This window comes from Mesorhizobium sp. USDA 4132, assembly GCF_056279545.1.
Window position 1 is genome coordinate 1002250 of sequence record NZ_JBWCCP010000001.1, and the last position, 875628, is coordinate 1877877.

The 875628-nt window shown below is 61.9% G+C and carries 913 protein-coding genes, 14 tRNA genes, 11 pseudogenes and 1 riboswitch (2 of these 939 cut by a window edge); of the genes and pseudogenes, 541 read left to right on the top strand and 397 right to left on the bottom strand.

The window, feature by feature from the left end:
* Window positions 1–798 carry the 5' portion of an L-threonylcarbamoyladenylate synthase gene (locus ACZ9IU_RS05095; RefSeq protein ID WP_038540460.1) on the bottom strand. It extends 180 nt beyond the left edge of the window, so 798 of the gene's 978 nt are visible here — the first part of the coding sequence; the start codon lies at window positions 796–798; its stop codon lies beyond the left edge, outside the window.
* A gap of 33 nt (window positions 799–831) precedes the next feature.
* On the bottom strand, window positions 832–1428 hold the full coding sequence (locus ACZ9IU_RS05100) for a DUF6656 family protein (RefSeq protein ID WP_477484351.1): 597 nt from the start codon (window positions 1426–1428) through the stop codon (window positions 832–834).
* A 183-nt stretch (window positions 1429–1611) separates the two neighbouring features.
* A riboswitch (cobalamin riboswitch) is annotated at window positions 1612–1841 on the top strand.
* A 104-nt stretch (window positions 1842–1945) separates the two neighbouring features.
* Here ACZ9IU_RS05100 and ACZ9IU_RS05105 point away from each other — a divergent pair.
* The 3 genes from ACZ9IU_RS05105 to ACZ9IU_RS05115 all read left to right on the top strand — a co-directional run bounded on the left by ACZ9IU_RS05105 (window position 1946) and on the right by ACZ9IU_RS05115 (window position 4356).
* Complete coding sequence (locus tag ACZ9IU_RS05105) at window positions 1946–3190, top strand: aromatic ring-hydroxylating oxygenase subunit alpha (protein ID WP_038540470.1); 1245 nt, start codon at window positions 1946–1948, stop codon at window positions 3188–3190.
* Window positions 3191–3298: 108 nt separating this feature from the next.
* The gene (locus tag ACZ9IU_RS05110; protein WP_038540473.1) at window positions 3299–3718 is read left to right on the top strand and encodes a BA14K family protein; all 420 of its coding nucleotides are present in this window, start codon (window positions 3299–3301) and stop codon (window positions 3716–3718) included.
* Between the two features lie 188 nt (window positions 3719–3906).
* Entirely contained in the window at window positions 3907–4356 is a 450-nt protein-coding gene (locus ACZ9IU_RS05115) for a BA14K family protein (RefSeq protein ID WP_038540477.1), read from the top strand.
* A 68-nt stretch (window positions 4357–4424) separates the two neighbouring features.
* On the opposite strand, the gene ACZ9IU_RS05120 is transcribed toward ACZ9IU_RS05115, so the two are convergent.
* Window positions 4425–5420: a transporter gene (locus ACZ9IU_RS05120; protein ID WP_038548798.1), complete on the bottom strand. Its 996-nt coding sequence runs from the start codon at window positions 5418–5420 to the stop codon at window positions 4425–4427.
* A 134-nt stretch (window positions 5421–5554) separates the two neighbouring features.
* Here ACZ9IU_RS05120 and ACZ9IU_RS05125 point away from each other — a divergent pair, with 134 nt between their 5' ends.
* The 5 genes from ACZ9IU_RS05125 (at window position 5555) to ACZ9IU_RS05145 (ending at window position 9245) form a co-directional block, all read left to right on the top strand.
* Window positions 5555–5770, top strand: coding sequence for an antitoxin MazE family protein (locus tag ACZ9IU_RS05125; protein ID WP_080719117.1), 216 nt, complete (start codon window positions 5555–5557; stop codon window positions 5768–5770).
* Window positions 5770–6090, top strand: coding sequence for a type II toxin-antitoxin system PemK/MazF family toxin (locus tag ACZ9IU_RS05130; protein ID WP_038548801.1), 321 nt, complete (start codon window positions 5770–5772; stop codon window positions 6088–6090). The genes ACZ9IU_RS05125 and ACZ9IU_RS05130 overlap by 1 nt, the downstream gene beginning before the upstream one ends.
* Before the next feature lie 107 nt (window positions 6091–6197).
* The gene (locus ACZ9IU_RS05135; protein ID WP_038540482.1) at window positions 6198–7991 is read left to right on the top strand and encodes an acyl-CoA dehydrogenase; all 1794 of its coding nucleotides are present in this window, start codon (window positions 6198–6200) and stop codon (window positions 7989–7991) included.
* An 11-nt stretch (window positions 7992–8002) separates the two neighbouring features.
* A complete protein-coding gene (locus tag ACZ9IU_RS05140; RefSeq protein ID WP_038540484.1) occupies window positions 8003–8761 on the top strand; it encodes a crotonase/enoyl-CoA hydratase family protein in 759 nt (252 codons plus the stop codon).
* A gap of 85 nt (window positions 8762–8846) precedes the next feature.
* A complete protein-coding gene (locus tag ACZ9IU_RS05145) occupies window positions 8847–9245 on the top strand; it encodes a hypothetical protein (protein ID WP_038540487.1) in 399 nt (132 codons plus the stop codon).
* A 27-nt stretch (window positions 9246–9272) separates the two neighbouring features.
* Here ACZ9IU_RS05145 and ACZ9IU_RS05150 read toward each other — a convergent pair whose 3' ends face one another.
* Together ACZ9IU_RS05150 and ACZ9IU_RS05155 are read right to left on the bottom strand one after the other, a co-directional pair.
* Window positions 9273–10517, bottom strand: coding sequence for a class I SAM-dependent RNA methyltransferase (locus tag ACZ9IU_RS05150; RefSeq protein ID WP_038540490.1), 1245 nt, complete (start codon window positions 10515–10517; stop codon window positions 9273–9275).
* Complete coding sequence (locus ACZ9IU_RS05155; protein WP_038540493.1) at window positions 10514–11278, bottom strand: TlyA family RNA methyltransferase; 765 nt, start codon at window positions 11276–11278, stop codon at window positions 10514–10516. Before ACZ9IU_RS05155 ends, ACZ9IU_RS05150 begins: the two co-directional genes overlap by 4 nt.
* Window positions 11279–11429: 151 nt before the next feature.
* On the opposite strand from ACZ9IU_RS05155, the gene ACZ9IU_RS05160 reads away from it, so the two are divergent.
* The 5 genes from ACZ9IU_RS05160 to ACZ9IU_RS05180 all read left to right on the top strand — a co-directional run bounded on the left by ACZ9IU_RS05160 (window position 11430) and on the right by ACZ9IU_RS05180 (window position 16886).
* The gene (locus ACZ9IU_RS05160; RefSeq protein ID WP_038540496.1) at window positions 11430–13370 is read left to right on the top strand and encodes a methyl-accepting chemotaxis protein; all 1941 of its coding nucleotides are present in this window, start codon (window positions 11430–11432) and stop codon (window positions 13368–13370) included.
* Window positions 13371–13492: 122 nt separating this feature from the next.
* On the top strand, window positions 13493–14488 hold the full coding sequence (locus ACZ9IU_RS05165; protein WP_051900034.1) for a DUF4424 domain-containing protein: 996 nt from the start codon (window positions 13493–13495) through the stop codon (window positions 14486–14488).
* Window positions 14489–14613: 125 nt separating this feature from the next.
* Window positions 14614–15207 carry a cytochrome b gene (locus ACZ9IU_RS05170; RefSeq protein WP_038548805.1) on the top strand — a complete coding sequence of 198 codons (594 nt, stop codon included), beginning with the start codon at window positions 14614–14616 and terminating at the stop codon, window positions 15205–15207.
* Window positions 15204–15791: a YceI family protein gene (locus ACZ9IU_RS05175; protein WP_038540499.1), complete on the top strand. Its 588-nt coding sequence runs from the start codon at window positions 15204–15206 to the stop codon at window positions 15789–15791. Before ACZ9IU_RS05170 ends, ACZ9IU_RS05175 begins: the two co-directional genes overlap by 4 nt.
* Before the next feature lie 255 nt (window positions 15792–16046).
* Window positions 16047–16886, top strand: coding sequence for a 2OG-Fe(II) oxygenase (locus tag ACZ9IU_RS05180; protein WP_038540502.1), 840 nt, complete (start codon window positions 16047–16049; stop codon window positions 16884–16886).
* Between the two features lie 24 nt (window positions 16887–16910).
* On the opposite strand, the gene dxs is transcribed toward ACZ9IU_RS05180, so the two are convergent.
* From dxs to ACZ9IU_RS05225, 9 genes and pseudogenes are all read right to left on the bottom strand, one after another.
* Entirely contained in the window at window positions 16911–18830 is a 1920-nt protein-coding gene (gene dxs / locus ACZ9IU_RS05185) for a 1-deoxy-D-xylulose-5-phosphate synthase (RefSeq protein WP_038540505.1), read from the bottom strand.
* A 100-nt stretch (window positions 18831–18930) separates the two neighbouring features.
* Entirely contained in the window at window positions 18931–19854 is a 924-nt protein-coding gene (locus tag ACZ9IU_RS05190) for a pirin family protein (protein WP_038540508.1), read from the bottom strand.
* A 3-nt stretch (window positions 19855–19857) separates the two neighbouring features.
* A complete protein-coding gene (locus ACZ9IU_RS05195) occupies window positions 19858–20214 on the bottom strand; it encodes a HepT-like ribonuclease domain-containing protein (protein WP_038540511.1) in 357 nt (118 codons plus the stop codon).
* The gene (locus ACZ9IU_RS05200; RefSeq protein ID WP_038540514.1) at window positions 20204–20512 is read right to left on the bottom strand and encodes a nucleotidyltransferase family protein; all 309 of its coding nucleotides are present in this window, start codon (window positions 20510–20512) and stop codon (window positions 20204–20206) included. Before ACZ9IU_RS05200 ends, ACZ9IU_RS05195 begins: the two co-directional genes overlap by 11 nt.
* 40 nt (window positions 20513–20552) lie before the next feature.
* Window positions 20553–20912: a DUF1850 domain-containing protein gene (locus ACZ9IU_RS05205; RefSeq protein WP_038540516.1), complete on the bottom strand. Its 360-nt coding sequence runs from the start codon at window positions 20910–20912 to the stop codon at window positions 20553–20555.
* A gap of 10 nt (window positions 20913–20922) precedes the next feature.
* A pseudogene (locus ACZ9IU_RS05210) lies at window positions 20923–23032 on the bottom strand (TRAP transporter permease).
* 185 nt (window positions 23033–23217) lie between these two features.
* Window positions 23218–24153 carry a TAXI family TRAP transporter solute-binding subunit gene (locus tag ACZ9IU_RS05215; RefSeq protein ID WP_038548807.1) on the bottom strand — a complete coding sequence of 312 codons (936 nt, stop codon included), beginning with the start codon at window positions 24151–24153 and terminating at the stop codon, window positions 23218–23220.
* A 158-nt stretch (window positions 24154–24311) separates the two neighbouring features.
* Window positions 24312–24566: an exodeoxyribonuclease VII small subunit gene (locus tag ACZ9IU_RS05220; protein WP_038540522.1), complete on the bottom strand. Its 255-nt coding sequence runs from the start codon at window positions 24564–24566 to the stop codon at window positions 24312–24314.
* 3 nt (window positions 24567–24569) lie between these two features.
* Entirely contained in the window at window positions 24570–25502 is a 933-nt protein-coding gene (locus ACZ9IU_RS05225) for a histone deacetylase family protein (RefSeq protein WP_038540525.1), read from the bottom strand.
* Between the two features lie 147 nt (window positions 25503–25649).
* Here ACZ9IU_RS05225 and ACZ9IU_RS05230 point away from each other — a divergent pair, with 147 nt between their 5' ends.
* Window positions 25650–26048: an acyl-CoA thioesterase gene (locus tag ACZ9IU_RS05230; RefSeq protein ID WP_038548810.1), complete on the top strand. Its 399-nt coding sequence runs from the start codon at window positions 25650–25652 to the stop codon at window positions 26046–26048.
* Between the two features lie 14 nt (window positions 26049–26062).
* Here ACZ9IU_RS05230 and ACZ9IU_RS05235 read toward each other — a convergent pair whose 3' ends face one another.
* Genes ACZ9IU_RS05235 through ACZ9IU_RS05245 form a run of 3 tightly spaced genes read right to left on the bottom strand, consistent with a single transcriptional unit; the run spans window position 26063 to window position 27935 of the window.
* Window positions 26063–26626 (bottom strand): biotin transporter BioY, encoded by a 564-nt coding sequence (locus ACZ9IU_RS05235; RefSeq protein WP_038540528.1) that lies wholly within the window; start codon window positions 26624–26626, stop codon window positions 26063–26065.
* Window positions 26627–26655: 29 nt separating this feature from the next.
* On the bottom strand, window positions 26656–27261 hold the full coding sequence (locus ACZ9IU_RS05240) for an energy-coupling factor transporter transmembrane component T family protein (RefSeq protein ID WP_038540531.1): 606 nt from the start codon (window positions 27259–27261) through the stop codon (window positions 26656–26658).
* The gene (locus ACZ9IU_RS05245) at window positions 27258–27935 is read right to left on the bottom strand and encodes an energy-coupling factor ABC transporter ATP-binding protein (protein WP_038540534.1); all 678 of its coding nucleotides are present in this window, start codon (window positions 27933–27935) and stop codon (window positions 27258–27260) included. Before ACZ9IU_RS05245 ends, ACZ9IU_RS05240 begins: the two co-directional genes overlap by 4 nt.
* Window positions 27936–28043: 108 nt before the next feature.
* On the opposite strand from ACZ9IU_RS05245, the gene ACZ9IU_RS05250 reads away from it, so the two are divergent.
* The gene (locus ACZ9IU_RS05250) at window positions 28044–29237 is read left to right on the top strand and encodes a winged helix-turn-helix domain-containing protein (RefSeq protein ID WP_038540537.1); all 1194 of its coding nucleotides are present in this window, start codon (window positions 28044–28046) and stop codon (window positions 29235–29237) included.
* A 266-nt stretch (window positions 29238–29503) separates the two neighbouring features.
* On the opposite strand, the gene glgB is transcribed toward ACZ9IU_RS05250, so the two are convergent.
* The 7 genes from glgB to ACZ9IU_RS05285 all read right to left on the bottom strand — a co-directional run bounded on the left by glgB (window position 29504) and on the right by ACZ9IU_RS05285 (window position 41729).
* Window positions 29504–31711: a 1,4-alpha-glucan branching protein GlgB gene (gene glgB / locus ACZ9IU_RS05255; RefSeq protein WP_038540542.1), complete on the bottom strand. Its 2208-nt coding sequence runs from the start codon at window positions 31709–31711 to the stop codon at window positions 29504–29506.
* Entirely contained in the window at window positions 31708–35013 is a 3306-nt protein-coding gene (gene treS, locus ACZ9IU_RS05260; RefSeq protein ID WP_437179050.1) for a maltose alpha-D-glucosyltransferase, read from the bottom strand. Before treS ends, glgB begins: the two co-directional genes overlap by 4 nt.
* Before the next feature lie 19 nt (window positions 35014–35032).
* The gene (locus ACZ9IU_RS05265; protein WP_051899655.1) at window positions 35033–38287 is read right to left on the bottom strand and encodes a maltotransferase domain-containing protein; all 3255 of its coding nucleotides are present in this window, start codon (window positions 38285–38287) and stop codon (window positions 35033–35035) included.
* A gap of 257 nt (window positions 38288–38544) precedes the next feature.
* Window positions 38545–39525, bottom strand: coding sequence for a Bug family tripartite tricarboxylate transporter substrate binding protein (locus tag ACZ9IU_RS05270; RefSeq protein ID WP_051899656.1), 981 nt, complete (start codon window positions 39523–39525; stop codon window positions 38545–38547).
* 304 nt (window positions 39526–39829) lie between these two features.
* The gene (locus ACZ9IU_RS05275) at window positions 39830–40354 is read right to left on the bottom strand and encodes a cupin (RefSeq protein WP_038548820.1); all 525 of its coding nucleotides are present in this window, start codon (window positions 40352–40354) and stop codon (window positions 39830–39832) included.
* Window positions 40355–40379: 25 nt separating this feature from the next.
* The gene (locus ACZ9IU_RS05280) at window positions 40380–40673 is read right to left on the bottom strand and encodes a DUF3175 domain-containing protein (protein ID WP_038540545.1); all 294 of its coding nucleotides are present in this window, start codon (window positions 40671–40673) and stop codon (window positions 40380–40382) included.
* Window positions 40674–40736: 63 nt separating this feature from the next.
* Complete coding sequence (locus ACZ9IU_RS05285; RefSeq protein ID WP_038540548.1) at window positions 40737–41729, bottom strand: LacI family DNA-binding transcriptional regulator; 993 nt, start codon at window positions 41727–41729, stop codon at window positions 40737–40739.
* A gap of 212 nt (window positions 41730–41941) precedes the next feature.
* On the opposite strand from ACZ9IU_RS05285, the gene ACZ9IU_RS05290 reads away from it, so the two are divergent.
* The 11 genes from ACZ9IU_RS05290 to ACZ9IU_RS05340 all read left to right on the top strand — a co-directional run bounded on the left by ACZ9IU_RS05290 (window position 41942) and on the right by ACZ9IU_RS05340 (window position 53735).
* Window positions 41942–42730: a 6-phosphogluconolactonase gene (locus ACZ9IU_RS05290; RefSeq protein ID WP_367396517.1), complete on the top strand. Its 789-nt coding sequence runs from the start codon at window positions 41942–41944 to the stop codon at window positions 42728–42730.
* Window positions 42723–43502, top strand: coding sequence for a sugar isomerase domain-containing protein (locus tag ACZ9IU_RS05295; protein ID WP_038540553.1), 780 nt, complete (start codon window positions 42723–42725; stop codon window positions 43500–43502). The genes ACZ9IU_RS05290 and ACZ9IU_RS05295 overlap by 8 nt, the downstream gene beginning before the upstream one ends.
* Window positions 43503–43504: 2 nt before the next feature.
* Complete coding sequence (locus ACZ9IU_RS05300; RefSeq protein ID WP_038540555.1) at window positions 43505–44644, top strand: N-acetylglucosamine-6-phosphate deacetylase; 1140 nt, start codon at window positions 43505–43507, stop codon at window positions 44642–44644.
* A complete protein-coding gene (locus ACZ9IU_RS05305) occupies window positions 44641–45912 on the top strand; it encodes a neutral/alkaline non-lysosomal ceramidase N-terminal domain-containing protein (protein ID WP_038540558.1) in 1272 nt (423 codons plus the stop codon). Before ACZ9IU_RS05300 ends, ACZ9IU_RS05305 begins: the two co-directional genes overlap by 4 nt.
* An 89-nt stretch (window positions 45913–46001) precedes the next feature.
* Complete coding sequence (locus ACZ9IU_RS05310) at window positions 46002–47309, top strand: extracellular solute-binding protein (protein ID WP_038540561.1); 1308 nt, start codon at window positions 46002–46004, stop codon at window positions 47307–47309.
* Window positions 47310–47427: 118 nt separating this feature from the next.
* Window positions 47428–48315, top strand: a complete 888-nt coding sequence (locus ACZ9IU_RS05315; protein WP_038540564.1) for a carbohydrate ABC transporter permease — start codon at window positions 47428–47430, stop codon at window positions 48313–48315.
* Window positions 48312–49205, top strand: a complete 894-nt coding sequence (locus ACZ9IU_RS05320) for a carbohydrate ABC transporter permease (protein ID WP_173426739.1) — start codon at window positions 48312–48314, stop codon at window positions 49203–49205. The genes ACZ9IU_RS05315 and ACZ9IU_RS05320 overlap by 4 nt, the downstream gene beginning before the upstream one ends.
* 2 nt (window positions 49206–49207) lie before the next feature.
* Window positions 49208–50440, top strand: a complete 1233-nt coding sequence (locus tag ACZ9IU_RS05325) for an AGE family epimerase/isomerase (protein WP_244447474.1) — start codon at window positions 49208–49210, stop codon at window positions 50438–50440.
* A gap of 4 nt (window positions 50441–50444) precedes the next feature.
* Window positions 50445–51512: an ABC transporter ATP-binding protein gene (locus ACZ9IU_RS05330; RefSeq protein ID WP_038540567.1), complete on the top strand. Its 1068-nt coding sequence runs from the start codon at window positions 50445–50447 to the stop codon at window positions 51510–51512.
* A gap of 21 nt (window positions 51513–51533) precedes the next feature.
* Window positions 51534–52709 (top strand): mannonate dehydratase, encoded by a 1176-nt coding sequence (gene uxuA, locus ACZ9IU_RS05335; protein ID WP_038540570.1) that lies wholly within the window; start codon window positions 51534–51536, stop codon window positions 52707–52709.
* 24 nt (window positions 52710–52733) lie between these two features.
* Entirely contained in the window at window positions 52734–53735 is a 1002-nt protein-coding gene (locus ACZ9IU_RS05340; protein WP_038540574.1) for a Gfo/Idh/MocA family protein, read from the top strand.
* 6 nt (window positions 53736–53741) lie between these two features.
* Here ACZ9IU_RS05340 and ACZ9IU_RS05345 read toward each other — a convergent pair whose 3' ends face one another.
* From ACZ9IU_RS05345 to ACZ9IU_RS05365, 5 genes are all read right to left on the bottom strand, one after another.
* Complete coding sequence (locus ACZ9IU_RS05345; protein WP_038540576.1) at window positions 53742–54056, bottom strand: BrnA antitoxin family protein; 315 nt, start codon at window positions 54054–54056, stop codon at window positions 53742–53744.
* Window positions 54053–54301 (bottom strand): BrnT family toxin, encoded by a 249-nt coding sequence (locus ACZ9IU_RS05350; RefSeq protein ID WP_038540580.1) that lies wholly within the window; start codon window positions 54299–54301, stop codon window positions 54053–54055. Before ACZ9IU_RS05350 ends, ACZ9IU_RS05345 begins: the two co-directional genes overlap by 4 nt.
* An 89-nt stretch (window positions 54302–54390) precedes the next feature.
* Complete coding sequence (ribB, locus tag ACZ9IU_RS05355) at window positions 54391–55491, bottom strand: 3,4-dihydroxy-2-butanone-4-phosphate synthase (protein WP_038540584.1); 1101 nt, start codon at window positions 55489–55491, stop codon at window positions 54391–54393.
* A gap of 12 nt (window positions 55492–55503) precedes the next feature.
* A complete protein-coding gene (gene aroC / locus ACZ9IU_RS05360) occupies window positions 55504–56616 on the bottom strand; it encodes a chorismate synthase (protein ID WP_038540587.1) in 1113 nt (370 codons plus the stop codon).
* 134 nt (window positions 56617–56750) lie between these two features.
* A complete protein-coding gene (locus ACZ9IU_RS05365; RefSeq protein ID WP_051899657.1) occupies window positions 56751–59912 on the bottom strand; it encodes a bifunctional diguanylate cyclase/phosphodiesterase in 3162 nt (1053 codons plus the stop codon).
* A 301-nt stretch (window positions 59913–60213) separates the two neighbouring features.
* Between ACZ9IU_RS05365 and ACZ9IU_RS05370 the strand changes: the two genes are divergently transcribed.
* Window positions 60214–60474, top strand: a complete 261-nt coding sequence (locus ACZ9IU_RS05370; RefSeq protein WP_038540593.1) for a DUF1344 domain-containing protein — start codon at window positions 60214–60216, stop codon at window positions 60472–60474.
* 57 nt (window positions 60475–60531) lie between these two features.
* On the opposite strand, the gene ACZ9IU_RS05375 is transcribed toward ACZ9IU_RS05370, so the two are convergent.
* From ACZ9IU_RS05375 to ACZ9IU_RS05390, 4 genes are all read right to left on the bottom strand, one after another.
* Entirely contained in the window at window positions 60532–61119 is a 588-nt protein-coding gene (locus ACZ9IU_RS05375; protein WP_038540597.1) for a histidine phosphatase family protein, read from the bottom strand.
* 22 nt (window positions 61120–61141) lie between these two features.
* The gene (gene fabI, locus ACZ9IU_RS05380; RefSeq protein ID WP_038540600.1) at window positions 61142–61960 is read right to left on the bottom strand and encodes an enoyl-ACP reductase FabI; all 819 of its coding nucleotides are present in this window, start codon (window positions 61958–61960) and stop codon (window positions 61142–61144) included.
* A gap of 151 nt (window positions 61961–62111) precedes the next feature.
* Complete coding sequence (locus ACZ9IU_RS05385; RefSeq protein WP_038540603.1) at window positions 62112–63296, bottom strand: DnaJ C-terminal domain-containing protein; 1185 nt, start codon at window positions 63294–63296, stop codon at window positions 62112–62114.
* A gap of 278 nt (window positions 63297–63574) precedes the next feature.
* On the bottom strand, window positions 63575–64033 hold the full coding sequence (locus ACZ9IU_RS05390; protein WP_038540606.1) for an RT0821/Lpp0805 family surface protein: 459 nt from the start codon (window positions 64031–64033) through the stop codon (window positions 63575–63577).
* 64 nt (window positions 64034–64097) lie between these two features.
* On the opposite strand from ACZ9IU_RS05390, the gene pdxH reads away from it, so the two are divergent.
* Together pdxH and ACZ9IU_RS05400 are read left to right on the top strand one after the other, a co-directional pair.
* Complete coding sequence (pdxH, locus tag ACZ9IU_RS05395) at window positions 64098–64718, top strand: pyridoxamine 5'-phosphate oxidase (RefSeq protein ID WP_038540609.1); 621 nt, start codon at window positions 64098–64100, stop codon at window positions 64716–64718.
* 65 nt (window positions 64719–64783) lie between these two features.
* The gene (locus tag ACZ9IU_RS05400; RefSeq protein ID WP_038540611.1) at window positions 64784–65095 is read left to right on the top strand and encodes a helix-turn-helix domain-containing protein; all 312 of its coding nucleotides are present in this window, start codon (window positions 64784–64786) and stop codon (window positions 65093–65095) included.
* Window position 65096: 1 nt separating this feature from the next.
* On the opposite strand, the gene ACZ9IU_RS05405 is transcribed toward ACZ9IU_RS05400, so the two are convergent.
* The 3 genes from ACZ9IU_RS05405 to ACZ9IU_RS05415 all read right to left on the bottom strand — a co-directional run bounded on the left by ACZ9IU_RS05405 (window position 65097) and on the right by ACZ9IU_RS05415 (window position 67383).
* Entirely contained in the window at window positions 65097–65414 is a 318-nt protein-coding gene (locus ACZ9IU_RS05405) for a type II toxin-antitoxin system RelE/ParE family toxin (protein WP_367396523.1), read from the bottom strand.
* A gap of 29 nt (window positions 65415–65443) precedes the next feature.
* On the bottom strand, window positions 65444–66427 hold the full coding sequence (locus ACZ9IU_RS05410; RefSeq protein ID WP_051900040.1) for a polysaccharide deacetylase family protein: 984 nt from the start codon (window positions 66425–66427) through the stop codon (window positions 65444–65446).
* A gap of 164 nt (window positions 66428–66591) precedes the next feature.
* Window positions 66592–67383, bottom strand: a complete 792-nt coding sequence (locus ACZ9IU_RS05415; RefSeq protein ID WP_038548835.1) for a sulfite exporter TauE/SafE family protein — start codon at window positions 67381–67383, stop codon at window positions 66592–66594.
* A 127-nt stretch (window positions 67384–67510) separates the two neighbouring features.
* On the opposite strand from ACZ9IU_RS05415, the gene ACZ9IU_RS05420 reads away from it, so the two are divergent.
* Window positions 67511–67819, top strand: coding sequence for a nucleoside triphosphate pyrophosphohydrolase family protein (locus ACZ9IU_RS05420; protein ID WP_038540617.1), 309 nt, complete (start codon window positions 67511–67513; stop codon window positions 67817–67819).
* A gap of 78 nt (window positions 67820–67897) precedes the next feature.
* Here the strand turns inward: ACZ9IU_RS05420 and tldD are convergent, their stop codons facing one another.
* The 3 genes from tldD to ACZ9IU_RS05435 form a co-directional block, all read right to left on the bottom strand.
* Complete coding sequence (tldD, locus tag ACZ9IU_RS05425; protein ID WP_038540619.1) at window positions 67898–69313, bottom strand: metalloprotease TldD; 1416 nt, start codon at window positions 69311–69313, stop codon at window positions 67898–67900.
* Between the two features lie 85 nt (window positions 69314–69398).
* Window positions 69399–69887 (bottom strand): YcxB family protein, encoded by a 489-nt coding sequence (locus ACZ9IU_RS05430; RefSeq protein WP_038540622.1) that lies wholly within the window; start codon window positions 69885–69887, stop codon window positions 69399–69401.
* Window positions 69888–69914: 27 nt separating this feature from the next.
* On the bottom strand, window positions 69915–70556 hold the full coding sequence (locus tag ACZ9IU_RS05435) for an invasion associated locus B family protein (RefSeq protein ID WP_498956832.1): 642 nt from the start codon (window positions 70554–70556) through the stop codon (window positions 69915–69917).
* A 412-nt stretch (window positions 70557–70968) separates the two neighbouring features.
* Between ACZ9IU_RS05435 and coxB the strand changes: the two genes are divergently transcribed.
* The 16 genes from coxB to ACZ9IU_RS05515 all read left to right on the top strand — a co-directional run bounded on the left by coxB (window position 70969) and on the right by ACZ9IU_RS05515 (window position 82804).
* The gene (gene coxB, locus ACZ9IU_RS05440) at window positions 70969–71853 is read left to right on the top strand and encodes a cytochrome c oxidase subunit II (RefSeq protein WP_046601497.1); all 885 of its coding nucleotides are present in this window, start codon (window positions 70969–70971) and stop codon (window positions 71851–71853) included.
* A gap of 18 nt (window positions 71854–71871) precedes the next feature.
* Window positions 71872–73575, top strand: coding sequence for a cytochrome c oxidase subunit I (ctaD, locus tag ACZ9IU_RS05445; protein ID WP_038540628.1), 1704 nt, complete (start codon window positions 71872–71874; stop codon window positions 73573–73575).
* Between the two features lie 67 nt (window positions 73576–73642).
* The gene (locus ACZ9IU_RS05450; RefSeq protein WP_038540631.1) at window positions 73643–74599 is read left to right on the top strand and encodes a heme o synthase; all 957 of its coding nucleotides are present in this window, start codon (window positions 73643–73645) and stop codon (window positions 74597–74599) included.
* Window positions 74599–74736: a cytochrome c oxidase system small membrane protein gene (locus ACZ9IU_RS05455; protein ID WP_038548839.1), complete on the top strand. Its 138-nt coding sequence runs from the start codon at window positions 74599–74601 to the stop codon at window positions 74734–74736. Before ACZ9IU_RS05450 ends, ACZ9IU_RS05455 begins: the two co-directional genes overlap by 1 nt.
* A gap of 10 nt (window positions 74737–74746) precedes the next feature.
* Entirely contained in the window at window positions 74747–75382 is a 636-nt protein-coding gene (locus tag ACZ9IU_RS05460; RefSeq protein ID WP_038548842.1) for a cytochrome c oxidase assembly protein, read from the top strand.
* A 51-nt stretch (window positions 75383–75433) separates the two neighbouring features.
* Window positions 75434–76309 (top strand): cytochrome c oxidase subunit 3, encoded by an 876-nt coding sequence (locus tag ACZ9IU_RS05465; protein WP_038540634.1) that lies wholly within the window; start codon window positions 75434–75436, stop codon window positions 76307–76309.
* Between the two features lie 87 nt (window positions 76310–76396).
* Entirely contained in the window at window positions 76397–76747 is a 351-nt protein-coding gene (locus ACZ9IU_RS05470) for a type II toxin-antitoxin system RelE/ParE family toxin (RefSeq protein WP_038540638.1), read from the top strand.
* Window positions 76744–77037 (top strand): XRE family transcriptional regulator, encoded by a 294-nt coding sequence (locus tag ACZ9IU_RS05475; RefSeq protein ID WP_038540641.1) that lies wholly within the window; start codon window positions 76744–76746, stop codon window positions 77035–77037. The genes ACZ9IU_RS05470 and ACZ9IU_RS05475 overlap by 4 nt, the downstream gene beginning before the upstream one ends.
* A gap of 3 nt (window positions 77038–77040) precedes the next feature.
* Window positions 77041–77802 (top strand): SURF1 family protein, encoded by a 762-nt coding sequence (locus ACZ9IU_RS05480; protein WP_038540644.1) that lies wholly within the window; start codon window positions 77041–77043, stop codon window positions 77800–77802.
* A gap of 68 nt (window positions 77803–77870) precedes the next feature.
* Window positions 77871–78236, top strand: a complete 366-nt coding sequence (locus ACZ9IU_RS05485) for a DUF1304 domain-containing protein (protein WP_038540646.1) — start codon at window positions 77871–77873, stop codon at window positions 78234–78236.
* Window positions 78237–78240: 4 nt separating this feature from the next.
* Window positions 78241–79257, top strand: a complete 1017-nt coding sequence (gene ispH, locus ACZ9IU_RS05490) for a 4-hydroxy-3-methylbut-2-enyl diphosphate reductase (protein ID WP_038540649.1) — start codon at window positions 78241–78243, stop codon at window positions 79255–79257.
* A 189-nt stretch (window positions 79258–79446) separates the two neighbouring features.
* A complete protein-coding gene (locus ACZ9IU_RS05495) occupies window positions 79447–80430 on the top strand; it encodes a homoserine kinase (protein ID WP_038540652.1) in 984 nt (327 codons plus the stop codon).
* Window positions 80427–80867: a ribonuclease HI gene (gene rnhA, locus ACZ9IU_RS05500; protein WP_038540654.1), complete on the top strand. Its 441-nt coding sequence runs from the start codon at window positions 80427–80429 to the stop codon at window positions 80865–80867. The genes ACZ9IU_RS05495 and rnhA overlap by 4 nt, the downstream gene beginning before the upstream one ends.
* 23 nt (window positions 80868–80890) lie before the next feature.
* On the top strand, window positions 80891–81619 hold the full coding sequence (locus tag ACZ9IU_RS05505; protein ID WP_038540657.1) for a class I SAM-dependent methyltransferase: 729 nt from the start codon (window positions 80891–80893) through the stop codon (window positions 81617–81619).
* Window positions 81620–81622: 3 nt separating this feature from the next.
* Window positions 81623–82432: an endonuclease/exonuclease/phosphatase family protein gene (locus tag ACZ9IU_RS05510; protein ID WP_173426740.1), complete on the top strand. Its 810-nt coding sequence runs from the start codon at window positions 81623–81625 to the stop codon at window positions 82430–82432.
* Between the two features lie 63 nt (window positions 82433–82495).
* The gene (locus tag ACZ9IU_RS05515) at window positions 82496–82804 is read left to right on the top strand and encodes a Dabb family protein (protein WP_038540660.1); all 309 of its coding nucleotides are present in this window, start codon (window positions 82496–82498) and stop codon (window positions 82802–82804) included.
* A gap of 233 nt (window positions 82805–83037) precedes the next feature.
* Here the strand turns inward: ACZ9IU_RS05515 and ACZ9IU_RS05520 are convergent, their stop codons facing one another.
* From ACZ9IU_RS05520 to ACZ9IU_RS05545, 6 genes are all read right to left on the bottom strand, one after another.
* Window positions 83038–83937, bottom strand: a complete 900-nt coding sequence (locus ACZ9IU_RS05520; protein ID WP_038540662.1) for a metal ABC transporter substrate-binding protein — start codon at window positions 83935–83937, stop codon at window positions 83038–83040.
* A 16-nt stretch (window positions 83938–83953) separates the two neighbouring features.
* Window positions 83954–84826 (bottom strand): metal ABC transporter permease, encoded by an 873-nt coding sequence (locus ACZ9IU_RS05525; RefSeq protein ID WP_038540667.1) that lies wholly within the window; start codon window positions 84824–84826, stop codon window positions 83954–83956.
* Window positions 84823–85590 carry a metal ABC transporter ATP-binding protein gene (locus ACZ9IU_RS05530; RefSeq protein WP_051899658.1) on the bottom strand — a complete coding sequence of 256 codons (768 nt, stop codon included), beginning with the start codon at window positions 85588–85590 and terminating at the stop codon, window positions 84823–84825. The genes ACZ9IU_RS05525 and ACZ9IU_RS05530 overlap by 4 nt, the downstream gene beginning before the upstream one ends.
* Complete coding sequence (locus tag ACZ9IU_RS05535) at window positions 85587–85709, bottom strand: hypothetical protein (protein WP_258718945.1); 123 nt, start codon at window positions 85707–85709, stop codon at window positions 85587–85589. The genes ACZ9IU_RS05530 and ACZ9IU_RS05535 overlap by 4 nt, the downstream gene beginning before the upstream one ends.
* A gap of 164 nt (window positions 85710–85873) precedes the next feature.
* Window positions 85874–86359 carry a peroxiredoxin gene (locus tag ACZ9IU_RS05540; protein WP_038540670.1) on the bottom strand — a complete coding sequence of 162 codons (486 nt, stop codon included), beginning with the start codon at window positions 86357–86359 and terminating at the stop codon, window positions 85874–85876.
* Window positions 86360–86499: 140 nt separating this feature from the next.
* Window positions 86500–87357, bottom strand: a complete 858-nt coding sequence (locus ACZ9IU_RS05545; protein WP_244447476.1) for a protein-disulfide reductase DsbD domain-containing protein — start codon at window positions 87355–87357, stop codon at window positions 86500–86502.
* 161 nt (window positions 87358–87518) lie between these two features.
* On the opposite strand from ACZ9IU_RS05545, the gene ACZ9IU_RS05550 reads away from it, so the two are divergent.
* The gene (locus ACZ9IU_RS05550) at window positions 87519–88124 is read left to right on the top strand and encodes a YqgE/AlgH family protein (protein ID WP_038540673.1); all 606 of its coding nucleotides are present in this window, start codon (window positions 87519–87521) and stop codon (window positions 88122–88124) included.
* 2 nt (window positions 88125–88126) lie between these two features.
* On the opposite strand, the gene ACZ9IU_RS05555 is transcribed toward ACZ9IU_RS05550, so the two are convergent.
* The gene (locus ACZ9IU_RS05555) at window positions 88127–88633 is read right to left on the bottom strand and encodes a GNAT family N-acetyltransferase (RefSeq protein WP_038540676.1); all 507 of its coding nucleotides are present in this window, start codon (window positions 88631–88633) and stop codon (window positions 88127–88129) included.
* A 126-nt stretch (window positions 88634–88759) separates the two neighbouring features.
* Here ACZ9IU_RS05555 and ACZ9IU_RS05560 point away from each other — a divergent pair, with 126 nt between their 5' ends.
* Together ACZ9IU_RS05560 and ACZ9IU_RS05565 are read left to right on the top strand one after the other, a co-directional pair.
* Window positions 88760–88951 carry a CsbD family protein gene (locus tag ACZ9IU_RS05560; RefSeq protein WP_038540680.1) on the top strand — a complete coding sequence of 64 codons (192 nt, stop codon included), beginning with the start codon at window positions 88760–88762 and terminating at the stop codon, window positions 88949–88951.
* Window positions 88952–89043: 92 nt separating this feature from the next.
* Window positions 89044–90111 carry a zinc-binding metallopeptidase family protein gene (locus ACZ9IU_RS05565; protein WP_038540682.1) on the top strand — a complete coding sequence of 356 codons (1068 nt, stop codon included), beginning with the start codon at window positions 89044–89046 and terminating at the stop codon, window positions 90109–90111.
* A 335-nt stretch (window positions 90112–90446) separates the two neighbouring features.
* Here ACZ9IU_RS05565 and ACZ9IU_RS05570 read toward each other — a convergent pair whose 3' ends face one another.
* The 9 genes from ACZ9IU_RS05570 to thrC all read right to left on the bottom strand — a co-directional run bounded on the left by ACZ9IU_RS05570 (window position 90447) and on the right by thrC (window position 98910).
* Entirely contained in the window at window positions 90447–90890 is a 444-nt protein-coding gene (locus ACZ9IU_RS05570) for a DUF1801 domain-containing protein (protein ID WP_038540685.1), read from the bottom strand.
* Between the two features lie 21 nt (window positions 90891–90911).
* Window positions 90912–91379, bottom strand: coding sequence for a DUF1801 domain-containing protein (locus tag ACZ9IU_RS05575; RefSeq protein WP_038540688.1), 468 nt, complete (start codon window positions 91377–91379; stop codon window positions 90912–90914).
* An 11-nt stretch (window positions 91380–91390) separates the two neighbouring features.
* Entirely contained in the window at window positions 91391–91606 is a 216-nt protein-coding gene (locus ACZ9IU_RS05580; protein ID WP_038540691.1) for a hypothetical protein, read from the bottom strand.
* 70 nt (window positions 91607–91676) lie between these two features.
* Window positions 91677–92108, bottom strand: coding sequence for an SRPBCC family protein (locus ACZ9IU_RS05585; RefSeq protein WP_038540694.1), 432 nt, complete (start codon window positions 92106–92108; stop codon window positions 91677–91679).
* On the bottom strand, window positions 92105–92428 hold the full coding sequence (locus ACZ9IU_RS05590; RefSeq protein WP_038548853.1) for an ArsR/SmtB family transcription factor: 324 nt from the start codon (window positions 92426–92428) through the stop codon (window positions 92105–92107). The genes ACZ9IU_RS05585 and ACZ9IU_RS05590 overlap by 4 nt, the downstream gene beginning before the upstream one ends.
* 195 nt (window positions 92429–92623) lie before the next feature.
* Window positions 92624–95536 (bottom strand): EAL domain-containing protein, encoded by a 2913-nt coding sequence (locus ACZ9IU_RS05595; protein WP_038540697.1) that lies wholly within the window; start codon window positions 95534–95536, stop codon window positions 92624–92626.
* A complete protein-coding gene (locus ACZ9IU_RS05600; RefSeq protein ID WP_038540698.1) occupies window positions 95533–96144 on the bottom strand; it encodes a GNAT family N-acetyltransferase in 612 nt (203 codons plus the stop codon). Before ACZ9IU_RS05600 ends, ACZ9IU_RS05595 begins: the two co-directional genes overlap by 4 nt.
* A gap of 30 nt (window positions 96145–96174) precedes the next feature.
* Window positions 96175–97473 (bottom strand): M16 family metallopeptidase, encoded by a 1299-nt coding sequence (locus tag ACZ9IU_RS05605; protein WP_038540701.1) that lies wholly within the window; start codon window positions 97471–97473, stop codon window positions 96175–96177.
* 33 nt (window positions 97474–97506) lie between these two features.
* Window positions 97507–98910: a threonine synthase gene (thrC, locus tag ACZ9IU_RS05610; RefSeq protein WP_173426741.1), complete on the bottom strand. Its 1404-nt coding sequence runs from the start codon at window positions 98908–98910 to the stop codon at window positions 97507–97509.
* 126 nt (window positions 98911–99036) lie between these two features.
* Between thrC and ACZ9IU_RS05615 the strand changes: the two genes are divergently transcribed.
* A complete protein-coding gene (locus ACZ9IU_RS05615) occupies window positions 99037–99606 on the top strand; it encodes a PilZ domain-containing protein (RefSeq protein ID WP_080719123.1) in 570 nt (189 codons plus the stop codon).
* Window positions 99607–99646: 40 nt separating this feature from the next.
* Here ACZ9IU_RS05615 and ACZ9IU_RS05620 read toward each other — a convergent pair whose 3' ends face one another.
* Window positions 99647–100336: an HAD family hydrolase gene (locus ACZ9IU_RS05620; RefSeq protein ID WP_038540704.1), complete on the bottom strand. Its 690-nt coding sequence runs from the start codon at window positions 100334–100336 to the stop codon at window positions 99647–99649.
* Window positions 100337–100485: 149 nt separating this feature from the next.
* Here ACZ9IU_RS05620 and ACZ9IU_RS05625 point away from each other — a divergent pair, with 149 nt between their 5' ends.
* The 3 genes from ACZ9IU_RS05625 to ACZ9IU_RS05635 all read left to right on the top strand — a co-directional run bounded on the left by ACZ9IU_RS05625 (window position 100486) and on the right by ACZ9IU_RS05635 (window position 102397).
* Window positions 100486–101154, top strand: a complete 669-nt coding sequence (locus tag ACZ9IU_RS05625; protein WP_038540709.1) for a GntR family transcriptional regulator — start codon at window positions 100486–100488, stop codon at window positions 101152–101154.
* A gap of 188 nt (window positions 101155–101342) precedes the next feature.
* Window positions 101343–101930, top strand: a complete 588-nt coding sequence (locus tag ACZ9IU_RS05630) for a biotin transporter BioY (protein WP_038540712.1) — start codon at window positions 101343–101345, stop codon at window positions 101928–101930.
* Window positions 101927–102397, top strand: coding sequence for a DUF1284 domain-containing protein (locus tag ACZ9IU_RS05635; RefSeq protein WP_051899660.1), 471 nt, complete (start codon window positions 101927–101929; stop codon window positions 102395–102397). The genes ACZ9IU_RS05630 and ACZ9IU_RS05635 overlap by 4 nt, the downstream gene beginning before the upstream one ends.
* On the opposite strand, the gene ACZ9IU_RS05640 is transcribed toward ACZ9IU_RS05635, so the two are convergent.
* Window positions 102348–103031 (bottom strand): ArsR/SmtB family transcription factor, encoded by a 684-nt coding sequence (locus ACZ9IU_RS05640; protein WP_038540715.1) that lies wholly within the window; start codon window positions 103029–103031, stop codon window positions 102348–102350. The two genes, ACZ9IU_RS05635 and ACZ9IU_RS05640, sit on opposite strands and share 50 nt — an antisense overlap.
* 73 nt (window positions 103032–103104) lie before the next feature.
* On the opposite strand from ACZ9IU_RS05640, the gene ACZ9IU_RS05645 reads away from it, so the two are divergent.
* Window positions 103105–103434 (top strand): NIPSNAP family protein, encoded by a 330-nt coding sequence (locus ACZ9IU_RS05645; protein ID WP_038540718.1) that lies wholly within the window; start codon window positions 103105–103107, stop codon window positions 103432–103434.
* Entirely contained in the window at window positions 103431–103778 is a 348-nt protein-coding gene (locus tag ACZ9IU_RS05650) for an antibiotic biosynthesis monooxygenase family protein (RefSeq protein WP_038540722.1), read from the top strand. The genes ACZ9IU_RS05645 and ACZ9IU_RS05650 overlap by 4 nt, the downstream gene beginning before the upstream one ends.
* Before the next feature lie 4 nt (window positions 103779–103782).
* On the opposite strand, the gene ACZ9IU_RS05655 is transcribed toward ACZ9IU_RS05650, so the two are convergent.
* Both ACZ9IU_RS05655 and ACZ9IU_RS05660 read right to left on the bottom strand, forming a co-directional pair.
* A complete protein-coding gene (locus tag ACZ9IU_RS05655; protein ID WP_051899661.1) occupies window positions 103783–104235 on the bottom strand; it encodes a hypothetical protein in 453 nt (150 codons plus the stop codon).
* Window positions 104232–104429: a hypothetical protein gene (locus tag ACZ9IU_RS05660; RefSeq protein ID WP_157885078.1), complete on the bottom strand. Its 198-nt coding sequence runs from the start codon at window positions 104427–104429 to the stop codon at window positions 104232–104234. Before ACZ9IU_RS05660 ends, ACZ9IU_RS05655 begins: the two co-directional genes overlap by 4 nt.
* A gap of 182 nt (window positions 104430–104611) precedes the next feature.
* Between ACZ9IU_RS05660 and ACZ9IU_RS05665 the strand changes: the two genes are divergently transcribed.
* On the top strand, window positions 104612–105742 hold the full coding sequence (locus ACZ9IU_RS05665) for a site-specific DNA-methyltransferase (protein ID WP_038540725.1): 1131 nt from the start codon (window positions 104612–104614) through the stop codon (window positions 105740–105742).
* A gap of 250 nt (window positions 105743–105992) precedes the next feature.
* Window positions 105993–106766 carry a S24 family peptidase gene (locus ACZ9IU_RS05670; RefSeq protein WP_498956848.1) on the top strand — a complete coding sequence of 258 codons (774 nt, stop codon included), beginning with the start codon at window positions 105993–105995 and terminating at the stop codon, window positions 106764–106766.
* Between the two features lie 22 nt (window positions 106767–106788).
* On the opposite strand, the gene ACZ9IU_RS05675 is transcribed toward ACZ9IU_RS05670, so the two are convergent.
* Window positions 106789–107403 carry an HAD family hydrolase gene (locus ACZ9IU_RS05675; protein WP_038548866.1) on the bottom strand — a complete coding sequence of 205 codons (615 nt, stop codon included), beginning with the start codon at window positions 107401–107403 and terminating at the stop codon, window positions 106789–106791.
* A gap of 18 nt (window positions 107404–107421) precedes the next feature.
* Window positions 107422–108507 carry an A/G-specific adenine glycosylase gene (mutY, locus tag ACZ9IU_RS05680; protein ID WP_038540728.1) on the bottom strand — a complete coding sequence of 362 codons (1086 nt, stop codon included), beginning with the start codon at window positions 108505–108507 and terminating at the stop codon, window positions 107422–107424.
* An 87-nt stretch (window positions 108508–108594) separates the two neighbouring features.
* On the opposite strand from mutY, the gene ACZ9IU_RS05685 reads away from it, so the two are divergent.
* From ACZ9IU_RS05685 to ppdK, 4 genes are all read left to right on the top strand, one after another.
* Window positions 108595–109098 carry a DUF721 domain-containing protein gene (locus tag ACZ9IU_RS05685; protein ID WP_038548869.1) on the top strand — a complete coding sequence of 168 codons (504 nt, stop codon included), beginning with the start codon at window positions 108595–108597 and terminating at the stop codon, window positions 109096–109098.
* Between the two features lie 144 nt (window positions 109099–109242).
* Window positions 109243–109947 (top strand): DsbA family protein, encoded by a 705-nt coding sequence (locus tag ACZ9IU_RS05690; RefSeq protein WP_038540731.1) that lies wholly within the window; start codon window positions 109243–109245, stop codon window positions 109945–109947.
* A 36-nt stretch (window positions 109948–109983) separates the two neighbouring features.
* Window positions 109984–113445, top strand: a complete 3462-nt coding sequence (locus ACZ9IU_RS05695; RefSeq protein WP_038540735.1) for a chromosome segregation SMC family protein — start codon at window positions 109984–109986, stop codon at window positions 113443–113445.
* A 443-nt stretch (window positions 113446–113888) separates the two neighbouring features.
* Window positions 113889–116561, top strand: coding sequence for a pyruvate, phosphate dikinase (ppdK, locus tag ACZ9IU_RS05700; RefSeq protein WP_038540737.1), 2673 nt, complete (start codon window positions 113889–113891; stop codon window positions 116559–116561).
* Here ppdK and ACZ9IU_RS05705 read toward each other — a convergent pair.
* Window positions 116480–116857 carry a type II toxin-antitoxin system RelE/ParE family toxin gene (locus tag ACZ9IU_RS05705; RefSeq protein ID WP_244447477.1) on the bottom strand — a complete coding sequence of 126 codons (378 nt, stop codon included), beginning with the start codon at window positions 116855–116857 and terminating at the stop codon, window positions 116480–116482. The genes ppdK and ACZ9IU_RS05705 overlap by 82 nt on opposite strands.
* Window positions 116850–117038: a hypothetical protein gene (locus ACZ9IU_RS05710; RefSeq protein ID WP_038540740.1), complete on the bottom strand. Its 189-nt coding sequence runs from the start codon at window positions 117036–117038 to the stop codon at window positions 116850–116852. The genes ACZ9IU_RS05705 and ACZ9IU_RS05710 overlap by 8 nt, the downstream gene beginning before the upstream one ends.
* 116 nt (window positions 117039–117154) lie before the next feature.
* Here ACZ9IU_RS05710 and ACZ9IU_RS05715 point away from each other — a divergent pair, with 116 nt between their 5' ends.
* Together ACZ9IU_RS05715 and ACZ9IU_RS05720 are read left to right on the top strand one after the other, a co-directional pair.
* On the top strand, window positions 117155–117586 hold the full coding sequence (locus ACZ9IU_RS05715; RefSeq protein ID WP_038540742.1) for a GNAT family N-acetyltransferase: 432 nt from the start codon (window positions 117155–117157) through the stop codon (window positions 117584–117586).
* An 89-nt stretch (window positions 117587–117675) separates the two neighbouring features.
* Window positions 117676–118035 (top strand): VOC family protein, encoded by a 360-nt coding sequence (locus ACZ9IU_RS05720; protein WP_038540745.1) that lies wholly within the window; start codon window positions 117676–117678, stop codon window positions 118033–118035.
* A gap of 3 nt (window positions 118036–118038) precedes the next feature.
* Here ACZ9IU_RS05720 and ACZ9IU_RS05725 read toward each other — a convergent pair whose 3' ends face one another.
* From ACZ9IU_RS05725 to ACZ9IU_RS05735, 3 genes are all read right to left on the bottom strand, one after another.
* Window positions 118039–119394, bottom strand: coding sequence for a PQQ-dependent sugar dehydrogenase (locus ACZ9IU_RS05725; RefSeq protein WP_437179051.1), 1356 nt, complete (start codon window positions 119392–119394; stop codon window positions 118039–118041).
* Between the two features lie 5 nt (window positions 119395–119399).
* Entirely contained in the window at window positions 119400–119876 is a 477-nt protein-coding gene (locus tag ACZ9IU_RS05730) for a DUF2231 domain-containing protein (RefSeq protein WP_038540752.1), read from the bottom strand.
* A 95-nt stretch (window positions 119877–119971) separates the two neighbouring features.
* A complete protein-coding gene (locus ACZ9IU_RS05735; RefSeq protein WP_038540756.1) occupies window positions 119972–120250 on the bottom strand; it encodes a hypothetical protein in 279 nt (92 codons plus the stop codon).
* A gap of 109 nt (window positions 120251–120359) precedes the next feature.
* Here ACZ9IU_RS05735 and ACZ9IU_RS05740 point away from each other — a divergent pair, with 109 nt between their 5' ends.
* On the top strand, window positions 120360–121253 hold the full coding sequence (locus ACZ9IU_RS05740) for a DUF1499 domain-containing protein (protein ID WP_038548871.1): 894 nt from the start codon (window positions 120360–120362) through the stop codon (window positions 121251–121253).
* A 102-nt stretch (window positions 121254–121355) separates the two neighbouring features.
* On the opposite strand, the gene ACZ9IU_RS05745 is transcribed toward ACZ9IU_RS05740, so the two are convergent.
* Both ACZ9IU_RS05745 and ACZ9IU_RS05750 read right to left on the bottom strand, forming a co-directional pair.
* Window positions 121356–122267, bottom strand: coding sequence for an MBL fold metallo-hydrolase (locus ACZ9IU_RS05745; RefSeq protein WP_038540760.1), 912 nt, complete (start codon window positions 122265–122267; stop codon window positions 121356–121358).
* A gap of 219 nt (window positions 122268–122486) precedes the next feature.
* Window positions 122487–122843 (bottom strand): hypothetical protein, encoded by a 357-nt coding sequence (locus tag ACZ9IU_RS05750; RefSeq protein WP_038540763.1) that lies wholly within the window; start codon window positions 122841–122843, stop codon window positions 122487–122489.
* Window positions 122844–123126: 283 nt separating this feature from the next.
* Here ACZ9IU_RS05750 and ACZ9IU_RS05755 point away from each other — a divergent pair.
* Window positions 123127–123203 (top strand) — tRNA-Pro (locus ACZ9IU_RS05755).
* Window positions 123204–123485: 282 nt separating this feature from the next.
* Complete coding sequence (locus ACZ9IU_RS05760; protein ID WP_038540766.1) at window positions 123486–124511, top strand: LacI family DNA-binding transcriptional regulator; 1026 nt, start codon at window positions 123486–123488, stop codon at window positions 124509–124511.
* Between the two features lie 64 nt (window positions 124512–124575).
* On the opposite strand, the gene cysN is transcribed toward ACZ9IU_RS05760, so the two are convergent.
* Genes cysN through ACZ9IU_RS05775 form a run of 3 tightly spaced genes read right to left on the bottom strand, consistent with a single transcriptional unit; the run spans window position 124576 to window position 127842 of the window.
* Entirely contained in the window at window positions 124576–126075 is a 1500-nt protein-coding gene (cysN, locus tag ACZ9IU_RS05765) for a sulfate adenylyltransferase subunit CysN (protein WP_038540768.1), read from the bottom strand.
* A 1-nt stretch (window position 126076) separates the two neighbouring features.
* Window positions 126077–127030, bottom strand: a complete 954-nt coding sequence (gene cysD / locus ACZ9IU_RS05770; RefSeq protein WP_038540771.1) for a sulfate adenylyltransferase subunit CysD — start codon at window positions 127028–127030, stop codon at window positions 126077–126079.
* Window positions 127031–127071: 41 nt separating this feature from the next.
* Window positions 127072–127842 carry a phosphoadenylyl-sulfate reductase gene (locus tag ACZ9IU_RS05775; RefSeq protein WP_038540775.1) on the bottom strand — a complete coding sequence of 257 codons (771 nt, stop codon included), beginning with the start codon at window positions 127840–127842 and terminating at the stop codon, window positions 127072–127074.
* 360 nt (window positions 127843–128202) lie between these two features.
* Here ACZ9IU_RS05775 and ACZ9IU_RS05780 point away from each other — a divergent pair, with 360 nt between their 5' ends.
* From ACZ9IU_RS05780 to ACZ9IU_RS05810, 7 genes are all read left to right on the top strand, one after another.
* Window positions 128203–128658, top strand: a complete 456-nt coding sequence (locus tag ACZ9IU_RS05780) for an RrF2 family transcriptional regulator (protein ID WP_038540778.1) — start codon at window positions 128203–128205, stop codon at window positions 128656–128658.
* Window positions 128659–128718: 60 nt separating this feature from the next.
* Entirely contained in the window at window positions 128719–128964 is a 246-nt protein-coding gene (locus ACZ9IU_RS05785; protein WP_038540781.1) for a type II toxin-antitoxin system ParD family antitoxin, read from the top strand.
* On the top strand, window positions 128954–129253 hold the full coding sequence (locus tag ACZ9IU_RS05790; protein ID WP_038540785.1) for a type II toxin-antitoxin system RelE/ParE family toxin: 300 nt from the start codon (window positions 128954–128956) through the stop codon (window positions 129251–129253). Before ACZ9IU_RS05785 ends, ACZ9IU_RS05790 begins: the two co-directional genes overlap by 11 nt.
* A gap of 239 nt (window positions 129254–129492) precedes the next feature.
* Window positions 129493–130539, top strand: coding sequence for a sulfate ABC transporter substrate-binding protein (locus ACZ9IU_RS05795; RefSeq protein ID WP_038540787.1), 1047 nt, complete (start codon window positions 129493–129495; stop codon window positions 130537–130539).
* Window positions 130540–130552: 13 nt separating this feature from the next.
* Window positions 130553–131410, top strand: a complete 858-nt coding sequence (cysT, locus tag ACZ9IU_RS05800) for a sulfate ABC transporter permease subunit CysT (RefSeq protein ID WP_038540790.1) — start codon at window positions 130553–130555, stop codon at window positions 131408–131410.
* Entirely contained in the window at window positions 131403–132281 is an 879-nt protein-coding gene (gene cysW / locus ACZ9IU_RS05805; RefSeq protein WP_038540793.1) for a sulfate ABC transporter permease subunit CysW, read from the top strand. The genes cysT and cysW overlap by 8 nt, the downstream gene beginning before the upstream one ends.
* Window positions 132282–132296: 15 nt before the next feature.
* Window positions 132297–133334: a sulfate/molybdate ABC transporter ATP-binding protein gene (locus ACZ9IU_RS05810; RefSeq protein WP_038540795.1), complete on the top strand. Its 1038-nt coding sequence runs from the start codon at window positions 132297–132299 to the stop codon at window positions 133332–133334.
* A gap of 10 nt (window positions 133335–133344) precedes the next feature.
* Here the strand turns inward: ACZ9IU_RS05810 and ACZ9IU_RS05815 are convergent, their stop codons facing one another.
* Window positions 133345–134661 carry a chloride channel protein gene (locus ACZ9IU_RS05815; protein WP_157885079.1) on the bottom strand — a complete coding sequence of 439 codons (1317 nt, stop codon included), beginning with the start codon at window positions 134659–134661 and terminating at the stop codon, window positions 133345–133347.
* A 284-nt stretch (window positions 134662–134945) separates the two neighbouring features.
* Here ACZ9IU_RS05815 and ACZ9IU_RS05820 point away from each other — a divergent pair, with 284 nt between their 5' ends.
* From ACZ9IU_RS05820 to ACZ9IU_RS05835, 4 genes are all read left to right on the top strand, one after another.
* Complete coding sequence (locus ACZ9IU_RS05820) at window positions 134946–136265, top strand: phosphatidylglycerol lysyltransferase domain-containing protein (RefSeq protein WP_038540803.1); 1320 nt, start codon at window positions 134946–134948, stop codon at window positions 136263–136265.
* Window positions 136262–137620, top strand: a complete 1359-nt coding sequence (locus ACZ9IU_RS05825; protein WP_038540805.1) for an AcvB/VirJ family lysyl-phosphatidylglycerol hydrolase — start codon at window positions 136262–136264, stop codon at window positions 137618–137620. Before ACZ9IU_RS05820 ends, ACZ9IU_RS05825 begins: the two co-directional genes overlap by 4 nt.
* 126 nt (window positions 137621–137746) lie before the next feature.
* Entirely contained in the window at window positions 137747–137962 is a 216-nt protein-coding gene (locus ACZ9IU_RS05830) for a ribbon-helix-helix protein, CopG family (RefSeq protein ID WP_080719124.1), read from the top strand.
* A complete protein-coding gene (locus ACZ9IU_RS05835) occupies window positions 137956–138222 on the top strand; it encodes a PIN domain-containing protein (protein WP_244447478.1) in 267 nt (88 codons plus the stop codon). The genes ACZ9IU_RS05830 and ACZ9IU_RS05835 overlap by 7 nt, the downstream gene beginning before the upstream one ends.
* A 110-nt stretch (window positions 138223–138332) precedes the next feature.
* On the opposite strand, the pseudogene betA reads toward ACZ9IU_RS05835, so the two are convergent.
* Window positions 138333–139983: pseudogene (gene betA / locus ACZ9IU_RS05840) on the bottom strand (choline dehydrogenase).
* A 33-nt stretch (window positions 139984–140016) separates the two neighbouring features.
* Between betA and ACZ9IU_RS05845 the strand changes: the two are divergent.
* A complete protein-coding gene (locus ACZ9IU_RS05845) occupies window positions 140017–140280 on the top strand; it encodes a type II toxin-antitoxin system RelE family toxin (protein ID WP_244447479.1) in 264 nt (87 codons plus the stop codon).
* A gap of 3 nt (window positions 140281–140283) precedes the next feature.
* Entirely contained in the window at window positions 140284–140637 is a 354-nt protein-coding gene (locus ACZ9IU_RS05850; RefSeq protein WP_038540814.1) for a helix-turn-helix domain-containing protein, read from the top strand.
* 8 nt (window positions 140638–140645) lie between these two features.
* On the opposite strand, the gene betB is transcribed toward ACZ9IU_RS05850, so the two are convergent.
* Window positions 140646–142109, bottom strand: coding sequence for a betaine-aldehyde dehydrogenase (betB, locus tag ACZ9IU_RS05855; RefSeq protein WP_038540817.1), 1464 nt, complete (start codon window positions 142107–142109; stop codon window positions 140646–140648).
* 1 nt (window position 142110) lies between these two features.
* Window positions 142111–143634: a choline-sulfatase gene (gene betC / locus ACZ9IU_RS05860; RefSeq protein ID WP_038540820.1), complete on the bottom strand. Its 1524-nt coding sequence runs from the start codon at window positions 143632–143634 to the stop codon at window positions 142111–142113.
* A gap of 579 nt (window positions 143635–144213) precedes the next feature.
* Between betC and ACZ9IU_RS05865 the strand changes: the two genes are divergently transcribed.
* From ACZ9IU_RS05865 to ACZ9IU_RS05890, 6 genes are all read left to right on the top strand, one after another.
* Window positions 144214–144714, top strand: coding sequence for an HdeD family acid-resistance protein (locus ACZ9IU_RS05865; RefSeq protein WP_437179043.1), 501 nt, complete (start codon window positions 144214–144216; stop codon window positions 144712–144714).
* Between the two features lie 174 nt (window positions 144715–144888).
* Window positions 144889–146694 carry a bifunctional diguanylate cyclase/phosphodiesterase gene (locus tag ACZ9IU_RS05870; RefSeq protein WP_038540826.1) on the top strand — a complete coding sequence of 602 codons (1806 nt, stop codon included), beginning with the start codon at window positions 144889–144891 and terminating at the stop codon, window positions 146692–146694.
* A 101-nt stretch (window positions 146695–146795) separates the two neighbouring features.
* Window positions 146796–147794: an NAD(P)H-quinone oxidoreductase gene (locus tag ACZ9IU_RS05875; protein ID WP_038540828.1), complete on the top strand. Its 999-nt coding sequence runs from the start codon at window positions 146796–146798 to the stop codon at window positions 147792–147794.
* A 36-nt stretch (window positions 147795–147830) separates the two neighbouring features.
* The gene (locus ACZ9IU_RS05880) at window positions 147831–148142 is read left to right on the top strand and encodes a type II toxin-antitoxin system RelE/ParE family toxin (RefSeq protein ID WP_038540832.1); all 312 of its coding nucleotides are present in this window, start codon (window positions 147831–147833) and stop codon (window positions 148140–148142) included.
* Window positions 148143–148155: 13 nt separating this feature from the next.
* Complete coding sequence (locus ACZ9IU_RS05885) at window positions 148156–148437, top strand: helix-turn-helix domain-containing protein (RefSeq protein WP_038540835.1); 282 nt, start codon at window positions 148156–148158, stop codon at window positions 148435–148437.
* A 608-nt stretch (window positions 148438–149045) separates the two neighbouring features.
* Entirely contained in the window at window positions 149046–149192 is a 147-nt protein-coding gene (locus ACZ9IU_RS05890) for a DUF1127 domain-containing protein (protein WP_065814765.1), read from the top strand.
* A 73-nt stretch (window positions 149193–149265) separates the two neighbouring features.
* Here ACZ9IU_RS05890 and ACZ9IU_RS05895 read toward each other — a convergent pair whose 3' ends face one another.
* A complete protein-coding gene (locus ACZ9IU_RS05895; RefSeq protein ID WP_038540838.1) occupies window positions 149266–150003 on the bottom strand; it encodes a DUF3750 domain-containing protein in 738 nt (245 codons plus the stop codon).
* Between the two features lie 94 nt (window positions 150004–150097).
* Between ACZ9IU_RS05895 and ACZ9IU_RS05900 the strand changes: the two genes are divergently transcribed.
* Window positions 150098–151105: an asparaginase gene (locus ACZ9IU_RS05900; RefSeq protein ID WP_038540841.1), complete on the top strand. Its 1008-nt coding sequence runs from the start codon at window positions 150098–150100 to the stop codon at window positions 151103–151105.
* Window positions 151106–151196: 91 nt separating this feature from the next.
* Here the strand turns inward: ACZ9IU_RS05900 and ACZ9IU_RS05905 are convergent.
* From ACZ9IU_RS05905 to ACZ9IU_RS05915, 3 genes and pseudogenes are all read right to left on the bottom strand, one after another.
* A pseudogene (locus tag ACZ9IU_RS05905) lies at window positions 151197–151428 on the bottom strand (IS4 family transposase); the annotation flags it as partial.
* Window positions 151429–151960: 532 nt separating this feature from the next.
* Window positions 151961–152258: pseudogene (locus ACZ9IU_RS05910) on the bottom strand (transposase); the annotation flags it as partial.
* Window positions 152259–152353: 95 nt separating this feature from the next.
* Complete coding sequence (locus tag ACZ9IU_RS05915; RefSeq protein ID WP_038540848.1) at window positions 152354–153109, bottom strand: DeoR/GlpR family DNA-binding transcription regulator; 756 nt, start codon at window positions 153107–153109, stop codon at window positions 152354–152356.
* Window positions 153110–153236: 127 nt separating this feature from the next.
* Here ACZ9IU_RS05915 and ACZ9IU_RS05920 point away from each other — a divergent pair, with 127 nt between their 5' ends.
* Both ACZ9IU_RS05920 and ACZ9IU_RS05925 read left to right on the top strand, forming a co-directional pair.
* Window positions 153237–153593 carry a hypothetical protein gene (locus ACZ9IU_RS05920; RefSeq protein ID WP_038548877.1) on the top strand — a complete coding sequence of 119 codons (357 nt, stop codon included), beginning with the start codon at window positions 153237–153239 and terminating at the stop codon, window positions 153591–153593.
* 67 nt (window positions 153594–153660) lie between these two features.
* Window positions 153661–154293, top strand: a complete 633-nt coding sequence (locus ACZ9IU_RS05925; protein WP_038540851.1) for a glutathione S-transferase family protein — start codon at window positions 153661–153663, stop codon at window positions 154291–154293.
* 57 nt (window positions 154294–154350) lie between these two features.
* On the opposite strand, the gene ACZ9IU_RS05930 is transcribed toward ACZ9IU_RS05925, so the two are convergent.
* Window positions 154351–154551 carry a hypothetical protein gene (locus ACZ9IU_RS05930; protein WP_157885081.1) on the bottom strand — a complete coding sequence of 67 codons (201 nt, stop codon included), beginning with the start codon at window positions 154549–154551 and terminating at the stop codon, window positions 154351–154353.
* 101 nt (window positions 154552–154652) lie between these two features.
* Between ACZ9IU_RS05930 and ACZ9IU_RS05935 the strand changes: the two genes are divergently transcribed.
* On the top strand, window positions 154653–155549 hold the full coding sequence (locus ACZ9IU_RS05935) for a LysR substrate-binding domain-containing protein (RefSeq protein WP_038540857.1): 897 nt from the start codon (window positions 154653–154655) through the stop codon (window positions 155547–155549).
* 4 nt (window positions 155550–155553) lie between these two features.
* Here the strand turns inward: ACZ9IU_RS05935 and ACZ9IU_RS05940 are convergent, their stop codons facing one another.
* Window positions 155554–156213: a glutathione S-transferase family protein gene (locus tag ACZ9IU_RS05940; protein ID WP_038540860.1), complete on the bottom strand. Its 660-nt coding sequence runs from the start codon at window positions 156211–156213 to the stop codon at window positions 155554–155556.
* A 134-nt stretch (window positions 156214–156347) separates the two neighbouring features.
* On the opposite strand from ACZ9IU_RS05940, the gene ACZ9IU_RS05945 reads away from it, so the two are divergent.
* The gene (locus ACZ9IU_RS05945) at window positions 156348–156629 is read left to right on the top strand and encodes a ribbon-helix-helix domain-containing protein (protein ID WP_038540865.1); all 282 of its coding nucleotides are present in this window, start codon (window positions 156348–156350) and stop codon (window positions 156627–156629) included.
* Window positions 156626–156937, top strand: coding sequence for a type II toxin-antitoxin system RelE/ParE family toxin (locus tag ACZ9IU_RS05950; protein ID WP_038540868.1), 312 nt, complete (start codon window positions 156626–156628; stop codon window positions 156935–156937). Before ACZ9IU_RS05945 ends, ACZ9IU_RS05950 begins: the two co-directional genes overlap by 4 nt.
* Here ACZ9IU_RS05950 and ACZ9IU_RS05955 read toward each other — a convergent pair.
* Entirely contained in the window at window positions 156934–158313 is a 1380-nt protein-coding gene (locus ACZ9IU_RS05955; protein ID WP_038540872.1) for a TIGR03808 family TAT-translocated repetitive protein, read from the bottom strand. The genes ACZ9IU_RS05950 and ACZ9IU_RS05955 overlap by 4 nt on opposite strands.
* Before the next feature lie 226 nt (window positions 158314–158539).
* Here ACZ9IU_RS05955 and ACZ9IU_RS05960 point away from each other — a divergent pair, with 226 nt between their 5' ends.
* Entirely contained in the window at window positions 158540–160069 is a 1530-nt protein-coding gene (locus tag ACZ9IU_RS05960; RefSeq protein WP_080719125.1) for a sensor domain-containing protein, read from the top strand.
* Between the two features lie 67 nt (window positions 160070–160136).
* Here the strand turns inward: ACZ9IU_RS05960 and ACZ9IU_RS05965 are convergent, their stop codons facing one another.
* From ACZ9IU_RS05965 to ACZ9IU_RS05975, 3 genes are all read right to left on the bottom strand, one after another.
* Window positions 160137–160484 (bottom strand): hypothetical protein, encoded by a 348-nt coding sequence (locus ACZ9IU_RS05965; protein WP_038540873.1) that lies wholly within the window; start codon window positions 160482–160484, stop codon window positions 160137–160139.
* 113 nt (window positions 160485–160597) lie between these two features.
* Window positions 160598–160843, bottom strand: a complete 246-nt coding sequence (locus ACZ9IU_RS05970; protein WP_038540876.1) for a type II toxin-antitoxin system ParD family antitoxin — start codon at window positions 160841–160843, stop codon at window positions 160598–160600.
* Window positions 160844–160898: 55 nt separating this feature from the next.
* Window positions 160899–161444, bottom strand: coding sequence for a MarR family winged helix-turn-helix transcriptional regulator (locus tag ACZ9IU_RS05975; protein WP_038548883.1), 546 nt, complete (start codon window positions 161442–161444; stop codon window positions 160899–160901).
* 118 nt (window positions 161445–161562) lie between these two features.
* Between ACZ9IU_RS05975 and ACZ9IU_RS05980 the strand changes: the two genes are divergently transcribed.
* The 4 genes from ACZ9IU_RS05980 (at window position 161563) to ACZ9IU_RS05995 (ending at window position 167101) form a co-directional block, all read left to right on the top strand.
* Window positions 161563–163098: an MDR family MFS transporter gene (locus ACZ9IU_RS05980; protein WP_498956872.1), complete on the top strand. Its 1536-nt coding sequence runs from the start codon at window positions 161563–161565 to the stop codon at window positions 163096–163098.
* Window positions 163099–163135: 37 nt separating this feature from the next.
* Window positions 163136–164146, top strand: a complete 1011-nt coding sequence (locus ACZ9IU_RS05985; protein WP_038540882.1) for a ligase-associated DNA damage response exonuclease — start codon at window positions 163136–163138, stop codon at window positions 164144–164146.
* Window positions 164147–164414: 268 nt separating this feature from the next.
* A complete protein-coding gene (locus ACZ9IU_RS05990; RefSeq protein ID WP_038540884.1) occupies window positions 164415–166040 on the top strand; it encodes a cisplatin damage response ATP-dependent DNA ligase in 1626 nt (541 codons plus the stop codon).
* 107 nt (window positions 166041–166147) lie between these two features.
* The gene (locus ACZ9IU_RS05995) at window positions 166148–167101 is read left to right on the top strand and encodes an alpha/beta hydrolase family protein (RefSeq protein ID WP_038548885.1); all 954 of its coding nucleotides are present in this window, start codon (window positions 166148–166150) and stop codon (window positions 167099–167101) included.
* A gap of 32 nt (window positions 167102–167133) precedes the next feature.
* On the opposite strand, the gene ACZ9IU_RS06000 is transcribed toward ACZ9IU_RS05995, so the two are convergent.
* Window positions 167134–168015, bottom strand: a complete 882-nt coding sequence (locus ACZ9IU_RS06000; RefSeq protein ID WP_038540887.1) for an NAD(P)/FAD-dependent oxidoreductase — start codon at window positions 168013–168015, stop codon at window positions 167134–167136.
* 136 nt (window positions 168016–168151) lie between these two features.
* Between ACZ9IU_RS06000 and ACZ9IU_RS06005 the strand changes: the two genes are divergently transcribed.
* The 5 genes from ACZ9IU_RS06005 (at window position 168152) to ACZ9IU_RS06025 (ending at window position 171868) form a co-directional block, all read left to right on the top strand.
* A complete protein-coding gene (locus ACZ9IU_RS06005) occupies window positions 168152–168619 on the top strand; it encodes an Rrf2 family transcriptional regulator (protein WP_038540890.1) in 468 nt (155 codons plus the stop codon).
* Window positions 168620–168693: 74 nt separating this feature from the next.
* Window positions 168694–169518 carry a L,D-transpeptidase gene (locus ACZ9IU_RS06010; RefSeq protein WP_038540892.1) on the top strand — a complete coding sequence of 275 codons (825 nt, stop codon included), beginning with the start codon at window positions 168694–168696 and terminating at the stop codon, window positions 169516–169518.
* Window positions 169519–169744: 226 nt separating this feature from the next.
* Window positions 169745–170446, top strand: a complete 702-nt coding sequence (locus ACZ9IU_RS06015) for a L,D-transpeptidase (RefSeq protein WP_038540897.1) — start codon at window positions 169745–169747, stop codon at window positions 170444–170446.
* A gap of 67 nt (window positions 170447–170513) precedes the next feature.
* Window positions 170514–171398 (top strand): aminoglycoside phosphotransferase family protein, encoded by an 885-nt coding sequence (locus ACZ9IU_RS06020; RefSeq protein ID WP_038540901.1) that lies wholly within the window; start codon window positions 170514–170516, stop codon window positions 171396–171398.
* A gap of 62 nt (window positions 171399–171460) precedes the next feature.
* Complete coding sequence (locus ACZ9IU_RS06025) at window positions 171461–171868, top strand: DUF6766 family protein (protein WP_038540904.1); 408 nt, start codon at window positions 171461–171463, stop codon at window positions 171866–171868.
* Between the two features lie 56 nt (window positions 171869–171924).
* Here ACZ9IU_RS06025 and ACZ9IU_RS06030 read toward each other — a convergent pair whose 3' ends face one another.
* Entirely contained in the window at window positions 171925–172410 is a 486-nt protein-coding gene (locus ACZ9IU_RS06030; RefSeq protein WP_051899664.1) for a MarR family winged helix-turn-helix transcriptional regulator, read from the bottom strand.
* A 162-nt stretch (window positions 172411–172572) separates the two neighbouring features.
* Here ACZ9IU_RS06030 and ACZ9IU_RS06035 point away from each other — a divergent pair, with 162 nt between their 5' ends.
* On the top strand, window positions 172573–172995 hold the full coding sequence (locus ACZ9IU_RS06035; protein ID WP_038540908.1) for an organic hydroperoxide resistance protein: 423 nt from the start codon (window positions 172573–172575) through the stop codon (window positions 172993–172995).
* 51 nt (window positions 172996–173046) lie between these two features.
* Here ACZ9IU_RS06035 and ACZ9IU_RS06040 read toward each other — a convergent pair whose 3' ends face one another.
* On the bottom strand, window positions 173047–173505 hold the full coding sequence (locus ACZ9IU_RS06040; RefSeq protein WP_038540910.1) for a MarR family winged helix-turn-helix transcriptional regulator: 459 nt from the start codon (window positions 173503–173505) through the stop codon (window positions 173047–173049).
* Between the two features lie 53 nt (window positions 173506–173558).
* On the opposite strand from ACZ9IU_RS06040, the gene ACZ9IU_RS06045 reads away from it, so the two are divergent.
* The 6 genes from ACZ9IU_RS06045 (at window position 173559) to ACZ9IU_RS06070 (ending at window position 177771) form a co-directional block, all read left to right on the top strand.
* The gene (locus tag ACZ9IU_RS06045; RefSeq protein WP_038540913.1) at window positions 173559–174311 is read left to right on the top strand and encodes a DUF899 domain-containing protein; all 753 of its coding nucleotides are present in this window, start codon (window positions 173559–173561) and stop codon (window positions 174309–174311) included.
* Between the two features lie 41 nt (window positions 174312–174352).
* Window positions 174353–174832 (top strand): DUF1579 domain-containing protein, encoded by a 480-nt coding sequence (locus ACZ9IU_RS06050; protein WP_038548889.1) that lies wholly within the window; start codon window positions 174353–174355, stop codon window positions 174830–174832.
* 60 nt (window positions 174833–174892) lie between these two features.
* Complete coding sequence (locus ACZ9IU_RS06055) at window positions 174893–175705, top strand: VOC family protein (protein WP_038540915.1); 813 nt, start codon at window positions 174893–174895, stop codon at window positions 175703–175705.
* A 190-nt stretch (window positions 175706–175895) separates the two neighbouring features.
* Window positions 175896–176579 carry an alpha/beta fold hydrolase gene (locus tag ACZ9IU_RS06060; RefSeq protein WP_038540917.1) on the top strand — a complete coding sequence of 228 codons (684 nt, stop codon included), beginning with the start codon at window positions 175896–175898 and terminating at the stop codon, window positions 176577–176579.
* Window positions 176580–176603: 24 nt separating this feature from the next.
* Window positions 176604–177161, top strand: a complete 558-nt coding sequence (locus ACZ9IU_RS06065; protein ID WP_038540919.1) for a dihydrofolate reductase family protein — start codon at window positions 176604–176606, stop codon at window positions 177159–177161.
* Window positions 177162–177240: 79 nt separating this feature from the next.
* Entirely contained in the window at window positions 177241–177771 is a 531-nt protein-coding gene (locus tag ACZ9IU_RS06070; RefSeq protein ID WP_038540923.1) for a dihydrofolate reductase family protein, read from the top strand.
* A gap of 40 nt (window positions 177772–177811) precedes the next feature.
* On the opposite strand, the gene ACZ9IU_RS06075 is transcribed toward ACZ9IU_RS06070, so the two are convergent.
* On the bottom strand, window positions 177812–178570 hold the full coding sequence (locus ACZ9IU_RS06075) for an SDR family oxidoreductase (protein WP_038540926.1): 759 nt from the start codon (window positions 178568–178570) through the stop codon (window positions 177812–177814).
* Between the two features lie 126 nt (window positions 178571–178696).
* Here ACZ9IU_RS06075 and ACZ9IU_RS06080 point away from each other — a divergent pair, with 126 nt between their 5' ends.
* On the top strand, window positions 178697–179092 hold the full coding sequence (locus ACZ9IU_RS06080) for a winged helix-turn-helix transcriptional regulator (protein WP_038540929.1): 396 nt from the start codon (window positions 178697–178699) through the stop codon (window positions 179090–179092).
* A 287-nt stretch (window positions 179093–179379) separates the two neighbouring features.
* Here the strand turns inward: ACZ9IU_RS06080 and ACZ9IU_RS06085 are convergent, their stop codons facing one another.
* On the bottom strand, window positions 179380–180900 hold the full coding sequence (locus ACZ9IU_RS06085) for an ABC-F family ATP-binding cassette domain-containing protein (RefSeq protein ID WP_038540932.1): 1521 nt from the start codon (window positions 180898–180900) through the stop codon (window positions 179380–179382).
* A 425-nt stretch (window positions 180901–181325) separates the two neighbouring features.
* On the opposite strand from ACZ9IU_RS06085, the gene ACZ9IU_RS06090 reads away from it, so the two are divergent.
* Window positions 181326–181631 carry an alkylphosphonate utilization protein gene (locus tag ACZ9IU_RS06090; RefSeq protein ID WP_038540935.1) on the top strand — a complete coding sequence of 102 codons (306 nt, stop codon included), beginning with the start codon at window positions 181326–181328 and terminating at the stop codon, window positions 181629–181631.
* Window positions 181632–181991: 360 nt separating this feature from the next.
* Here ACZ9IU_RS06090 and ACZ9IU_RS06095 read toward each other — a convergent pair whose 3' ends face one another.
* Window positions 181992–183563, bottom strand: coding sequence for a helicase HerA-like C-terminal domain-containing protein (locus tag ACZ9IU_RS06095; protein ID WP_038540938.1), 1572 nt, complete (start codon window positions 183561–183563; stop codon window positions 181992–181994).
* Window positions 183564–183881: 318 nt separating this feature from the next.
* Between ACZ9IU_RS06095 and ACZ9IU_RS06100 the strand changes: the two genes are divergently transcribed.
* The 3 genes from ACZ9IU_RS06100 (at window position 183882) to ACZ9IU_RS06110 (ending at window position 186107) form a co-directional block, all read left to right on the top strand.
* Entirely contained in the window at window positions 183882–184271 is a 390-nt protein-coding gene (locus tag ACZ9IU_RS06100) for a hypothetical protein (protein WP_038540944.1), read from the top strand.
* A gap of 174 nt (window positions 184272–184445) precedes the next feature.
* On the top strand, window positions 184446–184730 hold the full coding sequence (locus ACZ9IU_RS06105) for an acylphosphatase (RefSeq protein WP_038540947.1): 285 nt from the start codon (window positions 184446–184448) through the stop codon (window positions 184728–184730).
* Window positions 184731–185033: 303 nt separating this feature from the next.
* Complete coding sequence (locus ACZ9IU_RS06110) at window positions 185034–186107, top strand: magnesium transporter CorA family protein (RefSeq protein WP_038548891.1); 1074 nt, start codon at window positions 185034–185036, stop codon at window positions 186105–186107.
* A gap of 36 nt (window positions 186108–186143) precedes the next feature.
* Here the strand turns inward: ACZ9IU_RS06110 and ACZ9IU_RS06115 are convergent, their stop codons facing one another.
* The 5 genes from ACZ9IU_RS06115 to ACZ9IU_RS06135 all read right to left on the bottom strand — a co-directional run bounded on the left by ACZ9IU_RS06115 (window position 186144) and on the right by ACZ9IU_RS06135 (window position 189926).
* Window positions 186144–186398, bottom strand: coding sequence for a BrnA antitoxin family protein (locus tag ACZ9IU_RS06115; RefSeq protein ID WP_038540950.1), 255 nt, complete (start codon window positions 186396–186398; stop codon window positions 186144–186146).
* The gene (locus ACZ9IU_RS06120) at window positions 186352–186630 is read right to left on the bottom strand and encodes a BrnT family toxin (RefSeq protein WP_038540953.1); all 279 of its coding nucleotides are present in this window, start codon (window positions 186628–186630) and stop codon (window positions 186352–186354) included. Before ACZ9IU_RS06120 ends, ACZ9IU_RS06115 begins: the two co-directional genes overlap by 47 nt.
* Window positions 186631–186734: 104 nt before the next feature.
* Complete coding sequence (locus tag ACZ9IU_RS06125; protein WP_038540958.1) at window positions 186735–187562, bottom strand: aldo/keto reductase; 828 nt, start codon at window positions 187560–187562, stop codon at window positions 186735–186737.
* 105 nt (window positions 187563–187667) lie between these two features.
* Window positions 187668–188705, bottom strand: coding sequence for an aldo/keto reductase (locus ACZ9IU_RS06130; RefSeq protein ID WP_038540960.1), 1038 nt, complete (start codon window positions 188703–188705; stop codon window positions 187668–187670).
* 24 nt (window positions 188706–188729) lie between these two features.
* Entirely contained in the window at window positions 188730–189926 is a 1197-nt protein-coding gene (locus ACZ9IU_RS06135; RefSeq protein ID WP_038540963.1) for an MFS transporter, read from the bottom strand.
* 382 nt (window positions 189927–190308) lie between these two features.
* On the opposite strand from ACZ9IU_RS06135, the gene ACZ9IU_RS06140 reads away from it, so the two are divergent.
* Window positions 190309–191202, top strand: coding sequence for a LysR family transcriptional regulator (locus tag ACZ9IU_RS06140; RefSeq protein ID WP_038540966.1), 894 nt, complete (start codon window positions 190309–190311; stop codon window positions 191200–191202).
* Window positions 191203–191312: 110 nt separating this feature from the next.
* A complete protein-coding gene (locus ACZ9IU_RS06145; protein WP_038540969.1) occupies window positions 191313–191648 on the top strand; it encodes a hypothetical protein in 336 nt (111 codons plus the stop codon).
* Between the two features lie 25 nt (window positions 191649–191673).
* Here the strand turns inward: ACZ9IU_RS06145 and ACZ9IU_RS06150 are convergent, their stop codons facing one another.
* Both ACZ9IU_RS06150 and ACZ9IU_RS06155 read right to left on the bottom strand, forming a co-directional pair.
* Window positions 191674–192333 carry a glutathione S-transferase family protein gene (locus ACZ9IU_RS06150; protein ID WP_038540972.1) on the bottom strand — a complete coding sequence of 220 codons (660 nt, stop codon included), beginning with the start codon at window positions 192331–192333 and terminating at the stop codon, window positions 191674–191676.
* A gap of 311 nt (window positions 192334–192644) precedes the next feature.
* Window positions 192645–193367, bottom strand: a complete 723-nt coding sequence (locus ACZ9IU_RS06155) for a gamma-glutamylcyclotransferase (protein WP_038540974.1) — start codon at window positions 193365–193367, stop codon at window positions 192645–192647.
* Window positions 193368–193606: 239 nt separating this feature from the next.
* On the opposite strand from ACZ9IU_RS06155, the gene ACZ9IU_RS06160 reads away from it, so the two are divergent.
* Complete coding sequence (locus tag ACZ9IU_RS06160; RefSeq protein WP_038548894.1) at window positions 193607–194494, top strand: alpha/beta fold hydrolase; 888 nt, start codon at window positions 193607–193609, stop codon at window positions 194492–194494.
* 20 nt (window positions 194495–194514) lie between these two features.
* Window positions 194515–194661: a hypothetical protein gene (locus ACZ9IU_RS06165; protein WP_157885083.1), complete on the top strand. Its 147-nt coding sequence runs from the start codon at window positions 194515–194517 to the stop codon at window positions 194659–194661.
* A 29-nt stretch (window positions 194662–194690) separates the two neighbouring features.
* On the opposite strand, the gene tam is transcribed toward ACZ9IU_RS06165, so the two are convergent.
* The gene (tam, locus tag ACZ9IU_RS06170; RefSeq protein WP_038540977.1) at window positions 194691–195461 is read right to left on the bottom strand and encodes a trans-aconitate 2-methyltransferase; all 771 of its coding nucleotides are present in this window, start codon (window positions 195459–195461) and stop codon (window positions 194691–194693) included.
* Window positions 195462–195654: 193 nt separating this feature from the next.
* On the opposite strand from tam, the gene ACZ9IU_RS06175 reads away from it, so the two are divergent.
* Window positions 195655–196539, top strand: a complete 885-nt coding sequence (locus tag ACZ9IU_RS06175) for a branched-chain amino acid aminotransferase (RefSeq protein ID WP_038548897.1) — start codon at window positions 195655–195657, stop codon at window positions 196537–196539.
* Window positions 196540–196575: 36 nt separating this feature from the next.
* On the opposite strand, the gene ACZ9IU_RS06180 is transcribed toward ACZ9IU_RS06175, so the two are convergent.
* From ACZ9IU_RS06180 to ACZ9IU_RS06195, 4 genes are all read right to left on the bottom strand, one after another.
* Window positions 196576–196893, bottom strand: a complete 318-nt coding sequence (locus tag ACZ9IU_RS06180) for a type II toxin-antitoxin system RelE/ParE family toxin (protein ID WP_038540980.1) — start codon at window positions 196891–196893, stop codon at window positions 196576–196578.
* Entirely contained in the window at window positions 196890–197135 is a 246-nt protein-coding gene (locus tag ACZ9IU_RS06185) for a ribbon-helix-helix domain-containing protein (protein ID WP_244447481.1), read from the bottom strand. The genes ACZ9IU_RS06180 and ACZ9IU_RS06185 overlap by 4 nt, the downstream gene beginning before the upstream one ends.
* A gap of 174 nt (window positions 197136–197309) precedes the next feature.
* A complete protein-coding gene (locus ACZ9IU_RS06190) occupies window positions 197310–198041 on the bottom strand; it encodes a sulfite exporter TauE/SafE family protein (RefSeq protein ID WP_038548900.1) in 732 nt (243 codons plus the stop codon).
* Between the two features lie 166 nt (window positions 198042–198207).
* Window positions 198208–198522, bottom strand: a complete 315-nt coding sequence (locus ACZ9IU_RS06195) for a hypothetical protein (protein WP_038540986.1) — start codon at window positions 198520–198522, stop codon at window positions 198208–198210.
* A 189-nt stretch (window positions 198523–198711) separates the two neighbouring features.
* On the opposite strand from ACZ9IU_RS06195, the gene ACZ9IU_RS06200 reads away from it, so the two are divergent.
* The 4 genes from ACZ9IU_RS06200 to ACZ9IU_RS06215 all read left to right on the top strand — a co-directional run bounded on the left by ACZ9IU_RS06200 (window position 198712) and on the right by ACZ9IU_RS06215 (window position 201077).
* Window positions 198712–199314, top strand: coding sequence for a superoxide dismutase (locus tag ACZ9IU_RS06200; protein WP_038540989.1), 603 nt, complete (start codon window positions 198712–198714; stop codon window positions 199312–199314).
* Between the two features lie 111 nt (window positions 199315–199425).
* The gene (locus ACZ9IU_RS06205) at window positions 199426–199797 is read left to right on the top strand and encodes a nuclear transport factor 2 family protein (protein ID WP_038540993.1); all 372 of its coding nucleotides are present in this window, start codon (window positions 199426–199428) and stop codon (window positions 199795–199797) included.
* A 115-nt stretch (window positions 199798–199912) separates the two neighbouring features.
* A complete protein-coding gene (locus ACZ9IU_RS06210) occupies window positions 199913–200164 on the top strand; it encodes a type II toxin-antitoxin system Phd/YefM family antitoxin (RefSeq protein WP_244447482.1) in 252 nt (83 codons plus the stop codon).
* A gap of 70 nt (window positions 200165–200234) precedes the next feature.
* Window positions 200235–201077 (top strand): metallophosphoesterase, encoded by an 843-nt coding sequence (locus ACZ9IU_RS06215; protein WP_038540999.1) that lies wholly within the window; start codon window positions 200235–200237, stop codon window positions 201075–201077.
* A 2-nt stretch (window positions 201078–201079) separates the two neighbouring features.
* Here the strand turns inward: ACZ9IU_RS06215 and ACZ9IU_RS06220 are convergent, their stop codons facing one another.
* Window positions 201080–201724 (bottom strand): ThuA domain-containing protein, encoded by a 645-nt coding sequence (locus ACZ9IU_RS06220; protein WP_038541003.1) that lies wholly within the window; start codon window positions 201722–201724, stop codon window positions 201080–201082.
* A gap of 96 nt (window positions 201725–201820) precedes the next feature.
* Window positions 201821–202510, bottom strand: coding sequence for a helix-turn-helix transcriptional regulator (locus ACZ9IU_RS06225; RefSeq protein WP_038541006.1), 690 nt, complete (start codon window positions 202508–202510; stop codon window positions 201821–201823).
* A gap of 135 nt (window positions 202511–202645) precedes the next feature.
* On the opposite strand from ACZ9IU_RS06225, the gene ACZ9IU_RS06230 reads away from it, so the two are divergent.
* From ACZ9IU_RS06230 to ACZ9IU_RS06250, 5 genes are all read left to right on the top strand, one after another.
* Complete coding sequence (locus tag ACZ9IU_RS06230; RefSeq protein ID WP_038541008.1) at window positions 202646–203278, top strand: LysE family translocator; 633 nt, start codon at window positions 202646–202648, stop codon at window positions 203276–203278.
* Window positions 203279–203459: 181 nt separating this feature from the next.
* Window positions 203460–203900, top strand: coding sequence for a c-type cytochrome (locus ACZ9IU_RS06235; RefSeq protein ID WP_038541011.1), 441 nt, complete (start codon window positions 203460–203462; stop codon window positions 203898–203900).
* 84 nt (window positions 203901–203984) lie between these two features.
* On the top strand, window positions 203985–204899 hold the full coding sequence (locus tag ACZ9IU_RS06240; protein ID WP_157885084.1) for a cytochrome c: 915 nt from the start codon (window positions 203985–203987) through the stop codon (window positions 204897–204899).
* A 44-nt stretch (window positions 204900–204943) separates the two neighbouring features.
* Complete coding sequence (locus tag ACZ9IU_RS06245; RefSeq protein WP_038541017.1) at window positions 204944–205198, top strand: type II toxin-antitoxin system HicA family toxin; 255 nt, start codon at window positions 204944–204946, stop codon at window positions 205196–205198.
* Entirely contained in the window at window positions 205195–205524 is a 330-nt protein-coding gene (locus ACZ9IU_RS06250; RefSeq protein ID WP_038541020.1) for a type II toxin-antitoxin system HicB family antitoxin, read from the top strand. Before ACZ9IU_RS06245 ends, ACZ9IU_RS06250 begins: the two co-directional genes overlap by 4 nt.
* 16 nt (window positions 205525–205540) lie before the next feature.
* Here ACZ9IU_RS06250 and ACZ9IU_RS06255 read toward each other — a convergent pair whose 3' ends face one another.
* Complete coding sequence (locus tag ACZ9IU_RS06255; RefSeq protein ID WP_405029375.1) at window positions 205541–206029, bottom strand: GNAT family N-acetyltransferase; 489 nt, start codon at window positions 206027–206029, stop codon at window positions 205541–205543.
* A 186-nt stretch (window positions 206030–206215) separates the two neighbouring features.
* Window positions 206216–207202 (bottom strand): prolyl aminopeptidase, encoded by a 987-nt coding sequence (pip, locus tag ACZ9IU_RS06260; protein WP_244447483.1) that lies wholly within the window; start codon window positions 207200–207202, stop codon window positions 206216–206218.
* An 84-nt stretch (window positions 207203–207286) separates the two neighbouring features.
* On the opposite strand from pip (ACZ9IU_RS06260), the gene ACZ9IU_RS06265 reads away from it, so the two are divergent.
* Together ACZ9IU_RS06265 and ACZ9IU_RS06270 are read left to right on the top strand one after the other, a co-directional pair.
* Window positions 207287–207616 (top strand): toxin-antitoxin system TumE family protein, encoded by a 330-nt coding sequence (locus ACZ9IU_RS06265; RefSeq protein ID WP_477484367.1) that lies wholly within the window; start codon window positions 207287–207289, stop codon window positions 207614–207616.
* Window positions 207603–207965 (top strand): HVO_A0114 family putative DNA-binding protein, encoded by a 363-nt coding sequence (locus ACZ9IU_RS06270; RefSeq protein ID WP_038541029.1) that lies wholly within the window; start codon window positions 207603–207605, stop codon window positions 207963–207965. Before ACZ9IU_RS06265 ends, ACZ9IU_RS06270 begins: the two co-directional genes overlap by 14 nt.
* A gap of 19 nt (window positions 207966–207984) precedes the next feature.
* Here ACZ9IU_RS06270 and ACZ9IU_RS06275 read toward each other — a convergent pair whose 3' ends face one another.
* Window positions 207985–208398 carry a MerR family transcriptional regulator gene (locus ACZ9IU_RS06275; protein WP_038541031.1) on the bottom strand — a complete coding sequence of 138 codons (414 nt, stop codon included), beginning with the start codon at window positions 208396–208398 and terminating at the stop codon, window positions 207985–207987.
* A gap of 153 nt (window positions 208399–208551) precedes the next feature.
* The gene (locus ACZ9IU_RS06280; protein ID WP_038541034.1) at window positions 208552–209112 is read right to left on the bottom strand and encodes a hypothetical protein; all 561 of its coding nucleotides are present in this window, start codon (window positions 209110–209112) and stop codon (window positions 208552–208554) included.
* Window positions 209113–209239: 127 nt separating this feature from the next.
* Between ACZ9IU_RS06280 and dmeR the strand changes: the two genes are divergently transcribed.
* Window positions 209240–209512: a Ni(II)/Co(II)-sensing transcriptional repressor DmeR gene (gene dmeR / locus ACZ9IU_RS06285; protein ID WP_038541037.1), complete on the top strand. Its 273-nt coding sequence runs from the start codon at window positions 209240–209242 to the stop codon at window positions 209510–209512.
* A gap of 20 nt (window positions 209513–209532) precedes the next feature.
* A complete protein-coding gene (gene dmeF / locus ACZ9IU_RS06290) occupies window positions 209533–210516 on the top strand; it encodes a CDF family Co(II)/Ni(II) efflux transporter DmeF (RefSeq protein ID WP_038541041.1) in 984 nt (327 codons plus the stop codon).
* A gap of 9 nt (window positions 210517–210525) precedes the next feature.
* Here the strand turns inward: dmeF and ACZ9IU_RS06295 are convergent, their stop codons facing one another.
* The 5 genes from ACZ9IU_RS06295 to ACZ9IU_RS06315 all read right to left on the bottom strand — a co-directional run bounded on the left by ACZ9IU_RS06295 (window position 210526) and on the right by ACZ9IU_RS06315 (window position 214511).
* On the bottom strand, window positions 210526–210801 hold the full coding sequence (locus ACZ9IU_RS06295) for a hypothetical protein (protein ID WP_038541043.1): 276 nt from the start codon (window positions 210799–210801) through the stop codon (window positions 210526–210528).
* Between the two features lie 296 nt (window positions 210802–211097).
* Window positions 211098–211613 carry a DUF1697 domain-containing protein gene (locus ACZ9IU_RS06300; protein WP_038541046.1) on the bottom strand — a complete coding sequence of 172 codons (516 nt, stop codon included), beginning with the start codon at window positions 211611–211613 and terminating at the stop codon, window positions 211098–211100.
* Between the two features lie 290 nt (window positions 211614–211903).
* Window positions 211904–213997 carry a S9 family peptidase gene (locus ACZ9IU_RS06305; RefSeq protein WP_038548906.1) on the bottom strand — a complete coding sequence of 698 codons (2094 nt, stop codon included), beginning with the start codon at window positions 213995–213997 and terminating at the stop codon, window positions 211904–211906.
* Between the two features lie 97 nt (window positions 213998–214094).
* A complete protein-coding gene (locus tag ACZ9IU_RS06310) occupies window positions 214095–214220 on the bottom strand; it encodes a hypothetical protein (RefSeq protein ID WP_275452107.1) in 126 nt (41 codons plus the stop codon).
* 69 nt (window positions 214221–214289) lie between these two features.
* Window positions 214290–214511 (bottom strand): type II toxin-antitoxin system HicB family antitoxin, encoded by a 222-nt coding sequence (locus ACZ9IU_RS06315; RefSeq protein WP_038541051.1) that lies wholly within the window; start codon window positions 214509–214511, stop codon window positions 214290–214292.
* 358 nt (window positions 214512–214869) lie between these two features.
* Between ACZ9IU_RS06315 and ACZ9IU_RS06320 the strand changes: the two genes are divergently transcribed.
* Complete coding sequence (locus tag ACZ9IU_RS06320) at window positions 214870–215262, top strand: DUF930 domain-containing protein (RefSeq protein ID WP_038541055.1); 393 nt, start codon at window positions 214870–214872, stop codon at window positions 215260–215262.
* A gap of 2 nt (window positions 215263–215264) precedes the next feature.
* On the opposite strand, the gene ACZ9IU_RS06325 is transcribed toward ACZ9IU_RS06320, so the two are convergent.
* Complete coding sequence (locus ACZ9IU_RS06325; protein ID WP_437179052.1) at window positions 215265–216371, bottom strand: AI-2E family transporter; 1107 nt, start codon at window positions 216369–216371, stop codon at window positions 215265–215267.
* A gap of 140 nt (window positions 216372–216511) precedes the next feature.
* Window positions 216512–217375 carry a VOC family protein gene (locus ACZ9IU_RS06330; RefSeq protein WP_038541061.1) on the bottom strand — a complete coding sequence of 288 codons (864 nt, stop codon included), beginning with the start codon at window positions 217373–217375 and terminating at the stop codon, window positions 216512–216514.
* A 193-nt stretch (window positions 217376–217568) separates the two neighbouring features.
* Here ACZ9IU_RS06330 and ACZ9IU_RS06335 point away from each other — a divergent pair, with 193 nt between their 5' ends.
* The 5 genes from ACZ9IU_RS06335 to ACZ9IU_RS06355 all read left to right on the top strand — a co-directional run bounded on the left by ACZ9IU_RS06335 (window position 217569) and on the right by ACZ9IU_RS06355 (window position 220014).
* Window positions 217569–217979, top strand: a complete 411-nt coding sequence (locus ACZ9IU_RS06335) for a universal stress protein (protein ID WP_038541064.1) — start codon at window positions 217569–217571, stop codon at window positions 217977–217979.
* A 14-nt stretch (window positions 217980–217993) separates the two neighbouring features.
* Window positions 217994–218326, top strand: coding sequence for a TraR/DksA family transcriptional regulator (locus ACZ9IU_RS06340; protein WP_038541067.1), 333 nt, complete (start codon window positions 217994–217996; stop codon window positions 218324–218326).
* Between the two features lie 86 nt (window positions 218327–218412).
* Window positions 218413–219078: a PAQR family membrane homeostasis protein TrhA gene (gene trhA / locus ACZ9IU_RS06345; protein ID WP_038541070.1), complete on the top strand. Its 666-nt coding sequence runs from the start codon at window positions 218413–218415 to the stop codon at window positions 219076–219078.
* A 159-nt stretch (window positions 219079–219237) separates the two neighbouring features.
* On the top strand, window positions 219238–219741 hold the full coding sequence (locus ACZ9IU_RS06350) for a GNAT family N-acetyltransferase (protein WP_157885224.1): 504 nt from the start codon (window positions 219238–219240) through the stop codon (window positions 219739–219741).
* Window positions 219742–219792: 51 nt separating this feature from the next.
* Complete coding sequence (locus ACZ9IU_RS06355) at window positions 219793–220014, top strand: hypothetical protein (protein WP_038541076.1); 222 nt, start codon at window positions 219793–219795, stop codon at window positions 220012–220014.
* On the opposite strand, the gene ACZ9IU_RS06360 is transcribed toward ACZ9IU_RS06355, so the two are convergent.
* Window positions 220015–220647 (bottom strand): LysE family translocator, encoded by a 633-nt coding sequence (locus tag ACZ9IU_RS06360; RefSeq protein WP_038541079.1) that lies wholly within the window; start codon window positions 220645–220647, stop codon window positions 220015–220017.
* A gap of 167 nt (window positions 220648–220814) precedes the next feature.
* Here ACZ9IU_RS06360 and ACZ9IU_RS06365 point away from each other — a divergent pair, with 167 nt between their 5' ends.
* The gene (locus ACZ9IU_RS06365) at window positions 220815–221717 is read left to right on the top strand and encodes a DMT family transporter (RefSeq protein ID WP_038541082.1); all 903 of its coding nucleotides are present in this window, start codon (window positions 220815–220817) and stop codon (window positions 221715–221717) included.
* 13 nt (window positions 221718–221730) lie between these two features.
* Here ACZ9IU_RS06365 and ACZ9IU_RS06370 read toward each other — a convergent pair whose 3' ends face one another.
* Window positions 221731–222276 (bottom strand): MarR family winged helix-turn-helix transcriptional regulator, encoded by a 546-nt coding sequence (locus ACZ9IU_RS06370; RefSeq protein WP_038541085.1) that lies wholly within the window; start codon window positions 222274–222276, stop codon window positions 221731–221733.
* Between the two features lie 91 nt (window positions 222277–222367).
* Between ACZ9IU_RS06370 and ACZ9IU_RS06375 the strand changes: the two genes are divergently transcribed.
* Window positions 222368–223330: a DMT family transporter gene (locus tag ACZ9IU_RS06375; RefSeq protein WP_038541095.1), complete on the top strand. Its 963-nt coding sequence runs from the start codon at window positions 222368–222370 to the stop codon at window positions 223328–223330.
* Between the two features lie 40 nt (window positions 223331–223370).
* Here ACZ9IU_RS06375 and ACZ9IU_RS06380 read toward each other — a convergent pair whose 3' ends face one another.
* Window positions 223371–223937, bottom strand: a complete 567-nt coding sequence (locus ACZ9IU_RS06380) for a TetR family transcriptional regulator (RefSeq protein WP_038541098.1) — start codon at window positions 223935–223937, stop codon at window positions 223371–223373.
* Between the two features lie 96 nt (window positions 223938–224033).
* Here ACZ9IU_RS06380 and ACZ9IU_RS06385 point away from each other — a divergent pair, with 96 nt between their 5' ends.
* Window positions 224034–224960: an SDR family oxidoreductase gene (locus ACZ9IU_RS06385; protein WP_038541103.1), complete on the top strand. Its 927-nt coding sequence runs from the start codon at window positions 224034–224036 to the stop codon at window positions 224958–224960.
* Here ACZ9IU_RS06385 and ACZ9IU_RS06390 read toward each other — a convergent pair whose 3' ends face one another.
* Complete coding sequence (locus tag ACZ9IU_RS06390; protein ID WP_038541106.1) at window positions 224961–225587, bottom strand: DUF1062 domain-containing protein; 627 nt, start codon at window positions 225585–225587, stop codon at window positions 224961–224963. It abuts the gene before it with no gap.
* A 429-nt stretch (window positions 225588–226016) separates the two neighbouring features.
* Between ACZ9IU_RS06390 and ACZ9IU_RS06395 the strand changes: the two genes are divergently transcribed.
* The 4 genes from ACZ9IU_RS06395 (at window position 226017) to ACZ9IU_RS06410 (ending at window position 229402) form a co-directional block, all read left to right on the top strand.
* Window positions 226017–226424 (top strand): (R)-mandelonitrile lyase, encoded by a 408-nt coding sequence (locus tag ACZ9IU_RS06395; RefSeq protein ID WP_038541109.1) that lies wholly within the window; start codon window positions 226017–226019, stop codon window positions 226422–226424.
* A gap of 115 nt (window positions 226425–226539) precedes the next feature.
* Entirely contained in the window at window positions 226540–227409 is an 870-nt protein-coding gene (locus ACZ9IU_RS06400; RefSeq protein ID WP_038541112.1) for an aldose 1-epimerase family protein, read from the top strand.
* Between the two features lie 148 nt (window positions 227410–227557).
* Window positions 227558–227944 carry a VOC family protein gene (locus tag ACZ9IU_RS06405; protein ID WP_038541115.1) on the top strand — a complete coding sequence of 129 codons (387 nt, stop codon included), beginning with the start codon at window positions 227558–227560 and terminating at the stop codon, window positions 227942–227944.
* An 87-nt stretch (window positions 227945–228031) separates the two neighbouring features.
* Complete coding sequence (locus tag ACZ9IU_RS06410; RefSeq protein ID WP_038541118.1) at window positions 228032–229402, top strand: IS1182 family transposase; 1371 nt, start codon at window positions 228032–228034, stop codon at window positions 229400–229402.
* Between the two features lie 137 nt (window positions 229403–229539).
* On the opposite strand, the gene msrB is transcribed toward ACZ9IU_RS06410, so the two are convergent.
* Window positions 229540–229950: a peptide-methionine (R)-S-oxide reductase MsrB gene (gene msrB / locus ACZ9IU_RS06415; protein ID WP_038541121.1), complete on the bottom strand. Its 411-nt coding sequence runs from the start codon at window positions 229948–229950 to the stop codon at window positions 229540–229542.
* Between the two features lie 234 nt (window positions 229951–230184).
* Window positions 230185–230823: a hypothetical protein gene (locus ACZ9IU_RS06420; protein ID WP_038541123.1), complete on the bottom strand. Its 639-nt coding sequence runs from the start codon at window positions 230821–230823 to the stop codon at window positions 230185–230187.
* Between the two features lie 330 nt (window positions 230824–231153).
* Between ACZ9IU_RS06420 and ACZ9IU_RS06425 the strand changes: the two genes are divergently transcribed.
* From ACZ9IU_RS06425 to ACZ9IU_RS06475, 11 genes are all read left to right on the top strand, one after another.
* Entirely contained in the window at window positions 231154–231390 is a 237-nt protein-coding gene (locus tag ACZ9IU_RS06425) for a hypothetical protein (RefSeq protein WP_080719128.1), read from the top strand.
* A 298-nt stretch (window positions 231391–231688) separates the two neighbouring features.
* Window positions 231689–234043, top strand: a complete 2355-nt coding sequence (locus tag ACZ9IU_RS06430; protein WP_038541129.1) for a putative monovalent cation/H+ antiporter subunit A — start codon at window positions 231689–231691, stop codon at window positions 234041–234043.
* A 250-nt stretch (window positions 234044–234293) separates the two neighbouring features.
* On the top strand, window positions 234294–234731 hold the full coding sequence (locus ACZ9IU_RS06435; RefSeq protein ID WP_038541131.1) for a Na+/H+ antiporter subunit B: 438 nt from the start codon (window positions 234294–234296) through the stop codon (window positions 234729–234731).
* The gene (locus ACZ9IU_RS06440; protein ID WP_038541135.1) at window positions 234731–235108 is read left to right on the top strand and encodes a Na+/H+ antiporter subunit C; all 378 of its coding nucleotides are present in this window, start codon (window positions 234731–234733) and stop codon (window positions 235106–235108) included. The genes ACZ9IU_RS06435 and ACZ9IU_RS06440 overlap by 1 nt, the downstream gene beginning before the upstream one ends.
* A gap of 351 nt (window positions 235109–235459) precedes the next feature.
* Window positions 235460–237013 carry a Na+/H+ antiporter subunit D gene (locus ACZ9IU_RS06445; protein ID WP_038541137.1) on the top strand — a complete coding sequence of 518 codons (1554 nt, stop codon included), beginning with the start codon at window positions 235460–235462 and terminating at the stop codon, window positions 237011–237013.
* Window positions 237010–237483, top strand: coding sequence for a Na+/H+ antiporter subunit E (locus ACZ9IU_RS06450; RefSeq protein WP_038541140.1), 474 nt, complete (start codon window positions 237010–237012; stop codon window positions 237481–237483). The genes ACZ9IU_RS06445 and ACZ9IU_RS06450 overlap by 4 nt, the downstream gene beginning before the upstream one ends.
* Window positions 237480–237884, top strand: a complete 405-nt coding sequence (locus tag ACZ9IU_RS06455; RefSeq protein ID WP_038541144.1) for a cation:proton antiporter — start codon at window positions 237480–237482, stop codon at window positions 237882–237884. Before ACZ9IU_RS06450 ends, ACZ9IU_RS06455 begins: the two co-directional genes overlap by 4 nt.
* Window positions 237881–238225 carry a monovalent cation/H(+) antiporter subunit G gene (mnhG, locus tag ACZ9IU_RS06460; RefSeq protein WP_038541147.1) on the top strand — a complete coding sequence of 115 codons (345 nt, stop codon included), beginning with the start codon at window positions 237881–237883 and terminating at the stop codon, window positions 238223–238225. Before ACZ9IU_RS06455 ends, mnhG (ACZ9IU_RS06460) begins: the two co-directional genes overlap by 4 nt.
* Window positions 238226–238664: 439 nt before the next feature.
* Window positions 238665–239096, top strand: a complete 432-nt coding sequence (locus ACZ9IU_RS06465) for a Ros/MucR family transcriptional regulator (protein ID WP_038541152.1) — start codon at window positions 238665–238667, stop codon at window positions 239094–239096.
* A 314-nt stretch (window positions 239097–239410) separates the two neighbouring features.
* Window positions 239411–239845, top strand: coding sequence for a helix-turn-helix domain-containing protein (locus ACZ9IU_RS06470; protein WP_038541154.1), 435 nt, complete (start codon window positions 239411–239413; stop codon window positions 239843–239845).
* Window positions 239838–240668 (top strand): DUF6456 domain-containing protein, encoded by an 831-nt coding sequence (locus ACZ9IU_RS06475; RefSeq protein ID WP_080719129.1) that lies wholly within the window; start codon window positions 239838–239840, stop codon window positions 240666–240668. The genes ACZ9IU_RS06470 and ACZ9IU_RS06475 overlap by 8 nt, the downstream gene beginning before the upstream one ends.
* Window positions 240669–240729: 61 nt before the next feature.
* Here the strand turns inward: ACZ9IU_RS06475 and ACZ9IU_RS06480 are convergent, their stop codons facing one another.
* Entirely contained in the window at window positions 240730–241128 is a 399-nt protein-coding gene (locus ACZ9IU_RS06480) for a winged helix-turn-helix transcriptional regulator (protein WP_080719130.1), read from the bottom strand.
* Window positions 241129–241180: 52 nt separating this feature from the next.
* Between ACZ9IU_RS06480 and ACZ9IU_RS06485 the strand changes: the two genes are divergently transcribed.
* Window positions 241181–241774, top strand: a complete 594-nt coding sequence (locus tag ACZ9IU_RS06485; protein ID WP_038541157.1) for an NADPH-dependent FMN reductase — start codon at window positions 241181–241183, stop codon at window positions 241772–241774.
* A 98-nt stretch (window positions 241775–241872) separates the two neighbouring features.
* Here ACZ9IU_RS06485 and ACZ9IU_RS06490 read toward each other — a convergent pair whose 3' ends face one another.
* On the bottom strand, window positions 241873–242634 hold the full coding sequence (locus ACZ9IU_RS06490) for an SDR family NAD(P)-dependent oxidoreductase (protein ID WP_038541159.1): 762 nt from the start codon (window positions 242632–242634) through the stop codon (window positions 241873–241875).
* Window positions 242635–242790: 156 nt separating this feature from the next.
* Between ACZ9IU_RS06490 and ACZ9IU_RS06495 the strand changes: the two genes are divergently transcribed.
* Entirely contained in the window at window positions 242791–243411 is a 621-nt protein-coding gene (locus ACZ9IU_RS06495; protein ID WP_051899665.1) for a TetR/AcrR family transcriptional regulator, read from the top strand.
* Here ACZ9IU_RS06495 and ACZ9IU_RS06500 read toward each other — a convergent pair.
* The gene (locus tag ACZ9IU_RS06500) at window positions 243395–243817 is read right to left on the bottom strand and encodes a SufE family protein (RefSeq protein ID WP_038541161.1); all 423 of its coding nucleotides are present in this window, start codon (window positions 243815–243817) and stop codon (window positions 243395–243397) included. The two genes, ACZ9IU_RS06495 and ACZ9IU_RS06500, sit on opposite strands and share 17 nt — an antisense overlap.
* A 216-nt stretch (window positions 243818–244033) precedes the next feature.
* The gene (locus ACZ9IU_RS06505; protein ID WP_038541164.1) at window positions 244034–244453 is read right to left on the bottom strand and encodes a DUF5330 domain-containing protein; all 420 of its coding nucleotides are present in this window, start codon (window positions 244451–244453) and stop codon (window positions 244034–244036) included.
* Window positions 244454–244954: 501 nt separating this feature from the next.
* Between ACZ9IU_RS06505 and ACZ9IU_RS06510 the strand changes: the two genes are divergently transcribed.
* Window positions 244955–246454: a sensor histidine kinase gene (locus tag ACZ9IU_RS06510; protein ID WP_080719131.1), complete on the top strand. Its 1500-nt coding sequence runs from the start codon at window positions 244955–244957 to the stop codon at window positions 246452–246454.
* Window positions 246426–247349 carry a peptidoglycan-binding domain-containing protein gene (locus ACZ9IU_RS06515; RefSeq protein WP_038541170.1) on the top strand — a complete coding sequence of 308 codons (924 nt, stop codon included), beginning with the start codon at window positions 246426–246428 and terminating at the stop codon, window positions 247347–247349. Before ACZ9IU_RS06510 ends, ACZ9IU_RS06515 begins: the two co-directional genes overlap by 29 nt.
* A 101-nt stretch (window positions 247350–247450) precedes the next feature.
* Here the strand turns inward: ACZ9IU_RS06515 and ACZ9IU_RS06520 are convergent, their stop codons facing one another.
* Window positions 247451–248434, bottom strand: coding sequence for an alpha/beta hydrolase family protein (locus ACZ9IU_RS06520; protein ID WP_038541174.1), 984 nt, complete (start codon window positions 248432–248434; stop codon window positions 247451–247453).
* A gap of 161 nt (window positions 248435–248595) precedes the next feature.
* On the opposite strand from ACZ9IU_RS06520, the gene ACZ9IU_RS06525 reads away from it, so the two are divergent.
* From ACZ9IU_RS06525 to ACZ9IU_RS06540, 4 genes and pseudogenes are all read left to right on the top strand, one after another.
* On the top strand, window positions 248596–248919 hold the full coding sequence (locus ACZ9IU_RS06525; protein ID WP_038541175.1) for a PadR family transcriptional regulator: 324 nt from the start codon (window positions 248596–248598) through the stop codon (window positions 248917–248919).
* Complete coding sequence (locus ACZ9IU_RS06530) at window positions 248919–249491, top strand: DUF1700 domain-containing protein (RefSeq protein WP_038541178.1); 573 nt, start codon at window positions 248919–248921, stop codon at window positions 249489–249491. The genes ACZ9IU_RS06525 and ACZ9IU_RS06530 overlap by 1 nt, the downstream gene beginning before the upstream one ends.
* Window positions 249492–249525: 34 nt before the next feature.
* On the top strand, window positions 249526–250233 hold the full coding sequence (locus ACZ9IU_RS06535; protein ID WP_038541181.1) for a head GIN domain-containing protein: 708 nt from the start codon (window positions 249526–249528) through the stop codon (window positions 250231–250233).
* A 114-nt stretch (window positions 250234–250347) separates the two neighbouring features.
* Window positions 250348–250437 (top strand): annotated as a pseudogene (locus tag ACZ9IU_RS06540) (peptidoglycan-binding domain-containing protein); the annotation flags it as partial.
* An 81-nt stretch (window positions 250438–250518) separates the two neighbouring features.
* Here ACZ9IU_RS06540 and ACZ9IU_RS06545 read toward each other — a convergent pair.
* Together ACZ9IU_RS06545 and ACZ9IU_RS06550 are read right to left on the bottom strand one after the other, a co-directional pair.
* The gene (locus tag ACZ9IU_RS06545) at window positions 250519–251007 is read right to left on the bottom strand and encodes an SRPBCC family protein (protein WP_173426742.1); all 489 of its coding nucleotides are present in this window, start codon (window positions 251005–251007) and stop codon (window positions 250519–250521) included.
* Window positions 250982–251338, bottom strand: coding sequence for an ArsR/SmtB family transcription factor (locus ACZ9IU_RS06550; RefSeq protein WP_038541186.1), 357 nt, complete (start codon window positions 251336–251338; stop codon window positions 250982–250984). The genes ACZ9IU_RS06545 and ACZ9IU_RS06550 overlap by 26 nt, the downstream gene beginning before the upstream one ends.
* 146 nt (window positions 251339–251484) lie before the next feature.
* Here ACZ9IU_RS06550 and ACZ9IU_RS06555 point away from each other — a divergent pair, with 146 nt between their 5' ends.
* Window positions 251485–252126, top strand: a complete 642-nt coding sequence (locus tag ACZ9IU_RS06555) for a dihydrofolate reductase family protein (protein WP_038541189.1) — start codon at window positions 251485–251487, stop codon at window positions 252124–252126.
* A 75-nt stretch (window positions 252127–252201) separates the two neighbouring features.
* Here ACZ9IU_RS06555 and ACZ9IU_RS06560 read toward each other — a convergent pair whose 3' ends face one another.
* On the bottom strand, window positions 252202–253068 hold the full coding sequence (locus tag ACZ9IU_RS06560; protein WP_038541193.1) for a LysR substrate-binding domain-containing protein: 867 nt from the start codon (window positions 253066–253068) through the stop codon (window positions 252202–252204).
* A 106-nt stretch (window positions 253069–253174) separates the two neighbouring features.
* Between ACZ9IU_RS06560 and ACZ9IU_RS06565 the strand changes: the two genes are divergently transcribed.
* Entirely contained in the window at window positions 253175–253567 is a 393-nt protein-coding gene (locus tag ACZ9IU_RS06565) for a tautomerase family protein (protein ID WP_038541196.1), read from the top strand.
* Between the two features lie 51 nt (window positions 253568–253618).
* On the opposite strand, the gene ACZ9IU_RS06570 is transcribed toward ACZ9IU_RS06565, so the two are convergent.
* Both ACZ9IU_RS06570 and ACZ9IU_RS06575 read right to left on the bottom strand, forming a co-directional pair.
* Window positions 253619–253786: a Thivi_2564 family membrane protein gene (locus tag ACZ9IU_RS06570; protein WP_007772654.1), complete on the bottom strand. Its 168-nt coding sequence runs from the start codon at window positions 253784–253786 to the stop codon at window positions 253619–253621.
* A gap of 126 nt (window positions 253787–253912) precedes the next feature.
* The gene (locus ACZ9IU_RS06575) at window positions 253913–254248 is read right to left on the bottom strand and encodes a GIY-YIG nuclease family protein (RefSeq protein ID WP_038541200.1); all 336 of its coding nucleotides are present in this window, start codon (window positions 254246–254248) and stop codon (window positions 253913–253915) included.
* Window positions 254249–254375: 127 nt separating this feature from the next.
* Here ACZ9IU_RS06575 and ACZ9IU_RS06580 point away from each other — a divergent pair, with 127 nt between their 5' ends.
* Entirely contained in the window at window positions 254376–254717 is a 342-nt protein-coding gene (locus ACZ9IU_RS06580; protein ID WP_038541203.1) for a DUF1491 family protein, read from the top strand.
* 19 nt (window positions 254718–254736) lie between these two features.
* Here ACZ9IU_RS06580 and ACZ9IU_RS06585 read toward each other — a convergent pair whose 3' ends face one another.
* The gene (locus ACZ9IU_RS06585; RefSeq protein WP_173426743.1) at window positions 254737–255777 is read right to left on the bottom strand and encodes a DUF2336 domain-containing protein; all 1041 of its coding nucleotides are present in this window, start codon (window positions 255775–255777) and stop codon (window positions 254737–254739) included.
* Window positions 255778–256435: 658 nt separating this feature from the next.
* Here ACZ9IU_RS06585 and ACZ9IU_RS06590 point away from each other — a divergent pair.
* Window positions 256436–256612 carry a hypothetical protein gene (locus tag ACZ9IU_RS06590; protein WP_157885085.1) on the top strand — a complete coding sequence of 59 codons (177 nt, stop codon included), beginning with the start codon at window positions 256436–256438 and terminating at the stop codon, window positions 256610–256612.
* A gap of 15 nt (window positions 256613–256627) precedes the next feature.
* On the opposite strand, the gene ACZ9IU_RS06595 is transcribed toward ACZ9IU_RS06590, so the two are convergent.
* Entirely contained in the window at window positions 256628–257233 is a 606-nt protein-coding gene (locus tag ACZ9IU_RS06595; protein ID WP_244447484.1) for a DUF1254 domain-containing protein, read from the bottom strand.
* 28 nt (window positions 257234–257261) lie between these two features.
* On the bottom strand, window positions 257262–257855 hold the full coding sequence (locus ACZ9IU_RS06600; RefSeq protein WP_038541207.1) for a DUF1214 domain-containing protein: 594 nt from the start codon (window positions 257853–257855) through the stop codon (window positions 257262–257264).
* A 377-nt stretch (window positions 257856–258232) separates the two neighbouring features.
* Between ACZ9IU_RS06600 and ACZ9IU_RS06605 the strand changes: the two genes are divergently transcribed.
* Window positions 258233–258700, top strand: a complete 468-nt coding sequence (locus tag ACZ9IU_RS06605; RefSeq protein WP_038541210.1) for a hypothetical protein — start codon at window positions 258233–258235, stop codon at window positions 258698–258700.
* Here ACZ9IU_RS06605 and ACZ9IU_RS06610 read toward each other — a convergent pair.
* A complete protein-coding gene (locus ACZ9IU_RS06610; protein WP_051899667.1) occupies window positions 258681–260894 on the bottom strand; it encodes a transglycosylase domain-containing protein in 2214 nt (737 codons plus the stop codon). The two genes, ACZ9IU_RS06605 and ACZ9IU_RS06610, sit on opposite strands and share 20 nt — an antisense overlap.
* A 186-nt stretch (window positions 260895–261080) precedes the next feature.
* On the opposite strand from ACZ9IU_RS06610, the gene ACZ9IU_RS06615 reads away from it, so the two are divergent.
* Complete coding sequence (locus ACZ9IU_RS06615) at window positions 261081–261542, top strand: YcgN family cysteine cluster protein (RefSeq protein ID WP_038541213.1); 462 nt, start codon at window positions 261081–261083, stop codon at window positions 261540–261542.
* 11 nt (window positions 261543–261553) lie between these two features.
* Here ACZ9IU_RS06615 and ACZ9IU_RS06620 read toward each other — a convergent pair whose 3' ends face one another.
* A complete protein-coding gene (locus tag ACZ9IU_RS06620) occupies window positions 261554–262555 on the bottom strand; it encodes an NADP-dependent oxidoreductase (protein ID WP_038548931.1) in 1002 nt (333 codons plus the stop codon).
* A 57-nt stretch (window positions 262556–262612) separates the two neighbouring features.
* The gene (locus tag ACZ9IU_RS06625; RefSeq protein WP_038548933.1) at window positions 262613–263428 is read right to left on the bottom strand and encodes an oxidoreductase; all 816 of its coding nucleotides are present in this window, start codon (window positions 263426–263428) and stop codon (window positions 262613–262615) included.
* A gap of 88 nt (window positions 263429–263516) precedes the next feature.
* On the opposite strand from ACZ9IU_RS06625, the gene ACZ9IU_RS06630 reads away from it, so the two are divergent.
* The 7 genes from ACZ9IU_RS06630 (at window position 263517) to ACZ9IU_RS06660 (ending at window position 272160) form a co-directional block, all read left to right on the top strand.
* Window positions 263517–263948 (top strand): winged helix-turn-helix transcriptional regulator, encoded by a 432-nt coding sequence (locus ACZ9IU_RS06630; protein WP_038541217.1) that lies wholly within the window; start codon window positions 263517–263519, stop codon window positions 263946–263948.
* Window positions 263949–264204: 256 nt separating this feature from the next.
* Entirely contained in the window at window positions 264205–265320 is a 1116-nt protein-coding gene (locus tag ACZ9IU_RS06635) for a helix-turn-helix transcriptional regulator (protein WP_051899668.1), read from the top strand.
* A 156-nt stretch (window positions 265321–265476) separates the two neighbouring features.
* The gene (locus ACZ9IU_RS06640; RefSeq protein WP_051899669.1) at window positions 265477–267438 is read left to right on the top strand and encodes an acyltransferase family protein; all 1962 of its coding nucleotides are present in this window, start codon (window positions 265477–265479) and stop codon (window positions 267436–267438) included.
* A gap of 96 nt (window positions 267439–267534) precedes the next feature.
* Window positions 267535–269961 carry a heavy metal translocating P-type ATPase gene (locus ACZ9IU_RS06645; RefSeq protein WP_038541221.1) on the top strand — a complete coding sequence of 809 codons (2427 nt, stop codon included), beginning with the start codon at window positions 267535–267537 and terminating at the stop codon, window positions 269959–269961.
* Window positions 269958–270392 (top strand): Cu(I)-responsive transcriptional regulator, encoded by a 435-nt coding sequence (gene cueR, locus ACZ9IU_RS06650; RefSeq protein WP_038541224.1) that lies wholly within the window; start codon window positions 269958–269960, stop codon window positions 270390–270392. Before ACZ9IU_RS06645 ends, cueR begins: the two co-directional genes overlap by 4 nt.
* 275 nt (window positions 270393–270667) lie before the next feature.
* Window positions 270668–270868 carry a heavy-metal-associated domain-containing protein gene (locus tag ACZ9IU_RS06655; protein WP_038541227.1) on the top strand — a complete coding sequence of 67 codons (201 nt, stop codon included), beginning with the start codon at window positions 270668–270670 and terminating at the stop codon, window positions 270866–270868.
* A gap of 161 nt (window positions 270869–271029) precedes the next feature.
* Window positions 271030–272160: an esterase-like activity of phytase family protein gene (locus ACZ9IU_RS06660; RefSeq protein WP_038541230.1), complete on the top strand. Its 1131-nt coding sequence runs from the start codon at window positions 271030–271032 to the stop codon at window positions 272158–272160.
* 76 nt (window positions 272161–272236) lie between these two features.
* On the opposite strand, the gene ACZ9IU_RS06665 is transcribed toward ACZ9IU_RS06660, so the two are convergent.
* The gene (locus tag ACZ9IU_RS06665; RefSeq protein ID WP_038541235.1) at window positions 272237–272866 is read right to left on the bottom strand and encodes an outer membrane protein; all 630 of its coding nucleotides are present in this window, start codon (window positions 272864–272866) and stop codon (window positions 272237–272239) included.
* Window positions 272867–273073: 207 nt separating this feature from the next.
* Between ACZ9IU_RS06665 and ACZ9IU_RS06670 the strand changes: the two genes are divergently transcribed.
* The 4 genes from ACZ9IU_RS06670 to ACZ9IU_RS06685 all read left to right on the top strand — a co-directional run bounded on the left by ACZ9IU_RS06670 (window position 273074) and on the right by ACZ9IU_RS06685 (window position 278472).
* The gene (locus ACZ9IU_RS06670) at window positions 273074–274462 is read left to right on the top strand and encodes an MFS transporter (RefSeq protein ID WP_157885086.1); all 1389 of its coding nucleotides are present in this window, start codon (window positions 273074–273076) and stop codon (window positions 274460–274462) included.
* A gap of 97 nt (window positions 274463–274559) precedes the next feature.
* Entirely contained in the window at window positions 274560–276020 is a 1461-nt protein-coding gene (locus tag ACZ9IU_RS06675; RefSeq protein ID WP_038541245.1) for a protein adenylyltransferase SelO, read from the top strand.
* A gap of 273 nt (window positions 276021–276293) precedes the next feature.
* Complete coding sequence (locus ACZ9IU_RS06680) at window positions 276294–277004, top strand: hypothetical protein (protein WP_065814767.1); 711 nt, start codon at window positions 276294–276296, stop codon at window positions 277002–277004.
* A 247-nt stretch (window positions 277005–277251) separates the two neighbouring features.
* A complete protein-coding gene (locus tag ACZ9IU_RS06685; protein ID WP_038541246.1) occupies window positions 277252–278472 on the top strand; it encodes a DNA-packaging protein in 1221 nt (406 codons plus the stop codon).
* 28 nt (window positions 278473–278500) lie between these two features.
* Here ACZ9IU_RS06685 and ACZ9IU_RS06690 read toward each other — a convergent pair whose 3' ends face one another.
* Complete coding sequence (locus ACZ9IU_RS06690; RefSeq protein WP_256384740.1) at window positions 278501–278626, bottom strand: hypothetical protein; 126 nt, start codon at window positions 278624–278626, stop codon at window positions 278501–278503.
* 158 nt (window positions 278627–278784) lie between these two features.
* On the opposite strand from ACZ9IU_RS06690, the gene ACZ9IU_RS06695 reads away from it, so the two are divergent.
* From ACZ9IU_RS06695 to ACZ9IU_RS06755, 13 genes are all read left to right on the top strand, one after another.
* Entirely contained in the window at window positions 278785–279405 is a 621-nt protein-coding gene (locus tag ACZ9IU_RS06695; RefSeq protein ID WP_038541249.1) for a chitinase, read from the top strand.
* 48 nt (window positions 279406–279453) lie between these two features.
* Window positions 279454–279768: a Dabb family protein gene (locus ACZ9IU_RS06700; RefSeq protein WP_038541252.1), complete on the top strand. Its 315-nt coding sequence runs from the start codon at window positions 279454–279456 to the stop codon at window positions 279766–279768.
* Between the two features lie 40 nt (window positions 279769–279808).
* Complete coding sequence (locus tag ACZ9IU_RS06705; protein ID WP_038541255.1) at window positions 279809–280996, top strand: phage portal protein; 1188 nt, start codon at window positions 279809–279811, stop codon at window positions 280994–280996.
* A 54-nt stretch (window positions 280997–281050) separates the two neighbouring features.
* A complete protein-coding gene (locus ACZ9IU_RS06710) occupies window positions 281051–281311 on the top strand; it encodes a CopG family ribbon-helix-helix protein (RefSeq protein ID WP_038541274.1) in 261 nt (86 codons plus the stop codon).
* Window positions 281220–281615, top strand: a complete 396-nt coding sequence (locus ACZ9IU_RS06715) for a type II toxin-antitoxin system RelE/ParE family toxin (protein WP_367396518.1) — start codon at window positions 281220–281222, stop codon at window positions 281613–281615. The genes ACZ9IU_RS06710 and ACZ9IU_RS06715 overlap by 92 nt, the downstream gene beginning before the upstream one ends.
* A gap of 223 nt (window positions 281616–281838) precedes the next feature.
* On the top strand, window positions 281839–282174 hold the full coding sequence (locus ACZ9IU_RS06720) for a DUF6107 family protein (RefSeq protein ID WP_038541277.1): 336 nt from the start codon (window positions 281839–281841) through the stop codon (window positions 282172–282174).
* A 50-nt stretch (window positions 282175–282224) separates the two neighbouring features.
* The gene (locus ACZ9IU_RS06725; protein WP_038541279.1) at window positions 282225–282806 is read left to right on the top strand and encodes an HK97 family phage prohead protease; all 582 of its coding nucleotides are present in this window, start codon (window positions 282225–282227) and stop codon (window positions 282804–282806) included.
* Window positions 282803–284083 (top strand): phage major capsid protein, encoded by a 1281-nt coding sequence (locus ACZ9IU_RS06730; protein WP_038541281.1) that lies wholly within the window; start codon window positions 282803–282805, stop codon window positions 284081–284083. The genes ACZ9IU_RS06725 and ACZ9IU_RS06730 overlap by 4 nt, the downstream gene beginning before the upstream one ends.
* A gap of 137 nt (window positions 284084–284220) precedes the next feature.
* On the top strand, window positions 284221–284790 hold the full coding sequence (locus tag ACZ9IU_RS06735; RefSeq protein ID WP_038541284.1) for a head-tail connector protein: 570 nt from the start codon (window positions 284221–284223) through the stop codon (window positions 284788–284790).
* The gene (locus tag ACZ9IU_RS06740) at window positions 284790–285122 is read left to right on the top strand and encodes a phage head closure protein (RefSeq protein WP_038541285.1); all 333 of its coding nucleotides are present in this window, start codon (window positions 284790–284792) and stop codon (window positions 285120–285122) included. Before ACZ9IU_RS06735 ends, ACZ9IU_RS06740 begins: the two co-directional genes overlap by 1 nt.
* Window positions 285119–285517 carry a DUF3168 domain-containing protein gene (locus ACZ9IU_RS06745; RefSeq protein WP_038541288.1) on the top strand — a complete coding sequence of 133 codons (399 nt, stop codon included), beginning with the start codon at window positions 285119–285121 and terminating at the stop codon, window positions 285515–285517. The genes ACZ9IU_RS06740 and ACZ9IU_RS06745 overlap by 4 nt, the downstream gene beginning before the upstream one ends.
* 68 nt (window positions 285518–285585) lie before the next feature.
* Complete coding sequence (locus ACZ9IU_RS06750) at window positions 285586–285861, top strand: type II toxin-antitoxin system TacA family antitoxin (RefSeq protein ID WP_157885088.1); 276 nt, start codon at window positions 285586–285588, stop codon at window positions 285859–285861.
* Between the two features lie 4 nt (window positions 285862–285865).
* The gene (locus tag ACZ9IU_RS06755) at window positions 285866–286366 is read left to right on the top strand and encodes a GNAT family N-acetyltransferase (RefSeq protein WP_038541294.1); all 501 of its coding nucleotides are present in this window, start codon (window positions 285866–285868) and stop codon (window positions 286364–286366) included.
* On the opposite strand, the gene ACZ9IU_RS06760 is transcribed toward ACZ9IU_RS06755, so the two are convergent.
* On the bottom strand, window positions 286328–287572 hold the full coding sequence (locus tag ACZ9IU_RS06760; protein WP_038541297.1) for an MFS transporter: 1245 nt from the start codon (window positions 287570–287572) through the stop codon (window positions 286328–286330). The genes ACZ9IU_RS06755 and ACZ9IU_RS06760 overlap by 39 nt on opposite strands.
* Before the next feature lie 106 nt (window positions 287573–287678).
* On the opposite strand from ACZ9IU_RS06760, the gene ACZ9IU_RS06765 reads away from it, so the two are divergent.
* The 22 genes from ACZ9IU_RS06765 to ACZ9IU_RS06870 all read left to right on the top strand — a co-directional run bounded on the left by ACZ9IU_RS06765 (window position 287679) and on the right by ACZ9IU_RS06870 (window position 311310).
* Window positions 287679–288086 carry a phage major tail protein, TP901-1 family gene (locus ACZ9IU_RS06765; RefSeq protein WP_038541300.1) on the top strand — a complete coding sequence of 136 codons (408 nt, stop codon included), beginning with the start codon at window positions 287679–287681 and terminating at the stop codon, window positions 288084–288086.
* On the top strand, window positions 288086–288433 hold the full coding sequence (locus tag ACZ9IU_RS06770) for a gene transfer agent family protein (RefSeq protein ID WP_038541305.1): 348 nt from the start codon (window positions 288086–288088) through the stop codon (window positions 288431–288433). The genes ACZ9IU_RS06765 and ACZ9IU_RS06770 overlap by 1 nt, the downstream gene beginning before the upstream one ends.
* Window positions 288434–288498: 65 nt before the next feature.
* Window positions 288499–288696: a rcc01693 family protein gene (locus ACZ9IU_RS06775; protein WP_038548947.1), complete on the top strand. Its 198-nt coding sequence runs from the start codon at window positions 288499–288501 to the stop codon at window positions 288694–288696.
* A gap of 243 nt (window positions 288697–288939) precedes the next feature.
* Window positions 288940–289470 carry a phage tail tape measure protein gene (locus ACZ9IU_RS06780; protein WP_038541308.1) on the top strand — a complete coding sequence of 177 codons (531 nt, stop codon included), beginning with the start codon at window positions 288940–288942 and terminating at the stop codon, window positions 289468–289470.
* A 21-nt stretch (window positions 289471–289491) separates the two neighbouring features.
* Window positions 289492–290130 carry a DUF2460 domain-containing protein gene (locus tag ACZ9IU_RS06785; protein WP_038541310.1) on the top strand — a complete coding sequence of 213 codons (639 nt, stop codon included), beginning with the start codon at window positions 289492–289494 and terminating at the stop codon, window positions 290128–290130.
* Entirely contained in the window at window positions 290127–291002 is an 876-nt protein-coding gene (locus tag ACZ9IU_RS06790) for a phage/gene transfer agent baseplate hub protein (protein ID WP_038541313.1), read from the top strand. Before ACZ9IU_RS06785 ends, ACZ9IU_RS06790 begins: the two co-directional genes overlap by 4 nt.
* Window positions 290999–291466 (top strand): NlpC/P60 family protein, encoded by a 468-nt coding sequence (locus ACZ9IU_RS06795; protein ID WP_051899672.1) that lies wholly within the window; start codon window positions 290999–291001, stop codon window positions 291464–291466. The genes ACZ9IU_RS06790 and ACZ9IU_RS06795 overlap by 4 nt, the downstream gene beginning before the upstream one ends.
* A gap of 369 nt (window positions 291467–291835) precedes the next feature.
* Window positions 291836–295627, top strand: a complete 3792-nt coding sequence (locus ACZ9IU_RS06800) for a baseplate multidomain protein megatron (RefSeq protein ID WP_038541315.1) — start codon at window positions 291836–291838, stop codon at window positions 295625–295627.
* A 20-nt stretch (window positions 295628–295647) separates the two neighbouring features.
* The gene (locus ACZ9IU_RS06805) at window positions 295648–295860 is read left to right on the top strand and encodes a hypothetical protein (RefSeq protein WP_038541318.1); all 213 of its coding nucleotides are present in this window, start codon (window positions 295648–295650) and stop codon (window positions 295858–295860) included.
* Between the two features lie 117 nt (window positions 295861–295977).
* Window positions 295978–296244: a hypothetical protein gene (locus ACZ9IU_RS06810; protein ID WP_038541320.1), complete on the top strand. Its 267-nt coding sequence runs from the start codon at window positions 295978–295980 to the stop codon at window positions 296242–296244.
* Window positions 296245–296293: 49 nt separating this feature from the next.
* Complete coding sequence (locus tag ACZ9IU_RS06815) at window positions 296294–296965, top strand: response regulator transcription factor (RefSeq protein WP_038541322.1); 672 nt, start codon at window positions 296294–296296, stop codon at window positions 296963–296965.
* A gap of 7 nt (window positions 296966–296972) precedes the next feature.
* Entirely contained in the window at window positions 296973–298379 is a 1407-nt protein-coding gene (locus tag ACZ9IU_RS06820) for an ATP-binding protein (protein ID WP_157885089.1), read from the top strand.
* 267 nt (window positions 298380–298646) lie between these two features.
* Window positions 298647–299081 carry an RT0821/Lpp0805 family surface protein gene (locus tag ACZ9IU_RS06825; RefSeq protein WP_038548951.1) on the top strand — a complete coding sequence of 145 codons (435 nt, stop codon included), beginning with the start codon at window positions 298647–298649 and terminating at the stop codon, window positions 299079–299081.
* Window positions 299082–299228: 147 nt separating this feature from the next.
* Complete coding sequence (ccmI, locus tag ACZ9IU_RS06830) at window positions 299229–300365, top strand: c-type cytochrome biogenesis protein CcmI (RefSeq protein ID WP_038541329.1); 1137 nt, start codon at window positions 299229–299231, stop codon at window positions 300363–300365.
* Window positions 300362–300862 carry a cytochrome c maturation protein CcmE gene (gene ccmE / locus ACZ9IU_RS06835; protein ID WP_038541332.1) on the top strand — a complete coding sequence of 167 codons (501 nt, stop codon included), beginning with the start codon at window positions 300362–300364 and terminating at the stop codon, window positions 300860–300862. Before ccmI ends, ccmE begins: the two co-directional genes overlap by 4 nt.
* The gene (locus ACZ9IU_RS06840) at window positions 300859–302850 is read left to right on the top strand and encodes a heme lyase CcmF/NrfE family subunit (protein WP_038541335.1); all 1992 of its coding nucleotides are present in this window, start codon (window positions 300859–300861) and stop codon (window positions 302848–302850) included. Before ccmE ends, ACZ9IU_RS06840 begins: the two co-directional genes overlap by 4 nt.
* A gap of 194 nt (window positions 302851–303044) precedes the next feature.
* Window positions 303045–303479: a cytochrome c-type biogenesis protein gene (locus tag ACZ9IU_RS06845; protein ID WP_038541338.1), complete on the top strand. Its 435-nt coding sequence runs from the start codon at window positions 303045–303047 to the stop codon at window positions 303477–303479.
* Window positions 303480–303624: 145 nt separating this feature from the next.
* The gene (locus ACZ9IU_RS06850) at window positions 303625–305214 is read left to right on the top strand and encodes a Do family serine endopeptidase (RefSeq protein ID WP_038541341.1); all 1590 of its coding nucleotides are present in this window, start codon (window positions 303625–303627) and stop codon (window positions 305212–305214) included.
* A gap of 77 nt (window positions 305215–305291) precedes the next feature.
* The gene (locus ACZ9IU_RS06855) at window positions 305292–306050 is read left to right on the top strand and encodes a response regulator transcription factor (protein WP_275452108.1); all 759 of its coding nucleotides are present in this window, start codon (window positions 305292–305294) and stop codon (window positions 306048–306050) included.
* 9 nt (window positions 306051–306059) lie between these two features.
* Window positions 306060–307469, top strand: a complete 1410-nt coding sequence (locus tag ACZ9IU_RS06860; RefSeq protein ID WP_157885227.1) for a sensor histidine kinase — start codon at window positions 306060–306062, stop codon at window positions 307467–307469.
* Between the two features lie 32 nt (window positions 307470–307501).
* Window positions 307502–310453: a bifunctional [glutamine synthetase] adenylyltransferase/[glutamine synthetase]-adenylyl-L-tyrosine phosphorylase gene (locus tag ACZ9IU_RS06865; protein WP_157885090.1), complete on the top strand. Its 2952-nt coding sequence runs from the start codon at window positions 307502–307504 to the stop codon at window positions 310451–310453.
* 80 nt (window positions 310454–310533) lie between these two features.
* Window positions 310534–311310, top strand: a complete 777-nt coding sequence (locus ACZ9IU_RS06870; RefSeq protein ID WP_038541349.1) for an aminoglycoside nucleotidyltransferase ANT9 — start codon at window positions 310534–310536, stop codon at window positions 311308–311310.
* Between the two features lie 32 nt (window positions 311311–311342).
* Here the strand turns inward: ACZ9IU_RS06870 and ACZ9IU_RS06875 are convergent, their stop codons facing one another.
* Both ACZ9IU_RS06875 and ACZ9IU_RS06880 read right to left on the bottom strand, forming a co-directional pair.
* Window positions 311343–313685: a PAS domain-containing sensor histidine kinase gene (locus ACZ9IU_RS06875; protein WP_051900058.1), complete on the bottom strand. Its 2343-nt coding sequence runs from the start codon at window positions 313683–313685 to the stop codon at window positions 311343–311345.
* Window positions 313686–313848: 163 nt separating this feature from the next.
* Entirely contained in the window at window positions 313849–315051 is a 1203-nt protein-coding gene (locus ACZ9IU_RS06880; RefSeq protein WP_038541351.1) for an MFS transporter, read from the bottom strand.
* 120 nt (window positions 315052–315171) lie between these two features.
* Between ACZ9IU_RS06880 and ACZ9IU_RS06885 the strand changes: the two genes are divergently transcribed.
* The gene (locus ACZ9IU_RS06885; protein ID WP_498956920.1) at window positions 315172–315843 is read left to right on the top strand and encodes a TetR-like C-terminal domain-containing protein; all 672 of its coding nucleotides are present in this window, start codon (window positions 315172–315174) and stop codon (window positions 315841–315843) included.
* Here the strand turns inward: ACZ9IU_RS06885 and pepN are convergent.
* Complete coding sequence (gene pepN / locus ACZ9IU_RS06890) at window positions 315753–318401, bottom strand: aminopeptidase N (protein ID WP_038541355.1); 2649 nt, start codon at window positions 318399–318401, stop codon at window positions 315753–315755. The two genes, ACZ9IU_RS06885 and pepN, sit on opposite strands and share 91 nt — an antisense overlap.
* Window positions 318402–318741: 340 nt before the next feature.
* Here pepN and ACZ9IU_RS06895 point away from each other — a divergent pair, with 340 nt between their 5' ends.
* Window positions 318742–319680: a DMT family transporter gene (locus ACZ9IU_RS06895; RefSeq protein ID WP_038541357.1), complete on the top strand. Its 939-nt coding sequence runs from the start codon at window positions 318742–318744 to the stop codon at window positions 319678–319680.
* Between the two features lie 13 nt (window positions 319681–319693).
* Here the strand turns inward: ACZ9IU_RS06895 and ACZ9IU_RS06900 are convergent, their stop codons facing one another.
* The 5 genes from ACZ9IU_RS06900 to ACZ9IU_RS06920 all read right to left on the bottom strand — a co-directional run bounded on the left by ACZ9IU_RS06900 (window position 319694) and on the right by ACZ9IU_RS06920 (window position 323723).
* Entirely contained in the window at window positions 319694–319843 is a 150-nt protein-coding gene (locus tag ACZ9IU_RS06900) for a hypothetical protein (RefSeq protein WP_157885091.1), read from the bottom strand.
* A gap of 27 nt (window positions 319844–319870) precedes the next feature.
* Complete coding sequence (locus ACZ9IU_RS06905; protein ID WP_038541359.1) at window positions 319871–320062, bottom strand: hypothetical protein; 192 nt, start codon at window positions 320060–320062, stop codon at window positions 319871–319873.
* A 176-nt stretch (window positions 320063–320238) separates the two neighbouring features.
* Window positions 320239–321135, bottom strand: a complete 897-nt coding sequence (locus ACZ9IU_RS06910) for a uracil-DNA glycosylase (RefSeq protein WP_038548959.1) — start codon at window positions 321133–321135, stop codon at window positions 320239–320241.
* 249 nt (window positions 321136–321384) lie between these two features.
* On the bottom strand, window positions 321385–322677 hold the full coding sequence (locus tag ACZ9IU_RS06915) for an Hsp70 family protein (RefSeq protein ID WP_038541361.1): 1293 nt from the start codon (window positions 322675–322677) through the stop codon (window positions 321385–321387).
* A 155-nt stretch (window positions 322678–322832) separates the two neighbouring features.
* Window positions 322833–323723, bottom strand: a complete 891-nt coding sequence (locus ACZ9IU_RS06920) for a LysR family transcriptional regulator (RefSeq protein ID WP_038548961.1) — start codon at window positions 323721–323723, stop codon at window positions 322833–322835.
* A gap of 104 nt (window positions 323724–323827) precedes the next feature.
* On the opposite strand from ACZ9IU_RS06920, the gene blaOXA reads away from it, so the two are divergent.
* Window positions 323828–324652, top strand: a complete 825-nt coding sequence (gene blaOXA, locus ACZ9IU_RS06925; protein WP_038541363.1) for a class D beta-lactamase — start codon at window positions 323828–323830, stop codon at window positions 324650–324652.
* Between the two features lie 197 nt (window positions 324653–324849).
* Here the strand turns inward: blaOXA and ACZ9IU_RS06930 are convergent, their stop codons facing one another.
* The 5 genes from ACZ9IU_RS06930 to ACZ9IU_RS06950 form a co-directional block, all read right to left on the bottom strand.
* A complete protein-coding gene (locus ACZ9IU_RS06930) occupies window positions 324850–327975 on the bottom strand; it encodes an efflux RND transporter permease subunit (protein ID WP_038541365.1) in 3126 nt (1041 codons plus the stop codon).
* Entirely contained in the window at window positions 327972–329198 is a 1227-nt protein-coding gene (locus tag ACZ9IU_RS06935; RefSeq protein WP_051899673.1) for an efflux RND transporter periplasmic adaptor subunit, read from the bottom strand. Before ACZ9IU_RS06935 ends, ACZ9IU_RS06930 begins: the two co-directional genes overlap by 4 nt.
* A 201-nt stretch (window positions 329199–329399) precedes the next feature.
* Window positions 329400–329603: a hypothetical protein gene (locus tag ACZ9IU_RS06940; RefSeq protein WP_038541367.1), complete on the bottom strand. Its 204-nt coding sequence runs from the start codon at window positions 329601–329603 to the stop codon at window positions 329400–329402.
* A gap of 100 nt (window positions 329604–329703) precedes the next feature.
* Window positions 329704–330072 carry a hypothetical protein gene (locus tag ACZ9IU_RS06945; RefSeq protein WP_038541369.1) on the bottom strand — a complete coding sequence of 123 codons (369 nt, stop codon included), beginning with the start codon at window positions 330070–330072 and terminating at the stop codon, window positions 329704–329706.
* A gap of 125 nt (window positions 330073–330197) precedes the next feature.
* Window positions 330198–331001, bottom strand: a complete 804-nt coding sequence (locus ACZ9IU_RS06950; RefSeq protein ID WP_038541371.1) for an SDR family oxidoreductase — start codon at window positions 330999–331001, stop codon at window positions 330198–330200.
* Between the two features lie 258 nt (window positions 331002–331259).
* Here ACZ9IU_RS06950 and ACZ9IU_RS06955 point away from each other — a divergent pair, with 258 nt between their 5' ends.
* Window positions 331260–332921, top strand: coding sequence for an electron transfer flavoprotein-ubiquinone oxidoreductase (locus tag ACZ9IU_RS06955; RefSeq protein WP_038541374.1), 1662 nt, complete (start codon window positions 331260–331262; stop codon window positions 332919–332921).
* 6 nt (window positions 332922–332927) lie between these two features.
* On the opposite strand, the gene ACZ9IU_RS06960 is transcribed toward ACZ9IU_RS06955, so the two are convergent.
* Both ACZ9IU_RS06960 and ACZ9IU_RS06965 read right to left on the bottom strand, forming a co-directional pair.
* Complete coding sequence (locus ACZ9IU_RS06960) at window positions 332928–333293, bottom strand: type II toxin-antitoxin system VapC family toxin (RefSeq protein WP_038541376.1); 366 nt, start codon at window positions 333291–333293, stop codon at window positions 332928–332930.
* On the bottom strand, window positions 333290–333523 hold the full coding sequence (locus tag ACZ9IU_RS06965; RefSeq protein ID WP_038541378.1) for a type II toxin-antitoxin system VapB family antitoxin: 234 nt from the start codon (window positions 333521–333523) through the stop codon (window positions 333290–333292). The genes ACZ9IU_RS06960 and ACZ9IU_RS06965 overlap by 4 nt, the downstream gene beginning before the upstream one ends.
* A gap of 192 nt (window positions 333524–333715) precedes the next feature.
* Here ACZ9IU_RS06965 and ACZ9IU_RS06970 point away from each other — a divergent pair, with 192 nt between their 5' ends.
* A complete protein-coding gene (locus tag ACZ9IU_RS06970) occupies window positions 333716–334327 on the top strand; it encodes a L,D-transpeptidase (RefSeq protein WP_038541380.1) in 612 nt (203 codons plus the stop codon).
* Between the two features lie 75 nt (window positions 334328–334402).
* On the opposite strand, the gene ACZ9IU_RS06975 is transcribed toward ACZ9IU_RS06970, so the two are convergent.
* Window positions 334403–335419, bottom strand: a complete 1017-nt coding sequence (locus ACZ9IU_RS06975) for a zinc-binding alcohol dehydrogenase family protein (RefSeq protein WP_038541382.1) — start codon at window positions 335417–335419, stop codon at window positions 334403–334405.
* Between the two features lie 123 nt (window positions 335420–335542).
* Between ACZ9IU_RS06975 and ACZ9IU_RS06980 the strand changes: the two genes are divergently transcribed.
* Window positions 335543–335938: a winged helix-turn-helix transcriptional regulator gene (locus ACZ9IU_RS06980; RefSeq protein WP_038541384.1), complete on the top strand. Its 396-nt coding sequence runs from the start codon at window positions 335543–335545 to the stop codon at window positions 335936–335938.
* Window positions 335939–336132: 194 nt separating this feature from the next.
* Here ACZ9IU_RS06980 and ACZ9IU_RS06985 read toward each other — a convergent pair.
* Window positions 336133–337375: pseudogene (locus ACZ9IU_RS06985) on the bottom strand (MFS transporter).
* A gap of 270 nt (window positions 337376–337645) precedes the next feature.
* Between ACZ9IU_RS06985 and ACZ9IU_RS06990 the strand changes: the two are divergent.
* A complete protein-coding gene (locus ACZ9IU_RS06990; RefSeq protein ID WP_038541388.1) occupies window positions 337646–338584 on the top strand; it encodes a diacylglycerol/lipid kinase family protein in 939 nt (312 codons plus the stop codon).
* A 39-nt stretch (window positions 338585–338623) separates the two neighbouring features.
* Here ACZ9IU_RS06990 and ACZ9IU_RS06995 read toward each other — a convergent pair whose 3' ends face one another.
* Window positions 338624–339367, bottom strand: a complete 744-nt coding sequence (locus tag ACZ9IU_RS06995) for a GGDEF domain-containing protein (protein ID WP_038541390.1) — start codon at window positions 339365–339367, stop codon at window positions 338624–338626.
* A gap of 373 nt (window positions 339368–339740) precedes the next feature.
* On the opposite strand from ACZ9IU_RS06995, the gene ACZ9IU_RS07000 reads away from it, so the two are divergent.
* Complete coding sequence (locus ACZ9IU_RS07000; protein ID WP_038541392.1) at window positions 339741–340448, top strand: hypothetical protein; 708 nt, start codon at window positions 339741–339743, stop codon at window positions 340446–340448.
* A 9-nt stretch (window positions 340449–340457) separates the two neighbouring features.
* Here ACZ9IU_RS07000 and ACZ9IU_RS07005 read toward each other — a convergent pair whose 3' ends face one another.
* Window positions 340458–341792: a glutamine synthetase family protein gene (locus tag ACZ9IU_RS07005; RefSeq protein WP_038541396.1), complete on the bottom strand. Its 1335-nt coding sequence runs from the start codon at window positions 341790–341792 to the stop codon at window positions 340458–340460.
* Between the two features lie 84 nt (window positions 341793–341876).
* Between ACZ9IU_RS07005 and ACZ9IU_RS07010 the strand changes: the two genes are divergently transcribed.
* On the top strand, window positions 341877–343244 hold the full coding sequence (locus ACZ9IU_RS07010) for an aspartate aminotransferase family protein (protein ID WP_038541398.1): 1368 nt from the start codon (window positions 341877–341879) through the stop codon (window positions 343242–343244).
* Window positions 343245–343379: 135 nt separating this feature from the next.
* Here ACZ9IU_RS07010 and ACZ9IU_RS07015 read toward each other — a convergent pair whose 3' ends face one another.
* Together ACZ9IU_RS07015 and ACZ9IU_RS07020 are read right to left on the bottom strand one after the other, a co-directional pair.
* Window positions 343380–344879: an ArnT family glycosyltransferase gene (locus ACZ9IU_RS07015; RefSeq protein WP_051899674.1), complete on the bottom strand. Its 1500-nt coding sequence runs from the start codon at window positions 344877–344879 to the stop codon at window positions 343380–343382.
* Window positions 344863–345882, bottom strand: a complete 1020-nt coding sequence (locus ACZ9IU_RS07020; protein WP_038541401.1) for a glycosyltransferase family 2 protein — start codon at window positions 345880–345882, stop codon at window positions 344863–344865. Before ACZ9IU_RS07020 ends, ACZ9IU_RS07015 begins: the two co-directional genes overlap by 17 nt.
* An 83-nt stretch (window positions 345883–345965) precedes the next feature.
* On the opposite strand from ACZ9IU_RS07020, the gene ACZ9IU_RS07025 reads away from it, so the two are divergent.
* Window positions 345966–346931: a lysylphosphatidylglycerol synthase transmembrane domain-containing protein gene (locus tag ACZ9IU_RS07025; protein ID WP_038541405.1), complete on the top strand. Its 966-nt coding sequence runs from the start codon at window positions 345966–345968 to the stop codon at window positions 346929–346931.
* On the opposite strand, the gene ACZ9IU_RS07030 is transcribed toward ACZ9IU_RS07025, so the two are convergent.
* The 12 genes from ACZ9IU_RS07030 to ACZ9IU_RS07085 form a co-directional block, all read right to left on the bottom strand.
* Window positions 346928–347356 (bottom strand): type II toxin-antitoxin system VapC family toxin, encoded by a 429-nt coding sequence (locus ACZ9IU_RS07030; RefSeq protein WP_038541407.1) that lies wholly within the window; start codon window positions 347354–347356, stop codon window positions 346928–346930. The genes ACZ9IU_RS07025 and ACZ9IU_RS07030 overlap by 4 nt on opposite strands.
* The gene (locus ACZ9IU_RS07035) at window positions 347353–347631 is read right to left on the bottom strand and encodes a type II toxin-antitoxin system VapB family antitoxin (RefSeq protein ID WP_080719138.1); all 279 of its coding nucleotides are present in this window, start codon (window positions 347629–347631) and stop codon (window positions 347353–347355) included. The genes ACZ9IU_RS07030 and ACZ9IU_RS07035 overlap by 4 nt, the downstream gene beginning before the upstream one ends.
* 48 nt (window positions 347632–347679) lie before the next feature.
* Window positions 347680–349182: an AMP nucleosidase gene (gene amn / locus ACZ9IU_RS07040; protein ID WP_038541412.1), complete on the bottom strand. Its 1503-nt coding sequence runs from the start codon at window positions 349180–349182 to the stop codon at window positions 347680–347682.
* A gap of 71 nt (window positions 349183–349253) precedes the next feature.
* Window positions 349254–349424 carry a hypothetical protein gene (locus ACZ9IU_RS07045; RefSeq protein ID WP_157885092.1) on the bottom strand — a complete coding sequence of 57 codons (171 nt, stop codon included), beginning with the start codon at window positions 349422–349424 and terminating at the stop codon, window positions 349254–349256.
* Between the two features lie 323 nt (window positions 349425–349747).
* Window positions 349748–350044, bottom strand: coding sequence for a hypothetical protein (locus ACZ9IU_RS07050; RefSeq protein WP_038541417.1), 297 nt, complete (start codon window positions 350042–350044; stop codon window positions 349748–349750).
* 452 nt (window positions 350045–350496) lie between these two features.
* A complete protein-coding gene (locus ACZ9IU_RS07055) occupies window positions 350497–350757 on the bottom strand; it encodes a hypothetical protein (protein WP_038541420.1) in 261 nt (86 codons plus the stop codon).
* An 85-nt stretch (window positions 350758–350842) separates the two neighbouring features.
* A complete protein-coding gene (locus tag ACZ9IU_RS07060) occupies window positions 350843–351136 on the bottom strand; it encodes a hypothetical protein (RefSeq protein ID WP_038541422.1) in 294 nt (97 codons plus the stop codon).
* An 85-nt stretch (window positions 351137–351221) separates the two neighbouring features.
* Entirely contained in the window at window positions 351222–351488 is a 267-nt protein-coding gene (locus ACZ9IU_RS07065; protein ID WP_038541426.1) for a hypothetical protein, read from the bottom strand.
* 86 nt (window positions 351489–351574) lie between these two features.
* Window positions 351575–351790 carry a hypothetical protein gene (locus ACZ9IU_RS07070; protein WP_247036779.1) on the bottom strand — a complete coding sequence of 72 codons (216 nt, stop codon included), beginning with the start codon at window positions 351788–351790 and terminating at the stop codon, window positions 351575–351577.
* A gap of 87 nt (window positions 351791–351877) precedes the next feature.
* Window positions 351878–352093, bottom strand: a complete 216-nt coding sequence (locus ACZ9IU_RS07075; RefSeq protein WP_038541429.1) for a hypothetical protein — start codon at window positions 352091–352093, stop codon at window positions 351878–351880.
* Window positions 352094–352181: 88 nt separating this feature from the next.
* The gene (locus tag ACZ9IU_RS07080; RefSeq protein ID WP_038541431.1) at window positions 352182–352406 is read right to left on the bottom strand and encodes a hypothetical protein; all 225 of its coding nucleotides are present in this window, start codon (window positions 352404–352406) and stop codon (window positions 352182–352184) included.
* Between the two features lie 572 nt (window positions 352407–352978).
* Entirely contained in the window at window positions 352979–353317 is a 339-nt protein-coding gene (locus ACZ9IU_RS07085; protein WP_038541434.1) for a DUF2147 domain-containing protein, read from the bottom strand.
* A gap of 522 nt (window positions 353318–353839) precedes the next feature.
* On the opposite strand from ACZ9IU_RS07085, the gene ACZ9IU_RS07090 reads away from it, so the two are divergent.
* Entirely contained in the window at window positions 353840–354106 is a 267-nt protein-coding gene (locus tag ACZ9IU_RS07090) for a sel1 repeat family protein (protein ID WP_007758903.1), read from the top strand.
* A 190-nt stretch (window positions 354107–354296) separates the two neighbouring features.
* On the opposite strand, the gene ACZ9IU_RS07095 is transcribed toward ACZ9IU_RS07090, so the two are convergent.
* From ACZ9IU_RS07095 to ACZ9IU_RS07105, 3 genes are all read right to left on the bottom strand, one after another.
* Window positions 354297–355406, bottom strand: a complete 1110-nt coding sequence (locus tag ACZ9IU_RS07095) for a pyridoxal phosphate-dependent aminotransferase (protein WP_038541441.1) — start codon at window positions 355404–355406, stop codon at window positions 354297–354299.
* A 46-nt stretch (window positions 355407–355452) separates the two neighbouring features.
* Window positions 355453–356346 (bottom strand): LysR family transcriptional regulator, encoded by an 894-nt coding sequence (locus tag ACZ9IU_RS07100; RefSeq protein WP_038548970.1) that lies wholly within the window; start codon window positions 356344–356346, stop codon window positions 355453–355455.
* Between the two features lie 345 nt (window positions 356347–356691).
* Window positions 356692–357045 (bottom strand): PilZ domain-containing protein, encoded by a 354-nt coding sequence (locus ACZ9IU_RS07105; protein ID WP_038541444.1) that lies wholly within the window; start codon window positions 357043–357045, stop codon window positions 356692–356694.
* Window positions 357046–357325: 280 nt separating this feature from the next.
* Here ACZ9IU_RS07105 and ACZ9IU_RS07110 point away from each other — a divergent pair, with 280 nt between their 5' ends.
* From ACZ9IU_RS07110 to ACZ9IU_RS07130, 5 genes are all read left to right on the top strand, one after another.
* On the top strand, window positions 357326–358555 hold the full coding sequence (locus ACZ9IU_RS07110; protein ID WP_038541446.1) for an NAD(P)/FAD-dependent oxidoreductase: 1230 nt from the start codon (window positions 357326–357328) through the stop codon (window positions 358553–358555).
* An 11-nt stretch (window positions 358556–358566) separates the two neighbouring features.
* The gene (locus tag ACZ9IU_RS07115) at window positions 358567–359367 is read left to right on the top strand and encodes an aldolase/citrate lyase family protein (RefSeq protein WP_038541449.1); all 801 of its coding nucleotides are present in this window, start codon (window positions 358567–358569) and stop codon (window positions 359365–359367) included.
* Between the two features lie 126 nt (window positions 359368–359493).
* Window positions 359494–359583 (top strand) — tRNA-Ser (locus ACZ9IU_RS07120).
* A 419-nt stretch (window positions 359584–360002) separates the two neighbouring features.
* On the top strand, window positions 360003–361067 hold the full coding sequence (locus tag ACZ9IU_RS07125; RefSeq protein ID WP_038541450.1) for a porin: 1065 nt from the start codon (window positions 360003–360005) through the stop codon (window positions 361065–361067).
* Between the two features lie 182 nt (window positions 361068–361249).
* Entirely contained in the window at window positions 361250–362290 is a 1041-nt protein-coding gene (locus ACZ9IU_RS07130; RefSeq protein ID WP_038541453.1) for a porin, read from the top strand.
* A gap of 174 nt (window positions 362291–362464) precedes the next feature.
* On the opposite strand, the gene ACZ9IU_RS07135 is transcribed toward ACZ9IU_RS07130, so the two are convergent.
* On the bottom strand, window positions 362465–364558 hold the full coding sequence (locus tag ACZ9IU_RS07135; protein ID WP_038541456.1) for a lytic transglycosylase domain-containing protein: 2094 nt from the start codon (window positions 364556–364558) through the stop codon (window positions 362465–362467).
* Window positions 364559–364835: 277 nt separating this feature from the next.
* Between ACZ9IU_RS07135 and dapA the strand changes: the two genes are divergently transcribed.
* From dapA to ACZ9IU_RS07155, 4 genes are all read left to right on the top strand, one after another.
* A complete protein-coding gene (gene dapA, locus ACZ9IU_RS07140) occupies window positions 364836–365720 on the top strand; it encodes a 4-hydroxy-tetrahydrodipicolinate synthase (protein WP_038541459.1) in 885 nt (294 codons plus the stop codon).
* 125 nt (window positions 365721–365845) lie between these two features.
* Window positions 365846–366322: an SsrA-binding protein SmpB gene (gene smpB / locus ACZ9IU_RS07145; RefSeq protein WP_038541461.1), complete on the top strand. Its 477-nt coding sequence runs from the start codon at window positions 365846–365848 to the stop codon at window positions 366320–366322.
* Between the two features lie 95 nt (window positions 366323–366417).
* A complete protein-coding gene (locus ACZ9IU_RS07150) occupies window positions 366418–366711 on the top strand; it encodes a WYL domain-containing protein (RefSeq protein ID WP_051899675.1) in 294 nt (97 codons plus the stop codon).
* Between the two features lie 82 nt (window positions 366712–366793).
* A complete protein-coding gene (locus ACZ9IU_RS07155) occupies window positions 366794–367759 on the top strand; it encodes a lysylphosphatidylglycerol synthase transmembrane domain-containing protein (RefSeq protein WP_038548975.1) in 966 nt (321 codons plus the stop codon).
* A 214-nt stretch (window positions 367760–367973) separates the two neighbouring features.
* Here ACZ9IU_RS07155 and ACZ9IU_RS07160 read toward each other — a convergent pair whose 3' ends face one another.
* Together ACZ9IU_RS07160 and ACZ9IU_RS07165 are read right to left on the bottom strand one after the other, a co-directional pair.
* Complete coding sequence (locus ACZ9IU_RS07160; RefSeq protein WP_038541464.1) at window positions 367974–369035, bottom strand: bifunctional transcriptional activator/DNA repair enzyme AdaA; 1062 nt, start codon at window positions 369033–369035, stop codon at window positions 367974–367976.
* A 98-nt stretch (window positions 369036–369133) separates the two neighbouring features.
* On the bottom strand, window positions 369134–369709 hold the full coding sequence (locus ACZ9IU_RS07165) for a LabA-like NYN domain-containing protein (RefSeq protein WP_007774007.1): 576 nt from the start codon (window positions 369707–369709) through the stop codon (window positions 369134–369136).
* 289 nt (window positions 369710–369998) lie between these two features.
* On the opposite strand from ACZ9IU_RS07165, the gene rpoZ reads away from it, so the two are divergent.
* The 3 genes from rpoZ to ACZ9IU_RS07180 all read left to right on the top strand — a co-directional run bounded on the left by rpoZ (window position 369999) and on the right by ACZ9IU_RS07180 (window position 373389).
* Window positions 369999–370406: a DNA-directed RNA polymerase subunit omega gene (rpoZ, locus tag ACZ9IU_RS07170; RefSeq protein ID WP_037080919.1), complete on the top strand. Its 408-nt coding sequence runs from the start codon at window positions 369999–370001 to the stop codon at window positions 370404–370406.
* Between the two features lie 158 nt (window positions 370407–370564).
* The gene (locus ACZ9IU_RS07175; RefSeq protein ID WP_038541471.1) at window positions 370565–372781 is read left to right on the top strand and encodes a RelA/SpoT family protein; all 2217 of its coding nucleotides are present in this window, start codon (window positions 370565–370567) and stop codon (window positions 372779–372781) included.
* A gap of 170 nt (window positions 372782–372951) precedes the next feature.
* The gene (locus ACZ9IU_RS07180; protein WP_038541475.1) at window positions 372952–373389 is read left to right on the top strand and encodes a VOC family protein; all 438 of its coding nucleotides are present in this window, start codon (window positions 372952–372954) and stop codon (window positions 373387–373389) included.
* 2 nt (window positions 373390–373391) lie between these two features.
* Here ACZ9IU_RS07180 and ACZ9IU_RS07185 read toward each other — a convergent pair whose 3' ends face one another.
* Window positions 373392–374864 (bottom strand): FAD-dependent oxidoreductase, encoded by a 1473-nt coding sequence (locus tag ACZ9IU_RS07185; protein ID WP_173426744.1) that lies wholly within the window; start codon window positions 374862–374864, stop codon window positions 373392–373394.
* 288 nt (window positions 374865–375152) lie between these two features.
* Between ACZ9IU_RS07185 and ACZ9IU_RS07190 the strand changes: the two genes are divergently transcribed.
* The 7 genes from ACZ9IU_RS07190 (at window position 375153) to ACZ9IU_RS07220 (ending at window position 379724) form a co-directional block, all read left to right on the top strand.
* Window positions 375153–375308 carry a DUF3563 family protein gene (locus tag ACZ9IU_RS07190; RefSeq protein ID WP_065814410.1) on the top strand — a complete coding sequence of 52 codons (156 nt, stop codon included), beginning with the start codon at window positions 375153–375155 and terminating at the stop codon, window positions 375306–375308.
* A 232-nt stretch (window positions 375309–375540) separates the two neighbouring features.
* Window positions 375541–376101 carry a DUF2062 domain-containing protein gene (locus ACZ9IU_RS07195; RefSeq protein WP_038541479.1) on the top strand — a complete coding sequence of 187 codons (561 nt, stop codon included), beginning with the start codon at window positions 375541–375543 and terminating at the stop codon, window positions 376099–376101.
* Between the two features lie 40 nt (window positions 376102–376141).
* On the top strand, window positions 376142–376543 hold the full coding sequence (gene acpS / locus ACZ9IU_RS07200) for a holo-ACP synthase (protein ID WP_038541482.1): 402 nt from the start codon (window positions 376142–376144) through the stop codon (window positions 376541–376543).
* An 83-nt stretch (window positions 376544–376626) separates the two neighbouring features.
* Entirely contained in the window at window positions 376627–377376 is a 750-nt protein-coding gene (gene lepB / locus ACZ9IU_RS07205; protein WP_038541486.1) for a signal peptidase I, read from the top strand.
* Window positions 377373–378092, top strand: coding sequence for a ribonuclease III (rnc, locus tag ACZ9IU_RS07210; protein ID WP_038541489.1), 720 nt, complete (start codon window positions 377373–377375; stop codon window positions 378090–378092). The genes lepB and rnc overlap by 4 nt, the downstream gene beginning before the upstream one ends.
* A 10-nt stretch (window positions 378093–378102) precedes the next feature.
* Window positions 378103–379059 carry a GTPase Era gene (era, locus tag ACZ9IU_RS07215; protein WP_038541491.1) on the top strand — a complete coding sequence of 319 codons (957 nt, stop codon included), beginning with the start codon at window positions 378103–378105 and terminating at the stop codon, window positions 379057–379059.
* A 167-nt stretch (window positions 379060–379226) separates the two neighbouring features.
* On the top strand, window positions 379227–379724 hold the full coding sequence (locus ACZ9IU_RS07220; RefSeq protein ID WP_038541494.1) for a PAS domain-containing protein: 498 nt from the start codon (window positions 379227–379229) through the stop codon (window positions 379722–379724).
* Between the two features lie 10 nt (window positions 379725–379734).
* Here ACZ9IU_RS07220 and ACZ9IU_RS07225 read toward each other — a convergent pair whose 3' ends face one another.
* Window positions 379735–380124: a hypothetical protein gene (locus ACZ9IU_RS07225; protein WP_051899676.1), complete on the bottom strand. Its 390-nt coding sequence runs from the start codon at window positions 380122–380124 to the stop codon at window positions 379735–379737.
* A 187-nt stretch (window positions 380125–380311) separates the two neighbouring features.
* Here ACZ9IU_RS07225 and recO point away from each other — a divergent pair, with 187 nt between their 5' ends.
* Both recO and ACZ9IU_RS07235 read left to right on the top strand, forming a co-directional pair.
* Complete coding sequence (gene recO / locus ACZ9IU_RS07230) at window positions 380312–381064, top strand: DNA repair protein RecO (RefSeq protein WP_038541497.1); 753 nt, start codon at window positions 380312–380314, stop codon at window positions 381062–381064.
* 28 nt (window positions 381065–381092) lie between these two features.
* On the top strand, window positions 381093–381467 hold the full coding sequence (locus tag ACZ9IU_RS07235; RefSeq protein ID WP_038541500.1) for a GFA family protein: 375 nt from the start codon (window positions 381093–381095) through the stop codon (window positions 381465–381467).
* Between the two features lie 19 nt (window positions 381468–381486).
* Here ACZ9IU_RS07235 and ACZ9IU_RS07240 read toward each other — a convergent pair whose 3' ends face one another.
* Window positions 381487–382746 (bottom strand): MFS transporter, encoded by a 1260-nt coding sequence (locus tag ACZ9IU_RS07240; protein WP_038541503.1) that lies wholly within the window; start codon window positions 382744–382746, stop codon window positions 381487–381489.
* 103 nt (window positions 382747–382849) lie between these two features.
* Window positions 382850–383749: a DMT family transporter gene (locus ACZ9IU_RS07245; protein WP_038548981.1), complete on the bottom strand. Its 900-nt coding sequence runs from the start codon at window positions 383747–383749 to the stop codon at window positions 382850–382852.
* A gap of 339 nt (window positions 383750–384088) precedes the next feature.
* Here ACZ9IU_RS07245 and ACZ9IU_RS07250 point away from each other — a divergent pair, with 339 nt between their 5' ends.
* Together ACZ9IU_RS07250 and ACZ9IU_RS07255 are read left to right on the top strand one after the other, a co-directional pair.
* Window positions 384089–384811, top strand: coding sequence for a hypothetical protein (locus tag ACZ9IU_RS07250; protein WP_038541506.1), 723 nt, complete (start codon window positions 384089–384091; stop codon window positions 384809–384811).
* Window positions 384812–384825: 14 nt separating this feature from the next.
* Complete coding sequence (locus tag ACZ9IU_RS07255) at window positions 384826–386034, top strand: helix-turn-helix domain-containing protein (RefSeq protein ID WP_038541509.1); 1209 nt, start codon at window positions 384826–384828, stop codon at window positions 386032–386034.
* 69 nt (window positions 386035–386103) lie between these two features.
* Here ACZ9IU_RS07255 and ACZ9IU_RS07260 read toward each other — a convergent pair whose 3' ends face one another.
* Entirely contained in the window at window positions 386104–386721 is a 618-nt protein-coding gene (locus ACZ9IU_RS07260; RefSeq protein WP_038548983.1) for a TetR/AcrR family transcriptional regulator, read from the bottom strand.
* A gap of 158 nt (window positions 386722–386879) precedes the next feature.
* Between ACZ9IU_RS07260 and ACZ9IU_RS07265 the strand changes: the two genes are divergently transcribed.
* A complete protein-coding gene (locus ACZ9IU_RS07265; RefSeq protein ID WP_038541512.1) occupies window positions 386880–388103 on the top strand; it encodes an MFS transporter in 1224 nt (407 codons plus the stop codon).
* A 254-nt stretch (window positions 388104–388357) separates the two neighbouring features.
* Here the strand turns inward: ACZ9IU_RS07265 and ACZ9IU_RS07270 are convergent, their stop codons facing one another.
* The 3 genes from ACZ9IU_RS07270 to ACZ9IU_RS07280 are packed head-to-tail and all read right to left on the bottom strand — an operon-like array spanning window position 388358 to window position 392676.
* A complete protein-coding gene (locus ACZ9IU_RS07270) occupies window positions 388358–389209 on the bottom strand; it encodes an MOSC domain-containing protein (RefSeq protein WP_038541514.1) in 852 nt (283 codons plus the stop codon).
* A gap of 12 nt (window positions 389210–389221) precedes the next feature.
* Entirely contained in the window at window positions 389222–389872 is a 651-nt protein-coding gene (locus ACZ9IU_RS07275; protein WP_038541516.1) for an HD domain-containing protein, read from the bottom strand.
* Complete coding sequence (locus ACZ9IU_RS07280; protein ID WP_157885093.1) at window positions 389869–392676, bottom strand: DUF2339 domain-containing protein; 2808 nt, start codon at window positions 392674–392676, stop codon at window positions 389869–389871. The genes ACZ9IU_RS07275 and ACZ9IU_RS07280 overlap by 4 nt, the downstream gene beginning before the upstream one ends.
* A gap of 370 nt (window positions 392677–393046) precedes the next feature.
* Between ACZ9IU_RS07280 and ACZ9IU_RS07285 the strand changes: the two genes are divergently transcribed.
* Both ACZ9IU_RS07285 and ACZ9IU_RS07290 read left to right on the top strand, forming a co-directional pair.
* A complete protein-coding gene (locus ACZ9IU_RS07285; RefSeq protein WP_038541519.1) occupies window positions 393047–393436 on the top strand; it encodes an MbcA/ParS/Xre antitoxin family protein in 390 nt (129 codons plus the stop codon).
* Window positions 393433–394125, top strand: coding sequence for an RES family NAD+ phosphorylase (locus tag ACZ9IU_RS07290; protein WP_038541520.1), 693 nt, complete (start codon window positions 393433–393435; stop codon window positions 394123–394125). Before ACZ9IU_RS07285 ends, ACZ9IU_RS07290 begins: the two co-directional genes overlap by 4 nt.
* Before the next feature lie 86 nt (window positions 394126–394211).
* On the opposite strand, the gene ACZ9IU_RS07295 is transcribed toward ACZ9IU_RS07290, so the two are convergent.
* From ACZ9IU_RS07295 to ACZ9IU_RS07340, 10 genes are all read right to left on the bottom strand, one after another.
* Window positions 394212–395135 carry a mechanosensitive ion channel family protein gene (locus ACZ9IU_RS07295; protein ID WP_038541525.1) on the bottom strand — a complete coding sequence of 308 codons (924 nt, stop codon included), beginning with the start codon at window positions 395133–395135 and terminating at the stop codon, window positions 394212–394214.
* 120 nt (window positions 395136–395255) lie between these two features.
* Window positions 395256–395780, bottom strand: coding sequence for a tyrosine phosphatase family protein (locus ACZ9IU_RS07300; RefSeq protein WP_038541528.1), 525 nt, complete (start codon window positions 395778–395780; stop codon window positions 395256–395258).
* Window positions 395777–396361, bottom strand: a complete 585-nt coding sequence (locus ACZ9IU_RS07305; RefSeq protein ID WP_038541531.1) for a YfbR-like 5'-deoxynucleotidase — start codon at window positions 396359–396361, stop codon at window positions 395777–395779. Before ACZ9IU_RS07305 ends, ACZ9IU_RS07300 begins: the two co-directional genes overlap by 4 nt.
* A 35-nt stretch (window positions 396362–396396) precedes the next feature.
* Entirely contained in the window at window positions 396397–397239 is an 843-nt protein-coding gene (ygfZ, locus tag ACZ9IU_RS07310) for a CAF17-like 4Fe-4S cluster assembly/insertion protein YgfZ (RefSeq protein WP_038541534.1), read from the bottom strand.
* 347 nt (window positions 397240–397586) lie between these two features.
* On the bottom strand, window positions 397587–398336 hold the full coding sequence (locus ACZ9IU_RS07315; protein ID WP_038541539.1) for a hypothetical protein: 750 nt from the start codon (window positions 398334–398336) through the stop codon (window positions 397587–397589).
* Window positions 398337–398376: 40 nt separating this feature from the next.
* Entirely contained in the window at window positions 398377–398634 is a 258-nt protein-coding gene (locus ACZ9IU_RS07320) for a hypothetical protein (protein WP_007752665.1), read from the bottom strand.
* 101 nt (window positions 398635–398735) lie between these two features.
* The gene (locus ACZ9IU_RS07325) at window positions 398736–399167 is read right to left on the bottom strand and encodes a TIGR02301 family protein (RefSeq protein ID WP_038541544.1); all 432 of its coding nucleotides are present in this window, start codon (window positions 399165–399167) and stop codon (window positions 398736–398738) included.
* A 47-nt stretch (window positions 399168–399214) separates the two neighbouring features.
* Window positions 399215–399631 (bottom strand): NUDIX hydrolase, encoded by a 417-nt coding sequence (locus ACZ9IU_RS07330; RefSeq protein ID WP_038541546.1) that lies wholly within the window; start codon window positions 399629–399631, stop codon window positions 399215–399217.
* A 25-nt stretch (window positions 399632–399656) separates the two neighbouring features.
* Window positions 399657–399965, bottom strand: a complete 309-nt coding sequence (locus ACZ9IU_RS07335; RefSeq protein ID WP_038541550.1) for a HigA family addiction module antitoxin — start codon at window positions 399963–399965, stop codon at window positions 399657–399659.
* A 24-nt stretch (window positions 399966–399989) separates the two neighbouring features.
* Window positions 399990–400268 carry a type II toxin-antitoxin system RelE/ParE family toxin gene (locus tag ACZ9IU_RS07340; RefSeq protein WP_038541554.1) on the bottom strand — a complete coding sequence of 93 codons (279 nt, stop codon included), beginning with the start codon at window positions 400266–400268 and terminating at the stop codon, window positions 399990–399992.
* Between the two features lie 167 nt (window positions 400269–400435).
* Here ACZ9IU_RS07340 and ACZ9IU_RS07345 point away from each other — a divergent pair, with 167 nt between their 5' ends.
* From ACZ9IU_RS07345 to ACZ9IU_RS07355, 3 genes are read left to right on the top strand one after another with little or no spacing between them, the layout of a single operon-like run.
* Window positions 400436–400762 carry a YnfA family protein gene (locus tag ACZ9IU_RS07345; RefSeq protein ID WP_038541558.1) on the top strand — a complete coding sequence of 109 codons (327 nt, stop codon included), beginning with the start codon at window positions 400436–400438 and terminating at the stop codon, window positions 400760–400762.
* 58 nt (window positions 400763–400820) lie between these two features.
* Window positions 400821–401588, top strand: coding sequence for an SOS response-associated peptidase (locus tag ACZ9IU_RS07350; protein WP_038541561.1), 768 nt, complete (start codon window positions 400821–400823; stop codon window positions 401586–401588).
* 40 nt (window positions 401589–401628) lie between these two features.
* Window positions 401629–402246: a LysE/ArgO family amino acid transporter gene (locus tag ACZ9IU_RS07355; protein WP_173426769.1), complete on the top strand. Its 618-nt coding sequence runs from the start codon at window positions 401629–401631 to the stop codon at window positions 402244–402246.
* A gap of 18 nt (window positions 402247–402264) precedes the next feature.
* Here ACZ9IU_RS07355 and ACZ9IU_RS07360 read toward each other — a convergent pair whose 3' ends face one another.
* The 3 genes from ACZ9IU_RS07360 to ACZ9IU_RS07370 form a co-directional block, all read right to left on the bottom strand.
* Window positions 402265–402393, bottom strand: a complete 129-nt coding sequence (locus ACZ9IU_RS07360) for a hypothetical protein (protein WP_255759033.1) — start codon at window positions 402391–402393, stop codon at window positions 402265–402267.
* A gap of 173 nt (window positions 402394–402566) precedes the next feature.
* Window positions 402567–403406, bottom strand: coding sequence for a CDP-diacylglycerol--serine O-phosphatidyltransferase (pssA, locus tag ACZ9IU_RS07365; protein WP_038541566.1), 840 nt, complete (start codon window positions 403404–403406; stop codon window positions 402567–402569).
* A 16-nt stretch (window positions 403407–403422) separates the two neighbouring features.
* Entirely contained in the window at window positions 403423–404121 is a 699-nt protein-coding gene (locus ACZ9IU_RS07370) for a phosphatidylserine decarboxylase (protein ID WP_038548987.1), read from the bottom strand.
* A 291-nt stretch (window positions 404122–404412) separates the two neighbouring features.
* Between ACZ9IU_RS07370 and ACZ9IU_RS07375 the strand changes: the two genes are divergently transcribed.
* A complete protein-coding gene (locus tag ACZ9IU_RS07375; protein WP_038541570.1) occupies window positions 404413–406269 on the top strand; it encodes an ABC transporter ATP-binding protein in 1857 nt (618 codons plus the stop codon).
* A gap of 78 nt (window positions 406270–406347) precedes the next feature.
* Here the strand turns inward: ACZ9IU_RS07375 and ACZ9IU_RS07380 are convergent, their stop codons facing one another.
* The 6 genes from ACZ9IU_RS07380 to ACZ9IU_RS07405 all read right to left on the bottom strand — a co-directional run bounded on the left by ACZ9IU_RS07380 (window position 406348) and on the right by ACZ9IU_RS07405 (window position 413405).
* Window positions 406348–407370, bottom strand: a complete 1023-nt coding sequence (locus tag ACZ9IU_RS07380) for an LLM class flavin-dependent oxidoreductase (protein ID WP_038541574.1) — start codon at window positions 407368–407370, stop codon at window positions 406348–406350.
* 98 nt (window positions 407371–407468) lie between these two features.
* The gene (locus tag ACZ9IU_RS07385) at window positions 407469–407609 is read right to left on the bottom strand and encodes a hypothetical protein (RefSeq protein ID WP_157885094.1); all 141 of its coding nucleotides are present in this window, start codon (window positions 407607–407609) and stop codon (window positions 407469–407471) included.
* Window positions 407610–407651: 42 nt separating this feature from the next.
* A complete protein-coding gene (locus ACZ9IU_RS07390; RefSeq protein WP_038541577.1) occupies window positions 407652–409541 on the bottom strand; it encodes an ABCB family ABC transporter ATP-binding protein/permease in 1890 nt (629 codons plus the stop codon).
* A 340-nt stretch (window positions 409542–409881) separates the two neighbouring features.
* Window positions 409882–410568, bottom strand: coding sequence for a hypothetical protein (locus ACZ9IU_RS07395; RefSeq protein ID WP_038541580.1), 687 nt, complete (start codon window positions 410566–410568; stop codon window positions 409882–409884).
* A 506-nt stretch (window positions 410569–411074) separates the two neighbouring features.
* Window positions 411075–411365, bottom strand: a complete 291-nt coding sequence (locus tag ACZ9IU_RS07400; RefSeq protein ID WP_038541582.1) for a GIY-YIG nuclease family protein — start codon at window positions 411363–411365, stop codon at window positions 411075–411077.
* Between the two features lie 207 nt (window positions 411366–411572).
* Window positions 411573–413405: a LysM peptidoglycan-binding domain-containing protein gene (locus tag ACZ9IU_RS07405; RefSeq protein WP_051899677.1), complete on the bottom strand. Its 1833-nt coding sequence runs from the start codon at window positions 413403–413405 to the stop codon at window positions 411573–411575.
* A gap of 157 nt (window positions 413406–413562) precedes the next feature.
* Here ACZ9IU_RS07405 and ACZ9IU_RS07410 point away from each other — a divergent pair, with 157 nt between their 5' ends.
* The gene (locus ACZ9IU_RS07410) at window positions 413563–414180 is read left to right on the top strand and encodes an LOG family protein (RefSeq protein ID WP_038541585.1); all 618 of its coding nucleotides are present in this window, start codon (window positions 413563–413565) and stop codon (window positions 414178–414180) included.
* A 17-nt stretch (window positions 414181–414197) separates the two neighbouring features.
* Here ACZ9IU_RS07410 and ACZ9IU_RS07415 read toward each other — a convergent pair whose 3' ends face one another.
* Both ACZ9IU_RS07415 and rarD read right to left on the bottom strand, forming a co-directional pair.
* Window positions 414198–414527: a DHCW motif cupin fold protein gene (locus ACZ9IU_RS07415; RefSeq protein WP_038541588.1), complete on the bottom strand. Its 330-nt coding sequence runs from the start codon at window positions 414525–414527 to the stop codon at window positions 414198–414200.
* A 20-nt stretch (window positions 414528–414547) separates the two neighbouring features.
* Entirely contained in the window at window positions 414548–415462 is a 915-nt protein-coding gene (rarD, locus tag ACZ9IU_RS07420) for an EamA family transporter RarD (RefSeq protein ID WP_038541591.1), read from the bottom strand.
* Window positions 415463–415614: 152 nt separating this feature from the next.
* Between rarD and ACZ9IU_RS07425 the strand changes: the two genes are divergently transcribed.
* From ACZ9IU_RS07425 to ACZ9IU_RS07440, 4 genes are all read left to right on the top strand, one after another.
* A complete protein-coding gene (locus tag ACZ9IU_RS07425; protein WP_038541593.1) occupies window positions 415615–416487 on the top strand; it encodes a protein-L-isoaspartate O-methyltransferase family protein in 873 nt (290 codons plus the stop codon).
* A 183-nt stretch (window positions 416488–416670) separates the two neighbouring features.
* On the top strand, window positions 416671–417270 hold the full coding sequence (locus tag ACZ9IU_RS07430) for a TetR/AcrR family transcriptional regulator (protein ID WP_038541596.1): 600 nt from the start codon (window positions 416671–416673) through the stop codon (window positions 417268–417270).
* 12 nt (window positions 417271–417282) lie between these two features.
* The gene (locus ACZ9IU_RS07435; protein WP_038541598.1) at window positions 417283–417567 is read left to right on the top strand and encodes a YciI family protein; all 285 of its coding nucleotides are present in this window, start codon (window positions 417283–417285) and stop codon (window positions 417565–417567) included.
* 96 nt (window positions 417568–417663) lie between these two features.
* The gene (locus tag ACZ9IU_RS07440) at window positions 417664–418353 is read left to right on the top strand and encodes a pentapeptide repeat-containing protein (protein ID WP_038548990.1); all 690 of its coding nucleotides are present in this window, start codon (window positions 417664–417666) and stop codon (window positions 418351–418353) included.
* A 56-nt stretch (window positions 418354–418409) separates the two neighbouring features.
* On the opposite strand, the gene ACZ9IU_RS07445 is transcribed toward ACZ9IU_RS07440, so the two are convergent.
* The 8 genes from ACZ9IU_RS07445 to ACZ9IU_RS07480 all read right to left on the bottom strand — a co-directional run bounded on the left by ACZ9IU_RS07445 (window position 418410) and on the right by ACZ9IU_RS07480 (window position 424736).
* Window positions 418410–418568 carry a hypothetical protein gene (locus ACZ9IU_RS07445; protein ID WP_172729950.1) on the bottom strand — a complete coding sequence of 53 codons (159 nt, stop codon included), beginning with the start codon at window positions 418566–418568 and terminating at the stop codon, window positions 418410–418412.
* Window positions 418569–418793: 225 nt separating this feature from the next.
* On the bottom strand, window positions 418794–419816 hold the full coding sequence (gene rsgA, locus ACZ9IU_RS07450) for a ribosome small subunit-dependent GTPase A (protein WP_038541600.1): 1023 nt from the start codon (window positions 419814–419816) through the stop codon (window positions 418794–418796).
* Between the two features lie 246 nt (window positions 419817–420062).
* Window positions 420063–421679 (bottom strand): citramalate synthase, encoded by a 1617-nt coding sequence (gene cimA, locus ACZ9IU_RS07455; RefSeq protein WP_038541603.1) that lies wholly within the window; start codon window positions 421677–421679, stop codon window positions 420063–420065.
* Window positions 421680–421935: 256 nt separating this feature from the next.
* A complete protein-coding gene (pip, locus tag ACZ9IU_RS07460) occupies window positions 421936–422895 on the bottom strand; it encodes a prolyl aminopeptidase (RefSeq protein ID WP_038541606.1) in 960 nt (319 codons plus the stop codon).
* Window positions 422892–423368 carry a GFA family protein gene (locus ACZ9IU_RS07465; protein ID WP_038541609.1) on the bottom strand — a complete coding sequence of 159 codons (477 nt, stop codon included), beginning with the start codon at window positions 423366–423368 and terminating at the stop codon, window positions 422892–422894. Before ACZ9IU_RS07465 ends, pip (ACZ9IU_RS07460) begins: the two co-directional genes overlap by 4 nt.
* Window positions 423365–423877, bottom strand: a complete 513-nt coding sequence (locus ACZ9IU_RS07470; protein ID WP_038541612.1) for a GFA family protein — start codon at window positions 423875–423877, stop codon at window positions 423365–423367. Before ACZ9IU_RS07470 ends, ACZ9IU_RS07465 begins: the two co-directional genes overlap by 4 nt.
* Entirely contained in the window at window positions 423874–424371 is a 498-nt protein-coding gene (locus ACZ9IU_RS07475; RefSeq protein ID WP_038541616.1) for a GFA family protein, read from the bottom strand. Before ACZ9IU_RS07475 ends, ACZ9IU_RS07470 begins: the two co-directional genes overlap by 4 nt.
* The gene (locus tag ACZ9IU_RS07480; RefSeq protein ID WP_038541618.1) at window positions 424368–424736 is read right to left on the bottom strand and encodes an endonuclease domain-containing protein; all 369 of its coding nucleotides are present in this window, start codon (window positions 424734–424736) and stop codon (window positions 424368–424370) included. Before ACZ9IU_RS07480 ends, ACZ9IU_RS07475 begins: the two co-directional genes overlap by 4 nt.
* Window positions 424737–424761: 25 nt before the next feature.
* Between ACZ9IU_RS07480 and ACZ9IU_RS07485 the strand changes: the two are divergent.
* Window positions 424762–425045, top strand: a pseudogene (locus ACZ9IU_RS07485) (hypothetical protein); the annotation flags it as partial.
* A 45-nt stretch (window positions 425046–425090) separates the two neighbouring features.
* Here ACZ9IU_RS07485 and ACZ9IU_RS07490 read toward each other — a convergent pair.
* From ACZ9IU_RS07490 to ACZ9IU_RS07500, 3 genes are all read right to left on the bottom strand, one after another.
* On the bottom strand, window positions 425091–425483 hold the full coding sequence (locus ACZ9IU_RS07490) for a VOC family protein (protein WP_038541621.1): 393 nt from the start codon (window positions 425481–425483) through the stop codon (window positions 425091–425093).
* Between the two features lie 37 nt (window positions 425484–425520).
* Window positions 425521–426906: a cysteine--tRNA ligase gene (cysS, locus tag ACZ9IU_RS07495; RefSeq protein WP_038541624.1), complete on the bottom strand. Its 1386-nt coding sequence runs from the start codon at window positions 426904–426906 to the stop codon at window positions 425521–425523.
* A gap of 325 nt (window positions 426907–427231) precedes the next feature.
* The gene (locus ACZ9IU_RS07500) at window positions 427232–427612 is read right to left on the bottom strand and encodes a hypothetical protein (protein WP_038541626.1); all 381 of its coding nucleotides are present in this window, start codon (window positions 427610–427612) and stop codon (window positions 427232–427234) included.
* A gap of 177 nt (window positions 427613–427789) precedes the next feature.
* Here ACZ9IU_RS07500 and ACZ9IU_RS07505 point away from each other — a divergent pair, with 177 nt between their 5' ends.
* Window positions 427790–428182 carry a low affinity iron permease family protein gene (locus tag ACZ9IU_RS07505; RefSeq protein ID WP_038541629.1) on the top strand — a complete coding sequence of 131 codons (393 nt, stop codon included), beginning with the start codon at window positions 427790–427792 and terminating at the stop codon, window positions 428180–428182.
* A 196-nt stretch (window positions 428183–428378) separates the two neighbouring features.
* Here ACZ9IU_RS07505 and ACZ9IU_RS07510 read toward each other — a convergent pair whose 3' ends face one another.
* The 12 genes from ACZ9IU_RS07510 to ACZ9IU_RS07565 form a co-directional block, all read right to left on the bottom strand.
* A complete protein-coding gene (locus ACZ9IU_RS07510) occupies window positions 428379–429119 on the bottom strand; it encodes an SDR family NAD(P)-dependent oxidoreductase (protein WP_038541632.1) in 741 nt (246 codons plus the stop codon).
* A gap of 420 nt (window positions 429120–429539) precedes the next feature.
* Window positions 429540–431042: an amidophosphoribosyltransferase gene (gene purF, locus ACZ9IU_RS07515; RefSeq protein WP_038541635.1), complete on the bottom strand. Its 1503-nt coding sequence runs from the start codon at window positions 431040–431042 to the stop codon at window positions 429540–429542.
* Between the two features lie 154 nt (window positions 431043–431196).
* Complete coding sequence (locus tag ACZ9IU_RS07520; RefSeq protein ID WP_038541640.1) at window positions 431197–431784, bottom strand: CvpA family protein; 588 nt, start codon at window positions 431782–431784, stop codon at window positions 431197–431199.
* Between the two features lie 104 nt (window positions 431785–431888).
* Window positions 431889–433292: a DNA repair protein RadA gene (radA, locus tag ACZ9IU_RS07525; RefSeq protein WP_038541643.1), complete on the bottom strand. Its 1404-nt coding sequence runs from the start codon at window positions 433290–433292 to the stop codon at window positions 431889–431891.
* 104 nt (window positions 433293–433396) lie between these two features.
* Window positions 433397–434560, bottom strand: a complete 1164-nt coding sequence (gene alr, locus ACZ9IU_RS07530) for an alanine racemase (protein WP_038541646.1) — start codon at window positions 434558–434560, stop codon at window positions 433397–433399.
* Between the two features lie 441 nt (window positions 434561–435001).
* On the bottom strand, window positions 435002–436498 hold the full coding sequence (locus ACZ9IU_RS07535) for a replicative DNA helicase (protein WP_038541647.1): 1497 nt from the start codon (window positions 436496–436498) through the stop codon (window positions 435002–435004).
* Between the two features lie 254 nt (window positions 436499–436752).
* Window positions 436753–437328, bottom strand: coding sequence for a 50S ribosomal protein L9 (gene rplI / locus ACZ9IU_RS07540; protein ID WP_038541650.1), 576 nt, complete (start codon window positions 437326–437328; stop codon window positions 436753–436755).
* Between the two features lie 37 nt (window positions 437329–437365).
* A complete protein-coding gene (locus ACZ9IU_RS07545; RefSeq protein WP_038541653.1) occupies window positions 437366–438352 on the bottom strand; it encodes a hypothetical protein in 987 nt (328 codons plus the stop codon).
* 159 nt (window positions 438353–438511) lie between these two features.
* Window positions 438512–438766: a 30S ribosomal protein S18 gene (gene rpsR, locus ACZ9IU_RS07550; protein ID WP_007771634.1), complete on the bottom strand. Its 255-nt coding sequence runs from the start codon at window positions 438764–438766 to the stop codon at window positions 438512–438514.
* 22 nt (window positions 438767–438788) lie between these two features.
* A complete protein-coding gene (gene rpsF, locus ACZ9IU_RS07555) occupies window positions 438789–439268 on the bottom strand; it encodes a 30S ribosomal protein S6 (RefSeq protein ID WP_038541657.1) in 480 nt (159 codons plus the stop codon).
* A gap of 351 nt (window positions 439269–439619) precedes the next feature.
* Entirely contained in the window at window positions 439620–440459 is an 840-nt protein-coding gene (locus tag ACZ9IU_RS07560) for a class I SAM-dependent methyltransferase (protein ID WP_038541660.1), read from the bottom strand.
* 31 nt (window positions 440460–440490) lie between these two features.
* Entirely contained in the window at window positions 440491–441534 is a 1044-nt protein-coding gene (locus tag ACZ9IU_RS07565; protein ID WP_038541663.1) for an aldo/keto reductase, read from the bottom strand.
* 165 nt (window positions 441535–441699) lie between these two features.
* Here ACZ9IU_RS07565 and fabD point away from each other — a divergent pair, with 165 nt between their 5' ends.
* Window positions 441700–442647: an ACP S-malonyltransferase gene (gene fabD / locus ACZ9IU_RS07570; RefSeq protein ID WP_038541666.1), complete on the top strand. Its 948-nt coding sequence runs from the start codon at window positions 441700–441702 to the stop codon at window positions 442645–442647.
* Window positions 442648–442675: 28 nt separating this feature from the next.
* Window positions 442676–443413, top strand: coding sequence for a 3-oxoacyl-[acyl-carrier-protein] reductase (fabG, locus tag ACZ9IU_RS07575; RefSeq protein ID WP_038541669.1), 738 nt, complete (start codon window positions 442676–442678; stop codon window positions 443411–443413).
* 13 nt (window positions 443414–443426) lie between these two features.
* Here fabG and ACZ9IU_RS07580 read toward each other — a convergent pair whose 3' ends face one another.
* Window positions 443427–443702: a hypothetical protein gene (locus ACZ9IU_RS07580; protein ID WP_157885096.1), complete on the bottom strand. Its 276-nt coding sequence runs from the start codon at window positions 443700–443702 to the stop codon at window positions 443427–443429.
* On the opposite strand from ACZ9IU_RS07580, the gene ACZ9IU_RS07585 reads away from it, so the two are divergent.
* The 5 genes from ACZ9IU_RS07585 to gmk all read left to right on the top strand — a co-directional run bounded on the left by ACZ9IU_RS07585 (window position 443701) and on the right by gmk (window position 448330).
* Complete coding sequence (locus ACZ9IU_RS07585; RefSeq protein WP_003502080.1) at window positions 443701–443937, top strand: acyl carrier protein; 237 nt, start codon at window positions 443701–443703, stop codon at window positions 443935–443937. The genes ACZ9IU_RS07580 and ACZ9IU_RS07585 overlap by 2 nt on opposite strands.
* Before the next feature lie 128 nt (window positions 443938–444065).
* Entirely contained in the window at window positions 444066–445328 is a 1263-nt protein-coding gene (gene fabF / locus ACZ9IU_RS07590) for a beta-ketoacyl-ACP synthase II (RefSeq protein WP_038541672.1), read from the top strand.
* A 203-nt stretch (window positions 445329–445531) separates the two neighbouring features.
* Entirely contained in the window at window positions 445532–446725 is a 1194-nt protein-coding gene (gene mltG, locus ACZ9IU_RS07595) for an endolytic transglycosylase MltG (RefSeq protein WP_038541675.1), read from the top strand.
* A gap of 33 nt (window positions 446726–446758) precedes the next feature.
* Complete coding sequence (locus ACZ9IU_RS07600; protein ID WP_038541678.1) at window positions 446759–447646, top strand: YicC/YloC family endoribonuclease; 888 nt, start codon at window positions 446759–446761, stop codon at window positions 447644–447646.
* A 3-nt stretch (window positions 447647–447649) separates the two neighbouring features.
* Window positions 447650–448330, top strand: coding sequence for a guanylate kinase (gene gmk, locus ACZ9IU_RS07605; protein WP_038541680.1), 681 nt, complete (start codon window positions 447650–447652; stop codon window positions 448328–448330).
* A 31-nt stretch (window positions 448331–448361) separates the two neighbouring features.
* Here gmk and ACZ9IU_RS07610 read toward each other — a convergent pair whose 3' ends face one another.
* The gene (locus ACZ9IU_RS07610; RefSeq protein WP_038541683.1) at window positions 448362–448817 is read right to left on the bottom strand and encodes a hypothetical protein; all 456 of its coding nucleotides are present in this window, start codon (window positions 448815–448817) and stop codon (window positions 448362–448364) included.
* A gap of 418 nt (window positions 448818–449235) precedes the next feature.
* Here ACZ9IU_RS07610 and ACZ9IU_RS07615 point away from each other — a divergent pair, with 418 nt between their 5' ends.
* On the top strand, window positions 449236–450429 hold the full coding sequence (locus ACZ9IU_RS07615) for a TCR/Tet family MFS transporter (RefSeq protein WP_038541686.1): 1194 nt from the start codon (window positions 449236–449238) through the stop codon (window positions 450427–450429).
* A 103-nt stretch (window positions 450430–450532) separates the two neighbouring features.
* Here the strand turns inward: ACZ9IU_RS07615 and ACZ9IU_RS07620 are convergent, their stop codons facing one another.
* Entirely contained in the window at window positions 450533–451150 is a 618-nt protein-coding gene (locus ACZ9IU_RS07620; RefSeq protein WP_038541690.1) for an FMN-dependent NADH-azoreductase, read from the bottom strand.
* Window positions 451151–451236: 86 nt separating this feature from the next.
* Between ACZ9IU_RS07620 and ACZ9IU_RS07625 the strand changes: the two genes are divergently transcribed.
* Window positions 451237–451617 carry a winged helix-turn-helix transcriptional regulator gene (locus ACZ9IU_RS07625; RefSeq protein WP_038541693.1) on the top strand — a complete coding sequence of 127 codons (381 nt, stop codon included), beginning with the start codon at window positions 451237–451239 and terminating at the stop codon, window positions 451615–451617.
* A 138-nt stretch (window positions 451618–451755) separates the two neighbouring features.
* Here ACZ9IU_RS07625 and rsmA read toward each other — a convergent pair whose 3' ends face one another.
* From rsmA to ACZ9IU_RS07660, 7 genes are all read right to left on the bottom strand, one after another.
* Window positions 451756–452589, bottom strand: a complete 834-nt coding sequence (rsmA, locus tag ACZ9IU_RS07630; protein WP_038541696.1) for a 16S rRNA (adenine(1518)-N(6)/adenine(1519)-N(6))-dimethyltransferase RsmA — start codon at window positions 452587–452589, stop codon at window positions 451756–451758.
* Window positions 452589–453605, bottom strand: a complete 1017-nt coding sequence (gene pdxA / locus ACZ9IU_RS07635) for a 4-hydroxythreonine-4-phosphate dehydrogenase PdxA (protein WP_038541699.1) — start codon at window positions 453603–453605, stop codon at window positions 452589–452591. Before pdxA ends, rsmA begins: the two co-directional genes overlap by 1 nt.
* 31 nt (window positions 453606–453636) lie before the next feature.
* Window positions 453637–454551, bottom strand: coding sequence for a SurA N-terminal domain-containing protein (locus ACZ9IU_RS07640; RefSeq protein WP_244447512.1), 915 nt, complete (start codon window positions 454549–454551; stop codon window positions 453637–453639).
* A gap of 163 nt (window positions 454552–454714) precedes the next feature.
* Complete coding sequence (locus ACZ9IU_RS07645) at window positions 454715–457042, bottom strand: LPS-assembly protein LptD (protein WP_038541702.1); 2328 nt, start codon at window positions 457040–457042, stop codon at window positions 454715–454717.
* Complete coding sequence (gene lptG / locus ACZ9IU_RS07650; RefSeq protein ID WP_038541705.1) at window positions 457042–458130, bottom strand: LPS export ABC transporter permease LptG; 1089 nt, start codon at window positions 458128–458130, stop codon at window positions 457042–457044. The genes ACZ9IU_RS07645 and lptG overlap by 1 nt, the downstream gene beginning before the upstream one ends.
* A complete protein-coding gene (gene lptF / locus ACZ9IU_RS07655; protein ID WP_038541707.1) occupies window positions 458127–459302 on the bottom strand; it encodes an LPS export ABC transporter permease LptF in 1176 nt (391 codons plus the stop codon). The genes lptG and lptF overlap by 4 nt, the downstream gene beginning before the upstream one ends.
* A 114-nt stretch (window positions 459303–459416) precedes the next feature.
* A complete protein-coding gene (locus tag ACZ9IU_RS07660) occupies window positions 459417–460208 on the bottom strand; it encodes a phosphatase PAP2 family protein (protein WP_038541710.1) in 792 nt (263 codons plus the stop codon).
* Window positions 460209–460457: 249 nt separating this feature from the next.
* Here ACZ9IU_RS07660 and ACZ9IU_RS07665 point away from each other — a divergent pair, with 249 nt between their 5' ends.
* Window positions 460458–461948, top strand: coding sequence for a leucyl aminopeptidase (locus tag ACZ9IU_RS07665; RefSeq protein ID WP_038548993.1), 1491 nt, complete (start codon window positions 460458–460460; stop codon window positions 461946–461948).
* Complete coding sequence (locus tag ACZ9IU_RS07670) at window positions 461948–462397, top strand: DNA polymerase III subunit chi (protein ID WP_038541713.1); 450 nt, start codon at window positions 461948–461950, stop codon at window positions 462395–462397. Before ACZ9IU_RS07665 ends, ACZ9IU_RS07670 begins: the two co-directional genes overlap by 1 nt.
* A 25-nt stretch (window positions 462398–462422) precedes the next feature.
* Here the strand turns inward: ACZ9IU_RS07670 and ACZ9IU_RS07675 are convergent, their stop codons facing one another.
* Both ACZ9IU_RS07675 and ACZ9IU_RS07680 read right to left on the bottom strand, forming a co-directional pair.
* Window positions 462423–463277, bottom strand: a complete 855-nt coding sequence (locus tag ACZ9IU_RS07675) for a polysaccharide deacetylase family protein (RefSeq protein ID WP_038541717.1) — start codon at window positions 463275–463277, stop codon at window positions 462423–462425.
* A gap of 351 nt (window positions 463278–463628) precedes the next feature.
* Window positions 463629–465512, bottom strand: a complete 1884-nt coding sequence (locus tag ACZ9IU_RS07680) for an ATP-binding cassette domain-containing protein (RefSeq protein WP_038541720.1) — start codon at window positions 465510–465512, stop codon at window positions 463629–463631.
* Window positions 465513–465680: 168 nt separating this feature from the next.
* Here ACZ9IU_RS07680 and ACZ9IU_RS07685 point away from each other — a divergent pair, with 168 nt between their 5' ends.
* Window positions 465681–466565 (top strand): hypothetical protein, encoded by an 885-nt coding sequence (locus ACZ9IU_RS07685; protein WP_157885098.1) that lies wholly within the window; start codon window positions 465681–465683, stop codon window positions 466563–466565.
* Window positions 466566–466630: 65 nt separating this feature from the next.
* Here ACZ9IU_RS07685 and ACZ9IU_RS07690 read toward each other — a convergent pair whose 3' ends face one another.
* Window positions 466631–467344, bottom strand: coding sequence for a Crp/Fnr family transcriptional regulator (locus ACZ9IU_RS07690; RefSeq protein WP_080719139.1), 714 nt, complete (start codon window positions 467342–467344; stop codon window positions 466631–466633).
* A 219-nt stretch (window positions 467345–467563) separates the two neighbouring features.
* Between ACZ9IU_RS07690 and ACZ9IU_RS07695 the strand changes: the two genes are divergently transcribed.
* A complete protein-coding gene (locus ACZ9IU_RS07695) occupies window positions 467564–468286 on the top strand; it encodes a RhiA family protein (protein ID WP_038541729.1) in 723 nt (240 codons plus the stop codon).
* A 120-nt stretch (window positions 468287–468406) separates the two neighbouring features.
* On the opposite strand, the gene ACZ9IU_RS07700 is transcribed toward ACZ9IU_RS07695, so the two are convergent.
* Window positions 468407–469450, bottom strand: coding sequence for a GGDEF domain-containing protein (locus ACZ9IU_RS07700; RefSeq protein ID WP_051899679.1), 1044 nt, complete (start codon window positions 469448–469450; stop codon window positions 468407–468409).
* Between the two features lie 206 nt (window positions 469451–469656).
* Between ACZ9IU_RS07700 and ACZ9IU_RS07705 the strand changes: the two genes are divergently transcribed.
* Both ACZ9IU_RS07705 and ndk read left to right on the top strand, forming a co-directional pair.
* Window positions 469657–470346: a glutathione S-transferase family protein gene (locus tag ACZ9IU_RS07705; RefSeq protein ID WP_038541732.1), complete on the top strand. Its 690-nt coding sequence runs from the start codon at window positions 469657–469659 to the stop codon at window positions 470344–470346.
* 97 nt (window positions 470347–470443) lie between these two features.
* Window positions 470444–470866, top strand: coding sequence for a nucleoside-diphosphate kinase (gene ndk, locus ACZ9IU_RS07710; RefSeq protein ID WP_038541734.1), 423 nt, complete (start codon window positions 470444–470446; stop codon window positions 470864–470866).
* A 90-nt stretch (window positions 470867–470956) separates the two neighbouring features.
* Here the strand turns inward: ndk and ACZ9IU_RS07715 are convergent, their stop codons facing one another.
* Together ACZ9IU_RS07715 and ACZ9IU_RS07720 are read right to left on the bottom strand one after the other, a co-directional pair.
* On the bottom strand, window positions 470957–471457 hold the full coding sequence (locus ACZ9IU_RS07715) for a hypothetical protein (RefSeq protein ID WP_038541736.1): 501 nt from the start codon (window positions 471455–471457) through the stop codon (window positions 470957–470959).
* The gene (locus ACZ9IU_RS07720; RefSeq protein ID WP_038541737.1) at window positions 471454–472002 is read right to left on the bottom strand and encodes a CGNR zinc finger domain-containing protein; all 549 of its coding nucleotides are present in this window, start codon (window positions 472000–472002) and stop codon (window positions 471454–471456) included. Before ACZ9IU_RS07720 ends, ACZ9IU_RS07715 begins: the two co-directional genes overlap by 4 nt.
* 63 nt (window positions 472003–472065) lie before the next feature.
* Between ACZ9IU_RS07720 and ACZ9IU_RS07725 the strand changes: the two are divergent.
* Window positions 472066–472963, top strand: a pseudogene (locus tag ACZ9IU_RS07725) (branched-chain amino acid ABC transporter permease).
* A 1-nt stretch (window position 472964) separates the two neighbouring features.
* Here the strand turns inward: ACZ9IU_RS07725 and ACZ9IU_RS07730 are convergent.
* From ACZ9IU_RS07730 to uvrC, 4 genes are all read right to left on the bottom strand, one after another.
* On the bottom strand, window positions 472965–473423 hold the full coding sequence (locus ACZ9IU_RS07730; protein ID WP_038541741.1) for a molybdenum cofactor biosynthesis protein MoaE: 459 nt from the start codon (window positions 473421–473423) through the stop codon (window positions 472965–472967).
* Window positions 473424–473493: 70 nt separating this feature from the next.
* On the bottom strand, window positions 473494–473751 hold the full coding sequence (moaD, locus tag ACZ9IU_RS07735; RefSeq protein WP_038541744.1) for a molybdopterin converting factor subunit 1: 258 nt from the start codon (window positions 473749–473751) through the stop codon (window positions 473494–473496).
* Window positions 473748–474335, bottom strand: a complete 588-nt coding sequence (gene pgsA, locus ACZ9IU_RS07740; RefSeq protein ID WP_038541747.1) for a CDP-diacylglycerol--glycerol-3-phosphate 3-phosphatidyltransferase — start codon at window positions 474333–474335, stop codon at window positions 473748–473750. Before pgsA ends, moaD begins: the two co-directional genes overlap by 4 nt.
* A 97-nt stretch (window positions 474336–474432) precedes the next feature.
* Entirely contained in the window at window positions 474433–476472 is a 2040-nt protein-coding gene (uvrC, locus tag ACZ9IU_RS07745; protein ID WP_038541750.1) for an excinuclease ABC subunit UvrC, read from the bottom strand.
* 670 nt (window positions 476473–477142) lie between these two features.
* Here uvrC and ACZ9IU_RS07750 point away from each other — a divergent pair.
* Window positions 477143–477778, top strand: a complete 636-nt coding sequence (locus ACZ9IU_RS07750; RefSeq protein ID WP_038541761.1) for an outer membrane protein — start codon at window positions 477143–477145, stop codon at window positions 477776–477778.
* Window positions 477779–477837: 59 nt separating this feature from the next.
* Here ACZ9IU_RS07750 and ACZ9IU_RS07755 read toward each other — a convergent pair whose 3' ends face one another.
* From ACZ9IU_RS07755 to ACZ9IU_RS07765, 3 genes are read right to left on the bottom strand one after another with little or no spacing between them, the layout of a single operon-like run.
* Window positions 477838–478434 (bottom strand): glutathione S-transferase, encoded by a 597-nt coding sequence (locus ACZ9IU_RS07755; protein WP_038541764.1) that lies wholly within the window; start codon window positions 478432–478434, stop codon window positions 477838–477840.
* 33 nt (window positions 478435–478467) lie between these two features.
* A complete protein-coding gene (locus ACZ9IU_RS07760) occupies window positions 478468–479133 on the bottom strand; it encodes a ribonuclease T2 family protein (protein ID WP_051900062.1) in 666 nt (221 codons plus the stop codon).
* Window positions 479134–479183: 50 nt separating this feature from the next.
* Window positions 479184–480062, bottom strand: coding sequence for a 23S rRNA (adenine(2030)-N(6))-methyltransferase RlmJ (locus tag ACZ9IU_RS07765; protein ID WP_038541768.1), 879 nt, complete (start codon window positions 480060–480062; stop codon window positions 479184–479186).
* A gap of 83 nt (window positions 480063–480145) precedes the next feature.
* Between ACZ9IU_RS07765 and ACZ9IU_RS07770 the strand changes: the two genes are divergently transcribed.
* The 3 genes from ACZ9IU_RS07770 (at window position 480146) to ACZ9IU_RS07780 (ending at window position 484233) form a co-directional block, all read left to right on the top strand.
* Window positions 480146–482299: a molybdopterin-containing oxidoreductase family protein gene (locus ACZ9IU_RS07770; protein ID WP_038541771.1), complete on the top strand. Its 2154-nt coding sequence runs from the start codon at window positions 480146–480148 to the stop codon at window positions 482297–482299.
* The gene (locus ACZ9IU_RS07775; RefSeq protein WP_038541774.1) at window positions 482296–482889 is read left to right on the top strand and encodes an NUDIX domain-containing protein; all 594 of its coding nucleotides are present in this window, start codon (window positions 482296–482298) and stop codon (window positions 482887–482889) included. Before ACZ9IU_RS07770 ends, ACZ9IU_RS07775 begins: the two co-directional genes overlap by 4 nt.
* A gap of 174 nt (window positions 482890–483063) precedes the next feature.
* Complete coding sequence (locus ACZ9IU_RS07780) at window positions 483064–484233, top strand: alpha-D-ribose 1-methylphosphonate 5-triphosphate diphosphatase (protein ID WP_038541777.1); 1170 nt, start codon at window positions 483064–483066, stop codon at window positions 484231–484233.
* Window positions 484234–484243: 10 nt separating this feature from the next.
* On the opposite strand, the gene ACZ9IU_RS07785 is transcribed toward ACZ9IU_RS07780, so the two are convergent.
* The 4 genes from ACZ9IU_RS07785 to purM form a co-directional block, all read right to left on the bottom strand.
* Window positions 484244–484762: an RES family NAD+ phosphorylase gene (locus tag ACZ9IU_RS07785; RefSeq protein WP_038541780.1), complete on the bottom strand. Its 519-nt coding sequence runs from the start codon at window positions 484760–484762 to the stop codon at window positions 484244–484246.
* Window positions 484759–485085: an antitoxin Xre/MbcA/ParS toxin-binding domain-containing protein gene (locus ACZ9IU_RS07790; RefSeq protein WP_038541783.1), complete on the bottom strand. Its 327-nt coding sequence runs from the start codon at window positions 485083–485085 to the stop codon at window positions 484759–484761. The genes ACZ9IU_RS07785 and ACZ9IU_RS07790 overlap by 4 nt, the downstream gene beginning before the upstream one ends.
* Window positions 485086–485190: 105 nt before the next feature.
* Window positions 485191–485874, bottom strand: a complete 684-nt coding sequence (gene purN / locus ACZ9IU_RS07795) for a phosphoribosylglycinamide formyltransferase (RefSeq protein ID WP_038541786.1) — start codon at window positions 485872–485874, stop codon at window positions 485191–485193.
* Window positions 485871–486944 (bottom strand): phosphoribosylformylglycinamidine cyclo-ligase, encoded by a 1074-nt coding sequence (gene purM / locus ACZ9IU_RS07800; RefSeq protein ID WP_038541789.1) that lies wholly within the window; start codon window positions 486942–486944, stop codon window positions 485871–485873. The genes purN and purM overlap by 4 nt, the downstream gene beginning before the upstream one ends.
* 180 nt (window positions 486945–487124) lie before the next feature.
* On the opposite strand from purM, the gene ACZ9IU_RS07805 reads away from it, so the two are divergent.
* The 5 genes and pseudogenes from ACZ9IU_RS07805 to ACZ9IU_RS07825 all read left to right on the top strand — a co-directional run bounded on the left by ACZ9IU_RS07805 (window position 487125) and on the right by ACZ9IU_RS07825 (window position 493200).
* A complete protein-coding gene (locus ACZ9IU_RS07805) occupies window positions 487125–488339 on the top strand; it encodes an AI-2E family transporter (protein WP_038541792.1) in 1215 nt (404 codons plus the stop codon).
* 7 nt (window positions 488340–488346) lie between these two features.
* Window positions 488347–489066, top strand: a complete 720-nt coding sequence (gene hdaA, locus ACZ9IU_RS07810; protein ID WP_038541794.1) for a DnaA regulatory inactivator HdaA — start codon at window positions 488347–488349, stop codon at window positions 489064–489066.
* 51 nt (window positions 489067–489117) lie between these two features.
* Window positions 489118–491320, top strand: a pseudogene (locus ACZ9IU_RS07815) (RNA degradosome polyphosphate kinase).
* A gap of 5 nt (window positions 491321–491325) precedes the next feature.
* On the top strand, window positions 491326–492846 hold the full coding sequence (gene ppx, locus ACZ9IU_RS07820; protein ID WP_038541796.1) for an exopolyphosphatase: 1521 nt from the start codon (window positions 491326–491328) through the stop codon (window positions 492844–492846).
* Window positions 492847–492861: 15 nt separating this feature from the next.
* Window positions 492862–493200 carry a hypothetical protein gene (locus ACZ9IU_RS07825; RefSeq protein ID WP_157885099.1) on the top strand — a complete coding sequence of 113 codons (339 nt, stop codon included), beginning with the start codon at window positions 492862–492864 and terminating at the stop codon, window positions 493198–493200.
* A gap of 18 nt (window positions 493201–493218) precedes the next feature.
* Here the strand turns inward: ACZ9IU_RS07825 and ACZ9IU_RS07830 are convergent, their stop codons facing one another.
* Window positions 493219–493644: a hypothetical protein gene (locus ACZ9IU_RS07830; protein ID WP_157885100.1), complete on the bottom strand. Its 426-nt coding sequence runs from the start codon at window positions 493642–493644 to the stop codon at window positions 493219–493221.
* Window positions 493645–493751: 107 nt separating this feature from the next.
* Here ACZ9IU_RS07830 and ACZ9IU_RS07835 point away from each other — a divergent pair, with 107 nt between their 5' ends.
* On the top strand, window positions 493752–494681 hold the full coding sequence (locus ACZ9IU_RS07835) for a DJ-1/PfpI family protein (protein ID WP_244447486.1): 930 nt from the start codon (window positions 493752–493754) through the stop codon (window positions 494679–494681).
* Window positions 494682–494906: 225 nt separating this feature from the next.
* Here the strand turns inward: ACZ9IU_RS07835 and ACZ9IU_RS07840 are convergent, their stop codons facing one another.
* On the bottom strand, window positions 494907–496265 hold the full coding sequence (locus tag ACZ9IU_RS07840) for an esterase-like activity of phytase family protein (protein ID WP_038541804.1): 1359 nt from the start codon (window positions 496263–496265) through the stop codon (window positions 494907–494909).
* Between the two features lie 127 nt (window positions 496266–496392).
* Window positions 496393–497349, bottom strand: a complete 957-nt coding sequence (locus tag ACZ9IU_RS07845) for an AraC family transcriptional regulator (RefSeq protein ID WP_080719140.1) — start codon at window positions 497347–497349, stop codon at window positions 496393–496395.
* Here ACZ9IU_RS07845 and ACZ9IU_RS07850 point away from each other — a divergent pair.
* A complete protein-coding gene (locus ACZ9IU_RS07850) occupies window positions 497348–497755 on the top strand; it encodes a DUF2000 family protein (protein ID WP_038541807.1) in 408 nt (135 codons plus the stop codon). The two genes, ACZ9IU_RS07845 and ACZ9IU_RS07850, sit on opposite strands and share 2 nt — an antisense overlap.
* Here the strand turns inward: ACZ9IU_RS07850 and ACZ9IU_RS07855 are convergent.
* The 3 genes from ACZ9IU_RS07855 to ACZ9IU_RS07865 all read right to left on the bottom strand — a co-directional run bounded on the left by ACZ9IU_RS07855 (window position 497727) and on the right by ACZ9IU_RS07865 (window position 500562).
* A complete protein-coding gene (locus tag ACZ9IU_RS07855; protein WP_038541810.1) occupies window positions 497727–498044 on the bottom strand; it encodes a hypothetical protein in 318 nt (105 codons plus the stop codon). The two genes, ACZ9IU_RS07850 and ACZ9IU_RS07855, sit on opposite strands and share 29 nt — an antisense overlap.
* Before the next feature lie 56 nt (window positions 498045–498100).
* A complete protein-coding gene (rnd, locus tag ACZ9IU_RS07860) occupies window positions 498101–499246 on the bottom strand; it encodes a ribonuclease D (protein ID WP_038541812.1) in 1146 nt (381 codons plus the stop codon).
* 77 nt (window positions 499247–499323) lie between these two features.
* Window positions 499324–500562 (bottom strand): MFS transporter, encoded by a 1239-nt coding sequence (locus ACZ9IU_RS07865; RefSeq protein WP_038541815.1) that lies wholly within the window; start codon window positions 500560–500562, stop codon window positions 499324–499326.
* Between the two features lie 222 nt (window positions 500563–500784).
* On the opposite strand from ACZ9IU_RS07865, the gene ACZ9IU_RS07870 reads away from it, so the two are divergent.
* From ACZ9IU_RS07870 to aspS, 3 genes are all read left to right on the top strand, one after another.
* Window positions 500785–501186 (top strand): VOC family protein, encoded by a 402-nt coding sequence (locus tag ACZ9IU_RS07870; protein WP_038541817.1) that lies wholly within the window; start codon window positions 500785–500787, stop codon window positions 501184–501186.
* 63 nt (window positions 501187–501249) lie between these two features.
* Window positions 501250–501780 carry an isoprenylcysteine carboxyl methyltransferase family protein gene (locus ACZ9IU_RS07875; protein ID WP_038541819.1) on the top strand — a complete coding sequence of 177 codons (531 nt, stop codon included), beginning with the start codon at window positions 501250–501252 and terminating at the stop codon, window positions 501778–501780.
* Between the two features lie 169 nt (window positions 501781–501949).
* The gene (aspS, locus tag ACZ9IU_RS07880) at window positions 501950–503740 is read left to right on the top strand and encodes an aspartate--tRNA ligase (RefSeq protein ID WP_038541821.1); all 1791 of its coding nucleotides are present in this window, start codon (window positions 501950–501952) and stop codon (window positions 503738–503740) included.
* Window positions 503741–503809: 69 nt separating this feature from the next.
* Here aspS and ACZ9IU_RS07885 read toward each other — a convergent pair whose 3' ends face one another.
* Entirely contained in the window at window positions 503810–504964 is a 1155-nt protein-coding gene (locus ACZ9IU_RS07885; protein ID WP_038541823.1) for a serine hydrolase domain-containing protein, read from the bottom strand.
* A gap of 337 nt (window positions 504965–505301) precedes the next feature.
* On the opposite strand from ACZ9IU_RS07885, the gene ACZ9IU_RS07890 reads away from it, so the two are divergent.
* A complete protein-coding gene (locus ACZ9IU_RS07890; RefSeq protein ID WP_038541825.1) occupies window positions 505302–505622 on the top strand; it encodes a DUF1236 domain-containing protein in 321 nt (106 codons plus the stop codon).
* 80 nt (window positions 505623–505702) lie between these two features.
* Here ACZ9IU_RS07890 and ACZ9IU_RS07895 read toward each other — a convergent pair whose 3' ends face one another.
* Entirely contained in the window at window positions 505703–506893 is a 1191-nt protein-coding gene (locus ACZ9IU_RS07895; protein WP_038541827.1) for an aq_1923 C-terminal domain, read from the bottom strand.
* Between the two features lie 258 nt (window positions 506894–507151).
* Here ACZ9IU_RS07895 and parC point away from each other — a divergent pair, with 258 nt between their 5' ends.
* On the top strand, window positions 507152–509434 hold the full coding sequence (parC, locus tag ACZ9IU_RS07900; protein ID WP_038541829.1) for a DNA topoisomerase IV subunit A: 2283 nt from the start codon (window positions 507152–507154) through the stop codon (window positions 509432–509434).
* Here parC and ACZ9IU_RS07905 read toward each other — a convergent pair whose 3' ends face one another.
* The 6 genes from ACZ9IU_RS07905 to ACZ9IU_RS07930 all read right to left on the bottom strand — a co-directional run bounded on the left by ACZ9IU_RS07905 (window position 509435) and on the right by ACZ9IU_RS07930 (window position 513559).
* Window positions 509435–509692 (bottom strand): AbrB/MazE/SpoVT family DNA-binding domain-containing protein, encoded by a 258-nt coding sequence (locus tag ACZ9IU_RS07905; protein ID WP_038541831.1) that lies wholly within the window; start codon window positions 509690–509692, stop codon window positions 509435–509437. It abuts the gene before it with no gap.
* 57 nt (window positions 509693–509749) lie between these two features.
* A complete protein-coding gene (locus ACZ9IU_RS07910) occupies window positions 509750–510655 on the bottom strand; it encodes a DMT family transporter (RefSeq protein WP_038541833.1) in 906 nt (301 codons plus the stop codon).
* Between the two features lie 9 nt (window positions 510656–510664).
* Window positions 510665–511426, bottom strand: a complete 762-nt coding sequence (locus ACZ9IU_RS07915; protein WP_038541835.1) for an arginyltransferase — start codon at window positions 511424–511426, stop codon at window positions 510665–510667.
* A 126-nt stretch (window positions 511427–511552) separates the two neighbouring features.
* Entirely contained in the window at window positions 511553–512011 is a 459-nt protein-coding gene (locus ACZ9IU_RS07920; RefSeq protein ID WP_038541837.1) for an RDD family protein, read from the bottom strand.
* A 61-nt stretch (window positions 512012–512072) separates the two neighbouring features.
* The gene (gene hemB, locus ACZ9IU_RS07925; protein ID WP_038541839.1) at window positions 512073–513086 is read right to left on the bottom strand and encodes a porphobilinogen synthase; all 1014 of its coding nucleotides are present in this window, start codon (window positions 513084–513086) and stop codon (window positions 512073–512075) included.
* A gap of 92 nt (window positions 513087–513178) precedes the next feature.
* Window positions 513179–513559, bottom strand: a complete 381-nt coding sequence (locus ACZ9IU_RS07930) for a cupin domain-containing protein (RefSeq protein ID WP_038541841.1) — start codon at window positions 513557–513559, stop codon at window positions 513179–513181.
* Between the two features lie 116 nt (window positions 513560–513675).
* Here ACZ9IU_RS07930 and ACZ9IU_RS07935 point away from each other — a divergent pair, with 116 nt between their 5' ends.
* On the top strand, window positions 513676–514113 hold the full coding sequence (locus ACZ9IU_RS07935; RefSeq protein WP_038541843.1) for a DUF6163 family protein: 438 nt from the start codon (window positions 513676–513678) through the stop codon (window positions 514111–514113).
* Window positions 514114–514346: 233 nt separating this feature from the next.
* On the top strand, window positions 514347–514862 hold the full coding sequence (ldtR, locus tag ACZ9IU_RS07940) for a transcriptional regulator LdtR (protein WP_038549003.1): 516 nt from the start codon (window positions 514347–514349) through the stop codon (window positions 514860–514862).
* Window positions 514863–514994: 132 nt separating this feature from the next.
* On the opposite strand, the gene ACZ9IU_RS07945 is transcribed toward ldtR, so the two are convergent.
* Both ACZ9IU_RS07945 and ACZ9IU_RS07950 read right to left on the bottom strand, forming a co-directional pair.
* A complete protein-coding gene (locus tag ACZ9IU_RS07945; protein WP_038541845.1) occupies window positions 514995–515231 on the bottom strand; it encodes a hypothetical protein in 237 nt (78 codons plus the stop codon).
* A 121-nt stretch (window positions 515232–515352) separates the two neighbouring features.
* The gene (locus ACZ9IU_RS07950; RefSeq protein WP_038541847.1) at window positions 515353–515574 is read right to left on the bottom strand and encodes a hypothetical protein; all 222 of its coding nucleotides are present in this window, start codon (window positions 515572–515574) and stop codon (window positions 515353–515355) included.
* A 418-nt stretch (window positions 515575–515992) separates the two neighbouring features.
* On the opposite strand from ACZ9IU_RS07950, the gene ACZ9IU_RS07955 reads away from it, so the two are divergent.
* The 5 genes from ACZ9IU_RS07955 (at window position 515993) to ACZ9IU_RS07975 (ending at window position 521254) form a co-directional block, all read left to right on the top strand.
* Window positions 515993–517324 (top strand): L,D-transpeptidase family protein, encoded by a 1332-nt coding sequence (locus ACZ9IU_RS07955; protein ID WP_038549005.1) that lies wholly within the window; start codon window positions 515993–515995, stop codon window positions 517322–517324.
* Window positions 517325–517501: 177 nt separating this feature from the next.
* Window positions 517502–518791: a serine hydroxymethyltransferase gene (glyA, locus tag ACZ9IU_RS07960; RefSeq protein ID WP_038541848.1), complete on the top strand. Its 1290-nt coding sequence runs from the start codon at window positions 517502–517504 to the stop codon at window positions 518789–518791.
* Window positions 518792–518853: 62 nt separating this feature from the next.
* Complete coding sequence (nrdR, locus tag ACZ9IU_RS07965) at window positions 518854–519333, top strand: transcriptional regulator NrdR (RefSeq protein WP_007771094.1); 480 nt, start codon at window positions 518854–518856, stop codon at window positions 519331–519333.
* A 2-nt stretch (window positions 519334–519335) separates the two neighbouring features.
* Window positions 519336–520640 carry a bifunctional diaminohydroxyphosphoribosylaminopyrimidine deaminase/5-amino-6-(5-phosphoribosylamino)uracil reductase RibD gene (gene ribD / locus ACZ9IU_RS07970; protein ID WP_038541852.1) on the top strand — a complete coding sequence of 435 codons (1305 nt, stop codon included), beginning with the start codon at window positions 519336–519338 and terminating at the stop codon, window positions 520638–520640.
* On the top strand, window positions 520640–521254 hold the full coding sequence (locus ACZ9IU_RS07975; protein WP_038541854.1) for a riboflavin synthase: 615 nt from the start codon (window positions 520640–520642) through the stop codon (window positions 521252–521254). Before ribD ends, ACZ9IU_RS07975 begins: the two co-directional genes overlap by 1 nt.
* Window positions 521255–521269: 15 nt before the next feature.
* Here ACZ9IU_RS07975 and ACZ9IU_RS07980 read toward each other — a convergent pair whose 3' ends face one another.
* Entirely contained in the window at window positions 521270–521791 is a 522-nt protein-coding gene (locus ACZ9IU_RS07980; RefSeq protein WP_038549007.1) for a GNAT family N-acetyltransferase, read from the bottom strand.
* Between the two features lie 207 nt (window positions 521792–521998).
* Between ACZ9IU_RS07980 and ribH the strand changes: the two genes are divergently transcribed.
* The 4 genes from ribH (at window position 521999) to ACZ9IU_RS08000 (ending at window position 526556) form a co-directional block, all read left to right on the top strand.
* Window positions 521999–522457 (top strand): 6,7-dimethyl-8-ribityllumazine synthase, encoded by a 459-nt coding sequence (gene ribH, locus ACZ9IU_RS07985; protein ID WP_038541855.1) that lies wholly within the window; start codon window positions 521999–522001, stop codon window positions 522455–522457.
* Between the two features lie 3 nt (window positions 522458–522460).
* On the top strand, window positions 522461–522940 hold the full coding sequence (gene nusB, locus ACZ9IU_RS07990; protein WP_038549009.1) for a transcription antitermination factor NusB: 480 nt from the start codon (window positions 522461–522463) through the stop codon (window positions 522938–522940).
* A gap of 31 nt (window positions 522941–522971) precedes the next feature.
* Window positions 522972–524195, top strand: coding sequence for an MFS transporter (locus ACZ9IU_RS07995; protein ID WP_038541858.1), 1224 nt, complete (start codon window positions 522972–522974; stop codon window positions 524193–524195).
* 219 nt (window positions 524196–524414) lie between these two features.
* Complete coding sequence (locus tag ACZ9IU_RS08000; protein ID WP_038541861.1) at window positions 524415–526556, top strand: sodium-translocating pyrophosphatase; 2142 nt, start codon at window positions 524415–524417, stop codon at window positions 526554–526556.
* Window positions 526557–526638: 82 nt separating this feature from the next.
* Here the strand turns inward: ACZ9IU_RS08000 and ACZ9IU_RS08005 are convergent, their stop codons facing one another.
* Complete coding sequence (locus tag ACZ9IU_RS08005; RefSeq protein ID WP_038541863.1) at window positions 526639–527154, bottom strand: outer membrane protein assembly factor BamE; 516 nt, start codon at window positions 527152–527154, stop codon at window positions 526639–526641.
* On the opposite strand from ACZ9IU_RS08005, the gene ACZ9IU_RS08010 reads away from it, so the two are divergent.
* From ACZ9IU_RS08010 to ACZ9IU_RS08045, 8 genes are all read left to right on the top strand, one after another.
* Window positions 527075–527428 (top strand): hypothetical protein, encoded by a 354-nt coding sequence (locus ACZ9IU_RS08010; RefSeq protein WP_162182319.1) that lies wholly within the window; start codon window positions 527075–527077, stop codon window positions 527426–527428. The two genes, ACZ9IU_RS08005 and ACZ9IU_RS08010, sit on opposite strands and share 80 nt — an antisense overlap.
* Window positions 527379–527930, top strand: a complete 552-nt coding sequence (locus tag ACZ9IU_RS08015; protein ID WP_038549011.1) for a ubiquinol-cytochrome C chaperone family protein — start codon at window positions 527379–527381, stop codon at window positions 527928–527930. Before ACZ9IU_RS08010 ends, ACZ9IU_RS08015 begins: the two co-directional genes overlap by 50 nt.
* A 6-nt stretch (window positions 527931–527936) precedes the next feature.
* The gene (locus ACZ9IU_RS08020) at window positions 527937–528503 is read left to right on the top strand and encodes a YceD family protein (RefSeq protein WP_038541865.1); all 567 of its coding nucleotides are present in this window, start codon (window positions 527937–527939) and stop codon (window positions 528501–528503) included.
* A gap of 153 nt (window positions 528504–528656) precedes the next feature.
* Window positions 528657–529703: a phosphate acyltransferase PlsX gene (gene plsX / locus ACZ9IU_RS08025; RefSeq protein ID WP_038549014.1), complete on the top strand. Its 1047-nt coding sequence runs from the start codon at window positions 528657–528659 to the stop codon at window positions 529701–529703.
* 20 nt (window positions 529704–529723) lie between these two features.
* On the top strand, window positions 529724–530695 hold the full coding sequence (locus tag ACZ9IU_RS08030) for a beta-ketoacyl-ACP synthase III (protein ID WP_038541867.1): 972 nt from the start codon (window positions 529724–529726) through the stop codon (window positions 530693–530695).
* A gap of 121 nt (window positions 530696–530816) precedes the next feature.
* Window positions 530817–531155 carry an integration host factor subunit alpha gene (locus ACZ9IU_RS08035; protein ID WP_007770264.1) on the top strand — a complete coding sequence of 113 codons (339 nt, stop codon included), beginning with the start codon at window positions 530817–530819 and terminating at the stop codon, window positions 531153–531155.
* A gap of 154 nt (window positions 531156–531309) precedes the next feature.
* Entirely contained in the window at window positions 531310–531843 is a 534-nt protein-coding gene (locus ACZ9IU_RS08040) for a MerR family transcriptional regulator (RefSeq protein WP_038541870.1), read from the top strand.
* A 99-nt stretch (window positions 531844–531942) separates the two neighbouring features.
* Window positions 531943–532410: a BA14K family protein gene (locus ACZ9IU_RS08045; RefSeq protein WP_038541872.1), complete on the top strand. Its 468-nt coding sequence runs from the start codon at window positions 531943–531945 to the stop codon at window positions 532408–532410.
* 126 nt (window positions 532411–532536) lie between these two features.
* Here the strand turns inward: ACZ9IU_RS08045 and ACZ9IU_RS08050 are convergent.
* The 8 genes from ACZ9IU_RS08050 to ACZ9IU_RS08085 form a co-directional block, all read right to left on the bottom strand.
* Window positions 532537–532613 (bottom strand) — tRNA-Pro (locus ACZ9IU_RS08050).
* 335 nt (window positions 532614–532948) lie between these two features.
* Complete coding sequence (locus ACZ9IU_RS08055) at window positions 532949–533137, bottom strand: hypothetical protein (protein ID WP_038541874.1); 189 nt, start codon at window positions 533135–533137, stop codon at window positions 532949–532951.
* Between the two features lie 104 nt (window positions 533138–533241).
* Window positions 533242–533391: a hypothetical protein gene (locus ACZ9IU_RS08060; protein WP_038541876.1), complete on the bottom strand. Its 150-nt coding sequence runs from the start codon at window positions 533389–533391 to the stop codon at window positions 533242–533244.
* Window positions 533392–533464: 73 nt separating this feature from the next.
* Complete coding sequence (locus ACZ9IU_RS08065) at window positions 533465–533758, bottom strand: helix-turn-helix domain-containing protein (RefSeq protein WP_038541878.1); 294 nt, start codon at window positions 533756–533758, stop codon at window positions 533465–533467.
* Between the two features lie 31 nt (window positions 533759–533789).
* On the bottom strand, window positions 533790–535061 hold the full coding sequence (locus ACZ9IU_RS08070; protein ID WP_038541881.1) for an O-antigen ligase family protein: 1272 nt from the start codon (window positions 535059–535061) through the stop codon (window positions 533790–533792).
* Window positions 535058–536611: an undecaprenyl-phosphate glucose phosphotransferase gene (locus ACZ9IU_RS08075; RefSeq protein ID WP_038541883.1), complete on the bottom strand. Its 1554-nt coding sequence runs from the start codon at window positions 536609–536611 to the stop codon at window positions 535058–535060. Before ACZ9IU_RS08075 ends, ACZ9IU_RS08070 begins: the two co-directional genes overlap by 4 nt.
* A gap of 99 nt (window positions 536612–536710) precedes the next feature.
* Window positions 536711–537871: a glycosyltransferase family 4 protein gene (locus ACZ9IU_RS08080; protein WP_038541885.1), complete on the bottom strand. Its 1161-nt coding sequence runs from the start codon at window positions 537869–537871 to the stop codon at window positions 536711–536713.
* Between the two features lie 7 nt (window positions 537872–537878).
* Window positions 537879–538463: a polysaccharide biosynthesis/export family protein gene (locus tag ACZ9IU_RS08085; RefSeq protein ID WP_038541887.1), complete on the bottom strand. Its 585-nt coding sequence runs from the start codon at window positions 538461–538463 to the stop codon at window positions 537879–537881.
* A 186-nt stretch (window positions 538464–538649) separates the two neighbouring features.
* Between ACZ9IU_RS08085 and ACZ9IU_RS08090 the strand changes: the two are divergent.
* Window positions 538650–540879: pseudogene (locus ACZ9IU_RS08090) on the top strand (GumC family protein).
* Here ACZ9IU_RS08090 and ACZ9IU_RS08095 read toward each other — a convergent pair.
* Both ACZ9IU_RS08095 and ACZ9IU_RS08100 read right to left on the bottom strand, forming a co-directional pair.
* Complete coding sequence (locus ACZ9IU_RS08095) at window positions 540880–542061, bottom strand: GNAT family N-acetyltransferase (protein ID WP_244447487.1); 1182 nt, start codon at window positions 542059–542061, stop codon at window positions 540880–540882.
* 197 nt (window positions 542062–542258) lie between these two features.
* Window positions 542259–542471 (bottom strand): DUF2842 domain-containing protein, encoded by a 213-nt coding sequence (locus ACZ9IU_RS08100; protein WP_038541894.1) that lies wholly within the window; start codon window positions 542469–542471, stop codon window positions 542259–542261.
* 144 nt (window positions 542472–542615) lie between these two features.
* Between ACZ9IU_RS08100 and ACZ9IU_RS08105 the strand changes: the two genes are divergently transcribed.
* Together ACZ9IU_RS08105 and ACZ9IU_RS08110 are read left to right on the top strand one after the other, a co-directional pair.
* A complete protein-coding gene (locus ACZ9IU_RS08105; RefSeq protein WP_038541896.1) occupies window positions 542616–543716 on the top strand; it encodes a COX15/CtaA family protein in 1101 nt (366 codons plus the stop codon).
* A 158-nt stretch (window positions 543717–543874) separates the two neighbouring features.
* Entirely contained in the window at window positions 543875–544282 is a 408-nt protein-coding gene (locus ACZ9IU_RS08110) for a DoxX family protein (protein WP_038541898.1), read from the top strand.
* Here ACZ9IU_RS08110 and ACZ9IU_RS08115 read toward each other — a convergent pair.
* The 4 genes from ACZ9IU_RS08115 to ACZ9IU_RS08130 all read right to left on the bottom strand — a co-directional run bounded on the left by ACZ9IU_RS08115 (window position 544279) and on the right by ACZ9IU_RS08130 (window position 547961).
* Entirely contained in the window at window positions 544279–545130 is an 852-nt protein-coding gene (locus ACZ9IU_RS08115; protein WP_038541900.1) for an aminoglycoside phosphotransferase family protein, read from the bottom strand. The genes ACZ9IU_RS08110 and ACZ9IU_RS08115 overlap by 4 nt on opposite strands.
* A complete protein-coding gene (gene argC, locus ACZ9IU_RS08120) occupies window positions 545130–546062 on the bottom strand; it encodes an N-acetyl-gamma-glutamyl-phosphate reductase (protein ID WP_038541902.1) in 933 nt (310 codons plus the stop codon). Before argC ends, ACZ9IU_RS08115 begins: the two co-directional genes overlap by 1 nt.
* Before the next feature lie 64 nt (window positions 546063–546126).
* Entirely contained in the window at window positions 546127–547086 is a 960-nt protein-coding gene (gene speB / locus ACZ9IU_RS08125; RefSeq protein ID WP_038541904.1) for an agmatinase, read from the bottom strand.
* Window positions 547087–547169: 83 nt separating this feature from the next.
* Complete coding sequence (locus tag ACZ9IU_RS08130; RefSeq protein WP_038541907.1) at window positions 547170–547961, bottom strand: phenylalanine 4-monooxygenase; 792 nt, start codon at window positions 547959–547961, stop codon at window positions 547170–547172.
* A 149-nt stretch (window positions 547962–548110) separates the two neighbouring features.
* On the opposite strand from ACZ9IU_RS08130, the gene ACZ9IU_RS08135 reads away from it, so the two are divergent.
* Window positions 548111–548572, top strand: a complete 462-nt coding sequence (locus ACZ9IU_RS08135; RefSeq protein ID WP_038541909.1) for an Lrp/AsnC family transcriptional regulator — start codon at window positions 548111–548113, stop codon at window positions 548570–548572.
* Window positions 548573–548638: 66 nt separating this feature from the next.
* On the opposite strand, the gene rpsI is transcribed toward ACZ9IU_RS08135, so the two are convergent.
* The 3 genes from rpsI to ACZ9IU_RS08150 form a co-directional block, all read right to left on the bottom strand.
* Complete coding sequence (gene rpsI / locus ACZ9IU_RS08140) at window positions 548639–549106, bottom strand: 30S ribosomal protein S9 (protein WP_037080614.1); 468 nt, start codon at window positions 549104–549106, stop codon at window positions 548639–548641.
* Between the two features lie 2 nt (window positions 549107–549108).
* Window positions 549109–549573, bottom strand: coding sequence for a 50S ribosomal protein L13 (gene rplM, locus ACZ9IU_RS08145; RefSeq protein WP_037080613.1), 465 nt, complete (start codon window positions 549571–549573; stop codon window positions 549109–549111).
* Window positions 549574–550362: 789 nt separating this feature from the next.
* Complete coding sequence (locus ACZ9IU_RS08150) at window positions 550363–550713, bottom strand: hypothetical protein (RefSeq protein ID WP_038541911.1); 351 nt, start codon at window positions 550711–550713, stop codon at window positions 550363–550365.
* 87 nt (window positions 550714–550800) lie between these two features.
* On the opposite strand from ACZ9IU_RS08150, the gene ACZ9IU_RS08155 reads away from it, so the two are divergent.
* Window positions 550801–551229 (top strand): CoA-binding protein, encoded by a 429-nt coding sequence (locus ACZ9IU_RS08155; protein WP_038541913.1) that lies wholly within the window; start codon window positions 550801–550803, stop codon window positions 551227–551229.
* A 33-nt stretch (window positions 551230–551262) separates the two neighbouring features.
* Here ACZ9IU_RS08155 and ACZ9IU_RS08160 read toward each other — a convergent pair whose 3' ends face one another.
* Window positions 551263–551700, bottom strand: coding sequence for a DUF6455 family protein (locus ACZ9IU_RS08160; protein WP_038541915.1), 438 nt, complete (start codon window positions 551698–551700; stop codon window positions 551263–551265).
* 124 nt (window positions 551701–551824) lie between these two features.
* On the opposite strand from ACZ9IU_RS08160, the gene ACZ9IU_RS08165 reads away from it, so the two are divergent.
* Window positions 551825–553108, top strand: coding sequence for an O-acetylhomoserine aminocarboxypropyltransferase (locus ACZ9IU_RS08165; RefSeq protein ID WP_038541917.1), 1284 nt, complete (start codon window positions 551825–551827; stop codon window positions 553106–553108).
* A gap of 15 nt (window positions 553109–553123) precedes the next feature.
* On the opposite strand, the gene bdcA is transcribed toward ACZ9IU_RS08165, so the two are convergent.
* A complete protein-coding gene (gene bdcA / locus ACZ9IU_RS08170; protein WP_038541919.1) occupies window positions 553124–553837 on the bottom strand; it encodes an SDR family oxidoreductase in 714 nt (237 codons plus the stop codon).
* An 85-nt stretch (window positions 553838–553922) separates the two neighbouring features.
* Here bdcA and ACZ9IU_RS08175 point away from each other — a divergent pair, with 85 nt between their 5' ends.
* Window positions 553923–554525: a TetR/AcrR family transcriptional regulator gene (locus ACZ9IU_RS08175; RefSeq protein WP_038541921.1), complete on the top strand. Its 603-nt coding sequence runs from the start codon at window positions 553923–553925 to the stop codon at window positions 554523–554525.
* Window positions 554522–554866: a cupin domain-containing protein gene (locus ACZ9IU_RS08180; RefSeq protein WP_038541922.1), complete on the top strand. Its 345-nt coding sequence runs from the start codon at window positions 554522–554524 to the stop codon at window positions 554864–554866. Before ACZ9IU_RS08175 ends, ACZ9IU_RS08180 begins: the two co-directional genes overlap by 4 nt.
* Here the strand turns inward: ACZ9IU_RS08180 and ACZ9IU_RS08185 are convergent, their stop codons facing one another.
* Window positions 554867–555361, bottom strand: a complete 495-nt coding sequence (locus tag ACZ9IU_RS08185) for a MarR family winged helix-turn-helix transcriptional regulator (protein ID WP_051899683.1) — start codon at window positions 555359–555361, stop codon at window positions 554867–554869. It abuts the gene before it with no gap.
* Between the two features lie 204 nt (window positions 555362–555565).
* Between ACZ9IU_RS08185 and ACZ9IU_RS08190 the strand changes: the two genes are divergently transcribed.
* Window positions 555566–556375 (top strand): SDR family NAD(P)-dependent oxidoreductase, encoded by an 810-nt coding sequence (locus tag ACZ9IU_RS08190; protein ID WP_038541924.1) that lies wholly within the window; start codon window positions 555566–555568, stop codon window positions 556373–556375.
* Between the two features lie 160 nt (window positions 556376–556535).
* Here ACZ9IU_RS08190 and ACZ9IU_RS08195 read toward each other — a convergent pair whose 3' ends face one another.
* The 3 genes from ACZ9IU_RS08195 to ACZ9IU_RS08205 form a co-directional block, all read right to left on the bottom strand.
* Window positions 556536–556922, bottom strand: coding sequence for a type II toxin-antitoxin system VapC family toxin (locus ACZ9IU_RS08195; protein WP_038541926.1), 387 nt, complete (start codon window positions 556920–556922; stop codon window positions 556536–556538).
* Window positions 556919–557197 carry a hypothetical protein gene (locus tag ACZ9IU_RS08200; RefSeq protein ID WP_038541929.1) on the bottom strand — a complete coding sequence of 93 codons (279 nt, stop codon included), beginning with the start codon at window positions 557195–557197 and terminating at the stop codon, window positions 556919–556921. The genes ACZ9IU_RS08195 and ACZ9IU_RS08200 overlap by 4 nt, the downstream gene beginning before the upstream one ends.
* A gap of 69 nt (window positions 557198–557266) precedes the next feature.
* Entirely contained in the window at window positions 557267–558514 is a 1248-nt protein-coding gene (locus ACZ9IU_RS08205; RefSeq protein WP_038541931.1) for a cytochrome P450, read from the bottom strand.
* A 112-nt stretch (window positions 558515–558626) separates the two neighbouring features.
* Here ACZ9IU_RS08205 and ACZ9IU_RS08210 point away from each other — a divergent pair, with 112 nt between their 5' ends.
* Window positions 558627–559454, top strand: coding sequence for a hypothetical protein (locus ACZ9IU_RS08210; protein ID WP_162182331.1), 828 nt, complete (start codon window positions 558627–558629; stop codon window positions 559452–559454).
* Here ACZ9IU_RS08210 and ggt read toward each other — a convergent pair whose 3' ends face one another.
* Window positions 559455–561242: a gamma-glutamyltransferase gene (gene ggt, locus ACZ9IU_RS08215; protein ID WP_038541935.1), complete on the bottom strand. Its 1788-nt coding sequence runs from the start codon at window positions 561240–561242 to the stop codon at window positions 559455–559457. It lies immediately after the preceding gene.
* Between the two features lie 68 nt (window positions 561243–561310).
* The gene (locus ACZ9IU_RS08220) at window positions 561311–562561 is read right to left on the bottom strand and encodes a GGDEF domain-containing protein (RefSeq protein WP_157885101.1); all 1251 of its coding nucleotides are present in this window, start codon (window positions 562559–562561) and stop codon (window positions 561311–561313) included.
* A gap of 374 nt (window positions 562562–562935) precedes the next feature.
* On the opposite strand from ACZ9IU_RS08220, the gene clpP reads away from it, so the two are divergent.
* The 4 genes from clpP to hupB all read left to right on the top strand — a co-directional run bounded on the left by clpP (window position 562936) and on the right by hupB (window position 568433).
* Window positions 562936–563568, top strand: coding sequence for an ATP-dependent Clp endopeptidase proteolytic subunit ClpP (gene clpP, locus ACZ9IU_RS08225; RefSeq protein ID WP_007753416.1), 633 nt, complete (start codon window positions 562936–562938; stop codon window positions 563566–563568).
* Between the two features lie 285 nt (window positions 563569–563853).
* A complete protein-coding gene (clpX, locus tag ACZ9IU_RS08230) occupies window positions 563854–565131 on the top strand; it encodes an ATP-dependent Clp protease ATP-binding subunit ClpX (RefSeq protein WP_038541942.1) in 1278 nt (425 codons plus the stop codon).
* Window positions 565132–565539: 408 nt separating this feature from the next.
* A complete protein-coding gene (gene lon / locus ACZ9IU_RS08235; RefSeq protein ID WP_038541944.1) occupies window positions 565540–567957 on the top strand; it encodes an endopeptidase La in 2418 nt (805 codons plus the stop codon).
* A 200-nt stretch (window positions 567958–568157) separates the two neighbouring features.
* The gene (hupB, locus tag ACZ9IU_RS08240; protein ID WP_007753405.1) at window positions 568158–568433 is read left to right on the top strand and encodes a DNA-binding protein HupB; all 276 of its coding nucleotides are present in this window, start codon (window positions 568158–568160) and stop codon (window positions 568431–568433) included.
* A gap of 168 nt (window positions 568434–568601) precedes the next feature.
* Here hupB and ACZ9IU_RS08245 read toward each other — a convergent pair whose 3' ends face one another.
* The gene (locus tag ACZ9IU_RS08245) at window positions 568602–569588 is read right to left on the bottom strand and encodes an aldo/keto reductase (RefSeq protein ID WP_038541946.1); all 987 of its coding nucleotides are present in this window, start codon (window positions 569586–569588) and stop codon (window positions 568602–568604) included.
* A 115-nt stretch (window positions 569589–569703) separates the two neighbouring features.
* Here ACZ9IU_RS08245 and ACZ9IU_RS08250 point away from each other — a divergent pair, with 115 nt between their 5' ends.
* Entirely contained in the window at window positions 569704–570939 is a 1236-nt protein-coding gene (locus ACZ9IU_RS08250) for a metallophosphoesterase family protein (RefSeq protein WP_038541947.1), read from the top strand.
* Window positions 570940–570942: 3 nt separating this feature from the next.
* Window positions 570943–574395: an ATP-binding protein gene (locus tag ACZ9IU_RS08255; RefSeq protein WP_038541949.1), complete on the top strand. Its 3453-nt coding sequence runs from the start codon at window positions 570943–570945 to the stop codon at window positions 574393–574395.
* A gap of 5 nt (window positions 574396–574400) precedes the next feature.
* On the opposite strand, the gene ACZ9IU_RS08260 is transcribed toward ACZ9IU_RS08255, so the two are convergent.
* Both ACZ9IU_RS08260 and ACZ9IU_RS08265 read right to left on the bottom strand, forming a co-directional pair.
* Window positions 574401–575249, bottom strand: a complete 849-nt coding sequence (locus tag ACZ9IU_RS08260; protein ID WP_038541950.1) for a DUF6030 family protein — start codon at window positions 575247–575249, stop codon at window positions 574401–574403.
* Between the two features lie 123 nt (window positions 575250–575372).
* Window positions 575373–576158, bottom strand: a complete 786-nt coding sequence (locus ACZ9IU_RS08265) for a metallophosphoesterase (protein ID WP_038541952.1) — start codon at window positions 576156–576158, stop codon at window positions 575373–575375.
* Between the two features lie 445 nt (window positions 576159–576603).
* On the opposite strand from ACZ9IU_RS08265, the gene ACZ9IU_RS08270 reads away from it, so the two are divergent.
* The 13 genes from ACZ9IU_RS08270 to ACZ9IU_RS08330 all read left to right on the top strand — a co-directional run bounded on the left by ACZ9IU_RS08270 (window position 576604) and on the right by ACZ9IU_RS08330 (window position 592532).
* On the top strand, window positions 576604–577671 hold the full coding sequence (locus ACZ9IU_RS08270) for a polysaccharide biosynthesis/export family protein (RefSeq protein ID WP_244447488.1): 1068 nt from the start codon (window positions 576604–576606) through the stop codon (window positions 577669–577671).
* A gap of 138 nt (window positions 577672–577809) precedes the next feature.
* On the top strand, window positions 577810–580083 hold the full coding sequence (locus ACZ9IU_RS08275; RefSeq protein ID WP_437179053.1) for a polysaccharide biosynthesis tyrosine autokinase: 2274 nt from the start codon (window positions 577810–577812) through the stop codon (window positions 580081–580083).
* Between the two features lie 184 nt (window positions 580084–580267).
* Entirely contained in the window at window positions 580268–581374 is a 1107-nt protein-coding gene (gmd, locus tag ACZ9IU_RS08280) for a GDP-mannose 4,6-dehydratase (RefSeq protein WP_038541956.1), read from the top strand.
* The gene (gene fcl, locus ACZ9IU_RS08285) at window positions 581367–582338 is read left to right on the top strand and encodes a GDP-L-fucose synthase (protein WP_038541958.1); all 972 of its coding nucleotides are present in this window, start codon (window positions 581367–581369) and stop codon (window positions 582336–582338) included. The genes gmd and fcl overlap by 8 nt, the downstream gene beginning before the upstream one ends.
* The gene (locus ACZ9IU_RS08290; protein WP_038541960.1) at window positions 582338–583645 is read left to right on the top strand and encodes a WcaI family glycosyltransferase; all 1308 of its coding nucleotides are present in this window, start codon (window positions 582338–582340) and stop codon (window positions 583643–583645) included. Before fcl ends, ACZ9IU_RS08290 begins: the two co-directional genes overlap by 1 nt.
* Window positions 583642–584544, top strand: coding sequence for an RAD52 family DNA repair protein (locus ACZ9IU_RS08295; RefSeq protein ID WP_038541962.1), 903 nt, complete (start codon window positions 583642–583644; stop codon window positions 584542–584544). Before ACZ9IU_RS08290 ends, ACZ9IU_RS08295 begins: the two co-directional genes overlap by 4 nt.
* Window positions 584545–584562: 18 nt before the next feature.
* Complete coding sequence (locus ACZ9IU_RS08300) at window positions 584563–586098, top strand: lipopolysaccharide biosynthesis protein (RefSeq protein WP_157885102.1); 1536 nt, start codon at window positions 584563–584565, stop codon at window positions 586096–586098.
* A 41-nt stretch (window positions 586099–586139) separates the two neighbouring features.
* The gene (locus tag ACZ9IU_RS08305) at window positions 586140–587711 is read left to right on the top strand and encodes a hypothetical protein (protein ID WP_157885103.1); all 1572 of its coding nucleotides are present in this window, start codon (window positions 586140–586142) and stop codon (window positions 587709–587711) included.
* Entirely contained in the window at window positions 587708–588745 is a 1038-nt protein-coding gene (locus ACZ9IU_RS08310) for a CgeB family protein (RefSeq protein ID WP_051899684.1), read from the top strand. Before ACZ9IU_RS08305 ends, ACZ9IU_RS08310 begins: the two co-directional genes overlap by 4 nt.
* Window positions 588742–589848 (top strand): glycosyltransferase family 4 protein, encoded by a 1107-nt coding sequence (locus ACZ9IU_RS08315; protein ID WP_051899685.1) that lies wholly within the window; start codon window positions 588742–588744, stop codon window positions 589846–589848. The genes ACZ9IU_RS08310 and ACZ9IU_RS08315 overlap by 4 nt, the downstream gene beginning before the upstream one ends.
* Window positions 589845–591020 (top strand): glycosyltransferase, encoded by a 1176-nt coding sequence (locus ACZ9IU_RS08320; RefSeq protein WP_038541969.1) that lies wholly within the window; start codon window positions 589845–589847, stop codon window positions 591018–591020. Before ACZ9IU_RS08315 ends, ACZ9IU_RS08320 begins: the two co-directional genes overlap by 4 nt.
* A complete protein-coding gene (locus ACZ9IU_RS08325; protein WP_038541970.1) occupies window positions 591007–591603 on the top strand; it encodes an LbetaH domain-containing protein in 597 nt (198 codons plus the stop codon). The genes ACZ9IU_RS08320 and ACZ9IU_RS08325 overlap by 14 nt, the downstream gene beginning before the upstream one ends.
* A gap of 17 nt (window positions 591604–591620) precedes the next feature.
* Entirely contained in the window at window positions 591621–592532 is a 912-nt protein-coding gene (locus ACZ9IU_RS08330) for a glycosyltransferase family 2 protein (RefSeq protein WP_038541973.1), read from the top strand.
* Window positions 592533–592558: 26 nt separating this feature from the next.
* On the opposite strand, the gene ACZ9IU_RS08335 is transcribed toward ACZ9IU_RS08330, so the two are convergent.
* From ACZ9IU_RS08335 to ACZ9IU_RS08350, 4 genes are all read right to left on the bottom strand, one after another.
* Window positions 592559–594280, bottom strand: coding sequence for a hypothetical protein (locus ACZ9IU_RS08335; RefSeq protein WP_038541974.1), 1722 nt, complete (start codon window positions 594278–594280; stop codon window positions 592559–592561).
* A 4-nt stretch (window positions 594281–594284) separates the two neighbouring features.
* On the bottom strand, window positions 594285–594509 hold the full coding sequence (locus ACZ9IU_RS08340) for a hypothetical protein (RefSeq protein ID WP_038541976.1): 225 nt from the start codon (window positions 594507–594509) through the stop codon (window positions 594285–594287).
* A gap of 303 nt (window positions 594510–594812) precedes the next feature.
* Window positions 594813–595844: a YaaC family protein gene (locus tag ACZ9IU_RS08345; protein WP_157885104.1), complete on the bottom strand. Its 1032-nt coding sequence runs from the start codon at window positions 595842–595844 to the stop codon at window positions 594813–594815.
* 418 nt (window positions 595845–596262) lie between these two features.
* Window positions 596263–596338 (bottom strand) — tRNA-Val (locus tag ACZ9IU_RS08350).
* A gap of 276 nt (window positions 596339–596614) precedes the next feature.
* Here ACZ9IU_RS08350 and ACZ9IU_RS08355 point away from each other — a divergent pair.
* The 26 genes from ACZ9IU_RS08355 to dnaE all read left to right on the top strand — a co-directional run bounded on the left by ACZ9IU_RS08355 (window position 596615) and on the right by dnaE (window position 624558).
* Window positions 596615–596691: transfer RNA gene (locus ACZ9IU_RS08355), tRNA-Asp, on the top strand.
* A gap of 71 nt (window positions 596692–596762) precedes the next feature.
* Window positions 596763–596839, top strand: a tRNA-Asp gene (locus ACZ9IU_RS08360).
* Between the two features lie 264 nt (window positions 596840–597103).
* The gene (locus ACZ9IU_RS08365; protein ID WP_007754643.1) at window positions 597104–597469 is read left to right on the top strand and encodes an NADH-quinone oxidoreductase subunit A; all 366 of its coding nucleotides are present in this window, start codon (window positions 597104–597106) and stop codon (window positions 597467–597469) included.
* Window positions 597460–598041, top strand: coding sequence for a NuoB/complex I 20 kDa subunit family protein (locus ACZ9IU_RS08370; protein WP_038541979.1), 582 nt, complete (start codon window positions 597460–597462; stop codon window positions 598039–598041). Before ACZ9IU_RS08365 ends, ACZ9IU_RS08370 begins: the two co-directional genes overlap by 10 nt.
* A gap of 32 nt (window positions 598042–598073) precedes the next feature.
* Window positions 598074–598676, top strand: a complete 603-nt coding sequence (locus ACZ9IU_RS08375) for an NADH-quinone oxidoreductase subunit C (protein WP_038549024.1) — start codon at window positions 598074–598076, stop codon at window positions 598674–598676.
* Window positions 598677–598754: 78 nt separating this feature from the next.
* Window positions 598755–599945, top strand: coding sequence for an NADH-quinone oxidoreductase subunit D (locus tag ACZ9IU_RS08380; RefSeq protein WP_038541982.1), 1191 nt, complete (start codon window positions 598755–598757; stop codon window positions 599943–599945).
* Window positions 599945–600202, top strand: a complete 258-nt coding sequence (locus tag ACZ9IU_RS08385) for a hypothetical protein (RefSeq protein WP_038541984.1) — start codon at window positions 599945–599947, stop codon at window positions 600200–600202. Before ACZ9IU_RS08380 ends, ACZ9IU_RS08385 begins: the two co-directional genes overlap by 1 nt.
* A 16-nt stretch (window positions 600203–600218) precedes the next feature.
* Window positions 600219–601160: an NADH-quinone oxidoreductase subunit NuoE gene (gene nuoE, locus ACZ9IU_RS08390; RefSeq protein WP_244447489.1), complete on the top strand. Its 942-nt coding sequence runs from the start codon at window positions 600219–600221 to the stop codon at window positions 601158–601160.
* 89 nt (window positions 601161–601249) lie between these two features.
* A complete protein-coding gene (gene nuoF / locus ACZ9IU_RS08395) occupies window positions 601250–602554 on the top strand; it encodes an NADH-quinone oxidoreductase subunit NuoF (RefSeq protein ID WP_038541986.1) in 1305 nt (434 codons plus the stop codon).
* A gap of 4 nt (window positions 602555–602558) precedes the next feature.
* Complete coding sequence (locus tag ACZ9IU_RS08400) at window positions 602559–603275, top strand: helix-hairpin-helix domain-containing protein (RefSeq protein ID WP_038541988.1); 717 nt, start codon at window positions 602559–602561, stop codon at window positions 603273–603275.
* A 70-nt stretch (window positions 603276–603345) separates the two neighbouring features.
* Entirely contained in the window at window positions 603346–605427 is a 2082-nt protein-coding gene (nuoG, locus tag ACZ9IU_RS08405; RefSeq protein WP_038541990.1) for an NADH-quinone oxidoreductase subunit NuoG, read from the top strand.
* A gap of 8 nt (window positions 605428–605435) precedes the next feature.
* Window positions 605436–606479, top strand: a complete 1044-nt coding sequence (nuoH, locus tag ACZ9IU_RS08410; protein WP_038549028.1) for an NADH-quinone oxidoreductase subunit NuoH — start codon at window positions 605436–605438, stop codon at window positions 606477–606479.
* A 52-nt stretch (window positions 606480–606531) separates the two neighbouring features.
* A complete protein-coding gene (nuoI, locus tag ACZ9IU_RS08415; RefSeq protein ID WP_037080524.1) occupies window positions 606532–607023 on the top strand; it encodes an NADH-quinone oxidoreductase subunit NuoI in 492 nt (163 codons plus the stop codon).
* A gap of 143 nt (window positions 607024–607166) precedes the next feature.
* Window positions 607167–607781, top strand: coding sequence for an NADH-quinone oxidoreductase subunit J (locus ACZ9IU_RS08420; protein ID WP_038541992.1), 615 nt, complete (start codon window positions 607167–607169; stop codon window positions 607779–607781).
* 23 nt (window positions 607782–607804) lie between these two features.
* Window positions 607805–608113 (top strand): NADH-quinone oxidoreductase subunit NuoK, encoded by a 309-nt coding sequence (gene nuoK / locus ACZ9IU_RS08425; RefSeq protein WP_007772674.1) that lies wholly within the window; start codon window positions 607805–607807, stop codon window positions 608111–608113.
* Between the two features lie 7 nt (window positions 608114–608120).
* A complete protein-coding gene (gene nuoL / locus ACZ9IU_RS08430; protein WP_038541996.1) occupies window positions 608121–610121 on the top strand; it encodes an NADH-quinone oxidoreductase subunit L in 2001 nt (666 codons plus the stop codon).
* On the top strand, window positions 610121–611632 hold the full coding sequence (locus ACZ9IU_RS08435) for an NADH-quinone oxidoreductase subunit M (RefSeq protein ID WP_038541998.1): 1512 nt from the start codon (window positions 610121–610123) through the stop codon (window positions 611630–611632). Before nuoL ends, ACZ9IU_RS08435 begins: the two co-directional genes overlap by 1 nt.
* 18 nt (window positions 611633–611650) lie before the next feature.
* Window positions 611651–613093, top strand: a complete 1443-nt coding sequence (nuoN, locus tag ACZ9IU_RS08440; protein WP_038542000.1) for an NADH-quinone oxidoreductase subunit NuoN — start codon at window positions 611651–611653, stop codon at window positions 613091–613093.
* 2 nt (window positions 613094–613095) lie between these two features.
* Window positions 613096–613866, top strand: coding sequence for a biotin--[acetyl-CoA-carboxylase] ligase (locus ACZ9IU_RS08445; RefSeq protein WP_038542002.1), 771 nt, complete (start codon window positions 613096–613098; stop codon window positions 613864–613866).
* 9 nt (window positions 613867–613875) lie between these two features.
* Window positions 613876–615543, top strand: a complete 1668-nt coding sequence (locus tag ACZ9IU_RS08450) for a ribonuclease J (protein ID WP_038542004.1) — start codon at window positions 613876–613878, stop codon at window positions 615541–615543.
* 155 nt (window positions 615544–615698) lie between these two features.
* The gene (gene mce / locus ACZ9IU_RS08455) at window positions 615699–616103 is read left to right on the top strand and encodes a methylmalonyl-CoA epimerase (protein ID WP_038542006.1); all 405 of its coding nucleotides are present in this window, start codon (window positions 615699–615701) and stop codon (window positions 616101–616103) included.
* 102 nt (window positions 616104–616205) lie between these two features.
* Complete coding sequence (locus tag ACZ9IU_RS08460; protein WP_038542008.1) at window positions 616206–616475, top strand: DUF1467 family protein; 270 nt, start codon at window positions 616206–616208, stop codon at window positions 616473–616475.
* Window positions 616476–617030: 555 nt separating this feature from the next.
* Window positions 617031–618356, top strand: coding sequence for a proline--tRNA ligase (proS, locus tag ACZ9IU_RS08465; protein WP_038542010.1), 1326 nt, complete (start codon window positions 617031–617033; stop codon window positions 618354–618356).
* 84 nt (window positions 618357–618440) lie between these two features.
* Window positions 618441–619748 (top strand): lipoprotein-releasing ABC transporter permease subunit, encoded by a 1308-nt coding sequence (locus ACZ9IU_RS08470; RefSeq protein WP_038542012.1) that lies wholly within the window; start codon window positions 618441–618443, stop codon window positions 619746–619748.
* Window positions 619749–619762: 14 nt separating this feature from the next.
* Entirely contained in the window at window positions 619763–620446 is a 684-nt protein-coding gene (locus ACZ9IU_RS08475) for an ABC transporter ATP-binding protein (protein ID WP_038542014.1), read from the top strand.
* Between the two features lie 614 nt (window positions 620447–621060).
* Window positions 621061–624558: a DNA polymerase III subunit alpha gene (gene dnaE, locus ACZ9IU_RS08480; RefSeq protein WP_038542016.1), complete on the top strand. Its 3498-nt coding sequence runs from the start codon at window positions 621061–621063 to the stop codon at window positions 624556–624558.
* 6 nt (window positions 624559–624564) lie between these two features.
* Here the strand turns inward: dnaE and ACZ9IU_RS08485 are convergent, their stop codons facing one another.
* Window positions 624565–625941 (bottom strand): L,D-transpeptidase, encoded by a 1377-nt coding sequence (locus ACZ9IU_RS08485; RefSeq protein ID WP_080719270.1) that lies wholly within the window; start codon window positions 625939–625941, stop codon window positions 624565–624567.
* Window positions 625942–626049: 108 nt separating this feature from the next.
* A complete protein-coding gene (locus ACZ9IU_RS08490; protein ID WP_038542019.1) occupies window positions 626050–627342 on the bottom strand; it encodes a DNA polymerase IV in 1293 nt (430 codons plus the stop codon).
* Between the two features lie 77 nt (window positions 627343–627419).
* Here ACZ9IU_RS08490 and ACZ9IU_RS08495 point away from each other — a divergent pair, with 77 nt between their 5' ends.
* On the top strand, window positions 627420–628001 hold the full coding sequence (locus ACZ9IU_RS08495; RefSeq protein WP_038542020.1) for a GNAT family N-acetyltransferase: 582 nt from the start codon (window positions 627420–627422) through the stop codon (window positions 627999–628001).
* Here the strand turns inward: ACZ9IU_RS08495 and ACZ9IU_RS08500 are convergent.
* A pseudogene (locus ACZ9IU_RS08500) lies at window positions 627985–628655 on the bottom strand (HAD family hydrolase); the annotation flags it as partial. The gene ACZ9IU_RS08495 and the pseudogene ACZ9IU_RS08500 overlap by 17 nt on opposite strands.
* 1 nt (window position 628656) lies before the next feature.
* Window positions 628657–628965 (bottom strand): DUF3572 domain-containing protein, encoded by a 309-nt coding sequence (locus ACZ9IU_RS08505; protein WP_038542022.1) that lies wholly within the window; start codon window positions 628963–628965, stop codon window positions 628657–628659.
* Window positions 628966–629097: 132 nt separating this feature from the next.
* On the opposite strand from ACZ9IU_RS08505, the gene ACZ9IU_RS08510 reads away from it, so the two are divergent.
* Window positions 629098–629469: a response regulator gene (locus tag ACZ9IU_RS08510; protein WP_038542024.1), complete on the top strand. Its 372-nt coding sequence runs from the start codon at window positions 629098–629100 to the stop codon at window positions 629467–629469.
* 16 nt (window positions 629470–629485) lie between these two features.
* Entirely contained in the window at window positions 629486–630856 is a 1371-nt protein-coding gene (locus ACZ9IU_RS08515; protein WP_038542026.1) for a PleD family two-component system response regulator, read from the top strand.
* A gap of 875 nt (window positions 630857–631731) precedes the next feature.
* Here the strand turns inward: ACZ9IU_RS08515 and rpmG are convergent.
* The 6 genes from rpmG to topA all read right to left on the bottom strand — a co-directional run bounded on the left by rpmG (window position 631732) and on the right by topA (window position 639356).
* Window positions 631732–631899 (bottom strand): 50S ribosomal protein L33, encoded by a 168-nt coding sequence (gene rpmG / locus ACZ9IU_RS08520; protein ID WP_003547442.1) that lies wholly within the window; start codon window positions 631897–631899, stop codon window positions 631732–631734.
* 91 nt (window positions 631900–631990) lie between these two features.
* Window positions 631991–633175 (bottom strand): MFS transporter, encoded by a 1185-nt coding sequence (locus tag ACZ9IU_RS08525; protein ID WP_038542029.1) that lies wholly within the window; start codon window positions 633173–633175, stop codon window positions 631991–631993.
* Window positions 633176–633185: 10 nt separating this feature from the next.
* Window positions 633186–633872 carry an NUDIX hydrolase gene (locus tag ACZ9IU_RS08530; RefSeq protein WP_157885107.1) on the bottom strand — a complete coding sequence of 229 codons (687 nt, stop codon included), beginning with the start codon at window positions 633870–633872 and terminating at the stop codon, window positions 633186–633188.
* Window positions 633869–634321 carry a DUF983 domain-containing protein gene (locus tag ACZ9IU_RS08535; RefSeq protein ID WP_038542031.1) on the bottom strand — a complete coding sequence of 151 codons (453 nt, stop codon included), beginning with the start codon at window positions 634319–634321 and terminating at the stop codon, window positions 633869–633871. The genes ACZ9IU_RS08530 and ACZ9IU_RS08535 overlap by 4 nt, the downstream gene beginning before the upstream one ends.
* Before the next feature lie 2 nt (window positions 634322–634323).
* Window positions 634324–636678: a ribonuclease R gene (gene rnr / locus ACZ9IU_RS08540; protein WP_038542033.1), complete on the bottom strand. Its 2355-nt coding sequence runs from the start codon at window positions 636676–636678 to the stop codon at window positions 634324–634326.
* Entirely contained in the window at window positions 636675–639356 is a 2682-nt protein-coding gene (gene topA, locus ACZ9IU_RS08545) for a type I DNA topoisomerase (protein WP_038542035.1), read from the bottom strand. The genes rnr and topA overlap by 4 nt, the downstream gene beginning before the upstream one ends.
* Window positions 639357–639602: 246 nt before the next feature.
* On the opposite strand from topA, the gene ACZ9IU_RS08550 reads away from it, so the two are divergent.
* On the top strand, window positions 639603–639809 hold the full coding sequence (locus ACZ9IU_RS08550) for a hypothetical protein (protein ID WP_038549036.1): 207 nt from the start codon (window positions 639603–639605) through the stop codon (window positions 639807–639809).
* Here ACZ9IU_RS08550 and dprA read toward each other — a convergent pair.
* From dprA to ACZ9IU_RS08570, 4 genes are read right to left on the bottom strand one after another with little or no spacing between them, the layout of a single operon-like run.
* Window positions 639789–640931, bottom strand: a complete 1143-nt coding sequence (gene dprA, locus ACZ9IU_RS08555) for a DNA-processing protein DprA (RefSeq protein ID WP_038542037.1) — start codon at window positions 640929–640931, stop codon at window positions 639789–639791. The genes ACZ9IU_RS08550 and dprA overlap by 21 nt on opposite strands.
* A gap of 13 nt (window positions 640932–640944) precedes the next feature.
* Complete coding sequence (plsY, locus tag ACZ9IU_RS08560; RefSeq protein WP_038542039.1) at window positions 640945–641562, bottom strand: glycerol-3-phosphate 1-O-acyltransferase PlsY; 618 nt, start codon at window positions 641560–641562, stop codon at window positions 640945–640947.
* 13 nt (window positions 641563–641575) lie between these two features.
* Complete coding sequence (locus ACZ9IU_RS08565; RefSeq protein WP_038542041.1) at window positions 641576–642862, bottom strand: dihydroorotase; 1287 nt, start codon at window positions 642860–642862, stop codon at window positions 641576–641578.
* Window positions 642859–643800, bottom strand: coding sequence for an aspartate carbamoyltransferase catalytic subunit (locus tag ACZ9IU_RS08570; protein ID WP_038542043.1), 942 nt, complete (start codon window positions 643798–643800; stop codon window positions 642859–642861). Before ACZ9IU_RS08570 ends, ACZ9IU_RS08565 begins: the two co-directional genes overlap by 4 nt.
* Before the next feature lie 202 nt (window positions 643801–644002).
* Between ACZ9IU_RS08570 and ACZ9IU_RS08575 the strand changes: the two genes are divergently transcribed.
* Window positions 644003–645655, top strand: a complete 1653-nt coding sequence (locus ACZ9IU_RS08575) for an acyl-CoA dehydrogenase family protein (RefSeq protein ID WP_038542045.1) — start codon at window positions 644003–644005, stop codon at window positions 645653–645655.
* Here ACZ9IU_RS08575 and ACZ9IU_RS08580 read toward each other — a convergent pair.
* Window positions 645637–646572: an AEC family transporter gene (locus ACZ9IU_RS08580; protein WP_038542047.1), complete on the bottom strand. Its 936-nt coding sequence runs from the start codon at window positions 646570–646572 to the stop codon at window positions 645637–645639. The genes ACZ9IU_RS08575 and ACZ9IU_RS08580 overlap by 19 nt on opposite strands.
* A gap of 184 nt (window positions 646573–646756) precedes the next feature.
* Here ACZ9IU_RS08580 and ACZ9IU_RS08585 point away from each other — a divergent pair, with 184 nt between their 5' ends.
* The 3 genes from ACZ9IU_RS08585 to ACZ9IU_RS08595 all read left to right on the top strand — a co-directional run bounded on the left by ACZ9IU_RS08585 (window position 646757) and on the right by ACZ9IU_RS08595 (window position 648573).
* Window positions 646757–647401 carry a TetR/AcrR family transcriptional regulator gene (locus tag ACZ9IU_RS08585; RefSeq protein WP_038542049.1) on the top strand — a complete coding sequence of 215 codons (645 nt, stop codon included), beginning with the start codon at window positions 646757–646759 and terminating at the stop codon, window positions 647399–647401.
* A gap of 65 nt (window positions 647402–647466) precedes the next feature.
* Window positions 647467–647952 carry a group II truncated hemoglobin gene (locus tag ACZ9IU_RS08590; RefSeq protein WP_038542051.1) on the top strand — a complete coding sequence of 162 codons (486 nt, stop codon included), beginning with the start codon at window positions 647467–647469 and terminating at the stop codon, window positions 647950–647952.
* A 294-nt stretch (window positions 647953–648246) separates the two neighbouring features.
* Complete coding sequence (locus tag ACZ9IU_RS08595) at window positions 648247–648573, top strand: DUF6105 family protein (RefSeq protein WP_038542055.1); 327 nt, start codon at window positions 648247–648249, stop codon at window positions 648571–648573.
* On the opposite strand, the gene ruvX is transcribed toward ACZ9IU_RS08595, so the two are convergent.
* The gene (gene ruvX, locus ACZ9IU_RS08600; protein WP_038549038.1) at window positions 648516–649004 is read right to left on the bottom strand and encodes a Holliday junction resolvase RuvX; all 489 of its coding nucleotides are present in this window, start codon (window positions 649002–649004) and stop codon (window positions 648516–648518) included. The two genes, ACZ9IU_RS08595 and ruvX, sit on opposite strands and share 58 nt — an antisense overlap.
* Window positions 649005–649136: 132 nt before the next feature.
* On the opposite strand from ruvX, the gene ACZ9IU_RS08605 reads away from it, so the two are divergent.
* From ACZ9IU_RS08605 to ACZ9IU_RS08620, 4 genes are all read left to right on the top strand, one after another.
* A complete protein-coding gene (locus tag ACZ9IU_RS08605) occupies window positions 649137–649838 on the top strand; it encodes a metal-dependent hydrolase (protein ID WP_038542057.1) in 702 nt (233 codons plus the stop codon).
* A gap of 109 nt (window positions 649839–649947) precedes the next feature.
* Entirely contained in the window at window positions 649948–650235 is a 288-nt protein-coding gene (gene gatC / locus ACZ9IU_RS08610) for an Asp-tRNA(Asn)/Glu-tRNA(Gln) amidotransferase subunit GatC (RefSeq protein WP_038542059.1), read from the top strand.
* 56 nt (window positions 650236–650291) lie between these two features.
* Window positions 650292–651773 (top strand): Asp-tRNA(Asn)/Glu-tRNA(Gln) amidotransferase subunit GatA, encoded by a 1482-nt coding sequence (gatA, locus tag ACZ9IU_RS08615; protein ID WP_038542061.1) that lies wholly within the window; start codon window positions 650292–650294, stop codon window positions 651771–651773.
* Between the two features lie 63 nt (window positions 651774–651836).
* Window positions 651837–652103, top strand: coding sequence for a hypothetical protein (locus ACZ9IU_RS08620; RefSeq protein ID WP_038542063.1), 267 nt, complete (start codon window positions 651837–651839; stop codon window positions 652101–652103).
* Window positions 652104–652193: 90 nt separating this feature from the next.
* Here ACZ9IU_RS08620 and ACZ9IU_RS08625 read toward each other — a convergent pair whose 3' ends face one another.
* Complete coding sequence (locus ACZ9IU_RS08625; RefSeq protein WP_038542065.1) at window positions 652194–652451, bottom strand: YjhX family toxin; 258 nt, start codon at window positions 652449–652451, stop codon at window positions 652194–652196.
* Window positions 652452–652732: 281 nt separating this feature from the next.
* Between ACZ9IU_RS08625 and ACZ9IU_RS08630 the strand changes: the two genes are divergently transcribed.
* The 6 genes from ACZ9IU_RS08630 (at window position 652733) to ACZ9IU_RS08655 (ending at window position 656841) form a co-directional block, all read left to right on the top strand.
* A complete protein-coding gene (locus ACZ9IU_RS08630) occupies window positions 652733–653242 on the top strand; it encodes a GNAT family N-acetyltransferase (protein ID WP_038542067.1) in 510 nt (169 codons plus the stop codon).
* A 98-nt stretch (window positions 653243–653340) separates the two neighbouring features.
* Entirely contained in the window at window positions 653341–654846 is a 1506-nt protein-coding gene (gatB, locus tag ACZ9IU_RS08635; protein WP_038542068.1) for an Asp-tRNA(Asn)/Glu-tRNA(Gln) amidotransferase subunit GatB, read from the top strand.
* A gap of 5 nt (window positions 654847–654851) precedes the next feature.
* Entirely contained in the window at window positions 654852–655358 is a 507-nt protein-coding gene (locus tag ACZ9IU_RS08640) for a GNAT family N-acetyltransferase (RefSeq protein WP_038542070.1), read from the top strand.
* A 23-nt stretch (window positions 655359–655381) separates the two neighbouring features.
* Entirely contained in the window at window positions 655382–655843 is a 462-nt protein-coding gene (locus tag ACZ9IU_RS08645) for a GNAT family N-acetyltransferase (RefSeq protein ID WP_038542072.1), read from the top strand.
* Between the two features lie 103 nt (window positions 655844–655946).
* The gene (locus ACZ9IU_RS08650; protein WP_038542075.1) at window positions 655947–656345 is read left to right on the top strand and encodes an NADH:ubiquinone oxidoreductase subunit NDUFA12; all 399 of its coding nucleotides are present in this window, start codon (window positions 655947–655949) and stop codon (window positions 656343–656345) included.
* Window positions 656346–656421: 76 nt separating this feature from the next.
* Window positions 656422–656841, top strand: coding sequence for a DUF2155 domain-containing protein (locus tag ACZ9IU_RS08655; protein WP_037081092.1), 420 nt, complete (start codon window positions 656422–656424; stop codon window positions 656839–656841).
* Between the two features lie 7 nt (window positions 656842–656848).
* Here the strand turns inward: ACZ9IU_RS08655 and aat are convergent, their stop codons facing one another.
* From aat to ACZ9IU_RS08685, 6 genes are all read right to left on the bottom strand, one after another.
* Window positions 656849–657466: a leucyl/phenylalanyl-tRNA--protein transferase gene (gene aat / locus ACZ9IU_RS08660; protein WP_038542077.1), complete on the bottom strand. Its 618-nt coding sequence runs from the start codon at window positions 657464–657466 to the stop codon at window positions 656849–656851.
* Between the two features lie 8 nt (window positions 657467–657474).
* Complete coding sequence (accC, locus tag ACZ9IU_RS08665; protein ID WP_038542079.1) at window positions 657475–658821, bottom strand: acetyl-CoA carboxylase biotin carboxylase subunit; 1347 nt, start codon at window positions 658819–658821, stop codon at window positions 657475–657477.
* 8 nt (window positions 658822–658829) lie between these two features.
* Window positions 658830–659288: an acetyl-CoA carboxylase biotin carboxyl carrier protein gene (gene accB, locus ACZ9IU_RS08670; RefSeq protein ID WP_038542081.1), complete on the bottom strand. Its 459-nt coding sequence runs from the start codon at window positions 659286–659288 to the stop codon at window positions 658830–658832.
* Between the two features lie 28 nt (window positions 659289–659316).
* Window positions 659317–659754: a type II 3-dehydroquinate dehydratase gene (gene aroQ / locus ACZ9IU_RS08675; protein ID WP_038542084.1), complete on the bottom strand. Its 438-nt coding sequence runs from the start codon at window positions 659752–659754 to the stop codon at window positions 659317–659319.
* Window positions 659755–659888: 134 nt separating this feature from the next.
* The gene (locus ACZ9IU_RS08680) at window positions 659889–660665 is read right to left on the bottom strand and encodes a DsbA family protein (protein WP_038542085.1); all 777 of its coding nucleotides are present in this window, start codon (window positions 660663–660665) and stop codon (window positions 659889–659891) included.
* A gap of 294 nt (window positions 660666–660959) precedes the next feature.
* Window positions 660960–663941 (bottom strand): Rne/Rng family ribonuclease, encoded by a 2982-nt coding sequence (locus ACZ9IU_RS08685; RefSeq protein ID WP_038542087.1) that lies wholly within the window; start codon window positions 663939–663941, stop codon window positions 660960–660962.
* Between the two features lie 628 nt (window positions 663942–664569).
* Between ACZ9IU_RS08685 and ACZ9IU_RS08690 the strand changes: the two genes are divergently transcribed.
* The 3 genes from ACZ9IU_RS08690 to prfB all read left to right on the top strand — a co-directional run bounded on the left by ACZ9IU_RS08690 (window position 664570) and on the right by prfB (window position 669789).
* Entirely contained in the window at window positions 664570–665817 is a 1248-nt protein-coding gene (locus ACZ9IU_RS08690) for an N-acetylmuramoyl-L-alanine amidase (RefSeq protein WP_038542089.1), read from the top strand.
* A gap of 256 nt (window positions 665818–666073) precedes the next feature.
* Entirely contained in the window at window positions 666074–668545 is a 2472-nt protein-coding gene (locus tag ACZ9IU_RS08695) for a penicillin-binding protein 1A (protein ID WP_038542091.1), read from the top strand.
* Between the two features lie 112 nt (window positions 668546–668657).
* A protein-coding gene (gene prfB / locus ACZ9IU_RS08700; RefSeq protein ID WP_157885108.1) for a peptide chain release factor 2 occupies window positions 668658–669789 on the top strand; the annotation gives its coding sequence in 2 pieces (ribosomal slippage) (window positions 668658–668726 and window positions 668728–669789; 1131 coding nt in all).
* 77 nt (window positions 669790–669866) lie between these two features.
* Here prfB and ACZ9IU_RS08705 read toward each other — a convergent pair.
* Window positions 669867–671072 (bottom strand): multidrug effflux MFS transporter, encoded by a 1206-nt coding sequence (locus ACZ9IU_RS08705; protein WP_038542096.1) that lies wholly within the window; start codon window positions 671070–671072, stop codon window positions 669867–669869.
* 169 nt (window positions 671073–671241) lie between these two features.
* Between ACZ9IU_RS08705 and ACZ9IU_RS08710 the strand changes: the two genes are divergently transcribed.
* Window positions 671242–671898, top strand: a complete 657-nt coding sequence (locus tag ACZ9IU_RS08710; protein ID WP_038542099.1) for a TetR/AcrR family transcriptional regulator — start codon at window positions 671242–671244, stop codon at window positions 671896–671898.
* Window positions 671899–671945: 47 nt separating this feature from the next.
* On the opposite strand, the gene ACZ9IU_RS08715 is transcribed toward ACZ9IU_RS08710, so the two are convergent.
* Window positions 671946–672719: an NAD kinase gene (locus ACZ9IU_RS08715; protein ID WP_038549040.1), complete on the bottom strand. Its 774-nt coding sequence runs from the start codon at window positions 672717–672719 to the stop codon at window positions 671946–671948.
* A gap of 251 nt (window positions 672720–672970) precedes the next feature.
* Between ACZ9IU_RS08715 and ACZ9IU_RS08720 the strand changes: the two genes are divergently transcribed.
* A tRNA-Thr gene (locus tag ACZ9IU_RS08720) sits at window positions 672971–673046 on the top strand.
* A 235-nt stretch (window positions 673047–673281) separates the two neighbouring features.
* Complete coding sequence (locus ACZ9IU_RS08725) at window positions 673282–673710, top strand: hypothetical protein (RefSeq protein WP_051899687.1); 429 nt, start codon at window positions 673282–673284, stop codon at window positions 673708–673710.
* Window positions 673711–673757: 47 nt separating this feature from the next.
* Here the strand turns inward: ACZ9IU_RS08725 and ACZ9IU_RS08730 are convergent, their stop codons facing one another.
* From ACZ9IU_RS08730 to rlmB, 4 genes are all read right to left on the bottom strand, one after another.
* Window positions 673758–674663 carry a transglycosylase SLT domain-containing protein gene (locus tag ACZ9IU_RS08730; RefSeq protein WP_038549045.1) on the bottom strand — a complete coding sequence of 302 codons (906 nt, stop codon included), beginning with the start codon at window positions 674661–674663 and terminating at the stop codon, window positions 673758–673760.
* Window positions 674664–674865: 202 nt separating this feature from the next.
* The gene (locus ACZ9IU_RS08735) at window positions 674866–676170 is read right to left on the bottom strand and encodes a UDP-glucose dehydrogenase family protein (RefSeq protein ID WP_038542102.1); all 1305 of its coding nucleotides are present in this window, start codon (window positions 676168–676170) and stop codon (window positions 674866–674868) included.
* Window positions 676171–676335: 165 nt separating this feature from the next.
* Window positions 676336–677124, bottom strand: coding sequence for a 3'(2'),5'-bisphosphate nucleotidase CysQ (cysQ, locus tag ACZ9IU_RS08740; protein WP_038549047.1), 789 nt, complete (start codon window positions 677122–677124; stop codon window positions 676336–676338).
* 85 nt (window positions 677125–677209) lie between these two features.
* Window positions 677210–678088: a 23S rRNA (guanosine(2251)-2'-O)-methyltransferase RlmB gene (gene rlmB, locus ACZ9IU_RS08745; RefSeq protein ID WP_038542105.1), complete on the bottom strand. Its 879-nt coding sequence runs from the start codon at window positions 678086–678088 to the stop codon at window positions 677210–677212.
* A 202-nt stretch (window positions 678089–678290) separates the two neighbouring features.
* Here rlmB and ACZ9IU_RS08750 point away from each other — a divergent pair.
* From ACZ9IU_RS08750 to rpoC, 12 genes are all read left to right on the top strand, one after another.
* Window positions 678291–678375 (top strand) — tRNA-Tyr (locus ACZ9IU_RS08750).
* Window positions 678376–678400: 25 nt separating this feature from the next.
* Window positions 678401–678474: transfer RNA gene (locus tag ACZ9IU_RS08755), tRNA-Gly, on the top strand.
* Between the two features lie 524 nt (window positions 678475–678998).
* A complete protein-coding gene (gene tuf / locus ACZ9IU_RS08760) occupies window positions 678999–680174 on the top strand; it encodes an elongation factor Tu (RefSeq protein ID WP_038542108.1) in 1176 nt (391 codons plus the stop codon).
* A 551-nt stretch (window positions 680175–680725) separates the two neighbouring features.
* Window positions 680726–680801, top strand: a tRNA-Trp gene (locus ACZ9IU_RS08765).
* 197 nt (window positions 680802–680998) lie between these two features.
* Window positions 680999–681199, top strand: a complete 201-nt coding sequence (secE, locus tag ACZ9IU_RS08770) for a preprotein translocase subunit SecE (RefSeq protein ID WP_038542111.1) — start codon at window positions 680999–681001, stop codon at window positions 681197–681199.
* Between the two features lie 15 nt (window positions 681200–681214).
* On the top strand, window positions 681215–681745 hold the full coding sequence (gene nusG, locus ACZ9IU_RS08775; protein WP_007770615.1) for a transcription termination/antitermination protein NusG: 531 nt from the start codon (window positions 681215–681217) through the stop codon (window positions 681743–681745).
* A 198-nt stretch (window positions 681746–681943) separates the two neighbouring features.
* Window positions 681944–682375, top strand: a complete 432-nt coding sequence (gene rplK, locus ACZ9IU_RS08780) for a 50S ribosomal protein L11 (protein WP_037088457.1) — start codon at window positions 681944–681946, stop codon at window positions 682373–682375.
* Window position 682376: 1 nt separating this feature from the next.
* Complete coding sequence (gene rplA, locus ACZ9IU_RS08785; protein ID WP_038542117.1) at window positions 682377–683072, top strand: 50S ribosomal protein L1; 696 nt, start codon at window positions 682377–682379, stop codon at window positions 683070–683072.
* A gap of 311 nt (window positions 683073–683383) precedes the next feature.
* Window positions 683384–683941 carry a 50S ribosomal protein L10 gene (gene rplJ, locus ACZ9IU_RS08790; RefSeq protein WP_258718953.1) on the top strand — a complete coding sequence of 186 codons (558 nt, stop codon included), beginning with the start codon at window positions 683384–683386 and terminating at the stop codon, window positions 683939–683941.
* A gap of 60 nt (window positions 683942–684001) precedes the next feature.
* Window positions 684002–684379, top strand: coding sequence for a 50S ribosomal protein L7/L12 (gene rplL / locus ACZ9IU_RS08795; RefSeq protein ID WP_024164302.1), 378 nt, complete (start codon window positions 684002–684004; stop codon window positions 684377–684379).
* Between the two features lie 248 nt (window positions 684380–684627).
* Window positions 684628–688764, top strand: coding sequence for a DNA-directed RNA polymerase subunit beta (gene rpoB / locus ACZ9IU_RS08800; protein WP_038542126.1), 4137 nt, complete (start codon window positions 684628–684630; stop codon window positions 688762–688764).
* Between the two features lie 186 nt (window positions 688765–688950).
* The gene (rpoC, locus tag ACZ9IU_RS08805; protein WP_038542129.1) at window positions 688951–693159 is read left to right on the top strand and encodes a DNA-directed RNA polymerase subunit beta'; all 4209 of its coding nucleotides are present in this window, start codon (window positions 688951–688953) and stop codon (window positions 693157–693159) included.
* Window positions 693160–693380: 221 nt separating this feature from the next.
* On the opposite strand, the gene ACZ9IU_RS08810 is transcribed toward rpoC, so the two are convergent.
* Complete coding sequence (locus ACZ9IU_RS08810; protein ID WP_038549049.1) at window positions 693381–693674, bottom strand: hypothetical protein; 294 nt, start codon at window positions 693672–693674, stop codon at window positions 693381–693383.
* A gap of 485 nt (window positions 693675–694159) precedes the next feature.
* Between ACZ9IU_RS08810 and rpsL the strand changes: the two genes are divergently transcribed.
* The 32 genes from rpsL to ACZ9IU_RS08970 all read left to right on the top strand — a co-directional run bounded on the left by rpsL (window position 694160) and on the right by ACZ9IU_RS08970 (window position 714291).
* On the top strand, window positions 694160–694531 hold the full coding sequence (gene rpsL / locus ACZ9IU_RS08815; RefSeq protein ID WP_003547537.1) for a 30S ribosomal protein S12: 372 nt from the start codon (window positions 694160–694162) through the stop codon (window positions 694529–694531).
* A gap of 78 nt (window positions 694532–694609) precedes the next feature.
* Complete coding sequence (gene rpsG, locus ACZ9IU_RS08820; RefSeq protein WP_007755828.1) at window positions 694610–695080, top strand: 30S ribosomal protein S7; 471 nt, start codon at window positions 694610–694612, stop codon at window positions 695078–695080.
* A 33-nt stretch (window positions 695081–695113) separates the two neighbouring features.
* A complete protein-coding gene (gene fusA / locus ACZ9IU_RS08825; RefSeq protein WP_038542134.1) occupies window positions 695114–697213 on the top strand; it encodes an elongation factor G in 2100 nt (699 codons plus the stop codon).
* Between the two features lie 68 nt (window positions 697214–697281).
* Window positions 697282–698457, top strand: a complete 1176-nt coding sequence (gene tuf / locus ACZ9IU_RS08830) for an elongation factor Tu (protein ID WP_038542137.1) — start codon at window positions 697282–697284, stop codon at window positions 698455–698457.
* Window positions 698458–698719: 262 nt separating this feature from the next.
* Window positions 698720–699028 carry a 30S ribosomal protein S10 gene (gene rpsJ / locus ACZ9IU_RS08835; protein ID WP_003547547.1) on the top strand — a complete coding sequence of 103 codons (309 nt, stop codon included), beginning with the start codon at window positions 698720–698722 and terminating at the stop codon, window positions 699026–699028.
* A gap of 37 nt (window positions 699029–699065) precedes the next feature.
* Window positions 699066–699707 (top strand): 50S ribosomal protein L3, encoded by a 642-nt coding sequence (gene rplC / locus ACZ9IU_RS08840; RefSeq protein ID WP_037084734.1) that lies wholly within the window; start codon window positions 699066–699068, stop codon window positions 699705–699707.
* Between the two features lie 13 nt (window positions 699708–699720).
* Entirely contained in the window at window positions 699721–700341 is a 621-nt protein-coding gene (rplD, locus tag ACZ9IU_RS08845; RefSeq protein ID WP_037084733.1) for a 50S ribosomal protein L4, read from the top strand.
* Window positions 700338–700631 carry a 50S ribosomal protein L23 gene (locus tag ACZ9IU_RS08850; RefSeq protein WP_007761057.1) on the top strand — a complete coding sequence of 98 codons (294 nt, stop codon included), beginning with the start codon at window positions 700338–700340 and terminating at the stop codon, window positions 700629–700631. The genes rplD and ACZ9IU_RS08850 overlap by 4 nt, the downstream gene beginning before the upstream one ends.
* A gap of 11 nt (window positions 700632–700642) precedes the next feature.
* On the top strand, window positions 700643–701479 hold the full coding sequence (gene rplB, locus ACZ9IU_RS08855) for a 50S ribosomal protein L2 (protein WP_038542145.1): 837 nt from the start codon (window positions 700643–700645) through the stop codon (window positions 701477–701479).
* Between the two features lie 15 nt (window positions 701480–701494).
* Entirely contained in the window at window positions 701495–701773 is a 279-nt protein-coding gene (rpsS, locus tag ACZ9IU_RS08860; RefSeq protein WP_007770151.1) for a 30S ribosomal protein S19, read from the top strand.
* 2 nt (window positions 701774–701775) lie between these two features.
* On the top strand, window positions 701776–702165 hold the full coding sequence (gene rplV / locus ACZ9IU_RS08865) for a 50S ribosomal protein L22 (protein ID WP_007770149.1): 390 nt from the start codon (window positions 701776–701778) through the stop codon (window positions 702163–702165).
* Window positions 702165–702905, top strand: coding sequence for a 30S ribosomal protein S3 (rpsC, locus tag ACZ9IU_RS08870; RefSeq protein WP_007770147.1), 741 nt, complete (start codon window positions 702165–702167; stop codon window positions 702903–702905). Before rplV ends, rpsC begins: the two co-directional genes overlap by 1 nt.
* A 38-nt stretch (window positions 702906–702943) precedes the next feature.
* Window positions 702944–703357, top strand: a complete 414-nt coding sequence (gene rplP, locus ACZ9IU_RS08875) for a 50S ribosomal protein L16 (RefSeq protein ID WP_007770145.1) — start codon at window positions 702944–702946, stop codon at window positions 703355–703357.
* A gap of 12 nt (window positions 703358–703369) precedes the next feature.
* Window positions 703370–703570: a 50S ribosomal protein L29 gene (gene rpmC, locus ACZ9IU_RS08880; protein WP_007770142.1), complete on the top strand. Its 201-nt coding sequence runs from the start codon at window positions 703370–703372 to the stop codon at window positions 703568–703570.
* Between the two features lie 11 nt (window positions 703571–703581).
* Window positions 703582–703818 (top strand): 30S ribosomal protein S17, encoded by a 237-nt coding sequence (rpsQ, locus tag ACZ9IU_RS08885; protein ID WP_037084728.1) that lies wholly within the window; start codon window positions 703582–703584, stop codon window positions 703816–703818.
* Window positions 703819–704052: 234 nt separating this feature from the next.
* Window positions 704053–704421, top strand: a complete 369-nt coding sequence (rplN, locus tag ACZ9IU_RS08890) for a 50S ribosomal protein L14 (RefSeq protein ID WP_007770138.1) — start codon at window positions 704053–704055, stop codon at window positions 704419–704421.
* Between the two features lie 12 nt (window positions 704422–704433).
* A complete protein-coding gene (rplX, locus tag ACZ9IU_RS08895) occupies window positions 704434–704742 on the top strand; it encodes a 50S ribosomal protein L24 (RefSeq protein WP_038542152.1) in 309 nt (102 codons plus the stop codon).
* The gene (rplE, locus tag ACZ9IU_RS08900) at window positions 704735–705292 is read left to right on the top strand and encodes a 50S ribosomal protein L5 (RefSeq protein WP_038542155.1); all 558 of its coding nucleotides are present in this window, start codon (window positions 704735–704737) and stop codon (window positions 705290–705292) included. Before rplX ends, rplE begins: the two co-directional genes overlap by 8 nt.
* A gap of 33 nt (window positions 705293–705325) precedes the next feature.
* The gene (gene rpsN / locus ACZ9IU_RS08905) at window positions 705326–705631 is read left to right on the top strand and encodes a 30S ribosomal protein S14 (protein WP_007770129.1); all 306 of its coding nucleotides are present in this window, start codon (window positions 705326–705328) and stop codon (window positions 705629–705631) included.
* Window positions 705632–705643: 12 nt separating this feature from the next.
* Entirely contained in the window at window positions 705644–706042 is a 399-nt protein-coding gene (rpsH, locus tag ACZ9IU_RS08910) for a 30S ribosomal protein S8 (protein WP_038542158.1), read from the top strand.
* A 43-nt stretch (window positions 706043–706085) separates the two neighbouring features.
* On the top strand, window positions 706086–706619 hold the full coding sequence (rplF, locus tag ACZ9IU_RS08915; protein ID WP_038542161.1) for a 50S ribosomal protein L6: 534 nt from the start codon (window positions 706086–706088) through the stop codon (window positions 706617–706619).
* A 12-nt stretch (window positions 706620–706631) separates the two neighbouring features.
* Window positions 706632–706994, top strand: a complete 363-nt coding sequence (rplR, locus tag ACZ9IU_RS08920; RefSeq protein ID WP_024164298.1) for a 50S ribosomal protein L18 — start codon at window positions 706632–706634, stop codon at window positions 706992–706994.
* Between the two features lie 151 nt (window positions 706995–707145).
* A complete protein-coding gene (rpsE, locus tag ACZ9IU_RS08925; RefSeq protein WP_038542164.1) occupies window positions 707146–707715 on the top strand; it encodes a 30S ribosomal protein S5 in 570 nt (189 codons plus the stop codon).
* An 11-nt stretch (window positions 707716–707726) separates the two neighbouring features.
* A complete protein-coding gene (gene rpmD, locus ACZ9IU_RS08930) occupies window positions 707727–707939 on the top strand; it encodes a 50S ribosomal protein L30 (protein WP_037084714.1) in 213 nt (70 codons plus the stop codon).
* 16 nt (window positions 707940–707955) lie between these two features.
* Window positions 707956–708435 (top strand): 50S ribosomal protein L15, encoded by a 480-nt coding sequence (gene rplO / locus ACZ9IU_RS08935; RefSeq protein ID WP_038542167.1) that lies wholly within the window; start codon window positions 707956–707958, stop codon window positions 708433–708435.
* A 240-nt stretch (window positions 708436–708675) separates the two neighbouring features.
* A complete protein-coding gene (secY, locus tag ACZ9IU_RS08940) occupies window positions 708676–710016 on the top strand; it encodes a preprotein translocase subunit SecY (protein WP_038542171.1) in 1341 nt (446 codons plus the stop codon).
* Window positions 710013–710663 carry an adenylate kinase gene (locus ACZ9IU_RS08945; RefSeq protein WP_038542174.1) on the top strand — a complete coding sequence of 217 codons (651 nt, stop codon included), beginning with the start codon at window positions 710013–710015 and terminating at the stop codon, window positions 710661–710663. The genes secY and ACZ9IU_RS08945 overlap by 4 nt, the downstream gene beginning before the upstream one ends.
* A 239-nt stretch (window positions 710664–710902) precedes the next feature.
* Window positions 710903–711271, top strand: a complete 369-nt coding sequence (rpsM, locus tag ACZ9IU_RS08950; RefSeq protein ID WP_037084707.1) for a 30S ribosomal protein S13 — start codon at window positions 710903–710905, stop codon at window positions 711269–711271.
* A gap of 121 nt (window positions 711272–711392) precedes the next feature.
* On the top strand, window positions 711393–711782 hold the full coding sequence (gene rpsK / locus ACZ9IU_RS08955) for a 30S ribosomal protein S11 (protein WP_007766864.1): 390 nt from the start codon (window positions 711393–711395) through the stop codon (window positions 711780–711782).
* A gap of 181 nt (window positions 711783–711963) precedes the next feature.
* Window positions 711964–712974 carry a DNA-directed RNA polymerase subunit alpha gene (locus ACZ9IU_RS08960; protein ID WP_038542179.1) on the top strand — a complete coding sequence of 337 codons (1011 nt, stop codon included), beginning with the start codon at window positions 711964–711966 and terminating at the stop codon, window positions 712972–712974.
* Window positions 712975–713109: 135 nt separating this feature from the next.
* Entirely contained in the window at window positions 713110–713535 is a 426-nt protein-coding gene (rplQ, locus tag ACZ9IU_RS08965; RefSeq protein ID WP_007766870.1) for a 50S ribosomal protein L17, read from the top strand.
* A gap of 174 nt (window positions 713536–713709) precedes the next feature.
* Entirely contained in the window at window positions 713710–714291 is a 582-nt protein-coding gene (locus tag ACZ9IU_RS08970; RefSeq protein WP_038542183.1) for a DoxX family protein, read from the top strand.
* Window positions 714292–714399: 108 nt separating this feature from the next.
* Here ACZ9IU_RS08970 and msrQ read toward each other — a convergent pair whose 3' ends face one another.
* The gene (gene msrQ / locus ACZ9IU_RS08975; protein WP_038542187.1) at window positions 714400–715065 is read right to left on the bottom strand and encodes a protein-methionine-sulfoxide reductase heme-binding subunit MsrQ; all 666 of its coding nucleotides are present in this window, start codon (window positions 715063–715065) and stop codon (window positions 714400–714402) included.
* Window positions 715066–715067: 2 nt separating this feature from the next.
* Window positions 715068–716012, bottom strand: coding sequence for a protein-methionine-sulfoxide reductase catalytic subunit MsrP (gene msrP / locus ACZ9IU_RS08980; RefSeq protein WP_038549051.1), 945 nt, complete (start codon window positions 716010–716012; stop codon window positions 715068–715070).
* Between the two features lie 209 nt (window positions 716013–716221).
* On the opposite strand from msrP, the gene ACZ9IU_RS08985 reads away from it, so the two are divergent.
* Entirely contained in the window at window positions 716222–716632 is a 411-nt protein-coding gene (locus ACZ9IU_RS08985; RefSeq protein ID WP_038542190.1) for a DUF4112 domain-containing protein, read from the top strand.
* Between the two features lies 1 nt (window position 716633).
* Here ACZ9IU_RS08985 and ACZ9IU_RS08990 read toward each other — a convergent pair whose 3' ends face one another.
* On the bottom strand, window positions 716634–716822 hold the full coding sequence (locus ACZ9IU_RS08990) for a DUF1902 domain-containing protein (protein WP_038542193.1): 189 nt from the start codon (window positions 716820–716822) through the stop codon (window positions 716634–716636).
* Window positions 716823–717040: 218 nt separating this feature from the next.
* Between ACZ9IU_RS08990 and ilvD the strand changes: the two genes are divergently transcribed.
* The 3 genes from ilvD (at window position 717041) to ACZ9IU_RS09005 (ending at window position 719509) form a co-directional block, all read left to right on the top strand.
* On the top strand, window positions 717041–718876 hold the full coding sequence (gene ilvD, locus ACZ9IU_RS08995) for a dihydroxy-acid dehydratase (protein ID WP_038542196.1): 1836 nt from the start codon (window positions 717041–717043) through the stop codon (window positions 718874–718876).
* Between the two features lie 77 nt (window positions 718877–718953).
* Window positions 718954–719169 (top strand): type II toxin-antitoxin system PrlF family antitoxin, encoded by a 216-nt coding sequence (locus ACZ9IU_RS09000; RefSeq protein WP_038542199.1) that lies wholly within the window; start codon window positions 718954–718956, stop codon window positions 719167–719169.
* The gene (locus ACZ9IU_RS09005) at window positions 719156–719509 is read left to right on the top strand and encodes a type II toxin-antitoxin system PemK/MazF family toxin (protein ID WP_038542202.1); all 354 of its coding nucleotides are present in this window, start codon (window positions 719156–719158) and stop codon (window positions 719507–719509) included. The genes ACZ9IU_RS09000 and ACZ9IU_RS09005 overlap by 14 nt, the downstream gene beginning before the upstream one ends.
* 7 nt (window positions 719510–719516) lie before the next feature.
* Here ACZ9IU_RS09005 and ACZ9IU_RS09010 read toward each other — a convergent pair whose 3' ends face one another.
* Together ACZ9IU_RS09010 and ACZ9IU_RS09015 are read right to left on the bottom strand one after the other, a co-directional pair.
* Window positions 719517–719879, bottom strand: coding sequence for a lysozyme inhibitor LprI family protein (locus tag ACZ9IU_RS09010; RefSeq protein ID WP_038542205.1), 363 nt, complete (start codon window positions 719877–719879; stop codon window positions 719517–719519).
* Window positions 719880–719916: 37 nt separating this feature from the next.
* Window positions 719917–720297 (bottom strand): YkvA family protein, encoded by a 381-nt coding sequence (locus ACZ9IU_RS09015; RefSeq protein WP_038542208.1) that lies wholly within the window; start codon window positions 720295–720297, stop codon window positions 719917–719919.
* 135 nt (window positions 720298–720432) lie between these two features.
* Between ACZ9IU_RS09015 and ACZ9IU_RS09020 the strand changes: the two genes are divergently transcribed.
* Together ACZ9IU_RS09020 and ACZ9IU_RS09025 are read left to right on the top strand one after the other, a co-directional pair.
* The gene (locus ACZ9IU_RS09020; protein ID WP_038542211.1) at window positions 720433–721833 is read left to right on the top strand and encodes a DegQ family serine endoprotease; all 1401 of its coding nucleotides are present in this window, start codon (window positions 720433–720435) and stop codon (window positions 721831–721833) included.
* On the top strand, window positions 721830–723146 hold the full coding sequence (locus tag ACZ9IU_RS09025; RefSeq protein ID WP_038542214.1) for a replication-associated recombination protein A: 1317 nt from the start codon (window positions 721830–721832) through the stop codon (window positions 723144–723146). The genes ACZ9IU_RS09020 and ACZ9IU_RS09025 overlap by 4 nt, the downstream gene beginning before the upstream one ends.
* Before the next feature lie 18 nt (window positions 723147–723164).
* Here ACZ9IU_RS09025 and ACZ9IU_RS09030 read toward each other — a convergent pair whose 3' ends face one another.
* Window positions 723165–723479: a DUF1883 domain-containing protein gene (locus tag ACZ9IU_RS09030; protein WP_038549053.1), complete on the bottom strand. Its 315-nt coding sequence runs from the start codon at window positions 723477–723479 to the stop codon at window positions 723165–723167.
* Window positions 723480–723809: 330 nt separating this feature from the next.
* Here ACZ9IU_RS09030 and ACZ9IU_RS09035 point away from each other — a divergent pair, with 330 nt between their 5' ends.
* Complete coding sequence (locus tag ACZ9IU_RS09035) at window positions 723810–724751, top strand: alpha/beta fold hydrolase (protein ID WP_038542217.1); 942 nt, start codon at window positions 723810–723812, stop codon at window positions 724749–724751.
* Between the two features lie 94 nt (window positions 724752–724845).
* Here ACZ9IU_RS09035 and ACZ9IU_RS09040 read toward each other — a convergent pair whose 3' ends face one another.
* Both ACZ9IU_RS09040 and ACZ9IU_RS09045 read right to left on the bottom strand, forming a co-directional pair.
* Window positions 724846–725847: a ketopantoate reductase family protein gene (locus tag ACZ9IU_RS09040; RefSeq protein ID WP_038542220.1), complete on the bottom strand. Its 1002-nt coding sequence runs from the start codon at window positions 725845–725847 to the stop codon at window positions 724846–724848.
* A gap of 80 nt (window positions 725848–725927) precedes the next feature.
* Window positions 725928–726146: a hypothetical protein gene (locus tag ACZ9IU_RS09045; RefSeq protein WP_038542223.1), complete on the bottom strand. Its 219-nt coding sequence runs from the start codon at window positions 726144–726146 to the stop codon at window positions 725928–725930.
* Window positions 726147–726364: 218 nt separating this feature from the next.
* Here ACZ9IU_RS09045 and ftsZ point away from each other — a divergent pair, with 218 nt between their 5' ends.
* The 4 genes from ftsZ (at window position 726365) to ACZ9IU_RS09065 (ending at window position 730093) form a co-directional block, all read left to right on the top strand.
* Complete coding sequence (gene ftsZ, locus ACZ9IU_RS09050) at window positions 726365–727390, top strand: cell division protein FtsZ (RefSeq protein ID WP_038542227.1); 1026 nt, start codon at window positions 726365–726367, stop codon at window positions 727388–727390.
* Between the two features lie 158 nt (window positions 727391–727548).
* Complete coding sequence (locus ACZ9IU_RS09055) at window positions 727549–728334, top strand: class I SAM-dependent methyltransferase (RefSeq protein ID WP_038542230.1); 786 nt, start codon at window positions 727549–727551, stop codon at window positions 728332–728334.
* 112 nt (window positions 728335–728446) lie between these two features.
* Window positions 728447–729148, top strand: coding sequence for a DUF1223 domain-containing protein (locus tag ACZ9IU_RS09060; RefSeq protein ID WP_038542233.1), 702 nt, complete (start codon window positions 728447–728449; stop codon window positions 729146–729148).
* 315 nt (window positions 729149–729463) lie between these two features.
* Complete coding sequence (locus tag ACZ9IU_RS09065; RefSeq protein WP_051899688.1) at window positions 729464–730093, top strand: outer membrane protein; 630 nt, start codon at window positions 729464–729466, stop codon at window positions 730091–730093.
* 113 nt (window positions 730094–730206) lie between these two features.
* Here ACZ9IU_RS09065 and ACZ9IU_RS09070 read toward each other — a convergent pair whose 3' ends face one another.
* Both ACZ9IU_RS09070 and ACZ9IU_RS09075 read right to left on the bottom strand, forming a co-directional pair.
* Complete coding sequence (locus tag ACZ9IU_RS09070) at window positions 730207–730839, bottom strand: hypothetical protein (protein ID WP_038542236.1); 633 nt, start codon at window positions 730837–730839, stop codon at window positions 730207–730209.
* Window positions 730840–731090: 251 nt separating this feature from the next.
* Entirely contained in the window at window positions 731091–732224 is a 1134-nt protein-coding gene (locus ACZ9IU_RS09075; RefSeq protein WP_038549057.1) for an FAD-dependent oxidoreductase, read from the bottom strand.
* Between the two features lie 82 nt (window positions 732225–732306).
* On the opposite strand from ACZ9IU_RS09075, the gene ACZ9IU_RS09080 reads away from it, so the two are divergent.
* On the top strand, window positions 732307–732975 hold the full coding sequence (locus tag ACZ9IU_RS09080; protein WP_038549059.1) for a TetR/AcrR family transcriptional regulator: 669 nt from the start codon (window positions 732307–732309) through the stop codon (window positions 732973–732975).
* A 32-nt stretch (window positions 732976–733007) separates the two neighbouring features.
* Here the strand turns inward: ACZ9IU_RS09080 and ACZ9IU_RS09085 are convergent, their stop codons facing one another.
* A complete protein-coding gene (locus tag ACZ9IU_RS09085; protein WP_038542239.1) occupies window positions 733008–733394 on the bottom strand; it encodes a winged helix-turn-helix transcriptional regulator in 387 nt (128 codons plus the stop codon).
* 125 nt (window positions 733395–733519) lie between these two features.
* On the opposite strand from ACZ9IU_RS09085, the gene ACZ9IU_RS09090 reads away from it, so the two are divergent.
* The gene (locus ACZ9IU_RS09090) at window positions 733520–734104 is read left to right on the top strand and encodes a glutathione binding-like protein (protein ID WP_038542243.1); all 585 of its coding nucleotides are present in this window, start codon (window positions 733520–733522) and stop codon (window positions 734102–734104) included.
* A gap of 242 nt (window positions 734105–734346) precedes the next feature.
* Here ACZ9IU_RS09090 and ACZ9IU_RS09095 read toward each other — a convergent pair whose 3' ends face one another.
* From ACZ9IU_RS09095 to ACZ9IU_RS09115, 5 genes are all read right to left on the bottom strand, one after another.
* A complete protein-coding gene (locus ACZ9IU_RS09095; protein WP_038549061.1) occupies window positions 734347–735192 on the bottom strand; it encodes a class I SAM-dependent methyltransferase in 846 nt (281 codons plus the stop codon).
* Window positions 735193–735651: 459 nt separating this feature from the next.
* Complete coding sequence (locus tag ACZ9IU_RS09100) at window positions 735652–739461, bottom strand: vitamin B12-dependent ribonucleotide reductase (protein ID WP_038542249.1); 3810 nt, start codon at window positions 739459–739461, stop codon at window positions 735652–735654.
* Window positions 739462–740140: 679 nt separating this feature from the next.
* Entirely contained in the window at window positions 740141–740638 is a 498-nt protein-coding gene (gpt, locus tag ACZ9IU_RS09105) for a xanthine phosphoribosyltransferase (RefSeq protein WP_038542252.1), read from the bottom strand.
* A gap of 78 nt (window positions 740639–740716) precedes the next feature.
* Complete coding sequence (locus ACZ9IU_RS09110) at window positions 740717–741556, bottom strand: universal stress protein (RefSeq protein WP_038542255.1); 840 nt, start codon at window positions 741554–741556, stop codon at window positions 740717–740719.
* Window positions 741557–741679: 123 nt separating this feature from the next.
* Window positions 741680–742465, bottom strand: a complete 786-nt coding sequence (locus tag ACZ9IU_RS09115; protein WP_038542257.1) for a competence/damage-inducible protein A — start codon at window positions 742463–742465, stop codon at window positions 741680–741682.
* A gap of 248 nt (window positions 742466–742713) precedes the next feature.
* On the opposite strand from ACZ9IU_RS09115, the gene wrbA reads away from it, so the two are divergent.
* The 3 genes from wrbA to ACZ9IU_RS09130 all read left to right on the top strand — a co-directional run bounded on the left by wrbA (window position 742714) and on the right by ACZ9IU_RS09130 (window position 744272).
* Window positions 742714–743313, top strand: a complete 600-nt coding sequence (gene wrbA / locus ACZ9IU_RS09120) for an NAD(P)H:quinone oxidoreductase type IV (protein ID WP_038549063.1) — start codon at window positions 742714–742716, stop codon at window positions 743311–743313.
* A 158-nt stretch (window positions 743314–743471) separates the two neighbouring features.
* A tRNA-Leu gene (locus ACZ9IU_RS09125) sits at window positions 743472–743557 on the top strand.
* Between the two features lie 67 nt (window positions 743558–743624).
* The gene (locus ACZ9IU_RS09130) at window positions 743625–744272 is read left to right on the top strand and encodes a metallophosphoesterase family protein (protein ID WP_038542260.1); all 648 of its coding nucleotides are present in this window, start codon (window positions 743625–743627) and stop codon (window positions 744270–744272) included.
* Here the strand turns inward: ACZ9IU_RS09130 and ACZ9IU_RS09135 are convergent.
* Entirely contained in the window at window positions 744269–745723 is a 1455-nt protein-coding gene (locus ACZ9IU_RS09135) for a TrkH family potassium uptake protein (RefSeq protein WP_038542263.1), read from the bottom strand. The two genes, ACZ9IU_RS09130 and ACZ9IU_RS09135, sit on opposite strands and share 4 nt — an antisense overlap.
* 182 nt (window positions 745724–745905) lie before the next feature.
* On the opposite strand from ACZ9IU_RS09135, the gene ilvA reads away from it, so the two are divergent.
* Window positions 745906–747120 (top strand): threonine ammonia-lyase, encoded by a 1215-nt coding sequence (ilvA, locus tag ACZ9IU_RS09140; RefSeq protein ID WP_244447513.1) that lies wholly within the window; start codon window positions 745906–745908, stop codon window positions 747118–747120.
* On the opposite strand, the gene ACZ9IU_RS09145 is transcribed toward ilvA, so the two are convergent.
* Window positions 747113–748090: an alpha/beta hydrolase gene (locus tag ACZ9IU_RS09145; protein ID WP_244447492.1), complete on the bottom strand. Its 978-nt coding sequence runs from the start codon at window positions 748088–748090 to the stop codon at window positions 747113–747115. The two genes, ilvA and ACZ9IU_RS09145, sit on opposite strands and share 8 nt — an antisense overlap.
* 95 nt (window positions 748091–748185) lie before the next feature.
* Window positions 748186–749202, bottom strand: coding sequence for a glycerophosphodiester phosphodiesterase family protein (locus ACZ9IU_RS09150; RefSeq protein ID WP_038542266.1), 1017 nt, complete (start codon window positions 749200–749202; stop codon window positions 748186–748188).
* A gap of 105 nt (window positions 749203–749307) precedes the next feature.
* Here ACZ9IU_RS09150 and ACZ9IU_RS09155 point away from each other — a divergent pair, with 105 nt between their 5' ends.
* The 3 genes from ACZ9IU_RS09155 (at window position 749308) to ACZ9IU_RS09165 (ending at window position 754323) form a co-directional block, all read left to right on the top strand.
* Window positions 749308–749631 carry an HlyU family transcriptional regulator gene (locus ACZ9IU_RS09155; protein WP_038542269.1) on the top strand — a complete coding sequence of 108 codons (324 nt, stop codon included), beginning with the start codon at window positions 749308–749310 and terminating at the stop codon, window positions 749629–749631.
* Window positions 749632–749853: 222 nt separating this feature from the next.
* Window positions 749854–752952: an ammonium transporter gene (amt, locus tag ACZ9IU_RS09160; RefSeq protein ID WP_244447493.1), complete on the top strand. Its 3099-nt coding sequence runs from the start codon at window positions 749854–749856 to the stop codon at window positions 752950–752952.
* 87 nt (window positions 752953–753039) lie between these two features.
* A complete protein-coding gene (locus tag ACZ9IU_RS09165; protein ID WP_038542273.1) occupies window positions 753040–754323 on the top strand; it encodes a GGDEF domain-containing protein in 1284 nt (427 codons plus the stop codon).
* Here the strand turns inward: ACZ9IU_RS09165 and ACZ9IU_RS09170 are convergent.
* Window positions 754320–754937 carry an FMN-dependent NADH-azoreductase gene (locus tag ACZ9IU_RS09170; protein ID WP_038542278.1) on the bottom strand — a complete coding sequence of 206 codons (618 nt, stop codon included), beginning with the start codon at window positions 754935–754937 and terminating at the stop codon, window positions 754320–754322. The two genes, ACZ9IU_RS09165 and ACZ9IU_RS09170, sit on opposite strands and share 4 nt — an antisense overlap.
* A gap of 162 nt (window positions 754938–755099) precedes the next feature.
* On the opposite strand from ACZ9IU_RS09170, the gene ACZ9IU_RS09175 reads away from it, so the two are divergent.
* Window positions 755100–756068 carry a LysR family transcriptional regulator gene (locus ACZ9IU_RS09175; protein ID WP_038549069.1) on the top strand — a complete coding sequence of 323 codons (969 nt, stop codon included), beginning with the start codon at window positions 755100–755102 and terminating at the stop codon, window positions 756066–756068.
* Window positions 756069–756104: 36 nt separating this feature from the next.
* Here the strand turns inward: ACZ9IU_RS09175 and ACZ9IU_RS09180 are convergent, their stop codons facing one another.
* A complete protein-coding gene (locus ACZ9IU_RS09180) occupies window positions 756105–757133 on the bottom strand; it encodes a CorA family divalent cation transporter (protein WP_038542281.1) in 1029 nt (342 codons plus the stop codon).
* A 300-nt stretch (window positions 757134–757433) separates the two neighbouring features.
* On the opposite strand from ACZ9IU_RS09180, the gene ACZ9IU_RS09185 reads away from it, so the two are divergent.
* The gene (locus ACZ9IU_RS09185) at window positions 757434–757994 is read left to right on the top strand and encodes a DUF2087 domain-containing protein (protein ID WP_038542284.1); all 561 of its coding nucleotides are present in this window, start codon (window positions 757434–757436) and stop codon (window positions 757992–757994) included.
* 89 nt (window positions 757995–758083) lie between these two features.
* Here the strand turns inward: ACZ9IU_RS09185 and ACZ9IU_RS09190 are convergent, their stop codons facing one another.
* The 6 genes from ACZ9IU_RS09190 to ACZ9IU_RS09215 form a co-directional block, all read right to left on the bottom strand.
* The gene (locus tag ACZ9IU_RS09190) at window positions 758084–758920 is read right to left on the bottom strand and encodes a PhzF family phenazine biosynthesis protein (protein WP_038542287.1); all 837 of its coding nucleotides are present in this window, start codon (window positions 758918–758920) and stop codon (window positions 758084–758086) included.
* 79 nt (window positions 758921–758999) lie between these two features.
* Window positions 759000–760988, bottom strand: coding sequence for a bifunctional 2',3'-cyclic-nucleotide 2'-phosphodiesterase/3'-nucleotidase (locus tag ACZ9IU_RS09195; RefSeq protein WP_038542290.1), 1989 nt, complete (start codon window positions 760986–760988; stop codon window positions 759000–759002).
* Between the two features lie 159 nt (window positions 760989–761147).
* Window positions 761148–761516, bottom strand: a complete 369-nt coding sequence (locus tag ACZ9IU_RS09200; RefSeq protein ID WP_038542293.1) for a response regulator — start codon at window positions 761514–761516, stop codon at window positions 761148–761150.
* Window positions 761513–763096 carry a sensor histidine kinase gene (locus tag ACZ9IU_RS09205; RefSeq protein ID WP_162182332.1) on the bottom strand — a complete coding sequence of 528 codons (1584 nt, stop codon included), beginning with the start codon at window positions 763094–763096 and terminating at the stop codon, window positions 761513–761515. The genes ACZ9IU_RS09200 and ACZ9IU_RS09205 overlap by 4 nt, the downstream gene beginning before the upstream one ends.
* A gap of 353 nt (window positions 763097–763449) precedes the next feature.
* Window positions 763450–763779, bottom strand: a complete 330-nt coding sequence (locus ACZ9IU_RS09210; RefSeq protein ID WP_038542296.1) for a PilZ domain-containing protein — start codon at window positions 763777–763779, stop codon at window positions 763450–763452.
* 92 nt (window positions 763780–763871) lie between these two features.
* Window positions 763872–764333: an Lrp/AsnC family transcriptional regulator gene (locus ACZ9IU_RS09215; RefSeq protein ID WP_038542299.1), complete on the bottom strand. Its 462-nt coding sequence runs from the start codon at window positions 764331–764333 to the stop codon at window positions 763872–763874.
* Between the two features lie 155 nt (window positions 764334–764488).
* Between ACZ9IU_RS09215 and ald the strand changes: the two genes are divergently transcribed.
* The gene (gene ald, locus ACZ9IU_RS09220) at window positions 764489–765607 is read left to right on the top strand and encodes an alanine dehydrogenase (protein ID WP_038542302.1); all 1119 of its coding nucleotides are present in this window, start codon (window positions 764489–764491) and stop codon (window positions 765605–765607) included.
* Between the two features lie 183 nt (window positions 765608–765790).
* Window positions 765791–766477 carry a PadR family transcriptional regulator gene (locus ACZ9IU_RS09225; protein WP_038542305.1) on the top strand — a complete coding sequence of 229 codons (687 nt, stop codon included), beginning with the start codon at window positions 765791–765793 and terminating at the stop codon, window positions 766475–766477.
* Window positions 766478–766544: 67 nt separating this feature from the next.
* On the opposite strand, the gene ACZ9IU_RS09230 is transcribed toward ACZ9IU_RS09225, so the two are convergent.
* The 5 genes from ACZ9IU_RS09230 to ACZ9IU_RS09250 all read right to left on the bottom strand — a co-directional run bounded on the left by ACZ9IU_RS09230 (window position 766545) and on the right by ACZ9IU_RS09250 (window position 770444).
* On the bottom strand, window positions 766545–767048 hold the full coding sequence (locus ACZ9IU_RS09230; RefSeq protein WP_038542307.1) for a DUF1203 domain-containing protein: 504 nt from the start codon (window positions 767046–767048) through the stop codon (window positions 766545–766547).
* A 144-nt stretch (window positions 767049–767192) separates the two neighbouring features.
* Window positions 767193–767750 (bottom strand): GNAT family N-acetyltransferase, encoded by a 558-nt coding sequence (locus ACZ9IU_RS09235; protein ID WP_038549073.1) that lies wholly within the window; start codon window positions 767748–767750, stop codon window positions 767193–767195.
* A gap of 5 nt (window positions 767751–767755) precedes the next feature.
* Window positions 767756–768622 carry a 3-mercaptopyruvate sulfurtransferase gene (sseA, locus tag ACZ9IU_RS09240; protein WP_038542309.1) on the bottom strand — a complete coding sequence of 289 codons (867 nt, stop codon included), beginning with the start codon at window positions 768620–768622 and terminating at the stop codon, window positions 767756–767758.
* Window positions 768623–768646: 24 nt separating this feature from the next.
* Window positions 768647–769384, bottom strand: a complete 738-nt coding sequence (locus ACZ9IU_RS09245; protein ID WP_038542311.1) for an alanyl-tRNA editing protein — start codon at window positions 769382–769384, stop codon at window positions 768647–768649.
* Between the two features lie 22 nt (window positions 769385–769406).
* Window positions 769407–770444 (bottom strand): cysteine synthase A, encoded by a 1038-nt coding sequence (locus ACZ9IU_RS09250; RefSeq protein ID WP_038549075.1) that lies wholly within the window; start codon window positions 770442–770444, stop codon window positions 769407–769409.
* Window positions 770445–770784: 340 nt separating this feature from the next.
* Here ACZ9IU_RS09250 and ACZ9IU_RS09255 point away from each other — a divergent pair, with 340 nt between their 5' ends.
* Entirely contained in the window at window positions 770785–771426 is a 642-nt protein-coding gene (locus ACZ9IU_RS09255; RefSeq protein ID WP_038549077.1) for a ChrR family anti-sigma-E factor, read from the top strand.
* Between the two features lie 31 nt (window positions 771427–771457).
* Here the strand turns inward: ACZ9IU_RS09255 and ACZ9IU_RS09260 are convergent, their stop codons facing one another.
* The 3 genes from ACZ9IU_RS09260 to ACZ9IU_RS09270 all read right to left on the bottom strand — a co-directional run bounded on the left by ACZ9IU_RS09260 (window position 771458) and on the right by ACZ9IU_RS09270 (window position 773035).
* Window positions 771458–771700: a DUF982 domain-containing protein gene (locus tag ACZ9IU_RS09260; protein ID WP_007772754.1), complete on the bottom strand. Its 243-nt coding sequence runs from the start codon at window positions 771698–771700 to the stop codon at window positions 771458–771460.
* A 157-nt stretch (window positions 771701–771857) separates the two neighbouring features.
* Window positions 771858–772247: a DUF1236 domain-containing protein gene (locus tag ACZ9IU_RS09265; RefSeq protein ID WP_051900072.1), complete on the bottom strand. Its 390-nt coding sequence runs from the start codon at window positions 772245–772247 to the stop codon at window positions 771858–771860.
* Between the two features lie 86 nt (window positions 772248–772333).
* A complete protein-coding gene (locus ACZ9IU_RS09270; RefSeq protein ID WP_038542313.1) occupies window positions 772334–773035 on the bottom strand; it encodes a DUF899 family protein in 702 nt (233 codons plus the stop codon).
* 164 nt (window positions 773036–773199) lie between these two features.
* Here ACZ9IU_RS09270 and ACZ9IU_RS09275 point away from each other — a divergent pair, with 164 nt between their 5' ends.
* Window positions 773200–773841: an alpha/beta hydrolase family protein gene (locus ACZ9IU_RS09275; RefSeq protein WP_038542314.1), complete on the top strand. Its 642-nt coding sequence runs from the start codon at window positions 773200–773202 to the stop codon at window positions 773839–773841.
* A 211-nt stretch (window positions 773842–774052) separates the two neighbouring features.
* Window positions 774053–775948 carry a bifunctional sugar phosphate isomerase/epimerase/4-hydroxyphenylpyruvate dioxygenase family protein gene (locus ACZ9IU_RS09280; RefSeq protein WP_038542316.1) on the top strand — a complete coding sequence of 632 codons (1896 nt, stop codon included), beginning with the start codon at window positions 774053–774055 and terminating at the stop codon, window positions 775946–775948.
* Between the two features lie 64 nt (window positions 775949–776012).
* On the opposite strand, the gene ACZ9IU_RS09285 is transcribed toward ACZ9IU_RS09280, so the two are convergent.
* Complete coding sequence (locus tag ACZ9IU_RS09285) at window positions 776013–776324, bottom strand: helix-turn-helix domain-containing protein (protein ID WP_038549081.1); 312 nt, start codon at window positions 776322–776324, stop codon at window positions 776013–776015.
* 92 nt (window positions 776325–776416) lie between these two features.
* Here ACZ9IU_RS09285 and ACZ9IU_RS09290 point away from each other — a divergent pair, with 92 nt between their 5' ends.
* The 8 genes from ACZ9IU_RS09290 (at window position 776417) to ACZ9IU_RS09325 (ending at window position 784769) form a co-directional block, all read left to right on the top strand.
* Window positions 776417–779338, top strand: a complete 2922-nt coding sequence (locus ACZ9IU_RS09290) for a monovalent cation/H+ antiporter subunit A (RefSeq protein ID WP_038542318.1) — start codon at window positions 776417–776419, stop codon at window positions 779336–779338.
* On the top strand, window positions 779338–779676 hold the full coding sequence (locus ACZ9IU_RS09295; RefSeq protein ID WP_038542321.1) for a Na+/H+ antiporter subunit C: 339 nt from the start codon (window positions 779338–779340) through the stop codon (window positions 779674–779676). Before ACZ9IU_RS09290 ends, ACZ9IU_RS09295 begins: the two co-directional genes overlap by 1 nt.
* A complete protein-coding gene (locus ACZ9IU_RS09300; protein WP_038542323.1) occupies window positions 779673–781304 on the top strand; it encodes a monovalent cation/H+ antiporter subunit D in 1632 nt (543 codons plus the stop codon). Before ACZ9IU_RS09295 ends, ACZ9IU_RS09300 begins: the two co-directional genes overlap by 4 nt.
* On the top strand, window positions 781304–781780 hold the full coding sequence (locus ACZ9IU_RS09305) for a Na+/H+ antiporter subunit E (protein WP_038549083.1): 477 nt from the start codon (window positions 781304–781306) through the stop codon (window positions 781778–781780). The genes ACZ9IU_RS09300 and ACZ9IU_RS09305 overlap by 1 nt, the downstream gene beginning before the upstream one ends.
* Complete coding sequence (locus tag ACZ9IU_RS09310) at window positions 781777–782058, top strand: K+/H+ antiporter subunit F (protein WP_037084596.1); 282 nt, start codon at window positions 781777–781779, stop codon at window positions 782056–782058. Before ACZ9IU_RS09305 ends, ACZ9IU_RS09310 begins: the two co-directional genes overlap by 4 nt.
* Window positions 782055–782453 carry a monovalent cation/H(+) antiporter subunit G gene (gene mnhG / locus ACZ9IU_RS09315; protein ID WP_065814771.1) on the top strand — a complete coding sequence of 133 codons (399 nt, stop codon included), beginning with the start codon at window positions 782055–782057 and terminating at the stop codon, window positions 782451–782453. The genes ACZ9IU_RS09310 and mnhG (ACZ9IU_RS09315) overlap by 4 nt, the downstream gene beginning before the upstream one ends.
* Before the next feature lie 396 nt (window positions 782454–782849).
* Window positions 782850–784253 carry an aminotransferase-like domain-containing protein gene (locus tag ACZ9IU_RS09320; protein WP_038542325.1) on the top strand — a complete coding sequence of 468 codons (1404 nt, stop codon included), beginning with the start codon at window positions 782850–782852 and terminating at the stop codon, window positions 784251–784253.
* A 132-nt stretch (window positions 784254–784385) separates the two neighbouring features.
* A complete protein-coding gene (locus ACZ9IU_RS09325; RefSeq protein ID WP_051900076.1) occupies window positions 784386–784769 on the top strand; it encodes a DUF983 domain-containing protein in 384 nt (127 codons plus the stop codon).
* Between the two features lie 12 nt (window positions 784770–784781).
* Here the strand turns inward: ACZ9IU_RS09325 and ACZ9IU_RS09330 are convergent, their stop codons facing one another.
* On the bottom strand, window positions 784782–785921 hold the full coding sequence (locus tag ACZ9IU_RS09330) for an NAD(P)-binding domain-containing protein (protein WP_080719145.1): 1140 nt from the start codon (window positions 785919–785921) through the stop codon (window positions 784782–784784).
* Window positions 785922–786129: 208 nt separating this feature from the next.
* Here ACZ9IU_RS09330 and recQ point away from each other — a divergent pair, with 208 nt between their 5' ends.
* Window positions 786130–787989 (top strand): DNA helicase RecQ, encoded by a 1860-nt coding sequence (gene recQ, locus ACZ9IU_RS09335; RefSeq protein ID WP_038542329.1) that lies wholly within the window; start codon window positions 786130–786132, stop codon window positions 787987–787989.
* A 16-nt stretch (window positions 787990–788005) separates the two neighbouring features.
* On the opposite strand, the gene ACZ9IU_RS09340 is transcribed toward recQ, so the two are convergent.
* Window positions 788006–789160 carry an ROK family transcriptional regulator gene (locus ACZ9IU_RS09340; RefSeq protein WP_038542331.1) on the bottom strand — a complete coding sequence of 385 codons (1155 nt, stop codon included), beginning with the start codon at window positions 789158–789160 and terminating at the stop codon, window positions 788006–788008.
* A 211-nt stretch (window positions 789161–789371) separates the two neighbouring features.
* Between ACZ9IU_RS09340 and ACZ9IU_RS09345 the strand changes: the two genes are divergently transcribed.
* The 11 genes from ACZ9IU_RS09345 (at window position 789372) to ACZ9IU_RS09395 (ending at window position 801329) form a co-directional block, all read left to right on the top strand.
* Entirely contained in the window at window positions 789372–790679 is a 1308-nt protein-coding gene (locus tag ACZ9IU_RS09345; protein ID WP_038549089.1) for an extracellular solute-binding protein, read from the top strand.
* Window positions 790680–790748: 69 nt separating this feature from the next.
* Window positions 790749–791639 carry a carbohydrate ABC transporter permease gene (locus tag ACZ9IU_RS09350; RefSeq protein WP_038542333.1) on the top strand — a complete coding sequence of 297 codons (891 nt, stop codon included), beginning with the start codon at window positions 790749–790751 and terminating at the stop codon, window positions 791637–791639.
* Between the two features lie 3 nt (window positions 791640–791642).
* A complete protein-coding gene (locus ACZ9IU_RS09355; RefSeq protein WP_038542335.1) occupies window positions 791643–792560 on the top strand; it encodes an ABC transporter permease subunit in 918 nt (305 codons plus the stop codon).
* 2 nt (window positions 792561–792562) lie between these two features.
* Window positions 792563–793669 carry an ABC transporter ATP-binding protein gene (locus ACZ9IU_RS09360; protein WP_038542338.1) on the top strand — a complete coding sequence of 369 codons (1107 nt, stop codon included), beginning with the start codon at window positions 792563–792565 and terminating at the stop codon, window positions 793667–793669.
* Window positions 793670–793707: 38 nt separating this feature from the next.
* On the top strand, window positions 793708–794535 hold the full coding sequence (locus ACZ9IU_RS09365; protein WP_038542340.1) for a glycerophosphodiester phosphodiesterase family protein: 828 nt from the start codon (window positions 793708–793710) through the stop codon (window positions 794533–794535).
* The gene (locus tag ACZ9IU_RS09370; RefSeq protein ID WP_038542342.1) at window positions 794532–795356 is read left to right on the top strand and encodes an inositol monophosphatase family protein; all 825 of its coding nucleotides are present in this window, start codon (window positions 794532–794534) and stop codon (window positions 795354–795356) included. Before ACZ9IU_RS09365 ends, ACZ9IU_RS09370 begins: the two co-directional genes overlap by 4 nt.
* Window positions 795357–795565: 209 nt before the next feature.
* The gene (locus ACZ9IU_RS09375; protein WP_038542344.1) at window positions 795566–796597 is read left to right on the top strand and encodes an ABC transporter ATP-binding protein; all 1032 of its coding nucleotides are present in this window, start codon (window positions 795566–795568) and stop codon (window positions 796595–796597) included.
* Window positions 796594–797664: an ABC transporter ATP-binding protein gene (locus ACZ9IU_RS09380; RefSeq protein ID WP_038542346.1), complete on the top strand. Its 1071-nt coding sequence runs from the start codon at window positions 796594–796596 to the stop codon at window positions 797662–797664. Before ACZ9IU_RS09375 ends, ACZ9IU_RS09380 begins: the two co-directional genes overlap by 4 nt.
* Before the next feature lie 51 nt (window positions 797665–797715).
* Window positions 797716–799281, top strand: a complete 1566-nt coding sequence (locus ACZ9IU_RS09385; protein WP_080719272.1) for an ABC transporter substrate-binding protein — start codon at window positions 797716–797718, stop codon at window positions 799279–799281.
* Between the two features lie 180 nt (window positions 799282–799461).
* Entirely contained in the window at window positions 799462–800421 is a 960-nt protein-coding gene (locus ACZ9IU_RS09390; RefSeq protein WP_038542348.1) for an ABC transporter permease, read from the top strand.
* A complete protein-coding gene (locus ACZ9IU_RS09395; protein ID WP_157885111.1) occupies window positions 800418–801329 on the top strand; it encodes an ABC transporter permease in 912 nt (303 codons plus the stop codon). The genes ACZ9IU_RS09390 and ACZ9IU_RS09395 overlap by 4 nt, the downstream gene beginning before the upstream one ends.
* Window positions 801330–801405: 76 nt before the next feature.
* Here the strand turns inward: ACZ9IU_RS09395 and ACZ9IU_RS09400 are convergent, their stop codons facing one another.
* Window positions 801406–802995 carry an ABC transporter substrate-binding protein gene (locus tag ACZ9IU_RS09400; protein WP_051899692.1) on the bottom strand — a complete coding sequence of 530 codons (1590 nt, stop codon included), beginning with the start codon at window positions 802993–802995 and terminating at the stop codon, window positions 801406–801408.
* Window positions 802996–803320: 325 nt separating this feature from the next.
* On the opposite strand from ACZ9IU_RS09400, the gene ACZ9IU_RS09405 reads away from it, so the two are divergent.
* The 3 genes from ACZ9IU_RS09405 to ACZ9IU_RS09415 are packed head-to-tail and all read left to right on the top strand — an operon-like array spanning window position 803321 to window position 807165.
* Window positions 803321–804949, top strand: coding sequence for a GMC family oxidoreductase (locus ACZ9IU_RS09405; protein WP_038542350.1), 1629 nt, complete (start codon window positions 803321–803323; stop codon window positions 804947–804949).
* 54 nt (window positions 804950–805003) lie between these two features.
* On the top strand, window positions 805004–806056 hold the full coding sequence (locus tag ACZ9IU_RS09410; RefSeq protein WP_038549098.1) for an amidohydrolase family protein: 1053 nt from the start codon (window positions 805004–805006) through the stop codon (window positions 806054–806056).
* A 5-nt stretch (window positions 806057–806061) separates the two neighbouring features.
* Window positions 806062–807165: an amidohydrolase family protein gene (locus ACZ9IU_RS09415; RefSeq protein WP_038542352.1), complete on the top strand. Its 1104-nt coding sequence runs from the start codon at window positions 806062–806064 to the stop codon at window positions 807163–807165.
* A gap of 113 nt (window positions 807166–807278) precedes the next feature.
* On the opposite strand, the gene ACZ9IU_RS09420 is transcribed toward ACZ9IU_RS09415, so the two are convergent.
* The gene (locus ACZ9IU_RS09420; protein WP_038542354.1) at window positions 807279–808073 is read right to left on the bottom strand and encodes an SDR family NAD(P)-dependent oxidoreductase; all 795 of its coding nucleotides are present in this window, start codon (window positions 808071–808073) and stop codon (window positions 807279–807281) included.
* 648 nt (window positions 808074–808721) lie between these two features.
* Window positions 808722–808796 (bottom strand) — tRNA-Asn (locus ACZ9IU_RS09425).
* Between the two features lie 159 nt (window positions 808797–808955).
* Between ACZ9IU_RS09425 and ACZ9IU_RS09430 the strand changes: the two genes are divergently transcribed.
* The gene (locus ACZ9IU_RS09430; RefSeq protein WP_046601410.1) at window positions 808956–809243 is read left to right on the top strand and encodes a hypothetical protein; all 288 of its coding nucleotides are present in this window, start codon (window positions 808956–808958) and stop codon (window positions 809241–809243) included.
* 10 nt (window positions 809244–809253) lie between these two features.
* Here ACZ9IU_RS09430 and ACZ9IU_RS09435 read toward each other — a convergent pair whose 3' ends face one another.
* Entirely contained in the window at window positions 809254–809895 is a 642-nt protein-coding gene (locus tag ACZ9IU_RS09435; protein WP_244447494.1) for an exopolysaccharide biosynthesis protein, read from the bottom strand.
* 421 nt (window positions 809896–810316) lie between these two features.
* On the opposite strand from ACZ9IU_RS09435, the gene ACZ9IU_RS09440 reads away from it, so the two are divergent.
* On the top strand, window positions 810317–810601 hold the full coding sequence (locus ACZ9IU_RS09440; RefSeq protein WP_038542360.1) for a hypothetical protein: 285 nt from the start codon (window positions 810317–810319) through the stop codon (window positions 810599–810601).
* 64 nt (window positions 810602–810665) lie between these two features.
* On the opposite strand, the gene ACZ9IU_RS09445 is transcribed toward ACZ9IU_RS09440, so the two are convergent.
* Entirely contained in the window at window positions 810666–810926 is a 261-nt protein-coding gene (locus ACZ9IU_RS09445) for a DUF982 domain-containing protein (protein WP_157885112.1), read from the bottom strand.
* Between the two features lie 299 nt (window positions 810927–811225).
* On the opposite strand from ACZ9IU_RS09445, the gene ACZ9IU_RS09450 reads away from it, so the two are divergent.
* The 7 genes from ACZ9IU_RS09450 (at window position 811226) to exoR (ending at window position 819442) form a co-directional block, all read left to right on the top strand.
* Window positions 811226–811299, top strand: a tRNA-Cys gene (locus ACZ9IU_RS09450).
* 173 nt (window positions 811300–811472) lie between these two features.
* Entirely contained in the window at window positions 811473–811670 is a 198-nt protein-coding gene (locus tag ACZ9IU_RS09455; RefSeq protein ID WP_038542362.1) for a hypothetical protein, read from the top strand.
* Window positions 811671–811808: 138 nt separating this feature from the next.
* On the top strand, window positions 811809–812462 hold the full coding sequence (locus ACZ9IU_RS09460; RefSeq protein WP_157885113.1) for a protein-L-isoaspartate O-methyltransferase family protein: 654 nt from the start codon (window positions 811809–811811) through the stop codon (window positions 812460–812462).
* 267 nt (window positions 812463–812729) lie between these two features.
* Complete coding sequence (locus tag ACZ9IU_RS09465; protein WP_038542364.1) at window positions 812730–813647, top strand: PopZ family protein; 918 nt, start codon at window positions 812730–812732, stop codon at window positions 813645–813647.
* 141 nt (window positions 813648–813788) lie between these two features.
* Window positions 813789–816620: a valine--tRNA ligase gene (locus ACZ9IU_RS09470; RefSeq protein WP_038542366.1), complete on the top strand. Its 2832-nt coding sequence runs from the start codon at window positions 813789–813791 to the stop codon at window positions 816618–816620.
* Between the two features lie 364 nt (window positions 816621–816984).
* Complete coding sequence (locus ACZ9IU_RS09475; protein WP_038542368.1) at window positions 816985–818139, top strand: OmpP1/FadL family transporter; 1155 nt, start codon at window positions 816985–816987, stop codon at window positions 818137–818139.
* 532 nt (window positions 818140–818671) lie between these two features.
* Entirely contained in the window at window positions 818672–819442 is a 771-nt protein-coding gene (gene exoR, locus ACZ9IU_RS09480; RefSeq protein WP_405029347.1) for an exopolysaccharide production regulator ExoR, read from the top strand.
* Between the two features lie 27 nt (window positions 819443–819469).
* On the opposite strand, the gene xth is transcribed toward exoR, so the two are convergent.
* The gene (gene xth / locus ACZ9IU_RS09485; RefSeq protein ID WP_038542371.1) at window positions 819470–820273 is read right to left on the bottom strand and encodes an exodeoxyribonuclease III; all 804 of its coding nucleotides are present in this window, start codon (window positions 820271–820273) and stop codon (window positions 819470–819472) included.
* 84 nt (window positions 820274–820357) lie between these two features.
* A complete protein-coding gene (erpA, locus tag ACZ9IU_RS09490; RefSeq protein WP_038542373.1) occupies window positions 820358–820687 on the bottom strand; it encodes an iron-sulfur cluster insertion protein ErpA in 330 nt (109 codons plus the stop codon).
* 136 nt (window positions 820688–820823) lie between these two features.
* Here erpA and ACZ9IU_RS09495 point away from each other — a divergent pair, with 136 nt between their 5' ends.
* From ACZ9IU_RS09495 to ACZ9IU_RS09555, 13 genes are all read left to right on the top strand, one after another.
* Window positions 820824–822041, top strand: a complete 1218-nt coding sequence (locus ACZ9IU_RS09495) for a deoxyguanosinetriphosphate triphosphohydrolase (protein WP_038542376.1) — start codon at window positions 820824–820826, stop codon at window positions 822039–822041.
* Between the two features lie 62 nt (window positions 822042–822103).
* Window positions 822104–823861, top strand: coding sequence for an arginine--tRNA ligase (gene argS, locus ACZ9IU_RS09500; protein WP_038542378.1), 1758 nt, complete (start codon window positions 822104–822106; stop codon window positions 823859–823861).
* A 67-nt stretch (window positions 823862–823928) separates the two neighbouring features.
* Window positions 823929–827144: an SPOR domain-containing protein gene (locus ACZ9IU_RS09505; protein WP_038542381.1), complete on the top strand. Its 3216-nt coding sequence runs from the start codon at window positions 823929–823931 to the stop codon at window positions 827142–827144.
* 78 nt (window positions 827145–827222) lie between these two features.
* Window positions 827223–828239: a beta-N-acetylhexosaminidase gene (gene nagZ / locus ACZ9IU_RS09510; protein ID WP_038542382.1), complete on the top strand. Its 1017-nt coding sequence runs from the start codon at window positions 827223–827225 to the stop codon at window positions 828237–828239.
* A 27-nt stretch (window positions 828240–828266) separates the two neighbouring features.
* Window positions 828267–829130 (top strand): segregation and condensation protein A, encoded by an 864-nt coding sequence (locus ACZ9IU_RS09515; protein WP_038542384.1) that lies wholly within the window; start codon window positions 828267–828269, stop codon window positions 829128–829130.
* 7 nt (window positions 829131–829137) lie between these two features.
* Complete coding sequence (gene scpB, locus ACZ9IU_RS09520; protein ID WP_080719274.1) at window positions 829138–829830, top strand: SMC-Scp complex subunit ScpB; 693 nt, start codon at window positions 829138–829140, stop codon at window positions 829828–829830.
* A 359-nt stretch (window positions 829831–830189) separates the two neighbouring features.
* The gene (locus ACZ9IU_RS09525) at window positions 830190–830414 is read left to right on the top strand and encodes a twin-arginine translocase TatA/TatE family subunit (protein ID WP_038542389.1); all 225 of its coding nucleotides are present in this window, start codon (window positions 830190–830192) and stop codon (window positions 830412–830414) included.
* Between the two features lie 33 nt (window positions 830415–830447).
* A complete protein-coding gene (tatB, locus tag ACZ9IU_RS09530) occupies window positions 830448–831164 on the top strand; it encodes a Sec-independent protein translocase protein TatB (RefSeq protein ID WP_038542390.1) in 717 nt (238 codons plus the stop codon).
* Window positions 831161–831985 (top strand): twin-arginine translocase subunit TatC, encoded by an 825-nt coding sequence (tatC, locus tag ACZ9IU_RS09535; RefSeq protein WP_038542392.1) that lies wholly within the window; start codon window positions 831161–831163, stop codon window positions 831983–831985. The genes tatB and tatC overlap by 4 nt, the downstream gene beginning before the upstream one ends.
* 55 nt (window positions 831986–832040) lie before the next feature.
* Entirely contained in the window at window positions 832041–833324 is a 1284-nt protein-coding gene (serS, locus tag ACZ9IU_RS09540) for a serine--tRNA ligase (RefSeq protein WP_038542394.1), read from the top strand.
* On the top strand, window positions 833324–834094 hold the full coding sequence (gene surE, locus ACZ9IU_RS09545) for a 5'/3'-nucleotidase SurE (RefSeq protein ID WP_038542397.1): 771 nt from the start codon (window positions 833324–833326) through the stop codon (window positions 834092–834094). Before serS ends, surE begins: the two co-directional genes overlap by 1 nt.
* Before the next feature lie 8 nt (window positions 834095–834102).
* Window positions 834103–834741: a protein-L-isoaspartate(D-aspartate) O-methyltransferase gene (locus ACZ9IU_RS09550; RefSeq protein WP_405029309.1), complete on the top strand. Its 639-nt coding sequence runs from the start codon at window positions 834103–834105 to the stop codon at window positions 834739–834741.
* Window positions 834742–834889: 148 nt separating this feature from the next.
* On the top strand, window positions 834890–836509 hold the full coding sequence (locus ACZ9IU_RS09555; RefSeq protein ID WP_038542401.1) for a peptidoglycan DD-metalloendopeptidase family protein: 1620 nt from the start codon (window positions 834890–834892) through the stop codon (window positions 836507–836509).
* A gap of 72 nt (window positions 836510–836581) precedes the next feature.
* Here ACZ9IU_RS09555 and ACZ9IU_RS09560 read toward each other — a convergent pair whose 3' ends face one another.
* Window positions 836582–837454, bottom strand: a complete 873-nt coding sequence (locus ACZ9IU_RS09560) for an ATP-binding protein (RefSeq protein WP_038542403.1) — start codon at window positions 837452–837454, stop codon at window positions 836582–836584.
* Window positions 837455–837650: 196 nt separating this feature from the next.
* On the opposite strand from ACZ9IU_RS09560, the gene yajC reads away from it, so the two are divergent.
* The 4 genes from yajC (at window position 837651) to ACZ9IU_RS09580 (ending at window position 839938) form a co-directional block, all read left to right on the top strand.
* Window positions 837651–838019: a preprotein translocase subunit YajC gene (gene yajC, locus ACZ9IU_RS09565; protein WP_038542405.1), complete on the top strand. Its 369-nt coding sequence runs from the start codon at window positions 837651–837653 to the stop codon at window positions 838017–838019.
* A 102-nt stretch (window positions 838020–838121) separates the two neighbouring features.
* Window positions 838122–838508: an Mth938-like domain-containing protein gene (locus tag ACZ9IU_RS09570; protein WP_038542407.1), complete on the top strand. Its 387-nt coding sequence runs from the start codon at window positions 838122–838124 to the stop codon at window positions 838506–838508.
* A gap of 3 nt (window positions 838509–838511) precedes the next feature.
* On the top strand, window positions 838512–839366 hold the full coding sequence (locus tag ACZ9IU_RS09575) for a phytoene/squalene synthase family protein (protein ID WP_038542408.1): 855 nt from the start codon (window positions 838512–838514) through the stop codon (window positions 839364–839366).
* Between the two features lie 119 nt (window positions 839367–839485).
* The gene (locus tag ACZ9IU_RS09580; RefSeq protein ID WP_051900094.1) at window positions 839486–839938 is read left to right on the top strand and encodes a BRCT domain-containing protein; all 453 of its coding nucleotides are present in this window, start codon (window positions 839486–839488) and stop codon (window positions 839936–839938) included.
* On the opposite strand, the gene trmFO is transcribed toward ACZ9IU_RS09580, so the two are convergent.
* From trmFO to ACZ9IU_RS09595, 3 genes are all read right to left on the bottom strand, one after another.
* Window positions 839916–841340 carry a methylenetetrahydrofolate--tRNA-(uracil(54)-C(5))-methyltransferase (FADH(2)-oxidizing) TrmFO gene (gene trmFO, locus ACZ9IU_RS09585; protein WP_038542412.1) on the bottom strand — a complete coding sequence of 475 codons (1425 nt, stop codon included), beginning with the start codon at window positions 841338–841340 and terminating at the stop codon, window positions 839916–839918. The two genes, ACZ9IU_RS09580 and trmFO, sit on opposite strands and share 23 nt — an antisense overlap.
* 147 nt (window positions 841341–841487) lie before the next feature.
* Window positions 841488–841631 carry a DUF1127 domain-containing protein gene (locus ACZ9IU_RS09590; protein ID WP_007762204.1) on the bottom strand — a complete coding sequence of 48 codons (144 nt, stop codon included), beginning with the start codon at window positions 841629–841631 and terminating at the stop codon, window positions 841488–841490.
* Window positions 841632–841880: 249 nt separating this feature from the next.
* A complete protein-coding gene (locus ACZ9IU_RS09595) occupies window positions 841881–842027 on the bottom strand; it encodes a DUF1127 domain-containing protein (protein WP_065814773.1) in 147 nt (48 codons plus the stop codon).
* A 728-nt stretch (window positions 842028–842755) separates the two neighbouring features.
* On the opposite strand from ACZ9IU_RS09595, the gene ACZ9IU_RS09600 reads away from it, so the two are divergent.
* The 4 genes from ACZ9IU_RS09600 (at window position 842756) to ACZ9IU_RS09615 (ending at window position 847433) form a co-directional block, all read left to right on the top strand.
* Window positions 842756–842840 (top strand) — tRNA-Leu (locus ACZ9IU_RS09600).
* Window positions 842841–843002: 162 nt separating this feature from the next.
* Window positions 843003–844499: a trigger factor gene (gene tig, locus ACZ9IU_RS09605; protein WP_038542414.1), complete on the top strand. Its 1497-nt coding sequence runs from the start codon at window positions 843003–843005 to the stop codon at window positions 844497–844499.
* A gap of 82 nt (window positions 844500–844581) precedes the next feature.
* The gene (locus ACZ9IU_RS09610; protein WP_038542416.1) at window positions 844582–846204 is read left to right on the top strand and encodes an ABC-F family ATP-binding cassette domain-containing protein; all 1623 of its coding nucleotides are present in this window, start codon (window positions 844582–844584) and stop codon (window positions 846202–846204) included.
* A gap of 455 nt (window positions 846205–846659) precedes the next feature.
* Window positions 846660–847433 (top strand): cell wall hydrolase, encoded by a 774-nt coding sequence (locus tag ACZ9IU_RS09615; protein WP_244447495.1) that lies wholly within the window; start codon window positions 846660–846662, stop codon window positions 847431–847433.
* Between the two features lie 10 nt (window positions 847434–847443).
* On the opposite strand, the gene ACZ9IU_RS09620 is transcribed toward ACZ9IU_RS09615, so the two are convergent.
* The 3 genes from ACZ9IU_RS09620 to ACZ9IU_RS09630 form a co-directional block, all read right to left on the bottom strand.
* Window positions 847444–848073, bottom strand: coding sequence for a glutathione S-transferase family protein (locus ACZ9IU_RS09620; protein WP_038542418.1), 630 nt, complete (start codon window positions 848071–848073; stop codon window positions 847444–847446).
* Between the two features lie 68 nt (window positions 848074–848141).
* Complete coding sequence (locus tag ACZ9IU_RS09625) at window positions 848142–848603, bottom strand: GNAT family N-acetyltransferase (RefSeq protein WP_038542420.1); 462 nt, start codon at window positions 848601–848603, stop codon at window positions 848142–848144.
* A gap of 72 nt (window positions 848604–848675) precedes the next feature.
* Complete coding sequence (locus ACZ9IU_RS09630) at window positions 848676–849890, bottom strand: NADP-dependent isocitrate dehydrogenase (RefSeq protein WP_038542422.1); 1215 nt, start codon at window positions 849888–849890, stop codon at window positions 848676–848678.
* 227 nt (window positions 849891–850117) lie between these two features.
* On the opposite strand from ACZ9IU_RS09630, the gene ACZ9IU_RS09635 reads away from it, so the two are divergent.
* From ACZ9IU_RS09635 to ACZ9IU_RS09695, 13 genes are all read left to right on the top strand, one after another.
* Window positions 850118–850648 carry a hypothetical protein gene (locus ACZ9IU_RS09635; RefSeq protein WP_038542424.1) on the top strand — a complete coding sequence of 177 codons (531 nt, stop codon included), beginning with the start codon at window positions 850118–850120 and terminating at the stop codon, window positions 850646–850648.
* 133 nt (window positions 850649–850781) lie between these two features.
* Window positions 850782–852773: an FUSC family protein gene (locus ACZ9IU_RS09640; RefSeq protein WP_038542426.1), complete on the top strand. Its 1992-nt coding sequence runs from the start codon at window positions 850782–850784 to the stop codon at window positions 852771–852773.
* Window positions 852774–852833: 60 nt separating this feature from the next.
* Window positions 852834–853685 carry an RNA methyltransferase gene (locus ACZ9IU_RS09645; protein ID WP_038542428.1) on the top strand — a complete coding sequence of 284 codons (852 nt, stop codon included), beginning with the start codon at window positions 852834–852836 and terminating at the stop codon, window positions 853683–853685.
* Window positions 853669–854466 (top strand): glutamate racemase, encoded by a 798-nt coding sequence (gene murI, locus ACZ9IU_RS09650; RefSeq protein WP_038542430.1) that lies wholly within the window; start codon window positions 853669–853671, stop codon window positions 854464–854466. The genes ACZ9IU_RS09645 and murI overlap by 17 nt, the downstream gene beginning before the upstream one ends.
* Window positions 854467–854849: 383 nt before the next feature.
* On the top strand, window positions 854850–855086 hold the full coding sequence (locus tag ACZ9IU_RS09655; protein WP_038542432.1) for a hypothetical protein: 237 nt from the start codon (window positions 854850–854852) through the stop codon (window positions 855084–855086).
* Between the two features lie 76 nt (window positions 855087–855162).
* Window positions 855163–855378 carry a hypothetical protein gene (locus tag ACZ9IU_RS09660; protein WP_157885114.1) on the top strand — a complete coding sequence of 72 codons (216 nt, stop codon included), beginning with the start codon at window positions 855163–855165 and terminating at the stop codon, window positions 855376–855378.
* Window positions 855379–855381: 3 nt separating this feature from the next.
* A complete protein-coding gene (locus ACZ9IU_RS09665) occupies window positions 855382–855660 on the top strand; it encodes a type II toxin-antitoxin system RelE/ParE family toxin (RefSeq protein ID WP_038542436.1) in 279 nt (92 codons plus the stop codon).
* A gap of 14 nt (window positions 855661–855674) precedes the next feature.
* On the top strand, window positions 855675–855962 hold the full coding sequence (locus ACZ9IU_RS09670) for a HigA family addiction module antitoxin (RefSeq protein ID WP_038542438.1): 288 nt from the start codon (window positions 855675–855677) through the stop codon (window positions 855960–855962).
* 86 nt (window positions 855963–856048) lie between these two features.
* The gene (locus ACZ9IU_RS09675; RefSeq protein WP_038542440.1) at window positions 856049–856687 is read left to right on the top strand and encodes a LysE family translocator; all 639 of its coding nucleotides are present in this window, start codon (window positions 856049–856051) and stop codon (window positions 856685–856687) included.
* 23 nt (window positions 856688–856710) lie between these two features.
* Window positions 856711–857082 (top strand): GFA family protein, encoded by a 372-nt coding sequence (locus ACZ9IU_RS09680; protein ID WP_038542443.1) that lies wholly within the window; start codon window positions 856711–856713, stop codon window positions 857080–857082.
* 10 nt (window positions 857083–857092) lie between these two features.
* On the top strand, window positions 857093–857725 hold the full coding sequence (locus ACZ9IU_RS09685) for a LysE family translocator (RefSeq protein ID WP_038542445.1): 633 nt from the start codon (window positions 857093–857095) through the stop codon (window positions 857723–857725).
* A 12-nt stretch (window positions 857726–857737) separates the two neighbouring features.
* Window positions 857738–858145 (top strand): VOC family protein, encoded by a 408-nt coding sequence (locus ACZ9IU_RS09690; RefSeq protein WP_173426745.1) that lies wholly within the window; start codon window positions 857738–857740, stop codon window positions 858143–858145.
* A 120-nt stretch (window positions 858146–858265) separates the two neighbouring features.
* Window positions 858266–859780: a helicase HerA domain-containing protein gene (locus tag ACZ9IU_RS09695; RefSeq protein ID WP_038542446.1), complete on the top strand. Its 1515-nt coding sequence runs from the start codon at window positions 858266–858268 to the stop codon at window positions 859778–859780.
* A gap of 4 nt (window positions 859781–859784) precedes the next feature.
* Here ACZ9IU_RS09695 and ACZ9IU_RS09700 read toward each other — a convergent pair whose 3' ends face one another.
* Window positions 859785–860030, bottom strand: coding sequence for a DUF982 domain-containing protein (locus tag ACZ9IU_RS09700; protein WP_038542449.1), 246 nt, complete (start codon window positions 860028–860030; stop codon window positions 859785–859787).
* A 298-nt stretch (window positions 860031–860328) separates the two neighbouring features.
* Here ACZ9IU_RS09700 and rpsD point away from each other — a divergent pair, with 298 nt between their 5' ends.
* Window positions 860329–860946: a 30S ribosomal protein S4 gene (gene rpsD / locus ACZ9IU_RS09705; protein WP_038542451.1), complete on the top strand. Its 618-nt coding sequence runs from the start codon at window positions 860329–860331 to the stop codon at window positions 860944–860946.
* 100 nt (window positions 860947–861046) lie between these two features.
* On the opposite strand, the gene sthA is transcribed toward rpsD, so the two are convergent.
* The gene (sthA, locus tag ACZ9IU_RS09710; protein WP_038542454.1) at window positions 861047–862534 is read right to left on the bottom strand and encodes a Si-specific NAD(P)(+) transhydrogenase; all 1488 of its coding nucleotides are present in this window, start codon (window positions 862532–862534) and stop codon (window positions 861047–861049) included.
* 217 nt (window positions 862535–862751) lie between these two features.
* On the opposite strand from sthA, the gene ACZ9IU_RS09715 reads away from it, so the two are divergent.
* The 8 genes from ACZ9IU_RS09715 to ACZ9IU_RS09750 all read left to right on the top strand — a co-directional run bounded on the left by ACZ9IU_RS09715 (window position 862752) and on the right by ACZ9IU_RS09750 (window position 872009).
* Window positions 862752–863492, top strand: coding sequence for a FadR/GntR family transcriptional regulator (locus ACZ9IU_RS09715; protein WP_038542456.1), 741 nt, complete (start codon window positions 862752–862754; stop codon window positions 863490–863492).
* A gap of 89 nt (window positions 863493–863581) precedes the next feature.
* Entirely contained in the window at window positions 863582–865087 is a 1506-nt protein-coding gene (locus ACZ9IU_RS09720; RefSeq protein WP_038549106.1) for an ABC transporter substrate-binding protein, read from the top strand.
* A gap of 85 nt (window positions 865088–865172) precedes the next feature.
* A complete protein-coding gene (locus tag ACZ9IU_RS09725; RefSeq protein ID WP_038542458.1) occupies window positions 865173–866120 on the top strand; it encodes an ABC transporter permease in 948 nt (315 codons plus the stop codon).
* Window positions 866117–866992 (top strand): ABC transporter permease, encoded by an 876-nt coding sequence (locus tag ACZ9IU_RS09730; RefSeq protein WP_038542461.1) that lies wholly within the window; start codon window positions 866117–866119, stop codon window positions 866990–866992. Before ACZ9IU_RS09725 ends, ACZ9IU_RS09730 begins: the two co-directional genes overlap by 4 nt.
* 37 nt (window positions 866993–867029) lie before the next feature.
* On the top strand, window positions 867030–868814 hold the full coding sequence (locus ACZ9IU_RS09735; protein WP_038542463.1) for a gamma-glutamyltransferase family protein: 1785 nt from the start codon (window positions 867030–867032) through the stop codon (window positions 868812–868814).
* A gap of 3 nt (window positions 868815–868817) precedes the next feature.
* Complete coding sequence (locus ACZ9IU_RS09740; RefSeq protein WP_038542465.1) at window positions 868818–869582, top strand: DUF1028 domain-containing protein; 765 nt, start codon at window positions 868818–868820, stop codon at window positions 869580–869582.
* 26 nt (window positions 869583–869608) lie between these two features.
* Window positions 869609–871420: an ABC transporter ATP-binding protein gene (locus ACZ9IU_RS09745; RefSeq protein WP_038549108.1), complete on the top strand. Its 1812-nt coding sequence runs from the start codon at window positions 869609–869611 to the stop codon at window positions 871418–871420.
* Window positions 871421–871556: 136 nt separating this feature from the next.
* Window positions 871557–872009: a hypothetical protein gene (locus ACZ9IU_RS09750; RefSeq protein WP_051899695.1), complete on the top strand. Its 453-nt coding sequence runs from the start codon at window positions 871557–871559 to the stop codon at window positions 872007–872009.
* Here ACZ9IU_RS09750 and radC read toward each other — a convergent pair.
* Window positions 872002–872805: a RadC family protein gene (gene radC, locus ACZ9IU_RS09755; RefSeq protein WP_038542467.1), complete on the bottom strand. Its 804-nt coding sequence runs from the start codon at window positions 872803–872805 to the stop codon at window positions 872002–872004. The two genes, ACZ9IU_RS09750 and radC, sit on opposite strands and share 8 nt — an antisense overlap.
* Before the next feature lie 3 nt (window positions 872806–872808).
* Entirely contained in the window at window positions 872809–873645 is an 837-nt protein-coding gene (gene map / locus ACZ9IU_RS09760; RefSeq protein WP_038542469.1) for a type I methionyl aminopeptidase, read from the bottom strand.
* A gap of 175 nt (window positions 873646–873820) precedes the next feature.
* Between map and ACZ9IU_RS09765 the strand changes: the two genes are divergently transcribed.
* Both ACZ9IU_RS09765 and ACZ9IU_RS09770 read left to right on the top strand, forming a co-directional pair.
* Complete coding sequence (locus ACZ9IU_RS09765) at window positions 873821–874069, top strand: type II toxin-antitoxin system Phd/YefM family antitoxin (RefSeq protein ID WP_038542472.1); 249 nt, start codon at window positions 873821–873823, stop codon at window positions 874067–874069.
* Window positions 874059–874340 (top strand): type II toxin-antitoxin system RelE family toxin, encoded by a 282-nt coding sequence (locus ACZ9IU_RS09770; RefSeq protein WP_038542473.1) that lies wholly within the window; start codon window positions 874059–874061, stop codon window positions 874338–874340. Before ACZ9IU_RS09765 ends, ACZ9IU_RS09770 begins: the two co-directional genes overlap by 11 nt.
* On the opposite strand, the gene sfsA is transcribed toward ACZ9IU_RS09770, so the two are convergent.
* Both sfsA and ACZ9IU_RS09780 read right to left on the bottom strand, forming a co-directional pair.
* Window positions 874316–875044, bottom strand: coding sequence for a DNA/RNA nuclease SfsA (gene sfsA, locus ACZ9IU_RS09775; protein ID WP_038542475.1), 729 nt, complete (start codon window positions 875042–875044; stop codon window positions 874316–874318). The two genes, ACZ9IU_RS09770 and sfsA, sit on opposite strands and share 25 nt — an antisense overlap.
* Window positions 875045–875055: 11 nt before the next feature.
* On the bottom strand, window positions 875056–875628 hold the final stretch of the coding sequence (locus tag ACZ9IU_RS09780) for a PHA/PHB synthase family protein (protein WP_038542478.1). Its footprint extends 1287 nt past the window's final position; 573 of the gene's 1860 nt are visible here — the last part of the coding sequence; its start codon lies beyond the right edge, outside the window; the stop codon is at window positions 875056–875058.

An 875628-nucleotide genomic window follows, 5' to 3' on the forward strand; every position in this document is an offset into this window, starting at 1 on the left:
TGCGGCGAGTTCCATTCCCTTCACGGGAGCAGAACCGAACCGGATCAATGCCTCGCCGGTCTCGACATGGTCGGCATTGAGCCTGACCGCCGCTCCTGGCGCGTAATGGGAAGCGAGCATGCCGGGAGCCTCGATGATCGCCGCCGGTCCCTCAGGCCGGATCACCGCAAGACCGGTTGCCTTCTCGATCTCTTCCACGGCCACCCCACCCGGCCGCAGCAGCCGGATCACGCCATCCTCGACACGAACGATGGTCGATTCGACACCGACCGGAGCCGCGCCGCCGTCGATGATCAAAGCCAGCTTGTCGCCCAGGTCGTCGGCCACATGGGCGGCGCTGGTTGGGCTCACCTTGCCGGACGTGTTGGCGCTCGGCGCCGCAAGCGGCTTGCCGAAGGCGCGGATCAGATCGGAAGCGAAGCCCTTGGGAAGCCGGATGCCGACCGTGTCGAGCCCGGCCGTCGCCAGCGCGTGGATGCCGCTTTCGGGCTTCAGGGCCAGGATCAGGGTGAGGGGGCCCGGCCAGAAGGCTTGGCCAAGCTTTTTCGAAATCGGATCGAAGTCGGCATAACGCTCGGCCATGGCAAGATCCGACATATGGCAGATCAGCGGATTGAAGCGCGGCCGGCCCTTGGTCTCGTAGATGCGGGTGATGGCGGCGGGATTGGTGGCATCGGCCGCAAGCCCGTAGACCGTCTCGGTCGGGATCGCCACGGGAAGGCCGTCGCCGAGCACGGCGCAGGCCTGGGCAAGCGCGCCGTCATGGTCCCGGGTGATGTCGATGATTTGAGCCGTCATATCCGCCCGTCAATAACGCGGACCCGGGCGTCTTCATAGCTTTTTGATGATCTCGCGGAGCATTTCGTTGGAGGTGCCGAGCATCAGCACGTTCTTGATCGCTTCCATCGGATCGTTGGTCCGGAACAGAAGGCCGTTCTTGCGGATCGAGCGGTTGATCTGCAGCGGCTGGCCGGCCTCTCGTTCGACAGCAACGGCGAAATACATGCGCGAATAGGCCGTGCTGATACGCTCGAAGAACGTTTCCTCCCCGCCCATCTCCGAGACGAAATTGGCAATGTAGAAGGACCAGCTGACCGGCACGCCGTGGGCAAGTTGCGTTTTTGCCGCCGTGACATGGCAATAGCCGAGATGCGGCCGCTCATCGAGCGTGTGGTGAAAGATGATCTTCGGAAACTTGATCGAGCGATGGAAGGAGTTGATCCGGTTGTGGCTTGTCTCGCCGGCCGCCTCCAGCCTTTTGCCTGTGCGCTCGGCGACCTCGTCATGGGTGAGATAACGGCGCTCTTCCGGCAGCCAGATCGGATTGTAGCGGGCGATGCGCCCCGTCCGAAGGAATTCGGAATGGGCAGCGGTCTTCACTGCCACCGGCGCCGGAGGCTTTGGTGGAGGAGCTTTATAGTAACGGATTTTCCCCTTGGCCTGCACGGTGGCATCGCTCCCATTCGAGCCGGGATTTTATGGCTTATCCCTTAATGACAGGTTTCGCTTTCGCGGGGCTGGAGTGTTGCATTCCGGGCCGTTTCGCCGCTGTCGCCAACGCGGTTGCCGATGTCGCAATGTCGCCTATGCGACACGCCCGCTCGATGATTATATCCGCCTCGATCTTGAGGTGCCGCCTGTCTAGGGAAGGCGGAGAATTGGGAAGCCGGCAGGGGTCTTCGAAACCTTGATCCGGCGCTGCCCCCGCAACGGTGGTGGAGCAAGAAAGCTTGGTACAGGCCACTGGGAAAGAGCCGAAAAGGCCGCCCGGGAAGGCGCCGAGCCCGTCCCGCAACGGACAGCTCCTGAGCCCGGAAACCAGCCTCGGGACAAAAGATGACGACCGGACGCGGCGGGCGTTCGGGACAGGGTTTGGGGCGGGCCTGGGGGCCGGCCGGCATTTCCATGTCCTTCCGCTGTCCACATTGACGAGGAAGGGAAGTATATGGAAATTCGCAATCAGGCCCTGCGGCAGCTCAAGAACCGCCGCGAGGGGTTCAGCCTCGAACAGCCCTTCTATACCGATCCCGCCTATTTCAAGCTCGATCTGGAAATGATCTGGTACCGCGACTGGCTGTTCGTCGGGCATGATTGCGAGCTGCCCAAGGCCGGCGCCTATTTCACCCTGCAGATCGGCGATTATCCGGTCGTTATCGTGCGCGGCCGCGACAACCAGATCCGGGCGCTGCACAATACCTGCCGCCATCGTGGCAGCCGTGTCTGCACCAAGGAACATGGCTCGGCGGTGCGGCTCGTTTGTCCCTACCATCAATGGACCTACGAGCTGGACGGCTCGCTTCTGGTCGGTCGCCAGATGGGCCAGGACTTCGACAAGACCCAATTCAGCATGAAGAAGGTCCATTGCGAGAGCGTCGCCGGCTTTATCTTCATCTGTCTTGCCAACGAGGCGCCGGATTTCGCGCCGGTTCGCGCCGCCATCGAGCCTTATATGGCCCCGCACCGCCTGTCGGAAGCCAAGGTCGCGCACCAGTCGACGATCATCGAAAAGGGCAACTGGAAGCTCGTCTGGGAAAACAACCGCGAGTGTTACCACTGCGCCGCCAACCACCCGGAACTCTGCCGCACCTATCCGGAATCGCCGACCGCGACCGGTGTCCAGGGCGCCAAGGACGATCCGGTCATCGCCGCCCATTGGCAGCGCTGTGAGACGGCCGGGTTGCCGAGCGAGTTCCGGATGGACGAGACCGGCCAGTTCCGCGTCGCGCGCATGCCGCTGATCGAGGATGCCGAGAGCTATACGATGAGCGGCCGCAACGCCGTACAGCGCAAACTCTCCGACGACGTGACGATCAATTCGATCGGCACCATGCTGCTGTTCCACTATCCAAGCAGCTGGAACCACATTCTCGGTGACCACGCGATCTCGTTCCGCGTCACCCCGCTCGGGCCGGAAGAAACGGCGGTTACCACCAAATGGCTGGTCCACAAGGACGCGGTCGAGGGCGTCGACTACAATCTCGAAGAACTGACCCATGTCTGGAACATGACCAACGACCAGGACCGTCAGATCGTGGAGGAAAACGCTTTCGGCATCCGCTCGCCCGCCTACGAGCCCGGTCCTTACTCGCCACTCCACGAAGGCGGCGTCATGCAGTTCGTCGAATGGTACTCGAACTTCATGGTCAATCGGCTGCAGGGCGACCAGGCGAAACTTTCGATCGTCGCCTGATCGCCAATTCGTGATCGGCGTTGATCGGCACGGGGCGTGGCTCCAGGAACGGAATCCCGCGTGTGGCGTTGTTTTCTGATTGAAAATCAGAATGAGGAAGCACCCCGCATGAACGCCTTTCGCCTACGCCTGACCGCAGCGGCAGTCGCGGTGGTCACGACATTTGCTGGCCTTGTACCCGCGCAGGCTGTCCAAATGCCGGCTCCGCCATCCGGCATTTCGGCCGCCAGCGATGTCACCAATGTCCAGTACCGTCGCGACTTCCGGCGTGACCGATACGGTTGGTATCGCGGCCATCGCGGTTACCGCGACCGCCGCCCCGGTTATCGTTATCACAACGGTTTCTGGTTCCCGCTGGCCGCCTTCGGTGCCGGTGCCATTATCGGCGGCGCTATCCAGGCGGATCGGGGTTATGGCAGCCGCCACGTCGCCTGGTGTGAAAGCCGTTATCGCAGCTATCGGGCCTGGGACGATACCTATGCACCGCGCGCCGGCGTGCGGGCACGCTGCATCTCGCCTTACAGGTAAGCAGTATTGGCCATCCCAAGGCAAGCCCGGTTGCACACATGCCGCGACCGGGCTTGCATCGTCGCGGCCCGCGTTAATCACGCGTTCAGGATGAACTTCCCAAGGGTTGCAACGAAATAGAATTCCGCTGCATATTGAAATAACTGGCTGGCAAAATAGAACATGGACAAGGGATCTGGGGGCTTAACATGACGCTTTTCAAGAAGATTGCGGCTGCGGGCATCTCCGCTGCCGTTCTCGCCGGCTCGCTGATGCCGGCTCAGGCGATGCCGGTGCCGACCGCTCCGGCCGGGATCGCAACGAACGCCAATACCGACGTGACCCTCGTGCAATACGGTCGCCACGGCGGCGGCTGGTATGGCGGGCATCGCGGTTATCGCGACTACCGGCCGGGCTATCGACGCCATAACGGCTACTGGTTCCCGCTGGCCGCCTTCGGTGCCGGTGCGCTGATCGGCGGTGCCATTGCCTCCCAGCCGCGTTACGTCGAGCCGGCGCCGGTCTATCGCGGCGGGGACGACATCAATCCGCGCCACTACGAATGGTGCGCCGAGCGTTATCGCTCCTACGACGCCTATTCGAACTCGTTCCAACCGAACTACGGCCCGCGTCAGACCTGCTATTCGCCCTATTTCTAAGAGCGGCCGATAGGCAAAGTTCAACCCGTCCGACATCAAGCCGGGCGGGGTTTTCGGTTTGTCCGCGGTCAAAGAATGCCGGTGCGTTTCAACAGCCACCAGGCGGCAAGCACTGAAATAACGATCAGGCCGAAGGCATAGGCCGTCCCCGAGCCATTCCCCTCGAAGGGCAGCGACGCAGTGTTCATGCCGAAAAAGCCGGTGACCAAGGTCGGCGGCAGCAGGAAGGCGGTCATCAGCGACAGGATGTAGAGGTGCCTGTTGGTCTCGGAGGAGAGTTTCGAGTCGATTTCCTCATGCAGCAGCCGGGCGCGCTCCTGCAGCGCGTAGACGTCGTGATCGGCCGCCTCCAGCCTGCCGATCAGCCGCGAAGCGGCGTCGTCGAAACCGGGCGGCATCTCGTCATCGTCGGTCGCCGCCGCGCGCCTGAGCAGCGTCAGCACGGTTCTCAAGTGCCGGTGCAGCCTGACCACCGTCCGCCGGATCGGCGCGAGGCGCCGCCGCTCGTCGCGCGGCGTGTTGTCGTAAACGAAGTCCTCGATGATGTTCATTTCCTCGGTCAGCTCCATCACCAGCGCGATCAGCGTGCGCTGGAATTCGGCGACCAATGTCTCGAACACGTCGATCGGCTTCTTGTAACGCGAGGCGTTCTTTTCGATCGCCGCCCGCACCCGGTCGATCGATCTCAGGGGCTGCAGGCGGGTGGTGATGATCACCCTGTCGGAGACGAAAAAATGCAGCCAGCCGATATCGCGGGTCTCGCTGTCGAACTCGCGCTGGAAATCGACCAGTGTGCCATAGACCAGCTGCTCGTCGAGCGTCACCGCCGCGTGCGTGTCGTGGGTGGTGAGTGCGGCGATGGCCGGTGGCGTCAGGCCCGGGAAGTTCTCCAGGAAGGCGTTGACCCGACTGTCGACGAGGTTGAGATGCAGCCACAGAAAACCGTCGCCGACATCGAGATCGCTGCGCGCCGCATCGAGCGGCAACCTGGTGCAGGGCGCCGCTCCCGGATGGAAGTGATAGGCCCAGACGAGGCCGGGGATAGCGGGGTTCATGAGGGACATGGCCGAGGAATCCGAAAGCATAGGCATCACTCCATAGACCTCTTGTGTAACGCCTGTTTCAACAACGTTCTCTAAAAATTCCTTGAACGCTCCAGCGCCGTTTGTTACATGTAACAAATCAAGGAGTATTTCATATGGCCAGTTCCGTGAATGAGCGTGTCAGAAAACGTCGTGAAAATCTCCGGGCGTCCGGGTTGCGTCCAGTGCAAATTTGGGTTCCCGATACGCGGCGCCCTGGTTTTGCAGAGGAATGCCATCGGCAGTCGCGTTTGGTCGCGGCGGCGGATGCAGCAGATCCCGATCTTATGAAATTTCTGGATGATGCCCTGGCTGATCTCGGGGAGCAATGATGCGCAGGGGCGATCTTGTGACGGTTGCTCTGGCTGGTGATTTCGGAAAACCGCGCCCCGCCCTTGTGATCCAATCCGACCTTTTCGACACCGACACGCTAACGGTTCTGCTGCTGTCCAGTACCATTGTTAATACGCCGCTCATCCGCATCATGGTCCAGCCCACGCCCAGGAACGCGCTCAACAGCCCCTCCCAGATCATGATCGACAAGGCGATGACCCTCAAGCGGGAAAAGATAGGGAGGGTTTTCGGCTCGATCGAAGATGACATTCTCGTAGCCGTGAATCGGTCGCTTGCCGTGTTCTTTGGCTTGGCCTGAACATTGACAACCGCATTTACGTTTACGTAAAAAGCAAAGTGAGGATGGTGGCTGAGTAGAATCGGCCAGTTAAGGCGGTCACAACCGCGCCCACGAGGAGGAGCATCATGTACAAAGCACCGGTCGAGGAGATCGCCTTCACCCTGAACCACGTGGCCGGTCTCGCGGACGCCCTGGAGATCGGCAGGTTCGGTGACCTGAGTGCCGATCTGGTCGAGGCGATCCTGGAGGAAGCGGGGCGGTTTGCGGGTAACGAGATGGCGCCGCTCGGCGAGATCGGCGACAAACAAGGCGCCCGCCTCACCGATGGCAAGGTGAAGACGCCCGACGGCTGGCCGGAACTCTATCGTCATTGGCGGGAAGGCGGCTGGAACGGCCTGACCGCGCCGGAAGCCTATGGCGGCCAAAACCTGCCGCATATGCTGAACGTCGCAGCGCTCGAAATGTGGAATTCCGCCTCCATGGCCTTCGCGCTCGCCCCGACGCTGACCATGGGAGCAATCGAGGCGCTGGTGGCGCACGGCAGCGATGCGCTGAAGGAAAAGTATCTGGCCAAATTGGTCTCCGGCGAATGGACCGGCACCATGAACCTCACCGAGCCGCATGCCGGCTCCGACCTCGGCGTTCTGAAGACCCGCGCCGAGCGCAGCGACGACGGCAGCTACCGCATTTTCGGCCAGAAGATCTTCATCACCTGGGGCGAGCACGACGCTGCCGACAACATCATCCATCTGGTATTGGCACGGCTTCCCGACGCGCCTGCCGGCACCCGCGGCATCTCGCTTTTCCTGGTGCCGAAATTTCTCGTGGGCGACGATGGATCGCTGGAGGCGCGCAACGACGTGTTCTGCCATTCGATCGAACACAAGCTCGGCATCCACGGCTCGCCGACCTGCACGATGATCTATGGCGACGGCAAATATTCTCTTGGCAACGAAGAGGACAAGGGCGCGATCGGCTGGCTGATCGGCGAGGAAAACAAGGGTCTCGCCTGCATGTTCACGATGATGAACAATGCGCGCCTGGCGGTCGGCATGCAGGGCGTGGCGATCGCCGAAGCCGCGACGCAGAAGGCCGTCGCCTTTGCCAAGGAACGCACTCAGGGCAAGGCGCCCGGCTGGTCGGGGGAGGGCATGAGCCCGATCATCGACCATCCGGACATCGCCCGCACGCTGATCACCATGAAGGCACTGACCCGAGGCGCTCGCGCCATCTGCTACGCCTGCGCCCACGCGATCGACATGTCGCATCACATCGAGGGCGACGAGGCCCGCCACTGGACCGAACGGGCAGCCCTTCTGACACCGATCGCAAAATCCTTCGCGACCGATGCCGGCGTCGACGTCGCATCGCTCGGCATCCAGGTGCATGGCGGCATGGGCTTTATCGAGGAGACGGGCGCTGCCCGTTACCTGCGCGACGCCCGTATCGCGCCAATCTACGAGGGCACCAACGGCATCCAGGCGATCGACCTCGTGACCCGCAAGCTGCCGCTTTCCTCCGGCGATCAGGTGCGCGGCTTCATCGGTGAGCTGAAGGAGATTGCCGATAGGATTTCAGCCTCCAACGATACGGCGTTCGGCGAAACCGGTGACCGCCTGCGCGCCGCCATCGCCGCACTCGAAACCGCCACCGGCTGGCTCCTCGACACTCAGGCGGCCGGCAAGACCGCCGAGGCGCTCGCCGGTGCGACGCCCTATCAGCGCCTGTTCGGCCTGGTGCTGACAGGCTGTTATCTTGCCAAGGGCGCGCTCGTCGCTGTCGATAACGGCGGTCCGGAAAAGCGCGTCGCGCTCTGCCGCTTCATGGCCGAAAACCTGCTGGCCGAAACCTCGGCCCTGAAGGACCGCGTCGTTTCAGGCGCCGCGAGCCTTCAAGCCGCGCGCGCTATCCTCGCCTGAAGGAGATCTCCGTGAGCGGCAACCATATTCTCGTCGAGCGCCCCGAGGCCCAGCCGGGCGTCATGGTGATCCGCTTCAATCGGCCGGAAAAGAAGAACGCCATCACCTCGGCCATGTACAACCGCATGACCGCTGCGCTCGAAGAGGCGAACAGGGACGACGCCGTTCGCGCCGTCGCCTTCCTCGGCACCGATGGCTGCTTCTCCGCCGGCAACGACATGGGGGATTTTCTTACCTACGCCATGTCCGGATCGAAGGAGGCGCCTGCCGCTTCCATATTCATCAAGGCACTGGCGCTTGCCGAAAAACCGCTGGTGTCGGGCGTCGATGGCCTGGCGATCGGCATCGGCACCACGTTGAACATGCATTGCGACCTGACGGTCGCCTCCGCCCGCAGCGTCTTCAAGACGCCCTTTGTCGATCTGGCGCTGGTGCCGGAGGCAGCCTCCAGCCTGCTGGCGCCGAAGGCCATCGGCCATCAGCGCGCCTTTGCCATGCTGGTGGCGGGCGAGGGGTTTTCGGCGCAAGCTGCACTCGACGCCGGTCTGATCTGGAAGATCGCAGAGCCGCTAGCGGTCGAAGCCGAGACGCTGGCGCTAGCCGCAAGCCTTGCAAGAAAACCACCGCAGGCCCTGAAGATCGCCCGTGACCTGGTGCGCGGACCGCGCGAGGCGGTACTTGCGCGTATCGACGAGGAGCTGGTGCATTTCTCCGCCCAGCTTAAAAGCGCCGAGGCGCGCGCCGCCTTCGAGGCCTTCATGCGGCGTTAACGGTGTCGCACGGGAAATTTCTGTTCCCGTCTTCTTTTGACGCAACTTCAGCGCTAGATTGCCTCCAATCGATCGGGAGGAAATGATGGCGCATCGTATTTCGTCGGGCTTGCTCGTACTGCTTCTTGGAATAGCGCCGGCGCAGGCCGAGACGCTGGTGTTCCCCTCGCAGAGCCAGCCGCTGCAGCTCGCCCAGAGCCCTTCCGTCACCATCGGCCCGAACGGCCTGATCATCCGCCGTGACGACGACCGTGATCGTGACAGGGACCGCGACAGGGACAGGGACAGGGACAGAGATCGCGACCGTGACCGTGACCGCGATAGAAATCGTCCCCGTCCGCAACGTTATGTCTGCGTCGTCTCTCCGCCGCCGAGCATGGACCGCCGCCGCCCCTATGTCTGCAATGCCGATCCCGGCCGCGTCGGCAGCCGCTGCCGCTGCTCCGGCGTGGTTGGCACCGGTACGCTTGATCTGGATCGGTAGGAAGCCAGGCGGTCCGCCCGCCCGAGCTTATTTCTGCAGCAGCGCCACCGCTTCCACATGCGGCGACCAGAGAAACTGGTCGATCGGCGTGACCGTCTTGATCTGGTATCCGGCATCGACGAGAATCCGAAGGTCGCGGGCAAGCGTCAGCGGGTTGCAGCTCACCGCCACGACCGTCTTCACGGTCGAGCGGGCAAGCTCCTTCATCTGGACTTCGGCACCGGCGCGCGGCGGATCGAAGACGACTGCGTCGTAGTTTTTCAGTTCCGAAACCATCATCGGCCGGCGGTAGAGATCGCGCTTCTCAACCGAGACCGGCTTCAGCCCCTGAGTATTGCGGGCCGCAAGGTCGAGCGCCCTGACCGATTTCTCGTCGCCTTCGACGGCATGCACCTTGGCGATGCGGGCAAGCCGGAGCGAGAAGGTACCGGAGCCGGCAAACAGGTCGATAATCCGCTTGGCCTTGCCGACATGCGACAGCACCAGTTCTGCCATCGCGTCTTCCGCCGGTTTCGTCGCCTGGGTAAAGGCGCCGGGCGGCGGGGAGACCTTGACGCCGCCGAAATCCACCAGCGGCTTCTGCAATTCGATAATGATTTCGCCATTGACCGAAACCCGCGCGATGCTTTTCAGCGCCAGCACCGTCTCGGTGACCGTGCGCCGCTGCTTGTCGTCGAGCGGCTTCAACCCTTCTGCGGCAAGATCGAGGCCGGCAAGCGTTTCGAGAACGGCGATACGGAACGTCTCCGAACCGGTCGCCAGCGCCTTGCCCACCGCGCGGATCGCCTCGAGCCGGGCAACGATGCCGGGCGAGGCGATCGGACATTCGACGATCGAGACGATGTGGTTGGTCTCGGCGCGGTTGAAGCCGAGCAGCAATTCCTTCTCGGTCTTGCGGGCGGAAAATACCACCCGACGACGCTCGCCGGGATGCGCTATGACCAGCTCGCCCACTTCCGGCGTCAAGCCCTTGGATTTCAGGGCCTCGACGACGAGGTTGCGCTTGAAGGCGTGGTAGGGGACATCCGCCAGATGCTGCAGCGAACAGCCGCCGCAGGCGTCGCTGTCCGGTCCGAAGTGGCGACAGGGCGGCGTGACCCGGTCCGGCGACGGATTGGAGGTCGACATGACCGTGCCGTGATCGCCGTTGCGGGCGATCGCCAGCGTTTCGCCCGGAAGAGCGTAGGGCACATAGACCGGGCCGTCTTCGCCATTGGCGATGCCGTGGCCCTGGGCGCCGAGCCGGCTGATCGTGACGGTGACCGTGCTCATGAAGGTTCACCGGGCTTCCTGCCTGCGAGCAGGTATTCCTGGTTGCCGTCGCCGCCGGCGATCGGGGAGGGGATGAGCCCGAGGCTCGACCAGCCCATCTCTTCGACCAGCCAGCGTTCGAGTTCGGCCGCGACCTGGGGCGCCGTCTCCGGCTCCTTCAGCAGCCCGGCCTTGCTGATCGCATCGCGGCCCGCCTCGAATTGCGGCTTGACCAGCAGCACGCAATGCGCGCCGGGCTCGGCAAGATCCAAGGCCGGCGCCAGCGCCAGCTTCAGCGAGATGAACGAGACGTCGGAGACGATGAAGGTGATCTCGCGGTCGTCGTAATCCTCGGCGGTCAGATAGCGGGCGTTGAGGCCCTCGATATTGGTGACCCGCGGCTCGGCGAGCAGCCGCGGATGCATCTGTCCGTGGCCGACGTCGATCGAGGTCACATGCTCTGCGCCGCGCATGATCAGCACTTCGGTAAAGCCGCCGGTCGAGGCGCCGATATCGAGACAGTCATGGCCGGCCGGATCGAGCTTGAAGTGATCGAGCGCCGCGACGAGCTTCAACGCGGCGCGGGAGACGTAATCCTGCGCCGGGTCGTCGATCGTGAGTTTCGCGTCGAGCGGGAAGGTGAGGCTCGGTTTGGTGACGACGCGGCCGTTGACGGTGACAGTGCCGCGGGCGATCGCGTCGCGCGCACGAGCTCTGCTCGCCACGAGATTGAGCGAGACGAGAAGCTGGTCGAGGCGTTGGTTTTCAGGGCTTGAGGACATGGTCGCAGTCAATGCCTGCCTATCGCCTGGCTTGCAAGGGCCTTGTTTCATGAAAACCCGCGCCGGGTTCAATCAAATTTTAATCATGTTGGGATTCTCTCGCGGCCGGAGGAGCAAGCAGTTTCATTTCACCTGAGAGCGGAAGCCCCTCATGTCGCTTAAAAACCTATCCCTGAACAAGAAGCTGATCATCACCTTCGCGGCGTTGATGTCGGTTTGTCTGCTGGCCTCGGCCGGCGTTTATTGGCAGGCCTTGAAATCGAGCCGCTCTTCCGCGCAGCAGGTCGTTTCCCAGACGATCATGATGAATGTCGACGCGGCACTCGAAGCCATGCTGGAACAGGCCGTCAATCAGCGCGGTTTCCTGCTCTTCAAGAGCGACAGCACCTATGCCGACGTCTTCAACAACCGCGAGAAGATGATCGCGGCGATCGACGCCGCCAAGAAGGCGGCCGCCGGCGTGCCGGATATGGTCGCTTCGCTTGATGCGATGCGTGCCGCAGCCGATGTGTTCCACACCCAGCTTACCGTTCCGCAGCTCGACGCCCGCAAGAACACCGGCAAGCCGATCGAGGAAGTCATCGAGATCGGCCGCAACCAATCGAAGGGCCAGCTCGACGTGTTCCGCGAGGCTGCCGCCAAGATCAAGAAGCAGGCTTTCGACCTGTCGACCACCATGGTCAGCGCCCAGACCCAGGCCCATACCGATCTGCTGCTGACGCTCCTCATCGGCGGCGGTATTGCCGGCCTGATCGCGGTCGCCCTCGTGCTTGCCCTGTCGCGTGCCATCGTCCAACCGATCGTCGGCATGACGGAGGCCATGACCAGCCTTGCCGGCGGCAATCATGATATCGGAATTCCGGCTCTCGAACGCGGCGACGAAGTCGGCCGCATGGCCAAGGCCGTCACGGTCTTCAAGGATGCGGCGATCGAAAAGCAGCGTCTGGCCCGCGATGCGGATGTCCTGCGCGACACCCGCGAGCGTGAACGCCTCGACAACGACACCCAGAAGGCACGCGAAGCCGCCAATATCGAATTTGCGATCGACGCGCTTGCAACCGGGCTTGCAAGCCTTGCCGATGGCGATGTCGCCTACCGCATCGAAAAGCCGTTCTCCGGCAATCTCGATCGGCTGCGCACCGATTTCAACCAGGCGCTCGGCCGGCTGCAGTCAGCCCTCCAGGCGGTCGGCGAGAACGCCTCGGCTATCAGTTCCGGCGCCGGTGAAATCCGCTCTGCGGCCGACGATCTCGGTCGTCGCACCGAACAGCAGGCCGCAGCCGTCGAAGAGACAGCCGCCGCACTCGAACAGGTGACGACGACGGTGAAGGAATCTGCTCGCCGAGCTGAAGACGTCGGCCAGCGCGTCGAGCGCACCCGCATCGGCGCCGAAAAATCGGGCGAAGTGGTTCGCCGGGCTGTCTCCGCCATGGAGCAAATCTCGAAGTCCTCGGGCGAGATCGGCAACATCATCAGCGTCATCGACGACATCGCCTTCCAGACTAACCTTCTGGCGCTCAATGCGGGCGTCGAGGCGGCTCGCGCCGGCGAGGCGGGCAAGGGCTTTGCGGTCGTCGCACAGGAAGTCCGCGAACTCGCCCAGCGTTCCGCCAATGCGGCAAAGGAGATCAAGGCGCTGATCACCACCTCCAGCCAGCAGGTGGATGCGGGCGTCGCGCTGGTCGGCGAGACTGGCCAGGCGCTGGAAGCGATCGTCGGCGACGTGCAGCAGATCAACCAGCACCTCTCCGCCATCGTCATCTCCACACGCGAACAGTCGACAGGCCTCCAGGAGATCAACACGTCGGTCAACGCAATGGACCAGGGCACGCAGCAGAACGCCGCCATGGTCGAAGAGCAGAACGCGGCAAGCCACAAGCTCGCCCAGGAAGCCCAGGCGCTCGATGCCCTGCTGAGGCAGTTCAACTTCGGGGGCACGCCATCGGTTCGGACTTCGCGTCCGGTCGCGGCCCCGTCGGCAGCCCGTCCGGTGGCATCGCCGGCAAACGCCCTGCGCTCCACCGTCGCCCGCGCCTTTTCCGGCAGGGCGGCGAGTGCCGCCGCCGTGAAGGAAGAGTGGTCGGAATTCTGATCCGCCCATATGGCTCGATCTCAAAGGCAGGCCGGAAGACCCTCCGGCCTGCCTTCTCTGTTTCAGCATTTGCGTCTATCTTCCGGCGGCCGAAAACCGGCGAGGAAATGGGAGGGACGGATATGCGATGCACCTTGCTGATCGGCGGACTTTTGTTCGTCGCGAACCCGGCACTTGCCAACGATTCCATGGCGGAACTGAAGACGGGCGGGCTGATCTACGTCCAGACCTCCGACGTCGCCATGGCCGAGGAGCAGCTCTACATTTCCCGCGAGGAAGTGCTGGTCGATTACGTCTTCAAGAACGCCAGCGACAAGGATGTCGAAAGCGTCATCGCCTTCCCGATGCCGGACATCACCGGCAGCATGGACAGCGATATCGCGCTCGAGAACACCGACAGCGACAATTTCCTCGGTTTTTCGGTCGTGCAGGACAGCCGGCAGATCAAGCCGGAGCTGCAGCAAAGGGTGCTGGCCGCCGGCATCGACCGCACAGACGAACTCGTGGCGCGCAACATTCCGCTTCTGCCCCATAGCGACAGGACGCTTGCCGCACTCAAGGCCCTGCCCGAAGACGTGAAGGCCGCCTGGATCGCCGAGGGGCTGGTGTTCGTCAACCGCTACGACGCCGGCAAGGGCTGGCAGGAGGACCTGACGCCGGCCTGGACGCTGCGCTCGGTCTATTGGTGGAAGACGAAATTTCCGGCCGGCAAGCCCGTCCGTGTCAGCCACCGCTATAAGCCGAGCGTCGGGGGCACTGTCGCCATGACCTTCATCGATCAGGGTAAGCCGGCGACGAATTACAAGGATTATGCCGACCGCTACTGCATCGACGCCGCATTCATGAAGACCGCGGCAAAACTCGAAGCTGCGGCCGGAAAAGGCGGCCCGAACTATACCGAGCAATGGGTGTCCTACATCCTCACTACCGGCGCCAACTGGGGCGGTTCGATCGGTAAGTTCAAGCTGACGATCGACAAGGGGAAGGAGAAGGATTACGTCAGCTTCTGCGGCAACGGCGTGAAGAAGATCGGCCCCACGACTTTCGAGATGACGGCGGACGATTTCTATCCGGAAAAGGATCTGAATATCCTGTTCCTGACGGCCGCCGATCAGTGACGGTGGCGGCAAAGATCCGAATTCAGTAATATTGAATGAAAGTGATCGTGCTGGCGCTTGCCGGCCGGATCGGAAAGCACGATGTTTCCGATCGTAAGTTAGCCCAAGAGTTCCGGGAACATCCCATGCCGCGTCGCCCTGCCGATGGTTATGATCCCATCGCGATCGTTCTGCACTGGCTGATCGCGTTGTTGATCGTCGGCCTGCTGGCGCTCGGTTTCGTCATGGCCCTCCAATCGATCGATCCAGCCCTGCAGTTCTCGCTTTTCCAGTGGCACAAGTCCTTCGGCATGCTGGCGCTGCTTCTGGCGGCCGTGAGGCTCGTCCATTCGCTGACGGTCGTGCGGGTGAAACCGGTCAAAGGTCTAAGCGCCCTGGAATATCGCTCGGCAGACGCGATGCACTATCTGCTGCTGACCTTGGCGGTGGCTGTGCCGGTGGCCGGCTGGATGATCGCCTCCGTATCGCCGCTCGAAATTCCGACCTTCGCGTTCAACCTCGTCGTCATTCCGCATCTTCCAGTGCCGAAGTCCGATGCCGCCGAGGCCTGGTGGACGACCGTCCATGCGGTTCTCGCCTATTCGATGCTGGCCCTCGTCCTCCTGCATTCGGGCGCCGCACTCTACCACCACTATGTCAGGCATGATGAGGTGCTCACCCGCATGCTCGGCAGCCGGCACCGCACCGCAAAAACATCCATCGAGGAGCCGGGACCATGACCCGCAAGACAACCATCATCGCAGCCATGCTGCTCGCCATGTCGCTCCCCGGAGCCGGCTTCTCGGCCGTGAACGTTCCGAGCCTCACCGAGGCGGCGGGGCGTTATGCCATCACATCCGGTTCCCGCATCGCGTTTGCCGTGGATCAGGTCGGCGGCGGCGGCATCAAGGGCAAGTTCGGTAAGTTTTCAGGCACGTTCAACCTGAAAGCCGGCGATCTTACGCATTCCATGGTCAATTTCGATCTGAAGCCGGAAAGCGTCAGCACCGGCCAGGATCGCATCGACGCCTTCCTGCGTTCCGGTGCCGTCTTCGATTCCGGTCATTTCGAAACGATCTCGTTCCGCTCGGAACGCGTCGAGCAGACCGGCCCGGACAGCGCCCGCATCACCGGCACGCTGACCGCCAAGGGTCATAGCTCGTCCGAAGTCTTCGATGTAAAGCTCACCTCCTGGAGTGGTCGCAGGATAGGTTTCAATGTCAGCGGCAAGATCTTCCGCTCCCGCTACGCCATGGACGTCGGCACGCCGATCTATTCCAATGTCGTGCAGTTCGACATGGTGATCGAAGGCGAGCGGAACTAGGAACCGTCCCTTCAATAGGATGCGTTACTTCATTCGACGTAGGAGGATACTGCTTCGGAGCCTCCGTGCGGGGTGCGGTCGAGGCGTGGAAAGGCACTTCCAAATGAAGTATTTGATTTCAAAGCCGTAATTGAGGGGTGGGATCTGGTTTCGAATTTATCTAACGACTAACGCTTTCGAAGTATGAGCTTTTGTCATACTTGCGCCATCTAAAAATTATGACACTCTGGCCAAAGTATAATTTGGGGGAGTGTAATGGCGCAGTTAGTATATCCCATTGATGCGGATACTCTTCTGGCAGATGTTGATGCCGCTCGCTCGATGGCCAAGAACTATGCCGGGGCTTACCAATCGGCTTCGCCCTATCCGCATATCTGCATCGACAATTTCCTGCCCGAGCAGGTTTTGGAGAACGTCCTGACCGACCTCCGGAACCGTCCGGAAAAGGAGACGACTTTTGCGAGGGCGCAGGAGAACAAGAAGGTCTCCTATGTGCCGGAACGGCTTCCGACCTACACCAAGAACCTGTTTTATGCGCTGAATTCGCGCCCCTTCATTCTGTTTCTGGAGGAGATGACTGGGATTGAAGGATTGATCCCCGATCCGTTCTTTTTCGGCGCCGGCGTTCATGAGACCGCCAACGGCGGGCATCTCGATATCCATGCCGACTTCAACCTCCATTCCAAGATGAAGGTCGAGCGCCGGCTCAACACGCTGATCTATCTCAACAAGGACTGGCGGGAAGAGTGGGGCGGCTCGTTCGAGATCTGGGACAAGGAGATGAAGGGCAAGGTGCACAGCTTCACGCCCCTGTTCAATCGCATGGTCACCTTCTCGACCACATCGGATTCCTTCCACGGTAATCCCTCGGTCGTGAACCATCCGGAAGACAAATCGAGAGATTCGATCGCGCTCTATTATTACACGGCAACGTGGGACGATTCCCGCAAGTCGCATTCGACGCTCTTCAAGCCGCGGCCGAATTCCACCGACAAGAAGGATTACGCCGAAATACGCCGCGATGTGCTTCGGGACTTCACACCACCGATGCTCTATCGCAAGATCATCGGGCCGCTGAGCCGCCTCGGTTTCTAATCCGGGAGGACCTGACGACCGGGCTCAGCCGGCAAAGCCGACGCCGATCTGGGGCTGGCCGAGCGTCCTGAACACGGTCGAGACGATGCCGGCGCGGTCGAGGCCGGCCTTGGCATACATCGCGTCCGGGCTTGCCTGCTGCATCCAGATATCCGGCAGCACCAGCGAGCGGATTTTCAGGCCGTTGTCGAGCAGGCCCTCGGTCGCGAGGAACTGCAGCACATGACTGCCGAAGCCGCCGACCGCGCCTTCCTCGATGGTGATCAGCACTTCGTGGTGGCGGGCGAGCTGGCGGATCAGGTCATGGTCCAGCGGCTTGGCGAAGCGCGCATCCGCAACCGTAGTCGAAAGACCGGCGGCGTCGAGATCCTCGGCTGCAAGCACACATTCCTTAAGGCGCGTGCCGAAGGAAAGCAGCGCTACCTTGGCACCTTGTTTGACCACCCGGCCCTTGCCGATTTCAAGGATCTGGCCGCGTTCCGGCAACTCGACCCCGACGCCTTCGCCGCGCGGATAACGGAAGGAGATCGGACCTTCGTCATAGGCGGCCGCCGTGCGCACCATGTGTTTCAGCTCCGCCTCGTCGGCGGCAGCCATCACCACCATGCCCGGCAGGGTGGCGAGGAAGGTCGTATCGAACGATCCCGCATGGGTCGGCCCGTCGGCGCCGACGAAGCCCGCGCGGTCGATCGGGAAACGCACCGGCAGTCCCTGGATCGCCACGTCGTGGACGACCTGGTCGTAACCGCGCTGCAGGAAGGTCGAATAAAGGGCGCAGAACGGCTTGTAGCCTTCCGCGGCAAGGCCCGCCGCAAACGTCACCGCATGCTGTTCGGCAATGCCGACATCGAAGGTCCGGGCCGGGAAGACATCCGCCAGCTTGTCGATGCCGGTGCCGTTCGGCATGGCCGCGGTGACGCCGACGATCTTCTCGTCGAGCGCTGCTTCCTGGACCAGCGCCTCGCCGAAGACGCTCGTATAGCTCGGTGCGTTCGGCTTCGATTTCGCCTGCGCACCGGTGATGACGTCGAACTTGTTGACGCCGTGATATTTGTCGGCGGCGGCTTCCGCGGGTGCATAACCCTTGCCCTTCTGCGTCACCACATGGATCAGCACCGGGCCGCGGGCATTGTCGCGCACATTGCGCAGTACCGGCAGGAGGTGGTCGAAGGAATGACCGTCGATCGGGCCGATATGGTAGAAGCCCATTTCCTCGAACATCGTGCCGCCGGTGACGTAACCGCGGGCATGTTCGACGGCGCGGGTGATCGCCCGGTCGACATTCTTGCCGAGATAGGCGGTCAGCTTCTTGCCGAGGTCGCGAAAGCCCATATAGGTGCGGCCGGAGGCGAGCCGCGCCAGATAAGCGCTCATCGCGCCGGTCGGCGGGGCGATCGACATGTCGTTGTCGTTCAAGATGACGATCAGCCGGGCATCGAGCGCACCGGCATTGTTGAGCGCCTCATAGGCCATGCCGGCGGACATCGCGCCGTCGCCGATGACAGCGATGACGTTGCGCTTCGAGCCGGAAAGATCGGCTGCGACCGCCATGCCGAGGCCGGCCGAGATCGACGTGGAGGAATGCGCAGCGCCGAACGGATCATATTCGCTCTCGGCCCGGCGGGTGAAGCCGGAAAGCCCGTCCTCCTGTCGCAGCGTGCGGATGCGGTCGCGCCGGCCGGTGAGGATCTTGTGCGGATAACACTGGTGGCCGACATCGAAGATCAGCCTGTCATCCGGCGTGTTGAATACCTTGTGGATGGCGATCGTCAGTTCCACGACGCCGAGGCCGGCGCCGAGATGGCCGCCGGTGCGCGACACCGCATCGATCATCTCGTCGCGCAATTCGCGGGCAAGCTGCGTCAGGTCGCGATCTTCGATGGCGCGAAGATCGGAGGGAAGCTTGACCTTGTCGAGCAATGGCGTGGCGGGGATTGATGTCACGGACGATGGCCTTTTCTGCTCTTTCCGGAAGCGTGTTCTCCCCCAAGATGAGAAGAAAGCAGGCTTTTTCAAGTTGCATGACCTGCGGTTCTAACCGATTTCAGGCGGTGGGCAAGGGGACAAACTCCTCCTCGTCCCCGGGCACGATGTCGAAACGGCCGGTGCGCCATTCCTCTTTCGCCTTTTCGATACGCTCCTTGGAGGAGGAAACGAAGTTCCACCAGATATAGCGTTTGGAATTCAGCGCCGCCCCGCCGAACAGCATCACATGACAGCCCGGAGCGCCAGCTTCGAGGGTGATATCGTCGCCCGGCCGGAAGACGAGAAGCTGGTCGGCCGCGAAACGGTCGCCCGAAATGACGAGTTCGCCGGAGAGGATGTAGATTGCCCGCTCCTCGTGCGCCGCCGCAAACGGGAAACGCTTGCCCGCCTCGAGGCGGAGATCGACATAGAGCGTGTCGGTGAAGGTCGAGACGGGTGAGCCGAGGCCTTCGAAAGCGCCGATCACCACCCGGCCGCTCGCGCCGTCGGCATCGATGACCGGCATCTTTTCCTTATCCGTGTGCGAGAACGTCGGATCGATTTCCTCCTTGTTATCAGGCAGCGCCAGCCACGTCTGCAGCCCGGAGACCGACATCGGATGGCCGCGCAGGTTTTCCGGCGTGCGCTCCGAATGCACGATGCCGCGGCCGGCGGTCATCAGGTTGATATCGCCCGGCCGGATGGTGAGTTCGGTGCCGAGGCTGTCACGATGCTTGATCTCGCCATCGAAGAGATAGGTGACGGTGGAAAGCCCGATATGCGGATGCGGCTTGACGTCCAGCGCCTCGTCGGCCCGCAGCAGCGCCGGTCCCATCCGGTCAAAGAAGATGAACGGCCCCACCAGCCTTCTCTGCCGGCTCGGCAACGCGCGCCGCACGGAAAACCCGCCGATATCGCTGGTGCGTGGAATGATCAGGTTCTCGATCGCATCACAGGCAAAGGCGTCGCCGGCGACCGGGTCGTTTCCGGGGAAGAAGGACATGGTTCAGACCTCAGATATGTCGCGATTGGCAAGCGCGATTTCGATGTCGCGAATGAGCGGCGGCAGGTTTATCGTGATGACGTCCCAGATATTGACCGTTTCCACCTGATCATATTCGTGCCTCAGGATGTTGCCGATATCGCGGATGCCTCTCCAACCATGCTGTGGAAACGCCTCTTCCGCAAATGGACCCAATTTGACGGCAGCCTCCGAAATACGCGAGAGGCAGCGTTCACAGGCATCTCTTGTCTTGCGGTCGGAGAGATAGTCGGCGAGTTCCATGCCCTGCGTGTATTCCAGGATGGCAAGCGCGTTTTCGAGAATATCCTCGACCCTGACCCATGGACGGCTAGAAGGCAAGTTGGCGGTCCCTTGCGACTTCCTTTGCCAGTCTGGGCTTCAGGATCGGCTCGGAGACGATGTCCACCGGCTTGCCGACAATGTCTTGCAGCTTCTCCTTCAAGTCTGAGAGCGAGCTGAAATAGCTGAATCCGCGGCCCGTCACGTCGAGATCCAGCTGCACAACCACGTCCACGTCGGATCCCTCAGTCGCCTCGCCACGCGCGACCGAACCGAACAGCGACAGGGTCTGCACGCCCGCGGCGCGCAACTCGTCCTCGTGCTCCCTCAGTTTGGCGATGACCAGATCCTTGTCCATGCAGACAATATAGTGGAGCCCTCGGATTTGGTCGAGAGCGTTAGCGACAACCGCTCAAGCTCACCTCATCCCCGGCCGTCGCCCCAAGCTCCATACATCCACCCGCATGACACAGCCTCCACCCACTCGGCGTCATGCCGGAAGCCGCCAGCGAAACATGCTCCTGCGCCGGCAGCGTCGGGTGCCAAACCCACCAGCCGTCCTTCAGCACCGCGTCCGCCCCGGGCTCCATGCCGGCGCCGGACCCCTTCACTTCCGCCTGGCGAAGCTCCAACCCGGCCGGTGCCACGGCCCAGGTCTCGCGCCATTCCGTCTTCTGCACCGAATGGGTCCAGGAGAGCGTGAACATCGAGACGGCAAGGGCGGTCAGCTTGCCGCCGGCCAGGATGCAGAGGCTCATCGCCCCTTGCTCATGTCAGCGCCGGTGCGGCCGGCGCGCTGCGGTTCCGCCACCAGTGTTGCGCGACGATGATGACGCCGAGTACCCAGCCGAGTTCGTCGGTCCAGGGAAATGCGACCACCAGACTTGCACCGGCGATGAAGGCGAGCAGGCGCTCCCACGCCGCCATGCGGGCAAAGAGGAAGCCGACCACTGCCGTGCCCCACAGCGCGATGCCGAAGCACGCCTTCAGGAAGACATAGGCGACCTCGACCGGATAACTCCAAGCCGCTGCAATCGCACCCGGATCCTGCAGCATCAGGGCCGGGCGTGTAGACGGCCATGAACGGCACCACGAAACCGGCGGTTGCGAGCTTGGTCGCCTCCACGCCGATCTTCAGCCCCGAGGTCTTCGCCATCGGTGCCGCCGCGAAGGCGGCGAGCGCCACCGGCGGCGTCAGGTCCGCCATGATGCCGAAATAGAAGACGAACATGTGGCTGACGATCAGCGGCACGCCGAGTTCGAGCAGCGCAGGTCCGGCAAGCGACGAGGTGATGATGTAGTTCGGGATCGTCGGAATGCCCATGCCGAGGATCAGGCAGGTAATCATCGTCAGCACCAGCGACAGGAACAGGTTGTGCTCGCCGACCCGGATGATCGCGCCGACAAAGGTCGAGGCGATGCCGGTCAGCGTCAGCGTGCCGATGACGATGCCGACGATGGCGCAGGCGATGCCGACCGGCAGCGCGTTCTTGGCTCCCTCGGCCATCGCGTCGCGGCAGATCGCCAAGGTCTCGCGACCGCCCTTGACGAAGATGCAGCCGACGATCAGGGCGAGGATGACGATCGCCAGGAAGTTGACCCCATAGCGCAGGAAGGAGGCGGCGGCGATGCCGAGCATGAGCCAGAAGACGAGGCGGAAGGCAAGCGGGCCGATGCTTGCGGCAAGCGGCATGCCGAGGATCAGCACGATGACCAGCGCCAGCCCCATCGTCCCGGCGAAGATCGGGGTATAACCGGCAAACAGCAGGTAGACGAGGGCGGCGAGCGGCAGGATCAGCGGCCAGTGTTCCCGGACGGCAGCCCAGGGGTTCGGCAGGTCGGCCTTGCTCATGCCCTTGAGGCCCGCTTTGCCGGCTTCCAGGAACACCATCCAGAAGCAGACGCCGAAATAAAGCACGGCCGGGATGATCGCGGCCTTGACGATCTCCGCATAGGAGACGTTGAGCGTTTCCGCCATGATGAAGGCGACGGCACCCATGACCGGCGGCATGATCTGCCCGCCCATCGACGAGGTCGCCTCGACGCCGCCAGCAAAGGCCGAGCGGAAACCGAAGCGCTTCATCAGCGGAATGGTGAACTGTCCGGAGGCGACGACATTGGCGACGCCCGAGCCGGAAATCGTACCCATCAGCGCCGAGGACATCACGCAGACCTGCGCCGGCCCGCCGCGCCAGGTGCCGACGAGGCCGAGTGCGAAATCGTTGAACAGCGCCAGCATGCCGGCGCGCTCCAGAAACGCGGCAAAGACCACGAAGATGAAGATATACGCCGCCGAGACGTAGATCGGCGTTCCGTAAATGCCCTCGGTCCCATAGGCGAAATTCTCGATGATCTGCTCGAAATCATAGCCGCGATGGACGAACGGCCCGGGGGCGTATTGCCCGAAAAAGCAATAGGCGAGGAATATGGCGGCGATGATCGTCAACGGCAGGCCCATCAGCCGTCGTGCCGCTTCGAAGACGAGCACGATCAGCACGGTTCCGACGATGAGGTCCGGCGTTGTCAGGAACCCGCTCCTGACGATCAGGTCGTGGTAGAAGACCCAATTGTAGAGGCCGGTCAGGAAGCCGACAATGCCGAGCCCCCAGAACCAGATCTTGCCGGCTTTCGTCCTGGCGACGAGGTTGCCGATCAGCACGAAACCGAGCAGCAGCAGGAAGCCAACATGCATGGCGCGGACGATCTGGCTCGCAAGCGTGCCATAGGCGGCGGTCCAGAGCTGGAAAAGGGTAAAGGCAAAGGCGATCCAGAAGGCAATCCGCCCGGTCAAACCCTCGCCGAACCCGGCCGGCAGGCCCTCGATCGGCTCTTCGGCGCTTTGCGAATTCATCGAGTTTTGCATTGGGGTTTCGGACATTGGTTCTCCGAGGTTTCCGTTGCCCCTCACCTTAATCCTCTCGCCGTTTGGGGGAAAAGGATAGGTGGCCCAAACGACGTTAGAGGGGGACAGATACAGTTGCGGCATAGATCCTTCTCCCCGTGAAGACGGGGAGAAGGTGGCGGCAGCCGGATGAGGGGCAGATTGCCCTCATCCTCGCTCGTTCACTTCATCAATCCAACTTCCTTGTAATACCGTTCGGCGCCCGGATGCAGCGGTACGGGCATGCCTTCCAGCGCCTTCTTCACGTCGATCGCCTTGGCGGCGGCATGCGCTGCGGAAAGCTTCGGCAGGTTGGAGAACAAGAGCTTGGTCATCTGGTAGACGGTTTCGTCGGAAACGCCCGAATGGGTGATCAGGAAGTTGCCGACGGCGGCGGTCTCGACATCGGCGGTCTGCCCCTCATAGGTGCCGGCCGGGATTTTCACCGAGACATAGGGAGCGCCGATCTTGGCGACTTCGGCCGCTGGGATCGCTACGACATTGATCTTCAGCGAGGTTGCAAGGTCGCGGATCGAGGCGACGCCGAGGCCTGCCGACTGCAGCGTCGCATCGAGTTGGCGGTTCTTGATCAGTTCGACGGATTCCGCGAACGGCAGGTATTCGGTCTTGCCGAGGTCCTTGTAGGACATGCCGGCCGCCGTGAAGATGGCGCGGGCATTGAGTTCCGTGCCTGAGGCAGGTGCGCCGACCGACAGGCTCTTGCCCTTGAGATCGGCAAGCGTCTTCACGCCGGATTCGGCGCTGGCGACCACCTGGATATAGTTCGGATAGATGGCGGCGATGCCGCGCAGCTTGTCGAGCTTGGCGGGAAAGCCCGCTTCCTTGTTGCCCTTCCAGGCTTCCTGGACAGAATCGCCGAGCGAGAAGGCAATCTCGCCGCGTCCTGCCTGCAGCAGGTTGAGGTTTTCGACGGATGCCTTGGTGGCCTGCACCTGGGTGCGCGCGTCCTTGATCCCCTGTCCGTAGATTTCGGCAAGCGCCACGCCGAGCGGATAATACACGCCGGACGTGCCACCGGTCAGTACGTTGATGAATTCCGCAGCCTTCGCGCCGGCGGCGGAAAATGCCGTCGAAACGGCAAGCGTCGCCACGAACATGAGATTGATTTTACTGGACTTCACGCCGAAGTTCATAATGGCCTCCTCCCAAAGCAACCACGCAGATGGGGCCATCATGGGGAGGCGTTTCCGGTGCGTCAATCGGTTTATGACGCATTCCATGCGAAGGTTGTAAGACTTTGGTTTAGCCGTCCGGCTTATTCGCCGTCGAGCGGCTCGACGCCCTGCGGCTTGCCGGCGCGGTCGAGCCGGATCTTCTCGATGCGGTTTTCAGCGGCTGTCAGCAGCTTTTCGCAGTGTTTCTTCAGCGCTTCGCCGCGCTCGTAGATGGCGATCGATTCGTCGAGCGCCACGTCGCCCCGTTCCAGCCGCGCCACGATGCTTTCGAGTTCGGCGACGGCCTTCTCGAAGGAATAGCCGCTCACATCGAGGCTCTCGGTGTTTTCGGTCATCGTCTATCCCTTCATCAGTCTGCAGATGTGCATGCCCGCCGATTCGGCGAGCCCTTCGAGATCATATCCGCCCTCGAGCAGGCTGACGATACGGTTGCCGGCATATTTGCCGGCGATCTCCATCAGCCGTCCGGTGGCCCAGTCGAAATCGTCGCCGACGAGATTGATCTGCGCCAGCGGATCGCGGTGATGCGCGTCGAAGCCGGCCGAGATGATGATGAAATCCGGTCGAAAATTGTCGAGCGCCGGCAGCACGCGCGATTTGAACGCCTCGCGGAAATATTCGCTGCCGGTATCGGGTGAAAGCGGCGCGTTGACCACGTTGTTCCTGGTGCCGGTCTCGTCCTTGGCGCCGGTGCCGGGATAAAGCGGCATCTGGTGCGTCGAGCAGAACAGCACTGACGGATCGTCCCAGAAGATGTCCTGCGTGCCGTTGCCGTGATGCACGTCCCAATCGACGATCGCGACGCGTTCCATGCCGTATTTCCGCTGCGCGTGGCGCGCGGCGATCGCGGCGTTGTTGAACAGGCAAAAACCCATCGCCTTGTCTTTTTCCGCGTGATGGCCGGGCGGACGTGCCGCGACAAAGGCGTTGTCGACCTTGCCGGTTGCCACGTCGTCGACGGCGGCCATCGCGCCGCCGATGCCGGTCAGCGCGGCCTGAAAGCTTTTCGGCCCCACATAGGTGTCCGCCTCGATCTGGCGGATCGTATCCTCCTCGGGGATTTCCCGCATGACGGCGCGCAGATGCTCCTCCGGATGCGCGAGCAGAACCGCGTCTTCGTTCGCCTGGGGAGCGTCCTTGCGGTCGAGCCTGGCGAAATTCGGATGTTCCAGCGCGATCGCCAGCGAGCGCAGCCGGTCCGCCCGTTCGGGATGTCCTTCGGGCGTGCTGTGTTCGAGGAAGATCTTGTGTTCGTAAAGGCGCGTGGTCATGCGGCGGCCTCGTCAGGGGTCAGTCCGGTCTGGACCTTTCCGACATGGCGCAGAAAGCTGACTTTTTCAAGCCGCAACCCCTTGCTCTTGCGCTTGTTTAGCTTGAAAGAATGGTCTTACATGAATGGGTGCAACCCAGAGGGTATCGTGGCCAAAGAGTCAGTCAAGTCTCAGGAATTCCGGGTTCCTTTCCGCGATGTCGACATGCACGGGGAGATGTTCCGGTCGTCCTATGTCGTGCGGGCGGAAGAAGCCGTCACGGAATTCTGGCACCGCCGCAAGCCGCAGAAGGACGATCCGTTCTTCAGGATCGGCAAGATCACCTGCACGTTTCACTCAGCCTTGAAGCTGGGTGACGTCGTCCACACGCATATCGGCGTCAGCAAGATCGGCGGAAAATCGGCGGGGTTCCTGGTGCATATGCTGCGCGGCAACGAGGCGGTCGCGGAAGCCGAAATCGTCTGGATGACTTGTGACCCCGAAAGCAGGGAACCGGTGCCGCTCCCCGAAGACTTGCGCGACTGGCTTTATCAGTTCCTGGATTGACGGGGCGCGGCCGATCAGGCCCGTTGCGGTAGCAGCGGATAACCGACCATTACTGCGCGGCCGGCGAGTGCCGCGATCATCGCCTTCAGCACGTCGCCGGGAACGAAGGACAGGTCACCGATGAAGGCGGTCGAAAGCCCGGTGCCCGTGACATAGGCGAGGTAGATGACCCCGAGCGCGTGGTCGACCACCACGCCGCCGAGCAGGGCTGCGAGGAAAAAGCCGGTGATCTGTACGATGCCGCTCTGCGAACGCTCGACGAACCGCTCGGAACAATAACCGGTGATGACGGCTGCGAAGAACCAGCCGACGAGATAACCGGCGGTCGGCGATACAAAGGTGGCAAGGCCGCCGCGTCCGCCCGACAGAACCGGCAGGCCGATCGCGACCAGCAGCAGGACCAGAAACACCGCAAAACCGCCGCGCCTGGCGCCGAGGATGACGCCCGCAAGCATAACGCCGAGCGACTGGGCGGTGATCGGTACCGGAATGAAGCCGAGCATGATCGGCGGCACGAGACCGAGCGCTACGATAATGGCGGCGAAAAGGGCGGCCAGAACGAGATCACGGGTGGTCATGCTATGCGAATCCCCAGTTTTATATGAGGTTATTTCTGCGCCCGGATGCCGCGTGCGTCAATGGCGGCGGCAATCTCGTCGGCATTTTTGAGCGTCAGGATGATCAGTGGCACCGCCAGCGTCAGCGGCCGGACCTTCAGCCCGCGGGCGCGATGGGCGTCGCGGATAGCCTGGTAACGGCTGAGGATCTCCGGCACGAAACGGATGACGAGACCGATCGAAAGCCCGATATCCGCGGCCCTGACGAGCCCCAGGCGCTCCAGCGGCATGGCAAGGCGGGTGATCTCGTCGATGAAATCGCCGGTGCTGGTGGTCGCCGTCACGGCCGCGGCGAAGAGGGCAAGCGCCGTCAGCCGCGTGACGACGACCAGCGTGTCATGTCGGCCGTTGAAGACAAGTGTGAAGAGCGCCACGACCGCAATGGTCAGCAGGACCGGCCGCAGCCGCAGCCAGGATTGGCGCCACCCGAGCCGGAGCGACGAATAGACGATGCCGCCGAGCAAGGCCGCGACCGACAGAATGGCCGGCGAACGGACAAGGAAAAAGACAAGGCTGAGCGCGGCGAGGCCGAGAAGCTTTGCCCGCGGCGAAAGCCGGTGCAGAAACGTGTCGCCTTCCACGTAGAGCGTCTTCATGCCACAAGCTCGCGGTAGCGGGCGATGACTTCCGCAGGCGCGCCATCATCGGTGAGGCGGCCTTCATGGAAGAACAGAACCCGGTCGAAATCGGCAATCAGGCCGAGGTCATGGCTGATGACGACGACATTTTCATCGAGCCCGTGGATCGTCCGCTCCACGAGATCGCGGTTGCGGAGATCCAGCTGGTTGGTCGGTTCGTCCATGATCAGGATATCCGGCCGGGTCACCAGAACCGAGGCAAGCGCCGCCAGCTGCAGTTCTCCGCCCGAAAGTTCATGCACCCGCCGGTCGGCCAGATGGGCGATGCCGAACCGGGCAAGCACGGCCTCGACCGCCGCCTCCGTGTCGGCCTTCGAGAGTTTTTGGCTTTTCAGCCCGAGCGCGATATCTTCTTTCAGGATCGGCAGGATGATCTGGTTCTGCGGGTTCTGGAAAATGAAGCCGGCCTGGCCACGAACCTTGTCGCCATCCTTCACCGTATCGAGCCCGTTGACGGTCACGTGACCCTCGGCAGGCAGCACCAGCCCGTTGATCATCCGCGCAAACGTCGTCTTGCCCGAGCCGTTGAGGCCAATCACGCCGATCCGCCGTTCGCTCAAGCGAAGCGTCAGCGGATAAACGACGGTGCGTCCCTCGAAACGCGCTTCTGCCTGTTCGAAACGGATATCCAAGCCAGTCCCTCGGTGTTCAGCGGTCTATAGACCGGAAGACGGGGAAGGGGAATGCGGAACCGAACGTGAACATTGAATCCGGCGCGGCGGTATCCTAGTCTAGATGCCATGGCGATTCTCATTCCAAACGATCAGGCCCGCAGGATCTTCCTCGAACGGCAGCGGCTCTGCGAACCGCCGGGCCGGGCGTTGACCAAAGCCGGCCTGCTGCAGCTCATCGACGATCTCGGTTTCGTCCAGGTGGACAGTATCGCCACCGTCGAGCGCGCCCATCACATGATCCTGTTCTCGCGCAACCAGACCTACCGCCGCGAGCACCTGACCGCGCTTCTGGAAAAGGACGGCGAGCTGTTCGAGCACTGGACGCATGACGCCTCGATCATCCCGACGAGCTTCTTCCGCTACTGGAAACATCGTTTTCGCCGCCGCGAGCCGATCCTTGCCGAACGCTGGCGGAAATGGCACGGCGAGGGGTTCGACGCCGCCTTCGAGGAGACCTTCCAGCACATCGCCGAGAACGGCGCGATCATGTCCCGCGACATGAAGCAGGAGGATCACAAGTCCGGCGGCTGGTGGAACTGGCATCCGAACAAGACGGCGCTCGAATATTACTGGCACACTGGCAAGCTGGCGATCGCCGGCCGCGTCAACTTCCAGAAGATCTACGACCTGATGGAACGGGTCATCCCGCGGCAGCATCACGAGCCGGAAGTGAGCCACGAGGAATTCATCGACTGGGCCTGCCGCGGCGCCATGACCCGCCTCGGCTTTGCGACTTCGGGCGAAATCGCCGCCTTCTTCGATCTGGTCACGCCGGACGAAGCGAAGGACTGGGTGAAGACGCATCGCGACGAACTGGTGGAAGTGCTGATCGAGACCGCCGACGGCAGCAAGCCGCGCCCATCCTTCGCCTTCCTCGGCTTTCCCGATAACCTCGGGGACATTCCCGAACCACCGGCACGCGTGCGCGTGCTCAGCCCCTTCGATCCGCTGCTCCGCAACCGCGACCGCGCCGAGCGGCTGTTCAACTTCTTCTACCGCATCGAGGTTTTCGTGCCGGAACCGAAGCGCCAATACGGCTACTACGTTTTCCCGCTCTTGGAAGGCGACCGCATGATCGGCCGCATCGACATGAAAGCCGACCGCAAATCCGGCACGCTGGATGTGAAGCGGTTATGGCTGGAAAAGGGCGTGCGGGCTTCGGCGGGGCGGCTGGAGAAGCTGGACGCGGAGTTGCTTCGGGTCGGGCGGTTCGCGGGGGTGGATAAGGTGGTTTATCAGAATGGTTGGCGGGGCGAATAAGCGCGGCCGCGCCGTTTGCCGTGGCACCCCCCTCTGCCCTGCCGGGCATCTCCCCCTCAAGGGGGGAGATCGGATGGAGTTGCCCTCTCGGCTCGATCATGATCGTGGAGATGAAACTAAATATCTTCCATTGCCGCTGAAACTTCGCCCTTCAATGGGAGGCGATGAGCCCGCCTCTGGCCGATCTCCCTCCTTGAGGGGGAGATGCCCGGCAGGGCAGAGGGGGGTGTCTCGCGGCAAACTCCCACCTCAGTTTAGGCTGAAACCTACCCCCGCCACCGCAGGAACACAGTCGCCAGCGGCGGCAATACCGCGGAGATGGAAAATTCCTTCCCGTGCGCCGCCTGGCGCTCCGTCCAAGCTTCCGTCTGTCCCAGATTGGACCCGCCGTAAAGCGCCGCATCGGTGTTCAGCACCACCTCCCAGCGGCCCTCTGCCGGAACTCCGATGCGATACCCGTGCCGCGGCATCGGCGTCAGATTCGAGGCGACCAGGATATGCGACGAGCGATCCGGCGACGAGCGCATCATGCCGTAGACGGAATTTTCCGCATCATCCGTCACCGCCCACTCGAACCCCTCGTGATGCAGGTCGCCGAACTGCAGCGCCGGTTCCCGGGCGTAAAGCGTGTTCAGGTCGCGAACGAGCCGCTGCACGCCCGCATGGTCGGGGCTGTCGAGCAGGTCCCAGACCACCGAGCCGTCATGGTTCCATTCGCTCTCCTGCGCCAGTTCGCCGCCCATGAACAGGAGCTTCTTGCCGGGATGGCCCCACATGAAGCCGTAATAGGCGCGAAGGTTCGCAAGTTTCTGCCAGCGATCGCCCGGCATCTTGGCCATCAGCGAGCCCTTGCCGTGCACCACTTCGTCATGGGAGAGCGGCAGGATGAAGCGCTCGGAATAAGCATAGATCATCCCGAAGCTCATGGCGCCATGGTGGTATTTCCGGTAGACTGGGTCGTCCTGCATGTAATGCAGCGTGTCGTGCATCCAGCCCATGTTCCATTTGAAATCGAAGCCGAGGCCGCCTTCCTCGATCTTCCTGGTAACCCCCGGCCAGGCGGTCGATTCCTCCGCCGCGGTAAAGGCATGCGGGCAGCGGTTGTGGACGATGCTGTTCAGGTGCTTGAAGAACTCGACCGCCTCAAGGTTTTCGCGCCCGCCATACTGGTTCGGAATCCATTCGCCTTCGTTGCGGCTGTAGTCCCGGTAGAGCATCGAGGCGACAGCATCGACGCGCAAAGCATCGACATGGTAATGCTCCAGCCATTCGAGTGCCGAGGCGATCAGGAACCCTTTCACCTCGTTGCGGCCGAGATTGTAGATCAGCGTGTTCCAGTCCCCGTGGAAACCTTCGCGCGGATCGGCATGCTCGTAGAGCGGCGTCCCATCGAATTTGGCGAGCCCCCAGACGTCGGTCGGGAAATGCGCCGGCACCCAGTCGAGGATGACGCCGATACCCGCCGCATGGCAGCGATCGATAAAATAGGCGAAATCTTCCGGCGTGCCGTGACGCCCGGTCGGGGCGAACAGCCCGAGCGGCTGGTAGCCCCAGGAACCGCCGAACGGATGCTCCATGATCGGCAGCATCTCGATATGGGTGAAGCCGAGGTTCTGCACGTAGGGGATCAGCCGCTGACTGAGTTCGACCCAGTCGAGCATCCGGCTGCCTTCCTCGGCGATCCTGAGCCACGAGCCGAGATGCACCTCGTAGATCGACATCGCACCTTCGCGGGTGCGATCGGCACGCTGCCGACGCATCCAGTCCTCGTCGCTCCAGCGGAACGGTTTCGAGGAGGCGACGATCGAGGCCGTCGACGGGGCAGCCTCGCTGGCGCGGGCAACCGGATCCGCCTTTTGCGGCAGCAGATTGCCGTTGCCGTCGAGCAGTTCGAATTTGTAGCGCTCCCCGTGGGTCAGGCGCGGGATGAACAGTTCCCAGATGCCCGCCTGCGGACGCAGCCGCATCGGATAACGTCGCCCATCCCAGGAATTGAAATCGCCGACGACCGAGACGCGCCGGGCATTCGGCGCCCAGACGGAAAAGCGCACGCCCTCGACCCCCTCGACCTCCATTGGAATGGCGCCGAGCGTCCGGCCGAGATCGTAGTGTGTCCCTTGACCGATCAGGTGCAGATCGAGATCGCCGAGCAGCAGCGGGAAGGAGTAGGGGTCCTCCATCTCCTGGATGGCGTCCGGCCAATGGATCCGGAAGAAATATGGCGCGTTGCTGCCGGTCACCCCGGCAAACAGCCCGCCTTCACGGATGGTTTCGAGTTCGGCCAGCATCTTGCCGGTATCGGCCTCCACCACTTCGACCGACAGCGCACCCGGCAGCAGCGCCCGGACCACGGTGAGATTGCCGTATTGATGGCGTCCGAGGATCGAGAACGGGTCCCCGTGCCGCCCTTCGACCAGGGCCTGCAGACCCTCCTGGACGGTGCCGATCATCAAATCGGTGCGCTCGTATCTCATGAAACGTTCTCCAGAAGTCGGGATGCGATCGCCGAGAAGCCGGCAAGCGGGAGGGGAAGCCAATGAGGGCGGCTGCGCACTTCGTAGGCGATCTCGTAGGCAGCCTTTTCGAGCAGGAAGAGATCGAGAATGCGGCCACGGGCCTCCGGCGAGATGCGCAATTCCTCGGAATTCCCGGTCACTTCGAAATAGGTATCGAGGAAGGCTGGCTCCGCCATCTCCATGAAACGTGTGACCAGCTCTTTATGGCGGGTGTCTTCAACCTCGCTGACGATTTCCCGGTCGAGGTCGGCCGAGGCTGCGAGATAGCTGAGCGACCGCAGCAGCCCGGCGGCGTCGCGCAAGGGATTGGTCTTGGCGCGGCGTTCGGAAAGGTCGCGGGTCGGTTCGCCTTCGAAATCGATGATATAGGCGTCGCCCTCCGAGACCAGGATCTGGCCGAGATGGAAATCGCCGTGGTTGCGGGTCATCAGCGTGCCTTCCACCGCGCTCGCAAGATGCGCGGCGAGGCCGAGAAGATCGTCACGGCGGCCTAGTAGTATTTTTGCCTCGCGGGCAATATCCGAATCCAGGTCCTCGACGGTCTTTTCGAGGATCGAGAGGCTGCGGGAGATTTGGCCCGTGACAGCCTCGCGCCATTTTTCGGCATCGGCCGCCTTTGCCCGGACCGGCTGGAAGTCCGGATCGTCGGTCGGCTGGGCGAGGGCCAGATGCAGTTCGCCGAGCCGCTTGCCGATTGTCGCGACAAAATTGACGAGCGGCTTGAAATGCTCGTCCACCACCTCGCCCTCAAGGCCAGTCACCACGATTTCGTCGATGGCGCGGCGCAGGTTGCTGAGCATCCAATTCCAGGCATCGCCCTGGTTGCGGATCGCGCTCTGCACGATGATCAGCGTGTAGCGACTACCATCCGGCGCCGTACGGGCGACCTCGCCGAGCAATTGCGCGGTGTTCTGATAGCCGACATTGGTCAAGTACCGGGTCATCTCGACCTCGGGATGCATGCCGGGGAAGACGTGGCGGATGAGCTTCACCATCGCCATGTCGCCCAGAATAAGCGAACTGTTGGATTGTTCGGCCGACAGCCAGCGGACGGCCATGTCGTCGTTGATGGTCAGGCAGTCGAGCTTGTCGGTGCCGATAAATTCCAGCGTACCGGCGCGGCCTGATATCACCGACCGCTCGCAGAGGCCGCGGATCACCCCGCGCGCCAGTCCTTCCATCGCGAACCCGTCGGTCAGGAAGCCGACGCGGCGGCCCTGGCGGATGCGGGCGAGGGCCAGTTGCTGGGCGAGCGCCGTTGGCTGGGCGTCGTCCCAGGAGACGGCGAGCGGCAGCAGGTATGTATCTTTGCGGCCGTCCACCTCGGCTTCGAGTTCGCCAAGCAGGATGTTGTTGGCAAACGCGATCGGCGTTGCGGCAACCAGCGAAGCACCGGTCAGGATTTCTCCCTTCAAACCGAACCAGCGGCGCTTGCCGAGGTAGGCGGGCAGGACCTCGTTCGACAGCGTAGTCGCAAGCCTCGGCTGATCGACCAGTTCCTGCAGGTCGCGGCGAGTGACCATGGTCACCATGTCCTGCATCTGCTCCGGCGGCTCCTTGCGCCAGACCGGACCGTCCGCTTCCGCTACTAGATTGAACCAGAAGAAACCGTAGGGCTGCAGGGTGAGCAGATAGGTCAGCTGCCCGATCGGCGGAAAGGGCGACATGCCGGAAAGTTCGATCGGCACACGGCCGGCGAACTGGGCCAGGTCGAGCTCTACCGCCTGCGGCAGGCGTGAGAGATTGGCGACGCAGAGAATCGTGTCGCCATTGTATTCACGTAGATAGGCAAGGATCTTGCGGTTGCCCGGCGACAGAAACTTCAGCGAACCACGGCCGAAGGCGAAATGTTTGTTGCGCAATGCCAGCATCCGCCGCGTCCAGTTGAGCAGCGAATGGGCGTCGGCCCCCTGCGCCTCCACATTGAGCGCTTCATATCCATAGAGCGGATCCATTATCGGCGGCAGCACCAGCCGCGCCGGGTCGGCCTTGGAGAACCCGCCGTTTCGGTCCGGCGACCATTGCATCGGCGTGCGCACCCCGTCGCGGTCGCCGAGATAGATGTTGTCGCCCATGCCGATCTCGTCGCCGTAATAGAGAACCGGCGTTCCGGGCATGGAGAGAAGCAGTGCGTTCATCAGCTCGATGCGGCGGCGGTCGCGCTCCATCAGGGGTGCGAGGCGGCGGCGGATGCCGAGGTTGATGCGGGCGCGGCGGTCGGCGGCATAGATGTTCCAGAGGTAATCGCGTTCCTCGTCGGTCACCATTTCGAGCGTCAGCTCGTCATGATTGCGAAGGAAGATCGCCCATTGACAGTTTTCCGGGATTTCCGGCGTCTGCCGCATGATGTCGGTGATCGGGAAACGGTCTTCCTTGGCGATCGCCATGTACATGCGCGGCATCAGCGGGAAATGAAATGCCATGTTGCATTCGTCGCCATTGCCGAAATATTCACTCGTGTCTTCCGGCCATTGATTGGCCTCGGCGAGCAGCATCTTGCCGGGATGGGTGGAATCGAGCGAAGCGCGGATCTTCTTCAGGACGTCGTGCGTCTCGGGCAGGTTCTCGTTGTTCGTCCCCTCGCGCTCGACGAGATAAGGGATTGCATCCAGCCGAAACCCGTCGATGCCGGTATCGGCCCAGAAGCGCATCACGCCGAGCAGTTCTTCCAACACCTGCGGATTATCGAAGTTGAGGTCCGGCTGATGGGAATAGAAACGATGCCAGTAATAGGCGCCGGCGCCGGGGTCCCAGGTCCAGTTCGATTTTTCCGTGTCGAGGAAGATGATCCGGGTTTCCGGGAATTTTTGGTCCGTATCCGACCAGACGTAGAAGTCCCGTTCGGGAGAGCCGGCCGGCGCATGGCGCGCCCGCTGGAACCAGGGATGCTGGTCGGACGTGTGGTTGATGACGAGCTCGATGATGACCCGGATGCCGCGCTGGTGCGCCGCTTCGACAAAAGCCTTGAACTCGTCGACCGTGCCGTAGTCGGGGCTGACGCTGCCGTAATCGGCAATGTCGTAGCCGTCGTCCCGGCGCGGCGAGGGGAAGAAGGGCAGCAGCCAGATCGCGTTGGCGCCAAGCGAGGCGATGTGGTCGAGTTTTTCGTGCAGGCCCTGAAAGTCGCCGATACCGTCGCCATTCGCGTCGAAGAACGACTTGATGTGGAGCTGATAGATGATCGCGTCCTTATACCATAGCGGATCGTCCTCATTCATCTGAGCGTGGTTCTGCCCCTGGCTCCGGTTCGCGCTCGTCATGTCCATTTTGCTTTCCTCCCTATCGCACGCGCCAGATCCCGAAAGGCAGGCCCCAATGGGGATCGAGACGCAGCCTCTGCACCTTGCCGGCCCAGGTGAATTTGTGGCCGGTGATCAGGTCTTCGACGTCAAGTGCGCCATGGTCCGGGAGGTTCCATGACCAGAGCGGAATTTCGACATCCGCCTCATGGGCGTTGTACGGATCGAGATTGATTGCGATCAGCAGCACGTTCTCGCGACCGGCGCTGGCCTTCTCGAAGAACATGATGTTGTCGTTCCAGGCGGTGAGAAGCTGCAGGCCGAGATGCGAATGCAGAGCGGGGTTCTCCCGGCGGAGCCGGTTGAGGAGGGTGATCTCGCCCTTGATGTTGCCGGGGCGGTCGTAGTCCCAGGCGCGGATCTCGTATTTCTCCGAATCCGCATATTCCTTGCGCTTGGCGTCCGGCCGTCCTTCGCAGAGTTCGAAGCCGTTATAGACGCCCCAGAGGCCGGACAGGGTTGCCGCAAGTGCTGCGCGGATCAGATAGGCGGGACGCGGCGCGTTCTGCAGGAAATCCGGGTTGATGTCATGGGTGTTGACGAAGAAATGCGGCCGGAAGAACTCCTTCGGCTCTTCGGTGGTGATCTCGCGCATATACTGCTCGAGCTCCCACTTGGCATTGCGCCAGGTGAAATAGGTATAGGACTGCGAGAAACCGACCTTAGCGAGCCGGTACATGACTTTCGGCTTGGTGAAGGCCTCCGACAGGAAGACGACGTCCGGATGCCGCGCGCGGATGTCGGCGATCAGCCACTCCCAGAATGGGAAAGGTTTCGTGTGCGGGTTGTCGACGCGGAACAGTTTTACGCCGTTGTCGACCCACTTCTGCACGATGTCGCGGAGCTCGACCCAGAGCGACGGGATCGCGTCATGGGCGTAGAAATCGACGTTGACGATGTCCTCGTATTTCTTCGGCGGGTTTTCCGCATAACGGATCGTCCCGTCTGGCCGCCAGTCGAACCAGCCTGGATGTGATTTCAGCCACGGATGGTCGGGCGAGGCCTGGATCGCCAGGTCGAGCGCGATTTCGAGGCCCTCGTCCTTGGCGGCATCCACCAGTCGGCGGAAGTCCTCGAACGTGCCGAGTTCGGGATGAAGCGCGTCATGACCACCTTCTTCCGAGCCGATCGCATAGGGGCTGCCCGGATCCTCCGGTGCGGGGTTCAGGGTATTGTTCTTGCCCTTGCGGTTGGTCTTGCCGATCGGGTGGATGGGCGGGAAATAGAGAACGTCGAAACCCATGTCGCGGATGGCGGGCAGCCGCTTGATGACGTCGTCGAATGTGCCGTGCCGGTTCGGATCGCCACTCTGCGAGCGGGGAAAGATCTGGTACCAGCTGGCGAAACCGGCAGCGATACGCTCCGCATCGACCGGGATCGCCTGCGAGCGGGCCTTGAACGGCCGACGGTCGGCCTCCGCCATCAGATCCGCGGTCTCCGGCGCCAGCAGGATTTCCGTGCGCTGCGGGTCCTGCACCTCCGTCAGCTTGTCGAACAGGGTTTTGAGCCGGGTCTTGATCCTGCCGGATGAATTGTCCAGCGCATCGAGAACGAGGTTGATGCCCTCCTGGATTTCCAGCCGCAGATCGAGCCGCGCCTCGTGCTTCTTGACGAATTCGTAGCGGAAGATCGCAAACGGATTGCGCCAGGCTTCGATCAGGAACTCGTGACGTCCCATCCGCTTCAGCGTGAATTCCGCGTTCCAGCGATCGTTCAGAACGAGCTGCATGCGCTCCTCGGTCCATTCCGTCTCGTCGGCCGCGCGCCAGAGCAGCGCGGCCGCCAACGGATCATGGCCATCGCCGAAAATGTCCGCCTCGACCTTCACCGTCTCGCCGACCACCCGCTTGACCACGAAACGGCCGCCGTCGACCGAGGGCGTGATCTTTTCGATCGCCAGCCGAGGCGAAGCGGTGGCCTTGTCCACCGAGGGCACCGGCGCGGCATCGACGACCGGGACCGACGACCGGCCTTCGAATATCCTGATCTCGCCGGGTTTCAGCTTGAGCTGTGCGGCAAAGGCTTCGCCATCCGCCTCCGGCGCTTCGAGCGGCAGGAACGGCGAGGCAGCCTCGCGGAGCGCGTTGAAGGGCGCGGCGACTGCACGGCGCAGATCGCGGTTCAAAACCACGACCCGCACCTTCTGCGCCGAACGCAGGTCTTCCCGGTCGCTCTGCATCAGCCCCACGGCGGGCGTCTGGCTGGTGGAGATGAGGCGGAGCGGCTGGCGGGCGAAGCCGGCAGCGGTCTTGTTGGTACCGGCATTGACGCTGCGTATATCGACCGACAGGTCGAACGAGCCCTGTTCGCGCAGGCCCCTGAGCCCCATCCCATCGCCGTGCAGTGGGTCGAGCGGCGTGGACGCGCCAAATTCGAAACCCATCGGGATCATCAGCCCGCTCGCGAAGGTCGATGCGAGCTTCAGCGACCGGACCGCCTTCCTTTGCAGCACTTCGCAACTGTCAGTGCCGTGGGCGATGCGCTTGCCGAAAGGCGCTTCCGGAAACGTGACCTGATATCCCAGCTGCCGCTGGATCTGGTATTCGTCGAGGATCCAGCGCTCCTCCAGGTTCCACCAGGCAAGCGACGAGAAGCTGCCGTCGAAACCGGCGCCCTCGAGCGCCCGCCGGTCCTCGAAGGAAGTGCCGGGCGTCCATGCCAGAAAGGTGGTTTCCGGCGTCGTCTTGCGGGTCGAGACGATCAGGTCGTACCAGGCCTCCGGCGCTAGGCGGCCGATGCCGAGGCAGCGGAAACCGGCAACCCCAAGGCCGGCAAGCTGCGCCATGCGGTTGCGCCAGTCCTCGACATGACGGGCTTCGTTCATGAAATCGATGTCGCGGCTGCAGCTATCGCGCGGCGCGACACGCGGATCGGCAAGGATCGGCCCTGCATGTTCCGCATCCACCGCGACCCGGTCGACCACGAGGTCGAGCATCAGCTTGATCTTGTTTTCGCCCGCCGCCTGGATCAGCGCCTTGATGCCGTCTTCGACGGAGGAGCCGAGCTGAAGCTCCGGGTCGAGCCGATCGAAATTCTTCGTCACGAAGACGCTGGCATTGCTGCCCCGTTCGAAAAGCGGCGCCGTCAGCACCGTGTCGAAACCGAGATCCCTAGCATGCGCGAAAACCTCGCGCCAGGCGTCCAGCCCCCTCAGCATCAGGGGATGAACGTAATAAATCTGTGGGGGGAGTTGTGCGAGGGATGTCCCGGCGATGAATTGGGGGCGCGTGTTCATCGGTTTTGCCTCGCCGCAGATTAGAGCCGTCGAATTTGCGGTCTAACTGTCGGGCGGCGGCGGTTGTTCCGATAAAAGTCCTGAGGCCAGCCGGTTTTCACGCTCTCCGGACATGCATCTTGACGGAAGTCATTGAAGCAGATGATCAATCCGCAGTTGTCCCCGAGGGCGCCTCGTAGGCCTATTTCCCGATAGGCTCAATCAGAAAAGGCCGGAGATCGCTCCGGCCTTGCTGGTGCGGTTACGTTTCCGGAAGCTTACTGCTTTTCGATCTTGCCGATCTTGGCCCACTCTTCCCAGCGCTTGGTGTCCATCGTCGCATAGTCGAGGGTCGCCTTCGGGCTGTCGAGCGTCATCGGCTCGCCGCCATTGATGCCGACGAACTTGCGGGCTTCCTCGCTGGTGGTGACCTGCGTCATCACCTTGTGCATCTTGTCGACAATATCCTTCGGCGTGCCCTTGGGCGCAGCGAGAACCCACCAGATGCGCACGTCGACATTCGGCACGCCTTCTTCGGCGAAGGTCGGGATATCCGGGACCGAGGAAATGCGTTTTGCCGTGCTGACGGCCAGCACCCGCAGCGTTCCGTCACGCGAGCGGGCAAGGCCGAAGACCGGGTCGCCGACCATGTAGTCGATGGCGCCGCTTGCAAAGTCGTTGAGCGAGTCGGCACTCGTCTTGTAACGCACCTGAAGCGTGTCCGGCACGCCGGTATTGGCCTTGTACATTTCAGCCAGGATCACCGACGGGAAGTTCGAGGTCGCGTAGGAGCCCTTGGCGCCCTTTTCCTTCATCGCCTTGGTCAGGTCGGAAATCTTCTGGTAGGGCGACTTGGCATTGACCAGCATCATGAATGCCTGGCTGAACACCGGCGCGACATAGTCGAAATCCTTGAGCGGATCATAAGGGGGCGCGTTGAAGACGTAGGGCGCCGCGGTGAACTGGTCTGCCGAGCCGATCAGCATCGTGTAACCGTCCGGTTTGGCGTTCTTCAGCGCCACCACCGAAAGGCTTCCGAGGCCGCCCGGCTTGTTGTCGACGATGACCGTCTGCTTCAGCTGTTCTTCGAGCTTCTTGGCAAAGAAGCGGGCATAGACGTCTGCGCCGCTGCCGGCCGGGAAGCCGGCGATCAGCGTGATCTGCCGGCTTGGGTAATTGTCATCGGCGGCGGTGGCCGTACCTCCCGGAATGTATGCGGAAAACACCAGCGCCAGGGCGCCTGCTAAAAATTTCTTCACTGCACTCTCCTCCTAGAGTCAGTCCGGAACATCGTAGGCGAGGCCGGAATGTGATAACGCGAACAGTCTCCTCCCGCTCGCGCTAAAATATAAGGTAGCCATACATTTTGGGGACCGTCAAATGCCCTGCCGGTGTGAAAGTGGCTTCCGGCTAAAATCTAATGGGCGCGATGGCCGCGCTTATGCCGCGGCCGCACGAGACCCGATTTTTGGGCGATTTCGAGGCTCAAAACACGAGACTCGCCACTCCAGAAGCCGAGCTGAAGACCGTCATTCCACCCGACACCCGGAGTGTGAGGAGGCTTTAGGATCGGCGTGGCGGCCAGGCGCGGAGAAGGGCGCCGGCGGCGCCTCCGACAGGATCGGTCTTTGGAAGCGGCAGGTTGGCGATCCTGGCGAACTGCGCCTCACTCGCCGGCCCTGTCTGGATATCCGCCTCCTGCCCTGGCGGATAGGCGCCGACGACCAGGAAGTCCCGGCTGGCGTCGATCCGCATATGGCCGGTGCCGGCGGGCAGGATCAGGCAGTCGCCGGCATGGACGCTGAGCTCAGTGCCGTCGGGTCCGCCGATCAGCAGCCGTGCCCGGCCGCCGGCGATGCCCAGCACTTCGTGGGCGCCGGTGTGATAATGCTGATAGTCGAAGACGCCATTGCGCCAGATCCCCTCCCACCCATTCTCCCTGAACCGGCTTTCGAACGTCGGCGCCATCTCGCCTTCCGCCGGAATGACGTTACAATAGACCAGCACCGGCAGTTCGGGATTGTTCGGCACCCAGGCGCTGGGTTCGAAGACAATGGTTTCGAGGGTGGTATCGGCAGTGGAGGTCATGGCGTCGAGGCTCGGCGGGGTGATCTTAATGCTTCGGTTCACGGCCGAAATCCTTGCGAAGCTCATCCTTGGCCTTCTCCAGCGTCGCGCGGCGCGATTTCGAAAGTTGGCCACCGGCGCGGTTGATGTAGAAATTCAGCATCGACATCGCCGATTGGAACGGGCTCGACTTGCGGCGATGGCTTTCCTCGGCTGAATGCTGGAGGGAGTCGGCGATCTTTTTCGGGCTGCGCGATTTGAACACGCCGTCCTTCAGGTCCATCGCATTGCTATGTTCGGTCACGTCCTGCGACCATTTCTTCTTGTTCTTTTTAGGCATGGAAATCTCCCATGGGAAAGGTTGGGTCCTCATCCAACCTGCCGCCGGCGGCAAGGTTCCCGCCTATCGTACCGCAGCCGTCGTATTGCGCACCACGAGATGGGTTTCCAGCACGTAGCGCACGTCACGGATGGCACGCGACTGCAGCATGTCGAGGAGCAGCGAGACGGCCACCCGGCCGGCTTCCGTCGATCGGTTGGAGACGGATGTCAGCGCCGGGTAGGTGACGGCGCCAAGCACGTCGTCGCAGCCGATCAGACTGAAATCGCCGGGCACCGAGACCCGCTTTTCGGAAAGCCCGGCCAGCACGCCCTGCGCCGTCAGGTCGTCGAAGGCGACAGCCGCCGTGGCGCCGGTGGCCAGGATGGCGCTGACGGCGTTGCGGCCGGAATTGTAGCTCGCCAGCACCGCCGGCACGGTTTCGACCACGATATCAAGCTTCGATGCCGCGGCCTTGATGGCGGTGCGGCGCTGCTTGTTCGACCAGGAGTTCGAGGGGCCGCTGACATAGACGATCCGGCGGTGACCGAGCTTGGCGAGATGTTCGACCGCCTCGCGGACACCCGACCCGCTGTCGATCAGCACCCGTGGAATACCGTCGATATCGCGGTTTATCAGCACCAGCGGCAGCAGGTTTGCATGGGCGCGGATGCGCTCGTCCGAAAGGCGGGAGGAGGCGAGCACCAAGCCTTCCACCTGGCCGGCGAACCGGCCGACCAGCTTGTCCTCCTGCTTCGGGTTCTCTTCCGTATTGCCGAGGAAGATGCAGAAATCGGAACGGTCCGCCTCCAGTTGAGCCGCCTGGATCAGCGGCGGAAAGAACGGGTTGGCGATATCCGGCACGATCAGCCCGACATTGCCGTGCCGCCCGGTGCTGAGCGCCCGCGCCGTGTGGTTCGGCACATAACCGAGCGCTTCTGCGGCCTTCATGATGCGGGTCACTGTTTCCGGGGAGAGCATGTCCGGCCGCGTGAAGGCGCGCGAGACGCTCGAACGCGCGACGCCTGCCGCATCCGCGACCTGGCTGATGGTGACGCCCTTGGTCCGCTTGATCATGAAAGTTGAGAACTCGCCCGTTTGGCCTGGCACTTAGCATGAAGTCCGCGGCGCTATCAATTCTGCCCGCAATTCGACTTGCAGACTGACATTCCTCCACTTGACATGCAACCGGTTGCATGGAAGTCTTTCACCACAGATAAGGGACCTGCAACGGATGCGGCGAGGCGAAGCCCGCCAGCCGGTGCGACCCTGCAGACATGGAGACCGCGTTGACCATCGCCACCGCCCATCGTCCTTCGCCGCAAACGCGGCGGACTTTCGATCGCCTCTCGGTCGAAAGCTTTGCAACGCGGGCCGAGATGGGCGCCGCTGCGGCCGCCGACATTGCCGCCGCCTTGACCGAGCGCCTCGCAAGTCAGGCCGGTGTCAGAATGATCTTTGCTGCAGCCCCCAGCCAGGCCGACATGCTGAAGGCGCTCTGTGCCGTGCCGGGCATCGACTGGGGCCGCGTCACCGCCTTCCACATGGATGAATATATCGGCCTGTCGCCATCCTCACCGGCGCGGTTCGTGAACTGGCTGGACGAGCATGTGTTCGCCAAGCTGCCGTTCGCCGCCGTGCACCGCATCACCCCGGAGCCAGATGCGGGCGCCGAAGTGCACCGCTACGCCGACCTGCTGAACGAGGCGCCGATCGATTTCGTCTGCCTCGGCATCGGCGTCAACGGCCATATCGCCTTCAACGACCCGCCGGTCGCCGATTTCAACGACCCGCTGGACGTCAAGATCGTCGAACTCGACGATATCTGCCGCCAGCAGCAGGTCGATGACGACTGTTTTTCGGATCTCGCGTCCGTCCCCAATGAGGCGATCACGCTGACGGTGCCGCGCCTGCTCAGAGCCGACCGGATGTTCTGCGTCGTGCCGGGCGCCGTCAAGCGCGACGCCGTTTCGAAGACGCTTTACGGCCCGCTGACCACCGAATGCCCGGCAAGCGTCCTGCGCTTCCACGCCGCCTGCACCCTTTATATCGACAAGGATTCCGACCCCGATGCCTGATCACCCCGTCATCGATGCGGATGCGCTCTGCGAAGGTTATTTTGCCTCGACCCAAGCCCTGATGCGGCGGGTGCTGGAAGAGGAAAAAACGCCGCTCGATCAGGCCGCAGCAAAACTCGCCGACCAGATCGCCGCCGACCGGCTGGTGCATATCTACGGCCCCGGCGGCCATTCCAACCTCGCCTCGCAGGAGGTCTTCTTCCGTGCCGGCGGGCTGATGCATATCAGCGCCATTCTCGACGAGGGTACGCTGCTATCGAACGGCGCGCTCCGCTCCATGGCGATCGAACGCACGCCCGGTTACGGCAAGGTGGTCATCGCAAACCAGCGGCTCGGCGACACCGACCTGCTGATCCTCGTCAACGCCTATGGCATCAATGCCGCGCTGATCGATGCGGCGCTGGAAGCCAAACGCCGCGGCGCCTTCCTGATCGGCGTCAGCTCGCGCGAACATGCCTCGAAAACCTCGCCCGATCATCCGGCTCGCCATCCGACCCGGCAGAACCTCCATGACGTCGTCGACATCGCCATCGACTGCAAGGTGCCGATCGGCGATGCGGTGGTGAAGGTCCCCGGCATGGGCGAAAACATCGCGGCGATCTCCACCTTCGCCAACGCATTCACGCTGAACTGCCTGGTGATCCGCACGGTGGCGAAACTCGTCGAACGCGGCATCGAGCCGCCGGTCTGGCGCAGCGGCAATGCGCCGGGCGGCGACGAGGCGAACGGCCGTTTCATCGCCAATTTCCAAGGCCGGGTGAGGGCGCTCTGACCATGGTCGTCGACGGTATCGATCCCCGCACCGGCAAAGGTTTTGCGATCGAAATCGCCGACGGCAGGATTGCCGCCATCCGCCCGGCGGAAAATACCAGTCCATTTTATCTCTCCGCCGGGTTGATCGACCTGCAGGTCAACGGTTATTGCGGCTTCGACCTGAACAATGGCGAAATCACTCCCAACATCCTCCTCTCGCTCTGCGAGGAACTGCTGAGCGTCGGCGTCACCACCTTTTTGCCGACCATCATTACCGCCTCCGAGGCCTCCATTCTTCAGGCGCTCGCCGATATCGCAAAAATCCGTGCCGGCCATCGGTTGATCGCCGAAATGGTGCCGGGCATACATGTCGAAGGCCCATCGATCTCCGACAAGGATGGCCCGCGCGGCGCCCATCCGCTGGCGCATGTCCGCCCGCCGTCGATCGAAGAGTTCGACCGCTGGCAGCGCGCATCCGGCAATCTGGTCTCGATGGTGACGCTTGCGCCGGAACATGAGGGCAGCGTCGATTACGTCCGCGCTCTTACGGCCCGCGGCGTTCACGTGGCGCTCGGTCACACCGCCGCGACGCCGGAGCAGATCCATGCGGCGGTGGAGGCGGGTGCGGTCCTCTCCACCCATCTCGGCAACGGCGCCGCCGCCATGCTGCCGCGCCATCCGAATTTCATCTGGGCGCAGCTTGCCGACGACCGCCTGACGGCAAGCTTCATTGCCGATGGCTGGCATCTGCCTGCCGATACGTTCAAGGCCATGCTGCGCGCCAAGGGCCTGGATCGGGCGATCCTCGTGTCCGACATGGTGGCGCTCGCCGGCATGCCCGCCGGCATTTACGACCAGCCGGTCGGCGGCCGCGTCGAGGTATCTGCCGAAGGCCGGATCAGCGTTGCCGGCACGCCCTATCTCGCCGGCGCCAGCTTGCCGCTGTCGGCCAATGTCGCGATCGCATCTGAGATGGCCGGTCTTCCGCTCGCCGATACGCTTCTGCTTGCAACGGCAAATCCGGGTCGCTTCGTCGGTGGACGAGGACGGCTGGAAGTCGGCGCGCGGGCCGATCTCGTCCGTTTCGAATGGTCGGAAGGCGAGCGGGAATTATATATTCGCGAAACCTGGGTCGGCGGTGAGAAGGCTTATTGCGCATGATCCAGGCCGGAGCCGCCATCGTCGATATCACCCCGCCACCCGGTCTTGCGATGTCCGGCTTTGCGGCACGCACCCTGCCGGCCGAGGGCACTCATGATGCCTTGACGGCGCGCGCCGTGGTGGTTGGCGATACGGCAGTCGTCGTCGCCGATGTCATCGGCATCGATGCCGCGACGAGCGCCCGGATCCGCAAGCGCTGCATCCTGCCGGCGGATAACGTGGTGGTCGCAGCACTCCATAATCACGGCGGTCCGGTTTCCATGGCCGGCCGGCTGAGCATCGCCGCCGATCCGGCCTATCTGGAGCGGCTGGAAGACGCCTGTATCGCCGCCATCGACAAGGCCGCCGCCGCGCGTCGGCCGGCAACCATCACTGTGGGGCAGGGAAGTGATCCGGGGATTGCGCGCAATCGGCGCCATCCCGGCGGACCCGTGGACACTTCCCTGTCACTCCTTCGCATCCGCGCTGCGGATGGCAGCATGATCGCCCTCGTCACCGCCTATGCCTGCCACCCGGTGGTGCTGGCGGCCGACAATCTTCTCTGGACGGCCGATTATCCGCATTTCGTGCGGCAGGCGCTGGAAGAAGCCTATCCGGACGCGGTTGTCCTGTTCATGACCGGCTGCGTCGGGGACGCCAATACCGGCCATTCGGCGCATGCCTCGATCTCGCTTGCCGCAAACCCGGATCGCAGCTTTGCTTCTGCCGAACGGATCGGCCGCAAGATCGCCGAGGCGGCGCTTGGCGCTGAGGAACAGCCGGTCTCGGAGACATTAAACGCCCGCAACGGCACTGTCAGTCTCGTCTTCGCGCGCCGCGAGACCGAAGCCCCCGACTTTCTCGAAAACCGCTGGCGGGAAGAGGCTCTGAGCGCCGAACCCGCCCGCAAAAGCTTGCTTGGCTATTGGGCCGATTGGGCGCGCGACATTGCGCCTCGAAAGCCCGAGCCGCTTGCAGCCCGCGTGACCGTGCTCGATTGGGGCGGCGTGCCGATCGTGGCGCTGCCGGGCGAGATCTTTGCGGAAACGGCGCTGACCATCCGAGCCGCACTTGGCCTGGGCAAGCCAGCCTTCGTCATCGGCTTTGCTGACGACAATCCAGGCTACATCCCGCCGGCCAGCGAATTCCAGTTCGGCGGCTACGAAGTCGACGAGGCGCATCGCTATTACGGCCTCGCCGCGACCTTCGCGCCGGGCTCGGCGGAAGCGCTGGCGGCCCGCGCCATCGAACTCGCGAAAGCCACCTCCAGTGGAAGCGGGGCAGCATGAGCCGATGGGCTGCGAGAAACGATCCGATGCTTGACACGCAACCGGTTGCATGAGAGCTTTTTGTCAACAACAACAAAGGGAACAGGGACATGAAAAACAGATCAGCAAAGACCAGGATTTCGACCCGCGCGCTGCTTGTGAGCGCGGCATTCGGCGCAGCCCTTCTCTCGGGCGTTTCGGCCGTTTCGGCTGAAACGCTGACGGTCTGGAGCGGTTATCCGGAAATGACGCCTTTCTACGAACATGTCGTGCAGGGCATGAAAGCCGCCTATCCGAAACTCGACGTGAAGGTCGAGGCGATCGCCCTTCGCGAACATGAAAAGCGCGTCGCGCTCGGCCTCACCGGCGGCCAGGACGGCACGACGGTGATCGAGCTTTCCGGTTCGACCGCCACCCGTTACCTCGAAAACGATCTTCTGCCGGAAGCGCCGGCCGATATCTCGACCTTCGTGAAGGACCCGAAGAACTTCGACAAGTTCTTCAGCGATACCGCAGGCCAGGGCGGCAAGATCTATGGCGTGCCGCTCTTCCGCGGCCAGGGTGCGCTTTATTATAACACCGACATGTTCAAGGCTGCGGGGCTGACTGCCGCGCCAAAGACCATGGAGGAATATTCGGCCTATGCCGAGAAGCTGACCAAGCGCGATGCCTCCGGCAAAGCGACGGTGTCGGGCTGGAGCATGCGTCTCTCGGGCGGTGGCCAGGGCATTGCCGAGAAATTCTGGATCAACATGCATCAATATGGTGGCGCCATCCTGGTTCCCGCAGGCGACGGCAAGTGGAAGCCCAATTTCGCCAATGAAGCTGGCCGCAAGGCGCTGAAACAGTATCTCACCAACATCTTCACCACCAAGACGGTCACGCCGGAAATGCCGGCCGATGCTGACGCCTTCGAGCGTGGCCAGACGGCCATGTTCATCCGTGAATCCTGGGTGATCGGCGACATCGCCAAGAAGGCGCCGGATCTGAAATACGCCACCGCGCCGCTGCCGAAGGGTTCGATCGCGCTGCCGACCAACCTCTATGTTGCCGGCAAAGGCGCCGATGCCAAGGTCGGCTGGGAATTCGCCAAGGCGGCCAATTCGCCGGACAACCTCGTCTGGCTGCTCCAGAACGTCGGCTGGCTGCCGAACCGTTCGGGTGTCGATTATTCGGCCGTCACCTCCAAGCAGCCGGCCTTCGCCGCCTTCGTCGATTATCCGAAGGGCTACGAGTTCTTCACGCTGCCGTCGATCGGCCCGATCGAGGAAATCCTGACCCGCGTTGCCGCCCAGCTCGTCGTTGCCTTCGGTGACGCGTCCATGGCCGGCGACGACGCCAAGATCGATGCTTTCCTGAAGAAGGCCAGCGACGAAGTGAACACCATCCTCGCCCGCGAAGGCTTGGCTGCGAAATAATCGCCGCCGCCACTCGCCAATCGCATGGGCCCGGGGCATCATTGCTCCGGGCACTTAAACGGGGATCCAGGGTCCGACCCGCGCCGCGGCCGAACCCTGCTGTCTACAGGCCAAATTTATGCTGAAGCGCAAAAGATGGATTTTTGCGATCCTTGCGATTTTGCCGACCCTGGCAGTCTTTGCCTATGTCCGGCTTTATCCGATCGCCGACACGCTGAGGCTCAGCCTTTTCAAGTGGGACATCCTGTCGAAGAACAAGCCCTTCGTCGGCCTCGCGAATTTCCGCGAGCTGACGGGCGACCACCTGTTCATCGATGCGCTGGTCAATACCACGATCATCGCCTTCGGCGTCTTGATCCTGACCATCCCGATGGCGCTGATCATCGCCGCGCTGATCTTCCACCGCACCCGCTCTCGGATGGCCGGTTTCTACGAGACCGCGGTCTTCATTCCGCATGTCGTGTCGCTGGTTCCCGCCGCCATGGCGTGGAAATGGATCTTTGATGCCCGCCTCGGGCCGCTGAATGCGCTGCTGACCTTTTTCGGCATCCCGGCACAATCCTGGCTGTTCGATCCGGTCCTGTCGGTCATCTGCATCATCGTGCTCTGCTCCTGGCAGGCGCTGGGATATGCGGTGCTGATCTATATCGTCGGTTTCAAGAACCTGCCGGTCTCGCTTTATGAAGCCGCCAAGCTCGACGGCGCCTCCGGCCCGCAGAGCTTCTGGTACCTGTCGATCCCGATGCTGAAGCCGATCACCCTCTACGTCTCGGTCGTCACGCTGGTCTCCGGTTTCAACGTCTATGCCCAGGCCTTCGTACTGGCCTCCGATGCGCAAGGGGCGCCCGGACGGCAGGTGCGGGTGCTGGTTCTCGACATGCTGGAAAACAGCTTTCGCAATTATCGCGTCGGTTATGCGGCGTCCGAAGCCGTCGTGCTTCTGGTCATCGTTCTCGCGCTGACGCTCATCCAGTTCTCGATGCTGCGGGAAAGGGGCAAGGCATGACCACCAACACCGTGAACTATGTCGAGCCGACCACCGAAGAGCTTGCCGAAGGCCTGCGCCTGCGCCGCAAGAAGCGCGTAGTCAACTTCGCGATCGACGTCTTCCTCATCGTCGTCTCGATCCTGATGCTGCTGCCGCTGGTCTTCCTGGTGGCGAACGCCTTCAAGACGCCGGCGGAAATGCTCAGCTGGCCGCCGACCATCATCCCGCGCGACCCGACGATCGCCAATTTCTCCGCCGTGCTCGGCGAAACGCCGCTCCTTCGCTGGATCGGCAACAGCATCGCCTTTGCGGTGATGTCGACGATCGCCATCGTCGCGACGTCCGCGATCGCCGGTTATGTCTTCGGAAAATTCCGCTTTCGGACGCTGAACATCCTCTTCGCGCTGTTCCTCGCAACTGCCATCGTGCCGTTCGAGGTCTACATGATCCCGCTCTATTTCCAGGCAAAAAGCCTCGGCATCCTCAATTCCGTCTGGGGCCTGCTGCTCGGTTATCTGGTGATGAGCTTCGGCATCTTCCTGATCCGCCAGAACGTCATCCACACGATCCCCGACGAACTGCTGGAAGCCGCCCGCATCGACGGCGCCGGCGAGTTCTGGATTTTCCTGCACATCGTCCTGCCGCTCTTGCGCGGCGCACTCGGCGCACTCGCCGTCCTCGCCTTCTTCCAGGCCTGGACCGCCTTCGCCTGGCCGATGATCGTCACCACGACCCGCACCAGCTATACGATCGAGGTCGGGCTAGCGCTGTTCCAGACCGGCTTCACCGTCGATCTCGGTCGCCTCAGCGCCGCCTCCGCCACGGTCCTCATTCCATCCATCCTGCTCTTCGTCGTCCTGCGCCGCAATTTCGTGCAGGGCGTCGCCAGCACCGGCCTCAAGGAGTGACGATGGCGATGGATTTCTTTGACGAAGCCCGCACCACCTATGCCGCCGCCAACGCCGGCACGCTCTACTGGATGCTGCAGCGGCCGATGCTCGGCGGTGGATTTCTGAACACCAAGCAGAACAGCCTGACGCTGAAGGATTACAGTTCGGGAGATGGCATCCGTGGTCCGGACTACACCTATGGCTGGATCCAGGGCCGCGGGCTGGAGGCCTTGGTCGGACATGCGGAGTTCTTTGAAGACGAGCTGCCGCCGCTCGCCAAAAAGCTCGATGCCGCCGGCCGCCGTCTCTACGACCTACTGGCCGCCTTGCAGAAGCCGGATGGCCACGCCTATTTCTGCTACGACCGCGACATGCAGGCCGTTTATACGGATCAGTCCAACGTTCTCCATGTTCAGGAAAAACCGGCGCTGATCTACACCTATTCCGACGCCTTCGTGGCCAAGGGGCTGGTCGCCGCCGCCAGCCGTTACGGTCTGCCGGAAATCGCCGACCACCTCGTTTATTTCGACAGGGTGATCACTGCCATCGAAACCGGCCGTTTCCAGATGGACGAACGCCGGCCGCTGTCGCTCGACAGCCTCGCCGCGCAATCCGACGATTTCGGCCCGCGGATGATCCTGCTCGGTGCAGCCGGCATGCTGAAACGCGCCGGCCACACGGCGCATCTCGCCTTTGCCGACCGCTTCATCGCCCATGTCATCGACAGGCACTATGACGCCGCAACCGGTCTGCTGCGCAACGTACCAGGCGAGGACAACTGCAATGTCGGACACGGAATCGAGTTCGTCGGCTTCGCGCTCGACTATCTCGACGACACCGCCGACCCGGCCCTGATCGACAAACTGGAGCGCATCCACGTTTCATCCTTCAAGAAAGGCTTTGTCGGTCCCGGTATCACCCTTACCGTGTCGATCAAGACCGGCAACGCGCAGAGCCCCTATTGCCCCTGGTGGTCGCTGCCGGAAACGATCCGCTCGGCGGCTCTCGCCCACGAGCGCACCGGCAGTGCCGAAAGCCTGGACGTCTGGAAGGCGGCACATGCCGCCTTCTTCGAGCACTACTGGCGCGGCACACCGCCGATCGCCTACCAGACGATGACCAGGGACGGCCCCGTCGATTTCGTGCCCGCCACGCCGGATCTCGATCCCGGCTACCACACCGGCCTCAGCCTGCTCGCAGCCATTCACGCCGCAGATCGGCTGAAGCCCCAAACCCGAACAGTTTCAGGATAAATACATGGCTTCCGTTGAAATCCAGAACGTCCGCAAGGCCTATGGCGACGTCGAGACCATCAAGGGCGTGTCGGTCGACGTGCCGGATGGCGCCTTCGTCGTCCTCGTCGGCCCCTCCGGCTGCGGCAAGTCCACGCTGCTGCGCATGATCGCCGGCCTCGAAGATATCTCCGGCGGCACGATCCGCATCGGTGGCCGCGTCATCAACGAGGTCGAGCCGAAGAACCGCGACATCGCCATGGTCTTTCAGAATTATGCGCTCTACCCGCATATGACGATTGCCGAGAACATGGGCTTCTCGCTGCGGCTGGCGAAGAAATCCAAGGAGGAGATCGCTGAGCGGGTCAACGATGCCGCGCGTATCCTCGGGCTGACCGATTACCTCGAGCGTTACCCGAAACAGCTCTCCGGCGGCCAGCGCCAGCGCGTCGCCATGGGCCGGGCCATCGTCCGTAACCCCAAGGTCTTCCTGTTCGACGAACCGCTCTCCAACCTCGACGCCAAGCTGCGCGTGCAGATGCGTGCAGAACTCAAGGACATCCACGCCCGCATCAAGACCACCACCGTCTACGTCACCCACGACCAGATCGAGGCGATGACCATGGCGGACCGGATCGTGGTGATGAGGGACGGCATCGTCGAGCAGGTCGGCGCGCCGCTGGAACTCTACGACAAGCCGGTCAACACCTTCGTTGCCAGCTTCATCGGCTCGCCCTCGATGAATTTCCTCTCCGGCACGGTGGCTGAGGATCGTAGGTCCCTGCTGACTGAAAACGGCGTCCGCCTGCCGCTTGGCCCGGAGGCTTCCACGCCCCCCGGCACCGCTGTCAGCTACGGCATCCGCCCCGAACATCTCGCCATCGCCTCCGGGAACGAGGGCATTCCGATGACCGTGACGAATATCGAGCCGACCGGTTCGGAAACCCTCGTGCAGGGCACCGTCGACGGCCAGAAATTTTCGGCGCAGCTGCGCGAGCGGCTTTTCATCAAGACCGGCGAAGTGCTCAACCTGGCGCTCGCGCCCACCAACAGCCACGTCTTCGATGCCGCCACCGGCATGCGGCTCGGCTGACAAGCATAAGGTAGCAATAGGATGGAACAGACTTGGCGCTGGTTCGGACCAGACGATACGGTCAGGCTTTCGCATGTGAAACAGGCCGGTGCGACGGGAATCGTCAGCGCGCTGCATCACCTGAACGACGGCCGCATCTGGCCCGATGACGAGATCGCCAAGCGCAAGGCGATCATCGAGGAGGCGGGGCTCACCTGGTCGGTGGTGGAAAGCATCATCGTCCACGAGGATATCAAGACCCGCACCGGCCGTTACCGCGAGCTGATCGACAACTACAAGGCCTCGATCCGCGCGGTCGCCAAGGCCGGCATCAAGACGGTCTGCTATAATTTCATGGCGATCACCGACTGGACGCGCACAGATCTCGAATACGAGATGCCGCATGGCGGCACTGCGCTGCGCTTCGATGTGGTCGAGTTCTGCGCCTACGACGTCTTCATGCTGAAGCGTCCCGGCGCCGAAGCCGATCATCCGGCCGACCGGGTCGCCAAGGCTCAAGCCTGGCTGAAGACGGCGAGCGAGGGCGATCTCGCCCGGCTGGAACGCAACCTGATCGAATGGGTGCCGGCCCGCGAATTCGTCTACGACCGGCAGAGCCTCAACCGCATGCTGGATATCTACAAGGAACTGCAGGAAGGCGGATTCCGCGAAAACCTCTTCATGTTCTTAGATGAGATCATCCCCGTCGCCGAAGAGGCCGGCGTCAGGATGGCGATCCATCCGGACGATCCGCCGTTCCCGCTGTTCGGCCTGCCGCGCGTCGTCTGCAAGGCTTCCGACGCACGTGCACTGCTCGCCGCGGTTAAGTCGCCATCGAACGGCATCACGCTCTGCACCGGCTCCTACGGCGCCAATCCGGAGAACGATCTGGTGGCGATGGCCGGGGAATTTGGTCCCGACATCCATTTCGCCCACCTGCGCAACGTCACCAAGGAAGGCGACGGCTCCTTCCACGAGGCAGAGCATCTGGACGGGGATACGGACATGGTGCGGGTCACCATGGCGCTGATGGCTGAAGAGAAGCGCCGCAAGGCCGAAGGCAGGGCGGACTGGCAGATCCCGATGCGACCCGACCACGGCCATGCGATCGTCGACGACATAGGCAGACGCGTCAATCCCGGTTATTCCTGCATCGGGCGACTGAAAGGACTGGCGGAGCTGCGCGGCATCATGCGCACGCTCGAAGTTCTCGGCTGAAACGGATCTCGAGGGGAGTGGACGATGACCAAACTGAAAGTAGCAATCATCGGGCTCGGCATGGCGGCAGGGCACCATGCCCGAGCCCTGCTCGATTTGTCCGACAGGATCGAATGCGTTGCGGCATTCAGCCAGACGGCAGCCCGGCGTGAGGCATTTGCCGCCCAGTACCCGATCCCCACGACCGGCGATCTCGATGCGATCTTTGCGGACAAGGCGATCGAGGCCGTGTTGATCCTCACCCCGCCGAGCAGCCATCTGGAACTCGTAGAGCGCTGTGCGGCGGCGAAAAAGCATATCCTGCTGGAAAAGCCGCTTGATATCTCGTTCGAGCGCTCGGAAGCGATCGTCCGCGCTGCGAGGCAAGCGGGTGTGCTGCTGGCCATGGTGCTGCAGAACCGTTTTCGCGCAGCGGCGCTGAAACTCGACGAGATCGTCAAGTCCGAGCGGTTGGGGCAACTGATCGAGGCCTCCGTTGCGATCCGCAATTGGCGACCCCAGAGCTATTACGACGTCGAGGGCCGTGGCACGATGGCACGCGATGGCGGCGGCGTGCTGCTAACCCAGGGCATTCACACGATCGACTTGCTGCTGAGTTATGCCGGTACCCCGAAAGACGTCTCGTCCTTCGTCCGCACCAGCCCGATCCATTCGATGGAGACCGAAGACCTGGTGACGGCGACCTTCGCATTCGAAAACGGGGCGATAGGAACGCTCAACGCCACCACCTGCGCCTATCCCGGGCTGCCGGAGCGCATCGAACTGCTCGGCACCCGCGGTACGGCAGTCTTGACCGGCGATACGCTGAAGGCCGCCTTCATGGACGGCACGAGCATCACTGAAGGCGGTGAGAAAACCGGCAGCGGGGCAGGGGCCAACCCGATGGCCTTCGGCCATGAAATGCACCGGGCGCTGATCGCGAATTTCATCGATGCCATCCGCAACGGCGCCCCCCTGCGGGTCACCGGCGAGGATGCGCTCAAGGCTCACCGTTTCATCGCGGAAATCCTGGCTGCCGGCCGGTAGATCGTCTCAGAGGCCGGCTGCCTTGCGCAGTTCCTCGGCCATTTTGGCTCGCCAGTCTTTGCCTGACGCCTTGTATTTTTCGAGCACGTCCGGGTCGAGCCTCAGCGTGACGGCCACCTTCGGCGCCTCGACCTTCGGCCGGCCGCGAGCGGCGATCGCCTGTTCCATTTTTGCGGCCATTTCGGGAAACACTTCCCGGAACGGGCGCATGCTCGCCATCTCTTCAGCAGTCAGTGGTGGACTGTCGACCGCGTCCCAGTCCTCTTTGGTGTATCCGCGACCAGGGCGAAATTCTTTCTGTTTTTCGTGCTTGATATTCATTCGACCATGCTCCTCTCATCTTTTCGGGCAGGGCGCATCGAAATGACCGAGATTGCTTCCGAGCCAAGCGTCAGGAATATTACGACAATCGTTCCATCCTTCAGGCGACCGACAGCTTTCGACCTCGCCTTTCTGGCGGGCGTGGTCACCGCCGTCGCGAAGAATTCGAAATAAAGATCAGCGAAATCGAGACCATGCTTCTCGAGGTTCACAATTCGCTTCGTCTCGTCCCAAATGATCTTCAACTATTATCCGTACACGAAAAATCGCCGCCCGACAACGAGCGACGATGGAACGGGACGAAACCTTTTGCAACCCTAAGGATTGGGGGCGGTCAGCAGATCACCGTTTCGGCGATCTTGATGCCGAAACCTTCGAGGCCGACATAGTGGCGCTCGCTGCGGGTCAAGAGCTTGATCGAGGTGACGCCGAGATCCTTCAATATCTGTGCGCCGAGGCCGATTTCCAGCCATTCGCTCTCGCGGGCCTGGGCTTCGGCATGGCCCTCCTGGTCCTGGCGCAGCTTGCGGCCATGGTCCTTCTGGCCGACCCCGACCGAACCTTCGCGCAGGTAGATGATCACGCCGCGACCCTCTTCCTCGATTTTCGCCATGTAACGATCGACCGAGCGCTGAGTGCCGAATACGTCTCGGGTGACGTTTTCGAGATGCAGGCGGACGGGAATATCGACGCCGTCACGGATGTCGCCGAAGATTACCGCCACATGCTGCATCGGGTCCCACGGCAGCGAATAGGCATGTGCCTTCGCCTTGCCATGCGGTGTCTCGACGTCGAACGACGTCTGCAGCTCGATCAACGTTTCCTTGCGCTGGCGGTAGGCGATCAGGTCGGCGACGGAAACCTGTTTCAAGCCGTGCTTGGCGGCAAAATCGGTAACCTGCTGGCCGCGCGTCACGGTGCCGTCGTCATTGACGAGTTCGCAGATGACCCCGATCGGCGGAAGGCCGGCAAGCCTGCAGAGGTCGACGGCCGCCTCCGTATGACCGGAGCGCATCAGCACGCCGCCTTCGCGGGCGATCAGCGGGAAGATATGACCGGGCCGCACGAAATCGCTCGCGCCGACATTCGGATTGGCGAGATTGCGGACGGTCAGCGTCCGGTCCTCGGCGGAAATGCCGGTCGTCGTGCCGTGCTTGAAGTCGACGGTAACGGTGAAGGCGGTCGTATGGGCGCTGTCGTTTTCCGCCACCATGGCATTGAGGTTGAGCCGCTTGGCCTCCTCGCGCGGCATCGGCGCGCAGACGATGCCGGACGTGTGGCGCACGATGAAGGCCATCTTGTCCGGCGTGCAGTGGACTGCGGCGACGATAAGGTCGCCTTCGTTCTCGCGGTCGTCGTCATCGGTGACGACGACGATTTCGCCGGCTTCGAAGGCGCGGAGGGCGTCGACGACGCGCTTCTGATCATAGGCCATGGATGTTGTTTCCTAGAGATTTCGCCCGGTAATACTGGAGCCAATCTGGGCCCGGTCGCGGAGATAGTGATCGGCAATCGCGCATGCAACCATCGCCTCGCCGATCGGCACGGCGCGGATGCCGACGCAGGGGTCGTGGCGGCCCTTGGTGCGGACTTCGACATTGTTGCCGTCGACGTCGATCGAGCGCTGCTCGGTGAGAATGGAGGAAGTGGGCTTGATCGCGAAGCGGGCGACCACCGCCTCGCCGGTCGAGATGCCGCCGAGAATGCCGCCTGCATGGTTGGAGAGGAAAATGCGCTTGCCGTCATTGCCCATGCGCATCTCGTCGGCGTCTTCCTCGCCGGAGAGTTCTGCGACACCGAAACCGTCGCCGATCTCGACGCCCTTGACGGCGTTGATCGACATCAGAAGGCTGGCGATATCCTGATCGAGCTTGCCATAGACCGGTGCACCGAGACCGGCGGGCACGCCTTCGGCGATCACCTCCACCACGGCGCCGATCGAGGAGCCGGCTTTGCGGATGCCGTCGAGATAGTCTTCCCAGACGGGCACCATCGCCGCGTCCGGGCAGAAGAACGGGTTCTGGCCGATCTGATCCCAGTCCCAGTTGGCGCGGTTTATTCTGTGCTTGCCGATCTGGATCAGCGCGGCGCGGACTTGGACGCCCGGCACGATCCTGCGGGCGAGCGCCCCGGCGGCAACGCGGGCTGCCGTCTCGCGGGCCGAAGAGCGGCCGCCGCCGCGATAGTCGCGGATGCCGTATTTGACGTCATAGGTATAGTCCGCATGGCCGGGACGATAGCGGCGGGCGATCTCGCCGTAATCCTTGGAGCGCTGGTCGGTATTCTCGATCAGCATCGAGATCGGCGTGCCGGTCGAGATCATCGTCTCGCCGTCGGCATCCATCATCACGCCGGAGAGCACCTTGACGATATCGTCCTCGCGCCGCTGCGTCACGAAGCGCGACTGTCCGGGCTTGCGCTTGTCCATCCAGGCCTGGATTTCCGCCAGCGTGAAGCGGATGCCGGGCGGGCAGCCGTCGACCACGCAGCCGAGCGCCGGGCCATGGCTTTCGCCCCAGGTGGTGACACGGAAAAGGTGACCGAAAGTGTTGTGCGACATGGCGTTACAGGACCAGCTGTGGCGGAGCTGGCCTTTCGCCAACTTCTGACGCGGTTGTCATATGGAAAAGGTTGCCGGGCGACAAGTCTTTCTTGGCAGAACTGTCGCGCCGGAAATGGTGAACAATGATGGTTCTAGGCGGCGGCCCTGCGCCAGCCCGCATGCGCGGCTGCGGTGAAATCGTCGAAGGAAAGCGGCCGGGCGAAGGCATAACCCTGCAGCAGGTCGCAGCCGAGTTCGCGCAGAAGGCTCGCATGCTGCATGGTCTCGACGCCTTCCGCCACCGTTTCGACGCCGAGCGAACGGGCAATGTCGATGATCGAGCGCACCAGCGCGCGTTCCTGCGGCGAGGTCAGGATCGGCATGACGAGCTGCCGGTCGATCTTCAGCCGTTTCGGCTTCAGTTTCAAAAGGCTGACGATCGAGGTATGGCCGGTGCCGAAATCGTCGATCTCGATGTCGATGCCGAGTTCCTTGATGCGTTCGAGATTGCTGGTCGCGGCCGCTTCGCTCTCGTCGAGGAAGATCGATTCCACCAGTTCGAAGGAAATCTCGCCGGGCACGATCGCCAGCGTCTGCAGCGTGTCGATCAGCGCTTCGTCATTGAGGCGTTTTGAGGAGACGTTCACGGAAACCTTCGGCACCCGGACGCCGAGTGCAGCCCAGCGCATCTTGTCCTTCAGCACCGTCTGGAGCACGATATGGTCGAGTGCTGCCGAGACGTTCAAATCCTCTGCAATCTTGAGGAACCGGTCGGGCGCAAGAATTCCGTGATGCGGATGGTTCCAGCGGATCAGCGCCTCGACGCCGGTCAGTTGGTTGGTGCGGGCATCGAACTGCGGCTGGTAGAAGGTGATGAATTCGTCATTGTCGATACCGGTAAGGACCTCGTCGGCGGTGCGCTTGTGGCTGACGATCTCGGCCTGCAAGTTCTGCGTAAAGAATTCGTAGCGGTTGCGGCCCATGCCCTTCGCCCGGTAGAGCGCGATATCGGCATTGACGAGCGTGCGGCGTGCATCGACATTCATGCCGCTTGCCTGGGCGATGCCGATGGATACGCCGCAGCGGCAGGCGAAACCTTCAAAGTCGATCGGCTGGTGGAATTCGGCGATGATGCGCTGAGCGAGCTGGCTTATCTCCTCGGTGCTCGAATTGTCGGTGGCGAGGATGACGAATTCGTCGCCGCCGATGCGTGCGACGATATCGCCACTGCGGACGTTGCGCGACAGGATGCGTGAGGCGTGCACGAGCATCGCGTCGCCCGCCGCATGTCCGAGCGTGTCGTTGATCTGCTTGAAGCGGTCGAGATCGAGATGCAGGATCGAGAACTTCTGGCGCTCGTTGTGGCTGGAGCGCGACAGCCGGTCGAGCTCCATGTCGAGCTTGCGGCGGTTGGCGAGCAGGGTCAGCGGGTCATGCAGCGAATTGTGCTCGATGCGGCTCTTGGCGAGTTCGAGTTCGGCGTTCTTGGCGTCGGCCTCGTCCTTGGCGGCTTTCAGTTCCCGGGTCAGGATCGCGTCCTGGGTGACGTCGAAGGCAATGCCCACCACCTTCTGGGATCCGTCGCGCATCGTATGCACCTTGCCGATGGAGCGGATATAGCGGATCGAACCATCCGGTTGGGGCACGCGCACGACCAGCGGACCCGCCAGGAAGTTCTCGGTGAAATTGTAGGAGCTGCGCTTGGCGTGCTCCCGGTCGTCGGGATGGATGAGCTCGATCCAGGTATCGACCCGGATGAAGCCGTCGGTAAAGGGGATGCCGTGCAACTGGCACATCCGGGCGTCCCAGGTTTCGATATGCGTGACCGGATTGGATTCCCATATGCCGCAATTGTAGGAATCAAGCGCCAGATCGAGGCGGCTCGACAGCTCTTCCAGGTCCTGCTCGCGGTTCGACAGTTCATCGAGCGCCAGTTCCAGTTCGGCATTCTTGATGTCGGTATTTTCCTTGGCGTTGCGCAGCGTCTGCGTCATCACCACGTCGCCGGTGACGTCCCAGACAATGCCGGTGGTGCGCAGGGTGCCGTCGGCATTGCGATAGTTCGCACCTGCCGATTTCAGGTATCGCAGCGTGCCGTCCGGCAACTGCACCCGGTAGGTTTCGCTACAGGGCGTGTTGCAGGAGGCGCAGTCGGCGAAATGTGTCTCCGCTGCAGTCCGGTCCGGCGGATAGATCGACCCGAGCCAGTCGTAGAGACGGTTGCCCTCGCTGGCTGCCGGCTTGTCGTGCAGCCCCGCGGCCCGCTTGTCCCAGAACAGACTGTTGCCGTTGCCCGTCACCTCCCAGATGCCGATATTGGAGGCTTCCATGGCAAGGTTGAAGCGCTGCGACAGCTCGATGAGATTAAGCTCGCGGGCCTTCAGTGCCTCGATATTGCGGTTGCGTTCGGAAATCAGCGAGGTGGCGATGAAGATCGGCACGATCACCCCGAGTGCGGCAAGCATGATGGCGAGGCGGAACCCGAGCTGGTTGGGCGGCACGATGTCCCAACCGGAACGGGGAGCGGCAAGCAGCGTCCAGTTGGCGCCGTTGATGGGCACCGTCCATTTCATCGGAGACTGGTTTTCGATGGAGTCATTGCCGAAGAAGGCGAAATATTGCGGCCTGTCGTCGTCCCGCAGAACCACGTTCAGCCAGTCGAGATTGATCAGGTTCGGTTTCCTTGCCGCGGCAGGGGAGAAGGTGACGCCGGATGCCTCCATCAGGCCCTGCTTATCGATCAGCACGGCGATCGCGCCCCAAAGGTCCCCACCGTCCTCTTCCTTCGATACCGGTACGACGAGCGTCAGATCTCCTTCCTGGGTGCCGCTCAGCAGAGATACGCGGTTGCGGCCGTTCACGGATTTCAGGTCGTTTGCAAGGCGCAGCAGATCGATTTTGCCGATCTTGCCCGCCCCGCCGCCGACAATGCCGTCGCGCGTGATGACCTGGGCAAGCTCGAAATTGGGTGCGACCGCGACACCCGAAAAATGCGTGACTTCGCCAAGTTGCTTTTCGACATGGCGCTTGAATGTATCCGCCGATCCGCTGAAATCGTCCCTCAGCACGTGAACCAGATGATCGGTGGCGGCGATGTCGGTCTCTACGCGTACGATGAGGCGCCGCGCCAACAGGCCGCCGACTTTTTCCGTCGTTGCCCGCAGGTCGCTGCGAAAGCCTTCGGTGTAACGTTGGTCGATGATGACGCCGATCGAGATGACAGCAAGGGTGATAACGAACGCGATTGTCGTCGGGGTCTTGGTGCTGCGTGCGAAGCGCAGTGATTTGGAACCGGACGACGGCCAGAATTTCACGTGCGCGAACCTTCTCATTAACCCCTGTGGCAGACGGTCGAGCCTATGGGGCGGGGGTTAATTTACGCTTTCACGGCACCCTACAAACTTTGGTCCGATTTATTGTAAGGGAATACTTGGGATTGGTTTCGCAAATGCCGCCGGGTCCCCCCGCAGGGCGGCATCCCGCCCTTGAAAAGCGTTAACAATCAGGTCATTACTTATACGCAAAATGTCACGGTAACGGGCGATTTTTGCCACAATCGGGAGGCTATCTGTGCGTCGGAACAAGACATCATCGACCTCATCAAGGCTTCCGACCATGCGCATCCTGATTGCTGCTCTGCTTGCCACTGCCAGCATCTTTTCGCCCCTCAACAGCTGGGCTCAAAGTGCCGACGTCGAAGCCACGATCAAGGCCGTGGATGCGAAGGCGCTCAACTTAACGCTCGACGACGGAAAGACCTATAAAGTGCCCGAGGAATTCAATTTCGAGGGCTTGAAGGCCGGCGTGAAGGTGTTGGTCTTTTACACGGTCGTCGATGGCAACCGTGTCGTCGACGATCTCCAGATCGTCCAGTAATACCGTAGAATTAGCGAAGTATAATTTAGAATATCCGCTGCGCTGCGGATATTCCGATCAGAGCCATGCCATCCGACTGAGGTCGGTATCGATCATCAGGATGCGGTCCTGCGGAGTCGGAACGGTGGCCGCCTCGTCTTCGTCGAGATTGCCGATCAGCCGGAAGAGCGAGCGGATCACCCCGCCATGGCTGATGCACACGGTCGGACCGTCAATGGACTGCAGCCAGGCGCCGATCCGCCAGCAGAGAATCTCATAGCTTTCGGCAGATATGCCCGGCGGAATGAAGCTCCACTTCTGCTCGGCCCGGGCGGCGAGTCGGTCCGGAGAAATCCGGCTGATCTCCTCGAGCGTATGGCCTTCCCAGTCGCCGAAGGAGACTTCGACCAGCCGCTCGTCGATCCGGTAGGCGAGGGGATCCAGCCCCATGGCGGTGCGCAGCCGTTCCATTGTTTCGCGGGTCCGCGACAGCGGGCTGGCAACGAAGGAGAAACCTTCGGCCGCGCCGATCATCTCGCGCAGCCGCTCGCCGTTCCGCGTTGCCTGAGAACGGCCGAGAGTATTGAGCGGAATGTCCTGCTGGCCCTGCAGCCGGCCTTCGGCATTCCAGTCCGTCTGCCCGTGGCGGATCATGTAGATGAGCACGGCAGACGTCCCTGGAAGAGCATCAGTCCTTGATGACCGAAATGTCCGGCGCATCGACGGCCTTCATGCCGACGACATGGTAGCCGCTGTCTGCGTGATGGGTTTCGCCGGTGACGGACCGCGACAGGTCGGACAGCATGTAGAGGCCGACATCGCCCACTTCCTCGATGGTGACGGTACGGCGCAGCGGCGCATTGTACTCGTTCCACTTGAGGATGTAGCGGAAGTCGCCGATGCCGGAAGCGGCAAGCGTCTTGATCGGCCCGGCCGAGATCGCGTTGACGCGGATGTTCTTCGGGCCGAGATCGACGGCGAGATATTTGACGCTGGCTTCGAGCGCGGCCTTTGCAACGCCCATGACGTTGTAGTTCGGCATGACCTTTTCCGCACCATAATAGGTGAGCGTCAGCATCGAACCGCCGTCGGTCATCAGCTTTTCCGCCCGCCTTGCGACCGACGTAAAGGAATAGACCGAGATCTGCATCGTCTTGGCGAAGTTGTCAGCCGAGGTGTCGACGTAACGGCCGGTCAGCTCGTCCTTGTCGGAAAAGCCGATCGCATGCACGAGGAAGTCGATCTTGCCCCAGTGCTTTTCGAGATTGGCGAAGACCTCGTCGATGGTCGATTCGTCGCCGACGTCGCAATGGCCGGCCATGTAGGCGCCCAGTTCTGCAGCCAGCGGCTCAACCCGCTTCTTGAGTGCATCGCCCTGGTAGGTGAATGCAACTTCCCCGCCTTGGCTGTGGATGGCCTTGGCAATGCCCCACGCGATCGAACGATTATTGGCAACGCCCATGATGAGACCGCGTTTGCCTGCCATGAGGCCGGAAGCCTGAACCATTCATAGTCCCCTGATACCTTAGATGAACGCTGCCTATGACATAGGCGGCTCAAGGGTTCAAGCTGAGTTGGATCATCTCGTGTTAGTAGCCGTAACAAAGGGTGCGCAGCGGTGAATACCGACGCAAAACTGTCATACTGGGCAAGGCCCGTCAGACATACAGTCCGTGGCGCATGTGCCGCATCAGGTCGGTGACCTTTTCGTTCGGCTTTTCCCACAGGACGACGCGCAGCTCGACGACGAGATCGCCGCGGCCGCCCGCATCATCATGGAGGCCGAGGCCCTCCAGCCGGATCGTCTGGTCGGAACCGGACCAGGCCGGAATGCTGAGGCTGCGATTGCCGTCCGGCGTCTCGACCGATGCGTCGCCGCCGAGCACCGCATCCTCGAGCGAGATCGACAAGGTCGTGTGGAGATCGAAGCCTTCGACCCGGAAACGGCTGTCGCGGGCAATCTTGATCGAGGCGAGCAGGTCGCCGGATTTCATGCCGGTGAGCTTGAGGCCCTGGCCCTTGAGGCGCGCCACATGGCCTTCGGTCATGCCTCTTTCCAGGGCAAGGCGCACTTCGCGGTCGTCGGCCATTTTCAGCGTGATCGTGTTGAGCTTCAGGAGATCCTCGACGGTCACCGTGGCTTCGACGGAGATATCCGGCGCCTTTTCCGGAGCCGGCGTCGTGCCGCGGAAACGGCGCACGATGGAGGCGATCAGGTCGATGGCAAGGGCCGGAAGCGGCGGTCGTTCGCCCCCCGATGGATCTGCCTTTGCCGTTTCGACCGAATCGCCGCTCGCCTGCGCTGAGCCGCCCCCCTGCGCCGTGCCGCCCGCCTGAGCTTTTGCCTGCTCGGCCGCCGCGGCGCCGAAGATACGCTCGATCATGTCCTCCGGCGTTTCGCCTGCAGGGCCGGACTGATTCTGGGGATGGGCCTGAGATTGGGCCTGAGATTGGGAATGTGATTGGGTTTGCGATTGGCCGCGAGCCTGTGCTTGCGGTTGCGCCTGGGACTTGGCGTTTTGCGCATTGGTCTTGGCGAGTTCTTCCATGACCTTTTCGGCGTTGGCCTTTGCGACCTTGGCGCGTTCGGCGGCTTCGCGGGCGGCATTGCGCTGCTGCATGATGGTTTGGTGCATCTCGGCGGCCCTGTCGTATCGCTTGCGGCGCTCGGGATCCTTCAGGACCTCGTAGGCCTGGCCGATCTCTGCGAAACGGCTCGTCGCAGACGGATCGTCCTGGTTCTGGTCTGGATGAACGGTCTTGGCCTTGGCGCGCCAGGCTGCCTTGATTTCGTCGGGCTCGGCATTGCGCTTCACGCCGAGAAGAGAATAGGGATCACGCATCGTGGGACCACCGGTTACCTGAAACGGCGGGTCCCCGCTTGATCCTTGGACCCCCCCATTATTCGTCACAACTCCGACAGCCGTCCGCCGGTTCCTCATGTCCCGGACAGATTACTGCTTACGTTCGGAGAGCCTATGTTAGGACTTGTGAATCAGTGGTTACACCGCCGCCGGCAGCACTCGTTAAGGTAAACGAATCGTTTCCAGCACGAATTACGCAAACGCCCAAAAACCGTTTCCTTGCAGCCGCATCGGGTGTGGGGCAGGGATGACGGCGACTACTGGCGGTCGAAGGCCGTCAGCATCCAGTCGCCGCTGCCGGTGAGGCAGGTCTGGCCGGAGAACATCGCAATACCCTCGTAGGAATGCCGCGTGGTGGTGAAGGCGCGGCAGATCTGCTCGCCGTTGCGGGCCTCGCGGATCTGCGACACGACGCCGGCGCTGCCGGTGGCGGTATTCGCCCACGGAACCGAGGCTGCGCCGACCTTTGCAAGATCGGCCGAGGAGACCGCATTGCGCACCGTCGCCTCGTCGGAAAGCGTAGCGCCGGTGTGCGGCTGTGTGCCCGGCACCGTGCCGGTCGCGATCGAGCGGTCGACTTTCGGGGAACTTCCGAAGAGATCGAGGCTGCTGGTACAACCGCCAAGCGAAAACCCGGCAAGGCAGAGGGCGGCTGCCCGTCTGCCGAGGAGAAACGACCTCTTTGTGCGGCTCTTCGACTTTGCTATCACTACCACCGTGCGTCCTGTCCGACTGAAAAACTCGGGCATTTTTCATGAGATTGGGAGTATTTTAGTCAATATGTCTGAGAGCGGGTTAACAACTGGTGACTTCACCGCCGAGAACGAGCCTTTCGCGCTTTTCGGTGCCTGGCTGAAGGATGCCGAGGCCTCCGAACCCAACGATCCGAATGCCGTTGCGGTTGCGACCGTCGACGAAAACGGCATGCCGAACGTTCGCATGGTCCTGTTGAAGGGGTATGACGAGAACGGTTTCGTCTTCTATACCAATTTCGAAAGCCAGAAGGGCCGCGAGATTCTCGGCCAGAAGAAGGCGGCCATGTGTTTCCACTGGAAATCGCTGCGCCGACAGGTTCGCCTGCGGGGCGAGGTGGAAGTGGTGAGCGATGCGGAGGCGGATGCCTATTACGCCTCTCGCGCCCGCGGCAGCCGCATCGGCGCCTGGGCGTCGAAACAGTCCCGCCCGCTCGAAACCCGTTTCGCGCTCGAAAAATCGGTTGCCGAATACACCGCAAGATACGCGATCGGCGACATTCCGCGCCCGCCCTACTGGTCCGGTTTCCGCATCAAGCCGGTATCGATCGAGTTCTGGCACGACCGCCAGTTCCGGCTGCACGACCGCATCGAATTCCGCCGCCCCGTCGCCGACGGCCCGTGGGAAAAGGTGCGGATGTATCCGTGAGCTATCATTGACCAGGCATGTATTTATATCTAGATTATACGGAAATCCGTATATCGAGGACGAAGATGGAACGCCTGGTCTTTGAAAATATCTTTGACGTCGTCACGGAGGATCCGATCGAGGCTGCCGATCTGCGGTTTCGCTCGGATCTGCTCACCACCCTGGTTGCCATCTTCGAAGACAGGAAATGGAAGCAGGCGGATATCGCCGAGGCTCTCGATGTTTCCCAACCCCGCGTCAGCGAATTGATGCGCGGCAAGATTCAGCTTTTCTCGGCCGACAAGCTGATTGGTTATCTCGCAAAGCTCGGTGTGCGCCTGAAGCCATCGTTCAGCGCCGAGCATAAGGTAATCTGTGAAGTGGTCGCGGCGGCCTGATCTATTTGCGGTTTTTGACGATCTGAAGCATCGTCTTGTGACGATCCTGGACGGTCTCCATTGCCTTGCGGTCGACGCCGTTGGTCGTTTTGGTGAAGGCATGGAGAATGAAAACCGTATCGAGGTATTTAGCACAATAGACGGTGCGATAGGCCGGGCTACCGTTCTCTATGAGCTCGATAATGCCGTTACCGATGCCCCTCAGGTGCTTGAAGTCCGAGAGAGGCTGTAGTCCTTCCTGGACGCGCTGAAGGTCGTTGGCGAATTGGATCTGGATATCTTTTGGAAGTTCCTGGAAGGCCTTTTTTCGCGGAAGAATTCACGAATTCAAAGGACTTCGCCATGCTCTCACCGCCCGATCGCGAACGGGATGCCTGAGGCGAGGGCCGAGACGTAGCGCGGCTGCTGGTAATAGCCGTTGAGCGAGATGCGCGGCAGGCCGGTGAGCCTGTTGACATATTTGGCGCAGAGCGTGCCCGGCTGGGTCGTGACCGCGACCGAAAAGCCGAGTTCCTTGGCAATCGCATAGTCGCGCTCGGAAACCGCGGCGCGGCTGCCATAGGGATAGGCGATCGTTTGCGGCCGTTCGCCGGTCAAAGCCTCGATCCAGTCGGCTGACTGCTTCATCTCCGCACGGGCGTCTTCCGCCGAAAGCCGGGCGACGGCCCGGTGGCTTGTTGTATGGGCACCGAGTGAAGCCAGCGGATGGGTGGCGACCGAGCGCAGTTCCTCGGCATTCATGGTGAGATCGGCAGTGATCTTCAGCGGGTCGATGCCGTGTTTTCTCGCCAGCGCATCGATCCGCGAGACGGCGGTCGATTCCTCGACTTCGAGGACATAGCTGGAGAACCGGTCGAAGGCATCGAATTTTCGGGCCTCGGAGGTGAGGTCGAGGACCTCGGACCCGCCGCCGAAGTCGAACGTCACCTCGCGTTCGCGTCCGAGCAGTTCGGCAACCGTCTCCCACCAGAGCGAATGGGTCCGCTCGGCAAATCCGCGGGTGACGAAAATGGTGAACGGCACGCCGTAGCGGGCAAAAACGGGCAGGGCGTATTCGGCGTTGTTTCGGTAGCCGTCATCGAGCGTGAAGGCGGCGAACGGCTGCTTGGTCGGCGCGGCAAGCCGTGTGGGCACATCGCTCAAGGGGATGAACTCGTAACCCTCCGCCGAAAGCCGTTCGATCGCTTCGCCGAGGAAATCCGGCGTCACTTCGAGATGGCCGCTCGGTTTCAGCGGACGGCTCTGTTTCGGCCGCACGTGATGGAGCGTGAAGACGGCGCCATGGCCGCGGGCATTGGGCATCATTCCGGCACGCGCAAGTGCGGCCGCCATGTCGAGGCCACCGGCGACAAGCCGGCGTTTGACATCCCGGCGCCAAAGCGCCTGAAATCTCTCCTTCGTGTTCCCCACCGCGATCACGCCCACGTTACTTCGGTGAGGCCGACCCTACTCTTGGACGGGTTAAGTCTTGCTGAATAATCCGTGCTGAATCCTGCTCAGGGCCGCAGCGCATCGAAAAGCGGCAGGCTGACGATCGCCGCCATGGCGATCAGCAGAAAGCAGATGCGCCGAAAGGTGCCTTCGGAGGCAAATCCGAACAGTTTCGAACCGGCGGTCACCCCGAGGCCGTAACCCGGGCCGGCGATCAGTGCGAGGGCAAGGACGTCGAGCGTCAAAAGGTGCCCGATGATATAGGCGGTGGCCGAGATCACCGTCGAAAGCGCGAAATAAAGGATGAGATTGGCGCGCACGGTAAGCGGCGGAATGGCGCCGCCGAGCCAGTAGGCGACGACCGGAGGGCCGGAAAGCTGCGCCGCACCGCCGAACAGGCCGGCCAGCGCTCCGACGCCGATGGTCAGCGGCGTCTTCGGCTTGCCGTGGTAACGCCAGCCGGAAATCAGGAAGATCAGCAGGCAGAGCACGACGACCGAAATCAGCCAGCGCAACGCCGTCGGATCGATCAGGGCCAGCAGCGTCGTACCCGCCGGCACGCCGACCAGCGTACCGATCAGCATCGTGCCCACTTCTCGCCGGTTCGCCCGCCTCCAGCCATCCGGCAGCATGCCGAGCGTCGTCACCCCGTCGATGACGAGCAGCAGGGCCGGGGCGCTCTTCGGGCCGACGGCAGCACCTGCAAGCGGAACGAAGATCAGCGCTCCCCCGAACCCGGAAAACCCGCGCGCCAGCCCGGCGATCAGCGCCGAGAGGAAAAGAAAGACGAGCTGCGCCGCCCCGTGGCCCGGAACCCATGCGTCCAGCAAGGCAGAAATCGGATTGGCGGAGTCCATGGAATGCCGTGATGCGGATGAGATCGGATGGCCCGCACCTGCCGGGATTTGGGTGAGGGTGTCAAGCAAACCCTCTGGACACGGCGCTGGAATCGGCATTCTCCTGTGGATACAAAAGGAGAACGTTATGCTGGGCAAACTTACCGAACAATTCGAGGCCGCATCCGCAACTTATGCCGAAACCCACGGAATGATCCGCGATCCCGACTGGTTTCTCCTGAAGCTGCAGGAGGAGATGGGCGAGCTGACCCAGGCCTGGAACCGCGCCACCGGCCGCGGACGGAAAAAGGGCAGGAGCGACGCGGATCTCAGCCGCGACCTTGCCGACGAGACGGCCGATCTTCTCGGCCACGTCCTGCTGTTTGCCCACAACAACCGGATCGATCTTGTATCGGCGATCGAGCGGAAATGGCTGTTCAGGCCGGATGAGGGGTGAGTTTGAGGCTCATACGCCGGCATTGGGATTTGGCGATAGAAACCTCAGCGTTTCTATCGCCAGGCAAATTGCTCCGCCTTACGCCTTCGTCCCACCCACCGTCACCTGGTCCATCCGCAGATGCGGCTGGCCGACGCCGACGGGGACCCATTGGCCGCCCTTGCCGCAATTGCCGATGCCGGTGTCGAGTTTCATGTCGTTGCCGACCATCGAGACGCGGCGCATCGCATCCGGGCCGTTGCCGATCAGCATGGCTCCCTTGATGGCCGGGCCGATTTTACCGTCCTCGATCATGTAGGCCTCGGTGCAGCCGAACACGAACTTGCCGGAGGTGATGTCCACCTGGCCGCCGCCGAAGGAGACGGCGTAGATGCCCTTCTTCACCGAGGCGATGATTTCTTCGGGCGATTTGTCGCCGCCGAGCATGTAGGTATTGGTCATCCGCGGCATCGGCGTATAGGCATAACCCTGCCGGCGGCCATTGCCGGTCGGGCTGACGCCCATCAGCCGGGCGTTCTGGCGATCCTGCATGTAACCGACCAGCTTGCCGTTTTCGATCAGCACGTTGTAGGCCGATGGCGTGCCTTCGTCGTCTATGGTGATCGAGCCGCGGCGGTTGTCGATCGTGCCGTCGTCGACGACGGTGACGCCTGGCGCCGCGACCATTTCCCCCAAAAGACCGGCAAAGGCCGAGGTCTTCTTGCGGTTGAAATCGCCTTCCAGCCCGTGGCCGACCGCCTCGTGCAGCATCACGCCCGGCCAGCCGGAGCCGAGCACGACGTCCATCGTGCCGGCCGGCGCGTCGATGGCGGTGAGGTTGACGAGCGCCTGGCGCAGCGCCTCGTCGGCGCCGGTCTGCCAATTGCCTTCCGTGACGAAATCGCCGAAGCCGATGCGGCCGCCGGTGCCGAACGAACCCGATTCTTGCCGGTCGCCGTCACCGACGACGACGGAAATGTTGATGCGGGTCATCGGGCGGATGTCGTGTACCCGGTGGCCATCGGCGCGCAGGATGTCGACCACCTGCCAGCTTGCCGAAACGGTCGCCGTCACCTGCCGCACCTTGTCGTCCTTGGAGCGTAGGTACGCGTCGATCTCGGTGAGCAGCTTGACCTTCTCTTCGAAACTGGGGCTGCCGATCGGGTTCTCGTCGCCGTAATATTTCTTGTTGGTGCGCTGTGGGGCGGCCGCGTAGGAGCCGGAATAACCGGAGGTCACTGCCCGCACCGCATCCGAGGCACGGGACAGCGCTGCGGCGGAAAGCTCGCCCGCATGCGCGTAACCGACCGCTTCGCCGGCGACCGAGCGCAGGCCAAAACCCTGGTCTGTGTTGAACGAACCGCCCTTCAGGCGACCATTGTCGAAGGTCAGCGATTCCGCCTGGGCATGTTCCACGAAAAGCTCGCCGTCATCGGCGCCGGTAAGCGCCTCGGAGAGGATCGAGCGCAGCTTTGTCTCGTCGCAGTCGAAAAGGTTGAGAAGGTCGGTATTCATGGGATGCTCCTTCTGCGCTGCCACTGGAAGACGCGCTCTGTTCCAACCGATGTAGGTCCGGGGAGGGACCGAAGCAAGCCTGTCTTCAGATGGCTTTTGCGCTGAGGAAGGCCTGCACCTCCTGCGGCATGGCCTTTCGCGGCAGGATATTGAAGGCCGATGTGCCGCTGAACAGCATGAACGAAAGCGGCCTTTCCCAGATCTCGGTGACATTGGGCCAGTTGAGCCGGCCGTCGCCGAGGTTGGAGGCGATGCCGAACCCTTCCGGGTCGATGGTCACTTCGGCGCTGCGATCGGTCATGCGCCTGTAGCGGCCAAAGGCGCTGGCGGAATGCGCGCGCCAGACCACGGCGCTGAAAATCGCCGGGAAACAGGCGACGAGGAACGCCAGCAGCGCGAGGGTGAAGTTGCCCTGGAACAGGAGCACGACGCCGGCGACGACCACAAGCCCCGCCGCAGCCCACTTCCCCTTCTGCTCGCGCATCGTGCGCTCTATGACGAACACGCGCACCGCATCGCGCACGACCTCGTCGTCGAAGCGAATGGGAAAGGTATGGCTGCCGCGAAACTCCATGAACGACCGTTTCTTATTATGACGTGATCACGGAAGTGCGTCGTAACCTTCGCCGAAGCCGGTCAGCTCGATCGGAATGCCCACCCGGTCCTGATCGGCGGATTCGCGCAGTGCAAAGACGGCAGCCTTGCCGGCCCGCAGGATGCGCATCAGTTCCTCGTCGATCTCCACTTCCACATAGCAGCCCTCGGAGAAGCAGCGGGTGAAATAGGCGCGGCCAATATTGTTGTTGTCGACATAGAGTTCCATGCCATCCTTCAGGAGCACGCCGAGCGGCGCGAGGATGCGCAGGATGCGCGCCTTGCGGTCGGCGGTCTTCAGTACCACCACCGACAGGCCGACTTCCGGCCGGTCCTCGGCAATGACGTTCTGCATCAGCGCGCATTGGTCGGCGGAAGCGCCGGCCGGGCGGTCGCAGATGATCGACCATGCGCCGTGGTTTTCACGCACATTGCCGGGCGGCTGCGGCTGCGGCCCCGGGGCCTGCCCACCGTTCGGCGCCGGCCGGGGCGGCTGCGGCCCCGGTTTGGTGCCCTGAGCCGGCAGGGGGGCCGGCTGGGGCGCGGCGGGGCGCGGGGCGGGCTGCGGCTGCTGCGCGAACGCGGGAAGCGAAACGGCGGCTGCAAGCATCACGGCTAGACCGGCGCAGATCAGGGAGGGACGACCCATGGAAACCTCTGGAAGACGAATCAGTGCGGCTATTCTTGGCGTTCGCCGGGCGAAATGAAAAGCCCTGACCTCTTTCCAGTGGAGTACGGCGAAAATGGGACTCGGCCCGGGCCAGTGGCGCCACCGACATTATTATAAAGAAATCGCCGGATTTTGGTCGGCGCAGGGGCTATAGTAAGGCCGCCGAAAGTGCGGAAGGCCTATGGAATACGGGCCGAACGCCCCAAAAAAGGGCCTCCATAGCCTATCATTATGGCACGATTTCGGGCTTCTCCGGGAGGCGCAAAAATGCCGCACGGGCTTTTCCCGCCAGATATTGCGGCGGCAGGCAAACTGTGATTGAAGCAGACCATATAGCTTGGATTCTGCGTTCGGTTTGATCGAGATCAGACGCATGGGGAGATATGTAGTGATGAACAGGGCTTTTGCAGTGATGACGGCGCTCATCTGTCTGCTCTTTGCTTCCGCAGGTTTTGCGGACCAGCCGCATCCGTGGCAGATTGATTTCCAGGCGGCTGCAACGCCGATCATGCACCAGATCCGCTGGTTCAACCATTATACCCTGTGGTTCATCGTGCCGGTGACGCTGCTGGTCCTGGCGCTGCTGGTCGTCGTCGCGGTGAAGTTCCGTGCGAGCGCCAATCCGGTGCCGTCGCGCGTCAGCCACAATACGGCGATCGAGATCATCTGGACGCTTGGCCCCGTTCTCATTCTCTTCTTCCTCGCCATTCCCTCCTTCAACCTGTTGAATGCCCAGCTCGAAATTCCGGACTCGGACATGACCGTCAAGGCCACTGCCACCCAGTGGCAGTGGAACTATGAATATGAAGGCATGCAGACCCCGGTCGCCTTCGATTCGTACCTGCTGAAGGATCCCGATCGCGCGAGCGCCGGCAAGACCGATCTCGCCGTCTATCCGAAGCTGCTGGCCGTCGATAACGAACTGATCATCCCGGTCAACAAGACCGTGCGCATGCTGGTGACGGCCGCTCCGTCCGACGTTATCCATGCCTTCGCCATGCCGGCTTTCGGCATCAAGATCGACGCCGTTCCGGGTCGCCTCAACGAAACCTGGTTCAAGGCCGAGAACGAAGGCCTCTATTATGGCCAGTGCTCCGAGCTTTGCGGCAAGGACCATGCCTTCATGCCGATCGCCATCCGCGTCGTGTCTGAAGACAAGTACAAGGCTTGGCTCGCTGCTGCTGCGACCGACCTGCCGGGCGCCTACAAGGGCCTGATGGCAGCCGTCGACAAGCCGGCCGGCAACTTCGCCGTCGCCGCAAACGAATCCAAGTAATCAAGAGGAGTGAGGACAATGGCTGGACATTCCGCTCACGACGATCACGCTCAGGCTCGCACCTCTCACGATGCGCATGCTCACGACGATCATCATGATCATTCGCATAAGCCGGGCTTTGCCGCCCGCTGGCTGTTTTCGACCAACCACAAGGACATCGGCACGCTCTACCTGATCTTCGCGATCATCGCGGGCATCATTGGCGGCCTTCTTTCTGTTGCCATGCGCATGGAGTTGCAGGAGCCTGGCATCCAGATCTTCCACGGCCTGGCCGCGATAGTCTACGGCTACGAAGGCGACGCCGCGATCGATGGCGGCAAGCAGATGTTCAACATGTTCACCACCGCTCACGCACTGATCATGATCTTCTTCATGGTCATGCCGGCGATGATCGGCGGTTTCGCCAACTGGATGGTGCCGATCATGATCGGCGCGCCGGACATGGCTTTCCCGCGCCTGAACAACATCTCCTTCTGGCTGATCGTTCCGGCCTTCCTGCTGCTGCTGCTGTCGATGTTCGTCGAAGGCCCGGCAGGCGCCTATGGCGTCGGTGGCGGCTGGACCATGTATCCGCCGCTCTCGACTGCAGGCAATCCGGGACCGGCAGTCGACCTGGCGATCTTCGCGCTGCATGTCGCCGGCGCGTCCTCGATCCTCGGTGCGATCAACTTCATCACCACGATCCTCAACATGCGCGCTCCGGGCATGACGCTGCACAAGATGCCGCTCTTCGCCTGGTCGGTTCTGGTTACCGCCTTCCTGCTGCTGCTTTCGCTGCCGGTCCTGGCGGGCGCCATCACCATGCTTCTGACCGACCGCAACTTCGGCACCACCTTCTTCTCTCCGGAAGGCGGCGGCGACCCGATCCTGTTCCAGCACCTGTTCTGGTTCTTCGGTCACCCGGAAGTCTACATCCTGATCCTGCCCGGCTTCGGCATCATCAGCCATATCGTTTCGACCTTCTCGAAGAAGCCCGTCTTCGGTTACCTCGGCATGGCCTACGCCATGGTCGCGATCGGCGCCGTCGGCTTCATCGTCTGGGCCCACCACATGTACACGGTCGGCATGTCGCTCGACACGCAGCGTTACTTCGTCTTCGCGACGATGGTCATTGCCGTCCCGACCGGCATCAAGATTTTCTCCTGGATCGCGACGATGTGGGGCGGCTCCTTGACCTTCTCCACCCCGATGATCTGGGCAATCGGCTTCATCTTCCTGTTCACCGTCGGCGGCGTCACGGGCGTCCAGCTCGCCAACGCCGGCCTCGACCGGTCGCTGCATGATACCTATTACGTCGTGGCCCACTTCCACTACGTTCTGTCGCTCGGCGCGGTCTTCGCCATCTTCGCGGCCTGGTATTACTGGTTCCCGAAGATGTTCGGCTACATGTACAACGAGTTCATCGGCAAGCTGCACTTCTGGGTCATGTTCATCGGTGTGAACCTGGTGTTCTTCCCGCAGCATTTCCTCGGCCTCGCCGGCATGCCGCGCCGCTACATCGACTATCCGGATGCATTTGCCGGTTGGAACTACGTTTCCTCCGTCGGCTCCTACATCTCCTTCGTCGGCGTGCTGATCTTCCTCTTCGGCGTCTGGGAAGCCTTCGCAAAGAAGCGCGTTGCCGGCGACAATCCGTGGGGCGAAGGCGCGACGACGCTGGAATGGCAGCTTTCTTCGCCGCCGCCGTACCACCAGTGGGAACAGCTGCCGCGCGTCAAGTAAGCGGTTCATCTTTGAAGAAAGGCATCGCGGCAGCGCGATGCCTTGAAATACCAAACAGGACGGTTCAATGACGGTTATGGACAATCACGACGCTCTCGGCACCGATGGAGGCTCGCGCCTCTCGGAAGCGAGCGCGCGCGATTTCTTCGAGCTCCTGAAGCCCCGGGTGATGTCGCTCGTGGTCTTCACCGCATTCGCCGGCCTCATTCTCGCGCCCGGTCAGATCAATCCGGTCCTCGGCGTGATTTCCATTCTCTGCATCGCGGTCGGCGCCGGCGCCTCCGGGGCGCTCAACATGTGGTATGACGCCGATATCGACGCGGTCATGACCCGCACCGCCAAGCGCCCGATCCCGGCCGGTCGCATCCTGCCCGAGGAAGCGCTCGCTTTCGGCCTGACTCTTTCGGTCTTTTCGGTGGTCATCCTTGGCCTCGCGGTCAACTGGTTTGCCGCAGGCCTGCTCGCCTTCACGATCTTCTTTTACGCCGTCGTCTACACGATGTGGCTGAAACGTTCGACGCCGCAAAACATCGTCATCGGCGGCGCTTCCGGCGCTTTCCCGCCGATGATCGGCTGGGCCTGCGTGACGGGCGGCGTGTCGCTCGACAGCATTCTTCTGTTCCTGATCATCTTCCTGTGGACGCCGGCGCATTTCTGGGCGCTCGCGCTCTTCAAGATGCGCGACTACGGCTCGGTCGGCGTGCCAATGATGCCGAATGTTGCAGGCGAAGCCTCCACCAAGAACCAGATGATCGTCTATGCTGTGCTGACCGCTGTCATTGCGGTCGCTCCCACCTTCACCGGTCTTGCCGGCCTCGGTTACGGCATCTTCGCCGCCGTGCTTGGCGCGATCTTCGTCATCTGTTCCATCGCCGTCCGGCGCATGCCAGACGGCGACGAAAAGATGATGCCGGCGAAGAAGATGTTCGCCTATTCGATCATCTATCTCTTTGCGATCTTCTCGGGCCTGCTGGCCGACCGGCTGCTGGCGGGGGTGCCGCACCTCCTGGGAGGTTTGCTGTGATCGAGACAGTCAAGCTCAGCGAAGTCCAGAAGAAGTCGCGCCGCAACCGCAATATCGCGCTCGGCCTGGTTTTGGCCGGGCTTGTGGTCCTCTTCTACATCATGACGCTGGTGAAAATCGGCGGGGTCGGGAACTAGGGTGGAACCGATGGCGGACGGAATTCAGAACGGTCAGGCAAAACGGGTGAGCAACGCCGCGATCTTCGCCGGCTGCGCTGTTTTCGTGGCAGGCATGGTCGGCGCCGCCTATGCGTCCGTGCCGCTCTACCGGCTGTTCTGCCAGGTCACCGGCTATAACGGCACCACCCAGCGCGTCGAGCAGTATTCCGACAAGATCTTGAACAAGTCGATCCAGGTGACGTTCGACGCCAACATTTCGCCGGGCCTGAACTGGGAGTTCAAGCCCGCCAAGGCAGTCAGCCCGAAGATCGGCGAGACCGTGCAGATCGAATATAGCGCCACCAATCGATCGTCGAAGCCGACGACGGGCAGCGCCGTCTTCAACGTCACGCCGATGGAAGCCGGCGCCTATTTCAACAAGGTCGAGTGCTTCTGCTTCACGGAGCAGACGCTGCAGCCCGGCCAGTCGGTCCAGATGCCGGTGGTGTTCTTCGTTGACCCGGAGTTCGCCACGGCCCAAGAGACCAAGAACATCAAGACGATCACTCTGTCCTACACCTTCTATCCGAGCGAGCCGAGCAAACCGGTCGCCGCTCTGCCGGAAGGCCAGAAGGCGGGTGCCCAGAAGACGGGCACCCAGAACACAGGCGTGGGGAAACTTTAAGAGGGTTCGCCGGTTTTCCGGCGAAGCAGGCATTCATCCGGGGATTCTGACATGGCCGACGCGCATCAGAAAAATCACGACTACCACATCATCGATCCGAGCCCGTGGCCGATCCTGGCTTCGATCGGCGCCTTCATCATCACCTTTGGTGGCGTCGGTTACATGCGTTATCTGCATGGCGGCCAGTTCCATATCTTCGGCCTGAACCTTGCCACGCCATGGCTCTTCTTCATCGGTCTTGCGATCATCCTCTACACGATGATCGGCTGGTGGTCGGACACGATCAAGGAAGGCGACGCAGGTGCCCATACTCGCGTCGTTTCGCTGCACCTGCGCTACGGCATGATCATGTTCATCGCTTCCGAAGTGATGTTCTTCGTCGCCTGGTTCTGGGCCTTTTTCGATGCGAGCCTCTATGCCAACGAGGCGATCCAGGCGACCCGTGTCGAGTTCCTCGGCGGTCAGTGGCCGCCAAAGGGTGTCGAGGTCCTCGATCCTTGGCACCTGCCGATCTACAACACCGTCATCCTGCTTTTGTCGGGCACCTGCGTCACCTGGGCTCACCATGCGCTGCTGCACGGTGACCGTAAGGGCCTGGTCACCGGCCTGGCGCTCACCGTTGCGCTCGGCATCCTGTTCTCCAGCGTCCAGGCTTACGAGTACATGCACGCTCCGTTCGCGTTCTCGAACTCGATCTACGGTGCGACTTTCTTCATGGCGACTGGCTTCCACGGGTTCCACGTGCTGATCGGCACGATCTTCCTGCTGGTCTGCCTGCTGCGCGCGGTTGCCGGAGGCTTTACGCCTACCAAGCATTTCGGCTTTGAGGCCGCCGCCTGGTACTGGCATTTCGTCGACGTGGTCTGGCTCTTCCTGTTCTTCGCCATCTACGTCTGGGGTGGCTGGGGCGCCCCGCTGGCCCATTGATCGGGTCGATATGAATTTCGGGGAGGGCGGCGATAAGCCGCCCTTTTTCTTTTGCGGAATGTCCCAAATTTGTTACATTGATGTTGGATGGTTGGGGTGCTGAAGAAGATTGTCGGGCGGTTTTATGCGACCGGAAGCGGCCGTAAGCCCGTCCGCGATTGGCTGATGGAGCTTTCCCGCGAAGACCGGCGGCAGATCGGTATCGATATCCAGCGTGTCGAATTCGGATGGCCGCTCGGAATGCCCTATTGCCGGTCGCTCGGTCATGCTCTGTGGGAAGTTCGAAGCAACCTGTCTTCGGGCCGCATCGCAAGAGTGATCTTCTTCATTCAGGAGGAAGAAATGATCCTGCTGCACGGGTTCGAAAAGAAAACGCAAAAGACGCCGGCGCAGGACATCGATCTGGCCTTGAAACGAAAAAGAGAGATAGAAGCATGAACGACGCGAAAGGTTATGTCGACAGAACCGAAAGCTTCGATGACTTCCTGGACGCCGACGGTCTCTTGGAGGAAACCGAGGCGGTTGCCCTGAAACAGGTGATCGCCGATCAGGTTCGGGCGGCGATGGCTGAGAAGGGGCTGACGAAGAAGGCCATGGCGGAACGCATGCATTCCAGCCGCCAGCAACTCGATCGGCTGCTCGATCCGCATTATCCGTCCGTCACGTTGCTCACGCTTCGCCGCGCCGCCGCGGCTGTCGGAAGAACGCTTCGCATCGAACTGGTTTGATCCATGAACATTCAGACGAAGACTAGGCCTGACACGCCCGCCCGCGCCCGCGGCCGGATGATTGCGACTGTGGTCGCGGTGCTGGTGGCGCTGGTCATCCTCTTGTCGCTCGGCACCTGGCAGGTGGAGCGGCTGCATTGGAAGGAAGGGCTGCTTGCCGATATCGCCGAGCGGCGGGCGGCCGCACCCGTCCAGCTCGCCGACATCGAAGCAGTGCAAAAATCCGGCGGCGATATCGAATATCGCCGCGTCTCGGTCACCGGCACGTTCGATCACCCGAAGGAACGGCACTTCTTCGCGACCTTCAACGGCCAGACCGGGTTCTACGTCTATACGCCGATGACGCTTGCCGATGGCCGCGTCCTGTTCGTCAACCGCGGTTTCGTGCCCTACGAGATGAAGGACCCGAAGACCCGCGCCGCCGGAGAGGTTGCCGGCCAGCAGACCGTCACCGGTTACGCCCGCGTGCGGCTCGGCGAAAAGCCGTCCTCGATCGTGCCCGACAACGATCTGGCGAAGAACATCTTCTACTGGAAGGACCTCGATGCGATGGCGTCGACCACCGGCATCGACGCTTCCAAGGTGGTGCAGTTCTTCGTGGATGCCGATGCTTCGGTCATCAATCCGGGCGGCTGGCCGAAGGGCGGCGTCACTCAGTTCGACTTGCCGAACAGCCACCTGCAATATGCCGTCACCTGGTACGGTCTGGCAGCCGCCCTGGTCGCAGTCGTTATCGGCATGGTTTTTCGCCGCAAGCGCGCCTGAGCCCGCATGGTCTGAAATCCGCAATTGCGATAGCCTTGTCGAAGGGTCAAGGGAATCGGGGCGACGTTATGACACTTCTGGCGAATATTTTTGTAGCGCTGACCGCGCTTCTGCATGTCGGGTTTCTCGTCCTCGAAATGTTCCTCTGGGCCGGCCCGACCGGCCGGAAAGTGTTCCGCATGTCGCCGGAACAGGCCGCGACGACGAAGGTTCTCGCCGCCAATCAGGGGCTCTACAACGGCTTCCTGGCGGCCGGCCTGTTCTGGTCGCTGCTGCAGGCCGATCCCGTCTTCGCCTTCCAACTGAAGCTCTTCTTTCTTGTGTGCGTCATCATTGCCGCTATATATGGCGCGTGGTCGGTCAAGCCGCGCATCCTGCTCATCCAGGGCGGTCCGGCCATTCTCGCTCTCGTGTTGACAGTCCTGGCGTCCTGATTTGATGGCATCATCCATTCTAGAAAAAAGCCCGCTCAAGATCCGCCTCTGCGGCCCGCGCGGTTTCTGCGCCGGCGTCGACCGGGCGATCCAGATCGTCGTGCTGGCGCTGAAGGAGTATGGCGCCCCGGTCTATGTCCGCCACGAGATCGTCCACAACCGTTATGTGGTCGAGGGGTTGGAAGCCAAGGGCGCCATCTTCGTCGAGGAACTGGACGAGATCCCGGCCGAACACCGCAAGCAGCCGGTCGTCTTCTCCGCCCATGGCGTGCCCAAGTCGGTGCCGGAAGATGCTGAGGCCCGCAATCTCTTTTATCTCGATGCCACCTGCCCATTGGTTTCGAAAGTTCACAAGCAGGCGATGCGCCACCAGCGCCTCGGTCGCCACGTAGTGCTGATCGGCCATGCCGGTCATCCGGAAGTGATCGGCACGATGGGCCAGCTGCCGCCGGGCACGGTGTCGCTGATTGATACGATCGCCGATGCGGAAGCCTACATTCCCGAGGATCCCGACAATCTTGGCTATGTTACCCAGACGACGCTCTCGGTGGACGACACCGCAGGCGTCATCGCCAAGCTGCAGGAACGTTTCCCGAACCTCACTGCGCCTTCCGCCGACAGCATCTGCTACGCCACCACCAACCGCCAGGAAGCGGTGAAGGAAGCAGCTCCCGGCTGCGACCTCTTCATCGTCGTCGGTGCTCCCAATTCGTCGAATTCCAAGCGGCTGGTCGAAGTGGCGTTGAGGGCTGGGGCCAAGCGCTCCCTCCTGGTGCAGCGCGCCTCCGAGTTGAACTGGGACGAGATCGGCCGCATCGGCACACTCGGCCTTTCCGCCGGCGCATCGGCCCCGGAAGTCATCGTCGACGAGATTATCGCCGCCTTCAAGGACCGTTTCGACGCCGAGATCGAACTGGCGATCACCGCGGAAGAAACCGAAAACTTCCTCGTCAACCGCGAGCTGCGCAACGTGCCTTTGACGGTCGACGATATGGCCTGGGTGAATGGAGCGCGAGCGTGAGCGAGTGTGGCCTGGAGCACCCCCCTCTGCCCTGCCGGGCATCTCCCCCTCAAGGGGGGAGATCGGCAAGGAGCCGGGGCGGCATCCTCCCAATGATCTCCCTCCTTGAGGGGGAGATGTCACGAAGTGACAGAGGGGGGTGTGCCCTTGAACTGAATACTCCGTTTTCCCACGCACCGTGAGACCACCTTGGCCGTTTATACCGATATCACCGAAGACGACCTGAAGCAGTTCCTGACTGAATACGATGTCGGGGAACTGACCTCCTACAAGGGGATTGCAGAGGGCGTCGAGAATTCGAATTTCCTGCTGCACACCACCCGTGACCCGCTGATCCTGACGCTTTACGAAAAGCGGACGGACGAGCGTGATCTGCCGTTTTTCCTCGGCCTGATGCAGCATCTGGCGGCCGGCGGCCTGTCCTGCCCGCTGCCCCTGCCGCGCAACGACGGAAATCTCTACGGCACCCTGTCCGGCCGGCCGGCGGCGCTGATCTCCTTCCTCGAAGGCATGTGGCTGAGGAAGCCGGAGGCGAAACATTGCCGCGAGGTCGGAAAGGCGCTTGCCCGGATGCACCTCTCTGGCCAGGATTTCGAGCTGATACGCCCGAACTCGCTTTCCGTCGAGGGCTGGAAGACGCTTTGGGAAAAGTCCGCCGCGCGCGCCGACGAGGTCGAAACCGGCCTGCAGGATGAAATCTCCTCGGAACTCGATCACCTGGACCGGAACTGGCCGAAGGACTTGGCCGCTGGCGTCATCCATGCGGATCTCTTCCAGGACAATGTCTTCTTCCTGGGCGACGAACTGTCCGGCCTGATCGACTTCTATTTCGCCTGCAACGACCTGCTCGCCTATGACGTCTCGATCTGCCTGAATGCCTGGTGTTTCGAAAAGGACGGCGCCTACAATCTCACCAAGGGCCAGGCGCTGCTCGAAGGTTACCAGAGTGTCCGTCCGCTTGATAAAGCCGAGATCGAGGCCCTGCCGATCCTCGCCCGCGGTTCGGCGCTGCGGTTCTTCCTGACGAGGCTCTACGACTGGCTGACGACGCCGGCCGGCGCGCTGGTGGTCAAGAAGGATCCGCTCGAATATCTGCGCAAGCTGCGATTCCACCGCCAAATCACATCGGCCAGCGAATACGGGCTGACCGAGGAAAGACAGTCCGCATCATGAAGCAGGTAGAGATTTTCACCGACGGCGCCTGCTCTGGCAATCCCGGCCCCGGCGGCTGGGGCGCCATCCTGCGTCACGGCGAGACGCAAAAGGAACTGTTCGGCGGCGAAGCCGATACGACCAACAACCGCATGGAACTGATGGCGGCCATCACCGCCCTCAACGCGCTGAAAACCCCGTGCGAGGTCAACCTTCACACCGACAGCAAATATGTGATGGACGGCATATCGAAGTGGATCTTCGGCTGGAAGAAGAACGGCTGGAAGACCGCCGACAAGAAGCCGGTGAAGAATGCCGAACTCTGGCAGCAGCTCGAGGAAGCACGCAACAAGCACAAGGTGACGCTGCACTGGGTGAAGGGCCATGCCGGCCATCCGGAAAACGAGCGCGCCGACGAGCTTGCCCGCCTCGGTATGGCACCGTTCAAGAAGAAGTAGTCGCCCAAGCCGGGAGAGGATCGATGGCCCAGAACGTCTATGACACGCCGGAATTCTTCGAAGGCTACAGCCAGCTCGCGCGCTCGGTCCATGGGCTGGCCGGCGCCGCCGAATGGCCGGTAATCAGGACGCTGCTGCCCGAGATGACCGGCCGGCGCGTCGTCGATCTCGGCTGCGGTTTCGGCTGGTTCTCGCGTTTTGCGGCGGCGGAGGGCGCCGCCTCCGTGCTCGGCCTCGACCTCTCGGAAAACATGATCGCCAAGGCTCGGACGGAAAACGTCCACTCTGCCATCACTTATGAAATCGCCGATCTGGAGCGGGTCGAACTGCCCACGGCAGCCTTCGATCTCGCCTACAGCTCGCTCGCCTTCCATTACCTGGAAGATTTCGGTCGGCTGGTGGCCGAGGTTCATTCCGCCCTCGTGCCGGGCGGAAAATTTGTTTTCACCATCGAGCACCCGATCTACATGGCCTCCAGGAATCCCGGCTGGCGGACGGATGAGGCGGGCAAAAAATTCTGGCCGGTGGATGGTTATTCGGTCGAGGGCCGGCGCGCGACCGACTGGCTCGCCAAGGGCGTCGTCAAGTATCACCGCACCATCGGCACGACGCTTAATACGCTGATCGATGGCGGTTTTGCCATTCGCCGGGTCATCGAATGGCATCCCTCGCCGGATCAGATTGCCGGCAATCCCGCACTTGCCGAGGAGATGGACCGCCCGATGATCCTCATGGTCTCCGCGGAGCGCTGAGCGATGACCCTGCGCCTGATCTCCCTCAACGCCTGGGGCGGCCGCGTGCATGCGCCGCTGATGCAGTATCTGAGAGATGCGGCTCCGGACGTGCTCTGCCTCCAGGAAGTCACCCATGTCGCGTCATATGACGGCGGTTGGCTGACCTTTCGCGAAGGCAATTTCGAGTTGCCCCAGCGTGCCAGCCTGCTGGAGGACGTGACGGAGATCATGCCCGGGCACCGCGCGTTTTTTGCCCCTGCCGCGCGTGGCCCGCTCTACGATGGCGATCGCCAGGTGATGTCCGAATGGGGGCTGGCCACCTTTGTCGGACAGGACTTGTCGGTGATCGGCCAGGTGCAGGGTTTCATCCACGGCGACTTTCCGCTTTCCGGCTTCGGCGAACATCCGCGTCCCCGCAACGCCCATGCCGTCCGCATCCACCGCTACGATACCGGCTCGGCGGTGACGATCGTGCAGATGCACGGGCTGCGAGACCTTGCCGGCAAGGGCGATACGCCGGCCCGATTGGCCCAGGCGCATGCCCTCGTCGCACTGATCGAGAAGGTCCGGCAGCCGGGTGAACCGCTTGTCGTCTGTGGTGATTTCAACCTGCTGCCCGGCAGCGAGACCTTCGCCATTCTCGGAAAACTCGGCCTCACCGATCTCGTCACCGCCGGCGGTTTCACCGACACCCGCACCTCCTGGTATCCGAAGGACGGCCGTTATGCCGACTATCTGCTGGTGACGCCGGATGTGAAGGTCGAGAATTTCGACGTGGTCGCGGAGCCGGAAGTTTCCGACCATCGTGCCCTTCTTCTGGAAATCGTCTGAGCCGCTGTTGCGCTCGAAGCATCAGCCACTATTCTGCCGCAGACAACTCGGGGAGGCCGGTTCATGATCCTGCATTGCGTATTCATCCGCTTCAAGGCGGCCATCCAGCAGGCCGAAAAACAGTCGATCTATGACGCTGTTGCCGCGCTCAAGAACGTCACGCCCGGCATCCTCGATGTTAAATTCGGCCAGAACGTTTCGCCGGAAGGCCTGAACGGCGGCTTTCTCGACGGTTTCATCGTGACTTTCGAGAACCCGGAGGCCCGCGACGCCTATCTCGTCCATCCGGACCACATAGCTGTCGGCGACCGGATCATCGGCTCTGCGGACGGCGGGCTGTCGGGGCTTCTGGTTTTCGATATGGCGGTTTGAGACAGATAGCTCGCGGCGTTCTGCCTGCTAACGTTAGATGTTGAACGGTGCCGCCGTCCCGTACTCCCCTCATTCCTGTGCTCGTCACAGGAATCCAGTCAGCCCAAGTCCTTGGGCTGGAGAGAATCAACCGCGCCGCAGACGCGGCGCTGCTGGATCCCTGTGACGAGCACAGGGATGAGGGTTGAGATGGGGACATGCCGCTGGACAAACGGCCCGCTCAGCCAGGCGCGTCAGCTCGACTTCGCCATCGCCGCGGCGATCTGGTCGACATTGTAGCGGAACATCTTTTCATAGGTCGGCGCCGGCCCCTTGGCATCCGAGAGCGATTCGACATAAAGCTCGCCGCCCGGCTGGGCAGCCGTCGCCTTGGCGATCTGCTTGACCAGCCGCGGATCGTTGGAGTTTTCGAGGAAGTAGGTTTTTACCCCCTCGGCCTTGATCTGCTCGATCAGCTTGGCGACGTCGGCGGCCGAGGCTTCCGTTTCGGTCGAGAGGCCGAGCGGCGCCAAAAAACTCACATTGTATTCGCGGCCGAAATAACCGAAGGCGTCGTGGCTGGTCAGCACTTTGCGGCGGTCGGCCGGTACCGCGTCGAACTTGGAATGCGCGTAGGCATTCATCGCGTCGAGCTTCTGGAGATAGGCCTCGGCATTCGCCTTGAAGGCGCCGGCATCGGCCGGATCTGCCTCCGACAGCGCCTTTTCGATATTGGCGACCCAGACCTTCACGTTGACCGGGCTGTTCCAGACGTGCGGATCGGTGACCGTCTTGCCGTCTTCGTCCATGGTGCGTGTATTGACGCCTTGCGAGACCACGACCGGCTTGCCCTTGTAGCCCGACGCGGTGATCAGCCGGTCCATCCAGCCTTCCAGGCCTTCGCCGCTGACAAAGGCCACCTGCGCCGCCTTGAGGTTCTTGGCATCCGCCGGCGACGGCTCGAATTCATGGGGATCGCCGTTCGGGCCGACGAGGTTCGTCACCTTCACGTGTTTGCCCCCCACCTGGGAGACGACATCACCGAGCACCGTGAAGGAGGCGACGACTTTCAGCGTATCGGCGAAGGCAGGCACCGCGGAAAAGGCCATGAGAGCGGGAACGGCGGCGGAGAGAAGCAGTCTGCGGGATATCATCGAAGTCTCCTTGAAGTCAGCCTGCGAGATGCGGGCGGGGAAAGAGCCGCCGGGCAAGGCCGGACGGTGCGAAGAGGATGGAAAAGCCGTAGATCACCGCTGCCGTCATGATGATCGTCGGGCCGGAGGCGAGTTCGAGATGGTAGGATACGATCAATCCGACATAACCGGAGACAGCGGCCGCGGCGGCGGCGAGCGCCATCATCGCGCTCAGGCTGCGGGCCCAAAGCTGCGCGATCGCCGCCGGCAGCATCATCAGCCCGACCGCCATCAGCGTGCCGAGCGCCTGAAAGCTCGCGACCATGTTGAGCACGACGAGCAGCAGGAACAGCGCGTGATAGACCGGGCCGCGGCCGCCAACGGTTCGCAGGAAGCCCGGATCGAAACATTCCGCCACCAGCGGCCGGTAGACCAGGGCAAGGACGACCAGCGTCACCGATGTGATCGAGCCGATGAGGACGAGCGCGGGGCTGTCGATGGCGAGAATGGTGCCGAACAGCACGTGCAGAAGATCGACGTTGGAGCCGCGCAGCGAGACGATCAGCACGCCCAGGGCCAACGAAGTCAGGTAAAAGCTCGCAAAGCTGGCGTCTTCCTGCAGCACGGTGGCGCGGCTGACCACGCCGGAAAGCAGCGCCACGGAAAGCCCCGCTACAAGTCCGCCGATCCCCATCGCGGTCAGCGAGAGCGATCCTGCGACCAGGTAGCCGATTGCCGCACCCGGCAGCACCGCATGGCTCATTGCATCGCCCATCAGGCTCATGCGCCGCAGCATCAGGAAAACGCCGATCGGTCCGGAGCCGAGCGCCAGGCAGAGGCAGGCGACCAGCGCCCGGCGCATGAATCCGTAATCGGCAAATGGCGCGATCAGCAGATCGTAGGTGCTCATGCGACAACCCCGTTGGTCGGAGCGCCGCCGGTCGGCGGCTCACAGATCCCGGCGCCGTCGTCCCAACGCTCGGCCATCATCCGCGCCTTCAGAAGATTGCCGGCCGACATCACCTCCGCCGTCGGCCCCCAGGCGATGCATTCGCGCGCCAGCAGCAGGGTCTCGGGAAAATGGGTCCGCACCTGTTCGAGGTCATGCAGCACGGCGATCACCGTGCGGCCTTCGCCATGCCAGTGCGCAACGATCTCGAGCAGGTCCTGAGTGGTGCGCGCGTCGATCGCCGTAAAAGGTTCGTCGAGCAGGATGACTTTGGCATCCTGAAGCAGGAGGCGCGCAAACAGCACCCGCTGGAACTGCCCGGCCGAGAGCGAGCCGATCGGCCGCCGGTCAAAACCGCTAAGGCCGACGGCCGCGAGTGCCTCCGCCGCTTGGGTGTATTCTTTCGGTCCGTTCGCCTTGAACGCCCCGGTATGCCGCCAGGCGCCGAGCAGCACTGTATCGAGGACGGAGATCGGGAAACGCCGGTTGATATCCGCGGCCTGCGGCAGATAGCCGAAATCGCTGCGCGCAAGCTGATGTCGCAGCCGCCCTTCCGCCGGCCTCAACTCGCCCATGATCGCCTTCATCAGCGTCGATTTGCCGGCGCCGTTCGGCCCGGCAATCGCAGTCAGGCTGCCGACCCGGAAGAAACCCGATACGTGATGAACGGCGGGATGACGGTCGTAGGTGACCGTGAGATTATCGAGCGTAAGGAGGGCGCTCACGGCAGCATCACCGCCCACTCGATCGCCAGCCAGAGCAGGCCGAGGAGCAGCGCGACATAAACGAGGCGGCCGAGACTAGAACTACCGATAAGGCTGAAGGAGGGAGAAAATCGTGCCATTGCAGCTGCCATTTATGTAATAACATTACAGTTATGTTATAACAAATATGGCAGAAAGATGGCGGAGGAGGAAGTGCGTCCCGCGGACATGGCCCATCCTCGCACTCTCGAAAACAAAAAGGACGCCTGCAGGCGCCCTCCTCAAACGAAATACAAATCCGTGCTTAGAGCTGTTCCAGCATCGCCGCGGCGCCGGAGACGGTGGCCTGGCCGGGGCTTTCCTCGACGTTGAGAGACTTCACGACGCCGTTTTCGACCAGCATCGAATAACGCTTGGAGCGCACGCCGAGGCCGCCGGCGGAAAGGTCGGCGTCGAGGCCGAGCGCCTTGGTGAAGGCGCCGTCCCAGTCGGCCAGGAAGTGGATCTTGCCGAGACCGCCCGTCTGGGTCGCCCAGGCGCCCATCACATGCCAGTCGTTGACCGAGAGAACGGCGATATCGTCCACGCCCTTGGAGAGGATCGTGTCGCGGTTTTCCAGATAACCCGGCAGGTGGTTCAGCGTGCAGGTGGGCGTGAAGGCGCCGGGCACGGCGAAAAGCACGACCTTCTTGCCGTCGAAAAGCTGTTCGGTGGTGATCTCCACCGGGCCGTCCGCGGTCTTTTCCTTGAACTTGGCTGTGGGAAGTTTGTCGCCGATGGCAATCGTCATGGGGCTCTCCTCGGTTGGGCGAGCGCCTGTTTCAGGCCCGCCATTCGCGGCGCACTATAGAGCGGACTTGGCACAAGACAAGGGAGAGGGCCGCACGCAACAGGGTCTCCAGCGGCAGGTCCGATCAACAGGAAGTGACGTCACTCGAAGGCGAGCGAGGTTTCCATGGCCCGGTTGCCGGCGATCACGAGAATGCCCCAGTGTTTGCCCCTGATGTCGTAATTCTTCGGCAGCTTGCCGACCGGCATGTCGAGCGCGTAGGCGTCGCCGTCGCGCCGGCCGTTGACGCCGTCGAAGAGCACGTGGCCCTGCGGACCGGTGACGATCACCTGCGGCGGCACCACACTGCCGGGCGGCAGCTTCAGCTTCAGGCTCAAATTGTCGCGCCCCTGCGTCATCGCATAATGGGTGACGGCGAAATCGTCCGATGGTGCTTCCGGGAGCTTTGAAGTCGCGGCATTGAGGATCATCGCCTCTTCGACCGGCGTGCCTTTGACGGCCCCGAGTTGCAGCGAGAATTCCGCCTGGAAGGGAATACAGATATTGCGGCAAAGACCGACGAAGGCGGAGGCGCCGAGGCTCAGGGGCTTGCCGGGATCTTCCATCTTCAGCTCGAAGGGCAGGGCGACCGCATGGTCGTAGCCGATGTCGCGCAGTTTGCCATTATCGATCCGCTTCGGCACGGGATAACTCATGCTGCTCAGCGTCACGCCGCTTGCCTTGGAAAACACCATCTGCGGCGGAATGCCGGCATCGCCCGGCTCCTTCCAATAGGTGATCCAGCCGGCTTTCGGTTCGATCTGCAGCGCGCCGCGCACCGTGCCGTCGGGCTCCGGCGGCATCGCCACGATCCGCATGCGGCCGCCCTCGTTGCTCGCCCACGGCGTGGTCTCGGCGCAGCTTATCGAGGCAATGCCCAGGACAGCGCCCACGGTGATGCAGGCGGCGACCAAGGTCGGCGCGCGGGACGGCATGCTGCTCGGCGAAATTCTCTTCATCGACCAAGCGTTTAACCGATTGGCCTTGTTTGAACCAGTCACGACGCCACGCAAGTCGATCATTTTCAGTTGATTGATCGGTCGGACTGCCCCATCTTGATGGAATTGCAATCGACGCTTTCCTGTCCGTTGGCCGGGCCGGAAGGCAGGCTGGAGGCATCATGTCTTTCTCGACCCTCGGGGACAAGAGCGAACGGGGCTTCCTGGACGGACAGTTCCTGATTGCCATGCCAAGCATGCAGGACAGCAATTTCACCCGTGCCGTCGTTTATATATGTGCCCATTCGCAGGCCGGCGCGATGGGTTTCATTATCAATCGCGCCCAGCAGATTTCGTTCACGGACGTTCTCCTCCACCTGAAGATCATGGATCAGGCCGACGCGATCATGCTGCCGGTGCAGACCCGCGATTTCCCGATCCTCTCGGGTGGTCCGGTCGAGAGCGGTCGCGGCTTCGTGCTGCATTCCGACGACTTCGTCAGCGAATCCTCCATTCCCGTCAGTGACGACATCTCGCTGACCGCCACGCTCGATATCATCCGCGCCATCTGCGACGGGCGGGGACCGGCGCGCGCCACGATGCTGCTCGGTTATGCCGGCTGGGGCGCCGGCCAGCTGGAACTCGAAATTGCCAATAACGGCTGGCTGAATTGCCCTGCCAGCGACGAACTGATCTTCGACCGGGCGCTGGAAGGCAAATACGAACGTGCCCTGGCGCTGCTCGGCGTCAGCCCGGAAATGCTCTCCAGCGAAGCCGGCCACGCTTGACTTTAGCCGGCCGGTTGCCTGTGGATCGCATAGATCACCTGTTCTGCACCGAACCGCTCCAGGGTCTTTTCAGACTTCATTCCAAGACGTTCCAAGAGACGGCGCGAGGCAAGATTGGCAGCCTGGGTTTCTGAAACCAGACGGGTATGGCCGAGGCTGTCGAATGCATGGGTGAGTACTGCCTGGAGTGCTTCCATCGCTATCCCCTTTCCCCAAACCGTGGGGGAAAATTCATAGGACAATTCAGGATCCGGCTCATCGTGATGAGGACCGATATGGACGAGCCCGATGCAGTTCGGGGCCACCGCCTTCAGATGAACCGCCCAGACCGCATGAGATCCGCTTTCGGAAATGACCAATGTCGCTCGCGCCTCCGACTGTTCCGTCGAGACTGGGCCCCCGAGATAGCGGCGTACATGCGGGTCGGTTCTTAAAGCTACAAGCTGCGCGAGGTCACGTTCCTGCGGCGAACACAAAAGGCATCTCTGCGACGAGAAAGCTGCAACCATCGATCCGTCCTTGATTTTCCCGCGACAGATTGAAATTCTTAAATTTGAAATGCGCCGGAACGAAGCCCCCAGCCCGGAGTTGTTTTCCCCGCAGGACGATGGACGTCCTCGTGAAGGAGAAGCATGATGGGCAGCACCAGTGACAAGATGGCCGGCAAGGCCAATGAAATGGCAGGCAAGGCCAAGCAGGCGGCCGGCGACATGACCGACAATCCGAAGCTCAAGGCGAAGGGTGCCGGCCAGGAAGCCAAGGGCCGTGCGCAGCAGGCCAAGGGCAAGGTCAAGGATGCCGCAAAGGGCGTTGTCGACCGCATGTAACGGTTACGCTACAAGCTTAGAATGCGAACCTGTTCCGGCTCCGGCCGGAGCAGGTTTTCTGTATCCGCTCCTTTGAAACCGACGGACATTCCATGCGCCTCTACGACTGCGATCATTGCGGCCAGACCATCCATTTCGACAACCGCTCCTGCGTCAACTGCGGCCATCGGCTGGCTTTCGTCCCGGAGCATCTGGCCATGCATGCGCTGGTGCAGGATGAGGGGGAGGAAACATGGCATCTTGTCGCCCGGCCGGACTACAAGGTTCGACACTGCGCCAATGCGGCGATGGACATCTGCAACTGGACGGTCAGCGCCGACGATCCGCATCCGTTCTGCCCCGCATGCCGGCATAACCGACTGGTTCCGGATGCCTCGACCGAGGTCGGCCTCAGCCAATGGCGGCGTATCAGCCAGGCGCAGCGGCATCTCTTCTATTCGCTTTTGCGCTGGAACCTGCCGCACACCAATCGCGACGAGGATCCCCAGGGCGGCCTCGTCTTCGATTTCCTGATCGACGCGGTGCAGCCTGACGGCACCGTCGTGCCGGCCATGACCGGTCACGAAGACGGGCTGATCGCGATCCGCGCCGCCGAGGCCGACGATGCGACCCGCGAGCAGGTGCGCGTCTCGATGAACGAGCCCTATCGCACCATGCTCGGACATTTTCGCCATGAGACCGGCCATTATGTCTGGGACAAGCTGGTGCGCGACGGCGGCAGGCTGGAGGAATTCCGCGCCATCTTCGGTGACGAGACCGTCGATTATGGCGCGGCGCTGCAGAGAAATTATGAACAGGGCCCGCCGCCCGGCTGGCAGGATTTCTACATCAGCACCTATGCCAGCACCCACCCCTGGGAGGATTTCGCCGAGTGTTTCGCCCACTATCTGCATATCGTAGACACGCTGGAGACCGCCCGTGCCTATGGCATGGTGATCGAGCCTCGCGGCCACGCGGAAATGGCGGCAGAAGTGGCCTTCAACCCCTATGCGGCGCGTGATGCGGAGCAGCTTGTCTCCGCCTGGGTGCCGTTCAGCATGGCGCTCAACAGCATCCACCGCTCGATGGGCCAGCCGGATCTCTACCCATTCGTGCTGTCGCAGGCCGTCATGGTGAAATTGGAATATATTCACCGGCTGATCCGTTCCCGGAGGGGATAAGGAACTCCGCCGGAAAAAGAAAACCCGCCTTTCGGTGGATCGAAAGGCGGGGTGTAGTTTGTGGGGCGCATTCAGAGACCCCTGGGAATTAGGGGGCAAGATCACGATTTCGTCAACTTGAAATATGCATTTTCATATTTTGAGGGAGGCTGCACCGTATTGAAACAGCGCTTTTCGCCTCTCATTCCTGACAAATGACGGCGTATCTTATTTGTTACCCGTTATTATTACTAGTTTTTGTCCCTCGATAGATCCCGAGGGTGTCGTCCCGATAGAAGGCTGCGCCGCTGCGGCGTGGGAAATGATCGGGGCCGGTCTAACAGTTAAACCCCTGATCAGGCGCTCTTCGGCTTCTTTTGGGGCCGGGCGGCATTCAATGCCGCGGCGGCGCGAATAAGTGCCTTCAGCGCCTCTTCATCGATCTTGTCGCCCTCGTGGAAATCGATGGCGCGCCGGGTATTGCCATCGAGGCTGGAGTTGAAGAGGCCCGACGGATCCTCCAGCGAAGCCCCTTTGGCAAAGGTCAGTTTCACTGCATTCTTGTAGGTCTCACCAGTGCAGATGATCCCGCCGAGTTCCCAGACCGGAACCCCTCGCCACTTCCACTCCTCGACCACGCCGGGTTCTGCCTGCTTGATCAGAGACCGGACACGAGCGAGCGTCTCGCCCCGCCAATCGCCAAGCTCGCTGATCCGCGCGTCGATCAGCTGCGCCGGAGAGGCTTGGCTGTCCGTCGAACTGCTTTTCATCGTTTCCATGGTTGCCGTCGCTCCCTTCATGCTGTTGCGTTTCGCCCGTTGCTACATTCGTTCGCCGGGCAACTGACTGGCCTGCTTCACCCAATCGGCAAGCTGCGCTTCGTCAAGTTCGTCTCCCTCATGGATATGGACGTAGCGCGTCTGCGGCGTCTTGGATGCGCCGGGAGGGATTGGACTGAGCGAGGCGCCGCGGAAAAAGGCCAGCTTGATGTATTTCGCGAAGCAATGGACGCCGAGGAACCAGCCGTCGCCCTCGATGCCGTAGAGCGGCGAGTTCCATTTGACCGCTTTGTAGACGTTGGGGACGGTGCTGGTGACAAGCGCGTCGAGGCGGCGCCCGACTTCGCTTTTCCAGCCCGGCATGGCGGCGATATAGGCCTGTACCGGGGCGTCGCCATAACCCTTGGCGATCTGCGGATTGCCGCCCGAGAGGAGCACCGGCCCCGCACCGGCATCACCGGCGGACGCCTTGGCAATGTTCACGGACGGTTTCGACGCTTTGCCGGCCATTCGCTTCACTCCTAGCCACGAATACCTTGCCCGCCGCGGCGGGCATAAGGCAGCGCGAATAGATATAGGCCGCTGAACAATAGCAGGAAGAGCGGGAGCAGGGGAGAATAGACCACCCACAAGGGCGGTTCCCCAAAGCCCATGGCGACGAAATTGGCGACGACGGTGATCGTGAAGACGATCGACAGCCAGCGGTGGACCTGTCGGGTTAACGAATTCCAGTTCAACGGTAATACCTCCTCTGAAAACGAGCGTCCCTGCCGCCCTGTAAAAAAATCCAGGCCTTGTCGCCAGACCTCAATCGATCCCCGCCAAAACCGTCTCCAGCGCTCCGAGGAATCCCTGCCATCCGTGGCAGGCACCGTTATAGGCGAGCTTTTGCTCGGGCCGGAAGCCGGACTGCTCCATGCGCAGATGGGTTCCGGCGCGGGTCGGGGTGAGCGTCAGGGTCACCACGCTTTTGAGATTATGGGCAGCATCGTCATGCGCATGGTCCCAGGTGTAGGAAAGCTTTTTATGAAGCTCTACGGCCAGCACCTCGCAGTCCAGCACGCCGCCCCATTCGCCGCGAAGCTTGAAGCGGTGCCCGACGGCCGGCTGGAAATCGTTCTTCATCAGCCATTCCTCGATCAGGTGCTGCTGCGTCAGCGCGCGCCAGACCTTTTCCGCCGGGTGAGGAATATCGCGTTCGACGACGACGGTGCGTGTTTCGGTCGAGGTCTCGTTCATTGGTCCATCCTTTTGAGCAGGTCTTCGAGCTTGTCGAAGCGGTTTTGCCAGAACCCGGCCATCTCGCTTGTCCAGTCTACCAGCGGGGCAAGTGCGCCGAGCTGCGCGCTGTAATGCGTCTGGCGGCCTTCATGACGATCGCGCACCAGCCCGGCGCGCTTCAGCAACCCGAGATGTTTCGAGACGACCGGCTGCGAAACCCCGGCCTGCGCCGTGAGCACCCCGACCGTCTTCTCGCCTTCCCGGCACAGCCGTTCGAAGATCGCCCGGCGCGTGGGGTCGGCGAGCGTTCTGAAGAGCACATCCTGAGCGTCCGACACTGAATCCATACCTCGTTGGCTATGGATTAATGTATAGCCAGAGAGCTATGAATGAGTCAAGCGGGAACGGAAGGCCTCGAAGCGGTTTCGCTGGACCCGGAGTAGCCGTGTGTGGATTTCTCATGCCCTGGGGGCTATGCATCCTGTGATGCCGTTACCGGTCCGCGACAGGCGGCGGATCCAGGGTCGGACGCTTCAGGCCCGCTTGGTCAGCGGAAAGCGCTCTTTCAGAAGCCGCAGCACGGCATCTGCCGGGGCAGGCGGGCCGAACAGATAGCTCTGGCCGAAATGGCAGCCCATCTTGGCGAGTTCCGCCGCATCCTCGTCGGTCTCCACGCCTTCCGCCACCACCGTCATCTCCAGCGCGCGGGCCATGGCGATCACGGAGCGCAGCAGCACGGCCCGCTTTTCCGTCGCATTGCGGACCAGCGCCTTGTCGAGCTTGATCGTGTCGAACGGGAATTGGGTGAGGTAGGCGAGCGACGAATAGCCGGTGCCGAAATCGTCGAGCGCCAGGCTGAGGCCGGTCTCCTTGAGCTTGCCGAGCACCAGCCGCGCCTGTTCCGGGTTCTCCATCATCAGCGATTCGGTGAGCTCGAGCTTCAATTGGCCCGGATTGACCTGGGTCTTCTGCAGCAGCGCCCGCACGTCGTTATAAAGGTCTGCGTTGAGCAACTGCGCGCTCGACAGGTTGACCGATACGAACACCGGCAGGTCGCCCGTCTGCTGCTGCCAGACCATCAGGTCCGAGGCGGCACGGTCGATGGCGAACAGGCCGAGTGGGCCGATCAGGTCCGACATTTCGGCAATCGGAATGAATTCCGACGGCGGAATGCTGCCGCGCTTGGGATGATCCCAGCGCATCAGTGCCTCGAACCCGGCAATCTCGCCGTCCTTCAGACGGATGATCGGTTGATAGGCAAGAAACAGCTCCTTGCGTTCGATGGCGCGGCGAAGGTCGGTCTCGATCTGCAGCTTGTCGGCGCCGGCGGCACGGAATGCCGGGCGGAAGGGCTCGACGCGGTTGCCGCCGGCGCGTTTCGCCCGGTACATGGCAAGTTCCGCGTCGGCCAGCATGCCGGTAGCACTTTCCTGCTGGTCGACCCAGGAGGAGAGGCCGATCGAGGCGGTGAGGATGATCTCGCGGTTGGCGAAGTTGATCGGCACCATGATCGCCTTGGAAACCGCATCGGCAAAATCCGCCACCTTGGCGGGATCGCGCTCCGAAACCAGGATCAGTCCGAACTGGTCGCCGGCAAGCCGCGCCAGCGTATCCTGCGGCTTCAGCAGGCGGCGCAGGCGCCGGGTCAGCGCGATCAGGATATTGTCGCCGGCCGCAATCCCGAGTGAGTCGTTGACCTGCTTGTAACGGTCGATATCGATCGCCATCACCGTCGGACGCACGGTATCGCCGCCGGGCGCCAGCGTCAGCACCGATTGCAGCCGGTCGAGGAAGACCTGGCGGTTCGGCAGGCCGGTCAGGTTGTCGTGCATCGCATCCTGCAGCAGCCGCTCGACGGAGTTCTTCTGCTCGGTGACGTCGATGATCGTGCCGACGCAGCGGATGATTTCGCCGTTGGAGCCGAGCACCGGCCGGGCGCGGATCTGCAGCCAGTGGAAATGCCCGTCCTCGGCGCGGATGCGGAATTCGTGGTTCAGCCGGCCGCGGCGGTGTTCCAGCAGCACGTCCAGCGTCGCGCGAAAACGGTCGCGGTCATCGGGATGCAGCCGCGGCACCCAGTTGCGCACCGGCCCGTGCATGGCGCCGGAATCGAGCCCGAGGCGGGTCGAGATGTCGGGCGTGGTGACGACCCGGTCGCGGGCCACGTCCCAGTCCCAGACGGTGTCGCCGCTGCCCGTCAGCGCCAGCGATTGCCGTTCGAGGTCGGAGAACAGGCCCTGCTGATAGGCACCGCCGGCAAAGGCATGCTGCATGACGGTGAAGCCGATCAGGAGAACGATGAGGACCAGGCCGCCGCCGAGCGCCGGCTGGATGATGTCGTTGTCGAGCCTGCCGGTCACCGTCAGCCAGCCGCCGAACAGCCAGACGAGGATCAGCGCCCAGGTCGGCACCAGCAGGATCGCCCGGTCGTAGCGGCTGAAGCCGAGATAGATGATCAAAAGGATGCCGACCGTGCCGGTCAGCGCGAACGAAAGGCGGGCAATGCCCGACGCGACTGACGGATCGTAGATCGCGACGCCACCGAGCAGCACCAGGCCGACCACCCAGGCAAGCGTCGCGTAGCCGAGATGCACATGCCAGCGGTTGAGGTTGAGATAGGTGAACAGGAAGATCACAAGCGAGGAGGCGAGCGCCACTTCCGCCGCCGCGCGCCATATGCGCTGGTCGCCCGACGTGACGGTGATCAACTTGTCGAGAAAACCGAAGTCGACGCAGATATAGGCAAGCACCGCCCAGGCAAGTGCCGCCGCCGCCGGCAGCATCGAGGTGCCCTTGACGACGAAAAGAATGGTCAGGAACACCGCCAGAAGGCCGGCAATGCCGAGCACGATGCCGCGATAGAGCGTGAACGAGTTGACCGTGTCCTTGTAGGCATCCGGCTGCCAGAGATAGATCTGCGGCAGCGAGGGCGTCGCCAGTTCCGCAACGAAGGTGATGGTCGAACCGGGGTTCAGCGTGATCCGGAAGACGTCGGCGTCCGGGCTCGGTATCCGGTCGAGCGCAAAACCTTCCGAAGGCGTGATCGAGATGATGCGCTGCGAGCCGAGGTCCGGCCAGAACATTTTCGAATTGGCGAGCCGGAAATGCGGCGCGACGATCACCCGTTCGAGCTGTTCTTCGGAGACGTTGGAAAGTGCGAAAACAGCCCAGTCGCCCTGGTGGCCGGGGGAGCTTGCGCGCACCTCGATGCGGCGGCGGATGCCGTCCGAGCCGGCGGCCGTCGACACCTGGAAGGCTTCGCCCTGGTTGACGTAGATATCCGTGGTTCTCGTGAGGTCGAGCGCCGTGTCGTCTCGCGAAATCTTGACCGGCTCCGCGGCGCGCGCAGCCGGCACCGCCGTCAAAAACATGGCGGCAGCAAGGAGGGCGATGATCGCCGGCATAAATCGGGTCAACGGCGCAAGACGCAAGAACGAGGCGCTCATGGCTTCAGCATCTTCCCGAACTCACCGTCTTCCGGCAGCCGGGAAAACATCAGGTGGTCGCGCCATTCGCCATTGATTTTGAGATACTTGCGCAAAAGACCTTCCTGCTCGAAACCGGCCTTTTCGAGAAGCCGTACACTCTTCCAGTTCTCCGGAATACAGGCTGCCTCGATCCGGTGCAACTGAAGTCCGCCGTAGATATACGGGATAGCCACCTTCAATGCGGCCAACATATGGCCTTGGCCGGAATGTTTCTCGCCCATCCAGTAGCCGACCATGCAGCTCTGCGCCGCACCGCGGCGGATATAGCCGATGGTCAGGCCGCCGAGCAGCACCTGGTCGTCGCGGCGGAAGAGGAGCAGCGGCACGGCAAGGCCAGAGGCATATTCCTGGCCGCTTCTGACGACCCGCAGGCGGAACGATCCTTCGGTCAGTTCGTCCGGCCGCCAGACCGGCTCCCAGGGTTGCAAAAAGGGACGGCTTTCCGAGCGCAGCCGCTGCCACTGCTTGTAGTCGGAATAACGGGGGAGCCGGAGCAGGTGGTTTTCGCCATAAAGCTCTGGTGTGTCCGGCTGTCGCGACAGGAACCGAAACACCGACTTGGTCATGCTAGTGCTGCTCCGGGCAGGGCGGCCGGTTTAACCGGCAGCCTTCTTGGTCTGGATCCCCGGCGTGGCAAGTGCCGTGGTGATGTCGCTCAACGGTGCAAGCTGTTCGATTGGGCCGACCGCCGACAATGTCGGAACTGTATCGAAAAACAGCCGCCCGGCAAGATCGGTGAGCCGCTCCGTCGTGATCCCTTCCAGCCGTTCCATCATTTCCGGGTTCGGGATCGGGCGTCCGTAGAGCATCATCTGGCGAGCGATCTGGCCGGCGCGCGCCGCCGGGCTTTCCTGGCCCATCAGCAACTGGGCGCGGATCTGGGCGCGGGCGCGGTCGATTTCTTGGCTGTGAATGGTTTCCGAAGACTTGCGCAGCTCGTCGATGATGACGGGCACCAGCGTCGGCAGCTCGTTGCCGCCGGTCGCCGCGTGGATGCCGAAGATGCCGGTATCGGAAAAACCCCAGTGGAATGCATAGACCGAGTAGCAGAGGCCGCGGTGTTCGCGCACTTCCTGGAACAGGCGCGACGACATGCCGCCCCCAAGGATGTTGGCGAGGATCTGCGAACAGTAGAAGTCGCGCATGTGATAGGCCTTGCCCTCGAAGCCGAGCAGAACCTGTGCGTCCATCAGGTCGCGCGTTTCGCGCACGTCGCCGCCGATATAACGGGCGGTTTCGAGCACGGGCGGCGAACTCGGGGTCATCGGCAAGCTGGCGAAACGCTCTTCCACCTGCTTGGTGAACGTCGCATGATCGACGGCGCCGGCGGCGACCACGAACATCCGGTCCGTCGTGTAATTGCGCGAAAGATAGTTGCGGATCTGTCCAGGGGTGAACCCCTTGACCGTATCCGGCGTGCCGAGGATCGGCCGGCCGATCGTCTGGCCGCGATAGGCGACCTCGGAAAACTTGTCGAACACCACGTCGTCCGGCGTGTCGTTGGCAGCGCCGATCTCCTGCAGGATGACGTGCTTTTCGCGACGCAGTTCTTCCTCGTCGAAGGCTGATTCCGTCAGGATGTCGGCAAGGATATCGACCGCCAGCGGGACATGGTCCCTGAGCACGCGGGCGTAATAGGAGGTGGTTTCGGTGGATGTCGCGGCGTTGAGCTCGCCGCCGACATTCTCGATTTCCTCGGCGATGTCGCGGGCGCTGCGGCGGGCGGTGCCCTTGAAGGCCATGTGCTCGAGGAGATGGGCGATGCCGTGTTCGTCCTCGGTCTCGTTACGCGATCCGGACTTGATCCAGACACCCAGCGCGACGCTCTCCAGATGCGGCATAGTTTCGGTGACGACCGTCAACCCGGAGGCGAGCCGGGTGATTTCTACATTCATGTTTACGTCTTTCCGGCGCCGCCGATACCTTACTTACTTAGCGCGGGCATGCTCGCCGATGAAAGTTTCGACGGACTTAAGCTCAGGCTCCAAGATATCGAAGCGCTCCTCCCTTTGCATAAGATCAGCAAGCCATGATGGAAGCGCCGGATCAATTCCGCAAGCGGATTTTACCGAGGCCGGGAATTTGGCCGGGTGGGCGGTCGCAAGCGTCACCATCGGGCTCGCCGGCTTTGCGTTCTTTTTTGCGACGAAAACGCCGGTCGCCGTGTGCGGGTCAAGCAGGTAACCGGTCTCGGCAAGCGTCTCGCGGATCGTCGCAGCAACCTGCCGCTCCGTCGCCCGTCCGGCGCGGAATTCGCGGCGGATCGCCTTCAGCGCCTCCGGTTTGATCTCGAAGCTGCCGGATTGCTTGAGGCCAGCCATGGCGGCGCGCACCGAGGCGGCGTCGCGACCATAGGCCTCGAACAGCAGCCGCTCGAAATTGGACGAGATCTGGATGTCCATCGAAGGCGAGGTCGTCGCCTTGACGTCGCGCATCTCGTAGCGACCAGTCTTCAGCGTCCGGGCGAGGATGTCGTTGTCATTGGTGGCGATCACCAGCCGGTCGATCGGCAGGCCCATCTTCTTGGCCACGTAACCGGCGAAGATATCGCCGAAATTGCCGGTCGGCACGGTGAAGGAGATTTTCCGGTCCGGCCCGCCGAGCGAAACGGCGGCGGTGAAATAATAGACCACCTGCGCCATGATCCGCGCCCAGTTGATCGAATTGACGCCCGAAAGCCTGACCCGGTCGCGGAAGGCGACGTCGTTGAACATCTCCTTGACGATGTTCTGGCAGTCGTCGAAATTGCCCTTCAACGCCAGCGCATGCACATTGGCGGCTTTCGACGTGGTCATCTGTCGCTGCTGTACGGCAGAAACCTTGCCATGCGGGAAGAGGATGAAGATGTCGGTGCGCTCGCGGCCAGCGAATGCGTCGATCGCCGCCCCGCCGGTATCGCCCGACGTCGCGCCGACGATCGTCGCCCGCTCGCCGCGCTCGGCGAGCACGTAATCCATCAGCCGGGCGAGCAGCTGCATCGCCACGTCCTTGAAGGCGAGCGTCGTGCCGTGAAAGAGTTCGAGCACGAAATCGTTCGGTCCCGTCTGCACCAGCGGCACGACGGCCGGATGCCGGAACGTGGCATAAGCCTCGTCGATCATGCCTTTCAGCTTTTCGGCGGGGATTTCGTCGCCGACGAAGTGCTTGAGGATCTCGAAGGCGACCTCCTGATAGGTCTTGCCGCGCAGGCCGCGGATCTCTTTTTTGGAAAGCGAAGGCCATTGGCGTGGCACGTAAAGGCCGCCGTCGCGGGCAAGTCCCGCCATCAGCGCATCGCGGAATCCGAGAGGGGCAGCTTCGCCCCGGGTAGAAATGTAGTCCACGACCTTCAATCCCCAATCGATTTTTATTCGCGCCGCTGATATAGACCAGGAAAATGGGCGGTGAAAGACCGGAAAGTGAAGCTCCGGTTCGCTTCGATGTTGCCCGGATATTGGGATGGAAGAGGGTTGAGTACGGTGTTTGCAAAGATTTCGCGTGGTCTTCTGGCGGTGTCGCTCGTAGCGGTTCTCGCAAGCTGCAATTCCTCGGCGCCGACCGAAGGGCTAGCCCCTACCGCTACCGCCGCCCCCGCAGGCCAGGCCGCGACCGCCGTCGTGCAGGCGTTCTGCCCGCCGGTCGTCATGCTGGAACAGACCGCCATTCACCGCGCCTATGCGCGCGGCGGCGAAAACAAGCCGGAAAAACTGCTCTACCAGGCGTCGCTTGCCGACGCGACGCGCCAATGCACCGCCAATGAGACGACGCTGACCATCAACGTCGTCGCGCAAGGGCGCCTCGTGCAGGGCCCGGTCGGCGTTCCCGGCAAGGTCACCCTGCCGATCCTCGTCGAAGTCGTGGACGGCGACAGCGTCATTTATTCGCAGAAGGTGGCTTTCCCGGTCGACATGCCGGCCGGCGGCACCCAGTTCATCTTCAACAAGGCGGACGTACAGATCCCGAACGCGCAAGGCGGCGCCTCGCGTTTCACCCGCGTCCGCCTCGGCTTCGACACCGGCCCGGCAAAGAAGCCGGTCCGCCAGAAATAATCGCGGCCGGAACTAATCTGGAAAGTACCGATCGGGGCGCTCAGAGCGCCCCGGCCCATTCGCCGAGCGCGGCGATGACCGCCGGCAGATCCATCATTCGCGAGATCACCGTTTCGGCACCCGCATCGGTCAGCCGGTCGGCATGGCTCGGATAGGTGTGCGATGCACCGGTAAAGCCGACGACGCGCATGCCGGCGGCCTTGGCGCCATGGACGCCATGGGTGGAATCCTCGATCACCAGGCACTTCTCCGGCGAGACTTTGAACTGCTCGGCGGCGTGCAGGAAGATATCCGGCTTCGGCTTGACCCGATCCGGCCCGAGATCCTTCGCCGAATAGATATGCGGCGCGAAATAAGGCTTCAGGCCGACCTTTTCGAGCATCACGTCGAGCCGATGGGTGCTCGAATTGGAGCAGATGCAGCGTTGCGTCGTCAGCCTTGCCAGCGCGAACTTCACGCCGTCGATGATCTTCACGTCGCGGGCAAGCCGCGCATCGAGCAGCGTCTCGGACTTGTCGAGCAGCGAGGCCGACAGCGGAATATCGGCTTCCTTCTCCACTGTCAGGAGAATGTTCTTCCAGGTCATGCCGGCGAAGCGCTCGCCCATTTCCTCGACGCTGATCGGATAACCCGCTTCGGTCAGCAGCCTGGATTCCACCTGCGCCGCGATGATTTCTGAATCGACGAGCACGCCGTCGCAATCGAAGATGATGAGGTCGAAGCTGCTCATGGGGGAATGCCTTTTATGGGCCTTGCATGGAGGGTGAGGCGGCCTTTTATACGATGGCAGGAAAAACCTCAACCAACCGTCACGCATGGCTGGGACAAGCGGAGCGGGCGGCTCTCGACAAGCGGAAAACGGCGCTCTAAGGAACGCTGATGGGCAAGGAACCGGAAGACACAATCGCCAGCCGCATCAGCCGCGTGCTTGCCGATCGCATCGTGCGCGGCGAACTCGCCCCTGGTGCCCGTCTCCGCCAGGATCACATCGCCGAGGAATTCGAGACCAGCCACGTACCGGTGCGCGAGGCATTCCGCCGGCTGGAGGCGCAGGGCCTGGCGATCAGCGAGCCGCGCCGCGGCGTGCGCGTCGCCTCCTTTGATCTCGCCGAAGTCCGCGAAGTGGCGGAAATGCGCGCCGTGCTGGAAGTGCTGGCGCTCCGCCACGCCGCCCGTCACCTGACCCCTGCCATTTTGGACGCGGCGGAGGAGGCGGCGAGGCAAGGCGATGCCGCCGCCGACGTGCATGCCTGGGAAGAGGCGAACCGCCGCTTCCATCGGCTGATTCTCACCCCCTGCGGCATGAAGCGCCTGCTCGCCTCTATAGACGACCTGCATGCAGCAAGCGCCAGGTTCCTGTTTTCCGCCTGGCAGTCCGGCTGGGAAAAGCGCACCGACCACGACCATCGCGCCATCCTCGCCGCGCTTAGGCAGGGCAAGATCGACGAGGCCGCTGCCATCCTGCAGAAGCACGTGCAATGGATCGGCCGTGGCCCACAACCGGCCAAGACTGGTGCCGCGCGCGAGACTTTCGCCATCGTCGGCTGATCATTTCCAAAAATTATAGATAATTTATTTCCGCGGAAACCGGCTTTATAGGCCTGTTTTTGCCGAGATGTGCCATCGTTTCCTCTGCGCCCGCTGTGTACTCGACACCATGCCCCTTGCCTCCGTCAAAAATTCATCTCATAAAATAGATGGGAATCAAAATTATCTATAATTTGAAGGAGAGCCCGATGTCCCTGATTAATTCCCCCCAGACGCTTGTTTTCGATCCCTTTCGGCTTGTCGAGCGGTCCTTGCCCGCCAAAATCCTGTTCGTGCTTGCGGGCACGCTGGCGCTGGCAATCGCGTCCCGGATCGCCGTGCCGATGGTTCCCGTGCCGATCACCATGCAGACCTTCGCCGTGACCATGATCGGCGCGCTTTACGGCTGGCGGCTCGGCGCCTTGACGGTGCTTGCGTGGCTGGGAGAAGCAGCACTTGGAGCGCCGGTGCTCGCGGGTGGGGCGGGCAGCATTGCCGTGTTCGCAGGGCCGACCGCCGGTTATCTCTTTTCCTTTCCGGTGATTGCGGCCGTTGCCGGCTGGCTTGCCGAACGTGGCTGGAGCGGGCGCCGCATCCTCGCCAGCTTCTCGGCGCATCTGATCGCAAACCTGCTATGCCTTGCGCTCGGCTGGGCCTGGCTCGCGGCACTGATCGGCGCTGAAAAGGCGTTCTGGGCCGGTGTTAGTCCGTTCATCGTCGGCGCTGCGCTGAAATCGGGCCTGGCGGCAGCCGTCCTTGCCGCCGTCGCCTCCCGCAATCGCGCCGCGGCAGAGTGACGGTGAGGCTGCGGCCGCATCATCTTCTCTGCATGCTGACCTTTGTCGGCGAGGGCTACAGCCCGGCCTTCGTCGCCAATTATCGTCGTCTCGCCGGCCGGCTTTCCGCCGGCGAGACGATCGAGATCGTCTCCGGCCCCGACGATATCTGCGCCCCGCTTCTCTCGGATGAAGATGCGCATTGTTTCGGTGCTTCGGTTGCCGGTCGCGATGCGGCGGCGCTGGCGGATATCGCCAATCTGCTTGGGCGGGAGCTTGAGACCGGGGCGGTGATCGCCTCCAATCCGGCGCTGGTCGAGAAACTGCGCCGCGCCTTCTCTGCCGGCGTGACCCGCCGCGCTTGCACGGGCTGTGAATGGAGCAGCCTTTGCGATCGCATCGCGGCAGAAGATTATGCAGGCGCGCTGGTCATGACGTTCAGCCCGCCGGAAACAGCGAAAGAAACTTCCGTTCCCCATCCGGCGTGAACAGCACCGCGCGGCTCTCGTCACTGCGCCGTGCCCAGCCGTTTTCGAGGAAATGGGCAAGCAGCGCCTTGCCGAGCGTTCCGGCCAGATGCGAACGCCGCTCGCTCCAGTCGAGGCAGGATTTGCAGAGCGGCCGGCGATTGGATGTGAGCGATGCCACATCGATGCCGAGCGTGCCGAGTTCCGCGCGACCATCCTCGGTCATCGTCAGGTTGTCGCCATCGCTCTCGATTGCGCCACGGGCGACGAAGCTGTCGAGCATCCTCACCCCGTAATCTCCGGCAAGATGATCGTAGCAGACACGCGCCTTGCGCAGTGCCGGATCTTTCGGTCCCGGCTGGTGGCGCAGGTGGCCCCGGCTTGCCGCAAACCCCATGATGTTTTCGAGCAGCGTGCCGGCGGCGGCATCTGCAAGCGTGAAATAGCGATGCCGGCCCTGCTTGCGCTGGGCGAGGATGCCGCCTTCCTCGAGCTTGGAGAGATGCGAACTCGCCGTCTGCACCGTCACGCCGGCAGCTTGCGCAAGCTCGGTCGCCGTCAGCGCCTGGCCGCCCATCAGGGCGGTCAGCATGTTGGCGCGGGCGGGATCGCCGAACAGCATCCCGATGCGGGCAATGTCTGGACCTTCTTTCATACTTCGACCGTAACCGAAGCATCTTCGTCTGGCAATATGGCAAAACACCTCCACAACAGAAGGAGACGAAGCCATGATCACCTGTTTCATCCGCTACGAGATCGACCCGTTCAAGAAGGATCAGTTCACTGAATATGCCCGCAACTGGGGCCAGGCGATCCCACGCTGCGGCGCCGGCCTGATCGGTTATTTCGGCCCGCACGAGGGCTCGGCAACAACGGCCTACGGCGTCTACAACATCGACAGCCTCGCCGCCTACGAGACCTACCGGTCCCGGCTGATGGCCGATCCGCTTGGCCGGGAGAACTACGCGTTTTCCAAGCGCGAACGTTTCATCCTGAAGGAGGATCGCATCTTCCTCAAGAACGTCTCCATGCCCCACGGAGCTTTGGTAAAGCCATGATCGCCGTCATCTTCGAAGTCATTCCCTATATGGGCGAGCGCCACAAATATCTCGACCTTGCCGGCGAACTGCGGTCCGAACTGGAAACCATCGACGGGTTCATCTCGATCGAGCGGTTCGAAAGTCTCACCCTGCGCGGAAAAATCCTGTCCCTGTCTTTCTGGCGGGACGAGGAGGCGGTCAAGGCATGGCGCAACCTCGAAAGCCACCGCGCCGCCCAGAAAACCGGCCGCGGCGGCATCTTTGCCGACTACCGCCTGCGCATCGGCCATGTCGTCAGGGATTGCGGCATGTTCGAGAGGGACGAAGCGCCGAAGGACAGCCGCGAGGTGCATGCGGCTTAGATGTTTATTCGCTGCGTTTGATGGCGGCGAGCTTGCCGAGCTGCCGGCTTTCTCCAAGATGCATCTTGAGCGACTCGAACCAGTCGCTCGGCAAATGGCCAATCAAACAGCTGTCGTCGGTGTGCGGTCGGCTCGACAGCCATGAAGCGGGACGTAAATCGGGACCCGGCCAGATGAAGACATTCAACTGGTCGGTATAAGCCCAGGACGGCTCCTCCGAGAGGCCGAGATACCTCAGCAGCTTTGTTGGCAGAGGTAATGCGCGTTGGTGAGATTTCGGTTCGCTATGCGAGATGCCGAGGCAATAGACGATCTCTTTGCTTCCATCGCGGACGGCGGACAAGACGATAACCGCAGGGCGCGTTTTCTCACCGTCGTCCCTTGTTCCGGATTGGGAATGCCAGAGATATTCGTAGGCGACAATGCTACCGACTGGCGCCGAAAGAGGGATTTTCAACGCGCCCGATCCGAGGGTTTCCGGGAGACAAGATTGCCTTCGTCGTCGAGGTCGTCGAGATTATAGGGCACGTCCGCCTTGACCTGCGCGGCGCGGATCGCTGCCATTTCCGCATCGCTGAGCTCTCGAGCAAGAAGCACTCTTCTTCTTGTCGGCTGCTCGCCTCGCTTTGCGGATGCCTTTGTGGTGGGCATGATTGCACTCCATCATTGTTCTCCAAAGATACGGCATGTGTCGGAATGATCAAGCCGGCACCATCTTTCCACGCCTCAAAATTTTTCCCGAAACCGCACGCCGCTTCAGGCTTTAGTAACCAAAATGGGTAACCATAACAGGCAGTAAAAATTCGTATCGAGTAGAGCGTAGCGAGTAGCAAATGGCAGCAGTTCTTCCGTTGGCCGACCTGAACCGTCAGGTCCGTCCGGACACTTGGCTAAACTCCATCATCAAGGGTGATTGCGTCGCTGCTCTGGAGGCTCTGCCGGATCATTCCGTCGATGCGATCTTTGCCGATCCTCCGTACAATCTCCAGCTCGGCGGCACGCTGCACCGTCCCGACCAGTCGCTGGTCGATGCCGTCGACGACGAATGGGACCAGTTCGCCTCCTTCGAGATCTACGACGCCTTCACCCGCGCCTGGCTGCTTGCCTGCCGCCGCGTCCTGAAGCCGAACGGCACGATCTGGGTCATCGGCTCCTACCATAACATCTTCCGTGTCGGCGCGATCATGCAGGACCTGAACTTCTGGCTGCTGAACGACATCGTCTGGCGCAAGGTGAACCCGATGCCGAATTTCAAGGGTCGCCGGTTCCAGAACGCCCATGAAACGATGATCTGGGCGAGCCGCGACGCCAAGTCGAAGGGTTATACCTTCAATTACGATGCGCTGAAGGCCTCCAACGACGACGTGCAGATGCGCTCCGACTGGCTCTTCCCGATCTGCTCCGGCGGCGAACGCCTGAAGGGCGACGACGGCAAGAAGGTCCATCCGACCCAAAAGCCGGAAGCGCTGCTTGCCCGTGTGATCATGGCCTCGACCAAGCCGGGCGATGTCATCCTCGATCCCTTCTTCGGGACCGGCACGACCGGCGCCGTCGCAAAACGCCTCGGCCGCAATTTCGTCGGCATCGAGCGCGAGCAGGATTATATCGATGCGGCTTCCGAGCGCATCGCCTCCGTCGAACCGCTCGGCAAGGCGGAACTGACGGTCATGACCGGCAAGAAGGCCGAACCCCGTGTCGCCTTCAACACCCTGGTCGAAAGCGGTCTCGTCAAGCCCGGTCAGGTCCTGACCGATGCGAAGCGCCGCCACAGCGCGATCATCCGCGCCGACGGCACGCTCTCGGCAAATGGCGACGCCGGTTCCATTCATCGCCTCGGCGCGAAAGTGCAGGGCCTTGATGCATGCAACGGATGGACTTTCTGGCATTTCGACGATGGCAAATCCCTCAAGCCCATCGACGAACTGCGATCCGTGATCCGAAACGATATGGCGAAAATGGATTGATCCACCGGTCCCGCCACATCGACCGAATGCCTCGTCCGGTTTCGTACCTCTAGTCCCGGACGAGGATAATTGGCGCCCGGGAAGGCTGATCCCGGGCGCCATTTCTTTTTTGGCGTCGCGCTGACGGTCACTGCCGCCCGGCCAAACTCGACTTTGCGAAATTTCAGGTATTCCCGCCGTCACCTGCGCTTGATATCGTAGGTTGTATCAGGTTGAACGAATTTCCAGGTTAGCGTTTTTTAGAATGTCCATGCCTGTCAATGGCGAGCTGCGCCACCGGATCGAGCGTGCGTTGGCGCGGTTCTCTCCAAGCTGGGAGGGCAGGGATGCCGCGCGCCAGGCCGTGGCGCTGAAGATGCTGATCCTCTGCGAGCTTGCCGGCGGCCGGCTGAGGGTGGTGGGTGCGCTGGGCCTCAACGACAACACCCTCGACAACTACCGGCACGGCAAGACCGAGCCGCGCCACAGCACGCTCAACATGATGGCGGAACTGGCCGACGTGCCGATCGAATATCTCGGCAACGACTGGTGGGTGGAAGAAGGCATCATCCATTTCGCGGCGCCGGAAATCCAGCCGGCCGGATTTTCCGAGCCGAGCCCGGTCTGGGATCTCGCCGATCGTATCGTCATCCCGGCTTATGAAAACGAGGCGACCGGACAGCCCCCGCTCGAACCGCACGACACCACATGGGCGGCCATCCCCCAGGGTTTTTGGGCCAGACTTTCGGTCGAGCCGGAAAACATGCGGGTCGTGCCCGCCAAGGGCGACAGCATGTCGCCGACGATCGTCGACGGAGCCCCGATGTTCGTCGATACCAGCGACCGCAAATTGGAGGACGGTCGGGTCTACCTGTTCGATACCGGCGCGGAACTGATCGCACGGCGGGTGCAGAGGTTCGCCAATGGAAGCGTCGAACTCCTGCCGGACAATCTGGAACGTTATAGCCCGCAGCATGTCCTCAAGGACAGTTTGTCCGATCTGAAGGTCGTCGGCCGCGTCTGCACCGTAAGCCGGGTCCTGTAGATCCGGCCCATGAGACAAAGCCTTAAAGTTCGATGCCGTGGGCGATCAGGTCCTGGCGCAGCGTTTCCGGATCCTTGAAATGCACCGCCTGCCAGCCGGCCGCGCGCGCACCCTCGACATTCGCCTGGCTGTCGTCGATGAAGATCGAGGCTTCCGGCGTCAGACCAAAATCGCGGGCGTGCTTTTCGTAGATCTCCACGTCCGGTTTGATCAGGCCGATCTCGCCAGACACGGTGACGCCCCGCGGTCTGTTGAGAAAGGGGAAGATCTGCCTAGCCTCGGCGAACGTGTCGGCGGCGAAATTGGTCAGCATCGTCACGTCGCGGCCCTTGTCGATCAGGCCTTCCATGATCGCGACCGAGCCGTCATAGGCATGCGGCACCATTTCGTGCCAGCATTTGCGGAAGGCGCGGATCTGTTCCTCGCGCTCCGGATATTGTTCGACCAGCAGCGCCTCGGCATCTTCCCACTTGCGGCCGCGATCCTGTTCCAGGTTCCATTCATGGGTGCAGACGTTCTCAAAAAACCATCTGCGTTCCTCCTCGTCCGGGATGACGCGGGCATAGGGAAGGTTCGGATCGTAATGGATCAGCACCTTGCCGATGTCGAAGACGATGTGGTCGATCTTGGCTGCCATGAACATGTCCTGGGAATATCAGTTCGGAGATTTTTCGAAGGCCAGTGGAATAGCCTGGGTGATGGCTTTTTTCATCACCGTCGGCAAGGCCTGGGCCTCGAGATTTGTGACCGGTTCCCACCATCCGTCGGCGGTGGCGACCCTCTCGGTCTTCGCCCGGAAGACCGAGAGCCTCAGTTCGAAATGGGTGAAGACATGGGTGACGGTGCCGGACGCTTCCCATGCGGCCGGGAAGGGGGCGTGCTCCGTCGTCGTCCCGCCGTCGATGCGCGACGTCCAGGCTGTGGTCGGCACTTCGGTCATGCCGCCGAGGAGGCCGCTGTCGATCCGTCGCCTGAGCAGCACTTCGCCCTCCGGCGTCACCGCGACGAAGACGGCGCCAAGCCGCACCGGCTTTTCCTTTTTTGCCGCCTTGACAGGAAACCGCTCAGGGTCGTGTTCTGCAAAGGCGAGACAATCGTCGCGGAAGGGACAGAGCGCACAGGCCGGCCGTTTCGGGGTGCAGATCGTCGCGCCGAGATCCATCATCGCCTGCGCGAAATCGCCGGGCCGCTCAGTGGGCGTCAGTTCAGCCACCCTTGTCTTCATCGCCGGCTTCGAGCCCGGAAGCGGCGCGTCGATGGCATAGAGCCGCGAAATCACTCGCTCGACATTGCCGTCCATGACGGCGGACTGGCGGTTGAAGGCGATGGCCGAAACGGCGGCTGACGTATAGTCGCCGATGCCGGGAAGCGCTCGCAGGCCTTCCTCCGTGTCGGGAAACACACCACCATGCTCGGCCGCAACCGCTTCGGCGCATTTTTTCAGGTTGCGGGCGCGTGCGTAATAACCAAGCCCCGCCCAGGCTGCCATTACGTCCTCGACCGGTGCGGCCGCAAGGTCCGTCACTTTGGGCCAGAGCGTCAGGAATTTGGCGAAATAGGGTTTCACCGCCTGCACGGTGGTCTGCTGCAACATCACTTCCGAAAGCCAGACGTGGTAGGGATCGGCCTGCCTTCCGGCCTTTGCCGCAGCCGGGCTTACCCGCCATGGAAGCTCGCGGTGATGCCGGTCGTACCAGGTCAGCAGCTTCTGCGCATGGGTGATGTTGATCGTCTGGAGCATCGTTTGCCGTAGTGGGAAGAGATGGCGTATAGTTGTGGGAATAGTGCGCCGGCATCAAGGCCTGCCGGTGCCGCAATGGCGGGCGTCATGAGTTATCCCAAGAAACGCGAGCTGCAGATATCGGAAATCGCCAACGGCATCATCGATCCGGTGCTTGCCCGCCGCGCCGGCATATCGACGGCACTGCTCGGCTCCTGGGACGAGATCGCCGGCGAGGACTTTGCCGATTGCACGCGGCCGGAAAAGATCGCCTGGCCGCGACGCGACGAGGGCACCGGTTCGGGCGGCGGTCATCAGGCTGGTGTTCTGACGATTGCCTGCGAAGGGGCGCGCGCTCTTTTCCTCACCCATGCCCAGGGTGAACTGATCGCCCGCATCAACGGCTTTTTCGGTTTTCCGGCTGTGCGCCAGATCCGCATCGTCCAGAAACCGGTGTCCCAGACCTTCAAGCATCCCCGCAAGCCGCCGCCGTTGAAGGGCGAGGCCGCCAGGCGGCTGGAAACCATGATGGAAGGGATCGAAAGCGAGGCGCTGAAGAAGGCGGTAGCAAGGCTTGGCACCGCCGTTCTGCAGCAGAAACGCAAAGTCTGAGAGATAAACCTGCCGATCCTCTTGATAGACCTCCGATTTGTCACAATTCTTTGAAGAGATTTGCTTATCGACAGCTTGTTCGCGCTGGGGCGCCGCGATACGGAATGTCACCTTTATTGAAGATTTCTCGCACACGGGTGTTCCATGCAGATGAACGAAATGACCATGACCAGGCGCACGCTTCTCGGCGGAGTGGCTGTAACCGCCCTTTGCCTGGCGCTGCCGCTCGGCGCTTCCGAAGCCTTTGCGCAGGAAATGCCGGAATCCCAGGGCGACGTGGACATGGCCGCTGCACTGAAGCCGGGCCCGCTGCCGGAAATGGCGCTGGGCGACGAAAAGGCCAAGGTCACGATCATCGAATACATGTCGATGACCTGCCCGCATTGCGCCAACTTCCACAACAAGACCTTCGACACGATCAAGACCAAGTATATCGACAGCGGCAAGGCGCGCTTCATCATCCGCGAATTCCCGTTCGATCCGGTTGCGACCGCCGCTTTCATGCTCGCCCGCTGCAGCCCGCAGAACGCCGCCGAGCTTTCGACGCCTGCCCAGTATTTCCCGATGGTCTCGATGCTCTTCAAGCAGCAGCGCGGCTGGGCGTCGCCGGCGGACGGAAATGTGCGCAATGCGCTGCTCCAGACGGTCAAACTGGCAGGTTACTCACAGCAGACTTTCGAGGCCTGCTTGACGAACCAGAAGCTTCTCGATGAAGTGAATGCTGTCGTGAAGAGGGCTGCGGACGAATTTGGCGTCAATTCCACGCCGACCTTCCTGATCAACGGCAAGAAGTATTCGGGAGATATGTCGGTTGAATCCATGTCCAAGCTCATCGACAGCCTATCGTGAGCACACCTTCCCCGACGGGAAGGTGAGGGGCGCGGCATGAAGTTCAACAAGCTGCGCGTTCTCGGATTCAAGTCTTTCGTCGAACCGACGGAATTTATCATCGAGCGCGGGCTGACCGGCGTGGTCGGCCCGAACGGCTGCGGCAAGTCGAACCTTGTCGAGGCGTTGCGCTGGGTGATGGGGGAAAACTCCTACAAGAACATGCGCGCGTCCGGCATGGACGACGTGATCTTCTCGGGCTCCGGCAACCGGCCGGCCCGCAATACGGCCGAAGTTGGCCTCTATCTCGACAATTCAGACCGTACGGCGCCTGCTGCCTTCAACGATTCCGACGAGATCCAGGTGACCCGCCGCATCGAGCGCGAATCCGGATCCGTCTACCGCATCAACGGCAAGGAAGCCCGCGCCAAGGACGTGCAGCTGCTGTTTGCCGATGCCTCGACCGGCGCCCGCTCGCCGTCCATGGTCGGGCAGGGCCGCATAGGCGAACTGATCCAGGCCAAACCCCAGGCACGCCGCCAGCTCCTCGAAGAGGCCGCCGGCATTTCCGGCCTGCATTCGCGCCGCCACGAGGCGGAACTGCGGCTGCGGGCCGCCGAAGGGAATCTCGAACGACTGGACGACGTGCTCTCGCAGATCGAAAGCCAGATCGAGAGCCTCAAGCGTCAGGCCCGCCAGGCTAACCGTTTCAAGACCCTGTCGGCCGATATCCGTGCCCGCGAGGCGATGCTGCTGCATATCCGCTGGGTTCAGGCCAGGGAGGCGGAAGGCGAGGCGGAAAGCGCGCTCAACCAGGTGACCAGCGTCGTTGCCGAAAAGGCTCAAAGTCAGATGGAGGCCGCCAAGAACCAGGCGATCGCCAGCCTCAAGCTGCCGGAACTGCGCGAGGAGGAAGCGAAGGCAGGTGCAGCCTTGCAGCGCCTGCAGATCGCCCGCGGCCAGCTGGAGGAAGAGGCGAACCGCCTCCTGAAGCGCCGCGACGAACTGACCCGCCGGCTTGTTCAGCTCAGCGAGGATATCAGCCGCGAGGAGCGGCTTGCCGCCGACAACACCTCCTTCCTCGAAAAGCTTAGCGAGGAAGAGGCCGAGCTCAACGACATGCTCGCCGATACCGGCGCCGAAGCCGAAGAGATGCGCGAGACCTTCGAGGCTGCAGCCGCGTCGCTTGCGGCAAGCGAAGCGCTGTTTTCGGCGATCACCGCCGAGCGCGCCGAGGCCGCCGCCGGTCGTAACCAGCTCGAACGGCTGATCCGCGATCTGACCGAACGCCGCCAGCGCCTCGACCGGCAGCTTGGCGATGCGACGAACGAACTCGATGCCATCAACGAGCGTCTCTCCGGCCTCGACGACCCGGCCGAAAGGCGCGAGGCGGTCGAAGCGGCGGAAATCGCCGTCGAGGATGCGACGATCGCTGCCGAGGATGTGGAAGCTGCACTTTCTGCCGCGCGCTCGGCCGAGTTGATGGCCCGCGGCCCGGTGGAAGCGGCCCGCTCGGCGCTCAACGCGCTGGAGACCGAGGCCCGCACCATTTCGAAAATGCTGGCGGCAGGCGCCACGGCGGGGGATTTCGTCGCGGTTGCCGACATGATCCGCGTCGACCGCGGTTTCGAGGCAGCCCTCGGTGCCGCACTGGGGGAAGATCTCGACAGCCCGGTCGATGCCGCGGCTCCGACCTATTGGTCGGTGAATGGCGACGGGTCCGGTGATCCCGGCCTGCCCCAGGGTGCCCAGCCGCTGATCGCCCATGTTACCGCGCCGCCGGAGCTGTCCCGCAGCCTTGGCCAGATCGGCGTCGTCGCGGCCGCGGACGCCCAGCGGATGATGCGCCTGCTGCGGCCCGGCCAGCGGCTGGTGACCCGCGAAGGCGCCGTCTATCGTTGGGACGGCCACGTTACCGGTTCCGAAGCTCCGGGTGCCGCCGCCTTGCGGCTCTCCCAGAAGAACCGTCTCTCGGAACTGGAAGCCGAGATCGACGAAGCGCGGATCGTGCTCTCCGAAACCGAAGTGGCGCTCGCTGTCGCCGCCTCGGAAATCTCCGCTGCGGAACGGCGCCTTACGGATGCCCGCGACCGCGCCCGCATCGCCGCCCGCCAGCTGTCCGAAGCCCGCGATGCGCTGGCCGCTGCAGAACGCGCCGCCGGCGACCTGATGCGTCGCCGCGACGTGGCAGGCGAGGCGGTCAGCCAGGTAACTGCCCAGATCGAGGATCTCGGCATCCAGGAAGAAAACGCCCGCATCGAACTCGAGGATGCGCCCGATATTTCCGATCTCGATAACCGGCTGCGTGATCAGCAGGCGGTTGTCGCGATCGATCGCGGCCTGCTCGCCGAAGCGCGCGCCCGTTACGAGGGCTTGAGCCGCGAGACCGAGGCCCGCAAGCGTCGCCTTGCCGCGATAGCCCAGGAGCGCGCCTCCTGGACCGCCCGGGCGGCAAGCGCCGCCGACCATATCGAGAGCCTCAGAGAACGTGAGGAAGAGGCCCGCGAAGAGATCGCCGATCTCGAAGCCGCGCCCGAGGAATTCGACGACAAACGCCGTGCGCTGCTGACCGAACTCCAGAAGGCGGAGGAGGCCCGCCGCGCTGCCGCCGACCGGCTGGCCGAGGCGGAAACCTATCAGCGCGAAACCGACCGGATCGCGGTCGTTGCCTTGTCCGAACTCGCCGAATCGCGGGAGAAGCGCGGCCGTGCCGAGGAGCGCCTGGTCTCGGCGGCGGAAAAACGTCACGAGAGCGAGGTGCGGATCCGCGAAACGCTCAACGTCCCGCCGCACGAGGTCCTGCGGCTGGCGGGCCTGAAGCCCGACGGGGCGCTTCCCGACGTCCGCGAGATCGAGCGCGAGGTCGATCGCCTGCGCATGGAGCGGGAACGGCTTGGGGCCGTCAACCTGCGCGCCGACGAAGAGCAGAAGGAGCTTTCCGACAAGCTCGACAACCTGATGCGCGAGCGCGCCGATGTGATCGACGCCATTCGCAAGCTGCGCGGCGCGATCCAGAGCCTCAACCGCGAAGGCCGCGAACGGCTACTCGCCGCCTTCGACGTGGTCAACGAGCAGTTCCAGCGGCTTTTCACTCATCTCTTCGGCGGCGGCACGGCGGAACTGCAGTTGATCGAATCGGACGATCCGCTCGAGGCGGGCCTTGAAATCCTCGCTCGCCCGCCCGGCAAAAAGCCGCAGACCATGACGCTCCTGTCTGGCGGCGAGCAGGCGCTGACAGCGATGGCGCTGATCTTCGCCGTCTTCCTCACCAATCCGGCCCCCATCTGCGTGCTGGACGAGGTGGATGCGCCGCTGGACGACCACAATGTGGAACGCTATTGCAATCTGATGGACGAGATGGCGGCCTCCACCGAAACTCGCTTCATCATCATTACCCACAATCCCATCACCATGGCCCGCATGAACCGTCTTTTCGGCGTGACAATGGCTGAACAGGGCGTTTCCCAGCTCGTTTCCGTCGATCTGCAGACCGCGGAACTGCTGCGCGAGGCGAGCTGAGCGGGTCCGGTTGAGGCGGGTTGATCGTTCCGTCGCACATGATTTTTGCCATTCATTGACGAGGATCAATTTTCAACTTTATGTCTCCGGTATAAATTTACCTGCATCTACGTAGAATCACCCATATGGGGGATGTAATTTTCGGATTATTGTTGTTTTGTTGACTGTGGAATTGGAACGCGCCTGAGCGTCCATACGCTTCGCAGTCCGACTTGAAAGTTTCCCACCCCCCGTCCGGGTTTCCTGTCCCGGGCGGAAAGCTTTGCGGGGCCGCCTGTGATCCGGCCCCGCAAAGCTTTGTTTTTAAAGCCCTCCCAAGCTTATTTTGAAACCGCATGTGACCGCTTTTGTTGCGGCGCAACATAATCCTGCCCATATCCGTTTCCAAACCGTCATAAAACTTGTAGTTATGCGTAAAAGACTGCGACGGGTGGAGAGCAGCAATGTCGAAATGGGTCTATCGCTTCGGCGGCGGCGAGGCGGAGGGCCGCGCCGCGGATGTCGAGCGGCTGGGCGGCAAGGGCGCCAATCTCGCCGAGATGGCAAGCCTTGGCCTGCCCGTTCCTCCGGGACTGACCATTGTCGCCGATGCCTGCGTTTTCTATTTCAACAACAACAGAACCATTCCCGATGACCTGAAGACGCAGGTCCTCGAAGGGATAACCGTCATCGAAGGCCAGACCGGACGCGTCTTCGGCGGCAAGGTCAAGCCTCTGCTGCTGTCGGTGCGCTCCGGCGCCCGCGCCTCGATGCCGGGCATGATGGACACCGTCCTCAACCTCGGCCTCAACGACGAGACCGTGCAGGCGCTCGGGCACGATGCCGGCGATGCGCGCTTTGCCTGGGACAGTTACCGCCGCTTCATCCAGATGTATGCGGATGTGGTCATGGGCCTCGACCACGAGATCTTCGAAGAGATCCTGGAAGACGAAAAAGCCCGCCTCGGCCACGACTACGACACCGATCTTTCGGCGGTCGAGTGGCAGCATATCGTCAGCCTCTACAAGAGGATGATCGAGGACGAGCTGGACACCAGCTTTCCGCAGGATCCGCATGTGCAGCTCTGGGGCGCCATCCGCGCCGTCTTTTCGAGCTGGATGAACCCGCGCGCCGTGACCTACCGCATGCTTCACCGCATTCCGGAGGAATGGGGCACGGCGGTCAACGTCCAGACCATGGTGTTCGGCAATCTCGGCTCGTCGTCTGCGACCGGCGTCGCCTTCACCCGCAACCCCTCGACCGGCGAACGGGAGCTCTACGGCGAATTTCTGGTCAATGCCCAAGGCGAGGATGTCGTCGCCGGCATCCGCACGCCGCAATCGATCACCGAAGAGGGGCGTATCGCCTCCGGCTCGGAAAAGCCGTCGATGGAAAAGCTGATGCCGGAGGCGTTTGCCGCATTCAAGGCGATTTGCGACCGGCTGGAAATCCATTACCGCGACATGCAAGACCTCGAATTCACCATCGAGCGCGGCAAGCTGTGGATGTTGCAGACACGTTCCGGCAAGCGCACCACCCGCGCGGCGATGAAGATCGCCGTCGACATGGTGGAGGAGGGCGTCATCACCGAGGAAGAGGCCGTCTGCCGCATCGAGCCGCCCTCGCTCGACCAGCTTCTCCACCCGACCATCGATCCGCGCGTCGAGCGCCACGTGGTCGGGTCCGGCCTGCCGGCTTCCCCCGGCGCTGCGACCGGCGAGATCGTCTTTACCGCCGAGGAGGCGGTCGAGGCGGAGCACGAAGGCCGCAAGGTCATCCTGGTGCGCATCGAAACGAGCCCGGAAGACATCCACGGCATGCACGCCGCCGAAGGCATTTTGACCACCCGCGGCGGCATGACCAGCCATGCGGCAGTCGTCGCCCGCGGCATGGGTATTCCCTGCGTCGTCGGTGCCGGCTCGATGCGCGTCGACATGCGCAACGAACTCCTGATCGGAAGCGGCGGGATGACGCTGAAGCGCGGCGACACGGTGACGATAGACGGTTCGTCCGGCCAGGTGCTGAAGGGTGCGGTGCCGATGATCCAGCCGGCGCTGTCGGGCGATTTCGGCAAGCTTATGGCCTGGGCCGACAAGACCCGCCGCATGACCGTGCGCACCAATGCCGACACCCCACAGGACGCCCGCGCCGCCCGTTCCTTCGGGGCCGAAGGCATTGGCCTCTGCCGCACCGAGCACATGTTCTTCGAAGGCGACCGCATCCACGTCATGCGCGAGATGATCCTCGCTGAGGACGAGAAGGGCCGTCGCGAGGCGCTCGGAAAACTCCTGCCGATGCAACGCTCGGATTTCATCGAGCTCTTCTCGATCATGCACGGCCTGCCGGTGACGATCCGCCTGCTCGATCCGCCGCTGCACGAATTCCTGCCGAAGACGGAAGCAGAGATCGCCGAGGTCGCCAAGGCGATGGCGATGCCGCCCGCTTTCCTCGCCCGCCGCATCGACGCCATCCACGAATTCAACCCGATGCTCGGCCATCGCGGTTGCCGGCTGGCGATCTCCTATCCTGAAATTGCCGAAATGCAGGCGCGCGCCATTTTCGAGGCGGCGGTCGAGGCCGGAAAACTCACAGGCGAACCGGTCGAGCTGGAAATCATGGTGCCGCTCGTCAGCCTGCGCAAGGAACTGGATTACGTGAAGGGCGTCATCGACCGCGTCGCCGAGGATGTCGCTAAGGAGACCGGCGTGCCGATCGCTTATCTCGCCGGCACGATGATCGAGCTGCCGCGCGCCGCCATCCGCGCTCATGTCATCGCCGAGACGGCCGAATTCTTCTCCTTCGGCACCAACGACCTGACCCAGACGACCTTCGGCATGTCGCGCGACGATGCGGCGGCCTTCATCCCCACCTATCAGAGGAAGGGTATCATCGAGCACGACCCGTTCATCTCGCTCGATTTCGACGGCGTCGGCGAACTCATCCAGATGGCCGCCGAGCGCGGCCGCCGGACCCGCAACGACCTGAAGCTCGGTATCTGCGGCGAACACGGCGGCGATCCCGCCTCGATCCGCTTCTGCGAGAATGCCGATCTCGACTACGTCTCCTGCTCGCCCTTCCGCGTACCGATCGCCCGCCTTGCGGCAGCCCAGGCGGCGATCGAAAGGAGGAGGGGATGAGTGCCCGTACCTATTTCAGATGGTCCGGCCATTTTCGGGACGTGTGAAATATGGCCAGTATCTCCGCCCGTTCGCGAAGACGATAAAACGCGATATAAGGGGTGCTGGCAATGGTGAGGCGCCGTGTATCTCCATCCGAAGTCAGTCGGCCGACTTTCGGGCCACGCCAGCATGGAAACAGCTTCCACGATGCGGCGAACCACGTTTTCGGCAGCCTGTGGATTGTCGAGTGCGATATAAGAGCCGATCTCATCGAGATCTTGCAGCGCCTCGTCCAGCCAGACGAGTTCATCCATTGGGGATGAATTTGCGGATCACCGCGCGCACCGTCTCGGCGGAAGCAAATCGTCCCTCATCAGCCGACTTTTTTCGCTCTGCCAGTTTTTTGACCTGCCACGCGTGCAGGTCGTCGGCTGCCTCCGTCGGCGCCGGCGAAATAGCATCTTCAATCGAGATTGGCTTCTGCGGTTCGCTCATGGAAGGATCATGGCAGATCGAACCGGCTTTTAAAAGCCGATTGGGGATGTTTATGTCATGCCGGCCGTCGCCGAAAAAACAAATAGGCGTTCGGAAATGCAGCCGAGGAGACCATCATGAACCAAGTCACCGTTCTCGCCGTGCCCGTCTTCAGCACGCTCTGCAACGAAGGTTTCCGCCTTCGCCGCGAAGTTTTCATCGTCGAGCAGAACGTGCCGGCCGACATGGAATTCGATGCCGACGACCTGACCGCCTTCCACTTCGTGGCCGTCGTTTCCGGCGAGGTCTGCGGCACGCTGCGGGTCATCTATGCGGAAGATTATGCCAAGATCGGCCGGGTCGCCGTCACCAGCCCGTGGCGCGGCAAGGGTGTGGCCAGCGCCATGATCCGCGCTGCCATGGAAGCGCATGGGCAAGCCCGCGGCAACCGCTTTCATCTGGCGGCCCAGAGCGACAAGATTTCCATGTACGAACGTTTCGGCTTCAAGGCCTATGGCGAAGAATTCTTCGATGTCGGCATTCCCCATTACGACATGAAGAATTTCTGAGGTCCGCCGTTTCCCGTTTCTGCCCGTGGGGGTTTGGGACGACGACCTTCCCGTGTTAGCTTATCCGCCGGGAGCGACAGGGAGGAAACATGCCGCGCTTGGACCATGTCAATATTCATACGCGCGATGCCGACGCGATGATCGCGTTCCTGGGCAAGGTGCTCGGGGCCGAGGAAGGCTACCGGCCGCCCTTTTCCGACCCCGGCCGCTGGCTTTATCTCGACGGCCATCCCTTCATTCATCTGAGCATCGTCAATCGTGACGACGATTTTCCGCCCGGCATGTTCAACCACGTGGCTTTCGGCTTTTACGATCACGACGCCGCCATCGAGCGGATCACGGCGACAGGTTACCGCTTCGAACACGACGCCATACCCGAAACCGATATCGGCCAGATCTTCGTCTATGGTCCGGAAGGCCTGAAGATCGAGCTGCAATACCGCCGGTGATCGTCATTTCACCGCTGCCGTCTGCTGCGCACCGGTGACACGCCAGACCGTATTGCCGGCGTCGTCGGCAACCAGCAGCGCGCCAGCCTTGTCGACCGCGACGCCGACCGGCCGGCCGCGGGCCGCCTCGTCCTTGTTGAGGAAGCCGGTGACCACGTCTTCCGCCTTGCCGTTCGGCTTGCCGTCCTTGAAGGGCACGAACACGACCTTGTAGCCGTTGAACTTGTCGCGGTCCCAGCTGCCGTGTTCGCCGACGAACGCACCGCCCTTGTATTTGGCCGGCAGAGCATCGGCGGTGTAGAAAGTCATGCCCAGCGGCGCCACGTGCGAGCTCAGCGCATAATCCGGCGGGATCGCCTTGGCGACCAGATCCTGCCGCTGCGGCTGCACCCGCGGGTCGACATGCTGGCCGTAATAGCTGTAGGGCCAGCCATAAAAGGCACCGTCCTTCACCGAGGTCATATAGTCCGGCACCAGGTCCGGCCCGAGTTCGTCACGTTCGTTGATGACAGCCCAGAGCGCGTGGGTGGTCGGCTCGAACATCAGCCCGTTCGGATTGCGAAGGCCGGTCGCGAAGATCCGCGAACGGCCGCTCGCCCGGTCCACCTCCCAGATCGCCGCCCGGTCCTTCTCCGCCTGCATGCCGTTCTCGGCAATGTTGCTGTTCGAGCCGACGCCGACATAAAGCAGAGAGCCATCTGGGCTTGCCACCAGGCTCTTGGTCCAGTGGTGATCGATCGGACCGCCCGGAAGTTCGGCCAGCCGCGTGCCGGGGTCGGTGATCCTGGTGTCGCCGGTATTGTAGTGATAGCGCATGATCGCATCGGTATTGGCGACATAGAGGTCGCTGCCGACCAGTGCCACGCCGAACGGCGAGTTGAGGTGATCGAGAAACACGCTCTTCGTTTCCGGCTTGCCGTCGCCATCGGCATCGCGCAACAGGGTGATGCGGTTGCTTTCGCCGCCTTCACCGCCGCCGCCCGTCGTGATCGACTCGATCCAGCCCATCACAAGGTCCTTCGGCCGTTTGACAGGTTCGAGCCCGGGCGCCTTCGATTCCACCACCAGGATATCCCCGTTCGGCAGCGTATAGAGCGAGCGCGGATGCTGAAGCCCGGTCGCCATCGCTTCGATCTTCAGCCCGGCCGCCACTGTCGGCGTTTGGCCGGGCTTCCAGCCGACCACCTTGGCGAGGTGCATCGGCGGAAACAGATATTGCTGCGGTTCTGGAAGCACGGGGTTGGGGCCGACCTGGCTCATCGGATCGAAGCCGTCGGCGGCCTGTGCCGCCACGAGGAAGGTCGAGGAGAAAAGAAGCGCGACAGCGGCGGCGCGGCCGGCGCCTCTGGAGGAAATCATGGACATCATTCGGTAACTCCTACGCCATGGCGATAGACCATCGACCAGCCGAGCCAGCCGGTGACGATCAGGATCACGACCGTGACCGCCGAGAGCGTCAGCCCCCAGGGCACGACCGAGGTCCAGGCATCGCGTGTGTGGATGAACATGTTGATCGTGGCGATGACGAGCACGATCAGGTTGCCGATCACATGCGGCCAGGCGGGGCGTTGGCTGCGGATCGCCCGGTCGCCGATGAAATCGACAAGCCCGGCGATCGCCGCGATCAAGCCAAGGACAACGCCGGCGCTGATCAGCCAGGCGGAAAAATTCGCCCACATCATCTCCGCACTTCGCCAATAGGCGATATCGGTCAGAAGCGTGCCGACGAAACACGCGATCGGGAAGGGCACCAGCATCGGATGGATCGGATGTCGGGCAATGCGGGCCGTCGATTGGGGGGAATGGGAGGTCGTGGAATAATGGGTGGGCGAATGGGCCATGGGAAACGTCCTTCAAGCCGTCGACTTATTGGGAGACCCAAACAATTCGACAGGGGAAGAAGTTCCCGGCGGGCGATCGCGCCCTTTGTTTCCGCCTAGCGCCGCTCCACGATTACCCGGCGTTCGACCACCATCGGCCGCCACATCATCGCATCGGCGCGGGACTGCATCGAGCGCCCTTCGGCGCGGCGGTCGAGTTCGATATCGAGCATGCAGCGCGCCATCGCGTCCGTGCCGCGCTTGAAGCCGTAGCTGGCGCAGGTGGTCTCATCCGCCGCACGGCGTTCCTCCGGCGTCATCGTCTGGCAGCCGGCCAGCGGGACGCAAAGCGGGGCGATAAGCGAGGTGATGAGGAGAAGGCTGTGAGGGCGCATGAAATGAACTCCTTTTCATTCGGCCGGGCTGCAACCTTGGGATTCCATTCCGGGCGAAGCTGTTTTACACATGAGCGAGCGCTTTTGCCATGGAGCCTTTGCCGATCCCATGCCCGTCCGTTTTGTCCGGCCCGTTTCCCATTCGGCCTATACGGCCCGCAGGCTGGCCTTCTCGGCTCTGGCGCTGTTCGTGATCGCCGCGCTGGCACATCGTTTCGGTCCCCTGGCGACCCCGGATTTCCTGGCTCTGCTCTTTCTTTCAGCCGCGATCGCCGCCGTTTCCGTGCCTCTGTCGCTGATCGGCCTGATGCGGCTCTGGCATGTCGGCGCGAGCGGCGGCGTTGCGGCGACGAAAGGGCTGATCTATGCGGCGGTTCCGCTCGCCGTAGTGGCGACCGGCGCCTTCTATTATTTCACCCTGCCGCCGCTCTACGACATTTCCACCGATATTGCCGACCCGCCGCCATGGGTCGCTGAGCCGAAGGCCAGCCAGAAATGGCTGCCGCGCGCGACGGTGATCACGCCTGCCGATCGGCGGGTCCAGTTCGCCGCCTATCCCGGCCTCACCGGCAGGCGTTACGAGGGCGCGCTCGACCGCGTCTATCAGGGTGTGCAGAAGGCGGTGCTTTCCGCCCGCATCGCGATCACGAAGAAGGAAGGCGTCGAGCTGATCGCGCCGGATATCTCCCAGCGCCCCGCGCCGCAGGACGAACAGGCGCCGGTGCCGGACGTGGCGCCGATCCCGCTGTCGCGCCCGGAACCCTCGCTCGCACCGGTTTTCGTCAATTCCGGCGATGTCCTGCTGCAGGGCGAGGCCCGCACCCTGATCCTCGGCCTGCGTTTCGACCTCGTCATCCGGCTGCGGGAAGAGGCCGAGACGACCTCGGTCGATATCCGGGTCGCCTCGCGCTACGGCCCGCACGATCTGGGAATGAGCCAGGCGATCGCCGAGGATTTTCTTGACCGGCTCGATACCGAACTTCTGGGGATAGCCGGGAACTAAAACATGTCGCGCAAAAGTGTGCAGCGGTTTTGCGATAACGACATGCGGAGAAACTAAGGATTTGAAGCGGGTCATGCTAAATCCGAAGGATTGCGGCACGCTTCAAGCCGGCCAGTAAGTACCCGCAAGCGACGGCGGGCCTTCGGTCAGCACGCGGCCTTTCTCGACCAAGTCTTCCAGATGCGCAAGCACCGAAAGGGCCGCCGCTCCATGCAGGCGCGGATCGGTGCTGGCATAGATCACCTTGACCATGTCGGGGATCAGCCGGTCACCGGCCTTGATGCGCTCCAGCACGGCGCGTTCGCGCATGCGCCGATGGGTGCGAAGCCCCCGCAGGAACGAGCCCGGTTCCTTCACCGGTCCGCCATGGCCCGGAAAGAAGATGCGGTCCTCGCGCGGCAGCAGTTTTTCGATCGAGGCCATGAAATCCGCCATCGAACCGTCCGGCGGCGCGACGATCGTCGTCGCCCAGGCCATCACGTGGTCGGCGGAAAACAAGACGCCGGTTCCTTCCAATGCGAAGGCGGAATGGTTGGCTGTGTGGCCCGGCGTATGCACGGCCGACAGCGCCCAGCCGTCGCCTTCGATCACCTGGCCATCCGCGACCATGATATCCGGCACGAAGCCGGTGTCGGCGCTTTCGGCGAACGGGTTGACTTCGCCCGCATGCAGCGGCCGCGAGGCCCGGTGCGGGCCTTCGGCAACGGTCGGCGCCCCGGTCTCCTGGCCCAGCCGACGGGCAAGCGGGGAATGGTCGCGGTGGGTGTGGCTGATGAAGATATGGGTGACCTCGCGGCCCTTCAGCGCTGCCATCAACGCTTCGAAATGCGCCTCGTTTTCCGGGCCCGGATCGATGACCGCCACCGACGAGCCGCCGACAATATAGCTATTGGTGCCGTGAAAGGTGAAGGGCGAAGGATTGTTGACGGTCAGCCGCTGCACGCCTTCGGCCACGCTGACCGGCACGCCGTAGGAAGGAGTGAATTCCATATCGAAGGTAACGTCTTCCGCCATGCCGGGCCTCCGTGCCTGATGCGATATCGATGATGGCCACAACGGCGTTGCCGGTTTGCGCCAGGTCTCGGATCGCATCGATTGCGCCGTTCAAGGCGCTGGAGAGGTCTAGCACCGCTTTTGCTGCGGCGCATTCAAAAATAGCCACCGGCCGTCACCCCGTTGGGCGACGGCCGGTGGCTTTCATGACGTGGATCCGCTATCGCGGGCTCGCTCGCCTCAGCTGGCGGCCAGCAGTTCCGTGCAGTAGCTCGGGCCGTTGGCGCCCGGACGATCGGAAATGATGGTGATGTCGCGGATCACGTAGCTGGAGGAGACGGTGATCTTCGCCGTGCAGCTGACGCTGGTGCTGCGACCGCCCTGCTGCTTGATGCGATTATAGCCGCCACGCCAGGTATAGACGGTCGTGGAACCGTCGCTGGTGTCGCTGATCGGCGGGCTGAACTTCGCGAAGAACTCGCCGGCCGAGTGGCCCACCCAGCGGCTCTCGATCGGATTGCTGGCAACGCTGACGGTGGTGCAGGCCGAAAGGGCGAGCGCGAAAAGGGCGGTCGATGCGAGGACGCGGCGGCTCATGATCGTGAAAAATCCTTCATGTCTTCTGTTGTGCCCGGGAGGCAAGGCTTTTGAGGCTTTTTGAGGCAAGTCTTTCGAGACTGCACGTAACAGATTTTTGTCAGGCTTCGCGAGGCGATGAACGCCGCTCGACATCAAATTTCTCCTGCGCCGCTTTTTTGCAACGCCCCGGTTTTCCGCCTTTCCGGAGCGAGGGCGTGCGCGATCGCGAAGCTGTCGCATATTTTTCATGAGCGGCGCTTGTACAATGAAAAATGCTGGTCTATAGAGGCGCCGCTGGTCACGGAGTGTAGCGCAGTCTGGTAGCGCACCACGTTCGGGACGTGGGGGTCGAGTGTTCGAATCACTCCACTCCGACCAGCCGATCCTTGGTTTCCCAAGAGATCTCGCTCTCCCGATTGCCTTTCCTGTAAAAACCATAGTTTCAGCTCGCGCGCGGCACGGCCGATTGCGTCGGGCTTGGCGCTTTGGATCGGTCTTATCCACAACCCGCACTTTGGCAGGGCGAAATTATACTAGGGATCGCCATCTCGCTAAGGCATCATGGCGGCGGGAACGTGTAACTTGTTGAAAGACCTTCCGGCTCAGGAACCGCTTCGGCGGTACTGCCTGCAACTGGCAGGGGAGAGGGCCGCAAAGCGCATGCCGCCTAGACGCGCCAGATCGGAACGGGTGACCCTGCTCGATGTCGCCAATGTTCTCGGAATCAGCTCGATCACCGTGTCCCGCGCCCTGCGAGAACCGGAAAAGGTGTCCGAGCCGCTTCGGCAGAAAATCCTCCGCCAGGTGGAGCAGATGGGTTACGTACCCGATCTTGCAGCCCGGGCGCTCGCAAGCCGCCACAACGGCATTATCGGGGTTCTGGCGCCGGCGCTGACCAACCATGCCTATCTCGGCATCATGAGCGGCATTGAGGAACGGGTGCGCGATACGGATTTCCGCATCCAATATGCCAATACCAACCACGATGCGGACCAGGAATACCGCCAGGTCAAGCTTTTCCTGTCGCAGCATCCGGCCGGCATCCTGCTGACGGGATTGCAGGACCAGCGGGTCAGCGATCTGCTTGAGCTCGCGCCGTGCCCGGTGGTGCAGATCGTCGATCTCAACCTGCTGCCCTCGGGTATCGCGGTCGGCATCAATCATCGCGAGGCGGCGGAGACTGCGACGCGCCATCTGCTTGCCTGCGGATATCGCCGCATCGGCCTGATCGGCGGCAGCCGCGATCTTCGCGCCCAGCGGCGTCATGACGGCTATGCGCTGGCAATGCAGGAGGCGGGGCTCTACGATCCGGGCCTCGTCATGACCGAGCACAAGCAAACGAGCATGCAGCTCGGCTGCGACCTCTTCAAGCGGCTGCTGGAAACGGCGCCCGATGTCGACGCGGTATTCTGCCAGAACGACGATCTTGCGCTCGGCGCGCTGTTCGAGGCGCAACGGGCGGGACTGCGCGTGCCGGATGATTTCGGGATCTGCGGTTATAACGACCTGGATTTTGCGCTCTGCGCCGAACCGAGGCTGACGACCATCCGCGTGCCGCGTTTCCAGATGGGCTATCGTGCCACGGATCTCATCATTCGCGCCATCAACGACGAATGCCTGCCGAGCCGGGTGATCCAGCTGCCGTTCGATCTCATCCAGCGCGGTTCGACGCGGCCGCTTGCCTGACGGGGACCTTGCAACAAAAAAGGGACCTTCCGGCCCCTTTTCCATTTCCTGCCGATCGAAACGATCAAATGTCTCCGCCGGCGTTGGAGAACAGCTCTGCCGCCTGCTTGGCGGTCATCCGTTTGACCTCGGTCTCGTCGCGGCGGCTGGCGAAGAGTTCGCTGGCCATCAACTGTTCGGCGAGATCGGCCGGCAGCGACAGCACGACGCGCTGGCCGCCTGGGGTATCAGCGCGGTGGATGCCGCCGATTTCGGCGCGCTTGGCGGTGATCATGCCGCCTGCGACCGTGTTCATCGTATCTGGATCGATCAGGATGAAGGCGCCGGTCGAGCGGTTCTGCTCGTAAGCGTCGAAGACCGCCAGTTCCTCGAAGGAGAGGCGCACCTTGCCGATCGCATTCATGGCGAGCGTCGAGGCATGCGGTTGCCACTTGCCGGTCGCAAGCTCGAGCTGGCTGATCGGTTCGACCGCGACGCGCTGGCGGCGCGAACCGCTCTTCAGCCAGTAGCGTTTGCCGGGCTCGATGCCGCCCGGCTGCAGCGAGACGAGCTGGGCGTCGAAATGGTGGCCGGTCATCGGCTGGCCGTCGAGCGAAACGATGACGTCGCCGCGCGCCACGTCCACCTGCCGGTCGAGGACCAGCGTGATGGCGTCGCCCGCGACCGCCGCGTTGCGCACCAGGTCGAAGGTGACGATACGGCTGACATTGGCGACCGTGCCGGAAGGCAGGATGACGACGGAGTCGCCCGGCTTCACCGAGCCGCCCGCGACAGTTCCCTGATATCCGCGGAAACTTTCTCCGGGACGGACGACACGCTGCACCGGCAGGCGGAAACCGCCGGCCTGGGTGGAACGCACGGTCGCCAGTTCCAGCGTCTCGACCAGGGTCGGGCCGTCATACCAGGGCATCGAGGCATCGGCCGGATAAACGACGTTTTCGCCCTTCAGCGCCGACATCGGGATGGCGGTGATCTGGCGCACGCCGAGCGACAGGGCGAATTCCCGGAAATCGTGCGAGATCCTGTCGAAGACAGCCTTGTCGTAGTGGACGAGGTCGATCTTGTTGACCGCGAGCACGAACTGGCGGATGCCCATCAGGGCGGCGATCGTCGCATGCCGGCGGGTCTGTTCGAGAAGCCCGGCGCGGGCGTCGGCAAGCAGGATGGCGAGATCGGCGGTCGAGGCGCCGGTCGCCATGTTGCGGGTATATTGCTCATGGCCGGGCGTATCGGCGACGATGAACGAACGCCTGTCGGTCGAGAAATAACGATAGGCGACGTCGATCGTGATACCCTGTTCGCGTTCGGCCTGCAGGCCGTCGAGCAGCAGGGCGAAGTCCGGCAGGCCGAGGTCGTTCTGGCCGCCCGAGTCGCGGGCAAGCGTCGCGGCCTGGTCTTCCTTGACCGCCTTGGTGTCCCAGAGCAGCCGGCCGATCAGCGTCGACTTGCCGTCGTCGACGGAGCCGCAGGTGATGAGGCGCAGCGGACGCGTGTCGCGCACCGCCTTCAGGGGTTCTGCGAAGGGCAGGATGGTCGCGGAGGGCGAAGTTGCTGTTGCGGTCATCTCAAAAATATCCTTCGCGCTTCTTCTTTTCCATCGAGCCGGATTGGTCGCGGTCGATGGCGCGGCCCTGGCGTTCGGAAACGGTGGCGATTTCGAGTTCGGCGATCACCTCTTCGAGGTTGGAGGCGGTCGAGCGGATGGCGCCGGTCAGCGGGAAGCAGCCGAGCGTGCGGAAGCGGATCATGCCCTGCTGCACGGTTTCGCCGGGCAGCAGTTCAAGCCGCGGATCCTCGGCAAGGATCATCATCCCGTCGCGCTCCACATAGGGGCGTTCGGCGGCGTAATAGAGCGGCACGAGTGGGATGTCCTCCGCCTGGATGTAACGCCAGATGTCGACCTCGGTCCAGTTGGAGAGCGGGAAGGCGCGCACGCTTTCCCCTTTCCGAACCATGCCGTTATAGACGTTCCACAGTTCCGGGCGCTGGTTGCGCGGGTCCCATTTGTGGTCCGGGGTGCGGAACGAATAGATGCGTTCCTTGGCGCGGGAGGCCTCCTCGTCGCGTCGGGCGCCACCGAAGGCCGCGTCATAGCCGCCGGCATCCAGCGCCTGGCGGAGCGCCTCGGTCTTCATGATGTCGGTGTAGAGCGCCGAACCGTGGCTGAACGGCGTGATGCCTTCCTCGGCGCCGCGCGGATTGGTGTGGACCACAAGGTCGAGATCGTATTTCTCGGCGATCTGGTCGCGGAACTCGATCATCTCCTTGAACTTCCACGTCGTGTCCACGTGCAAGAGCGGGAAGGGGACGCGGCCGGGATAAAAGGCCTTGCGGGCGAGATGGAGCAGGACGGAGGAGTCCTTGCCGATCGAATAGAGCATGACGGGTTTTTCGAATTCCGCCGCCACTTCGCGAAAGATGTGGATCGCTTCGTTTTCGAGGGCCTTCAGATGCGGATCGAGCGGCGGTCTGGAAACGGGCGGGTTCTTCACTTCCGTTTCCTGTACTGACAAGGGCATTTCGGTCTCCGGGTAGTCTCTAGAAACAAACAAAAAAGGCTTCAGTTCGCTTGGGGGCCAGGTTCTGCGATCGGTTGAGCGGCGTTCTCCGGCACATGCAGGCCGCATTCGCGCTTCTCGTCGTTTTCCCACCACCAGCGGCCGGCGCGCTCGGGCTCGCCGGGCTTGATGGCGCGGGTACAGGGTTCGCAGCCGATCGAAGGATAACCGCGCTTGTGGAGTGGATTGACCGGGATCGCCTCCGACGCCACATGGGCGTTGATCGTCTCGATGTCCCAGTCGGCCAGCGGGTTGATCTTGATCAGGTTGCGCTCGGCATCGTATTCCGCAAACGGCGTCGTGGCGCGATTGCCCGACTGGCCGCGGCGAAGGCCGGTGATCCAGACGTCGGCGCCGGCTAAGGCCTTGGCCAGAGGCTTCAGCTTGCGCACATGACAGCAGGCGTGGCGGGCTTCGACGCTGTCGTAGAAGCCGTTGAGGCCATATTTCGCGGCGTATTCGTCGACGTCGTCCTGTTCCGGCCGAAAACGGTGGATCTCGATGCCGTAGCGTTCTTCGGTCTCGCCGATCAGGTCGACGGTTTCCTTGAACAGCCGCCCGGTTTCGAGCGTCGAGACCTCGACCGGCAGGCGGTGCGTGCCGATCGCTGCTGTAATCACCTGATCCTCGATGCCGAGCGAGGTGGTGAAGACGGCGCGGCCGAGCTCGGCGGCAAGCGCCAGGCGGCCGGCAAGGTCGAGGCTTTCGAGCTTTGCGTCGAGGATGGCGGCCAATCCTAAGCGATCCTGGCCGGCGGCGTCGTGCAGTGTCATGGGTCTTCTTCCGTGAGCAATTGCTGGATTATCCAGATTCCACGCGCGTAAAGACAGGAAAACCCGTTTCTTCCCATGGTGATGCGGAGCAAATATCTCTCCAAAGCGACGCTCACACAGAAAACCTGCCGCCTTAACCAAAAGTGACCGAATTTATCCCGGAAACCCCTGCATTGGTTTGTATTTTCTCGTGATTTGAGCTATTGCGGGAACATGTCTCCGGGGCTTTGTTTCCCCTGGCGGATATGCAGCCCCTGAGCGCCCTTCCGGCGCCCCCGTGGATGCCCCGAACGAAGCTGAACTGAGCGGCGCCGTAAGGTCTATTTACCTTGCGGCGGCGCTATTGTCGATGGTTGCGTGATGATATCCCAGAAAGCGAAATACGCTCTGCGGGCCCTGGCCGCCCTGGCCCAGGCCGATCCCGAAGAGCCGATGCTGATTTCCGAGATTGCCCTCCAGCAGAGCATTCCGAAGAAATTCCTGGAACAGATTCTGCTCGACCTGAAACGCTCCGGCATCGTCGTTTCCCGCCGCGGCAAGCAGGGCGGATATCTTCTCCTGAAACCCGCGGACGCCATCACCTTCGGCGAAGTTCTGCGCCTGGTCGACGGCCCGATCGCCCCGCTCCCCTGCCTCTCGCAGACCGCCTACCGCAAATGCGAGGATTGCGACGGCGAACACCTCTGCGAAATCCGCCACGTCTTCGCCCGCGTCGCCGATGCGACCCGCGACGTGCTGTTCAACACCACGATCGCCGATGCCGTCGAAGGCGCCGGCGACACCAAGGCGCCGGTCAGGGAATTGCTGACGGCTTGAGAATTGCTTCCGGCTTGGCGATGTACCAAAATTTGGTATAATGGCGAGGCAGGAGGCAGCATGGCTCGAAATACATCCATCTCACTTGGCGATCATTTCGCCAGCTTCATCGACACGCAGGTCGAAAGCGGCCGTTATGGTTCGGCAAGCGATGTCGTCAGGGCAGGCCTGCGTCTGCTTGAAGAACATGAGGCCCGGGTCAAAGCTTTACAGGACGCTCTGATTGCCGGTGAAGAGTCTGGCCCGCCACAACCCTTTGATAATCAGGCATTTCTGAAACGGATGCGAGCGCGTCATGGCCGCTAAGGGCCGGGACTATAAGCTTTCACCGCTCGCGGAAGAGGATCTTGAGGATATTTGGGGTTACACGGTCGAAACGTGGTCTTGGGAACAGGCCGAGCGCTACCACGATGAACTGATCTCAACTCTGGAAGGATTGGCGGCAGGGCGGAAACTCGGTCGGCCGGTTGATATTCGGCAAGGATATTTCAAATATTCCGTCGGTGCGCATTGTGTTTTCTATCGGTTTTCCGAAAGCGCGATCGATATTATCCGCATCCTCCATCAGAAGATGGACGTCAGCCGACACCTCTAGTATCTCGCAAATCGCCCGTAAAATTCTCCTCCCGCACCCCCAAAGCCCCGAATATGGCCGGATTGTGATTTTGCAAACCACCTGTTTGCCAATGCTGGCATTCTGTCCATGTAGTGAGGGTTAATGGTTTCTTTGTCGTGGCGGGCCCCCAAAGGGAAACAGTTTTGCCTTCTTCCCGGCCTCGATTGACTAAGACGACCCAACCGATAGAGTTTTGGCAGAACCACAGGAGGGACCTCATGTTCAAATTTGCCCCGGGATTGGGCTGGCGGCTAGGTGCGCGTTTGGGCGCCGTCGCTCTCGGTCTGTCCTTGACGGCCGGCATCGTGGCGCCGGCCTTTGCCGATAGCCAGCTTCTCAACGTCTCGTACGATCCGACCCGCGAGCTCTACAAGGATTTCAACGTCGCCTTCGCCAAATACTGGAAGGCGCAAGGCGGCGAGGATGTGACGATTCGCCAGTCGCATGGCGGTTCCGGCGCGCAGGCCCGTTCCGTCATCGACGGCCTTGAGGCCGACGTCGTGACGCTGGCGCTCGAAAGCGACATCAACGCGATCGAGAAGTCCGGCAAGATCAAGGCCGGCTGGCGCGACCGTCTGCCAAACCATGCATCGCCCTACACGTCGACGATCGTCTTCCTCGTCCGCAAGGGCAATCCGAAAGGGATCAAGAACTGGGGCGACCTGGTGAAGGGCGACGTTGCGATCGTCACGCCGAACCCCAAGACCTCGGGCGGTGCCCGCTGGAACTACCTTGCCGCCTGGGCCTGGGCCAACGAGGAGTACAAAGGCGATCAGGCCAAGATCAAGGCCTATGTCGGCGAGCTTTACAAGCGCGCCCCGGTTCTCGACACCGGCGCCCGCGGCTCGACGGTCACCTTCGCGCAGCGCCAGATCGGCGACGTTCTGCTTGCCTGGGAAAACGAGGCTTATCTCGCCGGCGAGGAATTCGGCAAGGATGCCTTTGAAATCGTCGTTCCGCCGATCTCGATCCTTGCAGAGCCGCCGGTTGCCGTCGTTGACGCCACCGTCGATTCCAAGGGTACCCGCAAGCAGGCGGAGGCCTATCTGCAGTATCTCTACTCCGACGAGGGCCAGAACATCGCGGCGAAGCACTTCTATCGTCCTTCGAAGCCCGATGTGGTAAAGCCGGAATTGTTGAAGGCGCTGCCGAACATCAAGCTCGTCACCATTGACGATCCGATCTTCGGCGGTTGGAAGAAGGCGCAGCCCGAACATTTCGGTGACGGCGGCATTTTCGACCAGATCTACAAGCCCGGTAAGTAAGTCGGAATATTAAATGATCCATAACGCCACTGCCTCACCGGCAAAGTGGCGACTGAAACGGCCGAGCATCATCCCGGGTTTCGGGTTGACGCTCGGCTTTTCGCTCGCCTACCTGTCGCTGATCATTCTCATCCCCGTTGCTGGCCTGCTCTGGCGTACCGCCGGGCTTGGCTGGAGCGGGTTTTTCGCTGTTCTGACCGACCGGCGCACGCTGGACGCACTTTATATATCCTTCGGCACGGCCTTCGTGGCCGCGCTGCTCAACGTCGTCTTCGGCACCGTCGTCGCCTGGGTGCTGACCCGTTACAATTTCCCCGGTCGCCGGCTGATCGATGCGATCGTCGACCTGCCGTTCGCACTGCCGACGGCGGTCGCCGGTATTGCGCTTGCGGCGCTCTATGCACCGAACGGCTGGGTGGGATCGCTGTTCATGCCGTTCCGCATCGCTTTCACGCCGCTCGGCATCATCGTGGCACTGGTCTTCATCGGGCTTCCCTTCGTGGTACGCACCGTGCAGCCGGTCATGGAAGAGCTGGACCGCGAGGTGGAGGAAGCCGCCGCCACCCTCGGCGCCAATCGCTTCCAGACGATTTCGAAGGTGATCCTGCCGGGGCTGACGCCGGCGATCCTGACCGGTTTTGCGCTCGCCTTCGCCAGAGGCGTCGGCGAATATGGTTCGGTCATCTTCATTGCCGGCAACATCCCTTACGTCTCGGAGATCGCGCCGCTGCTGATCGTCATCAGGCTGGAGGAGTTCAACTATGCGGGTGCGACGGCGATCGCCACCATCATGCTGACCATCTCCTTCGTGATGCTCTTCGTCATCAACCTCATCCAGGCCTGGAACCGCAGGAGATACGGCAATGTCTGAAGTCTCCCGCGCAGCGCTCGGCAACCCGCCGCGATTCCGGAGCCCCGCCGACGAGCGGCCGCTCGCAAAGTTCCTGCTGATCGGGCTGGCGCTGGTTTTCCTCGCCTTCTTCCTGCTCCTGCCGCTGGTATCCGTCTTCGTCGAAGCCTTCCGCAAGGGTTGGTTGGAATATTATGAGGCCCTGATAGAGCCCGATGCCGCCGCGGCGATCCGCCTGACGCTTCTGGTGGCGGTGATTTCCGTTCCGCTCAACCTCGTCTTCGGGCTCTGCGCTGCCTGGGCGATCGCCAAGTTCGAGTTCAAGGGCAAGTCCTTCCTGATCACCCTGATCGATCTGCCGTTCTCGATCTCGCCGGTCATCTCCGGCCTGGTCTACGTGCTGCTCTTCGGCTCCAACAGTCTGCTCGGCCCGATCCTCAAGAGCCACGGCATCACCATCCTGTTTGCCGTGCCGGGCATCGTGCTCGCCACGGTCTTCGTCACCTTTCCTTTCGTCGCGCGCGAACTGATCCCGCTGATGGAGGACCAGGGCACAGGCGACGAGGAGGCGGCCCTGTCGCTCGGCGCGTCCGGCTGGCAGACCTTCTGGTATGTGACGCTGCCGAACATCAAATGGGGCCTGCTTTACGGCGTGCTCCTCTGCAACGCCCGCGCCATGGGCGAGTTCGGCGCCGTCTCTGTCGTCTCGGGTCATATCCGCGGCCTCACCAACACCATGCCGCTGCATGTGGAGATACTCTATAATGAGTATAACTTCGTTGCGGCCTTCGCGGTGGCCTCGCTGCTGGCATTGCTGGCGCTCGTCACCCTTGCATTGAAAACCCTTCTCGAACTTCGGTTCGGTGCCGGCGCTGCCGGCGGCAGGCATTGAAAGGTCTGAGGCTAGATGGAAGTCACCATCAACAATATCCGCAAGGAATTCGATCGTTTCCCGGCGCTGAACGACGTGTCGCTGAAGATCGCCTCCGGCGAACTGATCGCGCTGCTCGGCCCGTCGGGTTCCGGCAAGACGACGCTGTTGCGGCTGATCGCCGGCCTCGATTTCCCGACATCGGGCAAGATCTTCTTTGGTGATCAGGACGCCTCGCACCATTCGGTGCAGGAGCGCAATGTCGGGTTCGTCTTTCAGCATTATGCGCTGTTCCGGCATATGACGGTCGCCGAGAATATCGGCTTCGGCCTCAAGGTCCGCCCGTCCGCCAGCCGCCCGCCGAAGACGGAAATCCGCCGCCGGGTCTCCGAACTCCTGGAGATGGTCCAGCTCGGCGGGCTCGAGAAGCGGTATCCGAACCAGCTGTCCGGCGGCCAGCGCCAGCGCGTCGCGCTTGCCCGCGCCATGGCGATCGAGCCGCGCATCCTGCTGCTCGACGAACCGTTTGGCGCACTCGACGCCAAAGTCAGGAAGGAACTCCGCCGCTGGCTGCGGGAATTCCACGACCGCACCGGCCACACCACCGTCTTCGTCACCCATGACCAGGAAGAGGCGCTGGAACTCGCCGACCGCGTCGTGGTCATGAGCCAGGGCAAGATCGAGCAGGTCGGCTCGGCCGACGACGTTTATGATCGGCCCGGCTCGCCCTTCGTCTTTTCCTTCATCGGCGAGTCCTCGCAGCTCCCGGTCGAGGTCAGGGATGGCACCATGCTTTTCCAGGGCCAGCCGATCGGCATTGCGGAAACCGGCAGCGGGGCAGGGGAACTGTTCTTCCGGCCGGAAGACGTGACGCTTGTCGACGCGCCGGATGCGCTGTTCGGCAAGGTCACCGCCTGTCGCCGCCTTGCCGGCACCCGGATTGCCGAAATCGACATCGCCAATGACGGCCACGCGCCTTATCACGTCGAGGTCGAAGTGCCGCTGCATGCGCCGATCGAGCTCGGCAGCGAAACGCGTTTTCGCCCGACCCGCTGGAAGGTTTTCCGCAAATAAGGTCTAAGGTCTAGCTTGCCGTGCGCTCCTCCGCGCGTCTCGCGCGGATGCTGGCGGCGATGAAGGCGCGCGACAGGCCGTGATAAAGTGGTTCCGGCGAAAGCATGCGCGAGGTGATGTAGCCGAGCATCGACGCCGCCATGATCGGGATGACGGCCTGATGGTTGCCGGTCATCTCGATGATGATCACGAAGGCCGTCATCGGCGCCTGCACAACGCCGGCGAAGTAACCCGCCATGCCGAGCAGGGCCGAAAGGGCGACACTGGCCCCGAGGAGCGTTCCGAGTGTTGCGCCCAACCCGACTCCGACCGATAACGATGGCGCGAAAATACCGCCCGGAATGCCTGAAATCATCGATAGGAAGGTCGCCGCGAGCTTCTCGATGAAAAACACCGGCGAGATCGTCTGGCCCTCCAGCATCGATTTTGCCTGATCGTAGCCGGTTCCGAAAGTCTGCCCGCCGGAGACGAGACCGATCGCGGCGACGGCCAGCCCGCACGCGGCGGCGAGGCCGACAAGCCGCTTTAACGGATCGGGGTGCGCCCAGCGGCGGATGCGGCGCGACGCACGGATCGCAGCGGCGCTGAAGCCGGCCCCGAGCGCTCCACCGCAGACGCCGCAGACGATCACCATCGCCCAGTCGAGGCGTGACGCCGCCATGACCGAGGTCTCGCCGAAATAGGTATAACTGCCGACCAGCCCGAGCGCCGCGAGGCCCGATACGATAACCGCGGTCAGGACCAGGCCGTTCGAGCGCGATTCATAGGTGCGGCTCATCTCCTCGATCGCAAAGACGATGCCAGCGAGCGGCGTGTTGAAGGCCGCGGCGATACCGGCGGCCGAACCGGCGAGAATAAGGCCTCGGGCCTGCGCCATTCCGCCGAAACGGGCGGCGGCGAGCATGATCGAGGCACCCACCTGAACCGTCGGCCCTTCGCGCCCTATCGAAGCACCGGACAGCAGCCCAACGACGGTCAGCACGATCTTGCCGACGCCAAGCTTCAGCGATAGCAGTCCGAGCCTGTCCGCATCGTCATGGAGATGCCGCGCGGCGATTGCCTGCGGGATACCGCTTCCCTGAGAGTTCGGAAACACGCGGATCGCCAGCCAGGCGCAGAGGGTAAAGCCGGCGGGTGTCAGAACAATTGGCAGCAGCAAACCGTAGGTCCCGGTTCCGGTCAGGACATCGAAAAGCCGATGGGCTTCGTCCGCGGCCCGGGCGAAGCCGACGCTGACGACACCGATCGCGATCGCGCCGATCCAGAAAACGATCCGGGGCTTCCAGACGCGCCAGGAGCCGCGCATGACGCGGGAGCGGCGGAACATCCTGGACCTTCGATTGGGGGTAGTCATGGAGGGAAGACCTATATTCGCATTCGCTTATTCGCTTTGGCGGCGATAATTTCAAACCCGTTACACCGAATACGATGTAATCTTTCAACTAAACACCGTCCGGATTGCATTTATTGCGTGACGTTTTTACCTTAATCACGAAAAGTTTTTCAAAATTGATATGCGTCAATTTTTGATTTGCAATGAACGGGTATGAACCTCACGGGCGCAGGCCCTGACGAACGCTGGCGTAAAGTTCTTTCTGTGACGGGTAACCTATGGCAGATTTTGCCCAACTCGACGACACCTCCGAGCCGGTTTCCGGTTCGCCGGCAAAGCATTCTGCTCAAACTGCTGTGTCGATGGGAAGGGTACTGATTGACCGCCTTACCCCCGATACCGGCGTTCTCCTGGCATTCGGTCTGGCCCTGCTTGTGGTTTCGCTGGGCGTCAATCTTTTCCTGGAGGAAAGCCTGGCGAGGCTCGGCTGGAGCCTGCTTCTGTCGAACAGCGATATTCATGCGCCGACCGGTCTGGCGCTGACGCTGCTGATCGGCACATTCGCCACCAACCGGCTGCGGCGCCCGCGACGCTGCCGCAAGCCGCCGGCGAACGACGATATGGACCGCGCCATCGAAATCCTCGCCACCCAGCCGAATGCCAGTGCCGGCCTGGTGCGCCTCGGCGACAAGAAGATCCTGTTTTCCGAGTGCGGCAAGGCTTTCATCATGTACGCCCAGCAGGGCCGTTCCTGGGTGGCCTTGTTCGATCCTGTCGGCTGTCGCAAGGCCTGGTCCGGCCTGACGCTGAAATTCATGGAACATGCCCGCCAGGCGGGCTGCCGCGCTGTTTTCTACCAGGTCTCCCCGGATTTCCTGCCGGTCACCGTCGAAGCCGGGTTGAGGCCCTACAAACTCGGCGAACAGGCGGTCGTCGATCTGACGAAATTCGATCTCAAGGGCGGCGCCTGGCTGAAGCTGCGCCGGTCCATCAACCGTGCCGAACGCGACGGCCTGCAATTCTCCATGCTGCAGCCGCAGGAGGTGCCGGCTGTCCTCGATGAGTTGCTTGCCGTTTCCAGTACCTGGCTCGAAGCCCAGAACGCTGCCGAAAAAGGATTTTCGCTCGGCACGTTCCAGCCGCGATATGTCGCGGCCGGGCCGGTCGCGGTCATCCGCCTCGAAGGCCGCATCGTCGCCTTCGCCAATATCCTTTCGGTCGCGTCCGACGGCGATGCCTTCATCGACCTGATGCGGCATATTCCCGATACCCATCGCGGCATGATGGACCTGCTCTTCGTGCGCATCATGGAGCACATGAAGGCGCAAGGGTTCCGTACGCTCAATCTCGGCATGGCGCCGCTTGCCGGTCTCTCGACCCACAACAAGGCGCCGCTCTGGAACCATGTGGGCGAACGGATATTCAGGAGCGGCGAGCGTTTCTATAATTTTCAGGGCGTGCTGGCATTCAAGGCCAAGTTCGATCCGGAATGGCAGCCGCGGTATCTGGTCGTCTCCGGCCGCGGCATGCCGGTCGTTTCGATGCTCGACATTACCATGTTGATCGGTGGCGGGCTGAAGGGCATCCTTCGCAAATGAGGCTTCTGCCGATTGTTTTTGCCGGTATCACGCTGGCCGCTGCCATCTTCAATATCGTCTCCGAGCCGGCCCTGAAGACCAAGAGCCTTCCGACGGACCGGATCTCCTTCCCCGAAGGCAAGGCGACCGGCGTCGTGGTGCTGCTTTCGGATGGCGAGGGCTGGACGGATCGCGAAGAGCAGGTTTCCGAGGTGCTGACCGCGCATGGTGCGCTGGTGGTCGGCGTGGATATTCGCAGATATTATGCGGCGCTCGAAGAAGAGCGGGACGACTGCCTGTACCTGGTCTCCGATATCGAGACCCTGTCGCATCAGCTGCACCGTTCGGCCGACATTGCCAACTATCACCCGCCGGTCGTGGCGGGGATCGGTGCCGGCGCGACGCTGGCGCTCGCGATCGCCGCCCAGACACCGGATTCGACGATCGCCGAGACCCTCGCCATCGATCCCCAGACCACCATCCCGCTATCGACCATTCTCTGCACGCCGGCCCCCAAGACGCCCGTTCCCGGTGGCACGGTCTACGGCCTGACCGAAGGCGACCTCCCCAATCCGATCCGTGTCGTCTTCAGTCCGTCAGCCGACGCGGCAGGTCGCATCCATGCCGAAGAACTAAAGGAGATCCATCCCGCGATCGAGTTCCGCGAAACGGCTGAGGGCGCGGATGTCGCCTTGCTGGAGAACATATCGGCCATCGCCCGGCGGCTCGCCCATTCCGCTTCGCCGCTCAATCTGCCGATCGTACCGATCCACGCGACGCCGAAGCACAACACGATGGCGATCATCTATTCCGGCGACGGCGGCTGGCGCGATATCGACCAGCAGCTCGGCGCCTACCTGAAGGAAGAGGGCATCCCGGTCGTCGGCGTCGATGCGCTGCGTTATTTCTGGAGCGAACGGACGCCGGAACAGACCGCCGCCGATCTTTCGCGGATCATGACCTCCTACCGAAAGCGGTGGAACGTCGATAATGTCCTGCTGATCGGATATTCCTTCGGTGCCAATGTCCTGCCGGCCACCTATCGGCTTCTGCCGGAGGCCGACAAGCGGGTGATTACGCTTGTTTCGCTTCTGGCGCTGTCGCATCACGCGGATTTCGAGATCGACGTGGGCGGCTGGCTCGGTATGCGCGGCACCGGCCACGGTGATCCTGTCGACGACCTGCGCAAGGTCGAGCCCTCCAAGATCCAGTGCATCTATGGGCTGAAGGAAAAGGACAGCGGCTGCCCTGCCGTCAGGGAAATCCCAGGCGCCCAGGTGCTCGCCCGCGAAGGAGGCCACCATTTCGACGGCGACTACCGCGCCCTCAACCGCCTGATCGTCGACAGGGCCGTGGCGCTGATGGCCGTCAACTGACGTTAGGTTGCGGGGCTGATGTTCAAGAAACGGCTGTAGCTGGCGGCAGGTGGATCCGGTTCTTGTAGGCTGGTTTCGTCGCATCATTTTTAGTATTATCGATCAATCATGGCTGTGGAGGCTGACTTGCAGACCGTTGTTGAGTTGCCAGAAGCTGAAGTCGAGGCACTGGACCGTTTGGCGCAGAAGGAAAACATATCTCGGTCTGTTCTGATCGAGCGTGCTGTGCGCGATTTTCTGCAAAAAAGTGACAAGCAAAAGAGAGCTGAAGCTTTTGGCCTGTGGGGTGATCGCGCCGTGGACGGCTTGGATTTTCAACGAAAAGTCCGCGGTGAATGGTGAGCGATAGCGCCCTTCTCGATACGAATATTATTGTCGATTATCTGAACTCCGTACCCGAAGGGCGTGAGGAATTTGAACGATACGGAAATCCATGCATCAGCATTGTGACGTGGATGGAGGTGCTCGTCGGCGTGCCTCCACATCTTGCTGCGGCAACACGAGAATTCCTGAATGCTCTGAATATCGTCGCGCTCGACGATGCGGTTGCCGAGCGGGCTGTGGCTCTTCGCCAGAGGCATAAGATGAAGCTACCCGAGTGATCATCTGGGCGAGCGCGGATATTCACTCAATGCTGCTCGTCACAAGGAACACGAAGGACTTTCCTGCAAATCTGCCAGGAATTCGCGTACCTTACGTTCTGCGCCACTAATCACCGATCACTCACCATCGCTCGCGGATTGACCCAGGGTTCCTGATTGCTGCGGGGCAGGGGCGTCTTGCCGAGGATATGATCGGCTGCCTTCTCTCCGGTCATGATCGAGGGGCCGTTGAGATTGCCATAGGTCACATGCGGGAAGATCGACGAGTCCGCGACCCTTAAGCTCTCGATGCCGATCACCCGGCATTCCGGGTCGACCACCGCAAGCGGATCGTCGGCGCGGCCCATGCGGCAGGTGCCGCAGGGATGATAAGCGCTTTCCAGGTGCTCGCGCAGGAAGGCGTCGATCTGGTCGTCCGTCTCGACCTGTTCGCCCGGCTGGATTTCCGGCCCGCGATACTGGTCGAATGCCTTCTGTGAAAAAATCTCTCGGGTCCAGCCGCACGCAGTGGCGGAACTTCTCCCAGTCTTCCGCATGGCTCATATAGTTGAAGCGGATCACCGGATCGGTCTTGGGATCGGGCGATCGCAACGTCACGCTTCCGCGCGATTTCGACAGATTATAGCCAACATGCACCTGGAAGCCGTGGCTTTTCGCCGCCGCGCGGCCGTCATAGGAGATCGCCACCGGCAGGAAGTGATATTGAATATCAGGCTGCTTGAGCCCGGCGGTGGAGCGCAGGAAGGCGCAGGCCTCGAACTGGTTCGACGCGCCGAGACCGCCCTTCGACAGCAGCCATTGTGCGCCGACCACGCCCTGCCAGAACCAGGGCAGCCAGGAATAGAGCGATACCGGTTTGGTCGAAACCTGCTGGAAATAGAATTCCATATGGTCCTGCAGGTTGGCGCCGACGCCCGGCCGGTCGGCCGTGACTTCTATGCCCATCTCCTTCAGATGGTCCGCCGGCCCGATGCCGGAGAGCATCAGCAGTTTCGGCGAGTTGAAGGAGGAGGCCGAGACGATCACCTCGCGGTTGGCGCGGATCACCTCGCTGATCCCGCGGCGAAAAATCTCGACGCCAACGGCCCGGCCGTTCTCGATGACCACCTTCTGCGCTAGCCCAAAGATCAATTCGACATTCTTGCGCTTCAGCGCCGGCCGCAGATAGGCGTTGGCGGCGGACCAGCGCCGGCCGTTATGGATCGTCTGCTCCATCAGCCCGAAACCTTCCTGCTTCGAGCCGTTATAGTCCTGCGTCATCTCGAAACCGGCCTGGGAGCCCGCCTGGATGAAGGCATGGAAGAGCGGATTGGTCACCGGCCCACGCTTTACATGCAGTGGCCCGTCCGTGCCGCGCCAGCCTTCCTCGCCGCCATGAGAATGCTCCATGCGCTTGAAATAGGGCAGCACGTCCGCATAGGCCCAGCCGGTCGCTCCCAGCTCCTCCCAGCGGTTATAGTCTTCCGCGTGCCCCCGGACATAGACAAGCCCGTTGATCGACGACGACCCGCCGATCACTTTCCCGCGCGGGGCGGTGATGCGGCGGTTGTTGAGGTTCGGTTCGGGCTCGGAAAGATAACCCCAGTTGTAGCGCTTCATGCTCATCGGCCAGGCCAGAGCGCCCGGCATCTGGATGAACGGCCCGAAATCGGATCCGCCGGCCTCGATGACGATCACCGAATTTTTGCCGTCCTCCGACAGGCGGTAGGCCATGGCGGAGCCTGCGGAACCGGAACCGATGATGACGAAATCTGCCTGCATTATCTGCAACTCTCGATTGATTTTTCTATAGCTATGAGCTATATTGATCTAATGAAGGCTGTACTCTATTCTAAGGTCGCGCAAAAAAGCCTGAGCCGGATGCAGCCCAAACGCCAGGCCGCCATCAGGGCGAAGGTCGATGCGTTCGCCCGTGGCGACAGAGTGGATCTCAAAAGGCTGGAGGGTAGCGCGCTCGTTCGCATCCGTGTCGGCAATGACAGGATCATCATCGATGAGGAGACGAACCTCGTCGTTGTTATCGATGTCGGGCCCAGAGGCGGTATCTATAAGGAGTGAACAATGGGTGTTTTTGACAAGACCGTCATCGACGGCAAGTCGTATGTCCTGGTTCCCGAAGACGACTTCGAGGATATGATGGACACCATCAAAGCCAATGAAATCCTGGCGCGCATCGCCGCCGGTGAGGAAACATGGCCTGCCGAGCTGGTGTACGAACTGCTTGAAACCGAAAGCCGCATCCGTACTTTCCGCAACTACCGCAAGATGACGGTCTCGGAGCTTGCGGAAGCAGCCGGCATTTCTCAACCCTACCTGTCCGAGATCGAGACCGGCAAGAAGACAGGCTCGGTCGATGTGCTGAAGCGCATCGCCGCCGTCCTGAAAGTCGATCTCGACGATCTCGTGCTGGACTGACGCCATCCTCAATACGGCGCCTCGACCTTGCCCATGCCCACATAGACCGTCTTCAGCTCGGAATAATGCTCCAGCGCCGCGAGCGAGTTCTCCCGCCCGAAGCCGGATTGTTTCGAGCCGCCGAAGGGAATTTCCACCGGGCAGAGATTGTAGGTATTGATCCAAAGCGTGCCGGCTTCCAACTGATCCGCCACTCGATGCCCACGCGTGAGATCGCTGGTGAACACGCCGCCGGACAAGCCAAATTCCGTGCCGTTGGCGCGGGCGATCACCTCGGCCTCGTCGTCGAAATCGAGCACGCACATCACAGGCCCGAAAATCTCCTCGCGGGCGATCGTCATCTCGTCGGTGACGTCGGCGAAAACGGTCGGCTGCACGTAATAACCTTCGCCGGTGACGTGGTTCGGAATGCCGCCGCCGGTGATGAGCGTTGCACCCTCAGCCTTGCCCTTTTCGATATAGCTCATCACCTTCTGGCGCTGGTCGAAGGAGACCATCGGGCCGATCTGGGTCGTCTCGTCCATAGGATCGCCGATCACCATGTTTTCCGTGCGTGCTTTGAGGCGCGACAGGAATGTCTCCTTGATGCTCCGCTGCACGAAGACGCGGGTGCCGTTGGAGCAGACCTGGCCGGTCGAATAGAAATTGCCGAGCATCGCTCCGCCGATCGCACTGTCGATATCGGCGTCGTCGAAGACGATCAGCGGCGACTTGCCGCCGAGTTCCATCGTCACATGCTTGAGGCTCCCGGCCGCCGCTGCCGCCACCTTGCGGCCGGTCGGCACCGAGCCGGTCAGCGACACCTTGGCGACATCAGGATGGTTGACCAGCAGCGGCCCGGTCGTCCGGTCGCCCTGGATGACGTTGTAGAGCCCCTTCGGCAACCCGGCTTCCATGAGAATTTCGGCAATCTTTAGCGCCCCGAGCGGTGTGTTTTCCGAGGGCTTGAACACCATGGCATTGCCGCAGATCAGCGCCGGCGCACCTTTCCAGCAGGCGATCTGCTGCGGATAGTTCCAGGCGCCGATGCCGACGCAAACGCCCAGAGGCACCCGTTTCGTATAGGCAAAGTCCTGCCCCAGGGGGATGTAGCTTCCGTTGAGTCCTGCCGCTGCGATACCCCCGAAAAATTCGAAGCTGTCGGCGCCCGAAGTCGGGTCGGCGACGATGGTTTCCTGGATCGGCTTGCCCGTATCGAGCGTCTCCAGTTCGGAAAGCTCACGGTTGCGCTCCCGCATGATGTCGGCGGCGCGCTTGAGGATGCGGCCGCGGGCGGTCGGGCTCATCGCCGCCCATTCCGGCTGGGCGCGCTTGGCGGCGGCAATCGCCCTCTCGACGACCGCGGGCGTTGCCGCATGCAGCCGCGCGATCACCTCTCCGGTCGCCGGATAGAGGCTTTCGATGACGGTGCCGTCGGTATCCTCGACATATTCGCCGTCGATGAAATGGCTGGCGATCGGTTGGGCTTTCATCTCATTCTCCGCGCGGATAGCGTTTGGACTCTTCGAGATTGTCGAGGTTCATGTGGTTGCGCATGTAGCGCTCCGATGCTTTCTGCAAGGGCTGGTGGTCCCAGGGATAATAGGCGCCGTTGCGCAGCGCCTCGTAGACCACCCAGCGCCGGGCCTGGCTTTCGCGCACCGCCGCATCGAAGGCGCCCATGTCCCACCGCTCCTCGCGCTGGCGCCGGAACAGAGCGACGACCTCGGCAAAGTCGGGATCGTCGGCGAGGTTGTTGAGCTCCTGGGGATCGCTTTCCAGGTCGAACAGCTGGTCCGGGTCGAGCAGGCAATGGACATATTTCCACTTGCCCTCGCGGATGGCGACGAGCGGCGCATGGGAACCTTCGGCGGCGTATTCCATCAGCACCGGGCTCGTGCGCGGAACACCCTCCATCATCGGCTTCAGGCTCTCGCCGTCCGTCCAGGGCTTGATCTCGTCCATCGAAATGCCGGCGAGGTCGCAGAGCGTCGGCGTCACGTCGAGGTTGGAAACCGGCGCCAGATGCTGGGCAGGGGGCACGCCGGGACCGGCGATCATCAGCGGCACGCGGGCCGAGCCCTCAAAGAAGTTCATCTTGAACCACAGCCCGCGCTCGCCGAGCATGTCGCCATGGTCGGAGCAGAACAGGATCAGCGTATCGTCCAGCATCCGTGTCCGCGTCAGCGTGTCGACCAGTTCGCCGACCTTCTCGTCGATATAGGAGATGTTGGCGAAATAGGCTCTTCGCGAACGGCGGACATTCTCCTCCGTCACGTCGAAATTCTTGTAGTCGCAGGAAAAGATGATCCGCTTGGAATGGGGGTCCTGGTCTTCGAGCGGGATCGGCCCGACTTCCGGCAGCAGGTGCTCGCAATCCTCGTAGAGATCCCAGAACTTCTTCCGCGCCACATAGGGGTCGTGCGGATGGGTGAAGGAGACGGTAAGCGCCCAGGGGCGCCGCTTCGCATCGTCCCGCTCGCGGGCGAGGTGATAGAGCTTCTGGTTGGCGAGAAAGGCGACCTCGTCGTCATATTCCATCTGGTTGGTGATCTCGGCCACGCCCGCGCCGGTCACCGAACCGAGATTGTGGTACCACCAGTCGATACGCTCGCCCGGCTTGCGATAATCCGGCGTCCAGCCGAAATCGGCCGGATAGATATCGGTCGTCAGCCGCTCCTCGAACCCGTGCAGCTGGTCCGGCCCGACGAAATGCATCTTGCCCGAAAGCGCCGTGTAATAACCGGCGCGGCGCAGGTGATGCGCAAAGGTCGGGATCGACGAGACATATTCGGCGGCATTGTCATAGACCCGCGTCCGGCTCGGCAATTGCCCGGCCATGAACGAGGCACGCGCCGGCGCACAGAGCGGCGAGGACGTGTAATTGTTGACAAACCGGGCACCCCGCGCGGCGAGCGCCTTGAGGTTCGGCGCATGCAGGAACGAAGCCGGCCCATCGGGAAACAGCGTCCCGTTCAGCTGGTCGACCATGACGATGAGGATATTGGGTTTGGTCATGCTGTCCTCAAAAGTCGACATGGGCGCCCAAGGCGCGGATTGTCACGCATAGCATGCCGCTTGGTGGGGCGTGGATCCTCGGGTCAAGCCCGAGGATGACGGAGCGTATGGGATCGATCGGCGAAATAGGAAACGTTGCAATTCGCTCAGAGGTCTCTTTGGGCATCTGTCGCACTTCCCTCTCCGTAGTCATCCCGGGGCCTCTCCGTCGTCATCTTGGGCCTCTCTGTCGTCATCCTCGGGCTTGACCCGAGGATCCAGCCGCGCGCTCTGCTGCGGATGGGCCGCGATACGTCATCACCTGCAATGCCGCCTTCGGGGAGGGTGCTCGTTACGCTTCGTCTCTTGGCTGTCACCATTTCGATCGTGCCTTAGATTCCCTCAGTGAAATGAGTTATTTTTGATCCTCTCGCCAATCAAGAAGCGATTGCGAACCTTCCTGTCGCAAAAGCGCGCCGTTGACCCGGATCAAGCCTACTCCACATCTTATCCCTTAATGTTCGGGTGAGGTTCTTGCAAAAGGGGGTTGGCCATGACGTTTGGTCTGGATACGCCGTCGGTCGCGACGGTCCGTGATAAGTGGGCTGGTTTCTGGCCCTCGGCATTCTGTTGCTGATCCTCGGTTTTCTCGCCCTCGCCAACCTCTTGGTGGCGACCGTCGCGTCGGTCTTTTACATCGGCATGATGATGCTGACGGGTGGCATCGCCTATCTCGTCCATGCTTTCCAGGTGAAAGGCTGGGATCATATCCTGTTCTGGGCGGCAAGCGGCATCCTCTATACCATTGCCGGTCTGCTCGCCTTCTGGAATCCGGCGCTGACCGCCGCCATCGTTACTTTCTTCATAGCGATGGCGCTGATCGTCGCGGGCATTTTTCGCCTCTGGATCGGGCTCAAGATGCGGCCGATGCGAGGTTCCGGATGGTTCATTTTCGGCGGCGTCATAACAGGGCTTGCGGGTCTCGTCATCGCCTTCGGCTGGCCGGTCAACAGCCTCTGGATCCTCGGCCTGTTCCTGGCGATCGATCTCACGATACAGGGCTGGGCACTGATTGCGCTGGCGCTTGCGGTCAAGGCCTGAAGCACGTTCAGGTTGCGGTTAAGTCTTTCAAATACCGCATAAAAATGCCTTTTATCGTCACAAAACTTTCATCCAAGCTTCATGTTCGGGAAAGGTATTTTTGACCAATTTCCGGGAACCTGACATTCGTGTTTTAGGCATGTTTTAGGCCATTGCGCAGTGGAGTAATGAGTAATGTCGTCTGCGGCCATCTTGGAACCGGGCGTTTTCCGCCGGTATGCGAGCGATCAGCTTGTCACCCTGGCAAAATTGGTTCTGGAAAATGCCTTCCAGCCGATCGTCGAAGTCGGCACCGGTTCCGTCTTCGGTTATGAATCGCTGCTGCGCGGCCAGGAACGGATCGGTTTCTCCTCACCGCTCGAACTGCTCGATGAGGCCCAGGAGACCAGCCAGCTTCTGGCACTCGAACAGATGATGGCAACCCGGGCGCTGGCGAAATTCGCCAGCTTGCCGGATTTCTCGTCCCAGACGCTGTTCCTCAATCTCGACGTCCGGCTGATCCGCCACGGCAAACATTTCCTCGAAAAGGTCGTGCAGCACCTGCGCAAGGCGAATATCGCCCCGTCCTCCGTCTGCTTCGAGTTCTCCGAGCGTTTCGACAATACCAGCGTGCCGGAATTCGCCGATCTGGTCACCCAGATGCGGAAGGAAGGCTTCAAGCTGGCGATCGACGACTTCGGCGTCGGCCATGGCGAAATGAAACTGCTCTGCGACTATCCGGTCGATTATCTGAAGATCGACCGCCATTTCGTCGCCGGCATCGACAAGAACCCGCGCAAGCGCCACCTCGTCAAGAACATCGTCAGCATCGCCCACGTGCTCGGCATCCGCGTCATTGCCGAGGGCATCGAGACGGAAGCGGAATTTCTCGTCTGCCGCGAATACGGCGTCGATCTCGTCCAGGGCTGGTTCATTGCCCGGCCGACGACCTTCGTGTCCGAACTGCAGCCGTCCTTCCCCTATCTCGCCGATATCGGCCGTACCCGTCGCTCCAGTCAGTCGCTCGACGAAATCCTCATCCGCAAGCAGATCGAACACCTGCCGACCGTCTATGAGAACCAGAGCATCGACAGCGTCTTCGACCTGTTCCGCCGCAATCCGCGCCAGGCCTTTTTCCCGGTGTTGAATGCCAATGGCGAGCCGCGCGGCGTCATCAACGAATACCACCTCAAGGAATATATCTATCAGCCCTTCGGTCGCGATCTCCTGAAGAACAAGGTCTACGAGCGCTCGATCTCGCATTTCGTCGACCGCGCCCCGATCGTCGGGCTGGATGCGGAAGCCGAGGAACTGATGACCCTGTTTGCCAATATGGAAAACAGCGCCTGCGTCATCCTCACCGAAAACATGCGCTATGCGGGCGTCGTCTCGGCCGCCTCGCTGATCAAGGTCATCAACGAAAAGCAGTTGAAGATCGCCCAGGACCAGAACCCGCTGACCGGCCTGCCGGGCAACCGCGCCATCCGCGATTTCATGCAGGAAACCGGCCGCGACGACGACGAGACCCGCTTCTTCTGTTACTGCGACTTCGACAACTTCAAGCCGTTCAACGATCATTACGGCTTCCAGATGGGCGACCATGCGATCTCGCTGTTTGCCGCCCTGGTGAAGCGTTATTTCTTCTCCGACGGCGATTTCCTCGGTCATGTCGGCGGCGACGACTTCTTCATCGGTGTTTGCGACTGGACCCGCGACGAACTCAATGAAATCCTCGGCCGCTTGCTCTCCGATTTCCACGACGACGTCGTCCAACTCTATTCCCCGGAAGAGCGTGCTGCCGGCAAGATCCGCGGCCACGACCGCTCCGGCGCCGAGCGGGATTTCCCGCTGCTGCGCTGCTCGATCGGCGTGCTTGAACTGCCCCAGGGCCTGTTGCTCGACGATGTCGGCCGCATCGGCGCGGAAATCGCCACCGTCAAGGCGCAGGCCAAGGAAAACGAAGCCGGTCTGTTTTTCGCGAGTTTCGGCGAGACAAAATGACCTAGGCGGCGGAACGCCGCCTTCCTATCAGCCGGGGACTGTCCTAAGTCAGTGCCCGACGCCGGCGGTAAGTCGTTGGCTGTTCTGAGAGGAGTCCTTCCATGCCGCTTCCCACCGAAATGCGTTTCGTCGATCTGCCATCCTTCGGAGAGCCGGAGGTGATGACCATCGCGAACGGTCCGCTGCCGGCGGTGCGGCCGGGCGAAATCCTGGTCAGGGTCGAGGCGGCGGGCATCAACCGGCCTGACGTGCAGCAACGCAAGGGCGCCTATCCGCCGCCGAAGGATGCAAGCCCGATCCTCGGCCTGGAAATATCCGGCGAAGTGGTAGCGCTTGGCGACGGCGTCAGCGAATTCAAGCTTGGCGACAAGGTCTGCGGGCTCGCAAACGGCGGCGGTTATGCGGAATATTGCGCCGTGCCGGCGGGCCAGGCTCTGCCATGGCCGAAGGGTTTTGACGCGGTCAAGGCGGCGGCGCTGCCGGAAACCTTTTTCACCGTCTGGGCCAATCTGTTCCAGATGGCGGGCCTGACCGAAGGCGAGAGCGTGCTGATCCACGGCGGCACCAGCGGTATCGGCACGACGGCTATCCAGCTCGCCAAGGCGTTTGGCGCGACGGTCTACGCGACAGCGGGCTCCAGGGAAAAATGCGAGGCCTGCGAAAAGCTCGGCGCCGTGAAAGGCATCGACTACAAGACCGAGGACTTTGCCGAGGTCATCAAGGCGGAAACCGCTGGCCGGGGCGTCGATGTCGTGCTCGACATGATCGGCGCTGCCTATCTCGAAAAGAACCTCTCGGTTCTCGCCAAGGACGGCTGCCTCTCGATCATCGCTTTTCTCGGCGGCAACATCGCCGAGAAGGTCAACCTCTCGCCGATCATGGTCAAGCGCCTGACGGTCACCGGCTCGACCATGCGCCCGCGCACCGCGGACGAAAAACGCGCTATCCGCGACGATCTCCTGGCCCAGGTTTGGCCGCTCCTGGAAGACGGAACGGTCGCGCCGGTCATCCACTCCGTCTTGCCGTTCGCAGAGGTCGTTGAGGCCCACAAACTGATGGAAACCAGCAGCCATATCGGCAAGATCGTGGTGACGCTTTGACAAATTTGTCAAATTATATCAGCTTTGGTATAAGTGATGAAGCCGGTCGTTTTTCTCGGTGATGCGCTGGAGCAGCTGCGGGACTTTCCGGAGGTCGCCCGTAAGGAAGCGGGCGTCCAGTTGCACAAAATTCAACTCGGCCTTGAGCCGAGCGACTGGAAGCCCATGACGACGATCGGAGCGGGCGTGCGGGAAATCCGCATCCGCGACGAGGCGGGCGCTTTTCGCATCATCTACGTGACCAAAATAGAGGACGCCGTCTACGTCCTGCATGCATTTCAGAAGAAGACGCAGCAGACGGCAAAGCGGGATCTGGATATCGCCACCGCGCGTCTGCGGCAGATCTGATTGGATTGGACCTATGGAACGTCAGAGCTTTTCAAATGTCTGGGACGCGCTGGAAGACACCCCGGCGGAAGCGGCCAATATGTCCATGCGTTCGGCCCTGCTGATTGCGATCGAGCAGAAGGTCCGGAACTGGAATGTGACCCAGAAGGATGCCGCGGCTCGCCTCGGCATCACTCAGCCGCGCCTGAACGACTTGCTGCGGGGCAGGATTGCAAATTTCAGTCTGGACGCACTCGTTGAATTGGCTGGGAAAGTTGGGCTTTCCGTCCGGCTGGATATCGCGGACGCAGCCTGATTTCCGATCCCACAAGCTGACGGAAATCGGCAAGATCGTTGTGACGTTGAGCTGAAGGGGAGAATCTGCCTCGATCAAAGCTGGCGAATTCTAGGGGCGGATGGTCGCTTCCGCAACTCAATTAAATTCGCGATCGTTTATATAACGTGGCTTGCAGACTCAGGCTTTGGCCCCTACCTTTTAATCATCATCAACGTAGTGAAAGGAAGGTGGTCCAATGTCTAGTGAGATTTCGGTCTGTGTAACGGGCAATGGAAAGGTGGCGGTCTTGACGGGGCAACCCTCGGCCTGAACCTCATCTTCCTTCGGGGAGCTCACGAAGCGCCCCGGGTTCGTTGAACCGGACCAAACTCATGGAAGGGTCGCCTCGAGCGGCCCTTTTCCATTTTATGGCCTTTTCATTTCCGCGGCTCTTTCTTCAGCGCTGGCGGTTCTTCATTTTTCATTATTTCTAATATGAAAACACCCATGCGCTCCTCGCATAGGTGGCCTGCTAAGTGGGCGCTTTCAGTGCACGGTTGATGAGCTTATATATGCGTCATCGAAGCAAACGAGAGCGCCAAGGACTGGCGCTCAAGCTTCGAAAATCCCAGGAAAGGGGAACCATCATGAACGTCGCACGCACTCTCAACAATTGGCGCAAGTATCGTCAGACGGTTGCCGAACTGGGCCGTATGACACCGCGCGAACTCAGCGATCTCGGCATCGCCCAGGGCGACATCCGCCGGGTTGCGCGTCAGGCCGTCGGCTTCTGATCGCCATCTGACATGAAGTTATGTCGAACGCCCGCATCCGCGGGCGTTTTGCATTTCATGCATAGCTGCCATCTTAAATCCCGATCCGTCCAAGCGCCGGCACCTTGATGCCGGGATTGGCGATATCGAGGCCTGCGACCAGGCCGAGGAAGTGCACCTCGAAACCGCTGCGCAGGCCGGCAGACAGGCCGATAAGGCCGCGCACGGTCAGGTGTATGTCGCGCCAGTCGTCGTCCACATGAATGAATTCGCCGTCCGGCAGATAGTCGCGCCCGACTGCATGCGGTGGGAGCACGGCATCGAGTTCCGGCACGCTGCGCAGCACATGGGCGACGAAGGTGTTGGAGTTGGGCCCCGGCCAGATCGTGTAGCCGCCCGGCTCGGCATAGGGGTAGGCGGCGATCGCGCCCTCGATCTTGGGGATCAGCAGTTCCGCCTTCGAGCCGGTCACCGAGGTGACGAGCTGAGGCGTGTTGGAATACCAGTAGGCGTCAGGCGAATAGCCGTTGCGGCGGATCGGACTGCCCCAGCCCACCTTGTCGTAACGCGTATAGGTTTTCGCGCCCTTTTCCTTGAAGACGATCCAGGCATGGCTCGCGACCGCGCCCTTCAGGCCTCCCGTCGTCGCCGAGAAGACGTAGATTGCCGCTTCGTTGCTTGTCTCAGGCTTCGGCAGGATGCCCGCCGACGACCAGCGGGCCTCGCTCCAGCGCGACGGCCGGTCCCTGATCGCCCACAACCCCGCCGACGCGAAGGTCGGAACCAGGTAAACGATGAAGATGACCAGAAACAACCGCTTAACCGATTTCATACGGTCCCCCATGAAAATCCCGCCGGACTCGTTTAAGAGCCTGTGATATCGCCAGACGATAGGCACATTGAAACCGGCAATTTCAGGACAGACCATGCAAAACCCCGTTACCGTCGAAGTCACTAGAGGCAACCTGGTCGAAAGCCGCCATCGCGGGCTCGGCGCGGTCGTCGATGGTGACGGCAAGGTGCTGTTTTCGTTCGGGGAGGCGGACGCGCATGTTTTCCCCCGTTCCGCCAGCAAGGCCATGCAGGCGCTGCCGCTCATCGAAAGCGGTGCGGCGGATGCTTACGGTTTCGGCAACCGGGAACTGGCGTTTGCCTGCGCCTCCCATTCCGGCGAGGACGCGCATGTGGCGATGGCCGCCTCGATGCTGAGCAAGGCCGGCCGCGACGACAGCGCACTCGAATGCGGCGCCCATTGGTCCTCGGAACAGGCGGTGCTGATCCATCAGGCCTGCACCATCGAGGCGCCGACGGCACTTCACAACAACTGCTCCGGCAAACATTCCGGCTTCGTCTGCACCTGCGTGCACACCGGCATGGATGTGAAGGGTTACGTCGGTTACGACCATCCGCTGCAGGCCGAAATCCGCGGCACGATGGAGACGCTTACCGGCGCCATCATCGGCCACCAGAATTGCGGCACCGACGGCTGCTCGATCCCGACTTATGCGGTGCCGCTGAAGGGCCTTGCCCACGGTTTTGCAAAAATGGCGACCGGCAACACTCTGTCGGCCGAACGTGCCAAAGCCTCGCGCCGGCTGATGGATGCCTGCATGGCCGAACCTTTTTACGTCGCCGGCACCAACCGCGCCTGCACCAGGCTGATGGAAGTTGCGCCGGGTAGGATCTTTGCCAAGACCGGCGCCGAAGGCGTCTTCGTCGCCGCCTTGCCTGACCAGGGCATCGCCATGGCGGTGAAATGCGAGGACGGCACCACCCGCGCCGCCGAAGCGATGATCTTCGCCCTCATCGCCCGTTATTTCGAAAAGGGCGGCGAGGTGCGCGGCAAGCTGATGGCGATGGCCAACAAGCCGATGAAGAACTGGAACGGCATCCATGTGGGTGACGTGAGGGTGACCGACGCGCTGTTTGCGTGAGATCGGCTAGACTGTTTTCGGCGGAAGGCAATTGGAGTGGCCAGCTTCCCCGCACTCCGTCATCCTCGGGTCAAGCCCACTGCTGTCCGGTTTAAATTGCGGCCCATGTAAAGACCATTTGGTTTTGGTCTGTTGGCGTGTCGGGAGGCGGCTTGAGGAATTGGTCTGTTCTTTTTGCGGTGCATGATGTTTGCGCGCACGAGGCGTGCGAAGGCGAGCGGGCTTTGGACGGTGGTTTGGTCGTCCTTGGCCATGCGCAGGAGCAGGAAGGCGATGAGGGCGACGGCGATCTGGATGCGTACGGCGTTCTCGGAGGTGCCGAGGACCGGACAGCAGTGGCTCAAGGCCCGGGATGACAAAGATTGGAACCGCATTTCCACCAACCTCCGATTGACTTTACCAATATTCCGCCTCTAGTGCTCGCGGGGATTGATCAATTGGATGGGGACAATGAAATTTCGCTTTATTGGCGCTGCCGCGCTTTCTTTCGCCGTTGCAAGCTGCACTCCAACTGGCATTACCGCTGACGGTCGACCGCTTATTCAACACTTCTTTCGGGATCTTGTGATGAGGGGATGTAATTTCCAGATGACATGGGAATCGGCGAGAGAAGCCACAGATACTTTCAAGCCAATTATACCCACTGACAGAGAACGCGTGACTGACAGAGGCCTCATGAGGGCTGCGATCGCGATTTGTGACAAGGCGAAACCCGGAAATAAGAGCAAAGCTATCGAAGTCCAGGTTCCTGACAGTCGCGGTGTCCTGCGGAAACTCGTTGTTGAAAGAGAATAGAAAAGCGTAGGAGCTTACCCACGCTCCATCATCCTCGGGTCAAGTCCACTGCTGTCCGGTTTAAATTGCGGCCCATGTAAAGACCATTTGGTTTTGGTCTGTCGGCGTGTCGGGAGGTGGCTTGAGGAGTTGGTCTGTTCTTTTGCGGTGCATGATGTTTGCGCGCACGAGGCGTGCGAAGGCGAGCGGGCTTTGGACGGTGTTGGTCGTCCTTGGCCATGCGCAGGAGCAGGAAGGCGATGAGGGCGACGGCGATCTGGATGCGTACGGCGTTCTCGGAGGTGCCGAGGAAATGGCGGATTTTCAGGGTCTGCTTGACCCAGCGGAAGAACAGTTCGATCGCCCAGCGTCGCTTGTGAGGACGAGGATAACGGCGGGGATGGTGGCCCCCTGCGCATACGGCGGTGAAAAGACGTTGCTTGTGCCCGGCTACGTCCGATTTCGCGCTCCGAACTAAACTTCGACCACACGAACCCCCATCGCCCGATAAGGCGCCAGCCGCTCCTCGTCTATCCGCTCCTGCACGATCATCCCCGACAATGCCGAAACCGGCATGATCACATGCGGCGAGACCGCGTCCAGTTTCTCCCCAGTGACCAGCGTGATCGTTTCGGCCGAACACGTAGCAATATGGCGCTTGATCGCCGCCTCCTCGAAATCGCCGGTCGAAAGTCCGCGGGCCGGATGCACGGCGGTGACGCCGAGGAAGAAGATGTCCGGCCGCATCAGCGCGATCTGGCTCATCGCCGCCGCACCCGTCGCGACCATCGAATGTTTGTAGAGCCGCCCGCCGATCAGGATCACGTCGGCTGTCGGATGGTGTTCGAGTTCCGCCGCGATCGTCGGGCTGTGAGTGACGACCGTGAAGGCAAAGTCGCGGGGCAGGGCGCGGGCGATCTCGGCCGTCGACGTGCCGCCGTCCAGAAAGATCGTCTGGCCCGGCTTCACCATGTCAGCCGCAGCCCTGCCGAGCCGCTGCTTCACGTCTGACGACACCGCCCGCCGGGCGGACAAATCCGGCAGGTCGGGCGAGACAGGCATCGCTCCGCCATGCACCCGCCGCAGCAGCCCTTCCGCCGCCATTTCCCGAAGGTCCCGCCGGATCGTGTCCTCGGAAAGCGAAAATTCTTCCGCCGCCCGTTTGGCGACGACCTGCCCCTCCCGGCGCAGCATGTCGAGGATGAGGCTCTTGCGTTGGCTTGTCAGCATGGCTCTTGACTCTGCACGAAATTGCATGAATAAGAACGAATGTGCCTGAAAATGCGAACGATGTAAAGCATTTCCGGCATGTTCGTGCGATTCCGCGATGATTGCGGACAAGTTTGGAGAAACGAAGATGTTGATTTTGATCGCTGGTCCCTACCGCTCCGGCACCGGAGACGACCCTCAGAAGATGGCCGAGAACCTGAAGCGGCTCGAAGCGCCGTCGCATGCGCTGTTCAAGGCCGGCCATGTGCCCATGATCGGCGAATGGGTGGCGCTGCCGGTCTGGCATGCGGCCGGCGGAAAGCATGTGGGCGACGACCTCTACGAGGAGATCTTTCACCCGGTCGCGGGACGTCTGCTGCAGCTCTGCGAAGGCGTCCTGCGCCTGCCGGGTGCCTCCAAGGGCGCCGACAACGACGTGCGGATCGCCAACGAGCGCGGGATTCCGGTTTGGCATCGGCTGGAGGATGTGCCGGGCGTCAGTTGATCGCTGGTTTGAGACTTCTAACCTGAAAAAACCGTGCTAGAACGGCGCGGTCCAAAGGAGGATTTTCATGTACACGCTGTTCTTTTCGCCCAACGCCTGTTCACTGGCCAGCCACATCGCGCTTGCCGAATCCGGTCTTCCCTACGAGATCAAATGGGTGAAATTCGCCGACAAGGAACAGCAGTCGGAAGCCTACCTGAAGATCAATCCCAAGGGCCGCGTTCCGGCACTCGCAACCGACCGGGGCGTCATCACCGAGTCCGTCGCGATCCTCGCCTTCATCGCCCAGGCCGCACCCGAGGCGAAGCTGGCGCCGCTCGACGACCCGTTCCTGTTCGGCAAGATGCAGGCGTTCAACGCCTATATCGCCTCGACGGTGCATGTCGCCTATGCCCATTGGCGCCGCGGTTATCGCTGGGCGGACAACCAGTCCTCCTTCGACGACATGGCCGCCAAGGCACCAAAAGTCTTTCACGATTGTTTTCAGGTGATCGAGGACTCGTTGCTCGAAGGTCCCTATGTGCTCGGCGAAACCTATTCGGTCGCCGACGCCTATCTCTACCTGATGACCGACTGGCTCGCCAACATGAAGCTCGACCGTGCGGATTTTCCGAAGGTCAATGCGCACTACGAGCGGATGAAACAGCGTCCCGCCGTTCAGCGCGCCCTGGCCGAACAGGCTGCCGCGACCGCGGCTTAAATACGGGTTCACGTCAGCCACATGATCCGCCCCTCGGGGTCGTGGATCATGTGAGCATCAGGCGCATTTCGCGAGAGGCGCGTTGTTACGATTCGTGTCAGCGTGAAGCGGGCGCGGGAAGGGCAGGTCGGCGAGTTGCCGCAGGTCCATCGCGCGGATCTCGGGATGACGGAAGGGGTCGTTCGACTGCAGGTCCGTCAACGTTTCGGGCGTTTCCAACCAAGCCTTCAGGTTCAAGAAAATCTTCAGCGGTACCATGACCGTTACCTCGCAAATCGTTACCATTTGCAGCGGCAATATCGGCTCTGTTGCTCCCATTTTCAATTGAGTTCTTGAGAGGAAGACTATAGAAAATCTATATGAACAATCTCAACCTCGTGCATCTCAACGGCTTGCGGGCGTTGGAGGCGGTCGGGCGCCTGGGCTCGCTGCAGGCGGCTGCCGACGAACTCGGCGTGTCGGTCGGTGCCGTCAGCCAACAGGTCATCAAGGCCGAAGCCCAGCTCGGCCAGCCGGTCTTTCAACGCCTTCCGAAGGGCATGATGCCGGTCGATGCGGCCCGCCCCATGCTGGCGCGATTGAGCGAAGGTTTCCATGCGCTTTCCGAAGCGGTGGCGATCGGCCGGCGCCAGGACGATGCGCTGCTGACCATTTCTGTCGCGCCGGTCTTTGCAGCGCGGTTCCTCGTCCACCGGCTTGACCGGTTCTCGAGCCTGCACCCGGAAATCCGGCTGCGCATGGATGCCACGACCAGGCTCGCGGACCTTGGCGTCGACGATATCGATCTCGGCATCCGCGTCGGGCCGGGGACCTGGCCGGGCGTCGATGCCGAACTGCTGATCGAGCAGACGGTGTTTCCGGTCTGCTCCCCGGCACTCGCTGAAAAGCTGAAGGAGCCGAAGGATATCCTGAAACTGCCGGCGATCATCGACGGTCCCTCGATGTTTTCCTGGGAGATATGGCTGAACGAGGCGGGTCTGTCAGGCGCCGGCATGGCGACGCGCCATGTGTTCAACGATGCCTCGCTCTGCCTCGATGCAACGATTGCGGGGCAGGGCGTGATGCTCGCCTGGCATACGCTCGCCACCTATGCGCTGGAACAGGGGCGGCTGGTCGAACCGTTTGCGATACGGGCACATACCGGCATGGGGCATTATCTCGTCACCCGCGCCGGCGCTAGGATACCGGCGAAGGTGAGGGCTTTCCGGGAGTGGCTGAAGACGGAGCTGCCGCCGCTCACGAAAAGCCGGGATTAAAGCGTTACGCCGGTTCGGCGGTGCGCTTGTCCCACATTGCCTTGAAACCGGAGCGAGCCTGGGCAGCCTCGATCCACGCCTTCAACGCCGGGCGGCTGTCGAACAGCGGCGCATATCCTTGTGCATAACGCACGACTTCTCCGACATTGATGTCCGCCACGGTAAAGCGGCCGCCGACCATGTGGCCGTTCTTGGACAGGTGCTTTTCGAGCACGTCGAACGGCCGCTTCAGGGTGCGGGCCGCCACTTCGATATCCGCCTTGCCTTCCTCGGTCTCGGCGCGGCCACCGGCGATCGTGGCGGAGATCTTCAGCGCCGGGGTCTCGATGCTGGTCGCACCGAACAGCGACCACTGCACCATCTGGCCTTCCTCGGCGATATCCTTCGGGCCGAGCTCGCCGCCGTATTTGCGGGCGAGGTAGAGCGTGATGGCGAGCGATTCGTGCAGCACGAAACCGTCGTCGTCCATCGACGGGATCGAGCCCATCGGGTTGACGCTCAGGAATTCCGGCGACAGCGTGTTGACCGGTGCGCCCGGTGCCATCGGCTCAGGCAGGCGATAACCCTGGATGATCGGAATATGTTCGAAAGGAATACCCAGCTCTTCGATAAGCCAGAGCGGCCGCGTGGCGCGCGAGCGGTAAACACCATAGATTTTCAGCATTCAATGTCCCTCCTGAAATGCAGGCCGCAAGCTATGGGCAGGGCGCGCAAAACGGAAGACCAATCCGCATTGGACTGCTATGAAAGTTTTCGATAGGATTTAATCGTGTCCGATTTCCTGGAAAGTAGCCGATCATGCGCACCACCCAGTCGCTCAGCATCACCCTGCCGCTCGAAATGGCGCAGATGGTCAAGTCCAAGGTCGCCTCCGGCGAATACGCCACCGAAAGCGAAGTCATTCGTGACGGCCTGCGCACGCTGCTCGCCCGCGATGCGGCAATCGAGAAGTGGCTGGTTGAGGAAGTGGTGCCGACGCTGGATGAGATCGAAGCGGATCCCTCCAAGGTCATGCCGCTTGAGGAGGCACGTAGAAGGCTGCATGCCCGCGTCGACAAACTGGTCGATCCAGAGGCATGAAGTATACGGTCTTGTTCTCGGATGATGCCGAAGAGGACGTCGCGGAGCTCTTGGAGTACTTGGTACCTGCCGCGGGGGAGAAAGTTGCCAAGCGATACGTCGATCGGTTGATCGACTACTGTTACTCCTTTGAAACCTTTCCCGAACGCGGCGTTTTCTCCAACAAGAGGCCGGGCCTGCGCCTCGTCGGATACCGGCGCAAAGCGACCATCGCGTTTCAGGTTAAAGGCGATGTCGTCGTTATCGCCCGCATCTTCCATCGCGGCCGCAATATTGATTTCGGCGACGCTTCCAGCGATCTCGACTAAACAATCCGGTTGTTCTCGATCGTCAGATGCTTGAACCCCTGGGCCTGACCGTCTCCGCGAGCCAGCTCTGCCGTGGAAGGTGTCTTCCAGCGGTGGCCGATCACCGCGCCGTCCTTCACCGCCTCGAACAGGTTGCCGGAAATCAGCGCGCTTCCGGCGCCTTCGACCACGGTCACCGCACAGCCGACCTTTGCCTGCCGGACGATGTTGTTGCTCACGAGCACGTTGCGCAGGTACGGCCCGAAACCGAGCGCCATGCCCCAGAGCGGTACATTCTCGATGACATTGCCGGTCACTGCCGTATCCGCCTCGACGCTGATGCCGACGCCGAAGATCGCTTCGTCGAGCACATAGGGGCCAGTGGGCTTCAGGTTGCGGACGATGTTGTTGGCGACGGTCGCCAGCCGGCCGCCCTCGTTGAAATTGACGACCGAAATGCCGTTCGCCGCGCCGTCGACGATATTGCTCGAGACCAGCGCGCCCTCGAAGGCGAATTCCGCATAGATCGCGGTCTCGCCGGAGGCGAGGCAGGTGTTGTTGGCGATCTGGGCGTTCGAGGCGCTGTTGGCGCGGATCGCCGAAAAGGCCGATTGCGAGATCTGGTTGCCGATGACCATCACGTTGTCGGCCCGAAACAGGTTGATCGCATTGCCATACTGACCGGTGCCGCCATTGGTGGCGCCGATCCGGGAGATACGATTGCCGGAAACGATCGTGCCGTCGGCGCCCTTGGTCCACCGATGGATCAGGATGCCGCCATTGCCGCAGTCGGAGACCGTATTGCCGGTGACCGAAAGTCCAGTGCCCTCGACCGCATAGAGGCCATATTCTGCGGCGCCGGAAATCCGGCTCCGCTCGATCCGCCCGCCACAGCGCTCGAATTGCACGGCGGTCTTGCGGGCACCGATGATCTCGCAATTGTCGATGACGATCTCACCGATGCCACGCATATGGACGAGCGCCGGGCTCTGGTCGTCGAGCCGGCGGTTCGCTCCGTCGATGACGATGTTGGAAAGCTCGATGCGGCGTGCGCCGTCGGCCCTGAGCATCCGCCCGTCACCGGAATAGACGAGCCGCGACGCGCCCGGTACGCCGGTGATGCGCGTACCTTCGGGCAGGTCGAGATTGGACACCGGGTAGTTTCCGGGCGGCAGGAAGACCGGCATGTTCTGGCGCGCCGCCTTGGCGATAATCTCTGCGAGTTTGCGGTTCTGCTTGTCTCCACCGTCAGGGGTGACGCCATGCGCACCGGCATCGATCGAGCCGCGCAGATCGACCGACGGAAAGCCTTGTGGGGCGGAGAAAACGCGGGGAGGCAAGGTTCCGGCAGCCGCCGCACCCGCGATCATCGTCAACACCGCCCGTCTCGAAATCATCCAGCGCCTCCTCCTGGCGTCAATAAAGCATTTTCTATGCCAGTCCTTTATATTGTTATTACGCTAAAAGTCTTGGACAGCTCAGTAAAAAGACTTCTGCCCAAGCTTCAATCATGGCAATTTCACGATGATTTTAAGCAACGATAAGGAATTCTCCGTCATGCTATAGGGCAATTGGCGCGAGTTCCCGCGTATTTTCTGTTGAAAATGAAAAGGAGGCACTCGGATGGCGGGACCCATGTCGCATAGCATGCCCTTGACGTTTGCCCCCGATCCGCTCGACGAGCTCTGCAGCCGTCTCCTGCGCGTTTCCACCGACAGCGATATCGACCTCGACGTTGCCCTGGTCACGCTCGAACTGGAAACCCGTACCCTTCTCGATCAGCTCCCGGACTTCATTTACGTAAAGGACCGTCGCGGCCGCTTCGTCTTTGCCAATGCCGCAGCCGGCCGCAGCAGCAAGCTGCATGAAGGCAACGACCTGATCGGCAAGACGGATTTCGATATTCTCGATCATGAAACCGCACGCGAACTGTTTCTGGTCGAACAGGAGATCATGTCGACCGGCGTGGCGATCGACGGTCGCGAGGAGCGCGTCAAGCTGGGCGATGGCCGTGTGCTCTGGCTTACCACTTCCAAAATGCCGCTGCGTGATGTTCACGGCCAGGTCGTCGGCCTGGTTGGCATTTCCCGCAACATTACCGAGCGCAAGCGCCAGGACGACCGCCGGCACGGCCATGCGCGTCTTCTCGAGATGATCGCTCGCGGCCAGCCTTTGACGGCGGTCCTCGATGCGCTGGTCAAAACGGTGGAGGATGAGCTGGACGACGTCACGGCCTCGGTCCTGTTTCTCGAAGAAGGTACGGACCGGCTGCGTCACGGCTCGGCGTCCAGCCTTCCGCCGGCCTATGTGAAACTGATCGATGGCATCGAGATCGGCCCGAAGGTCGGCTCCTGCGGCACCGCCGCCTGGCGACGCGAACCTGTCTTCGTCAAGGACGTGCTGACCGATCCGCTCTGGGACAATTATCGCGAACTGGCGCTGAGATTCGGTTTTCGCTCCTGCTGGTCGACGCCGATCATGGGCGCTGACGGGCGGGTGCTTGGCACGTTCGGGCTCTATTCCGATGCGCCGCGCGAACCGACCGAGCTCGAACTCGAGCTGACCGCGATGGCGACCGATATTGCCGGCATCGCCATCGAGCGCGCCCGCTCGGAGGAGCGCATCCACCACATGGCCCATCACGATCCGCTGACCGGCCTGCCGAACCGGACGCTGTTCTGGGCGCAGTTCAGCCGCGCCCTGCATGAGGCCCGCCGCGAGAAACGCAAGGTCACGGTCGCTTATCTCGACCTCGACAATTTCAAGCAGATCAACGATACGCTGGGTCACGCGGCCGGCGACGAGGTGTTGAAAACGCTGTCGTGGCGCATGGTCAACTGCGTCCGCGTCACCGATCTTCTGGTTCGCCTTGGTGGCGACGAGTTCGCGATCGTCTTCAGCAATGTCAGTCAGGACGAGCTCGGCCTGGTACGCCGGCTTCAGGAATTGCGGACCGCGATCTCGAAACCCATCGTCATCGACAGCAAGAGCGTCACCGCCACCTGCAGCATGGGCGTCGCCTTCTTCCCGCAGGACGGCGATACGCCGGAAGAACTGCTCGCCCGCGCCGACCGCGCCATGTACGAAGCCAAGGATCTCGGCCGAGATCGCCTGCGTGTTTCGCAAGTCCCGGGCGATGGTCTCGGCATTTAGGACGTAGACCCAAAAACGGCCCCGTGTCGGACATTCACGAGTGCGGCTTTGATCTTGCCAGGAGTGGCTACAGCAAGAACCCGGTCACCCATTCTGCGCTGTAGAACCCTGCGGTAAGAATGATAGCGATGGCAACCAGTCCGGTCCAAATACCCCGCATTGCGAACGGCGACAAAATAGCCAGTGCGAGGATTGCCACCATGACCAATTCTGACCTGAGGTAGATTTCCTTGTTCGCATAGACCCAGGAAAGGCCCTCCGTTCCTCCCCAAGGGTAACATCCCTGCGTATTGGGGTCTGGCCAGCATCCAGCTGCCTTCGAGGCTACGAAGTAATCGACGACGAGCATCAGGAGGTAAGCACAAAGAAATGCTTGGACGATCATTTCGATGAGGCTGGGCTTGCGGAACGTCATACTTGCCTCGCAAAGCCACGTCCCGTGGCTGGGTTGCCGTTTTCTCGCGTAATATAGGCTTGGATCTGTGCGAAATCTAAGCGAGCGCTGCCGAGATGGCGAAGCTGGCGCAATCAAAAGCCTTCCTTGGCAAGCTTTTCGAATTCGGCTTCTAGAAAAACATCGAGTTCCTCCTCGCTGACGTCTCCGCCGGCCTCGATTGACCGCCGCAGGGTTTCCCTCAGTGCCGAAAGCTTCGATTCGCGCTCCTGTACCAGTCGCAGGCCTTCGCGCACCACGTCGCTGGCCGAGCCGTAGCGGCCGTCCTGTACGGCGTCCTCGATGAATTTTTCCCAGCGGGGACCTATCGAAACATTCATGCGCGTGCCTCCAGTCTCTACCCGAAATTATACTGGAGTACAATTTATGCGCAATCTACGCCATTGGCGGAGACGCCTCGGAGAGCGCGTCGTCCGGCGATTTTTCCGGCGTCACGAAGACCTCTTCGTAACTCGATACAAATTTTTCGAACAGCAGCGAGAATGTGTGAAGTTCGTCTTCCGGCCAGTCCTCCAGGACACGTGCCAGCAGGGAGCGTTTGACGGAACGGATCTCGGCCAGCAGGCCGTCGCCCAGTTCGGTGCGCACGACCAGCGAACGGCGGCCGTCCGCCTGGGAGGCGTCGCGGCGCAGGATGCCGCGGGCGACGAGATCGGCCACCAGCCGGCTGCCGCGCGAGGGGTCGATGCGCATCGCCTCGGCGATCGCCCCCACCGTCACCTCGCCTTCGATGCGGCGCATCACATCCAGCACGTCGAGATGCGAAATTTCCAGGCCCGGCGCGATATTGGCAATCGCCGTGCGGCCGATGATCCGCCGGCCGATCAGAATTCGCATCCGCCCGAGCATTTCGCTCACGCGGGCCACGTCCTCAGAGGAGGGGGAAGCGGATTTCCGGTTCAAAAGGCTCTTGCTCGTCATGTTGCCGAACATATCAAAGCCCATGAGGCTTTCCAACCGTTCTTTGCCCTGCGCATCAAAGTGCCGTTGACAATTATATGCTCAAGGCACATAAATTTGAGACACTTTGGATTGACCCATGGATATGACCCGTCCGGCCCATGTGCCGCTTGTCGCCAACCACCGCCAGCGGTTGGTGATTTTCTGCTTTTTGCTGACGGCGCTGTTCATGGCGACGCTGGACAACCAGATCGTCTCGACGGCGTTGCCGACGATTGTCGGCGAGTTCGGCGAACTGGAGCGTTTTGGCTGGATCGGGTCGGCCTATCTCCTCGCCAGCAGCACGTCGATGCCGATCTACGGCAAGCTTGGCGATCTGTTCGGCCGCAAATACGTGATGCTGGCGGCGATCGTCATCTTCACCGTCGGTTCGCTCACCTGCGGGCTTGCCTGGTCGATGGATTCGCTGATCGCCTCGCGCGTGCTGCAGGGGTTCGGCGGTGGCGGCATCATGGTGTCGATCTTCTCGATCAATGCCGACCTGTTCGAGCCGCGCGAACGGGCGAAATACCAGAGTTATTCGAGCCTGGTGATCATGGCCTCCGGCAGCCTTGGCCCGCTGCTCGGCGGCACGATGAGCGAGCTGTTCGGCTGGCGGTCGATCTTCCTGATCAACCTGCCGATCGGTATCATCGCGGTCACCGGCATATCGCTTCTGCTTCCCTATCGCCGCCCGATCCGCAAGCCGAAGATCGACTATCTCGGCGCCGTCCTGCTGGCGGGAACCGTTGCGAGTCGCGTCGTCGTCTGGGCCGACAGCGTCACGCTGTTCGGTTCGCTGGTCGCCTGGCAGTCGATGGTGGTCGTGGCGGCGGGCGCGCTCTGCGCCGTGCTGTGGGTCTTCGTCGAAGGGAAGGTGCCGGAGCCGATCGTGCCACTGAAACTGTTCCGCGATTCCACCTTTTCCCTGTTCCTGATCGTCTCCTTCTGTACCGGCGCGGTGGCGATCGGCATGGCTAATTATTTCGCGCTCTTCCTGCAGACGACCACCGGTCTGTCGCCGACGACCGCGAGCTTCTGCTTTGTCGCCACGACCCTCGGCATCGTCATCGGCTCGCTGTCGACAGGCCGGCTGATCTCGATCACCGGCCGCTACAAGCCGTTCACGCTGATCGGCCTGTCGCTGAATATCGTTGCCCTCCTCATCTTCTCGCAGCTTCCGGTCGGTACCCCGATCTATATCATCCTCGGCTTCATGCTGATGCAGGGCCTGGCGATCGGCTTCGGCCAGCAGGCGCCGGTCATCGGCGTGCAGAATTCAGCCCCCCGCGAGGATGTCGGTGCCGCCACCGGCGCCGTGACGCTGATGCGCATGGCCGGCGCCTCGATTGCCATCTCGGTCTATGGCGCGATCGTCGCCGCCGGCATCCGGGGTGTCGGCACCAGCATCCCCGGCGTCGAGGATATCGGCTCGCTGACGCCGCTGATGATGCTCGCATTGCCCGAACCGTCGCGGATCGCGGTCCACACGCTCTACACCGAGGCCTTCACGCCCGTGTTCCTGGCCGGCAGCGCCATGGCGCTGATCGGCCTCATCGCCGCCCTGATGCTGAAACCGGTCCGCCTGCCGCAGGCGGTGATCGCCGAAAAGAAGCCGGCCACCGCCTCGGAGTGATCTGGCGTCCGACCGTTTTTGCCCTATCTTCAAGGACATGAAACCAGAGGCGCTGCTTCATCCCACCCCGGCCGGGCTGTTCTGCCCCATCGGCCGTTTCCATGTCGATCCGGTCCGTCCCGTCGAGCGGGCACTGATCACCCACGGCCATTCCGACCACGCCCGCGCCGGCCATGCCAAGGTTCTGGCGACCCGCCAGACGCTCGATATCATGCGGCTTCGCTACGGTGAGGATTTCTGCGGCGAGGAGCAGGCAGCCGCCTTCGGTGAGGAGATCGATGTCGAAGGCGTGCGGGTGAGTTTTCATCCCGCCGGCCATGTGCTGGGCTCGGCCCAGATTGCCATCGAGAGGCAAGGTCTGCGCATCGTCGTTTCGGGCGACTACAAGCGCGGCGTCGATCCCACCTGCGCACCTTTCGTGCCGGTCGCCTGCGACGTCTTCATCACCGAGGCGACCTTCGGCCTGCCGGTCTTTCACCACCCGGATCCCAGGGATGAAATCGACAAGCTGCTCACCTCGCTGAAACAGTTTCCCGAACGCGGCCACCTGGTCGGCGCCTATGCGCTCGGCAAGGCGCAGCGGGTGATCCGGCTGATCCGCGATTGCGGCTATTCCGAACCGATCTACATCCACGGCGCGCTCGCAAAACTCTGCGATTATTACGTCGGCCAGGGCATCGATCTCGGCGATATAAGACCTGCGACCGTCGAGAAGAGCAGCCCCGACGCTTTCAGGGGCGCCGTGATCGTCGGCCCGCCCTCGGCCTTTCAGGATCGCTGGGCGCGCCGCTTCAACGAACCGCTGATCGCCTTTGCCTCCGGCTGGATGATGGTGCGCCAGCGCGCCAAACAGGGCGGCGTCGAACTGCCGCTGGTCATCTCCGATCACTGCGACTGGCCGGAACTGCTGTCGACCATCGAGGAGATCGGCCCATCCGAAGTCTGGGTGACACACGGCCGCGAGGAGGCGCTGGTGCGCTGGTGCGAGCTGAAGAACATCCCGGCAAGGCCGCTGCATCTGGTTGGTTATGAGGACGAGGGGGATTGATGGGGATGGGTCTTTCGCTTGACGCCGCGGCCACCCCCCTCTGCCCTGCCGGGCATCTCCCCCTCAAGGGGGGAGATCGGCAAGTGGTATGGCCATTGCCATTCTTCAAAGACAAAACCCCTCCCCAACCCCTCCCTACAAGGGGGAGGGGCTTCGCTGCCACGCGTTGCCGCCGAGATAGGGGCGAGACATTGCCACGAGTCTTCTCCCCCCTTGTGGGGGAGATGGCCGGCAGGCCAGAAGGGGTCTTTCTTCGGGAGGCTGGCTCATGAAACCCTTCGCCACTCTCCTGGACCGCCTCGTCCTTACTCCATCCCGCAACGGCAAGCTCACCCTTCTCGCCGACTATTTTCGCCATACGCCCGATCCCGACCGCGGTTACGGCCTCGCCGCACTTGCAGGCGGCCTGGATCTGAAAAGCGTCAAGCCGGCCATGCTGCGCGATCTCGTGCTGGAACGTATGGACCCCGTCCTGTTCCAGTATTCCTACGATTATGTCGGCGATCTCGCCGAGACCATCTCGCTGGTCTGGGACGGCACCCGCAAGGACGAAATCGATGATGATCACCAGCCGCGCCTCGGCGAAGTCGTCACCAGAATGAACTCGCTCGGCCGCACCGAGGTGCGCTCCGCCGTCCGCGACCTGCTCGACAAGCTCGATACGTCGAGCCGTTTTGCTTTCCTGAAGCTCGTCACCGGTGCGCTGCGCATCGGCGTTTCGGCCCGCCTCGCCAAGCAGGCGCTGTCGGACATGAGCGGAAAGGACGTCACCGAAATCGAGACGCTCTGGCACGGGCTGACCCCGCCCTATGAACCGCTTTTTGCCTGGCTGGAGGGCAGGGCCGACAAGCCGGTTCTCGCAACGCCGGCGATCTTCCATTCGGTCATGCTGGCCAATCCGGTGGAGACGGGCGATCTCGAGAAGCTGGATCCCGCCGATTACGCCGCGGAATGGAAATGGGACGGCATTCGGGTGCAGATGTCGAGCTACGGCGGCACGAAAAAGCTCTATTCCCGCTCCGGCGACGACATCACCGGCGCCTTTCCGGATGTCGTCGGGTCGATCAATTTCGAAGGCGTCATCGACGGCGAACTGCTGGTCGGCGGCACCGCCCGTTCCAACAATCCCACCCGCACGTTCTCCGATCTGCAGCAGCGCCTGAACCGCAAGACGGTGACGGTCAAGATGCTCGATGACTACCCCGCCTTCGTGCGCGCCTATGACTTGCTGTTCGAAAGCGACCTCGATATCCGCGCCGAGACATTTTTCGAACGTCGCAGGCGGCTCGGCGACGTGATCGAACGGGCGCCGCACGACCGTTTCGATCTCTCCGAACTCGTGCCGTTCACCACCTGGGACGAGCTCGACCGCATTCGCATCGCGCCACCCGATCCGGTCATCGAAGGGGTGATGATCAAGCGTAAGGACAGCCCTTATCAGGCCGGCCGCCTCAAGGGGCCATGGTTCAAATGGAAGCGTGATCCCTACAATATCGACGCGGTGATGCTCTACGCCCAGCGCGGCCACGGCAAGCGGTCGAGCTATTATTCCGACTTCACCTTCGGCGTCTGGGCCGAAACGCCGGATGGCGAGGAGCTGGTGCCGGTCGGCAAGGCCTATTTCGGCTTTACCGATGCGGAACTCGAGGTGCTCGACAAGTTCGTGCGCGACAACACGGTCGACCGCTTCGGGCCGGTGCGGGCGGTGCGCGCGGACCCGGATTTCGGCTTCGTGCTGGAAGTCGCCTTTGAGGGCATCAACCGCTCGACCCGCCACAAGTCGGGCGTCGCCATGCGCTTTCCACGCATCGCCCGCCTGCGCCAGGACAAGCTGCCGCGCGACGCCGACCGGCTGTCGACGCTGACGGCAATGGTGGACGCCAAGGCGAATTAGGCGGTGCCGTTCCCGAATCGTTGAATGGACAGCGCCTTTGGCGAGTGATGAAATCAGAATCGCGCGCAACGGAAGAAATGGATTCCGCAGACATGGCATCAAAAGACATGGCATCAGACCGCATCATTGCCCCGAATTCCCGCTCGATACGCGACGGCGTCACACGCCGGACGCTTTTGGCGGCCGCCGCCGGCGTTTCGGCCGCTGCCATGTTGCCGGCCGGGGCGCGCGCGGAATTCCCCATTCCGGACGTTCCTCCGCTTGAGAAGGAAGACTATGGCGAAGCCCGCAAGCGGTTCCATACCAATCTCTTGAGGAAGGGGCCTTCTCCTGAACAGTCTGCCCCGCTCGGCACGCCCGCAGGCGCCAGGAGGGTGATGTATCGCGGCGGCCCGGACGGTTCGATCGAACTGATCGCCTGGATCTCGCCCTATGAGCCTTCCGCGAAGCTGAAGCCCGCGGTTCTTTTCCTGCACGGCGGCAACGCCACGGGTGACGGCCATTGGGAGCTGATGAAGGCCTATTGGGAAGCCGGCTACGTCGTCATGCTGCCCTCGTTCCGCGGCGAGAACGGCCAGGCCGGCAATTATTCGGGCTTCTACGACGAGACATCGGATGCGCTGGCTGCCGCAAGCTACCTGGAGGACCTGCCGGGGATCGACAAGAACCGCTTCTTCCTCGCCGGCCATTCGAATGGCGGCACACTGGCGCTGCTCGCCTCGATGACCCGAAAATTCCGCGCCTCGGCGCCGATCTCGGCAGGTGTCAATTCCTGGCGTTATTTCGGCCGCTTCGAGCGCGAAGTCCGCTTCGACGAAAACGACCAGCAGGAATTCGTCATGCGCTCCTCGGTCTGTTTCGGCCACAGCCTCAAATGCCCGACGCTGCTGCTGCGCGGCACCGAGGAGCGCCCCTTCGATGCCGACCACCAGCTGTTGATGGATAGGGCAAAATCGACAGGCGTTTCCATCGAGGCAAAGCTCTTGCCCGGCAACCACAACGGCGTCGTGCCGGGCGCGGTCGCCGAGAGCATCCGCTTCTTCAACCAGGTCATAGGGTAGGGCTTAGCCGACCTCATTGTGCATCGTCAGAATTACCCGAACATCAGCGACCGGTGCGTTCCCGCGCCTGCCATGGCGCCGTCGCCGACTGAAATTGCCACCGAGCCCGCAGCGCGGGCTGCATCGCCGCACGCGAAAACACCGGGAACGCTGGTCTGCTGGGTCATGTCGGTGCGGATGAATTTGCCCACCGGGCCGTCTTCCAGGGCGCACCCGAGCTGTTCGGCAATCGGGCTTGCCAATTCCGTTTGCGACAGGACGAAAAGTCCGGCGAAACTCAAGGCCCGGCCATCCTGCAGCAGGATTTCGGCATGGCCGCCGATCGACGAGATCGGCATTTCTTCGATGGTGACGCCGCGCGCCGCCAGCTGGCCAGCCTGTTCCGTCTCAGGTCGGAACGCATCGTTGAGCAGCAAGGTCGTCGGCCCCCAATCGGGCAGCATCAGCGCGTGATGCATTGACAGCCTGGAGACGGCGATCACGCCTATCTGCCCGCGGTTCAGTTCGTAGCCGTGGCAATAGGGGCAATGAAAGACGCTTTTGCCCCACCGGTCGAGCAGGCCGGGGACTTCAGGCAGATGATCCTTGACGCCCATGGCGAGCACCAGCCGTTTCGCCGCAAGCTCTTGGCCGTCTGCTGTCACCGAGAAGCCGTCATCGCTTTTCCGGGCATCGTCGGCCCTCGCGTCGAGCCAATCGACGGTCGGATAGGCCATCAGTTGCGAACGGGCTTCACCAGCAATGATCTCGGGCCTTTCCCCATCGCGGGTGAGGAACCCGTGAGAAGTCTCGGCAAAACGGTTCCTGCGATGGCCGTCGTCGATCACCAGAATGCGGCGGCGGGCGCGGGCGAGCTGCAGGGCGGCGGAGAGGCCGGCATAGCTGCCGCCGATGACGATCGCTTCATAATCCATGCGAAATCCTCCTCATGAGTCTCGAAACAACATAAGTTACATGAATACGCGCGGTCAATAGCTTCGTAACTTATGTTGTTGCGAATGATTGCCCGTGTTAGGAATGGATGGCCGATAACGCGCAAGGAACGCCACGATGAGACATGACAGCCGCCTCTCGCGCATGCTGCACGTGTTGATCCACATGGACCGGCACGAAGGCGCGGCCACGTCGGAAACCATTGCCGCGATGCTCAACACCAATCCGGTCGTGGTCCGCCGCACCATGGCCGGGCTTCGGGAAAAGGGCTATGTGCGCTCGGAAAAGGGCCATGGCGGCGGCTGGAGACTGGGTCGCCCCTTGTCGGAAATGACATTGCTCGACATCTACGAAGCGGTCGGCGAGCCCGCGGTCTTTGCGGTCGGCCCCGCCTGCGACCAGCCGGCATGCCTGGTGGAACAGGCCGTCAATGCAGCCCTTTCCGAAGCTTTCGAGGAAGCCGAAAAGCTGCTTCTGAGCCGCTTCGGCAAGGTGACGCTGGCAGATATCGCCCGCGACTTCGATGCCCGCATGGCACGCCATCCGGCATTGGCGGCCGATGCCGGGACGGGTTGGCACGCGTAAGCGGTTCCACCAGCCTCGCGCCAGCCGCATCTGCGATGGTCGGCTCAGACGTCATCTGCTGGAAGCGGGTTCCCATGCCATTCTCCTTTCGATCTCTTCGCCGAACCCTTGGGCTTTCCGTCACGCTCGCCGCGACCGCTGCGGTCAGCGGCTGTCAGATCCCCTTGGTCACCGATACCAGCCGCATGAACCCGGACGTCTTCGTCCAGGAGACATCGCCGGTCTTCAACGTCGCGCCCTATGCGGATCCGCCGTCGAACCAGCCGCCTCCGATGCCGGGCGCCATTCCGCACAAGCGCCAGCTCTATCCGTCGACTTTCCACCAGACCTACGGGTTGCCGATTTCCAACCCGGTCCACCGGGCGATGTATGGCGTGATCCGCGACGACGGCCACACGCTTCCGGCAATCCCTTATTCGCGCATCGATGCCCGTTATCTGCGCCAGGACGTTGATTACCGAACCAGCGAGGCGCCGGGCACCATCGTCGTCGATACCAGGGAGCGCTTCCTCTATCTCGTGCAGCCGGGCGGCAAGGCGATCCGTTACGGCGTCGGCCTCGGCAAGGCCGGTTTTGCCTGGCAGGGCCGCGGCGTGATCCAGCGCAAGGCGGAATGGCCGCGCTGGACGCCGCCGGACGAGATGGTCGCCCGCCAGCCGGATCTGCGCAAATTTTCGGCCGCCGAAGGCGGTGCCAATCCCGGGCTCAACAATCCGCTCGGCGCCCGCGCGCTCTACATCTTCAAGGATGGCCAGGACACGCTCTACCGGGTGCACGGCACGCCGGATTGGCAGTCCGTCGGCAAACAGACCTCGTCCGGCTGCGTGCGCATGTTCAACCAGGATGTCATCGACCTCTTCGACCGCGTGCCCTCCGGCACCCCGATCGTGGTCCTCTGAGCGCAGCAACTGGCTTGGCAATAGACGGAAAGGGCGGCGGTGCCGCTCTTTTTCGTTTGATTCATCTCATGGGTTTGAACCGCCGTGTAGGTCTCGTGAATAGTTGATTAACGACCGCGGACCTATCTTTCTCGCGGAAGGAGCGAGTCGGAACTTTTCGGCCGCCCTGCCGTTAAAGAGCGATTTTGCTGTTCCCTGCGTTTCCTATCGGACGGTCCTGCCTCAGATGATCCTGACCCCTTCGTTTTCCCGCCGGAGTTTTTTGTCTCTCCTCGGTGCGGGCGCGGCCTCCACGCTTGCCGGCTGCGCCTCATCGGTGCCGCGTCCGCTGGCGACCACGGTTGCCTTCCGACCGGAGCCTATTGAAGGTCCGTCGTCGGAACTGGATGTGATGTACGGTTCCATGGTCGACGGCGGTTTCGTCATTCCGGCGATACCCTATCGGCAGATCAACCCACGCTATTACCGCCAGCAGGTCGTCGATCCGACCGGTGAGCGTCCAGGCACCGTCGTCGTCGATACCGCCTCGCGTTTCCTCTACCTCATCGAGCCGGGCGGCACCGCGATGCGTTACGGCGTCGGCATCGGCCGCGAAGGGTTCGCCTGGCAGGGCGAGGGCGTCATCCAGTGGCGGCAGAGATGGCCGAAATGGACGCCGCCGGACGAAATGGTCGCCCGCCAGCCGGAACTCACCAAATATTCGGCCAAGAACGGCGGCATGCCGCCCGGCCTTCTGAACCCGCTCGGTGCCCGCGCGCTCTACATCTTCAAGAACGGCCAGGACACGCTCTACCGCCTGCACGGCTCGCCGGAATGGAACTCGATCGGCAAGGCCGTCTCGTCGGGCTGCGTGCGGCTGATGAACCAGGATATCATCGACCTCTACGACCGCGTGCCGGAAAAGGCGCGTATCGTGGTGTGGCAGTAATCTCTGTCACAGACACTTGCTAATCATCCCCGGCGCAACCTAGATTTGCGCCGAAAGGGATTTGCGCATGGTCGAGATCGACGCCGCTCTCGTGAAGAACCTGATAGCCGCCCAATTCCCCGATTGGGCGGATTTGTCCGTGCGCCCGGTCGCGAACGGCGGCTGGGACAACCGCACCTTCCATCTCGGCGAGACCATGCTGGTGCGCCTGCCGAGTGCCGAGCGTTACGTTGCGCAGGTGGAAAAGGAGCATCGCTTCCTGCCGGCGCTTGGCCCCCGATTGCCGCTTCCCATTCCGGCTCCCCTCGGGCTCGGAAAACCGGGCGAAGGTTACCCCTGGCCCTGGTCGATCTATACCTGGATCGCCGGTGACCGATCCAGCCCCCGGACGATCGCCGACCTGGCCGCTTTTGCCGAGGATCTAGCCGATTTCCTGCTGGCGCTCTGGAAAATCGACGCATCCGACGGCCCGCCTGCCGGCACGCACAATTTTTTCCGCGGCGGCGCATTGGAAGTCTATGACAACGAGACACGTCGTTCGATCAGAGTCCTTGCCGATCAGATCAATGTGCCCCTGATCACCGAAATCTGGGAAACGGCGCTCGCCTCCACCTGGAAGAACGGCCCCGTGTGGATGCACGGCGATGTCAGCGAGGGCAACCTGCTCGTCCGCGACGGACGGCTCGCCGCCGTGATCGATTTCGGCAGTTCCGGCACCGGCGATCCGGCCTGCGACCTCGTCATCGCCTGGACCCTGTTCGACGAACCGGCAGCCCATGCTTTCCGCAATCGGGTGAGGCTCGACGCCGAGACCTGGGAAAGGGCGCGCGGCTGGTGCCTGTGGAAAGCGCTGATCACGGTTGCCGGCGAACCCGGCACAAATCCGCTGGTCAAGGATGAGCATCGCCGCTGGATCGACAGGATCGTTGCGGATCACCTCGGCCAGGCTTGATCTCTGCGGGAACTACGCTGGAACTTTTCCGTTGAATTGCGTGGAATGTTCTGGAGGAAGCCGTGCAGCAGAATTCACTATGGCGAGCCTATAGCTACGCCTGGATCACCCTGGCATTTTTTGTTTTCAGTCTTGTCGGGCATTGGTTGTTCGGCTGGTTCGCCTTTGTCCAGGAACAGGCCGAGCACGGACAGCCGGTGGAATTTTCTCCTTATCTGGTGGAAATGCTGCGGGACACCTTCGAAAACTGGCAGTCGGAATTCCTGCAGCTGCTCTGGCAGGTCGGCGGGCTTGCCTTCTTCCTGTTTCTGGGCTCGCCGCAATCGAAGGAAGGTTCCGATCGGCTGGAGGCGAAGATCGACGTCATCCTGCGCAGAGTGGACCCCGCCGATGGCGAAGGCGTGATCCGGGAACTGGACGAACGTTATTCAGGCCGCCATACGGACGAACCGGAAGCCCACAAGACGTGAGCAGCGCAGGTTCTGCCGCCTCGCGTTTGACCGGTCTCGACCGGCGATGGAACCTATCAAACAGATGACAGCATCTCTTTTTCGCTTCCCGCTTTCGTCAGCCTTTCCTTGAGCGCAACCAGTTCGTCGCGCAGCGCCACAGCTTCCTCGAAGCTGCAGCCGGTGGCCTTGCCGATTGCTGCGGTGACCCCGGCCGCCTGGCCTTTCAGTTCTCTGCCCTTTTTCGTCAGCAAAATCTTCACCTGCCGCTCGTCGTCGCGGTCGCGTTTGCGGGCGACGAGGCCAGATTGTTCGAGCCGCTTGAGGAGAGGGGAGAGTGTGCCGGAATCGAGGCCGAGCCGGTCGCCGATCGCCTTCACCGGCTGGTCGTCCTCTTCCCAGAGCGCGATCATCACCAGGTATTGCGGATAGGTGAGGCCGAGCGGTTCCAGCAGCGGCTTATAGGTGCGGGTAAAGGCATGCGCCGCGCCGTAGATCGCAAAACACAGCTGCGCATCGAGCTCGATCTCGAAATTATCCGCGTTGCCCGCCTTTTTCTGCATGGCCGGTCCTGTCTTCACGTGTCTGTGCTCTATCTTTTTTCAGAATCGTATTTTCGCAGGCTTGACGGCAAATTGCAATGCGCGTAATTAGATTGTGCGCAATTGAATTGCGGACAATTTTTTAATCTTGAACCATCGTCAAAGACCAAGGGAGTTAGACCCATGCCTATTCTCTACACCACCAAGGCTTCTGCCACCGGCGGCCGCGCCGGCCATGGCGCCTCCGAAGACGGCGTTCTCGACGTCACGCTGACCGTTCCGAAGGAACTTGGCGGCGACGGCGCCCGCGGCACCAATCCGGAACAGCTCTTCGCCACCGGTTATTCCGCCTGTTTCCTCGGCGCGCTGAAGAATGTTGCCGGCAAGGAAAAGGTCAAGATCCCGGATGACGCCAAGGTGACGGCGACCGTCGGCATCGGCCCGCGCGACGACGGCAAGGGTTTCGGCATCGAAGTATCTCTCCTGGTGGACATTCCTGGCATGGACAAGGCCCAGGCCGAAGACCTCGTCGCCAAGGCCCATATCGTCTGCCCCTATAGCCACGCGATGCGCACTTCGACCGAAGTGCCGGTCTCGGTCGCCTGATCGTTCTGAAGATTTCCGAAATGGAAAGCCGGCCGCTCGCGCCGGCTTTTTCTATTTGATCCCGCCCAGCGTCGCCCGCAGTTCTGCCGGTCCGCCCTCGCCAAGCTCGGCGTCGATCTCCGCATGCACCCGCTTCCAGATCGGCAGGGCGGCCGACAGCATGGTCATGCCGTCATCTGTGAGGCGCAGCAGCCGGCCGCGCCGGTCCTTCGGATCGACGGTGGTTTCCACCAGGCCGCGTCGTTCCAGCACTTTCAGCGCCGCCGTCAGCGTTGTGCGGTCCATCGCGAGCAGGGTGGCGACCTGGCTCATCGGCGCCGGCTGCGGCCGGTTCAGCGACATCATCAGCGAGAATTGCCCGTTGGTAAGCCCGATCGGCTTCATCGCATTGTCGAAACGTCGGGCAAGCGCCCGCGCCGCCCGCTGCACATGCAGGCACAGGCACGTGTCGCGTACCAGCAGCGTCGTCGAAAAGGGAATCACTTCGATGGTCTGAATGTTTGACAGCATCTGAAGAGTATGTTGATATCAACTTATTCTGTCAAGCATAGGAGGAGCCTGTCATGGATGTCACCATGTCCCCGAAAAACCCTGTCGTCAGCCGCGAGGAGTGGCTCGAAGCCCGGCGCAAGCTGCTGGCTCTGGAAAAAGAAGAGACCCATCTGCGCGACAAGGTGCGCGCCGAGCGTCAGGCGATGCCCTGGGTAAAGGTCGACAAGGACTACGTGTTCGACACTCCGAAGGGCAAAAAGTCGCTCGCCGAACTGTTCGACGACCGCAGCCAGCTGCTCGTCTACCATTTCATGCTCGGCCCGGACTGGGATGCCGGCTGCCTCGGCTGTTCATTTCTCTCGGACCATATCGATGGCGCTCTGCCGCATCTCAACAACCACGACGTCACCTATGTCGCGGTCGCCCGCGCGCCGCTCGACAAGATCGAGGCCTACAAGAAGCGCATGGGCTGGAAGTTCCCCTGGGTCTCGTCCTTCGGCAGCGATTTCAACTTCGATTATCACGTCTCCTTTACCAAGGAAGACCTCGCCAAGGAGAAGGTGTATTATAATTTCCGCGAGGTCCCGCCGTCAGAGGCGCATGACGAGCTGCCGGGTCTTTCCGCCTTCTACAGAAACGAGGCGGGCGAGATCTTTCATACCTATTCCAGCTATGCCCGCGGCGGCGAAGAGCTGATCGGCACGTTGATGATCCTCGACCGGGCACCACTTGGCCGCAACGAGGATTCGACGATGAATTTCGTCAAGCGCCACGACGAATACGAACAGAAGCCACAGGAGACGGCTTCATCCTGCTGCCATTGAACGGGTTCATTCTGGCGCTTCGAAAAGAGGAGGAGGAAAAGATGAGCACGATGGAAATGCCCAAGCCGCAGGTCGAACACGGCTTTCTGGAAAGGATGGTCGGCCTCTGGGAGGTGACGTCCACCAGCATGGGCCACGACGAAAAATGGGTCGAGGTCTGCCGGTCGCTGAACGGCATCTGGTTCGTCGCTGAAGGCAGCGGCGAGATGCCGGGCGGCGGTGGCCCCGCCACCACCATTCTCACTCTCGGCTACGATCCGGCCAAGGGCAAATATGTCGGCACCTGGCTCGGCACGATGATGAACCATCTTTGGGTCTATGAGGGGGAAGTGTCGGACGACGGATCGACGCTCAATCTCTATACGACCGGCCCGGATTTCGCCAATCCCGGCAAGACCGGCGACTACCGCGAGCAGATCATCTTCACCGACGACGATCATCGCGTCTTCAATTCCAGCGCAAAACAGCCGGACGGCTCCTGGAAGCAGTTCATGGAGGCGAACTACGCCCGCAAGCGCTGAGCCTTGCGTGTGTCTAATTCAACGCGTCGGTCGACGCAGTCATTCGTAGAGGAGACGACCATGTTGCAGACCGTTACCGGGTCTCGATCCGAGACCCATGGCAAATTCATCTGGGTCGAGCTGATGACGCCTGATACCGATGCCGGCGGAACATTCTATTCGTCGGTGGTCGGCTGGAAGGTCAAGGAAATGTCGATGCCCGACATGCCCGCCTATTTCCTGTTCGAAATGGGAGAGGGCGACAATCGGCCGGGCGTCGGCGGCATGATGAACTTTCCGCCGGAACTCGAAGGCAAGATCCCGCCGAACTGGACCGGTTATGTCGCAGTCGACGACGTCGATCAGATGACCAAGGACTATGTCGCCAATGGCGGCCGCGTCCAGCGTGAGCCGGAGGATATTCCGGGCATCGGCCGTTTCGCGGTCGTCGCCGATCCGCATGGTGCGGTCATCTGCATCATGACGCCGATCCCGCCGGAGAACCCGCCGCAGGCACTGGCGCCCGATGCCGTCGGCAATGTCGGCTGGCGGGAACTTTATGCCGGCAACGGCAAGGAAGCCATGGACTTCTACGGCAAGATGTTCGGCTGGACGCTCGACCACGATTTCGACATGGGGCCGATGGGCACCTACCACATCTTCTCCCATAACGGCCGGCAGATCGGCGGCATGATGACAAAGCCGGCGGAAGTGCCGATGGCCTGCTGGTGCTACTATTTCATTGTCGACTCGATCGACGCCGCAATCGCCCGGTTGACGGCGGGCGGCGGCAAGGTCGTCCACGGCCCGATGGAAGTTCCCGGCGGCTCCTGGATCGTCCAGGCGCTCGATCCGCAGGGCGCTTTCTTCGCGCTGACTTCCGCGAAGAAGTAAGCGGCATAGTCTGTTTGGCAGGTGTTGGCCCTCATTCTGAAGTGCATGTGGAGGCGTTGAAAAGACGCCGGCATGTCGCCAAAGGGTGAGGGCCTTCCCCTTTTTTTGCTTCGAAAAACTGATTGCAAAGTGGAACTAGTTTGGTAGGTTGGAGCCAATTGCAGATCGCAACTGGTTCAAGGGGAAAGTTATGTCCGATTCCAAACTGACATTCCTGATCGCCCACGGCGCCTGGACCGGCGGCTGGTCGTGGGAGCGGGTGCTGACCCGCCTGCATGCCAGGGGCCACCGCGCCTACGCGCCGACGCTGACCGGGCTTTGCGAGCGCAAGCACCTGGCGAGCCCCTCCGTCAACCTCGACACCCATATCGACGACCTGGTCAATGAGGCGATCTACAAGGATCTGACGGATATCGTGCTCGTCGGCCATTCCTATGGCGGCATCGTCGCCACCGGCGTCGTCGAGCGCATGCCCGAGCGGATCCGCTCGATCGTCTATGTCGAGGCCTTCATCCCCGAGGACGGCATGAGCTTCACCGACTACGATCCGGAGGGAGATTATTCCGCGCCGATGATCCCGGTGCCGGAAGGCCCCGGCGGCCATATGCGCGAAGAGGACGAGCTGTGGGCCGCACCGAAGGCGACGCCCCAGCCTTCCGGCACCCTGCGGCAGAAGTTGAAAGTCACCGGCGCCTATCAGCGTGTCCCGAAAAAGACCTTCATCGTCGCGACCGGCTGGGACGGGCCGTTTGGCCGGATGTCGGAGAAATATCGCGGCGCTCCCGGCTGGGCCGTGCATGAGCTTGCCTGCGGCCACGATATCCCGATCGACATGCCGGACGAACTGACCGCGCTGCTGATCGAGGCGGCCTGACGAGGAACGGTTAAGGAGCGGCCGATGGCAAAACTGGTGTTCGAGATGATGATCTCGCTCGACGGCTATATCAACGACGCCCGAGGCGATTTCGACTGGGGACATATCGACGCCGAGGTGCATGGTCACGCCAACGGGGAGGGCCGCCGCTGCGGCCTCGTCGTCTACGGCCGGCGCATGTACGAGACCATGGCGTTCTGGCAGACCTATCGGGGCGACACGCTGTTCGAGGCGGAATATGCCGAAATCTGGCGGCAGACCGACAAGATCGTCGTCTCGAAGACCTTGACCGAGCCGAAGACGCCACGCACGAAACTGGTGACCTCTCTCGATGTCGACGCGATGCGCGATCTGAAGGTGCAAACCGGGCGGAATATTTTCGTCTCCGGCCCGACGCTTGCCGCCGACTATCTGGATGCCGGCCTGGTCGACGAGATCGGCATCTATTACGTCCCCGTCGCGGTCGGCGACGGTACGCCGATGTTCCAGACCCGGAACAAGGTGAAACTCGCGCGCACCGAAGAGGTGCCCTTCACCAACGGCACCGTCTTTATCCGCTACGACGTCCTGAATGGCAGCTGACGGATAGAATCTGGGGCCTGGCATCCGAGCGGATGCCGCCTCAAACTATTCCGAATACCCTGGGTGGAGATTTTGCGACATGGCGAAACTCGTTTTTGGAATGAACCAGTCGCTCGACGGTTATGTCGACCATCAGGAAATGGCGACCGGGCCTAAGCTCTTTCGTCACTGGATAGACCATGTGCGCGATCTGGCGGGCAGCGTTTATGGTCGCCGCATGTACGAGACGATGCGGTATTGGGACGAAGACCGTCCCGAGTGGAGCGCGGAGCACCGAGAGTTCGCCGCAGCCTGGCGGCGCCTGCCGAAATGGGTCGTATCGCGCTCGTTGAAGTCGGTCGGCCCCAACGCCACGCTTGTTGATGATGATGTCGAGGCGATGGTCCGTGGCCTGAAGGCTAGGCTCGTCGGGGAGATTTCAGTGTCCGGACCGGACCTGGCAGGAAGCCTGACGAACCTTGGCCTTATCGATGAGTACCGGCTCTACCTCCACCCCGTCGTGCTTGGCCGCGGCAAGCCATTCTTCACCGGCCCGCGACCACTGCTCCACCTTGTTTCCACCGATCGCGTTGGCGAGGACGTGATCAGGCTGACATACGTGCCCGCCTGATCGCGCGTCTCACCAGACGGATTACGTCGCCGCGTCGGTATCAGTGGCTCATCGAATTGATGCCGTTGAACATCGCGTCGAAATTGCCGTTCTCGACGGCATGACGCAGCGGCTTGCAGCGTTCGACGACGACTTCCTTGACGTCCGGCTGCCGTGTCAGGATATTCATGACCTCGGAGATGAAATCGACAAGCGGCATGGCGTTCGGGTCGCTCGCCTGGCGCTCGCTCATCAGCGATGTCTGCACATAGGGCGGCACGATCTCGATCACCTGCGGCCCCGCGTCCTTGAGCTGCTCGCGGATCGCCATCGAATAGGAATGGATGGCGGCCTTGGTGGCGGAATAGGTGGGCGTCAGCGCCATCGGCACGAAGGCAAGGCCCGAGGAGACGGTCAGGATTGCGGCATCGTTCTGGGTGCTCAACTGCGGCAGCAGCGCCGCGATCAGCCGGATAGGGCCGAGCAGGTTGGCGGTGATCGTCTGCTCGGCGGTCGCGAGATAATCCGAGCCGGCGCCGATATGCTCCGGCACCATGATGCCGGCATTGTTGATGACGGCGTTCAGCGACGGATAGGCCGCCGCGAGCTCAGCGGAGAATGACTTGATTGCTTCGGCATCGGAAAGATCGAGCACCATGCCTTTCATGCCGGGATTGGCGGCGGTCACCGCGTCGAGCGTTTCCCGCCGCCGCCCGGTGATGATCACCTGGTTGCCGAGCGCATGGAACGCCTCGGCGAGAGCCCGGCCGATGCCCGAATTGCCGCCGGTGATGAGGATCGTATTGCCGTTCATTTTCATGGTCTTCGCCTTTCCGTGTTGCGTGGCCGGAAAATACGGCTATCAATCTCTTCTCGGAAGAAGGCACCCGAAAGATTTATACGCACCAAAAGGAGAGTGACTGTGGATCAAGGAATTCGCCCGTCGATGCGGTCACCCTCAGGCCGTGAAATCCCCGACGAGATCGATCCGGTATTGGAAGAACTGGTGCGCGGCATCATCGGCCAGGTGGCCGACAAATGGACCATGCTGATCCTCGAGGTCCTGGAAGAACACGGCACGCTGCGCTTCACCCAGATCGGTAAGCTGACCGGCGGCATCAGCCAGAAGATGCTGACCCAGACGCTGCGGCAGATGGAACGCGACGGTTTCGTGTCGCGCAAGGTCTATCCGGTCATCCCGCCGAAAGTCGAATACAACCTCACGGAACTCGGCCGAAGCCTCAGCGCCGCCTTCTGCAGCGTCTGGGAATGGGCAGCGGCGCGCCACGCCGATATCGAGGCGGCGCGAAAAGCCTTCGAGGAGCGCAACGGGAAAGCCTGAGTTTCTCTCCTTATGGAGGGGAGGAAGGTATGTCCCTATCAGGCTGCCACCACCGCTTCCCCGTTTTGACGGCCGGACGATCGCATATGGGACGTGAGACGGTGCGGCGTCCCTAACCCTCCCCCTTGTGGGGAGGGTGGCCGGCAGGCGGGAGGGGTTTTTATACTGGTTGAAGGCCCCTCCCCAACCCCTCCCCACAAGGGGGAGGGGCTCCACGCACCGTCGTCCCCTCACATGCTATCGCCCTACCGCGAGCGGGAAAAGGGTGAGGAGCAATTTCTATCGAGTCAGCCACGGCTCGCCGTAAAGAAGCTCTCCGGCCCCTCCACCTCGATCAGCTGCCGGCCTTCCACCTGCCAGAAACGGGTGCCAACCACCCGCACGAAACTGCGGTCGTGGGAGACCAGCAGGCCGCTTGCCTGATGCGCCATCAGCTCGCCTTCGAGTGCCTCCTGCCCATCGATGTCGAGGTGGTTGGTCGGTTCGTCGAGCAGGTAGAAATTCGGCTCCCGCAGCCGCAGCACCAAGAGGCCGAGCCGCGCCTTCTGCCCGCCCGAGAGTTCTCCGACCGGCCTTGCCTGCATCTCCACCGTGATGCCGATGCCGGCGAGCAGTGAGCGGGCCTTCTGGTCGCCGATGTCGAACCGGTGGATGATCGTTTCGTGCGGCGTCTGCCGGTCGTCGAGGTCGGCGAGCGACTGGTCACCGTAACCGAGGATCAGCGTCGGCGTCGCCTTGATGCCGGCGATTGTCACGGCGGGCTCGGCGATCGCCCGACGCAGCATCGTCACCAGCCGCGTCTTGCCGGTGCCGTTGCGGCCGAGCAGCACGATCCGGTCGCCCTGGCAGATGAACTGCTTGCCGGTTTTGAACAGAACCGTGCCGTCCGGCGTCGTCACCGCCGCATCCTCCAGCGTCACCAGCACCTTGGCACGGGTACCCCGATTGGCGAGGCGGATGGCGCCGGCGGAGCGTTCCAGATGCGCCGGCCTTGCCGCGTCCTCCAGCTTCTCGGCCCGTTCTTTCAGCTGCTTGGTCTTGACCACCAGCAGGTCGCTGCCCGAATTGATGCCGATATTCTTCAGCTTCGCCGCCTGCCGGCGCAGCTGGTCGGCCGTCTTGATGTCGCGTTCGTAGCGCTTCGCATCCGCCGCATCCGCCTCGTCGAGCGCTGCCCGCGCCCGGGAATAGGGCAGGGAGAACGCCTGGGAGTTTTCCGGCCGCAGGAAAAGCGTGCGGTTGGTCACACTGTCGAGGAAGGCGCGGTCGTGGCTCGACAGGATCACCGGCATGTCGCGGGGGAGCGCGTTCAGCCAGTCTTCAAGAAGCGCGATCTTGGCAAGATCGAGATGGTTGGTCGGCTCGTCGAGCAGCAGCGCGTCCGGTTCGGTCACCCAGGCCCGCGCGATCAGCGCCAGCCTTTGCCAGCCGCCGCTCAGCGCGGAAAGGGGCCGTTCGCGCAACTCCTCCGGCACCTCCATCCCTTCAAGCGCTACATCGGCACGCCAGCTTTCGCTGTCGATCTGATCCGCCGGCAGCGCCTGGAGCACGGCCTCGCGAAAACTCGCCTGCATCAGGGCAGGCGGCACATTCTGCTCCACCATGCCGATCGTCAGTCCCCGGCTTCTGGTGATCTCGCCCTCGCTCGCATCGAGCGTGCCGGCGATGCATTTCAAGAGCGTGGACTTACCGCGCCCGTTGGCCGCGACGATACCGATCCGGTCGCCGGCATTGATGCTGAGGTTGAGCCCGGAAAACAGCGGGCTGGACAGGGTGATTCCAAGGTTGCGGATGTTGATGAGGCTCATTGACGTTCTCTGGTCTTGGCTTGCAGACACAGGACATCGCGGGCACTCGCGGCCATCGTCGATGTCATGCACATTTTGCAGCGTGTTCGGAAATCGCAGCTATGCACGAGCGGGCGCTCGGCGCTGCGGGCCACGAAGGGCAGACCAGGAAGGTGTATTTTAAGAGAAACGGCCTCTGGTCAGCCCTGCAAACGCATTTGCAGGGCGTCGACGGGACCACGCGTCCGGTAGTACCGGAAATAGAAATTGTGCACGTGACCCTCCTTTCTCTTGAAAAGCACATTGGCGAAATACCATCGCACTCAGGCGAATGCAACCGGACCATACCAGGCCGGCATATTGCCGCGGAGCTTGCTCAGGGCGGTTCGGCTGTTATAAGCGGCCATCGCCGACTGGCGAATTGTTGATTTTGAGGAGCGACGCCGATGGCTGGCGATGATGACGAATACGTCTATGACGAAGCGACCGGCGAATGGCGCCCGGCCTCCGAACTGGCTGCGGCCGCAGGTGCCGGTGCCGCCGAGGTTCGCGACGCCTCCGGCACCGTCCTCAAGGATGGCGATTCCGTCACCCTGATCAAGGACCTCAAGGTCAAGGGCGCCGGCCAGACCCTGAAGCAGGGCACGGTCATCAAGTCGATCAAGCTGACCGACAACCCCGAAGAAATCGACTGCCGGCATGAGGCGATCAAGGGCCTGGTGTTGCGGACGGAGTTCGTGCGTAAGCGGTGATGATTGAGGTCGATGCCGGCCGCGGTAGGCTTCGTTGCGCTCCGGGGCACCCCCCTCTGCCCTGCCGGGCATCTCCCCCTCAAGGGGGGAGATCGGCCAGAGGCGGGCTCCGAATTCTCTCTTGGGCGACAGCGCATCAGCCCGGACCAAGGCGTATTAGCTTCGGCCCGAGCGCATCAGCCTAGGGCGACAGTGTGTCGGCTCCCGCTCTCGACCTTGATTGGGGCACGGTGCAAGCCCCATCCGATCTCCCCCCTTGAGGGGGAGATGCCCGGCAGGGCAGAGGGGGGTATCACGGGCGCGACAGCCAACTAGCAACCGAAATCCGACAAGCCTCCCCGCGAATTAGCCCGGCGAACCCTACCGCTTCAAGCTCCCCAAGATCCCGCGCACGATTGCCCGGCCAACTTGCGTCGCAACCGTCCGTGTCACGCTCTTCATCGCCGCTTCGATGATCGTTTCGCGCTGATAACCGGAGCGGCGCGGCTGGGCGCGGTTCTGGTCGTTGTCGTCGTCCTTGCCGCCGAAGCCCGGCAGGGTCCAGCCGGTCGTCTCGCCGGAACCGGCGGGCGGTGCGGCCTGCAGCTCGTCCTGCGCCTTCCTGGCGGCGGCGGTATCGGCGGCCTGCTTGGCGCGGGCGGCGAGGATTTCGAAGGCGGATTCGCGGTCGAGGTCCTCGTCATAGAGGCCGAGCACCGGGCTCTTGTCCATCACCGCCTGCCGTTCCTGGTCGGAAAGCGGGCCGATGCGGCCGGATGGCGGACGCACCAGCGTGCGTTCCACGATCGAAGGCGCACCCTTGCCTTCGAGCGTCGAGACCAGCGCCTCGCCGGTGCCGAGATTGGTGATCGCCGTGGCGCAGTCGAAATCGGGGTTGGGGCGGAACGTATCGGCCGCCGTCTTTACCGCCTTCTGTTCGCGCGGCGTATAGGCGCGCAGCGCGTGCTGCACCCGGTTGCCGAGCTGGGCGAGCACGGTTTCCGGCACGTCGAGCGGGTTCTGGGTGACGAAATAGACGCCGACGCCCTTGGAGCGGATCAGGCGCACGACCTGTTCGACGCGCTCGGTCAGCACCTTTGGCGCGTCGTTGAAGAGCAGATGCGCCTCGTCGAAGAAGAATACCAGCTTGGGCTGTTCCGGATCGCCCACTTCCGGCAGTTCCTCGAACAGTTCGGAGAGCAGCCACAGAAGGAAGGTCGCGTAAAGCCTCGGGTTCATCATCAGCTTGTCGGCGGCAAGCACCGAAATCTGCCCGTAGCCGGTGTTCGGGTTGGTGCGCATGATGTCTGAAATCTTCAGCGCCGGTTCGCCGAAGAAGTGCTCGGCACCCTGCTGTTCCAGCACCAGCAGCCCGCGCTGGATCGATGCGACCGAGGTTTTCGAGATCAGCCCGAACTGGGAAGACAGCTCTCCCGCATTGTCCGCCATATAGTTCAGCAGCGAGGCGAAATCCTTGAGGTCGAGCAGCGGCAGGTTCGCCTTGTCGGCGATCTTGAAGGCGATGTTGATGACGCCTTCCTGCGGCTCGGACGCATCCATCAGCCGCGACAGCAGCAGCGGCCCCATCTCGGCGATGGTGGTGCGCACCCGATGGCCCTTTTCACCGAATAGATCCCAGAAAATCACCGGAAACTGTTCGAACTCGTAATCCTGGAAACCGATCTGCTCGGCGCGCTTCAGGAGAAAATCCTTGGCCTCGCCCTTCATGGCGATTCCGGAAAGGTCGCCCTTGATGTCGGCGGCGAAGACGGGCACGCCGGCCTTCGAAAAACCTTCGGCGAGCACCTGCAGGGTCACCGTCTTGCCGGTGCCGGTGGCGCCGGTGACGAGACCGTGGCGGTTGCCGAACTTCAGTTCCAGATATTCAGCCTTGTTGAGCGAATCGTCCGGCTTGCGGCTGCCGCCGATGAAGAGCTTTCCCGTATCGTCCATTCGGTTCCATTCCCTGCAAATTCGTGCGGCTATCCGTCCTTAATAGCAATTCCAGGAAAAGTGTGAAGCGGTTTCCCGCCCGGCATCGCATGAAAACAAAAGGATAGAGCCGTTCAGGTCGGCAAGCGTTTTGCGGGCCTGCGATGCGTTTCATTCGCCCATCGCAATGCTCTCACAAAGCTTTTATAAGCTCGCAGCGGACTGGCAACAACGCTTGAGCGTCGAATCCGCCGTGAAAATTGCAAAGCCCCCGTGGCTTGAGTTTATTGGATGGTTGTTTTACGTTGACGTGAACGTCAAAACCTTCAGGAGAGATTGATGAACGAACTGGTTTCCCGCGTCGCCGAGAATGTCGGCATTGCCCCTGACGTCGCCGAAAAGGCGATCGGCATGATGCTCGGTTTCCTGCAGCGCGAGGCCGATGACGGCGCGGTTGCCAAGATGATCGAGGCGATCCCAGGCGCTTCCGATCTGGTCGCCAAGTTCAACGGCGAAGGTGCGGGCGGCGGCGGTCTTCTCGGCGGCCTGATGGCAAGCTTCGGCGGCGGCGTCATGGCGCTCGGCCAGCAGCTGATGAGCCAAGGTCTCGGCATGGGCGAGATCACCGGCCTTGCCAAGGAAACCATGGCGGTCGCCCGCGAACACGCCGGCGACGAAGTGGTCGATACGGTCATCGCTTCGGTTCCGGGCCTGTCGCAGTTCGTCTGATCTGCCTCCTTCGACTTTTTTAAGCCGTCGGCCGCGAGGTCGGCGGCTTTTTTGTCTTATCCGAAGCAATGAGGCCGGCGAGCGGCCAAGCGGATGCCGTCGGCGCCCCTGCAGGCTTGTCCTCGGCTTAGCACTCTCCATGTCAATGAGAGTAACCCAGGATGGGAGGTTGCCATGTCCGATCACGACGAGGCCGCCATGGTGCGGATAACGGGAAGGGTGCAAGGCGTCGGTTTCCGTGCCTGGACCCGTGAGGAGGCGGAACAGCTGGGTTTGACGGGCTGGGTCCGCAATGAGCCGGATGGTTCCGTCCTTGCTTTGCTCGCGGGATCGCCCGCCAGCATATCGCAAATGCTCGAGCGTTTCCGGCACGGTCCGCCCGGCGCGTCGATCTCCGGTGCGGAGCGGCAACCGGCGACGCTCGCGGAAAAACCGGTCGGTTTCCGGATCACCAGATGACCCGGCCGATCGCCCGGTTTTCCGGTTCTCGGTGGCCGATCTTCCGCGGTTATCCGTCCCAACGGGGCGGCAGTTGTTTCGGCAGCGGCTGCGACAGAAAAGCCATTGACTTTTCATCCTTTAAGGCACATTTCCAAAAGCGAAGTGACGCCCGACCGGGCGCCACTCTTTCAAAGGACAATTGAGATGAACCCCGACAGTCGAAGTTCGACGTCATCATACCGACCCGTTCCTCCGGGGCTCTAGTCCTTCTCGATAAGGATGCGCGCTCCGAAGGGACCGATGGTCCAAAAAGGAGCCGTCATGCTGCGCATCCATGCCTACGACCTTGATCGCCTTGTTTCCGTCGCGTCCGATGTGCCGGCTGTTGCCGCAGCGCCGGAGGCATCCGACGTGTCGGCACCCGTAACGTCCGACCTTGCAACGTCCGGCCTTGCAACGCCCGCTCCCGCAAAGCCTCCCATCGTCTGGTACGACCTTGTCAGCCCCACGTCCGAGGAAGAACGCGCCGTCGGCGAGTATCTCGGCATCACCGTGCCGACCATGGACGAGATGGAGGACATCGAGCTTTCCGCCCGCCTCTATCAGGAGGACGGCGCCGAGTTCATGACCATGACGGTGCTGACCAGGCCCGATGCCGGCACGCCGCGAAAGGTTCCCGTCACCTTCATCGTCAAGGGCCAGGTCCTGGTCACTGTCCGTTATGCCGAGCCGCGCCCCTTCGATGCCTTCATGGCGCGCGCCCGCAAGCCGAACGGAACGGGCCTGCATTGCAGCTACGGCGAACTGATCATGACGGGGCTGATCGAGGCGATCATCGACCGCATGGCCGATACGCTGGAACGGCTCGGCACCGAGATCGACCAGATTTCCCAGGAGGTCTTCTCGACCAAGGCCGCCAAGGCCAACGCGAAGACGCGCGACCTGCAGGACCTCATCCGCGAGGTCGGTCAGAAGGGTGAGTTCATCACCGTCGTGCGCGAAAGCCTTGTCAGCGTCAGCCGAGTCGTGGCTTATTATGCGGCGCTCGACGGCGTCGATCGCAAGCTGACCAAGGAACTGCGCCAGCGGCTGAAACTGCTGCAGCGGGACGCCACGTCGCTTGGCGATCATTCCGCCTTCCTGTCCGGCAAGATCAATTTCCTGCTGGATGCGACGCTCGGGCTGATCAATCTCGAACAGAACCAGATCATCAAGATTTTCTCGGTCGCCTCCGTCGTTTTCCTGCCGCCGACCCTGGTCGCTTCGATCTACGGCATGAACTTCGCCAACCAGCCGGAACTGCAATGGACCTACGGCTACCATATGGCGATTGCCATGATGATCGTCTCGATGGTCCTGCCGTATCTGTATTTCAAGCGGAAGGGGTGGCTGTGACCAGGGAAGGCCTCCGGATGTTTCCGGGGGCCTTTCTCATCTCCTGGCGAGCCATGCCTTCAGGACGTCGTTGATACGGGACTGCCAGCCCGGTCCACCGGCTCTGAAACCTTCCAACACATCTGCGTCCAGCCTGATCGTCGTCGACACCTTGGTCTGCTCGCTTTTGGGACGGCCACGGACGACCGGTGCCGACGTCAGCTTTTCGGCCCACGGGCTTTCCGTCAAATCCGGCGCGTCATCCTCAATGGCCAGCGAGTCGTGGGCCATAAGCTTTTTGCTCTCGGTCATTGGCTTTCCTCATGCTGATAATGCGCTGGTCGTCTCCCCGCGGTGTCCAGACAAAAACCACCATGCGTTCGTCCAGAAAGCCGACGGTGAAATAGCGCGCTTCTCCATAATCGATCCGGTCGTCTTCGATCGTCAGATGAGAGCCGTCGAAGACTTTGCCCGCGTCGGCAAAATCGAGCCCCCGCTGTTCAACGGTGAGAAGACGTTTTGCCGGATCAAATATGATAGCCATTTATTGTTACTACAAAAATAGGGGTTCTTCAATCCTCATCGGCTTTATTGCAATAAAAATGTGCCGGAGATTTCCGGCGCATTTTGTCAGCTTGTCAGCGAAGATCAATTATCCCATTCCGGGGCCAGATGCCCCGGGTTGACGATACGGCCAGTCGGCTTGGCAAGCGCGTGGATCGCCTGCATCTCGTCTTCCGCCAGCGCGAAATCGAACACGTCGAAGTTTTCCGGCAGGCGGGAAACGGTCGCGGTCTTGGAAAGCGCGATCACGTCCTTCTGCTGGATGGCCCAGCGCAGCGTCACCTGCGCGGCCGTCTTGCCGTGCTTGGCGCCGATATCCTTCAAGACTGCGTCGCCCGGCACCGCGCCGTTCGCCATCAGGTAATAGGCGGTCAGCGACATGCCGTGCTCGGCGACTTCGGCCAGAACCTTCGTCTGGTCGAGATAGGGATGGTATTCCACCTGGTTGGTGGCAAGCGGTGCATCCGAGAGCTTCACCGCTTCGGCGATCAGCGCGACGGAAAAATTGGAGACGCCGATATTCTTCACCTTGCCAGCCTTTTTAAGCGCGTTCAACGCACCCATGCGGTCGGCGAGCGGCATTTCGCTCTGCGGCCAGTGGAGGAGAAGCAGGTCGACATAGTCGGTCTTCAGCTTGGCCAGGCTCTCGTCCACCGAGGCGATGAAGGCGTCATGGCCGACGCGGTCGACCCAGACCTTGGTGGTGAGAAAGATGTCGGCGCGCGGGATGCCGGACTTGGAAAGCACATCGCCGACGGCTGCCTCGTTCTTGTAGATCTGCGCGGTATCGACATGGCGGAAACCGAGCTTCAGGGCCTCCGGCAGCACGCGGGCGACGTCTTCGTCGGGCATGCGGAAGGTGCCGAAACCGAGGGCGGGAATGTTGGCGCCATTGGCGCTGACTGTGAACATATTGAACTCCTGAAGGGAAAGCCCGGCAAACGGCCGGGCCAAATGAGGCCCGTATTACATGGACCGATTCTGTGACGGATCAACCACCCGAGTTTTCGGGTAGCGTCAGCCGGCGATGGGCGGGTTAAGGCGGGCAAAGCCTTCCTGGCGCCGATAGGGGAAATGCGGGTAGGGGGCGGTGACAGTGCTTGCCGCATCGAGCCTGGCGATCTGCTCCGGTGTCAGCGACCAGCCGACGGCCCCGAGATTCTGGCGAAGCTGTTCCTCGTTGCGGGCGCCTATGATCACCGAGGAGACGGTCGGGCGGCTGACAAGCCAGTTGATCGCCACCTGCGGCACCGTCTTGCCCGTCTCGTCCGCCACCACCTGCAGCGCATCGACCACCCGGTAGAGCAGCTCGTCTTCGACAGGCGGGCCGAAATCCGCTGTCTCATGCAGGCGGCTGCCTTCCGGAAGCGGCTTGCCGCGGCTGATCTTGCCGGTGAGGCGTCCCCAGCCGAGCGGGCTCCAGACCAGCGCACCAAGCCCCTGGTCCTGCCCAAGCGGCATCAGGTCCCATTCGTAGTCGCGGCCGACCAGCGAATAATAGACCTGGTTCACGACATAGCGCGTCCAGCCATGTTTCTCGGCGGCGGCGAGCGATTTCATGATCTGCCAGCCGGAGAAGTTCGAGACGCCGATATAGCGCAGCTTGCCATCCTTCACGAGTTGGTCGAGCGTCGAGACGACCTCTTCGACCGGCGTCGAGGCATCGAAGGCGTGCAGCTGGAAGATGTCGATATGGTCGGTGCCGAGCCGTTTCAGGGCGGCATCCACCGCGCCGATCAGCCGGGAGCGGGAGGAGCCCCAGTCGTTCGGCCCGTCGCCGGTCGGCAAGCTGGCCTTGGTGGAGATCAGCACTTGGTCGCGCCGATCCTTGATCGCCTGGCCGAGCACTTCTTCCGAAGCACCGGCCGAATAGACGTCGGCGGTGTCGAACAGGTTGACGCCGGCCTCGAGGCAGATGTCGACGAGGCGGCGGGCTTCCTCGACATCGGTCGTGCCCCAGTGGCTGAACAGCGGGCCGGAGCCGCCGAACGTGCCGGCTCCAAAGCTCAAGACCGGCACTCTGAGGCCGGATTGTCCGAGATTGCGGTATTCCATGGTCGTGATCCTTCGGTGTGTCGGTTATTCGGCCGGGCAGGAGAGGGCGGGTGCGCCGCTGATGGCGGTCTCGCGCTTGTCCAGCCGGATGGCGAAGAGGGCGACGGCAAGCGCTGCAAGCGGCACCAGGCCGGCGATCAGGGTGACCGAGCCGAGACCTGGGCCGTGGTCGATGACCACGCCGCCGAGCCAGGCGCCGATCGCATTGCCGAGGTTGAAGGCGGCGATGTTGAACGACGAGGCAAGCCCCTGGCCGGCGCCTTCGGCCTTCTGCAGCACCCACATCTGCAGCGGCGAGACGGTGGCGAACGCAGCCGCGCCGAACAGGCCGATGGCGATGACGGCGAGCACTGGCTGATGGATCGCGGCGGTCAGTGCCAGCAGCACGGCGGAGAGCGCGATGAGGCTGGCGACGATGGTCGGCACCAGATGACGGTCGGCAAGCCACCCGCCGGCCAGATTGCCGATCACCAGGCCGCCGCCGAAGACAAGCAGGATCGGCGAAACGGCGGCTTCCGAAAAGCCGGTGATCTCCGTGAGGATCGGGGCGATATAGGTGAAGCCTGCAAACACGCCGACCCAGCTCAGCACGGTGATCAGAAGCCCGAGCAGAACCGAGCGGCGGCCGAGCACGGCAAGCGCGCCCTGCGCGCTCTCTTCGTGGTTGTCCGCAGCCTTGTCCTTCGGGACGAACAGCGCGATCACGGCGAGCGCCACGAGACCGATCAGGGTGACGGCAAAGAAGGTCGAGCGCCAGCCATAGGCTTGGCCGAGCCACGTACCGAAGGGGACGCCGAGAATATTGGCGACCGTCAGGCCGGTGAACATGATGGCGATGGCCGAAGCCTTCTTGTTCGGGGCAACCAGGCTGGTGGCGACCACCGAGCCGACGCCGAAGAACGAGGCATGCGCGAACGCGGTCAGCACCCGGGCGGCCATCAGCGTCCAGTAGTCGGGCGCCAGCGCACAGGCGAGGTTGCCGACGGTGAACACCACCATCAGACTCATCAGCAGGGTCTTGCGCGACCATTTGCCTGTCAGCATGCCGAGGATGGGCGCACCGACGACGACGCCGAGCGCGTAACCGGAGATCAAGAGGCCGGCGGCCGAGATCGATACGCCGAGATCTTTGCTGACGTCGATCAGCAGGCCCATGATGACGAATTCGGTGACCCCGATGCCAAAGGCACCGGCCGTCAGCGCGTAGAGAGCGAGAGGCATTGGCTTGGATCCTTGTCCTTGGGAGGAAGGAATTGCATTTGATGCAGCGCAATATCGTCGCCTCGGACTTGCCTGTGTAGCCGCATAAGCGGATAATCATTTGTGAATTGAAATCACAGGTGACATTGATGGTGGAGCAAGACCGCCCCCCTCTGGCCTGCCGGCCATCTCCCCCTCGGGTGGGGAGATTGGCTGGGCGCCTGCTCACCGCCGTACATTCAGCGTCTCATCCTGCGCGCTTCCGGCTGAAGTGCACGACGCTCGTCTGGAAGCGGCGATCGCGCCACTTGTGATCTCCCCACCCGTGGGGGAGATGGCCGGCAGGCCAGAGGGGGGCGCCGCGGCACAACCGAAATGATCGAAATCTGAAAGCGAGCCCCAAATGGACAACCGCGCCGGTGAAATGGAAGTGTTTGCCCTGGCGGCCGAGCTGAAGAGCTTCTCGGCCGCCGGTCGCAAGCTAAAGCTCTCCCCCTCCGCCGTCAGTAAACTCGTGACCCGGCTGGAGGACCGGCTCGGCACCCGCCTCGTGGTCCGCTCCACCCGCATGTTGCAGTTGACGCCGGAGGGGGAGACCTATCTGGCGCGGGCACAGCGCATCCTGGCCGAGATCGCCGATACGGAGGAAATGGTCTCCGGCGGCGGGCGGACGCTGCCGCGCGGGCCGCTGTCGATTAACGCTTCGGTCGGCTTCGGAGAACGTTATGTCCTGCCGCTCACCTGCGAGTTCCAGCAGCTTTTCCCCGATATTCAGCTCGATATCACGCTGACCGACGACATCGTCGATTTGATCCGCGAGCGGGTCGATATCGCCATCCGCCATGGGCCGATGCGCAATTCGTCGCTGATGGCGCGAAAGCTCGGCGAGAGCCGCCAGGTGGTGATCGCCTCGCCCGGCTATCTGGAGCGTCACGGTGTCCCGAAAATGCCGGCCGAGCTCATCCATCACAACTGCATCAATTTTAATTTCCGGCGGGCGGTCGAAGGCTGGCCTTTTCGTGATCCGAAAACCGGCAGCCGGGAGCTGTTGCCGGTTTCCGGAAACCTGAAGGCGAGCAACGGCTCGATCATCCGGCAGTTCTGCCTGGATCATCTCGGCATCGGCCGGGTCGGGCGGTTCCATGTGGAACCGGATATCGAGGCCGGCCGGCTCGTGCCGGTTCTGGAGGATTTCAATCCCGAAGATATCGAGGAAATCCATGCCGTTTACGCCGGCCATGAGCACCTCGCCCTGCGCATTCGCACCTATATCGACTTTATCGCGGCACGACTTTAAGAGACCGCCCCGGTCACGTTGATCGGCAAACGTGTCTTTCAGGCCACAGTTTCGCCTTGCATTGGTCAATTTTGCCACCCACATCGGCTGGATTAGGAGAATCTAATCCCATGAATGACCAGCTGAATGAAATCATCGCCCGGATACGGGCGGAGGTGGCTGCCGGTTCGGCCGATCGCTCGCATGTCGCCATGTCGATGGAGGACCTGCTGCTGCTTGTTCAGAACTTTGAAAGCCTGCGTTCCGAGCGGGAGGAGCTGCGCCGCAGGGCGGAGCTGCATGCCGACGTGATCGAGGCGGTGAGGGTTTTTATGGAAGCCTATCGCGACAAATACAAGAACTACGGCAGCGGCGGCGTGCGCCCAAGTGCAGTCCTGCGCCACGAGGTGTGGCGAGTCTATGCTGCGATGCGCGGTCTGCCGATCGCCAATGACAGCATGTTCTGAAGCCCGCTACTGCCGGTGACCCATCCTAGTCCCGATCCGGTGCGCCGAGCGGGAAGAACGAGCGGTAAGGCCGGGCCTCGTCCACCGCGCGCGCAAAAGACGGTCGGGCGAGCAGCCGCTTGCGATAGGCCCGCACATGGGCGAACTGCTCGCCGATCCGGTGCGTCCAGTCCGCATAGAAGAGGGCGGGCGCCGCGGCGCAGTCGGCGAGGCTGAACGCCTCTCCAGCCGCCCATTCCCGGTCCGCCATGCGCTGGTCCAGCCAGCCATAGGCGGCGTCCAGCATGTCGCGGGCTTCCTGCACGCCATAGGGATCGCGGCTCTCTTCCGGGCGGATGGCGTTGAAGACGACCTTCTGCTGCGGCGTGGAAATGTAGTTGTCGAAGAAGCGGTCCATCGTCCGCACGTCGAGCGCCGCGTCCGCGTCGTCCGGGATTAGTTTTACCGGGCCGGGATAATGCTGGTCGAGATATTCGATGACGATCGACGATTCGAAGACCCGTTTCTCCCCGTCGATCAGGATCGGAAAACGCTTCACCGGCCACATGCTGCAGAGATCCTGATAAGCTGAAGGATCCTCCGGCCCGAGCATGCGGGTGTCGAAGTCGGTGCCGTTCTCATAGAGCGCGGTCAGCACCTTCTGGCAGTAGGACGAGAATGGATGTGAATACAGAACCGGACGCATGACGGCCTCCCATAACCGATTGCGAATTGAAACTGGTTTAGGAATAACTCAGCTGATTGCTTTTTGCAACTGGTTTATGCTGACATGATTTCCTGCCGAGCAAGATCGCCCCCCTCTGCCCTGCCGGGCATCTCCCCCACAGGTGGGGAGATCACAAGCGGCTTGCTCATCCGGCCAAATTGCCGTGCGCCGGGTCGCCGCGCTTGTTGTTTGGGGAAGCCGGCGCGCCCAGCCAATCTCCCCACCCGTGGGGGAGATGCCCGGCAGGGCAGAGGGGGGCTGACACGGCCCGACCTCTCCCATTTCCCGCCTCACGCCCCGACCACAACCGCCTCCCGCACATGCATCGCCCGGATCTCCTTCGCCACCATCTCCTGCAACCGCCAGAGATTGCGGTCGCGGATGCCGAATTCGGCGAGATGCACGACGGTATTGTAGAGATATTCGGCACACGAGCCGCGATGCCCGCAGGCGCGCGCCAGAACCTTTGCGACCTCGTCGAGCGGCAGCAGCGGACGGACGATGCGCTTGCTGGTGCCGCCGACCCAGAAGGTCAGCGCCCGCACGGTCTCTCCGGCCTGGGTGTGGACCGGCAGCCAGCGGAACGAGGTGAGGCTGTCGCGATGGCTGACCTCGCGGCGCAGTGCTTTTTCGATCTGGACGCGCTTGTCGTCGTCGGCCACCCGGTAGATCACCCCGTCGCAGCGGCCGCCGCGCGACAGCATCATCATCAGCCCCGGCTGTGCCGGCGAGCCGCGACCGCGCTCGATTCTCAGCGAAAAGGAGCGATGCCAGCCGAACGCGGCGGCCCGCTGGCAGGCGATGCTATCGAAGCCCGGCTTCCAGATCAGCGAGCCATAGGCAAACACCCAAAGTGGATCCTCGCCGATTTCCGCGGCCAGCCGATCGGCGATCTCGATGAAATCGTCGTCGGTCAGCGGCTCCCATGTGGCCGGCTGCCCGGGATCGATCTCCTCGCGAAAGCAAAGGTCGACCAGGTCCTGCGTCAGCGACAATGTGGATGGTTTCGGCATGGCTTCGAACGGCTTTTCGGGCAGGACGACGAAAACGGGAAGGGTCGAGAGTGCAAGCCGAACCGGCCCGAGTCAACCATTTTGCTGCGTTGCGGCTGCAGGCCGGGTGCGTCAAGCTGGAGAACCACCGACGTCACCGCAATGCGAAAAGTCGGCCTGGTGCCACGAAATGGTCACGGAACATTTCCAGCATGAACCTTTCTTGAAGGGCTGGCAGCCAAGGAGCGATGATCATGGACATGACCACCGAAGCCCCCCGGGAGAGGATGCGGGTAAAACACAAGTGGCTCGACCTCAACGGCATCAAGGTGTTTTACCGGGAGGCGGGCAGGGCCGGTGCACCCGTGCTTCTGCTGCCGCATGGCTATCCGTGCTCGTCCTATGAATTCCGCGAATTGATGCCCCGGCTTGCCGATCGCTGGCATCTGGTCGCGCCGGATTTTCCGGGCTCGGGCTATACCGACACGCCCTCCGGCTTTGCCTATGATTTCGATGGTTTCACCGGCTTCCTGGACGAGTTCACGCAAACGCTCGGTCTCGACCGGTTCGCGCTCTACCTCCATGATTTCGGGTCGCAGATCGGTCTGCGCCTGGCGATCCGGCACCCGGAGAAGATCGCCGCGCTGATCATCCAGAACGGCGATATCTATGAGGACGCGCTTGGTCCCAAATATGCCGCCCTGCAGGAATTCTGGCGCAACCCGACAGAGGAAGGCCGCCGCAAGATCGCCGGCGCCGTCACCGAGGAGGGTTTCAGGGAGGAGTTTCTCAACGAAGTGCGGCCGGAGATCGCCGAACGCATCCCGCCCGACCTTTGGAAACTGCATTGGGCCTTGATGGACGAGCAGCGGCGGCAGATCGCGGTCGATGTCATCGCCGGGCTGCGCGAGAACGTCGCCTGGTTTCCGCGTTATCAGCAATATCTGCGCGATCGCCAGCCGCCGACCCTGATCGTCTGGGGTCCCCAGGACGGCTATATGCCGGAAAAATCCGCCCGCGCCTTCCTGCGCGACCTGCCCCGGGCGGAACTTCATCTTCTCGATGGTGGTCATTGGCTGCTGGAAACCAATCTCGACGAGGTCGCCCCGCTCATCCGCGACTTCCTTGGCCGGGTACATTCCGGTTGAGGGCCGGGGGAGAGTTTTTGATGCGTTGGCTTTTTATCGCGGTGCTGATGATCCTGGTCGGTTGTGTCCTCAGCATCATCTGGATGAATGATTCTGGTCTCGGCCGGATCGAAGTCACGCAGCCCCAGGCGCAAAACCCGCTGGCCCCGCCACCGGGCACGCCTTGAAGCTGCCGGGCACCCCTTGAAACCGCCCTTCAGGCTTTCACTGCGACGATGAAGAACCGCGGGAAGCGCAACAGCACCCGCCCGTCGACCATCGGCGGGTAGGCCTTGGCGATGCGGGCGGTATAGTCGGCCGCAAAGGCTTCGGCATGAGCAGGGCCGGCGGCGTCGAGATAGGGGCGGAGCCCGGTCGCCTTGACCCATTCGACGATCGCGGGCGCATCGCCAAGCGGGTGGTAATAGACCGTGTGCCAGACGTCGACGCGAACGGCTTTCGGCATCAGCCGGTCGAAATAGGCGGCCGGAGGCGGCAGGACCGGGCGGCGCACCCTGCCGCCTTCGAAAGCGGCCTTCCACGGGCCGGCGGCACCGGTCTCTTCCATCAGCGTATGGCTCGGCTCGGAGAGGTTGTCCGGCATCTGCACGGCCAGCACGCCGCCGGGCGCCAGGTGGTCCATCAGCCGGGCGAGCACGGAAATATGGTCCGGCACCCATTGGAAGACGGCATTGGCGTAAAGCAGGTCGGCCGGCTCCTCCGGGATCCAGGTCTTCAGATCGGCCTTGGTGAACCGCGTGCCGGGCAGGCGCTTGCGCGCCGCCGTCAGCATGTTGTCGTCACTGTCGAGGCCGGTGACATTGGCGGCCCCGAACCGTGCCGCGATCAGCTCCGTAGAATTGCCCGGACCGCAGCCGAGGTCATAGGCGCGAGCCACTGAGGCAAGCGGCACCTGCGCCAGAAGATCGCGCGCCGGCCGCGTCCGCTCGTCCTCGAATTTCACATATTGCTCCGCAGACCATGCCATTTCCAGCTTCCTTCGATCTTGTCTCGCTGAAACATGCCACTCCGGCACCCCGGTCTCCATGGTCAAAAATATCAATTTTTGTGATGATCCATCTCATATTATCGCTTGACCTCGGTGGCGGCCCCGGACTTCACTCACCCTCAATTTTGAAGCGCCTCACGCGAATGACCCCGGAATGACCAAGGAGATCGCCATGCCCGTCAACACAGCCCCGCGTACCACCACCTGGACGTTCGTGGACGGCGAATGGCTGGAGGGCAATCCGAAGCTGATCGGACCGACCTCGCATGCCATGTGGCTCGGCTCCACCGTGTTCGATGGCGCCCGCTGGTTCGATGGCATCGCGCCGGACATCGACCAGCATTGCCAGCGCGTCAACCGCTCGGCCAGGAACATGGGCATGCAGCCGGTGATGCAGCCCGAGGAGATCGAGGCGCTCGCCTGGGAAGGCGTCAAGAAGTTCGACGGCAAGACGGCGATCTACATCAAGCCGATGTACTGGTCGGAACACGGCATGCCCTACAGCGTCGTCACCGCCGATCCGGAATCGACCCGTTTCGCGCTCTGCCTGTTCGAGGCGCCGATGCAGACCGCCAAACCCTCGTCGCTCACCGTCTCGCCCTATCGCCGCCCGAACCCGGAAGTGGCGATGACCGGCGCCAAGACCGGCAGCCTTTATCCCAATAGCGGCCGTATGATCATGGAAGCGCGCAACCGCGGCTTCGACAATGCGCTCGCCCGCGACATGAACGGCAACGTCGCCGAAACCGCGTCCTCGAACATCTTCATGGTCAAGGACGGGGTGATCATGACGCCGGTCGCCAACGGCACGTTCCTTGCCGGCATCACCCGCTCGCGCGTCATCAACCTCCTGCGCCTCGGCGGTTTCGACGTGCGCGAGATGACGCTGACGGTCGAGGATTTCATGGATGCCGACGAGATCTTCACCTCCGGCAACTATTCCAAGATCGTGCCGGTCAACCGTTTCGAGGAACGCCAGCTCCAGGAAGGCCCGGTCGCCCGCAAGGCGCTGGAACTCTACATGGACTGGGCCCGCTCCCCCGGCGACGAGGCCTGAAACCTCCAGGCGGCGGCGTGTGAGGCAGGCGATAAGTTAGAATTCGTCGTCTTCGACGTCGTCCGCGCCGGTAAGGCTTTTGCCACCATAAAGAATACGAGCAATCGTGACGGTATTCTCATCCACGCGGAAGGCGATGGTTGCCTTTCGGCGATACCCCACGAGCCTCAAGCCCGGCTCTACGTCGTTGCGGAGGGTTCCCCGTTTGGGGAAAGTGCTGAAGCCATTGCAATGGTCAATGATCCTGCGGATATAAGCACGCGCGAAATCATCTCCGGTCTTGCCTGACAGGTAATCGAACAGATCGGCCAGATCCAGACGCGCTTCGAGGGAGAGGATGACTGAATATTTCATGCACCGATCGATCTTCGATCCCTGGTCTGCATGTATTCTTCAAGTTCTTTTCTCGTCTCTTCAATCGTGCGCCCCCTGCTGGGATCGGCATCATGCGCTCTCAGCGCCGGCACGACCTCGTCCCGCAGCCAGCTCTCTATGCCCGCATCATGGTCCGCCAGATACCGCAATCCTTCGGCGACCACCTCGCTTTCGTCAGCAAATTCGCCGGACGCGACTTTCTTCTGGACGAGTTCGGCCATGTCTTCCGGCAGGGAGATGGTAATCGATCGGTTCGGGCGCATCTGTCGGTTCCTGTTCGCGGGCAAGCCTATCACAATCGGGCAAGGGGCGCTATTTCGCCGCCGGGTTTATTAGACCGTTGGGAGCACGGTGATGCAGGCAAGCCCGCGTCCAGTGTCCTCCCATGCCTCCCCTCACACAAGCCGGACCGCGGCCGTGCCGATGATGATCATCGAGACGGCGATCATCAGGGGTTTGACCGGCAGGTAGCGGACGATGAAGGCGCCGATCGGGGCGGCCAGGATGCCGCCGAGGATGAGGCCGAGGGCAGAAGAGAGTTCCGACCAGCCGAGCGCCATGATGAAGGTTGCGGAAATCAGGATGGTGACGGCGAATTCGGTGAGGTTGGTGGAGCCGATCACCTTCTTCGCGTCGTGGCCGCGGCCGAGCAGCGAACTGGTGACGATCGGCCCCCATCCGCCGCCGCCCATCGCATCGAGCAGTCCGCCAGCGCCGCCGACATAAGGCACGATCCAGTCGCGCACGTCGCGCGGAAACTTCGGCTGAAAGGCCTTGTAGAGGATGAACAGGCCGATGGCGATCAGGTAGACCGAGACGAAGGGCTCGATCGCCTTGCCGTCGATATTCGACAGAACATAGGCGCCGATCGCCCCGCCGATCATACCTGCCGGCGCAAGCCTTGCCACCAGCCGCCAATCGACATTGCGGTTATAGAGATGCGACAGTCCCGAGGCGGCGGTGGTGAAACACTCCGTCACGTGGGTCATGGCGCTTGCGGCCGCGGGCGCGACGCCGATGGCAAGCAGACTGGTGGTCGTCAGCACCCCGAAGGCCATGCCGAGCGCCCCGTCGACGACCTGTGCGAAAAAGCCTATGGCAACGAAGATCAGAAAATCAGACGTCAGGAAGTCGAGCGACATGCAGCCTCCTCTTTGCCACGGGCGTTCGCTTTCAATCCGCAGGCGTGAAGAAAGGTTCCCGTTTTACCCGCGCGGGAAGGTCGTCAGACGAGCGGAAAAATTGTCGGCCCATCGTCGTGGTCGCGCATCTGCGCCGCCTGATCCGGTGAGACTATTTCACCGTCAGCTTGTCTGCGGAGATCTGGCCGCCGATCTCGGCTTTGCGGGTCTTCTTGTCGAAGGCGCAGATCGTGCTGATCGCCACGTTGGCGCCGACCGCCTTGCCGGAGACGATGGCGAGCCCGTAGCTCTGGCTGCCGAAGGGATCGACCAGTGCCTTGCCGTTCTCGATCAGCCCTTTGGCGGCGGTCACGCAGGCCTTGGCCACCTCCGAGCGGAAGTTGGACCAGGCGTCGTCCGAGGCGGCGTGCGTAACGGTGACGCCGGATGCGAGGAGGACGGCGGCAAGAGCAAAAGTGGTCTTCATCAAACGGGCTCCGAATCGTGATCTGGCCCGTTTCTTGTATCTCGAAATTTCAGCAAGTTCTTGACCCGATTGGCTTGATTTTTGGCAAAGTTACCGTTGCCTCTTGGGCCTTGCGCTCCTATGTTCCCGCACGACGCTTTACCCAGGTATCTGCCGAACCCAGGTAGCTATCGAACAAGGAGTAGACCAATGGCTTTCGAACTTCCCGAACTCCCCTACGACTACGAAGCCCTTTCGCCCTTCATGTCGAAAGAGACGCTCGAATTCCACCACGACAAGCATCACAAGGCTTATGTCGACAACGGCAACAAGCTCGCTGCCGAAGCCGGCATGGCTGATCTGTCGCTCGAGGAGGTCGTCAAGAAGTCCTTCGGCACCAACCAGGGGCTCTTCAACAACGCTGCCCAGCACTACAACCACGTCCATTTCTGGAAGTGGATGAAGAAGGGCGGCGGCGGCACCAAGCTGCCGGGCAAGCTCGAGGCGGCGGTCGCCTCCGATCTTGGCGGCTACGACAAGTTCAAGGCCGACCTGATCGCCGCCGGCACGACGCAGTTCGGCTCCGGCTGGGCCTGGCTTTCCGTAAAAGACGGCAAGCTCGTCATCTCCAAGACCCCGAACGGCGAGAACCCGCTGGTTCACGGCGCAGAGCCGATCCTCGGCGTCGACGTCTGGGAACATTCCTATTACATCGACTACCGCAACGCCCGCCCGAAATACCTCGAAGCCTTCGTCGACAGCCTGATCAATTGGGATTACGTGCTCGAACGCTACGAAGCCGCCACGAAGTAATCGCGCGGCTTAATCGTCGGTCTTTTCGAGAACACCCGGTGTCGCAAGGCGCCGGGTGTTTTTTGTTTTTGAACTCCGTCATCGGGACGGAAAGCAGCAGGGGAGCAGGTTATGGATGAGCAATCGATAGAGATGGTCCTTGCGGAACTCGCCGCCCGCGAGCCGATCTTCGATGACCGTAAATTCGGCACCAGCCGGGAGGCACTGGAGGCGATGACCGAAGAGACGTTCTGGGAGATAGGCGCGAGCGGCAGGGTCTACGGCCGGGATTTCGTCATCGCTACTCTTCTTGAGCGATACCGCACACAGGAACAGCATAACTGGCCTTGCCGGGATTTCACCATCAGCCGCTTCGCCGACGATCTCTATCATCTGTCGTATACCCTGGAGGAGCCCGACCGCCTCAGCCGGCGCTCCACGTTCTGGAGGAACACTGCGACCGGCTGGAAGATCGTCTTTCACCAGGGAACGGTGATCGCTTGAAGGACGGGTTTCCGGATGGCGATGACTTTGGTCTGCTCCCACTTGGATTTTTTATTGGAAAGACCCAGAATGGCTTCTTGCAACAATTTTGGAGGCTGAATTGCCGGATGTCAGCTTGAAGAATGTCAAGGCGGGCCTTTCCGGCTTTGCCGATCAGGCGGATGCTGGCGAATTCGTAACAATGACCCAGCATGAAAAGCCGGCGGCGGTGATCGTCAGCCTCGAAGCCGCTGAGGTCGCCGGGAAAGCCGTGCCGGAGGATGGCTCCAATCTCGTCCGGTATCTCCGGAATTTTCACCTTGATGCCGACATCGATGACGATGTCTTTACCAGAAATTCCTCCCCGAGCCGTGAGGCCGATCTTTAACGGGTTTCCTTGTTGATACGAATGCCAGGGCGTCACACGCCTGTCACAGCCACCTATTACCTCCGCGAAAATGCCCCACGAAAAACCGCTTCTCCGCTTCGGCGTGATCGCCGATCCGCAATATGCCGACCTGCCGCCATGGCTGGAGATGGACCGTTATTACGCCAACAGCCTCGACAAGCTGCGCCAGGCGATCGGCGTGCTGAACGGCGAGGATCTCTCCTTCGTGGTGACGCTCGGCGATCTCATCGACCGGGGCTGGGAGAGCTACGACCCAGTGCTTGCCGTCTATCAGGGCCTGCGCCACGAGAGTTTTCTGATGCCGGGCAACCACGATTTCTTCGTCGCGCCGGCGCAGCTCGGCGATGTTCACAAACGGCTCGGCATGCCGGCCGCCTGGCACGATTTTGCCCGCGACGGCGTTCGCTTCGTAGTGATCGACGGCAACGAGATCAGCTTGTTTTCAACACCGGGAGACCAGCCGCGCCACGCTTTGGCGCAGCGGCGGCTGGAAACACTGCTTACCGAAGGCGCGATCAACGCCAAGGAATGGAACGGCGGCATCGGCGACGAGCAGTTCGGCTGGCTGGAGGCGGTGCTTGCGCGGGCAAGTGCTGCGGACGAGAAGGTCGTGGTCATGGGCCACTATCCGCTCTACCCCGAAAACGAGCACAATCTCTGGGGTGCCGAGCGGCTGACCGATCTCTTCGCCCGCTCCGGCAACGTGATCGCCTATCTGAACGGCCATAACCATGTGGGCAATCTCGGCCGTACCGGAAACACTTGGTACGTCAACTTCAAGGGCATGGTCGATACGCAGGCGGAAAATACCTTTGCCGTCGTCGAGATCTTTGCCGACCGCATCGAGATCATCGGCCATGGCCGCGAGGAAAGCCGCACCCTCGCTCTCTAGGCTCAGCCGCGCGCCGCCCAGGAAAGCCCGCGCCGCAGGATGCCGCGCATCTGCGGATGTTCGAATTCCGCCGCTACATGGCCGAGCGCCGAATAGAAGATCCGTCCCTTGCCGAAATGGCGCTTGAACACGACCGGCATCGTCACGTTGCGCACCGCCTCGTCATATTCGCCGGTAAAGGTCGTCGTCGCGAGGATTTCGACCGACGGGTCGTAATGCAGGTAATACTGCTCCGACCGGTAGTCGAAATCCGCAATGCCCTGCATCACCGGATCGTTGGGGCGAGTGACGTTGACGCGATAGTCGATGATATTGCCGGGATGCGCCACCCAGGTGACCCCGGCAAGGTAACGGAAGGCAGCACTCTCCTTGAAGGAGGTTGCAAGCGCCCCGTGGTGGCCGCCAAGCCCAAGCCCGCCGCGCACCGCCTCGACAAGCGCATTGGCATCCACCCTTTCCAGCTTTTCGCCGGTAATGATCGGCACCAGCAGGTCGGCAGCGGCGATGGTCTGGGAACCGAAGATGCCGAGATCGCCCGTTATCTCGACCGAAAAACCGTCCTCGCGAAGGATGTCGCCGGTAATGCCTGCGCATTCCTCCGGCTCATGGATCTTCAATCCGCCCCAGACGATGATGGCCTTGCGCATTCGATGTCTCCCATGCCCTGCTGATTCCTGACGAAGCGGGCGCACCATAGGGACAAAGCCGCCGGCTGTCAGGGGAGGGCGAAGGTCACGGGGCGGTCACATCGGCGGACTGCTCCAGCCCTGAACCCACAGCGACCGCAGTTTTTCGCCTTCGCCACGGAAGAAATCTTCCGCCAGTTCGCAATGCTCCACCCGGTCGGCGCGAAAATTGCGGATCGCCTGCCTCAGTTCGCACCAGGCGACGATATTGGCTGTCTGTGAATAATAGATCAGTGCCACCGGCCGGATCGTCCGTTCCGTGGCACGGCCATATTCGTCGCGGTAGTCGAGCGCCAGCTTCTGTTCGTCGCGGATCGCCCGGCGCACCATCGCCAGGTCAAGCGCGTCCGGCACCGGTGCGACCGAGCCCCAGGCATGCAGCGCATTGGCGGAAAACGTGCCGGCAAGCGGCGCCGGCACTACGGCGGCGATCTTGCGGTTCACCTGCTTGGCCGCCTGCCGCAGCTCCGTGTCGCCGGTCCGTTCCAGCAGCGCGAGCGCCAGCACGATCGCCTCCGTCTCCTCGATCGACAGCATCAGCGGCGGCAGCGTGAAACCGGGGCGCAGGATATAACCGATGCCGCGCCCGCCTTCGATCGGCACCCGCATCGCCTGAAGCGCCGCGATATCCCGGTAGATGGAGCGCACGGTGACTTCCAGCTGCAAGGCGATCTCCGCCGCCGTCACCGGCTTGCTGGCAAGCCGGAGGATCTGGATGATCTCGAACAGGCGCGAGGCCTTGCGCATGTCGGGTTTCCTTGTGGGCAGACGATCGCTACTGACAACACGTTGTCAGTTGGGCTGCCGTATAGGAGCGCATATCCGATTGAAAAACAAGGCTTCGGCATTCGAAGCCGATGATCCAAGGCTCTGGAAACTGACATGACTTACACCGAAAACCTCTGGCTCTTTTTCACGCTTCTGTTCGGCATCATCGTCGTGCCGGGCATGGACATGATCTTCGTGCTCGCCAATTCGCTGACCCGCGGACGCACCGCGGGCATGGCTGCCACCGCCGGCATCATCGCCGGCGGGCTGGTGCACTCGCTTTATGGCGCGGTCGGCGTCGGCCTGCTCGCAAGCCTGATGCCGGTCCTGTTCAAGCCGCTTTTGATCGTCGGCGCGCTCTACATGGCCTGGATCGGCGTCAGCCTGATCCGCAGTTCGATCACCGTCGACCATGTCGGTCCGGCGGACACGCGGTCGAACTGGGAAGCGTTCCGGCGCGGCGCGGTGACCTGCCTCATCAATCCCAAAGCCTATCTGTTTATGCTCGCCGTCTACCCGCAGTTCCTGCGGCCGGATTTCGGCCCGCTTGCCCCGCAGGCGACAATCATGGCGGCGATGACGGCCACGACCCAGTTCGCGATCTATGGCGGCCTTGCCGCCGCCGCCGGCCACGCGCGGCAATTCCTGGTCGGCAACGGCAATGCGACGATCTGGGTGGGACGGATCGCCGGCCTGCTGCTGCTTGCCGTGTCCATGCTGACGCTCTGGGAAGGGTTGATGGCCTGAAGGGCAGGCGACGGCCGTCGGCCAACAGACACAGTTCCTTCATATTCCGTGCCCGACGGGCAACAGGCAGGCCGCTCGCGGCGTCATGACAGGAACGTTACTTTTTTCAAACGCATAAGCCGGCAATCATGATCCTCGCAAAACTGCGCCGGCGTGACCGGCTCGATGAGGAGAAGAATGGATGAAGTTTAAACTGATTGCCGCCGCCGCGGCCGTACTCTGTCTTGGATTTACGGCCGCGACCGCGCAGGAAACCCCAATTGCCAAGCGCCAGGCGCTGATGAAGGGTATTGGCGGCGCAGCCGGCGCTCTGGGTGGTATCGCCAAGGGCGAAAAACCCTATGACCAGGCTGCGGTCCGCACGGCGCTGACCACGATCAGCACCAATATCAAGGCTTTCCCCGATCAGTTCCCGGCAGGTTCAGAGACGGGCGACAAGACCAAGGCGGCACCGGCCATCTGGGAAAAGAACGCCGAATTCCGTGGGAACGCACAGAAGCTCGGTTCCGATGCGGAGGCTGTTCTGGCGTCCATGCCGGCAGATCAGGCCGCTGTCGGCAAGGCCCTGCAGACGCTCGGCGGCAACTGCAACACCTGCCATCAGAACTTTCGCCTGAAGTGATCGCTGCCCTGTCTTAGCATCGGGACGGCCGCAGTTTTCTGCGGCCGTCCTTGCATTGCAAAGTAACGCCGGAGGATGAAGGCAATGGCATCGATATGGTCAAGAATCCTGGCGGCTGGCGTCGTGGTGATCGCCGCCGGCACAGCCATGGCCTTGGCGCCGACCAAGCCCGATCCCTATCCGGATTCCCATTGGGCAGGTCTCGGCGCCCCCGATCTTGCCAAGGGGGAGCAGCTTTTCTGGGCCGGCGGCTGCGCGAGCTGTCATGCAGCGACCGGTGCCACCGGCGATGCACTCAAGGTTCTCTCCGGGGGCAGGGCGCTGCCGAGCCCGTTCGGCACGTTCCATATTCCCAATATCTCGCCCGACCCGAAAGCCGGCATCGGCAACTGGACGCTGGCGCAGTTCGGCAATGCCACCACCCGCGGCGTTGGGCCTGACGGCGAACACCTTTTTCCGTCTTTCCCCTACGGTTCCTATTCCAGGCTTTCGGCCAAGGATGTCAACGATCTCTTCGGGTACCTGAAGACCCTGCCGGCGAGCCCCAATGTCGCCCCGCCGCACGAGCTGCCGTTCCCCTACAATATCCGCCTGGCGGTCGGCGGCTGGAAATTGCTCTATTTCAACGACCAGCCGCGGGTTGAGCTCGCGTTGGCCGACGACAAGGTCAAGCGCGGCCAGTTCCTGGTCGAAGGGCCCGGCCATTGCGGCGAATGTCATACGCCGCGCGACGCGACGGGCGGTTTTCTCCCCGACCGCTGGCTTGCCGGCGGTCCCAATCCGGAAGGCAAGGGAACCATCCCCAACATCACGCCGGGCTCGAAGAATATCGGTTCCTGGAGCCAGAGCGACATCGCCGGTTATCTCGAAACCGGTTTTACCCCCGATTTCGACACCGTCGGCGGCTCGATGGTCGAGGTACAGCAGAACATCGCCCATCTGCCAAAAAGCGATCTGGAAGCGATCGCGGCCTACCTGAAGGCGGTGCCGGCGAGGTAGGTGGATTGCTTGCAAAATCTGCTAGCATGCATTAAAGTGCTAGCATGAACAGCAAGCAGCGCAAGACGCTTGTCGCCATATTTCAGGATCCGGTGTCGCCGTCCATCGATTGGAGCGACGTCGAAAATCTTTTGATCGCGGTTGGATGCCATCTGCTCGAGGGCAGCGGATCGCGAGTTCGTTTTGAAAAAGACGGATTGGTCGTGTTTTTCCATCGACCCCACCCGGATAAGGAAGCGAAGCGATATCAGATCAAGGATGCGCGGCTTTTTCTGTCTCAGTTAGGAATAGAGCCATGAATGTCTTGGAATATAAGGGATACTCGGCCCGCATCGAATTCGATGCCGAAGACGAGATTTTTGTCGGGCACATTGCCGGCATTGCCGATGTCGTCGGCTTTCACGCCGATTCCGTCGTCGATCTCAAGACCGCCTTCCACGAGGCGGTCGACGATTATCTGGAAACCTGTGAACGACTTGGAAGATCTCCGCACAAGCCCTATTCCGGCCGGGTGATGTTTCGCATCGACCCCGACGTTCACGCCCGTGCCGCAAAAGCAGCGGAGCTGGCTGGAAAAAGCCTCAACGAATGGGCAGGCGAAATCCTGGCCAAGGCCGCCGGATAGGCCTCGGCCGCAGATTTCACGCCAGCGCCTGCGTGTAGCGCATGCCGGTGACCGGGCGCGGCTTGAAATCCATCTGTTCGTAGAAGCGGTGGGCGGCGAAATTGCCGGTGGCGGCGCTGACCGAAAGATAGTCGCAGCCGGCATTCTTGGCGATTTCGCGGGCGCGTGACACGAGATGCTGGCCGATGCCGTGGCCGCGATGGCCGTCTCGCACGAAGAGATGGTGCAGGTCCATGCCGCGGGTGCCTTCCTGCGCCCGGTAGAGCGGCACGAGGATGGCGTAGCCGATCAGATCCGAGCCGGTATCGGCAACAAGCGCGCTGATCCAGGGCATGGCGCCGAACAGGTCACGCTCGAGTTTTTCGGGGGTGATGGCGGCGGGGTCGTTGTGATGCGCGGCAAGCAGCGCGATCATTTCGTTGAGTTCCGGCAGGTCGCGCGATTTCGCGTTGCGGATCGTCACGACCGGCGGGCGGGGCAGGGTGATATCGGTATCTTCCGTCATTTCCGGCATCCTTTTTCGGTCTTCTTGCCGTCAGGTGCCGTTTGAAACAACAAAGCCGCCTGACGGCGGCTTGTTGACATGGTGATCTGTCGAGCCGCCCTTTAAAGGAAGGCCCAAAAATACGAGCAGGCGGTGGTCGTGCGCGTGTTGATCATGGCGTCTAGATGCTCCCGATCTCAAATCTTGTCAAGCGCCATCCGCGAAACGGCTGGCGGCCGCCACGATCGCCTCCGCCATGCCCTGATCGGCGGTAGAATGGCCGGCATTCTCGATCATCACCAGCTCGCTTCCCGGCCAGGCTTTTGCCAGATTGAAGGCAGTCGCCGGCGGCCCCTGCAGGTCGAGCCGGCCCTGGATCAGCACGCCCGCTATCCCGGCAAGCCGATAAGCCTCGCGCAATAGCTGGCCATCCTCCAGCCAGGCACGGTTCTCGAAATAATGGACGCAGAGCCGCGCCCGGGCGAGCACGAAAGCCGGATCCTGCCAGCGGGCCGGCAGTCCGGCCTGCGGTTCCGCCGAGATCGAGCCTGCCTCCCAATGATGCCAATCGAAAGCGGCCTTCTGGCGGATAGCCGGGTCCGGGTCGTTGAGAAGCGCATGGTAGGAGGAAACAGGATGGCGGTCGCGCAAGGGCTCCGGAATGGCCGCGACGAACTTTTCCCAGGCCTCCGGCAGGAAGATCGACAGCCCGTCATAGAGCCAGCCGATCTCGGTAAAGCGCGTTGTTGTGACGCCGGCGAGGATGATCGCGCGGACGTGTTCGGGAAACGCCTGCGCATAGGCCAACGCCAGCGTCGCGCCCCAGGAGGAGCCGAATACCAGCCAGCATCCCACCTGCAGGTGCTTCCGCAAAGCCTCGATATCGCCGATCAGATGCTGTGTCGTGTTGTCGGCGAGATCGTTTCTGAAATCCCCGGCATTCGGCGTGCTTTTCCCGCAGCCGCGCTGATCGAACTGGATGATGCGCCACACCGCCTGATCGAAATGCCGCCTGGCGCTTTCCGACATGCCAGACCCCGGCCCACCATGCAGCAACAGCACCGGCTTGCCGGCTGGATTGCCGGAAAGGGCAAAGAAGATCCGGTTGCCGTCGGGCCTGTCGAGGAAGCCGGTCTGGTATGGGGCGAGGGCGGGGAAGAGGGTGGGCGGCGTGGTTGGCATCTGTTCGGTCATCTGCATTCCTTCCCGTTGCGTCTCCACCCCGCCCGTCCAATGCGCGGTTCCGATAGGCGCCTTCCTGCTTGCCGATTGCTCGTGATGGAGTATATTACATCAGGCATCACGAGGCCTCGAATGGCGAAAGCGACATTGGTTCAGAGGACGCGTAGCTATCTGCGGGAAGGCGTGTTCGTTGAAGTCGTGATCTGGCAGGTGCCGGCTTCGCTACGCGGAAGCGCTCATGAATTCAAGTACAGCATGGCGCTGGTGGCCGGAGGCGAGTGCGTGTTGCGATATGACAATGAAGCTGGAAAAGGCGATCACAGGCATTTCGGTACGCTGGAAACAGCCTATTTTTTCAAGGATATCGACCAGCTTCTGGCCGATTTCACTGCCGACGTGAGAGGATGGCTGCGTGACAACCCTTAAGGTGAAGATCGAAACGCTCGAACAGTCCATGGCGTCGGTTTCTGAAGCCGTAAAGGCGTCCAAAGTCGGTGAGCGCAGGCCCGCGACGAGTGTATTGTCATTTCCTTCCTGGGAGATGCTCCATCGTGTTCTGGCGCCGAAACGGCTGGAAATCGTGCAGGCGATGACGGGCCAGGGGCCTTTGAGCATTCGGGAGGTGGCCCGCAGGGTCGACCGGGATTTCAAGGGTGTGCACAGCGACGTGGACATGTTGCTGGTCAGTGGCGTGATCGATAAGGCCGAGGGCGGGGGGATCGTCTTTCCCTATGATCGTATCCACCTGGAATTCGACATCGAGGCTGCCGCTTAAGGCAAGCCGTCGCCGCCCTTCAATGCTCCCCCTCGCACAGCCCGTGGTCGGATAGCGCCCGGATCACATAACAGTCCTCGATCGAATGGCCGTCGCAGTGCGAGATGATCCGTTCGAGTTCGTGCTCCAGCTTCTTCAGCTTTTCGATCTTTTCGCGCACGGCGACCAGATGATCGGCGGCGATCCTGTCGGCGTTGACGCAAGGGAGGTCGGGGTGCTGGCTGAGCGCGATCAGTTCGCGGATCGCCGGGATGTCGAGCCCGAGGTCGCGGGCGTGTCGGATGAAGGCGAGCCGTTCGAGGTCGTTTCGCTCATAACGTCGCTGGTTGCCCTCCGAACGTTCCGCCGCTTCGATAAGACCCATCTGCTCGTAATAGCGGATGGTCGGCACCTTGACGCCGGTGCGTTTCGAAAGATCGCCGATCGACAGCATGGCTGAAAATTCCTCTTGTAGCTCTAGTCACTAGAGGAATTATCTAGTCAGTCATCGGCATGAAGGCAAGCGGGGGACATGGCGCCGGTCGCCCAACGTAAAACGGCCACAGCCCTGGCTGACAAGGCTGCGGCCGCTGAAGGCTTTGTAACCTTACATGGAGAGCAGCGGATCGTCCTCGGTGCCGTTCTGCTGCTGCTGTTGTTGTTTCTGCGCGTTGCCCTGCGCCAGGGCCGCTGGATTGCCGCCCAAGTCCATCGTCGCTTCCTGTTTCTGGCCGTTGACGCCCATGGCTTCGAGGATTGCCTTGCGGATATCCGCCTCGACCGCCTCGCGGTCTTTCGCCGACATGATCTTGAGATCGTGTTCAGTAATATCCTTGTCCTTGAGATATTGTTCGCGGATGCGCTCGGCGAAGGTCTTCTTGGCGAGACCCAGGAATTCGTCCTCGTCTTTCGTCGAGGGCGCTTCGCCAAGCCAGGTATCGCCGGCGTTCTGGTCGATGTCGACACCCTGGCTTTCCATCGTCCAGAGGCTGTCGGCCAGTTTCGCGCCGAACACCGTGTCGCTGCCGGTCATGCCGCCCGATACGGACTGCCGCGGCGCCGCGTAGTCATTGGCGCTGCCGCCCGAAGCATTCTTGTCGCCGCCGTTCTTGCCAAGGATACCGTAAAGAGATGCGTAATATGGGTTGGTGCTGCCAATCGTCGTCATCGCGACTCTCCTTGTGTGAGACCACTAGCGGCTTAGGTCCCGAAACCTGCACGGAGCTTTCGGATTGGGCTTGTGTCGGCCGCGCATGGGGATATAGGGTACCCCCCTATATTACGTGGAGACATTCGTGGCGCATACCATTCGGGAACAGGCAAAGCTTCTGGCGCGGGTGCGCCGGTTGAAGGGGCAGATGGAGGCAGTCGAGCGGGCGCTCGAGGCCGAAGCGCCTTGCGGCGAGGTGCTGCAACTGCTCGCCTCGATCCGCGGCGCGCTCGCCGGGCTGACCGGCGAGGTCATGGAAGATCACCTCCATGAGCATGTGCTGCATGCCGACAATGAAAAACAGAGGGCGCAGGCGGTGGACGAACTCGCCGAGGCGCTCCGCACCTATATCCGCTGATCGAAACGAAGGAGAAGACAATGGCCCATTCCATCGAGGAGCTGGAGCACGAGCACGTGTTTCTGGGCGCCGACCATGAGCGCAACGAGCGCAAGGTCTGGCTGGTGATCGCACTGACCGCGACGATGATGGTGGCGGAAATCGTCGCGGGCTCGGTCTTCGGCTCGATGGCGCTGACAGCCGACGGCTGGCACATGTCCACTCATGCCGGCGCCATGCTGATTGCGGCGCTCGCTTATCTCTATGCCCGCCGCCAGGCCCGCAATCCGCGCTACACGTTCGGCACCGGCAAGCTTGGCGATCTCGCCGGCTTCGCCAGCGCCATCGTGCTCGCCCTGATCGCGCTGTTGATCGCCTGGGAGAGTTTTGCCCGCCTCGCCAATCCGGTTGCGATCGATTTCGACCAGGCGATCTTCGTGGCCGTAGCCGGGCTGGCGGTCAACCTGCTCAGCGCCTGGCTGCTGCGGGAGGATCATCATCCCCATGACGGCGGCCATGCCCATGACGGCGGTCATCATCATGGCGGCCATCACGGACACCACGGTCATCATGGCGCCCATGCGCACGGGGCTGCCAAGGATCACAATCTGCGCGCCGCCTACCTGCATGTTCTTGCCGATGCGCTGACCTCGGTGCTGGCGATCGTCGCGCTCGCTCTCGGCCGGTCCTACGGCTGGTCCTGGCTGGACCCGGTCATGGGTGTGGTCGGCGGCCTGGTGATCGCTCGCTGGTCCTGGGGGCTGATCCGGGTGACCGCGACGATATTGCTGGATGCGCAGCCGGATGACCAGGAACTGGCAGGCAAGATCCGCCGGAGCGTCGAGACGGAGGAGGACAGGATTTCCGACCTGCATGTCTGGCAGGTAGGGCCGGGGCACCATGCGGCAATCGTCGCGCTGGTCACGCCAAATCCCCGGGCGCCGTCCTTCTACAAGGATAAGCTCCGGAGCATCCGGGATTTGTCGCATGTGACGGTGGAGGTCACGCCGGCTCAAGCAGCGTAGAAGAGCATTTTAGAACTCGGCGAATTCCTGGTAACGGCCTTCGACCCAGTCCTGCTGGGCGGCCCGCACCTGCATGTCGACGTTTGCGGAACCCGCATCGTCGATTTCCATGACCCAGAGCGCGTTGGCAAGCGAAGGCGACAGCAACGTGCTGCTTCCCGTTAGGGCATTCGGAGAACGCTGGGCGGCGACAGTCTCGCGCTGGGGCGCTTCTTCGACTTTCCGGTCCATCTCTTGTGCCCGGTTGGGATAATAATAGCCGTTGAGGCCGCTATCGATCTTCATGGCGAAACGCCCGTGTTCAGAATGGTTAACAAATAGTTAACGCACGAAGCTTGCGCGAGGCTTGCGTCTGATGTTTCGGTTTGACGGCAGGGGCTTGACAAAAAAATGACAATGAACGGCTGTTCGGCGCGTTCCGCATCCGTTCCGGTTGCTGATAAACCTGTCGGATATCGCTCTGCGGGTCCCTAGCCGCTCAAGGTAAAGCCGCTCTGGCGGGCGAAATCCGAGCCACGCCCGGGACGTGAAAGATGACAGCATGGCAGACGATCGGAATGACGATGCCTGCCATCGGACGTTCAGCCTTCCATGACGCGGGCCATTTCGGCGAGCTTGCGCACGGTGTTGAGATTGCGCGACGTACCTGGTTTCAGCGCCGGCAGCTTCAGCTTCGATTTGCCCGAGCCGATCGGATAATGGACATAAATCTCGCGCCCGGCGACGACCGCCTCTTCGCCGTCCGGCGCGACCATCTTGTCGAGTGCATCCTTGGCGGCCCTTTCAGCGAGGAAATGCACCAGCAGGAAATTCGGCTTGGCCTCGGGGAAGGGCGCGTTTTCGACGATCGCCTCTAGCTCCTGCGTCGAACGAACCATGACGCCCGGCTTCTTGCCGAACTTCCGACCCAGCGCCTCGTCGAGCTTGTCGGCCACCTTTGCCTCCGCCTCATCTGACCGGAACAGCACATTGCCGCTCTGGATATAGGTCTTGACGTCGGCGAAGCCGAGGGTTTCGCAGATGGACTTCAGTTCGGTCATCGGGAGTGTTGTGCCGGCGACGTTCACCGCGCGAAGCAGGGCAATGTAGACGGTCATTTTCTCCCCTCCCGAAGGGCAACCCGTTAGCGCGTTCCGGTGTCGCCGGACTTGCATTGAAGGGCATCGCGCATCCGCCCCCCTCTGGCCTGCCGGCCATCTCCCCCACGGGTGGGGAGATCACAAGCGGCGCGACCATCGCTTCCAAACAAGCGTCGTGCAGCGCGCAGAATAAGACGCTGAGTGTAGAGCGGTGAGCTAGCGCCCAGCCGATCTCCCCACCCGTGGGGGAGATGGCCGGCAGGCCAGAGGGGGGCGGACACGGCATACCCTCTCCGTGAGAATCGCCCTTACATCTTCCCCGCCACCTTGATCGCAAACGCATATTCGAACGCTATCTCCTCCAGCCGCTGGAAGCGACCCGACTTGCCGCCATGGCCGGCCGCCATGTTAGTCTTCAAAAGGATCGGCGCGGTTCCGGTCGAGAACTCGCGGACCTTGGCGACCCATTTGGTCGGCTCCCAGTAGGTGACGCGCGGGTCGGTCAGGCCGGAAATGGCGAGGATCGGCGGATAGGGTTTCGCCTCGACATTGTCGTAAGGCGAGTAGGCGGCGATCCACTGGTATTCTTCGAGGCTGTCGATCGGGTTGCCCCATTCCGGCCATTCCGGTGGAGTGAGCGGCAGCGTATCGTCGAGCATGGTGTTGAGCACATCGACGAAGGGAACGGCGGCGATGATGCCGGCGAATTTTTCCGGTGCCATGTTGGCGATGCCGCCCATCAGCATGCCGCCGGCCGAACCGCCTTCAGCGATGATGTTCGCGTAAGACGTGAACTTCTCCTGATTCAGATAGTCAGCGGCGGCGATGAAGTCTTTGAACGTATTGTGCTTATGCTCCATCTTGCCGTTCTCGTACCAGGCGAACCCCTTGTCCTTGCCGCCGCGAATATGGGCGATGGCATAAACGAAGCCGCGATCGGCGAGCGACAGGTTGTTGGTCGAGAATCCGGCCGGAATGGTGATGCCGTAGGCGCCGTAGCCGTAAAGCAGGCAGGGCGCCGAACCGTCGAGCGGCGTATCCTTGCGGTAAAGCAGCGAGACCGGCACCAGTTCGCCGTCATGCGCCGGCGCCATCACCCGGCGGGTGACGTAGTCGTCCGGATTGTGGCCCGACGGCACTTCCTGGGTCTTCAGGAGAACCCGCTCGCGGGTGGTCATGTCGTAGTCGTAGAGTTGGCTCGGCGTCGTCATCGACGAATAGGAAAAGCGGATGACGTCGCTGTCGTATTCGGCGGCACCCTGCAGGCCGAGCGAATAGGCCTCTTCGGCAAAGGCGATCGCATGTTCCTCGCCGGTCGTCCGGTCGCGGATGATGATCTGCGGCAGCCCGTCCTTGCGCTGCAGCCAGAGCAGATAGCGGGCGAACGCCATGTGGCTGATGATCAGCCGGCCGGGCTCGTGCGGCACGACCTCGGTCCAGTTCTGCTTGCCCGGCGCGGTAACCGGCGTTTGGCAGATCTTGAAGTCTTTTGCGTCGCCGTCATTGGTAAGAATGTAGAAGACGTCGCCGCCTTCGGTCATCGAATATTCGATGCCTTCCTCGCGCTCGGCGACCAGCATCGGCTCGGCCGTCAGGTCCTTGGTTGAGAGCAGCCGGTATTCCGACGTCTCGTGATCGTGGATGTCGATATAGATAAAGTCGTCGAGCAGCGAACCGCCGACGCCCATGAAGAAACCCGGGTCCTCCTCCTCATAGACCAGCCGGTCTTCCGATTGCGGTTGGCCGACGACGTGGTGGAAGACTTTCGAGGGGCGGTGGTTCTCGTCCTGTAGCGTATAGAAGAAGCTTTTGCCGTCAGGCGCCCAGACCCCGCCGCCGCCGGTATTCTCGACCACGTCGGCCAGATCCTCGCCGGTCGCAAGATCGCGGATGCGCAGGGTGAAATATTCCGACCCCTTGTCGTCATAACCCCAGATGCCGTGCGAATGATCTGTCGTGTGGTCGATGCCTGAGAGGCGGAAATAATCCTTGCCCACCGCTTCCTTGTCGCCGTCGAGCAGGAGCTGCTTGTCGCCCCCGTCGCGCGGGGTGCGGAAGTAATGCGGCTGCTCGCCGCCGGTGACGAACAGCGTGCCATAGGCGAACGGCCCGTCCTTCATCGGCACGGATGAATCGTCTTCCTTGATGCGGCCGCGCATCTCGGCAAACAGCGTCTTCTGCAGCTCGGCCGTGTCGCCCATGGCCGCTTCCATATAGGCGTTTTCGGCCTCCAGGTGCTTGCGGATTTCCGGATCGAGGAGCGACGGATCCTTGAACATCGCCTGCCAGTTGTCGGCCCGGAACCAGGCATAGTCGTCGGTGCGGGTAATGCCGTGGCGGGTATCGGAAACCGGCTTCCTGGGCACAACGGGAGCGGCGGGAAGATCGGTGAAGGGCGATATGCGGGAGGTGGCCAAGGAAGCACTCCGATTGTGATGCGAGGAGTGCCAGAGATAGGGGGCGCTTGGGCGCTAGGCAAGCGGGGTAAGGGTGGCGTGCTTACTTCTTCTTGGGCTTCTGGTTCGGCAGAACACCATCTCGCCAGCTTTGCCAGAAGACGAAAGCAACGACGAGTGCCAAACCAACCGCTGGCATCAGAAGCAGGATGAGTTGCTCGCGTGTCATTTGCTGAGTCCTCTTAAGATCCAACTAATCCGAGAGCGGCAGCGGCGGGAAATCCTCGATCACTGGCAATTACCCAAATGCCGCTTGCCGTGAAGGCTCGGGGATATCCCGCCCCATGTCCTGCGCCGCCTCGATCCAGCTTTCGATCGCATCCTGCACGTTGGAAAGGGCCTCCTGCGGTGTCTCGCCATCGCTCATGCAGCCGGGAAGATCCGGCACCGTTGCCAGAAAACCACCGCCATCTTCGGCAGAAAGCGGGGAGACCAGAACGGGATATCGCAATGGACTCATGAGAAAGCCCTCACAGCGTCGATAAATTGCACAAGCTTTCGAATATATACTGGCTTGATCGGTCGTTTGAAAGGCACGGTCAGGATTTCGCGCATCATCGGATGGCTAACCTTATAGTGAGAGCTTCCGGATCGCGGCGCTGAACAGGAAATACCGAACTCCTCGCAGATTGCCGTAATCTCTTCAATTCGCCAGTCCGCTCGCGGGTTGGCGCGCATTCGTTCCAGACGCTTGCTCACCTCTCCGCCCCATTACCCCAACCCGATCACATCATCCTATTTCCCGTTCTGGTAGGTGGTCAATTGCGTGACCGTCTCATAGTTTCCGGCCGTCCGAGTCATATTGGATAGGAAATGACATGATAAAAACCTGGTCAGTCGCAGCATTGGCTCTTCTTTCCGCCCTGCCGGCGCATGCTCTCGATGCCCATATCGTCCGGCAGCTCGATGCGCTCGCCCCGGATGAACGGCGCGAACAGCGCTGCGATATCGAGGCGATGGATCGCATCAAAAAGGACAACAAGGGCGAGTTCAAACCGGATAAGGTGATCGCCTATACCTTTTCCCAGCCGGTCGAAGATGGCAACGCCATCCGGGCGCCGGGTGCTGTCTTCCGCAGTGCCGGCGACTGGTATCGGCTCAAATACAAGTGCGAGACCGGCGACAAGGGTCTGGAAGTGATGTCCTTCGACTACAAGATCGGTTCGAAAGTCCCGCGCGAAGAGTGGGAAAAGTATTACCTCTACGAGTGACATCATCCCGGCAGGTGCGGCACCGTCTTCCGGTCGGGGAAAAGCTCGTTCAGCACCGTCATCATGATGAGGGAAAGCGGCAGGGCGAGCATCGCCCCGACCGCACCCCACATCCAGGTCCAGAACAGGATGGCGATGAAGACGATGAAAGGGTTGATTTCCCACTGCCGGCCCATGATCGCCGGGAAGAGCAGGTTCTCCATCGCCAGGTGGACGGTGAAGAAGATTGCCGCCGGGATCAGGCCGAGGAAAAAAGCGTCATGGGTGAGAATGCCGGCGATCGCCACCGAAACAGTCATCAGCGTGATGCCGACGAACGGGATGAAGCTTGAGACGAAGGCGAACAGGCCCCACAGCACAGGCATCGAAAGCCCGCCGAAATAGGCGATCAGCGCCATCACCACCCCGAGCCCCAGATAGAGGAGGCTGGCGGTCGCGAAATAATAACCAAGCACCTCGTCGATCGAATTGAGCACCCGGATCGCCATCAGCCGCTGCCGGCGTGTCGGAAAGGCGAGAATGATGGTGCGCCGCAGCCGCACCCGGCCGTAGAGGAAGAGCAGCAGGGCCGCAAAGAAGATCATTCCCTGGATGATTGCCGGGGTCAGGTTGGCGGTGACGATGCCGAGGATGTTTCCGGAATTCTCGATCAGCGACTGCATCGACATCGGCCCGGTCTCGAATGTCGCGGGCGAAACGTTGATCCAATGCTGGCTTTCGAGGAACGGCTTGACGCGGTTGATGGTCCGCTCGATGAAATTAGGACCTTCCTGGATCAGCTTCGCGACCGGTTCGGCAAGCGAATTGATGATCAGGAACAGGGCCGCGAAGACCAGCGTCGAGAGGATGAAGGCAATGCCGAAACGGGGCACGCCGGCCTTGCCGAGGCGATCCGCGACAAGACCCAGGATCAGGCCGACGACGACAGCGAGCGTGACGGGGATCAGGATCAGCGACATGTAATGGACGAGCGAGAAGAATACGATCGCGAAAATGCCGATCACCGCCCAGGCCATCGCGACGTCGAGCGCCTCGCGCCCAAGCGGCAGGTTCTCCACCACGTCGATCTCTTCCGGGTGCAGGAGCGCTTCCTTGCGCTGGGCCGGCATCTCCGTCAGGTGTTTCTTCAGCTTGCCATTGCCGCGCGCGCTCATGTTTTTCGTGTCCAGAGGTCCCCGTGATCGCTCTCAACGCGAAAGCGGCGCTCCGGTTCCGGAGCGCCGCTTGTCGGCAAAACGGGTGACGGCGCTCAGGCGGCGAGCGTCAGGCCGATGCCCCACGGGTCCTTCAGCGACCAGCCTTCGGCGGTCTTGGTCGCGGCGATCTCCTGGGCATCGAGCGCCGCAAGCGCCCTGTCGAGCGCCGCCTTGTCGTTGAACCGGACCGTGTAGTCCGAAAGCCCGGTCATGTTGTTTTCGCGCGCCTTTGCGCCGCGGCTGTTCCAGATATTGGCGGCGATATGGTGGTGGTAGTCGCCGGTTGCAAAGAAGCTCGCGCCCGGATACCGCGCCATCACCTTCAGGCCCAGCACGTCGCGATAGAAGGCGTCTGCCTGCGGAATATCGCCGACCTGCAGATGGATGTGACCAACGGCCGTGCCATCCGCCATGCCGTCGAAAGACTGCTTCGGAGCGCTGTTGTAGAGCTCTTGCAGGTTCAGGCGTTCGGTCGCCATGGCAATCGTGCCGTCCGGCTGATAGGTCCATTCCTGCGGGGTTCGGTCGCGGTAGATCTCGATACCATTGCCCTCTGGGTCGGACAGATAGATCGCCTCGCTGACAAGGTGGTCGGAGGCACCCTCCAGCCGGATATTGTTGTCGGCGGAATGTGCCAGCCAGTGGGCTAGCTCCTGCCGGTTTGGCACCAGGAAAGCAGTGTGGAACAGGCCGGCGGCGTTGCGCGGCGCACGGGCGACGTTTTTGCCGGTCGAAAGCGTCAGGAGCGGTTGGCCGCTGACGCCCAGCACTTCGCCGCTCGGGTTCTTTTCGATGACCTGCAGGCCGATAATGTTCTGGTAGAAGCCGGAAACCAGGGCCAGGTCGCTGACGACCAGATGCGCGCCGCGGACATGGGCCGGGCGGGTCAGGGCGAAGGGTTGCATGACGTCGGGCATATCGAAATCCTTTCGGGCATGGGGCGGGTGAACGCCTCGTTGCAATCTATATGGCCCATGCCCATCGTTCACGATAGAGCGCAAACTGGCGATGGATCGTCTCCAAATTATGGACAATGGGCGAGTTTGACCTCGGTCAAGGCGGTTTGGACCGTATGAAGCTACAATGGGCGAAAAACATGAAGGAGATCGCATGTACAAGAAGATCGTCGTTGCGGTGGATGTTTCCGCTCTGGAAAAGGGCGAGCGCATTCTGCGCACGGCAACGAACTTGCTCGACACGGGCGGCATGATCCTGATCGTCAACGTGGTCGAGGATATGCCCGCTTATCTTGTCTCCGAGCTGACCGTCGATCTGACAGTTGCGGCCCGTCAGGATGCCGAACGGCTGCTCGTCGAGCTTCGCGAAAAAGCCGGCATCGAGGCCGATATCGAAATCCGCCAGGGCGCGCCGGCGCGCGAAATCCTGGCCGCTTCGGAAGAGCAGGGCGCAGACCTGATCATCGTCGCCTCGCATATCCCCGACCTGTCGAACTACCTGATCGGTGCCACGGCCGACCGCGTCGTGCGCCATGCCACATGCTCGGTCCTCGTCGACCGCTGAGAAGGAACGGATCCATGGATACGTCAAGATATGGCAGCGTTCTAAGGGCGAGGAAGGCGGAGCTCGAAGGCCGCCTGAGCCGCATCGAACAGGATTTCGTCACACCCCGCAATCCTGACGACGACGACCGTGCCGTCGAGCGCAACAATGACGAGGTGCTGGAAGAACTCGGCGAAACCGGCGAACGGGAGCTTGCGGCAATCGATGCGGCACTTCACCGCATCGCCGCCGGCACGTTCGGCATCTGCGCCAGATGCGGCCAGCCGATCGCCGAGCAGCGACTGGATGCCGTGCCGCACACGTCCCTTTGCCAGGCCTGCGCCGCCGAGGTGTCGGAGGAAGTTTAACGCGGGAAACGGAATGTGAATCCACCCTCTCTTGCCTTCCGCCGCGGTCATGCTCATTCTTAAGATCGAGGCAGGCGGAAGGTCGGATGAACGAGTTTTTCAATTTCGGGCGGAAATACGATTTCCACGAGATCGTCGCGGATGGCATCATCCACGGCGTCGGTATCGTGTTCGCGCTGGTCGGCGCCACCGCCCTGATCTTCTATGCGACCGTCTGGTCGAGCCATGGCGAAATCGCCGCCGCCTGGATTTACGGCCTTGGCCTGATCATCTGCCTGTCGATCTCGTTCACCTACAATATCTGGCCTCGCTCGCGCACCAAATGGGTGCTGCGGCGGCTCGATCATTCGGCGATCTTCATCCTGATCGCGGCGACCTATACACCTTTCCTGCAGCGCGGTGCGCACGACTCCTGGATATTCGCCATGCTTCTGGCGATCTGGGCGACCGCGATCTTCGGAATCACCCTGAAATGCCTGTTTCCCGGCCGTTTCGACAAGCTGACGATCCTGCTCTATCTCGCCATGGGCTGGAGTGGCGTGATGGTGGCGGGGCCGATCTCGCAATATCTCCCGGCCGTCACCGTCTGGCTGATCGTCATCGGCGGCTTCATCTATTCGCTCGGCGTGATCTTCCATGTCTGGGAACGGCTGCGGTTCCAGAACGCCATCTGGCACGGGTTCGTTGTCGCTGCCGCCGCCGTCCACTACGGCGCGGTGATGACCTGCTTCAGCCTCTCCGGCGGTTTTTGATCCGAGGTTCGGTTTGTCGCGGGCAACCGATTAGCTTCAGGCTCGCCCCTCCCTCATCAATTCCAATGAAGTTATCAAAGGAGTAGGCCAGCCAATCTGGACTCGTCATTCCATCGTCTGATATAGTGGACAAACGAGTATCATGATGGACTAAATATGATGACTGAACCACTTGTCCGCGACGCCGCCGAAGCCGATCTCCGGACCGTCATGGAGATCTACAACGACGCGGTCGCCAACACGACGGCGATCTGGAACGAGGTCCTCGTCGACCTCCAGAACCGCAAGGAATGGTTCGCCGCCCGCAAGGCGCGCGGCTTTCCGGTGCTCGTGGCGGATGTCGGCGGCAAGGTCGCCGGTTACGCTTCCTATGGCGACTGGCGCGCCTTCGACGGGTTCCGCCACACGGTCGAGCATTCCGTCTACGTCCACCGCGATTTCCGTGGCGCCGGCATCGGCCGGCTGCTGATGCAAGAGCTGATCGCCCGCGCCTCCGAGAACGGCATCCACGTCATGGTCGCCTGTATCGAGGCTGGAAACACCGCCTCTATCGGCCTTCACGAGAAACTGGGCTTCCGCACCGCCGGCACGTTCTCCGAAGTCGGCACCAAGTTCGGCCGCTGGCTGGATCTGACCTGCATGGAGCTGAAGGTCACGGGGTGAGATGGTGCGGCGTTGCTCTCTATGGTAGTTTTGGCATCGGGAGATCAGCCCATGGATGATGACGATCCGTTAGAAGCCTGGCTCGACCGTTCCGAGTCACCGGAAGAGAGAGCGAAGCGTTTGGCAGCGCTGGACGCCGCGCTTGCTCGCGGCATTGCCGATGCTGAGGCAGGTCGGGGTAAGCCGGCTGAAGAAGTTCTCGCCTATTTCGAAGCCAAATATCGGAAGTTGTCGGAAGAACGCGCCAAGAGCGGCCGGTCGGAAATGGACTGACTAGCTCCGCTGCAGCGCCAGATGTGCGCCGAGCCCGACAAGCAGCGCGCCTCCGGCCCGCTGCATCAGCCTTTGCGCTCCGCTCGAGCGCTTCAGCCGGGTGATGACAGCGCCGGCCAGGAAGACGCAGACGATATCGGCAGACGAGAACATCAGGTTGACGATCGTCCCGAGGATCACGAACTGCAGCCAGATGGGGAAGGCGGCCGAGGCGTCGATGAACTGCGGCAGGAAGGCGAGGAAGAAGATCGCCGTCTTCGGGTTCAGCACTTCCACCGTGATGCTTTCGAAAAACGCCCGCCGGCCGGATTTCTCCGCGATCTCCGGAAGTTCCGCATCGCCCGCCGCCTTGGCGCGGAACAGCGAGATGCCGAGCCAGACGAGATAGGCCGCCCCGCCGAGCTTCACCACCATGTACAGGATCGGAACGGCATGAAAGAGCACCGAAAGCCCCGCGGCGGCGGTGAACACATGCGCGTAACCGCCGATATGGATGCCGAGCGAGGCCATCAGGCCCGACCACCGCCCGCGCGCCAGCGTCTGGGCAGCGGCATAGAGCATGGCCGGCCCGGGAATATAAGCGAACACCGCCGTTGTGGCGAGGAAGGCGAGAAACAGCTCGGTCGAGGGCATATCGTGTTCCTTGAATGAACCCGCATCATTGCAACAGGCGGCGCGCGCCCGCAAGTGCAGCCGACCGGGCAGCGCAGCGTCGAAACAGTTCGATCGGCACCGAAGCATCCGCTCGCCGTCTTGACCTAGAACACCCGCATCGAAAATGCGAACGGGCCAGCGAAATCATGCCGAACACACCGAATATGACCAGGGAACTGGCGCTGCTTCTGGCGCTCTCGACGCTCTGGGGCGCCTCCTATACGTTCATCAAGATCGGTGTCGGGACCATCCCACCGTTCACCCTGATCGCGCTGCGGACGCTGATTGCCGGAACCGTGCTGCTCGGCGTGATCCGCTGGCGCGGCCTGAAGCTGCCGCGCGATGGAGCGACATGGGCGCGCTTCCTGTTCCAGGCTTGCCTGAACAGCGCCATTCCCTTCACGCTGATTGCCTGGGCGGAACAATCAACCGATGCCGGGCTTGCCGCGATCCTCAATTCCACCACGCCGATCTTCGCTTTCCTGATCACGGCATTGATCACCCGCCACGAGCCGGTGACGGTGCGAAAGCTGTTCGGCGTCGGCGCGGGACTGGTCGGCATCTGCATGGTGATCGGTGTCGAGGCGCTGTCGGGGCTCGGGGAGAGACTGGTGCCGCAGCTGGCGATCGTGCTGGCGACGGTGTGTTATGCCGGCGCGGCGATCTTCGGCAAGAACTTCAAGGGTCTCGACCCGATCATGCCGGCGGCGGGCTCGCTCGTCTGCGGCGCCGCGCTGCTGGTCCCGGCAAGCCTGATCGTCGACAAGCCGTGGACGCTTGCCCCTTCGCTGGAATCGATCCTCGCTCTGGTGGCGCTCTCGGTGTTTTCGACGGCGCTCGCCTTCGTCATCTATTTCCGGCTGATGCAGACGCTCGGCTCGGTCGGCGCGACGTCTCAGGCCTATCTGCGGGTGCCCGTCGGGGTGGCGATCGGCGTCGTTTTCCTCAGCGAAAGCCTGCATCCGGGCGCATGGGCCGGCCTCGTCTGCGTCGTCGCAGGAGTTGCCGCCATGACCTTGCCGGCACGTCGAAAGCTCGCTTCCGTCTGATCTTCGCTGGCGGTCAATCCTCCGTTGGCTCTGCCGGTCCCTGTCGTGAAAGATGGGCCTCGACGGCGAGGTTCAGTTCCCGCAGCAGGCCTGCAAGCTGTGCCTTCTTCTCCGGATCGAAACCCGCGATCGCCTCCGCCTCGCTCGCCATGTCCTGCCGGAACGCGGCCTCCGCCCTGCCGATGCCCTCGTCGGTCAGCTGCACCGCAAGGCTGCGGCCGTCTCTGTCGGACGGAACGCGCTTGATCAGGCCGGCTTTTTCCAGCCGGCCGAGCCGGTGGGTGAGGCTGCCGGAGGCGATCATCAGCGACCGGTAGAGCTCCGTCGGCGTCAGCCGATGGGGTGGCCCGGAGCGCAGCAGCGTTCCGATGACATCGAACTCTCCGCGGTCCAGCTGGAATGATGCGAATGTCGCCTCGATCGACGGCGTGACCAGCCGCGACAGGCGGTAGGCGCGGCCGAGAATCTCCATCGGGCCCGTGTCGAGATCCGGCAATTGTTTGGCCCACTGGGCCCGCGCCCGGTCGATGTGATCCTGCGTTTTTTGCGTCTGCGCCATTCCGATTCTCCGTCTCGATAAACTATCTTGACATGAAGATAAATTGGGAGCAAATATCTTCACATGAAGATAAATAGGTGAGGAACCGACCATGCCTTCGATCGCCGCAAGGAAGTCCTTTGAAATCCCGCTGATCGTGCAGATGCTTGCCTGTTCGTTTCTGTGGGGAGGCGCTTTCATTCTCCTGAAGCTGGCGGGCACCGCGCTCTCTCCGCTCGCCCTGACGGCGGTGAGGGGGCTGATGGGCGGCAGCCTGATTGCCGTCTGGATGATCGTCTCCGGCCACAACATTCTCCCGCGCGGACGGGAAATGCGCGACTGGGTTGTCCTCGGTTTCCTGCAGGGCGTCGTCCCGAATAGCCTGACGGCCTATGCACTGACGGAAATTTCGGCGGGCCTGACATCGATGATCCAGGCCTCGACGCCGCTCGTCGTCGCGGTTCTGGCGCAGGCGCTGTTTGCGAGCGAGCGGCTGACGCCGAAAGTGGCGCTCGGCCTTGCAACCGGCTTCGGCGGCATGGTCCTGCTGATCGGCCCGGCAGCCCTCGGCGCCGACAATGTCAGCCTTCGCGGCGTCGGCGCCGTGGCCATCGTCGCGGTCAGCTATGCGCTCGGCAATCTTTATGTGCGCGGTATCCCCGGTGCTCAACCGGTCCGGCTGGCGCTGGGACAGCAGCTGTTCTCCGGCCTGCCGACCTTCGCGGTGATGATCTATCTCGGCGGTCTTTCGGCCTTCTCTCCGGCACTCGACAACCTGCCGCTGCTTCTCGTCCTCGGCGTGTTCGGAACGGCCCTGCCGATCGTTCTCTACATGAACATCCTGAAGAAGGCGGGTCCGACCATCGGTTCGATGAACGGCTATTTCCTGCCGCCCTGGACGATTATCCTCGGTTTTGTCCTGCTGGGCGAACCCGTCAGCCTGAGAGAGATCATCGCCACCGCGATCGTGCTTGCCGGTGTCGCGATCGTGTCGCTGAAGACGGAAATTCTGGTGATTGCCTCCCGCCGGCTGGCTGCCATTCTTCACCCGCGGCGCACCGGCAGGATCGCCTGAACCAGAACGTTGACGAAAGGCCCGGCAGTCCGGGCCGTTTCTATTGTCCGGGCAGCACCGCGGCGACAAACGCTTCCAGGCTCCGGCGCACATGCGCGTCGACCGGCCCCGCTGGATCGAACCCCCACCAGAGAAGACAACCCTGCCACTGCGAGGCCATCAGCATGCCGATATTGTCCGGCGTGCCCGGCGTCGCCGCAAAACAGGCGGTGATCGCGGCGGACAGAGCCTCGCCCCAGGCGCTGCCGCGGGCGCGCAGGCGCGGATCGCGAAAATCCTCCCGCAGCATCAGCAGGCCCTCGGCGTAAGCCTCGATGCCGCCATAGTCTCCGGAAAGCGCGACGAGAATGTCCACGGCACCTTGAGGCGTCTTCGGCGCGGCGGCGATCGCCGCTTCCGTCTTGGCATCCAGATCGTCCCAGGCAAACAGCAGCGCGGCGCGGGCAAGCTCTTCCTTGTTCCTGAAGCGCTGCACCAACGTCGAGCCGGAAAGGCCGCAAGCCGCCGCGAGAGAGGCGAAGGTCAGCGCCTCCGGGCCTTTGTCGTGCATCACCTTCAGCGCCGCCGCCAGCACGTCGCTGTCCGGCATGGTTTTTGGTCGCGCCATCTTGCCTCTCGAATTATAAACGAATAAACGTTTATATATTGTCTCGATTTGGAAAGCCAGTTCTAACCGTACCGAACCGGAAGGGAAGGAGCCGTCATGTCGCACGTGTACAAAAAGCCGCTGGAGGGGAAAATCGCGCTGGTGGCAGGCGCCACGCGGGGTGCCGGGCGGGGTATCGCGGTCGAGCTCGGGGCGGCTGGCGCAACCGTTTATGTCACCGGCCGGACCACCCGGGAGAAGCAGTCGGAATACGGGCGGCCGGAGACGATCGAGGATACCGCCGAGCTGGTAACGCAGGCCGGAGGCACGGGCATCGCGGTGCCGCTCGATCACCTCGTCCCGGAGGATGTCGCAGCGCTCGTCGAGCGCATCCGCCGGGAGCAGGGGAGGCTCGATATCCTTGTCAACGACATCTGGGGCGGAGAACATCTGTTCGAATGGGACAAGCCGGTCTGGGAGCACGACCTCGAAAAGGGCCTGCGCATGCTGCGGCTGGCGATCGACACGCACCTGATCACCGCCCATCATGCGCTGAAGCTGATGGTCGAAAAGCCGGGCGGTCTGCTGGTCGAGGTCACCGATGGCACGGCGGAATACAATGCCGAGCATTATCGCCTCTCGCCCTTTTACGACCTCGCCAAAACCGCAGTGACGCGCATGGCCTGGGCGCACGGCAAGGATCTCGAAAAGGTCGGCAGCACCTCGGTGTCGATCACGCCCGGCTGGATGCGCTCCGAGATGATGCTGGATATCTACCAGGTGACCGAGGAAAACTGGCGGGATGCTCTGGTCGCCCAGCCGCATTTCTGCATTTCCGAAACGCCGCGCTTCATCGGCCGCGCGGTGGCAGCGCTTGCCGCCGATCCGGACCGGGCACGCTGGAACGGCCAGTCGCTGTCGAGCGCCGGCCTTGCCAGGGTCTATGAGTTCAACGATGTCGATGGCTCGCGGCCGGATTGCTGGCGCTACATGAAAGAGGTCCAGGAGCCCGGCAAGCCGGCCGACGCCACCGGTTATCGCTGATCAACCGCCCATCGCCGCCTTGCCCACCGCCATTCGCTCGGCCTCGTCGCGCAGGTCGAGCGTGATCAGGGTGCCGTCGCGGATGCCGCGTTTCAGCGCGTCCTTTCGCTCCGGCCCGATCCGGATCTCCTGCCTGTCGAAAAGCGCCTGCAGCCGGCTGCGCGACAGCGGCAGTTCCGCCGCCAGCAGCCGGTCGAGCCGCAGGCCGGTCGGATAGGGCAGGGCGAGCGTGATTGTGATCTGCCGCCAGTCCGCATCGTGGCGAAGCACCGCCTTGCGCATGTCGATGTCGTCGCTTTCCTCGATGCGGCTCGCCCGGACTTTGAGCGCCAGCGCGTCGAATTCGATGCGGGCGACGAAGTCCGGCGTGCTCGCCTGCATCGCGTCGAGCATGGCAGGATCGATCGCCCGGATGCTCTGCCGCTCGAAGATCGGCCGGTTCCAGGTGCCGTCGCAGGCGATGCATCGGTAGATGAGCCAGGCATCGAGCCTTTTGCCGTTGGCATTGAGGCGGATGCGGCCGCTGGAGCGGAATGGTCTCGATAGCCCGCAGCCGCTGCAGGCAAGGATTGGCCGGGGTGGAGTTTTAGGGGTTGCAGTCCATTCGAGATGGAGGATGTCGCACATGCCGTTTTGATCTTCCGGTCAGGAAGTTCATGCGGGAAACGGCACTCAAGAAGCCCTTTTCGGGCGCGCACGGTGTGGCGAAGGTCCGGACTGTGGGGAGATAAGCGTCGGAGGTCTTAGTCGGACGGTTCAGGGCAGCACGAGGCCGCACTGGCACGATCAATGCCAAACCGGTCTCAAGCCGCCACCCCGATGAACAGTGTTCCCACGCGAGCAAGCGTCATCGCTCTTCCACGCATGGGAGGGTGAACCTGTCGAGACCGGGGATTACTTAGGCAAACTGAACCTCAAAGGCCGACGCTCTTCGACCGAAAGGCATAACCGTGCAAAAACCGAAGTCAAGAATTTTTGGACGTCGCGCCGCGCCCGTTGTGACCTATATGACCTGACCATATGAAGTGTAACCAGTCGTTCAGCGAGGATCGAACCATGGACATCAAGCGCAGCGGATCGCAGCCTTCGAAGGCGCCGCCACAATATTTCACCGGCACCGTCAGGCTCGATCCGATCGTCGAGGCGCCGGAGCCGGCCCGGGTGCGCGCCCTTTCGGTCACCTTCGAACCGGGTGCCCGCACCGACTGGCACACGCACCCGCTCGGACAGACGCTGTTCGTCACGGCCGGCGCCGGCCTCGCCCAGGTCTGGGGCGAGCCGGTCCGGGCCATAAGGCCCGGCGACGTGATCTGGTTCCCGCCCGGCGAAAAACACTGGCACGGCGCATCCCCGACCACCGCAATGACCCATATCGCCATCCAGGAAGCGCTGAACGGCAGCACGGCGGAATGGCTGGGCACGGTGACGGGCGATCAATATGCGGGCGAGGTCGCGAAAGACTGAGCCGAACTGGCTTGGCGCCGTTTGACGCTCGAAAAGACCCCACGCGTCATTGAACCGAAACCTCTGGCGCGCAAAGATGGGCCATGATTCCGAACCGGAACCTGAAGGAGCCGCCATGTCAGACGTCACCCGCATTTCCAACCCGTACCTGACCGTCGACATCTCCTCGCTCGGTTCCGAGATGCAGACGCTGACGGCCGCGGATGGCCGCTCGTTTCTCTGGAATGGCGATGCCGCCTTCTGGAACGGCCGCTCGCCGGTTCTGTTTCCAATGGTCGGCAAGGCGCCGGAAAACCGGATCAGCGTCGAGGGCAAGCCTTACGAGATGGGCCAGCACGGTTTTGCCCGCCGCAGCGAGTTTACGCTTGCCTCGTCGAGCGAGACCATGTGCCGTTACGAACTCGCCGCCTCCGACGCGACACGCGCCGTCTATCCATTCGAATTTTTGTTGGCGGTCGAGCATTCGCTGGATGGCCGGACGCTGACGGTCGCGGCCGAAGTCGAGAACCGCGATCAAAAACCGATGCCCTTCGGCCTCGGTTTCCACCCGGCCTTCGTCTGGCCGATCCCCGGCGCGGCGGGCAGGGCCCACACAATCACCCTCGACAACGGCGCAGAACCGGCTTTGACGCGGCTGGAAGGCGGGCTGGTCAAGCCGGAAAAGCTGCCGTCGCCGTTTACGGCCGGCAGCCTGACGCTCGACCATGCGATGTTCGAGACGGATGCGATGATCTTTCCGGAAGGGGCGGGCGAGGGGCTGACCTATGCCGCCGAGGGCGGTCCCGCGTTGAAATTTTCCTTCGAGAACCTGCCGAACCTGGCGCTCTGGCAAAAACCCGGCGCCCCCTTCATCTGCATCGAACCCTGGCACGGCACCGCGGCCGAGCTCGGCGGTTCGGACGACCTGGCGAAACGTCCCTACGGCGTGGTTCTCCAGCCGGGCGAAAAGGCCCGCTTCGCCTTCACGGTGGAACTGCCGGTCTAGCGCACAGGGGATCCGGCTTCCCGAGGCCCCGCATTCGGTTTATGATTGCCGCCGGCATTCCCGGGTGCAACTGCCGCCCGGGATCGTCGTCCACGACAAGGACCCGACCTGATGTCAGGCGGTCCCGCGAGTGCTGTTGGAGGAGAGCATGACCGCGTCGCTTCGCATAAACCACCTGTCCATCATGGTTCGCGATCTCACCCGCAGCGCCGAGTTCTATCACCGGGTCCTGCGCCTGCCGGAAATCGAGTGCAAGGCTCGCAAGCCGAACATCCGCTGGTTCGGCATCGGCGACGACCAGTCGATCCACCTGATCGAAGGCGATTTCGGCCAAACCTATGTCACCATGTCGACCCATCTCTGCATCGCCGTGACCGACCTCGACGCCACCGTCGCCCACGTCGCCGCAACCGGAACGAAATACGGCGATCTGGCCAGAAACGAGGGTAGGATCTACACCCGTGCTGACGGCGTTCGATCGATCTACCTGCAGGACCCGGACGGCTATTGGCTCGAGATCAGCGAAGATTACTGAGAATTAAAAAAAGCGCCGGCGGATCGCCGGCGCTCAGACTGCTGACAAACCCCTGGCGTGGTCCGGGGGTTTGTGATTCAGTGGGACATGTTGAAGAAACCTGCCTCTTGCCAGACGGCTCTTGAGATGGTGACGCTCGAGGGTCTGGTGCCGAAGGATCACCTGCTTCGCAAGATTGATGCGGTGATCGACTTCTCGTCCATCCATGATCGCGTTGCCGGGCTTTATTGCGCCGACAACGGCCGGCCGCCGCTCGATCCGACCTTGATGTTCAAGGCGCTGTTCATCGGTTACCTGTTCGGCATCCGCTCGGAGCGCCAATTGGTGCGCGAGATCGAGGTCAACGTCGCCTATCGCTGGTTTCTGCGGATGAAGCTGACGGATGGGGTGTTTGACGCCTCGACGCTGTCGCAGAACCGCCGCCGGCGCTTCAACGACACCTCGGTTTCCCAGGACATCTTTGATCATATCGTTGAGCAGGCGATCGGTCATGGCCTGGTCGACGGTACGGTGCTCTATACGGATTCGACGCATCTGAAGGCGAACGCCAACAAGGGCAGATACGACCTTGCGATGATCGAGAAGTCGCGCGCCGATTATTGGGCCGACCTCGACCGGGCAATCGAGGTCGAGCGGGCGCTGCATGGCCAGAAGCCGTTGAAGGAGAAAGAGCGTCAGCCGGAGGTGAAGGAAACCAAGGTGTCGCGCACCGACCCCGAGAGCGGCTATATGGTGCGCGACGGCAAACCGAAAGGCTTCTTCTACCTCGACCACCGCACGGTGGACGGCCGCCATGCGATCATCACCGACACCCATGTGACACCTGCCAATGTGCATGACAGCATCGTCTATCTCGAGCGGCTGGACCGTCAGCGTGAGCGGTTCGGCTTCGAGGTCGGCGCGGTTGGCCTGGATGCCGGCTATGCGACCTCCGGCATCGCCAAGGGGCTTGAAGACCGCACCATCCTCGGTGTCACCGGCTACCGCAATCCGACACCGCCCAAAGCCGGCATGATGCGCAAATCGAAGTTCGTCCACGAGCCTCAGACAGACGGCTATCGCTGCCCCGAAGGACAGTTGCTCGCCTATGCCACCACCGACCGCAACGGCTATAAACATTACGCATCCGATCCGGCCATCTGCCGCACCTGCCCGTTGCTGGCCTCCTGCACCCATAACGCCACCGCGACACGCACCATCACCCGCCATGTCTGGGCCGATGCCCGCGAGCGCACCGATGCCAACCGCCTGACCGCTTGGGGCAAGGCGATCTACAAACGCCGCAAGGAAACGGTCGAGCGCTCCTTTGCCGATGCCAAGCAGCTGCATGGCCACCGCTATGCCCGCTTCCGAAGTCTCACCCGTGTCGCCTGCCAATGCCTGCTGGCTGCAGCCGCCCAGAACATCAAGAAGATCGCAATGGCGCTCATCAAAACACCAAAACCAGCCGCGGCATGAGCCAGCCCATCCTTCTGCCCCTCCCGCCAAGACCTCCCGGCGGAAAACAAATCCACAAAAACAAAACCCGCCGAAAATATCGACGGGTTTGTCAGCGGTCTGAGCCGGCGGATCGCCGGCGCTTCGGGTGTTTTGCTTCACTTCATCGCCTCGAAATTCATTGCATGGCCGTTGATGCAGTAGCGCAGGCCGGTCGGCGGCGGGCCGTCGGGAAAAACGTGACCGAGATGGCCGCCGCAATTGCTGCAGCGGACTTCGGTGCGCACCATGCCGTGCGACACGTCGCGGATTTCGGTGATCGCCTCCGGATTCACCGCCTCGAAATAGCTCGGCCAGCCGCAGCCGGAATCGAACTTGGTGTCGGAGACGAACAACGGTTCGTGGCAGGCGGCGCAGCTGTAGAGACCCTTTTCATGGCTGTTCCAGAAGGGCCCGGTAAAGGCACGTTCGGTGCCGGCCTGGCGCAGGATGCGGTACTGCTCGGGCGTCAAGAGTTCGCGCCACTCCGCATCGGTCTTCTGGACTTTCGGGGTGATGACATCGGACATCGCAAGGTTCCTTTCGTTTTCCCCATAGATAGGCATCGAGGCGGCGAAGGAAAAGTCCGCGATTGGAGAGCGGATGTCGGTGTGGCTGTTTCTGGCCCAAACCGGTCATTTGGGACCAATCACTCCATGCCTGAGATGGGGTGGTTTTCGGACAGTCTGGTTTGAAGGATCGTCAACCGATAAGCTGCCGTCCGTCTCACCCTCGAAGCTCGTCGCAGGCATATCGGTACGTCTTTAGACGCCACCTTGCCGATATCTCGGCGGGAGTTCTGCGATGGGCAGATCGTCGGCCTTGAACGGCTTACCGCTGGACCAGGGAAGCATGTTCAGCACTACACCAAAACTCGTGCTGATTGCCCCAAACACGAGTTTGCCAAGCGGCTTTTTCCAACCAGCAGCAAGAGCACCGAGCGGTTTGAAGATCAAAAGTGGGATAAAGACGAACGGTAGGATCAAGAAGGTCAGCACCATCGGGGCCGCCGCCTCCATCATAGGGTCACCGCCGTATCGAAGGCGGAGACGCGGGTTACGGGCGACTGCAAACGGAATCAGTTCTTCCATGAACCGAACGTAGTCGGCGGATCGATCGAGGCCTGTCTCTCCCTGCCAATCCAGCGAGGATAGCTCCCTTGATGCGAAGAGCGTCCGCAATCGCGCGCTGTGGACTGGAAACCCAGTGGTGCCGACCCCACTCGTAACGTGAAGGTGCAGGAAACGAAACGAAGTCCATGGGACGAGTCTGACGGACCGTCCTTGCGTCACCGAAAGGCCTTGGGCGTCGATGACGTAGGCCATCGTGATCCCTGGCGAGCTTTTATGATGAATATGGACTTTCGCGGTAAAGCGGTAGGTCGGAGGGTCGTCCGTCTGCAATTGAGTTCTCCAATACGGTCCGCCAATGGAAGTGCCGCTTGTCCCGCGGATGACTGCTTACGGGAGACTATAGATCAGCCGCTACCGTCTTCTACGGGTCGAAACATGACCATAATCGACGGGTGGCGCCATGTCTCCTATTGGCGCATTGTTGCCCTAGCATCTCGACCGTAATGCTGGTTTCCGCTGGTCTGCTTCTGGAGTCACATCTTCGAAAGCGGACGCGATGTTCTCAATCTAGCGTCGCACATTGACGAAGGCATTTTTCACCACAATAAGGTCAAGCCGAAAAAAGATGATAAGCGCCAGCCAGGCAACAGCAGGAGTGAAATAGTGAGCGAACCGACCGTAGCAGATGCAACAGGCCGCATTTATGAATCGCTCCAGGCGAACAACGCCGACATCGACGTGCATATCGCGGCTCTCAAGGCAGCGTTGACCCGGGCGGGATTGAAAGAGGCCGTATTCGACCCGGCCAAGCTCGTGCAGAACAATCGTTCCGGCAGGAAGCTGATGCAGGCCTATTTTCGGCAGCGCGGCGTGACGGTGAAATTCTCGGCTGAGTGACGCTTCTTACGATGCATGATGCCGAACCGTTGCCTAAGCATAGGCCAAGCACCAGCCGGGAGCGCGAACCCAACATAGCTCGGCCGGCCGCAGAATAAGCAGTTTTGCGACGCCAGCAATGACGATCATGCCGCAAAGCCGCCGCCGCCAAGCATCGCCGGCCCTTGCTCAAATTCCCGAAAACTCGCGTTTCTGTGTGTTTCGTCCGGTTCTGCTTGAGGCGGGGACATGTTTCCCATAGAAAATCTCCTGCCTCCGAACGGTCGGGGATATGGGATTTCTGAAGCGTGGAGATGACATGGCTGCCAATGCGCCGGCGTTGACGTTCTTCGCACTCTTCCTTCCCTTCCTCGCTTCGGTTCTGGCGCCTGTCCTCACCCGCCTCCTGGGCGATAGGGCCGCCTGGGTTCTGGCGGCGGCCCCGGCGCTCGCGTTTGCGCATTTCTGCACCTTCCTGCCTGAAATCGCCGCCGGCGAAGTGGTGACCGGCGGGTATGCCTGGGCGCCGAGCTTCAACCTCTCCTTCTCCTGGTTCCTCGATGGCCTGTCGCTCACCTTCGCGCTTCTCATCACCGGCATCGGCACCCTGATTGTCCTTTATTCCGGCGGCTACATGAAGGGGCATGAGGGGCGGGGGCGCTTCATGGCCTTCATCCTCGCTTTCATGGGCGCCATGCTCGGCCTCGTCGTCTCCGACAGCTTTCTGATGCTGTTCGTCTATTGGGAACTGACCTCGATCACCTCCTTCCTGCTGATCGGCTTCGATCACGAGCGGGAGGCGGCGCGGCGTGCAGCACTTCAGGCGCTGGTGGTCACCGGCGGCGGCGGGCTCTGCCTGCTCGCCGGCCTGGTCTTCCTCTGGAACATCACCGGCGTCACCCAGCTTTCGCTGCTCGTGCATCTGGGCGACGGGCTGCGCCAGAGCCCGTTCTATCTCGCCACCCTGCTGCTGGTGCTTGCCGGCGCCTTCACCAAATCGGCGCAGTTTCCGTTCCATTTCTGGCTGCCCAACGCCATGGAAGCGCCGACGCCGGTCTCGGCCTATCTGCATTCGGCAACCATGGTGAAGGCCGGCGTCTACCTGCTGATGCGGCTGAACCCGGTCATGGGCAATACGCCCGCCTGGATGATCCTGCTGCCCTTCTTCGGCGGCATCACGCTGATTGCCGGCACGTTTCTCGCCGTCCGCCAGACGGATCTGAAGCTGATGCTTGCCTATACGACCATGGCTTCGCTCGGTCTCTTGGTCATGCTGACCGGTTTCGGTTCGGCCCATGCGGTCGAGGCGGCGGTGCTTTATCTCGTCGCCCATTCGCTGTTCAAGGGCGCGCTGTTCATGGTCGCCGGCACGGTGGATCATGAGGCCGGCACCCGCGACGTCACCAAGCTCGGGGGCCTGCGCGCCGCCATGCCGGTCACCTTCGGCGCGGCGCTTTTGGCGGCGCTCTCGATGGGCGGCCTGCCGCTGTTCTTCGGTTTCCTCGCCAAGGAGGAGATCTATGCGGCACTCGCCACCGGCAATCCGCGCGCCGTGTTTTTCACGGGCCTCGCCGTCATCGGCAATGCGCTGATGTTCGCGATTGCCTTCGCCGTGGCGCTGAAACCCTTTCTCGGTCCCCATGTCGAGACGCCGAAACATGCCCACGAAGGGCCGGTGACGCTCTGGCTCGGCCCGGTGGTTCTGTCCGTGCTCGGCCTGGCAGCCGCACTCTTTTCCGGCCTGGCGCATCGATACGTCTCCTCGCCGATGGCAAGCGCGATCACCACCCAGAAGATCGTCATCGACATTTCGACCATGCCGCATCTCGGCGTGCCCCTGCTTCTGTCGGTGGTCACCGTATTGCTCGGCGCGCTCGCCTTCTGGCGGCTGACGGACCTTCGGGCCTTCATGGTGCGGGCGGTGGAAAGCCTTGGCCCCGGGCCGGACCGCGGCTTTGATCATTTCGTCTCCGGCCTGGTGCGGCTTTCGGGTGCCGTCACCCGTCTCGTCCAGCCGGGCCGGCTGGAAATCTATATCACCGCGACCTTCATCCTGCTGGCCGTGACGCTGCTCGTCCCGCCCTTCCTGTTCGGCGAACTGCCGGCAATGCCCATGTGGCCGAAACAATTGTTGGTCCAGGAGGCGGCGTTTTTCGCAATCGCGGTGATCGGCCTCGTCGCCGTGCTGCGCGCAAAGGATCGGCTGACGGCGATCGTTTCGCTCGGCATCCAGGGTTTTGCCGTCGCCGTCATCTTCCTGCTGTTCGGCGCGCCGGACCTGTCGTTCACCCAGTTCATGGTCGAGACGCTGTCGGTGGTCATCCTGGCGCTGGTGATGACGCGGCTGCGGCTCTCGCCCCGCGACCACCGGCCCCTGGGACAAACGCTCTTCGACGGGACGATCGCGGTCGCCTGCGGCCTCGGCTTCACGCTGCTCCTCTTGAAATCGACGCAGGCGCCGTTCGACACCCTGCTCACCGATTTCTTCAATACCTATTCCAAGACCGTCGCCCACGGCGCCAACGTCGTCAACGTCATCATCGTCGACTTCCGCGGCACCGATACATTGGGCGAGATCGCGGTGGTGATGGTGACGGCGCTCGCGGTGCTGGCGCTGATCCGGGTGAGGGCGGGCAAAAAGGTTGCGGACGACAAAATGGAGACGCGGCGTTGACGGGTGTGGTTTACCCCCCTCTGCCCTGCCGGGCATCTCCCCCTCAAGGGGGGAGATCGAATCGCGGTGAGATCCCGGCCATCTCAAACGTTCCGGTGAGAGCGATGCTGGTGCGCCCAGCCGATCTCCCCACCCGAGGGGGAGATGCCCGGCAGGGCAGAGGGGGGCTGGCAGGGTTCGACCTGCAAGGGGAACGGAGCTTGTTCAACCTCCAAGAGGTGGTGGCAACCAACGTGCAAGGTGCTCATCCATGAACACCCTCATCCTGCGCACCGTCGCGCCCTTCCTCACCGCCCTGATGCTGCTGTTCTCCGTCTTCGTCCTGCTGCGCGGCCATAACGAGCCCGGCGGCGGGTTCATCGGCGGGTTGATTGCGGCTTCGGCTTTGGCGATCTATGGCATCGCCTTCGGCGTGCCTGCGGTGCGCCGCGCGATCCGGTTCCACCCGATGGCGATCGCCGGCGCCGGACTGCTGCTTGCGACGCTTTCCGGCCTGGTCTCGATCGTGTCCGGCGTGCCGTTCATGACCGGGCTCTGGGTCTATCCCGTCGTCTTCGAGGTCGAGGTGCCGCTCGCCACCGTCATGTCCTTCGATATCGGCGTCTATCTGGTGGTGGTTGGGGCGATCACCTCGATTGCGCTGGCGCTCGAACAGGAGCCGGGCTCGGACGCGGAGGGAGGGGACTGATGGAAGCGCTGTTTTCGATCCTGATCGGCCTGTTCTTTGCCGCCGCGATCTACCTTCTGCTGTCGAAGCACACCGTGCGCATCCTGCTCGGCGTGGTGCTGCTCGGCAATGCGGTCAACCTCACGCTCTTCACCACCGGCAGGCTCACCCGTGAAGTGCCGCCGATCATCCCGGCCGGCATGGACACGCTGTCGCCTGGCGCCGCCAATCCGCTGCCGCAGGCGCTGATCCTGACGGCGATCGTCATCTCGTTCTCCTTCTTCGCCTTCCTGCTGGTGCTGACCTATCGCGCCTACCAGGAACTCGGCACCGACGACACCGACGAGATGCGGCTGGCCGAACCGCGGGACGAGCAGCTTCCGCCGCTGGGGTATTGAGGGGATGGTTTTGCAGGTTGTCATGTCCTTTCCCGCCACCGGCTTTGGATCCCGCGGCACCCCCCTCTGCCCTGCCGGGCATCTCCCCCTCAAGGGGGGAGATCGAATCGTGGCGGCGCCCTGCCCAGATCATGACAAGCGGTTGAGTGAGACACAGCGCATATCTTTTGACAGAGGCTTGCGTATGCCCCGGTCCAACAGGGAGCGGGGAGCCGGCCTCTGGCCGATCTCCCCCCTTGAGGGGGGGATGCCCGGCAGGGCAGAGGGGGGTATAACGGCTTCGACGATAACCGTCCGGGGTCAACTGACAGCGGCGGTATTCGCTGACACCCCAGCGGGAGGCATCCACTGATGGCCTCTCCTTCCGTCGACCTCTCCGCAGCCCTCGTCCTCGCCGCCCCGCCGCTCGCCGACTGGCTGGTCGTTCTCCCGGTCGCCCTGATGATCGGCTTCGGCGCTGTCTTGATGATGGTGCGCAAGTCCGTCCGCCTGCATGGCGGCATCGCGATTGCCGGCCTGGCGCTCCTCGTCATCCTCGACGCCGGCCTGCTCTGGCGCGTCTGGACCCATGGCCCGGTCACCATGGTGATGGGCCGCTGGCTGCCGCCTTTCGGCATTGCGTTCACCGCCGACCTTTTTGGCGCGGTCATGGCGCTCGCCGCGGCGATCGTTGCCCTTGCCGGCGGCATATTCGCCCTCGCCGATATCGACGCGAGCGGCCGGCGCTACGGTTTTTACCCGTTCCTGATGCTGCTGATGGCCGGCGTCACGGGCGCGTTCCTGACCGGCGACATCTTCAACCTCTATGTCTGGTTCGAGGTGCTGCTGATCTCGTCCTTCGGCCTTTTGATCCTCGGCTCCGAGCCGGAGCAGATCGACGGGGCGCTGAAATACGCCATCCTCAACCTGATCGGCACGACCCTGTTCCTGATCGCGGTCGGATATCTCTATGCGGTCTTCGGCACGCTCAACATGGCCGATATCGCCCGCAAGGCGGCTAGCCTGCGTGGCACCGCGCCGCTGACGACGCTGACGGCGCTGTTCATCCTCGCCTTCGCCATGAAGGCCGCCGCCTTTCCGGTCAATTTCTGGCTGCCGGCCTCCTATCATACGCCCCGGGTGGTGGTGTCGGCGCTGTTCGGCGGGCTGCTCACCAAGATCGGCATCTATTCGCTGATCCGCGTCACCATCATGCTCTTTCCGGTCGAGCGCGAGGAATTGAGCCTCGTCGTTGCGATATCGGCGGCGCTCACCATGCTGGTCGGTGCGCTCGGCGCGCTGGCGCAGAACGATATCCGCAGGCTCGTGGGTTACGTGGTCATTGCCGGCATCGGCAACATGATGGCGGGCGTGGCGATCGGCACGCCGTCGGCCGTCAGCGGCGCCATCCTCTATGCGCTGCATTCGGTGGTGACGATGACCGCGCTTTATCTGGTATCGGGAGAAACCGGGCGGCTCGGCGGCACCTGGGCGCTCTCCGGCCTCGGCGGGCTTTACCGGAAGGCGCCGTGGTTTTCGGGCGCCGCCTTCCTGCTGTTTCTGGCCGCTTCCGGCCTGCCGCCGCTGTCGGGCCTGTGGCCCAAGGTGGCGCTGTTGAAAGCCTCGCTCGATATCGGCGCCTGGTGGCTGGCCGCGGCGATCCTCGTCTCCGCTTTCCTGGTCACGCTGGCGCTCGCCCGCGTCTTCCTGCTTGCCTTCTGGCGGCCGCAGCCCGACCCTGCTCCGGAGGCCGCCGCCCCGGCGGATTGGCGCATCGCCCTGCCGCTCGGCTGCCTCACGGCGCTCGTCGTCCTTTTCGGCCTGCTGCCGGAGCCGCTGCTCGATCTGGCCCAGACGGCGGCGGAGGGGCTCGGCGAACCGGCGGCCTATATCCATTCGGTCTTCCCGGGAGGGACCGCGCGATGATCACCTATATCCTCTCTCTGGTATTTGCCGTCGTCTGGGTCACTGTAACCGGCAGCGCGACGCTGCAAAACCTGATCTTCGGTTTTGTGCTGTCGACGCTGGCGCTCTGGATCGTTCGCGACGAGATGGGTGCCCGCGGCTATTGGCGGCGGCTCGGCCGCATCCTGTCGCTGCTCGCCCTGTTCCTGAAGGAACTGGCGCTGTCTGCCTGGAAAGTGGCGGTGCTGGTGATGAGCCCGCGCATGGACCTCAAGCCCGGCATCTTCGCCTTTCCGCTGACCGTCACCCGCGATTTCGAGATCACCCTGCTTGCCAACCTCATCACGCTGACGCCGGGCACGCTGTCGGTCGATGTCTCCGAGGACCGCAAGACGCTGTTCGTCCACGCGATCGACTGTTCCGATATCGAGGCCACGAAACGGGATATCGCCAACGGCTTCGAGCGCAAGATCATGGAGGCGTTCCGATGACGACGGCTGAAATGATCCTCTCCTATGCGGTCTGGCTGGCGCTCGTGGTGCTCTGCGTCTCCTTCCTGCTCACCGTCTGGCGGGTGATCAGGGGGCCGACGCTTCCAGACCGGGTCGTGGCGCTCGACATGCTGACCGGCATCGTCATCGGCTTCATCGCCCTGATCGCCATCCGCACTGGCTTCACGCTCTATATCGATATCGCCATCTCGCTTGGCCTCGTCGGGTTCCTGGCGACCGTCGCCTTCGCGCGCTTTATCCTGTCGCGCGGTGGTCGGGAAACGCCGAAGCCGGACATGATGAAGACATTCACGGCATCGGTGCCCGAACCGCGCCGTAAATCTGCAACAAGGCGCCCGCCCGGCACCGGACCGGCCGTCAGGCGGAAGGCAAAGAAATGATGGATATCCTGCTGGCCACGATAACCGCCCTTCTGATGCTTGGCGGCGCCGGGTTCGCACTGGTGGCGGCGATTGGGCTCAACCGGTTGCCGGATCTCTATACCCGCATGCACGCGGCATCGAAGGCCGGCACGGTTGGCTCCGGGCTGCTGCTGCTGGCGGTCGGCGTCCATGCGGGCGATCTGCCGACATTTGCAAGAGCCCTTGCAGGCTTCTTCTTCTTCGTGCTGACCGCGCCGATTTCGGCGCATCTACTCGCTATGGCAGCACATAAGATCGGATATCCACTTTACGCTGAGTCGGTCCGGGATGAAATGAAGGATTACGATAAGCGAATATAATCCCGTCGAGGACGAGTTATAACCCTGTCTTGACTGAGCAAATGCTCATCTATTCATCAGTAAAGCTGACGTGGGAGCGATATAGGCCGCAGAAAGGCTGGTAACTCGCGAAAATCGCACTTGGAGATAAAGCGAAGCAGTGGTACTTCGTTACAAGTAGAGTGCAGATGTTGTTTCAAATTAGGCGTTCCCTCGTCAATTCGGTGAAGTCGACAAGTTCTTTGGATTGAGGAACGATAAACGTCGATCACGGACCTGGGCAAGCTTTAATCGAACGCAATATCCGGTGCGAACCGTTTTCTTTTCCGCATGGAGCTTAGGGGTAGGCTTCGGTCGCAAGACGGCGGTCGGGCAATGGTTTCGCTCCGAGAAGCTCTACGAACGGGCAGGTGTCGCGGAGGTCGCGGGGCCAGCCAGTCACTTAAACAGGAGACAGGAAATGACAGACATCGCATTGGGCAAAAGCCCCGATCTGCTGGTGGAGTTGACCGCAGATATTGTGGCGGCCTATGTGAGCAACCATGTGGTGCCCGTCAGCGATCTTTCGAACTTGATCGCAGACGTGCATACGGCGTTGAGCAACACCTCTTCGCCGGCACCGGTTGTAGCGGCCATTGAAAAGCCGAAGCCTCCGGTTCCGATCAAGAAATCGATCGAAGACGACTATCTCATCTGCTTGGAGGACGGGCAGAAGTTCAAGTCGCTGAAGCGGCATCTGATGACCCATTACAACATGACGCCGGAAGAATATCGCGAGAAGTGGGGCCTGCCGGCCGACTATCCGATGGTAGCGCCCGCCTATGCGGAAGCTCGTTCCAGGCTCGCCAAGGAAATGGGTCTCGGCCAGCGCCGCAAGCGCGGCAAGGTCTGAGCCGGGCCAACGCCCGGCAAAGACACCGGGAGGATTTGAAACCATCCCGATGAGGACCGATCGCGCCAGCGACCGGCGGGTGATTTCGGCATCAAACACAGATGCGGATAAAGAGCCGGGCGACCGTACGCCCGGTTTTTCCTTTTTTAGCGACCTGGTCACGGGCAAGGTGTGAGGAAAAAAATCCCATTATCTTTCCATGACTTGCGGAAATCATCAACGATTTCAGCTGATAATTGCGGAGAGGCGGTTTTCAGCGTCCCCGCTTTTGCTCTAGGGTGTATGAATTAATTCCTATTTATTGAGGAGTTGTCATGCCTTTCGAGCGATATTCCGAGCCTTCCGCCCCGCCGTCCTCGGCGCGATTTTCCCCGCCAGTGCCAATGGATGCGACTGCCGGTACGCCGCGGCTTCCCGCCAGCCTGCCGCTCAGGAGCGTCTGCCGCATCGTCCGTCAGATGGTCTGCGAACTGGTCCAGCTCTTCGGCGACCGGGTGATGCTGCGCCGCGACCGGCGCCGGCTATCCTGCCATGTGCGCCAGATCGCCATGTATGTTTGCCATGTGGCGCTCCAGATTTCGATGAGCGACATCGGCGAAGCGTTCGGCCGCGACCGCACCACCGTCGGCCATGCCTGCCACGTGGTGGAGGATCGCCGCGACGACCTGGCCTTCGACGAGTTCATCTCGGCGGTCGAACGCATCGTCACCGCCGTTTTCGGCCTCTCGGAGGTGGTAGCCCATGACTGATGCGATCGGAAAGCCCATGACCGGCAAGGCAGATATTCCAGACCTCAAACGGCATCTCCTGCGCCTGATCCGCCAGCTTGCCCGCGGCGAATGCACGATCGAGACCGGGGAGGGTGCCGAAGTCCGCCTCACCGGAGCCGAGGAGCGGCTTTATCCGCAGGCGGTAATCGCCAGAGCCCGTTCGCTCGGGCTGGTGCAGCTTTCCGAAAGCGGGCGTATCGCCGCAAGTGTCGAGGCGCCCAGCTTCCTGCGCCGGGCGCTGGTGATGGGCGAGGAGGCCTTTGTCGAGCAGCATGGCGAGATCGTCGTGACCTCCGCCGAGATCGACGGCGCCCGCCAGCCGGTGCGCCGCAACCTGGCCGAATCGCCGCTCGGCACGATCGCCCGGATGAAGGATCGCGACGGAAAACCCTTCCTGCCAGCCGAAGCGTTGGAGGCGGGAGAACGACTGCTCGCCGATTTCACCCGCGGGCAGCTCCAGCCGCGCGTCACCGCCTCCTGGGAGCCGCGGCTCGCCACCCGCGCCAAGGGCTCCGCCGGTGGCCAGGCCGACATCGCCGACAGCGCGATATCCGCCCGAAACCGTTTTTCGAGAGCGGTGGACGCGATGGGACCGGAACTTTCCGGCGTCGCGATGGATGTCTGCTGCTTTGCCAAGGGGCTGGAGACGGTGGAACGCGAACGCCAATGGCCGGCGCGCTCGGCCAAACTCATGCTGCGCACCGCGCTGCTGGCGCTTGCCCGCCATTATGCCCCGCCGGCTCTGCCAAAACGCCGCCAGAGCCATCATTGGGGCGCGGAAGATTTCCGGCCGGCCTTATGACGGAGAAGACTTGTGAGGCTGACGCTGCATGCCGCTTGTGAGCGGCTCCAGAAGCGCCGGCCTAACGCGCTGCCCGGTTCGCTGCATAAGCGGCGCGGGCGGCGTCGATCCTCGGGGAATTCGCATGGGTCCAATCGGCCAGTGCCTGCACCGGCTCCCAAAAGTCCCGGCCGAGGTCCGTCAGGGCATACTCCACCTGCGGAGGCGTCGTCGGGGTGACTGTCCGCGTCACGAAACCATTCTCCTCAAGATCGCGAAGAGTGGAAGCCAGCATCTTCTGGCTAATCTCGCCGATCTCCCGCTTCAGTGCATTGAAGCGAAGAGGGCCGTTACCCAGAACGCGCACGACCAGAAGCGTCCACTTGTCGCTGATCCGGGCCAGCATGCGGCTGATCGGCCCGCAAGACCTGGTATCCTCGCGGTTACCTGGTATCCGAAAAGTGCTGTCTTGATGAGGCATTCGATCCTCGGATAGATGGTTACGGACAGAAACCAACATACATGAGGATACTATGGTTCTGAAGCCCAAAATCGCGGTCATTATCGGCTCTACCCGCCCCACCCGCTTTGCCGACAGGCCGGCACAGTGGATGTTGAAGCAGGCGCAGGCGCGTGACGACATCGAGGTCGAACTGGTCGATCTGCGCGACCATCCGCTGCCGTTCTTCGACGAGATGGCCTCGAACATGTGGATGCCGAGCCAAAACCCGCAAGCTGTGCGCTGGCAGGAAACCGTCGGCCGCTTCGACGGCTACATCTTCGTGGTCGCGGAGTACAATCATTCGCTCACCGGCGTGCTCAAGAACGCCCTCGATCAGGCTTACAAGGAATGGAACCGGAAACCCTTTACCGCCATCGGTTACGGCGGCACGGGTGCGTCGCGCGCGGTGGAACACCTGCGCGGCATCGGGGTCGAGCTGCAGATGGTATCGACCCACGCCGCCGTCCATATCGGTGGCGGAGACTTCATGGCTGTCGCCCCGAGGGGCGGCAACAAGCCGATCGAGGAGATCGAGGCAAATCTGCTGCCTTCGGCCAAAACGGCGCTCGACGAACTGGTCTGGTGGGCAAAGGCCACGATGGCCGCCAAGGCAGCGGAAGCCTGACCCCTTGATGCGAGCGTCCCTGAGCTTCGTTCGAAGCTCAGGGGCTTTTCGCTGGTGATATGATCCGGATTGGATGTCGAAGCTCCGAGCTTCGTCACTCAGATTCCGAGGCCGCCGGCTACATTCACGGTCTCTCCGTTGATGTAGCCCGCATGCGGTCCGGCCAGGAAGCAGATGGTTTCGGCCACTTCCTCGAGCGTTGCGATGCGACGGATCGGATGCATGTCCAGGATGGCGTCACGGTTCGGAAGCTCGCCGGCAACGTCTGCGGCCATGTCGGTCGGCATGATTCCCGGCTGGACCACGTTGACGGTGATATTGCGCCGGCCAAGGTCGCGCGCAATGCCCTTCGCGTATCCCGCAAGCGCCCACTTGGTTCCGGTATAGTCGGCGACACCGGGGAAGGGGACGTAGGAGCCGAGGAGCGAGCCGACGAAGATGATCCGGCCACCGTCGGTCAGCTTTTGCGCCGCCGCACGGGTATTGGCGATCGTGCCCAGCACGTTGACCTGCCACTGGCGATTATAGTTGTCCCCGTCGAGTTCCGGATCGTCGACCATCTGACCCTGGATGGCGATGCCGGCATTGTTGACGAGGATATCGAGCCTGCCGAATTCCGCCATCACCCGGTCGATCAGGGGTTTTGCGGAAGAAAGGTCGGCCTGGTCGCTCTGGACCGCGATCGCGCGAACCCCCTTTGCCCTGAGTTTCTCCACGACGGCTTTCGCCTTGTCGGCCGAAGCCGCGTAGCTGATCGCAACGTCCGCTCCGTGATCGGCGAACGCTTCCGCCGTCGCCGCACCGAGGCCGCGCGAACCGCCGGTGATGAGGACGACCTTCCCCTTGAATATGTTGGACATGAGTATCCTTTCCCTATTCGACGAAGAGCTCCACTCGATCTTGTCGAGCGGCCCCAATTTCATAACGTATGTTACGATAACGATCGGTATGAAATTTGACAATGATGGTCAAGGGGCTTTAATAACGGTCATTATGAAAAAGGCCGAGCAGAACTGATGGGACGCCATCGCGAATTCGATGTGGAGAAGGTGCTCGACGCCGCGATATGCGTCTTCTGGCGCAAGGGCTATGAGGGCGCCTCCTATGCCGACCTGACCGAGGCGGCGGGTGTCGAAAGACCGGCCCTCTATTCCGCATTCGGCAATAAGGAAGCGCTCTTCCGCAAGGCCCTGGTGCGCTACTACGAGCGGTATGTGGACTATGTTCCCACTGCACTTCAGTTGCCCACGGCGCGCGAGGTTGCGGCGCATCTTCTCCAGGGTGCAATCGACCTCACCACCCGTTATCCCGACCATACGGGATGCCTTGGCATCCAGGGTGTCCTGGCGGGGTCGGATGAAGCGGAGCCTGTCCGCCAGGCCTTGATCGAGGCGCGCGCCGAAGCCGAGGCGCAGCTTCGCCAACGCTTCGAGCGGGCAAAGACCGAGGGCGACCTACCGGAGACGGCGAGGCCTGATACGCTTGCGGCATTCCTGATGGCCGTTCTTCACGGCATGGCGGTGCAGGCCAAGGCCGGCTTCAGTCGCGACACGCTGGAGGCCGTTGCCGAGCAAGCGCTCTCCACGTGGCCAACGGATGCGCGTGAGGAGTCCTTGCGCCCTAAGCCGCAGCCCTGATCCTTGCTTCTTCCCGGATCCGCTTGACCATCGAGCGCAGCCCGTTGGCGCGCTGGGACGACAGGTGTTCGACAAGCCCGATACGGTCGAAGATCTCGATCGCATCTGTGGCGGCGATCTGAGAGGCGGTCTTGCCGGAATAGACGGCGAGCACGATGGCGACGAGGCCCCGCACGATATGGGCGTCCGAATCACCCTCGAAGGTCATCACCGGATCGGCGCTGCCGTCCCCGAGATGGCTGACCAGCCAGACCTGGCTCGCGCAGCCCTGCACCTTGTTCTCCGCGGTCTTCTGGTCGTCGGGAAGGTCCGGCAGCGCCTTGCCGAGTTCGATCACGTAACGATAGCGGTCTTCCCACTCGTCGAGGTATTCGAAATCTTCGATGATCTGCTCGAGGCTGGCCATAAGCGCTCCGGTTCTTCTATCCGCTCCATATAGGCACTGCAGGCCGGGATAAAAGCAAAAAAAACGCCGTGAGGGGTAATCCTCACGGCGTCAGCAAATGCTGAATGACAGGGCAGGCAGTCCGGCGCCGGGAACCATGGCTATCAGAGCCCGGCGCAAGTTTTGAAATTCGAATTCGAAAGAGACATCCGCAACGCTGTTTGTCAGCGCGTCAACCTAACGAATGGGCCGTTTCTGCGGGACCGGCACGGTGCCGGTGAAGATAGTGTCGGCAACAGCAGCGGCTGCCGTTTCGGCCTGTCTGGCCGGGAATGGGGTCGGTTCCGGATCGGCGAGCACCGCGGTCCGGGTGCCCTTGTCGCCGAACTGCTTGTCGAGCAGCTCGAAGGCGACCTGGGCGCCTTGCCTGGCCCTCGTGCCGAGCGCCGAGAAGGTCTCGGCACCCTTTTCGCAGACCTCAGGCTTTTCGGTGCAGATGGCGCTCACATATTGATAGGCTTCGGTCGCAGCCGAAAAGGCATTGCTGACCTGCAGAGGCGAAAGCCCGTCGGTCTCGGTTGCCGGCTTGCTGCTGAAGTAGGAAAGCACCACCAGCACCGCCGCGAACCACATACTTCCCTTGATGAGAAACCACATCGCTCTGTCCACCTGTTTTTTCCCGCTTCTGTCTTCAAGCGGGCCGCCGGATCTGTGCCGGTCTTGAACATGGTTGTACCGCCGGGAAGCGAATATGGCTTTGACGGGACCGTTCGGTTTTTCGGCAAATTTGCCTAAAATGCGAAATATCTGCATTTGCAGCGCCTTTGTCGCGAACTTGAATCGAATTTTAGCGATCGATGTTAAGCATAATTGCGGCAGCCCACCCGAACCCGTTGGCTTTCCTGGCCGCTGGCTCGCCACAAAGGTTAACGTCTTGGGAAAAATTGAAGCAAATCCGTTGCTTACGTTGCGTTAACCACAAGCTCAGAAGGCTTGGTCCTTCTGTCCCAAAGCCGGATTTTGGGTCATTGCAGGGCTTCCCGCACCCCCTGGTTTTATCCTTTCCTTAAGCCACGGAGGCCTATTGTCGGCTTCAACAACCGAGTCTGTGCAGGGTTTTGCGTGCGCGTATTGAGTAACATTGCCGGAAAGGCGGTCATGCTGGTCGATGAGACCGCCACCCGCTGGCTCACGCGCCTCGGCGAGGGCGAGACCGCGCGCGCCGGTGAAATTGCCCAGTTCCGCCGCCTCGTCTTCTGTGGCCTTGGCGCACTGCTGACCGTGCCGCCGGCGCTGTCGCTGCTGTTGCCGCCGGCGCTCGCTCTGCCCGTCGGCGTCGCGCTGGTGCTGTCGCTCTTCCTTCTGGCCGTTGCCGCCTCCTTTGCCTTTCCGCGCCATGCCGTGGCTTCTATTGCCGCGCCGCAGCCGGAAGAGGTTGCCTTCGATGCGATGCCGGGCCTGTCGCTCATTCTCGATCCGCATGGCCTGCTGGTGAAGACCGGCGGTCGCGACCAGCATCTGTTTCCGCCAAGCCTGCGTGAAGCGGCCGGCGAGCCATTTGCCGAGCGCGTCCACGTGTCCGACCGGATCGGCCTCGTCCAGGCTTTCGACATGCTGCGCCAGGGTGCGCCGAGCGCGCTTGCGGATATCCGCATCGAGCGGCCGTTCTCGGCGGCCGGCCGCCAGTTTCTGTCGGTCCGTCTCGACATGACCGCCATTCGCGACGGCGAAGGGGAGCTTCTCTACGTCCTGGCGCAGGCACGCGACATGTCGGAAGAAGAGCAGCTCCGCCTGGAAGCCGCGGCCAATGTCGCCGAGGCGCGCTCCGCCCATGAGGCGAAGTCGAGGTTCCTCGCCGCCGTCAGCCACGAGCTGCGCACCCCGCTCAACGCCATTCTCGGTTTTTCCGACGTGCTCATCGGCGAATATTTCGGCCGGCTCGAAAACGACCGCCAGCGCGAATATGTCGGGCTGATCCGCCAGTCCGGCGGCCATCTGCTCTCCGTCGTCAACACCATGCTCGACATGTCGAAGATCGAGGCCGGCCGTTACGAACTGCTCGCCGAGCCTTTCGCGATCGCGGAAGCCGTGGAAACCTGCCGCGCCATGCTCGACCTGACCGCCCGCGAAAAAGGCGTGACGCTGACGAGCCGTGCCCCGCGCGGGCTTGGCGAAGTGATCGCCGACCGTCGCGCCGTACAGCAGATCCTCATCAATCTCGCCGGCAATGCGATCAAGTTCACCGGTCCCGGCGGCGTGGTGTCGATCGACGCCATTCTTGAGGGCGATGACGTCAAGATTTCCGTCAGCGATACCGGCATCGGCATCGCGGCCGAAAAGCTGCAATATATCGGCCAGCCGTTCATGCAGGTGGAAAACGCCTATACCCGCACCTACGAAGGTACCGGTCTCGGACTTTCTCTGGTAAAAGGCCTGGTGGCGCTGCACGGCGGTCGTTTTGCGATCGCCAGCCGTCCGGGCGAGGGGACCGTGGTGACGATCTCGCTGCCATCGGACGGCTCCGGCGTCGAAGCAAAACGGGATGATTCCCGGGAGGAGAAAGTCGAATTCCCGCCGCGGCTGAGGGCAGCCCGGCATGCGGCCATGATGGACGAACAGGATTTTATCGATGACCGCGCGGAAGCGAAAATCGCCTGACAGGAAAAAAACTGTCAAGCAGCCTGGCATTCTGTCGAGCTTGGCTCTGGCGGGAGCGCGGGCTGCTGCGCGCCGGCCGAAGGCCCTGTTCGGCAGCGCCGCCTTCGGCGTCGTGTTCTCCTTCGTCGCCGCCAATGCGCTCTGGTATCAGCCGGGCGGCCATCCATCCCCGTTCCTCGCGACCCGCGATTCCAAGAACCCGAATCAGATTGCCGGTTATCGTCCGGCAAGGCGCACCGCACCCGCCGATGTCACGACCTTCCGCATCGAGCGCGCCGATCCCAATGTCGTAGCGCCGGCTCCAGCCGCTGTGCCGACCGCAGCGCCGGCCCAGACGGAGGTGCCCGCGCCGACCGTTGTCGCGCCGATGCCGCGCCCGCAGCCGCCGCAGCAGGCGGCCTCTCAGCCGGCCGCACCCCATGACACGCAGCCCGCGGCGCCAAAACCCGCCGAGACAGCACGGGCCACGCCGGCTGCGCCGACGAGGCCTGCGCCATCATCGGTCCAGCCGCCACGGCCCGTTTCGCCGGCCCGCCCGGTCGAGAGCGCCAATGCGCACGGCGAAGATCCGGTTGCCGCGGCAATCCGCGCCTCCGAGCGCAAGCCGACGATGACGCCGCCCGCCAATATCCCGAACGCAGCGTCGAATTCCGGCAGGCCGGTGGCCACGCCGGTTTCCCAGAAGCCGAACGCCCCCGTTCAGCCCACGGACCTGGTGCTGCAGATCCAGCGCGGCCTGTCGAACATCGCCTATGCGGATGTCGGGGTCGACGGCGTTGCCGGCGCCCAGACCAAGGCCGCCATCCGCCGCTTCCAGCGCCACTACCGCCTGCCCGAGACCGGCGAGCCCGACGAAATGGTGCTGAAGAAGCTGAAGTCGATCGGCGCGCTGTAGGGGCGCCGTCGCTCTCAATCTCCCGAATTTTGTTATTGGGGCGAAGCCAATAGCCAATGGTGACGCCCGTTGCGGACAGGCATGATGACATTTTCGCCGGTTCACTCCCTCAGACTTTGCCGGAAGAATGCGATCACTTCGGCATTAAACTCCCTGTGGAAGGCGGCACGGTCGAAGCCGGGAGCGTCGATACATACCTCCGAAAACTGACGGTTCTTGGGGCACGGTGTCAAAAACGACAGATGGACGGCATTAGACACTATCCGAAAGTCAGGCTTTTCGGGCAATACACGTGCAAGTGTCGCGACATCTTCCGGCGATGCTCCGCCACCCCCTCCCAGCTCCGATCCCCATAGCTGAAGCGGAATCGTGACGTTCTTCACACTGTCCGTGGTCTGAAGGACAACGCTGAGAGGGTCAGCGACTACCATTGCCCTGATGCGGGGATCATGAGTTAGCGACTGAGGTAGCGGCCTTTGTTGTGAACGTCGGACTTGATTGGTTTGCGGGCAGCCGGTTGCTTTCGGGTCCGCGCAACGCGGCGGCAATTTGCTGAAATCCGGATTGGCCCCGGCGATGACAAGACCCGTATAGCCGCCTTGAGAGAACCCATAGAAGCCGACACGCTGCGGATCTATCTTAGCGGCATCAGGTGAGGCCATAAGCATGAAATCAACGGTTCTCTTGATATCGACAGGACGTCCGATCAACGCGCCCAAACCGTCAGCGCGGCTCATATCGGCATAATTCGCGTGCGGATGATTGACGGCAACGACGACAAAGCCGGCGTCCGCCAAGGCTTCGGCCGTGTCATGGTGGCCAAGGTACCAGCCACCATAGCCGTGCGAGATGATAACGAGCGGCAGCTTCTCTCCGGCAATCGGACAATCCAGGACTGCCGGCACCGTCAGCCCTTCGATCCGCACATCTGCAGGCACCTCGGCACAGGGTGACCACATCGCCGCATGGATTGCCGGATCCTCCCCTTGCCCGCCAGGGATATGAAGGAACTTCAGTCCCGCGGCATGGGCAGAGGACACAGCGAGACAAAAGGCGGCCGCCAGGGCCAGGCGTAGGTACGTCATAGTCGTTGCTCCAATTTACCAAGGAAGTCCGCCGGCCCGTCCTTGTCGACCGGCGGCTCGCCGTATTGCGATTGTGCAGGGTGCAATATTCAGCAGTCTGTCTTGCTACCTTGCATTAACAGGTAGCGTGTTATAGATAGTATGTAAATATGAGGAACGGGATGACTGACTCAATCCAAATTCAACTGCGAAAGGGCGCGCTCGATCTCTGCGTCCTGGCGGTGCTGTCGCGGGGGGAAAGTTATGGCTACGAGATTGCCAGCACCCTCGTCACCGCTGTCGGCATGGGCGAAGGCACGATCTACCCCTTGATGCGTCGCATGCAGAATGAAGGCCTGGTTGCGACACGCATCGTGGAATCAAGCAGCGGGCCGCCCCGCAAATATTACCGGCTGACACCGCTTGGCCGGACGGTTTTCGAGGCCCATCGCAATGACTGGCGATCCTTCGCTGCCGCTGTCGATAAACTTGTTGAGGATATATGATGACCAGGGATGCCTTTCTGAGCAGGCTGAAACAGGGGCTTGCCGGTCTTCCGCCCGAGGAGGTCGAAGAGATCGTCGCCGACTATGCGGCCCATTTCGCCGAATCCAACACCCATGGACGCAGTGAAGCGGAGGTCGCTGCCGCACTGGGCGACCCGGCGAGAATCGCCCGGGAACTGCGCGCCGATATCGGGCTGCGGCGTTTTGAAACCCATTGGAGCCTGTCCAATCTCATGGGCGCCATGATGGCATTGGCCGGCCTCGCCATCGTCGACCTGCTTCTGCTGCTGCCATTGCTGATCGTGGCGATCGTGCTGGCGATGGCCTTTGCCATCGTGCTGGTGGCGATTGGCGCGGTCGGGTTGAAGATCGTCTTCACAGCTTTGCTCGTCGATCCGGGCGGAGCCCTGACACATCTGTTGGCGCGCCTGTTCATCGGCGTCGGACTTGTGAGCGGCTTCCTTGGCGGCGGCGCTTTGCTTTTGATGGGAATAAGTGCCGGCACCCGCATGCTTGGCCACTATGCCCGATTGCATTTCCGTCTGGCCCAACCGGACCGGCACGGCGTTTGAAACTTTCGATATATTTCACGGAGGGAGCCTCGATATGACTCGGACATTGGCATTTGTCGCAACGACGGGCCTCATTGGCGCCGCTGCTTTTTTGACGATCGGAATCGCGCTTGCAGGCCCGAGCTGGACCGATACGGCGGGTTTGTGGGGCATAGGGAAATCGACCTGCGGGCCGGCGACCTCGGCACGACGGCAGGTTACGCTCCCTTTTGCGACAAGCGACAGTCTGGCGATCCATATGCCGGCTTCCGTCCATTATCAACCAGGCGATAGAGCAGAGGCCGTCATCAGCGGCGACCCCGCTTTGCTCGACAATGTGCGGTTCGAAGCTGGCGTGCTGGGCCTTGATTGCGATCCCGGTTGGTTTGCCTCGCGGCTTGAGGTTGAACTGTCAGGCCCGTCGATCTTCATATGGGAGCTGCGTGGCAGTGGTGATCTGACCTTGTCGCAAATCAGCCAGCCGAAGCTCCAGGTGAGCATCGAAGGCAGCGGCGATGTTACCGCCACTGGAACCGCCGACGCGGTCGATCTGAGTATTTCCGGGTCGGGCGAGGCGCAGTTCGAGGATCTGACTGCAAAGTCGGTAAAGGTGGACATTCGTGGCAGCGGCGATGCCAGGCTGACTGCGCAGGTCGATGCGGACGTTTCGATTTCCGGGAGTGGCGACATTGAACTTTTCGGGCGCCCGACCATGCGCCGCTCGGAGATCAGAGGCAGTGGCAGCATCCAGCAGATGCCTTAACACGCTCGTCGAGATCTAGTAGTGCCGCCATGTCACATGGCGCAGATAGACCAGGAAGGTGATCAGAATGCTGATCAATGCGGAAGGAGCGAAGCCCCAAACTCCTTTTAATGACGCCGGTTCCAGCGCCACTACCGCCTGCCCGAGACCGGCGAACCCGATGAACTGGTGCTGAAGAAGCTGAAGTCGCTCGGCGCGCTGTAGGGGCGCCGTCGCTCTCAATCGCCCGAATGTTCGATGTTTCCAGCGGCCAGGGCTGGCGCACGCGGCACCTTGGCCGACCGCTCAGCGGTCAAGCCAGGCCGCGAGGCCTTCCAGCGTCTGCAGCCCGTATTCGACCGCGCCGAAGCCGATGACCACCTGACGCCGTTTGGCGCTGGGGTGGAGCTGGCGCATGGTCAGCACCGTCTTGCCATCCGTTTGCTCGTCGAAGGTCACCGTGGCGCGGAAGCGGTCGGGGTCGTCAGGGTCGGGCGTGCCGTAATCCATCACGATCCGCTCGTTCGGCACGATCTCTATAAAGCGCATCAGGTTTGGGAAACGCTGTTCCCGGCCCTCGAACACGCCCACCATGTCGAACCGCCAGATCCCGCCCTCGCGGATATCGGCTTCGTGGGTCTCGATGCTGAGACCGGCCGGGCCGTACCATTCGGCCAATGCCTTGGGATTCATCCAGGCGGCAAAGACCTTCTCGCGGCGGTGGTTCAGCAGCTTCACCAGCACGATTTCGCGGTCCAGCGACCATGTCTCAAACAGCTTTGCCATGTCCTTCATCGTCCTCTTCGGTTTTATCCAGGTAGACTTCGAGCCGATCCAACCGCTCGGTCCAGCGCCGGCGCTCCGATACCATCCAGTCCGCCGCCTCGTCGAAGCGCGCGTGCACCAGACGGCACCAGCGGCTGCGCCCGCGCTTCTGGCTGACGATCAGCCCGCAATCTTCCAGCACCTTGAGATGCTGGGCGAAGGAGGGCAGCGCCATGTCGAAAGGCTCGGCCAAAGCGCTGACCGGTAACTCGCCCTCGACCAGCCGCGACACTACGGCGCGGCGGGTCGGGTCGCTGAGAGCATGAAAGGCGAGGTCGAGCGGAGTCGAATGATAAGGCATGTGCGTCGGTCAAATCGGCGGGTGCGCCGGCCAAGGATAAAAAGGTACTTGCCTTAGTATCAGGCTTTGGATACAAAGGCAAATACCTTAGTATTCGGTTCCGAATATGAGGCGGTCAAGGTGCAACCACACGCAAGGAGGATCCGGTGGTAGTTCGTGTCGATCTCATGATCTCGCTCGATGGTTTCGCGACAACGACGGACCAGACGCCCGAAACCCCGTTCGGCGAGGACTGGTCGCGTCTCGTCGGCGCATATGCTGCGACGCGAACATTCCGGGAGCGCGTGTTGAAGGATACCTCGGGAGCGGGAACCACAGGTATCGATGACGCATACGCGAAGGCGTACTTCGCCGATGTGGGTGCCGAGATTATGGGCGCCGGCATGTTCGGGCTGCACAACTTTCCCGACGATCCGAACTGGCGTGGCTGGTGGGGCGACGAGCCACCGTTCCGCTGCCCGGTCTTCGTCTTGACACACAAGCCGCGGCCCTCCCTGGAGATGGCCGGTGGCACCACGTTCCACTTCCTCAGTACCACTCCGGTTGATGCGCTCCAGCAGGCTATGAGCGCCGCAAACGGCAAGGATGTCAGGATAGGCGGTGGCCCTACCGTCGTTCGCGAATATCTCAAGGCTGGCCTTGTCGACCGCCTCCATGTTGCTATCGCGCCCATTTTGCTCGGGCGCGGCATCCGCCTGTGGGACGATCTGCGCGGCTTCGAAACGGGTTATACGGTCAAGGCGGAAACGGCCGAGAGCGGCACCGTCCACCTTACGTTTCAACGATAGCCATTAGCCTGTCACTTGGGGCAGTCATCGGCCGTCCATCGGACAGCAAGGTGATCAGCGGCGAGAGCTCGCCGCTCAACGCATCGCCACCGCCTCCAGCACCAGCCGCTTCAGCTCTTCGGCAGGCGGTGCGAGGCGGGTTTCGGCGACGTGCAGCGCAAGCTCGATCGCGCCGAGATCGGGCAGGCCCGCTTCTTTCGCATCAAGCGCGGCAAGCTGCGGCGGTTTGCCCTCGACGATCCGGGGGGTGACGCCGAGCCCGGCGGTCACAGCGGCCCAAAGGCCGGCAAGGCTCGGGCTGGCAAAAGCGTGCCGCCAGGCGATGCCGCCGCGGTCGAGCGCGTCGATGGCGGCCTTGCGGAAGGCGCAGGGCGGATCGAAAGCGACGATCGCAAGCGTCCCTCCGGGCATATGCCGGAAGCCGTCCGGGCCGATCCAGGCGATTTCCCGCCTTGCGACGATCTCCGCCCGCGGACTGGCGAGCGTGCCCCAGGTCAGCGCCACGTCGAGTTCGCCCTTGTCGATCGCCTGCACCATCGCGACACCCCGGTCCACCCGGGCCTCGACCCGCACCTTCGGATGGATCTTCGAAAAGCGGCCGAGCAGGTCCGGCAGCCAGGTTTCGGCGAAATCCTGCGGCACGCCGATCTTCACCCAGCCTTCGAGCTTGCCGACGCCGCGCACCGCCGCCCGCGCCTCGTCGTTGAGCTCCAGGATGCGCTTGGCATAGCTAAGCAGGATCTCGCCTGCTTCGGTCAGCACAAGTCCACGCCCCTGCTTCTGCAGCAGGGTTTCTCCCACCTGTTCCTCGAGCTTCTTCAGCTGCAGGCTGATCGCCGAAGGCGAACGGCCGAGCCGGTCGGCAGCCTTGGCGAAACTGCCGAGTTCCAGGCCGAGCGCGAAACTTCTCAGAGTGTCGATGTCGAGATTGATGGGTAGCATGATCGTTGAGTTTTGTAAAAGTATAGGTTTGAAACTTCGTGATTTTCAGAATGATTGTGTGGAGAGAAGATAGCGGCGTCAACAGAAATCCGAAAAGGAGAACGTCATGCCCTTCGTTCACGTCATCATCGCCGGCAAAAGCATCGAGCCGGAATCAAGGCGCCTGCTGCAGCAGGAAACCACTGTGCTGATGAACACGATCATGCGCAAACGCCGCGAGGTCACCGCGGTCCTGGTGGAGGAGGTCGATCTTTCCGGCTGGACCGTCGGCGGTCAGCCGCTGGAAGTGGCCGCGCATGTGGAGGCGAATGTCACGCTCGGCACCAATACGCCCGAAGAGAAGCAGCGTTTCATCGAGGCGATGGACGCGCTTTTGAAAAAGAGCCTCGGCGGGATACCGCCCGCCACCTATGTTATTGTCCGCGAGGTCGAGGCGGACGCCTGGGGTTTTGGCGGGGTGACGCAGGAATACCGGCGGACAAATGCGATGACGGCGTGATCCCGAGCCGCCGGTTGGATGGCGCCCGGCATGGCCGGGCGCATCTCTGCCTTAGAAAACGGCGAGATATTTCAGCAGCGAAATGATGCCGATGATGATGATGATGATCTGCGCGATCTGTTTTGCGCGGCCATCGATCGGCAGGCGCGCGACAAGATAGAGAACCAGGACGATCACCAGGAAGGTGATCAGAATGCTGATCAATGCGGAAGTAGCCAAGCCCCAAACTCCTTTTCATGACAGTGCCGTGCGGCACCGATGTGTAAGATATGGTGCATTCGGCGAAAGGAAAGGCCGCGGCACCGCGATTTCCCGTTTCTTCTCAGGGACTTCCGCCGGATGATCTTACACCGTTTCGGCGCCCAGTTCGAAAGCCCAGTGCAGATGTCGGTCCTTCAGCGTCCGGTCGCGCAGGTAGCCGGTCAGCTCCTCGTCGATCTCTTCCAGCCGCTCGATCGCGAAATCCTCCGGCCGGTTCGAATTCCAGGCCGCCTGCAGGCTCTTGCTCATATGGCTGCCGTGCCGGAGCGTGAACCAGATGCGGTTCTGGATCTTGTCGAGGTCTCCGGAGCGGCCGACCCATCGCTGCCCCATGGGTGCAAAACGGATGGCATAGATGCCGGCCGGGGCCTTGCGTTCCTTGTAGGCGGAGATCGCCGCTTTCCTGTCGATGGTGTTCATGTCCCGTGCCTTCCTTGATGGAGGTGTAGCCAATATCATCCGGGTAATATTATGGCAATAGTTATATCCGGGTAAAATTTGGGGAGGGCGAGTTTGCGCCCGGTGACGAAGCGCCGTATGAGGAACCATGCGCCTGAAATCCGAAATCGTCGTCTCCGCCATGATCCGCCGCGTCTTCGGGCTCGGCGGTTTTGCCGCTGTCGAAAAGAAGGGTGCGGAAGCCGCGGGTGCGATCTTCATCCGCCAGCGCTTCCGCGACGGGCTGGAAACGCTCTACGCGCCGGCTCCGCAGAACTTCTTCGGCGAGGACGATGGCGGTCGCAAATTCGAGATGAGGGCGGAACGGGCCGAGCCGGAAGCCATCCGCGAGGTGCTGTCGCGCGAACTGCGCTTCGATCCGGATCTCTGGCTGCTGGAACTGGAGATCGACGACGTCGCCGATCTGTTCGAAGTGGTGAAGCCGGCTTGAGCGGCCGCGCTATGACCGGTCAGCGCACCCGGTAGAGGCCATTGAGCGGCTTGCGGGCGCTGGCAGTGGTGCGGATCACCCGCGGTTCGCGGCTGTCCTCTGCGCGATTGTCGGCAAACATCGGCTGATGCTGCGGTTCCGGATAGGTATAGCTGTCGGCGCGGCGCCAGGCCTCGACGCGTTTGCCGCATTCGTCCTCGTCGAGCGCATCCCAGAGAGAGGCGCTCCGCGTCACGCCGTCCTGCTCGGCTGCCAGATGGTCGTAAAGCCGCTGGAGGATGAAGAGCGCATCGTCCTTCTCCATCGCCAGGCCCTTCAGCGTCGCCGCGAGCTGCTGGCCGGAAATGTCGAGCAGGATCCGTTCCGAAAGCCAACGGCTGGCCGAAAGCGTATCGGCAAGCACGGTCGCAAACAGCCCGGTCTCGCGATTGCGGGCGAACCGCACCAGCAGCGCCTCCTGGATCGGCGACAGATTGCGCAAGCCCAGCCGGTCGGCGGCGGGCCGGTCGACATGGCCGGCAAGCGCCTTGATCCGGTTGCGCAGGAGTTCCTCGCGCGCGTTGCGTTCGGCCTCGTCGACCATTTCCGGCGTCGGCCGGCGCGGCACGAGCGGGTCGAGGTTTTCAGGCGCATCGCGGCGGGTGTTGCGGTCGTAGCGCAAGCCCACCAGCGCGTCGATCACCGTCGGCGACAGCGCTTCGCGGCGCACGATGGTACGGGCATGCGCTTCCCCTTGGGTGCGGGCGATGGCGATCAGCGCATCGTCGGAAAGGCAGGTCGAGGAGGTCAGGAACGGGGCCGCTACGGCGATCGGCTGGCTGGCGATGAAGAAGGCGACGGCCGGCGGCACGGTCTTGCATTGGGAGAGGGCCGCGACCGCATCACGGCGGGCCTCTTCGGACGATGCGGAAAACAGGGGGGCGAAGAGCTCGGCGAACTGTCGAAGCTCCGACCGCGAAGGGTACGGAAGGCTTTCGAAGCTCGTCACCGTGGCCATCAGCACCACATCCTTCTTACGCATGGCCTGGGGCCTTTCAAGGTCTCGAAACTCATTCGTCACTGGCAAACTCGCAATCAACGCAAAACAAATCCGGAGTGCCGAACGCCGATCAGGTGTGCCGGAAAAGCCGCCTGGCGCTCTCATCGTACCTTGCCTGGGAAACTCCCGGTGGCGCGCGCCCGCTCACGCAGCTGTGAGAGCATCTGCAGAATGGTGTCGCCTTGGTTTAACCGGATGCTAACTCTTGGAGGGTTAACGGTCTGTGAAAATGGATCGTTTTGATACGTCCATGATTTCTTGCAGTTTCTCTGTTTCGGCCAGGAAATTGCGGCTGCGATCGGCGCCTGCGGAGGCGGTGAACCAAACCGACGCTCCTGCGTTTTGGCTGCGGACAACAGACATCCACCGGTAGCAACTGCTATATTAGCAGTAAGGAATTGTTAACGGTGGTCTGGCTGAATCATGGGGTAACCGGCGTGTGTTTTGCCGGGTTTCAAGTACCGGATGGCCCCGCGTCCCTGGGACCTTCTCCATAACGGCCGGTTCAGGCGGAACCGGCCGTCCATGTCGAAATGTCGTTGCGCTTTCGAACAAGGCGCACAGGCGAGAAAGGCGCGGATGCCCGAACTTCTACCTCGGGATGCGTCAGGCCCTTGGAGAGGGCAGGGTGAGATCGGTCCGTCTTCATCCGTCTCGAATTCCTTAAACGGAGACGAGCATGGCAGAGATCGTAGTATTGAACAGATGGCGCAGCGAGCATCAGCGCCGGCCGCAGATCAAGATCGGCGAAAGCGACAATGCCGGACAGCTCCTGCTGTTCACCGGCGTGCGGTACGAGCGTTTCGAAGACCTGGGCGACCGCAAGGCCGAAAACCACGCGGTGCGCGCCGAATAGCCGGCAAGACAGACATCAGAACCGGCTTCGGGAGCGCCATTCGAACGGTGCGCAGGTTGCCTGGTTCAGGAATTGCGACACGATACCCGCAAAGCTCGGTTGCGGGACGAGACTTCTCAGGACGGCATATCCCGCCGCCTCTTTGGCTTCCACCAGGATCGACTGTGAGACTGCCTGCGGCAGCGCCTTGCGCAATGCGGTCGTCTGCGCTGGGGACGCAATCACCACATCCAGCACGCCGCCGGCCGATGTCCGGTCATTGATGCTGAACACCTCGTTCGACGACTGGTCGTAGACACCGAGCGACCAGAAGGGCACGCCGCCATTGGCGGCCGTCAGCCGGACCGGCCCGTCGGAGATATCGAAGGCGCAGACCGTCGCATCGACGAACGGATCGTCCTTGGCAAGCCCGGCGCGATCCGGCTTTTCTCCCAGCCGGTAGAAGCGGAAGATCTCCCCTTCCGCCAGCACCCGCGTATAGGCGTCGCGCTCACTGAAACTCGGCAGCGCCAGCACGATGATCAGGTGCAGCAGCGCCGCGCCGATCAAGCCGGTGATCACCGCCAGCAGCGCCTTCAGCGCGAACCCCCGGGATACCGGCTCCGCAGCTCTCGAACTCACCGACCTCAAACGTCTAAATCCAAGCCTTCTAGACATTGCCGCACCCGGTCTTCTCGATACGCGGCATGGTGAGGTCGATCAGGCCGGAGCTGCCGGCCGTCGGCGTGTCGAACAGCGTTAGCGTCAGCCGGAACGCGCCAGGCGCTGCGACGGCCAGCCAGTTGCCTGGCTTGGCGGTTGCGGAAATCGCGATGTCGAAACCGCCGTCGCTGTCGCCGTCGCGCAGCACGATGCGGGAATTGAGCGCAGTCGGCAGGTCCGATTGCGCCAAGGGCGGGGCGGCACCGGGGGCCGCGGCAAACAGCGTCCAGAAACGCGCCGGCGGCGTGCGGCCGGTGAGGCGGTAGGAGCAGTTTCCGGTCAGGCGATCGCCCTTTTCGTCGACCGAGGCAATGAAGGTGAGGCCCTCGGCGCTCGCGTAGATGAGCTTGCCGGCATTGGCCCGGTGCGACTTCGCATAAGGGTCCGCCTGCGCTGTCTGCGCCTGCGGAAAGGCTTCCCATGAGCCGAGCTTGATCGCACCGAAACCGATCGTGGCATCCAGCGCGACGAGGGTGGACCATATCCCGCCGCCGAAGGCGATGGTGAGCGCGATCGCTATGAGGAAGGGAACACGGAACACGGGTTTGCTTTGGTCCTCGGACAGCTATGTCAGAGGGTTAGCATTGATTCTATTGGGAAGGAATGGGTGGGTTGTGTCTTTCCGGTACAGGCGTCCGCCTGACCCGAATCAGTCTTGCCGGACCGACCGAATTACGGGCTGGGCAACCGGTCTCCATTCCGCGCCCGACCGAGATGAGCACCGCCGCCTGTGCCAAAGTTATCCAGCCTACGCGCCTTTCGTTCTATTCCCGCACAACCGGCGCCATCCGCTAACCGTTTGATAACGTTATTTTAAGCGGTTCCTGTGACTAGAATCCGCGCGCACTACGCCAAGCCTGTTCCTTGGCTACCGTCGCCCCGAGACAACGTTCCGGGGCAAAGACGATGAGATTATGGATGATGGCGACCGGCGCCTTGGTGGCCGTGGCGGCTGGGTTTTCGGGTGCCTATTACCACCTGAAGCAGGAAACGGGGCCGGCGAGCCCGAAGACCATTTCCGCCGACTTCATGACGCTGACCGAAAGCCAGCCGACCGAGGCGCGCCGCGCGGTCGTCGAGGCGATCGACACCTGCTTGCCGCAGGCGGCGAGGCCAGGCTGGACGAGCCCGCCGGTCAAGGACTTCGCGGTCGATACCTATGTCCGCTTTTTCGACCTGATGGGTCAGGATATCGATCAGGGCGAACGCACAGCGTTATTCCGCAGCTGGGTTTCGCGAGCCGACGACGGATTGGCTGAAAGGGACCGCATCGCTTTCGAAAAGCTGATGCAGGGCGGCCTGCACGAGGGCGTGACGGCGCTCTGCGTCGCCGCGACCGTGCGCGGCAGGCTCGGAAGCCAGGGGCTCAGGGGCTTTTGGAACTGACGGGCAGCGCCTCGGTGACCGATCCCGTCGTGGTCTTGTCGGCCACCTTGGCGGTGGCAGGTCCGAGCCGGCCGGCTTCTTTCAGCTTTCCGGCAATCTGCCGCAGCAGCCGGGTGGATTCGGCCGATAGCGAGCGGGGCCGGACGAGCGCCTGCAACCCGGTATCGGGGGTGCCGTCCTTCTTCTTGGCGACCGCATTGCCCTTGTGGTCGCCGGTCGGCAGCGGATTGTCGATGCCGGGAATGGCGCGCAGTTCGATGCCCTGATGGGCATAATCCATCACCGTCTTGAAGGTCGCGGCCGGCAGCGAACCGCCGGTCATGTTGTTCATCGAGGTGAAGTCGTCGTTTCCGAACCAGATGGCGGTCGTGTAATTGCCGGTAAACCCGATGAACCAGGCGTCGCGATAACTCTGCGAGGTGCCGGTCTTGCCGCCGGTGACGATGCCGCCGTCGAGCGCCGCCTTGCGGGCCGTGCCGATCACCGGGATCTGCGTCAGGATGCGGTTCATCGACGACATCGCCTGTTCGGAGAGCACGCGTTTGGCCGGCGGTTCGTCGCGGTTGAAATCGTAGAGCACATCGCCGCCATATCCGAGAACCTGCTCGATGCCGTGGCGGCGCGACTGCATGCCGCCGGCCGGCATCACGGCGTAACCGGTCGCCTGGTCGAGCACGGTCATTTCCGAAGTACCAAGCGGGATGGTCTTGTCTTTCCTGAGCGGCGTTTCAACGCCGAAAGCCTTGGCGGTCTTCACGATCACGTCAGTGCCGAGATATTCCTTGGCGAGCCTGACCGGAACGGTATTGAGCGACTGGGCCATGGCTGAAAGCAGCGTCACCTTGCCCTTGTAGGCGCGGCCGTAATTCTGCGGCGACCAGCCGTTCCAGGTGATCGGCGCATCCGAAATCGTCGATTCCGGCTTGAAGCCGTTCTCCATCGCCGCCGAATAGGTATAGAGCTTGAAGGACGAACCCGGCTGGCGCAGCGCTCTGGCGGCGCGGTTGAACTGGCTCTCGCCATAGTCTCGGCCGCCGACCATGGCGCGCACGGCCCCGCCGTTCTCGATCATCACGAGCGCGCCCTGCTTGGCCTTGTAGCTCTCGCCGTATTCGCGAAGGCTCGATTCCATCGCCGATTCCGAGGCCTGCTGCAGGCCCATGTCGATCGTCGTGCGCACCACAACCGAATGTTCGTGGAACTTGCCGGCCTGCGCCAGCCGCTGCACTTCATCGAAGGCCCAGTCGAGGAAATAGTCGGGCGCCTTGGCGTCGGCGCGGTCGACGACGGTCGCCGGGTTGCGGCGGGCGGCGATCACCTGGCCCTCGGTCATCAGCCCGCTCTGCACGAGGTTGGAAAGCACTTCGTTGGCGCGGGCGCGGGCGGCAGGCAGGTTGACATGCGGCGCGTATTTGGCCGGCGCCTTGAACAGGCCGGCGAGCATCGCGCTCTCGGCAAGGTTCACCTCCGTGATGTTCTTGCCAAAATAGAACTGTGCGGCCGCCGCCGCCCCGAACGTGCCGCCGCCCATATAGGCGCGGTCGAGATAGAGCGACAGGATCTCCTTCTTGGAGAGGTTGGCTTCCAGCCACAGCGACAGGAAGGCTTCCTTGATCTTGCGTTCGATCGACCGTTCGTTGGTGAGGAACAGGTTCTTGGCGAGCTGCTGGGTGAGGGTCGACCCCCCTTGCACGACGCCGCCGGCCTTGGCGTTTTCGCTCATGGCGCGGGCAAGGCCGAAGAAGTCGATGCCGAAATGGTCGAAGAAGCGGCGGTCCTCGGTCGCCAGCACCGCCTTGATCAGGTGGTCCGGCAATTCGTCGATCGGCACCGAATCCTCATGGATGATGCCGCGATGACCGATGATATTGCCGTAGCGGTCGAGGAAGGTGACGGCGAAATCGCCGCGATTGCGCCAGTCCTCGTGGGTCTCCTCGAAGGCCGGCTGGGCGAGCGCCAGGAGCAGCACGAAACCGGCGGTGCCAAGTGTCATCGCCTCGCCGGCAAGCTCGAAGCCGATGCGCTTCCAGCCGCGCACGCGGAAACGGCGGAAGAAGATGGTGATCTCCTCCCAGATTTCGGCAAGCCGGAAACCGAGATTCCAGACGGTGGAATCGATCCAGGAATCGATGCGCAGCAGCAGGTGGCGCTTGCCGCGCGGCCGGTCGTCGGATGACTTTGGCTCGTCCTGCACCTTCGGAATTCCCTGCCCTTTCGATGAGATGTGCTTGACGTGGTCCCTGCAAGGGATCAAGAGCTCTAGCCTCTCACCGTTAATCAGCTTTAGCTGACAAATGGTTGATGCGCGATATCAAAATCGCAACAGGTAAAATGCAGATATCGGGATTTGTTCCGAACTGCCGCAAATGTGATATCCACGATGACCGACGAACCTTTCTGGAAAACCAAGCGGCTCGACCAGCTGACCCAAAATGAATGGGAAAGCCTGTGCGACGGTTGCGGCCTCTGTTGTCTCAACAAGCTCGAGGACTGGGATTCCGGCGACGTCGTCTTCACCTCCGTCGCCTGCCGCCTGCTCGACGGGGAAAGCTGTCGCTGCAAAGACTATCAGCACCGCCAGGCGACCGTGCCGGACTGCATCCAGCTCACCCCGACGACGGTCAACGAGATCACATGGCTGCCGCCGACCTGCGGTTACCGCCTCATCCGCGACGGCGAGGATCTGTACTGGTGGCATCCGCTAGTCTCGGGCGATCCGGACACCGTGCACCAGGCCGGCATCTCCGCCCGCGGTCGCACGGTCAGCGAAAACGAGGTCGATGTGGAAGATTTCGAAGACTACGTGGTCGACTGGCCGCTGACGGTGGGCGAGGAACGCTAGAGGACGCGGCGTCACTTCACGGCGATGACGACCTTCCCCTTCGCGCGACCCTTTTCGACGTAATCCAGCGCCTCGTTGGTCTTCTCGAACGGGAAGACCCGGTCCATCACCGGGCGGATATGACCGGCCTCGATCAGCGAGGTGATCTGTGCGAGTTGCCCGCCGTTCGCCGTCATGAAGAGGAACGAATAGCCGATCTTCCGGCGTCCCGCTTTTCGCCTGATGCCGAAGCTCAGCAGGCGCATGGCCTGTTGAAGCAGCCAGCCGGAGCCGTTCTGCCGGGCGAAGTCGGGATCGGGCGGCCCGGAAATCGAGATCAGCTTGCCGCCCGGCTTCAATACATTCAAGGATTTTTCCAGCGTATCCTTGCCGAGGCTGTTCAGCACGACGTCATAGCCCTGCAGCACTTTCTCGAAGTCGTCTTTCTTGTAGTCGACCGCGATGTCCGCCCCGAGACTTTTCACGAGAGCGACATTGGCCGTGCTTGTGGTCGTGGCCACATGAGCTCCGAGATGCTTGGCGAGTTGGATTGCGATGGTGCCGACGCCGCCCGACCCGGCATGGATCAGGACCTTCTGCCCCTTCCGCAGGTTGGCCCGCTCGACAAGGACCTGCCATGCCGTCAGCGCGACAAGCGGAATGGATGCGGCCTCCACCATGGTAAGGTTGCCGGGCTTGATTGCCACATCGGCCTCGTCCATGGCGATATACTCGGCAAATGTCCCGATGCGGTCCTGGGCCGGACGGGCATAGACCTCGTCTCCCGGCTTGAACTTCCGGACCTTGGGTCCTACCCGGACGACGACGCCCGCCACGTCGTTGCCCAGCACCAGCGGAAGGCGATAGGGCAGGATAAGCTTGAATTCGCCGTCCCTGATCTTGTTGTCCAGGGCGTTCACGCTGGCGGCATGAACCTCGACCATGACATCGTTGTCGCGCAATGACGGTTCGGGTATTTCGCCGAGCCGCAGGGTGCCGCCTTTGCGATAGCGATCGATCAGGAATGATTTCATCGGACTGACTTTCGTTTCCGTGGTGGCCGGCATCGCCGGCGGGCCTGCGATGAATGCTCAGGCGGGAAGCCCGTTGAACTTCCGAAGGTTCTTGTCGACAATGGTTTCGGGCAGGAAGCGACGTATGAAGCGGACCTGTCCTGCCATTTTTCCGGCAGTGTAGCGCCGTTTGGGCAATGTCGCATTGGCAGCCTTTAGGACGGCTTCGGCGACCACTTCCGGTGCATCTCCCTTCGCGACGGCCTCGTGCATCAGCCGCTCCGCGCCGGCGCGAACCGCATCATAGACGGAAAGCGGGCGGTCCGCGCGCGTCAGGTTTTCCTCGAAGGCGGTGCGGGTTAAACCGGGTTCGACAAGCACGACGCGGATGCCCTGGGTCCGCACTTCATGGTCGAGGGACTCCGAATAGCCTTCGACGGCGTGCTTGGTCGACGCATAGAGGCCGTTGAAAGGAGCCGGGATCAGCCCGAGTATCGAACTGAGGTTGACAATGCGGCCCTTCTGCTGGCCCCTCATCACGGGCAGGACGGCGTTCGTCATCCGGATGATGCCGAACACGTTGACGTCGAAGAGAGCCTTCGCCTGTTCCGTGGTGGATTCCTCGGCGCCGCCAAGCAGACCGACCCCGGCATTGTTGACGAGAAGATCGATCCGCCCTGCGCGGCGCAGAACCTCGTCAACCGCATTTTTGACGGATGCGTCGTCGGTCACGTCGCAGATCAGCATCGTCACCCCGTCCACCGTGTCGGCCATTGGCTTCCGGCTGGTGCCGAAGACAAGATAGCCATCCCGCCGCAGCGCCTGCGCCGTCACCAGTCCTATTCCTGAGGAGGCACCCGTAACCAGGGCAACGCCACGTTTTTTCTTGCTCATCGGCTCCGCTTTCATTTTGTGATGGAACATCATGGAGCGATCAGTTACTATCAAATCCGTATGAAGTCACTACTAAAAAGATATCGACATGAAGAATCTTTCCGACCAGCCCTGCCTGATCGCCCGGAGCCTGGCGCTTGTGGGGGATGCGTGGAGCATGCTGATCATGCGCGACGCCCATGCGGGGCTGACCCGTTTCGATGAGTTTCGCAAAAGCCTCGGCATCGCGCCGACCATGCTGACGGGACGGCTTTCAGGCCTGACCGAGGAGGGGCTCCTGGAGAAACGCCGTTATTCCGATCGTCCGCCACGGGACGAATATGTGCTGACGGAAGCCGGCCGCGACTTTCTGCCGGTTCTGTTTGCGATCGGCGCGTGGGGACGCAAGCATCGCGGCGGGGGCAAGGTGACCCGGTTCTTCGACGCCGAAACCGGAACGGAAATCGATCCCGTCACCATCGACCGCGCGACCGGCGCTCCGGTCGGAACACGTCCTATCCGGATCGCCGCACCCGAATAAGCCCCCTTCAAGGCAGAGGGAGCGGCGCCCGGCAACTCTGGTTGAAAGCTCGCGTCCCGCGCCGGATTGCTCGCCTCGCGAGCGAGGAGCACACGGGAAGCTGTTCGAAACACAGCTTTATTACTTGTCATTCAAGTAAGTTAAGGGGGACAATCGGAGCTTCACGCAATTCTTCCGGTATACCGAGGCTTGCAGAAACGTTAAAGATTACCGCAACAGTCCAGTTTCATCCCGAATTCATTCCGATGGCACCCCGATGAATGCAGAAGGCACGCTGGCAGACCGCCTCTACGAGGCAGCCCTGGTTCCGGAGCTTTGGACGGAGACTTGCGAGAGGATTGCCCTGGAGGCCGGGTCCAGCACCGCCTCGATCTTCACCGTCGACGGCAGCGGTAATCATCGCTACGTCACCACTCCGAATATTGCCGAAGCCTTCGCCCAGTTCGTGCAGAGCGACGCCCGGCTCGACAATGTTCGCCCCCTTCGGGCCATGCAACGTTCGCCCTTTTCGTTTGTCCGCGTGACCGATCTCCTGAGCGCGGAGGAATTTGCCAATGATGCGATCCAGCGCGACATCATCGAGCCGCACGGCATGCAATGGGAGGCGGGTTGGGCCTTCCAGGAGCCGACCGGGCACGTCATCGTCATCACGCTGATGCGCGCCAAGGGCCTGACGCATTTTTCCGACGAACAGCTGGCGCGCCTCGATCTCTTGAAGCCGGATATCGCCCGGGCTGCCTATATGTCGTCGCGGCTCGCCTTCAACGAGGCGCGATCGATGACCGAAACGCTGTCCATGCTCGGACTGCCGGCGGCGGTGATCGGCGACGCCGGTCGGGCGATCGCCATGAACCCCGAGATGGAGACACTGAGCCCGCGCATCCGCACCGGCGCCGGCGATCGGCTGATATTGGAAGGGGTGGGCGCCAATGCCCTGCTGGAGGAGGCGATCGAGCACTACAAGGCACAGGCTGCGCCGGCCGTGCAGTCCCTGCCGATGGCGGGACGCGCCGGCGCGCCACCGCTGATCCTGCATCTGCTGCCGGTCCGCCGCGCGGCGCGCGACATCTTCTCCCGTTCGATGGCGGTGCTGGCCGTCACCCAGGTCGGGCAGGTCGGCCCGCCGGACATGCGGGTGCTCTGTGGCCTCTTCGACCTCACTCCTGCCGAAGCCCGTGTGGCGCGCGCCATCGCCATGGCACAGACGCCGGAAATGATCGCCGCCTCGCTCGGCATCTCGCTCGAAACCGCCCGCTCGCATTTGAAGAAGATCATGCTGAAAACCGGCACCACCCGCCAGGCGGAACTGGTTCTGCTGCTTTCAGGGCTGAATGCACCGAACTTCAGCGGTGGCGGTCGCCCGGAACCGTGAACGCCCCGAAAAGCGCGCCCGGGTTAAATCGGCCACATTCCTTTGTTGAATAACCCGCACGCACGTGGAGGGTTGCAATTATTGGCTCAGGTATGGGAAGGGTGCAGCCTGTTGTTGCATAGCCTATAGTCAATTGATTTCGCACTGGATTGTAGAATGAAATACAGACCGGAAATCGACGGCCTGCGGGCCGTCGCTGTGGTTCCTGTCCTTATATTCCACGCTGGTCTGGGTTTCCGCGGCGGATTTGTTGGCGTCGACGTCTTCTTCGTCATCAGCGGTTATCTGATAACGTCGATCATGTATCGCGAAGTCGAAGAGCGGAAATTCAGTCTCCTCTGCTTCTACGAGCGTCGCCTGCGACGCATCGCTCCAGCGCTTCTTTGCATCTGCCTGGCTTGTCTGCCTTTTGCATGGGCCTGGATGCTTCCCTATGAGCTGCGCGACTTTGGCCGCAGCCTATACCAGGTAAATCTATTCGTTTCGAACTTCTATTTCTGGAGTAAAACCGGCTATTTCGATTCAAGCAACGACCTGAAACCGCTTTTGCATACGTGGTCTCTCGGCGTCGAAGAACAGTTCTACATCATATTCCCGGTTGTTCTGATGGCCTTGCGCCGGTTTCGCCGCCAGGTTGTTCTGGCGGCCATTCTCCTGTTGAGCACGGCGAGTTTCCTTGCCACGCAGGTTGTGCCGCTGTTCGATCCTGCGGCGAATTTCTACCTTCTGCCCACGCGCTTCTGGGAGCTTGGCGTCGGCGCCAGCATCAGCCTGGCGAATTTCGATGGAGAAAAAGCCCGCTACGGCGGTCTGGCGGCGGCTTGCGGTCTCGCGATGATCGTCCTCTCCTGCTTCTTCGTTGAAGGCGGGCCGTATTATCCCGGCTGGCAGACGCTGCCCGTCGTGGTCGGAACCGCGCTGGTTCTTCTATTTTCGTCTTCAGAGAATCTGACTGGACGGCTTCTTTCCGCAAGAGCCTTGGTGTTTGTCGGTTTGATCAGCTACAGCCTCTATCTCTGGCATCAGCCTGTCCTGGCCTTCGCGCGCTTGCGGCTGTTCACCAATGACTTGAGCGCTTCAACGTCCGCTCTTCTGCTTTGCGTCGCGGCGTTGCTTGCGGTCGCCAGCTACTATCTTGTCGAGCGGCCGTTTCGCGACAGGAACCGCGTTCCGACGAAGGGTTTCCTTGCCCTCGCCGGCGTTGCGGTAGCCGCCAGCATCGCCTCCGGGATCATGTTTGAAACGACCGACGGTGCCGCGTTCAGGGCGCCGGGTCTATACGAGATGACGGAGGTGAGCACAGGGCTGAGCAAAAACTGTAACGGCAAGATGGCGCCCGAATGCTCCACGTCCGATAGTCCCGAGATCGCGGTGTGGGGGGATTCCTTCGGCGCCCATCTCGTGGAAGGTATCCTGGCGTCGGCCCCCGATGTCAAACTCGTGCAGTTCACCAAAAGCCTTTGCGGACCGTTCACCGACATTACCTACCCGGTCGCCAGCGACGGTCGCAGGTCGCCCGAAGGCTGCCTGTCCCGGAATAGGGACGTCCTCGACGCCATGGCGACAACCAGGACGCTTCGATACGTCGCGATAGGCGTCAATCTCGACATCTATACCGGGTCCGAAACGTTCGTTCGGAAGGACGGGCAGAGTGTACCGGCAAGCCGGGCGCTGCTTCTGGACAGTTTCCTGGGATCCTTGTCCCACTTGCGGCAAATGGGATTGAGCCCGGTGGTTTTCGCGCCGCCTCCGCAGACGGGAACCGATGTCGGCGGTTGTGTTGCCCGGTCAAGATTGCTGGAGATCGCGGCCGACCGCTGTGATCTGTCTGCTGACGACGTGAACCGGCGAGGCCGCGTCGCGATGGACATCATGAATATCGTTGCGCGGGACTATCCGGTGATCGATCTGGGCACCGGCCGGTGCAACGGCATGACCTGCCGGGTTTCCGAGGATGGCGTCTCCCTTTATGCGGATGCGGGGCACTATTCCCAGGGCGGAATACGGCTGCTCGGAAAGAAATACCATCTGTACGATCTTATCGTGAAAGCGGCGACTGAGGGCTGCGGTGATGGCCCTGTCCCCGCTGCCCGGCCCGCCGGTATCTGCCGCCCTTGAGAATATCCGCCGGCACCCCTTGACCTTCCCATGATGGGAAGCTCCACATAGCGTGGGACAGTGAGACATCCCAACAAAAAAGGGGAGATTGCGCCCATGAACGAGACCGTCAAGCCGATCCACAAGGCCGAGCCTTTTACCGTTCCCGTCGAGGGCATGACCTGCGCCTCCTGCGTGCGCCGTGTCGAGAACGCCGCGGCCAAAGTGGCGGGCATCGACAGGAGCGCCGTCAACTTCGCGACCAAGAAACTGACGGTGGAATCGGCCGAGGGCTTTTCGCCGGAGGAGCTGACGAAGGCGATCCGGAAGATCGGTTACGAAATCCAGCCAGGCGCCATGGACCATGCGATGCGTGAGGCGGGCATGATGCCGCTCGTGCCGCCGACGGCGCATGCCGGCCACGAGCACCACCACGGACATCATCCCGACCATCCCGCGCCAGAAGCCCACATGGACCATGCCGCCATGGGGCACGACCAGGCGGGCCATGCCGGCGGGCATGACCACATGCATATGCACCAGGGCGAGGAGGGCGTGCTGAAGCGCGACCTGGCGATCGCCTTCGTGCTGACCCTGCCGCTGTTCGTGCTGGAAATGGCAGGCCACGTCTACGATCCGTTCCACCACTGGCTGATGGGCGTGATCGAGACGCAGAACCTTTATTATCTCTATTTCGCACTGGCGACGGTGGTCGTTTTCGGCCCAGGCTTCCGGTTCCTGAAGCTCGGCCTGCCGGCGCTGCTGCGCGGCGTGCCGGAGATGAATTCGCTGGTCGCGGTCGGCGTGCTGGCGGCCTACGGTTATTCGCTGGTGACGACGTTTGCCCCGGACCTGCTGCCGGAGAGCGCCCGCTTCGTCTACTACGAGGCCGCGACCGTGATCGTCACGCTGATCCTGTTCGGCCGGCTGCTGGAGGCCCGCGCCACGGGCCGCACCGGCGAGGCGATCGAGAAGCTGAGCCGGCTGCAGGCGAAGACCGCCTGCGTCGAGCGCGATGGCAAGCTGCTGGATATCCCGACCGAACAGGTGGTTGCCGGCGACGTGCTGGTGATCCGGCCGGGCGAGCGTATTCCGGTCGACGGCACGGTCATCGACGGCTCCTCGAATGTCGATGAATCGATGATTTCGGGCGAGCCGCTCCCGGTCGCAAAGGCGGCCGGCGCGATCGTGGTCGGCGGCACGATCAACAAGACCGGCGCCTTCCGTTTCCGGGCCGACAAGGTCGGCCGCGACACGATGCTGGCGCAGATCATCCGTATGGTAGAGCAGGCGCAGGGCTCCAAACTGCCGATCCAGACGCTGGTCGACCGGGTGACCGCCTGGTTCGTGCCGGCGGTGATTGCGCTTGCGGTCCTGACCTTCGCCGTCTGGTTCTTCGTCGGCCCCGAACCGGCGCTCACCCACGCGCTGGTCAATGCGGTCGCCGTGCTGATCATCGCCTGCCCCTGCGCCATGGGGCTTGCCGTGCCCACCTCGATCGTCGTTGGCGGCGGCCGCGCGGCCGAACTCGGCGTGCTGTTCCGCAAGGGCGAGGCGCTGCAGGAGTTGCGCAATGTCCAGCTCGTCGTAGTCGACAAGACCGGCACCGTCACCAAGGGCCGGCCGGAACTGACCGACCTTGTGACGGCGCAAGGTTTCGCCGGGGATGACGTGTTGACGCTGGTCGCAAGCGTCGAGGCGCAGTCCGAACACCCGATCGCCGAGGCGATCGTCAAGGCGGCCGAAGCCAAGGGCCTGACCGTGCCGAAGGCGGAGCACTTCTCGTCGGTGACCGGTTACGGTATCGAGGCGGAAGCAAACGGCCGCAAGATCTCGGTCGGCGCCGACCGGTTCATGGAAAAGCTGGGGCTTTCGGTCAAGGTGTTTGCGGAAGCAGCCGCCAGGCTGGGCGACGAGGGCAAGACGCCGCTTTATGCCGCTGTCGACGGCAAGCTGGCAGCGGTGATCGCGGTTGCCGATCCGCTGAAACCCTCAAGCCGCGCCGCGATCAGGGCGCTGCAGGCGATGGGCGTCGAAGTAGCCATGGTGACCGGCGACAACCGCCGCACCGCGGAGGCGATCGCAAGACAGGTCGGCATAGACAAGGTCGTCGCCGAGGTCCTGCCGGAAGGCAAGGTGAAGGCGATCCACGAGATGCGCGTCGACGGGAAAAAGCTCGCCTTCGTCGGCGACGGCATCAACGATGCGCCGGCGCTCGCCGAGGCCGATATCGGCATCGCCATCGGTACCGGCACGGACGTGGCGATCGAAAGCGCTGACGTGGTTCTGGTCGGCGGCGATCTGTCGGGCGCGGTTTCGGCCATCGCCATGAGCCGGGCGACCATGACCAATATCAAGCAGAACCTGTTCTGGGCCTTCGGTTACAACGTGGCGCTGGTGCCGGTCGCAGCCGGCGTGCTTTACCCGGCCTTCGGCTGGCTGCTGTCGCCGATGATCGCCGCCGGCGCCATGGCGCTGTCGAGCGTCTTCGTGCTCGGCAATGCGCTGCGGCTGAAGACCGTGAAAGTGGGAGAAACGAAATGAATATCGGCGAAGCCTCCAGCGCGTCCGGCGTTTCGGCCAAGATGATCCGCTATTACGAGGAGATCGGCCTGATCCGCCCGATGGGCCGCAGCGGCAACAATTATCGGGTCTACGGCGAGGAGGAGGTGCATATCCTCCGCTTCATCAAGCGGGCGCGCAATCTCGGCTTTTCGCTCGAAGAGACCGAGACGCTGCTGAAACTCTGGCAGGACAAGAGCCGCGAAAGTGCTGCCGTCAAGGAGGTGGCGACTGCCCATATCGGCGACCTCGAACGACGCATCGCCGAGATGCAGGGCATGCTGAAGACGCTGAAACACCTCGCCCACTGCTGCGGCGGCGACAACCGCCCCAACTGCCCGATTCTTGATGATCTGGCGGGGGATGGTACGCCAGTGCCGGCGGCGAGGAAAAAGATGAGACAGACTGCTTGATACCTCCCACCAGGATGAGGCAGGACCGCGCCACATCCAATCTCCCCCCTTGAGGGGGAGATGCCCGGCAGGGCAGAGGGGGGTGACCTCTCCGCATATTCTTCGGCCACTGCACTTTCGCACCGTCGCCACCCCCCTCTGTCATCTTCGATGACATCTCCCCCTCAAGGGGGGAGATCACTGGGAGAATGCCGCACCGGCTTCATTCCTCAAATGCACTTGACCTTCCCTCCATGGGAAGCTGCACAACACATCTATCGAACAAGGAGATTCGGATGACTGCGATTTTCACCGTGCCGGACATGACCTGTGGCCATTGCGAAAAGACCGTGCGTGGCGCCCTGGCGGAAGCCCTGCCAGGCGCGGCGGTGGCGATCGATCTGACGGCCAAGACGGTGGCGATCGAAGGCGACGCGGCGAAGGCCGAAGAGGCGATCCGCGAGGCGGGGTATTCACCCGAACGGGCCGCGGTCTGAGGTCTCCCACACCACCCGTCATGAAAATTTCAAGATTCTGACGGCCGGCCGTTATACGTCCGCAAAACTCGCGTGGCAGAGGAAGAGCAACTGCGGGACCGGCTTTCATTCGTGAGGCGGGTCGCCGTTTTTCACCCGCCTCGAATTGCCGGACACCGATCATGCTCAAAGCGCTGTTTTCAACCGTTGCCCTCGCCATCCTCTTCGCACCCGTTGCCCATGCCGCCGAGCCCGGTGTGACGGTCGCAACTCCTTGCCCGTTCGGCGATTGCAAGGCGGCGATCGGGCTTTCCTTCGTGGGCGAATTTAGCATTACGACCGGCACGCTGTTCGATGGCGTCGAGTTCGGTGGCCTGTCCGGTCTTGATTACGACCCGGCAAGCAATCGCTATATCGCCATTTCCGACGACCGTTCGGAGCGGGCCCCGGCCCGGTTCTACGAGCTTTCGATCGAGGCGAGCGCTGCCGGCATCAGCGATGTGAAGGTGGTCAAGACCGTGACCCTGAAGGACAAAAACGGCGAGGCTTTTGCGGCCAAGAGCGTCGATCCGGAATCGATCCGGCTTGGCAAGGACGGCATCTACTGGTCGAGCGAAGGCGACGTGAAGCAGCTTCTGCCGCCCTTCGTGCGTGTCGCCAGCCCGGACGGCGCCTTCCTGCGCGAATTCGAGCTTCCCAAGGCTTTTATGCCGACCGCCGACAAGTCCGCCGGCATCCGCGACAACCTCGCCTTCGAAGGGCTCGCGACGCTGCCCGGCGGCGACCTGATGGTGGAGGTCGAATCGGCGCTGTTCCAGGACGGCCCGATCTCCGGGCTCACCCGCGGCACGCTCGCCCGCATGATCCGCTACGACGCGGCAACCGGCAAGCCTAAGGCCGAATATGTCTATCCGATCGCGCCGATCCCCCAGGCGCCGACCGTCGACAAGGGCTATCACGACAACGGCGCTTCGGAGATCCTAAGCCTGGATGACCACCGCCTGCTGGTGGTCGAGCGCGGTTTTGCGCAAGGGTTCGGCAGTTCGATCAAGGTCTTCATGGTCGATACCGAGGGCGCCACCGATGTCTCGGCCATCCCTTCACTCGCCAATACCGACGCGGCCATCGTGCCGGTGCGCAAGGCCCAAGTGCTCGACATGCGGGCGATCGGCCTGCAGCCGGACAATATCGAGGCCGTCACCTTCGCCAAGGGCACCGATGGCAGCGACCTGCTGATCTTTGTTTCCGACAACAATTTCTCGAAGGAACAGAAGACGCAGTTCATCGCCTTCAAGGTGCTGGCACGCCCCTGATGAAGCAGGCGACCATCAAAAATCTTGCTCCACCTTGTCGCAAGGTGGAGCATTGAACGTATCCCGAAGCCGCGGCTTAGAACTTCACGCCGATGCCGACGTTGATCACGTGCTGGCTGAAGTCGAAATCGGCGCCGCCGAGGCTGCCGTTTCCGAAGTCGTTGTAGCGGTATTCGAGGCGGCCGAAGATATTGTCGGTGAAGGCGTAATCGACGCCCGCGCCGACTGTCCAGCCGTTGAGCATGTCGTCGTCGTCAAAGCCGCCGCCGTCGATATGGGCGGTGGTGGCCGTCCAGCCGGCTGCCGCGAAGATCAGCGCCCGGTCCATGGCGTAACCGACACGGCCGCGAACCGAACCGGAGAACCCGGTGTCGACGTCGATGCCGCCGGCATAGCTGTTCTTGTTCCAGTCGTAGTTGACGTCACCTTCGATACCGGCGACGAAACCGCTGGAGAACTGCCAGTTATAACCGACGAAGCCGCCAAGCCTCCAGCTGTCGAAATCGTCCGAACCGCCGCCTGGGGCATCGCCGCTGCCCCAGGCATATCCCGTGTGGGCACCGATGTAGGGGCCGTTCCAGGAGAATACGACGGGCGTTTCGACGGCTTGCGGCGCTTGCGGGATCTGTTCGACGGCGTCGGCTGCGTAAGCAACGGAAGAGGCGGTCATGGCGGCCGACGCTGCAAGGATGAAAAGAGCCTTCATGGATATTCCCTCCGATTGGTTGGCAAAAACGCAAATAGAGCGGTTTGCTTGGAAAGCTGTAGCTAAAATACAACATCGGAGAGAATCTGCAATTACGCCTTAAGATACTGAAAACGCGAAGGTTTAATTTTGGGCTTCCCCCTTGACCTCAATCAGACTTGAGGTTGTAGCGTGCCCGGGACTGAAAAACCGGATAAGGGGCAGGGCGTGTTGCAGGACATTAATGTGGGCTGGTCGAGGCTTCTCGGAGGCCGCGAAGGGGCGATGCTGGGGCTGATCTCGGCGGGGATCGGGCTGCATGCCTTCAACCAGTTCGCGATCGTTGCGGCGCTGCCGCCGGCAGCGAGAGAAATCGGCGGCACGGGTTATTTCAGCTGGGCCTATACGCTGTATTTCCTCGGCTCGATCGCCGGCGGCACCGGGGCTGCGGCGATGCGCGACCGGTTCGGCGCGCGCTTCATTCTCGTCCTTTCGGCGCTGATCTTTGCGGCCGGCGGGCTGCTGGCACTGTCGGCGCCGGCCTTTTCCTGGATCATGGCCGGGCGCCTGCTGCAGGGCATTGCCGACGGGCTGATCGTAGCGATCTGTTACAGTCTCATCCCCGCCAACTTTCCCTCCGCGCTGATCGCCAAGGTGTTTGCGGTGGAGGCGATCGTCTGGGCGGTGGCGGCGATTGCCGGACCATTGGCGGGCGGGCTTCTGACCGAGGCCTATTCCTGGCGAGCGTCTTTCCTGGCCGTCTCGCCTTTCATGGTTCTGCTGGCCGTCTTTGCGCTGACCGCGAAGGTGAGGGTGACGGAGGCGGCGCCGGTGCCGCTCTCCGCCGCCACCATTTCGCTCTGCCTTGCGGCCTCCTTCGTCCTGTCGCTCTCCTCGGTGGTGACCGGAGGGGCGATGCAGGCGGCGGCGGTGGTGGCAGGCGCGGGCCTGTTCCTGCCGGCGCTGAAGCTCGATGGGCGGATCGGGCCGAGGCTGTTTCCGGAAGGCGCCTTCCGGCTCGGTTCGGTTCTCGGGCACGGGTTCTGGGTGCTGTTCCTGATGTCGGCGAGCCACTCGGTCGGCAGCGTTTACCTGGCGCTGATGATCGACGCCGTCTTCGGTTTCCGGCCGGCGGTGGTCGGTTATCTGGTGGTGACCATGGCGCTCTCCTGGAGTGCCGTCGCCGTGGTCGCGAGCAGGATTACGGCGCTTGCTCCGCGGCATCGGTGGATGCGCGCAGGCGCATTGTTTCAATTGGCCGGTTTCCTCTGCCTCGCGGCCGCGTTCGCGAGCGGCTCGCTGGTGCTGCTGCTGGCGGGCCAGGTGGCGATCGGTACGGGCTTCGGCGTCGCCTGGGCAAGCGTCAACCAGGCGGCGATGGAAGCGGCAGCAAGGCAGGAGCGCGATCTCGCAAGTGCCTTGCTGCCGACGATTTCGACCGCCGGTTACGCGATCGGCGCGGGGATCGCCGGCATGATCGCCAGTGCGACCGGCCTGGTTTCGGCGCTGGAGAACGGCAATACCGGGGGGCCGGCCCTGTGGCTCTACGGGACTGCGGCGGCCGGTGCGCTGCTGACATTTCTCCTTGGCTTCGGCGTGCGGCTTACCAAGGCTTGAGGGCGCAACAAAAGCGCATTTCGCTTGTTCGGCGGGACAGATTTCCCATATTTGAAGAAAAGGTCGCCGCATCCCGGCGGCCAAAGGAGACCTTCCCGTGTTCCAGTTCGACAATTCCTATGCACGCCTGCCGGACAGGTTTTTCGCCTCCGTCTATCCTGAACCAGTGGAGGGGCCGAAGCTCCTGAAATTCAACGCGGAACTGGCAGAGGAACTGGGCGTCGAAGCCGATTTTTCCGATCCCGCCCGGCTGGCGGCGATCCTTGCCGGCAATGTCATGCCGCCCGGCGCCATGCCGATCGCCATGGCTTATGCCGGCCACCAGTTCGGCAATTTCGTGCCGCAGCTGGGCGACGGGCGGGCGATATTGCTGGGCGAGGTCGTCGACCGCAACGGCAAACGCCGCGACATCCAGCTGAAAGGCGCCGGACCGACGCCCTATTCCCGCAGAGGCGACGGACGTGCGGCTTTGGGACCGGTGCTGCGCGAATATATCGTCTCCGAGGCGATGAATGCGCTCGGCGTGCCGGCAACGCGGGCCTTGGCGGCTGTCGCGACCGGCGAGCAGGTCTATCGCGAGACGGTGGAACAGGGCGCTGTGTTCGTGCGCGTCGCGGCCAGCCACGTGCGGATCGGCACCTTCCAGTTCTTTGCCGCCCGCGGTGACAATGACGGGATCAAATTGCTCGCCGACTACGTCATCGAGCGGCACTATCCGGAGCTGAAAACGGCGAAAAACCCCTATCTGGCGCTGCTGCAGGGCGTAGCGGCGCGGCAGGCGGATCTGATCGCCCGCTGGATGGGTATCGGCTTCATCCATGGGGTGATGAACACCGACAACATGACGATTTCGGGCGAGACGATCGATTTCGGCCCTTGCGCCTTCCTCGACGAATACGACCCGATGAAGGTGTTTTCCTCGATCGACCAGGGCGGCCGTTACGCCTATCGCAACCAGCCGGGCATCGGCCGGTGGAACATTGCGCGGCTGGCGGAATGCCTGCTGCCGCTGCTGGACGAGGACGAGGAAAAGGCCGTGGAAGCGGCGAACGCCGTGCTGAAGGCCTTTGGCGAGCGATTCCGGAAAGAGTGGATCGGGGTTTTTCGGGCAAAGATCGGCCTTGCGACCGAGACTGACAGCGATGGCGAGCTGATCCAGGCGCTACTGGCGGCCATGCACGAGGGGCAGGCGGATTTTACGCTGGCCTTCCGGCGGCTTGCCGATGCAGCGGAGGGCGGGCAAGAGGCGTTCCTCAAGTGTTTTGCCGATCCCGACAAGGCGCAGACCTGGCTCGCCGGCTGGCGCGAGCGGTTGACCGCGGAGGCGCGGCCGGTCGGCGAACTGGCGGCAGGACTGCGCGCCGTCAACCCGGCGGTTATCCCCCGCAATCACAAGGTCCAGGAAGCCCTTTCGGCCGCCAATTACGGCGACTTCAGCTTCTTCGAACGGTTGCTGGAGGCCTTGGAAAAACCTTTCGAAGAGCGGCCGGAATTCGTGAGCTACATGCAGCCGCCGAAGCCTGAGGAGCGGGTGACGCAGACGTTCTGCGGGACGTGACACCTGTAAATTAATTTTTGCTAATTAGGAAAATAGTCCTTGACGGCGTGACGGTTGTTTGGTAGGTTCTAGGCACAGTCGAAGAATTGCGCCGGCAAGTGGCCTTCGGGCGGCCGGTGGCAAGACTTCCAGTCAAATTGGCCCGGTCCCAAAGCCGGGCCTTCTTTTTATCTCGACAATCGGCAGTGGGGACGCGCGGTGACCGGAAACGGGGGCGGCGGGATTTTCTGCGCCGAAATTTTGGCTCCTATTTCGGCCCCGGGGATATCCCAGATGGATGAATTCGAGACGTTCGATCCGGCGCTTTTCGGGCTCTGGACGGAGGCGCCCGTCTATGGCGACGCGGTCGTCATGGACGATTCCGTGCTTTCGGACGCCGTGCGCGGCGTGCTGCTGGAGATCAAGTCGGCCGAGGGCGCATTCTCTCCGGGCGAGGAGCTGCGGCGGCTGTTGAACGAGATGACCGTCGAAATGCGCGACCAGTTTTCGACCTTCCGGCGGATGCGGACCGCGGCGGAGGCGGCGCTCACAGATGGCGACGACGCCGCCCAGAAACTGGCGCGTGCCGACGTGAAGGCCGCGACCGACGCCATGTCTCTGATCGTCCGCACGCTCGAAAAGGTCGACAGCCTGCAACGCCAGCTCGCCCGCGACCGCGACGAGGCCGCCGAGCGCGATGCGGACGAGGGTGGGTATGAGGAGGCCAAGGTCCGCTTCCTGAAAATGATCGAGGATCGCGCCAATGAAAACGCCTATCGGCTTTTCGAAGCATGGAAGCGGGATGGACCGCCGCCCCTCGTTTTGGAGAGGTTTGGACACGCGTCCTCCGAGCCAACGGACCTTGCTGCGAGCGCAGGAGAAGATCGCGGTCAAAGCCTCAAAGGGGGCGTCGGGGTTGAACCGGGGTCTGCGGACGATCACGGCTGCGCGGGAGGAATATTGCGAAGCCGTTGTGAAAAGCACGGCCTTGAGAAGCGTGATTGAGCAAGGAAACGCCGGGCGCGGCAAACGCCCTCCGATCTCCCCCCTTGAGGGGGAGATGTCACCGAAGGTGACAGAGGGGGGTGGCGCCGCGAACTCAACTGTCGAAGAATGTGCCGCAGCACCCCCCTCTGCCCTGCCGGGCATCTCCCCCTCAAGGGGGGAGATCGGTCTGCCGCACGGGTCTGCTCCTGGAAGCGAGCACGCTCTGGAGCGGAATGACGAGCCCGACACGTCTCTATCTGGCTTCATGCCCGCTCATGAACGCGACTGGGATATAAAGGGCCGTCCCGACCAAAAGCCGCCGGCCGGCGACTGGCGGACGTGGTTGATCATGGGTGGGCGCGGTTCGGGCAAGACGCGGGCAGGCGCGGAATGGATCCATGGGCTGGCCTCGGTCGGCAGCAGGTCGGATCTCAGGATAGCGCTGGTGGCGGAAACGCTGGGCGATGCCCGCGAGGTGATGATCGACGGGGTGTCCGGCATCTGCCGGATTGCCCGAAAGAACCGGCCGGATTTCGAGATTTCGCGCCGGAGGCTGGTCTGGCCGAACGGGGCGATCGCGCAGATCTTTTCCTCGGAAGATCCGGAAAGCCTGCGCGGCCCGCAGTTTCATTTCGCCTGGTGCGACGAGCTCGCCAAGTGGCGGCATGCGGAGGAAACCTTCGACATGCTGCAGTTCGGGCTTAGGCTCGGGGCCGATCCGCGCCAGCTGGTGACGACCACGCCGCGGCCGGTGCCGATCCTGAAACGGCTGATCGCCGATCCCGGGACGCAGCTCGTGAGGATCTCGACCCAGGCCAATGCCGGCAACCTTTCACCGGGCTTCATTTCGGCACTGGATGCGCGGTATGGGGGAACGAGGCTCGGACGGCAGGAACTCGCCGGCGAGCTGATCGAGGACCGCGAGGACGCGCTGTGGAAACGGGCCGACCTCGAGGCCTTCACGATCCGGTTTACCGGGGCGCTGCGGCGCATTGTGGTTGCCGTCGACCCGCCTTCGGGTTCGGGGGAACATTCCTGCTGCGGCATCGTCGTCGCCGGATTGGAGGCGAGCGGCCGGGCGGTGGTGCTGGCCGATTGTTCGGTCGAAGGCAAAACCCCGGCGGGCTGGGCGAACGCGGTGGCGCGCGCTTATGCGCGCTTCCAGGCGGACCGGGTGGTGGCCGAGGTGAACCAGGGCGGCGAGATGGTGACGGCGATGCTGAAAAGCGTCGATGCGGCGCTGCCGGTGACTATGGTCAGGGCGACGCGCGGAAAATTCCTGCGCGCCGAACCTGTTGCTGCCCTCTACGAACAGGGGCGGGTGGCGCATGCCGGGCGGTTTGCCGAGCTTGAAGATCAGATGTGTGACTTCGGCCCGGACGGTCTGTCTTCAGGCCGTTCGCCCGACCGGCTCGATGCGCTGGTCTGGGCGCTGACGGCGCTGATGCTGGAAGGTCATGGGGAGCCGCGCGTGCGCGGTGTTTGAGCGCGGCTCGCCGCTCAGGTGATGATGATCAGCGCGGGGTGACCGGCTTTGGCTGGGCGCTTTCGCGCATCTGCTTCCACTCGGATTCGATCCGCTCGACGACATGCTGCGGGATCGGCTTGGAAGGGGCGGCCGGTGCGGGCTGCTGCATCATCATGATCTCCTGTTGTTTAGAAAGCCGACAAGAACGTCGTGTGACGCCGTTGGTTCCATACCGTTAGAAAAAAGTAAACTGCCGCCTAAAAGCTTAAAACGATTTAGTTTTTCTAAACCGATTGAAACCCTGCGACGCGGTATGGGAGTAGGCACCAGATGGCTCACAACCGGTATGCCTTCTTTGATTTCGTGCGGACAAAGCTCTTCAAAGGCCGGCTCGCTGCCGGTCAGGTGGAGGGGCTGACGGCGATTCTCGATGGCTGGCAGGCAAGGGTCGGCCAGGATGAGGCGCAGCCGCTCGCCTATGTGCTGGCGACCGCCTTTCACGAGACGGCCGCCACGATGCAGCCCGTCCGCGAGACCCTGGCGGCCAGCGACAGGTCGGCGATCGCACGGCTGGACGAAGCTTTTGCGGCGGGCCGGCTCGGGTCGGTGAAGACGCCTTACTGGCGTCCGGACGCGGACGGAAAAAGCTGGCTCGGCCGCGGGCTGGTGCAGCTCACCCACAGGCGGAACTACGCGGCGATGTCGGCTGTGACCGGGATCGACCTGGTGGCGGATCCGGGCCGGGCGATGGAGATGCCGGTGTCGGTCGCGATCCTGATCGAGGGCATGTGGTGTGGCAGCTTCACCGGCTGCAAGCTCGGCGATTATTTCGGGCGGGGCAGGGCGGATTGGCTGGGCGCCAGAAAAATCATCAACGGCAACGACCGGGCGGACCTGGTGGCGCGGCATGCGCAAATGTTCGCCGAGGCGCTGGACACCAAGCCGCATTGAAGCCCACTGCAGGCCATGATAGCAGGCCTCCGCATTGCTGGAGGTTCCATGATACGCCACATCGTATTTTTCACGGCGCAGGCAGGCGAGATCGACCGGGTCCGGGCAGGTCTTTCGCTTCTGACCGGCAACCCGCATGCGCTGACCCTGGAGATCGGCGCCAATGTGAAGAGCGACCAGCTCGGCAACGAAGTCGATCTGGTCGTCTACGGCGAATTCGAGGATGCGGCGGCGCTGGCAGCCTACAAGGCGCATCCGGTCTACCAGGCATCGATCGATATCGTCCGCCCGATCCGCGAAATGCGCATTGCGGCCGATTTCGACAGTGAAAACGCGGTGAAATCGCCCCTGCCGCTTCCCTGAAGTGGGCCTTGGCGCCCGCGAGCGAAAAGGACAAGTCACGATGAAATCTCCATTCCGGCGCCCCTGGTTTTCCGCGGGTGGGCGACAGGCCGTGCCCGAAATCCAGGGGACCGACACCCAAAAAACCGAAACCAAGACGGCCTCCGGTTTTGCGATCGTCTCGGGCGAGGGAGCGGCGCAGTGGTCGGGGCGGTCCTATGCGGCGCTGGCGCGGGCGGGCTTCATGAGGAACCCGGTCGCCTATCGGGCGGTGCGGATGATCGCCGAAGCCGCCGCAGCCGTGCCGTGGCTTGCCTATGACGGGGCGACGGAGCTTGCCGAACATCCGGCGCTGGCGCTCTTGGCGCGGCCGAACGGCCGGCAGGGCGGGCCTGACTTTTTCGAGGCGCTCTACGGGCACCTGGCGCTTTCCGGCAATGCCTATGTCGAGCCGTTGTCGATCGACGGGAGCTTACGCGAACTGCATCTGCTCCGGCCCGACCGGGTGAGCGTGGTCGAGGGCCGCGACGGCTGGGTGGCGGGTTACGATTACCGCGCCGGCGGCACCACGCGGCGGCTGCCGGCCGAGAGCGATGGCATCGCCCTGCTGCACCTCAAGCTGTTTCATCCGCTCGACGACCATTGCGGTTTTCCGCCGCTCGGAGCGGCGGGTGCGGCACTCGACCTGCATAATGCGGCGGCGAGCTGGAACAAGGCGCTGCTCGACAATTCCGCTAGACCTTCCGGCGCGCTGGTCTACCAGCCGAAGGACGGCGGCAACCTCTCCGTCGACCAGTACGAGCGGCTGAAGGACGAGTTGGAGGCGGGTTATTCCGGCGCCGTCAATGCCGGCCGGCCGCTGCTGCTCGAAGGCGGGCTCGACTGGAAGGCGATGGGCCTGTCGCCGAAGGACATGGATTTCATCGAGGCCAAGAACGGGGCCGCCCGCGACATCGCACTCGCCTTCGGCGTGCCGCCGATGCTGATCGGCATTCCGGGCGACAATACCTATGCCAACTACCAGGAGGCCAACCGCGCCTTCTACCGCCTCACCGTGCTGCCGCTGATCTCCCGTACCGCCGCGAGCTTTTCCGCCTGGCTGTCGGAGGCCTATGGCGATCGGCTGCGGCTGGAGCCGGATCTCGACCGGATCGCCGGCCTTTCCGCCGAGCGTGAGGCGCTGTGGGCAAGGGTCGGGGCGGCGGCGTTCCTGAGCGACGAGGAGAAGCGCCAGGCGGTGGGGTATTAATCCGTAAGCAAGGGGTGTAGATTGTAATACGTCGTATTACAAATGGAGGCCCAGATGGCCAAGCCTGTTCTTTCAGACCCGATCACGCTGCGCCTGCCGCTCGACATCCTTGAGGACATCGAGAAGATCGCTGAGACAGCGGACAGAAGCCGATCCTGGGTGATCGTCCGGGCGCTGAAATATTACCTGATGGCGGAGGGAAGCGAAATCCTGAGCATCCAGCGTGGCAGGGAGGATATCGAGGCCGGGCGCTTCGTGGAGGCGGAGGAGTTTTTCACTGAGCTTGACCGTCTCAACCGCGAGGACGCCGCCTGATGAAGGTGTTCCTGTCGGAAGAAGCGATACGCTACGTCCAACGGGAAAGGGCGTATCTTGCCCAATTCAGCCGACGGTCTCCATTGCCTTTTCGGAACAGGTCAAGAGGGCGGCACGGTTGATTGCGGATCATCCTCGTGTCGGGACCGCTGTGGCGCCGGTCGAAGGAATTCGCCGTTTCGTATCTGCGCCCTATCATCTGGACTATGTCATCGAGGCGGATCGGATACTGATTGTCTCCATCATGCATGCGCGGCAGGGGCCAGCGGATCTCGAAAAGGACGAAGACGACGACTTCGAATGAAATCCTTGAGGAGGCACACTTTCTGCAGGTCTGCTGAATCGGTCTCCGAACTCACTCAACTTGCGAAGTGCCGGACTCAACGTCGCAGCAAGTAGCCCCAAGCGATTCTGAATATTCATGGAAATTGGATCCGCCGACCCTGTGTCGAGCGCGGAACGGCTGGTTGCATGGCAGCGGCGCCGTTCGGTCCGTATGCGTGCATCATAAACAAGAGAGATTAAAAATGGCTGATCTCGGAAACGATCCGGGCGCCCTGGCCGGCATCTGGGCCGCCAAGGCGGTGGGCGCCACGGCGGGAGCCGGCGTGTCGCTGATCTATCTGCTGCCGAAGAGCCGTCGCGAGGCGGCGAGCCGGTTTCTGACGGGCCTGAGTTGCGGGATGATCTTCGGCGGGCCGACCGGGCTTTGGCTGGTGGAGCGGCTGGGGATCGGCGGGGAGCTTTCCGGCGTGGAAGTGATGCTGACGGGGTCGGCAGCGGCCAGTCTTTGTGCCTGGTGGGTGCTGGGCGCGCTGGCGCGGATCGCCGTCAGATATGGGGGACGGGGCGGCGGGGCATAACTTCGGCCGTCGTCCGGGCCAGCACCAATTCAATCGTTAGGAGAATACCAATGCACGCTTATCGCGGGCCGCGTCCGACTGCGCGCAAATTTGCCAATCTGGAACTCGCTGGGCTTACCGGCGACGGGGTTTTCTCCGGTTACGCCAGCGTCTTCGGCGAAGTCGACCTCGGCAAGGATACGATCGAGCGCGGCGCCTTTCGCAATTGCCTCGTCGAGCGTGGGGCGCCTGGGGTGCGGATGCTCTATCAGCACGACCCTTCCGAGCCGATCGGCGCCTGGCGGACGATCCGGGAGGATGCCCGCGGGCTTTACGTCGAGGGCATGCTGTCGCCGGGCGTCGCCCGCTCCCGCGAGGTGCTGGCGCTGATGAAATCCGGCGCGCTCGACGGGCTGTCGATCGGGTTCCGCACGGTCAAGGCCCGCACCGACGCCAAGACGGGCGTGCGCAAAATCCTCGAGGCCGATCTGTGGGAAATTTCGGTGGTGACCTTTCCGATGTTGCCATCGGCGCGGGTCTCCAACGTCAAGCATGCGCGGTTCTTCCGCGACAGGGAAACCGAACTCGTCCGCCAGATGCGGCGGGCGGCGAAGATGATGATGAAATCAACCTTCAAAGGAAAAGTGATATGACCGAGCAGGCGAGAACGATGGCAAGCGTGGCGCCCGAAGTGAAAGCCCCCGAAGTCAAGGGAGTGCCGGAAACGGTGACGGCGGCCTTCGACGAATTTATGGAGGCGTTCGAGGCCTTCAAGGAGGTCAACGACCGGCGCCTCGGCGAGATCGAGCAGAAGCTGACCGCCGACGTCGTGACCCGCGACAAGATGGACCGCATCAACCGCGCCGTCGACGACCAGAAGAAGGTGCTCGACCAGCTGGTGCTGAAGAAGGCCAGGCCGCAGCTTGGCCGCGGCGGCTCGGAGCTTTCGGCAGAGGTCGTGGAGCATAAGGCGGCCTTCGACGCCTATGTCCGCCGCGGCGAGGAAAACGGTCTGCGCGAACTGGAGGCCAAGGCGTTTTCTTCCGGGACCGGTGCCGATGGCGGTTATCTCGTGCCGCCGGAAACCGACACGGAAATCGGCCGGCGGATTTCGGCGGTCTCGCCGATGCGGGCGCTCTCGACCGTGCGTACCGTATCCTCCGCCGTGCTGAAGAAGCCGTTCGCGGCGGCCGGGCTTTCCACCGGCTGGGTGGCGGAGACCACGGCGCGGCCGCAGACCAATACGCCGCAGCTCACGGAGCTCACCTTCCCGACCATGGAGCTCTACGCCATGCCGGCCGCGACGCAGTCGCTGCTGGACGACTCGGCGGTCGACATCGAGGCCTGGATCGCCGGCGAGGTGGACATCGTGTTTGCCGAGCAGGAGGGCGACGCCTTCATCCGCGGCGACGGCACCAACAAGCCGAAAGGATTTCTGTCCTATCCGACGGTGGCGGAAGGCTCCTGGAGCTGGGGCAATATCGGCCATATCGCCACCGGCGTTGCGGGCGGTTGGAAAACGACCGGTCCTTCGGACACGCTGATCGAGGTCATTTATGCGCTGAAGGCCGGCCATCGCCAGAACGGCACGTTCATGATGAACCGCAAGGCGCAGGGCGACATCCGCAAGTTCAAGGACGGCGACGGCAACTATCTCTGGCACCCGCCGGTATCAGCCGGCCAACCGGCCTCGCTGATGGGCTTTCCGATCGCCGAAGCCGAAGAGATGCCCGACGTGGCGGAGAACTCGCTCTCGATCGCGTTCGGCGATTTCCGCTCCGGTTATCTCGTCGTCGACCGGGCGGGCGTGCGTATCCTGCGCGATCCCTATTCGGCGAAACCCTATGTGCTTTTCTACACCACCAAGCGCGTCGGCGGCGGGGTGCAGAATTTCGAGGCGATCAAGGTGGTGAAGTTTGCGGCGGCATGAGCCGCCGCAAAGTGAGTAGTGGGTAGTGATTAGTGAGTAGGGGCGGCCAATCAGTTGGCCGCCTTTTCCACGTCACGCCCTCTGCTTGCGCCTTACTACTCACTACCGGCTAACCACTACTCACCCCCGGGATCCCCATGACCTATGCCCAAACCACTCCGCCTTCCGCGGAGCCGCTGACGCTTGCCGAGGTGAAGGCGCATCTGCGTCTTGACGGAAGCGACGAGGATGCGTTGCTGGCCTCGCTGATCAGCACCGCCCGCGAGCACCTTGAGCGGGAGACGGGGCTTTGCCTGATCTCTCAAACCTGGCGGTTCTATCTCGACCGCTGGCCGGCGGACGGGGTGATCCGGATTTCGAGATCGCCGGTGCAAGAGATTCAGAACGTTACGGTTTACGACGCTGACGGCACTGCGCTTGAAGTTCCACTGGAAGATCATCTGCTCGACGGCAAGGGCCGTCCGGCGCGGCTTTGGCTGCGGCACCCACCGGCGCCGGGCAGGTCGATCAACGGCATCGAGATCGACTTTTCGGCCGGTTTCGGCGAGGCGGGCACCGATGTGCCGGATACGCTGAAACGGGCGATGTCGATCCATATCGGCCACATGTTCGCCTTCCGCGGCGTCGTTTCGCCGGAGAACCAGCCGGCCGGCATCCCCGACGGCTATGAGCGGCTGATCGCGCCTTTCCGGATGCGGAGGCTCTAATGGTCGTGTTCTTCGATCCGGGGTTGATGACGGCAAGGCTCGACCTCGAGGCGCCGCAGGCGATGCCGGACCGGCAAGGCGGCGCGACGGTCGCCTGGGAGGTGACGGCGACGCTCTGGGCGCGGATCGAGCCTCTCTCGGTCGTGGTAGCCGAACAGGCGGCCGCAGAGGCCGGCACCATCAGCCACCGCATCTGGACACGGTTCCGCGACGGCATTTCAGCCGGCCAGCGGTTTCGAAAGGGCGGCCGGATATTCCTGGTCAAGCTGGTGCGCGATCCGGACGAGACGCGGCGTTATCTCGTCTGCCAATGCGAGGAGGAAGCCCGATGACGGCGGGAAATGCGCTTCTGCAGGCGATCCACCAGACGCTTGCCAGTGATGCGGCGCTGACCGCGATCATCGGCACGGACGGCATCCGAGACCGGCTTCTGCCGCGGCCAAAACTGCCCTGCATTGTGTTCGGCGAGATGGAGACACGGGATTTTTCGACAGCCAGCGAGGCCGGCGAGGAACATCTTCTGGTTCTGGAAATCTGGTCGGACGGCGAGGGACGGCGGCAGGCACAGGAGATCGCCGGCCTGGTGCATGGCCTGCTCCACGATGCGGCATTGCCGCTCGACGGTGCGGTGCTGGTGAACCTGCTGCAGGTCGGCACAAGGACGCGGCGGGAGCCGAAGACGAAGTTCTATCTGGCGGAGATGCGGTTTCGGGCGGTGACGGAATAATGAAAGCCTGATCATTGAATATTTCACCGGAGATGTATATACAATGTATGTGCATTGGGGTGATGGCAATGGTAGCTCTTCGAAAAAGCGAAACGATCAATTTGCGGATCGATGCCGGCACGCGGGACGTGATTGCCCGCGCGGCGGAGATTTCCGGTAAGTCGCTGACAGCATTCATGACGGAAGCGGCCTTTGCAGTGGCCCAGAAGGAGCTTTTGGACCAGCGGTTCATTGGTGTCGACGCGACTGTCTTCGATGCCGTCGAGGATCTGCTTGGCGAGCCTGCTCAGGTCAATGAGAAACTCTCGGCTCTGCTGAAGTCGAACCGCGAATGGCTCGACTGAGACCATGTATCGCAAACCGGCCCCGCTGAGTGAACAGCATCATCTTGGGGAGTTCGACAGCGGCAAGCCGGTGCTCGATGTCTTCCTGAAGGAGATGGCGCTTCACAATCAGGTGCAGGGTTACACACGGACCTTCGTGATTGCCGACGCCGATTTTCGGGTGGTCGGTTACCACTCGCTTTGCGCCGGCATGATTTCGCGTGAAAAAGCGCCCCGTCATGTCAAGGGCCATCAGGCGCCGGGCGAGATCCCTGTGGCCCTGCTGGCTCGGCTTGCGGTGGACCGGAGGCATCATGGACAAGGGCTGGGCGGCGAACTGCTGAAGAATGCTCTGTTGGCCGTGGTTGCGACCTCTGAAGTGGTGGCGTTCCGGGCAGTGATGGTTCATGCGCTCGACGATGAGGCAACAAGGTTTTACCTCAGATACGGTTTCCGCCAGGCCAAGGGACTGGACCGGACCTTGCTATTACCGGTCAAGGATATCCTGGCTTCGATCAGCAGCTAGGCGGCTCCGCCCATTCGCGCTGCGCACCAGCCCCACCAGCATCAGCACCAATACCAGCGAGATTGCCGAGAGCACGGCGCCGGTCACAAGCGCCGCCGTGGCGCCGACGCGGTCGAGGAGGGCGGTGAAGATGACCGGTGCGGCGGCATTGGCAAGGTTCTGCGGCATCGACAGGCGGGCCGATTGCAGGCCGAATTCGCGGGGCGAAAACAGCGACAGCGGCAGGAGCGCGCGGGCGACCGCGAGCACGCCGGTGCCGAAGCCATAGAGCACCATGAACACCACCAGGACTGGGGGCGAGGACGTGACGGTCGCGGCGAGCAGGAAACTGAAGAGAACCAGTCCGGTGCCGACAAGCGACGTGAGAAGCGCATTGCCGCGTCGGCCAAGCGCCATGTCGACGAAGCGGGCGGAAACGCCGATCGCGCCGCGGGCCGAGCCGAGCTGCAGGGCAAGTGCTGGCGAGGCGCCGGCCTGTTGCAGCAGGGCCAGCAGCGAGGGTGACAGGCCGAAGCTGATAAACGAGCTGATCGCCGTTGCCGCCGCCACCAGGAAGAAGGCGCGACGGCGTTCCGGCGGCGTGAAATCGACAGGAACCGTATCCGTGGCCTGTGTTTGCTCGTTGCGGTCGATCGGTTTGGGAAGGCCGAACAGATAGAGCGGCAGGCAGATGAAGAGCTGCAGCATGGCTGAGAATACGAACGTCATCCGCCAGCCGACGAGATCGTTCATCAGCGCCAGGAGCGGCCAGAAAATAGTCGCCGAAAGGCCGGTGAACAGCATCAGGATGGCGATGATGCGCTTGCCGCCCAGCCCCTCGCGCTCGACGACCGCCGTGTAGGCCGGCGCCGACAGGCCGAGCGCGCCGCCGATGCCGATCACGATCCACGCGAGCCCGTAAACCAGGATTTCGTGAGCGCTCGCGAGCAGCGTGAGGCCGATCGCGAAGATGACGGACGCGCTCGCCATGACCTTTGCAGCGCCATGGCGACCGAGCAGCCGCCCGGTCGCGGGACCGGCAAGCGCACTGACCAGCATCATGATCGACAGGCCGAAGAACACGACCTCGTTCGGAAGATTAAGTTCCGGCGCGACGATGCGGCCCATGACCCCGAGCATATCGAAGGTCGTGCCCCAGGAAATGATCTGGGTGACGGCGAGCACGGCGATCGTCTGCGCCGAGCGCAGCGGGAGGATTTTGGGCATGGCGGCGGGAGGCATTCGCGAAAGGGATGGTTGAGCGCCCGATGCTCTAGCACCGCTTTTTACGGTGCGGAAGCGACAAACGGACAACAGCGGAAAGGACTTCCACATGGTGGCGCAGAAGGGCAAGGACCTGCTCTTGAAGATCGACAATGACGGCGCGTTCTTGACGGTGGCGGGGCTGCGCTCGAAGCGCCTCGCCTTCAATGCCGAGACCGTCGACATCACCGATGCCGAAAGCGCCGGGCGTTGGCGCGAGCTTCTGGGTGGCGCCGGCGTGCAGCGCGCTTCGCTGACCGGCGCCGGCATTTTCAAGGACCAGGAAAGCGATGCGCTGGTGCGGGCTGCATTCTTTGCCGGCAGTATTCTGGCCTGGCAGATCCTGATCCCGGCCTTCGGCACGTTGACCGGACCGTTCCAGGTGACGGCGCTCGAATATTCCGGCGAGCACAATGGCGAGATCCGCTTTGAACTGGCGCTGGAATCGGCCGGCAGCCTGACCTTCGAAGTGCTGTGATGGCGGGCGGACACGCAAACCGCAGGCGCGGCGAGGTGGAGGCGGTGATCGACGGCGACCGCCGCATTCTCTGCCTGACGCTCGGCGCATTGGCGGAACTGGAAACCGCGTTTTCCGTCAGCGACCTCAACGGGCTGGCGGAACGGTTTTCCTCCGGGCGGCTGAAGGCGGCGGACATGATCCGGCTGATCGGTGCCGGCCTGAGAGGCGGCGGCAATCTCTTCTCCGACGATGAGGTGGCGGCAATGAGCATCGAGGGCGGAATTTTAGCCTATGCGCAGATTGTCGGGGATCTGCTGGCCGCGACGTTTGCGGAGCCGGGCGGCAAAGCCACGGCAAACCCTTGAGAGCCGCAGCGGGCATCGGAGCGATCGCAGGAGGAACTTCGAGTGGGTTCTCGGCCTCAATCGCGATCGACGAGGCGAGGTTACCGTTTCCGTGGGATGTGGTGATGCATGCCGGCCTCTGCCTGCTGCGGCTTCCGCCGAGGGATTTCTGGGCGCTGACGCCCGTCGAGTTTTTTGCCATGACCGGCGGGCTGAAGGGACGTGGCGCTGGAATCGAGAGAGCGGGGCTGGACGCGCTGATGCAGGCGTTTCCGGATGAGTGAGTCTGCCGCTCGTCTTGTTTCTGTCAGTTGGCGTTGCGTCCAAAATTGCCCCTCACCCTAACCCTCTCCCCGTTTTGACGGGGAGAGGGGACGTGCCTTGCGTGTTGCCCGTGATTGGGCAAGGTCGGCGCGACTTGCGCCCTTCTCCCCGTGAAAACGGGGAGAAGGTGGCGGCAGCCGGATGAGGGGCGGATCTTGCAAGATTTCCTATGAAGGACCGCGGCGACGAAACGGGAGTCCACAATGGAAGACGACAATAGTTTGGCCGGCACGCTCTCCGGTGCGGAGGCGCTGACCGGCGTGATGGCGGATCTCGAAGTCCGCTCGCAGCGCTTCGGGGCCGCACTGACCGGGGCCCTCAGATCCGCGACGACGGGCGGGCGCGGGCTCGAGGACGTACTCAAGGGGCTCGGCAACCGGCTTTCGGATATCGCGCTGGCGGCCGGGTTGAAGCCGCTCGAAAACATGCTGGGCAATGCGATCGGCGGACTGGTGGGGTCTGTGACGCCGTTTGCCGACGGCGGTGTCGTGCGTTCCCCGAGCTTCTTCCCGATGGGCGGCGATATGGGCCTGATGGGCGAGGCCGGCGCGGAAGCGATCCTGCCGCTCAGACGCGGGCCGGACGGCGCACTCGGCGTTGCGTCGGCGGGCGAGGCCACGCCGCAGATCGTCTTCAACGTGACGGCGAGCGATGCCGCGAGCTTTCGCAAAAGCGAAGGGCAGATTTCCGCCATGCTGGCGCGTAGCGTCTCGCGCGGGCGGCGTGGTTTGTGACGATGATGTTGCGAGGATGAGATGAGCGGTTTTCACGAGGTTCGGTTCCCGCTGCGCCTGGCGCTCGGGGCAACCGGGGGGCCGGTGCGGCGCACCGATATCGTCAATCTTTCCAACGGGCGCGAGCAGCGCAACCAGCGCTGGCGGGATTCAAGGCGCAGCTATGATGCCGGTTCGGGGGTGAAATCGCTCACCGATCTTTATGCGGTGCTGGAATTTTTCGAGGCGCGGGGCGGGCAGCTTTACGGCTTTCGGTTCCGCGATCCCGTCGACTGGAAATCCTGCGCGCCGGGCGAGGCGTTATCGGCGACCGACCAGGCAATCGGCACGGGCGACGGGGAGACCGCGGCATTCCAGCTCGTCAAAACCTACGCGGATGGCGGCGGCAGCTGGACGAGGCGGATCGTCAAGCCGGTCACTGGCTCGGTCACCTTGTCGGTGGACGGCGTCGCAGTACCTGCGGAAGCCTGGTCCGTCGATGCGGCAACGGGAATCGTCACCTTTACCGCCGGGCATGCTCCACCGGCCGGGGCGGCGGTGCGGGCGGGTTACGAATTCGACGTGCCGGTGCGGTTCGATACCGACCGGATCGACGTCAACCTCGCGCATTTTGATGCCGGGCGCATCCCGACCATTCCGCTGACGGAGGTTTTGGCATGAGAACCATACCGGCTGATCTGGCCGAGCATCTGGCGCAGGAGGCAACGACCACCTGTCACGCATGGCGGGTGACGCGGCGCGACGGCGTGATCCTGGGTTTCACCGAACACGACCATGACCTGACATTCAGCGGCACGACCTTCCTGGCGGCAAGCGGGTTTTCGGCAAGCGAGGCGGAGGCGGCAACGGGACTTTCCGCCAGCGCCGACGAGGTCGTCGGTGGCTTTTCAAATGCGGCGATTGGCGAGCAGGATCTGGCGACCGGCAGATACGACGGTGCGCGGGTGGAACTGTTTCTCGTCAATTGGGCGGCACCGGACCAGCACGTGCTTTTGAACGTGCGGGAGATCGGCGAGGTTTCCCGCACCGGCGGTCAGTTTCGCGCAGAGCTGCGCAGTCTGGCGCATCGGCTGAGCCAGCCGCAGGGGCGCGTCTACAACCGACGCTGCGACGCGAGCCTCGGGGATACGCGCTGCGGCGTAGACCTGGCCCTGTGGCGCGGCGAAGGGGCGGTGGTCGCGGTAAAGGACGCGAGCCGGATTGTGGTCTCGGGGCTCGGTGGTTTCGCGAGCGGGTTTTTCCGCCACGGCGTGCTGACGTTTTCGGACGGCGTGGCGGTCGATGTCGACGCGCACGAGAAGAGGTCGGACGGTTCGGTGGAGCTGACTTTCTGGCTGCCACTGGAGGAGCCGGTTGCGGCGGGCCACACGTTTACGCTGACCGCGGGATGCGACAAGTCGTTTGCAACCTGCAAGGCGCGCTTTGCGAACCATCTGAATTTCCGCGGTTTTCCGCATGTTCCCGGCGCCGATTTTGCCTATTCCTATGTCGATGGGGAGCGGGTCCATGACGGCGGCCCGATCTTCGAATGAGCGGGCAAAGCGAGCGGGTCGTGGCACTGGCCGAGGGATGGATAGGCACGCCCTATCGACATCAGGGCGCTACGAGGGGCGTCGGCTGCGATTGCATCGGGCTCATCCGCGGGATCTGGCGCGAGCTTTACGGCGAGGAGCCGGAGACGGTGCCCGCCTATGCGCCCGATTGGGCGGAGCGGAGCGGTGAAGACCGGCTTGCGGACGCGGCCGCGCGGCTCTTCGGGCCGGCGGTGCCGTTGGCGGAGGCGGAGCCTGGCGACGTCCTGCTGTTTCGCTGGCGGCCGGATTGCGCGGCCAAACATGCCGGGGTGTTGGCCGGGCCGCAGCATTTCATCCATGCCTATGAGCAATCGGCGGTGACGCGTTCGGCGCTGGTACCATCGTGGCGGCGACGGATTGCGGGGGTGCACCGGTTTCCGATGCGATCCTTGATCATGCGCAGCACAACCTGGAAAACTTAAAAGTTGTAATTTATGCAACTAAGGATTACTTGTTGGTTGCCAAGAGATTGTTATCTTTTTTGGAGTGATGAGCGAGGTTGCAGCCTCGCCCATCGTTTTACTTAGCTAGCGAATATGACCCGGACGGCGATAGACCAGCCCGTCCGGGTTTTCTTCACCATCAGCGTGACGCTAAAAGGCCTTCGCCTCATAACATCCCCTCCATGATTGAGAGCAGGGCCTCTGCCAAGGTCGATGTGACCCCTACACCATCGACGCGCCGGCTGGTGCGGCGCACGCTGCTTTTGCGCTCAACCTATCACCTCATATCACGCAATCGAAACGAGCTTCCAGTGGTTTGCTCGCCTTTTAGAATATGCGGAGTTGTTGATGGCCACTATCCTTTTCCAGGCGGCGGGTGCGGCGCTCGGCAGCGTGTTCGGTCCGGTCGGTGCGATCATTGGGCGGGCGGCAGGGGCGCTGGCCGGCAGCATGGTCGATCGGGCGCTGATCGGCGGCAGCGGCACGACCATCTCCGGGCCGCGTCTTGCGACTGCACGCATTCCGGGTGCTGATGAAGGAACGGCGATCAACCGCATCTACGGGACGGCGCGGATCGGCGGCACGCTGATCTGGGCGACGCGTTTCGAGGAAGAGGTGACGCGCGAGCGCTCCGGCGGCAAGGCGACGAGCGGGCCGCGGGTGGAGACGTTCCGCTATTTCGCAAACCTCGCGGTCGGGCTCTGCGAGGGACCGATCGCCGGCGTGCGGCGGGTCTGGGCCGATGGACGTGAGCTCGACCTGACGGCAATCGAGATGCGGGTCTATCGTGGCGACGGGGAGCAATTGCCCGATCCGCTGATCGAGGCGAAGCAGGGCGAGGGCAATGCGCCGGCCTATCGCGGGCTGGCGTATGTCGTGTTCGATCGGCTGCCGCTCGACAGTTTCGGCAATCGCATTCCGCTGCTGCAGTTCGAGGTGCTGCGGCCGGTCGGCAGGCTCGAACATCAGATACGCGCCGTGACGGTCACGCCGGGCGCGACGGAGCATGGTTATGCAACTGTGCCGGTGACGGAGAAGACCGGCGAGGGCAGCGGGCGCATTCTCAATCGCCATACGCTGGCGGCCGGCACCGACTGGCAGGCGTCGCTCGATGAGTTGCAGGCGCTCTGCCCCAACCTCGAACGGGTGGCGCTGGTGGTCTCCTGGTTCGGAACGGACCTCAGGGCAGGGCATTGCCGCATCGTGCCGGGCGTCGAGGTGCCCGAGCGACGGGAGGAAAGCGCGGAGTGGTCGGTGGCCGGCATGTCGCGCGGCGATGCGCATCTGGTGAGCCAGGACGGCGGGCCGGCTTTCGGCGGCACGCCGAGCGACGCGAGCGTGGCGCAGGCGATCACCGACCTCAGGGCGCGTGGGCTGAAGGTCTATCTCTATCCGTTCGTGATGATGGATATCCCGCCCGGCAACGGCCTGCCGGATCCCTACCGTGGCGTGGAGCAGGCGGCCTTTCCCTGGCGCGGGCGGATCACCTGTTTTCCGGCGTCGGCGGATAAGACGGAGGAAGCGCGGGCTCAGGCGCAGGCTTTCAGCGCCGGTTCCGAAGGATACCGGCGCATGGTGCTGCATTATGCCGGCCTGGCGGCAGCCACGGGCGGGGTCGATGGTTTCATCCTCGGCTCGGAACTACGCGGGCTGACGCAATTGCGCGACGAGACGGGGGCCTTTCCTTTCGTGCAGCAACTGGTTGGGCTTGCGGCGGATGTGCGGGCGATCGTCGGGCCGGAGACGAAGCTCACCTACGGCGCCGACTGGAGCGAATATTTCGGCTATCACCCGCAGGACGGTTCGGACGAGGTGCATTTCCATCTCGATCCGCTCTGGGCTTCGGCGGATATCGATGCGGTCGGCATCGATAACTACATGCCGCTCGGCGATTGGCGCGACGAAGATCTTGTCGCAGACAATCCGGATGGTTTTCGGCTTGTGGATGACGTCCGAGCGATGGCGGCGCAGATCGCTGCCGGCGAGGGTTTCGACTGGTATTATGCGAGCGATGCGGACCGGCGAAACCGGGTGCGATCGCTGATTTCGGATGGACTGGCGGGCAAGCCGTGGGTCTATCGTTACAAGGACCTCCTGGGCTGGTGGTCGAACAAGCATCATGACCGTGTGGGCGGTGCCGAGAATATAACGCCGACGGCCTGGGTGCCCGGCATGAAGCCGATCTGGTTTACCGAACTCGGGTGCCCGGCGGTCGACAAGGGCGCCAATCAGCCGAACGTCTTCATCGATCCGAAATCGGCCGAAAGCGCGCTGCCGTATTTTTCGAGCGGCGGACGGTCCGACAGCATGCAGCGGCGGTTCCTGGAAGCGCATCATGGCTGGTGGCAGGGTGACGCGACGCCGGCCGGCGTGGTCGACCGGGACCACGTGTTTGTCTGGACCTGGGATGCCAGGCCTGTTCCGGCCTTTCCCGGCGATCTTTCGGCCTGGAGCGATGGCGGTAACTGGCGCGCCGGCCATTGGCTGAACGGCAGGCTGGGTGCAACGACGCTCGCCGATGCGATCGCCGCGATCCTGACAGAGCACGGTTTTGAGGATTTCGACGTTTCCGAAGTGAGTGGCGACCTGACCGGTTATGTGCAGGGCGAGGTGACCTCTGCGCGGGCTCTTCTGGAACCGCTGCTCGAGGTGTTTCAGGTGGATGTGGGGGAAGACAGCGGCAGGCTGCGTTTCCGGTCGCGGCTGAAGGTCAGCCTGGCGGCAAAGGAGATTACCGTCGTCGCGGATACCGAGGATGAGGCCCTCTGGTCTGAAAACCGTGGGCACGACAGCGATTTTGCGGCGGAGGCGGTGCTGACCTCCTACAATCCACGGCTCGATTACGAGCAGTCGGGCGTGCGGTCGCGGCGGGCACGGGCGGAAAGCCAGCGTATCCTGAGCTACGATCTGCCCGCCGTGCTGCCGGAGGAGACGTCGCTCGATGCCGTCGAGACGCTGCTGCGTACCCACAGGATTGCGAAACGGTCGCTGAGTTTCGGGCTCTCGCCGGCCGATGTCGCGGTCGAGCCCGGGGATGCGGTGCGGCTGGTTTTGCCGGATGGGGCCGGGCCAGATGGGACCTTTATCGTCGAGCGGATCGAGGAGGGGGCGGTGCGGCGGATCGACGCACGGCACCACGCGCCGCTCGCGCCATCGAACTACGCCGCTGACGAGGGGCACAGGAATGGCGGCCGCGCTGTCTCCGACGCATTTGCGCCGATCCTGCATTTTCTCGATCTGCCACGATTCGCGCCCGGCGAGGCGGCGAGCTTTGCCCGGGCCGCAGGTTTCTGCCGGCCATGGCGGCGGATGGCACTGTCCTCCTCCGTGACGATGGAAGGATATCGCGCGCGGGCCGCGCTCGATCGGCCGGCGAGGTTGGGCGTTCTGGCCGCGTCGCTGACCGGCGGCATTGCCGGGCGCTTCGATCGTGGCCGGACGATCGAGATCGAACTGTTTTTCGGCGGGCTGTCGTCGGCGGACGAGCAGGCCGTACTGAACGGCGAAAACCGGATCGCGGTGAAGGCGGATAGCGGCGTCTGGGAGGTGATCGGCTTTGCCGATGCCGAGGAGATCAGCCCTAACCGCTGGCGTCTGTCGAACCTGTTGCGCGGGCTGGCGGGGACCGAGGACGCCATGCGGGCCGGCGCGGCTTCAGGGAATGCCGTCGTCGTGCTCGATGAGGCGGTGGTGCCGCTGGGGCTTGCGGCGGACGAACGCGGCCTTGCCCTGAATTGGCTGGCGGAAAGCTTAGGGCAGGCTGGCGGACGATCCGGCCCGCATGTCTTTCCGGGCGGCGTGCGTGCCGAGACGCCGTTATCGCCGGTGCATGTCCGCGGCGAGCGGCAGGCGACCGGCGATGTCCGGCTGACCTGGGTGAGGCGCGGGAGGATCGAGGCGGACGGCTGGGACAGCGCGGAAATCCCGCTGGACGAGCCGGTCGAAGGTTACCGGCTGGAGCTTCTCGACGGCGTTTCCATCAAGCGCGCGATCGAGGTCGCCGGGCCGGTTTTCATCTACCCGGCAGCCGACGAGATCGCCGATTTCGGCGGACCTCTGGCAAGTCTTTCGCTGCGGATACGACAGATGGGCCGGGCGGTTCCGCTCGGCGTTCCGTTTGAAAAAGTCGTTATGTTCTAAACTGAAACAAGGAGATAAGCATGGACGGCATGAAGGCATGGTACCAGTCGAAGACTGTCTGGGGTGGATTGATCGCGGTCGCCGCCGCGCTCCTGCAGGTCATGGGAATTACGCTCGGAGCGGATATGCAGGCCGATCTCGCAGACATCGCGGTGACGCTTGCGGGTGCCGCCGGCGGACTTTTTGCGATTTATGGGCGTGTCTCGGCCCAGAGCGGAATCAGGGGAAAATAGCCTCCTGAAGGAAAGCGTTACGGACCATTCATTTGCCATTCAGCCGCCTTTAGCTACATAATCCATCACATGCTTTGGACATGAATCCTGTTTGTCTTGTGAGTGGAAATTGTAACCATGGCGCGACTGCCAATCATCGCGATATTGACCGCCGGCCTGGCCGGTTTCTCCGGCTTCGTGCCGGAGAAGGTCTCCGCGCGTGATTATCTCGTCCTCGTCGCAGGCGATTGCGGGTCGGCTGCGTCTCGCGTGGTGCGGGAAACCGGCGGCGAGCTTCTTTCCGCTCAGCCCTCCTCCGATGGCCAGACCTGCGTCGTGACGGTGCTCGTCCAGGGCGATGGCAATCAAAGACCGCGCAAGGTGACCGTCAGGGTTCCGATGTAAGGCGGGGTCGGCGGCATCAGTCGCCGGCATATCATTCGAGGGGCGGTGCATGCGCATTCTGGTGGTCGAAGACGACGTCAATCTCAATCGGCAGCTCTCCGACGCCCTGAAGGAGTCGGGTTATGTGGTCGATCAGGCCTTCGATGGCGAGGAAGGCCATTATCTGGGCGAAACCGAGCCTTATGACGCGGTGATCCTCGATATCGGCCTGCCGGTCATGGACGGCATCACCGTCGTCGAGAAATGGCGTGCCGGAGGCAAGGGCATGCCGGTTCTGATGCTGACCGCCCGTGACCGCTGGAGCGACAAGGTGGCGGGCATCGATGCCGGGGCCGACGACTATGTCGCAAAGCCCTTTCATGTGGAGGAAGTGCTGGCCCGTGTTCGGGCGCTGATCCGCCGGGCGGCGGGGCATTCATCCTCCGAAATCGTCTGCGGGCCCGTGCGGCTCGATACCAAGGCTTCCAAGGCGAGCGTCGAAGGCGTCGCCCTGAAGCTCACCTCGCACGAATTCAGGCTGCTGTCCTACCTGATGCATCACATGGGGCAGGTCGTTTCCCGCACCGAGCTTGTGGAGCATATGTATGACCAGGATTTCGACCGCGATTCCAATACGATCGAAGTTTTCGTGGGCCGGCTTCGCAAGAAGCTCGGGGTCGACCTCATCGAAACGGTCCGCGGACTCGGTTACAGGATGCAAGCGCCAAACGATGCGCGTTAAATTCCGAATGATCGGACCAAGATCGCTGACTGCCCGCGTGCTGCTTCTGGCCACGTTGTGGTCAGCGCTGGCCCTGGTGGTCATTTCGATCGTCATCTCGCAGCTCTACCGGCAATCGGCGGAACGCGCCTTCACCGACCTCCTGCGCGCCCAGCTCTATAACGTCATCAACTCGATCACGATCGGCGACGACAACAAGCTCGCCGGCAGCCCGCAACTCGGCGACCTGCGCTTCTCGCAGCCCGAGACCGGCTGGTACTGGATCATCGAGCCGCTCGGCACGTTTGCGGCGACGCCGCTTTCCTCCTCCTCGCTCGGCACGTCGAACATCAGCGTGCCGTCGATCCTGGCGGTGCCCTTCAACAATCGCTACGAGCGCTTTTACCCGGCCATCGACGCCTACAAGAACCATGTTCTGGTCGCCGAGACGGAGGTGGTGCTCGATGGCGAAGGCCGCGCCGCGCGCTTCCGCGTCTCGGGCAACCTCGCGGTCGTCGAGGAGGATATCCAGGCCTTTACCCGCAGTCTCTACATTGCGCTTGCCGTTTTCGGTTTCGGCAGCCTGGTCGTCAACGGCCTGGCGATCCTTTACGGATTGCAGCCCCTCGACGGCGCGCGGCGCTCGCTCGAAAGGGTCCGGCGCGGCGAGGCGGAGCGGCTGGAAGGCGAGTTTCCACGCGAGATCATGCCGCTTGCCAGCGACATCAACGCGCTGATCGAAAGCAACCGCCGCATCGTCGAGCGGGCGCGCATGCAGGTTGGTAACCTCGCCCATTCGCTGAAGACGCCGATCGCGGTTCTGCTCAATGAATCGCGTGCCGTGGAAAAGGTGCAGTCGGACATGGTGCGATCGCAGGCGGAGGGGATGCAGGCGCAGGTGCAATCCTATCTGAACCGGGCGCGCATCGCCGCCCAGCGCGAATCCCTGCTCGCCCGGACCGAGCTCGAGCCTGTGCTGGAACGGCTGGTCAGGGTGATGCGCCGGCTCAATCCGGAAAAGGAATTCCACCTCTCGGTTTTTCCGCCGGGCGTAGCGCTTGCCATGGAACAGCAGGACGTCGAGGAGACTATCGGCAACCTGCTCGAAAACGCCGCGCGCTTCTGCGAGACCGGGGTGTGGATCACCGCCACGCCGACATCCGGCCCTCAATCCGGCGAGGGCGAAACTGCGCGGCGCTCCTGGGTCGAGGTCTCTGTCGAGGACGACGGCCCGGGACTGGAGCCGGATCAGATCCGCGAGGCGATGAAACGCGGCAGGCGGCTCGACGAGAGCAAGCCGGGCGCCGGGCTCGGACTTTCGATCGTGCGCGAGATCACCGGCGAGTATCAGGGTTCGGTCGAGCTGACGCGCGGGACGCGCGGTGGCCTCAGAGCGCAACTTCTGCTTCCGGGTGTCGCCAAGGAAGCTCCCTGATTGTCGCAGGTCTCGTACTCAGCCCTTCGGGACTGTTGCCGATCGGCAACGCTGGCCTATTCCCTGCCTTTGGTTATGGACGGATGGATCGCCTGCTATATCTTTGCCCGAACGGACCTTCCTATGATCGTCTGCTAATGTGCGGGAGACTGAACGATCGCCGGATTTGTATGTTTTCCCAGTGACGCCATAATGATGCCATGCCGGGACCGGACCAGTCTCGGCACGATTTCCGAAGAAAGCGAGCCGCGACCGGTTTCCGACACGATGCGATTATTGAACCTCCGAAATACCGTTTCATCGCTTATGGTTGCTGGCCTGCTGGCCGGCTGCGGCACGACTTCGGCGACCGGCCCCGGAGGTGCACGCGGCCTGCTTTCGCCGCGGCCTTCGCCTTCGACCTCCTATATTTCCGCTCTTCAGGGGGGCATCGTCGGACGGAGCGGGGCGACGCTTTCGGCAAGCGACCGGTCACGCGCCCTCGAGGCGGAATATCGCGCCCTGGAAGGGGCAACCGGCGGCGAAGCGGTCACCTGGAAGGGTGACGACGCGAACGGCCAGGTGGTCGCCAACGCTCCCTATCAGGTCGGCACCCAGAACTGCCGCCAGTATCGCCATACGGTGACCATGAATGGCCGCGACATGACGGCGCGGGGCGCTGCCTGCCGCAATTCGAACGGCACGTGGACGCCGCTCACCTGATTTCCTCTGCTGCTGTTTGACATGGGTCATGGCCGCCGGATCGGATTGGGTCCATATGAGGCTTGAACTTGCGGCCAAACGCCTCAAATTCGCGTCAACGCCGGCTGCGCTGTTGGAAAGCACGGGCCGTTGCAGTAATGGGCCACTATGGTTTTATGGATTATCCTCGCAGCTCTGACGGCGGCCGTTGCGGCAATCCTCATCCTGCCCTTCGCCCGAGCCACCAAAACAGCGTCCGCTGACCGTGCCGGAGAGGTCGCCGTCTATCGTGACCAACTGGCCGAACTGGACCGGGACCGAGCCCAGGGCCTGATCGAGCCGCAAGAGGCCGAATACGCCCGCGCGGAGATCGGCCGCCGGCTGCTGGCTGCGGCCGGTGCCGGGCAAGCCGACGGGATTGCCGCTCCGAAGACGCGCAAACATCGGCTCGCCACCGCCGTCGTCACGCTGGTTCCGCCCGTCGTCGGGCTCTGTCTTTACCTGGCGCTCGGTAATCCAGGACTGCCGGACCAGCCGCTCGAAGCGCGGCTTGCCAATCCCGGCAACAATGTCGCCCTGCTGGTCGCCAAGGCCGAGCGGCACCTCGCCGAAAACCCCGGTGACGGTGCCGGCTGGGACCTGCTCGCGCCGATCTATTTGCGCTCCATGCGGCTCGGCGATGCCGAAATGGCCTATCGCAACGCGATCCGCATCCTCGGGGCCAGTCCGGTGAGGCTCTCCGGGCTCGGCGAAACGCTGGTCGCGTCGAATGACGGGATCGTCACGGAGGACGCGCGTTCCGCCTTCGAGCAGGCGGTGAAGCTCGATCCGGACAATCCACGTTCCCGCTTTTATGTCGGCCTCGGCTTGGAGCAGGCGGGCAGGGCGGCAGAAGCAAGGGCGCAGTTCGAGACGATCGCAAAAGCCTCGCCGGCCGACGCGCCGTGGATGCAGCTCGTCAACCAGCATATCGCCAAGAACGGCGGCACCATCGTGCCTGGGCGCGACACGGCGCAGGCGCCGGGAAATCCGAACCAGGCGGATGTGGCGGCAGCCGAAACCATGTCGCAGGGCGATCGTCAGGCGATGATCCGCGGCATGGTCGATAGCCTTGCGGAACGGCTGAAGCAGGATCCGAACAATCTCGAGGGCTGGGTGAGGCTGGTGCGCTCCTATTCCGTGCTCGGAGACAAACCCAAGGCAGAAGCGGCGTTGAAGAGCGGCCTCAAGCAGTTCCCGTCATCAGGAGAATTGGTGGCGCTCGCCAACGAGATGGGGCTTGCCGTCGAAGGAGTGGCGCAATGACGCGCAAACAGAAACGGCTGGCGGTGATCGCGGGCGGCATGAGCTTCATCCTCGTCGCGGTGCTGCTCGTCATGTTCGCCTTCAGCCAGTCGGTCGCCTATTTCTTCATGCCGGCCGACCTTGCCAAGGCGGACGTCAAGCCCGGTACGCGCATCAGGCTTGGCGGGCTGGTGGCCGAAGGCTCGGTGAAGCGCGGCCAGGGCTCGACCGTGAGCTTTACTGTGACGGACGGCACCGGCAATGTGCCGGTCACCTATACGGGCATTCTGCCGGACCTGTTTCGCGAAGGCCAGGGCGTGGTGACCGAAGGCGCGTTCGATGCGGCATCCCATGGTTTCGTGGCCGACAGCGTGCTCGCCAAGCATGACGAAAACTACATGCCAAAGGAAGTCGCCGACCGGCTGAAGGCGCAGGGCGTCTGGAACGAAGGCCAGGGGAAGCAGGGTCAGGCCAATCAGGGAAAATCCGGCGGTGCCAAGGGAGCGGTCACGCAATGATCATCGAGATCGGCCATTACGCGCTTGTGCTGGCACTTGCGACTTCCCTTCTCGTCTCCGTCCTGCCGGTGATCGGCGCAAGGCGCGGCGACGTGGCGATGATGGCGCTGGCGCCGACCGGAGCGCTGGTGCTGTTCGGCCTCGTCGCCTTTTCCTTCGGCGTGCTGACCTGGGCCTATGTGGTCTCGGACTTCTCGGTGATGAACGTCTGGGAGAATTCCCATTCTCTGATGCCGCTGATCTATAAATTCTCCGGCGTCTGGGGCAATCACGAAGGTTCGATGTTGCTCTGGCTGCTGATCCTCGTTTTCTTCAGCGCGCTGGTGGCGGTGTTCGGGCGGAATCTGCCGGATACGCTGCGGGCCAATGTTCTCGCCGTTCAGGCCTGGATCTCGACGGCATTCCTGTTCTTCATCCTCCTGACCTCAAATCCGTTCCTTCGCCTCAACCCGGCGCCGGCCGAAGGGCAGGACCTCAATCCGGTGCTGCAGGATTTCGGCCTGGCGGTTCATCCGCCGCTTCTTTACCTCGGTTATGTCGGCTTCTCGGTCTGTTTCTCGTTCGCCGTCGCGGCGCTGATGGAAGGCCGCATCGATGCCGCCTGGGCCCGCTGGGTGCGGCCGTGGACGCTGGCCGCCTGGACCTTCCTCACCGCCGGCATCGCCATGGGCTCCTACTGGGCCTATTACGAACTCGGTTGGGGCGGCTGGTGGTTCTGGGATCCGGTTGAGAACGCCTCCTTCATGCCCTGGCTCGCGGGCACGGCGCTCCTTCATTCCGCGTTGGTCATGGAAAAGCGCGAAGCCCTGAAGATCTGGACCGTGCTTCTGGCGATCATGACCTTTTCACTGTCGCTGCTCGGCACCTTCCTGGTACGGTCGGGCGTGCTGACCTCGGTGCATTCGTTTGCGACCGATCCGACCCGCGGCATCTTTATCCTCTGCATTCTCGGCATCTTCATCGGCGGCGCCTTCGCGCTGTTTGCCTGGCGGGCGCCGATGCTGAAGGCGGGCGGCATCTTCGCGCCGATCTCGCGCGAGGGCGCGCTGGTGCTCAACAACCTGATCCTGACGGTGGCGACTGCAACGGTGCTGACCGGCACGCTCTATCCGCTGATCCTCGAAACGCTGACCGGCGAAAAGATCTCGGTCGGGGCGCCGTTCTTCAACATGACCTTCGGCCTGCTGATGCTGCCGCTGCTGGTCGCCGTGCCGTTCGGGCCGGTGCTCGCCTGGAAGCGCGGCGATCTCCTGGGCGCCCTGCAGCGGCTCTATGCCTTCGCCGGCCTGGCGCTGGCAGCAGGCCTTGCCTTCTTCTATATCCAGAATGGCGGGCCGGTTCTGGCGATCTTCGGCCTGGCGCTCGGCTTCTGGGGTATGATCGGTGCGTTTGCCGATCTCTGGTATCGCGGCAATTTTGCCAAGGTCGGGCTGTCGGTCGGGCTGAAGCGGCTGGCCGGCCTGCCGCGTTCGGTGTTCGGCACGGCGATCGCCCATTTCGGGCTCGGCGTCACGGTGCTTGGAATTTTCGCGGCGACGACTTTCGGCACTGAAACGGTGGTCGAGATGAAGCAGGGCGCTTCCGTCGATATCGGCGGTTATTCGTTGACCTATGACGGGCTGCGCGATGCGGTCGGGCCGAACTATACAGAACAGCGCGGCCATTTCGCCGTCAGCCGCGGCGGCGTCCAGGTGGCGGATGTCTGGTCGTCGAAGCGGCTCTATACGGCGCGGCGCATGCCGACGACGGAGGCCGGCATCCTCACCTTCAGGCTCAGCCAGCTCTATGTCTCGCTCGGCGACGCGATGGACAGCGGCGGCATGGTGGTGCGCATCTGGTGGAAGCCGTTCATCCTCTGCATCTGGGGCGGCGCCCTGGTGATGATGTTCGGCGGGTTTGTTTCGCTGACTGATCGGAGACTGCGCGTGGGCGCGCCGAGCCGGAAGGCGAAGCCGGTCAAGGCGCGGCTGGAGGCAGCAGCGGAGTGAAGAGGAGTTCAAGCATGTCACCCCCCTCTGCCCTGCCGGGCATCTCCCCCTCAAGGGGGGAGATCGACTCGTTGCAACGTCTTGCCCATAGCGAACGTAGAGATCGGAGCGATGCCGACGCGTCTTGCCAATCTCCCCCCTTGAGGGGGAGATGCCCGGCAGGGCAGAGGGGGGTATTCTGGGTCGCTCTTGCAATGATTTTGGCTCTCCTAGCCCCCCTCCCGGCCTTCGCCGTCAACCCCGACGAAGTGCTCTCCAACCCCGTACTCGAACAGCGCGCCCGAAATCTTTCGGCCCAATTGCGCTGCATGGTGTGCCAGAACCAGTCGATCGACGACTCCAATGCGGAGCTTGCCCGCGACCTGCGCGTGCTGGTGCGGGAGCGATTGACGAACGGCGACACGGACGATCAGGTGATCGACTACGTCGTGTCTCGCTACGGCGAATTCGTGCTCCTGAAACCGCGCCTCGGTGCCAAGACGATCATTCTCTGGGCAACACCCATCCTGCTACTGCTGGTCGGTGCAATCGCGATACTGGTCTTCGTCCGCACCCGTCCAAGCCAACGCGCAGTTGCGGTGCTTTCGGCCGAGGAGCAGGCGCGTATTGAAGAGCTTCTGAAAAAGTAGCTGTCTGAAACAGGCACGCTCGAACATTACGAATATTTCATTCGTCCGCCACCTGCAGTTAACCTCAGAGCGCCTATATCTTTGTCATCCACCGCTTGGCCAACCTCCGGCCATCATGACTGAAGAGAAGAAGGTAGCTTAAAACATGCGCAATATCGGACGTCCCTCTCTGAAGACCGTCTTGAAGACCACCACGGTTGCTGGTCTTGCCGCGGTCATGCTCTCGAGCGGCATCCCGGCTCAGATCACGCAGTCCTTTGCTGCTCCGGTCAGCGTCACCGCACCCCAGGCCCCGAGCTTTGCCGATGTCGTTTCGGCTGTTTCTCCCGCCGTCGTTTCCGTCCGTGTCCAGTCCGATGCCCAAGCCGTTTCCGATGACAGCAGTTCGTTCAGTTTCGGCGGACGCGGCTTCGATCAGCTTCCCGACGACCATCCGCTGAAGCGGTTCTTCCGTGAATTCGGCGGCCAGATGCCGGGCGCTCCGGGCGCTCCGGGCGACCGCAACAACCGCAACCAGGATCGCGCCGATCGCAACGGTCCGCGGGGCCAGGACAGCAATCGTCCGCACCGCCTGCGCCCGACCGCCCAGGGCTCCGGGTTCTTCATCTCCGAAGACGGCTACGTCGTCACCAACAACCACGTCGTTTCCGACGGCTCGGCCTACACGGTCGTTTTGAACGACGGCACGGAACTCGAAGCCAAGCTGGTCGGCAAGGACAGCCGCACCGATCTCGCAGTCCTCAAGGTCGACGCCACCAGCCGCAAGTTCACCTATGTCAATTTCGCAGACGATTCGAAGGTCCGGGTCGGCGACTGGGTGGTTGCCGTCGGCAATCCGTTCGGCCTTGGCGGCACGGTCACCGCCGGCATCGTTTCGGCCCGCGGCCGCGACATCGGCTCTGGCCCCTATGACGATTACATCCAGGTGGACGCGGCCGTGAACCGCGGCAATTCCGGCGGCCCGACCTTCAACCTCTCGGGCGAAGTGGTCGGCATCAACACCGCGATCTTCTCGCCGTCGGGCGGCAACGTCGGGATCGCCTTCGCAATTCCGTCTTCGACCGCCAAGGATGTCGTTGCCAACCTGATGAAGGACGGCAAGGTTGATCGCGGCTGGCTCGGCGTGCAGATCCAGCCGGTCAACCAGGATATCGCCGACTCGCTCGGCCTGAAGGAAGCGTCGGGCGCTCTCGTCGTCGCTCCGCAGGAAGGCTCTCCGGGCCAGAAGGCCGGCATCAAGGAAGGCGACGTGATCACTGCCGTCAATGGCCAGCCGATCAAGGATGCCCGTGATCTCGCCAAGCGGGTTGCCGCGTTCGGCCCGAATACCAAGGTCGAGGTCGATCTGTGGCGTGACGGCAAGGCGCAGAAGATCCCGGTCACGCTCGGCAACCTCCAGAGCGACGAAGCCGCCAAGGCCGAGCCGAAGCAACCCGATGCTCCGGCACCCTCCAGCGACAAGGCGCTTGCCAGCCTTGGCATCACCGTCGCTCCGGCCGAGGACGGTTCCGGTCTCTCGGTCACCGATGTCGACCCGGACAGTGAAGCCGCTGCCCGCGGCCTGAAGACCGGGGAAAAGATCGTCTCGGTCAACAACCGCAAGGTCACCAGCGCCGCCGACGTCGGCAAGGTTCTCGACCAGGCCCGCAAGGACGGCCGCACCCGCGCGCTGTTCCAGGTGGCCGGCGAAGGCAATAGCAGCCGTTTCGTTGCCCTGCCGATCAATGAAGGCTGATTTCTAGAAAGTAGGTCGCAAGATCGAGGGCGCCGCCGGCAACGGTCGGCGCCCTCTTTCTTTCCATGGAGCGTGTGATGGAAACGGATACCCGATATTCTGCCGGTACCGCAGATTCCCGTAGTGCAAAGGCGGGCGCGGACGCTATTGTTCCGCACATGAAGATTCTGGTGATCGAAGACGATTTGGAGGCCGCGGCCTATATGACCAAGGCCTTTCGCGAGGCCGGGATCGTGGTCGACCACGCAAGCGACGGCGAGAGCGGCCTGTTCATGGGAACCGAAAATTCCTACGACGTGATGGTCATCGACCGCATGCTGCCGCGCCGAGACGGGCTGTCCGTCATCAGCGAATTGCGCAAGCGCAGCATCAATACGCCCGTGCTGATCCTCTCGGCGCTCGGCCAGGTGGACGACCGGGTGACCGGCCTGCGCGCCGGCGGCGACGATTACCTGCCGAAGCCCTATGCCTTTTCCGAGCTGCTCGCCCGCGTCGAAGTGCTCGGCCGCCGCAAGGGCACGCCTGAACAGGACATGGTCTATCGGGTCGGTGATCTGGAACTCGACCGGCTGTCGCACGAGGTGAAGCGCGCCGGCAAGGAAGTGCTTCTGCAGCCGCGTGAATTCCGCCTGCTCGAATATCTGATGAAGAATGCCGGCCAGGTGGTCACCCGTACCATGCTGCTCGAAAACGTCTGGGACTATCACTTCGATCCCCAGACCAATGTGATCGACGTGCATGTCTCGCGGCTGAGATCGAAGATCGAGAAGGACTTCGAAAAGCCGCTTCTGAAGACCATTCGCGGCGCCGGCTACATGATCAAGGACGAGGGGTAAGCCGACTTGCTGGCACGTGCCCGCCTGATGTTCCGCTCGACGGCCGTGCGGCTGTCGGCGCTCTATATCCTGCTCTTCGCCTTGTGTGCGGCATTCCTGGTCATTTACGTGACGGCGATGTCCGAACGGTTGCTGGCGCAGCAGACGCGCCAGTCGCTGCAAGAGGAAGTGCAGGAGATACAGCGCGCCTATGAACGAGGCGGCGTCAGCCTTCTCCTGCGGATGATGGAGCGCCGGGCCCGCCAGCCGGGCGCCAACCTCTATGTGATCGCGGGGCCAAACGGCGAAATGCTCGCCGGAAACGTCGCCGCGGTGCAGCCCGGCGTGCTCGACGAGCAGGGCTGGACGGAAATTCCCTTCACCTACGAACCCTATACCGAATCGGATCGACCTGGCCGGCATCTCGCCACGGCGAACGTGCTCCGCCTCGACAACGGCCTGCGGCTGCTGGTCGGTCGCGATCTCGGCGACCCGAGCCGCTTCCGCGGTATCGTACGCCGGGCGCTGATGGTGGCGCTGGCCATCATGGGCGTCGGAGCGCTGGTGATCTGGTTCGGCATCGGCCGCAATGCGCTGAAACGCATCGACCGGATGTCGGCGGCGAGCCAGAAGATCATGGCCGGCGACCTGTCGCAGCGCCTGCCGGTCGGCAAGTCCGGCGACGAATTCGACCGGCTGTCGGATTCGCTGAATGCCATGCTCGGTCGTATCGAGAAGCTGAACGAAGGCCTGCGGCAGGTTTCCGACAACATCGCGCATGACCTGAAGACGCCGCTGACGAGATTGCGCAACAAGGCGGCCGATGCGCTGGGCGAAGATCGTGCGGACGTGCGCCGGACAGCCCTCGAAGGCATCATCGCCGAGTCCGACCAGCTCATCCGCACCTTCAACGCGCTTCTGATGATCTCCCGTGTCGAGGCCGGATCGATCGCGGCGGAAATGTCGGATGTCGATCTGTCGGCGATCTCCGCCGACAGCGCCGAGCTTTATGAACCCGCGGCTGAGGAAGCGGGCCTGTCGCTGACCACCGAGCTCGAACCGGGGCTCGTGGTCCACGGCAACCGCGAACTCATCGGCCAGGCGATCTTCAACCTCCTCGACAACGCCATCAAATACGCCTCCGAGGCAAAGGACGCGGCGCATATCCGCGTTCGCCTCGCGCGAAGCGACGGCACGCTCAGGCTCTCCGTCTGCGACAACGGTCCCGGCATTCCGGCCGACAAGCGCGGCGAGGTGACCAAGCGGTTCTTCCGGCTGGACGAAAGCCGCTCCAAGCCCGGCACCGGCCTTGGCCTCTCGCTGGTCGAGGCGGTGATGGAATTGCATGGCGGCTCGCTGGAACTCTCCGCCACCGATGAGGCGAACACCGCGGCGCCCGGCCTGACGGTCACCATGGTCTTTCCTGCGCCGAAGCCCTAAGTTTGGCCAGGGAAGAATCACGGGAGGTGCCAGTGTCGGAGACCGGAAACCGGCTCGATGCGGTAAAAGCGGAGGTGATCCGCCCGCTGAACCAGGCGGAAGCCAAGGCAGCGATGGCGGCCTTGAAGGATATCGGCAAGTCCGAACCTTCCGTCGCGGAACTGCTTGGTAAGGATAGCGCGCTCAAGGATTTCATCACCGCTGCCTTCACCCTCTCACCTTACCTGCGGGATACCGCGGTCATTACGCCAAAGCTTTTGACGATCGCAATCATCGAGGCGCTGGAGCCGACGCTGGAGCGTTTGGTGGATACGGCCCGCCGGGCCTGGCAGAAGAAGGATGGCAAGTCGCCATCCGAAAACGAGGTGATGTCGGCTCTGCGTGCTGGCAAGCGTGCCTTGAGCTTCCTCGTTGCGCTCGCCGATCTCGCCCGCATCTTTTCCGCCAGGGACACGACGCGCTGGCTGAGCCTGTTTGCCGAAGCCTCCGTCGCCGCGGCGATCGATCACCTACTGGTCGCCGGTCACGAGAGCGGCAAACTGAAGCTCGCCGACCTCGAAGAGCCGAGCAAGGGCTCGGGCCTGATCGTGCTCGGCATGGGCAAGCTCGGCGGCCGCGAGCTCAACTATTCCTCCGACATCGATATCGTCGTCTTCTTCGACCCCGAAACGGGCATCCTTGCCGACCCGCTCGACGGGTCGGAAGTCTATGGCCGGATGATGCGCCGCCTGATCCGCATCCTGCAGGAACGCACGGCCGACGGCTATGTGTTCCGCACCGACCTGCGCCTGCGCCCGGATCCCGGTTCGACGCCGCTCGCCGTCTCGCTCGACGCAGCACTGATCTATTACGAGGGCCGCGGTCAGAACTGGGAGCGGGCGGCCTTTATCAAGGCGCGGCCGATCGCCGGCGACATTGCCGCTGGTGAAAATTTCATGCGGCTGCTCACCCCCTTCGTGTTCCGCAAATATCTCGACTACGCGGCGATCGCCGACATCCATTCGATCAAGCGGCAGATCCACGTGCACAAGGGCTACGGCGCGATCGCGGTAAAAGGCCATGACGTCAAGCTCGGTCGCGGCGGTATCCGCGAGATCGAGTTCTTCGCCCAGACCCAGCAGCTGATCGCCGGCGGCCGCATGCCGCCCTTGCGGGCGCGCGAAACGGAGGTGGCACTGAAGGCGCTCGCCGAGGCGCGGTGGATCGCGCCTGACATCGCCGCCGAATTGACCGAGGCCTACTGGTTCCTGCGCGATGTCGAACACCGCATCCAGATGGTCCGTGACGAGCAGACCCATAACCTGCCGGAAACCGAGCCCGAACTGAAGCGCATCGCCTTGATGCTCGGTTTCGCCGATACCGCCGGTTTTTCCGCAAGGCTCGAATATGTGCTGAAGACCGTCGAGAAACGTTATTCGCGGCTGTTCGAGCAGGAGGCAAAGCTGTCCGGTGGCGACGGCAATCTCGTCTTTACCGGGCAGCAGGACGATCCGGGCACGCTGAAGACGCTTGCCTCTCTCGGCTTCGAACGGCCGGCCGACATTTCCCGCGTTATCCGCACCTGGCATTACGGCCGCTATCGCGCCACCCAATCCGCCGAGGCACGCGAGCGGCTGACCGAGCTGATGCCGGCACTGCTGATGGCGTTCGGCGAGAGCAAACGTGCCGACGAGGCGTTGCTGCGGTTCGACAGCTTCCTGAAGGGCTTGCCTGCCGGCATCCAGCTCTTCTCGCTGATCGGCAACAATCCGCCGCTGCTTGCGCTGATCGTCACGATCATGTCCTCGGCGCCGCGGCTTGCCGATATCATCGCCTCCAAGCCGCATGTGTTCGACGGCATGCTGGACCCCGGCCTGATGTCCGAACTGCCGACCCGAGATTATCTCTCCTATCGCCTGACCGCATTCCTCACCGCCGGCCGGCATTACGAGGAAAAGCTCGACCGGCTGCGCATCTTTGCGGCCGAGCAGCGGTTCCTGATCGGCATCCGGCTGCTGACGGGGGCGATCTCAGGTGTCCAGGCGGCCCGCGCCTTCACCCATCTCGCCGACCTGCTGATCGACGCCGCCCTGAAGGCGGTGACCGCAGAAATCCGCAGTGCCCACGGCCTCTATCCGGGCGGCCGCGTCGCCGTCATGGGCATGGGCAAGCTCGGAAGTTTCGAGCTGACCGCCGGTTCCGACGTCGATCTCATCCTGCTCTACGACTATGACAATGAAGCCACGGAAAGCGAGGGCGACAAGCCGCTCGATTCCAGCCGTTATTTTACCCGCCTGACCCAACGGCTGATCGCGGCACTTTCAGCGCCAATGGCCGAGGGCGTGATCTTCGAAGTCGATCTGCGCTTGAGGCCGTCGGGCAATAAGGGGCCGGTCGCCACCCGCATCAACGCCTTCGGCAAATACCAGCGCGAAGAGGCCTGGACCTGGGAACACATGGCGCTCACCCGCGCCCGGCTGATCTGCGGCGAAGAAAGCCTCGCCGACGAAGCGAAGGGCATGATCGGCGAGGTGCTGTCGACCAAGCCCGATATCGCCAGGATCGCCAAGGACGTGGCCGAGATGCGCGCGCTGATCGACAAGGAAAAGCCGCCGCGTGACATCTGGGATTTCAAGCTCATTCCAGGCGGCCTGATCGATATCGAGTTCATCGCCCAGTATCTGCGCCTGATTGCGCCAGCCAAAGGCGTAGCGCCCGATACCTACGGGTTCAGCACCGAGGAAGCCCTGAAGGCGCTCGGCGAAAAACTGATGAAGCCCGGCGATCTCGATACCTGCATCGAGGCGCTACGGCTACTTACCGAACTGTCGCAGATCGTCCGGCTCTGCGTCGATGGACCTTTTGATCCAGGTGATGCACCCGCCGGGCTTGTCGAGCGCGTCTGCCGGGCAGGGGATTGCCCGGATATCAGGACGCTGGAGGGCGAGGTGAAGCGTCTGTCGAAGGCGGTGCGGGCGGTGTTCGGGGCGGTCGTCCGGAAATGACGATTTGTGCGATTCCGCACCGACCGCTACGCTATTGTCACCCCCAATGATCGACGCGCGAGACGCGGAAGCAAGTGGTTATGGATGACGATGCGGTGATAATCCCCATCGAAGCTCAGCAAGCGCTCCGTATTGCCCGGGAATGTTTCGGAGGCGCGCTCGTTGCCGCCTATCTGCACGGCTCGGCGGTCGCCGGCGGATTGCGACCGGATAGCGACGTGGACATCATGGTGATTGTCGATCGACCGACGACGCATATCGAGCGCGAACGTCTGATGACCTCGCTCATGAAGATTTCAGGGCATCCGGCGGATGGTAGCGGTCGGCGCCCCATCGAGCTGATCGTTTTCCATCGGGACGATCTTGCCGTGTCCGACTATCCGCCGCGGAGCGAATTCGTCTATGGCGAATGGCTGCGCGAGGCGTTCGAGGCGGGCCACGTCCCCCAACCGGTCAGGGATCCGGAACTGACCGTACTGCTGGCCCAGGCGAGGCTGAAGGCAAAGACATTGGCCGGTCCGGACGCTCCTGAACTACTGCGGGTCATCCCGGAGGCCGACCTGCGGCGGGCGATCGGAGATGCGCTTCCTGCCTTGCTCGGGTCGCTCCATGGCGACGAGCGCAACGTCCTGCTGGCACTCGTACGCATGTGGCGTACGCTCACAACGGGAGAGATCGTTCCAAAGGATGCCGCAGCCGATTGGGCGATATCTCGGTTGCCGAGAGAGGCTGCGGCACTGGTCATCTGCGCGCGCGATGGCTATCTGGGGACGGAGAAGGACGATTGGTCTCACCGTCGACAACAAGTCCATCGGGTAGCCGAGGACCTGAGCGGACGCATCGTGGCACTGCTGTAGTCATATGGTTGCGTAGCTGTCGGGGAATTGACCTACGCTACCCGCTTGCGACTAACCAGCATGGGCTGGTCAGGGATCAGCAGCGAGACGACGGTGCCTTCGCCGACCCGTGAACGGATCCGCATCTTGCCGCCGTGCAGGCCGATCAGCGAGCGGGAAATGGCAAGCCCCAATCCCGAACCGCCCTTGCTCTTGGCATATTGGCTCTGCACCTGCTCAAACGGCTGGCCGATCTTGTTGAGCGCGTCCATCGGAATGCCGATGCCGGTGTCGGCGATGGTCAGCAGCACCCCTTTTTCCAGTTTGCGGGCTCGCAACTCGATCCTGCCGCCATGGTTGGTGAATTTCACCGCGTTGGAGAGAATGTTGAGCATCACCTGTTTCAGCGCGCGGCGGTCGGCCACCATGTGGAGGCTGTCGCACAGGCGCTGATGGATGGCGATCTCCTTGTCCTGGGCGGAAATCGTGGTCAGCCGCAGGCTTTCCTCGATCAGCGGCTTCAGGTCAACCGCCTCGCACTGAATGCGCATATGGCCGGCCTCGATCTTCGACATGTCGAGGATGTCGTTGATGACATTGAGCAGATGTTTGCCGCTGTCGTGGATGTCCTTGGAATATTCCGAATATTTCGGCGAACCGAGCGGCCCGAACATGCCGTTGGCAAGGATTTCCGAGAAGCCTAGGATCGCGTTGAGCGGCGTTCTGAGCTCGTGCGACATGTTGGCGAGGAATTCCGACTTGGCCTTGTTGGCGGCCTCGGCGCGCTCCTTCTCCGCCTGATAGTTGGCATTGGCGACCGAGAGCTCGGATTTCTGGCGCTCCAGCTTCTTCTGCGAGGAGGAAAGGTCGCCGATCGTCGCCATCAGCCGGCGCTCGCTGTCGCGCAACCGCTCCTGGTGGCGTTTCAGCAGCGTGATGTCGGTGCCGACCGAGACCAGGCCACCGTCGCGGGTGCGGCGCTCGTTGATCTGCAGCCAGCGCTCGTCGGCGAGCTGCACTTCGGTGGTCCGCGAAAGGCCGCTGCCGTCCGGATCGGCGACGCGGCGTTCGATCACCGGGCGGGCGGCAGCCGAATTGACCGCGTGCCGCTCGGTGCCGGGCACCAGCACGCTGTCCGGCAGGCCGTAAGCCTGCTGGAAATGAGTATTACACATCACCAGCCGGTCGTTCTTGTCCCAGAGCACGAAGGCTTCCGACGTGCATTCGATCGCATCCGCAAGGCGCTGATCGGCTTCCGCATAACGCTGGGCGAGGCGATGCTGTTCGGTCACGTCCATGGCGATGCCGATGACATGGGTGCGGCCCTGGCTGGTCTTCACCAGCTGGGCGCGGGCGCGCATCCACACGTAATGGCCGGCCGCATGGCGCATGCGAAAAACCTGGTCGACCTGCTTGGCATTGCCGCGGCTGATGGCGCGGGCGAGCGCATAGATGTTGCCGTCGGTCGGGTGCATCATCCGCGCCGCGTCGGTAAACGAGATCACGTTGCCGGCAGGCGGCAGGCCGAGCATCTCGTACATCGATCCCGACCAGAACAGGCGCCGGTTGCTGACGTCGAAATCCCAAAGCCCGCAACGGCCGCGCGACAATGCGGTCTCGATACGCAGATTGGATTCGACGAAGGTCTCGTCGGCCTCGCGGGCGCGTTTCACCTGCATGTAATAGGCGTAGAGGATGATCAGCAGGATCGCCGAGATGCCGGTGAAAAGCGTGACGTTGAGCGAGACGTCGTGCCGCCATGCAAGATTGATGCTCTCCAGCGAATAGGCCGCCACGATCAGCACACCTTCGGTGCCGACCGCCTCGATGGCCGCGTAATGCGGAATTTCGCCGAAATAGGTCTCGATCACGCCGCTCTCGTCGCCGAACCGCCTGAGCGCGGCGGTCTCCGGCAGGACGGAGGTCAGGCGCCTGCCGATATAGCTGGTCGCCTGCTTGGTGCCGCCGAAGATACGGCCGGTTTCGTCGACGAAAAGAAAGAACGCGTCCGCCCCCAGCCGCTCCTGCGGCAGGAAGGCGGCGAGGCGTTTTTCCGCTGCAGCGCGGTCGCGGCCGATGAGCGCCGTCGCATCACCGGCAAAGGCAGCACTTGCGGTGGCTGCCATCAGAGCGGTCGATTGCCGAGCGGCGTTTTCCATCCGCGTGTATTCGGAGACGATGCCGAGGACGCGGGAGGCAGCGACAACGGTGAGGAATGCGATGATGAGAAGAGGGATCGAACGCTTGAGAACCAGCTCCACCCGCGGCAGCTGCCGTGCGATGGGCTTGACGGAAAGCCGCGCCTCGTCAGGAATGACCCGCCGCAAATTTCCAAGGCTCGGAAATTTAAGACGCAGCCGCCCCTCGGCCGCGGTTGCCCGCTGCACGTCCGACATGGTTTTCATGGTGTCCCTCATGGTGATTCGGCGCGCCGCTCGCCCGAATCTGCCTTAATGAATCATTAGTGATTCTTCGTGTCCAGAGGCTTGCTAAGATTTTTTTAACGTTTTGATTCAATTGCGAATCGGAAGAGTCCCGCAGGGCGGCAAACCGGCCGTCTCAGGAGACGGCCGGGCTTTCGGAAAGGCTGGTGCGGGTGGCCGCGATCGAAATCACCGCCAGCGTGATGATTGCACTGCCATAGACATACGCGGTATTGGAGAGGCCGAGCGTAGGCGCGATCAGTCCTGCGGCGATCGCGGGGATCGAGAAAGCGAGGTAGCTCTCGACCAGGAAGGCCGCGAACAGGCCGGCTCGCTCGTGGCTTTCGGCAAGCGGCAGGACGATCTTCAGAATGTTCGAGAAGATCGATCCGAAGCCGAGGCCGGCGGCCGCCGTGCCGAGGAAGAGGAGCCCGACGGCCTCAAGGTATACCCCGGAGAGCGTGATCAGGACGCCGATGATCAGCGTGGTCGCGCCGGTGAAGAGAACCCGCTGGGGCGCCCATGTGCGGAAGATGAAGACCGAGGCGGTGGCGCTGAGCATCAGCGCGGCGACGACTGTGCCGCCGACGAACGGTGAGGTAATGCCGGTCACAACGGCGACCAGCGTCGGCATCAGCGACAGATAGAAGCCCCCGAGCGCCCAGCCGGCGATATTGACCGGCGTGACCTTCAGAAGCGTCGCGCGGGCCCGTTGCGGTACGCTGATATGCGGGCGCATGGCAGCGAGCGCTCCTGGCCGTCCGGTGATCGTCTCCGGCATGAAGGCAAGCGCGATGATGCCGGCGACCGTCACGATAAAAAGAAGCGCGTAGATGAGATGCGTCGGCGCGGGGGCGAAAGCAACGAGCGTGCCAGCGGCGAGCGTGCCGACCATCAGGCCGAGGAAGGCGGTGATGCTGTTGAGTGTCGAGCCTCTGCGCTTGTCGGTATCGAGGATCGTCGCCCCGAAGGTCGGGAAGGCGATGCCGGTTGCGAAACCCTGGACGATACGGCCGACGAGCAGCGTCGTGCCCGACTCAGCCAGCATGAAGACGATCAGCGCCGCGGCGTTGAAGATCAGCGCCAGCAGGATCAGCGGCCGGCGGCCGAGATAGTCCGAAAGCCCGCCGACCGTCAGAAGCGCCGCGAGCAGCGCGAAAGAATAGGAACCGAAGATCAGGGTGATCATCGCCGGGGAGAGATGAAAGAGTTGCTGGTAGAGATGGTAGAGCGGCGTCGGTGCGCTGCTGGTCGCGGAGATCAGCACCGCGAAGATGAAACTGTAGACCGTCATCCGGAAAGCGGCTGGGGAATTGGGCGAGGGGAGGATACTGCTCATGGCGGTTCACCTTAACGCAATTTTTTAGCGTTAGCCGGATATAGTTGCATTGCCGGATTAATGCAATATCTTTGCATTAAGGAATTTCATATTCCGGCATGTGCCGGCAAGGAGAACAAAATGGCCAGGGAAATGGTGCGCCAGGGTGGGCGCAGTGCGCGCATCCAGTCGGAGGTGCATCGCACGGTACGGGATATGCTGAAGACCATGGATCGCGGCGCGATCACTGTGCCGATGATCGCCGAAAAATCCGGTGTGACGCCGTCGACCATCTATCGCCGCTGGGGTGATCTGTCCGAACTGTTGGCGGATGTCGCGGTTGCGCGCATGCGGCCGGTTGCCGACCCGGAAGACACCGGCGCGATGGGGTCCGACCTCGAAACCTTCATTCTCCAATATGCCGAGGAAATGTCATCCAAGGTTGGCCGCTCGATGCTGGCGGACGTGCTGGGTAGCATGGAAGGCGCCGCGGCGGGCCGTTGCTGCCAGTTCACCTATGATCACCTGGAGACCTTGCGCGAGCGCGCCCTGACGCGCGGCGAGAAAGCCTTCGACGTGAGCGCAGCGATCGACGCCGTCATCGCGCCGATCATCTACCACATCCTGTTCCGCGACCGCGAACTGACGATCGACTATTGCCGCTCGCTGGTCTCCCGCTTCCTTGGAAAAATGCGCCGGCGCTTGAAGCCGGCGCTTCAGGCTCAACCTTTCAGCATTCGCTCGACGATGTCGCGCACGTCGGTCGAAAGCGTTGCTGCCTGTTCGATCGTGGTCAGCGCTGCGCGCGCATGATCGGCGCGCTGCGGTTCCAGCGACCGCCAGGAGCGCATCGAGGTCAGGATGCGGGCGGCGAGCTGGGGATTGCGCGGATCGATCGAAAGGATCTGCTCGGCGAGGAACCGGTAACCTTCGCCGTCGGCCCGGTTGAAGCCGGTCGGGTTGCCGAAGGCGAACGTGCCGATCAGCGACCGCACCCGGTTCGGATTGGTGGCGATGAAACGCGGATTCTCCATCAGCGCCCTGACGCGGGCAAGCGCACCCGCACCGGGAATGGTCGCCTGCGTCGAGAACCACTTGTCGACGACAAGAGCGTTGCCGTCGAAGCGTGCGAGGAACGTGGCGAGCGCGTTTGTCGTTTCCGGCGCGTCCGGGAAACGATGGGCAAGCACCGCCAGCGCCTGGGCGAGATCGGTCATGTTGTCGGCGGATGCGAAGGCTGCGGCCGCGCGGGCCGGCGTTCCTTCCGCATAGGTGAGGTAGGACAGCGCGGTGTTGCGCAGCGAGCGCTTGCCGGCACTTGCCGCATCCGGCGTGAAGGCGCCGTCGACCTTCATGTCCTCGAACAGGCGCAGGAAAGTCTTGGTTCCGGCCTTGGCAATCTCCGAAAGAATGGCGTTGCGGCCCGCATGGATCGCATCGGGGTCGTTGTTGCCGCCGAGTTCGCGGGCAATGTCGGCCTCGCTCGCCAGCGCCAGCGCCTGGGCGCGGAAGGCGGGTTCGAGCGTCTCATCGCCGGCGGCTTCCAGAAGGGCCGCGACAAAAGACGGATCGCAGGCGATTTCCTTGCCGTCACGCGCGTCGCGCGCCGCCTGCATCAGATTGGGCAGGGCAAGGTCGGTCAGCGCCTGCCAGCGGGCGAAGAGATCGGTGTCGTGGCGGGCGATATGGGCAAGATCGGCCGGCGTCTGGTCGAGATGCAGGTTGATCGGCGCCGAGAACGAACGGTTGAGCGACAGGACCGGACGGGAGGAGATGCCTGAGAAGGTGAAGGCCTGCCGGCGTTCGGTCAGATGCAGCACGTCGCCGGTGACTTCGCCGCCGGCGACCTTGGTCGGCACTGCCGCCGAGCCGTTGTCGAGGATGAGCGCGAAGGAGAGCGGGATGTGCATCGGTTCCTTGGCCGTCTGGCCAGGGGTTGCCGGGATCATCTGCTCGAGCGACAGTTTGAAGGTGCCGCTTGCTTGGTCGTAGTCGCTCGACACCGTGACCAAAGGCGTGCCGGCCTGGTGGTACCAGAGCGAGAACTGCGTAAGGTCGCGGCCGCTCGCATCCTCGAACGACTTGACGAAATCCTCGACCGTCACGGCCTGGCCGTCATGGCGTTCGAAATAGAGGTCCATGCCAGCCTTGAAATCGTCACGGCCAAGCACCGTGGCGATCATCCGGGTGACTTCCGAACCCTTTTCGTAGACGGTGGTCGTGTAGAAATTGTTGATTTCACGGTATTTGGTCGGGCGGACCGGATGCGCGAGCGGGCCTGCGTCTTCCGGGAACTGTTCCGACTTCAGGTGCCGCACCTCGGCGATGCGCTTGACGGCACGCGAGCGCTGGTCGGCGGAAAACTCGTGGTCGCGATAGACCGTCAGGCCTTCCTTGAGGCAGAGTTGGAACCAGTCGCGGCAGGTGATGCGGTTGCCGGTCCAGTTGTGGAAATATTCGTGGGCGATGATCGCCTCGATATTCGCGTAATCCTGGTCGGTTGCGATTTCCGGGTCGGCGAGCACGTATTTGTCGTTGAAGACGTTGAGACCCTTGTTCTCCATGGCCCCCATGTTGAAGTCGGACACGGCGACGATCATGAAGATGTCGAGGTCGTATTCGCGGCCGAACCGCTCCTCGTCCCATTTCATCGAGCGCTTCAGCGCGTCCATGGCATAGGCTGCACGGGCTTCCTTGCCGTGCTCCACATAGATCTTCAGCGTCACTTCACGCTCGGACATGGTGACGAACGTGTCCTCGACCACGCCGAGATCACCGGCGACCAGCGCGAAGAGGTAGGACGGCTTCGGATGCGGGTCGAACCAGGCGGCGAATGCGCGGCCTTCGTCGTAACCGGCACCGCCCAGGAAATTGCCGTTCGACAGCATGACAGGATTGGCGGCCTTGTCGCCAATAATGGTGATCGTATAGGGCGCCAGCACGTCCGGCCGGTCCGGGAAATAGCTGATACGGCGGAAACCTTCCGCCTCGCACTGGGTGCAGTAGATCCCGTTGGTGCGGTAGAGGCCCATCAGCTGGCTGTTGGCTTCCGGATTGATATAGGTGGTGACGGTGATTTCGAACGGAGATTCGGCCGGCAGGTCACGGATCGTCAGGCTTTCCTGCGTCACATCGTATTGCGCCGCAGGCACTTCGTTCTGGTCGAGCAGCAGTCCAGACAGCGTCAGTTCGTCGCCATCCAGCACCAGCGGCGCCGAAAGGTCGACACCTTCGCGCCGGTGGAAGATCAACCGCGCATCAACCTTGGTGTTGGTGGGGTCGAGTTCGAAGGTCAGATCGACGCGTTCCAGGACGAAGTCGGTGGGGCGGTAATCTGCCAGATGAACGATCTGGCCCGTATCTGTTCGCATGTTGCTTCCTGAACCGGCTCTTCAAATTGGTGTCGGGAGCGTCGCAGCACTCCCGTCGAACTGGCACACACCCGTCGCCGCGCGGATAATTGCACGCAATGCTAAACGATTGTTGAAACTTTGGCTAAAATAAAGCGTCATTTCGATCCAGTATATGTCGCGCAACCTTTCACAAGGTCACGGATATTGATCGACCTATCATCAGATTTGATCCCCCTCACGGCACTTTTCCGTTACTTTGCCGCCAAACTGAATCTCCCCGGATTGCCTCTCCAACACGTCCTGTCAGCGCGGATCGGATTTCCGCCAAAATTCCCCCAGAAATCTCCATGAGTTGTTGATGTCCGCCGATGCCCTGAATCCCCTGCGCGGGATCATGTTCAAAGTCACCTCCGTGGTGATCTTCGTGATGATGCAGACCTGCATCAAATCGGCAGGTCCCGATATCCCGGCCGGACAGATCACCTTCTACCGCTCCGCCTTCGCGCTCGTGCCGATCATGGTCTATCTCGCCTTCCAGGGCGAGTTGCGCGGCGCCTTCCACACGAACAGCCTGACCGGCCATGTGAAACGCGGCTTTCTCGGCATCCTGTCGATGGTTTTCGGCTTTTACGGCCTGGTCCATCTGCCGATGCCGGATGCGATAGCGATCGGTTACTCCTCGCCGCTCCTGGCCGTGGTCTTCGCGGCGATCTTCCTGAAGGAGACGGTGCGCATCTACCGCTGGAGCGCGGTCATGGTCGGCATGGTCGGGGTGGTGATCATCTCCTGGCCGAAACTCACCATGTTCGAACAGGGCGGAATGGGATCGGAGCAGGCGGTCGGCGCCGCCTCCGTCATCCTCTCGGCAGTGCTGGCCGGCTTTGCGATGATCCAGACCCGCCAGCTCGTGCGCACCGAAAAGACGGCGACGATCGTGCTCTATTTCTCGCTGTCGGGGGCGCTGTTTTCTCTTGCGAGCCTGCCTTTCGGCTGGGCGGCGCTGACGATGCCGGAAAAGCTTTTTCTGATCGGCGCGGGCTTTTGCGGCGGCATCGGCCAGATCCTGCTGACCGAAAGTTACCGCAATGCCGATGTCTCGACGGTGGCGCCGTTCGAATACACCTCGATCCTGCTCGGGATCGGCATCGCCTATGTTCTGTTCGGAGATGTGCCGACGGCGGCCATGCTGGTCGGAACGGCGATCACTGTGTCGGCGGGGATTTTCATCATCTACCGCGAGCACCAGCTGGGGCTCGAGCGGAAGGCGGCGCGCAAGGCATCGCCGCCCGGGGCTTGATCAAGCCGGAGGTTTAGAGCGGGATCGCCGCGGTAACCGGATTGGTCTCGGCGCAGGCGCGGGCAGCACCCGCGCGGCTATATTCGCGCGAGGCGTTCACGGCAGCGCCGATGTGAGAAAAGTTCTCACGCAGGGTGCGGATCGGATGGAAAATGGCCGTCATGGCTGATGCTTCCTTGAGGCCGCGCGATCAACGTTCGCGGAAATCGGCGAAGATCGAAGCGGGACGGGTGATGCCGACCGGGCGCGCCATGGCGCAGGAGGTCAGCTGTTCGTTCGTCGCAGAGCCGAAATGGTGATAACCCTTCGTCGAGCGCGGCGACAGGCCGGCGATGCGAAGAGTTTCGAAGCCCGAATGGATCGGGCGGAAGCGGGTCGTCATTGGCCTTGGTTCCTTAAACCTAGAATTCCTCCCAAGACACACCGCTTATATTGCAGCGCAGCATCGATTCTGCAATGCAGCGAAACGCCGCACTGCCATGCGTGGCTTGCATGGCATTCTTCATATTTCCGTAACTTTGCATCAATTGCCGGGAAATTTGCCTGAAATGCGGGCAGTCAGTGCCCGTGAGAACGCATTTTGAACATCAAAAGGTCCTGCCAGGCGAGGGCCTTGTTGGCGGGGGCTGCCAGCAGTTCCTGCGGATGCAGGGTAGCGATCGCCGAGCAACTGATTCCACCGAAAGCAATTTCCCGCCATTCGCCGCGCATCGAGTGGATCGTGCCATTGCCGCCGAAGAAGAAGCGGGCGGGAAAATTGCCGAGCAGCAACAACAGTTTCGGTTCGGCGAGCGCCACCTGGCGCTCCAGGAACGGCCGGCAGATATCCATCTCGGCCTGCGACGGCATGCGGTTGCCCGGCGGCCGCCACGGGATGACATTGGTAAGCAGAACGCCATCGCGAGAAAGCCCGATCGCGCCGAGCATGCGGTCCAGCAACTGCCCTTGCCGCCCGGAGAAGGGAATGCCGTCCCGGTCGTCGTCCGCATTCGGCATCGGGCCGATCACCATGATGCCGGATGCGGGATTGCCGCTCATGAATACTGTGTTGCGCGCGCCGTTCTTCAGGTTGCAGCCGTTGAAGGCTTCGAGCGCGGTCTTGAGTTCGTCGAGCGAGCGGGCGCTTTCGGCGGCAAACCGTGCAGAGGCGACCGCCTGTTCATCCGGTACCGATACGGGCGCGGAGGCGGGTGGAGGTGCTGATGCGCGCGCCGCCGGAGCTGTGCGTTTCGGCGCTGCCGCGGCTGCCTGGGAGGTCGGCGCCTGCTCATAGTTCGTCGGCTGCTGCCGGGCAGACGCGGGCGCTCTCGCCTCGGCCTGGGCCGCCTTCTGGGCTGCAAACTGCGCGAACCGATCGACCGGCTCGTCCTCGACAAGCCACTCCACACCCGCATCCGCATAGAAATGCAGAAGGGCGGCAAGCTCGGGGGCGTCCATGTCTTTCGCGATGTTCATCACGTTCACACTACAGCATGTGGCGTGGGAGAGGGAACCGGTTTTGGCTCGAATGGGCGACGGCCTGTGGACGGAGACGGAGCGGCTGGCCGATCTCCCCCCTTGAGGGGGAGATGCCCGGCAGGGCAGAGGGGGTAACCTCTCGGCATATTCATTGGCCGAATGTTTTGCGCACCGTCGCCACCCCCCTCTGTCACCTTCGGTGACATCTCCCCCTCAAGGGGGGAGATCAGTGGGAGTATGCCGCCCTCAAGCCGCCCATTGTCCGATATCGTCGCTCTCACCGATCAGCGCCAGACCGTGGGCAATCGACAGCAGTTCGCCGCCGGTCTCGATCTTGCTCGCATCGAATCGCCGCGTGAAGATGCTGCGCACGGCCGGCACGAAGGAGGTGCCGCCGGTCAGGAACACCTTGTCGATCTCGGAAGGCGCAGTTCCGGTCTTTTCCAGCACCTCGTCGAGCGCGCCTTCGATGCGGCCGAGGTCCTCGGCAATCCAGCCTTCGAAATCGGTGCGCTTCACCATTTTCCGGCCGGCACGCCCAAGCGGCGCGAAGTTGAATTCCGCTTCCTCGGCTCCCGACAGCGCCATCTTGGTCGCCGAAATCGCCTGGTAGAGCGGGTAACCTTCGTCATGGTCGACGAGATCGACGAACAGTTCGAGCTTTTCCGGCTCCAGCGCCGAGCGCACCAGCGATTTCAGGTCGGTGAATTCGCGCGTGGTCTTGAAGATCGACAGCTGGTTCCAGCGGCCGAAATTGACATAATAGCCGGCCGGCACGTCCAGCACCTTGTCAAAACTCTTGAACTTGCTGCCCTTGCCGATTTCCGGGGACACCAGGTTGTCGATCATCCGGTAGTCGAAATGGTCGCCCGCAACCCCGACGCCGGAATGGCCGATCGGGGTGGCGGTCAGCTTGCCAGCCTTGGTTTCGAAGCGGATCAGCGAATAGTCGGTCGTGCCGCCGCCGAAATCGGCGACGAGAACAGTCGCGTCGCTCTTCAGCGTCTGGGCGAAATAATAAGCGGCCGCGACCGGTTCGTAGACATAGTGGATTTCCGGAAAGCCGAGCCGCGTCAGCGCCTCGTTGTAGCGTTCGGTCGCAAGCTTCGGATCCGGATTGGCGCCGGCGAAATGCACCGGCCGGCCGGCGATCACCCGCGACACGTCGGTCGGCCAGTTGTCCTCGGCATAGATCTTCAGGCGCTTCAGGAAGATTTCCATCAGGTCCTCGAAGACGTGCCGGCGGGCAAACACAAGCGTGCCCTGGAAGAGCGCGCTGGCCGCAAACGTCTTGATCGACTGCAGGAAACGACAGTCGCCGGGATTGTCGATGAACTGGCGGATCGCCGCCTGTCCGGCCTCGACCTTCAGCGCCTGCGCCCCCATCACCGGATCCTTCATGAAGGAGAGCGCCGTGCGCATCGAATCGCTCTCGCCGGCGCTGCTGGTGAAGCGCATCGAATGCGTGGTGCTGCCGCCATCCGCCAGTGCCAGAACCGTATTGGTCGTGCCGAAATCAAGCCCGAGCGCCCGTGCCATCGCCGTGCTCCTTTTATCCATCGAAAATCATTGAACCGGAACCCCCGGCAATGCGCCGGCAGGTTCCGAATGCGAAAAGGGCGCTTCTGGCGCCCCGGAATTTTTGAGAGGGCGGGTGATCGCACAAGGCAGGCGGGATGGCAACCCCGGAAGCCCTAGATTTCCAGCTGCCGCCGCGTCTCTGCGGCCATCTCCGTCAGCCAATTCCTGAACATCTCCATGGCCGGCGTCACGCTGCGGGATTTGAGCCGGGTCAGCCAGTAGCTGCCCTTCGAAATATAGACTGGGAACGGCTGTTCGATCATGCCGGCGGCGAGCTGGCGGGAAAACATCAGGGGAGGGGCGAGCGCCACGCCGGCCCCTTGTATCGCCGCCTCGACCATCAGCACGGAACTGTCGAACACCAGCCCGCGGATCTGCGGTGGGAGGACATGCGCCGCCTCGAACCAGCACGGCCATTCGTCGGCGCGGTAGGAGCGCAGCAGCACCTGGTGCGCCACGTCCTCCGGTGCCTTGAGTTGGCGGGCAATCGCCGGAATGCAGAGAACGGACAGCGGCGCCTCGAACAGCGGTTCCGCCTCGATATCGTGCCAGGCGCCGTTGCCGAACTTGATCGTGTAGTCGAGACCCTCGGCGGCGATATCGACGCGGTTGTTGTTGGTGGAAAGCCTCAGATCGATGAACGGGTATTTTTCCCGGAAGTCGGAAAGCCGCGGCAGCAGCCAGCCGACCGCCAGCGTCCCGACCGCCCCGAGCTTCAGCACCTCGCGCACATGCCCGTCTTCGAAGCGCTCCAGCATGGCGGCCATGCGGTCGAAACTCTCCTGCAGCGCCGGCAGCAGCGCCAGGCCTTCCTCGGTGATCATCAGCCCGCGCGGCAGGCGGCGGAATAGGGTGACGCCGAGCCGCTCTTCGAGCAGCTTTACCTGATGGCTGACGGCGGCCTGGGTGACGCAGAGCTCGATCGATGCACGGGTGAAAGAGAGATGCCGCGCGGCCGCCTCGAAGGCCCGCAGCGCGTTCAGCGGCAAATATGGTCGAACCATGGCCATGCCCTAATTTGATTCATGCCTGACCGCAGATATCATCGTTTGATTAGGGCTTACAAGCCGACCTAGAAAAGCCGTGTCACCCCATTTGGAGCACCACGATGGCTTTCAGAAATTCTTTTCTTCTGGCATTTTCTCTCGGAATTACCGTGACTTTTCTCGATTGTACCTCCGCTGGTGCCGCCGACCCGATCCGCTGCACCGTCATCATCGACGAGGACAGCGGCGATGCGCTTTACCGCCAGGGTACCTGCGATCAGGGCTTTTATCCCCAGTCGACCTTCAAACTGCCTTTGGCCATGATGGGCTATGATGCCGGCATTTTGACCGACGCCCAGAACCCCCGCTGGAAATACCAGGCGAAGTTCGGTGGCCCGGAACGGGTGAAGAAGGATGTCGATCCGGTGATCTGGGAAAAGGACTCGATCGTCTGGTATTCGCAGGAAGTCGCCCGCAAGCTCGGCAAGCCCAAGTTTGCGGACTACATCCAGCGCTTCGGTTACGGCAACCGCGATGTCTCCGGCGGCCTAGGCAATACCGACGGATTGACCGAATCCTGGCTGATGTCGTCGTTGAAGATTTCGGCGGACGAGCAGGTGCGGTTCCTGCGCCGGTTCCTAAATGGCGGCCTGCCGATCTCCGAACACGCCGTCGACATGACGCTGGCGATCGTGCCGCATTTCGAGGCCGGCGACGGCTGGGACATCCAGGGCAAGACCGGTTCCGGCTGGCTGCGCGACAAGGCCGGCAAGGTGGATTACGACCGCCCGCTCGGCTGGTTCGTCGGCTGGGCAATGAAGGACGAACGGCGCGTCATCTTCGCAAGGCTGCTGGTCGATACCAAGCGCTATCCGAACGAGCCGATCAGCTTCGTGGTGCGGGATGGGCTGATCAGGGATTTCCCGAAACTGGCGGAAGGGTTCTAGGCTCTCGGCCTGAAGCTGAAAGCGGCCGGGCGACCCCCAAGCCCGACCGCCCAGCGCGTACGCAACACTGCGCTGCGCCACCTATAAGAAGCTTTAGCAGTGGCTAATGCAAACAGAGTCGTCCGTTCAGGTTATCGGTTAAGGTTACCTGCGCTGGCGCCCGCCCGCCGTCCCTTTTCGGGCGGCGGGCAGGGGCGTCACTCTGCGGCGATCTGCGTCGGCGCGTCGTCGTTTGCCTCGTGCAGATCCTTGTCCGTCTTCGTCCAGAGCCTTCCGAGGAAGCGGCCGAACCGGTCCATCTCCACGAAGATGACGGGCGTGATGAACAGCGTCAGCGCCTGGGAAACGATCAGGCCGCCGACCACCGCGACCCCGAGCGGCTGGCGCAGTTCCGACGAGGCGCCGGTGCCGAGCGCGATCGGCAGCGCCCCGAGCAGGGCGCAGAAGGTCGTCATCATGATCGGCCGGAAACGCCGCACGCAGGCCTCGTGGATCGCGACGGTCGCGGTCTCTCCTTTCGAGCGCATCGTCTCGACCGCCACGTCGATCATCATGATCGCGTTTTTCTTGACGATGCCGATCAGCATCAGCAGCCCGATCAGCGCGATGATCGACAGGTCGAAGCCGAACAGTTTCAGTGCCAGCAACGCTCCGAAGGCTGCAGCCGGCAGGCCCGACAGGATGGTCAGCGGGTGGATGAAGCTCTCGTAGAGCACGCCGAGGACCACATAGATGGTCAGCACCGCAGCGAGAATCAGCAGCGGCGTATTGCCCTGGCTCTGCTGAAAGATTTGCGCCGTGCCGCCATAGGAGGTGAACACGTCATTCGGCATCTGCAGCTGTGTCTTGATCTGGTCGATCGCCGCCGTCGCGTCCGAGAGCGACACGCCGGCCGGCAGGTTGAACGATACGGTCGTCGAGACCAGCTGGCCGGTCTGGTTGATGGTGACCGGCGCCGTCTGGCGCACGACCGTCGCAAAGTTCGAGAGCGGCACCAGCGAGCCGTTCGAGGACATCACCCTGACGCCCTGCAGCATCTGGTCGTTCCACTGCTGGGTATTGTCGAACTCGGTGATGACGTCGTAGCTGTCGCCGGTCGACTGGATTTCGGCCGCCGTATAACCGCCGAACGCCATCTGCAGCGTCTTGCGCAGTTCGTCGTCGGTAATCCCGAACGACGCCGCCTTTTCCGGGTCGACCTTGATATTGGCTTCGATCGCGTTGTTCTGGGCGTCGGAGGTGACGTCGGTGAAATGCGTCCGGTCGGCGCGCATCGCGGTCTGGATCTTGTCCGACCATTCGCTGGTCTGCGAGGCATTCAGCGCCTGCACGACGAGCTGGTATTGGCTGGCCGTCGCCCGCCCGCCAAAGCGCAGGCTCTGCTGCGGCGTGATGAAGGTCTTCATGCCGGCGAACCTGGATGTCGCCTGCCTGAGTTCGCGCAGCGTCTGGTCGAGCGGTGGGCGCTGGTCGCGGTCCTTCAGTTCCACCCAGATCGTGCCGTTGTTGAGCGAGCTGCGGCCATTGCTGCCGACGATCGAGGTGACGTGGTTGACTGCCGGGTTTTTCTGCACGGCGGCCGCGACCTCTGCCTGCAGGTCGCGCATCGCCGGATAGGAAATGTCCTCGCGGGCGCGGGTCGAGATCGTCAGGCGGCCGATATCTTCCTGCGGGAAGAAGCTCGTCGGCAGCGTCGTGAACAGGTAGACCGAGGCGCCGACCGAGGCGAGGAAGACGAGGAGGATGCCCCCCCGGTTCCTGAGGCACCAGCCGACCGACCGGTCATATCCCTTGAGCGTGCGGCTGAAGCCCGCGTCGAAGATGCGCACCATAAGGCCCGGGTGATGTTCGGCACCGGACAGACGCGAGCCGAGCATCGGCGTCACCGTCAGCGAGACGACCGCCGAGGCGACGATGGCGAGCGCCACCACCATGCCGAACTCGTTGAACAGCCGCCCGACCACCCCGCCCATCAACAGGATCGGGATGAACACGGCGATCAGCGAGACCGACATGGAAATGATCGTCGAACTGACTTCGCCGGCCCCCTGCAGGGCCGCCTGCATCGGCGGCATGCCGTCCTCGACATGCCGCATGATGTTTTCCAGCATGACGATCGCATCGTCGACCACGAGGCCGACCGAGAGCGTCAGCCCGAGCAGCGAGATATTGTCGATGCTGTATCCGAGCACATACATGGCGCCGAAGGTGGTGATCAGCGACAGCGGCACGGCAAGCCCCGGAACGAGGGTGGCGGTGATCCGGCCGAGGAAGAGATAGATGACCAGCACGACGAGGCCGATCGTCAGCATCAGCGTGAACTGCACGTCCGATATCGAGGAGCGGATCGCCGTCGAGGAATCGTTCATGACGCTGATCGACACCGACGCCGGCAGCTCGGCAGAAAGTCCGGGCAGTTTTGCGCGCACCGAATCGACGACATCGACGGTGTTGGCGTCCGGCTGGCGCTGGATGGCGAGGATGATCGACTGGTTGCCGTCATACCAGCTTCCCGCGTCGAGGTTGGCAACGCTGTCCTGAACGTTGGCGACATCGCCGAGATGGACGGGCGCACCGTTCGGACTGGCGATTACCAGCGAACGGAACTGGTCTGCATTGGTGCGCTGTGTGTCGGCATTGATGGTCAGCCGCTGGCTGTTGTTCTGCAGCGAACCGACCGGCGCCTGGCTGTTGGCGTTGGAGATCGCTTTGGTGACGTTGTCGACGCCGAGATTGCGCGCCTGCAGCTTGTTGGGATCGACCTCGACGCGCACCGCATAGGTCTGGGCGCCGAAGATCGATACTTCCGCGACGCCTGGAAGCGTCGAGAGGGAAGGGGAGAGCACGTCCTCGGCGATCTCGTCGATCTTGCTGCGTGGCATCGTATCGCTGCGGATCGACAGCAGCAGGACCGGCGCGTCGGCCGGGTTCGTCTTGCGGTAGCTCGGCGGCGTCGTCATGTTGTCGGGCAGTTGCCGGGTCGCATGCGAGATCGCCGCCTGCACGTCGGCGGCCGCCGCGTCGATATTGCGGTTGAGGTCGAACTGCAGCACGATCGAGGTATTGCCGAGCGAGTTGGTGGCGCTGATCTCGCTGATGCCGGGGATCGTCTCGAACTGCTTGATCAGCGGCGTCGAGACCGCCGTCGCCATCGTCTGCGGAGAGGCGCCGGTCAGCTGCGCGGAGACGTTGATGGTCGGGAAATCGACCTGCGGCAGGGCGGCGACCGGCAGCAGCTGATAACCGGCAAGGCCGGCGAGCACGGCGCCGATGGCCAGCAGCGTGGTCGCGACCGGGCGGCGGATGCAGAATTGAGGGATCATTGCGCGGCCCCCACTTCGATCGGCTGGTCATTGCCCTTGGCGCCGGCCGTCTTCTGGCCGTTGCCGAATTGCTCGACGACGGTCGCTCCATCGACGAGCTGCACCTGGCCCTCGACCACCACATGCGCACCTTCGGTGAGCCCGCTGGCAATCGCCGTGTTCGGGCCGTTGGAACGCGCTACCCTGACCGGTGTCACATGTACTTTCTTGTCGTCGCCGACCGCGTAGACGAACGGGCTGTCGACGCCCGGATTGACCGCCACCGTCGGTACCACGATGTCCTTGTCGCCGCTCTCGAAATGCACGGTGACGTTCAGCGATTGCCCCGGCCAGAGCGTTCCGGACGGATTGTCGAACCGCGCCTTGGCAAGGATCGTGCCCGAAGCGGGGTCGACGCTGTTGTCGAAGAAGCTCAACGTTCCCTTTGAGGAGGTACCGCCGCCTTGCGGCACGGCATCGACCGTTACCGCATTTGCCGAAGCGCCCTGCTTGAGCTGGCCGAGATAGGCCTCGGGAAGGTGGAATTTCACATAGATCGGATCGTATTTGGCGATCGTCACCACCGCCGAGCCGGCGTTGAGATAGGCGCCGGTGCTGATGTCGATATCGCCCAGCCTTCCGTCGAAAGGCGCCCGGATGTCCGTGTGGTCGATTGCGATCTGATCGGAGGCAATCGCCGCGTTGTCGCTCTGCACGGTGGCGGCCGCTGTATCCTGTGCCGCCTTCGCCTGGTCGACGGTCTGCTGCGTGCCGGCATTGCCGCGCAGCAGGTCGTTGGCGCGGGAGAGCGCCGTCTGAGCCTGGGTCAGCGTCGCCTGGTCGCGAACGAGCAGCGCCTTGTCCTTGTCGAGCGCGGCCTTGGCGGTGCGGTCGTCGAGCTTGGCGATCAGGTCGCCCGCCTTGACGAAGGCGCCGTCAGTCGCGGTGATGCTGACGACGATGCCCGGCTGCTGTGCGGCGATCGTGGTATTCTGATCGGCATTGGCCGCGCCCGAGGCGGTCACGTCCATTGGCAGGGCGGTGCGGGTGGCGGCGACGGTCTTCACCGCCGGCGGCGGACCGCCTGCTCCGCGACGCCGCTGCGTGCCCGTCGACTGGCCGTCCCCGGCATCGGCGGATGCCTGCTGGATGAAGGGTGAAAGAAAGGGAAGCCGATCGCGGAACTCCCAGCCCGCAACGCCGGCAGCGACAAGAATGCCAGCAAAAATCCAGATCTTCTTCATGAGGTGACCGCTCGCCTATGGTTGTGCCAATGGTATCGCTCCATCGAACTGCCCATATTGCGGCGCAAAAAAGACAAGTTTTGGCTGATCGCCTCACTAACCGGTGAAGGTGGATTAAAGGTTTGTAATGAAGGGCTTAGAATGAACTGGAGTTAATCTTTCTCGCCTTCTGGATGCGCCGCTGAACTGCGCTCGCCGCAGCTAGCGCAGAAACCGCCGGGCGCCCCAGATGACCACGACGCCGATGATCGCGACGATGGCGCCCCTGATGATCCAGGGCGTCTGGTTGATCATGAAACTGCTGGCGGGATAGGGGAAGGCGCCGCTGCCCTGGCCGATCCAGATGAGGCCGAGCACGACCAGCAGGGCACCGATGATCGAAAGCGCAAGTCGAGTGAATTTCATGGAAAAATCTCCAAAGACAAGGTCCGGAGATCATAGGCTTGGGCGAAGGCTCCCGCGAGACGAATTTGCGTGATGTCACATCGTCCTGAACCGTGTCCGGTCAGACGTCTTCGTAATAAGTGGCGATCAGCGAGCGTGGCGCTGGTTCCTCGCCGTCGGCCAGGAAGAAACTGCCGGCGATGCGGCTCGATGGAGACAGGCTGTCGAGGAGGTTGCGGACCACAACATCGTCCACGGCCTCAAGGCTTCGCGCATGCATCATGCCCGGCCGGCTGGAGATCGCCGAAGTCTCGGCTGCGTGCCGGGTTGCTGCTTCCCAGGTGCCTGCATAGGTCGCGACCTGTCCGGCCGCAAGCGTCGCCGAGATCGACGCAGCCGAGGAGGCTGCCGAAGGCGCCGCGACGTGAGGCACGGCGGAGGGGATACTGGGCGATGCAGCTTCGGTCGCCCCCGAAACACTTTCGATCATGCCGGCGATCCTTTAATTTGGGGGCCGGCTTGCCTCTTAGCTGAGGCGAATTGAGATACCGCCAACGGCGGCAGCTCAATTCGATTTAATGTTTAACGACCTCAGTTTAACGGTCGCTCGGAAGATCAGATCGAACGCGACGCGCCGCCGTCGACCCGGAGCATCGTGCCGGTGACATAGCTTGCCGGGACCGAGCAGAGGAACGCGCCGGCGGCTGCAAATTCCTCGACCCTGCCGAGCCGGCCGGCGGGAATGGTCTTCAGCGAGGCGGAGCGGATTTCTTCCACCGACTTGCCGGTGCGCTTGGCATTGGCGCCGTCGAGTTCGTCAATACGGTCGGTATGGATGCGGCCGGGAAGCAGCATGTTGCAGGTAATGCCGAACCCCGCCACTTCGGTGGCGATCGTCTTGTTCCAGCCGACCAGCGCAGAGCGCAGGGTGTTGGACAGCGCAAGGTTGGCGATCGGCTCGTAGACGCCCGACGAGGCGCAGGTGAGAATGCGGCCCCAGCCCTGTTCCTTCATCTGCGGCAGGAAGGCGTTGGTGAGCGTGATGACGCGCAGAACCATGGACTGGAAGAAGATGTCGAGCTTGTCGGCGGTCATGTCTTCCGCGGTGCCGGGCGTCGGGCCGCCGGTATTGTTGACCAGAATGTCGATGCCGCCGAGCTTCTCCTTGACGGCGGTCTTCATCGCCTCGACGAAATTTTCCTCGGAAAGGTCGCCCCAGACCCAGTCTGCTTTTCCCCCATTGGCCTTTACCTGGCCTTCGGCATTGATCGCCTTGCAATTGTCCGCCAGCCGTTCGCCGGAGCGGCCGACGAGGAGAACATGGGCGCCTTCGCTCGCCAGAGCCTTGGCGATGCCGAGGCCAAGCCCGCGCGACGAGGCGAGCACGAGAGCGCGTTTGCCGTTGAGACCGAGATCCATGGTTCTGTTCCTTCCCCAATTCCTGTAATCGGTTGTCGGGCCTTTATAGCAGCGACAGAAGGCTGCGAAAGGCCGATCTTGCTTTCTGCAGTTCGGTGCCTATAATTGACGTGCACGTAAAAGTAATATGAGAAAACCGAAACGCGATTTGCGCGAATGACAAGGCGGAGGACGTTTTCCCGCCTCGACAAGCCGGGGCGGTTTTGTCAAACAGGTTGCCTGAATAAAGCCGGAAGGGGCCGGCGAGCGGAGTTGGATATGAACGAGCAAGAACTGCCAGAACGCGAGAGCATGGAATTCGACGTGGTGATCGTCGGCGCGGGTCCTGCGGGGCTTTCAGCCGCGATCCGCCTGAAGCAGGTCAATCCGGACCTGACCGTCGTCGTGCTTGAAAAAGGTTCGGAAGTCGGCGCCCATATCCTGTCTGGCGCGGTGGTGGATCCTTCGGGCATCGACGCGCTGCTGCCCGGTTGGCGCGAGGAGGCGGATCATCCGTTCAAAACCCCGGTCACCGCCGACCATTTCCTGTTCTTAGGCCCCGCCGGTTCGATCCGCCTGCCGAATTTCATGATGCCGCCACTGATGAACAATCACGGCAACTACATAGTCTCGCTCGGCAACGTCTGTCGCTGGCTCGCCGAAAAGGCGGAAGCGCTCGGCGTCGAGATCTATCCGGGCTTTGCCGCCACCGAAGTGCTCTATGACGAAAACGGCGCGGTCAAGGGCGTGGCCACCGGCGACATGGGTGTCGAGCGCAACGGCGAGCCCGGCCCGGCCTTTACCCGCGGCATGGAACTGATCGGCAAATATACGCTGATCGGCGAAGGAGTGCGCGGATCGCTCGCCAAGCAGTTGATCATGCGGTTCGACCTGCAGAAGGATCGCGAGCCCCAGAAATACGGTATCGGCCTCAAGGAACTCTGGCAGGTGAAGCCGGAAAATCATCGTCCGGGCCTGGTGCAGCATTCCTTCGGCTGGCCGCTCGGCATGAAAACCGGCGGCGGTTCGTTCCTCTACCACCTGGAGGACAACCTCGTCGCCGTCGGCTTCGTGGTGCACTTGAACTACAAGAACCCGTATCTCTATCCGTTCGAGGAATTCCAGCGTTTCAAGACGCATGATGCGATCCGCGGAACCTTCGAGGGCGCCAAGCGCCTCTCCTACGGCGCCCGCGCCATCACCGAGGGCGGATATCAGTCGGTGCCGAAACTGACCTTCCCCGGCGGCGCGCTGATCGGCTGTTCCGCAGGCCTCGTCAACGTGCCGCGCATTAAGGGCAGCCACAACGCGGTCCTGTCCGGCATTCTCGCCGCCGACAACATCGCCAGGGCAATCGAAGCCGGCCGTGCCAATGACGAGGTGGTCGAGATCGAGACCGAATGGCGTTCGACGCCGATCGGCACGGACCTGAAGCGGGTGCGCAACGTCAAGCCGCTTTGGTCGAAACTCGGCACCGGCCTCGGCATCGCGCTCGGCGGCCTCGACATGTGGACCAACCAGTTGTTCGGCCTGTCGATCTTCGGCACGCTGAAACACGGCAAGACCGACGCAGCCTCGCTGGAACCGGCAGCCAAGCATAAAAAGATCGTCTATCCGAAGCCGGACGGCGTGCTTACCTTCGACCGGCTGTCCTCGGTGTTCCTGTCGAACACCAACCACGAGGAAGACCAGCCGGTCCATCTACAGGTCAAGGACATGGACCTGCAGAAGCGCTCGGAGCTGGACGTCTATGGCGGTCCCTCGACGCGCTACTGTCCGGCCGGCGTCTACGAATGGGTCGAGAAGAATGGCGAAGAAGTCTACGCCATCAACGCCCAGAACTGCGTCCACTGCAAGACCTGCGACATCAAGGACCCCAACCAGAACATAAACTGGGTTCCACCGCAGGGCGGCGAGGGGCCGGTCTATCCGAATATGTGAGGCTGGTTAAGGTTCGTATCCGATGCCGAGTGCTGTCGCGATCCGCGCGAGGCGCTTGTCGCGGGTCAACAGTCGGGTACCTTCGTGCAACCTGGTTGACGCCAGTAGATGCGCGTCGACATAGCCGATGCCGCTTCCCATGAGCGAGTGCTGTCTGATGAGCAAGAGAACCTCAGGGTCGCTTGCCACTAAGGCTTGAGGCAACTCTGAGAGGGACTGTAGAACAAGATCATAGCGTGGCATCGGGCCAAGGGCCACTTCCCCGATGACGAAGGGATGCACGAGAACCTGCTTTCGTTTCAGAAGAAATTCGACAGCCTCCTCGCGCTTTCGGAGATGATCAATCCAGATCGAGGTGTCGAGCAGGATCACTCCGATTTATCCCAATCTGATCCTCCCCACGTCCCGTCAAGGTTCCACCGCCGCCGGGGCGGGGCTTCCAAATCGGGTGCGCTTCCACCCAGCGCGATAAGGCGACGCGCAGCTTCTTCCTGAATCAACCGCGTCAAGGCCTCCTTCAAAAGGAGGGATCGCTCCTTGATGCCAGTAACTTCTTGAGCTCTTGCGAGCAATTTATCATCGATCGTGACCGTCGTGCGCATGGCCTATCTCCTGCTGCATCAAAGGTAGCATCAAATGATGCGCATCTCAATGCGGGCCTCGTGCGTGGCATCTCTACATCAGCACCCTTCTGACGCGTTCGTGATGACTGCAATAACCGCCCGTTTAGCACTTCATTAACCATAATATTCTTAAATTCAGCGTCATCTTCTCGACGCATCAAGGACACATTCATGACGATTTCCCGTCGCGGCTTTCTTGCGGGCCTGCCGCTTCTGCTTGCCGGTTGCGCTTCCACCATCAATGATCAGACGAATTACGCAGCGCTGCCCAACGAACAGTTCCCGCTGAAGACCGTACCGGTCGAGAACATAAAGCCGGAGCTGCGCCGCACGGAAGTCGCCTATGTCACCCCGCATGCAGCCGGCACCGTGGTCGTCGATACGCCGGCCCGCCGCGCCTATTATATCCTCGGCAATGGCCGCGCGATCCGGTATGGCGTCGGAGTCGGCCGTGCCGGACTGGCGCTTGCCGGCAATGCCTATGTCGGCCGCAAGGCCGAATGGCCGACCTGGACGCCCACCGAAAACATGCAGCGCCGCGAGGAGCGATACCGGAAACTCGCAGGCGGCATGCCTGGCGGCCCGAACAATCCGCTTGGTGCCCGCGCCATGTATCTCTATCGCGGCGGCAACGACACGCATTTCCGCATCCACGGCACCAACCAGCCGCAATCGATCGGGCTTGCCATGTCGAGCGGCTGCATCCGCATGATGAACCATGACGTCGTCGATCTCTACAGCCGCGTCAATGTCGGCGCCAAGGTCGTCGTCATCCAGGCCTGATCCACCGCCAGGCCGCTAAGAAAGCCCGCCGTTTCAGCCATGGCGGGCTTTCTTTGTTTCTTGTCACAGGCCTCGTCAGAAGCCCGAAAGCACGAGCTTGCCCTTGGTGCGGTTGCTTTCGACCATCGCATGCGCCTTCTTCAGGTTCGCTGCGTTGATCGGCCCCAAGGTTTCGGCAAGCGTTGTGCGGATCTTTTTGGCATCGACCAGTTCGGCGACGTGGTTCAAAAGCTTGTGCTGCTCGATCATGTCCGCGGTCTGGAAGACGGCACGCGCGAACATCATCTCCCAATGCACCGACAGCGCCTTGCTCTTGAAGGCGCGCAGGTCCATCGGCTCCTTCGGATCGTCGATCAGCGCCAGCCGGCCCTGCGGTGCGATCAGCTCCAGGATGTCCTGGAGATGGTTTTCCGTATGGGTCGTGGAGAAGACGAAGGCGGGTGCGCCGATCGCCATCTGGGCAAGTTGCGGCGCCATCGGCTTCGAATGGTCGAGCACGTGGTGGGCGCCGAGTTCCTTGATCCAGGCTTGCGTTTCCGGCCGCGAACCGGTGCCGATCACCGTCACGTCGGAGAGCTCGCGCAGGAGCTGGATGGCGATCGAGCCGACCCCGCCGGCGCCACCGATGACCAGCACCGCGTTCCAGGCACCTGCCACCTTGTCCTGCACCTTCATGCGATGGAACAGCGTCTCGTAGGCAGTGATCGCCGTCAGCGGCAGGGCGGCGGCTTCCTCGAAGCTCAGGGTCTTCGGCTTGAAGCCGACGATGCGCTCGTCGACCAGATGGAATTCCGCATTGGTGCCCGGCCGGTTGATCACGCCGGCATAATAGACCTCATCGCCCGGCTTGAAAAGTTTGATGCCCGGGCCGACCGCCTTCACCACGCCGGCAGCGTCATAACCGAGGATCCGGTGCTGGCCGGGTTCGACCGCGGCCGAGCGGCGCACCTTGGTGTCGACCGGATTGACCGAGACCGCCCTGATCTCGACGAGCAGATCGCGGCCCGTCGCCTCCGGCATGGGCAGCTCGATGTCGATCAGCGAGGTTTCGGCGGTAATGGGCTGGGGCGTGTTGAAGCCGACGGCGCGCATGGAACGTCTCCTTGGTTTGTGTCCTGTTGTCCGGAGACTAGATGGCGCCTATGTTCAAGGAGCGCAAGAATGCACATTTTTGGTCTATAGTACCGAAAAGTATACCGTGAAAGGACGCTGACCATGTCGAAACCCCGTGCAAAGCTGACCGACAATTTCCCAGGCTGCCCGGTGGAGTCGACCCTGAGTTTCCTCGATGGGAAATGGAAAGGCGTCATCCTTTATCACCTGTTGCAAGACGGCACGCTGCGCTTCAACGAACTGCGCCGCCGCATTCCGGCGGTCACCCAGCGCATGCTGACCAAGCAGCTGCGGGAACTGGAAGAGGCAGGCTTGCTGTCCCGCACCGTATTCCCGGTCGTGCCGCCGCGCGTCGATTATGCGCTGACGCCGATCGGCCGCAGCCTGGAACCGGTCATCGCCGCACTCCGTCTCTGGGGCAAGGAACACGTCATCTGCGAGAATGGCCGGAAATATATGGTGATGCCGGAGGAAGAGGCAGCGTCGAAAGCGGCTTAGTCATTGAAGCGCTGCGTGCTCATACGGAATCTAACTGAGACAGCAGCGCGAGCCACCCCCTCATCCGACCCTTCGGGCCACCTTCTCCCCGCTGGGGAGAAGAGGGAATGTGCCGCGACCTATCGATCATCCTCTCCCCTCGGGGAGAGGTCCGCCGAGCGACAGCGGAGGCGGGGTGAGGGGGAGACTTGCTCTCAGGCCGCCGCGGTCTTCCGGTCGAGCGCCGCAGATACCGCAAACACCCCAAAGCCGAGCAGCGACAGCACTGCCCCCACATAACCGGTCGCGGCAAAACCCCAGCCCCAGGCGATCACCAGCCCGCCGAGCCAGGCGCCGAGTGCATTGGCGATGTTGAAGGCTGAATGGTTGGAGGCGGCAGCAAGCGTCTGCGCGTCGGCTGCGACATCCATCAGCCGCGTCTGCAGCGCAGGGCCAGCAGCGAAGCCGCAGCCGATCAGGAACACGCAAAGGCAGAGCACGACCGGATATTGCGCCCACAGCCCGAAGGCACCCATGACGACGATGTTGAACAGCATCACGCCGCCGATCGTGCCTTTCAGCGACACGTCGGCCAGCCGCGAGCCGACGATATTGCCGACATTCATGCCGATGCCGAACAGCGTGAGCACGATCGCCACCATGCTGGCCGACATTCCGGCCGTCACCGTCGTGGTCGAGGCGATGTAGCTGAACACCGAGAACATGCCGCCGAAACCGACCGCGGCAATGCCGAGCGTCAGCCATACCTGCGCGCGGCCGAAGGCACTCAGCTCGCGCCAGATGCTGGCGCCTTCATGCACCTTGTCGCGCGGCTGGAAATACCAGAGCAGTGCCACCGTCACCACGCCGATGCCGCCGACCAGAAAGAAGGCGGCGCGCCAGTTGAGCATTTGTCCCATGAAGGTGGCGATCGGCGTGCCGACCAGGGTCGCGACGGTGAGGCCGAGCATCACCCGGCCGACGGCGCGGGCGCGTTTGTTGGGCGGCACCATCGAGGCAGCCACGAGAGCTGCGACCCCGAAATAGGCGCCATGCGGCAGGCCGGTGATGAAGCGCAGCGCCGTGAAGCTCCAGAAATCCGGGGCGGCGGCGCTCAGGATATTGCCGAGTGCAAACACCGTCATCAGGATCAGCAGCAGCGAGCGCCGCGTCATCCGCGCGGCCGCGACCGCGATGATCGGCGCGCCGATGACGACGCCGAGGGCATAGGCGCTGATCACGTAGCCCGCCATCGGAATACTGACCTGATAGGTGGAGGCGACATCCGGCAGCAAGCCCCATGATGGCGAATTCGCCGGTGCCGATTCCGAAACCTCCAACCGCCAGCGCGATCTCGATCAGGATGACGGCGAGCCGCGAAAGCTCTGGTGCATTATCAAAATCTTTGGCTTCCGAACGGTCCCGTGCGGATTGAAAATCGGCGGCAGTATCGGTCATAACGTTGAATCTGCTGGAAAAAGACGCGGGTAGGATGTGGGAGGCATCCACCCGCTCTGGAGGTGAGTGGGTCATCGAATGACCGGACTTAAGGCTAACACGGCATGGTGCGTTGCGGTAGTATCCGCCATTTATTCAGGCGTGCTCTCACGGGATTGTGAGTTTTTTCCTGAAGCGACGGCGGGCTTGTTGATAAAACTCCCGGTCGCAACCATTTCTCTGATGGGCCGTTGTCCCGCGCCAAATCCGCTCCTCTGCAAGCGAGAGCAAATGAACCTCTTTGCCGTCTTCAACCGCGATGGCGGTACCTTCCGAACCACAGACATGGACGCCTATTGCGCTCGAGCAGCCGAGACGTTCAAGGCGGCCGGCCACGAGATCGAATGCCATGTGGTATCCGGCAAGGACGTGGTCTCGACCATGGAAAAGGCGGCCTCGACGCCAGGCGTCGAGGGGCTGATCGCTGGCGGCGGCGACGGCACGATCTCGGCCGCCGCCGGCATCGCGTGGAAAAGCGGCATCGCGCTCGGCGTCGTGCCGGCAGGCACCATGAACCTGTTCGCCCGCTCGCTGAAACTGCCGCTCGATATCTGGCAGGTGCTGGATGCGTTGGCGCAGGCGCGGCCGGAAAACATCGATATCGCCAGCGCCAACGGCAAGAGTTTCGTGCATCAGTTTTCTGCCGGCATGCATGCGCGCATGGTGCGCTACCGCAATTCGATGACCTTCGCCTCACGGCTTGGCAAGATACGCGCGAGCACGAGGGCGGCGATCGGCGTCATGTTCAATCCGCCGGAATTCGAGGTGGAATACAATGCGGGCGGCAAGGTCGGGCACCGCAGGGTCTCGGCCATCTCCGTCTCCAACAATGAATTCGGCCGCGATCCGCTGATGTTCGCCGACAGCCTGACCGGCGGCCATCTCGGCTTTTATGTCGCCGATCCGCTAACGCCGGCGGGCGTGGTGCGGCTGACTTTCGACATCCTGCGCGGCCGGCTGAAGGAAAACGCCGCGGTCACCGCGATGACGGTGACCGAACTGGAACTGCATTTCCCCCGCGAGCGCCACGATATCCGCTGCGTCATCGACGGCGAGCTGCTCCCCATGGACCGCGACGTGCTGTTGAAGATCCATGCGGGCGAGCTGACCGTGCTGGTCAACCAGCCGCAGGAACGCGTGACGCAGGAACGGGACGGCAGCGGCATCTGAGCGGGCTCGCGGCGATATCCGAGCAGTTCGGCCGCCTCTTCAGATGGATGAAACCACTCGATTTCGCCCGAGCGATTTTGCCTCGTACAGATTTACATCGGCGGCTCTGAGACTTTCAGAAGGGTCAAAGCCCGAAGCGCACTGGATAGCTCCGATGCTGGCCGACACCGGGACGCTCGATCGCGAGGCGGAGCGCATGTCCATGCCTTCGATGAGTCCTCGGATATCTTCGCACCACCTCAACATCTCGTCGACGCTCAGGCCGCCTTGAAAGAGAGCGAATTCTTCGCCTCCGAGGCGGCCCGCTATGTTGAATTGCCCGTCATACGTGGCGAGTATCTGCCCGGTGCGGCGAAGGACCTCGTCACCGGCTGCATGGCCGTGGCGATCGTTGATCGATTTGAAGTGGTCGAGATCCAGAAAAATAAGGGCTCCGGTTACACCCTCCCGGCTGAGGGTCTGCAGTTCTTCCATAAAGGCGCTGCGGTTCAACAGCCCGGTCAATCCGTCGTGGCGGGACTGCCGGTGAAGCTCCTCGTAGGCGGCTGCCAGTTTGGCGAGTGCGTCAGAGGCCTTGGCTTCCGCACGCCGGATTCGTTCCGACTGGCTGTAAAGCACGGCCGAGGCAGGGATAGAGATGGCAAGCGGGCAAACAATCGTCATCACCAGGCCGGCACCGGCGACTTCCCCGCCCAACATCGGAACGAAAGTAAACGATATAGCCAGAGATGCGAGCAGGGACAGGAGGCCGGTAAGGAGTGACTTGGCGATAACAATACGCATCGGATGTGCCGCAAGACTTCAAATATCGAGCTTCCTTAGGCCTTATGAATTTAAGATAGGTTGAAACATTCGCTTAAACATCGATCGTGTGCAGCCGATGGATCGTCCCTGTTTGCGGTGGGGCGATGCTGCCGGTCCGTGCGGGCGAGCCGACGGTGCTAATCAACCGGACGCAGGAACGGGACGTCAGCAGGATTTGAGCGAGTCCGAAGCCTGCGATACAACCTCTTGCATCCGTTTGTTCATATCCCGTTAACTCGGGAACACTAGATTTTCAACCAATGATAGAATCATTGGTTGGTCTGGCCATGAAGCGCCCGACAAATCGCGGCAATGCCCATCAAGGGGAGGTGCGCCGCGGGCGAGGGCCGGCATGACTTCCATCTCCGTTGTTCAACCTGCGGCTTTGCTGATCCTTCAGCAGGCGAATGCGCAGCCTGCCGAAAATGAAGAAGACAAGAAAACCGATCTCGTCCAGGTGGCGAATGGCATTACCGGCGAACCGGCCGAAGAGACGCTGAAGGCCGCCTTTGCGGTCAGCGTCGCTTTCATGGAGCTGGATGCCAAGGGCGAGTTGGCGGCCGAGGCGATGAAGTTTATCGACTCGGATCAGTTCAAGGTCACCGATCCCACCGTCAAGCAGACGCTGAAGCAGGTGATCTCCGAGAAGGGATGGGAATTCATGCAGCTGGTGAAGCAGCAGCAGGAGGCCCATGACGGTGCTATTTCGCGCGAAAACCTCTTCGCGATCGTGCTTCCCCAGATGATCGTCAAGAACCGCGAGCGTTTCACTGAAGACGAGATCGAGCTTTCGGTGAAGTTCGAGGACAAGAGCGGCATCATCGTCTTCATTCCCGACAGCGAAGGGAACAGCACCTATAGCGACCTCATGAAAGCGATGAAGGAAGAAGAGATCAACGCTGCCAAGACCGGCGATGAGACGGCCTTGCGTGAACTCGGCATGGAACTCGGTTCATATATCGCCGCCTGGAGCGATGCATTCGACTTCAAACCGGGCGATGTATTTATGTTCGTGGATGTGAAGGATATTCTCTACGCGGCATGGATGAAAGATGAATAGGCCTAGATCCTAAATCCGCGGCAGATAGGTCTGGTAGTCGAAATCCGAGACCGTGCGCAGGTAGGTGATCGCCTCCTTGCGCTTCGTGTCGCCATAGAGCTTCTGATAGCGCGCCCCAAAAACGTCGGCGATGAAGGGGGAGGCGGAAAACTCCTCGACGGCGGTCAGGAAGTCGTGCGTCAGCTTTTTCGTACCGGCCGGCGGCTCCTTGCCCGGTTCGGTCGCAGGACCCGGATCCAGCGTTTCATCCAATCCTAAAAGCATGCCGCCGAGGATGGCGGTCAGCAGCAGATACGGATTGACGTCGGCGCCGGCGACGCGGTGTTCGATGCGGGCGGCAGGCCCTTGGGCGTCAGGAATGCGCACCGCAGTCCCCCGATGACCGTAGCCCCAGTCGATGTCGACCGGCGCGAAGGATCCCGGCTGGAAGCGGCGGTAGGAATTGGCGAACGGTGCGAAGATCAGCTGAGCATCGCGCATCGTGTCTAGCATTCCGGCGCAGACGGATTTGAGCCGCACCGGGTCGCCGCCCTTCGCGTCCAGCACATTGTTGCCGTCGCGGTCGATGATGCTCGCATGCACATGCAGGCCGGAGCCTGCATGGTCCGCATAAGGCTTTGCCATGCAGGTGGATTTGAGGCCGTGCTTCTTTGCCGCCTGTTCGGCGATCCGCTTGAGATAGATGCAATCGTCGGCCGCCGCCAGCGCGTCGGCGCGGTGCAGGAGGTTTATCTCGAATTGGCCGGGGCCGAATTCCGCGGTCGTCGCATCCGCCGGCAGTCCTTGAGCCTTGGCCCAGGTCCGCACCGTCTGCAGGTAGTCGTCGAGTGCATCGACAGCGCTCATGTCGTAGAGCTGGAAGCCGTTCGGCTCACCGCGATAGGTCAGCTTTGCCGGCGGTCGCGGCCTGCCGGTCTCGCGCCAGTCGTCCTCGATCACGTAGAATTCGAGCTCGGTCGCCACGACCGGCGTCAGGCCGCGCTCCTCGAAGCGCTTGAGAAGGGCCGCGAGAATGGCGCGCGGATCCATGAAGGAAGGCGTGCCGTCGAATTCGTGCATGGTTGAAAGCACCTGCTTCGACCCTTCCGGCGCCCACGGCATTGGCGCAAGGCTACGCTTGTCGGGAATGCACACCCCGTCCGGGTCGCCGACCGACAGCGATAGGCCGGTAATGTCGTCATTGTCGTCGCCCCAGATATCCAGCGACTGGGTGGAGGAAGGCAGGCGCACCGTACCGTCCCAGACCTTCTTTTCCGCCTCGAGCGGAATCTGCTTGCCGCGCAGGTCGCCGTTCATGCCGACGAGCAGGATTTCGATGCGAGGCGGTGCGGAATCGGAAGCCATGAGGAATGTCTTTTGACGGGTGTTGCGGAACTCTGTTCGTAACCGATAAGAATTAACGGCACAATCTAAGGCAGAGAGACAGTCATGACCGATATGCCGCCGCTTTCCAATCTCGCCGCCATCGATGCCGCCCATCACCTGCATCCGTTCTCGGACATGAAGCAGCTCAACGCCAAGGGTGCGCGGGTCATCCAGCGCGCCGAGGGCGTCCATATCTACGATTCGACGGGCAAGAAATATCTCGATGCCTTTGCCGGCCTCTGGTGCGTCAATGTCGGTTACGGCCGCAGGTCGATCGCCGATGCCGCCTACAGGCAGATGCAGGAACTGCCCTATTACAACACCTTCTTCGGCACCACGACGGAGCCGGCCGCATTGCTCGCCCAGAAGATTGCCTCGCACACGGCCGAAAACCTGAAACGCGTCTTCTTCACCAATTCCGGCTCGGAGGCGACCGACACCTGGTTCCGCATGGCGCGGGTCTACTGGAAGGCTTTGGGTAAGCCGGAAAAGACCTTGGTCATCGCCCGCAAGAACGCGTATCACGGCTCGACGGTCGCCGGCGCCTCGCTCGGTGGCATGAAGCTGATGCACGAACAGGGCAACCTGCCGATCGAAGGCGTCCACCACATCAACCAGCCTTACTGGTACGCCGAGGGCGGCGATCTGACACCTGCCAAATTCGGCCTGAAGGTCGCCCGAGAGCTGGAGGCGAAGATCGACGAACTTAGCGAGGACCGCGTCGCTGCCTTCGTTGCCGAGCCGATCCAGGGGGCAGGGGGCGTTATCATTCCGCCGGAGACCTATTGGCCGGAAATCGCCCGCATCTGCAAGGCGCGCAACATCCTGCTCGTTTCCGACGAGGTGATCTGCGGCTTTGGCCGCCTGGGTACGTGGTTCGGCCACCAGCATTTCGGCTTCGAGCCGGATCTGGCGCCGATCGCCAAGGGCCTCTCCTCCGGTTACCTGCCGATCGGCGGCGTGCTGGTCAGCGACCGCGTCGCCGACGTGATGGTCGAGGAGCTGGGCGATTTCTACCATGGTTTCACCTATTCCGGTCACCCGGTCTGCGCCGCCGCCGCGCTGGAAAACATCCGCATCATTGAGGAGGAGGGACTGGTCGAGCGCGTCCGCGACGATATCGGCCCCTATTTTGCCGCCGCCTGGAAAAGCCTTGAGGATCACGCGGTGGTCGGCCAGGCCGAAAGCACCGGCCTGATCGGCGGTCTGCAGCTTGCGGCGGATAAATCCACCCGCCGCCGTTATGCAAAGCCCGACGATATCGGCTCGCTGGTGCGCAACCACTGCGTCGAGAACGGTCTTATCCTGCGCGCCACCGCCGACCGCATGCTCGCCTCGCCGGCGCTGACCATCAGCCGTTCGGAAGTGGATGAGGTAATCGAGAAGCTCCGGGCGGCGCTCGATCATCTGAAAGATAGCGTTAGGGAGTGAGCCGGTGCGGCACCCTTAACCCTCCCCCTTGTGGGGAGGGTGGCCGGCAGGCGGGAGGGGTTTTGATGCGGAGCGAAGACCCCTCCCCAACCCCTCCCCACAAGGGGGAGGGGCTACACGCCCCGCCGTACGCGGTTACTTTACCGGCTCCACCCAGGCATATCCAAACGTGACGCTGTTCCGCCCACCCGAGAAGAGATAAGGCACGGTTTTGGTCGCCGGCGCCAAGCCTTCCGCTGCGACCCCGTTCGCCTGCAGATATGGCTTGAGAGAGTCGAGCGTATCACCGCTTTCCTGCCAGAGGATCAGCCCCGGCTGGCGTCTCTCCGCCTCGCCGAGCGGCGGCGTCTGGCCGAAACTCGGTAGCAGCACGCGGGCCTGCGGCAGTTCCAGCCGAGCGCTTCCGGCAAGATAGGGATCGGCGGTGATCACATAGGCGGGCTTTGCTCCGGCATGCTCCGCCACCACCTGTTCGATGAACCGTCCGGACGGCAGGTTTTCCTTGGTATAGTTGCCGAACCTCGCGCCGATGACATTGCCGAGCGCGATATAAACGACGAAGCCGAGCGCCAGCGCCGCCACCGGAAACAGCAGCCGCGGGATGCTGCGGCTCGTCTCCGCATTGGCGGCCTCGAGCTTCAGGCAGAGGTAAAGCGGCAGCAGAACCAGGAAGGGCGACAGCCATTTTTCGCTGATGCTGGTGGCCCCGAAACCGAGCCCGATCAGCCCGACGGCGATCAGGCAGAGAACGACCGTCCGACCGATCACCCGCGTCCACTGGTTCGTCGCCGGCCAGGCATCGATCAGCGGCCGCCGGAAGGCGATCAGGAAAAAGGCGAGCACCGGCAGTCCGCCGGTCAGTATTGCAACGAAAAGCGTGCCGATGCCGGACAGCCGGTCGAGGATGGGGTTGCCCGACGCGTCCTGGCGCATGGCCTTGATCGTCCCGGCCGTCGCTTCGCCCAGGTTTCCGAGCACCCAAAGGCCGTGCGGCAGGCAGATCACCGCTGTGACGGCAAGCGCCGGGATCAGCCGCCAGTCGAGAATGCGCTTGCGCAGGTCCGGTTCCGGCAGGATCGCGAGGATTGCCGCGACGGGCACGATGACGAAATTATACTTGGCGATCAGACCGAACCCGACCGCGATGCCGGTCAGGAGATAGGTCCACAGGCTCGGCCGCGTCAGCGTCTTGAGGAAACCGTAGAAAAACAACGCGACGGCAAACAGTGTGGCGATCGCATGCGTCAGGTCCCGCTGCGCCATGACGCTGACCGCCGGCATGGCGATCACGCCGATCATGGCGATGGCAACGAGCCGTGGGTCCTTCAGCAACACCCGCGCCGCCAGTCCATAGACCGCACAGGTGAGGAATAGCAGCAGATTCTTGACCAGGGCGATCGCCAGGATCGACGGGCCGATCAGGTGGACGATCCCGTATTGCAGCCAGTTGTAGAACGGCGGCTGACGGCCGTAGCCCATCAGCAGGAACTGCGACTGGTAGAGCTGTTCTGCCTCGTCGCTTTCGAGCGCCTCCGAGCGCAGCATCCGAAGGATGACCGCGAGCACATAATAGGCAGCGATCAGCCAGAGGATGAGGCCGGGACGGCGGGCAAGCGCGTCACTGATGCGCCGCATCGCCCTCATAGACTTCCCTGACGATGTAGCTGAGCGAGTTGTCATCGCGGTAATAGGTGCGGGCGATCATTTCCGCGATAATGCCGGTGGTGATCATCTGTACCGCCGAGAGGAACAGCATGACGCCGATGAGGAACAGCGGTCGCGTGCCGATGTCGTTGCCCATGACGAACTTGTCGATGAACAGGTAGAAGAGGATGATCGCAGACAGCGCCCCGAGCCCAAGGCCGAGCGAGCCGAAGAAATGTCCCGGCCGCGCCTTGAAACGCATGAAGAACATTACCGACAGAAGGTCGAGGATAACCCGGAAGGTGCGGGAAATGCCGTATTTGGAAACGCCGTGCTGGCGCGCATGGTGGGTCACCGGCATCTCGCCGATCCGCGAGCTCGGCACCACGCCGGCAACCCAGGCCGGAATGAAGCGGTGCATTTCGCCCATCAGCTTGACCTGCTTGATCACCGATCCGCGATAGATCTTCAGGGAACAGCCGTAATCATGCAGCCGCACGCCAGTGATCCGCCCGATCAGCCGGTTGGCGATGAAGGAGGGCACCTTGCGCAACAGCAGCCCATCCTGGCGGTTCTTGCGCCAGCCGACGAGAAGGTCGAGTTCGCGCCGTTCCAGCTCGGCCACCATGCCGGGAATGTCCTTCGGGTCGTTCTGCAGGTCGCCGTCGAGCGTGGCGATCAGCCGTCCTTCGGCCTGGTTGATGCCGGCCTGCATGGCAGCCGTCTGGCCGAAATTGCGCTGCAGCGCGACGATCTTCAGGTCGAGGCCGGGGCGGTTCAGCGCTTCGCGGGCATTGGCGATCGTCGCATCGGTGCTGCCGTCATCGACGAGAATAAGTTCCCATGTCGCAGCATAATTCGCCATCGCCGCGCAGATCCTCTCGATCAGCGGACGCACGCTTTCTTCTTCGTTGAAGAGGGGCACGACGAGGGACAGTTCGATCGGCTCGGCCGTCTCGATGCGGTCCGTCACCGACTCTGCTGTTGTACGCACCTTGCGTTTCTCCTAAACCACGGGCTGGAAAGGCCGCTCAGATAGTGGCCGAAACCGAAATTTCACATGGGGCATCCTACTATATGAAGAATTCTCCGGTTGCCAGTCGCCGGGCGTGGATAATTCGCCACGCGATGACGCTCGGAACGGTGGCGATCATCCTCGTCTACGCCGCTTTCATCCAGTGGGTCTGGGGCTGGCAGAGCGTCGTGTCGCTGTGGAGCAGCGCCGGCTGGGGTTCGGCGGCAATAGCGCTCGTGCTGCTGCTCGGCACCTATGTCCTGCGCACCTGGCGTATCTACGACTATTTCCCGGCCGAAACCGGCGGCCATTTCGGCACGCTGCTGAGGCTCGTCCAGGTCCATAACCTCCTCAACATCATGCTGCCCTTCCGCACCGGCGAGGCGAGCTTTCCGCTGCTGATGAAGCGCGAATTCGGGCTCGGCGTCGCGCGTGGAACCGCGGCGCTGTTCGTCATGCGCCTCTTCGACCTGCATGCGCTGCTCGCCGCTGCCGGCACGGGGCTGGCGCTGCAGACCGGAAAGCTCTGGGCCTGGGCGCTTTGGCTCGCCTTCCTCATCCTGCCGGCCATCGCCTTCGCGCTGCGCAAACACGCCTTCCGTCTTGCGGGTAAGGTTCTGCCGGACAAGGCGAAAAAACTGCTCGACGAAGTCGAAGCCGGCCTGCCGCTCGATGCCAATGCCTTTGCCCGGGCCTGGGGCGCGACGCTGATCAACTGGTTCACCAAGATCGCCGTGCTTGCCTGGGTCCTCGGCCTTTTGGGTGACCTCTCGATCGCCGCAAGCTTCGGCGGCGCCCTCGGCGGCGAGCTCTCTTCGGTGCTTCCGGTCCACGCCCCCGCCGGCGTCGGCACCTATCCCGCCGGCATCACCGCCGGCGCCATCGCCTTCGGTGCCGGCACGGCCGGGCTGCCCTTGGCGGAACTCGGCCAGGCGGCGGTCAACACCCATCTTCTGGTGATCATTTCGTCGCTGGTGGGGACCGCACTGTCCTTGCTGGTGGCGCGGCCGACGCGTGATCGCAGTTAAGCCAATTCGCTCAGCGATATCGCCGCGTCCCGAAATCTCTTGTCGGCGCTTTGCCGCAGCTTTCGAACGAGGCTTTCATCTGCAGTGACGAAGCGAAGATTCTCCTTCAGCGCAAGGGCCAGATAGATGCAGTCATAAGCCGGATGATCAAGTTCGATCGCGAGTTCGAGACTGGCGTTCAAGAGCGGTAGCATTTCTCGCAATTGCAAGTCCGAGCCCTCGATCAGCCGGGCGCCGAAATGTGCCTCTACGGCGGAAAGCTCTTTCCGCCGTACCTTCTTCCAGAGGATGTTGGCGCATTCGACAAGGATCAGATCGGGGGCAATCAGTGCATTGCCGTCGAGTAGGGACAGCGCCTCGGAAGTCCCTGTCTCCTGGATGACCCATTTGATAACGACGCTTGCGTCGACGACGAAGGTCGTCACCGTTCTTGGCGTCCTTCGCGCATCAGCATTTCGGAAGGCGTATGGTCGCGATTGGCGGTCAGGGCTCGAAATTCGGATGCCAGGGTCTCGAAGGTCGGCCGGCTGTGATGAGGGCCATCCCAGCCCATGCCTTCAAGCTCCTTGAAAGCGCGGCGTCGGCGTTCGTTCGTGACCAGATGTTGAAGGATCTCCTCCACGGTTGCCGTGGTCGGCAACCCGGCGATTTCCTTCGCCTCGTTTAAGAGGTCGTCGTCGATATTTAAGGACATTCGCATCGGGAACCCTCCTGAGAGTCCAGAACATAGTCCTAAATTATGGCGCTGTCACTGAAACGCCGTCTCGTAAAAGCTTCTCAGCTTGCGCGAATGCAGCGTCTCGGTCGGCATTGCCGCAAGCTTTTGAACGGCGCGGATGCCGATCTGCAGGTGCTGGCTGACTTGGGTGCGGTAGAAGGCGGTTGCCATGCCGGGCAGTTTCAGTTCGCCGTGCAGCGGCCGGTCGGATACGCAGAGCAGCGTCCCATAGGGCACGCGGAAGCGGAAACCGTTGGCGGCGATCGTCGCTGATTCCATGTCCAGCGCGATGGCGCGCGACTGGGAGAGCCGCTTCACCGGCCCGCGCTGGTCGCGCAGTTCCCAGTTGCGGTTGTCGATCGTCGCGACTGTACCAGTGCGCATGATCCGCTTGAGCTCGAAGCCCTGGTAGCCGGTGACTTCTTCAACCGCGCTCTCCAGCGCCTGCTGCACCTCGGCAAGCGCCGGGATCGGGATCCACACCGGCAGGTCGTCGTCGAGCACATGGTCTTCGCGCACATAGGCATGCGCCAGCACATAGTCACCCAAGCGCTGGCTGTTGCGCAGGCCGGCGCAGTGGCCAACCATCAGCCAGGCATGCGGGCGCAGCACGGCGATATGGTCGGTGATCGTCTTGGCGTTCGAAGGTCCGACACCGATATTGACGAGCGTGATGCCCGCATGGCCCTTCTTCTTCAGGTGATAGGCAGGCATCTGGGGCAGGCGGACGACCGCATCGGTTTCCGGCTTGTCGCTGCCGGCAAGCGTGACGATATTGCCGGGCTCCACGAAGGCCGTGTAGCCATCGCCGCCCTTTGCCATCATCTCCCGGGCCCAGGCCGCGAATTCGTCGATGTAGAACTGGTAGTTGGTGAACAGCACGAAGTTCTGGAAATGATCGGCGCTGGTCGCCGTGTAGTGGCTGAGCCGCGCCAGCGAATAGTCGATGCGCTGGGCGGTGAACGGCGCAAGCGGCGCCGGCTCGCCAGCCACCTGGTCGTATTCCCCATTGGCGATCAGGTCGTCGGTATTGTTGAGATCCGGCGTGTCGAAGAGATCGCGCAGCGAAATGTCGGCGAGCGAACTGGTCGCCGACGCTTCCACATGCGCACCTTCGCCGAAAGCGAAATGCAGCGGGATCGGCGTGGTCGATTCGGAAATCGTCACCGGAACGCTGTGGTTGCGCATCAGCAGGCCGAGCTGTTCCTTGAGATAATGCCGGAACAGTTTTGGCCGGGTGATGGTCGTCGTATAGACGCCGGGGGACGACACATGGCCGTAGGAGAGGCGCGAGTCGGCGTGTCCGAACGAAGTCGTCTCGATGCTGACCTGCGGGTAGCAGGCGCGGTAGCGGCCGGTCACGGCGGCGCCGTCGGCAAGCGCTCCGAACGCCTCGATCAGGAACCGCGTGTTGCGCTCGTAGAGCTCGGTCAGGGCATCGACCGCCTCGACCGGATTGTCGAAGGCGCGCGGCTCGACCGGGCTCGGGCTGATGAAGGAAAGCGGGGATAGGGAAAAGATTCGTGTGTTCATGCGCTATTATAGTGGGAACTCAATAACAATCAAACGACGTCAGAAGGCTCGTGCCGATTGATTCATGAGTTTTAAAGCGCCGCGACGCAGTTTGGCGTCGCGGGATGGTAACAGGGCACGGTCGTGCCGAGATGCACGCGCAAATCGTTGCGCGCCGGAGCTGCGACAAGCGCGGCAAAGGCAAATGCGAAAATGGTCATGATCAGCGTTACGATTGTCAGGCGACGTGCGAGGGCGGTCATGGTTCTCTCCCCAAAGCCAATGGCGGCAGAATAAAGGCGCGGGGCTGAATGCGTGCTGAGAGAGGACTTCATCCTGGGTTCAGAATGGTTAACGCCGGCCGAACAGAACGGACGCTTGAAGAGCCGCACATGACTGCGTCCCTGCCGAAACATGGTCCGGCGCAGGCACGAGGTGATCGGATGTCGCCGTGCATCTTCGAAGCCATGCCGATCGCGAAAAAGCCGACCCCGGGGGCCGGCTTTAAAATTGGTTCTATCGGTGGAGAGGTCATTCCGTGCGCTGGCTGCGACCTGCGCGAGATGCGGTATCTTGAAGCAACTGCTTAGTTATGGGGACGCAATATACCGTCGTAGTAGTCGCCTTCGTCCTGTCCACCGTCCAGGTCGGCATTGCCGCTGGTGTTGTTGTTGTACATGTAGCCGGTACCCGGATAGATGCTGCCGGTCGACATGGTGTCGACGCCCTGGCCGCGATCCCGGCCGCGATCCTGCTGGATGGTCGGCGGCGATTGCGGCAGGCCATTCGGGTCAGGATAGACGGCATCCTGCGCCATGGCGGCACCAGTATAACCTGCCGTAATGATAAGAGCGGCAATACCGGAAGTCAGATAGGTTTTCATTGTCCTGTCCTTTCCATCTGTTCTTATGGTGCGAAGCGATAGTCGCATCGCTCCGCCGAAGATAGAAATCCCTGGAAGGACGGATCGTTCCAATGGAAATGGAGCGGACCTGCCACTAGCGGTTTTTTGTCTAGGGGGCGAAAAAGCCTGGAATACCGCAAAAAACGGGCGGTCCGCTGCCAAATGCAGGAATCTCACGAAGAAGAGCATCAACGTGATTGATTCGTGGAAAAGCTTCACTTAATCTTGAATACGGTGGCGGGTTTCAGAGTCCTGCCATCCACGCACCGGAAAGACGATTGCGACCCGTCTTTCCAATCGGTGTCTTGAATGAACTGCGAATACCAGCCGCGCAAGCGGCTGGTATTTCATTTTTCCGTATATTTTCTGTCTGTCCGATCCCGCACTGGCCGAGGCTCCGTGCGGCTATCGATCGCGAGCGAACTTAAGAATTAGTTCGGGCGATTTGCGCCGCTGTAGTAGTCGCCGCTGTCCAGATCGGAGATACGGTTATCCCGTCCGCCGCCATTGTTGAACGGAAGCTTGCCGTCCTGGCGATCGATGCTGCCGGTGTTGGTGCGATCGATGGAGGTGGAGACGGAAGGCGCAGTCTTCTGAACGCCCTGGTAATAGTCGCCTTCAGCAAGTGCTGCACCGGCGAACGAAACCGAAGCGATCAGGGCTGCGGCGAGTGCGGAAGTTATCTTGGTCATTGTCTTATGCCTTTCAGAGTTGCCCGCGGCAGTGAGTTTGCGACCCGGCCTGCGGACATATGTTCAGTATCTTGAATAACGGCGGTTAGTTCGGACGAACTGCGCCTTCGTAGTAGTCGCCACGGTTCAGGATCACCGTGCCGTCGAAGCCCTTGCCGGACTGATCGGAGCCAGTGGCGTGCGAGACCGAGCCCGTGTAGCCGTAGCTGACCCGCGGATGCTGGGCCTTGGGAGCGGCCTGATGGCTGGAGGCAACCGGCTGGCTGGGAGCCGGTTCGACGGCGCCTTCGTAATAGGTGCCGCCGCTGGCAAGGGCGGCCGTGGCGAAGGAAGCGGTAGCGATCAGCGTAGCAGCGATCGTCGAAGTGATCTTAGACATGATCCTATTCCTTTTCAGAGTGATCCGCGGCTTCAAAGTTTGCGACCTGGCCTGCGGATGTGTTGTTTCGGTTGATTGAGGGCGGTTAGTTCGGACGAACTGCGCCTTCATAATAATCGCCGTGGTTCAGGGTGACCGTGCCGTCGAAGGACTGGTTCGACTGGGCCGAAGCCTTGGCGCGACCGATAGAACCGGTGTAGCCGAAGTTGTCGACGCGAGCGCCCTGAACGGCCTGAGCCTGTTCTGTGGGCTGTGCGCCTTCGTAATAGTCGCCTTCATCGGCAAGAGCGGCGGAGGCGAAGGAAGCCGAAGCGATCAGGGCTGCGGCAATTGCGGAAGTGATCTTGGTCATGATGGTAGTCCTTTCAGAGTGTTCCGCGGCTGATGAGTTTGCGACCTGGCCTGCGGAAATTGTTTCTGTGTCTTGAACGTCTGCGGTTAGTTCGGGCGGTTCGCGCCGTCGAAATAGTCGCCGCTGTTGACGTCTGCCTTCTGGGCTTCGGCCTTCTGACCGATACTGCCGGTCTGGACCTGGTCGGTCGTGGCGGAAACCTTGGAAGCGCCTTCGTAATAATCGCCTTCAGCGAGGGCGACGGAGGCGAAGGAAGCCGAAGCGATAAGGGCTGCGGCGATAGCGGAAGTGATCTTGGTCATGATGTTAGTCCCTTCAGAGTGTTCCGCGGCTCATGAGTTTGCGACCTGGCCTGCGGATTGTTGTTTCTGTGTCTTGAACGTCTGCGGTTAGTTCGGGCGGTTTGCGCCGTCGAAATAGTCGCCGCTGTTGACGTCTGCCTTCTGGGCTTCGGCCTTCTGACCGATGCTGCCGGTCTGGACCTGGTCGGTCGTGGCGGAAGCCTTGGAGGCGCCTTCGTAATAATCGCCTTCAGCGAGGGCGACGGAGGCGAAGGAAGCCGAAGCGATGAGGGCTGCGGCAATTGCGGAAGTGACCTTGGTCATTGTGATAGTCCCTTCAGAGTGTTCCGCGGCTCATGAGTTTGCGACCTGGCCTGCGGATTGTTGTTTCGGTGTTTTGAATGAGCTGCGGTTAGTTCGGGCGGTTTGCGCCTTCATAATAGTCGCCGCGGCCGATCGGAGCCTGGATCTGGTTGGCAGCCTGTTGATCCTTCGCAATGCTGCCGGTCTGAACATGGTCGACAGTCGCGGAGGCCTTGGAGGCGCCTTCATAATAGTCGCCTTCAGCGAGGGCGACGGAAGCGAAAGAAGCCGAAGCGATAAGGGCTGCGGCGAATGCGGAAGTGATCTTGGTCATTGTCTTTATCCTTGGAGTATGTTCGGTTCGGTCTTGGGTCGAACCAGAGTGAATTTCTGTTTGCGATGCTGATATCGGACCGATCGGTTCGATCCGAAAGCCCCACTTTTGGCGACTGTTGTCAACGAAACGTTGACAGCCAAAATCGGCTTTTAAAAATGCACGTTAAAAGTGCTAAGCAAGCTAATTTTTTTGAGATTGCCGTAAATAAACCGATTAAGTTACAATTTGGTAAGATAATTATCGATTAATATCAATGCCATAGATAGGTCGGACAGAATTTGCATCGCCTGCGTGTGTGTTTTGGCAGAATAAGGCTTTTTTGGGACTTTTGTGCGGCGTAAATTGCGTTCAAGGCCTATTCAAGCTTTTCACAAAACTGTGACATCCAAAAATCCGCCGGACTTGGTGGTCAAATCCGATGCCGTTTCCGTGATCATGCTGCCTTTTGTTGGTGCGGCGCAGCAAAAAAATCAGGCAGTCCTTGACGTCGCGAGACGAAAAATGGCCGCGGCCTTTGTCGGCGCGACCATTTCTGCACTTCTTATATAAGGAATATGGGCGGGCCGACCTTAGAGGCGTGTCCAGGTTTGCGATTTGCAAAAGATCGCGAGGACGCACCCCCTCATCTTCAGCGAATTGCCGCTGACCGAGCCGGAACCGCTATAGGTCTTATCGTCCGCCGGGTCGGTGATCTCGCCGCTATATTCGCCGTCCTTGCCGGAGAGCTTGCCGATCTGCTTGCCGGAATGTTTGCCGGTCTTCAGCGTCACGCAATAGGCGGTGTCGCATTTGCCGATCGCTGCGGTCTCGCCGCTGGCGGTTTTCCAATTGCCTTCGATCGGCTCGGCGGCCTGGGCCCCAGCTGCGGCAAGTGTCAGCGCGGCAGCAAGCATCAGTCTGCGCATCATGATTGTTTCCTCCTTTGCTTCCGCCGTCAGACCTTCTCAAGCGATAGACGGCGCGGTTTCCTCCAATTCGCACCCTTTGCGCGAACCCGGTTCGAAATTTATCTTACCCGTACGTAAAGATAAATATCGGATTGGCTTGGAAAACGGGGGATTTACAGCCTCGGGGAGGCCCGGGTTTTCCACAGGTCCATCGATGCGACCCGGATTCGTAGTTAGCAATCAGTTTAAATCGTTTTCTAAATTTTTCGTAAAAATCTCTGCAAATTCCTTAAAATGCAAGGCATCCCATGTTTAACAAAAAGCCAAGTTTACCAAGCGTTTGTACTTTGTTTTCGTTGAATTAATCATGCTTTTTAGGCGTCTTTTGGAAGGTTGGGCGCATAGTGAAGTCATCAAACGAGCGGGAAAAACCGCCGGCCGGAAGGATCGAAACAGCCGCTTTAAGACGGCGATCCGGACGGAGCCCGAAAGGGCAAAAACAGGGCAGACGACGAACAACAGGCTTTAACAGGGATCAAACCGATGGCACGCTTTGAAATGAACAATTCCGGAATGGCCACCATGGGTGGCGAAACCCGCGCCGACACTTTCTGCGAAATGGGTCTGATGTATGCGACCGGCCGTGGTTGCGACGTCGATCTCGTTTCCGCTCACAAATGGCTTAACATCGCCGCGATCAAGGGCTCCGACCGCGCCGCCGAACTGCGCGCCGACCTGGCCCAGACGATGAGCAAGATGCAGCTGGCCGCAGCCCTTCGCGCCGCTCGCGAATGGATGACCATGCACTGAGCTCCTCGAGGGAGCGCTGTGGTCGAAGAATTTGACCGGCCCCGCAAGAGGGCCGGCGGGAGAACAATCCAAAAGACATCAACCCAAAAGGGGATCGGGAGACAGGGCGGTCGGGTCTGGACGGGGACGACGCCTGAAATTGAGACCGCGACCGGCAGGAACAAGGCCGGCGCGGTCATTTTCTTTTGGCCTATAAGCTCTTCAGCACCTTCGGCAGCGCTTCTTCAAGCAACGCCATATCCGGCTCCGGTCCCGTGCTCACGCGGATGCAGCGGTTGAGCGGTGCGACACCCGGCATGCGGATGAAAACCCCGTGCTCCATCAGCCCATCGACGATCGAGCGCGCATAGGCGCCGTCGCGACCGCAGTCGATCGCCACGAAATTGGTGGCAGACGCCAGCGGCTTCAGGCCATTGGTTTCAGCGATGGCGGCGATCCGTTCCCGCGAGGCCTTGATCTGTCCGATCACTTGGGAGAGGTAGGCCTGGTCTTTCAGCGCCGCGAGCGCCGAGGCGACGCCGATCCTGTTCATGCCGAAATGATTGCAGATCTTGTCGAAGGCCTCAGCCGTGCCGGGCGTTGAGATCGCATAACCCACCCGCGAGCCGGCCATGCCATAGGCCTTCGAGAAGGTTCGAGTGCGGATGATGTTCGGCCGGTCGATCAGGGCGGCGATATCGGGCGTCGCGCCGGCTGGCCCCGTCTCGCAATAGGCCTCGTCGAGAATCATCAGACAGGTTTCCGGCAGCGCCTTGGCAAACGCGACGATGCTGTCGGCATCCCACCAGCTTCCCATCGGATTGTCGGGATTGGCGAAATAGACGAGTGGCGCGTTTTCGCGGCGAACGGCTTCCATCAGCCCATCGAGATGCTCGCGGTCGCCGACATAAGGCACCGTCACCAGCCGGCCGCCGTGGCCTGCGACATGGAAGTTGAAGGTCGGATAGGCACCGAAGGAGGTGACGACCGGCATGCCTGGCTCGATCACCATCCGGACGATCAGCCCGAGCAGGCTATCAATGCCTTCGCCGACCGCAATATTGTTGACCTGACAGCCCAGATGCGCCGCAAGCGCCTGCTTGAGCTCGAAATTTTCCGGATCCGCATATTTCCAGGTGCTTGCGGCCGCTGCGCCGATCGCCTCGATGACGGAAGGCGCCGGTCCGAAACCGTTTTCATTGGCGCCGATGCGGGCCTTGACCATGAGGCCGCGATTGCGCTCGATGGCTTCGGGGCCGACGAAGGGGACGCTGGCGGGAAGGGCGCTGATCAGCGGTGTGAAGCGCGAGAATGCAGGCATGGATTTCAGTTCCGGTTCTCTAAAACCGGCACACAATAAGATCGATTCATCGGTAAGCAAGTCTGCTTGCTGCCGATTGCGCCCTCTCGCCGATGAATCTTCTCTCGTGGCCTTTGAAAAGCGCTCCAAGGCCTTCGATCACCTGGCGCACCTCCGGCCGGTGCCGGTCGTCGTCATTGGCGACGATCCACATCGTATAGGTGAGTTCTTCGATGATGCCGCCCTCGCGCACCAGGCCAGGGACCTCATCGCCGATGAAGCATGGCAGCACGCCGCGCCCGTTGCCGCCGGCAATCAGCCGCAGCAGCAGTTCCGGCGAATTAGTCCAGGTGCGGATATCGCCCTCGTGATGCTGAAACACCCATTTGTCGGCCAGCGAATGGGAGCTTTCGGTGCCGATCGAAACCCAAGGCGTGGTCTCGTCTTCGGCAAGGCTATACGCTCTATATATACAGTGTGCGACAGTGACCGATCGGCGGATCGCCACATTGCCGGATTCGGGCCTTCGGCCGACAATCCCGACATCCGCCTCGCGATAGGTGAAATCGAGCCCCTTGTGCAGCGACTTGCAGCAGAGCCGGAACCGGTCCTCCTTGCCCCTGATCTCGGACGTATGATCGCTGACGAAACCGGAAAGCCAGGCGTCGGCGCCAATCGAGACGATCGGCAGCGCGAAGGCCTGCGCCTTCCAGTCGGCGATGCTGTCGGCCGTCTTCTGCATGGCACGGACATGTTCGAGCAGCGTCTCTCCGTCGGGCGCCAGCCGATAACCCTGCTGGCTGCGCACGAAAAGGGTCCGGCCCGTCGTCCGTTCCAGCGCCAGCATCCGCCGGCCGATCGTCGGCGCGCTGAGGCCCGTGCGGGCGGCGGCGCCACTCAAGGCACCTTCGCTTGCCACATGCAGGAACAGTTTGAGATCATCCCAGCCCGCGTCTGTCATGCGAGACACCTTAATTGTTTCACCGGCGATCGTCCCATCGTTCATGGATGAAAAACGGCGTTCGCCGGCGCGTCTACAAGCCGTGCCGCAAACCACTAGCTCGATGGCATCACATCATAGATGGAGTGACTGCCATGTTTCTCAACCGGGTGAGGTTTTGGAGACAACTGAACAAGGAGAAGAACGGGCGCTGCCGGAACGGGCCGCGGGATCCGCTCGCCGATCCTCTGGAGGGCGCCGAGTGGCACGGGCTGTTGTGGGCGGTGCCGCTTTTGTCACGGCTGACGAACGGCAACCACAAGCGACAGGAGAGGAACGCCCTCCGGTCGCGAGACTATCAGCCGGTCAGTGGCTGGTCTCGAAGTTCAGCCGGATCACGTGATGCAGAAATTCGGCATCGATCAGCATGTTGAAGCCGACGGTGACTTTCTCTTCCTCGCGGCGGATCACCGTGCAGCCGATGTCGTCATGGATGCCGAGGATCTCGAGGAAGAAGTTGTTGGGCACCGGTAGGTGTGGGCTGACCTCGAGTTCCGCGCCGTGAAGCGAAATGCTGCGGATCAGGCAGCGGAAACTCGTCTTGGTGCTGAGATGATGCCCGACGAAGATGATCTTGCCGGGCCGATCGATCGAGAACTTCTCGAAAGCGTGCTCGCGTGAGCCGTCTGTTTTTGGGTCGTGGTCCATGTTCAAGGGCATGACACCCTCCTGTTGCGCTCCTAGGATGTGACTATATTCCTCGTCCGCTGACACATTCTGAAACGGAATGGTAAAATGCGACGGATAGCGGGAATATCGTCAAAAATCCGGCGTTTAAGTGCCGCGGAGGCGGTTTTTCCCTTTCGTGTGGGACAGCTGTGAACTCAAAGCCTGTAATCGGCCATGTCGCGTTGTTGACGGGCCGGTGTCGCGGGGATACCCCTTGCGGTCGGATGAGTGGTGCTATCAACGAAACCATGATCGGCGTGGGGAGCGAGACGTGACGGGCAGGTTGGTGATTATTGGCGCGGGCCAGGCGGGTTTCGCGCTCGCCGCAAAACTCCGGGCACTGAAGGATGCACGGCCGATCACGATCATCGGTTCGGAAAACGTGATTCCCTACCAGCGCCCGCCGCTCTCCAAGAAATATCTGCTCGGTGAAATGGAATTCGAGCGGCTGACCTTCCGGCCTGAAAGCTGGTTTGCCGAGAACGACGTCGAGCTTCTGCTCTCGACTTATGTCGAAGAGATCGACCGCAAGGCAAAGTCCGTCCGCATGCAGGATGGCGCGGTCATCGAATACGACACCCTGGCGCTCGCCACCGGCTCGACGCCGCGCACGCTGCCGGCAAGTGTCGGCGGCGATCTCGACGGCGTCTTCACCGTTCGCGACAAGCGTGATGCAGACCTGCTCGCAGGCGAGATGAAGCCGGGCCGCCGGCTCCTTATTATAGGCGGCGGTTATATCGGCCTCGAAGCCGCCGCCGTCGCCCGCCATCTCGGCCTTGAAGTGACGCTGATCGAAATGGCCGACCGCATCCTCCAGCGCGTCGCTGCAAAAGAGACCGCCGACGTGATGCGCACCATCCACGACAGCCACGGCGTGGTCATCCGCGAAAAGACCGGCCTGCATCGGCTGATCGGCGGAGGCGGTCCGGAAGGGAATCACGTGCGCGCCGCCGAGCTTTCCGACGGCAGCACGATCGAGGTCGATTTCGTCATAGTCGGCATCGGCGTCAAGCCGAACGACGAACTGGCGCAGGAATGCGGCCTCGAAGTCGGCAACGGCGTGATTGTCGACGAATTCGCCCGCACCTCCGATCCCTCGATTTTCGCCATGGGCGACTGCGCCATGCTGCCCTGGAAGGGCAAGCGCATCCGTCTCGAATCGGTGCAGAACGCCGTCGACCAGGCGGAAGCCGCCGCAGCGATCCTTGCCGGCGGCTCCGCGCCCTACGACGCAAAGCCCTGGTTCTGGTCCGACCAATACGACGTCAAGCTGCAGATCGCCGGTTTCAACCTCGGTTACGACGAGACGCTGGTGCGCAAGGGCGTCCGCGAGGGCAGCCTGTCGATCTGGTATTTCCGCGAGAGGCGGTTCATTGCCGTCGACGCGATCAACGATGCCAAGGCTTATGTGAGCGGCAAGAAGCTGCTCGACGCCGGCATCGAACCGAGCCGCGCCATCCTCGCCGATCCCACCGCCGACCTGAAACAGCTCCTCGCCTGAAGGGAAACGCCATGCCGTCTCCGAAGAATCACTTCAAGGCGGCGTTGAAGGCCCGCCTGCCGCAGATCGGCCTCTGGCTGAACATGGGCGAGGCGCTGACCGCCGAGATCGCCGGCCATGCCGGTTTCGACTGGCTGGTGATCGACGGCGAACACGGTCCCAACGACCTGCGCAGCATTCTGGCGCAATTACAGGCGCTTGCCACCTCGCCCTCGGAAGTGGTCGTGCGGCCGCCGATCGGCGAGACCTGGGTCATCAAGCAGATGCTCGACATCGGCGCCCGCACGCTGCTGGTGCCGATGGTTGATTCGGCCGAGCAGGCGAGGGAACTGGTGCGCGCCGTGCGTTATCCGCCGCGCGGTGTGCGCGGCGTTGGTGCCGCCGTCGCCCGCGCCTCCGCCTTCAACTCCATTCCCGATTATGCCGAGACGGCCGCCGACGAAATCTGCCTGATTGTCCAGGCCGAAACCATGGCCTCGATCCGCGACCTCGAAAACATTGCAGCCGTGGACGGTGTTGACGGCGTGTTCATCGGCCCGGCCGACCTTTCCGCCGACATGGGCTATCTCGGCCGCATGGAGGCGCCGGAAGTCCAGGAAGTGATCGAGAAGGCGATCGGCACGATCGTGAAGTCCGGCAAGGCGGCCGGCATCCTCACCTTCAGCGAATCCCTGAACCGCCATTATCTCGATCTGGGCGCAAGCTTCGTGGCGGTTGGCGCCGACGTCACCGAGTTTTCCGGCGCGTTGCGATCGCTTGCGGGCCGCTACGGTCGCGGTGGCGGGATCGGCAAGCAGCGTTCGGGCTACTGAGAATCACCGAAGCGGCAAGAATGGAATCACTTGTTGCGATTCGTGTGTCGTGACCGGTGGGAATCGCATGACATTTCCATAAAAGACCTTGCCATCGATATCGTTTCCCAATAATCAGGCCCGACCGGAGAGGTGGCCGAGTGGTCGAAGGCGCTCCCCTGCTAAGGGAGTATACCCGAGAGGGTATCGTGGGTTCGAATCCCATCTTCTCCGCCATTCCAGGCTCCAAGCGCCCGCCCAACTCCGAATCCAAATCCCATTCTGATCGACCGCTGCCAGCCGCTCGCACGGCCGTGCACTTGCGCCGCCTGATCGGGTGAGGTGATTCCCTTCCGAGGCCTCTCCGCGGCGCTAAGTGGCTGCCGGATAAGCCCTTTCTTAACAAAGCGTAAAATACCACCTAAGGCAGTCCCCGGCTTTGTGTCCTTTCGGCAACAGACTTCTGGGAAGCGGGTACCGGAATGGCGTCCGGTTGAAGTTCCAGATTGCATGACCCTCCCCGTCTTGTATTTTCAAATCCGGAAGCGAGGCGGTGGATCGTCCTTCTTCTAGCAATCGACGGGGATGGGGCAGGGAACGCTGTCCTTCAGCCAAAAGAACCCAGACCCATACGAAACTTTGACTGGAGGTCAAAAATGAACATCAAGAGCCTTCTTCTCGGCTCCGCTGCTGCCCTCGCAGCAGTCTCCGGCGCTCAGGCAGCTGACGCCATCGTAGCTGCTGAACCGGAGCCCATGGAATACGTTCGCGTTTGCGACGCTTTCGGCACCGGCTACTTCTACATCCCGGGCACGGAAACCTGCCTCAAGATCGGCGGTTATGTCCGTTTCCAGGTTGATGCTGGTCAGGACACGAACTCCTTCAACGACTCGGACTGGGATTCTTTCAGCCGCGTCCAGCTCGACTTCACCGCGAAGTCTGACACCGAACTTGGTACGCTGACCTCGGTTGCTTCGGTTCGTTTCGAAGCTAACCAGGACGTTGGTTACACGTCCAACGGCAGCGCCGGTGGCACCTACATCAATGAAGCCTACATCCAGCTCGGCGGCTTCAAGGTTGGTCGTTACTACAACCCTTGGGATAAGGGCATCAACGGCGAATCCGATTGGAACTCTGCTGGCCAGACCCGTATGCAGTCTGTCGGTTACTTCTACACGGGCAGCGCTTTCACCGCCGGTGTTCAGGTTGACGAACTGTCGCGTCTCAAGGGCCTTGGTAGCCAGGACGTCGGTATCGAAGCTATCGTCACTGCCAAGTTCGGCGCTGTAGCGTTCGACCTTCTCGGTGCTTATGACTTCGCCGCTGAAAATGGCGCAGTCCGCGCTCTCATCTCGGCTCCAGTCGGTCCGGGCACCTTCCAGGCTCTCGCCATCTGGTCGAGCGGTGTGGGTGATGCGAACTTCGATAACGCTTACTACGCACGTGGTGAATGGGCTCTCGCTGCTTCGTACGCCTTCAAGGTCTCCGACAAGCTGACGATCACCCCCGGTGGTACGTATGTCTGGAACTCCCAGGTTGATTCCAGTGGCGATTTCGGTGGCGACGAAGCCTACCGCGTTGGTCTGACGGTCGACTACACGATCGTTCCGGGCTTCACTGCAAAGCTCACTGCGAACTACAATCAGACGCAGGCTGACGGTGCGACGGTGCGTGAAAACAAGTTCTGGGATGGCTTCGTCCGTCTCGATCGCACGTTCTAATCATAATGGAACTCCCCCGGTTCGCCGGGGGAGTTTTTTATAAATGGCTGGCCTCTATGCAGGGCCTCCATATGGGGAGTTGATACCGGGGGATGGGGCTGCTTATGCGGCCTTTACGCGTTTGATCAATTTTCGATCGGGCGCGAACTAGCATTCAGAGAAATTGACTGGAGGTCAAAAGAATGAACATTAAGAGCCTTCTTCTCGGTTCTGCAGCGGCTCTCGCGGCAGTTTCCGGTGCTCAGGCTGCCGACGCCATCGTCGCTGCCGAACCGGAGCCTATGGAATACGTTCGCGTCTGCGACGCGTTTGGCACTGGTTACTTCTACATCCCGGGCACGGAAACCTGCCTCAAGGTCGGCGGTTATGTCCGTTTCGAAGTCGGCTTTAGCAATGGCGAGAACGCCTTTAACGGCGCTGACTGGGATTCGTACAGCCGCGCTCAGCTTGACTTCACGGCCAAGAGCGACACGGAACTCGGTACGCTGACCTCGGTCGCTTCGGTTCGTTTCGAAGCCAACCAGGATGTTGGCTACACGTCCAACGGCAGCGCCGGTGGCACCTACATCAATGAAGCCTACATCCAGCTCGGCGGTTTCCGCGTCGGCCGTTGGCTGAACTGGTGGGATGCCAACGACCTTCCGGGCGAAGCGGACAACCTCGGTTCGAACCGTCTGCAGTCGATCTCCTACACCTATACCGGCTCTGCCTTCACGGCTGGCGTTCAGGTTGACGAACTGTCGCGCCCTGCTGGCCTTGGCGGTCAGAACGTCGGTGTCGAAGCTGTCATCCAGGCTGCAATCGGCCCGGCCAAGCTCGAACTGCTTGGTTCTTATGACTTCGGTGCCGAAGAAGGCGCTATCCGTGCGATCGGCTCGGTGGCCGTTGGTCCGGGCACCTTCTACCTCTCCGGTGTCTGGTCTTCGGGTGACAATGCCTACTACGGCGTAACCGATACCGCCGCTGGTGAAGCAGCTGTGGCCGTTGCCTACTCCTTCAAGGCGACCGACAAGCTCGAAATCATTCCGGAAGCCCAGTACACCTGGAACACGGAGCTGACGGCTGATGGCGAGTTCACCGGTGCCGACACCTGGACCGCCGGTGCAACCATCAACTACCAAATCGTCGAAGGCTTCGCAGCCAAGGTTGCCGTCAACTACTTCAAGGTCGAAGACGGCGCCGACCAGGTTCGCGGTATCGTCCGCCTGCAGCGCGACTTCTAATCTGACTTGATCAGGTTGAATTTGAAAGCCCGGCCTCGTGCCGGGCTTTTTGCATTGAGGAACTTCTGGATCTAACAGCATGGCCGGCCGCAATGAGCCCCAGTGTCGCCTGGAAGACGCGATCGTCTGTTGTTCAAAGGAAGAGAAGAGTGATCTCGGCCAAGCCGCAGCCTTCTACTGCCGCCCGAATCGCAGATCCGCATCGATATCCGCCTTCTGCCCGAGCCTCGTCTTGTAAACCTGATAGTTCTCCATCACCCGCTGCACGTAGTTTCGGGTTTCGGGGAAGGGGATGCGCTCGATCCAGTCGACCACCTCATCGAGGGACTTGCCGCGCGGGTCGCCATAGCGGGTGATCCATTCGGGCACCCGTTTCGGCCCGGCATTATAGGCGATGAAGGTCAGGATGTAGGAGCCGCCGAACGTATCGATCTGTTCGCCGAGATAATGGGCGCCGAGTGTCGCGTTGTAGCCCGCATCCGTGGTCAGCCGCGCGGCCGCGTAGGTGAGGCCGTGGCGCTTGGCGACGCCCTGCGCCGTGCCGGGCAGGATCTGTAAGAGGCCGCGGGCATTGGCGGGCGAAACCGCACCCGGGTTGAAGGCGCTTTCCTGCCGGGCGATCGCATAGGCGAGCGCCTTGCCGGAACCTTCGATATCGGCGCCGGCAGGGATGACGCCGACCGGGAAGGCGAGTGCGGCCACATCGATGCCACGGCCGAAGGCTGTCTTGCCGATCTGCAGCGACAGGGCGTGATTGTCTTCCGATTCTGCCCTGGCGGCGAGGATCGCCAGTTCCCCGGGACTGGTCATTTCTTCCGCCAGCGCGCGATAGAGCACCGCGGCGCGCTTGCCGTGGCCGGCATCTTCGAGCCTTGCGATCGCCCGGACGGCTTCGCGGCTTTCGAAATTCCGGCGGTCAGCCCCGCTCGGGTTCGGATAGGTGACGTCGAGCGACTTGAGGTCCAGCCGCGCGGCGGCCAGCTGGCCGTAGAACGTGCTGGAGAAATGCGCCGCCTTGGAGAAGAACTCCTTGGTACTGCCCGGACCTCCGTCTTCGGCGGCGCGGCCGAGCCAGTAGAGGGCGCGCGAAGCGGACAACGGCTTGTTCGAAGTGTCGAGGATCTTGCGGAAGTGCTTTTCGGCAGTTTCCGGTTCATGCAGCGCCCGCAGCGCATACCAGCCCGCGTGGAATTCCGCATCGACGATATCGGTGGAGGAGGCGGCGACATAATTGGCCGCGGTCCGGTAGGCGAGCTTGAACTCGCCCTGGTCGGCAAGACCGCGCGCCACGATACGCCGCTCGTTCCACCATTCCGTCGTATTGACCAGTTTTGCCGCGTCGCGCGGTGCCTTTTCGAGCAGGTCCGCCGCATCCTGGTATTTGTCCTGGCGGCGAAGATATTCGACACGGGCGAAGAGATAACCCGCATCGTCCTTCAGCGAGCTGTCGACGCCGGTGAGCAGCGCCTCTGCATTCTTGGCATTGCCGATGACCGCAGCCCAGGCCTTGTAGAGCGATTGCGCCTTGCCGAGATCGCCAAATCGCTTGGCCTGCGCTGCGCGCCCCTTGTACATCAGGAAGTCCATGCGCGCCTTATGGTCGGCGGCGGTGAAAAGCGCCGAGAACTCGGCGAGGATCTTGTCCTCGGTCGGCTTGTCGAGTGTGTCGGTGAGCCAGATCTGCTGCAGCGGACGGGCAGCCTCCGCCTGTTTGCCGGAGGCGACGAGCGCGCGGGCGAGGATGATCGTGCCCTCGGTGGTTTCCGGCCGGGTCGCGCCGAAGGCCGCGAGGACGGTCGGGGCAGGCGGGTTTTCACGATAAAGCGCGCGTTCGGAGTTGGCGCGCAGGCCCTTCAGCCCCGGCCAGCCCTTCAACTCCGTCTGGGCCGCCGCGATCTCGCCCGACGGCACGCCCGGCGCGCCGGATGTGGCGATAGCCCAGGTAAGGATATGCCGGTCGAGCGAACCTTCGGCGAGACCATTCCGCGTGGCAAGGGCGGCGGCGATGTCGTTGCCTGCAAGTGCGTCGAGCCCGGCTTTCAACTGCGGGGCAACGACCAGCGGATCGGTTCTCGGGATCGTGCCGGTGACGTCAGGCACGGGAGTTGTAACAGGCGCAGGCATCGCGGCGGGCATGGTGATCGCGACCGGGTTTTCGGGCTTCACATAGGGCAGCGGTGCCATGCTCTCGGGAAGCGATGCGGCAAATGCATGCATGCCCACAGCGCCGAGCCCCAGTGCTGCGAGGATCAGAACAGGCCTGTACATCCGGTAACTCGCGAAAATATGTCGTCCCCTTATTAGCCGCCAGCCACATTAACGAAAGCTTACCACGTTTATGAAAATGCGCGGTTTCTTATATGAGATTCCATATGAAATCCCTGGCACTTGCGCTTGTCGTCGCTTTCCCGCCGCTTTATGGTGCGCGACCTGAGAGGCTTTCGGGAAAAGATCGGCTGCGTCGCTGCCCGTCCAAGTGTCCTGAACGTCCCTCATAGTCATGGATTGCGGCAGCAGAATGAACGTTGCCGGCTGGGAGTATTGCATGTTCAAGGGATCGATGCCCGCCCTGGTTACCCCGTTCACGGCCGATGGCGCAGTGGACGAGCAGGCTTTTGCCGCGCATGTGGATTGGCAGATCGTCGAAGGCAGCAGCGGAGTGGTGCCGGTCGGCACCACCGGTGAATCGCCGACGCTCAGCCATGACGAGCACAAGCGCGTCGTGGAACTCTGTATCGAAGTTGCCAAAAAGCGGGTTCCCGTGATCGCCGGCGCCGGCTCCAACAACACGCGTGAAGCCGTCGAGCTGGCCGTGCATGCCGAAAAGGCAGGCGCCGACGCCGTCCTCGTCGTGACGCCCTATTACAACAAGCCGACCCAGAAGGGCCTGATCGCGCATTTCTCGGCGATCGCGCAAGCGACAAAGCTGCCGATCATCATCTACAACATCCCGCCGCGTTCGGTCATCGACATGTCGCCGGAAACGATGGGCGCACTCGCGAAGGCGCACCGGAATATCGTCGGCGTCAAGGATGCGACCGGCAAGATCGAGCGTGTCTCGGAACAGCGCATCACCTGCGGCAATGATTTCGTGCAGCTCTCGGGGGAGGACGCGACAGCGCTCGGCTTCAACGCCCATGGCGGCGTCGGCTGCATCTCGGTGACGGCCAATGTCGCGCCGCGCCTCTGTGCGGAATTCCAGGCGGCGACGCTTGCCGGCGATTACGCCAAGGCGCTCGAATACCAGGACCGCCTGATGCCGCTGCACAAGGCGATCTTCCTGGAACCCGGCCTCTGCGGCGCCAAATACGGCCTCCACAGGACCCGCGGCATGAACCGCACGGTCCGCTCGCCGCTGGTCTCGACGCTGGAGCCGGCGACCGAGGCGGCGATCGACTCCGCGCTACGCCATGCCGGGCTGCTGAACTGAGAGACGTCAGCGCTCGCCGCTTCACTTTCGGCATCCGCCGCATTACATAGTTCTAGGAACCCCGCTCATCGCCCATGGGCGGGGATTTGTTTTCGAATAAGAAGGGCGGAACGGAAGTTAGTCCCATGGCCCCCAAAGGCAGCCAGCGCACGGTCAACAAGATTGTCGCGGAGAACCGCAAGGCCCGCTACAACTATGAAATCCTGGATACCTATGAGGCCGGCCTGGTCCTGACCGGAACCGAGGTCAAGGCGTTGCGCGAAGGCAAGGCCAACATTGCCGAATCCTACGCATCGGACGAGGGCAACGAAATTTGGCTGATCAACTCGCATCTGCCGGAATACCTGCAGGCCAACCGTTTCAATCACGAACCGCGCCGCCGCCGCAAGCTTCTCCTGTCGAAGCGCGAGATCAACCGCCTGCGCGTCGGCATCAATCGTGAGGGCATGACGCTGGTGCCGCTGAAGATCTATTTCAACGAAAAGGGCCGCGCCAAGCTCGAACTCGCGCTCGCCAAGGGCAAAAAGCTGCACGACAAGCGCGAGACCGAGAAGGAACGCGACTGGAACCGCCAGAAGTCGCGGCTTCTGAAGTCGAACTGATCAACCGCGCAGCTCCCGCCGAAGCCATTTTCGCCGTATATCGATCGTGAACTTCCCTGCCTCCCGGCCGTTAAGGGAGACACCAGGGAGTTCTCGTGCGGAAGACAAATTATCCGGATATCATCATCGATGCGATCGAGCGGCGGCGGATCATCGAACTCCGCTACAAGGACGTAAAGCGCAGGGTGCGGCCGCATATCCTCGGTTATGTCGGCGAGGGCGCTCTTGCCCTCAGCGCCTGGCAGATTGCCGGAACGGGTACCGGGTGGCGTCTGTTTCATGTCGACGATATCAGCGATCTGACCGAAACCGATGCGGGCTTTCGCAGCCCTGCGCGCGGATATAATCCCAACGATCCCGCCTTTTCGCGGATCATCGAGCGACTGTAAAAATCCCGCCCTAGGAACAAAATCCACCTTCGCCCGTTCGTTTTTCATCTCTGAGCGCGAGCGGGCAATGGGCAACGGGGCAATGACGCGAAAGAAAATCCTCACCTATGGCATGCTGGTGATCGGCGTCAGTGCCGCCGGTTATCTCCTGTATCACACCTTTCGCGAATACTCGGTCTCCGACATCGTCGAATCCGTCCGCGCCATCCCCACCTTCAACCTCCTGATGGCACTCCTTTTTGCCTTCGGTTCCTATCTCTGCCTCTCGGGCTTCGATTGGGCCGGCGTGCGTTATGTGAAGAACGACCTCGCCTATCCAAAGATCGGGCTTGCCTCGTTCATCGCGCTGTCGATCGGCCAGAGCGTCGGTCTTGCGGGCTTGAGCAGCGGCGCGCTACGCTACCGCTATTATGCGCATTGGGGCATGAGCGCCGAGGACGTGGCGAAGATCGTTCTGCTGTCGGGCGTTACCGTCGGTATCGGCATGGCCGTGCTGTCGGGCATCGTTATGGTCATCAATCCGAAGGATGCCGCTTCGGTGTTGGGCCTGAGCGAAACCGTGATCATCGCGATCGGTTTTGCCTGCCTTGCCGCCACAGCCGGTTACCTGGCGCTCGCCGCCTTCGTCCGCACGCCGCTCAAAATCCGCGCATGGACCTTCGAGATGCCGACGCTGAAGATCGCTATAGCCCAAGTGGTGATCGGCACGATCAATTTCGCAATGGTCTCCGCCTGCCTGCGCGAGGTCATGGGCGCCACGGCGGATGTCAGCTATCTCAAGGCGGCGACCGCCTTCGTGCTCGCCAACCTGGCGATATTGATCACCCACGCCCCGGGCGGTCTTGGCGTGCTGGAAGCGACTGTTCGCCACGTCATGGGGGACCAGGCCTCGATCGGCTCGCTGGTCGCCTTCCGGGTCATCTATTTCTTTATCCCGTTCTTCATCGGCCTGCCGCTGTCCTTGATCATCGAGGCGATCTTCCGCGCCAACAAGATAAAGCGCCAGTCGCAATCGGGGCTTCAGCTGTCCGAGCCGGCATCGACGTGAGATTGGTGGGCGCCGCCACCCCCCTCTGCCCTGCCGGGCATCTCCCCCTCAAGGGGGGAGGTCGGCTGGCGGCGTGCTCACGGCTCTCTCTGAGGTCTCACCCTCTGCCACGAAACTTTGGGAGCGGCGGTCATCCCACTTGTAATCTCCCTCCTTGTGGGGGAGATGCCCGGCAGGGCAGAGGGGGGTCGCATCCGCAATACCGCGAACGTAGCTAGCTGTTCCTCACCGTCATCCGCCGCTCATGCTCCAGCAGCCAGCGCTTGCGCCACAGTCCGCCGCCATAACCGGTGAGGCTGCCGTCGGCGCCGATCAGCCGGTGGCAGGGAATGACGATGGCGATCTGGTTGGCGCCGTTGGCGCCCGCCACCGCGCGGGTGGAGGAGGGGAGGTTGAGTTCGGCGGCGACCGCCCCATAGGTCGTGGACACCCCGGCCGGGATTGCCCGCAATGCCTCCCAGACCTGCCGCTGGAACGGCGATCCGTGCCCGGCAATCCGCGTCTTGAATCCCCGGTCCTCGCCGGCGAAATAGGCCTTCAGTTCCGCCTCGATCTGATCGATCGGCGGATGGCGCCCCATGACGATGCCACTACCGGTAAATTTTTGCAGCTTCGTGATTTCCGCCGGCAGCGCCTTGCGCTCGGCGAATTCGAGGAGATGCAGGCAGTGCTGGTCGGCGATCGCCATCATCGGTCCGATCGGCGTCTCGATCCAATCGGCCCTGAGCAGCACCTTGTTACGCAGGTTGGCGGGGGCCGCACCGAACAGCTTCGTCACGGCGCTACGAAAGCCGCTGCCGGATTCGTAACCGGCATCGAGCTGCGCATCGAGAACGCTTGCGCCGTCCTTCAGTGTTTCTGCCGCCTTGCCCATACGCCTGAGCCTGGCGATCTCGAGAAAACTCATGCCGAACTGCCGCTTGAAGGCACGCCGTGCGGTGGACGGATCGATGCCGAGGGAAACGACATCATCCTCGCTCCAGCGGCGAAAAGGTTCGGTATCGAGCGCCGTCAGCAAGCGCGTCACCATCGGATCCGCCTCGCCGAGTTTCAGCATCGGCCGGCAGCGGCTGCAGGGTCTGAAGCCGGCCTCAAGGCATTCGGCGATCGTCTCAAAGAAACTGGTGTTTTCGCGCTTCGGCTTGCGGGCCGGGCAGGTCAGGCGGCAGAAAATGCCGGTCGTCTTCACCGCAGCCCAAGCAAAGCCTTCATAGGAGGCGTCGCGGGCGACCAGTGCATCGTAGAGAAGATCGTCGGAAGGGCGTTCGAAAAGCATGAAGCCTTTCTAGCCCAGAACGAAAAACGGCGCCGCCGAAAAACGGGCGCCTATTCTTCTTTTGATATGCCGGATGGCGATCCGGGCAAAGGGCCGGATCAGAGATCGGCGGCTTCGGCCGATTCCGCCGGACGGGCCGGGCGTTCGGACGGATCGCGACCGACTTCGGCCTTCAGCGACACCAGGTCGATGAAGTGGTCGGCCTGACGGCGCAGGTCGTCTGCGATCATCGGCGGTTGGGTGGCCATGGTCGAAACCACGGAAACCTTGCGGCCCTTGCGCTGCAACGCCTCGACGAGTGTGGTGAAGTCGCCGTCTCCGGAAAACAGCACCAGATGGTCGACGGTTTCCGACTGCTCCATGGCATCGATTGCAAGTTCGATGTCCATGTTACCCTTGATCTTGCGGCGGCCCATGCTGTCGGTAAATTCCTTAGCCGGCTTGGTGACGACCTTGTATCCGTTGTAGTCGAGCCAGTCGATCAGCGGGCGGATGGAGGAATATTCCTGGTCCTCGATCAGGGCGGTGTAATAATAGGCGCGAAGAAGATAACCGCGCTTTTGAAAGGCCTTCAGCAATTTCCGGTAATCGATGTCGAAACCGAGGCTTTTCGAAGCAGCGTAAAGATTTGCGCCGTCTATGAAGAGAGCAATCTTCTCCCTTGGGTCAAACATATGGTCTCCATCCCCTTTTCTTATGAACCTGCTTGGCAGGTGGAGGCCTGGTCAATATAAGCCGAGCCAAATCTCCGGAATAATCCACTACATTACGAACTATTCATATAACTGTCATTTATGGCACGATTCGCAATAATCCAAGCAGCTTGGGGTTGAATTTCGCCGGCACCCCCAGAAGGCGTGGCCTCACTTGCCGAAAGTCAATTATCAGGAAAAACTTGAATTTGCCGCGCAATGCCTGTATCGGGCGTATCAATTCCGAAAATCACTGATCAAAGGACAGGCAATGGCCCGTGTCACAGTAGAAGATTGCATTGACAAAGTCGACAACCGGTTCGAACTGGTCCTGCTCGCGAGCCACCGCGCCCGCCAGATTTCGCAGGGTGCTTCGATCACCATCGACCGCGACAATGACAAGAATCCTGTCGTCGCTCTTCGCGAAATCGCCGATGAGACGCTTTCGCCAGACGACCTCAAGGAAGACCTTATCCATTCGCTGCAGAAGCATGTCGAAGTCGACGAGCCCGAGCCCGATCCGGCTTCCCTGATCGCTGCCGGCGGCGTTGCCGTCGCCTCCGATCGCGACGAGGAAGACGACGCTCCGGAGACCGTCACCTTCGACCAGATGTCGGAAGAGGAACTGCTCGCCGGCATCGAAGGCCTCGTGCCGCCGGAAAAGAGCGACGATTACTAAGCGAAACACCCGCTTAGCAAGTTTTCGTTCATTCTCTCGCCCTAATCTGCTTGAATGTTTTATGATGGCTGCGCCAACCTTTCCGGTTGGCGCGCCATTTTCTTTTCGTCCGGTGCCCATTCGCAGGCACTGAAGCGGTATCGAGGACATTTTTCAGGATGATGCGGCAATACGAGCTCGTGGAGCGGGTTCAGAAATACAAACCCGAAGCCAACGAAGCTCTGCTCAACAAAGCCTATGTCTATGCCATGCAGAAGCATGGTCAGCAGAAGCGCGCCAGCGGCGACCCCTATATTTCCCACCCGCTCGAAGTCGCCGCCATCCTCACCGACATGCATCTCGACGAATCGACGATCGCGGTTGCCCTGCTGCACGACACGATCGAGGATACCACCGCCACCCGCGCCGAGATCGACGAACTGTTCGGCGAGGATATCGGCCGGCTGGTCGAGGGCCTCACCAAGCTGAAACGCCTCGACCTCGTCTCCAAGAAAGCCAAGCAGGCGGAAAACCTGCGCAAGCTGCTGCTTGCCATTTCCGACGACGTGCGCGTCCTTCTCGTCAAGCTCGCCGACCGGCTGCACAACATGCGCACGCTCGAGCACATGAAGGCCGAGCAGAAGGCGCGCATTTCCGAAGAGACCATGGACATCTATGCGCCGCTTGCCGGCCGCATGGGCATGCAGGACATGCGCGACGAGCTGGAGGAACTGTCCTTCCGCTACATGAATCCGGAGGCCTACGACACCGTTACCCAGAGGCTGGCCGATCTCGAAGCCCGCAACGAGGGCCTGATCAAGAAGATCGAGGACGAACTGCGTGAGTTGCTGATCGCCAACGGCCTCAAGGACGCCTTCGTCAAGGGCCGCCAGAAGAAGCCTTATTCGGTGTTTCGCAAGATGCAGTCGAAGTCGCTCTCCTTTGAGCAGCTTTCGGACGTCTACGGTTTCCGCATCGTCGTCGGCGACATCCCATCCTGCTACCGCGCGCTTGGCATCGTCCATACGCGCTGGCGCGTCGTGCCCGGTCGTTTCAAGGATTATATCTCCAACCCGAAGCAGAACGACTACCGCTCGATCCACACCACCATCGTCGGTCCGTCCCGCCAGCGCATCGAGCTGCAGATCCGCACCCAGCTGATGCAGGAAATCGCCGAATACGGGATCGCCGCGCATGCGCTCTACAAGGACGGCAGGGGCGGGGAGCTGCTGCCGAAGGAATCCAACGCCTATTCCTGGCTGCGGCACACGATCGAGTCGCTGGCCGAGGGCGACAATCCGGAAGAATTCCTGGAACATACCAAGCTCGAGCTGTTCCAGGACCAGGTCTTCTGTTTCACGCCGAAGGGCAAGCTGATCGCGCTGCCGCGCGGCGCCACGCCGATCGACTTCGCCTACGCGGTCCACACCAATATCGGCAACACCACGGTCGGCGCCAAGATCAACGGTCGCATCATGCCGCTGGTGACGAGGCTCAACAATGGCGACGAGGTGGAGATCATCCGCTCCGGCGTGCAGGTTCCCCCCGCTGCCTGGGAGGAGATCGTCGTCACCGGCAAGGCGCGTTCGGCAATCCGCCGCGCCACGCGGATGGCGATCCGCAAGCAATATGCCGGCCTCGGTCACCGCATCCTGGAGCGCACCTTCGAGCGCGCCGGCAAGGTCTTCACCCGCGAAACGCTCAAGCCGGCGCTGCATCGACTGGCCCACAAGGATGTCGAGGATGCGATCGCCGCGGTCGGACGGGGCGAACTCTCGTCGCTCGACGTGCTGCGCGCCGTCTTCCCGGATTACAAGGACGAGCGTGTGACAGTGAAGCCAGCCGCCGACGACGGCTGGTTCAACATGCGCAGCGCCTCGGGCATGATCTTCAAACTGCCGAACCAGCGGCGCGTCTCGCCGGAGGAAGTCGAAGCCGGCCCGGATCCGCTGCCGATCCGCGGTCTTTCGGGCAATCTCCAGGTACGCTTCGCGCCGAGCGGCGCAGTACCGGGCGACCGCATCGTCGGCATCATGGAAAAGGATACGGGCATCACCATCTACCCGATCCAGGCGTCTGCCCTGCAGCGGTTCGACGATCAGCCCGAACGCTGGATCGACGTGCGCTGGGATCTGGACGAGGCCAACAAGTCCCGCTTCCTTGCCCGCATCGAGGTCAACACGCTGAACGAGCCGGGCACGCTTGCAACCGTCACCCAGACGATCGCCCATCTCGACATCAACATCCGCACGCTGACCATGGGCAGCAACCGCGCGGCCGATTTTTCCGAGATCACCATGGAAGTCGAGGTCTGGGACCTGCGGCAGCTGAACCAGCTGTTGAGCCAGCTGAAGGATCTCGACTGCGTGGCGAACGTCAAACGGGTGTATGACTGAGAGACCGTTTGAAAAGGGGCCGTAGGTTCGAGGTTGCCCTCATTCAAGCTTCTGATGTGGAAACGGCCGATTCAGCGCGGATGGCTGTCGGTATTGGTGTGCCCCGAACGTCTTTTGTTAGACGAGGCGAACACCTTGTAGAGTGAATCGACCCATCGGAGATTGGAAACATGGCGCTCAAGCGGATGGACAATGTAGGAATCGTCGTCGAGGATCTCGACGTGACGATTGATTTCTTTCGCGAACTCGGCCTTGAGCTCGAAGGGCGGGCGACGATCGAAGGAGAATGGGCCGGGCGCGTCACCGGGTTGGGCAATCAGCATGTCGAGATTGCCATGATGCGCACACCGGACGGCCACAGCCGGCTCGAGCTCTCCCGCTTCCTCACGCCGCCGGTCGTCGCAGATCACCGGAACGCCCCGGTCAACGCGCTCGGCTACCTTCGCGTCATGTTCACCGTGGACGACATCGGCGAGACGCTTGAAAGGCTCCGCGCGCGCGGCGCTGAGCTCGTAGGCGAGGTCGTCGACTATCAGGACGTGTATCGGCTTTGCTATATCCGTGGGCCCGGAGGGCTTCTCATCGGGCTGGCCCAGGAGCTCACCTGAGATCAGCCCTGCACCGTCTCTGCCTGGCTCGCCGCCGCCTCGCTCGCATCCCGCACGAATGCGCCTTGAGCCCGCAAGGTCGACTGCAGCTCGGCAATATCCACATTCCGCGGCGCCACGCCACGGTTGGCCGCAATGCCCGCCGCGGCACCCGCTGCCTGTCCGGTCAGCCAGCACTGCGGAATCTCGCGCATGAAACCGTGGCTATTGGCATCGCAGGAGATATGCCGCCCGGCGGCCAATAGTCCGTCCAGCCTTGCCGGCACCAGCGCTCCGTAGGGTACCGAGATCACCGGAAACTTTGGCGAGACCGAGGGACTGACGCCGATTTCATCCGGCAGAACGGCGCCGATCGGCCACTGGCTGCGCTCGACCCGGCCGGCGCCGGCCAGGCGCCGCGTGTGCCGGACGCCGAGCTGCGGCGCGCTGAGCAGCATATAAGCGTCCTTGAAACCCGGCGCATGTTTCCTGAAGAATTCGCAATGCGACAGCATGAACCGGTGCGAGCGGATTTCGACCTCGGTCATGTCGTCGACATTGAGCGCCGAAAGCCCCGATTGCCGCGGCCCGAGGAACAGCGCGATGTCGTTGCGCCAGGAAACATAGGGCGTCTGGAAGAAGCCGAGCTCGTCGCGCCCGAGCGTGTTGAAGTCGGCAAAGGCCTGTTCCTGGGTGGCACGGAATGTCAGCCATGTTTCCATGTCCACGCCGCCGAGCATGAAGCCGGTATTCATCGAGTGATGCACGTCGCCTTCCTCGATATCGGCCTCGAAACTCGCTCCTGCGCGCGCAAAAACATCGCCGTCGCCGGTGCAGTCCACCACGACCTTGGCCATGATCCCCTGGCGGCCTTCCTTGCTTTCGAAGATGACGCCCTTTACCGCGCCGTCCTCGACCACCGGTGTCGCTGCCCAGGAATGGAAGACGATCCGCACGCCCGCCTCGATCAGCATTTCCTGCGAGATCAGCTTCAGTCTTTCAGGGTCGATCGTGGGCGCCCAGGTGACGACCCCATGAAAGGCGGAGGTGCGCAGCCGCCAGTATTTTGCGAGATCCGCGTCCCGCTGCCCCCAGAGGCTCCTGTCCGGCCCGGCGACGGCTTCAGGGGGAAGACGGCCCAGAACCTCCTCGGCAAAACCGCGAATGACCTGCCGCCCCTCCCAGTCGGTCATCCGGTCGATCCAGATCACCACGCCTCCGGTGGAAAGCCCGCCGAGATGGTTATAGCGCTCCAGCACCACGACCTCCGCGCCGGTTCGCGCAGCGGCGAGCGCTGCGGCGGTTCCGGATGGCCCGCCGCCGACGACCAGTACGTCGCAGCGATGATAGACCGGAATGTCGCGCGCCTCCTCCCGGAGAACGCCTCCGCCGTTGCGGCGCGGGAAGACATAGTGCCCGGATTCGAAGATGTCGGAGCTCAGGAAGCGGTTTTCGTTCTGGCGTATCTCCTTCACCGAAACCTTCTGATCAGTCATGGCATCCTCCCTGATTTCTGCGGGCCGTCACGCCCGACGATCCCGAAGGTGATTTAGCCAAGGAAAAGCAGCCTCGAAAAGACACCAATACGCCGATAGAGCTTTCTCGATTCACGCTAGATGATGAAGCCCGGCTTCCGGCGGCTTCTTCCAGACGCCTATTTCCTGCGCATCCGGATTAACCCGCCATGCTTCCCACGCAGGGCTGACCAGCAGTTGCGGCGTTGGTAAAGTGCGATGCCGCGTCATATATTGGTGCAGTGCAATATAAGAGAGAAAGAAAACATCATGTTTGACTCAGTACGCAAGTTCGCCCGCGCTTTCCGCGTACCCTCCACCCAGGACCGTGAAGTCGCCTATCTGAACGAATCCAAGGACCGGATCGACCTTGAATTCCGCATGCGCCAGGTCGACCGCGGCATGTTCCGCAAGTCGTCCTTCTAAGCGACACGTTCCGATCAGCCACCCGTTCGCGCGGAATATCGCCGCGCGGCAGATGTAGGTCTTCCCGTGCCGCCTCGATGCGGCCGAAGGCCTGATCACCTCCGCGAAAACCTTGTCTCATGCGAGACGGGCAAATTTTCGCCATCATCTTCGGCTTGGGCTAAAGCCTGTTCGATCGAAGATTCCCGCAGCTGACGGATGAATATCCCGCTGCCGAACCAGATGCGCCCCTATGCCGTTTCGCCGCCGTACACCGCTTGCATTTCGTGAAAGACTGCGCCGTGCCGTCCTGCCTCCCAAGGGCTTTCGCCGCGTCCTCGATTATTATCGCCTGAAGGTCATGCGCATCGGCGGCTCGCCGCACGCGGTCGCGGCAGGTCTTGCGATCGGCGTGGTCAGCGCCTGGACGCCGTTCCTTGGCCTCCACATCCTGTTTGCCATCCCGCTCGCCTATCTCTTCGGCGGCAGCATGATCGCCGCAGCCCTCGGCACCACGTTTGCCAATCCCGTCACCTGTCCGATCATCTGGCCGCTCACCTGGAAGATCGGCGAGACCCTGCTCGGCAACGAGGCCTCCGGCCATGACCATCTCGATCTCGGCCGGCTGTTCCACCACCTCGATTTCTCGCAGCTCTGGCGGCCGATCCTCGAGCCGATGCTGATCGGCTCCCTGCCGCCGGGCATCCTGTGCGGCCTGGTTTTCTACGCCATCACCTATCTGGGCGTGCGCAGTTTCCGCAACCGGCGGCTGGAACGCTTGACGGCACGGGCCGGAGCCCTCAAGTCAGTATAAAGACTGACGAGAACCGGCCTGGCGCCGTGAGGAAGATTTCATGATCATCGGCATGGGCAGTGACCTCATCGATATAAGACGCGTGGAAAAATCCATCGAGAGGTTTGGCGAGCGTTTCACCCATCGCTGTTTCACCGAGATCGAGCGGGCGAAATCCGATCGCCGCCAGAACCGCGCCGCCTCCTATGCCAAACGTTTCGCGGCCAAGGAAGCCTGCTCCAAGGCGCTCGGCACCGGCATTGCCCACGGCGTGTTCTGGAAGGACATGGGCGTCGTCAACCTGCCCGGCGGACGGCCGACCATGGTGCTCACCAATGGCGCCGCCGAACGTCTCGCGAGCATGATGCCGGCGGGTTACGAAGCGGTTATTCACATCACGATCACCGACGAATACCCTTATGCGCAAGCCTTTGTGGTGATCGAAGCCCGCCTCGCGGCCTAATCGACCATTGCCGCCGCTTTGCGAAGGGTTTAGAGAACGCAAAACCGCTGGCAACAGCCGCGCCGAACAGAAAGACGTCAAACGTGTCCGACAAAGCCGAGACGAAGTCGCAGAACAGCCTCTGGGAAAACATCAAGGTCATCATCCAGGCTCTGCTGCTGGCGATGGTGATCCGCACCGTACTCTTCCAGCCTTTCACCATCCCGTCCGGCTCGATGATGCCGACCCTGCTCGTCGGCGACTATATCTTCGTCAACAAGTTCGCCTACGGTTATTCGAAATATTCGCTGCCGTTCTCGCCTGACCTGTTCTCCGGCCGTATCCTGGAATTCAACCAGCCGAAGCGTGGCGACGTCATCGTTTTCCGCCTGCCGAGCCATCCGGATGTCGACTATATCAAGCGCCTGATCGGCCTGCCGGGCGACCGCGTCCAGGTCACCAACGGCGTGCTGTTCGTCAACGGCAAGCCGGTCCCCAAACAGGGCGACGGCGCCTTTACCTCCGATTACAGCCTCGATCCGGGCACCGACGTGCCGGTTTTCCGCGAAACGCTCGACAACGGTGTCACCTATGACACGCTCGACCATTCGCCGGTTTCGCGCGGCGACAACACCCAGGAATTCGTGGTTCCGGCGGATCATTATTTCTTCATGGGCGACAACCGCGACAACTCGCTCGATAGCCGTTTCGACGTTGGTTACGTGCCCGCCGAAAATCTGGTCGGCCGTGCAAGCGTCATCTTCTTCTCGCTCGGCAACGACACCTCGTTCCGCGAAATCTGGAAGTGGCCGACGAACATGCGTTGGGATCGGATTTTCAAGGTCGTCCGGTGATGAAGTCAAAGACGCTTTCGGCGGAGGAACGCGGCCAGCTTGAAAAAGCCATCGGTCATGAATTCGCCGACAAGCAATGGCTGGACCGGGCGCTCACCCATGCGAGCACCGGGTCCGCCAAGAGTGCCAATTACGAGCGGCTGGAATTCCTGGGCGACCGGGTGCTCGGCCTCTGCGTCGCCGAACTGCTGTTCAAGACGTTCCGCACTGCCGCCGAGGGCGAGCTTTCGGTGCGTCTGAACCAGCTTGTCAGCGCCGATAGCTGCGCCGTTGTTGCCGACGAACTGGAACTGCACCGGTTCATCCGCACCGGCGCCGATGTGAAGAAGCTGACCGGCAAGCGGATGATGAACGTGCGCGCCGACGTGGTCGAAAGCCTGATCGCCGCGCTCTATCTGGATGGCGGGCTGGAAGCTGCCCGCGGCTTCATCATCAGGTATTGGGAAGCCCGCGCCACCCGCGCCGACGGCGCGCGGCGCGATGCCAAGACGGAGCTGCAGGAATGGGCGCATGCGAAATTCGGCCTGACGCCCGCCTACAGGGTCGACGAACGCTCCGGACCGGATCATGATCCCCGTTTCACGGTAACCGTCGAGGTAACCGGCGTGGCGCCGGAAACCGGCGTGGACCGTTCCAAGCGCGCCGCCGAACAGGTGGCCGCGACAAAGATGCTCGAGCGCGAAGGCGTGTGGCAGAAACCCGCTGCCGAACAATGAATTGGACACTATGACCGAAAACGACAACATTCCCGGTGAAGAGAACGAAGCCGGCCAAACCCAGGCTGGTGGCCCGACCCATTCCGGCTTCGTGGCGCTGATCGGCCCCACCAATGCCGGCAAATCGACGCTTCTCAACCGGCTCGTCGGCGCGAAGGTCTCGATCGTCAGCCACAAGGTGCAGACGACGCGCGCCATCGTGCGCGGCATCGCCATCCACGACAACGCCCAGATCGTCTTCATGGACACGCCCGGCATCTTCAAGCCGCGCCGTAGGCTCGACCGCGCCATGGTGACCTCGGCCTGGGGCGGGGCCAAGGATGCCGACCTGATCCTGCTCCTGATCGACAGCGAACGCGGCATCCGCGGCGACGCCGAGGCGATCCTCGAAGGTTTGAAGGAAGTCCATCAGCCGAAGATTCTGGTCTTGAACAAGATCGACCGCGTCCGCCACGAGGACCTGCTGAAGCTCGCCGCCGCCGCCAACGAAGCCGTGCCATTCGAGCGCACCTTCATGGTCTCGGCAACGACCGGCTCCGGCTGCGACGACCTGATGGACTACCTTGCCAAAACCTTGCCGGAAGGCCCTTGGTATTACCCTGAAGACCAGATCTCCGACCTGCCGATGCGCCAGCTGGCCGCCGAGATCACCCGAGAAAAGCTCTTCCTGCGCCTCCACCAGGAACTCCCTTACGCCAGCCATGTCGAGACGGAGAAATGGGAGGAGCGCAAGGACGGTTCGGTGCGCATCGAACAGGTGATCTACGTGGAGCGCGACAGCCAGAAGAAGATCGCGCTCGGCAAGAACGGCGACGCCATCAAGGCAATCTCCACCGCGTCCCGCAAGGAACTCTCCGAAATCCTCGAACAGCCGGTCCACCTCTTCCTGTTCGTCAAGGTCCGCGAGAACTGGGGCGACGATCCCGAGCGTTTTCGCGAGATGGGCCTGGAATTCCCGAAGTCCTGAACCAACGCTGCCACATCCGCCAGCGCCGCCACGTGGCGGCGTCAACCGCCGCGAGCGATACCCACGGACGGAGTATCTCGTTAGCGATTTTTATCCATCATTATAATGACTTGCTAACGTTGAGCCGAAGATCCAATTTATCGGCAAAATGGCGCGGAGAGTCATGAATGTCGGATGGCGGATCAGCAGATGAAGGCACGGGCTCGGATGATCCGAATTCCGTCGGCTTCTACAGTTGGATCGTGCCGGAAAACAAGGTGTATGGCGATCAGGTGATTGCCTCCATATTCGGCGTTTCGGATCAGGAACTGGCTGCCGGCGCCCCGATCGAGAGGGTCATCCGCTACATCAACGAGGGCGATAGGCAGCGGGTCGCAAAGGCGATCCACGATGCGATCGTCACAGGGTTCGCATACCAGGAAAACTACCGCGTCACCCATCCGGACGGGCGCCGGATCGACGTCGCAGCGAACGGTCGGTGTCTGCGCGATGCCGAGGGTGTCCCGTATATCTATTCAGGCACCGTGATGATCCAGCCCACGGTGGCTGCGGCGACCGATCCGCTGGAGCACCATTGCCGCGCCGCTCTCTGGCTTGCCACCAAACGCCGCCAGATGCTCGCCGCGCGCTATCTCACGTCGGCGCTCAACGTGCTCGGCAAATAGGTTCCCCGCCTCACTTCTGCCGGTCCATCAGCGCCCTGACCTCCAGGTAACGGCGGCGACGGTCCTGGTCCTGTTCGTTGGGGCCGTAGCAGGTGTCGGAAATGCAGAAGCGCTGCAAGCGGAAGGGCGGCTGCCCCTTGTCGAACTCGCATTCGATCTCGTTGCTGAAATCGGTCGGCTTGGGCTCCTCGCGGGTGGAATAGGTCAGCCGCGCGCCCGGCGGGTCCAGTTCCGGAAAGGACTGGACGATACCCGTCTTCAGCGAGGGCACCAGCAGGAAATTCTTGGCGACCGAGATGCAGGCCTGTTCGAGCTGCGGCGATTGCGCCGCAGCGGGCGAGGGAGCGACAAGGGCGACAGGCGAGGCGGCCAGGAGGGCGGCAAAAAGGGCGTGTTTCATGGAGACTCCCAAGGGTCGTATTTGACGTGCGAATTTCGCACAGGAATCCAAATGGAGGCCGATTTGTTCCAGGCAAGCCCATGGACACCTGCATCTTTGCTGCAGACCGGGGAAAGCAGAAACCGATTCAGTCCGAAGGACTTATGCTCTATTGTTGAATCGGCTCGGAAGGATCTTGAACAGATACATGCAGTGGCAGGACGAAGCGATCATCATAGGCGTCAAGCGCCACGGCGAGACGAGCGTCATCGCCGAGCTGATGACCCGTGACCGCGGCCGGCATCTCGGCCTCGTCCGCTCCGGCCGCTCGCGGGCGATGCAGCCGGTGCTGCAGGCCGGAAATCGGGTGGAAGCGGTCTGGCGCGCGCGGCTCGACGAACATCTCGGCGAGTTCAAGCTGGAGCCGATCCGCCTGCGCGCTGCCAAGCTGATGGAAACGGCGACCGCGGTCTACGGCGTCCAGGCGATGGGCGCGCTGCTGCGCCTGCTGCCGGAGCGCGATCCGCATCCGCATCTCTTCGAAGCGCTGGACATCATCCTCGATGCCTTCGACGACCCCTCCGATGCCGGTGAGCTTTTCGTGCGTTTCGAGCTCGCTGTACTGAACGACCTCGGTTTCGGCCTCGACCTCACCGAATGCGCCGCGACCGGCGGGCGGAAAGACCTCGTCTACGTCTCGCCGAAAACCGGCCGCGCCGTTTCCCGCGAGGCGGGCATGCCCTATGCCGACCGGATGCTGGCACTGCCGGGGTTCTTGAGCGAAGGCGCCGCTTCGGCCGCCGATCGCGACAGCATGGCGGAGGCGTTCCGGCTCACCGGCTATTTCCTGCACCGCCACGTCTACGAACCCCGCGGCCTGACGGAAAACGCCGCCCGTGACGGTTTCGTCCAGGCGGCGCTGAAGGCGCTTTCGAAGGATACGGAACGCCAGGCCGGTTGAACGAGAAATCCAGCTGAAGGAGGAACCCATGGAGCGGATAGCCACCTGCGCCTGCGGCAAATTGCGGGCCATCTGTAAAGGAGAGCCGGTCAAGGTCTCGCTCTGCCATTGCCTCGAATGCCAGAAACGGACCGGCAGCACCTATGGCATCGGCGCCTTCTTCGACCGCGCCCAGGTGCGCATCGAGGGGGGAAGCGCCGCCTATGCCCGCCTGGGGGACAGCGGCTTTGCGGTCAACCTGCATTTCTGTCCGGATTGCGGATCGACGGTGTTCTGGGAGCCGCAGCGCAGGCCGGATATGATCGCGGTCGGTGTTGGCTCGTTCGCCGATCCGGGCTTCCCGGCACCCTCGCAGGCCGTCTACGACCAGCACCGGCATCCTTGGGTGCCGGCGCTCGAGTGACCGTCTGCAAGAAGCCGCATTACTCCGCCGGCTGAGGCCGCAACAAGCCGCGGTCGACCGGCTTTTCCTGGATCGGCCAATGCACGACGGCCGCAAAGATGCCGAGTGCCACGCCCAGCCACCAGACCGGATCGTACGAGCCGAACCGGTCGTAGAGATAACCGCCCATCCACACGCCGAGGAACGAGCCGACCTGGTGCGACAGGAAAACGATGCCGCCCAAGAGCCCGAGATGGCGCGTGCCGAACATGATGGCGACGAGCCCGTTGGTCGGTGGCACGGTGGAAAGCCACAAAAGCCCCATGACGATCGCAAACACGATCACCGAGACGGGCGTCTGCGGCAGAATGAGGAAGGCGGTGACCGCGATCGACCGGGCAATATAGATATAGGCGAGGAAATAGGGTTTTGAATAACGCTGGCCGATCATGCCCGCGCCGAACGAGCCGATGATGTTGAAGAAGCCGATCAGCGCCATGGCGATCACCGCGTAAGCGGGCGCGATGCCAATATCGCCGAGATAGGCCGGGAAATGCGCGGTGATGAAGGCCACCTGGAAACCGCAGACGAAAAAGCCGGAGGTCAGGAGAAGATAGCTCTGGTGGCCGAAGGCTTCGCGCAGCGCCTCTCCGACGGTCTGCTTGACCTCGGACTGCGACTGGGTGCCGGAGCTGGAATTGCCGCGCAAGGGATAGGCGAGCACCGGCACCAGCAGCATCAGCAAGGCGATGTAGACGAGGCTGTCCGACCAGCCGTAGGTGCTGATCAGCGCCTGGCTCAATGGCGCAAACAGGAACATGCCGGCCGAACCCGCAGCCGTGCCGATGCCGAAGGCGACCGAGCGCTGTTCGGGCGTCACGTTGCGGGCAAAGGCCGACAGGATGGTGCCGAACGAGCCGGCACCGACCGCAAGCCCGACCATCACGCCGCCGCTGAGATAGAGCACCGGGACCGAATGGGCAGTCGACATCAGGATCAGGCCGCAGGCGTAGAGCAGGCCGGAAAGGGTCAGCACCCGCCCGGTGCCGTATTTGTCGGCAAGCGCCCCGAACAATGGCTGGCCGAGCCCCCAGGCAAGGTTCTGGATCGCCATGGCGAGCGCGAAGGTGGAGCGGTCCCAGCCGGTATCGTGGAGCATCGGCAGCTGGAAGAAACCCATGGCCGAGCGCGGGCCGAAGGTCAGCATGGCGATCAGGGCACCGGCGACGATGATCAGCCAGGGCATGGAAGCCGGCCTCTGCCCCGAGGGGCGCACGGATGGCGATGCGGACGTGGGCATGCGGACCTCCTCGAACTCAAGGGGCAAAACATACCGCGTGCGCTTGCGGTGTTAAAACAACTTTTGCTCAATCAATCCATCACCGGGATTGATGGTACGCCCCTTACGGCGTGCCCGGCGGATCGATCGCCGGTGGGCTCATGCGCCCGAGCCGGGCCTCGCGCCAGATGGTAAAAATGCCGGCGCCGATGACGATTGCGACGCCGAGGATCATGTTGGCGGTCATCACCTCGCCGAACACGAAGACGCCGATCAGGCAGACCAGCACCGACTGGATATAGGTCATCGGCTGCACGACCACCGCATCGAGCAGGTTGAAGGCGCGGATGAGAAGGTAATGCCCGCTCATGCCGGTGATGCAGAGCACCACCATCCACAGCCAGTCGGCAGGCGTGACCTGGGTCCAGTAGAACGGACCGACAAAGGTGATCGTCACCGCGCCGACGACGCCGGTATAGAAAAACGCCGTTTCGGACGTGTCGGTGCGGCTGGCAAGCCGGGTCATGACGGAATAGAGCCCGAACATCAGCGTCGCGACCATCGGAATGACGATCCTGGCGTCGAACGTGGCGTTGAGCGGGTTGACGATCAGAAGGATGCCGATAAAGCCGACCCCGATCGCCGTCCACCGCCGCCAGCCGACCTTTTCGCCGAGAAACGGCACCGAAAGACAAGCGACCACCAGCGGCGTCGCCGCAAACATCGTGTGGCTGGCTGCCAGCCCGACATGCGAAAAGGAGAAGATCGAGATGACGATCTGCACCGCCAGAAGCGCGCCGCGGGCAATCTGCAGCCAGGGCCGGCCGGCTTTCGCCGCAACCTTCACGCCGCCCGACGACCGGCTCGCCAGCGCAAACGCAAAGGCCGCGAATGCCCAATAGCGGATCATGGTGATGAAGATCGGCGGATAGGCGCTGCCCAGATGTTTGGAAATCCCGTCCTGCAGCGAAAAGATCGTCACCGCCGCGATGGCGCAGATGAGGCCGGTGGACCGAGGGGTCATGAAGGCAGTCTCTTTCGGGGAAACCGCCCGAAAACCCGGCCGGCGCATGAGCAGCATATGGTGATGACCCCGTTGTGACCGTTCGGCAAGGGGCCGGACAACCTGCTTTTGCGAATAGCTGCCATGCGTGTGGCGGGGGAGTGGGACGCGTCCACCCTTCATCAAATGGAGGCGCAGAAGATGGGCCAAAAGCGGACTTACGCATCGGAAACATCTTTGGCCAATGATAGGTATCCCCATAGTATGTGGAAATCGAACCTCAGCTCTTGCAAAGTGCAAAACTTTGTGTGCTAAATCCGCATAATGCAAAATTGGCACTAGGGCAGCGAGGAAGCCTCTATGATCACCGATGAGCGTAAATTCGAGTTCGAACATGCGATCCGGCGGGCTATCCCTCGCGATCTTTTTGTAGACGTCAAGGCGCAGTTTCCATTGGCAGCAGAGCAGGCGGACGCGGCGGTTCGTCACTCGCATAAGGCTGTCACGAATGGGGTGCCGCTGTCGCGTGTGCGTGAGAGCAAAGCTGTTGGACTGGTGCGGCATCAGTTGCTTGATGAAGTGTTTGAGCAGGCGCTCCTCCGGCATGGCGGGCAAGCTATCAAGTCTGTTCTAGTTGAATTGAACCCGGATGAGATGAAAGCAGCTCCTATTCACCTCACCACCGGCCTTTTTGGAGACACATTGATCGGCTTTGCATCTCATCGGGAGTTGGAAGACACCCCCGTCAAAAATGCAACCCGTAGGGCGCTCTGCCATCAAAACCGGGGCCTTGCTCCGGATTTGTTTCATGGCCTGGAAATGTTCAATGATCGGCAACGATTTGTGCTGATTATGGTGAGGCGTGATCCTGCCATTCTCGGCAAAATCGCTTCGATGACCGTTAGCATCGCGGATAGCCGTGGCGAAGTGTTTCTGTATCAGGCCGGAATCGAGGACTTTCTTGCTGGCTATGGAGCCACGTCTTCCGCAGCTCCCATGGGGAAACGTCCGCCGAAACTTCGTACCGTCTCTGGGACCTTCAAAAAAGGCAAGACGGAGAAAGCAGATGCAGACGAAAAGTGAATTGGAAATGAAAAGTGCGTAGTGGGGTTCAAGGCTTTCTGGGCGCAAAGCTTGCAGAAGCGCGGCAGGCGAGGGGAATTACCTCTCGCAAGGCATTGGCTGATCTCATGCAGAGAGCGGCCAGTACGGTTATTCGATGGGAGGAGGGCGAGACCTCTCCGGAGCCCGCCGCACTCGCGGAACTCTCAGCTGTGCTTGCTGTTCCCGAAGACTATTTTCTCACCGAGCGGGAGGGACAAGCGGGCCCTGCGTTTTTCCGGTCCTTTGCAGGTGCTCTTCGTGGCGAGCGGCTTGTTCAGCAAATTCGCATTGTTTGGCTTGAGGATGTTGCAGCCGTTGCAGAGCACTACGCATTTCTTCCAGAGGTGAGTGTCCCCGATTTGCTGGGCGCTCGTAGCTTCAAGACGTTGAGAGATGATGACATTGAGGCATTGGCTGGCGAACTTCGAGAGCAGTGGGGGCTAGGCCTAAGGCCCATCCCAGATATGGTAGTACTGCTGGAAAACAACGGCGTTGTCGTGGGCAGCGAACCGATGGAAACAACGCAGCTAGACGGCCTCAGCCGTTGGGGCAGGGACGGGAGACCCTACGTCCTTCTTGCCAGCGACAAGCAGTCTTTTGCGCGCAGACAATTCGATGCCGCTCATGAACTAGCACATCTCGTGCTTCATCGCGCTGTGTCTGAAGTTGAGTTTGAGGAAAACTTCAGACTGATTGAGGATCAAGCCCATCGTTTCGCATCTGCTTTTCTCCTGCCCGCAAGCCAGTTCGGTGTTGAGATCGACAGCATCACTATGTGGGAGCTTGAAAGGCTCAAATTGCGCTGGCGAGTGTCGATCAAGGCTCAAATCATGCGGCTTCAGAGGCTCAATATAATCGACCGGGGCCTATCAACGAGGCTTTATAAGGCATACAGCGCTAAAGGATATCAATCTGGAGGCGAGCCATATGATGATGTTTGGCTTCTTCAGCAGCCTTCGACTTTGGCTGATGTGTTCAAAGCGTTGATTGACGCGGGCCAAGTCACCAAGGAAACGCTCTGCTTGGACTTACCCCTCTTTCCCCATGATGTGGAAAGTTTAGCCAATCTGCCATCTGGCTGGCTGACCATGGAGACAGCTCGTGTTGTCAGCCTGAAACCCGAAGCTCGGCCAAGGCGCTCAGAAGACCGTGAGCAAACCAGTAAGGTATTTCAGTTCCCCAATCGACGTGACGGGAAGTGACTACTTCGCAATCCGAGGGATCTATCTCACCGTCTCGCGACACGCTCCAAAGCGCTGCACCCGAATCACTCACCTCTCCACCAACAACCCCGAAACCAGCGTCAGAAACGCCTCCACCGCCTTCTTCGACACCGCCTCCGGGTCCTCCGCGCTGGCGATCCATAGCGCGGCGCTCAAGGTCGCGCCGTTGACGAGGCGGGCGGTGGCTTCGGCGTCGACGGGACGGATCGTGCCTTCGTCGATCAGTTTCTGGATGCTTGCGGTGGTGGTGCGGATGCAGGCGCTCTGGCTTGGCCATTGCGACGGATCGCCGAGCACCGCCGGGCCGTCGAGCAGCATGATCCGTTGGATTTCGGGCTCCAGCGACATTTCGATATAGGCGACGCATTCGTCGACGAAGCCGCGCCAGGTATTGTCGGCCCGGCTCGAGATCTCGCAGAGACGGTTTGATATTTCCGCGTCGATCTGCATGACGACCGCCATCAGCAGGCCCTTCTTGTCGCCGAAATGGTGGTAGAGGGCCCCGCGCGTCAGCCCGGCGCCGGCGGTGAAATCGTCCATCGAGGCCTCGGCATAACCCTGGCGCGCAAAGGCGTGCCGTGCGGCGGCGATCAGCTTGGCCTTCGTTTCGGCGATCATTTCCTTGCGCGGCCTGGCGGCGCTCCTAGGGGCCGTGCCGGGAGCCATATCGGTGACGATCTTGTCTGCCATCTTCTCAGCCATGCGGACTCCGAATTATTCGCATACGTGCCGTATGTGAATTGACATACGAAACGTATGCGGTTATTTACCTCACATACGCGGCGTATGTAAGTCCTCATTCAAAATAACCCAAGGAGCAGGTTATGCCCAATCCCTATCGCGAAATATTCGCAAGGCCGGGTACGAAAGGTTTTTCCGCCGCCGCTTTCGTGGCGCGGCTGCCGCTGCCGATGACGACGATCGGCCTGGTTGCCATGCTATCCCAGACGCATGGCGAATATTGGCTGGCCGGCGCGGTCTCGGCCACGTTTGCGCTCGCCAACGCCTTCATCTCCCCGCAAGTGTCGCGCTGGGTGGATGCGAAAGGGCAGTCGGCCGTGCTGGTGCCGACGACGTTCGTCACCTTTTTCGCGCTGATCGGTCTTGCGGCCGCCGCCTGGATGCGCTGGCCGATCTGGACGCTGTTTGCCTTCGCCCTCGTCGCCGGGCTGATGCCGAGCATGATGGCGCTGGTGCGCGCCCGCTGGTCGGAGATCTATCGCGAGCGGCCTGAACTGCACACCGCCTTCGCCTTCGAATCTGTCATCGACGAGCTCGTTTATATTTGCGGCCCGGTCTTCGGCATCGGCCTCAGCGTCGCGCTCTTCCCGGAAGCCGGCGTGCTCGCTTCAGCCGCTTTCCTCGCCGTCGGCACGACACTGTTTGTGGTTCAGAAATCGACCGAACCGAAGGTCGACCCGCAGCGGATGAAAGGCGGCGGTTCGGTCATGCGGCTGCCTGCCATGTGGTTCCTGGTGGTACTTTGCGCCGGCATGGGCGTCATTTTCGGGACGGCGGAAGTCTCGGTCGTCGCCTTCTCGGAAGCGATGGGAAACAAGGGCGCCGCCAGCTATATCCTGTCGGCCTATGCTGCCGGCTCCTTCGTGGTCGGCATCGTCTTCGGCGCCATCAAGTTCAAGTCGTCGCTGGCCCGCCGGCTGCTCCTCGCAAGCCTCGTTGCCGCCGTCACCACGCTGCCCATGCCCTTCGTCGGCAGCCTCTGGGGGCTGACAGCGGTGATCTTCCTTGCCGGCGCTGCGATCTCGCCGACCTTTATCAGCGCCATGACCCTGATCGAACGCATCGTTCCCTCGTCGCAGGTCACCGAAGGCATCACCTATGCCATGACCGGCATGAGCATCGGCTTTGCCACCGGCTCGTCGCTTGCCGGCTGGACGATCGACGCCTACGGCGCCTCCAACGGCTTCTGGGTCGCGGTCGCCGGCGGCGCGCTGGCGCTCACCACGATGCTCGCCGGTTATGGATTGCTGAGCCGGCCGGATCGGCAGGCGGTGCCGGGGGCAGGGGCGCTCAATCCTGCTGAGTGATCTGTGATCTCTTTGATGATTTTCCGCAGGGAGCGGCCCCTCACCCCGCCTCCGCTGCGCTCGGCGACCAACGGGGTCGAGCCACGGGTCTCGACCCGTCCTCCGGACCCCCGCACGCGGGGCGAGGGGGACCGGAGAGGTCGCGGCAAAAGTCCTTCTCCCCGCGCGCGGGGAGAAGGTGCCGGCAGGCGGATGAGGGGCTACCCCGGCAATCATCTCCAGAGCCTTCGCCGCGACCAGTTTCCGTCAGCCCCTCAAGCCCGCCGCTTGATCGCCCAGGCCTCCGCCCGTTCGCCAACCACCGTCGCCACGTCGCCGATCCTGATCCGCCCGGTGCCGCGCGGCACGGCGTTCCAGCCGAACAGCGGGCCGGGCACGCGCCGGTCGGCGGACATGCGGATGCGGCCCATGGCGGGGATCGGGTCCGGCACGTCGCGCGAACCCGTCCGCTGGTCCTGGGTGGTCATGATGCAGCGGGCGCAGGGTTTGACGAAATCGAAACGGATGCCGGCGATCTCGATGCCGGTCCAGCCGTCCTCGGCCCAGGGTTCGTCGTGGTCGAGCACGATATTCGGCCGAAACCGTTCCATGCCGACCGCGCCTTCGCCTCTCGTCGCCATGTCCGCATTGAGCGCGGCAAGCGATCCGGTCGTGGTCACCAGCACCTGGTAGCCGTCGGCAAAGGTCACCGGCGAATTGTCGCCGGCCCATTCCGGGCTTGCAACGCGCCGGGCCTGCTCGTCGAAGAACACCAGCCGAATGTCCCGGCCGAGCCATTCCGACAGCACCGCATTGGCCGCATCGTCGGCGAGCGCCGCGTTGACGCTGGATTTCCACACCACGGTCTCCATGCGCCGCTCAGTCGGCGGCCGGGCGACGCGGATCTCGCCCTGACCTTCCATTGCGAAGCGTACGGAATCGGTTCCCGGATAGACCTGAAGCCGGGCAAGCGACTGCAGTTCCCGCTGGGTGATGAACATGCCTGTCGGATCGACGACCATCATCTCCCGGTCGCCGGGAATGCCCGCGGCCGTGATCTCCGCTTCGTCAAGCACAATGCCGCGGCCGCTCTTCAGGGGATAGACGTTGAGTTCGCTGATCCGCATGGGAAGTCTCCTTCAGATCTCGTCGATGAAGAGGTCGAGCACCTGGCGCAGGCGCTCATGCCGCTCCGTGGCAAAAGCCCGCCCTGCCGCCGTCTGGAAGCCGTCGGCGAGCTTGAACAGTTTCACCTCGAAATGATCGATCGCAAACGCCTTGTCGTCGAGCGGCCGATGTCTGGCGAGCGGATCGGCCGGGTCGTAGAGGCCGGACCCCATCCGCCCGGCGATATAGAAACAGCGCGCCGCGCCCACCATGCCGATCGCATCCAGCCGGTCCGCATCCTGCAATATCCTGGCCTCCAGCGTCTCGGGCACGATGTTGGCCGAAAAGCTGTGCGTCGTCACCGCATGCGCGACGGTCGCGATATCCGTCTTGTCCCAGCCGAGATCGGCAAGGATCATTGACGCCTTCTCCGCCGCCAGCCGCGAGGCCTGCGCCCGCAGCGGCGAGTTCTTCTCCACCGAAACGCAGTCATGCAGCAGCACGGCAGCGGCAAGCACCCGCCCGTCGCCGCCTTCCTTGGCATGGATGCGCATCGCGTTGCGGAACACGCGGAGAATATGGGCGATGTCGTGCGAGCCGTCGTCGCCTTCGGTCGCATACGGGATCAGGGTTTCGGCAAGCGCCTCGAAAGGCGAAAAGGCGGCGGCTAGCGAAGTGGTCACGAAACGGGTTCCTGGGAATCAACGGCGGCCGGTTCACCGCTCTTGTTCACCAGAATGCGCTGGTAGAAAAGCCCGATCCCGATCAGCACCGCACCGAGCCCGATGAACGACAGCGCCCGAAGAATCCCTTCGAGGTTCGACATGTCGACCAAGAACACCTTTACCACGGCGACGAGCACGAGACCAGCGGAGGCAAGCCGCAGGCTCTTGGCGTCGAGCTTGGAGCCGATCGCCAGCAGCGCCACGCCAATCAGCAGCCAGACCACCGAATAGGTATAGGTCTCGGCGGCCATGAACCCCTTCCAGTCGGCGATGTTCTGGCCCTGCCAGAAGCGCCGCACCGAAAGTGTCGCCCACAGGAAGCCGAGCACTGCGCCGGCCAGCGCCAGCATGATCACGTAAGGCATCGGTCGCCGCCCGCGGGCGTAATAGGCGACCAGCGCATAGGCGAGGCCTGGCAGGAGATAACCGAGCAGCAGCAGGTTGAAGAAAGGCCAGGCGCCGGTGTTTTCACCGCTGAAATAGGGGTTGAGGCCAAACACGTGCAGCGACAGCGCATTGGCGGTGGCGAGCACCCCGGCGATCATCGAACCCCAGCGGAAGACAGGGCTTGGGCGTTTGAAATCGAGCGTCATCAAGATCCCTGAGAAACCGACCGTCAGCAGCGTGTAGATCGACTGCTCGCCGAGCGTCGGCACCCGGTCGTCGAGTACGCCGCCGTTCATCGCATGGCGCACCAGAACCGCGACCGTCATCAGCGAGGCGAGCGACGCAAGCGCCTGCATCAGGTTGCGGATGCGGAAATCCGAAGAGTCCTTCAACAGATAGGCGGTCACGATCGCCAGCAGCGTCGGAATGCCGTAGCCCGGCAGAAGCGCGTTGAAGAACGGCGTGGTGCCAAGGCTGTTCTGGCCGATCAGCGTCGGTTCCCAGGCGATCCGGCCGAACACGATCAGGATCGCCGCTGCCATCATCCACGGCAGCGCCGGCCACGGCCGAACCCGCATGCCGAGCACATAGGCAAAACCCAGCACCGACACGAGAATGGTGGTGACGATGCCGTTGGTCAAAGCATGCAGCGCCAAGGTGAAGCCCGCAAACGATCCGGCGACGACCAGGTTGGCCGCCCAGTCGATGCGTCCGTCGCTCGCCTCGTCATGGTCGCGGAACAGCCATTCGGCGCCTGCCAGCAGCACGAGGCCGAGCCCGAGCCCGTAAAGCCCATGGGTCCAGTCGTGCCCGAGATTGCCGAAATTGAGGAAGCTGATGGTCGCCAGCGCCACCGGCACGCCGGACATCAACACGCTCCAGACCATCGAAAATTCCGGTTCGGTCTTGCGGAAGCGCTTCAGGAACGCAAAGCCGAGCAGGGTGAAGACCGCCCCGAGCAGCAGGCTGACGCCGACTTCCGTCGCGTAGGTCACGACCGGCAGCGGTTCGTTGCCGACCGGTTGCGGCACATAGGTATCGAGGAGCAAAAGCGCCACGACGAAGAGGTTCAGCACCGCCCCGCCGGCGGCGATCATCGCCGGCCAAACCGTATAGGCGCGGCTGGCGCCGAGTGCTGCGAGTGCCGCGATCACGGCAGCGGAGGCGAAATACGGAGCGATGCCGGTGACCGAATCCGCCACCAGCATGGCGAGCGCCGGCAGAACCGACATGATCGCGACCGAGAGCGTGATGGTCAGCGGCTGGCGGCCCAGCAGCCCGCTCCAGCCGCTCTTTGCCACGCGGTCGGCGCCATAGACGGCACCTGGCCAGAAGAAGCCGGTGCCGGCGATCATCACGATCAGCGTCAGCGTCGGGGGCATCGGGTCGAAATCATTAGCGCCGAACGTGTAGGCGATAGCCCACAGCCCGATGCCGATATTGGCGAGCATTGGCACGATGGTCCAGCGACGGAAGCGCGAGGCCGCGTTGACCGCGACCCAGGTGAGACCGAGGAAGATGAACAACGCGTTGGCGTTTGGTTGTTCGCTGGCGACGAGGGCCGGCGTCAGCAGCGAAGCGAGCAGGCCGAGCCCGGCGAGCGCCTGTCCGTGCAACAGCGACAGCCCGATGGTTGCGAAGGAGACGAGCGCGAGCAGGATGAAGGCCGGCGTCGCACCGATGAATTCGTAGACGCCGTAGGCCGCATAGATCGCGCCCAGCAGCGTCACTGCACCCGCCGCCGTCAGCGCGCCGGGGATCATTGCATTGCCGAACCGGTCGGATACCTGCGGCATCGCCCGGCGCCGGACGATCTCGCCGCCGGCCATCAGCACGAGGCCGAACAGGCAGGCAAGCACGAGGCGCGCGCCCGGTCCGAGCAGCCCGGCCTCGATCGAAGCGCGCACCAGAAAGATACCGCCGAAGGCAAGCGCTACGCCGCCGACCCAGACCGGCCAGCGGGCGCCGAGATAGCTTTCGAGGTTTTCGCGGTTTTTCGGTTTTGCGGGCGTTGGTGTCCGTGTCGTCGTCGCGACCGGTGCGGGAGCCTCCTCGCGGGCCGCAACGTCCTCGGCGGCCACGCTTGCCGCAATCGTCTCTTCCGGCACGGCCTCTGCCGCAACCGGTTCTGCCTGGGGGACCGGTTCTGCCCGAACTGCCGGTTCTTCGGTCACCGCTTCGGTGGCGATAACAGCCGCCGCAGCGGGAACCGTCGCCGGGGCAGCCACGGGTGCCGCCGTGGAAACCGGCTGCGTGGAAAGCAGTCCGACCTTGATCGCCTCCAGCTCCTTTTCGAGCGCTGCCACTCGGGTCGATGTCTTGCGATAAAGACCCACCATCAAGATCACCAGCAGCAGGAGGAGGATTTCGATCATCGGCACGCTCGCGGGTGAAGGGTTCAATCAACCGGTTATACAATTACCGGCCGAGGGAAGGGAAGAGCCGTGTTCCACGACCAATCGGGCGCCGGTCGAGTGTCGGTCACGGTCCCGTGCCGCAATGGCCGTGTCCCATCCGCGCCGGTCATCCGGCCTGGAAAACACCCCGCAAGTGCTCGACGACCTCGGCAACGCTCGGCCCCTGGATCGGCGGCTGGAGGAATGCGCATCTCGACCGACCTTCTGCAGACAGTTCCCCCAAGCGATAGCAATAGTGGCAATCCGCGGTAATGTATCAAAAAGGGTCATTTGACCTTTACATCGAGTGCAAATGAACTAAATTTGCTCTCGACGCAAAGGAGCTTCCATGGAAGTCGCAGCCAGAAAAGAAAAAGCGGAACAGCTGACGGCCGTCGCGCTGAAGGCCTTTGGCAATGTCGTCGCCGAGTGGGGCGTGCCGGTGAACGAGGCGGCGGCCCTTGCGGATATGTCGGAAAGCACGTGGAAACGTGCCCGAAAACCTGGCTATTCGGGAGGCTTGACCAAGGACCAGATGCTGCGCCTCAGCGCCGTCATCGGCATCTACAAGGCCCTGAAACTCTATTTCAACAATCCGATCGCCACGAAGTGGATGACCTTGCCGAACGAGGGGCCGCTGTTTCGCGGCACCCGACCCATCGATACGCTGATCGACGAGGGATTGCCGCAATTCCTCGCGGTGCGCAATTACCTGGATGCCCTGCGGGGCGGTGCGTGATCGTGACCTCGGTCAGCGACCGGGCGCTGGTGCGGCTGATCCCGGCGACCTACCACAAGCCGCCGAGCCTGCGCAGCTTGGTGGATAACGACGAGGAACTGGCGATCCTTGCCGAGATCGAGGGCATGACCAGTGCCCGGCTGACCGCCGAGCGGGGATTGAACCTCTATCTCGACCGCCGCGAGCTCGCCTGGAAACGCCGCAAGCACGACCTGCAGGTCTACGGCAACACCCATATCAACGCCGCCTTCACCTACACACGAAAAGGTGGAAACCGCTTCAACGACGAAAACCGCGGGGCCTGGTACTGCAGCTGGGACACAATGACGTCGATTGCCGAGGTCGCCTTCCACAAGACGCGGGAACTGCGGTTCATCGGCGTCTTTGAGGAAACGGCGCGTTATGTGGAACTGCTGGCGGATTTCATCGGCGAGTATCCGAATATCACCGACGAGAGAAACCACCCGGCGCTCGATCCGGATCCCGCGATCGGCTACCCCCAGGGGCAGGCGCTTGCCGAAAGATTGAGGCGCGACGGGCATGATGGACTGATCTATCCGTCGGTACGGCACGATCAGGGCCGCTGTCTCGTCGCCTTCGAACCGACGGCCATCCGCAACGTACGCCCGGGAGCGTCCTGGGACATCGTCTGGTCGGGCAGTGAGGAATACGACCTCAAGGCGGTGTGACGGTGATCGCCGATTCGATTCTCGTAAAATTTTGGGCATCGGGGCCGGCTTCCTCGTGAAAAGCCGGCCCCGATGCATCCTTTCCTTCAGGTCCGCGACGTCACCGGTTCGTCCGCACCGTGAGGAGCCGGAGGTCCGCTCTCACCGGTGACGTCACGGGTTTCTACCTGAGGGTCTGGAATCTGTTCCGGCTGTCTGTCGCCGGGGAATTTGTCGCCAGGGAACTTGTCAAAAGCGAGCTTGACGTCCCTGGTCAGGTCGCGACCGGTTTCCCACCAGTCGCTGCTCTTCGTCCAGTAGCGCAGCGTCAGCTTGGCGCTGCCGGCATCGAATTCGGCCACGTAGACGGTCGGCGCCGGGTCCTTCAGCACCCGCCTGTCGCCGCTGGCGATCGCCATCAGTTTCGCCTGGGTCCGGCCGATATCGCGATCGGTGCCGATACTGACCGAAATCTCGTTGCGGCGCGTCTTCAGCCGGCTGTAATTGGTGATCGGCACGTTCCACAACGTCGAGTTCGGCGCCAGCCGATAGACGCCGTCGGCGGTCCGTAGTTCGGTCGCAAACAGTCCGACATCGACGATCGTGCCGGTGACGCTGCCGGTCTCGATGCTCTCCCCCACCCGGAACGGCCGCAGGACCAGGAGCATGATGCCCGCCGCGATGTTCTGCAGCGTACCCTGCAGCGCCAGGCCGACCGCAAGGCCGATCGCGCCGAGAGCCGCGAGCACCGATGCCGTCTGCACCCCGAACTGGCCGAGCACCATGACGACGACGAGAACCAGGATCGCATAACGGATGATATTGGAGAAGAATTGCGACAGCGTCGCGTCGATGCCGTGGATGCGCGACAGGCCGCGATGGGCCCAGCGGCTGATCAGGCCGGCGGCCATCCAGCCGAGAATGAGGAGGACGATCGCACCGACGGCGGAGAAGGAATATTGCACCGCCAGCGCGCTCAACTGAGCGAGCGCCGCCCTGGTAGCCACAACAAATTCCGACGCCTGGTCCATCCGGCGGTCTGCTCCTGATTTTAGTTTCGCCGTTAATTGGCGCAGCAGGCCGCGAGGTCAAGATAAAAGTGGAGCTTTTTTGCTCCGAGCTAAACAATTAAGAAAATTCAACTTTCAGGTTCAAGGCGAGGTTTTTAGCGGCAAGATGAAGGAGGCCCGGCCATCAGTCTCGGTACCGCGGCCTATCCCCTTGATGGCAGCGATCAGCCGGCCGTTGCGGCCGAGCAACCGGTCGCCGATCTCGATCAGCCGCGTATTCGGCGTCGCATGCGGCGCGACGCTGCGAAGCCTCGCAGCCAGCGCGAAATCGTCCTCTTCCGGGTACAGCGAGAGCGCGGTGATCACCGCTGCGGCAGGCGAACGGGAGACGCCCATCCAGCAATGGATGACGATCGGCGCCGACTGGTCCCAATCGCGCACGAAGCCGATCAGGCTTTCCACATGCGCCTCGCTCGGGGCGATCAGGCCTCCCGTGCCGGCAAAACCGATATCGTTCATCGCCAGCTTCAAGTGACGCTCGGCTGAAATCACGCCGGGCCGGTGAAAATCCTGGCCCTCGGCGATCAGGCTCACCATTTCGCGCGCCTTGTGCCGGACAGCTGTCTCAGCGATGGAGCCGAGCGGGCAGACGACGATCGTGGTCATGGCGTCTTGCCCACGGCGTTGCGCTCGGCCTCGATCTGATGGAACCGGTCGAGGAAAAGCTGTTGCGCCGTCAGCGCCGGCATCGGTTGGATCGTCAGCATGTCGGGGGTGATGCCACGCGGCTGGCCGAAGAATTTCCGCGCCTCGGTGACCGAGAAGCCGGCAAGTTCCGTGGCCTCGAAAAAGGCAGCGATCGTGTCGGCCTTCTTGATCAGCGCCTTGAGTTCGCGGCTCGGATGCGGCGGCAGGCCGAAACGCAGGTGGATCGCCGCCTCCAGCCGCTGCTCGACCGCCTTGTAGCCGCCGCCGACCACCGATTTGAACGGCGAGATCATGTCGCCGATCACATATTCCGGCGCATCGTGCAGCATCGTCATCTGCAGCGCGTCGGCCGTGCAGGCCTCGTTGCAGCGGCGAAAGATTTCCTCGACGACAAGGCAATGCTGGGCGACGGAAAAGGCATGGTCGCCGCGCGTCTGGCCATTCCAGCGGGCGACGCGGGCAAGCCCATGGGCGATATCGGAGATTTCGATGTCGAGCGGCGAGGGATCGAGCAGGTCGAGCCGGCGTCCCGACAGCATTCGTTGCCAGGCACGTGGTGCCGTCACCACTGGGCTCACGTCTCGGCCTCTTCAGCCTCGGCGGGGAAGGAGAGCCCGCTCCAGGCCGGAAGCGTCAAGCTCACAGTCACATCGCCTGCCGAAAGCGGCACGCCGCGTGCCAGGGCGTCGCCGACGCGGTCGATGCGCACGATCGCCAGCCCCTTGTTTCCGAAAACAGATCCGAGCGCGCCGACCGGCTTGCCGCCGGCTACGATCTCGGTGCCGGAGGCGGGCAGGGCGGCTTCGCCCGAAACGATCACCACCCGCCGCCGCGCCGTGCCGCGATGCTGCATGCGGGAGACGACTTCCTGGCCGACATAGCAGCCCTTGCGGAAGGAAAGTCCGTCCGTCTGGGCGAGCAGCACGTCGTGCGGAAAGGCGTCCTGCAGCGCATAGTCGTGACCGGAGATCGAGATGCCGGCTTCGATTCGCAGCGCGTGATAAGCCTCTTCCGGCCCGTCGTCCAGTTTGCCGGGAGCGCGGGCAAGGGGGATTCCGGCCTTGGCGAAGGCCGCATCCTTCACCGAGCCCTTGCCCGAATCATCACCCCAGAACACGGTGATTCCGTCTTCCGGACCGGCCGTGATATCCACGGCTGCGCGCAGCTTGTACATGGTCAGCCGCCGCATCAGCGCCTCGCGCTGAGCCGTCTCGGTCTCGATGACGAACCCGTCGCCCTCGCGCCAGACCAGGAAATCGAACAGGATCTTGCCCTGCGGCGTCAAGAGCGCACCCGGCCGAGCCTCGCCTTCCGGCAGTGAATCGATGTCGGTGGTGATCAGCCCCTGCAGGAAATCCTGCGCATCCTTGCCGGTGAGGCGGATCAGGCTTCGCGAAGGAAGAAAGGCGGCGGGCATGGCGCAGAAATCCGGTTGTTCTGAGACTGAGAGTTAAGTCTTCGCAGGGACGGCGGCAAGGCATGCCGGGGAGATTGCCAACAAAGTTCGTCGAGGCGAGCCGGCGCGGCAAACTCCCGATGATCTCCCCCCTTGAGGGGGAGATGTCACCGAAGGTGACAGAGGGGGGTAGCAACGGTGCGGTAAATGCAGTGGCGGAGAGTGTGCTGGGAGGGTTACCCCCCCCCCTCTACCCTGCCGGGCATCTCCCCCTCAAGGGGGGAGATCAGCTGGGCGCGCTCCTCTGCACCCATCAACACAGCCGCCACGAGGCAGCTGCAAACACCATCGGAAATATTCCCGCCCGCTCAGTCGCCGCCGGAGAAGAACTTCCATTTGCCGTCCGGGCTGATGCCGGCGCGGAAGAAGTTGTAGTTGCCGTTCTCTTCCATGCCGGCGAGGTCGCCGGCGGTCACGATGCGCAAAAGATCGACCCGTTCGGGCGGCGTCAGCTTCGAAAGCTGCTTGCCGGCGAAATAGGGCCAGACATAGGCTTCTTCCGGCGTGCCGATGTCGAAATGCGCGGCACCGGTGGAAAGGATATCGAGCAGGATGGCGAGGATTTCCTGGCCGTCCGCATCGCCCGAAAAACTCTTCAGCGTTTCGATCGGATCCTCGAATTCGCCGTTCATCACCTGCGTCTGAGTAGCCCCTGTTCCCATCAGGTCGCGCAGGCGGGTGACATCGCCCGAGGCCGCGGCCTCGACGAGCTTTTCACGCATCTGCTTGACCGGCGCCGGCAGCTTTGTCATGTCGCGGATGATTTCCGCCGGCTTGTCGTCGCTCGGCGCGGGCTTGGCGGCGTTCGGGTTTGCCGGGGGAGCGGTCGTCTTGGTGCTGTCGCCGGCCTGTGCCGATCGATTGATTGCGGGTCCCGGCTGCGGCAGAGTCGTGCCTTCGAAAGCCTGAACGATGGCGCGGCTCTGGCCACGCTCCGGTTCTTGTGGCTCGACGCTCGGGCGCAGCTCCGACAGCGCCAGGGCCTGGCCGCCGACCGCCATTGTCATGGCGGCACCAAGCACGATTGCCGCCGAGAGGCGGATGGAGAGTCTGGGCATCGTCGTTTCCGCCGCGTTTCGCACGGGAAACCTCTATCGTTTATTGAACAGTGCGCTCGGGGGAGAATTCGCCGGCGAGCATGCGGCTCTTGAGCGAATCAAGCATGGCTTCGGCGCCCATTTCTCCATGAATGCGGATGGTTTCCCGCATGGCAAGTACCAGAGCTGCGTCGGCAATGATTTCCGGCTCGATACCGTCGGCACGGCCGTCTGCCCATGCCTCGCTCTGATATTCCAAGGCAGCCTGCATCTTCTCATGCACAATCATGTCGTCGATGTCGTTGCGGCCTGTCTGCATTCTGTCGTCCTCGGTGCCCGTTTAATTACTAGCCCGTTAAAAACTTTATCAGCCTTTTATCAAAACGACACGGCCTCCCGCCAAAAGAGGTAAATAATCCTCTAATTTCCGAAGCGCGCCGCGATTTCTGTCGCAAGTGTTGCGCCTTCGATACGATAACGCTCCTCGGCGGTTCTTGCCGCATCCGTGCAGGACGTATGCACGGCTGCAAACGACCGATACCCCCGGTTGAAGGCCGCGGTCAACCTCTCGCGGCGCTTCGGCTCGGTGCCGCTATCGGCATCCAGCAACTGCTGCATTGAGGCCCGCCATTCGGATGTCGACGCGCCGCAGAGCGCGCGCAGATACTGGATGGAGCCGAGCACTTCCGCCAGCCGCGTCAGTTGCCCGTCATAGGGTGCCGGCTTTTCCTCGGCCGCCGGAGGAGGCGGTAGCGGTGCGGACGGCTGCTGTTTCGCCGACTGGGCGGCAAGCGGGGTCGCCGCAAGGATTGCCAGCAGGGTCAGGCAGCCAAGTCGCTGAATGAGCTTCATGAACGGGTCCCGATGCGGCGCGATTGCGCCGGTCTTAGCGAGCCTTCTTAGCGGGCATTGATCTCCGCCGCCAGCCTCTCGGCGCATTCGAGCACGCTCGCCGGCACCGGCAGGCCGCGGATCTCTTCAAGCGTATACCAGCCGGCATCGGCCGCATCGTCGGCGGCGATCGCCTGGCTATCGGGGTCGGCCTCCACGCGAAAGACTGACAGAAAGAAATGCTGCCCACCTTGCTTCTCGCTCTTCAGGTCGTAGGTGGCGAAGAGGACGGGATTGCGCACCGCAATGCCGGTCTCCTCCAAAAATTCCCGTACCGCCGTCTGCTCCGGCGTCTCGCCGGGCTCGGCCCGGCCGCCCGGAAACGCGAACAGATCCATCGACGGCGGGTTCATACGCCGAATCAGCAGAAACCGGCCGTCGCGTTCGAGAATGGCGGAGGACGCGGCCTGGGGGGATTGAGGCATATTACGGTCTTTGCGTCTTGTCTTATTAGGCGGCACTCAATGTCGGAATCTTGCTGACGTCCACCTCGCGTTCCGCATGCCAGGCGTCATAGGCGGCCTGCATGCGCAGCCAGATCGCGGCACCGTCGCCGAACATCTTGCCGAGTCGGGCCGCGACATTTGGGGAGATGGGCTTGCGCTCGCGCAGGATGTCATAGAGCTGCTGGCGGGAAATGCCTAAAAGCTCAGCGATCTCGACCTTCGTCTTGCCGGTCGCCGGGATGATTTCCTCAAGCAGTGCGCCGGGATGGGACGGGCAACGCTGGATCGGCCTTTTTATTTCATATTCCGCCATCGATCTCGTCCCTAAACCGCCGCCTCAATGATATTGCTCGAAGTCGACACGGGCGGCGTCCTTGCCGTCGAATTCGAATGTGATGCACCACGGCCCGTTGACGTGAACGGTATAGCGGGTCGGATCAAGGCCATGCAGGGCATGAAAATCAAACCCCGGGAGGTTCATGTCCTCCGGGCGCTCGGCCGCTTCAAGACGGTCCAGCCGCACAAGGATGCGCTTGTGCATCTTCGCGTCGATTTTGCTCGTCTTGCCGCTCTGGAATAGGGCAGCCAGCGCCTTGTTCCTGAAGGAATTGATCATGCAGCATGTAAGTATATTGCTTACACGAGGTCAAGGCCGTAAGCAAATAATTTACATGTGGCCGTGCATGCCCGCGTTATGATGGGATCGCGCAGATTTCGGTTTCCATCGTTTCGATCATATGAAAACGTGCCCCAGATGCCATCTCCTTCAAGCCCACGTCTCCCATGAAAACTTACATCCTCTACTCCATCGCCGCGCTTGCCGAGATTGCCGGTTGTTTCGCCTTCTGGGCGTGGTTCAGGCTGGAAAAGCCGGTCTGGTGGCTGGTGCCGGGCGTTGTGTCGCTCATCGTCTTTGCCTGGCTGCTGGCGCTGGTGCCGAGCGAGGCGGCGGGGCGGACCTATGCGGCTTATGGCGCCATCTATATCCTCGCCTCGATCCTCTGGCTCTGGGCTATCGAGGCCCGGGTGCCGGACCGATGGGATGTTCTCGGCGTCATGGTGTGCCTCGTCGGCGGCGCGATCATCCTCTTCGGCCCCAGAAGTGCATGACGTCAGCGCCTGAGCATCAGCGCTTGACCCTTCCAAGGCCCGATGCCACATAGTCTGCATGTGCGGACGCTACGCCCTGACGGCGACTCCCAAGGATATTTCGGAATTCTTCAGCCTGGCGGATATCGACGATTTCCCGGCCCGCTACAATATCGCCCCGACCCAGCCGATCCTCGTCGTCATGTCATCGGAAAAGCGTGAGCCGGGCAGCAACCTGCCGGAGCGCCGCGCCTTCCTCGCCCGCTGGGGCCTGATCCCCGGCTGGGTGAAGGACATGAAGGAGTTTCCGCTGCTGATCAACGCGCGCTCCGAGACGGCGATCGGCAAGGCCTCCTTCCGCGCCGCCATGCGCCATCGCCGCATCCTGATCCCTGCCACCGGCTTTTACGAATGGCGCCGGCCGCCGAAGGAAAGCGGCGTCAAGCCGCAGGCCTATTGGATCCGCCCGAAGCGCGGCGGCGTCATCGCCTTTGCCGGTCTGATGGAGACCTGGTCTTCTGCCGATGGTTCCGAGGTGGATACCGCCGCGATCATGACGACGGCCGCGAATGGCGGCATTCGCCATATCCACGACCGCATGCCCGTCGTCATCGAGCCGGAGGACTTTTCCCGCTGGCTCGACTGCAAGACCCAGGAACCGCGCGAAGTGGCCGACTTGATGCGGCCGGTGCAGGAAGATTTCTTCGAGGCGCTGCCGGTTTCCGATCTCGTCAACAAGGTCGCCAACATGGGGCCGGACCTGCAGAAACCGGTTGCGGTCGCCCAGCCGGAAGAGGAACCGCCGAAAAAGCCGAAACCCGACTCGACCCAGATGTCGCTTTTCTGACCCCTCGGCTCTCTTCCTTCACACGGACAATTTCATGAACCTGTTTTCCGCCGGCCTTTCCGGCCTCGCACTCGGTGCTTCGCTAATCATCGCCATCGGCGCCCAGAACGCCTTCATCCTGCGCCAGGGGCTGATCCGCTCCCATGTCTTCATCCTCTGCCTGATCTGCGCGCTGTCGGATGCGACGCTGATCGCCGCCGGCGTCGGTGGGCTCGGCACCGTCGTTTCTCGGTCGCCGATGCTGATCTCGGTCGTAACGCTGGGCGGGGCAGTGTTTCTCGGAACCTACGCCTTCATGGCCTTCCGCCGGGCAGTGAAGCCGGCCGCGATGGTGGCAGGCGCGCCGGAGCCGATGGGGCTGAAGGCGGCGGTCTTGACCTGCCTGGCCTTCACCTTCCTCAACCCGCATGTCTATCTGGATACGGTGGTGCTGCTTGGCAGCCTGTCTGCGGCCTTCGAAGGAGCGGAACGGGTGGCCTATGGCGCCGGTGCGGCGATTGCCTCGTTCGTCTGGTTCTTCGGGCTCGGTTACGGCGCGCGTTTCCTGGCGCCGTTGTTTGCCAGACCCGCCGCCTGGCGGGTTCTGGACGTCATCATCGGCGTCGTCATGGGCCTTCTCGCGCTGGGGCTCCTGTGGAGTTTTATCAGCGGCGAATGAAGCCGATCAGCCGACTGATCAGCCAGCTGGGGTAAGCTTCGGCTTGCGGTTCAGCATCAGGGCTGCGGCAACCACGGCCTTCAGGCCGAGCGGTCGGTAGGGCGTGGTCATTTCCGGTTTTGATTCGATTTTCTTCTCGGTGCTCATGGCTGTCTCCTCAACACGCGAATCTCTTGTTTGCATTTTGCGATCGCGGCTTTTCCCATAAAAGCGGGCGGAATCGTGGCCGGCAAGCTGGCACTGCCGCCCGGTATTCGTAGAACTGTCATCTTGTGGGAAACTGTTGCGCGGAAGTTGCAGCTTACCGAGTTCGAGCAGACTCAGACATGCGTACTGTCATCCTCGATTGTAATCGTGCCGTAGCGACGGTGCCAGGCGCGGGCGCTGAACGGCAGGACGAGGAGATAGGCAACGACGGTGGTCGACAGCACTTGCCAGGTATAGCTCATCAGCAGCGCTACATAGAGCACCACGGCAAGCATGATCGGCAGCATCAGGTCGCGGCGGATGCGGCTCGACTTGCCGGACCAGACCGGCAGGCGGGAGACGAGCAAGTAGCCGATCAGCACCGTATAGGCAACGCTTGCATAAACGAAGATCGGTGTCGCCTCGAGGCCGAGGAAGCCGAGATAGACCGGCAGCAATACCAGCATGGCGCCCATCGGAGCTGGCACGCCGACGAAGAATTCCGATTGCCAGTCCGCCTTGATGTTGCGGTCTTCCATGACGTTGAACCGGGCAAGGCGCAGGCCGGCGGCGATCGCATAGAGCAGGGCGGCGATCCAGCCGATCGAATGCGCCTGGTCGAGCAGGAAGGCGTAGGAGACCAGCGCCGGCGCGACGCCGAAATTGATGATGTCGGCAAGCGAATCCATCTGCACGCCGAATTTCGACGTGGCTTTCAGGAGCCGTGCCACGCGCCCGTCGATGCCATCCAGGAAGGCGGCCAGCAGCACCATGGCGACCGCCAGCTCGTAGCGCCCCTCGAAGGCGAGCCTGATGCCCGTCAGGCCGGCGCAGATGGCAAGCACCGTGATCAGGTTCGGCACCAGCAGCCGGAGCGGAATTTCGCGCAGGCGCGGCCCGCGGGCCTCTTCGTTCGGGCTGTTGTGTTCCGCGTGCGAATGAGGGGGCGAGGGCGGCGAGGCGGGCGTCTCCATCAGGCTCTAGCTCCCTTTACGTGCGGCGGCTGATGATCGGGCCCTTGGCGGAGCCGAATTCCGCAAGCACGGTTTCGCCGCCGATGGCGCGCTGGCCGACCGACACGCGCGGCTGGCCGCCGGCCGGCACGAACACGTCGAGCCGCGAGCCGAAGCGGATCAGGCCGAACCGTTCGCCGGCATTGACCGGTTCGGTCGGCTTCACCCAGCAGACGATGCGCCGTGCCACCAGGCCGGCGATCTGCACCACGCCGACCTTGCCGTGGCGGGTGTCGATCACCAGGCCGTTACGCTCGTTGTCGTCGCTCGCCTTGTCCAGTTCGGCATTGACGAACTGGCCGGGGCGATACTCGATGCGGGACACCTGGCCGCGCACCGGCGAGCGGTTGATATGGCAATCGAACACGTTCATGAACACCGAGATGCGCAGCATCGGCTCGGAGCCCAGCTGCAGCTCGGTGGGCGGCACGACCATGGCGACATGGCTGACGCGTCCGTCGGCGGGGCTGAGGATCAGGTCGTCATCCTGGGGCACGGCCCGTTCCGGATCGCGGAAGAAATAGGCGCACCACAAAGTCAGCACCAGGCCGACCCAGAACAGCGGCTCGGCGATATAACCGAGGATCAACGAGGCGATGAAGAAGGCGGCGACGAAGATGTAACCTTCCTTATGGATCGGCACGAGCGTGTTGCGGATGGTGTCGAAGAGGTTGATCAACGTTTTCTCCCGTATGGTCAGGGTCACCTGACTACAGCGAAACCGTTTTTGCGGCAATGCGGTTCCAAGACCCAACTGACGGGTTCGGTCGCAATCGCTTTCGCGGTGATCGCGATTGTGTCGTTCCGCACGGCCGCCGGTGCCGGTTGTGGTGCGAAGCGAGCACACGAAATCGAGCTTCTTCCGAGAATACGACCTTAGAGAAGTTTCGCGCCTGATATCAATCTGTGGTTAAATGGCGAGCTCGTTCTTTTGATGATTCAATCTCAAGATGGTCTTTCAGCTGTCATGTCCTTTTCAGATTTCGTTTATCGTCCCTTCGAAACCCTGATCCGGCCCCTCGAAATCCCCCATGAGCGCCTGCCCTCCCGCGGCCCCTTCGTGCTGCTCCTGCACTTCATTAGAATGTTCCGGGGGGTTCTGATTTCCATCTCCGTGTTTGCCATGCTGGTGGAATGCATCAACCTTTTCCTGATCTGGAGCCTGTCGATCATCGTTGACGGCGTCGCGGCAAACGGAGCCGCAGCCTTTCTCCACGATCGGTGGCGCCTGCTTGTGGCCATGGGAATGCTGCTATTCCCGGTTCTGCCTGTCTTCGCATTTTTCGCCAATACGCTTGCCTCGCAAGCGGTCGCGGTCTGCATGCCGGTGGCAATTCAATGGCAGGGGCATAAAGCCGTGGAAAGGCAGGACCTCGGGTTCTTCCATGATCTTTTTGCCGGCCAGGTGGCCTCGCGCCTGTCTCAGGTTGCATCCGCGGTCCAGCAGCAGGTCGTCGTAGCCTTTCAGGCGATCCCGCATTTCCTCGTGCAGTTTATCGGGTCGCTGTTCCTGCTCGGGACCGTGGCCTGGCCGCTCGCGCTGCCGGTCCTTATCTGGATTACCGCCAGCGTTGTCATTGCCGTGATCGCGGTTCCGCATTTCACCGAGCGCTCCCGCCGTTCGGCCCGCCAGCGCAGCCTGGTCGTGGGTTCGATGACCGATCTCTACAGCAATATTCAGATGGTGAAGCAGTTCGCCGCGGAAGACAGCGAAGCAGGCGCCTTGCGCAACGTTTTCGCAAAGGTCGTGGAAACCCAGCAGAAAGAACGGCGTATCTACCTGACGACCGACACCGGCATCACAACGCTCAATGTGCTCCTGTGGTTTGCCATGCTCACCGTCGGTTTCTGGGGCATGATTGCCGGGTTTGTCAGCACCGGCCAGTTCGTGGCCTCGCTTTATATCACCCAGCGCCTGTCGGGAAATGCCCGCGCATTTCTGCAGATGGGCCAGCAGATTTTCCAGGCCGTCGGCACCATTCGTGATGCCATGCCGGTGATGACAACGCCGCCAACCATCAACGATGCACCGGAGGCGTCGCCGCTGGTCGTTTCGCGCGGCGAGATCCGCTTCGAGAATGTCGGCTTTGCATATCGCGCCGACCGAAAGGTTCTCGATAGCCTGACCTTGAACGTTCGGGCAGGCGAGAAGGTGGGATTGGTTGGGGTTTCCGGGGCGGGCAAGACGACGCTGGTGAGCCTGCTTCTGCGGTTTTATGATCTGACGAGCGGTTCGATCCTGATCGACGGCCAGGACATTCGATCGGTCACACAGGCAAGTCTCAGGGAAAAGATCGGCGTCATTTCACAGGATGTCGCCCTGCTGCATCGCTCGGTCGGAGACAACATCCGCTACGGAAGGCCGCCTGCGTCGCAGGAGGAAATAGAACAGGCGGCCAGGGCCGCCCAGGCGGACGGTTTCATCGCCGAACTGACCGACGGCGAAGGGCGCAAGGGATATGATGCCTTCGTCGGTGATCGCGGTGTCAAATTGTCCGGCGGCCAGCGGCAGCGCGTCGCCATCGCCAGGGTCCTTCTCAAGGACGCACCGATCCTCGTGCTCGACGAGGCGACCTCCGCGCTCGACAGCGAATCGGAGGCAGCCATTCAGGATAAGTTGGCCGTGCTGATGAACGGCAAGACGGTGATTGCTATCGCTCATCGGCTGTCGACGATCGCCAAGATGGATCGGATCATCGTTCTCGACAAAGGCTGTATCGTCGAGGAGGGTACGCCCGATGAACTGCTGAGCCGCGACGGCCTTTATGCCCGGCTCTGGAAACGGCAGACCGGTGGTTATATCGCCGATGCTGATGGCAGCTAGCGCATATGGGTACCTTGCGACGACGGCTTGGCAAGGCAAGCCGTCGTCAGGTACCATCCAGGTTTAGTTGCGGTTGCGCTACCGCCACCCCAGCCCCGGCGCCACATGCTTCAGAATGCTCTCCAGCACATGCGCATTGTACTCGACACCAAGCTGGTTCGGCACGGTGAGCAGCAGCGTATCGGCCTCGGCGATCGCCTCGTCGGCCTTCAGCTGTTCGATCAACCTGTCCGGCTCGGCGGCATAGGAGCGGCCGAAGATCGCCTGGGTCTGCGGGTCGATATTGCCGATCTGGTCCTGGCTTTCGCCGCTGCCGCCGAAATAGGCGCGGTCCGTGTCGTTCATCAGCGCGAAGATGCTGCGGCTGACGGAGACGCGCGGCTCGTGGGCGTGGCCGGCTTCCTTCCAGGCCTCCCGGTAGATGCGGATCTGCTCGGCCTGCTGGATGTGGAACGGCTTGCCGCTCTCGTCGGTCTTGAGCGTCGAGCTCTGCAGGTTCATGCCGAGCTTGGCGGCCCAGACGGCGGTCGCGTTGGAGCTCGAACCCCACCAGATGCGGTCGCGCAGGCCCGCCGAATGCGGCTCCAGGCGCAGCATGCCGGGCGGGTTGGGGAACATCGGCCGCGGATTGGGCTTGGCGAAACCTTCACCGCGCAGCACGTCGAAGAACACTTCCGCATGGCGCCGGCCAAGATCCGCGTCGGTCTCGCCTTCCGCCGGCTGGTAGCCGAAATAGCGGAAACCGTCGATCACCTGTTCCGGCGAGCCGCGGCTGATGCCGAGCTGCAGGCGTCCGCCGGAAATCAGGTCTGCGGCGCCTGCGTCTTCCACCATGTAGAGCGGGTTTTCATACCGCATGTCGATGACGGCGGTGCCGATCTCGATGCGCTTCGTGCGTGCACCGACGGCGGCAAGCAGCGGGAAGGGCGAGGCGAGCTGCCGCGCAAAATGGTGGACGCGGAAATAGGCGCCGTCGGCACCAAGTTCCTCGGCCGCTACCGCGAGGTCTATGGATTGCAGGAGGACATCGGATGCCGACCGCGCCTGCGACTGCGGCGAGGGGGTCCAGTGTCCGAAGGAGAGAAAGCCGATCTTTTTCATTGCGTTACCACCGTGAATTTGCTGTGTCTGAAGTTACACGTTAGATGGCATCTCGACCGCGACATGAACAGTCGCCGCCCTGTGAACAGTGCGTCCGCTTACCGCGCCGCCTGCGGATCGACCCAGCCCATCCAGGTGGTGAAGGCAAGCAGCGGCGAGCCGAAGAAGATCAGCACCAGCATATAGGCGACAGCGACGCTGCCGAGGACGAGCATGCGGGGAGTGAGGTATCGTTTCATCGTTGAGTTCTTCCTGCTTTGGAGTTCGTGCCCGCCACCGGCCTATTCCGCCGCCGGGACGCCGCGCAGGACGACGCCGAGGTCGTCGCTCTCGCGCACCTTGCGCAGCTGTTCTTCGGCCTGCACCGCTTCGCGCTGGCGGTTCCACATCGAGGCGTAGAGCCCGTTCTGTTCGAGCAGTGAACTGTGCGTGCCGCGCTCGGCGATCAGCCCGCCGCGCAGGACGATGATCTCGTCGGCGCCGATGACGGTGGAAAGCCGGTGGGCGATCACCAGCGTCGTGCGGTTCCTGGAGACCACGTCGAGTGCCGACTGGATCTCGTGCTCGGTCGTGGTGTCGAGCGCCGAGGTCGCCTCGTCGAGGATCAGGATCGGCGGGGCTTTCAGCACCGTGCGGGCGATCGCCACGCGCTGCTTCTCGCCGCCGGACAGTTTCAAGCCTCGCTCGCCGACCTTGGTCTCGAAACCGTCCGGCAGAGCGCTGATGAAGTGGCCGATCTGCGCCACGTCGGCGGCGGCCAGCACCTCTTCCTCGCTGGCCGTTGGCCGGCCGTAGCGAATGTTGTAGGCGATCGTGTCGTTGAACAGCACGGTATCCTGCGGCACCATGCCGATCGCCGCGCGCAGCGAATGCTGCGTCAGGTCGCGCACGTCCTGCCCGTCGATGGTAATCGAGCCGTCCTGGATGTCGTAGAACCGGTAGAGCAGGCGCGAAATGGTGGACTTGCCGGCGCCGGAGGGGCCGACGATCGCCACCGTCTTGCCGGCCGGCACGTCGAAGGAGACGCCCTTCAGGATCGGCCGGGCCGCATCATAGGAAAAATGCACGTCCTTGAAGGAGATCGATCCTTGCGCGATGTCGAGCGGCTTGGCATCCGGCCGGTCGACGACCTCGGGCTGCACTTCGAGCAGCTCGAACATCTGCTCGATATCGGTCAGCCCCTGGCGGATTTCGCGATAGACGAAGCCGATGAAGTTGAGCGGCACGGAAAGCTGCAGGAGCAGTGCGTTGACGAACACGAAATCGCCGATCGTCTGCTCGCCGCGCTGCACGGCAAGCGCCGACATCACCATCATGACAGTCGTGCCGAGGCCGAAGATGACGCCTTGGCCGAAGTTGAGCCAGCCGAGAGAAGTCCAGACGTCGGTCGCCGCCTTTTCATAACGGGCCATCGAACTGTCGAAGCGCTTGGCTTCCATCTCCTCGTTGCCGAAATATTTGACCGTCTCGAAATTGAGGAGCGAATCGATCGCCTTGGTATTGGCGTCCGTGTCGCTGTCGTTCATCGAGCGGCGGATGGCGATGCGCCAGTCGCTGGCCTTCACCGTGAACCAGATGTAGAGCGCCACCGTGATCGCCGTCACCGCGACATACCAGAAGCCGTAGCTGACCCAGAAGATCACCGCCGTCAGCAGGAATTCGAGCAGTGTCGGCACGGTGTTGAGAATGGTGAAGCGGACGATCGTTTCGATGCCCTTGGTGCCGCGCTCGATGATCCGCGACAGGCCGCCGGTCTTGCGCTCCAGATGAAAACGCAGCGACAGCTGATGCATGTGCACGAAGGTGCGGTAGGCGAGTTGGCGCACGGCATATTGCCCGACCGAAGCAAACAGCGCGTCGCGCAGCTGGTTGAGGCCGACTTGCAGGATGCGGGTGAAATTGAGCGCGATGACCAGCACCACGGCGCCGAGCAGGAAGGCGGGCAGCACGCCCGCCATGTCCAGCTTGCCGTTCAGCGCATCCGTCGCCCATTTGAAGAAATAGGGTACCGTCAGAAGCACGAACTTGGCGAGGAACAGATAGAAGGTCGCCCAGATGACCCGGGCCTTCAGATCGGCGCGGCCCTCGGGCCACATATAGGGCCACAGGTTGACGAGCGTGCCGAGCGGATTGCTGGCATCCGCCGAAATGGTCTTCTTGGTATTCGCCATCGATGTCTCCGGAGCGGGCGCGGGTCAGCCGCATATGGAATTGCCTCTCGCTCCGACCTTCGGCAGGAGAAGCCGCTGGCCTCAAGCCGTCCCGCACCATCGCTGGGGGAAGCAGAAAGCCGGCAGCTTGCGTCCTTCTTCCCGTTCAAACGGCAGAGGGGTCCGCAGGACGCAGGCGGATGAGGGGCGTTCCCAAATACGACTGTCCCGATAACGGGCGCGTCAAAACGCCTCCCGCACATAAGGTCCGGCGGCGGATGTTGCAATGACGGTTTCGTGAAAGTTCTGAGGACGGCAGGGAGGCGGGGGCGGGATTTTCGCCCGCCCTCGGCCTGTCGTGTCACTTGGTGCTGGTAGAGGCGGCGGGCGTCGTCCCGGCCGCAGGCTTTGTCGGTGCCGGCGTCGGCCAGGAAATGTAATAGTAGGCCTCGCCGACCATGCCGAAATAGGAGCTGGCCCCGGTTGCCTTCTCGATATAGCTGCCATCGGCGTTGCGCACGAACTTGCCGCCGTCGTCCCGCGTCAGGCGGTCCTTCAGAAATTGGGTCCAGTCGGATTTATCGACCGAGGTGACGCTGGTCGAGGTCTGCTTGCCGTCGGTCATGTCCCAGGCGGTGATCTGGTCGCCGGCAACCGCGTCGGTCATCTTCAGTGTGCCGGCGTCGAGCGCCTTCTGCATCGCCTCGGCCATCGCCTTGCTGTCGGGGTTCGCCTTCAGCGCGTCCAGCTTCTCCTGCAACGCCTTCATGAATGCCTTGCTGGACATGTCGCCGACCGATCCGTCGCCGGCCGTCTCGTCTGGCGCGGTGCCGTTCATCGTCCGCTGCAGCGAGGCGATCAGCGCCGCGATCTTGTCGTCCTCATAGTCGTCTCCGCCGTTGCTGCCCGGGAACAGCATGTCGGCAAGCGACGAGGAGGACGAGCCGGACGTCGAGCTGCCCGGCGTCCGGTTGTCGGAGACATCCTTGAATGCGTTGAGAGCTGCCTGAGAGGACCAAATCCGAATGGAATTAATGCTGGAAACCATTTTATTCTCCTGTCCGCGCGGCATGGATCAGAGCCGGAGATAATACGCGAGCACGCCGCCTGACCACCGCGGTATTCCCTCTAACCTGCGCGAGGCTGGCTGAAACGGAGCAGGCGGGCGCTTTGCCGCCCAAGGGCCTTTTGGGGAGGCTGGGATGGACGGGGACGTGAATGTGGCTAAGGGGCTGGGTCGTTTTCACGGGGCAGGGGAATCGCCCCCGGTTTCTTGGCAGGGAAGATGCGCTGGAAGAGTCTTTCGCTCCGCCGACGCGGCGCGGCTGGATTCCTGTGACGAGCACAGGAATGAGGGAGATAGGGGAGCTGTCCGCGATTATCTGCAACGCCTCAGACCTGGGTTCCTCTTTGCAAAAGCAACCTCGAAACCAGCTTCCGAAGACACATCGGATTTGGAGTGAAGGCTTGGGCCTAAACCACCCTCATTCCTGTGCTTGTCACAGGAATCCAGCGGCCGCGCGTCTGCGCGGCGGGGACTCTGTCCCAACGACTTCATAACGAATGCAGATGCGAGGCGATGTCCTCCCAATCCGGATTGCGTTCCTCGATCAGATTGAGTTTCCATTTCCGCGGCCATTTCTTCATCGTCTTCTCGCGGGTGATCGCGTCGACAAGGAGGTCGTATTCCTCGAACCAGACGAGCGTCTTGACCCCGTATTTCGACGTGAAGCCGGGTGTGAGTTCGTTCTGGTGTTCGTAAAGGCGGCCGGGGAGATCGCGCGTCACGCCGATATACAGCGTACCATTGCGTTTAGAGGCGAGAATGTAGACGTAACCCTTCATGGTTGAAGTGTGGCGCCGGCGATTATCGTGCGCAAGTGGTCTTTCGCACCGCCGACGCGGTGCTGCTGGATTCCTGTGACGAGCACAGGAATGAGGGAATTTGGAGAACCGCCGCAGTCCCAAGCAACGTCTCCGAAGGGCCGAAAGTGTTGCCCGCAAGGGCTTATCCGCCCCGCCCACTTAACCAGAGAAAGCGCCTTCCGCCCCTTACGACCGGCGATGCATCATCCGCTGGCGGTGGAGTTCTTCCGAGTCGGGCAGGGCCTCGTCCGGCACGCCAAAGATCTGGCCGGGCTGGATGACGTCGGGGTTGCGGATCTGGGCCTCGTTGGCGAGGTAGATCGTCGTGTAGCGCACGCCCTGGCCGTAGACGCGGCGGGAGATCTGCCAGAGCGTGTCGCCGCGGCGGATGATGACCGAGCTGCGTTCGCTCTGCGTCAGCGCCTCCTGCTGGATGGTGCGGGCGCCGCTGGCATCGGTTGCGGTCATCGGGGCGGCGGTGGCCACTTCGACGCCGTGCAGTTCGCGGGCAATGATCGGGCCGACGGCGCGGGCGATCATGTCGCCGATCCGCTTCAGGCCGGCGCCGACGCTTGCGACATCCTTGGGAAGCGCGTCGAGGGCAGCAGCCGCTGCCGCAGCGTTCTGGGCGGTGGTTTCGGCAAGCACGCGGGCGGAGGCCGCAGCGTCGGCCTGCAGCCGGTATTCGGAAAGCGACTTCAGCGCGATCGAGGTGGCGGACCGGGCGGCGACCATCTGTTCCGCCGAAGGAACGCGACCGTTGTCGTAGAGCCCGCGCAGCAGGTTGAAGGCGCGTACGGTTTCGTTGCGCAGCTTGTCGAAGGCGCCGCTGTCGGCCGCTGACATGCCGTTATTGGGGGCCTGCGGCGCCGCTACGGCGGCAACCTGATCGCCGGCCGGGCGGTTGAAGGGCACTTCGACCCGTACCAGAACCTGGCCGCCGGCTCCGAGCGCTTCGACGCCGATCCGGTGGTCGCCGACCGCAAGGTCGATCGCCCCTTCGATGACGAAACTGCCGTCCTGGCCCGCCTGGGCGGTGCCGATCGGCCGGCCGTCTGCCTGGCCGCGCAGCGACGTGCCAGCCTTCGCGCTGCCGGCGACGAAGATCTTGTTGCCCTCGATCTCGACGGCGGTGACGCGTAGTTCAGGCGCCGCCGCCCCCGGGGAGACGGGCGCCGAGACCGGGATGTTCGGCGCGGAAGACGCGAGAGTGGATGAGCCGGAGGGCGGTGCCGGCAGCGTCGCAACCGAGGTGGACGGCGCGGCCGAGGGTGCGGCAAGCGCTGGAGCGGAGCCGGCAGGGGGCGGGTTGGCCGCGGCCGAAGTCGCGCCCTGGGGAGCCGGAACGGCCGGCTGCGCTGCGGCCATGGAAGGAAGACCTGCAGCATCCGGGGTCGGCGTGGCGATCAGTCGGCTTGCCTTGCCGGGTTTGGTGACCATGGCAAGCAGCTTGCCGTTCTTGTCGGCAGGCACAGAAACCGTCGCGGTTTCTTCCGAAACGGTGGCCTTGCCGTCCTTGCCGGTGGCCTTCAGCACCAGTTGGTGGTCGCCGGGCGGTAGCGGTTTGTCGAGAATGGCGGCAAAATCGCCGCTCGGGCCGACATCGACCTTGGCGACGACCGTGGCGCCATCGGTGACCTCGAGCTTGGAATGGGGCGCGGCGCGGCCGGCGATCACTGTCGAACCGTCCGGCTCGACCCGCAGCACGTCGAAGGAGGGCGGCGCCATCGCCGCGGCAGCCTGAGTGGGGGGCGTCTGGTTTGAGGCCGCCTGGGAGCCCGCAGCGGGCGGGGCCGTCTGCGGCGCTGCAGCAGGGTCTGCCTGCTTTGCGGCATCAGGCGCCTTGGCTGCCTGCTGCGGTTCCGTCACCGCGTCCTTGACGGCATTGCCTGCGGCATTGATCGCGTCGCCGATCGGCTTTGAATCCTTGTTTATCGCAGGCATCACGAAGAACACCATCAGCAGCGATGCGATAGCCAATACGATCAGAGCCAGCCAGCCGGCGCGGTTTTTCATCATCAATGCCTCTCCCGACAGCTATAGCCATCGCATATTCGGATTAACCTTTTCCTCCCGCGTTCACAAGCTTTTCACACGATAAACCCTTGCTCTTCCGGGCATTTCCCGTCAATTTTGACGACCGGGGCTCGCTTTGGCCCTCCACTTGAAATGCCTTATGGAGAAAACTGTGCCGATTCGATCCATCTGCGTTTACTGCGGTTCGCAGCCGGGACGCGATCCCGCCTATATCGAGGCCGGCCGTGCGCTCGGAAAATCCATCGCCGCCCATGGGCTTCGGCTTGTCTATGGCGGAGGCACCAAGGGCATCATGGGTGCGGTCGCGGCCGGCGTTCTGTCGAACGGCGGTCAGGTCACCGGCATCATTCCCGAGTTCCTGGTCGACATGGAGGCCACGCGCCATTCGCTCGGCCAGCTCGACGAGCTGATTGTGACGGAGGACATGCATGCGCGCAAGCACAAGATGTTCGAGCGCGCTGACGCTTTCGTGACCCTGCCGGGCGGCATAGGCACGCTGGAGGAGATCGTCGAGATCATGACATGGGCGCAGCTCGGACGGCATCAGAAACCGATGGCATTTGCCAATATCGGCGGTTTCTGGGATCCGATGCTCGACCTCATCACCCACATGCGCGAACAGGGTTTCATCCACCGCGCGCATCTGGTCCAGCCGCTTGTCATCGCCAATGTCGAGGAGATCGTTCCGGCGATCCTCGAACAGGGCGAGGACCGCCCGCCGTCCGGCGGCGAGGAGGCTGTCATTTCAAGGCTTTGAGCGCCGGTGCTTAAGCTCTAGTCGACGATGAAGAGTTTTGCACCGACCGCTGTCGAGGAGCGGTGGGGCTCGGCATCGTCAGCCACCTGGTAACTCATGCCGGGCTTCAGCACGAAGACCCGGCCGTCGGCGAGTTCGGTCGTCAGCGCGCCTTCGAGGCAGAGCAGGACATGGCCTTTGACGCACCAGTGGTCGGCGAGATAGCCCGGGGTATATTCCACCATCCGCACCCGGATCTTCCCAAAATGGCATGTCTGCCAGGTCGCGAGCCCGGTGTCGCCCTTGTGTTCGGTCTTGGGCACCGTGCTCCAGTCGGTCGTGCCGAACGGAATGTCGCTGATCTGCATTCTTATGCTCCGGAAAGGGATTATCGGCCGCGCGTCTGTTTCAGCATCGACCAGGTGTAGACGGCGAGCGCCACCCAGATCAGCGCAAAGGCCCCGAGCTTCACCAGGCTGAGCGGCTCGTGGAAAGCGAAAACCGCGATCAGGAAGATCATCGTCGGCGCGATGTATTGCATGATGCCGATGGTCGAGAGTTTCAGGAGTTTTGCGCCATTGGCATAGATCATCAGCGGTGCGGCGGTGATGATTCCGGCGGCCATCAGGATGAACGTGTCCCACCCGGTCGAATTGAGGAGATGGCCCTGGCCGGTCGATTCCAGCCAGATCACATAGGGCAGACAAGGGATGCTGATCAGCAGCACTTCCAGGAAGAAACCCTGGTTTGGGCCGATCGGCAGGGTTTTCCGGAACAGCGCATAGAACCCCCAGGTGACGGTGAGCGCCAGCGAAACCCACGGCAATCCGCCCGCGTCATAGGTGAGGATCGCCACCGCCACCACCACGAGGCCGATCGCGGCAAGCTGCACCGGCGCCAGTCTTTCCTTGAGCAGGACGGCTGCGAGAAAGATGCTGAACAGCGGATTGATGAAATAACCGAGCGCCGCATCGAGCGCCCGGCCGGCGGCGACCGCCCATACATAGATGCCCCAGTTCGCCATGATGATCAGGGCGGTCAGGCATGCCATGGCAAGCATGCGCGGGTTCTGCACCGCCACCTTGAGATCGCCGGTGCGACGCAGGATGAGGAGAACGATTCCGGCAACCGGCACCGACCAGATGGCCCGGTGCGCCAGCACTTCGAGCGAAGGAATATGGGCAACAGCCTTTAGATAGAACGGCAGAAAGCCCCAAAGGAAATAGGCCGTCAGCCCGAAGGCGAAACCGCGTGGGGTATCCTCGTTCTTCGCTATTGTCGCCGGGGCGATGTCGGTGGTCATGCGGGTGTTTCCGGTATGTTTGTTCTGGTTATCCCCCGTTTAAACGAATAGGTTGAGCCGGACCAATTCATTTCATTGAAGAACCTATCGTTTGTCGCGATTCTGTCGGCTTGGCTTGCGATAGTGATCGCTTGTCAGAACGGAGGAATTGGATGGATTTCGAAAACCCGCCGCTGCACCGGCAGATCTACGCCCGTCAGATCCTGGCGAAGGCCGGCGTGAGGGCAGACGCCCGGCTCCTCGCCGCCTTCGCCAAGGTGCCGCGCGAACAATTCGTCGGCCCGCCGCCCTGGGTCTATAACGACTTTCGCAATTACCGCGAACTCGCCTCGACTGATCCGTTGGTTCTCTACCAGGATCTGCTGGTCGGCCTGGACACGGCGCGCGGCGTCAACAACGGCATGCCGTCGCTGCATGCCGGGGCCCTTCACGCGCTCGGCATCCGCGATGGCGAGACCGTCGCTCATCTCGGCGCCGGGACCGGATATTACACGGCGATCATTGCCGAGCTGGTGGGGCCGTCGGGCCGGGTGGTCGCCGTCGAATACGACGAAGCCCTCGCGGACAAGGCGCGGCAGAACCTGGCGGGTTACGCAAATATCGAACTCGTCTGCGGCGACGGGACCGAATGGCCGAAGGAGGATGCGGACGTGATCTACGCCAATTTCGCGCTCGACCACCCGCCGGCCGCCTGGATCGATAATCTGGCGGTCTCGGGGCGCACGCTCTTTCCGCTCGGCTTTCCGGCGATCGACAATGGCCGGCGGAGCGGCTTTACCCGTTCTGCGGGTTTCCTGATGATCGACCGGCGTGCGTCGGGTTTCGGCGCCAAATTTCTGCAGCCGGTCTCCTTCGTTTGGGCGGAAGGCCAGCAGCCACCTCCGCCAGGCCGTCACGACGGGCTGGCGGAAGCCTTCCGTTCCCGCCGCGGTTATCAGGTGCGCAGCCTGCGCTGGCGGGAGCCGCCCCAGGAGGGCGAGTGGTACGGCGAGGGGGATTGGGGGCTGAGTTTCGAGGAGGTGTGAGGGCCAAAGTTCCTGATCCTAGGCGCCCGAAACGAACATAGCAATGGATTGAAAATTTCAGGCTCAGGGACTTGATCATTTTAGGTCGACTGTCCTAGAAGAGGATTAGGACAATTGCCCTAATCCGTGAAGCCATCGCTTTGCACCCGGGCAACAGCAAACAGGGTTGCCACGTTGAAGGGTATGGACACACGCAATCAGATCGTAGACGCCGCTGATCGGCTCTTCTACGAGCGCGGGTACGACGTAACGTCGTTTGCCGATATTGCCGAATGCGTGGGCCTGTCGCGCGGCAATTTTTACTACCACTTCAAGACGAAGGACGAAATTCTCAACGCGGTGATCGCCCTTCGTATCGCCAACACGCAGAGAATGCTGGAGGCATGGGAGGCTGAAGGCGGGACAGCTGCCGACAGAATCCGAAGCTTTATCAATATCCTCATCGTCAACCGAACGAAGATCATGGCGTATGGCTGCCCGGTCGGATCGCTCTGCAACGAACTCGCCAAGCTCGATCATGTCGCCCAAACCGACGCCGCATCACTTTTCACCCTGTTCCGCGAGTGGCTCGCTCGCCAGTTCCGCGCTCTGGGCCGGGAAATCGATGCCGACGCGCTCTCCCTACATCTCCTGATGCGAAGCCAAGGTGTATCGGCGCTCGCCACGGCGTTCCGCGACGAAACCTTCATCCGCCGCGAAGTAGATGCCATGCAGACGTGGTTGGAGGCGCATATCTCGGAGCGGCCGCTCGCTACCCAATCCGTTTCATCACGAACCGTCTGAAGGAAAACCGGCATGTTCATCGTCACCCTGAAGTTCGCCGACAAGGCAAGGGCTCCGCAATTCATGGAAGGGCACAATGCCTGGATCAGAAAAGGCTTTGATGACGGTGTTTTTCTGCTGGTCGGCAGCCTCCAACCGAATGCAGGCGGATCCGTGTTGGTCCACAATACCACACGGGCCGACCTCGAAATGCGTGTGACGGACGATCCTTTCGTTGCCGAAGGCGTTGTCAGCGCTGACATTCAGGAAATCGTACCTGGCCGTGTCGATGACCGGCTTGCATTCCTGAAAGCCTAGACACCAGGGGCGCCATCATCTCGTATGCGCGGCCGATTGTCTCCAACCCGAATCTCTGATCAATCAGGCGAACGGATGTCGGCGGAGGCGAAGGTCATGGCGGAGCAGGATCCCATCGAGGTTTCCGAACAGCGGATCGGACGCGCGGAGGCGCTTGGCTTTACGGCCGCCGGAGGCCCGGTGATCCTGAACGGCTGCATTCTGGAGGAAGCGGACCTGTCGGGGCTGGATCTCCAGCGCTGGGAATTCAGAAACTGCAGGATGACCACCGTCAATCTGCGGGCCGCCGACCTCGAAGGGGCAAAATTCGAGGGATGCCGGGGACCGTTCGCCAATTTTACGGGCGCCAACCTTGCGGAGGTGGAGTTCCGGAATTGCGACTTCAACAACGCCGCTTTCCTGGAAGCCAAAATGAACGACACCCGGTTCGTCGGCTGCAAGCTGACCGGTGCCAACCTGACGCGGATCGCCTCGCTCGGCCTGTCGTTCAAGGAGACCATCCTCGCCCAGGCGAGGCTTCCCGCATTGTCGTTCCGGAAGTCCCGGATCGAGCGGGTCGATTTCGGCATGGCCGATCTGTCGAAATGCGATTTTCGCGACGTCGTGTTCGACGGCTGCAGCCTGCGTGACACGGGGCTCGTCGATGCCAGGTTCGAAGGGGCCGATCTGCGCGGCGCGGACCTCGGCGGCCTGAAGCTGATCGACGCCAGGAAGTTCAAGGGAGCGACGATCTCGCGGCAGCAGGCCGGAGATATCCTGGCGGAACTGGGACTGAAGGTTCAATAGCCGGGTGCGGCATCCTCAGTCTCCGGTTCTTCCAGTCGTCTTGCAGGCGAGAAGGATTAGACGGCTACGCGCCGTGCTTCCTTGTCGGCCGACTTCCGGTCTGCGCCGTGCTTTTCGATGATCGCCTTCGCATCCTCAACCGAAATGCGATGCTTCTTGGCGAAGGGGATAGGCTGGTAAGGCTGGTCCGCGGTGTTTGCTTTTTTATCAGACATGAACGTCTCCGATCTCGATGCTCCGGCAGGATGCCGAAGCCTCTTTGGATTAATGAAACGGTGAGGGGGTTCGTTGCCAGGCGCTGCTGCGTCATTACCGCGAGCGGCTGCCTCAATGTACCGTCTATATGGTACGAAAGCCCCTGAAACACAATGGCCCGGATCGGGCCACAGGATTCGGGGCCGCCTGCCAACTCCTGCAGGGACGGTTTTTGCGCGAAACCTTCAGTATTTCTTCTTGCGGACGATCTTGTTGCCCTTTGGCCCGCTCAGCACGGGCGTTCTGTCGCGGTTTTCCGCAAGCAGGCTGCGCCAGCGTTCCAGGCGATCGGCGGAAAGTTCGCCTTTGGCAACAGCTGCCTGCACCGCGCAGCCCGGTTCGTGGGCGTGGGTGCAATCGCGAAACCGGCAATTCGGTGCCAGATCGGTGATCTCGGCAAACAGCGTATCGATGCCGTCGGTAACGTCGCTGACATAAAGCGTCCGAATACCCGGCGTATCGATCACCCAGCCGCCACCGGCAATCGCGTGCAGCGACCGTGCCGTGGTGGTGTGACGACCCTTTGCATCCCGTTCGCGAATGCTGCCGGTCTTCTGCATCGTGTCGGACGCATGCCCGGCGAGCGTGTTGACCAGTGTCGACTTGCCGACGCCGGAGGAGCCCACCAGTGCCACCGTTTTCCCTACGCCGCACCAGGACTTCAGCAAGGCAACGGCATCCGCAGTGCGCGCATTGAGGATGACCACCGGCAGGTCGCGCTGCAGCGCCTTTGCCTGCTGTTCGAAAGGGCCGGCATCTTCGATTGTGTCGGCCTTGGTCAGCACGATCACCGGATCGGTCCCGGCTTGGTTGGCCATGATCAGGTAGCGTTCCAGCCGTCCCGGGTTGAAATCGGCATTGCACGAGGTGACGATGAACAGCGTATCGACATTGGCTGCGGCAAGCTGCTGGCCATGCCCGCCTTCCGCACGCCGTTGAAACACGGTCTTCCGGTCGAGACGGCGCACGAGCATGCCCGTCAGCGGGTCGGCAAGAACCCAGTCGCCCACCGCAAAATCCGCGGTATTGCTATTGGGCGGAAGTTCGATCCCGACCGGTCCGCTGACACCGATCGCGTCGATGCGTGCCCGATGAACAGAGGCAATGCGCCGGACCAGGAGTTCGGTCTCGTCCGGCTCGACCTGAGCCGCAAAGAAATCGGACCAGCCAAGCAGTTCAAGCGATGAGGGCGGGTTGGAGCCGGTCAAGGTTCGGTACGAAAATTCGGGGACGCCGTCATGGGTGAGCTTTCCGAAGAGTGAGCGCGAGTGCCTCCGGAGAGGGTCCGCAGATATGTTGCGAAAGTGTCGGCTCTTGGCTGAGCCCGGACTGCCGTCCGTTCGTCATCGAGCCAGAGCATTAACCCAGCCTACCGCCGAAGTCGAGGAAGCGATCGGCATCGCATTGCATATGAGGCCCGACGGGACGCGATCCGGCGTTTGTGTTCTTCAACCTCACTCCGCCGCGATCTTGCCTGCCAGATGCCGGTTCTTCATCAGCTTGTAGATGACCGAATCCATCAGCGCCTGGAACGAGGCGTCGATGATGTTTTCCGAGACGCCGACCGTCCACCAGCGCACGCCGTCGCCGTCGGTGGATTCGATCAGCACCCGGGTGATCGCCTCGGTGCCGCCGTTGAGGATACGCACCTTGAAGTCCGCGAGCACCAGGTCATCGATCTCGTGCTGGTATTTGCCGAAATCCTTGCGCAGCGCCCGGTCGAGCGCGTTGACCGGGCCGTCGCCCTCGGCGACCGACATCAGCGTCTGGCCGTCGACGACGAGTTTCACCACCGCTTCGGAGACGATCTTGATCTTGCCATGCGAGTCGAACCGGCGCTCGACCATCACCCGAAAACCTTCGACCGAGAAGAATTCCGGAATGGTGCCGAGCGTGCGGCGGGCGAGCAGTTCGAAACTCGCATCGGCGCCCTCATAGGCATAACCGGTCGCCTCGCGTTCCTTGACGATCGAGATCAGTTGGTCGAGCTTCGGATCATCCTTGCCGACCTCGATGCCGCGGCGCTTCAGCGCGTTGATGAAGTTCGACTTGCCGCCCTGGTCGGAGACCATGACCTTGCGCAGGTTGCCGACGCTTTCCGGCGTCACGTGTTCGTAGGTGCGCGGATCTTTCAGCAGCGCCGAGGCATGGATGCCGGCCTTGGTGGCGAAGGCAGAAGCGCCGACATAGGGGGCCTGGTGGTTCGGTGAGCGGTTCAAGAGCTCGTCGAAGGCGTGGCTGAGGCGGGTGAGGCCGGTCAACCGCTCGGCATCGATCGCCGTCTCGAACCGTGTGGCGTAAGCGTCCTTCAGGGCAAGCGTCGCGATGATCGTCACCAGATTGGCATTGCCGCAGCGCTCGCCGATGCCGTTCAGCGTCCCCTGGATCTGCCGACAGCCCGCCTCGATCGCGGCGAGCGAATTGGCCACCGCCTGGCCGGTATCGTCATGGGCGTGGATGCCGAGCGAGGTGCCGGGAATGCCCGACGCGATCACCGCCTCGACGATGGCGCGGATTTCGCCCGGCTGGGTGCCGCCATTGGTGTCGCAGAGCACCACCCAGCGCGCACCGGCTTCATAAGCCGTCCTGGCGCAGGCAAGGGCATATTCCGGATTGGCCTTGTAGCCATCGAAGAAATGTTCGCAATCGACCAGCGCTTCCTTGGCAGCGCCGCGGGCGGCCTCGACGCTGTCGCGGATCGCCTCGAGGTTTTCCTCGTTCGAACAGCCGAGCGCCACGCGCACGTGATAATCCCAGCTCTTGGCGACGAAACAGGTGGCGTCGCTTTTCGCCTGCAGCAGCACGGCCAGCCCCGGATCGTTGGAGGCGGAAATGCCGGCCCGCTTGGTCATACCGAAGGCGACGAATTTCGACTTCGCCGTGCGTTTCTCCGAGAAAAAAGCGGTATCGGTCGGGTTGGCGCCGGGATAACCACCCTCGACATAATCGATGCCGAACTCGTCCAGCAGGTTGGAAATGGCGATCTTGTCCTCGACGGAAAAATCGACGCCGGGGGTCTGTTGCCCGTCGCGCAGCGTTGTGTCGAAGAGATAGATGCGTTCGCGTGTCATGGGTGCTCCTCCTGGAGCAAGATTATGCTGTTGGCGGCATCACCCCCCTCTGCCCTGCTGGGCATCTCCCCCTCAAGGGGGGAGATCGGCCAGGAGCGATGCCTCGCTCCCAAGACAGATTTAGGATTGCAGCAGCCGGCTCGAATGCGGCCATCTCTTGCGGTCATTGTTTGGGGAAGGCCGTGCATCCTTCGATCTCCCCCCTTGAGGGGGAGATGGCCGGCAGGCCAGAGGGGGGTAGCCACGAATTCCACGGTCAAACCTTCCTCGCAAACCGGTCCGTCGCGCGGATCAGCTGGTCGGTAATGCCGGGTTCCGAGACCGCATGCCCCGCACCTTCGATGATGTGGAAATCCGCGTCCGTCCAGACTTTCGAAAGCTGCCAGGCATATTTCAGCGGGCAAGGCATGTCGTAGCGGCCGTGCACGATGACGCCCGGAATGCCCTTTAGCTTTGTCGCGTCGCGCAACAACTGCCCGTCTTCCAGCCAGCCGGCATTCATGAAGAAGTGGTTTTCGATGCGCGAGAAGGCGAGGGCGAAATGGTCGTCATCGTGATCCGACGCCAGTTCGGGGCTCGGCAGAAGCGTGATGGTCGAGCCCTCCCAGACGCTCCAGGCCTTGGCGCAGCGGATCTGCTCGGCCTTGTCGGTGCCGGTGAGGCGGCGGTGGTAGGCGGCCATCATCTCGTGGCGCTCGTTTTCCGGAATGGGGGCGACGAAGGCCTCCCACTTGTCCGGGAACATTTCCGATACGCCGAACTGGTAGTACCAGTCGAGTTCCGGCCTGGTCAGCGTATAGATGCCGCGCACCAGAAGTTCGGTGACCCGCTCGGGATGAGTTTCAGCATAGGCAAGCGCCAGCGTCGAACCCCAGGAGCCGCCGAACACCTGCCATTTTTCGACGCCGACCATCTGCCTGAGCCGCTCGATGTCGGCGACCAGATGCCAGGTGGTGTTGGCGTCCAGGCTTGCATGCGGCGTGGACTTGCCACAGCCGCGCTGGTCGAACAGCAGCACGTCGTAGAGGTCGGGGTTGAAGAGCCGCCGCTGGTTCGGATTGCAGCCGCCGCCCGGGCCGCCATGCAGGAAGACGGTCGGCTTGGCGCCCGGCTTGCCGACCCGCTCCCAATAGATCACATGGCCGTCGCCGACATCCAGTTGCCCTGTCGCGTAGGGTTCGATCTCGGGATAGAGCGTGCGCAGGATTTCGGTCATAGATGCAGGCCCTTTGCCGGCCAGTTTTCGGTATCGTGATCGGGATGCTGGAAGGAGATGATCTGCTCCTGCTTGACGGCGTCTTCGCCGCTGTCGCGCACCGGCTGGTCGAAGATCGTCGTCACCCACGGTATATGCGAGGCATAGTTCACCTGGATCTTCGGGGCGAGGTCGCCGCGGTCGTCGAAGGCGCCGATCGCCAGTTCCAGCCCGCCGGGGTAACGGTAGGTGAGCGGCGTGCCGCAATTCTCGCAGAAGCCGCGGTCGATATTCACCGATGACTGGAAATATTTCGGCTCGCCGCGGGTCCATTCGATGCCGTCCTTCGGCGCTGTCACCAACGGCCCGAAAAACCCACCGAAGGCCTTCTGGCACATGCGGCAATGGCAGATCGAGGCGCGGCCGAGCTCGCCGTGGATGCGGAAGCGCACGGCGCCGCACTGGCAACCGCCTGTTCTCAAAGTTTCGGTCACTGTCTGTCCTCCTTGGGAGCGATTTCGGGGGGAGCGGTTTCGGGCGGCCATGTTTCGGTGTCGTGATCGGGATGCTGGTAGGAGACGATGTCGTCGAGGAACGGCGCCGAGGCGACGTCGTCCATGGTATCCCGCTCGGGAAGTTCATGCAGGTGGTCGACAAAGCCGATCTTGCCTTCCACGCCGAACTGCACGACCGGAGGAAGCTGGCCTGGCTCATCGAAACTGCCGGCGGAAATAGCGATGCCGTCGGCCGCCTCATAGGTCATCGGCGTGCCGCAGTTTTCGCAAAACCCGCGCCGCACATGGTTCGACGAGTGGAAATATTTGAGCTGGCCGCGCGTCCAGGTCAGCTCCGCCTCGCCGGCCGCCACCAACGGCGCGTAATAGGCGCCGAACGCCTTCTGGCACATGCGGCAATGGCAGATCGAGGCATCCGGCGCATCGCCCACCAGCCGGAAGCGGATCGCGCCGCACTGGCAGCCGCCGGTCCGAACGGCATCGCTCATGAGCGGCCCTCCGCATGCCCGTTCCTGCGCGGCCAGACCTCGGTATCGTGGTCGGGGTGCTGGTTGCTGCTCGCCGAGATCGTCTCTTCTTCCTGCGGCGTCATGTCCATCTTTGCATCGTGATGCAGGCTGTCGAGGGTCCCGAACCAGGGCATCTTGTGGGCAAGATTGGTCTGCACCTCCGGCTTCACCGATTGCGGATCGTCGAGGGAACCGAGCGTGATGCTGATATGATCGCTCGATCCGTCATAAAAGAGCGGCGTGCCGCATTTTTCGCAGAAGCCGCGCCGTACCGTTTCCGATGACTGGAACCAGGCCGGCTCGCCGCGTGTCAGCTTGAAATTTTCGTACATCACCCCGCCAAGCGGCATGAAATAATTCCCCGCCGCCTTCTGGCACATGCGGCAGTGGCACAGATGCGGAAACCCGAGCTCCCCTTCCGCCCGGTATCTCACAGCGCCGCACTGGCAGCCGCCGGTGTGGATCTGGGTCATTGACTGTCCTCCCCGACGATTTTCACGATATGGAGACAAACATTGTCGATGTCTTTCAGAACGTCGTCGTTCCAGAAGCGCAGGACTGTCCAGCCATCCTGTTCCAGGCGCTGGGTTCGCTCCGCGTCGTACCGAAGATCCTCGTCGTTGCCGTGCTGCGAGCCATCGACCTCAACGATGAGGTGGTGCGTCGGGCAGGCGAAATCCACGATGTAACCCGCAATCGGCAGTTGGTGTCGAAAGCTCAGACCCATCAGGCGGTGGGCGCGCAATTCGTTCCAGAGCTTCAGTTCGGCATCGGTCAGCGCCTTGCGCATGCGCCGGGCATTGGCGCGGCGCTGCGGCGGGATGGGGGCATGCGGCATATCATGCTCCTTATCGGCTCGGAGCGCGTGGTTACCCCCCTCTGCCCTGCCGGGCATCTCCCCCACAAGGGGGGAGATCGGAGTGTGGCGAACACACTCGCCTACATTGGATGTCGCAATCTGGGATAGGTGTTCTCGCAAGGCAAGCCGAGTTTTCAAATTCCGAAGGTTGAAAGGCTGCTGCGAATTAGTGTGTGGGGATCTCAGGGCGTGAGCGCGGCGAAGAAGGCGATCAATGTCCGGGCAAGCGGGCGCGCCCAGCCGATCTCCCCCCTTGTGGGGGAGATGCCCGGCAGGGCAGAGGGGGGTATGCCGCGCCCGCATCGCCATCCTATTGCCTGAGCTCCAGCACCATCACACGCCTTCCGGTGCGTGACACACCGCCTCGATATTGTTGCCGTCGGGGTCAAACACGAAGGCGCCGTAGTAGTTCGGGTGGTAATGCACGCGCAGGCCGGGCGGGCCGTTGTCACTGCCGCCGGCTGATATCGCCGCGGCATAGAAGGAGTCCACCTCGGCCCGGCTCCTGGCGGTAAACGCAACGTGCTGGGAATGGCCGGGGACTGGTTTGTCCTCGTGCAGCCAGTAGATCGGCCGCTCGCGTCCGTAGCCGCCGACCTTGACGCCGCCCGTATATTCGGCCGGCACCATGTAAAGCAGCGAGGCGCCGAGCGGCGCGAAGGCTGCATCGTAGAATGCTCGGGCCCGGTCGAAATCCGCGACCTTGATGCCCATGTGATCGATCATCGCCTTGCTCCTCGCGCGTTGTTCCAGGAGGTGAAGCTTACCGCTTCACCTCCCAGGTCGTCACCCTCTCGCCCGTTGCCGGGTCCTTGCCGTCCTTCAGCTGGATGCCCTTGTCCGACAACTCGTTGCGGATCCTGTCGGCCTCGGCGAAATTTTTCGCCTTCAGCATTTCGAGCCGCAGGGCGACCAGCGCGTCGACGGCGGATGCCAGCGCCTCGTCGACCTCGGTTTTTTCAGGCAGCACGCCAAGAAACGCGGCACTGGCGGCAAACACCGCAAGTGCGTCCGGATCGCCGTGAGCTTCCTGCGCCAACGCGTGAAGTGCCTGCACGGCTGCGACCGTGTTGAGGTCGTCGGCAAGCGCGTTCACCACCGTGTCGCAAGGGGTGGCACCGGAAACCTCCGCCGCCGGCCACTTTGCCAGAAGGCGCTCGGCCTCTTCCAGCCGCTTCACCGAAAAATCGATCGGCTCGCGGTAGTGCGTCATCAGCATGGCAAGCCGCAGCACTTCGCCCGGCCATTGGCGGCCGCCGAATTTTTCGGTGTGCAGCAGGTCATAGATAGTGATGAAATTGCCCTCCGACTTCGACATCTTGCGGCCTTCGACCTGCACGAAGCCGTTATGCATCCAGACATTCGCCATCACCTCCGTGCCGTGGGCGCAACGCGACTGGGCGATCTCGTTTTCATGGTGTGGGAAGATCAGGTCGAGCCCGCCGCCATGGATGTCAAACACCTCGCCGAGATAACGCCGGCTCATCGCTGAGCACTCGATATGCCAGCCCGGACGGCCGCGGCCCCAGGGACTTTCCCAGCCGGGCTCGTTATGGGAGGAGAGCTTCCACAGCACGAAATCGCCGGGGTTTTTCTTGTGCGCATCGACGGCAACGCGGGCACCAGCCTGCTGTTCGTCGAGCGGACGCTTGGAAAGCTGGCCGTAATCGGCCATCGACTTGGTGTCGAACAGCACTTCGCCTTTTGCGACATAGGCATGGCCGTTGCCGATCAGCTTCTCGATGATCTCGATCATCTCGGCAATGGTGTCGGTGGCACGCGGCTCGACGGTCGGCTTCAGATTGCCGAGCAGGGCGACGTCCTCGTGGTACTGCGTCTCGGTCTTTTCCGTGACGAGGCGGATCGCCTCGTTGAGCGGCAGGCCGGGATGGTCGCGCAGCGCCCGCGCGTTGATCTTGTCGTCGACGTCGGTGATATTGCGGGCATAGATGACGTGGGCCTCGCCATAGACATGGCGGAGCAGCCGGAAGAGCACGTCGAAGACGATCGCCGGTCGGGCATTGCCGATATGGGCATAGTCGTAGACCGTCGGGCCGCAGACATACATGCGTACGTTCTGGGGGTCGATCGGCGTGAACGCCGTCTTTTCACGGGTCAGCGTATTGTAGAATCTGAGCGGAATGCTCATCGAAAAATCTCCCCAACAGTCTCGCACGGCGAGCATCCGGTCGAGCGGGATGCCGAAAAGTGTACGCGGTTTTCGGACGACATCCCGCTCTCATTATCAACTAGCAGGCGGATGCTTTCGCGTTCGGGAAAACACGAAAACATCCGGCTCCGGCCGGGTCGTTTGTCTTCAAGGCTTTTCGAGAGACGAAAACGGCCGGGCCAGCGCGAACGCTAGCGGATAATGATCCCACAAATGGAAATCGCCGTTTTCATGGAAGGCGTTATGGCGCGGGCAAGCCATTTGGTCAAGTGGGCGTCGCCCGCGCCGGACGGTTGAAGCCGTCTTACGCCGTCTTGCGGCCGATGCCGTTCCGGGCGACAGTAAACAGGAAGATCAGCATTGAGATGACGGTAATGATCGAACCGATCGCGGCAAGCGCTTCGCCGCCCGTCGACACCGCCATCGCGATACCTGGCACGAGACAGAGCACGCCAAGGACTGCAAAGCCAAGATGCACCTTCGCCAGCAGGGTCTCGGCAGCCGCCGGCGTCACCGTGTAGTAGAGGCCGAAAATCGCCATGGTCGTCCAGCCGACCAGGTTCAGATGCGCATGCGCCGGCGCCATCAGATGGTCGCCTGAGATCGCCATGTGAATGCCCCAGAACATGCCGACGGTGACGCAGAGCACGGCTGCGCCGAAGAAGCAGAAAGCGATGTTTCTCATCAGATTCCCCCGAAATTTAAAGTTCCTGCGCCCTATCGCAGGACCCGCAGCATAACAGAAATCGGATTTTATACATGGGGGTACCAAAGAGGTCGGCCATTGATCTGCCGCAGGGATCAAAACATGGGCTTCGCACGTTGATGGGCGGAAAATCGTGCCCCATCGGATGGATGCCAAATGGCCAGACAGGATAGACACCGCAACATTTTCGACATCTTCTCGAGCGCCGTCGCGTTCTGGTCGGGTAAACCCGTCACCTTCGTCGCCGCCGTCGTCCTGATCGTCGTCTGGGGCGTCACCGGACCGTTTTTCGGATTTTCGGAAACCTGGCAGCTGGTGGTCAACACCGGAACGACGATCATCACCTTCCTGATGGTCTTCGTGCTGCAAAATTCCCAGAACAGGGACGGTGAGGCGGTCCAGGCGAAACTCGACGAACTGATCCTGTCGAGCCAAGCCGCCAACGAGTTCATCGGAATTGAAAAGCTGGACGAGGAACAGCTTCGCAAGCTCAGCGAAAGTCTGCAACGCCGCGCCAAGACGCTGGATCAGGAGGCGGAGAACGTCTAGGGCGCGTCACCGGCCTTTGTCGGTCGGCGGATTGCTGTTGTCGAGCAGGGCCTGAGCGATGGATCTGCGCCGCGCGTCGTCGGTCATCGCGGAGCTGATCAGCCGCATCGCTTCCATGACACGGTCCCCAAGTGTTCCTTGTCGACGCGGACAATCGACCACTGCCAAACGTGGATAACCCGTGACGGAGGGGGCTTTATTCCGGCGCGCGGAAATCCACGAACCTGTTGTCGCGCACGACGAACAGGCGGCCGGTATCCTGAAGGTCGGGGGAGGCGAGGAAGAGGATCTTTTCGGCCACTTCCGAGGGATGCGGCAGGGTTTCCGGGTCTTCGCCGGGCACGGCCTGGGCGCGCATCGCGGTGCGGGTGGCGCCGGGATTGACGATGTTGACCTTGAGCGGCGTGTGATCGGTCTCGGCCGCCCAGATGCGGGCCATGTTCTCGACCGCAGCCTTGGAGACCGAATAGGCGCCCCAGAAGGCCGGCGCCTTGGAGGCGACGCCGGACGACATGATCAGCGCGCGGCCGGCATCGGATTTGGTCAAGAGCGGCTCGACCGAGCGGATCAGCCGCCAGGTGGCGGTAACATTGGTCAGCATCACCTTTTCGAACACCTTCGCTTCGATATGGCCGAGCGGTGAGATGACGCCGAGGATGCCGGCATTGGCAACGAGGATGTCGAGCTTGCCCCAGCGCTCGAAGATCGAGGCACCGAGCTTGTCGATCGCCGCCATGTCGGTAATGTCGAAGGGAACGAGGGTCGCGGTGCCGCCGGCCGCCTTGATCGCGTCGTCGAGATCCTCGAGGCCGCCGACCGTGCGGGCGGTGGCAATCACATGCGCGCCTGCTTTCGCGAGTGCCAACGCCGTGAAATAGCCGATGCCCCGCGACGCGCCGGTCACCAGCGCGATCCTGCCCTTCAGATCGATAGTCATGATTTTCCGCCCTTAGCAATACGTGCAACGGGTTACCGTTGCCGGTGGATATCTCGTGGAGGAGGCGGCCTCTTTCGCACAGGTTCGGCCTCAGACTCCCTCATCCCTGTGCTTGTCACAGCGATCCAGCCTACGCAAGTCCTTGCGCGTTGGAGAGGCGTCGTCGTCGTTGGAGACCCTGTTCATTGAGCGCCGAACCAGCCAGCCCCCCTCTGTCCTGCCGGACATCTCCCCCACGGGTGGGGAGATCGGATGGGCGCACCGCCCTCCCCAAACAACAAACGTTGCTGTCAATCGCATCAGGAGTTTGGCGGGAAGAGCATGCCGCTTGTAATCTCCCCACCTGTGGGGGAGATGCCCGGCAGGGCAGAGGGGGGCGATCTGGCTCGACGTTGATTTCAGCTTCGGGAGACGCTCACCTCACCCGTTGCTGGCCAGAACCGAAACCTTGCGGCCCATCGTCTCGCCGTCCTTGTCGAGCAGGCGGGTGGGATAGTCGCCGGTAAAGTAGTGGTCGGTGAACTGCGGCCGCGCATTGTTGCGGTCTTCGCCGCCGACGGCGCGGTAGAGGCCGTTGATCGACAGGAACTCCAGCGAGTCCGCGCCGATATACCGGCACATGGCTTCCAGGCTGTCGTACTGGTTGGCGAGCAGCTTGTCGCGGTCCGGCGTGTCGATGCCGTAGAAGTCCGGGTAATAGATCATCGGGCTGGCGACGCGCAGATGCACTTCCTTGGCGCCGGCATCGCGGATCATCCGGACGATCTTCAGCGACGTCGTGCCGCGCACCACCGAATCGTCGACGAGCACGACGCGCTTGCCCTCGATCATCGCCCGGTTGGCGGAATGCTTGAGCTTGACGCCGAAAGCGCGGATCTGCTGGGTCGGCTCGATGAAGGTGCGGCCGACATAGTGGTTGCGGATGATCCCGTATTCGAAGGGGATGCCGCTTTCCTGGGCGTAACCGAGAGCAGCCGGCGTGCCGCCATCCGGCACAGGCACGACGACATCGGCTTCGACTGGGGCTTCTTTCGCGAGGTTGATGCCCATGTTCTTGCGGGCGACATAGACGCTGCGGCCGCCAACGACGGAATCGGGGCGGGCGAAATAGACGTATTCGAACAGGCAGAGCCGCTCCGGCTGACCGTTGCCGGCCTTGCGGGCGTCGATCGAGATCGAACCGTCCGGCTGGATCTCGCAGATGATGACTTCGCCATTCTCCACGTCGCGAACGAACTTGGCGCCGATGATATCGAGCGCGCAGGTTTCCGAGGCGAAGATCGGCTTGCCGTCGAGTTCGCCCATCACCAGCGGGCGAATGCCGGTGGGATCGCGCGCGGCGATCAGCTTGGTGCGGGTGACGGCGAGCATCGAATAGCCGCCTTCCATCTGCCGGATCGCATCGATGAACCGGTCGGCGGTCGACGAATAGCGGGAACGGGCGATGAGATGCAGGACGACTTCGGTATCGGAGGTCGACTGACAGATGGCGCCGCCGGCGATCAATTGCCGGCGCAGCGTCAGGCCGTTGGTGAAATTGCCGTTATGGGCAACCGCGATGCCGCCGACTTCGAGTTCGGCAAACAGCGGCTGGACATTGCGCAGCGCGACTTCGCCGGTGGTCGAGTAACGGTTGTGGCCAATCGCGATATTGCCGGGGAGGCGGGCAAGGGTGACAGGGTCGGTGTAATGGTCGCCGACGAGGCCCATGCGGCGCTCCGAATGGAAGCGCAATCCGTCGAAGGAGACGATGCCGGCGGCTTCCTGGCCACGGTGCTGCAGGGCGTGCAGCCCGAGCGCCGTCAGCGTCGCGGCCTCAGGATGGCCGAGGATGCCGAACACGCCGCATTCCTCATGCAGCGTATCGCCATCCCATTCGTTGACGCTGTCCTCGGCGAATGTCTCGGAAACCGGCTGTTTCATCTTGGCCCCTTATCCCTGTGGACAACCTGTCCCTGTCGGAAAAATGGAAAGGCCGGCCGGGGGAGAAGCTCCCCGGAAACCAGCCTGTTTTCACTTAGATGCGAATGATACCACAAATGGTGACGTTTTGCGCTGCATCAAGCGCAAGATCACGTCAATTATTTGTCGCAGGCGCGTCATCTGCCGCCGGCTGATCCTGAGCCGGAGCGCCATCGGCAGGCGCTGCTTCCTTGCCGAGGATGCGCGCGCGGATCTGCGGCTCAATATCGGCGGGCAGTACGGCTTCGAGGCGGGCGACCAGCGTATCGAGGAACGGCTTCGATTTCGCCTGCGTCACCCAGGTCGGCTGGGCATTGGCGGCCACCAGCCAGTTCCAGAATGCGACAGCGACGACGAGCAGCAGGATGCCGCGAGCGGCGCCGAACAGGAAACCAAGCGTCCGGTCGAGCGCGCCGATGCGGCTGTCGATGATGAAATCGGCGATCCGCGTGGTGATGAACGAGATGACGATCAGCGCGATCAGGAAGATGGCGCCCGCGGACGCGGCGATCGCGATGCGCTCGTCACTCAGGTGAGGTTTCACATAGGGCAGAACCAGGGGGTAGAGGTAATAGGCGGCGGCGATTGAGCCGGCCCAGCTCGCGATCGACAGCACCTCTCGCGAAAAGCCGCGAACCATGGCGAGAACGGCGGAAAACAGCGTCACAGCGATGACGATACCATCGAAAATCGTGATGGGCATATATGATCTACTCCAGACTTGCCGACTTCAAGACTTGCCGGCTTTTAGCCCGGCGCCCCGCCTTACCGCAGCCGTCATACATCAGCGGGCTTGTTAACGGAAGATCAATCATCTTCCGGCGTTTGTCTCAGCTTGGCGGCGGAACCGGCAATGCGCGATACCAGATCCGGCAGGTCCTCGATCGTCACCCAGCGTCCGTTGGCACCCTTCGGCACCTCGGCGGAGGTGGCCGGCAGCATCGCCCCTGAAAAACCAAGTTTCTCAGCTTCCTTAAGGCGTTGAGCGGTCTGAGACACAGGTCGCACAGCGCCCGAGAGGCTGATTTCGCCGAAATAGACGCAATCGGCCGGCAGGGCAAGGCCGGCAAGCGACGAGACCAGTGCGGAAGCGACCGCAAGATCGGCCGCCGGTTCGGTGATGCGGTAGCCGCCCGCGACGTTCAGATAGACGTCGTGCTGGCCGAGCTTGACGCCGCAATGGGCCTCCAGCACCGCGAGAATCATCGACAGGCGTGACGAATCCCAGCCGACCACGGCGCGCCTGGGCGTGCCGAGCGAGGTCGGCGCGACCAGCGCCTGCACCTCGACCAGGACCGGCCGCGTGCCCTCCATGCCGGCGAAGACCGCAGCACCTGGTGATTTCGAGTTGCGCTCGCCGAGGAAAAGTTCGGACGGGTTGGTGACCTCGCGCAGGCCCTTGTCGGACATTTCGAAGACGCCGATCTCGTCGGTCGGCCCGAATCGGTTCTTGACGGTGCGCAGGATGCGGTAGTGGTGGCCGCGGTCGCCCTCGAAATAGAGGACCGCATCGACCATGTGCTCGACGACGCGTGGGCCGGCGATCTGGCCTTCCTTGGTGACGTGGCCGACGAGAACCATGGCCGCCCCCGTCTGCTTGGCAAACCGGATCATCGCCTGGACGCCGGTGCGCACCTGGGTGACGGTGCCAGGCGCCGAGTCGGCCGTGTCGCTCCACAGCGTCTGGATCGAATCGATGATGACAAGGTCGGGACGCTTGCCTTCGCCGATGGTGGCGAGGATGTCTTCGACATTGGTTTCGGCGGCCAGCAACACCTCGGTATCGGCGGCATCCAGGCGCTGGGCGCGCAGGCGCACCTGCGCCACCGCCTCTTCGCCCGAGACATAGATGATCCGGTGGCCGCGGCGGGAGAGGGCGGCGGCCGCCTGCATCAGAAGCGTCGATTTGCCGATGCCCGGATCGCCGCCGACCAGCACCGCCGAGCCGCGCACGAAGCCACCGCCGGTCGCCCGGTCGAGCTCGGAAATGCCCGTGAAGATGCGCGGCGCTTCCTCGGTCTCGCCCGACAGGGTGGTGAGCGCCACCGCGCGGCCCTTCTTCGGCACCTTGCCTGGCCCACTACCGATGCCGCCCATCTGGTCGTCTTCGATAATCGTGTTCCACTCGCCGCAGCCGTCACACTTGCCGGCCCAGCGGTTATGCACCGTGCCGCAGTTCTGGCACACGAATTGGTTTTTTGCTTTTGCCATGGGATCAGTTGCCGCCTTCGATATTCACAAAATTCCACCGTGAACAAAAGCGGAACTTTTCTTGTCTAATCCGAAAATGCAGATGATGGCAAGGAGGAAGGGAGTTATTCGGCCTCGATGTACCGCCGCTCATAGCGCAGGCCGAGGCTGGTCAGCAGTTCGTAGCCGATCGTGCCGGCGGCGCGGGCGACGTCGTCGAGGGCGACGTTGGGGCCGAACAGTTCGACATAGTCGCCGGCCTGGATGTCCGATGCCGGGATATCGGTGACGTCGAAGATCGTCAGGTCCATGGTGATGCGGCCGATGACCGGAACCTCGCGGCCGGCGATGAAGCCGAAGCCGCCCTGACCGATGGTCTGGCGCAGCGGCACGCCGGAGCCGGAGAGTGCGCGTTTGTAGCCGTCCGCGTAACCCGCAGAGACGATCGCCAGCCGGCTGTCGCGGGAGAGCTGATAAGTGCCGCCGTAGCTCACCGTCTCGCCCTTTTTGCCGTCGCGGATCTGGATGATGCGGGCTTCCGCCTTGGCGACCGGCTTCATCGGGTTCGGCACTCCGACCACCGCTTCGCCGCCATAAAGCGCGATGCCGGGGCGGGTGAGATCGAAATGATAGTCGGGGCCGAGGAAGATGCCGGCAGATGCCGAAAGACTCGTCTCGATGCCTTCGAAAGCCTCCGCGACCTTCTGGAAGGCCGAAAGCTGTTTCTGGTTGAGCGGCGAGGAGGGGGTATCGCCGCTGTGGAGATGCGAGAGCACCAGGACCGGCGAGAAGCTTGCCGGACGCGACACGTCGTCGGAGAAGGCGATGGCGTCCTCGAGCGGCAGGCCGAGCCGGTTGAAGCCGGTGTCCACCTGCAGCGCGCAGGGGTGGTCGCCATATTCCGCCGTCACCGACATCCAGAAGGCCAGCTGTTCCTCGGAGGCCAGAACGGGCACCAGATCGTGTTCGAAGAACATCCGCTCCTGGCCGGGCCAGATGCCGGAGAGTACGTAGATCCGGGCGTCGGGCGCATAGGTGCGCAGCGTCACGCCTTCCTGCACCACTGCCACGAAGAAATCCCGGGCGCCGGCCTCGTAAAGCGTGATGCCGCAATCCTCCAGCCCGAGCCCGTAGGCATCGGCCTTGACGACGGCCGCCGTCCGCGCCGTTCCCGAACGCCGCGCCATCTCCCGCCAATTGTCGCCAAGCGCACCCAGATCGACCGTCAGCCGCACGGGCGCGATGTCGAAATCGTCGGGATAGGAAAGCTCGCTGTCGAAATCGGTCATGTCGGCTCGTAGGGCGTGAGGATTGGGGGCATGAGGACGTTGCAGCGATCCTACCGGTTTCGAAGGCAGGAAAAAGACCGCGCCCGCAAAATCTTTCGCGCTGCACAATCTTTTAGGCCGTGGATGCCGCAGACCTGTCACAAGCGCTGGAATATGCCCGCCCCCCTCTGGCCTGCCGGCCATCTCCCCCTCAGGTGGGGAGATTACCCGCGGCACGACCTTCGCTTCCCAATAAACCTCAGGCGGGACAGCGCTCGGATCGGAGAAGCCTGACGTGAGACTGTGGGCAGGCGCCCAGCGGATCTCCCCACCTGAGGGGGAGATGGCCGGCAGGCCAGAGGGGGGCGGGCGGGCTCAAATATTGACGATGAAAACCCCAATCCCGCTGAGACGATCCGAAACTTGCCATCGGCCGAAAAATGATATCGGCGACCGCCCTGATCAATGCTCTTCGTACTGAGTGAAGCTCGGGTCGGCCAGATCGGCGAAGCGGGTGTATTCGGACTGGAAGGCGAGCTTGACGGTGCCGGTCGGTCCGTGGCGCTGCTTGGCGATGATCACGTCCGCGGTGCCCTTGACCTTGTCCATCAGCACTTCCCATTCGGGATATTTCGGGTCGGCGATGTCGCGTGGTTCCATGTTCTTCACGTAATATTCCTCGCGGAACACGAACAGCACGACGTCGGCGTCCTGTTCGATCGAGCCCGATTCGCGAAGATCGGAGAGCTGCGGGCGTTTGTCGTCGCGGCTTTCCACCTGGCGCGAGAGCTGCGACAGTGCGATGATCGGCACGTTCAACTCCTTGCCGAGCGCTTTCAGGCCGGTGGTGATCTGGGTGATTTCCTGAACGCGGTTCTCGCCGGATTTACCCGAGCCGGTCATCAGCTGGATATAGTCGACCACCAGGCAATCGAGGCCGCGCTGGCGCTTCAGGCGGCGGGCGCGGGCGGAAAGCTGGGCGATCGAGATACCGCCGGTCTGGTCGATGAACAGCGGCACCTTCTGCATCATTTGGCTGCAGGCGACGAGCTTTTCGAAATCCGCCTCGGTGATGTCGCCGCGGCGGATCTTTGACGAGGAGACTTCCGTTTGCTCGGAGATGATACGGGTGGCGAGCTGTTCGGCCGACATTTCGAGCGAATAGAAGCCGACGACGCCGCCGTTCTTGGCCTTGTACGAACCGTCCGGCTGGACTTCCGGCTCGTAGGAGGCGGCAATGTTATAGGCGATGTTGGTGGCAAGCGAGGTCTTGCCCATGCCGGGGCGTCCCGCAAGCACGATCAAGTCGGAGCGCTGAAGCCCGCCCATCTTGCTGTCGAGCGACATGATGCCGGTCGAGACACCGGAAAGATGGCCGTCTCGCTCGAAGGCCTGGCCGGCCATGTCGATCGCAAGCGCCACCGCATCGTTGAACGACTGGAAACCGCCGTCGTAACGGCCGTTTTCGGCGAGCTCGAACAGCCGGCGTTCGGTATCCTCGATCTGCGTCTGCGGCGGCATGTCGAGCGGCGCGTCGAAGGCGATGTTGACCATGTCCTCGCCGATGGTGATCAGCGCGCGGCGTAGCGCCAGGTCGTAGATCGCCCTTCCGTAGTCCTCCGCATTGATGATCGACACGGCTTCGGAGGCGAGGCGGGCGAGATATTGCGCCACCGTCAGGTCACCGACCTTGTCGTCGGCGGGCAGGAAGGTCTTGATCGTCACCGGGTTGGCGGTCTTGCCCATCCGGATGATGTCGCCGGCGACCTCGAAGATCTTGCGGTGCAGGGGCTCGTAAAGATGGACGGGCTTCAGGAAATCGGAGACGCGGTAATAGGCGTCGTTATTGACCAGGATCGCGCCGAGAAGCGCCTGTTCGGCCTCGATATTGTTCGGGGCTTCGCGGTAATGCGGCTCTGCCGGCTGGATGTTGGCGAGCTTGCGTACTGCGTCGTTCATGGTCTTCTGTCCGTTCTGTCCTGCTGCCAAGCCGTCGGTTCTAACGGGTTGCGAGGCGTCCTGAAATGATTCAGTTCGCTACACACAGTGATTCACAGGCCAACCATAAAATTGCGGAGGACGGCACGAATCCGGTTGACTGTGGCAATCGGCGAATCGCTGGTGCGACGCTTCATTCTACACGTTGAAAAGAGACAAAAAAACGCCCGGACCTTCCGGGCCGGGCGTTCTTTGAAATGCTTTGGAAAAGACGATTATTCGTCTTCGCCGGCGCCGTCGGCTTCCGGATCGAAGAAGTCTTCCGGACGCAGCGCATCTTCGTCGACGCCGTAGATGGCGTCGGCCGAGGTGAGGCTTTCGCCCTGGGACTGGCGTTCAGCTTCTTCCGTCGAGCGGGCGACGTTCAGCTGGACCGAAACTTCGACTTCCGCATGCAGGTGCAGGGAGACCTTGTGCAGGCCGATTTCCTTGATCGGCGTGTTGAGGTCGACCTGGTTGCGGCCGATGGTGAAGCCTTCGGCAGCGAGCGCTTCGACGATGTCGCGGGCAGCAACCGAGCCGTAGAGCTGGCCGGTTTCGCCGGCGGCGCGCACGACGACGAAGGACTTGCCGTCGAGAACTTCGGCGACCTTCAGGGCTTCGCCCTTGCGCTCGAGGTTGCGGGCTTCGAGCGTGGCGCGCTCGGATTCGAAGCGCTTCTTGTTGGCTTCGTTGGAGCGGAGAGCCTTGCCGAGCGGCAGGAGGTAGTTACGGGCAAAGCCGTCGCGAACCTTGACGGTTTCGCCCATCTGGCCAAGCTTCGGTACGCGTTCAAGCAGGATGACTTGCATGGTTTAGGTTTCCTTTCGATCAGTCGGTTCTTGTTTTTCAGTTCTTGTTTTCGGTGGTCTTGTTGTCGGGGCTCGCGCCGGTCTTGAGCGGAGTGAGCGCGATCGTCCGTCTCGTATCGGAAAGCCCCAGGATGAGGATCGCGATCGCCGGCAGGACGAGCATGGAAGAGAGGTAACAGAGGACGAGGACCGGGATGCGCCAGTCCTTGCCGAGGCTGCGGAAATGCAGGGAAGCGAAACCGGCCATCAGGAAGCCGGCGCCGAACGTGCCACAGATCGTCGCGCCGATCATCGCCGGGACGCCGCCGAGGAAGCAAAGCACGATGCCGCCGAGGAAGATGAAGATCGCATGCCGGTTCATCCGGAGCGCCGACGGCATGTCCTCGCGCGGACGCAAGGCACGGCCTGAGCGCGACACGATACGCACGGCGATGTAGAAGGCGGCAAACAGCAGCGTCACCCAAACGCCGCCCTGGACGAGCGGCAACATCAGCACCAGCAGCGACTTGGTCTGCGCCATGCCCGCCGGTTCCGGCGTAAAGGCCGGCTCCTGGGCCTTGAGGGCCGCAGTCATCGCATCGACCATCTGGTCGGTAAGTTCCGGGCCATAGCCGATCGCGACCCCAAGCGCGATGACGGCGATCGTCACCAGGCCGCAGAGATGCAGAAGGATATCCGAGATCGGGTACCAGGCCATCAGGTTGTCCGGGCCGCCGAGTTCGGAGGCGGGACGCGCGAGATTGGCGAGATGCGAAAGCCAGCCCGCCGGGATCAGCGTGAACACCGCCATGGCGACCGCAAACATAGGCGAGACGAGGATGGCGCCGAGAATGCCGGCGGTCGCGATGCCGATGACGGCGGCGCGATTGCCCCAGCCGAGGCCGGCGATGAAGATCGGAAGCGAGGAGGCGGCGTAAAGCAAGGACGCAAACGACAGTTGCGCATTCGCACCCAGCACGAGCAGGGTGGCGGCAATGCCGGCAAGAATGCCGGTGGGCAGCACTGTCTGTATCTTGTTCGTCACGGTCTCGCTGTCCTGCTTTTTGAAGCAGTTAGGGGATCACACCTGAATCACTGTCTCAGGTACTTCATCCCCAACATGGGATTTGGAAAGTTCCGATCCGCGCCCATCGCGGAAGGGATAGACCCGCTGACTCTTAATCAGCGGGTCCGGTATTCGTAATTACGCTACGACGTAGGGCAGCAGGCCGAGGAAGCGGGCGCGCTTGATCGCCTGGGCGAGTTCGCGCTGCTTCTTCTGGGAAACGGCCGTGATGCGCGACGGAACGATCTTGCCACGCTCGGAAATGTAGCGCTGCAGGAGGCGTACGTCCTTGTAGTCGATCTTCGGCGCATTGGCACCCGAGAACGGGCAGGTCTTGCGGCGGCGATGGAACGGACGGCGTGCCTGGGAGGAGGATGATGATACGTCAGCCATGGTCTTTTCTCCTTAGCCTCTATTACGCACGGTCTTCGCGGGGACGGCGCTCGAAGCCGCCTTCACGCGGACCACGGTCCGGACGGTCGCCGAAGCCGCCTTCGCGGCGCGGAGGACGGTCGCCGAATTCGCGGCGCGGGCCACGGTCGTCGCCATCGCGGCGCGGGCGGTCGTCACGGTCGCGCTTCTGCATCATCGCCGACGGACCTTCTTCATGCTTCTCGACGGCGATCGTCATGTAGCGAAGAACGTCTTCGTTGATGCGCATCTGGCGTTCCATCTCGTGCACGGCCGGAGCCGGTGCGTCGATGTCCATCAGGGCGTAATGAGCCTTGCGGTTCTTGTTGATGCGGTAGGTGAGGGACTTGAGGCCCCAGTTTTCAATGCGCCCGACTTTGCCGCCGTTAGCTTCGATGACGCCCTTGTACTGTTCGACGAGGGCATCAACCTGCTGAGCGGACATATCCTGCCGGGCAAGGAATACGTGTTCATAAAGAGCCATGTAAGCTTTGCCTTTTCTTGCGGTTGTCTACCCGGACCTCGGCGGCTAAGCCTCAACGACTGCTCCTGAACGGGAAAACCCCAGGCAAGAAAAGTGTTGTTATCGAGACGGTCGAGAGCGGAGACACGGGAGGCTTGGACCCTATGGTCCCTGCGGCTTGCCTTGCGGCGAACCTGCCCTCCGTTCAGCCACCAGCCAGAAGACCGGGTGTTGCGAACAGTGCGCTTATACGGATTTTTGGCGAGATGGCAAGGCCGTTCCTCGAACTTCCGCCCGTCATCCGCCTTGTACGCTTGCTGATCGATGTAGCGCCGCTCTCGCCCGGAGGCTTCGTTCGAAAATCACGCGTGCTCAGCCTGGCATGGTGGCAAGCGTCAGCACGAAGAATTCGCGGTAGCAGAAGCCGGGATCGTCAAGCAGCCTCTCAGGATTGGCGGCAACGCCCTGCCAGGTGGCGAAATCCTCGGACGGCAGCGGGTATTGCGGCGCGACCGTCGCGAAATAGGAAAGCAGGTTGCGGACATAGGCCTTGGTGTCCGCACCGCAATCGGCCCAGCGCTCCACCAGGAAACCGCGTGCGGTGATGTCCGTCAGCCCGGTTGCGCGAAGGCGCGAGGCGATGCCGGTTCCCGAGCCGGTGCCGAGTACGCCTTTGGTGGCGAAGGTCGCCAGCCGGATATTCATGAAGCGCGAAAAGGCGCCGCTATCCATCGGCAGGACCTGGAGGATATGCGAGTCGAATTCCTTGATCGCCAGCAGGCCGCCGGGTTTGAGGACGCGCCGCGCTTCGGCGACGGCGGTCTCGAATTCGGCCGGCGTCAGGTATTGCGCGACATTGGCGATCCAGACGCAGTCGAACGCCGCGTCCGGAAAGGGAAGATCGAGGAGGCTGCCGACCTTGGTGACGATACCGGAGGGGAGGCGGCCTTCCCGGGCAAGCGTTTCCACCCTGGCGATGTTTTCGGGTGCCAGGTCAAGGGCGGTGATCGCCCCCTCCGTTCCCACGAACTCGGCAAGCAGCGGAAGGAAGTCGCCCCCGCCGCAGCCGGCGTCGAGCACCGACCATCCGGTTTTTATTCCGACGCTCGAGAGCGCGTGCTCGTATTCCGCCCGCGACGAACGGTAATGAAGATCGAGCCAGGAAGCGTCGCTCGCCTCGTGGCCCGTCGATGTTGTCCTGGCTCGTGACATGGCTTTGCTCCCCCCGAATGCATGCCCTATCTTACAGCGGCATCGGATATTGACGATGGACCTTGGCGATGTCCGCGAACACCTCGTCAGACAGTGTCACGTCGGCCGCCGCCATGTCATGCTTCAGCTGGGCGACGGACGTTGCGCCGACGATGATCGACGTCATGAAGGCGCGCGATAGGCAGAAGGCGAGCGCCATCTGGGCGAGGTCGAGGCCGTGTTTGGCCGCGACCTCGATATAGGCCTTCACTGCCGGCTCCTGATAGGGCGTCAGGCGGCCGCCGAGATCCTTGTTGATCGTGGCGCGCGAGCTTTCCGGCCTTGCGCCGTTCTGATACTTGCCGGTGAGGATGCCGGCGGCGAGCGGCGAATAGGCCATCAGCCCGACGCCCTCGTGGTGCGCGACCTCGGCGAGGTCGAGATCGAAGTGCCGGTAGAGGAGATTATATTCGTTCTGCAGCGAGGCGATGCGCGGCAGGGCCTTTTTCTCCGACAGCCGCAGGTACTTCATCGCGCCCCAGGCGCTTTCGTTGGAAAGGCCGACGGCGCGGAGCTTGCCTTCCTTCACCAGATCGCCGAGCGTCTCGAGAATCTCGGCGATTTCGGCCGCCGCCTTGTCGCGGTCCTGCTGCGTGACGTCGAAGGTCCAGGAATTGCGGAAATGGAACGTGCCGCGGTTCGGCCAGTGGATCTGGTAGAGGTCTAGATAATCGGTCTGCAGGCGGGTCAGGCTGGCGTCGACCGCCTCGCGGATGGTGGCGGATTCGATGTCACGCCCATCGCGGATATGCGGACGGCCGCTGCCGGCGATCTTCGTGGCGAGGACGAGGTCCTTGCGCTTGCCGCTCTTTTTCAGCCAGGTGCCGATATATTCCTCGGTGCGGCCATAGGTGGCGGCGCTGACCGGCGTGGTCGGATAGAGTTCGGCAGTATCGAAGAAGTTGACGCCGTTCTCGAAAGCGTGGTCCATCTGCTCATGGGCTTCGGCTTCCGAATTCTGGGTGCCCCAGGTCATGGTGCCAAGGCAGATTTCCGACACGGACAAGTCCGTGCGGCCGAGTTTTTTATACTTCATGGAAATGAGATCCCGTTCTCAAAAAGTCGGCGGCACTCTAAGCCGGATTTGATGAAGCGCAAGGGGACAACAGGTTGTAAAAGGGCTCGAAAACCGCGCTGCCCTTGACTCTCCGGGCCGGAATGTGAATGGAGAGGCAAAACATAAGGGAAGGAAATCATCCCCATGAGCACGATCGCATTCACGTTCCCCGGCCAGGGCAGCCAGGCCGTCGGCATGGGCAAGGATCTGGCGGAGGCTTTTCCCGAAGCCCGCGCCGTCTTCGATGAAGTCGACGAGGCGCTCGGCCAGAAGCTTTCCGACATCATGTGGAATGGTCCGGAAGAAACGTTGACGCTGACCGCCAATGCGCAGCCGGCGCTGATGGCGGTCTCTGTCGCAGCGATCCGGGTGATGGAAGCGCGCGGCCTGAAGCTCGCCGACAAGGTTGCCTTCGTTGCCGGCCATTCGCTCGGAGAATACTCGGCGCTGTGCGCTGCCGGCACTTTTTCGCTGGCCGATACCGCACGCCTGCTGCGCATCCGCGGCGACGCCATGCAGTCGGCGGTTCCGGTCGGGCAGGGCGCCATGGCGGCGATCATCGGCCTTGAACACGGCGACGTCGACGCGATCTGCGCTGCGGCCCGCGATGCCGGCGTCTGCCAGATTGCCAACGACAATGGTGGCGGCCAGCTCGTCATCTCCGGCTCCAAGGCAGCTGTCGAGAAGGCAGCCGGGCTTGCGACCGAAAAGGGCGCCAAGCGCGCCATCATGCTGCCGGTCTCCGCACCTTTCCACAGCGACCTGATGGCGCCGGCCGCCGACGCCATGCGTCACGCGCTCGACAAGGTGGAGAAGCATAATCCGGTCGTGCCGGTAATCGCCAACGTGCGTGCCGTGCCGGTCTACGATGCCGACGAGGTCGCCACGCTGCTGGTCACCCAGGTGACGGGCCAGGTCCGCTGGCGCGAGACGGTGGAATGGTTCGGCGCCAACGGCGTGACCACTCTTTATGAGATCGGCTCGGGAAAAGTGCTGACCGGCCTTGCCCGCCGCATCGACAAGAATATCTCCGGCATTGCCGTCAACACGCCGGCCGATATCGAAGCCGCGCTCACAGCCATCATGGGCTGAAACCAGAGACACGCGAAGGAACACGATCATGTTTGATTTGACCGGCCGCAAGGCATTGGTGACGGGCGCAACCGGCGGGCTCGGCGAGGAGATCGCCCGGATGCTGCATAGCCGAGGCGCCACCGTCGGCCTGCATGGCACCCGCGTCGAAAAGCTCGAAGCTCTGGCCGGCGAACTCGGCGAGCGCGTCAAGATCTTCCCGGCAAATCTCACCGACCGCGCCGAAGTGAAGGCGCTCGGTGAGAAGGCCGAGGCCGAGCTCGAAGGCGTCGACATCCTCGTCAACAATGCCGGCATCACCAAGGACGGCCTGTTCGTGCGCATGAGCGACGACGACTGGGACAAGGTCCTGGAAGTCAACCTGACGGCGGTCTTCCGCCTGACCCGCGAACTCACCCATCCGATGATGCGCCGCCGTTATGGCCGCATCATCAACATCACCTCCGTGGTCGGCATCACCGGCAATCCGGGCCAGACCAATTACTGCGCCTCCAAGGCTGGCATGATCGGCTTCTCCAAGTCGCTCGCCCAGGAAATCGCCACCCGCAATGTGACGGTCAATTGCGTCGCACCGGGCTTCATCGACAGCGCGATGACCGGCAAGCTCAACGATAAGCAGAAAGAGGCGATCCTCGGCGCCATTCCGATGAAGCGCATGGGCGCCGGTTCGGACATCGCGTCTGCGGTTCTTTATCTCGCCTCCAACGAGGCGGGTTACGTCACCGGCCAGACCCTGCATGTCAACGGCGGCATGGCGATGATCTGATTGAGTGCCGCCTTCAAGAAAACACGTTGCAAACGGTTGTTGGCGGCTGTGCAATGGAACAAATTCTGGCTTTGCTGAACACGGAAACCATGTTAAGCGGGCCATGACTGTGAATGGTCACCCTGATATGCAGGCCGTCATATTGCGTGAGCGCGATAGGATTGGAACCTGAAAAGGGGAGAACGGGTTTGCCCGCATCGGCGCTGAACAAGCGGCGGTCGCAGGTTTTTAACAGGGTGCGGATGCCAATCGGGCATTCGATAAAGACAAAGGTCGAGGAAACCGACATGAGCGATATCGCAGAACGCGTGAAGAAAATTGTTATTGACCACCTCGGCGTCGACGCCGACAAAGTCGTCGAAGGCGCAAGCTTCATCGACGATCTTGGTGCGGACTCGCTCGACACCGTCGAACTGGTCATGGCTTTCGAGGAAGAATTCGGCGTTGAAATCCCCGACGATGCCGCCGATTCCATCCTGACCGTCGGCGACGCTGTGAAGTTCATCGAGAAGGCTCAGGCCTGATCGACCCGACATAGAGGGGATGGCGCCGCAAGGCAGATCCCGCAAACGGCCCGCTTGTTCGGGCCGTTTCAGCAATTGGGGCTTGGGCCCTGAAAAATCGAGAAAAATTATAGGGTAGGGCACTGGCGATGAGACGGGTCGTTATCACCGGTACCGGCATGGTATCTCCTCTCGGATGCGGAACGGAAGTCAGCTGGTCGCGGCTGCTTGCCGGCGGCAATGCCGCCCGCGTCGTCACTGAATTCGAGGTCGAAGACCTTCCCGCAAAAATCGCCTGCCGCATTCCTGTCGGCGACGGCTCCGATGGCACGTTCAACGTTGACCAGTGGATGGAGCCGAAGGAACAGCGCAAGGTCGATCCCTTCATCATCTACGGCGTGGCCGCTGCCGAGATGGCGCTTGAAGATGCCGGCTGGCATCCGAAGACCGACGAGGACCAGATCGCCACCGGCGTGCTGATCGGCTCGGGCATCGGCGGCCTCGAAGGCATTGTAGAGGCAGGCTATACGCTGCGCGACAAGGGTCCGCGCCGCATCTCGCCCTTCTTCATTCCCGGCCGGCTGATCAATCTGGTCTCCGGCCAGGTGTCTATCCGCCACAAGCTGCGCGGTCCGAACCACGCCGTCGTCACTGCCTGTTCCACCGGCGCGCACGCCATCGGCGATGCGGCCCGGATGATTGCCTTCGGCGATGCCGAGGTGATGGTCGCCGGCGGCGCGGAATCGCCTATCTGCCGCATTTCGCTGGCCGGGTTTGCCGCCTGCAAGGCGCTTTCGACCCAACACAACGACGATCCGCAGAAGGCTTCGCGCCCCTATGACCGCGATCGCGATGGTTTCGTCATGGGCGAGGGTGCCGGCATCGTGGTTCTGGAAGAGCTGGAACATGCCAAGGCCCGCGGCGCCAAGATCTACGCGGAAGTGGTCGGCTACGGAATGTCCGGGGACGCCTTCCACATCACCGCGCCGTCGGAAGACGGCGACGGCGCGTTCCGCTGCATGACTGCGGCGCTGAAGCGTGCGGGTATTTCGGCGTCGGACGTTGACTACATCAACGCCCATGGCACCTCGACCATGGCCGACACGATCGAGCTTGGCGCGGTCGAGCGTCTGGTCGGCAATGCGGCCTCGAAGATCTCGATGTCGTCGACCAAGTCGGCGATCGGCCATCTTCTCGGTGCTGCCGGTGCGGTCGAGGCGATTTTCTCGGCGCTCGCCATCCGCGACAATATCGCGCCGCCGACGCTCAACCTCGACAATCCCGATGTCGAGACGGCGATCGACCTGGTGCCGCACAAGGCCCGCAAGCGCGAGATCAATGTGGCGCTGTCGAACTCCTTCGGTTTCGGCGGCACCAACGCATCTCTCGTGCTGCGCCGCTACGAGGCCTGATCTTTCGGGCCTGATCTCTGGCGCCTCGATCTTTGGGCCGAACTTTTCGGGCATGGATCGTTTCGGCCCCTGAAACATATGCCGGCTGGACTCGCGAGCCGGCTCGTATCATCTTCTGGACCTGTTTTTCGCCGCATTGGTTGGCCAAACAGCGGGTTGCAAGTCTTTGAGTCTGTAGGGGGCGTTAACCCCGGGGGGCGCGGTTGAACGATACGAATCATGTCAGTGAACTGCCGCCCGGCAATGGCAGGGGGCCGATTATTCCGAAATCGCCGAACGAGGCCCTGAAGCCCGAACGTGTTCCGGAACCGCCCCGCCGTTCCAAGAAGGCGCGCAGCCAGGTCGTCATCTTCCTGAATTTCGTGATGACCATGGTCGTCGTTCTCTGCGTGATCGGGATTGCCGGCTTCTACTACATGATCTCGGCGTTCCAGCAGCCGGGCCCGCTCGAAGCCAACACTCATTTCATGGTCCGCCCCGGCAACAGCAACTCTGAAATTGCCAGCAATCTGGAGCGCAACGGCATCATTTCCGATGCGCGCATCTTCCGCTACATGACTGCCACCTATCTCCGCAACGGCGAGACGCTGAAGGCCGGCGAATACGAGATCAAGGCACGCGCCTCCATGAAGGACGTCATGGGCGTGCTGGAAGGTGGCAAGTCGATCCTCTATTCCGTTGTTTTTCCTGAAGGCCTGACCGTCAGGCAGATGATGCTGCGGCTTGCCGAGGACCCGGCTCTCGAAGGCGACCTGCCGGCCGAACTGCCGCAGGAAGGCAGCCTGCGCCCCGACACGTACAAGTTCACGCGCGGCAATAAGCGGGCCGACATCATCCAGCAGATGCGCGTCGCACAGCAGAAGCTGGTCGATCAGATCTGGGAGCGCCGCGATCCCGGCCTGCCGATCAAGACCAAGGAAGAATTCGTCGTGCTCGCTTCGATCGTCGAGAAGGAGACCGGCAAGGAAGACGAGCGCGCTCATGTGGCCTCCGTCTTCATCAACCGGCTGCAGCGCGGCATGCGCCTGCAATCGGATCCGACGATCGTCTACGGCATCTTCGGCGGCGAGGGAAAACCTTCCGACCGGCCGATCTTCAAGTCGGACCTCGCCAGGCAGACGCCCTACAACACCTACCAGATCAAGGGCCTGCCGCCGACGCCGATCTCCAATCCCGGGCGCGCCGCGCTGCAGGCCGTGGCCAATCCCTGGCGGACCAAGGACCTCTATTTCGTGGCCGACGGCACCGGCGGTCATGTGTTCGCCGCGACGCTCGAGGAACACAATGCCAACGTCCGCCGTTGGCGTAGAATGGAATCCGAGCGCGCCGCAAACCCGGAAGTGGTGGACGGCCAGCCGGATGGCGACGAAGCGGAAAAGCCGCCGAAGAGCAACTGACCGCTTCCTTTAAAGCATGATCTGGAGACACCGATGACATTGCAGTCCATGACCGGTTTTGCCCGCAGCGAAGGCACGAGCGGGCGCAACCGTTACGCATGGGAACTGCGCTCGGTGAACGGCAAGGGCCTCGATATAAGGCTGCGTCTGCCGCCCGGCCTCGAACGCCTGGAGCCGGACGTCCGCCGGCTGATCACGGAGAAGTTTTCACGCGGCAATCTGCAGGCGACCCTCACCCTCACCGTTGCCGAGACCAAGGTGGAAGCGGTGCTGAACCGCGATGCGCTGGCGGCCGTGCTGGCGCTGCGTGCCGAACTCGGAAATCTCGTTGATCCGTCGCCGCTCAGGCTCGACACGCTGATGGGCATTCGCGGCCTGGTCGACATCCGCGAGGCAGAAGAAGACGAGGAGACGGTCGCGGCACGCGATACTGCAATCCTCACGAGTCTCGACGAGGCGATCGGCCATCTGCAGCGGATGCGCGAAGGCGAGGGCACGGCGCTTGCAGCCGTGCTGAAGAGCCAGGTCGCCCGCATCGCCGAGCTCGCCCAAGTCGTCGAGGCAGATCCTTCCCGCACGCCGGAAGAGATCGCCCGCAAGCTCTCCTTCCAGCTCGCAGCGCTTCTCCAGGAGGCGCCGACGCTCGACCGCGACCGGCTGCATGCGGAGGCGGCGCTGCTTGCTACCAAGGCCGATCTGCGCGAAGAGATCGACCGGCTGAAGGCCCATGTGGCGGCTGCCAACGAACTTATAGACAAGGGCGGCCCGGTCGGCCGGCGGCTTGATTTCCTTGCACAGGAATTTAACCGGGAATCGAATACTATCTGTTCGAAGTCCAATTCGGCCGCGGTCACCTCCGCCGGCATAGAGTTGAAAGTCGTCATCGACCAGTTCCGCGAACAGGTCCAGAATCTGGAGTAAGACATGAGCCCGGCCCCATCGTCCCAGGGCAAGCCGTCCTCGCCCGTGAAGATCGCCCGGCGCGGGCTGATGCTGGTTCTTTCCTCGCCGTCGGGCGCCGGCAAGTCGACGATCGCCCGCAATCTCCTGGATGCGGATCGCAGCCTCGAAATCTCGATCAGCGTCACAACGCGGGCCAAGCGGCCGAGCGAGATCGCCGACAAGCACTATCATTTCATCACCGTGCAGCAATTCGAGAAGATGCGCGACGCCGGGGACCTGCTCGAATGGGCCGAGGTGCACGGCAATTTCTACGGTACTCCGCGCGAGCCGGTGGAACTGGCGATGAGCGAAGGCCGCGACATGCTGTTCGACATCGACTGGCAGGGCGCCCGCCAGCTGCAGGAAAAGATGGCGGCCGACGTCGTCTCCATCTTCGTGCTGCCGCCGACCATGACCGAACTGCAGTCGCGCCTGCACCGCCGCGCCGAGGACTCCGAAGAGGTGATCCGCACGCGGCTCCTGAATTCCCGCGCCGAGATCGAGCATTGGCGGGAATACGACTACGTCATCGTCAATGACGATCTCGACGAGGCTTTCGGGCATGTCAGCTGCATCGTCAACGCCGAACGCATCCGCCGCGACCGCCGCCACGGCCTGTTCGATTTCGTCAGCGAACTGCTGACGGAAGAGCCGAAGCTTTAAGCTATTCGAAGGTCACGTTGCGGAGGAGTTCTCAGTAGGACGGCTTCCAGCAAAGCGTGGACAATGTAACAAAGCAGACGGCCAGGAAGGCGATCACCGTGTTCGCCGCATGGGAGTATTCCCATTGCTGTCTCAGCGCTTGCCAATTTGCAGGAGCAACGATCCAATTCTGCGTCGCCTGATTGGCCGGAAACGTCCAATGATAAAAGATGATGATCATCGCGGAAAAACAAGCGACGGCGGCCACGGAAAATCCGAGGGACCGCGCCTGCGAGCGGACAAGAAATGCGAGCGCGATGTTCAGGATCAACGCAAGTGCCCATAACGCCCCGAGAGCGGCCCATCCTCGGTAGATTCCCTGCACGGTGAAATACTCGGCCTGCGGCAAGTCAATCTTGTTGGGCAGAGCGGCAAGATGCGCTCCCGCCGGAATCAGCGTGAGCGCAGAGACGATGATTGTCAGAAACTGAACAGTTCTAATTGCCATGCCAGGCGTCCTCAGCTCTTAAATTCGAACGAGACGGAACACCAAAGGTTCCCGGCAGGCTGAAACGCGGCTGCCCATTCTAGATCCAAAGCGGAGAAAGATGCGGTGGTGGCCAGCCCGGGGGACTTCAAAGACGGCCGTTGATGGAAGTAGTGGCAAAAAAAGAGCCTTGTCGAATTTAGTTGTCGGGTGTAACTGGCAAATATCGCGAAAAGCGACTGCTTCCCTTGATCCGCTCAGTGGCGGAGTAAACAGGTGGACGAATTGTCGTCCAGGTGGTCAAGCACACGCCATCCATGCCCTTTCGAGCGTGGATCGGCCAGCGTTCCCCAGAAAAGAACGCCTGACGTCCGTCAGGCCTAATCGCGAGCGATGGCGCCTGGCGGCGCTTGCATGCTCGCGTCCACCGGAGCGTGCCATGAACAGATCCCTCATCGTTATTTTCACTGCCATCGTCCTTGATGCCGTTGGCATTGGCCTCATCTTTCCGATCCTGCCCTCGCTGCTGCAGGACGTCACCCACACTGAAAACGTGGCTCCCTATATCGGCATCATGACTGCCCTCTACGCAGTCATGCAGTTCATCTTCGCACCGGTGCTCGGTTCGCTGAGCGACCGGCTTGGGCGACGCCCGGTGCTTCTGATCTCGCTTGCCGGCGCGGCCATCAACTACCTGTTCCTCGCCTTTGCGCCCAGCCTCTGGATGTTGCTGCTCGGTCGCGCCATTGCCGGGTTGACCAGTGCCAACACCTCGGTGGCGGCCGCTTACATCACCGACATTTCCCCCGAGGATAAGCGCGCCCGCCGATTTGGCCTGTTCAACGCCATGTTCGGCATCGGTTTCATCGTCGGCCCCATTCTTGGCGGCGCCCTTGGTGATTACTGGCTGCGGCTGCCCTTCATGGCGGCGGCCATGCTCAATGCCTGCAATCTTCTGCTGGCATTCTTCATCCTGCCGGAGTCGCGCGCACCCAAACGGGAGAAAATCGACCTCGGAGCACTTAACCCGCTGTCGCCGCTGCGTTGGGTGTTCTCGGTGAAGAGCCTGCTGCCGCTCATCTTCATCTTTTTCGTCTTCAGCGCCACCGGCGAGGCCTATGGCACCTCCTGGGCCCTCTGGGGGAGCGACGCTTTCCGGTGGAACGGGCTTTGGATCGGTCTTTCGCTCGGCACATTCGGTGTCTGCCAGACGCTCGCCCAGGCGTTCCTTCCGGGACCGGCCGTGAAGCTGCTCGGCGAGCGAACTGCCATTCTGACGGGTGTTGCCGGCGCCTGCATTGCATTGACCGTCATGGCCTTTGCGACCGAGAGCTGGATGATCTTCGCGATCATGCCGGTTTTCGCCCTCGGCGGCATCGGCGTGCCGGCCCTGCAGTCTCTGGCGACCCGGCAGGTCGACGAGAGCCAGCAAGGCCAGTTCCAGGGCGTGCTGGCCTCGGCCGTGAGCCTGGCCTCGATCGTGGGACCGTTGGCTTTTTCCAGCTTCTATTTCGTCGTGCGGGAGCAATGGCCAGGTGCGATCTGGCTATCGGTGGTCGCTGTCTACGCCGCCAGCGTCCCGCTGGTTCTCGGTTTACGTCTCAAGAAACCGGCAACGGCCCTGGTGGCGTAGAGGACTGCTCAAAGACAGTTCGCCAGCCTAGCGAATTCTTCGACCCCGCTCGCATCAGGGCCATTCGCCGATTTCTTGGCTAGCTGACTGATGGGTTTGCCGGTCAGGCGGCACGCTCTAGTGCAGCCCGGATCTGGGCTTCGGTGGAGGCGATCGCAGCCTTGGCAGCGTCCGGGCTGACGAGTGTCCCTTCCACGCGGACCACTTCGATATCCGTCAGTCCGATAAAACCGAGAAGATGCACGAGATAGGTGGTCTGGAAGTCTAACGGGGCGTTCCTGCCTTCCGAAAAGACGCCGCCAGTTGCCGTCACGAGATAGACTTTCTTGGCGGGCAACAATCCCATCACGCCGGTTGCATCGTAGCGAAAGGTGACGCCAGGCCAAGTGATGTAGTCAAACCAAGCCTTGAGCTGCGTCGGCGGGCCGAAGTTGATCATGCCCGAGCCAACGACAATTACGTCGGCAGCCTGAACCTCATCAACGAGGCTTTGAGCGAGATCGACGGCTTCGACCTGTTCGGGTGTACGTGTCTCGGGCGGCGCAACGCGGCCGTCGATATAGGCTGCCGCGATATGCGGCAGCGGTGCCGCCCCAAGATCACGTTCGACAATTGTGCCGGCAGAACGGGCGCTGAGGCTTTCAGCGATGTCACGGGAAAATCGGGTGGAAAGGCTCTGAGGACCGCGTGGGCTGGAGGTAACGAGGAGGATGTTGGTCATTGGTGGCTCCTGGGGGAATGAGTAGTATCAAATTGTGACCAACCCTATTAAGATAACTATTTGACCGTTCGCAAGAAGGCACATTCATGACACTCGGTGACATAGAGTTTCCTACCCCAAGCGAAGACGCCGACTGCCGTCCCGTTCGGGAAATCCTCGATCGCATCGCCGATAAATGGAGTCTTTACATCTTCGTGGCCCTGAAGGATGGGCCGGTCCGCTTCAATGCATTGCGACGGCAGATCGACGGGATCTCGCAGCGGATGCTCACGATTACGCTTCGGCAATTGGAACGCGACGGTTTGATCAGTCGCACCCACTTTCCGACGATCCCACCGCGCGTGGATTACGAACTGACTGCGGTCGGCAGGTCGCTTCTCGCCCCAGTCATGGCCTTGATGACCTGGGCAGATTCAAATCGGGATGTGATCGAGCAGGCGCGCTGGCAATATGACCAAACTAGATGAACCTGAGCGGAGCTGGCGCTTGTCGCTCATCTGTCGCTAAAAGACTGCGAATCCGCCGCAATGCGGAAGGGCAAAGCCGCTCGTCTACGCCAAGATCGCCAACTGCAGATTCGGGCCGAAAGCGGTCTTGGCCGGAGCTCAGAGACAGTTCGCCAACCGAACGAACTCTTCGACCGACAGCGTTTCCGCCCGCCGTGCTGGGTCGATGCCGGCTTTCACCAATAGCGCCTCGCCACCGAGTGATTTGACGCTCTGGCGCAGCATCTTGCGGCGCTGGCCGAAGGCGGCGTGGGTGACGCGTTCGAGTTTGGTGACGTCGCAGGGCAGGGGATTTGTCCGGGGCGTCAGGTGCACCACCGTTGAGGTGACCTTTGGCGGCGGCGTGAAGGCCTGCGGCGGCACGTCGAAGACCATGTGCGCATCGGTGCGCCAACCGGCGAGCACGCCGAGGCGGCCATAATGGTCATCGTCCTCGTCGGCGACGATCCGCTGGCCGACTTCCTTCTGAAACATCAGCGTCAGGCTTTCCCAGAAGGGCGGCCATCGGTCGGGCGAAGGCAGCAGCCAGTTGATGAGTAGCTGGGTGCCGACGTTGTAGGGCAGGTTGGCGATGATCTTCACCGGGCCTTCAGGCGCGAGCGCCGCAAAATCCGTCTTCAGCGCATCGCCCTCGATCACTTCGAGCCGGCCGGGATAATGCTCGCCGATTTCCGCGAGAGCAGGAAGACAGCGGCTGTCCCGTTCGACGGCGATCACCTTTTTGGCGCCGAGCGACAGGATTGCGCGGGTCAGGCCGCCAGGCCCGGGGCCGACCTCGAAGACGGTTGCATCGCCGAGCGGCCCGGCGCTGCGGGCGATCTTCTGGGTGAGGTTGAGGTCGAGAAGGAAATTCTGTCCGAGCGCTTTCCTGGCGTCGAGCCCGTGACGCTGGATCACGTCCCGCAGCGGCGGCAAGCCATCCAGAGTGGCCATCAGCCGGCTTTCGACGTCAGAGCGAGATTGCCGGCAAGCTTGATCGCTTCGACGAGGCTCGTCTCGCGTGCGACACCCTGGCCGGCAATGCCGAACGCCGTGCCGTGATCGGGCGAGGTGCGGATGAACGGCAGGCCGAGCGTGACGTTGACAGAGGTGTCGAACCCGAGCGCCTTGGCGGGGATCAGCGCTTGGTCGTGATACATGCAGATTGCCACGTCGTAGCGAGCGCGCGCCTCGTCGTGGAACATCGTATCGGCCGGCAGCGGCCCGAAGACGTGCAGGCCTTCGGCCCGCAGCTTGAAGATCGCCGGATGGATGATGTCCTGGTCCTCACGGCCGATCGCGCCATCCTCACCCGCATGCGGGTTGAGACCAGTTACCGCAAGCCGCGGCTTGTCGATACCGAAACGGGTCTTGAGATCGTGATGGGCGATGCGGCAGGTCTCGGCGATGAGATCCGTGCTGAGCGCGGCGGGCACGTCCTTCAGCGGGATATGGATGGTGACGGGGATCGCCCTAAGCTTCGGCCCCGCCAGCATCATCACCGGCAGGATCTTCTTGCCCGTGGCGCGCTCGGCAAGGTCGGCGAGAAATTCCGTGTGGCCGGGGAAACCGAAGCCGGCCTGGTAGAGAATGGACTTGGCGATCGGATTGGTGACCGTGCCGGCGGCCTTGCCTTCGAGCGAGAGCGAAACGGCGGTCTGGATTGCCTGGATCGTCCCCTTGGCGGTTGCCACATGCGGTTCGCCGGCGGCGATTTCTGCGCCGGCGGCAATTGGCAGAACGGGCAGGGCATCCTGAAAGATCGACATCGCGCTGTCGCTACCCGCTTCCCGGATCGGCACGTCGAGGCCGAGCATCACGGCGCGGGCCCTGAGCACGGCCGGATCGCCGAGGAAGAGGAAAGGCGGCAGGTCGTATTTCTGACGCGAGGCCCAGGCGACAAGCGTGATATCGGGGCCGATGCCGGCAGGATCGCCCTGGGTCAATGCAAGCGGACGGTCGAGAGGCATTACGGCTCCGGGAATGGCTTAAGTGTCGAGGTCAGCGATACTCGATCTGTGCCTTGCTGCGCAGGTCGTCGAGATATTTCTTGTCGTTGGGGTCGGGAGCGCCCTTCTTCTCCTTGCCGAGGTCCTCGGCGCGGAACACGACTTCCGCCGCGAGATCGTCCGACACCTGGCGCTGCTTGCAGATGGCCAGAAACTCGACGCCGCGTTCGGTGACGCGGGTGCCCGTCGTGCCGCCGTCGGCTGTCTTCTCGATCAGCGGCTTCCAGTCGGCCGGCAGTTCGGGGGCGAGAACGCGGCCGAGGTCGCGGATCGACACGTCCAGCATGGTCGCGGCGAAATCTTTCGACTGCTCGCAGCCCGGGAATTTGGAGCGTGCGGCGTTCGCTTCCTTCTGGCGCTTGGCGAGAATGGCGTTGCGTTTGGCCGGGGGCACGACGAAGATTACCTGTTGCAGGAAATATTCGGTGGTGACCGGCTTTTCCTTGTTCTCCATCATGCGCTTGACGAGTTCCTGGCTCGACATGCGGCCGCGCGAGCCGCCGTAACGGGCGTTGACCAGCCGCGGCCAGCTCATCTGCACGGCGATGTAACTCTTGAAATGCTCGACGCCGACGCCGGCTTTCTCGAGAATCTGGCTCATCTGCGCCACGCTCAGCTTGTTGCCGGCGGCAAACCGCTCGAAGGCCTTGTCGACGTCCTCGGTGCTGACCGACATTTTCACGCGGGAGATTTCCTGGCGCTTCAGCGCCTCATCCACCAGTACCTCGCGCGCCGTCTTGGCATCGGCCTTCTGACGCTGAAGGCGCAGGAAGGCGACGCGCTTGGCGACATCGCTGCTGGTGATCGCCGTCCTGTTGACGACGGCTGAGACTTCGCTTGCGGCCTGCGCCTGCTGGACGCCGGGCTGGATGACGACCGAGGCGGCCAAAGCGGCCGCGGCCAGCATCAGCTTGCGCGTTGCGGTCATTGCGAACATGATACCAATCCCTTTTCCCGCCCCGGTGGGTACTTGAACCCGCCCAGCCTCGCCTTTCATACTCTATCCGCGACCGCTTGCACAATTCTTGCGGCGAAACGATGACGCTTCACCGAGCGGACGAACCGCCACATCAGTTGCGGTAGTCCTGGTCGAATCCTGTGGTAGAGCCGACGCTGATATCGCCAAGTGTGCGGAAACTCAAGCGTGCGCTGACGGTCCAGTCGTTGGCAGCCGTGTCCGACGGCTTGTCCGTGTAGGCGAGCGTAAAGATCGTGCACTCGTCCGCATAGCTGATGCCAATGCCGCGCCGGATCAATTGCTTGTCCACAAGGTCCCAGGTCGCGGTGCCGGCAAGCGCCCAGTTTTCGTTGATCCGGAAGCTCATCGAGTGCTTCAGCACGTCCCTCGCGTCGTCCGAACCGTATTCCGGCTGAGCATCGACCTGCGTGTAGACCAGCGTGCCGCTTACCCGCGGCGTCGTGTAGCCGAGCGAGGCATCGGTGCGCTTGATCGCAAACGTCTTTTCGTCGAAGCGGGCATTTGCCCCGATCGTGAAGCCCTGTGGCAGATCGATGGCTGCCATCGCGACATAATCGGACCGCCGCGTTTCGAGACCAGAATCGGCGCCTGCATGAACCAGGTCCTCGGTGGCGAACGAGTTCTGGCCGGCAATCTGATAGGACTGGCCGACAACGCTGCGCACGCCGATGCCGTTTGCGAACGTACCGGTATAACGAAGGCCGACATTGGCGCGCGTGCCGCCTTCGACACGGTCGAAGCCCGAAAACTTGTCACGCTCGAAAAGGCTGGTAGCGTCGAAGACGAAGCTCTGCGCATCCTCGTTCGGCAACCCGCCCGCCATCTGCTCGTCGGGACGCGCGAAGATCTGCGCAATCGGCTCGATGATATGGCTGCTGTTTTCGGTGGTCAGCAGGATCGGATAACGCGCCTCGAGACCGGCCGTGAGCATGTAACGGCCGTTGGCGCCTTCAGTCTCCATATCGCCGAAATAGGCACCCGGAGTGCCGGAACCGGTATGGCGGATGCCGTCGCCGCGGGCGGCGAGGATCGGCGTCAGCAGCAGGCCGTCGAGCGTGTTGAAGGTGCGCTTCCATTCGGCTTCCACGGTCAAGCGGCTGTAGCTGCCTTCAAGACCCGGGAAACGATTAGTCGTGCCTTCCCTGTACCAGTCGTCTTCGCGACGGGACAGGTTGGTAACGTTGGAGGTGACCGAAAGCTCGCCGCCGAGGATCGGTTCCGGCGCATAGTAGGTGTAGTCGAGCGAAGGATAGACGATCGCCTGCTTCTGTTCGGCCGTGTTGCTATAGGTGTCGTCCTGGATGTTGAAATAATAGTTGTGCAGGTCGAAATAGTTCCGCGTCCCCAACCCGGTGAGATAGATGTCGTTGGTGAACGTGCTGCTCCCGACGCCGGTCAACTTGTAGGTCCGTGAAAAATTGTTGTCGCTCTGGGTCATGACATTCCAGCCGAACGTCCAGCGCGGATTGATCCTGAATTCACCCTTGGAGGCGGCCATGAAGCGGTTGTCCGCGGCACTGTCGCTGGTATTCGGTTTGAAGGCCCCCGGATCGTTCTGGTGGATGCCGGCGAAGCGGAACGTGTGCTCGCCTGTCTCGAACTTGTTGCGGATCTCGCCCTGGAGCAGCAGCCCCTGATTGGAAAAATAGGTGGGGCTGAGCGTCGCATCCATGCTCGGCGAGAACACGTGATAGTAGGGCACGGTCACGCCGAAGCCGAGATTGTCGCTCGCGCTGTATTGCGGGAAGAGAAGGCCTGACTTGCGCTCGACCGTTTCGTCCGGAACCTCGATCGCAAACGGCAGACGGCCGATCGGCAGGCCGAACAGTTCGAACTGGGCGTTTTCCAGGCGAATCGTATGGGTCTGGCCGTTGCGGACGATACGCTGCGCCTTGACCTGCCAGAGCGGAGCTTTGCCGGGCGTCTGGGTGCACGGAAGACAGGCGGTGTAGACGCTGTTGTTGAGCACCATCAGGTCGCCGGGCTGGCGCTCGGCGCTCTCGGCGGCAAGGCGGGTATTGTCGGTGGTCTCGACGCGAAGCGCGTTGATGAAACCTTCGCTGAAACTGTCGGTGACATCAAGCTGCTCGGCGTAGACGCGGCTGCCGCCCGGCTCGATCAGCTCGATATTGCCGGTCGCCATGACGCGGCCGCTCTTCTGATCGTACTGAACGCGCTGCGCCACCATCTTGTAGCGATTGTAATAGATCTGCACGCCACCGGTTGCGGTGACCAGCTTGGCATCCTGATTATAGACGAGCTCATTGGCGCGCAGCAGCATCTTGGCGCCGTCCGCTGCCTGAGGCACCAGACCTTGCGCCTGCACAACCGTTGCGGATACGCCGAATACGCATACAGACACACCTGTCAGCAGGGCGGCGGCGAGCCGTCTTATATGTTTGCGGTCACTTACCGCCACTAGCCATCCTCCTGATGAAGCAGAATTGTCGTCCCCAGCGCCGTCGCAACGATCACTGGAATCCAGACCGCCACGAAGGGAGGAATTGCCCCACTGCTCCCGAATGCTTTCACAAGCACAGTGACGACATAAAGCACGAAGCCAGAAACTATTCCACCCAGAATCACGGAGCGGGACTGGGCGAACCGACTGAATTTTAATGAAACTGTCGCTGCAATGAGAGTCATTGCCACGAGCAGGATCGGCAGGGAGAGCAGCGAGTGGTACTGCGTCTCGAGCGCCTTTGTGGGAATGCCGAACGATTTGCTGACCTCAATTTTTCTGGAAAGATCAAAAAACGCAACAGTATCAGGCTGCGCCAGACTCTCTTGAATGTATTCCTGCTTCAACTTGGTGCGAACCTGTGCTGTCTCGCGACGCACCGGAATTTCGCCCGGCCGGTTTTCCAGAACCTCTTTAAGCAGCCAGTAACCATTTTCCAATTTTGCGGTCTTGGCATCCTGCCGCAAGGCCACGCGGCCGTCCTTGTCGAACTGGAAAACCACCACGTCGACGAGCAGCGTTCCCTTCTCCTGATAGCTCTTGGCGCCGATGATCGTATCGTCGTCGCCGCTGATCTGCCGGATCCAGGGGATGAAGGCGGACGCTCGCGACCGGTTGCTCGCCTCGCGCCAGCTAGCCTCCATGGAAGCTGATTCGCGCTGGCCCCACGCGGCGAGCGGATTGACCACGAACAAGGTGGCGAGCCCGATCAGAAACGCTCCGATGACGAAGGGCGAGACGAACTGCCAGACCGAAATGCCGGCCGCACGCGTCACCACCAGTTCATAGCGGCGGTTCAGCGCGATCAGCACCGTCATGCCGATGAAGAGGCTGAGCGTCGGGATGATCTGCTGCAGGATGAGCGGCAAGCGCATGGCGGTCATCAGCAGCCCGGCCGAAACCGTATAGCCGGTAAAGCCCGACATGCGGCGGCTGGTTTCGCTGAAGTCGGCAAGAAAGATGATGGCGCTGACGCCGAGCAGGAACCACAGCGCGGTGACGATATAGCGGCGGAAGAAATACCGGCCGAGCGTCGTGAAGATCATGCCGCACCTCCGCCCGAAGTCCGCGAGGCGGGCATCCGGCGCTGCAGGCTGCTGGCCAGGCGCGACATACCGCGGGTGATGAAGCGCGGCGCCGAGAACTGTCGGTTGGTGGCAAGCATGAAGATTGCGATCAGCGAGAAGACGACCGGCACGACGTAGGGAAGCGGAGTGTAGAGCGAATGGCGTTCGACCATGTTGGTGGCCGAGAAACCGAGCCAGCGCACGCCGAACGCAAGGAACAGCGCAAATACCATCGGATGGACCCGGGTCTGCCGGTGCGAGCGGGTGCTGCCGGCGATGACCAGCGAGATCAGCGCGAAGCAGATCGGGAAAAGCCAGTCGGACAAGCGTCTGTGCAGTTCCGACCGATAGGCATTCGGCGACTTCTGATAGAGCGGATCGTTCGGATCCGGGTTCAGGAGAAAGGCCAGGCTGCGGTCGGACGAATATTGCGGCAGCCCGCCTTCCGCCTTCGCCATCGCCGACAGGTCGAAGGCGTAGGAGACGAACTTGATGATCGAGATGCGACCGTCGGCGGCTTTGCGATGGACCTCGCCGTCGCGCATGGTGAGCGAGGTGCCGCTTTCGTCGATCGATCCCTCACGGGCATAATAGATGAGGTCGAAATTCGGGTCGCGATAATCGACGACGAACAGGCCCTTGAGCACGCGGCCGGAATGACGCTCCGAGATCTGCACGTAGAGACCCGGCTCGATGCTGCGGAAGGTCTTCTCCTCGATGACCGAGGAGAGCAGGTCCGCATAGGCCGCAGCGACCATCTGGCGAGCTGCGACGCGCGAAGGCGGCTCGACGAAATTCGTCACCAGGAAGGAGAACATGCTGAGCGCGATCCCGAGCATCAGCACCGGCCGGTAGATGATGTTGCGCGATGCTCCGGCCGCGTCGATGACCGGCAACTCCGAATCGTTGTTCATCGCCGTCAGCGTCTGGGTGATGCCGATGACGAGCGCGAAAGGCAGCACGACGGGGATGATGGTGGGCAGGATGAAGGTGGCAAGAGTCGCGAACGAGCCCATCGACTGGCCGGTATCGGTGACCAGGTTGATGCGTCCCAGCACCTGGATGGTCCAGATGATGGTGAGCACCGGCAGGAGCGTCACCAGGAACATCTGAAAAATCCGGCGCAATATGTAGACTTCGAGAAGCTTCATTCCAGCCTGGATACCCTGCACAACGTCACCCGGGGAATGGTGACAGCTTGTTGCCCCGAGATGACGGTCGCGCCTATCTAAGCGATTGATATCAGCATTGCGACAGGGGTCGCGTCACAAATTTGTTTGCGAATTCCGTTTTCTTGCTCGCTGTGACATTTCGAAACACGCGGCCACCCCCGCATAGACCACCAGCGACGACAGCCAGCCGAGCGTCACGTCGGAAAAGTAGTGGCCCCCGAAGGAAGTCCTCAGCGCCGGCGAGATCAGCGAGATGGCGATCAGCGGCGGGCCGAGCACCGGACGCAGCGGTTTAGGCAGCAAAACGATGAGGCAGGCCAGCCACCCGGCGCCGGCCGCCTCGCCGGAAATGAAGGAACAGTTGCCGACGCAGGCGCCGCCGAAATCGCCGGCCGGCGTGAACACGTCCCTGCCGCCGAAAAAGTCGGTCTCGTAGGGGCGGGGACGGTTGGAGACCTGCTTCAGGATCAGGTTGACCAGCACGTAGGGGCCGATCAGGAAGGAAATCAGGGCAATGGAATAATTCCGCGTCTTGCGCGGGCTGTAGGTCGTGCCATGGTGCTGCAGGTTGGCGATCAGCCGGTAGATGATCCAGATCGCGACCAGCGCCGGCAGGTAGAAGAGAATGCGCCGGATCAGTATGAAGAGCGTTTCGGCGCCATAGGGGAAACTGCCGCAGACGCGGCCATGTTCGATAGCCTCGCCGCAGGCGGCTTGTTCGAAGAAGGCGCGCGCCACCGCAAGATCGATCTGCGGCACCAGATAGAAGACCGCCAGCAGCACCCACCAGAGCGCCATCAGCACGATGAACAATCCCCTCGGCGTGGCAAGGAATCGCCGCATGGCGGCCAGCCATTCGGGGACGGTTTGGGAGGGCGAGGTCATGCGAACTTATCCATTGGTCGTCGGGCGGCGCGACCCTAGAGCAAGACGCGCCGGATTTGAACAGGGCCGGCGACCGATAGAAGGGCAGCGGACCGATAGAAGGGAATGCCCGCTCCCGAAATCGGGCTTTTTGACGCGTCGGAGAGCGAACCGGCCTGCGGGCTGAGACGGTAGCGACATCTCGCCCTTGCGCTCGCGGCCGAAACGGCGATGATCGCCGCTTTCTTTCGAAAGCCTCCTGGAGTCGCAATGTCCGTGAAATTCGATATCTCCTTCGCCAAGTCCGCCAAGATCGACGGCGGCCTTGCCATCCAGCTTAAGCTTGCCGGCGAAGGGCCAGCGGCGGGTGCCGCCGATGCCGATCCTGCCGGCATCGTGAGCCGAGCGGCCGAGATCGCGAAGTTTTCCGGCAAGCCGATGTCGACGCTGGACCTCATTGCGCCGCAGGGGTCGCCGGCTGATCGGTTGGTCGTATTGGGTCTCGGCAAGGCCGAGACGCTGACCGCCTACGACTGGCTGAAGGCGGGCGGCGTCGCGGCTTCGACGGTCAAGTCGATGACCAAGGTTGCAATCTTCGCCGACGCGCCGGGCATTGCCGTCGGTGCTGCCGAACTGGCCGGGTTCGCGCTCGGCATGCTGCTGCGCGCCTACAGCTTCGACACCTACAAGACCAAGAAGGGCGAAGACGACGACAAGGCGCCGAAGACCGTCAAAGTGACGATCGTCACCGCCGCGCATGCCGCCGCCAAGAAGGCCTTTTCCGATTCCGAAGCGATCGCGGGCGGCGTGCTTCTTGCCCGCGAACTCGTCAACCTGCCGCCGAACGTGCTCGGGCCGGTCGAATTCGCCGACAAGGCCAAGGAACTGGAGAAGCTCGGCGTCGAGGTGGAAATCCTCACCGAGAAGGAGATGAAGAAGCTCGGCATGGGTGCGCTGCTCGGCGTGGCGCAAGGTTCGGTCCGCCCGCCGCGGCTCGCCGTCATGCAATGGAAGGGCGGCAAGCCGAAGGAGGCGCCGGTCGCCTTCATCGGCAAGGGCGTCGTTTTCGATACCGGCGGCATTTCCATCAAGCCGGGTGCCGGCATGGAAGACATGAAGGGCGACATGGGCGGCGCCGCAGCGGTGATCGGCCTCATGCATACGCTTGGCGCCCGCAAGGCCAAGGTCAACGCGATCGGCATTCTAGGCCTCGTCGAGAACATGCCTGACGGCAACGCCCAGCGGCCGGGCGATATCGTCACCACCATGTCGGGCCAGACGATCGAGATCATCAATACCGATGCGGAAGGCCGGCTGGTGCTTGCCGATGCGCTTCACTATTGCAACGACCGTTTTAAACCGAGGTTCATGATCAATCTCGCCACCCTCACCGGCGCAATCCTGGTGGCACTTGGAAACCTGCAGGCGGGCCTCTTCTCCAACGACGACACGCTGGCCAGCCAGTTGACCGGTGTCGGCGATGTGACCGGGGAGCGCCTGTGGCGCATGCCGCTCGGCAAGGAATACGACAAACTCATCGATTCGAAATTCGCAGACATGAAGAATACCGGCGGGCGCAACGCAGGGTCGATTACCGCGGCGCAACTCTTGAAGCGCTTCGTCGGCGAAACGCCCTGGGCACATCTCGACATCGCCGGCACCGCGATGAATTCACCGTCGAGCGAGATCAACCAGTCCTGGGGATCCGGCTACGGCGTCCGGCTGCTGGACGAACTCGTGCGGGCGCATTACGAGAGCTAATGACTGAAGTCCTGTTCTATCATCTGACCGAATCGAAGCTCGAGGATGCGCTGCCGGCGCTTCTCGAAAAGAGCGTCGAGCGCGGCTGGAAGGTGGCGGTGCAGACGAGCGGCGATGTGCGGCGGGATTTTCTCGACGCGCATCTCTGGACATTTCGCGAGGACAGTTTTCTGCCGCATGGCACCGACGCCTCGCCGATGGCCGAGGCGCAGCCGGTGCTTCTGACATCCGCTGCCGAAAACGGCAACGGCGCGACGGTCCGCTTTCTGGTGGATGGTGCCGAGCCGCCGCCGATCGCAGACTACGACCGTATCGTCTTCATGTTCGACGGCTACGATGCCGTCCAGCTCGACAATGCCCGCGCCCAGTGGAAAAAGTTGAAGGGCGAGGGGCATGCGCTGACCTATTGGCAGCAATCGGAAGAGGGGCGCTGGGTCAAGAAGGCCTGACCCGAAGTCCTCGGGCGGATGCCTCTCAGTCGAAGAGCGAAGCCAGCATCATCGATGAGTTGCTGTGGCGCAGCCTGACCACCTTGTAGCCTTCCGCCTGCAACTGCGTCAGCAGCGCCGGCAGCATGGCGGCGGTGCGGGCATGGATGTCGTGCAGCAGGATGATACCCTTGCCGTTTGCCCTCAGCGAATTCATCGTCCGGGTCGCGACGGCGGCGGGAGAGACGCCGAAATAATCCTTGGAGTCGATCTGCACGTCCAGCACGACCATGCCGTTCGAGGCCACCCATTGGCGCAGGCGCCTGGTATCTGCAAGGTAGGGGAAGCGGAAGAAGCCGGCATCCTCGTGGGTGACGCTGATCACCGCATCGCGCCCCTTTTCGATCTCGGCAATGGCCGCATCGAAGGAAAGGTGCTGCAGATCGGCATGGCGATAGGTATGGCTGCCAATCGCGTGCCCGGCATCGACGACCTTGCGGGCGATTTCCGGATGGGCCTTGGCCATCTGCCCGACCATCAGGAAAGTCGCCTTGACGTTGTATTCGTCGAGGATGGAGAGGATCTTCTCCGTCTTCTTCGGCATCGGACCATCGTCGAAAGTCAGAATGACCTCCTTGTTGGCGAGCTTGATGTCGGAAAGCGACGAGACGGTGAGGGTGCGGCCGGAAAGGCTGCCCGGATTGTTGAAACGCCCCCAGGCGACCGGCGTCAGCGCCACCGGCGAATCCGCTTCGGCCTTCCTGACCGGGCTGGTCGAGGAAATCGCCTTGGCGGGCGCAAACGAGGTGGCAAGCGAGCCGCTCTCGGTTTGGCTGCGACCGGCGCAGGAAGAAAGAAGGCACGCGGCGGCAGCGGCGACGCAAAGGACGCGGACAAACATGGGAGCGACTCGGCTAAAAAGTGACTAAGGAGTTGAAGTGAAGTCACATTCGCCGATTATGGTTAACGACTGGTTAGCTGTCTACGAACGCAGATCCCGAAAGCCGATCGTCTTCATGACCAGCCGATGTTGTTTGCGGAGCAGGGTGAAGGCTGGTGCTCAATACGACCATGGCTTCATAGATAACGCCGGGCCTAATTACCGCTGCGATGCAGCGTCGATCTGCCGAAGGAGATCGTCGCCAATTCCGCATCGAGAATGATCTTAGCGACAGCCAAGCTCTCGGTGAACATCATTCTCTCCCCGCTTGTCGTCCAGGCGGCCTTTCGTTCAAGGGAGGAAGGGGCGAAGTCACCCCGCCATCGCCTCTTCGTATTCCGACGACAGCATCAGCCATTCCTCTTCGGCGGCCGAGAGTTTGGCGGCGGCTTCGCCGCGTTCCTTTGCCTTCTGGGCCGCCTTGGCGGGAGCTTTTTCGTAGAGCGCGGGATCCGCAAGCTCTTTATCAAGAACCTTGATCAGTTTCTCGAGCTTGGCTGTCACGGCCTCGATTTCGTTGATCTTTTTCTTGAGCGGCGCGAGCGAGGCGCGTTTTTCAGCATTCGCCTTGCGCTGGTCCGCCTTCGAGGACAGATCTTCGGTCAGTTCAATTTTTTCTTCTTTTTTTTTACCGGAGCTGACGATCAGGTTGCGGTATTCCTCCATGTCGCCTTCGAAATTCGACACGGTGCCGTTGTTGACCAGCCACAGGCGGTCGACGGTGGCCTCGATCAGATGACGGTCGTGGCTGATCAGGATGACGGCGCCTTCGTAGTCGTTGAGCGCCTCGATCAGCGCCCGGCGGCTGTCGATGTCGAGATGGTTGGTCGGTTCGTCGAGGATCAGCAGGTTCGGCGCATGGAAGGCGGCAAGGCCCATCAGCAGGCGCGCCTTTTCGCCGCCGGACAGGTCTTTGGCGGCCGTAGCCATCTTTTCCGTCGCAAGCCCCATCTGCGCCACGCGGGCGCGGACCTTGGCCTCGGGCGCATCCGGCATCAGCCGGCGCACATGGGCAACTGGCGAATCCGCCGGCACGAGGTCGTCGAGCTGATGCTGGGCGAAGAAGCCGATCTTCAGGTTCGGCGCCAGGCGAATATCGCCGCTTTCCGCCTTGAGGCGGCTGGCGATGAACTTGGCGAAGGTCGACTTGCCGTTGCCGTTCGAACCGAGCAGGGCGATGCGGTCGTCATTGTCGATGCGCAGCGTGATGTTCTTGAGGATCGGCTTGCCGGGTTCATAGCCGACGGCGCCGTTCTGAATCGCAACGATCGGCGAGGCGGGCTGTTTTTCTGGCTCGGGAAAGGTGATTGGCTGCACGTGGTCCTCGATCACCGCGGCGACCGTACCCATGCGCTCCAGCGCCTTGACGCGGCTCTGTGCCTGCCGGGCCTTGGTTGCTTTCGCCTTGAAGCGGTCGATGAAGCTCTGCAGGTGCTTGCGGGCGGCCTCGTTCTTGGCCTTCGCCTTGGTCTGCAATTCGTCGGCCTCGGCCTTCTGCCGCTCGAACTGGTCGTAGCCGCCGCGGTAGAAGGTCAGTTTCTTCTGGTCGAGATGCACGATGGCGTTGACCGCGTTGTTGAGGAGGTCGCGGTCATGGCTGATGATGATGACCGTGTGCGGATAACGCCGGATATAGTCTTCCAGCCATAACGTGCCTTCGAGATCGAGATAGTTGGTCGGTTCGTCGAGCAGCAGCAGGTCGGGCTCCGCAAACAGGACGGAGGCAAGTGCCACCCGCATCCGCCAGCCGCCCGAAAACGACGAGGCGGGACGGGACTGGGCTTCCTGGGAGAAACCGAGACCGGCGAGAATGCTGGCGGCGCGCGCCTCTGCCGAATGCGCGTCGATGTCGACGAGCCGCATCTGGATGTCGGCGATGCGGTGCGGATCGGTGGCGGTTTCCGCTTCAGCCAGAAGTGCAGCGCGCTCCTTGTCGGCGGAAAGCACGATTTCGATCAGCGAATCCTCGGTGCCCGGCGCTTCCTGCGCCACCTGGCCAAGCCGGGCGCTCTTTGGATAGGAGACCGAACCGGTCTCCGAGCCCAGCTCACCGGTGATGACCTTGAACAGCGTGGATTTGCCGGCGCCGTTGCGGCCGACGAGCCCGGCCTTGGTGCCCGCCGGAAGCGTCACGCTGGCGTTGTCGAGAAGGAGACGTCCGGCAACGCGGGCGGAAAGTTCGGTAATCGTGATCATGGCGGGGGTTTTGGCCGAAACCCTGTTTGTTGGCAAGGGCACCGATGGACCGGTATTTCGCTGTGCCGAGGGAAACAGAAGAGAATTGCACGCTCTGGTAGATCGTTGAGGCGGCGCCGCCGCCGGTCGCGATGATGCGACCGAACTTCGATCGGGAGAGCGAATGTCATGAGAGTAACGAGATTGACTTGGTCGATGCTGCTGTCGGCATCCGCGCTGATGATGCCACTCAGCGCCGGGGCGGTGGAGTTTACCTGCTGGAGCCCTGGCGGTGCCCTGTTGGCGAGCGCCGCCGGCGGCTACTGGACTGCGGAACGAATCGCCAACGCGATTCCGTTCGGGGAGACGATTGGCCGGGGCGAGGGTGGTCTCTCCGAACAACGTCGCGGCCTCAAGGATACCGAGGCGGAGCGAGCGCCGATCAATGACGCGCCCTATAAGTTCGGAGGCAAGCTGCTGTTTACGCTCGGCGGCGCGGATTACACGGCCAGCGCTCAGTTTGTCGCGGATGATCGGATCGTCATGAGTGCCGCCCATGCCGCCTGGGGCAACGGCAACCAGGCCACCAATATCCGCTTTTATCAAGGCTATGCGGGCGGTGGCGGAACTCTCTACCAAATCGACCGGGTGGCGGTGCTGTTGCGCTGGACCGAGGTGTCCGGGAACCCACCGAGCATGGCGCGGTCGCAGTTCGACTATTCGGTGATGCGCACCACCGCGGCATCCGCGGTCGGCAAATATGAACTCGGCATTGACGGCGCCCATGTCGATGACAATGTGACGATCACCGGCTACCCCGGGCGGCTTGATGGCGGCGAATACATGTATCGGGAAACGGCCCGCATCACCGTGCAGGCCGGCACCGCCTATGACGCCGGCCCACATCCCATGTATGGCGGCGGCGCAAGCGGCGGGGCGTGGTTCGTGACCGCCAACAACGTCCACAAGGCGGTCAGCGTCGTCTCCAGCGGCGCGCCGGACGGCGTCTACGGGCCGAGTTTCACCCAGGAAACCGCCGATCTAATCGCCATCGTCAAGAACGGTTGCCCATGAATAGCAGCATACGGGCCAGCGGTCTCGCCGCATCGGCCTGGCGTCCGCAGAGGCATCCGCGCTGTTCAGGCGGCAGGGTCTGAATGGCGCGAGATGATCTGCAGCGATCTCTTGTTGAAAATGACGATGCGGTGCTGCCGCACGCCGATCAGCCGCTCGCTCTTCCAGGCCTGGAGCTGCGCATTGATGCGTGGCCGGCTGGCATTGATGAGCTGGCCCATGCGGCTCTGGGAGATCGATTTTTCGATGAGGATGCCGTCGCTGGTCGACCGTCCGTGCGAGGCGCCGAGATTGAGCAGGAGACGCGCAAGGCGAGTCTCCAGCGGGTAAAGCGCCATCCCTTCCGCGAACATAATGGTGCGGTGGAGCTTCCGGGCGATCGTCCGCATCAGATACGAAGACACCTGCGGGATCGCCGAGAGTTCGTTGAAGGTTTTTCGGTCGATTTCGAGCAGCCGCGTCGTTCCGCAGATCGCCGCGTTCGAGGAATGCCGGTAGTTGAGAGCGAACTCGATCTCGCCGACTGCGTCCCCCGGTTGAAGGTCGGAGAAAATCACCTCATTGCCTTCCTCGGATATAAAATAAAGATAGATGCCTCCGGAGAGTATAATATAAAGTGTATCGCAAGAATCGCCGCTCAGAAACAGGGTCTGTTGATCTTTGTATACATTTATATTTGTCTTTTTTGCAAACGTAGAAATAACGGCGTCATCCGCGGCGCTAAATAATTCCATCTTTCTTATTTCGTCCGAAATCGTCGGATTCTTCATCGTTTTCATCTGCTCGTGACCACCCTGAAGTCGGAAACATGGCTGCCGTGTGTAGGGGCGATATTTAGCAAAAATGCAAATCAGGGTTGTTACATGTGTGACATATTTTCAGATTTAAATATCCTAGGTTGTGCTTGTGCAAATGATGCTCCGAGGAAGCCGGTGCCGTGAGCACAGATGCCGTCACCGCATGGTGTGGTGGCGGCAACCCAAATGAGGAGATGTATTATGACCATTTATATGGGGCAGAAGGCGATCAAAGCCTTCAGCGCACAGGCGGCGGCGGGCCAGCCCTACAGCATCACGGTTCTCAACGAAAACGCGAAATGGCAGCAGTTTGCCCTGTTCCAGACGATCCCACAGGTTATCGGGCCGTCGGTCGACCCCCTGTCGCTGGCATGGATGGTCGGCGGCGCCGCCGCCGGTACCCCTGACCAGCCGAGCACGTCTTCCTTCAACTGGACGATCGATTATTCCGTGACGGTTGGCTACATTCAGCAGCAGGGTACGCCCGGCTCGCCGCGTTCCTTCCAGACAGCGAGCTCGGTCGGCGTCATGATCGACAACCAGAATCAGGTGCCGGTGACCTATCAGGGGCCGTTCCCCTATGGCGCTCCCGGTTTTCCGGCGGGGCCGTCCGACGCGACCAAAGGCCTCATCCTCGCCAAGGCCGACGACACCATTCCGACCGTCCTGGTGCAGGCCAGCAAGAACGTCTATCTGAATGTCGGCATCGCCATGGCCACCAAGCCGACGATCGCGGTCCAGCTCGAACCCAGCCTCTTGTACCAGTTCACCCCGAAGCCGAAATATTACATCCTCGCCGGCTCTTTCGTCCAGGGACAGGTGATCGACACCGCCACGTCTTCGGCGGCCTACGAGGTGAGCTTTGCCGGTGTCACGGATGTCTCCGTTCGGTTCACGCAGAAGAACCAGTTCGTGCCGGCATAATTCCGCCGGCCTGCTGGTAGGACAAGAGGGCGGCCGTCGGACGTATTGCTATCAGTCGCCGATCTTCGTTCGCAAAACAGAAAGGCCGTGGGAAACCGCGGCCTTTCTGTTTTGGAAACCCTACCCCTCGGAGGATGATCGTTTAGGCGCTCCGCCGTGAAGCGCGACGATCATTCGCGGATTGGCCTTGGCCGTTTCAAGCGCCGTCCCGGCCTGCAGGCGCAGTTCTTGCGGTGAAAAGGCGTCTGCGGTCAGCGCCGCACCGACCGAAAGACCGATCCCGCTCGTACCATCGGAGGCGGCGAAGACGAGATTGTCGGTGATCGAGGCGATCAGCCGTTCGGCGATCGGCTGCACGCTGTCGCGGCCGACGTCGCGGAAGACGAAAGCGAAATCGCCCTTGCCGATACGCGCCAGGAAATCGTTTTTCTTGATCGCCTTGCGGAAGATCGAGGCGGCCTTCTTGACGATCCGGTTGACGGTGGGATCGCCGTAGGTACGGGCGAAATGCGGCAGGTCGGTAATCGTCACCAGGAAAAGGGCAGTATCGCGGCTGTCGGCATCGACGCCGTAGAGGGCCTCCAGCCGTTCGGCAAGCGCGGCATGATTCGGCAGGGAGGTCAGCCGGTCGCGCAGGGTCACCGAGCGGGCAATCGACGCTTCGCGTTCAGCCTTGACGAGACGATCGGCACCCGAGCGAAGAATGGCTTCCAGTTCGGTTTCGGCGACCACGGCATCGGAGAGCGAAACGCTTAAGTATTCGATTTCGGCCAGAATATCCTCAGGTCCCGCGGTGCTGTCCTGGCGCAAGCTGCGGGCGACGGTTTCCAGCACCCGGCTGAAACCCTTTTTCTGGGCAACGCCGCTTGCCATCTTGTCCCGGAGTTCCAGCAGCAGCTTTATTTCCTGATCGCGACCTCTGACCGGCATGAGTGCCACGAAGGCCGGAAGCTGATGACGCAGCCCCATCTCGTCGAGCACCGTCTGCGAAGGACCGGCCGTGAGCGCCAGCACTTCGCGCGAAAGGGCGGGGTCGCCGCCCAGGAGTGCCTCGTGGAAGAGTTCGTAATTGCGCGGCAGGCCGCTCACGTCCAGCTTCGCCATCAGCTGGACGACAGCCTGCAGGCTGCGATCCTGTGCCATTCTGCTCACTTCGCCGGCCATCTCTCGTCTCCACAGGTGTTCTATAGTGCGACAAGGAATGTGGGACCGGTTTTAACATTTGCTGAAAAGGGCCGGATCGTCGGGAGTTACGGTTAAGGGACCGTCGAAACGGTCGATCGAATGCGATCCATGAAATTTCCTGATTGGATTCAAAAGGCAATTTGCTTTCAATATCGCCAGCCGAATGTTCAGATCAGGAGCCTGCCGTGACCCGTATTCTCTATTCGCTCTGCGGCGCCGACGAGAGCCGCCCGTTTTCGCCGCATTGCTGGAAAGTCGTGCAGGCGCTTGCTCACAAGGGCCTCGATTTCATCGAGAAGCCGACGCCGTTTACCGAGATACCCAGCCTCGAAGGCGGGTTTTCGAAGACGGTACCGATCCTGAGGGACGGCAACGAACTGATCCGCGACAGTTTCGAGATCGCGCTCTATCTGGAAGAGGCCTACCCGGACCGGCCGACGCTGTTCGGCGGCCCGGCCGGCAAGGCGCTTGCCCGGTTCGTCGAGGGTTTTTCCCAGATGGTGGTGCATACGGCGATCACCAAGATCGCGGTCAAGAATATTCATGACATGCTCGGAGAGACGGACCAGGTCTATTTCCGCACCAGCCGCGAGGCCCGGCTCGGCAGGACGCTGGAGGAGATGGACGCGAGCCGCCAATCTGAGATCGACGGTTTCGCGCCAAAACTGGAGCCGATCCGCCACGCCCTGAAATATCACGACTTCATCGGCGGCGACGGCCCGCTTTTCGTCGACTACATCCTGTTCGGCGCGTTGCAATGGATGCGCATCACCGCCGGCGCCAAGGTGTTTTCCGATGACGACCCCGTCGGCTTGTGGTTCGAGCGCTGCCTCGACCTGCATAATGGCGTCGGGCGCAGTGTGACAGTGGCGTGAAATTGCCCGAACCCCCTTGTTTCCAGTGAAAGGGGCGGGTAAAGACCGCCCACTTTCCCCCTTAGTCACGGGGCCACAGGAAACGAAGGATAGAACGATGGCGATTGAACGCACGTTTTCGATGATCAAGCCGGATGCCACCAAGCGTAACCTCACGGGCGCCATCACCAAGGTGTTTGAAGACAATGGCCTGCGCGTCATCGCTTCCAAGCGCGTCTGGATGAGCAAGCGCGAAGCAGAAGGCTTCTACGCCGTTCATAAGGAACGTCCGTTCTTCGGCGAACTGGTCGAAGGCATGATCTCCGGTCCGACCATCGTTCAGGTTCTGGAAGGCGAAAACGCCATCCTGAAGAACCGCGAGATCATGGGCGCCACCAACCCGGCCAATGCCGACGAAGGCACCATCCGCAAGACCTTCGCGCTGTCGATCGGCGAGAACTCGGTTCACGGTTCCGACGCTCCGGAAACCGCCGCCCAGGAAATCGCCTACTGGTTCTCCGAAACCGAGATTGTCGGCTGATCTAAGCCCGTCTCGACGGACGATTTTGATGAAACCGGGGCTCTGGCCCCGGTTTTTTCGTTCTGGGATATTCGGCTTCCGTCTGTCACGTCACGCCGGGCAGTCGTCGGGCTGGGCGTAGTCGAGCGTCCCATCCGGCTTGAAGACTTCCGGGTTCCGCTCATAACCGGCTCCGAGCACCAGCGGCTTGCTGGGAAGCACCGACTGGTCGACGTCCGAGACGAGCTGGGTCTTCAATTCCTGCAATGTCCGGCCGCCCGCATCCACCAGCCGGATATCCACGGAATAGGGTTTGTCCTTGCGCACGCAGCGGACATTGGGGCTCTGCAGGGTGATCTTGTTCCATGCGGGGAAGATCTTTTCGTTGATGACGATCGGATCGCCGCCGGCGGGGTCGTCGAATTTGGCGATTGCCACGGTTCCGTCCGGGATCGGCCCGGTCTTGTTGAGCGTCACGAGATAGGTGGCGCTGGCGACCCGGTAATTGAACACGAAGATATGCCCGCTCACCTCCACCAGCTTTTCGGTTTCCCGCTGGCATGCGGAAAGGGCAAGGGCTGCAAGGCTGAGAACCATAAACCGGCGCATCATGACGCGGCCTCCTTCTTCCTGCGATGATAATGGCGGCTGGCTTTGACGCGGTTGCCGCACACCGCCATGTCGCACCAGGTGCGGCTGCGGTTGCGGCTTCGGTCGAGGAACAGCCAGCCGCAACTGCCGCAGATCTTCATCCGCGAAATCTCTTCGTCGGCAAGCAGCCTGAGCGCCGAATGGGCGGTCGCCGCCTCCAGCGAATTCCTCTCCGCACGGCGAAGGATCGCCGCCGTCGCTTCGAGGAAATCGGCAAGCAATGTCTGCCCATCGTCGCCGAGAACCCGGGCGCGAAAATAGCGGTCGATCGCTTCGCGTAGCGTGAGAAACGGCGTGTGGTTCTCAGCTCGGACGGGCGCAAGATCGCCGAACAGCGTCCGTTCGGCCGAGAACTTTTCGGCGGCTTCCGGAAAGGCGTGCATCTGCTGCGGTTCCGCAAACCGGTCGATGCTACGTGTCGGATCGGAGCGCAGGATGACGCTGTTGGCAACATCCAGCGCCAGCGCGCCGCCGGCAAAACGATGCGGGGTCCAGGAAAAGTTCATGCAATATTATAACTGGTAAAATGAGATTGACCAGTTATATTCGTCATCGCTATCGGAGTGCCCATGGCCTATCTCTTGCAGCAACTGGCGAACGCGGTTCCGCTGGCGGCGCTCTATGCGACGCTCGCCTTCGGGTATGCGATCGCCTTTGCCGTGACGAAGCGGGCCGACATCACCTATGGCGCGATCTTCGCCTTTTCCGGCCATCTCTATCTGCTCTTCGCCCATTTCAGCTGGAACCGGCTGTGGCTGATCCTGCCGGCCGCATTGGGGCTCGGTGCTGCGGCCGGGATCGCCGGCGGCATAGGGGCAGGGGTAACGATCGGGCAATTCGTCATGCGCCCGCTTGCAAAAATCTCGCCGAATGCCGTGATCGTCGCCTCGCTCGGCGTGCTGATGGTGCTGATGGAGGGCGCTCGCATCGCCGCCGATACCCGCGAACTCTGGCTGCCGCCCTTCCTCAACGACGCGGTCGTCTTCTGGCATGCAGACGGCTTTCCGGTGACCCTGACGCTGATCCAGCTCGCCAACGTTGCCATCATGCTGGCGACCGTCGGCGCGGGCTATATGGTCCTGACACGCACCCATTGGGGCCGCATGTGGCGGGCGGTTTCCGACGACCCGTTGGCGGCCGAACTGTCCGGCGCCAATTCTTCACGGGTCTTCGTCGTGGCTTATGCGGCGGCAGCGCTTTATGCCTCGATCTGCGGGCGTGCTCGCGACCTCCCACTTCGGCACGATGGATTTTGGTGCCGGCCTGCTGTTCGGCCTGAAAGTGGTGCTGATCGCTGCGGCCGGCGGCCATTCCAACCCGCTGCGTGCCGCCGTCGGCGCCGCCGTCATCGGTTTTGCCGAAACGCTCTGGAGCGGCTACGGCCCGATCGTCTGGCGCGACCTTTTTGTGGTCGCGGCGCTGGTCATGGTGCTGGTGATGAGCCGGCGGGAACGAGTGGTGCCGTAGATCACCGCCACTTGTCGCGGGCAGTGTCGTCGGTATCTTTCGCGGCGACCCAGTCGCCTTGACGGCCGTCGGCGGCGTGTTCCTTCTTCCAGAACGGGGCCGAGGTCTTCAAAAAATCCATGACGAAATTGGCGCCGTCAAAGGCAGCCTGCCGGTGTGGGGCGGCGGCGATGACCAGCACGATGTTTTCGCCGGGCATGATCTTGCCGAAACGGTGGATGGCGGTGAGACCGAGCAGCGAAAAGCGATCGATCGCCAGTTCGCCGATGCGAAACATCTCCGCTTCCGCCATGCCTGGATAGTGTTCGAGTTCGAGTGCCGACAATGCACCCTGTTCGTCGCGGCAGAGGCCGGTGAAGGTGACGACGGCGCCGACGTTCTTGCGGCCGGCGGTCAATGCTGAGATTTCGGCTTGCAGGTCGAAGTCGGTCGACTGGACGCGGATGGTGGGAGCGGTCATCGGTAACCCCTTCCTCTCCGCGCTGGGGAGAAGTGGGATGTTCCGCAACTGGCGCCGGCCCCAGCCATTATCACCCGCCCGTCATCGGTGGAAAAATGCCGATCTCCCGCGCGCCGGCGATCGGTTCGTCGTGTTCGGCATGTTCCTGGTTGATGGCCACCCGGATGACGTCCGGGAACTGCAGCGCGTTTTCATATTCCTCGCCGAGCGTCGTCAGATGGGCGAGCAAATCACGCACGGTGACGACGCTTGCCGGCAGGTCGAGGTCTTCCTCTTGCCTGCCGATCCGTTCGCGCACCCAGGCGAAATAGACGAGTTTGACGGTCATTCTTCGTCCACCAGATGTTTGACGCCGGCCTTGAAGTAATCATAGCCGGTATAGAAGGTCAGGAATGCGGCGATCCACAGAAGCGCGATGCCCATCTGGGTCGTGTAGGGCACGATCTTGTCGCCGGCAGGCCCGGCGAGCAGGAAGGCGATCGCCACCATCTGGATCGTCGTCTTCCACTTGGCGATGCGCGTCACCGGCACGGAGACCTTCAGAGCGGCAAGATATTCGCGCAGGCCCGAGACGAGGATTTCGCGGCAGAGAATGGTGATTGCCGCCCAGAGCGACCATCCGGCGATCGTCTGGTCGGCGGCGAGCAGCAGCAGCACCGCGGCGACCAGCAACTTGTCGGCGATCGGGTCGAGCATGCGGCCGATATTTGACGTCTGGTTCCAGATGCGGGCGAGATACCCGTCGAGATAATCGGTGATCGAGGCGACGGCAAACAGAACCAGCGCCGTCCAGCGCGCCACATCGGAGCTTTCAAGCTGTCCTTCGATGAAGAAGCAGCCGACGATGATCGGCACGGCCACGATGCGCGCATAGGTCAGAAGATTGGGGATATTGTATGCGCGCGACGCCATGGGGAGCCTTCCGGATGTTTGCTCCTAGTTGATGTGTTGAGGCCAAGGCGTCAACAGGGTTTCGCGGCTTTTTTGCAGCCGATGGCGTCATGCCGATTTAGCCAGCCCGGTTCTCGTGGAAATGGTTGTAGATCTGTTTGGCGACAGCCTCGGAAATGCCCTCGACCGCCATGAGGTCGGTCAGGCCCGCGCGCGACACCGCCTTCGCCGTGCCGAAGTGCTGCAAAAGCTTGCGCTTGCGGCCGGGTCCGATCCCTGAAATCTCGTCGAGCGGGTTCTTGACCATCTCCTTCTTGCGCCTTGCCCGGTGCGAGCCGATCGCAAACCGATGCGCTTCGTCGCGCATGCGCTGGATGAAATAGAGGACCGGATCGCGCGGCGGCAGCGAGAAATCGGATCGGCCGTCGGCGAAGAACCGCTCGCGGCCGGCGTCCCGGTCGACGCCCTTGGCGACGCCGATCGCGGTCACCACGTCGCGGATGCCGAGTTCGTCGAGAATGGCACGTACCGCGCTCATCTGCCCCTGGCCGCCGTCGATGAGGATCACGTCCGGCCAGGCGGGGAAGGCGGCATCGGCCGCATCCTCGGCGCTGGCGCCAGCAACGGCGGTGCGGTCGGGAATGCCCTCTTCCTTGAGGAGGCGCGAGAAGCGGCGGGTCATCACTTCCCGCATCATGCCAAAATCGTCGCCGGGAGTGATGTCGGTCGATTTGATGTTGAACTTGCGGTACTGGCTCTTCACGAAGCCTTCCGGCCCCGCCACCACCATGCCGCCGACCGCATTGGTGCCCATGATATGTGAGTTGTCGTAGATCTCGATGCGGCGCGGCACGGAGGACAGGCCGAAGGTCTCGGCGAGCCCCTGCAGCAGGCGGGCCTGCGACGAGGTTTCGGCAAGCCGGCGGCCATGCGCCTCGCGGGCATTGGCCAGCACGTGGTCGGTCAGGTCCTTCTTCTCGCCGCGCTGGGGCACGGAAATCGTCACCTTATGGCGGGCCTTTTCAGAAAAGGCCTGGGCGAGCAGATCCTGTTCCTCAACGGTTTCCGAGAGCAGAATCTGCTTCGGCACCGGCTTGTCGTCATAGAACTGGGCGAGGAAGGCGTTGAGCACTTCCGGGCCGGAAAGCTGCGGGTCGGCCTTGGGGAAATAGGCGCGATTGCCCCAGTTCTGGCCGGTCCTGAAGAAGAACACCTGGATGCAAGACATGCCGCCCTCGTTGTAGATGGCGAAGACATCCGCCTCCTCGACGCCGGCCGGGTTGATGCCCTGGTGGCTCTGGACGTGGCTGAGCGCCGCCAACCGGTCGCGATAGATCGCGGCGCGCTCGAAATCCAGGTCCTCGGAGGCTTCCGCCATCTGGTGGGCGATCGCCGACTTGACGTTCTGGCTCTTGCCGGAAAGGAAATCCTTGGCTTCCTCGACCAGCGCCGCATAACCCTCGTCGCTGATCTCGCGGGTGCAGGGGCCCGAACAGCGCTTGATCTGGAACAGCAGGCACGGGCGGGTACGGGTCTCGAAGACGCTGTCGGTGCAGGTGCGAAGCAGGAAGGCGCGCTGCAGGGAATTGATGGTGCGACCGACGGCGGCCGCCGACGCGAAGGGGCCGAAATAATCGCCTTTGCGCGCCCGCGCGCCGCGATGCTTGAAGATCGCCGGAGCCCGGTGGTCGCCGGTGATCATGATATAGGGGAAGGACTTGTCGTCGCGCAGAAGAACGTTGAAGCGTGGCCGCAGGCGCTTGATGAGATTGGCCTCGAGCAGCAGCGCCTCGGTTTCCGTCCGCGTCGTGACGAATTCCATATGGGTGGTTTCGCGCACCATCTTGGCGATGCGGTTGGAATGGACGCGGCCCTGCGCATAATTGCCAACGCGTTTCTTGAGGCTGCGCGCCTTGCCGACGTAAAGCACGTCCTGCGCATCGTTGAACATCCGGTAGACGCCCGGCGCGTTCGGCAGGTGCTTGACGAATTCGGCGATCAGGTCGGCGCCCTTCAGGCCGCTGTCGTTCTTCCAGCCTTCGTTCCAGTCGATCGACGCGGCAGGACCCTGGGCCGGCTCGGTGACCAGCACATCGTCGTCGTCTTCTTCCGTCTCGTCGTAGAGAACGCCGCCGTCGGGCAGCTTCGTTCCGTTCATTCCTAGTCTCCGCCGGATGTCGGCATCCGGCCATCACCGATTCGAACCATGCGTCCATGACATGTGCCGGCGACGGCAGCTTGTCAAAATATTGCGCTGAAGCGGCCCGATTCCCTGCGCAAAGGCCGCTGCCGGAGAAATAGTGTCTCGGGGCAGATTTTGAAAGCGCTGGCAAAAATTCCGCCCATGCTCTTGACGAAGGCCGAAATGGCCGTTCCCGCGGTGGAATATTTAAGGCAGAAATCCGGCGGCCCGCGCCGGCCGTCCGCCTGCGGAGAGGCGAAATACGTCCGTGTTTCTGCTCAAGTTTTGATTTCTACAGGCGGCCGATCCGGTTTTGCTGCGAATACAAGTCGAACTTGGCGAGTGGCGCCCGCGCCGGTTCGCGCTGACAAGTGTATTGACTGAGTTGTGCTTTGGATTTAAGAAGTAATTTATAAATGTAAAAATATTTATATTTAAGGTAAGCATTGCTTAAGGTTAATCAAATGTGTGTTGCGATACAGCAACATCAAATTTTGGCCTTCTGTGTGCCACAATCAATTCACATTTCGGCTCTTTCTATTCCTCAATTGCCCTCCACATTCCGTTTCAGCGGGCAGGGAACAAATGTGTCGCCAACCATGTTGTCGCGGCGAATTCCCGGCGCAGCAGTAAAAGGAGAAAATGTATGCGTACTCTCATCGCAACTCTGATGGCCTCGGCAGTCAGCTTCATCGCCATTTCCGCGGCCAATGCCGCTGATGCCGTCGAACAAATTCCGCAGGCCCCGGTTGCAACCGAAGAGCCGGCCCCGGCTGCCAGCTGGCAGGGTTTCTATCTCGGTGGTTATGGTCAGTATGACTGGGGTCGCTTCGGTAGCGGCGACCGCGACGGCCAGTTCGGCGGCGGTGCTTATACGGGCTACAACTTCCAGAGCGGTTCGATCGTTTACGGTGTCGAAGCAGACGTCGGTTACAACGGCACGAAGAGCACCACGGACGATGGCTTTGAAGGCAAGGCTGGCTGGAACGGCTCGGTTCGTGGCCGCGTCGGCTACGACCTCAACCCCTTCCTGATCTACGGTACGGCCGGTGTCGCTCTGCAGGACAACGAACTGCGCGACGCGACGTCGTCCGACAGCAAGACCGGCGTGGGTTACACGGTCGGTGCCGGTGCTGAAGCCTTCATCACCAACAACGTCACCGCTCGTGTCGAATACCGCTATACGGACTACGGTTCGGACAGCTACTCGCTCGATTCCGGTTCGGTCTCGAAGGGCTTCGACGACCACAGCGTCAAGGTCGGTATCGGCGTGAAGTTCTAAGTTCGATAGCCTTAACAGGCTGGGGAAAGCCCGGGCTTCGGTCCGGGCTTTTTTTTGTTTCAGGCCGCCGATTTCATGGCGGTATAGGAGGCGAAGCGCTTGGTGAAGACGTCTGGCCAGGAGGCAAGTTCCGGCCGGCCCGCGGCCCATTGCCCGTTGAAGCGCAGATCGAGGTAACCGATCAACGCAGCCAGCGCGAAATGGCCGCCATGCAGTTTCTTGCCGGTTTTCGGCAGGTTATTCTCGAGGTGATCGAGCCCGCGCACGACCTTGGCCCACTGTTTGTCGATCCATGGCTGGTGGACCTTGTCCTCGTCGCGCGAGCGGCGCTCGTAGACGATTGCCAGAAGGCAATCCGTGATGCCGTCGCAGAGCGCTTCCAGCACTTCCGCCTCGGTGCGCTTTGCATCCTTCTTCGGATAGAGCTTGCCGCCCGACTGACGATCGAGCCAGTGCATGATCGCGATGCTGTCGTAGATCGGCGGCTCGCCATCACGGAGCAGGACAGGGATCTTGCCGAGCGGGTTGTTGCTCACCAGTTCTGGCGGAGCCGCGTTGGTGTCGGTCTTCACCTCGGTGATCCCGATGCCGAGATGGCGCGCCGCCATGCGCACCTTGGCGGAATAGGGCGAGGCCGGGGAATAAAGCAGCTTCATGATCTTTCCTTCTCGACGAACTTCAGCGCGCCGTCATTTCGCGGGCGGCAGGGTGATCTGGCTGACCTTGCAGCTGTCGCGGTCGACCTCAGCGCAATCACGGAATTGCAGATCCTTGGTGAAACAGATGCGCACCTCTTCCAGCTGACGGCCCTCGCAGCTCGTCGAGATGCCGCGGTGGCTCATGCCCGGATTGGCGGCAACGAATTTCTCTTCGATCTGGTCGGCCGACAGCGTCATGGCCGAGTCGCCGCGGGACAGGTCGGCGGGCAGCTTGATCCGCGAAAAGGCCTCGCGGACCCTCTCGAAATAATCAGCCTGGCTGAGCCCGGTGCAGCTTCCATGCTTGCGCCACTGATGTCCGATCAGACCCATCGACGGCATGATGTCGAAGAGTGGTTTGCCGAGCGACTGCGGCACGCGGCTAGGCTCCTTCGTCTCGCAAAAATCCGGATAGCCTTTTTCGTATTGCGGCCACAGCCCATGGACGATGAAGCGGAAGTCCTTGTCCGTGCTGCATTGCTGGTCGTTCTTGCCGCCGCTCTGCGAAGCGCAGAAGGTTGGCGACCAGGAAAGCGACAGGACGTAGAAATCGAACTGTCCCGCGTGATCCTGCCGATTGTCCGATCGACGCTCCTGGGCGGAGGCGGTGGATGCGAAAAGCGCGAGAAAAAGGAAAGCGATAAATCGGTTGGTCATCGGCCGGCCCCCTGCAATGCGCGGCACCATGGGCGGGAAGCCGCGCCTGGTCAAGACTCCGAATCGAGGTCGTTGTCGCCGGTCTCGCCGGTCAGCCAGAAGGCGCGCTGTGAGGCGAACCGATCCTGCGCCAGGGTGGTTTTCAGTGTCGGCAGAAACGTGTGCAGCTCGTCCTTCAGTGTGAAGGGCGGGTTGACGATGATGAGGCCGGAGCCGGACAACCCGGTCGTCTCGCGGTCGCTTTGAACGGTCAACTCGGCGCACAGCATTTTCGGGATGTCCAGCGCCTTCAGCTCATCGTGAAAGGCCCTGAGCGGCGCGCCCTTCTTGATCGGATACCAGAGGCAGAAGGTGCCGCCTTGAAAGCGGCGCCAGCCGGTCGACAGGCCTTTCACCAGGCGCCTGTATTCGCCTTCTTCCTCGAAAGGCGGATCGACGAGCACAATTCCGCGCTTTTCCTTCGGCGGCAGATGCGCGCCGAGCGCCAGCCAGCCGTCGAGTTCGGTGGCGCGTACCTGGAAATCGCCCTCGAACAGATTGTGCAGGCGATTGAAGTCTTCCGGATGCAGTTCCATTGCCGACAACCGGTCCTGCGGGCGGAACAGCATGCGGGCAAGTTTCGGCGAGCCGGGATAAAGTTTCAGCGCGCCGGTCGGGTTCAATTCCCTGACCGCCGTCAGATAAGGCTCCAGCAGGTCCGCGACCTTTGCCGGCAGTTCCGCTTCCATCAGCCGGCCGATGCCGTCGCGCCATTCGCCGGTCTTCTGCGCCTCGTCCGAGGAAAGGTCGTAAAGCCCGATGCCGGCATGGGTATCCAGCAGGCGAAAAGCCTTGTCCTTGTTCTGCGCATAGCGGATCAACCGCGCCAAAACCGCGTGTTTGAGGACATCGGCAAAATTGCCCGCGTGATAGATGTGCCGGTAGTTCATCGTTGCTGGTGTCTCGCTTGAATTAAATTGATGCGCTGCAAATCACGCTTTTTGCGGACGTCAGCTTGCAATATAGAAAAGCCATGAACGTTGCGACCCCGATTACCGCGAAAACCCCAATCGCCCCAGAAAAGTCCGGCCACAATTCCGTCGGACACACCGTCTGTCCGCACGACTGTCCGTCGGCCTGCGCACTGGACATAGATCTCACCGCCGACGGCCGCATCGGCCGCGTGCGGGGTGCTGCCGACAACACCTATACGGCCGGTGTCATCTGCGCCAAGGTCGCCCGCTATTCCGAGCGGCTCCACCATCCCGGCCGGCTGATGCATCCCAAGCGCCGTGTAGGCGCCAAGGGCGAGGGGAACTGGCAGGAGGTTTCCTGGGAGGCCGCACTCGACGAGATCGCCGACGCCTTCGTCAAGGCCGAGGCGAGATACGGGTCGGAGGCGATCTGGCCCTATTTTTATGCCGGCACGATGGGCCAGGTGCAGCGCGACTCGATCGAGCGCCTGCGGCATGCCAAAAAATACTCCGGCTTCTTCGGCACGATCTGCACCAACATGGCCTGGACCGGTTATGTGATGGGAACCGGCGCTCTGCGCGGTCCCGATCCGCGCGAGATGGCGAAGTCCGATTGCGTGGTGATCTGGGGCACCAATGCCGTCTCCACCCAGGTCAACGTCATGACCCACGCGGTGAAGGCGCGCAAGGAACGCGGCGCCAAGATCGTCGTCATCGACATCTACGACAACCCGACGATGAAGCAGGCCGACATGGCGCTGACCGTGCGCCCCGGAACCGATGCAGCACTCGCCTGCGCCGTCATGCACGTCGCCTTCCGCGACGGATATGCCGACCGCGCCTACATGGCGCAATATGCCGACGATCCGGTCGGTCTCGAAGTCCATCTGAAGGCGAAGACGCCGGAATGGGCCTCCGCCATCACCGGCCTGTCGGTCGAAGAGATCGAGACCTTCGCCCGCCTCGTCGGCACGACCCAAAAGACCTTCTTCCGGCTGGGCTACGGTTTTGCCCGCCAGCGCAACGGCACCGTCGCCATGCATGCGGCGCTGTCGATCGCGACCGTGCTCGGCTGCTGGCAACACGAGGGCGGCGGCGCCTTCCACAACAACGGCGAGATTTTTCGGCTCAACAAGTCCGAGCTGATGGGAACTGCCTATGCCGATCCGGAGATTCGCCAGCTCGACCAGTCGCAGATCGGCCGGGTGCTGACCGGCGATGCGGAGGCTCTGCGGCATGGCGGGCCGGTGACGGCGCTGCTGATCCAGAACACCAATCCGATGAACGTCGCGCCGGAACAGCGCCTCGTCCGCCAGGGATTCTTGCGCGACGACCTGTTCGTCGCGGTGCACGAACAGTTCATGACCGATACGGCCGACGTCGCAGATATTGTCCTGCCGGCAACCATGTTCGTCGAGCATGACGACCTCTACCGCGCCGGTGGCCAGCAGCATATCCTGCTCGGGCCGCAGCTGGTCGAGCCGCCGTCCACGGTGCGCACCAACCTCTTCGTCATCGAAGAACTGGCCAAGCGCCTCGGCGTCGATCATTTTCCCGGTTTCGGCCTCGACGAGCGCCAGCATATCGACCGCATCCTGAAGGCCAGCCACTGGGGCGCCTACGAGGATCTGGCGCGGACCAAATGGATCGACGCGCAGCCGGATTTCGAAACCGCCCATTACATCAAGGGGTTCGGTTATCCCGACGGCAAATTCCGCTTCCGGCCGGACTGGGCGAACGGCCCGTCGCCGGACAAGCCGCCGAAAAATGTCGGGCCGCTGGGACCGATCGGCGAGCTGCCGGTCTTCCCCGACCAGGTCGACGTCATCGAGGTGGCGGACGAGGCGCATCCCTTCCGGCTGGCGACATCGCCGGCCCGCAGTTTCCTCAACTCTTCCTTCTCCGAGACGAAAAGCTCCTATGAGCGGGAAGGGCGGCCCGAAGTGATGATCGAGCCAACCGATGCGGAGCGCCTCGGCATCATCGACGGCGATATCGTCCGGCTCGGCAACGCCCGCGGTGAAATCCGCCTGCATGCGAGGCTCGTGGCCGGTGCAAGGCCGGGCGTGCTGATCGCCGAGGGGCTTTGGCCGAACCGCAAACATCTCGACGGCGAGGGCATCAACGTGCTGACCGGCGCCGACGCCGTGGCGCCCTATGGCGGCGCGGCCTTCCACGACAACAAGGTATGGCTTCGCAAGGACGCAGCATGACCGGGCCGAATGATCGGGTGAAGCTCGTCAGCGAGAAGACATTGTCGGACGGCTGGACGCGGCTTTCGAGCTACGAACTCGACTACGCCGATCGCAGCGGCGAGACGCACCGCCTGCATCGCGAAATCTACCATAAGTCCGAGGCCGCCTGCATCCTTCTCTACGATGCGAAGCGCGACATGGTCGTGCTGGTGAAGCAGTTCCGATTGCCCGCCTATCTGACCGGCAAGCCGGCATGGATGGTCGAAGTGCCGGCCGGGCTGCTCGACGAGGATCACCCGGAGGATGCGATCCGGCGCGAAGCGATGGAGGAAACCGGCTACCGCCTGCGGGATGTGCGGTTTGTCTTCAAGGCGTTCATGTCGCCCGGCGCGATCACCGAACTCGTGCATTTCTTCCATGCGCCGATCGATCTCTCCGACCGGGTGAACGGTGGCGGCGGGCTCGCCGATGAGCACGAGGATATCGAGGTTCTCGAACTGCCGCTGGACGAAGCGGTGGCGATGATCGGCAATGGCGACATCATCGATGCGAAGACGATCATGATGCTGCAATGGGCGGTGATAAACCGGGCGTCATTCACCGTCTGATGTCTGGACGATGCCGCCGCGCAGGCTTGAACGCCGCTCGGTGCGTTCGCTTGTTGTTTCAGACGCCGCGTGATTGTGATTTGACCTTGAGTCTCGCCGATTTCACATGAATGTCACGAATGGCGGCTAAGCGCTGCCTCTTGATAATCATCCTTATATGGTCAGGAGAAAGCCATGTGGCTCGGTAATTTCACCCTCGTTCTGCCGAACGAGGTGGTGAACTCAGGTTCTGTGCGGATTGAAGATGGCGTGATCGCCGAGATTCGCCCCGAACCGGTCGCCGGCGTCGTGATCGACGGCGGCGGGCGACTGCTGATGCCGGGCTTCGTCGATCTGCACGGCGACATGATCGAGCGCGAGATCGCGCCGCGGCCGAACGCCCAGATGCCGATCGATTTCGGCATCCACGAACTGGACAAGAAGCTTGCCGCCGCCGGCGTCACCACGGCCTATGCGGCGGTTTCCTTCGCCACCGAAAGCGTCTACGGCCATGTCCGCTCGCTGGAGACGACCTCGGCCATCATCGAAGGCATCAACCGCCTGCGCGACAACCTGCTGATCGACCACCGCGTTCACGCGCGTTACGAGATCACCAATGTCGGCGCTGCGCCGGCTCTGGAACGGCTGCTGAATGCCGACGAGATCGACATGGTCTCGCTCACCGACCACACGCCGGGCCAGGGCCAGTACAACAACATCGCCGCCTATGTCGCCAGCATTTCCGAACGCCGGGCGATTTCCGAGGAAATGGCCGCGGAGATTGTGCAAAAGCGCATTGCCATGCGCAACGATCCGCAGATCGACGTGAAGCTGAAGGAAATCGTTTCGCTCTCCTTGCAACACGGCCTGTCGCTCGCTTCCCATGACGACGACAGCATCGAGAAGGTGGCCGAGATGTTCGATCTCGGCGTCACGATCAGCGAGTTCCCGGTGACGCTGCCGGCCGCCGAAGAGGCCCGCCGCCGCGGGCTTTGGACGCTGATGGGCGCCCCGAATGCGCTGCGTGGCAAGTCCATGTCAGGCAATCTGAGCGCCCTCGACGCCGCCAAGGCCGGTCTGCTGACGGTGATTGCCGCCGATTACCATCCGGCCGCCTTCGTGCCGGGCATCTTCAAACTGGCGGAGGCATCGGCAGGTGGCCTGCCGGCAGCCGTCGCCATGGCGACCGGCAATGCTGCCCGTTCCGCCGGCCTGACCGATCGCGGCGAGATCGCCATTGGCCAGCGGGCCGATCTGGTCGTGGTGGAAAAGGGCGACGTGCACCGCATCCGAGCCACCTTCCGCGCCGGCCGCTTCGTCTACAGCGACGGCACGCTGCACCCGCTCCGGGCACTGGCGGCGTAAGGCTCGGAGGCTATTCCTCCCAGGACTTCTGGTTCTTCGGCAACCTGCCTGTCGGATCGATGACGTGGACGCGATGCGGCAGGTCGGCTCCCCAGTCCCACAGCACGAGATTGCTGACCGAGGTTGCGGCCCGGTGGGCGAAGGAGGGGACGAGGATGCCGGCATAAGTGCTGGAAAGAATGTCGTAAATTGCCCAGGAGTCCGGTCTCCTGCTGTCCGAGAGCGCGGACGCCCAGGCGGAGGCCATGACATCAAGCGATATGCCAAGCGCATTTTGCGAAACCTCGTCCGTAAGGTCGGCGATATCGTCGCAATCGATATCGTAGGAGCAGATCGTCAACGGATGGATCTTGTGTCCAAACCCTTGGCTTGCTTCGGTGATCGCACCTTCGATCGAAGTAGAGAGATAGAGTGCCGGTATGCCCTTGGGATTGAAGCGGGCACCGCGAATGGCCACACCTTCGCCGGAGATCGGACTGATCGCCCAGCGCGGATCATGGGCGCGGTAGCAGACGCCCTGGAACCTCAAGCAAAGCCGCCAATCGCCAGATGATCGAGATAGTCGCGCAAGGCGGCTGCCTTGCCGTTCTTGACGATGCTCTCTGCTGTCCGGCCGCCAAAGGCCGGAATGGGCTCGGCACGATACCAGGCCAGGGCCTGCCGTTCGCTTCCTGCCCACTCGCTGACGCGGTGGATGATCTCCGCCATTTCACCGATCCGGGTGGTCGCTGCAGGAGACTGCGCTCGCTCCTTGCGCTGGAGCGTGTTGGCGGAAAGCCCGGCCGTCTCAGCCAGTTCGCGTTTTGAGATCCCAAGGCGGATAGAGACGGCTTCGGCTTCCATCGACGGCATCCCTAAATCGAGAATTCGCTGAGTTTTACCAACCATGTCCGGTCTCCTGTACGAAGATTACGTACAGAATGTAGGACGTTTGGCGCTCCATGTCGAGTCCCGGCTCTATCTGCCCGCCGAGAAGATCCGCTGATCCGCGATATCGGTCGTTGTGCCGGGGGAGGTGATCGTCCGGCCACCCTCCATCCGCACCCTGCCTTCCGCGAGCAGTTTCAGCGCCAGCGGATAGAGCTTGTGCTCGACGGTCAGCACGCGGCCGGCCAAGGTCTCGGGGGTGTCGTCGGCAAGCAACGGGACGGCGCCCTGGGCGACGATCGGGCCTTCGTCCATGCCTTCGGTGACGAAATGCACGGTGCAGCCGGCGATCTTCACGCCGGCCTGGATGGCGCGTTCATGGGTATGGAGGCCCGGGAAGAGCGGCAGAAGGGCAGGATGGATGTTGAGGATGCGGCCCTCGTAGCGGCTGATGAATTCGGCGGAGAATAGCCGCATGTAGCCGGCGAGGCAGAGGATGTCTGGCTGGACCTCGTCGAGGGCCGCGAGGATCGCCGCCTCGTGTTCGGCCTTGCCGGCAAAACCCTTGCGTTCGAAGACGAAGGTTTTGATGCCGCGCGCCTGCGCCTTCTCGATGCCGCCCGCCGAGGGTTTGTCGGAGAAGACTGCGACGATTTCGGCCGGGAAATCCGGCGCGGCGCAGGCATCGGCGAGCGCCAGCATGTTGGAGCCGCCACCGGATATGAACACGGCGACGCGCTTTCTGCGCGCCGTTTCTGCCGCCGGTGCGCTCATAGTCCGAGCGTGCCCTGGTAGATCACGCCGGGGCCGCCTTCGGCGCGCTCGACCATGCGGCCGAGCGGCACGACGATCTCGCCCTCACCGGTCAGGATATCGGCGACCGCCTGGGCGTTCTCGGGCGCGACCACGGCGATCATGCCGACACCGCAGTTGAAGGTGCGCAGCATTTCCTTCGGTTCGACGCCGCCGGTTTTGGCGAGCCACGAGAAGACGGGCGGGACGGGAATGGAGTCGAGATCGATTTCGGCCGCCAGGTTCTTCGGCAGCACGCGCGGAATGTTTTCCGGAAAACCGCCGCCCGTAATGTGGGCGAGCGCCTTCAGGGCGCCGGTCTCGCGGATCGCCTTCAGCAGCGGCTTCACGTAGATGCGGGTCGGCGTCAGGAGCGCCTCACCCAGAGTCATGCCCTCACGGAAGGGGGCGGGTGCGTCCCATTCGAGGCCGGAAAGCGTGACGATCTTGCGGACGAGAGAGAAGCCGTTCGAATGGACGCCGGAGGAAGTAAGTCCGAGGATGACGTCGCCGGAAGCGATATCGCCGACCGGCAGCAATTGGCCGCGCTCGGCGGCACCGACTGCAAAACCGGCGAGGTCGTAGTCGCCGTCGGAATACATGCCGGGCATTTCGGCGGTCTCGCCGCCGATCAGCGCGCAGCCCGCCTCGCGGCAGCCGGCGGCGATGCCGGAGACGATTGCCGCACCCTGGTCCGGGTCGAGCTTGCCGGTGGCGAAATAGTCGAGAAAGAGCAGCGGCTCGGCGCCCTGGACGACGAGATCGTTGACGCACATGGCGACAAGGTCGATCCCGACAGTGTCGTGGAAATTGGCGTCGATGGCGATCTTCAGCTTGGTGCCGACGCCGTCATTGGCGGCAACCAGGATCGGATCGGTGAAGCCCGCGGCCCTGAGGTCGAAGAGGCCGCCGAAGCCGCCGATCTCGCCGTCTGCGCCGGGCCGGCGGGTCGAGCGCACGGCCGGCTTGATCTTCTCGACCATGAGGTTGCCCGCGTCGATATCGACGCCGGCATCGCTATAGGTGAGACCGTTCTTGCCCGCCTCGCTCATCGTTCATCTCCAATGATCGTTGTAGCGGCCCGCAATTGCACGACATCGCGCCGGATGCAAGCGTTGGACGCGGTTTTGAAGGCTTTTCACAGGTCTTGCTGCACCGCTTCCAAACCCTTGACCTGGGTTACGGGCTTCCCTATCCCTTTTTTTTGCCCGGGCAATTCAGAGGAAGCGGCGATGGCATATCATATCAGCGGCGCAAGCCTGAAGCGCTACATCTTCTTCTGGGTCGGCGTTCTCATCGTCTTCGTGGTGTTTTTGTGGTTCTTCCGTTCGATCCTGCTGCCTTTCGTGGCCGGCATGGCGCTCGCCTACTTCCTCGATCCGGTGGCCGACTGGCTGGAAAGACGGGGCTTGAGCCGACTAATGGCGACGGTGGTGATCCTCGTCTGTTTCGTGCTGGTCTTCGCGCTGTCGCTGATGCTGGTGATCCCGATCATCATCAACCAGTTCACCGAGTTCGCCGCCGCCCTGCCGGGCTATATCTCCCAGCTGCAGCAGATCATATCGAGCCCGGAAAGCTCGTTCCTGCCGCATTGGATCAGCGCCCAGATCGAGACGGTCAAGCAGAATTTCTCCGAAGTGCTGAGCCAGGGTGCCGGTTTCGTCGGCTCGCTGCTCGCCCAGATCTGGAATTCCGGCAAGGCGATCATCGACGTCGTGTCGCTCTTGATTGTCACGCCCGTCGTCGCCTTCTACATCCTGCTCGATTGGGACCGGATGGTCGCCAAGGTGGATAGCTGGGTGCCGCGCGACCAGGTGGCGACGGTGCGCGAGATCGCCCGGGAAATGGATGAATCGGTCGCCGGTTTCATTCGCGGCCAAGGCTCGCTCTGCCTCATCCTCGGCATCTTTTATGCGGTTGGCCTGTCGGTCGTCGGGCTCAATTTCGGGCTCCTGATCGGCTTCGTCGCCGGCATGATCAGCTTCATTCCCTATATCGGCTCGCTGATTGGCCTGGTTCTCTCGGTCGGCGTGGCGCTGGTGCAGTTCTGGCCGGATTATCCGTGGATACTGGCCGTCGCCGGCGTTTTCTTCGTCGGCCAGTTCATCGAGGGCAACATCCTGCAGCCGAAGCTGGTCGGAGAAAGCGTCGGCCTGCATCCGGTCTGGCTGATGTTCGCGCTGTTTGCCTTCGGCGCCATATTCGGCTTCGTCGGCCTGCTGATCGCGGTGCCCGCTGCGGCCGTTGTCGGTGTCCTTGTCCGTTTCGTGCTGTCGCGGTATCTTGACAGCGACATCTATTACGGCCGAGCGGCCGCTCTTCCCTGGGAAGAGGCCGAACCACCGCATGTGCTGGAACATGCCGAAAACGGCGCAGAGATAACCGCCCCGAATGATCCTCACGCGCCGGATGATCCTCAAACGAATGACTCTCAGAAGAGCATTTGAAAGACCAATGACCGAGACGAGCGAGCGCGAGCGGCGCAGACAAGAGCAACTGCCGCTGCAATTCACCCACGATGCGGCGAGAACCCGGGACGACCTCCTGGTGTCCGAACGCCTGGCTGCGGCCGTGGCGATCGTCGACGAATGGCCGGCCTGGCCGTCGCCGGTCGTCGTGCTGGCCGGCCCGGTAGGTTCGGGAAAATCCCACCTGGCGCATATCTGGCGGGAAAAGGCGGGAGCCGCCGAGATCCATCCCGTCGCCGGTTCGAATGCCGCGGCGATTGCCGCAGCGGGTCCAGTCCTGTTCGAGGATGCCGAACGCCGCGGTTTCGACGAAACCGAACTCTTCCACGTCATCAACAGCGTGCGCGAGAACGGCCATAACCTGCTGATGACCTCGCGCCTGTGGCCGGTCTCCTGGGGCGTCACTCTGCCGGACCTCAAATCCCGGCTGAAGGCGGCGACCGTTGTGGAAATCGGCGAACCGGACGAGGACCTGCTGGCCCAGGTGATCGTCAAGCTCTTCGCCGATCGCCAGCTCTATATCGATGACAAGCTCGTGGGCTACATCGTCAACCGGATGGAACGATCGCTCGGTGCGGCGCAGACGATCGTCGAGCGGCTGGACCGCCTGGCGCTGGCGCGCGGTACCAGGATAACCCGTCCGCTGGCGGCGGAAGTGCTGAACGATTTTGGGAATTCCGGGACCGCTGCTGGCGCTGACGATTGACTGTGACAGTTCCCTCGTCAAACTGTATTCGGCCCTAAGGGGTAGCATGGGATGGATGAGATGGATTCGATCACGACTGAAACGCGCGAGCCTGGTCTGGAAGCGGCCAATACCGATTTCGACCTGATGAGCAGTCCGGACCGGTTCATCAATCGTGAATTCTCCTGGCTGCAGTTCAACCGCCGCGTTCTCGAGGAAACGCTGAATACCGCCCATCCGCTTCTGGAGCGGGTCCGCTTCCTGTCGATCTCGGCGGCCAATCTCGACGAGTTCTTCATGGTGCGCGTCGCAGGCCTCGAAGGGCAGGTGCGGCAGGGCATTGTCATCCGCTCGCCGGACGGCAAGACGCCGGCCGAACAGCTCGACAATATCCTGCAGGAGATCGACAACCTGCAGATGGAGCAGCAGGCCTCGCTTGCCGTGCTGCAGCAGTATCTCGCCAAGGAAGACATTCTGATCGTCAGGCCCGCGGCGCTGTCCGCCGAGGATCGCAACTGGCTGGCGAACTCCTTCGACGACGAGCTTTTCCCGGTCTTGACGCCGCTGTCGATCGACCCGGCCCATCCGTTCCCGTTCATCCCGAATCTCGGCTTCTCGATGGGCCTGCAGCTGCACAGCAAGCACGGCAAGGAGCCGATGACCGGGCCTGTTGCGCCTGCCGACCACGCTCGACCGCTTCATCCGCCTGCCGGACCTCAATTCGGCGATCCGCTACATCACCCTGGAAGATGTGGTCGGCATGTTCACTGACCGGCTCTTCCCCGGTTACGAGGTGAAGGGCGCCGGCACGTTCCGCATCATTCGAGACAGCGATATCGAAGTCGAGGAAGAGGCCGAAGACCTGGTGCGCTTCTTCGAGACGGCGCTGAAGCGCCGCCGCCGCGGCAAGGTCATCCGCATCGAGACCGATTCGGAAATGCCGGCGTCGCTGCGTCAGTTCGTGGTGCAGGAACTCGGCGTGCCGGAAAACCGCGTCGCGGTTCTGCCGGGCCTTCTGGCGCTCAACACCATGTCCGAGATCACCAAGGCGCCGCGCGACGACCTGCGCTTCGAGACCCACAATGCCCGATTTCCCGAGCGGGTTCGCGAACACGCTGGCGACTGCCTTGCAGCCATCCGCGAAAAGGACATGGTGGTCCATCATCCTTACGAATCCTTTGACGTGGTTGTGCAGTTCCTTCTGCAGGCGGCGCGTGATCCGGACGTGCTCGCCATCAAGCAGACGCTCTACCGCACCTCGAACGACAGTCCGATCGTCCGGGCGCTGATCGACGCGGCCGAAATGGGCAAGTCGGTGACGGCACTGGTCGAGCTCAAGGCCCGGTTCGACGAAGAGGCAAACATCCGCTGGGCCCGCGACCTGGAGCGCGCCGGCGTGCAGGTGGTCTTCGGTTTCATCGAATTGAAGACCCATGCCAAGATGTCGATGGTTGTGCGCCGCGAGGACGGCAAGCTCAGGACCTACTGCCATCTCGGCACCGGCAACTACCACCCGATCACCGCCAAGATCTATACGGACCTGTCCTTCTTCACCTGCAACCCGAAGATCGCCCACGACATGGCGAACATCTTCAACTTCATCACCGGTTACGGCGAGCCGGCGGAAAGCATGAAGCTGGCGGTTTCGCCCTATACGCTCCGGCCGCGCATCCTGCGCCATATCGAGGAGGAGATCTGCCACGCCCAGGAAGGCAAGCCGGCGGCAATCTGGATGAAGATGAATTCGCTGGTCGACCCGGAGATCATCGACGCGCTCTATCGCGCCAGCCGCGCCGGCGTCGAGATCGATCTCGTCGTGCGCGGCATCTGCTGCCTGCGCCCGCGGGTGACCGGCCTCTCCGACAATATCCGCGTCAAGTCGATCGTCGGCCGTTTCCTGGAACACAGCCGGATCTTCTGCTTCGGCAACGGTTTCGGCCTGCCGTCCGACAAGGCGCTGGTCTATATCGGCTCCGCCGACATGATGCCGCGCAACCTCGACCGCCGGGTCGAGACGCTGGTGCCACTCCTCAATCCGACTGTGCACGAGCAGGTTTTATCCCAGATCATGCTCGGCAACCTGATTGACAACCAGCAGAGCTACGAGATATTGGCCGACGGCACGTCGCGGCGCATGGAAGTGCGCAAGGGCGAGGAACCTTTTAACGCGCAGCACTATTTCATGACCAATCCGAGCCTCTCGGGGCGCGGTGAAGCCCTGAAGTCCAGCGCTCCGAAACTTATCGCCGGCCTTGTGTCGGGACGCAAGAAATAGGCAATATGGTACGATCAGAAGCCCAGGGGCGCCTTCCGGGGATCGCTCCTGTCTCCGTCATCGACATCGGCTCGAACTCCGTCCGCGTCGTTATCTACGAAGGCCTATCCCGCGCGCCAACCGTCCTCTTCAACGAGAAGGTGCTGTGCGGCCTCGGCAAGGGATTGGGTTCGAACGGCCGCATGGACGACGAGGGTGTCGCGCGCGCCCTGTTGTCGCTGAAGCGGTTTCGCGCGCTTTCCACCCAGGCCCGCGCCACCGAAGTCTATGTGCTGGCGACCGCCGCTGCCCGCGAAGCGTCCAACGGGCCGGATTTCATCCGCCAGGCGGAAGAGATCCTCGGCCAGCAGGTGCAGCTTCTCTCCGGCGAGGAGGAGGCGCGGTATTCGGCGCTCGGCGTCATCAGCGGCTTCCATGATCCCGACGGCATCGCCGGCGACCTCGGCGGCGGTTCACTGGAACTGATCGACATCAAGGGCAAGGAGTTCGGCAAGGGCATCACCCTGCCGCTCGGGGGGCTGCGGCTGTCGGAATCCTCCGGCAATTCGCTTTCCAAGGCGCGCACCTTCGCCCGCAAGCAGGTGAACACCGCGCGGTTCCTGGAAAACGGCGCGGGCCGCACCTTCTATGCCGTCGGCGGCACCTGGCGCAACATCGCCAAGCTGCACATGGAAATGAGCAAGTATCCGCTGCACATGATGCAGGGCTACGAACTGTCTCTCGAGGACATGCAGAAATTCCTCGACGAGGTGATTGCGGCCAAGGACAGCAAGGACCCCGCCTGGCAGGCCGTCTCGAAGAGCCGCCGTTCGCTGCTGCCCTTCGGCGCGATCGCCATGCAGGAAGTGCTGGCGGTGATGAAGCCCGCCAGGGTGAGCTTTTCGGCGCAGGGCGTTCGCGAAGGCTATCTCTATTCGTTGCTTTCCGACGAAGAGAAGGCAAGTGATCCGCTGCTGGTTGCCGCCGACCAGCTCGCAATCCTGCGCGCCCGATCGCCCGAACACGCCCGCGAGCTTGCCGACTGGACCGGCCGCATGGTGCCGGCCTTCGGGATCGTCGAGACGGAAGAGGAAAGCCGCTATCGCCAGGCCGCCTGCCTGCTCGCCGATATCAGCTGGCGCGCCCATCCGGATTATCGTGGCCTGCAGGCGCTGAATCTGATCGCCCACTCCTCCTTCGTCGGCATCACCCATGCCGGCCGGGCCTATCTGGCGCTCGCAAACTACTACCGTTTCGAAGGCCTGCACGACGACGGCGCCACCGGCCCGCTGGCGACGATCGCGACGCCCCGCCTGCTCGATCTCGCAAAGCTGCTCGGCGGGCTGCTTCGCGTCGTCTACCTCTTCTCGGCATCGATGCCAGGCCTGGTCAACCACCTGACCTTCCGCCCGTCCTTCGAACCGGATCTTGATCTCGAATTCGTCGTGCCCTCCGCCTACCGCGATTTCGCCGGCGAGCGTCTGGACGGCCGCCTGCAGCAGCTGGCGAGGCTGACGGGCAAGCGGCTGGCGTTCCGGTTCGAGTAGGCCGGGCAGGGACGCATGGAACTGGGCCAGGCAAGTGCCGTCACCACGCCGGCCGCCTTCAGCACCCTCATTCGACCTGAGGGCATACTCCGATTGGACGACTTCCCTGGCGACGCCGTTGATTTATTTTACGGCGCGTCAAAAGGGAGGAGATGGATGTCATACCTGCATATCTGGATTTGGGCCACGCTCGCGTTCGTCGTCTGCGCAACGCTGATGACGCTGGGTTACTTCAATATCGAAGGAAAGCTGCTCGCGCCGCCGCCCTTCTATCTGGAAACCTGGGCGGGACTGATGGCCTTCGTGACGATATCGGCCGCATTCATCAAATGGCTGTTCAATTATCGCGGGTGAGGGGGCCGCAGCCGTGCGTCAGGCCCTGGTCACGGGGAGTTTCGGGACCGGTCTGGCGAAAACAGCTGTAATGGTCCGTTTCGAACCATTCCCGAGATCAACGACCATGAACATCATCAGTTGCTCGTCACGAACGGCGAAAAGAACATCGAAAACTTTGTTGCTGTAGGTCGCGCCGGGCCGCATTTTCCACCGCCCCCGGCCGGTGGCGAAGTGTGCAGGGCCGTTTCGATCCGCTTGTACTGTTGCAGACCAACCGTTGTTTGCGCTGACAATAAGAACTGTGCCCTGCCTCACGATCCCAACAAAACAAGCTGCGCATGATCCCGCGTCGGAGGAAATCTGCTGCCATCGGCCGGAGAGTTGGACTTCCTGCGACCTCACTTCTTGCGAAGATAATAAAGCAAAGAAAGCGAACGAAATCAGTTTAAAAGCGAGGCGCACGTCTCTCTCCGCACAACCAAAAACATCTGTACTTGTCCACCTCGGCGATGAGGGCCGAGCCATCAGTCAGTCGCGCACGTTTCCATATACAATTCAAGGTCACATTGTTGGGCAAGGAGATGTCCTGCGTCCTTCGCATCGAGCAAATTAGCGGATCGCCGGAGGCTCGCGCCTGCCTACGGCCGAACCTCGAAGTAGGTTTCCTACCCGCCATAGACAATCGCTCGCGATTGCAACGACAGTGGAATTTTTCCGGTTGCGTCCGCCGGCATTTTCATGTGCATGCTCGCGAAACCGATATTATCCGCCAACTGGCTGAGCAAGCTTGGATGTCTGTGAGCGCACCCCCTCGTGAGATCGGCTTTGTCCTGTTTGCCGGGCTGACCCAGCTTGATTTGACCGGGCCTTGGGAAGTTCTGACGCGGCTGCCGAATACGCGTTGCCATCTGCTGGCCGAGGGACGCGCTCCCGTTCGAAGTGCGAGCGGACTGAGTATCGTCCCAAGCATGTTGCTTGAAGAATGCGGTCAACTCGACATTGTGGTTGTCCCGGGCGGGCCCGGTCATCTGGATGCGATGCAGGACGAACGTCTTCTCTCGTTTCTACAGCGCCAGGAGCCCGGCTGCCAGTTCCTGATGGCCGCCTGCACAGGCACGCTGGTGCTTGCCGCCGCCGGTCTGCTTCAGGGTTACGAGTGCACCACCCACTGGACGGCGCTGCATAGGCTTTCAGCTTTCGGAGCAATGCCGGTAAATCGGCGGGTCGTGTTTGACCGGACGCGAGCCACCGGCGGCGGCGTGACGGCGGGTATCGACCTTGGCTTGCTCATGGCCGCCAAACTGGCAGGTGAAGATGTCGCGCGGAAAATCCAGCTGATGATGGAATATGCGCCTGAACCTCCATTCGCCGGATCGCCCATGACCGCCCATCCCTCGACAGTGAAGGCGTTGGAAGCACCATCGGATATCGCAGATCAGATAAGGGCCATCGATGCCGACGCGATATCCAGACTTCGGCGAGACGCTCGGCTCGTCTAGCGATTGCGACCTGCGACAGGGCCAGGTTGATCGGAGACCTCGACCACGGTCTCGAACGTGGTGCAAAGGGGGCGCTCCGTAATTCCGTTTAGGCCCAGCAAGGACGTTTTTTACTTCTCGGGCTGAAAGCAGCCTCGCCGCTCACGACACCCGGATCCCCGTCTCCCAAACAAAAAGAGCGCCCGGCTTTCACCGGACGCTCTTCGTTTTTGGCACGTCCGCTGCTTACTTGGCAGACAGGAATTCGCCGACTTCGAGTACGCTGAACTCGTTGTTGTCGGCCTTGTCGACGGCGCGGCCTGCCGAGAAGGGCAGGTTATTGTCGTTGCCGATGATGATGTGGGTGGCGTCGATCACGTCGACGTTCTCGATCGTCACGAACGGCATGTCGTAGACGCTGGCGACGTTGCCGGCCTTCTTCTTGTTGTCCGGGTCCTGGATGTTCATCAGGTCGATATAACCGATCTTGCGGACGGCCTTGCCGACATTGGCGTCGTTGAACTCGATCTTGTAGACGCGCTTCAATTCGGCCGGAGCGTCGAAGCAATCCGGCTTCGGCTGTTTCGGATCGGCGCAGGCCTTGTCCTTGGTGCCGGCGCCGTTGTCGCGCTCGATCACGAGGGCGGTCGAGGCGTCGATCATGTTGAAATCGCCGATCGCGGCGCCCTTGTCGGCGAACGGATACAGCCACGAACGGCCGGTCCACTTCTTGGAGGCGACGTCGAATTCGATGACGCGGATGGCGGTCTTGCCGTCGGCCTGCTCGACCTGGCCGTCGTCCTTGTAGAGCGGGCCTTCGAGCAGGCCGTAGAGCTTGGAGCCATCCTTCGCCATGGCGAGGCCTTCGAAGCCCCCGGAACGCTTCAAGTTGAAGACCGGCATCTTGGCAGCGGGGTTGCCCGGTAGCTGGATGAGCGGGTTGTCCGGCGAAAGCACCGGCTTGCCGTCGACTGTGGTGGCGATGACGTCGGTCAGGCGGCCCTGGATATCGAACTTGAGCAGATAGGGGCCGAATTCATCGCCGAGCCAGAAGCCGTCGGCGACCGGCTGTACGGATTCGATGTCGAAATCGGCGCCGGTCAGGTAACGAGTTTCGGTGGCTTCGGTGACGATCGGAAACGGAGCGATCTTGTTCGGATCGGAGAGGAAGACGTTCTTGACGACTTCAGCCTTGTTGGTGGCCCAGTCGAACTTCATCTGGTGCAGGAAGAGCATCGAGTCGGACGAGTTGAACTTTGAGCCGAAACCATTGTCCGACAGCGTCCAGAAGGTGCCGTCAGCCATGGTCTTGATGCCGGAAAAGCCCTGGATCGGCTGGCCGTCGAGCGGCAGCTTGACGTCGGTGATGCGGGCGCCGTCCTTGCCCGGCAGGGTGCCGAGGGCGTCGGTGCGCTTGCGGTCGGCGGTGGTGAACTTGCCGGAGGTCTTGAGGAACGCCGGCGCATCGGCCGGAGCCGGAACGACCGTGTTGGCGGGCAGGATCGCCTGGCCGGTGAGCTTAGCCGGGAAAACCTTGTCGTCGGCGGAAGCGGAGCTGCCGATCAGCGCGGCAAGCGCTACGGTGGCGAAGAGAATTTTGGTCATGGGATCACCTGTTGGTTGGCGTGTCAAAGACGCCAACCGGTTAAGGTGAGTGCATGACGGTGAGGTGATGGAAGATTGACGCTTCGATGAAGCTTTGATGACTGAAATTTCACAAAAGCCGGCGGCCTCATGCGCTCCTGCGAAGCGCCATCCAGCGGCCTGGCGTCATGCCGAACGTCTTCTTGAAATGACGGGTGAAATGCGCCTGGTCGGCAAAGCCCGTATCGGCCGCGATATCCGCCAGGCTGCCGCCTTGCGACAGCAGGACCTTCGCTCGGTCGAGCCGGCGCATGACGAGATAGCGGTGCGGACTGGTGCCGAGAAGCTTTCGGAACTGCCTTGCGGTCGTGTAGCGATCGAAACCGCTGACTTCCTCCAGTTCCTCCGAAGAAACCGTCCGGTCGGCGTTCGCCTGCAGGTAATCGCGGCAGCGCAGAACCGCCTGTTGCGCGCGCGGCGTGCCCGGCGCTCCACCCTTGCCGTCCGCGTGGCGCCAGAGGCTTGTTGTCATGCGGCCGATCAGGTCGTCGAGCAGCAGGTCCTGCGGCTCGGCCGCGAGATCGTCCAGGGCTTCGACAAGACACTGCCGGAATTCCGCATCCGCTATGATGGGATCCGGCACGAAGGGCAGGCCACGCGAACCGCCTGCCGCCTCGATCAGCCGTTCCGGCGGCAGGTAGAGCATGCGATAGCGCAGCCCGGCATCGGTGCCGGCCGCCCCGTCATGCACTTCGTCCGGATGCAGCACGATGACGTTGCCGGGCAGGCTGGCGCGGGCGGCACCGCGATACTGGAAGGTCTGCACGCCGGAAAGTGTCATCCCGATCGCATAGGTGTCGTGGCGATGCGGCTCGAAACCGAGCCCATGGAAGCGGGCCTCGATCCGCTCGATGCCGCGCGAGGAGGGCGCCTGGACGATGCCGTCAGGAGCGCCGCTTGCGCTGCCGTCGGGCGCGCATCTTGCGCTGCCGTCGGCTGTGGCTCCCGAGTTGCACGAACGTTCAAGACCGGCCGCATCCGCTGCCGCTATCTCGTCGGTCCTTGCATGGCCTTTGGCATAACCTTCGACGGAGTTGTTCTTCATGTTCGATACCAAGATCGCGATCGTGCTTCGCGATGACCTCGCCCCCTGGCAGGAGCTCAACGTGACCGCGTTTCTGACGAGCGGCATCATCGCGCAAAATCCCGCGATCATTGGTGAAGCATATCGGGATGCGGCAGGTCATGTCTACAATCCGATGAGCATCCAGCCGATCGTGGTGCTGACCGCCGACCAGGAGACGCTGCGCACCATCCACCGGCGCTCGCTGGAACGGGAGGTGACGACGTCGGCCTATATCGAGGAAATGTTCTCGACGGGCCATGACGCGGCCAACCGCGAGGTATTCGCGCAGTTTGCGCCGGAGGATGCGAAACTGGTGGGCATTGCACTCCGGGCCGAGAAAAAGATCGTCGACAAGATCACCAAAGGCTCGAAAATGCATACCTGACGGCGAAGAACATGGTCCTCGGAATAACCCATAGCGCCGCGATCGGCGTGGTCGACGCCACCACATAGGCGGTGATGCTGAGGAGCAGGTAGTTCAGCCAGCCGACGTGCTTCGGCGTCATCAGGCCCGGCAGGGCGACGAGCAGGTTAGCGGCGCAGATCACCCGGATGATCGGGCGGATCCAGAGCGGCGAAAAGGCTCCAAGGCCCGGCGCTTCCATGAGGAGGACGAGCAATAGCGAGAGCAGGACGACGACTGCGATGAGGACATTCGATGTCGGATAGCGCATCAGTCGCTCAGGCCCCCAGCGTCGCGAAGATTGGGGCAAGCGATCGTCGCATACCCTTAAAGCTCCACCGCCTCGACCTTTTTGTTGACGAAGCGCAGGGCCACGCCGCCGTTGATGAGTTTGAGCGCTGTTTCGCCGAAGAGATCGCGGCGCCAGCCGGAAAGGGCTCCGACATTGGCGGCCTCGCCCTCGGCGGCGATCCTTTCGAGATCGTCGGTATTGGCGATGATTTTTGCGGCGACGCCCTGCTTGTCGGAGATCAGCTTCAGAAGAACCTTGAGCAGCTCGACGGCGGCGGCGGTGCCTTCCGGGACATGCACATGTTTCGGCGCATGCGGCATCTCGGTCTTCGGCAAGGCGAGCGCGGCGTTGACCGCTTCGATGATGGCGGCGCCGGAGGCGGAACGCTCCCAGCCCTTCGGAATGGTGCGGAGCCGCGACATGGCTTCCACGTCCTTCGGCTGCTGCTGGGCGATCTCGTAGATCGCATCGTCCTTCAGCACGCGAGAACGCGGCACGTTGCGGCTGCGCGCTTCGCGCTCGCGCCAGGCGGCGACGAATTTCAGGACAGCGAGTTCGGTCGGCTTGCGCAGGCGCGACTTGAGGCGCGCCCAGGCGTCGTCCGGATGCAGGTCATAGGTGCCGGGCGATTCCAGCACGGCCATTTCCTCGGTCAACCACAGAGCGCGGCCTTCCCGTTCGAGCTGAGCCTTGAGGAAGAGGTAGACGTCACGCAGGTGGGTGACGTCGGCCAGAGCATATTCGAGCTGCTTGTCGGAAAGCGGCCGGCGGCTCCAGTCGGTGAAGCGCGACGACTTGTCGATATGGACGTCCTTGATGCGGCTGACGAGCTGATCGTAGGAGACTGAATCCCCGAAGCCGCAGACCATGGCGGCGACCTGGGTATCGAAGATCGGATGCGGCACCAGATTGCCGAGATGGTAGACGATTTCGATATCCTGGCGGGCGGCGTGAAACACCTTGGTGACGGTGGGATTGGCCATCAGCTCGAAGAAGGGCTTCAGGTTCAAGCCCTTGGCGAGCGGATCGACAAGGACTTCGACAGTCGGGCTCGCCATCTGGATGAGGCACAGCTCAGGCCAGAAGGTCGTTTCCCTGAGGAACTCGGTGTCGATGGTGATGAAGTCCGATTGGGCCAGCTGGATGCAGGCTTCTTCGAGTGCGGCGGTCGTTTGGATCATCGTTTCATTCACGTGAGGGTGATCAACCTTCCTTCTCCTTCCGGCCGCATATGTCAATACGGAACGGTGCTTAACCTTTACTGGCGCTCGTCTTTCTCGGGCGGGCCGGCAAGCCTGTTGAAATAGGCAGACGTCCGAAGCAGCGAGCGGAAACGCCAGGAACGCTCCGATGGCGGCACCGAGGCGCGCGCCCGCATCCGCCTCAGCGTGAAGATCATGAAGCCCAGGAAAATGAACGAGGTGTAGGCGAAAAAGGCGCGGGGTCCGTAATATTGCAGCAGGATCGAGGCGAGCAGCGGCCCGATCGTCGCACCGACCGACCAATAAAACAGCAGGCCGGCCGAAACCAGCGCATGCTCTCCCGGTTTGGCGTAATCGTTGCCATGCGCCGAGCACAGCGAATAGAGCGGCATCGAAAAGGCGCCGAACAGGAAGACACTGACGATATTGGCGGTCTCGCTGGTGCCCGCCCCAAAGGAGAGGTAGGCGCCGGTTATGATCGAGCCGATCGTGGTCCACAGGATGACGCGGCGCCGGTCGAGCCGGTCGGAATAGATGCCGAGCGGATATTGCAGCACGACGCCACCGATGATGCCGGCGCTCATGAAGGTGGCGATCGAGGTGATGCTCATGCCGATCTCTGCTGCATAGATCGGCCCGATATTGCGGAAGGCGGCCATCGACAGGCCGACCGAGATGACGCCCACCACCGCGAGCGGCGAAATCCGCCAGACGGCCTTGAGGTCGAAGGCGATTGCCTGCGGCGGCGCGGGGCTGGATTTGTCGGCGATCGAGATCGGTACCAGCGACAGGATCAGCGCGATCGTAATGATGTTGAAGATGAACGGGCCTTCGATGCCGACGGTCGGGATGATGTATTGCGCCACCGTCACCGAGCCGAGATCGACGAAACGGTAGATGGAGAGCGTGCGGGCCCGGTTGGCGTTGGTGACCTTGGCGTTGATCCAGCTCTCGACCGTCGCAAACAGGCTGGCGACCGCGATGCCGGTCACGAAGCGCATCGCGAACCAGAAGGTCGGGTCGACGATCATCGACATGCCGATCGAAGCGGACGCCGTCACCGCGGCCATCGCCGAGAAGGTGCGGATATGGCCGATCTGCCTGAGCAGCCGCGTCACGTACATGCAGCCGAAGGCAAACCCGATGCTGTAGCCCGCGCCGATCATGCCGATCGTCGAGGGCGAAAAGCCCTCAGCCGAGCCGCGCAGCGCGATATAGGTGCCCTGCAACCCGTTGCCGCCGATCAAAATGCCTGCGGTGACGAGGAGGGGGATCAACGGACGGATATGGCTCATCGGGGAGGGCTTTGCGCGGGAATCGGGAACGGTTTTGGGCGGTTCTACCCGTTCTATATCCCGAACGGCCGGTGGGGCACAGCGATAAGCGACACCTACGAATTTTATAGAGGGCAGGCCGCAAAATGCGGTGCCTTCTGCAATTTTCTCGTCGGCGACTGTCGGAACGGTGCAGCCTCAAACGTCAATTTCGTGCCACCGTTGTTCGTCTGACCTGAAAGGATGCCCATGCTGCCCGATACGCTCGAAGTCATTACCCTTTTCGTCGACGATATCGACGAGGCGAGGACCTTCTATCGAAAGGTCTTTTCGCCGAGGATCGTCTATGAGGACGCGGTTTCCTCCGTTCTTGAATTTTCGAACCTGATGATCAATCTGCTGCAGGTGACGCAAGCGCCCGAGTTGGTCGAGCCGATGCCGGTTGCATCGCTCCGTACCGGCGCGAGCTTCCTCCTCACCATACGGGTAGACGATGCCGACGAGGTCTGCGCAAGGCTGGGGGACCTTGGCGTCTCCCTGCTGAATGGGCCGACAGATCGGCCCTGGGGGCGCCGGACCGCCGCCTTTGCCGATCCTTCGGGGCATGTCTGGGAGGTCGCGCAGGTATTGAAGCCTGCCGACTAGCTCACCGGCTCTGGCCTTGCCGCTGTTGTTACCCTAATCCGAGGGAAACGGAGGCGCCAGAACATGAGTCCCATCCTCATCGTCATCTTTCTCGCGGCAGCGGCGGCTCGAATCGCGAGCGTCGTCGTCTCGAAACGCCACGAGCGGATTTTGCGCGATGAGGGCGCCGTCGAGCATGGTGCGTTGAACACCCGGCTGCTGGCACTTGCCCACGGCCTGTTCTATCTCGCGGCATTCGGCGAAGGCTGGGTAAGGCACGCCGAATTCGACGGCCTGTCCGCGATCGGCCTCGCGATCTTTGTTGCCGCCTTGGCGATGCTTGTCTGGATCGTCCGGCTGCTCGGCCCTGTCTGGACGGTGAAGATCATGATCGCCAGGAACCATCCGGTCAGCCGGCACTGGCTTTTCCGTAACCTTCGGCATCCGAACTATTTTCTGAACATCCTGCCGGAACTCGTCGGTTACTCGCTGATCTTCCATGCCTGGCTCACGCTTATGACCGGGCTACCGGTCTATCTGGTGATCCTGATCGTCCGCATCGTCCAGGAGGAGAGGGCGATGCGCGGCCTGTTCGGAACCGCCTCGGCGTCCTGACCTGCCGCCCGGAAACCCGCCGATCCTTCACGGCGTTTTGGGGCCAAGGTCGGTTCTACCTTGACAAAGCATGTCCATCATGCGCTTTTCCCGCCGATTTTCCATAAAGCCGGCAGGCCGTGCCATGCACGCCAAAAGACCGCAAAACCTACCAGTCCAGGATACTGAAATGCACCGTTACCGCAGCCATACCTGTGCCGCCCTCAAGAAGTCCGACGTCGGATCGACCGTCCGCCTGTCCGGCTGGGTGCATCGCGTGCGAGATCACGGCGGCGTGCTGTTCATCGACCTTCGCGACCATTACGGCATGACCCAGGTCGTCGCCGATCCGGACAGCCCCGCCTTCAAGACCGCCGAGATCGTCCGCGGCGAGTGGGTGATCCGCATCGACGGCCTCGTCAAGGCGCGCTCGGAAGACACCGTCAACAAGGGCATGGCGACCGGCGAGATCGAACTCTACGCCCAGGAGATCGAAGTGCTCTCCGCCGCCAAGGAACTGCCGCTGCCGGTGTTCGGTGAGCCGGACTATCCGGAAGACGTGCGCCTCAAGTACCGCTTCCTCGACCTGCGCCGCGAAACCCTGCACCGGAACATCGTCAAGCGCACCCAGATCATCTCCGACATGCGCCGCCGCATGGGCGAGATCGGTTTTGCCGAATATTCGACGCCGATCCTGACCGCATCCTCGCCGGAAGGCGCACGCGACTTCCTGGTGCCGAGCCGCATCCATGAGGGCAAGTTCTTCGCCCTGCCGCAGGCGCCGCAGCAGTACAAGCAGCTGTTGATGGTTGCCGGTTTCGACCGTTATTTCCAGATCGCCCCCTGCTTCCGCGACGAAGATCCGCGCGCCGACCGCCTGCCGGGCGAATTCTACCAGCTCGACCTGGAAATGAGCTTCGTCACCCAGGAAGACGTCTGGAACACGATGGGTCCTGTGATGACCGGCGTGTTCGAACAGTTCGCCGAAGGCAAGCCGGTCACCAAGGACTGGCCGCGCATTCCCTATGACGTGGCGATCCGCAAATACGGCTCCGATAAGCCTGACCTGCGCAACCCGATCGAGATGCAGGCCGTCACCGACCATTTCGCCGGCTCCGGCTTCAAGGTGTTCGCAGGAATGATCGCTGCCAACCCCAAGGTCGAAGTCTGGGCCATCCCGGCCAAGACCGGCGGTTCCAGAGCCTTCTGCGACCGCATGAACGCCTGGGCGCAGTCGACCGGCCAGCCGGGCCTCGGCTACATCTTCTGGCGCAAGGAAGGCGACAAGCTCGAAGGCGCCGGCCCGCTCGCCAAGAACATCGGCGAGGAGCGTACCGAAGCGATCCGCACTCAGCTCGGCCTCGAGGATGGCGACGCCTGCTTCTTCGTCGCCGGCGACCCGGCCAAGTTCTACAAGTTCGCAGGCGAAGCCCGCACCCGCGCCGGCGAGGAACTGAACCTCGTCGACCGCGACCGTTTCGACATGTGCTGGATCGTCGACTTCCCGTTCTACGAATGGAGCGAAGAGGAAAAGAAGCTCGATTTCGCCCATAACCCTTTCTCCATGCCGCAGGGCGGCATCGAGGCGCTGGAAAACCAGGATCCGCTGACGATCAAGGCATTCCAGTATGACGCGGTATGCAACGGCTTCGAAATCGCCTCCGGTTCGATCCGCAACCAGTCGCCGGAACTGATGGTCAAGGCCTTCGAAAAGGTCGGCCTCAGCCAGGCGGATGTCGAGGATCGCTTCGGTGGCATGTATCGTGCTTTCCAGTACGGCGCGCCTCCGCATGGCGGCGCTGCCTTCGGCATCGACCGAATCGTCATGCTGCTTGTCGGTGCCAAGAACCTGCGCGAAGTGACGCTGTTCCCGATGAACCAGCAGGCGCAGGACCTCTTGATGGGCGCCCCGTCGCCGGCCACCCCGCAGCAGCTGCGCGAACTCGCCATCCGCGTCATGCCGACGCCGAAGAAGGACTGAGTTCTCTGAACAACAGAAAAGCCCGGCCAAGCGCCGGGCTTTTTGATTCAATCTCTGAGGATGACCGGCCTAAAGGTCGGCAGCGACGGCTTTTTTCAGGTCCAGCGTGAACTGGCCCCACATGCCTTCGAGTGTGGTATTGGTCAGCCCCACCAGCGTGATCTTCTTCGCAAGGTCCATGAACCAATGGTGGCCGTAGACGCCGCCCCATTGCAGCGAGCCGGGGGAAACCGGCAATCCGGCCTTTGCTGGATCGAGTATGATCGCCCAGCCGAAGCCGAACCCGAAACCGGGCCGCGTCGGCTCCAGCAGATCGCCGATCTGGTTGGTCGTCATCTGCCGAACCGTCTTTTCCGACAGTAGCGGTGCGCCGCCCTTGGCGATGGTCTCGAGCACGGTCAGCACGTCGGAGGCGGTCCCGGCCATGCCTCCGCCGCCGGAATGGAAGGAGGCGGGGTTGAAGATCCGGTCCGGCACGAATGTCACCGATCCGTCGAGCGCCCGGACCTTTTCCGTCTCGCCCATGCGTTTCGGCTCGGGCGAACCGTCGACGTAAGGCGCCGCGAGCCGGCTGCGGTCGACAACGGTGAAGCCGGTATCGGAAAGGCCGAGCGGCCGCATCACCAGTTCAGTGACCGCCTCGCCGAGGCGTTTGCCGGTCTCCTTTTCGATGACGCCACCGAGCACGTCCATCGACACCGAATATTGCCAGCCAGTGCCGGGGGCGAAGAGCAGCGGCACAGAGGCGATGCGGCGCAGGTTCTCGTCGAGCGAAAGGCCCGGCCGGTCGACGCCGTCGGAGACGCCGGCGCGGACGTAAGGTCCTTCTTCCAGGTGGAAACAATAGCTGAGGCCGGACGTGTGGGTGAGAAGATGCCGGATGAGGATCACCGGTTCTGAGCCGTCCTCAAGGCGCGGCCGGAAGTCCGGCAGCCATTTCGTCACCGGATCGTCGAGGCCGATGCGGCCCTGTTCGATCAGCCGCATGGCGGCGATGGTGACGATCGGCTTGGTTATCGAGGCAAGCCGGAAGATCGTGTTCTCTTGGGTCATGAGGCCCGCTTCCCGGTCCGCCAATCCGGCGGCGCGGCGGTAGACGATCTCGCCGTCCCTGGCGATCATCACCACAGCACCGACGAGACGCCTGGAGGCGAGCGCGCTGTCGATCGCGGCCTCGATCGTGGGGAAGGGTATCTGGGCCGATGGATGGATTGGCAAATTCATGGGACAAAACCTTCGCTAAAGACGCTTTTATCTAGGGTCGCCTCGGCGAGGGGGCGATCCGGTCGGCCACAAAAAACATTGGGCGACATGCTGCAGACGATCGCAGACGACGGAACTGTTCAGTTTCATATTCTCGATCAGCCGCCAGCCGGGAGCCGATCAAATGGACCTAGGCAGCAAGTCGGGCTGTCCCTGTCTCATCACCGCAATCTTGTCGCTTGCGCCCACCCGTGGCGTCAAGACGCCGCCCCCTGGCTTTCCCGAGCGTCGGGCGAATAGGGGAACCATATCCGTGCGCTTTTGTTGTTAGGGCAGGCAGAAGCATAGGAGTTACGACATGCACAAGACCCTATTGGCCGCGTCGGCGGTCCTGATCGCACTCTCCGGTGCAGCTTACGCCCAGACGACGATCATCACCCAGGATCCGGTCACCACCAATTCGGCGGTCGTTCTGCCGGGCGAAGTTCGCACCTATGTCATGGAGCAGAGCGTTCCGTCGGTTTCCTATCAGGGCGACATCACCGTCGGGACCGCCCTTCCGGATACCGTCGAGGTGCATCCGGTCGATGGCTACGACAACTACGCCTATACGGTCGTCAATGACCGCCGCGTCATCGTCAATCCACAGACCAGGACCGTCATCCAGGTTCTGGAATAATTTCATCCGGCTCTTTTCGAGCAACAAAAAACCCGGCGAGCGATCGCCGGGTTGTTTTTTTGTTGGCGGACGCATGGTCCTCAGTCGTTGGCGGTGACCTTGACGCCGAGGACGTTCGGAAGCGTGTTCGGCGCGCCCATTGCGGCACCCATGATCATCGGGAAGGGGACGGCATCGGCCGGTTCCGCGGTGATCGTGAAGCTGCCGGGCTTGTCGAGATAGGTGTTGACCGCAGCGCTCACCATGTTCTGCAGTTCCGGCACGTTGTACTGCGCCAGCATCATCGGCGTCATGCCCTTCAGCATCTGCGCCATGGCTTCGCCTGTGGTGCCCTGGCTCTTGCCGGCGTAGTCGAGCGCCTTCTTGGTAATGCCGGCATCCTCGAAGCGGATTTCGGCGCTGTTGAAGGTGAGGCGCTGCATCAGGCCGAGCATCGCAAGGCCCGCGGCCTGCTGTGCTTCTTCCTTGTTCGGATTGGCTTCCATCGCCTTGGCCGTTTCGTTCGCGGACTTGATGAAGTCGAGCGTGTAGCCGGATACGCTGAAGGCGAGGTTGAGCTTGCCGACCTTGGCGAAATCGATCGCGTATTCGTCGATCTCCAGATTTCCGTCCGCCAGTGTCCAGCTTCCCGTCATGTTCACCTTGCCGTCGATCGAAGTGACGCCGAGCTGCTGCAGCGTGTCCTTCGCCTGGGCGTCGTCGACGAGGCTAAGGTCGCTCTTGACCCCGTTGATCTGAAGGTCGAAGCCGACGGAGGAGCTGTCGTCGGCGACCTCGGTGGTGAGGTTCATCCCATCGACCGAAAAGGCCTGCTTGCCGTCGACGGCGGCGGTCATCTTGCCGATATGCGCTTCGTCATAGAGCATGATCGCATCGAGGCCGTCGCCGCTTGGATTGCCGGGGACGGTAAGGCCGCTGATCGCGATGTCCGAGGCGGTGAAGACCGTCTTGTCCTGGCTGGTGTTGACGTTGTCGAAAGTGACCTTCTCGACCGTGTAGCCGCCGTTATTCTCTTCGACGCCTTCGAACTTGACCGTGCCGAGCGGCAGGTTTTGCTTGCCGGCCTGGACCAGCAACTTGGCGTTGGCGAGCGTCACGTTCGACCCGCTGACGGTGGCCTTTTCAGCCGAGAAGCCGGCGCCGCCCTGGATCGAGAGCGCGCCGTTGATCTTGGCGACGAGATCGTTGCCGTCGAGCGCGAATGCCGGGCCGGCGAAAGTCGAAAGCGCTGCACCGGCGAGCAGAAGCCGGGCCTTGGTGGAGTATTGCATCGGAGTTCCTCCTGGCGGGCGATGGTCCGGCCCGCGTTCCGTTAGGGTTTTGTCGATAGTTCGGTCTGCTTGTTCGCGGCACCTTATAGGCAAGCCGGGTAAAAGGTTTATGGCTTTGTTCCACATTCCTTTCGTCAAAATTGCGGCTGACGATTCAGGGTAAATCAAACACTGATTTTAGTCCGGGAAAAGCCTTCATCCACAGGCTGTCGCCGGTACTTTCTTGCCGAGAATCGGGCTTTCCGCTAGTCAAGGCCCATGGGAAAAAATCTGACACCACCCGGCGGCGACGGCGGCGACAACATCTTGCCTGTCGATCTGAAAGCGGCGCTCGAAGAGCGTTACCTCGCCTATGCGCTTTCGACCATCATGCACCGCGCGCTGCCGGACGTGCGCGACGGCCTGAAACCCGTCCACCGCCGCATCGTCTATGCGATGAGCGAGATGGGCCTGCGCCCCAACGCCGCCTTCCGCAAGTGCGCCAAGATCGTCGGCGAGGTGATGGGTAATTTCCATCCGCACGGCGACCAGTCGATTTATGACGCATTGGCGCGCCTGGCGCAGGATTTCTCGCAGCGTTATCCGCTCGTCAACGGCCAGGGCAATTTCGGCAATATCGACGGCGATAGCCCCGCCGCGATGCGTTATACCGAGAGCAAGATGACGGCGGTCTCCGAACTGCTGCTCGAAGGCATCGACCAGGACGCGGTGGATTTCCGCGACACCTACGACGAATCGAATTCCGAACCGGTCGTATTGCCCGGCGCCTTCCCGAACCTGCTGGCCAACGGCACGTCCGGCATCGCGGTCGGCATGGCGACGTCGATCCCGCCGCACAATGTCCATGAGCTTTGCGACGCCGCGCTGCACCTGATCAAGAACCCGTCGGCGACCATCGAAGACCTGATGGCGGATCCGGCCGAGCCTGCCAAGGGCGGCATCGAAGGCCCGGACCTGCCGACCGGCGGCATCATCATCGACAGCCGAGAGTCGATCGTCGAGGCCTACAAGACCGGTCGCGGCGGTTTCCGCGTCCGCGCCCGCTGGGTGATCGAGGATCTCGGCCGTGGCGGTTATCAGATCGTCGTCACCGAAATTCCGTTCCAGGTGCAGAAGTCGCGCCTGATCGAAAAGATCGCCGAACTGCTGCTCGCCCGCAAGCTGCCGCTGCTGGAAGACGTGCGCGACGAATCGGCCGAAGACGTGCGCGTCGTGCTGGTGCCGAAGAGCCGCACGGTGGATGCGACCCTGCTGATGGAATCGCTGTTCAAGCTGTCCGAGCTGGAAACCCGCCTGCCGCTCAACATGAACGTGCTCTCCATGGGCCGGGTGCCCAAGGTGATGGCGCTCAACGAAGTGCTGCTGGAGTGGCTGGCGCATCGCCGCGACGTGCTGGTGCGCCGCTCGCGCTTCCGGCTGGCGGCGATCGACCGGCGCCTGGAAATCCTCGGCGGCCTGCTGATCGCCTACCTCAACATCGACGAGGTAATCCGCATCATCCGCGAGGAAGACGAACCGAAGCCTGTCATGATGGAGCGCTGGTCGCTCTCCGACATCCAGGTCGAGGCGATCCTCAACATGCGGCTGCGCGCGTTGCGCAAGCTCGAAGAGTTCGAGATCCGCACCGAGCACGAGAACCTCACCAAGGAGAAGGCGGATATCGAATCGCTGCTCGCCTCCGAGGACAAGCAGTGGCGGGTCATCGAGCACGAGATCCAGGACGTCCGCAAGAATTTCGCCAAGGGCCGGGGCAAGCCTTATGCACGCCTGACGACCTTTGCCGATGCGCCGGATGCCGATATCGACGCGATCAACCAGGCGATGATCGAGAAGGAACCGATCACCGTCGTGGTCTCGCAGAAAGGCTGGATCCGCGCGCTGAAGGGACATATCTCGGATACCTCGACGCTGACCTTCAAGGAAGGCGACGGGCCGAAGATCGCGTTTACCGCCCAGACGACCGACAAGCTGTTGCTCGTCACCACCGGCGGCAAGGTCTATACGCTCGGTGCCGACAAGCTGCCGGGCGGTCGCGGCCACGGCGAGCCGATCCGCATCATCGTCGACATGGAGAACGACCAGGACATCCTGACCGCCTTCGTCCATGATCCGCAGCGCAAGCTGATCGTCGCTTCCACCGCCGGCAACGGTTTTATCGTCGCCGAGAGCGAGATGATCGCCAATACCCGCAAGGGCAAGCAGATCATGAACGTAGCCATGCCCGACGAGACCAAACTGGTCGTGCATGTTTCGGGCGATCACGTCGCCGTCGTCGGCGAGAACCGCAAGCTGCTGGTCTTCCCGCTGACCCAGCTGCCGGAAATGACCCGTGGCAAGGGCGTGCGCCTGCAGCGCTACAAGGACGGCGGCATTTCCGACATCCGCTGCTTCACCATGGCCGACGGCCTTTCCTGGGAAGACAGCGCCGGCCGCTCGTTCACCCGCAACAAGGACGAACTGCTGGAATGGATCGCCGACCGCGCCACCGCCGGCCGCGCCGTTCCGAAGGGCTTTCCGCGGAGCGGGAAGTTCGCCGGGTGATCAGCTTTTGGCGAGTGCGCTGAGGGCTACGTGATACTTCCTCATCGCCATCTTGGCGGCGAGGAGCTGACGCTGGAAATCCTCATCCGATATCGTCTTGGGATCGAAAAGCTCGATCCCAGTATCGTCGATATGAAGCTCCAATACTTGGCCTTCCTTCCAGCCAAGACGGTGAAGGATATCCTGGGGCAAGGCGATGCCGTGGTCTTCGCCGATCTTCTGAATAGTGATCTTCTGAACAGTGCTTTTCGGGTTCATCGTCAGCCACCTATAGTAGTGTGGAGACGCTACCACATATAAGGGCGCTCGCGAATATCAAATCGCTTGCGAGGCTACCGCCCTGGCCCGCAACCTCTCCACCCGCCGCATCTGCCAGGCCGAATAACCGATTAGCGCCAGCACGAGGATCGAGCCGCCCAAGAGCGTGCGGGAGGATGGGATCTCGGAAAAGATCAGCCAGACCCAGATCGGTGCGAGGATGGTTTCGAGCAGGTAGAACATCCCGACTTCGGGGCCGGAGAGATATTTCGGGCCGGTTGCAAGACACCAGAAGGCGAGCGGCATCATGATCGCGCCGTCGAACATCACCCAGATGGGGTCCGCAACCGAAAAGTCGCCCGTGCCGGCAAGCGAAGACGCGCCGACGAAGGAGAGCCCGATCGTTGCCGGTATGATGGTCGCGACGAGCGGCACGAAGCCCATGTCGATGCGGGCCGCCCGGCTGAGCGTGATCGCCAGAGCCAGCAGGAACGAAGCGGTCGCCGCGAGGATGTCGCCAAAAATATGCCCGCCGGCAAGCCCGCCCGAGACGATCAGGCCGACGCCGAAAAACATCACCAGCATGGTGACGAGTGTCGAAGGCGAGGGGCGCTCCTTGAGGACCAGCCAGCCGAGAACGGCGGCATACATGGGCGTGAAGGCGACGATGAAGACAACGTTGGCGGTCGCCGTGTTGAACACGGCGCCGAGGAAGGCGATCGTCGAAATACCGTAGCAGAAGCCGGCGGCAAGACCCGCCTTTCCGGGGATCAGCACCGGACGGGTCGAGCCGAAGCGCCGGACGAGCAGCCACAGGATGATGGCGGCGGCGAAGGTCGCGGTGCTGCGCAGCACGACAGTCGACCACATTTCGCCAAGCCCGAGCCGCACCAGCGGCACGTCGAAGGAGAGCGCAAGGCCGCCGATTGCGGTGAGCACGAGGCCCTTTTTATGATCGTTCATGGGATGATTTCAGATGTCCGTGGCGGGATCGAAGATTTCCCAGCCGCGCGGGGTCAGGTGTTCCTGGGGCTGGAACCGGGTCTTGTAGCCCATCTTCGCCGAACCCTTCACCCAATAGCCGAGATAGACATGCGGCAGGCCGAGCGTCCTGGTGCGGGCGATATGGTCGAGGATCATGAACGTACCGAGCGAGCGCTTTTCATACTCGGGATTGAAGAAGGAATAGACCATCGACAGGCCGTCGCTCATCATGTCGGTAAGCGCGACGGCAAGCAATTCCCCCTTCGGCTCGACGCTGATGCCGGAGCCCGGCTCGCGGCGCCGGTACTCGATGATGCGGGTGTTGACATGCGTGTCCTCGACCATGATCGCATAGTCGAGCGCCGACATGTCGGACATGCCGCCCCGCTGATGGCGGTCGTCGAGATAACGGCGGAAGAGCGAGAACTGTTCGGTGGAGGGTTGCGCGGGGTAGACCGTCGCGATCACGTCGCGATTGGTGGCAAGGACCCGTTTCATCGAGCGCACGGGCTCGAACTCGTGAGCGAGGATGCGCACGGAAATGCACGCGCGGCATGATTCGCAGGCCGGCCGATAGGCGATGTTCTGCGAACGGCGGAAACCGCCCTGGGTCAGTAGGTCGTTCATCTCGGCGGCGCGAGCGCCTACTAGGTGAGTGAAGACCTTTCGCTCCATTTCACCCGGGAGATAGGGACAAACTGCCGGGGCCGTCAGGTAGAACTGCGGTGAGGGCGTTGCCTGGGTATTCATTGCGTCGTGGCAGTCCGGTCTTTAGGGTCGTAATGTCATACCATGGCGCATAAAAGTAAAACGTCAACCATATGCTGCGGCAGGCGGCAGGCTAGTGCCATAAACTTTCGGCCAGTAGCGTAATCGTTACGACGTACGCACCACGACAGTGCCGAGCAGCAGGTCGTGCACGAGGCGCGAACGCTCGATGAACAGGCCCGCGAGCAGAATGAGCGGGGTCAGCACCGAATTGATGATCCAGAAGATCACGGTGTGGGCCATAGCGGTGAGGAAATCCATCCGCCGGCCGTCGAGCCGCACCATGGCGAGCCCCATGGCGCGCATGCCGGGCGAAGCTTGAGCCGAGCCGCCGAGCGTCATCCCGAAATAGAGAAGCGCGACGATCACGAACAACACCGGATAGAGCATGAAGCCGAGGCCGAGCGTGATGATGCCGAGGAAAAACACCACGACGGCAGCCGGAATGCACAGCAAGAGCACGATCACATAGTCCATGATGAAGGCGAACACCCGGCGAGAAAGAACGCCGCTATAGGCGCGCCAGTCGTCCGGTGCGGCATAGGCCGGGTTCGGGTCGAGGCTCATCGTTTCAACATCTCCTGTTTGTCCCCGATGATATGGGAAGAGACCGCCGCGGCAACAAGGCTTATCCGTTTTTCGCCAGCTTCCTGGCCACGTCCATCGCAAAATACGAAAGAATCCCGTCGCAGCCGGCGCGTTTGAAGCAGAGCAGCGTCTCCATCATGATCCGGTCGCCGTCGATCCAGCCGTTCATCGCGGCGGCCTTGATCTGCGTGTATTCGCCGGAGACCTGGTAGGCGAAGACGGGAAGGCCGAACGCTTCCTTGATGCGCCAGCAGATGTCGAGATAGGCGATGCCGGGCTTGACCATCAGCATATCGGCGCCTTCCTCGACGTCGAGGGCGGCGTCCCGCACCGCTTCGGTGCCGTTAGCCGGCGAGATGTAATAACTGTTCTTGTCGCCCTTCAGGAGACCGCTGGTGTTGATCGCCTCGCGATAGGGGCCGTAGAAGCCGGACGAAAATTTCGTCGCGTAGGACATGATGCCGACATCCTGGTGACCGCTTGCATCCAGCCCGCGGCGGATGGCGCCGATGCGGCCATCCATCATTTCCGACGGCGCGATGATATCGGCGCCGGCATCCGCCTGCATGACGGCGGCGCGGACGATCTGGTCGACCGTCTCGTCGTTGACGATGATGCCGTCCCGGAGGATACCGTCATGGCCGTGGCTGGTGAACGGATCGAGCGCCACGTCGGTGATGACGCCGATATTCGGCACGGCTTTCTTGAAAGCGGCGGTCGCCTGGTTGATCAGGTTGTTGGCGACCAGGCTGTTGGAACCGGTCTCGTCGCGCAGTTCCATCTCGATATCGGGGAAAGTGGCGATCGCCGGAATACCGAGATCGGCCGCTTCCTTCACCGCCTCGACCGCCTTGTCGACGCTCATGCGGCTGACGCCCGGCATGGCGGCGATCGGATCGACGATGCCGGTGCCGGGAACGATGAAGATCGGCCAGATCAGATCGTCGACCGTCAGCCGGTTCTCCTGCACCAGCCGACGCGTCCAGTCGGCCTTGCGGTTGCGCCGCATGCGGCGGTGGCCGGTGATCTCGTCGACCAGATGCGTCTTGTCCATGGCAAAGTCTCCAACTTCTCTTCCCGTGCGCGCGTCATTATCATGCAGCACGCCGTTTGCGAATGGGAACGATCGCCGCAGTCGAGATCCTGCTAGATCCAGAGATCGTTTTGAGCCGTACGTTCGCCACCCTCGTTGCCGGTGTTCAAAACGCCGCGCGGCTCGATAACCATCATCTTCACTTCCTTTTCGGCGAACGGCTTGTGCTGCACGCCCTTCGGCACCACGAACATTTCGCCCGGGCCGATGTGAACACTGCCGTCGCGGAAGTCGATCCGCAAATGGCCTTCGATAACCATGAAGGCTTCATCCGTCTCCGGGTGATCGTGCCATATGAAATCGCCTTCGATGCGGACGAGCTTGAACTGGTAATCGTTCATTTCGGCGACGACGCGCTGCTGCCAGAGATCGGGTATCCGTGCCAGCTTCTCGGCGAAGTTTATCGGCTTATGTGAAAAGTTCCGCTCGGTCATGTCTTCTCCTTTGATTGGCGGAAAACCTATCAGGTCAGGGCGCAGGGCTCTTGAACGATCGTGCGGACGACGGGCTGGTACTGGCGGGCGGCGACCGTGGCGGCTAATGTAGTCCCATGGAACCCGATTCACTCACGGTGCCGAAGCGCACGCTGACCGAAATTCTCTATGTCGCCTTCCTCAGGCTGATCGCGATCGCCTGTTTCTGGTTCGGCCTGCAATATTGGGCGATGCTGGTCGGTTATTCGCTGAAGGGCATGGCCCGCTTCGATCTGCTGACGCTTCCCTGGAAGGTGGCGGCGTCTTCGCTTGCCGTGCTGTTTCCAGTCGCCTCGCTCGGCCTCTGGCTCACCGTGTCCTGGGGTCCCGTGCTCTGGACGATCGCTGCGGTCTCTCAGGTGTCGATGTATATCGTCTGGCCGGAGATCTTCGGACACAACCGCCTCGTGCCTCTCATGCACGGCCTCGTCGCAGCGCTCTATGTCGTATTCCGGCTCTCGCTATGGGTCGAAGCACGCCGCAAGGCGGAGCGGGTAAGAATTGATTCACCTTGAAATTAAAGCTTTGACGGCCTGAATTGACCAGAAATTCGCCGCTAAGTGATTGATTTATTTTAAATCTGAATGACAGCATCCTGGGCCGGCGAGGGCGGGCCGGAATTCGAACGAACGCGTTAAGCGCTTGTTAAGCCTATGTTTTAAGTCGAATTTTATGCGTATTGGATAGTGTCTGTCTCAAGGCGGGAAGAAACAAACACCGCCAAACAAAACAGGATGAGGCAGTCATGATGAACACGAAACTGAAGCCGCAGGCGGCACCGGCAGTAGCAGATCCGCATGAAGACACCATTCGCGCCCTCTACATGGAATCGCTGCATCTGGTCGAGCGCCTGCATCGCCGCCTTCTCGATGTGATCAAGGACGAGTTCGACCGCCAGGGTCGCGACGACGTCAACGCCGTCCAGGCGCTCCTGCTTTTCAACATCGGCAATTCGGAACTGACAGCCGGCGAACTGCGCTCCCGCGGTTATTATCTCGGCTCGAACGTCTCCTATAACGTCAAGAAGCTGGTCGACCTCGGCTTCATCAACCACCAGCGCTCGCGCATCGACCGCCGCTCGGTCCGCATCAGCCTGACGCCGGAAGGCCAGGCGATCGCAGAAACCGTCGGCAAGCTCTACGAGCGCCATATCGGCTCGATCGAAAAGGTCGGCGGCATCGGCGAGGGCGAATTCTCTCAGATGAACAAGCTGCTCCAGCGCCTCGACCGCTTCTGGAACGACCAGATTTTGTATCGCCTTTAATCCACCGGGGGCTTGCGAAACACTCCATTACCTCCAGTCATGCGGTGCTACGCAAAAGCGTAACGGGGTGTCGGAAGACGCGCCGTTACGCTTGTTTGCGTGCTAGCCAAGCCGCCTTCTGGCAGATGCAGCCTATCGCTGGGCCAGCAGGGCTCGGCCGGCGTTTCGGATGGTGAGGGCCGAATCCGCCATCTGGGCAATCAAGCCGGCAGTCATCGCTGAGGCGAGGGTCTCGGTATAGTCTTCGCCCTGGAGACCGTGCTTTTTGCAATAATTCTGGACGGCCCCGCGTGTGGAGGTCGGCGAGACGCCAAACTTGTTGTTCTGGAAAGCATTGACAATAATTTGGTATTTTTCGTCCAGGGTCACGGTAGCTCTCCAATGGGTGATGTATGGGGTGCCTACCAGTATGGGGGCCGGGTTGATAGCCGTATTCTGCCGTGGGCGTCGGAATACATGCCGTTACGTCCGTTTGCGGCGTAATGTCTGCTTACAACGTGGCCGCCGGGGCCCGGCGTATTTCGGTTGTCATGCCCGCAAACAGTGAGGAAAGGTCGAGCCACCCGTCCGGCCTGCGGCCCGTCACCTTTTCGGGCCATCCGCAGACGCCGTCCTGTCCGACATAGCCGACGCATTGCGGCGCGGTTTCGTCGCGAAAATGCAGGACGGCCAGCTTTCCAGGCTCAAGGGCTTCGATCGGGTACCAGTTCAATTCTCATATTCCTTACTTTGACGGGCAACTTTTAGCCAAGTCGCTTGTCCGAGGCTTACGGCTTTTACGTTTTCAAACGAGGGCTTTGTGTCCGGAATGCTTGGCCGGTTTCTTAAAAAAGCAGGTCCCGGATCGACGGTCCGGGAGAACTTCCGGGGTCGCTGGCGCTTGCGGGGTGTGGCGCATATGCCGCTTGAAAAAATCACGTGCCAACACGGCTTTGTGACGCGCAAGTACCTGACACGAATTGGCCATATTGCTATGGGACCGGCTGGATGCAACGGGCTGGCGGGAATTCGCGCTTTCATAACATTGCGATGACGACGAAGCCCTTTGCGGCTGCGCTAATTTTTTGCGCGTTCTTAACCATATCCCTGTAGGCGTCTTTGATGCTGCTCGGGACCAGATGGGTACTATGATGTCGAAAAAGATCGGATCTGAAGCTCTTTCCCGCCGTGCCTTGCTTCGCACGGCCGTCTCTGCCGGTGTTGCCGCACTTGCAGCGCCTGCATTCGCCCAGACGGCGATGGATGATCTGATCAATGCGCCTCGCCGCGGCACCTGGGACGACCAGTTCGACGCCAAGGCCGCATCCAGAACCGCCGTCAATGTCGTCTCCAACAATCCGGTGCTCGGCGCCGGCGGACCGGCGAACATCCAGCAGGCGATGGTTGACTACCAGCAGATCGTTGCAAACGGCGGCTGGCCCGAGGTCAATCCCGGCCAGCAGCGCCTGCGCCTAGGCGTCGTTGATCCTTCCGTGCAGCAGTTGCGCCAGCGCCTGATGATTTCGGGCGACCTGCCGCGCGAGGCAGGCATGTCTTCCTCGTTCGACAGCTATGTCGATGGCGCGGTCAAGCGTTTTCAGGCCCGCCACGGCCTGCCCGCCGACGGCGTGATGGGCGAATTTACCGTCAAGGCGATGAACATATCGGCCGACGTGCGCCTGCGCCAACTCGGGACCAATCTGGTGCGCCTGCAGTCCATGTCGGGCGATCTCGGCCCCCGCTACGTCATGGTCAACATTCCGGCCGCCTATATCGAGGCGGTGGAGAACGACCGTGTGGCGCTGCGAACCAATGCCGTCGTCGGGCGCATCGACCGTCCGACGCACGCCATCAACTCGAAGATCTACGAGGTCATCCTCAACCCCTATTGGACTGCGCCGCGCTCGATCGTCGAGAAGGACATCGTGCCGTTGATGCGCAAGGACCCGACCTATCTCACCCGCAACAACATCCGCCTGATCGATGGCAAGGGTAACGAAGTGGCGCCGGAAACGGTCGACTGGTTCGCGCCGAAGGCGCCGAACCTGATGTTCCGGCAGGATCCCGGCAAGATCAACGCCATGGCCTCGACGAAGATCAACTTCCACAACCCGAACAACGAATACATGCACGACACGCCCCAGCAGGGCCTGTTCAACAAGCTGATGCGCTTTGAGTCCTCCGGCTGCATGCGTGTTCAGAACGTCCGCGACCTCATCACCTGGTTGCTGCGCGACACAACCGGCTGGTCGCGCCAGGAGATCGAGCGGGTGATCTCGACGCGCCAGAACAACCCGATCAAGCTTGCCGTCGAAGTGCCGGTCTATATCGTCTACATCACCGCCTGGTCTGCGAAGGACCGTGTCGTGCAGTTCCGCGACGATATCTACGAGCGTGACGGCAACCAGGAACTGGCGCTGCAGACGACCACCGGCATCGAAAAGCCGGCCGGCGCTGCCGACGACGATCTGCTGCCGCAATAAGATCTGCCCCTTTTTCCGTCCATGAGAAGCCGCATCTGCCAAGGGTGCGGCTTTTTCGTTTTCTAAGAACATCTCCGCGTCTTCCGGCGAGCAAATGTCGTTCCCCGTATTGCTCTGCGCAAGGCGTAAGGCTAAGACGCGACATTGCAATGCCCACCCCTTTGAGGAGCCTCGCACATGTCGAACACCGACGTCTTCTTCTCCCGCCCGCTCGCAGAATCCGATCCGGAAATCTTTGGCGCGATCGAGAAGGAACTGGGTCGCCAGCGCCACGAAATCGAGCTGATCGCTTCGGAGAACATCGTTTCCCGCGCTGTGCTTGAGGCGCAGGGTTCGATCATGACCAACAAGTATGCGGAAGGTTATCCGGGCAAGCGTTATTACGGCGGTTGCCAGTTCGTCGATATCGCCGAGGAACTCGCCATCGAGCGCGCCAAGAAGCTGTTCGGCGTCAATTTCGTCAACGTTCAGCCGAATTCCGGTTCCCAAATGAACCAGGCCGTGTTCCTGGCGCTGCTGCAGCCGGGCGATACGTTCATGGGCCTCGACCTGAATTCGGGGGGGCATCTCACCCACGGTTCGCCGGTCAACATGTCGGGCAAATGGTTCAACGTCGTCTCCTACGGCGTGCGCGAAGGGGACAACCTGCTCGACATGGACGAGGTGCAGCGCAAGGCCGAAGAAACCAAGCCGAAGCTGATCATCGCCGGTGGCACCGCCTATTCCCGCATCTGGGACTGGAAGCGTTTCCGCGAGATCGCCGATTCGGTCGGCGCCTATCTGATGGTCGACATGGCCCATATCGCCGGTCTAGTTGCCGGCGGCCAGCATCCGTCACCGTTCCCGCATTGCCATGTCGCCACGACCACCACCCACAAGTCGCTCCGTGGGCCGCGCGGCGGCGTCATCCTGACGAATGACGAAGAATTGGCCAAGAAGTTCAACTCGGCCGTTTTCCCGGGCCTCCAGGGCGGACCGCTGATGCACATCATCGCCGCCAAGGCGGTCGCCTTCGGTGAAGCGCTGCAGCCGGACTTCAAGGATTATGCAGCTCAGATCGTCAAGAACGCCAAGGCGCTGTCCGAAACGCTGATGGCCGGCGGCCTCGACATCGTCTCCGGCGGCACCGACAACCACCTGATGCTGGTCGACCTGCGCAAGAAGAACGCCACCGGCAAGCGCGCCGAGGCGGCTCTCGGCCGCGGCTACATCACCACCAACAAGAACGGAATTCCCTTCGACCCGGAAAAGCCCTTCGTCACCTCCGGTATCCGCCTCGGGACGCCGGCCGGCACGACGCGCGGTTTCAAGGAAGCGGAATTCAAGGAAATCGGCAATCTCATCATCGAGGTTCTCGACGGCCTGAAGGTCGCCAATTCCGACGAAGGCAATGCCGGCGTCGAAGCCGCCGTGCGCGACAAGGTCGTGGCGCTCACCGGCCGCTTCCCCATGTATCCCTACATGTGATCCCAACTGGTACCAATGGGGGCCGCATCTCGCGGTCCCTCTTGCAAGCCTAAGGAGAGGCGATGCGCTGCCCCTATTGCGGTTCGGAAGACACGCAGGTCAAGGATAGTCGTCCGGCGGAGGATTACACCTCCATCCGCCGGCGGCGTATCTGCCCGGATTGCGGCGGTCGCTTCACGACGTTCGAGCGCGTGCAGCTTCGCGAATTGATGGTCACCAAGAAGACCGGCCGCAAGGTGCCGTTCGACCGCAACAAGCTGGTACGGTCCTTCCAGATCGCGCTGCGCAAGCGCCCGGTCGACAATGACCGCATCGAGCGGGCGGTTTCCGGCATCGTGCGCCGGCTCGAAAGCTCGGGCGAGAACGAGATTTCGTCGGAAGAGATCGGGCTGCAGGTGCTGGAAGCATTGAAAAGCCTCGATGACGTCGCCTTCGTGCGCTACGCCTCTGTCTATCGCGATTTCTCCCATGCAGAGGATTTCGAAAAGGTGATCCAGGAGATCAACGCCAAGATCGCCCGCGATCCCGGCATCGAGCCGTAGCCATGACGAGCGCTGCCGAAGACCGGTGGTTCATGGCGTCGGCGCTGCGCCTGTCGCGGCTTCATACCGGCCAGACGGGCACCAATCCTTCGGTCGGCTGCGTGATCGTCAAGGACGGCGAGGTGGTCGGCTCTGCGGTCACGGCGCCAGGCGGGCGGCCGCATGCGGAAACCCAGGCGCTCGATATTGCCGGAGAGAAGGCGAGGGGAGCGACCGTCTATGTCACGCTCGAACCCTGCTCGCATTACGGCCGCACCCCACCTTGCGCCAACGCGCTGGTCGAGGCGGACGTCGCTCGCGTCGTCATCTCGCTGACCGATCCCGATCCGCGCGTCTCCGGCCGGGGGATCGCCATCCTGCGCGAGGCCGGGATTGTCGTAGAGACGGGCCTGATGGAGGAAGAGGGGCGCCGGGCGCTCGCCGCCTACCTCACCCGCCAGACGAAGGGCCGCCCGCATGTGACTCTGAAGCTTGCCGTTTCCGCCGACGGCATGCTCGGCCGCCGCGGCGAGGAAGTGTCGATCACCGGACCCGAGGCGCGGGCGCAAGTGCACCGGCTGCGGGCCGAAGCCGACGCGATTCTGGTCGGCATTGGCACGGTGCTGTCGGATGATCCGGAGTTGACGGTGCGTATTTCGGGATTGGAGAAACGCTCTCCGGTGCGCGTCGTGCTCGACCGGCGGCTCGAACTGCCGCTGGATTCCAAGCTGGTGAAGAGTGCGCGGGACGTGCCGGTGATTGTCGTGGCGGCGCCTTCTTCCTTGGAGACTGGGGCGACACCCCCCTCTGCCCTGCCGGGCATCTCCCCCTCAGGGGGGGAGATCGATCAGCGGCAGGCTCATCCGTCCCATTCAAGCTCCGATATCGCGGCGGCAGAGGAGCCGCCTGGAATTGCGCAGGGTGCGGGCTCCTTGCCGATCTCCCCCCCTGAGGGGGAGATGCCCGGCAGGGCAGAGGGGGGTGCTGCTCCGCGCTCCATCGCCAAAGGTGATCTGACCTCGAAGGCCGCGGCCCTCCAATCCGCCGGCGTCGAGATCATGGAGAGCACCGAACTCGACATCCTCCTGGCGATCCTTGCGGTTCGGGGCATGTCCTCGCTGCTGGTCGAAGGCGGCGCGGCCGTCGCCAAAGCATTCCTCGACGCCGGCCTCGTCGACCGCGTCCTCCTGTTCCAGGGGCCCGGCATTGTCGGCGAGGGCGGGCTTGAATCGCCGCTGACGCCATCCGATATGCCGGCAGGATTTAAGCTCGTGCGCGAGGAAAGCTTCGGGCCGGATCGCTGCTTCGAATACGAAAGAGGTTTCTGATGTTCACCGGAATTGTCACCGATGTCGGCACGGTCGCGGCAACGACGCCCATGGATGAAGGCGTCAAGCTCAGGATCGCCACCAATTACGACCCGAGAACCATCGACATGGGCGCCTCGATTTCCCATGGCGGCGTCTGCCTCACGGTAACAAACCTGCCGGACGAAGGCAGCAACGAGCGCTGGTTCGAGGTCGAGGCCTGGGAAGAAGCGCTGCGGCTGACGACGATCGCCGCCTGGACCGAGGGCACGCGCGTCAATCTCGAGCGTGCTCTGAAGATCGGCGACGAACTCGGCGGCCATATCGTCTCCGGTCATGTGGACGGCAAGGCGGAAATTCTCGGCATCGAACATGAAGGCGAGGCGGTCCGCATCCGTCTTCGGGCACCCGAAGCGCTTGCCCGATTTGTGGCTCCGAAGGGCTCGGTCGCGCTGGACGGCACCTCGCTGACCGTCAACGCCGTCGAGGGCACCGATTTCGACGTTCTGTTGATCCGCCACACGCTCGCCGTCACCACCTGGGGTGATCGCAAGGCGGGTGATTTCGTCAATTTCGAAGTCGACACGATGGCGCGTTACGCAGCACGGCTTGCGGAATTCCCGGCGAAAAGCTGACGGCTTGCCGGCCGATCAGTTTTCGCACGCCATCACCACGATCGGGCCATGGTAGTCGGCACGGGCGAACTCGCGAAAGCCGAGCTTCGCAGCGACCCTCAGCGACGCGCCGTTTTCAGGGCTGATGATGCAGGTCATCCTGCGATCGGGGAAATGTGCTTCGCCCCAGGAGATCATCGCGCCCACCGCCTCGGTCGCGTAACCGCGGCCGTGGACGGACGGGATGAGTGCCCAGCCCGTCTCGAGCGTCCCCTCGATGGAGGGTTGAAATTCGCGGCGCATGTCCTGGAAACCGGCTTCGCCGAGAAAGCGCCCGGTTGCCTTCTCTTCGATCGCCAGGAAACCGAAACCCATCAGATGCCACATGCCGTTGACACGCAGCATACGGCTCCAACTGTTTTCGCGGGACGAGGGGATGCCGGAAATATAGCGGACCACGTCCGGCTCGGCCCAGAATTCCGCATAGGTCTCGAACTCCTCCAGTCGATGAGGACGCAGGATCAGCCGTTCGGTTTCGAGGGTCGGGATGGTGGTCATGGCGGGCTCCATGGTGCGGGGTGGCACTGATCTTTATCGCGCCTCGCTCAGGTATTCCCGATTCGCATCGCTGCGTTCAGCGAAAATTGCTTGCCATTCCCCTCAGAGCGTGTTTTGACCGCCACCTGCCCGAGACCCATATGAATATCGGCCCGCTTTGAAGGCGATATCGATCTCATGCTGGGCCGATTTGAACAAAGGTGAATCATGTCACGCGAAACCGCTCCACACCTCCTCGTCGTCGAGGCGCGTTTCTACGACGATATGTCCGATGCGCTGCTCGACGGCGCGACCCATGCGCTGAAGGCGGCCGGGGCGACCTATGACGTGGTCACCGTTCCCGGTGCTCTCGAAATCCCGCCGGCAATCGCCATGGCGCTCGACGCATCGGAAGAAGGTGGCACCGATTACGACGGTTTCGTCGCGCTCGGTATGGTCATTCGCGGCGAGACCTATCATTTCGACATTGTCTCGAACGAATCCTCCCGTGCACTGATGGACCTCGCAGTGTCGGAATCGCTGGCGATCGGCAACGGCATCCTCACCTGCGAGAACGACGAACAGGCATGGGCACGTGCCCGCCGTTCGGACAAGGACAAGGGCGGCTTTGCCGCCCGTGCGGCGCTGACCATGATCGCGCTGCGTGACAAGCTGAACGGTGGTTGATTGATGGCAAAGGAAGGCGAACACCCGGTGAAACCGGCCAATCAGCGCGGCGCCGCCCGCCTGGCGGCTGTGCAGGCGCTCTACCAGATGGATGTCGGTGGGACCGGCGTGCTGGAGGTCGTTGCTGAATATGAGGCGCATCGCCTCGGCCAGGAACTCGACGGCGACACCTATCTGAAGGCCGACGCCTCCTGGTTCCGCTCGATCGTTGCCGGCGTCGTGCGCGACCAGGTGAAGATCGATCCGCTGATCCGCGCCTCGCTGCAGGAAGACTGGCCGCTGTCGCGTCTCGATTCGACGCTGCGCGCCATCCTGCGTGCGGGTACGTTCGAAATCCTCGAGCGCAAGGACGTGCCGGTGGCCGTCATCGTCACCGAATATGTCGAGATCGCCCACGCCTTCTTCGGCGAAGAAGAACCGCGCATCGTCAACGCCGTCCTCGACCGCATTGCCAAGCAGGTACGCGGCGAAGCCAAGAAATAAAAAGCCAAAGACAACTCGGGGTGGGACAGGCATGGACGGTGCGGTGAACGGTCTTCAGACACAGATGAGCACCGCCCGGCGCAGTGTCGCCCTGCTGGCCGGTGCCCAGGCAGTCCTCGGTTCGGCCCCGCCTCTGGTCTTCGCACTCGGCGGTCTCGTCGGGTACCAGTTGCTCGGCGACGACAAGTCGCTGGCGACCGCGCCGCTGACCGGCTTCAACATCGGCATGGCGGCGGGCGCCATCGCTGTTGCCATCGCTTCGCGGTTCCTCGGCCGCAAGACGAGCTTCATGCTGGGCGCGATCCTTGGAGCGCTTGGTGCCGCGACCGCGGCGATCGCGCTCTTCCAAGCGAACTTCTGGCTCTTTGCGACCGGTCTGCTTCTGATCGGCCTCTGCAACGGCTTCAGTCAGAAGATCCGCTTTGCCGCGGCCGATGCTTCGCCATCGTTCTACAAGCCGAAGGCGATCTCCTGGATTCTCGCGGCCGGCATCGTCTCGGCGGTTCTCGGACCACAGCTTGCGATCTGGACCAAGGACCTGCTGTCGCCGGTGCTGTTTGCCGGCGCCTTCGTGGCCGTCATTCCGCTCTATCTGATCGCGCTGGTGATGCTGTCGCCGCTGAGATTGCCGCAGATGAGCGGTGGTCAGACTGCTTCGGTGCCTGCACGCCCGCTCGGCGAGATCGTCGTCACCCAGCGGTTCCTGACCGGCATGATCTGCGGCATCTCCTCCTACGCGCTGATGACCTTCATGATGACCGGCGCGCCGCTTGCCATGGTGATCGGCTGCGGTTTCCCGTCGGAAATGGCCACCCTCGGCATCCAGTGGCATGTGCTCGCCATGTTCGCGCCGAGCTTTTTCACCGGCATGCTGATTTCCCGCTTCGGCGTCGAAAAGATCGTCGCCGCCGGGCTGGTGATCCTGATGGGGTGCGCCGTGATCGCCCATATGGGCATCGAGCTCTGGAACTTCTGGGGCGCTCTGGTGCTGCTCGGCATCGGCTGGAATTTCGCCTTCATCGGCTCGACTGCGATCGTCGCCTCCAGCTACCGTCCGCACGAGGCCGACAAGGTGCAGGGTTTTCACGATATCATCCTGTTCACCACCGTCGCGCTATCCTCCTTCTCCTCGGGCAAGATCTTTACCGCCTATGGCTGGTCGTTCATGAATCTGATCATCTGGCCGGTCACGATCGTCTGCCTCGGTCTGGTGCTGGCGCTGATGTTCAAACGCTCTTCCGTGAAATCCGCCTAGAGTCTTGTCCCTTCGGGGCTTGACGCCAATTCATCTCCACCGCAATCTCCCGTCCGCGCAGGCGATCCCGGATTCCTTGGGAGGGGAGCGGTCGGCTGCGCGGGAATGCGCACTATGGAGTATTGCGGCGGTCTTTGCTCATCCCGTGGATGTGCGCCGCTGCAGGGGTGCACGGCCGGAGGGTATGGACCACCCGGCGCTAAGGGAGAGGAAAAGCGAATGACTGTAATTCTGGGTGTGATCGTGTGCGGGTTGCTATCGATCATTTATGCCGTCTGGGCGACGCGTTCCGTGCTTGCTGCCGATCAGGGCAGTATCCGCATGCAGGAGATCGCCGGATATATCCGTGAAGGCGCACAGGCCTATCTGATGCGTCAATACATGACCATTGCCATTGTCGGCGTCGTCGTGACGATCCTTGCCTGGGTTCTGTTGTCCGGCACCGCTGCGGTCGGCTTCGTCATCGGCGCCGTGCTTTCGGGCGCTGCCGGCTTCATCGGCATGCACGTCTCGGTCCGCGCCAACGTGCGCACGGCGCAAGCTTCTTCCCAAAGCCTTGCGGCCGGTCTCGACATCGCTTTCAAATCCGGCGCCATCACCGGCATGCTGGTGGCAGGCCTCGCTCTCCTCGGCGTCTCGATTTATTACTGGATTCTGACTGCCGGCCTCGGCCATCCGACCGGCTCGCGTGAAGTCATCGACGCGCTCGTCTCGCTCGGCTTCGGCGCTTCGCTGATCTCGATCTTCGCCCGTCTCGGCGGCGGCATTTTCACCAAGGGGGCGGACGTCGGCGGCGACCTCGTCGGCAAGGTGGAAGCCGGCATTCCGGAAGACGATCCACGCAATCCGGCGACGATTGCCGATAACGTCGGCGATAACGTCGGCGACTGCGCCGGCATGGCCGCCGACCTCTTCGAAACCTATGCGGTCTCCGTCGTCGCCACCATGGTGCTTGCGGCGATCTTCTTCGCCGGCGCGCCGATCCTCGCAACCGTCATGGTCTACCCGCTGGCGATCTGCGGCGCCTGCATCATCACCTCGATCATCGGCACCTTCTTCGTCAAGCTCGGCTCCAACGGCTCGATCATGGGCGCTCTCTACAAGGGCCTCATCGTCACCGGCCTGCTGTCAATCGTCGGCCTCGCCATCGCCACCTCTCTGACCATCGGCTGGGGCACGATCGGCACCGTTGCTGGCAAGCCGATCACCGGCACGAACCTGTTCATCTGCGGGCTGCTCGGCCTCGTGGTGACGGCGCTGATCGTCGTCATCACCGAATACTACACCGGCACCAACAAGCGCCCCGTGAACTCGATCGCCCAGGCCTCGGTGACGGGCCACGGCACCAACGTCATCCAGGGCCTCGCGGTCTCGCTGGAATCGACCGCGCTTCCGGCGATCGTCATCGTCGGTGGTATCATCGCCACCTACCAGTTCGCAGGCCTGTTTGGCACCGGCATCGCCGTCACCACCATGCTCGGCCTGGCCGGCATGATCGTGGCGCTCGACGCTTTCGGTCCGGTTACCGACAATGCCGGCGGCATTGCCGAAATGGCGCACCTGCCGCCGGAAGTGCGCAAGTCGACCGACGCGCTCGATGCGGTCGGCAATACGACCAAGGCTGTCACCAAGGGTTACGCGATCGGTTCCGCGGGCCTTGGTGCTCTGGTTCTGTTTGCCGCCTATTCCAATGACCTGCAATATTTCGCCGCCAACCCCGCCCAGTATCCATATTTCCAGGGCATCGGCGAAATCTCCTTCAGCCTCTCCAACCCTTACGTCGTCGCCGGCCTGATCTTCGGCGGCCTGATCCCCTACCTGTTCGGCGGCATCGCGATGACCGCCGTCGGCCGCGCCGCGGGCTCGATCGTTGAGGAAGTGCGCAAGCAGTTCCGCGAAAAGCCGGGCATCATGGCGGGGACTGAAAAGCCGGATTATGGCCGCGCCGTCGACATCCTGACCCGGGCTGCGATTCGCGAGATGATCATTCCGTCTCTGTTGCCGGTTCTGGCGCCGATTGTCGTCTATTTCGGCGTTCTGCTGATCTCCGGCGGCGACAAGGCTTCTGCCTTTGCTGCCCTCGGGGCATCGCTGCTCGGCGTCATCGTCAACGGCCTGTTCGTGGCGATCTCCATGACCTCGGGCGGCGGCGCCTGGGACAACGCCAAGAAGAGCTTCGAGGACGGTTTCGTCGACAAGGACGGCGTCCGCCACATGAAGGGTTCGGAAGCCCACAAGGCATCCGTTACTGGCGATACCGTCGGCGATCCCTACAAGGATACGGCGGGCCCGGCCGTCAACCCGGCGATCAAGATCACCAATATCGTGGCACTTCTGCTACTGGCAGTGCTTGCCGGCTGATCTCCGAACCAAGCCAGACAAAAAAGCCCGCGAGGAGTGATCCTCGCGGGCTTTTTGGATTTTTATATCCGTTTTCCGGTGCTTACTTGCCGAAGCCGGACAGGATGCTGCGGGCTGCTGCTCCACCAGCGCTGGAACCGCCGGAAAGCAGCTGCTGCAGGAAGGTGAGGTCGCGGCCGCCGGTCGGTGTCGTGCGCGAAATCGTGTCGAACACCTTGCCGTCCTGCATCGCATAGTTGGCGCGACGGGCGACGACGCCGTCCTTGTCGAAATAGATGGCGAGCACCGTCTGGTCGACGATCTTCGGCTTCATGAAGGCCGCGGCGCGCTCGCGTTTCTGCGAGATGTAGTAGAACACCTCGGTATCGAAGGTGGCCGTCGTCGAGGGTGTGCCCATCGTCAGCAGCACCTGCTCGCGGCTCGACCCGACCGGAATGAGTTCCAGCGATTTCTGGTCGACCACGTAGCCGTTATACATGGTGTCGCCGATATGCATGGACGTGCAACCCGAGACGGTGATGGATGCGACGACCATCGCCATCGCGGTTTTACTCAAGAATGTCATCTCGTATCCGAAAACCCGCTTGTTCAACGGCATCCCCCAAACTCAACCTGCCCCTGCTGACCCTACCATTGTGGCTATTCAGGGACATAAGACCGATCCCGACCTGGATGTTAAGGCCGCGAAGATCCCACCCCGTTCGCTGATCCGGCGGAACGGCATTGCAATTCGTGCATGCTTCGGTAAACCAGCTTTCGTTTCCATGCAACATGGCCGGCGGCAGGCTGGCCCATTCCTGGAGGCAAATAACGGGAATTCAGATGATCTTCGGCCTTTTCAAGAAGAAAAACCAAAACCACGCGATTGTTGACCGCCAATACTCGACCTTGACGTCGATGGCGCGTGTACCGTTCTTTTATAGCGATCTGGACGTACCGGACACGGTCATGGGCCGTTTCGAGATGCTCTCGATCGTGATGATCCTGTTCTTCCGGCGCACCGCGAAGTCGGATTCGAGCGGGCAGGAGCTGGCCCAGGAGATCGTCGACGCTTTTTTCCAGGATATCGACCACTCCATCCGCGAGCTCGGCATCGGCGACCAGAGCGTGCCGAAGCGCATGAAAAAGCTGGCCGGGATGTTCTATGGCCGGGTGGAGACCTATGCCGCCGCTCTTGAAGGCAAGGACAGCGGGGCGCTTGCCGCGGCCCTCAGCCGGAATATCTATCCCAAGACGGAGGATGCGCCTGGGATGCGAGGGCTGGCGGACTGGATGATCGTTGCGGAGAGGGCGCTCGCCGGCATTTCCGAAGATGAGATTTCCCGCGGGCACGCGGTTTTGCCCCTGCCGGGCCCGCTGCCGCGAGAAGAGTGAGGTTTGATGAAGAACGACCATGGCGCAGGCGAAAAGCCTCCCTTTTCCTATCCCGTCAAAGTCGGGAATATTTCCGCCAATGCGGTGACCGTGAAGCTCGAGGCTGATGCGCGCGAGCTCGTGGGTCTCGCAAAGCTGTGGCAGGTCGTTTCGGTCGGTTCGTTGAAGGCCGAGCTGCAGATCGCCCGCTGGAAGAAGGACGGGGTGCGTCTCAAGGGACGCGTCCAGGCCGATATCGTCCAGTCCTCGGTCGTCACGCTCGAGCCGGTGGCATCGAAGATAGACGAGCCGTTCGAGCAGATCTTCGTGCCTGAAGGGTCGAAGCTCGCGCGGGTCGTGACCAGCGATACGGCGGAGATGGTGATCGATCCCGATGGTCCCGATCTTCCCGAAATGTTTGTCGGCGACACGATCGATGTCGGCGAAGTGGTGGCCGAATTCGCAGCACTTGCGATCGATCCTTATCCCCGCGAACCCGGCGTCGAGTTCGCCGATCACCTGGAAGGCGATCCGGATGAAAAGTCCGGACGCCCCAATCCCTTTGCCGTCCTTAAGGACTGGAAAAAGGATTGAGGACGGGTTGTAAGCGACAGCAAAAACTATATTTTGGCCACGAATTCGCCGACACGGCCCCGCATGAGGAGCGAAGGGCCGTTGGAGACGTGAGAACTGGCGCATGGTCCCCGATTGGGGCGTGCGTTCGGCGAAGATAAGGATCAGGGACGCGTGATCAGAATTTCTATCGATGCCATGGGCGGCGATTTTGGTCCCGAGGTCGTCATTGCCGGTGCCGCCAAGGCACTGGAACGCCACCCGGATGTGACCTTCCTCATCTATGGGCTGAAGGTCCAATGCGAGCCGGTCTTGGCGAAATATCCAAAACTGCGGGATAAATCCGTCTTCCACGAATGCGAACTGGCCGTCAGCATGGAGGAGAAGCCGAGCGCGGCCTTGCGCCGCGGCCGTTATGTCTCGACAATGTGGCGGTCGATCGAGGCGGTGAAACTCGGCGAGGCTGAGGTTGTGGTTTCCGCCGGCAATACCGGCGCCCTGATGGCGATGGCGAAGTTCTGCCTGCGCACCATGGCCAATATCGAGCGCCCGGCGATCGCCGGCATCTGGCCGACCCTCAAGGGCGAGAGCATCGTCCTCGATATCGGCGCGACGATCGGTGCCGACGCTCAGCAACTTTTCGATTTTGCGATCATGGGCGGGGCCATGGCGCGCTCCCTCTTCGAAGTGGACCGACCGACCGTCGGGCTTCTGAACGTCGGTGTCGAAGAGGTGAAGGGCCAGGAAGAGGTCAAGGAGGCCGGGCGGCTGATCCGCGAGGCCAACCTGCCGACGATCGCCTATCACGGTTTCGTCGAAGGTGACGACATCGGCAAGGGCACCGTCGATGTGGTGGTGACCGAAGGCTTTACCGGCAATATCGCGCTGAAGGCGGCGGAGGGCACGGCCCGGCAGATCGCCACGCTTCTGCGCGAATCGATGTCGCGCACGCTGCTGGCCAGGATCGGCTACCTTCTGGCCAAGCCCGCCTTCGACAGGCTGCGCGAGAAGATGGATCCGAACAAGGTCAACGGCGGCGTGTTCCTCGGCTTGAACGGCATCGTCATCAAGAGCCACGGCAGTGCCAATGCCGACGGTTTTGCTGCCGCGATCGATGTCGGCTATGACATGGCACGCAACGATCTCAACGCGAAGATCCGGCAGGATCTGGCAATTTACCATGCCCGTCGCCAGCCCCCGGCTGGCCCCGAAGCGGCATGACGACAGGATGTGAGTTAAGAATGATCCGTTCAGTGGTTCGCGGTTACGGGGCAGCGCTCCCGAAGCGGGTAGTGACCAATCGCGAGTTGGAAGACATCGTCGAGACCTCCGACGAATGGATCGTGCAGCGCACGGGCATTCGTCAGCGCTATCTTGCCGGCGAGGGCGAGACGACCGCCTCTCTCGGCGAGCAGGCGGCGCGTGCGGCGCTCGACAATGCCGGATTGACGCCGGATGACATCGATCTCGTGCTGGTCGCCACCTCGACGCCCGACAACACCTTTCCGGCGACCGCCGTCAATATCCAGAATCGGCTGGGCATGACCCACGGCTACGCCTTCGATCTGCAGGCGGTCTGCACCGGCTTCGTCTACGCGATGGCGACCGCCGATCTGCATATCCGTGGTGGAATGGCAAAGCGTGTGCTGGTGATCGGCGCCGAGACCTTTTCCCGCATCCTCGACTGGAAGGATCGTACCACCTGCGTGCTTTTCGGCGATGGCGCCGGTGCGCTGGTGCTGGAGGCGGCGGAAGGCGAGGGGACCATTGCCGATCGAGGCGTGCTCACCGCTCATCTGCGCTCCGACGGCTCGCATAAGGACAAGCTCTATGTCGATGGCGGCCCGTCCTCGACGGGCACGGTCGGGCATCTGCGCATGGAGGGCCGCGAGGTCTTCAAGCATGCGGTCGGCATGATCACCGACGTGATCGACAGCGCGTTTTCGGCGACAGGCACGACGGCGGACGATCTCGACTGGCTGGTGCCGCACCAGGCCAACCGCCGCATCATCGACGGGTCGGCGAAGAAACTCGGCATTCCTTTGGAAAAGGTCGTCGTGACCGTCGATCTGCATGGTAATACCTCGGCTGCATCGATTCCTTTGGCACTTTCGGTTGCCGCCTCCGACGGGCGCATCAAGAAGGGCGATCTGGTGATGCTCGAAGCCATGGGCGGCGGTTTTACGTGGGGCGCATTGCTGGTCCGCTGGTAGGGCTGCAATGATTGGCCGAAACGTAAATAAGCGATTGAGCACAGGTGCTTGACCCTCGCGCTCAAGCAAAATACTCTCTATCGGCTTTGATAAGATCAATTTCGAAAATTGGGCGGGGATCATGGCCGGCAAGACAGTAACACGCGCGGATCTGGCGGAATCGGTTTTCCGCAAGGTCGGACTTTCGCGGACGGAATCGGCCGAGCTCGTCGAGACGGTCATAGACGAAATCTGTAACGCGATCGTGCGGGGCGAGGTGGTCAAGCTTTCCTCCTTCGCGACCTTCCAGGTGCGTTCCAAGAACGAGCGGATCGGCCGCAATCCGAAGACCGGCGAGGAAGTGCCGATTTCTCCGCGTCGGGTGATGACGTTCAAGGCCTCCAATGTACTGAAGAGCCGTATCCTCAAGGCGCACACGGCGCGCAAGGCGAAACTGAAGCCGGCAAGCCCTGTCGCCTGAACCCCGGCGCCCTTTCCGCAATCCTGTGAACATGCTTGAATCTCCCGGCTTAAGCCGTTGAGATATGTCCGATTCGGCGCATAATCCGCGCATGAATTGGAGGCTATGAGTCTGCCCTTGGGGCATGGGCAGCCTGCCGTTTGGAGTGTGACCTTTGGAGAAGAGCCCGGACGCCTTTCGTACGATCAGCGAGGTCGCCGACGACCTCGACCTGCCGCAGCATGTGCTGCGCTTCTGGGAAACGCGTTTCCCGCAGATCCGGCCGATGAAGCGCGGCGGCGGGCGGCGTTATTATCGTCCCGAGGACGTCGATCTCCTGAAGGGTATCCGTCACCTGCTCTACGATCACGGTTACACCATAAAAGGCGTGCAGAAGCTTCTGAAGATGAACGGCAACAAGTTCGTCTCGGCGATCGCGTCCGGCGATCTCGCCACGATGGAAGCGATCATGGCGGCAAACAGCGAAAAGCAGGTCGAGCCGAAGATCAGCACCGCCGAAGAGGATCAGATCGTCGGCCGCCCCAAGGTGAAGCCGAGCGGCCGCTTTTTCGGCTTCGGCGGCACCCACGAGGACGACGTGGAAGTGTCGATCGGCAAGTCCAGCATCGGCAAGGAAGACCGCGCCCTGTTGCAGGAGGCGCTGTTCGATCTTCTGGAATGCAAACGCCTCCTGGATCAGGTTCGCTAATCCAACTCGCGGCAAAGTTAAGAAAAATTTACCATTCACCTCTGGTTCAGGAGAAATGAAGGATCATTTCTTCACAAGGAGAATCAGAGGAGGTGAATTATGAAGAAAAAGCTCGCCGTCGCCGTTTTATCCCTGATTACGGCCTTTAGCGGTGTCGTTCCGGCCCAGGCTTTCCCGTCGATCGCCGCCCCGAGGATCGAAGCGTCCCAGGATATCCAGCAGGTGCAGTACTGGCGCGATCGTGACGGCTGGGAAGGCCGCCGCTACTACCGCGACCGCTACGATGGCGACCGCTATTACCGCCGCCATCGCCGTGGCCCGGATGCCGGTGCGATCATCGGAGGGCTTGCCCTTGGCGCGATCATCGGCGGCGCGCTGGCCCAGCCGCGTTATGCACCGAGATACGCTCCGCGTTACTACCGACCGCGCTACTACGCCCCCCGGCGTTATGTCGGTGGCAATGCACATGTAAACTGGTGCTATGCCCGCTACCGGTCCTACAGGGCCTACGATAACACGTTCCAGCCCTATTACGGCCCGCGCCAGCAGTGCTATTCGCCCTACTGACATCCGTTGAACCGGATAACAACGTCAGCCTGCCCTGCCAATCCGGTGGGGCGGGTAAATCACGTGAGGAAGTCCCGGTTCTCGGAAAAGGTTTTTGATCTGACTGAGATTTCAAGGGGATTTAATTGGTCGGGGCGGCCGGATTTGAACCGACGACCCCTTGACCCCCAGTCAAGTGCGCTACCGGGCTGCGCTACGCCCCGACCTGCTCAATGAGCATGTTTTCCCTAGTCGCTCCGCTTTGCCGGCGCAAGCTCAAAATCCCTTGATTGGAAGAAAAAGAGGATGGTTGGCACAAGAACGCGCCGATGAACATAAAAGCCGGGTCCGAACTCGGGCATCGCGAAAGCCTTCGTCGCGGGCAGCGGCACGGGCTTCACCGAGGCTGCAGCCGCGGTTAACCGCTCGGAAGACCAACTATAAGGGGATTGCAGAGATTTCTGCGGAAGATAATCTTAGATATAAAACGAAGTTGCGCATGCTGGAAACTTCGGCATGAAGGCGGGCTAAAAGATTAGCTGCGGTATCTATGTAATGCTTAACGAAAACGCGGCGCCCGGCTTGCATTCATCAAGAGTTCTTGCTGAGACGCAAAAGGTCCGAGAAGTTTCAGAAGGCGGATTTCTTCCTCTTGATCGATACGATAGCGCTTTGCGAACTCCGCAACGCTCCAGACTTTCTTCAAGCCTTTACTATCGATATCGTCGAGATTCATATGCGTCGACATAAGTATCCCCTTTTCTTGCTTGTTCGAACCTAAACTCGCGTGGCAAATTTTGTTCCGGACAACTCTGAGCTTCTATCGTTAATAATGTATCCTCTAACGAACCCTCACTTTTCTTGGACTTTAATACCATTCTGGCCGATGCTGAGCTCGACGCCTCTGGGCTTGGTTTCTTCGCGATAGACGTAAAAACCGAGGCCGACGACGGCGACAAGCAAGGCGCCGATAATGAGATAAAGGTTATTGATGCGTGTCATGCGTACCCCCTGCACGTTGTCTGGCGGCGGGGAAACGCGTGAGATCTCAAAGAGTTCCCGCGCTGCAGCGATTTCAGTCGTCGTTTGCGGCGTTGAGGTTCTGGGGGCGGATTCCCTCGTCGTGAAACTGCTGGCGCAGCCTGAGCCCCGGCCCGGCGCCCGCATCGTCCTCACCCGCGCCGAGGAAAAGCACGCCCTTCGACTCGAAGATTGAACGCAACCGATCGGTGACGCCGGCGTTTGCGAAGACTTGCGAGGCCTCGGCTTCTTCGATCGCAGATTTGGAAAGCCCTGACGCGGCGGCCAACTCCTCCACCGTCATTCCTGTCATCGCGCGTGCGGCGCGGAGTTGAGAAACCGTCAGCATGATAGGGAATCTGGAGCGCTGGGCGCCGAAGTCAAGCGGCGTTGTCGGCCGCAGAGCGGGATCGTCGCTGCGATCGGATGAAACGATGTTCCAGCGCCACGCAGCCCCAGACGATGCCGAGCAGGAGGTAGAAATGCCGCCAGTGGTCGGTGTCGATGACGTTGCCGATGATCGCATGGCCCAATATCATCACCCAGGCGATCATCAGATAGGCCTGCCACGGGCGTTCGCGCAGCATGTAGCGGAAGCCGAACCACAGCGTCGACCAGATCATGATCTGATAGGTGATCGCGCCGAGCCAGCCATAGGTGGTCAGCGTCTTCAGCCAGATATTGTGTTCGTCCTCGCCGAAGATCTTGCCGAAGGCCATCGGCCCCAGCCCGAGCGGCCGTTCCATGGCCATCAGGAAGCCGATCTTGTGGCGCTCGAAACGGCCAAGGCGGGCGCCGTCATAGTCCTGCACCAGCTTGGCGCGGTTCGTGAACAGGTCGGAAACCTGCGGGAACTGCAGCGCGATCGCCAGCGCCAGGACGAGGAAGATCGCAGCACCCCCGGCGATCGCCAGGATCTTGAACCGGAAGGCGGTGGTGCGCTCCTTGAGGAGCATGACGATCACCAGAGCGATACCGGCGAACACCAAGAGGCCCCAGGCCGCGCGCGAGAAGGACAGGAAGATGCCGAGCGCCAGGATGAGGATGCCGGCGATCAGCAGCGGCGCCTTTATCAGCGGTCCGGTCAGCAACCGGTAGAGGAGGTAGAGGAGGGGGGCGACGAGATAGGGGCCGAAGACGTTCGGGTCCTGGAAGGCACCCATGGCGCGATTGTAGCGGGTGAACACATGCGAGCCCGGAAAGGCGTTGAAATAGCCGAGAACGCCGAGCAGCGAGGTGATGATTGCAGCGATGACCCAGGCCTTGAAGATCAGGTTCAGGCGCCGGTGGTCGTTCTCGATGATCGCCGCATAAAAGACCGAACTCAGCGCCAGGAAGGTGGAGACGGCGAAATACATCGGCGCCTCGCTCATGTCCTTCATGACGAACATGGAGAACAGGCCGCTCATGTTGAACGTCAGCATCATTACCAGAAGCGGTGCGACGGTACGCGATATCTTCAGGCCGAGCAGGAACCAGATGCCGATCTGGATTACCATGATCAGCTCGTAAGGCGCAGGCTCGGAAATGACGAAGCCGGAAAGGAAGACGCCAAAAGCGATCAGGCCGGAACCGGCCAGCTTTACGGCCGCCAGCCGGCTGTCGAAACCCACCGGGTGGCCGCCTGCGCGGTTATAGTCGAGCGTGCTCAATAGGCATTGTCCGTGTTGAGCAGCCGGATCGGCGTCAGGAACAGGATCTTGAGGTCGAAGAGCAGCGACCAGTTCTCGATATAATCGAGGTCGTAGGCCGTGCGGGCACGGATCTTCTCGTCGCTGTCGAGTTCGCCACGCAAGCCGTTGATCTGCGCCCAGCCGGTGACGCCCGGCTTGACGCGGTGGCGGGCGAAATAGCTCTCGACTACGTCGACATATTTGCGCGTGCCCGTCTGGGCGAGCACCGCATGTGGGCGCGGTCCGACGAGCGAAAGCTGGCCGCGCAGCACGTTGAACAGCTGCGGCAGTTCATCGATCGAGGATTTGCGCAGGAAGCGACCGACCGGGGTGACGCGCGGGTCGCCCTTGGTGACCGCCTTGATTGCGGTCTGGTCGCCGAGGTCGGTGTACATTGAACGGAACTTCAGGACGTCGATGATCTCGTTGTTGAAGCCGTGGCGCTTCTGGCGGAACAGGATCGGCCCCTTTGAGGTCGCCTTCACGGCGATTGCCGCAGCCAGCATGATCGGCCATGTGAGAAGGAGGCCGACAACCGAGAAGACGATGTCGAAGACGCGCTTGGCGACGGAGTCCCAATCGCGGATCGGCTTGTCGAAAATGTCGAACATCGGCACCGCGCCCACATGCGAATAGGAGCGGGGGCGGAAACGCAGGCGATTGGCGTGGGCTGCAAGGCGGATATCGACCGGCAGCACCCAGAGCTTGCGAAGCAGCTGCAGGATGCGGGCCTCGGCCGTCGCCGGCAGCGCGATGATCAGCATGTCGATGCGGGCAAGGCGAGCGAATTCGATGAGTTCCGCAAAGGTGCCGAGCTTCGGATAGCCGGCGACGACGGTCGGCGAGCGTTCGCTGTTGCGGTCGTCGAAAATGCCGCAGATGCGGATGTCGTTGTCGGGTTGCTGTTCGAGCTGGCGGACGAGCTGCTTGGCCGGTTCACCGCCGCCGACGATGATGGCGCGGCGCTCCATCACGCCGTTACGCCCCCAGTGACGGATGGCAAAGGCGGTGAGCTGCCGTTCGAGGAACAGGAAAGCGGCGCTGGTGACGAACCAGACGATAAAGCCGGCAAGCGGATAGGGCTCGCGTTCGACAAGGTAAAGGGTGGACGCCGTCAGCAGAAAACCGATCGTCCAGCAGACGAAAACACGTTTGGCGGTGCGCGAGGCGCCACGTAGCGAGGGGATCTGATAGGTATCGGCCACCTGCAGAAGCAGGACCGTGAGTGTCGAGCCCCAAGCGACGAGGGCGAAGCGGGCGAAAAAGCCGGTGAGATCAATCGGTGCGAAAAGCGCCCCGACGCCAAGGCCGATCCCGAGCATGGCCAGCAGCTCGAACAACCGGAACTGGCCGATCAGCATCGTCGGCGAATAGCTGTCGTTGCGGAACTGCTCTGCGATCTGGCGCGCAAACGGATTGAGCACCGTGGCGTTCACCGGATCATGCTTTTCGTCGGCAGCTCGGAGTTCCGAAACCTTCTTGCGAAGGCTTTCGACATCGAACTGCTCGGACTTGTTCGGCTGGTTCATGGACCGATCCCTTTGGCCTTCCAGGTCCGGCGGCGCTGGAAGCCCCGGTAACGCTGGAAGCAATGGGAAACGCATACCAAAAAGAGGTGAAGGAAGCCTTTAGCCGCGCCCCGAATCCGGTCTCGAACCTGTCAGATCTTGATACAGGCCGAGCATTTCGCGGGCCATGACCGAGGCGGAAAAGACCGCCTTGAAGGCCTCCGGTTTCGGCATCACCGCATCCTGCCAGCCGGGCGTCGTAACCGCCTCGGTCATGACGCGGGCGAGATCATCGGCATCGCCGGGGATGGCAAGGGCAACACTCGCCTCGCCGAGCACTTCCGGAATGCCGCCGACCCGGGAGGCGATCACCGGCTTGCCGGCCGCCAGCGCCTCGAGCACGATATAGGGCATCGCTTCGGCACGGGATGGGACGACGACGATCTTCGCCATGGCGAACGCGTCGCGCGCCGGCATGGCCGGCTTCATCTGGATGCGCCGGCCAAGCCCGCGCTCGGCCATCATCGCCTCATAGCGGTCGCGATCAGGGCCGTCGCCGACCATCAGCGCCGAAAGCGGATGACCGACTGCCCTTTCGGTGCGGGCGAAGGCGTCGATGAACACATCCGGCCCCTTGAGGTCGCGCAGCATACCGATATAGAGGAAATGCGGTGCCCCGTGGTCGGTGCCGATGGTTTCGAACTCGGCGTCCTTGATACCGTTGTAGATCACCCGGGAGACTTTTCGCGGCTTGCCGACCTTGGCCTCGTAGGTGCGCCGTTCGTAGTCGCAGACGAACACCAGCGCGTCCCCGAAATGCTCCTGGAAGCGTTCCAGCCGCAGCACGGCCTGGCCGGAAAGGCTGGACCGGCTGAAATGCAGGCTGCCGCCATGCGGCGAATAGAGGCGGGCTACGCGATACTTGTTGACCCGCAGGGCTGAGCCGATCAGCCGGGCAATGGCGCCACCCTTGGCGCCGTGCCCGTGCAAAATGTCCGGCTGCAAGCTCTTGATATGTCTGTAACTCTTGTAGATCGCCACGAAATCAGAGGGCGCAATTGCGCGGCGCATCGGAATGCGGGTGAGGCCGAGCGAAAGATGCGGCCTGATACTGTCGAAGAGGCGGTCCTCATGCGCGCCACCGGTCGAGCTGTCGCACAGGATGCCGACCTCGTGGCCGGCCGCCCGGTGCTCCTCGACCAGATCGCGCACATGGCGGAAGATCCCGCCGACGGGCGACCTGAAGCAGTGGAGTATCCGCAAGGGAGCGCTATCCGCCATGGACCGGTCAGAACAGCCGCTCGCGGACGTAGATCGTGTCGCCGGCAAGCACCGTGGAAGAGATGACGGTGCGGCCGGTGATGACCTGGCCGTTGATCTTGCGGGTGACGTCGACGTCGCGCTGGTTGCCGCGCGAGGTGAAACCGCCGGCAATCGCGATTGCGTTCTGGGCAGTCATCCCCGGCACGTAGGAATATTGCCCCGGCCGGCCGACTTCGCCCATGACGAAGACGGGACGGTAGCGATCGATCTCGGCGGTGACATCCGGATCGCGCAGATAGCCCTGCTTGAGACGGGAAGCGATCGAGCCTTCGAGCGCCGGCAGCGTCTGGCCGCGTGCGACCACCTGACCGATCAGCGGGAAGGCGATGTAACCGGCCTGGTCGACCGTATAGGTATTGGTGAGGCCTGGTTGCTCGAAGACGCTGACGCGCAGCCGGTCGCCGCTATCCAGCCTGTAGGGCTGGACGGTTGCCTGCTGGAAACTTTTCGGGGCGGGCGCGTAGCTCGTGCAGCCGGCAAGCGCCGTCGCAGCGAGCGCTAACGCCAGCACATGTTTGGCCATCACGCGATTGAAGGGGGCGAAGGACATTTCCGCGTTCGAGGCTCCGGCTGTTCATACCATCTGCCCCCGTTATCGATCCGTTAGGGTTAATGCCCGGTAAAGAGGCCGGTAATTTGGGGATTTTCTTGGAACCCCGACGCTGTACTTGGCCATTAACCCTCGCGTTACCATGATCCTTTACTCTTCGCCGAAACCGATCAGTTGGAGCGTATCATGTCAGGCGTAAACGGTGGCAATCAGGACGTGGATATCGACCTCGGGCGGGTCATCTCGGCGGTCTGGGAACGCAAGGCCAGGATATTGGCCGCAACGATCGTTGCGGCGGCGGTCGCACTGGTCGGCACCAGCCTGATGAAGCCCAGCTACAAGAGCGAGACGCGGATGCTGATCGAATCCCGCTCGCCCAACCTTTCGGGAGGGGATGCCGCGGCGCAGGCCAACGACCCGCTGCTCGACTCGCTCAACATCACCAGCCAGGCGCAGCTTCTGCAGTCGACCGATCTCATCAAGCGGGTCGCCCGCGACCTCAACCTCGCCAAGCTCAAGGAATTCGATCCGGCCGCCCAGTCCTTCCTTCCCGATCCGCTGGTCCTGATCGGCCTGAAGCAGGATCCGATGAAACTCGACCCGGAAGACAGGGTGATCAAGGAATTCCGCGATAAGCTGAATGTCTATGCCGTCGAGAATTCGCGCGTCATTGCCATCGAGTTTTCCTCACGCGATCCGAAGCTTGCAGCCGAGATCCCGAACCGGATGGCGCAGGCCTACCTTCAGATCCAGAGCGGTGCCAAGCTCGACACCCATTCCGAGACCGCCAAATGGCTGGAGCCGGAAATCGCCAGCCTGACCAGCAAGGTCAAGGAGGCGGAGAAGAAGGTTGCCAACTACCGCTCTTCCAACGGCCTGTTCCAGACCACCGAAACCAACAGCTTCTCGACCCAGCAGCTCAACGACATTTCGACCGAACTTGCCCGTATCCGCGGCGAACGGGCGAATGCCGAGGCGCGCGCTGAAAACGTCCGAACGGCCCTGAAGGCCGGCCGCGCTTCCGATACGCTGAGCGACGTCGTCGGTTCGCAGGTCATCCAGCGGCTGAAGGAAGCGGAAGCCAACCTGCAGGCGCAGATTGCCGACTCCTCGACCTCGCTGCTCGAAGGCCATCCGCGGCTGAAGGGACTGCGCGGCCAGCTTTCCGGCATTCGCCAGCAGATCGAGAGCGAGACAAAGAAGATTCTCGCGAGCCTCGACAACGAAGCCGAAATGTCGCGCATCCGCGAACGCCAGTTGATGGGCCAGCTCAACGGTTTGAAGGCCGATTCCGCCAAGGCGGGCGAAGAGGAAGTGGGCTTGCGCGCCCTTGAACGCGAGGCCGCCGCCCAGCGCCAGCTTCTCGAAACCTATCTTGCCCGCTACCGCGAGGCGAGTTCCCGCCTTGAGGGCAATTCGAGCCCCGCTGACGCCCGTGTCGTCTCGAAGGCCGTGGAACCGTCGGAACCCTATTTCCCGAAGATCATCCCGATCGTCATCGTCGTCTCGCTCGCCACCTTGATCTTCGGCTGCCTGATCGTGATCGTCACCGAGCTCTTCTCCGGCCGCGCGTTGCGCCCCTCCGGCGTTCGTAACGCCGACAATGACATCATGCTGGAACCCGCCGCATCCGCCCCTGCTGCTGCCGCTCCACTGCCGGTCCACCAGATGCAGGCAGAGGCGGTACGCTTCGACCGGCCGGAACCGGCCCAGGAAAACGCGAGAAATGCGGCAGCGCTCGCCTATGCCAAGATCGCCGAACAATCGCTCTCCGAGAAGGAGGGCGGGGAAGAGGATGCCGTAGCGGAAGTCGACGATCGCGGCTTCACGATCGGCTCCGTCGCGCATTACCTGCAGCGCCACGATGTGCCTGTGGCGATCGGCATTTCACCGGGTGGCGACGAGGGCTCGACTGCGACCGTCATGCTCGCCCGCGAACTCGCCGAGCGCGGCCGCACCGTCGTGCTGGTCGACATGACCGGTTCCGCCGCCCCGACGCAGATGATGGTGGAAAATCCGAAACTGCCCGGCATTACCGACCTTCTGTGCGGCGAAACCGCCTTCGGTGACGCGATCCATCCGGACCGGCTTTCCGACGCGCACATCATCCCGCACGGCGCTTCGGATCCGGCGCGTGCCATGCGCGGCGTCGATCGCCTGTCGATGATCATAGATGCGCTGGCGGATGCCTATGACCTGGTGCTGATCGAATGCGGTCCCGCCGAGATTGCCGGCATCTCGCGTCTGAACCCGCAATGCGATGGCCGAGATCGTCCTGTCGGTTCCGGGTTTCAAGGATGAGGAAGTCGCCGAACTGGTGACGGATTTCGAAGCGGCCGGCTATGGCAATCTACTGGTCATGGCGCAGACCGCCGACCGGCATTCGCCACGTCCCGGAAAACGCCGCGCCGCCTGATTATTCGGCTGCTGGTTCCGTGTCGGAGGCGGGAGCTTCCGGCACGTTCGGGCACCGGCGGGACCGCCACCGCTGCACCAACGCATAGAGATGCGGATTGCGCTTGATCGCAGCCTTCGCCTTGGTCACTCCGATCAAAAGCGGCCGCATCAGCGAACCCTTCCAAGTGAGCGGCAGCAGGATATCGTACTGCACCGTTTCCTGGGTGCACCAGTTGCGCTTGTAGGGCTGGTCGCCGACGCCGAAATCGAACACCGAAGCACCCTCCCGGCAGGATTGCTCGATCATCAGCCAGAACAGCAATTCGCCGGGGCTTGCCTCCGGGCAGATCGTCTCGTCGATCGAGCTGAACTGGCAGATGACATGGTCGCCCTTGCGCGACAGGCCGGCAATCGCCGCGATGTGCCCTTCGTGCTCGCCGCGCAGCCGAATGGCATGCAGCATGAGCGGCGTATCTGTCCCCTTGACCGGAACGTCCATCAGGTGGTGGAAGAAGTCCTGGATACCGGGAAATTGAAAGACGTCCGGCAGGCCGAACAATCGCAGCCGCTCGCCTTTCTGGCGAAAGAAGATATCGAGCAGAACATGCTTTTCGGCCGGATCGGTCGGGACGATGTGATCATAACCGCCGATCGCCTCGATCTTGCGGCTCTGCGAGCGGAATTTCTTGCGGCGGCTTTTCGCATTGAGTTGCGCCAGCGTCGCCTCGAAATTCTGAAAGAGCGGCAACTGGAAGGAATGGTTCTGGTTTTCGATCGAAGCAAGCGCGGACAGCGGATGCTGTATGCCCCGCCAGACAAGCGGGATATTGTCGAGAACGACCAGGTCCGCCTTGTCGGAGAGTGCGAGCCTTATGCCATAGGCGAAGTTCTGCAGTTCTTCCGCATCGGGTGCGGCGAGTTCCGCATCGAAGAGGCCGGTATTGACGTTGTTGAAGCGGTGGCCGAGCAGACGGGCGATCCGGGCGCGGCGTTCCGGTATGACTTCGAGCGGCAGGATGAAAAGCGTGCGGCCATCGACAACGCCCTGGATGATCGCAAGTTCGCTATGATGCGCCTGGACCCAGGCAAGACACCAGTCGAAACTCTGATGCAGGGAGTTCTTGGAAAGCCGTTCGAGGCGCCGCCACTCGGCTTCAACGGACCGGAGATCGTTGGTCGAAACGAGGGTGAGCTCGGACAATCGTATCGTCCGGTCATCGGTTCCGAGAGAATCCGCATCCGTGATCTGCTCTTCGTGTTGGATCTTCCGCTGCTGCATGGCCTCGCCCGCTGATGCCGTTTTGCCGGCAACATAAGGGGAGGGCGCCAAGAATCAGTTTACCGATGAGCGAAAGCCGCGCGAAACCGCTGCCGCTGGTTAACCGGGGGTAAAGCCGCCTATTCCTTGGGCTTCGGCCCGGCCATCCATTTGATGATCAGCATGGCCGGCAGGATCCAAAGGAGGCCGCTGATCAGGAAGTAGAGGAAATGCACCCACCAGGGTGAAGTGGCGAGCAGCAGCATGGCGAAAGTCGTGGCGGCAAGCGCATAAACGATCACCAGGATGATGATCAGGATCGTACCGATGAAACTTCTCAAACGCGGGACCAAGACGTCTTCTCCTATCCGCGACCGCATGCCGCAAAGCGCCGGGGCTTGTTTTGCATGGGTTGATGGGGCAAAGCAACGCGAAATGCTTGATGGATGCTTGGCCCGCACCCGCGTCCTTTTGGCTTGAGCGACAGGAGCACACCCATGTCGGCAACCGATGCTGTGATCATCGATGTCCTGAACCACACCAAGCGCCGCGAGCGTGACCGCAAGGCCGTGCGCATATGGCTTGGCGTCGTCGTCTTCACGCTGTTCTGTCTGGTTCTGGTGGGCGGCGCGACACGGCTCACCGATTCCGGATTGTCGATTACTGAATGGAAGCCGATCCACGGCGTCATCCCGCCGCTGTCGGCTGCGGAATGGGACGAGGAATTCCGCCTTTACCAGCGCATTCCGCAATATCAGGAGATCAACCGGGACATGACGGTCGACGAGTTCAAGTCGATCTTCTGGTGGGAGTGGGCGCACCGGTTCCTGGCCCGCTCGATCGGCATGGTCTTCGCCCTGCCGTTGATCTTCTTCTGGCTCACCGGCCGTATCGAAAAGCGCTTGCGCGGTCCGTTGGTCGGCCTTCTGGCGCTTGGCGGTTTCCAGGGGTTCGTAGGCTGGTGGATGGTGTCTTCCGGCCTCACCAAGCTGGTCAGCGTTTCGCAATACCGGCTCGCGACGCACCTCGTCATCGCCTGTCTGATCTTCGCCGCCTGTATCTGGATCATGCGTGGGCTTTCGCCGCATAGCCGTGATCTTCCGCCGACGGCAAGGTCCAAATGGGCAGCCGGCGGCATCGCCTTCCTGGTCCTCTTCCAGATCTATCTTGGCGCGCTGGTGGCGGGGCTCGATGCTGGCCTTTCTTACAATACCTGGCCGCTAATGGATGATGCGCTGATCCCGAGCGATCTCTTTGTCCAACAGCCCTGGTGGATCAATCTGTTCGAGAACCCGAAGACGGTACAGTTCGCGCACCGCTGCGGCGCCTACCTTTTGTGGGCTGCCACCCTCGTGCACATGATCATCTCGCTTCGCCTGGCTCCCGGCTCGACCCATGCCCGTCGTTCCGTTCTGCTGTTCGGGCTGGTGACGCTACAAGCCGTCATCGGCATTTCGACGCTCGTCATGCAGGTGCCGCTCGATCTGGCGCTGACGCACCAGGCCGTCGCCCTGATCGTACTCGGCTTTGCTGTCGCCCATTGGCGCGGTTTCGCCGGCGAATATCCCCCGGAGACCGCGATCGTTACGCGGACCTGATCTGCGATCTATCGAATGGAAACCTTGCCTAGGCAGGTGGATCGACTTCCGCCTGTCGTTTCTCAGAGAAAAATTTTCGGCCTCGTGTCGGAAGCGGTGACCGTCGCCCGTCCTTGGAGCATAGTTCAATCGGCTTCGGCCAAGGAGAGGGTAGGGTTATGGCAAAGACAATCGCAATTCTCGTCGCAAGGCTGATCTTCGGCAGCGTGTTCGTCATGGCGACGACGTTCAAGTTTCTCGATATGCAGGCGACCGCCGGGTTCATTTCGGGCGCCGGGTTTCCGTTCCCGCTGTTCCTCGCCTGGATCGCGGCGATCTTCGAGGTGGGGCTGGCTCTCGCATTCCTGACCGGCGCCTTTTTCTCCGAAGCGGCGCTGCTTGCCGGCGCCTACGTCATCTTCCTGGCCTTCGCTTTCCATGGCCCGAGCCATTGGCAAGCCAACCAGGCGGAGTTCGGCTTCTTCGTCGACCACTTCACCTTCCTGGCCGGCCTGCTCTTCGCAGCCGTGCATGGCCCCGGCGAGAAGCTCGCCGTCCATCTGGGTTTGAAGCGGACGCTCGCTTAAGCCTGTTGCAGCACACTGTGGACCGCGGCGGCGACGGCAAGCTCGGCGTCGCGGTCTTTCGCATTGCCGTCTTCTTCATGCCATGCGGCCGAGAGATAGCCATAGGCGAAGGCATAACGCAGAATAGTGCGAACATCGCGGCTGAGCGTCTCAGCGAAGACGGCAGCCATGGAGGCAATGCGTTCTTCGCTGCGGGTGAGGTCGAAGCGGTCGAGCGGATTGGAAAACATGTTGGCGACGTCCATCGCGGCATCACCAATCAATCCGGCCGGATCGATGATCAACCAACCGCGCGGGCCAAGCATGATGTTTTCGTGATGCAGGTCGCCATGCAGCGGCTTGATGTCCCGCTGATCGGCGATCAGCGTCTCCGCCATTTCCGCCGCCTCGATAAAGGGGCCGGCAATGCCGTCACGCCGGTCCGTTTCGGCCTTCTCGAACAGGCTTTTGAAATAGCGGGAAAGCGGCATCAGGGTTGGGGGCGGAGCGATGTCGGACGGCCGGTGATACTCCATGAGGACTTCGGCCGCGATGCGGGTGGCTTCCGCGTCGCCATGGGCTTCCAGATGGTCGCGCAGCGTCACCTTGCCCGCATGCTCCATCAGCAGGAGATCGTCCGAACGCGCGATCAGCCGAATACAGCCGACGCCATCCCGCCAGGCCATGAAATCGGCACCGCGAAGACTGTCTTCCAGCGCCCCGGGTTTCAGGATCTTGACGATATCGATTTCGCCGCCGGCGCGCGTCACTTCAAGGACGGTGCCGACGACGGTATCGGCTATCTGTCTGGCGGTTTCGATCCGCCATTCGACAGGAAAGGAAAAAGGGAAGGGAATGCCTTCGGTCATCAGGCCGAAAGCATCAGGTCCATGTTCTGGACGGCGGCACCCGAGGCACCCTTGCCGAGATTGTCGAGCAAGGCCACGAGATTGACATGCGCACCGCCCGGCGTGCCGAACACGAAAAGCTTCATCGTGTCGGTGTCGACCAGCTCTTCCGCGTCGACGCGGGCAAGCGCCTTGCTCTCTTCGAGCGGCACGACGGTGACGATGTCCTGGCCGACATAATGCTCGACCAGCACCTTGTGGATGCTCTCCATCGTCGCGCCGTCGTTGAGGTCTTCGAGGAAGAGCGGCACCTGCACGATCATGCCCTGCGGGAAGCGGCCGACCGACGGCGAGAAGATCGGCGCACGGTCGAGCTGGCCGTGGATCTTCATCTCCGGCACGTGCTTGTGCTTGAGTGGCAGGCCATAAAGAAAATTGTTGGCCGAGATCGCATCTTCGCGCGACGGGTCTTCCATCTGCGCGATCATCTGCTTACCGCCGCCGGTATAACCGGAGACCGCGTTGACCGTGACCGGATAAGCATCGGGCAGGATGCCGGCGGCGCGCAGCGGCCGGATCAGGCCGATCGCCCCGGTGGGATAGCAGCCCGGATTGGCCACATGCCGGGAGGCCTTGATCTTGTCCGCCTGCGCCTTGTCCATTTCCGCAAAGCCATAGGCCCAGGAGGGATCGACGCGGAAGGCGGTCGAGGTGTCGATCACCCGCACCTTGTTGTTGCCGGCAAGCATGGTCACGGCTTCCCGCGAGGCATCGTCCGGCAGGCAGAGGATGGCGACGTCGGCGCTGTTCAGGAGATTCTCGCGCATGGCGGCGTTGCGCCGTTCCGCTTCCGGGATCGACAGCAGTTCGACGTCGCGGCGGCCGGCCATGCGGGTGCGGATCTGCAGTCCCGTGGTGCCGTGTTCGCCATCGATGAAGATTTTCGCTGTCATGGTCTTATCCTGTTAGATCAGTGCCTTGGATTGGATGCCGGATTCAGTTTACCAGCAAGTTGATTCAGAAATTTAACGCGCTCGCGCGGCGTTCCGCACGAAGCCCGAGCATATACATCGCAACCGTCGCCCCCGCAATGGCGGTGATGTCCGCATGGTCGTAGGCCGGTGCCACCTCGACGACATCGGCGCCGCGGATATCGAGGCCTCCAAGCTGGCGCAGGACCGAGAGGATTTTGGCGCTGGAAGGCCCACCGGCGACCGGCGTGCCCGTGCCCGGCGCAAAAGCCGGATCGAGGCAGTCGATGTCGAAAGTGAGGTAGGTCGGCGTTTCGCCGACGTGATCGAGGATCATCCCGGCGATCTCGGCTGCCATCATCTCCTCGACCTCATGGCCGTAGACGAGGCGGATCCCGAAATCTTCCGGCGCGTGGGTGCGGATGCCTACCTGGATCGATCGGGCAGGGTCTATGATGCCGGCCCGCACCGCCCGCGCCACGAAGGAGCCGTGATCGATACGACCTTCGTCGTCGAGCCATGTATCCTGGTGCGCGTCGAACTGCACCAGCGCCATCGGTCCGTGTTTGGCGGCATGCGCCTTGAGCAGCGGCCAGGTGACATAATGGTCGCCGCCGAGCGTCAGCAGGAAGGCACCGCTGTCGAGGATGACATTCGCCTGGGCCTCGATCGCAGCCGGGGTCTTCTGATGGTTGCCGTAGTCGAGCAGGCAGTCGCCGTAATCGACGACGGCCATCTCGGCGAAAAGGTCGCGCTGGAACGGATATTGCGGATCGTTGTCGAAGATCGCCGACGCCCGCCGGATCGCCTGCGGCCCGAACCGCGCGCCCGGCCGATTGGAGGTCGCGGCATCGAAGGGAATGCCCCAGACGACGGTATCGGCACCCGCCAGATCCTTGCTGAAGCGGCGGCGCATGAACGACAGCGCGCCGGCAAAGGTCGGGTCGGATGCGGCCGAAGTCAGGTTCTTTGCCGTGAAGGCATGGTCGATCGACTTGTTGGCCATGGTGTCCCTCCATCTTTGGGTGGCGGGACGTTGGACAATAAGGCCAGCCAAGGCAAGCCTGGACGCAACAGATTTTCCGCCGTTCAGGAAGCCTTGGCTTCGAAAACCGGCGGAAAATCCCCCAGCGCCTTGGCCTCGCTGATACGCGCTCCGATATCCTCCTCGATGATCGATTCCAGCTGCGCAAAGCTGTCGATGACATAGTAGATCGGCTGGACGATATCGATGCGGTAAGGGGTCCTCAGCACCGTCATCAGATCGAAGGGCCGGAATTCGGCTTCCCTGCCTTCCATCGCCGCCCGCGTCTCGTTGGGGGAGGAGACGATGCCGGCGCCGAAGCAGCGGCGTCCCTGCGGCGTGTCGATCAGGCCGAACTCGACGGTGAACCAGAAGATCCGGAACAGGTGCCAGGAATATTCCTTGCCAAGTCCGACGGCTTTTTCGCCGAAGCGGCGAACGAAATTGGCATAACTCCGGTTGGTGAGGAGCGGGCAGTGGCCGAAGACTTCGTGGAAGATATCCGGTTCCTCGATATAATCGATGTGCTCGCGGCGGCGGATGAACGTTGCCAGCGGAAACTTGCCCTGCGACAGCAATTCGTAGAAACGCGATGGCGGAATAAGGGCGGGTACGCCCTCGACGCCGAATCCGGTGGTCTCGTTGAGGCGCCGGTCGACATCGCGAAGCTGGGGAACCTTGTCCGCCTTCAACCCGAGTGCCTGAACGCCGTCCAGATATTCCCGGCAGGCCTTGTCGGCCAACAGCCTCATCTGGCGTTCGTACAGTTCGCTCCAGATCCGGTCTTCTTCGTGTGTGTAGTGGTAGATGCCGTCTGCATCCGGCAGGTTTGCCGTGTAGGTGCTTTGCTTGGTCATCAGCGCCTCCCGTTGCGTGATGGAATGGCCAGGTGCTCCAGCCGCCGGCCGTCAGATCACCATTATATCTCCGAAAGCGCGGGTAATCATTTCAGCTTTGCCGAATTGAGCGTAAATAATGGGAGGATATTTCGGGAGGAGAGGACATCATGAAAGAAAACCTGCAGGCGGCCCGCAAGCTTCTGCAACTCGTGCAGACGGGCGATGGTTCGTCGCTTGCCGAACTGGCGGAGAAGGCCGGCATGTCGCAAAGCACCGCATGGCGCAAGATCCAGGAACTGGAGGCCGAGGGCGTCATTCGAAAGCGGGTGGCGCTTCTCGATCCGGCAAAGCTCGACCTCAAGCTCTGCATCGTCGCCCATGTGACGCTGGAGGACCATCACGAGGAGGCAATCGAAGCCTTTGCCACGGTCGTGCGCGACCGGCCGGAGATCATGGAGTGTTATGCGCTGTCTGGAACCTTCGACTACATGCTGAAGATCCGTGCGCGCGACGTCGAAGCCTATGAGGCCTTCATGACCCGCCACCTGATGCGCAATCCGCATGTGCGCAACGTGGTCTCCAGCTTTGTCCTGCGCGAACTGAAATCGACCACCGAGCTGCCGATATGAGAAAGCCCATAAAACGAAAAGGCGGAGCCGAAGCCCCGCCTTTTGCAAGTCTGAAACCAGAAGCGATTAACGCTTGGAGAACTGGAAGGAGCGGCGGGCCTTTGCCTTACCGTACTTCTTGCGCTCGACCACGCGGCTGTCGCGGGTCAGGAAGCCACCCTTCTTGAGCACGCCGCGAAGGCCCGGCTCGAAGTAGGTGAGTGCCTTGGAGACGCCGTGACGAACAGCGCCGGCCTGGCCGGAGAGACCGCCACCGGTAACCGTCGCGACGATGTCGAACTGGCCGGTGCGGGCAGCGGCGATAACCGGCTGCTGCAGGATCATCTGCAGGACGGGACGGGCGAAATAGGTCGAGAAGTCGCGGCCGTTGACCGTGATCTTGCCGGTGCCGGCCTTGACCCAGACGCGGGCGACGGCGTTCTTGCGCTTGCCGGTCGCATAGGAGCGGCCGAGGCTGTCGACTTTGCGGACATAGACCGGAGCGGCAGCTTCGGAAGCCGGCGCGAGGTCCTTCAGGGAGGAAAGATCGGCCATTATCAGGCGCTCCTTACGTTCTTGCTGTTCAGCGATGCCACGTCGAGGGCGACCGGCTGCTGTGCTTCATGGGGATGGTTGGAACCGGCGTAGACGCGCAGGTTCTTCATCTGGCGACGGCCGAGCGGACCACGGGGAACCATGCGCTCAACAGCCTTCTCGATAACGCGCTCCGGAAAGCGGCCTTCGATGATCTGGCGCGCGGTGCGCTCCTTGATGCCACCCGGGTAACCGGTGTGCCAGTAGTAGGTCTTGTCGGAATATTTCTTGCCGGTGAGGACGCACTTTTCCGCATTGATGATGATGACGTTGTCGCCATCATCGACGTGCGGAGTGAAGGTGGCCTTGTGCTTGCCGCGGAGCCGGTTGGCGACGATGGTGGCGAGGCGACCGACAACGAGGCCTTCGGCATCGATGATCACCCACTTCTTCACCACCTCTGCAGGCTTCTGAACGAAGGTTGACATGTTTTTAACTCTTTCTTCTAGGACCCATGACATCCGAAACCTTCGAATGCAGGGCGTTTCTTGTTGCTTGGATTGCCATGGCTGACGCCGGCAAAAAAGAAAGCGAGCCGAAACGGTCCGCGATCTGGGGCGGCTTATACCGAGGGAGGCCGAAAGCGTCAAGGTGATGGTTTTGCGCTGCCGAAAAATAGAATAAGCAAAATCAATGACTTATCGATGTGGTTGTATGATACCACAGTTTTCTGGGTGAAATTCGCACGCCGTTGACGCCGGAATGCTGGTTCTGCTCATCGTAACCGTTGAGCGGGGCTCGATTGCTGTCCGGAATGGGCTGCTGGTCTTATGTGCCGATGGGAAAGAAAACCCATCCTCATACCGGGAGTTCCATCCAGGAGCCGCCCTGTCGGAAGCTCGCAAAGACCCGCTGACATGAAAGCGATCTGCGCCATTTTTCCCGCGTATCGCTTGTCCGGTCTACACCCTGGAATTGTGTTTAACGAAAGATGGCGGGCGGGCACAAATGGCAGAATAGACGCTTTCTTGAAGGTTTTACGACGGATTTCACACATGAATAGCTGTCAATCACTCACGTTTTAAGAGGATCCGCCGCGGAAGAAGAAAACTGACAAATGTTCAGAAAAATAAATTTGCCTAGCAAAATCTAGTAGCACTTCCTAATTCAACCATAAGATGGTGCTAATATGTACAAGTACAAAAGAGGGGTATTCCACGAACCTGTGCAGAACATCGCGTGCTGAGCATTCTCGATTTTTTGAGTCAGGAAGCCGACTAAAATCTCAGGCAACCTGCCTGTAGAGGAAAACAATCTTCTGGATCGGGTCTTCTTTTGCAGGCACGAACGGGACAGCTCGGTGTGTCGGCCGTCGGCACCGTCGCCCGGTCGGCGAATTCATGGCCGTCGCAGTAGCCGCTGTCGATGACATAGCGGTCATAGAGTGTCATCCGCGCCTTGTTGCGGGACGGGTAACGCAGGATCACCGCGCCCTCCCGGCCGATCGCCCGCTGCACGGCGGCGCAGGACATGCCGGTGGAATTGTAGCGCGAGATCGCGGCGGCTGGCTCGCCTGAGAGGAGGGTGCCGCAGGCAATAACCGCAAGACAGCCGAGAAATTTTTTCATGATCCTCATCCCTTTTGACGAGACGCGGACTTACATAGCGCAGAAGCACCGCGCCGCCAGAGGCGCACTATTGCGGGAGCCGCCGTCATGAACCATGACCATTACGACAATGCCTATATCGCCGATATCCTGAAGAGCACAAGGACCATTGCGCTGCTCGGCGCATCTCCAAATCCCGACAGGCCGAGCAACCGGGTCATGGGGTTCTTGCTTTCCAAGGGCTATACGGTGTTTCCGGTCAATCCCGGCCAGGCAGGCAAGCAGATCCTCGGCCAGACAGTCTACAGGACGCTGGCGGACGTGCCGCAGCCGGTCGATATGGTCGATGTCTTTCGGGCCGCCGAGTATCTGGACGGCGTGATCAACGAGGCGATCGGGCTTGAAACCAGGCCGAAGGTGATCTGGGGCCAACTCAGCGTGCGCGACGATAAGGCCGCCGAAAAGGCGGAAGCCGCCGGCATCAAGGTTGTCATGGATCGTTGCCCGGCGATCGAGTATCCCCGCCTGGTTGCCTGAGGCGACCGCTTGGGTTCGCCGCCGGGCGTCCGGCTATTTGGCGAGCAGTTCCGGTCGGCTTCGCATGTCGTCGAGCAGGTCGGCGTTGCCGCAATAGCTTGCGAAGTCGGCGGCGGCGCTGCCGTCGGCCAGTTCGCGCCGGCAGCGGGTCTTCTCGCCGCAGTGGACACAGGTCACGTGCATTTCGCGGAATTCCACCGGCTCCTCCAGCCTGGCTTCTTCCGGATCAATGTTGAGCAGCTTCATCAGCGCCAGCATTTCGTCGGCGGCATGCGGGCCTTTGGCGATCAGTTCGCGCAGTTCCTGTTCCGACAAGGCGTTGTCCTGCGCCAGCAGCTTGACGGTTTCGTCGTCGAGGCTGGCGAGAAGCTTGGCTTCGTTGATCGCAGCCCACGTGGCGGAACACCAGCGCTTCAGCCTGTCGGTGAGATTTTCCGGGGCGGGGTCAAGGGTGGGAATTGTGTTGTCCATTGCAAACTCCTCTCTATTTCCCCGGAGGATAGGTTCCGGAGAACGATATACCTTGATCGTGATCAACCGCCGGGGTCTGTTGGAGCGCTAACGATCAGGCGCCATTTCAAGGGGAGGGACTAACATGCCGACACTCAATCCGGGGTTTTCGACGCTGGCCGTGCATGCGGGCGCGCAACCCGACCCGACGACTGGGGCGCGGGTGACGCCGATCTACCAGACGACCGCTTTCGTCTTCAACGACGCGGACCACGCCGCCGCCCTGTTCGGCCTGCAGCAGTTCGGCAATATCTACACCCGCATCATGAACCCGACCCAGGCGGTGCTGGAGGAGCGGGTGGCGGCACTCGAGGGCGGCACCGCGGCGCTCGCCGTCGCCTCCGGCCATGCGGCGCAGATGCTGACCTTCCACACGATCATGCAGCCGGGCGACAATTTCATCGCAGCGCGAAAACTCTATGGCGGCTCGATCAACCAGTTCGGCAATGCGTTCAGGAATTTCGACTGGCAGGTGCGCTGGGCCGATACCGACGATCCGGCAAGCTTCGAGGCCGGCATCGACGAGCGCACTCGCGCGATCTTTATCGAGAGCCTGGCCAATCCCGCCGGCACGTTCGTGGATATCGCGGCGATCGCCGAGGTGGCGCATCGGCGGGGCATCCCGCTGATCGTCGACAACACCATGGCAACCCCCTACCTCGTCCGGCCGCTCGAGCACGGCGCCGATATCGTCATCCACTCGCTGACCAAGTTCATGGGCGGCCATGGCAATTCCATGGGCGGCGTCATCGTTGACGGAGGCACCTTCAACTGGTCGAAATCGGGCAATTATCCGATGCTCTCGGAGCCCCGTGCCGAATATGGCGGCATCGTCCTGTACCAGGCTTTCGGCAATATCGGCTTTGCCATCGCCTGCCGCGTGCTGGGCCTGCGCGATATGGGACCGGCGATTTCGCCCTTTAACGCATTCATGATCCTGACCGGCATCGAAACGCTGCCGCTCAGGATGCAGAAACACTGCGACAATGCCGTTGCCGTCGCCAAATGGCTGAAGGCGCATCCGAAGGTCGCCTGGGTCAGTTATTCCGGCCTCGAGGAAGATCCGAACCACGCCCTGCAGAGGCGGTATTCGCCGAAGGGCGCCGGCTCGGTGTTCACCTTCGGCGTCACCGGCGGCTACGAGGCGGGCAAGACGCTGGTCGAAGGCCTGCAGCTGTTCTCCCACCTCGCCAATATCGGCGACACCCGTTCGCTGGTCATTCACCCGGCCTCGACGACGCACCGGCAACTGAGCGAAGAACAGCTGATCGCCGCCGGCGCCGGGCCGGACGTGGTGCGCCTGTCGATCGGCATCGAGGATGCCGCCGACATCATCGCGGACCTCGACCAGGCCTTGTCGAAGATCTGAGGGAAGGTCTTGGCGTCAGGCGCCGAAACCGCCGTCGATCGTCTGCAGGGAGCCGGTGATGAAGCCGGCTTCCGGACCGGCGAGATAGGCGGCAAGACCGGCGATCTCTTCCGCACGGCCGTGGCGCTTGATGGCCATGAAACCGTGCATGAAGTCACTCATCGGGCCGTCTTCCGGGTTCATGTCGGTGGAGGTCGGGCCGGGCTGGATGACGTTGACGGTGATGTTGCGGTCGCCGAAATCGCGGGCGAGACCGCGCGCCATGCCCTGCATTGCCGACTTGGTGAGCGCATAAGCGGCTCCGCCGGCAAACGGCATGCGGTCGCCATTGACCGAACCGATGACGATGATTCGGCTGCCGTCCGGCATGCTGCGGGCGGCTTCCACGGCCGCATGGTAGGGGGCGCGGACATTGACGTCGATCATCCGGTCGACCGCGTCGGCGTCTATCTCCAGCGGATTGCCGAGCGCCAGCGTGCCGGCGCTGATGACCAGAATGTCCAGCGGGCCGGCCTCGCGCACCGTGCTGATCACGGCCGCGCGGTCTGCCGCATCCGACCGGACAGCCTTGGCGCCGGTCTCGACGGCAAGAGCTTCGGCGGCATCCTTCGAACCGGCATAGGTGAATGTCACGTCGGCGCCGTCACCGGCAAAGCGGCGGACGATTGCTGCCCCTATGCCGCGGCTGCCGCCCAGAACCAGCGCTTTCTTTCCATGGAAGTCAGTCATTGTCGTGTCTCCTTCAAAGAGGCTTGAGGTTTAATGTAATGAACGCTACATAAATCGAGTGGTCAGCGCAGTCAAGGATTTTGTAATGAATACTACAAAAAAGGTTTTATCACGCGGTCGGCCGCGCGCTTTCGACAAGGAGGAGGCACTGGCAAAGGCCCAGGCGCTTTTCCATGCGAAGGGATACGATGCCTTGAGCGTCGCCGATCTCACCGAGGCGATCGGCATCAATCCGCCGAGCTTTTATGCCGCTTTCGGCAGCAAGGCGGAGCTCTACTCAGCCGCCTTGAAGCGTTACGAAGAGAGGGAAGGTCTGGATGTTCCAGGCGCCCTGGCAGCGGACAGACCGCTCGACGAAGGCGTGGCCGGACTGCTGAGGCAGGCTGCCGACAACTACGGCAGCGGAGACGCACCCGGCTGCATGGTGATCGAGGGAGCAAGAGGCACGGTTGACCCGCAGGCCTCCGACGAGGCCCGGCGCATGCTGGACATGAGCCGCAAGGTCATCCACGCCGCAATCGCAGGCCGTGAACCGCAGCGTGCCGAACTCATCACCGATTACATCATGATGGCGATGTCCGGCCTCTCGGCGAGTGCCCGCAACGGCATGGCCACGGACCGCCTGCGCGCAGTGGCCGCAATCGCCTCCAACCAGCTTTCCCATCATCTGAAGGAAATCGGACAATGAGCGCCTGGATCAAATTCGACCTTTCCTCCATCGCGCCGGAAGAGGGCGCCCCGGCACCGGACCGGCTGATCTGCGGCACCCCGACATTCCGGACCTGGAATTTCGAGGAAGCGGAGGGCGGGCTTTATGCCGGCGTCTGGGAGGCGACTCCCGGCAAATGGCGGATCGTTTATGAGGAGTGGGAATATTTCCACATCCTCTCCGGCCACTCGATCGTCACCGAGGAGGGCGGCGCGGCGGTCCAATTGAAGCCGGGCGACAGCATGATCCTCAGACCCGGGTTCAGGGGAACCTGGGAAGTCGTTGAAACGACTCGCAAGGATTACGTGATCAGGGTTTGATCAGGCTTCTTCACCCCGCTTGAAGGCCTTCGCGAATTCGCCCGACGAAATGAACGCCAGCGCCCGCCGCAATTCCCCCGACTTTTCCTTGCCGAATGCCTTGTCGAAACGGTCCTGGGCAATCTGCCAGCGGGCGGTGAGGTCGCGCTGTGTGGCTGCGCCTGTCTCCGTCAGGCGGACACGTTTGGCGCGGCGGTCTTGGGGATCAGGCACCAGTTCCACTAGGCCATCGCGGATCAGCGGCTTCAACGTGTGGCCGAGCGCCGAGAGGTCCATGACCATCGCATCCGCGAGATTTTTCAAGGTCGGCTGGTTGGATCCGGCGATCTGGGATATCAGGGAGAACTGCGTTCCCTTGAGGCCTGTATCGCCCATCGCATCCTCATAGAGCTGGCCAAGATGCCGTGAGGCGCGGCGCACTGCGGTATTGCTGCAATGAAGCCAGACGCCGTCTTCGTTCTGCGCTTGGCTGTCGTGTTTGTTTTTGTCTGTCATGCCTCGTTCCGATCTTGTCGCGGGACAATGCCCGCTTTTGGCTGGCCCTTCCACTCCGATAAAAATTTATGGTCGCCCCTTGCGGGCTCCAATCTTCCTTTTCATATATGGTGGCATATACCAGTAAATTCCAGATGCCGAAACACCGGCCGCGACACCACCTGAAAAACCTCTGCCCAAAAAAACCTCTGAAGGAGATGGACCATGACCAACACCTCAAAACTCGGAACCGCACTCGTGACCGGCGCATCATCGGGCATCGGCGCGACCTATGCGGAAAAGCTCGCCCAGCGCGGCTATGATCTCGTTCTCGTCGCCCGCGACGCGGATCGCCTGAAGACGCTTGCCGGCCGTTTGACGAGCGAACATGGCATCAAGGCGGACGTGCTGCGGGCCGACCTCAGCCAACGTACCGATGTGCTCGCCGTCGACAAGCGCCTGCGCGAGGACGGCTCGATCACGCTCTTCGTCAACAATGCCGGCATCGGCCCGAAGGGGCCGCTGCTGAAGGCCGATCCGGAATACCTTGACCAGATGGTCGACCTCAACGTCACCGCCGCCAATCGCCTCGCAATCGCAGCCGCGCAGGCTTTCGTTGCCCGGGGTGAGGGCGCCATCGTCAATATCGCCTCCGCCGTGGCGCTCGCCGCGGAGTTCTTCAGCGGCACTTATGCCGCCAGCAAGGCCTTTGTTCTGGCCCTGACGGAAGCCCTCGCTGCCGAATTGAAGGACACCGGCGTCAGGATCCAGGCCGTTCTGCCCGGTTATACCCGCACCGAAATCTTCGATCGCGTCGGCGGCTCGATGGATAGTCTCGACCCGAACTCGGTTATGGAAGTCGGCGACCTTGTCGATGCGGCGCTTGTAGGTCTCGACCGCGGAGAACTCGTCACCATGCCGTCGCTTGCCGATACCCAGCTTTATGAGACCTACACGACCGCCCGCGGCGGGCTGCGCCCCTATCTGTCGCTCAACAAGCCGGCAACCCGGTATGGGGTTGCCGCCCAGGCTTGATCAGAACAATCGACGGGCAGCCGCAGCAGGTGTCTGCAGTTGCTCATCGAAGGCACCTTCGCGCTTGGCTACACCACGTCACCATCTCGCTCACGGAGCCAGCAACTCTATCGCCACCGCCGGGGGCAGAAACGCCTCCCGCGGTCCATTTTTTGGCGTTTCACCAGCGGGTTATCACACCGAGTGGTGCCATCTTTTCATCAATTGAGATCAAGGCCATGTCTTCAATGATGGCTTGGGCCGCAAGAATCCGATCAAACGGATCCTGATGTATCCCTGGTAGCAGAACGCTCCTCACCATATGAGCGCTTGTAATGGGAAGGTCGGCAAAGCCGTTCTCCTGAACAACTTCGGAGAAGTTGGGCAAGACGCTGATTGCCGTAGGCAGTTTGCCCTTCTTATGTTTTGTGGCGATTTCCCAGGCGGACGCTGCGCTAACATAGATATCGTTCTTTTCATCTATGATCAGTTCGCGGGCTGCGGATGAAAGATCAGGATGATCGTTGAGCCACCAAAGGAGCGCATGCGTGTCGAGCAGATATCTCATTCGCCGGTCAGTTCTCTGATTTCAGCCTCGCTCAAAGGTTCAAAGAACTCGGGGCCTACCACGAGCTTGCCTTTCAAGCGCCCTGGCTTTCTTTTAGCCGATACGGATCTGTGAGACGTTTTTTCTCGCGTTTCAAACAATGTTGTGAGAGCCGCGTCTACGTCCCCAGCTTCAAGAGCGCTTACCAGTTTTTCCATTTGTTCCTTGCTAGGAAAATTGGAAAGCTCGAAGAGCGACAACGTACCGGGGTGATTTTCCTTAGATTCATTGTCCAAAACCGGGGTCCTCAGAGTCAATTTTGAGCAGCCAATATACGCGTTATTTGCGACGTCGAAAACTCCCACTCACCAGGCCAGGTCCAGCCGCTCAAGCCCGTGGAAATGATAGACGTCCTTGACCACCGGCGTCCTCGTGATCCGCATGCCGGGCAGTCGCCGAAACAGGATCGGCAGCACGGTATTGAGTTCCAGCCTTGCAAGCGGCGCGCCGATGCAGAAATGGATGCCGGCTCCGAAGGAGAGGTTTGCGGCTTCCTGCCGGTCGGACTTGAAAACCAGCGGATCGGAGAACTTCTTCGGATCGAGATTGGCGGCGGCGAGGATGAGGCTCACCTTGTCGCCGCGCTTGAAGGATAGTCCGTCGATTTCGACATCCTCGAGCGCCCAGCGCTGGAAGATGTGCACGGGTGCGCAAATGCGCAGCGTTTCCTCGACCGTTCGCTCGGTTGCCGCCTCGTCGCGGAAAAGGTCTGCCGGCGACAGGCCGCTCTCCAGGATCACCCGCACCGAATTGCCGATCTGGTGCACCGTCGCCTCGTGGCCGGCATTGAGCAGCACGATGGTGGTCGAGACAAGTTCGTCGTCGGTGAGATACTGGCCCTTGTGCTCCGTGTGGATCATGTGGGTGAGGAGATCTTCGCGCGGCTCCCGGCGGCGCTCAGAGATCAGGCCTTTGACATAGTCGGAAAATTCCTCGGCCGCGCGGTCGGCAGCATGTTCGTCGTCCGCGCTCCGCTTGAACATGTACATGCCGACATAGGCGTGTGACCATTTGAGAAGCTGTGGTCCCATCGCGTCCGGGATGCCGATCATCCTTGCGATCATCGTGACCGGAATGATGTCGGCGAAGGCGGAGAGCAGCTCCGTCTCCCCTTGGCCTTCGAACCCGTCGATCAGCCCTTCGGCCAGTTCCGCGATCTCCGGCCGAAGCCTTTCGATATGCCGCGACACGAAGGCGCGGTTGACGAGCGCGCGAAGCCGGGTGTGCTCGGGCGGCTCGAGCTCCAGCAGCGAATACCGCTCGGCGAGATCGAAGTTTTCGAGATGCGGCAAGGGTTCGGGCAGGCCGAGTTCTTCGCGATTGGCGATATGCAGAATCTGCCGCCCGAACCGCCGGTCGCGCAACAGCCCGTTCACGTGGTCGTAGCCAGTGAAGAACCATTGCCGCTGTTCTTCCCAGTAAAAGGTCGGACAATGTTCGTGGAGGAGGGCGTAGACGCGGTTCGGGTCGCTATAGAAAGCCGGGTTGCGGCCGTCGAGCGAGACGCGGCGGGTGTCGGGATCGATGCGCAGGAAATCGGGCAGGGCGGTCATCCGAAAGACCTAGCGGATTTCCCAGGCGCGGGAAAGGTTGAGTGATTGACGCAATTCAGGATTGCGATCATGTTTGGATGCAAGGGCGGCTGTCGAGCGGGGAGGGAAGTCTGTGTGCCTGTCATCGCGCGAATATAAGGTCATGCTGCATGCGAAGGAGTTTGCCGGCGATGAAGCTGCCCGCGATAGAGCGGTGGCGCTCTTCTGGGAGCGTCTGCGCGCGGAACTGCAAGGCGCCGACATCGATACGCAGGACAGGCTTGATGTCCAGAAGGACAGCAAGCAACGTGACGTCTTCTTTCTGGATACCGAGAAACGGGATCTCTACCACCGTTCCGACCTCGTTTTCCGCATGCGTCGCAAGCTCGATTCCAGCAAGGACTGGAAGGCGACGCTGAAGTTCCGCCACGGCGACCGCCTGCTTGCCGAAGCGCAGGATTTTGAACTGCGGAAGAAGAGCGACGAAGAGCCCAAGTTCGAGGAGGACGTGAAGGCGATGCCGCCTGCCGACACGCCCCGTTTCTGGGCGCTGTTCAGCCGTTCGGTGGAAGCGGAATTCAATCCGAAGCACATGCCCGTAACCGTCGGCGAGTGCCTTGGGCCTTACACGGATATTCGCAAAGCCCCGCTGCCGGCGCTCGACACACCGGTTCAGACCGTCGCCGACTTGCATGTCGTCGAACATGTCTACGAGGAAGGGTGGATCAGGCTTTCGAATGAGATCGACGCGGAATGCGCCCTGATCCTCTGGCGGGAGGAGGAAAAGCTTCGGACGCCGATCGCCGCCGAGTTCAGCTTCCGCTTTCCTCTCCAAGAAGGCCAGGCGGATATCAAGGTCGTGCGCAAGGCCTGGACGGTGATGAAGACGCTTCTCAAGTCGCCGCTGGTCGATCCGAAGGGGCCGACCAAGACGGCTCTGGCCTATGGCGACGCCGATTGATCATTCCCCGACCGCTACGCCCTCGCGGCGCGGGTCGGCGCTGCCCACGAGACCGCTCTCGGTGATCTCGATCGCGTGCAGTCCGGAATTCATCTCGCCCGGTTTTACCTCGTAACCGAGCGCCTTCAACGGTTCGGCGAACTTTTCGGCCCCGGTGCCTGCCTCGATCTCGTAAGGCCCGAAACGATTGATGAAATGCGGCTGGGCGACGATCTGCTCCACCGGCATGCCCCAGTCGATATAGGCGATCAGCGCCTGGGCGACGTAACCGATGATCTGGCTGCCGCCCGGCGAACCGACCGCCAGCAGCGGTTTGCCGTCCTTCATCACGATCGTCGGCGCCATGGAGGAACGCGGCCGCTTGCCCGGCTCGACACGGTTGGCGACGGGCAGACTGCCGTCATGGGTCTTGAAGGAGAAATCGGTGAGCTCGTTGTTGAGCAGGAAGCCGTTCGTCATCAGCCGCGAGCCGAACCCGCTTTCGATCGTCGTGGTCATCGACACGACGTTACCCTCTCTGTCGACGATGACGAGATGGCTGGTGGAGGGCAGCTCGATCGCGGCATCGCGGCCGAACAGCAGCGCATGGTCCCATTCCGGCTCGCCGGCCTTCACCTGGTCGGCGCTAAGAGCCTTGGTGCCGTCAAGCAGCGAGGCGCGCTTGCCGAGATAGTCCTTCTTCAGCAGGCCCTTGATCGGCAAGGGCTGGAAATCCGGATCGGCCAGATACCGTTCGCGGTCGGCAAAGGCGAGGCGCTGCGCATCGCCGATGATCCGCCAGCTTTCGGCATTCTGGGCCCCGAGTGCCTTGATGTCGAAATTTTCGATCAGCCCGAGCATCTGACCGATGGCGACCGCACCGGAGGAGGGGGGGCCCATGCCGCAGATGTCGAGCGCCCGGTAGGTGGCGCAGACCGGCTCGCGTTCCTTGACACGGTAATTGGCGAGATCGGCGAGCGACAGGACGCCGGGATTGCCCGGTGCTTCGCGTACCGTCTTGACGATCGCCTCGGCGATCGGCCCTTCGTAGAAGGCATCCGCGCCGCCGGCCGCGATCGCCTTCAGCGTCTCGGCATAGGCTGGGTTCTTGAGCACCGTGCCGGCCTTCAGTGGCGCGCCTGAAGCGTCGTAGAAGTAGCCGCGGGGACCGTCGTATTTCTTCAGCCGGTCGCCTTCGGCGGCGATCAGCGAAGCCATGCGGGGCGAGACCTGGAAACCGCTTGCGGCGAGCTTCTCCGCCCGTTCGAACAGGCTCGCCCAGTCGGCCTTGCCGTAGCGCTTATGGACTTCGGAAAGCAGGCGCACCGTGCCGGGCGTGCCGACCGATCGGCCGCCAACCACCGCGTCCATGAATTTCAACGGCTGGCCCTGGGCATCGAGGAAGAGTTTCGGCGTAGCCTCCATCGGTGCCGTCTCGCGGCCGTCGAACGTGGTGAGCCTGTTGGCGGCCGCATCGTAATAGACGAGGAACGAGCCGCCGCCGAGGCCGGAACTCTGCGGCTCGACAAGGCCGAGCACGGTTTGGACCGCGACCAGAGCGTCGATCGCATTGCCACCCTTGGCAATTACGTCGCGCCCAGCCTCCGCTGCCAGCGGATTGGCGGCGGCGACCATGAAGTTCTTGGTCTCGACACGCTTGGCCGAGGTGAACCCGGTCGCCCGCTCCGGCGCAACCGTATCGGACGCCTGCTGCGCCAGCGTTGTTCCGGCCGAAAGCATCAAGGCGGAAAGCGCCGAGGAAAGAAGGATGCCGGTGAAGAAACTTGTCCCGAAAAATCTCGCCCGCATGGCGCGCCCTCCGCGTTTGAATCCCTGCGGAGGAATGTGGGTTTCAGGATGACGAGAACAAGAGGATGTCAGCGCTTGCCGAGCGAAGCGAGGCGTTTCAGAGCTGCGACTTGCCGGCTCGCGCGCACATCCGTCGGGGCCTCGTCCTCACCCTGCCGGTCGACGGCCGGAACGATCGAGGCGTCGGTGCCGGTATCGATCGCGGTGCGGTCGCGGCCGCTGTCCTTGGCTGTGTAAAGTGCCCGGTCCGCGGCGCTGAGCAGAAGATCGAGGTCGGCGGTTCCGGCGCCCGCAAGCGCGATGCCGGCGCTGACGGTGACGGTGATATTGTGCTCGCCGGCGACGATGGTCTGGCGTTTGAGCGTCAGGCGGATCGCCTCGGCGATGCTGGCGGCCTCGATCATGTCGCCGACGCGCAGGATGGAGGCGAATTCCTCGCCGCCCATGCGGCCGAAAAAACCGCGGCCGCGCATCGACGTCTGGCCGACTTGTGAAAAGGCGACCAGCACCGAATCGCCCGCCTGATGGCCGCAACGGTCGTTGATCTGCTTGAAGTTGTCGAGGTCGAAATGCAGGAGCGCGATCAGCGGTTTCTCATCGTCCTCGAGTTTTCTCAGGGCATGGAACTGGTCGATCAGGCCGCGCCGGTTGAGAACCCCGGTCAAGGGGTCGGTGACGGCAAGTGTCTTGAGTTTCTCTTCCGAGCGCTCGGTCAGCAGTTTCGTGCCGGTCATGATGATGGCAATTAAACAGACTGCCGCCGGGAAGAGCAGCCAGGCGGAGTGCGGCGACATGCCAATGGATTTCGCCTCACCGGCGATCACCAGAACCGCTACCACGCCGTTCGCGCAAAGTTGTACGGCAAGGAAGGCCGCAAGCACCCGCCGCGTCATCTTCGACGCGCCGTTGTTCCTGAGCAGGATATAGATCATGATCGCATGACCGACCATGGTCGCGACGTTGTGGAGAGCCACCCGGTTAGCGAAGTTCTCGCGCACCGGATAGAGGAACATTCCAGCCACCCACAGAAGCGCCGGGATGGCGATATAGGCTCCCACGGGCTTTCGGTCGAACTGCAGGAAACCGGCAATCCACAGGCCGACGCCGGAGAGCACCAGCGTATTGGCGATCTGGATGGAGATGAAATCGGGGATGTCGCCGCGCAATGCCACCAGGATGACGCCGATCCCGTGCAGCGCAAACCCGCCGCCCCAACTCAGGTAGAAGCGGTCCCGCTCGTAGTACCAGCGTGAGCACAGGAGGGCTGCAAGCGTCAGCGCCTCCGCCGCCCAGATCATCAGGCCCGTTAAAATGTCCACCCCAAACTCCAATGCTCGATGTCGAGCGCGCCCAACATGACACGCAGTCTTTAAGACGAAGTTGCACGGATTCTGGAAAACCCTGGGCTCAAACCCGGTTGCGGCGAGATTTCGAGACGAAATTCACGCCCGCTTTACCCTGATCGCGCAAAAACCTGTGCCATCGGGCGAAATGGGGCGTCCGCAGGCTGTCGCCCGGCAGGAATCGTAATAGCGGTCAGCCTCGCGCATCCCCGGGCAGTTAAGGATATCGGATGCTCCGTCTTGAAGTACCGGGCGTTGACACTCTATGTAGGGATGACCCATTCCATTTGATTCCGGAGCGCCTTTTTGCCTTCGGCCAGGGATCAAGAGAAGCTTGACAAAGGACGGACATGAGAAATCCAGTTGATACCGCAATGGCCTTGGTGCCGATGGTCGTCGAACAGACCAATCGCGGTGAGCGCTCTTACGACATCTATTCGCGTCTTCTGAAAGAGCGCATCATCTTCCTGACGGGTCCCGTCGAAGACTATATGGCGTCGCTGATCTGCGCCCAGCTTCTCTTCCTCGAAGCGGAAAACCCGAAGAAGGAAATCGCCCTCTACATCAATTCGCCCGGCGGCGTCGTGACCGCCGGCATGGCGATCTACGACACGATGCAGTTCATCAAGCCGGCGGTTTCGACGCTCTGCATCGGCCAGGCCGCCTCCATGGGCTCGTTGCTCCTGTGCGCCGGCGAGAAGGGGATGCGCTTTGCAACTCCGAACTCGCGCATCATGGTGCACCAGCCCTCCGGCGGCTTCCAGGGCCAGGCGTCCGATATCGAGCGCCATGCCCGTGACATATTGAAGATGAAAAGACGTCTTAACGAGGTCTACGTGAAGCATACGGGCCGCACGTTGGAGGAAGTCGAAAAGACCCTCGACCGCGACCATTTCATGACGGCCGACGAAGCCCAGGATTGGGGCGTCATCGACAAGATCCTGACATCGCGTCAGGAAATGGAAGGTGGCTCCGGAGACTGAGTCTGATGGCGCGACCCGTGCACCTCACCCCGATGTGAGCAAAAAGGGGTTTCAAGTCGCACGGAAAGCGCTATTAGTACTTATTAATGCTGTGTTGAACTTTTATGACATAGCATTCGTTTCTTAGGGGTTTCGTTGCCGCTGATCCGGCATGATGTACGCAGGATCGGTAGAGTACCCTTAAGGCAAGGCAGGCGCGCAAGGCCCGTCGGGCGCGCGCCGGCAAGCGGTAGAGTGGACCGCGCCCGTTTTGACGTGAGTGCGGAGTGCTGGAAGGAAAGTGATATGAGCAAAGTCAGCGGCAGCAACGGCGGCGACTCCAAGAATACCCTATATTGCTCTTTCTGCGGAAAGAGCCAGCACGAAGTCCGGAAGCTGATCGCCGGACCGACCGTATTCATCTGCGATGAATGCGTCGAACTGTGCATGGACATCATCCGCGAAGAGAACAAGACCTCGATGGTCAAGTCCCGCGACGGCGTGCCCACGCCTCAGGACATCATCAAGGTCCTCGACGAATATGTCATCGGCCAGAAGCAGGCCAAGCGTATCCTGTCGGTCGCGGTGCATAACCATTACAAGCGCCTCGCGCATGCCTCCAAGGGCGGCGATGTCGAGCTTGCGAAGTCGAACATCATGCTGGTCGGCCCGACCGGCTGCGGCAAGACCTATCTTGCCCAGACCCTCGCCCGCATCATCGACGTTCCCTTCACGATGGCGGACGCCACGACGCTGACCGAAGCCGGCTATGTCGGCGAGGACGTCGAAAACATCATCCTGAAGCTCCTGCAGTCTGCGGACTACAATGTCGAACGCGCCCAGCGCGGCATCGTCTATATCGACGAAGTCGACAAGATCTCCCGCAAGTCCGACAACCCGTCGATCACCCGCGATGTGTCGGGCGAGGGCGTGCAGCAGGCGCTTCTGAAGATCATGGAAGGCACGGTTGCCTCGGTACCGCCGCAGGGCGGCCGCAAGCACCCGCAGCAGGAATTCCTGCAGGTCGACACGACGAACATACTGTTCATCTGCGGCGGCGCCTTCGCGGGTCTCGACAAGATCATCTCGGCTCGCGGCGAAAAGACCTCGATCGGCTTCGGTGCCTCCGTCAAGTCGGCGGATGACCGTCGCGTCGGCGAAGTGCTGCGCGAACTGGAGCCGGAAGATCTGGTGAAGTTCGGCCTCATTCCGGAATTCATCGGCCGTCTGCCGGTTCTGGCAACCCTCGAAGACCTCGACGAAGATGCGCTGATCCAGATCCTGTCGGAACCGAAGAACGCGCTGATCAAGCAGTACCAGCGCCTGTTCGAGATGGAAGACGTCGATCTGACCTTCCACGAGGATGCGCTGCGCGAGATTGCCAAGCGGGCGATCACCCGCAAGACCGGCGCCCGCGGCCTGCGCTCGATCATGGAGAAGATCCTTCTCGACACCATGTTCGAACTGCCGACGCTCGAAGGCGTGCGCGAAGTGGTCATCTCGGACGACGTCGTGCGTGGAAACGCCCGGCCGCTCTACATCTATGCCGACCGGCAGGATGAAAAGGCGAACGTTTCGGCTTGAAGTGGGCCGTTCCGTTCCTGAGCTTGAAGAGGCCCTATCGGGGCCTCTTTTTTATGTCGGCGAACAGCCTTGCTTTTTTTGATTTTTCCACCATTTTTGCCTCGCGAAGAATTGCACCATATTCGCCTTGCATTAGAGACTGTGCGGGAAGATCATCGACGCTCCGGTTGCTTCGTTTGGATGTGATCTCAGGTTGGCAGGTCCGGTGGTCGCGTCCCGTGTCCTTTGGCGTTCCGCGTGGCGTTTATGTGTACACGCTTTGTAATGCCCCTGTCACATTCGTTAAGCGACGGCGGCCTGCAAGGCTTGAAATCAAATTTCTAAAACTCCACTTTGGGCGAGAGTGAAATGCCCGGGTGATTTGCCCCGGGACGTATCCCGGAAACGGGACGATGGAAAGGAAATGAAATGACGAATTCAACGTCTGCGACTGGTAGCGAAACCTATCCGGTGCTGCCGCTGCGCGACATTGTGGTCTTTCCGCATATGATCGTGCCTTTGTTCGTCGGACGGGAGAAGTCTATTCGCGCGCTCGAAGAGGTGATGGGTTCCGACAAGCAGATCATGCTGGTCACCCAGATCAATGCCGGCGACGACGATCCCGAACCCTCGGCAATCTACAAGGTCGGCACCGTCGCCAACGTGCTGCAGCTCCTGAAGCTGCCCGACGGCACCGTCAAGGTTCTGGTCGAAGGCCGTTCGCGCGCCAAGATCGACGGCTATACCGACCGTGAAGAATTCTACGAAGCGACGGCGAGCGTTCTTGCCGAACCCGACGAGGATGCGGTCGAGGTCGAAGCCCTGTCGCGCTCCGTGGTTTCCGAGTTCGAAAACTACGTGAAGCTCAACAAGAAGATCTCGCCGGAAGTGGTGGGTGCCGCAAGTCAGATCGAAGACTATTCGAAGCTGGCCGATACGGTTGCCTCGCATCTGTCGATCAAGATCACCGAAAAGCAGGAAATGCTGGAAACGGTTTCCGTCAAGCTGCGCCTCGAAAAGGCGCTCGGCTTCATGGAAGGCGAGATCTCCGTCCTGCAGGTGGAAAAGCGCATCCGCTCGCGTGTCAAACGCCAGATGGAGAAGACCCAGCGCGAATACTACCTCAACGAACAGATGAAGGCGATCCAGAAGGAGCTCGGCGACGGCGAAGAAGGCCGTGACGAGATGGCCGAACTGGAAGAGCGCATCGCCAAGACCAAGCTGTCCAAGGAAGCCAAGGAAAAGGCCGATGCCGAGCTGAAGAAGCTCAAGCAGATGAGCCCGATGTCGGCGGAAGCCACCGTCGTGCGCAACTATCTCGACTGGCTGCTCGGCATTCCGTGGGCCAAGAAATCGAAGGTCAAGGTCGACCTCAACAATGCCGAGAAGATCCTCGAAGCCGATCACTTCGGCCTCGACAAGGTCAAGGAACGCATCATCGAATATCTCGCCGTGCAGGCCCGCGCCACCAAGCTCAAGGGTCCGATCCTGTGCCTTGTCGGGCCTCCGGGCGTCGGCAAGACCTCGCTCGCCCAGTCGATCGCCAAGGCGACCGGCCGCGAATACGTGCGCATGGCTCTCGGCGGCGTCCGTGACGAAGCCGAAATCCGCGGTCACCGCCGCACCTATATCGGCTCGATGCCCGGCAAGGTCATCCAGTCGATGAAGAAGGCAAAGAAGTCCAATCCGCTCTTCCTGCTCGACGAAATCGACAAGATGGGCATGGATTTCCGCGGCGACCCGTCTTCGGCCCTGCTCGAAGTGCTGGATCCGGCGCAGAACTCGACCTTCATGGACCATTACCTGGAAGTCGAATACGACCTGTCCGACGTGATGTTCATCACCACGGCGAACACGCTGAACATCCCGGCACCGCTGATGGACCGTATGGAAATCATCCGGATCGCCGGTTACACCGAGGATGAAAAGCGCGAGATCGCCAAGCGTCACCTTCTGCCGAAGGCGATCAAGGAACATGCCCTGCAGCCGAACGAATTCTCGATCACCGACGATGCCCTGATGGCGATCAGCCAGCAGTACACGCGGGAAGCCGGCGTTCGTAGCTATGAGCGTGAACTGATGAAACTCGCCCGCAAGGCGGTCACCGAGATTATCAAGGGCAAGACCAAGTCGGTTGCGATCACCGCGGCCAACATCTCCGACTACCTCGGCGTTCCGCGGTTCCGCCACGGCGAAGCCGAGGGCGAGGATCAGGTTGGCGTGGTCACGGGTCTCGCATGGACGGAAGTCGGCGGCGAACTGCTGACGATCGAAGGCGTGATGATGCCGGGCAAGGGCCGCATGACGGTCACCGGCAACCTCAAGGAAGTGATGAAGGAATCGATCTCGGCGGCGGCTTCTTATGTCCGTTCGCGTGCAATCGATTTCGGCATCGAACCGCCGCGCTTCGACAAGTCGGACATCCACGTTCACGTGCCGGAAGGGGCAACCCCGAAGGACGGACCGTCGGCCGGCGTCGGCATGGCGACCGCAATCGTCTCGATCATGACCGGCATCCCGGTCCGCAAGGACGTGGCGATGACGGGTGAGATCACCCTTCGCGGCCGTGTGCTGCCGATCGGTGGCCTCAAGGAAAAGCTGCTTGCCGCCCTTCGCGGCAACATCAAGACCGTTCTGATCCCGGAAGAGAACGCCAAGGATCTGGCCGAGATTCCGGACAATGTGAAGAACAACATGGAGATCATTCCGGTTTCCCGCATGGGCGAGGTAATCCGTCACGCGCTCGTCCGTCAACCGGAAGCGATCGAATGGGATGGCACGGTGGAAACGCCGCTGATCACCACGGTCGAAGGTGTGGACGACGCAGGCGTAACCATAGCGCACTGATCGATAGTCTTTTGGTTATGCCAAATTGGCACCAGCAATGAAAAAAGCCGGCACAACGCCGGCTTTTTTTGTGAAAAATAACGCGCACCCCTTGTTTTTCAGGCGATTGCGGAGCTTTTGGGTTGCCACGGGCGGGCGCCTGACTATTGTCTGCCCCGATTACATGAGTCGTTCCAAAACCGTTTGAAAGGGGTGGAAACATGAATAAGAATGAGTTGGTATCCGCAGTGGCCGAGAAGGCCGGCCTCTCTAAGGCTGATGCCGCATCCGCTGTAGACGCCGTTTTTGAGACCGTACAGGCTGAACTGAAGAAGGGCGGCGATATCCGTCTTGCCGGTTTCGGCAGCTTCTCCGTTTCCCGTCGCGAAGCGTCCAAGGGTCGTAATCCGTCGACCGGCGCCGAAGTCGACATCCCGGCACGTAACGTGCCGAAGTTCTCGGCCGGTAAGGGCCTGAAGGACGCAGTCAACAGCTAACGCGCTGCCTTCGAGGCATCCTGTTACAGTCTCATATTTTGAAAAGGCCCGGGTTTTTCCCGGGCCTTTTTTACGAGTCGCAAATCGCTGCCAATCACAACGCTGGATGCGAAAACTGTCATCCGTTGTCACGGGGCTGCATGCTGCGTGACGGCAAGCTCGGCGTCCCTACCAGCGCTGATGCACGTGCGGAGCAACCAGCCGCGCATAGATTTCCTTGGTCGCCGTCATCACGTCGGCCGAAAGTGCGGCAAGCTCGGCCGCTGCCGCATTGCCCCTGGCCTGCGCCTCGTTGCGGGCGCCGGGAATGACGACGGTGACAGCCTCGTTCATCAGGATCCATTTCAGCGCGAAAGCCGCCATCGACGCTCCCCGTGGCACCAGCTTGCGGACTTCCTCGACCGCCTGGAGACCAACTTCGAACGGTACGCCGGCAAAAGTCTCGCCGACATCGAAGGCGTCGCCATGCCGGTTGAAATTGCGATGGTCGTCCTTGGCGAACGCCGTATCGCGGGTGATCTTGCCCGACAGCAGCCCGCTTGCGAGCGGCACGCGGACGATGACCGCGACGTTCTTCTGCTTGGCCTCCCTGAAGAACAGGTCGGCCGGGCGCTGGCGAAAGATGTTGTAGATGATCTGGATGCTGGTGACGTCCGGATATTCGATCGCCTTCAGCGCTTCCTCGACCTTCTCGACGCTGACGCCGTAATTCCTGATCTTGCCGGCACGGCGCAGATCGTCGAGCGCGCCAAAAACCTCCGGGCGATAGAGGACTTCGGTCGGTGGGCAGTGGAGCTGCACGAGGTCGAGGCTGTCGATTTCGAGATTCTTGAGGCTGCGGTCGATGAAGCCTTCGAGATTGGCCTTGGTATAGCCGTTGGCCACATGCGGGCTGAGACGACGGCCGGCCTTGGTGGCGACCATCGGCCGATTGCCGCCGCGCGATTTCAGGACGCCGGCAATGATTTTTTCCGAACGGCCATCGCCATAAACGTCGGCGGTGTCGACGAAGGTGACGCCGGCATCGAGCGCCGCTTCCAGCGCCTTGGCCCCGTCCGTTTCGCTGACGTCGCCCCAGGAGCCGCCGATCTGCCAGGCGCCGAAACCGATCTCGCTGACGGTGAAGGATGTGCGTCCGAACGCGTGGTTTCTCATGATGTCCTCCGAATAAGATTGGGCTATCCACAGGCTGCGGAACCCTGAGCTTCCTTCGTGCCCGGCATTTGCCTAAAACACCTGATCAGCTCCGGCAATCAAAACAAGCGATTCGATGACCTCCTTCCGATTCATTCACGCGGCCGACTTGCATCTCGGCAGTCCCTTCCAGGGGCTGGCGCTGAAGGACGCTGCCATCGCCGAACTGTTCATCGAGGCGAGCCGCAGGGCGTTTTCAGGCCTGGTCGACCAGGCGGTCGAACGCAAGGTGGACTTCTTCATCGTTGCCGGCGACGTCTATGACGGTGACTGGAAGGACAACAAGATTGGCCTGTTCTTCAACCGCGAAGTGGCGCGGCTGGAACGCGCCGGTATCCCCGTCTTCCTGCTGAAGGGCAATCACGACGCCGAAAGCGTCATCACCAAGACGATTACCCTGCCGAAGAATGTCAGCGAGTTCCCGGTCAACAAGCCGGGTAGCTTCAAGCTCGATCATTTGAAGGTTGCGCTGCACGGCCAGGGTTTTGCCGAGCGCTCGGCGGTCGATAACCTGTCGCTCGCCTATCCGAAGCCGGAAGCGGGCTGGTTCAATATCGGCGTGCTGCATACCTCGCTCACCGGCCGCGAGCCGCACGCGCCCTATGCGCCGTGTTCGGTCGAGGATCTGCGCTCGCGCGGTTACGACTACTGGGCGCTCGGCCATGTTCATGATTTCGAGATCGTCGCCGAAGACCCGCTGGTTGTCTTCCCCGGCAATCTCCAGGGTCGCTCGATCCGCGAGCAGGGGGCGAAAGGCGCGGTATTGGTGACCGTCGAGGACGGTCGTATCACCCATGAGCGGATCATCACCGACAGTGCCCGCTTTGCCGAACTCGTGGTTGCGGTCGAACCGGACGACAACATCCCGGCGATCCTGCGCCGCATCGAGAGTGCACTGGAAGATGTCGTCGAGCGGATGGAAGGTCGGCCGCTGGCGCTGCGCATCCGTCTCACGGGCAAAAACCGCTTCCGCAACGAAGTGATGGCCCGCGCCGAGGATTTTCGCGATGAGGTGCAGGCCGCCTGCCATCGCTCCCACCAGGATATCTGGCTCGAAAAGCTGGAAGTGCGGCTGGAACCGGAAACCAACGGGGCGCGCGTCGCGACCGACATGCTCGGTCTCGAAGGCCTCATCCCGATGGACGGCTTCGCCCCTGAACTGGTCGCCGATGCCAACGCCAAGATCGCCGAGATCACCGCCCGCCTGCCGGGCGGCATCGGAGCGGGCGACCTGGCGCTTGGCGACGATGCCGAAGCGCTGCTGGCCGAGGCCCGCGATCTCCTGCTCTCGCGTGCGGCGAGGGCTGGCTGATCCATGCGTTTTAATCGCCTCGATATTCTGCGCTACGGCGCGCTGACCGACCGGACACTGACCTTCCGCCCGGATGCCAGATTGCATGTGATCTACGGACCGAACGAGGCCGGAAAATCCTCCGCCCTGTCGGCAATCTCCGACCTGCTGTTCGGTTTCCCGACGACCGCTGAATACAGTTTTTTGCATGATGCCACCGCGCTCCGCGTCGGTGCCGCGATCACCGCGCGCGATGGCCAGGCGCGCGAATTCCGCCGCCGCCGAGGCCGCAAGAATACGCTGCTCGCCGCCAATGAGACGGAAGAGGCCCTGGCCGAGGATGCCCTGGCGCCGTTCCTCGGCACCCTGTCCCGCGACGTGTTCGAACGCGCCTTCGGGCTCGATTCCGCGTCGCTCAGGGCCGGTGGCGAGACGATGCTGAAAAGCGGCGGTGAGATCGGCAGCCTGCTGTTTTCCGCGGCCTCCGGCCTGACCGGACTTTCGGACCTGCGCAAGTCGTTGGATGCGGAAGCCGACGGCATCTATGCGCCGCGTCGCTCCAAGGATCGCTCGTTCTATCAGGTGCTCGACAGCCATGACGAAGCCCGCAAGGCCGAACGCGACAACGAGCTGAAATCCGGCGACTGGAAAAAGCTGCTCGCCGAACAGGCCGAGATCGAAACCGATCTCGCCGCCGTGCAGGCCGAGCGGCAGGAAACCAAGCGCGCCCTCGATCGCTTGCGGACACTGCTGCGGCTGGAACCGGTGCTGCGGGAGATCGACCGCGAGCGGGAACTGCTCACGCAATACGAAGCGCTGGCTGTGCTGCCGGCTGGCTTCGAGGAACGCCTGGCCGCGGCTCTGGAGACGGAGCATAAGAACGCCGAAGCGCTCAAGGCTGCGGAGGCCGAGGTATCGCGTCTGCGCGACGAGATCAGCGCCGTGCATGTCGATGAGGCACTGATTGCCGCGGCGCCCAAGATCCTGGCCGCCCATGCGGACAAGGGCGCCTATATCAAGGCGCGGGAAGATATCGCCCGGGTGCGCGGCGAGGTCGACGATTTCGACCAGCGTATCGTCCAGTCGGCCCGCCGGCTTGGTTTTGGCAAATTCGAAGAGCTTCAGCGCGCCCAGCCGGCCGATGCCGATCTCGTGCGCCTCCGCAAGCTTGTCGAGGAGGGCAACGAGCTCGACCGCAGCCTGAAGCAGCTGCGCCAGCAGATCGAGGACGCGCAGGATGTTCTGCGGCGGTTGGGGGACCACGGACCGGACGGCCGGTTGATCGACCCGAAACCGTGGGCGGAACAGCTCGCAGCGCTGCGTCCCGACGTCAGCGAACTCTCCAGCGTCGAAACGCTGCAGGTGCGCGTCGCCCGTGCCGAAAGCGATCTTGCCGCCGCGGCCGCGCGCCTCGACCCGCCGGTCAGGGATATCGACCGTCTTCTCTCGGTGCCGCTGCCGGATATCGCGACGCTCACCCATCATCGCCGGCTGATCGACGCGGCCAAAGCGGAGAGCGCCCAGGCGGCCCAGAAGCTCGCCGGTATCCGCGACGAAGCCAAGGCGATCGCCGGGCAGCTTACCGCGCTGGAAGAGCAGGGGCGGATCGTCTCCCGCGAGGATATCGTAGCGGCAAGAGCCGGCCGCGACGAAAAGATCGATGCGCTTGGAGCAAAACCATCTGCCGAAAAACTGAGCGAACTGAAGATCGCCGTGGAGGACGCAGACCGGCTCGCCGACGCGGCGCTTGCCGATGCCGAGCGTGTGTCGCGCCACGCCCAGCTCACCCTGCGCCAGCGCGAACTGCAACAGGCGATCGGCGCTGCCGAGATCACTGCCAAGGAAAGCGACATTGCCGCCGCCGACGCGGTCACCGAGTTCGAAGACCTTTTCCATGCAGCACCCGTCGCACCGTCGACGCCGGAGCGGATGATCGAGTGGCGGCGTGCTGTCGATGGCCTTTCCCTGCTGTCGGGTGCGCTGAACGATGCGCGCGACGAGCTGGAGACGCTGCGTCTCAGGGAGGAAAAACTCAAGCCGGCACTGCTGGGGCTGGCCGAAGCGATCGGTCTGGCCGCAGCGGCACTTCCTCCTCCCGCTCTCGCCCGCGGGCTTGAACGCCGGATTGGTGAGCTCAACGAGCGCTGGACCGAAAGCCGATCGCTGGAAGGCAAGCGCCATTCCGCCGAAGAGGCTTTGGAAAAGCTGGCAGAGCGCGAGACCGGTTTGCGCCGCGATATCGAACGCTGGCGTTCCACGTTCTCAAACGCGGCAGTCCTGGCGGGCCTTCCGGACGATGCGACGGTCGACATGGCGCTTGCGGCGCTGGATGTCTGGCGCACCATACCGGATCTGCTTTCAGAGCGGGAAAACCGCGACCGCCGGGTGCGCGGCATGGCCCGGGACATGGAGGATTTCGAAACGGAGGTGCGTAGGATCGCCGCCGAGGTATCGCCGGATCTTGCCTTGCTTCCCGCCGATGTCGCCGCCGGCAGGCTCAACGACCGCGCCATGGGCGCCCGGACCGCCGCCAACCAGCAGGCCACGCTCTCCACGGCGTTGGAGCGCGCGGAGCTTGCCGTTGCCCGGCACGCGGCCGACGCGGAAAGACTGGTAGCGGACCTGCGCGGGCTTGCCACCGCCGCATCCAAGGATATCGAAGAGGCCGATGGCCTTCTCCGTGACCTTCGCGAACGCAACCGGCTGGAAGCGAGCCTCGCGCAATGCCGCAGCCGCTTTGCCGAACAGGCGGATGGTGCAAGCGAAGACGAGGCTCGTGCGGCCCTCGCCGGTTTCGACAGGATCGCCGCCGGCCTGGAAATCGAGCGGCTGGATGCCGAGGATGCCCGGCAGGTCGAGCGGATGAAGGTGCTCGGCATTGCCCAGGCCGATAGCGAGCGCCGCCGCCGGGAGTTGGAAACCGGCATCGGCGCCGAGCGCGCCGTCTTCCAGAAGCTCGCCGCCGAAGCGGAAGCCAAGGAGTTGGCGCGGCGCTGGGTGGTGCTGAAGCTCGCCGCCGGCCTTCTGGCGAGCTCCATGGAAGCCTATCGCGAACGCCAGGCCGATCCGGTCATGCAGCGGGCAGGGCGGGTCTTCGCCGATCTCACCGGCGGCCGTTTTTCGCGCCTTGTCCAAGTCTATGACGAGCGCGACGAGCTGCAGCTCGCGGTCGAACGCAGTACCGGCGAGCAGGTGAGGCTTCCCGGCCTGAGCGAAGGTACTGGCGATCAGCTCTATCTGGCGCTGCGGCTCGCCTTCCTGGAGGACTATTGCAGCCGCAACGAGCCGGCGCCGCTGATCCTCGACGACATCTTCCAGACCTTTGACGACGAACGAACTGCGGCCGGCATTCGGACCCTGGCCGCCGCCGGCGAAAGATTTCAGACCGTGCTCTTTACCCACCAGATGAGCCTGGTCGAGACGGCGCGCCGCGAGCTGGGGGGCGGGCTCGACCTCATCCAGTTGGAGCGAGCCTAAAACACCTAAGAGGCGGATTGCGGCTGAGATAGGCTGCGCAACGCCAGGCAGCCGACCGGCATGCGATAGGTCGGCGTGGCCCATCTGTCCGGCGGGGCCGACGGGCGTTCGCCGCAGCCGGCCGTCTGTCGGCGCGGCAGGATCAGCAGATTATAGCGCCGTGCATCGGTGATCTCCCGGCTGAACGTCATTCGGTAGTTTTCGACGATCGAGCTGAACTCAGTGCGTCCCGCAAGTTTCTCGATCAGATAACTTCGGGTTTCGGGCGTCATCGGCAGGCCGAACCGCTCGGTGGCACGAATGGCTTCACTGAGCACCGCAAGCTCCATGGTCAGGTCCGTCAGGCTTACCTTGATGCGAAAGCTGGTGACCATGTCGGGCTCCGTGCCGCGGACCTGGATGAACATCGCGGCCGGTTCCGGCGCATTTCCGAATTCCTCGAAAAACAGGCATTCCCAATCGTGACCCGAACGGGTGAAGGTAGGTGCCGTGCCCCTGTCGTCTCGTAGCAGATCGCAGCGTTCGTCGGCGGAAAGCACCTCGGTCTTCTCGAACACCGCCATCCGCTCGAGGCCCGCCTTGAGGAGCCAGGGTGGATAGTGTTCCGCCGGTGGCAGCGATCTATGCCTGTCGATCCGCAAGGGTGGCGCCGGTGGCGCGGGGAGAAGGTATTGCTCCAGCGCGAATTGCCGGACGAGCCGCTTGTAGTTCCGGCCATTGTTGACCGTGAGCACGATCGTCACGAGGGCGGCCAGCACGACTGCAAGGAAAAAGCCGAAAACCAGAACAGCCGAACGCTGCCCGCGGCGCCGATCGGCTGGTGTCAGTCTGTCTGCCTTACCCTCCTCCGGCATGGCTCCGCTTCCGATCGGGGATGGCCCGGCATTCGGCCCCCGCCGCCGACATAACACGCTTCTCTGGCTCGATGATCAAGCCTCTGCTGTTTGGAGGTGTCGGCTCGCCCGATATCCGGACCTTTAGAGGAACGAGAAGCGGCCGCCGTCGATCTTGAGGACCGTCAGCCTGCCGGAGTAGTAGGCGCCCGTATCGACGCCGATCCGGCCGGGTCCGAAATCCGGTTCCGGCTGTGGCGTATGTCCGTGGATGACGAGGAGCGGCAGCCGCGGTCCGGTCGCAAGAAAGGCGTCCCGGATCCAGAGCATGTCTTCCTCGGTCTGCTGTTTGAGCGGTATCCCAGGCCTCAGGCCTGCATGGACGAAGACGAGTTTGCCGATCGTCAGGCTGACCGGGAGATTGGCGAGGAACTTCCTGTGCGGCACCGGCACGGCTTCCATCAGCAGGTCGCCGAACCTGGTGCCGCGCTTCTTGCCGCGCGCGCCGAACTGGTATGGGTCCAAACCGTAGGATAGCAGCGTCTGTTCGCCGCCCATTCCCAGCCATTCGGAATAACGTTCCGGATCGTCCACGAACCTCATGAAGGTATCGTCATGGTTTCCGCAGAGCGCAATCCGCCTCAGGCCGTGTTCGCTGGGCCTGATCAGGTGTTCGAGGACGTGGCTCGACGCGGGTCCACGATCGACATAGTCACCGAGCAGAATGACCATTCCGGGACGGCGGTGCTCCGACATGTCATGGGCAATGCGGGCCTCGGCGTCCCGAAGTTCGTCGATACAGCCATGCACGTCGCCGATCGCATAGATCGGATAGGAGGGCGGGTTGATACCGAGATCGATCCGGCGGCGGCGGGGCCTGATCGATCTGGCCGGCCGGCGTCTTGAAAACCAATCCGTCAATTTTAGCATGCTTACTGCCATCCGCCCGATATGGAAGATCCTGCCGACAATGAGAAGTGGATGCCCGAAGGAGTGTTAACAATGTCCGAAGCTCGACCCTTGGATGCGTATATCGGCAATGTCACCGTCATCTGCGAGACAATTCCGAACCTGACAAGGCTGCTCGGCGGCGCTCATGGCAAGGGGAGTGTATTTTGTGGATAACCGACGATTAACCGACCATGTGGTTGATTCGCCACAGTGCGCGGATTTTTAATTCGCCGCCTGCTTACCCCCTAGAATCACCGGGTTCGCTCATCGGCTAAACCGATACCATACTTTGGGTTGTATGGCGGGGCGTATGTTTAGTTCCTTGGGTGCTGTTTTAACGCTTGCTACTGTTGCGTTTCTGTCCGGCTGCACGGGGCTCCCGAGGTCCGGTCCGGATCCCTCCGCCGTTGAAGCCAATGCAACCGTGAAGGCATTTTCTGCCACCGGCAACAGGATCGGCATCGACTACGCGCTCGTCGATATCAATCAGTCCGTCCTCGCCCGCCTACCCAAACCGGCAGGCTCTGACCTGAGCGCCGGTTTTGGCGTGAGTAGCGGACCGCCGCCACTCACGCTCGGGATCGGCGATGTCGTTCAGGTCTCTGTCTTCGAGGCGCAGAGCGGCGGCCTGTTCATTCCCGCCGATGCCGGCGCCCGTCCGGGCAATTACATCACCTTGCCGAACCAGACGATCGGTCGTGACGGCACATTGAGCGTCCCATACGCGAATAAGGTGAAGGCCGCTGGCCGTCCGGTCGATGCCGTGCAGCTCGATATTGCCGAGCGACTGGCCAATCGCGCCATCGAGCCCCAGGTGGTCATCTCGACGGTGGCGAGCCGTTCGATGGGGGCGTCGGTCCTTGGCGACGTCAAGCAGGCGAGGAAGATCGAGCTCAGCCCGGCCGGCGAACGCATCATCGACGTGATTTCCGAGGCAGGCGGTTTGAGCGTCCCGAAGGAAGAGGCGACCGTCACGCTCCAGCGCCGCGGCCGCAGCGTCACCGTCGCCTATCGAACGCTGAGCGAGCGTCCGCAGGCGAATATCTATGTGCAGCCGGGCGACACGATCTTCGTCGATCGCAACCGCCGGACCTTCCTGGCCTTCGGCCTGACAGGCGAAAGCGGACGCTTTGATTTCGACGATTCCAATCTCTCCCTCGGCGAGGCTTTGGCGAAGGCCGGCGGATTGCTCGACGACAAGGCCGAACCGCAATCGGTCCTGCTCTACCGCCTCGTGGAGCGTGATCTTCTGCGCAATATCGGCCTCGACGTCAGCCGGTTCAGAGCGCGGGACGTGCCGGTGATCTTCCGCGCCAATCTGCGCGATCCGGCCGCGTTCTTCGCCGTCCAGCAATTTCCCATGCAGGACAAGGACGTCCTCTACGTGTCAACTGCCGATGCGGTCGAGCTGGTCAAATTCCTCAGCATCCTCAATTCGGTCACCGCATCGACCCGGGATATTGCGAGCAGCCATGATGCCTGGCGCGACTGACATTCAGGCCGCTTGCGGCCGCTCCGGGTCGGTTTGGTGGCCTGCGCACATCGATCGGGTGATGCGATGAACCAGCGGCCCGTTTTTCTCACTCGCCTCCTGCAGGAGCCCCGCGAGGAAGAGGTTTCGGAGCTGGACATGGATGGCCTGATCGCCATCGTCCGGCGGCAATGGCGAGTGGTCGGCCTCTGCATCGCGGTGTTCCTGGCGCTCGGGATCGGGCACCTTCTCACTGCCGTACCCCGATATACCGCCAGGACGAGCGTGCTGATCGACCGCGGCAACCGACAGGTCGTCGAGCAATTGTCGACGATCGGCGGGGTTCTTGACGATGAGGCGTCGGTCCTCAGCCAGGTCGAGCTGCTGCGTTCCGAGACGATAGGCCTGTCGGCGGTCGACAAGCTGAAACTGGCGGATGATCCGGAATTCATGACCGGCCGCCAAAACCCGCTGCTCGCGGCAGTCTCCGATATACGGTCGATGCTGGATATCCGGCGATGGCTGCGCGGTGGCGAGGTTCGGCCCGATCAGATCGAGGCGCAACGCCGCTGGGCGCTCGCCAACCTCCTCGGCAATATGAAGGTTTCGCGCGTCGGGCGTTCCTATGTCCTCGAAATCACGTTCACGGCCACATCGCCGTGCCTTGCCGCAGCGGTCGCCGGCGCGATTGCGGATGCCTATCTGACCGACAAGTTGGATGCCAAATACGATGCCACACGGCGGGCGGGCAACTGGCTGCAGGAGCGCATCGAGGAACTGCGGCGGCGCTCGCTGGAATCGGATCTCGCGGTCCAGCGGTTTCGCGCCGAAAACGGCCTGGTCACCGCCAATGACAGGCTCGTCTCCGACCAGCAGCTTACCGAGCTGAACAGCGCCCTGATCGTGGCACGGGCGGATACAGCCAGAGCACAGGCACGCTCCGACCGCATCGAGGCGATCATCGCGCGGGGTCAAAGTGAGGCGATCGTCACCGACGCGCTGGACAGTTCGGTGATCAGCTCTCTGCGCGAAAAATACCTGGAATCGTCGAAGCGGGAAGCCGAGATATCGAGGCGGCTGGGGCAGGGCCATGCCCAGGCCACCCGCCTTCGCCAGGAGATGGCGGAATACGACCGGCAGATGTTCGACGAGCTCAGGCGGATCGCCGGGAGCTATCAAAGCGAGCTTGAAGTCGCGCAATCCCGCGAGCGCCAGATCACCCTCGGCGTTAGCAACGCCACCGATATCAGCGTCACCGCCGGTGAAACGCAGGTGCAGTTGCGGGAGCTCGAACGGGCCGCCGAAACCTATCGGAACCTTTACCAGACTTTTCTGCAGCGATATCAGGAGGCCGTGCAGCAGCAGTCGTTCCCCGTCACGGAAGCGCGTATCATTTCCCGTGCCGTGCCGCCGACTACCGCCAGCGAGCCGCGGCTATCGCTGGTGCTGGCGCTCTGCCTGGCGCTCGGTAGCGGCGTCGGCGGAGTTCTCGGGGCATTCCGTGAGTTCCGGGATCGGTTCTTCCGCACCGGTGAACAGGTGAGGGATATTCTCGGCCTCGAATATCTGGGCTCGGTACCGCTGGTGCAGCCGCAGACCGGCTTGAGACCGTCGATCGAGCCGGTGAAGGGAGAAATCTACAGGAAAAACGAGCTGTCCGGTTTCGCGACCGAGCATCCGTCCTCTGCCTTTGCCGAAACGTTGCGCAGCGCCCGGATCGCGGCGGACGTCCATATCGACAGGCCCCACAAGATCATCGGCATCGTTTCGATGCTGCCGGGCGAGGGCAAATCGACGATCGCCACAAATTTTGCCCAGGCGCTGGCCGGGAGTGCGAGGACGCTGCTGATCGATGCGGATCTTCGCAATCCGGGTGCCACCAGGGCGCTGGGCTCGCATGCGGAAGAGGGGCTGCTCGAAGTGCTGCTGGAAGGCCATGCGCCGGCCTCCGCGATGTTGGCCGATCCGGTCACCGGCCTCAGATTTCTCCCGGCGGTTGTCCGGCGGCGGATACCCCATTCGTCCGAGCTGCTGGCATCGGCTGCGATGACCAGGCTGCTGGCACAGGTCGCCGGAGAGTTCGACTATATCGTTCTCGACCTGCCGCCACTCGGCCCCGTCGTCGATGCGAGGGCCATCGCCCCGCGTGTCGACGGCCTCATCATGGTCGTCGAATGGGGCGAGACATCGCGAAAAGCCGTCAAGGAAACGTTGAATGCCGAACCGCAGATCGCCGGCCGTTGCCTCGGCGTGATCCTCAATAAGGTCGATGCCGCCAGGATGAAGCTTTATGAGGGATACGGTTCGTCGGACTATTATGCATCGCGTTACACGCAGTACTACCATGAAACGCATCCTGACCCGACGCCGGTTTCCATCGGCACCCCAACCAGGATCAAAACGACAAGGGAGAAGCCTGACGACAGCCGATGATCTTTTCTGAAGCGTTTCACTGCAATGTTTGGCATAAGCCCAGGATGCTACGAATCACTGTATGTCTCGGATTCGCCGCATTCCGGGGGACATCACAATGGTGTTCCCAGTGCTTGCGACTGGCACATTGCGCGCATCGACGCGCACGTTTCACTTAAAGACTGACGGGTTCCGTTAGGGGGATATGATGACTGGAATTGTGAAGAGCAACGGCAAGGTAGCATTGATCACCGGGGTAACGGGCCAGGACGGCGCTTACCTTGCGGAACTGCTGCTATCCAAGGGCTATACGGTGCACGGCATCAAGCGGCGCTCTTCCTCGTTCAACACCAACCGGATAGAGCATCTTTACGAAGATCCGCATGTGGCCGACCCGCGCTTCATCCTGCATTTCGGCGACATGACGGATTCGACCAACCTCATCCGCGTCGTGCAGGAAGCCCAGCCGGACGAAATCTACAATCTGGCCGCCCAGAGCCACGTGCAGGTCTCCTTCGAGACGCCGGAATATACCGCCAATGCCGACGGCACCGGCACGCTGCGCCTGCTCGAAGCGATCCGTCTCCTCGGCCTCTCCAAGAAGACCCGCTTCTACCAGGCCTCGACCTCGGAACTGTATGGCAAGGTGCAGGAAGTGCCGCAGAGCGAGACGACGCCTTTCTACCCGCGTTCGCCCTATGCGGTTGCCAAGCTCTATGCCTACTGGATCGTCGTCAACTATCGCGAGGCCTATGGCCTGCATGCCTCGAACGGCATCCTGTTCAACCATGAAAGCCCGATCCGCGGCGAGACCTTCGTCACCCGCAAGATCACCCGTGCGGCGGCCGCCATCCATCTCGGCCTTCAGGAACGCCTCTTTCTCGGCAATCTCGACGCCAAGCGCGACTGGGGTCATGCCCGTGAATATGTGCGCGGCATGTGGCTGATGACGCAGCAGGACGAGCCGGACGACTACGTTCTGGCAACCGGCGAGACCCATACGGTGCGGTCCTTTGTCGAAAAATCCTTCGCCAAGGTCGGCATGCCGATCGAGTGGCGCGGCGAGGGCGTCGAGGAGAAGGGTTACGACACGACATCCGGCGAATGCGTCGTGGCGATCGACCCGCGCTATTTCCGCCCGACGGAGGTCGACCTTCTGATCGGTGACCCCACCAAGGCCCACCAGAAGCTCGGCTGGAAGCACGAGACCAACCTTGACCAGCTGATCGCCGAAATGGTCCGCGAAGACCTGAAAGTGATGGCGCGCAACGTGCCGACCGCGGGTGGCAACAAGGGTCTCTCCCATGCCTGAGACGATCTACAGCCTTGCGGGGAAGAAGGTCTACGTCGCGGGACATCGCGGCATGGTCGGCTCGGCGATCGTTCGCCGTCTGGCCTCGGAAGGTTGCGAGATCCTGACGGCGGCGCGCGGCGATGCCGACCTGACGCGGCAGGCGGAAGTCGAGGCCTGGATGGAGAAGAACCGTCCGGACGCGGTGTTCCTGGCAGCCGCAAAGGTCGGCGGCATCCTAGCCAACGACACCTATCCGGCCGATTTCCTCTACGACAACCTCATCCTGGAAGCGAATATCATTGAGGCCGCCCACAAGGTCGGCGTCGAAAAGCTGATGTTCCTCGGCTCCTCCTGCATCTATCCGAAATTCGCCGATCAGCCGATCGTCGAGGAGTCGCTGCTGACGGGTTCGCTGGAGCCGACCAACGAATGGTATGCGATCGCCAAGATCGCCGGCATCAAGCTCTGCCAGGCCTATCGCAAGCAGCATGGCAGCGACTTCATCTCGGCGATGCCCACCAACCTTTACGGCCCCGGCGATAATTTCGACCTGAAATCCAGCCATGTCATGCCGGCGCTGATCCGCAAGGCGCACGAGGCGAAGACCGGCCGCCTTCCGGACATCACCGTGTGGGGCACCGGCACGCCGCGCCGCGAATTCCTGCATGTCGACGATTGCGCCGACGCCTGCGTTCATCTGATGAAGACCTATTCGGCCGAGACCCATGTCAATGTCGGCTCCGGCGAGGACGTAACCATCCTGGAGCTCGCCGAACTGGTGTCCAAGGTCGTCGGTTTCCAGGGGAGTATTTCTCATGATCTCACCAAACCCGACGGCACGCCGCGCAAGCTGATGAGCGCCGCCAAGCTGCGGGCGCTCGGCTGGTCGCCGAGGATCGGCCTGGAGCAAGGCATAACCGATGCCTACCAGGCCTTCCTCAAGGGCGAATATCTTGAGCGCAAACGCGGAGATGCTGCCTGATGACAGCCGCCGCCCAGCCCCTCAGCGACGAATGCGAACGATCGTTCGACGCCGCACCGGGGCTGGCCACGGCAGCTGCCACATCGCCACGCAAAAGCGTGGTCGTCTATGCGATGAACTACGCGCCGGAAACGGCCGGCGTCGGCAAATATACCGGTGAAATCGCCGAATATCTCGCCGCCGAGGGCATGGACGTCACGGTGGTGACCACCCCGCCGCATTATCCCGGCTGGTCGGTCCAGGCCGGATATCGGAACCGCTATTCTTCAGGCATCGAAGGACGCATCAAGGTGCTGCGGTCGCCATTGCTGCTGCGACGAAAGATGAGAGGTATCTGGCGGCTTCTGGCGCCGCTCTCCTTCGCGCTCACCTCGGCGCCTTTGGTCTTCTGGCAGATCTTGCGGCATCGTCCGGTCACGGTATTTTGCGTCGAGCCGACGCTGTTTGCCGCGCCCGCAGCCCAGCTTGCCGCCAAATTGGTCGGCGCCCGCACGGTGCTCCACGTCCATGACATGGAAGTGGATGCGGCATTCGCCGTCGGGCATCTGAGTTCCAGGACCTGGCTGAAGAGGCTTGGCCATGCCTTCGAGCGCAGCGTGCTCGGCCGGTTCGATCAGCTGATCACCATTTCCAACCGCATGGCCGAAGGCCTTGCCCTGAAGCACGTCCCGGCCGCCAAAATATCCGTTGTCCGCAACTGGGTGGATCTCGCGCAATTCCATCCGATGGAAGACGTCAGCCCCTATCGGGCTGAGCTCGGTTTCGGCCACGAGGATTTCGTCATTCTTTATTCCGGCAGTATCGGCGCCAAACAGGGCCTGAACGTACTGCTTGATGCAGCCGAGCGTCTGAAGGACGAGCGGCGCATTCATTTCGTGATCTCCGGTGAGGGACCGCAGAAGCCGGAACTCGAAGCCCGTTACGGCCATCTTGAGAATCTCCGTTTCCTGGCCTTCCAACCCTATTCCCGGCTGAACGCGTTCCTCAACATGCCGGATCTGCATGTGCTGCCGCAGGACAGGAACGCCGCCGACCTGACGCTGCCCTCCAAACTCGGCGGCATGCTTGCCTCCGGAAAGCCCGTCCTCGTGACCGCCGACCCAGGAACGGAACTGGCGCAATTCGTCGAGGAAACGGTCTATCTGACCCCGCCGAACGATCCGGAGAAGCTGGCGGCCAACATCGTCCGTGCCATGTCGGAGCGGGACGAATGGCAGCCGCATTCCCAGACGGCTCTCGTGCAGAGCCTGTCGAAACGGCCTGCCATCATCGCCATCAAGCAGTTGATCGACGGCGGCAGTCCATGAGGGTCGCCGGCCACGTCCTCGCCTACAACGTCGATCGTTTTCTGCCGCACGTTGTCGAGAACTGTGGCCGTTTCGTCGACAAGATCTTCATCGTCCGGCCCGAGCGTCCGTGGGCCTATCTGCCCGGCTCGCGCGCCACGAGGACAAACCCCACGACCAGGGAAAAGGTGGACGAGGCGATCGCCTTCGCCCGCGCAAAGGGCGTGAGTTGCGAGATCGAGGTGATCTGCAGCGACTTCGAAACCGAGGAAGAAACCCGCAACGACTGCCTCGACCGGGCAATCCGCGAAGGTTTCGATTGGCTGGTCATCCAGGATGCCGACGAGTTCTATCCGGATAGCGGCTGGGAAACGCTGCTCAAATTCATGGCGGCGGACCACAGGCATGACCGCATCCTGACGCCATGGCACAATTTCTGGAAAACGCCCGAACTGGTGCTGACCACCCGCGATGGCTCGATCAGGGATGTCAACGCGGGGTTCGCGATCCGCTGCAAAAGCGGCGTTCGCTTCGATACGGCCCGAAAGACCACCCCTGCTGCTGCCATCGTCATCGATGCGCCCTGCTACCACTATGGCTACGTCATGAGCGATGCCGAGATGTGGGAAAAGATCACCAGCTGGGGACATGCGCATCAAGTGAATGCGCAAAAATGGTTCCGGCTGAAATGGCTCGGATGGACGCCCGCCCATTCCTACCTCCATCCGGTCACGCCGCTATTCTGGCCAAAGGCGATCCGCTTTCCCGGCAGGCAACCCGCCTTCGCCTCCCATTTCATGAACCCGGACCAGGAAACCGCGCCGCTTGGTTTCATCGATTTCCTGGAAAACATGCTTGCCGACCATGCGACGGACGTTCGCATCGTCGCGCGAAAATTATTGAGAAGGTCAACCGTGTAGCCGTAGGTCGCGTTTTCGATGAGTGTGTCAGTACGGCTAATCTCGGGCTCGATCGCCAATGGGGCGTTGCTTGCCGCCAATATCCTGATCCAGACGATCAGCGTGCCGATCATGCTCGGCTGGTGGTCGGCACAGCAATTCGGGCTCTGGGTCCTGCTGCAGACGCTTTATTCCCTCTCCGTCGTCTTCGACCTCGGCCATCAGAACTACCTCGGTTACGAGTTCCAACGGCTCGGCACCAGGGATGCCGTAAGACGGGACTTCGCCTCGTCCATCCCGGCCGCCATTCTGCTGGGAACGATACTCCTGTGCTTCTGGACGGCTGTCCCGGCCTTCGGATGGGCCGACGCGCTGTTCGGAGATTTTGTTCCTGCGGAGCTGATGGACGACCTTTCAGGCTCGATGACCGTCTATGCGCTCACCTGGCTCGTCACCAGCTCCGTCGGCGGTATCCTCGGGCGGGCGCTCATCCCTTTCGGCTATTACGCGAGAATGGCGTGGTGGCGGTTTGCATTGCTGGTCGGCATCAACCTCGCGGCCCTCGCGGCAGTCCTTTCCGGCGGTGACGTCCTCGACGCTGTCATCGCCTCGTCGGTTGCCAACGTGGCCGTCAACATCGCCATTCATGTCGACTGCTTCCGTCTCTGGCGGCGCGAAGAAATCGGCTTCGCCGTCCCCGATCTGCGCAGGGGCTGGTCCAACCTCACGAGGGGCCTGTTCCTGTCGCTTCGCGAACTGCTCGCCGTCGGAAACCAGCAGGGCATCCGGCTGCTGATCGCGCCGCTCGCCGGCGTCAGCCTTCTCGGTGCGTTCACCGCGACCCGGACGCTATCCAACATCGCGACGCAGGGCATCAATGCGCTGGCAGGTCCGGTCGAGCCCGAGCTCCTGCGTTATCTGAGGGAAGGGAAGAGCGAGCCGGCGGAAGCTGCGGTCACCCTCAGCTGGATTTTCGTGCTGGGCGTCATCGGTCCGGGGTGCATTCTGCTCCAGTGGATATCGCCCGGCCTTTTCCTGTGGTGGACCCGTGGCAATTTTCACCTCGACCCACTGCTGTTCGGTTCGCTCTGCGCCTGCATCATCGTCTACGGTTTCGCCCAGCCGATGGTTTCGATTGTCCGGGGGAGCAACATCCTGCTGCCGCAGATCGTCGCGAACGGCACCTCTCTGCTGATCACGGCGATCGGTTGTTATCTGACGTTGACCTCATGGGGGTTGCCGGGCGCCGGCTTTTCGCTCCTGGCGGCCGAGAGCGCCAGTTTCCTGATCTATGCCGGAGCCGCCTGCGCCGTGCTCCGAAAGCTGCGGTTGACCTTCCCAATCCATGCCTTTGCCATATCCGCTTGCGGCTGCATCTCGGCCATCGCCGGACTATTCGCCATGGCGATCTGGCCGCAGTCGGTCGGCTTGTCATCCGTTCCCGCCGTGATCGGCTCGCTGCTGGCGGCGTGGATGGCCTACCGGTCCCTGCCGGCCCACATGAGGGCGATCCTTCAAAGGCATTTTCCAAACCTCTCCCGCAAGCGGGCGGTTCTGACAGGTGATCGGCCATGACGGGGAGCGGGAGTTTGGCGGACGGCAATGCGATATTGGGCATGCGTATGATGCCCCGGCCGGGCCGCGGCAATTCCCGCTTCGTCGCCAAAGCCCGCTGGGGCGCCGCCTTTCTGATCCTGCTTTGCACGATGCTCCAGTTCGCCATATCGCCTGATATGACCAACGCGTTCTGCGCGGGGACGGTCGGTTTGATCGGCACCTGGGCATTCACCTACTGCACCAACCCAAGACGGATCGAACGGTTTACGATCTCGACGCTGATGGTGCTCGGCTTTCAGGTCCATTCGAGCCTGGCCGCCCTGATCGTCCAGACATTTGCCTGGAAACCGATCACCTTCAACCTCGAGGCGCCGGTAGCCACGTTTTCCGTTTTGGCACTTCTGCAGCTATGGGCGATGGCGCTGCACTGGTTTTATGCGCAGTCGCGGGTGATGCGGATCGCGACGACGGCGATCCGCCAAAGGATGTTTGCGCCGCTAGGCTTCTATCTTTCGCCGACAAACCGGCAATTGTGGTGGATGGGACTGCTTGGGTCGTTCGCCTCCTGGTACACGAATGCCGACCGCTGGGGCGAGGACAATTTCGGCGATATCGCCTTCAAACTGCTCGCCGGCCTGTCGCAATTTTCCGTCGCGCCCTTCCTGATTCCGATCGCCAGCTACCTCATCGATCCGCCGGACCAAAAGCGCTCGGTCAACTGGCTCGCGCTGACCGCCTACTGCGCCCTGACGCTCTATATCGCGCTGGCGCGCAACAGCCGCGGCGTGTTCGCGGTCAACGTCCTGACCGTGCTGATCTGCCTCGCCATCACGGTGATGATAGGACGTTTCATCCTGACGAGGCGGCGGGTGATCTGGCTCGCGGTCGCCATCCTGCTCAGCCCCGTTCCGGCCGGCATCCTCTCGGATCTGGCAACCGCCATGGTCATTGCCCGCGACGACCGCTCCGACATCTCGTCGCAGGACCTCGTCTTCTCGACCATCGGCACGTATTTCGATCGGGAAGCACTACAGTCCCGGCAGGAGACGGACCAGATCCTGGCCGAAGGCAGCTATAACGAGATCTATGTCGACAACCCGCTTCTGGCCCGCTTCGTCTCCACCAAATACATCGACCACAACGTCGCTCTTGGCATTTCGCTGTCGCAGACCGGTGAGGGGCTGGCGCGTGAAAGCGCTCTCAATCAGCTGCTATTGCTGCTTCCGACGCCGGTCTTGAATTTTTTCGCACCCGAACTCGATAAATCCGGCAACGCCTTTTCGTCCGGCGATTATTACAACTTTCTGGTGACCGGCGATGAGCTGGGGGGATACCGCACCGGCTCGTCGATCGCCGACGGCTTCGTCGTGCTCGGCGCGTTTTACGTGGTGGTGTTCGCCATCTTCGCGTTGGCGAATTTCATTGTCGGCGACGCGCTGACGATCCGGATGCGGGACGGACATGTGCTGCTTTCGGCTCTGGCCGGCATCTGCATCGTCCGCTTCTTCATGAACGGCCTCATGGACGAATCCGTCGCGGTCCAGGCCGGCAACCTTGTCCGGGCGGTGCCGCAGACGGTGCTGCTCTACGCGCTGATGTTCTGGCTGACGAGGGGCGTGAAGCTGAGATGAGGCTCCTCTTTATCGGCGCAGAATCAGGCACCAGCCTGCAGCGGGCAGCGGCATTCGGGCGTATCGGCTTCGATGTTCTGCACCTGTCGCCCTATGCCCTTCTGCCTTCCCATTGGGCGCCGTGGCTGAACAGGGCAGGCGGCCCCGGCATCGATCGCCTCGTGGCAAAGGGGCTCGGCAGGCGGATCGGCGGGCAGCGTTTCGATTTTGCCCTGGTGGATTGCGGCGACGTGGTCGGGCGAGCCGCCATGAACGTCATCCGCACGGCGGCGCCGATCGTCGTCAACTACAACGCCGACAATCCCTATCTGAACCCGTCTTCGGAACGCCTTCGCTGGAGCATTTTTCACCGCACCCTCCCGCACTACGATCTGGTCGTCGCGGTGCGCCGTAACGGCATCGAGGAGATGATGGCGAGGAGAGGTGCAAGACGGATCGAGACGATCTGGCAGTGTGCGGACGAGGTCGTGCATCGCCTTTTGTCGCCGACGCTGGAGGAAAAAAGCCGATGGTCGTCCGAGGTCGCTTTCGTCGGCACATGGATGCCCGGCCGCGGCGCCTTCATGGCGCGGCTGGTCGAAAGGGGCGTGCCGCTCGCGATCCACGGGTCCCGATGGAAAAGAGCGCCGGAATACCGGCTGCTCCGCCCGTTTATCCGCTCCGATCACCTTGAAGGTTCCGACTACACACGAGCGATCGCCGAAGCGAAAATTGCTCTGGTTCTGCTGAACGGCCAGAATGCCGACCTGCATACGACGCGCTCCGCCGAAATTCCCGCCATCGGCACCGCCATGTGCGCGCCCCGCACTCCGCATCATCAACAGCTCTATAAGGGGGGCGAGGAAGCGGTCTTTTTCGACGGAGCGGAGGACTGCGCGGAGGCTTGCAGACGTCTGCTGGCGGATGACGGTAGGCGCCAAACGATCGCCGATGCCGGGCACCGGCGCACGTTCGCGAACGGGACCTATAACGAGGTCCTGGCCCGCCGGATTGTCGATCGGGTCGCGGACATAAAACATGGCGGCGTGCGATGAGGAGGGCGGAGGCGCAGAATGACGGCACTCTGTTTCTGGCCCTGGACACCTACGGCCGGATGGGCGGTATCCAGCGCTTCAACCAACGGGTCATCGCTGCCCTGGCCGAGATCTCTGGTGACAACGGCTGGAAGCCGCCGGCCGTCCACGTCATGCGCGATAGCAAGGCCGACATCCCCGAAACCACATCGGCCGCAATCCGCGCCTTTGGTCCTCGGCGTCTGGATTTCGTCGTTCACTCGGCTGTCACCGCTCAAAGCTGCAAAATCCTGTTCCTCGGGCATATCAACCTTCTGCCCGTTGGGCTCATCTGCAAGCTGCTGTCTCCGAGAATCAAACTCGTGCTCTTCGTCCACGGCGACGAGGTTTGGAACGATCCGGCCTATCGCCGCATGCGGTTTTACGAACCGCTTATCGCAAGAGCCCTCAGCCGGATCGCCTCCGTCAGCACCTTCACTGCAAGCCGGATGCAGAAGGCGTTCAACCTTCCCGCCGAGACGTTTAGGCTGTTTCCGAACGCCGTCGACGACATCGACCGGCAGCCAAAAAAGAGCAGCCGGAACATCCTGACGGTCGCCCGGCTGGATCGGCATGACCGCGGCAAGAATATCGACGCATTGATCAAGGCGATGGTGCTGCTCAAGCGCCGCAACGTCGAATGCGTCCTCCAGGTCGTCGGCGAGGGGCCGCTCAAATCGGAACTGGCGTCGTTGGCCCGGGAGCTTGCGGTCGAGGACAGGGTCGAATTCCTTGGCCGTGTCTCGGATGCGAGGCTGGCCGGGATTTATGCGCAAGCCTGCCTGTTCGCGATGCCCTCGTCCAAGGAAGGGTTCGGGATCGTTTTCCTGGAGGCCTGGCTGCACGGCCTGCCGGTGATCTGCGGTACGCAGGATGCGGCCGTGGAGATCATCACCGATGGGGTCGATGGGTTTGCCGTGAATCCCTCGGATATCGAAACACTCGCCGAGAGAATGGCGATGCTTCTCGCCGATCCGGGCATGGCAGCGGCAATGGGAGAGGCGGGAGTCGAAAAGGTCCGCTCTTGCTATCTCATGAGACACTTCAAAGGAAATCTCGAAAAAATCATCGCGGAGCTGTCATGAGAATCCTCAACATCATCGCCAGCGCCGATCCCGAAACCGGAGGCCCGATCGAGGCGTTGCTGCTGACTGGACTGCAGATGGCGCGTCTGGGCCATGCGGTGGAAGTCGTCACGCTGGACAAACCATCGGCGCCCTACGTGAAAGAGTTTCCCTTACCCGTTCATGCCTGCGGGCGATGGACCCGGAGATATGGCTATACGCCGGAACTGGCACGCTGGATCGCCGCGAACGCCGATCGTTTCGATGCCGCGGTCATCCATGGCCTCTGGAACCATGCCTCTGTCGGCGGCTGGTCGGCCCTGCGGCGGGCAGGCCTGCCCTATGTCGTCTTCGCCCACGGCATGATGGATCCATGGTTCCGCGAAACCCATCCGCTCAAGCACATCGCCAAGCAGGCGTTCTGGTCTGCCTGGCAGGGCAGGGTTCTCCGCGATGCAGCGGCGGTCCTCTTCACCTGCGAAGAAGAGCGCCGCCGGGCACGCGGCGTCTTCCGGGGCTATGGTTACGCGGAGCGTATCGTCGCCTTCGGCACCGCCGACCCGCCGACAGGGGCGGAGAGCCAGCTTGCCGCATTCCGCCGGCTTTTGCCGGAATTGAAGGATAGGCGCTTCCTGCTGTTCCTCAGCCGTTTCCACGCAAAGAAGGGCTGTGACCTGCTCGTCGAAGCCTTTTCGAAGATCGCCGCGTCCGATCCCGATCTCCACCTGGTGATGGCGGGGCCGGATCAGTCCGGGCTGAAATCGAAACTGATTGCCCAAGCCGCCAAGGCAGGCATCGTCGATCGCGTCCATTGGCCGGGCATGCTGGCCGGCGATGCCAAATGGGGCGCCTTCCGCGCTGCCGAGGCCTTTGTCCTGCCGTCGCACCAGGAGAATTTCGGCATCGTCGTCGCGGAAGCCATGGCCTGCGCAACACCGGTCCTGCTGACCGACAAGGTCAATATCTGGCGTGAAGTGCAAATGAGCGGCGGCGGCCTTATCGGGACCGACACATCGGAGGGCATCGAAAGCCTGCTCCGATCCTGGCTCTCGCTCTCCGACGACGGCAAAAGCGCCATGCGCGCCCATGCCCGCGCGGGCTTCGAACGGCATTTCCGCATCGAGGCGGCGGCCCGCGATCTCATTACCGTTCTGCACTCCATCTCTCCACGAGGCCTTCATGAAGCCGCTTGACGCCAAGACCTCAAATCCCCGGCTGGGTGCCCCGAGTTTCCCGCTGGGGCATCGGCTGTTCCGGCTTGCGTGGACCCTCGTCTGGAGCCTTTTCGGTCGCTGGACTCCGGTGCCGCTGTTTGCATGGCGACGGTTCCTGCTGCTGCGCTTCGGCGCCCGGATTGACCGGACGGCGCGGATCTATCCCGGCGTCGAGGTCTGGTATCCGCCGAACCTCGCCATGGCCGCGTATTCCTGCCTCGGAAGGGGCGTCAACTGTTACTGCATGGATCGTATCGAGCTCGGCGCCCACGCAATCGTCTCCCAGGGCGCCCATCTCTGCACCGGCACGCATGATGTCGACGATGCCGATTTCCAGCTGGTTAGGAGACCCATCGTCGTCGGTGCGGATGCCTGGATCGCGGCGGAAGCGTTTGTCGGGCCGGGTGTCACTGTCGGGGAGGGCGCGGTGCTCGGCGCCCGCGCTGTCGCCTTCCGCAGCCTCGATCCCTGGACGATCTATGCCGGCAATCCGGCCAGGAGACTACGGCGGCGCTTCGAGCAGGACAGGCCCGGCATCTTTCCTGTTCGGTCGAACTTCTGATCGGGACACGTCGTCGAATGGCCAGCCTCGCCGTCCTCATCCTCACCTATAACGAAGAGCGCCACATCGCCCGCGCCTTGAAAAGCGTCGCGCCCTTCGCGTCCGAGGTCTTCGTCATCGATTGTTTCTCGACCGACGGCACGGTCGAGATTGCCCGGTCGCTCGGCGCAACCGTCCTCAGTAACCCCTGGATCAATTATTCCAGGCAGTTCCAGTGGGGGCTCGACAATGCGCCGATCACGGCCGACTGGATCATGCGGCTCGACGCGGATGAGGTGATCGAACCTGAACTGGCGGTAGAGATCGCTGAGAAGCTTCCCACTCTCGCTGCCAATGTCGCAGGCGTGAATCTCAAGAGAAGACACATCTTCCTCGGACGCTGGATCCGCCATGGCGGACGGTATCCGCTCATCCTCACCCGCATCTGGCGGCGGGGGCAGGGACATGTCGAAGACCGCTGGATGGACGAGCACATCGTCGTGAAGGGCGGCAGCATAGCCCTTTTCGACGCGCCGTTCTCTGATCACAATCTCAACGATCTCAGCTTCTTCACGGGCAAACATAACCGATATGCAACCCTTGAAGCCGCCGACGTACTTGGCCGGCGATATGGCCTGTTTTACGAACGACCGGCCCTTTCGCAGGCGGCCTCGTCACGTCAGGCTTCCATAAAACGGCTTATCAAGGAGCGCATCTATAATCGGCTTCCGTTCCCTGTCGCTGCGCTTGGCTATTTCCTGTTCCGCTATATCGGCCAGTTCGGCTTCCTCGATGGCCGCGAAGGGCTGATCTACCATGTCCTGCAAGGCTGCTGGTACCGTTTCCTCGTCGGCGCCAAGGTCATGGAATTCGACCGATCGCTCCGTTCGCTGACAACGCTTGAGGAAAAGCGCGCGGCGCTGGCGCGATTGACGGGGCTGCCGCTCTGAAGCGACAGCCTGTAAAGCGCAGCGGTTCAGGCAACGCCGACACTCGGGAAGGTGGCCCAGAAGAGCGTCGAGCCGGCTCCTTCGGCGGCGACCACCAGCAGGCTTTCGCCGGCATTCAACGTATAGCCGGTCTTGCCCGAGATCTTGTTGAAGAGCTGCGTGCCGTTGGTATTGACCGTCAGATCCGCCGATCCGGCATTGACGATATGAAACGGCAGCCCCACCAGCGAGGTCGCATCCGACGAATTGGTGATCGCGGGCAGCGTGCAGACGAGGGCCGACGCGGCGTCGAAGGTGACGAGCCCGGCATCCAGTGGATGGAGCACGGTGTTCGCGGTCTTGAGCGTCGACTTAATTCCCATCCCGAATCGGGGATAGATGAAGCTGTTACCACCCCGGACTTCCAGATCGCCCTGGTTCTCCCAGGCATCGCCACGAATGTTGAAGACCGCCAATCCGCCGCGGGTTTGGTCTGTCCATAGGCCCGACAACATTGCTTGACGACCAACTCCACGCGCGCCGTGAAACTGGCTGGTGGCCGAGACCGTGTCGAAATCCGTCACCGCGGTGTTGCTGCTATAGAAGCGGCTGAAGCCCGCGCGCCGCCCGACAATATCGGCATTTCTGTCACCAGCGACCTCGGAGATGTTGAGGTCGCAGCCCTGTGCGTTCTCTACATAAATCCCCGCGCCGGAGGCGCCTTCCGCATCCACGCCGAAGAAACGTGAGTTGGAGACGAACGCCCCTTCGTTGCGGGCGCTCAATTCGAAACAGGGCATGCCCCAGGACGAGAGCATGAGCGAGCCGCTGCCGGACGCGATTATGGCCGGGGAGGTGAAGGCGTTGCCGATCTGGATCGTGTTGCCGCTCACCGATTTGACGACATGGACCCGCCCGGCGGTGATCCCGTAATTGCTGCTCGTGAACGCGACCGGCATGCGCGCCCGGAATTTGCCGCCGTCGGCAACGGCGATATTCGCCGAGCCGTTCGAGAAGGTCGCGCTGGCCACAAGTTCGGCCCGGTTGAAGGCGTTGTTCTGGATGCGGTCGACATACATTTCGTTCAGACGAGCGCCGTCTCCGCCGGCTTCGAATACGATACCCCGGCAGAGCCGATTGTCCCGTCCATCGGCCGGAATGATGTTGAAGAGCGAATCGAAGCGGCTGTTTCCAGGCATCAACGTCGAGCCCGACAGCAATGACGCATAATACTGGCCGTTTTCGCAGAGATGCGTCCAGACCCGGCAAACGTCCGTGTGCATGAAATTGGCAAGGAATATGCCCCAGTCGCTGCAGTCGCGAATGAAGAGATCGTGGATGGCGGAAAACTGCAGGCCGATATTGTTCACCGCGCCGATGCTGATGGCGCGCGTGAAGCCGGTAAAGCCGATATGCTCGCATCGCCAGCCGGTAATGCAGTCGGCAGTGATCGTCGCAGACGGCGAGCCAAGGTCTGCGTCATTGGCGGCAAAAGCCGGAAACGACCCGTCGCCGGCAAGCACCGTGCCGCCCGCGAAATCCCATCCGCTGTCCGGGAGTGTGTCGTTGAGATAGTTCAGCACCGGCTGCACGCCCTGGTAACCGACGCCGGAAGCGACCGGTAGCGGCTCCGTGAGCGTGATCACCGCATCCGGCAGCAGGATGGTGCCGCCGCCGGCCGCCGCGACCGCTGCCGCATGTACGGCCCGGATTGCCGCTTCGGTGGCATCGGAGGGAATGTAGAGTTTCGGAATTTGGCGCGATGGCATCGTGTCAGTCCTCCAGGCCGATGAATCGGCGGATCGTGAGTTGGCTGATGGTGAGCTGATTGTTTTCTGTGTCGGCAAGCGCGTTGCCTTCGGCATCCATCAGGATGAACCCGCCCTCCTCGGGCGGCTCACCGACGCCGGGAAACGTGCCGGGACCAGTCAGGGAAAGTCCAAGATCCAGCATCATCCCCTCCCGCCGCGAACGTTCGCCGTCCGGCACCGAGCGCATCCGCCGGCGCCTCCCATGTCGATGCCGTGTCTGAGATGATGTTTTCCCATTCCTGTCTCCTCGTGCTCCAGGCTGCGCCCGAGCGTCTATCCGCAGACGGGCAGTTCGGAACCGATTTTAGGAACGGGTTGAGGAGCGGGGACGAAGTGGCGGAAAAGATTCGCTGAATGATTGCTGGCACCCGGAAGCGTTCGACGGTGAAATGCCTGATATGCCTCGCGGATCGGAGACTATAGGGGCGGCCGGAATGGAGCGAGCTGTCGCGCTCACGGCGGATGTTCTTCCCCGCGTCAGGGGCCGGTGTCAATCGTAGATGAAGACAGACCTCTCTAGCAGGCTGAGAACTAAAAGTGGCACTCTAGTCAGCGCAGAGTCGACCAGTTCGTCAACTAAGGCGGTTGCAATCGAATTGATCTGGAGTTCTTTGATCCAATAGGTAGGGTGATATCGCGTAATCATTCCTGCTATGTATAGTCCAATATGGTAATATCCAAATTCGTTTAAGAAATCTCCATCTCCTATAAAATAACAAAGGTTTCTGTCACCGCTAAATGTTTCTGGAGAAGAGCCGTGTTTCTCCGAGGGTCGAATGGTATCTATATTTAATATAATGCCGTTCGGTGGAGATATGATATTGAAGTCTTCAAAATACTGAGCTGGAAATAAAAATTTCTCCATAACTCCGAGCCTAATTTCTTCGTCCGAAGGATGTAGTGTATAGGTTCGAGTTCCCCGCGTCCGATTCTCGTTGGTATCGAACGAGTTTTGAAGCTGAATACGGCCTCGGACCAAATTCGGTTTTATCCCATAGGCCGATAAACTTTGCTGAAGCGCTGGGATGTGCCTAAGGCATTCGAGTAGGGTTAAGTGATTACTGGGGAAAGTAATTTCAGAAAGGCGGGTTACAGATGATACAGCGCGCAACGCTGAACTGTTGCTTTCATATCCATGTTGGTCGATGCTTTCTGCGTATTGCGGGATATGAGTTGCATATTTGTGCCACAGGCCGAAAAGGCCAGACAATGACCTATCCAAATATCGTTTAGGCTCCGCTCCAAAGTTGAGCACTTGATCGCCAAGTTTCAGCTCCAACCCATGGGCGTTGTAACGACCATTGCGACGCTCAAAGCAGTCGTCGCCAGTTCCTTCCCAGAGAATTTTGACGTTCGCAAGAGCCGTTAGTCCGTAATAGGTTTGCAATGCGCGGGTAGTCGGGCCGCTGGCTTCAGCCGATTTAAAAAATTCCTTCGCCTGCGTCAAAGAGAACGAGAGCTGGTGAATTTGTTTCTTAACGTTACTTCTCTGCCCTGGCGGAATGTCAGGGCGCTGGCGCATCAACCTTTCAGCAGATCGGTCAATATCCTGAAATTGGGTAAGTCGTCGCCAAACTATTTCGCGCGACCGACTTTCGTTGATGGTTGTTACCGAGTGGTAGTGAAAAGGAGCGGGCACGGTGGATCCGAAGTCGAGTGATGAAGATCCAACCTAATTGCTACTCACGAATAAGCGCAATCGTTTAATAGGTGCTTTCCCGAGCCCTTCGATACTAGGCTCTCCGCTGGAAGTTCGGTCTCCAAACCGCACGAGACTGGAGCTTGTGAGGCGGGATGTCGCTTCAAGCCGGTCATGAAGATAAAGAGGCATTGGCAATAATAGCGGAGAACGGCGAGCACATGCGAGACCCATTCGTGACGTCGATATGGGCAAAAAGCCTTATAGCGCAATGGGTTCGAACGATACTGAGGAAATAGAATGGTGGGCGATGACGGACTCGAACCGCCGACATCCTCGGTGTAAACGAGGCGCTCTACCAACTGAGCTAATCGCCCGTTCGCGATTGCGGAGCAACAAGGCCCGCCGCGTCGGTGGCCGTGATCTATGCGGATCGCGGAAAAATCGCAAGGGCTTTCATGATGTTTTTTTGAAAATTTTGGGGAAGAGCCGACTGGACAGGGGCGCATATGGGGCAGGAGAGGGCAAAGCGACGGGACGTCATCCTTTTGTCTTGAAACGCGCTTGACACCCGATCGCGAACCTCTTAGTTAGCCGCTCAACCGAGCGATTGAGGTCGCCCGGCTCCGAGGTTTCGGCCTCAAGAGAAATGCGCGGGTGTAGCTCAGTTGGTTAGAGTGCCGGCCTGTCACGCCGGAGGTCGCGGGTTCGAGCCCCGTCACTCGCGCCATTCTCTTATTCGAACTTTCCGCCGATTGCGCGTCTTGCGCATAAGGCGGCTGCCGCTGGTCGGCATTATGCGCGGGTGTAGCTCAGTCGGTTAGAGTGCCGGCCTGTCACGCCGGAGGTCGCGGGTTCGAGCCCCGTCACTCGCGCCATTCGCCACCCAGAAGAACATGCTTCCCGATACGATCCGGCCGCCACCGGTTCCTCATGGTCACGGTCTGAGGTTGTCGCTATGATACAGCCGCTGATAATCGTTTGAACTGCTCCATTTTGGCGCAGGATGCGACATTCAAAAAGCTTGCGCCGGGGCTTCGGCTGCGCTAACCACGGCTTGTTGCAATGCACGTTCGCTTTGCCTGTGCATTGATATTCAGGCGTCGTCTCCCGACGCTTCAGGCAAGCTGGGATCGAATACAATGAGTGAACTCCTCACTTCCTATATCCCGATCGCGATTTTCATCGGCATTTCCCTGGTGATCGGCATCGCGCTTCTGGTTGCGCCGTTCGCCGTCGCCTACAAGGCGCCCGATTCGGAAAAGCTTTCGGCTTACGAATGCGGCTTCAATGCCTTCGACGATGCGCGCATGAAGTTCGACATTCGTTTCTACCTGGTCTCGATCCTCTTCATCATCTTCGATCTCGAAGTGGCCTTCCTGTTTCCCTGGGCCGTGTCTTTCGGCGCGGTCGGCTGGTTCGGCTTCTGGTCGATGATGGTATTCCTCGCCGTTCTGACGATCGGCTTTATATATGAATGGAAGAAAGGAGCGCTGGAATGGGAGTAGTCGACAACGGCAGCACTCTCGTCGCGCCGCAGCCCAAGGGCATTATCGATCCGAATACGGGCAAGCCCATCGGCAGCGACGACGCGTTCTTCGGCGAGATCAACAATGAACTCGCCGACAAGGGTTTTCTCGTCACCTCCACGGATGAGCTGATCACCTGGGCCCGCACGGGCTCGCTGATGTGGATGACCTTCGGCCTCGCCTGCTGCGCGGTCGAGATGATGCAGCTTTCGATGCCGCGTTATGACGTCGAGCGCTTCGGTTTTGCGCCGCGTGCCTCGCCGCGCCAGTCGGACGTGATGATCGTCGCCGGCACGCTGACCAACAAGATGGCGCCCGCGCTCCGCAAGGTCTACGACCAGATGCCAGAGCCGCGTTACGTCATTTCGATGGGCTCCTGCGCCAATGGCGGCGGCTATTACCACTATTCCTACGCGGTGGTGCGTGGCTGCGATCGCGTCGTGCCGATCGACATCTATGTTCCGGGCTGTCCCCCCACGGCGGAGGCACTGCTCTACGGCGTGCTTCTGCTGCAGAAGAAGATCCGGCGGACCGGCACGATCGAGCGCTGAGGGCCAGAGGCTAAGGGTAATTGGACAAGATCATGAGTGAAGCCCTGAACGAGCTTTCGACCTATATTCGCGAAGCGCGTGCGTCCCTCGTGGCGGACGCGCAGATCGCCTATGGCGAACTGACGCTGACGGCGACCGCGGAAAACCTGCTGCCGCTGCTGACCTTCCTGCGCGACGACGTGCAATGCGGGTTCATCAGCTTCATCGACATCTGCGGAGTGGACTATCCGGCACGCGAAAAGCGTTTCGACGTCGTCTACCACCTTCTGTCGCCGCGCCAGAACCAGCGTATCCGCGTCAAGGTCGCGACCGCCGAGGACGAGCCGGTTCCGTCTGCCTGCCCGGTCTATCCGGGCGCCGACTGGTTCGAGCGCGAAGCCTGGGACATGTACGGCATCCTGTTCACCGGCCATCCGGACCTGCGCCGCATCCTGACGGACTACGGTTTCGAAGGCCACCCGCTGCGCAAGGATTTCCCGACCACCGGTTTCGTCGAGGTCCGTTATGACGACAACGCCAAGCGCGTCGTCTACGAACCCGTCGAACTGCGCCAGGAGTTCCGCAATTTCGATTTCTTGAGCCCCTGGGAAGGCACCGACTACGTGCTCCCCGGCGACGAAAAGGCGAAAGCTTAGGGATCGGCGCAGCCGCGCCGCCCGTCCGCACTTCTTTCCCGCTCGGTGCGATTGTTCGCCCGGCATGGAGCAAGCAGAATGACCGAACACAACGTCCGCAATTTCAATATCAATTTCGGACCGCAGCATCCGGCGGCGCATGGCGTGTTGCGCCTTGTGCTGGAGCTCGACGGCGAAATCGTGGAGCGCGTCGATCCGCATATCGGCCTGCTTCACCGCGGCACCGAAAAGCTGATCGAGACCAAGACCTATCTGCAGGCGATCCCTTATTTCGACCGCCTCGACTACGTCGCGCCGATGAACCAGGAACATGCTTTCGCGCTCGCCGTCGAAAAGCTCCTGGATATCCAGATCCCGATCCGCGGCCAGCTGATCCGCGTTCTCTATTCGGAAATCGGCCGCATCCTTTCGCATCTTCTCAACGTCACCACGCAGGCGATGGACGTCGGCGCGCTGACGCCGCCGCTCTGGGGTTTCGAAGAGCGCGAGAAGCTGATGGTGTTCTATGAGCGCGCCTCGGGCTCGCGCATGCATGCGGCCTATTTCCGTCCGGGCGGCGTCCATCAGGACCTGCCGCCGGAACTGGTCGAGGATATCGGCAAGTGGTGCGATGAATTCCCGGCAAAGCTGGACGACATCGACGAATTGCTCACCGGCAACCGCATCTTCAAGCAGCGCAATGTCGATATCGGCGTCGTCAAGCTCGAAGACGCCTGGGCCTGGGGCTTTTCCGGCGTCATGGTCCGCGGTTCGGGAGCTGCCTGGGACTTGCGCCGCTCGCAGCCTTACGAGTGCTATTCCGACCTCGAATTCGACATCCCGATCGGCAAGAACGGCGACTGCTACGATCGTTACCTGATCCGCATGATCGAGATGCGCGAGTCGGTGAAGATCATGAAGCAGTGCGTCAACCGTCTGCTCGGCGACGCCAGGACTGGCCCGTTCTCGTCTGCGGACGGCAAGGTGGTGCCGCCGAAGCGCGGCGAGATGAAGCGGTCAATGGAAGCGCTGATCCATCACTTCAAGCTCTATACCGAAGGTTATCACGTGCCGGCCGGCGAGGTTTATGCGGCGGTCGAGGCCCCGAAGGGCGAGTTCGGCGTCTTCCTGGTCGCCGACGGCACCAACAAGCCCTATCGCTGCAAGATCCGCGCGCCGGGTTATGCCCATCTCCAGGCGATGGATTTCATCTGTCGGGGTCACCAGCTGGCCGACGTCTCGGCGGTGCTCGGCTCGATCGACATCGTCTTCGGCGAGGTGGACCGCTGATGCTGCGCGCCGTCGTTTTCGCTGCCGTTATCTCTGCCGCCCCGGTTGCGTTCGCGCAGCAGGCGCAGACGGATGGCGCGATTTCGACGCAAGCCGGCGGATCGAAATCGATGCGCGATCTCCTGTCCGAAGGATATGAGATCAAGACCTCCGTTCCCAGTGGAACAAAGTTCATAGTGTTCATGCAGAAAGACAAGTCTGCCTATGCCTGCGAATTCGTGTCGCTCACGAAATCGCGGTGTGGATCCATAAACTGATAAGGCGTGGAAAAGAATGTCCGTTCGTCGATTAGCCGAAGACCAGGTGCAGCCGGCAATATTCGCCTTCAATGACGAAAATGCCGTCTGGGCCGAGGCAACGATCAGGAAATATCCGGCAGGCCGGCAGCAATCGGCTGTCATCCCGCTCCTGATGCGTGCGCAGGAACAGGATGGCTGGGTGACCCGCGCGGCGATCGAGTTCGTCGCCAACAAGCTCGATATGCCCTATATCCGGGTCCTCGAAGTCGCGACTTTCTACACCCAGTTCCAGCTGAAGCCGGTCGGCACCCGCGCCCATATCCAGGTCTGCGGCACCACGCCCTGCATGCTGCGCGGCGCGGAAGACCTGATGAAAGTCTGTCAGCACAAGATCCATCACGATCCGTTCGCGCTGAATGCAGAGGGCACTTTGTCGTGGGAAGAGGTCGAGTGCCAAGGCGCATGCGTCAACGCGCCGATGGTCATCATCTTCAAGGATGCCTATGAGGACCTGACGCCGCAGCGTCTCGAGGAGATCATCGACGCTTTCGAGGCAGGCAAGGGCCATGAGATCAAGCCCGGCCCCCAGATCGACCGCATCTTCTCGGCGCCCGAGGGCGGCCCGCAGACGTTGAACGACGAGATCAAGCCGGTCCGCACCAACCTCGACCCGCATCCGAGCGCCGAAGAGGCCGCGGCGGCTGCAAGCGTTCCTCCGGCCGACGCAGGTCGTCCCAAGGACACGGCGGCGGAGACGGACCCGAAGTTGAAGACCCCTGCCACCGCCCCGGCGGCTGCCGCAGCGAATGCCAAGGCCGCGGAGAAGCAGCCGCCTTCGGCGACTGCGAAGAGCAAACCGGCTGCGAAGACGCCCGGCAGTGCCGCGGAAGGCGCGCCGCCGGAACCGGGTGCAGTCTCCGGCGACTTGAAGCCGAAGCGCACACGGCGCAAAACCACGACTGAAGGTGAGTCGTGACATTTGAGAATTTGTGTGCGGCCTTTGAAAAAGGCTGCAATATATCGACTGACAACCGGCTTAATCGCGACGGACTTGTGGAATAGATCATGTTGAAAGATCAGGATCGCATCTTTACCAATATCTACGGCCTCAAGGACAAGTCCCTGAAGGGCGCGATGAGCCGCGGCCATTGGGATGGCACCAAGGAGATCATCGAGAAGGGCCGGGACTGGATCATCAACGAGATGAAGGCTTCGGGCCTTCGCGGCCGCGGCGGCGCAGGCTTCCCGACCGGTCTCAAATGGTCCTTCATGCCGAAGGAATCGGATGGCCGTCCGCATTACCTGGTGGTCAATGCCGACGAATCCGAGCCCGGCACCTGCAAGGACCGCGAGATCATGCGCCACGATCCGCATACGCTGATCGAAGGCTGCGTCATCGCCGGTTTCGCCATGGGCGCCAACACGGCCTACATCTATGTGCGCGGCGAATACATGCGCGAGCGCGAAGCGCTGCAGGCGGCGATCGACGAGTGCTATGATTTCGGCCTGCTCGGTGGCAACAACAAGCTTGGCTGGGATTTCGACATCTACGTCCACCACGGCGCCGGCGCCTATATCTGCGGCGAAGAAACAGCGCTGCTCGAAAGCCTGGAAGGCAAGAAGGGCCAGCCGCGCCTTAAACCCCCGTTCCCGGCCAACATGGGCCTCTACGGCTGCCCGACCACGGTCAACAACGTCGAATCGATCGCTGTTGCTCCGACCATCCTGCGCCGCGGCGCCGGCTGGTTCTCGTCCATGGGCCGTCCGAACAATGTCGGCACCAAGCTGTTCATGCTCTCCGGCCACGTCAACAAGCCGTGCACCGTCGAAGAAGTAATGGGCATCACCTTCCGCGAGCTGGTCGACAAGCATGCCGGCGGCATTCGCGGCGGCTGGGACAATCTGCTGGCGGTCATCCCCGGCGGTGCATCTTGCCCGATCGTGCCGGCCAAGGACATCATGGATTGCCAGATGGATTTCGACGGCCTGCGCGCCGTCGGCTCCTCCTTCGGCACCGCCGGCGCCATCGTCATGGACAAGTCGACGGACGTCATCAAGGCGATCGCCCGCATCTCGGCCTTCTTCAAGCACGAGAGCTGCGGCCAGTGCACGCCGTGCCGCGAAGGCACCGGCTGGATGTGGCGGGTGCTGGAGCGCATGGTCAAGGGCAATGCCCAGAAGCGCGAAATCGACATGCTGTTCCAGGTGACCAAGCAGATCGAAGGTCACACCATCTGCGCGCTCGGCGATGCGGCGGCTTGGCCTGTTCAAGGCCTGATCCGGCATTTCCGTCCGGAGATCGAAGCACGTATCGACCAGTATACCCGAAACGCGACGGCGCATGGCGCCGTCCTGGAAGCTGCGGAGTAGTCACGTGACGAAGTCGGGCAAAGAGCATGAACGGGAGACGACGGATCGTCCGGCGCTCGATCCAGCGCGCATGCCCGATTTTTCCGAGGCAATGAAGCTCAATCCGCTGATGGCGAACATGGCTGCCGCAACCGCGATCGGTTTCGGTATTGCCACGCAGATGGCCGGGGTGTTCTTCGGCGCGTTGCAGGGCGCGATGGAAGCAGGTAGCCGCCAGAAGGCGACCGAGGAAAAACCGACCGCCGCGACACCCGCCAAAGCTCCGGCGCCTGTGGAAACACCATTGGTCGTGGAGCCGGTTGTTGCTGCCGTTGCCGCAAAGCCCGCGCCGCTCGCCGAAAAGCCGAAGGCGCCGCGCAAGGCAGCTGCTCCGGTTCTCAAGGCGGCACCCGTTGCCGAACCGGTCAAGAAGCCGGCCGCCAAGGCTGCGCCGGCAAAAGCTGCGCCCAAGGCTGCTCCGAAGGTTTCGGCCAGGCAGCCGGCACCGGTAAAGCCGGCGAAGGCGAAGACGGCCAAGGCACCTGCGGGCGGCGACTTGAAGCAGATTTCGGGCATCGGTCCGAAGCTGGCGGAAGTGTTGAACGGCCTGGGCGTAACGAGCCTTGCACAGGTTGCTGCCTGGAACGAGACCGATATCGCCCGCTTCGACAAGCAATTGGGTTTCGAGGGACGCATCAGCCGCGACGACTGGGTCGGCCAGGCGAAAGCTCTGTTGAAATAAAAGAACATGTCCCCGAGTCGCCTGACCCCCAGGAGACCCAAAGGATGGAACTAAGGACGTAAGTGAGACGATGGTTAAGCTGAAGGTTGACGGCAAAGAGGTCGAAGTTCCGGATCATTTCACGCTGCTTCAGGCATGCGAGGAAGCCGGCGCCGAGGTCCCGCGCTTTTGTTTCCACGAACGTCTTTCGGTCGCCGGCAATTGCCGCATGTGCTTGATCGAAGTGAAGGGCGGCCCGCCGAAGCCGGCAGCCTCCTGCGCCATGGGTGTGCGCGATGTCCGCGGCGGCCCGAACGGCGAGTTGCCGGAAATCTTCACCAATACGCCGATGGTCAAGAAGGCCCGCGAAGGCGTGATGGAATTCCTGCTGATCAACCATCCGCTGGATTGCCCGATCTGCGACCAGGGCGGTGAATGCGATCTGCAGGACCAGGCGATGGCCTTTGGCATCGACAGCTCCCGCTACACGGAAAACAAGCGCGCCGTCGAAGACAAGTATATCGGCCCGCTGGTCAAGACCGTGATGAACCGCTGCATCCACTGCACGCGCTGCGTCCGCTTCACCACCGAAGTCGGCGGCATTTCCGAGCTCGGCCTGATCGGCCGCGGCGAGGATGCCGAGATCACCACCTATCTCGAAAGCGCCATGACCTCGGAACTGCAGGGCAATGTCATCGACCTTTGCCCGGTCGGCGCGCTCACCTCGCGTCCCTTCGCCTTCACCGCCCGTCCGTGGGAGCTCAACAAGACCGAATCGATCGACGTGATGGATGCCGTCGGCTCGGCGATCCGCGTCGATACCCGTGGCCGCGAAGTGATGCGCATCATGCCGCGCGTCAACGAGCAGGTGAACGAGGAGTGGATCTCCGACAAGACCCGTTTCATCTGGGACGGCCTGAAGACCCAGCGCCTCGACCGGCCCTACGTCCGCAAGGACGGCCGCCTTCAGGCTGCATCCTGGGGCGAAGCCTTCGGCGCCATCAAGGCTGCGGTTTCCGCAACGTCCGTTGCAAAGATCGGCGCGATCGCCGGCGATCTGGCTTCGGTCGAAGAAATGTATGCCCTAAAGGAGCTGATCCGGTCGCTCGGATCGGAAAATCTCGACTGTCGCCAGGACGGGACGGCGCTTGATCCGTCGCTCGGCCGCGCAAGCTATATCTTCAACCCGACGATCGAAGGCATCGAACAGGCCGGCGCACTGCTCCTGATCGGCGCCAATCCGCGTCTCGAGGCAGCCGTCCTCAACGCTCGCATCCGCAAGCGCTTCCGCCGCGGCAACTTCCCGATCGGCGTGATCGGCGAAGTCAGCGAACTGCGTTACGTCTACGACTATCTCGGTGCAGGCGCCGAAACGCTCTCCGACCTCGCTTCCGGCGCAAACAGCTTCGCCGATAAGCTGCGGGCTGCAAAGAATCCGATGATCATCATAGGGCAGGGGGCTCTCTCCCGTCCGGATGGCGCGGCGATTCTGGCCGCGGCCGCCCAGCTTGCCGGCTCGGTCGGCGCGCTGACCGACGAGTGGAACGGCTTTGCCGTGCTTCACACCGCCGCTGCCCGCGTCGGCGGCCTCGACCTCGGCTTCGTTCCGGGTGCGAACGGCGCCAATGCCAGCGCCCAGCTGACCGGCATGGACGTTCTCTTCCTGCTCGGTGCCGACGAACTCGACTTCTCGAAGAAGGGCGCCAAGTTCACCGTCTATATCGGCAGCCACGGCGATGCCGGCGCGCACAATGCCGACGTCATCCTGCCGGGGGCGGCCTATACCGAAAAGTCCGGCACCTGGGTCAATACCGAAGGCCGCGTCCAGATGGGCAACCGCGCCGGCTTCGCGCCGGGCGAGGCTCGCGAAGACTGGGCGATCATCCGCGCGCTCTCCGATGTGCTCGGAAACAAACTGCCATTTGATTCGCTGAGCGCCCTACGTGCAAAACTCTATGCCGACTACCCGCATTTCGCCGCCGTCGACGAGATTGCAGCGGGCTCGGTGAACGAAATTGCCGCACTTGGCCAAAAAGCCGGTGGTATGACCAAGTCCGGGTTTGCGTCGCCGATCAAAGACTTCTATTTGACGAACCCGATCGCTCGCGCTTCGGCCGTCATGGCTGAATGCTCGGCATTGGCCCGCAACAATTTCCAGGCTGCGGCGGAGTAATTTTGAACATGGACTCGTTCTTTTCCATCTACGTCTGGCCGGGCATCGTCATGGTCGCGCAGTCGCTGCTGCTGCTGGTCTGCCTGCTCGTCTTCATCGCCTATGTTCTGCTTGCCGACCGCAAGATCTGGGCGGCCGTCCAGCTGCGCCGCGGCCCGAACGTCGTCGGCCCCTTCGGCCTGTTCCAGTCCTTCGCCGACCTTTTGAAGTTCGTCTTCAAGGAGCCGGTCATTCCGGCTGGCGCCAACAAGGCCGTCTTCCTGCTCGCACCGCTGGTTGCCGTGCTCCTGGCCCTGTCGACCTGGGCGGTGGTGCCGCTCGCGGACGGATGGGTGATTGCCAACATCAATGTCGGCATCCTCTATATCTTTGCGATCTCCTCGCTCGAAGTCTACGGCATCATCATGGGTGGCTGGGCTTCGAACTCGAAATATCCGTTCCTCGGCGCGCTCCGCTCGGCGGCGCAGATGGTCTCCTATGAAGTCTCGATCGGCTTCGTCATCGTCACCGTTCTGCTCTGCGTCGGCTCGCTGAACCTCACCGATATCGTCAATGCCCAGCATGACGGCCTCGGCACGAGGATGGGCCTGCCTGCTTCCTTCCTGGATTGGCACTGGCTGGCGCTGTTCCCGATGTTCGTGGTGTTCTTCATCTCGGCGCTTGCCGAAACGAACCGCCCGCCCTTCGATCTTCCCGAAGCGGAATCGGAGCTGGTCGCCGGCTTTATGGTCGAGTACGGCTCCTCGCCATACATGATGTTCATGCTCGGCGAATACGCAGCCGTCTGCCTGATGTGCGCGCTGACGACAATCCTGTTCCTCGGGGGCTGGCTGCCGCCGGTCGATATCTGGCTCCTCAACTGGGTACCGGGCATCGTCTGGTTCATGCTGAAGTCGATGCTCGTCTTCTTCATGTTCGCCATGGTGAAGGCCTTCGTACCGCGTTACCGCTACGACCAGCTCATGCGCCTCGGCTGGAAGATCTTCCTGCCGCTGTCGCTCGCCATGGTCGTCATTACCGCATTCGTGCTGAAGCTGACGGGATGGGCATGATCATGACCGTGAACATGTCCGCCCAAGCTTTTAGCATCATTGGAGAATAAAGATGGCAAGTCTCGGCCAAGCCGTGAATTCGCTGTTCCTGAAGGAGTTCGTCGGCGCGTTCTTCCTGTCGATGCGCTACTTCTTCAAGCAGAAGGCGACGATCAACTATCCGTTCGAAAAGGGCCCCGTCTCCCCGCGTTTCCGTGGCGAGCATGCGCTGCGCCGTTATCCGAACGGCGAGGAACGCTGCATCGCCTGCAAGCTCTGCGAGGCGATCTGTCCTGCCCAGGCGATCACCATCGAGGCCGGCCCGCGCCGCAACGACGGCACCCGCCGCACGGTGCGTTACGATATCGACATGGTGAAGTGCATCTATTGCGGCTTTTGCCAGGAAGCCTGCCCGGTTGATGCGATCGTCGAGGGTCCGAACTTCGAATTCTCGACCGAGACGCGCGAAGAACTCTATTTCGACAAGGCGCGTCTCCTGGAAAACGGCGACCGCTGGGAGCGCGAAATCGCTCGCAACATGGCAATCGATGCGCCCTACCGCTAAGGCGGGGTGATTTGTCCGGCGCCCCCAATCAGCGGGCGGTGCCGGTGACATCTGGATGAAATACCCGGCGCATATCAAAAGGCCGGGTTTCGACGGGTAGGGGCATTCGTCCCGATCCCGGTGAGGGACGAAAAGGCACCACGATGGGTCTGCAGGCAATCTTCTTCTATCTCTTCGCGTTCATCGCGGTGGCGTCGGCGTTCATGGTCATTTCGGCCAAGAACCCGGTGCACTCGGTGCTGTTCCTCATCCTGGTCTTCTTCAACGCCGCCGGTCTCTTCCTGCTGACGGGCGCCGAATTCCTGGCGATGATCCTGCTGGTCGTCTATATCGGCGCAGTCGCGGTCCTCTTCCTCTTCGTCGTCATGATGCTCGACATCGACTTTGCGGAACTGCGCTCCGGCGTGCTGCAATATGCGCCGATCGGCATATTGATCGGCCTTATCGTGGCTGCGGAACTGGTGGTCGTTGTCGGTGGCAGCGTGCTCACCCCGGAAGCGGCGAAATCGATCACCATGCCGATCCCGAACCCGGCGACCCGCACCAACACGGCGGCGCTCGGCGACGTGCTCTATACGAATTACGTCTACTTCTTCCAGATCGCCGGCCTGGTGCTTCTGGTGGCGATGATCGGCGCGATCGTGCTGACCCTGCGACACCGCACCAACATCAAGCGTCAGGACATATCACAGCAGGTGGCCCGCACGCCCGCGACCGCTGTCGAAGTGGTCAAGGTCAAGCCGGGCCAGGGCGTCTGAGGCGGGAACAAGGAACAAGAAAAATGGAAATCGGACTTTCCCATTACCTCACGGTCAGCGCCATCCTCTTCACGCTCGGCGTCTTCGGCATCTTCCTGAACCGCAAGAACGTCATCATCATCCTGATGTCGGTGGAGCTCATCCTGCTCTCGGTCAACCTGAACATGGTGGCCTTCTCCTCCTTCCTGAACGACATCGTCGGCCAGGTCTTCGCATTGTTCATTCTGACCGTGGCGGCCGCCGAAGCGGCCATCGGTCTTGCAATTCTCGTCGTCTTCTACCGCAATCGCGGTTCGATCGCCGTCGAAGACGTCAATATGATGAAGGGCTGATCGGGTCATGATCTACAAGGCAATCGTCTTTCTTCCCCTGATCGGCTTCCTGATCGCCGGCCTGTTCGGCCGTTCGATCGGTGCAAAGGCGTCCGAATACGTCACCAGCGGCCTGATGATCATAGCGGCCGTGCTCTCCTGGATCGTCTTCTTCAACGTCGCGCTCGCCCATGGCGAAGCAGGCGAAGTGATCAAGGTCCCGGTGATGCGCTGGATCCAGTCCGGCGGCATCGACGTCGAATGGGCCTTCCGCGTCGATACGCTGACGGCGGTGATGTTCGTCGTCGTCAACACCGTCTCGACGCTCGTGCATGTCTATTCGATCGGCTACATGCACCACGACCCGCATCGGCCGCGCTTCTTCGCCTATCTGTCGCTGTTCACCTTCGCGATGCTGATGCTGGTTACGGCCGACAACCTTGCCCAGATGTTCTTCGGCTGGGAAGGCGTCGGTCTGGCGTCCTACCTGCTCATCGGTTTCTGGTTCAAGAAGCCGTCGGCATCCGCCGCCGCCATGAAGGCCTTCATCGTCAACCGCGTCGGCGACTTCGGTTTCGTGCTCGGCATTGCCGGTGTCTTCGTGCTGTTCGGCTCGATCAGCTTCGAGACGATCTTTGCGGCTGCCGCCACCTATCTGCCGGCCGCAGGCGCTCCGGAGGCGTCTCAGGTCATCGCCAACATCTTCGGCATGGAGGTGACCAAGAGCGGTGCGATCACCATCGTCTGCCTGCTGTTGTTCATGGGCGCGATGGGCAAGTCGGCGCAGTTCCTGCTGCACACCTGGCTGCCGGACGCCATGGAAGGCCCGACCCCGGTCTCGGCGCTCATCCATGCCGCGACCATGGTGACGGCCGGTGTCTTCCTCGTCGCCCGCATGTCGCCGATCTTCGAACTGTCGCCCAATGCTCTGCTTGTCGTCACCGTCATCGGCGCGATCACCGCTTTCTTCGCGGCGACCGTCGGCCTCGTCCAGAACGACATCAAGCGCGTCATCGCCTATTCGACCTGCTCGCAGCTCGGCTACATGTTCGTGGCGCTCGGCCTCGGCGCTTATGGCGCGGCGATCTTCCACCTGTTCACGCATGCCTTCTTCAAGGCGCTGCTGTTCCTTGGCGCCGGCTCGGTCATTCATGCCGTCGATGGCGAACAGGACATGCGCTACATGGGCGGCCTTCGTAAGCACATTCCGGTCACCTTCTGGATGATGACGATCGGCACGTTGGCGCTGACCGGCGTCGGTATCCCCGGAACGATGCTCGGTTTCGCCGGCTTCTTCTCCAAGGACGTGATCATCGAAAGCGCCTATTCGTCGCATTCGCCGGTGGCGGGCTTCGCCTTCACGCTTCTGGTCATCGCCGCGCTGTTCACCAGCTTCTATTCCTGGCGCCTCGCGTTCATGACCTTCTTCGGCAAGCCGCGCGCGTCGGCCGACGTCATGCATCATGTGCATGAATCGCCGATGGTCATGCTGGCGCCGCTCTATATCCTTGCTGCTGGTGCGGTTGTCGCCGGCGTGCTGTTCGAAGGTTATTTCTTCGGCCACGAATATCCGGAGTTCTGGAAGGGCGCGCTGTTCACGCTTCCGGACAATAAGATCCTCGAAGAGTTTCATCACGTGCCGGTCCTGGTCGCCTGGAGCCCGTTCATCGCCATGGCGGTCGGCTTCGTCACTGCCTGGTATTTCTACATCAAGTCGCCGTCGACCCCCCGTCGTCTCGCCGCTTCACAGAAGGTCCTCTACGAGTTCCTGCTCAACAAGTGGTATTTCGACGAACTCTACGACTTCCTCTTCGTCCGTTCCGCCAAGGCGCTCGGCCGGTTCCTGTGGAAGAAGGGTGACATCGGCGTCATCGATACCTACGGCCCGAACGGCGTTGCCGCCCGCGTGGTCGACGTCACCAACCGGGTGGTCAAGCTGCAGTCCGGTTACCTTTATCACTATGCGTTCGCGATGCTGATCGGCATCGCCGCCCTCGTCACCTGGATGATGCTCGGGAGCTCGATCTAATGACCGACTGGCCAATTCTCTCGACGGTCACCTTCCTGCCGCTGGTCGGCGTACTGTTGCTGCTTCTGACACGGGAAGACGGCCCCTTCGGGCGCCGCAATATCCTCAACGTCTCGCTGTTCACGACGGTCTTCACCTTCATCGTCTCGCTGTTCATCTGGATCGGTTTCGACAATTCGAATTCCGGCTTCCAGATGGTCGAGAAGCACAACTGGCTCGGCACCGGCATCTCCTATCATCTCGGCGTCGACGGCATCTCCATGCTGTTCGTCATCCTGACGACCTTCCTGATGCCGTTCTGCGTGCTCGCCAGCTGGAATACGATCGAAAAGCGCCTCAAGGAGTACATGATCGCCTTCCTGCTTCTGGAAGTGGTCATGACCGGCGTCTTCGTTTCGCTCGACGTCGTGCTCTTCTACGTCTTCTTCGAAGCGACCCTCATTCCGATGTTCGTCATCATCGGCGTCTGGGGCGGCAAGGACCGCGTCTACGCGTCCTACAAGTTCTTCCTCTATACGCTGCTCGGCTCTGTCCTGATGATGCTCGCCATCATGGCGATGTACTGGCAGGCCGGCACCACCGACATTACCGAACTCTTGAAATACGGTTTCCCGGCCGGCATGCAGACCTGGCTCTGGCTTGCCTGTTTTGCGGCCTTCTCGGTCAAGATGCCGATGTGGCCGGTGCATACCTGGCTTCCGGATGCGCACGTCCAGGCGCCGACCGCGGGCTCGGTGATCCTTGCCGGCGTCATGCTGAAGCTCGGCGGTTACGGGATGATCCGTTTTTCGCTCGCCATGTTGCCGATCGCGTCGGAACATTTCGCGCCGCTGGTCTTCTCGCTGTCGGTGATCGCCATCATCTACACCTCGCTGGTGGCGATGATGCAGGACGACATCAAGAAGCTGATCGCCTATTCCTCGGTCGCCCACATGGGCTACGTGACCATGGGCATCTTTGCGGCGAACGTCCAGGGCGTGCAAGGCGCGCTCTTCCAGATGCTGTCGCACGGCGTCGTCTCGGGGGCGCTTTTCCTCTGCGTCGGCGTTGTCTATGACCGGCTCCACACTCGCGAGATCTCCGCCTATGGCGGCCTCGTCAACAACATGCCGAAATATGCCGTCGCCTTCATGATTTTCACGATGGCAAACGTCGGCCTGCCGGGCACGTCCGGCTTCATCGGCGAATTCCTGACGATCATCGGTGTCTTCCGGGTCAACACCTGGGTGGCGCTGTTCGCGGCGACCGGCGTCATTCTCTCGGCCTCCTACGCGCTCTGGCTCTATCGCCGGGTCATCTTCGGGGCGCTCGAGAAGGAAAGCCTCAAGGCATTGCTCGACCTTTCTGGCCGCGAAAAGCTCATCCTCTATCCGCTGATCGCCGTCACCATCTTCTACGGCTTCTATCCGGCGCCGATCTTCGATGCGACGGCAGCATCGGTGGACATGCTGGTGAACAATTATTCCGCAGCCCTGGCAGCGGCGAAAGACCTTGCACTCAACGTGCACTGAGACGGGACAAGACTGGACATGACCGCTGAAATTCTCTCCCTAAGCTTGCAGCTCTCGATGCCGGAGATCATCCTGGCCGTGGGCGCGCTCGCTCTTCTGATGATCGGCGTCTTCTCCGGCGACAAGTCCGCGCCGACGGTGACGGGGCTGGCGGTGGCGCTGCTGGCGGTTGCCGGCCTGTGGCTGATCTTCATGCCAGGCGAGGGCGTTGCCTACGGCGGCGCCTTCAAGCTGGATGCCTTCGGCCGCTTCATGAAGGTCCTGGCGCTCATCGGCTCGATCACCGCCATGGTCATGTCCGTCGGCCATGCGAAGTCGGATCAGCTCAACCGCTTCGAGTTCCCGGTGCTTCTGGTTCTGTCGACGCTCGGCATGCTGCTGCTGATCTCGGCGAACGACCTGATCGCATTCTATCTTGCCCTCGAACTGATGTCGCTGGCGCTCTACGTCATCGCCGCCTTCAACCGGGACAGCCTGCGCTCGACCGAAGCCGGTCTGAAATACTTCGTCCTCGGCGCGCTCTCCTCCGGCATGATGCTTTACGGCATGTCGCTGGTCTACGGTTTCACCGGCAATACCGGTTTCGAAGGCATCGCCAAGGTTCTCTCAGCCGAGACCCGCGGCCTGGGCTTGATCTTCGGCATGGTCTTCGTGCTCGCCGGCGCCTGCTTCAAGATCTCCGCCGTGCCGTTCCACATGTGGACGCCGGACGTTTATGAAGGCGCACCGACCCCGGTCACGGCCTTCTTCGCTGCCGGTCCGAAGGTTGCCGCCATGGCGATCCTCGTCCGCATCGCTTCGGATGCCTTCCTGCCGATCATCGCCGACTGGCGCCAGATCATCGTTTTCGTCTCGATCGCTTCGATGCTGCTCGGCTCGTTTGCCGCGATCGGCCAGCGCAACATCAAGCGACTGATGGCCTATTCCTCGATCGGCCACATGGGCTACGCGCTTGTCGGCCTTGCCGCCGGCTCCGAGACGGGTGTCTCGGGCGTCGTCCTTTACATGACCATCTACATGGTCATGACCTTGGGCACCTTCGCCTGCATCATGGCGATGCGCCGCAAGGAAGGCGGCAATGTCGAGAATGTCGACGATCTCGCCGGCCTATCGGCCACCAAGCCGTTCATGGCGGTGGTGCTGACCGCGCTGATGTTCTCGATGGCCGGCATTCCGCCGCTCGCAGGCTTCTTCGCCAAGTATTTCGTGTTCGTCGCGGCGATCGAAGCCAAGCTTTATGCCCTGGCGGTCATCGGCGTGCTCTCCTCGGTCGTCGGCGCCTATTATTACCTGCGCATCGTCAAGCTGATGTGGTTTGATGAAGCCAAGGGTGAGTTTGCCCGCATCTCCGGCGAACTGCGCCTGGTCTTCGGTCTCTCCGGTCTCTTCGTGACGGCCTATGTGCTGATCGGCGGACCGATCGGCACGGCGGCAAGTGCCGCCGCGAAGTCTTTCTTCTGAGAATGCCGGGAGCAAGGGGCCGCTTCTCGCTCGATGCGTTCCGCCACGAGGCGCTCGACGAAGTCGGATCCACCAATAGCGAATGTCTCGCCCGCGCTCGCGCGGGCGATTCCGGTTTGTTGTGGCTGACCGCGACGCGCCAGCTCGCCGGCCGTGGTCGCCGTGGCCGGGCCTGGACATCGGAACCCGGCAATCTCTATGCCTCGCTGCTGCTGATCGATCCCGCGCCGCCGGAGAGGATCGGCTCTTTGCCGCTCGCGGTCGCCGTCGCGGTCCATGCCGCGGTCAGGTCGGTTCTGCCGCCGGGCGGCGAGCCGCTCGACGTCAAATGGCCGAACGATATTCTCATCGGCCGCAAGAAGACCTGTGGTATTCTGCTGGAGGGCGAAGGGCTGCCGGATGGCCGCCGCGCGCTCGTCATCGGCATCGGCATCAATATCCGCCATATGCCCGACAGTGCGGCCTACGCGGTGACACGGCTTGCCGATCACGGCGCCAACATTTCGCCTGAAGAGCTCTTCGCCCATCTCTTCAGGGAGATGGCGCAGGTTCTGGGTGTTTGGGATGAGGGCCGGGGCACGCCCGAAATCAGCCGGCGCTGGCGCGAGGTCGCCTGCGGCATCGGCGAAAAAATCACCGTGAACCTGCCGGATCGCTCGCTTGTTGGCACATTCGCAGGTATCGATGACAAAGGATTTTTGCTGCTCGACACCGGATTGGGCTTGGCTGTGTCGATCGCCGCCGGTGATGTATTTTTTCAAGGAATGGAATAGACAAAGAAAATGGCAAACCAAGAAGAACTGGTGTTTCTGCCGCTTGGCGGCGTCGGCGAGATCGGCATGAACCTCGCCCTCTACGGCTATGGAACGCCGGAGAAGCGCCAGTGGATCATGGTCGATTGCGGCGTGACCTTTCCGGGACCGGATCTGCCGGGCGTTGATCTCGTGCTGCCGGATATCCGCTTCCTCGCCAGCCAGCGCAGCCATCTCAAGGCGATGATCATCACCCATGCGCACGAGGACCACTACGGCGCGATGAACGATCTGTGGCCGGGCCTCAACGTGCCCGTCTATGCCTCGCCGTTTACCGCCGGCATGCTGGAGGCGAAACGCAACTACGAAGGTTCGCGCGCTGAAATCCCGGTGACGATCTTCAAGGCCGGCGACCGCATCAATATCGGCCCGTTCGAGATCGAGGCCGTTGGCGTCAACCATTCGATCCCCGAGCCGATGTCGCTGGTCATCCGCACCCCGCTCGGCAATGTCGTCCATACCGGCGACTGGAAGATCGATCACGCGCCGTCGCTCGGACCGTTCACCGACGAGGCGCGCTTCCGCAAGATCGGTGACGAAGGCGTGCTGGCGCTGATGTGCGACAGTACCAACTCCATGCGCGAGGGCGTTTCGCCATCGGAAGAGGAAGTCTCCGAAGGCCTGCGCCAGATCATCGAGGCGGCCGAGGGCAGGGTAGCGATCACCACCTTCTCGTCGAATGTCGGCCGCATCCGCTCGATCGCCCAGGCTGCGGACGCCGCCGGCCGCGAAGTCCTTTTACTCGGCTCCTCGCTGAAACGCGTCGTCGGCGTCGCCCGCGATATCGGCATCATGGAAGGCCTGAAGCCCTTCATCGCCGAGGACGAATACGGCTATATCCCGCGTGACAAGATCGTGGTGATCCTGACCGGCAGCCAGGGCGAACCGCGCGCGGCCCTTGCCAAGATCGCCCGCGACGAGATGCGCCATGTGGCGCTGACGTCAGGCGATACGGTGGTCTTTTCCTCGCGCACCATTCCCGGCAACGAAAAGGCGATCATCGAGATCAAGAACGGCCTGATCGAGCAGGGGATCAAGATCGTCACCGACAGCGACGCGCTCGTCCACGTCTCCGGCCACCCGCGCCGCAGCGAACTGGTGCAGATGTACCAATGGACCCGTCCGCAGATCCTCGTGCCCGTTCACGGCGAGGCCGCGCATCTGACGGCCCAGGCCGAGCTCGGCGCATCCGCCGGCATCAAGACCATTCCGCGGGTCCGCAACGGCAATATCCTGCGCCTTGCGCCTGGCCCGGCCGAGGTCATCGGCGATGCGCCGCATGGCCGCATCTTCAAGGACGGCAAGCTGATCGGCGATTTCGAGGAAATGGGCATCGGCGACCGCCGAAAGCTCTCTTTCGTCGGCCATGTCTCCGTCAACGTCCTGCTCGACACCCGTTATGACTTCGTAACCGATCCCGATCTCATCGCCTTCGGTCTGCCGGAATTCGACGACGAGGGTGAGGACATGGAGGATACGCTTTATGACGCCGTGCTCGGCGCCGTCGAAAGCATCCCGCGCGCGCGCCGCAAGGATCTCGACATGGTCCGCGAGGCGATCCGCCGCGCCGTCCGCTCCACCGCCAACGAGGCCTGGGGCAAGAAGCCGATCGTGACGGTGTTCGTTACGCGTCTCTGAGGGGACGGAGAGGTCGCGGCGACTTTGGAATAGCGACAGGGCCGCGGGTCGATCTCCCCCCTTGAGGGGGAGATGCCCGGCAGGGCAGAGGGGGGTATTGCCGGGGTCGGCAGCCTTTTCCCTTTGCTGCAGCCCACACTCGGGAGGACGGAAACATGCTCGGACGCGTCAATCACATCGCCATCGCCGTGCCGGATCTTGGCATCGCGACCACGATGTATCGCGATACGCTCGGCGCCCGCGTCTCGCAGGCCCAGGCCTTGCCGGAGCATGGCGTCACTGTGGTCTTCGTCGAGCTCCCCAACACCAAGGTGGAACTGCTCGAACCGCTCGGCCCCGAGTCGCCGATTGCGGCTTTTCTGGAGAAAAATCCCTCCGGCGGCATGCACCATATCTGCTACGAGGTGGACGATATCGTCGCTGCGCGTGACACGTTGAAGGCAGCCGGCGCGCGGGTGCTTGGAGACGGCAATCCGAAGACCGGAGCTCATGGAAAACCTGTGCTTTTCCTGCATCCGAAGGACTTCAACGGCACCTTGATCGAGCTCGAACAGGTATGATTCCCACAGCTGTGACATCACGCCGGGGTCTCTCGGTTTGAGCTTGCCTGCCTTTCAGCCTATAAGGGCGCCAATTCTTCGAACCGGAATCGAGTCGAAATCATGCCTCTTTTGACGGTCGCGGCCATCTATTTCATCATCTGGTGGACCGTGCTCTTCATCGTCCTTCCGCTTGGTTATCGCACCCAGCAGGAAGACGGTGAGGTGACCATAGGGACTGTGGAAAGCGCTCCCGCCCGGTTTCGCGGCGGCCGCGTCGTGCTGCTGACGACGGTGATCTCGACACTGCTCTATGTGGGCTACTACGTCGCATCCGCTTATTTCGGCGTCGGCATCAGCGACATTCCGGTGATCGTCCCGACCTTCGAATAGGTGGACGAGTAGGCGGCAGAATAAGGCGGATCGTCGGGAGCCCGTCATTTCCCTGTCATGATTTGCAGGCATAGGAAGCGGCGACGAAGGCATTCGCGCTTTATTCGTTCCGGGTGACGAGAAAGCAAAAAAAAACAAGGCGGTTAAGCCTTGTTTTCAAGTTTCGCGTGATCCTTAACCGTTACCGGGGCTGCGACAAGCGCGCCTAAGATCTGATCCTCCCAAGACTTGACCGCGAAATGACAAGAATTTGAACTCCTTGCCTCTTTTGTGAGCTGAACCTAGCTCAAAGGATGTGCTTTGTCATCCGCTTTTTTGTATTTTTGCTACACTTCGATAAAATTTTTTAGTTGACAAAAATGTCGCGCGCTTGCCACGAAATTTCCGCTTTTGCCGGGTCTGGAAGTGTCGGCGCAGATTCCTGAACAACGTGCGATTCATGCTGGGGCGGGTTCCCTTGGAGCCTCGGAACGGCTATGTACCCTCCCAATATTGTTGAAGAAAACGGCCGATTCCTCGCGTGATGAGGATAGGCCGGCAACCTCGGAAATCGCGATGCGCCTGTCCCGCTATTTTATGCCCATCCTGAAGGAAAACCCCAAGGAAGCGGAAATCGCGTCCCACCGGCTGATGCTGCGTGCCGGCATGATCCGCCAGCAGAGCCAGGGCATCTATTCCTGGCTGCCGCTCGGCAAGCGCGTGCTCGACAAGGTCAATGCCATCATCCGCGAGGAGCAGAATCGCGCCGGCGCCATCGAGGTGCTGATGCCGACGCTGCAATCCGCCGAACTCTGGCAGGAAAGCGGCCGCTACGACGCCTATGGCAAGGAAATGCTGCGCATCAAGGACCGCCAGGATCGGCCGATGCTCTACGGCCCCACCAACGAGGAAATGATCACGGATATCTTCCGGTCCTACGTCAAATCCTACAAGAACCTGCCGCTCAACCTTTATCACATCCAGCTGAAGTTCCGTGACGAGATCCGTCCGCGCTTCGGCACCATGCGCTCGCGCGAATTCCTGATGAAGGACGCCTATTCCTTCGATCTGACCAAGGAAGACGCCGAGCATTCCTATCGCAAGATGTTCACCGCCTATCTGCGCACCTTCTCGAGGCTGGGCCTGCGTGCCATTCCGATGCGCGCCGATACCGGCCCGATCGGCGGCAACCTGTCCCACGAATTCATCATCCTTGCCGATACCGGCGAGTCGGAAGTGTTTTCGCACAAGGATTTCGTCAATTTCGACATCCCCGGCACCGACACCAATTTCGACAATGTCGAGGCCATGCAGGCGGTCTTCGACAAGTGGACCTCGGTTTACGCCGCGACCTCGGAAATGCACGACGAGGAGGCGTTCAATGCCATCCCCGAGACCGACCGTCTTTCCGCCCGCGGCATCGAGGTCGGCCATATCTTCTATTTCGGCACCAAATATTCCGAGCCGATGGGCGCCAAGGTGCAGGGACCGGACGGCAAGGAACACCCTGTCCACATGGGTTCCTACGGCATCGGCCCGACACGCCTTGTTCCCGCCATCATCGAAGCATCGCATGACGACAACGGAATCATTTGGCCGGCATCGGTCGCGCCGTTCGACGTCGTGGTCATCAACATGAAGCCCGGCGACGAGGCCTGCGACCGGATCTGCGAAACGCTCTATGGCGGTCTCGCAACGGTCGGCAAGGACGTGCTCTACGACGATACGGACGAGCGCGCCGGCACCAAGTTCGCGACCGCCGACCTGATCGGCGTGCCGGTCCAGGTGATTGTCGGACCCCGCTCCGCCGCGTCAGGCGAAGTGGAGGTCAAGGACCGCAAGACCGGTGAGCGCGAAACGCTGACCGTCGAAGCGGCCATGAACAGGCTCGCCGGCCGATAAGCCGGCAGGCTGCCGGAGCAATTCCAGGAAAAGTGTGAAGCGGTTTTCCGTCCGGAATTGCGACCACCAGATTGAGGAAATGGCATGGCGAGTGTCGCGGCGAATGGTGAAGCGGTAAAGGCGGGTGGTTCGCCCGCGGCCGGTCCTTTCTCGGCCTTCGAGCGGATGGTCGCCTGGCGTTACCTGCGCTCGCGCCGCCGCGAGGCCTTCATCTCGGTGATCGCCGGCTTCTCCTTCATCGGCATCATGCTCGGCGTCGCGACGCTGATCATCGTCATGGCTGTCATGAACGGGTTCCGCACCGAGCTCATCTCGCGCATCCTCGGCATCAACGGTCACATGATCGTCCAGCCGATCGACGGACCGCTTACCGACTACGCCGAGCTCACCCAGAAATTTGCGGCCGTGCCGGGCGTCCGCATGGCGCTGCCGCTGGTCGAGGGCCAGACGCTGGCATCGGGCCGCGGTGGTGCGGGTTCCGGGGCGCTGGTGCGCGGCGTTCGCCCGGAAGATCTCGAAAAACTGTCCGAAGTCGCCGGCAACGTCAAATCGGGCAATATGGTCGGCTTTGCTTCGGGGCAGGGGGTCTTGGTCGGCTCCCGGCTCGCCGCCCAGCTCGGCCTTTCCGCCGGTGACCAGATCACGCTGATCTCGCCGGAAGGCGACGTGACGCCGATGGGCGTCAATCCGCGCGTCAAATCCTATCCGGTCTCCGGCATTTTCGAGATCGGCATGTCGGAATACGACGCGACGATCATCTATATGCCGCTCGAGGAATCGCAGCTCTATTTCAATGCCGAAGGCCTCGTCCAGTCGATCGAGCTGTTCGTCGACAATCCGGATAATATCGACGACCTGCGCCCGAAGATTGAGGCGGCGGCGGGCCGCCAGATCTTCATCACCGACTGGCGCCAGCGCAACCAGACCTTCTTCTCCGCGCTTCAGGTGGAGCGCAACGTCATGTTCATGATCCTGACCCTGATCGTGCTGGTGGCGGCGCTCAACATCATCTCCGGCCTGATCATGCTGGTGAAGGACAAGGGCAGCGATATCGCCATCCTGCGCACCATGGGTGCGGGTGCGGGGGCGATCATGCGCATCTTCTTCATGACCGGGGCGGCGATCGGCATCGTCGGAACGTTTGCCGGCGTCCTGCTCGGCGTGCTCGTCTGTCTCAACGTCGAATCCATCCGCCAGTTCTTCTCCTGGGTCTCGGGCACCATCCTCTTCGATCCGCAACTCTATTTCCTCAGCCAGCTGCCGGCGGAGATGAGCTTTGGCGAGACCTTCTCGGTGGTCATGATGGCGCTCGTCCTCTCCTTCATCGCGACCATCCTTCCGGCCTGGCGAGCCTCCCGGCTCGATCCTGTCCAGGCCCTCCGATACGAATAGGACCCACATCCTTCATGGCACCCAAAACCGTCTTGCAGCTCTCGGGCGTCGAACGTCACTATGGCCAGGGCGAGACCACGCTTTCGATCCTGAAGGGGGCTGATTTCGACCTGAAGACCGGCGAGATCGTCGCGCTGGTCGCCCCGTCCGGCACCGGAAAGTCGACGCTTCTGCATCTCGCCGGCCTGCTCGAACATCCCGACGCCGGCGAGGTCTTTCTCGCCGGGCATGCCTGCAACGGACTTCCCGATGCGGAGCGCACTGCGATGCGCCGCAACCAGATCGGTTTCGTCTACCAGTTCCACCATCTCCTGCCGGAGTTTTCCGCGGTTGAGAACATCATGATGCCGCAGCTGATCGCCGGCCTCTCCAAGGCTGAGGCAAAGGAGCGGGCGGCTCAGCTTCTGGACTATATGCGCATCGGCCACCGCGCCGAGCATCGCCCCTCCGAACTGTCCGGCGGCGAACAGCAGCGCGTGGCGATCGCCCGCGCCGTCGCCAACGCCCCGCGCGTGCTTCTCGCCGACGAGCCGACCGGCAATCTCGACCCGAAGACCGCATCCTATGTCTTCGACGCGCTGGAGGCGCTGGTGCGCCAGTCGGGCCTCGCGGCCCTGATCGCCACCCACAACCACGACCTCGCCAGCCGCATGGACCGTCGCGTGACGATCGAGGGCGGCAAAGTCGTCGAGATGTGAAGAGGCGGACATGCGTGCGTCTGGATCCTCGGGTCGGGCCCGAGGATGACGCCGCTGGGTGGTGTGCTCCGCCCATTCCTCCGTCATCCTCGTCCTCGGGTTAAACCCGAGGATGACCCCAGGATACACCCTCCAGGCGCCAGTCTATCCGGGCATGCCTGACACTCCCTTGAGGCAGCTTTCAGCGCCCCGTCCGAAATTGTTCATGCCCGGATGGCCATCCAGTCCCGATGTATGCGCATGCCTGAAAGCCAAACGAAAATCCCGCCGTTAATCTCTCGTTTACCAGGTGAGGGAGGATATCGCGATATGTTTGTTTCCGGTCTGTTCTTTTATTGACTCTCAAACAAAATGAGAACAAAATAAAAACATAAGAGAACACGGGAGACGACGATGACTGACCTGCTTCGTGACATTGCCGCATTCGCTTCCATCGCCACCTTCGTGGCCAGCCTTTCCATGATCATGATGGCCATGTGATCGGAGATCCAGCCGGTCCCTCGGCCGAAAGGCGTTGAGGAGGGAAATCCGAACTAGACTCTCAAAGCCCTGCGCCAGACAATAGCCTGATTCATGAGATTGTTCCCGCTTCATCAAACGGGTAAGGCGCAGGCATGGCAGACACAACGGACGTAAAATCGGGATCGGTAGAGCTGGGAACCAGCCCTCAATTCGTTCACCTGCGCGTCCATTCCGCCTATTCGCTTCTCGAAGGCGCCTTGCCGCTCAAGAAGATCCTCTCGAAGGCGATCGCGGACAATCAGCCTGCGATCGCGATCACCGACACCAACAATCTGTTCGTCGCGCTGGAATTCGCCCAGAAGGCGATCGGCGACGGCCTGCAGCCGATCATCGGCTGCCAGCTGTCGATCGATATGGAAGACCAGTCCGACGAGCGTCGCAACAGCCACCAGCAGCTCGCCAAGCTGCCGGCGATCGTCGTGCTGGCGGCCAATGCCGTCGGTTACGAACGGCTTGTGGACCTGATCAGCCGCGCCTATCTCGGTGACGAGGGGCATCAGTCCATCCATATCAGCCGCTCCTGGCTGGAGGACGGCAGCACCGAAGGCCTGATCGCGCTGACCGGGGCAGGAAGCGGTCCGGTCGACGTGGCTCTGAAGGAAGGCAATGCTACGCTTGCCGAAGCGAGGTTGCTGAAGCTCAAGGAGATCTTCGGCGATCGGCTCTATGTCGAACTGCAGCGCCACGGCGCTTACGATCGGCGCCACGAGCACAAGATCGTCACGCTCGCCTACGACCACGACCTGCCGTTGGTTGCGACCAACGAGGCCTTCTTTCCTACCAAGGCCGATTACGATGCCCATGACGCGCTGATGGCGGTCGCCCACAACGCGATCGTCTCGGACGATACGCGATTCCGCCTGACGCCGGACCATTATCTGAAGAGCCGTGCGGAGATGGCAAAGCTGTTTGCCGACCTGCCGGAGGCGCTCGAAAACACCGTCGAGATCGCGCAGCGCTGCTCCTTCGTGCTGAAGACCCGCAATCCGATCCTGCCGCGCTTCACCGGCGCCACCGACGATCCGGCGGAAGCCGAGCGCGCCGAGGCGGAGGAGCTGCGCCGCCAGTCCGTCGAAGGCCTCGAAGAGCGCATCGCAACGCTCGGCATGACGCGCGGTTATACCGAACAGGATTATCGGGAGCGGCTGGATTTCGAGCTTAGCGTCATCGAGAAGATGAAGTTTCCGGGCTACTTCCTGATCGTTGCCGACTTCATCAAATGGGCGAAGCAGCAGGGCATCCCGGTCGGCCCGGGCCGTGGTTCGGGTGCGGGCTCGCTGGTCGCCTATGCGCTCACCATTACCGACGTCGATCCGCTGCGCTTCTCGCTGCTGTTCGAGCGCTTCCTCAATCCCGACCGCGTCTCGATGCCGGACTTCGACATCGACTTCTGCCAGGATCGCCGCGAAGAGGTGATCCGCTACGTGCAGCAGAAATACGGTCGCGAGCAGGTGGCGCAGATCATCACCTTCGGTTCGCTGCAGGCGCGCGCCGCGTTGCGCGACGTGGGCCGTGTGCTCGAAATGCCCTATGGCCAGGTCGACAAGATCTGCAAGCTGGTGCCAAACAACCCGGCCAACCCGACCCCGCTGTCGAAGGCGATCGAGGAGGATCCGAAATTCCAGGAGGAGGCCGACAAGGAACCGGTCGTCGCGCGTCTCCTCGATATCGCCCAGAAAATCGAAGGCCTCTACCGCCACGCCTCGACCCACGCCGCCGGGATCGTCATCGGCGACCGTCCGCTGTCGAAACTAGTGCCGATGTATCGGGACCCGCGCTCGGACATGCCGGTCACCCAGTTCAACATGAAATGGGTGGAGCAGGCGGGTCTGGTGAAGTTCGACTTCCTCGGCCTGAAGACGCTGACGGTCCTGAAGACCGCGGTCGATTTCTGCCGCAAGCGCGGCATTGAGGTCGATCTCGCCAAGATCCCGCTCGACGACGCCAAGACCTACGAGATGCTCTCGCGCGGCGAGACGGTCGGCGTGTTCCAGGTGGAAAGTGCGGGCATGCGCAAGGCGCTGATCGGCATGCGGCCGGACTGTATCGAGGACATTATCGCGCTCGTGGCGCTTTATCGTCCGGGCCCGATGGAGAACATTCCGACCTATAATGCCCGCAAGCACGGCGAGGAGGAGATCGAGTCGATCCACCCGACGATCGACCATCTGCTGAAGGAGACGCAAGGGGTTATCGTCTATCAGGAACAGGTGATGCAGATCGCCCAGGTGCTGTCGGGCTATTCGCTCGGCGAGGCCGACCTGCTGCGCCGCGCCATGGGCAAGAAGATCAAGGCGGAGATGGACCAGCAGAGCGAACGCTTTGTTGATGGCGCCATCAAGAACGGCGTCTCCAAGCCGCAGGCCAACAACATCTTCGAACTGCTGGCAAAATTCGCCAACTACGGCTTCAACAAGTCACACGCCGCGGCCTACGCCATCGTCTCCTACCAGACGGCCTTCATGAAGGCGCATTATCCGGTGGAGTTCCTCGCCGCCTCGATGACCTACGACATGTCGAACAGCGAGAAACTGAATGATTTCCGGCAGGATGCCGGCCGCCTCGGCATCTCAGTCATTCCGCCGTCGGTGCAGACCTCGTTCAGGCATTTCGAGACCGGCGACAACAGGATCTATTACGCGCTGGCCGCCATCAAGGGCGTCGGCGAGTCGGCGGTCGACCACATCACCGAAGTGCGCGGCGATGTGCCGTTTGCCAGCATCGAGGACTTCTGCCTGCGGATCGACCCGAAACAGGTCAACCGCCGCGTCATGGAAAGCCTGATCTCGGCGGGTGCCTTCGATTGTTTCGGCCGCGATCGAGCCGAGTTGAGCGGCGGCCTCGACCGCATCATCGGTTATGCCCAGCGCGCGCAAGGGGAGAAGGTGAGCGGCCAGCACGACATGTTCGGCTCGTCCTCCGCCTCCGGGCCGGAAACGCTGATTTTCCCGGCGTTCACGCCGTGGATGCCGTCCGAAAAGCTGATGCGCGAATATCAGGTGCTCGGCTTCTATCTCTCGGCCCATCCGCTCGATGCCTATGCCAACGTGCTCGCCAAGATGCGCGTCCAGAATTTCGCGGACTTTTCCGCCGCCGTGAAACAGGGCGCCACCGCCGGCCGGCTTGCCGGAACGGTGACCAGCAAGCAGGAGCGCAAGACCCGTACCGGCAACAAGATGGGCATCGTCACCTTCTCGGACGCGACCGGCCAGTTCGAGGCGGTGCTGTTCTCGGAGGGGCTGGCGCAATATCGAGACCTGCTCGAACCCGGCAAGTCGCTGGTCATCACCGTGCAGGCGGAAGAGCGGCCGGAAGGCATCGGCCTGCGCATCCAGACGGCGCAGTCGCTCGAGGAAAAGTCGGTGCAGATGCAGAAGGCGCTGCGCGTCTTCGTCCGCGACTCAGGCCCGATGCGCGCGGTTGCCCGGCACCTCAATGCCCGGGGCGACGGGCTGGTGTCCTTCGTCATCATCAAGGATGACGGCAAGCGGGAAATCGAGGTGGAGCTGACGGAAAAATACCGCATCTCGCCGGAAATCGCCGCGGCGCTGAGGACGGCGCCGGGCGTTCTCGATGTCGAGCTGGTCTAGGAGACTTTAATAGAGGCCGTAGGCGCGGGGCTTGGCGTCCGTCCGCCGCTGACTGACCGGCTGCGGTCTGGTGATCGACGACTGCATCTGCGCTTCGGCGACCCGCTGCGCCGGCTGGGTGATGGTGATGAAATCGGTGCCGTCGCCGGTGTCCGGGCCGATGCCCTGGTCGTTGATCGTCAGGGACGAACCGTCGCTGATCAGCGTTTCGATCCGGTCGCGAATGTCGGCCGGGATTTCGATGCGGCTGAGGGCCTGTGCGGCAGCACCGGGCGCGTAAGGGTTGTCGGCCACAGTGATCCCGAGCCGCTGCTTCACCGCGGCGCTGAGGCCATTCGGCACGGTGATGCTGTGCCATTCAGCCGTCTCTTCCTTGCGTTCGACCTTGTCGACGCTGAAGAAGTGTGTGCCGAGCGCGATTTCGGGATCCTTGATGCCGACCGGAGCCTCGAACACGGGCTGGAAATTCCGGCGCACCATGATCTGGCCCATCGGCGGCCGCGGCTTGCCGGCGGTCTCATAGAGCGAGGCCAGGAATTCCGGCGTCACCAGCGCGCCCTTGGGCGACAGGTTCTTCCAGCGCTTGAAGCCGGCAATCGCGCTGCGGGTCATCGGACCGGCGGAGCCGTCGCCGCCACCGGTGTCGAAACCGAGCTGTTGCAGCAGGATCTGGGCATCCATCAGCGTCTCGCGGTCGCCGCGGCGGGTGATCAGGATGCGAAGCGGTGCGACCTCCTCCGTTGCGGCCGTGGCCGGTTTGGTCGCCTGCGGCGACGCGCCGGTGGTCGGGTGGATGATCGAGAGATTGTTCGGAGCGACGTTCATCGCCACTTCGACAGGCTTGGCGCTGCTGCCGATCGACGAGGTCCTGAGCTCGACGTCGGAAAGCAGCGGCCCGGTCGGCAGCGGCTTGCGCGGCAGGAACAGGTTGGCGTTCTCGATCAGCTGCGGCACCACCGGCGCGTCGGTGATGATCACATGCGCACCGCGCTCGGTGATCTGGTAGAGCGATCTGGCGAAGGCGCCCGGCATGCGCACGCAACCATGCGAGGCGGGATAGTTCGGGACGCTGTTTGATTCGTGAAGCGCGACGCCCGACCAGGTCAGGCGCTGCATCCACGGCATGGGCGCATTCGAATAGAGATTGGATTCGTGATATTTCTGCTTTTCGAGGATCGAAAAGATGCCGCTCGGCGTCGAATGGCCTTCCTTGCCGGTCGACACTTTCGAGGTGGCGACCACCGTTTCGCCGTCATAGACGACCAGCGACTGCTTGTCCTTGGAAACGATGATCTGCAGCGTGCGGGCACCTTCCGCAAAAGCTGCATGCGACAGCATGGTCGCAGACAAAAGACCTAACCCGAACACCAGGCGACGCAACATGACCGACCCCATACGCAATACAAGACCGGCACATTAGCGCATGAGGTTTAAGGAAGGTTATCCGCGCCGCGAGTAGTTTTAACGTTATGGTTAATAACGGATCACATTTCATTGATCCCGGCGGCGGCTTCCGAAAGTATATCCGGTCTCGACCGCGGCCTTGCCGAACTTGTCGCGCAGCTTGTCCATCGCCGCTTCCGCAGCCGCGCGGCGGCCGGCCTGGCGGTCGACGAGGTCGGGGGGATCGGCAAGCGTCGGGTTGCCGAGATCGGTGACGCCGATGCCGAGCAGGCGGAATTTGGTGCCGTCGGTCTCCTTTTCCATCAGCGACAGGCCGGTCCTGAAAATACGGTCGGCGAGCTGGGTCGGGTCCTCAAGCCGCTTGTTGCGGGTGCGGCTCTTGAAATCGGCGGTCTTCATCTTGAGGACGACGGTCTGCCCGGCAATGCCGTGTTTCTTCAGCCGCATCGAAACCTTTTCGGAAAGCCGGCGCAGGATCGGCACGAGGTCGTCATAACCCGCGATGTCGTCAAAAAAAGTGGTCTCGGCCGAAACGCTCTTTGCCGCGTCGTTGACATGCACCTCGCGGTCGTCGATGCCGCGCGAGAGGCGATAGAGCCGTTGGCCCATCGTGCCGTAGCGGCGCATCAGGTCGGCTTCCTGCATGGTCTGGAGTTGGCCGATGGTGCGGATCCCGTCTGCCTCCAGTGTCGCGTTGAAAGCCTTGCCGACGCCCCAGATGGTGGTGACGGGGCGGGCCGCCAGGAATTCCAGCGCCTCTTGCCGGCCGATCACCGAAAAGCCGCGCGGCTTCTGAAGATCCGAGGCGACCTTTGCGAGGAATTTGCAGTAGGAGAGGCCGACCGAAATGCTGATGCCGATCTCGTCCTGCACCCGCTTGGCGAATTTCGCAAGGATGCGGGCCGGCGGGGCGTGATGCAGCCGTTCGGTGCCGGCGAGTTCGAGAAAGGCCTCGTCGATCGACAGCGGCTGAACCAGCGGCGTCAGATCGTGCATCATCGCGCGCACCTGCCGGCCGATGGTGACATATTTTTCCATATTGGGCGGGATCACGACGGCGTCCGGGCAGAGTTCCAGCGCCTTGAACATCGGCATCGCCGAGCGCACGCCGTTGATGCGGGCGATATAGCAGGCCGTCGAGACGACGCCGCGTTTGCCGCCGCCGATGATCACCGGCTTGTCGGCGAGTTCCGGGTTGTCGCGCTTTTCGATCGTCGCATAGAAGGCATCGCAATCGATATGCGCCAGCGTCAATGCGTAGAGTTCGTTGTGATAGACGAGACGCGGGCTGCCGCAGGCGCGGCAACGGCGCACCTCCGCCTTCTGCTCCGCAAGGCAGTCGCGACAGAAGCCGGGTGTCTTGTCAGGCGTAGGCGTCATGGCAGAGAACAAAGGTTGAACACCGCGACGTTAAGGCCTAAGCTCGTGAGTCACAAGGGAGAGCATAGAGGTTTGGCGTGGATATCGATCTTCGTTTCGAGCCCGTGACGGCAGAGCGCTGGGGGGATTTCGAAATGCTCTTCGGCCCGCAGGGTGCCTTCTACCACTGTTGGTGCGTCGCTCTGCGCCTGCCGCATGCGGTGCGCACCAAGATGCAGCCGCAGGAGCGGAAGGATCATATCCACGACCGTATAAATGCTGGTCCGCCGCCCGGCATTCTGGCTTACGCGGAGGGTGAACCGGTGGCCTGGGTGCAGGTCGGACCGCGCCATGATGTGCCGCAGTTCAATTCGCCGCGCACCGTTTCGCGCCCGCTGGAGGAGGCGGATGCAACCGATCCCTCCGTCTGGGCGGTCAGCTGTTTTTTCCTGACGCCGAAGCTCAGGGGCAAAGGACTGAGCCACCGCCTGCTGTCTGGCGCCGTCGACTATGCACGGCATATGGGAGCGCGGTTTGTCGAGGCCTGTCCGATCGATCATGTGAAGCAGTCGAAATCGGTGACGCTGTGCATAGGCTCGACGGCGATCTTCGACGCCGCCGGCTTCGAAGTGGTGGAGCGCCGCAAGGACGGACGACCGCTGATGCGGCTGGAACTTTAGATGTCAGGCGGCTTTGGACTGGATATGGGTATAGATCAGTTCGGCAGCATGACCCCAGTCCGTCGCCCGGATGATGCCGTCGTCCGGCTTCGGCGCCAGAAGGTGGAGCGGCGAGTCGGGCATCATATGGATGACGAGGCATTCTGCGACGTGATCCCGCACCGAGTACAGGTTATGCGCCATGTCATCGATGAAGACGCAGGGCAGGGGGCGTCCGTCGTGCAGGCGCTGCATGATCGGTCCCTTGGGTTCCTCGCTGGCGATCAGCGGGAAGGTGAGGCCGATCCGGTCGAGAAGCCGGCGGCGATGCTCCCGGTAGCGCGGCGGCATCGCAGTCAAGAACACGACGTCGGCATCCTTCGACAGCGCGTCGAGCGTCTGGACGACGAAGTCGAACGGGATCTGCCAGTTTTCCTGGGCTTCAAAAAAGGCCTCGATCAACCGACGCACGTCCGGATGTTCGAGCGCGATCTGGGTCTCTATGGAAACGATATTGCCGGTGAGACGAAAGGAACGCGGCAGCAGTTCATGGCCTTCGCCGCGCAGAAAGTCCTGGAAGGGAGCCACGAAATGCAGCACCACGTCGTCGATGTCGCAGACGACGAGCGGCCGGTCGCCGAGGCGCACATGGGAAAGGTCGAGGATCTCGCTCATCTCAATAGTCGCCGGAATCGAGCCCGGGCCCGGAATAGTGCTGCGAGGCGGCTGCCACGGTTTCAGGCTTCGTATCCGTCGCTTCGCAGAAGGCCAGCAGCGTCGGCTCATGCCCCATCAGGAAATCGATCATGCCGGCGAGAAAGCCCGGATCGTTCACCGCATTTCGCAGCTGATTGGGCTGGACGCCGGAAAGGGCGAGGAAACGGCCGAGCATATCGGGCTCGTTGGCGAGCCATCCGAGAATGGCGGCCGCGGTCTCTTCCGCCTGGGGTCTGCTGTTTCGAGTATTACCGGGGTCGCGCCGCATTGTCTGCCGAGTTACCTCTTTTTCAACTATATGGCTTTACCGTGCCTGATAGGCGCTCTGTGGAATCGGCCGTTCCGGGAGCTTATATACTGAAGGCACTCATGCAAGCCGGGATTTAAGGAACGGATCGCTATGCCCAAACGGGTCATGATCGTCGAGGACAACGAGCTGAACATGAAGCTCTTCCGCGACCTGATCGAAGCATCGGGATACGATACCATCCAGACCCGCAACGGTATGGAAGCGCTTGATCTGGCACGAAAATATCGCCCAGACCTGATTTTGATGGACATCCAGCTGCCCGAGGTTTCTGGCCTCGAAGTCACCAAGTGGCTGAAGGAAGACGATGAGTTGCATGTTATTCCGGTAATCGCGGTGACCGCCTTTGCGATGAAGGGTGACGAGGAGCGCATTCGCCAGGGTGGATGCGAAGCGTATGTTTCGAAACCCATTTCGGTGCCGAAATTCATCGAGACAATAAAGACATATCTCGGCGACGCATGAAAACGGGACGGACCTCATGACGGCGCGGATACTGGTAGTCGACGATATTCCGGCGAATGTGAAGCTGCTCGAAGCCAGGCTTCTGGCCGAATATTTCGATGTCCTGACCGCCGACGACGGTTACAAGGCGCTGGCGATCTGCGACAGCACCCATGTGGACCTGATCCTGCTCGACATCATGATGCCTGGTATCGACGGTTTCGAGGTCTGCGAACGGCTGAAGGCCAATCCGCGCACCGCCCATATTCCCGTCGTCATGGTCACGGCGCTTGACCAACCGTCCGACCGCGTGCGTGGCCTCAAAGCCGGTGCCGACGATTTCCTGACCAAACCGGTCAACGACCTGCAGCTCATTTCACGGGTAAAGAGCCTGGTGCGGTTGAAGACGCTCAGCGACGAGCTGCGCATCCGCGCCGACACCGCCAGCAATATCGGGCTGGAAGACATGCTGAAGGGCGCTGACGGTCGCGACGAGATGGCCCAGGTCCTTCTCGTCGATGGCCGCGCAAGCTCGCAGGAGCGCATCATCAAGGCGCTGAAGCCGGTCGCCGGCGTCATTGCCATGTCCGATCCGCAGGCTGCCCTTTTCGAAGCGGCGGAGAACCCGGTCGATCTGGTGATCGTCAACGCCAATTTCGACGAATACGATCCGCTGAGACTGTGCTCGCAGCTTCGCTCGCTGGAGCGAACCCGGTTCCTGCCGCTGCTCCTGGTGACAGAAATGGGTGCTGACGACCTGATCGTCCGGGCGCTCGACCTCGGCGTCAACGACTATATCGTCCGGCCGATCGACCCGAATGAGCTCGTGGCCCGCGTGCTCACCCAGATCAAGCGCAAGCGCTACAACGACCGCCTGCGCATGAGTATGCGCCAGACCATCGAGCTTGCCGTCACCGACGGGCTGACCGGCCTCAACAACCGGCGTTATCTCGATAATCACCTCAAGGTACTGTTCAATCGCGCTGCCGCGCGCTCACGGCCGCTGTCCGTCTGCATTACCGATATAGATCGCTTCAAGTCGGTCAACGACGCCTATGGCCACGATGCCGGCGACGAGGTGCTGAAGGAATTCGCAGCCCGCGTCCGCTCGACGGTAAGGGGAGCCGATCTTGCCTGCCGTTACGGCGGCGAGGAATTCGTGGTCGTCATGCCCGATACCGATTCTATGTCGGCCGCCGTGATTGCCGAACGGCTTCGCAGCATCATCGAAAGTCAGCCGTTTCATTTGAAGACAGCGGGCATCATGCTCAATATCACGGCATCGCTCGGGATTGCATGCAATGCACATGGGGCCGAGACGCCGGAGCAGCTCATGAAACAGGCCGACCGCGCGCTCTACGAAGCGAAGAATGGCGGGCGCAATCGCGTGGTTGCCGCCGCCGCTTAGAGAATCAGAAAACCCTAAATTGCATGTTGACCGCCTACAAGGCGGGAGTGCTGTGGAAAAGCCGAAGGTGTCCCCAGTTATTTCAAGCGGGAACCTGATTTTTTACAGGTACGAATTGATGGACCAATTTCATGAACAGTGATCGGTTAATTCTGCTGCTGCAGTGCATTCAAGAAATTCCGAATGTATCCATGGGGCGCTCCAGGCCCGCCAATCGAGAATAGCTGTGCGAATTGGCTTCTCCGAAATTGCAAGGCTGAGGAGATAACCAGTGTTCCTCAAGGATGTTCTTGAATTCAGGTCAAGGTTCCAAGAGTTTGATTGCCTTAAGCATATAAAGCCTCGGGGATGATCTTTAATTTTTTACAAGAAAAACAGGCAAAATATGAATAGCGGACGCGAATTTTAACCAACAACAGTGGCAGAACCGGTATCAGATTAAGAATCTGTTGATTTTCTTTTGGTTTTGCGCAATTTTGACGCTTAACGAAGATAACGTTCCCGAAAGGGACGCCGATACCCCATGATGCTCAGGTCCGCCGCATCTCCTGGGTCGTGGGGTCGGTCGACCGGCAGGCATACCAAAGCGGTTCCTCGTGCCGTGATTGCAGGCTGGTCGACCCCCATTTGAAAGCGCCGCTTCCAGCCTCTGGAGCGGCGCTTTTCCATTTCTACGCAGCCTGTCCCGCTCTGGATCATACCGCTCCCGCATCGGCCCGAAAACCGGTGCCGATTGTCGGAGAGCATGATGCGGCAATTTAAGGATCTGGAGCGCCTTGGTGGGGCCGAATGAACGGACGGCGCTAGAGTGATGACCAAAAGAAAAGGCGCCAAGCCTCTCGGCTGGCGCCCTTCGAGAACCCTCGGATCAAGGCTTACTTGATCTTGGTTTCCTTGAACTCGACGTGCTTCTTGGCGACCGGATCATACTTGGTCTTGGTCATCTTGTCGGTCATCGTGCGGCTGTTCTTCGTGGTGACGTAGAAGAAACCGGTGTCAGCCGTCGACAGCAGCTTGATCTTGATGGTCGTAGCTTTCGCCATGGTGTTCTGCCTCTAAGAAAAAATGAAGCCGCGGACGCGGGTTGGGTCCACGGCGAAATCTGGCGCGAAATTACAAATCGCGCTCGAAAAGTCAACTCCGTTTTGACCGGAAAAGCATTCGGCAGATGGAAACCAGCACATAGAAGCCGAAGAATCCCGCCAAGGCCCAGGCAAAACCGTCATTGCCAGCGATATCGATGGCAGCGCCGATACCCTGCGGACCGGCAACCGTACCGACCGCATAACAGAAGATGAAGGCCGCATTTGCGGCAGCAAGGTCGGCGCCGCTGAGCCGCGACCCGAGATGCGCCAGGCCCACCGTATAGAGGCCGGACACGCAACCGCCCCAGAAGAACAGGACCACGGCCATCATGATCCAGTTCTGGATCAGGAAGGGCAGGGCAAGCGATCCCGCGACGCCGAGCACCGCCATGGCGGTGAGGAGTGGCCGGCGGTCCCTCAGCTTGTCGGAATAGAGGCCGAGCGGGATCTGGAAGGCCATGTTGCCGATGCCCATCACCGTCAGCAGCAGCGCGGCCTGCGCTTCGGTCAGCGCCGAACGGATCGCATAGATCGGAAACAGTGACAGCCCGCCCGCCGACACCGCACCGAAGGCGAATACTGCCGCCGTCGCTGTCGGGACGAGGAAGATGTAGTGGAAGAAGTGCCGATCCGGCTTGGTATCCAGCACGGGACTTTCATGGCGGGCGATGAAGATCGGAATGATCGCCAGCATGATGATCGCCGCACCGACCAGGAAAGGCAGGACGCCGTCGCTGCCGAGCGCGGAGAAGAGCAGGGGACCGATCGCGAAGCCGATGGCGAGCACGGTGGCGTAAATGCCGAGAACGAGCCCACGGCGCCTTGGCGGGGCCGCCTCGTTGATCCAGAATTCCGACAGGATGAAAAGCGTCGTCGTTGCGCCGTGGAAGGTGAAGCGCAGCGGGAACCACATCCAGAAGGCATCCGCGTAGTAGAAGCCGATGGCGCTGATGGCAGCAATGAGCACCGCGAACATCATGGTGCGCGCCACGCCGCAGTCATGGGCGATTTTGGTGGTGATCGGCGCCGCGACCATCGAGGCGACGCCGGCCATGGCGGCGTTGAGGCCGATCAGGGTGGAGGAGATTCCGCGCTTTTCAAGAATGATGCTGAGGAGCGGCAGGCCGAGGCCGATGGCAATGCCCACGGCACTGATGGCGGATATGGCGGCGATCAGCGACGGCCAGTGAATCTTCTCGACATGGCCGTTGGCGTCTGTCGTCGGCTGAGCCATTCAATGTTCCTTACAGTCGGCTGCGGACGAATCGTCCATGACGCATGAAGTAGAAGGACACCGGGCTTCCAAACGGTAAAGACGGATCGAATGCCATCAGGTTTTTCACGTCCTCCAGAACCGCCTGCGTGATGCGCGGGAGTTTCAGACCCGAAAGCTCGGCAATGTCAAGCCAGCGCACGTCCTGAAGTTCGTTTGAGTCGCCAAGAAGCGCCATGTCGAAGCGGGTTTCGTCGGTAAAGGCGAGAAAGAAGCGCGTATCGTAGCGCCGGACATTGCCGGGCGGCGTGATGGCGCGGGCGACATAACGCAGGCGGGAGAGGTCGGCAGCGCTGTCGCCCGCAAGCCCGGTCTCCTCCTGAAGTTCTCTGAGGGCCGCGAGCGCCAGGGCCCGGGCGCGGGCCGAGGTCATGCGGGCGGTGGTGCCGGCAACCAGCTTTTCGACAACCAGCGGATCGAGATCGGCGCTGAAGGGAAGGGCATGGTCGCGGGCATCGCGCCTGCCGCCGGGAAACACGTAGACGTCAGGCATGAACACATGGCCGCTGCCGCGCCGGCCCATGAGAACCCGCGGGGTGCCGGCGGAACGATCGATCAGGATCAGCGACGCGGCGTCCTTGGGTGTCACGCCGGCCACGCGTGCATGCTTCGGCGCGTCCATTGCGAACGGAGCCTGTTCCTCGGTAGACGATATCATGCAATCGGTCCGCCCCGGCCGGGATCGACCGCCTTGTCGTCCGTTCCCCCGAAGCCGTGCATCTTCAGCGACCATTGGAAACCGATGACACCACCCTTGATCGGCTGGATGGTCACAAGTGCCGTGAGGATCGCCAGCGGCACCCAGATGGCGAGCTGGACCCAGGGGGAAGCCCTGAAAGTCATGTCGGTCAGCAGGTACCCGGTCATCAGCACGTGACCGACGACGACAATGACGAGATAGGCCGGCAGGTCGTCGGCGCGGTGATGATGGATTTCCTCGCCGCAGACGGCGCAGGTATCGACCGGTTTCAGGAACGCCCGGAACAGGCGACCGGTGCCGCAGGCGGGACAGGTTGAGAGCAAGCCCCGCTTGATGGAGCGGCCGAGCGGCCTTTCGACCTCCTGAGCTCCACCATATCGGACCGTCTGTTCGCCCTGTTCCTGCATTCCTATCTCCTTCGGCCGCTCCGCGGAGGCCGCGTGCCGGGTTGGGTCCGGCCGCGCCGCCCCGATTTATGGAAGGAGCGGGTCGCGGTCGGCAATTTCTTGCCCTCGCTCAGCATTTCGAACTGCAGCGCGCCGGCAAGCGGGATCGCCTGCTTCAGCCGCACGTCAACCGTATCGCCGATCTGGTAACCGAGACCGGTCTTCTCTCCGGACAGCGCCTGATGCGCCTCGTCATAGATGAAGTAGTCGTTGCCGAGCGTGGATATAGGTATGAATCCGTCCGCGCCATAGGTCGGAAGCGAGACAAATAGTCCCGCCTTGGTGACGCCGGAGACGCGGCCGACGAATTCCTCGCCAATGCGTTCGCTCAGATGGTGGGCGATCAGGCGGTTGATCGTGTCGCGCTCAGCGGCCATGGCGCGGCGCTCGAAGGTGGAGATCTCGGCGGCGATATCGTCCAGCTGCGCCTCTTCCTCCGGCTTGATCCCGCCTTCGCCCAAGCCCAACGACCCGACCAGCGCGCGATGCACGATGAGGTCGGCGTAACGGCGGATCGGCGAGGTGAAATGCGCGTATTTCATCAGGTTGAGGCCGAAATGGCCGATATTATCAGGGCTGTAGATCGCCTGGCTCTGGGAGCGCAGCACCATCTCGTTGACCATCACCTGGTGCGCGGTGCCCTCGGCCTTGGCGAGAATGCCGTTGAACGAGTTGGCCCGCATCTGGCCGCCCTTGGCCATCGGAATGCCCAATGTCGCGAGAAACTCGCGCAGCGTCTCCTGCTTGGCAAGCGAGGGCGTGTCGTGGATGCGGTAGATCAGCGCCTGCCGCTTCTTCTCCAGCGTCTCGGCGGCGGCGACATTCGCCTGGATCATCATCTCTTCGATGAGCTTGTGCGCGTCGAGCCGGTCCGGCACGAAGACCCGGTCGACCGTGCCGTCGGGCTTCAGCAGGATCTTGCGCTCCGGCATGTCGAGTTCAAGCGGCTGGCGGCGGTCACGACCGCGCTTCATCACCCCATAGGCACGCCACAGCGGCTTCAGGATCGGTTCGAGCAGCGGCCCGCTCTTGTCGTCCGGCTTGCCGTCGATCGCCGCCTGGGCCTGTTGATAGGAAAGCTTGGCGGCGCTCTTCATCATGATCCGGTGGAACGTGTGGCCGGCCTTGCGGCCTTCTTTCGAAAACACCATGCGCACGGCAAGTGCGGGCCGGTCTTCGCCTTCACGCAGCGAGCAGAGATCGTTGGAAATGCGCTCCGGCAGCATCGGCACGACGCGATCCGGGAAATAGACTGAATTGCCGCGCTTCAGCGCCTCGCGGTCGAGCGGAGAGCCGGTGCGGATATACCAGGAGACGTCGGCGATCGCCACGGTGACGATGACGCCGTCCGGATTGTCCGGCGAGGGGTCGAGCTCGGCATAGACCGCGTCGTCATGGTCCTTGGCGTCGGCGGGGTCGATGGTGATCAGCGGCAGCGAACGCCAGTCCTCGCGTTGCGCCATGGTGGCGGGCCTGGCCGCTTCGGCCTCGTCCATCACCTGTTTCGGGAAGATATGCGGGATGCCGTGCGAATAGACGGCGATCATCGAGATCGCCTTTTCCGAGCCGATCGTACCGACGATCGACAGAACCCGGGCGCGCGGAAGGCCGAAGCGGCCGGAACGGACGACCTCGCTCTCGACCAGGTCGCCGTCCTTGGCCTCGCCGATATCGGCGGGCTCGATCACCATTTCCTCGCCGCGCCGGTCGATCGGCAGCAGGCGCAATTCGCCATCGGCAAGCTTGTGGACGATGCCGAGCGAGGCCCCGCGGCGCTTGTCGATGATCTTGATGACGCGGGCGGTATAGGCGGGCCCGGTCCGGTCCTTGTTCGGGAAGATTTTTGCGAGCACCCGGTCGTTGAGCCCGGCAGCAGCCACTCTGCCCTTGCCGCGGCTGTCGGACGACTGACGGATGAGCACCGCAGGCGCCGCACCCAGGTCCTCCGGCCATTCGGCCGGACGGCCGATCAGCTCGCCGTCCTTGTCGCGGGTGGTGATGTCGAGAACGGTGACCGGCGGCAGCGCGTCGGGACGGGTGAGCGACTTGCGGCTCTTCTTGAGAAGGCCTTCTTCCTCCAGCGTCCGAAGCAGGTCCTTCAGCTCGACGCGGGTGTCGCCCTTCAGCCCGAAGGCCTTGGCGATCTCCCGCTTCGACCCCTTGTCCGGGTTTTCGGCGATGAACTCGAGCAGGACATCGCGCGGCGGCACCGCACCGTGGATGATCACCGGCTTTTCCGTTGTGGAAGCGGTGTGGCCGCGGATGGCTTTGTCGGGGCGTTTTCCCTGGTGTTTCGATCTGTCGCGCGGTTCTCTCACGTGCCCGTCTTCTTCGCCTTCGGTGCAGCTGCAGTCTTTTTCGCCGGAGCTTTAGCCTTCGCGGCCGTCTTGGCTTTCGGCGCCGCCTTCTTGGTCGCGGTGGTTGCCTTGGCGGCGGCTTTCTTCGGCTTTGCCTTGGACGACGGCGCCTTGCCGCCCTTTTCGATGATGAAGGCCATCGCCTGCTCCATCGTTACCGATTGCGGGTCCAGCCCCTTCGGCAACGTTGCGTTGACCTTGCCCCAGTTGACGTAAGGCCCGTATTTGCCGTCGCGCACGGTGATCGTGCCGCCGTCTGGATGGTCGCCGAGTTCCTTCAGTGCCGCAGGCGTGCCACGGCCGCGGCCACCACCGGCCGCCACCTTGCTCTGCTTTTCGGCAAGCACGGTCACGGCGCGGTTGAGGCCGATCGAGAACACGTCCTCGATGCTCTCCAGGTTGGCATAGCTGCCGTCATGCAGCAGGAACGGTCCGTAGCGGCCAAGCCCTGCCGAAATCATCTTGGCTGATTCCGGATGTTTGCCGACGTCGCGCGGCAGGTTGATCAGGGCGAGCGCCTTTTCGTGGTCGATGTCCTCGGGCTTCCAGCCCTTGGGCAGCGAAGAACGCTTGGCTTCCTTGCCTTCGCCGCGCTGGATATAGGGTCCGAACCGGCCCGAGCGCAGCGTCAGTTCCTCGCCCGTATGCGGATCGGCACCGAGTGCCTTGGGTTCGTTGAGGGCGTTCGCTTCCGCATCCGCGCCGCCTTCCGAGGAAAGCTGGCGGGTGTAGTTACAGTCCGGATAGTTCGAGCAGCCAACGAAGGCGCCGTATTTGCCGAGCTTCAGCGACAGGTTGCCGGTGCCGCACACCTGGCAGATGCGCGGATCACTGCCGTCCTCCCGCTTCGGGAAGACCAGCGGCGCCAGCGTCTCGTTGAGCGCATCGAGCACGTTGGTAACGCGCAGTTCCTTGGTGTCTTCGATCTGGGCGAAGAAATCCTGCCAGAATTCGCGGAGAACCTGCTTCCAGTCCAGTTCGCCGGCAGAGATCTTGTCGAGTTTTTCCTCAAGATCGGCGGTGAAGTCGTATTCCACGTATTTCGTGAAGAAGCTTTCGAGGAAGGCCGTCACCAGCCGGCCCTTCGAATGCGGGATCAGCTTGCGCTTGTCCATGGTCACATATTCGCGGTCGCTCAGCGTCTTCAGCGTCGCGGCATAGGTGGAGGGGCGGCCGATGCCGAGCTCTTCCATCTTCTTGATCAGCGAGGCTTCCGAATAACGCGGCGGCGGCTCGGTGAAGTGCTGGCTGGCGTTCACCTTGTTCTTGTCGAGCTTTTCGCGGGCATTGATCTCGGGCAGGCGGCCATCTTCATCGTCGTCCTCGCCCTTTTCGGCGTCCTCGCGGCTGTCCACATAGGCGCCGAGGAAGCCGTCGAACCGGATGACCGAGCCGACGGCGCGCAGGCCAGCCTTCTCGCCCTTGTTGTCGGCAAGGATCTCGACCGTGGTGCGCTCGATTTCGGCGGACGCCATCTGGCTGGCGATGCCGCGCTTCCAGACCAGCTCATAAAGACGGGCCTGGTCGGCATCGAGGTAGCGGCGCACCTGGTCCGGCGTGCGGTTGAAATCGGTCGGGCGGATCGCTTCGTGGGCTTCCTGGGCGTTTTTCGCTTTGGTGGAATAGAAGCGCGGCTTTTCCGGCAGGTAACGCTGTCCAAACTGGTCGACGATGGCGCTGCGGGCCGCGTCGATCGCTTCCGGCGCCATCTGCACGCCGTCGGTACGCATATAGGTAATGAGGCCGACCGTCTCGCCGCCGATATCGACGCCTTCATAAAGCTTCTGCGCCACCTGCATGGTACGCGAGGCGTTGAAGCCGATATTGGAGGAGGCGGCCTGCTGCAGCGTCGAGGTGGTGAAAGGCGGGCCGGGATTGCGCTTGACGGGCTTCGCCTCGACCGTATCGACCACATAGGCGGCGCCATCGAGCAGCGCCTTCAGGCGGTTGGCGTCCTCGCCGTTCTTGATCGAGCGGCCCTGCAGCCGCTTGCCGTCGGCAGACACGAGGCGCGCCTCGAACTCGTCACCGCGCGGCGTGCGCAGCAGAGCCGACAGGTTCCAGTATTCTTCGGAGATGAAACGCTCGATCTCCGATTCGCGGTCGCAGACGAGTCGCAGCGCAACCGACTGCACGCGGCCGGCCGAGCGTGCCCCCGGCAGCTTGCGCCACAGCACCGGCGACAGATTGAAGCCGACCAGATAATCGAGCGCGCGGCGGGCGAGATAGGCGTCGACCAGCGGCACGTCGATATCGCGCGGATTGGCCATCGCATCGAGCACGGCCTTCTTGGTGATGGCGTTGAAGACGACGCGCTTGACCGGCTTGTCGCCGATCACCTTCTTCTTCCTGAGAAGATCGAGCACGTGCCAGGAAATGGCTTCCCCTTCGCGATCCGGGTCGGTTGCGAGGAACAGGGCGTCCGAGCCTTTCACGGCGTCGGAAATGTCCTTCATCCGCTTCTGGGACGCCGGATCGACCTCCCACAGCATTTCGAAGTCCTGATCGGGAAGCACGGACCCGTCCTTGGCCGGAAGATCGCGCACATGGCCGAAAGAGGCGAGAACCTTGTAGCCGGAGCCGAGATACTTGTTGATTGTCTTGGCTTTGGCGGGAGATTCTACGACGACAACATTCATTTTGCTTCTCTGCAATAGAGGCTTGGCCCGGCACCGTTGCGGTCCAGGCGAAAATCTGACCTCCCGACATGGAGGGCGTTTGCCTCGCGGTCAAGGGGCGTATGCCAAATTATAGGGTACAACGAGATGCAACCTGAAGAAGATATACAATTGGTTGCAATCTTAAATAAATGCGATATGGTCCGCAGCATACCTCAAGGTGAATTTATTTGGACCGGCGGTCGGCTTTTTTTGACAGGACAGGATATGGTTTCTCGGGGTGAGGCAAACGGCCGGCGTGAGGACGATACCAGGGAGAATATTGCCTATATCAGGCAGATGCTGGGGGAACTCAGGCAGGTCGCCTTGGGAGAGGGCGCGGACATGCTCTGCTACCTCATCGAAATGGCCTATGTGGAGGCGGGAGACGTCCAGGCGGGGCGGCGGCCCCGCTCAGTCTTCCATCGCGAGTGACACCATTCCGCCGGCGTGGCGATGCAGCCGGGCAGCGAGATCGAGTTCCAGCAGCACGAGATAGACGGATGAGGCGGGCAGGCCGGTATGGCGGATGATGTCGTCGACATCGACCGGTGTCGGCCCGAGCGCCGAGACGATGACCGCCCGGTCGTCGTCATTGGGCGGCAGCATCTCGCCGCCCTCCTTCGGTTCTTCCACCATCGGTTGGTTGAAGAGATCGAGCTGTGAAAGCGGCGCCAGCGCCTCGATCACATCGGCCGATCCTGTGGTGACGATCGCGCCCTGTTTCAGGAGCCCGTTGGTCCCGTGGCAGCGCGGATCGAGCGGCGAACCGGGAACCGCAAAGACAAGCCGTCCGAAATCGGTCGCCAGCCTGGCGGTGATCAGCGAGCCCGAGCGCTCCGCCGCCTCAATCACCACGACCCCCAGCGAAATGCCGGATATCAGCCGGTTTCGGCGAGGGAAATCCCGCGCACGGGGCTCCCAGCCGAACGGCATTTCGCTGACTGCAAGGCCGGCGCCCTCGGTGATTTCCTCGAGCAAAGGGATGTTTTCCGGCGGATAGGGCTGGTCGAGCCCGCCGGCGAGCACCGCGATCGTTCCGGTTTCCAGGCTGGCGCGATGGGCGGCGGTATCGATGCCGCGGGCAAGGCCTGACGTCACCGTATAACCGGCGCGGCCGCAATCCCTTGCGATCATTGCCGCGAACTTGGCGCCCGAAATCGAGGCGTTGCGCGATCCGACGACGCCGACGGACGGGCGCGTTGCGGCTGAAAGGTCGCCCTTCATCGCCAGAAGCGGCGGGGCGCCTTCGATCTGACGCAGCGCCGGCGGATAGTCGGGTTCGCCGATGCCGACGAAGCGAGCGCCAAAGCGATGCGCCGCCTCAAGCTCGCGTTCGGCCTCCTGCACACCGGCAATCCGGATCGCCCTGGTCGCTCCGCCGCGGGCGGAAAGTTCCGGCAGCATGGCAAGCGCGTTTTCCGCCGAACCGCAATGATTGATGAGGTCTCTGAATGTGGCGGGGCCGACATTGTCGGAGCGGATCAGCCTCAGCCAGGCGATCCTCTGCCTCTCCGTCAGCGCAATTCCTGTTCGTTTCGCGCTGCCGTCCGGCATTGTTTCCCCCGGTCTATCCCTTTTGGCCGATCCTGCTTTCTGTGCCGGCGATCAACCGCTTGATGTTGGCTTCGTGCTTCCACCAGGAAATCACCGTCATGACGGCCATGACCAGCGCGATCTTCGGCTCGTTTAAGAACCACAGCACAACCGGAATGACAAGGGTTGCAACCAGAGCGGCCAGCGACGAATATTTGCTGATCCTGGCGACGCCGAGCCAGATCGCCGCAAACACCAGCACCATCCACGGTGCGACGCCAAGCAGCGTGCCGATATAGGTGGCGACGCCCTTGCCGCCTTTGAAGCCGAGCCAGACCGGGAAGAGATGGCCCATGAAGGCTGCAAAACCGGCCAGCAGCCCGGCTTCTTTTCCGAAGAGATACCAGGCGACCAGCGCCGCGACGGTCGCCTTCAGCGCGTCGAGCAGCAGGGTGGCGGCCGCGAGCTTCTTGTTGCCGGTGCGCAGCACGTTGGTGGCGCCGATATTGCCCGACCCGATCGACCGGATATCACCAAGTCCTGCCGCACGGGTGAGGATCAGGCCGAAGGGAATGGAGCCGAGCAGATAGCCGAACACCAGCGCGGCCAGCGCGATCGGCAGGGTGATCTGCCAGTTGAAGAGTTCACTCACGCCCTTGCTCCCCTTAAAGCGTGTAGACGCACTTGCCGGCCACATAGGTAGCGACGGCGCGGCCCGAGAATCGCGCGTCTTCGAACGGCGTATTCTTCGACCGCGACAAGATCATATCCTTCGAAACGATCCAAGGCTCGTCGAGGTCGATCAGCGTGATATCTGCCTTGGCGCCGGGCTTCAGCGTGCCGGCATCAAGCCCGAAGATCTGCGCCGGCCGGGTCGACATCGCATCGATCAGCCGCATCAGCGGCACGCGACCGTCATGGTGCAGGCGCAGCGCTGCGGCGAGCAGCGTCTCCAACCCGATCGCGCCGTCCTCGGCATCGGCAAACGGCAGGCGCTTGGTGTCGACGTCCTGCGGATCGTGCGAGGAGACGATGATATCGATCGTGCCGTCGGCGAGCGCATCGGCCATCGCCACGCGGTCGTCTTCGGAGCGCAGCGGCGGCGAGAGCTTGAAGAAGGTCCGGTATTCGCCGATGTCGTTCTCGTTGAGCGCCAGATGGTTGATCGACACGCCGCAGGTGGCGTTGGCACCGCGTGAACGGGCGACGCGCATCGCTTCGGCCGATTCCGCCACGGAAATCTTCGCCGCATGATATTTCGCCCGCGTCAGGCCGGCGATCCTCAAGTCCCGTTCGAGCGGGATGATCTCGGCTTCCTTCGGCACGCCGGAGAGGCCGAGCCAACTCGCGAACAGGCCTTCGTTCATCACGCCGTTGCCGAGATATTTTTCGCGCAGTTCCAGAGAGACGACCGCATCGAATTCGCGCGCATAGGTCATCACCCGGCGCAGGAGTAGCGTATCGGAAAGCCCATGCCGGCCGTTGGTGAAGGCGACGGCGCCCGACTGCTGCAGCAGGCCGATCTCGGTCATCTCCTTGCCAGCCAGCCCCTTGGTGAGGGCGGCGGCGGGATGGACGTTGACGACGGCCTTGTCGCGGGCCGCCTTCTGCACGAATTCGACCAGCGCGATATCGTCGATCACAGGGTCGGTGTCGGGCATCATGATGAAGGAGGTAATGCCGCCGGCCGCCGCCGCCCGGCTTGCCGATTCGATCGTCTCAGTGTGCTCGGCGCCCGGTTCGCCGACATAGACGCGGGCATCGACCAGGCCCGGCGTTGCCACGAGGCCCTTGCAGTCCCGGATATCAGCACCTTCCGGCGCGCCCTGGTTCTGGGCTTGCTTGCCGGCGGCAAGGATACGGCCGTCAGCGCCGATGATGATCGTGCCGGTCTCGTCGAGATTGCGCGACGGGTCGATGATGCGGAGGTTCTTGAGGACGGTCGGGGTCATGCGCGCTCTCCCTGGTTCTGGGAGACGAGCAGGGCCTCCATCACGGCCATGCGGACCGCGACCCCCATTTCCACCTGTTGCTCGATGACGCTCTGCGGGCCATCGGCGACTTCGGAGGCGATCTCGACGCCGCGGTTCATCGGGCCGGGATGCATGACGAGCGCATCCGGCTTGGCGGCCTTAAGCTTTTCGGCGTCGAGCCCGTAGAAGCGGAAATATTCGCGCACCGACGGCACGAAGGCGCCGGCCATGCGCTCGCGCTGCAGGCGCAGCATCATCACCACGTCGGCATCCTTGAGACCTTCTTCCATCGAGTGGAAGACCTCGACGCCCATGTCCCTGATGCCGGAGGGCAGCAGCGTCGAAGGCGCCACCACGCGAACGTGCGCGCCCATGGCGTTGAGCAGAAGAATGTTCGAGCGAGCGACGCGCGAATGCAGCACGTCGCCGCAAATAGCGACGATGATGCGCGACAGCTTGCCCCTGGCGCGGCGGATGGTCAGCGCGTCGAGCAGCGCCTGGGTCGGATGTTCGTGCTGACCGTCGCCGGCATTGATCACGGAGCAGGCGACCTTTTGCGCCAGAAGTGCGGCGGCACCGGCCGAGGAATGGCGCAGCACGAGCACGTCCGGGCGCATGGCATTGAGCGTCATCGCCGTATCGATCAGCGTCTCGCCCTTTTTGACCGAGGAATTGCCGACCGACATGTTCATCACGTCGGCGCCCAGGCGTTTGCCGGCGAGCTCGAAGGACGATTGCGTACGGGTGGATGCTTCGAAGAACAGATTGATCTGGGTCAGCCCGCGCAGCGTGGAGGTCTTTTTCTCCCGCTGCCTGGAAATCTTCACAGCCTCGTCGGCCTTGTCGAGAAGAAAGGTGATGTCTTGTTCGGTAAGGCCCTTGATGCCAATCAGATGGCGATGAGGGAAGAAGACCATGGACACGTCTCCGCTTGCGTTCGGCGGTCTATAATGACTGCCGACAACCGCTGCAAGCGGGCGCGGGACTTATCTCACTGCTTGTTTGTCCATTGTCGCTCACAGCGGTTTCTCGACGCGGGTGCGGCCTTTTGTTGAGAACGCCAGAAATCCTGAACGGGCGCCGTTCCCAGGCCCGGTAACTTCCGCTAGAACCCGTTTCATGAACCAGATGTCGCGCGCCGAAGAAAAATTTGCCGAACTGAACCAGCCAAAACCCTGGTCCGGCATCAATGCCTACCGATCCGATCCGCTGGTCGTCGACCTGACGAGCACGCTGAACCGGACCATCCGCGAGGAATACGACCAGCTCGGCCGTTACGTCACCTCGCCGGAGGCGCAGGAACTGGCGCGCATGGCGAACGAGAACCCGCCGAAGCTGAAGACCCATGGCCCGCGCGGCGAGCGGCTTGACGTCGTCGAGTTCCACCCGGCGTGGCATGCGCTGATGCGCCGTTCGATGCAGACCGGCCTGCATTCCTCCGTCTGGGAAAACATCCCGGAAGCCAAGGGCCACGAGCACAAGGCGCGGGCGACGCGATTCTATCTGTCGGCGCAGCTCGAATGCGGCCATTTGTGCCCGCTGACCATGACCAGCGCCTCGATTGCCGCGCTGATGGCCTCGCCGCGCGTCCAGAAGGAATGGGCGCCAAAAATCCTGTCGCGCAAATACGATTCGACGAATCGCCCTGCCTTGCAGAAGAGCGCGGTGACGCTCGGCATGGGCATGACCGAGAAGCAGGGCGGAACCGACGTGCGCGCCAACCGCTCGACCGCCGAACGCGTCGGCGAGGGCATCTACCGGCTCTCCGGCCACAAGTGGTTCATGTCGGCTCCGATGAGCGACGGTTTCGTGATGCTGGCCAAGACCGGCGATGGGATCGGCTGCTTCCTGGTGCCGCGGCTGCTCGAAGACGGGTCGGCGAACGGCCTGCAGTTCCAGCGCCTGAAGGACAAGCTCGGCAATCGCTCGAACGCGTCCTCCGAAGTCGAATTCACCGATGCCTTCGGTTATCTGCTTGGCGAACCGGGCGGCGGCATCCGCACCATTCTCGACATGGTGACGCTGACACGGCTCGATTGCGCGCTGGCATCCGCCGGCATCATGCGTGCGTCGCTTGCCGAAGCGGTCCACCACACCCGTGGCCGCAGTGTGTTCGGCAAGAAGCTCGTCGATCAGCCGCTGATGACGCGCGTGCTCGCCGACATGGCGCTCGACGTGGCTGCCGCGACAGCGCTCGCTTTCAGGCTCGCCGATTCCTTCGATCGCGCCGCCAGCAATCCGGCCGACGCGGCTTTTGCCCGGGTCATGACGCCGGTCATCAAATACTGGAACTGCAAGATTGCGCCGTCGCTGATCTACGAAGCGATGGAGTGCATCGGCGGCAACGGCTATATCGAGGAACGGCCGATCGCCCGGCACTACCGCGAGGCTCCGGTCAACGCGATCTGGGAAGGTTCCGGCAACGTGATGGCGCTCGACGTGCTCCGGGTCCTGTCGCGCGGGCGGGACCTGTTCAACAACGTGCTTGCCGGTTTCGAACGGGATCTTGGTCCTGCGGGCAAAAAGACGGTCGAAGTGCTGCGCGCCGCCATGGCGCTCTGCGAAACCGACGAGGGCGCTGCCCGGCTTCTGGTAGAACAGCTGGCACTTGCGGCTGCGGCAGCCGAACTGGTGCGGCTCGGCGCCGGCAAGATCGCCGATGCTTTCCTGGAAACGCGGCTCGCCGGCGGCTGGCGCTCGACTTATGGCATGCTCGATGCCCGGTTCGACGCCCGCTATATCGTCGACCTGCTTTATCCAGCCGCGACGTAGGCGACGACTGTCATCACGGCCGGAATGGTGAGGAACGAGGCGACGACCTGCAGGGTTGCCGCCGCCGCATACATGTCCGCATCGCCATTCAGCTGCTTTGCAAGCAGATAACCGTTCATCGCGGTCGGCACCGCGGCACTCAGTGCCAGGAGGACGAGGCCGTTGCCCTGGACCCCGCACAGCGCACCGACACCGACGGCAACGACTGGGAAACCGATCAGCTTCAGGAAGACGGCAAGCAACGTGATCGGTCTCGGCTTGAGCGCGTCCATGACCCGCAGGCCCGCGCCGACCGTGATCAGGCCGAGGCTGAGCGAGGCCTGCGACAAAAGGTCGACCGCCACCATCACTGGCTCATAGATCGGAATGCCGATGAGGTTGACGACAATGCCGAGCGCCGTCGAGAGGATCAGCGGATTGGTGCAGACTCTATAGAGAATGGCCTTGTAGTTCCGGTCGTGGCCGGAGAACCATAGCAGCACCGTCACGTTGATGAAGTTGAGCGGGATGATGATCGCCGCCATCACCAGGCCAACCATGGTCAGGCCCTGCTGGCCGTAGGTCTTTGCGGCGATCGCCAGCGCCATGAAGGCGTTCCAGCGCGTCGCGGTCTGGAACAGCGAGGTATAGGCCGGTCCGCCGACGCGCAGGTTCCGCAGCAGCGGCCACGCCAACAGCAAGCCGCCCGACATTACCAGGACAGAAACGATCGCCGCGAAACTGACCGTCAGGTTTTCGGTATTCGAAAAATCCGCCTTGGCCATGGTCGAGAACAACAGGGCCGGAAACAGCACCCAGTAACTGCACTGTTCGAGCCCGTCCCAAAAATCGGCATTGATGATGGGCGCGCGTTTTAATCCCATGCCGAGGAGAACCAGCAGGAAAATCGGCAGAACGCTTTGGAAGACGATGAGCATGGAGGAGGGCACGTCGGTGGGAGACTACGATCTCGTTAGCCCTCCCACGCCGATAGTGCAATGTAAGAGCCCGCGAATTCAAGTGCGGCGCGCGCAATCCTGTGCATGGCGACGGAGACAGCTTGCGGCAGCGGAAGCCACCGACTATCGCGGTGGGTCAAGACGAAACCGAAACAGGCGGAAAATGCTCCAGATCCCTGAAGTCACAGCGCAAGAAGGTTCGGTCGCGAAAGTGCGCAGCCGCGCCGGCACCGAGCGGGCGATCTTCCTGGCCGCCCGGGCGCTGCTCGCCGAACAGGGGTTCCAGGGTTTCGGCATCAACGCCGTGGCGCGCCGCGCCGGCTGCGACAAACAACTCATCTATCGATATTATGGCGGTCTCGACGGGCTGATCGAGGCGATCGGCGCCGATCTCGGCACCTGGGTCAAGGATCGCATCCCGGAAGATACCGGCGGCATGTTCCTGCTGACCTATGGCGACCTGATGGAGAAGCTCTCCATCTATTTCATGGAAGCGCTGCGCGACGATCCGCTGGTCTGCAAGATCGTCGCCTGGGAGGTCTCGCAGGACACGCCGCAGGTCCGCCGGCTGTCGGAGGCGCGCACCAAGGCGCTCGGCAAATGGCTCGAGAAGATGCGGGGCTCGCTGACGCCGCCGAAGGGCGTCGATGCCGCGACCACCAATGCGCTGCTGTTTGCGGCGATCCAGCACCTGGTGATATCGGCCGCCGTCAGCGGCCAGTTCGCCGGTCTGGCGCTGAAAACCGAGAAGGACTGGGACAAGGTCGGCAACGCGCTCCGCCGCCTGGTTCGCGCGATCTACGGCTGATCGGCGCCCAAGTCTTGAAGCCATGACGTCCGCCTCATATCTCTTCGGAAGACGAGGGAACGACCATGACCGTACCGACGCTATATGAATGGATCGGCGGCTTCGATGCGCTGCTGCGGCTAACGACGGAGTTCTATCGTCGCGTCCCGGCGGATGACCTGCTCGGGCCCGTCTTTGCCGGCATGGACAAGAACCATCCCGAGCATGTTGCAATGTTCATTGCCGAGGTCATTGGCGGACCGAAACTCTATTCGGAACAACGCGGCGGTCATCCGGCGATGGTACGCCATCATCTTGAAAGACATCTGACCGAGCCGATGCGCCGGCGATGGATCAATATTCTGCTCGACACCTATACGGATCTCGAACTTCCGGCAGATCCGGAGTTCACATCCGCACTGGTCGGCTATCTCGAATGGGGAACGCGGCTTGCGGTCGTCAATTCGCAGCCTGGAGCCAAGGTTTACGAGCATGCGCCGATGCCCGAATGGGGGTGGGGCGAAACCGGTGGTCCGTATATTCCGAAGAAGCCCAAATCGCCGGCAGCCTGACCTGCTCTATCCACAGGCACACTTGCGAAATTAACCATCTCCCCCGGTTTCCGTTGCGGCAAATCCCTGCGGGCTTAAGTTCCACGTTAACGCACTGTTAACTACAACGTTTGCCGAGTATCCGCGTATGGGAACCATAATCAGGGGCAGGGCATTGCTGCTTGTCATGACGACGATCTTCGCGGCGCTGGCACTTGATATTGCCGTTCCCGCACTGGTCCTGAGCCTTATGGCTCTATCGAGATGGCTGGTGTCCCTGGATGTTTATCCCGTCGAGCTAAGGGGGAGAACCGCATGAAGTGGTTCCTGATTTTGTGGGCCGGCCCGGTCCTGCTGCTGTCCAGCTGGTACGGGCTTTCCTACTACGACATGAGCTTTGGCTTCTTCATGCTAACCCGCCAGACCCATGACCTGGTCTTCCAGATCTACGGCAATATCCTCGGCATTCCGCCGGAAACCATTCCGCCTTTGGTGGCGCGTGCCATGGTTTTCGACAGCCTGGTCGTGTTCGCCATCGTCGCCTTCCGCAAGCGCCGCGAGATCGCCGCCTGGTGGCAGAAGCGTCAGCTTGCGAAATCGGTCTCCCTGCCAAGCGAAGAGAGCCTGTCGAGCGCTCCCTGAAGAATGAAGCTCGCCGCGGCGGAATCGATCCGCTCGGCACGCTTCGCCCGCGATACGTCCATTTCCAGAAGCGCCCGTTCGGCAGCGACCGTTGAGAGACGCTCGTCCCAGAAGACGAAGGGCAGGGCGGTCTTTTCCGACATCGAGCGAACGAAGGCGCGTGTCGCCTGAACCCTCGGACCGGCGGAGCCGTCCATGTTGGTCGGCAGGCCGATGACGAAGCCCGCCACCTTCTCCTTTTCGGCAAAAGCGAGCAGCACTTCGGCATCCTTGGTGAACTTCACCCGTTTGATGACCGGGCGTGGGGTGGCGAAGCGCCGGCCGAGATCCGACATGGCAAGCCCGATCGTCTTGGTGCCGAGGTCTAGGCCGGCAATCGCCTGTGCGGGCTGCAGGGCTTCGGCCAGTTCCTCGATCGTCATCACTGTCATGCGTTCTTCATCCTCGGGATCCAAACAGGGTCTCAAAAGCGGGTTTTGTCCCACCCTCTGTCCCACTTCCCTTTAGCCTCATATCGGCTATGTGTCGTTACTATCCCACACTATATTGAAGGAGAGTTTTCCATGAAGATCACCTGGCTCGGCCATGCCGCCTTCCGCATCGAGACCGCCAAGGCCAAGATCCTGGTCGACCCGTTCCTGACCTATAACCCCGCGTTTGCCGGCCAGGACATCAAGGACGCCGCCGAAGGGCTGACTCATATCCTGCTGACTCACGGCCATGGCGACCATGTCGGCGATACGGTCCAGATCGCTAAGGAAACCGGTGCCGTCGTTCTCGCCAACTATGACCTCGGCGTCTGGCTGGCAAAGAAGGGCGTCGAGAAGCTCGAAATGGGCAATACCGGCGGTACGGTCGGTTTCGAAGGGTTCACCGCCACCTTCACCAACGCGCTGCACTCGTCTGCCTCGCTGACCGAAGACGGCGTTTCGCACTGCCTCGGCAACGCAAACGGCCTGATGCTGCATTTCGACGACGAACTCTCCGTCCTCCACATGGGCGATACCGACATCTTCTCAGACATGGCCCTGATCAACGAACTGCACCAGCCGGATATCGGCATCGTGCCGATCGGCGACCGTTTCACCATGGGCGGTGCCGTCGCTGCGCTCGCCTGCCAGCGTTTCTTCGATTTCAAGCACGCGCTGCCTTGCCACTATGGCCTGCCGGGCGTCGACCAGACGCCGGAAAAGTTCGTCAAGGGCATGGAAGGTTCGCGCACCCGGGTCGAGACGCCGGTGCCGGGCGGCGGCCTGACCTTCTAAATCGCGTCCTTTAAGGCGGCGCGCCTTCGCAAATTGAAGCGCGCTCCCTGTTGCGAAGGGCGGACATGGCCATTATAGCGAAGGGGAAATTTCCCATCGGAGTTATGCCATGTCCGTCGATCTCGCCACCGTCAAGCGCGTCGCGCGCCTTGCCCGCATTGCGGTCACCGAGGAAGATGCCAATCGCATGGTCGGCGAGCTGAACGGCATCATCAATTTCGTCGAGCAGCTTTCCGAAGTCGATGTCACGGGTGTCGAGCCGATGACATCGGTGACCCCGATGAACATGCGCAAGCGCACCGACGCCGTCACCGACGGCGACAAGGCCGACGATATCGTCGCCAATGCGCCGTCTACCGACCACAATTTTTTCCTGGTGCCGAAGGTCGTCGAGTGAGCGCTGAATAGCGCCCCGCCGAACCTTCCCTCGTATTCGAACCGTTTGAAGAGCCCATGACCGAACTCACCAGCCTCACCATTGCCGAAGCCCGCGAAAAGCTCAAAGCCAGGGAATTCACCTCGGTGGAGCTGACTGAGGCCTATCTTTCCGCGATCGACGCCGCCAACTCGGTGTTCAATGCCTATGTCGCCGTGACGCCGGAAAAGGCGCTCGGCATGGCGAAGGCTTCCGACGCGCGCCGCGCCGCGGGCCAGGTCGGCGCGCTGGAAGGCATTCCGCTCGGCATCAAGGACCTGTTCGCCACCCGCGACGTCCACACCCAGGCCTGCAGCTATATCCTCGACGGTTTCCTGCCGAAATACGAATCGACCGTCACCCAGAACCTCTGGGATGATGGCGCGGTCATGCTCGGCAAGCTCAACATGGACGAGTTCGCGATGGGCTCCTCCAATGAGACCTCTCACTATGGCGCCGTAGTCAACCCGTGGAGGGCCAACGGTTCCAACCAGCAGCTCGTGCCGGGCGGTTCTTCCGGCGGTTCTGCCGCTGCGGTGTCCGCATTCCTCTGCGCCGGTGCGACCGCCACCGATACCGGTGGCTCGATCCGCCAGCCGGCCGCCTTCACCGGCACCGTCGGCATCAAGCCGACCTATGGACGCTGCTCGCGCTGGGGCACCGTCGCCTTCGCATCCTCGCTCGACCAGGCTGGCCCGATCGCCCGCGACGTGCGCGATGCGGCGATCATGCTGAGATCGATGGCGTCGGTCGATGCCAAGGACACCACCTCTGTCGACCTGCCGGTGCCGGATTACGAAGCCTCGCTCGGCCAGTCGCTCAAAGGCATGAAGATCGGCATTCCGAAGGAATACCGCGTCGAAGGCATGCCGGAAGAGATCGAGAAACTTTGGGCTCAGGGCATCGCCTGGCTGAAGGATGCTGGTGCCGAGATCGTCGACATCACCCTGCCGCACACCAAATACGCGCTGCCGGCCTATTACATCGTCGCTCCTGCCGAAGCCTCGTCGAACCTCGCCCGTTACGACGGCGTGCGCTATGGCCTGCGCGTCGACGGCAAGGACATAGTTGACATGTATGAAAAGACCCGCGCCGCCGGTTTCGGCACCGAGGTCAAGCGCCGCATCATGATCGGCACCTACGTTCTGTCGGCCGGTTATTACGACGCCTATTACCTGCAGGCGCAAAAAGTCCGCACGCTGATCAAGCGCGACTTCGAGATTGTCTTCGACGCCGGTGTCGATGCAATCCTGACGCCGGCCACGCCGTCGTCGGCCTTCGGCATCGCCGACGAGGACCTCGCGTCGGATCCGGTCAAGATGTACCTCAACGACATCTTCACGGTGACGGTCAACATGGCCGGCCTGCCGGGCATCGCCGTTCCTGCGGGCCTCGACGCCAAGGGCCTGCCGCTTGGCCTGCAGCTGATCGGCAAGCCGTTCGAGGAAGAAACCCTATTCCGCACCGCTCATGTCATCGAACAGGCCGCCGGCCGGTTCACGCCGACGAAGTGGTGGTAAGCGGACTGATCATCCGGAAAATGACGGCCGCCGATCATCGGGCGGTCGCCGGGGAGATGGCTCATGGCTAAGACGGATCTGGCAGGATTGATCGAGGCTTTTGATCGCCTCGCGGCCAATGGTTTCACCCTGGGTGCGGACTGGCAGGCGGTGCACGAGATTTGCCAGGCCCATGAGGGCGAACAGCCGTTCGACTGGGGCCACGCTCTCTGCCACCGCATCGAAGGCGACGACTCGAACGCCAACTACTGGTACCGCCGCGCCGGCAAGCGACGCATTGGCTCGGTCGGCGACGAATGGACGGCGATGCGCGCCGAGCTTTCCGCTTAGGCCTGAGGTGGGTTCAGTCTTCTTGGGGCGGATAGAGCTTGCGCTGGATGGAAAGCCGGCCTCCATCGAGAAGACTGGCCTTCGTTTTCATTACCGATTATCCTGCTCGGCCCTCACCAGCACCAGTCCCCTTTCGGTAATGCGGTAAGGCCTGCCGCCCTGGGATTTGATCGCCTTCTTCTGCTTGAGCTTTCGAAATGTAACGAGGTCGAGGCCTGAAAAGGCCCAGCCTTCGCGGGTAACGAGTTGCAGCTTTTCGATCTTGCCTTTGTCGTCGCGGGTGATCTCGATCCTGCCGCCCTGGGCGAGCAGGTGGAGGATGCGCTGTTCGGCGCGGGAAATATCCATTGTCTTGATGTCCGGAGAAGCGCTCGTGAACGAGCGCACAAAAACGTTGCCGGCGTCGCGTGACGTCGGGGTTCTCGTTTTTGTCTGGGCCGGCGCGGCTATAAGAGCGGGGCCGGCCCCTTACCGGGTCTCTACGGAAGAGAACATCAAAACTCCATCGATACGAAATCCGCACTAGGCGGGTTTTCCGTGGTCGTCAAGCACCTGACGGAAACGCCCTATATGTTGCACTGGTCAAAGCGCAGACTCAGTGGTCTACTGAGGCTGCAACAGGGGAAGTTATGGCCCATATTCGCAATGCGCGTGAGGACGAGGTGGATATCCTGGCGGAAATCGGCTTCCGCTCCTGGGAAAAGGCCATGATGTCGATCGGCGAGATGACCGACATGCGCTCCGGCGCCCGCACCGCCTTCCAGAATTTCACGCGCTCCTCCTGGCTGACCATTACCGTCATCGAGCAGGGCGGCAATGTCGCCGGCTGGGCGGCGCGTGAAAAACTCGACGAACTGATCTCCGATTTCTGGATCGATCCGTCCTTCAAGGGGCAGGGGCTCGGCCGCGCGCTACTCGTCGAGATCGAGGCCGAGATCGTCCACCAGGGTTTTGAAGTCGCCCGCGTCGAGACCCATGCCCGCAATACCGAAGCGATTGGCTTTTTCGAAAAGCAGGGCTATTCCATCAACTGGCTCTCCACAAGCTATTCCCCGAAGATCGACCGCGACGTGCAATCGGTCGGCCTCTCGAAGCGCCTCGTTCTCGAAGCGCCGGATACTTACGGGCCGAGCTTCTAGATCGCCCTGCCAGCTTCAAGACGTCGGTTAAGCTTGCACGTCCGCGCCATTTGCTCTACCTCCAGAAAACGCAATCGAGACCATTTCACGAGCATCAGATGACCCTTGTCGACGTCCGCACGCCCGATCCGAAACGCTTCATTCCCGGTGCCACCGGCGATTGGGAAGTCATCATCGGCATGGAGGTGCACGCTCAGGTCCTTTCCAATTCCAAGCTTTTCTCCGGCGCCTCGACCGAGTTCGGCAAGCCGGCGAATTCCAACGTCTCGCTCGTCGATGCGGCCATGCCCGGCATGCTTCCCGTGATCAACGAGGAGTGCATCAAGCAGGCGGTGCGCACCGGGCTTGGCCTGAAGGCTGCGATCAACAAGCGTTCGTTGTTCGACCGCAAGAACTATTTCTACCCGGACCTGCCGCAGGGCTATCAGATCTCCCAGTTCAAGGATCCGATCGTCGGCGAAGGCAAGATCGTCATCTCGCTCGGCCCGGACCGCCAGGGTCAGTTCGAGGATATCGAGATCGGCATTGAGCGACTGCATCTCGAACAGGATGCCGGCAAGTCGATGCACGACCAGCATCCGACCATGTCCTATGTGGACCTGAACCGCTCCGGCGTCGCTCTGATGGAGATCGTCTCCAAGCCCGATATGCGCTCTTCCGACGAAGCCAAGGCCTACATGACCAAGCTTCGCTCGATCGTGCGCTACCTCGGCACCTGCGACGGCAACATGGACGAAGGCTCGATGCGCGCCGACGTCAACGTCTCGGTGCGCAAGCCCGGCGGTGAATTCGGCACCCGTTGCGAGATCAAGAACGTCAACTCAATCCGCTTCATCGGCCAGGCGATCGAATACGAAGCCCGCCGCCAGATCGGCATTCTCGAAGACGGCGGCTCGATCGACCAGGAGACCCGCCTTTTCGACCCGAACAAGGGCGAAACCCGTTCGATGCGCTCGAAGGAAGACGCGCACGACTATCGTTATTTCCCCGATCCGGACCTGCTGCCGCTCGAATTCGATGACGCCTTCATCGCCGAGCTGGAAAAGCACCTGCCGGAACTGCCGGACGACAAGAAGGCCCGTTTCGTGCGCGAACTCGGCCTGTCGATCTACGATGCCTCGGTGCTGGTCTCCGAAAAGGCGATCGCCGATTATTTCGAGGCGGTTGCCGAAGGCCGCGACGGCAAGACGGCGGCCAACTGGGTCATCAACGACCTGCTCGGCGCCTTGAACAGAACCGGCAAAGACATTGAAGAGACTCCGGTTTCGCCCGCCCAGCTCGGCAGCATCATCGACCTCATCAAGGCCGAAACAATCTCCGGCAAGATCGCCAAGGACCTGTTCGAGATCGTGCTCAACGAAGGCGGTGACCCGGCCGAACTCGTCGAGAGCCGCGGCATGAAGCAGGTCACCGATACCGGCGCGATCGAGGCCGCTGTCGACGAGATCATCGCTGCCAATCCGGACCAGGTCGCCAAGGTCAAGGCCAAGCCCACGCTCGCCGGCTGGTTTGTCGGCCAGGTGATGAAGTCGACCGGCGGCAAGGCCAATCCGCAGGCCGTCCAGGCACTGGTCAAGGCGAAGCTCGGGATCGAAGAGGAGTAGGCCCCATGGTCTACTTCGTCCGCACCGCCGGTGAAGCTGACGTCGAGCAGATCCGCGCCCTGCTGGCGGCGACCTTTCACGATACCTACGATCCGTTCTACGGGGCCGACAAGGTCAGGAGGATGGTCGACGGCTGGCATTCTCCAGGCGCCGTCAAGGCGCGTATCCAGAAGCGCGGCGGCGAATTCCTGGTCGCCGACAACGGCAAGGATATCGGCGGCATCGGTTATGCTGCCATGTATCCGAAGATGGTGAAGACGGCGATGCTGCACCAGCTCTACGTCAAGCCGTCCTGCCAGAACGAGGGCATTGGCCGCGATATCTTCGCCGAACTCGAAACCTGTTTTCCGGATGCCGAGATCATGCGGGTCGAGGTGGCGCTGCCGAACGTCCGCGCGATGTCCTTCTACGAGAGGCTCGGGTTTTCCGAGGTCGACAGGATGGAGGAGTGGGGTGCCCCCAATTCCGGCCTGCCGGCGATCATCATGGAGAAGCGGCTGGAGTTGCGCTGACCCACCCGAGGAGGACTTTTTGCATGGCCGACATCGTCATCCGCAGAGCGCGGCAAGCCGATCTTCCCGAGCTCATCGACCTGTTTGCCGCAGATGATATCGGCGGCCATGGCGACACGACGGACGAGGGCGCCTTCGACGACTACCTGCGCGCCTTCAACGTCATCGATGCCTCGCAGAACGAGCAGCTTTTCGTTGCCGAACTGGAAGGCGAAGTGGTCGGCACGTTCCAGATCCTCTTCAATCGCACGCTGACGGGTCGGGGATCGCTGTCGATGATCATCGAGGCGGTGCAGACGCGCGGCGACATGCGCGGCAAGGGCATCGGCGGTCAGATGATCCATCATGCGATCGAGGAAGCCAGGCGCCGCGGTTGCCGCCAGGTCGCACTCACCTCCAACATGGCCCGCACCGACGCGCATCGCTTCTATGAGCGGCTCGGCTTCGCCAGAAGCCATTTCGGCTTCAAGATGAAGCTCAAATGACCGTGCGCGACATTTGGAATCACTGGACATCGAAGGCGTCAAGCGGCATAAGCGGATCAACCACTTTGATCGTCATCCTGTTTGCCAAGCCGACGGAACATCCATGAAAAACCTCCTGCTGCAGATCTTCACCTGGTGGAACGGACAGACCATGGGCACCCGGTTCTTCACCTGGCGCTTCGGCAAGAAGGTCGGCGAAGACGAGCTCGGCAACATCTATTACGAAGGCCCGATGACTTCCTGGGGCAAGCCGAAGCGTTGGGTGATCTATAAGAATTACGCAGAAGCTTCCGCAATCGGGCCGGGCTGGCATGGCTGGATGCATTATCGCACCGACGTTGCTCCGTCGCAGGAGGATTACAAGGCTCGGGAATGGGAAAAGGCGCACAAGCTGAATGCCACCGGCACGCCGCTTGCCTATCACCCGCAGGGCTCGCTTGCCGCCACCGGCGAACGCCCCCGCGTCACAGGCGATTACGATGCCTGGACGCCCGGCAACTGACACCTGTTTTGGCCACAATCGCACTCTAGGTCTCGACGCCGACGGGATCGCCGGGACGGGAAGCATAATGGGATTGATGACGGTTTTTCCACGCAAGCCAATGGTCGGCGCATTGATCGCGCTTGCATCCGTGCTTGCGGCGGATGGTGTGTCTGCAGCGCGGCTGAATAATCCGGTCGCGGTCTTTGCCGGCATCGACAAGATCACCGGCCGCATCACTACATTCGACGTCTATGTCAACGAGACCGTTCAATACGGCGCGCTGCAGGTGACGCCAAAAGTTTGTTATTCCCGCGACGAGACGGAAGCCCAGAAGATCGATGGTTTTGTGGAAGTCGATGAGATCACCCTTGACCGCAAGATCCGCCGGATCTTCACCGGCTGGATGTTCGCCGACAGCCCCGGCCTCAATGCCGTCGAGCATCCGATCTACGACGTCTGGCTGACCGGCTGCAAACAGAAGTCCGACGTGCCGCCGCCGAAGGCGACCAACTGATTCCCCTTCAGAATTTCAGATGCGGGGAATCGACCGCTTTTCTCAAAAGCTTGAGATAGTCGTCCTTGGGGATATCGATCGCGCCGAACGTTTTCAGATGTTCGGTGGTGAACTGGGTGTCGAGCAGCGTGAAGCCGTTTTTCCGAAGCCGCTCGACAAGATGTACGAGGCAGATCTTGGAAGCGTTCGTGCGCCTCGAAAACATGCTCTCCCCGAAGAAGGCGGAGCCGAGCGAAACGCCATAAAGGCCGCCGACCAGTTCATCGCCCTCGAAGGCCTCGACGCTATGCGCGTGGCCCATGCGGTGCAGCTCGATATAGAGCTTGCGGATGGTGGAGTTGATCCAGGTACTCGGCCGGTCGCCGGCGGGCTCGGCGCAGAAGGCGATCACCCGCTCGAATGCCGTGTCGAAGCGGATGTCGAGCGGCGTCTTGCGGGCCGCCTTGGCCAGGCTTTTCGAAACGTGGAAGCCGTCGAGCGGCAGGATGCCGCGCATTTCCGGTTCGACCCAGAAGATTTCTGGGTCGTCGGCGGATTCGGCCATCGGAAAGAGGCCGATGGAATAGGCGCGCAGCAGGATTTCCGGGGTTATCGCCGGGTAATATCTGCCACGCCGCCCTGCCATCGATCTCCCTAATGCGTCTTGTCGCCGGCGAGGTAGTTTTCCAGCCAGTGAATGTCGTAATCGCCATTGGCGATATCCGGATTGTCGACGAGGTCCTGAAACAGCGGCAGCGTCGTCTTGATGCCGTCCACGACGAATTCGTCCAGCACACGGCGCAGACGCATCATGCATTCGACGCGGGTGCGTCCATGCACGATCAGCTTGCCGATCAAGCTGTCGTAGTAGGGCGGGATCTTATAGCCCGCATAGGCGCCGGAATCGACACGCACGCCAAGCCCGCCGGGCGCATGGAAATGCGTGATCGTGCCGGGCGACGGCACGAAGGTGCGCGGATCCTCGGCATTGATGCGGCATTCGATGGCATGGCCGAAGAATACGATATCTTCCTGGCGGACGGACAGGCCGCCGCCAGAGGCGACACGGATCTGTTCGTGCACGAGGTCGATGCCGGTGATCGCTTCGGTGACCGGATGCTCGACCTGAAGACGGGTGTTCATTTCGATGAAATAGAACTCGCCATTTTCGTAGAGGAACTCGATCGTGCCGGCGCCGCGGTATTTCAGCTTGCGCATCGCGTCGGCGCAGACTTCGCCGATCTTCATGCGCTGCTCGACGTTGAGGGCAGGGGAATTAGCTTCTTCCCAGACCTTCTGGTGGCGGCGCTGCAGCGAGCAGTCGCGTTCACCGAGATGGATGGCGTTGCCTTCGCCGTCACCGACAACCTGGATTTCGATGTGGCGCGGCTTCTCGAGATATTTTTCCATGTAGACGGCATCGTTGCCGAAAGCGGCGAGCGCTTCGGAACGGGCAGTCGACACGGCCTCGTCGAGATCGGCCTCGGTCTTGGCGACCTTCATGCCGCGTCCGCCGCCGCCGGCGGTTGCCTTGATCAGCACAGGGAAGCCGATCTGGCGGGCGATTTCCATCGCATTCTCGGGCTTCACTTCGCCGTCGGAACCGGGAACGACGGGGATGCCGAGTTCCTGCGCGGTCTGCTTGGCGGTGATCTTGTCGCCCATGATACGGATATGGTCGGCGGTCGGGCCGATGAAGGTGATGCCGTGCGCGTCGAGGATATCCGCGAACTTGGCGTTTTCCGACAGGAAGCCGTAGCCCGGATGCACCGCGTCGGCGCCGGTGATTTCGCAGGCGGCGACGATCTGGTGAATGTTCAGATAGCTGTCGCGCGACGGCGGCGGGCCGATGCACACACTTTCGTCGGCAAGCCGCACATGCATGGCGTCGGCGTCGGCGGTGGAATGGACCGCGACGGTCGCGATGCCGAGTTCCTTGCAGGCGCGAAGCACGCGAAGCGCGATTTCACCGCGGTTGGCTATGAGGATCTTGGAAATCATGGATGCGCCTACTCGATGACGACGAGCGGCTGGCCATACTCGACGGGCTGAGCGTCGTTGACCAGGATTTCCGTGACCTTGCCGGAGCGCGGCGCCGGGATCTGGTTCATCGTCTTCATGGCTTCGATGATCAGCAGCGTCTGGCCTTCCTTGACGGTGGCGCCGACTTCAACGAAGGCGCGCGAACCCGGGGCCGGGGAGAGGTAGATGGTGCCGACCATCGGCGCGGTCACGGCGTTCTTGTTGTCCTGCACGGCGGGCGCTGCAGCAACGGGAGCGGCTGCAGCAGCCGGAGCATAGCCGGGCGCTGCGATCGGGGCCTGGACATACTGCATCGTGCCGGCGCGGGATACGCGGATACGCAGATCGTCCTGTTCGACTTCGATCTCGGTGAGGTCGGTCTCGTTGAGGATGTTCGCGAGGTCGCGGATCAGTCCCTTGTCGATACCGTTCTTCTTGTCAGACATGGCAAACCCTATTGTTCTGTTTATCTTGTCAAGCGGTAATGGATTTTAAGGCGTGCAGCGCCAGAATGTAGCTCGCGGTGCCAAAACCGCAGATCACGCCCTTTACCGCCGGTGCGATCATCGAATGATGGCGGAATTCCTCCCGCGCGTGGACATTCGAGATATGAAGCTCGATCACCGGCACGGAGATCGCCTTGATGGCGTCGTGCAATGCAATCGAGGTATGGGTATAGGCGCCCGCATTGATGGCGACGCCGACGGCCTTTTCGTTGGCCTCGTGCATCCAGTCGATCAGCACGCCCTCGTGATTGCTCTGGCGGAAATCGACGTCGAAACCAAGTTCCCTGCCGGCTGTAATACAGTCGTTCTCGACGTCCTTCAGCGTGGCAGCGCCGTAAATGCCCGGCTCGCGCTTGCCCAGCATGTTGAGATTGGGGCCGTTGAGGACGAAGACCGTCTTGCTCATCACTGATCTATTGGTTCCCTGCAGAAATTCAGGGGCCACCTATAGACCGGCGAGGCGGCAAGGGAAAGCCCCCGCCGCGCCGAAAGCCCGTGAGTCCACTGCGATGGAACATCTATTGGTTGGCATCTGCCCTGTCAGCAGGTCGCCTTGCCGCAGGCGCGCACATTGGCGACCTTCTGCTCGATCGTATCGAGGCCGACGGCGCCGAAGACGGCTTCGTCGGCGACCACATAGGTCGGCGTGCCGGTGATACCGATCGCGTTGGCGATCCGATAGGCGTCGCGCACCAGATCGTCGTTCGGCTCATCGGCCATGGACTTGCGGATCGCCGCTTCCTTGACGCCAAGCGCACCCGCGACCGCAATGGCCGTCGCTTCCGAGGCGTGCGGCTTGCCGCCAAGCAGTTCGCGGTGGAATTTTGCATATTTCTCAGGCGCCAGCAGACGCACGGCGTTGGCCACCCGATGGGCTGCAAGCGAGTCCGGCCCGAGGATCGGGAATTCCTTCAGGATGAAACGGACGTTCTTGTCCTTGGAAAGGATGTCGTCCATGTCGGAGAGCGCCCGCTTGCAGTAGCCGCAATTGTAATCGAAAAACTCGACGACGGTCACGTCGCCCTTCGGATTGCCGAGCGTGATGTCGGTCGGCGAGGAGAAAATCTCCTGCTTGTTGTCCGCGATCGCCTTGGTCGATTGTTCGACGCGCTGGGTCTGCTGCTTGGCTTCCAATGCGTTTTGAACCTCGACCAGCACTTCCGGGTTCTCGATCAGATATTGGCGGATGAACTCGCCCATCTCCTTCTTCTGCTGGTCGTCCAGGGCGGCAGCCGGAGCGGCGGCGGAAAGTGTCAAGGCCAGCATCGAGCTGGCGGCCAATGTCTTGAAAACGGGCGTCTTGAACAGGCGAGTCATCCATATCCTCTTGGATCGGGCACACGAATCCCGCGCACCATTGTTGTGGTTTGTGCCCAAAGTAAGCCAGTCGGGCTTTTCAAAAAACCTCAAAATCATGTCCAGGCCGTTTTCACCGGTTCACAACTGCGTATGACGCCTGGCCGGATGACGAAATGGAGTCGGATTCCAACACGTTGGCTGCCTTTCCGGAATCGTTTCGGCAGGCAGTTGATCCGGTTTCTAAGGTTCAAGGCAGAGCAAAAACAAAAACGGCCGCGTTTTGCGCGGCCGTTTCATCTGTTCTCGTCAGGCTCAGAAGAAGCCGCGGCGCTGCCACCAGCCGGCCTTCTTGGGCTTCGACGGATCGGCGTCGGTCTCGGGCGTTGCCGCCGGATCGGAACTCTTCACCACCGCCTCGGCGGAGGAGGAGATGTTCGAGGCGCGATTGGCACGAGCCGGTTTCGCGTCGCCGGCGTCAACCTGTTCAGCGGTCGGCGCTTCTTCGACTGGAGCTTCGGCAGCCGGAGCAACCTCAGCAGCCCGTGGCTCTTCGCCGAGTGCAGCTTCGACCTGCTCGACGACGGTTTCCACCGGAGCCGTATCTGCGGCAGCCACTGGGACCTCTTCCGCAGCCGGGGCGTCGGCGACGGTCGCCGCCTTGCCACGACGCGAACGGCGGGGCTTGGCTTCTGCCTTGCCGGCAGGTGCGGCTTCCGCCTCGACGGGAGCAGCGACTGCCTCGACGGCGATCGCTTCAGCGGTCTCGGCTGCGGCTGCTGCCGGCACTGCCTCGACGTCTTCGCTGGACGCATCTTCGTCGGCCGCTTCGCTGTCATCCGAAGCGTTCAGTTCCTGTCCGTCCTCGCCGTTGCGATTGCGGCGACCACCGCGCTTGCCGCGGCGGCGGCGCTTGCGGCGATTTTCTTCCGAGTCCGAATCGGCGGCAACCGTTGCGTCGGATGCTTCGCCGGCTTCGGAAACATCGTCCTCGCCTTCGTCGCCGTCCTCGTCGCCATCAGCCATGTCGTCGCTGCCGCCCTGCGCGGCCTGGGCATCTGCGCCCTTTTCGCCGCCACGGTTGCGCCGACGCCGGCGGCGCTTGCGCTTGCGGCCGTTCGGATCGTCGCCCTGCGACTGGGCGCGCTCCGCAACCGCAGCAGCTGCCGGCTGCGACGAAGCAACGATCTCTTCCTCTTCCTCCTCGTCGGCCTCGACGATGATGTCGTCATCGTCTTCTTCGACGGGAATGGCCGCGAACTGCATCAGGCTTTCGATCTTGACCGGATTTTCGACCGGCTCGCCGCGATCGATCGCGAAGTGGCTGGAGCCGATGCTGACATCCGATTCGATGAAGATCGAGACGCCGAAGCGGTTCTCGTAATCGACGATGCTGGCGCGCTTGTGGTTGAGGAGATAGAGCGCGATTTCCGGCGTGGTGCGCACGGTGATGTCATGCGTGGTGTTCTTGAGCAGGTATTCCTCGACGCCGCGCAGCACATGCAGGGCGACCGACGACTGCGAGCGCACATGACCGGTACCGCCGCAATGGGTGCAGATCTGAGTCGTCGATTCGAGAACCGAAGCACGAATACGCTGGCGCGACATTTCGAGCAGGCCGAAATGCGAGATACGGCCGACCTGGATGCGGGCGCGGTCGTTCTTCAGGCAATCCTTCAGCCGCTTCTCGACGGCGCGGTTGTTGCGCTTTTCTTCCATGTCGATGAAGTCGATGACGATCAGGCCGGCAAGGTCGCGCAGGCGAAGCTGGCGGGCGACTTCTTCCGCCGCTTCCAGATTGGTCTGGAGCGCCGTTTCCTCGATCGAATGTTCGCGGGTCGAACGGCCGGAGTTGACGTCGATGGCGACGAGCGCTTCCGTCTGGTTCATGATCAGGTAGCCGCCGGACTTCAGCGTCACCTGCGGCTGCAGCATGCGGTCGAGCTGCGCCTCGATGCCGGAACGGGCAAAGATCGGATGCAGGTCGCGATAGGGCTGGACCACCTTGGCATGGCTCGGCATCAGCATCTTCATGAAGTCTTTCGCTTCACGATAGCCTTCTTCGCCGGACACGATGATCTCGGAAATGTCCTTGTTGTAGAGGTCGCGGATCGAGCGCTTGATCAACGAGCCTTCTTCATAGACGAGGGTAGGGGCGGTCGAGCTCAGTGTCAGCGTGCGGACGTTCTCCCACAGGCGCATCAGGTATTCGAAGTCGCGCTTGACTTCGACGCGGGTGCGGTTGGCGCCGGCGGTGCGCAGGATCACGCCCATGCCCTGCGGCACGTCGAGTTCGCGGGCGATTTCCTTAAGACGCTTGCGGTCCTGCGGCTGGGTGATCTTGCGGGAGATACCGCCGCCGCGCGCCGTGTTCGGCATCAGGACCGAATAACGGCCGGCGAGCGAAAGGTAGGTGGTAAGAGCAGCGCCCTTGTTGCCGCGCTCTTCCTTGGCGACCTGCACGAGCAGGATCTGGCGGCGCTTGATGACTTCCTGGATGCGATACTGCTTGCGCGGCTTGCGCACGACGCGGTCCGGAACTTCTTCCATCGCGTCTTCGGCGCCGACCGATTCGATCACTTCCTTCTCGCCGTGGTCGTCATCGTCGTCGTCATCGAAATCGTCGTTGCGGCCGCCGCCCCGGCGGGCGTCGACGTCTTCCGAAATCGAATCGGTCTCGACCATCGCGGCCATTTCGCCGGGCGTCGAACCGTCGTCGTCATTGTTGTCGGAGGAGGGCGCGCTTTCGCCCTCGGATGCTGCGGCTTCTGCGGCGGGCGCTTCGTCTGCCGGCTTCTTGCGGGCGCGGCTGCGGCGCGGTTTGGCCTTCGGCTTTTCGGCCTCTTCAGCAGCGACGACCTCGGCCGGGCTTGCTTCCGTTGCTTGGCCACCGGCTTCGCTTTCGGGCTCGGCGGCGGGTGCCGGGATGGAGATGCCGATATCCGGCTGTTCCTGGTGGGCTGGATCGACCACCGGATCAGCGGCTTCCGCCTCGGCGATCTTGCGCTGATCCTCGGCTTCCTGCTGCATCAGCGCCTGGCGGTCGGCAAGCGGGATCTGATAATAGTCGGGATGGATTTCGGCGAAGGCGAGGAAGCCGTGACGGTTCCCGCCGTAGTCGACGAAAGCGGCCTGTAGTGAGGGTTCGACCCTCGTCACCTTCGCCAGATAGATATTGCCGCGTATCTGTTTCTTATGCTGCGATTCGAAATCGAATTCCTCGATCCGGTTACCGCGAACGACAACTACGCGCGTCTCCTCTTCGTGAGACGCGTCGATAAGCATTTTGTCTGCCATTGAAATTCTGCTCCTCGGCGCCGCCGGGGGAATGCAGAAAAGGCTGCCACAAGGACAGGCCCGTCATGCAATGCGGTCGTTGCGCCGGATAAAGATGTTCCCGTCGGGCGCGGTTGTGACGGCAACCGGAAAGATGACGGGGAGCGTTGCTCCCTCGGTCCCTCCAGGTTCTGAAAATTGTGCCGCGACATCAAAAACCAAACGAGAATGACGATACCATAGGCCCGCAGGGGCCCGATGAATGTGCTCCGTATGAGCGGTGGGTGGCATGCCACCCGGTATTATTCCGGCCACCGCCGGTTGGATCGTGTATCAGGAAAAAGTGTAGCGACGGCGGATGACTGTCGGTCTTCGGCGCCAGGTCCTGAAGAGGCTGGCCAGCCTATCGGCAGACTATCCCGTCAACACTTTAACCCTCGGGGGCGTTGTATGGTTTATCTGTCACAATAGCAAGGGAAAAGCCAAGTTTGCCATATTCTCGATGGAATTAGACCTCTTATGAATGGCAAGGAACGGGCGGATGATTCGCATCTTTTAACGGGCAAATGCCTTCTAAAATGGGCACTTTGATGCGGGTTGCCTGATAGGCGGCGGGGCTTTGAATGCGAGTGGCGTTTTGAGGGCGGATGTGAAGGCAGGCGCGGCGACGACCGGCGGCGGGCGGCGGCGACCGTTTTTCGCGCGAATCGGTTGCGCGATTCTCCTTTTGGTAGGCTTCGTCGCGACCCTCCCCTTGAGCTCCGCCTGTGCAACGCCGCAGCCGCCGCTTCTCGCCTTCAGCGCGCGGGTCGCCGGTGACGAGGCGCGCACCCGGATCGTCATCGATTTCGAGAAGAAACCGGAATTCTCCGTCCATTACGTCGCCGCGCCTGAACGGGTGATCGTCGACCTGCCGGCGACGGCCTTCGGCTTCCCTGCCGAGGATCTGTCCGCGCGCGGCCTCTTCAAGGATATCCGCTACGGCACGATGGGTGAGTCGAGCGCTCGGATCGTACTGACCGCCAAGCGGCCGGTGAAACTGTCGATCGCCGAGGTTCAATCGAACGACAACGGCAGCTACCGGTTGGTCCTGGATGCGGAAATGGCCTCAAAGGAGGTTTTTGCCGATCTGGTGAAAACCCAGAACTGGGCGACGTCGGCGGCAGCCACTCCGGACCCGCTGGCGATGGCCGAGAAGGATAATGTCTTCACCGTTGCCGTCGATGCCGGGCATGGCGGGATCGATGCCGGCGCCACCGGGGCGGGCACCAAGACCCCGGAAAAGACCATCACGCTGGCATTCGCCAAGACGCTTGCCGAACGATTGAGCAAGGTCGACGGTATCAAGGTTTTCCTCACCCGCGACGACGACACGTTCCTGTCGCTCTCCGAGCGCGTGACGCTCGCCCGCCAGGGCCATGCCGATCTCTTCGTATCCTTGCACGCCGACACGCTCGGCCAGAAGGATATCCGCGGCGCGACCGTCTATACGCTCTCTGACAAGGCCTCCGACCGCATGGCCGAAAACCTCGCCACGCGCGAAAACCTGTCCGACGAGCTTGCGGGCTATACCCTCCAGAGCGGGCCGCCCGAAGTCGCCGATATCCTGCTCGACCTCACCCGCCGCGAGACCCAGGCGTTTTCGATCGCGCTCGCCAGCAATGTCGTCGAATCCTTCGAGGGACAGATCGGGCTCATCAACAATCCCCACCGTTACGCGGGTTTCCAGGTGCTGCGCGCACCGGACATTCCGTCCGTGCTCCTCGAACTCGGCTTTCTGTCCAATGCCGAAGATGAAAAGCTGCTTCTGGATGAGTCGTGGCGCTCGAAGGTGATCGACCGCATGATCGACGCGATCAGGCGCTATCGTGACCGGGCGATGGCAAATGGTGGCTGATTTTCCCGGATGCGCGTGGCGCGGGTGCCACAGGCGCCGGCGAATATGATGCAAGGGGAGGCCAGTCACCGGAAATTGCAGCTAAGAGCCCTATTTTACTCACATTCGGGCGATTACTCGGTGGTTCCCGGACGCAATGGATGACGGACGATTGATCCTCTTCCGGCTTGCGCTGGTTCGATCACCGTGCAAAACGCCTCTAACCATGCGATGGTGTGTTTCACGCGCCGAATGAAAGCTGAACGGTAGCTCCAATATGGTAAGATTGATTGGTTATCTCTTTGGATTGGCCTGCGTCCTGTTTCTGGTCGTGGCCGCCGGCGTGGGTATCTACCTCACCGGGATGACCAAAGACCTGCCGAACTATGAAGTTCTTGCCTCCTACGAGCCGCCGGTCGCCACTCGCGTTCATGCCGGCAACGGCGCGCTGATGGCCGAATATGCCCGCGAACGGCGCCTCTTCCTGCCGATCCAGGCGGTGCCCGATCGCGTCAAGGCCGCTTTCTTGTCGGCTGAAGACAAGAACTTCTACAGCCATCCCGGCATCGACATCACGGGGCTTGGGCGCGCGGTCCTCTCGAACCTTCAGAACCTCGGTTCCGGCCGTCGCCCCGAAGGCGCCTCGACCATCACCCAGCAGGTCGCGAAGAACTTCCTTCTGACCGGCGACCAGACGATCGACCGCAAGGTCAAGGAAGCGATCCTTTCCTTCCGTATCGAGCAGACCTATTCCAAGGACAAGATCCTCGAACTCTACCTGAACGAGATCTTCTTCGGCCTCAATTCCTACGGCATTGCAGGTGCTGCGCTCACCTATTTCGACAAGTCGGTGACCGAGCTGACGACGGCCGAGGCCGCCTATCTTGCGGCCCTTCCCAAGGGTCCGGCCAATTATCATCCCTTCCGCCGCGAAAAGGCGGCACTCGAGCGCCGCAACTGGGTCATCGACCGCATGGCCGAGAACGGCTACATCACGCAAGGCGATGCCGACGACGCCAAGAAGCAGCCGCTCGGCGTCAAGCAGCGCCGCACCGGCGCCCATGTCTTCGCATCGGATTATTTCTCCGAGGAAGTCCGCCGTCAGATCATCGACCGCTACGGTGACAAGGCGCTTTACGAAGGCGGGCTTTCGGTCCGCACGTCGCTCGACCCCGATCTTCAGGTCATCGCCCGCCGCGCCCTTCAGAACGGCCTCGTGGAATATGACGAGCGCCGCGGCTTTCATGGCCCGGTAGCGCAGATTGCCACGACCGGCGCGCCTGGAAGCTGGGATTGGGGCCCGGAACTCGCCAAGCAGAAGTCGCTTGCGGACGTGCCGGAATGGAAGCTGGCGGTCGTGACCGAAGTATCGGCAAAGTCCGCCACGATCGGCCTGCAGCCCTCGGCTGACGCGGCCGGCAAGGTCGATGCGGCTCGCGAGACGGGCACGATCAACGGCGACGACATGAAATGGGCCTACCGGGACTCCACCAATACCCGCAAGCCTGCGAAATCGCCGGACGGCGTGCTGAAGCCCGGCGATGTCGTCTACGTGGAACCCATCAATCCGCAGGCCAAGACCTATCGGCTGCGCCAGCCACCGAAAGTCCAGGGCGGTTTCGTCGCCATGGACCCGAATACGGGACGCGTTCTCGCGATGGCAGGCGGCTTCTCCTATTCGCAGTCCGAATTCAACCGCGCCACCCAGGCGATGCGCCAGCCGGGTTCGTCGTTCAAGCCGTTCGTCTATTCGGCAGCGCTCGATAACGGCTATACGCCCGCTTCGGTTATCCTCGACGCCCCGATCGAGATCGTCTCCGGCGGCCAGGTCTGGAAGCCGGAGAACTACGGCGGCGAGGCCGGCGGCCCGTCGACGCTGCGCACCGGCATCGAAAAATCCCGCAACCAGATGACCGTGCGCCTGGCACAGGACATGGGCATGGAACTGGTTGCCGAATATGCCGAGCGTTTCGGCATCTACGACAAGATGCTGCCGGTGCTTGCCATGTCGCTCGGTTCCGGCGAGACGACGGTCATGCGCATGGTCTCGGCCTATGCCGTCATCGCCAACGGCGGCAAGCAGATCAAGCCGACCGTCATCGACCGCATCCAGGACCGCTACGGTAAGACGATCTTCCGCCATGAGGAGCGCGCCTGCGACGGCTGCAACTCCAACGACTGGGCCCATCAGGAAGAACCGAGTATCGTCGATAACCGCGAGCAGGTTCTCGACCCGATGACCGCTTATCAGATCACCTCGATGATGCAGGGCGTGGTGCTGCGCGGCACGGCCGCCGGCAAGATTCCGGTCAAGGACCGCGACGTCGCCGGCAAGACCGGCACCACCAATGATGAAAAGGATGCCTGGTTCGTCGGCTTCACGCCGAACCTGGTCGCCGGCCTTTATATCGGCTTCGATACGCCGACTCCGCTCGGCCGTGCCGGCACCGGCGGTGGTCTTGCCGCGCCTATTTTCGGCGAGTTCCTCGCCCAGGCCGCCAAGCTGACACCTGCCGAAAAGTTCCACGTGCCGGATGGGATGCAGCTCGTCGCCGTCAATCGCAAGACCGGCATGGCGGCGATGGAAGGCCAGCCGGATACGATCGTCGAAGCCTTCAAGCCCGGCACCGGCCCGGCCGACGTCTTCCAGGTCATCGGCGACGGCGAATACATGACCCAGGATCAGATCTTCACCAATTCGCCCCAGGCGCAGCAGGCTGTCACCTCGGGCATGCCGGGTCTGTTCTGATCGCCATCCGAAGCGGCAGCCTCGTCGGCAGGCCCGGGCTTTACATCCGGGCTCGCTGCAACTATGTCCACGGCACTTAAAACCCCAACACAAAGAGCGAAGAACAAACGCCATGCGTGCGGAAATCATCAATGTAGTCGACGAAATCAAGCAGGCCATAAGCCTGCTGAGGAGGCATCTTTGACTGGGATCAGGCGGTAAGACGACTGGACTGGTTGAACAACAAGTCAGAGGATCCGAACCTCTGGAACGATGCTGCGGAAGCGCAGAAGCTGATGCGCGAGCGCCAGCAGCTCGATGACGGCATCAATGGCGTCAAGGCCATGGAGCAACAGCTCAACGACAATATCGAGCTTATCGAACTCGGCGAGGAAGAAGGCGACGAAGCGATCGTCAAGGAAGCCGAGGAGGCGCTGAAGGCGCTGAAGGCGGAATCCGGCCGGCGCCAGGTCGAGGCCATGCTGTCGGGCGAAGCGGATGGCAACGACACTTATGTCGAAGTCCATTCCGGCGCCGGCGGCACGGAAAGCCAGGATTGGGCAAACATGCTTCTGCGCATGTACACCCGCTGGGCGGAACGCCAGCGTTTCAAGGTCGAGTTGCTGGAAGTGCATGACGGCGAAGAAGCGGGCATCAAGTCCGCGACCATCCTCGTCAAGGGCCACAATGCCTATGGTTGGCTGAAGACCGAATCGGGCGTCCACCGCCTGGTCCGCATTTCGCCTTATGACAGCAACGCCCGCCGCCACACCTCGTTCTCGTCCATCTGGGTCTATCCGGTCATCGACGACTCGATCAACATCGAGATCAATGAAAGCGACTGCCGCATCGACACCTATCGTTCGTCGGGCGCCGGCGGCCAGCACGTCAACACCACCGACTCGGCGGTGCGCATCACCCATATCCCGTCGGGCATCGTGGTGCAGTGCCAGCAGGAACGCTCGCAGCACAAGAACAAGGCCAAGGCCTGGGACATGCTCCGTGCGCGGCTCTACGAAGCGGAGTTGAAGAAGCGCGAGGACGCGGCGAATGCCGAGGCGGCTTCCAAGTCCGATATCGGCTGGGGCCACCAAATCCGCTCCTACGTTCTGCAGCCCTACCAGATGGTCAAGGACCTGCGCACAGGCGTGACAAGTACTGCGCCGGACGACGTGCTGGACGGAGATATCAATCCTTTCATGGAAGCGGCCTTGGCGCACCGCATCAGCGGCAAGCCGGATGTGGATGTCGCCGACGTCGACTGACGATCCATGCAACAATCACAAACGAAAGCGGCCGGACCTTGCAAGGTCCGGCCGCTTTTCTTTGGGCAAAGCGCGGTTTATTCCGCCGCAGCCGTCATGGCTCCCTGGCGGCTGCGCAGCACGACAAGCGACAGCAGGAGGACCACCACCGAGCATGTCGCGATGACCGTGACCATCGGCCGCGAGGTGCCGTCGACAAACATGCCGCCGAGGCCAACCACGACCGCTGACGTCACGAACTGGATCGTGCCCATCATCGCCGACGCCGTGCCGGCAATCCGGCCGTGATGTTCGAGCGCCAGCACCGCCGCCGTCGGGATGATCAGGCCGAGGAAGCCGTAGCCGCCGAACAGGAAGGCCGCCATCACATCGAGACGGTCGATGCCGAGCGAGGTGACGAGTGCCAGAAGGACCATCATCGTCGAATAACCGAACACCGCGCTGCGGATCACTTTGCGGAGCCCGACCTTGCGTGAAAGCCAGCCGTTCAGCTGCGACATGCCGATGAAGGCGACCGCATTGCACGAAAAGACGATGCTGTAGAAGGTCGGTGAGAGGCCGTAATGCTCGATCAGCACGAAGGACGAGTTTGCCACATAGATCATGTAGCTCGACATGCCGAAGGAGGCGATCAGCACAAGCCCGAGATAATAGGGGTCCCGGAGCAGCGTGCCATAGGAGTTGAGCGCGCCGGCGAGGCTGCTTTCGCTGCGCGCAGCCGGCAGGCGGGTTTCCTCAAGGAAAAACACGGCAACGACGGCGCCGACCGCGCCGGCACCGACCATCACCCAGAAGATCAGCCGCCAGTCGCCGAACACGGTGACGATGCTGCCGGCAAGCGGGGCGAGGATCGGCGAGACGCTGAACACCAGCATCAGCCGCGACATCAGCTCGGCTGCGGCCGGACCGGTATGGAGGTCGCGGACGATGGCGCGGGAGATGACGACGCCGGCGCAGGCGCCCATGCCCTGCAGGAACCGGAAGGCGATCAGCCATTCGATCGACGGCGACAGCGCGCAGCCGATCGCGCCGATGGCATAAAGCGCGAGGCCGACATAGAGCGGCCGCTTGCGGCCGAACATGTCGGAGAGCGGGCCGTAGGCGATCTGCGACACCGCCATGGCGGCGAAGAAGGAGATCAGGCTCGCCTGTACCTCATGGCTGTTGGCATTGAGGCTGGCGCGGATGGTCGGCAGCGCCGGGAGATACATGTCGAGGGCGAAAAGCCCGATAGCCGAGAGCAGCCCGAGCGACAGGGCATGCGAAGGAGCTCTGCTTTGCATTTGGAAAAAACCTTTCCCGTCACCACATCTGCCGTGGTAACGGCAGGCGAGGACGATTATGGGAGATGAATATGAGAGCCGGCCAGATACGGGAGAGTGGGCCTAAACAATCATGTAAATTATTTTGGACACAATTGTCCAATCCGTCAAGCCCCGCTATAGTGATGTCATGAAAAATTCGTCTGCCGAACTTCCGCGCGATTACGACACCTGGCCGCCGGCGCAGAACAAGCGCCAGGCGATCCTCAATGCTGCAGCCGATGTTTTCGCCCAAGAAGGCTTTGGCGGCGCCAGCATTGATGCGATCGCGGCGAGGGCAGGGGTGTCGCGCCAGACGATCTATAATCAGCTGGGCGACAAGGATAATCTTTTCAAGGTCGTGGTCGCCGAAATCACCGACCGCTCCAGCGCCGGTTTCTTTCGCGTGCTCGATACTTTCCCCGTGGCGCCGCAGGACATCGAGACGGAGCTGACGCAGTTTTCGGCTCAGCTCCTGCGCAAGGCGATCTGCGACCCGAACGGCCGCTGGCTGCGCAAGGTGGTCGAGACCGAAGGCGCTCGCTTCCCTGAGCTTTTCGAGACCTGGAAGGAATACGGGCCGGGCAAGAAATACCCGGCGATCGCAGCCCGCCTGGCGCAGCTCGCCCATGGCGGTTATCTCGAGGTCGACGATCCGGCGCTTGCCGCCCGCCAGTATATGGCGCTTCTGGCGACCGACCTGCGTTACGATCAGCAACTCGGCCGTCAGACGCCCGAATCGGAGATCGACCAGATGGCGGCAAACGCTACCCGCACTTTTTTGCGTGCCTTTTCCCCGAAGCGCTGAGCTTCACGCGAGGGCAATAGGTTTCATCCGCGTGAGCTGACGCTGAGTCAGTTGTTGAACTGTTCGGCGAGAATCCGGTCGGACCAGGAATGGTTCGGATCGGAGAGGATACGCGCGGTGATTTCGGTCGACTGCGCCACCCGCACCTTCAGCACCGACTTCACCTCGGTATTGTCGGCAACCGCGTTGACCGGCCGCTTGTCCGGTTCGAGGATATGGATGTCGACGCAGACGTGGTTCGGCAGCAGCGCCCCACGCCAGCGCCGCGGACGGAAGGCCGAGACCGGCGTCATGGCGAGCAACGGCGCTTCCAGCGGCAGGATCGGGCCATGCGCCGAGAGATTGTAGGCGGTCGAACCGGCGGGCGTCGCGATCATCAGGCCGTCGCAGATCAGTTCCTCCAGCCGCACATGGCCGTCGATCTCCACCCTGAGCTTGGCCGCCTGATAGGATTGCCGGAAAAGATAGACTTCATTGATGGCGAGTGCCACCGACGTCGAGCCATCCTCGTTTTCCGTCGTCATCTTCAGCGGGTGAAACTCATTTTCAACCGATTCGGCCACCCGCTCGTGGAGTTTCTGGGCGCGATAATCGTTCATCAGGAAGCCGACTGAGCCGCAGTTCATCCCATAGACGCTTTTACCCGTATTGATCGTGTCGTGGAGCGTCTGCAGCATGAAACCGTCGCCGCCGAGCGCGATGATCACGTCGGCTTCCTCGGTCGGCACATTGCCATAGAGCCGTACGAGTTCTTCCAGCGCGGATTGTGCTTCCGGGGCTGTCGAGGCGATGATGGAGAACTTGTTCGTCTCAGACGACATGAACGGGCCTTTGAGGGTGCCGCCGCCCGACGGGGCGCGCAAGGGACGCTGTAAACAGGTGAGCTAACACGATCCTGTGACAGGACCATGCCGGCGGGACGGCACTAAGTACAGTAAAAACAGGCTTTTGAACAAGCGCCTTGCGCCATCGCCCATGCGTGAAACAACGCAACTCGAATGCACGGTATGTGATGTTACGGCGATTTTCTCTTTACAGGAGGGGAAAATCTGGTAACTCCCCACTCGAAAGTGCCCTTGTAGCTCAGTTGGTAGAGCACCTGATTTGTAATCAGGGGGTCCCGGGTTCGAACCCTGGCGGGGGCACCATTAAAATCAATCACTTAATCAAGTAGGCGTTCCAACGCATTCCGACAGCGTTCCTACTCGCCTGTTCCCGCTCGGTTTTTGCTGGAACGGCTGGCGACTTGGAGATTCACAACATGGCCGCCTGACCCCGCCGCCGTTATTCGGTGGAAGCGATTGGAACGTCGGAAACCTTATGCGATCGGCAGGGTTAGGCGGCCGTAGGGCATATCTGGAAAATCCCACGAGAGGAAATCCAATGTTTGCAAAGATACTCACCGTTGGCGCATTGTCGCTCGGTCTCGCCACTGCCGCAGTTGCCCAGTCGGGTTCGGGATCCGGATCAGTATCCGGCGGCGTTTCGGGCTCAGGTTCTGCGGGAACCAGCGGATCCGCACCGGGATCGGGAACCACTGGCTCCGGCACGCTCAATGGCAATACGACCACCCCGCTGAATGGAGCAGGACGCGGCGCGCTTGATTCCAATTCGACAGGCAGCACGATCGGCAATTCCGGCGGCTCCAAATGCGCGCCCAACAACCTGCCGCAGGGTTCTGGATCCGCCACGACCAATAACCTGCCACAGGGTTCCGGCTCCGCCACGACCAACAATCTGCCGCAAGGTTCCGGCTCCGCGACGCCCAATGCGGACGGAACTCTCGCGCCTGGGCAGGCACAAAACTGCTGATCGAGACCTATGTGCGGCAAGCGGAAGGCCTTCTTCTGCTTACCGCTTCAGTTTCTGAAAACCGTGCAGGGCACGGCGTGTGCCCTGATCCTGGCACACAAGTCGATAGCTTCAGCTCTGGTGGCGCGGCCGATCCGCGCTGCATAGCGCGGGCGATAGCCGAAATTGCCGCGTTTCTGCCGCACGACGAGCGCCCGTTCCGAGTTGAGTGGCGCCGGCAGACGGCTGATCGTGGTGGCAAATAGCTGGCTGGCGATATTCGGATTGTAGTGCGCGGAAAGCTGCACGCCCCAGGGCGCCCAATCCGCCGATGCTATCAAGACGCTCTCCTTGAGCCGCCTCGTATTGGCGAGCCGCAGGCAGCCGTCGAGGAAGGGTTTTCCGGGATCGAGAGCCTGAGCCGCCGTCTTCGGCGGATCGCCCTTCCACGTTTCTGCGGAATGGCCGGTAATCGCAAACACGTAGTCGCGCGTCTCGATCGGCAGCCGCCCGGTCGTCAGGAATGTTTCGAGACCTGCTTCGCCCGCATTATAGGCTGCGGCGGCAAGGCCGAGATTGCCAAAACGGTCGCGCAGATCCCTGAGATAGAGAGCGGATGCCGCAAGCGCTTCGATGACATCGAAGCTGTTTCTCAGGCCGCGGATTCTTGCGGTTTCCGGCATGAACTGGGCGATGCCCTCGGCCCCTTTCGGGCTCACCGCATTGGCCCGGAACAGGCTTTCCCGCCAGACCAGCCTCGCGAAAAATTCCGGCGGCAGCCCGTTCTTCTCGGCCAGCCGTTGCATCACCTGGCAGAGATCCTGATTGTAGGTTTCGGCGCGGATGCACATTCGACCAATCTCGTCCGATGCCGCACGCTCGTATTGGCATTCGGGAGCGGCGGGGTCTTCGGCAGCACCGACGCTCCCACCGGAGGGCGGGACAGCCAAGGACAGGCCCAAGCCTATTTGCATGAGGCGGCGAAACATCATCGATAGGCAATATGCCCAACCGGAGCGCAGCTTTAAAGCCTTCGACGGCAGGATTGCTCCAAAAGCGACTGGCACGGATGGTCCAGCACCGGGTCACAGCCCAGGTGATTTTCGCTTGCCCGATCTGCGGGACAACTCCTGCAAAGAGCCCAAAAACTCCAGGCCCGCCGCCTTCGAGACTGCCCTAGTGCATTTTTCCGACGCCGGTATAGGCAAAGCCATGGGCTTCCACCTCCCGCGCGCGATAGACATTGCGCAGGTCGACGAGAACCGGGCTCTTCATGACGGATTTCAGGCGTTCGAGATCGAGTGCGCGAAATTCGTTCCATTCGGTGACGAGAACCGCGACATCGGCGCCTTCGGCGGCCTGATAGGGGCCGTCGGCGAATTCGATAGCCATCAACTGCCTGGCGTTTTCCATGCCTTCCGGATCGTAGCCGGAAACGATCGCGCCGGCATCCTGCAGCGTCTGGACGACGGCGATCGCCGGGCTGTCGCGCATGTCGTCGGTGTTCGGCTTGAAGGTCAGCCCAAAGACGGCAACTTTCTTGCCGCGCACGTCGCCGCCGGCAGCCGCGATCACCTTGCGGCCCATCGCCCGCTTGCGGGTGTCGTTGACGGCGATGGTGGTCTCGATCAGGCGCACCGGGCTTTCATAATCCTGGGCGGTCTTGGCGAGCGCCAGCGTGTCCTTCGGGAAGCAGGAGCCGCCGTAGCCGGGGCCGGCATGCAGGAATTTCGAGCCGATGCGGCCGTCGAGACCGATGCCGCGTGAAACGTCCTGGACGTCGGCGCCGACGCGCTCGCAGAGATCGGCCATTTCGTTGATGAAGGTGATCTTCATCGCCAGGAAGGCATTGGCGGCATATTTGATCAGCTCGGAGGTCCGGCGGCTGGTGAAGAGGAGCGGCGACTGGTTGAGATAGAGCGGGCGATAGACTTCCGTCATCACTCCGCGGGCGCGCTCGTCGGAAAGGCCGACGACGATGCGGTCAGGGCGCTTGAAGTCCTCGATCGCAGCGCCTTCACGCAGGAATTCGGGGTTGGAGACGACGGCGAAATCCGCGTCCGGATTGGTTTCGCGGATGATCCGCTCCACCTCGTCGCCGGTGCCGACCGGAACCGTCGACTTGGTGACGATGACGGTGAAGCCGGTCAACGCCTCGGCGATTTCGCGTGCTGCGGCATGGACATAGCCGAGATCGGCATGGCCGTCGCCGCGGCGCGACGGGGTGCCGACTGCGATGAAGACGACATCGGCATCGGCCACGGCGGGGCCGAGTTCCGTGGTGAAGGAAAGGCGACGGGATTTGACGTTCGATTCGACCAGCGCCTCGAGGCCCGGCTCGAAGATCGGGATGACGCCTTGTTTCAGCGCTTCGATCTTTTCGGCAGCCTTGTCGACGCAGATCACGTCATGTCCGAAATCCGCAAAGCAGGCACCCGACACGAGGCCGACATAACCCGATCCAACCATCACAATACGCATCAATGATCCTCATCTTTATCCGGCAATCTCACGCGCAGCGGTTTCCTAAGCGCATCCGAAAGGGAATGCAACGCGTCGGATTGGTTGCCTGCGGCGCTTTGGTCAGGCGTTACCCGAGCCGGCCTGAGTGGCCAACGTTACGGGGTAATGACAATAGGATTGCGGCTACGGCTTTCCAGGGCGCGATCCCCAGGCAATGAAATCGGGATTGGCGAAATCCATCATGTCCGCGCGGCCGGTCTTGCCATAGGTAAGCGGTGCCCCGTCGAGCGTGACCGTGCTGCCGCCAGCGGCACGGAGCACGGCGTCCCCGGCGGCCGTGTCCCATTCCATGGTTCGGCCGAAGCGGGGGTAGAGATCGGCGACACCCTCCGCCAGCAGGCAGAATTTCAGCGAGGAACCAATGCTGCGGATATCGGCGGCGCCTGATTTCTCGAGGAAGGCCTGGGTCTCGGCGGAATTATGCGAGCGGCTCGCAACGCAGATCGGCCGGGTCTCGACCGGCCTTGCAACGACCGGCGCCCGGCTCGTCACCGCGAATTCGTCGTCGATCACAAGTTTTTCCGCCCGACCACCGCCGCCGAGATAGGCGACCTTGAGGGCCGGCGCATAAACGACACCGAGTATCGGCATGCCGTTCTCGATCAGGGCGATGTTGACCGTGAAATCCTCGCGATCGTTGATGAACTCCTTGGTACCGTCGAGCGGATCGACCAGAATGAAGGAGCGTCCTTCGATCGACGGGATGCGTCCCATCGCAACCGATTCTTCCGCGACGACGGGGATGTCGGGAAAGGCTTGGGCAAGCTCGGCAAGAATGATCTCTTCGGCCCGTTCGTCCGCCTCCGTGACCGGGGATTTATCAGCCTTGTAGCTGGTGTTGGGTCCGGCCCTGTAGATGTCCAGGATGGCTTTGCCCGCAAGCAGCGCGGCTTTTTCGAATGTGGCGAGTATGAATTCCATGGCGGCTGGTCACGTCGGTTGGGTAGACTTCCAATGACACGTTTGCCCCGCGCATGGGAGTCTAAAACGGCTCGGCTCAACCGGCCTTGGCGAGATGCTGCTGTGTCGCGTAGAGCGCGATCGCGGCGGCGTTCGAGACGTTGAGCGATTTGATAGCGCCCGGCATGTCGAGACGGGCAAGCGCGTTGACCGTCTCGCGGGTCTTCTGACGCAGGCCCTTGCCCTCGGAACCAAGCACCAGGGCGATCCGGCCGCCGGCAAACGTGCCTTCGAGCGGGGCGGGGCCTTCCGAATCGAGCCCGATCGTCTGGAAGCCGAGCCGGTGCAGTTCCTCGATCGCGTCGGCGAGATTGGTAATCTGTATATAAGGTATCAGTTCCAGCGCGCCGGAGGCCGATTTTGCAAGTACGCCGGATTCGGTCGGGCTATGTCTCTGGGTGGTGATGACCGCGCCGGCGCCGAAAGCGACCGCTGAGCGCATGATCGCGCCGACATTGTGCGGGTCGGTCACCTGGTCGAGAACCAGCAGAAGCGGACTCGCCTTCAGCGCTTCCAGCCGGCGCATGGGGAGGGGCCGCGTTTCCAGCATCACGCCCTGATGAATGGCCTCGGGGCCGAGCACCTTGTCGATATCCTGGGGCGAAACGAATTCGATCGGAAAGGACAATGTCTCCGGCTCGCCGATATCGAGCCGCGCGAAGGCGTTCTGGGTCACCGACAGCTTGATGAGCTTGCGCTCGGGATTGTCGAGGGCGGCGCGCACCGTGTGCAGGCCATAAAGGAAGACCTGTTCCGGCTGAAGCTGCGGCGGCTTCCAGTCCTTGTTGGATTTCGGCCGCTTCAAGGGCGGCGTCGGAATTTCTCCGCGTTCGCGCTTGGAGTCGCGCACGGCGCGCCGAAGCGTCGCATAATGGGTGTCGCGGGTGGATTTGTCTTGTTTGTCGTCCTTGCTCATCAGGCCTTATAGCCATCCTCGCTCTCCGGGCAAAGCCCTCGACGGGGAGGCGGATCGAAAGAGCGGCTGATTTATTTTCGTCATTTTTGCTTCTTCCTCGTGTTGACAGACGAGAACGAGGCGGTCATATACGCGGCGCAGATCGAGGGGCGGCAAGCTTCAAGGTCTGACGAACTTGGTCTCACGATCCGGACGAAAAACTGGAGAGATGCCCGAGTGGTTAAAGGGGACGGACTGTAAATCCGTTGGCTCAGCCTACGTTGGTTCAAATCCAACTCTCTCCACCATTCGTCTCTGATCGGACACCACACCGCGGGTATAGCTCAATGGTAGAGCAGCAGCCTTCCAAGCTGAATACGCGGGTTCGATTCCCGCTACCCGCTCCATAATCTCAACCATTTACAATGACGGCGTGCCAGTTGGTGCAACGCTTTCCTGCGTCTCCGTCGAAGCGGGTCCGGCGATCGCGCGGCTTGCGCCATGCTGTGGGACACTAGACACTGCCTCAGCCGGAACGAGGCATGTTTCCCCGCATCGTTTTGAGCCGCGCATCCGGTGCCGAGGGGCCGCCGGTAGGTACGGCAGCTGACAAACGATCCCGGAACAAACTTCTGTGCTATACTAACATGATAAAGGCGGACCTAGAGCCCTGCGGCCTTACCCGGCCGCGGGGCTTTTTTGCGCTTCTGGCGCACGTCAATTCGCCGAAGCCCAAAGTCAGAGCCGGTCCGGATCTTGAACTGAGGGCGTGCTGAACCGACCGTCCCCGGGCATTTTCAAGCCGATTTGCCCGGCTCCCCTTGTCCGGGCGCGCGTCGTAATTATGTCTTGCGCATTCTAGTGGAAAGCCTTAAACGGCGACACCAAACCCGGTCGCCGGGTCCACCCTTATGTTCACAGGAAGCATTCAATGGCAAAGAGCAAGTTTGAGCGCAACAAGCCGCACGTCAACATTGGCACGATCGGTCACGTTGACCATGGCAAGACGTCGCTGACGGCCGCGATCACGAAGTACTTCGGCGAGTACAAGGCCTATGACCAGATCGACGCGGCTCCTGAAGAAAAGGCACGCGGCATCACCATTTCGACGGCGCACGTCGAATATGAGACGCCGGCCCGCCACTATGCGCACGTCGACTGCCCCGGCCACGCCGACTATGTGAAGAACATGATCACCGGTGCGGCGCAGATGGACGGCGCGATCTTGGTTTGCTCGGCTGCCGACGGCCCGATGCCGCAGACCCGCGAGCACATCCTGCTCGCCCGTCAGGTTGGCGTTCCGGCAATCGTGGTGTTCCTTAACAAGGTCGACCAGGTCGACGACGCCGAGCTTCTCGAGCTCGTCGAGCTGGAAGTGCGCGAACTTCTGTCGTCCTACGACTTCCCGGGCGACGACATTCCGATCATCAAGGGTTCGGCACTGGCCGCTCTTGAAGATTCGGACAAGAAGATCGGCGAAGATTCGATCCGCGAGCTGATGGCCGCTGTCGACGCCTACATCCCGACGCCGGAGCGTCCGATCAACCTGCCGTTCCTGCTGCCGATCGAAGACGTGTTCTCGATCTCGGGCCGCGGTACGGTCGTCACCGGCCGCGTCGAGCGTGGTATCGTCAAGGTTGGCGAAGAAGTCGAGATCGTCGGCATCCGCGCCACCACCAAGACGACGGTGACCGGCGTTGAAATGTTCCGCAAGCTGCTCGACCAGGGCCAGGCCGGCGACAACATCGGCGCGCTGATCCGTGGCGTCCAGCGTGACGGCGTCGAGCGTGGCCAGATCCTGTGCAAGCCGGGTTCGGTCAAGCCGCACAAGAAGTTCATGGCTGAAGCCTATATCCTGACGAAAGAAGAAGGCGGTCGTCATACGCCGTTCTTCACCAACTACCGTCCGCAGTTCTACTTCCGCACGACGGACGTGACGGGCATCGTTTCGCTGCCGGAAGGCACGGAAATGGTCATGCCGGGCGACAACGTGACCGTTGCCGTCGAGCTGATCGTTCCGATCGCGATGGAAGAAAAGCTGCGCTTCGCAATCCGCGAAGGCGGCCGTACCGTCGGCGCCGGCATCGTCGCCTCGATCATCGAGTAATCGATAGCGGCATTGGATAGATAAGGCCCTGCCGGCGACGGCGGGGCCTTTTGCATTCGGCCCTGACCCTCTGGCAATTGGGAGGTTCACCCGGAGTCAGCATGTCGAAAACAGGTCGTTCTCGTAACGGAAACGGCGTTCCGGCGCCCGACATATCACAGCTTGCCGAGCTCATGGGATGGCGGCCCGCCGGCCACGGACACGCGACCTGCGGCGCCACGGTGCTCAGGGGCTGGTGCGCTGCCGCCGTCGTGCTCTGTGGCCACTGTCAATCGCACGCACCCTTGAAGAGACATATTTTCTGGGGCGCATACGGAGTGGGGGGTGGGCGAGATCATCAGGCGCAGCAAGTCTCCGCTCGGTGACTGGCTGCGGAAGAGGTGCTTTCGGTGGCCCGGATGGCGGAGACATCCGAGGTTGGGCCGAAAGCTCAGGTGAACGGTTCGGATATTCAAAAATGCGCTTGCAAAGCGCAGCGCATCCCCTTAAAGGGAGCGCCTAGCCAGTTGGCGGCGAGCCGGAGTTTCCGGTTTACTTTCCGCGAAGGTTGAAGGGGTGTAGCTCAGTTGGTAGAGCGGCGGTCTCCAAAACCGCAGGTCGTCGGTTCAAGCCCGGCCGCCCCTGCCATTTTCAGATGATTGGCGCGAGATTATCCGCAGCGGAATTGTCGGGAAATGGCCGTCGTGCAAAACGGCGAAATTTCATCGAACACTGTTTTCCCTCTTGTGTAAAGGGGAAGGGGTGTTTATGTAGGTCAAAACAGACACGCGGTGCGTGGGGCTGAGAGAGTTCAGCTTTACGCGCCGTAATTGCGTGGGCAATCTATGGCATCCAAAACCAATCCCGTTACGTTTCTGCGCCAAGTGCGCTCCGAGACGACGAAAATCCATTGGCCGTCTCGTCGTGAGACCATGATTTCCACGGCCATGGTTCTGGTTATGGTTGTGTTCGCTGCGCTGTTTTTCTTCGCTGCAGACCAGCTTATGGGATGGTTGCTCCGTCTCGTACTGAACGTCAGCGTTTGATCCTGGAGAATAAAGATGGCGGCGCGTTGGTACATCGTCCACGCATATTCTAATTTTGAGAAGAAGGTGGCCGAGGACATCGAGAACAAGGCTCGCCAGAAGGGGCTTGAGCATCTGTTCGAAAAGATCCTCGTGCCGACCGAAAAGGTCGTCGAGGTGCGCCGCGGCCGAAAGGTCGATTCCGAGCGCAAGTTCTTTCCGGGCTACGTCATGGTTCGGGCCAACCTGACCGACGAAGCCTACCACCTGATCAAGAACACGCCGAAGGTTACCGGCTTCCTTGGTTCCGACAACAAGCCGGTGCCGATCCCGGACTTCGAAGCCGAGCGCATTCTCGGTCAGGTTCAGGAAGGTGTCGAGCGGCCGAAGTCCTCGATCACCTTCGAAATCGGCGAGCAGGTCCGCGTGTCGGACGGTCCGTTCGCGTCGTTCAACGGCACCGTACAGGATGTCGACGAAGAGCGTTCGCGCCTCAAGGTCGAGGTCTCGATCTTCGGTCGTGCGACCCCGGTCGAGCTGGAATACGCCCAGGTCGAAAAGGTCTGATGAATTTCGAAATGGGGCCTGCTGTTTGCGCAGCGGGTCTCGTGCGGCGTTTGCCGCAAGCGCGTGGGAGGAACGGTGCCTTAGCCGGGCATTTTGGCCGAACCACGCAACCGCAGCCGCCGGCGAAAGCCGGCATGTCGGACCGGGAAACCGGTCTCTAATGAGCCGGGTAACCGGTCTCTCGAAAGGCAGAGAGTTATGGCTAAGAAAGTTATGGGCCACCTCAAGCTGCAGGTAAAGGCAGGGTCGGCCAATCCGTCCCCGCCGATCGGTCCTGCACTTGGTCAGCGCGGCATCAACATCATGGAATTCTGCAAGGCGTTCAACGCCGCCACGCAGGAAATGGAAAAGGGCATGCCGATCCCAGTCGTCATCACCTATTTCCAGGACAAGTCCTTCACCTTCGCGATGAAGCAGCCTCCGGTCAGCTATTGGCTGAAGAAGGAAGCGAAGATCACCTCGGGTTCGAAGACCCCGGGCAAGGGCGCCAAGGCTGGCACCCTGACCAAGGCTCAGATCCAGACCATCGCCCAGGCGAAGATGAAGGATCTGAACGCGGCCGATCTCGAAGGCGCAATGGCCATGATCGAGGGCTCTGCCCGCGCCATGGGCCTGGAAGTGGTGGCTTAACATGGTAAAGCTTGCAAAGCGTATTCAGAAGATCCGCGAAGGCGTCGATCCGACCAAGCTGGTCGCCCTGACGGAAGCCATTTCGATGGTCAAGGTTCGCGCCACGGCGAAGTTCGACGAAACCGTCGAAATCTCCATGAACCTCGGCGTCGATCCGCGTCACGCAGACCAGATGGTCCGCGGCGTGGTCAACCTGCCGAACGGTACCGGCCGTGACGTTCGCGTCGCCGTTTTCGCACGTGGCGCCAAGGCTGACGAAGCCAAGGCTGCCGGCGCAGACATCGTCGGCGCCGAAGATCTGGTCGAAATCGTTCAGGGCGGCAAGATCGACTTCGATCGCTGCATCGCCACCCCGGACATGATGCCGCTCGTCGGTCGTCTCGGTAAGGTTCTCGGCCCGCGCGGCATGATGCCGAACCCGAAGGTCGGAACCGTCACCATGGACGTCACGGGCGCCGTCAAGGCTTCCAAGGGCGGCGCTGTCGAGTTCCGCGTCGAGAAGGCTGGCATCATCCACGCCGGCATCGGCAAGGCTTCCTTCGAAGCCAAGGCCCTCGAAGAGAACATCAAGGCTTTCGCCGATGCGGTCATTAAGGCCAAGCCGGCTGGTGCGAAGGGTAACTACGTCAAGCGCGTAGCGATTTCCTCGACCATGGGTCCGGGCGTCAAGATCGATCCGTCGACGGTGACGATCTAAAGTTCTGTCCAGCGCCTTTGGGTTCTGGACTGCATGAATTCCCGGTCCTTCGGGGCCGGGAATTTCCCAGGGAAACCTGGGAATTCCTGTCCGAGATTGCGGGTGGTTTCGACCTTAATCACTTGATGCCTGCATGAGACGGGTAAGACCCGAGATTTTTGAGGCGCTAGCGCGCTTTACGAATTCGGTTCGAGCCTAGTGTGCCTTGTGCCTGGAGCCCCAGTGGCGACAGTGCGAGGGGACAGGATCCTCAAGCGTCGCTTGGGGTCCTAATCAAGGGATCCCTTGAGGCAAAGGCAACCCGATGGGGCCTGCAGGATTGCGGTCCCGTCAACTGGAGACAGACAGTGGAAAGAGCGGAAAAGCGCGAATTTGTCACGGAGCTGAACGAAGTCTTCAAGGCTTCTGGTTCGGTTGTCGTGGCCCACTATGCTGGTGTCACAGTAGCGCAGATGAACGATTTTCGTTCGAAGATGCGCGCTGCTGGCGGCACCGTCAAAGTCGCGAAGAACCGTCTGGCCAAGATCGCTCTTCAGGGTACGGAGTCGGAAGGGATGTCAAATCTCTTCAAGGGTCAGACGCTGATCGCATTCAGCGAAGACCCGGTAACGGCTCCGAAGGTCGTCATGGATTTCGCCAAGACCAATGACAAGATCATTGTTCTGGGCGGTTCCATGGGTGCAACCACGCTCACTGCGGATGCGGTCAAGTCGCTTGCGACCCTGCCTTCGCTGGACGAGCTTCGCGGCAAGCTGCTGGGCCTCTTGAATGCCCCGGCATCGCGTATCGCGACGGTTGTTGCAGCACCGGCAAGCCAGCTTGCCCGCGTGTTCGCGGCCTACGCCAAGAAGGACGAGGAAGCCGCTTAAGGCGGTTTTTCGCTGTTCATACCCAAATCAAGTTCGAACCGAATATAAGGAACTATCAAAATGGCTGATCTCGCAAAGATCGTTGAAGACCTCTCTGCTCTGACCGTTCTGGAAGCCGCTGAGCTTTCCAAGCTGCTCGAAGAGAAGTGGGGCGTATCTGCAGCTGCTCCGGTAGCTGTCGCTGCTGCTGGCGGTGGCGCTGCTGCTGCTGTCGTTGAAGAAGAAAAGACCGAGTTCGACGTCATCCTCGCTGATGCCGGCGCCAACAAGATCAACGTCATCAAGGAAGTCCGCGCCATCACCGGCCTGGGCCTCAAGGAAGCCAAGGATCTCGTTGAAGCCGCTCCGAAGGCTGTCAAGGAAGGCGTCAACAAGGCTGAAGCCGCTGACCTCAAGAAGAAGCTTGAGGACGCCGGCGCCAAGGTCGACGTTAAGTAATATCGGAATGCGGCGGGAGGGGTCTCCTCTCCCGCCGGTTTCCTCCGAACATATTACCCAGGAACCGTCAAGACGGTTCCTGGGTAATGGGTTCTCAAGAGGATGGTCCCGAATCGAACAGAAAAGGCAATCCGGCCTGGCGTGTTCGAGAGGTGGGACGAGATTGGGAATACCCATTGATCGACGGGATCGACTGGCCAGCGAACCCCGTCCGTTGCAGGCCCGGATGCAAGTTTGAAGGAGCGACGATGGCTCAGACCCTTTCCTTTAATGGTCGCAGGCGCGTACGCAAGTTTTTTGGAAAAATCCCCGAAGTCACTGAGATGCCGAACCTCATCGAGGTTCAGAAGGCATCCTATGACCAGTTCCTGATGGTCGATGAACCGAAGGGCGGTCGTCCGGACGAAGGTCTGAACGCCGTCTTCCGGTCGGTCTTCCCGATCACCGATTTTTCCGGCGCCTCCATGCTCGAATTCGTATCCTACGAATTCGAACTGCCGAAGTTCGACGTGGAAGAATGCCGTCAGCGCGATCTGACCTATGCAGCGCCGCTTAAGGTGACACTGCGTCTCATCGTGTTCGATATCGACGAGGATACGGGCGCAAAGTCGATCAAGGACATCAAGGAGCAGTCGGTCTACATGGGCGACATGCCGCTCATGACCGATAACGGTACGTTCATCGTGAACGGCACCGAGCGCGTGATCGTGTCCCAGATGCACCGTTCGCCGGGCGTCTTCTTTGACCACGACAAGGGCAAGAGCCATTCTTCCGGCAAGCTGCTCTTCGCTGCCCGCGTCATCCCGTATCGCGGTTCCTGGCTCGACATCGAATTCGACGCCAAGGATATCGTCTACGCCCGCATCGACCGCCGCCGTAAGATCCCCGTGACCTCGCTGCTGATGGCGCTTGGCATGGACGGTGAAGAAATCCTGTCGACCTTCTATACGAAGTCGTCCTATCAGCGCGACGGCGATGGCTGGCGGATTCCGTTCCAGCCGGAAACCCTGAAGGGTGCCAAGACCCTTTCCGACATGATCGACGCCGATACCGGCGAAGTGGTTGTCGAATCCGGCAAGAAGCTCACGCCGCGCCTTCTCCGTCAGCTGACGGACAAGGGCCTGAAGGCGTTGAAGGCAACCAATGACGACATCTACGGCAACTATCTTGCCGAAGACATCGTCAACGCGGCAACCGGCGAGATCTACCTCGAAGCCGGCGACGAGATCGACGAAAAGACCCTGCCGGTCATCCTCAATGCAGGTTTCGACGAAGTTCCGGTTCTCGGCATCGACCATATCAATGTCGGCGCCTACATCCGCAACACGCTGTCGGCCGACAAGAACGAGAACCGTCAGGACGCTCTGTTCGACATCTACCGCGTCATGCGTCCGGGTGAACCGCCGACCATGGAATCGGCCGAAGCCATGTTCAACTCGCTGTTCTTCGATTCGGAGCGTTACGACCTCTCCGCCGTCGGCCGCGTCAAGATGAACATGCGCCTCGACCTCGAAGTCGCCGACACCGTCCGTACGCTGCGCAAGGACGACATTCTGGCCGTAGTCCGGATGCTGGTCGAACTGCGCGACGGCAAGGGCGAGATCGACGACATCGACAACCTCGGCAACCGCCGCGTCCGTTCCGTCGGCGAACTGATGGAAAATCAGTATCGCCTCGGCCTGCTCCGCATGGAGCGCGCCATCAAGGAACGCATGTCGTCGATCGAGATCGATACCGTCATGCCGCAGGACCTGATCAACGCCAAGCCGGCAGCCGCCGCGGTTCGCGAATTCTTCGGCTCCTCGCAGCTGTCGCAGTTCATGGACCAGGTGAACCCGCTTTCGGAAATCACCCACAAGCGCCGTCTTTCGGCACTTGGTCCGGGTGGTCTGACCCGCGAGCGCGCCGGCTTCGAAGTCCGCGACGTTCACCCGACCCATTACGGCCGTATTTGCCCGATCGAAACGCCGGAAGGCCCGAACATCGGTCTGATCAACTCGCTTGCAACTTTTGCCCGCGTCAACAAGTACGGCTTCATCGAAAGCCCGTATCGCAAGATCATCGACGGTGTGGTGACGAAGGAAGTGCTTTACCTCTCCGCTATGGAAGAGGCGAAGTATTACGTCGCACAGGCGAACGCCGAACTGGATAAGAACGGCTCTTTCGTGGAAGAGTTCGTCGTCTGCCGTCATGCCGGCGAAGTCATGCTGTCCCCGCGCGACACCATCAACCTGATGGACGTCTCGCCGAAGCAGCTCGTTTCGGTCGCGGCAGCTCTGATCCCGTTCCTGGAAAACGACGACGCCAACCGCGCTCTCATGGGCTCGAACATGCAGCGTCAGGCCGTGCCGCTGGTACGTGCTGAAGCTCCGTTCGTCGGCACCGGCATGGAACCGGTCGTCGCTCGCGACTCCGGCGCAGCCATCGCTGCCCGCCGTGGCGGCGTGGTCGACCAGGTCGACGCGACGCGTATCGTTATCCGCGCCACCGAAGACCTCGATCCGTCGAAGTCGGGCGTCGATATCTATCGTCTGCAGAAGTTCCAGCGTTCGAACCAGAACACCTGCGTCAACCAGCGTCCGCTGGTCGCCGTCGGCGACATCCTGAACAAGGGCGACATCATTGCCGACGGTCCGTCGACGGACCTTGGTGACTTGGCGCTCGGCCGCAACGCGCTCGTCGCGTTCATGCCCTGGAACGGCTACAACTACGAAGACTCGATCCTGCTCTCCGAGCGCATCGTGTCGGACGACGTGTTCACCTCCATCCACATCGAAGAATTCGAAGTGATGGCGCGTGACACCAAGCTTGGTCCGGAAGAAATCACCCGCGACATTCCGAACGTTTCGGAAGAAGCGCTGAAGAACCTCGACGAAGCCGGCATCGTCTACATTGGCGCCGAAGTCCAGCCGGGCGATATCCTCGTCGGCAAGATCACGCCGAAGGGCGAAAGCCCGATGACGCCGGAAGAAAAGCTTCTGCGCGCCATCTTCGGTGAAAAGGCCTCCGACGTTCGCGACACCTCCATGCGCATGCCTCCGGGCACGTTCGGCACGGTCGTCGAAGTCCGCGTCTTCAACCGTCACGGTGTGGAGAAGGACGAACGCGCCATGGCGATCGAGCGTGAGGAAATCGAACGCCTCGCCAAGGACCGCGACGACGAACAGGCAATTCTCGACCGCAACGTCTATGGCCGTCTGACGGACATGCTGCGCGGCCAGATGTCGGTTGCCGGTCCGAAGGGCTTCAAGAAGGGCATCGAACTCACCAACGCCGTCATCTCCGAATATCCCCGCTCGCAGTGGTGGATGTTCGCAGTCGAGGACGAAAAGGTGCAGGGCGAAGTCGAAGCTCTGCGTGGCCAGTACGACGAATCCAAGTCGCGCCTTGAACAGCGCTTCATGGACAAGGTCGAAAAGGTCCAGCGCGGCGACGAAATGCCTCCGGGCGTCATGAAGATGGTCAAGGTCTTCGTCGCTGTGAAGCGCAAGATCCAGCCGGGCGACAAGATGGCTGGCCGTCACGGCAACAAGGGTGTCGTGTCGCGCATCGTACCGGTCGAGGACATGCCGTTCCTCGAAGACGGCACGCATGTCGACATCGTTCTGAACCCGCTCGGCGTGCCTTCGCGCATGAACGTCGGTCAGATCCTCGAGACGCACCTGGCGTGGGCTTGCGCCGGCATGGGCAAGCGTATCGGCGCGATGCTTGAAGAGTACCGCAAGTCGAACGATATCACCGACTTGAAGAAAGAGCTGACGGAAGCCTATCAGAGTGAGGCAAACGCTGAAGTTGCCAGCTTCGACGACGACTCTCTCGTTCGTCTGGCCGAGCAGTCCAAGCGTGGTCTGTCGATCGCAACGCCGGTCTTCGACGGTGCGCATGAGCCGGACGTCGCAGCGATGCTGACCAAGGCGGGCCTCGATCCGTCCGGTCAGTCGGTCCTCTATGACGGCCGTACCGGTGAGCAGTTCGACCGCAAGGTGACTGTCGGCTACATGTACATGATCAAGCTGAACCACCTCGTGGACGACAAGATCCACGCGCGTTCGATCGGTCCGTACTCGCTGGTCACCCAGCAGCCGCTCGGTGGCAAGGCGCAGTTCGGCGGCCAGCGCTTCGGCGAAATGGAAGTCTGGGCGCTCGAAGCCTATGGCGCCGCCTACACGCTGCAGGAAATGCTGACCGTGAAGTCGGACGACGTGGCTGGCCGTACCAAGGTCTACGAAGCGATCGTTCGCGGCGACGACACGTTCGAGGCAGGCATTCCGGAGAGCTTCAACGTTCTCGTCAAGGAAATGCGCTCTCTCGGCCTGTCCGTCGAGCTCGAGAACTCGAAGATCGACGAGGCGAATGCCGGTCAGTTGCCCGACGCAGCCGAATAAAACGACAAGCCGGCGCGCGCCAGGAATGGGCGCGCGCCACTCCCACCTCCGGTATCCGCCGGAAGGACAGGGGATTTTTGCCGCATTTCGCGGCTAATACTGTTTTAGAGCATCGGGCGGTCCCTCCCGGGAATTCGGACCGTTTCGATCGCCAGCCGAGGGCTTCCGCCCCTAAAGGAGATAGGCATGAACCAAGAGGTCATGAATCTTTTCAATCCGCAGGTGCCTGCACAGCACTTCGATTCGATCCGTATCTCGATCGCGTCTCCGGAGAAGATTCTCTCCTGGTCCTACGGCGAGATCAAAAAGCCGGAGACCATCAACTACCGTACCTTCAAGCCGGAACGCGACGGCCTTTTCTGCGCGCGCATCTTCGGGCCGATCAAGGACTATGAGTGCCTGTGCGGCAAGTACAAGCGCATGAAGTACAAGGGCATCATCTGCGAAAAGTGCGGCGTCGAAGTCACGCTGTCGCGCGTTCGCCGTGAGCGCATGGGCCATATCGAGCTCGCCGCTCCCGTCGCCCATATCTGGTTCCTGAAGTCGCTTCCGTCGCGCATCTCGACCCTTCTCGACATGACGCTGAAGGATGTCGAGCGCGTTCTCTATTTTGAGAACTACATCGTCACTGAGCCGGGCCTCACCTCGCTCAAGGAAAACCAGCTTCTTTCCGAAGAAGAATACATGATCGCCGTCGACGAGTTCGGCGAAGATCAGTTCACGGCGATGATCGGCGCCGAGGCCATCTACGAGATGCTGGCCTCGATGAATCTCGAAAAGATCGCTGGCGACCTGCGTTCGGAACTTGCCGACACCACGTCGGACCTGAAGCAGAAGAAGCTGATGAAGCGCCTGAAGATCGTCGAGAACTTCATGGAATCGGGCAACCGTCCGGAATGGATGATCATGAAGGTCGTCCCGGTCATCCCGCCGGACCTGCGCCCGCTGGTTCCGCTCGATGGCGGCCGCTTTGCGACCTCGGACCTCAATGATCTCTATCGTCGCGTCATCAACCGTAACAACCGTCTGAAGCGCCTGATCGAACTGCGCGCTCCGGGCATCATCATCCGCAACGAAAAGCGCATGCTGCAGGAATCTGTGGACGCGCTGTTCGACAACGGCCGTCGTGGCCGCGTCATCACCGGCGCCAACAAGCGTCCGCTGAAGTCGCTGTCCGATATGCTCAAGGGCAAGCAGGGCCGCTTCCGCCAGAACCTTCTCGGCAAGCGCGTCGACTATTCCGGCCGTTCTGTCATCGTGACCGGTCCGGAACTGAAGCTGCACCAGTGCGGCCTGCCGAAGAAGATGGCGCTCGAACTGTTCAAGCCGTTCATCTACGCTCGCCTCGACGCCAAGGGTTACTCCTCGACCGTCAAGCAGGCCAAGAAGCTGGTTGAAAAGGAAAAGCCGGAAGTCTGGGATATCCTCGACGAGGTCATCCGCGAGCATCCGGTTCTCCTGAACCGTGCGCCGACGCTGCACCGCCTGGGCATCCAGGCCTTCGAACCGATCCTGGTCGAAGGCAAGGCGATCCAGCTGCATCCGCTCGTCTGCACGGCCTTCAACGCCGACTTCGACGGTGACCAGATGGCCGTTCACGTGCCGCTGTCGCTCGAAGCCCAGCTCGAAGCCCGCGTGCTGATGATGTCGACGAACAACATCCTGCACCCTGCAAACGGCGCACCGATCATCGTTCCGTCGCAGGACATGGTTCTCGGCCTCTACTATCTGGCGATCATGAACCAGAACGAGCCGGGCGAAGGCATGGCCTTCTCCGACATGGGCGAACTGCACCACGCTCTGGAAAACAAGGTCGTTACCCTGCATGCCAAGATCCGCGGTCGCTTCAAGACCCTGGATGCCGACGGCAAGCTGGTCTCGAAGATCTATGAAACGACCCCCGGCCGCATGATCATCGGCGAACTTCTGCCGAAGAACGTCAACGTGCCGTTCGAGACCTGCAACCAGGAAATGACCAAGAAGAACATCTCCAAGATGATCGACACGGTCTACCGTCACTGCGGTCAGAAGGACACGGTGATCTTCTGCGACCGCATCATGCAGCTCGGCTTCACGCACGCCTGCAAGGCCGGTATCTCCTTCGGCAAGGACGACATGATCATCCCGGAAACCAAGGCGAAGATCGTCGGTGATACCGAAACCCTGGTGAAGGAATACGAGCAGCAGTACAACGACGGCCTGATCACTCAGGGCGAGAAGTACAACAAGGTCGTCGACGCCTGGGGCAAGGCTACCGAAAAGGTTGCGGAAGACATGATGGCTCGCATTAAGGCTGTCGAGTTCGATCCGAAAACCGGTCGCCAGAAGCAGATGAACGCCATCTACATGATGTCCCACTCGGGTGCCCGTGGTTCTCCGAACCAGATGCGCCAGCTGGGCGGCATGCGCGGCCTGATGGCCAAGCCGTCGGGTGAGATCATCGAAACGCCGATCATCTCGAACTTCAAGGAAGGCCTGACCGTTAACGAGTACTTCAACTCGACCCACGGTGCCCGTAAGGGTCTCGCAGACACCGCCTTGAAGACCGCGAACTCCGGTTACCTGACCCGTCGTCTCGTCGACGTGGCGCAGGACTGCATCGTCAACCTGGTCGATTGCGGCACCGAGAGCGGCCTCACCATGACGGCGATCGTTGACGCCGGTCAGGTCGTGGCTTCCATCGGCGCTCGTGTTCTTGGCCGTACCGCACTCGACGACATCGATCATCCGGTCACGGGTGCGCGTATCGTCGATGCCGGCAAGATGATCCTCGAGCCGGATGTCATCGAGATCGAAAAGGCTGGTATCCAGTCGATCCGCATCCGTTCTGCACTGACCTGCGAAGTTCAGACGGGTGTCTGCTCGGTCTGCTACGGCCGAGATCTGGCCCGTGGTACTCCGGTCAACATGGGCGAAGCCGTCGGCGTCATCGCGGCTCAGTCGATCGGCGAGCCGGGAACCCAGCTCACCATGCGTACCTTCCACTTGGGTGGTACGGCAAACGTGGTCGACCAGTCGTTCCTGGAAGCGTCGTACGAAGGCACGATCCAGATCAAGAACCGCAACATGCTGCGGAACTCCGAAGGCGTTCTCGTCGCGATGGGCCGCAACATGGCGGTCACCATCCTTGACGAGCGCGGCGTCGAGCGTTCCTCGCAGCGCGTCGCCTACGGTTCGAAGCTGTTCGTGGATGATGGCGACAAGGTTCGTCGCGGTCAGCGTCTGGCAGAGTGGGATCCCTACACACGCCCGATGATGACGGAAGTCGAAGGTACGGTTCAGTTCGAAGACGTGGTCGACTCGATCTCGGTTTCGGAATCGACCGACGAATCCACCGGCATCACCAAGCGTCAGGTCATCGACTGGCGTTCGACGCCGCGCGGCATCGACCTGAAGCCGGCGATCGTCATCAAGGACGCTTCGGGCACAATCATGAAACTGGCCCGCGGTGGCGAAGCCCGCTTCAACCTGTCGGTCGACGCCATCCTGTCGGTCGAGCCGGGTCAGAAGGTCAGCCAGGGCGACGTTCTCGCCCGCGTTCCGCTGGAAAGCGCCAAGACCAAGGACATCACCGGTGGTCTGCCGCGTGTTGCCGAGCTCTTCGAAGCCCGTCGTCCGAAGGATCACGCCATCATCGCTGAGATCGATGGTACGATCCGCCTCGGCCGCGACTACAAGAACAAGCGTCGCGTCATGATCGAGCCGGCGGAAGACGGTGTCGAGCCGGTCGAATACCTGATCCCGAAGGGCAAGCCCTTCCATCTTCAGGAAGGCGACTACATCGAAAAGGGCGACTACATCCTCGACGGCAATCCGGCGCCGCACGACATCCTGGCGATCAAGGGCGTGGAAGCACTCGCTTCCTACCTCGTCAACGAAATCCAGGAAGTCTATCGTCTGCAGGGCGTTGTCATCAACGACAAGCATATCGAGGTGATTGTCCGTCAGATGCTGCAGAAGGTCGAGATCACCGATGCCGGCGACAGCCAGTACATCGTCGGTGACAATGTCGACCGGATCGAGCTGGACGAAGTCAACGAGCGTCTCGCCGAAGAAGGCAAGAAGCCCGCTTACGGCGAACCGGTTCTGCTCGGCATCACCAAGGCGTCGCTGCAGACCCCGTCCTTCATCTCAGCCGCTTCCTTCCAGGAAACGACCAAGGTGCTGACGGAAGCTGCGATCGCCGGCAAGACCGACACGCTGCAGGGCCTCAAGGAAAACGTCATCGTCGGTCGTCTCATCCCGGCCGGTACGGGCGGCACCATGACCCAGATCCGCCGTATCGCCACATCGCGCGACGAACTCATCCTGGAAGAACGCAAGAAGGGTTCGGGCGCTTCGTCCGCCACCCCGATGCTTCAGGACCTGAACACCGAGAACACGCCCGCGGAGTGATCGGTAACGGCCAATTGGAAATCAAAACCGCCCGGAGCGATCCGGGCGGTTTTTTCGTTTCGGGCCAAGGGACAGGGCATCAAAAAAGCCGCCGGAACTGTCCGGCGACTTGGTGCATGCTCTGGCGAAACGTGGACGTGTCGCCACTGGTGAGGGTAAGGAAAGACAACTTCCGCCAGCCGGAGGAGGCGAGGGCAGCCAGGCCTCTTTGGAGATCGGGGCTACTCGAACCGGATGATCGCCACTTCGCCTTCGAGGGCGCCCTGGTAGGCGGAGGCATGCGGCTCCTCGGTCGGTTCGTCGGTCAGGATGCCGATCTGGTCGAGGTCGGCCTCGATGAAGCCTTCTTCGGAGAGCGCGTTGAGCGCTTCGCGGACGGCGGAATCGTCGTCCGGCGCGCGCAGCATGATATGCAGCTCGATGCCCTCGGCGCCCTTCTTTTCGTAGCCCTTGCCGATGATGATGAAGACCATCGGCCCGTCGAGGTTGTTGTCATTGTCGGGTGTGGCGATCATGGTCATCTCCGCAAGCGAATCCCTGGTATCGTCCGAAGACGAGGCGGAACGGAAGGTTCCCGCACTCTTTAGTGCGATCGGCGATGATTCCCAAACATTATCCGCGAGGGCATGTCATATTTCACGAAACTTGTCTCGAAACCCTCCATTTGGCCCCGAAACCAAGGGTTTGGGGCAATAATTTAGGATTCGGTCTTGACGGGCAGGGGGGAAAACAGTAAACGCCCCGCATCGGAAGCGATGTGAGGCTTGCCCGTTCGGAACGACTCGTTCCGGAGTACGCCTCAGACACGGTTCCATACGCACGTTGAAGACACGAATGCTGCACGCACGACGCATGAGGAATGCGTCCTCTGCTTTCTGTGGTCCATCCGCGAAAAGCGGATCGGGCCACGTTTTGCGCATGAGGAAATGTGTGTGCCGCCGCCGGAAACGGCATCAGATCGGCCCGAAAGGGTACTGAGAAAAACGTAAGGGATGGTTGAATGCCTACCGTAAACCAGCTGATCCGCAAGCCTCGCCAGGCGAACGTAAAGCGTAACAAGGTTCCTGCTCTGCAGGAAAACCCCCAGAAGCGCGGCGTTTGCACCCGCGTTTACACGACGACCCCGAAGAAGCCGAACTCGGCTCTGCGTAAGGTTGCCAAGATTCGCCTGACCAACGGCTTCGAAGTCATCGGCTACATCCCGGGTGAAGGCCACAATCTGCAGGAACACTCTGTCGTGATGATCCGCGGCGGCCGCGTCAAGGACTTGCCGGGCGTTCGCTACCACATCATCCGCGGCGTTCTCGACACCCAGGGCGTCAAGAACCGCAAGCAGCGCCGTTCCAAGTACGGTGCGAAGCGTCCGAAGTAATTCGGAATTCTGATTATCCGGCGCTGCGCGAGGTTCTCCGCGTGGTAAAGCGCCCGTAACAATTGAGAGACGAGAAGTATGTCCCGACGCCATAGTGCAGAGAAGCGTGAGATCAATCCGGACCCGAAGTTCGGCGATCTGGTCGTCACGAAGTTCATGAATGCGATCATGCTCCACGGCAAGAAGTCCGTAGCTGAAAACATCGTTTACGGCGCGTTCGACGTCGTGCAGGGCAAGGCTAAGGCCGACCCGCTGGGTATCTTCCATTCGGCGCTCGACAATGTCGCGCCGCATGTCGAAGTTCGTTCGCGCCGCGTTGGTGGTGCGACCTACCAGGTTCCGGTCGACGTTCGTCCCGAGCGCCGTCAGGCTCTCGCGATCCGTTGGGTGATCGCTGCTGCCCGCAAGCGCAACGAAACGACGATGGTCGATCGCCTTTCCGGTGAACTCATGGATGCCGCAAACAATCGTGGCAGCGCCGTCAAGAAGCGTGAAGACACGCACAAGATGGCCGACGCCAACCGCGCATTCTCGCATTACCGTTGGTAATCTTCACTCGATCGAATTTCGAAAGGCAGTCCTATGGCTCGCGAATATAAAATCGAAGACTACCGCAATTTCGGTATCATGGCGCATATCGACGCCGGCAAGACCACGACCACCGAGCGTATCCTTTATTACACCGGCAAGTCGCACAAGATCGGTGAAGTTCACGACGGCGCAGCCACGATGGACTGGATGGAGCAGGAGCAGGAGCGTGGCATCACGATCACCTCCGCTGCGACCACGACCTTCTGGAAGGGCCGTGACGGCAAGATGCGCCGCTTCAACATCATCGACACCCCCGGCCACGTCGACTTCACCATCGAAGTCGAACGTTCGCTGCGCGTGCTCGACGGTGCTGTCGCCCTCCTCGACGCCAACGCCGGTGTTGAGCCGCAGACGGAAACCGTCTGGCGTCAGGCCGACAAGTACAAGGTTCCGCGCCTGATCTTCTGCAACAAGATGGACAAGACCGGCGCCGATTTCTATCGCTCGGTCGAGATGATCAAGACGCGCCTCGGCGCGACTGCGGTTGTCTGCCAGTTGCCGATCGGTGCTGAAACCGAATTCAAGGGCATCGTCGACCTGATCGAGATGAACGCTCTCGTCTGGCGCGATGAATCGCTCGGCGCCCAGTGGGACGTCGTCGAAATCCCGGAAGACCTGAAGGCTCGTGCCGAAGAATTCCGCGAAAAGATGATCGAGACGGTTGTCGACATCGACGAAGAAGCCATGGAAAACTATCTGAACGGCGTCATGCCGGACAACGATAAGATCCGTGCGCTCATCCGTCGCGGCACAATCGACGTCAAGTTCTTCCCGATGTTCTGCGGCTCTGCCTTCAAGAACAAGGGCGTTCAGCCTCTCCTCGACGCCGTCGTCGAATTCCTGCCGTCGCCGGCAGACATTCCGGCCATCAAGGGCATCGACGTCAAGACCGAAGCCGAAATCGAACGTCATCCCGATGACACCGAGCCGCTTTCGATGCTGGCGTTCAAGATCATGAACGACCCCTTCGTCGGTTCGCTGACCTTCTGCCGTATCTATTCGGGCAAGCTCGAAAAGGGCGCTGCTCTGTTGAACACGGTCAAGGAAAAGCGCGAGCGCGTCGGCCGCATGCTGCAGATGCACTCGAACTCCCGTGAAGACATCGAAGAAGCCTTCGCCGGCGACATCGTCGCTCTCGCAGGCCTCAAGGAAACCACCACGGGCGACACGCTCTGCGATCCGCTGAAGCCGGTCATCCTCGAGCGCATGGAATTCCCCGAGCCGGTCATCCAGATCGCCATCGAGCCGAAGTCCAAGGGCGACCAGGAAAAGATGGGCCTCGCGCTCAACCGCCTGGCTGCCGAAGACCCGTCCTTCCGCGTCAAGACCGACGAAGAGTCCGGCCAGACGATCATCGCCGGCATGGGCGAACTTCACCTCGACATCCTCGTCGACCGCATGCGTCGCGAGTTCAAGGTCGAAGCCACCGTCGGTGCTCCGCAGGTTGCTTACCGCGAAACCATCACGCGCAAGCACGAAGAAGATTACACGCACAAGAAGCAGTCCGGTGGTACCGGCCAGTTCGCGCGCGTCAAGATCGTCTTCGAACCGAACCCGGACGGCGACGACTTCAAGTTCGAGTCCAAGATCGTCGGCGGTTCTGTTCCGAAGGAATACATCCCGGGCGTCCAGAAGGGCATCGAAAGCGTTCTGTCTTCCGGTCCGCTGGCTGGCTTCCCGATGCTGGGCGTCAAGGCGACGCTCATCGACGGTGCCTACCATGACGTCGACTCCTCGGTTCTGGCATTCGAAATCGCGTCTCGCGCCTGCTTCCGTGAAGCAGCCAAGAAGGCCGGTGCTCAGCTCCTCGAGCCGATGATGAAGGTCGAAGTCGTCACTCCGGAAGATTACGTCGGTGACGTTATCGGCGACCTGAACTCCCGTCGTGGCCAGATCCAGGGCCAGGAATCGCGCGGCATCGCCGTCGTGATCAACGCCCATGTGCCGCTCGCGAACATGTTCAAGTACGTCGACAACCTGCGCTCCATGTCTCAGGGCCGCGCGCAGTATTCGATGACCTTCGATCACTACGCACCGGTTCCGACCAACGTCGCAAACGAAATCCAGGCCAAGTACTCCGGTCAGAAGTGACCGGGGTAACCCCGCCCAATCAAATTAGAGAATAACCCCTGACGGGGATAAGAACGGAGAAGCCGGAAATGGCAAAGAGCAAGTTTGAGCGCAACAAGCCGCACGTCAACATTGGCACGATCGGTCACGTTGACCATGGCAAGACGTCGCTGACGGCCGCGATCACGAAGTACTTCGGCGAGTACAAGGCCTATGACCAGATCGACGCGGCTCCTGAAGAAAAGGCACGCGGCATCACCATTTCGACGGCGCACGTCGAATATGAGACGCCGGCCCGCCACTATGCGCACGTCGACTGCCCCGGCCACGCCGACTATGTGAAGAACATGATCACTGGTGCGGCGCAAATGGACGGCGCGATCCTGGTTTGCTCGGCTGCCGACGGCCCGATGCCGCAGACCCGCGAGCACATCCTGCTCGCCCGTCAGGTTGGCGTTCCGGCAATCGTGGTGTTCTTGAACAAGGTCGACCAGGTCGACGACGCCGAGCTTCTCGAGCTCGTTGAGCTGGAAGTGCGCGAACTTCTGTCGTCCTACGACTTCCCGGGCGACGACATTCCGATCATCAAGGGTTCGGCACTGGCCGCTCTTGAAGATTCGGACAAGAAGATCGGCGAAGATTCGATCCGCGAGCTGATGGCCGCTGTCGACGCCTACATCCCGACGCCTGAGCGTCCGATCAACCTGCCGTTCCTGCTGCCGATCGAAGACGTGTTCTCGATCTCGGGCCGCGGTACGGTCGTCACCGGCCGCGTCGAGCGTGGTATCGTCAAGGTTGGCGAAGAAGTCGAGATCGTCGGCATCCGCGCCACCACCAAGACGACGGTGACCGGCGTTGAAATGTTCCGCAAGCTGCTCGACCAGGGCCAGGCCGGCGACAACATCGGCGCGCTGATCCGTGGCGTCCAGCGTGACGGCGTCGAGCGTGGCCAGATCCTGTGCAAGCCGGGTTCGGTCAAGCCGCACACGGTGTTCATGGCTGAAGCCTACATCCTGACGAAGGAAGAAGGCGGTCGTCATACGCCGTTCTTCACCAACTACCGTCCGCAGTTCTACTTCCGCACGACGGACGTGACGGGCATCGTCGAACTTCCGGAAGGCACGGAAATGGTCATGCCTGGCGACAACGTGACCGTTAAGGTGACGCTGATCAACCCGATCGCGATGGAAGAAAAGCTGCGCTTCGCAATCCGCGAAGGCGGCCGCACCGTAGGCGCCGGCATCGTCGCTTCGATCGTCGAGTAAGTTTTAACGCAGGCGGCCTTGGCCGCTTGCGTATGACACAAAAATGTAGCAAATGGCGCGCGAGCGTGATTTGCCCTCTGCTTCGGGTTCGAGGCAGGCAATGAACAGACAAGGTGGGCCGAAGGCCCGAAGACTGGAAAGGGACGCCGTATTTCGGTGTCCCCTTCGATCTTTGAAACCGGTGGTCCGCCTTAAGGTAAGAGAACAACCCGTGCCCTATTGGGTTGGCACGTGGATAAACAGACAACAAGGATAACGTCGAATGAACGGCCAAAATATCCGCATTCGCCTGAAGGCGTTCGATCACCGCATTCTCGACGCGTCGACGCGCGAGATCGTGTCGACGGCGAAGCGCACCGGCGCAAGCGTCCGGGGCCCCGTTCCGCTTCCGACCCGCATCGAGAAGTTTACGGTTAACAGGTCCCCCCACATCGACAAGAAGAGCCGCGAGCAGTTCGAGATGCGCACGCATAAGCGCCTTCTCGATATCGTTGACCCGACACCACAGACGGTGGACGCGCTGATGAAGCTCGACCTCGCCGCTGGTGTCGATGTTGAGATCAAGCTCTGAGACTTCTGTCTCGGGCTGAGTGAGAAGGATTGAACCGATGCGTTCAGGTGTAATTGCACAGAAGGTGGGAATGACGCGCGTCTACAACGACGCAGGCGAGCATGTCCCTGTAACCGTATTGCGGTTGGAAAACTGCCAGGTCGTGGCTCAGCGCACCGTAGACAAGAATGGCTACACTGCCGTTCAGCTGGGTGCCGGTACTGCCAAGGTAAAGAACACGACCAAGGCGCTGCGCGGCCATTTCGCCGTTGCCGAAGTCGAGCCGAAGGCGAAGCTCGTCGAGTTTCGCGTTTCCGAAGACAATCTGATCGACGTCGGCACCGAGCTGACGGCAGGTCACTTCACGGCGGGTCAGCTGGTGGACGTCACCGGTACCTCGATCGGTAAGGGTTTCGCCGGCGCCATGAAGCGCCATAACTTCGGTGGTCTCCGCGCCACGCACGGTGTGTCCGTTTCGCACCGTTCGCATGGTTCGACTGGTAACAACCAGGATCCGGGCAAGGTCTGGAAGGGCAAGCGCATGGCTGGTCACATGGGCCAGACGCGTATCACCACCCAGAACCTCGAAGTCGTTTCCACCGACGAGAACCGTGGCCTGATCCTCGTCAAGGGTGCCGTTCCCGGCTCCAAGGGCGCTTGGATCGTCGTTCGCGATGCCGTCAAGTCGGCCGCGAAGTAAGGGAGCCAAGCACATGGAATTTAACGTCAAGACCCTCGAGGGAAAAGACGCCGGCAAGGTAGCCCTGTCGGACGAGATTTTCGGCCTCGATCCCCGCGAAGACATTCTGGCCCGTATGGTTCGTTGGCAGCTCGCCAAGAAGCAGCAGGGCACGCACAAGACCAAGGGTCGTGCTGAAGTCTCCCGCACCGGTGCCAAGATGTACAAGCAGAAGGGTACGGGCCGCGCTCGTCACCATTCGGCTCGCGCTCCGCAGTTCCGCGGCGGCGGCAAGGCTCACGGCCCGGTCGTTCGCAGCCACGAGCATGACCTTCCGAAGAAGGTTCGTGCGCTGGCTCTCCGTCACGCCCTCTCTGCAAAGATGAAGGCTGAAGACATCATCATCGTCGACAACCTGGTTGCCGCCGAAGCAAAGACCAAGGCGCTTGCCGGTTCGTTCGCTTCGCTCGGCCTCACCAACGTGTTGTTCATCGGCGGTGTTGAGCTCGACAGCAACTTCAAGCTCGCAGCCCAGAACATCCCGAACGTCGATGTTCTGCCGGTTCAGGGCATCAATGTTTACGACATCCTGCGTCGCGGCAAGCTGGTGCTTTCCAAGGCCGCGGTGGAAGCTCTAGAGGAGCGTTTCAAGTGACCGACATCCGCCACTATGATGTGATCGTATCTCCCTCGATCACCGAAAAGTCGACGCTGGTATCCGAACAGAACCAGGTCGTCTTCAACGTTGCCAAGACTGCTTCCAAGCCGGAAATCAAGGCTGCCGTAGAGGCGCTTTTCGGTGTGAAGGTCACGGCCGTCAACACGCTTGTCCGTAAGGGCAAGGTGAAGCGGTTCCGCGGCTTCATCGGCAAGCAGAAGGACGTCAAGAAGGCTGTCGTCACCCTGGCCGAAGGTCAGACGATCGACGTCTCCACCGGTCTCTGAGGTATAAGATAATGGCATTGAAAAGCTACAACCCGACGACCCCGAGCCAGCGTCAGCTGGTCATCGTCGACCGGTCCGGCCTCTGGAAGGGTAAGCCCGTCAAGAAGCTCACCGAGGGTCTCTCCAAGAGCGGCGGTCGCAACAACTACGGCCGCATCACCGCCCGCTTCATCGGCGGCGGTCACAAGCGTACCTATCGCCTGGTCGACTTCAAGCGTCGCAAGTTCGACGTCGAAGGCATGGTCGAGCGTCTGGAATACGACCCGAACCGCACGGCCTTCATCGCTCTCGTCACCTATACCGACGGTGAGCAGGCCTACATCCTGGCTCCGCAGCGTCTTGCTGCCGGCGACAAGGTGATCGCGTCCGAAAAGGCCGTCGACGTAAAGCCCGGCAACACCATGCCGCTGCAGTACATCCCGGTCGGCTCGATCGTTCACAACGTCGAGATGAAGCCGGGCAAGGGTGGCCAGATGGCTCGTTCCGCCGGCACCTACGTTCAGCTCGTCGGCCGCGATGCCGGTATGGCGATCCTGCGCCTGAACTCCGGCGAACAGCGCCTCGTACCGGGCTCCTGCCTGGCTTCGATCGGTGCTGTATCCAACCCGGATCACGGCAACATCAACGACGGCAAGGCCGGTCGTACCGTCTGGCGCGGCAAGCGTCCGCATAACCGCGGCGTCGTCATGAACCCGGTCGACCATCCGCACGGCGGTGGTGAAGGCCGCACCTCGGGTGGCCGTCATCCGGTCAGCCCCTGGGGCAAGCCGACCAAGGGCAAGCGCACACGTTCGAACAAGTCCACGGACAAGTTCATCATGCGTTCGCGCCACCAGCGCAAGAAGTAAGAGAGGAAGTCACTAATGGCTCGTTCAGTATGGAAAGGTCCGTTTGTTGACGGCTATCTTCTCAAGAAGGCTGAGAAGGTGCGCGAAGGCGGACGGAGTGAAGTAATCAAGATGTGGACCCGTCGGTCCACCATCCTGCCGCAGTTCGTTGGTTTGACGTTTGGCGTCTACAACGGCAGCAAGCACATTCCGGTCAGCGTCAACGAAGACATGGTCGGACACAAGTTCGGTGAATTCGCTCCCACCCGTACCTATTACGGTCACGGCGCGGACAAGAAGGCGAAGAGGAAGTAATCATGGCGAAGGCTAAGACCGAACGCCGGCTGAAGGATAACGAGGCGCAGGCAGTTGCGCGTACGCTCCGCGTCAGCCCCCAGAAGCTGAACCTCGTTGCCGCCATGATCCGCGGCAAGAAGGTGGAACGCGCGCTTGCAGAACTCGAATTCTCGCGCAAGCGCATCGCCGGCACCGTGAAGAAGACCCTCGAGTCTGCAATCGCCAATGCCGAAAACAACCATGACCTCGACGTCGACGCGTTGATCGTTTCGGAAGCCTATGTAGGCAAGTCGATCGTGATGAAGCGCTTCCACGCTCGTGGCCGCGGCCGTGCATCGCGGATCGAGAAGCCTTTCTCGCATCTGACGATCGTCGTTCGCGAAGTCGAGGAAAAAGGGGAGGCTGCATAATGGGCCAGAAAATTAATCCGATCGGTTTCCGCCTCGGCATTAACCGCACCTGGGACAGCCGTTGGTTCGCCGACAACGCGGAATACGGTCAGCTCCTCCATGAGGACCTGAAGATCCGCGCCTACCTGATGTCGGAACTGAAGCAGGCCGGTATCGCCAAGGTGGTCATCGAGCGTCCGCACAAGAAGTGCCGCGTCACGATCCACTCGGCTCGCCCGGGCCTGATCATCGGCAAGAAGGGCGCTGACATCGAGAAGCTTCGCAAGAAGATCGCGACGATGACCAATTCGGAAACGCATCTCAACATCGTTGAAGTGCGCAAGCCGGAAATCGACTCGACGCTCGTCGCCCAGTCGATCGCCCAGCAGCTCGAGCGTCGCGTGGCCTTCCGCCGTGCGATGAAGCGTGCCGTTCAGTCGGCCATGCGTCTCGGCGCCGAAGGCATCAAGATCACCTGCGCCGGCCGTCTCGGTGGTGCAGAAATCGCCCGTACCGAATGGTACCGCGAAGGTCGCGTTCCGCTTCATACGCTGCGTGCAGACATCGACTACGGTACGGCTGAAGCCGAAACCGCATTCGGTATCTGCGGCATCAAGGTCTGGATCTTCAAGGGCGAAATCCTTGAGCACGATCCGATGGCTTCTGAACGTCGCGCCATGGAAGGCGATGCACAGGGTCCCGCAAGCCGCGAACGCGGCGATCGTGGTGACCGTGGTGATCGCCGCCGCGAAAACGCTTGATCAACGCTGGCGAAAGATAAGCTCGGAGAAGTAAGAAAATGTTGCAGCCAAAGCGTACCAAGTACCGCAAGCAGTTCAAGGGTCGCATCAAGGGTGTGGCCAAGGGCGGCTTCGACCTGGCCTTCGGTGAATTTGGTCTGAAGTCCCAGGAACCCAACCGCGTCAACGCCCGCGAGATCGAAGCGGCCCGCCGCGCGATCACCCGCGCGATGAAGCGCGCCGGCCGTGTCTGGATCCGCGTGTTCCCGGACGTTCCGGTCACCGCAAAGCCGACCGAAGTCCGCATGGGTAAGGGTAAGGGCGGCGTCGAATACTGGGCCTGCAAGGTCAAGCCCGGCCGCATGATGTTCGAGATCGACGGTGTTTCCGAGGAGCTCGCCCGCGAGGCGCTTCGTCTCGGTGCTGCCAAGCTCTCGGTCAAGACGCGCTTCGTACAGCGCATCGCAGAGTAAGGAGCAAGGCACATGAAAGCCGAAGACGTTCGCGGCCTCACGGCCGACCAGCTCAAGGACAAGCTCGCCGACCTGAAGAAGGAGCAGTTCAACCTGCGCTTCCAGAAGGCCACCGGCCAGCTCGAGAAGTCCTCGCGCATCACCGAAGTTCGCAAGGACATCGCCCGCGTGAAAACCATTGCCCGCCAGAAGGCGGCAGAAGCCAAGGCCTAAGGAAAAATAATATGCCGAAACGCATTCTGCAGGGCGTCGTAGTTTCCGACAAGAACGAGAAGACCGTTGTTGTCCGGGTCGAGCGCCGCTTCGCGCATCCGCTGCTTCAGAAGACGGTCCGCCGTTCCAAGAAGTACAAGGCGCATGACGAGAACAACCAGTACAAGGTAGGTGATGTCGTTTCCATCGAGGAATGCGCACCGATCTCCAAGGACAAGACCTGGACGGTCGTTTCCGCCCAGGCTTAATTTGCTTCGGACCTGCGTCTGGGCCTTGCGCCCGGCGTAGAATCCTGTAAGAAGCACCCCACTGGCGCAGGACGCTCGGAAACGAGCGTTCTTTTGCTTTGAGCGCAGGGAAGGTCCTTTTAAGGAAACCACCTTGGCAAGACCCACCCGCGCACAATGAGATTCTGTCCATAAGCCGAAACGGGGCGTCTTTGACGCCCGGTCGTTCCGGTCATTAGAAAAAGGCGACCTGACATGATTCAGATGCAAACAAACCTCGACGTGGCGGATAATTCCGGCGCACGTCGTGTCATGTGCATCAAGGTGCTGGGCGGCTCCAAGCGCAAGTACGCTTCCATCGGCGACATCATTGTCGTTTCGATCAAGGAAGCCATCCCGCGCGGCCGCGTCAAGAAGGGTGACGTGATGAAGGCGGTTGTTGTGCGTACCGCCAAGGACATCCGTCGTCCGGACGGCAGCGTCATCCGCTTCGACAACAACGCAGCGGTCCTCATCGACAACAAGAAAGAGCCGATCGGCACCCGTATCTTCGGACCGGTTCCGCGCGAACTTCGCGCCAAGAACCACATGAAGATCATCTCGCTGGCTCCGGAAGTACTGTAAGGAGCTCATGCGATGAACAAGATCAAGAAGGGCGACAGCGTCGTCGTACTCGCCGGCAAGGACAAGGGCCGTACCGGCGAAGTCCTTCAGGTTATGCCGAAGGAAGACCGCGCCGTCGTGCGTGGCATCAACATGGTGAAGCGCCACCAGCGTCAGTCTCAGACGCAGGAAGCCGGCATCATCAACAAGGAAGCGTCCATTCACCTGTCGAACATCGCGATCGCCGCGAAAGACGGCAAGCCGACCCGCGTTGGCTTCTCCGTCGTCGACGGCAAGAAGGTGCGTGTAGCCAAGCGTACGGGAGATGTGATCGATGGCTGAGGCAAAGTATGAGCCGCGGCTCAAGGCGGAATACAATTCCCGCATCCGCGCCGCGCTGAAGGAGCAGTTCTCCTTCGCAAACGACATGATGATCCCCAAGCTGGACAAGATCGTCATCAACATGGGTGTTGGCGAAGCGACGGCTGACTCGAAGAAGCCTTCCGTGGCTGCTGCCGACCTGGCTGCCATCGCTGGCCAGAAGCCGGTGATCACCAAGGCACGGAATTCCATCGCGGGCTTCAAGGTTCGCGAATTCATGCCGATCGGTGCCAAGGTCACGCTTCGCGGCGCCCGCATGTACGAATTCCTGGACCGTCTGATCAACATCGCGCTCCCGCGCGTTCGCGACTTTCGCGGCCTGAACCCGAAAAGCTTTGACGGCCGTGGCAACTTCGCCATGGGCATCAAGGAACACATTGTGTTCCCAGAGATCAACTACGACAAGGTTGATCAGATGTGGGGCATGGACATCATCGTTTGCACGACGGCTACCAAGGACGACGAAGCACGGGCTCTCTTGAAAGAGTTCAACTTCCCGTTCCGCCAGTAACCGTAACGACGAGCGTTTAGAAGGAACTCCCATATGGCGAAAACCAGCGCAGTTGAAAAGAACAAGCGCCGCCGCAAGACAGTTGCCAACCAGGCCGCCAAGCGTGCGACCCTGAAGGCAACCATCATGAACCAGGAACTTTCGATCGAAGAACGGTTCAAGGCAACTTTGAAGCTCGCTTCTCTGCCGCGCGATGGCTCGAAGACGCGTATCCGCAACCGTTGCGAAGTCACCGGTCGCCCGCGCGCTTTCTATCGCAAGCTCAGGATGTCGCGTATCGCGCTTCGTGAGCTCGGCAATCTCGGCAAGGTGCCGGGCATCGTCAAGTCGAGCTGGTAAGGAGATCGTTAGATGACCATGACTGATCCCTTGGGCGATATGCTCACCCGTATCCGCAACGGCGCAGCCCGCCGCAAGTCGACCGTTTCCACGCCTGCTTCCAAGCTGCGTGCACGCGTTCTCGACGTCCTGCAGGCTGAAGGCTATATCCGCGGTTATTCGGAAATCGACTTCGGTAACGGCAAGGCCGAGATCGAAATCGAACTCAAGTACTACGAAGGCGCGTCGGTGATCCGTGAGATCGGCCGCGTGTCCAAGCCGGGCCGCCGGGTCTATGTCTCGGTAAAGTCCATTCCGCAGGTCGCGAACGGCCTCGGCATCACCATCCTTTCGACTCCGAAGGGCGTGATGGCCGATCACCAGGCTCGCGAACAGAACGTTGGTGGCGAGGTTCTCTGCTCTGTCTTCTAAGGCAGGGTAGGGGAACTCCATAGCGAACAGACAGGATTGAAACATGTCTCGTATCGGTAAAAAGCCCGTTCAGGTTCCTGCAGGGATCACGGCCATTGTTGATGGCCAGAAAGTGACTGCCAAGGGCCCGAAGGGTGAGCTTTTCTTCGTCGCAAACGACGAAATCAAGCTGGAACTCGAAAACAATGCTGTCTCGGTGACCCCGGTCAACGACAGCAAGGATGCTCGTTCGAAGTGGGGCATGTCCCGCACGATGATCGAAAACATCTTCAAGGGTGTGAAGGACGGTTTCGAGCGCAAGCTTGAAATCAACGGCGTCGGTTACCGCGCATCGCTGCAGGGCAAGAACCTGCAGCTGGCACTCGGTTTTTCCCACGACGTGGTCTACCAGACCCCGGAAGGCATCACCATTGCCGTGCCGAAGCCGACGGAAATCGTCGTCACCGGCATCAATAAACAGCAGGTCGGTCAGGTTGCCGCGGAAATCCGCGAATACCGCGGTCCAGAGCCTTACAAGGGCAAAGGCGTCAAGTACGCTGAGGAACGGATCGTCCGCAAGGAAGGCAAGAAGAAGTAAGGACGACGGATCATGGCTACCAGAAAAGAAGCACTCACCAAGCGTGCGAGCCGTGTTCGCCGCCAGATCAAGAAGGTCGCAAATGGCCGTCCGCGTCTGTCGGTTCACCGTTCGTCCAAGAACATCTATGTCCAGGTCATCGATGACGTGGCCGGCCGCACGCTTGCTGCCGCCTCCACCCTCGATGCCGGTCTGCGCACGTCGCTGAAGACCGGTGCTGACGTTGCGGCTGCTGCAGCTGTCGGCAAGCTGGTTGCAGAACGGGCCACCAAGGCCGGCGTGACGGAAGTCGTGTTCGATCGCGGCGCCTTCATCTATCACGGCCGTATCAAGGCCCTGGCCGAAGCTGCCCGCGAAGGCGGCCTGAGCTTCTAAGAATTTTCGCCCGCATCCCTGAAATAGGGGAGGCGGGCGAAATGCGGTTCGCCGCACTCATAAGTCGTTCCATCCTAGTCCTTCGTGGGCAGGGGATGGTTGGCTCCCGGAAATTGCCCATTGCACCCGGAAAAGAAAAAGGAAAAGAACAATGGCACAAGAAAGAAGAGGCCAGCGCGAAGATCGCCAGAGCCGCGAAGAGCGCGATAGCGAGTTCGTCGACAAGCTGGTCGCGATCAACCGCGTCGCCAAGGTCGTCAAGGGCGGCCGTCGTTTTGGTTTTGCAGCCCTCGTCGTCGTCGGCGACCAGAAGGGCCGCGTCGGCTTCGGCCATGGCAAGGCACGCGAAGTGCCGGAAGCCATCCGCAAGGCGACCGAAAGCGCAAAGCGCGATCTGATCTTCGTTCCCCTGCGTGATGGCCGTACGCTGCATCACGATGTCAACGGCCGCCACGGCGCCGGCAAGGTTCTGCTGCGCTCGGCCAAGGCTGGTACCGGCATCATCGCCGGCGGCCCGATGCGCGCCGTATTCGAAACGCTCGGCGTCCATGACGTCGTCGCCAAGTCGACCGGTTCGTCGAACCCGTACAACATGGTTCGCGCAACGTTCGACGCCTTGAAGCATCAGGTGCATCCGAAGGACGTAGCAGCTCAGCGCGGCATCAAGTATGCAACGCTGCAGACTCGCCGCGCCGCTTCCGGCAATGCGCAGGAAGAATAAGGAGAGCGATAATGGCCAAGAAAGCCACTCAGGCAGAAGCCAAGAAGACGGTTACGGTCGAGCAGACCGGTAGCCCCATCCGCCGCCCGGCCGTCCAGCGTCAGACGCTGATCGGTCTCGGCCTCAACAAGATGCACCGGACCCGTACGCTGGAAGATACTCCTTCCGTTCGTGGCATGATCCGGGCTGTCCAGCATCTCGTTCGCGTCGTCGACGAGAAGTGAGACGGAGGAATTGACCATGAAACTGAATGAGATCAAGGACAACGAAGGCTCTTCCAAGGACCGTATCCGCGTAGGTCGCGGTATCGGTTCGGGCAAGGGCAAGACCGGCGGTCGCGGCGTGAAGGGTCAGAAGGCCCGTTCTGGCGTGGCGATCAAGGGCTTCGAAGGCGGCCAGATGCCGATCTATCGTCGCCTGCCGAAGCGCGGCTTCACCAACATCTTCAAGACTGACTACGCCGTCGTTTCGCTCGGCCGTATCCAGACCGCGATTGATGCCAAGAAGCTCGACCCGAAGGCAACGATCGATGCGGCTGCCCTCAAGGCCGCCGGCGTCATCCGTCGCCCCAAGGACGGCGTTCGCCTCCTCGCCGACGGCGAGCTGACGACCAAGGTTTCGATCGAAGTCGCCGGCGCCTCCAAGGCTGCCGTCGAAAAGATCGAGAAGGCCGGCGCTTCGATCAAGCTGCTCGTCGTAGCCGAAGCAGCAGCCGAATAAATCGTTTAGAAATCGCCCGGTTTGTGCTTCACACCGGGCGATTTTATCTCCATATGTGAGCCTCACGATCCCGAAGCGATCCTGTTGGTCGCCTGACCGGGATCATACGGAAAACAGGGTGAGGCATCCGATTGCATTGGCAATCTCGCGCGCCCGGTTTTTGTGAACCTGAATTTTTAGACTGCTTTCCGGACCTGGCATTTCCCCCGCCGCCGGAGAATTGGTCGGGCGGAGAATTGCATGGCTTCTGCAGCGGAACAACTTGCCTCCAATCTGAATTTTGCGACCTTCGCCAAGGCGGAGGATCTCAAGAAGCGGCTTTGGTTCACCCTTGCGGCACTTCTCGTGTATCGCCTCGGCACCCACATCCCGCTTCCGGGCTTGAACCCCGAAGCCTATGCGCAGGCCTTCCGCGGTCAGGCCGGTGGCATCCTCGGACTTTTCAACATGTTTTCGGGCGGTGCAGTGGAGCGCATGGCGATCTTCGCGCTCGGCATTATGCCCTATATTTCCGCATCGATCATCGTGCAGCTGATGACTTCGGTCGTCCCTTCGCTTGAAAACCTCAAGAAGGAAGGCGAAGCCGGCCGCAAGATCATCAACCAGTATACACGCTACGGAACGGTGCTGCTCGGCACGCTGCAGGCCTATGGCATCGCAGCCGGCCTCGAAAGTGGCCAGGGCCTGGTGGTCGATCCGGGCTGGTTCTTCAAGCTTTCGACGGTCGTCACGCTGCTCGGCGGCACCATGTTCCTGATGTGGCTCGGTGAGCAGATTACGTCGCGCGGCATCGGCAACGGCATTTCGCTGATCATTTTCTCCGGCATTGCCGCCGGCCTGCCGACGGCGCTTGCCGGCACGCTGGAACTCGGTCGCACCGGCGCTCTGCCGACCGCACTGATTCTCACCGTGCTGGTCGTCGCCATCGGCGTTATCGCGCTGATCGTCTTCGTCGAACGCGCCCAGCGCCGCCTTTTGATCCAGTATCCGAAGCGCCAGGTCGGCAACCGCATGTTCCAGGGCGATACGTCGCACCTGCCGCTGAAGCTCAACACTTCGGGCGTCATCCCGGCGATCTTCGCCTCGTCGCTGCTGCTTCTGCCGGCGACTGCCGCCGGCTTTGCCGGCAATTCCGGCCTGCCGGGCTGGGCGACGATGATCATCTCGGCGCTCGGCCACGGCCAGCCGCTGTTCATGCTGTTCTACGGCCTGCTGATCGCCTTCTTTGCCTTCTTCTACACGGCGATCGTCTTCAATCCGAAGGACACCGCCGATAATCTGAAAAAGCATGGCGGCTTCATTCCGGGCATCCGTCCTGGCGAGCGCACCGCCGAATACATCGATTACGTGCTGACCCGAATCACGGTCATCGGCGCGGTCTACCTTGTCTTCGTCTGCATCCTGCCTGAATTCCTGGTGGCCCGCACCGGCGTGCCATTAGCCCTTGGTGGGACTTCGCTTTTGATTGTTGTCAGTGTAACCCTCGATACGGTAGCACAGATTCAGGGGCACCTCATTGCGCAGCAGTATGAGGGTCTGATCAAGAAGTCGAAACTGCGCGGAGGAAAGAGGGGACGATGAGATTGATTCTTTTAGGGCCGCCGGGTGCGGGGAAGGGGACCCAGGCCCAGCGGATCGTGGAGAAGCACGGTATCCCGCAGCTCTCCACGGGCGATATGCTGCGTGCGGCGGTGGCCGCCGAGACGGAAGTCGGCAAGCGCGCCAAGGCCGTCATGGACGCCGGCAACCTTGTCTCCGACGAAATCGTCAATGCGATCGTCTCCGAGCGTATAGACCAGCCCGACTGCGCCAATGGCTTCATCCTGGATGGCTTCCCGCGCACGCTTGTGCAGGCGGATGCGACCGAGGCGATGCTGAAGGCCAAGGGTCTCGATCTTTCGGTCGTCATCGAACTGCGTGTCGACGACAAGGAACTCGTGCGTCGTGTTTCCGGTCGTTATTCCTGCGCCCAGTGTGGCACGGTCTACCACGATACGGACAAGAAGCCGTCCCAGGAAGGCGTCTGCGACAAATGCGGTTCGACGCATTTCAAGCGCCGTCCGGACGACAATGCCGAGACCATGACCAAGCGCCTCGAGGTCTACTACAAGGAAACCTCGCCGCTGATCGGTTATTACCATGCCAAGGGCAAGCTCAAGGCTGTCGACGGCATGGCGGACATGGACAAAGTCACGTCCGATATCGAAAATATCCTGGCGGCTCTTTGAGCCGTCATCGATCTGTTAAAGAATCTTGGGCGGAGCGGTTGCATTTCAGCACTGATTCCGTTAAACACCGCGCCAACTCGCGACAGCTTTAGCGATCGGCGCGGATTTCCCGCAAGGACATCCGAGACCGGTCGTTTTGACCTGTTCCGTATGGTGTTTGAACTGGCGGCCATAGATCTGGCTGCTTTCATGGAAGAAGTACCACTTGCCGGATGGCAACTGGAACAAGGAGAATAGGCGTGGCACGTATCGCTGGCGTCAACATCCCGACTGCGAAGCGCGTTGTCATCGCGCTGACCTACATTCACGGGATCGGCCCGAAATTCGCATCGGAAATCATGGAGAAGGTCGGTCTTCCGGCTGAAAAGCGCGTCCATCAGTTGACGGACTCGGAAATCCTTCAGATCCGCGAAACCATCGACCGCGACTATCAGGTCGAGGGTGACCTTCGTCGCGAAACCGCGATGAACATCAAGCGTCTGATGGACCTCGGCTGCTATCGCGGCCTGCGTCATCGCCGTGGCCTTCCGGTCCGCGGTCAGCGCACGCACACCAATGCCCGCACCCGCAAGGGTCCGGCAAAGGCGATCGCTGGTAAGAAGAAGTAATTTTCAAGTGAGCAGTGATTAGTGAGCGGTGATTAGTCCTGCTCACTAGCCACTAACGATTGCTCACCTGGGGTGGAGCCGCTGGAATTACGGCGGTGCAGAGATCAACGAAAGGGATAAAATGGCCAAGGAAGCCACCCGCGTCCGTAGACGCGAGCGTAAAAATATCACGTCGGGCGTTGCCCACGTCAATTCTACCTTCAACAACACGATGATCACCATCACCGACGCGCAGGGCAATGCAATTGCCTGGTCGTCTGCTGGTGCGAAGGGCTTCAAGGGTTCGCGCAAGTCGACCCCGTTCGCAGCTCAGATCGCTGCCGAAGACTGCGCCAAGAAGGCTCAGGAACATGGCATGAAGTCGCTGGAAGTCGAAGTCTGCGGTCCGGGTTCCGGCCGTGAATCGGCTCTACGCGCTCTGCAGGCTGCCGGCTTCATGATCACCTCGATCCGCGACGTGACCCCGATCCCGCACAACGGCTGCCGCCCGCGCAAGAAGCGCCGCGTCTGATCGTCGGAAAGCGAAGGGGCTACCGGCGGGTGGCCTCTGTCTGAACTCGGGAATAGCCGCCTGACCCTCCCTGGAGGTTCGGCGGCTTTACCCATATCGCCGATGGACATCGTTTCGATCGGTGCTCCTCATGCTCGGTTGCCACGATTGGATGGTGGCAACGAACGGAAGGTATTTAGTGATGATCCAGAAGAACTGGCAGGAACTGATCAAGCCGAACAAGGTGGAATTCTCCTCCTCCGGCCGTACCAAGGTAACCCTGGTTGCCGAACCTCTCGAGCGCGGCTTCGGTCTGACGCTCGGCAACGCGCTTCGTCGCGTGCTTCTGTCGTCTCTGCGCGGTGCGGCTGTAACCGCCGTGCAGATCGACGGCGTATTGCATGAGTTCTCCTCCATCCCGGGCGTCCGGGAAGATGTGACGGACATCGTGCTCAACATCAAGGAAATCGCCATCAAGATGGATGGCGACGACGCAAAGCGCATGGTCGTGCGCAAGCAGGGCCCGGGCTCGGTAACCGCCGGCGACATCCAGACGGTTGGCGATATCGAGATCCTCAACCCGCACCATGTCATCTGCACCCTCGACGAGGGCGCCGAGATCCGCATGGAATTCACGGTCAACAACGGCAAGGGCTACGTTCCTGCCGATCGCAACCGTGCCGAAGATGCTCCGATCGGCTTGATCCCGGTCGACAGCCTCTATTCGCCGGTCAAGAAAGTGTCCTACAAGGTGGAAAACACCCGCGAAGGTCAGGTTCTCGACTACGACAAGCTGACCATGACCATCGACACCGATGGCTCGGTCACGGGTGAAGACGCCGTTGCCTTCGCTGCTCGCATCCTTCAGGACCAGCTCTCGGTCTTCGTCAACTTCGACGAACCGCAGAAGGACGTCGAAGAAGAATCGGTTACCGAACTCGCGTTCAACCCGGCGCTTCTCAAGAAGGTGGACGAACTGGAACTTTCGGTCCGTTCGGCCAACTGCCTGAAGAACGACAACATCGTTTATATCGGCGACCTCATCCAGAAGACCGAGGCGGAAATGCTGCGCACTCCGAATTTTGGTCGCAAGTCGCTGAATGAGATCAAGGAAGTTCTGGCATCCATGGGCCTCCATCTGGGTATGGAAGTTCCCGCCTGGCCGCCGGAAAACATCGAAGATCTCGCCAAGCGTTACGAAGACCAGTACTGAAATCAACAAAGGCAGGTTTTGACTGCCTTTCCCCGTCAAACAGCGGGCCTCTGATCGAAAGAGATGAGTGCCCGTATGTGCCAGGAAACGGCAGGCCCGAAAATAGATGGGTACCTGCATTAAAGGAGAATAGCCATGCGCCACGGAGTAGCCGGCCGCAAGCTCAACCGTACCGCCAGCCACCGCAAGGCGATGTTCGCCAACATGGCGGCTTCGCTCATCACTCACGAGCAGATCGTCACGACCCTTCCGAAGGCGAAGGAAATCCGTCCGATCGTCGAAAAGCTCGTCACCCTCGGCAAGCGCGGCGACCTGCACGCTCGTCGTCAGGCGATCTCGCAGATCCAGGACCAGGACGCCGTCAAGAAGCTGTTCGACGCCATCGCTTCGCGTTACGCAACCCGCAACGGCGGTTACCTGCGTATCATGAAGGCCGGCTTCCGCCAGGGCGACAACGCTGCCATGGCCGTCATCGAGTTCGTTGAACGCGATGTCGACGCCAAGGGCGCAGCCGACAAGGCTCGTGTTGCTGCTGAAGCAGACGCTGCCGAAGCCGCATAATTTTCCGCATCGTCGGAATTGAAAAAGCCGGGTGGAGACGCCCGGCTTTTTCGCGTTTCCGGCCAACTATGGTGGCGACCTTGCCGATCGATCGAACGGCTTGACCTGCGTCAAGAGCTTACCCGGCCAAAGCGATAGGGTCTCGGCATTGAGACAAGATCGTGAGGTACGAAAATGGTTGAGCATGTAGTTTTTGAAAATGCGAAAGACGAACTCGTCATTCCCGCTTTGGCCCCTGTCTATGAGAAGCTGGCGCAGCCCATGGCCTGGAGCATATTCCGGCTGGCGGTCGGCGGTATGCTGGTGATCGAGGGGTGGCCGAAGATCATTGCGCCGCTGGCGCAGGTAGGCTTCGTCGAAAATATCGGCATGTATCCGGGCTGGTTCTGGTCGCCCTTCCTGGCCGCCCTGCAATTCTTCGGCGGCATGTTCATCGCAGCCGGCCTGTTCACCCGCCCCATTGCGCTCGCCAACGGCGTGATGCTGGCCATGACCCTCTGGTTCCACGTCACCCATCCCTATGGCGACGCTTTCCTGACCCCGGCCGGCATTGAGGCGCTGAAGGCCGGCGGCCAGCTGTTGTTCACGCCGCAGGCATTGGCGCGGCTGAAGGATGGCGGTCACATCTTCCTGGAACAGGTTCAGAGCAAGGCAGAACTGGCTTCGCTGTTCTGGACAGGCGGCGCCTTCCTTTACGCCGCCTTTGGAGGAGGATACCTGTCGCTCGACAGGCTGCTGTTCCGCAAGCATTTCTGAACGGGCCTCAAACACCTTGAACATGACAGGAGCCGGATCGATGGATCCGGCTCCTAGCGTTGAGGGGGCATCCGTTAAAATGCCGAGGCGCTCGATCCGCCCTTCGCGTCAGCTGTTCTGCCTTGCCCTCTGCGAGGCCACGGGTTTTACCGGTTTGTTATTGGTCCTTTTCCAATTCAGGACCGGCCGTCTGAAGGATCGATAGGCCAGCAGCAGGGCAATCAACCCGATATGGATGAACGGCACCAATGTCACGGATTTGACCGCCAGCGCATAGTGGAGCGCCCCGCCGGCGGCGATCAGGTAGATCAGCTTGTGCAGCTTGTTCCAGCCCTGGGCGAGCTTGCGGATCGACCAGTTGTTGGAGGTGACCGCGAGCGGGATCAGCATCAGCAGGCAGGCAAAGCCGATGGTGATATAGGGCCGTTTGGCGATATCGCCGCCGACTGCGCCTAGATCGAAGCGCAGGTCGAGCGACACGTAGACCGAAAAATGCAGGAGCACGTAATAGAAAGCGATCAGCCCGAGCGCTCGGCGATAACGGATCCAGTTGATGCCGGCGAGATCGCGCAGCGGCGTGATCGCAAGCGTCGCGATGATGAACCGCAGTGCCCAGATGCCGAGCTGATGTTCGAACTCCTTGGTCGGATTGAAGCCGAGGCCACCGGTCAACCCGAGGTAAAAGTACCAGGCAGCCGGAACGAGACCGATGACGTAGAGTGCCCAGACGCTTGCCTTGTGATAGCGGCGGGGCAGGGTAGGAAAGCTCGCCATCCTCAATAATTCGCCTTCAGGTCGAGACCGTCATAGAGGCTCGCCACCTGATCAGCGTAGCCGTTGAAGGGCAGCGTGGGGCGGCGGTTGGCACCGAAGAAGCCGCTTTCGCCGATCCGCTGTTCCGTCGCCTGGCTCCAGCGCGGGTGGTCGACTGCCGGATTGACGTTGGAATAGAAGCCGTATTCGCGGGCGTTGGCATTCTTCCAGGTGGTTTGCGGCTGCTTCTCGACCAGCGAAATCTTGACGATCGACTTGATGCTCTTGAAACCGTATTTCCACGGCACGACGAGCCGGATCGGCGCCCCGTTGGGGTTCGGCAGCGTCTCGCCGTAAAGGCCGACCGCGAGGATAGCCAGCGGGTGGCGCGCCTCGTCGAGCCGCAGGCCTTCGACATAGGGCCAGGGCAGCGCCTGGAAAAAGCCCTTCTGGCCCGGCATTTGCTCCGGCCGCACTACGGTTTCGAATGCGACGTATTTGGCGCTGCCGAGTGGTTCGACCTGGTCGAGAAGGGCAGATAGCGGGAAGCCGATCCACGGGATCACCATTGACCAGCCCTCGACGCAGCGCATCCGGTAGGTGCGGTCCTCGAGGGTCATCTTCATCAGTTCCTCAAGCCCGAATTCCTTCGGCTTGCCGACCATTCCCTCGACCTTCACCGACCAGGGCGTCGGTTTGAAGTCGCCGGAATTGGCGGCCGGATCTTCCTTGTTGACGCCGAACTCATAGAAATTGTTGTAGGTGGTGACCGCCTCCTTCGGCGTCGGCGTCTCGTCCACCTTGTAGGCGCTGGGGTTGGCCGTCAGCGGCGCGGCAAACGCGCTGTCGGCACCCGCAAAGGTTAGCCCGGCGACGGCCGCAGCGCCCATAAAATTCCGGCGCGACATGTAGATATCGCGGGGGGTGATTTCGGAAGCCGGAATATGCGGCGGACGATAGGCGGGCATGTCGAAAATCTCCTCTACGGCAACGAGTGCCTTCTTGCTCCTATACGTAACGCGGAACCGAAAGGTTTCACAGCGGCGGGAAGATTGGTTCGAACCACGTTTGCGTGAAAAACCGGAGGTTTGCGGATGGAAATGCCATGGATGGAACCCCATTTCGGGTTCTTCAGTTCTCATCGCAGGGCCGTTCGCCCGACAAGAGGAGATTGCAGATGACGGCACGCACATGGGATGCCGGAAGCAACGAGACCTTCGCCGACCGCACTGAGAGACTACGGCGCCTGCGCCGCCTTTCGGGCATTGCGCGGCTGATGGATACGGCAATCGGCATTCCCGGCACCCGCATCCGTTTCGGCGCCGATTCGGTCTTCGGCCTCATCCCGCTCGTCGGCGATGCGGGCGGCGCGCTGGTCGGCCTTTACATCGTCAACGAAGCCCGAAAGCTCGGCCTGCCGACCGCAAAGCTTACCCGGATGCTCGGCAACATTGCCGCGGACTCCTTGCTCGGCAGCGTACCGCTGGCGGGCGATGTCTTCGACCTTTTCTTCAAATCGCACCGCCGCAACGTCAAGATGATCCTCGACCACTTCGATATCCATCCGGATGAACTGCGGGTGAAGTGAACTAATGAAGCGGAGATGAGGTGCCGTTGAGCTCAATCAAGTCGGCGAGCGCGGCTTTCACCTTTGGTTCAAGCTCTTCCATGGTTTCGGCTTCAACGGCCAATCCCTCGATATCATTGCTCGTCGCGACCCACACGGAGGCTTCCTCGTCCCAGGTGGCGTGAACGATGATCGACATGATGGAGGTCATTGCTTTCTCCAGGCGGCTTTGAAAACAATATAGAGGTTCGAGGTCGGGAACACAATTTCGGTTTCTGCAGGTCTTCCAACCGTACCGCTTTGGCCTGTCATGATAGTGACACTCCGGGCGCTTTGCGTTAGGAAAGCCGCAAAACCACGGGTTTTTGCGCGCGTCTCCCGAAAGCGGTAGACTGTGCCGGCCCGCAAGAAGAGATCGAGGACAACACCATGCCAGCTTACCGCTCGAGAACCACGACCCATGGCCGCAATATGGCAGGCGCGCGCGGGCTTTGGCGCGCGACGGGCATGAAGGATTCGGACTTCGGCAAGCCGATCATTGCGGTGGTCAACTCCTTCACCCAGTTCGTGCCCGGTCACGTGCACCTGAAGGATTTGGGCCAGCTCGTCGCCCGCGAGATCGAAGCGGCCGGTGGCGTCGCCAAGGAATTCAACACGATCGCCGTCGACGACGGCATCGCCATGGGCCATGACGGCATGCTCTATTCGCTGCCGTCGCGCGAAATCATCGCCGACTCGGTCGAATACATGGTCAACGCCCACTGCGCCGACGCCATGGTCTGCATCTCCAACTGCGACAAGATCACCCCCGGCATGCTGAATGCAGCGATGCGCCTCAACATCCCGGCCGTCTTCGTCTCCGGCGGCCCGATGGAAGCCGGCAAGGTGGTGCTGAAGGGCAAAACCCATTCGCTCGACCTGATCGACGCCATGGTTGCCGCCGCCGACGACAAGATGAGCGACGAGGACGTCAAGGTCATCGAACGTTCGGCCTGTCCGACCTGCGGCTCGTGCTCGGGCATGTTCACCGCCAATTCGATGAACTGCCTGACCGAAGCGCTCGGTCTGTCGCTGCCCGGCAATGGCTCGGTGCTCGCGACCCATGCCGACCGCAAGCGCCTGTTCGTCGAGGCCGGTCATTTGATCGTCGATATCGCCCGCCGTCATTATGAGCAGGACGACTACTCCGTCCTGCCGCGCTCGATTGCCACCAAACAGGCTTTCGAGAACGCCATGACGCTCGACATTGCCATGGGCGGCTCCACCAACACCGTCCTACACATCCTTGCCGCTGCTTACGAAGGCGAGGTCGATTTCAACCTTGACGACATCGACCAGCTCTCGCGCCGCGTGCCGTGCCTCTCCAAGGTCGCGCCGGCCAAGGCCGACGTTCATATGGAAGACGTCCACCGCGCCGGCGGTATCATGTCGATCCTCGGCGAACTGGATAAGGGCGGTCTGCTCAACCGCGAGTGCTACACGGTGCATGCCGAAACGCTCGGCGATGCGATCGACCGCTGGGATATCACCCGCACCAGCAGCGAGACGGTCCGCAACTTCTTCCGCGCAGCACCTGGCGGCATCCCGACCCAGGTCGCTTTCAGCCAGGACGCCCGCTGGGACGAGCTCGACACCGACCGCGAGTCAGGCGTCATCCGCTCCGTCGAACACCCGTTCTCAAAGGACGGCGGGCTGGCGGTTCTCAAGGGCAATATCGCCATCGATGGCTGCATCGTGAAGACGGCTGGCGTCGACGACTCGATCCTGAAGTTCACCGGTCCGGCCCGCGTTTTTGAAAGCCAGGATGCCGCCGTCAAGGCGATCCTCTCCAACGAGATCGTCGCGGGCGACGTCGTGGTCATCATCTACGAAGGCCCGAAGGGCGGTCCGGGCATGCAGGAAATGCTCTATCCGACCAGCTACCTGAAGTCGAAGGGCCTTGGAAAGGCCTGCGCCCTCATCACCGACGGCCGTTTCTCCGGCGGCACCTCCGGCCTGTCGATCGGCCACGCTTCCCCGGAAGCGGCCAATGGCGGCACGATCGGCCTGGTGCGGGAAGGGGACAAGATCGAGATCGACATCCCGAACCGCACGATCAACCTCGCTGTTTCGGACGCCGAACTCGCCGAGCGCCGCAGAGAGCAGGACGCCTTCGGCTGGAAGCCGTCGCAGCCCCGCAAGCGCAACGTCACCACCGCGCTGAAGGCCTACGCTGCGTTTGCTGCGAGTGCTGACAAGGGCGCTGTGCGGATTCTGCCGGAGTAAGACGGGCAGATCTCCTCGGTCTCCAGCTTGTTTTGGTAAGGAAATTCCTTACAATAGGGACTGAAGGAGATGCGCCTATGATTACCAGCCGCCTCACCAGCAAATCGCAAACCACGATTCCGCAGCCCGTTCGCACTGCCCTCAAGTTGAGGGAGGGTGATGAGCTCGTTTACACGTTCGAACCAGATGGCCGTGTGCTCATCGCTCGCGCGTCCCAGCCGGTCGACGATCCGTTTGCCACGTTCGATGAGTGGGATAGCGAAGCCGATCGGAAGGCCTATGCCGATCTTTGAGCGGGGCGATATCGTCCGCGTTCCATTTCCATATACGGATCGGGATACGCGCCAGCGCCGTCCGGCGCTCGTTGTATCGTCCGCCATTGGCGAAGGGGCGGCACTTCTTTGGGTCGTCATGATAACCTCCGCCGAAAATCGCCGGTGGGCTGACGACATTCCCATTCTGGATCATGCAAGCGCAGGGCTTCCCGCCCCATCGGTTGTTCGTCCGGTCAAAATAGCTACCGTTGAGGCCCGCCATGTTGAGGCGATCGGCAAGTTGCCCGATGAGATCAGCCGGTCGGTCATTCGCCGCATCGCGGGAATCCTATCCACGGCGCTGAACGCCGAGATGTAAGACCCGTTCAAAGCGGCCGGTTCAAATTCTTATACGCCTCGTCCAGCTGCTTCAGCCTCTCGGCATAAGCTGACCGGATGCATTCGACATCCTCGCCGCAGGCCTGGCGTTTCTTCAGCCAGGCGCTCTGTTCGTCCTGTAGTTTGCCGCGGTTTCCCATTGCCATCAGGCCGGTGAGGATATCGAAACTCGTCACCATCTTCACGTCGGCGTCGTTGAGCGTGCGCGTGTCGCAGATCACCTTCTCGTCGGCGGCAAGATCGCCGCGCTCGCAGTCGAAGCTCGCTGCCGACGCGGTCCGAGGACTGGCTGCGACCGTCAGGCCGATAAGAAGGCCCATCGAGGCGATGGCGATGGTCAAATGTCTCATGGCTGCACTCCTGATCTCGATGCGCAACGCCTGGAGATCAGCTCAGTTCCCAGAGGCTCCAGAGAGCGAAGACGAGACAGCAGAACCAGATGGAAAGGATGAAGGCGAGGCCGGTGCGGCTCGTGGGTCTTTCGGCCCAACGTTCGGCCTGGCTGCGGAACTCGCTCATCAGCGGCGCGGGCACTAGCTTGATCGCAAGGAGAATGCCGAGCGGCACGATCAGCAGATCGTCCAGATAACCGAGAATGGGGATAAAGTCGGGAATGAGGTCGATCGGCGACAGCGCGTAGGCTGCGACCGCGCCGGCCACCAGCTTGGCGTGCCACGGCACGCGGCGGTCGCGCGAAGCGAGCCATAACGCCAGAATGTCGCGTTTCAGCCGTTTTGCCCACCCTTTCAAACCCGTCAGCCAGCTCATGTTTTTCTCCCGATTTTGACCCTATATAGGGAAAAAGGTTGACGGTTTTCGCCACAATCTCCGTTGTTCCGCCACCTTTCCTTTCTAGTTTTCCACGCTACAAATCGATCCGGATTTTCTCAAATGAGGACTTACATGCTGACCATGCCGAAATGCGTGACGACCGGCCTTCTCGCTCTCGCTCTCCTGATGCCAGTCGCGGCACTCGCCCAGGACAAGGTGGTGCCACAGAGCCGCCAGGAAATGCAGCTCTCCTTCTCGCCGCTGGTCAAGCAGACCGCCGGCGCCGTCGTCAACGTCTATGCCGAACGGGTCGTGCAGCGCCTCAATCCGTTTGCGGGGGACCCCTTCTTCGAGCAGTTCTTCGGCCAGCGAATGCCGAACCGTTCGGAAAAGCAGTCCTCGCTCGGCTCCGGCGTGATCCTTGCGGCAGATGGCCTCGTCGTTACCAACAACCACGTCATCGAAGGTGCCGACGACATCAAGATCGCGCTTGCGGATGGCCGCGAGTTCCCTTGCGATGTCGTGCTGAAGGACGAGAGCGTCGATCTTGCGGTACTTCGGATCAAGTCGAAGGAGCACTTCCCGGTGCTGCCGGTCGCCGATTCCGATCGCGTCGAGGTCGGCGACCTCGTGCTGGCGATCGGCAATCCGTTCGGCGTCGGCCAGACTGTGACGAGCGGCATCGTCTCCGCACTTGCCCGCAACCAGATCACTACGGGCGATTTCGGCTTCTTCATCCAGACTGACGCTTCGATCAATCCGGGCAATTCCGGCGGCGCCTTGATGAACATGAACGGCGAGCTGATCGGCATCAACACCGCGATCTTTTCGCGCGGCGGCGGTTCGAACGGCATCGGTTTTGCGATCCCCGCCAATCTCGTCAAAGTCTTTCTGGCGGCGGCTTCCGAGGGCAAGAAGAGCTTCGAACGCCCCTTCGTCGGCGCGAGCTTCGATGCGGTCAATTCGGATGTTGCCGAAGCGCTCGGCCTCAAGACCGCGCGCGGCGCTCTGGTGACCCGCGTTGTCGAGGGCGGACCGGCGGACAAGGCCGGCCTCAAGCCCGGCGAAGTGGTCATCGCCGTCAACGGCATTGCGGTCGAGCATCCCGATGCGCTCGGTTACCGGCTGACGACCGCCGGTCTCGGCAAGCAGGCGACGCTCACCGTCCAGACGGCGGACGGCCAGCGGCAGGTGAACCTCGCACTCAACACTGCGCCGGAAACCACGCCGCGCGACGAGCGGCTTGTCGAGGGCCGCAATCCCTTCGCCGGCCTGAGGATCGCCAACCTCTCGCCGAAGCTCGCGACCGAGCTGCACATTCCGGCCGAAAAGAGCGGCGTGATCGTGACCGACGTGACGCGCAACTCTCCCGCTGCGCGCCTGGGCTTCCAGCCGAAGGACATCCTGATCTCGCTCAACGGCACTGCCGTCACCAGCACGAAGGGCATGGAAGCCATGCTCAACGATGATCCAGGTTTCTGGCGGGTCGAGATCGAGCGCGACGGCCAGCGTATCAGGCAGTTCTTTCGATGAGCGGTGATCTTTTCGCGCCGAAGGTCCCGGAAGAGGTCGCCAACCGGCGGCCGCTTGCCGACCGCCTGCGGCCGAAGTCGCTTGCCGAAGTCACCGGCCAGCCGCACCTGACCGGCGAAGATGGCGCGCTGCGCCGAATGATCGACTCGGGTTCGCTCGGCTCGATGATTTTCTGGGGTCCGCCCGGTACCGGCAAGACCACCGTCGCACGGCTGCTATCGGGCGAGGCGGGGCTCGCCTTCGAGCAGATCTCGGCGATCTTTTCCGGCGTTGCGGATCTGAAGAAAGTGTTCGAGACCGCCCGCCTGCGCCGTATGGACGGTCGCCAGACGCTGCTGTTCGTCGATGAGATCCATCGCTTCAATCGTGCCCAGCAGGACAGTTTCCTACCCGTTATGGAGGACGGCACCGTCATCCTGGTCGGTGCGACCACCGAAAACCCGAGCTTCGAACTCAACGCCGCTCTTCTGTCGCGTGCCCGGGTGCTGACCTTCCGCAGCCATGACGAAGAGAGCCTGAGCGAGCTTCTCACCCGCGCCGAACAGGCCGAAGGCAAGCCGCTGCCGCTCGACGACGACGCCCGGGCCAGCCTGATCCGCATGGCGGATGGCGACGGCCGCGCCGTGCTGACGCTTGCCGAAGAGGTCTGGCGCGCCGCACGGGAAGGGGAGGTCTTCGATACGACGGGCCTCACCCAGATCGTCCAGCGCCGCGCGCCGGTCTACGACAAGGCGCAGGACGGCCACTACAATCTGATCTCCGCGCTCCACAAGTCGGTGCGCGGCTCCGATCCGGACGCGGCGCTTTATTATCTGGCGCGGATGTTCGATGCCGGCGAGGACCCGCTTTATCTCGGCCGCCGGCTTGTTCGCATGGCCATCGAGGATATCGGTCTTGCCGATCCGCAGGCATTGGTCGTCTGCAACGCCGCCAAGGATGCCTACGACTATCTCGGTTCGCCGGAAGGCGAGCTGGCATTTGCGCAGGCCTGCGTCTATCTGGCGACCGCGCCGAAATCCAATGCGGTCTATACCGCCTTCAAGGCGGCCACACGCGCCGCCAAGGAAAACGGCTCGCTCCTGCCGCCCAAGCACATCCTCAATGCCCCGACCAAGCTGATGAAGGGCGAGGGATATGGCGAGGGTTACCGCTACGATCACGACGAGCCGGACGCCTTTTCAGGCCAGGACTATTTTCCGGAAAAGATGGGCCGGCAGACGTTCTATGATCCGCCGGAACGCGGCTTCGAGCGCGACATCCGCAAACGGCTCGACTGGTGGGCCAAGCTTCGCAAGGAACGAAATCCGAAGTGAAACTCTTCTGGCAGCCGATCAAGAGGCGTGTTTTTGAGCCACGACGTTGGCCGGCGCTCCGATCAGCCTAACGGAGGATTCCGCCAGACCGTGATGGCCTTCCATGTCGACGATGACGTGCCAATGGCCCGCCTCCGGGATGACCAGGCGGATAGGGGATCGTTTGGCGACGCCGCCGACATATTTGAAATCGAGCAGTTCCGTGAAGCGCTGGAAATTGGCGGCATTCATCAGGCGCACGTTGTTGACCGCATTCAACGTCACCTCGATCGTCGTCCCCGCGCGCTGCGGCTTCAAGTCGTAGTGGGTAAAGCGGAAATTCGGTACGGCCATTCCTGCCTCATTGATGCCAGCATAGAAGTTCATCAATCTTAACAATACGTCGTTAACGAATAGTGGAACATTGCGGTTTCCCGTGTGTTTACTTCCGTGAAGACCAGCTTCGGCCGGCATATCCCTAGGCCGCGCCGAAGACAATCAGGCGGCTTTCGTCCCCTGCAGCCGCCGCACAAGAATAATACTTTGACCTCCAATCTACCTGTCCCGCCGTCTCCTCGCGGCGGGACTTTCTTTTGCGCGAAGAAATTTCGGCGTGGATTGTCGGCCCGGGCTTGTCCTCTTCGTCCTTGGGGCATCACCAACCAATCCATCGAGGAGGACATCATGTCGATCAGGATATTGGCCACCGCAATTGCAGCCGTCGTCGCATCGTTCGTTCCGGCTCCGGCCGAAGCGCAGGAACCGAAAGCGGCCACACCCCAGGCGATCGCCGCCGAGCCGTCGAAGAAGGGCTATGTCGAGGTCGGCGGCATCAACTATTATTACGAGATCCGCGGGGAGGGCGAACCGCTGCTGCTGCTTCATGGCGGTCTGGGCTCCGTCGATATGTTCGCGCCGATCATGCCGGCGCTGACGCAGCACCGCCAGGTCATCGGCGTCGACCTCCAGGGTCATGGCCGCACGTCGCTCGGCAAGCGGCCGTTCAGCCTGGAAGCCATGGGCGCCGACATGGGCAAGATCGTCTCCGAACTCGGCTACGGGCAGGTCGATGTGCTGGGTTATTCCATGGGCGGCGGCGTCGGCCTGCAGATGGCCGCACAGTCACCAGAAAAGGTACGGCGGCTCGTCATCGCCTCGGCACCCTTTGCCAAGAACGGCTTCTTCCCGGAAATGATCCCCCAGCAGGAAGCCGTTAGCGGTGCCATGGCCGAGATGATGAAGGAGACGCCGATGTTCATCTCCTACAAGGCGGTAGCGCCGGATGTCTCCGAATTCCCGCGGCTCCTCGACGCGATGGGCGACCTGATGCGTCGGGATTACGATTTCTCCGATGCGGTCGCCAGGTTGACCATGCCAGTCATGCTGGTCTTCGGCGACAGCGACATGATCCGCCCGGAGCACATCGTCGAATTCTATCACAAGCTCGGCGGCGGCCTGAAGGATGCCGGCTGGATGCGCGAGAACATGCCGAAGAACCGGCTGGCGATCCTGCCCGATCTTACCCATTACGAGGCCTTCGCGTCGCCGGCCCTGGTGCCGACCGTGCTGCCCTTCCTGGATGGCAAGAGCAATGCGCCGAACTGGGCGGAACAGGTCAAGAAGTGAAATCGCTAAACGCGATGCCGGTCGAAAGTCGGCATCGCCTCATCTTTTCAGGCGCTTGTGTGGGTTTGCGGATTCTGGTTCATAAAACCTTGAATCAGTTTCTGAGGTTTTCGCGGTCGAGTTGGAGGGTCAGCGCCAACACCGTTTCGCAGGTCGGCGTCGGCACGCCGGCGAGCTTTCCGAGCGCGACCACCATACCGGTCAGGGGCATGATCTCCAGGGCCTTGCCGGCAAGCAGGTCCTGCAGCATCGAGGTCCTGACGGGGCCGAAACCGCCCGACCGGCTGAGCTGCTCTTCGACGCTGCCGCTGAAGACCGCGCCAAGCGCCTCGCCGACAGCCCTGGTCTCCGTCATCACCTTGCCGACCTGTTCGACCAGCGCCGCGTTTTCCATGATGCTGTTCATTCGGCCGCGGGTGAGCGCGCTGATCGGGTTGTAGGCGGCATTACCCATCAGCTTGGTCCAGATCGCGTCCCGGATCCGCTCTGTCGGCAGGATGTTTAGGCCGGCGCGGCCGAGAAGCGCCGAGATCGACTGGAGGTCCTGCGAGAGTTCACCCGAGGGTTCGCCGAGGAAAAAACGGCCATCGCCGTTGAGACGGATAGTGCCGGGCTCGATTACCTCGGCACCCTGATAGGCGACGCACCCGATCACCCGTTCGGGCCCGACGAGCCGCCACAGCTTTCCCTCGGGATCGAGCTCCGAAAGCTGGCGTTCCGCATGCCCGCTTTCCGCGTCCCGATGGAAATACCACCACGGGATGCCGTTCAGGATCATGATGATCCGAGTGCCTTCCTTGAGAAGGCCGGCGAGGCCCTCGGCGGCATCGGCAAGCTGGTGTCCCTTGAGACCGGTGATGATCAGGTCCTGTTTCGGCAGATCCGACGGATCGCTGGTGGCGGTGACACGCGCACGGAGCGGCGCGGCATCGCCCCCCGGCTCGACGGTCAGGCCCTTGTCGCGGATGGCGGCGAGATGTGCGCCGCGCGCCACGACGGAGACGTCCGCCTCAGGGCCAAGCCCGTTGGCAATCTTCGTCGCAAACGTGCCCCCGAGAGCGCCCGCACCATAGATGCAGATATTCCTGATGGTCATGATATCCTCGCAACGCTTATATGCAGTGCGGTAGGTTTAGGACATCTTCGGGATTCAGGCGAACGAGTTTTTGTGATGGGTCAATGGGCCCAACTGGCGGATACGAGCTCTGTCCGGCGAAGCTCGTCGATCGCGGTGACGGCGTCTTCGACAGACCAGCCGGCCTTGACGGCGGCGGCGATCATCTTGATCTCCGCTTCCTCTTCGAGCGCAAGAAAGAGCGGTTCAAGGGCCTCCTGAACGGTGAGGATATGTTCATCCGGCGGGGCAATAGACGTACGTGCAGCGGACGTAGGCATGATACGCTCGGCTCCTCTCTCTTTTGTGATCGAATCCTCACAATTGCTGTGAGCGGGAAAAGTTCCACGCAACTTGTGGAAAATTTCATTCGGACGGTTTCTGCGGCTCAAAGCTTGTTCTTTCGCCAAGCCTCTGCCTTGTTGCCCAGCTAAAATACATGTGATTCGGGTGCCACGAGGCCGCCCGGCCGGCGGGTGCCGATGCCAAGGAGATTGCGATGACGGACGCCAAAAAACACCAGATTACCGAAATGCGGCCGAAGATCACCGTGATCGGCGTCGGCGGCGGCGGTGGCAACGCCATCAACAACATGATTGCCGAGGAGCTGGAAGGCGTCGATTTCATCGCCGCCAATACCGACGCACAGGTCCTGGCGACTTCCAAGGCATCCCGCCGCATCCAGCTCGGCGCCCACGTGACCGAAGGTCTCGGCGCCGGCTCGCTGCCGGAGATCGGCCGCGCTGCAGCAGAAGAATCGATCGACGAGATCATGGATCATCTGTCCGGCTCGCATATGTGCTTCGTGACGGCCGGCATGGGCGGCGGCACCGGTACCGGTGCGGCGCCGATCATCGCCCAGGCCGCCCGCAATGCCGGCATCCTGACCGTTGGCGTCGTCACCAAGCCCTTCACCTTCGAAGGCAATCGCCGCATGAAGACGGCCGATGCCGGCATCGAGGAACTGCGCCGCGCCGCCGATACGGTCATCGTCATTCCGAACCAGAATCTCTTCCGCATCGCCGACGCCAAGACCACGTTCGCCGACGCGTTCATGACCGCCGACAAGGTGCTGTTTGCTGGCGTCGGCTGCATCACCGACCTGATTGTCAAGGAAGGCCTCATCAACCTCGATTTCGCCGACGTGAAATCGGTGATGAAGGGCATGGGCAGGGCGATGATGGGCACGGGCGAAGCCTCCGGCGACGGTCGTGCGCTACTCGCCGCGGAAGCTGCGATCGCCAATCCGCTGCTCGACGATATCTCGATGAAGGGCGCCAAGGGCGTGCTGATCTCGATCTCCGGCGGTTCCGACATGACCCTGTTCGAGGTGGACGAAGCCGCAAGCCGCATCCGCGACGAGGTCATGGACGATGCCGATATCGTCGTCGGCGCAATCTTCGACCGCAGCCTCGACGGCAAGTTCCGTGTCTCCGTCGTCGCGACCGGCCTCGACGGCGGCGATGCGGGCATTGCTCCGGGATCTCCGGCAGACATGCAGACGTTCCAGCGCACGCTGCAGTAACCGCCCCGGCCTCCGGGCCAGGAGATCCGTTCCAACAGAAGCCTTCCGGCGGTTTTTGCTGCCGGAAGGCTTCTGCTTTCCGGGTTCCAACGTCTTTTCATTGTCATCCGTCGCGGATATAGCTCGCCGCCCATTCGACGATTGAGAGGAGGAAGAGCATGGATGCGACTGATGTCGGCTCCCATTGGGAGAGCAATGCCGAGACCTGGACGATCTATTCGCGGGCCGGTTACGACAAATACCGGGACGTGCTGAACACTCCGGCCTTTCTCGACATGCTGCCGCCGGTTGCCGGGTTGAAAGGCCTCGATCTCGGCTGCGGCGAGGGCACCAATACCCGCGCAGTCGCCCGGCTCGGCGCCGAGATGACCGGCCTCGACATCGCCCCGACCTTCATCCGCTACGCTCGCGAGACCGAGGCTGCCGATCCGCTCGGCATCGCCTATGCGCTCGGCGACGGGCAGGGGATCGACTTTCCGGACGAGAGTTTTGATTTCGTCACGGCCTTCATGTCGATGATGGACATGGCCGATCAGCGCCAAGTGCTGAAGGGCATTTACCGCATCCTGAAGCCGGGCGGTTTCCTGCAGTTCTCGATCCTGCATCCCTGTTTCGTGCCGCTGACGCGCAAGAATATCCGCGATGAGAGCGGAGAGGCGGTGGCGGTGCAGATCGCCGATTATTTCGACGAGACGGACGGGCGGATCGAACGCTGGCTGTTTTCTGAAATTCCGGCCGAGGAGCGGGCGAAGCTGACGCCGTTTTCGGTGCCGCGTTTCCACCGCACGCTGACCACCTGGGTGTCGATGGTCGTCGGCGCCGGACTGGTGATCGAGGCCTTCGGCGAGCCGATGGCATCCGAAGAGGTGGCGAAGGCCGAACCGGTTGTCGCCGACACTCGCGTGGCACCGATCTTCCTGCATATCCGCGCCGGTAAACCCTAGACGCGAAAAGAGCGGCCACGCAGTCCGAATGGTCACTAAAGCGTGAGCCTGTAACCGGGGTGCTGCCTGCCGCGAATGAGGCTGCAATGGCCATGCTGCAAGGAGCACCCCCGTGAACAACCAGAATTCCTTTCGTCTCGCATTCGCCGCACTGTCCCTGAGCCTCCTAGGTGCAGCACCTGCCCTGGCCGGCGCGCGAAATCCGGTCGTGGTCGAGCTATTCACCAGCCAGGGCTGCTCATCCTGCCCGCCCGCCAATGCCAATCTGGTCAAGCTGAGCCGCGATCCCGCCATCCTGGCGCTCAGCTTCGCCGTGACCTATTGGGACTACCTCGGCTGGAAGGACATTTTCGGCAGGGAGGAGTTCACGCGGCGCCAGGCGACCTACGAACCGGCGCTGGGTCAGTCGAGCCCGTTCACGCCGCAGATGGTTATTAACGGTCGCACCTCGACTGTCGGGCAGGATCTTGGTGAAGTTCGTAGCCTGATTGCGGCAGAAAAGCCGCTTGCCGGACCTGCGGTCAGCCTGAAAGGCGATACGGCCGCGATCGAGGGCGGCGGCAAACCGGCTTCGCCTGCCGATATCTGGCTGGTTCGTTATGATGCGGGCCTTGTCGAAGTTCCCGTGGCACGCGGCGAAAATGCCGGCGAGACATTGCCCCATGCGCATGTGGTGCGCGAACTGACGCATCTTGGGCTGTGGAACGGCAAGGCGCAAAGTCTGACGATGCCGGCGGCAAAGTCCAACCAGAAACGTGCTCTGCTCGTTCAGGAACGCAATGGTGGGCAAATTCTCGCGGCTGCGACGGATTGATGAGGCGCGGAGGGTGAAGTCTATTGATGTCTGCCCCCATCCGGATCGAGCGGTTCCGTGCGATGCCGCTTCATATCTCGCCGGCACCGAGGCCTGTTCCCGAGACTGTTACACTTGTTGATCGGCTGTCGAGCCCTCGTGGCCTGCGGATTAAGGAAGTGTTTATGAATTCATGAAAAATGAATGGAAACTTGCCGGCGGTCCGGGCCTCAAGGGCTTGGGTGGGATGAACGTGACCGTCGCGCGGTGTGTAACCTTTGAGTAACCGCCTGCTGATGTTTGAGATGCAGGCGCTGTACGGAGTAGACCAAGACCATGAACAACAGGCCATTCGCCCTGGCGATCCTCGCCGCATTCGCTGCCACGCCTCTCTGGGCCGCCGACCTGGCGCCTTATTCCGAGCCGCCGACCTATAACGAACCTGCCGGCGCGCCGAAGGCGGGCTGGGGTGGTGCCTATGTTGGTGCCGATCTCGGCATGGCATCCCGCAAGCTGAACCCGTTCGATGGCGACAAGGGCCTCGTTCTCGGCGGTCACGGCGGCTACAATATCGACCTCGATTCCGGCGTCGTTGGCGCGGAAATCGAAGCTTCGCATCTCGGCAACGTCGAAAGCCGCGTGCCCGGCGGCAAGATCACCGAAAAGGGCCGGGTCGCGGCCAAGGCCAAGGCCGGCGTCGGCTTCAATCAGACGCTTGTCTACGGCACCGCAGGCGCCGCGCTCACCAGCTTCGGTGGCAAGAACGGTACGTCCGGTCCGGACGGCTGGAAGCCGGGTTGGGTCCTGGGCGCCGGCGTCGAGCAGAAGCTCACCGACAACCTGTCGGCCCGGGTCGAATACAATTACACCATGACCAACGACGTCCGCAGCACCTCCGGCGGCGTCTCCTCCAGGACCGACGTGCGCGACCAGACGCTCAAGGCTGGCGTGAACTACAAGTTCTAGGACGCAAGCCCATCGGATCGATCGGATCCGGTGGCGGGATTTTACCGCTAGAGAAACTCAAAGCGCCGTGCGCCGAAAAGGCGCGCGGCGCTGCCGGTTTATAGCGGCAGTTCTCAGCGAGCCGCCTGGGTGTCGAGATGGTCACGGAGCTGATCGATCTTACCGACCGCCGGACCGACGCCAAGCTCGTCCTGCGCCCATCCGAAAGCTTCGTCGCTCACCGGGGCACCTGCGAAATCCTTCAGCGCATCGCGCAGCGCAGCTTCGCCGAGTTCGGGATCCGTGGCTGTCGGGGCCATGCCGTTCGTCTTCTCGTATTGCGCATAGGCCGTCATATAGGCCGAAAGCGAGGTCATCCGCGGATCGCTGGTGTTGAGATAGGCGTGGAAGTTGCGCCGCAGCGAGTTGAGGCCAGTTAGTTTAGAGGCTTGCGGCTTGGCTTTCTCGGCGGGCGTCACCTTCGAGACCTGTCGGCCGGCATCCTTCTTCGCCCGCTCCTTGCCGGAGCCGAGATTGGCTGAGGTCGACCGGCTCTTGCCGGAATGGCCATGGTTCGAGAGATTGTCGCGATCGGTGCCGCTGCCGCCGCCGTTTCCACCGCCGTGGCCACCACCGTTTCCACCACCGTTTCCGCCACCATTTCCGTCTTTGGCGAAAGCGAGGTCTGAAAATCCGGCTACGCCGCCGCCGACGGAGACTGCAGCAAGCGCCAGGACAACGATGCCGTTCTTGAGGACCTTGTTCATAATCACCGATCTCCTCGATATACCCTGCCCAAACCGGGAGACGCTCCGCGCTTCAGGGCCTTCAGATGCCGGGCATTCTGGAGCAGCGGCGAATATAAATCCATGGGATTAGGACCAATGATCCTGCCTTCGGGACCAAGGTCGGGTGGGGGCGGGGACCTTGGTCTCAAGGGGCCGTTCCCGAGCGGCGGCGGACGCGGTGTTCTGTCCTGTGTCTGCGGCAAATGGCGAGGTCCGTCCAGCTGACTTATCTAAGAACCTAGTCCATTATCGAGAAACGCCTCGACCAGCCCGTGAGGCGAGTTGCCGCCGAACAGTGTCCCGACGAGTTGGGTGGCTTCGGCAGCGGCCACGGCACTACGAGGAAAGAGATCCGTCTCGTAGGCCAGCAGTGCAGCCTCGACATCTGCGCCGTTGGCGGCAAGCACCTTGGCGAGCTGCGCCCCATCATACATCGCGAGGTTTGCCCCTTCGCCGGACGGTATCATCAGGTGCGCGGCGTCGCCGAGCAGCGTCACTCCCGGGACCCGATCCCATCGATGGTCTTGTGGAAGCTGATGGAGGACACGAGCCACGGGGGCTGTCTCGCTATCGGTGATGAGAGCCGTCAGTGCCGGATCCCAGTCGTGGAACTCGGCCGCGATCCGGGCCGTGGCAGACGCTGAGTCGGAGAAGTCGAGGCCGTCGATCCACGCCTTCGGTTTGTTCAGCGCCACATATGCATGAAGCGTCGCATTGGGCTCGCGATGCGCCATGATGCCCTGGCCCGGCGACAGCGCGAACAGCGAGCCGCCGCCGACCGCCTCGGCGCTCGCCTTGTGGCGCAGGTCGGCGTCGAACAGCCAGGTTTCCACAAACGTCGTTCCGACATAGGTCGGCTTCGCATCGGAGACGAGGGCGCGCACCTTCGACCAGGCGCCGTCTGCCCCGACGAGGATGTCGGTGGTGACCTTGAAGCCATCCGCGAACTCCAATTCGTGACGTCCGCCGCCAAATGGGTACGCAGCCACAAGCCTGCTTGCCCAGCGGACCGTGCCGCCGGGAAGCGACTCCAGCAGGAGCCCGCGCAACTCCCCGCGCGGCACCTCCGGGCGCCCGCCCGTGCCGTCGTCGGAATTGTCCATGAGGATGTTGCCGTGCTTGTCGAGGACGCGTGACTGCTGACCTCCGGGATGGATGAGCTTTACGAACTCCTCATGGAGCCCAGCGTCCTTCAGCGCGAGCTGGCCGGTGAACTCGTGGATGTCGAGCATGCCGCCTTGAGGACGCGCGTTCGCTGAAGAATCCGCCTCGTAGACAGTGGCGGAGATGCCGTGAACGTGGAGGACGCGGGCAAGCGTCAGGCCGCCGAGGCCGGCGCCGATGATGGCGACATGTGTACTCATGACGAGCCTTTCGCAGTTCAGAACGACAATGGAATGACATTCCATATTTGGAATGACGTTCCATATATGTCAAGGTGACGGCATGAAGAAAGCAGCTGGAACAAGACGGCAGGATTCCCTCTCGAGGGATCGTATCATCGACACGGCGATCAGGATCCTGGATAGCGATGGCGAGACGGGGCTGACATTCCAGGCGCTCGCGAGGACGCTCGCGACCGGCGCTGGGGCGATCTACTGGCACGTCGAGAACAAGAACGATCTGCTGACGGCGGCTTGCGACGCCGTCGTCGCTCGAACCTTGGACGCGGCTGAGGGCGGTGCCATGCCCGGGGCGACAATCCGCGCCCTGGCCGTCGGATTGTTCGATGCGATGGACGAACATCCCTGGATAGGCTCGGCGCTGGCACGGGCCGGCGGGAAGATGCCGATATTGCGCATCCTGGAGGGTGTGGGCCAGCAGGTGCGCGCCTTCGGGGTGCCACAGGAGGCCGAATGGACGACCGTCTCGGCTATTCTCAGCTACATCCTCGGCGTCGGCGGACAGAACGCGGCCAATGCTCAGTTTGCGGGGCAGCACGGTCTCGACAGATCGAAATTCCTGGAGGAGGTTGCCGACGAGTGGTCCAGGCTGGATCCGGACGAGTTCCCGTTCGCGCGAAGCATCGCCCTCTATCTGCCGCAGCATGACGACCGTGCCGACTTCGTCGCCGGGATCGACCTCATCCTCCGCGGCATCGGGATGCCGAGCTAGTCCCGCGCGGTGTCCGGGGTGCGGAGAAATCGTTAAGTCGGAAAAGCTTGCAGCTTTCCGCTGGCGTCATACTGAAGGCGGTTATCTTCGATCGTTCCCCGGTGCGTGACGGCCCACTCGGCGAGCTGCCGCACGGTTTCCGATAGGGAATGCCCAAGCGGGGTCAAAGTATATTGGACCTGAGGCGGTGTACTGTGATGGACGGTTCGATCGACCAGGCCGTCGCGTTCCAGCGTCTTGAGCGTCCGTGTCAGCATCTGCTGCGAAATACCGCCCACCTGCCGCTTCAGCTCGTTGAACCGTCGGGCACCCAGCCGAAGCGACACGACGACCTGGATCGTCCATTTGTCGCCGACGCGGCTCAGGATTTCACTCACCCCTCTGCAATCGGCTTCCGCGTGCGAAACAGTCACATCCATCTGACCAACTCCCAAAGATATGCTTTTGACGGGCATTTTTAGGTCACATAAGTGGTCGTGGTCAACATTGTAGACTTTGTCTCCGGAAAGAAAAGCCGAGACGGGTCCACCACAAGGAGACCACCATGAACCTCTTCTATTATCCCGCCGCCTGCAGTCTGGCCGATCACATAGCGCTCATCGAGACAGGGCTTGCCTATAAGCTCCTGAGCATCAACCATGAGAGAAAGACAGAGGACGGCCGGGATTTCCTGTCCATCAACCCGAAGGGCTATATCCCAACCCTTGAGCTGGAGGACGGAGTGTTTCTCACGGAGAACCCGGTCATTCTGAACTTCATCGCCGAAAAGAGCGGGAAGCTTCTTCCGAAGGACGGCATGATCCGGTGGCGGGCGCTCGAGTCTCTCGCTTTCATGGCGTCCGAAATCCATGCAAGTTACCAGCCCTTCTTCAGGGATTTCCCCGAGCCGGAGAAAGTGCGCGCCCGCGAAAAGCTTGCGAAAGCCTTCGCTATTCTCGCCGACCAGATGGGCGACAAGAAATTCCTCGTCAGCGACGAGATGACGATTGCAGATTGCTACCTGTTCTGGATCCTGATGGTCGCGCCCAAGAGCGGCGTCGACCTGCCGGAAAACCTCCGCAGGGCCTTCGACCGCATGCGGGCACTGCCCTCCGTGATCCAGGCGCTCGCCGAGGAAGGACTGGGCTGATCGGAGCGGCCGTCCCGAACTGAGCGCACAACGTTCCGAGCCAAGCGTACCGCGAGAGGCGGTCCGCTTGGCTCGGAAAACGCGCGAAAGGGCGACGGCTGCTGCGTTGAGATTTCGTCATGGGGCGGCGCATAGCCAGCCGATCAGCAGGTCCGCGTGCCCCCTGTATGGGCGCATTTCAACCGAGCCAATCGTCGGCCAGGCCTCCCCGCTCTCCACCTCCGCTTCCGCGGGACGACAATCTACCGTGTACCGACAATTACAGACGCGGTCGAACGAAGCTGCACCTGTCCGTCCCGAACGGATTGTCGTGCCAGAGCCAGGACCTCGTCGCGGATCCGCGTTTTCGTCTCCGGGTCGGCTTTCGCAAGTCCTGCCACTACGGGGGCGGCGATGTCTGTCATGAAGTCCCAGTACCTCTCCGGCGACTCGTGGGTCATGATGGACGACACTTCCTCCTCGTTTATGTCCTTCAGGCCGGCCCCCTCGAAGGCGCCGCGCATCAAACCAGACGGGGCGCAACGAAAGAGCCCCGGCGATCCGGGCGGTGGCGCAGGCATCTCCACATGGCGAGCGATCGTTGACATGATCGTCGTTGCCCAGGGGTTGCTGTCCGGCCCACTCCAGACGGCCGCGCAGATACGCGCCCCTGGCTTCGCCACCCGGGCAAATTCTCGAGCCGCAAGCGAGATATCGGGAAAGAACATGAACCCGAAGCGGCACAGAACGCTGTCGAAATGTGCATCGGGAAATGGCAGCGCTCCCGCATCGCAGGCTTTGGTTTCGAAATTCGACAGGCCCCGGCGCGCCGCATTCTCGGCGGCTACCGCCAGCATGCGCTCGGAGAGATCGGTTACCGTCACTCTTCCACGCGGCACCATCGCGGCCGCGGTAAGGCCAGGTTCGCCGGTGCCGGCGGCAACGTCAAGGACGTGCGAGTGCTCGTGCAAGTTCGCGAGCCGCAGCATCGCATCACCAAACGGCGCCAGCCAGCGGAGAACCGGCTCGTCCCATTTTTTCCAGCCTGCGGAAAAACGATCCCATGTGTCGCGCTGCTGGTCGCGGATATCATCGAGGTTTCCAGGCATGCCCGTCGCTCCTTCCATGATAGACCTCCCGGTCGGCCGGGTGACACACTATGAGCGCTCTGAACCAGCTTGCAATCAAATACATGCCGTAACGGGATGCACGCTATGTCGACACAAAGACCGGCGCGGGCGATGGTCGCTTACAGCGCAAAATTGCCATAGCGCTACACGGCTTAATGGTTTTTGATCTCAAGTGTCGGAATTAGCTGGCTCGGGTGTGCGGGCACGCCGGGCAAAGCTGGCTTCGCCCACCTCGGACGGCCGGGGATCGTTTCAATCCCATCTTCGACGTAGATGCCGAAGTTGATCGGCCTCACGTCCGCCTGCTGCGCAATCTCCCGCACCGGGTCTTGCAAAGGCATATAGTTTTTCAGGCACCGGAGTGCCTGAAAAATTCTCGATGAGGCTGATTCTGGACAAACCGATCGTTTCAATGATTCGATCAGCCATTTACATTCATCAGCTGCAGCCGCTCGTCGCACCGCAAGTGTCGCACTTCTCGCACGTGCCGTTGCGCACCATCGTGAAGTTCTGGCACTCGCCGCACATGTTGCCCGTATAGCCCTGGGCGATCGAGCGCATGCGGCGTTCGTTTTCGACCTTTTTGGCTTCCGTCTTGGCGGTTGCTGCCTCGTCGGCGGCCTTGTCGGAGAAGAGGGCCGTGGTGGCGGCCTGTTCTTCGGTCAGTTCCTCGACGATCTCTTCGGCGAGTTCCTTGGCGCGCTCCTCGTAGTCCCGCTTGAACGAGACGATTTCGGAGGTGGAGATGGCAACCGTCGGTTCCAGCTTGCGGGCGGCTGCACCGGCAAAGGCGGTGACGTTGGTGCCGGCCGAGGCGCGGGCAGGGGCGGCGGTCGCCGCACCCTTGATGTCGGCCGGGCGGTCGCCGCCGGTGCCGGAGACGAGCGTCGGCTTGTAACCGCGGGTCAGGCCCTTGGAGACCACGTCCGCCTTGCCTTCCGAGACGCCGCGGCCAAGCGCGGTGTTGGAGAAGTCCGATGTGTCGACATGCGCGAGGTCGTGGCGGCCGAGATAGGAGATCGCCAGTTCCCGGAACACGTAGTCGAGGATGGACGTGGCGTTCTTGATCGCGTCATTGCCCGTGACGATGCCGGCCGGCTCGAACTTGGTGAACGTGAAGGCATCGACATATTCCTCGAGCGGCACGCCATACTGCAGGCCGAGCGAGACGGAGATCGCGAAGTTGTTGATGAAGGCGCGCAGCGCCGAGCCTTCCTTGTTCATGTCGAGGAAGATTTCGCCGAGACGGCCGTCGTCGTATTCGCCGGTGCGCAGGAAGATCGTGTGTCCGCCGATCTTCGCCTTCTGGGTATAACCCTTGCGGCGGCCGGGCAGCTTTTCCTGGCTGCGGACGACCTTTTCGATGATCCGCTCGACGATCTTTTCGGTGATCGTCACCGCCTGGGCTGCCGCCGGCTGGGCCAGCAGTTCCTCGACGGCGTCTTCCGCATCGTCATCGGCAATCAGCGACGAGTTGAGCGGCTGGGAGAGCTTCGAGCCGTCGCGATAAAGCGCGTTCGCCTTTACGCCGAGCTTCCAGGACAGCATGTAGGCGGAGCCGCAGTCCTCGACGGTCGCATCGTTCGGCATGTTGATCGTCTTGGAGATCGCACCCGAGATGAACGGCTGGGCAGCCGCCATCATGCGGATATGGCTTTCGACCGAGAGATAACGCTTGCCGATCTTGCCGCAGGGATTGGCGCAATCGAAGACGGCCAAATGTTCGGCCTTCAGGAAGGGAGCGCCTTCGAGCGTCATCGCGCCGCAGACATGGATGTTGGCGGCTTCGATGTCCTTCTTGGAGAAGCCGATATGTTCGAGCAGGTTGAAGCTCACGTCGGCGAGCTGCTCGTCGGTGACTCCAAGCGTGCCCTTCAGGAAGTCTGCGCCAAGCGTCCACTGGTTGAAGACGAACTTGATGTCGAAGGCGGCCTTGGTGGCGCCGTTGATGGCTTCGATCTTCTCGTCGGTGAAGCCCTTGGCCTTCAGCGAGCCGGAGTTGATGCCGGGGGCCTGGTTGAGGTTGCCGTGGCCGACGGCATAGGCCTCGATCTCGGCGATCTGGCTTTCCGAATAACCGAGCGTGCGCAGGGCTTCCGGAACGGCGCGGTTGATGATCTTCCAGTAGCCGCCGCCGGCGAGCTTCTTGAACTTGACGAGCGCGAAATCGGGCTCGATGCCGGTCGTGTCGCAATCCATCACGAGGCCGATCGTGCCGGTCGGGGCGATAACCGAGACCTGCGCGTTGCGGTAGCCGTGCTGTTCGCCGAGGACAAGCGCCTTGTCCCAGGCAGCCTTGGCATGGGCGACCAGATCCTGGTCCGGGTTTTCCGAATGGATCAGCGCCACCGGGTTGACCGACAGCTGCTCATAGCCGGAGGTTTCGCCATGGGCGGCGCGGCGATGGTTGCGGATGACCCGCAGCATGCTGTCGCGGTTCGGAGCGAAGTTGGGGAAGGGACCGAGCTCGGAGGCGATTTCAGCCGAGGTGGCGTAGGAAATGCCGGTCATGATCGCGGTCAGCGAGCCGGCGATGGCGCGGCCTTCCGGAGAGTCGTAGGCGATGCCGGTCGACATCAGGAGGCCGCCGATATTGGCGTAGCCGAGGCCGAGCGTGCGGTACTGATAGGAAAGTTCGGCGATCTGGCGCGACGGGAACTGCGCCATCATCACCGAGATTTCGAGCACGACGGTCCAAAGGCGCGTGGCATGTTCGTAGTCGGCGATGTTGATGCGGGCAGTCGCCTTGTCCTTGAACTGCAGCAGGTTCATGGAAGCGAGGTTGCAGGCCGTGTCGTCGAGGAACATGTATTCCGAGCACGGGTTCGAGCCGCGGATCGGGCCGCCGGCCGGCGAGGTGTGCCAGTCGTTCATCGTCGTATTGAAGTGGATGCCCGGATCGGCGGACGCCCAGGCGGCGTAGGAGATCTGTTCCCAGAGATCCTTGGCCTTCAGCGTCTTCATCACCCGGCCGTCCTTGCGGGCGGTCAGGTTCCAGTCGCTATCCTGCTCGACAGCGCGCAAAAAGTCGTCTTTGAGCGAGACGGAGTTGTTGGAGTTCTGGCCGGAGACGGTGAGATAGGCTTCCGAATCCCAGTCCGTGTCATAGGTCTTGAATTCCAGGTCCTTGTAGCCCTGGCGGGCGAACTGGATGACGCGGCCGATATAGTTTTCCGGAACCTGATCCTTCTTGGCAGCCTTGATCTCGCGCTTCAGGGCCGGGTTCTTGAGCGGGTCGTAGCAATCGTCGCCAGATCCGCCTTCGCAGTTCAGGCAGGCCTTCATGATCGCCTTCAGGTGGCGGGAGACGATCTTAGAGCCGGTGACGAGGGCTGCCACCTTCTGCTCTTCCTTGACCTTCCAGTTGATGTATTCCTCGATATCCGGATGGTCGATGTCGACGACGACCATCTTGGCGGCGCGACGGGTGGTGCCGCCCGACTTGATGGCGCCCGCAGCGCGGTCGCCGATCTTGAGGAAGCTCATCAGGCCCGACGAACGGCCGCCGCCGGACAGTTTTTCGCCTGCGCCGCGCAGCATCGAGAAGTTGGAGCCGGTGCCGGAGCCGTATTTGAAGAGGCGCGCCTCGCGGACCCAAAGGTCCATGATGCCGCCCTCGTTGACGAGATCGTCCTCGACCGACTGGATGAAGCAGGCATGCGGCTGCGGATGCTCATAGGCCGACTTCGACTTGGTGAGCTTAGCCGTGAAGGGATCGACATAGAAATGGCCCTGGCCGGGGCCGTCGATGCCATAGGCCCAATGCAGGCCGGTGTTGAACCACTGCGGGGAATTCGGGGCGACGCGCTGGGTTGCGAGCATGTAGGCAAGCTCGTCCATGAAGGCGGCCGCGTCTTCTTCGGAGGTGAAATAACCGCCCTTCCAGCCCCAGTAGGTCCAGGTGCCGGCAAGGCGCGAAAAGACCTGGCGCGCGTCGGTTTCGGAACCGTACTGCTCTTCCTTAGGCAGTGCCTTCATCGCTTCCGTGTCAGCTACAGAGCGCCACAGGAAGGAGGGGACGTCATTCTCTTCGACCTTTTTCAGGATCTTAGGAACGCCGGCCTTGCGGAAATACTTCTGCGCCAGAACGTCCGTCGCAACCTGGGAGAACTGCGCCGGCACGTCGATATCGGCAAGCCGGAAGACGATCGAGCCGTCCGGATTGCGGATCTCGCTGATCCCCTTGCGGAATTCGATTTCCCCGTAAGCACCTGTCTCCGGCTTGGTGAAACGACGTTCGATGCGCATTGCCTTAAATCCTCGTCCGTTGGCGCCTGATGATAAGGCGCAGATGTGCCGCTCCAGCCCACACGTTCGACGCGCGCAGCCGGTTGAATGTTCCCGATCCCAGGTGAATCATCTTTCGATGCCAACCTGTATGTTGTGGTGATAACGGCTGCAACACTACTACATATAGTATTAACAGAATCTTTCCGCCAGTCCCAGCCGTTGTTTCGGAGCGGAAAATCGAGCACGCACGGAGACCCTGATAGCAGCCCGCCCCTCATAGCCGGACTGCGTGATCTTTTCCCGTCAAACTCGAAGAAGAACCGGCCTCGTAATTCCGGTCCAGTCGCCGCCGCAACGTAAGGAACACTGTCGAACGAGCCGAGAGATTCGTCAAGGCGTAGATTGCAACGCTTTTATAACCACAAGATATTGTGGTTCTTGGCTGTGGATAACGGGGATGAAGAAATAGCCGAGGATTCTCAGGCAGTTGCGGGGATGGCCTGAAACTTGTGTTACGAAGCCGAGAAATATTTCGTGAGCGGCGGCCGGTGCCAGAAGCCCGGTTCAGCAGGGTTTTGAAGGCTCGGCCGTACCATATTGAGACACATCAGGAATCTGCGGCCACTAGTAATAGACAAGCCCGCGCGGGTTTTTAACCGGGCGGGCTCGTGACAAGGACCGAGATTTTCGGAAAGAATCAGCCCTTGGCGCCCTTGGCGATCGGCTCCTGATAGGTGAAGCCCATGTCCCAAGGGAAATAGATCCAGGTGTCCTGGCTGACTTCGGTGACGAAAGTGTCGATGGTCGGCACACCGGAGGGTTTTGCATAGACGCAGGCGAAATGGGCCTTCGGCAGCATGGCGCGCACTTCCGACGCCGTCTTGCCGGTATCGGTCAGGTCGTCGATGACCAGGACGCCGGCGCCTTCGTCGACCGTCAGTTCGGGCGTGATTCCCTTCAGGAGGTTCATTTCGCCCTGGTTGACGTAGTCGCGGTAGGAGGCGATGCAGACCGTCTCGATCAGGCGGATATTGAGTTCGCGCGAAATGATCGCCGCCGGCACAAGGCCGCCGCGGGTGATGCAGACGATGGCACGGAATTCCCGGCCAAGGCCGGCGAGCCGCCAGGCAAGTGCCCGGGCATCACGGTGGAACTGGTCCCAGGAAACGGGGAAGGCTTTTTCGGGAAGAGACATAGGGCTGGCCACCATTTGCGAAAGCATATTGTTGGCTCTCGCTAATAGCGGCAATTCCCCGGTCGACGCAAGGATTTGTCAGCGGGAAAGCAAAGTCAACGCCGTCATCGAATCGAGCAGACTGCGGGTAACGCCGCCAAACAGCATTTCCCACCAGCGCGAATGGCCGTAGCCGCCCATCACCAGAAGATCGACGCTGCCTTCCGAGAGATGGTTCTCGATCGCCGCTGCGGCAGAGATGCCGCTCTTTCCCTGCGTCGACAGTGTTACGTTGACGCCGTGCCGGGCAAGGGTTGCGGCGATCTCGGCGCCCGCCATTTCCGGCGTCTGGCCGCCACGGTCGCTCGGATCGACGCAGAACACCTCGACGCTTTCGGCAGCTTTAAGGAACGGCATCGAATCGAAGGTCGCCCGCGCCGCCTCCCGCGAACCGTTCCAGGCGACCAGTACCCGTTTGATCGGCTGCGGCACCTTCATCGTGTAGGGGATGAGCAGCATCGGCCGGCCGCTGTCGAAGAGGAATGTTTCGATATCGGCGCGATGATCGGCATGGGCCGGGTCGCTCTGGCTCGCGACGATCAGGTCGACCGCATGGGCGGTATCCATCACCGAATGGGAGCCGTAACCAGCCGACGACGTGAAGCTGCGCCATTCGATGGAAAGACCATCGCGAGACGCCTGGTCCTTGAAAATCCGCTCGACCTCGGCGGTTTCCTTCTGCGCGGCGTCCTGAAGGATCTGCACGGCGGCGGGATCTGGAATTTCCATCGGCGCAATCAGCGGCACGGCGGCGAGCGTTTCGGCATGCACGCCGATCAGGTGGGCGGAAAACCGTTCGGCGAGCGCTATCGCGAAATCGGTGATCTGCCTGGCGTTTTGAGGGGTGTCGAGAACGGCTAGAATGGTCTTGTAGGCCATGGCTGTGTCTCCTCATCAACTGGTTCCACGGAATTGGAAACCAGTGTCTCATAAGTACGTGTGTCGCACCTTGATCCCGGTCAAGGAGCGTACCCCGGCAATGAAGAAACAGAGTGCCGCAGGTCAGGCGTCGGCTGTCGGATTGGTGGCGATCTTGGCGCGGTCGATGCCGGCGATCATCTCTGCCACGGCTTGCGCAGCCGCATCGAGAACCTGCGGGTCGCGGGCGCGCACCACGATCTCGGTCGAGAACCGCTGCCCGTCATATTTCGGATAGGAGCCGATGCTGGTCTCCGGATGCGCTTTCTGTACGGCCGACAGCAGCGTGCCGATATCGCCTTCGCCATAGGGGCAGGGGAGCGCCCGCGACAGCATCTTTGCGCCCGAGCGCAGCATCGGCAACACGTTGTCGACCATCGCCTGGAAGACCTGCGGCACGCCGGCCATCACGTAGACATTGCCGATGATGAAGCCCGGCGCGGTCGAGACCGGGTTTGCGATATGCCTGGAGCCCTCGGGCATGCGGGCCATGCGTTGGCGGGCTTCGGTGAATTCCATCTCCCGGCGTTTGTACATCTCGGCAAGCAGCCTCATCGCTTCGGGATCGTGGATGCAGGGCACGCCGAAGGCCTTCGAGATCGCATCGGCGGTGATGTCGTCATGAGTCGGGCCGATGCCGCCCGAGGTAAACACGTAGTCGTAATGGCCGCGCAGCGCGTTCAGCGCCTCGACGATCGCATCCTCCTCGTCGGCGACGATCCGCACTTCCTTGAGGTCGATGCCGGAAAGCGTCAGCAGATCGGCGAGATGGCCGATATTCTTGTCCTTCGTCCGGCCGGACAAAAGTTCGTCGCCGATGGCAAGCATGGCGGCGGTGACGATCAAGGACGGCTGGGGCGCTGCGGACATGGAAATTCCTCCGTAAATGCCACACTCCTAAGCCCAAATTTTTCAAGGCAGAAGCGATTTTGTCGTGATCAGCGCAGAAAGGAGGTCCGTTACGAATTTATGATCCGCAAGCGAAATATCGTCTCCAAAAGCTGAACAGTGCGTAGACCTCGCAAGGGCTGTCGCCGATCCGTGAAGCCGTTACATATGGGTCTGGTTCTGGCCGCAGACGGCCTTGTTCACACACCAGACATCGAATGGAGAAGATCATGGCAAAGGTTCTCGTGCTTTATTATTCCGCTTACGGCCACATCGAAAAGATGGCCTATGCCGTTGCGGAAGGCGCAAAGTCGGCAGGCGCCGACGTGACGGTCAAGCGCGTTCCGGAACTGGTTCCGGACGAGCTCGCAAAGGCTTCCTATTACAAGATGGACCAGCAGGCTCCGATCGCAACCGTCGACGAACTCACCGAATACGATGCGATCATCGTCGGTGCCGGCACCCGCTTCGGCACGGTCGCTTCGCAGATGCGCAATTTCTGGGATCAGACAGGCGGCCTCTGGGCACAGGGCAAGCTGGTCGGCAAGCTCGGCTCGATGTTTACCTCGTCGGCAACTCAGCACGGCGGCCAGGAATCCACCATCCTCGGCTTCATCCCCACCTTCCTGCACCAGGGCATGGCCGTCGTCGGCCTGCCCTACGCCTTTGCCGGCCAGATGGGCACGGAAGAAGTCAAGGGCGGCTCCCCCTACGGCGCCAGCACGATCACCAACGGCGACGGCTCGCGCCAGCCTTCGGAAATCGAACTCGAAGGCGCCAAGTACCAAGGCGCCCACGTCGCCAAGCTGGCTGCCAAGCTCGCCGGCTGATCGAATTGCGATAATCTCCGAAAGGGCGCGGCGAGAGATCTCCGCGCCCTTTTCTCATCCCGCCCATCCGACCGTCTTGCTTTTTTCGTGACCGCGAACCGCTTCCGCAATTTCGGTGCTTGACGGCGTCGCGCAAGTTCAAGAAACAGGACGCCCATGCGGACGTGGCGAAACTGGTAGACGCAAGAGACTTAAAATCTCTCGGCCTTTGGTCATGCGGGTTCGAACCCCGCCGTCCGCACCAAACCTGACCTTGCCTGCAACCGTTTTCCGTGAAGACCGTTTGATATCCACTTCGATGGAGGTGTGCTTTGAGCTTTACCTTTGCGATCGGCGATATTCATGGCTGTCTTGCGCAGTTGAAGGAACTGCTTGCGCAGGTGGAGGACCATGCGCCTAGCGGGCATGTGGTGTTCATCGGCGACTATATCGATCGCGGGCCGAAGAGCAGAGGCGTGCTCGACCTCGTCATGGCGGGCCCGCGCAAGGAGGGATGGCGGTGGACGGCGCTCAAGGGCAATCATGAGGACATGATGGTCCGCGCCCACCAGAACGGTGGGCACGACGAGATCCTCTGGATCGACAATGGCGGCCGCGAGACGATGGTTTCCTTCGACGGTTACGTGCCGCCCGAGGTGCTGTCATGGTGCGCGCATCGTCCGCTGATGCATGTCGACGAGCATCGCATCTTCGTGCACGCTGGCGTCGACGAGACGTTGCCGCTCGAGGGGCAGCGGGAGCGTGACCTGATCTGGAAGCGATTTGCGAGCGACGACGACGGCGAATTCTGGGGCCGGCATCTCTGCCACGGCCACACGGCGCTTCCCGGCAATCCGCGGACGGTCGGCAACCGCACCAATATCGACAGCGGCTGCGTGTTCGGCGGCGAGCTGACCTGCGCCGTTTTCGACGACGACGAGCCGGGCGGGCCGGTCGAATTCCTGCGCGTGCCGGGCTAGTGCCGCCAGAACACCGGCGTCAGCAGGACAAGCACGGTCAGGATTTCGAGACGCCCGAGCAGCATCATCAGCGACAGTAGATAGAGCGCTGGATCGCTGATCGTGGAAAAGTTGCCGACGGGGCCGACGATCGGACCGATGCCGGGACCGACATTCGACAGCGCGGTGATGACCGAGGACGTGGCGGTCAGGATATCGTAGCCGAACAGCGTCATGCCGATGCTGCCGACCACCCAGAGGAAAATGTAGAGGCTGACGAACAGGAAGACTGCACGCTGGGTCTCCGCATCCACCGTCAGGCTGCCGTAACGCACCGGATAGATCGCGTTCGGATAGATGAGCTTGTTGAGCCCGGCGCGGATGACGTTGACCATCACCACGAAACGGTAGGCCTTAATGCCGCCGGCAGTCGAACCGGAGCAGCCGCCCATGAAGGTGGCGAAGAAGGCGACGAGCACCGCGAATGGTCCCCAGAGCGTGTAGTCGTCGCTCGCAAAGCCGCCTGTCGACAGGATCGAGGTGATGTTGAAGAACGAATGGATCAGCGCGTCATCGAGTTCGATGCCATTCCTCAGGTGATGGTAGACCGCAACGGCGATCGAGATGACGCAGAGATAACCAAGGAAAACCAGGATTTGCGGATCGCGCAGCGTATCCAGCCGCCCGCGCACGGCAAGCAGGATCAGCACCGAAAACGGCAGGCTGCAGATCGCCAGGAAGACGGTGCCGAAGACCAGCAGCGCGTTGTTGTCGAAATAGGCAAACGACATGTCGTGCGTCGAGAAACCGGCCGTGGCGATCGTCGACATCGCATGGTTCAGCGCATCGAAATGGTCCATGCCGGCAAGATCGTATGCGACGGTGCAGGCAAGTGTCAGCAGCACGTAGACGATCAGGAAGGCGCGGGTGAAGCTCGCAAGCCGGGCGAACGGTTTGTCGTTGGTCTCCGACGATTCGAGCTTGAAGATCGAGGCGCCGCCGACCTTCAAGAACGGCAGCACGAAAAGGCCGAGGCCGACGATGCCGATGCCGCCGAGCCAGGAGAGCAGCGAGCGCCAGAGCAGGATACCGGGCGGCATAGTGTCCAGCCCGACGATCACCGTCGAGCCGGTAGTGGTGATGCCGGAAATCGATTCGAACAGCGCCTGTGCAAACGAGAGTTCGTGTTCGGCAAGAAAAAGCGGGATCGCGCCCACCACCGAAAACATCGCCCACAACACATTGACCAGCAGGAAACCCAGCCGCTTGTTGAAGACCGGCGGGGGGCCATTGGTCGCGAGCGCCGCTGCCGCCGCAAGCCCGCCGACCATGAAGCCGGACATGGCGAAGACCTGCCAGTCGCGGTGCCCGTAATAGAGGTCCACCATAGCCGGCAGGAACATTGCCAGCGACAGGTAGAGTGCGCAGAGCGCCGTCATGTAGATGACCGACCGGAAAAGATTGGCGTTCAAAAATGGTTGTCCCGAATTTCGCGGCAACTGAAAGAAGCTTTGTCTCAGCCGTAAGCCTATGGCATAGCGGGACCATTCTTGAAATTCAATGGATGGCCGATGTGACCGAGGCAGAGTTGACCAAGGCAGACGTGACCAAGGCGGGCGTGACGAAAGCGGGCGTGAACGACGCGAGAGTTGCGATGCGGGAGATTTTTCCCGAGACACCGCTGCAGATGAACGAGCACCTCAGCCGCCGTTATGGTGCCGAAATCTGGCTGAAGCGCGAGGACCTGTCTCCTGTCCGCTCCTACAAGATCCGCGGCGCCTTCAACTTCCTGCGCAAGGCGATCGCGTCGGGTGCCAAGGGCAAGACTTTCGTCTGCGCCTCGGCCGGCAATCACGCGCAAGGGTTCGCCTTCGTCTGCCGCCATTTCGAAGTGCCGGGCGTGGTCTTCATGCCGGTGACGACGCCGCAGCAGAAGATCGACAAGACCCGCATGTTCGGCGGCCCCTTCATCACCATCCGGCTGATCGGCGACATTTTCGACCAGTGCTATGCGGCAGCCCGCGCCCACGTGGAAGAGACCGGCGGCGTCATGGTGCCGCCTTTCGATGACGCCGACATCATCGAGGGCCAGGCAACGGTTGCGGCCGAACTGCTCGAACAACTGCCTGACAGCGTAACACCTGATCTGATCATCCTGCCGGTCGGCGGCGGCGGGCTTTCCTCCGGAACGACGGGTTATCTGAAGGACATCGTCAAGCGGGAAGACTTTCTCTTCACCGAGCCGGAGGGCGCGCCGAGCCTCAAGAAAAGCCTTGAAGCCGGCGAGCCGATCACGCTCGCCAAGCTCGACAATTTCGTCGACGGTGCTGCGGTGGCGCGGATCGGCGACCTGAATTTCGAAGCTTTGAAGGGCTTTTCGGCGGATCAGGTCCTGCTGGTGCCGGAAAACGCCATCTGCGTGACGATCACCGAAATGCTCAATGTCGAAGGTGTCGTGCTGGAACCGGCCGGCGCCCTGTCGATCACCGCGCTCGAAATGCTCGGACGCGAAAAGCTGGCCGGCAAGACGGTGGTCTGCGTCGTCTCGGGCGGCAATTTCGATTTCGAGCGCCTGCCCGACGTCAAGGAACGCGCCATGCGCTATTCCGGCGTCAAGAAATATTTCGTCCTGCGGCTTGCCCAGCGCCCTGGCGCGCTGCGCGACTTCCTCAACCTTCTGGGGCCGGAAGACGATATCGCCCGCTTCGAATATCTGAAGAAATCGGCGCGTAATTTCGGCTCGATCCTGATCGGCATCGAAACGGCAAGGCCGGAAAATTTCGCCGGCCTGCTCGAACGCTTCGAAGCCGCCGGCATGGGCTATCAGGACATTACCGAGAACGAGATCCTGGCGAACCTCGTCATCTGAGCACGGCCTGCAGCCAGGCCACGGTCCGCTCAGCAAGCGGTGCGGTGGTCGCCGGCGAGATGATGTCGCCGGCAATCACGTGATTGCCGGGATCGCCGGTCTTGCCGACGTCGAAAAGCTCATGAGGCCCGCCCCAGCGGCCGGCAACCTCGCGTACCTTGTCGGGACGGATGACCTGATCGAGCGACGAATAGAGAAACAGCGCCGGCGTCCTGACCTGCTCGACCGGGCTCTCGACCGAAAGTTTCACGAGCGCTGCCATCGGCAGCAGGGCTTTTGTCGGATAGCGGGTCGTCCAGTGGGCGGCATGGCGGTCGTTATAGGGCGTGAAGCCGCGGTTTTCTCCAAGCAACAGCCGTGAGAGCTGCGGCGCGACCGGTGTTGTCAGCAGAAATGCGGCAAAGCTGTTGATGCCGTAGTTCGGCGATACGAACACGGCCGCCGAGATGCGCGATGCGATCGTCGGATCGGCAAGTGCGAGCGTCGCGAGCGAGGCGCCGGTCGAGGTGCCGATGACGATGACGCGATTGCCGAGCGCTTCGCCGATGGCGAGACTTTCGGAAAAATCCGCCAGCCAGTCTTCGAGACGCGCTTCGCCCATGGCGTCGCCGCTGCGGCCGTGGCCGGCGAGCCGGGTGAAATAGAGATTGGCGCCGAACGCTGCCGCGACACGGTCGGGCAGTGGGCGTATCTCCTCGGCCGAAGCTGAGAAACCGTGCAGGTAGACGATGGCAACGGATGTCTTTGCCTTCGTCGCCGGATCGGCCCAGACGACGTGTTTAGCGGCGCCGGGCCTTATATCCGGAAAACGGCTTTCGCTTGCGCCGAGATACGCGTCGATATCGGCGCCGAGGCGGGCTTTGTCGAAAGTGGGAAAACCGTCAGCGGGCATGCGCGGGCCGGACATCAGCAGCACTCCGAAGGCGGCGATCAGGATCGCGCAGACATAAATGACCGTCCGCCATGACAACAATCTCCTCCGCATCCGGCGCTCCCTCCGAACCCAGGGTAGATGATAGGCGGGCTTGGTGACGGCGGGAAGTGTATCTGGCGCAGATTAGTGGCCTAACCGCAGATCTGCGGTCGGGAGGGTAGGGCGCAGAAGCCACGACGCTCCACCTCGGGCCGTGTCTTCTCGATCACGTTGGTCCAGACGAGGCCCGAAAAGCCTGAAGGCACCAGATCCCACGCATCCCGGTCGTCTATGCCGGAAGATCCGGCATCGCCAGCCTCGAACGGGCCGATCAGCACGACGTCCGACCCGGCCGCCTGCATCCGGTTGTAGAAACGCTCCGGCCAGCCCCAGAGCAGGAAGGCAAGATTGGCGGGGACCGGGACAAGGGTATTGCGGCAGGCTTCCGGCACATGACCGCTCCAGCCGAGCGCCAAGTAGTTGAGGAGGCAGGATTTGGCCGTGCGGTTGGAATAGCCGGGAAGGCCAGGGATGAGCGCCACCGCTTTTTCGGTCGGCTCGTTTCCGCCATAAACGCCGAACGCCGCTGCCCGCGCGCTGGGGTCGGTCTTGAGAAGCGTTGCCAGAGCCTCACCTTCTTCCCGGCGGCGGCTCTTGAAATTGATCAGGAAACGTCCATCCGGAAGGGCGGAGAAGACTTCCGTCAAAGTCGGCATCAGGCCCTTGCCCTGGCCCCGAAACGGAAAGGTCCGGCCGCCGTCGGCGGTGTAGCCGTAGCCGATGTCGAGTGTCTTCAGGACCGGCATCGGGGTCTGTTCGGTAACGCCCTTGCCCTCGGTGCGGCAATCGAGCGTCCAGTCGTGGAAGACGGCGAATTGTTTGTCCGGCGTCAGATGCACGTCGAGTTCGACCACGTCGGCGCCGGCATCGAAGGCGGCCTTCATGCCGGCAATGGTATTCTCCAGAAAAGCATGCGTCGGCGGCAGCATCAGGCTTGCGGTGCAGGTATCGTTCTCGACATGGGAGGCGTCGAAAAGTTGGTGCTGGCCGCGATGGGCAATGATCCTGAGCGGCTTGTCGCTCGGAAAGCGGGAGAACAGGGAGGTATTGCCGATCCAAAGCGCGGCGATGACCGCTAGGAGGAATGCTGTGGCGATCTTCCATTTCATGCGCACAGGCTCCTCAATCGTGCGGGTGGATCTAAGACGTTGGATTGTGACTTTTCCTTGGGTGCCCTGCTTCCGGGCGGCGCGGGAATATGCTAGGCAGCCGCCATGGCTTCGTTCCTGTCTAATATTTTCTCGATGTTTTCCGGCGGCGGCAAAGCTGCCGAAGCACCTGCTGCTTCCGCAAAGCCGGTCGAACATAGCGGCTGCATCATCCATCCGGCGCCGATCCGCGAGGGTTCGCAGTTCCGGCTGGCAGGGCGTATCGAGAAGGATGTGAACGGTGAGACGCTGGTGCGCACCTTCGTCCGCGCCGACGTGTTCACTTCCATGGACGACGCGGTTGAATATACTGTCCGCAAGGCTCAGCAGATCATCGACCAGAATGGTCCGGCGCTGTTTTCCGATGGGGAAAAGTCGCGCTCTGCGTGACATGCGTTCCGCATTGTGATCGCAAAAATTGTGAGTCACACTCAAAATTAAATCATTAGCGATAGCTTGAAGCATCTGTTCCGATGTCTTTTCTGCGGTCGACTTTTAATGCGATCTCGCTGGTCATATTTTATGCTCTTTATAGGCTCCGGGGTTTCCGGTGGCCTTATTCCAACTTTTGCCTTCGCGGATGATCTGCTTTCGCGCACTTCCCGGCTGGACATGACATGGGTGCTCGTCGCCGCCGGACTGGTGATGATGATGCAGGTCGGCTTCCTTCTGCTCGAAGCCGGCATGGTGCGCTCAAAGAACTCGATCAACGTCGCGCAGAAGAACCTTCTCGATTTCGTCTTCGGCGTCGTCGCGTTCGCCGCGGTCGGCTTCATGATCGCCTTCAGCCGTTCGAACGGTTTCCTGTTCGGGAAGCAGAGCGAGTTCTACTTCCTGCGGGATCTCGACAGCTGGCAGTCGGCGTTTTTCGTCTTTCAGGTGATGTTTTGCGGCACCGCCGCGACCATCGTCTCGGGCGCCGTCGCCGAGCGCATGAAGCTGTCGGCCTATGTGTTCGGCTCGCTGTTCATGTCGGGGCTGATCTACCCGGTCTTCGTCCACTGGGTCTGGGGCGCAGCGCTGTTTCCCAATGCATCCGCCTTCCTGTCGCAGATGGGTTTTGTCGATTTCGCCGGCTCCACGGTCGTCCATTCGACCGGCGGCTGGGTGGCGCTTGCGGCCTGCATGGTCATCGGCCCGCGCATCGGCAAGTTCAATGCCGACGGAACCCCGGTCAGGATCGCCGGCCATAGCCCGGTCCTGTCGACCACGGGCGCACTGCTTCTCTTCATAGGTTGGATCGGCTTCAACGGCGGCTCGACGCTCGGCGTTTCCGATCAGTTGGCGCCGATCATCATGAACACGGTGCTGGCCGGCGGCATGGGCACCTGCGTCGGTTATGTCATCGGATTCTACCAGGACGGCGTCATCCTTCCCGAAAAGTCGAACTCCGGCATGCTCGGCGGGCTGGTGGCGGTGACCGCCGGCTGCCATATCCTCGATCCGGCAAACGCGCTGATGGTCGGTGCCATCGGCGGCGCAGTGGCGATCTTCGGCAACGCCTTCGTCGAGAGAACGCTCAAGATCGACGACGCGGTCGGCGCCATCGGCGTGCATGCCTTTGCCGGTGTCGCCGGAACCCTGCTCCTGGCGCTTCTCGCGCCGGTCGATCAGCTTCCGGCTGGCGGCAGGCTGGCACAGCTGCACGTGCAGCTGGTCGGCGTTGGCGTCAATTTCTACTGGTCCTTCGGTCTCGGTTACGCCTTCTTCTGGGCGGCCGACCGGCTGATGCACATCCGCGTTTCGGCCAAGGACGAAGAGGACGGGCTGAACCTTGCCGAACACGCAACCCGCCTCGGCGTCGGCCATGTGGAGGATGCAATGGCCGATCTTCTCGGCGGCAATGCCGACCTGCGCAAGCGCCTTCCCATGGTCAAGGGCGACGAGGCGGAAAAGCTGACCGGCCTCTTCAACCGGCTGATGGATAATGTCGAGGAGGAGGAGCGCAGCCGCGGAGAACTGACCGAGCTCCGACGCGACAGCGAGGAATCCGAGCGCGTTGCAGCGCTGGCGAACGCCACGTTCGAGGCGATCCTGATCCACCGGGACGGTATCATCGTCGATGGCAACGAGCAGCTCGGCAAGATGATCGGCCTGCCGCTTCTCGAAATCATCGGCCGTTCCGTCTTCGACTTCCTGCATGATGGCGAGACGATCCCCGTCGTCGACATGATGAAACTCAACGACGACAACAGCCATGAGATTCTCGTGGCGCTGGCGAGCGGCGAGGAAATCCCCGTCGAGGCGCGCGGCCGCGACATCCTCTATCGCGGCGAAAAAGCCCGTATCGGTTGCCTCGTCGACCTCAGGGAGCGCAAGCTGGCGGAGAGCCGCATGCGCTACCTCGCTCTCCACGATCCGCTGACCGGGCTGCCGAACCGGGTGCTGTTTTCCGAGCGGCTGACCGAACTTGTGGATGAGGCCGGAAACGGCAGGGGTTGCGGCGTCCTGATGGTCGATCTCGATCGCTTCAAGGACGTCAACGACATCCATGGCCACCAGGCCGGTGACGCGGTGATCCGCGAAACCGCCGCGCGCCTTGCCGCCGAAGCCGGGCCGGACAATATCGTCGCCCGTCTCGGTGGAGACGAGTTCGCCGTCATCATCGCCCATACATCCGATACCGACGAGCTTGAGAGTTTCGGCGATCGGCTGCTGACCGCGATGGCCGATCCGATCGATATCGGCCACGGTGAACAGGTCAATATCAGCGTCAGCATCGGGGGTGCGCTCTGCCCCGAACATGCAAAAGACGTGGACGCGCTGATCGGCTGCGCCGACGTGGCACTCTATCATGCCAAGAACGCCGGCCGGAATGCCTGCCGCATGTTCAAGCGGGGCATGAACGAATTGATCGAGAAACGCCGGGAGCTGGAAGTCGATCTGGAAATCGCCTTGCAGCGGGGCGAATTCGAACTCTATCTGCAGCCTCGTGTCGAGGCGGAAAGCGGCCTCATCATCGGTTACGAGGCGCTGCTGCGCTGGTTCCATCCGAAGCGCGGCATGATCAGTCCGGGCGATTTCATTCCGGTCGCCGAAGCCTCCGGCAAGATCATCCGGCTCGGTGCCTGGGTGCTCGCCGAAGCCTGCAAAATCCTGGACAGTATCGATGGCCATATCAGCGTCAACGTCAGCCCGCTGCAGTTCCGCCATGCGGATTTCGTCACCGATCTCGCTGATCTGCTGAAGACCACCGGTGCCGATCCGCACCGGATCGAGCTCGAGATCACCGAAAGCGTGCTGATCGAGGACGACAAGCGCGCCGTGCAGATCCTCAACGATCTGAAGCGCATGGGCTTCCACATCGCGCTCGACGATTTCGGCACCGGTTATTCATCGCTGAGCTATCTCAGCCGCTACCCGTTCGACACGATCAAGATCGACCGTAGTTTCGTCAACAACCTGAACCTGGTCGACAACGCGCAGATCATCGTACGCACCATTATAGACCTCGGCACCGGCCTTGGTATGAAGGTCGTCGCGGAAGGTGTAGAGACGACCGAACAGGCGCTGTTCCTCGCTCATGCAGGCTGCGACGAGCTGCAGGGCTATCTTCTCGGCAAGCCCCGGAAACTAGGCGAGATCACGCGTGAGATCGATCCGGCAATCGCCACGCAGTTGCGCAACGTGCCGAAGAAGTTGCCGGAGATCCAGGATTACCCGACGTTCGAAGGGGAAACCTACCAGCCGTTATTGCATAGTCATGCATAATGGCCATAATCCCCATAGGGGTGGAGAGCTTGTAAAAAGATAGCGGTTACAGCGGCATAATGCCTGCGGGGGGTAAAGCAGATCGAAATGCAGGTGTTCAATCTCGCCCTCTTTCTTCTGGAAGCGGTGATCTATTTCGCCGTCATGACCGCCTTCCTGCATTTCCGCCGCCATCTTGGCCTTGGCATATTTCTGGCGGCGCTCGGCGTCATGCATTTCATGGAGACCTATCTGGCGGCGGTCTTCTACATCGAACTTCCATTCGGCACCGTGTCCCCCGGCTCATCGGTCTTTTTTGCCGGCAAGCTGATGATGATCCTGCTCCTATACCTGAAAGAGGATGCGGCAGTCGTCCGACAGCCGATCTACGGGCTTTTCCTCGGCAATCTCCTGACCGTCGGCATCGCCCAGATTCTACAGGCGCATGAGGTCGTGGCTCTGCCCGGCGGCCGGGCCGCAGACATGGCGTTTTTGAGCGAGATGGGCTGGCTGATGGTGTGGGGTACGGCGCTGCTCTACGTCGACGCGATCGGTATCATCCTGCTCTACGAGCGGCTGGGGCGGGTGCTGCGTAGCAATGTGGTTTTGCGTTTCGCGATCAGCGGCGCGGCTATCCTGACCTTCGACCAGATCGGCTTTTACTCGGCGCTGAACATCCTCTTCGGTGCGCCGCCTTCGGTCTTCTTCGGCGGATGGTACGCCAAGCTGCTGTCAGTGGTTCTCTATTCGCTGCTTTTTGCAGTCTATCTCAAGATCGAGCAGATTCCGCGGCTCGCCAGATCGACGCGCGAGATCACCGATATCTTCAACGACCTGACGTTTCGCGAGCGTTACCAGGCCCTGCTTGCCAAGAGCGGCGTCGACGGGTTGACCGGTCTTTTCGATCGCGGCCGGCTGGAGGCAGATGTTCCGAAACTCATTCACCGCTGCCTCGATCGCGGAACAGGGCTCAGCCTGATCATCGTCGACGCGGATCATTTCAAACAGGTCAACGACCTCTTCGGCCATCTGAAGGGTGACGAGGTGCTGAAGGAAATTGCGCTCTGTCTGCAGGCAGGCTCACGCCCGAGCGACCATCTTTCCCGTTTCGGGGGCGAGGAATTCGTGCTGATCCTGCCCGATACCGATCACGACGGCGCCCTGACGATCGCAGAACGTCTGCGCATTGCAATCTGCCGATCGGTCATCCGTCCTGACAGCCAATGCGTGACGGTCTCGATCGGCGTGGCGACGGCCCCGGAGGACGGACACGCGCTCGATACGCTGCTCGGGCGCGCCGATGAGCGGCTCTATCGCGCAAAAAATGACGGCCGGGACAATGTCCACGGCCGTCTTGGCAGGCTCGTCCCGTCAGGCGCAGGGACGGCTTAAGCGGCGAGAGCGAGCTGCCGATTACGCTGCTGGGCACTGGCGATAGCCTTTTCAGCAGCCTCTGGGCCGAAGGCAAGGCCTTCGACATAGATGACTTCCACATCCGTCATACCCAGGAAGCCGAGGATGGTCGTGAGGTACGGGACGGCATGGTTCATGCCGGTGGCCGGGCCTTCGGAATAGACGCCACCGGATGCAAGCACGATATAGATCTTCTTGCCCTTGGCGAGGCCTTCCGGGCCTTCGGCCGTGTAGCGGAACGTCTGGCCGGCGCGAGCGATGTTGTCGATCCAGCTCTTCAGCGTCGAGTAGATGTTGAAGTTGATGAGGCCGGTGGCGATGACCACGGTATCGGCAGCCATCAGTTCGGCAACCAGCTTGTCGGAATAGTCGGCGGCGGCAGCTTCTTCCGGGGTGCGGTCGGCTGCGGGCTTGCGGATGGCGGACGTGGTGACGCTGTCGAGATGCGGGATCGGATTGGCACCGAGATCACGATGGACGACCGACGTGCCGTTGTCGCGGGCGCTCAGTTCGTTGGCCAGGTCATGGGCGACCTTGCTGGACAGCGAGTCATCGCCGCGCGGGCTGGAAGTGACGAGGAGGATAGAGGACATGTTTTTTTCCTTATCTGGAGATCTCATCTGCAGTCTTGGGCCTGCAGAAGGATTGGGGGAGCGGGTGGATCCGCTGCGTTCGAGAAAATAGATAGGCGTGGACGCCCATCGATAAAACTGAGATAATATAGAAGCTATCTATCGAAAATTTGGATGACGACCATGGATGCCAATCCCACTCTCGATCAGTTGCAGGTGTTTCTGGCGGTTGCCGAAACGGGCAGCTTTTCTGCGGCCTCGCGCGCGCTGAACCGGGCGCAATCGGTGGTCAGCTATACGATCGGCAATCTTGAAGCCCAGCTGGAAATGGCGCTTTTCGAGCGCAGCGGCGCCCGCCAGCCGAAGCTGACCGAAGCGGGCAAGGCGCTGCTGACTGACGCCCGGCGCATCGTCGCCGACCTTCAGGTGATGCGCGCCCGGGCCAAGAGCATCAAGCAGGGGCTGGAGGCAGAACTGTCGGTGGCGTTGAGCGTGATGGTACCGTCGGATGCCGTTGTGACGGAGCTGCGTGAGTTCCGGGAGAGGTTTCCGAGCGTGGCGCTCAATCTCAATATTGGCGAACTCGGCATGGTCATGGAGATGGTCCTATCCGGAAAGGCCGATATCGGCATAGGCGGATCGATCCTTCGGCAGGAGGATTCGGTGGTGATGGAGAAGATCGGCTATTCCTTCATGATTCCGGTCGCTGCTGCCGAACATCCGCTTGCGAAGTTCCGTCGGCCCCTGACGCTCGCGGACGTCCGCGAGGAAGTCCAGCTGGTTGTCACGGACACGTCAGGCCTGACGAATGGCCGCGATTTCAATGTCCTGTCCTACAAGACATGGCGCGTCAGCGACATCGCCACCAAGCACCAGCTGATCAAGGGTGGTCTTGGCTGGGGTGGCCTGCCGGCGTCTGTCGCCGGAATGGACATCATGGACGGAACTCTCGTCGCGCTCGATCTCGAAGCCTACGAGCAGAGCCAATACCCGCTCTATGCCATGCGCAAGGCAGCAAACCCGCTGGGACCTGCGGGCCGGTGGCTGGTCGATGCCATGGAGCGTCGGCTGTCGACCTGCCCGAGCCATGACGACTTCAAGCAGATGCTCGGCATCGAGCCCCGGGAAGGAATGCCTCAAGCCGCTGAATAACCGAAGCGGTGCCGACCGGGGCGCATTAAAGCGGGGTCAAAGCCAGTCGATGCGCTTGAGGATCCACAGCGTGCCCGCAGAAATAACGACGACGAGCACAACGATGACTAGGAAAGCCCAGGTGTCGTTGACGCCGGGAATGCCACCAACATTCATGCCGAAGAGGCCCGCCACGACGCTCGGCGGCAGGAGAAGGGCAGCCAAGGCCGCAAGCCTGTTGGAATTGCGGGCGATCCGTTCGCCGATGACCGTCGAAAGGTCGTCATGAAGGATGCCGGTGCGGTCGCGGATCGCGTCGAGATACTCGATGAACCGCATCAGCTTATCGATCACCTCGCGAAAGCGGAGCTTGTCGCGTTCCTTGAGCCACGGCGCATCGTCGTGCTCGATCCTGTTGAGCGCGTCTCGTTGCGGTGCGAGATAGCGGCGTAGCTGTACTGCACGGCGGCGCAGCAACTTGAGCCTCAGCCGGACTTCGCTTGCTTCACCCTTGAAAATCAGCTCGTCAAGTTCGTCGACTTCTTCGTCCATGTCATCGAGCACCGGCTCCAGATCGCGGACGAGCTTGTCGCTGACGAGCGCCAGCAGTTCTCCCGCCTGCCGGGGACCCTTGCCGTTATCGAGGGCCCGCCGGATATCGCGCAGCGCGGTGATATAGTGGCCGCTGTCGCGCAATGTCACCAGCCGGTGCTCGTCTACCCAGATATGCAGCGGCACGAGATCGATCTCGTCGGAGTTTTTCTCTGCTTCTTCCGGCGGAGCGGCGCAGACACCCCGTAGGATGATCAGCAGTCCGTCGCCCACGGGTTCGACGCGCGGGCGGGAATCCTCCGCAAGAAGCGCCTCCGACACCAGCGGATCGAAGCCGCCTTTGGTATTTATCCATTCCGCGGTCGCCGGGTGATCGCGCTCGAAATGCATCCAGACGATACCGTCGCCCGGCTTCCAGCTGCAGGCCTCGGACATGTTCATCGTCCTGCAGCCGCCGTGGCCGTCGAGGACAAGGACGAAGCGCAGGCCTGGCTCGTCTCCGTAGCTTACTGCGGTCTTTGCCTTTTCGAGCATCCGTGTGCGTCCTCCCGCCGATTTCGGATCGATTCTACCAGCAAATACTGTGCCCGCGAAGGGTAAGCATTCCCTCAACAACGGCGGAACGATCGGCAGTCACCGGCTGCGAGTTGACGACGTTTTGACCTCTGCTATAACGGCACAACGGTCTGCAGTTCACCGAGGCGTTGCCGTCCCGAAAGGGAAGCTAAACCTGCTCATGACAAAGATGATCAGCACTTATCCCGTGCTAGAGTCGACAAGCCGGCGACCAGCGACACCCTGATTCTTAGGGAATGGCACGTTTAAGGATAAGACATGCCGAGATCCATCTTTCCCATGGAGATCGCCGACCTGTCGGCTTTCGCCAAATCTGTCCGCGACGGGATCGCCAGGTTCGATCACAAGCCGAGCCATCTGGAGATGCTCAATCTCCTGACGCGGGCAGCGGGCTTCCGCAACTACCAGCATTTTCGCGCCGTTGCCAAAACAGCCGATGTCATCGCCGAGTGGCGCCCGGTGCTGGAGGACACGCCGGCGCCCGACGAGGCGCGGGTGTTGAAGACAGCGCGCCATTTCGACGAGGAGGGCAGGCTGGTGCGCTGGCCCGGCAAGCGCGGGCTGCAGGAAATCTGCCTGTGGTTCCTGTGGTCGAAGATACCGGCGGACCGGGAGTTCACCGAACGGCAGATCAGTGAACTCTTGAACACGCTGCACCTCTTCGGCGATGCCGCGATGCTGCGCCGCGATCTCTTCGATTTCGGTCTCGTCCAGCGTACGCGGGACGGCCGGGAATACCGCCGCATCGAAAAGAAGCCGCCAGCCGAACTGAAGCTGCTGCTGTCGCGGCTCGGCCTCGCCAGGGCAACGGCGGCATAACCGTCAGTCGACCCATTCCGGGATCGGTCCAAATCACGATCGTGAGCCATCGGCTGGGACTTTCCCTGCCGATGGCATCTCCGACAGGATCAGAGTTCCAGCGTACCCTGAATACATGTGACCACGTCTCCGCCGATCCAGATATCGTCGCCGACTTTGTCGACATACACCCGGCCGGCGCGACCGAGCACGGTGCCCTGGGCCGCAACGTAGCTTTCCGGCGCGACACCGGATCCGATCAGCCATTGGGCAAGGCCGGCGTTGAGACTGCCGGTGACCGGATCTTCATAGCCGTTGCGGGTAAAGGCACGCACCTCGAATTGCGCGTCCTTACTGTCAAGATCGGGATTGAAGCGCCCGACGAGCCCGACGCGGGTGCCGGCGAGAGCGGAATAATCCGGCTTGACCGCCAGCACATCGGCGCGCGAGGGCAGGCGCACACCGATCCAGTCCGGGCCGTTCTCGCACCAGTTGGAATCCTCGATCAAGTTGGTGGGCAGGCTGAGCGCCTTGGCGATCCGCTCCACCAGCGCCGGATCCACCGGGCCGCTACGCGTCAGCGGCGGCGCCGCAAACGCAAGCCGGTTGCCGTCACGGCGGATGCGGACGAGGCCCGCGCCGCATTCCTGCACGATGTCGCCGGTTGGTGATGTCTGTTGCTGCGAGAGCCAGACATGCGCACTGCCAAGCGTCGGATGGCCGGCGAAAGGCAGTTCCTGCGACGGCGTGAAAATCCTCACTCGGTAGCTGGCCCTCGGATCGGTCGGCTCGAGCAGGAATGTCGTTTCGCTGAGATTGGTCCAGTTGGCGAAGGACTGCATCTGCGCGTCGCTCAGTCCATCGGCGCCGATCACCACGGCAAGCGGATTACCGCGCATCGGCTGGCTGGAGAAGACGTCGACTTGCTGGAAGGAGAATTTTGGCATTGCCTTGCCTCATGCAGTTGAAAAGAAAGACGGCAGCCAAGGCTGCCGTCCAAATATTGCCGAAAGGTGATATTGGCCGTTACAGCACGAGCCGGAACTTGGCAAAACCGTTCTCGCCGTCGCCGGCGTCCTCGATCTTGGCACCCTTGACCGCGGTAGCGAACTGGCGGGCCTTGGGGCCGGTCTCGAAGATCGCGCTTGTACCGGGCAGCGGCTTGAACGACCAGTTGGCGTCGGCCGACGGGTTGATCGTGCCCTGTTCGACGATATAGCGGACGATCACGTCGCGGTTGGTGTCGGGAGCCACGAAAATCACCTTGTCGCCGGCGATTTCCGGGAACTTGCCGCCGCCGCCGGCGCGGTAGTTGTTGGTCGCCACCACGAATTTCTGGGCCGGATCGATCGGCTTGCCGTTGTACTTGAGGTCGACGATGCGGTTGGAGTTGGCATTGACGAGCTTGCCGTCCTTGTCGAAGCGGGTCGGCTGCGACAAGTCGATCTGGTAGGTGACGCCGTCGATGACGTCGTAATTGTAGGACGGGAAATCGTTGTTGAGGAGAGGCGCGTCTTTCGCGCCTGACGCAACCTGATTGAACATCCCGGCCGACATTTCCAACCAGTTCTTGACCTGTGCCCCGGTGATCAGCACCGCCTGCACGGTATTCGGATAGAGATAGAGGTCGGCGACGTTCTTGATGGCGATGTCGCCTGCTGGGACATCCGTGAAATACTCGGCACCGCCGCGGCCGCCTGCCTTGAAGGGTGCCGCGGCCGAGAGCACGGGAATGTCCTTGTACTGGCCCTCTTTCAGCATGTCCTTGATGTACCAGGTCTGCGCATTGGCGACGATCTGCACCGACGGATCGTCGGCGACCAGCGCGAAATAGGAATAGAGCGGCGCCGAGCTCTTGCCGACCGCGCGGCGGATATAGGCGAGCGTCGCCTCATGCTCCTCCTTGGCAGCCGCGATGATTTCCGGCTTGTCCTTGACGTCGGCGACGATCTTCTTGGCGTCGTCGCGGTGGTAGATCGGCCGGGCTTCGGAGGTGAAGTCCACGACTTTCCAACCCTTGCCGTCCTTTTCTACGAGCAGGTCGATCAGGCCCATATGCGAGCCCCAGAAACCGCCCATGACGGCGGGCTTGCCCTGCAGCGTGCCCTTCTTGGTATCGGCACCCTTGACCCCGTCGAAATCCTTGCTGTTCGGGAAAACGAGATGCTGGTGGCCGGTGAAGATCGCGTCGATGCCGGGAACGCCGGCGAGATAGAGCGACGCGTTCTCCATACGGTCGCCCGGGTCGCCACCGTCGATACCCGAATGGGAAAGCGCGATGACGACGTCGGCGCCTTCTTCCTTCATGACCGGCACCCAGGCCTTGGCGGCCTCGACGATGTCGCGGGTCTGTGCCTTGCCTTCGAGGTTCTTCGCATCCCAGGTCATGATCTGCGGCGGCACGAAGCCGATGAAGCCGACCTTGATCGGGCTTTCAGCGCCCGAGCCGTCCTTGATCTTCTTCTCGACGATCACATAAGGCTTCAGGAAAAGCTCGTCCTTTTTAGGGTCGGAGGCGAGCATGCCTTTGGTGAGGTTGGCGCAGACGTAAGGGAAGCCGGAGCCCGCCAGCACCTTGAACAGAAAGTCGAGACCGTAGTTGAATTCGTGGTTGCCGAGCGTGCCTGCGTCATAGCCAAGCACGTTCATCGCCTTGATGACCGGATGCTTGTCGCCGTCCTTCATGCCGTGCTCATAGGCCATGTAGTCGCCCATGGGGTTGCCCTGCAGGAAGTCGCCATTGTCAATCAGCATGGAATTGCCCGCTTCGGCGCGGATTGCGTCAATGATCGAGGCGGTGCGGGCAAGGCCAAGCGTGTCGTTCGGCTTGTCGGCGTAATAATCATAAGGGAAGACGTGAACGTGGATGTCGGTCGTTTCCATGATGCGCAGATGCGCCTGATTGCCGGCGGCGCGCGCAGCGAACGGGTGCAGCATGACAAGCGCCGACGAGGCGGCAAAACCTCCGAGCAGCGAGCGGCGGGTGATCGGGTGAAGATCGTTAAGCGACGACATGGGCAGCCTCCTTGGAACGGACCGGTGAGCGACAATTCGGCGCCATATTGACGCGCGAGGATTGTATCTCCAAGCGGATTCTGAGGCGGTGGAGGAGATGGTGTGACGATCGCGGGCTCTGTCCTGAAGGCGATCAGGAAGAGGTGCGAACCCGATGCGTCAATAGGCCGCCATCCGCATCGCGTCGACCAGCTGGGCCATCTGAAAGGGTTTGGGAAGGACGGGAATATGGCGCATGTCGGCAGGCAGGCCGAGCGGTCCATATCCGGTCACGAAAATGAAGGGGATGTCCCGCGCGGTAAGGATCTCGGCAACTGGAAAGCTGGCTTCGCCGGCGAGGTTTACGTCCAGCAGGGCCATGTCCAGTGGAAGCGACCGAGCCTTGATGATCGCATCGTCGAGTCGCGAGGCCGTCCCCATCATCCTGCAGCCGATCTGCTCCAGGAACTCTTCGAGCATCATCGAAACAAGTGCCTCGTCCTCGATGATGAGGACGCGAATTCCGACAAAGATCTGGGCATCGTTCACCTTGCACCCGCTTGCAGGGCACCCGCTTGCAGGAAGGGCGTCACCTCGGCCGAGACGACGACGTCGCAGAGCGGCGCCTCGATCATCCCGACGATCCCGGCAGGCTGATCGAATATCACCGATGCCTTGCCGCCGAGATCCTGGGCAAGGCTGCGCTCGATCAGCCTGACGCCGAACCCTCGTCTCGACGGCACGGCGACAGGCGGTCCGCCGCTTTCGATCCATGTCAATCGCAGCAGAGGTTTGGCACCCTCGACAATCTGCCAGTTTATCGCGACCTGACCGTTAAGCGTCGAGAGCGCGCCGTATTTCAGGGCATTGGTCGTCAGTTCGTGCAGACCCATGGCAAGCGCGAGCGCCGCCCGCGGCAGCAATCGCAGCGATGGACCAGAGACCGCGAAGCGATGGTCGCCGCCCTCGCCAAACGGTGCCAGCGCACCGGTGACCACATCGTCGATATCAGCTCCCTCCCATTTTTCGCGGGTGAGCACGTCATGTGCGGCCGCCAGCGCCATGAGGCGCCGCTCCAGATTCTGGCGCACGATTGGGTCGCCGCCCCGCAGGGTCTGGGAGGCGATAGCCTGGACGGTCGCAAGCGTGTTTTTGACCCGGTGGTTCAACTCGTTGACCATGAGTTGCAGCCGCTCCTCGATCCGTTTCCTCTCGGTGATTTCGACAGAGACGCCGACCAGGCCGATGACTTTGCCATCGGCATCGCGCAACGGAGCTTTGGTCGACGACCAGACCCGTGGGTGGCGGCCCTCGCGGCTGATGACCTCTTCGAATTCTTCGGTCCTCGCCTGATCCATGATCCGACGGTCGTTGACCATCACCGCTTCGGCCTGGCCTTTGCTGTCCAGAAACTCCAGGTCCGTGCGGCCTTCGACTTCGGGCCAAGGCTTGCCGATCAGGTCGAGCGTCGAGACATTCGCCAGGATGATGCGGCCCTGCAGGTCCTTGGCGTAGATCAGCCCCGGCGCGGTCTCCAGGATGGCGCGGAGCAGGGCGTTGGTCTGATGGAGCTGCCTTTGGGCGAGCTTGATGGAGGTGATGTCGCTGCTGACTTCAATCGCAATTTCCGGCTCCCCGGCTTCGCCGCGGATCAGCGACCATTTGCCGATAATGTAGATCTCTCTGCCATCCTTGTGGCGACGCGTGAGTTCGCCCTGCCATTCGCCGTCGCGCGCGAGGATCGCATTGATTTCCTCGAACGGGATGGGGAAACGGGTGTGGAGAAGGTCGAACCCATTTTTCCCCAGGGCTTCTTCTTCGCAATAGCCGTAAAGCCGTTCTGCGCCGATCCCCCAGAGCACGATCCTGCCGTCGAGACCGCGCAAGGTGCCCTGCGTCTGTCCGAATGTCTGCATGAATCTTTCGAGCCGGCCGAGTTTGGCATCGATATCGCGCCGTATCCTTCGTTTGGCCCAGATGGACGCTGCGAAGGCGGCCGCAGCAAGCGCCAGAAGGATCGTCGCCGCACTCAAAGTATAGGTAGCAAGGAAGAAGCCGTTCGACACCGCCAGAAGGCCACCCAGCGCCAGGAGACCAGCTGCCAGCCATGTAACGAGGGTAGCCCGCATACGTGCAACCCGCGATGTCGTGGAGGGCGAGGCAAAAGGAACAGCAACCATCGAAGCATCCTTGGTTTTGCCTGCGCGCTGTGACTAGGCGCTCAATGCAGGCGGGAAAAAACTGGGACACTTGAACAGCCGCCTACTCTCAACGAGGGCGGGCTTTGGTTTTAATGCTCCGGATAAATTAGGACTTTATCATTTATCAACTCAACGGCAAGTAGTAAATATTTGGTAAATTCTCATTTCGGCTGGATATTTCCGGCATCCGTGGCCTTTACATTGTCGCTGTTTATGCGTGGTGATTCGAGGGATCGTGAATGTGTTGAAAATTGGATGGCGGCGGGGATGCACCGACCGATTCAGCGGGAGGCCGGCGCATCCTTATGGAAGAAGCGGAAATAGGACGAGACCTGCGCCACCGCATTGCTGTTGATGCTGAACTGCACGCCGAGCCGGCCGCTGCGGCGCCACTTGACAGTGCCTTCCAGGATGCCGAATTCCTGGCTTTCGACCCGGACCTGACTGCCATCCGCGGCATGAAAAACGCGACCTCCGAGATCAAGCGCCATGCCGGTTGCCGAGAGATCGGTAACACGCCCTTCTACGGCCTGGTTGAAATATTTGACGGTACCCAGGATACGGGTCTTCTTGCGCTCCGCGCTGCGGGTCTTCATTCGTCCGTTGATCATGGTCTCTTCCCTCGTTGTTCTTTAAGCACGGAAGATACACGTCCCGCCTTGAAATCCCTTTAGGACGATCCGTAAAAGTCGAGTGATCCCAATCATAGACCTACATTCGGCCGGTCGATGATTTCGCGCAGCGCAAAGCTCGAATTGATCTTCACCACATGCGGCAGCGCCGACAGCCAGTCTCGATGAATGCGCTCGTAATCCTCCAGATCCTTGGCGGCGACCCGCAGGATGTAGTCGTATTCGCCGGACATCAGGTAACAGACCAGAACGTTGGGGCAGAGTTTCACCGCCGCCTCGAATTCGGTGAGCGTCTTGGCGAATTGGCCGGACAGCGAGATGTGGACGATCACCATCATCTTGTAGTCGAGCGCCTTGTTGGAAAGGCGGGCGTGATAACCGCTGATCGTGCCGCTTTTCTCGAGGATGTCGAGCCGCCGCGAACAGGCGGACGGGGACAGCCCGACCCGCTCGGCAAGCTCGGCATTGGAGATGCGGCCGTCCTGCTGCAGGGTTCGCATGATCGCAAGATCAATGGCATCCATGGCGCTCATTGGTGGATCCTTCGAAATAATCCCGTTCAACGCAATTATCTGCGAAAATACGAGGTTTCGCAATTCGTCTTCGCAAGGACATTCGCACGATTCTCTGGTTAGGTTTCCGGCGGGAACATCAATCGGCGAAAGCCACAACTTGAGAGGAACGCTGCATGCGTGTCGGATGCCCGAAGGAAATCAAAAACCATGAATACCGCGTGGGGCTGACGCCCGGCGCGGTACGTGAATATGTGGCCCACGGGCACGAGGTGCTGATCGAAACGAAGGCCGGCGCCGGCATCGGCGCGGATGACGGCGCCTATGTGGCAGCCGGGGCCAGGATCGTCGGTTCGGCAAAGGAAATCTTCGAAAAGTCCGACATGGTCGTCAAGGTCAAGGAACCGCAGCCCTCCGAATGGGCGCAGCTCCGCGACGGCCAGCTTCTCTATACCTACCTTCATCTTGCGCCCGATCCGGAACAGACCAAGGGTCTGCTCGCGTCCGGCGTCACCGCCATCGCCTATGAGACCGTTACCGACGACCGCGGCGGGCTGCCGCTTTTGGCGCCGATGTCGGAAGTCGCCGGACGTCTGGCAATCCAGGCGGGCGCCACCGCACTGCAGAAGGCCCATGGCGGCCGTGGCATCCTGCTCGGCGGTGTGCCCGGCGTGCTGCCGGCCAAGGTCGCCGTCATCGGCGGCGGTGTCGTCGGGCTGCATGCGGCCCGGATGGCTGCGGGCCTCGGCGCCGACGTCTCGATCATCGACCGGTCGCTGCCGCGGCTTCGCCAGCTCGACGATATCTTCAACGGCCGCGTCCACACCCGTTATTCGACGATCGACGCGGTGGAAGAGGAGGTCTTCTCCGCGGACCTGATCATCGGTGCCGTCCTCATTCCGGGCGCTGCCGCGCCAAAACTGGTCAGCCGCGAAATGCTCTCGGGCATGAAGCAGGGCGCAGTCATGGTCGACGTCGCGATCGACCAGGGCGGCTGCTTCGAGACCTCCCATGCGACGACTCATTCCGAGCCGACCTACGAGGTTGACGGCATCGTCCATTATTGCGTAGCCAACATGCCGGGTGCCGTGCCTGTGACCTCGGCGCATGCGCTGAACAATGCGACGCTGCAGCACGGGCTGGCGCTGGCCGATCGCGGTCTGCGGGCAATCGCCGAAGACCGGCACCTGCGCAACGGTCTCAATGTTCACAGAGGCCGCGTCACCAACAAGCCGGTCGCGGAAGCGCTCGGCTATGAGGCGTTCGCGCCGGAAAGCCTGCTCAGCGTCGCGTAACCGGAAGAGCTGAGGGCGGCTGAGCCATCAGTTAGGGGCTGGAGAGACGCCGGGCGCTTCGCGTCCGGCGTTTTTCTATGTTCAAGATCAATACGATATGATTTAGATATATCTTAGTTGTTGACGAAATCTCCTGAGTGGCTATCTTTAGATATATCGAAAGACGGTCTGAGGAGACAAGAAATGTTCAAACACAGGTTCGATGGAAGACATGGCTGCGGTGAACGCGGCGAGCGCAAGGGTTTCGAGGAAATGTTCGCTGCGCGCGGCGGCCCGTTTGGCGGGGGATTTGGACGCGGCGGCCGGGGTGGTCCTGGTGGCGGCCGCGGTTTCGGCGATGACGGCGATGGCCGTATCGGCCGCTTCCTGATGCAGGGCGACCTGCGCCTCGTCGTCTTGGCGCTGATCGAGAAGGAGCCGCGCCACGGCTATGAGATCATCAAGCATATCGAGGATCTCACCTACGGCTTTTATGCGCCGAGCCCCGGCGTCATTTACCCGACGCTGACCTATCTCGAAGAGGCGGGTTACGTCGTCGCCGAGGCGGACGGCAACAAGAAGCGCTACGCGATCACCGATGAAGGCCGCAAATATCTCGACGAGAACCGCAGCTTTGCCGCGACGATCCTCGATCGGCTGTCGCAGCTCGCCGAGCGCATCAAGCAGCGGCAGGAACGCCACGAGCGCGGCCGCGACAGCGGTCCGTCATTGCCGCGCAGCGTCGATTCAGCCATGCTCAACCTTCGCGAGGTGATTGCCCGCAAGCTTGAGGGTGACGAAAAGAAGGGCGGCGAGATCGTCAGGCTGCTGCTCGATTTCGCCGAAAACCTTGAACGCGACGACGAGCAGGGCGACAATACCCAGAATTGAAGCCTAAGCGGGCTTCAGAACGAACATGATGGCGCGCCGCTTCGATGGAACGGCGCGCTTTCGCGTTTCAGATTGCGAGAGCCGCGTCCGCGAACGCCCGCACCTCGACCTTGTCGATCCGGCACTGGTAGCAATTGTTGCGGGCCGAGCGGACATGCACATAGGCGATGTCGTCGCGGGCCAGCAGTTCCTCGGCACGCGCGGTGATCCTCTCGGTCGGCGTCACGGCGCCGCTGCCATAGACGATGCGGTCGTCCCGTCCATAGCCGCGGACGATATAATCGGTGCTCGCCAGCATGGGCGGCAGGACCTCTTCTGCCGCGTAACGCCGGCAGGACTGCTTGTGCAGGAAGATCGGCCCGGTTTCCGCATAAGGCTGCAGTTCGGGGAAGGGGCGGTAGGCGAGAACCAGCAATTCCTCGCCGGCATCGATATTCTTGAGGCAATGGCGGCAGGGATAACCGGGGCCGTCGGAGGTCATCGTTTCGGGCTGGCGTCCGTAGGCGTCGGCGCCGCCGTTCCAGAGATGTTCGGCATCAGCGGCGGGCATGGCTTTGAAGGAAATGGTCATCGGGCTCTCCTGTGCGTGTTGCACAAGAGATGCGCCTGTCGAATGCCTCTCGCCACCCGATACTTGCCTCCGGTCAAGAATATGAATGCGTCAGCATCATCACCACCAAAGCGATCACCACCGCCTTGGGTGAAAATTTGAACATCAGCCGTCGAGCGCTCTCAGGAGCTCGGCATCCGTCATCGGCGGGACCAGCGCTTCGTAGGTCGAAACCGGCGAAAAACCCATCATCTGGTAGAGCTGCAGGGCGCGCGGATGGTCGAGTGTGTTGGTGGTGACGGTCACCTTCTGCGGATTGTCTTGCCAGGCGGCATAAAGCGCCTGGAGCAGGAACCACTTGCCGATGCCGAGCCCGATCGCCCGTTCGAACAGGCCGAAGTAGGAGAGTTCGATGACGTCGTCGCTTTCCTTGAACAGTTCGAAAAAGCCGGCCGGCGCGCCGTTGACGTAGAGCACCGTCACGGAGGTCCGCGGATTGTGGACGGCGGCCGCAAGTTCGTCGTCACCCATGCGAAGGCGCTTGTACCAGTGCCAGCGTTTTCCCACCTGCCGATAGAGATAGCGATAGTAGTGAAGCGGGATTTCGGGGGCACGGATGATCGCCGTCTGGATATTGACCGGCACCGCCAAGCTGGTCTTCGGCGGTGCGGTCATTTCCAGGCTGGTGACATGGGCTTTCAGCGGAGCTGGCTTCTTCGCCATGGCGATCACGCCGCTTTCGGCGAGGGCGGGCCGGTAACGACCGGCGTATCCTGGCGGCTGCCCCATTCGGTCCACGAGCCGTCGTAAAGCGAGTTGTCCTCATGGCCGAGGGATTCGAGCGCCAGCGTGATGATCGCGGCGGTGATGCCGGAGCCGCAGCTCGTCACCACCGGCCGGCCGAAATCGATGCCAGCATCCTCGATCGCCTTTTGCAGTTCGGGCAGCGAACGCAGCTTGCCGTTGACCGAGAACGTGCCGGACGGAAGGCTGGCCGCACCCGGCATATGACCGGAACGCATGCCGGCGCGCGGCTCTGGATCGGTGCCGGCAAAACGGCCGGCAGGCCGCGCATCGGCGATCTGGCGGGTGCCATCGCTGACGATCGACAGCATGGTCTGGAAGTCGATCACCTTGTCCACCCTGAAATTCGGGGTGAAGATGACGGGTTCGGGCGAAGGGACGGTCGTTTCGAGCGGCCGGCCTTCCGCCTTCCAGCCATCGATGCCGCCGTCGAGCACGAATACCTGTCTTGCGCCCATGATCCGGAACAGCCACCAGCCGCGCGGCGAGGAGAAGATGCCGGGACCGTCATAGATGACGATCCGGTCGTTCTCGCGGATGCCCATACGGCCGACCGCCTCGGCAAACACGTCCGGCGCCGGCACCATATGCGGCAAGTTGGTCGAGTGGTCGGCGACCTTGTCGTGGTCGAAGCGGATGGCGCCCGGAATATGTCCGGCCGCGTATTCGGCATCCGCGTCGCGGTTCTGCGCGGGAAGATAGAAGGAGGCATCAAGGATCTTGAGGTCGGGGCTGCCGAGCTCGTTGTGAAGCCACTCGGACGAAACGACGAAACGGCTGGTTTCACTCATGTCAAATCTCCTTTGGGCCTGATATCAGGCCTCTGCGCCGGGCTCGCCGAACCGGATGCGGAACCGGCGGTTTTCCTTGCCCTTCTTCTCGATCTTGGCGATATGAATCGCCCCGACCTCCTGCGTTTCGGAGACATGTGTTCCACCGCAGGGCTGGCTGTCAACGCTGGAATTTTCGCCTATGCAGACGAGGCTGACCCGCCCGAGGCCCATCGGCGGGCGGACATTCTTCGACTTGACGATACCCGGATTGGCGGCAAGCTCCTCGTCTGTGATCCACTGCACGTAGACGGGATGGTTCTGGCCGACCAGCTCCATCAGCCTGGCGGTTACCTCCTGCCGGTCGATCGTGTCGGTCATGTCGAAATCGACGCGCGACTCCTCTTCGCCGACGGCGGCCCCGGTGATCGGATACTGGCAGACGACGGAAAGAAGATGGCAGGCGGTGTGCATGCGCATCAGCTTGTAGCGGCGCTGCCAGTCGATATGCATGACCAGGTTTTCGCCGACCAGGGGCTGGGCTTCGCCTTCGAGCGGCACATGGATGACGATATCCTTGGAGGCGCCGTGCCTTGTCTGGCCAAGCTGGATTTTGGTGCCGTCGGCCCGTTCCAGAAAGCCGGTATCGCCCGGCTGGCCGCCCGACGTTGCATAAAAACAGGTACGATCGAGCTCGATGCCGCCGTCCTCGTGGATGGCCGTCACCACCGCTTCTGCTGTCGATAGATAAAAATCGTCGCGGTAGAGAGCTTCAGCGGGCATAAATCACTCGTTCTTCAAGGTATCAGACCGTCTGGAAGGGAATGTCGATCTGCCGCTTCTGCGTCAGCCAGGCAGGCACGGGCAGGCCCTTCGACTTCAGGAAATCCGGGTTGAAAAGCTTGGACTGATAGCGGTTGCCGTAGTCGCAAAGCACCGTCACGATCGTGTGGCCGGGGCCGAGATCCCTGGCGAGGCGAACGGCGCCGGCAATGTTGATGCCGGTCGAACCGCCGAGGCAGAGGCCTTCGTGCTCGACCAGGTCGAAGATATAAGGCAGCGCTTCCGCATCCGGGATCTGGTAGGCGAAATCCGGCTTGAAACCTTCGAGATTGGCAGTGATGCGGCCCTGGCCGATGCCCTCGGTGATCGAGTTGCCTTCCGACTTGAACTCGCCATGGGCATAGAATTCGTAGAGGGCAGCACCTTCCGGATCGGCGATGCCGATCTTGATTGCCGGGTTGCGGGCCTTGAGGCCAAGGGCGACGCCGGCAAGCGTGCCGCCCGAGCCGACCGCGCAGATAAAGCCGTCTACCTTGCCGCCGGTCTGCTCGAAGATTTCGGGCGCCGTGGTGTGGATATGGGCTTCCCGGTTGGCGACGTTGTCGAACTGGTTGGCCCAGATCGCACCGGCGGGCTCGGACTTCGCCAATTCTTCAGCAAGCCGTCCGGAGATTTTCACATAGTTGTTCGGGTTCTTGTAAGGGACGGCGGGAACCTCGACCAGTTCCGCACCGAGCAGTTTCAGCGCGTCCTTCTTTTCCTGGCTCTGAGTTTCCGGAATGACGATGACGGTGCGATAGCCGAGTGCCTTGGCGACCAGGGTCAGGCCGATGCCGGTATTGCCGGCCGTGCCTTCGACGATGACGCCGCCGGGGCGCAGGAGCCCCTTCTTTTCAGCGTCGCGGATGATGTAGAGCGCTGCCCTATCCTTGACCGATTGGCCGGGGTTCAGGAACTCCGCCTTGCCGAGGATTTCGCAGCCGGTCGCTTGGGAAGCGCCGTTCAGCCGGATGAGGGGCGTGTTGCCGATCACGTCAAGGACGGAGGAATGGGAGGTCATCGGGGGTGCCTTCTTGTTCATCGCACATGTAAACAGGGTCTTTTCGGCGGACAAGGACCCGGAGGCAAGAAATTCTGTTTCCGGAAAGGGTTTGCCCCCGTAAAATCCGTCTTTTCGTGGCTGGATCTATGGTTGCGACGGCGGCTAAAAGAGCGCTTCGAGCGCCACCCTCTAATGTATCGACGGGCCGTTAAAAAAAACGGCGCGATTATATTGGAAGTAGTAATCCAAATTTCTCTCCAGACGTATAGACGTAGAGTTGAAGCAGATACGGATCCGCGCTGCGCGATGAAGTGAGGGCGCTTTGACCCGATTTCCTGCATGAAACTGGCATTTGGACATGCTGCAGAACCTCGAACGGCTGGATCTTCTGATCGCGCATTACGTGTCTGGCTCTCTTCCTGAGCCGGCTCATGTTCTCGTCGGTTCGCATCTGGAAATGCACTCGCCGTCTGCGAAACTGGCCGGTGTCATGGAGGAGTATGCAGGCGATGCCCTGAATATCACTCCACCCCTGGCATTGTCCGACGCCAAGCGACGGTTGGCCGAAATCTTCGCGTCTGCGCCGCCGCCGGAGCATCGGCCCAGGATCTTCGGAAAATCGAAGCTCCCCGCACCGCTACGGGCTTATGTCGGCGCCGATCTCGCCGATATCAGATGGAAAACGAAATTGCCGGGTCTGCGGCATCACGTCATCGAAAAATCGAAGGAAGTCGAGACGAGTTTTTTATGGGTACGGCCGGGAAGGGCACTCCCGCAGCACGGCCATCACGGGCTTGAATTGACATTGGTGCTTGAGGGCGAGTTTCACGACCATCGCGGCAATTTCGGTGAGGGTGATGTCTCCGTCGCGGACGAAACACTAGACCATCGGCCGATCGCGGGTAAGCGCGGGCCGTGCTTGTGTTTCTCCGTGCTGTTCGCGCCGATCGCCCTTTCCGGCTCCACCCTCCGGCTTTTAGGCGATATCATCGGTCTCTGAACCATGAAGGCCGGCGATCGCCGGCCATCGTTCAGTTAAGATGCAGTTGCGCTTCGCTGACTGCTTCCTCAAATTGCTGGCGCGCTTCTTCCGGTGACCTGCGCCCATCGAGCGCTGCCCGGCAGACGCTGCGCGCCTTGACAAAGTGTGGTCCGCGCATGTCCGGCCACCGGTCCGTCAAAAGCGCAAGCGCCTCAAACGGTCCGTTGATGACCTCAGTACCGAGTTGCCCGAAGGCGACGCGCACCGGTTTTTGCCAACTTGCCTGCGGCATCTTTCGTGTCCTCCCTGGATACCAACCTTAAAAAACGATGCAGCCGGCATTTGGTTCCGCCGGATTCAAAAAATTTTTGATCGGGCAGGCCATGATCTAAAAAACAAGCCGCCGTACCTCTCGATACGACGGCTTTCGGTCAGCAATGCGGAAGCGATTACTCGACGACCTGAACCACGGTGTGGGTGCGCGGATCGACGATGACGCGCTGCTGGTTGACGACGGCATAGGCATAGGTCGGCGCTTCCGGGATCGGGGTGAGGACGACCTGTTGCGGGATCGGCTGGCCGACGACGACGCGCTCCTGCACCACGACGGACTGCTGTATCGGTTGCTGGCGCACGTAGGTGACGACGCGTTCCGGCGGCGGGTCGATCGCCGTGCCGGCGACCGCGCCGACTACGCCACCGACGGCAGCGCCAACCGGACCACCGACGATTGCACCGGTAACCGCACCGCCCACGGCGCCGTTGACCGTGCTCTGCTGGGCCATTGCGCCGGTCGCGAGGAGGCCGATCGCGGCGGAGAGAATGATGAGCTTTTTCATGGTCACTTCCTTATCGGTTGAAGTGGCCGGAGAACGTGGCGGCATCATCTTTCGTTCCGCCTTGATCGGCGCGTAGGACTTCAGTCCTAATAGGACAGCTTGGGATACCAGTGCGGCGCGCGGCCTTCCGGGGTAGAGTCGAGGATCGTCCAGATTGGCATCAGATCGGGTGCGCCGCGCGGGTCCTGGCCGGGGTCGGCAGTGGCACCGCCCATCTCGCCGCTCCAGAAATGCCGTATGGTTCCATCCCGGCGGGTGAACACGTTGAAGGCCGCGTCGTCGCTGCCGTCCTTGCCGATCGCGTGGTAATCCCGGCTGAACTCGCCGCTCGTATCCGAATAGAGCGGCAGATGGTGCCAGCCGCGCTCCCGTTTGAAATCGGTGAGCCGCTGCAGCGGCGAACGTGCGACGACGGCGAACGCGACGCGCTGCTGGATGTCGGGAACCTCGCCGTCCCAGGAGGAAAGCAGCGACGTGCACATCGGGCAGGGCCGCTCGCGCTGCGGACCGAACATATAGCTGTAGATGACCAGCGTTTCCTTGTCCGCAAACAGCTCTTCGAACGAAATCCTGCCGTTCACGCCCTCGAACGTATAGTTCTTCGGCACATGTCCGCCCGGCGGCAGATGGCGTCTCTGCTCGGCAACGCGCTCGATATGGCGACGGAGCTCGATTTCCTCGGCGAGAAGCGCATCCCGCGCCTCCCTGTATGCGGCGCTTTCGTTGGGAAAGTGCACGCCATTCTTTCTTGCAAGTTCGATTGCTGGTGTGAGGCTCTGCATATCCATGACATTCCTCCGTCTGTAATGGTAGGGCAGGAGACTTGGCCTTGCCCCCGCTGATATAGTCGCCAAATTGCGGGCGGACACGGGCTCGCCCACATAAAGGACGTGCGCCGGCGGTCTATTCCGACAGGCGCGCGGGAAAAGTGAACCGGAATTGAGGGAGCAAGATGTCAGGGCGATTTCTGATCGAGGGACCGCAAGACGCGCGTCTCACGATCCTGCTTGCGCACGGCGCCGGCGCGCCGATGGATTCGGCATCGATGACGGCTGCGGCGAAAGCCCTGTCGGCCACGGGTTTTCGTGTCGCGCGTTTCGAATTCGGCTACATGGCTGCCCGGCGTACCTCCGGCGATCGCAAGCCGCCTCCACGGGCAGAGACGCTCAATCCCGAATACAGGGCGGCGATCGCCGAACTCGGTGCGAAGGGACCGCTGATCATCGGTGGCAAGTCGATGGGCGGACGGGTGGCGAGCATGATTGCCGACGAGCTTTACGATGAGGGCAGGATCGCCGGCCTGTTGTGCCTCGGTTATCCGTTCCATCCTCCGGGAAAACCGGAGCAGCTTCGCACCCAGCATCTCAAAAGTCTCAAGGCGCCGGCGCTGATCTGCCAGGGAACCCGCGATGAATTCGGCAACCGCGAAGAAGTATCTGGCTACGAACTCTCGAAGGCCATCGAGATCCTCTGGCTGGAGGACGGCGATCATGACCTGAAGCCGCGCAAGACGATTTCCGGATTTTCCGCCACCGACCATCTCGCGACGATGGCTGAAACCGTATCGGCCTGGGCCGCAAAATTGAAGCTCTGAACGCGGTCCCGTGGCCAGACTCTCGCTGCCTCGGCAGCGCCCAATCCGATTCCCGATTTCGGGCTATCGGTACACCCCAAACTTCCCATTTGATGTTACGAACTATTTAGTACAAAATAGTCTCGCTGATGCCGGCTCGAAGCGGGAGGTCGCTCGCCGGTGCATCTGAGGAGCCTCTTCGGTCACATTCCGAGGAAACGGGAGGGAGCGCATGAAAACGTCGATAGCCACGGTTTCGATCAGCGGAGAGCTGCCCGAGAAGCTGGAAGCGATTGCCAAGGCCGGTTTCGATGGAGTGGAGATCTTCGAGAACGATTTCCTCGCCTTCGACGGCAGCCCCGCCGATGTTGGCAGGATAGTGCGCGATCACGGCCTGGAGATCACGCTGTTCCAGCCGTTCCGCGATTTCGAGGGCATGCCTGCCTCGCATCGGAGCCGCACCTTCGATCGTGCGGAGCGCAAGTTCGACGTGATGCAGGAACTCGGCACCGACCTCGTCCTCGTTTGCTCCAACGTCTCGCCGGTCTCGCTCGGCGGCATCGACCGGGCGGCGGCCGATTTTCACGAGCTCGGCGAACGGGCCGCCAGGCGTGGGTTGAGGGTAGGCTACGAGGCGCTTGCCTGGGGCCGGCATATCAACGACCACCGCGATGCCTGGGAGATCGTGCGGCGCGCTGACCATCCGAATATCGGCCTCATCCTCGACAGCTTTCACACCCTGTCGCGCAGAATAGACATCAATTCGATCCGCTCCATCCCGAAGGACAAGATCTTCATCGTCCAGCTTGCCGATGCGCCGCTGATCGACATGGACCTGCTCTACTGGTCGCGGCATTTCCGCAACATGCCGGGCGAGGGCGATCTGCCGGTGACCGCCTTTACCACCGCGATCGCCGAAACCGGCTACGACGGGTATTTCTCGCTGGAGATTTTCAACGACCAGTTCCGCGGCGGATCCAGCCGGGCGATTGCCGATGACGGCCACCGTTCGCTGATCTATCTCGGCGACCAAGTGCGGCGCAGCCCGAACGCATCGGGCCTGACGGTTCGCGACATGCCGGACCGCGCTTCGGTCAAGGGCGTCGGTTTCGTAGAGTTTTCCTCCGACGAAAAGGATGCGGCCGATCTGGCCGCCATTCTCCGGACGCTCGGTTTCCGCAACACGGCGATGCACAAGTCGAAGAAGGTCAGCCTTTACAGCCAGGGAGATATCCGTCTCCTCGTCAATACCGACGAAAAGGGATTTGCCAACGCCTCGTTTGCCGTCCACGGCACCTCGGCCTATGCGATGGCTCTTGTCGTCGAGGATGCCGGGCAGGCGTTCGAAAGGGCGGTGGCGCTGGGGGCAGAACCGTTCCGGCAGCAGGTGGCGGAGGGCGAAGTGGAGATACCGGCGATCCGCGGCGTCGGCGGCGGGCTTGTCTACCTGATCGACGACAAGAGCAATCTCGGCCGCTTTTCCGAGATCGACTTCCTGCCCGTCGGCGAAGAGGGTGAAGCCGAGGTGGCGCCGGCGCATCTCAGGCATGTCGATCATATCGCCCAGACGGTCGCCTACGAGGAAATGCTGACCTGGCTGCTCTTCTACACCTCGATCTTCGAGACGCAGAAGACGCCGATGGTCGACATCATCGATCCGGCCGGCGTGATACGCAGCCAGGTAGTCGAAAACGCCTCCGGCACGCTCCGCGTCACCTTGAATGGCGCCGAGAACCGTCGCACGCTGGCGGGTCATTTCATCGCCGAAAAATTCGGATCCGGCGTCCAGCATCTGGCCTTCCAGACCGACGACATCTTTGCGACGGCTGAGGCGCTGCGCAAGAACGGTTTCAAGCCGCTTGCCATCTCACTCAACTACTATGGCGACGTCGAAGCCCGCTTCGGCCTCGATGCCGAGCTTTCGGAGCGGCTGAAGGAAGAGAACATCCTCTACGACCGCGACGAGCACGGCGAATATTTCCAGCTCTACAGCATGACCTATGGCGAGGGTTTTTTCTTCGAGATCGTCGAACGGCGCGGTTATCGCGGTTACGGCGCCCCGAACGCCATCTTCCGCATCGCGGCGCTGAAGAGGGCGCTTCGGCCCGAAGGCATGCCGAGGGTTTAAACGGCGCCGGGAGCGGTTCGGTCGTCAACTGGTGATGCCGGGTCAGGGCCGCGCTCCGCTCGACCTACTGCGGTATCTGGACGGCTCTCGGACAGACGCCGAAATGGCCGCCTTCCATGTGGACGAAGGCGACGCCACCTTGCTCGAAGGCGAGGCGCAGCTGCGCCTCCGTCGCCCGGTGGAGGTCGTGCCGGCTGCCTTCGTAATCGCGGATGGTGCTGCGCGACACCCCCGACCGGTCGGCGAGATCCGTTTGCGTCCAATCCAGAAACCCACGGGCGGCGCGACACAAGGCCGGCGTCAAAATTGCGTTCTTTGCGGCTTGACCCATCTCACCAAACTGCCCATATTGGTCAATATATATCATATATGGCAATTTGGATTCGATTGCTAGATGGAGCATTCGCAGGCATTTTCGCAGCAGGCGCTTGGCGGATGCGCAGCACATAGGAAGGCCGGAGCATTGGGATAACGTCAGGACCATATCTTCTTCTTGCCCTTCTGGTCCTGCCTTTCCTCGGAAGCCTGGTCTCCGTATTTCTGCTGCGAACGCGCTCGCGCGTGCTGCCGTCCTGGGTCGCCGGCGCCACTGCCCTCCTGTCCCTGCTGATCGTCGCGTCCTTCTATCCGAGCGTCACCAATGGCGGCGTACTTCGCTTCGAGGGTACTTGGCTGCCGCAGCTTGGCCTCGACTTCACCCTCCGCATGGATGGTTTCGCCTGGCTCTTCTCCATGCTGATCGCCGGCATCGGCTTCCTGGTCGTCGTTTACGCCCGTTATTACATGTCGGAAGATGATCCGGTTCCGCGCTTCTTCTCCTTCCTGCTCGCCTTCATGGGCGCGATGCTCGGCATCGTCATTTCCGGCAATGTCATTCTCCTGTCGGTCTTCTGGGAACTGACCAGCATCTTTTCCTTCCTGCTGATCAGCTACTGGCACAACAATGCCGCCGCCCGTGACGGCGCCCGCATGGCCCTGACGATCACCGGGATCGGCGGTTTCTGCCTGCTGATCGGGCTGCTGCTGCTCGGCAACATCGTCGGCAGCTACGACCTCGACAAGATCCTGGCGGCCGGCGAAGTCATCCGCGGCCATTCCCTCTACGTGCCGGCACTGGTCTTCATCCTGCTCGGCGCATTGACCAAGAGCGCTCAGTTTCCATTCCATTTCTGGCTGCCCAATGCCATGTCGGCGCCGACCCCAGTCTCCGCGTTCCTGCATTCGGCGACCATGGTGAAGGCCGGCGTTTTCCTGCTGGTGCGGTTCTGGCCGGCTTTGTCCGGAACCTATGAATGGTTCTACCTGGTGGGCCTGGCCGGCATTATCACGCTGGTGCTCGGCGCCTATTTCGCCATGTTCCAGCAGGACCTGAAGGGCCTGCTCGCCTATTCGACGATCAGCCATCTCGGCCTCATCACCACGCTTCTGAGCCTCGGAAGTCCGCTCGCGACGGTCGCGGCGATCTTTCACATGGTCAACCACGCGACGTTCAAGGCATCGCTGTTCATGGCCGCCGGCATCATCGACCACGAGACCGGTACGCGCGACATGCGACGATTGAGCGGGCTTTTCCGGTATCTGCCCATCACAGGCACGCTGGCCATGGTGGCGAGTGCCGCCATGGCCGGTGTTCCTCTGCTCAACGGCTTCCTGTCGAAGGAAATGTTCTTCGCAGAGGCAGTCGAAACCCACGCGGATTCCATTTTAGACCGCATCCTGCCCTATGTGGCGACACTCGCCAGCGCCTTCAGCGTCGCCTATTCGCTACGTTTCATCCACACGGTCTTCTTCGGCCCGCCGCCGGTCGATCTGCCCAAACCTAAGCCGCATGAGCCGCCGCGCTGGATGCGCTTTCCCATCGACCTTCTTGTCGTCGCCTGCCTGATCGTCGGCATCATCCCGGCAATTTCGATCGAGCCTTTTCTCCACACCGCCGTCGTCAGCGTGCTCGGCCCCGAGACGCCGGAATACAGCCTGTCCATCTGGCATGGCGTCAACCTGCCGCTGATCATGAGCGCGATTGCGCTGGTCGGCGGCACGCTGCTCTATCTCTCGCTCCGGAAATATCTCGCCACCTGCGAAGACGGCCCGCCGATCCTGCGCAACCTCAAGGGCCAGCGCATCTTCGAGCGTATTCTCGTCGAGGTGTCCTGGCGCTGGGCGAGGACGCTGGAACGGCGCTTCGGCACCCGCAATCTCCAGCCGCAGCTTCGCTGGGTGGTGGCGACCGGTTTCTTCGCCGGTTTGCTGCCGCTTTATCTCTCCGGTTTCGAAACGCGCGACATCGCCTTTTCCGGCATCGATCCGGCCTTTGCGGCGATCTGGCTGCTCGGCATATGCCTTGCCTTCGGCACCGCCTATCTCGCCAAATACCATCGGCTGGCGGCGCTCGTCATGCTTGGCGGCGTCGGCCTGATCGTCTGCATCACCTTCGTCTGGCTTTCGGCGCCGGATCTTGCGATCACCCAGCTCCTCGTCGAAATCGTCACCACCGTCCTCATCCTTCTCGGCCTGCGCTGGCTGCCGAAACGGACGCAGGGGATGGCCGAGTCGATCACGCTGCGCGCCCGTTTCCGCCGCTTCCGGGACCTGGCGCTCGCCGTCGTCTGCGGCATCGGCATGACCTTCATCGCCTATGCCGTCATGACCATGCCGGTGCCGGATACGATCGCCAACTACTTCCTCGAAAACGCCTATTCGCAAGGCGGCGGGCGCAATGTCGTCAACGTCATCCTGGTGGATTTCCGCGGCTTCGATACGCTTGGGGAGATCGCGGTGCTTGGCGTCGTGGCGCTGACGGTCTTCGCACTGCTTCGCCGTTTCCGGCCTGCTGACGACAGCATGGACTTGCCGGAACAGCAGCGCATCCAGAACCGTTTCGACGAGGATCGTCCCGAGCGTTCGGCCGGCGATACGGTGCGTGACTACCTGCTCGTCCCCTCGGTCATCATGACCTGGCTGTTCCCGGTGATCATCACCTTCGCCGTCTATATCTTTATGCGCGGCCACGATATGCCGGGCGGCGGTTTTTCGGCCGGGCTGACGCTGTCGATCGCGTTCCTGCTGCAATATCTGGCCGGCGGCACGCGCTGGGCGGAAGATCGCCTGCGCATTCTGCCGCTGCGCTGGATGGGGGCGGGCCTACTGGCCGCGGTTTCGACGGGCATCGGCGCCTGGTTCTTCGGTTACCCGTTCCTGACCTCGCATTTCCAGTATGTCGAGCTGCCGCTGATCGGCAAGATGCCGGCCGCCACGGCGCTGCTCTTTGATCTCGGCGTGTTCTCGCTGGTGGTCGGATCCACGGTGCTCATTCTCGTGGCGCTGGCGCACCAGTCGATCCGCATCAACCGCCTGCGGGCGATCGATGCAGCGCGGACGGAGGAGGGCTGATGGAACTCGTTCTTGCCACCGCAATCGGCGTGATGACGGGCTGCGGCGTCTGGCTGATCCTGCGTCCGCGCACCTATCAGGTCATCGTCGGCCTCTCGCTTCTCTCCTATGCGGTCAACCTCTTCATCTTCGGCGTCGGCGGCGTGAAGACCAACGTTCCGCCGATCCTCGTCGACGGCGTTCCCACTTCGACGTTCGCCGATCCGGTACCGCAGGCGCTGGTGCTGACGGCTATCGTCATCGGGTTTGCGACGACCGCGCTGTTCCTCGTCGTGCTGCTCGCCTCCCGAGGCTTGACCGGCACCGACCATGTCGATGGGAGGAACGAGCCGAAATGAGTGGCTGGATCCATCACCTCATTATCGCGCCGATCCTTGTGCCGTTGGTCGCCGCCGCACTGCTGCTGTTCTTCGACGAGCGCCAGCGCGTCGTCAAGGCGATGATCAGCCTTGCTTCGACGCTGATCCTGGTCGCCGTCTCGCTCACGCTTCTGCGGATCGAAAGCGGTCCAAGCGAATTCGACGGCGTCTATCTGCTCGGAAACTGGGTGGCGCCTTTTGGCATCGTGCTCGTTCTCGACGCGCTGTCGGCGCTGATGCTGCTGCTAACGGCGCTGCTCTCGGTCGCGGCGCTGGTCTTCTCGCTTGCCCGCTGGCATGCGGTCGGCGCGCATTTCCACACCATGTTCCAGCTGCTGTTGGTCGGGCTGAACGGCGCCTTCCTGACCGGCGACCTTTTCAACCTCTTCGTCTTCTTCGAGGTGATGCTGGCGGCATCCTATGGATTGCTGCTGCACGGTTCCGGCCCGCTTCGCGTCAAGGCGGGCATGCATTATATCGCCGTCAACCTTGCCGCCGCACTTCTGTTCCTGATCGGCGTCAGTCTGATCTACGGGACCGCCGGCACGCTCAACATGGCCGATCTTGCAGCCCGCATTCCCGATATCGAGCCGGACCGGCGGATGCTGATGGAAGCGGGAGCGGGCGTGCTCGGCATCGCCTTCCTCATCAAGGCGGGCATGTGGCCGCTCTGCTTCTGGCTGCCGACCGCCTATAGCGCCGCCTCGGCCCCGGTCGCCGGCATATTCGCGATCATGAGCAAGCTCGGCATCTACATCATCCTGCGGCTGACCATGCTGCTCTTCGGCGAAGGACCATCCACCGGTTTCGGCGCCGATGTGCTTCTCTACGGCGGCATCGCGACCCTGATCTTCGGCACGGTCGGTGTACTGGCGTCGCAGGCGCTAGGACGGCTTGCAGGTTTCTCGGTCCTGGTCTCTTCCGGCACGCTGCTGATGGTGCTCGGCATCAATGACGGGGCGATCTCGTCCGGCGCGCTGCTCTATCTCGTCAGCTCGACGCTGACGATCAGCGCCTTCTTCATGCTCATCGAACTGGTCGAACGCGGCCAGGATGCCGGTGCGATCGTCCTTGCCGTCACCATGGAAGCCTATGGCGACGCGGATGACGACGAGCCGGAGGAGGGCGACGGCGTCACCATGCCAGGCACGATGGCGATCCTCGGCATCTGCTTTGCGGCCTGCGGCGTCCTTCTCTCCGGCCTGCCGCCGCTCTCCGGCTTCATCGCCAAGTTCGCGATGCTGTCGGCGATGATGGGAACGGGGGCGATCGGCGTGCCGCCGACGGCGACAGTCTGGGTTCTGGTCTTCCTCGTCATCCTCTCCGGCATTGCGGCGCTGATTTCGATGACGCGCGCCGGCATCCGCACCTTCTGGAGTTCGCTCGAAGGTACCGCGCCGCGCGTCCTCGTCATCGAGATCGTGCCGGTGATGTTCCTCCTGTTCCTGACGCTTGCGCTCACCGTCCAGGCCGGACCGGCGATGCAGTATATGGATACGACGATCCGCAGCCTCAGCAATCCGCGGATCTATATCGATGCGGTGCGCAAAGCGGCGCCTATCCCTGACTACGACGGCGCTGCGTCGACCGAAGCAGGGGGCAAATGATGCTGCCCTATCCGCTGCTCACATTGTCGCTGGTCCTGATGTGGCTGCTGCTCAACGGCTTCACGCCCGGCCATCTGGTGCTCGGCATCCTGGTTGCCGTGTTCGCGTCGTGGGCGATGGCATCGCTGCGCCCGGACAAGCCGCGGCTCGGCAAATGGTACCTGCTGCCGAAACTGTTCGGGATCGTACTCTACGATATCGTCAAATCGAACATCGCGGTTGCGCTGATCATCCTCAAGGCCGGCCGCCGCAGCCACAATCCCGGTTTCCTGACCGTCGAGCTGGATATCGAGAACCATACCGCAATCGCGGTTCTGGCCGTCGTGCTGACCAGCACGCCGGGATCAGCCTGGCTGGAGTATGATTCAAACGACAAGACGGTGTTGCTGCATATCCTCGATCTGGACAACGAGGCGGAATGGCGTGACACGATCAAGAACAGATATGAGAAGCTGCTGATGGAGATTTTCGCATGAGCGCCATCATTCTCTTCAGTGCCGTCTCGCTCGCCCAGCTGATGCTGGCGGCGGCGATGGCGATCGCCTCGGTGCGCATGTTCCGGGGCCCAAGGGCACAGGACCGGATCATCGGCCTCGATACGCTCTACATCAACGCCATGCTGCTGCTGGTGACCTTCGGCATCGGCACGGGCCGCGTGATCTATTTCGAGGCGGCGCTGGTCATGGGGATGCTGGGTTTCGTGGCGACCGTGGCACTCGCGAAATTCCTGATGCGCGGGGAGGTGATCGAATGATGCAGTCTGCTGCCGACATGCCCGTCTGGGCAGCGATTGCGGTCGCGTTTTTCCTGCTGATCGGTTCGGGTCTTGCGCTGATCGGTGCCATCGGCTTCCTGCGCCTGCCGACCTTCTACGAGCGCATCCATGCGCCGACGCTCGGCACCAGCTGGGGGATCGGCGGCGTCATGCTGGCTTCGATGATCTTCTTCACGGTTTCGTCGGGACGCCTCGTATTCCACGAGATCCTGATCGGCATCTTCGTGACCGTGACGACGCCGATCACCTTCATGCTTCTCGCCCGCGCTGCCCTCCATCGCGACCGGGCGGAGGGGAACGGCAATGTTCCCGACAAGCAGAACAAGAGCCAGATAGCCAAGGGTGTTTCGGACGAGAGCGAGTCCCGGAACTGATAGGTTCCGCCGAGCCTCCTGTCGGCAATCAAACCCGCAGAACGCATCCGCACCATCACCACCCAAGTCCTTGCCGACGACGCAAGCAGACCACCACCCGCGCATCCGATATTTGAGGTGGTCCGGGAGCCATCAATTATGCGATCAATTGTGCGATGCAGCGTTCAGACCGAATTTCGAGCGGAAGGGCGCCGGCAAAGACAGTCGACAATGTGCGGTTCGGAAATTTCGCCTGAAAGCACGGAGAAATTGCAGCTAGGATAACTAGCTACCGTAAATGGAATGCTGCAGATATCTCCGGTCCTCAAGTTGCGGCGCAATATCCGTTTTTCCTGATGACAGACTCACTGAGCAACAATATACCGTCAATCCAGGACTAACTATCGGACGTCATGGATGAAGACCTGGAAGCCTGACCTGACCCGCAGCCGCTCCCCGCGATACATGGCGATCGCCGATGTCATCGAGATGGACCTGAGGAGCGGCAACCTCGTCGTCGGCGACCGTTTGCCGCCGCAACGCGAGTTGGCAAAGGTGCTCGACGTCGATTTCACCACCGTGGCGCGCGGCTATCTGGAAGCCCAGAAGCGCGGGCTGGTCAGCTCGCATGTGGGACGCGGCACATTCGTGACCGGCGGCGCTGATAAGGAACGCCGGGGTTTCGTTTCCGAGGCCGCGCCGGATCCGCGCCGGGCCTCGATCGTCGATTTTTCGATGAACATGCCGCCGGAGCCGGATGATCCGGAACTGATCGCGCGAATGCGGGAAGGGCTCACCGCAGTCGCAACCAATCTCCTGCCTTTGCTGCGGTATCAGGGTTTCGGCGGTGCCGGCATGGACAAGGAAGCCGCCGCGGTTTGGCTCAGCCGGCGCGGCCTGGTTCCCTCGCAGGAGCGCATTTTCATCACTCCCGGGGCGCATCCGGCGCTGTTGGCGATCTTCGGTGTCTTGGCAAAACCGGGCGAGACGGTGCTGTCGGAAAACATCACCTATCCGGGCATGCGGTCGATAGCCGCCCAGCTGCGATTGAACCTCGTCGGCCTGCCGATGGACGAAGACGGCATTCTGCCGGCAGCCTTTGCGGAAGCCTGCGAGATGAACAAGCCGAAGGCGCTTTATCTCAATCCGATCCTGCAAAACCCGATGACGCTGACCATTCCGGAGCGGCGTCGGGAGGAAATTTGCGCAGTGGCACGCAAATACGGCGTGCCGATCGTCGAGGATGATGCCTATGGCTTTGTCCCTCTCCACGCTCCGGCGCCGCTCGCGGCGATGGCTCCGGACCTGACCTGGCATATTGGCGGGCTTTCGAAATGTATCGGCGCCGGCCTCAGGCTCGCTTATGTCGTCGCCCCGGATACCAAGGCGGCGTGGCCGTTCGTCAGTGCCATGCGTGCCAACAACGTCATGGCATCGCCGTTGTCGGCAGCGCTCGCCACCCGCTGGATCGAGGACGGCACGGCCGACAGCATGCTGCAGTTTATCCGGGCCGAAGCGGCGGCCCGCCAGGCGCTGGTCGCTGGCATATTGCCAAAGGGCAGCTATCGGGGCGACCCGCTCGGCTTCAACATCTGGCTGCCGTTGACCGAGGGCTGGACCCGCTCGACATTCGGCAGCCACATGCGCTCCGCCGGGATCGGTGTCGTGGCGAGCGATGCCTTCACCGTCGACGGGCCGGCTCCTGAAGCGGTGCGCGTATGCCTCGGCGGTCCCATCCAGCGGCCGGCGCTGAAGGCCGCTCTGGAATTCATGGGGCACGCGCTGGAGACCTCACCCGAAATGGCCGGCTCCTTCTTCTGATCTCTCCTCTTCCCGCGATCCGTGACCGGAATGCCCTGCGGCATTCTGGCCAATCGACGTATTGAATGCATCAATCTATATAAATGACTGCAATCAATAGTCGATTTGATAGCTTTGTTTCCAAGGACGATGATCATGGATCACGAATGGCCTCCTCTCCCTCCCATGCAGACCGGCATCCGTGGGCGTTGCCCGCGCTGCGGTCAGGGGCATCTGTTCGACGGCTTCCTAACGCTTGGCCGGAAGTGCGAGGCCTGCGGATTGGATTATTCCTTCGCCGACCCCGCCGACGGCCCCGCCTTTTTCGTGATCTGCTTCGCTTGCGTGCCGAGCGTGCTTCTCGGCGTCTGGCTGGAAGTGCAGTTCCAGCCAGCCTGGTGGGTTCACCTGCTGGTGACATTGCCCTTCATGCTGCTGACCTGTATTCCGCCGCTCCGGCCGCTCAAGGGCTGGTTGGTGGCGAGCCAGTATTTCTACAAGGCGGAGGAGGGCAAGCTGGTGCGGCGGGCAAGTTGAACACAGTCATCTTTAGGAATTGACTGGAGCGCTGAGGAAGCTTGTCAGTTCCCGCGCTGCGGCGCCACCTGCACGGTTCGCGCCGATCGTCGAAGCGGACGGGCCGTAACCGACGAGGTGAATGCGCGAGTCCTTGGCGACCTGCGTCGCCAGTCGACCGGTCATGACGATGCCGCCACCCGCCTCGCGCAGTTGTAGCGGGGCAAGATGATCGAGCGAACTGCGAAAGCCCGTGCACCAGAGGATCACATCAGCCCTTTGCTCGGAACCATCCGGCCAGCGGATTGCATGTTCGGTAATCTCGGAAAACATAGGCAGCCTTTTCAGCACGCCCCGTTCTCGCGCCGCCTCGATCGTCGGCGTGACGGGCAGGCCGGTCACCGAAACCACCGAACCCGGCGGAAGGCCTTGGCGGACACGATCTTCCACGAGCGCCACGGCGGCGCGTCCCACCTCCGGCGTGAACGGCTCGTCGCGGAATTTCGGTTCCCGTCGCGTCACCCAGGTGGTCGAGGTGACGCGCGAGATCTCGTCGAGCAACTGGGTCGCCGAAATCCCGCCGCCGACCACGACGACATGCAGGCCGGCAAATTCGTCCGCAGTGCGATAATCCCGCGTGTGGAGCTGCCGTCCATGGAAACGATCAGCACCGGGATAGTCGGGAATGTAAGGCGATTCCCATGTGCCGGTGGCATTGATCAGGCCTCGTGCCGAAAAGGCACCGCTGTCGGTTTCGACCCTCAACCGATCTCCCCTCGGGCAGACGACCGTTACCTTGACGGGACGATGAACGCGCAGATCGAAGGCGGCTTCGTAGGCCGCAAAATATTGCGGCACGGCGACCGACGCCTTAACCAGATTGGCTGACGTATCGACCACCTCCTCGAACCGCATTCCGGGGAGGTCATGGACGCGGTTGGCAGTGGCCAGGGTCAAAGAAGGCCAGCGAAACTGCCAGGCACCGCCAGGCTCCGGAGACTGGTCCAAAACCACGAAATCCTTGTCCGGCGCAAGGCCGAGCTTGCGCAGGTGATAGGCCGAGGACAGGCCCGCCTGACCCGCTCCGATCACGACGATATCCACCTTGATCGCCACGCGGGCATGATCGGGTTTGTCGTCGGCGGGTTGATCCAGTTCGGAGTCTGCGGCCATGCGGAATATCGATGCCAGTGACGGGTCAGGGAGCGGGTAGACGAGGCTTATACGTCCGCGAAAGACGCTTCAAGCAAAACGGGCTGCCGGTGCGTCGGGAATTGCCACGCCCAATTCATGTGGGGACGCCCACGGCCGAGCGCCGCCGGTGCTCGCTCTGGTCGCCGGACCTGTGCCATAGTGCGGTCCTTCCGACGAAAGCGATTCCATGCCACCGACCCCAGACCGCATCGATCCCCTGTTTGACAGACAAGGCACGAGAAACCCGCTCGACGTGCTGAAGCGCGTTTACGGCTATTCGTCATTCCGGGGCAAACAGGCTGCGGTCGTCGAACAGGTCGTATCGGGCGGCGATGCCGTGGTGTTGTTTCCGACCGGCGCGGGCAAATCGCTCTGCTTCCAGATCCCCGCCCTCTGCCGCGATGGCGTCGGCATCGTCGTTTCGCCGCTGATCGCGCTGATGCGCGACCAGGTGGAGGCGCTGAAGCAACTCGGCGTGCGGGCCGCCGCCCTCAATTCCTCGCTGACGCGCGAAGAATTCGTCGATGTTCGCCGGGCGATCATCAATGGCGATCTTGATCTCCTCTATGTGACACCCGAGCGCATCGTCACGCCGGCCTTCAAGGAGATGATCGGCAATGCGAGGATCGCATTGTTTGCGATCGACGAAGCGCACTGCGTCTCGCAATGGGGTCACGATTTCCGTCCCGAATATCGCGAACTCGGCCATCTGGCGGAATATTATCCGGGCGTGCCGCGCATGGCGCTGACGGCGACCGCCGATCCGCATACCCGCGAAGATATCATCGACAAGCTCGCTCTGCGCTCGGCCGAGGTGTTCACCACCTCCTTCGACCGACCGAACATCGCCTATGAAATCGTCGAGCGAGACCAGCCGCGCCAGCAGCTGCTGCGTTTCCTGTCCCGCCACAAGGGGTCGAGCGGCATCGTCTATTGCCTGTCGCGCGCCAAGGTCGAGGATACGGCAGAGTGGCTGAACGGGCAGGGTATTCGAGCACTCGCCTATCATGCCGGCATGGACCGGAGCATGCGCGATGCTAACCAGGACGCTTTCCTCAAGGAAGAGGACCTTTGCCTGGTCGCGACCGTCGCCTTCGGCATGGGCATCGACAAACCGAACGTGCGCTACGTCGCCCATCTCGATCTGCCCGGTTCGGTCGAGGCCTATTACCAGGAGACCGGCCGCGCCGGCCGCGACGGCCTGCCATCCGATGTCTGGATGGCCTATGGCATGGCCGATGTCATCCAGCGCGGCCGGATGATCGACGGCGGCACGTCGGGCGACGATATCAAGCGCGTCGAGCGCGCCAAGCTCAATGCGCTGCTCGGCATCTGCGAAACCCCCGGCTGCCGGAGACAGGCGATCCTGGCTCATTTCGGCGAGGCGCATGGCGGTGAGTGCGGCAACTGCGACACCTGCCTCAAGCCGGTCGAAACCTGGGATGGAACTGAAGCCGCCATCAAGGCATTGGCGGCGATCTACCGGACTGGCGAGCGTTTCGGCACCGGCCACCTGATCGACGTGCTGCTCGGAAACCGCAACGAGAAGACCACCCGCTTCGGCCATGCCGACATGCCTGTCTTCGGCGTCGGCAAGGATATTCCGTCGAAGACCTGGCAATCGGTCTATCGCCAGCTCCTCGCCGCCGGCTTCGTCAGTGTCGATCATGAGGCGTTCGGCGCGCTGAAACTGGAAGAGGGCGCGCGCGCCGTCTTCAAGCGCGAACGCGAGGTCCGTTTCCGCAAGGACCGCCCGACGACCGGCAAGGCATCGCGAAGCGCGTCGCCAAGTGCGGCAAACGCAAGATCCACGCTGGAAGGGGCCGAGGCAGAACTCTTCGAGGCACTGCGCGTCGCGCGCCTGGGGATCGCCAAGGAGCTTTCGGTGCCGCCCTATGTCGTCTTTCCGGACACGACACTGGTCGCCTTTGCGACCGCCCGCCCGACGAGCCGCGACGCGCTGCTCGGCATTTCCGGCGTCGGACAGTCGAAGCTCGAGCGGTACGGCGACGCCTTCCTGGCGGTGATCCGGGCGCACGACAGGTAAGCAGGCCGCCTGTGCGTCAGTAGAAAGTCGAGTGGAACGGTGTGATCGCAGCGCCCATCGCCGATGCGTCGCTGGCGATCTCCGAAATGATCAGTTTTGGACTGGGGCGCGGTACGCCATAACGAGGGCGTCCGAAAATCTCCGTCCGGTCGATCATCATCTGCGCCAGGTCCGGCGGTACCTGCCCGCCGAAGACGATCGCCTGCGGATCGAAGATCGCCGAGATGGCATTGACCAGGCGATTGTAGGCCGGCGTGATTTCGTTCACCCATTCGGCAACACCTGGCCATTGCGGGTCGAAATGCCGGCGCATGTAAGTGATGGAGGGCACATCGACGCCATTGCGAACAAGCCGCTCGATGAGCAGCTGTAGCGCTGGTCGCCGCTGGTTTTCCTCTTGGTTGTAGATGCCTGAAAACTCGCCGGCATTGCCATTGCCGCCCAGCAGCAATTCGCCGTCGCTGACCAGCCCGCCGCCGAAACCGTAGTTGAAGCTGAGATAAGCGAAATGCTTGACGTAGCGGCCGGCACCGAACATCGACTCGGCGATGGCACCGGTATTAGCGCCGTTGTGCACCCAAACCGGCTTGCCGAAAAACTCCGCCAGCAGCGGACCGAGTTCGATCAGCGACCATTCATGCAGCGGCAGGGGCGCGTTGTAGCGGGTTCCTCCGACATGATAGCCCGCTATTGCAAAGCCGATGCCGAAAAGAGCCTCCGGGGACAGGTCGTTGAGCTTCTGTGCCTCCACGAGCCGTGTCCTGACCAGATCGAGAGACTGCGCCATCGTGTGTTCGCGCAGCGTCACGCTGCTTTCGGAGAGGATATTGCCGGCAAGGTCCATCAGGCAGATGCCGATAACGTCGGTATTGACCGAGATGCCGCAGGAATAGGCGTAGCGGGCGTTGAGGCGGATCGTCGGGCTCGGCTGCCCGCGGCCGACGCCAGGTTTTGGAGAGCCGAGCAAGACGATGCCGCGTTCCGCCAGCTGGTCGATGATCCGATAGACCGATTGCTGGGTGAGGTCAGTATGATCGGTCACTTCGGAGCGGGAGAGACCGGGGTGACGCCAGATGAGTTTGAGCAAGCTGCGCTCGTTCGGCGAAACGACGCCACTTTCACCTGCGCGCAGGAATTGGGGCGGGATCAGAGCTTCGGGAAAATAGGCCACTGATCCACCTCCGTCGCCAACAATTACCATCGAGGTGTAATAATTGCGGTTGTATGTCGCCGTCTACCTCGCGTTTTCCTTTGCTTAGATGGAAATGCCTTGCACGGCAAGGGTTTCAGCTCGTCATTTAATTGTTACACGTAAAGTGTAGTAATGCCGCGTTCCGATGCCGATCCCACTCGGCCGATCATCCCAACAGGCGAGGGCAATGATGAAGATTTCCATTCTGGCGGCGGCTGCCGCCCTGATGGCGGGCGCGTGTTCCGCGCAGGCCGCCAATATCGAGTTCTGGTACGGCAATACGGGCCCGGTCGAAACCGCGATCAAGGCCCAGTGCGATGCTTTCAATGCCGCACAGACCCAGCACAAGGTCACCTGCGTCGGCCAGGGCAGCTACGAAGTGTCGATGCAGAAGGCGATTGCCGCTTATCGCGCCAAGAACCACCCGGTGCTGATCCAGTTCTTCGACGCCGGCACGCTCGACCTGATGCTGTCCAACGCCGTCGTGCCGGTCCAGGAAATCCTGCCCGACGTCAAATGGGACAATTACATCGCCGGCGCCCGCGCCTATTACGAAACGTCCGGCGGCAAGCTGTTCGCTCAGCCCTACAATGCCTCGACGCTGCTGTTCTACACCAACAAGACCGAGCTCGAGAAGGCCGGCATCACCCAGACCCCGGCCACCTGGGAAGAGGTGATCGATGCGGCCCGCAAGCTGAAGGCTGCCGGCCATGCATGCCCGTTCGTCACCGATGGCGATACCTGGCGCGTGCTGGAGCAGTTCTCGGCCCGCCACGGCCTGCCGATCGCTTCAAGGCATAACGGTTATGATGGCCTCGACGCCGAATACGTCTTCAACACCACCTTCGTCGCCAAGCATCTCCAGAACCTGGTGGATTGGCGCAAGGAAGGCCTCGTCAAGCTCAATGCTGATACCAAGGCCGGCAATTACACCGCCGCCTTCAACGCCGGCGAATGTGCGATGATGGAAGGCTCCTCGGGCTCCTACGCCGCCTCCACCAAGGCCTTCGACGGAAAATACCAGCTTACCGTCAACATGGCACCGATGTACAAGGGTTACGAGCGCCACAATACGCTGGTGGGCGGCGCTTCGATCTACGTGATGAAGGGCCATGACCAGGCTCAAGTCGATGGCGCCAAGGCCTTCCTCGACTTCCTGCGCAAGCCGGAACAGCAGATGGCGTTTACCGCCGCGACCGGCTACGTCCCCGTCACCAACGACGTGCTCGACGCGATCAACAAGAGCGGCGACGCCAAGGCTGCGAAATATGCAACCGCTGCCATTGGCATCGAGTCGATGAACCAGCCGCCGACTGCCGACAGCCGCGGTATTCGCCTCGGCTTCTACGTGCAGTTCCGCGAGATCTTCGTGGAAGAGACCCAGAAGGCCTATGGCGGTCAGCAGACCATGCAGGTCTCGCTCGACAACGCCAAGAAGCGTGGCGACGAATTGCTGCGCCGCTTCGAGCAGACCTACAAGGGCGTCAAGCTGCCTTGATCCAAGCTTGATCGGCGCGGGCGGGACACAAGTCCCGTCCGTGCCGGTCCCTCACTGCGGGCCTTTCCCATGACCTCCGAATCCACCCTCTTCAGCAACCGCTGGCTGCCGATCCTATTGGTCGCGCCGTTCATGCTGCTGATCGTCCTCTTCTTCTACGTGCCGATCTTCCAGGCCTTCTACTGGTCCTTCTTTCTCGAGCAGCCGTTCGGCGGTGGTTCGATATTCGTGGGCCTCGACAATTTTGCCCGCGTCCTCTCGGATCGGGAGTTCTGGCAGGCGGGCTGGCGCACCATCGTCTTCATGGTGACCGCATCCTCGCTCGCCGTGCTGATACCGCTGATCCTTGCGGTCGCCGCCGACCGGAAAATCCGCTTGTCGCTGCCGGCCCGCAACGTGCTGGTCTGGCCGAAGGGTGTGGCGGGCGCCTCAATCGGCGTCGTCTTCGCTTTTGTCTTCAATCCGTTCGTCGGCATCCTGGCGCCGCTCAACAAGGCCTTTCCGGGCATATGGGCACCGGGTATCGACGGCACGGATGCCTTCATCACCCTGATCGCCGCGCATGTCTGGGGCGGCATTCCGTTCAATTTCGTCATCCTTCTGGCCGGGCTGCAATCGATCCCCCGTACCATGCATCAGGCGGCGGCGATGGACGGGGCGGGGCCCTGGCGGCGGATCTTCGACGTGCAATTGCCGCTGATCATGCCGCAGCTCTTCCTGACGCTGGTGCTGGAATTCACCGAAAGCGTCACCTCGGCCTTCGCGCTGATCGACACCATCACCCATGGCGGTCCAGGCGGCGCGACCACGCTGCTCGTCTACAAGATCTACAAGGACGGCTTCAGCGGCTACGACCTGTCCGGCGCCTCTACCCAGACTGCGATCCTGATGGTCTTCGTCATCCTTCTCACCGCCGCCCAGTTCCTCTTTCTCGGCCGGCGCATCAACTACGAGCGCTGACCGATGATCGAGAACGCCCGCTCCCTCAACATCGTCGCGAGCCTCATCCTGCTCGTCGGCATGCTCTACATCCTCGGCCCGCTCTATCTGACGCTGACGACGGCATCGCAATCCTACGAATTCCTGCTGCGAAACGGGCTCGCCTGGTATCCCGGCGACCAGTTCCTGAACAATGTTGCGCGCATCTTCACTGAGACGCGCATCCCGATCCAGATGCTCAACAGCCTCGTGGTGGCGTTCAGCCTGGCGATCGCGACCTGCATCCTGTCCTTCCTCTCGGCCTATGCGATCGTCTATTTCCGCATCCGCTGGGCAGGTGTCGCGTTTGCCTTGATCCTCGCCACCATCATGCTGCCGGTCGATATCCGCGTCATCACCACCTATCAGGTGGCGTCGAACGTGTTTTCGCCGATCAATGCGCTGCTCGACGTCACCGGCCTCAACGGTCTGATTGCGCAGGTCTTCGGCGAACCGGTGCAGCTCGAACTGAGCGTTCTGAACACCCATTTCGGCCTGGTCGCGCCGCTTGTCGCGCATGGCACCGGCACGTTCCTGTTCCGCCAGTTCTTCCGCACCCTGCCGGGCGACCTGTTCAAGGCTGCCCGCATGGACGGCGCGGGACCGGTCCGCTTCATGTTCGATATCCTGCTGCCGCTGTCGCGCACCAGTTTTGCGGCGCTGTTCGTGCTGACCTTCCTGAGCGGCTGGACGCAGTATCTCTGGCCGCTCGTCGCCTCCTCGACGCCGGACATGCAGACCGCCGTCGTCGGCCTGGCGCGCCTGCTGCCGGATTCGGACGGCGAAGTGCCCGACTTTCCGATGATCATGGCGGGCGCCGTGATCGTTTCCCTCGTGCCCCTCCTGATGATCGCGCTCCTACAGCGGTATCTGGTGCAGGGCCTCGTGCTTTCGGAGAAATAGCGATGAACGCCATCGATACAGCCATCCGCGCCGCCGCCGCGAGCATCACGGTCAAGGGCCTGACCAAGGCCTATGACGCCCAGACGGTGGTCATCCCGCCGATGGATGTCGAGCTCAAGGCCGGCGAATTCACCGTCGTGCTTGGTCCGTCCGGCTGCGGCAAGTCCACCCTGTTGCAGATGATCGCCGGGCTCGAACGGGTGAGCGGCGGGAAGATTTTGATCGGCGCCCGCGAGGTTCAGGATCTCGAACCGAAACACCGCGGCTGCGCCATGGTGTTCCAGAATTATGCGCTCTATCCGCATATGAGCGTGTTCGAGAACATGGCCTACAGCCTCAAGGTTGCCGGTATGGCGAAGGCGGAGCGCGCCGAGCGGGTCACGGCGGTCGCCAAGATGCTCGGTCTTGCCGATTATCTGCATCGCAAGCCGGGACAGCTTTCCGGCGGCCAGCGCCAGCGCGTCGCGATCGGCCGCGCCATAGTGCGCGAACCGGGCGTGCTGCTGTTCGACGAACCGCTGTCCAACCTCGATGCGCAGCTTCGCCACGACATGCGCGTCGAGCTTGCCGATCTGCACCGCCGCATCGGCGCTACCACCGTGTTTGTCACCCATGACCAGGTGGAGGCGATGACGCTCGCCGACCGCATCCTGATCCTCAACAAGGGCCGGATCGAGCAGTTCGATACGCCGAAGGCGATCTATCACCATCCGGCCTCGGTCTTCGTCGCGAAATTCATCGGTGCCCCGCCGATGAATATCCTGCCCGTCACCGGAGACGGGTCGGTGCTGAGGCTCGCCGACGGGCAGGTCGTGGCGAACGCAGCGCTGACCGGCGCCTACCAGCTCGGCATCCGGCCCGAGGATATCGTCGTCGACGGCAAGGCGGACGGCCATGCGGTCAAGGCGGCGCTCCGGTTCCGCGAGGATCTCGGTTCCCATTCGGTGCTGGCCGCCGATCTCGGCGGCTCCGTCGTCCGCATCGCGACGCCCTTCGGCGCGGAGATTGCCGACCGGCTCGAACTTCTCCTGAACTTCCCGACCTCCCGACTGCATCTCTTCGATGCAACGACAGGCCGGGCCATGCCCGGTGCCTTTGGCGCCCAATGAAAGCCCGGCGTTAAAGGCGCCCTATGAAAGAAACCCTCATGAACTACAAAGACTTCATCGCCGATCCAACGCGTCGCTGCGCCGTCGTTGCTCATCGCGGCGCCTGGCACGGTGCGCCTGAAAACAGCCTGGCGGCCATCGAGAACGCCATTGCGCTCGGCTGCGACATCGTCGAACTGGACGTCCGCAAAAGCGCCGACGGCGAGCTTTTCCTGATGCACGACGATACGCTGGAACGTATGGCCGGCATCGACCGCGATGCGGAGACTTTCACCATGGCGGAGCTGCAGGCGATCATGCTGCGCGAGGACGACGGCGGCGAAGGCCGCGCAGCGAGCGATCAGCGCATCCCGACGCTGAGACAGGCGCTGGAGATCATCCGCGGCCGCATCTTCGCCGATCTCGATCTCAAGGATCGCGGGCTTTTCTCCGAGGTCGCCGCCTGCGCCCGCGAGATGGGTGCGGCCGCCGATGTCGACCTCAAGACGAAGGTTTACAGCCTGGCTGATGTGGAATGGGTGCGCGCCCAGAAGATCGACGGCGTGCCATTCATGGGCATGGCGCGTTTCACCGCCGAAAACACCGGCGACGCGCTGGCGGTGCTTGCCGAACTCTCGCCCTTCATGTGCGAAATCCGCTTCGACAGCCTCGAGACGATCGCGTGTCACCGCGAGGCCTTCGCAAAGGCCGGCATGGCGCTCTGGGTCAACACGCTCGACCAGCCCGGCAGCGGCGAATGGACGGACAGTGCGGCTCTCGCCGACCCCGATCAGATCTGGGGCCGGTTGATCGACGCGGGCATCAGCGTTATCCAGACGGACCAGCCCGCCGCATTGAAATCCTACATAAAGGCACGCCAAGCATGACGATCATTTCCGACGTCGTCCTCCTGTCCCTGATGGAGGATATGCGCCAGGCTGGCGAGGCAGAGGTTCTGCCCCGCTTCCTCGGCGTAACGGCAGATGGCATCCGCGCCAAGACCGCTCCGGACGACATCGTCACCGATGCCGATCTGGGTGCGGAACGGCGGCTTTCCGCAGCACTCTCTGCCCATTTTCCCGAAGCGCTGATCGTCGGCGAGGAGGCTGTCTCCGCCGATCCGGCGCTGCTCGACCGCCTGGCGGATGCCGAACTCGCGGCGATCATCGATCCCGTCGACGGCACCTGGAATTTCGCCCATGGCGTGCCGCTGTTCGGCATGATCGTGGCGATCGTGTCCGGCGGAGAAACCGTCGCGGGGCTGATCCACTATCCGCTGACCGGCGATTTTCTCGTGGCCCGGCCGGGCGACGGCGCTTGGCATATCGCTCATGACGGCGCGCGCACCCGCCTTAGCGTTGCGGTGCCGGCTCCGGTCGGCGAAATGAGCGGGTTCGTGCCGCTGCACATGTTCTCGACCGAAGAACAGAAAGCATTCGCGCCGCGGCTCCTGCGTTTCGGCCGCACCACCACATGGCGGTGCTCCGCCTTCGAATACCGGATGGTGGCGACCGGCGCGATGAGCTTCTCGCTGAATGCCGACATGAAACCCTGGGATCATGCGGCCGGCGAACTGATCCACCGCGAAGCCGGCGGCCATAGCGGCCTCCTGAGCGGCGAGACCTATCGGCCCGCGATGACGCAGGGGCGGCTGCTGCTCGCGCCCGATGCGACGAGCTGGGAGGCTATCCGCGCCAGCTTGAGCTGAAAGCCAGGTTTCCGGAGGACGGCAATTTTCAGTCTGGCTTTCGTCATCATCACATGTAATGTATACATGCCTAGGCTCTCGGGAGGAGTCTGCGTCACGTATCAGTATCCCTGATGGGGTTTCGCTGCGGTGATGGGAATGCACAGCCGCCGCCTGCATGTCGGATACTGATCTTGCGGGCAGCGGCCGATAGGGAGGATCGGAACCGGATGCAGCAGCTTGCCGAGACCACGGTGGCCAGCCAGGACGCGCTTCTGGATATCCAGAGCCTGACATTGTCGCTGCGTGACCAATCGGGTTGGGTTGAAGTCCTCAATAATGTTTCGCTTTCGGTGAAGCCGAAGGAAATTCTCGGTGTCGTCGGCGAGAGTGGCTGCGGCAAATCGATGACCGCTCTCTCCATTCTCCGGCTCCTGCCGCCGCGCGATTCCCGCCTTGGCGGCAAGATCATGTTCGGCGGCCAGAACCTCGCCTCCTGTTCCGAATCGCAGATGAATCGCATTCGCGGCCGGCACATCAGCATGATTTTCCAGGAGCCGATGAGCGCGCTCGATCCCGTATTCACCGTCGGTTACCAGATCGAAGAGACGCTCCAGCGGCATTTCAAGCTCAGCCGTCGGGAGGCAGCGGAGCGCGCCATCGCAGCGCTGGATTCGGTCGGCATCGCATCGCCACGCCACGTCGCCACGCTCTACCCGATGAACCTTTCGGGCGGCATGCGCCAGCGGGTGATGATCGCCATGGCGCTGGTCTGCGAACCGCGTCTGCTCATCGCCGACGAGCCGACCACGGCTCTCGATGTGACCATCCAGGCACAGATCATGGACCTGCTCCTAGGGCTCGCCGACCGTACCGGTACGGCCATCATGTTCATCACCCACAATCTCGGACTGGTCGCGCAAAGCTGCCACCGGATGGTCACGATGTATGCAGGGCAGGTCGTCGAGGGTGGTCCTGTCAGAGACGTCATCGCCGGTCCCCGCCACCCTTATACAGCCGGACTCCTGCATTCGATCCCCGATAGCAACCGCGCACGCGGCACACTGCCTTCGATCGCCGGCCGAGTTCCGTCGCTGCGTCACATGCCGAAGGGCTGTCGCTTCGGGCCGCGCTGTTCCTATTCCACGCAGCCCTGTGAACTGCCCCAGAGCATCGAGAACGAGGGCATAGAGGATATCGATCGCAGGGAAGTGCGCTGCAATCGCTGGGAAGAGCTCGCATTGAGAGGGGTCGGAGCATGAGTTTGGCCACGTCTTCCGAGCAGCCGGCGCTTGATGTCGACGATCTGCATGTCACCTTCGGCAATCCACGGCGAGGCTCGCTGATCCGTGCCGTCGACGGGGTCAGTTTCAGCGTCCGCAGGGGCGAGATTTTTGGCGTGATCGGCGAGTCCGGTTCCGGCAAATCGACGCTGGGGCGCTGTCTCGTCGGCCTGCTCAGCCCAAGCGGCGGCGGCGTTCTGCATGACGGTATCGATCCGTTCGAGTTTTCCCGCCGCGAACTCAACCGCCACCGGCGCAAATATCAGATCGTGTCGCAGGATCCGAATGCGGCCTTCGATCCGCGCATGACCATCCTTCAGAGCATCTGCGAGCCCTTGTACATAGCCGGCGAGGGGACGAAGGCCGAGCGGCGCGAAAAGGCGTTCGCGATGCTGGACCGGGTGTCGCTGTCGGCCGAAATGGCCAACCGATATCCGCATGAGATTTCCGGCGGCCAGAAGCAGCGTGCCAATATCGCCCGGGCGCTGATGCTGGATCCGAACGTGATCGTCTGCGACGAGGTGGTGGCGGCGCTCGACGTGTCGATCCAGGCCGACATGCTCAATCTTTTCGCCCGTCTGCAGGAACAGTTAGGCCTCACCTACGTCTTCATCAGCCATGATCTGAGGGTGGTCAGTCATATCAGCGACCGCGTGGCCGTCATGTATTTCGGCAAGATCGTCGAGGTCGGCCCGGCGCACGCCGTGATTGAAACGCCGCTGCATCCCTATACGGAGGCGCTGCGTTCGGCCGAACCGGAGATCGACCCGACGGCCGCCGATGCCCGGCAGAGGATCATCCTGCAGGGCGAGATACCGAGCGCGATCGCCCCGCCGAGCGGCTGCCGTTTCCACACGCGCTGCCCGCGGATGCGCGACATCTGTCGCACGCAGGAACCCCAGCAGCGCGAATTGCTGCCCGGGCGGCATGTCGCCTGCCATTTCGCCGAGGAGATGCTGGGCGAAAAGGAGAGGAGAAGTCTTGATCCTGCGGAAAGGAACGGCGCCCGCCAAGGCGCTGCCGCACAGGGCGCTGACATGATGTGACGCTGATATAGCGGCCGAAGACGGCCGGTCATGGATGATGGAGGAGAAGACGTGACCACAGATTTATTTGGAAAGATACCGGATATTAGCCGTCGCTCGCTGTTGGCTGGAACGGCCGCCGCCGGCGGTTTGGCCCTGCTGCCGGCAACGGTGCGGGCTCAGGCCCCGCAACCGAGATCCGGCGGCACTCTGAGAGCCGTGATGCCGTTCAACCCTGCCGCGCTCGATCCGCTGACAGGTCGCAACAATCCCGACTTCAACGCTCTTCTGCTGATGTTCGACGCGCTGATCGGCTTTGATCCGCAGACGCTCGAACTGCAGCCGATGCTGGCGACGTCATGGAAATTCGCCGACCCCACGACGCTGGTTCTCGAACTGCGCCAGGGCGTCGAGTTCCATGATGGCACGCCGTTCAATGCCGAGGCGGTGGTCTTCCACCTGCAGCGCTGCAGCACCTACGATCGCTCGAACGTGAAATCGGACCTTGCCGTCGTCGACAAGGTCGAGGCGACCGGCGCCTATCAGGTTTCGCTGAAGCTGAAATACCCGGACGCCACGCTGCCTGCGATCCTGACCGACCGCGCCGGCCTCATCGTGTCGCCCGCTTCGGTCAAGGCCGCTGCCGGCGGCAATGTCGACCGCGCGCCTGTTGGCACCGGGCCGTTCAAGTTCGTCGAATGGCAGGACAATACCCTGATCAAGGTCGTGAAAAACGCCAATTACTGGGGTGACAAGCCCTATCTCGACGGTGTCGACATGCGCATCGTCAACGAGTTCAATACGGCTGTCCGCACCGTGACGGCCGGCGAAGCCGATATCGTTCTCAACATGAGCGCGCAGCAGATGGCCGTAGCCAAGCGCGACCCGAAGCTGGTCGCCGAAGCGACGCCGTCGATGATCTACTACACGGCCTTCCTGAATTACGGTGAGGGGCCGTTGAAAGACGTTCGCGTTCGGCAGGCCATGAACTGGGCGCTCGACCGGCCGGTGCTCAACCAGGTCCTGTGGGGCGGCCTCGGTGGCGGTCATTGCAGCATGTTCCCGTCAGGCTTCTGGGCCAACGATCCTGCGACCGAAAATTACTACAAGCTGGACCTCGACCGCGCCAAGTCGCTGCTGAAGGCAGCCGGTTTCGCAAATGGCATCGAGATCGCCACCTTCACCTGGGCCGATCAGGCGGCAGTGCAGCGTCAGGAAGTCCTCGGCGCTCAGCTTGCCGAGGCCGGCATTCGGCTGAAGGTCACTCCGGCGCAACCGGCGCAGACGATGCAGTACTTCCTGACCGAGAAAAAGGGTCAGATGCTGATGACCCCGACCGGCGGTCTTCCGGATCCGGCAACGGCCTACGATCGCCAGTTCTCAGCGACTGCCTATCGCAACGCGGCCAAGATCGAACTGCCGGGTTATCGCGAACTGATGGATGCGTCGATGAACACGTTCGACAACGCCAAGCGCAAGGACGTGCTCTTCAAGATGCAGCGTTTCGTGCTGGAGAACGCGCTGCACCTGCCGCAGTTCTCGTCCGCCGGCATCATCATACGTACCCCGAAGGTACACGGCTTCAATTTCAGCCTGCTGCAACGCCCGCGCTTCCACAAGGTGTGGATGGAAGCCTGAGGCCCAGACGATGCGATTACCCGATGTGACCACCGCGTCGGGTGATCGCCCGGAAACCGGAGCGGGGCGGGTTCGCCAGTGCCGCTCCCCCGCATCGGATGGCAGTGGTTCTGCGTATCCGATGTTCCTTTCGCGGGCCATTGAAACGGCCGGCGTCAAATGCGGATTGACGGAGTATCAATGATGTACGGCGTCCCCGGGATGGTTGCGCAAAGGCTGATGCAGCTGGTGCCCGTGATGATCGTGGCCACCTTCGTGGTGTTTTCCCTCGTCTACATGATGCCCGGCGACCCGGCCATGATGATCGCGGGTGACTATGCGACGGCGGAACGCATCGCGGAAATCCGCCATATCTACGGTTTCGACCGGCCGATGCTGGTGCAATATTTCTTCTGGCTGGGAAATGCCCTGCAGGGCGATCTCGGTCATTCGCTGTTCTCGAACGAATCTGTTCTGCGGCTGATCCTTTCGCGCCTGCCGCATACGATCCTGCTGGTTCTTTATGCGCTGGTCCTGGGCGCGGCACTCGGCATTCCGCTTGGCATTCTTGCAGCCACGCGCCAAGGCACCACGCTCGACAAGATCATCACCAGCGTCGCCTCGCTCGGTGTCGCGGTGCCCAATTTCTGGCTCGGCATCATTCTGGTGACGCTGTTCTCGCTCGGTTATCGCTGGTTCCCGGCGACCGGTGCCGTATCCGTCTTCGAAAAACCGCTGGAGTCGCTCTATTACGCGACCCTTCCGGCGATTGCGCTCTCCACCGGCGTGGTCGCGGTTCTGGCAAGGCAGGTGCGTAGTGCGCTGCTCGAAGTGCTCGGCTCGCAATATATCCGCACGCTGCGCGCCAAGGGGCTCGGTTCGGGCGCCATCCTTTGGAAACACGGGCTGCGTAACGTGGCTGCGACGATGCTGACCATTGCTGGCCTGCAGGTGAACCGGCTGTTCTCCAGCGCTGTCATCATCGAGGCGGTCTTCGCCATCCCCGGTGTCGGCAACCTGATCAGCTATTCGGCGCTCAACAAGGATTTCCCAGTGGTGCAGGGCGTGGCGCTCGTGCTTGTGCTGGTGGTTATCCTCACCAATCTCCTGGTCGACGTGCTCAACGCGACTTTCGATCCCAGAGTGGCGGCCTCCACATGACCGATACGAACATGACCGCGATGACCCAAACCGCTGCCGCGCCGGCAGCCAGGACGACCCTTCCGCCTCCCGTCCGCTTCCGCTTCTGGGCCTGGCTGTGGGGCGACAAACGTGCGCTGATCAGCCTTGCCTATCTCTCCGTTCTAGTCCTGGCGGCGATCTTCGCGCCACTGATCGTGCCCTATGCGCCGAACAAGCAGAACCTGATGGACCTTCTGGCGCCGCCGAGTGGCGCGCACTGGCTCGGCACCGACGACCTTGGCCGCGATACGCTGAGCCGGCTGATATACGGTTCCTACAATGCGCTCTACGCTGCAAGCCTCGCCGTCGGCATCGGCGTGGCGATCGGCGTGCCGCTTGGCGTGTTCATCGGTTTTGTCGGAGGCTGGGTCGACCAGGTCGGCAGCCGGATCATCGACGGCGTGCTGGCCTTTCCGCCGCTCGTGCTGGCCGTCGCCGTGACAGGAGCGCTCGGCATCGGTCTCACCAATGCCATGATCGCCGTCGGTTTCGCCTTCGCGCCGGTGCTTGCCCGGACGATGCGGGCGCAGACGCTGGTGGTGAAGAACGCGCTTTATGTCGAGGCAGCGACCGGTTTCGGCGCATCGCGCCTGCACCTGATCCTGCGCCATATCCTGCCCAATGCGATACAGCCTGTGATCGTCGAGGTGACCCTGATGCTGGCCGTGGCGCTTCTGGCGGAAGCCGGATTGAGCTTCCTGTCGCTCGGCGTCCAGCCGCCCGAGTCGAGCTGGGGCGGCATGCTGGCGCGCGCCTACCACTATGTCGAGGTGGCGCCCGAGCAGATGTATGCGCCGGGTTTCGCCATCCTGTTCACGGCGCTCGCCTTCAACACGCTCGGCGAGTCGATCCGCGTGCTCCTCGACCCGACCATCAAACGCCGGTAATCCTGGTTTTAGCTGCGAAACAGCCTGGCCTCGCGGTCGGGCTGTTTCGTCGCGTCTATCGCATCTTGGCTGCGGATCACGCGGTTTGGTCGAGCCAGACGCGGTGGAAGCGCGGCGAGTGCAGCCGGTCGTATCGGAAGTCCTTGACCTTCTTGTTGCGGATCGACATGGCGGCCGAGGTGACCAGCGGCAGGTGCAGCGCCTGTTCCACGACGAAACGCTGGAGCGCGGCAAATGCCTTCTTGCGTTCGCCGGCATCAGCCGATGTGCCTGTCGCGGTGAGCAGCTTGCGGAACTGCGGATCTTCCACCTTGCCTGCGTTGAACTGACCCGTCGCGCCGAATAGCCGCTCGTAGGTTTGGCTGGGATCGAGCCAGCCGCCCTGCGGATTGAGGATCATCGCGCCTTTGCCTTCGATATAAAAGGCCTGGTTTACGACCTGAGGAGGCGAGGGGGTGACCTTGAGGCGAATGCCGACCTGCGAAAGCTGCTCGCCGACCACTTCGAGCCGCTGAACCGATGTCTGGTCCGGCCAGCTCCAGGTCTCGACTTCCAAGCCCTTCGGATACCCGGCCTCCGCCAGCAGGCTGCGCGCCTTGTTCGGATCATGCTTGTAAAGATGCGCCGTGTCGGCATCCACCGCCCAGAAATCCTTGGGAAACATGGTCGAGGTCGGCTCGCCGAGACCAAGCATCAGGACCTGGTTCAGTTCGTCACGATTGATGGCGTAGTTCATCGCCTGCCGAACCCGGAGGTCGTTGAGCGGCGGCTTGGCGAAATTCATCATCAGGGTGAAGAAGATCATCGAAGGATTGGCTTCAGCCGTCAGGTCCTGCACCCGGCGGGCGGTAGCGATCTGCTGCGCGGCCATGTTGAGCGCAAGATCGGTTTCGCCGGCGGTCACCGTGCGGGCCGCGGTGTTCAGCTCGTTGATGATGCGGAAGTTGATGCCGTCGAGATAGGGCAGGCCCGGCTGCCAGTAATTCGGGTTCTTCTCGACACGGATCAGGTCGTTGTCGCGCCACTCCGCGAACCTGAACGGCCCGGTGCCGACGGGATTGCGATCGACATTGCTGTCGGCGGCGGCCTTGATGGAGGCGGGCGAGACGATGCAGCCGACGCGGCCCGTCAGGATGGTCGGCAGCGAATAGTTCGGCTGCTTCAGCTTGAGCGTCACTTGGCTCGGGCCGGTGACCGCCACAGACGCGACCGAAACCAGGTCCGATTTCACATTGGAGCGCGGATCGTTGATGAAACGATCGAAATTGAACTTCACGGCCTCGGCGTTGAACGGGGTGCCGTCATGGAATTTCACGCCGTCGAGCAAGTTGAGCACCAGCGTCGTCGGATCGGCGAAGGTCCAGTCCTTGGCGAGCATCGGCTTGAGCTCGAGCGTCGCCGGATCGAAGGCGATCAGCGCGTCGAACAACGCATAAAGCGCGTTGAAATCCGGCACATTGCGCCCTGTCATCGGGTCGAGAGCCGCCGGATTGAACGGCATGGCAATGCGCAAGGTGCCGCCCGGTTTGGGCGGTGATACCTGAGCGAACATCTGCCCGGGCAGCAGCATCGCGCCTCCCAGCGCTACGCCAGACGCCAGAAGCGTTCTCCGGTTGATCCTGCTGTCATGGATGATCGACGGCACGCCGTCCTGCTGTTTTTTCATCTCTGGGCTCCTCCCCGATGAAACAGATTGACGAGATAAATTCGTGTTCACTCCGGCAGGCGTGCATACATCGATCCCGCTGTTCGGCTTCCTCTTTCCGAATTGCGGCAGCCTGCCGCGGGTAGATCTACAGCAGGAGCATTGCGATGTATACTTTTGCATTCGGTTTTGCCGCAATATGACTTCCTTCCAATCGGCTCGTATGCCATGATTGTACGGGAGGCTGCGATTGTGCGGCCGTTGTGTCCTTTGCTTTTCCGGTGCCGTCTCGGCACCGTAACCGCCGGGCGCGCGGCTAGCTCTTGCGGAAAGTGGAGGAGAGACCATGGGTGCGTTCGAGCATTCCCGTACCTACGATTACGTCATCGTGGGCGGTGGCACGGCAGGCTGCGTTCTGGCCAACCGGCTATCGGCGGACCCGGCGGTCGAGGTGCTGATGATCGAGGGCGGCGGCGAGGGGCGTGGCTTCTACGTCGACATGCCGCTCGGCCTCGCCTATCTCATCGGCAAGCCCCAATATGACTGGCTCTACAAGGGCGAACCCGAACCCTATCTCGATGGACGCCAGCTTGCGCTGCCGCGCGGAAAAATGCTCGGCGGCAGTTCCGCGATCAACGGCCTCATCTATGTGCGCGGCCATGCCTACGATTACGACCAATGGGCGCAGCTCGGCAATTGCGGCTGGTCCTGGGAAAGCGTGCTGCCCTATTTCAAGCGCTCCGAAGCGTTCCATCGCGCTGATTCCGAGGCGCACGGCACCGAGGGCGAATGGGCGGTTTCCGATCCCAATGTGCGCTGGGAGGCCTTGGAGGCCTATCGCCGTGCGGCGATCGAGCAGGGTATTCCCGCTGCGGGCGACTACAATTCCGGCGACAATGAAGGCGTGGCCTTCTTTGTTGCCACCATCAAGAACGGCGTGCGCCACTCCACCGCCCGCGCATTTCTGGAACCTGTCCGCAACCGCCGCAACCTGACAGTCGTCACCGGCGCTCTCGTTGACAGGATCATCTTCGAGGGCAGGCGAGCGAGCGGTGTCGTGTTCAGCCTCGATGGCCAGAATCACGAGGCGAAGGCGGGGAGGGAAGTCATTCTGTCGGCCGGAGCCTATAGCTCGCCGGCCATCCTCGAGCGCTCCGGCGTCGGCGCGCCGGACGTGCTTGCATCTACCGGAATAGAGGTGCTTCACGCCTTGCCGGGTGTCGGCGAAAACCTGCAGGATCACTGGCACATCAGGGTTCAACATCGTCTTCACAATACCCATACGCTGAATACCCGCGCCGGCACGCGGTTCGGCCGAATGCTGCTCGGCATGCAGTATTTTGCGACCAAACGCGGGCCGCTCGGCGGATCGCCGACCCTGCTCGGCGCTTTCATTAAGACCACGCCGGATGCGCCGGCGCCTGAAATCCAGATCCACGTCTCAGGCTCCACCTCGCCGAGTTTCGGCGGCGCCATGCATCCGTTCCCCGGCATCACCTCGTCGGCCTGTATCCTGCGGCCGGAAAGCCGCGGCCATTGCCATGTTGGGGGCAGGGACCCTTCCGCCCAGCCGCGCATCCTGCACAATTTTCTGAAAGAGGAGGCCGACCGCGACATCCTGATACGGTCGATCGACGCGGTCCGGCGCATCGCCGCAAGCCCCGCCATGGCGCGTTTCCAGCCCGAGGAGATTGCGCCGACTGCAGCCGTGCAGTCCCACGACGACATGCTCGATTATGCGCGCCGGACCCTCAACACCACCTTCCACCCCGTCGGCACCTGCAAGATGGGGCGCGACCGGATGGCGGTGGTGGATGATCGGTTGAGGGTGCACGGCCTTGCCGGCCTGCGCGTCGTCGATGCCTCGATCATGCCCACCATCGTCTCCGGCAATACCCAGGCCCCGACCGTGATGATCGCGGAAAAGGCGGCGGATTTCATCCGCGAGGAAAAGATGGGAGCGCAGGCGGCATGAGCCGGGCTCAGGAAAGCAGCACAGATGTCAACGATGAGCGAGACGTTTACGAAAATGGCCAGATTCGAAACCGCCGGGGCGATCGATTGCGACGTCCATCCACCCACACCGCGTCGCGCCGACCTCATTCCCTATCTCGACGACTACTGGCAGGAGATCGTGACGTCACGCGAAGTCGATGTGCTGGAGCTGATGGGGTACCCCGAGCGAACGCGTCCCTATATGCGGCCCGACTGGACGTGGAGCGGCGATCCGCTCGCGCAGATGCAGAAGAACCTGCTCGACCCGCTCGGCCTCGAAGGCGCCATCCTCAACGTGGTGTCCGGCGCTCACGCCCTGTTCGATCCCTACCTCGCAGCCGCGATATGCCGTGCCACCAATGACTGGCTTGCCGACAAGTGGCTCAGCCGCGACAGCCGGCTCAGGGCGTCGATTCTGGTGCCGTTCCAGAACGTCGAGGCCGCGGTCGAGGAGATCGAGCGCCGCGCCGATGACAAGCGTTTCGTGCAGGTCCTGACGCTCGCCATGACCGAGCTGCCGCTCGGCCGCCGCACTTACTGGCCGATCTATGAGGCGGCGGAGAAACACGGCCTGCCGATCGGCATTCATGCGGGATCGAATTTCCGCCATGCGCCGAGCCATAGCGGCTTCCATTCCTTCCTGATCGAGGACCATGTGGTTCAGCCGCAAGGCTTCGCAACCCAGGTCGCGAGCCTGATTTCCGAGGGCGTCTTCGTCAAATATCCGAAGCTGAAGGCCGTGATGATCGAGTCCGGCGTGACCTGGATGCCGGCGCTGATGTGGCGCATGAGCAAGGACTGGCGCGGCACCCGCATCGAGGTGCCGTGGGTCAAGGACGCACCGGCCGATATCATCCGCAGGCATATCCGCATGACGTCGCAGCCCTTCGATGGACCGGACGATGTCGAGGACGTCGCCAAAACGCTCGACCATCTGCTCAGCGATGATATGCTGCTGTTCTCCTCGGATTATCCGCATTGGCATTTCGAAGGGCTGGACGTGCTGCCCGAGGGCCTGCCGGAAGCCAAGGTGAACAAGATCCTTCGCGACAACGTTCTCGCCACCTATCCGAGATTTGGAGGCTGATCCCCATGGAAACTCCCGTACTCGAACGTAGCTCCGAAAAATCCCAGATGCAGGGCGTGGTGGATTGCGACGTGCATCCGGCTTTCTCCCGGCCGGACCAGTTGCTCGACTACCTGCCCGAACGCTGGAAAACGCATGTGCGGGATTTCGCGGTGCGCACGGCAAACCCGTTGCTTGGCACGCTGCCCTATCCGCGCATGACACCGGGCAACGGCATGCGCCGCGATTCCTGGCCGCCGAACGGCGGGCCGCCGGCATCAGACCTGGCCTTCCTGCAGGAGCAACTGCTCGACCAGTGCAATATCGACTACGGCATCCTTCAGCCGCTCGCCGCCGGCAGCGTCGCCTTCAACCAGGAGCTCGGGGCAGCGCTTTGTGCGGCCCTCAACGACTGGCAGGTCGACAAGTTTGCCGGACCCGAGCCGCGCCTGAAGGCGTCCATCTGCATCCCCCAGGAAGACGCGAGGGAAGCGGTTGCCGAGATCGACCGGCGCGTCACCGACCGCCGTTTCGTGCAGATCGCCATGCCGCCGCGCACGCTGGAACCCTGCGGCCGCCGCCGCTACTGGCCGATCTACGAGGCGGCCGAACACTACGGCCTGCCGATCGGGCTGCATACCAGCGCCTTCGGCTACCGCCCGAATACGCCGTCCGGCTGGAGTTCGTTTTATCTGGAGGAGCACTACGCAGCCTCCAACAGCCTGCAGACCGTGCTCTCCAGCATGATCCTCGAAGGCGTATTCGAACAATTCCCGAAGCTGAAGATAGTGCTCGTCGAAGGCGGGTTCTCCTGGCTGCCATCACTCGTCTGGCGGCTCGACCGGGAATGGAAGCGCATGCGCGACGAGGTTCCGCATGTGAAGCGCAAGCCGTCCGAATATGTGCGCGAGAATTTCTGGTACACCACGCAGCCGATCGAGGAGCCGGAGAACAACCGGCATCTCCTCGATATCCTGCGCTGGATCGGCACCGACCGGCTGATGTTCTCGACCGACTATCCGCACTGGGATTTCGACGATCCGCGTTTTGCCTTCAAGGTGCCACTGACACCGGCCGAGCGCTCCGCTATCTTCCGCAACAACGCGGTGGAGCTGTTTGGCCTGAAATGACCACGGCGCCGTCGCGGAACTGAGCGACCCTCCGGCCTGAAACCGTCAAAAGCGCGCCGCAGGACGCGCTTTTCGACCGTGAAGAGAGCCACGACGATGCTAGTCGGGGCGGGTTAGACGATCGACCGAACGACGCCGCCGTCGACGCGCAGACCGGCGCCACTTGTCGCCGAAGCTTGCTCCGAGCAGACATAGACGACCATGTTTGCCACTTCTTCGGTGGTCGACAATCGATTGATCAGCGTTGTCGGGCGCATCGTCCTCAGGAAGACTTGCTCCGCTTCTTCCTGGCTGATGCCCTGCGCACGGGCCAACTCGCTCATCATGTTGGACAGGATTTCGGATCTCGTCGGGCCGGGAAGGACCGCGTTGACCGTCACGCCGGTTCCGGCGACCGCTTCCGCAAGGCCCCTCGAAATGGCGAGTTGCGCGGTCTTGGTCGTGCCGTAGTCAATCATCTCTTTCGGGATGTTGAGGGCGGACTCGCTGCTGATGAATACGACCCGTCCCCAACCCCGCTCCATCATCTTCGGCAGATAGTGGCGCGCGGCGCGAACGCCGCTCATGACGTTGAGCTGGAAGAGGCTCAGCCAGTCGTCATCGGTAAGCTCGAAGAACGACTTCGGGCGCGCCGTACCCACATTGTTGACGAGGATATCGGCATCCGGCGCCTGCGCGAACAAGGCTCCGGCCCCTTCTGCCGTTTCCAGATCAGCGGCGACGCCCGTCAGATCGGAGTTTGGGAAAAGCACGCGAATCTCGCGAAGCGCCGCGGCGACACGTTCCTCGCCGCGGCCGTTGATCACGACCGAAGCGCCCGCGCGCGCCAGCCCTTCGGCAATGGCGCGACCAATGCCCGCCGTGGAGCCGGTTACAACGGCCTTACGGCCCTTAAGGTCAATATTCATGAGGTTATTCCTTCAATCAGGACTGAGATAGTGGCGGCTGGTTATCTGATGCGTGAGATGTTGCGTTCGGTTGCGACCTTGGCAAGATCCGCAAGGAGCTTCTCGTGGGTGCGCCAGAAAATGTCGGGTTCGTCCAGGGCCGACAAGCATCGCGCCCATTCGCAGTCAAATGGGATGGAGGGCAACCGAGCGGGATGGGCGATTCCTCGACAGCGGCTGTGCATCGGCGCACCACTTGCGCATGTTGGGAACGCTCTGGCTCCTCACGCATGGGGAAACGTACAAACCAGGCGAGTGCGGCTGGTCATGGAATTCATCGCCACGTAGGCGCCGCTACTCGCAGGGGCAGTCCAGATGCAGCGACCGACGGCAGCAGGCCCATCCGTGAATGGTGCGCCGAAGTAGCCAACGGCACGCGATATGTGAACTTGTCACATATGAGATCGGTATGGAGCCGCCACCTGGCTTATTGGCACGCCATGCGGGTCAATTCCGCGAGCAGGAAATGGTATACGGCGAGATGTACCTGAATTTGTGACGCAACACAGGCTTGCCCGCTAAGCGAACCGCCCAAAGGCTCAGGAAACACCTATCTGCTTGAAAGGTCGCATCAAAAAGGCCGTGATTTTCATCACGACCTTTATAAAATGGCTCCCCGGGCCGGATTCGAACCGGCGACCTGTCGATTAACAGTCGAATGCTCTACCGCTGAGCTACCAGGGATCATCCGCGAAGGGTCGCGGCGTGTGCGGCGGGTAATACAAATGCTTTGTCGTTTTGCCAAGCGGTTTTTGCAAAAAAAATGAACTTGGTTGTTTTATCCCCGGTAAAGCCCCATTTCCCGGGCAAAGCTGGGCCTTTAACCGGTGAGGATAATTGAGAGTGGCAGGCGAACGGAAACCGAGGCGATTTGGAATCGACCCGCAAAGCGGCAAACTGGCGCTGGGCAGCGTACAGATTCCCATGCCACGGTCGCGGATCGGCCGGGTCGTCGTCGGCGTCGTCCTGATTTTCGGCGGCGTGCTCGGCTTCCTGCCGATCCTTGGCTTCTGGATGCTGCCGCTCGGCTTTCTGGTGCTCTCGCACGATCTGCCCTTCGTGCGGCGTCAACGCCGCCGCATCGCACTCTGGTGGGCAAGGCGGCGGGGGCGTAAGGCCGAACAGCGATAAGGCTGCACGATCAGGCGAACATCGATGCGATACCCTGGCCGGCGCTGAACGCTACGTAGGCAAGCACGCCGAAATAGATCACCGTCACGACATTGAAGAGGTAGCCGCCAAGCACGATCAGCCCGTCGCGCTGGATCATGCCGGTCGACAGAAGCAGGATGGCGATTCCCGGCAGGGTGTTGGAGAAGGGGACCAGCCCCAGCGGAAACATCAACAGCACGCCGCCGGCCGCGATCGCCAGGCCGTTGATCCGGCTGACAAGCCGGCCGGTGGTCAACGCCGAAATGCGCGGCTTCAGGAACCGGTCGAGGCGCGAAACGATGCTGACGCCCTTTTCCAGCGCCGGCAGCAGTTTCTTCGTATCAAGTTCGCGGTCGAGGATTTTCTTCGGCAACCAGGGCAGCCGATTGGCGGTGATCGCCAGGCTGATCAGGATGATCGCCGCGCCGAACACGGTACTGACCCCGGGGATCGACACGGGAAGGAGGAAGGGCAGCGAGGCAATGGCACAGATGAGCAACAGGCCCTGTTCGCCGACCGCATCCATCAATTGCCGCAGCGTCACCGACTGACCCTTGATGCCGTCGATAAGCTGGCGCAGCGTACCGCTCAGCGAAGTTGAGGTGTCGTCGAATTCGATGCTTGCGCTCACTGTTCGTCTCTCCATTCCGCTTCAAACCGGCGGTATGGGTAACAACAAACCGTGTCCTCGCAAAGGCGCGAGCCACAACCTGCCGGAAACGTGAACGCCCGGCGTCTCATGGAAAATCAAAAGGCTACGCCATCCGTTATCGGGCCGTTATCGAGACTGCGCCCAATAGTCGTAGGCTCCGCAGGCCAGCACGATCACGAGGATCGCCAGAACCACGGGATTAAGGGTGGTGATGAATTCCAGATACTGCATGACGGTCTCCTCCTACCGCATGTTCGCCGCCCGGTGCTCCCCCACTCGACGACAACACCATTGTAGCACAGTCGCCGGGCCGCCACCACTTCAGTGTTGCCGCAGAGACTCTGGCGCATCCCTCCCCGAATCACTAGCATTGCTCCCGGGATTGAAGACGAGGGTGACCATGGGTCTGAGAGTGATCGAGGGTGGGCTTGCGGCCTGCGTGGCGAAGCCTGCCGATGTGGCTGACGGCCAAATGCCGAGCCGCGACGACGTGCTGCGCGAGGCCGAACGGCGGATCAGGTCGACCGGGTACGAGACCTGGCGCAATCGCGAAACAATGACCGGCATACCGGTGCCGCGCGAAATCCGTTATCTGGCCATGCAGATCGGTTTCGTCGCCGAAGCCATCGGCAGATTGTCAGACATCCCGGCTGACTTTCGTTCCGATTTCTATTGGCCAGCGTAAGCGCCGCACGCCGTCAGAGACACTGAGTTTCACACTGATCATCGGCCCCGCCCAAAGGGTGAAATCAGTTCAGCATCTTCGCTTCGATGCTGGCGAGAATGAAGGTTTCCCGCACCCTTTCCAGGGGAAGCCTGCGCTGCAGGCAGGCGGCGCACTCCTTCAGGGCCTTGATATAATAGGTACCTTCACGCACCGGCCAGCGCCAGTTGAGGTACTCCAGGGCTTCTTTTGGTCCGTGGATGGTTTCTGGGAAACCGTATCCAACGCGTACTCTGACGGGGGAACTCCACACGGAGTCATCTGCTTCAGTTACGTTACTCGTCATGTCCACACCTTGCATTGCGGCGTAGAGAACTCATCCGGAAGCGTTTGGTTCCGTAATTTTGGTGAATTTTTTATGAAGCCAATCCGGAGCGCCGGCCGGCATCCAATCGAGCCGTTTTTTTGACATTCCGGCCAGTTTTTTTCCGAACGTGGACCGCGGGCAGAGATGCGAACTGGCCCGCCCGCATCGGCGTCCGTCATCTTGTGCAGAAAAAAATGGCAATCGGGCCAAACCGCGCTTGCGCGGTTATTCGATTCGTTCTAAACGCCCGACACCACTCGCTCTTTATGCGTTCGGATGGCCTCGTGGCGGAGTGGTGACGCAGAGGACTGCAAATCCTTGCACCCCGGTTCGATTCCGGGCGAGGCCTCCAATTTTCCCTTCTTTCCGGACCAATCCCTCAAATCCAAACATGCTTTGATACCAAGCATTTACCACGCATTTTTGTGTGCGGTGCAACATGGTTAATTTTTTAACCTTCTCCTCCTAGGCTCGGAACAGAAAGGCCTGCTCAGCGATTATTGGGCGGAACGGAAGGAAGGCGTCATGATCACCAGGATTATCAATGTGCATCGCCAGGCGGCCAACGAGGTCGAAGGCACCGGAACGTTCGCCGACGGCATGTTCCCGCTGACCTCCGCCGAACAGTCCGCCTTCGACAAGGGCCATAGCCTGCGCTCCTCCTATGGCCGTGATTATGTGACCGTCCGCAAGCTTGAAGAAGCGCCGCCGGCCTACGCCTGAGCATCGGGATTGCAGGAGAGGGCCGTTCACCTCGGCTTTTTTGCTTCGAAACCGGCCGGCGTCTTGAAAGCGTGTCTCGCCGTCAGTAAGACGGACATGCGTGAGCCGGCGCATCGCCGGTGATTTGGGACGACTGAGATGATGGATTTCGAAGCAGCACGGACAAAGATGGTCGAAAATCAGATCCGCACCACCGATGTCACGTCGCATTCGGTTCTGCGGGCCTTCTATAATGTACCGCGCGAAGCTTTCGTGCCGGCCAAGGCAAAGTCGCTCGCCTATATCGACAAGGATATCGAGGTGGCGCCTGGGCGCTACCTGATGGAGGCTTCGCCGCTTGCCAAGCTTCTGCAGCTCGCGGCGATCACCAAGGATGATGTCGTGCTCGAAATCGGCACCGGCAGTGGTTATGCGACCGCCGTCCTCTCGCTGATTGCCGGCTCCGTGGTTTCGCTGGAAACGGATGAGGCGCTGGCCTCGCAGGCGACTGGAACGCTCTCCTCGCTTGGCTACGACAATGTCGCGGTCGTTACCGGCGAACTCGAAAAGGGTTATCCTGCCGAGGCCCCCTATGACCTGGTCTTCGTCAACGGTGCCGTCGAGGAAGTGCCTGCCGCTCTTCTGGAGCAGCTGCGCGACGGCGGCCGGCTGATCGCCGTCGTCGGTTACGGCAATGCCGCCCAGGCGAAGGTGCTGGTGAAGGAACAGGGCTCGATTTCCGAAAGCGCCTATTTCAATGCGTCGGTGAAGCCGCTGCCGGGCTTCCGCAAGGCTAAGGAATTCGTGTTCTGATTGCTCCGACACGATCGAATGCCATGAACGGAAGGGGCCTTGCGGCCCCTTTGTCGTTTCTGTCGACGCCATCCGGTTATTTCATCCAGCTGTCATCTGTTCCGGTAAGTGTGACTAACGGGATTCACAACGCCAACAAAACTGTGTATCCGTAGGAAGCCTGGGGCACTTGTCATTGTTTCCAGCCCCCCCAAGACCTTAGAGTAACGTCGATTCGGTTCACCCTCCACGGGGCCGAGTCGAGTGCCGGTAACAGCGGGGATGAAAATGGCTCAGCCAAATGTAGCGCGTGAACCCTCCATGGAAGAAATCTTGGCGTCCATTCGCCGGATCATTGAAAGCAATGAGCCGAACGCCGAGAACGCGCTCAACGGCCAGCTCCCTCCGGTCTATGGCGAGGATGAGATCGAAGACGGCGAAGAGCCGGGCTTCGTCCCGGACATGGCTGCCAATGACCGCGGCGCCCCCTCCCGCAACGAACCGATGAGCTACGCGCAAGGGTCGTCGGGCCAGCCGGCGCAGCAGGATCGTACCCTGTCACTCGCCGACGTCGCCGCAAGGGTTCGCGCCGCTTCGGTCCGCCAGCAGGAAACCGGCACGGTGCGCCTTTCCACCGCTTCGACTGCGCCGACGCTGTCAGCGACGATCTCTCCAGCGCAAACACCGTCTTCGCCCGCACCGGCGGCACGCCAGGAGGAGCCGGCTCCGCTTCGTCCCCAGATGCCGCGCATGCCCGAATTCCGCGAACCGGTCACCCAGGCCGCCGCCCCAGTCACGCAGGCAGCGCCGGCTTCGCAGCCGGAACCGGTCCAGCGCGTCATGATGCCGGTTTTCGATCCGCCGCTGTCGGCTTCCAGCAGAGCCGAGGCGCCGGTGCGGCCTGAACCAAAGGTCGAACCGAAGGCAGAACCGAAATTCGCCGCGGAACAGGCCCCGCGCAGCCTGCCGGCCAAGATCGAGGAGACGGCTAACCTCCTGTCAGCCGAAGCCGGCGCTCAGGTCGCAAAATCCTTCAGCGAGCTTGCCTCGGTGTTCAACGGCATGGAACGCCGCTCGCTCGAGGACATGGCCGGCGACATGCTGCGCCCGATGCTGCAGGAATGGCTGGACGACAACCTGCCGACGCTGGTCGAGCGCCTGGTGCGCGAGGAAATCGAACGCGTCTCCCGCGGCACGCGCCGCTGAGCCAGCGGCTGGCGTAGCCAACCCGCCCGCAAGGCTGATCGATACGGCCGCTCCGGTGACGGGGCGGCTTTTTTATTGACTTGGAACACCCCATCCTATTTACACCCCGATAGCTCTCAAAGAACAAAAACGGGTCAGGAAATGCTCGAAAAGACCTATGATTCCGCAGAAGTAGAACCGAGGATCGCCAAGGCCTGGGACGAGGCCGACGCTTTCCGCGCCGGCGTCAACGCCAAGCCGGGCGCGGAAACCTTCACGATCGTCATCCCGCCGCCGAACGTCACCGGTTCGCTGCATATGGGCCACGCGCTCAACAACACGCTGCAGGACATCATGATCCGCTTCGAGCGGATGCGCGGCAAGGACGTGCTGTGGCAGCCCGGCATGGACCATGCGGGCATCGCCACCCAGATGGTCGTCGAGCGCCAGTTGATGGAGCGCCAGCTTCCGGGCCGCCGCGAAATGGGCCGCGAGGCCTTCGTCGACAAAATCTGGGAGTGGAAGGAAGAATCGGGCGGTCTGATCTTCAACCAGCTGAAGCGTCTCGGTGCTTCCTGTGACTGGTCGCGCGAGCGTTTCACCATGGACGAGGGGCTTTCGGCCGCGGTCCTGGAAGTCTTCGTCACCCTCTATAAGCAGGGCCTGATCTACAAGGACAAGCGGCTCGTCAACTGGGACCCGAAGCTGCTGACCGCGATCTCCGACATGGAAGTCGAGCAGATCGAGGTCAACGGCAATCTGTGGCACCTGCGTTATCCGCTCGAAGACGGCGTCACCTATCAGTATCCCGTTGCCTTCGACGAAGACGGCAACGCCACCGAATTCGAGACGCGGGACTACATCGTCGTCGCGACGACACGTCCCGAAACCATGCTCGGCGATACCGGTATTGCGGTCAATCCGGATGACGAACGCTACAGGTCGATCGTCGGCAAACATGTCATCCTGCCGATCGTAGGGCGCAGGATCCCGATCGTCGCGGACGATTATGCTGATCCGACCGCCGGCAGCGGTGCGGTCAAGATCACGCCGGCCCACGACTTCAACGACTTCGAAGTCGGCAAGCGGGCAGGGCTGCGCCGGATCAATGTTCTCGATATCGACGGAACGGTGACCATCAAGGACAACGAGGATTTTCTGGAGGGCCTGGATAATCCAGCCGCCTTGCATGGCGCCTGGGACCGGCTGGAAGGCCAGGATCGGTTCACGGCCCGCAAGATCATCGTCGAGATATTCGAGGAAGCCGGGCTGCTCGACAAGATCGAGCCGCACAAGCACATGGTGCCGCATGGCGACCGCGGCGGTGTGCCGATCGAGCCGCGCCTGACCGAACAATGGTGGGTGGACAACAAGACGCTCGCCCAACCGGCGATCGCCTCGGTTCGCGAAGGCCGCACCAAGTTTGTTCCGAAGAACTGGGAAAACACCTATTTCCAGTGGATGGAGAACATCCAGCCCTGGTGCATTTCCCGCCAGCTCTGGTGGGGACACCAGATTCCGGCCTGGTACGGCCCGGACGGCCAGGTCTTCGTCGAAAAGACCGAGGAAGAGGCGCTGCAGGCGGCAATTCAGCACTATCTGTCGCATGAAGGGCCGATGAAGGCTCTCGTCGAGGACCTGCTGGAGAACTTCAAGCCCGGTGAAATCCTGACCCGCGACGAGGACGTGCTCGACACCTGGTTCTCGTCCGCGCTGTGGCCGTTCTCGACCTTGGGGTGGCCGGAACACACCCCGGAACTGAAGCGGTATTATCCGACCAACGTGCTCGTCACGGGTTTCGATATCATTCCGTTCTGGGTCGTTCGCATGATGCAGATGGGTCTGCACTTCATGAAGGACGAGGAGGGCAATCCGGTCGAGCCCTTCCACACCGTCTACATTCACGCCCTGGTGCGCGACAAGAACGGTCAGAAGATGTCGAAGTCGAAGGGCAACGTCATCGACCCGCTCGACCTGATCGACGAATACGGTGCCGACGCGCTGCGTTTCACGCTGGCGATCATGGCGGCGCAGGGGCGCGACGTGAAACTCGATCCGGCCCGCATCGCCGGTTACCGCAATTTCGGCACCAAGCTCTGGAACGCCACCCGCTTTGCCGAGATGAACGGCGTCAAGCGTGATCCGGCTTTCCTGCCGGAGGCAACGGCGCTGACCGTCAACCGCTGGATCCTGACCGAACTTTCCGCCACGATCCGCGACGTCACCGAGGCAATCGAGACCCAGCGTTTCAACGAAGCGTCGGCCTCTCTCTATCGTTTCGTGTGGAACCAGGTCTGCGACTGGTATCTTGAACTGCTGAAGCCGATCTTCATGAGCGAGGACGAGAGCGCCAAGGTCGAGGCGCAGGCCTGCGCGGCCTATGTGCTGGAAGAGACCTACAAGCTCCTCCATCCGTTCATGCCGTTCATGACGGAAGAGCTCTGGGCCCATACCGAAACGCGCAATGGCCTGCTTTGCCATGCTGATTGGCCGGCGCCGGAATTCGCCGATCAGGCGGCTGCGGAGGAGATCAACTGGCTGGTCGATCTCGTGACCGGCCTGCGCTCGGCCCGCGCCGAGATGAACGTACCGCCATCGGCCGTTGCGCCGCTGATCGTTGTCGGAGCCAACGAGTTGACCCAGGCGCGTCTGCGCCGTCATGAGGCGGCCGTCCGCCGCCTAGCACGTGTGGCAACCATCGAGCTTGCCGACGTGGCCCCGAAGGGTTCCGCCCAGATCGTCGTCGGCGAGGCGACCGCCTGCCTGCCGCTCGGCAACCTGATCGACCTGGTGGCGGAAAAGGCGCGCATCGAGAAGGCGGTCGGAAAGACCGAGGCCGAGATGGATCGTATCGGCAAGAAGCTGGCCAACGAGAAGTTCGTTGCCAATGCCGACCCAGAAGTGGTTGCTGCCGAGCGCGAGCGCTTTGCCGAACTGGAAGTTCAGATGGCGAACCTGAAGACCGCTCTTCTGCGTATCAGCGAAGCCGGCTGACCGTCTTCATCGTGAATCAGTTCGATAAGGGATGCCGCGCCGGAAACGACGCGGCATTTTCATTTTTCGCAACCGTTTGTTGGTCTGGTTCGGCATGTGTGCAACTGCTCACAAGCAGAAAGCCGTATTGTTGCCACATTGTCACAGGTAGCCGGCTTAAAATAATATAATTCCAATTTTAACGATCGCATTAGCGGAGAAAGAGTAATTTTGTGCCGAAATCGGCATCAAAGCCCCGGTTCCTGGTTTGCTTACGTAAATCTATAACGCGTTTGCGCCGCGAAGCGCCGGACAGCCGAAAGTTGTCAATCGGAGCGAACCATCTAGAGTGATTTCGGTCACTTACCAGGGAGTGGGAGATTTTATGGTAAGCAAACTAATTACGAGGGGCCTTCTAGCGCTCACCGCTGCTGGCGTGTGGCAGACGCAGGTTCATGCGGGCGGCTTCTCTTGGGGAGAGGCGAATACCGATATCCTGTACGAGCGGGGCAACGCTGCGGTACAGGCCGGTGTAACCTACGTTAACCCGCGTCGCGATTTCGACACGATCAACGGAGTGAGTTCGTCTGACGATCCGTTTTCGCAGGACTATGCCATTCCGAATGTCGCTGCGATGGGTCGCATCTCAGATGCGTTGGCCTGTGCATTTACCTATACCAAACCTTACGGTGGTGACTCGAAATACGGTCCTCAAGCTAGGGCCGCTGACGCGGCCGCCGGTCTGCCGACCAGTTCGAATTACTATTTTGGCAAGAAATTCCATGCCAACGAATACGGCGCCACCTGCGATGTTAGCTTCGAGATGGGGAAGGGACGGCTCCATTTCCTTGGTGGCGGCTTCATGCAGGATTTCACCTACAAGGCTGAGTCCATTTACGGAACGCTGAGGCTGGAAGACGATTCTGCATTCGGTTATCGGTTTGGTGTCGGCTACGATATCCCTGAATATGCGTTGCGCGCGCAACTGATGTATCGGTCTCAAATCGAACACAAGGCTGATGGCGATTTTACGCCACTCGCGTTGGCTCCTATCCTCGGCTCTGCTCCCGTAGCGGCCGATGGTCATGGGACCTTGCCGCAATCTTTAAAGCTCAGTTTGCAGAGCGGTGTCGCCCCCGGATGGCTGGTTTACGGTTCGGCGGAATGGACGGACTGGAGCGTACTCAAAACGCTCGACTACAATATTGCAGGCCTGCCTCCGCAACACGACCAGTACAACTGGAAGGACGGTTGGACACTTATTGGCGGCGTCGGCCATCAGTTTACCGATAAGATCGCGGGCACGCTCAATGTTCGCTGGGACAAGGGTGTGGGTAACGGAGCGGATATCATGACGGATACGTGGTCTGTCGGTGCTGGCGCAGCTATCGATTGTGGCCCGGGCCAGCTTCGTGTCGGCGGTGGTGTGAGCTATCTTACTTCGGGTAGCCAGTCGACTGCGAAGGGTGCAAACTTCAACGCCACGGCAAATGGTGACTGGGCTTATGCATTGACTGCCAGCTACAACATCAAGTTCTAAGAATTGAGTTTGGGACCGGCGCCGATGGATAGTGAGACTATCCATCGGCGCCGATATCTTGTTGGCCAGGCCTTGGCGGACTCCTTATTAATGGTACCGCTCCGAATTAGCCGCTTCTCTTGTGACGATTTAGCAACACTTTTTCGAGACTATTGTCAGGTCCCTTGAGAGGGGCGTTTCTGTCCACTTCCCGCCACAAACGGGGAGCAGCGATAGAGGAAGAACAGGCGCGGAACGCGGGGGCGGGGCGCGTAATTGGAGTATCATGGGCGGGTTTCTTCATGAAAAGCCGGGCTTTTTGCGCTCAGGCAGGCGGATTCTGATGCCGTCCTGTCTTGCCGCAATTGCCGCGGTTATGGGTCCTAGTCTTGCCGAAAACGGCAGCTACAGTTTCATTCGTCTCTCGGGAGGAGCAGGCGCGGGATATTCCCGGATAAATCTTGTTCCGGCAGCGAGCGATGCTCGGGCTGCGGCGGGTCGTCGCGCGCGGAGTGAAAGAAACTGAACCATGCCGAAGTGTGACATCGGATCCATGAGAGTATTGCTTCTTGGAGCGTCGCTCGCCTCGATTTTGGCGGGATCGGCTGCGGCCTTCGATATCAAGTCGGGCGTGACGAAGGAGTCCGGTCCCTTCGATCTCTTCAAGTTCGGCTTCAAGGCCTATAAGAACGGCCAGAAGGAAGATGCGGTCGAAGCCTATCGTTATGCCGCCGAGAAAGGCCATACCGGCTCGCGCTGGGCGCTTGCCAATATGTACGCCTTCGGCGACGGCGTCGCGAAGGACGATTTCGAGGCCTTCAAGATCTATAACGAGATCGCCGCGCAGGGCGTCGAGCCCGGTTCGGAAGATACCGGCTTCTTCGTCAACGCGCTTCTGTCGCTGGCCAACTATTATCGCCGCGGCATTCCCGGCAGCCCGATCAAGCCGGATCTTTCACAGGCACGGCAACTCTATTTCCAGGCGGCATCCACATTCGGCGTGGCGGAAGCCCAGTTCCAGCTCGCCCGGATGATTCTCGCAGGCGAGGGCGGTACCGCCAATATCCAGCAGGCGAAGAAATGGCTGAACCAGGCCCGCAAGAGCGGCCATGCGGGCGCCATGTCGGTTTTCGGCAACGTTCTCTTCCAGGAAGGCCAGACGGTGCGGGGGCTCGCCTTCATGACGGCGGCGCTCGACAAGTGCACCGCCAAGGAATGTGTCTGGATGCAGCAATTGCAGGAACAGGCATTTTCGGTCGTCGGCGAAGAAGATCGCCGCGGCGCGGTCGCCCTGTCGCAGGAATTTGCCAGAGGCGTCGAATAACCGACGCCTCGCCGATCTTTCGGACGATCAGCCGAAATCGAACATGCCGATGACGGGCACGTGGTCCGACGGCTTTTCCCAAGCCCGCACATGTTTCTCGATCGCCGTCGATTTCAGTCTGTCTGCGGCTTCCGCTGATAGCAGGAGATGGTCGATGCGGATGCCGTTGTTCTTTTGCCAGGCGCCCGCCTGATAATCCCAGAAAGAATAGAGCTTGGTGGCGTCGGTCGTGGCGCGCACCGCATCGACGAGGCCGAGATTTTCGAGCCTGCGGAAAGCGGCGCGGGTCTGTGGCAGGAAAAGAGCATCCGTCGCCCACGCGGCCGGATCGAAGCAGTCATGCGGCTCGGGAATGACGTTGTAGTCGCCGGCAAGGATCAGCGGCTCTTCGAGGAGAAGGCAGTTCTGCGCATGCAGGCGCAGCCGCTCCATCCAGGCCAGCTTGTAGGGGTATTTGACTGGGTCGTCGGCGGGATTGCCGTTCGGCAGATAGATGGAGGCGACGCGGATCGCGCCGCCCGGCACCGAAAAGACGCCTTCGATGTAACGCGATTGCTCGTCCGTCTGTCCGTCCGGGCCTTCGCCGCCAGGCAGACCCCGCATCACTTCGTCGGGCCTGGTCTTCGACAGCAGCGCAACGCCGTTAAACCCTTTCTGGCCGTGGGTCTCGACATGATAGCCGAGCGCCTCGATCTCCAGCCGCGGGAAGGTCTCATCGACGGACTTGATCTCCTGCAGGCAGACGATGTCCGGGGAGGAATCGGTTAGCCACTGACGCAGGTTGTCGATGCGCGCTTTGACGCCGTTGATGTTCCAGGTGGCGATCTTCATCGGCCCTTGCCTCCCACTGTTCGCTTCCTCTTTTAGCGAAAGAGGAAGCGTTGGGAAGGGCGAAGTGCGTAAGGGAGGATGTTATCAGATCGAGAAACTGGTGCCGCAGCCGCAGCTGGCAACCGCATTCGGGTTCTTGATCTGGAAGGATTGGCCGAGCAGGTTGTCGACGAAGTCGATCTCCGAGCCTGCCATATAGACGAGCGAGAGGCTGTCGATCAGCACCTTGGCATTGCCGTTGGCGATCACCACGTCGTCGTCCCCAGGCGCTTCGGCAAGATCGAACTTGTAGGAGAAGCCCGAACAGCCGCCGCCTTCGACCGAGACGCGCAGCGCCTGCTTGCCCGCTTCGTTGCCGACGATTTCGGCGATGCGCTTGGCCGCCGCATTTGAAAGAGTTACATTGGTTTCCATATTATCCGCCTCCTGCCGGGTTCAAGGCCCGGAGAGATTCCTGTCACCGGCATTGCGCACAGCTCCACTATAGGTATGAAGACGTGAAGGGCACGTCAATGGGCGGCAGGCGGCGGATGAACAAACAGGTGACGGCATGACGATCGATACCAGGGCGCTGGGTTTCGGCAGTGGCGAGCGCGCGGTCTACGCCGCCAACCCCTGGGCGTCGCGCGGGCGCCTGTTTCCCGAAGACGGCAGCCTGACGCGCTCGGAGTTCCAGCGCGACCGTGACCGCATCGTCCACACCACCGCATTCCGGCGGCTGAAGCACAAGACGCAGGTGTTCATCAGCCCTGACGGCGACCATTACCGCACCCGGCTGACCCATACGATCGAGGTGGCGCAGATCGCCCGTGCGCTTGCCCGCGCCCTGAAGCTCGACGAGGACCTCGCCGAAGGCGTGGCGCTGGTGCACGACTTCGGCCATACGCCATTCGGTCATACCGGCGAAGATGCGCTGGATGAGATGCTGAAGCCCTATGGCGGCTTCGACCATAACGCCCAGTCGCTGCGCATCGTCACCAAGCTCGAACGCCGTTATGCGGATTTCGACGGGCTCAATCTCACCTGGGAAAGCCTCGAAGGCCTCGTCAAGCACAATGGTCCGCTGCTCAGCGCCACCGGCGAGGGCACCCGCGGCCCCGTGCCGCAGCCGATCCGCGACTATTGCGAACTGCATGATCTGGAACTTGCGAGCTATGCCAGCCTGGAGGCGCAGGTCGCGGCAATCGCCGACGATATCGCCTACAACACCCATGACATCGACGACGGGCTGCGCTCCGGCCTGTTGACCTTCGAGATGCTCGATGATGTGCCCTTCCTCGCCAAGCTGATGGCGGAGGTGAGGGCACGTTATCCGCATCTCGAGCCGAGCCGTTTCGCCCATGAGATCATGCGCCGGCAGATCACGCACATGGTCGAGGACGTTATCGGCGTGGCGCAGCACAACCTCGATAAGGTGGATCCGCAGAGCGCCACCGACGTCCGCTCCGCTGGGCATGTCATCGCGACGTTCTCTGGGGAGATGGCCGAAACCGACCGCTGCATCAAGAAGCTGTTGTTCTCGCGCATCTACCGGCATCCGGACATCATGCGCATCCGCGCCGGCGCCTCCCAGATCGTCTCGGATCTGTTCGGCGCCTATATGAATGATCCGTCGCTGATGCGCAGCCACTATTGGGTCAATCACATTGCCGGTCTCGGCGAGACCGCAAGAGCCCGGCATGTGGGCGATTATCTCGCCGGGATGACCGATACCTTCGCCATCAAGGCGCATGGCGAGCTGTTTGACCAGACTCCGGATTTGCGCTAGGCACCGCCACCAATGACACTGGCCAGCAAGGGTCCTCGGGCATGTATCGGGGATAATTGAACATGAATCTTTTTGCCGACTTCGAAACAAGAATTAAGAACGCTTTGGAAAGCCTTGATATTATCAAGGAAAAGCGAAGCGAGCTTGATTTCGGCCGTATCGCAGTCGAGCCGCCGCGGGACCAGAGCCACGGCGATGTGGCTACCAATGCCGCCATGGTTCTGGCAAAACCGCTCGGCACCAATCCGCGTGCGCTCGCCGATATCATCGCCGAAGCACTGCGTTCGGATGCTGACATCAGCGAAGTTTCCGTGGCCGGTCCCGGCTTCATCAATATCCGGCTCGGTGCTCCCTACTGGCAGCGCCTGCTCGCCTCGATGATTGCCGAGGGCACGGATTACGGCCGCTCGACGATCGGCGCCGAGAAGAAGGCGAATGTCGAATACGTCTCGGCCAACCCGACGGGCCCGATGCATGTCGGCCATTGCCGTGGTGCTGTCGTTGGCGATGCGCTGGCGAACCTGATGGAATTTGCCGGCTACGACGTGGCCAAGGAATATTACATCAACGATGCCGGCAGCCAGATCGATGTTCTGGCCCGCTCGGTCTTCCTGCGTTACCGCGAGGCTCTTGGAGAGACGATCGGCGAGATCCCCTCGGGCCTTTATCCGGGCGACTACCTCGTGCCGGTCGGGCAGGCCCTGGCGGAGGAATACGGTTCGCGGCTGCACAACATGCCGGAAGATGCCTGGATGCCGATCGTCAAGGACAAGGCGATCGACTCGATGATGGCGCTGATCCGCGACGACCTCGAAGCGCTCAACGTCCATCACGATGTCTTTTATTCGGAACGGACCTTGCATGCCAATGGCGCGCAGCGCATCCGCCAGGCGATCAACGACCTCACGTTCAAGGGGCACGTCTACAAGGGCACGCTGCCGCCACCGAAGGGCCAGCTGCCGGAAGACTGGGAGGATCGCGAGCAGACGCTGTTCCGTTCCACCGAAGTGGGCGACGATATGGACCGGCCGCTGATCAAGTCGGACGGCAGCTATACTTACTTTGCGGCCGACGTTGCCTACTTCAAGGACAAGTTCGACCGTGGTTACGACGAGATGATCTATGTGCTCGGCGCCGACCACGGCGGCTATGTCAAGCGCCTGGAAGCCGTCGCGCGTGCCGTCTCCGGCGGCAAGGCGAAGCTCACCGTGCTCCTCTGCCAGCTCGTCAAGCTGTACCGCAATGGCGAGCCTGTGAAGATGTCGAAGCGTTCCGGCAACTTCGTGACCCTTCGCGAAGTGGTCGACGAGGTCGGCCGCGACGCGGTGCGTTTCATGATGCTCTACAGGAAGAGTTCCGAGCCGCTCGATTTCGACTTCGCCAAGGTGACCGAGCAGTCGAAGGACAATCCGGTGTTCTACGTGCAGTATGCCCATGCGCGCTGCTCGTCGGTGTTCCGGCAGGCAAAGGAAGCGTTCCCAGGGCTCGATTTTGCTTCGCTCGACCTCAAAGGTTCGAGCAGCCTGATCAACGATCCGAATGAGATGCAGCTGGTCGCCAAACTTGCGGAATACCCCAGAATCATTGAGGCTGCGGCCCAGGCTCAGGAGCCTCATCGGCTTGCTTTTTACCTCTATGATCTGGCAAGTTTCTTCCATGCGCATTGGAATAAGGGTAAAGAACAACCGGAATTACGCTTTGTTAACGATAAAAACCGAGAATTGAGTATTGCCAGGCTTGGGCTGGTGCATGCTGTCGCCTCTGTTTTGAAGTCAGGACTTGGGATCACGGGCACTGCGGCACCGGAAGAAATGCGGTAAAATATCGCCACCATTTCCCCACATTGCACTGGCATATGCGTTGTAATGTAGGTGAGTGGACGAGGTAATGGCCGATAACAACCTTGCGCGTAACCGGAATGATTTACCGGACTTCTTTGCCGATGATGATCCGCTGGCAGAACTCGCCCGCATCGTAGGCTACGACGATCTTCCCGTCGCTGCCAGGCCCGGATCGTCTTCCGCCGATACTTCAGCGTCTGGGCGGCGAGAGCCGGCATTCAATCTCGAAGACGAGCTCCTTCAGGAGTTCGAGCGCTATGATGCGCCGCGGCTCGATCCTATCCACGATATCGCGCTTGACGATGTGCCCCGGTCATTCGCCGAGCCTGCTTCCGATGCCGCAGTGGCTGCGCCGCCGGTGGAGCCGGAGGAACTGGAGTTCGTTCCGGCTGAGCCGGCCGCGATCGAACTGCCGCAGGCTTTTCTGCCGGCCGATAGTGCGATCAGCGAGCGCGGCGATCAGCTGTTCGGCGACGAAGAGCCGCCATTGGCGTTTGATGCCGTCGACGAGAGCGTGGCCTCCGATCCGATAGTCGAACCGGCTTTCGAAACCGCACGTGTGGAACCCGTCTTCGATCTGCCCGATTTTCCGACAGCTGGCGCGATGTCTCCCGCCACGTCGACAGAAGAGCCGGCGGAGGAATTCGATCTCGCGGCTGAGTTGGAAAACTCGATCGCGGCCGAACCGGTTGCTGCAGGCCAGCCCGAGGTGAGGTTCGAGCCCGAGGCGAAAATCGAGCCGGAGGTCCGGTTCGTGCCGCAAGCGACCTTCGAACCTGAAGCAGCCCCTGAACCTGAAGCAGCCCCGGAACCCGAGGCAGCTTTCGAGCCGGAGGCGAGATTTGAACCGGAGCCAAAGGCAGAGAGGGGCAAGGGCGCCTATATTCCTGGCTTCCGCATGCCGCTCACCAATTTCAGCGTGGCACGAGATGTCTCTGCGGCCTCTGCACAGGCGGCTGTAATCCCTTCTCAGGCGGCCGCACCTGCACCGAACGAGTATGCTGTCGAGCCTCCGGTTCTGGACGATCTCCCGAGCCCGAAGATCGAGCCGGCACCGGCTGCCGAACTGCAGATTTCTGCAAAGACCTCGGAGGCGCAGGAACTGCAGCCTGCGCCCGTCGCGGCCACGTCTGTTACATCGACCGGTCAGAGTGCCGGTGCGTCGCAAAAGGATCGGTTCTCCGCGCTCGATGAACTGATCTACGACGTCCAGCGTTATACGCTGCCGACATCCAACGGGCAGCCGCTCGCGACCACTGTGGCGAACGCGCCCGAGCTTGCCGCAACGCCTGCTGTCGCACCCGCTGCGCCCGTGATTGCCAATGCGACGGTTGCCACGCCTCCGGTTGCCGAGGTGCCGTCTCTAGACGACAAGGATCCCTTCTCTGATGAGGAATTCGAGTTGGCGCTCGATGGCCTGGAACTCGACCTTGCCGAGATCGTCGTCGAAGAGACGCAGAAACATCCGGTTCAGGCGACGCCTGCGGCGGCTGCTGTAAAGGCCGAACCTGCCGCCCCTTCGGCGACGCCGATCGCGCGCGTTGCGCCCGTCGCTGTGGCGGCACCGGTTGTAGAGACGCAGGTTGTCGAAGAGCCCGAATCCACGGCCGACCTGCCATTCGATCCGGCTCAGATTGCCGATTCCGAAGACCAGGTGGAGGCGATCGCCGAGCTCGACGTGCCGTCGCTGCCGGCAGAAGAGCCGGAACAGCCGCCGGCTTATCGTCCCGATTACGAACTCGACATCGATGCCGAACTTGCGACGCTGCTGGCAGCCCCCGGCAAGTCGGCCCCGGCGCCGGCGCGCAAGCCGGAGATCGATATCGCACAGAAAGGCCAGCAGGCTGCTGCCGAAGCGAGCCATTCGCCGGCCTATACCGATCTCGACGATTTCGAGCGTGCACTGGAAGAGGATTTTCGCCGCAGCCTGACGACGCCCCTGCCGGCGGCGGAGCATGAGGAGCTGCATTATTCCGACAGCGATTATATCGCGACCGTCGAGAACGCCCGCCGTTCCGTCCGCAGCTGGGCCATGCCGCTGGTTCTTGCCGGCGTCGTGATCCTTGGCGGTGCCGGCGCCTATGCGTTCTTCGGCAGCAGCGTTTCGAGTGTCGTTTCGGGCGGCGAACCGGTCATCATTGCCGCCGACAAAGAGCCGATCAAGATTGCGCCGGAAAATCCGGGCGGCAAGACTGTCCCCAACCAGGACAAGGCTGTCTACGATCGCGTCGCCGGCGTCTCGCCGAAGGATCCGAAGCAGCGCACGCTGATCTCCTCCAACGAGGAGCCGATCGACGTCGTCCAGAAGACCTTGATGCCCGATACGTTGCCGCTCGAAGGCGAGAACGATATCGAGCCGACCGATGTCGGCGAGACGGAGGATCCACGCCTCCTGCCGCAGGATCGGACTGCGCAAAACAATACCTCTGCTGAGCAGCAGCCGGTGACCGTCATGCCGCGCAAGGTCAAGACGATGATCGTCCGCCCGGACGGCAAGCTGGTCGAGCAGGAAATTGCAGCGCCGGCACTCGCCGCACCGGAAGCGCCGAAGCTGCCAGCCGCGGGCGCAAAGCCGGTCGAAACGGCGGCGGCGTTCCCCGCTAAGCTTCCGCCTTCCACGCCCGCCACACCGGCCCGTCCGCAACCCTCGTCGACCGCCTCGAATGCGGGTTCTTCCGGTGTCCTTCCGGTCTCCGCGCCAGCCAATCCGGCCGCTCCGGCAGAACACGTCAACGTGGTGAGAACGAACCCGATCACGCCGGCCGTCGCGGCGGCTCCCGCCCAGCCGACCCCGGCTGCCGCGGCTCCGTCTCCGGCCGCCGCACAGGCTCCGGCACCCGTCGCTCCGGTTCAGGCCTCTGCACCGACATCGAAGGCTCCGGTACCGATCGCACGCCCGGCTGAGCAGCCGGTCAACGTGGTCGCTGCCGTCACGGATCAGGGCAATGTCCGCGCTCCCGGCCAGCAGACAGCAGCCGCTCCGGCATCCGCATCGAACCAGGTCGCTTCGCTGGGACCGGGGGACTACGTGATCCAGATCGCCTCGCTGCCGTCGCAGGCGGAAGCCCAGAAGTCCTATCAGAGCCTGTCGGCCAAGTTCGGCAGCGTCATCGGTGGCCGGGGCGTCGATATCAAACCCGCCGAGATCGCCGGCAAGGGCACATTCTACCGCGTCCGTATTCTGGCCGGCGGCAAGAATGAGGCTGTGGCGCTCTGCGAACGGTATCGCGCAGCTGGCGGAACCTGCCTGGTCGGCCGGTAAGGATTGAAAGCGAAGAAATCGGACGGGGCGCCTGGCGCCCCGTTTTTCGTTGGTCCAGCAATGATCTAAGATCGAGCCATGAGCGAATCAAAAGCAATGATCCTGGGCTCCAGCGGCCCGACCCTCACCGCCGACGAAGTGGCGCTTTACCGGGATGAACGGCCCTGGGGCTTCATCTTGTTTGCGCGCAATTGCGTCGAACCGGCGCAGATCGCCGATCTCGTCGTATCCATGCGCGATGCCATCGGCCGGCCGAATGCGCCGGTGCTGATCGACCAGGAGGGAGGGCGCGTCCAGCGTATCCGTCCGCCGATGATTGAGCGTTATCCATCCGCTGCGGTGCTCGGCGAACTCTACAGGCAGGATCGCGGCAAGGGGCTGAGGGCAACCTGGCTGATGTCGCGCTTGCATGCCTTCGACCTGATGAAATTCGGCATCAACGTCGATTGCCTGCCGGTGCTCGACGTGCCGATCGAAGGGGCGAGCAACGTCATCGGCGATCGCGCCTATGGATTCGATCCGAAGACGGTCGCCGAAATGGGGCAGGCTGCTGCTGACGGCCTCAAGGCGGGCGGCATGCTGCCGGTGATGAAGCACATTCCGGGCCATGGCCGCGGCATGGCCGACAGCCATCACGAACTGCCGGTGGTCACCGTCTCGCGCGCCGAACTCGAAGCGCATGACTTCCTGCCCTTCGTTGCCATGAAGAACGAGTTGATGGCGATGAGCGCCCATATCGTCTTCACCGCCATCGACCCGGACGAGCCGGCGACCATTTCCCGCAAGGTGATCGACGAGATCATCCGCGGCCATATCGGCTTCGACGGGCTACTGATGTCCGATGATACATCGATGAACGCGCTGAAGGGCACGATCGGCGAGCGTGCGGCGAGAATCGTTGGGGGCGGATGCGATATTGTCTTGCATTGCAACGGCGTGATGGACGAAATGAAGGCCGTCGTGAAGGAAGCGATACCGCTTGGCGACGAAGCGCTACGGCGGGCAAGGGCGGTGGAGGCAGCCTTCGGCGTGGGCGACGGCTTGAGCGAGGAGGCGATCCGCGCGGAATTCCACAGTCTTCTCGCCGTCTCCTGACGGCTGTCGACAGGACAAGGTTTGGGAATGGCCATAAATACATCGCAGGACGCCATTCCGATGGACAAGCTCTGGCAGGATGCCGGCGCCAACCGCGCGACCGACGATCCGGCGCTGGTGATCGACGTCGGCGGCTTCGAGGGTCCGCTCGACCTGCTGCTTCACCTTGCCCGCACCCAAAAAGTCGATCTCGCCCGCATCTCTGTCCTGGCGCTCGCAGAGCAATACCTCCTGTTCATCGATAGCGCCCGTCGGGTTCGCATCGAGCTTGCAGCCGACTATCTGGTCATGGCCGCCTGGCTTGCCTACCTGAAGTCCAAACTTCTGATCCCGCAGCAGGTCAAGGGCGGCGACGGCCCGAGCGGTGAAGAACTCGCTGCGACGCTCGCCTTCCGCCTGAAGCGACTGGAGGCGATGCGGGAGGCCGCGACCCGGCTGGTCAACCGCAACCGGCTTGGCCGCGACGTGTTTGCCCGCGGCGCGCCGGAACATATCCCGCACAATGTCGAATCCGCCTATGATGCGACGCTTTATGACCTGCTTGCGGCCTATGCCAACCTGCGCCAGCGCACCGCCGTCACCCAGGTGACGATCGAGAGGCGCAAGGTCTGGTCGCTGGTCGATGCCCGCGAACTCCTGACCCGCATGCTTGGCGAGGTCGCTGACTGGACGGCGCTGCAGCACTATCTCTTGCCCTATCTCCCGCCGGAGGATCGCGTCACGGCGACCGCCAGCGCCTTTGCCGCTTCGCTGGAACTGGTGCGCGAAGGCAAGCTTGAAATCCGACAGGACGGCGCCTTCCAGCCGATCTATTTGCGCAAGGGGCCTGGGCCGCATCAGCCGGCCTCGCCGCAACCCGTCACGGGAGGCGTTGTTGACGCCGCAGGATGACGACGATCTGCCGATCGCTGACGAAGAGGAGGCCGAGCCCTCATCTTTTTCATTGGTGGAGGTCGAGCGGATCGCAGAAGCGCTGGTTTTCGCTTCGTCCGAGCCGGTCTCGGAAGCGTTTCTGGCCGAACGGCTGCCGCGCGGCACCAATGTGAATGCCGTCATGCGGCGGTTGGTGGAGGTCTATGCGCCGCGCGGCGTCAATCTGATCCGGACCGGCGACCGCTGGGCCTTCCGTACTGCTGCCGATCTCTCCTTCGTCATTCACAAGGACGATAACGAGACGAAGAAGCTGTCGCGTGCGGCGCTCGAGGTTCTGGCCATCATCGCTTATCACCAGCCGGTCACCCGTGCCGAGATCGAAGAGATCCGCGGCGTCCAGACCTCCAGGGGAACGCTCGACGTGCTGATGGAAGCGGGCTGGGTTCGCTTCCGCGGCCGTCGCCGCACTCCGGGGCGGCCGGTCACGCTCGCCACGACACCTGATTTCCTCGATCATTTCGGCCTCGAGGAACTGCGTGATTTGCCTGGTCTCGAAGAATTGAAGGGCGCCGGCCTGCTTTCCGGTCGCATCCCGCCGGGCTTTGCGATACCCATCCCGCTCAATGTCGATGATCTTTCCGAGGACGAGGACCCGATCACGCAACTCGACCTTGAGGAACTCGGCCTGTTGACGCCGGGCGGTGAAGCAGAGGAATGAACCCATCTTTCTCTGAAGGCTTGGCTCAGCGGGTGCAAGCTATCGGAGAGGGTTCGGCCCGGAGCGCGTCGGTCTGTCGCACCATACGCAGAAACACCCGCATGCGCTCTCCGGCGAAGTGCAGCAGCGTGTGCATTTGACCGGTGATTGCCCCGCCAAGCCCGGGCTGCGACCGTTCCTTGGCGGTATTGAGTACCTGGCGTGTGTGTTCCCGGAGCTTTGGAACCGGCCCATGCCGGCGGTTTGCCAGCCACGGTAAACGACGTGTCGATAGCGGTGCCGTCCGAGGACATTTTGGTGTTTGAAAAAGCATCATAAAAAGCTTACATCGATGAAACGGTACTAATGGAGTTGGACTTATGGGTTCTTTCAGTGTGTGGCATTGGCTGATCGTTCTGGTCATCGTGCTCGTTCTCTTCGGACGCGGCAAGATTCCGGAACTGATGGGCGATTTCGCCAAGGGCATCAAGAGCTTCAAGAAGGGCATGAGCGACGAGGACGCCCCTGAGGCGAACGGCGCGACGACCACGACGAAGACCGTTGATCTCAAGGCTGAAGAGGCCAAGGAAACCAACCGGTCGTAATGTCCGAGTGGCGGGTTCCAGGAGCCTCATTGAATGTTTGATATCGGCTGGACCGAGCTTCTTGTCATAGCGATCGTGCTGATCGTCGTGGTTGGTCCCAAGGATTTGCCGCCCATGCTCAGGGCTTTTGGCAAGATGACGACCAATCTGCGCAAGATGGCCGGCGATTTTCGCGCGCAATTCGATGAAGCGCTGAAGGAGTCGGAACTCGATGACGTGCGCAAGACGATTTCGGATGCGCAGCGGCTGAACCCGACGAATGCGCTGAGGGACGCGATCAACCCGCTCCGGCAGATGGGGCAGGAAATCCGCGCCGACCTGCAGAAGGCGACGCAGCTGCCGACGGCGGGGCTAAGCCAGACCGATGCCGAGGCTCAGCAGGCTGTCGAGGGCACGTCGCCCGTCGATGCGGCTCCCGAGATCCCGGCAAACTTCCCGACCGCGACGCCGACGTCGACAGTGCCGCCGGTTACCACCGCTCCGGCACAGTCCGTGCCGGCCGCGGCGGAGGCTGTGGCAGCTATTACCGAAAAGCCGAAACCGGTCCGCAAGACCGCCGCCAAGGCGAAGCCGGTTCCCGAGGCCACTGAAGCTCCTGCCGCCTCGGCCGCTATTGTCGAAAAACCGAAGCGCAGCCGCGCGGCGCCCAAGCCGGCGCCCGTGACCCAAGCTGTGGAAGAGGCGGTCGTCAAGGCTCCGGCCCGCAAGCGCACGCCGAAGAAGGCCGATACTCCGAAGGACGACGCATGAGCGGTGACATCGAAGACAAGCCGCAGCCGCTCATCGAGCATCTGATGGAGCTGCGCACGAGGCTGATCTGGTCGATCGGCGCGTTTTTCGTCGCCTTCGTCGTTTGCTTTTTCTTCGCCAAGCAGCTCTTCAACCTGCTCGTGGTCCCTTATAAGTGGGCGGTTCTCTGGGCCCATCTCGATCTTGCCAAGTCCGAACTGATCTATACCGCGCCGCAGGAATTCTTCTTCACGCAGGTGAAGGTGGCGATGTTCGGCGCGCTGGTGATTGCCTTCCCGGTGATCGCCTCGCAGATCTACAAGTTCGTGGCACCGGGTCTCTACAAGAACGAACGGGCGGCTTTCCTGCCGTTCCTGATCGCTTCGCCGATCCTCTTCCTGATGGGCGGCGCTCTGGTCTATTTCTTCTTCACTCCCATGGTCATGTGGTTCTTCCTTGCCATGCAGCAGGCGCCGACCGAAGGCGAAGTCGGCATTTCACTTCTGCCGCGGGTCTCGGAATATCTGAGCCTGATCATGACGTTGGTCCTGTCCTTTGGACTGGTGTTCCAGCTTCCGGTGATTACCACGCTGCTGGCCCGTGTCGGCATTCTGACCAGCGATTGGCTGCGGCAGAAACGCAAATATGCGATCGTGCTTGCCTTCATCGTTGCCGCCGTGCTGACGCCACCTGATCCGATGTCCCAGATCGGCCTTGCACTGCCGACCATCCTTCTCTACGAGATTTCCATCTACGCCGCACGACTCGTCGAGCGTAAACGTGCCGAGGAAAAGCTTTCGGAGCAGGAATCTTCGGATGTTGCGGAGACGGACAAGGCCTGAAGCCTTCCGGCCTGCCTTGCGAGTCCGCGGCGTTCCGCTCTAAAGGCAAGGCAAGATGCTCGATATCAAGTGGATCCGTGAAAACGAAGGGGCTTTGGATGCAGCGCTGAACAAGCGTGGCGCAGAGCCCATGGCGGCAACCCTCCTGGCGCTGGACGACACGCGTCGTTCCGTCATCCAGAAGCTTCAGGACATGCAGTCCCGCCGCAACGCCGCTTCCAAGGAGATCGGCATTGCGCTCGGGCAGAAGAATTCCGAGCTTGCCGAAAAGCTGAAGGCAGAGGTCGCCGTCATCAAGGACACGATGCCGGTTGCCGAGCAGGAAGAGCGCGAGGCCGTCGCGGCGCTCGAAGACGCACTGTCGCGTATCCCGAACATCCCGTTTGACGACGTACCGGTCGGCAAGGACGAGCACGATAACGTGGTCAAGCACGTCATCGGCGAAAAGCCGCGCTGGAACCATGCGGCCAAGGAGCACTACGAGATCGGCGAAGCGCTCGGAATGATGGATTTCGAACGCGCTACGAAGCTTTCCGGTTCGCGCTTCACGGTCCTGACCGGCCAGCTCGCCAGGCTCGAACGGGCTCTCGGCCAGTTCATGATCGACATGCACACGACCGAGCATGGTTATACGGAAGTCTCCTCGCCGCTGATGGTGAAGGGCGACGCCATGTATGGCACCGGCCAGCTGCCGAAGTTCGAGGAAGACCTCTTCAAGACGACGGATGGCCGCTACCTGATCCCGACGGCTGAAGTGACGCTCACCAACCTCGTTTCCGGGGAAATCCTGGAACAGGAAAAGCTGCCGCTGCGCTTCACGGCCTTGACGCCATCTTTCCGCTCGGAAGCCGGTTCCGCCGGCCGCGATACGCGCGGAATGCTGCGCCAGCACCAGTTCTGGAAGTGCGAACTGGTGTCGATTACCGATCAGGAATCGTCGATCGCCGAGCACGAGCGAATGACCGAATGCGCCGAGAATATGCTGAAGCGCCTCGGCCTGCATTTCCGCACCATGACGCTCTGCACCGGCGATATGGGTTTTGGCGCACGCAAGACTTATGACATCGAGGTCTGGCTGCCGGGCCAGGATACCTACCGCGAAATCTCGTCCTGCTCCGTCTGCGGCGATTTCCAGGGGCGTCGCATGAACGCGCGCTATCGGTCCAAGGACGACAAGGCGCTGAAGTTCGTTCACACGCTGAACGGCTCTGGTGTCGCGGTCGGCCGCTGCCTGATCGCGGTCATGGAAAATTACCTGAACGAGGACGGTTCGGTCACAATTCCGGACGCGCTCCTGCCGTATATGGGTGGCCTGACCAAGATCGAGCGGGCGGCCTGATGCGGATACTTCTGACCAACGATGATGGCATTCATGCCGAAGGCCTCGCCGTTCTCGAACGAATTGCCAGACAGCTTTCGGACGACGTCTGGATCGTGGCACCGGAAACCGACCAGAGCGGTCTTGCCCATTCGCTGACGCTTTCCGAACCGCTCCGTCTGCGCAAAGTCAGCGACAAGCACTTTGCGTTGCGCGGCACGCCGACCGACTGCGTCATCATGGGCATCCGCGAAATCCTGCCCGAGAAGCCGGATCTGGTACTGTCGGGTGTCAACGACGGCGCCAACATGGCCGATGACGTCACCTATTCCGGTACTATCGCCGGCGCTATCGAAGGCACGCTCCAGAGCGTGCGCTCGTTTTCGCTGAGCCAGGCAGTGCGTCGCGAGAACGGTCGTTATGCGCCTTGGGAAGTCGCCGAATCCTATGCACCGGACCTCATTCGCAAACTGATCGACGTGGACCTGCCCGACGGCACCTTCCTCAATCTCAACTTCCCGAACTGCGAGCCCAGCGAGGTGCAGGGCGTCGAGGTGACGTCGCAGGGCAAACTCGATTTCGGCCTGACGATCGACGCCCGCAACGACGGCCGCGGTCTGCCCTATTACTGGCTGCGATTCGGCGAACGGAAGGGGCATTTCCGCGAGGGCACCGATATTCAGGCGCTCAAGGAAAACAAGATTTCCGTGACGCCGCTGAAACTGGACCTGACCGATCATTCGGTTCAGGATCGTGTGGCGAAAGCACTGGGATTCGGAGCTGCCGATTGAAATCGGGCATGGTCGAAAAAGAAGGTTTTGCCGCGCTCGTGCTGCGCCTCAGGTCGGAAGGCATTTCCGACCTCGATCTGCTGACCGCTGTTGAACAGACGCAGCGGTCGCAGTTTGTGCCGCCGCCGCTTGCCGAAGATGCCTATTCCAGCCGCACGGTGCCGATCGATTGCGGATCCTTCATGGAAGGCGCCGATCTCGCCGTCCGGTTGCTGCATCGCCTCCAGGTCAAGCCTGGGCACAGGGTGCTCGAAATCGGCACGGGCAGCGGCTTCACCGCCGCCGTTATGGCCCGGATCGCCGAGCGGGTGCTGACCGTCGAGCGCTACCGCACCCTGGTTACCGCTGCCCAAGGCCGCATGGATGCGCTGGGGCTGCGCAATATCGTCGTGCGCCAGGCGGACGGCGGCAACGGCATGCCGGGCGAGGGCACGTTCGATCGCATTTTTGTCACGGCCGCCTTTCCGTCACTGCCGCGATTCTATGCCGAGCAACTCACGCACGGCGGTTCCATGCTCGCTCCGCTGGTGGATGGTGAGGTCTGCATGATGGTGCGCCTGACCAAAACCGGCAGCCGATTCGAGCGCGAAGACCTGTTCCCGGTACCTTTTCTGCCGATCGTTCCGCATATCGCTGCAGCGCTTTAGCCGGGTTGGTTCCATGCCATGCCGGCCTTTTGGCGGTCATGGTTATCAATTTCTCTAAAATTTTAAGACAATGCCTGCCCTTTAACAGTGCAGTAAGACTAACGCGCTTTAATGACTCTCACGATGGTGGCGTATCTGTAGGCGAGTCATGCGTATGAAGAGTTCTCCGAAATTCGGAAAATCCGTAATCAAATTTGCTGTCGCGGCACTGCTTGCCAGCGCAGCGACAGGGTGCAGTTCGGACGCGACGCGTTTCTCGGGGCTCTTTTCGAAATCCGACAACATAACGACGGCGTCCATTCCGCAGCGGCAGGGGGGCGGGGCCTATGGCCAAGCACCGACGCCGCAGGCCGATCTTGGATCCGGCCAAGCTCAGGCGTTGCCGCCAATTCCGCGGAACGACTACGGCTCGCGCAACACCGCCATGGCTCAACCGTATCCCGGTAATTCCGGCGGTTATACCTCGCCGGCGCGCACCGCATCCGCTCCCGTCGCCGTCCAGCGCTCCGAACTCGCGGCCCCGACAGGCGCCACGGCGCAGCGTAACGCCGCACCGATGGCCCGTGATCCGGCGAACCGCCAGGAAGCGCTCGCTCAGCCGTTCCCCGGCCGCCAATCGGCCGCCCACACGCTCGTCGCTCCGTCTTCATCGACGCTGAAGGCCGACAATGTCGTTACCGGCACGACCGCCAAGCCGATGTCCGGCTGGTCCACAGTCAACGCGCCGAAGGTGACGCTGAGGCCGGGTGAAACGGTCTCGACGCTTTCCAAGCGTTACGGCGTTCCGGAAAAGGAAATCCTGAAGGCCAATGGCGGCGCCGTCGCTCCCGGCCAGTCAGTCCTTATCCCGACCTTCGGCACCGCGCAGAATTCGGCGAAGAATGCCGCCGGCACGATCGACCTCCAGAACAAGGCTCCGACGCCAGCCCGCGAGCCCGAGCAGAAACTCGCGGTTCTGCCGACCCCGGCACGTGACAAGGCAATGGCCGAACCCGCCAAGCTGACGCCTCCGGGCGGCAAGCCGGGTGGTGGTACCTATGTGGTCAAGCCGGGCGACACGATCAACAAGATCGCCCGCGAGACCGGCACGCCGATCGATCAGCTGAAAGCGGCCAACAACCTGACCTCCGGCGGCGTCCGGATAGGGCAAACGCTCAAGGTCGCCAACGGCGTTGCGGCTCCTGTCGCCGATCCGGTCAAGACCGCGTCCATTCCGCAGAAGCCGGTCGAGAAGGCCGCAGCCGCGGCACCGAAGCCGGCTGCTCCTGCCACGGCCCAGGTCGCTCAGGTTGCTGTAGCGCCTGCCGCTGCCAAGGCCGCGGTCGATGGCGCCTCCGTCGCCGACGTCGAGAAGAAGTCGGACACCGCCTCCGTGGCGCCGCAGTCCACCGGCATCGGCAAGTATCGCTGGCCGGTCAACGGTGCGGTCATCGCGGGCTACGGCCAGAACGTCGACGGCAACCGCAATGACGGCATCGACATCTCGGTTCCGGAGGGTACCCCGATCAAGGCTGCCGAAAACGGCGTGGTCATCTATGCGGGCAACGGCCTGAAGCAGCTCGGCAACACGGTTCTCGTCCGTCATGACGACGGCAAGGTCACCGTTTACGGCCACGCCGGCAGCATCAACGTCACACGCGGGCAGAAGATCACCCGCGGCCAGACGGTCGCCGCCTCCGGCATGAGCGGCGACGCCAAGCGCCCGCAGGTCCATTTCGAAGTTCGCAAGGACGCGACCCCGGTCAACCCGATTACCTTCCTTGAATAAGTAGTGCGTTTCAGGGGACGGAGAAAAGCCCGGCAGTGCCGGGCTTTTTGCGTTCTCAGTGCTTTTTAGGTCTCAATCTCGGGAAAGCGGTTTCCGCAGCCGTCCGGCGAGATCCTGGATATATTGCCAGGCGACACGCCCCGAGCGCCCGCCGCGGGTGGTCGCCCATTCGAGGGCCTCGTGATGCAGGGTCTCCTGGCCGAGGCCGAGCTCGAAATGTTCGGCATAGCCGTCGATCATCTTCAGATAGTCGTCCTGGCTGCATTTGTGGAAACCGAGCCACAGGCCGAAACGATCCGACAGCGACACCTTTTCCTCGACTGCCTCGGACGGATTGATCGCCGTCGACTGCTCGTTCTCCATCATGTGGCGCGGCAGGAGATGGCGGCGGTTGGAGGTCGCATAGAACAGGACATTGTCGGGCCGGCCTTCGATGCCGCCGTCGAGTGCCGCCTTCAGCGACTTGTAGGCGGTATCGTCGTGGTCGAAGGAGAGGTCGTCGCAGAAGACGATGACGCGCTGGCCGGAAACCTTGAGGATATCGAGCAGGGCAGGGAGCGAGGCGATATCCTCGCGATGCACCTCGACGAGTTTCAGCGAGATCCCGGTCGCTGCGCGCACGTCCTCGTGCACGGCTTTGACCAGCGACGATTTGCCCATGCCGCGAGCGCCCCACAGCAGCACGTTGTTGGCGGCAAAACCTTCCGCAAATCGCAGGGTGTTTTCATGAAGAATGTCACGCACGTGGTCGACGCCGCGGATCAGCGTCAAGGCGACCCGGTTCGGACGCGGCACCGGCTGCAGGCGCTGGTTTACCGGTACCCAGACGAAGCAGTCGGCGGCGTTCCAGTCGTTGACGGCGGGCGGAGGGCCGGCAAGCCGTTCCAGCGCATCCGCAAGCCTGCGGATCTCGGTCAGGATCAGGGTGTTGAAGTCGCCGCTCATGGTGTTTCTCCGGTCGTATCGGCCAGTTTTTGAGCCTTTTCGCTGCGGTAACATGCTCGTTGGTGCATCAAAAGCCTGAGAGCCGCGAATTCGGTACGCCGGCCGGCGTGTTTCTGTTGCATTCCGGCCTATCGCAACTATATTCCGGCGGCTTGAAACGGGGGCCCGGGGCCTCCGGTAATCTTAGGAGTTTTCGATGTTCATTACCGAAGCATTCGCCCAGGCCCCAGCCGCAGCACCGGGAGCTTCCGCGTTCGGCTCCGGCCTTGAGATGCTCTTCCTCTTCGCGCCTCTGATGGTGGTGTGGTATTTCTTTCTGATCCGTCCGCAGCGCGCCACTGCCAAGAAGCGCCAGGAAACGCTGTCCAACGTCCGCCGCGGCGACCAGGTCGTTCTCGGCGGCGGCATCACCGGCAAGGTGACCAAGGTTATCGACGACGCCGAAGTGGAAGTCGAAATCGCCGAAGGCGTGAAGATCCGCGCCATGCGCGCCTATATTGCCGAAGTCCGCGTCAAGGGCGAGCCGGTCAAGACCGAACCGGCGAAGACCGGAACGGCTTCCTGAACGTTATCGCCGATGCAAAGGCCCTGTCTGCTGCAGGGCCTTGGATCCAAAGAGCCGGGCCCATCATCCGGCTCGTAACCTTTTCGAGAAAGCATGCGACCCATGGCGAAAGGCATCGAAATCCGCGACGCCCATTTTCCCGGTCGTGCTCCGATCGACGCTTACGGCAATGGCGGTTTCCGTTTTGCAGACATGTCGCATCGCGGCTCGCTGCTTTGCCTTCCCTCGGGTATCCACGGCTGGGAACTGCAGGAAGGTGAACCGCTGACGGTTGCTTCCCTGATGAAGGTGCTCGCCGAATCAAACGAGATCGAAGTGTTGCTTGTCGGCATGGGCGCCAACCTCAAGCCCATTCCGGCGGATGTGAAGGCAGCGTTGAAAGCCAAGGGCATCGCCTCCGATCCGATGAGCACCGGTGCCGCCGTGCGCACGTTCAACATCATGCTCGCCGAATCGCGCGCCGTCGCCGCGGCTTTGATTGCCGTCTGACAGATGGCCGATCCAGCCAGACAGAACGGCGACATCTGCCTCGCAACGCTCAGGGATACGGACCGCGACCGTTATCTCGCCTGCCTTCTGTCGCCGGAAGACAAGCGCGGCGCACTTGCAGCCCTTTATGCCTTCAACGCCGAGATCGCCCGCGTCCGCGACGTGGTGCGTGAACCGCTTCCCGGCGAAATCCGCCTGCAATGGTGGCGCGACCTCCTCGAAGGCAACGCTCAAGGCGACAGCACCGGCAACCCCATCGCCGCCGGTTTGCTTGAGGCGATCGAGACCTATCGCCTGCCGCGCCAGACGCTCGTCGACATGATCGAGGCGCGCATCTTCGACCTCTACGACGACGCGCTGACCGACCGGAATGCACTCGAAGGATATGCAGGCGAGACCGCTTCAGCGGTTATCCAGCTCGCGAGCCTGATTCTCTCTCCCACCGATGCGGCAAAATCTGCGGAGGCGGCAGGACACGCGGGTGTCGCCCAGTCGATCGCCGGTTTCCTGCTGCTGATGCCCATCCATCGACGCCGTCATCAACTTTATCTGCCGCTCGATATCCTCTCGGCGACCGGGCTCGACCGTGATACATTCCTGCGCGGCGAGGATAGGTCGCGCATTTCCGTCGCGATCGAGGCCTTTGCCGGCCTTGGATTGGAACATCTGGCCAAGGCCAGAAAGTCGGGAACCGTCCCGTCCGCCGTCTTTCCGGCCTATCTGCCGGTAGCGCTTGCCGAACCAGTGCTGCGCCGCGCGGCGCGCGCCGGTGCCTCGGTACTTGACACGGCGCTGCAACTTCCGCAGTGGCGGCGGCAATTGCGGCTCTTGAAGGCTTCGGTCACCAGGCGCTTTTGATGGACGTCAAATTCGCGCAAGGCTCGCGCGCTAAGGGACGAGACTAGAAATCCGGCGCCATCATAAGGAGAAGCGGTGTGAGCCCCGTTGTCGTCTGGTCCATCATCTTCGTGCTCCTCATGGCGCTCGCCTATTACATCACGCGGATGTCGGGCAAGGACCGGGACAAGGACGGCAACCTGCACGATACAGGCATGGCCATCCTCGAATTCGGCCGCGCCTTTCCTAATGAAGCGATCCGTAGCCTGCATGTGACGGCCAATGGCGAAGCGATCTTCGTACGCCTGCACGACAACAAGGCCGGTTTCATGCGCAGCCACCGCAACCATTACGCCTGCTTTTTGATCGAGCCGGGCAGGGTTCGCGTCACCCCATTGCCGAACGCCAAGGGCTTCACCGTCGAATTCCTGGACGCGTCGACACAGAATGGCACCTACCTGTTTTCCACGGAAAAGGAGGCGGCCGAAGTCGCCCTCTGGCTGCTCGACAACTATGTCAGCGTTGCCGATCGCGATCTGGAAGAAAAGCCGAAGCCCTCGACCGGGGATATCAGCCCCGATCAAGCCAACTAGCGCAATCCCGGAGCGCCCGGACGGCGAGCAGTTGCCGCTTCATCACCGTCTTGTCCTTACCGCGGAAGCGCTTGACGCCCTCCGGCTTGACGATCGATCCCGGCTCCAGTTCCGGGAACAGCCCGAAGTTGACGTTCATCGGCTGGAACGAGCGCTTGCCCGGCTCGTCGTCCGAAACCAGATGCCCACCGGTTATATGGCCGAGCAGCGAACCTAGAGCGGTCGTTGCAGGCGGTGCGGGGAGCGTTTCGCCCTTGCGTTCGGCAGCCGCGAAACGGCCGGCAAGAAGTCCGATCGCCGCACTTTCCACATACCCTTCGCAGCCGGTGATCTGGCCGGCGAATCGCAGGCCCGGCCGGCTTTTCAGCGTCAGGCTCCTGTCGAGAAGAACAGGCGAGTGGATGTAGGTGTTGCGGTGCAGGCCGCCAAGCCTTGCGAATTCGGCATTCTGCAGGCCGGGAATCATCCGGAAAATGTCCGCCTGGGCGCCGTATTTCAGCTTCGTCTGAAAGCCCACCATGTTGTAGAGCGTGCCGAGCGCATTGTCCTGCCGGAGCTGCACGACCGCATAGGCCTTGACCGTCGGATTATGGGCATTGGTGAGCCCCATCGGCTTCATCGGCCCGTGACGCAGCGTTTCGCGGCCGCGTTCGGCCATCACCTCGATCGGCAGGCAGCCGTCGAAATAGGGCGTGCCTTCCCATTCCTTGAAACCGATCGAGTCGCCGGCAATCAGCGCGTCGACGAAGGCATTGTACTGAGCCTCGTCCATCGGACAGTTGATATAGTCCTTGCCGGTACCGCCGGGACCGACCTTGTCGTAGCGCGACTGGTACCAGCAGATGTCCATGTCGATCGAATCACGGTGCACGATCGGTGCGATGGCGTCGAAGAAGGCGAGCTGGTCCTCGCCCGTCTCCGCCTGGATCGCGGCTGCCAGCGCCGGCGAGGTCAGGGGGCCGGTGGCAATGATCGCCAGATCCCATTCCTTTGGCGGCAGGCCTTGGATCTCCTCGCGCACGACGGTGATGAGCGGGTGTTTTTCGATCGCTTCGGTGACCGCGTCGGAAAATCCGTCGCGATCGACGGCAAGCGCCCCGCCGGCCGGTACCTGATGTCTGTCGGCACACGCCATGATCAATGAACCGGCAAGCCGCATCTCCGCATGGATGACGCCGACGGCATTCGCCGTCGCATCGTCGGAGCGGAAGGAATTCGAGCAGACAAGCTCGGCAAGTCCGTCGGTCTTGTGGGCATCGGTGCCGCGCACGCCGCGCATCTCGTGGAGAATCACCGGGACGCCGGCCGAGGCGATCTGCCAGGCGGCTTCGGAACCCGCGAGGCCGCCGCCGACGACATGGATGGCGGCAGGAGAGGTGGGGGAGGAAGAAATGTTGCTCATGGCCGGCTCATTATCACGCCATTTGCCGGACCGGAATCAAAAAGGCACCCGAAAAGGTGCCTTTGATACGTCCTTGGATGTCCTCTCGGACCGCTTGATCCTCGCCGCAAGGCCTCGAGCCGTGCAGGTCCGCCTGCGAGAAGCGGATTAGCGGAAAGAGCGAGCCGCGATGTGGCGGATGTCGTAGCGGGTCAGACCGATGTCGCTGAGGGCCTGGCTCGAAAGATTTCCAAGCTCATTCATCGTGCGGCGGTAGCTGATCCAGTTCTTGGCGATACGGATCGGGTTCATGGTTGTTTCCTCAAGATTTTTCCTGATGCTCTGTCGTCATCAGCGATGAGGGTCTTATACATCCGCATAATAAGAATGTGCAGTGCAAAAAATGTGCGACTGCCATGCAAATGTGCAGGGGATCGCCGAAGTTTGCGGCGGAGGCCAAAAATCAGGCAGATGCTTCAAGTGTGAAATTTCTATGAACAAAAAGAAAAGCGCCTCCGGGAGGAGGCGCTTTTGGATGGTGCAGCAATGTCTGCGCGAGGCTTAGAAGCCGACGGCGGTCCGTGCAACGCGGCGGATGTCGGCGCGGCCGATGCCGAGGTCGTTGAGCTCGCGGTCGCTCATGCGGCCGAGCTCGTTGACGGTTTCGCGGTACTTGCGCCAGGTGGTGAGCTTCTGTGCGATGTTCATGATCTTGTCCCTTTCTAGGCCCTTGCCAGCAGCCCGTTCGGCGCTGACTTCAATCTCATGAGCACCAATATATGTTGCGCTGCAAAAAGTAACAGCGCCTATTCGGAATGCCACCTATGCATCTGGCGCATTACGAGATCGTTTACCATGCACAAGTGAGGAAATGATGCGCGAGTTTTAGGCAGATCGCATGCTGCAGGACAAAAAATAACGCCCACCGGGGGAGGAGGTCCGGTGGGCGTCATTTGTAACGACTGGCGACTTGGGAGGAGGAGGATCGCCAGTCCCATCAAGCCAGCGCTGGGAGGAGGAGTGCGCGGCTCGAATTCCTGTCACGGGAACTTCCCGAGGGCATCTGCATCGTTCAAGGCGGGCGCCAAGCCGTCCAAACCAGAGAGACCGAAACCTTCAATCAATCTCTGTATTTGCATAATATGAGATTGCAGCGAAATTGTGCAGTGCAATATCCGTATGGATGACATGCGATTATTGCATGGCTCACATCGCCGTTGATTCCAATGTACACATTAGAATTTAATAGAAAGTTAAATATCCCGATAATCGCTGGTTCGACCGGGGTGCGGCGGGAGCAAATTCGCCCATCCACCGCGGTTTCTCGGAGCTGCCAAAAAAGCGTCATTTTCCCTTTGCGTGCGCCGAAACGGGTGATATAGAGACGCGCGCTCCGGAAGGCCTTGTGCGACGAGGATTTTCGACGCGGCTGGGGCGCGGGTATGGTGAAATTGGTAGACACGCCAGATTTAGGTTCTGGTGCCGCAAGGCGTGGGAGTTCAAGTCTCTCTACCCGCACCAGAACCGCCCCGCATCAAAACCGCCAGGAGTGCGGTCCGAGCCGGTTCTGGCTAAAGGATCGGCGCTCCTTGAAGCCGCGGCCGGTCTCTCAAAGTTCCGGCGATGTGCTCATTGAAACCAACGGCTGTCTGAGCACCGCCGCCACGATATGAAGGTATGAAAATGCAGGTTACCGAAACGCTCGCTGAAGGGCTGAAGCGCGAAATCAAGGTCGTAATCCCCAAGCGGGATATGGAAGCGCAGCTGAACGTGCGCCTCGCCGACGCCAAGGACAAGGTCCGCATCAACGGTTTCCGTCCGGGCAAGGTGCCGATCGCTCATCTGAAGAAGATGTACGGCAAGTCGATCATGGCGGATCTCGTCAACGAGATCGTCCGCGAACGCCCGACCGAGATTCTCACCGACCGCGGCGAGAAGTCGGCGACCCAGCCGTCGGTCGCCATGACCGAGGATGAGAACGAAGCCGAAAAGATCTTGAACGCCGAGGTCGATTTCGAATTCACGCTCTCCTACGAAGTCATCCCGGACATCGAGCTGCAGCCGACCGACGGCCTTTCCGTCGTTCGTGAAGTCGTCGAAGTCACCGAAGACGAAGTCAACGAGCAGATCGAGAAGATCGCCGAGAGCGCCCGTACCTTCGAAACCAAGAGTGGCAAGGCCGCCGATGGCGACCGCGTTACCATGAACTATCTCGGCAAGGTCGATGGCGTTGCCTTCGACGGCGGTACCGCCGAAGATGCCGAACTGGTTCTCGGCTCCGGCCGCTTTATCCCAGGCTTCGAAGACCAACTGGTCGGCGTCAAGGCCGGTGAAGACAAGACCATCACCGTGACCTTCCCGGCCGAATATCCGGCTGCGAACCTCGCTGGCAAGGAAGCCACCTTCGACGTCACCGTCAAGGAAGTCGCCGCTCCGGCCGCTCTCGAGATCAACGACGAACTCGCCTCCAAGCTCGGCATCGAATCCGTCGACCGCCTGAAGGAGATCGTCCGCGGCCAGATCGAAAGCCAGTACGGCAGCGTCACCCGCCAGAAGGTCAAGCGTCAGATCCTTGATCAGCTCGACGGCATGTACCAGTTCGACACCCCGCAGGGTCTCGTCGACGCCGAGTTCGAAAACATCTGGCGCCAGATCAACACCGACCTGCAGCAGTCCGGCAAGACCTTCGAAGACGAAGAGACGACCGAGGAAGACGCACGCGTCGAGTATCGCAAGCTGGCTGAGCGCCGCGTTCGTCTCGGCCTCGTTCTCTCCGAAATCGGCGAACAGGCCGGCGTCGAAGTGACCGAGGAGGAAATGCAGCGCGCCCTTTATGCGCAGCTCCAGCAGTTCCCGGGCCAGCAGAAGGAAATCCTCGACTTCTTCCGCAACACCCCCGGCGCTTCCGCCTCCTTGCGCGCGCCGATCTTCGAAGAGAAGGTCGTCGACAAGCTGCTCTCCGAGATCAAGGTCACCGACAAGGTCGTGACCAAGGAAGAGCTGATGGCTGAAGACGAGGAAGGCTCGGAAAGCGCTGAAAAGCCGGCCAAGAAGAAGGCCGCCCCGAAGAAGGCTGCTGCCAAGGCCGAGGCTGCTGATGAAGCCGCCGAAGGCGAAGAAGCCGCTCCGAAGAAGAAGGCTGCTCCGAAGAAGAAGGCCGCTGAAGACAGCGCCGAATAACCTTCGCATTGATTGATTAGAAAAGCCGGGTCGGCGACGACCCGGCTTTTTGTTGTGATGAAACCTCCCGAGTCCGCCATCCATGATCCGTATCGAAAACATCAGCAAATCGAACAGCCATCGCATCCTCTTCATCGAGGCCTCCGCGGCGCTGAACCGTGGCGAGAAGATCGGCCTCGTCGGCCCGAACGGCGCCGGCAAGACGACGCTCTTCCGGATGATCACCGGCTCTGAAATGCCGGACGAGGGGCAGGTCAGCGTCGAGAAGAACGTCACGATCGGTTATTTCAACCAGGATGTCGGCGAGATGGCCGGCCGTAGTGCCGTCACCGAGGTGATGGATGGCGCCGGTCTGGTGAGCGTCGTCGCCGCCGAACTGCACGAACTCGAATCGGCGATGGTCGATCCGGACCGCCTCGATGAGATGGATCAGATCATCGAGCGTTACGGCGAGGTGCAGGCGCGTTACGAGGAACTCGACGGCTACGGCCTCGAAGGTCGCGCCCGCGAGGTTCTCGCAGGCTTGAGCTTCACCCAGGAGATGATGGATGGCGATGTCGGCAAGCTGTCCGGTGGCTGGAAGATGCGCGTGGCGCTCGCCCGCATCCTGCTGATGCGCCCGGACGTCATGCTGCTCGACGAACCGAGCAACCATCTCGACCTCGAAAGCTTGATCTGGCTCGAACAGTTTCTCAAGGGGTACGACGGCGCGCTGCTGATGACCTCGCATGACCGCGAATTCATGAACCGAATCGTCACCAAGATCATCGAGATCGACGGCGGATCGCTCACTACCTATTCCGGCGACTACGGCTTCTACGAGCAGCAGCGGGCCCAGAACGAAAAGCAGCAGCAGGCCCAGTTCGAGCGCCAGCAGGCGATGCTTGCCAAGGAGATCAAGTTCATCGAGCGCTTCAAGGCGCGCGCCAGTCATGCAGCCCAGGTGCAGAGCCGGGTCAAGAAGCTCGACAAGATCGAGCGTGTCGAGCCGCCAAAACGCCGCCAGGCGGTCGCCTTCGAATTCCAGCCGGCGCCTCGTTCCGGTGAAGACGTGGTCAACATCAGGAATGTCGCCAAGCGATACGGTAGCCGCTCGATCTACGAAGGTCTCGACTTCATGGTGAAGCGGCGCGAGCGCTGGTGCATCATGGGCATCAACGGCGCCGGCAAGTCGACGCTGCTGAAGCTGGTGACGGGTTCGACCGAGCCGGACGAAGGCAGCGTCTCGATCGGCGCCAGCGTCAAGATGGGCTATTTCGCCCAGCACGCCATGGATCTCCTCGACGGCGACCTGACCGTCTTCGAATGGCTGGAAGAACAGTTTCCGCGCGCGGGGCAGGGGTCGCTGCGGGCACTTTCCGGCTGCTTCGGCTTTTCAGGCGACGATGTCGAGAAGAAATGCCGGGTGTTGTCCGGCGGAGAGAAGGCGCGCCTGGTGATGGCCGCCATGCTGTTCGACCCGCCGAACTTCCTCGTCCTCGACGAGCCGACCAACCACCTGGATCTCGACACCAAGGAAATGCTGATCAAGGCGCTGTCGGAATACGAGGGCACGATGCTTTTCGTCAGCCACGACCGGCATTTTCTGGCCGAACTGTCGAATCGCGTGCTCGAACTGACGCCCGAGGGCATCCACCGCTATGACGGCGGTTATACGGAATATGTAGAACGCACCGGTTACGAGGCGCCGGGGCTGCGGAGCTAGGGAAGCCGATAGAGGCGGAGCGGCGTCGGCCCCTATCGCTTCTGGCTTTGGATTCCAGCTCCGGACGCTTCTGGTTCCAGAACTGCTCTACGCCGAATCTCCGTGAACGGAAGGGTGGGAAGTCAACTTTCCATTAGGAAGACCGTCGTAAGACGTCGTTCCGGCACGTCTGGCAGGGCCTCGGTTCGAAGGGGCTTGCCGCTAGGCCGGCCTGCAACCGGAACGATTTTCCTCCCAGTTTTGATTGTCTCTTATGGCGTTTGATCTGAATCAATTTTTGAGGTATCCCTTTTCGCGCCGTAGCTATTTCTGGAATTATACCGCAGGGGGGATATTCAATGACGGCGAGCGATAAGGCCCTTCTCCGGCCGGCAGTAGGCCTGGTTGGAATGATGCTTCTATCGGCATGCACGTCGGCGCAGACGACGTCGTCCATCTCACCCGCGAGCACGACCGTGAAGCCTGCACCGGTCTCCAGGAAACAGGTCTATCACTACACGCCGGCCGATCGTGACTGCATGAAGCGGGCAATGTATTTCGAGTCGCAGCGGTCGAGCCGTGAAGGGTTGATGGCGGTCGGCACCGTGATCATGAACAGGCTGACTTCGGATGCCTATCCGCCCAGCATTTGCGGCATCGTTGCTCAGGAAAAGCAGTTTGCGCCGGGTGTCCTGACGCGACCGATCAACGACGAAACGGTTCCGGAACTCGATGCCGCGGTCGATGCGATCATTCGCGGCGAGCGGAACCCGGAAGTCAGGGACGCCATGTTTTTTCACACGGCCGGCTTACGCTTCCCCTATCAGAACATGCATTATGTGACGGTCGCTGGCGGCAACGCCTTCTACGAGAAGCGCGACAGGGACGGGGAGCTGCAGACGCCGCCGCCGAAACCAGCAGACGAATACGTGCTCGCACTCGTGCAGAGCAATCCCGACCCATTCAGCCTGATCCAGGCCAAGGAATTCGACGTTGCGTCCATTCCGTCGACCGGCACGGATCCGATGGTCGCGACGAACGTCCCGGTTCCGATCGAGCGGCCGGATCCCTTGGCTGTCCGTTCAGCCAGCATCCAGTCGACTGGCACGCAATCCGTAAAGCCGCCTGTCGGGCCGGTAATCCTTGCCAGCTCCATGAGCAATGAATGGATGCTGCGTTTCGACGCCGGCAATGCAAAGCCGATACCCACTCCGTCGCCCAAGCGATCGCCGGGCGGTGTCGACCGCTGATCCGTAAAGCTTATCCTGCGTTCTGCAGCTCGGCCGCCGCGGCATTGTCCTTATCGCTGGCCTGCTGATAAGCTTCGCGTAGCGCAAGCCGTCCGAAATACTGTTCGAATGCTGCGCGTTTTTCGATTGTGCCGAACCGCAGTCCATAGCCAAGCTGCGAGCCGACATAGACATCCGCGGCGCTGAACGTGTCGCCGGCGATATAGGCGTTCGCCCGAACGGCCGCTTCCAGCGTATCCATGACATCCTGATAGGTGCCGTAACCGACCATCCGCTCGCGTTCCTTGGGCACCTCGAAGCCGAGCACGTGGTTGCTGACGGCTGCTTCCAGTGGACCGGCCGCAAAGAACATCCAGCGGTAATAGTCGGCTCGCTTGGCGGGGGCGGGCGCAAGACCCGCCTGCGGAAAGACATCCGCCAGGTAGGCGCAGATCGCCGCGCATTCGGTGACGACAGTCTTGCCGTGCGCGATGCTCGGCACCTTGCCCATCGGGTTGACGCTCCTGTAGGTGTCGCCCTTCATCGTCGTGCCGAAATGCAGGATTTCGGTACGATAGGGTATGCCGACCTCCTCCAGCATCCACCGGGCAATCCGGCCGCGTGACATCGGATTTGTATAGAGCACAAGTTCATCTGACATGTGGTCCTCCGGGCAGTGACGTCTATGTTTTGGTGCAGCTTGCTTATCAATCAAGGCGCCAGGGCGAATTAGAGCGCCTTCCGGTACTGGATGAAGCCGGAGTTTTGGGCGATGCGGTCGTAGAGCCGCCGCGCGGCTGCATTGCTCTCCTGAGTCAGCCAGTAGAGCCGCCCGGCTCCGTTTGCGCGCGCCAGATCTGCCACCGCTTCAATCAGGGCTGCGCCGGTTCCGCGGCCGCGCAGGGTATTCTTGACATAGAGGTCCTGCAGATAACACGTCGATTCGGGCAGCCAGCAGGATCGGTGGAAGATGACATGCGCGATGGCGATCATCTTGCCGGTCTCGTCGAAGGCGCCGAGAGCATGCATCGGCTCGGCGGGATCGTGAAGCCGGCTCCAGGTGAGATCGTACATCTCTTTCGGCAACACGGTCTCGTAGAAGCGCAGATAGGCTTCCCAGAGCGGTTCCCAGGCGGTGCGGTCGGCTGGCTCGAGCGGACGGATGATCGCAGGTGTCGTCGTGGCGGTCATGGCAAACTTCCTCACAAAAGAAAACGGCGGAGATTGCTCCCCGCCGTCGAATGATTAGCCGATTTTTCGGACTTAGGCAGCCATGGCCACCTTGAGATTTTCGTCCACCTTGTCGAGGAAGGCGGTGGTCGAGAGCCACGGCTGATCCGGACCGATGAGCAGCGCCAGGTCCTTGGTCATGTAACCAGCTTCGACGGTGTCGACGCAGACGGTTTCGAGCGTGGCGGCGAACTTTGCAAGGGCAGCATTGTCGTCGAGCTTGGCGCGATGTGCGAGGCCACGGGTCCAGGCGAAGATCGAGGCGATCGAGTTTGTCGAGGTCTCCTGTCCCTTCTGGTGCTGGCGGTAATGACGGGTGACGGTGCCGTGGGCAGCTTCCGCTTCGACGGTGCGGCCATCGGGCGAAAGCAGAACCGAGGTCATCAGGCCGAGCGAGCCGAAGCCCTGGGCAACGATGTCGGACTGGACGTCGCCGTCATAGTTCTTGCAGGCCCAGACGTAGCCGCCGGACCATTTCAGCGCCGCTGCGACCATGTCGTCGATCAGGCGGTGTTCGTAGGTGATCTTCAGCGCGTCGAACTGTTCCTTGAATTCAGCGTTGAAGACTTCCTCGAAGATATCCTTGAAGCGGCCGTCATAGGCCTTGAGGATGGTGTTCTTGGTCGACAGATAGACCGGCCACTTGCGCATCAGGCCGTAGTTCAGCGAAGCGCGGGCGAAATCGCGGATCGATTCGTCGAGGTTGTACATCGCCATGGCTACGCCGGCGCCCGGAGCCTTGAACACTTCCTTCTCGATCACCTGGCCGTCTTCGCCGACGAACTTGATCGACAGCGTGCCCTTGCCCGGGAACTTGAAGTCGGTCGCCTTGTACTGGTCGCCGAAAGCGTGACGGCCGACGACGATCGGCTTGGTCCAGCCCGGAACCAGGCGCGGCACGTTCTTGCAGATGATCGGCTCGCGGAAGATGACGCCGCCGAGAATGTTGCGGATCGTGCCATTCGGGCTCTTCCACATTTCCTTGAGATTGAATTCCTTGACGCGGGCTTCGTCCGGCGTGATCGTCGCGCACTTGATGCCGACGCCGTGCTTCTTGATGGCGTTGGCGGCGTCGATGGTCACCTGGTCGTTGGTGGCGTCGCGGTTCTCGACCGAGAGGTCGTAATATTCGATGTCGAGATCGAGATAGGGAAGGACCAGCTTGTCCTTGATGAGCTGCCAGATGATGCGGGTCATCTCGTCGCCGTCGAGATCGACGACCGGGTTGGCTACCTTGATCTTTTGCATGGAATTCCTCTTGGACATAGAAGGGACCTCAAGGTCCCGACGGGTGGACACCAGTGGGTGCGCTATAACATCGCCGGGCCGGAACGCAAAGGCATTGAGGCCATCATATGCGGCTTTTCGCGCGAGAAATCGCGGTGCGTCCGGACCTGTGGACGATTGCCCTTGCCAAACCACAAAGCCTGATTAATGTCCGGCCAAATCGCTCTCCAACAGCCGGATTTGATCTTATGCGGACCTTGCCGCTTGCCCTTGCCTTTTCATTCATCTCGACCTTCGCTTCGGCGGCTGATGTTACCGATCCGGTGAAAGAGGTGATGAAGATCACCGAGGACAACTGGAACACCGTCGACAGCGAATGGAAATACATCTTCGATGCCGATCCGTTGTCGCGCCTGTTCAGCAAGAAATTCCAGAGCGCCTATGCGGAAGCCGCCAAACACCCGGCCTATGACACGGAGAACAACCAGCCGGGCGATCCCTTCGGCTACGATGTGGTCACCTCGTCGCAGGACGGCTGTCCGCTGAAGGAAATCAAGACCACCTCGGCGCCGGGCGCGAACGGCATGACCGACGTTACCGTGACCTTCAAAATGTGGACCTGCGTCGATGAGGCCGCGGTGAAGGACAGTGTCAACGAACTGCATTTCGACGTCATCCAGGAAGCCGGCAAGCCCGTCATCGACGACATCCACCGCGTCGCCGACGGCGAGCGGGATTCGGTGGTCGAAGAGATGCATTCGATCGCCAAGGGCGAGTAACCGTGCCGGTGATCGGGCAGCCCGCCGATCTGTCGATCGTGGCCCTCAGCCCCATGCACGGTATCGCCAAACTTTATCAACGCGATATATTCGCCGGCCAGGAGCGGGTGCCGGCACCCGCCTGGGGTGGTTGATGACGGTTGCCGCAAAGATCCGAGACTGGCTGCTCGCCAACGACCCGGCGCTGTCGCGCCTGCGCATGGCAGGACGGGTGACGCTGACCGTGATTGGAGCGGTGGCCTGCCTAGCGCTCATCCACATGGCTGGTCTGGCGCCGCCGACGATCGCCTACGGGCTTGCGATCATCCTCTCGATCGAAGGAGGTGTCGCTGTCCGCGACCGGCTGCCGTCGGACCAGTTGAAGACGCGGCTGATCGGCGGCGCCGTCAGCCTCGTCTGCGTCGGGCTGGCCGCGGTGCTCGAAGACTACCGCTACATTTCCGATCCGATGTTCCTGGTCGTCATTGCCGGCGCTACGGTTGGGCGCGTCTACGGGCCGCGCGGATTTGCAGTCGGCATGTTCGCGTTCACGTCCTATTTCATGGGCGCCTATCTCAAGCCGAACCTTTCCGATCTTCCTTTGGGGGCCATCGGTCCGGTGATCGCGGTCGTCATCGGCCATCTGGTCCGCACCTATCTCCTGTCGGACGATTGGCGGCGCGACCTTCTTCGGTCGCTGGTGGCGATCCAGGGCAGGGTGGGCGATATCCTGATGAAGCTCGCGGTTCTATCGAGCGGCGGGATCGTCTCGGATAGCGATCGGCGCGAACTGCGGCAGCTCGAGGAGCGGTTGAAGGACGTCGTGCTGATGGCCGAGGGTTTCCTTCCCCGCACGGCCGACGGCACGATCGATCCGGAAGACGAGCCGCTCACGTCTCTCACGATGAAGATCTTCGACGTGCATCTCGCCGCGGAAAGCGTGATCGTACTCTCCTTCGAAGCGCTGCCGCCTTTCCTGCTCGTTCATGCCCTGATCGAGGACGACCGGGATATGGCCGAGAAGATCGCAGCCAGCCCGGCGGTCGCCGGCGACGACCGGGTGGCGGAGAATGCCCGCGCTCTAATCTGGCTGCAGACGGCGAGGGCGGCCTTGACGGAAGCCGTCGGGGAAGGGCGGCGCGACCGTTTCCGGGTCATCGAGGATGCAACTGCCACGCCGGCCTCGGCAAAGATCGATTTCTCACTCAAGAACCCGGTGATGCGATCCGCGGTGCAGATCACCATCGCGTCGAGCCTGGCGATGGCTTTTGGCCTGATGCTGTCGCGCGACCGTTGGTTCTGGGCGGTACTGACCGCCTTCCTGATCTTCACAAACACCAAGTCGCGCGGCGATGCGGCGATCAGAGCCCTTCAGCGCTCGATCGGCACGCTGCTCGGCATCGCGGCCGGGCTCGTGTTGGCAACGCTGATCGGCGGTTATCCGCTGGTATCGGCGCCGATCGCAGTGCTCTGCATCTTCCTCGGCTTCTATTGCCTGCAGATCTCCTATGCGGCGATGACCTTCTTCATCTCGATCGTGCTCTGCCTGATCTATGGCATGACCGGCGTGCTGACCCTCGACCTCCTGCAGCTCAGGATCGAGGAAACGCTGATCGGCGCTCTAGCGGGAACGATCGTCGCCTTCCTCGTTTTCCCGGCTTCAACACGCTCGACCCTCGATCTCGCGTTGGGGCGCTGGTTCGATGGCCTTCGCGAGCTTCTTTCCGCAGTCAGGGAGGGCCGAAGCGGTTTTGAGATCATCGCGCTCTCTCACAAGCTCGACGCCTCATATCGCGAGGTCACGCTCGCCGCGCGTCCGCTTGGCACCACCTGGTCGGTTGTCAGTCGTCCGGGCCAGGTTCGCCAGACGCTCGGCATCTTCCTCGGCGCTACCTATTGGGCGCGGATCTTCGCCCGCAACGCGGTCCAGGCGGGACACAAGCCGGAAGGCCCTGTGCTGACGGCACTGGAGGATACGTTGGGCAATATCGACGCGCTCTCCGCGCGTGGATCGGAATGTTTCGTGGTGAAGCGTAAGCTGAGCCGCGGCGGCAGCCGCCACCTGCCGATCTTCAAGCACGGCAGTCGCGTTGGCGTCGAAATGATCGGCACCATGCTGGGCAGGCTTTATCCCGCAACGGCATAAGGCTTGCCGATTGCCCCGGTCACCGCTATTGCGGCCTCGGATTTGGATACGGAAACAGAAATGTCAGGCACGAACAGCGAGCGCGAACTTATAGCCGAAGGACCGGCGGTCATCCTGGTCGAGCCGCAGCTCGGCGAGAATATCGGCATGGTGGCGCGCGCCATGGCCAATTTCGGCCTCGCGGAACTACGCCTCGTCAAACCGCGCGACGGTTGGCCGAGCGAAAAGGCTCGCTCCGCCGCCTCCAAGGCCGACCACGTCATCGACGGCACCAAGGTGTTCGAAACGCTGGAAGAAGCGATTGCCGATCTCAATTTCGTTTATGCGACGACGGCGCGCGAGCGCTATGGCTTTAAGCCGGTGCGTTCTCCGGTGACTGCGGCCGAGACCCTGCGCGGTAAGTTCAAGGCAGGCGAGAAGACCGGCATTCTGTTCGGCCGCGAACGCTGGGGTCTCACCAACGAGGAAGTGGCGCTCGCCGACGAGATCGTCACCTTTCCGGTCAATCCCGCTTTCGCCTCGCTCAACATCGCTCAGGCCGTGCTGCTGATGTCCTATGAATGGATGAAATCGGGCATGGAAGATCTTGCCGAGACGGTCTTCCTGCCGATCGAGCAGCGCCCTTCCACCAAGGAACAGGTCATTGGCCTGTTCGAGCACCTGGAAGAGGCGTTGGACGCCCGCAATTATTTCCATCCGCCCGCGAAAAAGCCAAGAATGATCGACAACCTCCGGGCAGTCATCTCGCGGCGGGGTTTTACGGAACAGGAGATCAGCGTGTTCCGGGGCGTCATCAACTCGCTCGACCGTTTTCCCCGCGGATGGTCGAAAAAGGACGGGCCGAAGCCTGAAAAGGCGGATCTGCCCAAAGGGGCATCTGGGGAGAAGACGGGGAATGACGCAGAGGAATGAATCGAAGCCGGTGCTGATGTTCGATTCGGGCATCGGCGGGCTGACGGTGCTGCGCGAGGCGCGCGTGCTGATCCCGGAACGCGGTTTCATCTATGTCGCCGACGATGCCGGTTTTCCCTATGGCGACTGGGAAGAGCCGGCCCTGCGCGAGAGGGTGATCGCGCTCTTTACAAAACTCCTCGATGAATACGATCCCGAAGTCTGTGTCATTTCCTGCAATACCGCTTTCACCCTGGTCGGCGCCGACCTGCGCGAAACCTTTCCGAAGATGACCTTTGTCGGCACCGTTCCGGCGGTCAAGCCGGCGGCCGAACGCACCCGGTCAGGCCTCGTCTCGGTTCTCGCGACCCCCGGCACCGTCAAGCGCGCCTATACCCGCGACCTCATCCAGTCCTTCGCCACCCAGTGTCATGTGCGCCTCGTCGGTTCGCAGAACCTCGCCCGCATGGCGGAAGCGTATATTCGGGGCGAGACGATTTCCGACGAGGCGGTGCTGGCCGAGATCGCGCCGTGTTTCGTCGAGAAGGACGGTCGGAAAACCGATATCGTCGTGCTTGCCTGCACCCATTACCCGTTCATGGCCAATGTGTTCCGCAGGCTTGCCCCCTGGCCGGTGGATTGGCTCGACCCTGCCGAGGCAATCGCCAGGCAGGCACGCAGAAAAGTGCCGCTGGTCGAGGGCGCCGAGCATCCCGACAATTACGACTTTGCCGTCTTCACCTCCGGCAATCCCGACTTCGCCACCCGCCGGCTGATGCAGGGTTTTGGGCTGAGGGCCTGAGCGCCACCGAGCAATGTGGCTTATTTGCCACGGTTTTTTCGTGATGAATGCAATTCGCGATTGTGCGCTTGCTCATCGGGCGATCTCGTGTATTATTTATCCATTCCGCAAATCGAACACAGGAGGCGTGAAATGAAGTCCATTACCATGTATATGCGCCTTTCTGGCGGAACGGCCATTGTGGTCTCGGTGTCTCGCACATCGATGCCGGCCGGTATGTGCTTCCAGGCTGTGTAAGGCTGGATTTCCGCCGTTTTGGCACTTTTCCCATTGATCTGACGTGACCGGCTGACGACGCGATTTACCGCGTTTCCTCGTCCGCATCCGCACGTCTTTCTTCATCTCAGAGGACCTGATCGCGACATGCGCCGGGACGGAAAATCATGCGTGAATCACAATTTATAGTTGCTGATACCCTTTCGGCTGCGGTTCATGAACTCTGCCGCGAGCATGGCGTCTGGAAGACTGCTGGCGCACTGCTCCTGGCAGTCTGGAGGCGTCGTCAAGAACGGAACCAGATCTCTGATCTTTCCAACCGGATGCGCCGCGATGTCGGTTTCCCCGAACTCGAGGACGACCGCGGCAATGCCCGGTTCAACCTTTGGGACCTCCGGCTGTGAAAGGACTGAGATGGGTCCCCGGCGGGACTTGCCGCCGGGGCCTCTCGTGGAGGATTCTATGGCTGGAGCTGAAAGAATGACGGTCGTCTTCCGCAAGCTTTGCCGTGACGATATGGCGGCCGCTGCGAGCGTTCACCGTACTTCCTTCGACGAGCGGCTGCCCTGGTTGGCTCAGCTTTACACACCGGAAGAGGATCGCGGATACTGGAGAGGGCATCTCTTCCCGACATACGACTCCACCGCCGGACCGCATAGTCAAGCTTGTATCGCGTTGCGATACGCGATACGGTGAGCCATGATCGTCAGCTTCCGGCACAAGGGACTCGAGGCTTTTTACCGTTCCGGTACGACGAAAGGCATTCAGGCCGCTCATGCGGCTAAATTGGCGCGCATTCTGGGCCTGCTCGATGTCGCAGTCAGTCCGGAAGATTTGAACTTGCCTGGCTTCAAGCTGCATCCGCTCAAAGGAAACCTGAAAGGCCATTGGTCGATCTGGGTCAACGGCAACTGGCGGGTGACGTTTCGTTTTGTCAGCCCGGACGTCGAACTCGTCGATTATCAAGATTACCACTGAAAGGAGCCGTAACGATGATGAAATCTCCTCCGCACCCCGGTGAGCTTCTGCGCGAGGACGTGCTTGTCCCGCTCGGTCTGTCGGTGACGGAAGCGGCGACGCGTCTCGGCATGTCACGGGTTGCTCTGTCGCGCGTGCTGCATGGACGCGCAGGGATCAGCCCTGATCTGGCGGTCCGCCTGGAGCGAGCGGGCGTCAGTACTGCCCGCGCATGGTTGTCGATGCAGGCGAATTATGACCTGGCGCAGGCCATGGAACGCGAGCAGCCGCCGGTTCGCCCTCTGGATACCAAGGCGGCCTGATCGCGAAAGCAATGCCTGCCAAGAACCCACTTGCAAACTGAAAAAATCGGTGGCTTGCTCCCTCTATTCCATGGAGGAGCATTCGCATGTCGCTTGAACACTGGCTCGCTTTCGTCGCCGCTTCGTCGGTTCTCCTAGCCATTCCGGGGCCGACGATCCTGCTCGTCATTTCTTATGCGCTGAGCCATGGCCGCAAGGTGGCCTCCGCAACGGTTGCCGGCACGGCGCTGGGTGACTTCACGGCGATGACCGCGTCCATGCTCGGGCTGGGTGCTCTGCTTGCGACCTCTGCAGCGCTCTTTACGGTGCTGAAATGGGTGGGTGCTGCTTACCTCATCTATCTCGGTATCAAGCTCTGGCGCGCGCCGGTTTCCGAACGGGCCGCTGATCTCGGCGAAGCCGAAGTGACGTCGGTAAAGCCGTTCAAGATTTTCCTGCATACCTATGTGGTCACCGCACTGAACCCGAAGAGCATTGTCTTCTTCGTGGCCTTCCTGCCGCAGTTCCTGGACCTCAGCCAGCCCCTGTTCTTCCAGATGGTGGTCTTCGAAGTGACCTTCCTGGTGCTCGCGACCCTGAACGCCACGCTCTACGGCCTGCTGGCCTCGATGGCCCGCAACACGATCCGCAAGCCGAAGGTCCAGCGGATCGTCAACCGCACCGGCGGTTCGCTGATGATCGGCGCCGGGCTGCTGTCGGTCGGCTTCAAGCGGGCAGCCGTCTGAGCTTCGTCAAGGAGGAACAGTTGATGATCACCGGGCGTTGCCATTGCGGCGAGACCGTTTTCGAGATCAAGGGCGAACTGCCACAGGCACTCACCCGTTGCACCTGCACCTTCTGCTCCAGGCGCGGCGCGCTGCATGCCTATTACGAGCCGAAGCAGGTGAAGGTCACCGCCGATGCCGCCAATGACAAGGTCTATCGGTGGAACACCAAAACGGTGGCGCATCATTTCTGCGGCACATGCGGCTGCGCCACCTATAGCGACAGCCCGGATTTCCAGATGGACGGCACCTGGGACGGCAAGACCCGGCGTATCGCCGTGAACGCCCGGCTGTTCGACGACTTCGACGCCGAGGAATGGCCGCACACGGTCATCGATGGCCGGCACCTCTGGTAGGAGAAGAGCGATGAGTAACGTTACCCTGTTCGCCTTTGCGATCGTCGCGTTCATTGGCATCGCCACGCCCGGGCCGACCGTTCTCCTGGCGCTCACCAACGGCTCGCGTTATGGTCTGCGCCGTGCGCTGCCTGGCATGGCCGGTGCGATGATCTCCGATTTCGCGCTGATCGGCGCAGTGGCTCTCGGCCTCGGCGCTCTGCTGGCAGCCTCAGAATTCTGGTTCTCGGTCGTCAAATGGCTGGGTGCCGGTTATCTCGCGTTTCTCGGGTTCATGCTTCTGCGCTCGAAAGGCTCGCTTGACGTAACGGCAGGCGATGCCGCGGCCGGTTCGGGTTCCGCAACGTCAATCTTCCTGAAGAGCTTCCTTGTCGCGGTTACCAATCCCAAGGGATACCTGTTCTTCTCGGCTTTCCTGCCGCAGTTCATAGCGCCAGAGGCGCCGCAGTTTCCGCAATATGCGATCCTGGCGCTCGTTTTTGCGCTCATCGATTTCGCCGTTATGTTCGCCTATGCGTTGCTCGGCTCGCGGGCGGTGCATCTGTTGAAGAAGAAAGGCGCGCTCTGGCTTGACCGGCTCTGTGGTGGCGCGCTTCTGGCGCTCGCGGGGTCTCTGGCGCTCTACCGAAGGGCCGCTTCGTAAAGGAAGAACCCGATGTCTGGTCCAGTGAAATCCGTCCGGCCCTTCCTGATGTTCCAGGGCGGCACCTGCGAAGAGGCGATCACCGTTTATACCTCGGTGCTGCCGGCTGGCAGGATCGTCGACATCAGGCGTTACGGACCGGGCGAGGCGGGGCCGGAAGGCAGCGTGTTTCGCGCCACCTTCGAGGTCGCGGGCCAGCAGGTGGTCTGTATCGACAGCCCGGTAAAACATGTCTTCGATTTCACGCCGTCCTTTTCCTTTTTTGTGGAATGCGAGGCGGAAGAGGAGCTCACGCGGCTGGCCGGAGCCCTGAGCGAGGGCGGGATGTTCCTGATGCCCACCGACAATTACGGGTTCAGCCGGAAATTCTGCTGGCTTCAGGATCGTTTCGGCATCTCTTGGCAGCTCAATTTCGAGTAGCTCCCAAAGGCCTGTGCATTTTCGATCTTGCCCGGCGAAACGAATCCCGATCTCTGTTAGAGTTCCGGAGTCGCGGCTTCTAACGGTCACCGCGAAGAGACAGCATACGAGGTAAGTGCATTGCAGGTCGGCATCGATATGGGAATTGTGTCCGGGGGCGATCCGGCCAAGCTCGATATCGAGGAGCTTCTGGCGACCCGTCTGCTCGTGCAGGGAAATTCCGGCTCCGGCAAGTCACATCTCCTGCGCCGCCTTCTGGAACAGTCCGCGCCCTGGGTGCAGCAGGTGGTGATCGATCCGGAAGGCGATTTCGTCACGCTCTCTGAAAAATTCGGCCATGTCGTGGTCGATGGCGAGCGCAGCGAAGCCGAGCTTGCCGGCATCGCCAACCGCATCCGCAAGAATCGCGTCTCCTGCGTCCTGACGCTCGAAGGCCTCGATCTCGAAGAGCAGATGCGCGCCGCCGCCGCCTTCCTCAACGGCATGTTCGATGCCGATCGCGAATACTGGTATCCGGTTCTGGTCGTGGTCGACGAAGCGCAGATGTTTGCGCCATCGGTCGGCGGCGATGTGTCGGAAGACGCCAGAAAGCTTTCGCTCGGTGCAATGACCAACCTGATGTGCCGTGGCCGAAAACGTGGCCTTGCCGGCGTCATCGCGACCCAGCGGCTGGCAAAGCTCGCCAAGAACGTCGCGGCCGAAGCCTCGAACTTCCTGATGGGCCGCACCTTCCTCGATATCGACATGGCCCGCGCCGCCGATCTGCTCGGCATGGATCGCCGCCAGGCGGAAATGTTTCGCGATCTGAAACGTGGCAATTTCGTCGCCCTTGGCCCGGCTCTGTCGCGCCGGCCGTTGCCGATCGTCATCGGTACGGTCGAGACCTCGGCACGCTCTTCGAGCCCCAAGCTGATGCCGCTGCCGGATGCGCCGCAGGATGTTGAGGACCTGATCTTCACGCCGGATCCGGAAGAATTTTCCCGGCCGATGGTCCGCCGCGCCCCGCCGGCGCCGCGGCCGACGACGGATATCCTGGCCGAACTGTCGCGCTCGACGCCATCAGCGGTGGCGGCACCGCAGGAGCCGCGTGTCGCCCAGCCGGAATTGTCCGCCGAAGAGCGCGAAGAACGGTTGTCCGCCGTCCTGTCCGAAATTCTCGACGATCCGCAATCCGCCTACCGGACGGATTCCGTCCTATATCAGGATTTTCTGGTACGCGCCCGGATGCGGCGCCTGCCGGGTCCGCCGCTCTCGCTCGGTGAATTCCGCCGCCGCACGGCAATCACCCGTTCCGGCGTCGACGTGGAAACCGCTTCCGGCGAGGCCTGGGGGACAGCGCTGTCGCTGTCATCAGCCGTTTCGGATGACCTGCAGGGCGTTTTCCTGCTGATGGCGAAGGCGGCGATATCAGGCGAACCATGCCCGTCGGATGCACGGATCGCCCGGGCCTACGGCACCCACTCGGCGCGTCGCGCCCGTCGCTTGCTCGGTTATTTCGAGGAACAGGGGCTGATCGTCGTGCATGCTAACTTTTCGGGCAAACGCATCGTTGCCTTCCCGGATCTGCAGGCGGAGACCGCGCCCGGCAGCGCCGATGCGCCGGATGAGGGCGAGGCGAGGGCCGCTGCCGAATAAGCCGTCAGTGGATGTGAAAATGCGCTTCCACCGCTGCGGCGATAAAGGCGCGCCGGGCTTCCGAGGGCCTCGACTTTCCCTTCAGTGCTTCGTCGCAAACCTGTTCCGCCAGATGATGCTGACTGCCGTGATAGTCCGGCCAGAAGCGGTCGAGGACTGTTTTTGCCTCGCGTACCGTCTTGACGGTGCGGACCATGCCGGTTTCGGGATTCTCGATCCTGATCGGGCTGTTCCAGAGTTTCGATTTCATGACACGACACCTCCTTTCCTTAAGATGGTACGAACCCCCTGTTCCGTCAAAAAAGCCTGCGGACAGCCTTGCCGAAAGGTTAAGAGACCGGTGCAGTTGACATTCCTGTGACATCCGCCTAAACACCGCGCCAACGCCGGGCCGAAAGACCCGGTGTTTCACTGACATGTCCCGTGGTTTTCTCCGAACGCTTTCGTGAGAGACCTGTCAGAGCTCTTAAATCAGGGCTCAGAGGAGGGCGTGTTTCCTTGATCCGGCTTGGCAGCAAGTCGGTGTAACCGTTTGATAAGGAAATACGATGAGCAAGCGCGAATCGTCCAAATACAAGATCGACCGCCGTATGGGCGAAAACATCTGGGGTCGTCCGAAGTCCCCGGTGAACCGCCGCGAATACGGCCCGGGCCAGCACGGCCAGCGCCGCAAGGGCAAGCTTTCCGACTTCGGCGTGCAGCTGCGCGCCAAGCAGAAGCTCAAGGGCTATTACGGCGACCTGCGCGAAAAGCAGTTCCGCTCGATCTATGACGAAGCCAACCGCCGCAAGGGCGACACTTCGGAAAACCTGATCGGTCTGCTCGAATCGCGCCTCGACGCGATCGTCTACCGCGCCAAGTTCGTTCCGACGGTCTTTGCTGCCCGCCAGTTCGTCAACCATGGCCACGTCACCGTCAACGGCGTTCGCGTCAACATCGGTTCCTACCGTTGCAAGGCCGGCGACGTCATCGAAGTCCGCCAGAAGTCGAAGCAGATGGTTACGGTTCTCGAAGCCGTTTCGCTCGCTGAACGCGACGTTCCGGACTATATCGAAGCCGACCACAACAAGATGGTTGCCACCTTCGCCCGCGTTCCGGGCCTGAGCGACGTTCCTTACGCCGTTATCATGGAACCGCAGCTGGTCGTCGAATTCTACTCGCGTTGATGAATTGCCCTTCGGGGCGGTTCCGCGACACCAAAGAAAAAGCCGCCTTTCGGGGCGGCTTTTTTTCGTTTGATCGGACGGCTTGGCGAGAATTACCGCCTCACTTGGAGGCGGATTTTTTCTTCTCGCTGGCAGGTTCCGTGGTGGTCGCGGTCGTGTCCGTGGACTGGGAGGTTGCGACCGGTGCTTCCTTCGGGCCTTCGCCCATGCGGTTCCAGGCGTCGAGGCCGGCGATCTTGTAGGCTTCGGCGAGCGTCGGGTAGTTGAACGTGTTCTCGACGAAATATTCGACGGTGCCCTTGAGGTTCAGGACTGCCTGGCCGATGTGGACGAGTTCAGTCGCCCCTTCGCCGACGATGTGGACGCCGAGCAGGCGGCGGGTCTTCAGCGAGAAGATCAGCTTCAGGAGGCCGGTATCGAGGCCCATGATATGGCCGCGCGAGGTCTCGCGGAAGCGGGCGATGCCGCATTCGTAGGGAATGCCGCGCTCCTTCATTTCCTCTTCGGTGAGGCCGCAGGTGGAGATTTCCGGCACGGCATAGATGCCGTAGGGGAAATATTTCTGCGGTTCCTTGGCAATCGCGCCGACGGCGACGCGCGCCGCGACGCGGCCTTGTTCCATCGAGGTCGAGGCGAGGCTCGGAAAGCCGACGACATCGCCGGCGGCATAGATGTTGGGAACGGAGGTCTCGAAGGTCTCGGGATTGACCTTGAGGCGGCCGCGGCTGTCGGCCTCGAGGCCGGCTGCGGCGAGGTTCAGTGTGTCGGTGGCGCCCATGCGGCCGGCGGCGAACAGCACCATGTCGGTAATGATCTGGCGGCCGCTGTCCACGTGCACCATAACCTTGCCGTCCGGCAGCCGTTCCACCTTGTCCGCCTTCTGGCCGAGCAGCAGCTTCATGTTACGGTCGCGCAGCTGGTAGGTGAAGTCTTCGACGATTTCCTTGTCGATGAAGTCGAGCATGGTCGATTTCGGATCGATGACGGTGACGGCGGTATCCAGGGCACTGAAGATGGTCGCATATTCGATGCCGATAACGCCGGCGCCGATGACCACCATCGAACGGGGGAGTTGCTCGATTTCGAGCAGCTCGTCGCTGTCGAGAACCGTCTTGCCGTCGAAGGGCATGTAGTCGGGACGGAAGGGTTTGGTGCCCACCGCGAGCAGGATCGATTTGCCCATGACGTGCATGACGTCGCCGTCGTCCTTGGCGATTGCCATCGTGTCGGGCGTGACGAAAGTCGCCTTGCCACGGATGCTCTGGACGCGGTTTCGGGCGAACTGGTGTTCCAGCACCTCGACCTCGTGGTCGAGCGTGATCAGCAGGCGACGACGCAGGTCCTCCGCACTGATCTCCTGCTTGACCCGATAGGCCTTGCCGTAGAAGCCGCGCTCGCGCCAGCCGGACAGGTTGAGCGCCGTTTCGCGCAGCGTCTTCGACGGGATCGTGCCCGTATGGACAGAAACGCCTCCGACCCTCTTGCCCTGTTCGACGACCAGAACCTTCTTGTCGAGCTTGGCTGCCTGGATGGCCGCGCGGCGACCGGCCGGTCCGCTGCCGACGACGATGAGGTCGTATTGGTTCATGGGATGCTCCGCTCCGAATCTGACGGCTGCCGCAATGCGGCAGCACTCACGAATCCCTTTGTAGCCGCCTATTCTAAAGTTTTGATTGCGGCCCGTCCAAGCCTTGATTTCAATCTGCATGCATCAATTTTGTGCACTGCAAGAATTGCCGAAAAATTAACTTGACGGAGGTCAGGAAATGCCGTCCATTCGGACCAATCAGAAATTGGTACGATAAATGGTACAGGACAAAGCCGGCGAGGCTCATGACAATTCGAGCTATGCGCTGGATCGCCTGAGGGAGCTTTTAAGGGCGGGGGAATTCGGTTCTGAGGGCCGCCTGCCGACCGAACGGGCGTTGACCGATATGCTGGGCATTAGCCGGCGCGCGGTGCGACGTGCACTCGAGGTGCTCGAATCCGAAGGCCTAATCTGGCGTCGCCAGGGCTCAGGCACCTTTATCGGCGAAAGGCCGAGCGAGTGGAGCAACCATGTGGGCGCGATCGTCGCCGGCACGGACTTCATGGAGATCATGGAAGTCCGTCTGAGGATCGAACCGCAGCTCGCCCAGCTGGCGGCCATGCGTGCCAAGCCGGCGGATATCGTCAAGATGCAAGAGATCGCCTTGAAGATCATCGAGAGCAGCGATGCCGACGCCCGCGAACTGTGGGATGGAACGCTGCACCGGTTGATCGCCCAGAGCGCCGGCAACCAGCTTTTCCTGTCGATCTTCGACGTCATCAATCGTGTCCGCCAGGACGAGGCATGGCGGGCGATCCGCGAGCGCGCCCGTTCGAGCGGCGACGCGGTCAACATCTCGTTTGCGCAGCACAAGACCATCATCGAGGCGATCGCCGAACGTGATCCGGTACGGGCAGGGGAGGCGATGCGCGAACACCTGCTGATGCTTCAGGAGCGGCTCATCCGCGCGACGTCCCTTGGCTCCGTGGAACAGGGATCGCTCAGCGAAGCAAGCTGAATGGCCGCCATGCGGCCCACCACCGGAAGCCGGAAACCGGCCAAGACTAAAAACAGGAACCTAAAAACAAGAGAGGAATGTTCATCATGATGCGACTTACCAAGCTTACGACCGCGCTGCTGGCCGGCGCGCTTTTCGCCTTTCCGGCGCTTGCGGTCGATTTACGCATCGGGCTGCAGGACGATGCCGACGTTCTCGATCCGGCCCAGTCCCGCACCTTCGTCGGACGTATCGTCTATACTGCGCTGTGCGACAAGCTGGTCGACGTTTCGCCCGACCTGAAGATCGTTCCCCAACTCGCCACTGAGTGGAAATGGTCCGCCGACGGCAAGGAACTGACGATGAAGATCCGCGAGGGCGTCAAGTTCCATGACGACACCCCGCTCGATGCCGCCGCCGTGGTTGCCACCATCGAACGTAATATGACCCTGCCGGAATCTCGCCGCAAGAGCGAACTGACGTCCGTCGCCAAGGTCGAGGCATCTGGTCCGCTGGAAGTCAAGTTCACGCTGAAGGCTCCCGACGTGACGCTGCTCGCCCAACTCTCCGACCGCGCCGGCATGATCGTCTCGCCGACCGCCGCCAAGGCGCTCGGCGCCAATTTCGGCTCCAAGCCTGTCTGCGCCGGCCCGTTCAAGTTTGTCGAGCGCGTCCAGCAGGACCGCATCGTGCTCGAAAAATTCAAGGATTACTGGAACAAGGACAAGATCTTCGTCGACAAGGTCACATACCTGCCGATCCCGGATACGACCGTGCGCCTTGCCAACCTGCAGTCGGGTGACCTTGACTTCATCGAGCGTCTGGCTCCGACCGACGTTACCGCCGTCAAGGGCAATTCGGGCCTGAAATACGATGCGACCGTCAACATCGGATACATGGCGCTCTACGCCAATATCGCCAACGGCGCGCGTGCCGACAATCCGTTCGGCAAGGACAAGCGCCTGCGCCAGGCCTTCTCGCTGGCGATCGACCGCGACGCCATGAATCAGATCGTCTACGAAGGCACCGCCGTTGGCGGCAATCAGCCGTTCCCGCCGAATAGCCCGTGGTTCAACAAGGCAATCCCGGTTCCCGCCCGCGATGTCGCCAAGGCCAAGGCTCTGATCAAGGCCGCCGGTTTCGACCGTGTCCCGGTCGAGCTGCAGATTCCGAACAACCCGGTTGCCCAGCAGATGATGCAGATCCTGCAGTCGATGGTCGCCGAAGCCGGCTTCGACGTCAGCCTGAAGTCGACCGAGTTCGCGACGCTGCTCGAAGAGCAGACCCGCGGCAATTTTCAGCTTAGCCGCTCCGACTGGTCCGGCCGTGTCGATCCGGATGGCAATATCCATCAGTTCATCACCTGCAAGGGCGGTATCAACGACGTGAAATACTGCAACCCGGACGTCGACAAGCTGCTCAACGAAGCGCGCGCCTCGACCGACGACGCGGTCCGCAAGCAGAAATACGATGCTGCGGGAGTGATCCTCAACGAAGACATGCCGGTCATCTATCTCGGTCATCAGTCGTGGATCTGGGCTTACAAGAAGAACGTCACGGGTTTCGTGCCCAATCCTGACGGCATGATCCGCCTGCAAGGCGTCAAGAAGGGCTAAGCCTCCCGTGCCGCGTGGGGAGTGGACCCATGCGGCACTTTTCCGCATCACTTTGTAACAATGTTGCTCAACGGGGGACGGCGTCATGCCTGTCTACATCGGAAAGCGTCTGCTGGTCGCCATACCGACCTTGCTGATCATCTCCATTTTTGTCTTTTCACTGCAGAAATTGCTGCCCGGCGATCCCATTCTGGCGATGGCCGGCGAGGAGCGCGATCCGACGGTCATCGAATTCCTGCGCGACAAATACCGGCTGAACGATCCGGTCGTCTTCCAGTATTTCTACTGGCTCGGCGGTGTCCTGACCGGTGACTTCGGCATCTCGCTGCGCACCAACCAGCCGGTCCTGGAACTGATCCTCCAGAAGCTGCCGGTGACGATCCAGCTCGCCGTCATGGCGATGTTCTTCGCCATGCTGATCGGCATTCCGATCGGCATCCTGGCAGCGGTCAAGAAGAACACGTTTATCGATTACATCGCCAATGTGCTGGCGCTGACCGGCCTGTCCATCCCGAATTTCTGGCTCGGCATCATGCTCATCCTGCTGATCTCGGTGCAGCTTGGCTGGCTGCCGGCCTCGGGCTTTGAGTCGATCTTCGTCGATCCTGTCCGGTCCCTGCAGACCATGGTCATGCCGGCCTTCGTACTCGGCAATGCGCTGGCCGCGACCCTGATGCGTCATACCCGCTCGGCGATGATCGGCGTGCTCAGCGCCGACTATATCCGCACCGCCCGCGCCAAGGGGCTTTCTCCGCGGGAAGTCATTCTGAGCCACAGTTTCCGCAATGCGCTTCTGCCGGTGGTGACGCTGTCGGCGCTGCTGTTTGGCGAACTGCTGGCCGGCGCCGTCCTGACAGAACAGATCTTCACCATTCCGGGCTTCGGCAAGCTGATCGTCGATGCCGTCTTCAACCGCGACTACGCGGTGGTGCAGGGCGTCGTGCTGTGCACGGCAGTCGGCTTCATCTTGATGAACCTTTTCGCCGACGTTCTTTATGTCCTCCTCAATCCGCGTCTGAGGGCCACCCTATGACCACGATCGACCAAGCGCCGCCGGTTGCGGCAGCCAAGCGCGACAGGAGCCGCGCATGGCGAAAGATGAAGAAGAACCGGAGCGCGCTCGTCGGCGCAGTCTTCGTGCTGTTCTTCGCAATCCTCGCGGCCAGCGCGCCGATCCTGCCGATCATCGATCCCGTCGCGACAAGCTGGACGGCGATCCGCAAGGCGCCTTCGGCCATGCACTGGCTCGGCACCGACGATCTCGGCCGCGACATCCTGTCCCGCATGATCTGGGGGGCCCGGGCGTCGCTGATGGCCGGGGTGTTCTCCGTCGTCATCGCGGTCGGCATCGGCGTGCCCTTCGGCCTCGTCTCCGGTTATTTCGGCGGCTGGGTGGACATGGTGATCTCGCGCATCACCGAGGCGCTGCTCGCCATGCCCTTCCTGATCATGGCGATCGCGCTCGCCGCATTCCTGGGCCCGAGCCTGATGAATGCGATGATCGCCATCGGCCTGTCCGCCATGCCGATCTTCGTGCGGCTGACCCGCGGTCAGGTCCTGGCGGTCAAGACGGAGGATTATGTCGAAGGCGCACGTGCCGTTGGCCTGAACCACTTTGAAATCATGACCCGCTACATCCTGCCCAACGTCTTTGCCCCGATCATCGTCCAGGCGACGCTGACGATCGCAACCGCGATCATCGCCGAGGCGAGCCTTTCCTTCCTCGGCCTCGGCCAGCAGCCGCCATCCCCGTCCTGGGGCTCGATGCTGAACGTCGCCAAGAACTTCCTGAGCCAGGCGCCCTGGATGGCGATGTGGCCGGGTGCGGCGATCTTCCTCGTCGTTATTGGTTTCAATCTCCTGGGCGATGGCCTGCGCGATGCGCTGGATCCCCGCGAAGCATGATGACCGCGCGAAGCGTGATGTGAAAGGACCTATACCCATGACTGAATTCACCACACGGCCGGAAATCCTCGGCACGTTCGGGGTCGTCACCTCGACCCACTGGATCGCTTCGGCCGTCGGCATGGCGATCCTCGAAAAGGGCGGCAATGCCTTCGATGCGGCCGTTGCAACCGGCTTCGTGCTGCAGATCGTCGAGCCGCATCTCTGCGGCCCGGGCGGCGACATGCCAGCCGTCTTCTATTCGAAGAAAAAGGACAAGGTCGAAGTCATCTGCGCCCAGGGGCCGGCGCCGGCTGACGCCACCATCGAGCATTACGCGTCGGAAGGCCTGAAGCTGATCCCCGGCGACGGCCTGCTCGCGACCGTCATCCCCGGCGCCTTCGACGGCTGGATGCTGATGCTGCGCGACTACGGCACGATGAGCGTCCGCGACGTGCTCGAGCCGGCGATCTATTACGCCGAGCACGGCCACCCGATGCTTGCCCGCGTTTCCGCCACCATCAAGGGGCTGGCGAGCTTCTTCGAGACCGAGTGGCCGACATCCTACGCTACCTGGCTTCCGGGCGGCGTGGCTCCCGAAGCGCAGAGCAACTTCAAAAACCCGGTGCTTGCCGAGACCTGGAAGCGTCTCATCGCCGAGGCTGAAGCCAAGACCGGCCGCGAAAACCAGATCGAGGCCGCTCGGGACGCTTTCTATCGCGGCTTTGTCGCCGAGGCGATCGACCGTTATGTCTCGACGGCCGAAGTCATGGATGCGAGCGGCGCCCGCCACAAGGGCGTGCTGACCGCCGACGATATGGCCAACTGGCGGGCGACCGTCGAGGCGCCGCAGACCTATGACTATCACGACTGGACCGTCGCCAAGACGCCGGCCTGGGGGCAGGGGCCTGTGCTTCTGCAGTCGCTGGCGCTGCTGAAGGGCTTTGACCTCTCGGCGATGGATCCGGCCGGACCGGATTTCGTGCATATTGTCGTCGAGGCCATGAAGCTCGCCTTCGCCGACCGCGAAGTTTATTACGGCGACCCGGATTTCGCGCAGATCCCGACCGAATACCTGCTGTCGGAAGGCTACAATGCCGAGCGCCGCAAGCTGATCGGCAAGGAAGCCTCGCTGGAGCTGCGGCCAGGCCGCGTGCCCGGCTACGACCACCAGTTTGACCTCACCATGGGCATGCTGGCGGAAGTGAGCGGCAAGGGCGCGGTCTACGAGCCGACCATGTCGCATCTCACGGAGAAGCGCGGCGACACGGTCCATATCGACGTCATCGACCGCTGGGGCAACATGGTCTCGACCACGCCGTCGGGCGGCTGGCTGCAGTCCTCGCCGATCGTGCCGGGCCTCGGTTTTGCCCTGAACTCCCGCGCCCAGATGTTCTGGCTGAAACCCGGCCTGCCGACCTCGCTGGAACCGGGAAAACGTCCGCGCACGACGCTCACTCCGTCGCTGGCCCTGCATGAGGGCCGTCCGACTTTGGTGTTCGGCACGCCCGGAGGCGACCAGCAGGATCAATGGCAGTTGCCGTTCTTCCTGCGATACGTCCACCACAAGCCGAACCTGCAGGCGGCGATCGACATGCCGCTGTTCCACACCACGCATTTTCCCGGCTCCTTCTATCCGCGCACCAGCCAGCCGGGACACATCATGGTGGAGAGCAATATCGGTACCGACGTGCTCGCCGAGTTGCGCGGCCGCGGCCACCAGATCACCGTTGCCGATCCCTGGAGCGTCGGCCGGCTGACCGCCGCACGCCGCGACGCGGACGGATTGTTGCGGGCAGCTGCAACGCCGCGCTTGATGCAGGCTTACGCGGTCGGGAGATAAGCCATGACCTGGTCGATCGTCGCACGCGACCCCGCGACGGGTCATTTCGGCATCGCCGTCGCCAGCCGCTTCTTCGCGGTCGGCGCCGCAGTGCCGCATATCAAGGGCAGGGTAGGCGCCGTTGCCACCCAGGCCTTCGTCAGTCCGCTCTACGGCACGGACGGACTGAAGCTGCTGGAAGAAGGCAAGAGCCCGCAGGAGATCGTCGAGGTGCTGACGGCGCGCGATGACGGCCGGCGCCAGCGCCAGTTCCACCTGATTGACGCCAACGGCCGCAACGCCGCCTATACCGGCGAGATCTGCGTCGACTGGGCCGGCCATCTGGTCGACGACAACGTCTCCGTTGCCGGCAACATGCTGGCGGGGCCGCAGGTGATCGCCGAGACGCTTAGGGTCTACAGGCAAAAGGCGGACGGAGGCGCGCCGCTCGCCGAGCGCCTGCTGGCCGCCATGGATGCAGGCGAGGCCGCCGGCGGCGACAAGCGCGGCAAGCAGTCTGCCGCCATGGTTCTCTATCGCGACCAGGATTATCCCTGGCTGCGCATCAATGCCGACGATCACGCCGATCCGCTCGGCGAACTGCGCCGGCTCTATTCGGTGGCGCAGGAACGGTTCCTGCATGTCGCCGAAACCATGCCGACCCGCGAAAACCCGCACGGCATGATCGACCGCCGGGTCATCGACCAGAAGATCGCCGAGCTGGAAGCGGTCCGCGAGGCGGAAGGCCGCGCCTCGGCCTCCTTTGCCACCTCGTGGAAGCCCCAATGACGGAAGCCCTGAAGACGGAAGCCCCAATGACCGAGACACCTGTTCTTTCCGTCAGGAACCTGACGACATCCTTCCTCGTCGACGGCGAATGGAAAAGCGTCGTCCGCGACGTCTCCTTCGACGTGCATCCGGGCGAGACGGTCGCGATCGTCGGGGAAAGCGGCTCCGGCAAGAGCGTCACTTCGCTGTCGATCATGCGGCTGCTTGCGGCCAACACGAGCAGGATCGAGGGCAGCATCCTGCTCTCCGGCCGGGATCTCCTGTCGATCTCCGAAAAGGAGATGCGGGGCGTGCGCGGCAACGACGTCTCGATGATTTTCCAGGAGCCGATGACTTCGCTCAATCCGATCTTCACGATCGGGCGGCAGATCTCGGAAGTGCTGACGCGCCACAAGGGACTGTCGAAATCGCAGGCGCGCGCCGAAACCGTGCGGCTGCTCGAAAAGGTCCGCATTCCGAACGCCGGCGCCCGGTTCGACGATTATCCCCACCAGTTCTCCGGCGGCATGCGCCAGCGCGTGATGATCGCGATGGCACTGGCCTCGAAACCGAGGCTGCTGATCGCCGACGAACCGACTACCGCGCTCGATGTCACCATCCAGGGACAGATCCTCGATCTCATCAAGGTGCTGCAGGAGGAGGAGGGCATGTCGGTGCTCTTCATCACCCATGACATGGGTGTGGTCGCCGAGATCGCCGACCGCACCATCGTCATGTATCGCGGCGAGGCTGTCGAAAGCGGTCCGACCGAGGAGATTTTTCACCGCGGCAAGCACCCGTATACGCGGGCGCTGCTCTCCGCCGTGCCGCGGCTCGGCTCGATGCAGGACCGCAAATGGCCGACCCGCTTCCCGGTCGTCGACATCGCTACCGGCGAGACTGCCGAGCCCAAGGAAGTCGCCGGCACGGTCGATACCCGAAAAACCCCGGTATTGGCGGTGAAGAACCTCGTTACCCGCTTCGCCGTCCGCTCCGGCCTCTTTGCGACGCAGACGGGTTCCGTCCACGCGGTCGAGAACATTTCCTTCGATCTCTTCCAGGGCGAGACCTTGTCGCTGGTCGGTGAATCGGGCTGCGGCAAGTCGACGACCGGCCGCTCGATCATGCGGCTGATCGAGCCCACCAGCGGCGACGTGGCGCTCGACGGCTACGATGTCCTGCGCCTCGATCAGACGGGGCTGCGCGACATGCGCAAGACCATCCAGATGATCTTCCAGGATCCGTTCTCGTCGCTCAACCCGCGCATGACGGTCGGCGCTGCGATTTCCGAACCCTTCGTCAAGCATAAGCTCGGCAATACGAAGGACGCCAAGGAAAAGACCGCTGACCTGCTCCGCAAAGTGGGCCTTTCGCCGGACATGGCGGGGCGCTATCCGCACGAGTTTTCAGGTGGCCAGCGCCAGCGCATCGCCATTGCCCGTGCCCTGTCGCTCGATCCGAAGGTGATCGTCGCCGACGAAAGCGTCTCGGCGCTCGACGTCTCGATCAAGGCACAGGTCTGCAACCTGCTCCTCGACCTGCAGGAGAGCCTCAATCTCGCCTTCCTGTTCATCAGCCACGACATGGCGGTGGTCGAGCGTGTCAGCCATCGGGTGGCGGTCATGTATCTCGGCGAAATCGTCGAGATCGGCCCGCGCGCGGCGGTGTTCGACAATCCTCAGCATCCCTATACGAAAAAGCTGATGGCCGCCGTTCCGGTGCCGGACCCGGCCCGCCGCGGCATCCGTCGTGGCATTTCCAATGACGAATTGAAGAGCCCGGTCCGTCCGGTGGGTTTCCAGCCGCCGGCCCGCCAGTACCGCGAGGTTTCCGAAGGCCACATGGTGCAGGTGGGGTGATCAACTCGGCCGGATTGTAACTGCAGACGGGCGAGTTTAAGATTTATCTCGCCGTATCGTTAAGATTGTAGATAGATGGAAATCGACTTTTGGTTGCTTGCCTGTTTTAATACTCGAATAGCGCGGGGATGCTTAAATGGGCTTGTATGATCTGCTGCATATCGAACCTGAAGGCGGAATTACTAAAGTGAGCCAGGCCTTGGACCCTAAAGAGCCGGAACTGGCCTTGGCGTATGCCCAGAATTTTTGGGATTCTGGCAACCAAATCGTCGTTCTTGTTTTCGCCGTTGCTTTTGGTTTTTTTTTGGCGATAGCTCAATCGCTGGATCTGAGAGCGCTTGCGGCTACACATAAAACCAAGCTGGTATGGCTTGCAGTCTTTGGAAATGCTGCCTTGGCATTCCTCCTTTTCCGTCTTTACGTGCACGAGCATCGTATCGTTAGTACGTTGACTGGAAACCGGACGCTGATTGATGGGATAGATTCCGCCTTTGAAATGCGCCTGATACTATTACTTGTGAACTTGGGAATTTATCTTTGGATTATGCTCTTTGTCGTGAAAAGCAACGCCATCAATAGCTCTAAATAAGCCTCAGCCCCTTCAGGCTGACATGGCCGTCCTTGCCGATGATGATGTGGTCGTGCACCGTGATACCCAAGGGTTTCGCGGTGTCGACGATCGTCTTGGTCATGTCGATATCGGCACGGGAAGGAATGGGGTCGCCGCTCGGATGGTTGTGCACGAGAATGATCGCGGTGGCTGACAGTTCGAGCGCCCGGCGCACGACTTCGCGCGGATAGACCGGCGTATGGTCGACGGTGCCATGGCCCTGCACCTCGTCGGCGATCAGCGCATTCCGCTTGTCGAGAAAGAGGATGCGGAACTGTTCGCGGGGTTCGTAAGCCATGACCGCATGGCAATAGTCGATCACCGAAGACCAGGACGACAGGACCTGCTTGCCGCGCAGTTCGCTTTTCAGCATCCGCTGCCCGACGGTCGCAACGAGCTTCAGGTCGAGCGCCACCGCCTCGCCGACGCCCTTGATCTCCTGCAGCAATCCGAGCGGCGCGCCGAGAACTCCGGCAAGCGTTCCAAAGCGGGCGATCAGCGCCTTGGCAAGCGGTTTCGTATCGCGGCGCGGGATCGACCGGAACAGCAGCAGTTCGAGGATCTCGTAGTCCGCCAGCCCGGTATCGCCATGTTCGCGATACTTGGCTTTGAGACGTTCGCGGTGGCCATGGTAATGCGCCGCCGGCTCGTCGTCCTCCGCAAGTGCCGGCTTCTTGATGGCCTTTGGTTTTGTCAGCTGTTCGGCGAAAAAGCCGCGCTCGTCCTCGACGAAGGACGCCTGTTCGTCCGGCGGAGGAGCGGAGCGGTTGGCCATCCGTTACCTCGAAAGCGGCGGTAGGCCGGGCCGGTCGAAGCCCCCCGGCGAGAGGGTGAAAATCTCGCAGCCGGTGGCGGTGACGCCGATCGCGTGTTCGTATTGCGCCGACAGCGACCGGTCGCGGGTAACCGCAGTCCAGCCGTCGGAAAGCACCTTCACATGCGGCTTGCCGAGATTGATCATCGGCTCGATGGTGAAGATCATCCCTTCCTTCATTTCCGGACCTTCGTCGGCGCGGCCGTAATGGAGGATGTTCGGCGAGTCGTGGAAAAGCCGGCCGACGCCATGGCCGCAGAAATCGCGCACCACCGAGCAGCGTTCCGCTTCCGCATAGGTCTGGATCGCTTCTCCGATCGCCCCGGTGCGGGCGCCGGGACGGACTGCCTCGATGCCGCGCATCAGGCATTCGTAGGTGACTTCGAGCAGGCGCTCGGAGGCGCGCTTGATTTGGCCCACCGGATACATGCGGCTCGAATCCCCGTGCCAGCCGTCGAGGATATAGGTGACGTCGATATTGACGATATCGCCTTCCCGCAAAGGCTTGTCATCCGGAATGCCGTGGCAGACGACGTGATTGATCGAGGTGCAGGAGGATTTCGTGTAACCGCGATAATTCAGCGTCGCCGGCAACGCACCATGGTCCATGCCGAATTCGAAAACGAAGCGATCGATGGCATTGGTGGTGACGCCGGGCTGCACGATCGCCGCCAGCTCGTCGAGGCAGCGCGCCGTCAGCAGGCAGGCCTTGCGCATGCCGGCAAAGTCGTCCGCGGTATAGAGCCGGATCGCGCCCGTGTTTTTAAGGGGGGCGGAAACCGCCTCGATATAGTTGACCATGGTTCTTCTCTCGCAATCTCTCCGTTCATAAAGCAGCCGGCCCCGGTTCGTCCATGGCGATCGGAGATTTCAGCGCTTTTCTTCCCGACAATCCGAACGAGTAGATTTGAAACGAGCCTTTTAAAGTGCTTCTTATGGGTCTATACAAGGTGCGAATTGGAGCATTGGAGCCACCATGGTCAGCATCGTCCTCGCCGAAGTTACCGCCAGCGTTTCCGAGCTGAAGCGCAATCCCATGGGTACCGTCGCAGCAGGAGACGGAGCTCCTGTCGCCATCCTCAATCGCAATGAGCCCGCCTTCTACTGCGTGCCTGCAAAGGCTTATGAAGCGATGATGGACCGGTTGGAAGACCTTGAGCTCAATGCGCTTGCCGACAGCCGGGCAGGCGAGACCGTCATCAAGGTAACGCTGGATGAGCTGTGAGCTCGCGTTTCTGGATGTTGCGCTGAAGGAATGGCGCAAACTCGACTCGAATATCCGCGAGCAGTTCAAGAAGAAATTGGCCGAACGCCTCGAAAATCCGCGCGTCGCTGCCGCCCAGCTTCATGGATCCAAGAACCGTTACAAGATTAAGCTGCGGTCCATCGGCTATCGCCTCGTCTATGAAGTTCGCGATACGCAACTGATCGTCTTGGTAGTCGCCGTCGGCAGACGGGATCGAGATGCGGTCTACAAAGCGGCCGAAAAACGATAGCCGAGATCTTCGATCGGGATCAGCCCCGACGGCGCGATTTCCTCCGGCGAAACGTGGCAATCGACGGCATAGGCCTCAACGCCGCGGGACTTGGCGCGCTCGAAGGCGAGCGCATAGAATGGGTCGAGATCTCCGCAGATACGGAAACGCGAACAGTCGTGCCGCTGGATGAGATAAATCATCACCGCCCGGTGACCGGCCTCCGCCATGTCGCCCAGCTCTTCCAGGTGTTTGGCACCGCGCTTGGTAACGGTGTCGGGGAATTCCGCCAGCCCCGGCTCACGGCAGAAGTGGACGTTCTTGACCTCCACATAGGCATTCGGCAGATCGCTGCCCAGAAGCAGGAAGTCGATGCGCGAATTGCGGCCGTAGCGCTGTTCACGCAGGATCGTCTCGTAACTGGCAAGGCTCGGAATCAGCCCGGCGTGGATCGCTTCTTCGGTGAGCCGGTTTGGCAGGCCGGTATTGATGCCGACGCGCTCGCCGTCCACCTCGACCATCTCGAACATGTGCCGGTATTTGCGGGTGGGGCTGTCGTGCAGCGACACCCAGATCTTCGAGCCTGGCGTCGTCAGCCCTCGCATCGAGCCGGTATTGGGGCAGGAGCCGGTAAACGGCGTGCCGTCCTCCAGCGCGGCGTCGAACAGGAAGCGCTTGTAGCGTTGCAGGAGTGTCGCAGGCACGAGCGGCGGATCAAAACGCATCGGGATTAGGATCAGACGCGTTCGAGCACGTAGGTGCCGGGCGCATCGGCAATCGCATTGAGCGCCTTGCCGCCGGGCTTGCGGGCCGGCACGCGCTCGTCGTCCTTTGCCTCGACCCAGGCGTGCCAGTGCGGCCACCAGGAGCCCTTGTTTTCCTCGGCGCCCGTCAGCCAGTCTTCGTACTGGCCTTCGGCCTTGCCGCCGGTCCAGTACTGGTATTTCTGCTTGTCGGGCGGGTTGACGACGCCGGCGATATGGCCCGAACCAGTCAGCACGAAATCCACTGGTCCGCCGAACAGCGAGGAGCCGAGGAAGACCGATTTCGGCGGCGCGATATGGTCTTCCCGGGTGGCGAGATTGTAGACCGGGATCTTGATGTCCTTGAGCGAGATCGTCTTGCCGGCGAGCTTCATCTCGCCCTTGCTGAGCGTGTTGTCGAGATAGCAGTTGCGCAGGTAATAGGCGTGGTTGGCAGCCGCCATCCGTGTGCTGTCGGAATTCCAGTAGAGCAGGTCGAAGGGCATCGGTTCCTTGCCCTTGAGGTAGTTGCTGACGACGTAGGGCCAGATCAGTTCCGAGGCGCG

What these genes read in the sequence shown, in the direction of transcription:
- rpsI (WP_037080614.1), bottom strand. Translation starts at nt 549,106, where the DNA reads ATGGCCGATCTTTCCTCCCTGAAGGACCTCGCGCCGGCTTCCGAAGCT.
- ACZ9IU_RS08605 (WP_038542057.1), top strand. Translation starts at nt 649,137, where the DNA reads ATGAAGATCACCTGGCTCGGCCATGCCGCCTTCCGCATCGAGACCGCC.
- ACZ9IU_RS06920 (WP_038548961.1), bottom strand. Translation starts at nt 323,723, where the DNA reads ATGGTTCGACCATATTTGCCGCTGAACGCGCTGCGGGCCTTCGAGGCG.
- ACZ9IU_RS08655 (WP_037081092.1), top strand. Translation starts at nt 656,422, where the DNA reads ATGACGGTTTTTCCACGCAAGCCAATGGTCGGCGCATTGATCGCGCTT.
- ACZ9IU_RS09305 (WP_038549083.1), top strand. Translation starts at nt 781,304, where the DNA reads ATGCTGCCCTATCCGCTGCTCACATTGTCGCTGGTCCTGATGTGGCTG.
- rarD (WP_038541591.1), bottom strand. Translation starts at nt 415,462, where the DNA reads ATGACCACCGACATCGCCCCGGCGACAATAGCGAAGAACGAGGATACC.
- ACZ9IU_RS08320 (WP_038541969.1), top strand. Translation starts at nt 589,845, where the DNA reads ATGAGAATCCTCAACATCATCGCCAGCGCCGATCCCGAAACCGGAGGC.
- ACZ9IU_RS09400 (WP_051899692.1), bottom strand. Translation starts at nt 802,995, where the DNA reads ATGAAAAAACAGCAGGACGGCGTGCCGTCGATCATCCATGACAGCAGG.
- ACZ9IU_RS06635 (WP_051899668.1), top strand. Translation starts at nt 264,205, where the DNA reads ATGAATGCAGAAGGCACGCTGGCAGACCGCCTCTACGAGGCAGCCCTG.
- smpB (WP_038541461.1), top strand. Translation starts at nt 365,846, where the DNA reads ATGGCCCCCAAAGGCAGCCAGCGCACGGTCAACAAGATTGTCGCGGAG.
- ribD (WP_038541852.1), top strand. Translation starts at nt 519,336, where the DNA reads ATGACGAGCGCTGCCGAAGACCGGTGGTTCATGGCGTCGGCGCTGCGC.
- aroC (WP_038540587.1), bottom strand. Translation starts at nt 56,616, where the DNA reads ATGTCGCACAACACTTTCGGTCACCTTTTCCGTGTCACCACCTGGGGC.
- rplI (WP_038541650.1), bottom strand. Translation starts at nt 437,328, where the DNA reads ATGCAAGTCATCCTGCTTGAACGCGTACCGAAGCTTGGCCAGATGGGC.
- ACZ9IU_RS09495 (WP_038542376.1), top strand. Translation starts at nt 820,824, where the DNA reads ATGACGATCGATACCAGGGCGCTGGGTTTCGGCAGTGGCGAGCGCGCG.
- ACZ9IU_RS08190 (WP_038541924.1), top strand. Translation starts at nt 555,566, where the DNA reads ATGACCAACACCTCAAAACTCGGAACCGCACTCGTGACCGGCGCATCA.
- ACZ9IU_RS05155 (WP_038540493.1), bottom strand. Translation starts at nt 11,278, where the DNA reads ATGTCCTCAAGCCCTGAAAACCAACGCCTCGACCAGCTTCTCGTCTCG.
- ACZ9IU_RS08045 (WP_038541872.1), top strand. Translation starts at nt 531,943, where the DNA reads ATGAAGAAAAAGCTCGCCGTCGCCGTTTTATCCCTGATTACGGCCTTT.
- rpsR (WP_007771634.1), bottom strand. Translation starts at nt 438,766, where the DNA reads ATGGCTGACGTATCATCATCCTCCTCCCAGGCACGCCGTCCGTTCCAT.
- mutY (WP_038540728.1), bottom strand. Translation starts at nt 108,507, where the DNA reads ATGCTCCAGACGATCAACATCACCCATGCGCAGAAGCTGCTGACCTGG.
- fusA (WP_038542134.1), top strand. Translation starts at nt 695,114, where the DNA reads ATGGCTCGCGAATATAAAATCGAAGACTACCGCAATTTCGGTATCATG.
- ACZ9IU_RS06800 (WP_038541315.1), top strand. Translation starts at nt 291,836, where the DNA reads ATGGCCACTATCCTTTTCCAGGCGGCGGGTGCGGCGCTCGGCAGCGTG.
- ACZ9IU_RS08620 (WP_038542063.1), top strand. Translation starts at nt 651,837, where the DNA reads ATGGCTAAGACGGATCTGGCAGGATTGATCGAGGCTTTTGATCGCCTC.
- ACZ9IU_RS05760 (WP_038540766.1), top strand. Translation starts at nt 123,486, where the DNA reads ATGCCGCCTAGACGCGCCAGATCGGAACGGGTGACCCTGCTCGATGTC.
- ACZ9IU_RS05870 (WP_038540826.1), top strand. Translation starts at nt 144,889, where the DNA reads ATGTCGTCTGCGGCCATCTTGGAACCGGGCGTTTTCCGCCGGTATGCG.
- ACZ9IU_RS05930 (WP_157885081.1), bottom strand. Translation starts at nt 154,551, where the DNA reads ATGGTACCGCTGAAGATTTTCTTGAACCTGAAGGCTTGGTTGGAAACG.
- ACZ9IU_RS06005 (WP_038540890.1), top strand. Translation starts at nt 168,152, where the DNA reads ATGAGACATGACAGCCGCCTCTCGCGCATGCTGCACGTGTTGATCCAC.
- rpsF (WP_038541657.1), bottom strand. Translation starts at nt 439,268, where the DNA reads ATGGCTCTTTATGAACACGTATTCCTTGCCCGGCAGGATATGTCCGCT.
- ACZ9IU_RS06410 (WP_038541118.1), top strand. Translation starts at nt 228,032, where the DNA reads ATGTTGAAGAAACCTGCCTCTTGCCAGACGGCTCTTGAGATGGTGACG.
- ACZ9IU_RS08705 (WP_038542096.1), bottom strand. Translation starts at nt 671,072, where the DNA reads ATGCAAAGCAGAGCTCCTTCGCATGCCCTGTCGCTCGGGCTGCTCTCG.
- ACZ9IU_RS05400 (WP_038540611.1), top strand. Translation starts at nt 64,784, where the DNA reads ATGGAACGCCTGGTCTTTGAAAATATCTTTGACGTCGTCACGGAGGAT.
- ACZ9IU_RS07500 (WP_038541626.1), bottom strand. Translation starts at nt 427,612, where the DNA reads ATGAGAAACATCGCTTTCTGCTTCTTCGGCGCAGCCGTGCTCTGCGTC.
- ACZ9IU_RS05265 (WP_051899655.1), bottom strand. Translation starts at nt 38,287, where the DNA reads ATGAACACGCGCCCCCAATTCATCGCCGGGACATCCCTCGCACAACTC.
- tig (WP_038542414.1), top strand. Translation starts at nt 843,003, where the DNA reads ATGCAGGTTACCGAAACGCTCGCTGAAGGGCTGAAGCGCGAAATCAAG.
- ppx (WP_038541796.1), top strand. Translation starts at nt 491,326, where the DNA reads ATGGTACGATCAGAAGCCCAGGGGCGCCTTCCGGGGATCGCTCCTGTC.
- ACZ9IU_RS07905 (WP_038541831.1), bottom strand. Translation starts at nt 509,692, where the DNA reads ATGAACCCGAAAAGCACTGTTCAGAAGATCACTATTCAGAAGATCGGC.
- nuoH (WP_038549028.1), top strand. Translation starts at nt 605,436, where the DNA reads ATGGACTCGTTCTTTTCCATCTACGTCTGGCCGGGCATCGTCATGGTC.
- ACZ9IU_RS08590 (WP_038542051.1), top strand. Translation starts at nt 647,467, where the DNA reads ATGACCGTACCGACGCTATATGAATGGATCGGCGGCTTCGATGCGCTG.
- ACZ9IU_RS06730 (WP_038541281.1), top strand. Translation starts at nt 282,803, where the DNA reads ATGACCGAGCAGGCGAGAACGATGGCAAGCGTGGCGCCCGAAGTGAAA.
- ACZ9IU_RS08255 (WP_038541949.1), top strand. Translation starts at nt 570,943, where the DNA reads ATGCGTTTTAATCGCCTCGATATTCTGCGCTACGGCGCGCTGACCGAC.
- ACZ9IU_RS06160 (WP_038548894.1), top strand. Translation starts at nt 193,607, where the DNA reads ATGACCACCGAAGCCCCCCGGGAGAGGATGCGGGTAAAACACAAGTGG.
- ACZ9IU_RS06330 (WP_038541061.1), bottom strand. Translation starts at nt 217,375, where the DNA reads ATGCCCGACGTCATGCAACCCTTCGCCCTGACCCGCCCGGCCCATGTC.
- rpmC (WP_007770142.1), top strand. Translation starts at nt 703,370, where the DNA reads ATGAAAGCCGAAGACGTTCGCGGCCTCACGGCCGACCAGCTCAAGGAC.
- ACZ9IU_RS06665 (WP_038541235.1), bottom strand. Translation starts at nt 272,866, where the DNA reads ATGAAGGCTCTTTTCATCCTTGCAGCGTCGGCCGCCATGACCGCCTCT.
- ACZ9IU_RS07750 (WP_038541761.1), top strand. Translation starts at nt 477,143, where the DNA reads ATGCGTACTCTCATCGCAACTCTGATGGCCTCGGCAGTCAGCTTCATC.
- ACZ9IU_RS09355 (WP_038542335.1), top strand. Translation starts at nt 791,643, where the DNA reads ATGATCGAGAACGCCCGCTCCCTCAACATCGTCGCGAGCCTCATCCTG.
- ACZ9IU_RS08335 (WP_038541974.1), bottom strand. Translation starts at nt 594,280, where the DNA reads ATGCCATCGCGCCAAATTCCGAAACTCTACATTCCCTCCGATGCCACC.
- ACZ9IU_RS06620 (WP_038548931.1), bottom strand. Translation starts at nt 262,555, where the DNA reads ATGAAATCATTCCTGATCGATCGCTATCGCAAAGGCGGCACCCTGCGG.
- ACZ9IU_RS08010 (WP_162182319.1), top strand. Translation starts at nt 527,075, where the DNA reads ATGGATGCGACGACCATCGCCATCGCGGTTTTACTCAAGAATGTCATC.
- ACZ9IU_RS05430 (WP_038540622.1), bottom strand. Translation starts at nt 69,887, where the DNA reads ATGGAGTTTCGCGGCAGCCATACCTTTCCCATTCGCTTCGACGACGAG.
- yajC (WP_038542405.1), top strand. Translation starts at nt 837,651, where the DNA reads ATGTTCATTACCGAAGCATTCGCCCAGGCCCCAGCCGCAGCACCGGGA.
- ACZ9IU_RS07695 (WP_038541729.1), top strand. Translation starts at nt 467,564, where the DNA reads ATGACCATTTATATGGGGCAGAAGGCGATCAAAGCCTTCAGCGCACAG.
- ACZ9IU_RS07715 (WP_038541736.1), bottom strand. Translation starts at nt 471,457, where the DNA reads ATGATGCGCCGGTTTATGGTTCTCAGCCTTGCAGCCCTTGCCCTTTCC.
- ACZ9IU_RS06035 (WP_038540908.1), top strand. Translation starts at nt 172,573, where the DNA reads ATGCCTATTCTCTACACCACCAAGGCTTCTGCCACCGGCGGCCGCGCC.
- ACZ9IU_RS05710 (WP_038540740.1), bottom strand. Translation starts at nt 117,038, where the DNA reads ATGAGCGAACCGCAGAAGCCAATCTCGATTGAAGATGCTATTTCGCCG.
- ACZ9IU_RS05705 (WP_244447477.1), bottom strand. Translation starts at nt 116,857, where the DNA reads ATGGATGAACTCGTCTGGCTGGACGAGGCGCTGCAAGATCTCGATGAG.
- wrbA (WP_038549063.1), top strand. Translation starts at nt 742,714, where the DNA reads ATGGCAAAGGTTCTCGTGCTTTATTATTCCGCTTACGGCCACATCGAA.
- ACZ9IU_RS05130 (WP_038548801.1), top strand. Translation starts at nt 5,770, where the DNA reads ATGCGCAGGGGCGATCTTGTGACGGTTGCTCTGGCTGGTGATTTCGGA.
- ACZ9IU_RS08325 (WP_038541970.1), top strand. Translation starts at nt 591,007, where the DNA reads ATGAAGCCGCTTGACGCCAAGACCTCAAATCCCCGGCTGGGTGCCCCG.
- ACZ9IU_RS08195 (WP_038541926.1), bottom strand. Translation starts at nt 556,922, where the DNA reads ATGAGATATCTGCTCGACACGCATGCGCTCCTTTGGTGGCTCAACGAT.
- ACZ9IU_RS08245 (WP_038541946.1), bottom strand. Translation starts at nt 569,588, where the DNA reads ATGAGAAACCACGCGTTCGGACGCACATCCTTCACCGTCAGCGAGATC.
- ACZ9IU_RS06040 (WP_038540910.1), bottom strand. Translation starts at nt 173,505, where the DNA reads ATGCTGTCAAACATTCAGACCATCGAAGTGATTCCCTTTTCGACGACG.
- gatC (WP_038542059.1), top strand. Translation starts at nt 649,948, where the DNA reads ATGTCCGTCGATCTCGCCACCGTCAAGCGCGTCGCGCGCCTTGCCCGC.
- ACZ9IU_RS07615 (WP_038541686.1), top strand. Translation starts at nt 449,236, where the DNA reads ATGAACAGATCCCTCATCGTTATTTTCACTGCCATCGTCCTTGATGCC.
- cueR (WP_038541224.1), top strand. Translation starts at nt 269,958, where the DNA reads ATGAATATCGGCGAAGCCTCCAGCGCGTCCGGCGTTTCGGCCAAGATG.
- ACZ9IU_RS08990 (WP_038542193.1), bottom strand. Translation starts at nt 716,822, where the DNA reads ATGACCTCCATCATGTCGATCATCGTTCACGCCACCTGGGACGAGGAA.
- ACZ9IU_RS08055 (WP_038541874.1), bottom strand. Translation starts at nt 533,137, where the DNA reads ATGTCGACGCATATGAATCTCGACGATATCGATAGTAAAGGCTTGAAG.
- rplQ (WP_007766870.1), top strand. Translation starts at nt 713,110, where the DNA reads ATGCGCCACGGAGTAGCCGGCCGCAAGCTCAACCGTACCGCCAGCCAC.
- ACZ9IU_RS06445 (WP_038541137.1), top strand. Translation starts at nt 235,460, where the DNA reads ATGGCCTCTCCTTCCGTCGACCTCTCCGCAGCCCTCGTCCTCGCCGCC.
- ACZ9IU_RS07065 (WP_038541426.1), bottom strand. Translation starts at nt 351,488, where the DNA reads ATGACCAAGATCACTTCCGCAATTGCCGCAGCCCTGATCGCTTCGGCT.
- ACZ9IU_RS09165 (WP_038542273.1), top strand. Translation starts at nt 753,040, where the DNA reads ATGCAGGTGTTCAATCTCGCCCTCTTTCTTCTGGAAGCGGTGATCTAT.
- tatC (WP_038542392.1), top strand. Translation starts at nt 831,161, where the DNA reads ATGAGCGGTGACATCGAAGACAAGCCGCAGCCGCTCATCGAGCATCTG.
- ACZ9IU_RS06845 (WP_038541338.1), top strand. Translation starts at nt 303,045, where the DNA reads ATGATTTTGGCTCTCCTAGCCCCCCTCCCGGCCTTCGCCGTCAACCCC.
- betB (WP_038540817.1), bottom strand. Translation starts at nt 142,109, where the DNA reads ATGAAAGCCCAACCGATCGCCAGCCATTTCATCGACGGCGAATATGTC.
- rpmG (WP_003547442.1), bottom strand. Translation starts at nt 631,899, where the DNA reads ATGGCGAAAGCTACGACCATCAAGATCAAGCTGCTGTCGACGGCTGAC.
- sfsA (WP_038542475.1), bottom strand. Translation starts at nt 875,044, where the DNA reads ATGCGTTTTGATCCGCCGCTCGTGCCTGCGACACTCCTGCAACGCTAC.
- ACZ9IU_RS07340 (WP_038541554.1), bottom strand. Translation starts at nt 400,268, where the DNA reads ATGATCAATTCCTTCAGGAACAAGGCGCTGGCTGCCCTATTCCAGAGC.
- ACZ9IU_RS05450 (WP_038540631.1), top strand. Translation starts at nt 73,643, where the DNA reads ATGACGGTTATGGACAATCACGACGCTCTCGGCACCGATGGAGGCTCG.
- ACZ9IU_RS05240 (WP_038540531.1), bottom strand. Translation starts at nt 27,261, where the DNA reads ATGAAGACGCTCTACGTGGAAGGCGACACGTTTCTGCACCGGCTTTCG.
- ACZ9IU_RS06545 (WP_173426742.1), bottom strand. Translation starts at nt 251,007, where the DNA reads ATGAAGGACATGGCAAAGCTGTTTGAGACATGGTCGCTGGACCGCGAA.
- ACZ9IU_RS09630 (WP_038542422.1), bottom strand. Translation starts at nt 849,890, where the DNA reads ATGCAAAAGATCAAGGTAGCCAACCCGGTCGTCGATCTCGACGGCGAC.
- ACZ9IU_RS06130 (WP_038540960.1), bottom strand. Translation starts at nt 188,705, where the DNA reads ATGGAATACCGCAATCTCGGACAATCCGGCCTCAGAGTGCCGGTCTTG.
- ACZ9IU_RS06030 (WP_051899664.1), bottom strand. Translation starts at nt 172,410, where the DNA reads ATGCAGAAAAAGGCGGGCAACGCGGATAATTTCGAGATCGAGCTCGAT.
- ACZ9IU_RS05325 (WP_244447474.1), top strand. Translation starts at nt 49,208, where the DNA reads ATGGCGATGGATTTCTTTGACGAAGCCCGCACCACCTATGCCGCCGCC.
- nusB (WP_038549009.1), top strand. Translation starts at nt 522,461, where the DNA reads ATGGCAAAGGAAGGCGAACACCCGGTGAAACCGGCCAATCAGCGCGGC.
- ACZ9IU_RS07490 (WP_038541621.1), bottom strand. Translation starts at nt 425,483, where the DNA reads ATGATCGATCACATGGGCATCAAGGTCGCGGATTTCGACCGGGCCCGA.
- rplX (WP_038542152.1), top strand. Translation starts at nt 704,434, where the DNA reads ATGAACAAGATCAAGAAGGGCGACAGCGTCGTCGTACTCGCCGGCAAG.
- ACZ9IU_RS09415 (WP_038542352.1), top strand. Translation starts at nt 806,062, where the DNA reads ATGGAAACTCCCGTACTCGAACGTAGCTCCGAAAAATCCCAGATGCAG.
- sthA (WP_038542454.1), bottom strand. Translation starts at nt 862,534, where the DNA reads ATGAACCAATACGACCTCATCGTCGTCGGCAGCGGACCGGCCGGTCGC.
- ACZ9IU_RS08005 (WP_038541863.1), bottom strand. Translation starts at nt 527,154, where the DNA reads ATGCCGTTGAACAAGCGGGTTTTCGGATACGAGATGACATTCTTGAGT.
- rplV (WP_007770149.1), top strand. Translation starts at nt 701,776, where the DNA reads ATGGCGAAGGCTAAGACCGAACGCCGGCTGAAGGATAACGAGGCGCAG.
- ACZ9IU_RS08000 (WP_038541861.1), top strand. Translation starts at nt 524,415, where the DNA reads ATGACTGTAATTCTGGGTGTGATCGTGTGCGGGTTGCTATCGATCATT.
- ACZ9IU_RS07300 (WP_038541528.1), bottom strand. Translation starts at nt 395,780, where the DNA reads ATGACCACGATCGTCGTCTGCCCGCTCGGCTCCATCGCTGAGACAGCT.
- ACZ9IU_RS06020 (WP_038540901.1), top strand. Translation starts at nt 170,514, where the DNA reads ATGGTCGAGATCGACGCCGCTCTCGTGAAGAACCTGATAGCCGCCCAA.
- ACZ9IU_RS06580 (WP_038541203.1), top strand. Translation starts at nt 254,376, where the DNA reads ATGCGCCTGAAATCCGAAATCGTCGTCTCCGCCATGATCCGCCGCGTC.
- ACZ9IU_RS05875 (WP_038540828.1), top strand. Translation starts at nt 146,796, where the DNA reads ATGCCGCTTCCCACCGAAATGCGTTTCGTCGATCTGCCATCCTTCGGA.
- ACZ9IU_RS06615 (WP_038541213.1), top strand. Translation starts at nt 261,081, where the DNA reads ATGACCGACGAACCTTTCTGGAAAACCAAGCGGCTCGACCAGCTGACC.
- ACZ9IU_RS07390 (WP_038541577.1), bottom strand. Translation starts at nt 409,541, where the DNA reads ATGGCGAATACCAAGAAGACCATTTCGGCGGATGCCAGCAATCCGCTC.
- cysW (WP_038540793.1), top strand. Translation starts at nt 131,403, where the DNA reads ATGTCTGAAGTCTCCCGCGCAGCGCTCGGCAACCCGCCGCGATTCCGG.
- ACZ9IU_RS05250 (WP_038540537.1), top strand. Translation starts at nt 28,044, where the DNA reads ATGGCGATTCTCATTCCAAACGATCAGGCCCGCAGGATCTTCCTCGAA.
- ACZ9IU_RS05525 (WP_038540667.1), bottom strand. Translation starts at nt 84,826, where the DNA reads ATGAGCACCTACGATCTGCTGATCGCGCCATTTGCCGATTACGGATTC.
- ACZ9IU_RS08510 (WP_038542024.1), top strand. Translation starts at nt 629,098, where the DNA reads ATGCCCAAACGGGTCATGATCGTCGAGGACAACGAGCTGAACATGAAG.
- ccmI (WP_038541329.1), top strand. Translation starts at nt 299,229, where the DNA reads ATGGTTTTATGGATTATCCTCGCAGCTCTGACGGCGGCCGTTGCGGCA.
- ACZ9IU_RS07890 (WP_038541825.1), top strand. Translation starts at nt 505,302, where the DNA reads ATGCACAAGACCCTATTGGCCGCGTCGGCGGTCCTGATCGCACTCTCC.
- ACZ9IU_RS06605 (WP_038541210.1), top strand. Translation starts at nt 258,233, where the DNA reads ATGATGGCGACCGGCGCCTTGGTGGCCGTGGCGGCTGGGTTTTCGGGT.
- sseA (WP_038542309.1), bottom strand. Translation starts at nt 768,622, where the DNA reads ATGAGTGAAACCAGCCGTTTCGTCGTTTCGTCCGAGTGGCTTCACAAC.
- ACZ9IU_RS09370 (WP_038542342.1), top strand. Translation starts at nt 794,532, where the DNA reads ATGACGATCATTTCCGACGTCGTCCTCCTGTCCCTGATGGAGGATATG.
- ACZ9IU_RS09380 (WP_038542346.1), top strand. Translation starts at nt 796,594, where the DNA reads ATGAGTTTGGCCACGTCTTCCGAGCAGCCGGCGCTTGATGTCGACGAT.
- ACZ9IU_RS05330 (WP_038540567.1), top strand. Translation starts at nt 50,445, where the DNA reads ATGGCTTCCGTTGAAATCCAGAACGTCCGCAAGGCCTATGGCGACGTC.
- ACZ9IU_RS05975 (WP_038548883.1), bottom strand. Translation starts at nt 161,444, where the DNA reads ATGACGAGCAAGAGCCTTTTGAACCGGAAATCCGCTTCCCCCTCCTCT.
- ACZ9IU_RS05960 (WP_080719125.1), top strand. Translation starts at nt 158,540, where the DNA reads ATGGCGGGACCCATGTCGCATAGCATGCCCTTGACGTTTGCCCCCGAT.
- hdaA (WP_038541794.1), top strand. Translation starts at nt 488,347, where the DNA reads ATGACCGAGACGAGCGAGCGCGAGCGGCGCAGACAAGAGCAACTGCCG.
- ACZ9IU_RS06140 (WP_038540966.1), top strand. Translation starts at nt 190,309, where the DNA reads ATGGACAACCGCGCCGGTGAAATGGAAGTGTTTGCCCTGGCGGCCGAG.
- ACZ9IU_RS05385 (WP_038540603.1), bottom strand. Translation starts at nt 63,296, where the DNA reads ATGCGTGATCCCTATTCTCTTCTCGGCGTGAAGCGCAATGCCGAGCCC.
- ACZ9IU_RS09055 (WP_038542230.1), top strand. Translation starts at nt 727,549, where the DNA reads ATGGATGCGACTGATGTCGGCTCCCATTGGGAGAGCAATGCCGAGACC.
- ACZ9IU_RS09715 (WP_038542456.1), top strand. Translation starts at nt 862,752, where the DNA reads ATGGTACAGGACAAAGCCGGCGAGGCTCATGACAATTCGAGCTATGCG.
- ACZ9IU_RS05665 (WP_038540725.1), top strand. Translation starts at nt 104,612, where the DNA reads ATGGCAGCAGTTCTTCCGTTGGCCGACCTGAACCGTCAGGTCCGTCCG.
- rplN (WP_007770138.1), top strand. Translation starts at nt 704,053, where the DNA reads ATGATTCAGATGCAAACAAACCTCGACGTGGCGGATAATTCCGGCGCA.
- ACZ9IU_RS06145 (WP_038540969.1), top strand. Translation starts at nt 191,313, where the DNA reads ATGAATGACCAGCTGAATGAAATCATCGCCCGGATACGGGCGGAGGTG.
- ACZ9IU_RS05915 (WP_038540848.1), bottom strand. Translation starts at nt 153,109, where the DNA reads ATGCTGACAAGCCAACGCAAGAGCCTCATCCTCGACATGCTGCGCCGG.
- ACZ9IU_RS07920 (WP_038541837.1), bottom strand. Translation starts at nt 512,011, where the DNA reads ATGAGCCTCGACCCGAACCCGGCCTATGCCGCACCGGACGACTGGCGC.
- pssA (WP_038541566.1), bottom strand. Translation starts at nt 403,406, where the DNA reads ATGGAGACGCCCGCCTCGCCGCCCTCGCCCCCTCATTCGCACGCGGAA.
- ACZ9IU_RS08585 (WP_038542049.1), top strand. Translation starts at nt 646,757, where the DNA reads ATGCTCCAGATCCCTGAAGTCACAGCGCAAGAAGGTTCGGTCGCGAAA.
- ACZ9IU_RS08525 (WP_038542029.1), bottom strand. Translation starts at nt 633,175, where the DNA reads ATGGCTCAGCCGACGACAGACGCCAACGGCCATGTCGAGAAGATTCAC.
- secY (WP_038542171.1), top strand. Translation starts at nt 708,676, where the DNA reads ATGGCTTCTGCAGCGGAACAACTTGCCTCCAATCTGAATTTTGCGACC.
- ACZ9IU_RS07665 (WP_038548993.1), top strand. Translation starts at nt 460,458, where the DNA reads ATGTCCGTGAAATTCGATATCTCCTTCGCCAAGTCCGCCAAGATCGAC.
- ACZ9IU_RS05215 (WP_038548807.1), bottom strand. Translation starts at nt 24,153, where the DNA reads ATGTTCGTGGCGACGCTTGCCGTTTCGACGGCATTTTCCGCCGCCGGC.
- ACZ9IU_RS06740 (WP_038541285.1), top strand. Translation starts at nt 284,790, where the DNA reads ATGGTCGTGTTCTTCGATCCGGGGTTGATGACGGCAAGGCTCGACCTC.
- ACZ9IU_RS08080 (WP_038541885.1), bottom strand. Translation starts at nt 537,871, where the DNA reads ATGGCGGATAGCGCTCCCTTGCGGATACTCCACTGCTTCAGGTCGCCC.
- ACZ9IU_RS09625 (WP_038542420.1), bottom strand. Translation starts at nt 848,603, where the DNA reads ATGACCGCCACGACGACACCTGCGATCATCCGTCCGCTCGAGCCAGCC.
- purN (WP_038541786.1), bottom strand. Translation starts at nt 485,874, where the DNA reads ATGAGCGCACCGGCGGCAGAAACGGCGCGCAGAAAGCGCGTCGCCGTG.
- ACZ9IU_RS07060 (WP_038541422.1), bottom strand. Translation starts at nt 351,136, where the DNA reads ATGTCTAAGATCACTTCGACGATCGCTGCTACGCTGATCGCTACCGCT.
- ACZ9IU_RS05340 (WP_038540574.1), top strand. Translation starts at nt 52,734, where the DNA reads ATGACCAAACTGAAAGTAGCAATCATCGGGCTCGGCATGGCGGCAGGG.
- ACZ9IU_RS07620 (WP_038541690.1), bottom strand. Translation starts at nt 451,150, where the DNA reads ATGACCAACATCCTCCTCGTTACCTCCAGCCCACGCGGTCCTCAGAGC.
- ACZ9IU_RS07260 (WP_038548983.1), bottom strand. Translation starts at nt 386,721, where the DNA reads ATGGCTCCCGGCACGGCCCCTAGGAGCGCCGCCAGGCCGCGCAAGGAA.
- ACZ9IU_RS07280 (WP_157885093.1), bottom strand. Translation starts at nt 392,676, where the DNA reads ATGATCGAAATCCTCCTCCTGCTGCTGGTGATCTTGATGGTGGGTCTT.
- nuoL (WP_038541996.1), top strand. Translation starts at nt 608,121, where the DNA reads ATGATCTACAAGGCAATCGTCTTTCTTCCCCTGATCGGCTTCCTGATC.
- ACZ9IU_RS07755 (WP_038541764.1), bottom strand. Translation starts at nt 478,434, where the DNA reads ATGAAGCTGCTTTATTCCCCGGCCTCGCCCTATTCCGCCAAGGTGCGC.
- ACZ9IU_RS07825 (WP_157885099.1), top strand. Translation starts at nt 492,862, where the DNA reads ATGGAACTGGGCCAGGCAAGTGCCGTCACCACGCCGGCCGCCTTCAGC.
- ACZ9IU_RS09310 (WP_037084596.1), top strand. Translation starts at nt 781,777, where the DNA reads ATGAGCGCCATCATTCTCTTCAGTGCCGTCTCGCTCGCCCAGCTGATG.
- ACZ9IU_RS09300 (WP_038542323.1), top strand. Translation starts at nt 779,673, where the DNA reads ATGAGTGGCTGGATCCATCACCTCATTATCGCGCCGATCCTTGTGCCG.
- ilvD (WP_038542196.1), top strand. Translation starts at nt 717,041, where the DNA reads ATGCCAGCTTACCGCTCGAGAACCACGACCCATGGCCGCAATATGGCA.
- ACZ9IU_RS07885 (WP_038541823.1), bottom strand. Translation starts at nt 504,964, where the DNA reads ATGAATTTGCCAATCCATCCATCGGCCCAGATACCCTTCCCCACGATC.
- amt (WP_244447493.1), top strand. Translation starts at nt 749,854, where the DNA reads ATGACATGGGTGCTCGTCGCCGCCGGACTGGTGATGATGATGCAGGTC.
- nuoK (WP_007772674.1), top strand. Translation starts at nt 607,805, where the DNA reads ATGGAAATCGGACTTTCCCATTACCTCACGGTCAGCGCCATCCTCTTC.
- ACZ9IU_RS07720 (WP_038541737.1), bottom strand. Translation starts at nt 472,002, where the DNA reads ATGAACTTTTCCTGGACCCCGCATCGTTTTGCCGGCGGCGCGCTGGCG.
- ACZ9IU_RS05285 (WP_038540548.1), bottom strand. Translation starts at nt 41,729, where the DNA reads ATGATCAAGCGGACCAAGGGCGTCACCATCAGCCAGGTCGCGGATGCG.
- ACZ9IU_RS09470 (WP_038542366.1), top strand. Translation starts at nt 813,789, where the DNA reads ATGCTCGAAAAGACCTATGATTCCGCAGAAGTAGAACCGAGGATCGCC.
- ACZ9IU_RS07610 (WP_038541683.1), bottom strand. Translation starts at nt 448,817, where the DNA reads ATGGCAATTAGAACTGTTCAGTTTCTGACAATCATCGTCTCTGCGCTC.
- ACZ9IU_RS08530 (WP_157885107.1), bottom strand. Translation starts at nt 633,872, where the DNA reads ATGATATCGTCTACCGAGGAACAGGCTCCGTTCGCAATGGACGCGCCG.
- ACZ9IU_RS07680 (WP_038541720.1), bottom strand. Translation starts at nt 465,512, where the DNA reads ATGATCACGATTACCGAACTTTCCGCCCGCGTTGCCGGACGTCTCCTT.
- ACZ9IU_RS05110 (WP_038540473.1), top strand. Translation starts at nt 3,299, where the DNA reads ATGAACGCCTTTCGCCTACGCCTGACCGCAGCGGCAGTCGCGGTGGTC.
- mce (WP_038542006.1), top strand. Translation starts at nt 615,699, where the DNA reads ATGCTCGGACGCGTCAATCACATCGCCATCGCCGTGCCGGATCTTGGC.
- ACZ9IU_RS05370 (WP_038540593.1), top strand. Translation starts at nt 60,214, where the DNA reads ATGCGCATCCTGATTGCTGCTCTGCTTGCCACTGCCAGCATCTTTTCG.
- ACZ9IU_RS08730 (WP_038549045.1), bottom strand. Translation starts at nt 674,663, where the DNA reads ATGCAAATAGGCTTGGGCCTGTCCTTGGCTGTCCCGCCCTCCGGTGGG.
- tldD (WP_038540619.1), bottom strand. Translation starts at nt 69,313, where the DNA reads ATGAATACCGACCTTCTCAACCTTTTCGACTGCGACGAGACAAAGCTG.
- ACZ9IU_RS07700 (WP_051899679.1), bottom strand. Translation starts at nt 469,450, where the DNA reads ATGGCCGGCGAAGTGAGCAGAATGGCACAGGATCGCAGCCTGCAGGCT.
- ACZ9IU_RS06565 (WP_038541196.1), top strand. Translation starts at nt 253,175, where the DNA reads ATGCCCTTCGTTCACGTCATCATCGCCGGCAAAAGCATCGAGCCGGAA.
- cysT (WP_038540790.1), top strand. Translation starts at nt 130,553, where the DNA reads ATGATCCATAACGCCACTGCCTCACCGGCAAAGTGGCGACTGAAACGG.
- ACZ9IU_RS07790 (WP_038541783.1), bottom strand. Translation starts at nt 485,085, where the DNA reads ATGCCGTCGATGGAAGCCGAAGCCGTCTCTATCCGCCTTGGGATCTCA.
- ACZ9IU_RS06245 (WP_038541017.1), top strand. Translation starts at nt 204,944, where the DNA reads ATGAACAGCAAGCAGCGCAAGACGCTTGTCGCCATATTTCAGGATCCG.
- topA (WP_038542035.1), bottom strand. Translation starts at nt 639,356, where the DNA reads ATGAATGTTGTCGTCGTAGAATCTCCCGCCAAAGCCAAGACAATCAAC.
- ACZ9IU_RS08450 (WP_038542004.1), top strand. Translation starts at nt 613,876, where the DNA reads ATGGCAAACCAAGAAGAACTGGTGTTTCTGCCGCTTGGCGGCGTCGGC.
- ACZ9IU_RS06355 (WP_038541076.1), top strand. Translation starts at nt 219,793, where the DNA reads ATGGATGATGACGATCCGTTAGAAGCCTGGCTCGACCGTTCCGAGTCA.
- ACZ9IU_RS07855 (WP_038541810.1), bottom strand. Translation starts at nt 498,044, where the DNA reads ATGCGCTATCCGACATCGAATGTCCTCATCGCAGTCGTCGTCCTGCTC.
- ACZ9IU_RS05225 (WP_038540525.1), bottom strand. Translation starts at nt 25,502, where the DNA reads ATGACCACGCGCCTTTACGAACACAAGATCTTCCTCGAACACAGCACG.
- ACZ9IU_RS06525 (WP_038541175.1), top strand. Translation starts at nt 248,596, where the DNA reads ATGACTGACTCAATCCAAATTCAACTGCGAAAGGGCGCGCTCGATCTC.
- rpsJ (WP_003547547.1), top strand. Translation starts at nt 698,720, where the DNA reads ATGAACGGCCAAAATATCCGCATTCGCCTGAAGGCGTTCGATCACCGC.
- ACZ9IU_RS07175 (WP_038541471.1), top strand. Translation starts at nt 370,565, where the DNA reads ATGATGCGGCAATACGAGCTCGTGGAGCGGGTTCAGAAATACAAACCC.
- ACZ9IU_RS07100 (WP_038548970.1), bottom strand. Translation starts at nt 356,346, where the DNA reads ATGACAGACGCGGGCTGGGATGATCTCAAACTGTTCCTGCATGTGGCA.
- hemB (WP_038541839.1), bottom strand. Translation starts at nt 513,086, where the DNA reads ATGGACAAGACGCATCTGGTCGACGAGATCACCGGCCACCGCCGCATG.
- rpsC (WP_007770147.1), top strand. Translation starts at nt 702,165, where the DNA reads ATGGGCCAGAAAATTAATCCGATCGGTTTCCGCCTCGGCATTAACCGC.
- pip (WP_038541606.1), bottom strand. Translation starts at nt 422,895, where the DNA reads ATGACCGAAATCCTGCGCACGCTCTATCCCGAGATCGAACCCTACGCG.
- ACZ9IU_RS07015 (WP_051899674.1), bottom strand. Translation starts at nt 344,879, where the DNA reads ATGCGGCGCATCAGTGACGCGCTTGCCCGCCGTCCCGGCCTCATCCTC.
- radA (WP_038541643.1), bottom strand. Translation starts at nt 433,292, where the DNA reads ATGGCAAAAGCAAAAAACCAATTCGTGTGCCAGAACTGCGGCACGGTG.
- ldtR (WP_038549003.1), top strand. Translation starts at nt 514,347, where the DNA reads ATGAACACGAAACTGAAGCCGCAGGCGGCACCGGCAGTAGCAGATCCG.
- rplA (WP_038542117.1), top strand. Translation starts at nt 682,377, where the DNA reads ATGGTAAAGCTTGCAAAGCGTATTCAGAAGATCCGCGAAGGCGTCGAT.
- rplF (WP_038542161.1), top strand. Translation starts at nt 706,086, where the DNA reads ATGTCTCGTATCGGTAAAAAGCCCGTTCAGGTTCCTGCAGGGATCACG.
- ACZ9IU_RS09360 (WP_038542338.1), top strand. Translation starts at nt 792,563, where the DNA reads ATGAACGCCATCGATACAGCCATCCGCGCCGCCGCCGCGAGCATCACG.
- glyA (WP_038541848.1), top strand. Translation starts at nt 517,502, where the DNA reads ATGTCGAACACCGACGTCTTCTTCTCCCGCCCGCTCGCAGAATCCGAT.
- dprA (WP_038542037.1), bottom strand. Translation starts at nt 640,931, where the DNA reads ATGCCGGACGGCAGCGCGAAACGAACAGGAATTGCGCTGACGGAGAGG.
- ACZ9IU_RS07765 (WP_038541768.1), bottom strand. Translation starts at nt 480,062, where the DNA reads ATGAACTACCGGCACATCTATCACGCGGGCAATTTTGCCGATGTCCTC.
- ACZ9IU_RS06900 (WP_157885091.1), bottom strand. Translation starts at nt 319,843, where the DNA reads ATGACGGCCATTTTCCATCCGATCCGCACCCTGCGTGAGAACTTTTCT.
- nuoG (WP_038541990.1), top strand. Translation starts at nt 603,346, where the DNA reads ATGGTTAAGCTGAAGGTTGACGGCAAAGAGGTCGAAGTTCCGGATCAT.
- ACZ9IU_RS09690 (WP_173426745.1), top strand. Translation starts at nt 857,738, where the DNA reads ATGTCTGGTCCAGTGAAATCCGTCCGGCCCTTCCTGATGTTCCAGGGC.
- ilvA (WP_244447513.1), top strand. Translation starts at nt 745,906, where the DNA reads ATGCGGGAGATTTTTCCCGAGACACCGCTGCAGATGAACGAGCACCTC.
- ACZ9IU_RS09720 (WP_038549106.1), top strand. Translation starts at nt 863,582, where the DNA reads ATGCGACTTACCAAGCTTACGACCGCGCTGCTGGCCGGCGCGCTTTTC.
- ACZ9IU_RS08515 (WP_038542026.1), top strand. Translation starts at nt 629,486, where the DNA reads ATGACGGCGCGGATACTGGTAGTCGACGATATTCCGGCGAATGTGAAG.
- ACZ9IU_RS05900 (WP_038540841.1), top strand. Translation starts at nt 150,098, where the DNA reads ATGCAAAACCCCGTTACCGTCGAAGTCACTAGAGGCAACCTGGTCGAA.
- gmk (WP_038541680.1), top strand. Translation starts at nt 447,650, where the DNA reads ATGAGCCCGGCCCCATCGTCCCAGGGCAAGCCGTCCTCGCCCGTGAAG.
- ACZ9IU_RS05850 (WP_038540814.1), top strand. Translation starts at nt 140,284, where the DNA reads ATGGGTGTTTTTGACAAGACCGTCATCGACGGCAAGTCGTATGTCCTG.
- ACZ9IU_RS05835 (WP_244447478.1), top strand. Translation starts at nt 137,956, where the DNA reads ATGGTGAGCGATAGCGCCCTTCTCGATACGAATATTATTGTCGATTAT.
- ACZ9IU_RS05690 (WP_038540731.1), top strand. Translation starts at nt 109,243, where the DNA reads ATGCAGATGAACGAAATGACCATGACCAGGCGCACGCTTCTCGGCGGA.
- ACZ9IU_RS06350 (WP_157885224.1), top strand. Translation starts at nt 219,238, where the DNA reads ATGACTGAACCACTTGTCCGCGACGCCGCCGAAGCCGATCTCCGGACC.
- acpS (WP_038541482.1), top strand. Translation starts at nt 376,142, where the DNA reads ATGATCATCGGCATGGGCAGTGACCTCATCGATATAAGACGCGTGGAA.
- ACZ9IU_RS06965 (WP_038541378.1), bottom strand. Translation starts at nt 333,523, where the DNA reads ATGCGCACGACGGTCACGATCGATGATAAATTGCTCGCAAGAGCTCAA.
- mnhG (WP_065814771.1), top strand. Translation starts at nt 782,055, where the DNA reads ATGATGCAGTCTGCTGCCGACATGCCCGTCTGGGCAGCGATTGCGGTC.
- ACZ9IU_RS09035 (WP_038542217.1), top strand. Translation starts at nt 723,810, where the DNA reads ATGTCGATCAGGATATTGGCCACCGCAATTGCAGCCGTCGTCGCATCG.
- ACZ9IU_RS05550 (WP_038540673.1), top strand. Translation starts at nt 87,519, where the DNA reads ATGTCTTTCTCGACCCTCGGGGACAAGAGCGAACGGGGCTTCCTGGAC.
- ACZ9IU_RS05465 (WP_038540634.1), top strand. Translation starts at nt 75,434, where the DNA reads ATGGCCGACGCGCATCAGAAAAATCACGACTACCACATCATCGATCCG.
- ACZ9IU_RS07480 (WP_038541618.1), bottom strand. Translation starts at nt 424,736, where the DNA reads ATGCCGCATGCCCCCATCCCGCCGCAGCGCCGCGCCAATGCCCGGCGC.
- ACZ9IU_RS09065 (WP_051899688.1), top strand. Translation starts at nt 729,464, where the DNA reads ATGAACAACAGGCCATTCGCCCTGGCGATCCTCGCCGCATTCGCTGCC.
- ACZ9IU_RS08115 (WP_038541900.1), bottom strand. Translation starts at nt 545,130, where the DNA reads ATGACCGAAGGCATTCCCTTCCCTTTTTCCTTTCCTGTCGAATGGCGG.
- ACZ9IU_RS07035 (WP_080719138.1), bottom strand. Translation starts at nt 347,631, where the DNA reads ATGCGAATGTCCTTAAATATCGACGACGACCTCTTAAACGAGGCGAAG.
- ACZ9IU_RS06380 (WP_038541098.1), bottom strand. Translation starts at nt 223,937, where the DNA reads ATGGCGCGACCAAAAACCATGCCGGACAGCGACGTGCTGGCGGCGGCG.
- bdcA (WP_038541919.1), bottom strand. Translation starts at nt 553,837, where the DNA reads ATGACTGACTTCCATGGAAAGAAAGCGCTGGTTCTGGGCGGCAGCCGC.
- msrQ (WP_038542187.1), bottom strand. Translation starts at nt 715,065, where the DNA reads ATGGCGAGCTTTCCTACCCTGCCCCGCCGCTATCACAAGGCAAGCGTC.
- cysN (WP_038540768.1), bottom strand. Translation starts at nt 126,075, where the DNA reads ATGACCGCAACAGCAACTTCGCCCTCCGCGACCATCCTGCCCTTCGCA.
- purF (WP_038541635.1), bottom strand. Translation starts at nt 431,042, where the DNA reads ATGAAACAGCCGGTTTCCGAGACATTCGCCGAGGACAGCGTCAACGAA.
- ACZ9IU_RS05675 (WP_038548866.1), bottom strand. Translation starts at nt 107,403, where the DNA reads ATGGCAGCCAAGATCGACCACATCGTCTTCGACATCGGCAAGGTGCTG.
- ACZ9IU_RS08065 (WP_038541878.1), bottom strand. Translation starts at nt 533,758, where the DNA reads ATGCTGACGGTTTCTCAACTCCGCGCCGCACGCGCGATGACAGGAATG.
- ACZ9IU_RS09700 (WP_038542449.1), bottom strand. Translation starts at nt 860,030, where the DNA reads ATGAAATCGAAACTCTGGAACAGCCCGATCAGGATCGAGAATCCCGAA.
- ACZ9IU_RS06970 (WP_038541380.1), top strand. Translation starts at nt 333,716, where the DNA reads ATGACGATTTCCCGTCGCGGCTTTCTTGCGGGCCTGCCGCTTCTGCTT.
- ACZ9IU_RS06375 (WP_038541095.1), top strand. Translation starts at nt 222,368, where the DNA reads ATGCCTTCGATCGCCGCAAGGAAGTCCTTTGAAATCCCGCTGATCGTG.
- ACZ9IU_RS06165 (WP_157885083.1), top strand. Translation starts at nt 194,515, where the DNA reads ATGCGTTGGCTTTTTATCGCGGTGCTGATGATCCTGGTCGGTTGTGTC.
- ACZ9IU_RS07315 (WP_038541539.1), bottom strand. Translation starts at nt 398,336, where the DNA reads ATGCCCAGACTCTCCATCCGCCTCTCGGCGGCAATCGTGCTTGGTGCC.
- ACZ9IU_RS09090 (WP_038542243.1), top strand. Translation starts at nt 733,520, where the DNA reads ATGAACCTCTTCTATTATCCCGCCGCCTGCAGTCTGGCCGATCACATA.
- ACZ9IU_RS09550 (WP_405029309.1), top strand. Translation starts at nt 834,103, where the DNA reads ATGGTCGAAAAAGAAGGTTTTGCCGCGCTCGTGCTGCGCCTCAGGTCG.
- ACZ9IU_RS07095 (WP_038541441.1), bottom strand. Translation starts at nt 355,406, where the DNA reads ATGCCTGCATTCTCGCGCTTCACACCGCTGATCAGCGCCCTTCCCGCC.
- nrdR (WP_007771094.1), top strand. Translation starts at nt 518,854, where the DNA reads ATGCGCTGCCCCTATTGCGGTTCGGAAGACACGCAGGTCAAGGATAGT.
- ACZ9IU_RS09685 (WP_038542445.1), top strand. Translation starts at nt 857,093, where the DNA reads ATGAGTAACGTTACCCTGTTCGCCTTTGCGATCGTCGCGTTCATTGGC.
- murI (WP_038542430.1), top strand. Translation starts at nt 853,669, where the DNA reads ATGACGCAGAGGAATGAATCGAAGCCGGTGCTGATGTTCGATTCGGGC.
- ACZ9IU_RS06370 (WP_038541085.1), bottom strand. Translation starts at nt 222,276, where the DNA reads ATGGCGCAGACGCAAAAAACGCAGGATCACATCGACCGGGCGCGGGCC.
- speB (WP_038541904.1), bottom strand. Translation starts at nt 547,086, where the DNA reads ATGGCCAACAAGTCGATCGACCATGCCTTCACGGCAAAGAACCTGACT.
- ACZ9IU_RS08470 (WP_038542012.1), top strand. Translation starts at nt 618,441, where the DNA reads ATGGCGAGTGTCGCGGCGAATGGTGAAGCGGTAAAGGCGGGTGGTTCG.
- ACZ9IU_RS06875 (WP_051900058.1), bottom strand. Translation starts at nt 313,685, where the DNA reads ATGTCGGACGTGCAGCGGGCAACCGCGGCCGAGGGGCGGCTGCGTCTT.
- ACZ9IU_RS09660 (WP_157885114.1), top strand. Translation starts at nt 855,163, where the DNA reads ATGACGGTCGTCTTCCGCAAGCTTTGCCGTGACGATATGGCGGCCGCT.
- pip (WP_244447483.1), bottom strand. Translation starts at nt 207,202, where the DNA reads ATGACCGAACAGATGCCAACCACGCCGCCCACCCTCTTCCCCGCCCTC.
- ACZ9IU_RS06535 (WP_038541181.1), top strand. Translation starts at nt 249,526, where the DNA reads ATGACTCGGACATTGGCATTTGTCGCAACGACGGGCCTCATTGGCGCC.
- ACZ9IU_RS05135 (WP_038540482.1), top strand. Translation starts at nt 6,198, where the DNA reads ATGTACAAAGCACCGGTCGAGGAGATCGCCTTCACCCTGAACCACGTG.
- ACZ9IU_RS05645 (WP_038540718.1), top strand. Translation starts at nt 103,105, where the DNA reads ATGATCACCTGTTTCATCCGCTACGAGATCGACCCGTTCAAGAAGGAT.
- ACZ9IU_RS07670 (WP_038541713.1), top strand. Translation starts at nt 461,948, where the DNA reads ATGACTGAAGTCCTGTTCTATCATCTGACCGAATCGAAGCTCGAGGAT.
- ACZ9IU_RS06575 (WP_038541200.1), bottom strand. Translation starts at nt 254,248, where the DNA reads ATGAACACCATCGACAGGAAAGCGGCGATCTCCGCCTACAAGGAACGC.
- ACZ9IU_RS08810 (WP_038549049.1), bottom strand. Translation starts at nt 693,674, where the DNA reads ATGATCGCCACACCCGACAATGACAACAACCTCGACGGGCCGATGGTC.
- ACZ9IU_RS06335 (WP_038541064.1), top strand. Translation starts at nt 217,569, where the DNA reads ATGTACAAGAAGATCGTCGTTGCGGTGGATGTTTCCGCTCTGGAAAAG.
- treS (WP_437179050.1), bottom strand. Translation starts at nt 35,013, where the DNA reads ATGACGAGCGCGAACCGGAGCCAGGGGCAGAACCACGCTCAGATGAAT.
- ACZ9IU_RS06855 (WP_275452108.1), top strand. Translation starts at nt 305,292, where the DNA reads ATGGAAACGGATACCCGATATTCTGCCGGTACCGCAGATTCCCGTAGT.
- ACZ9IU_RS07395 (WP_038541580.1), bottom strand. Translation starts at nt 410,568, where the DNA reads ATGGTTTCCAGCATTAATTCCATTCGGATTTGGTCCTCTCAGGCAGCT.
- ACZ9IU_RS09725 (WP_038542458.1), top strand. Translation starts at nt 865,173, where the DNA reads ATGCCTGTCTACATCGGAAAGCGTCTGCTGGTCGCCATACCGACCTTG.
- ACZ9IU_RS06790 (WP_038541313.1), top strand. Translation starts at nt 290,127, where the DNA reads ATGAGAACCATACCGGCTGATCTGGCCGAGCATCTGGCGCAGGAGGCA.
- ACZ9IU_RS06265 (WP_477484367.1), top strand. Translation starts at nt 207,287, where the DNA reads ATGGAGTATATTACATCAGGCATCACGAGGCCTCGAATGGCGAAAGCG.
- ACZ9IU_RS06340 (WP_038541067.1), top strand. Translation starts at nt 217,994, where the DNA reads ATGGATACGTCAAGATATGGCAGCGTTCTAAGGGCGAGGAAGGCGGAG.
- ACZ9IU_RS05310 (WP_038540561.1), top strand. Translation starts at nt 46,002, where the DNA reads ATGAAAAACAGATCAGCAAAGACCAGGATTTCGACCCGCGCGCTGCTT.
- ACZ9IU_RS07425 (WP_038541593.1), top strand. Translation starts at nt 415,615, where the DNA reads ATGGATTTCGAAAACCCGCCGCTGCACCGGCAGATCTACGCCCGTCAG.
- ACZ9IU_RS08160 (WP_038541915.1), bottom strand. Translation starts at nt 551,700, where the DNA reads ATGGACAACACAATTCCCACCCTTGACCCCGCCCCGGAAAATCTCACC.
- ACZ9IU_RS09235 (WP_038549073.1), bottom strand. Translation starts at nt 767,750, where the DNA reads ATGGCGAAGAAGCCAGCTCCGCTGAAAGCCCATGTCACCAGCCTGGAA.
- ACZ9IU_RS09015 (WP_038542208.1), bottom strand. Translation starts at nt 720,297, where the DNA reads ATGAGCTGGCTGACGGGTTTGAAAGGGTGGGCAAAACGGCTGAAACGC.
- ACZ9IU_RS05685 (WP_038548869.1), top strand. Translation starts at nt 108,595, where the DNA reads ATGAGTTATCCCAAGAAACGCGAGCTGCAGATATCGGAAATCGCCAAC.
- ACZ9IU_RS09645 (WP_038542428.1), top strand. Translation starts at nt 852,834, where the DNA reads ATGTCAGGCACGAACAGCGAGCGCGAACTTATAGCCGAAGGACCGGCG.
- cysS (WP_038541624.1), bottom strand. Translation starts at nt 426,906, where the DNA reads ATGAGCATTCCGCTCAGATTCTACAATACGCTGACCCGTGAAAAGACG.
- mnhG (WP_038541147.1), top strand. Translation starts at nt 237,881, where the DNA reads ATGATGGATATCCTGCTGGCCACGATAACCGCCCTTCTGATGCTTGGC.
- rpoC (WP_038542129.1), top strand. Translation starts at nt 688,951, where the DNA reads ATGAACCAAGAGGTCATGAATCTTTTCAATCCGCAGGTGCCTGCACAG.
- fabF (WP_038541672.1), top strand. Translation starts at nt 444,066, where the DNA reads ATGAGACGGGTCGTTATCACCGGTACCGGCATGGTATCTCCTCTCGGA.
- ACZ9IU_RS05560 (WP_038540680.1), top strand. Translation starts at nt 88,760, where the DNA reads ATGGGCAGCACCAGTGACAAGATGGCCGGCAAGGCCAATGAAATGGCA.
- ACZ9IU_RS06450 (WP_038541140.1), top strand. Translation starts at nt 237,010, where the DNA reads ATGATCACCTATATCCTCTCTCTGGTATTTGCCGTCGTCTGGGTCACT.
- rnd (WP_038541812.1), bottom strand. Translation starts at nt 499,246, where the DNA reads ATGATCCAAACGACCGCCGCACTCGAAGAAGCCTGCATCCAGCTGGCC.
- rplB (WP_038542145.1), top strand. Translation starts at nt 700,643, where the DNA reads ATGGCATTGAAAAGCTACAACCCGACGACCCCGAGCCAGCGTCAGCTG.
- ACZ9IU_RS06125 (WP_038540958.1), bottom strand. Translation starts at nt 187,562, where the DNA reads ATGTTCACAGTCAGCGCCAATGGCGCCAACATTCCCGCCCTCGGTTTC.
- ACZ9IU_RS05535 (WP_258718945.1), bottom strand. Translation starts at nt 85,709, where the DNA reads ATGGCACGATTTTCTCCCTCCTTCAGCCTTATCGGTAGTTCTAGTCTC.
- ACZ9IU_RS07505 (WP_038541629.1), top strand. Translation starts at nt 427,790, where the DNA reads ATGGCCAGACAGGATAGACACCGCAACATTTTCGACATCTTCTCGAGC.
- ACZ9IU_RS05295 (WP_038540553.1), top strand. Translation starts at nt 42,723, where the DNA reads ATGCCTGATCACCCCGTCATCGATGCGGATGCGCTCTGCGAAGGTTAT.
- ACZ9IU_RS06215 (WP_038540999.1), top strand. Translation starts at nt 200,235, where the DNA reads ATGCCCCACGAAAAACCGCTTCTCCGCTTCGGCGTGATCGCCGATCCG.
- ACZ9IU_RS06695 (WP_038541249.1), top strand. Translation starts at nt 278,785, where the DNA reads ATGGCTCACAACCGGTATGCCTTCTTTGATTTCGTGCGGACAAAGCTC.
- ACZ9IU_RS09635 (WP_038542424.1), top strand. Translation starts at nt 850,118, where the DNA reads ATGCGGACCTTGCCGCTTGCCCTTGCCTTTTCATTCATCTCGACCTTC.
- rlmB (WP_038542105.1), bottom strand. Translation starts at nt 678,088, where the DNA reads ATGAGCAAGGACGACAAACAAGACAAATCCACCCGCGACACCCATTAT.
- ACZ9IU_RS09750 (WP_051899695.1), top strand. Translation starts at nt 871,557, where the DNA reads ATGGGCTTGTATGATCTGCTGCATATCGAACCTGAAGGCGGAATTACT.
- ACZ9IU_RS08630 (WP_038542067.1), top strand. Translation starts at nt 652,733, where the DNA reads ATGGCCCATATTCGCAATGCGCGTGAGGACGAGGTGGATATCCTGGCG.
- ACZ9IU_RS09505 (WP_038542381.1), top strand. Translation starts at nt 823,929, where the DNA reads ATGGCCGATAACAACCTTGCGCGTAACCGGAATGATTTACCGGACTTC.
- ACZ9IU_RS08260 (WP_038541950.1), bottom strand. Translation starts at nt 575,249, where the DNA reads ATGCCGGAGGAGGGTAAGGCAGACAGACTGACACCAGCCGATCGGCGC.
- ACZ9IU_RS08060 (WP_038541876.1), bottom strand. Translation starts at nt 533,391, where the DNA reads ATGACACGCATCAATAACCTTTATCTCATTATCGGCGCCTTGCTTGTC.
- ACZ9IU_RS09610 (WP_038542416.1), top strand. Translation starts at nt 844,582, where the DNA reads ATGATCCGTATCGAAAACATCAGCAAATCGAACAGCCATCGCATCCTC.
- rplC (WP_037084734.1), top strand. Translation starts at nt 699,066, where the DNA reads ATGCGTTCAGGTGTAATTGCACAGAAGGTGGGAATGACGCGCGTCTAC.
- ACZ9IU_RS06015 (WP_038540897.1), top strand. Translation starts at nt 169,745, where the DNA reads ATGATCCTGACCCCTTCGTTTTCCCGCCGGAGTTTTTTGTCTCTCCTC.
- ACZ9IU_RS08575 (WP_038542045.1), top strand. Translation starts at nt 644,003, where the DNA reads ATGAACCAGATGTCGCGCGCCGAAGAAAAATTTGCCGAACTGAACCAG.
- ACZ9IU_RS08645 (WP_038542072.1), top strand. Translation starts at nt 655,382, where the DNA reads ATGGCCGACATCGTCATCCGCAGAGCGCGGCAAGCCGATCTTCCCGAG.
- ACZ9IU_RS07270 (WP_038541514.1), bottom strand. Translation starts at nt 389,209, where the DNA reads ATGCGGATCAGCGAACTCAACGTCTATCCCCTGAAGAGCGGCCGCGGC.
- ACZ9IU_RS09620 (WP_038542418.1), bottom strand. Translation starts at nt 848,073, where the DNA reads ATGTCAGATGAACTTGTGCTCTATACAAATCCGATGTCACGCGGCCGG.
- ACZ9IU_RS08945 (WP_038542174.1), top strand. Translation starts at nt 710,013, where the DNA reads ATGAGATTGATTCTTTTAGGGCCGCCGGGTGCGGGGAAGGGGACCCAG.
- amn (WP_038541412.1), bottom strand. Translation starts at nt 349,182, where the DNA reads ATGAACACACGAATCTTTTCCCTATCCCCGCTTTCCTTCATCAGCCCG.
- ACZ9IU_RS06080 (WP_038540929.1), top strand. Translation starts at nt 178,697, where the DNA reads ATGCGGTCACCCTCAGGCCGTGAAATCCCCGACGAGATCGATCCGGTA.
- ACZ9IU_RS07560 (WP_038541660.1), bottom strand. Translation starts at nt 440,459, where the DNA reads ATGTCACGAGCCAGGACAACATCGACGGGCCACGAGGCGAGCGACGCT.
- ACZ9IU_RS05880 (WP_038540832.1), top strand. Translation starts at nt 147,831, where the DNA reads ATGAAGCCGGTCGTTTTTCTCGGTGATGCGCTGGAGCAGCTGCGGGAC.
- ACZ9IU_RS06625 (WP_038548933.1), bottom strand. Translation starts at nt 263,428, where the DNA reads ATGAGCAAGAAAAAACGTGGCGTTGCCCTGGTTACGGGTGCCTCCTCA.
- ACZ9IU_RS05620 (WP_038540704.1), bottom strand. Translation starts at nt 100,336, where the DNA reads ATGAGCAGCTTCGACCTCATCATCTTCGATTGCGACGGCGTGCTCGTC.
- ACZ9IU_RS09000 (WP_038542199.1), top strand. Translation starts at nt 718,954, where the DNA reads ATGATTACCAGCCGCCTCACCAGCAAATCGCAAACCACGATTCCGCAG.
- ACZ9IU_RS07865 (WP_038541815.1), bottom strand. Translation starts at nt 500,562, where the DNA reads ATGAGCCATATCCGTCCGTTGATCCCCCTCCTCGTCACCGCAGGCATT.
- ACZ9IU_RS06100 (WP_038540944.1), top strand. Translation starts at nt 183,882, where the DNA reads ATGAACGAACTGGTTTCCCGCGTCGCCGAGAATGTCGGCATTGCCCCT.
- gatA (WP_038542061.1), top strand. Translation starts at nt 650,292, where the DNA reads ATGACCGAACTCACCAGCCTCACCATTGCCGAAGCCCGCGAAAAGCTC.
- ACZ9IU_RS07105 (WP_038541444.1), bottom strand. Translation starts at nt 357,045, where the DNA reads ATGCCCTTGAACATGGACCACGACCCAAAAACAGACGGCTCACGCGAG.
- ACZ9IU_RS05515 (WP_038540660.1), top strand. Translation starts at nt 82,496, where the DNA reads ATGATCCTGCATTGCGTATTCATCCGCTTCAAGGCGGCCATCCAGCAG.
- fabG (WP_038541669.1), top strand. Translation starts at nt 442,676, where the DNA reads ATGTTTGATTTGACCGGCCGCAAGGCATTGGTGACGGGCGCAACCGGC.
- ACZ9IU_RS06060 (WP_038540917.1), top strand. Translation starts at nt 175,896, where the DNA reads ATGTCCGATTCCAAACTGACATTCCTGATCGCCCACGGCGCCTGGACC.
- ACZ9IU_RS09375 (WP_038542344.1), top strand. Translation starts at nt 795,566, where the DNA reads ATGCAGCAGCTTGCCGAGACCACGGTGGCCAGCCAGGACGCGCTTCTG.
- ACZ9IU_RS09045 (WP_038542223.1), bottom strand. Translation starts at nt 726,146, where the DNA reads ATGCCTACGTCCGCTGCACGTACGTCTATTGCCCCGCCGGATGAACAT.
- ACZ9IU_RS07190 (WP_065814410.1), top strand. Translation starts at nt 375,153, where the DNA reads ATGTTTGACTCAGTACGCAAGTTCGCCCGCGCTTTCCGCGTACCCTCC.
- ACZ9IU_RS07285 (WP_038541519.1), top strand. Translation starts at nt 393,047, where the DNA reads ATGGAAGTCGCAGCCAGAAAAGAAAAAGCGGAACAGCTGACGGCCGTC.
- ACZ9IU_RS09080 (WP_038549059.1), top strand. Translation starts at nt 732,307, where the DNA reads ATGAAGAAAGCAGCTGGAACAAGACGGCAGGATTCCCTCTCGAGGGAT.
- era (WP_038541491.1), top strand. Translation starts at nt 378,103, where the DNA reads ATGACCGAAAACGACAACATTCCCGGTGAAGAGAACGAAGCCGGCCAA.
- ACZ9IU_RS06405 (WP_038541115.1), top strand. Translation starts at nt 227,558, where the DNA reads ATGACCGCGTCGCTTCGCATAAACCACCTGTCCATCATGGTTCGCGAT.
- ACZ9IU_RS07375 (WP_038541570.1), top strand. Translation starts at nt 404,413, where the DNA reads ATGTCCTTTTCAGATTTCGTTTATCGTCCCTTCGAAACCCTGATCCGG.
- ACZ9IU_RS07320 (WP_007752665.1), bottom strand. Translation starts at nt 398,634, where the DNA reads ATGCAGACAGGCCGCAACGACATCGACGACATGATTGTGCATGAGAAG.
- dnaE (WP_038542016.1), top strand. Translation starts at nt 621,061, where the DNA reads ATGGCAGACACAACGGACGTAAAATCGGGATCGGTAGAGCTGGGAACC.
- ACZ9IU_RS07380 (WP_038541574.1), bottom strand. Translation starts at nt 407,370, where the DNA reads ATGAAAAAGATCGGCTTTCTCTCCTTCGGACACTGGACCCCCTCGCCG.
- ACZ9IU_RS05955 (WP_038540872.1), bottom strand. Translation starts at nt 158,313, where the DNA reads ATGATTTCGAGACGGGCGGTGTTGACGATGATCGCGGGTGCGGCGGCT.
- ACZ9IU_RS09110 (WP_038542255.1), bottom strand. Translation starts at nt 741,556, where the DNA reads ATGGCCTACAAGACCATTCTAGCCGTTCTCGACACCCCTCAAAACGCC.
- ACZ9IU_RS07235 (WP_038541500.1), top strand. Translation starts at nt 381,093, where the DNA reads ATGGAGCGGATAGCCACCTGCGCCTGCGGCAAATTGCGGGCCATCTGT.
- ACZ9IU_RS07090 (WP_007758903.1), top strand. Translation starts at nt 353,840, where the DNA reads ATGGCACGCTTTGAAATGAACAATTCCGGAATGGCCACCATGGGTGGC.
- nuoN (WP_038542000.1), top strand. Translation starts at nt 611,651, where the DNA reads ATGACCGCTGAAATTCTCTCCCTAAGCTTGCAGCTCTCGATGCCGGAG.
- ACZ9IU_RS08535 (WP_038542031.1), bottom strand. Translation starts at nt 634,321, where the DNA reads ATGCAGGAACAGGGCGAACAGACGGTCCGATATGGTGGAGCTCAGGAG.
- ACZ9IU_RS07305 (WP_038541531.1), bottom strand. Translation starts at nt 396,361, where the DNA reads ATGCTGTCGGGACGCCGGCTCGACCTGCTCGATCCCTCGCCGCTCGAC.
- ACZ9IU_RS06230 (WP_038541008.1), top strand. Translation starts at nt 202,646, where the DNA reads ATGACTTACACCGAAAACCTCTGGCTCTTTTTCACGCTTCTGTTCGGC.
- ACZ9IU_RS06255 (WP_405029375.1), bottom strand. Translation starts at nt 206,029, where the DNA reads ATGACGGAAGATACCGATATCACCCTGCCCCGCCCGCCGGTCGTGACG.
- ACZ9IU_RS09030 (WP_038549053.1), bottom strand. Translation starts at nt 723,479, where the DNA reads ATGGCCGTACCGAATTTCCGCTTTACCCACTACGACTTGAAGCCGCAG.
- ACZ9IU_RS07845 (WP_080719140.1), bottom strand. Translation starts at nt 497,349, where the DNA reads ATGAAGAACAACTCCGTCGAAGGTTATGCCAAAGGCCATGCAAGGACC.
- accB (WP_038542081.1), bottom strand. Translation starts at nt 659,288, where the DNA reads ATGTCTGACAAGAAGAACGGTATCGACAAGGGACTGATCCGCGACCTC.
- ACZ9IU_RS08135 (WP_038541909.1), top strand. Translation starts at nt 548,111, where the DNA reads ATGAAAGAAAACCTGCAGGCGGCCCGCAAGCTTCTGCAACTCGTGCAG.
- trhA (WP_038541070.1), top strand. Translation starts at nt 218,413, where the DNA reads ATGAACGAGTTTTTCAATTTCGGGCGGAAATACGATTTCCACGAGATC.
- coxB (WP_046601497.1), top strand. Translation starts at nt 70,969, where the DNA reads ATGAACAGGGCTTTTGCAGTGATGACGGCGCTCATCTGTCTGCTCTTT.
- ACZ9IU_RS09295 (WP_038542321.1), top strand. Translation starts at nt 779,338, where the DNA reads ATGGAACTCGTTCTTGCCACCGCAATCGGCGTGATGACGGGCTGCGGC.
- ccmE (WP_038541332.1), top strand. Translation starts at nt 300,362, where the DNA reads ATGACGCGCAAACAGAAACGGCTGGCGGTGATCGCGGGCGGCATGAGC.
- ACZ9IU_RS05200 (WP_038540514.1), bottom strand. Translation starts at nt 20,512, where the DNA reads ATGGACAAGGATCTGGTCATCGCCAAACTGAGGGAGCACGAGGACGAG.
- ACZ9IU_RS07660 (WP_038541710.1), bottom strand. Translation starts at nt 460,208, where the DNA reads ATGACCTCGCCCTCCCAAACCGTCCCCGAATGGCTGGCCGCCATGCGG.
- ygfZ (WP_038541534.1), bottom strand. Translation starts at nt 397,239, where the DNA reads ATGCCCGCCGCCTTTCTTCCTTCGCGAAGCCTGATCCGCCTCACCGGC.
- rplE (WP_038542155.1), top strand. Translation starts at nt 704,735, where the DNA reads ATGGCTGAGGCAAAGTATGAGCCGCGGCTCAAGGCGGAATACAATTCC.
- ACZ9IU_RS08105 (WP_038541896.1), top strand. Translation starts at nt 542,616, where the DNA reads ATGTCGGCAACCGATGCTGTGATCATCGATGTCCTGAACCACACCAAG.
- ACZ9IU_RS06115 (WP_038540950.1), bottom strand. Translation starts at nt 186,398, where the DNA reads ATGACCGAGAGCAAAAAGCTTATGGCCCACGACTCGCTGGCCATTGAG.
- ACZ9IU_RS05785 (WP_038540781.1), top strand. Translation starts at nt 128,719, where the DNA reads ATGGCTCGAAATACATCCATCTCACTTGGCGATCATTTCGCCAGCTTC.
- ACZ9IU_RS06185 (WP_244447481.1), bottom strand. Translation starts at nt 197,135, where the DNA reads ATGGCCGAACTCGTCCAGAAGAAAGTCGCGTCCGGCGAATTTGCTGAC.
- ACZ9IU_RS07115 (WP_038541449.1), top strand. Translation starts at nt 358,567, where the DNA reads ATGCCGTCTCCGAAGAATCACTTCAAGGCGGCGTTGAAGGCCCGCCTG.
- radC (WP_038542467.1), bottom strand. Translation starts at nt 872,805, where the DNA reads ATGGCCAACCGCTCCGCTCCTCCGCCGGACGAACAGGCGTCCTTCGTC.
- ACZ9IU_RS09175 (WP_038549069.1), top strand. Translation starts at nt 755,100, where the DNA reads ATGGATGCCAATCCCACTCTCGATCAGTTGCAGGTGTTTCTGGCGGTT.
- ACZ9IU_RS06390 (WP_038541106.1), bottom strand. Translation starts at nt 225,587, where the DNA reads ATGTGCGACATCCTCCATCTCGAATGGACTGCAACCCCTAAAACTCCA.
- ACZ9IU_RS06755 (WP_038541294.1), top strand. Translation starts at nt 285,866, where the DNA reads ATGTATCGCAAACCGGCCCCGCTGAGTGAACAGCATCATCTTGGGGAG.
- ACZ9IU_RS06655 (WP_038541227.1), top strand. Translation starts at nt 270,668, where the DNA reads ATGACTGCGATTTTCACCGTGCCGGACATGACCTGTGGCCATTGCGAA.
- ACZ9IU_RS05825 (WP_038540805.1), top strand. Translation starts at nt 136,262, where the DNA reads ATGAGGCTTCTGCCGATTGTTTTTGCCGGTATCACGCTGGCCGCTGCC.
- ACZ9IU_RS06000 (WP_038540887.1), bottom strand. Translation starts at nt 168,015, where the DNA reads ATGGATTATGAAGCGATCGTCATCGGCGGCAGCTATGCCGGCCTCTCC.
- ruvX (WP_038549038.1), bottom strand. Translation starts at nt 649,004, where the DNA reads ATGACAGTGATGACGATCGAGGAACTGGCCGAAGCCCTGCAGCCCGCA.
- ACZ9IU_RS05995 (WP_038548885.1), top strand. Translation starts at nt 166,148, where the DNA reads ATGGCATCAGACCGCATCATTGCCCCGAATTCCCGCTCGATACGCGAC.
- ACZ9IU_RS09040 (WP_038542220.1), bottom strand. Translation starts at nt 725,847, where the DNA reads ATGACCATCAGGAATATCTGCATCTATGGTGCGGGCGCTCTCGGGGGC.
- ACZ9IU_RS06930 (WP_038541365.1), bottom strand. Translation starts at nt 327,975, where the DNA reads ATGATCCCTCAATTCTGCATCCGCCGCCCGGTCGCGACCACGCTGCTG.
- ACZ9IU_RS06475 (WP_080719129.1), top strand. Translation starts at nt 239,838, where the DNA reads ATGACTGATGCGATCGGAAAGCCCATGACCGGCAAGGCAGATATTCCA.
- ACZ9IU_RS05725 (WP_437179051.1), bottom strand. Translation starts at nt 119,394, where the DNA reads ATGATTTCCTCCAGAGGCGCCGGCCGCGCCGCCGCTGTCGCGCTTCTT.
- ACZ9IU_RS06725 (WP_038541279.1), top strand. Translation starts at nt 282,225, where the DNA reads ATGCACGCTTATCGCGGGCCGCGTCCGACTGCGCGCAAATTTGCCAAT.
- ACZ9IU_RS05175 (WP_038540499.1), top strand. Translation starts at nt 15,204, where the DNA reads ATGACCCGCAAGACAACCATCATCGCAGCCATGCTGCTCGCCATGTCG.
- ACZ9IU_RS08625 (WP_038542065.1), bottom strand. Translation starts at nt 652,451, where the DNA reads ATGGATATTTCCCGCGCCGAACAGCGCATCCTCCACCTGCTCGCCCAG.
- ACZ9IU_RS07760 (WP_051900062.1), bottom strand. Translation starts at nt 479,133, where the DNA reads ATGACCAACCGATTTATCGCTTTCCTTTTTCTCGCGCTTTTCGCATCC.
- ACZ9IU_RS05745 (WP_038540760.1), bottom strand. Translation starts at nt 122,267, where the DNA reads ATGGCGGAAGACGTTACCTTCGATATGGAATTCACTCCTTCCTACGGC.
- ACZ9IU_RS09115 (WP_038542257.1), bottom strand. Translation starts at nt 742,465, where the DNA reads ATGTCCGCAGCGCCCCAGCCGTCCTTGATCGTCACCGCCGCCATGCTT.
- ACZ9IU_RS08205 (WP_038541931.1), bottom strand. Translation starts at nt 558,514, where the DNA reads ATGACCGCCCTGCCCGATTTCCTGCGCATCGATCCCGACACCCGCCGC.
- ACZ9IU_RS05990 (WP_038540884.1), top strand. Translation starts at nt 164,415, where the DNA reads ATGAAACCCTTCGCCACTCTCCTGGACCGCCTCGTCCTTACTCCATCC.
- ACZ9IU_RS09675 (WP_038542440.1), top strand. Translation starts at nt 856,049, where the DNA reads ATGTCGCTTGAACACTGGCTCGCTTTCGTCGCCGCTTCGTCGGTTCTC.
- ACZ9IU_RS08250 (WP_038541947.1), top strand. Translation starts at nt 569,704, where the DNA reads ATGACCTCCTTCCGATTCATTCACGCGGCCGACTTGCATCTCGGCAGT.
- ACZ9IU_RS06105 (WP_038540947.1), top strand. Translation starts at nt 184,446, where the DNA reads ATGTCCGATCACGACGAGGCCGCCATGGTGCGGATAACGGGAAGGGTG.
- ACZ9IU_RS08290 (WP_038541960.1), top strand. Translation starts at nt 582,338, where the DNA reads ATGACAGCCGCCGCCCAGCCCCTCAGCGACGAATGCGAACGATCGTTC.
- rpsH (WP_038542158.1), top strand. Translation starts at nt 705,644, where the DNA reads ATGACCATGACTGATCCCTTGGGCGATATGCTCACCCGTATCCGCAAC.
- ispH (WP_038540649.1), top strand. Translation starts at nt 78,241, where the DNA reads ATGGCATCATCCATTCTAGAAAAAAGCCCGCTCAAGATCCGCCTCTGC.
- ACZ9IU_RS09670 (WP_038542438.1), top strand. Translation starts at nt 855,675, where the DNA reads ATGATGAAATCTCCTCCGCACCCCGGTGAGCTTCTGCGCGAGGACGTG.
- ACZ9IU_RS07250 (WP_038541506.1), top strand. Translation starts at nt 384,089, where the DNA reads ATGATCACCGATGAGCGTAAATTCGAGTTCGAACATGCGATCCGGCGG.
- ACZ9IU_RS07000 (WP_038541392.1), top strand. Translation starts at nt 339,741, where the DNA reads ATGACTTCCATCTCCGTTGTTCAACCTGCGGCTTTGCTGATCCTTCAG.
- surE (WP_038542397.1), top strand. Translation starts at nt 833,324, where the DNA reads ATGCGGATACTTCTGACCAACGATGATGGCATTCATGCCGAAGGCCTC.
- ACZ9IU_RS07080 (WP_038541431.1), bottom strand. Translation starts at nt 352,406, where the DNA reads ATGACCAAGATCACTTCCGCATTCGCCGCAGCCCTTATCGCTTCGGCT.
- ACZ9IU_RS06840 (WP_038541335.1), top strand. Translation starts at nt 300,859, where the DNA reads ATGATCATCGAGATCGGCCATTACGCGCTTGTGCTGGCACTTGCGACT.
- ACZ9IU_RS05815 (WP_157885079.1), bottom strand. Translation starts at nt 134,661, where the DNA reads ATGTTCCGCCGCTCCCGCGTCATGCGCGGCTCCTGGCGCGTCTGGAAG.
- ACZ9IU_RS05845 (WP_244447479.1), top strand. Translation starts at nt 140,017, where the DNA reads ATGAGCTATATTGATCTAATGAAGGCTGTACTCTATTCTAAGGTCGCG.
- ACZ9IU_RS05715 (WP_038540742.1), top strand. Translation starts at nt 117,155, where the DNA reads ATGAACCAAGTCACCGTTCTCGCCGTGCCCGTCTTCAGCACGCTCTGC.
- ACZ9IU_RS06075 (WP_038540926.1), bottom strand. Translation starts at nt 178,570, where the DNA reads ATGAAAATGAACGGCAATACGATCCTCATCACCGGCGGCAATTCGGGC.
- ACZ9IU_RS06765 (WP_038541300.1), top strand. Translation starts at nt 287,679, where the DNA reads ATGGTGGCGCAGAAGGGCAAGGACCTGCTCTTGAAGATCGACAATGAC.
- ACZ9IU_RS06250 (WP_038541020.1), top strand. Translation starts at nt 205,195, where the DNA reads ATGAATGTCTTGGAATATAAGGGATACTCGGCCCGCATCGAATTCGAT.
- ACZ9IU_RS06805 (WP_038541318.1), top strand. Translation starts at nt 295,648, where the DNA reads ATGGACGGCATGAAGGCATGGTACCAGTCGAAGACTGTCTGGGGTGGA.
- recQ (WP_038542329.1), top strand. Translation starts at nt 786,130, where the DNA reads ATGCCACCGACCCCAGACCGCATCGATCCCCTGTTTGACAGACAAGGC.
- ACZ9IU_RS09150 (WP_038542266.1), bottom strand. Translation starts at nt 749,202, where the DNA reads ATGAAATGGAAGATCGCCACAGCATTCCTCCTAGCGGTCATCGCCGCG.
- ACZ9IU_RS07225 (WP_051899676.1), bottom strand. Translation starts at nt 380,124, where the DNA reads ATGAAACACGCCCTTTTTGCCGCCCTCCTGGCCGCCTCGCCTGTCGCC.
- ACZ9IU_RS06500 (WP_038541161.1), bottom strand. Translation starts at nt 243,817, where the DNA reads ATGGCCAGCCTCGAGCAGATCATCGAAGATTTCGAATACCTCGACGAG.
- rplD (WP_037084733.1), top strand. Translation starts at nt 699,721, where the DNA reads ATGGAATTTAACGTCAAGACCCTCGAGGGAAAAGACGCCGGCAAGGTA.
- ACZ9IU_RS06780 (WP_038541308.1), top strand. Translation starts at nt 288,940, where the DNA reads ATGGAAGACGACAATAGTTTGGCCGGCACGCTCTCCGGTGCGGAGGCG.
- ACZ9IU_RS07580 (WP_157885096.1), bottom strand. Translation starts at nt 443,702, where the DNA reads ATGTCGGTTTCCTCGACCTTTGTCTTTATCGAATGCCCGATTGGCATC.
- ACZ9IU_RS05275 (WP_038548820.1), bottom strand. Translation starts at nt 40,354, where the DNA reads ATGACCTCCACTGCCGATACCACCCTCGAAACCATTGTCTTCGAACCC.
- ACZ9IU_RS07155 (WP_038548975.1), top strand. Translation starts at nt 366,794, where the DNA reads ATGACGCGAAAGAAAATCCTCACCTATGGCATGCTGGTGATCGGCGTC.
- ACZ9IU_RS06735 (WP_038541284.1), top strand. Translation starts at nt 284,221, where the DNA reads ATGACCTATGCCCAAACCACTCCGCCTTCCGCGGAGCCGCTGACGCTT.
- recO (WP_038541497.1), top strand. Translation starts at nt 380,312, where the DNA reads ATGCAGTGGCAGGACGAAGCGATCATCATAGGCGTCAAGCGCCACGGC.
- aat (WP_038542077.1), bottom strand. Translation starts at nt 657,466, where the DNA reads ATGGCAGGGCGGCGTGGCAGATATTACCCGGCGATAACCCCGGAAATC.
- ACZ9IU_RS06365 (WP_038541082.1), top strand. Translation starts at nt 220,815, where the DNA reads ATGCCGAACACACCGAATATGACCAGGGAACTGGCGCTGCTTCTGGCG.
- ACZ9IU_RS05695 (WP_038540735.1), top strand. Translation starts at nt 109,984, where the DNA reads ATGAAGTTCAACAAGCTGCGCGTTCTCGGATTCAAGTCTTTCGTCGAA.
- ACZ9IU_RS05735 (WP_038540756.1), bottom strand. Translation starts at nt 120,250, where the DNA reads ATGCGCCCTCACAGCCTTCTCCTCATCACCTCGCTTATCGCCCCGCTT.
- ACZ9IU_RS06520 (WP_038541174.1), bottom strand. Translation starts at nt 248,434, where the DNA reads ATGACGTACCTACGCCTGGCCCTGGCGGCCGCCTTTTGTCTCGCTGTG.
- ACZ9IU_RS05570 (WP_038540685.1), bottom strand. Translation starts at nt 90,890, where the DNA reads ATGAAGGGAGCGACGGCAACCATGGAAACGATGAAAAGCAGTTCGACG.
- ACZ9IU_RS07915 (WP_038541835.1), bottom strand. Translation starts at nt 511,426, where the DNA reads ATGAATACCCAGGCAACGCCCTCACCGCAGTTCTACCTGACGGCCCCG.
- msrP (WP_038549051.1), bottom strand. Translation starts at nt 716,012, where the DNA reads ATGCCCGCCTATCGTCCGCCGCATATTCCGGCTTCCGAAATCACCCCC.
- aroQ (WP_038542084.1), bottom strand. Translation starts at nt 659,754, where the DNA reads ATGAGCAAGACGGTCTTCGTCCTCAACGGCCCCAATCTCAACATGCTG.
- ACZ9IU_RS06480 (WP_080719130.1), bottom strand. Translation starts at nt 241,128, where the DNA reads ATGCCTCATCAAGACAGCACTTTTCGGATACCAGGTAACCGCGAGGAT.
- ACZ9IU_RS08035 (WP_007770264.1), top strand. Translation starts at nt 530,817, where the DNA reads ATGGCCGGCAAGACAGTAACACGCGCGGATCTGGCGGAATCGGTTTTC.
- ACZ9IU_RS05565 (WP_038540682.1), top strand. Translation starts at nt 89,044, where the DNA reads ATGCGCCTCTACGACTGCGATCATTGCGGCCAGACCATCCATTTCGAC.
- ACZ9IU_RS06455 (WP_038541144.1), top strand. Translation starts at nt 237,480, where the DNA reads ATGACGACGGCTGAAATGATCCTCTCCTATGCGGTCTGGCTGGCGCTC.
- ACZ9IU_RS07185 (WP_173426744.1), bottom strand. Translation starts at nt 374,864, where the DNA reads ATGACTGATCAGAAGGTTTCGGTGAAGGAGATACGCCAGAACGAAAAC.
- ACZ9IU_RS06660 (WP_038541230.1), top strand. Translation starts at nt 271,030, where the DNA reads ATGCTCAAAGCGCTGTTTTCAACCGTTGCCCTCGCCATCCTCTTCGCA.
- ACZ9IU_RS08370 (WP_038541979.1), top strand. Translation starts at nt 597,460, where the DNA reads ATGGGAGTAGTCGACAACGGCAGCACTCTCGTCGCGCCGCAGCCCAAG.
- ACZ9IU_RS09245 (WP_038542311.1), bottom strand. Translation starts at nt 769,384, where the DNA reads ATGCCCGCTGAAGCTCTCTACCGCGACGATTTTTATCTATCGACAGCA.
- ACZ9IU_RS05320 (WP_173426739.1), top strand. Translation starts at nt 48,312, where the DNA reads ATGACCACCAACACCGTGAACTATGTCGAGCCGACCACCGAAGAGCTT.
- lptG (WP_038541705.1), bottom strand. Translation starts at nt 458,130, where the DNA reads ATGATCTTCACGACGCTCGGCCGGTATTTCTTCCGCCGCTATATCGTC.
- ACZ9IU_RS05235 (WP_038540528.1), bottom strand. Translation starts at nt 26,626, where the DNA reads ATGACCACCCGTGATCTCGTTCTGGCCGCCCTTTTCGCCGCCATTATC.
- ACZ9IU_RS09745 (WP_038549108.1), top strand. Translation starts at nt 869,609, where the DNA reads ATGACCGAGACACCTGTTCTTTCCGTCAGGAACCTGACGACATCCTTC.
- ACZ9IU_RS07930 (WP_038541841.1), bottom strand. Translation starts at nt 513,559, where the DNA reads ATGACCGAGCGGAACTTTTCACATAAGCCGATAAACTTCGCCGAGAAG.
- ACZ9IU_RS07160 (WP_038541464.1), bottom strand. Translation starts at nt 369,035, where the DNA reads ATGCTTTTCGAACGCCCTTCCGACGATCTTCTCTACGATGCACTGGTC.
- ACZ9IU_RS09075 (WP_038549057.1), bottom strand. Translation starts at nt 732,224, where the DNA reads ATGAGTACACATGTCGCCATCATCGGCGCCGGCCTCGGCGGCCTGACG.
- ACZ9IU_RS06750 (WP_157885088.1), top strand. Translation starts at nt 285,586, where the DNA reads ATGGTAGCTCTTCGAAAAAGCGAAACGATCAATTTGCGGATCGATGCC.
- ACZ9IU_RS08710 (WP_038542099.1), top strand. Translation starts at nt 671,242, where the DNA reads ATGAAAAATTCGTCTGCCGAACTTCCGCGCGATTACGACACCTGGCCG.
- ACZ9IU_RS09280 (WP_038542316.1), top strand. Translation starts at nt 774,053, where the DNA reads ATGAAAACGTCGATAGCCACGGTTTCGATCAGCGGAGAGCTGCCCGAG.
- ACZ9IU_RS09095 (WP_038549061.1), bottom strand. Translation starts at nt 735,192, where the DNA reads ATGCCTGGAAACCTCGATGATATCCGCGACCAGCAGCGCGACACATGG.
- rpsD (WP_038542451.1), top strand. Translation starts at nt 860,329, where the DNA reads ATGAGCAAGCGCGAATCGTCCAAATACAAGATCGACCGCCGTATGGGC.
- ftsZ (WP_038542227.1), top strand. Translation starts at nt 726,365, where the DNA reads ATGACGGACGCCAAAAAACACCAGATTACCGAAATGCGGCCGAAGATC.
- exoR (WP_405029347.1), top strand. Translation starts at nt 818,672, where the DNA reads ATGAGAGTATTGCTTCTTGGAGCGTCGCTCGCCTCGATTTTGGCGGGA.
- ACZ9IU_RS07470 (WP_038541612.1), bottom strand. Translation starts at nt 423,877, where the DNA reads ATGAGCGATGCCGTTCGGACCGGCGGCTGCCAGTGCGGCGCGATCCGC.
- ACZ9IU_RS08735 (WP_038542102.1), bottom strand. Translation starts at nt 676,170, where the DNA reads ATGCGTATTGTGATGGTTGGATCGGGTTATGTCGGCCTCGTGTCGGGT.
- ACZ9IU_RS06235 (WP_038541011.1), top strand. Translation starts at nt 203,460, where the DNA reads ATGAAGTTTAAACTGATTGCCGCCGCCGCGGCCGTACTCTGTCTTGGA.
- ACZ9IU_RS09515 (WP_038542384.1), top strand. Translation starts at nt 828,267, where the DNA reads ATGGCCATAAATACATCGCAGGACGCCATTCCGATGGACAAGCTCTGG.
- ACZ9IU_RS09345 (WP_038549089.1), top strand. Translation starts at nt 789,372, where the DNA reads ATGAAGATTTCCATTCTGGCGGCGGCTGCCGCCCTGATGGCGGGCGCG.
- ACZ9IU_RS06095 (WP_038540938.1), bottom strand. Translation starts at nt 183,563, where the DNA reads ATGGACGATACGGGAAAGCTCTTCATCGGCGGCAGCCGCAAGCCGGAC.
- ACZ9IU_RS07345 (WP_038541558.1), top strand. Translation starts at nt 400,436, where the DNA reads ATGAAAACTTACATCCTCTACTCCATCGCCGCGCTTGCCGAGATTGCC.
- ACZ9IU_RS07980 (WP_038549007.1), bottom strand. Translation starts at nt 521,791, where the DNA reads ATGACCACCATCCCGACCCTCGAAACCGAACGGCTGATCCTGCGTCCT.
- betC (WP_038540820.1), bottom strand. Translation starts at nt 143,634, where the DNA reads ATGACCAAACCCAATATCCTCATCGTCATGGTCGACCAGCTGAACGGG.
- ACZ9IU_RS09410 (WP_038549098.1), top strand. Translation starts at nt 805,004, where the DNA reads ATGGCCAGATTCGAAACCGCCGGGGCGATCGATTGCGACGTCCATCCA.
- ACZ9IU_RS09255 (WP_038549077.1), top strand. Translation starts at nt 770,785, where the DNA reads ATGCTGCAGAACCTCGAACGGCTGGATCTTCTGATCGCGCATTACGTG.
- ACZ9IU_RS07585 (WP_003502080.1), top strand. Translation starts at nt 443,701, where the DNA reads ATGAGCGATATCGCAGAACGCGTGAAGAAAATTGTTATTGACCACCTC.
- ACZ9IU_RS09740 (WP_038542465.1), top strand. Translation starts at nt 868,818, where the DNA reads ATGACCTGGTCGATCGTCGCACGCGACCCCGCGACGGGTCATTTCGGC.
- ACZ9IU_RS06090 (WP_038540935.1), top strand. Translation starts at nt 181,326, where the DNA reads ATGGCTGGCGATGATGACGAATACGTCTATGACGAAGCGACCGGCGAA.
- ACZ9IU_RS09575 (WP_038542408.1), top strand. Translation starts at nt 838,512, where the DNA reads ATGGCCGATCCAGCCAGACAGAACGGCGACATCTGCCTCGCAACGCTC.
- ACZ9IU_RS07070 (WP_247036779.1), bottom strand. Translation starts at nt 351,790, where the DNA reads ATGACCAAGATCACTTCCGCTATCGCCGCAGCCCTTATCGCTTCGGCT.
- ACZ9IU_RS09275 (WP_038542314.1), top strand. Translation starts at nt 773,200, where the DNA reads ATGTCAGGGCGATTTCTGATCGAGGGACCGCAAGACGCGCGTCTCACG.
- ACZ9IU_RS05935 (WP_038540857.1), top strand. Translation starts at nt 154,653, where the DNA reads ATGAACAATCTCAACCTCGTGCATCTCAACGGCTTGCGGGCGTTGGAG.
- ACZ9IU_RS05105 (WP_038540470.1), top strand. Translation starts at nt 1,946, where the DNA reads ATGGAAATTCGCAATCAGGCCCTGCGGCAGCTCAAGAACCGCCGCGAG.
- ACZ9IU_RS05415 (WP_038548835.1), bottom strand. Translation starts at nt 67,383, where the DNA reads ATGGACTCCGCCAATCCGATTTCTGCCTTGCTGGACGCATGGGTTCCG.
- ACZ9IU_RS09155 (WP_038542269.1), top strand. Translation starts at nt 749,308, where the DNA reads ATGGCTTCGTTCCTGTCTAATATTTTCTCGATGTTTTCCGGCGGCGGC.
- ACZ9IU_RS05160 (WP_038540496.1), top strand. Translation starts at nt 11,430, where the DNA reads ATGTCGCTTAAAAACCTATCCCTGAACAAGAAGCTGATCATCACCTTC.
- ACZ9IU_RS09265 (WP_051900072.1), bottom strand. Translation starts at nt 772,247, where the DNA reads ATGAAAAAGCTCATCATTCTCTCCGCCGCGATCGGCCTCCTCGCGACC.
- ACZ9IU_RS05780 (WP_038540778.1), top strand. Translation starts at nt 128,203, where the DNA reads ATGATATCCCAGAAAGCGAAATACGCTCTGCGGGCCCTGGCCGCCCTG.
- ACZ9IU_RS06680 (WP_065814767.1), top strand. Translation starts at nt 276,294, where the DNA reads ATGGATGAATTCGAGACGTTCGATCCGGCGCTTTTCGGGCTCTGGACG.
- ACZ9IU_RS09005 (WP_038542202.1), top strand. Translation starts at nt 719,156, where the DNA reads ATGCCGATCTTTGAGCGGGGCGATATCGTCCGCGTTCCATTTCCATAT.
- ACZ9IU_RS07675 (WP_038541717.1), bottom strand. Translation starts at nt 463,277, where the DNA reads ATGTTTGTCCGCGTCCTTTGCGTCGCCGCTGCCGCCGCGTGCCTTCTT.
- gpt (WP_038542252.1), bottom strand. Translation starts at nt 740,638, where the DNA reads ATGTCTCTTCCCGAAAAAGCCTTCCCCGTTTCCTGGGACCAGTTCCAC.
- ACZ9IU_RS07910 (WP_038541833.1), bottom strand. Translation starts at nt 510,655, where the DNA reads ATGAACGATCATAAAAAGGGCCTCGTGCTCACCGCAATCGGCGGCCTT.
- ACZ9IU_RS06720 (WP_038541277.1), top strand. Translation starts at nt 281,839, where the DNA reads ATGGCTGATCTCGGAAACGATCCGGGCGCCCTGGCCGGCATCTGGGCC.
- ACZ9IU_RS07445 (WP_172729950.1), bottom strand. Translation starts at nt 418,568, where the DNA reads ATGTCTGATAAAAAAGCAAACACCGCGGACCAGCCTTACCAGCCTATC.
- tam (WP_038540977.1), bottom strand. Translation starts at nt 195,461, where the DNA reads ATGGCATGGTCTGCGGAGCAATATGTGAAATTCGAGGACGAGCGGACG.
- ACZ9IU_RS08960 (WP_038542179.1), top strand. Translation starts at nt 711,964, where the DNA reads ATGATCCAGAAGAACTGGCAGGAACTGATCAAGCCGAACAAGGTGGAA.
- ACZ9IU_RS05980 (WP_498956872.1), top strand. Translation starts at nt 161,563, where the DNA reads ATGGATATGACCCGTCCGGCCCATGTGCCGCTTGTCGCCAACCACCGC.
- ACZ9IU_RS07350 (WP_038541561.1), top strand. Translation starts at nt 400,821, where the DNA reads ATGTGCGGACGCTACGCCCTGACGGCGACTCCCAAGGATATTTCGGAA.
- ACZ9IU_RS08300 (WP_157885102.1), top strand. Translation starts at nt 584,563, where the DNA reads ATGAGTGTGTCAGTACGGCTAATCTCGGGCTCGATCGCCAATGGGGCG.
- rplL (WP_024164302.1), top strand. Translation starts at nt 684,002, where the DNA reads ATGGCTGATCTCGCAAAGATCGTTGAAGACCTCTCTGCTCTGACCGTT.
- ACZ9IU_RS09735 (WP_038542463.1), top strand. Translation starts at nt 867,030, where the DNA reads ATGACTGAATTCACCACACGGCCGGAAATCCTCGGCACGTTCGGGGTC.
- ACZ9IU_RS05585 (WP_038540694.1), bottom strand. Translation starts at nt 92,108, where the DNA reads ATGAACGAGACCTCGACCGAAACACGCACCGTCGTCGTCGAACGCGAT.
- ACZ9IU_RS09680 (WP_038542443.1), top strand. Translation starts at nt 856,711, where the DNA reads ATGATCACCGGGCGTTGCCATTGCGGCGAGACCGTTTTCGAGATCAAG.
- ACZ9IU_RS07240 (WP_038541503.1), bottom strand. Translation starts at nt 382,746, where the DNA reads ATGCCCACGTCCGCATCGCCATCCGTGCGCCCCTCGGGGCAGAGGCCG.
- ACZ9IU_RS08420 (WP_038541992.1), top strand. Translation starts at nt 607,167, where the DNA reads ATGGGTCTGCAGGCAATCTTCTTCTATCTCTTCGCGTTCATCGCGGTG.
- ACZ9IU_RS08030 (WP_038541867.1), top strand. Translation starts at nt 529,724, where the DNA reads ATGATCCGTTCAGTGGTTCGCGGTTACGGGGCAGCGCTCCCGAAGCGG.
- rpmD (WP_037084714.1), top strand. Translation starts at nt 707,727, where the DNA reads ATGGCCAAGAAAGCCACTCAGGCAGAAGCCAAGAAGACGGTTACGGTC.
- ACZ9IU_RS06710 (WP_038541274.1), top strand. Translation starts at nt 281,051, where the DNA reads ATGGCCAAGCCTGTTCTTTCAGACCCGATCACGCTGCGCCTGCCGCTC.
- ACZ9IU_RS08550 (WP_038549036.1), top strand. Translation starts at nt 639,603, where the DNA reads ATGGTTTCTCGGGGTGAGGCAAACGGCCGGCGTGAGGACGATACCAGG.
- ACZ9IU_RS06705 (WP_038541255.1), top strand. Translation starts at nt 279,809, where the DNA reads ATGAAATCTCCATTCCGGCGCCCCTGGTTTTCCGCGGGTGGGCGACAG.
- pdxA (WP_038541699.1), bottom strand. Translation starts at nt 453,605, where the DNA reads ATGCCTCTCGACCGTCCGCTTGCATTGACCCAGGGCGATCCTGCCGGC.
- proS (WP_038542010.1), top strand. Translation starts at nt 617,031, where the DNA reads ATGCGCCTGTCCCGCTATTTTATGCCCATCCTGAAGGAAAACCCCAAG.
- rsmA (WP_038541696.1), bottom strand. Translation starts at nt 452,589, where the DNA reads ATGGCCACTCTGGATGGCTTGCCGCCGCTGCGGGACGTGATCCAGCGT.
- rplR (WP_024164298.1), top strand. Translation starts at nt 706,632, where the DNA reads ATGGCTACCAGAAAAGAAGCACTCACCAAGCGTGCGAGCCGTGTTCGC.
- tuf (WP_038542108.1), top strand. Translation starts at nt 678,999, where the DNA reads ATGGCAAAGAGCAAGTTTGAGCGCAACAAGCCGCACGTCAACATTGGC.
- ACZ9IU_RS08310 (WP_051899684.1), top strand. Translation starts at nt 587,708, where the DNA reads ATGAGGCTCCTCTTTATCGGCGCAGAATCAGGCACCAGCCTGCAGCGG.
- ACZ9IU_RS05115 (WP_038540477.1), top strand. Translation starts at nt 3,907, where the DNA reads ATGACGCTTTTCAAGAAGATTGCGGCTGCGGGCATCTCCGCTGCCGTT.
- ACZ9IU_RS08485 (WP_080719270.1), bottom strand. Translation starts at nt 625,941, where the DNA reads ATGTTGCGTCGCCTGGTGTTCGGGTTAGGTCTTTTGTCTGCGACCATG.
- ACZ9IU_RS06945 (WP_038541369.1), bottom strand. Translation starts at nt 330,072, where the DNA reads ATGATCGAAAGTGTTTCGGGGGCGACCGAAGCTGCATCGCCCAGTATC.
- ACZ9IU_RS07535 (WP_038541647.1), bottom strand. Translation starts at nt 436,498, where the DNA reads ATGAACGACGCAGTACGCAAGCTCGCCAACATCCAGCCGGCAGAGCCG.
- ACZ9IU_RS07130 (WP_038541453.1), top strand. Translation starts at nt 361,250, where the DNA reads ATGAACATTAAGAGCCTTCTTCTCGGTTCTGCAGCGGCTCTCGCGGCA.
- ACZ9IU_RS06820 (WP_157885089.1), top strand. Translation starts at nt 296,973, where the DNA reads ATGATCGGACCAAGATCGCTGACTGCCCGCGTGCTGCTTCTGGCCACG.
- ACZ9IU_RS07770 (WP_038541771.1), top strand. Translation starts at nt 480,146, where the DNA reads ATGAACGTTGCGACCCCGATTACCGCGAAAACCCCAATCGCCCCAGAA.
- ACZ9IU_RS05480 (WP_038540644.1), top strand. Translation starts at nt 77,041, where the DNA reads ATGAACATTCAGACGAAGACTAGGCCTGACACGCCCGCCCGCGCCCGC.
- ACZ9IU_RS07265 (WP_038541512.1), top strand. Translation starts at nt 386,880, where the DNA reads ATGCCCAATCCCTATCGCGAAATATTCGCAAGGCCGGGTACGAAAGGT.
- ACZ9IU_RS07850 (WP_038541807.1), top strand. Translation starts at nt 497,348, where the DNA reads ATGTTCGATACCAAGATCGCGATCGTGCTTCGCGATGACCTCGCCCCC.
- ACZ9IU_RS09655 (WP_038542432.1), top strand. Translation starts at nt 854,850, where the DNA reads ATGCGTGAATCACAATTTATAGTTGCTGATACCCTTTCGGCTGCGGTT.
- ACZ9IU_RS06070 (WP_038540923.1), top strand. Translation starts at nt 177,241, where the DNA reads ATGGCGAAACTCGTTTTTGGAATGAACCAGTCGCTCGACGGTTATGTC.
- ACZ9IU_RS06490 (WP_038541159.1), bottom strand. Translation starts at nt 242,634, where the DNA reads ATGTCCAACATATTCAAGGGGAAGGTCGTCCTCATCACCGGCGGTTCG.
- ACZ9IU_RS06065 (WP_038540919.1), top strand. Translation starts at nt 176,604, where the DNA reads ATGGCAAAACTGGTGTTCGAGATGATGATCTCGCTCGACGGCTATATC.
- ACZ9IU_RS08185 (WP_051899683.1), bottom strand. Translation starts at nt 555,361, where the DNA reads ATGACAGACAAAAACAAACACGACAGCCAAGCGCAGAACGAAGACGGC.
- ACZ9IU_RS05545 (WP_244447476.1), bottom strand. Translation starts at nt 87,357, where the DNA reads ATGAAGAGAATTTCGCCGAGCAGCATGCCGTCCCGCGCGCCGACCTTG.
- nuoF (WP_038541986.1), top strand. Translation starts at nt 601,250, where the DNA reads ATGTTGAAAGATCAGGATCGCATCTTTACCAATATCTACGGCCTCAAG.
- ACZ9IU_RS06325 (WP_437179052.1), bottom strand. Translation starts at nt 216,371, where the DNA reads ATGCCGGCCCAGCGCAAGGAAGCGCTCCTGCACCCGGAAGAGATCGAC.
- ACZ9IU_RS08580 (WP_038542047.1), bottom strand. Translation starts at nt 646,572, where the DNA reads ATGCTCATCGTCTTCCAAAGCGTTCTGCCGATTTTCCTGCTGGTTCTC.
- ACZ9IU_RS08085 (WP_038541887.1), bottom strand. Translation starts at nt 538,463, where the DNA reads ATGTCCTTCGCCCCCTTCAATCGCGTGATGGCCAAACATGTGCTGGCG.
- ACZ9IU_RS08345 (WP_157885104.1), bottom strand. Translation starts at nt 595,844, where the DNA reads ATGCGCCAGCGCCCTGACATTCCGCCAGGGCAGAGAAGTAACGTTAAG.
- ACZ9IU_RS05820 (WP_038540803.1), top strand. Translation starts at nt 134,946, where the DNA reads ATGGCAGATTTTGCCCAACTCGACGACACCTCCGAGCCGGTTTCCGGT.
- ACZ9IU_RS06990 (WP_038541388.1), top strand. Translation starts at nt 337,646, where the DNA reads ATGAACCTCTTTGCCGTCTTCAACCGCGATGGCGGTACCTTCCGAACC.
- nusG (WP_007770615.1), top strand. Translation starts at nt 681,215, where the DNA reads ATGGCGGCGCGTTGGTACATCGTCCACGCATATTCTAATTTTGAGAAG.
- ACZ9IU_RS05420 (WP_038540617.1), top strand. Translation starts at nt 67,511, where the DNA reads ATGCTGGGCAAACTTACCGAACAATTCGAGGCCGCATCCGCAACTTAT.
- ACZ9IU_RS07475 (WP_038541616.1), bottom strand. Translation starts at nt 424,371, where the DNA reads ATGACCCAGATCCACACCGGCGGCTGCCAGTGCGGCGCTGTGAGATAC.
- ACZ9IU_RS07600 (WP_038541678.1), top strand. Translation starts at nt 446,759, where the DNA reads ATGACATTGCAGTCCATGACCGGTTTTGCCCGCAGCGAAGGCACGAGC.
- ACZ9IU_RS06240 (WP_157885084.1), top strand. Translation starts at nt 203,985, where the DNA reads ATGGCATCGATATGGTCAAGAATCCTGGCGGCTGGCGTCGTGGTGATC.
- ACZ9IU_RS06760 (WP_038541297.1), bottom strand. Translation starts at nt 287,572, where the DNA reads ATGCCCAAAATCCTCCCGCTGCGCTCGGCGCAGACGATCGCCGTGCTC.
- rpoB (WP_038542126.1), top strand. Translation starts at nt 684,628, where the DNA reads ATGGCTCAGACCCTTTCCTTTAATGGTCGCAGGCGCGTACGCAAGTTT.
- ACZ9IU_RS05970 (WP_038540876.1), bottom strand. Translation starts at nt 160,843, where the DNA reads ATGAATGTTTCGATAGGTCCCCGCTGGGAAAAATTCATCGAGGACGCC.
- ACZ9IU_RS08640 (WP_038542070.1), top strand. Translation starts at nt 654,852, where the DNA reads ATGGTCTACTTCGTCCGCACCGCCGGTGAAGCTGACGTCGAGCAGATC.
- ACZ9IU_RS05475 (WP_038540641.1), top strand. Translation starts at nt 76,744, where the DNA reads ATGAACGACGCGAAAGGTTATGTCGACAGAACCGAAAGCTTCGATGAC.
- erpA (WP_038542373.1), bottom strand. Translation starts at nt 820,687, where the DNA reads ATGGAAACCAATGTAACTCTTTCAAATGCGGCGGCCAAGCGCATCGCC.
- ACZ9IU_RS06685 (WP_038541246.1), top strand. Translation starts at nt 277,252, where the DNA reads ATGCCCGCTCATGAACGCGACTGGGATATAAAGGGCCGTCCCGACCAA.
- ACZ9IU_RS07430 (WP_038541596.1), top strand. Translation starts at nt 416,671, where the DNA reads ATGGACACACGCAATCAGATCGTAGACGCCGCTGATCGGCTCTTCTAC.
- ACZ9IU_RS07385 (WP_157885094.1), bottom strand. Translation starts at nt 407,609, where the DNA reads ATGAAACGATACCTCACTCCCCGCATGCTCGTCCTCGGCAGCGTCGCT.
- ACZ9IU_RS09190 (WP_038542287.1), bottom strand. Translation starts at nt 758,920, where the DNA reads ATGCCAAAATTCTCCTTCCAGCAAGTCGACGTCTTCTCCAGCCAGCCG.
- ACZ9IU_RS06815 (WP_038541322.1), top strand. Translation starts at nt 296,294, where the DNA reads ATGCGCATTCTGGTGGTCGAAGACGACGTCAATCTCAATCGGCAGCTC.
- ACZ9IU_RS06640 (WP_051899669.1), top strand. Translation starts at nt 265,477, where the DNA reads ATGAAATACAGACCGGAAATCGACGGCCTGCGGGCCGTCGCTGTGGTT.
- ACZ9IU_RS06935 (WP_051899673.1), bottom strand. Translation starts at nt 329,198, where the DNA reads ATGAAGAAGATCTGGATTTTTGCTGGCATTCTTGTCGCTGCCGGCGTT.
- ACZ9IU_RS07085 (WP_038541434.1), bottom strand. Translation starts at nt 353,317, where the DNA reads ATGATGCGCAGACTGATGCTTGCTGCCGCGCTGACACTTGCCGCAGCT.
- ACZ9IU_RS06940 (WP_038541367.1), bottom strand. Translation starts at nt 329,603, where the DNA reads ATGAAATTCACTCGACTTGCGCTTTCGATCATCGGTGCCCTGCTGGTC.
- fabD (WP_038541666.1), top strand. Translation starts at nt 441,700, where the DNA reads ATGAGCACGATCGCATTCACGTTCCCCGGCCAGGGCAGCCAGGCCGTC.
- ACZ9IU_RS05470 (WP_038540638.1), top strand. Translation starts at nt 76,397, where the DNA reads ATGGTTGGGGTGCTGAAGAAGATTGTCGGGCGGTTTTATGCGACCGGA.
- ACZ9IU_RS07400 (WP_038541582.1), bottom strand. Translation starts at nt 411,365, where the DNA reads ATGAAGGGTTACGTCTACATTCTCGCCTCTAAACGCAATGGTACGCTG.
- ACZ9IU_RS06825 (WP_038548951.1), top strand. Translation starts at nt 298,647, where the DNA reads ATGCGATTATTGAACCTCCGAAATACCGTTTCATCGCTTATGGTTGCT.
- ACZ9IU_RS09640 (WP_038542426.1), top strand. Translation starts at nt 850,782, where the DNA reads ATGACGGTTGCCGCAAAGATCCGAGACTGGCTGCTCGCCAACGACCCG.
- ACZ9IU_RS08595 (WP_038542055.1), top strand. Translation starts at nt 648,247, where the DNA reads ATGAAGTGGTTCCTGATTTTGTGGGCCGGCCCGGTCCTGCTGCTGTCC.
- ACZ9IU_RS09180 (WP_038542281.1), bottom strand. Translation starts at nt 757,133, where the DNA reads ATGCTCGAAAAGGCAAAGACCGCAGTAAGCTACGGAGACGAGCCAGGC.
- ACZ9IU_RS09770 (WP_038542473.1), top strand. Translation starts at nt 874,059, where the DNA reads ATGAGCTGTGAGCTCGCGTTTCTGGATGTTGCGCTGAAGGAATGGCGC.
- ACZ9IU_RS05345 (WP_038540576.1), bottom strand. Translation starts at nt 54,056, where the DNA reads ATGAATATCAAGCACGAAAAACAGAAAGAATTTCGCCCTGGTCGCGGA.
- ACZ9IU_RS06045 (WP_038540913.1), top strand. Translation starts at nt 173,559, where the DNA reads ATGGATGTCACCATGTCCCCGAAAAACCCTGTCGTCAGCCGCGAGGAG.
- ACZ9IU_RS08505 (WP_038542022.1), bottom strand. Translation starts at nt 628,965, where the DNA reads ATGCGGCGCGACCCCGGTAATACTCGAAACAGCAGACCCCAGGCGGAA.
- ACZ9IU_RS07410 (WP_038541585.1), top strand. Translation starts at nt 413,563, where the DNA reads ATGGAGAAAACTGTGCCGATTCGATCCATCTGCGTTTACTGCGGTTCG.
- ACZ9IU_RS07840 (WP_038541804.1), bottom strand. Translation starts at nt 496,265, where the DNA reads ATGACCAAAATTCTCTTCGCCACCGTAGCGCTTGCCGCGCTGATCGGC.
- cysD (WP_038540771.1), bottom strand. Translation starts at nt 127,030, where the DNA reads ATGCCCTTGTCAGTACAGGAAACGGAAGTGAAGAACCCGCCCGTTTCC.
- ACZ9IU_RS08435 (WP_038541998.1), top strand. Translation starts at nt 610,121, where the DNA reads ATGACCGACTGGCCAATTCTCTCGACGGTCACCTTCCTGCCGCTGGTC.
- ACZ9IU_RS06915 (WP_038541361.1), bottom strand. Translation starts at nt 322,677, where the DNA reads ATGGCACGGGCGCTCGGGCTTGATTTCGGCACGACCAATACGGTTCTG.
- ggt (WP_038541935.1), bottom strand. Translation starts at nt 561,242, where the DNA reads ATGCGGGCGAGATTTTTCGGGACAAGTTTCTTCACCGGCATCCTTCTT.
- rpsL (WP_003547537.1), top strand. Translation starts at nt 694,160, where the DNA reads ATGCCTACCGTAAACCAGCTGATCCGCAAGCCTCGCCAGGCGAACGTA.
- ACZ9IU_RS07690 (WP_080719139.1), bottom strand. Translation starts at nt 467,344, where the DNA reads ATGAAAACGATGAAGAATCCGACGATTTCGGACGAAATAAGAAAGATG.
- ACZ9IU_RS05540 (WP_038540670.1), bottom strand. Translation starts at nt 86,359, where the DNA reads ATGACGATTGCCATCGGCGACAAACTTCCCACAGCCAAGTTCAAGGAA.
- ACZ9IU_RS09195 (WP_038542290.1), bottom strand. Translation starts at nt 760,988, where the DNA reads ATGTCGTCGCTTAACGATCTTCACCCGATCACCCGCCGCTCGCTGCTC.
- glgB (WP_038540542.1), bottom strand. Translation starts at nt 31,711, where the DNA reads ATGAGATACGAGCGCACCGATTTGATGATCGGCACCGTCCAGGAGGGT.
- ACZ9IU_RS05950 (WP_038540868.1), top strand. Translation starts at nt 156,626, where the DNA reads ATGAAGTATACGGTCTTGTTCTCGGATGATGCCGAAGAGGACGTCGCG.
- ACZ9IU_RS06495 (WP_051899665.1), top strand. Translation starts at nt 242,791, where the DNA reads ATGGGACGCCATCGCGAATTCGATGTGGAGAAGGTGCTCGACGCCGCG.
- ACZ9IU_RS09570 (WP_038542407.1), top strand. Translation starts at nt 838,122, where the DNA reads ATGGCGAAAGGCATCGAAATCCGCGACGCCCATTTTCCCGGTCGTGCT.
- ACZ9IU_RS07180 (WP_038541475.1), top strand. Translation starts at nt 372,952, where the DNA reads ATGGCGCTCAAGCGGATGGACAATGTAGGAATCGTCGTCGAGGATCTC.
- lon (WP_038541944.1), top strand. Translation starts at nt 565,540, where the DNA reads ATGACGAATTCAACGTCTGCGACTGGTAGCGAAACCTATCCGGTGCTG.
- ACZ9IU_RS06785 (WP_038541310.1), top strand. Translation starts at nt 289,492, where the DNA reads ATGAGCGGTTTTCACGAGGTTCGGTTCCCGCTGCGCCTGGCGCTCGGG.
- ACZ9IU_RS08375 (WP_038549024.1), top strand. Translation starts at nt 598,074, where the DNA reads ATGAGTGAAGCCCTGAACGAGCTTTCGACCTATATTCGCGAAGCGCGT.
- ACZ9IU_RS06135 (WP_038540963.1), bottom strand. Translation starts at nt 189,926, where the DNA reads ATGCCTCTCGCTCTCTACGCGCTGACGGCCGGTGCCTTTGGCATCGGG.
- rpoZ (WP_037080919.1), top strand. Translation starts at nt 369,999, where the DNA reads ATGGCCCGTGTCACAGTAGAAGATTGCATTGACAAAGTCGACAACCGG.
- ACZ9IU_RS06645 (WP_038541221.1), top strand. Translation starts at nt 267,535, where the DNA reads ATGAACGAGACCGTCAAGCCGATCCACAAGGCCGAGCCTTTTACCGTT.
- ctaD (WP_038540628.1), top strand. Translation starts at nt 71,872, where the DNA reads ATGGCTGGACATTCCGCTCACGACGATCACGCTCAGGCTCGCACCTCT.
- ACZ9IU_RS05605 (WP_038540701.1), bottom strand. Translation starts at nt 97,473, where the DNA reads ATGAATGTAGAAATCACCCGGCTCGCCTCCGGGTTGACGGTCGTCACC.
- ACZ9IU_RS08110 (WP_038541898.1), top strand. Translation starts at nt 543,875, where the DNA reads ATGGCAAAGACAATCGCAATTCTCGTCGCAAGGCTGATCTTCGGCAGC.
- ACZ9IU_RS06795 (WP_051899672.1), top strand. Translation starts at nt 290,999, where the DNA reads ATGAGCGGGCAAAGCGAGCGGGTCGTGGCACTGGCCGAGGGATGGATA.
- ACZ9IU_RS05945 (WP_038540865.1), top strand. Translation starts at nt 156,348, where the DNA reads ATGCGCACCACCCAGTCGCTCAGCATCACCCTGCCGCTCGAAATGGCG.
- ACZ9IU_RS07640 (WP_244447512.1), bottom strand. Translation starts at nt 454,551, where the DNA reads ATGCTGGCCGCGGCCGCTTTGGCCGCCTCGGTCGTCATCCAGCCCGGC.
- ACZ9IU_RS07050 (WP_038541417.1), bottom strand. Translation starts at nt 350,044, where the DNA reads ATGAAAACCTATCTGACTTCCGGTATTGCCGCTCTTATCATTACGGCA.
- tuf (WP_038542137.1), top strand. Translation starts at nt 697,282, where the DNA reads ATGGCAAAGAGCAAGTTTGAGCGCAACAAGCCGCACGTCAACATTGGC.
- ACZ9IU_RS07330 (WP_038541546.1), bottom strand. Translation starts at nt 399,631, where the DNA reads ATGCCTCAATCCCCCCAGGCCGCGTCCTCCGCCATTCTCGAACGCGAC.
- ACZ9IU_RS05965 (WP_038540873.1), bottom strand. Translation starts at nt 160,484, where the DNA reads ATGACGTTCCGCAAGCCCAGCCTCATCGAAATGATCGTCCAAGCATTT.
- ACZ9IU_RS05575 (WP_038540688.1), bottom strand. Translation starts at nt 91,379, where the DNA reads ATGGCCGGCAAAGCGTCGAAACCGTCCGTGAACATTGCCAAGGCGTCC.
- ACZ9IU_RS06880 (WP_038541351.1), bottom strand. Translation starts at nt 315,051, where the DNA reads ATGAGCAGTATCCTCCCCTCGCCCAATTCCCCAGCCGCTTTCCGGATG.
- ACZ9IU_RS09350 (WP_038542333.1), top strand. Translation starts at nt 790,749, where the DNA reads ATGACCTCCGAATCCACCCTCTTCAGCAACCGCTGGCTGCCGATCCTA.
- ACZ9IU_RS09590 (WP_007762204.1), bottom strand. Translation starts at nt 841,631, where the DNA reads ATGAACCCGATCCGTATCGCCAAGAACTGGATCAGCTACCGCCGCACG.
- ACZ9IU_RS06560 (WP_038541193.1), bottom strand. Translation starts at nt 253,068, where the DNA reads ATGCTACCCATCAATCTCGACATCGACACTCTGAGAAGTTTCGCGCTC.
- ACZ9IU_RS08275 (WP_437179053.1), top strand. Translation starts at nt 577,810, where the DNA reads ATGGATGGCCTGATCGCCATCGTCCGGCGGCAATGGCGAGTGGTCGGC.
- pepN (WP_038541355.1), bottom strand. Translation starts at nt 318,401, where the DNA reads ATGCGAACAGATACGGGCCAGATCGTTCATCTGGCAGATTACCGCCCC.
- ACZ9IU_RS07520 (WP_038541640.1), bottom strand. Translation starts at nt 431,784, where the DNA reads ATGCCCATCACGATTTTCGATGGTATCGTCATCGCTGTGACGCTGTTT.
- ACZ9IU_RS06690 (WP_256384740.1), bottom strand. Translation starts at nt 278,626, where the DNA reads ATGATGCAGCAGCCCGCACCGGCCGCCCCTTCCAAGCCGATCCCGCAG.
- ACZ9IU_RS09025 (WP_038542214.1), top strand. Translation starts at nt 721,830, where the DNA reads ATGAGCGGTGATCTTTTCGCGCCGAAGGTCCCGGAAGAGGTCGCCAAC.
- ACZ9IU_RS05630 (WP_038540712.1), top strand. Translation starts at nt 101,343, where the DNA reads ATGTCCCTGATTAATTCCCCCCAGACGCTTGTTTTCGATCCCTTTCGG.
- ACZ9IU_RS08015 (WP_038549011.1), top strand. Translation starts at nt 527,379, where the DNA reads ATGATCTTCGGCCTTTTCAAGAAGAAAAACCAAAACCACGCGATTGTT.
- ACZ9IU_RS08020 (WP_038541865.1), top strand. Translation starts at nt 527,937, where the DNA reads ATGAAGAACGACCATGGCGCAGGCGAAAAGCCTCCCTTTTCCTATCCC.
- secE (WP_038542111.1), top strand. Translation starts at nt 680,999, where the DNA reads ATGGCATCCAAAACCAATCCCGTTACGTTTCTGCGCCAAGTGCGCTCC.
- rpsG (WP_007755828.1), top strand. Translation starts at nt 694,610, where the DNA reads ATGTCCCGACGCCATAGTGCAGAGAAGCGTGAGATCAATCCGGACCCG.
- ACZ9IU_RS05650 (WP_038540722.1), top strand. Translation starts at nt 103,431, where the DNA reads ATGATCGCCGTCATCTTCGAAGTCATTCCCTATATGGGCGAGCGCCAC.
- ACZ9IU_RS09730 (WP_038542461.1), top strand. Translation starts at nt 866,117, where the DNA reads ATGACCACGATCGACCAAGCGCCGCCGGTTGCGGCAGCCAAGCGCGAC.
- ribH (WP_038541855.1), top strand. Translation starts at nt 521,999, where the DNA reads ATGTCACGCGAAACCGCTCCACACCTCCTCGTCGTCGAGGCGCGTTTC.
- ACZ9IU_RS07510 (WP_038541632.1), bottom strand. Translation starts at nt 429,119, where the DNA reads ATGACTATCGATCTGAAGGGCAGGATCGCGCTGGTGACCGGCGCGTCG.
- ACZ9IU_RS05810 (WP_038540795.1), top strand. Translation starts at nt 132,297, where the DNA reads ATGGAAGTCACCATCAACAATATCCGCAAGGAATTCGATCGTTTCCCG.
- ACZ9IU_RS09560 (WP_038542403.1), bottom strand. Translation starts at nt 837,454, where the DNA reads ATGAGCGGCGACTTCAACACCCTGATCCTGACCGAGATCCGCAGGCTT.
- ACZ9IU_RS05920 (WP_038548877.1), top strand. Translation starts at nt 153,237, where the DNA reads ATGTTGATTTTGATCGCTGGTCCCTACCGCTCCGGCACCGGAGACGAC.
- ACZ9IU_RS06955 (WP_038541374.1), top strand. Translation starts at nt 331,260, where the DNA reads ATGAACGAGCAAGAACTGCCAGAACGCGAGAGCATGGAATTCGACGTG.
- ACZ9IU_RS06295 (WP_038541043.1), bottom strand. Translation starts at nt 210,801, where the DNA reads ATGAAGATCGATAGCGGCCTCAACGGCTATTATTATCCCAACCGGGCA.
- ACZ9IU_RS07875 (WP_038541819.1), top strand. Translation starts at nt 501,250, where the DNA reads ATGAGTCCCATCCTCATCGTCATCTTTCTCGCGGCAGCGGCGGCTCGA.
- ACZ9IU_RS07325 (WP_038541544.1), bottom strand. Translation starts at nt 399,167, where the DNA reads ATGAAGCTCATTCAGCGACTTGGCTGCCTGACCCTGCTGGCAATCCTT.
- ACZ9IU_RS07935 (WP_038541843.1), top strand. Translation starts at nt 513,676, where the DNA reads ATGGAACCCGATTCACTCACGGTGCCGAAGCGCACGCTGACCGAAATT.
- ACZ9IU_RS05795 (WP_038540787.1), top strand. Translation starts at nt 129,493, where the DNA reads ATGTTCAAATTTGCCCCGGGATTGGGCTGGCGGCTAGGTGCGCGTTTG.
- ACZ9IU_RS08725 (WP_051899687.1), top strand. Translation starts at nt 673,282, where the DNA reads ATGTTTGCAAAGATACTCACCGTTGGCGCATTGTCGCTCGGTCTCGCC.
- ACZ9IU_RS06395 (WP_038541109.1), top strand. Translation starts at nt 226,017, where the DNA reads ATGGACATCAAGCGCAGCGGATCGCAGCCTTCGAAGGCGCCGCCACAA.
- xth (WP_038542371.1), bottom strand. Translation starts at nt 820,273, where the DNA reads ATGAAGATCGCCACCTGGAACATCAACGGCGTCAAAGCGCGCATCGAC.
- ACZ9IU_RS06515 (WP_038541170.1), top strand. Translation starts at nt 246,426, where the DNA reads ATGACCGCGCGGAAGCGAAAATCGCCTGACAGGAAAAAAACTGTCAAG.
- lptF (WP_038541707.1), bottom strand. Translation starts at nt 459,302, where the DNA reads ATGAAGCTTCTCGAAGTCTACATATTGCGCCGGATTTTTCAGATGTTC.
- blaOXA (WP_038541363.1), top strand. Translation starts at nt 323,828, where the DNA reads ATGGCTTTCAGAAATTCTTTTCTTCTGGCATTTTCTCTCGGAATTACC.
- ACZ9IU_RS05640 (WP_038540715.1), bottom strand. Translation starts at nt 103,031, where the DNA reads ATGAAAGAAGGTCCAGACATTGCCCGCATCGGGATGCTGTTCGGCGAT.
- alr (WP_038541646.1), bottom strand. Translation starts at nt 434,560, where the DNA reads ATGACCGATTTCGACAGCGAGCTTTCCTATCCCGACGATTTCGACATC.
- rpsK (WP_007766864.1), top strand. Translation starts at nt 711,393, where the DNA reads ATGGCCAAGGAAGCCACCCGCGTCCGTAGACGCGAGCGTAAAAATATC.
- ACZ9IU_RS09210 (WP_038542296.1), bottom strand. Translation starts at nt 763,779, where the DNA reads ATGATCAACGGACGAATGAAGACCCGCAGCGCGGAGCGCAAGAAGACC.
- ACZ9IU_RS08305 (WP_157885103.1), top strand. Translation starts at nt 586,140, where the DNA reads ATGCGTATGATGCCCCGGCCGGGCCGCGGCAATTCCCGCTTCGTCGCC.
- ACZ9IU_RS09010 (WP_038542205.1), bottom strand. Translation starts at nt 719,879, where the DNA reads ATGAGACATTTGACCATCGCCATCGCCTCGATGGGCCTTCTTATCGGC.
- ACZ9IU_RS07165 (WP_007774007.1), bottom strand. Translation starts at nt 369,709, where the DNA reads ATGTTTGACCCAAGGGAGAAGATTGCTCTCTTCATAGACGGCGCAAAT.
- ACZ9IU_RS05180 (WP_038540502.1), top strand. Translation starts at nt 16,047, where the DNA reads ATGGCGCAGTTAGTATATCCCATTGATGCGGATACTCTTCTGGCAGAT.
- ACZ9IU_RS09365 (WP_038542340.1), top strand. Translation starts at nt 793,708, where the DNA reads ATGAACTACAAAGACTTCATCGCCGATCCAACGCGTCGCTGCGCCGTC.
- ACZ9IU_RS06220 (WP_038541003.1), bottom strand. Translation starts at nt 201,724, where the DNA reads ATGCGCAAGGCCATCATCGTCTGGGGCGGATTGAAGATCCATGAGCCG.
- ACZ9IU_RS05660 (WP_157885078.1), bottom strand. Translation starts at nt 104,429, where the DNA reads ATGCCCACCACAAAGGCATCCGCAAAGCGAGGCGAGCAGCCGACAAGA.
- ndk (WP_038541734.1), top strand. Translation starts at nt 470,444, where the DNA reads ATGGCGATTGAACGCACGTTTTCGATGATCAAGCCGGATGCCACCAAG.
- ACZ9IU_RS06885 (WP_498956920.1), top strand. Translation starts at nt 315,172, where the DNA reads ATGGCCAGGGAAATGGTGCGCCAGGGTGGGCGCAGTGCGCGCATCCAG.
- ACZ9IU_RS05520 (WP_038540662.1), bottom strand. Translation starts at nt 83,937, where the DNA reads ATGATATCCCGCAGACTGCTTCTCTCCGCCGCCGTTCCCGCTCTCATG.
- ACZ9IU_RS05885 (WP_038540835.1), top strand. Translation starts at nt 148,156, where the DNA reads ATGGAACGTCAGAGCTTTTCAAATGTCTGGGACGCGCTGGAAGACACC.
- ACZ9IU_RS09395 (WP_157885111.1), top strand. Translation starts at nt 800,418, where the DNA reads ATGACCGATACGAACATGACCGCGATGACCCAAACCGCTGCCGCGCCG.
- ACZ9IU_RS09405 (WP_038542350.1), top strand. Translation starts at nt 803,321, where the DNA reads ATGGGTGCGTTCGAGCATTCCCGTACCTACGATTACGTCATCGTGGGC.
- ACZ9IU_RS05940 (WP_038540860.1), bottom strand. Translation starts at nt 156,213, where the DNA reads ATGCTGAAAATCTATGGTGTTTACCGCTCGCGCGCCACGCGGCCGCTC.
- ACZ9IU_RS07780 (WP_038541777.1), top strand. Translation starts at nt 483,064, where the DNA reads ATGTGGCTCGGTAATTTCACCCTCGTTCTGCCGAACGAGGTGGTGAAC.
- ACZ9IU_RS08475 (WP_038542014.1), top strand. Translation starts at nt 619,763, where the DNA reads ATGGCACCCAAAACCGTCTTGCAGCTCTCGGGCGTCGAACGTCACTAT.
- ACZ9IU_RS06995 (WP_038541390.1), bottom strand. Translation starts at nt 339,367, where the DNA reads ATGCGTATTGTTATCGCCAAGTCACTCCTTACCGGCCTCCTGTCCCTG.
- trmFO (WP_038542412.1), bottom strand. Translation starts at nt 841,340, where the DNA reads ATGAGCAACATTTCTTCCTCCCCCACCTCTCCTGCCGCCATCCATGTC.
- ACZ9IU_RS05600 (WP_038540698.1), bottom strand. Translation starts at nt 96,144, where the DNA reads ATGACCAAGTCGGTGTTTCGGTTCCTGTCGCGACAGCCGGACACACCA.
- ACZ9IU_RS06200 (WP_038540989.1), top strand. Translation starts at nt 198,712, where the DNA reads ATGGCTTTCGAACTTCCCGAACTCCCCTACGACTACGAAGCCCTTTCG.
- ACZ9IU_RS06195 (WP_038540986.1), bottom strand. Translation starts at nt 198,522, where the DNA reads ATGAAGACCACTTTTGCTCTTGCCGCCGTCCTCCTCGCATCCGGCGTC.
- ACZ9IU_RS05750 (WP_038540763.1), bottom strand. Translation starts at nt 122,843, where the DNA reads ATGAGCCGCCGCGTCCTCGCATCGACCGCCCTTTTCGCGCTCGCCCTT.
- ACZ9IU_RS06010 (WP_038540892.1), top strand. Translation starts at nt 168,694, where the DNA reads ATGCCATTCTCCTTTCGATCTCTTCGCCGAACCCTTGGGCTTTCCGTC.
- ACZ9IU_RS07805 (WP_038541792.1), top strand. Translation starts at nt 487,125, where the DNA reads ATGGCATATCATATCAGCGGCGCAAGCCTGAAGCGCTACATCTTCTTC.
- ACZ9IU_RS07870 (WP_038541817.1), top strand. Translation starts at nt 500,785, where the DNA reads ATGCCCATGCTGCCCGATACGCTCGAAGTCATTACCCTTTTCGTCGAC.
- ACZ9IU_RS06510 (WP_080719131.1), top strand. Translation starts at nt 244,955, where the DNA reads ATGCTGGTCGATGAGACCGCCACCCGCTGGCTCACGCGCCTCGGCGAG.
- nagZ (WP_038542382.1), top strand. Translation starts at nt 827,223, where the DNA reads ATGAGCGAATCAAAAGCAATGATCCTGGGCTCCAGCGGCCCGACCCTC.
- ACZ9IU_RS06975 (WP_038541382.1), bottom strand. Translation starts at nt 335,419, where the DNA reads ATGCGCGCCGTCGGCTTCAACACGCCCCAGCCCATTACCGCCGAAACC.
- ACZ9IU_RS05145 (WP_038540487.1), top strand. Translation starts at nt 8,847, where the DNA reads ATGGCGCATCGTATTTCGTCGGGCTTGCTCGTACTGCTTCTTGGAATA.
- ACZ9IU_RS05165 (WP_051900034.1), top strand. Translation starts at nt 13,493, where the DNA reads ATGCGATGCACCTTGCTGATCGGCGGACTTTTGTTCGTCGCGAACCCG.
- parC (WP_038541829.1), top strand. Translation starts at nt 507,152, where the DNA reads ATGGGAAAAAATCTGACACCACCCGGCGGCGACGGCGGCGACAACATC.
- ACZ9IU_RS05790 (WP_038540785.1), top strand. Translation starts at nt 128,954, where the DNA reads ATGGCCGCTAAGGGCCGGGACTATAAGCTTTCACCGCTCGCGGAAGAG.
- ACZ9IU_RS05305 (WP_038540558.1), top strand. Translation starts at nt 44,641, where the DNA reads ATGATCCAGGCCGGAGCCGCCATCGTCGATATCACCCCGCCACCCGGT.
- ACZ9IU_RS08680 (WP_038542085.1), bottom strand. Translation starts at nt 660,665, where the DNA reads ATGACTCGCCTGTTCAAGACGCCCGTTTTCAAGACATTGGCCGCCAGC.
- nuoI (WP_037080524.1), top strand. Translation starts at nt 606,532, where the DNA reads ATGGCAAGTCTCGGCCAAGCCGTGAATTCGCTGTTCCTGAAGGAGTTC.
- ACZ9IU_RS06120 (WP_038540953.1), bottom strand. Translation starts at nt 186,630, where the DNA reads ATGGCTATCATATTTGATCCGGCAAAACGTCTTCTCACCGTTGAACAG.
- ACZ9IU_RS06470 (WP_038541154.1), top strand. Translation starts at nt 239,411, where the DNA reads ATGCCTTTCGAGCGATATTCCGAGCCTTCCGCCCCGCCGTCCTCGGCG.
- ACZ9IU_RS08150 (WP_038541911.1), bottom strand. Translation starts at nt 550,713, where the DNA reads ATGAAAAAATTTCTCGGCTGTCTTGCGGTTATTGCCTGCGGCACCCTC.
- ACZ9IU_RS09555 (WP_038542401.1), top strand. Translation starts at nt 834,890, where the DNA reads ATGCGTATGAAGAGTTCTCCGAAATTCGGAAAATCCGTAATCAAATTT.
- ACZ9IU_RS06810 (WP_038541320.1), top strand. Translation starts at nt 295,978, where the DNA reads ATGGCGCGACTGCCAATCATCGCGATATTGACCGCCGGCCTGGCCGGT.
- ACZ9IU_RS05150 (WP_038540490.1), bottom strand. Translation starts at nt 10,517, where the DNA reads ATGAGCACGGTCACCGTCACGATCAGCCGGCTCGGCGCCCAGGGCCAC.
- ppdK (WP_038540737.1), top strand. Translation starts at nt 113,889, where the DNA reads ATGTCGAAATGGGTCTATCGCTTCGGCGGCGGCGAGGCGGAGGGCCGC.
- dmeF (WP_038541041.1), top strand. Translation starts at nt 209,533, where the DNA reads ATGGCCCATTCCATCGAGGAGCTGGAGCACGAGCACGTGTTTCTGGGC.
- ACZ9IU_RS09085 (WP_038542239.1), bottom strand. Translation starts at nt 733,394, where the DNA reads ATGGATGTGACTGTTTCGCACGCGGAAGCCGATTGCAGAGGGGTGAGT.
- ACZ9IU_RS05510 (WP_173426740.1), top strand. Translation starts at nt 81,623, where the DNA reads ATGACCCTGCGCCTGATCTCCCTCAACGCCTGGGGCGGCCGCGTGCAT.
- ACZ9IU_RS07125 (WP_038541450.1), top strand. Translation starts at nt 360,003, where the DNA reads ATGAACATCAAGAGCCTTCTTCTCGGCTCCGCTGCTGCCCTCGCAGCA.
- ACZ9IU_RS07055 (WP_038541420.1), bottom strand. Translation starts at nt 350,757, where the DNA reads ATGACCAAGATAACTTCCGCACTCGCCGCAGCCCTGATCGCTTCGGTT.
- ACZ9IU_RS09230 (WP_038542307.1), bottom strand. Translation starts at nt 767,048, where the DNA reads ATGACCATTTCCTTCAAAGCCATGCCCGCCGCTGATGCCGAACATCTC.
- ACZ9IU_RS06110 (WP_038548891.1), top strand. Translation starts at nt 185,034, where the DNA reads ATGCTGCGCATCCATGCCTACGACCTTGATCGCCTTGTTTCCGTCGCG.
- argC (WP_038541902.1), bottom strand. Translation starts at nt 546,062, where the DNA reads ATGACAGCGAAAATCTTCATCGATGGCGAACACGGCACCACGGGACTG.
- ACZ9IU_RS07975 (WP_038541854.1), top strand. Translation starts at nt 520,640, where the DNA reads ATGTTCACCGGAATTGTCACCGATGTCGGCACGGTCGCGGCAACGACG.
- ACZ9IU_RS05890 (WP_065814765.1), top strand. Translation starts at nt 149,046, where the DNA reads ATGAACGTCGCACGCACTCTCAACAATTGGCGCAAGTATCGTCAGACG.
- ACZ9IU_RS06225 (WP_038541006.1), bottom strand. Translation starts at nt 202,510, where the DNA reads ATGCGCAAGGCCTCGCGCCTGTTCGAGATCATCCAGATCCTCCGGCTT.
- ACZ9IU_RS06385 (WP_038541103.1), top strand. Translation starts at nt 224,034, where the DNA reads ATGTCGCACGTGTACAAAAAGCCGCTGGAGGGGAAAATCGCGCTGGTG.
- ACZ9IU_RS07135 (WP_038541456.1), bottom strand. Translation starts at nt 364,558, where the DNA reads ATGTACAGGCCTGTTCTGATCCTCGCAGCACTGGGGCTCGGCGCTGTG.
- ACZ9IU_RS09215 (WP_038542299.1), bottom strand. Translation starts at nt 764,333, where the DNA reads ATGAGCGCCATGGATGCCATTGATCTTGCGATCATGCGAACCCTGCAG.
- moaD (WP_038541744.1), bottom strand. Translation starts at nt 473,751, where the DNA reads ATGACCGTCAAACTCGTCTATTTCGCCTGGGTGCGCGAACGGATCGGC.
- ACZ9IU_RS09100 (WP_038542249.1), bottom strand. Translation starts at nt 739,461, where the DNA reads ATGCGCATCGAACGTCGTTTCACCAAGCCGGAGACAGGTGCTTACGGG.
- ACZ9IU_RS07025 (WP_038541405.1), top strand. Translation starts at nt 345,966, where the DNA reads ATGAAGAATTCTCCGGTTGCCAGTCGCCGGGCGTGGATAATTCGCCAC.
- ACZ9IU_RS06055 (WP_038540915.1), top strand. Translation starts at nt 174,893, where the DNA reads ATGTTGCAGACCGTTACCGGGTCTCGATCCGAGACCCATGGCAAATTC.
- ACZ9IU_RS08685 (WP_038542087.1), bottom strand. Translation starts at nt 663,941, where the DNA reads ATGGCAGACAAAATGCTTATCGACGCGTCTCACGAAGAGGAGACGCGC.
- ACZ9IU_RS08695 (WP_038542091.1), top strand. Translation starts at nt 666,074, where the DNA reads ATGGTAAGATTGATTGGTTATCTCTTTGGATTGGCCTGCGTCCTGTTT.
- argS (WP_038542378.1), top strand. Translation starts at nt 822,104, where the DNA reads ATGAATCTTTTTGCCGACTTCGAAACAAGAATTAAGAACGCTTTGGAA.
- ACZ9IU_RS08130 (WP_038541907.1), bottom strand. Translation starts at nt 547,961, where the DNA reads ATGACCAAGCAAAGCACCTACACGGCAAACCTGCCGGATGCAGACGGC.
- ACZ9IU_RS08365 (WP_007754643.1), top strand. Translation starts at nt 597,104, where the DNA reads ATGAGTGAACTCCTCACTTCCTATATCCCGATCGCGATTTTCATCGGC.
- ACZ9IU_RS08570 (WP_038542043.1), bottom strand. Translation starts at nt 643,800, where the DNA reads ATGGTCTTCTTCCCTCATCGCCATCTGATTGGCATCAAGGGCCTTACC.
- ACZ9IU_RS09020 (WP_038542211.1), top strand. Translation starts at nt 720,433, where the DNA reads ATGCTGACCATGCCGAAATGCGTGACGACCGGCCTTCTCGCTCTCGCT.
- ACZ9IU_RS08460 (WP_038542008.1), top strand. Translation starts at nt 616,206, where the DNA reads ATGCCTCTTTTGACGGTCGCGGCCATCTATTTCATCATCTGGTGGACC.
- ACZ9IU_RS07775 (WP_038541774.1), top strand. Translation starts at nt 482,296, where the DNA reads ATGACCGGGCCGAATGATCGGGTGAAGCTCGTCAGCGAGAAGACATTG.
- ACZ9IU_RS07995 (WP_038541858.1), top strand. Translation starts at nt 522,972, where the DNA reads ATGGACGGTGCGGTGAACGGTCTTCAGACACAGATGAGCACCGCCCGG.
- ACZ9IU_RS09465 (WP_038542364.1), top strand. Translation starts at nt 812,730, where the DNA reads ATGGCTCAGCCAAATGTAGCGCGTGAACCCTCCATGGAAGAAATCTTG.
- ACZ9IU_RS08330 (WP_038541973.1), top strand. Translation starts at nt 591,621, where the DNA reads ATGGCCAGCCTCGCCGTCCTCATCCTCACCTATAACGAAGAGCGCCAC.
- ald (WP_038542302.1), top strand. Translation starts at nt 764,489, where the DNA reads ATGCGTGTCGGATGCCCGAAGGAAATCAAAAACCATGAATACCGCGTG.
- ACZ9IU_RS06550 (WP_038541186.1), bottom strand. Translation starts at nt 251,338, where the DNA reads ATGCCTTATCATTCGACTCCGCTCGACCTCGCCTTTCATGCTCTCAGC.
- fcl (WP_038541958.1), top strand. Translation starts at nt 581,367, where the DNA reads ATGCCTGAGACGATCTACAGCCTTGCGGGGAAGAAGGTCTACGTCGCG.
- ACZ9IU_RS06315 (WP_038541051.1), bottom strand. Translation starts at nt 214,511, where the DNA reads ATGAGTCCATTGCGATATCCCGTTCTGGTCTCCCCGCTTTCTGCCGAA.
- ACZ9IU_RS06310 (WP_275452107.1), bottom strand. Translation starts at nt 214,220, where the DNA reads ATGACACGCGAGCAACTCATCCTGCTTCTGATGCCAGCGGTTGGTTTG.
- tatB (WP_038542390.1), top strand. Translation starts at nt 830,448, where the DNA reads ATGTTTGATATCGGCTGGACCGAGCTTCTTGTCATAGCGATCGTGCTG.
- ACZ9IU_RS05435 (WP_498956832.1), bottom strand. Translation starts at nt 70,556, where the DNA reads ATGGGTCGTCCCTCCCTGATCTGCGCCGGTCTAGCCGTGATGCTTGCA.
- ACZ9IU_RS06360 (WP_038541079.1), bottom strand. Translation starts at nt 220,647, where the DNA reads ATGCCCTCGACCGAGCTGTTTCTCGCCTTCCTCGCCACAACGGCGGTG.
- ACZ9IU_RS07565 (WP_038541663.1), bottom strand. Translation starts at nt 441,534, where the DNA reads ATGAAGTATAAAAAACTCGGCCGCACGGACTTGTCCGTGTCGGAAATC.
- ACZ9IU_RS09185 (WP_038542284.1), top strand. Translation starts at nt 757,434, where the DNA reads ATGCCGAGATCCATCTTTCCCATGGAGATCGCCGACCTGTCGGCTTTC.
- ACZ9IU_RS08445 (WP_038542002.1), top strand. Translation starts at nt 613,096, where the DNA reads ATGCCGGGAGCAAGGGGCCGCTTCTCGCTCGATGCGTTCCGCCACGAG.
- ACZ9IU_RS06050 (WP_038548889.1), top strand. Translation starts at nt 174,353, where the DNA reads ATGAGCACGATGGAAATGCCCAAGCCGCAGGTCGAACACGGCTTTCTG.
- ACZ9IU_RS08175 (WP_038541921.1), top strand. Translation starts at nt 553,923, where the DNA reads ATGAATACTACAAAAAAGGTTTTATCACGCGGTCGGCCGCGCGCTTTC.
- ACZ9IU_RS07220 (WP_038541494.1), top strand. Translation starts at nt 379,227, where the DNA reads ATGTCGGATGGCGGATCAGCAGATGAAGGCACGGGCTCGGATGATCCG.
- ACZ9IU_RS06905 (WP_038541359.1), bottom strand. Translation starts at nt 320,062, where the DNA reads ATGACGACCCGCTTCCGCCCGATCCATTCGGGCTTCGAAACTCTTCGC.
- ACZ9IU_RS05895 (WP_038540838.1), bottom strand. Translation starts at nt 150,003, where the DNA reads ATGAAATCGGTTAAGCGGTTGTTTCTGGTCATCTTCATCGTTTACCTG.
- ACZ9IU_RS07335 (WP_038541550.1), bottom strand. Translation starts at nt 399,965, where the DNA reads ATGGCGGAATATGAAATAAAAAGGCCGATCCAGCGTTGCCCGTCCCAT.
- ACZ9IU_RS09440 (WP_038542360.1), top strand. Translation starts at nt 810,317, where the DNA reads ATGGGTCTGAGAGTGATCGAGGGTGGGCTTGCGGCCTGCGTGGCGAAG.
- ACZ9IU_RS06910 (WP_038548959.1), bottom strand. Translation starts at nt 321,135, where the DNA reads ATGAACATCGCGAAAGACATGGACGCCCCCGAGCTTGCCGCCCTTCTG.
- ACZ9IU_RS05595 (WP_038540697.1), bottom strand. Translation starts at nt 95,536, where the DNA reads ATGAGCGCCTCGTTCTTGCGTCTTGCGCCGTTGACCCGATTTATGCCG.
- ACZ9IU_RS07010 (WP_038541398.1), top strand. Translation starts at nt 341,877, where the DNA reads ATGACCGATATGCCGCCGCTTTCCAATCTCGCCGCCATCGATGCCGCC.
- nuoE (WP_244447489.1), top strand. Translation starts at nt 600,219, where the DNA reads ATGTCCGTTCGTCGATTAGCCGAAGACCAGGTGCAGCCGGCAATATTC.
- ACZ9IU_RS05280 (WP_038540545.1), bottom strand. Translation starts at nt 40,673, where the DNA reads ATGCCTAAAAAGAACAAGAAGAAATGGTCGCAGGACGTGACCGAACAT.
- ACZ9IU_RS05300 (WP_038540555.1), top strand. Translation starts at nt 43,505, where the DNA reads ATGGTCGTCGACGGTATCGATCCCCGCACCGGCAAAGGTTTTGCGATC.
- hupB (WP_007753405.1), top strand. Translation starts at nt 568,158, where the DNA reads ATGAATAAGAATGAGTTGGTATCCGCAGTGGCCGAGAAGGCCGGCCTC.
- ACZ9IU_RS06155 (WP_038540974.1), bottom strand. Translation starts at nt 193,367, where the DNA reads ATGCCGAAACCATCCACATTGTCGCTGACGCAGGACCTGGTCGACCTT.
- ACZ9IU_RS09765 (WP_038542472.1), top strand. Translation starts at nt 873,821, where the DNA reads ATGGTCAGCATCGTCCTCGCCGAAGTTACCGCCAGCGTTTCCGAGCTG.
- uxuA (WP_038540570.1), top strand. Translation starts at nt 51,534, where the DNA reads ATGGAACAGACTTGGCGCTGGTTCGGACCAGACGATACGGTCAGGCTT.
- ACZ9IU_RS09330 (WP_080719145.1), bottom strand. Translation starts at nt 785,921, where the DNA reads ATGGCCGCAGACTCCGAACTGGATCAACCCGCCGACGACAAACCCGAT.
- ACZ9IU_RS09525 (WP_038542389.1), top strand. Translation starts at nt 830,190, where the DNA reads ATGGGTTCTTTCAGTGTGTGGCATTGGCTGATCGTTCTGGTCATCGTG.
- ACZ9IU_RS05625 (WP_038540709.1), top strand. Translation starts at nt 100,486, where the DNA reads ATGGGCAAGGAACCGGAAGACACAATCGCCAGCCGCATCAGCCGCGTG.
- ACZ9IU_RS06630 (WP_038541217.1), top strand. Translation starts at nt 263,517, where the DNA reads ATGAAGAATCTTTCCGACCAGCCCTGCCTGATCGCCCGGAGCCTGGCG.
- ACZ9IU_RS07005 (WP_038541396.1), bottom strand. Translation starts at nt 341,792, where the DNA reads ATGGCTTCCGATTCCGCACCGCCTCGCATCGAAATCCTGCTCGTCGGC.
- ACZ9IU_RS06430 (WP_038541129.1), top strand. Translation starts at nt 231,689, where the DNA reads ATGGCTGCCAATGCGCCGGCGTTGACGTTCTTCGCACTCTTCCTTCCC.
- rnhA (WP_038540654.1), top strand. Translation starts at nt 80,427, where the DNA reads ATGAAGCAGGTAGAGATTTTCACCGACGGCGCCTGCTCTGGCAATCCC.
- accC (WP_038542079.1), bottom strand. Translation starts at nt 658,821, where the DNA reads ATGATTTCCAAGATCCTCATAGCCAACCGCGGTGAAATCGCGCTTCGC.
- ACZ9IU_RS07435 (WP_038541598.1), top strand. Translation starts at nt 417,283, where the DNA reads ATGTTCATCGTCACCCTGAAGTTCGCCGACAAGGCAAGGGCTCCGCAA.
- rplO (WP_038542167.1), top strand. Translation starts at nt 707,956, where the DNA reads ATGAAACTGAATGAGATCAAGGACAACGAAGGCTCTTCCAAGGACCGT.
- ACZ9IU_RS08180 (WP_038541922.1), top strand. Translation starts at nt 554,522, where the DNA reads ATGAGCGCCTGGATCAAATTCGACCTTTCCTCCATCGCGCCGGAAGAG.
- ACZ9IU_RS08155 (WP_038541913.1), top strand. Translation starts at nt 550,801, where the DNA reads ATGAACCATGACCATTACGACAATGCCTATATCGCCGATATCCTGAAG.
- ACZ9IU_RS05485 (WP_038540646.1), top strand. Translation starts at nt 77,871, where the DNA reads ATGACACTTCTGGCGAATATTTTTGTAGCGCTGACCGCGCTTCTGCAT.
- rpsN (WP_007770129.1), top strand. Translation starts at nt 705,326, where the DNA reads ATGGCGAAAACCAGCGCAGTTGAAAAGAACAAGCGCCGCCGCAAGACA.
- ACZ9IU_RS05925 (WP_038540851.1), top strand. Translation starts at nt 153,661, where the DNA reads ATGTACACGCTGTTCTTTTCGCCCAACGCCTGTTCACTGGCCAGCCAC.
- ACZ9IU_RS06435 (WP_038541131.1), top strand. Translation starts at nt 234,294, where the DNA reads ATGAACACCCTCATCCTGCGCACCGTCGCGCCCTTCCTCACCGCCCTG.
- pgsA (WP_038541747.1), bottom strand. Translation starts at nt 474,335, where the DNA reads ATGGCGTCGCGCGCATACAATATCCCCAATCTTCTGACCTATGCGCGC.
- ACZ9IU_RS09205 (WP_162182332.1), bottom strand. Translation starts at nt 763,096, where the DNA reads ATGCGGGCTACCCTCGTTACATGGCTGGCAGCTGGTCTCCTGGCGCTG.
- ACZ9IU_RS05460 (WP_038548842.1), top strand. Translation starts at nt 74,747, where the DNA reads ATGGCGGACGGAATTCAGAACGGTCAGGCAAAACGGGTGAGCAACGCC.
- ACZ9IU_RS06280 (WP_038541034.1), bottom strand. Translation starts at nt 209,112, where the DNA reads ATGACGACGATTGGCAGCACCAACCCATATTACGCATCTCTTTACGGT.
- ACZ9IU_RS05740 (WP_038548871.1), top strand. Translation starts at nt 120,360, where the DNA reads ATGCCCGTCCGTTTTGTCCGGCCCGTTTCCCATTCGGCCTATACGGCC.
- ACZ9IU_RS07405 (WP_051899677.1), bottom strand. Translation starts at nt 413,405, where the DNA reads ATGATGAAAAACCGCGCCGGCTGGCTGGCTCTGATCGTATTGGCTATC.
- ACZ9IU_RS07245 (WP_038548981.1), bottom strand. Translation starts at nt 383,749, where the DNA reads ATGACCCCTCGGTCCACCGGCCTCATCTGCGCCATCGCGGCGGTGACG.
- clpP (WP_007753416.1), top strand. Translation starts at nt 562,936, where the DNA reads ATGAGAAATCCAGTTGATACCGCAATGGCCTTGGTGCCGATGGTCGTC.
- ACZ9IU_RS08340 (WP_038541976.1), bottom strand. Translation starts at nt 594,509, where the DNA reads ATGCGCTCGGTGCCGGACGGCGAACGTTCGCGGCGGGAGGGGATGATG.
- ACZ9IU_RS07895 (WP_038541827.1), bottom strand. Translation starts at nt 506,893, where the DNA reads ATGCAATACTCCACCAAGGCCCGGCTTCTGCTCGCCGGTGCAGCGCTT.
- ACZ9IU_RS09225 (WP_038542305.1), top strand. Translation starts at nt 765,791, where the DNA reads ATGTTCAAACACAGGTTCGATGGAAGACATGGCTGCGGTGAACGCGGC.
- ACZ9IU_RS08385 (WP_038541984.1), top strand. Translation starts at nt 599,945, where the DNA reads ATGCTGCGCGCCGTCGTTTTCGCTGCCGTTATCTCTGCCGCCCCGGTT.
- ACZ9IU_RS05120 (WP_038548798.1), bottom strand. Translation starts at nt 5,420, where the DNA reads ATGTCCCTCATGAACCCCGCTATCCCCGGCCTCGTCTGGGCCTATCAC.
- ribB (WP_038540584.1), bottom strand. Translation starts at nt 55,491, where the DNA reads ATGGCCTATGATCAGAAGCGCGTCGTCGACGCCCTCCGCGCCTTCGAA.
- ACZ9IU_RS06870 (WP_038541349.1), top strand. Translation starts at nt 310,534, where the DNA reads ATGGATGACGATGCGGTGATAATCCCCATCGAAGCTCAGCAAGCGCTC.
- ACZ9IU_RS09580 (WP_051900094.1), top strand. Translation starts at nt 839,486, where the DNA reads ATGGCGCTCGCCTATTACATCACGCGGATGTCGGGCAAGGACCGGGAC.
- ACZ9IU_RS05730 (WP_038540752.1), bottom strand. Translation starts at nt 119,876, where the DNA reads ATGGCCCATTCGCCCACCCATTATTCCACGACCTCCCATTCCCCCCAA.
- ACZ9IU_RS07075 (WP_038541429.1), bottom strand. Translation starts at nt 352,093, where the DNA reads ATGACCAAGGTCACTTCCGCAATTGCCGCAGCCCTCATCGCTTCGGCT.
- ACZ9IU_RS06440 (WP_038541135.1), top strand. Translation starts at nt 234,731, where the DNA reads ATGGAAGCGCTGTTTTCGATCCTGATCGGCCTGTTCTTTGCCGCCGCG.
- ACZ9IU_RS06895 (WP_038541357.1), top strand. Translation starts at nt 318,742, where the DNA reads ATGTCCGCCGATGCCCTGAATCCCCTGCGCGGGATCATGTTCAAAGTC.
- ACZ9IU_RS07295 (WP_038541525.1), bottom strand. Translation starts at nt 395,135, where the DNA reads ATGGACCAGGCGTCGGAATTTGTTGTGGCTACCAGGGCGGCGCTCGCT.
- ACZ9IU_RS06530 (WP_038541178.1), top strand. Translation starts at nt 248,919, where the DNA reads ATGACCAGGGATGCCTTTCTGAGCAGGCTGAAACAGGGGCTTGCCGGT.
- ACZ9IU_RS06980 (WP_038541384.1), top strand. Translation starts at nt 335,543, where the DNA reads ATGTCGAAACCCCGTGCAAAGCTGACCGACAATTTCCCAGGCTGCCCG.
- ACZ9IU_RS07955 (WP_038549005.1), top strand. Translation starts at nt 515,993, where the DNA reads ATGTCGAAAAAGATCGGATCTGAAGCTCTTTCCCGCCGTGCCTTGCTT.
- ACZ9IU_RS05555 (WP_038540676.1), bottom strand. Translation starts at nt 88,633, where the DNA reads ATGGTTGCAGCTTTCTCGTCGCAGAGATGCCTTTTGTGTTCGCCGCAG.
- ACZ9IU_RS09260 (WP_007772754.1), bottom strand. Translation starts at nt 771,700, where the DNA reads ATGCCGCAGGCAAGTTGGCAAAAACCGGTGCGCGTCGCCTTCGGGCAA.
- uvrC (WP_038541750.1), bottom strand. Translation starts at nt 476,472, where the DNA reads ATGAACGGAACGAAGCTGCCCGACGGCGGCGTTCTCTACGACGAGACG.
- ACZ9IU_RS06485 (WP_038541157.1), top strand. Translation starts at nt 241,181, where the DNA reads ATGGTTCTGAAGCCCAAAATCGCGGTCATTATCGGCTCTACCCGCCCC.
- ACZ9IU_RS08985 (WP_038542190.1), top strand. Translation starts at nt 716,222, where the DNA reads ATGACGGCACGCACATGGGATGCCGGAAGCAACGAGACCTTCGCCGAC.
- ACZ9IU_RS08715 (WP_038549040.1), bottom strand. Translation starts at nt 672,719, where the DNA reads ATGTCGTCTGAGACGAACAAGTTCTCCATCATCGCCTCGACAGCCCCG.
- ACZ9IU_RS06745 (WP_038541288.1), top strand. Translation starts at nt 285,119, where the DNA reads ATGACGGCGGGAAATGCGCTTCTGCAGGCGATCCACCAGACGCTTGCC.
- rpsQ (WP_037084728.1), top strand. Translation starts at nt 703,582, where the DNA reads ATGCCGAAACGCATTCTGCAGGGCGTCGTAGTTTCCGACAAGAACGAG.
- ACZ9IU_RS06850 (WP_038541341.1), top strand. Translation starts at nt 303,625, where the DNA reads ATGCGCAATATCGGACGTCCCTCTCTGAAGACCGTCTTGAAGACCACC.
- ACZ9IU_RS09595 (WP_065814773.1), bottom strand. Translation starts at nt 842,027, where the DNA reads ATGAACATCGCACAGAAGCTCACCACCTGGCGCAAGTACCGCGAAACC.
- ACZ9IU_RS06950 (WP_038541371.1), bottom strand. Translation starts at nt 331,001, where the DNA reads ATGGATCTCGGTCTCAACGGCAAACGCGCTCTCGTGCTCGCCTCGTCG.
- ACZ9IU_RS07730 (WP_038541741.1), bottom strand. Translation starts at nt 473,423, where the DNA reads ATGACCGCTCCCACCATCCGCGTCCAGTCGACCGACTTCGACCTGCAA.
- ACZ9IU_RS09270 (WP_038542313.1), bottom strand. Translation starts at nt 773,035, where the DNA reads ATGGATATGCAGAGCCTCACACCAGCAATCGAACTTGCAAGAAAGAAT.
- purM (WP_038541789.1), bottom strand. Translation starts at nt 486,944, where the DNA reads ATGAGCGAGGCGGGCAAGAACGGTCTCACCTATAGCGATGCCGGCGTC.
- ACZ9IU_RS06505 (WP_038541164.1), bottom strand. Translation starts at nt 244,453, where the DNA reads ATGTGGTTTCTCATCAAGGGAAGTATGTGGTTCGCGGCGGTGCTGGTG.
- dapA (WP_038541459.1), top strand. Translation starts at nt 364,836, where the DNA reads ATGTTCAAGGGATCGATGCCCGCCCTGGTTACCCCGTTCACGGCCGAT.
- ACZ9IU_RS08650 (WP_038542075.1), top strand. Translation starts at nt 655,947, where the DNA reads ATGAAAAACCTCCTGCTGCAGATCTTCACCTGGTGGAACGGACAGACC.
- ACZ9IU_RS06590 (WP_157885085.1), top strand. Translation starts at nt 256,436, where the DNA reads ATGGCAGAGATCGTAGTATTGAACAGATGGCGCAGCGAGCATCAGCGC.
- msrB (WP_038541121.1), bottom strand. Translation starts at nt 229,950, where the DNA reads ATGTCCGATGTCATCACCCCGAAAGTCCAGAAGACCGATGCGGAGTGG.
- cimA (WP_038541603.1), bottom strand. Translation starts at nt 421,679, where the DNA reads ATGACACGCGAACGCATCTATCTCTTCGACACAACGCTGCGCGACGGG.
- ACZ9IU_RS09460 (WP_157885113.1), top strand. Translation starts at nt 811,809, where the DNA reads ATGATGGATTTCGAAGCAGCACGGACAAAGATGGTCGAAAATCAGATC.
- ACZ9IU_RS06085 (WP_038540932.1), bottom strand. Translation starts at nt 180,900, where the DNA reads ATGAGCCTCATCAACATCCGCAACCTTGGAATCACCCTGTCCAGCCCG.
- ACZ9IU_RS09250 (WP_038549075.1), bottom strand. Translation starts at nt 770,444, where the DNA reads ATGACCTCCCATTCCTCCGTCCTTGACGTGATCGGCAACACGCCCCTC.
- ACZ9IU_RS09445 (WP_157885112.1), bottom strand. Translation starts at nt 810,926, where the DNA reads ATGACGAGTAACGTAACTGAAGCAGATGACTCCGTGTGGAGTTCCCCC.
- map (WP_038542469.1), bottom strand. Translation starts at nt 873,645, where the DNA reads ATGGTCAACTATATCGAGGCGGTTTCCGCCCCCCTTAAAAACACGGGC.
- ACZ9IU_RS05315 (WP_038540564.1), top strand. Translation starts at nt 47,428, where the DNA reads ATGCTGAAGCGCAAAAGATGGATTTTTGCGATCCTTGCGATTTTGCCG.
- gatB (WP_038542068.1), top strand. Translation starts at nt 653,341, where the DNA reads ATGACCCTTGTCGACGTCCGCACGCCCGATCCGAAACGCTTCATTCCC.
- ACZ9IU_RS06700 (WP_038541252.1), top strand. Translation starts at nt 279,454, where the DNA reads ATGATACGCCACATCGTATTTTTCACGGCGCAGGCAGGCGAGATCGAC.
- ACZ9IU_RS07045 (WP_157885092.1), bottom strand. Translation starts at nt 349,424, where the DNA reads ATGACCGCCCTCGCACGTCGCCTGACAATCGTAACGCTGATCATGACC.
- ACZ9IU_RS09170 (WP_038542278.1), bottom strand. Translation starts at nt 754,937, where the DNA reads ATGTCCTCTATCCTCCTCGTCACTTCCAGCCCGCGCGGCGATGACTCG.
- ACZ9IU_RS09320 (WP_038542325.1), top strand. Translation starts at nt 782,850, where the DNA reads ATGAAGACCTGGAAGCCTGACCTGACCCGCAGCCGCTCCCCGCGATAC.
- ACZ9IU_RS08565 (WP_038542041.1), bottom strand. Translation starts at nt 642,862, where the DNA reads ATGACCCCGACCGTCCTCAAGAACCTCCGCATCATCGACCCGTCGCGC.
- rpsE (WP_038542164.1), top strand. Translation starts at nt 707,146, where the DNA reads ATGGCACAAGAAAGAAGAGGCCAGCGCGAAGATCGCCAGAGCCGCGAA.
- ACZ9IU_RS06175 (WP_038548897.1), top strand. Translation starts at nt 195,655, where the DNA reads ATGCCCGTCAACACAGCCCCGCGTACCACCACCTGGACGTTCGTGGAC.
- ACZ9IU_RS05985 (WP_038540882.1), top strand. Translation starts at nt 163,136, where the DNA reads ATGAAACCAGAGGCGCTGCTTCATCCCACCCCGGCCGGGCTGTTCTGC.
- ACZ9IU_RS06275 (WP_038541031.1), bottom strand. Translation starts at nt 208,398, where the DNA reads ATGCTGTCGATCGGCGATCTTTCGAAACGCACCGGCGTCAAGGTGCCG.
- ACZ9IU_RS07625 (WP_038541693.1), top strand. Translation starts at nt 451,237, where the DNA reads ATGACACTCGGTGACATAGAGTTTCCTACCCCAAGCGAAGACGCCGAC.
- rpsS (WP_007770151.1), top strand. Translation starts at nt 701,495, where the DNA reads ATGGCTCGTTCAGTATGGAAAGGTCCGTTTGTTGACGGCTATCTTCTC.
- ACZ9IU_RS09390 (WP_038542348.1), top strand. Translation starts at nt 799,462, where the DNA reads ATGATGTACGGCGTCCCCGGGATGGTTGCGCAAAGGCTGATGCAGCTG.
- ACZ9IU_RS07440 (WP_038548990.1), top strand. Translation starts at nt 417,664, where the DNA reads ATGGCGGAGCAGGATCCCATCGAGGTTTCCGAACAGCGGATCGGACGC.
- clpX (WP_038541942.1), top strand. Translation starts at nt 563,854, where the DNA reads ATGAGCAAAGTCAGCGGCAGCAACGGCGGCGACTCCAAGAATACCCTA.
- ACZ9IU_RS05170 (WP_038548805.1), top strand. Translation starts at nt 14,614, where the DNA reads ATGCCGCGTCGCCCTGCCGATGGTTATGATCCCATCGCGATCGTTCTG.
- aspS (WP_038541821.1), top strand. Translation starts at nt 501,950, where the DNA reads ATGCACCGTTACCGCAGCCATACCTGTGCCGCCCTCAAGAAGTCCGAC.
- ACZ9IU_RS05220 (WP_038540522.1), bottom strand. Translation starts at nt 24,566, where the DNA reads ATGACCGAAAACACCGAGAGCCTCGATGTGAGCGGCTATTCCTTCGAG.
- ACZ9IU_RS09455 (WP_038542362.1), top strand. Translation starts at nt 811,473, where the DNA reads ATGATCACCAGGATTATCAATGTGCATCGCCAGGCGGCCAACGAGGTC.
- ACZ9IU_RS06465 (WP_038541152.1), top strand. Translation starts at nt 238,665, where the DNA reads ATGACAGACATCGCATTGGGCAAAAGCCCCGATCTGCTGGTGGAGTTG.
- ACZ9IU_RS05205 (WP_038540516.1), bottom strand. Translation starts at nt 20,912, where the DNA reads ATGAGCCTCTGCATCCTGGCCGGCGGCAAGCTGACCGCCCTTGCCGTC.
- ACZ9IU_RS05720 (WP_038540745.1), top strand. Translation starts at nt 117,676, where the DNA reads ATGCCGCGCTTGGACCATGTCAATATTCATACGCGCGATGCCGACGCG.
- pdxH (WP_038540609.1), top strand. Translation starts at nt 64,098, where the DNA reads ATGTCTGAGAGCGGGTTAACAACTGGTGACTTCACCGCCGAGAACGAG.
- ACZ9IU_RS05775 (WP_038540775.1), bottom strand. Translation starts at nt 127,842, where the DNA reads ATGACACTGCACGACGCCGCCGGCCAGGATCGCTTAGGATTGGCCGCC.
- rplP (WP_007770145.1), top strand. Translation starts at nt 702,944, where the DNA reads ATGTTGCAGCCAAAGCGTACCAAGTACCGCAAGCAGTTCAAGGGTCGC.
- ACZ9IU_RS05125 (WP_080719117.1), top strand. Translation starts at nt 5,555, where the DNA reads ATGGCCAGTTCCGTGAATGAGCGTGTCAGAAAACGTCGTGAAAATCTC.
- ACZ9IU_RS08970 (WP_038542183.1), top strand. Translation starts at nt 713,710, where the DNA reads ATGGTTGAGCATGTAGTTTTTGAAAATGCGAAAGACGAACTCGTCATT.
- fabI (WP_038540600.1), bottom strand. Translation starts at nt 61,960, where the DNA reads ATGGTTCAGGCTTCCGGCCTCATGGCAGGCAAACGCGGTCTCATCATG.
- ACZ9IU_RS09420 (WP_038542354.1), bottom strand. Translation starts at nt 808,073, where the DNA reads ATGAATATTGACCTTAAGGGCCGTAAGGCCGTTGTAACCGGCTCCACG.
- ACZ9IU_RS08380 (WP_038541982.1), top strand. Translation starts at nt 598,755, where the DNA reads ATGACCGAACACAACGTCCGCAATTTCAATATCAATTTCGGACCGCAG.
- ACZ9IU_RS06180 (WP_038540980.1), bottom strand. Translation starts at nt 196,893, where the DNA reads ATGAAATATTCAGTCATCCTCTCCCTCGAAGCGCGTCTGGATCTGGCC.
- ACZ9IU_RS07415 (WP_038541588.1), bottom strand. Translation starts at nt 414,527, where the DNA reads ATGCAGATCAGCGACATTCCGTTCGGCACGACCGACTGGAGCACGGTG.
- ACZ9IU_RS08295 (WP_038541962.1), top strand. Translation starts at nt 583,642, where the DNA reads ATGAGGGTCGCCGGCCACGTCCTCGCCTACAACGTCGATCGTTTTCTG.
- ACZ9IU_RS06770 (WP_038541305.1), top strand. Translation starts at nt 288,086, where the DNA reads ATGGCGGGCGGACACGCAAACCGCAGGCGCGGCGAGGTGGAGGCGGTG.
- ACZ9IU_RS06150 (WP_038540972.1), bottom strand. Translation starts at nt 192,333, where the DNA reads ATGCGTCCGGTTCTGTATTCACATCCATTCTCGTCCTACTGCCAGAAG.
- ACZ9IU_RS06400 (WP_038541112.1), top strand. Translation starts at nt 226,540, where the DNA reads ATGTCAGACGTCACCCGCATTTCCAACCCGTACCTGACCGTCGACATC.
- ACZ9IU_RS05505 (WP_038540657.1), top strand. Translation starts at nt 80,891, where the DNA reads ATGGCCCAGAACGTCTATGACACGCCGGAATTCTTCGAAGGCTACAGC.
- ACZ9IU_RS08165 (WP_038541917.1), top strand. Translation starts at nt 551,825, where the DNA reads ATGCCGACACTCAATCCGGGGTTTTCGACGCTGGCCGTGCATGCGGGC.
- ACZ9IU_RS09665 (WP_038542436.1), top strand. Translation starts at nt 855,382, where the DNA reads ATGATCGTCAGCTTCCGGCACAAGGGACTCGAGGCTTTTTACCGTTCC.
- rplK (WP_037088457.1), top strand. Translation starts at nt 681,944, where the DNA reads ATGGCTAAGAAAGTTATGGGCCACCTCAAGCTGCAGGTAAAGGCAGGG.
- ACZ9IU_RS05670 (WP_498956848.1), top strand. Translation starts at nt 105,993, where the DNA reads ATGCCTGTCAATGGCGAGCTGCGCCACCGGATCGAGCGTGCGTTGGCG.
- ACZ9IU_RS09070 (WP_038542236.1), bottom strand. Translation starts at nt 730,839, where the DNA reads ATGAACAAGGTCCTCAAGAACGGCATCGTTGTCCTGGCGCTTGCTGCA.
- ACZ9IU_RS05410 (WP_051900040.1), bottom strand. Translation starts at nt 66,427, where the DNA reads ATGGCGGCCGCACTTGCGCGTGCCGGAATGATGCCCAATGCCCGCGGC.
- ACZ9IU_RS08315 (WP_051899685.1), top strand. Translation starts at nt 588,742, where the DNA reads ATGAGGAGGGCGGAGGCGCAGAATGACGGCACTCTGTTTCTGGCCCTG.
- ACZ9IU_RS07685 (WP_157885098.1), top strand. Translation starts at nt 465,681, where the DNA reads ATGAGAGTAACGAGATTGACTTGGTCGATGCTGCTGTCGGCATCCGCG.
- ACZ9IU_RS06320 (WP_038541055.1), top strand. Translation starts at nt 214,870, where the DNA reads ATGATAAAAACCTGGTCAGTCGCAGCATTGGCTCTTCTTTCCGCCCTG.
- ACZ9IU_RS09475 (WP_038542368.1), top strand. Translation starts at nt 816,985, where the DNA reads ATGGTAAGCAAACTAATTACGAGGGGCCTTCTAGCGCTCACCGCTGCT.
- serS (WP_038542394.1), top strand. Translation starts at nt 832,041, where the DNA reads ATGCTCGATATCAAGTGGATCCGTGAAAACGAAGGGGCTTTGGATGCA.
- ACZ9IU_RS07195 (WP_038541479.1), top strand. Translation starts at nt 375,541, where the DNA reads ATGCCGTTTCGCCGCCGTACACCGCTTGCATTTCGTGAAAGACTGCGC.
- ACZ9IU_RS05190 (WP_038540508.1), bottom strand. Translation starts at nt 19,854, where the DNA reads ATGTCCTTCTTCCCCGGAAACGACCCGGTCGCCGGCGACGCCTTTGCC.
- ACZ9IU_RS06300 (WP_038541046.1), bottom strand. Translation starts at nt 211,613, where the DNA reads ATGACCGTCTACATTGCCCTGCTTCGCGCGGTGAACGTCGCCGGCACA.
- gmd (WP_038541956.1), top strand. Translation starts at nt 580,268, where the DNA reads ATGATGACTGGAATTGTGAAGAGCAACGGCAAGGTAGCATTGATCACC.
- ACZ9IU_RS06205 (WP_038540993.1), top strand. Translation starts at nt 199,426, where the DNA reads ATGGATGAGCAATCGATAGAGATGGTCCTTGCGGAACTCGCCGCCCGC.
- ACZ9IU_RS08075 (WP_038541883.1), bottom strand. Translation starts at nt 536,611, where the DNA reads ATGAACCAGCCGAACAAGTCCGAGCAGTTCGATGTCGAAAGCCTTCGC.
- rplM (WP_037080613.1), bottom strand. Translation starts at nt 549,573, where the DNA reads ATGTCAACCTTCGTTCAGAAGCCTGCAGAGGTGGTGAAGAAGTGGGTG.
- ACZ9IU_RS07360 (WP_255759033.1), bottom strand. Translation starts at nt 402,393, where the DNA reads ATGAGCACCGAGAAGAAAATCGAATCAAAACCGGAAATGACCACGCCC.
- ACZ9IU_RS08490 (WP_038542019.1), bottom strand. Translation starts at nt 627,342, where the DNA reads ATGACGCCTACGCCTGACAAGACACCCGGCTTCTGTCGCGACTGCCTT.
- ACZ9IU_RS08265 (WP_038541952.1), bottom strand. Translation starts at nt 576,158, where the DNA reads ATGCTAAAATTGACGGATTGGTTTTCAAGACGCCGGCCGGCCAGATCG.